We start from the raw sequence: 922,746 nt of genomic DNA, 5'->3' as shown, positions 1-922,746 counted from the left end.
CGCTCCACCAGGTGCACGGCCGTCACCTGCGCCCGCTTCGCGTGAGTTGCGCAGGAGGACGTTCGACTTGGACGTGTTCGCCTGAGTGAGGTGTGGAGGCAGGCGGAGGGTGTTGGTGTACGTGATGGCCTATTCATAATGCCCCACCTTCCTCCATACTTATTTGAGCCTGCCCGTAGTCACCTGACTCGTAGCGCTGGATTCTCTCGAACTTCATTGCTCATCGTTTCTCTGCTCGTCGCTTTCTTCTGAGCGAAGGGCTCCGTGCAGGTCTCAACGTATGCCTGGCCGCAGGAGTGGGCTCGGCTGGCGAGCCACGTCTCTGCTCGAGCGCCGCCTGCACGGCCTGGGCAAGCTTCAGCAGCGCAGGGACCGAGAGTCGGACCTCTCGGCCACCGACGCTCGGCGGAACGAGGGGTGGGGAACGGTCCGTCCACTCGAGCGGCAGTCTCATGTACTGCCCGGGAGGATGCTCCACGTCTACGTAGCGCCGACCATCCTGGCTACGGATGAACCGAGCGACTGGCAGTTCCATGCCTTTGAGGGGGTGGATCGGTAGCGTGACGGTCACGCGCTCAATTAAGGGTGGAGGACCCGTGGCAGTGTGTCGATGCTGTCGTGAAGGGGGCCCCCGGGGGGCGGGCGATTGTGGAGCACCGGGGCTTGCCCACGGCCTGTGCGAGGTTGGCCCCGGCACGAGGGCCACCCCAGGCCGCGTGGTGTTGAGGCTCAAGACAGCCAACAGGCCCAGGCCCCTGCCACGCACCTGAAGGGAGCGAGGCCTGGGCAGGCGTGTACCCCAAGGGGGCCTGTCCACCGGCCGGGAGCATCGCTCGGGCGGCCCCGTCAGCGGCCCTCCTCGGCCCCTCCGCTCCAGCCCTCACCCTCAACATGGCCTCTATCCCACCTATACGTTATCCCGCCTATACGTGACACCGGCAAGGTCTAGGTCCGCTACACCCAGGCGAGCACGCCTGATGGGCAGGGCTACCCGGTGTGCCTCGTGCTTGGCTCCTCGGCCCCGGGCGGCATCTACGCCGAGGCCGGCACCACCGCCAGCGCCATCACCCTGCCCAAGAGCGTCCCCTTCACCGTCGTCGCGCAGTTCGAGTGAGGGGCTCGTGGCTACACCCCGGTGCCGAGCGCCAGGGAGGAGAGGCTCGCGAGCAGCGGGGACAGCACCGAGAGGCCTTGCTGGAGCTCCTGGAACGTGGACTCTTGCAGGCCGAGGTAGGTACGGGCGGCCTGCTGCTCCTGGGACCGCTCCTTCCAGGTCGCACGTGTTCCGAGGGTTTGCCGGATGAGCCGGTCCGAGAGGGCCTCTCCCACGTCCGCCAGGGTCTTTCGTATCGGGAGGTAGACGCTGGCGATGAGTGCGGTGAAGTAGAAGCCGTAGCCCAGGACAGCCGTCGCTGGGAACAGTTCGGGCCGAGCGGGGAAGGCTTCGTTGAGCAGGTTGCGGAGGATGCCGACGCTCAGGATCGAAATGCCGATGTTGAAAGCGGCGAGGTCCAGAAACCGTCTCAATCGAGACCGGAACCGCTGATACCTCAGCACGTCTTCATCGAGGTCTCCTGCTTCCACCTGCTTCCCGTGGGGCGGGGACTCACGCAATTGGCCGAGGAGCTGGACGTGCACGCAGAACAGGCTCGAGGCATGCAGCGCCCCGACCGCCGCCCCGATGATGCTCATGATGAGCGTCTTCGTACGAAACTCGGCCATCGAGGCAAGGCCGGTCGTATCCACGGAGGGCGCTACCCGCCAGGTGATGAATTGAGCGACGAAGGGGAGGGCGATCATGACCAGGGCAACGGAGGTGCAGAACATGACCGCCATCCGCTCCCTCCACGTGCCCGGCCAGAGCGAGCGGTGACTCCTGAACTCGCTCCAGAGGATGAGGGTGGCGGCCACCCAGAACGCTGGCTGGAGTGTGAGGAGCATGTGCCAGAGCCGCTCCTGCCGTGAGACCAGGAAGGAGAGGTTCTGGAGGTGAGGGCCCACCTGGAAGAGGAACGCCGCCACGAAGGCCAGGGCGCAGAGGATGAAGAAGGCGAGCGGCGAGCCGAAGACGAACGAGAGGACCGCGGTTCCGGAGCGCCAGAAGGACGGTGGCCCACCCTGGCGCGGAGGCTCGGGGGTGGGGGGAGACCTGTTACGTGGCTCCGACATGAACGCCGCCTTTCGCGTGAGTGGACCCGTGGGGGGGCCCGAAGAGCCGCCTCCCTGGTATGGACCTGACGTCCAGCCTGCACTCTCCCCGAGGGAGAGGGGGTTCGCGCCTCATAGGTTGAGCAAGTGCCCTCCCGGCGGCATCCCTACCTTGGAGGGCAATGCCCCTACGCATCGAAGACTATGCCCTCATCGGTGACACCCAGAGCGCCGCCCTCGTGGGGAAGGATGGCTCCATCGACTGGCTCTGTCTCCCGCGCTTCGACGCCGATGCCTGCTTCGCCGCCCTCCTCGGCTCCGAGGAGGATGGCCGTTGGTTGCTCGCCCCCTCGGGAGACATCCGCCGCGTCCGGCGCCGCTACCGCGCCGGCACCCTCGTGCTGGAGACGGACTTCGAAACGGACACCGGCACCCTGCGCGTCATCGACTGCATGCCCCCGCGCGGCCGCGAGCCGGACCTCGTGCGCGAGGCCGTGTGCCTCGAGGGCCAGGTCTCCGTCCGCATGGAGCTCGCCATCCGCTTCGGCTACGGCGGCCGCACGCCCTGGGTCCACCGCCTCGACGGCCGCTTCACCGCCATGGCCGGGCCCGATGCCCTCACCCTCCTGTCCGACGTGCCCCCGCGCCACGAGGACGCCACCCTGCGCGCCGACTTCCCGCTCTCCGCCGGCCAGTGCGCCCGCTTCCTGCTCACCTGGCACCCCTCGCACGAGCCTGTCCCGCTTCCCATCGACGCGGCCACCGCCGTGCAGCACACCGAGGAGTGGTGGCGCGAGTGGTCCTCGCACTGCGCCTATGACGGCCCCTGGCGCGAGCAGGTGCTCCGCTCGCTCATCGTCCTCAAGGCCCTCACCTACTCGCCCACCGGCGGCATCGTCGCCGCACCCACCACCTCGCTGCCCGAGGCCCTCGGCGGCGTGCGCAACTGGGACTACCGCTACTGCTGGCTGCGCGACGCCACCTTCACCCTGTTCGCCCTGCTCAACGCCGGCTACCACGAGGAGGCCCAGGCCTGGCGCGACTGGCTGCTGCGCGCCGTGGCCGGCGAGCCCGAGGAGATTCAAATCATGTATGGCGTTTCCGGCGAGCGCCGCCTCACCGAGCAGGAGTTGCCGTGGCTCTCCGGCTACCAGGGCGCCCGGCCCGTGCGCCTGGGCAACGCAGCCGTGTGCCAGTTCCAGCTCGACGTCTTCGGCGAGGTGCTCGACTGTCTCCACGTGGCCCGGCGCTCGGGCGTCCCCCCGCGAGATGAGGGCTGGGGCCTGCAGCGCCACCTGCTCGAGTTCCTCGAGTCCAACTGGGAGCGCCCCGACGAGGGCATCTGGGAGGTGCGCGGCCCGCCCCAGCACTTCACCCACTCGAAGGTGATGGCCTGGGTGGCGATGGACCGGGCCATCAAGACGGTCGAGTTGTTCCGCCTACCCGGGCCCGTGGAGCGCTGGAAGGAGCTGCGCGCACGCATCCACGCCCAGGTGTGCGAGCGCGGCTATGACGCCGGGCGGGGCAGCTTCGTGCAGGCCTACGGCAGCAAGGAGTTGGACGCGGCGCTGCTGCTCATCCCCCAGCTCGGCTTCCTGCCTCCGGGAGACCCGCGCGTGGTGGGGACGGTGGACACCATCCAGCGAGAGCTGTGCGAGGGCGGGCTGGTGCGCCGCTACGACACGCACCGCTCGGAGGACGGGCTGCCGCCGGGCGAGGGGACGTTCCTGGCGTGCTCCTTCTGGCTCGCGGACGCGCTCACGCTGCTGTGCCGCCTGGACGAGGCGCGCACCCTCTTCGAGCGGCTGCTCTCGCTGAGCAACGACGTGGGCCTGCTCGCCGAGGAGTATGACCCGCGCACGAAGCGGCACCTGGGCAACTTCCCCCAGGCCTTCAGCCACGTGGCCCTCATCAACACCGCGCAGAACCTCACCTACCCGAGCTGCCCCCTCACCGAGCGCCCGGGGGCATAGTTCCGGGCCTGGGCTTCCGCCATCCCGCTCGCGTCTGCTGCTGCTTGCGCTGCCGACGCTTGTGCCCGGCTTCGCTCTTGCGTGTATGGGCGGCGATCTCACGGTCGATCATGCGTTCCAGCTTCCGCAGAAGCGCCTTGGGAAGAAACTCCGGGTACGTCCTGGGAAACCCCAGGTAGCCGTCATCACTCCCCACCCACCGGAGGTCACCCTCGTCCCCCTTCACCAGGCCCCCCGCGGCTCGGATTGCAAGCTGCAGTGCCTGCATCGAATCGATCCCCCAGAGTTCGAACAGCTCCTTCTCACCCGAGTGGACCCACTCCACGCTGCACTTGTAGTTACCGGTTCGCGAATCCCTGGCCGGTACACGGACACGGATGGCGGCTCGCTGGCGAGAGCCGCCGGCGCTCTCGAACCGACGCTCCGCCATGATCGGCCCAGTGGGTCTGGTCCCGCGCATCAGTCGAGTCACCGTAGGCATGGCGGGAACCTCTCAGCATCCGAAGTAGTTGGAACAAAAGCCCCGGCACTGCTGCTCGCTCTCATTGGCTTACAAGAATCGAGGCAACGGCTCAGATTCACTGGGCGCTTACGCTTCCCCTCGTCTTCGCCTGGAGGCTTGCGCTTCTCCTCCTTCCCTGGAGGTTTCGCGGCCCCCCTTTTCCAGGGCCTGATGGGAGGAGTGGTATCAGGGGCCCTTGGGACTCTGCCGGCAACTCGAATCCTGGCAGAGTACAGGCCGTGGTGCGGAGGAGGTGCGCGCGGGGCGTGAGGCAGCGGCCAGGAAGGAGGGGATGAAGGAGAGGACACCGCGAGTAGACTGGGCCGAGTTGCGCAGGAGGACGTTCGACTTCGACGTGTTCGCCTGCGTGAGGTGTGGAGGCAGGCGGAGGGTGTTTGGTCCACCTGGACGGGATACGAGGACTTCCTGTTGGGCCTGCTGCGCGATGGGCGGCTCGCGCCCGGTCGACTCGAGGCCACGTTCCGGTCCTACCCGGACTCGTACGAGGTGAATGCACTCACGGGCGGGCATTGAGCGAAGGGCCGTACGAGGTGTCCCGTACGAAGTGCCCCGTACGAAGTCTCTGACACCTGGGATGGCCTGGCCATAACATGCTGGCGCATATCCATCACTCGTCAGCCAGACATCTCGTCCTCGGTGAATCAGACCTCGTCCAGATCCACGCGCCCGATTTCGTCGTCTACCTCAGTGGGCGGTGGTGGTTCCCCTGCATCGAGCTTGTCTTTCTCGAGGAGCAGATCGTTCAAGCAGTAAGGGCTACTTCCGCAAGTTCCAGACGGAGGATAGCAAGCACTTCGGCCCCAACGGCGCCAAGCTGAGTTTGTATCTTCTTTGACCGGATGGGCTGCTTGGGATTGAGAGGAAACAAGCAACTCAAAATCCCGGCTGTTGATAAGACGAGTGGGTGACAGTAGAACCAACGTTCGCTCGAACCAGCTCAACGACCTGATCGATCTCTATCGGGCGTTGGGCGGAGGTTGGACGCCCGGCATTCAGTGAGCAGCCTGCCTCGGGGCACCAGAAACTTGGGGTGGGCAGGCAGCGCCCACTACACTCACCCACGCTGTCTCGACGGGAGTCGAAACCATGGGCTGTGTGTTCTGCGAACTCGGCGTCTGTATCGACCTGGCGCACACGGGGACTGTTCTCATCTACGATTCCACGGGAAAGAGTACCGCCCACCTTCTGGGTCGGCTGGACGAGGTCCCGCCGCCGCTGCTCGAAGACACGAGGACTGTTCCCCTCTTCGATTCCACGCGCAGGACGTCCGTCCTCGTGCCGGATCCGCTGGGAAATGACCCCCTGTGGTCGTCCCTGTTCCCACCCCTGCCCACGCCGCCGCCGAAGCCGCTCCCCTACAACGCCTGCGTCGGCCTGGAACTGGAGACCAACTTCCTCGTCATCAAGAAGAGGAAGCAAAAGGACGTGGTCTACAAGGACCAAGGCCTTCGCATCGACGCGGACACGGCGGTCGGAGGCTCCGACGGCTCCCTCGAGTTCGTGGTGACGAAGACGCCCAACAAGGAGCAGCTCCTCCAGCGCGTGCGGCGCTGCCAGCTGCTCGCGAAGTCCCTCATCGCCAAGTGCAAGTCCCAGAGCAGGGCGAAGTCCTCGAACAGGCGATCGAAGTCCAATGTGGTGCCCACCACCACATGCAGCGGAACGCCCCTGGAGCTCTTCGGCGAGGGGCGCGAGGCGGCGCCGGTGGACGAGAAGAAGACCTCGGTGCCCGACGGCTCCGTCGGGGTTGAGCTCACGAAGGCGACCCCCAATGCGACCATCCAGTTCACTATGGGGGTGCCGCTCTTCCGAATGCGGAAGTACCTGCTCAACGCGGCGGAGTTCAGCGTGGACTACGGCGACCGGGTCAGCATCATCGAGATGATTCACAACGGTATCATCATGAGCGGCGATGCCTCGGCCACGCACAAGGCGAGCGAGAAGTGGCGCGGCTTCCTGCTCTTGTTCGGCCTGTATGTCTACGACTTGCAGGTGTGGAATCCGAATAGGGACTCGGATGAGGGCCCGAAGAATGGCCTGACGGTCATGACGCGAACCAGCTTCCGCGAGATGTACCTGCACCTGAGGCCGGGCGTCGTGAACAGCACCACCTCCGAGGGGGACACCAGGGAGCTCAAGCGCGTCGCGAGCGCGGTGCTGGGTCTCGTGAGAGGAGCGCCAGGCATCGGGAGCGCGCTGCTCATCGCGAAGGCTTATCCCTGGGCATCCGAGCGCGCCATGAAGAAGACAGACCTCACGCTGGTGGACTGGATCAACAGCATCATCCATGGGACGAAGAAGGCGTTCCGCGAGCAGGTGATGGAAAAAGGAATCTCCGGCAATGGCGAGCCCGACTTCCTCTGCCCGCCGGATGGCTTCGACTCGCTGTTGCCGCGCTACAGCCTGGGCGCGATGAAGATGGATGGTGAGCTCGTCATCATCGAGCACCGCAACCCGGCGCTGCTCACCAGCGGCGTGGAGGACCTCGAAAACTGGGAAGCGTTCGCAGACCTGGCGTTCGACTTCGCGGATGCCATCCTCCAGGACAAAGACTTCACCGGCTAGGGGAACCGCATCCAATACCTCTTTCCATCGACTTGAAGAAGCGGCTCCTCGCACCTCTTGGGCGAGCGGCCTGGGCTATCGAAGGCCGGCTCGACACTGTTGTGGGAGGCGTGGGAGAAGTACACCGTGTCCGCGGAGACGAACAGCTCCCCGAAATCACTGAGCTCACCCGTGGTTCCGGAGCGGGTTCCCCCCTCGGAGTGAGGCAACTCCCACCATAGCCCCCCCCCGTTTCGGAAGAACAGGGCGGCGGGGCACCGCGCGGGATCAGTTGCTGATGATCAACTGCGTGTAGGTGACGCTGACGTTGTCGATGCGGTAGGTGGTCGCCAGGGCAGCATTTTCTCGCACCCGGAAGTGTCCCACGAGGGCTCCGGCGTAGTCGTACACCCGGGCCACCACGGAGGTGCTCCCCGTGGGCCAGTCCTTGATGGAGACGACGGCCGTGTTCGACCCCCCGCCGGGGGTCGTCGCCTTCACCTCTCCGCCCACTACGTATTCGATCTTCCGGATGCGGTGCGGCGCATACCCGCTGATTCCCATGAACGTGAAGCGCAGGGTCTGCTCGTCCTCATTCAGCACGAGCGCGGGGGCACTGACCTTGATCGGCGCGGCGTAGGTCAGGCTCACGCTGTCAACGCTGAAGTCCCACTCCCCCGTCCCCGCGCTGGACACGAAGCTCAGCTGCACCATACGGCCCCGGAAGGACGCCAGATCGAACTGGGCCCGCCGATAGGAACGACCCGCCGGGAAGTAGTTCACATCCAGCCGGTCGTAGGCGGCCAGCACAGTCTGCACGCCCGTCCCCAGATCCTTGACCAGGACCGACAGCTTCGCGGCCTCCGTGGCATTGGGCTCGACACGGTAGCGGAAGCTCAGTGGCACGGACGTGGCATCTGCGGGAATGCTCACCGCCTGGCTCAAGCTGCCACTCGCGCTGAAGGCCGAACTCCGTTTGCCCATGAATGGCTTCGGGCGCTTGCCCGCGTGCTTCGCGAGAACCCCCGCGCTGGCCGACCAACCGGTGATGCCCGCCTCGAAGGTGCCGTTGGTCAGGAGCTGGTTCGCCCCCACCAGCACCATCGACAAGGTCTTCTGCGCGGTCTTGAGCGTGCGATCCTCCGCCGTAGCGAGGCCTGGGCAGGCGTGTACCCCAAGGGGGCTCAAGCGGCCTGTCCACCGGCCGGGAGCATCGCTCGGGCGGCCCCGTCAGCGGCCCTCCTCGGCCCCTCCGCTCCAGCCCTCACCCTCAACATGGCCTCTATCCCGCCTATACGTTTCGCTCACAGGGGGATGGGCGCCCAGGGGCCGAGCGCCTCCAGTTGGAAGCCGGTCACGGTGAAGCTGGCCAGGAAGTCATCGAGCCGTGGAGGGGGCTCCAGCCGGAGCAGGGAGACGGCGCGCACCTCGCCGGGCGTGTGGCACTTCCACCCCACCACCACCCGCTCCCTCAGGCGCTGGCAGCCGATGACGATGCCGCCGCTGAGGCTCTTGTCGGAGATGGTCCAGCGGGAGGCAGCGGCCGCCAGGGCCTCGATGTGCATCTCCTCCGTCACCAAGGCCCCGTACTTCGCGTCTCGCAGGAGCCAGCCGAGCAGGTGGAGGTGCAAGCTCCATCCCATCGAGCACCGTGTCTCTTCCGCCCAGGCCAGGAAGCGCTCGAAAATGTCCGCGCCATCGGGTGGACACAGGCCCTGGAGCAACTGGGGACACGGATCGAACAGCGCATGCCAATACGCGCGCAGTGCCATCTCCGCCATCTGCCGCTCCCGCGTCTTCTCCGGCAAGGCCCGCGCCCGTGCCCACGAAAAGTATGCCCGGTACACAGGAGCCTCAGTGAGCATGGCGGCCTCCCCATTCCCGGGCCGCCACGAGGTCGCGGCTCCAGGCCTCAAACCCGACGTCCCTGTCCCGCTCGATGCAGAGGGTGGTGGCCTGTCGCGCCTGCGCGAGCGTCTCTTGCATGAGCTGGAGGGTGTCCCCGGCCAGCTCCCCTCCGTGGGTGTCGAAGGCGGTGGAGGGCTCCGGCAACACGTCGTAGCCGCCAGCGTGGAAGTGTTTCACTCCGGGCAGGAGCCGCGCCCACGCATCCGGCTTCACGCCGCAGTTGCGCCAGGCACAGATGGCGTTCGAGAGGTCGAACAGCACGCCCATGCCCGTATCCGCCACCAGGGCTTCGAAGAAGGCGGGCTGATCCCTGCCTATCTCCAGGAGCGAGGGATAGTTTTCGAAGTACACCTGGGTGCCGAGCATTTCCTGCCAGAGGCCGACACGCTGCCGGGCGTGCTCGTACACATGTCCGTACTCCAGTTCTGGAAGGAGCGGGACTTCCCGCCCCTCTACCGTGAAGCGGAGCAGGTGATCCGAGATGTAGAGGGGCTTGAGCTCCCGCGCCAGGAGGCGGAGGCGCGAGGCCATGGCGGCCAGCGTCGTGTCGTCCCGCTCCAAGAAGCGCGAGTGCATGATGTGGAAGGCCACGGGCACATCACCGAGGGCCCGCCGCACCTCGACCGGAGGGACGAGGAAGAAATTGTCGATGAGGATTTCGCAGAAGTCCGCATGTCCGGTGCGCAGCAGCTGCTGGATGAGGGGGAGGCGGCTCGCGCGCGTCCAGTTCACCCCCAGCTTCGGATGTATGCCGCCATTCACCACGGGGACGCCCTTTCGAAGATGAAGAAGGCTGCCCCCGGCATGAAGCAGCCGGAGACAGCCCAGGCCTCGGCACTAGAGAATGATGCCGCAGTCGACTCCGGCGGAATCCTGCACGGTCAGAACCTTCACCTCGGTCACGTGGGTCTGGATTGTCATGGTTACGTTCCTGCTCTCTGGCCTCGGGTGGGAAGACACTCAGCGCAGGATGGGATCGTCTGCCAAGGCAACCAGATGTTCCTCCCTGCCAAGGGATTGAGGGCGGCCTGCCTGGATGTGATCACGGCTCCGCCGGCGTATAGAAGGTAGGCTCCCGGGGAGGCTAGGCGAGTTGGGTGGGGGACATCTGCCGGGGGACTGGATGAGGACGCGCGCTCGACGGCCGCAGGAGAAAGCCCACGCTATTCCGCCAATGAGCCACGGCGTAGCGCCTCGCACCGCGCGCGAGCCACTCCAGTCAGGGCGGGGGGAACTTCGCCAACTCCACCATCCTGTGTCCACGGCCCTGCTCCCTGAAGCGCCACTGCCCGCTGAAGGAGCAGCCGAGCAGGGGGCAGTCCCGCCACTCCTACACGCGGGGCTCCAGTTCGACGCCCTCGGGTTCGTGGTGGAGGGTGAGCCACACCGGTCCCGGCAGCGCGTCGAGCGCGCGCAGCAGTTCATCGATCTCCCCGTCGCGTGACGTCCAGCCCCATCGGTGCATGCCGGCCCAGGGCCTCTCCAGCGTGCTGGAGTCGGGGGACGGAGAGCCCAGGGAGAGCGATGCGCCCTCCTGGCTGTTGGTCGCCGTGAAGCTGTACTGATGCGCGACGAGCGAAGGGGCCTCCCTCCAGTAGGAGGCGAGGAGCCATCCTTCCCCGGCGGGATGCCCCGGGGCACGATCTCCCGTCCAACCAGGTGAACGACCTTGAATCCTGACGGTGGACCCCGACACGTGGGTCCCGTGCCGAGGAGGCGTCTCATGCGAAAGCTGAAGGAGCTCGTGGCAGTCCTGGCGGTGGTGCTCGGTGGGGTGGCGTCTGGCGCGCAGGCTCCGCGAGACGACACCCCGGGCGAGTTCGACTACTACGTCCTGAGCCTCTCCTGGTCGCCGACGTTCTGCGCCAGCCCGGCGGGGCGGCGGAGCCCGGAGCAGTGCGGCCAGGGACGCTCCTTCGGCTTCGTGATCCACGGCTTGTGGCCGCAGTTCGCCCAGGGGGGCTTTCCCAGCTCGTGCCAGTTGAGGCCGGAAGCGGTGCCGACAGAGGTCGTTGAGAAGATGATGCCCAGCATGCCCAGCAAGCGGCTCATCTCGCATGAGTGGGAGAAGCACGGCACGTGCAGCGGCCTCGATGTCGAGGAGTACTTCAACGTGACCGAGGAGGCCTTCCAGAGGGTCGCGCTGCCCGAGCCCCTTCGGACTCCGAGGAAGATCGTCACCGGCTCCGTGACGGCCATCGAGCGGCTCTTCATGGAGGAGAATCCGGGCCTGGACCCGGAGGAGATCGCGGTGGTGTGCAACGGGCAGACCGTCTCCGAGATCCGCATCTGCATGGACAAGGAGCTGAACTTCCGCACGTGCGGCAGGGACGTCAGGGACACCTGCAAGGAGGGCAGGGCGCGCTTCCCTCCCATCAGGAAATGACCATGGAGGCCCGCCGAGGGGAGCCCGCAGGGGTGACGCACCGCCCGGCGGACAGCTCGTGAGCAAGGGGGGGTTACTTCATTGTCCGGGACGCGCCCCAGTCCGCCTGCACCTGGTCCGCGTAACCCCTGGCGAAGGAGACGAGCCGCCGGGTGGCTTCCTTCGAGTCCTCGCCCACCCACTTCACGAGCGAAGCCGCGCGGGCCTGGGTGCTCCCGTGCGCTCGCGCCAACACCACCCCGGCCTGCGTGAAGGCCGAGAGGAGCTCCTTCTCACTGGTGAGGGCCTTGTCATCCAGTTTGGCCTTCTCGGGCTCCAGCTCGCGCACGAGGAACGCGCGGCCGCTCACCGTGGTGGCACCGGTGAGCGGGTTGAAGTTCGAGCCGAATCCAGCCTGGTTCTTCACCACGAGCGCACCATCCGCGGGCACGGGCGGCCGCGCGAGACTCGGAGCGAGCAACTCCTTCAGCTCGAGCATCACCGGAGGGGCGTCCGGTTGCTTCGCGCGGACGAGCGCGTAGTAGCGCTCCAGCCCGTAGCTGCTGCCCCCGGCGTCGAGCCGCTGGGCCCAATCGAGTACCTCCAGGGGCCGGGCGATGCCGTCCGCCCCCCGCAGGCCCACCTCGTAGGGCACGAGCGCGGCCCGCAGGGCCTTGTGCGTCTCCGCTGACACCGGATGGAGTGTGTCGCTGCTCTGGAACCGGACCTGGCCCCGCGAGTCCGTGCGGGTGTACTCCTTCAACAGGTCCCTGGGTGAGGCGTCCTGGGCCTTGGCGATGAGGTCGTCCACCTCCCCCTTCGCCTCCTTCTTGGAGAGAAACGCGCCAGGGTTCTTCCCGCGCCCGGCGAGCCGCTCCAGCTCGCGCCAGTACGCATTGGCGAGCGCCTCGACGGCCTTCGCCTGCTCCTTGGGCTCCAACCCGGCCTCGCGCGCGGTGAGGGCGGCGCTGACGGCCAGGCGGGTGAGGTCCACCTCGGGCGAACCGGGAGTGGCCTGATCGAAATCGTTGAGGCCCCATACCGCTTCACCCTTGGGGCCGCGGATGGTGCCGAGATTCCCGATGTGCATGTCCCCCACCACGGGCACCCGGGGAGCAGGACGGTCCAGGAGCCGCGAGGCATCGCGCCAGGACCCGCGCAGGTCCTCGTGGAAGAGCGCTGGCATCATCCGGAAGAAGGCGGACGCGCTCTCGCGCATCAGGGCCTTCTTCTCCTCCAGCCGCTGGGGCGGCAGGGCGAGGCGCTCGTGGAAGGCGGTGGTGAAGGTGACGGCCTGCTCCGGGGGGCGGCGAGCGGCCGCGGCGGTGGAGGTGCGGCCGAGGGGCGAGGGGGTGGAGCTCCGCTCGGACGGAGTGCTCCGAGGCGAGGGACGAGGGGACGAGATGCGCATGGGGACCAGGGGGGACGGCTCACTCTAACTGTGTGTCCATGGCTCGGGACGTGACGGTGTGGCAACACGCCACGGTGCACATCCACACCGCGCCCGCCAGAACCGGAAGGCTCCGAGCGGGCGCTGCGGTAACACGGTTGCCGGGCCTACGTGGGCGGCGGCGGGGGCGGGAACGGGCTGAAGGACGTGTCGAACGGGGCCGTGGGGCTCCAGTTGTTCACGCGCAGGTTCAGCGCCCGGTACGTCAGCACGTTGTTGACCGTGCCACTCGTCAGGTCGCTCCAGTCGCCCATCAGCACGAAGAAGGTGGGCACGGTCGCGGTGTCGGGCACCACCGTCACGGTGGCGTCGCCCGATTTGGTGAGCTTCACCGTCCTGGATGCTGCGCCGGTCATCGCCGGTGGTGATGGCGTAGTAGCCGGTGCCCGTAGTCAGCGTTCCGGCCGGCAGGGTGACGTACAGACGGCCGCTCTGCGATGGCTGGAAGGCGGGCGCCCCTGGAAGGACACGCGCTGGGTGGCCGCCGGGAGCAGCACGCCCTCGGCCACGTCCGCCGAGTACGGGGACACGGTGTTGAGCGCCGTGCCGGCCTCGTTCGTCAGCCGGCGGTTGCGATTCGTCCCGGTGACGCGGTCCGCCGACACGTAGCGCACCCGCACCATGTCCGCCTCCGTGACGGCCTCGAATTCGTCGTCCCGGAGCACCAGCAACTTCGGCTTGTCCAGGCGCTCCATCCCGACGTACAGAAACACGCGAACGTGAAGATCGATGGTCCGCGCCGCCTCGGCCCGCCGGGTCACGCATCGGTCTACTTCGCCGACCCGTTCGGCAACGTGCTCGAGTTCGTCACCATGGGCTACCGCGGGCCGGTGACCGACGGCCCGCCCGACGTCTCCGTGCTCTGAACTTCGCAGGAGGACAGAGCCATGGGCGTGGTGCGGGAGGATGACGGCTGGAGAGTGCCGGACGAGCTGTGGACGAAGCTGGGGCCCCTGCTGCCGCCGCGACCCGAGCATCCCCTGGGCTGTCACAATCCGCGCACGCCGGACCGACAAGCGATGGACGCCATCTTGTTGGTGCTGCGCACGGGCATGCAGTGGCGAGCGCTGAAGGCCACGGGTTGTGCGGACCGTCGTCGGCCTACAGACGCTCCGGGAGTGGTTGGAGGCGGGGGCTGCTGACCCCCTGCGCCTGCCTCCACACCTGACGCACGCGAACACGTCCACCGCGAAGGTTCTGCGCAGCTCCCAGCCTGGTCCAGCTTCCTGCGTCCCGTCATCCCAGTGGCCGCCGCCCATCTGATCGCGGCCCAGGAGGCGTGCTCGGGGGAGCATTGAGATCGATCATCTCCCAGCGCTTCCGCCTGGCTTGCTCGGCCAGACGAGGATCCCCGATGACCGCGACCGGGTGGCCGACGGCTTCGAGCATCGGCACGTCCGTGGAGTGGTCTCCATAGGCGAAGCATTCCGCCGAGTCCGCTTCGCGGGCGGCGAGGAAGGTGCGCACCGCGTCCGCCTTGCCCTGGCCGATCATCTGCGGCCCGTCGATCTCCCCGGTGTAGCGCTCCTCCCGCACCTTCAGGCGCGTGGCCAGGCAGTGCGTGACGCCCAGCTCCCGCGCGAGGGGCTCGAGGAGCTCGTCCAACGAGCCGGAGACGAAGACCGGGACGTGCCCCCGGCCCTGGTGCTCCCTCAAGAGCCGGAGCGTGGGAGCGATCAGCAGCCCGGGATGGCGCTGCTTCTCGAGCGAGAACCACACCGCCGCCGCCGCGCGCACGGCCTTCTGGCTCCGTCCCGCGTAGGAGCGGTAGTACTCCCGGTTCAGGAAGAGCCTGTCCCTGCCTTCCCCTTCCCAGGCGGAGAAGCGCGAGAGGAACTCGCGCCAGCGCGCCTCGCCCCGGCCCCGCGTTCCGCGGCTCTCCCAGCGCAAGTAGAACTCCTGGAAGCTGAACATGCTCTTGAGGGACAGCAGCGTCCCATCCACGTCGAAAAAGGCATACATACGATTCGTCCCGGCTGAGGGTGGAAGACAGAAGGCGGCCGGGCCCGTGGGGTGGAGCCCGGGTCCGGCCGCTGGAGGGTGCTCGCCCGTCATCCGGCCTTGGGCAGGGACTGGGCTGGCGTGCCCCGTGCGATGGCCTGGCGTGCCTTCTCGGCCTCGCGCTGACTGAGGAACGCCGCGTCGTACACCGTGAAGCGTATCTTCACCTCCGTGAGGAGCTCGCCGCCCTGGACGAAGCAGACCTTCACCTCGGACGAGAGCGAGCCTCGCTTGCCCTCCTTGTGCTCCAGGATGTGGTACTCGACGTCCATCCCCAGCGGGAAGCCGAAGGCGTGGTACGTGGCATCGATCTGATTGATCACGAAGTAGTGCGAGCGGTCCCGGTCCTTCAGGAAGTACCGCTCCGTGACGGCGAGCATCATCTGCCGGGCCGCCTCGATGAGCACCATCCCCTGGATGTGCTGGCCGGTCATGTGATCGCTCAGCTCCGCGCACCTGTCATCCAGCAGCAGGCTCGAGACGTACCGCTCGCCCTCCACCATCGTCTCCGGGAGGGTGATCATGATGTTCTGCTCGAGGTGCTTGTGCGCGAGCCTCGAGCTGGCCCGCTCCAGTGCGCTCGGTCCGGGCTCGAGCGTCACGCGCTTTCCATGGGGCGCGTGCCGGGTCTGTTCCCGCAGCCGGCGGAGGCCCTCGTCCGGGATGCCCTGGCCGATGAGGAGCGTCACGTCGCCCTGTAGCGTGCCGTTGCCGAGCATCCGCTCGAGCTGCGACAAGGTGACCACTTCCTCCGGGTTCTCGTGGGAGAAGCCAGCGAACCGCTCGCCCACGACATGCAACACCTTCGTCCTCATGATCGCTCCTTGGGTTTGAAGGGCCCTGGTTCCGCTTTCTTCAGTGGAGCGCCCTTGACCTAGGAAAGAGAGCGATGCTCCGGAATGTGATGAATCATTTCCCGGAGGCCAGTGCCGTGCGGAGATGCGCCAGCGCGCGCTGCTGGATGCGCTGTGCGCCGGCGCCGGGGATGACGTGCTCCAGGAAGCGGGAGCACACGCACAGCCCGCCGCCCACGGTCATTACGCCCACGATGAGCGGTGCCAGTCCCGAGACCGTCCCGTGCATCCATCGCAGCCGGAGGTCACCGTGCTGCTCGCCAAAGCCCAGACGGCCGAGGTTGCTCACGGTCAGCTCGGAGCCCATCAGCTGCCTGGCGAAGGACTGGAGCGAGGGTGTATCGGGCTTCGTGTCCAGGAAGCTCCGCGTCCTCAGGACGTTGGTGAAGACCCCGGGCCCTTCGGTGTCCCGGTGGAGCTGGTGCTTCACGTCCCGCGCCACCTCCCAGAAGGGGCTGCCGGGCCCGAGCCGGTGGTGGGTGAGCTGCCGGGAGAACCTGACCGCGAAGGACTCCTCTCCTGGAGGAACCAGGTGGCCGCGCAGGTTGACGGGAGACATGACCGTCAGGAGGCATTCGTTCCGGGAATCCAGCTCGCCGGCCAGGGACAGCAGGAAGGCGGCACAGAGCGCGCCATGCACACTGCTCCGTTCCCGGCGGCTCGCGGCGGCCAGGTGGGCCGTCTCGTCCTCCGGCAGGTAGCATGTGAGCAGGCGGACCTGCCTTCCGTCCTCGGGCGTGTCCTGGCTCGAGAGGAGACGCAGAGCGGCCCGGGGTACATCCGGGAGGCTGGCGCGGGAGACGGCTGGAGGTGTCCCGGGCGGCGGCACGCCCGGTGGCAGGAGCTCCTCGCTCGCGGCTGGCTCGGGCAGCAGCTGTCCGTTGCCGGGCATCGAGAGCTCGTGCAGCAGGTCCCGCACGAGCAGGACTCCCGACATCCCATCCCCGATGGCGTGATCGAAGGTGAGCAGCAGCTCGGAGGTGTCGGGGCCCTGGAGGAGTGTGACGCGGAGGAGGGGGCCCTGCCCTTGGGCGAAGGGGCGGGTGAGCTCTTCTTCCGCTTCTTGTACCCAGTGCTCCTCGTTCCGCCGCGAGACGACCCGGAGCGGAAGGGAGGGCACCCCCTCCGAGACGAAGTGGGGCTGTCCCCGCGCGTCGGTCTGGATGCGCACGGCCAGCAGCGCGTGCCGCTTCTGGACGAACTCCAGGGCCCTCCGAAGCCGTGAGACGGTCAGTGGGCCCGTGACACTCGCGCTCACCACTGCGTTGATGGGCCTCGCCTCGGCCAGGCGCCAGAGCAGGTGCTCCGATGCTCCCAATGGACGGTTCATGCCTGGTGCTCCTCCGTATACAAGGAGACGCGCCTGGCGCCGGTTCTTGGCGCGCATGCTCTCGAAGGAGGAGCGGCGGGGGAGGCAGGCGCTTCGGGGCCATGAGTCCTGCTGGAGCTTCGCCACCGTCGACCTCGGCGGCTTGGCGAGTGGCGGAAGGCTGCAGCAGTTCCCCGGAGGTCCGCTGCCGACGCTCAACCTGCTCAAGCTGGACTGACCGGTGTGCTTACGGCCTCCCTCGCAAGTGAAGCGGCAGTGCCGCAGCTGGCGCCGGTGGCGGCCGAGTTCTCGTCGCAGGTGGGGCGCGGTCTCGTCGAGGGACTCGGTGCGAAGGCGGAGGAGAAGAGCGATGCACTCGCCGCCTTCCTCGAGAGTGCGGGGCGGCGCTTCGTTCACGCGCTCGTGGATCAGCTCGACACGGAGCTGCGGGCCCGTTGGAGTGCGAGGGAAGGGAATGTGAGCCGGGCGGTGGAGGACACGGCCGAGCAGGTGGCCGCGGCATGCGTGCGGGGCGCTACCGAGGAGTTGGTCCGCCAGATGCGCTGAGCGGCCTGGGAGTGCCCCCGGGCAGGAGGGCCCTATCCTCCAGTGCCCAAAGGGTCTGGCTGCCCTCCGGTTCAACTGTCTTGGATGCGGTGCGGTGCCTCCCCCCCGGTGCGGTGGCCGGAAGTGCGAGCGGTCCTAGCTTGTGCGAGCAGGACTTCGCGGAGCAGGCACACGCATGAAAAAGAACGGTCATCGGCGTCAGGCGGGCAACGGCTCGTCCACTTCCCCTTCCGACACACTCCAGAGAGAGGTGCTTCCCATCCCGGATCAGCCCTACCAGGGCGTCCGGCCCTTCAGTGCGGCCGACCCGAGCGCGAAGTTTCCCCCCATCAAGCCACTGCGGCCCCCGGCGGGCGCCCCCAACGTCCTGGTCGTCCTGTTGGATGATGTCGGGTTCGGCGCCACGAGTGCCTTCGGCGGAGTCATCCACACGCCCACCGCGGATCGCCTGGCCAAGGGAGGGCTCAAGTACAACCGCTTCCACACCACCGCGCTCTGCTCGCCCACTCGCGCCGCGTTGCTCACCGGCCGCAACCACCACGCGGTGGGCTTCGGTGGCATCACCGAGATCGCCACCTCGTCGCCGGGCTACACGTGTGTCCGCCCGAACCACTGCGCGCCGGTTCCGGAGATCCTCAAGCTCAACGGCTACAGCACGGCGCAGTTCGGCAAGTGCCACGAGGTGCCAGTCTGGGAGACGAGTCCGGTGGGGCCGTTCGATCGGTGGCCCACCGGCTCCGGCTTCGAGTACTTCTTCGGCTTCGTCGGCGGAGAGACGAACCAGTGGTATCCGGCGCTCTACGAGAACACCACGCCCATCGAGCCGGACCGCAAGCCGGAAGAGGGCTACCACTTCATGGCGGACATGACGGAGCGGGCGATTGCATGGGCGCAGCAGCAGAAGGCGCTCACGTCGGACAAGCCGTTCTTCATGTACTTCGCGCCGGGAGCCACGCACGCTCCCCACCACGTGCCCAAGGAGTGGGCGGACAAGTACAAGGGCCGCTTCGACGCGGGCTGGGACAAGCTGCGCGAGGAGATATTCGCCAGGCAGAAGAAGCTCGGAGTCATCCCCAAGGACTGCGAGCTCACGCCGAGGCCCCAGGAGATACCGGCCTGGAATGACATGCCGGAGAAGCTCAAGCCGGTGCTGGCGCGGCAGATGGAAGTGTACGCGGGGTTCCTGGAGTACGCGGACCACCACGTGGGGCTGCTCATCGAGGCGCTGGAGAAGATGGACGTGCTGGACGACACCCTCGTCTACTACATCATCGGGGACAACGGTGCCTCCGCCGAGGGCTCGCCCCAGGGGACGCTGAACGAGGGGTTCCTCTTCAACAACATCTTCGGCGTGGAGACGCCCGAGTACCTCATCGAGAACATGCACAAGCTCGGCACGCCGGAGGCCTACAACCACTACGCGGTGGGCTGGGCGCATGCCATGGACACGCCCTACCAGTGGACCAAGCAGGTGGCCTCCCACTACGGCGGCACCCGCAACGGCACCATCGTCCACTGGCCCAACGGCATCCGCGCCAGGGGGGAGGTCCGCGAGCAGTTCTCCCACGTCATCGACGTGGGGCCCACCATCCTCGAGGCCGCGAACCTGCCCCAGCCGGTGCTGGTCCACGGCGTGCAACAGACCCCGATGCAAGGGGCGAGCATGCTCTACAGCTTCGACGACGCGAAGGCGCCGGAGCGGCACGAGACCCAGTACTTCGAGATGTTCGGCAACCGAGGCATCTACCACCAGGGCTGGGCGGCGGTGACGAAGCACCGCACGCCGTGGGAGTCCGCGGCGAAGGTGAGCCTCGAGAATGACGTCTGGGAACTGTACGACACGACGAAGGATTGGTCGCAGGCCAGGAACCTGGCCGGCAAGCATCCGGAGAAGCTGAAGGAACTGCAGCAGCTCTTCCTCATCGAGGCCGCGAAGTACTACGTGCTGCCGCTGGACGACCGCGGTGTCGAGCGCTTCAACTCGGAGATTGCGGGCCGGCCCGAGCTCATCCAGGGCGACTCGCAGATCCTCTCCGGGAGCATGAGACGGATCAGCGAGAACTCACTGATGAACCTCAAGAACAAGTCGCACTCGGTCACCGCGGAGGTGGAGATACCGGAAAGCGGCGCGCACGGAGTCATCATCACCCAGGGGGGCCAGTTCGGCGGCTGGTGCCTCTACGCGTACAAGAACCGGCTCCGCTACTGCTACAACTACGGCGGGCTGCGCCGGTACTACATCGAGGCCGGGAGTGCGTTGCCCAAGGGCACGCACCAGGTCCGCATGGAGTTCAAGTACGACGGGGGCGGCGTGGGCAAGGGCGGTACCGTGACCCTGTACGTCGATGGCAAGAAGGTGGGCGGGGGCCGGGTGGAGGAGACCCTGGCCAACGTGTTCTCCGCCGACGAGACCGCGGACGTGGGCCGCGAGATGGGCTCGTTCGTGGCGGAAGGCTTCACCAACGGCGACAGCGTGTTCAACGGCCGGGTGAAGTGGGTGCAGCTCGACAAGGGCAAGGAGGACTTCGACCACTTCCTCTCGCCCGAGGAGCGCTTCCGGGTGGTGATGGCCAGGCAGTAGCATCGGGCCTCGGACCCCGGGTCCACGGACCTGGGGTCCGAGCTCCGCCTCCAGCTCGCGTTCCCGTTCTCCAGGAAGAAGTCTTGTTCTCCGGTGCTCAAATGGCCTGGCTACCCTCCGGTTCATCCGTCTTGGATTCAGTGTGAAGCCACCCCCTCGGTACGGTGGCCGGGAGTACGAGGAGTCCTAGCTTGTGCGAGCAGGACTTCGCGGAGCAGGCACACGCATGAAGAAGAACGGGCGTCCGGCCCTTCAGTGCGAGGGACCCGAGCGCGAAGTTCCCTCCCATCAAGCCGCTGCGGCCCCCGGCGGGCGCACCCAACGTCCTGGTGGTCCTGTTGGATGATGTGGGGTTCGGCGCCTCGAGTGCCTTCGGCGGCGTCATCAACACCCCTGCCGCGGAGCGCCTGGCCAAGGGAGGGCTCAAGTACAACCGCTTTCACACCACGGCGCTCTGCTCGCCCACGCGCGCCGCGCTCCTCACCGGCCGCAACCCCCACGCCGCTGCGAAGGTGTCAAAGGACTCGACCGGCGCCTTGGCACCAGTGCGCCCCCCGAAAAAACAAAAGGCCCCAGGTTCCGGAGAACCTGGAGCCCTGAAGAGCGGAGGCGGCGGGAATCGAACCGGAGAAATTCCGCTATGATTCCAGGTACTTTAGAAGAGCTATCCCGCCTATACCGAGCAGGATACCCCTCCCGTACCCCCGCGGCCCCGCGGTGGACGCTCCCGGCATCGCGCCGTACCCCACTCGCCGCACTGGAGAAGCCATGTCTATACCCACCCTACTGCGCGCCGTCCTGGCGCTCGTGCTGTCCCTCGCTGCGTGCGGCCCGTCCCGGGTGGAGTTCTTCCCGCTCTCGGACGAGCCCATCCAGACCGCCGCTCTCTCCTGCCCGCCCGCCCCGGCACCGGTCTGCCCGGCCGCGCCAGTCCTCGAGTGCCCGCCCCCGCCCGTGTGCCCGGCCGCGCCAGTCCTCGAGTGCCCGCCCCCGCCCGTGTGCGCGCCCCCGCCAGAGCCCCCGGCCCCGGTGGAGCTGAGCTTCAGCGCGACGGCGATTGAACCGCTGAGGGCTGAGCTCCAGGTCGAGTGGGCCGTGCGCGGATGCACTCCCTCCGACGTCGAGATCCTGGGTGAAGCGGGTCAGGTCGTGAGCATCTACCAGCGCGAACCCGTCCCCGTCGTGAACGTGAGTCGCCCGGGTGCTCCCATGATCGAGCGCCTGGGGCTCTGGGTGCGCGTGACCTGCGACGATACGCGGTCCCACGTCGCGGGCCCGTTCATCGTGACGGACGTGCTTCGTGCGACCGAGATTCACGAGCTGAACACCGAGCAGCCCCAGGCGGTGATAACTCGGCTACTCCACATGCCGGAAGGCGTCTTTCTGCTTTGGGCCGACCGGGTGGCGGTGAATGACCCCACCATCACAATGGAGCGGCTTATGGTGCTCGACGCCTCGGGTCAGAAGCTCCGCGAACACGGGCTCGCCTATCACACGACGGGCGAGGGTACTGCCCCCACCCAGCCTTTCTGGTTCGAGGAAACGCGCCTTGTTTGGAGCGGGAGCTCGGGCCGGCGTTCCTTCTACGACTACACGACTGGAGCAGGAAGCCCGCAGCCCTACCGCGTCACGACGCCGCCACCTCCGGCATTCACTTTCCCCGGGAAGCCTGATGCGCTCCGTTCGTGGGGCGGCTTCTGGGCAAGGCACGCGGACGGCACCCAGCGCGCTTGGGTGGGACGCGGGAGCGTCGTAGCGCTCGTGGACCTCGGAGGGTGAAGAGCACGCCGCATCCAGCGCGTTGAACGAGGGGCCCTACCACGGTGGGGCCCTTCGCCATTTACGGCTTCCAGCTCGCGCGGGCCGTCGTGCGTCTGTCCATCACGAGGCTCGCGGGGGGCATCACTTCCCGTTGACGTAGAACGCTATCCCGTGAAGGCGAACGCGGTTCGCGTCGTTCACGAGTAGCGACATGTAGCCAGCGCTTGCGCCAGTGCTGGCGCCCGCGATCTGGACAGTCGAAAACCCCGAGGAGCTCGTGGAGGGCACCAGGAACGTGACGGTGTAGGCCGGTACGGCCGCCGCCGGAAGGACTGCCAGGGTTGAACTCGTTCCGGTCTTGCTGATGTCGCCACGAATCCAGCACCGTCCGAACGAATCGACGCGGTATTGATGAGGGCCAGTGGCAGACACATTGAAGTCCGTCCAGTCGGCATGCAGCGGAAGCGTCTGCCACCCGTCGCCGTCGAGGTCGAAGGTGTTCTTCGCCGTCCAGGTGTTGGCGCTTCCCAGACGACCGTAGTGCGTGGTCAACACCGTGAGGAGCTGGGTGTTGTCCGCCTTGACGAGCGGCGTGTGCGCCTCCACGACGTTGCAGATTTCCTCCTGGACGGCGTTCAGCCAGTCGGAGCCGATGACGGTGGCCTCCTGCAGCGGGGGAGTCAGGCTCCCCGGCACGTGTAGTCCGTCCACGGCCCCGTCAGCGTCAGTGCGATGCATCACGCACCTCGGCGGGCTTCGCGGTGGAGTCGTCGCTCTGGCTCGGCTTCGGGGTGACGTCCTGGCCTGAGCGAGTACGGCCAGCGCGGGCGGCACCAGACCGGGCAGACGTCTGGGGCTTCGGAGTCTCTTGCATCATTGCGGTTCTCCTTCGGGGTGAGTGCGGCGCCCCCCACCAGCGGCCCACGCGGAAGGAGGGGGCGCGCAAGCCGCTGGTGAGGGTTGTAGAGGCGCCGCGGCCTCTACATCCGGGGAAGGCGCCCCGGAATGCTCGTGTCTGGGATTAGGCGCCGTTGTTCTTGTAGATGCCGACGTGATCGACCACGCCGCACCCGAAGTCGAGGGAACAGCGCCACCTGGTTCCCATCACCTCGAAGCCCTCCTCTTCCATGATCTCGGGACCGTTCTGGCCGTCCAGGTAGGCATGTTCCAGCACCGCCACGGACGCAGGATCCGCGGCCACGTACCACGCGGTGGTGGACACGGCATCGAGACGGGGCTCGACGATGGGCTCGATCTTGCCGGACCAGGGGTTCACGTCACTCGTGGTCGTGGCGTTGATGGTCGCGGCGAGCTGCATCGCGGCCACCTCAAGGGCAGCGGGCACAATCGCGAACCGCGGGACGACATTGGCGGGAGTCTTCCCGTCCAGGCCCTTCTGTGTGCGCAGCGCGCGCCACGCCATGCCGAGCGAGGCGACGGAAAGCGCGTCATTGGTGGCTGAGAGATTGCCCCGGCTCACGTGGAAGAGGGACACGGAATCTCCCATGATGGGGTTCGACGTCAGGAGGGTCACCAGCTGATTCGCCTCCAGCTCCGCCGCGGCCCGACCGAAGAGACGGATCAGATCCAGGGCGCCCAGGTCGTCGTTGATGATGGCCTCACGCGAAATGCCGAAGATACGGGCATGGGTGGTCAGCCGGTAAGACTGCTTCGAGCTGGCCATGGTGCCGGACTTCACCTCGCCGTGCTCGTTCACGGGGAGCAGCTCCGGGGCCTCGCCCAAGCGGAGCAGCGACTTCGCGCGGAAGTCGCGGGCGCTGCTGGCGCGGCTGATCTGCTTCAGCCCGGCCGGATACGACTGGTACCCGTCCAGGAGCACCCTGGCGCCCGTCTCCGTGAGTAGGGCCTTGAAATCCGACGTACTGTGTAGGGCGCGCTTGACGATCTGGGACTGCGACATGAGCCTGGGGGAGATGCCGCGGGCCTCCAGACACAGGCGCGCATGGTCAGTGATGCTGAGCCGGACGTACTGGTTCGCCGCCTCGGGCAGCTTCTCCCGGCATCCCGCGCGGTGGGCGAGCGCGGCGGCCATGTTCCGCACGCGCTGATCCGGGCCGTCGTAGCTGTTCCCCACCTCGAAGCTGCGCTCGGCCGCGCCCGAGGGTGCCTGGCTGGTGCCGTCGTTGTCGCTGCGCTTCGCCAGCTCCTCGAGCACCAGGGCGCGTGCCTCGTTCAGGGGGGTGCTGGCATCGATGAGCTTCCTGGCGAACTCGTCCCCGAGCGAATGCTTGCGCGCCAGGGTGTTGATGGTGGTGATGCGCTCACGCTCCAGCTTCGCTGCGTTGTTCTCGTCCACGTTGCTCTCCTTCTGCGGCGAGGCGCCGCGGGTAATGAATTCACAGGGGTTGCGGTCGGTACTGCTGGCACTTCGGAAGCCGGCGCCAGCGTCGGCGCCAATGGCAACCGCGCTGATCTCGTGCGGGGTCCACCGAACCGCTCTCATGACCGGGTGGCCGTCTTCCGCATCCTCCACCTTGACCAGCTTGTTGAGCCTGTACCCGACGGAGCAGTTGGTGACGATACCCTCGGCAACCTTGTTGAAGAGCTTGTCGGCCTCGGGATCCTTGCCCTCGGAGACGAATCGCACCAGGGCACGGCCCACCATCTGCTCGCCGCTCTTCACCAGCCAAGCGCGCTCGACAACGCCAGGCGTGGCCGCGACGTTGTAGCCATCGTGGTTCGCCAAGAACGGCGCGCCCGAGTTGAGGCGCGAGAGGTCAACCGCGCTCTCGGAGACCTCCAATTCCTCCCACCACTGATCGAACCAGCCGCGAAGCACTCGCGCCCCGGTGGTCCACGTCACCTCCACCGTGCGATTCTTCCGGTCCAGCGTCGAAGGCTCGAATGCCGCTCGCATCGACAGGGGAGGCATTTCGCGTGTCTGCGTCATGCCCCTTCAATCCCACGCTCCGAATGTAATTACTAGACAGCCATTTTTCGTTTCTTGCCGTCCAGGATGTTCCGGATCTGCCGCTCGTCTGGAACGCGGTCCCTTGCCAGGAGCGCCAACGCCAGACAGCCGGCGAGGGAATCAGGCTGGGGGTTGGCGGGCATTGCCGCGCGACTGGCCTTGAGCATCGCCGCACGGAGCTGCCTCGCCTGCTCCGCAACGGACAGGCCCTCTCCGAGGAAGCCGGCGGCAGCCTGGAGCGCTTCGTCCCGTTGGCGCATTCGGTCCGCGTAAGGCAAGCCGGACATGAGGACTTCGAGCATCCACGACCGGAGGCCCGGCGGGAGCTGGCCGGCGCTCTCTCGCTCCAGGGCGCGATACATCACGGGGTCTACGGTGACCATCGGTGGGGCCCCTAGTTCAACGCCTGCGTGGACGGACGCGGCCCGAACACGCGCAGCACCGCGGCGGCAGCGGCATCGCGCATCACCTGGGCGGCCCGGGGGCCTTCCACCTGGTGGAGCACCAGCTCTTGAGCGGCGGGGGTCACCAGCTGCGCCACCTTCCGCATCTGCTCCGAGCTGGGCTCCGGATAGCCGCCGGTCGCCAGCAGATGACGCGCCGCCAGCGCCCCCACCTCCGCCAGCTCCACCGCCCGCCGGGTGTTCTGCAGCGAGGGCACGAGCCCCAGGACCTCGGCGGCTACCAGGAGCGTGATCGCGGTCACCACCATCGCCAAGCTCGGGGTGGGCTCGTCCTCGAGCGTGGCTCCAACGCTCCGGGCCAGGGTGGTGCAAAACCTCTTGAGCTGGTCTGCCGAGAACTTGATCTCCCGGGCGTTCAGCTCGGCCATTCCAGCATCCATGGCTCGGTTGGCGATCTCGTCCCGCTCGCGCTTCTGCTCATTGGTGAAATACATCGACAATCCCTTTCATTCTGGGTGTAGAACCACCACTAGCAGTTTTTCCAAAGCGCACAACTCTGCCCCTGAAATTTCACGGCGCACGCGGCCGGGCGGCCTGGCTACCCACGGAGTGGTTTAGACGTCTGGAACGGCCACGCTAAACACGGGCGTTCCAGCGTGTTCCAGGCGGTTTTCGGCAGGCGTTCCGCGCAGTTACGCGGTCGATGTGTCTGACATTCCCGGGAAATGTTACCGCCGTAAACACCTGGGTTTTTCCCTCTCAAGCGTGGGAGCGCGCTCTTTCGCACCCGTGAGTCTCCGGCCCCTCGGAAGAACCTAGGCCACGGGAGGGGGGCATCACATCTTGCGGACTGCTTGGCGGCCCGAAAGCCTGTTCACGTTGGCCTACCATCCGGACCGGACTCCCCTAAAGGGAGAGTCCGCAGTCCGCATGGGGTTTGGATGCGGACTGGTCCGCAAGAGTCTGCATCAGTCCGCATCGCTGGTCGCCCCGTTGGGCACATACACGATCCCGCCCTCAGCCTTGGCAAACCGGGCCTGCCCCTTCCGGATCAGCTCATCCACGACCGCAGATGCTTTCGCCTTGCCGACTCCAAGGGCCGCCCGAATGGCCTCCCGACTCAATCCCTGGCGGCCGGGCGGATTCACCTCGTGAGCCCGGCGAAGCTGCTGCAGGACGCGCGAGGCATTCTCCGCTAGCTCCTCCTGCCCCTTCGCGGTGGCCTCCGGCGAGTAGGCCCATCGTGCGACCGTGGCCTCGCCGTTCTCGTCGTCCTCCACGTTGAGCGTGAGCCCGAACGTCCCCGCCCCCTTGCCGGCCTTGAGCTCGACGACGACGGTGTTGACCCACTCGGCTTCGGTGGCCTTCGTCATCGACAGATAGATTCCTCCGTCCACCGCACCATGCACAGCACTCGAGCCGCGCATGAGTTGGCCGGGACGTCTCTGGGCCTTGTCGGGGCCTGCCTTGGCGCTGTGGTGGATGAAGAGCACCGAGCAACCCAGCGTATCTCGGAGGAAGCGTAGGCGCTTCATGACTTCGGCCATGTCACCGGAGCTGTTCTCCTCGCCCGTGTGCGCATCGCGCAGCGGGTCGATGACCAAGAGCGCGAGATTCGGCGGGCATGCTGCGAGGAGGCCGCAAAGGTCGTTGTCGTCCAAGAGGTTCAGCGACGCTCGGCACCTCACGTGGATGTGTCGGACCGCCTCGAGCGGGTCCAGTTCCATTCCCCGGGCCAATGCCGTGAGGCGCGTCCGAAAGGACCGCTCGGAATCCTCGAGGGCGAAGTACGCGACTCCGTGTCGGTCGTTGCAGGGCACCTTGAAGACGTTGAAGAGCGCTCTACGAGCGGAGACGGCGATCGCCATGGTGAGGGCAAGCCACGTCTTCGAAGTCTTCGGCTCACCCGCGATGACGAGGACCGACCTCTCTGGGATGAACCCACAGACGAACCAGACCAACGGAGCAATCACGCGCGAGAGTAGGTCCGCCGCTCGCTCGAAGGAGAACCGCTCAGCGCCCGAGTCTGCCTTCCCCTGGTAGCGCTCCCACGCAAACTTGGCCTGCTCAAGCCGGAGGTCGCCGGGCGCCCCCTTGGCGTAGCGGTAGGCGTTGTCGCGCAGCTTCTCGAGGTCAGCCGTAGGCCAGGGGGGCTCGCACCGGTCGTTGTAGCGAAGTCCGAACTGCATAGCCTGGTCGGGAGAGAGCCCGCGATCCCGGAGGCGCATGAAGAACTGCAGCGTGCGTGCGTTTCCGCCCTCGCCCTCGCGTGAAGCGGGATAGCGGTCAACCATCTCGAGGATCTGCGCTTCAACCTCCGGCGTCAGGGTGACCTCCGGCGGCCCGGCAGGCTTGGAGTCGGGCACGTCGTGGAGGAAGCGCTGGATCCTCGCCGCCAAGAACGCCGGCAGCGCCGCGAGCTCACCATTCATAGCGTCCCCCGCTGATGTGTCCACTCGGCGGGGCAATGACGTAACCGTAATCGGCCCGAACATCGATCCCGAGCCCCACTTTCGAAGAGGTGCTGGGCACGCGCCCGCCGGGGTGCTTGAAGTAGAGGTGAAGTCCGCCGGAGCCCGTACGTGCACTGAGCGTCACCGGAACTTGCCCGAGGGCATTCAACGACGCGACGCCGTCCTTGCCCGGCTTCCGATCCAGGTCGATCACGACAAGCCTAGACTCGGCCCCAGTGGCGATTGCGACGTGAGCGGGAGGCCACCGCCCCCACCAGGCGCGGATCTGCCCCGTGTCGGTGCTCGCGTCCTTGACGCCGTGGCGCGTGAGCGGGTGCTTGCCGGGGCTGGTGCAGGCCGCGCCCGAAGGGCACGCGCAACGGCCGTTCTCGGTCCACCAGCAAGGGAACACACGCCAGCCGCGGGCTGCATACTTGAGCGCCGCGGTGAGCAGCGCGTTTGCTTGCGTCACCATGTTCAGGCCGGCTCCGTGCTCTGGAATCGGGACTCGGGGCGCCGACCCATCGGAGGTCGGCGCCTCTGTTCTTTCGGAAGGTGCGGTCACGCCTTGATCTCGATGTAGTGCGGCTCCGGAGGCAGGAGCACCAAGTACCCCCAGCGCGTGAGGTCTGCGTGGGCGGCTTCAGCGCTCGGCCATCCTGCCAACGGCGGGAACGCGGCGGTCGAGTTCGGGTCGCGGATGTACTCGCGCCCATCTTTCATGATCGCCTGCCACATGCCGGCTTTCGCCTCGACGAGAACAACGGTCGCGGGCTTCATTGCGCGGCCTCGCAGGCCTTCAGGTAGCGCTCGAGCTCGGCGCGGGAGATGAAGGTCCGGTGGCCGTCCTTCACGACGCAGAGGAGCCCGCGGGCGATCCGGTCGTAGAGCGCGGATCGGCCGAGCCCGGTGATGCGACAGGAATCGGGAATCGAGAATCTGGCGGGAGTAGGAAGTGGGTCGTTCATGCGGACGTCTCCAAACGAGGTGACGTCCGTGACTGTACTGTCCGGTGTTGCGCGGGTCGTGCGGACAATAATTCCAGATTATTTGTCCGCCGTCTGGCGCAGGGGCTTGCGGGAGAGAGGCGGGAGCTAGCGCCGCTTGGATGGCCTCCCCTTCTTCCTATGGGCCTGAGCCAGCCGCTCAAGCCCAGCGAACGCAGCCTCCCGAACAAGCTCAACGCTAACAGGTCGGTCGTCGTCCTCTTCGAAGTAGAGCGGGACGTTGAGCGCTTGTTCCACGGGCAATCCCATTTCCCTGGCGCGATCCAACAACTCCTCTCTGATTGAAGCCATCGCCTGCCCCCAGGGGGACTGAAAGTATTTCGCTTTAACGCCTGCAATCCCTTCCACGAACGGCATCAGCCCATCACGCGCCAAACGCTTGCGAACGCCGTCTGCTGTCATCCCAAACTCGTTCGCCGTCTCCTCTAGCGCTTTGCTCAACGTGGCACCTCGCCCACGTCTGTTCGCGAGGTGCTCGATCATCTCAAGGACAGAGTGCTTGTCCGATGCGGGCACCCCTTTCTTGTTGAGCTTGCGTTCCCTCATCAAGCCAACAGTGAGACTGTCTGTTCTCGGCTTCGGCGGGCGCCCACGCTTGCCCCCTAGCACCCTGGCAAACTCTGCCGCAATCAGCTCTGTCGTCTCAGTCCGCGCTATTTCCCCAGCTTTAAACTCTGCGAGATAGCGGCGCATCAACTCCGGAGTCACTCGTCACCTCGCTCGGCACGCACGAGCTGTTCGCACCACCAGTTCGCGAGGCGGACGCGCTCGGGGAGCCGTGCGCCGCGGTCATACGCGCGGACAACCTCGCTGGCATGGACGTGATCGAGCGCCATCTCGACTGCGTCTCTATCGAAGCCGTTCTCTCTGGCGAGCGTGGCGAACGCTGCTCGATAGCCGTGGGGCGTGTGCGTCTTCTTGAGGCCGAGCGTCACGCGGTAGAGCTTTGAGAGCGCCTCGGACACGATGTGCTCGCTCGGATCCGTCAGCGAAGGAAAGAGGTAGCGCCCTGAGCCGGTCATCCTGCGCCACGCTCTGAGCTCATCCGCGATCGGGGGACCGAGGATAACCCGGTGGTCGTGGTGGCGATCCTGGGCCTTCATCTTCGCGCGTGGAATGACCCAGGCTGGCACCTCCGCGTCGAGTTCCGCGAACTCGGACCACTCTGCGGAGATGACGTTCCCGACGCGCGCCGCAGAGAAGGCGCAGAGCCGGTGCGCCATGTGAACGGCGCGGGACAGGTTCGCCGCGCTCGCCCGTCGCAAGATGTCCCCGAGCGCTGCAAACTCAAGGAGCGCGGGCCGTCGGCCGATCTGGCGCTTCCGGGGGATCAGCTCGCGGGAGGACTCCGCTGGATTGTGGGTACAGAACCCGCGCGCCATCGCGTAACGGAAGATGCCTGCCAGGCTCTGGCGCAACTTCCTCGCGGTGTCGATGCTCTCGCGCTCTACGACCACGTGCTCGACCAACTTGCCCACCATCGGGTCGGTGATCTCGGCGATTGGAAAGCTCCGGAGTGGCTTTGCGTAGCGCTCGAGCGTCTCGGCGGTCGTTTCGTAATGCGCCTGGCTCCACCCGGAGCGACTCTTCGCGAGCCACGCTTCAGCGACGGACTCAAACGTCGTCCCCGCGGAAACGACCGCAGCAACGCGGCTCATCCGTCGGGCCTGAACGGGGTCCTTCCCTTTCTCAAGGTCGGCTTTCACACGCGCTCGCGCGAGGCGCGCTGCTTGAAGGCTGACCTCGGGGTACGTGCCTGCAGCGAAGTAGCGCCCGGTCTTTCCCCCGAACGCGTACTTCACGCGCCAGACGGGCGTGCCTGCGGCCGTCACGGTCAGGAACAGACCCCCGCCGTCGAAGAGCTTCCAGCTCTTCCCCTCGGGCGGCTTCTCCACGCCGGCCTCACGCCAGGCGCGCACCGCCTTGACGTGCGCCTTGACCTCCAGCTCGGTCAGCTTGTTCATCCCTCTGGTGCCGATACCCCCAGCCATAGCCACGCTCCCGGTTCGGTTCGGTGGAGTACCCCAATCGTACCCCCACCGTAACCGGCTGTGGCTGGACGGCACAAGATGCCCCCGGACGCCTAAACGCCCGGAATCAAAAAGAAAACGGCACCCTTGCGGATGCCGTTGTATACTGCCGGACGCCCGTGGACGTCCTTCTTGTGGAGGCGGCGGGAATCGAACCCGCGTCCGAATGTCCCTGGCACCCGGCGGTCATCTCCTCGGTTGCAGGAAGGCGGCGATGCGTTGCTGGACGGCCTCGCGCACCGGCTGGGGAAGTGTCTCGATGACGCTCCGGCGCAGCACTCCCTGGGTGAAGGTGGTGCCGCGAAGCACCTTCGCCTCCTCCAACTCCTTCCAGGGCGCGGCGAGCTGCTCGGCGTTCAGTCCCAGCACGCAGGCGGCCAGCTCCAGGCTGAAGTCTGCTCCCGCGAGCGCGACGGTCCGGGCCAGCCGCAGCGCGTCCGGAGAGAGCCGCTTGAGCCGCTGCTCGACGATCCACGTCACGCGGTCGGACAGGGGTGGTGCGGCGGGAAAGCTCCCGTCGAAGCCGGCCGCGACGAGGCTCCGGGCCGTCTCGATGAGAAAGAGGGGATTGCAGCCCGTGTACCTCGCCATCTGCGGAGCGATCGCCTCCAGCCCGGGGACGCCCATCTGGGTGAGCAGCTCGCCGACGGAGGCCAGCATCAGCGGCTGCAGCGAGAGCCAGGCCGCGAGCCCCGCCTCCCGGTGCTCGCGCAGTCTCTCCTCGAAACCGGGGGACAGCTCGCCCGTTCGCAGACAGGTGATCAGCCGCAGCGTGTCCCCGTCCGGCTCCGGCTCCAGCAGCAGATCCTGAACGCGCAGGTGCAGCTCGAGGCTGGCCGGATCCGCGCGGTGCGCGTCGTCGAGCACCAGGGCCGACATGTCCCCGCAGCAGGTGCGGATCAACCGGGCGAACGCCTCGGCGAGCCGGGCCTTCTCCTCGGGGTTGGTGGGCAGGGGCGGTGCGCTGGGAGCGAGCTCCGGGACGAGCCGGGTGATCTCCTGCCGCACCCAGGGCTCCAGGGGCCGCTGCGGCTCCAGTCCCAGGACGGCGCGGCACATCCGGGCGCTCGTCGCGTAGGGAGTGGACGGGTCCGCGGGCCTGGCCGCGACGAGGAGCCAGGAGCCCTGGGCACTGCAAAACTCGGAGACCAGCCGAGTCTTGCCGATGCCTGCCTCTCCGAGCATGTAGATGGGACGGCCCGCGGCCCAGGACTCCTCCAGGGCGGCCCACTCGTCCTCGCGGCCGACCAGCACCGGCGGGGAGAGCACCGTGAGGGGAACCTCCTCGGGAACACGGGGTCGGAGGCGCTCTTGTTCCGCGGGCCGTTCGAGCTCCTGGACGAGGGCCCGCGTCTCCGGGGAGGGATCGATGCCGAGCTCCCGGTGGAGCTGTTCGCGGCAATCCCGATAGGCCCGGAGCGCCGAGGCCCGGTCTCCGCGCCGCAGGTGGAGGCGCATCATCATCTGCCACGCCTGCTCCGAGCCGGGCTGGAGCTGGAGCAACCGTTGCACCGCGTCGAGCGCTGGTTCGAGCTGGCCCTCCTGCTCCAGGCGGAGGGCCTCGGCCTCGATGGCACGGCATTGTTGATAGCGGAACCGGGTGCGTTGGATCCGGAGCCAGTCATCCAGCTCTCCACAGTCTTCGTAGGAGAAACCGGCGAGCAGCTCGCCCTGGAAGTGGGAGAGAGTGGCGTAATCACGCGCCTCGTAGGTCTTCCGGAAGAGCAGGGCGTCGACGAGGAGGCACTCACAAAGCCAGACGGGATTGTCCCCCGCGACGCTGTCCTTCCCCAGGTCTCGCCGCAGCCTGGACAGGAGCTGACGCAGGTTGCCGCCCGCGTCCGGCGCATCTGGCCACAACAGGCTGGCGAGCCGTCTGCGCTCGGTGGGACCCTCGATGGCCAGATAGGTCACCAGTGCCGCCGCCTTGCGCTCCAGGTGCTTGGAGCCATGCTGGGGCGAAACAAGCCGTGCACGTCCAAGCACCTCGATATGCGTGGCAACCGAATCCATGGACCCCCTCCAGCTAAGGATTCTTCTCGCCCCGTGAGCCGGGCCGCAAGGTCGGTGTGAGCGGGGTGCTCGCACGCAAACCAGGTGCAGTCACGCCGCAGTCACGCTTTGGAGCGCCCCTCCAGGCCCTCCCATCACGCGCCAATCACGCCCTGTCCTTCACAGTGCTCGTGAACTCATTGCTCGGGGGGGGAACGATGTTCGAGATCCATGGAGGGAAATACTTAGGGGGGAGAGCCACCTACTGCTTCCTGGGGGCCGCGTGCCTCTGGGCGGCGCCGGTCCTGGCTCAGGGCACTCCTGTGCCCGCCGCACCCGCGGCTCCCACCGTCCCCGCGATTCGTACCGTCCCCACGACTCCCGCTGCTCCGGCTCCTCCTCCTGTCGTCCTCCACACGGAACTGGTCGTCAACGATCTCCGAAACCAGATTGCCTTGCACAGCAGGCGAATTGAACAATTGCTCCAGGAGCGTTCGGCTCTCAGCGTGCAACTCGAGAGGATCTCCTCGCAACTCGATTCGGGCCGGGGGCGGGATGAGAAGTCTTCCGCTCAACTCCGGGAGCAGCAGACGCGGCTGACCCGGGCAGTGGATGAGAAGGACAGGGAGCTCCGAGAGAGCGTCCTGCGGCAGGAGAAGCTGTTGTCGATGGCCAGGACCCAGGCGAATGCGCTGGAGGCCGTCGGCAACGAGAGGAAGCTCTTGCGCTTCATCGTCGGAGGCGGAGTGGGGCTGCGGCGCCTCGAGAACGTCCAGCTCGGGTCGGCGGGTGGAGGGGCTGCTCCGGAGGCCGCCGCCGGGAACACGGACGCGCTGCAGGTGGATGTGTTGGGAGGGCTCGCGTTCCTGCCCGTGGACTTCAACAGCAGGGATCGCCGCCAGACGCTCAGCCTGGGGGGCATGGTCGGGCTGGGGGGGAACGGCTTTCCGGCCAACTTCTACGCCGGACTGACGCTCAAGGTCTGGATTCTCTACCTGAACGCCGGGCTCAACTTCCGCAGGGAGGAAGCCTGGCGCCACGGGCCGCCCACGCAGCCCCAATTCTGGCAGGGCGCGTGGACGCCCACCGTCTTCACGGCACTGGCGCTGGACAGCGAGGCGCTCCTCGAAATCCAGCGAGTGGTGCCGTCGAAGCCCTCTCCGGAGGGTTTGCAGGTCGATCCGAGGTGAGGGGAGGGGGGCCCCTCACCTCGGGTCGTTTTCATGTCACGGCAGAGACAGTCCCACGCGCTGGCGCAGGCGCATGAAGTCGTCCGACAGGACGTAGGCGAGGATCTGCTGCAGGTCGACGCGCTCGCGCAGGGACTGCAGCAGGGGCTCGGCGTTGTCCAGGCGGGCGGTGGCGAAGTTCGGGTCCTCGCGCAGCACCATGGTGAGGCCCACCGACACGTCGCCGCACATCAGCACACCGGCCCGGTCCGCCGAGAACGCCATGCCCTCCAGCACGGGCTCCAGCTCCACCTTGGACTGGGGCCCCAGCTCCAGGGCGGCTGGCTCCAGCGACTTGAGCGCCTTGCGCGTGTAGGCCCGGCGGTACTGCTTCACCAGCTCCTCGTTGTTGCGTCCCATGGCGGTGAACAGCGGGGCGAAGATGCGAACCGAGTTGCCGAAGAGATCCTGCGTCTCGCCGCGCGACAGCTTGGAGAGCACCGCCGTCTTGTTGAGCAGGCCCATCACGGCGCGGCCAAAGAGGAACTTCTGCTCGCGGGCGTTGAAGCGGCGCACCACGTCCTGGCCTACGCACACGCTCAGTGGCTCGGTCGTCTCCAGGCCGATGAGCCCGCGGCGGGCCTGGTACACCTCGAACTCCTCCACGCCGAACACCTGCGCCACCGCGCGCACGGCCTTGAACACCGCGTGGTCCGGCTTGAGCTTGTCCGTCTTACGGTCCACTCCGAGCAGCTCGAACTGCGCCGGGTGCATCCGGCTGAGCTGATCTCCCACGGACCGCATCACCTCGAGCAGCGGCCCTCGTGCCGAGGGGTGGATGAGTCCCGCATCCACGTCCGCCTGGCTCAGCCGCTCCTGCGTCTCCGTAGGCAGCCGGCTGCGCATCTCCGTATAGAAGGAGGCCTCGGCCTCGTTCGCAGAGCGCAGGAAGTGCAGCACCGCCGAGGCGCAGAAGGCCTTGTCGTTCTGCCGAGTCCCTTCCCACAGCCGGAAGAGCGCATGCAGGCTCTCCACCCGGGTGGGATCCAGCTTCAGCAACTGCCGGTTCTCCTCGATGGCGAGCTGCGAGGCCGCTGCGTCGCGCATGTACAGGGTGGCGAGGGCCGAGCGGGCCGGGATGCTGGACGGGTCCGCGTCGACGATGTGCCGGTAGAGGGTGATGGCCCGGTTGGGCTCCTCCAGCGGGCCGGCGTACAGGTCCGCCACCTTCAGCTTCAGCGAGGCCGCGCGCTTCATGTCGCCAGAAGTCTGGGCCTGGGCGGCCTGGGCCTCCAGCATCTGCGAGAGCTCCATCAGGTTTCCGGCGCGCTCGTAGAGCACCACCAGTCGATCCAACAGCACCGCGTCGCCCGGGGTGAGCTCCAGCGCCTGACGGTACAGCGTGGAGGCGGAGGCGCCGTCTCCCAGCCCCTGCTCGTGAATCTGCGCCAGCGACACGGTGTGGCGTGCGCGCTCGGCCACGGGGAGATCCATTTCCAGCAGTCGCCGCAGGCAGTCCATCGCGCCCTGCCAGTTGCGCACCTGCTGGAAGAGGGCGGCCATGCGCTCCAGGGCCTCGGTGTTGCGCGGCATGCCCTCACGTGCGGCGTGCAGGTGCATCGCGGCGCGGCTCGGCTCGGACAGGTGGTCCTGGTACAGCGAGCCCAGGGTGAGGTGCATCTTCGACAGGAGGGCCGGATCTCCCCCGAGCGGGATGCGCTGGGCGAGTGCCGCGGCGGCGTCGGCGTAGCGGCGATCCTCCAGCAAGAGGTGGGCGCGCAGCTCCAATGCCTCCGGGTGGGCGGGCTGCAAGGTCAGGGTGCGCTCGAGCAGCTCCATGGCGCGGGTGCGGTTGCTCAGCGCGCCGAGGTGCGTCTTGGCCGCGCCGAAGAAGGCCGCGGCGGCCGAGACCGGGTCCTGCTGGGCCAGCCGGGCCTCACCGCGCCGCTCCTGCAGCATGGCCAGGTCCGCGGCTCCACCGCGCGCGGCCAGCAGATCCTCCAGACCCGAGGTGGCCTGGGCGTCCAGTGGATCCTTCTCCAGCGCCTGGCGGTACAGGGCGATGGCGCCCTCCGAGTCCTGCAGCGGGCCCGCGGCGAGCCGGGCCGCGGCGACGAAGGCCTCGATGGCGCTGCGGGGATCCTTGGCAACGCGAGCCTCGCTCTCCAGCAGCACGCGGGCAGAGGCGGCGTCCCCGCGGCGGGACAGCAGGCGGCGCAGGCCCTGGATGGCGGGCAGGCACTGCGGCTGAAGCTGCAGCGCGGCGCGGTAGGCCTGCTCGGCGCGGTGGAGGTTGTTCAGCCGCGTCTCGTCCAGCTCCGCGCAGCGCAGCATCAGCTCCACGCGCTCCAGCTCCTCGGAGACGACCTGGAGCCGGCGCATGTAGAGCTCGGACAGGCCCGCGGCGTCACCCACCTGGCGCAGGGCGCGCTCCAGGTAGAAGGCGAGCCGCACGTCCCGGGGGTTCTCCGCCACGGCGCGGCGCAGGGCTTCCACGTCGGTGCCCTTGTCCAGATCGGTGGCGGCGTTCACCCGCAGCGCGGTGCTCAGGCGTCCGTCCTTCACCACGTCGGCCAGGCGCAGGCGCAGCTCGCCGCGGCGCGCTCGGTCACCCGCGCGGATGCGCTCCAGCGTCTTGAGGGCCGACAGGTGGCCGGGCTCCAGCGCCAGCACCGCCTCGCAGCACTGGGCCGCGCGCGCGGGCTCCTGGAAGTGGTCCAGGTACAGCCGCGCCAACTTCGTGTACGCGGCGACCTTGGCGCCCGGTGTCTGGGCCATCTGCGTCTCGCGGTCCAGCAGCCCCACCAGCTCCTTCACGTCCTCGTCGGCCAGGTACAGCCGCTCCAGGGCGCGCAGCGTGGCGGTGTGGCCCGGCGCCATCCGCAGCACCTCCTGGAACACCTCGATGGCCATCTCCGGCCGCTTGAGCTGATCCTCCCAGATGGTGGCCGCGTGGTAGAGGGCGTTGGCCCGCTCCATCGGATCCGTCCGGTTGGCGGCCTCGGCGCGCAGCACCTCGATGAGGCTCTCCCACGCCCCCTGGGCCTTGTACAGCCGCGCCAGCGCGCGCAGCGCCGGGAAGTGGCTCGGCGCCAGCGTCAGCACCTCCTGGTAGGAGGCGACGGCCTGGTGCTCGTCCTTGAGCCGGTGCTCGCACAGCTCGCCAATCTTGTAGATGAGCGCCGCGGCGGCCTCGGGAGAGGGGGAGAACTCCGCCTCGGCCCGGTACATGCGGATGAGCAGGTCCCACTTGCTCTCCTGCGCGTACAGCCGGCCCAGGGCCTTGAGCGCTGGCAGGTACGAGGGCGTCAGCGTCAGCACCCGCTCGTAGGCGGCGATGGCGCCCGAGCGATCCTTCAGGTTCTCGTCGAGGAGCTCCGCGTTGCGGTGGTAGAGCGAGAGCACCTGCTTGGTGTCGCCCACCAGCGAGGCCTCCAGCTCCTGGTTGCGGATGAGCTCCTGGAAGCGCCCGGCGCGCTCCAACAGCCGCGACAGGTTGCGGATGGTGGGCAGGTGATCCGACGCCAGGTCGAGGATGCGCCGCATGCACTCGATGGCGTGGTCCAGATCGCTCAGCCGGTCCTCGTAGATGACGGCGACCTTGTTGAGCGTGGTGATGAGCTGATCGCGGTCCTGCGTCTGGAGCAGGTCCTGCTCGTACATGGCCACGAGCTCGGCGAAGCGGCTCTGGCGCTCGTAGAGGCGGGTGAGGGCCTTCTGGGCGGGGAGGTAGCCCGGCTGGAGCTGGAGGCAGGTGTTGTAGCGCTGGATGGCCTCTTCCTGCCGGCCCAGCCGCTCCTCGAGGATCTCGGCCGCCTTGAACATGCGAGCGGCCTTTTCCTTGGGATCCGGGCTGGCGGCGGTCTCGGCGTCGAAGACGGAGACGAGGCCTTCCCAGTTGTGCATGCGGTAGAAGAGCTTGCCCAGGCCGGCGAGCGCGGCGGCGTGGCCGGGGATGCGGGCGAGGATGGCTTGGTAGCGGGAGATGGCCTCCACTTCGCGCTTGAGGTCCTCCTCGTAGAGGGCCGCCAGGCGCAGGTTGATGGCCACCAGCTCGCTCTCGTCGTTGATGCTGCCCACCCAGGCGAGCAGCACGTCGGCGAGCTCCTCGAAGCGCTGGCGCGTCTCATAGATGTTGGCGAGCGCGGAGAGGATGAGGGACTCGTTGGGGCTCACGCGGCGCGCGTCGAGCAGGGCGGCCAGCGCCTCCTCCTTGCGCCCGAGCCGCTCATACATCTTGCACAGCTGGAGCCAGGCGGGAGCGCCCTGGGGCCCGAGCACCTCGGCCTCGGCGGTGAGGACCTCGAGCAGCTCCTCGGCACGGCCTTCGCGCAGGGCCACGCGCTTGAGGGCGTTGAGCAGGAGCTGGTCCGTGCGGTCCAGGGTGAAGGCCTCGCGGAAGCAGGCGGCGGCCTGGTCCGGACGCTTGAGGCGCTCCTCGAGCACCAGGCCCGCGGTGGTGAGGTAGTGGGCGCGCAGCGCGGGCGTCTCCAGCGCGGTGGCCATCAGCCGGTACACCTCGACGAGCGAGGGGTAGTCATTGCGCGTGGCGTAGATGGCCTCGAGCTGGGTGAGTAGCGAGGCCTCCTGGGGGCGGAGCTCCAGACATTGCTGGAAGGCAGCGGTGGCGTCCGCCTCGCGCGACAGACGCTCCTCGAGCAGGATGCCCTTCTCGAAGAGGAGGGCGGCGCGCTCACTGGGGGTCTCGGTGGCGTTCAGCTCGGCCTCGAGGAGCTGGACGGCCATCTGCCAGTTGCCCACGTCGGCGAAGAGGCGGCGCGCGGCGCGGAGGTTGGCGAGGAACCGGGGGGCGAGCCGGTAGGCCTGGTTGTAGGCCATGGCGGCGTTGCGCGGGTTCTTGAGGGGGTCCTCGTACAGCCGGCCCATCTCATGGAAGAGGAGGGCGGCCTGGGGCTCGTTGCCGAGGGCGCGCGCCTCACGCTCCAGGGTGGCAATGCGCTCGCGGGCCTCTTGCTCGGGGCTGGAGGCCGCGGGGATCGTGGAGAGGTTGGTGGCGAGGGCCTCGGTGGCGACCGGGCGGGTGGGCGTTCCTCCCAGCGTGACGGCGGCCACGGGGACACCGGGGGAGGACACACCTGGAGAGGACGAGGAAGGCATCCTCGACAGATCGTTGCGCTCGCTCATGAGAAGACCGGCTCCGTCAGGGGAAACAAGGCGAAAAGTCACACGCCTTTCGAGGTCGTACCATGTGCTCGGAAGCCCCTCAAGTTCCCGACTTTCTTGGAATTTTGCCTGACTTGCAGGCTCGGAGGGCAGGCCAGCGTTCGTTGTAGGGCGCGCAACCCGTACCGTGAGGCAGGGTGCCGGAGCGGGAGGGCTTCCTAGCTTCCAGGCGAGGCCCGGGTTGCCCGGTTCCAGGGCGGAGCCAGGGGGGCGCGCGGGTGGTGGCGGGACGCCGGGGGCGCTCGTGGGAACCTATCGCATTGCTCGCAGACTCGCGGTGAACCCGGCGGCCGAGGTCTTCCTCGCCAGGAGGACGGGGGCGGGGGGAGTGGAGTCTCCGGTCGTCCTCGAGCGCCTGCTGCCAGCGGTCGCGCGGGATGTCCCCTTCGTGGACCTCTTCTTGGGTTCAGCGCGGACGTCCGCCACGCTGGCGCATGAGAATGTCCTGCGGGTGATTGAGGCGGGCCTGAGCGGAGGCGAGCAGCCCTGTCGGGTCCTGGAGTTCGTGGACGGGGAGCAACTGGGCGCGCTGCTCGCGGCGCGGGCGCGAGGGCTGGTGATCGGCCTGCGTGAGATGTGCTTCATCGTCCTGCAGGTGGCCGAGGGCCTCGCCAGTCTTCACCAGGCGCGCGCCTGCAATCGGGGCCTCCACCCCAGCCACGTGTGGCTCTCCCGGGGCGGCGAGGTGAAGCTCGTCGACACGGGCGGAGCCTCCCGGAGCGATCCGCCCTACCTCACGCCCGAGCAGGCCCGAGGCCGCCCCGCGGATGTACGTGGCGACGTCTTCCGTCTCGGGTTGCTCCTCTATGAGCTGCTGGCGGGACGGCCCCTCTTCGCGGGCTCGCCTCCGCAGGCCATCCACCACATTGGCGCCTTTGACGAGCGCAGCCTCGAACCGCTGCCCGGGTGCCCGCCCTCGCTCTGGGTCATGCTGCTCCAGTCCTTCGCGGCCGATCCCGAGGCCCGCATCCGCTCGGCGCGCGTTTTCGCGGACACCCTGCGGAGCTTCCTCGTGGAGCGTCAGCTCGTCGTGGACCACCTGGACCTCGCCCACCTCTTCGCCCGCGCCTTCCCCGCGCGCCGTTCGCTCCTGGAGGCAGGCGGGGTCGTGCATGGGGAGGAGCTGTCCCTGATGGAGCGTACGCCGCCGCGTCCACCCGTCATGCCACACATCGTCCGGATGGATCCGGTGATGGCCAGGAGGCGCGTCCCGATGGGGCCGCCGCCGGTGTTGTACCCGGTTGAACCGCCACCGCCCCCGGATGCGGCTCTCGAGGAAGCTGGGGAGGAGGTGCTGGAAACGCCCAGGCGCCGGGCCTCGGTACCGCCCCAGGAATTTCAGGCCCGGCTGTTCGACGAGGCCCTGATGCTGACCGGGGGAGGTGCGCAGGTGGCGCCCCTGTTGATACGGCTGACCCGCCGCTGCGTGGCGCGGTTGGGGGGCGGGAACGGAGAGGAGGAGCTGGCGGTGCTGGCGGCCCGTACGCTCGTGCTCGCCGCGCGGTTGGAGACACCCCGGCGCTTCGTCCTCCCCTCGCTCGCGCGGGTGCGCATGCTCGTGGACGGGTGCCTGGAGGTGGGTGAGCTCCTCTCCACGGTACTGCTCGCGGGGCGCGATTCTGGCCCGCCCGAGGGGTGCGCCGCGAGGGCCCTGCTGTGCGCGGCGGCCTTCGTCGCCCAGGTGCAGAGCGCCAGGCCTGGCGTGGCGGAATCGGCGCGGGTGCTCGGCCGCCTGCGGGAGGATCCGCGGCTGGCTTCGTCGGCCCTGGAGGCACTCGCCGCCGAGCTGGGCGTGAGTGTCATGCCGCCCGGTGTGAAGGTGGGAGGCGCAGCCGCGCAGTGAGGGTGCGCCTCCAGAAGGACGTGGCGCTGCTCCTAGGGACCGATGCTCGGAGGAGGGGGGCCGGCGCAGGGCAGCTCCATTGTCAGGGTGGTTCCCTCACCGGGCTTGCTCTCGGCGCGCACCGAGCCGCCGAGCGCGGAGACGATCTCCCGCACGATGTGCAGGCCCAGTCCGAGGCCGCCGTAGTGCTCGACGGAGACGGCGCGCTCGAAGCGCTCGAAGATATGGGGCAGACGGTCCGGAGGGATGCCGATGCCCTGGTCGCTGACGCGCAGCCGGGCGGTGTCCGCGAAGCGCTCGAGGGAGATGGAGATGGGTTTGCCTGCGGCGAACTTGAGGGCGTTGGAGAGCAGATTGGTGATGACCTGCTCCAGCCGGGTGCGGTCCCAGTGGCCCGTGACCTCCTCCTGGAGACGGAGCGAGAGCGAGCATTGGGCCCGGGAGATGGGTTCGTGCATGCGCTCGACGACGTCGCGGACGACGGAGGCGAGGTCGACCCGTTCCAGGTGGAGGTGGAGGCGCCCGGCCTGGATGCGGGTGACATCGAGCAACTCGTCAATCAACTTCGCGAGCCTGCGGGTCTGGGCCTCGGCGCTGCGGATGCTGCGAGTGAGGGACTCGGGAAGCTCGGGGCCAGAGCGGCGCAAGAGGCCCTGGACAGAGAGGCGGAGCGAGGTGATGGGGGTGTAGAGCTCATGAGCAGCGACGGAGAGGAATTCGTTGCGCAGCTGGATGGCGGCCTGGGATTCGCCGTAGAGCCGTGCGTTGTCGATGCTGACGGCGGCGCGGCGAGCCAGTTCCTGGGCCAGGTGCAGCTCGGCCTCTCCGTAGCGGCGGCCCTCGGTCGAAGACGCGAAGATGATGGCCCCGAGAGTCTTTCCCCGGGCAACCAGCGGCACGATCATGCCCGTGCGGACCTCGATGGCGCGGAGGAGGTCGAAATAGCCTTCCTGGCGGCTGGGGTTGACCTGCCGCGCGACCCCCTCGTCGATGTCGGCGAGGAGAACGGGTTGTCCCGTCCGAAGCGCGCGGGAGAGTGTCTCGGGTGAGTCCCAGGAGGGAGGATATTTCTGCATGAGCTCGCGCAGGAGCTTCTCTTTGGCGGGATCGGCATGGGCCATCGTCACCGGGCGGATGGTGCCGTCCTTCTCGACCACATCGACGACGCACCAGTCAGCCAGGTAGGGGACGACGGAGCGCGTGACCTTGGCCAGGGTGGTCTCGAAGTCCAGGGACTCGGCCAGCATCAGGCTCCACTCGGCCAGGAAGCGCACGGCCTGTTCGGCCCGCGTGCGTTCGTCCACCTCGATGCGCAGCCGTCCGAAGAAGAGGCTGTTCTCCAGGGAGATGGCGATCTGGGAGGAGAGCAGGCGCAGCATGCGGACGCGCTCGGGGGTGAAGACGCGGGTGGCGAGGTTGTTCTCGAGGTAGAGGACGCCGACGGTCCTGGAGGGCCGTTGGATGGGAATGGTGAGGGCGGACTTCACGCCGTGCCGGGCGATGTAGGGATCGGAGACGAAGGCGCCCTGGTGGGAGGCATCGGCGAGGACGAGGGGCTCCCCCGATCGGCGGGCCTGCTCGATGACGGAGATGGGGACCTGGCTCGAGTCCTTCAAAGGGGCTTGTACCAGTGAGATGGGCTCGGAGACGGAGCCCACCGCTCGAAGCATGAGGGTGTCCTTCTCCTCGAGCATGAGGGCACCGCGCTGGGCTCCGGCGGCCTCCAGACACACCGTCATGAGCTTCTCGAACAGACGCTCCAGCACGACCTCGCTCACGAGCGTCTCGGAGGCCTTGAGCAGGGTGAGGAGGTCGAGCGCAGAGCCTGTCGGCTCAGCACGCTCCGGGTTGCCGTTCGTGGCCACACTGAAGGAGGGCTCGACGGGGACGAGGCCGGGGAACTCTTCCTCGAGAGCGGAGACCTTGGCTCGAGCGCCCCAGTGGGTATAGCCCTCGAGAGCGGCGCGCAGGTAACCCGAGGCCAGCCGCTTGCCGCCGACGGCGTGGTAGTAGCGGCCGGCCAGTTCGTTGGCGAGCGCCTCGTCCTGGAGGAACTCCTCGCGATGGGCGCCCTCGATGGCCAGCTCGTAGAGCCTCAGAGCCTCCAGATGACGCCCCTCGAGACGGGCGAGCTCGGCGCTGATGAGCTGATGCTTGTGGCGGAAGTTCTCCGGGCAGTTGTCAGCCCAGACGCCGAGCCGGCGCTGGTGGGCGGCGAGTTGTTCCAGGAGCAAGGCCCTCTGCTCGGGGGTGCTCCTGTCGCAGCAGGCCGCCAGGGTCAGCGAGGTGTAGAAGTTGTGTTCCGCGACGAAGTAATACCCCTGGATGGCGTCGAGCAGAGGGCTTGCTTCCCGGGACATCTCCTGGGCCTCTTCGAGGTCGCCCAGGAGATAGCACGCCTGGAGGCGCAGGATCTTGTACCTGCAGAGCAAGAGGGGGGGCTTCAGGCTCGATGCGAGGATGACGCTCTCGTCGAACTCGTCGTCGTCGAAGCGAGCGTGCTTGCGAGTCCGGCCCTGCAGGCATCGGATGGCCTGGCGCAGGCCCAGGAGCTGAGCCTGCATTCCGGAGAGGCTGGACTTGCGGAGGAAGGCAAGGCCCGTTTCAGCCTCGGAGAGCACGCGGGACAGTGCGGTGCCCATCGAGAACAGGGTACTCACCATCGCTGGGACCGCGTAGCCGGCGGAGTGGACATCTCCGCTCTCGAGCGCGGCCGCGAAACACCGGCGGTAGAGCGGCACACTGGTGCGCAGCGGTGCTCTCCAATGGTTCACACTCACCGCGACCGTGATGCGCGTTCTCCACTCCTGCCGTGGATCGGGGTAGCGCTGGCTCAGCTCGATACCCAGGTGGCCGAAGGCGAAGGCAGTTGCATAGTCACCCTCGAGCCTCCCCAGCAGCATTCCATACGTGGCATACATCGGAGCGGCGTAGATCGTGTTGCCATGCCTCAACGTGAGGTTGACGGCGCGGGCGTTGAGGAGGGTGTACAGGGGCGGGTCGAAGAAGTAGACCGCCGCGCTGACCTCCGAGAGGAGCCGTGCGCAGGCGAGCTGTTCCGACTCCTCCATCCGGGGGGCGTCGAGGAGCTGCTGGGTCGAGCGGCCCCGGAGGTTCTGCTTCACCGCGGCGAGCTCGTCCGCGAAGGCCCGGGGCACGTCCTGCTTCTCCGGCAGCTCCATTCCGAACAACCGCAACCCCTCGCGTCCCCACTGGAGTGCCTCCGGGTAGACCTGTCTGGCCATGCAGGCGAGCACCCGGAGGGTATAGAGGTCCGCCTTCTCGAGGCGGGATGCGGCATGGGCCAGGGCGGAGGAGGTGAGCCCCTCGGCGGACACCTGATCGCCCGCGAGGTAGGCGCACTCGGCCGCCTCGCGGTGGAGGCGGAAGGTCAGCGCGTAGGCCTCCCGCCAGGCCTGCAGTGGGAGGAAGCCGAGCCCGAGCGTCAGGTATTTCAGCGCGGAGCTGAAGGCCGACGCCGCCTTGGCCCTGCTTCCGGCCCGGAGGTTGAGCCGGGCCAGCTCCAGCCGCTCGGCTTCATCGGTCACCAGCTCCGCGCCCAGGTCGAGCTGGTCGACCACATCGAAGAGCCGCTCATCGGATTCACGCTTGGAGGCTGCCTGGAGCAGGCGTCCCGCCTCGAGGTGGAGCCGTTTCTTCTGGGGCTCGGAGAGCAGGGAGTACGTGGCCTGCTGAATGCGGTCGTGCGCGAAACGGTAGACGGCTTCGTGCCACGGGTTCTCTCCGGCGGCTTGCGCGTCGGAGCTTGTGCGCGGCGGACTGATGCTGCCCGGGACGAGGAGTCCTTGCTGGATGGCGCTCCAGAGCGCCGCGGCCGTGTCGCCCTCGGACATGTTCATCAGCGCGGCGAGGAGTGGGAGCTCGACGCGATTGCCCAGGCAGGCGGCGACCTCCAGGACACGCTGGGTGCGCTCGGGAAGCTGGCGGATGGTGGCGAGCATGAGCTCGACCACGTTCTCGGTGACCTCCACCTGGGCAATCCCGGAGAGGTCCCACTCCCACGAGCTGTGCTCGGCGTCGAAGCGCAGCAGGCCGGAGTGGTGGAGGTAGCGCAGGAAGCGGGTGACGAAGAAGGGGTTGCCCGCGGTCTTGTGCAGCACGAGCTCCGCCAGGGGCTGGAGCTGCCGGGGGTCGCGGTGCAGGGTGTCGACGAAGAGGTTCGTGAGTGCACCGAGCTCCAGGGGATGCAGCTCGATGGAGTGGACGGCTGCTCCCGCCTTCTGGAGGGCCGCGAGAGTTTGTGCGGCCGGATGTTCCGGGCCGACCTCGTCGGGACGGTAGGAGCCAACGAGCAGCACGTGGTGGGAGTCCGGGTCGGAAGCGAGGCTCTGGAAGAGCGCGAGCGAGGCGGAGTCGGCCCACTGGAGGTCGTCCAGGAAGAGCACGAGCGGATGCTCGGGGGTGGCGAGAGCCCGGATGAACGTCCGGAACATGAGGCGCAGGCGGTTCTCGGCATCCTGCGGCTGGAGCTCGGGCACGGGAGGCAGCGCGCCGGTGAGCTTCTCCAACCCGGGGGCGAGGGCCAGAAGGACACGGCCCTGGGTGCCCAGCACCTCCAGGAGCCGGCGCCGCCACAGGTCCTGGATGTCGGCCGGTTCGTTCAACAACCCGTGGATGAAGCCCTGGAAGGAGTCCACCCACGGGGCATAGGGCACGTTGCCCCGGAGCTGGTCGAGCTTGCCGGTGAGGAACCAGCCCCCGCGCCCGAGGTGTGGGCGAAGCGCCTGGACGAGCGTGGACTTGCCGATGCCCGCCGCGCCGGAAACGACCACCGTTTCGTTCGAGCCCGCCCGGACCCGCTCCAGGGCAGCCTCGAGCTGCGCCAGTTCGCGCTCGCGCCCGTAGAGCTGCTCCGAGATGGGGAGCTGTCGCGCCGCATCGAGCCGACCCAGCTCGAACGCCTCCATCACACCGGAGGCCCGCTGGTGCCTCTGGGCTTCTTGAAGGTCAGCCAGGAGGGAGTCGGCGCTCTGGTAGCGCTCCTCGGGCATCTTGGCGAGCAGCTTGAGGACGAGGTCCGAGAGAAGCGCGGGGACCTTGGGGTTGGCGTGGGCCGGGGGAAGGGGAGGCCGTGCCAGGTGGGAGTGCACGAGCTCGACGGGGTCGGTGGAGGTGAAGGGCGGCTGGCCGGTGAGCAGCTCGTAGAAGGTGGCGCCCAGGGAGTAGAGGTCCGCGCGAGCGTCGACGGGGCGGTCCATGCGGCCGGTGAGCTCCGGAGCGATGTAGGGCAGCGCCGATTCGAGCTCGCCGCGGATGCTCGTAGGTGGGGTGGCTGCTGCAACCCGGGTGGCGAGGTCGAAGTCGAGGACGGTCAGGTGGCGCGTCCCAGCCGCCACGATGACGTTGGTGGGATTGAGGTCCCGGTGGATGACACGGAGCCGGTGAAGGTTTCCCAGGATCTCCGCCAGTTGGACAGCCAGCTCCAGGAAGGTGTCGGGCTCGATGGGGTTGTGTTTCAGCCACTCCCGGAGGTCATGGGGCCCGGCGTCCTCGAGAACGAGCGCTGGGGCTCCTGCCACGTCCTCCAGGGCCCGGGGCCTCACCACGCCTGCGACGCCCAACGCCTCCAATTCCCGCAGCAGGCCGAACTCGTGGTGGAGCATGGCGAGGCTGCTCGAGGCGAGGGGGCCCTGCCTGGCCTGCTTGAGCACCAGGGAGACGCCGGCTTCCCTCCACACGCGAGACACGATGAACCGGCGTCCGCGGTGGAGCTCCTGGGCGCTTCGAGAGGCGGAAGACGGATGGCCCTCGCCGGGTGGTTGCTGCACCATGCGACCCCCACGGGCGGGAGCTCCCTGGCGCGGCGCATTCCGTTCCGGCGCCACGATGGCTCAGCAGTACGGCCTTGCCGCTCCCGCTCCCTTCTGAACATCTGGATGGAGAGGCACCCCGGGGAGGTGCCCCTGGCCGCTCTCCACGCTCGGAGTGGGGCGCTTGTCCGTTACTTCTTGGAAAGTCTAGACGGAATGGGGGCCCTCTTGCTCGGCGGCGGGCTGGTGCAAGGAGGCGGAGGAGGAGACGGCTGGGGCCCGCAAGGCCGTGCGGCCGAAGCTGTTCAGGCGGCGGGGGCCTGGGCTCTGTTGCGCGGGACGGCGGCGATGAGGGCCCGGAGCGTGTCGATCTCTTCCTCGCTGAGGGCCGGGTGCCACACGTCCATGATGAAGCAGATGCGGGTCTGCGTGCTCTTGTTCCAGGCCTCGTGGAGGAAGGTGTCATCGAAGACGACGCAGCGGCCCTCGGTCCACTGGCGCTCCTCGCCGCCGACGCGGATGCCGCAGTCCGGCGGGATGGTGATGGCCATGTGGATGGTCAGCTTGCAGTTGGTCGCGTCATGGTGTGGCGGCAGCACGGTGCCGGGCTTGAGGACGGAGAAGAACGCCTCGCCATCGGACATGAGCAGGGGGGCCAGTGAGTCGATGACGCGGGCCGTCTCCGGGCAGGCCTGGAGGTTGCTCGCGTTGAGCTTGCCCTCCTTCCGGAGGAACAGGGCCATCCACTGGCTGTCGTCCTGGAGGGTGTAGAACTTCTCGTGCTTGCCCGGCATGTAGGTGGCGAGGTGGCTCTGCTCGGTGCTGGCGCGCAGGTACTCCTCGCGCATGGCGGACGCGCTGGCCTCGAGCGTGCGTGTCGCGTGCTTCAGGGAGGGGTACTCGTCCGGCGAGTACCACGGCTTGGAGGGCAGGCCTGGGATGTAGAGGAGCTCGGGCCGCTGGAGCGGGTGCGGGTACCGCGGCTCCTTCTCGCCGAAGGCGATCTGCAGACCTTCAAGGATGCGGTGGAGCTTTGCCTCTCCATGCTTGGCGATGCACTCGCCAAGGACGGACTGGACCTTCTCGGCGGCTTCGGGAGAAAGCATCTCGGGAATGTCGATGGCCATGGTGTCTCTCACGCGTGCTCGGACAGGTGAGCGGCAGCTGCGCCGCCAGGCTCTGGCGGCGGGGGGAACAGGCGGGAGGATTTTCAGGTGGAGGGCTGACATCAACGAGGTGAGGTGGGGCTCGGGAGGGGTGATGGAGGAGGGGCTTGCGTGGCGCCGGTGTCCCTGCTCTCGTCCCGAGTCGCATGGCCGCTCTCCGCTCAGAGGCAAAGGAGTTCACGCTGCGTCCGGTCGCACGGGAGCAAGTGGCGACGGTGCTCGCGCCCTTTCTCGCGCGGCTCAACCGCGAGCCCGAGCGGCACATCGGCTACTGCGACGACACGCCGGAGATGATGGTGGACACGCTGGCGCGGCTGAGCCCGGTGCCGGTGGACACGTTCCGGCTGGCGTTCGAGGGCGAGCGGCTGGTGGGGGCGTTCGGTTTCGACACGGACGCACGGATGGGCAGGGCGTGGCTTTTCGGACCGCAGGTGGAGCACGAGGCCTGGCACGCCGTGGCGGATGCGCTCTTCGCGGCGGTGTGCCCGCTACTCCCCGAGCACGTGCGAGAGCTGGAGCTGTACTACGACGTTCGCAACACACGCTGTCACGAGGCGGCGGTGCGCTGGGGTTTCGCCTCGGCGGGGGAGTCCTATGTCCTCCGTTTCGAGCGGAGCGGCATGACGGAGGTGCCGCATGAGACGGCGGAGTCACTCACGCCGGCCCACCACGACGCGCTGAAGGTGCTCCATCATGAGCTGTGGCCCGTCTCCTGGCTGACGGGCGAGCAGCTGCTGGAGAAGCAGGACGAGCACCATCGGTTGCTGGTGCTCACGGATGGGCCGGAGCTGCTCGGGTACGTCTTCGCGAAGGTGCAGCCGGAGTTTGGCGAAGGCTTCATCGAGCACGTCGCCATCGCGGAGCGGGCGCGCGGCCGGGGCCTGGGGAGGAAGCTGGTGGCGGCGGCGCTGCGGTGGATGTTCTCCTGGGACGAGGTGAAGGTGACGCACCTCGTCGCCCGAGCGGAGAATGAACCCGCGGTGCGGCTGTACCGCGGGCTCGGGTATCAGGTGCTCCACCTCATGCGTGCCGCTCGCCGTCCGTGGCCTCGTAGAGAAGTGCAGCCTCCTCTCAAGTGAGGAGCACTGGAGCACTGGGGGCCTACGCGCGGCGGACGAGCTCCAGCACGGCCTCGCGGACGTAGCGGTCGAACCAGCCCCAGGGCGACTCGGGGCGCTCGGCGAGCCGTTCGAGCTCCGCCCGGGGCATGCGCAGCAGGGACAGGCCGGTGCGGGTCAATTCGAGCCAGGCGCGCAGCAGCCGCTTCTCCTCGCGCCGCATGAGGACACAGCTCCGGGCGTTGAGGGAGAGTGCCCCTTCTCGGAGCAGCCGCTCATCTTCCTCGAAGGAGGAGTCGAAGGCGGCGAGCCGCGCCTCACAGGCCTCTCCCAGAGAGCGCAGGACACGCTCCTCGTTGGCCACGCCCAGCGGCTTGATGGAGCCCAGGCCCGACAGAAGCCGGGGAGCGAGCCTGGGCAGCTCGCCGGTAGTCGCGCAGGCCACGCGCAGGAAGGAGAACATCCGTTGGGTGGCTGCGTGCTCGTACTGGAGCGGCACCTTGAAGGGCTGTCGCGCGGTGGGCGACGAGAGCCCGAGCAGCTTCTGTTTGCCGGAGGCCAGCGCAGTGCCCTCGGGGAGGCCCAGGGAGAGGAAGACCTCGTCCTGCTCGTTGTTTTCGACGACGAAGCCGAAGTGAAGCAGGAGCAAGTCATTGCTCTTGGCGCCGTAGCTGTCGTGAACCTCCAGGCCGGTGGCGATGGTGTTCTGGGCGGTCATCTCGAAGAACTGCCCATCCTTCGAGGTGCTCCACAGCACGTCCGGTGGCCGGCGGTGGTTGAGCATGTCCGCCAGCGGGACGAGGCTGCGCCCCTGGAGACCACCGACCTTGAGGCCGAAGTTGCGGGAAGACACGGAGAGCCGGGCCCAGATGAACTCCTCGACGGAGAAGCGCTCGTAGCCGGGGACCTTCTGGCACAGCAGCGCATGGTCCTGCCGGAGCGAGTAGTCCTGGAACTGCAGGAGCGTGAGCAAGAAGGAGCCCTGGAGCAGGGCGCGCTCGGACGCACTGAAGAAGAGAGGCACGTGGGGGAAGGCCTCGGGGAGGCTGTCCACGTAGGGCTTCCAGAAAGAGTCGGGCCGGTGCTTCTCCTGGAGGAGGAAGGAGGCCAGGTACAGCTCCTCATTGTCTGGGCTGACGTGGGACCGGATCAGCCGCCCGATGTCGGAGCTCTTCGCGACCTCCAGGGTGAGGAGGTGGCTGCGAGGCACCTGGAGGACAGCCTCGCCCGTGGCGATGTCGGTCCGGGCGAGCACAGCGCGCTCACCGTTCTCCTGCCGGACGACGTTCAGCTTGGCGAAGCGGGCTCCACCGTCCTCGAGCCAGCGCAGCAGGGCAGCGAGCTTTTGGTCAGAGGACTCGGGGGAGGTCCTCTGTCTGGACGGCGGGGGGGCGGCCGATGGGGTCGCGAGGCTCATGAGCGCGCCGGACGCTACTTGACGCCAGGACAGGGGGGCAAACAGCCCGCCGGAGGCAAAAGAGAGGCTCATCCGGATACCTGCTGTGGAGTGTCCACGAAGTCTTTGGACATAGTTCGAGCCCGTGGATGTCCCCTCTTCCTTTGGGAGAGGGATACGATGAGTTTTGTTGAAAGGGGCTGTGATTCCGAGGGGTTAGGCCCTACTACGAATTGTTCGACCGGAAAGGGCCCACCAAGCCTCGGAGGCTGTCCCGGGGTTCGTCCCATGCCCCGGGCCCTCCACGACGCTCTACGAGGCTCCTGCGAATTGTGTCCCGCGCCCTGCCTCCGGTCTCGAGCGCCTACGCGCCTGGGGGCGGACTGTCGAGACCCCTGAGAACTTCCTCGGCCATCCGCCGGTATTGCGGCACGATCTCCACGGCCAGCACGTCACGCATCTGCTGGCGCGCGCCTTCGATGTCACCTGAGTCCCGTAGGTTCGTCATCCGGAACAGGGCGCGTGTGATCCGCTTCTGGCCGTCACGCAAGCGAGAAAGGATCATCCCCATGAGGGCTTCGGCACCTTCCGGACTCTTGAGGGCTTCTTCCGTCTCGGCATCGCTGACGGCTGCCGTGAGGGCCATCCGGCGCAGAAGGGCGCGCACGTCGTCAGTAAGTTCCAGGGCGTGACCCTGCTGAACGCGCTGGGAGAGGGCGGTGAGTTGCGGCCGGTCATTCAGGTTCGGATCGAGCTGCCCGGTTGCGCGCACTTCCGCCAGCCCGGTCAATTTCTCAAGGGCAATTTCGGCCTGCTCCCGGTAGAAGGGGACGACCTCCACGGCGAGCACGTCACGCATGAGCTGCCGTGCCCCGTCGAGATCGCCCGCGTCCCGTAGGTCGTAGGCCCGGTCTCGCGCACGACTCAGCCGCCACGACCCGTCATGGATGCGCCGCCGGACTTCCTGTAGCAGAGTGGTAGCGGTGGACAGGCTGCGGAGGGCGTTCTCTGCATCCTCGTCGCTAATGGCCACCTCGCGGGCGCCTCGCAGCAAAAGGGCGCGCGTTTCATCGGTGAGTTCCAGGGGCTCGCCTTGCTCCAGGACCCGTTTTGCCAGCACCCGAATAGGGTCCCAATCAATCTGCCTGTCGGACATCTCCGCTCCTACTTCTTATCCCTTACGAGGCTCAGGACTCTTACGAGGATCAGGGCACCTATCATCTGGCCATTCGTGCTGGCCCTCGCAATAGCGCATGCAGTCATAGCAGGGCCCTCCCCAACCTTCGTCTTGGCAACGGACGAAGTTCTTTATGCAGATCTGCTTCCACTTCGGAAGGTCTTCGTTGTTCTCAAACTCCTCGTCGTCGATTCTCAGCGAAATGTCCCGCAGGACCCGGAGCACGTCCGAGCGGCTGGCGGTGCAACTCTCCATCGCGGTCAACGGGTACTTCTTGATGCAGCAGTCAACCGTGGACTCTCCCGGTCGGCACGCGATGGCCGCTGCACAGCCCGAAACGAGCCCACCCACCAGCACGGCTACCCAGAGGTGTGGGGTATAATTCAGGTTTTTCAAGCCTCCAAGGCTAGGCTAGTTAATCAGGGAGTGCCGGCCGAGGCCAGGGCATGGCGGGCTGGCCGCCAGTCACCCGTTCTGGTAGGTTGGCCCGCGCTATGCGGAACTTCTTACCTCTCCGGTCTACTCTGCTTCTCGTCCTCATGGCGTCCGTTGCCCCGACCAGCAGGTGAACGTCTTCATCGAACCGGAATCCCGCGAAGCACTCCAAACGCAGCTCAAAGAAACCCGCCAGCGGGAACGGTTGCTTGAGGAAGCGGCTTACCGTCACTACAGAGAGGACACGGCAGACCACGCGCTCGCAAAACTCCTGGTAACAGGTGACATCAAGCAGACCTCGTTCATTGAGCGGAAGAAAAAGATCGTAAGGAGCGAGGATGGCGCGGCGATGGTCGTCCGGATCTACGGAGGTAAGACGAAAGCAGCGGTTCTTTTTACTGTGACGAACCGCCACCCATCCAAGCCCTGGAGTTTGGTGGAGGCTCGCCTACGGACCACGCGCCCGGGAGAGGACCAGCGCCCTCCCTTTCTGTTTGGCGAGGCGAGACCGTTTGCCTTGCGCGCTGACCGCGACGAGATCGCCCCTGGCGAGACCGGGAACATAGCCGTTGTAGTGGATAAGAGCGCCTTTGTGACGGAGAGAGGGAGCATGCGCAACACGACCAGGTCCACGAACTTCGTGGACACTCCATTAAGGCATCACTCACTGCCCGGGTGATTGCGGCGGCGCCTGGGCGCTGAAGACGGGGGCGTAGCACTTGCCCTGATGCTCGAAGAGGGCATTTGGGCACGGTGCCTTGAGCTCGTGAGGCATCCAGCAGGTGTCCACCAACTCGACCTCCGTGTAGCGAGTGCAGGGAGGACGCTTCTGTCCCTTGAAAGGCTCGCGCGGCAGGGGCCGGGCGAGCACGGGGAGCCCTTGGGGTGTGGTGCGCGAGGTCCGGAGGCTCTCGTTTGCACCGGGCCGAGTCCTCGCTCAAGGAGGTGCACGGTGGTCCTTGGAAGCCCTACCGCACCGGGCAAAGGCCCCTTCGTCGATGGGGAAGGGGGGCTGTCGCAACTCAGGACAGGGCTGTCCGAAATCAAGACGCCCCTCTCACTCTCCATGCAACCCACTGTAATTCGGCCCATTTCCTTGTCACATGTAAACCCGGAATACACGTGGAGGCCGCCAGACGTGACATGGTTGCTCCACAAATCTTTTGTGATGGGCTCCAACCTTTGGAATTCCAAGTATTTGGGGGGTTGGCGCGTTCCCTGCTTTGGGGGAGGCCGTCCGATGGCACCCCGTCGTCGGTCAGGAGAGACCCCGTGACTCGCACTCGCTTCCTTGCTGCCGCGCTGCTGGCCCTTCCCCTCGCCGCTTGCGAGGTCGACAACTCGCAGCTGCCCGAGGGCGCCCAGAAGTACGACGAGGCCGCCGACTCGCTCGGTGACGTGCAGGCCGCTCTCGCCGCGCTGCCCTCCGCCGAGGTGGTTGGCTCCCACGCTGACGGCGTCCCCTTCATGCTCAACGGCTCGCTGGACAACGCGAGCGGCCTGCAGGGCATTGCCGCGGCCTTCCGCCTTAACGCTGGCGACCTGGTGATGAAGAGCACTCGCGCGGACGAGCTGGGTCACACCCATATCCGCTACGCCCAGACGAAGAATGGTCTGCCGGTGATCGGTGGTGATCTCATCATCCACAAGGACGAGAGCGGCCGGATCTACTCGGCCAACGGCTCGGCGCGCGACGGTGAGCTCGTCCCCGCCAAGGCGCGCATCTCTGGCGAGGCCGCTCGGGCCGCCGCCCTGGACAACACCGTGGGCCGCCACATCGCCTCCGAGGGCGAGGCCCGCCTGGTGTACATCCGCTCCGAGAAGGACAGCCGCCTGAAGCTGGCCTACCACGTCGTGGTGACGGGCGAGGGCGCGGATCTGCCCATCCGTGACAACGTCTACGTGAACGCGCTGACTGGCGAGATCGAGGCCACGCACGCGGAGATCCACTCGGCGAAGAACCGCGCGGTGTACACGGCCAACAACGGCACCTCGCTGCCCGGCACCCTCCGTCGCTCCGAGGGCGGCGCGGCCACCGGTGACACCCACGTGGACGACAACTACACCCACCTGGGCACCACCTACGACTGCTACATGGCCAACTTCAACCGCGACTCGTACAACAACGCGGGCGCGCAGCTGCGCAGCACGGTGCACTACAGCACCAACTACACCAACGCGTTCTGGAACGGCACCCAGATGGTGTACGGCGACAGCAACGGCACGCAGTCCGCGCCGCTGGGCAAGTCGCTGGACGTGACGGTGCACGAGCTGACGCACGCGGTGACCAGCTCCGAGTCCAACCTCACCTATTCCAACGAGTCCGGCGCGCTCAACGAGGGCATGAGCGACATCTTCTCCGCCTACTGCGAGTCCTGGACGCTGGGTTGGGCCACGCCCGCCTCGGTGTGGATGATCGGCGACGACGTGTGGACGCCGGCCACCCCGGGTGACGCGCTCCGCTACATGGCCAACCCCACGCAGGATGGCTCGTCCTACGACTACTACCCCGAGCGCTACACGGGCACCTCGGACAACGGCGGCGTGCACTGGAACTCGGGCATCGCCAACCTGGCGTTCAAGCTGCTGTCCACGGGCGGCACGCACCCGCGCTCCAAGACCACCACCGTGGTCCCGAGCATCGGCATCCAGAAGGCCGGCGCCATCTTCTACAAGGCCAACGTGGACCTGATGGGGGCCAGCACCACCTTCGCCCAGGCGAAGACCTATATGGAGCAGGCCGCGGGTACCCTCTACGGCGCTGGCTCGGCTGAGCAGACCGCTGTGACCAAGGCCTGGGAGGCGGTGGGCGTGGGCGTGGCGGTGGCCTCCACCCCGCTGACCAACGGCGTGGCCATCACCGGCATCTCGGGCGCCTCGGGCTCGCTGAAGTACTACCACCTGGATGTGCCGGCCAGCAGGGCGGTGACCTTCACGCTGAGCGGCGGCACGGGTGACGCGGACATGTACGTGAAGTTCGGCACGCAGCCGACCACCACCTCGTACGACTGCCGTCCGTACAAGTCCGGCAACGCCGAGACGTGCTCCATTGCCGCGAAGACCACCGCTGGCCGCTACCACGTGATGCTGCGCGGCTACAGCTCGTACTCCGGCACCTCGCTCAAGGGTCAGTACTAATCCCGAGCTCGCTGAACTGGACGTGAGCTGAACGGCCCCTGGGAGGCATGCCTCCCGGGGGCTTCTGTTTTGGTGCGCGGAGTCTGTCCCTGCAGGAGCGGGGACACGGAAGGCGCCGCTTTGGGGGAGGGCCTTTGTTCTCGAGTGGGACGTGGCCTACGGTCGCAACGTGATCCACCAAGGAGCTCTCTTCATGCAGTGGCGGAAATCCTTTCTCGTATTGGCAATCGCCGGTGTTTTGTCTTCCTGCCGTGGTGGTGAGGGTGGTGATCCCAATCCGCCACCGACGCCGGCCCCCGAGCCAGAGCCCTACAAGGCGACGGTCAGTATCGCCGCGAGCAGAGCCGACAGCCGTCTGGCCTGCTTCAAGGGCAATGGTGAGGCCGAGTGTGGTCTGCGCCTGTATCAGATCATGGTCGAGGCCTTTGTCGATGGCGACAGCACCAGGGATTACAACACCGGCTATGGCACCAGTCCCCACAAGGGTGACCTGCAGGGGATCATCAACGGCCTCGACTACATTCGGTCGACAGGCGTCAACGCCATCTGGCTCACACCCATCTTCAACAGCGTGCGCGTGAGCGGGCAGAACGACTGGGCCGATCGTCTCGATGCCACGGGCTATTTCGCCTCGGACTACTTCAACGTCAACCCTCATTTCGGCACCAACGACAAGCTCAAGGAGCTGGTGTCAGCCGCCCATGCCAAGGGACTGTATGTGTTTCTGGACGGTGTGTTCGGCCATTACAAGGCGAATGCCCAGGACTACGCCTCGCCGCAGGGCCGCAGGGTCTCCACCGCAGGCCAGGCCGACGGGGACACCGGGCGGCTGGCGGTCTATCCAGACGACCTCGAGTTCTTCAAGGAGGTCGCTGCGCATTGGGTGACCGAGTACAAGATTGATGGTTGGCGAGTGGATCAAGCCTATCAGGTGCCCGTGCAGTACTGGGATGACCTTCGCACCGCCGTCGCCCAGGCTGCGGCCAACGTGAGCTACACCAACAGTGCCGACCAGACGGTTCATCCGCTGGGGTACATGGTGGGGGAGATCTGGCGCAGCGCGGGTGAGATCGCCAGCCAGGGTTATGGTGGTGCCGCGAGCCCGGGGCTGCTGTCCGCGTTCGACTTCCCGATACGCTACAGCCTGGTGCAGACCCTCGCCGTCGAGGAGAGCGGTAACGGCAATCGTGCCGCGAGCAATCTCCAGGCTGGTTATCTGAATCACCTGGCATACCCGGCCCATGCCATGCCGAACCTGATGCTGACCAACCACGATCTGGTCCGTTTCGGTGATCTCCTCCAGCGGGGGGCTCTGGCGGAGTCCACGGACGACGCCTACTGGCTGCGTCACAAGGCCGCCTTCAGCTTCATGGCCTCGTACAGCGGTCCAATCACCCTGTACTATGGGGATGAGCTCGGCCAGGAGCTGCCGGGCTTTGCGGCCCGCGAGAGCAACACGAGCTGTGCCGTCAACGGGCGCTGCGACGATCATGTCTCCCGGACCATCGCCATCGTGGAGGGAGTTCCGTCCACGGTCGGCGGCACTCCCGCGGTGCTCTCGGCCAGGCAGTCAGACCTGAAGAACCACGTGGCCTCGCTGATGGCGCTGCGCGATGCCCACCCGGCACTGGCCAATGGCAGCCGGACGCACATCTACTCGGACAGCAATGTCTACATCGATCGCAAGGACAAAGGGGCGGACAACGTCCTGTATGTATTGAACGCCAAGGCGACCCCGGCGGTGCTCACGGTGGCCGGGACGGCCATCGGTAGCGGCGGTGTCCTGGTGGGACTGCTGGGTGGGGCCGATGTGGCGCTCGCTGGTGGCAACTACGAGCTTGCGTTGAAGCCTTTCGAGGCCAGGTTCTTCGACATCGCTTCTCCGACGGCCGAGGGCCCGCAGGCCGGGGAGGGGAGTGAGCTGTCTGGCGAAGGGCCCCTGGCGGACTGCTATACGCCGACCGTCGAGGGCCTCGGACCCCTCAACAAGGAGATCTTCATCCGTGGCAGCTATGCCGGGGGGAACAACTTCGGCGCCACGCCTGCCAACCGCCGCTTCGCCTACAAGGGCAACAATCTCTATCAGGTGGTGGTGAATGAGCCGGAGACAACCGCCTATGCGTTCAAGTTCGCCAGCGCGGATTGGTCCCGGGAGTTCGCGGTACAGGGAGCAGCTGCAGTGGTGATTGCCACGGAGCAGCCTCTCGCGGTCGCCTCGGGCCCTGGCACCGAGTCCTCCATCGCCATCCCAGAGGCCGGTGACTACGTGTTCAGCTTCCGCATCAATGCCTCCAACAACGGGGGCGAGATGATGGTGAGCAAGTGCGAATGACGCGACGCGCTGACGGAGCTCACTGAGCGGGAGGCTCCGGTGCGAGGACTCCTCCACCTCCCTCTCAGGCCTTGAAGAGAAAGATGGTAGGACTTTTCGCCACTTTCCCCGCCAAATGGGGGAAGTGGTTATTTTTTGCCTTCATAGCATTAACCGAAGTAGCTGGTTTTGTCGGATTCTCTTGTAATGAGGAAATGATTGTGTAGAGTGCGTCGCATCAGCACCGCTTCTTCCCCCCCATCAGTGGAGCAACAATGGCTCTGAAGAGTCGGAAGTTCTTCATTGGCGCTGCGCTCGCTTCGGCTGCTGTTCTGTCCACCGCTGCTCTCGCGCAGGTTCCCCCGGACCACGCCATCAATGTCTGCCAGAGCGCGAGCTTCTACGCGGGCTACAACAGCGCGAGCGGCCCCTACGGCTTCAAGCGGACGCTGTACTACGGTGACAAGGTGGGTCACACGCGCGGCGCGCACCCTGTCTACAACGGCTGGGCGGCCTCCTTCGACTTCGGCCCGAATGACTGGGGCTATATGCGTTACGAGTGCCTTGGTGGCTGGGGCTCCTGGTAATTCGGCTCCCCCCGAACCGATTCCAATCCCTCTCACTGAATCAAGGAATTGACCATGCGCTTGAACCGCACTGCTATTGCTGTTGCCACGCTGCTCGTCGCGGGTGTTGCCGCCGCTGCCATTGGTCCCTACGCCCGCGCTCGGATGGGCGTGCGCCAGACGATCTGTGCCCAGAGCCTGTACCTGCGCACTGCCCCCAACGACGGCCCCTGGTCGGGGACGCTCGTGTACGGTGAGACGTTCACGCCGGAGTCTCGCAATGGCGACTACGTCTACGGCTTCGCCTACGGCCAGCTCAACCGCAAGGGCTGGGTGCAGGACGGCTGGTTCTGCAACTGATTCACGAGCTGTGACGTGAGGCGTGCGGCGGGCCCGGTTGCGCGATGCGCGGTCGGGCCCGCTGGCGTTTCCAAGCATTCGTATACAACCGCGGGTGCGGCGCATGGCGCGAGGAGGAGAGTCGATGCGAAGGGTCTGGATGCTGGCGCTGCTCGCGGTGGTGGCGTGTTCCGAGAAGCAGTCGCAGGGCGGTGGGACAGGGCAGGCGGCCGGGGCGTCGGGGGGCGCGGGTCAGCCCGGTGGGGCGGCGCAGCTCAAGTCGGAGCTCGTCCTGGCGAACAAGGACGAGACGTGCCCCGGCGGGACGGTGAGGGGGTGCTGGGATGCGGCCACCGAGGCCGAGCTGAAGGGCGACGTTGCTCGTGCGACCGAGCTGTACACGCGAGTGTGTGACGCGGGCGGCGCCCGGGCGTGCAACGTGCTGGGCATCCTCGCGTCGAAGGGGGGCGCGGCTCCGGCGCGCGTCTACTCGCTCTTCATGCGCGGCTGTGACGGCGGGGACATGTCGGGCTGTTACAACGCGGCCATGTGCCACAAGACGGGCGAGTGCGCCGACAAGAGCGACGCCGAGGCGGAGAAGCTCCTCCGGCGCGCGTGTGACGGTGGCGACCCGGAGGCTTGTACCCACCTGGGTCGCCACTGAAGCCGGTGCCGGGCCGTCTCCTCGAGGGCTCACCCGCCCCCGGGTGACCGCCCGGCACTCAGGCTGTGCGGCTCAGTACATCGTGGCGGTGTAGCGCAGGCTCACCTTCAGGTTCTTGTACTCCGCGGTGTTGGCGCTGGACCCCTTGGGCGACCAGTCCTTGAAGTACGTGCTGAAGCTGTGCGTGATGCTGGGGTACACGTGCTTGGTGTTCTCCCAGACATGCGCACGCACCACCAGCGAGTTGGCGTCCTTCTGGAGCTTCGTCACGACCCGCGACTGGCCCAGGGAAATGCTCTCGTTGTCCCCGCGCTTCACATTGCGCCCGCTGACCACCAGCTCCTCGTTCACGTACACGTCGTAGTTCATCTCCCCCTTGCCGAACGTCTCGCCATTGGCGTGGATGTACAGCTCCCCCAGCGCCACGTTGATGGTGCTCGTCTTCCCGACGCAGGAGGGGACCGTGTAGCTGGTCGTCGAGGCCACCACGAGCGGCTGGTAGTTGCGCAGGTAGCGCACCGTGTAGGACAGCGGCACGCCCGGAGAGCTCGGCGAGAAGTTCGCCCCCGACTGGAAGTAGTTCTGGAGCGAGGTGATCTTGTCCAGCCCGGTGCCGATGACCTCCACCGCGCTGCCGGCGGGGCCGCCCAGCGCCAGCAGCGTCATCTTCGTCTCACGCAGCACCCGCTGCTGCTCGGCGTCCAGGGTGATGGTGCCGCCCGCCTTGCCCTTGGTGAAGGTGGCGTCCAGCGTGGCACTCACCTTGGAGCTGTCCTCGGAGGACTCGAACTTCACCAGCAGCCGGCGCCCGTACGTGACGGAGCTGAGGTAGCCGGCCGGGTTTCCATTGAAGGTGAAGGGACTCAGGTCCGCGACCGTGGCGGTCGGCGCGAAGAAGGCCGAGGGATCCGCGGGAGCGTTGAAGGACACCGTGTAGTAGGCCTGGGTGAAGTCCACCAGGAACGTCGTCTTGCTCTGCGTCCACGACTGGCCGAAGGTGGTGTTGAGCGTGGCGCCCGCGAACTGCGCCGAGATGCCCGCCTTCACCGAGCCCTCGTTGAGCGAGTACGCCTGGTGCATCGTGTAGGCCACCTTGGCCGCGTAGTTGATGCTCTCCGCCGTCAGGATGTTCTGGATGGCGTCCTGTGCGCTCGCCAGGCTCGGAGACTGCAGCGTCCGGCTGTAGATGAACTCGGTCGGCGAGGAGCCGTCGATGCGCGCGTTGGTCAGGGTGATGGTCCCGGGCGCACGCGGCGTCCCGATGGGGGACAGCAGCCCGAGCGCCAGCGACTGGCCCTGTACGAGCGCCCCCGGCCAGAGCACATCCGCGTTCGGATCGAAGGAGACCAGCTTGTCGAAGTGGCTCGTCTCCGACACCTCCGTGTACGTGCACATGTTGATCGTCGAGTCACGCACCTCTTCCTGGGAACGCGAGCTCTCGGTGTGGCTCGTGGTGGGCAGGATGAGCGACGAGATGCCGGCGATATAGTTGTAGAGCGCCTGGTTCTGGATCTCCTGCTGCCGCACCGCCAGCTCTTCCGGCGCGCTGTCGCGCGATGGCTCGGTACCGGGCTCGCCACAGGCATTGAGTCCCAGGACGGACAGACCCGTCAGCATCAGCCAGCTTCGAAGATTGCTCATTTACGCATCCAGTGAGTGAGGTGGGATCGCGGAGCTTGCGTTGCTGCTCACGGCCTCCGGCAGCTCCACACCTACATGCTAGCGTAGACGAGCAAATCAGGTCAAAACGGCAAAGCCGATCAATCTCTCAAAATTCAAGAGAGTCGCGAACGCCGTTGCAGGTGCCACTCTGATGCAGCGCGGCGGAGGGCTCAGTCGCGCGGCTTTCCGAGCCCCTCGCGTATCAGCAGCGACGCGAGCGCCGCCGCTCCGAGTGCGATGAGGGCTCCCGTGGTGAAGGGCGCACTGGCGCCGAGGAATTTGTAGAGCGCGCCGCTGGCCGGAGGCCCGATGGAGCGCGCGAGCCCTCCCGAGGACTGTGCCACTCCGAGGGTCAAACCCAGCAGAGAGGGGTTTGCTGTCTGGGAGGCCAGGCTGGAGAGGAGTGGCTGTGTGAGGCCGAGTCCCGTGCCGATCAGGACGACGGAGCCGATCAGGGGGAGGGGGTGGGTTGCGAAGCTCACGCACAGCATGCCGGCGGAGAGCAGCAGCGTGCCGAGGATGAGCAGGCGCACCTCGCCCACGGCCTTGGACAGGGGGCCGATGAGGCCTCCCTGGATGATGAGCCCCAGCCCGCCCACCAGGGCGAAGATGTAGCCCACCTCCTTCGCGTCCCAATGGAGGCGCTCCTGGGCGAGCAGGGCGAAGGCCACCTGGAGTGCTGTCATCGCGAGGAAGACGAGGAAGTAGAGCAGCAGCATGAGCTTCAGCGCGCGTGGCCGGGGCGAGTGCTGGAAGATGCTCAGCCGCGACGGCTGCTTCGCCGAGGTGGAGCGGGTCGAAGGGGGATGGGTCTCGGGCATGCCCAGGAGCACTCCGAGCGTGCCGAGGAGGGCGAGCGCTCCTGCCGCCAGCGGGGGAAGCCATGCACCCCGTTCCGAGAGCTGGCCGCCGATCACGGGCCCCAGGACGAGTCCGAGACCGATGCCGGCTCCGAGACGGCCCATCGCCCGCGCGCGGTTCTCGGACGGGGTGACGTCCGCGAGGCTGGCCTGGCACGCCGAGATGTTGCCCGAGGTGGCACCGGCGAGGATGCGCGAGAAGAAGAGGAGCGGTAGCAACTGCTGGTAGCTGGCCAGGGAGAAGAGGCCCATGGCGAGCGCGTTGGCCGCGAGGCTGAGCAGGATGACGGGCCGGCGGCCGTAGCGGTCCGAGATTCGTCCGAGGATGGGCGTGGCGAGCAGCTGGGTGAAGGAGAAGCAGCCGAGGAGCACGCCCACCGTGAGCTCCGAGCCTCCCATCGACTGGACGTAGAAGGGCAGGAGCGGGATGACGATGCCGAAGCCCACCAGGTCGAGGAACACCGTCATGAAGACGAGCGCCTCGAGCCGGCGAAGCATTCGTGGGTCTGGGACCATGGCCCCACTCTAGGCTGGGGAGCGGACAGGCGTGAGCCCCTTCCCGGTTTGAGGCACCATGGGGGCATGACTCGGAAGATGTTGCTGCTCTGCGTGTCCCTCTCGCTTGCTGCCTGCGCTCGCTCCACCTCGTCCCAGCGCGGGGGGGAGGTCTCGGCCATGGCCTTCAAGTCCTCCCTCGCGGTGCTGCTCGAGCACCGCGCCGAGCTGGCCCTCACCGCTGAGCAGGTGGACAGGTTCGAGAAGCTGGACTTCACCCTTCACGAGAAGAACATCGGGCTCCAGCATCAGCTGGAGGAGCTGCAGGCCCAGCACAAGAAGGACAACCGTCCCTGGCATGGGGGCTACATGGGCGGCGGGACGCATGATGCCTACGGGGGAAAGGGCACCAGCACCAGCGCACCTCCCGAGGTGGAGAAGCAGCGGCTCGTGCGGCGCGAGCGGCTGGAGCGCATCGAGTCCACGCTGCGCCAGATGCAGGACAACGACACCAGCGCCTACATGGAGGCGGAGAAGGTGCTGAGCGACGCGCAGAAGCCCCGGGCGCGCGAGTACTTCACCCAGGAGCGCGAGAAGCTGCTCAGGCAGCTCGAGGACCTCCACTACCGCCAGCGCAAGGGCGACTACTGAAGCCGCCACCCGTGCTCAGGGCGTGACGTGGTGGATCCAGATGTTCCGCGTCGCGAGGTGCGACAGCGTGAGCATGTCCGCGATGCGCTGTCCCGGTGGGACGGGCCGGTTGAACGGGTAGCCCGGCTCCCGCGTGTCCGCCAGCTCCTCCCCGGTGGGCTCCTGCTCCCAGCCGGTGATCAGCACCATGAACCGGAAGAGCATGCCCTCGCGCCGGCCACGCGGTAGCAGCAGTTTCGCGGGCCAGCCGCGCTCATGCACCACGGATGCGAGGCTCGCGGGCCGGAAGATGACCGCGCGCTCCGACGGCTTCAGCGTGTGGACGAACCGGTCCATCTCCATCCACATCCGGCGATCCTCTGCGAACGCATCTGCCGCCAGGTAGATGCGCACCGTCACCGTCTGCTCGTGCGGCAGCAGGTTCTCCACCCGGAAGAAGTAATGGAACGGCTCGTGGTCCAGGTGCTGTTTGAGCACCTCCCTCCCGTCCGGCAGGCGCACCGGGTGCTGCGCCATGAAGGTGTTCAGCGCGTGCGTACTCGCGCGGAAGGAGGGGGGAGGACTGGTCCAGTAGTCCCCACCGAAGGTGGCCTCGCCCCACCGCTGCCCATCGAAGTCCGGTGACGCTGCCTCGGGGATGTCCTTGATGAAGCAGAAGAGGATGTCCGGGCTCTGGTGGGCCGGGTAGATGCCCTCGCCGAGCCACTTGCGCACCAACACCTGGGGCCCGTTGGACAACTCGTACGGCGGCAGGTGCGTGCTCTGCCAGGCGTCGAGGATGTCGTCCACGTGGCGGTGCCAGCGGTAGAAGAGCGGATCCCTCGCAGCGGTAGCCGGGGAGACCAGGACACCGGGCAGGCCCGTCTTGTCCTGGGGCGCAGTCAGACAGCCGAGGAGCATGTGGCCCAGGCTGTGGTGCGAGCCATAGGGGCCGAGCGGATTCACCCAGGCCTCGCCATCCACGGAGCCCGGATTGGACTCGGCCGTGTTGGCGAGCTGCTCCAGGCGCTCGATGACTACAGGCGTCTCTTCCTGCCACAGCAGCCCCGAGGACGCCGCGGTGAAGAGGCGATCGCGGCGCATGGCGTGGTCCGTGACGCTGTAGCCGGGCAGGTTGCGCGGGCTCAGTCCGGGCGGCCGGGACGCGAAGCCGGGCAGTTCTGCGTCATAACCCTCGTTGATGGGGGATGCGTAGTCTCCCAGGGGCACGGTGCGGGGCATGCCGAACGACAGCCGCTCCGTGTCGTAGCGGGCCAGCAGCTGCTGGTTCATGTACCAGAGCCGCTCTCCGTGCCTGTCCTGGTGGAGGCGGCGCTTGGGCTGCTCGGGGTCCGGAACACCTGCCGCCGGGTGCAGCACCTGCCACGTGTCGAGGTGCTCGCTGAGCCCGGTGTCCTCGCGGAAGTAGTCCAGCCAGACTTCAGCGCCGGGTGTGCCGGGGTTTCCCTTCCGGGGAATCTCGGGCCGCCCCGAGGGCAGCACCTGGTGCGGAGCGCGCTCCCTCAGCGGAGGCACGGACAGCCGGCGACCCTCGGGGTGGTGGGTGAGGAAGACACGCAGCGCGTACTTCACCCACTCGGGGTCCCCCGACCTGGCCTGCTGCTCGGCTTCGTCGAGCACCGCCCCCAGCCCCTCGTCTCCGGGCCGAGCATTGGCCAGCTCCATGAAGTGGGCCGCCATGGACAGCGCGAGCTGGAGGTGCGCGGGCAGGTAGGGGATGAAGCGATGGTGGGTGGAGGGAGGCCCGAACAGCGTGGACTCACCTCGGACCAACCTCGGCATGGGGGAGGGCGGGGCCTCCCGGCACAGTAGGGTCCGGACCCGCTCCTGTAGCTCCACCGGCGCGGGGCTCACTTGAGGCCGACGTAGATGTTCTGGACGTCGTCGTCCTCGTCCATGGCCTCCAGGAAGGCCTCGACCTCGGTGCGCGCCTCACCCTCGAGCGACACCGGGTTCTTGGCGATCCAGGCCAGGTTCTGCGAGCTCACCGTCCACCCCATGCCCGCCAGGGCCCGGCTCACGGTGTCGAGATCCGTCGGCGCGGTGAGGAAGCGCGTGGCTCCCTCCTCGCCAGCCTCCAGTTCCTGTGCGCCCGCCTCGATTGCGGCGGTCTCGGCATCGGCACCCCCCTCGGGCGGCGTGGCCTCGATGACGCCCAGGCGGTTGAAGTCCCAGGACACCGCGCCGCTGGTGGCGATCTGCCCCTTGCGGAAGAGCAGCCGGATGTTGGCGGCCGTGCGGGTCTTGTTCTCGGTGAGGCACTCGACGATGACCGGCACCTGGTGCGGGGCGAAGCCCTCGTAGGTCACCAGCTCGTAGTTCACCGGCTCGTCGAGCAGGCCCGCGCCCTTCTTGATGGCACGCTCGAGCGTGTCGCGCGGCATCGAGGCCTTCTTCGCCGCATCCATCGCCATCCGGAGCCGGGGGTTGCTGCCCGGGTCGGCACCGCCGGCCTTGGCGGAGACGATGAGTTCCTTGACCAGCTTGGTGAAGAGCCGGCCCTTCGCGGCCGCATGCTCGGTGCGGCCCTTGTGCTTCCATTGAGCGCCCATGGGTGCGCTCCTACCTCATTCCGGGCCCGCGTTCACCAATTCAGGCGGCCAGACAGGCCCTCGAGTGGACAGCAGTCAACCGGGCTTGCTCATTCCCGGCGAGCCGAGGGCCCGGAACGGTGCTTAGAAGTGATCGCCGTACACGCGCTCGGAGAGCCGCTGCCAGCTGCCATTCTGGAGCTTGTACTTGAGCTCCTTGTAGCTCACGCGCAGGTCGCCATTCAGGTCGGCCGCGGCTGTCACGAGCAGCTCGTCGCCCGTCATCCTGACCTCATACCGGTAGTGGAGCATTCCGTCGGGCACCCAGCCCAGATCGTCCCATTTGCCCACACTCGCCTCGAAGCGCTGCTTGCTGCCATCCGGGACATACGTCGGGTTGAACGGCAGGTCCGGCGCAGCACCTCCCGGGAACTGCCCTCCGTGCGCGGCGACGTACTCGTTGAGCACGCGCATGATGGAGTTCATCATCATGTCCCGCTCGGCCTGCTTCGAGCGCAGCAGGATGTTCTGGAACTCCGGCAGCGCCACCGTGGCCAGCAGGCCGACGATGCAGACGACGATCATCAGCTCGATGATGGAAAAGCCGCGCCGGGTGCGGCTGGGGTGAGGCCTTCGATTCGCCATGACATGCCCCCTTCGAGGCGACAGCAGAGAGAGGAATGCGCGCATCACGGTTGGGTATTGCCGGCGGTGGCCGGTGCCTTCGCGGCGGGAACGAGCAGATAGGAGCCCGAGCCCTGGGGCTTTACCTCCATGCCCTTGGCCTCCTGCTGCTTGAGCCACGCCTGCTGCTCCGCGGAGAGTGGGCCGAGGCGTGTCGAGCGCATCAGCAGTGAGCCATTGCTCGAGCCGGAGATGACGACGGTGTCAGGAGGCGCACCCGGGTAGGAATCGGCAGCGCTTTGCGGCTGGCTGTCCCGGACGATGTTGGCACCGTGGTACGCCCCCACCAGCAGGACCGCCACACCGAGGATGATGAGCAGGGCCTTGTTGGTGCCCTGCTTGCCCTGCTGATCGGGATCCTCCGTCTGGAACGTCACCTTGCCGGCGGTGGCAGTGGGCTTCTTTGGCGCCGCATGGGCGTGGGCAGGGGCTGCGGCCGTTTGGGCCGAGGCCGCCTTCACGTTGCTGGAGAAGTCCACGGCCTCCTGGGTCAGCGTCTCCCAGGTGCGATCAATGGCGAGTCCCATGTCCGGTGAGGAGGGGTTCGCGGCGCGCAGTGCCTCCAGGGCCCGGTCCACCTCGGCCAGCAGCGCTTGGAGCGCCGCCTGGTCCACCCGTCCTCCGGCGGTCAGCAGCAGATCCTGCGCCGCCGCCAGGCGCCAGCGCACCGCGACCGCCTCGCGCAGGGCGTCGGCCAGGCCCTCGTCCAACAGGGCCTCGCGCTCGGGAAGGGTGAGCTTCTCCTGCAGCTTGCGGGCGTTTGGCAGCGACATCACCAGCGTTCGCCGACCGCACAGCACCTCTAGCGCCTGCGCTTGACTGGGCACGTTGCCGGGCCAGGTCGCGGGCTGCTCCAATTTCCTGGCGGCATGTGCTGTTGGCGCAGCGGCCGCGCTCTCGTCCGAAGTCGGGGGAAGTTGGGTCTGCTGATCGTTTGACATGGGCCCACGTGGGAAGACGGGGCCTCCATCATCTGATCTGTGCGGGCCTCAATACAATCGCCCCGCCCCGTGCCGCTCCGCGCCATCCACCCCACTGGATGGTTGCAGGCGCAACAGAAGGTGGGGTGTCTGGAAAAACAGAAAGGACCGCCGTCAAGGGGGCGGACCGGGGTCAGGACAGAGGCCGGCCGCTGGAGGCCTGCGCCATACGCACTGCGCGTTCCATCAGCTCGCCCTGGGCCCAGCGCTTTTCGCCCTCCAGTGTGCGGCGTTTCCACATCCCGTCCGTTTCGAGCACCCACGCATGGGTGTTGTCCGAGAGGCCCCGATCGAGCAGGTCCTTCACCAGGGAGAGCAGCTGCGGCTCCTCCACCGGGGTGAGCGCCTCCACGCGATGATCCAGGTTTCGGGGCATGAGGTCCGCCGAGCCGATGTAGCAGCGCGTTCCGCCACTGCGCTCGAAGAGGTAGATGCGCGAGTGCTCGAGGAAGCGGCCGAGCGTGGAGACGACGCGGATGTTTTCGGAGACGCCGGGGACGTTGGGCCGCAGGCAGCAGATGCCGCGCACGTTGAGATCCACCTTCACGCCAGCGCGCGAGGCGTCGTAGAGGGCGCGGATCATCGCCGGGTCCACCAGCGCGTTCATCTTCATCTGGATGCGGGCGGGGCGCTCGGCTGAGTGCTCGGCGATGGTGCGGCGGATCTGCTCCAGCAGGCCCTCGCGCATGTTGATGGGGGCCACCAGCAGCTTGCGGAAGGATTTGGGACGGGCGAAGCCGGTGAGGAAGTTGAAGAGGTCCGCCACGTCCGCGCCAATCTCCGGGTCCGTGGTGAAGAGCCCCAGGTCTGTGTAGAGGCGGGCCGTCTTCGAGTTGTAGTTGCCGGTGCCCACGTGGACGTAGTGGCGCACCCGCTCGCCCTCTCGGCGGACGATGAGGATGGCCTTGGCGTGTGTCTTGAGGCCGGGGATGCCGTAGACGACGTGCACCCCCGCTTCTTCCAGCGCCAGCGCCCACTGGATGTTGGTGCGCTCGTCGAAGCGCGCCTTGAGCTCCACCATGCACACCGCTTGCTTGCCCCGCTCGGTGGCGCGGATGAGCGCGGGCACCAGCGGGGACTTGTCCGAGGTGCGGTAGACAGTCTGTTTGATGGCGAGCACGTCTGGGTCTTCCACCGCCTCCGTGACGAAGCGCTCCACCGAGGTGGCGAAGGACTCGTAGGGGTGGTGGACGAGCAGATCCCCCCGCCTCATGGCCGACATCACCGTGCTGACCTCGCCGCTGTCACTCTCGGCCTTCAGGCGGGGCTGGGTAACGGGCGTCCAGGGAGGATCCCTCAGCTCGGCGAAGCCGGGCGTGGACACCACGGACATCAAATCCGTGTAGTCCAGCAGGCCCTGCTCCTCGTAGAGCTGGCGGGGCTCCAGCGCGAGCGCCTCCATCAGGGGCTCGAGCATCTTGGGGTTCATGCCCGCCTGCACCTCCAGGCGGATGACGTCTCCGAAGCGGCGCTGGCGCAGCTCCGTCTGCACGGCCACCAGGAGATCTTCCGCGTCCTCGGACACGGTGAAGTCCGCATCCCGGGTGACGCGGAACAGCCCCCGGTCGAGCACCTCCATCCCGGGAAACAGGGCGTTCAGGTGGTGGGCGATGATCTCCTCGAGCGGAATGAATGTCGTACCCCCCTTGAGCGGGACGAAGCGCGGCAGCAGCTCCTTGGGCACCTTCACCCGTGCCACGTTCTCCGTCTCCGTCTCCGGATCTCTCAACAGCACCGCCAGGCTGAGGGAGAGGTTGGAGATGTAGGGGAAGTGCCGCCCCAGGCCGATGGCCAGCGGGGTGAGCACGGGGAAGATCTGTTCGCGGAAGCGCTGCTCCACCTGGGCGCGCGCGTCGGCGTCGAGCTCCGCCATGGAGAGGATGCGCAGGCCCTTGTCGGCCAGGGCAGGGCGGAGTTGGCGCTCGAAGCAGTCGTTGTGGCGCTGGCCCTGCTCGAGGATGCGGTCGTGCAGCTTGTCGAGCGTCTCGCCCGGGGTGGCGCCGTCCGGCACCAGCCTCGCCACGCGGTTGCGCACCTGCTCATGCATGCGCGCCACGCGAATCATGAAGAACTCATCGAGGTTGCGGGCGTAGATGGCGCAGAACTTCACGCGCTCCATCAGCGGCACCGTGGCGTCCTCGGCGAGCTGGAGCACCCGGTTGTTGAAGTCGAGCCAGGACAGCTCGCGGTTGAAGAAGAGGCCGCTGTCCGGCACGTCTGTCCCGGGCGGGATGGTGTCCCGCTCGACGGGTTTGGTGGGGATGTTCCGGCTGGTGGATGTGCGCTTGGGCATGTCCGCTCTCTGGGCTCAGGGGGAGCGGTGTAGCAGGGCGAGGTCGTGGAGATTGTGAAACCTTGAAGGAAAGGGGCTCATTACAGGGCGGCGGCGTGCTCGTCCTGGCTCGCGAAGGCCCAGTCCCGCCGAGAGGTTCCCTCCTGCCGGGGTTGCGGCTTCATCCCGCGCAGCTCGACGTCGTAGGACTGCTCGTGGGCGCGCGCTTCCAGCAACTGCGCCAGGCACTCCGCATGGTCCGGGACGGACAGCACGCAGATGTCGAACCGGTTGCCGGTCTCGTCCTGTCGCACGACGGCCCAGCCATCCAGGGACAGCGGCTCCTGCATATCCGCCCGCCAGAGCACCTGATGGGTGGAGAGCCCCAGGTGAGACAGCGCGTGCTCGACCTCCAGGTGCTTCATCCACACAACGGCCTCTTGCGGCGCAGCGGATGACTCCCGGGGAAGGTCGATGAGCACCTCGAGACCACACTCACCCTGGTACTCCCACCGGTAGCGGGGGCCCAGGCCGTCTCCCTCATCCCCCAGGGCGAGCGGAGGACCCAGGCGCTGCTCGAGCTCTGCCCTCGAGACGCTCAGGGTGCAGGCGCGGTGCTGCTTCCTCGAGAGGACCAGACGGTTTGCGGTGAGCGGCTTCATGGGGGTTCTCCTGTGGTGGAGGAGAAATCTAGCGACGATGTCCGGTACCGCCAGGCGGGCAGGCACGCGAACGTTCAATTCAGCAAACGTTCTGGCCCCACTGTGTTCACCCCTGGAGACCTCGGGAAATGAGAAGGCATGTGCCTGGCCGCCCCCAACGCCCGTCAAAGTTGCCGCGCGCGCAGCTCCTCGAGGACCTCAAACAAGGCCTCGCGGTGGTCCGGCCGCATGTGTGCAGCTGCCTTGGTCAGGGGCGCGATGGCGCGTGGGCCGAGCACGAGCAGTCCCTCCCGCGCCGCGCGCCGTACCGTGGGCTCGCGGTGCGAGAGCAGACTGGCCAGCGTTTGTGTCGACTCCACCTGGCCACCAAACGAGAGGACCCGGATGGCCCGCCGCACGGTATGGGGATCGGCATCCGAGAGCAGTTGGTGCGTGGCGCGCAGGTAGTGCTCTCGGGGCGCGTACCTCGCCAGCAGGCGGTGGGCGTGGTGGCGTACCCGGGCGCGGCGGTGGCCGAGGCTTCGCTCGAGCAGCTCCACCACGTCCTGCTTCTCCCGCTCGCTTCGTGCAGACTCGGCCCGGAGCGTCAGGATCCGCCGCACGCGCTCGGCGTCTCCGGACCCTGCGTCCTGAAGGAAGCGCGCCTCGACCCGTGAGCGCAGCGCGTCGGAGAGCTCGGTGAGGAGGGCGGGGACCTTCAGCACTGCGTCTGTGAGTGCATCCACCGCCGGGGCATCTGAGGGACGCGCAATCTCCGACAGGATGCGCACCGTCCAAGACGGAGGGAGATCCTTTGTCGCCGCGAGCAGCGTGTCGAACAGGAGTGGCCGGTGCTCACCCGTGAGGACGGCACCGAGCGCCCGCGCGAGCACGGCTGCGCCCCCGGGCTCGTACCAGTCCGTCAGGCGTGCGAGCACATGCAACCGGTTCGCGGAGGGCTCCTGGCGGATTGTCTCGAGGAGCGGGGTGATGAGCCCGGGAGCGTGGAGCAGCCGCTCGCCCGCTAGCCGGATGAACGCGCGGCTCCAAGTGTCCGTTGCCTCCGGAGCGGCCGCCCCCACCCTCACGAGCTCCGGTGGCAGGGCGCCGTCTCCCCCGAGCACGTCCAGCCATTCCCACTCGCCTGCACGCAGGTGTGGCAGGGCCCTCGGGAGGACCTGGGCGAGTGGGCTCTGGCGAAGGGCGTCACGGGCGCGAGCACGCACCTCGGCATGCTCTGAGCGCCAGGCATCGAGCAGGAGCGGAACGCGCAAGGCCTCCTCTCCCGTGGTGAGCAGCCCGATGGCGGCGAGCAGCTCGTGCTCCGTGCGGGCGCCCCGCATCCACTCGCCGAGGACTGCATACTCGGAGCGCCTGAGCCCGAACCGGAAATTCTCGCCCAGAGCGCCAGCGAGCAGCACCTCGAGCACGCGGCGCCGGTCGTCCGGCCTTCCTCGTGCCACGAGCTGTCGTGCGGCCTCCTGTCGGATGGGCGAGACCCGCTCCTCCAGCGCGTGGCGCAGGAACGTGAGATGGGCCTCGCCTCCGCGGCCGCTCAGTCCCTCCAGTAGAAGCACACGCAGGCGGACCTCGAGCTCCGTCGTACCGACGAGCGTGCGCACCGCATCGTCCACCTCTTCTCCCAGGGCCAGGAGCGCTCGAGCAAGGCGGCCCGCGTGCGCGGGATAGCGCTCGAGCCAGCCATGCAGGATGCGGAGGGTGGCCGCTGCTCCCTCGACTCGGGCCAAGGCGCGGGCGCAGGCCACCGGCTCTGGTCCCGACCGGAGCAGGCTCCACTCGGCGAGTGTGTCGTGGGCTCCTGCATCCGCCAACCAGGCGAGGGCTGCATCGGGCTGGAGGAGTCGGAGGTCCGGCGCGTCCGGCGTGAGCCCGAGTCCCACCACCTGTGCCGCCAGTTTCCGTGTGTGCGCATCCATGGAGGCCAGCCGCTTGCGCGCGGTGGCTACGTCCCAGCGAGACGCGGCGGTGGCCTCGGCTCGTGCCGGGTGTCTCGTATCGGGGGCGTGCTCGAGGAGCGATGCGAGGGCCAGCTCTGCGAAGGGCGTCCGGGTCTGAGCCAGCAGGGCCTCGATGCCCGCCCGAGCCTCCGGACTCACGTGCGGGTGCAGGGTGAGCAGGGCCCTCGTGTCCACCCAGGTGAGCGTTTCGAAGGACACGGCGCCCGGTTCGCTCGCGCGCTCGAGCAGGTGGAGGAACTCTGCATCGGGTGCAGAGGGCTCCTCTCGGAGTCGGGCCTTCAACCGGAGGCCATTCCGCGTGGCCTCGACTTGCCGGAGCGCGGGGAGCAGGTCACTCGAAGGGGGCTCGCTCTCCACGGTGGGGATCCTGTCCGCCAGTCCGCGCCGCGCGAGCTCGGCATCCAACTGCGCCAGCGTGCCGCTTGCGAGCGTCACCCGCCCGCCGTAGACGAGCCTCAGCAACGTGGGCCCCCAGGCTGTCCGGTGCGACAGCAGTGCCCCCACGTCCGCCGGGGTGAGCTCGCCGTCGAGCACTTCGATGAGGAGCTCGAACGCGCGGGGCGAGATGGCCTCGTCGAGCGCCGCCACCACGCGTGCACGCAACCAGGGTCCGGTACTCGCGCGCAGGGCCGTGCGGAGCAGACCGCGGAACCCAGGGTTGTCGTGCCTCGCAAGCCAGGACAGCAGCCGATCCGACACCCACATGTTGGACGCGTGGGCCAGCACCTCCGCCGCGGTCTTCTTGAGGTTCATGTTCGGGTGGTCGAGCCAGTCCGCCACCCGGTCCGCCGCCGCTGAGGCGCCCACTGTTCCCAGGGCCATCAGCACCTGGCGCGAGACGAGGAGGTCATCGTCCCCGAGCAGGGGAACGAGCCAGGCTGTGCTTGGGGCTCCCGCGGCGGCGAGGCAGGCCACCACACGCTTACGCACCTCGGAGCTGCGCTGCCGCAGCAGCGGACGGATGACGCGCACGAGGCGGGGGTGCTCGAGCCCGCGCAGGGCATCCAGCAGCCAGACGAGCTCCTCCTCCCGGAGTCCCCCTTGCTCCAGCCGCCGCAGGAGGGCCTCGGCGAGTGTGGCGTTCCCGGGAGTATTCGAGTCCGCGAGACATGCAGGCCGGGCTGCGCCGAGAGCTTTCAGTCGCTCACCCAGCGCGCGCAGCGCGGCGTGTACCTGTTGCCGCGTGGACTCATCCGGGTCGGTGAGCAGCTCCGCGAGGGCGTCGACCGCGAGCGGTCCGCCCGTGCGCCCCATCGCGGCGATGGCCTCCTCGCGCCGCGGCTCTCCCGGCCGCCTGGCGAGTCCGGCCAGGACCTCGAGCTCTACGCCACTGGCATGGGCAGGCAGGGCTCGCACGAGCTGAGGCGTCAGAAGCTCCAGCCGCACCGCCAGGGCCAGGGTCATGGGACCGGGGTCGAGCAGGAAGAGCACCTCGGCGGCCCGGGAGAACCAGGCGGGGCGCTCGGAGCCGGCATGCTCCAGGCGCGCCCGCAGCGTACCCACCGTCTGCGCCCCTCCCAGCCTCGCGAGGGCGAAGAGACACGCCTCGGGCTCGTCCTGGAGGCGCCGCAGCAGGGCGGGCTCGGCCTCGAAAGACTCCATCCTTCCGAGGGCGCGGATGGCCTCGTACCATCCTGGCCGCTCGTGCTCCGAGTCCACCACGGCGATGAGTCGTTCGCGTGCGCTACGTGTCTCCAGCGCCTCGAGCAGGTAAACCCAGCGGGGCCAGGTGGGTGCCTCTGGCCGAGCGGCCTCGAGCGCCGCGAGCACTGTCTCCGTACGGCTGCTCAACACCTCAGCGGCGAGGGAGGGCTCGACAGCGGTGTTCTCCAAGTAGAGCTCGAGGACGGAGTACGACTCCTCTGGGGAGGGCGAGTGGCCACGGCGGCGGAGGCGGGCCAGTGCCTGGAGGGCGTCCCTCCCGAAGCGCATGGGGTCGGCAAGCGCGCGCTCCAGCACCGGGCGAAGCTCTCCCTGCGAGCCAACTTCCCCGAGTGCCAGGAGGGCTTCTCGATGGATGCGCGGGCCGAGGTGTTCGTCGAGGACGACCTGCCGGAGGACGTCCACGGCACGGCGCGAGCGCAGCACGTGGATGGCGGCGATGGCCGGCTCGTCGCCGAGCACCGGGAAGCTCCTCAGCGGAGGACAGGGCAGGGGAAGGGCCCAGGGACAGGCGAGCAGCTCGAGTGCCTCCGCGGCGAGAGCGGGTTTCGCCTTCTCAGCCAGCTCCAGCAGCCACGCTTGCGCCCGGGTTGGAGTGAGCAGGGCCCGTTCGACACACGCACGGAGGTATCCGAGCGCGGTGCGCCGCATTCCAGGAGACCGAGCCTGGAGGAGTCGTTCGAGCAATCCGCTGGAGAGGACACGCTCTGGAGGCAGGTCGCGCGCGGCCTCGTCGCCCAGGGCCGCTCCATCGAGTGAGTTGAGCAGGGCGGGTTGGGTGAGCAGGGCGGCGCGCGTCCAGTCGAGCTGGACAAGGATGGGCAGTCCCTCGGGCGGAGGGGGGACCTGGACGGGCAGGCCCGAGACAGCCAGCCGTGCCAACTCCCGCTGCGTCTCTGGCGGAAATCGACGCCAATCGGAGGCGGGGACGAGCGCGGCGAGCGCATGGACATCCTCCTGCCCCTCTTCGAAGCGCTGGCGCAGGTGCAGCACCACGGCATGTACGTCGAGTGGATGCGAGGAGGCGAGCTTCGTGCGAAGTGCATCCAGCGCGGGTCGTGTCTCGAACAGGAGGCCCGGGAGGTCCATGAGGCGCACCTTACCGCCAGGCTTCGAGGCTGGGAGGTGGTGGTTGGATGGCGGATGGGCCCGAATCGCGGTTAGAACGGGCCCCATGAAAAGGACCTTGCTGCGCCGCGTGCTCCTCTCACTGACAGTGTTGTTGGCCGTCACCGTGGGGGGCGTGGGCATCGGCGGCTGCATGTTCTCCGCTCCCACCTGGAAGGGGCCGAAGACGGACCACTTCGACGGGGAGCGCTTCGTCAACCTGGAGCCTCGCGAGCAGAAGGGCAGCTTCCTGGACTGGCAGCTCAACCGGAAGCCGGGCCCGTGGAAGGCGTGGAACGACGTGCCTCCCGGCGCGCCTCCTCCCGAGCGCGTGGCTCGCGGTGCCCTGCGCGTGACGTTCATCAACCACGCCACGGTGCTGCTGCAACTGGATGGACTCAACATCCTCACCGACCCCATCTACAGCGAGCGCTGCAGCCCCGTTTCCTTTGCCGGCCCCAAGCGGGTGCGGCCGCCGGGCATCCGCTTCGAGGACCTGCCCCCCATCGACGCGGTGGTGCTCAGCCACAACCACTACGACCACATGGATGTGTCCACGTTGCGGAAGCTCCAGGAGAAGTTCCCCGAGCTGCGTGTCTTCGCGGGCCTGGGCAACCGCGCCTTCCTCGAAGGCGAGGGCCTGAACCACATCACCGAGGTGGACTGGTGGCAGGAGTTCCCCCTGGCCCCTGAAGTGACGCTGGTGAGCGCGCGCACCCAGCACTTCTCCAACCGGGGCTTGTACGACCGGGGTGGCACACTCTGGACGGGCTACGTCTTCCGGGGCCCGCATGGGGCCACCTACTTCGCGGGGGACACGGGCTGGGGCCGGCAGTTCGCCGAGGCCCGGGAGCGTTTCGGCCCCATGCGTCTGGCGGTGCTGCCCATTGGTGCCTACAAGCCCGAGTGGTTCATGTCTCCGGTCCACGTGTCGCCGCGGGAGGCTGTCCAGGCCAGCGTGGACTTGGGAGCGCGTTACAGCGTCCCCATGCACTACGGCACCTTCAACCTCGCGGACGATGGTGAGGAGGAGCCGGTGGAGGACCTGAAGCGCGTGTTGGCGGAGCGGGGCGAGCAGGTCCCCGAGTGGTGGGTTTTGGGCTTCGGCGAGGGGCGCGACATCCCCGCGGTGGAAGCAGCCTCCGCTCCGATCGTGCCCGCGCCCGCGCCTTGAGCATTCGTGACCGCGGTCTTGGGAGTCAAGCGGTCCGAACTTGGGCGGGACGCGTCCGTGCCTTCAGGTGTACCCACACACCGTTCTTCGCGCGGATGCTGGTGCCAATGTGTATCCGGGCTTCTCGGCCGGGGATGGCGGACACGTCGTAGCGCTGGGCAATGCGGGCGAGGATGAGCTGTCCCTCCATCAACGAGAACTCCCTGCCGATGCACAGTCTCTGGCCGGCACCGAAGGGTATCCACGCCTGCTTGTGCCGCCCCTCGGAGCGCTCTGGCGTGAAGCGGTCCGGATCGAAGCGCTCCGGTTGCTCCCAGACGTCAGGGTTGTGGTGGATGAGGTACGTGAAGGCCACCACCATCTTCCCCGCTGGAATCCGGTAGCCGTCGATCTCGTCCTCCTCCGTCGCCGTGCGGGGAATCCAATACGCAGGCGGGTACAGCCGGAGCGACTCCTGCAACACATTGCGAGCATGGGTGAGCGGACGCAGATCGGCGAAGCCGGGCACCCGCTGGCCTAGCACCTCGTCCACTTCCGTCCGCAGCCGCTGGAAGACTTCCGGGTGGCGCGTCATGAGATGGAAGGCCCAGGCCAGACCCACCGCGGTGGTCTCGTAGCCGGCGACGAAGAGAGACACCGCTTCGTCCCGAAGCTGCGCGTTGGTCATCCGCTCGCCGGACTCCGTATCCACTGCGTGCAGCAACAGAGAAAGCAGGTTGTCCTCCTCGGCGCTTGCCCGTCCTCGCTCGATGATTCGCAAGACGACCTCATCGATGTACTGGACCGCCTGCTGGTAGCGGGCCCGGCCTGGGATGGGCAGCCACTCGGGCAGGGATTTCGTCATCATCCCCACCATCAGATAGTCAATGATGTAGGCCAGCGCCTGGCCCACCCGCTCTGCCTCGCCTGCCTCCAACCCGCTGCCAAACATCGCGCGGACCATCACGTTCATGGTCATCCGGGAGAAGGCCCCAGCGATGTCGAAGGGGGCGCCCGTTTTGGCCGCCTGCTCCCAGCTCGCGAGGCTTTCATCGATGGCCTCCACCATCTTCTCCGTCAGTGCGATCAGCCGCTGGTGGTGGAACGCGGGCTGGATCATGCGTCGCTGCCGCTTCCAGAACTCCCCCTCGCTCACCGGCAGCCCATTGCCCAGGAAGGTCCGCATCGACTCCCAGATGGCACCTCCCTTGAAATACTTCCGCGCGTGGTCCACCAGCACGTGCTGAACATGCCGCGGGTGGCTCAGGATGATGGCGTCGGAGAAGCCGAGATCCAGGGTGTAGATGTCGCCAAGACGTTGGCGGGCCGCCTCCAGGAACTCGAAGCGGTCCTTCAGCAGTCTCGGTAGTGCGCTGACGAGCGGAACGCCCGACACCTTCGGTGGCAATGCGAGTGCTGAATGATTCACTGCTGAGGATCCGTTGCGGCTCATGGTCTGTCCCCCCCGTTTCGTGGATGAAGCCCGGAGCGGTCTGCTCGTGAGCGCGTCAGCCTATCCTGAAAACCGGCGCCACCAGGTCCCTGGGCCTGGAGTGCCCCTCCAAGCGCTCCCGCCTCTTACTTGCTCCGGTCTCGTGTGCCAGACTCGCCGCACCTGAGGCCGGCAGGTTTTCGAGACGCTACGACATGATGAACACAACCCGCCGGAAGCTGCGCCACACCGTCGCCCGATGGTTGCTCCTCGCCCCTCTCTCTCTGCTCGCCGCTTGCGGCCAGGAGAACCCCTGCGACTCCAAGGAGAGCGGCTCCGGAAGCCAGCAGGATCGGTGGGTCACCGTCCCTCCGCGCTTACAGTTCCCCGACGGCAGCACCGTTGGCCCGGACACCACCTGCGAGCAGCTGTGCTCCGCGCTCTCCTCTTATATGGAGGGAGAGCCGTGCGGCGTCGAGTCAAGGGACTCCGCCAATGTTCCCACTGAAGTGACGTGCCGGCTGCCGGACCTCTGTGCTGGCCGCAGTCCCCAGAGCTGAGCAGCAAGGGGGCGTGCTGGGCGGCTGAGACCCACGGCCAGGCGCAAAAGGAGCCGCCCATGGGCCTGTGTGGCAGAATGATGGTTCATGTCTCCCCAGCCTGCGATCCGTGGCTTCGTCTGCAGGATGATCCTCGATGGGGCCCGGGCCTTACCCGCCGAGACACAGCGCCGGGTGTTGCCGCGGGTCCCCGAGCAGACACTCGCGCTCATTGAATCCGCCCCTCGGATGGGGTGGGTGCCCATCGAAGAGAGCATGAAGCTCACCGAGCCTCTCCACGCCGCGTTGGGTACTCCCGGCTTTCGCGAGTTCCTCTCCACGCAAGCGGAGCGCATGGCGTCCTATCCGCTGCTGCAGACCTTCTTCGATGGCTCGGTACGGCTCTTTGGTCTGGCGCCGCAGGCCCTGCTCAAGTGGTCCCCCTACGCGTGGGAGCAGTCGTTCCGCGACTGCGGGCGGCTCGTGTACCAGCCCCGCCAGGAATCGGCCGAGCGGGGCAGGGTGGAGATGAGGCTGGAGGATGTCCCGCCCCTCCTGCTGCTCGAGGGGACCTTCGCGCAGGCGCTCGCGGGTGCCTTCGAGATGTTCCTGCGCCGCTGCAATCGCAAGGGGCGGGTGGAACTGCGCGAGCAGGGTCCGCGCGCCACCCGCTTCGTCTACGACATCTCCTGGGAATAGCGCTCGGACGCCATTCGAGTCCGTTCGACGCGCGGGTGATTCACTACGACCCTTCGAGAAAGGAGCACACGATGAGTCGTCAGAGAGTGTTGCTGATGATGTTCGTCACGGGTCTGGTCGTCTTCCCGTCGGCTCGGACACACGGGCGCGAAGCTTCTCGAGGGCCTCGTCGTTGATGTCGGTCGCAACCACCTGTCCCGACAGCCCGACTGCATCGGAGAGTCGCAGCGTGAAGTAGCCGAGGTCGACCTCTTCGAACCAGAAGAGAGGGCACGGCAGGGGAGGGGAGAGGTTGAGGCGGACGTGAATCTGGCCCTGGATCTTCCTCCGTGGAACCCCGAGGATGCGCCCCCCCTCTCGGAGGAGTACGGCATATGTCACGGTTCTGGGGATTGTTTCTGGCGGTCACGGCGCTGGTGTTGGGGGGGTGTGGGGACGCGCGCCCGGTCTCGGATTCACCTCGGGGAGAGGTTCGTCAGGAACTGGCCGCTCCGACCCTCACGAGCTTCAGCCCGACGAGTGGTGAGGCCGGGTGGAGCACCATCACCTTGAACGGTACCGGCCTCACCGGGACGCGGGTGGTGCGCTTCAACGGTGTGGCTGCCGAATTCACGCGCTACAGCGACACGAGGGTGACGGCGAAAGTGCCCGATGGGGCTTTCTCCGGACCCATCACGATCGTCACGGACGCGGGCTCGGCGAGCTCCTCGACCTCCTTCACGGTGATTCCAGAGCCGGAGCCCACCGGTTTCTCGCCGCGGTATGGAGCCGCTGGCACCACGGTCACCCTCACCGGCAACAACCTGACGGGCGCGACAGAGGTCAGCTTCGACGGGGACGACGCCGCCTTCACGGTGGTCGACAGCACCCGCATCACCGCCACGGTTCCATCGGGCGCGACGACCGGAGAGCTGCGGGTGTACACGCCGGACGGGTCCGCCACATTCGGTGTCTTCACCGTGCTCAGCAGCGCCGCGCCCACCATCACGTCCTTCAGCCCGACCTCCGCGGGCCATGGCGAGCGCGTCACCCTCACCGGGACGGGTTTCACGGGGGCCACCTCGGTGAGCTTCAACGGGGCCGAGGCCTCGGTCTACGTGGAGAGCGACACCAGCCTCTACGTCTACGTCCCCACGGACGCGTCCACCGGTCGTCTCCGTGTGTACAACTCACAGGGCGTGGGGGTCTCGTCGTCCGACTTCACCATCCTGCCCGCCCTGCCAGCCCCTCGCATCACCGGTTTCAGTCCCACGTCCGGCCCTGTCGGTACGCTCGTCACCCTGAACGGCAGTGGCTTCACCGGTGCCACGGACGTCCGCCTGGGGAACACCTCGCTGGCCGTCACCCCCAATAGCGATACCCAGCTCACCGTCACCATCAAGACTGGGACCCTGAGCGGGACCTTCCGCGTTGACGCTCCGGGCGGACGGGCCACCTCCGACTCCAGCTTCTCCGTGCAGAGCACCAGCAGTCCCAGCCTGAGCAGCTTCTCTCCGAGTACCGGCTGGGTCGGAACCAGCGTCACCCTCGTTGGCGCGAACTTCACCGGCACCACCGAGGTCAGCTTCAACGGCACTCCCGCGACGAGCTTCTCGCTCAGTGGCGATTCGTACCTCTATGTCAACGTTCCGAGCGGTGCCACCAGTGGGCCCATCCGCGTGGTGAACACGAAGGGGCAAGTGGGTTCGCCCCCTTTCACCGTCCTGGCGGCGCCCACGCTCACCGGGTTCAGCCCCGCGAGCGGCGCGGTGGGGACCGTGGTGACGCTCACCGGCAGCGGCTTCGCGGGGTCCCCGAGCGTGCGGTTCGGGAGCGAGTACGCGGACGTCACCGTGGTGAGTGCCACGCAGCTGACCGCCATCGTTCCGGCAGGAGCCACGTCGGGCCAGCTACGGGTCTCCGTGGCGGGTCAGTCGCTCACCTCCACGGAGCGCTTCACGGTGCTCGGCAGCGCCGTGCCCACCCTCGCCCGTTTCTCTCCGACGAGCGGTGAGGAGGGCATCGATGTCATCATCGATGGGTCGAACTTCACCGGGGTGAGCCGGGTCGAGTTCAACGGAGTCCCGGCGTCATCCGTCTCCCTCACGAGCGATGGGCGGCTGAGTACGTCCGTGCCGACCGGTGCCAGCACCGGCCCCATCCGGGTCGTCACCAGCGCGGGGGCGGTTACTTCGAGCACGCCCTTTACCGTGCTCTCGAGGCCGGCCGTCACCAGCTTCACTCCCGCGCGCGGCACCATCGGCACCACGGTGACGCTCACCGGCACCGGTTTCACCCGGGTCCGCCGGGTGTGGTTCGAGACGTCACAGGACGCCACCTTCATGGTGGTCAGCGACACCGAGATGAAGCTCATCGTCCCTCCTGGGGCGCGCACCGGGCGGATCACGCTCGTCGGCGAGTCCTACAGCTACTCCGATGGCGAGTTCGTCGTGGATGCCAACAGCGCGCCCACCCTCACGCGCATCAGCCCTTCGGCGGGCGGCGTCGAAACGTTCGTCTACCTCTACGGCTCGGGGTTCACCGGTACTACGCGGGTGAGCTTCAACGGCATCCCGGCGAGGTACTTCTTCCCCTCCGGTGATGGCGCGTTGACCGTCCAGGTGCCGCCCGGAGCCACGAGCGGGCCCATCCAGGTCACCAACTCCGTGGGCAGCGCCACGTCCAGCACCTCCTTCACGGTCCTCCCACCGCCGGCCGTTACAGGCCTCTCACCGACGAGTGGCCCGGCCGGGACCCGGGTGACGCTCACCGGCACGGGCTTCGTCGGCACCAGCACCGTGCGCTTCGGAGGCGTCTCCTCCTCCCGGTTCGAGGTGCTGAGCGATACCCAGATGACCGCCGACGTGCCGAGCGGAGCGGTCTCCGGGCCCGTGACGCTCTCCGGAGCGGCGGGCAACTCCCTGGCTTCCGTGGACTTCACCGTGGTGAGCGGCTGTGCGCCCTTCATCACCGAGTTCTCTCCGGAAACCGGTGGGCCGAATGTCATGACCACGGTGCGGGGTGGCTGCTTCACCGGGACCACCCAGGTGCGCATCAATGGCACCCCGGCTCGGTTCGGGATGAGCTCAGGCACGTCCCTCTATTTCTGGATACCCGATGGAGCGACCTCGGGTCCCATCTCGGTGCAGAACTCTCTGGGCACCGCCACGTCGAGCCAGCCTTTCACGGTGGTTCCGGGACCGGTCATCTCCCGCATCTCGCCCACGAGCGGCCCGCCCGGCACCCAGGTGACGATCACCGGTACGGGCCTCGCCAGTACGTCTTGGGTGAGCGTGACGGGGGGCGGGGGCTCCTTCAAGGTCCTCGGCGACACGCAGGTCGTCTTCACCATCCCCTGGAGTGGGCGCACGGGTCCCATCTTGCTCCAGGCGAGCGGTGGCATGGCGGTCTCGACGGAGAGCTTCACCCTCCATGCCGTGAACGCGCCCACCCTCACCGGCTTCGCTCCGGCCCGGGCCGGCCTCGGTACAGAGGTGGTGCTCGAAGGCTCCGGCTTCACCGGGCTCACCGAGGTCCGTTTCAACGGGGTGAAGGCGGAGCTCTTCTCGTACACCGGGAGTGACACGCGGCTGTTCGTCGTGGTGCCTCTGGGAGCCACCACCGGTCCCATCACCGTGGTGAACACCCTGGGCAGCGCCACCTCCTCGGCCAGCCTCATCATCGACTCCGGGAGCGCCGTGTCGCTCACCGGCATCAGCCCCGCACGGGCCGCGGTGGGTGCCACCGTCGAGCTGTCCGGCACGAATCTGTCCGGGTGCCAGGCCCTCTTCCCCGGCCTCTCCAGTGGAGCCAGGGTCCTCTCCAATACGGGGACGCGGATGCAGGTCGTCGTGCCGGAGTCTTCGGCGTCCGGGGTCCTCCAGGTGCGCTGTGCCATGGGCGCGGCGTGGATCCATTTCGAGCTGGTGCCGCCACCGCGCATCACGGGCATCAGCCCGTTGACCGGCCCCTCCACCGGAGGGACGCGGGTCAACCTCACCGGCTCGGGCTTCGAGCCAGGTGCCACGGTGTCCTTCGGGGGGGTGGCGGCGAGCGGTGTCTCCGTGACGGATGCCGAGCACCTCACCGCCACGACTCCGGCGCACGCAGCGGGGGTCGTGGACGTGGTGGTCTCCAACCCGAGCGGGAGCAGCGTCACCCTGGGCGGGGGCTTCACGTATGAGAAGGCTCCCGCGCCGGTGCTCACGGGCGTCGCTCCAGGCTCCGGGCCGACGCGGGGAGGGAGTGCGCTCACGCTCACGGGCTCGAACTTCGTGGCAGGGGTCCGGGTGACCTTGGGCTCCGTCGAGGCCACCGATGTGACCGTCATCAGTGCCAACACCCTCACCGCCACGGCTCCGGCGCGCGCCGCGGGGCTCGTGGACGTGGCGGTCATCAATCCGGACGGGCAGTCCTCGGTGCTCGCCAAGGGGTTCACCTATCTGGTGCAGCCCGCGATTTCCTCCGTCACCCCGGATTGGGGCGAGAGCAACGGGGGCCAACGCGTGACCATCTCCGGCTCGGGCTTCCGGACCGGACTGAAGGTGCGCTTCGGTGGGGCGGAGGCCGCGGGCGTGTCCGTCCTCGGTGACACCTCGTTCTCGGCCTTCACGCCGGTGCATGCCCCGGGCGTCGTGGACGTGGAGGTGGAGAACGCGGATGGGCAGTCGGCCACGCGGGGCGGTGGCTTCACGTACGTTGCCTCGAGTGGACCGTCCCTTGCGTCCGTGAGCCCGAACACCGGCATGTCCTCGGGTGGAGAGTCCTTCACCCTGCGCGGCGGAAACTTCGCGCCCGGAGCCACCGTGCGCATGGGCGGCGCCAGCGCGACGAGCGTCACCGTGGTCGACTCCACCACCCTCACCGGGATCACGCCCGCGAATGCGCCGGGGACGGTGGACGTGGTGGTGCGCAACCCGGACGGGCAGACGGCCACGCTCGGTGCCTCCTTCACCTACAGCCTGTCCCCGGCGCCGGTGGTGATGGGGCTCGGCCCCAGCGAGGGCACGTCCAACGGTGGCACGCGGATCTTCCTCACCGGCAGGTACTTCGTTCCGGGCATCACGGTGCACGTCGGCGGGGTGCCGGCCACGGAGGTCTATGTGAACGATGCCACGTCGCTCGCCGCGACCACGCCCGCGCATGCGCCGGGGACGGTGGACGTGGTGGTGAAGGCTCCGGACGGGCAGATCGGCACGCTGGCGAACGGGTTCACGTACGTCGCGGCTCCCTCGCCGAGTCTCTCGGGCATCAGCCCCGGAAGTGGTCTGAGCTCCGGCGGGACGCGCGTCACGCTCACGGGGAGCAACTTCGCACCGGGTGCCACGGTGCTGATCGGCGGTGCGAGCGCCACCGAGGTGACGTGGGGGGCCTCCAACTCCCTCATGGCGACGACGAGCGCTCGGGCGGCGGGCACGGTGGACGTGGTGGTGAGGAACCCCGATGGGCAGCTGGCCTCGCTGCCCGGGGCCTACACGTACGAGCCCGTGCCTGCGCCGACCCTGGCCGCCATCAACCCGGGGCGCGGTCCCGCGACGGGAGGCACGCGCGTCACCCTCACCGGTGCCCACTTCGCGCCGGGAGCCCAGGTGCTCCTCGGGGACGTCGAGGCCTTGGCGGTGAGCGTGACCAGCGCGACGTCCCTCTCCGCGACCACGCCCGCGCACGCGCCGGGCAAGGTGGACGTGGTGGTGCGCAACGCGGACGGGCAGGGCGCCACCCTGGCGGGGGCCTTCACCTACGACGTGCCGCCTCCGCCCACGGTCGTCTCGGTGGCTCCGGGCAATGGCCTCTCGACAGGAGGGACGCGGGTAACCGTCACGGGGACCGGCTTCGGCCCGGGGGCTTCGGTGCGCTTCGGCGGCGCGGTCGCCAGCGGCGTCACCGTCACCAGTGACACCTCGCTCTCCGCGCTCCTCCCACCGCACGCGCCGGGCAAGGTGAATGTGGTGGTGCGCAACACCGATGGGCAGGAGGGCACCCTGGTCGGGGGCTTCACGTACGAGGCGGCTCCGGCCCCCACGCTCGTGGGGCGCTCACCGGTGCGCGGCTCGAGCAACGGCGGGACGGTGGTGACGCTCAGCGGTAGCGGTTTCGCTCCGGGCGCCAGCGTGACGTTCGGCGGTGTGGCGGCCCCAGTAGTGGAGGTGGCGAGTCCGAGCTCCCTCACGGCCACCACGCCGGCGCACGCAGCGGGACGGGTGGACATCACCGTCACCAATCCGGACGGGCAGGAGGCGACGTTGCCGGGGGCGTTCACCTATGAGGCGGCGCCTCTCCCGGTCCTCTCCTCCGTCTCGCCGACCGCGGGCCCGCCAGGGGGCGGCACATCGGTCACCCTGCGGGGCTCGGGCTTCGCGCCGGGCGCCACCGTGCGCTTCGGAGGCGTGGCGGCCACCTCGGTGCTCGTGGTGAGCGACACCTCCATCAGTACCCTCACGCCGGCCCACGAGTCGGGTTGGGTGGACGTGGAGGTCATCAACCCGGACGGGGGTCGGGCAGTCCAGGCGGGAGGTTTCCTCTACGAGGTGGACGGGCCCCCGACGGTCTCCTCCGTCAGCCCCAACACCGGCTCCACGAAGGGGGGGACCGCCATCACCGTTCGAGGCCTCAACTTCGCTCCCAACGCCCGAGTGACGCTCGGAGGGGCGGAGGCCACGAACGTCGTGGTGGCCAGCGCGACGTCCCTCACGGCCACCACACCTCCCCACGCCACGCCGGGGACGGTGGAGGTGTCCGTCCTCAACCCTGGTGGGGCCAACGGCCGGCTGGAGGGAGGCTTCACCTATACGGAGGAGCCGGGGCCGGGCGAGGGCGAAGGCAACGGCGGGGGGGGCGGAGGTTGCGCGGAAGTCCCTGGCCTGCCGGGGGCCGCGCCGTACCTCCTGCTCGGCTTGGCGCTGCGGCTGCGTCGGAGGGCTTCGCGGCGGTGAGCCCACGGCTGTAGATGCGAAGGGCCTGGAACCGGCTCGCGGCTCCAGGCCCTCGTTGCTCGGTTGTTCCAGCGGCTTCAGGCCGAGGGTGGCGCCCGCAGCCAGCAGACGAGGCCGTAGCCCAGCGGTGCGGCGGCCAGCAGCAGGCCGGCGAGGTCCACCACACCTTCTCCCAGATGGGGGACCCGCCCCCCGGGGCGCCATTCCTCGTGGCGCATTTATATCAGACTGATATATAGGGACGGCAGGAGGACACCGTGGCCAGAGAGAACACCTGCCAGTTCGCCATCCTGGGGATGCTGTGCCGGGAGCCCATGAGCGGTTACGGCCTGCGCCAGACCATCGAGCAGACGGTGGGGCACTTCTGGCAGGAGAGCTACGGCAACCTGTACCCGACGCTGGAGCGGATGGAGGCGGAGGGGCTGGTCGCGCTCGACCGGGAGGAGCATTCGCCGGGCGGGCGGGTGCGCAAGGTGTACCGGGTGACGGCGGACGGGCGGCGGGTGCTCTCGGAGTGGCTGCGGCGGCCGGTGGTGCCTCACGTGGAGCGCAACGAGCTGCTGCTCAAGCTCTTCTTCGGTGGCCGGGTGGGACCGGAGGACTCGCTGGCGCACGTGGAGCGCAGCCGGGCCGAGGCCGAGGGGCTGTTGGCCACGCTGCGGCTCATCGACGAGGACGTCCGCCGCTCGCGCGAGGGCCACCCGGAGCTGCCCTACTGGCACCTGTCCATTCGCGCGGGGTTGCTCGGCATGGAGGCGCACCTGCGTTGGTGCGACGAGGCCCAGGAGACGCTCCAGCGTCTGGCGCACACGAAGGATTCGAAGAAGAAGGGGGTAGTGGGATGAGCGGGAGAGAAGGCTCGCGGCGCGTGCAGGTGTTCCTGCCATGGCTCGCCCTGGTGGGCGGGGCCGGCATGTCGATGCTCTTGAACTCGCGGGGATCGCTGTTGCCCGGCTGGTTGATGGGCGCCTTGTTGCTCTTCTTCGTCCGCCAGCAGCGGCCGTGGGTGGGTTTCGTCGGCATCCTCTGCGTGAACACCCTGGCCACGGGCCTGGCGAACCTGGAGGTGTTCCCAGGGTCCGTCGCGGGCAGTTTCGGGATGGCGTTGGGTGGCGCGCTCTTCATGGCGCTGGTGTTCCTGGCGGACCGGCTCATCGTGGGGCCGAGGGCGTCCTTCGCGGGGACGCTCTTCCTGCCGGCGGCGATGACGTGGCTGGAGTTCTTCAGCAGTCAGGGCAGCCCGTTCGGCACCTGGGGCTCGCTGGCCTACACCCAGGCGAGCGCACCCGTGCTGGTGCAGCTCGTGTCGGTGACGGGACTGTGGGGCCTGACGTTCCTCCTGGTGTGGTTCTCCTCCGTGGCCAACTGGGCCTTCGAGCACCGGGACGAGGGGCGCCGCGTGCTGCCGGGAGTCGCGGTGTTCGCGGGCGTGCTCGGGGTCATCCTCGCTTTCGGCGCGCTGCGGCTGGCGAGGGCGGAGAGCGTGGGCGAGCCCGTGCGGGTCGCGGGCATCACGGTGGCGGGGGAGGTGGCCTCGGGACGCGAGGCGGGGCTGTCCAGGCTCATCCAGGGAGGGTCCTTTGGTGACGAGGACTGGCGAGCCTTCGCTGAAGCCTCGGGTACGGTGAACGAGGAGTTGTTGCGCCTGTCGGAGCGCGAGGCCGAGCGAGGGGCGAAGCTCATCCTCTGGTCCGAGGGCAACGCGGTGGTGCTGGCCGGGCAACTGCCGGCCCTGCTCTCCCGGGGGAGCGCCCTGGCGCGCGAGCGGAGCGTGTGGCTCGGCATGGCGGTGGCGAGCTTCGAGCCCTCGGAGGAGCGCATGTTGCGCAATGAGCTCATCCTGGTGGGGCCGGATGGGAACGTGGCCTGGCGCTACGTGAAGGCCCGGCCGGTCCCGGGGTGGGAGGCGGACCACTCCATTGCTGGGAGCCAGGAGGTGCCGGTGCTGCGCGACTCGAGCGTGGGGAACGTGGGGGGCGCCATTTGCTTCGATGGGGACTTCCCGGCGGATTTCGCCGACCCCACGTCGCGCGGGCTCGAGCTGCTCCTGCTGCCAGCGAGCGACTGGCGAGGCATCAGCTCGCCGCACATGCGGCAGGCGGTGTTCCGCGCGGTGGAGCAGGGCTTCAGCATGTTGCGGCAGGCGAACCAGGGCCTGTCGGTGGCGGTGGATGGCTACGGGCGCGTGTACGGCGAGCTGGACCACTTCACGGCGGAGGAGCGGGTGTTGCGCGCGGAACTGCCGGTGGGGCGGGTGCCCACGCTCTACGCGCGCATCGGCGATTCCGTGGGGCTGCTCTCTGGCCTGATCACGCTGGGGTGGGTGGGCTGGGCCGTCGTGAGGGGGCTTACCCGGCGGTGGCGTGCGCGTGAGGGGATTCGCGCGCAGCCAACCTGAGGATGGCCACGGCTTCAACTTCAAGATGAGGACGGGCGCCGGCCGCGGCGCCTTTTTTTTGCCCCGGCCCTCCCTTGACGCGTCCGGATGGCTCGTGTAGTTGAGATTGATACTGATTATCAATTTCAACTTGGCGGTGACCGCCGGGTGAGAGGAGCGAGACGTGGCGCGGAATACGGGACCTCGGGGCAGGGTGTGCCGCCGGCTGGGAGTGGCCTTGTCGAACATCACCGCGAAGGACCCGGACAAGGATCCCGTGTTGCGCCGGCCCTATCCGCCCGGACAGCACGGCGCGTCGGCGCGCCCCTCGGTGAGCGACTACGGGCAGCGCCTGCGCGAGAAGCAGAAGCTCAAGCTGTACTACGGGCTTTTGGAGGCCCAGTGCCGCAAGGCCTTCCTCGAGGCGCGCCGCTCGCCGGGCAACACGGGCACGGTGCTGCTGCAGCTGCTCGAGCGCCGGCTGGACGTGGTGGTGCTGCGCGCGGGGCTGGCCACGAGCATCCGCCAGGCGCGCCAGTTCGTGCGCCATGGCTACCTGCGCGTGGACGGGCGGCGCACCAACATCGCCAGCTACCGGGTGAAGGTGGGCTCCGAGGTTCGCTTCTCACCCGCGCACCGGGAGCTGCCCATCGTGAAGGAGTGCTTCGAGCGGATGAAGGGCCGGCAGGTGCCGGGCTACCTCGAGGTGCTCGACGGCGGCCAGGGCGTGCGCTGCGTGCGCGAGCCCGAGCGGGACGAGGTTCCCGTCACGCTCAACGTGCCCTTCATCGTGGAGTTCTACGCGCAGCGCGTCTGAGCCGCGCTCCTCGGCGCTTGGGCAGCGCGCCCAGGTAGGTGCGTGCTACTCCCAGATGAACTCGCGGCGGAGGACGCAGGCGGACAGGTGCCAGGACGTCGGTGCTCGGGCTGGTGGCCGGAGTCCGATGGCGGTTTCGTGGAATGCCATGGGGCTCGCGGTCGCCAAGGCCGCTCAGCACAAAACCGTGGGACTGCTGCACCAGAAGCTCTCGGCGAGGGCGTCTACGTGGGCGAGGTCGTCGTGCTCGGGCTCGTCAAGGGCACCGCGTTCGACTCCGGCCATGCGACGCTCGAGCCGTCGGCCATTGCCGAGAAGTTCTGGGAACTGCACCAGGGTTGCAAGGACGCCTCGGTCAACTTCTCGTAGCTGAGTGAGGTAGCGAGTCCGATGTCACACGACATCACCGGCTGGATTTCGGGAAAACCATTCCGAAATGCCAGCCATCTTCTCCTCGAATCCGGCACTGTTGTTGAAACTGAGGATTCCAGCGCGGTGTCGAGTGCGGTTCTCGAACGTGTGTACAGACCCACCGGGAATGAGGATGAACGCCCCTTTGGGAGCTTCGAACCTCTGGCCGTCGATCTCGACGCTCATTGTCCCATCGATGACGTACCAGGCATGATCGTCATCATGCGAATGCGCTGGTGGACCCTTCGTGTTGGCCTCGAGCCACCATTCGGAAACCGAGAAGGTGCCAGCGGTCTCATCGCCGTCAGCCTTGAAGATGCTGTTGATACGGCCCATGGGGTACCGGCGCCCAGCTCCAGGTGCGAGGTAGATTGGCGTTCGCTTCTTGATTGTCACCTTTCCCATATAGGCGAGATTCCCAGGGCCCACAAATCGGCCAGGGATCCGGATAATCGTCCCAGCGGCGGCATGTTCACACCATCAAGAGACTTGTACCTCCCATGAACTGGAAACTCGGCCTTCTGCTCGCAGGAGTCTCGCTCGGCGCGGCATGCATCCGGCCGGTCCCGCCGGAAGACGACATCCTTGATGCCGGTGACGACGGTGGAGGTGGCGACGCCGGTGAGGACGGCGGTGGAGCGGTGGACGGCGGCGTGATCCTGGCGGGCTGCGCCCTCGACGAAGCCGACGCTCCCCCTCGGGATGTCGATGCAGGGCTGCCGCGTTGCGGACTGCCCGAGTCGGTGGGTGGCTCGCGCATCAAGGTGAAGGTGCTCGTCGAGCCCGGCGGCGCGGAGCTCCCCCGCGGGTACTTCGACGTGCTTCGCGGAGAAGATTGCCGCGTGATCCGCACGCCGAAGGGCATCGGCTGCCTGCCCCTGACCCTCAGTCCCTGGTGCACCGATGCGTCGCTCGACGATCACGTGCGACTGAGCAGGGAGCAGGAGCCGATCGGCTCGGGGCTGGCCGTGACGGCCTTCGTCGGCGAGGACGGCTCGCGACTCTACGACGAGTTCTTCACCGACCTCCGGCATGAGACCGAGGTTCGGATCGACGGGTCCGCGCTCATGCCAATGCCTTTCTTCCTGCACTATCAGTCGAGGCTTGACTGCACCGTCGACCTCGCTTTTCAGGAATGTCCCTTCGACGGCAAGTTCGTCTCGAATCAGGGACGGATTCATCGCGCATGCAGCGGTGACTTCCTGGCGCACCATCGCTGTGAATTCCAGCCCCCGCGCATGTGTGGCGAGGCGCCTTGTCAGTACAAACCTCCCTTCGCGCACACGATGGTTCGTTTCGGCAGTGAGATTCCTCTCAGCGTCTGGCAGCCGATTCCTGTCACGAAGGTGAAGCTCGGGACGGGCCGCTTCCGCTACACCGCCTACGAGGTCGCGTGTGCGCAGGTCCCGGTCCTCCGCGAGCCGCTCGAGGACACCCTCCGGGGGGGCCGGCCTTGCTGGCCGAAGAGCGGGCCGGACGGCGGTATGTTCTGCAGACCCGACATCAGCGGAGTGGTCGCATACCTCGACCCTCAGTGCACCCAGCGGGTCGCCAGGGTCTTCTTCTCGAAGACGGACCCGGTCCTCGTCGAGGAAGGGCCCAGGCAGGGCATGGAGTACTTCCCGGAGCACCCGGAGCACTTCTATGAGGTGCAACCCCGGGATGCGGGCGTCGGCAGCGGGACGGTCTACTTCGTGTCGACGGACGGGGGCTGCGTCGAGGGGGGCACGACGAGCTACCGGCAGCTCGGCGAAGAGGTGCCGTTCGAGACGTTCGGCAGGCTGGACGTCGAGCTCCGGTAGTGCATGGCCGCCTTGGCGTGACTCCCCCTACTTCACCACCGCGATGGCGAAGCCGCCCCATGCGCGCTTCCCTTCCGTCTCCTGTCCGAGAACCTGGTGCTCTCCGAGTGAGAGCCCGCAGGACAGGAGCAACCCGGCAAGGCGCTCGCTCACCGGCGGACTGCTATCAATGCCGAATTTCAGCGGCTCTCCGCCGGCCCTGGTCCCCGCTCTCGCCATACGCCAATAGAGCGCCCGCGATTCGAGCGACACGGTCGTGAAGTAGTCAAACGCGACGACGCTGCCCCTGGCGGTGCTGGCGATCTTGCGCAGGGTGTCCTCGACGGCTTGCTTCTCCAGGTAGATGAGCACTCCCTCCCACAGGAAGAGTGCCGGTTTGCCGATGTCAAAACCCGCGCCTACGAGCCGATCGAGCCAGTCCTCCTTCTCGAAGTCCGCTGAGACATACGTGACCCGGGCCGAGTCGAGGCCAGCCGTCTTCACCATCTCCCGCTTGAGCGCCTGTGTTTTCGGTGTGTCGACCTCGAAGACGCGGATCGCCCTGTCCTCCGGGAGCCTGAATGCGCGCGTGTCGAAACCCGCCCCCAGGATGACGAACTGGTCGATGTCCGCGAGGTATCGGTCCACGGCGGCATCGAAGAACGTGATCCGGGCAGAGGCCTGGTACCGTGGGGGCACCTCGCCCTCGAAGGGGTATCGGAAAGCCCTGGGCACGTAACCCGTCAGCCGGTGGGCGAACAGCATGGGGCCAGCCGTGAGGCGCGGGCCCAGGGATGGCACGCCGGGCAGTACCCGCATCAGCCGATCCGCCCCCTCGTCCTTCCGGGTTCCCAGGAGGTGCTCGGCCCAGCGTGCGGACAGCGGTCCTTGCGCTGTTGTCGATACGCCCGATCCGCGCCGGACGATGAGGCTGCCGGTCCAGATGACGTAGCCGAGCAGCGTCACGGGGAACAGAAGACCGCTGAGGATGTAGAAAACACCAGCCGCGATGAGAGGGTGCATGTCATCAGCTCTTTTCCGGGTCCAATCCTGCCTCGTGGTGCACTCTGCGTGATTGCCAGCTGGAGTCGAAGCCCGTGAACATTGAGCCAGGCAACAGTCCCATTCGCCGGACGCCCAAGCCGTAGAAGCTCTTCCGCCTACTGCGCCACGAATCGGGATAGGGTCGCGGCCCAAACCCCAAGGAGCGAACCATGTCCGACGAGCTCGTTTTCTACACCAACCCGATGTCGCGCGGCCGGATCGCGCGCTGGATGCTCGAGGAGGTCGGGCAGCCCTATCGAACCGAGGTGCTCGATTTTGGCACGACGATGAAGGCGCCCGCCTATCTGGCGATCAACCCAATGGGCAAGGTCCCGGCGATCCGTCACGGCGACACCGTCGTCACCGAAGCGGCGGCCATCTGTGCCTATCTTGCCGACGCCTTCCCGCAGGCGGGCCTGGCCCCCGCGTCGGGCAGCCGCGAGCGCGGCCCCTACTACCGCTGGCTGTTCTTCGGCGCCGGCCCCGTCGAGTCGTCGGTCACCAACAAGACCATGGGTTTCCAGGTGCCGCCCGAGCGGGCCGGAACGGTGGGCTATGGCAGCCTCGAAGATGTTCTCAACGCGCTCGAGGGTGCGGTGTCGAAGGGCGACTACCTCGTCGGCAACCGCTTCACCGCCGCGGACCTCTATGTCGGCGCGCAGATCGGCTGGGGCATGCAGTTCGGCACCATCGAGAAGCGCCCGGCCTTCGAGCGCTATGCCGCACGCATCAACAGCCGCCCCGCCGCCATCCGCGCCCGGGCGATCGATGACGCCCTGCTGCCCAAGAAGTAACCAGCACGGCGCTCCGAGGGGAGCATCGGAGGCTTGTGAGAAGTGGCTCGCCAAGGACCGCGGCCTCGTGACGCTCGGCACGGGCACGGAGCTTCAGGACAAATGAGCGGCACGAGGGTCATGGCCCGAGTCTACTGGCTCCGAAAGGGGGGCCTATCGACCAGGCTCCTGCCCACCGTTCCGCCCTGGGCCAAAGCAGGCATCCGGCCTCCTGCGTGGGTTGGCCTCAAGTTCGACACAAGGGGGCGAGCGAGCCCCGAAGAGGTGCCGAGCTCCACCCCAGTTGCGATTCTTGGGTTGGCTGCTCATCTCCGGGCAGCCAACCCACCCAGGAGAACGAGATGGCGAACCCGCACGTGGACATCGGGTACGGATTGGGAAGGACAAGCGTTATCTCCCTGCCGGGCAAGGACTGCTACACCCTGGTGAGTGGGGTCTTCCTGGTGCGGTCGCTCAAGGTCGGCGCACAGGATGGCATCACCGCGATGCGCACGGAGGAGGACTGCAAGGGCAAGGCGTCGTTGAGTTACGTCGGGGGCGCGAAGGTGCCCGACATCGAGTTCCCCATGGAATCCGTCCGCTGAGCGGATTCTCGGGTTGTAGCGGCAAGCCCTCCAACCCGCCGTCGCAAACGCCCGGGGGGCAATGGTCTGGCGGTGGCACGCGCGAAGCTCGTGGAGGGGGCGCAGCCGCGCGTGGAGGGTGTGCAGGTCATCTTCCGCATGATGCCCACGCTCGAGTCGACCCTGCACGCGGGAGACCGGGGAGCTCTTCCCCGAGTGGCGCGACAACGTCTTCATCGGAGGCCTGTCCAGCCAGGCGCTGGTGCGGCTGATGATGAGGAATGACCGCGTGGTGGGGGAGGAGCGGCTGCTCACCAATCTGCGTGCGCGCATCCGCGAGGTGGTGCAGGGCCCCGAGGGAGCGCTCTACCTGCTCACCGACGAGACCAACGGCAAGCTGCTCAAGCTCACCCCTCGCTGAACCGCTCTACGCTCCCGCTTCCTCTCCCTGGCGGCGCCTACCCAGGAGCAACCGCCGACTCTACATTTACTGGAAGGGGGGTTGCTTGCCCGATGCCGGACTGGGTAACCAGCCATTGAGCTCATGACGACAACCAGTACAGAGCTCCGAAAGTTCGTCGCTCCCGAGATCGTCTACGGCCCGGGAGCGAGGTGTCTGGTCGGTCGCTATACACGCAACCTCGGAGCGACTCGGGTTCTCGTCGTGTCCGATCCCGGCGTGGTCCTGGCGGGCTGGCCTCGGGAGGTCTTCTCGTCGCTGGAGCAAGAGGGGGTGCGCTACCACCTCTTCGCGGACGTGAGCCCCAACCCCCGGGCTCAAGAGGTACATCGAGGCGTCCAGGTCTACCTGCAGGAGCACTGTGACGCCCTCGTGGCGGTCGGGGGCGGAAGCCCCATGGATTGCGCGAAGGGAATTGGCATCGTCCTGGCCAACAAGGAAAACATCCTCACGTTCGAGGGCGTGGATCGGATCGCCAGGCCCATCCCTCCGCTCGTCTGCGTCCCGACGACCGCGGGGAGCTCGGCGGATGTCTCCCAGTTCGCGATCATCACGGACACCAGCCGCCGTCTGAAGATCTCGATCATCAGCAAGGCAATCGTCCCCGATGTCTCGTTCGTCGACTACGACACCACGAGGACGCTCACCCCCTTCCTCATCGCCTGCTGCGGCATGGATGCCTTCGTGCACGGGATCGAGGCCTTCGTCTCGAATGCTCACTCGAAACTCACGGATGTGTACGCGCTCGCGGCCATCTCGCTCATCTGGAACAACCTGCGAGCGGCCATGGAAAGCCCCCCCAACGAGGTTGCTCGCCATCAGTTGATGGAAGGCAGCCTCGAGGCCGGGCTCGCCTTTTCGAACACCTCACTCGGTGCGGTCCATGCCATGGCCCATGCCCTGGGAGGGCTCATCGACAACCCTCACGGCGAAGCAAACACCCTCCTCATCGACCACGTGGTAGCCTTCAACTACGAGGCATCACCCGAGCGCTTCGACCTCATCGCGGAGAAGATGGGGCTCGAGCCCACCCGACTTGCACCGAGCAGGCGCAAGGAGGCCCTTCTCTCCGCGCTCCGACAGCTCAAGCACAGCTCGGGCCTCGCGCTTAGACTGCGGGACAAGGGAGTCTCTCGCTCCGATATTCCCTTCCTCGCCCGGAATGCCCTCGCGGACCCCTGCATGGTCACGAACCCACGTCGCCTGACACTCCGCGACGTGGAGGTGCTGTATGAGCAAGCCTATTGATGAAGCGCCAGAGGAGCCCGTGACCTGGGAGTCCCTGCGAGACGCCATCATCGGACTCGGCGAGCGCTCGATTCGCAAGAGCTACTACGCCACGCTGCAGGAGCACCTCACGGAACTTGCCCGCTTCCGGGCCCTGCTCGACGAGACCCAGGAAGCCATCATCGTCACGGAGTTGTCCACCCTCCGCGTTATGGATGCCAACCGGAAGGGGCTGTGGATGCTCGGTGCCTCCAGCACCGCCCAGCTCTGCCAGCCGCTCGAATCCTTCTTCGCTTCGGACGAGTGGCGCGTGCTCAAGGCGTGCGTCCATGCGAGCCAGAGTGAGCCCAGGACGGGCCCGGGGCTGCTGCCGCTCCAGCGGGAGGGCGAAGAACGAGTGCTCGAGCTCTCCATCCGCCAGGATACGTTTGGCCAGCGCCAATACCTGGTCATCGTCGCCCGCGATGTCACGGAGCGGATGAGAATCGAGCAGGAGCTCCGTAGGGCGAAGGAGTCGGCGGAGGCAGCGGCTCGAGCGAAAGCACAGTTCCTCGGCATCGCGTCCCACGAGCTTCGCACTCCACTCACCTCCCTGCTGCTCCTGCTTCAGCAGGGGGCCCGGCGGACCGGGCAGGCGGCTTGCGGAGGCGAGCTGCTCACCCGGATGCTCCGCCTGGCCCGTCGGCTCGCCGTCCTGGTGGAGGATCTGCTCGAAGTCTCCCGCCTCGAGCACGATCGGATTGTCATGCGGCCCACGCACATCGATTTGCGAACGATCGTGGCCGATGTGGTGACGGACTTCCGCACCCGTGCGCCCGACCGGCACTTCAATCTCGGACTGCCTTCGGAGCCGGCGTACGTCGAGGCGGACACCACCCGTGTCGTGCAAGTGCTCTCGAATCTCCTGGAGAACGCTGACAAGTACTCACGCGAAGGAGCTCCCGTCGAGATCCGTCTCGAGATGATGGAAGGGCTTGTTCGCGTGTGGGTGTGCGACCATGGGCCGGGTATCCCCGAGGAGCAACGGGACCTGCTCTTCACGCCATTCGGACGCCTCAGGGAAGTAGGACAGGACTCACCGGGGCTCGGACTGGGTCTCTATATTTCCCGCCAGCTCGCCGAGCTCCAGGGAGGGCAGCTGCGTCTGGAACCCGCGGACGGTAGGGGCACGACCTTCACCTTCTCCCTGCCACTCGTCTCCAGACCGGACCGGGAGGAAACCGAGCTCAAGTGGGGGAATACGCGAGCGGGTACGCAAGGGTCTTCTATCCAGCCGCATCGTAATTCACAAGGATAACTGGAAAACCAGGAACTCGCAGTTGAATTTGGATAACATGACGGTGAAACCAGGAGGGTTTTCCATCATGTTCATCTTCCGTCGGGCGCTGCCCGGCCTCCCCATGTTCGCGGCGGGTTCGCTGCTCCTGCAGGTGTGGGGCGCATCCGAAGCAGTCGCCGCCGAGCGCCGGTTCCTCATCGACTTCGGCGCGGGACCCGCTTCCACCCCTGGGTGGAACAACATCAACTTCGGCCATACCGGCTCGGAGCTGTCAGGGCTGGTGGACTCGACAGGTGTCACATCGGGGCTGTCGCTTCAGATAACGGATGGGTTCTGGCAGGGCTGGACGGGGGCGTACAACGGCGAGGGCACCACCGCGAGCTCGCTCTACCCGGCAACGGCCACCCAGGACTCGTTCTTCATCGGGACCAACCAGGGCTTGACCGACGACCTGGCCCGGCTGCGCATCTCCGGGCTGGCCATCAACGGTACGTACTCGCTTCGCTTCTATGCCTCCCGGATGACGGACGACCAGACGTCGGACCGGACCGCGCTGTACACCGTGGGCACCCAGACGGTGGAGCTGCAGGCGCGCAACAACATCGACGGCTACGCCCAGCTCTCCGGACTGGCGCCCTCCAACGGCGCGCTGGACATCACCCTGGCGATGAAGCCCGGCGCCGTCTTCGGCTACCTGGGCGTCCTGGAACTCATCGAGCAGGACAGCGTGGTGGAGCTCACGCCCCGGACGCTCACGCCCAGGATGACCACCGTACCCAAGATCTACAACGGCCCGATGGGCTACTACGAGTCGCTGCCGCGCGGCTATGACGCGGACCCCAACCGCCAGTGGCCCTTGCTCATCTTCCTCCATGGCAATGGCGAGCGGGGCAACGGCACGACGGAGCTGCCGAGGGTGCTGGAGACGGGGCTGCCGGAGAAGATCAACGCGGGCCACCAACTCGAGTTCACCGTCAACGGGGTGAGCGATTCGTTCGTGGTGCTCATCCCCCAGACCGCCTCGGGCTCCTCGGGGTGGCACCCCTACCAGGTGGAGCGGCTGCTCGACATTGGACTGGCCAGCTACCGCATCGATCCGAAGCGCGTGTATGTGACGGGCCTGTCGCTCGGGGGCTTTGGCACCACGGCCTTCGTGGAGTTCTCCCTGGCCAACGCCCAGCGTATCGCGGCGATCGCTCCCTCGGATGGTGCCCACTATGGCCATGACATCTGGACCCCGGACCTGGGCTCCGTCCTCACGAACACCTGCTACATCGCGCAGGCAGGCGTGAAGGTCTGGTTGTTCTACGGCGAGACCGACGGCGGCTGGGGCTGGACGGCCTCCCAGTTCGCGGACCGTCTGAATGCGTGCTCCCCCGCGCCAGTGCCCGCGCCGGTGGTGACCGTCTACCCCAGCGTCGGACATGCCGCGTGGTACCGGGCGTACGCGACGGACCACACGTGGCATACCCCCAACCTCTATGAGTGGCTGCTCGCCCAGCGGCGCCCATAGCGGTTGATGGAACGCTCCCGCCGCCCACGCGGCGGGGCCGCGGCACCCAGACGAACCGGGGGCGGAGCAGCCCGCTCCGCCTCCGGTTACCCGCTCAATCGATGATGCGGTCCTGGCAGTCGTTGCGCGTCCTCGACACCGCCCGGCGTCCGCAGCGCCAGCCGCGCCTGGATGCGGTCATCGCCACTGGTAGACGCGCACCCAGTCGACTTCCATCTGCTGCGGCGTCCAGCCGATGAGGTCGGCCGTGGACTGCGGCACGCCGTAGTAGGGCGTCGTCGCGCCGTTGTAGCCATGCGGCATCACGCCGCCGACGGCCAGGTTCAGGATGATGAAGAAGGGCCGGTCGTACACCCAGGGCCCGTACCGCTCGACCTCAGCGCGCGTCACCGTCTTCATCAGGGCGCCGTCGATGTACCACTTGATGTCCGAGCTGGAGAACTCGGTGCGGTACACGTGCCAGTCGCTGACGGGGGAGCTCGGGTAGAACTGCTGGAAGATGGGCGTGTTGCCCGAGTAGCCCGGGCCATGCAGCGCGCCGGAGGTCCAGTTCGAGTAGCCAACGTTCTCCAGGATGTCGAGCTCGCCGCAGGCGGGCCAGCCGACCTGGTTGATGTTGTGGCCGAGCAGCCAGAACGCGGGCCACAGCCCCGGGCCCACGGGCATCTTGATGCGCGCCTCGATGCGGCCATGGCCGAACTCCCGCAGGCCCGCGCTCTCCAGCCGCCCGGAGGTGAACGGGTAGCCGTTGTTCCACTCACGTCGCGCGATGAGCTTCAGCGTGCCGTTGCTCACCTGGATGTTGTTGGGCGAGCTCGTGTACTGCTGCTGCTCGCTGTTCACGTGCACGCCGGTGTTGGCGAACCAGTTGGACGGGTTGACGCTGGTGCCGTCGAACTCGTCACTCCAGAGCTGCACCCAGCCGCCCCCACCGCCGATGGCGCCCCAGGTGAACGACTCCCAGCACCCGCCCACGGACGCGCGGATGGCGTACAACGGCGCGGACGCCCCCTGGTTCAGGTCCGCGGATACGAACAGGCCGTTGCTCCGGGCCTTCAGCGCGATGGAGCCGTTGCCGATCTCCACCCACTCGAACCGCTCCCAGTCCTGGAACGTGGTCCGGTTGGCGACGAGCTGCCCGCCCAGGTTGGTGTCCGCGGACACGAACAGGCCGGATTCGCTGGCGCGCAGGGCGATGAGGCCGCCGCCTGCGTCGATGACCTGGTACTGCTCCCAACCCTGCACCGTCGTGCGGTTCGCCACCAGGGGCGCGGTGGCTCCCAGGTTCTGGTCCGCCGACACGTACTGCTGCGTCGAGCACGCCCTCAGCCAGATGGTCTGACCGACAGGCGCGGCGGCCGCATCCAGACCCACCAGCAGGCTTCCAACGGCGAGCGCCAGCATCCAGTTGCTCGCTGCCGCACTCTCCAATTTCCAGGCCATGTGTTCCTCCCCGTGCGCCCGCGGCGACGGCCAGGTGCTGGCCGAACGCGTGGGCATGGAACTCCGTTAACACGGGGAATGCCCGAATTTTAGAACTTTGTTCTTTTTCTGGAGGAAGTCCTGGGGCGGGGTAGGGCACGCCCGCGCACAATCGCTCCTGGCGTCCGTCACCTACGGGGATGCGGGCCCGTGGAAGACGGCCTCGATGTCGCGGTGGATCTCCCGATCCTTCTCCATCAGGGTGTAATGAGCCAGGAACGGTTGCGTCTCCCCAGGTGATTCGCTTCACGCACCTCGGGAGTTTCTCCATGTCAATCGCCACCTCGCCCAGCCTTACCCAAGCACTCGTTCACCTCATGCTTCTGGGCGCCGTCACCGCCCCTACCGGCGTCCTCGCCGGCACGCACGACGCGCGCGCCCACGCCACTTCGGCTTCGCACGCACATCACACCCAGGAGGACACGGACATGTACCGCACCGACGTGCAGATGCACCCGACACCAGTGCAGGCCGACCAGCCGGTGACGCTCACCATCACCGTACGGGACGGCCACGGGCGCGCGGTGTCGCAACTCACGCCCTCGCACGAGAAGCCCATGCACCTGCTCGTCATCTCCAAGGACCTCAGCCACTTTGCGCACCTGCATCCCTTTGTGGATGGAGCCTCCTTCCGCGCCCAGCACACCTTTGAGGAGGCGGGGGCGTACTTCCTCTTCGTCGACTACCAGCAGCCGGGCCGCGGCCAGGTGGTGGACAGGCACAGCGTGCACGTTGCGGGCGCTGCGCGCCCCGCTGCGGTCGCGCTGACGGAGTCGCCCAGGACGCAGCGTGCTGATGGGCTCGAGCTGACGTTGCGCAGCGTGGGGGAGATTCGCGGAGGCGAGGCCGCCACGCTGCACTTCGACGTCACGGATGTGGAGACGGGCAAGCCGGTGGGGGACCTCGAGCCCTACCTCGGCGCGATGGCCCACTTCATGGTGCTCAGCGCCGATGGCCAGGACTTCGTCCACGTGCACGCCCTCGACACCCGTAGCGCCTCGAGGGTGTCGGCGCACGCGGTTTTCCCGCGTCCGGGCCTCTACAAGCTATGGGTGCAGGTGCAGCGCCGCGGCGCGGTGGTGACGGTGCCTTTCGTCCTGCGCGTCGGCGTCGTCGACGCGCGCCCTGAGGCCCGCTCCGGCTCGGGACCCAAGGCGCCGGGCGGGCACGCGCACCACCAGCACTGAGGTGTCCCCGACGGGATTCGAACCCGTGGGCAGGGCGATAGAAAACCCCAAGCAGGACGCGCAGTTACCCGCTATCGCCTTGATTCTCCTCGGGTTTGTTATCCCGCCCCGTCCCATGCCGTTCCCTCGTGTGTAGCCTCTAACCCCGCTGGAGGGGCACACTGAGGGCACATGCTGGCAGCCCTGTGGCCACACGCGTCATGGCTACCGCCCGAGGGAGCTGCCCCCCGCAGCAAGAATTTTCGACACCAAGCACGTACCGAGTCGATACGCGGTCTCAAGCAGAATGCAGCAGAGACGAAGTGGTGGTAATCGTCAGGAGCGCAGTTGCCGGGTGTTCTTGATTCTTGAGGGATGCATGCACGTGACCCACGAGCCGGCCATGCGTTTCCGAGCGTGCATCGCACTTCTGCTCTTTGTCGCAGCCTGCGCTACGTCGGCACCGAGCCCAGGAGAGCCAGCGGCCCGGGACCCGAGGCTCGCCAATCTCCAGCGAGCGGCGACGCTGCCCTGGACGGACGGGGGGCGGTGCGCCGTCCAGGTGACCTACTCATAATGCCCCTCCTCCATTACATGGGGTTCTTCGGGATGGCGGAGTTCCACGGCTTCGCTGCCCGAATGGATTGCGGCCTTGAGACGCTTACTCGTTGCCTGATCGAGCTTGAACCACAAGGGATGACCTCGACTGCCACCCTCGGCAACGCGGAGCTGCCCTTGCTTCACCCACATGAGCACCACGTCCTTGGAAACACCCAGACGCTTAGCGACTCCACGTATCGAGTAGAGTCCACCGGCTCTGCGTTCTGGCAAACATCTGTCTGAACGGCAGGACATTTCGTAGCGATTGCGCACCCAGCGTACCGCCCGAGCATCCCAAGGACGCTTGTGCCCGGTGAGCAGTCCGCGGCGGTTGAGCTCTGCCGCTATTTCTTCGTCGCTCTTCTTCCCCTGCAACTTGCCAATGAGGTTGATTGCCTCGGGCGAGGTCGTCCGCGCGTTGTACGGCAGGCGAGGGATATTCCAATCGCTGACCATACCTGTTTCCCACAGCACCTGGACGCGCGTCATCGGTTCTGGAACTTCGATGGGGCTCAGCACCACCTCGCGCACCAGAATCCGCAGCAGGTTCTTCCGCTCGGCCTGGGTCGTGCTCTTCGCATACCAGACACGAGGCAGGTCTCTGGCGAGCGCGAGCAGGCGTGCCCGGTCCTCGTCTGTGAGCACTACCTTCTGCTCCCGGAGGACTTCCTGGTACTCGGATTCGAGGTGTCCAAGCTCGCTCAGTTTCTCATTCCACTCTCGCTCGAGCGTCCGGGCCACCACTCGCATGTCGGGGTCGACAGCCTTGTAGCGGCGCTCGGCGAGCCGCGCTTCATACCGGGCACGTTCCAGTCGCAGCTGCCATTGGCGCTCGAGCTCACCCGCCTGTTTCTCGGCTTCTCGAGTGACAGCGAGGCTCAGCTCCGTCTCCGGCGGCTGTACCGTCTCGAGGAAGAGCCTGGCGACGGCCTCGTCGATGGCCGCGGCGGGGACGCTCCAGCACTTGTCCTTTATGTCGTCGCCTCTGCGACGGCACACGTAGAGTGCATAGCGCTTGGAGCCCATGTACTTCGTCTTCATTCGATTGCCACACCGGCCGCACAGCAGCAGTCCCTGCAACAGAGCCTCCCCCTCGCGGGCGGCCCCCCGCTGTTCCGGTAGATGATGGTTGGCCCGGTTGGCCGAGAGCTTCCTCTGGTTGGCCATGTATTCCTCCCAGGTGATGTATGCCGGGTGGTGGTCGTACAGGCATATCTTCCAGGCCTCCTGGGGCAGCGTGGTGCTGTGCTGCCGCCTCAACTGTCCCTCCACCAGGCCCATCCGCCTCTCATGCCGCCCGAAGACGTAGGCGCCCGCGTACGTGGGGTTTCGGAGCATCAGGCGGATGGCGCTGTATCTGGGGGGAGCCCAATGCAGTTCGCCTGTGCGTGGGTCATGCACGGGCAGCCGCAGACCGTTCGCGGCAAAGTAGCCCTGCACAGCGGAGGCGCTGCCCTCCAAACGGAAGCGCTCGAAGACCAGGCGCACAGCCCGCTGTACCTGCTCGTCGGGCTCAAGACGAAACCGGCCCGTCGTCTCATCCCACTCGTAGCCAACCGGTGGTCGGAAGAATAGCTCTCCGCGCCGGGCTTTGGAGAGCTTTCCGCCCTGCAGGCGCAGGTGCATCCAGTACTGCTCGGCTTCGCTCATGGTCCCCTTGAGGCCCAGCAGCAACCGGTCGTTATAGTCCCGAGGTGTGTAGACGGCCTGCTCGTCGATGATGAGGACATCGGCCAGGCCGCATAACTCCAAGAGCCTATGCCAGTCCGCGGAGGAACGGGCCAAACGGGAGATTTCCAACGCGAAGATGGCGCCGACACGCCCGTACGCCACCTGCTCAGCCAGTCGTTGAAAGCCCGTGCGTCCGATGCTGCTCGAACCACTCTGGCCGAGATCTTCGTCGATGATTTCAATACGCTCCGCCGGCCAGCCGAGCTCAAGGGCACGCTGCTGGAGAGCGTACTGGCGGGCAGTGGACTCATGATGCTCGTGGACTTGCCTGAGTGTGGATTGCCGAAGGTAGACGACGGCTTGGCGCTCCAGGTGGCCCACGTGAATCTTGTCGTTCATCGCTTTCCTCCTCGCCTGCCGCCTCGGCGCGAAGCGCTTGGAGCAGGAGCGTGGCCCACGCGCCGAGTAGCGCGCCTCTTGCCGCCACGGGCAGTGCCGACCAGGGCGGGCCGGGTTTTGGAGGCAGAAGTGTGGACATGATTGACGTTAATGCCCGATGCAGGAGGTAAAGCAGCCGGTGACTCAACCTCCTGGTCAAGGCCCACCTGCACGGCACGGGCAAGCTTCAGCAGGGACGAGACGGAAATGCGGAGCTGGCGACCACCGACACGTGGCGGCACAAGGGGCGCCGCCTGATCCGTCCACTCGATGGGCAGCCGCACGCGCCAGCCTCGTGGATGCTCAACAACGACGTAGCGCTGGCCATCCTGAGTGCGGAGGGCTCGAGTAATCGGCAGCCGCATTCCCCGGAGCGGGTGGCCTGGCAGGGTCACCTGCACCTCGGCGGAAATGGGGTATAATGCATGAGGTGCATTGTGTGGATGTCGTCCAAGAGGCTTCCGAGCCCTGGCCCATGCTGGCGGAGCGGTGCTTTCATGCCCTCGACCATGACCAGATCGAGTTTCACGACACCACGGGACGATGCGCGGTCGCCTCAGCGGGTGCTGCTGCCGTGGGCGTCGGACTCTGTGTCTTGGCGGCGCCGGAGATCGTCGTAGGAACGGTGATTATCGCGGGCGTGGTGGTGGTGGGATTCGTCATAAAAGAGGCCCTGGATGCGTATGCTCTGGATATGGGCCGCCCCGAGGTAAGGCCCGCGCCTGAAACGCGGCCCGTGTCTGAAACAGCGCCCGCCCCGCAGAAACCCTCGCCGAAAAAAAGGCCCAAGCCGGAGCCAAAAGGACCGGATTTCCCTCCTCCGGAGCCACCCGAGACCTCGGAGCGAGATCGCCGCAGGTGCGAGCCCGATCCAGTGCCGTACCACCTTGGCGGTAATAAACTGCACGACAAGTGCGCCGACAGAATCCCGAACAACAGTTTCCCCGGCGGGGATGTGTTCGTGAATGGGAAGAACTTCGACGCGCTGCAACTGGCCACGCGCACGCTCTGGGAAGTCAAGACCGACAACTTCGACACCTACCCGCCCGAACTTCGGAGAATTGTGCTTGAGGACCAAGTGCCGGAGCTGCTGCACGAGCGCGTTCTCGCTCTGGCCTGCGGATTTGACTTCAAGGTCGGCGTGCGCAGCGCAGCGCACAAAGCCGCACTGGAATTCGCGGAGCCACGACTCACGGGCATCATCGTCGTCATGAACTGGTGCTGAAATGCCTGCAACGCAAGAAAATGACATTGGAATTATCGTTTACGCGCCTGCGCTCGTGAGCGCCGACGGTCGCCCCTTGGCCGTTGTTCATGGAATGGAACGCACGTTCCCTGGCTTACGCCTGGAGTGGACAATTTCTCGCGAGGGGAAGCTAATCCGGCTGCCGCAGCGCGAGGCCTGGCTCGCCCAAGGGAGGCCGACCGGAAGGGGGTTTCGGCTCATTTGTAATGGCGACGAGAGCTACCGGGTAACGGTGTCTGGATGGGAAAGCCCGGCGGGGCTCTCCCCGGGAGGGCAGGCACAGTTTGAAGTCCATGCAGCCCTGCCGCTCGACGCAACCGGCATCGCGGCAGCCGCGGACGTGCTGGAGGCCATAGCGGAGGGTGCCCGCGCATTCTGGGGGCATGCGACGCCGTTCAACGCGGGGGTGGACATCGCGCGCCAGACGAAGAATCGGCCAGACGACCTGGAGCCTCCACCCCGAGGGCTGCCGGTGATCAAGTCCCCTAGTGCCATGCGCTCGCCTGAGATTCCGCATCGCCTCGGGTGGTTGAGCTACTGGTCGGCCGCTGCCGCACGCACAATCGGCTTCCCAGACCCGGCCCGCGACGCGGAGTTGCTTTCGCGCTCACGGCGTACCGCGACCGACGGGTGGGTTGTGCGGCTCACTGATGCGCCGCTCGACCTGGACAACCCCGCCCACCTGGACGCGCTAAAACGGGCCTACGAGCGCTTCCCGGAGATCGGCGGGCGCTCCACCCCTTGAGGCTCGGCCCTGCTCGCCGTGGCCGGGATCAGGGCGCCGCCTGCTGGCTCCCCGGGAAGGTGACGTTCCCGAGGGTGACGGTACGAGGCCCCTGTGCTTCCCACAGCTTGAGGGTGCAGGGGCAGCCGAGCGGCGAGAGGGTGTCAAAGAATTCGCGCGACACGAGCCGGCACGACACGAGGCGGGAAGGAGTATCGTTGTAGTAGAGATCGATCTCGAAGATGGACTCAGGGGGTGGATCGCTCACCACGGTCTGTGCGAGCGCGGGAAGACCTGCCAGACAGCAAGCCAGTATCCAGATATAGCGTGGGTCGGGAGGTCGAAGAATGGAACTGACGCTCACCACGCCTGCATAACGCGATGTCGTAGGAGCGGAGCCGAAGCCGCAAGAGTCCACTCCCGCCGCGTGTTTCCGCGGCCTCCGCCCTCAATGCAGGCGGATGCCGTCTATTACCAGCGGCTGTTTGGCCCCTTGTTGCTTCCAGAGGTCCGTGAGCACCGAATCCGCCGGATTGTTCTGGTTGACGAGCGCCTTGAGCTGCATGCCCTTCTGCACGAGGTCGGCCTCCTCCTTGGAGAGGAGCACCGGCTCCGCCTGGACGGTGTGCTTCCGCAAGGGCCCGACCTCCTTGCACTCCTTGCGGTAGACGGGATGGACGCTGCGGCCCACGAAGCTGAGGCGCACGATCTCGTTGGTGTCCCGGCACTCCATCTCGCGGTAGGTGCTCGTGAACTTCTTGAAGGTGATCCACACGCCTTCCGGGGTCTCGCGCTTCGACACCACGACCGCGAGCATGCCCCGGACATCGCCGATGGTGTTGATGGAGGCCTCCATGTGCCGCACCTGCTCCATCAGGTCGTTCGAGGCGATCTCGGTCTCGGGTACCTGGGGGTAGTCCTCGACGGACTCCCAGTTGGGGATGGCCTGCACGCGCTGCTCCTTCGTCGGCAGGTCTCGTTTGGCCTGCCACTGCGCACCCAGGCGTGCGTGGAAGACCTTCTCCTCCTCGGTCACCCGGCGCGAGCCCTTCATGAGACTCTCCGCCTCCAGCTTCGCGCGTGCGAGGTGGCCGCGTGCCAGGTAGCAGGCGGTGAGTGCCTCGGTGATCTGGAAGCCGAGAGAATGGCCGGTGCGCAGCGCCTGCACTCCCGCTTCATCCTTCGGCTGGAGCTCGGCCTCGAGTCTGGCGCGCAGGGGGAGCAGCTTCTCCACGCAGTCGGCGGGCATCTGCTCGTGAGCCCCGCGCCGCAGCGCCTCGGCCGTCATGGGCTCCAGCGTTCGCAGCTCCTCCGCGTAGCGCGTGAGGAACTCGGCGTGCTCGCGGCGCGCCGCGTCGGCCGAGCCGCGGAAGATGGCCTTCATCCGCGGGGCCTGGGACTCAGCCTGCGTGAAGGCGACATCCACCTCCTTCTTGGCCTCGAGCGTGCGTTGCGCGGCGTACACGAGGTTGACCTTCTCCCAGGCACGCCCGGGGAAGACGGCCTCGGAGGCCGCTTCGATTTCACCCTGCGTGGGGACTGTCTTCCCCAGGGCCTCGTCACAGTAGAGATAGGTGCTGTAGTGGTCGGGCACCTTCCAACCGGTGGAGGCGTAGCAGTGGAACATCAACGCCACGCGGTGGAGCGTGCTGCGGGGCGAGTCGGGTGCACCCGTCTGGAGCGCCCGGGCGAGCAGCCGGCGCGGATCCTCATCGGGGAGCTGACCGCCCCACAGCCGGTCCTTGTCGAAGGAGGGATCCACGCCCTCCACGTCATAACCACAGGCGAGTCTCGCCAGGTAGTCATCCGGGCCGGAACCACCACCAAAGGGGGTGGTGCTCGCCGAACGGCTGTCCCACGAACGCTCGAAGAACATTCCCCACGCGATGCCACCGGGAGTGCGGCGCCGGATTCCCCCGGTCTGGGGCTTGAGTCCCGCGGCCACATCCCAGTCGTCCGTGGTCCGGCAGCGTTTCGGCTTCGCCTCCCAGCGCGCGGTCACCGACTGCGCGTCCCCGCCCGGGCTCACCGCCGCCGCGGCATCCTCCGCGGCCTGCATCAGGCGCTTCGCCTCTTCGTAATCCCGGAGGACGTCCTCGTACCCGGGCAGTTCCCGCATCCCGGCGGCCCCCTTCCCCTTGATGCACATCTCCTCGACGGTCCGGAACATGGAGGCGCCCTCGGCGGGGCCGCCTTTCTGGATCCGGAGTACGGCGGTGCGCGCATCCTTCTGACACATGGCGAGCGCGCCCCGATAGTCTCCGGCACGGGCCACGGTGGAGACCGCGAGAGAGGTGACGAGGAGCAGGGGAAGGGGTTTCAAGGATGAGATCCTCCTGTGTTTGAAAGAGGACAATGCCATTCCCAAGGGCGGACAGGCGGAAATCTTGAGGGGAGTCCCCGCCGCGCCCAGACGCTACCCGAGAGGTCAGGGTCGGGCGGCATCACAAGCAGATGAAGGGGAACCATGCGGCGGTTGGCTCGAGGAGGAGCACCAGGCGTTCGAACTCGAGTGGGGCAATGAACGTTATCTCGTCCTGGCCAATGGGTTGGGCTCGGTCTCCAGCTCCGCCTCGAGGCTTCGCTTCTTCTACATCTTCCCGCTCGATGCGAAAGGCAGGTCACGCCGCGAGGCCTCCAAACCACAGGGAAGAGAAGGACTTCGATCTTCAGCGCTGAGGCTCGGAAGTGTTTCCCGGTGGCGAGCAGTTGGACCGTGTCACCGCGCGAAGGGGTGACACGCCGGGCGAGAGGCGGAGCGCCGACAAGAAGGCCAGACCCACAGGCTTCAGGCGCACCGCATCTGTGTGAGGCCACGGGGCGGAATGCGTCCAGGCATGCTGCATGTAGTGCCTGAGAGGGGGTCGCTGATGGGACAGAGCGCCATCGTCGTCGCGCTGACCGCGGCTCTGCTGGCATTCGAGGGACTCTGGTTCCTCCGCCGGCCGAGATGGGGTTCCCATGATCGGGCCTGGGGGCTGCTCCTGCTCGTCATCGCGGGGTGGGTGCTGCTCTGGGCCCGCCTCTTCTTCCTGGGGCGGCTGGTGGTCAGCTCCGGCCTTGGTGTGATGCTGGTGCAGGGCAGGACACTCACCCAGCTCGGGATGTACCTGTTCCTCGGGGGAATCTCCATTGGAGCCGGACTGGCCTGGAACGCGTGTCATGGCGGCTCTCGCGAGGGGCAGCTCCGGTCCCTGGCATGGCGGCTAGGCCCTGGTGTGCTCGTCGCGGTGCTGGCGGCCATCCAACTCCACCAGCTCCGTGGCCTGAACGAGCCGGAGCTGCCACCCATCTATTCCTATGACCTCTGGTCGCCGCCCCTGCTCCTCTGGTTGTGCCTCTGTCTCGCCGGGTGCCTGCTCGACCTGCTTCGGGTGCGCTCCCTCGAGGGGTTCGCCGGGTTGGCGGCGGCCTTCATCTCCGTGCTGGCCCTCCTCAGCTTCGGCCGGGCGGAGTTCACGGAGTCGACATCCGCCCATCGGTGGCATCTGAGCTGGCGCCTCTGCTTGATGCTGGCCTTTCCCCTCGGCCTGAGCCTCTGTAGCTCTCTTCTCCTGCGGGAGTTCCAGCGCCGGCGGGCCTGGCTCCGCAAGGGACACCATGCGGCGCTGGTGGCGAGCTCGTGGCTCATGGGAGTGGGGCTCGTCGCGCTCTCCCTGCGTGGAGATGGTGCTCATCCATGGCCCTGCTGGGCGGCACTCGCGGGCATGCTCGCCCTCGCGGTGGTCGTCGCCGCCCGCCGGCTCAGGAGCGTCGAACTGCCCGGGCTGTCGCTGCCGTGCCGGCGTGTCGTCCTGGGCGCGCTGCTCGTCCTGCCGTGGCTCATCGCCATGCTGCTCTTCTCCTCGGAGTTCGGGATGCTCTTCTTCCTGGCCGGCGTGCTCCTCATCGCCTTCGTGCTAGCGGAGACGCTCCTGGAGGGGCCACTGTTCCGGCGCATCCGCCATTGGCGCTCGTTCGCCACGAAAGGCTCGCCGGAACCAGGCCCGGAGGGGCGCGTGACCCGGCCCGGGTGGCGCACCCTGGTCGGCGAGCACCTGAAACGCGGATACGATTGGCTGAGTGCTCGCAAGCCCCTCCGGCTCCTGCTGGCGACGCTCCCCCTGACCCTGGTCCTCCTGATCGCCGCCAACGAGGTGCCCAACGCGGGCAAGACGGTCATCGAGCCCTTCGTGGTCACGGGGCTCTCCGCAGCCCAGGAGCAGGACGAGCAGGCGCAGGCGCTTGGCCAGACCCTCGCCGAGAGCCTCACGACTGCCCTCGGAGACCTCGAGTGGGTGCTCCAGCCGGAGGTCATGCTCCAACAGCCTGGGGACACCCATCAGATGAAGCAGTTCGGCTATGCGTCGGACATGTCCGGGACCTCGGCCGCCGCCACCCAGAACCTGGTCCTGGAGCTCAGTGGAGGCATCAAGGTTCCCTTCCGCATGCTGGCCGCGCCCATCCAGGAGCCGATGCGCGCGCTGCTGGGCGTGAACGTCATTCGAAGCACCCTCTATGAAGAGCAGACCCGTTACATCCTGCTTGCCAGGAGCAGCGACGGAGAGTCCTGGCGGGTCGAGTTGGACAAGAACAAGCTGTCGAAGGAGCTGTCGGCCGAGCCGAAGCTCGCTGACGCCGTCTCGCGCCTCACCCGGGCCCTGGCCTTCGAGATCATCCGCAATGACCCAGGGTTGAAGGATATCGGCATCACCAGCTCCCCGGAGGCTTTCGAGTCCTTCCACAAGGGGGTGGAGAGCTGGGAGTCATTCGTACGTACGTCGGGCTACGACTCCCTGGGCCAGGCCATCGAGAAGTTTCGCGAGGCAATCCAGCTGGACCCCAGGTTTACCCTGGCACACTACAGCCTGGGGATTGCATTGCAGACGGATGGTCAGACGGACCAGGCCACCAATGCCTTCCGCACCAGCATCACGCTCAACCCCCAATTCCTCCCCGGTCAGGTAGCCCTGGCCTCCATGTCCTTCCACTCCGGCCCGACGGGATTCCTGCAACGGACGACGGTCGCCTCCGAGCCAACGCCGGAGCCGATGATGATATCGGGGAAGACGGATGCGAGGCGGAGCGAGGCACGTGTCCTCTGGCAACGGATCATCCAGTTCCCGGGCCATCAACTGGAGAAGACCCAGGCCTACTATGGGCTCTGCCTGTTGGGGTTCGATGCGGCCAACGCGGAAAGCCATGCGGACCTGGCCTCCCAGAAGCGCCTCGGGGCCTATTTCTATTGCAAGCGCGCGGAGCGGGTGTACAGGCAGCTGCCCCCCACCTGGCATACCGTCTCGGACATCCGGGAGAGCGAGGCTCATGTGCAAGGCACGCTCGGGATGCTCTTCGAGCGGCCCCAATTCACGGAGGGCAATGACGGAGTGCGCCAGGAGTGTCCCCTGACAGAAGGCGAGCAGCCGCCGCCACGGGTGTTCCCCCCGTGGGCGGAGCGGCCCCGGTTGCTGCACTTCCGAATGGCCTCGAGGTACTACAAGAACGCCGCGGCGCTCTCCAATGACCCCTTGCGGAAGGTCTCATTCCAGTGCGGCGCGGCCAGGGTGGCCTACCAGCTCGGCGACGAGGATCCGATGATGCTCCTGAGCAAGGATGCCAATGCTCACGTCTTCCGGGCGGATAAGTATGGCGACATCGTCTGGGCTTGGGAGGATATCTGGTACGAGAAGAACCGTGATGAGATGATTTCCAGTGCCTATCATGCAGCGCTCATGGAGTACGAGCAGGCGATCAATCTCGATCCGACCCACGTCGATGCGATGCTCCGCTATGCGTACAATTTCTGGGAGTGGAGCTTCCGCTTTCACAATGATCGTCTCGGGCCGAGTCGGCTCGGGCCGAGTCAGGAGGAGGGCCAGCTGGCGGAGAAGTTCGCCCGCAGGGCGAGCGAATTGAGCAGCAGCGGCGACAAGATCCAGTGGGCGATGGCCACCTCTGCGTTGGGGGAGGTCTTCCTCGGACAGGCTCGCCCCCGAGATGCCATCCGGGAGATCGAAAAGATAGATCGGAGCAAGTTCAAGCACGCGATCTTCGACGAGTTCTGGTGGGACCTCGCGCAGGCCTATCGGTGCGAGGCCGCCCGATTGGAGGAGCAGGGCGACTCTGACGAGGGACGGAGATGGGCCCTGCGGCAGAAGGCCAGGTCTCTCCTGGAGCAGATCCGCCAGAACGACCAGGTGCGGGAGGACAAGATATTCTCCAACGGTGAAGTCCCGACCGGGCCCGCACTGGTGTGTCTGCAAGGGGCGGGTTCCAGCTCTTCCTCCGAGGGAAAGAGAACGCCACCAGGCCCGACATGACCCGCGTGGGCACCGGCGGTGGTGCGGGCGTGCCAGCGGTGGCCGTCGGGGCTGCTCACCACTTGCCTTCGTTGCTCATGCGCTCGAGCGTCTTCTGCAGGCCCTTCAGCTTGTCCTCCGGCGTGCCCGAGCCCGACAGGACGGCGTGCACGGCGTTGAAGAACTCGGAGCTCATCAGATCGTACTGGCGACCCGTGACCTGCCAGGGCCGCGCCACCGGGTTCGTGAAGGTCTCCAGCAGGCTCGGGTAGAACGGGTTGGCATTCAACACCTTGGGGTCCTTGTAGAGCGCCATCACCGAGGGGTTGTGGGCCGCCTTGATGGCGCGGCGCTTCTGCTCTTCGGGGCTCGTCAGGTACTTCACCAGGTCCGCGGCGATCTCCGGGTGCTTGGAATACCTGGACACCGCGAGGTGCCAGCCGCCCAGGGTGCCGGTGGACTTGCCGTCCTTGCCGCCCTTGGGCAGCGCCATCACCGCCACCTCGCACTTCCCCTTCACCTCGCACTTCAACTTGCCGCCCCTGGCCTTGGCCTTCGCCCACGCTTCCGGCCAGTTGCGCATGAACACCGCGTTGCCCGACAGGAAGAAGTCGAGCGCGTCCTTCTCTTCATAGTCGCGCACTTCCGGAGGCGAGATGTCGTTGATCCACCCGGCCGCCGTCGTCAACGCCTCCACCGCCTTCTTGTTGTTGATGGTGACCTTGCCGTCCTCTCCGACAATGGTCCCCCCGCCGAAGGAGTCGATCCACTCCAGCGCGGTGCACGTGAGTATCTCGTCTGCCTTGGCCGCGAAGACGAAGCCCCACATCTTGCCGTTGCCAGCCTTGCGCTCGGCTTGCTGGAGCTTCCTGGCCACCTCCTCCAACTCCTGCCAGGTGGTGGGCGGATTCTGGCCGTACTTCTTCAGCAGATCCTTCCGGTAGAAGAGCAGGCCCGCGTCGGCGAACCACGGCATGGCCACCAGCTTCCCGCCCACGGTGTTGTTCTGCACGATGGCGGGGAAGTGCTGATTGAGCACCTCGTCGGAGACGTAGAGCTTGAGATCGATGAAGTGCGCTGCCAACATGCCTGGCCACACCACGTCCACGCGGTACACGTCGACATCCGGACGCTTCTCCGACAGCTGCTGCTTGAAGGCGGTGAATTGATCTTTCCGCTTCAGGGGCACGGGTGCGAACTCCACCTGGTTTCCCGTCTTCTTCGCCCAGTCCTTCGCGCCCTTTCTACATTGCTTGAGCTCATCGTCCTCGGGGCCACACGCGATGGTGATTGTCTCCGCGTGGACGAGGGCGGGACTGGCCAGGATCGTGGCAATGGCGAGTCCCTTCAGCACGTTGCGCATTCTTCCCCCTGGGTTTGTGACTGGACGCGAGACGCTTTCCCAGGGGTGAACGTATGCGCTTGGGCTCCTTTCAGATCGCTTCATTCATCCAGAGATTGACTCCTTGACAACGCAGGCCTGTGGAGGATGAGGGCTGGAGCAGTTCGAGCGTGGCCTTCCGCACCTTTTGGCCCGAGCGACGTCGAGCCAGCCGGGACGCAGGAACGCCTCGCCGCCCCCGATGGTCACTTACTCTCGCGGTGGCATGGGCGAAGGAGTTGTCCTCCACCTCGCGGCCCTGCGGTACTCGAGTGGAGTCACCCCTTCCCAGCGCTTGAAGGCACGATGGAAAGCACTGGAGTCCGAGAAGCCGAGCAGGAAGGAGAGCTCGGCGACCTCCATGTCCGTGCGAGCCAACTGCTCACGCGCCAGCTCCCAGCGCACCTCTCCCAACAGCGCGACGAACGAGGTGCCCGCCTCGGAGAGCCGGCGCTGCAAGGTGCGCCCACTCGTCCCGAGTGTCTGAGCGACGGCCTCCATGGAGGGCTCGTCTCCGGCGAGCATGCGTCGGAGCGCCGCGCGCACCTGCTCCGCGACGTCCAGGCTTCCGCTTTCCACGAGGAGCTGTTCCGCGCGCGGCCCGAGCAACCCGGCCAACTCGGAGTTGCTGCTCGCCAGAGGACGGGCCAGCTCGAGCGCGGAGAACACGAGCGCATCGCTCTCCTGGCCATGGTGGATGGGCGCCTTGAAGAAGGCCTCCAGGAGAGCCTGATACGTGGGAACGGGTCCCCGGAGGTCCACCCGTTGGGGGATGACCTGGGTGCGCGTCATCCTCCGGGCGAACGCCAGCAGGAACACCATCTCCATCTCGGCGCGCATCCGCGCGGTGGGCCCATCCGGCCGCGCCAGGTGAATCCGCACGCGCGTGGAGTCCCTTCCGGGAGCGAGCCCGACGGTGTCCAGGGCCAACAGCCGTTTGTAGCGCTCGACGCGAGTCAACGCGACGCCCAGGGTGGGCGCGGCCATGGCGGCCAGCCCTACCACGCCGAAAAGCTCTGGCCGCACATCCATGGCCATCTTCAGTCTGGCCTCATCGGACCCCACCGCCGGGAGCGCCAGGTCGAGGAAGGCATCCATCTGGGCCGGGGTGAGTCTCGCGGAAGCCGAGACAGCGCCGACCTTCCGTGCCAGGGACTCCACCCGCACACCGGCCTCCGCCAGCAGGGCGAGCAGGCCGCGAGGGAGTGACAGGGTTCGGGTGGCGCCAGGTGGCATCGCGGGTCAGTCGATTGGCGCCCACGGTCAAGGGTGGACTGGCGCCGAGTGATACCTACTCCATGACACGACGCCGCACCCCGCGGCGCCTGATCACCGAGGAGAGACTACCATGGCCCCCATCGCGCTCGTCACCGGCACGTCCACGGGCATCGGACTGAGCACGGCCGTCCAGCTGGCGAAGGCCGGCTTCGAGGTCATCGCCACGCTCCGCAACCCGGAGAAGGCCGAGCGTCTGCGCGCCCGCGCCACCGCGGAGGGCGTCCCGCTGGACATCCGCGCGCTGGATGTGGAGAGCGACGAGTCCGTGCGCCAGTGCGTGCGGGAAGTGCTCCAGCGTCACGGCCGCATCGACGTGCTGGTGAACAACGCGGGAGCGGGCTTCCGTGGCTCCATGGAGCAGACGTCTCCAGAGGCGCTGCGACGCACGATGGAGGTGAACTTCTTCGGCGTGTGGCGGGTGACGCAGGCGGTGTTCCCGGTGATGCGAGAGCAGCGCTCGGGCCGGGTCATCTCGGTGAGCAGCATCGGAGGGCTCATCGGGCAACCCTTCAATGACGCGTACTGCGCCGCCAAGTTCGCGGTGGAGGGCTTCATGGAGAGCCTGGCTCCGGTGGCGGAGAAGCTGGGCATCCACATCTCGCTCATCGAGCCGGGTCCGGTCAGCACGGAGTTCGTGAACAACGTGCTGGCGGCGAGCGACGGCATGACGGGAGAGCTGGGGCCCTACCGGCCCCTGCTCGAGGGCTACATGTCCCGCTTGAAGGGCCGCTATGACGGGGCGCAGACGGGGGACGACGTGGCGAAGATCATCGTCGAGGTCGCGACCACCGCCCAGCCGCACCTGCGCTACCTCACTTCGGACGCCGTCCGGGGCATCGCGCGCCACAAGTACGCGGATGTGACGGGTGACGGCGTCCTGGCACTCACCCGCACGGTGATTGGCTGAGGCGGTAGAGCAGCCCCGCCCGGTCTACTCGCCACCCACCGGCGGTCCCCGTCCGAATCCCTCCCCATGCGCAAGCGCTTGACCGAGACTCACGGCAGCTCAGTCGTGAAGGAGGTTGGTTCCCGTCACGAGTGGTCCCCTGGAGCGGCAGGCTCCTGGGTGGGTTCGACGCCTGGATACTCGCCCGCCTCGGCCGCTTCGGCCTCCTCGGTCCCCTCGCCCGAGAGCGCCTCCTCCAGGAGGGGATATATCATGATGAGCCGGTCGAGACGGGCCCTCCGGAAGCCAGTCGCGAGGGTGATTGGCTCGTCCAGTTTCAGGGTGTTGTCCTTCGGCGCGATGAGCCCGTACTCGTTCTTGGGCCACGCCACTCTCCCGCTGGGGGTGCCGGTGTTCGCGAACGAGTACCAGTAGTCGACGACCTTCTCGGACACCGCCCGGTCGTTATCCGTGAAAACGTCCTTGGACCCCACGAAGATGTCGCCCGTCCCCATGGTGTAGACGACCTCGTTTCCGTGAGCGACGCCGTAGCGATGTTCCTCGCGGTCGGCCTCCGTGACGTAGCTGAAGTAGTAACGCCAGCTCGACGACTTCTTCGAGTGTTCGTCCGAGATCCAGCGGGCCTGCATGGTGAACAGCATGTCGCGCAGCAGCAGAGGGGCGAAGCGCCGGTTGCTGTCGAGCTCCTTGGGGTTTACCTCTGGATCGTTGGCGTAGAGACGCCTCATCTCTTGCACGAAGTCCCTCGCATCATCCCCGCCGACGTCGATGATCCTGCCCAGCACGGCGACCGGATTCATCCCGAATGCAGCGAGCACACTGGCTTCGTTGCTGGTGCTCCCGATGATCAGCGGCAACACCTTCTGATCACCGTCCTTGAAGGCTTGGCGGATCTTCTTCGTCAGCACCACGCCGTCGACCACGGGCACCGGAGCCAGCCCACCTACCGGAACCGGCTCCCCGTCCGGGCCCTCCATCTCCTTGGCGGAGAAGAGCTCGGCCGGCACCTGCCGTAGCTGGGCCGCCGTGGCATCGGGGCCCAGCTTGAACAGCGCGCTCGCCACGATGGTGCCATTCTCGATGGCCTTCTCCCGCGTGTGCTCGGGAATCGCATACGGGCTCTGCGCGATGCCCCTGCGAAACAGCCCGGTGGTCTTCTCCATCGGCGAGGCGAACAGGGCGAGCACGCTCACTCCTCCGGCCGACTGGCCGAAGATGGTCACGTTGTCCGGGTCGCCTCCGAACGCGGCGATGTTGCGCTTGACCCACTCCAGCGCAGCGATCTGATCCAGGAGCCCGAAGTTCACCGGACCCTGTCCCCCCGTCTCCGCCTCCAGGCCAGGATGCGCGAAGAAGCCAAGATTCCCGAGGCGATAGTTGAAGCTGACGACCACGGCGCCCTTCTGAGCCAAGGGCAAGCCGCTGAACATCGTGATGTGGGAGGCACCCACCTTGAAGGCACCGCCGTGGATCCACACCATGACCGGCTTGGGCTTCGATGCGTCGACGCCGGCCGTCCAGACGTTCAGATACAGGCAGTCCTCGCTCTGCTCACCCACGGGTTCGGAGCCATCCAGCGAGTCCTCATAGACGGGCTGGGGGCAGGCCGGTCCGAAGGTGTCGGCCTTGAGTACGTCCGGCCTCCACTCGGTGGCCTCCTGCGGCGGCCGCCAGCGCAGGTCATCCACCGGCGGCGCCGCGTAGGGGATGCCCTTGAACACGTGGATGCCTTCCTCGGTGGTTCCTTCGACCTGTCCCTTGTCTGTTTCAATGATCATCGCCACGCCTCTCCTTGCCTTGCAGTCACGTACACGGCATCCGCCCCCTCCACGCATCAGGAGGTCCTTCCATCGCCAGGGCGTGATGCGACGCGCGATGGACCGGAAGCTTGGGCGGGCGCGGGTTCGTGGCACCTGCTCCCGGGTTCGAATCAATGACCGCTGCCGGATAGCGGGATGGGTCGCTCCCTCCGCCCGCTTGGGGAAATCAGTGAGGACGCGGACGACCCGCGACGTCGAGGGCACCTACCGGGAATGGAGTGCTGTCGAGAAATGGGAAAAGAATTCCCAGGCGTCGAGGGAGGCACCCAGGTCCGGCGACGTGCGTCCGAGGATGTTGGCGTTCACGAGGAAGCAAAACCGTGTCTCGATGGCCGTCCGCTTCGCCAGCCAGGCGCCGACGCTCGCGGCCTCGCTCACCACGTCCTCCCTCAACCTGGGCACGGCCATCGGTTCGTCGATTGCCGGGGTCGCGCTGGAGACGTCTCTGGGCGCGACGGGACCTGTGGTCGTCGGAACGGCCATCGCCGCGCTCTACTTTCTGCCGCTGGGCCTCCTGGTTGCCAAGGAGCAAGCCGTCGGTTCGCTCCGCAAGAGCCCGCCCCCATCGTCGTGCACGGCGTGATGGCCCAGCCGCAGGGCCCGCCAACCCCATCGTGGCGACGGTCGTGACGATATTGAACCCGATGTCGGCCCAGGCCCAATCCATGTTGGGAGCTACCAGGACGTCGAGGTCACGGGTCCTTTCCGCCGCCCCGACAGGAATGGACTTTGCCCATGTCTCGGTTTGGGCTCAGTGCTCCCCCTCACTGGAGAATTGTGAACCAGGACACCCTCCCTGGCCCGCCTTCAGCCGCGTCACTCCCAGCGAAAACCCGGGAACAACACCGGCGCCGGCAGTACCACCGGGCCGACGGGTGACTCGGAGCGCGGAGTGCTGGCGCTGGGACTCCGGTGGGCGTCTTCGACGCGTTGGCTATTGCTGGGGGGCGGGAGGCGGAGGAGGAGTGGGCCAGCAAGGCCGTGCGCGGCGCCGGTGTAGGGGCCCGAGCACCCCCATGGGGCACACTGCTGCCCTGGCTTGTTTGAGTACGAAGGAAGCGAAGACCCTTCGCGGAGGCAGGGAGCGCCAGGGGGCGGCTGCTTGACGCCACGAATAACCGCCACCTAGGGTCGAAATTCAATGACTACGCGCGAGCTGGAATCGGTCTTCGCCATCTGGGACAGCGTTGCCGAATTCAATACATCGGAGAGCGATGCCGCGCTTCGCCATCTCTTCGAATGTCTGGCGAAGCTCCTGCGCGCGGACAATGTCTTCTGGTTTTCCGCCGTGCGGCTCATCTCGGGAGAGATGGCGAACAGGGACCTCGGACACGGATGGCGGATGCGTTCCTACGAAGTCTGGCAGCCCGATCCCGCGAAGCAGGAGCGGTTGAAACTCGTGCAGAAAAGCCTCGACAAGAAGAGCGACGTGCCGCTTGGCCTGACGACCACGACCATTTCGGGAGAAGCGGGCCGCTTCCGCGTGCATCGTCTGCGTGACGGGTGGATTGATTTCAAGACGTTCAAATCCACCCCGCACTATGATTTGTTTTACAGGCTCCCGCGAATCGACGACCGCATCTGGGTGGTGCTCCCCCTGGGTCCCGACATGGAGTCCTACTTCGTCATCGACAAGATCGCGACCCGCACGCGTTTCTCCGCAGCGGACGCGGAGCTCGCTGGCGTCGTGCTCCGCGGCCTCAAGTGGTTCCACCGTGCTCTGGCTCTCAGCCACGGACTCATCGCCGCCCGCTCGCCGCTCACCGCCATGGAGCGCCGCGTGACCCGGCTCCTGCTGACGGGGCGCTCGGAGAAGGAGATCGCCGATGCGCTGGGCTCTACGCTCGGAACCACCCACAACCACGTGGGACAGATCTTCCGCAAGTTCGGCGTCCGGAGTCGCGCGGAGTTGACGGCCATCTGGCTTGGCCACCGTAAGTAGCCAAGCGAGCAACCGTGCTGATTAGCACGGTATGCAGCGAGGCCGGACTCCACTACAGATGTGGCTATTCCGCTGAAGGCGGATCTAGCCCGTCTTCCACGGAGTCCCGCTCCACACCCGCTCGACACGAGCAAGGAGATGAGTTCATGAAGAAGCTCTGTACGGCCTTTGGCGTTCTGGCGTTTCAGCTCTCGAGTGCATCGGCTTTCGCGCAGGTCGCCACCGTCTATTCCGGGGACAACGGCAGTGGCACGGCGGTGCAGCTCTATTCGCAGGGGACGTATGCGATGGACAGCGGGTGCGGCCCGGTACTGGGACTGGGCGCGAGCAATGTGCTGGGTTTCCGTCCCCGCTTCATCCAGCTGGCCGATGGCTACCAGGCGAAGCTCCAGGGCTGGCACGGCAACCCCGGGGACACGCACTGCGCTGGACCCAGCTACTCGCAGGTTCCGATCACCTGCACCAACTCGAAGAACCTCTATGACGCGGGCTGCATCAGCAGCTGGGTGTACGACAACGTCGGCGGCGCGGTGATCATCGAGAAGGTGCCGACCCCGCAGACGGACTCCAGCGTCCTCGCCACCGTCTACTCCGGTGACAATTTCAGCGGCAAGGCCGTGGCGATCCGCTCCCTGGGGGCGTACGCGATGGACAGTGCATGCGGCCCGGCACTGGGATTGGGAGCGAGCAATGTGCTGGGTTTCCGCCCTCGCTCCATCCTGCTGGCCGGTGGCCGGCAGGTGAAGCTCCAGGGCTGGCACGGCAACCCCGGGGATACGCACTGCGCTGGGCCCAGCTACTCGCTGGTTCCATCCACCTGCGTCAATTCGAAGAACCTCTATGACGCGGGTTGCATGAGCGGTTGGGTGTACGACAACGTCGGCGGCGCGGTGCTCGTCGAGTAGAGCGAGCTGCCCTTTGATGGGAGGGTGCCAGGAGTAGATGTCACCGCCTGGCACCTGCCGCCCACCTACAGCCGGGTCATCTTGGTAGATGCCGTGGTGGAACTTTATGGACAGAGCCGCTCGACCGACTTGATCCGCACCGCTCCATCGATGTTCGGGTCGTTCGTCTGGTCGCCGATGGCGATGGTGCCGTTCGCCATGAAGTTGTTCCGCGTGAGCTTCGCGACGCCGTCGATGCTCACCGTCGCCACCTTCGCTGCGTCCACCGCGAGCTCGTAGACATGATATGCGCCGTCGGTCACCGGGAACGCCGCGGACTGCGTGTCGTCCGCCCAGCCGATCGCACCGTTGTCGAGGTAGATCATCTGCGAACGATCCGTGGAGTTGCCGAACGGCGACGTGAAGCTCCCCAGGATGGCCGCGCCGCTGTCCAACGAGTTGTGGGTGCTCACCGACTCGACCTGCATCGTCACGTGGATTTTGAACGGCTTCGTTGCGTCGAGCGAGTTCGCCCGCGTGATGAGCAGCTGCCCGCTCGTCCGCCCGCCGCTGTTCGTCGACGTCTCGAGGCGAACGTAGTCCGCGCCGTACGTGAGCGTGTTCGGCGTCTGCGAGATCGTCGTCCAGCCTTGCGCCGTGATGTCTTCGCCGCCGACCAGCAGCGGAACGCTCGCGCGGGCCGTCCACTGCGTCGTCGACGTCGCCGGCACGCACGTCTCGCAGGCGTTCGCCGGGTTCGGCACATCCGCGGCGTAGACCACGCCGTCGATGAAGCACTTCGGGCTGCACACACCGGCCGAGCACACCTGTCCCGGGTTGCACGGCGTCCCGTCAGCGTGTTGCGTCCATGCGGTCGCGGACGTCGCCGGCGTGCACTGTTCGCACGAATTCGCCGCGTTCACCGCTCCGGCGGCGACCTGCTTGCCGTCGATCTGACAGAGCGCGACACAGACGCCGCCCTCACAAGCCTCGCCGGTCGCGCAGGCCTTGTCGCAACCACCGCAGTGCTTCGGGTCGCTCTCGATGCTCACGCAGGAGCCGCCGCACAGCTCGACGCCGACGCTGTTACACATCACCGGCACGGACGCGTCGGGTGTGTCGACGGGGCAGGGGGGAGAAGTGTCGCCGCAACCGGCGACGAAACCGAACACGACGAGGCAGGAGAGAGCGGTAGATCGAATGGAGAGCATTGCGCCTGCTACCTTACACCCGCTCCCGTGGCAACCACCGCTGAAGCCCCCTGGCGCAGGAGCCGTTTCAGCCCGGCTCCCGCACGGGTCCACTCAGTTCGTGGGAGTGGGCGCCGCGGCGCATACCGACTCGAAGAGGACTTCCTTGTAGCGCGTCATGCTGCCGGAGAGCCACATGGTGCTGTCACCACAGTCGCACCAACCCGAGCCCGCGTACTGGGTGAGCGCGGCGTCCTTGTAATAGTCATAGAAGAACGCCATGCCACCACACGCCGGGAGTGCATCCTCGCGGGTGCTGAGTTGCGACGGCTCGGTTTCGTCCAGCGGAACGCCACCGCACCCGGCCGACAGCAGTCCCACCGCGAGCAGCATGCCACCCATGACAGTCTTCACCTGCATGTACCTCTCCTTTGGGATGAGTCAGTTCACTCCGGACAGCCAAAGGGCGAGGTTATCACCGCTGCTCAGGACGAGGCTACCGCCAGGAACGGTCCAATGAAGCAAGGTGGCGCATGCCTCGACCTGGATGCCATCGCCGGAGCGCCGTGCTCCCGGGAGCGTTACTTCGTGGAGGCCGCGCCGAGCTTCTCCAGCATCTTCGCGGCGTTGTTGTTCTTCGGGTCGAGTTCGAGCGACTTCCTGTAGCGGCTGATGGCCTCGTCCTTCCGGCCGGCCTCGGCATAGGCCTCACCGAGGCTGTCGTGGGTGTTGGCGTCGTCGGGATGGAGCTCGGCGTTGGCCTCGAAGACCTTCACGGCGTCAGCGAGCTTCTTCTCGCGCAGGAGCGAGTATCCGAGCTCATTGAGGATGCTGGAGGACGGCTTTGCGTCCGGGCCCGCGTTCTTCGCGTGGTCCTTGAACCAAGAGAGGGCAGCGTCGGTGCCCTGGAGGCGCAGGAGCAGGTCCGCCGTCGCGTCCGGACTGTCGGGCATGGCGGTGAAGCCCTTCCAGCCGTACTCGGTGGCCACGCTGGCGATGAGCCGCTCGAAGAGGCGCGAGCCCTCATCCGAGTTGGTCATGATGGCGATGCCGCTGCCCGAGTCGGCGAAGGCCATGAGGAAGGCGCGGTAACCCTCGTTCCCGCCGCCGTGGCCGAACCAGTCCACGCCGGGGCGGCGCATGAAGCCGATGCCGAAGGCCTCGGACTGGCGGGTGAGCATCTGCTTCGCCATGGCCGGGGAGACGATGCGCCGGGACTTGCCGTTCCAGGCCTTGGAGACCTCGAGGGCGACACGAGCCAGGTCGGAGGGCGTGGTCCACAGGCCGGCGGGGGCCAGCTCGGGGTAGGTGTGCCAGCGGCCCTCGACGCTCGTGCCGCCGGGGCGCGTGCCGATGGCGGCCTGGGACTCCAGGGCCTTGGGGAGGGGCTGCTCGAAGGTGCTGTGCTTCAGGTCGAGCGGCGCGAGGACGGTCTCCTTCATGATTTGCGGGAAGGGCTTCTGGAGCCGGTCGACGAGCATCTGCTGAACGATGACGGTGCCGCCGCCGCTGTAGCGCGTCACGGCGCCGGGCACGGTGTCGACGCGCACAGGGCCGGAGTTCGCGGGTGTCTCGCCGTCGAGAATCCGCTGGGGGGTGGGAACGGGCTCACCCGCCGCATAGCCGCGGAAGCCGTGGACCGTCGTGCCGGCGTTGTGGGCGAGCAGTCTGCGGAGGGTGACCTTCTGCTCCTTCGTGAAGTCGTTGTCCGGCACCTTCCACGAGGTGAGGAGATCGTTGATGTTCGCGTCGAGCGACCAGTGTTGCTTTTCGGCGTGGTGCATGGCCGCGAGGGCGGTGACGGGCTTGCTGATGGAGGCGGCCTGGAAGAGGGTGTCGAGGGTGACGGGCTCGGCGCCGCCGGCCTGCTTGACGCCGTAGGCCTTGGTCCAGACGAGGGCGCCCTTGTCGAAGACGGCGATGCTGACGCCGGGAATCTTGTACAGCTCCATCCACTGTTGGAGCGACAGGCTGCGGGGGGCCTCACCGGGGAGGGTGATGGGAGAGAGGCCCGCTTCCACTCGAGCGATACGTGCGGCCTCGGAGGGGCGAGAGAGCCACTGGGTGGCGGGCTTGCGCGTGTCCGCGGCCGTGAGGAGACAGATGGCGGCGAGGCCCGCGAGGGCGATGGAGGCGAATCGGAACGGAGTCTGGCTCATGGATGGCTTCCGGGGAGCTCGTGATGAGCCCCTGCGGCAATACGACTACGAAGAGCTTCGGAGTTGATTACATCCTCCGTCCAGCAGATGACTGGCGGGGCTGGCGAGAACTGCCCCGTGGACTCGAAGTGCCCGGATTCACTTACGATTCAGCGAAAGGCGTGCGCCGTCGCGGGTTCAGGGCACTCCGTGTCCACGGGTTCAAATCCTGTCTCCCCTGGAAATGCAGCGGGGATGTGGCGCCTTCAACGGTTCACGGCGGCTCACCAATCCGGGCAAACCACACAGTGGCCGTACTGGTCCCAGCACATGTCCTCCGCACAGGGGGCCGGGGGGGCCGAGGACCGCGTAAACGCCTGCGCCGCCGTGGCGCCACCCAGCAGGCCAGCGAGGAACACGGCCACCACTACCAGGCTCTTCTTCGTCATGGAGCGACTCCAGGGGGATTGCCAGCCACCAGAGGCTGGCGCTCTCAACACACCGCGTGCGAGCGCTCTATGTCAATATGTGAAAACCATACAGCGGTGGGAGCTACAAGCGAGGAGATGACAGCGTTGGAAAATTCGCGCGCGGCCCTCGGTGGGGGCGGCCCCGCGCACGAAGCCGCAACGCGAAGCGGAACCAGGCCATGAGCACCGCACCGCCGCCGCGTGCACCGCGACGCTGCAGGCGCTCATCGCCGCGCGGGCGCCATGGAGCTCATCGCCATGGCCTGCCGCTTCCCACTCGACGAGATGGTCCACGTCGAGCTGTGCGCGCGGCTGGCGAGCGAGCTGGGCGGGGGCGTCCCCCTGCTGAAGTGCCCGCCACAGACCGTCTCCTACGACGGCAAGTGCCTGTTGCCGGTGGCAACGCCTCGCCCGGTGCCAGCGAGCGTGGATGGAGGAGTGGCGCGCTGAGCACGGGCGTGCTGCGCCACAACGAGTCCTTTGACACCTTCCCGGCCCGAGTACGCCATGCCAAAGCGGAGCCGTGCGATGACGGCTCCGCCTCTCATCTTCGCCGGAAGCCCACTCCGGAAAGGCCCGTGAGCCCATTCCGGAGCAGGCGTCTCAGCTCAATCCAGACAGGCTCTCACTGGTAATCAGCCCATTGCGAGTCATTCGGCGACGAGTTGGTGGCCCTCGTGAACGTCGTGGTCTTCCCCACCGCAGCCGCATAGCCGACGGCCCGGTCCATCGCGCAACGGAGCGCGTCCCTGCCGTCCACCGTCATCCCATGACAAGTCATCAAATCGCCAATCTTCAGCGAGCTCCCACTGATGCTCCATTTGCCAGTGCGCTCGAACATGCGATCGAGGGGAATTTCGGCGCTGTAACCGTTCGCGCGCACGGTCCCAGCACCCTCGGCGTAGTAGAGGGTGAAGCTCTTGTCTTGCATCAGGAAGACGGTTGCGACGAACAGGTTGATGCCGTCCGGCTGTGCAGGGAAAGCAGCCACTCCACCCGTGGCACCGGAGAACTTCTCGTAGGTGAACTGGCCGTAGAACTCGCTCACGGGCTTGCCATTCACCGTCACAACCTCCGTGGTGGGCCCCTCTCCACCCGGGGAGGGCGGATCCGAATCACCCCCATCCGAATCACCCCCACAGGCAACGAGGAGGACTGCGAGAGAAAGCCCGGCAAGAGCGAACGGCCAACGCGAAGACAACGTATTCACAGCATGATTCCTTTGGTGTGTCTGTGGCGGCTGGGTATCCGCGAGCAACTGGATGGCGTCTCAGGGCGCCACGCCGAGCTTCTCGAGCATCTTCACCGCGCAGGGAGAGGCGCGCACTCGCCGTGGGCAGGCCCAGGTGCTCCACAATCGCGCTCACCCCGCCTGCTCCCTTCACGTACTGTGGGTGGGTGTGTGGCCTGACGAGGGCCGGGAAAAAGAAATCGGGCGCGTGCGACATCCGGAGGGGGCCCCTGTCTGGCGGGTGAAGCGGCTCCACGGCGTTGCCGGGGAGCGCGACACCCAGAGGGGAAACGCAATGAAACGGTCGTGGAGCAGTGTGGGAACCCTGATGTTTGGCGCGGGGCTGATGGTGGGTTGTGGTGCGGTGGAGGAGGGGGCGGGCGGGGCTCGGACGCCACTGGCGCAGGTGGAGCAGGGGCTTGGCGTGGAGTCGGTCGGGTGGGGAGACACCCTCACCCTCTCGGCCAATGGATCCTACGAGCTGTACCTCGACGGGGCCCTGCTCGGCAGGGATGCACGTTGGCAGGAGGCCGAGACGTACTCCGCGCAGGTGAACGCGGGGGATGTGATCGCCGTGAAGGTGGAGCGTGGGGCGGGCAGCACGTGGTCGGGCCTGCTGGCCGATATCCAGGTGGACGGGTGTCCAGTGCTGTCCACGGAGCGGCTGTCCTGGCGCTGCACCTCCACGTACCTCCCGGGCTGGGAGACGGTGGATTTCAAGGACGACACGTGGCCGGCGGCGGTGGAGCGCACCACCAATGGGGGCTCGCCCTGGGGCCAGGTTGCCGGCATCGGCTCGGCGACGAAGTGGATCGGCCTGGCGGACTCCGCCGCTACCACCTTCTACTGCCGTGCCCTCGTTCTCGGCTGCGGACCGGACGAGGCGCGCGGCAAGCCCGCGAGCTCCAGCGGCTCGGGGGGGTTGGATACGCCGGACAAGGCGTTCGACGGTGACGTGAACACGCGGTGGACCTCCAGCGCGTCGACGGGCTCCTGGGTGCAGGTGGACCTGGGCAGGCAGACGCTGATCGGCCGTGCGGCCGCCAGCTGGGGCTGGGACACCCGTTTCGCAACCTCGGCCTCGAGCGTCCTCGAGGGCAGTACGGACGGAGTCGTCTGGAAGCAGCTCGCGGATTTCTCCCAGCCGTCCTCCACCATCGGCACCCGGTTGTTCAGGCCCATCTTCCCGCGGGCGGCCGTGCGCTACGTGCGCTTGCGAGGCACCCAGTGGAACGGGGCCACGGGTTTCGTGAATGATCTCCAGCTCTTCTACCCGTGCAGCCAGTGCGGCGAGGACCAGGCCTTCAAGCGGCGGGTGACGACCTCGGGCTCCTCGAATGGCACCACGGCCGAGCTGGCCGTCGACGGCGACCCCACCACGAGCTGGGAGTCCGATCGGGACAACGACGGCTGGGTTCAGGTGGACCTGGGCCAGCCCCTCAACATCGAGCGGGTGGACGTGAAGTGGGGCTGGGACATCAGTGGCCAGGTGGGCACCACCGCCTCGAGCGTCATCAAGTACAGCACCGATGGGCTCACCTACCAGACGCTGGAGACCCTCACACACGACACCGAGACGAGTGGGGATCCGCAGACCCTCCTCAAGCCGTTCTCGGCTCGCTACGTGCTCTTCCAGGGGTTGAACTGGAACAACCGCTGGGGCTACCTGGATGACCTGAAGGTCATCGGCGCCTGCCAGACGTGCGACACCAACCTGGCGCTCGGCAAGCCGGTGACCGCCTCCAGCTCCTGGTCCAGCGAGTATCCCTCCCTGGCGGTGGATGGCCTCTTCAACACGTACTGGGGCACGGGCATATCCACCGGTGCGTGGCTCGAGGTGGACCTCGGACAGGAGTATCCCGTCGCCTACGCCCTGGCGGCCTGGAACTGGGACCCGAACTACGGTGACGACGCCGAGAGCGTGCTCGAGGGCCGCTCGACGAACGGCACCTGGAAACCGCTGGGCAACTTCCGGCACACCGATGCCACCAACTGGCGCAAGCAGGGCCTGTTCTTCCTCCCCGAGACCGTGCGCTACGTGCGCTTCCGCGCCACCCGGTGGAACAACGGCTGGGGTAACGTGAGCGAGCTGCAGGTCTGCACGCTGTAGACCGCTCGCCTCACAGCGGGCCGAGGTTGAAGTCCAACTGGCTGCGCACCATGCGCAGGATGCTCTCCATCTCCGAGCCGTCCACGCGCAGCCGCTCCGAGAGCCGGCGGCACGTCGTCTCCAGGATTTCCTGACGTGCCGCCGCCACCCACCGGGCCGCCGTGGCCCGGTGGATGCCATACACCGCACCGAGCTTGTCGATGCTCAGCCCATCCACGAAGTACAGCCGCAGCACGTTGCGCCGCTCGCTGGGAAGCGAGGCGATGGCTGCCTCGAGCGCCTCCTTCAGCTCCGCGCGGTAGTGGCGCTTGAAGAAGGCCACCTCCGGGTCGGGAGTGGGGTGGTCGAGCAGCTCCGGCTCGTCGCTCCGCGGCTCCGCGTCCCTCCGCTCGCGCAGGTTGAGCCCCGTGCGCACCGCGGCGATCCGCACCCAGCCTCCGAGGGGGCCTCGCCCCGCGTACTCGGAGATTTTCGCCGGGCGGCCGGGGGCTCCCACGAAGAGCTTCTCCCAGAGCACCTGCCGCACGTCCTCCTCGGCCTCGGAGGGCCCGCGCAGGCTGCGCACCGCCGCGTCCACCTGCGGCCCCAGCCGCTCCTCGAAGGACTCCAGGGCCTTTGGCAACCCCCGCGCGCAGGCACAGGCCAGGTACAGGTCCTCCACGTGCAGCGACTCCAGCGCCGCCACCCCGTCCTTCCCCGCCGGCAGTCGCTCCACCACGTGCTGGAGGAAGGCCTCGTCGGGCAGCCCGAGCGCGGGCCAGGCGCTCCGTCCCACCTCCACCGCCCTTCGCAGGGCCTCGCGCAGCCGCTGCGCCTCTTCGGGGGACAGTCCCGATTGTGACAACCGGGTGAGGATGGGGTCTGCTGCCATGGCGCGTGTCTCGCTTCGGGATCCACCGCCAGTATAGGTCTTCACTTCGCCCACTCCCAACCTCGCCCCGACCGTCCCCGGACTGGTCGCTGCGGGAGGCAGCTCTCATGGCCGACACCTTGGACTCCTCCCGGTGCTTGCAGGAGAACACCTTGCTGGCGCTCAGCCAGGGCGCGCTCTCCTCCGATGAGCGGCGGCGGGCCGATGCGCACCTCGACACGTGTGAGAGCTGCCGCGCCGTGCTCGCCGCGCTCGGACACGCCTTGCCGGACGAGGCGGCACCACCCATGTCCCCTCCCGGTGGCGGGCCTTCGCGCGACACGGGGCTGAGTCCCGGGAGCTCGCTGGGACGCTTCGTCATGCTGCACCGGGTGGGCTCCGGCGGAATGGGGGACGTCTACGCGGCGTATGACTCGCGCCTGGACCGGAGGGTCGCCCTCAAGCTGCTGCGCTCGGAGCTCGCCGCCCGCCCCGAGGCCCACGCGGAGGCTCGCTTGCTGCGCGAGGCCCAGGCGCTCGCCCGGCTCACGCACCCGCATGTCATCACCGTCTATGACGCCGGCCTCCTGGACGGAAAGGTCTTCATCGCCATGGAGTTCGTCGATGGCGGCACGCTGGCGGGCTGGCTCCGGGAGAAGCCGCGCTCGCTGGAGGAGGTGCTGGAGAGCTTCCTCGCCGCCGGACGCGGGCTGGCCGCCGCCCACGCGGCGGGGCTCGTCCACCGCGACTTCAAACCCGACAACGTCCTCATCGGCCGTGACGGCCGCGTGCGCGTCACCGACTTTGGCCTGGCACGTGGTGGACCTGACTCCGCCGTGCGCACACCTGTCGCCTTGCCCGAGGGCGCCACCCCGGCCGACTCCGGCCGCCTCACGCGCGTGGGCATGGTGGTGGGCACCCCCGCGTACATGGCCCCCGAGCAGCACCAGGGACAGGCGGTGGACGCGCGGGGAGACCAGTTCAGCTTCTGCGTGGCCCTGCACGAGGCCCTCGCCGGAGAGCTGCCCTTCGAGGGCCCCGCGGGAGGCGGCCCGCCGCGGCCACTGCCTCGCGAGCGCCAGGTACCGGAGCGGGTGCGGCGGGCCCTGGCGCGAGGCCTGTCCCCGCAGCCCGAGCAGCGCTTCCCCTCCATGGAGGCGCTGCTGGCGGAGCTGGAGCACGCACGGCGGGGGGCGGGGCGTGAGAGGTGGCTGCTGGCGGCCGGTGTGGCGGTGGCCCTGCTGCTCACCGCGGGTGGGGTAGTGGTGCGGGAGCGTGGGGCCCAGGTCTGCCGTGGCGCTGGGCAGCGGCTGGAGGGCATCTGGGACAGCGGACGCCGGGAGCGCATGCGCTCGGCCTTCCTCGCCACCGGGGTGCCCTACGCCGAGCAGGCCTGGCGGAGCACCAGCGCGCTGCTGGAGGGGTACACGGCCGGTTGGGTGCGGATGCACACCGAGGCCTGCGAGGCCACCCGGGTGCGCGGAGAACAGTCGGCGGAGTTGATGGACCTGCGCATGGAGTGCCTCGGGCAGCGGCTGGCCACCCTGCGCGAGTTGACGGAGGTGCTGGTGGCGGCGGATGCGCGGGTGGTGGAGCGCTCGGCCCAGGCCGTGAGTGGCCTGCCCGACCTGGAGGGGTGTGCTTCGGTGGTGGGGCTGAGCTCGCCGGTGCCTCCACCCGCGGACGCTGGGGCCCGTGCCCGCATCGCGTCGTTGCGCGCGGACGTGGCGTGGGCGCGTGCCCGGTTCGATGCCGGGCGTTATGGCCCGGGGCGCGAGCGCATGGTGCGCGCGGCCGAGGCGGCGCGGGAGCTGGGCTGGCGCCCGCTAGAGGCCGAGGTGCTTCACCTGCTGGGGCAGTTGGAGTACGCGGCCGATGATGGCAAGGCCGCCGTGCAGTCCCTGCACCGGGCGTTGTGGGCCGCGCAGGCCGGGCGGGACGACGCGGCGGCGGCGCGGGTGTCCGTGGAGCTGGTGAGGGTGTCGGGCACCCAGATGATGCGCCAGCATGCCCAGGCACGGCAGTGGGCCGGCCTGGCCACGGCCCTCCTCGAGCGCACCGGCGGCAGCCGGTCGTGGGAGGCCGCGCTCGAGCTGGCCTCGGGACAGGTGGAGTTCGACGAGGGCCAGTTGGGGGCGGCGCTCTCGCACTACGAGCGGGCCCTGGCGCTGCGCGAGGCGCTGCTCGGCCCCGAGAGCCTGGCGGTGGCCGAAGTGCTCACCTCGATGAGCAATGTCCACATCATGCGCGACGAGGCGGAGAAGGCTCGAGAGCACCTGGGCCGGGCGCTGGCCGTGCGCGAGAAGTTGCTCGGGCCCGAGCACCCGCTGGTGGCCCTCACCCGGCGCGGCCTGGGCTTCACGTGGTTCATCGAGCACAAGGCGCAGCAGGCCGAGCAGGAGATGCGGCGCGCGCTCGAGATCGACGAGCGTGCCCTGGGGCCGAAGCACCTGCGGTTGGCCTCGGACCTGGACGCGTTGGCCACGGTGCTGCGACAGCAGGGGCGCGCCCGCGAGGCGATCCCGCTCTACGATCGGGCCCTCTCCATCTCGGAGTCCTCCGTGGGCGCGGACGCCCCGGTGGTGGGCAGTACGCTCATCAACAGGGCTGGAGCCTTCGCGGAGTGCGGCGAATACGCCCGGGCCATCGAAGACTACCAGCGGACCCTGGCCCTGCATGAGAAGACCCTGGGGCCCGAGCACCCGGACCTGGCCATGCCGCTCTCGGGCATGGGCGAGGCCCAGCTCCTGCTGAACCAGCCCGCCCGGGCCCGGGCCTCGCTGGAGCGGGCGCTGCGGCTCGAGGAGAAGTCCGAGTCGCGCCGCCTGTACGGAGAGATCGGCTACCACCTGGGCGAGGCCCTGTGGCGGCTCGGCGAGCGGCGCCGGGCGCGCGAGCTCATCCTCCAGCTACGCCAGACGGCCACGCGCAAGGAGCCCTACCAGGAAGAGCACGAGTCCGTGGAGGCACTCGACGCGTGGCTGGCGGCGCACCCGCTGTGAGTCCCACTCGACGGGTGAAGGCCGCCGGCCCCAGCTGGACGGTGGTGGAGAAGAAGGGGAGGAAGGTGTCCACAGCCGCTCCAGGCCCTGTCGGTCGTTGGCATGCCCCATCAGCTCCTGGACCAAGAGGGGTGGCTCTGCTGACATTCATGTTGCTTGTGGGGTGTAGTAGCGCCCCCCGGAGCGTTCTCCCTGTAACTGAACAGACAAGGTACTGCGTTTACGTCCCGAGCAGCGGCTTTGCGCAGGCAAAACAAGGTGGAGTATCTGCCGCCGTGCCTGCGCCGGGGTCGAGTTCGCCGACGGCTCCGCTTTCGCCTTCCCCACCACCGCTGCGAGGGCTTCCTGGCGGAGGCGCAGGAGATGGAGTACCCCGCAGCATGCTCCGCCCGGTGCCACAAGGCGGCACGACCGCGGCAGGAGTAGGCACTGGCGCTGCGGCAGGAGAAGCCCTGGTTACGGGCGGCGCGGTCGTCGCGGCCGCGGGCAGTGTTCTGTTGCTTTGCTTCACCGTCAAAGCGGTTGTGGACGATGAGCAGACCCCCATCGACATCGCGGACAAGTTCTACGGCACACACTTCGGAGATGTTTCTGGATGGGTTCAAGGCCGGTATCCCCCAAAGGGCTCTGCGACTCCGAGCACCATCGAGATAGAAATCCGCATTCACCAGGCGCCTGATGGCACGGTGGCAGTAGAGACAAGCGCGCCCACGCCCCAACCCAAGTCGGTGTCTTCTCCCCGCGCTCTTCCCAGTGGACGGCCAGATGCGGAATCCGCCAGAGAAAGCAAAAAGAAACGCGGCCGTCTCTATGCGACCTACAGGAAGCTCAATGAGGCAACCAACCTCTACTACTCTGGACGGACCAGCATGGTCGTTGACCTCAGCCTGTCGCTTGACCTGCAGGCACAGTTGGCCATCAAGCTCCGTGACATGAATCATCACATTGACGAGAACGAAGATCCGAGGAGTGCTTCATTCGATGATGCACAACTTGATGTATTCGACATTGGGGCCGCCATCGACTACGAGCAGAGATATGATGACCCTGCGTATTGGCGGGTTCGCGGAAGAGAGCAGCAACTGATAGACTTCAGTGGAGGCGCCCAGTCCGACACTGGCAAGCCTGATCGAACCGAGAACATCGTGCGCGCCGTGGCAAAAGACAACCCGCGGGGCAAACGTTTTCATGGTGCTGCTACAGTCTGCTGGGGCCAGATTCATCATTACACAGGATATTAAAGGCATGCGGCCAACAAATGAACCAGGTTCATTCTTGAGAATTCCCTTGGCAGACGGCTCCTTCGCCTATGGAAGAGTTCTCAAATTGCCGTTTGATGCTTTCTACAGCTACAGAACCACCAGCCCGGATTCGGATCTGGATAGGATCGCATCAAAGCCTATCCTTTTCAGGATCGTTGTCCGCTCTCCATACCCGAAATCATGGGAACTCATCGGATGGAGAGAGATTGAAGAGCATCTGACCCAACCTATTGTCCAATTCAGAATGGAAGTGGGACCGTTCCGCCGCTGTACGATTTTCGATAGCCTCGGCAATTCGAGAGAGGCAACCCCAAAAGAATGTATTGGGCTTGAGCCAGCGACTGTTTGGGAGCCGCACGGTGTCGAAAAACGTCTGCTTGATGCCTTCATGGGACGTCCCAACGCAGTACTAGAGCGCATCAAGAGGGAGTTGGGGCAGTAGAGTGCCTTTACTCGCCCCGGGGAGAGTGTCAAAGAACTCGTTTCGATACCCGGGAGTCTCCGAGTCGTTCCTACGAGTCGTCTGACACCATTTTCGCAGCCGGTCGTGGGAGGCCGCGCTCGAGCTGGCCTCGGGACAGGTGGAGTTCGACGAGGGCCAGTTGGGGGCGGCGCTCTCGCACTACGAGCGGGCCCTGGCGCTGCGCGAGGCGCTGCTCGGCCCCGAGAGCCTGGCGGTGGCCGAAGTGCTCACCTCGATGAGCAATGTCCACATCATGCGCGACGAGGCGGAGAAGGCTCGAGAGCACCTGGGCCGGGCGCTGGCCGTGCGCGAGAAGTTGCTCGGGCCCGAGCACCCGCTGGTGGCCCTCACCCGGCGCGGCCTGGGCTTCACGTGGTTCATCGAGCACAAGGCGCAGCAGGCCGAGCAGGAGATGCGGCGCGCGCTCGAGATCGACGAGCGTGCCCTGGGGCCGAAGCACCTGCGGTTGGCCTCGGACCTGGACGCGTTGGCCACGGTGCTGCGACAGCAGGGGCGCGCCCGCGAGGCGATCCCGCTCTACGATCGGGCCCTCTCCATCTCGGAGTCCTCCGTGGGCGCGGACGCCCCGGTGGTGGGCAGTACGCTCATCAACAGGGCTGGAGCCTTCGCGGAGTGCGGTGAATACGCCCGGGCCATCGAAGACTACCAGCGGACCCTGGCCCTGCATGAGAAGACGCTGGGGCCCGAGCACCCGGACCTGGCCATGCCGCTCTCGGGCATGGGCGAGGCCCAGCTCCTGCTGAACCAGCCCGCCCGGGCCCGGGCCTCGCTGGAGCGGGCGCTGCGGCTCGAGGAGAAGTCCGAGTCGCGCTGCCTGTACGGAGAGATCGGCTACCACCTGGGCGAGGCCCTGTGGCGGCTCGGCGAGCGGCGCCGGGCGCGCGAGCTCATCCTCCAGCTACGCCAGACGGCCACGCGCAAGGAGCCCTACCAGGAAGAGCACGAGTCCGCGGAGGCACTCGACGCGTGGCTGGCGGCGCACCCGCTGTGAGTTCTTCTGTTGGAGGCGGCGGGAATCGAATTCGCCGCCTGGAACTCCTGGTGAGCGCAATCCCACCGGTAAGACCACCGTAGAGCCTTTGCCCCAGGGCCTCATGTTGACAGGAACGCGCGGCCCACCTGTAAACTCGAACTCTTCCCAGCAGGGGCCAACGCCCGGAGGCGCTGCGTGCCGCGAGGGTGGGTGGTGCTGCTAGGCATGGTGGTGTTGGGGTGTAGCGGCACGGCTCCGAGCATCCGTAGCACCCCGGAGCCGCCCCAGCGCTGCGTCTATATCCCGCGCCGTGACGGTGCTGCCGGGGCAAGGAAGGAGGTGGTGACTGCTCCGCAGGCGGGGAGGCGGATAGTGCTGGTGGCGGCGACGGCGGGTGCTGCTCCCGTGGGGCCGCTCACCCCTCTCTCGGCACCTCCCCTGGAGGGGCTGTCCGGCGAGGGCCTGGGAGATGGCGTCCCCCGCGGTGTGCTCCGGCTCGTGCCCGACGGCGGCCCGGGTGCGGAGGTCGGGGCTGGCGGCGCGGCGGGAGAGATGGTGGTGGTGGGAGGCGCGGTGGTGGCGGCGGTCGGCAGTGGCCTGCTGGTGTGCCTGACGGCCAGGGCGGCCGCGAATGGGGAGAAGACTCCCATCGACATCGCGGACGAGTACTACGGTACGCACTTCGGCGATGTGATGGGCTGGGTCCAAGGTCAATACCCGCCCCAGGCTTCTCCTGGCGTGGCGCCCAAGCCAGAGCCCGACAAGAGTGACAAGAAACGGCTGGGACGCATCTACGTCACCTACACGAAACTCAACAAGACAACCCATCACTTCTACGCGGGGCGGACCAGCATGATCGTTGATCTCACCCAGTCCCTCGCACTTCAAGCGATAGCGGCCATTCTCCTTCGCGATAAAAATCATCACATGGATGAGAGCGCCGAGCCGGAGAACGCTGCGTTTGCCGATGCGGAAGTGGATAGGTTCGATGTTGGGAGTGCCATTGACTATGGCCAGAGATATGATGACGTCGCGTATTGGCGGATCCGCGGGAGAGAGCAGCAGTTGATTGATTCCCTGGGAGGCGCCCGCTCCGACACCGGAGAGCCCTATCGCACCGAGAATGCCGTACGCGGCGTGGCGAAGGACAATCCGCGAGGCCGACGGTTTCACGAAGCCGCCACGGCGTTGTGGGGCCTACTTCACCCATACACGGGATATTAGCAGATGCCGCGCCTCTACAAGCCCGGGTCGTTCTTGAGAATTCCTCTCGCAGATGGCTCCTTTGGCTATGGCCGGGTGCTGAACATGCCGCACGATGCCTATTACGATTACAGGACCGACACTCCGGATTCAGACTTGGACCGGATTGCCTCCATGCCCATCCTCTTCAAGATGGCTGTCCGCCATATGGACGAGAGGCGGTGGGAAGTCATCGGGTGGAGGAAGCTGGAAGAGCAGTTTTCTCAACCCATCGTTCAGTTCATGCAGGACCGGGGGAACTTCCGCGACTGCTTGATCTTCGACACCGCCGGCAATGAGAGACGTGCGGAACCGCAAGAGTGCATCGGGCTTGAGCGCGCCTCTGTTTGGGAAGAGGTGGGGGTGGAGGAACGCATTCTCGACACCTTCATGGGACGGCCCAACGCCACGGCAGAGCGGCACAAAGTCCGCCTGAAGTAGGGAAGCCTCCTGCTCGCCCCTGGCCCTGTCTTGCCGCCACAGTGAAGGGGCGGCGGAGCAGTTCTTGCGTACTCCACCACCTCGACTCAGTGCTTCATGTATTCCTGCGCGATGGCCACGATGCCCGGACGGCGATCGAAAGTGGACGATCTGTACACCCCGTCGGCCACGTACATGCCGCCGTGGTACTGGTTGGTCCCGGCGAACGCGTAGGGGCTGGTGCTGCCGTGGGAGCGATAGCCGTAGCCGTTGTACGCCTCCGCGTACGTGGCCATGGCGCCCAGATCCTTTGAGCTGTAGTGCAGTTTGAGCGCCCGCTGCGTCGAGCGCTTCTCCTTCAGCGCGTCCACCGCCGCCTCGACGAACTGATCCTTGCGGAAGAAGATGCCTTTCGGCACGTGCGTGGTGGGTTTGCCGAGCGGATCGCCGTTGTGCAGGTACACGCCGTTCGCCAGGGACGCCTCGCGGTACCAGATGCCCGCCACCAGGGCCGGCGGGAGGTCCGCCTTGTGGGCGATCTCATCGATCTGGCGCCGCTTCGTCGGCCTGATGTGCGAGATCGCAGTCAGCTTCGAGACGTAGCGCCGATCGAGCTTCGCGTGGGCCGCTTTCTTGCTGTTGTCGGCGTAGACCCTACCCAGTCGGCCGCGCGGGTGCGGGCGCGCGCTGGAGGGCGTCGTCGTCGGCCCGGTCGAGGGCTTGGTCGGAGTGGACGTGCCGCCCGCGGTGCTCACGGAGAAGTCGTACTTCTGACCGAGGGCCCGGAGGGACTTCAGTCCCGGCACGCCATCGGCATCCGCACCCTGGAGTCCGAGTTTCCGCTGCCACTTCGCGTAAGCAGCCCGGGTCTTGGGTCCGAAGGTTCCCGGACCAGACGAGTAATCCAGCCCTACGGCCTCGGCCAGCGCCTTCTGGACAATGAGCACGTCACCGTTTTTCTTGCCCGGTTGCACGTTGACGAGCTTGACGGTTGTCATGGGCATCTCCTCGAGTCTGTGCATCACTCTCTCAATACATGCACGCCCATGCCGCTGCCCTGGTGGCATCCGCGACCGAGAGCACAGGGGGGGAGCTGCCTGGCTTTCGATCGCCTGTGACCCCAGGAGGCCGGTCTTCTCGAGCTGCGCTCGGACCAGCTCGGCATATGTCCCGCGCTTGAGGAGCAGCTCCTCGTGGCGCCCCGCCTCCACGAGCCGGGGAAGGTGTCACAGGACTCGCTCCGACACCTCGTCTCTACGAATCGTCTGACACCGTTCCTGGAAACGTGCGTTGAAGCGCTTATGTTTTTTCCCCTGATCATGCTCTCCTGAGTACCGCTCGAAGGGGAGCTGACACATGCCCAAGCACGAGATCGCCCGGGGGGAACGAGCCTCCGAGCTCATCACCCACTCGCGCCGTTCCGTGCTCGCGAAAGCGCCGCTTTCGTCGGGTCGTTGCGTCGCATCCCCAACCTTCCAGCCTGGACAGGACACCATGCGCAACGAACACAACGGACACGTCTTCCACTGCCGAGCCGCATCGTCGGCCAGGCCGCTCGCGGCGTTGGCGCTAATGATCGCGATGGCGCTCGGTACGCAAGCGTCGGCGGCCGCACCCTCGTCGTCCCCGCCGCCGTTCGCCCAGGTCATCGAGCGCGAAGTGCCGGCCATCATGAAAGAGGCCAAGATCCAAGGCGCAGCCGTGGGGCTGATCGTCGACGGGAAGCTGGTCTACGCTCAGGGCTTCGGCCACGCCGACCACGCTGGCAAGGTGCCGGTGACGCCCGATACGGTGTTCGTCGCGGCCTCGCTGTCCAAGCCGATCGCCAGCTGGGTGACGATGCGCCTGGCCGAGCAGGGGCGCGTCCAGCTGGATCGGCCGGTGGCCGACATGCTGTCGCCGTGGCCGCTGGCGCAGAGCCAGTTCGACTATCACCAGCTCACGATTCGCCGCCTGCTCTCGCATACCGCGGGCACCACCTTGGGTGGGTATCAGGGCTGGCTCGATTTCAAAGAACTGCCGACCCTGGAGCAGTCGCTGGCCGGCAAGACCAACGGGCGCGGCGCGGTCGAGCTGTTCGCGCCCGTCGGTACCAGGTTTCAGTACTCCGGCGGCGGCTACACCCTGATGCAGCTGGCCATCGAGCGGACCACCAAGCGCAAGTACTCGGACCTGGCGCGCGAGCTGGTGTTCCGGCCGCTGGGCATGAACCACACCAGCGTTGCCATGACGCCGAAGGTGTTGGCTGGCGCCGCGCAGGGCCATGGAGACGACGGTAGCCCAGTGCCGATGCGGTACTACGTCGAGCAAGCGCCTTCGTCCCTGACCACCACCGTCCACGACTTCGCCCGATGGATGATCGCCGGCATGGCGGGCAGTGCCGGCGCGCACCCGCTGACCCAGGCACAACTGACCCAGATGTACACCCCGGCGGAGTTGAGCACGCCCCGCGCGCCCGATGAAGCGGTCTACGGCCTGGGCCATTTCATCGAGCGCCTCAGCGACGGCAGCACCGCCATCGGCCACGACGGGCGCAATCAGGCCGGCTTCCGCGCCAGGTTCCTGATGCGTCCGACATCCGGCGACGGCATCGTGTTCTTCAGCAACTCCCGCAGCGGCCTGGCGCTGGATCGCATCGTCTGCCTGTGGGGCGCCGACGTGGCCAAGGCCGATCCGGCGGTGACCTGCAAGAAGTAGCGTTCTTGCGCAAGGTATGGACGTTGTCGATGTAGCCGTCCGTGGTGGAGCGCAGGCGGCTGAGATCGGTGCTGAGGTTGCCCGTCTCGGTGTACGTCACCTCCACCGAGTGGACCGCGCCAGGTCCAGCAATTCAAGAAAAACAGAATTAAGGTAAGAATCCAGAGTTGCTGAAGGAAGGGATGCGGCGAATGGCTGAAGCCGTTCGTGCACGGGGAATCCGCCCGGACCTTGGATGCTATGACGCGATGAATGAACCCGCGTATCTCGACTGGTCGTAACGCTCGACTGGAGCCACCTGACCCGCGCCGTGGGCGGGGGCCCACGCCGAGTCCTCTCTGGTGGGTCCTGCCCTTGCTGGTCTGGGTAGGTTGCCCTGACCCCGGCATTGTCGTCGGCAACCCGCCCGTGGATTCTCAGGACGCGGGCTGCGTCGAGCCTCCTCCCACGCAGACTCCCGACGCTGGCGAGAAGAGCGACCTCCTCACGCCGAGCCGGCTGTTACGGCGGGCCTCGCTCGCGCTGCGCGGCACTCCGCCGACCGGCGAGGAATACGCGGCGCTGGAGGCGGCGGGCGACGAGGCCGCGCAGCGGGCCTTCGTCGCGGCCTTCGTCGACCAGACGCTCCAGCAGCCCGCCTTCTACCAGACGATGTTCGAGCAGGCGCGCGACTGGTTCAACCTCCCGCTCACCCCGAGGACCGCCGACGCGCCGGAGTACGGGCTGCCGCAGCAACGCACCCTCCAGCGGTGTGCTGTGGGCACGGCCAGGGCCGGCGCCTGGAAGTACTACCGGGGAGACACGTCGGCGTGCAGCGGCCTGAATGCGGATGGCTCGCCGGTGGACGAGCGCTCCCTCGAGCCGTGGTGGGCCCCCGGCACGACGGTGACGCTGGTGGGCTTCGCGGCCAGTACCGCGGCCACGGGCACCGGGCGCGATCCCACCTCTGGCAACCCCGTGACGATTACCTGCGCCACCACCGGCCCGGAGGGCACCTGCGGCTGTGGACCGAATGCCGTGCGCTGCCATGCCGACTTCCAGACGTACGCGGGTTTCGACAACTACGTGCCCTACAACGGGGAGGGCCAGCGGAGGCTCGCCTCCGAGGAACCCGCCCGCCTCTTCGCCCACCTCGCGTGGCATGACAGGCCGGCGACGGACCTCATCCTCGGCTCCTACTCCGTCGCGCCGACCCGCCTCCAGGCCGCCTATGTGATGCAAGGCCTCGCGGGGGGCGTGACGAGCCTGCTCGACGACGACTCGTGGTGGCGGCCGTCCCGGTTCGCCAGCGCGCCGGTGGACCCCGAGCACTCCCCGGGAGACCCTCTCGCGTGGCGTGAGTACCAGGTCCCCGAGCGCAACCCCTTCTTCCTCGCCGAGCGGGACTACCGGTTCGATCCCCGCACGCAGACGGGTGCCTCCCGGGGCATTCCCGCCGCGGGCATGCTCACCAGCCTGGGCTTCCTCTCGGCCTATCCGCGCGAGCGCGTGCGCGGCGCCCGGGCGCTGGAGACGCTGGCGTGCGAGGTCCTCGCGCCGCCCTCGGGCCAGGAGTTCAACGAATACCGGAGGGACCCGGGGACGGAGGGGCCGTGCCAGCACTGCCACCGCCGGCTCGACCCCGCGGCCATCCACTTCAAGCGCTACGCGAAGCAGGGCTCGGCGACCGAGGGCTATGGCGCGAAGTACCTGATGCCCGGCGTCGGCACGGTGTGGCACTGGCCGGCGCGGTGGCGGACGGGTGCGTACCCTTACGGCGGGGACCCCTTCAGCCACTGGAACCGGTGGTACTCGCCCGACACGCTGCTCACGCCCGTCACCGAGGCCCAGGCGCAGGTGAACCCCGAGGCGCTCTTCCTCGACTTCCTGCCGCCGGAGCAGACCCTGCTCGGGCAGGTCAGTGACGGGACGGTGGGCCCGCTGGGCTTCGCGAAGCTCATCGTCGCGGCGGGCGCCTTCGACCGGTGTGTCGTGCGGCGTCTGCACGCCCAGGTGCTGGGGCGCGACATCGATCCGGCGAGAGAGGCGGGCTACCTGGACGACCAGGTGGCGCGCTTCATCGCGGGAGGCCGCAAGGTCCGGCCCTTCGTCAAGTCACTCACCCAGTCGAACCTCTTCCAGAGGGGGCGCTGACCATGAACCGCTTCTTGTTCCTCCTCGTGCTGTCCGGAGTGCTCTCGTGCGGCGGTGAGGGTGCCCCGTCCGCGCTCCGCGCCCGGGGACAGGCCCAGTGCTCCACGCCGGCCAGCTCGGAGACCGTGCGCATCATGCAGGGCCTCAAGCCCCACTGCGAGGGCTGCCACACGCAGGGCGCGCGCGGCTACTTCGCCTCGGCCGAGGCCTTCCAGTCCCTGCTGGTGTCCGATGTCCGGATGGTGAAGCCGGGCAGCCCGGACGAGAGCGAGCTGGTGCGGCTGCTGGAGGGCCGTGGCACCGGCGCGTTCAAGCAGATGCCCATCGGTCAGAAGTCCTATGCCCAGCTCGTCGCCGAAGGCATGGCGACGCTGCCCGTGGCCGACGTCCGCGCGTGGGTCCAGGGCCTCGCGGTGCAGCAGCGGGACTCGCGTCCAGACCCCGAGGCGCCACGCATCACCCGCATGAGCGCCACCCAGATACAGCGGGCGCTCTACCAGCAGCTGGGCCTGGGCCATGACGACTTCTTCACCTCGGCCAATGAGTACGGCTTTCCGATGGCGGAGTCGCGGGGTGACGACTTCTACCCGCTGCAGCCGCCGGACGCCCTGCCCATGCCGCGGCAGAACGCCACCGGAGAGCGCTATCACTCGCTGGGGGGCGGCTCCGTCATCAACCAGGTGTCCCATGACCGGACCGCGTCTCCGACCTTCGTGCTCACGCTGACGCAGGTCTCGCAGCGGTGGTGCCGCCGCGCGCTGGCCAAGACGGGGAACACGGCGCTGTTCCCCACGGGCACGCCACGCACCGCCAACCCCGTGGACGTCAAGGCCACGCTGCGGCGGTGGTCGCTGCACTTCCTGGGCGAGCGGTTCACCGACGCTCAGGTGGACGCGCTGTATGAGGACGTGTTCGTGCCGCTCGCGACGCCCACCGATACCGAGCCGGCCTACGTGGGCACGTGCTCGTACTTCATCCGCCACCCCCACTGGATTTTCTACTGATGAGGCACCCATGAAGCTCACTCGCCGCAAGCTGTTCGAGCTGGCCTTCGGGGCCGCTCACCTCGGACTCATGACGCGCTTCGGGTTGCCGGTGGCGTCGGCGCAGACAGCCTCGGGACGGCCGACCAAGCTCCTGGGCATCTGGCTGGATGGAGGGCTCCACTGGGAGACCTTCTTCTCTCCGTTGACTCGCGCGGGCATCAACAAGTTCATCCCCACGCCCCAGGGCGGCATCATCCCCGTGGGTTACCGGCCCGAGCAGGTGGAGAACTTCGACCGCTCCCCGGTGGACCTGGATGCGCCCGGTCCCGTGCGGAAGTTGCGCGGGCCCGTCTTCTGGAACTGGGCGAACCCGGCCGACGCGAGCGGGCTGAATCCCGCCTCGGGCAACCAGCAGAACTTCCGGCCCTGGGGCTACGCGTGGGCGAACCCCGCCTACAGGCTCTTCGACAAGGCCGCGTTGCTCGTGGGGGCGGACCAGAACACGGCCGCGCACACCAGTGGCATCATCGCGAGCATGTGCGGCGTGGCGGGCTCGAACTTCCGGGCCCCATCGGTGCAGGCGGTGATCGCCAACGCCCTGTCGCGGCGCTTCCCGGACCGGCCCATCCCCAACGTCAGCCTGGGCGGCACGCTGCCGGGCGCGCTCGGTCTGCCCGCGCTGGCGAACCCCACGGTGTTGCACTCCGCGGCCTCGGTGGAGCCGACGCTGTCCGACAAGCGCGACAGCGCCTGGAAGGGGCTCCGCGCGCGGAGCGACGTGCCCGACGTCGCCTTCGATGGCTCGGCGCTCCCGGGCACGGTGCCCGCCACCGCGGTGGACGCGGCCCTGCTCAAGGCGCTGCGCCAGGAGCGGGGCATCTCCAGCGGTGGCACCGACGCGATGCTCGAGCAGCTCTACGACACGTACAAGGGCGCGAGCAGGACCGTGAGCCGGGACATCCTCTCGGTGCTGGCCAGCACGCCGTCCTGGGAGAAGCTCAAGGCCGACCCGGCCTATCCCGTGGACTGGTCGGCCTGCATCGGCTACGCGGACTCCTGCGGCACGGGCGCGTCGATGGGCGCGTATTCCTTCGCGCTGCAGCTGCTGAAGTCGGACCTGGTGACGTCGGTGAACCTGCGGGCCTCCAGCTTCTCCAACAACACCTTCGACACCCACAGCGCGAACGGACCGCAGATGCACACCAACCACCTGCGCATCGCGCTGGAGATGGTGGGCCGGCTGTGCCTCGAGATGAGCCTGACCCCGAGCCGGACCGATGCGTCCCGGTCGTTGCTGGACGAGACGCTGGTCTACGTCTACAGCGACTTCGGGCGAACCTTCCCGAAGCAGGGGAGTGACCACCACCCCGCGACCTGCGCCATCCTCGTGGGCGGTGGCATCCAGGGGAACCAGATGCTCGGCGGGTACGACGAGACGATGAACGGCTCGCCGATGGGGGCGCCGGTGATGCTGGTGGAGGAGTCCGGCGAGCGGGTGACGCGCGCGCCGCGCTCGCAGGACATCGCGGCGACGGTCCTCCGGGCCTTCGGGCTGGAGCCGGGGAGGGACTTCTTCATTCCCGGCGGCTACGGCGTCTATGACGGCGTCGTGAGGGGCTGACAGCGCAGCCGAGCAGCTCGCCCCGGAGCCACAGGGGGCCGAGAAGCGAAGGGTCCTCGTCGGCACCTTCTGGATGAGAGGAGCGTCAGCGCCTGGCGCGGGGCTTCAACCCTCCGCGCCGGGGCAGGCGAATGGCCGGAGCCGTCCGCGCACGGGGAGGCCGCCCGGATCCTCCTGCGCGCGGGCGGATGGGCCGGGTGGACTCAGGCGGCTGGTGCGCTGATAGCCGGAGCGGCCTCCTGCTGGGGTTGCACGAAGCGCTCGAGCTACGGAGAATTCTTCCCGCACGCCTACTCTTCGGCGGTGGCCTTGTCGACGTCAGCCTGAGCCGCGCCAGCGGCCGCTGTTGCTACGTGCTTGCCCTCGGCGACGGTCTTCAGCTGGGCGAGCCCCTTCTCGATGTCGGCGCCGAGCATGTTGTCCATGTCCATGAACATGCCGAAGGCTTTGCCTATGAAATTGTGGTTCCCATCCATCGACCACGTCACGAACGAGCCGGTCGGCGTACCCGCAAGGGTGAGCGCACAGGTTGCAGTGGACTCCATCGGCTCCACAAACTCGAGCTTCATGCTCACCTTCTGGCCAGGGACGCTCTCTTCGATCGTCAGTTTGCCCGTGCCGACTTCCTTGCCGCTCCACGAATACGACTGACCGACGCCCGCCGCGGGGCCTTCGAAGATCTTCTGCATGTTGGGCGCGAACTTCTCCAACGGCGACCCGAAAAGGACCAAGACACCGGCAAACTGATGGAGGTCGTTGAGAACACCGAACACGAGATCGGCTGGAGCAGCGACCGCGAGCTTGCGCTCGACGTGATAGGCGGACGGCCGTGTGGCCACCACCGCTACGAAAAGGACCAAGACACCCGCAACACCGATGAGAATTTTCCCGAGCATTGAAGCCCTCCGAGAGGCGCAACCATCACATCGCAGGGCCGGCGGTCAAGCGCGGGTGGGCGGGCAGAGGCGCTGGAAAGTCCGCGCGTCGCTCGTCACCGGAGCATAGGCGGAATGGGAGCCCTGTTGCGGGCGAGGACCGGGGTAGAATGACAGTCGTGAAGAGTCGCCGGGAAGGGGAGGGCAAGGAGGGGCTCCTGGGTGCGCGGTGCTGAGCCACCGCACGGTCGCCGTCCTGTCTCACGAAGGCAAGCGCCAGAGGAGGCTGCAGGTGCCATTGGCAATGAGCGGCCCCACACCTGCGCGGCGCACGGCCTTGCTGGCTCTGGCAGCGGCCCTCTGTCAGCCTTCTGCCTATACTTAGTACCCTCATGAGTTCACGGATCGTCAATGCGCTGTTCTCACCCACGCTGAGTCTGCGTCTTCACTTCATCATCACCCGCCCGGAGGTGCTGTCCATGGGGACGACCCAGCGGGCAGATTATGTGAAGAACCACGTCGTACCACTTCTGGCGCATGTGAATCAGATCTACGAGCCGACAGGAATTCGCTTCGACTTCGACCCTGGGGCTGACGTCGAGTACACCAGTGCAGCGGAGAATCTCGACGGCGAAGGACTTCAGAAGCTCGCCGCGCAATACCATGGCAAGCTCGTCATCTTTCACCGGGGCCATGGAGGAGAGGCCGGGAGCAGAGCCGCCTTCTTCCATGTCGAGAACCTCAATGGTGACAACTTCGCCCACGAGATGGGCCACTATCTCTATCTGCCCCACACCTTCTTCGAGGGCCTCAAGCTCGCGGACCTACCCGGCATCATCAAGAATGGCGTCGAGGGCAATGCCGCGGGTCAAGCGGCACTCAGCCAGATCTCGCAATTGCTCCAGCAAGGGACGCAACCGGAGTTGGAACTGCACTACGCCGTGCAGTGGGCCGAGGACACCGTGAACGAGCTGGGCACACGCATCCTCGCCGAGGCGACGGACGGCGATGCCGGGCAGATCCGGGACACGCCGCCGGCCTTGCACGAATACAATCCGGAGACCGACGTTCCTCCTGGCTTCAACTACTGCCAGGCCAACTTCCCGATCCAGGTGACGTTCTCGAACGGCTACGTCCATACCTTCCAGCTCACGCCCGACCAGCACAACGTAATGGGCTATGGGCACTTCGGCGGCTGTGCGCCACGCTACTTCTCGAACGACCAGATCAAGGTGATGCGCAACGGCATCCTCAAGGGGGGGCGCCGCCACTTGACCGAGGCCCATCTCCAGTGGACGGGATGGGCACCGCTGCCCGCCCTGGCGGGCGCAACCGGCGCCCCGGCCGCGGCCTCGCTCGGCAACCGGGTGTACGTGGTGTGCGTGGGGTTCAACAACCGCATCTACATCATCTCTGCTCGCGACGGTCAGCCGTACGGGCAGTGGGCGGAACTGCCGGGCGGCGGCACCACCGATGTGGCGCCTGCAGTCGCCTCGCTGGGCAACCGGATCTACGTCTTCGACAAGGGAATCGGCGACGACCGTATCTACGTGAACTCCGCGGCGGACGGCGCCCCCTTCGGAGGCTGGTCCCCGCTGCCGCAAGGGCCGCAGATGGACTCCGCCCCGGTTGCAGCCGCTCTCGGCAATCGCTTGTACGTGGTGTGCAAGGGGCAGGATCGGCGCATCTACATCAGCTCCGCACTCGACGGTCAGCCGTTCGGGCCATGGGCGGAGCTTCAGGGCAGCGGTACCACTGACGCGGCACCGGCGATCGCATCGCTGGGCAACCGAATCTACGTCCTCGGAAAAGGCGTCGACAACAGCCGCCTCTACGTGAACTCGGCGGCGGATGGCGCCCCCTTCGGGGCATGGTCGCAGCTTCCCGGTGACATGCGCGTCGCCGGGAACCCGGCTGCCGCCTCGTTCAAGGGAAGACTGTTCGTCACCGGGATCGGACGGGACAAGCATGTCTATTACGTCAGCGCCCTGGACGGTCAGCCGTTCGGCAAGTGGCTCGAGGTGCCTACCGGTGGCAGAACGGCAGCGCCAACCGCCGCAGCGGCGCTCGGGCAATGCCTGTACGTGTACGCCAGGGGACTCGACAACACACTCTACTCCAACACGGCCCGTCTGGTTTGACGAACCGTGTTCCACTCCGAAACGCCCGCGCGCACCGTCCCCGCCGACAAGAAGGGCGAGGACGGCGCCGGGAAGCGGTGAGCGGGCCGCTCGACGCCGCGCTCACGCCCCGTTCCAGGCGAGCCCCTGGCGCTCGAGCAACCGGCTGGCGTCCGCCGGACCCCACGTCCCGGCGGCGTAGTTCGGCTCGGCGCCCATATGGGACCAGGCGTCCAGCACGGGAGTGACCAGCTCCCAGGCCCGCTCGACCATGTCCTCTCGCGTGTAGAGCGTGGACACGCCGAGCATGCCGTCCAGCAGCAGCCGCTCGTAGGCCTCGGGGGGTGGCCCCTCGTGGGACGCGGCGTAGAAGAAGCTCATGTCCATGTCGCGCACACGCACCGCCCGCCCCGGTGCCTTCATCGCCACGCGCAGCGTGACGCTCTCGTGCGGTTGGATCCGGATGATGAGCTGGTTGGCGGACATCCGCTCCCGCTGTCCCGCGCCGAAGAGGTTCTCCCTCCCCTCCTTGAACTGCACCACCACCTCGGTGAGGCGCTCCTTCAACCGCTTGCCGGAGCGCACGTAGAAGGGCACACCGGCCCAGCGTGCGTTGTCGAAGCGCATGGTCAGCATCGCGTAGGTCTCCACGCCCGAGGTGGGCGAGACACCCGGCTCCTGGCGGTAGCCACACACGGGAGCGCCCGCGATGAGGCCCGGCCCGTACTGCCCACGCACGCACTCGGCGCGGATGCGCTCGGGGGTGAAGGGCCGTGCCGCCTCCAGCACCCGGACCTTCTCGTCACGCACGGCCTCGGGCTCCAGGCTCGCCGGTGGCTCCATCGCGATGAGCGAGAGCACCTGGAAGGCATGGTTCTGGATCATGTCCCGCACCACTCCCGCCTGCTCATAGTACCCGCCCCGTCCCTCGACACCCAACGGCTCGGCGCACGTCACCTGGATGTGGTCGATGTGCCGCTGGTTCCACAGCGGCTCGAAGATGCCGTTGGCCAGCCGGAGCACCAGCAGGTTCTGCACCATCTCCTTCCCGAGGTAATGGTCCATCCGGTAGATGCTCGACTCGTCGAAGTACCGGCGCAGCCGGGTGTTGAGCCGCCGCGCGCTGGGGAGATCCGTCCCGAAGGGCTTCTCGACGACGATGCGTGACCAGCGCCTCGCATCGGACCTGGCCAGCCCCGACTCGCCCAGCCGCTCCACCACGTCACCGAAGAGCGCGGGCGACACCGCGAGGTAGAAGAGGCGATTGCCCCGCGTCCGGCGCTCCGCTTCCACCCGCTCCAGCAGCCCGCCCAGCCGCGCGTAGTCCCCGGCCGAGGAGATATCCAGCGGCACGTAGTAGAGCCCCCGGGCGAACGCGTTCCACGCGGCCGGGTCCACACCACCAACCCCGAAGGACTGCTCGACCGCGGTGCGCATGCGCGAACGGAATCCCTCGTGCCCCATCGGGACGAGCGCGGTGCCCACCAGGGTGAACTCCGCGGGCAACAGCCCCTCCTGGAAGAGCGCCGGGATGAGCTTGCGTCCCGACAGGTCTCCCGAGGCGCCGAAGAGGACCATCGTGCACGGCTCGGGAATCATCTCGCTGGCTCGCTCGACGTCCGCCGCGCTCTCGTCCCATGCCCTCATCGCTGACTCCCGCATCATCCGCTCGCTCCCGGTCTTGGCTTCCTCGTCCTTGCAAGACAGGTCGAGAGGACCGGTGCCGCCTGTGATTCCGGGCCCGGCCCCGCCCAGGCGGCTGGGCAGCCGAGCACGTCTCACAGAAAAGGACCCCTGACTCTCCCCCCGGGACACCTCAGGAGAGATCATGGAAAGACTCAGCAACAGCACCCTCGGACTGCTCGTCCACCAGGTGCGCAGCGGAGAACTGGACCGGGAGGGTTTTCTCCAGGCGGCGAAGGAGGCAGGCGTCCCAGCGGAGCGTGCCCAGCAACTGGCCGGGGAGGCCCTGGCCGCATGGGAGAACCAGCGCCGGCTGCGCGAGAGCCCCCGCGAGGCCTACGACTTCATCGTCATTGGCGCGGGTTCGGCTGGTTGCGTGCTGGCCGCCCGGCTGTCCGAGGACCCGGCGAATCACGTGCTGGTCCTCGAGGCTGGCGGCTCCGGCACACATCCGGACGTGTTCATCCCCTCGCGCTGGCGGTTCCTGCTCGGCACGGAGCTGGACTGGAGCTACCAGACGGTGCCCCAGCGGCACGCCGCGAATCGGGTCATCCCTTGCCCGCGCGGAAAGATGCTGGGCGGCTGTGCCAGCAACAACGCCAGCGTCTGGGTGCGCGGCCACCACCAGGACTTCGACAGCTGGGCCGCCCGGGGCAACCCCGGCTGGGATGGCGAGACGGTCCGCCGCATCTTCAAGGAGCTGGAGGACTACTCGGGCGGCGAGGACGAGTACCGCGGCGTGGGCGGCCCGCTGCGCATCTCCCGGGCGGCCGACCCCCATCCCCTCGCCCACGCCTTCATCGAGGGAGCTCAACAGGCCGGCGTTCCCATGACCCGCGACTACAACGGCGCGCGGATGGAGGGCGCGGGCTTCTTCGATCTGTGCATCGCCGACGGCGAGCGCTTCAACGTGGCCCGTGGCCTGCTCTTCCCCGCGATGGGCCGTCCCAACCTGACGGTGCTCACCCATGCAGAGGTGACACGGCTGCTCTTCGAGGGCAACCGCTGCACCGGCGTGGAGTTCCGCCATGGAGGCCAGGTGCGCCGCGTGCGCGCCACCCGCGAGGTGGTGCTGTCCGCCGGGGCCATCAACTCCCCCAAGATGCTGATGCAGTCCGGCGTGGGGCCCGCGGACGAACTCCAGGCGCTGGGCATCCCCGTGGTGCGGCATCTGCCTGGCGTGGGCCAGGATCTGCAGGACCACATCCTGGTGGCCGGCATCAACTACGAGAGCAGCGTCCCGCTCCCCCAGCCCCGGGGCAATGGCGCCGAGGCGACCCTGTGGTGGCGCTCCCATGCGGCGCTGTCGCGTCCCGACATCCAACCCGTCCTCCACGAGTTCCCCCTCGTCACCCCCGAGCTCGGCCCCGTGCCGGACAATGGCTACGCGCTCGTCCCCGGCCTGGTCCGCCCCGCCTCCCGGGGCCACCTGCGGCTCACCTCCGCGGATCCTTCCGCCCGGCCCATCATCGACATGAACTACCTGGGCCACGAAGCGGACGTCGAGGCCCTGCGCATCGCCGTGGAGCTGTGCCGGGAGATTGGCGCCTCGCGCGCCTTCGACGGGTTCCGCAAGCGCGAGCTCATGCCCGGACCACGCGGCCGCGCCGCGACGGTGGAGTGGATCCGCAAGGCCACCACCTGCTTCTTCCACCCCACCAGCACCTGCCGCATGGGCGTGGACGAGCGCGCGGTGGTGGACTCGCGGCTGCGCGTCCATGGCCTCGAGGGCCTGCGCGTGGCGGATGCGTCGATCATGCCGGAGATCACCTCCGGCCCCACCAACGCTCCCGCCATCCTCATTGGAGAGCAGGCCTCGCGCTTCATGCTCGCGACGCGGCACGGATGACCGCCGTCACATCCGCGCCCTCTTCACTCCCTCCAGACAAGTCGCGCGACACACGCCGGCTTCCAACCCCCCACATCGCCACAGGAGAGGAACCTTGACTCACGACATGTCACGAACCTGGATCGTCAATGCGGCCCTGCCCGTCCACTATCAGGTGCGGGTGGTCGATGGCGTGTTCAATCCCACCAACCGGGCCCTGCTGGAGGCGGGCGCCACCCAGCGCACCGGCACGATCCGCAGGCTCGTGGTGCTCGATGCCGAGGTGGAGCGCCTCTATGGCGTCCAGCTCCGCCACTACCTCCAGCACCACGGCGTGAAGTACCAGATCATCTCACTGCCCATCTCCGAGACGGAGAAGACGATGGACTCCGTCTTCGCCGTGGTGAAGGGCATCAACGAGTTCGGCATCTCGCGCCGCCATGAGCCCATCATCGCCATCGGCGGTGGCGTCCTCATGGACATCGTCGGGCTCGCCGCGAGCCTCTACCGCCGCAGCACTCCGTATGTGCGGGTTCCCACCACGCTCATCGGCCTGGTGGACGCCGGCGTGGGCGTCAAGACGGGCGTCAACCACTCCGCGCACAAGAACCGGCTCGGCACGTACTTCCCCGCCCGGGACACGCTGCTGGACCGCGGCTTCCTGAAGACGGTGGACACCCGGCACATCGTCAACGGCCTCGCGGAGATCCTGAAGATCGCCCTCATCAAGGACCGGACCCTGTTCGAGCTGCTCGAGCGCCACGGCACCACGCTCATCACGGAGCGCCTGCAGGGCAGGACCCCCGAGAGCAACCGCGCCGCCACGCAGGTCATCGAGCGGGCCATCACGGGGATGCTCGAGGAGCTGGAGATGAACCTGTGGGAGCACAAGCTCGAGCGCGTGGTCGACTACGGCCACTCCTTCAGCCCCACCATCGAGATGCTGGCCCTGCCCGAGCTGCTGCACGGCGAGGCGGTGAACATCGACATGGCGCTGACCACGCTGATCTCCGCGCAGCGCGGGATGATCACCCCCGAGGAGCGGGACCGGATCTTCACGCTCATGCGCAAGCTGGAGCTGCCCGTGTACCACCGGACCTGCGAGCCGGCGGTGCTGGTAGACGCCCTGGCCGACACCGTCCGCCACCGCGACGGGCTCCAGCGGCTGCCGCTGGCCATCGGCATCGGCTCGGCGTGCTTCGTCAATGACGTCACTCCGGACGAGATGACCGCCGCGGCCACCGCCCTCCGGGAGATGGACGCCTCCTCCGGCTCCGCGCCCATGTGGGAGGCCGCCCATGCGTGAGGGAGTGATCATCGGAGATCTCGAGGATCCCTCCGTGGTCTACGGCGTGCACGGCACCACGGGGCTCTCCCAGTGGAAGTGTCTGGCACGGCGGGCCGGGCTGTTCGGCTCGTGGGAGGCGGTGGAGTGGGCGTGGATTCCGCCGGGCGGCGTCAGCGGCGAGCACGTGCACACCCGCACCGAGGAGATCTACTTCATCCTCTCGGGCCGCGGAGAGATGACGCTCGACGGCAAGCCGCACCCGGTGGGCCCGGGCAGCCTCATCCTGACGGGCCTCGGGACGAAGCACGGCCTGCGCAACGTCGGAGACGTAGGCCTGGGCTGGCTGGTGATCGAACTGCTGAGCCCCCACACCGCGGCGGTGTTGCGCGGCTCGGAGCCCCCGGGCCAGGCCCGTGCCCCCCAACCCCCTACCCAACGAGGAGAAGAAGACGTGACGAACGCCGTGGTTCTCAACCTGCGTCAGACCTACGAAGTGAATCCTCGCGGCGTCTTCACCGGACCGCTGCGCAGCATCCGACTGGTGAACCTGAAGCCCGGGCAACGGGCGGAGCTGTCCGCCGCGGGCGAGGAGCACACCCTGTTCGCCATCGGCGGCTCCGGGGAGATCTCCTCGGGCGAGGCGGCCATCCCCCTGAAGTACGGCGTCTCCGTCACGTTGCCCCTGGGCACGGGGATGACCGTCACCGCGGGTGACGCGGGGCTGGAGTACTTCCTGGCGAGCCTCGAAGTGCCGGGAGGTGGCGCGCGATGATCATCTCCACCATCGACAGGACCTCCAGCACGCGCCAGGGCGGCGAGGAGATCCGTTGGCGCTCCCTGGCACGGCGCGGGATGTTGCATTCCGAGTGCGATTCCGTCGACTACGTGCGGTTGTCGCCAGGTACCGAGTTCGCGCTCCGAGGCCGTGAGGGCACCGAGAGTGCCTGGTTTGTCCTCGCGGGCTCGGGGCAGCTGCGGGAGCCGGGCTCGGAGCCGGGGGAACGTTCCCTCGACGCCGGCGAGCTGGTGCTCCTGCCCACCGGGGCGGAGGCCCGCATCACCAGTGGGGATGACGGCCTGGAGTTGCTCTGGCTCGTCGTGATGCCCCGCTCCATCTCCCAATCCCTTCCCATGAGGAGGCCCGTGGCATGAGTGCGATGGCAACAGGAGCATGGCCGGAAGGCTCGATGACGGCGGTGGCGATCACCGCGCCGGGACGGGTCGAGCTCACCCGGATTCCCATTCCCGGACCCCGTCCGGACGAGGTGTTGATCCGCCCCTCGTACGTCGGGCTGTGCGGAACCGATCTGGAGCTGCTGCACGGCACCGCCTCGTACCTGCGGGATGGCCGGGCGCGCCTTCCGCTGGTGTTCGGCCACGAGTGGTGTGGCCAGGTGGCCGCCGTGGGCGAGGACGTGCGAGGGATTTCGGTGGGGAACCGGGTGGTGGGCCAGACGATGGTTCCCTGCGGCCTGTGCCGGATGTGCCAGCGCGGACAGCGGGCGCACTGCAAGCAGCTGGTCGAGGTGGGCCTGTACGGCCTGCAGGGCGCCGCGGCCGAGTACATCCGCATGCCCATGCGTTCGCTCAGCGCGTTGCCGGAGGCCCTCTCCGACGTGAACGCCGCGTTCATCGAGCCGGCGGTCACCGTGGTGGGTGGCTTCGACAAGGCCGGCTGCGGCCTGGAGGACGAGGTCGCGGTGGTGGGGACCGGAACCATCGGCCTGCTCGCCGTGCAGCTCGCCTCGCGGATGGCCCGGCACGTGGATGCGATCGGCATCGACGAGGCGGGGCTGAAGCTGGCCGCCGCCTGCGGTGCCCGGCACACACTGCGGCCCGAGCAGGCCCGGCGCGCGGCCTACTCGCTGGTCATCGAGGCTTCCGGCTCCTCGCGGGCCTTCCTGCGCAGCGTGGAGCTCGCCGCGACGGGTGGCCGGGTGGCGGTGGTGGGCGTCGCGAACGAGCCGGTGTCTGGTTTCGTGCCGGGGGAGCTCGTCCTGCGTGGAGTCGATCTGCTCGGCATCCGGCATGGCCTGGACTACTACGACCGGACGATCCAGCTCTTCGTCGATGGCGTGCTGGACGCGAAGCCGCTGATCGCCGGAGTGCTCCCTCCGGGACAGGCCGCGCACGCCTTCGAGCTGCTCGAGCATGGCCGCTCGGGTCCCCCCAAGGTGCTGCTGCGCTTCAACGAAGGGAGGACGTCATGATCCGGCGGACCCTCGAGCGGACTGGTGGCGTGCAGTGGCTGGTCAACCGGGAGCTCATCCCCGAGTCGCTCGGAATGCTGATGATCCATGAGCTGTCCGGGGGGAGCGTGCTCCCGGAGCACAGCCTGCCGGGAGCCGAGTCGGTCACCTTCCTGTTGTCCGGCAAGGGGGACTGGCGCGCGAACGGGCGCACCTGGCGGCTGACCCCTGGCGAGGGCGTGTTCAATTCGCCGGGGACCCGCCGCGCCTTCGAGACCGAGCACGGCCAGGACACGATGCTCCTGGTGGTGTACGGCGGAACCAACGACCCGCGGGACGCGAAGCCTCACGAGGCGCACAGCGCCGGGGGCGGGTGCCGCATCTCCCGGACGGCGGACCAGGGCAGCCACAGTCCCCTGGGCGAGGCGGGTGGCTTCATCGACATGGGCGTGCACTGGCTGGCGACGAGCCAGACCGTCGGCACGCGCTCGGTGGTCGTGGCCACCTCGACGTTCACCCCGGGAGGCAGCCACCAGCTCCACCGGCACCCGAATGCCGATGAGTTCTTCCTGGTGCTGCAAGGCGGTGGCGAACACCTCACGAAGGAGGGCCCGGTGCGGTTGAACCCGGGCGACCTGGCCTACATCCCGGCCGGCGAATGGCACGGATTCCAGACCGATCCCGGCGTCACCACCCGGACGGTCTACGGCTACCTGGGTGCGGGAAGCCTCGCCCAGGCTGGATACGAACTGCTGGAGGAAGAGACATGAACGAGCGTATCGCCATCGTGACCGGTGCCAGCTCCGGCATCGGCAAGGCCACCGCCATTGCCCTGGCCCAGAAGGGCTTCGATGTCGGGATTGGTTTCAACTCGAACGCGGAGGGAGCCCGGCAGGTCGCCGCGGAGGTGGAGGCCCACGGCGTGCGGGCCCTGGCCTTCCGCATGGACCTGACGGACCCGAGAGCCGCCGCGGAGGCGGTGGAACGGGCGGCCAGTGAGCTGGGCGGAGTGGATGTCTTCGTCAACAACGCCGGGGTCAACCGCCGCGCCTCGTTCCTCGAGGAGACGCCGGAGGACTGGCAGCGCATCCTCACCATCAACACCACCGGCCCCTTCCTGTGTGCCCAGGTGGCGGCGCGCCGCATGGTGGCGCAAGGGCGGGGCGGGCGCATCGTCAACGTGACGTCCGTCCACGAGCTGGTGCCCATCCGGGGAGGTTCCTCCTACTGCGCCTCCAAGGGCGGGCTGGGCCTGCTCACCAAGGTGATGGCCCTGGAGCTGGCGCCGTATGGCATCACCGTCAACGCGGTCAGCCCGGGAGAGACGGCCACGCCGATGAACGGAGTCCCCGAGAGCCGTGACGCGGCGGAGCTCTCCCGGCCCGCGATTCCCATCGGCCGGCCCGGGCGCGCCCGCGAGGTCGCGGCGCTCATCGCCCACCTGGCGGAACCGGACGCCGCCTACATCACGGGCGTCACCCTCCCCGTGGATGGCGGCCTGCTGTTGATGAGCGCCATCGCCAACCAGGAGTACGCGGGCCGCCAGTAATCACTTCCCACTCGCGACGGATTCAACCCAGACACACGAAAGGACTTCCTCATGAGCCGCACCAGCAAGGGCATTCCCGGAGCACGCAACGTCCACCACCTCGCCTATACCGTTCCCAATCTGGATCAGGCAGTCGACTTCTTCGTCAACGTCCTGGGAGCCGAGTTGCTGTACCGGATCGGCCCCGTCGAGGACACGACGGGCGACTGGATGGCGCGCCAGCTCAACGTGCACCCCCGGGCCTCGACGCACATCGCCATGCTCCGCTTCGGGCCCGTCACCAACCTCGAGCTGTTCGAGTACACGGCGCCCGAGCAGCGGCGGGAGCTCCCGCGCAACAGCGACTGGGGCGGCCACCACCTGGCCATCGACGTCGAGGACGTGGATGCCGCGGTCGACTACCTCCGCTCGGTGCCGGGAGTGAAGATCCTCGGCGAGCCGCAGACCATCACCGAGGGGCCCATCGCCGGTGACCGCTGGGTCTACTTCCTGACCCCGTGGGGCATGCAGATGGAGGTCCTGAACATGCCCAGGGGGATGCCCTACGAGCAGGACACCGATGCCCGCCTGTTCTCGCCGGGCAAGCCCTGGAACGGCCGGAGCGAGTGAGCCGAAAGGGAGGCCGGGAGCAATCCCCCCGGCCTTTCCCCTAGAGTGCTCGCCATCGCGGCGGAGCTCTTGCACTCGGCTGCCTGCCCCACGCCGAGCCACATGGAATGCCCCACCTTCCGTCGCCTCCTGCGGGCCGCCACGTCTGGAGCGATTGGAGCGCGAAGCCAGAGCCGCTCAGCGTGTCGATTCACCCACTCGCTCCTTCTGACTCCGGGCGTCCAGGACGACCTGTCCGTCCTTCATCACGAACCGCACTTGCTTCAGCGCCCCGATGTCCTTCAGCGGGTCGCCCTCTACCGCGAGCAGGTCCGCGAGCTTGTTCGGCTCGAGCGAGCCAATCTGGTCCTGCATGCGGAGCAGCTCCGCCGCGCTCACTGTCGCCGCGCGCAGGACGTCCACGGGCTTGAGGCCGGCCTCGGAATAGGCGCTGAACGACTTCACGCTGGCCTGTCCTCGCGTCAGCCCTGGCATCACGATGTACATGTCCGAGCCCGCGGCAAGCCGAACGCCCGCTGTCACCGCGCGACGGAGGCGGTCATGGGCCTTGGTGATGGACTTCCTGCAGCGCTCCTTCATCTTGCGCTGGTGCTCCGCGTTGCCCGTCTTGGCATCGAATAAGTCGCACGTGTCCATCGAGCCTTCGGTAGCCACCATGAAGATGCGCTTGCGGGCCATGGGCACCAGCACGTCATCGGGGAGGGAGTACGCGTGCTCGATGGAGTCGACGCCCGCCTGGACCGCGATGCGAATGCTCTCGTCGGTGGTGGTGTGCGCCGCCACCGGGCGCTTCTTGCGGTGGGCCTCCTCGGCGATGACCTTCAGCTCCTCCAGCGAGAGGAGGTTGTGCCCGTTGTCGACGATGACCTTGATGCAGTCCGCGCCGTCGGAGATGGCCTGCCGCACGGCGCGCCGGGCCTCCTCCACGCCGGAGATGGTGACGTACTCCTGCTCGATGAGGGCCTGAGCTGGCGGTTGGAGCGTGGGGAACTGCCCGCCATGTGGAGCGAGCGCGCGGGTGCAGGCGGAGATGCGCGGGCCCTGCACCCAGCCACGCTGGATGGCGTCGCGCAGCGCCACGTCCCCGTTGAGCCCGGAGTTGCCGACGTCGCGCACCGTGGTGACGCCAGCCTCGAGCATTTCGCGGCCCAGCTTCGCTCCCAGGAGCGCGCGCTCGGCGGTACTCCTCTGGGCGACGGTGGAGAGCATGCCGTCGCCGCTCTCCATGTCGACCTCCAGCAGCAGGTGCGAGTGCGCGTCGATCAGCCCAGGCAGCAGGGTGACGTCGCCCAGGTCGATGACCCGTGCACCCGAGGGGATGGAGAGGCCGGTGCCCACGGCCTGGATGCGCGAGCCTTCGATGAGCACGACCGCATCCGCCAGGACCTTGTCACTCTTCCCATCGAAGAGCCTCGCGGCGCGCAGGGCGATGCGCGTGGGCTCCGGGGAGGCGGGAGCCTGGGCCCATGACGGCAAGGGAAGGCTCCACAACAGGACGGTGCCAATGACAGTCGTGAAGAGTCGCCGGGAAGGGGAGGGCAAGGAGGGGCTCCTGGGTGCGCGGTGCTGAGCCACCGCACGGTCGCCGTCCTGTCTCACGAAGGCAAGCGCCAGAGGAGGCTGCAGGTGCCATTGGCAATGAGCGGCCCCACGTCCCAAGGACTCGGTCCCCGGGCCAGGGTGACAGCCTGAGCGCCGCTCAGTACCCCACGTGCAGGCGGCCGGGGCGCAGCGCCGATTCCAGGCGCTTCACCTCCGACTCGGGGATGCGGTCGAGCCCGAGCTTGAACTGCTTGAGCTGGGCGAGCGGCGCGAGGTCCTCCGGCAGAGCGACCAGCTCGCCCTGGAAGAAGCCGGCATGCGTCAGCTTCGGCAACCGGCCGAGCCCGTCCACCAGGGCCTGCACCCGGGCCGGCGTCATCTTGTAGAAGCGCCACCACCAGAGCTTCTTCAGTCGCGGCAGCCGGGTCAGCACCTCGGGGAAGCCCTCCAGGGCCATGGCGTCGAGGTACAGCTCCGCCAGTTCGGGTGTCCGCCAGCACGGGCTTCCCCGCGCGCAGCTTCGCGAGGAGTCCCTTCCGGTCGAGCGTCGAGTCGGTGACGCCGTCCTCGTCCTCCACGTTGAAGGTGCCCGGCAGGAGTGCCTCGTGCGGCTCCAGTGTCCTGCGCGGCCGTCCCGTCGCGGTGAGCTTGCTGCCCACGAGCGCGTCCACGTCCAGCGCGCCGTGCACCTGGAGGTGGTGGTGCTCCTCGACGAGCGCGCGCGCCGTCAACCCTCCACCCACGCAGAAGACGTCATCCCCGAGCGAGTCGCCGAAGAGGAGCCCCCGAATCCGGACGTTGCCCGCGATGAACATGGCGGAGAACGTGGCGACGTTCTCCACCTCCAGGTTTCCCAGCACCACCAGGAGGGTGTGGTCGGCCGCGTGGCCATCCTCCAGCAGCCCCTTCAGCCGGACGCTGCCGGAGACGACGAGCGGCAGCGGGCCGACGACGAGCGAGTCGGTCTCCAAATCTCCCTCATGGAAGAGGACGCCCTTCTCGGTGGTGCCCTTCCACCACGAGGTCAGCTTCTCCCGCCACTCGGGCGTCGCCACCGCCTCCACGCGAGACCACACCTCCTGCGCGGAGGCCTCTCGTCCCCAGACCTTCACTCCGTCCTGCTTCGCTGCCATGTCCCAGGTGCTCCCTTCCTGAAGGACATCAGTCCATAGAGATACCAGGGGCAACAAGCGTCAGCGGACGCGGGTTCTAGTGCTGTTGACGCGCAGCGGATTCATCTCAGTTCGTGGGAGTGGGCGCCGCGGCGCATACCGACTCGAAGAGGACTTCCTTGTAGCGCGTCATGCTGCCGGAGAGCCACATGGTGCTGTCACCACAGTCACACCAACCCGAGCCCGCGTACTGGGTGAGCGCGGCGTCCTTGTAATAGTCATAGAAGAACGCCATGCCACCACACGCCGGGAGTGCATCCTCGCGGGTGCTGAGTTGCGACGGCTCGGTTTCGTCCAGCGGAACGCCACCGCACCCGGCCGACAGCAGTCCCACCGCGAGCAGCATGCCACCCATGACAGTCTTTACCTGCATGTACCTCTCCTTTGGGATGAGTCAGTTCACTCCGGACAGCCAAGGGGCGAGGTTATCAGCGCTGCTCAGGACGAGGCTACCGCCAGGAACGGTCCAACGAAGCAAGGTGGCGCAGGCCTCGACCTGGATGCCATCGCCGGAGCGCCGTGCTCCCGGGGAGCGTTACTTCGTGGAGGCCGCGCCGAGCTTCTCCAGCATCTTCGCGGCGTTGTCGTTCTTCGGGTCGAGTTCGAGCGACTTCCTGTAGCGGCTGATGGCCTCGTCCTTCCGGCCGGCCTCGGCATAGGCCTCACCGAGGCTGTCGTGGGTGTTGGCGTCGTCGGGATGGAGCTCGGCGTTGGCCTCGAAGACCTTCACGGCGTCAGCGAGCTTCTTCTCGCGCAGGAGCGAGTATCCGAGCTCATTGAGGATGCTGGAGGAAGGCTTTGCGTCCGGGCCCGCGTTCTTCGCGTGGTCCTTGAACCAAGAGAGGGCAGCTTCGGTGCCCTGGAGGCGCAGGAGCAGGTCCGCCGTCGTGGCCGGACTGTCGGGCATGGCGGTGAAGCCCTTCCAGCCGTACTCGGTGGCCACGCTGGCGATGAGCCGCTCGAAGAGGCGCGAGCCCTCATCCGAGTTGGTCATGATGGCGATGCCGCTGCCCGAGTCGGCGAAGGCCATGAGGAAGGCGCGGTAACCCTCGTTCCCGCCGCCGTGGCCGAACCAGTCCACGCCGGGGCGGCGCATGAAGCCGATGCCGAAGGCCTCGGACTGGCGGGTGAGCATCTGCTTCGCCATGGCCGGGGAGACGATGCGCCGGGACTTGCCGTTCCAGGCCTTGGAGACCTCGAGGGCGACACGAGCCAGGTCGGAGGGCGTGGTCCACAGGCCGGCGGGGGCCAGCTCGGGGTAGGTGTGCCAGCGGCCCTCGACGCTCGTGCCGCCGGGGCGCGTGCCGATGGCGGCCTGGGACTCCAGGGCCTTGGGGAGGGGCTGCTCGAAGGTGCTGTGCTTCAGGTCGAGCGGCGCGAGGACGGTCTCCTTCATGATTTGCGGGAAGGGCTTCTGGAGCCGGTCGACGAGCATCTGCTGAACGATGACGGTGCCGCCGCCGCTGTAGCGCGTCACGGCGCCGGGCACGGTGTCGACGCGCACAGGGCCGGAGTTCGCGGGTGTCTCGCCGTCGAGAATCCGCTGGGGGGTGGGAACGGGCTCACTCGCCGCGTAGCCGCGGAAGCCGTGGACCGTCGTGCCGGCGTTGTGGGCGAGCAGTCTGCGGAGGGTGACCTTCTGCTCCTTCGTGAAGTCGTTGTCCGGCACCTTCCACGAGGTGAGGAGGTCGTTGATGTTCGCGTCGAGCGACCAGTGTTGCTTTTCGGCGTGGTGCATGGCCGCGAGGGCGGTGACGGGCTTGCTGATGGAGGCGGCCTGGAAGAGGGTGTCGAGGGTGACGGGCTCGGAGCCGCCGGTCTGCTTGACGCCGTAGGCCTTGGCCCAGACGAGGGCGCCCCGATCGAAGACGGCGATGCTGACGCCGGGAATCTTGTACAGCTCCATCCACTGTTGGAGCGACAGGCTGCGGGGGGCCTCACCGGGGAGGGTGATGGGAGAGAGGCCCGCTTCCACTCGAGCGATACGTGCGGTCTCGGAGGGGCGAGAGAGCCACTGGGTGGCGGGCTTGCGCGTGTCCGCGGCCGTGAGGAGACCGATGGCGGCGAGGCCCGCGAGGGCGATGGAGGTGAATCGGAACGGAGTCTGGCTCATGGATGGCTTCCGGGGAGCTCGTGATGAGCCCCTGCGGCAACACGACTACGAAGAGCTTCGGAGTTGATTGCATCCTCCGTCCAGCAGAATCTTTTCCGGGAGCTACGGAGTGGAGGCGGCAGGAATCGAACCCGCCACGGTCCTGCCCGACACGACCCCGATCTACACCGCGATGCAGCCCCGTTGGAGCCGGGCGGGGGAGAAGCGTCGCGCAGAGCGGGTTGGGCGGGGCAGCGGGAGCGGGCTGGGCCGAGCGGCGGGGAGGGTCCTGGAGGCGGGGTTACGTTGCAGAGACGTGCGTTGAAGCGCTTATGCTTTTCCCCTGAGCATGCTCTCCTGAGTACCGCTCGAAGGGGAGCTGACACATGCCCAAGCACGAGATCGCCCGGGGGGGAACGAGCCTCCGAGCTCATCTACCTGACGGGAGGAGAGCGGCCAGACCATGACACGGTGTGCACCTTCCGGGTGCGGCACCTGGAAGCCTTCCGAGCGCTCTTCGTGGACACGTTGCGGCTGGCGCGTGGCTCGGGGCTCAAGAAGTTGGGGCACCTGTCAGTGGACGGCACGAAGGTGAAGGCCAACGCGAGCAAGCACAAGGCCATGAGCTACGGACGGATGGAGGAGGCCATGAAGACAATGCAGCCAGACACCGACTGCTGGCGCTCCCATCCCTGATCTGCGCGATTTCGCGGCGCGCTCGCGATGCAGGCATTCCTCCGCTCGCGGTCGTACTCGCCAATCCATTACTGCACAGCCTAAACGTACCCAGGTGCGATTTGAGAACCCCCCGCTCTGTGTCACTCTCCGTACTGCAGTGCAGCGAACTGTGGTGCCCCGAAACGAAGGAGCGGAGCATGAAGCTATTCCAATGGTACGTCATGGGAAGTGTCCTCACGGTCGGCCTCCTGGGACTTGCGCACGAGGCCTTTGGTGAGGTTCCCGCGGCGGAGGCTTCGACGAGTTCCCAATGCGGGCCGGGCATTCTGAAGGGCAACTACGTCTATGCGAACGATGGGTACATCGTGAGTGTGTCCGGGCAGGTCCCCTTCGCACAGGCCGGTCATGATCTCTTCCAAGGGGACGGGACCCTTACCGGTGCGTCGACCGTCAGTACCAATGGTGTGATAACGCGCATCGTCTACACTGGCACCTACACTGTCGCGCCCGACTGTACCGGCACCGCGACGCTCACCGACAACCTCGGAGGCACTGCGCACTTCGACTTCTTCGTCACGAAGAACGGGACGGTCCTGACCTACGTCCAGACAGACGCAGGCTACGTCACCGCCACCTTCGAGCTACGACGGGAATAGGAGCTTGTCAGAGAACCCCACCGCTGAGGGTGGGGAAGAGGGGTGACGCCCCAGGTGGTCCTTCAGAGGAGAGGCGAGTTCTGGTTGAAGGTGGAGGGTGAGCACCACCTCGACGAAGAAGCCGGAGCAGGCCACCCTGTTGGATGTTGCCGCCAGCGAGAAGCCGGAGAGGCAGGAGGAGGCGAAGAGCTGGGCCCGCCTGGCCTCGCCGAGGCCGTTTCGGGAGTGGCAGCCGGAGCAGGGGCAATTGCTGCCACAGTACGCGCGGGAAGTACTGGGAGAGGGGCACCTGGCGTGCTTCTTCGTCGACCTGAGGAAGACGCTCGACTTCAGTCCCATTCAGGGGGCGTACACGAAGGAGTGCGGCCAGCCGCCCTACCACCCGGTGATGATGGCGCTGCTGCTCATGTATGCGTACGCGCGAGGCATTACGAGCAGCCGGGAGATTGAGAGGCGGTGCGAGACGGACATCGCCTTCCGTTACCTGACGGGAGGCGAGCGGCCCGACCATGACACCGTGTGCACCTTCCGGGTGCGGCACCTGGACGCCTTCCGATCGCTCTTCGTGGACACGCTGAGGCTGGCACGCAGCTCGGGGCTCAAGAAGCTGGGGTACCTGTCGGTGGACGGCACGAAGGTGAAGGCCAACGCGAGCAAGCACAAGGCCATGAGCTACGGACGAATGGAGGAGTCCATGAAGAAGCTGGACGCCGTGAAAGGTTTCACGCTCGGCGCGCCACGCCAAGGCCGTGGAGGAAGTGCCAGTGAGGTGCACGAGGCTCCACTCGACTGGGAGAGGGCAGGGCACTGAACCGAGCGAGGAGCACCACAGGGCTGGCGTACAGGTGCCCACCGTCTGCACGCCAGCGCCTCGTCGCTCCTACAGTCGCGAGCGCCTCAGCGTGCCGAGGCGAACGCTCGCGCTGGCGGCGTCCTTCGCGCGGTCGCCCGCGGAGTGCACGACCTGGCCCTCACCGACGTAGATGCTGTGGTGGAACTCATGGACAGAGCCGCTCGACCGACTTGATCCGCACCGCTCCATCGACGTTCGGGTCGTTCGTCTGGTCGCCGATGGCGATGGTGCCGTTCGCCATGAAGTTGTTCCGCGTGAGCTTCGCGACGCCGTCGATGCTCACCGTCGCCACCTTCGCTGCGTCCACCGCGAGCTCGTAGACATGATATGCGCCGTCGGTCACCGGGAACGCCGCGGACCGCGTGTCGTCCGCCCAGCCGATCGCACCGCTGTCGAGGTAGATCATCTGCGAACGATCCGTGGCGTTGCCGAACGGCGGCGTGAAGCTCCCCAGGATGGCCGCGCCGCTGTCCAACGAGTTGTGGGTGTTCACCGACTCGACCAGCATCGTCACGTGGATTTTGAACGGCTTCGTTGCGTCGAGCGAGTTCGCCCTCGTGATGAGCAGTTGCCCGCTCGTCTGCCCGCCGCTGTTCGTCGACGTCTGGAGGCGAACGTAGTCCGCGCCGTACGTGAGCGTGTTCGGCGTCTGCGAGACCGTTGTCCAGCCTTGCGCCGTGATGTCTTCGCCGCCGACCAGCAGCGGAACGCTCGCGCGGGCCGTCCACTGCGTCGTCGACGTCGCCGGCACGCACGTCTCGCAGGTGTTCGCCGGATTCGGCACACCCGCGGCGTAGACCACGCCGTCGATGAAGCACTTCGGGCTGCACACACCGGCCGAGCACACCTGTCCCGGGTTGCACGGCGTCCCGTCAGCGCGTTGCGTCCACGCGGTCGCGGACGTCGCCGGCGTGCACTGTTCGCACGAATTCGCCGCGTTCACCGCTCCGGCGGCGACCTGCTTGCCGTCGATCTGACAGAGCGCGACACAGACGCCGCCCTCACAAGCCTCGCCGGTCGCGCAGGCCTTGTCGCAACCACCGCAGTGCTTCGGGTCGCTCTCGATGCTCACGCAGGAGCCGCCGCACAGCTCGACGCCGACGCTGTTACACATCACCGGCACGGACGCGTCGGGTGTGTCGACGGGGCAGGGGGGAGAAGTGTCGCCGCAACCGGCGACGAAACCGAGCACGACGAGGAAGGAGAGAGCGGTAGAGCGAGTGGAGAGCATAGGGCCTGCTACCTTACACCCGATCCCGTAGCAACCTCTGGATCCTGGGGTGCCTCGTTCGCCTCCTTCTCACCTGCTTGGGGGCGCGATGGTCCGCGGAAGGGCGGGGCAGCAGCGGCGTCAGGAATTGCTCCAGCGCCGCGAGATCTCCGTCCGGTACCAGTTCGTGGGCCATGCGCCACGGTGTTTATGGCTCACTCATCCGTCCACCCTACCGTCTGCTCTCAAGCCTTACTTTTGTTGGGAGCTTTTACTGCGGCCGCACGGGAGTATGTTCTTTCTCCACGCGGAGAGTACTCCGTTAATTCCATGGAGGTTCTGGTGATCAACCGCAGGGCGCTACGGATCATGCTTCGACCCGCAAGCCTGGTGGCTCGTCACGTGTGATGCGCGCATTGACTGCACGTTTGATTGCGCGGGGACTTGTCAGCCGACGAGTTGCTGAGCGAGGCATGCGTCCACTGTCCTTGGGGCTGATCAGCGCCCCAGGGCCTCACTCCTCGGAGTTGGCCATCTGCGTCTCTCGCTCTTCCTCGCAGAAGGCCTTGGTCTTGAAGATGAGGTACTGCTTCTTCTCGTCCTTCTCTTTGACACCCTCTCCGGCTTCCTCGTGAACGCCAACATCATCGGACGCACGTCGCCGGACCTGGATGCCTCCCTTGAAGCCTGGGAATTCTTTTCCCATTTCTCGATAGCACTCCATTCCCGGTAGGAGCCTTCGACGTCGCGGGTCGTCCGCGTCCTCGCTGGCTTCCCTGGCCCGCACGGACGGCCCCCGGAGCCTGCACCCCAAGCGGGGGAGGGATCGACCCATCCCGCTATCCGGCAGCGGTCACTGCTTCGAACCCGGGAGCAGATGCCGCGAACCCGCGCCCGCCAAGCTTCCGGTCCATCGCGCGTCGCATCACGCCCTGGCGATGGAAGGACCTCCTGATGCGTGGAGGGGGCGGATGCCGTGTACGTGACTGCAAGGCAAGGAGAGGCGTGACGATGATCATTGAAACAGACAAGGGACAGGTCGAAGGAACCACCGAGGAAGGCATCCACGTGTTCAACCAGTTGCAATGCCCCCTGCACCGGCGCGGCGCTCGTTCGGCAGCGGCCTGTTCCCGGAGCTCCCCTCCCGCTCGCGCAACTCCCTCAGCGCCTGGAGCGTGGAGGCATGCCCCAACGGCCGCGGGCTGCGCTTGAGCCGCTCGGGCCGGGTATGTGGGTGCTGTTCCCTCACGGCGCGCGCTCCCAGGACAGCCTTGTCCCGTGCACGAGCCTCGGCTTCCACATCCGCCACCAGTCCCCGCACCGCACGCTGCCTCTCCTGCTCGCCCAGTCCTTCCCAACACGGCAGGGGCGCCACCTCCAACTCCACTGGTTCCGCCCATTCCTCAGCGAAGCGCCCCTGCGCGCCTGTCATGTCCTCGCGCCCCCTCTTGCTCCAGCGCTTCGTCCAGTTGAACCACTGGAACAGCCGCCGTGCCGGCCCCAGCAATTGAGGTAGGCATGAGGCCCGGCCACTCGGCGCACTTCTCCACCAGGCCCTCTTTCACCCCATGGGCCAGTACATAGCGCAGCCGCCCCACCAGCGCCGCGTCGTCCAGCACCGGCTCCGCCGAGTAACGCCTCTCCCAGAAACCGCCGCGCCAGTCCACCAACCGCCCCAGCTTCTTGGACAGGTTGGCGCGCAGGTACTGCATGAAGGCTGAGAGCGCGGCTCCCCGCGCCCACTCCAGCAGGTGGGCAAGGTGGCGCTGGAGTGGGCGGGCATCATCAACTCCAAGAGCCCCACGGCGATGCGCATGCTGAAGTACGGCTTCAACCTGCCGGACGACGGCATGGTGGGCCAGCAGCTCTTCGCGGGCGAGGCGACGCGGCTGGCCTACGGCACCGAGTAGGCCCAGGAGGGCCGCGACGCCTTCGTGGAGAAGCGCGAGAAGAACTTCAAGCGCTTCCCCTGGCACTACTGAGCGCCGGGCTCCAGCGACGTGGTGCCGCTCCGCCCGGCTTCCAGTCACTCACGATGACGAGGGCTCCCGACACGGCCAGGGCACCCCCTTCCCGCGGCTGGAAGCTGCGCGAGCCCCCTAGATCACGTCGAACACGTGATCGCCCAGCATGAGCGCCGTGCAGCCGAGGATCTCCGCCGAGGTGTGCGAGCTCAGCAGATGCCCGCCAATGGTCGTCGCCGCTTCCTCGGGTCGCGTACCGTCCGGTACGGTATTCACGTTCTGCACGGTCAGGTAGACGTCCCATTTGCCGGGAGGCTCGTCCGGAGGCAGCGCGATGCTTCCCGAGAAGCAGCACCGGTTCACCTTCAGCCGTGGACCCGTGAGCTCCAACCGCGGAATTTCCCGGCGCACGCTGGCCGCCGTGCTCTCGGCGATCGGGGTCGTGAAGCTCTGGGCGTGGATCGGTTCGATGCAGTAGCTGATCAGGACCCCCTCTCCACCGCCGCCACGCAGCACGACCCGGACGATCCCCTCGCCTTGCAGGGTCAGCTCATGAGCAGTGGCCTGCTGCTCGGGGGCCGTCTTCTGATCGAGAACCTGGCCCGCCGCGTTGAGGGCGACCGCGGTGATGGGGGGACGGGTGAACTGCGCCACGGTCACGACCACCATGCGTGCCGGCACATGCTCCAGCAGCAGGGTCCGCGAGGAGATCGTCAGCGCCTTGAGCGGCTCGAGCCAATTCACGACACGTACCGGCTCCTGTCCCACGTCCAGATACCGCAGCCACGCGAACTGGCCTTTGGGGGGATACTCGCCGAGCTTTTCGCCCTCGAAGGTCACGCACAGCTTGTCCTGGGCCTCGCCGCGCGGAGGGTCCACTGGAAGCGTGCGAGGACAACTGGTTGGGTGCAACACCACCCGCAGCGCGGTGTTGGGCCGCAGTTGGGAAATCAGGTGCGCGACCACATGGTAGGCGTGGCAGGCGCGTGGCTGGTAGTCCCAGAGCGCGGCAACCAGCGCGACCGTCTCTCCAGGCCGGTAATGCGTCTTCTGGGTCGTGACCATCTTGCCCAACAGGAACTGCGTGTTGATCTGGGTCTCTTCGACCTCATGGTGCAGGACGCGGGCGGAGGTCTTACGCTCGTAGCGCCACTTGACCTGGGTATGGAAGGCTACTCCCGGGAGTGGGAGTTGCGGGTACTCGATGGCCATGTCAACCGATTCGAGCTCGGTCAATTCGCCAGGATTGGTGGGGGTCTGATCCTGACCGCGCCGACTCGGATCACGTACGTCGCTGGCCGCCGCGGCCACCGCGGCAGCCGCCGCCCCACCATAGAGGCCGACGGTCAACGGGGACGGCGCCTCCCACTCGATCAACGACGTGCTCAGTGGACCGCAAGCCGCGACCTTGCCGATGGCCTCGACATGATCGCCCCCCGTCGGATGACCCGGTTGAATGATGTCGTCGCCCTCGTCACCCCCGTTGGCCCAGACGTGCCAGTTGGACAATGCCATCGGCGTGCCGTCGGTTTCATCGCGCACCAGCATGCCCAGCGTCCCCGAGCTGTTGAACCAGAAGATATGGCCCGTGGCGTTGCTCGTCGCCACCCCACCGAGCAGCGGGTCGAACTCCTTGTCGTCACGGTCACCAGCCGCACTCGGCTTGATATTGAATTCCTGAACATCCGTGGCGAAGCCATCGATCTCTTTTGGAATCGGGCTCGAGCCAGCGGCCTCGAGCTGCCGGGCGGAGCCATACTTCCGCTTGACGAAGAAGATGATCACCCGTTCGCGCGTCAGCGTCCCTCCCCGGGTGCGTAGCCCGAAGCCGATCGTCTGGATGTTGGGATCATCGGCATACTCTTGCGCCAACCGTTTGAGAACGGCCTGGATGTCGGCGTTCCGATCACTCATGGCGGTTTCCTCGACTCAAAGGGTGACCTTCAACTGTTTGAACACGTCTTCCAGGAAAGACGCCGTGGCACGATCAGGGTCGTCGGTACCGGAGTGGTGCAACGCCACTGGCCGGCCAGTGGCGCGATGCACCCAGATCGACCCGGAATCGCCAGGTCTGCTGACGTTCTCTCCGAATGCCGGATCCGGTGAGATCCGCAGTTGTGGGAGATTGAACTGCGTGCCGTCGTCTTCCCGGGTGAATGGCATGGAGGTGAAGCCCGACATCAACCCGTGCGTCAATCCCGTGGTCGCGCCCGACTTGAAGACCTGCAGTTGAGCATCCGGCGTATTCGGATCCGCGAGCAGCGCCATGACCTCGGCGATCGGCATGATGGTGCTTGCCAGGGTGATCTGCCCATCGAGAGCATTCTCGAAGTTCTGGTTGTCCTCGTTGGATTGGACATCGAGAACCTGACCGAATCCCAGCGCCCGGTCGGTATCGAGCACGCAGAGCGCTGCGTCGACATCGTTCTGTTGTGACCGCCCGAGGGAGCCGATCACCAGATCCTCGTCGTGGTAGGCGACATCCGCCGCCTCGGAGAGTGCTCCCGCCAGCAGCAGGAGCACCGCGATGACGAGCAGCAACACCTTCCACCACGGATCCTGGAAGGGGATTGGTCCGTACTGGCCCTCGAACGGGACGCGCGGGGTGATGGTATAGGAGAACCTGGTTGGAAAGGCGAAGAACGGGTCGTAGCAGAAGCGGCCATCGGTCGGCCGCATCGGGTCGAGCGGATGGCCACCTCCCGGTCCCTGGGTGCAATAGCAGGCCAGGAGCTCTTGAATGACGCATGGGTCAATCGGCCTGCCATCCAGCAACGCTTGCAGCGTATGGCGCAGCCTGTCGCGTACGTCCTTCTCTCCGGGTCGGCGTCTGGGCGGTGGGCAGCGTTTGCGTCCCTTTCGACCGTTCTTGCGGTCGATGGCGATCTCCCTGAGCTTGAAGCGCAGCGTTCCTTCCTGCACCTCCGCGACGATCTCGCCCGTCTGCGGGTCCACCGCGGTGCGGCTGACGAAGATCTGCTTGCGTACCCGGCGCGCGGGATGAAGGGGATCGGCCATTCCCGTCACGTTCTGCAGCACGAATTCCACCTCGTGCTTGCGCGGCGCCGCGGCCGACACATCGATCTTGAAATACACGGTGCGCGCGCTGCCCGGTACCAGGGGACCGAGCACCATGCCCGTCCCGCGCTGCGACTGCCCGAGCGAGGTGAGCTCGGCATGTGACCAGGCATCGATCACGTGGATGCCGCCCACGGCCAGCGCCGCCCGGCTCGCGGCCGAGATGTTCAGCACATGGTCGGACGTGAAGGGCAGCCCCCAACGATTCACGACCCGCACCGCCATGTAGTAGGTCCCCAGCGCCGTCTCGAAGATGCCATCGGGCATCTGGAAGAGATCCTGGGTACGCACCGCATAGGGCCGGTGGGGTATCTCCAACAACGTGCCATCGAGATAGCGCGCGGCCCACTGGATGTCCTCGAAGTCCCGGGACGGCAGGGGATCTTCCGCGCCGATGGTGGCCTGGATGTCCACCCGGTCCAGAGGACCCGGATCGATCATCATGTCCGAGGACTTCCACGGCTGCGCCGTGGCTTCGCGATACTCCGCGGTCAACAGCCAGGCGGTGCCAGCGGGTGTCAGATTCAGGCCAACCGTTGGCGGGAATGTCCCGTTGCCCGAGTCCGCGCCTTGAACTTGAAAGCGGTTCTCCAAGTTATGGATGGCCTTGGTGACCTCGAGGTTCCATCTCCCGAACAATTGAATGCTCATGCTGCCCCCCGATAGATGCAGGTCCCCATCGGCGCGCAGCCGTCGGGGCAGCGCGGGGTGCTGGCGTACCTGGGCTCAGCTCGGCTCCGGGTGAAATGCTTTCACGACGCTTCCTCCGCCGAGTGAAGCCACCGGAACCTGTACAGGGGAGGCCAGCGCGCAGCAACCCGAGGGCTCGGAGTGAGCGTCGGTCACCACACAGCATCGAGCCGGTACATCCAATTCGTGGCGTTCCCATACAGCGGGAGTGCAACTGTTGGGACTCCGCCACCGGGAAGGTGTCACCGGGAAGGTGTCAAAGGACTCGAACCCGGCACATTGACCTCCTACGAATCGTCTGACTGGAGTGCATCTGTGAGCGAGGGAGCCCCAAGCCACTCACTGCCCGAGCGATTGGGGGGTCGGCGGGGGCTGCATCGAGACCGTGTAGCACTGCCCCTTGTACTCGAAGAGATCCTCCGGGCACGGTGCCTTGAGCATGTGAGGCACCCAGCAGCCGCCGTTGATCTCTACCTCGACCCGGGGCTTGCAGGGAGGGCGCTTCTGTCCATGGTAGGGCTTGCTCGGTAAGGGGCGGGAGAGGACAGGGAGCCCTCCGTCCGTGGAACTCAGGAGCGACATTTCCGTAAGGGGTCCCCAGGTGTCCGTCGGCACCTCGTGACGCTGGGGCATGGGCTCGGTCACCACCTGGGAGTCCCGGCTACTCGGCGGTTGGGACATGAGAGCCAGGCGCGCGAAGGCGAAGACCAGGGCGCACACCGCGGCGCTCCCCACCAGCAGCAGCCCCAGGGGTCGCCGTGAGCGGGACTCGGGGGATGCGGAGAAGGCATGGGTCATGCGCTCCACTTGCTTGTGCACATCCTCAAGGGTGGACACCAGCGACTCCACCGATTGCCTGTCGGGGGCCACGGACCTCGGGGTTTGCTCCACCTCCATGGCGTCGTAGCCAGGCGAGGCCGAGGAGATGATGCGGACCCGCAGGTCGGTCGGCAGCGCCACCACATCCTCGTCCTTGGAGACGCGCTTGAGCACCAGGGCCGACGCTCCGCTCGTCTCGTTCCCCGGGAGTGGCAGGTGGGTTCCAGCCCGGTTCGGGCAAACACGTTATCTCCCGGCTGTCAATTCAACAAAGATCCAGGCAGCCGGCTCCAGAGAAGGTGCCCTATAGGGGAGTCGCCATTCACGGCCCCAAATCATCGAAAGGAAGTTCAAATATGAACAAGTTTCTCATCCCATTGCTTGCCTTGCAGGTGCTCTTCACGGCTGGCCAAGCCACCGCCGCGGAGCCCAGCTGCCAGGAGCTCAGTGATCAGTATGCGATTGTGGCGGGGCAGGGGTTTGGCTTCGCCCCTGCGGATGTGCAGGCCCAGTGGAAGCAGAAGGGGTGCAACACCCGGCCGCAGGCCAGCCTGGTCAGCGCGCTCTGCCAGGAGATGAGCGATCGCTTCGACATCGTCGCCGGCTCCAGCTTCGGCAGCGCGAATGCCGACGCCCAGGGCTCGTGGAAGGCGCTCTCCTGTAATGCCAAGCCGCGCTCCTGCCAGGAGCTCAGCGACCAGTATGCGATTGTGGCGGGGCAGGGCTTTGGCTTCGCCCCGGCCTACGTCAAGACCACCGTCTGGGCGAAGAAGTCGTGTGCCACCCGGCCGCAAACCGCGAAGGTCACTCCGCTCTGCCAGGAGATGAGCGATCGCTACGGCATCGTCGCGGGCGGCACCTTCGGCACCGCGGACGCCGATGTCCAGAACTCCTGGAAGGCGCTCTCCTGCACTACCAAGCCCTCCGCCAGCTGCCAGGAGCTCAGTGATCAGTATGCGATTGTGGCGGGGCAGGGCTTTGGCTTCGCCCCTGCGGATGTGCAGGCCCAGTGGAAGCAGAAGGGGTGCAACACCCGGCCGCAGGCCAGCCTGGTCAGCGCGCTCTGCCAGGAGATGAGCGATCGCTTCGACATCGTCGCCGGCTCCAGCTTCGGCAGCGCGAATGCCGACGCCCAGGGCTCGTGGAAGGCGCTCTCCTGTAATGCCAAGCCGCGCTCCTGCCAGGAGCTCAGCGACCAGTATGCGATTGTGGCGAACCAGGGCCTCGGCTTCGCCCCGGCCTACGTCAAGACCACCGTCTGGGCGAAGAAGTCGTGTGCCACCCGGCCGCAAACCGCGAAGGTCACTCCGCTCTGCCAGGAGATGAGCGATCGCTACGGCATCGTCGCGGGCGGCACCTTCGGCACCGCGGACACCGATGTCCAGAACTCCTGGAAGGCGCTCTCCTGCACTACCAAGCCCTCCTCCAAGTAGGGCGGAGGCTCGGCGGGGCCCGTCTCACCGGAAGCCAGACGGATGACGCGGGCAGCTCCACTCTGGAGGAGGCGCGCGAGGCGGGCAGGGCGCTGGTGGGGCCCGGGTTCGGCGCGGTGCTGGTGAAGGACGGGCCCCGGCGGCGGCTGCGCGCCGGGCGAAGGCATACGTGGCGCGCTACCTGCGCACCGGCCGGGACTGAGCCCCTTTCCCCTGGCCCGCCCGCCGTCCGAGCGTGCCATGGTAGCGTGTGCCCTGCGGTACGAGCAGGGAGCCACACGTTGCACGGTCCTTCGAGCCAAGAGCGTTCCACGGTGTTCATCGTGGATGACGATCCCTCAGTGCTGCGCAGCCTCTCGCGCATGTTCCAGCTGGAAGGGTACGAGGTCGAGCGCTTCGACCACCCGCGACAGATGCTGGAGCGAAAACCCGGGCCGCGTCCGGGGTGCGTGGTGCTGGACCTGCGCATGCCGGAGCTGAACGGGCTGGAGCTTCAGGCGGAACTGCGGCGAGCGGGGTGGATGCAACCCATCCTCTTCATCAGCGGACACGGGGATGTGCCGGCGGCGGTGAGGGCCATGAAGGCCGGTGCCGTGGACTTCCTCCCCAAGCCGGTCGGCACGGTGGAGTTGCTGGCCGCCGTGGAGCGGGCGTTGGCGCAGGACCGGGCGGCGATCGCCTCCGAGCAGGAGCGCGAGGCGCTCCGGATCCGCTTCGCCTTGCTGACGCCCCGCGAGCGGGAGGTCTGCCAGGGGGTGGCGCGGGGGCTGCTCAACAAGCAGATCGCCGCCGAGCTGGGCACCGCCGAGCAGACCGTGCGCCTGCAACGCGGCCGTGTCATGGAGAAGCTGGCGGTGGACTCGGTGGCGGAGCTCGTGCGGCTGATGGAGCGGCTGGGCTCACCGCCGTGAACCGGAGGAGAGAGGCTGGATGCGCTATTCCTTCTTCGGGAGCAGCTCGGCTGGCGCTTTGTTGAATTGACGGATGGCCGACGTTGTGCGCGCCCCGGCGTGGCTCATCTTCGTGAAGCCAACCACTGGGACACTTCGGCCAGCCGGGGGGCATTGCCGCGGCGTTGCCAGTCCTTCTGGGCCCGGGTGGCCAGTTCGAGGGCGCGAGGGCGATCCTGCTTCGACTCCCAGAGGGCCCGGGCCAGCACGAACCGCGTCTCCGTGGCCGCTTCCTCTGGCGCGAGCCTCGAGGCCCGCTCGAGCAACGGCACGGCGGCCGCGGGCCTGCCGCGTGCCAGTTGGAGCAATCCCAGTCCGGTGAGCGGCTCCGCCAGCCCGGCGTGCTCTTCCGGCTGTTGTTGCAGGGCCAGGGCGCGCTCCAGCCGGCGCTGCGCTTCCTCATATCGGCCCAGATGCGTGAGGGCCCGGCCCAGCAGGGTGAGCGGGATGGAGAGCGCCGGGTGCTGGGGACCCAGCACCTTCTCCAGCACCCCCAGCGCGCGCTCCAGCCGCGCCCTGGCCTCTTCATACCGGCCCAGGTCCGCGAGCACTCCCCCCACGTTGACGAGCACGACCGCTACATCCAGGTGTTCGGGCCCAAAGGTCTTCTCCTGGATGGCCAGCGCGCGCTCGAACCGCAGCCGCGCGTCTTCATACCGGCCCAGGCCCGCCAGGGCGATGCCCAGGCTGGTGAGCACCTTGGAGACGTTGGGGTGCTCAGGGCCCAGGGCCTTCTCCAGGATGGCCAGGGCGCGCTCATGCCGGGCCCGGGCCTCCTCGTACCTTCCCAGGTCCTGGAGCACGTTCCCCAGCTCGGCGAGCAGGGTCGCCGTCTGGGGATGATCGGGGCCCAGGGCCTTCTCCATGATGTCCAGGGCGCGTTCGTGGCGGGCCCGGGCCTCCTCGAACTGGCCCAGCCCCGTGAACACGATGCCCAGGGTGGCGAGCGATTGGGCCACCGTCACGTGCGTGGGACCCACCGTGTCCTGCTGAATGGCCAGGGCGCGTTCGAGCCGCTCCTTCGCCTCCGCGAGCCGGCCCATGCGCCGGAGCACGTTGCCCAGGTCCGTGAGCGCCAGGGCCACCTGGAGGTGGCTCTTTCCGTGGAGCCTCTCCCGAAGGGACAAGACGCGCTCGTAGTGCTCCCTGGCCTGCTCGAACTGGCCCACGTTGTCCAGCAGCCGGCCGCGCACCTGGAGCGAGTCCGCGCGAGTCGCCTCGTCGCCCGCCAGCTCCACCACCGTCTCCACCATCGGCGCCAGCACCTCGGCGTCCTTGGGACGGGCCTGGCGGATGCCCACCAGCAGCAGCCGAAGGTTCCACGCTTGCGCCGCCAGCACCGCATCCCTGCCCCTGGCCGCCTCGGAGATGGCCCGCAGCACCGTGTTCTCGCTGCCCTTGTAGTCGCCCGCGCCCTCCTGCAGCCGGGCTCGGAGCAGCAGGGTCCGCGCATTCAGGGGCGCATGGCCCACCGGCTCCACCTGGGGCAGCAGCTGCTCGCTCAGCACCAGCCCCTCTTCGTACTTTCCAGCGGAGAGCAGCACCGCCAGCGGCTCCACCCGCGCCTGCAGTGCTTCCACCCGCGCGCGCACCTGGGGATCCTCGGGAGGCGGCACCGCCGCCAACAGCGCCTGCACATCCGCGCAGTACTCCAGCGGCGGCAGTGCCTGCGCCACCGGCACCGCCTTGTCGACGAGCTCCGGATCCGGCCCTCGCCCCAGCAGTCCGGTGAAGGCCTGGAGCTGGCTGCGCCTCCGCTCCAGGCAGGCCTCCCGCAGCAGCGCGAGGCTCTGGGACCGAGGTGCCGCCGGGTGCGCGGCTGTCTCCTGGCACACCTCCACCCGCTGCTTCACCCAGGCCTGGGTGTACCCATCCAGCAGCCGCTCCACGCGCCGCGCGGTGTCCTTCGCATACGGCAGCCCCGTGGCCTCCATCGCCCGGGTGACGCGGGCCTTCACCGGCGCGTCCCACACTCCCTCCAGGCGGCGCTCCAGGCTCTCGCAGCCGGGGCCCTGCTGGCGCCCCCACGTCCACACCGCCAGCCCCGCGAGCAGCGCCACCGACACGGCCAGTCCGCCCATCCGCAGCCAGGTGCGGCGCCGCGCCTCGGGATCGTCCTCCAACCGCCGCAACACCTGCTCCAGGGAGCCGGGCCGCTGCATCGGGTCGGGGTGCAGACCCTGCGAGATCGCGCGGGAGACCCAGGCCGGTACCTGCGAGTCCTCGGGAGGAACCGGCGGCTGGCCCTCCTTGAGGCGGAGGATCGAGGCCATCGAGTCCATGGGGAAGGGGACCCGCCCATGGAGTGCCTCATGGAGCGAGGCACAAAAGGCATACACGTCGCTGCACACGTTCGCTGTCTGGCCTTGGAGCAGCTCGGGGGCCATGTACGCGGGCGTCCCCAGCACGGAGCCCGGCAGGGTGAGCGGCGCCTGCAGCGCCGAGGCGGGAATGGCGGTGACGGGCCGCGCGGTGTCACCCGGGGCGGACCCGGCACGTGCCAGACCAAAGTCCGTGACGCGCACCCGGCCGTCCTCGCCGACCAGGACATTGTCTGGCTTGAAATCGCGGTGAACGAGGCCCGCCGCGTGCGCGGCCGCCAGCCCGCGCCCCGCGTCCAGATAGGCTCCAATCACCTCCCGCCAGTGCCGGGGCGGGGTGTGCTGGCACCAACTCCGCAAGGTCTGTCCCTGGACGTACTCCATGGCGATGAAGACGGAGCCATCCTCGAGCGTCCCCGCGTCATAGACGGACACCACGTGGGGGTGATTGAGACGGGCCATGCTCTGCGCCTCACGCACCATGCGAACCTGGGCCAACCCATCACCGCCGCCGTCGGCCTCGCGCGAGCGCACCAGCTTCAGGGCCACGCGCCGATCCAGCCTCGCGTCATAGGCGGCCAACACCACGCCCATGCCGCCCTGGCCCAGGACGTCCAGCACGGTGTAGCGGCCCGCCAGGGCGTGTCCGGGAGCCACGTGGAAGCCACCGCTTCCTGAAGCAGGGGGCGTGTGCTCGGTAGGGCGCTCGCCTTCGGCGGGGGCTGGCCGTGGGTTGCCGACCGTGCGGGCTTCCCCGAGACCCGCCGTGCTCTCTTCCTGCTTGGGCTCACGCATCCCCGCCACCCCTCGTGTGATTCGCGAATGGGATACAGCCCATCCTTCACTTCCGCGCGCCTGTCAAATCGACCTGGAGCCCACGAGATGGAATGATGGGGCGATGGCACGAGGCAGGCGTGCGGCCTGCACGGAGAACGCGGATGCGCGCCCTGGGCGTCTTGATGCTGTGGCTGATGGTCACCCCGCTCGCGGCCGCCGAGCCGGAGAACACCGTGCCGTCCTCCGAGGAGAGGAAACGCGGGGACATGGCCGCCAGCGCGCGCTGCTCGGACGGTGGGGGAGACCTTCGCGAGCTCGAGCTCTGGGGGCGCTACCGCTGGGCGGTGAGCGCGGTGGTGGGGGGGGGACTGCTCCAGGCGGTGCTCATCGTCGTGCTGTTGCTGGAGCGGCGGAGGCGCAGGGGTGCCCAGCGGCTGAACCTGGCCGTGCTGGATTCGCTCCCGGGCGCGGTGGCCATTCTGGACAAGCAGGGCGCGGTGCTTCGGGCCAGCGCCCCCTCGGCCCAGCGCGAGGGGCTGGGCGCGTTGTCCACCCAGCGGCTCATCATCCCGGGCAGCTCCTATCTGCAGTCCCTCCAGAAGCTGGCGCACGCGGGAGAGCTCGAGACGGCGGGAGCGGCCACGCTGCTGGAGGACGTGTACTCGGGCCGGGTGGATGAGGGGATGGTGGAGTTCCGGGGCCACCGGGCGGACACCTGGTTCGAGCTGCGCGCCCGCCGGCTGGAGCTACCGGGCGGCGGCGCCGTGGTCACGGTGGTGGACGCGACTCCGCGCAGGCGTGCCGAGCTGGAGGCACGCCGGGCCCAGGACGAGCGGGCCCACATGGAGCGGGTCGCCGCGGTGGGCGAGCTGGGGGCCTCCATCGCCCATGAGCTGAACCAGCCCTTGTCGGCCATTCTCACCAACGCCGAGACGGCGCAGCGGCTGCTTCGGCACACGCAGGCCGATCTCTCCCTGCTGCGAGAGCTGATCGACGACATCATCGCCGACGACAAGCGGGCCGGAGAGATCATCCGCCGCACCCGGGCGCTGCTGAAGAAGGACCAGGGGCCCTTCACCTCCCATGACTTCAATGCGCTGGTCCGCCAGGTGGCGCAGCTGGCCGGCAATGACGTGCAGCTTCGGGGCGCCACCCTCACGCTGCAGCTGGCGGACACCCCGCTGCCCGTGAGGGGAGACGGGGTTCAGCTCCAGCAGGTGGTGCTCAACCTGATCATCAACGCGCTGGATGCGGTGAGCCCGTGCCAGCCCGGGGAGCGGCAGGTCTGGGTGCGCACCCTGGGGATGGAGGGGCGCGTGGAGCTGGAGGTGGAGGACACGGGCGTGGGTTTGAGTCCCGAGGTGCGCAAGCGCCTCTTCGAGCCGTTTTTCACCACCAAGCCGGCGGGACTGGGCATGGGCCTGTCCATCAGCCGCTCCATCCTCGAAGTGCACCAGGGCCGGCTGCAGCCGGAGCCCCGGCCGGGCCGTGGCACCCTGTTCCGGTGCTCCCTTCCGTCCGCCTAGGTGTTTGCGCCTCCACGTCAGACCGGTATGCGACGCAGGAGCTTCCGCGAGCACGGAGAGGACACACCCTCGTGTCGCCGCTGCTGAACGGGGCGAGGTTCACGCAGGTGTTGCCGGGGGAAGAGGATGTGGAGCAGGAGGACGAGGCGCTCGCGCTGGAGGACGCGGACGTCGAGTCGGGCGGGCTCAACAGCCGGTACACGTTGCGGTGAGACAGCTCGAGAAGGGGCGCCGCCACGTGCGGATCGCGTTCGTGGGCTGATCGGAAGCGGTGCCCGCTCAGTGCCTGCCCTGGGCGGACGCGGTGGAGGACTTGCCGGAAGAGGCGGTGGGCTTCACCGGTACAGGGGTCGCGGGCGTCACTTGCAACGCCGAGCCGAAGAACTGGATGAACGACACGGCCCCGACCTGCCCGCCACGCAGGCCCTGCCGCCGTGCCCTTCGGCGCTGCAGGGCGAACACCGCGCAGGAAGAGGGTGAGGACGTCCGAGAGCAGTCCCACGTTCTTGAGCTGCACCCACGCACCCGGTGCGGAAAGGACAGCGTCCACTGACGGTAGGGCACGTGCGGCAGCACCCGCTCCACCAGGTGCACCGCCGTCACATGCGCCCGCTTCGCGTTGCAGGACGGGCACACCCCGCGTCTCTTGCAAGAGAAGGCGACGAGAAGCTCGTCCTTGCAACTCTCACAGCGCACCCGTGCGAAGCCGTGCGCCAGCACCCCGCACTCCAGGTACCTGCTACGAGTCGTCTGACACCATTTTCGGCACGTTACCGGCGCTCTGCTGGACGGCTCTCGCCAGCACGCCCCCCACCACCTCGTTCACCTCCGCGCTAGGACGCAGCAGTAGCCGTCCCTGGAAGCACCTGGACGTGACGAAATAAAGACCCTCCTCCTGGAACATCCTCAGCGGCCAGCCCATCCCCATCTCCTGCGTACGAGCCGCCAAGCCGAGTGCACCCTGTGGGCCAACTCCAAGTCCTCAGAAAGACTCGGGAGCCGCTAGGTTCACCCGTCCACGCTGTTGACGCGCAAGCTGGTTGATGGGCGCGTGAGCGAGCTGGTTGATGGGCATCACGCCGGTGGTGGCGTGCCACCGTGGGTGATGGGGAGGGGTCCGGGGAGGGGGTGCTCGTGGGTTACAGAGGGGTGGCGGTGTCAGGCGACAGGAAGATTGACGCCCTCGGCGACAGTAGCTCTGACCCGACTCCGCCAGCGGTGAGGCCTCCGGTCTCACGCGGTCGGCCCACCGCTCCGTGACGAGGACGCTGTCCAGGGGCGCGTAGCGACTCGTGAAAGCGAGCCTGCCCTGGACGGCACCGCGGGCGCGGGGCACACGAGGCAGGGCGCCGCGCGCCGAGCCCAGGGAATCAACGTTGGTGACGCGAGGGGGTTCGTTTCTACTCTCGCTCTACAGGCGGCCGACTCCCCGCGGCGGGAGATGATGGAGCCGCGGCGAAAGGAGCCGAGCTGCGCTCGCGCGGCATCGAAGTGGAAGCTGTCCCGGATGCGCGCGGTAGCACACCCAGCGGCAGGGCACACCCGTCCCGTCCAGCCTTGCTGTCCGACGCGCAGCCAGGGGCGTGGGCGTGCGTGGGCAGGCCGGATTCGGGCACCGTATGCAGGCCGACTCCCCCCAACCCGGTGGGCGGTTCGGCGCCTGCGCCGGAGCGCGGATGCCCATCACCTCACATGGCTGGCCCCGGCGAACGCCTGGTGGGGCCGTACACGCCTTGCAGCGGTAGCGACGGCACGCCACCTCCCTCTTCACTCCCACCCCTCCTGAGACCACGGGCCCTCTCTGCTGCCGCTGCACCACTCCATGCCCGTGTATCCACACCTCTCCCCCCTCGTAGGCTGGCTGGCCGCACTTCGGACACGTGCGTGGACGGGCCGCATCGGCGCTGGGCGGCGACACATCGCTCCGCCCGCTCATGAGCGGGCTCCCCCCGGTTGCTGGCTTCTGCTCCATGTTCGTCTTGTCGCGCAGCCCAGGGGCGGGTGGCTCTGTCCACCGCGGGACTCCCCCCTGCTCATTGCCATGCGGCTCCGCTCTCCTCGTGCACCCGCTCTACTCCTGCTCCTGCGCGTTGACACGGACCGGCCAGGGCGGGAGAGGCTCGCCCAACCCACGGGCTCGTGGCCATCCCATCAGCCAACGTGCCTCGCCTTTCCAGTCTCGGTGATGGGCTACCCCTGCCCGCTGGAGGCTTGCCCATCACCCAACTCGCTCATTTTGGCCCGCTTTTCCCTCATCCAGCGTGCTCGGTAACACCACGCCAAGTCTCATTCTGGCGCGAGTCCTTCGGTTCGAGTCTTTTGACACCGTCTCGAGACACCGTCTCCGCGGACATCACGCCGCCGGGCCGCGTCCTCGAGTGAGAGGCTGGCCAGAGCTCGTCATGTTTGCAGAAGCGCCCTAGGAGCTTGTCGGAGAATCGCCGAAAAACGACTCCTACATACCAACCATAGCGGTGTGTTTGAGTCGCACTACCCCTCATGTAGTGGGTAGCCGAGGTATTCCGACAGGCTCCTAGGAGCGTGTCGGCGAATCGGCCAGAGGTACGGTAGCGCGTAGCGGGAGCGATATGGCGCCCCAGGTGCGGATGCCGTGGAGCCGCGACCGCCGTGCGGCGACCTGCTCCGCTACGCCGCCTGCGCGGCCAGGCTGGGCAGTTCCCACCCCAGCTTCCACAACTTCTTCAGGTTGTGGACGGCACACGCCAGCGAGAATTCCCCTTGCACCTTGGTGAGGCCCCTCAGCGAGAAGCGTGGCAGGACTGTGTTCTTCACCTGCCCGATGACAGGCTCGGCTGTCACCTTGCGCCGCGCGTACGCCTTGCGTCCCCGCTTCGTCAAAATCTTGCGCTTCATTCGCTCCTTGAAGCTCAGTCCCGCCGGCGGGCGTCCTCGAGGAGCTGGCGGCGCTTCCTCTCCGTGCTTGCCGCGCCCGGTGGCCACAAAGCACTCCACCCCCTTGTCCTCCACCTTCTCAATGTCCTCCTGGCTCAGGTAGCCCGTGTCCGCACTCAGCTCCTTGGGCACCAGTCCCGTGTTGGCTTCCACCTGCTCCACCATGGGGGCCAGCTGGCGTGCATCACTGGTGCTCTGCCCCACTTCCTGGGCCACTATCAGTTGCGTGTCCGCGTCCGCTGCCACCTGTGCGTTGTAGGACTGCTGGAAGGCGCCTGCCCGCGGCATTATTCTCGATTCCGGGTCGGTGAAATTGCGCTGCGCCTTCTCGGAGGGCTTCGCCTCCTCCGGGTTTTCACCCCTGGCCCCAGCCTTCTCCCTGGCCTCCTTCTCCAAGTCCTCCTTGGCCTCGCGAATCTTCTCCCGGCGCTTCTCCTTCTCCACCGCCAGCTCGAGCTTCTTCTCCGCCTCCAGCTCACGCGCGGCCTGCCGCAGCCGCTCGGCGCGCTTCTCTGGATTCTTCAGCTCCTCGGGCAGCTCATCCCCGCGTCGCCCCTTGCCGTAGCGCCTGTCCTCCTCCGCATCCAGCGCCGCGGCCTCCGCAAGCAGCCTGTCTATCTGCTCGTCCAGCTTCTTCATGGACTCCTCCATTCGTCCGTAGCTCATCGCCTTGTGCTTGCTGGCGTTGGCCTTCCATTTCGAGCCATCCACCGCCAGGTGCCCCAGCTTCTTGAGCCCCGAGCCGCGCGCCAGCCTCAGCGTGTCCACGAAGAGCGCTCGGAAGGCTTCCAGGTGCCTCACCCTGAAGGTGCACACCGTGTCGTGGTCCGGCCTCTCTCCTCCCGTCAGGTAGCGGAAGGCGATGTCCGTCTCGCACCTCCTCTCAATCTCCCGGCTGCTCGTAATGCCTCGCGCGTACGCGTACATGAGCAGCAACGTCATCATCACCGGGTGGTAGGGCGGCTGACCGCACTCCTGGGTGTACGCCTTCAGAATGGCGCTGAAGTCGAGCGTCTTGCGCAGCTCGACGAAGAAGCACGCCAGGTGCCCCTCTCCCAGCACTTCCCTCGCGTACTGCGGTAGCAACTGGCCCTGCTCCGGCTGCCACTCCCGGAACGGTCTCGGCGAGGCGTAGCGGGCGGAGCTCTTCGTCTCCTCCCGCTCCGGCTTCTCGCTGGTTGCTACTTCCAACAGGGCGGCCTGCTCCGGCTTCTTCCTCGAGGTGGTGCTCACCCTCCACCTTCAACCAGAACTCGCCTCCCCTCTGAAGGACCACCTGGGGCGTCACTCCTCTTCCCCACCCTCCAAGGTGGGGTTTTCCGACACGCTCCTAGGCCATCGGGAGGCCCTCCCCGGCTGTCCGCACTCGAACAGGGCCTAATCCGCACTATGCGCATTGACAGCCGCCTCCTCGGTCGTCTGCTGAGTGAGAGGGGAAGGACTTCCCTTTTGGGAGGGGCTTGTTTCCCGCCAATTTCTCGAAGTAGATGTTTGGCTGGGCTTTCTGGCCCTTCGTAGCCTCGCAAGGGTTCACGCGCCTTGGTGAAACCGCCTGGGCAGTGAGAGCGCCTAACAAAAATCAGGATTTAGGCCTCGGAAGAGTATCAGGCAGCTACCCAGAACGAGGAGGCCGAAGTGGACATCGTCCCGCCGTTCATCTCGCACGCGCAGGCGCCGCTGCTGGTTCTTCCACGCGTTGGTTCGCTCCACTACCCACCGATGCCGCCCCAGCCGCTGCTTCGATTCGACGCCAGGCCGCGCAATGCGTGCGGTAACGCCGCGTCGGCGCAAGCCCCGACGGTTCTTGCGCGAAGAGTACGCCTTGTCAGCGTGCAGTTTGCCGGGCCGATGACGGGGACGACCACGAGGCTGCTTCACCTCAGGCACAGCATCGAGCAGCGGGAACAGCTCGTGCGTGTCGTGGACGTTGGCCCCTGTCAGGCTCTCTGCCAGAGGCTGGCCCTTGGCGTCGACGAGAAGATGATGCTTGCTGCCCGCCTTCGCTCTGTCCGTCGGGTTCTTGCCCGTGAGGGCCCCCCTTTTGAGGCTCGGACCGATGAGGAGTCGATCGAGGCGCGACTGAAGTCCACCAGGCCCTGCTGTCCCAACTCGTTGAGCAGGTTGCGTTGGAGCTGCTCGAACACCCCAGCACGCGTCCACTGCTCCAGGCGCCTCCAGGCCGTCATCCCCGACAAGCCGAACTGCTTCTGCGGGAGCAGCTCCCATGGGATGCCAGTCCTGAGCACGAAGACGATGGCCTCCAAGGCGGCTCGGTCGTCTGCCCGTGGCCGGCCACGCCCGGACTTCTTCTTCTTGGGAACCGGCAGCAGCGGAGCGACTCTCTCCCACAGCGCGTCCGGTACGAGTTCGCGAGTCATGGGCCCCAGGTGCTCATGGTCCGCCTATTCGTCCACCGTACCGTCCACCCTCAAACCTTATTTTTGTTAGGCGCTCTGAGTCTTTTTCAATTTGTTTGAATTTAGTTTTCAGTCGTTTTCATTCAAAGGAATCACCGTGCTTGGCTTGCCTGCGGAAGGCCTTGCGCGGTCATGGACATGAACAAGCGTAGACACTTCAAGAACCTGGCAGCGCCCCTCCTGACAGTCCTGCTGGGATGCACCCTCGCGGCTTGCGGCGGAGTCGAAGACCCATCGCAGGACAGTGACCACTCGGCTGCGAATCTTCGCCTCCCCGCAGATTCACTTCCGTATCCCGAGTGTGGCGATGGGTTGTGTGACATCTCCGAGGTGGACTGGTGCAGCATTGACTGTGGATATGAGCCGTCCCCCTGTGGTGATGGGTACTGCAGTGGCTCCGAGAGCTGCTCGACTTGCGACGTGGACTGCGGCCCGTGCTACAACCCGAACGTCATCAACGTTCCGGGAACGACCCAGCAGGCGTCGATGAGCGACCTGTACGCTCGCGCCCAGGCTCTGGGCGTTCCTCCTTCTGTCGCGGGCGTGCCCAATATCGAGACCTTCCTGCAGAGCGGCTACCTCGGCGGTGGTTCCGTTATGTCCCTCTATCCGACGGGCGCCACCAGTGTTCAGGACTTCATCAACAAGCTGTTCCAGAACGGCATCTGGCAGAACCCGAGCTCCGGCCAGACCTCGACGGTGTTGGCGCCGGATGCGCTCGGGTGCCAGCTCAAGCAGGTCGATGAGCGGTACAATCCAGAGGAGCTCGTGAGCTTCGACGCGGGCGCCGGCCTGCTGTTTCCTTCCGCGCTCAATCAAGGCAGGTACGTCAATCTCGGCCTCGGTGCTCTCACGCCGCTGCATGTCCCCTACCCACAGCGGAAGCCTGTCAAGCTCGTGGCCACCTTCTACCAGACGGCCACTGCTCCCACCGCCACGTCCACCGATGTCTATAACTCCATCGGCCAGCTGATCCAGGCAGCCAACGCCCAGGGTGCCATCACCCAGTCCAACACCTACTTCGAGATGAAGAGCGCCTCCTCGTTGGAGGAGGCCGCCGCGAAGTTCAAGCTGGATGCGAAGATCCTGGGCGGTAACATCAGCGCCAGTTTCAGCTCGACGACCAGCACCCAGAGCAACACGGTCTTCGTCCGGTTCTCCCAGAGCCTGTTCACGATCTTCCAGGACCTGCAGGGCTTCACCCCGGCCCTTGGCGAGTTCAATCCCGCCAATTTCCTCGTCTCGGACCTAAACAAGCTGGGAGACGCGGGTGAGCTGGGGTACGACAACCTGCCGACCTACGTCCGGGCCGTGACGTACGGCCGCATGCTGCTGTTCTCCGTCTCGTCCAGCACCTCCAAGGCGGAGTTGGAGGCCGCCGTCAATGCCGTCTACGGCCCGTTCAGCGGCTCCGCGACGGCCCAGCAGCGGAAGATCATCCAGAACAGCCAGATGAGACTCTTCGCGTATGGCGGCCCCTCCGAGCCGGCCATCGCCGTCATCAAGTCTGGTGTTTGGCAGGACTACTTCACCCTGCAGAACGTCCCGCTCGCGAGCCTCAAACCCATTGGCTATGAGGTGCGGCGCCTGGATGACCAGCTCGCCACCATGTCGCGCACCACCCGCTATACGGAGCGCGTCTGCCCGGGGGAGCGCAAGATCCGGGTCGAGCTGTCCGACGTCTACAAAGATGCCAAGCTCTACGTCAAGAAGGCTACGAGCACCACGTGGCAGGAGATCATGTCTGTCTCCGGCAGTTCCTCCAGCGGTGGCTACAATAGCGTGGAGATCAACTCCCATCTGGTTGGCGCGGATGACGAAATCAAGGTCGTCTCCGTTGTTGGACAGCCTGGATTCCTCAAGTCCTACCAGAGCCGGGTGAAGCTGAAGATCTTCGTCGATGGGGTCGAGAAGGTGAACCAGTACTACTCCTGCACCTACTGCCACTCCAGGGAGCCTGTCTGGGTCTACACCGTCAACAAGTACACCGGGGATGTCGTCCAGAAGCAGCTGTGACGGAAGCTCCGCGAAACGCTGGCCGCTGATTCGAGAGAGCAGCGGCCAGCGAGAATGAAGGCAATTCCCTGCCGCCTGCATCGCCGCAGGCGGCTTTTTCTTTTCGAGGGCCGTTTCCAGGTCGCTCCCCATCGCTGGCGAGCCAGTGGAGAGGCCCGGGCGTGTTCGGGCACCTGGTGCAGGCAGCGCTCCCGGAGCGCGAGCTCTGGAATGTCCTCGGCACGGGTGCGCAGGCACTGCAATGTCCGCCGCAGGGCGGCTTCCCCGCATCGACGTCTCCAGCGATGCAACGGGACTCGGCCAGCGCGAGGTAGCTCCTCACGGCCCGCTCCGGTACAGGAGCGCCAGGAACAGCGGTCCGGAGCATAGGAAGGACTGGGCCCTGTTGGGCGGGCGCAGTGGAGTTAGGGCGGGCGCCAGGAGGGCAGGGAGACACGCCGTGCGCGAGGCGGAGCGCCGACAAGAAGGCGTGCCCCAACATGGTGAGCCGCGCCCGAAGCATGCGGCGGGCCAATGTCAGTCTCCTCTCGGAACGTCCCCGGTCGTCACTCCGCCATTCCAGAGCGCATTCCGAAAACGAGACAGCTCACGGGGAGAGGGATTGAGGCGGTCGTGGCGCCTTCATGATCGGGATGTAGCACTTGCCCTGGTACTCGGCGTGGTCCTCATCGCACGGCGGACGGCGCTCAATCGCTATCCAGCAGCCGCCGTTGATTGCGACATGGTCCGCCTTGGTGCGGCAGGGCGGCCTGACCTGGTTTGGGAAGGGCTTGTCAGGAAGCGGGTAGGCGATACCCGCTGGGCCTCGCATCTCGCCATCGATCAGGAATGAGGACGAAATTCCGGCGTCCGCCAGCTCACCGATACCGGGAGTCGGCGGGGGTGGTGTGGGAGACTCCACCGGACGCGTTCCCGTGCCCAACCAGAACCCCGCGCTCAGCACGAGCACGGCGAGTCCCGCTACCGCCAGTCGTTTCAGCGAAGGGAACCCCAGCCTCCGGCCCATCGGCGTGCCGGTCAGGTGGGCACGCATCCTGGCGTTGTCCCTCACGGCCTCAATCCCCGCGAGCAGTAGGGTGAGCAAGTCAGCCAGTTCCGCCAACCTGCCCGAGGCCGGTGCCCGCTCCATTTCCAGCGCGATGAAGGGGGGCGTGACCTGGAATGAGGCGCGCACCTGCCAGCTCTTCTTGGGTCCCCAGGTGGGCCTTGAGCCGGGCAGCATCACCAGGGCCGGGGCCCCCGTCTGGACGTTGCACGCCTCGTGGATGTGGCCCAGTTCCGCCGCCGCGTGCTTGTGCCGTTTTCCGAGTTGGAACGGGCCCAACCTCCTGTCCTTCTTCTTCGTGGCCGTCATGCGCAGTCCTCTCTCGCTCTTCCCTACCACGCCCGAGTGGCGTCAGCGGAAGCCCGGTGCGCTCGACTCATACCACGTCTGGCGTCCCCTCCGAGGGGAGAACTCACGAGGTCATGCCCGCGATGAAGCGCTCCAGCGCCTCAGCCGCGGAGCCCTCCTGCGGCAGGAGCATGAACAGCGGATCCGCCACCATGGTCATAGTGGACTCCTGAGGGTCATGCGGGGACTACCCTCACCCCCCCGCCCTCTCCCAGCGGGAGAGGGTGCATGCGCAACCCGAGTCAGGCGAGAGAGAAAGCCCGGGCGAGGGTGATGACTTCGACGCGGATGGCACCGGCCTCGCGGAGTGCGGTGGCGGCGGCTCGGACGGTGGCCCCCGTGGTGAGCACGTCGTCCACGAGGAGGAACTCTCCGCCTGCTACGGACGGAGATGCGGTAGGAGAAGACGTCCACTTTGAAGGTGCGTTTGAGGAGTCCGGCCCAATCGAGCCCCGGGGCGCGCTGACGCTTTTGGTGGGAGGTCGCCGCCGATAGTGCCTCCTGCTCGCCAGGGACCGCTGCTGCGGGCACCAGAAGAAATGGCCGCAGTTTCGCGCCAGGGGCGAAGACGCCATGGAAGCGCGTCAAGTTCATCCTGGGCAGGGGCACCAAACTGGTCAGGCGGCGGAGCAGTTCTATCCCAGTCCCACCGCCCCCAGGCCCGTGCCGTGACTACGCCGTGGCGGCGCGCACCACCCGGAGCAGCTCGCCGGAGTCGATGAGCTCGCAGACGGCCTCGATGTCGCGGTGGATCTCCCGGTCCTTCTCCATGGTGGGCACGCGGCTGCGCACCAGCTCGTGCGCGGCGCGAGGCCCCCGGCCCGCCTTCACCGGCAGCCGGAAGTCCAGCGCCTGGCTCGCCACCAGGATTTCAATGGCCAGACACGTGCGCGTGAAGTCCGCCACCTGACGGCCCTTGAGCGCCGCCGTCATGCCCATGGACACGTGGTCCTCGCGGCCGGCCGAGGACGGAATCGAGTCCACCGAGGCGGGGTGGCACAGCACGCGCGACTCAGCCACGAGCGCCGCGCTGGTCACCTGGGCGATCATGAAGCCCGAGTTGAGGCCCGAGTTCTTCGCCAGGAACGGGGGCAGGTTGGACAGCGCCGGGTTGACGAGCTGCTCCACGCGCCGCTCGCTGATGGAGGACAGCTGGGTGAGCGCCATCGCCGTCACGTCCATGGCCAACGAGATGGGCTGGCCGTGGAAGTTGCCGCCCGAGACGATCCGGTTGCCCTCCACGAAGACGAGCGGATTGTCCGTGGCGCTGTTGACCTCGACCTCGAGGATGCGCCGCGCGAAGGCGAACCCCTCGCGGGCCGCGCCGTGCACCTGCGGCATGCAGCGCAGCGAGTAGGGATCCTGCACCTTGCTGCAGTTGACGTGCGTCTCCACCAGATCGCTACCGGCCAGCAGCTTCAGCAGGTGGGCGGCGCAGGCCTTCTGGCCCTCATGGGGGCGCACGTCCTGGATCTCCGGGATGAAGGGCTTGTGGCTGCCGAGCAGGCCCTCCAGCGTCATGGAGCCGGCGATGTCCGCCACGGTGGCGAGCGACTCGGCGCGAAGCTGGAGCAGGGTGCCCACGGCGCACATGGCCTGGGTGCCGTTGACGAGCGCCAGGCCCTCCTTGGCCTCCAGCACCACCGGCTTCAGCCCCGCGCGCTCCAGCGCCTGACGGGCCGGCATCCGCTGGCCCTCGAAGAAGGCCTCGCCCTCGCCGATGAAGACGAGCGCCAGGTGCGCCAGCGGCGCCAGGTCTCCCGAGGCGCCCACGCTGCCCCGCTCGGGCACCACCGGCACCACGTCCTTGTTGAGCATGTCCAGCGCCAGCTGCAGCGTCTCCAGGCGGATGCCCGAGAAGCCCTTGGCCAGCACGTTGCAACGCAGCAGCAACAGGGCGCGCGCCTCGGGCAGCGGCATGGGCGTGCCCACGCCGGCCGCGTGCGAGAGGATGAGGTTGCGCTGCAGCTCACGCAGGTCCTTCTTGTCGATGCGCACCTCGGCCAGGGTGCCGAAGCCGGTGTTGATGCCGTAGGAGGGGGTATCCCCGGCGGCAACGCGCTCCACGAGGTCGCGAGAGGCCCGGACGCAGGCCTCGGACTCGGGCGTGAGCTGCACGAGCGCCTCGTTACGGGCGACCTGCAGGATGTCCTCCAGCCGGAGGGTATCACCATCGATCAGAAGGCGGGGGCGGTACATGTCGGGAGCTCCAGGCAACAAGGGCGGCGGTACTGACGATGGGCGCCCCTATATCCCAACAGCTGTCCGTGTGCAGCCCGTCCGCTCAGGGAGCTTTTGACAGCCGGATGCCACCTCACTACCTTGACGCGCCGTTCCAGGAGGAACCAGCCAACGTGGCCTTGATCGTCCAGAAGTACGGCGGCACCTCGGTGGGCGACACCGAGCGGATGAAGAACGTGGCGCGGCGCTGCATCGCGGCCCAGAAGGCGGGCAACGATGTGGTCGTCGTCGTCTCCGCGATGTCCGGAGAGACCAACCGCCTGCTGAAACTCGTTGCCCAGATCACCGACCGGCCGAGCGAGCGCGAGCAGGATGTGGTGGTGGCGACCGGCGAGCAGGTGTCCATCGGCCTGGTGGCGATGGCCATCCAGGCGCAGGGGGGGCTGGCCACCAGCTTCCTCGGCTACCAGGTGCAGATCGTCACCGACAGCATCTTCTCCAAGGCCCGCATCAAACGCATCGACGCCGAGAAGATCGTCGAGGCGCTCAAACAGAAGCACATCGTGGTGGTGGCCGGCTTCCAGGGTCAGGACGAGCAGGGCAACGTCACCACGCTGGGGCGCGGCGGCTCGGACACCACGGCGGTGGCACTGGCCGCGGCGCTCAAGGCCGACTCCTGTGAGATCTACACGGACGTGGACGGCGTCTATACGACCGACCCCAACGTGTGCCCCGCGGCGCGCAAGCTGGATCGCATCTCCTACGAGGAGATGCTCGACCTGGCCAGCGTGGGCGCCAAGGTCCTGCAGATTCGCTCGGTCGAGTTCGCGATGAAGTACAAGGTGCCGCTCTGGGTGAAGTCCTCCTTCACGGACGACCCGGGGACCCTGGTGTGTGAGGAGGACAAGTCGATGGAGAACGTGATCGTCAGCGGCATCGCCTACGACAAGAACGAGGCGAAGCTCGCCATCAGCGGCGTGCCGGACATTCCGGGTGTGGCCGCGAGGATCTTCGGCGCGCTCGACGAGCAGAACGTCGTGGTGGACCTGATTGTCCAGACCGCCTCGAGGGACGGCAAGACGGACCTGTCCTTCACGGTGGGCAAGACGGACCTGGTCAAGGCCAAGGAAGTGGTCGAGAAGGTGGCCAAGGAGATCAACGCCGGCGGTCTGGAGACGGATGGCGACGTGGCCAAGGTCTCCATCGTGGGCGTGGGCATGCGCAACCACTCGGGCGTGGCGGCGAAGATGTTCCAGATCCTCGCCAGCGAGGGCATCAACATCCAGCTCATCTCCACCTCGGAGATCAAGGTCTCCTGCCTCATCCAGTCGAAGTACACGGAGCTGGCCGTCCGGGCGCTGCACACGGCGTTCGGTCTGGACAAGCCTGCCTCGGCGAGCTGAGCGGTGAACCGGACTGGCGCGCTCGCGGTGGCTGCGCTCGGGCTGTTGGGCCTGGGCGTGCTGGCACGCGGCCGCTGGCCGGACTCCACGCCCGCGCTGGACTGTGAGCCCGGCGCGGTGCGTGTGGTGGACGGTGTCGCGGTGTGTGGTGAGGGCGCTGTGCCTTCCGCCTCGCAGCGCCTCCTGCTGGGACAGCGGCTGGACCTCAACGAGGTGTCCGAGGCTGAGCTCGCGAAGGTGCCCGGGGTGGGGTCCTCGCTCGCCCGGCGCCTCGTTCAAGCGCGTGAGGCCCAGGGCCGATTCGTCTCCTGGGAGCAGGTGTCTGAGGTGCCGGGCGTAGGCGCAGCCCGGCTGGAGACCCTCCAGGCAACAACCGAGCTACGGTAGGCGCCAGCGGCCCGAGGCGTGTGGTAGATACCGTGTGTGGAGATCGCCTGCCCCCAGTGCTCGATGCAGTATGCGCTCGACCCCCGGTTGCTTCCGCCCGGGGGCGTACCGGTGCAGTGCACCCGTTGTAGCCACGTCTTCATCGCCGCACCGCCGGCCCAGGCGACGACTCAGGCCACGCAGGTGTTTGGGGCTGTCCAGACGCGTCCCACGACCCAGCCCAATCTGAACTCCACGCTGCTCTACGGCGAGAACAAGGCCGGCACGCCGCCGTCTGCCATGACGACGCAGGCGTTTGGAGCGCTGCCTCAGGTTCCGCCCGTGGCGCCGGTGGGTAACAAGCCCCAGCCCTCCGCGACGAGGACGCCGCCGTCTGCCATGACGACGCAGGCGTTCGGAGCGCTGCCTCAGGTTCCGCCCGTGGCGCCGGTGGGTAACAAGCCCCAGCCCTCCGCGGCGGGGACGCCGCCGTCTGCCATGACGACGCAGGCGTTCGGAGCGCTGCCCCAGGTTCCGCCCGTGGCTCCCGTGGCGAAGCCTGCGCCCGCGGCAAAGCCTCCCCCTGCCGCGAAGCCGCCAGCGGCGGCGAAGCCCGCGCCCGCGGCCAAGCCCCCACCGGCCGCGAAGCCTCCGGCGGGCACGGCTCCTCCTGTTCCCACGGGGACACAGGTGTTCGGTGCGGTGCAGCAGCCGCAGCCGCAACCTCAGGCAAAGGTCCCGAGTCCCTCTACGGCGCAGTTCCTGGTGCTCGGCACCGAGGTTCCCGAGCCTCAGGCCGCCCCACGTCCCCAGGCGGCCAGGCCGCCCTCCGCGACGGGGACGCCGCCCTTTGGCTCCAATCCGCAGGGAGCTCCCGTGACCAGGCCCGCGGCGGGCCAGGCCCCCATCGGGACGACACAGGTGTTCGGCGCAGTGCCCGCGCAGCCGCCCACGGTGCCGACTCCAGCATCGGCTCCAGCTCCAGCAGCGGGGACGCCGCCTCCCGTATCCGCGACCCAGTTGTTCGGCGCCGCTCAGGTGAGCGGTGCACCGGCAGGTGCTGCCTCGGGCTCGCAGCCCGGACAGCCCACGGCGGGTCCTGCTTCGCAACCTCCGGGACTGCATCCTCGGACCCCATCGCGAGAGACTCCCGCGGTTCCCGCGCCTCGCCCGCCTGCTCCCGAGCCGATGGTGGCGGTCGCAGCGACGACGCCCATCGAGCTCCCTGAGGAGATCCTGGTCCAGCTGAACCGCCCGCTCGAGGAGCTGATGGCGGAGGCGTCTTCCGAGGACAGAGGGTCCTCGGGGGCGCCGGGGCCGTCCCTGACCAAGCCCCTCGAGCTGCCGCCGGAGCTGCTCGAGCAGGCCGTCGAGAGCGCCAACAAGGCCGCGAGCCGAGGCAACAAGCGTCCTGAGTCGGGCGGCAAGGGCCGGGTCCTGCTCATCGCGGGCGGCGCGCTCGTGCTCATCCTGACGGCGTTCCTGACCTCGCCTGCCTGGCTCTCGAAGACCCCCACCGTGCCGCCTGAGGCGAGGGCCGCTCGGGACGAAGCGCTGGCGCTGCTGCGGCGGGACGACGCGACCTCGAAGGAGGGGGCCCTCTCGCGATTGAATGCCTTGTCGGCTGCGCACCCCCAGAGCGTCGAGCTCCTGGCGGAGGTGGGCACCGCGCTCGCCATGCACCTGGACGACACCCAGGTCCAGGTGGCCACGGCTCGGCAGAAGGTGCAGCGGCTGAAGTCCCAGATCGACCGCCTCAATCAGGTCCAGACACCGGCCGACTGGCAGATCCGTGTCAACACCATGCGGGACGAGTTCAACGCTGCGCAGAAGATCCTGACCCCGCTCGAGGAGCGCGCCTCGGTGCTCTCCAAGGAGGCCGTGCAGGTCCTGAAGAAGCTCGCGGCGGCTCCCGCGGAAGAGGAGCGGGCGCCCGCCCTGGTGCGTCTGCGGGCCCGCGCCATGATGACTGCCGTCCTGGGCGGAGGCGAGGCGCTCAGCATGGCGGTGCAGCTGGCCCAGGCAGAGCTGCGCGACTGGAGCACCCTCACGATGGCCGAGTACGTACTCAATGCCACCACCCCCGCGGACGCCCAGGTCCCCGAGACGGTCCGAGCGCTCGATCTCATGCGCGAGGCGGACAGCACCTTCCTGCGCACCTACGTGCTGGGGGCGCGCATCGCACTGATGCGCAACGAGCCGGCTGCCGCGCTGCCTTTGCTGGACACGGTGAACACCCTCAACCCCAAGCATGAGCTGGCCCAGCAACTCCATGTGCACGCGGAGGAACTGGTGAAGCAGGCAGCCGAGCCCAAGACCACGCCGGCTCCCGAGCCAGAGACCCCACCGGAGCCCGAGGTTGTCTCGCCAGCACCTGAGGAAACGCCCGCGCCCGGAGCCGAGACCACGCCGGCGCCCACCACCGAGGCCACCCCCGCGCCCTGACCTGGGGGTGCAATTCCTACCCTCAGGGAGGAAAAGAAGTTCCCACTGTTCGGAGTGAGCCGGGTGCTTGCGCTCATGCCCCAGAGGACAGGTTCCGGCTCGGGAGTCGGTATGTGCCTTGCTTTGTCCTGACGCGACTCAACGTGTGTCGACGGTCGGGGAGGCAGGGGTGATGGCGGAGCTGGTGTTCTGGTGTGCCGCGTTGATGTTGGTGCACACGTACTTTCTGTACCCGGTGGTGCTGTTCGCCCTGGATGGGGTGGTGCAGGTGCTGCACAACGTGCGCTACATGCGCTCGGGTGCGAGCCGGCGCCGGGCTGGGCAGCAGGCGAGCGAGCTGCCCCGGGTGAGCCTGGTGGTGGCGGCCTACAACGAGGCGAGCTGCATCGAGGAGAAGCTGCGCAACAGTCTGGCGCTGGACTATCCCGAGAGGCGCTTCGAGGTGCTGATTGGCTCGGACGGCTCGACGGACGGGACGGACGAGCTGGTGGAGCAGTGCACGGACGAGCGGGTGAGGCTGTCGGCGGCGCCGCGCGGGGGGAAGACCTCGGTGCTCAACCGGTGCATCCCCATGGCGAAGGGCGACATCGTGCTGCTCTCGGACGCGAACACGATGATCGAGCCGGAGGCGGTGAAGCGGCTGGTGCGGCACTTCGAGGACCCCGAGGTGGGGGCGGTGTGCGGGCGGCTGCGGCTCTTCAACCCGACGAAGGCTGAGTACGAGGAGAGCACGTACTGGACCTACGAGTCGCTCATCAAGTTCTACGAGGGCAAACGTGGCGCGGTGGTGGGGGCGAACGGGGGCCTGTACGCCATCCGGCGCTCGCTGTTCAACGCGCTGCCGCCAGCGACGATCGTGGACGACTTCGTGATTCCGCTGCGGATTCTCGAGAAGGGCTACAAGGTGGTCTACGAGCCCGAGGCGGTGGCGCACGAGGAGACGACGGAGGACTACGGGAAGGAGTTCGGGCGGCGGGCGCGCATCGCGGCGGGCAACTTCCAGAGCCTGAGGATGGTGCCGGGGCTGCTCTCGCCGCTGTCGGGCTTCCCGGCGTTCGCGTTCTGGTCACACAAGCTGCTGCGCTGGTGCGCGCCGGCGCTGATGGCACTGGCGCTGGTGGCCAACCTCTTCCTGCTGAACAGCCCGCTCTACAAGCTGATGCTGGCGGGGCAGGTGCTGTTCTACGGGCTGGCGTACCTGGGGAAGAAGGGGACGTTGAAGGGGACGGCGCGCAAGGTGGCGTCGGTGGCCTACTACTTCGTGACGATGAACCTGGCGATCGTGGTGGGCTTCTGGCGGTTCCTGAGGAACACGCAGCGGGCCGCGTGGGATCGCACGGCCCGCGTCCCCTCGTCGACGTAACTCCCTCTCCCTTTGGGAGAGGGCTGGGGGTGAGGGGAGTCGCTTGCATGGGAACATCGAGGAGGCTCACGAGGGGCGCTGTGCCTCGGTGTTCTTGCGCAACGCGGCGGGGAGTGCGAACGCCGTGACGAGGGTGGCCACCGTGCCTCCGGCCCCGGCGATGAACAGCGTCACTGGGGCCGAGGTGGCGTCGAGCAACAGACCGCCGCCGACGTAGGACAGCGCGGCGGCGACGCCGATGGCACCGTAGAGATTGCCAAACACCCGGCCGAGCAGCTCGGGGGGAACCAGTCGCTGGAGCAGGGTGTTGGTGGCGACGTCCATTGCCGCGAGACCGACCCCGCGCACGGTCTGCATGGCGAACGCGGCGGAGACGGCCCAGGCCAGCCCGGTGAAGAGGTTGCCGACGCTGCTCACCGCGAACCCAAGGAGCAGCAGCGCCACCATGGACGCGCGTGAGCCTTGATGCGCGAGCAGCACGTAACCGACCAGCAGCCCGATTCCGACAGCGCCGAGGAGAAGCCCGACCGCCGAGTCTCCGGCGCGGAGCGTGTCCTTGGCCAGGACCACCAGGGCGACGTCATCGACTCCGTTGAATGCGACGACGGCGAAGAAGCCCAGGGCGATGACCCGGACCGCGGGGGTCGACAGGATGTAGCCGAGGCCGATCTTCGCGTCATGGAGGAGTGACGGCGGATTCTCCTGCCCGGCGGAAGCCGATGGCAGCGAGGGGAGGGTGGCGAGAATCACCGCCGAGACGAAGAACGAGGCGGCATCGACGAGGAGCACGCCGCGGATCCCCACGAGGGGAAGGAGCGCCGCCGCGATCAATGGACCGAGGGCCTCGGCGCCGTTCGTCCCGAACCCGAGGGTGGAGTTCGCGGCCTCCAGGTCATCACTGGGCACCAGCGCGGGCACCGCCGCGCGAGACGCAGGCTGGAATACCTGTCCGGCGACGGCACGTGCCGCCACCAACGCCAGCAACAGGGGCAGCGGTGGCATCGTGAGCGCGATGAGGACGAGGAGTGCACCCTGGATCAGCTCGCAGGTGATCATCACCCGCTTGAGGTCGAACCGGTCGCTGATGGCCCCGGTGAGCGGGCTCAACAGCGCCGGGGCAAAGTCGCCGACGAGCAGCAGCAGGGAGACGGCGAGGGCCTGGCCTGTCGTGTTGGCGACATGGAGCATGAGCGCGACCAGGCTGAGCGCATCTCCAGCGAAGGAGATGGCTCGAGCGGTCCATAGGGACCGGAATGCCCGGTGACGGAGCAGGAGCATGCCCTTCCTTTTCCTCAGATTCCCGCGAAGGGAAAGCTCAACTTCTTGAGAGCGTGAGCGCCCGGTCCATCGCCCAAGGGTAGGTAATCTCAGGAGGTTGGGTGTGGCCTGCCCCTTGCTCACGTTCGCGCGGTCTCGAGAATAGGAGGCGGTCTCATGTTTCGAGTGATGGTGTGCCTGTTGGGATTGGGTCTGGTGAGTGCCTGCGGGTCCGACGCGGAGGAGTCGAATCGCCGGGGCCGCCTGTCCCTACGCGCGGGGAAGGTGTTGACCGACGGGCCCGAGTGCGGCGTGGACCTTCCCGCTTGCCCGGAGAAAACGAGCTGTATCGCGTTCACCCTGGACGGCGCGACGCGAGCGCAGTGCCTGGATGAGGCAACCCTCTGTACGGACCTTCTCGAGTGCACGGGGGGCACCACCTGCGCCGTTCTGGCGTCCTATCCCGGCCAGGTGATCTGCTCGGGGAAGTGCCAGGGCGACGACTGCGACGACTCCGTGTCCTCCAGTCCGTAACCGTGAGGCGCGGCGGGGCCCCATGACCCAGCCGCGCTCCTGGCCCTTTAGCGCTTGCCCGGGGCTGGCGCGGTGGGCTTCTTGCCCTCGGACGCGGAGGGCCTGGTGGTGACGGAGTAGCTCGTGCTCTTCACATTCTTGGGCGCGGGCTCGGTGGGCTTTCGGGGGGCCGGGGGCTCCGCGCGCGTGGGAGCCGGGGCGGGCACGTGGCTCGCCGCCAGCGCTGACTTCAGCGACTCCTGCAACTCACCGCGAACCACCGCGCGGACGTCCTCTCGCACCGCCGCCCGCACCTCCCGCCGGATGACGTCCTCGAGCGCCTCGTCCCGCAGGGCAGCCTTCAGCTCGCTCCGCACCAGGGCCTTCATGTCCTCCTGCAGCTCGCCGCGCAGGCCGGTCTTGAAGTCCGTCAGGTCCGTCTTGAGCGATGCATCCAATCCCTTCACGTCTTTGTGGAGCGGGTCCACCGCCTTACCGATGCCCTCGAGCGTGGCGCCGGTGACGGCCATGATGAGCTGCTGGGTGCTCTCGCTCTGGCTCTTCAGCTCCGTCTTGAACGAGCCCAGCGCATCCCGCATCGCGCCCAGCGAGGCGATCTCCTGCTTGAGGTCCTCCAGCTCCCTTGCTCGGGTGTCCAGCTCGTTCTTCTTCTGCTCGAGCAGTGCCTGGGTGTCGCGTAGCACCATCGTCTGCTGCGAGCAGCGCGCATCAATGGAGATCAGGTTGGCGTAGGTGCTGCCGGTGATCTGACACATGGTCAGCGTCTCCTGCTCGTCGAGCAGCACGAGCGAGACACTCAGCGCGAACATGACGATGGAGAGCATCGACAATGCGGCGCCGCGGGAGATGCGCAGGTTGAGGCCTTGGCGGCCGAGCCAGCCTCGCCGCTGCAGGCCCAGGACCCCCGCCAGCGAGATGACCACCAACGACACCAGCGACAGCAGCTTGCCCGGGGAGATCTCCAGCACGAGCTTGGAGAGCAGCTGGATGGCCTCCCACGTCGAGCCCTTCTCGAGGTCGAGCTCGGGGCGACCGGTGCCGTCATCCACGCGGCCCCAGGTGGGCTGGTGTGCCTGACAGCGCCCGCGCATGTCGCTCGCCCACTGGGGCATGTTGCCCACGAGTGGGGTGCTCGGGCACAGGCCAAAGATGTACTTCGTGGTGCCGCTGCTGAACGCGTGGTGCATCCGGTGTCGCTCGGACGCCTTCGCGAGGGCCCAGTTCCACGTGTAGCCAAGGGCGGCGATCGCCAGGAGGAACGCGAGCCAGGGCAGAGCCTTCTTGGCGAAAGTACGCAGCGGCATCGGTGGCGGCTCCTTCGAGGGCACGAGGATCCTCCAGCCGTCTACAGGGGACAACGAGACGTCCGAGCGACTGTCATGCACCACGAGTTGTGGCGCTTTCCCCGGAGGGTCCCCTACGTTCACCCCATGCCCGAGAACACAATCGCCAGGCTGCTCGTCCTCAAGGCGGCCTGGCTCGAGAAGCGCGTCTGGCCCGACCTGGCTGCGGACCCCGAGCAGCGCCCCTTACTTCGTTGATTGTCGGTATCACCAATTCTAAATGCCCACGGGGGGGTGGACTGGTTAATCAGCCGGTTCTGAACGCTTCGCTCCCCCCGGAGTTCCCCCCCGATGGCCGCAGATTCCCTGTTCCGCCCCTTCACCCATAAGTCGCTGACGCTGAAGAACCGCATCGTCATGGCGCCCATGACGCGCTCGTTCTCGCCGAGTGGTGTCCCGACGTCCGATGTCGCCGCGTACTACCGCCGCCGGGCCGAGGGGGACGTGGGTCTCATCCTCTCGGAGGGGACGGTGGTGAACCGGCCCTCCGCCAAGAATGACCCCAACGTTCCCAACTTCCATGGGGAGCAGGCGCTGACGGGCTGGAAGCGCGTCATCGACGAGGTGCACGCCGCGGGCGGGAAGATGGGCCCCCAGCTCTGGCACGTGGGCTCGGCGCGCAATCCCATGGCGAACTGGGTCGCTCCGCCCCCGGTGGATGCCCCCTCCGGTCTGTCCTCGCCGGGCAAGCGTTTCACCGAGCCGATGACGGACGAGGCCATCGCCGACACCATCGCCGCTTTCGGAAAGGCGGCAGGGGAGGCGAAGCGGCTGGGCTTCGACGTGGTCGAGATCCACGGTGCACACGGGTATCTGGTCGACCAGTTCTTCTGGGCCGGCACGAACGAGCGGACCGACGCCTTTGGTGGAGCCACCCTCGCCGAGCGCTCCCGCTTCGCCGCCGAGGTGGTGAAGTCCATCCGCGCCGCCGTTGGCAAGGACATGGTGGTCATCCTGCGCCTGTCCCAGTGGAAGCAGCAGGACTTCACCTTCAAGCTCGCCAAGACGCCCGAGGAGATGGAGTCCTGGCTCACGCCTCTCGTCGAAGCCGGCACGGACATCCTGCACTGCTCGCAGCGCCGGTTCTGGGAGCCCGAGTTCGAGGGCTCGGAGCTCAACTTCGCTGGCTGGGCCAAGAAGCTCACCGGGAAGCCGACGATCACGGTTGGCTCGGTGGGGCTCTCCGGTGAGTTCACGGCGGCCTTCCGGGGCGAGAGCTCCAAGCCCGCGTCGCTCGACAACCTGCTGCGCCGTCTGGAGCGGGAGGAGTTCGATCTCGTGGCGGTGGGCCGTGCGCTCCTGGCCGATCCTCAGTGGGTCCGGAAGGTGCGCGAGGATCGCCATGACGAGCTGCAGGACTTCCACAAGGAGGCGCTCGCCCGTCTGGCGTGAGGAGCGAGGGCGGGGCCCGGGGGTCGTGGCGCGTCAGCGCAGCCAGGCGAACGCGCGCTCGAGCTGGGCCGTCGCATCATCGAGATAGATGCGGCCGTGAGCGAAGAGCACCCGACGAGGCTGCCATCCCAGCATTCGCTGGTAGCAGGCGCGCGCTTGCGGCTTCCGGCCCCAAGCCGTCGCCTGCACCTCTCGCGGTGTCTGCCCCGGCCACATGGTGCCGGCCAGCTCGAGCAGCCATCGCAGGCGTGGCCGGACGCGCTCTCGTTCGAGTGCCATGACCAGATCCGCCAGGATCAAGGTCGAGGACGCCCGATGGAAGAACACGACCTCTTCCATGAAGCGGCTGCCTCTGAAGACGAGCTGTTCGATGTCCTGCGTCCATGACGAGGGCGTGTCGTCGTCGAGCTCGGCATCGAACGCGACATCGATCTTCCGCGATCGTGCACGCTCACGGACTCCCGGAGATGCCCAGGCCGTCGCACGCGGGTAGCGTTCCTTCCACGCCGGGATGGCCGCGTAATGGAACTTGTTCGGCGAGACGAGGTGCTCGACAGGCCCGAGCGCATCCAACTCCGCGAACAGTTCGGGTGTCGGAGCCGTCGGAGACCAGATCCACAAGCCTCCCGAGCGCAGCCGGATGATCGCCATGCGCGTGGGAAATGGCAGTGAGACCGGGCCATAGGTCATCTTGATGACGGGCCCATCCACCCACCAGATCCCGTCGGAGAGCGGCTTGAGTGTCGAGAGTGGAGCGTAGGGAAGTATCCCGTCGCACCACCCCAGGACGTGGTCGGTGCTCTCTCCGCTTTCCGAAGCCATGGTCTCGTCAGCTACCGCCGGGCCACGGCCGCGGGCTTGGAGTTGGGCTTGGACTCGGGCAGCACGGAGCCGTAGGCGACGAAGAGCTGCCCGGTGAGCACGGGCATCTTCCTGGCCCCGGGCACCCGCAGCATGTCGTTGAGCACCTCGCCCGTGCGCGGATCCCTCCGCAGGCTTGGCTTGGCGAGGTTCATCCGGTAGCGCACCACGCCGCGTTTCACCCGGTGGATGACGACGACGGTGCCATCACTGGCGACCTCGTCCACCAGCCCCACGTGGGTAAGCCCGTCGTTTCGGCGCCCGTCGCGGTTCTGGTCATAGGTCTCGCGGAAGAACACCAGGTCCCCGGGCTTCGGCTTGCCCCGGGTGAAGACGCGGCCATGGTCACGGGCGTAGCGGTAGATCGCGGTGACGCCGTTGTCCCCGGCCACCCCGGCGCCGCGGAGGGAGAGCCCGGCTCGCGCGTACACGCCCTCGACGAAGCCGGTGCAGTCATCCGGCCAGGTGCGCCCGGCGACCTTCACCTTGCGGCTGCCCACGAGCCCTCGGGCCGTGGCGAGCACGTCCTCTCGGCTGGCGGCGGGAGGGGGAGGGCGCACCTGCTTCGGGGCGGCAGGTGAGGGGGCGGCCACGCTCAGGGGGGCCTTGGGCGCGGCGGCGGGCGTCAGCGGGCTGTAGCGGTAACCCCTGGCGATTACACCCCCGCCCATGGGCCTGCCGGTGGCGCATCCGGTCATCACCAGCAGTCCGGCGAGCAGCACGCAGAGCCTCATGTCGCGACCTCCCTGTAGCGAGTCCACGGCGGATGGTCGGGCGGACCGGGGGTGTCGTCAAAAAACCTACCCAGCCAGGCGGGCGAAAAGGCTCGGGTTTTTCACCCCGAGGCGTGGTGGTAATTCTGCGGTGATGCGCAAGCTCCGAGCCCTCTCCTTGCTGTTGCTGCTGACCGGCTGTGGCGCGCCCCGGGCGTACCAGCGGGCGCGGGATGCCGACACGTTGGAGGCGTACCGCGCGTTCCTGCGTGAGTACCCGGAGGGAGACGACGCCGAGGCCATCGAGGTGCGCGTCACCGAGCTGGAGTTCGAGGAGGCCTCGAAGCTGCACACGGTGCTGGCCTACAAGCGATTCCTGGAGGCGAACCCGGAGGGGCCGCAGGCCCGGGCGGCTCGGGCGCTGCTGGAGGGCCTGCGCTTCAACGCGGCGAAGGATGCAGGCACGGCGGCGGCGTTGCGGCAGTTCCTGCGAGACCATCCGGACGGGGCGCAGCGCGAGGAGGCGCAGCGGCTGTTGAAGGAGGCGGAGCTGAAGGAGCTGTCCACGACGAAGGACACGCAGCAGCTCAGAGAGTACCTGCGGGAGTCGCCGGAGGATCCGCGGCGGCTGCGGGTGGAGGCTCGGTTGGACGATGAGAGCTTCGCTCGGGCGGAGACGGCGGGGGCGGGGCTGCTCTTCGCGTACCTGCGGGACTTTCAGGCGGGGCGCTACCGCGAGCAGGCGAAGGTGCGGCTGCTGGAGCTGGAGGTGGAGGGGCTGCTCGTCTCGGGGCTGCTGGAGGAGGCGGAGGCGCGCGTGGCGGGGCATCCGTTGGGGGCGAAGCTGAAGGACTTCCCGGCGCGCCTGGCTCGGGCCCGTGCCGAGCGCGTGGTGTTGCGCAGCTCCGAGCCACTGGTCCAGTCGGCGCAGGTGGGGCACTACCTGCGGAGCATCGAGGATCTGCGGGGCGCGCTGCTGGCGCCGGACCCGATGGACCGGTGGCAGGCAGCGGAGGAGCTGGGCCAGCACGTGTCGGTGAAGGCGTTGGATCCCCTGCTGGAGACCTTCCGAGCGGGGCGCAATCCGCTCATCCGGCAGCGGGCGCTGGACGGCTTGAGGACGGTGCTGCGCGCGCTGCCGAAGCCGGTGGCGGACTACGAGGTGGCGGTGAGGCTGGAGTCGCTGCGCGAGAAGGCGGGGAGCCCGGAGCTGTACGTGTCCATGGCGGCGCTGTTGGATCTGTCGGGGCGGCTGGGCGAGGCGTCCACCGAGTACCAGCGAGCTTTCGTGCCGGAGGAGCCGGACCCGGTGGTGCTGCGTCGCTGGGTGCAGCTACGCGAGGAGCGGCGCCAGTCCTTCTCGGCGGCGGTGGCGGCGCGGCAGCTCGCGCTGTGGGCGCTGCGGGTGGCGCGCGAGGAGTCGATCTCCTCCGAGGGGAACGTGCCCCTGGCGGCGTCGAGGCAGCTCTGCGCGGCGGTGGACAACGCACGCATCGCGGCGGAGGCGATCGCCCGGGCCCGGCAGGCGAGCACCGAGTTCCCCGAGGACCTGGACGGCTTTGCGCTGGCGGCGTCGGACGCGCTGAAGCTGGCGGAGGCTCGGCTGGCGGACGCGGAGCTGCTGCTGCGCGAGCGGTCGCCCGGGGCTCGCACGTGTGGGGACGACGCGGTGCGTGAGCGCCTGGAGAGCGCCGTGTCCGAGCGCCGCGAGGCTCTGCGCGCGGTGGGGGCGAAGCTGCCGAAGCTGGCGCCGCTGCTGCTCGAGGTGGCGCGGGAGAGGGACCCTTCTCCGGAGATTCGCGCTGAGGCCGCCGCCCGGCTCACGGCGCTCCAGACCCACTGAACGGGTATTCCCCCTGGGGAGACCCAGCTGATCCAACAGGTCAGACTGACCAGTAGAGTGAGCCGTACATGGCCACCCGCACGTACACGCTGAAGGCCGCGACGGCGGCCACTGCGCAGCACATCGACTATGAGCGGCTGCTCAACGAGGAGCAGCTGCTTGCGGTTGAAGCGGGGGAGGGGCCTGTCCTGGTCATCGCGGGAGCGGGCTCTGGCAAGACGCGCACGCTGACGTTCCGGGTGGCGCGGCTGCTGGAGCGCGGCATTCCTCCCGAGGGCGTGCTGCTGCTCACGTTCACCAACAAGGCCGCGCGGGAGATGACACGGCGGGTGGAGGAGCTGGCCGGGGCCTTCGCGGACGTGCGCAAGCTGCTGGGCGGCACCTTCCACCACGCGGCGCACGTGCTGCTGCGCCAGCACGCGGGGGCCATCGGCTTCTCTCGCGACTTCACGGTGCTGGATCGCGAGGACGCGCGAGACCTGATGTCCTCCTGCATCGCCGAGCGCAAGCTGCCCCGCGAGCGGCGCTTCCCCAAGGCCGAGGTGGTGTTGGATCTGGTCTCCATGGCCGCCAACCTGCAGCTCTCGGTGGCCGAGGTGCTGGTGGAGCGCCGGCCGCAGTTCCTGCCCCTGGCCGAGGAGGTGCTCGCGGTGGCCCGCCGCTTCGCCGAGCGCAAGGGGCGCATGCACCTGATGGACTTCGACGATCTGCTGGTGATGCTCAAGCGGCTGCTCGTCGACAACCCCATCATCCGCGAGCAGCTCATGGAGCGCTTCCATTGCGTGCTGGTGGACGAGTACCAGGACACCAACCGGTTGCAGGGCGACCTCGTGGACCTGCTCGTTGGCGAGCGCCGCAACCTCACCGTGGTGGGCGACGACTGCCAGTCCATCTACAGCTTCCGGGGCGCGGACTTCACCAACATCATCGACTTCCCCAAGCGCTACCCGGGCTGCGGCATCTACCCGCTCACTCGCAATTACCGCTCGACGCCGGAGATCCTCCGGCTGGCCAACGCCTCCATCTCGCTCAACCAGCGCCAGTTCTCCAAGCAGCTCATCTCCTCTCGCGCTCCGGGGCCAGTGCCGGTGCTGGTGTCCACCCTGGACATGGATCAGCAGGCGGCCTTCGTGGCGCAGCGGGTGCTCGAGTTGCGCGATGGGGGCATGCCGCTGGAGCAGATGGCGGTGCTCTACCGGGCCCACAGCCACTCCATCGAGCTGCAGCTGGAGCTGGTCCGCCGGGGCATCCCTTTCCGGGTGCGCTCGGGCGTGCGCTTCTTCGAGCAGATCCACGTGAAGGATGTGCTCGCGCACCTGCGGCTGGCGGGCAACCCGCGCGACGAGCTGGCCCTCAAGCGCATCGTCAAGCTGGTGCCCGGCATCGGCCCGGCCAAGGCGGAGGCCCTCTGGGAGGCGCTGCTGGCCCTGCCTCCGGAGCTGTCCCTGGTAGAGGCCCTGGCCCGCCCCGAGGTCCAGGCCGAGGTGCCTCGGAAGGCCGCGCCGGGCTTCGGCCGGCTGATCCAACTCATGGAGCGGCTGGGAGCCCCTGGGTCAAACCTGACACCGGGGCGGATGATCCAGGACGTGTTGGCGGGAGGCTACGGCGAGTACCTGCGGACGGAGTTCCCGGAGGAGGAGCGGCGCGAGGACGACATCCGGCAGCTGGCGGAGTTCGCCGGGCGCTTCGAGGATCTGCCGCGCTTCTTGTCGGAGATCGCGCTGGTGGCCGAATTCTCGGCCCGGGAAGCGACGGGCGAGCCCCCGGACGAGAGCCTCACGCTCTCCACCGTGCACCAGTCCAAGGGTCTGGAATGGCAGGCGGTTTTCGTCATCTCCCTGGCCGAGGGCCGCTTCCCCCTGCCCGGGGCTGCTCGCACGCCGGACGAGGAGGAAGAGGAGCGTCGGCTCTTCTACGTGGCGGCCACGCGGGCCAAGGATGAGCTGGCGTTGTGCTACCCGATCTCCGCGGTCCTGAGAGGGGGCGAGCGGGCGATCCTCCGGCTCTCTCGCTTCGTCGAGGAGCTACCGGTAGGAGAAGAGGCGCCCTACGACCGGCTGATCGTCGAGACGAGAACTGCGCAACCCGGCTCCTGACGTGATACAGAGTAGTACTCCAATGGCGGACAGACCTCGCATCATCGGGATTGATCTAGGAACGACCAACACACTGGTCGCGTCCGTGAAGAACCGCATCCCGAAGATCGTCCCCACAGATCGCGGAAACCTGATCCTGCCCTCGGTCGTGGCGCTCTCCGGTAAGGGGGAGTTGCTGGTGGGTGGTGTGGCCAAGGATCAGATGGTCACCAACCCGAAGAACACGCTCTACGGGACCAAGCGCCTCATCGGCCGCAAGTACCAGTCCAAGGTCGTCGACGACCTGAAGGGCTACTTCAAGTACGACATCGTCGAGGCCCCGGACGGGGAGGCAGCGGTGACGCTGGGCGGGCGCATCTACACGCTGCCCGAGGTGTCCAGCTTCATCCTCAAGCAGCTCAAGACGATCGCCGAGCAGTTCCTGGGCGGCCCTATCGACGAGGCCGTCATCTCCGTGCCGGCGTACTACACGGACAGCCAGCGCCAGGCGGTGAAGGAGGCGGGGAAGCTCGCGGGCTTCAACGTCAAGCGCATCGTCAACGAGCCCACCGCGGCGGCGCTCGCCTACGGCTTCAACCGCGGGTTGGATCAGAAGATCCTCGTGTACGACCTGGGCGGTGGCACCTTCGACGTCTCGGTGCTGCACCTGACGGGCAACGTCTTCGAGGTGCTGGCCACCGGTGGCGACACCTTCCTGGGCGGCGTCGACTTCGACACCCGGGTGATGGACTACGTGCTCGAGAAGTTCTGGGAGGAGACCAAGGTCGATCTCTCGCAGAGCCCCATCGCCATGCAGCGGATCAAGAACGCGGCCGAGGGGGCGAAGATCGATCTGACGCTCATCCCCAACGTGGTCATCGATCTGCCCTACATCGAGGAGCGCAAGGGCAAGCCGTTGGATCTGCGGATTCCCCTGACGCGCGAGAACCTCAACGCGCTCACCATGGACCTGGTGGATCGCACGTTCGAGATCTGCGACCGGGTGCTGGCGGAGAAGGGCATCAACCGCTCGGAGATCGACGAGATCATCCTGGTGGGCGGGCAGAGCCGCATGCCGCTGGTGCAGCAGCGCATCCAGGAGCACTTCGGCAAGCCGCCGCGCAAGGGCGTGCATCCGGACGAGTGCGTGGCCCTGGGCGCGGCCCTGCTGGCGGACTCGCTGGGCAGCATCGACTCGGTGACGCTGCTGGACGCGGTGTCCATGCCCATTGGCTACGCGCTGCCCAACGGCCGCGTGCGCCGCGTCATCGAGAAGAACTCCATCATCCCGCTGGTGAAGAGCTTCCGGTTGCCTCCTCCGAAGGACCCGGGCGCGCCCTTCATCGAGATGGACATCTTCCAGGGCGACAGCGACCTGATGGTGGACAACGAGTACCTGGGCACGTTGCGAGTGCCGGCCGAGTCGGCGGGGCGGAAGATCGACTTCCGGCTCAACGAGGAGTGCCTGCTGCAGGTGATCGTCGAGGAGCCGGGTGGCCCTCGGCGGATTGAGTTGGCCACGCGGGACACGCCCGAGCTGCTCAAGAAGGAGCTGGCGCGGGTGGCCGAGGAGCGGGCCCAGAAGGCCGAGCAGGCAGCGTCCACTCCGTCCTCCCACCAGGAGGGCAGCGGGCTGTTCTCCAGCATCAAGAGCATCTTCCGTAGGGGGTAGTCGGCGGCATGGCCAGGTTCCCGTCGAAGGAGTGGTGTGAGGAGGCGGTACGGCTGGTGAACGCGGACCCGGAGAGCTCGCTCGCCGCCCAGGGGTGGCAGGGAGAGATCGGGGTCATCGTCGACGCGGAGCCGGGCAAGTTGGCGCGTGCCTTCGTGGTGCACGTGGTGCCGCGCGGTGGCCGCATCGAGAAGCTGCGGGTGCTGGACGAGCCGGACGATCTGGATGAGCTCGATCCGGCCTACCTGGCGCGGGCGCCCTACACGGTGTGGAAGCAGCTGTTGCAGGGGAGCCTGGATCCCGTGGAGGCGGTGCTGCGGCGGCGCATCGCGGTGAAGGGAGACCTGCAGCAGCTCATCGAGCGCTTGAGGTTCAAGGGCATCGCAGATCGCGTCTTTGGCGCGCTGAAGACGGAGTACGTGGACGGGTAGTCAATGCCAGCGGGGGGCAGGCAGCCATGAGCATTCGTCAGAATCTGAAGAAGCAGGCGCTGGGCGTGTCGCAGAAGGCGATGGAGAAGCTGCTGGCCGACGAGAAGCGGGCCATGGCGTTCGCCCAGGCGCTCGGCTCGGTGCAGCGGGGCAAGCAGGCGCTGGACCGGGGCCAGGAGGAGCTGATGCGGGCGCTGAGCTTCGCGACCCGGAGCGACTTCAAGACGGTGGGTAAGAAGCTCTCTGGACTCAAGCGCCGGCTGCGCGAGCTGGACGAGCGGTTGGAAGAAATCGCGAGAGAATAGCCGTTGACAGGGAACACGGCGGGTGGCATCTACCCACCCGTCGCTTCGTCGGGGGCGCATAGCTCAGCGGTAGAGCACTGCCTTCACACGGCAGGGGTCCCAGGTTCGAATCCTGGTGCGCCCACTCCGACGAACTCCCGATGACCGCAATCGGGCGCATAGCTCAGCGGTAGAGCACTGCCTTCACACGGCAGGGGTCCCAGGTTCGAATCCTGGTGCGCCCACACGATAGAGGCCGTGAGTCCCTAGGGGCTCACGGCCTCTTCGCTTTTGGGGCCTCAGAAGAGCTTCGTGCCCGAATCCCAGTGAGGACTGAAGGCGCAATGACAACTGATGCTGGCAGTGGGACAGCCAGGGAGCGCCTGCTCCGGTACTTTCAAAAGAAAGAGCTGGAGCAGATCCTGAAGCGGCTCGAAGGGGTGACGGTGGGTGGTGTCATCCCAAGGGAGAGCCTGCCGGATGTGACGCAGGCGCTGTCCCTGCTCTTCCGGGTGGATGCGGTTCCCTTCTCGACGATTCACGGCGAGGCGTCAGGCTCCGAGAAGGCGGAGTGGTTGCGCCAGGTGATTCTCGAGTTCCTCGCGGGTGAGTCCGAGCTGTACGTGGTGTTCTCAGGTCTGGGCGCCGCTGGCTGGGTTCGCCTGATCGTCGACGGAGAGGGCCGCTGGGTTCGGAGCCTCTGGGAGGTCATGCCGGACAGAGAGGTCTTCTTCGCGTCCGCTGACCGGCGGCGGGTGCTGGCGATCACAGAAGAAGAGATGTTTCACGGCGCGTACCTCGGACATGTTGGCGCCTGAAGAGTTCCTGAAGCTCGTAGGTGACCTGTCTCAGTATGGGGATTGAGCGACGCCGGGGACCCAAAGGCCGCCCGGCGCCGTCTCCGCTGCATTCAGGCCGTGCCAGTTGGCTCTATTCCGCCGGGGCCGGCCGCGTATCTGGAACCACGGCCTTCTCTGCCTCGGCCCGCTCCTGCGCCCGCGCCTTCAGCAGCGAGGCCACGACGGAGCCACCCAGCAGCAGCGCGATGACACCCAGCGAGACCGCGGGTGGCACCTTCACCACGTCCACCAGCGCCATCTTCGCGCCCACGAACACCAGCACCGCCGACAGGCCTACCTTCAGGTAGGAGAACTTCTCCACCGCCCCTGCCAGCACGAAGAACAGCGAGCGCAGGCCCAGGATGGCGAAGATGTTCGACGTGAAGACGAGGAAGGGATCCGTCGTCACCGCGAAGATGGCCGGGATGGAGTCGAGCGCGAAGAGCACGTCCGTCAGCTCCACCAGCACCAGCGCCATGAACAGCGGCGTGGCCAGCTTCCGGCCATTCTCCAGCGTGAAGAAGTGATCCTTGTCAAAGCGGGGCGTGGAGGGGATGACCCGCCGGGCCAGCTTCATGACCGCGCCGTCCTCCGGGTGATCCTCCTTGTTGCGCTGCAAGAAGAGCTTCACACCCGTGAGGATGAGGAACGCTCCGAAGACGTAGATGAGCCAGTGGAAGCGCTGCAGCATCGCCACTCCGGCGAAGATCATCGCCGCGCGCAGCACCAGCGCGCTCAGGATGCCCCAGAAGAGCACCCGGTGCTGGTAGAGCGCCGGAATCTTCAGCGCCGAGAAGATGACGACGAAGACAAAGATGTTGTCGATCGAGAGCGACTTCTCGATCAGATAGCCGGTGAGGAACTGCACTGCGGGCGTGGTTCCGAACTTCCACCAGATGCCCAGGTTGAACACCAACGCGAGCGAGATCCACACGCCGCTCCACGCCAGTGCTTCCTTGAACTTCACCTCGTGCGTCTTGCGGTGGAACACTCCCAGGTCCAGCGCCAGCATCAACAACACGAAGACGATAAACCCCACCCATAGGGCGGGGCTGCCTATGCTTTCCATCTCCATAGCTCTGGGTCTTCCTCTCTAAAGCGTGTGAAAGGCTGTCAGCGGGCGAAGGGGAGGGCGTCACCACTCCAGCCCCGGGTGGTGGGCATCCGCATGGCCTGCTCGTGCAGCCTGCGCACGCGCTCCTCTGTCCTCGGGTGCGTCGAGAAGAGCGACAGGATGCTCTGCATCCCCGCGAAGGGGCTCACGATGAACAGGCTCGCCGTGGCCGGACGCCCCTCCACCGGCAATGCCATGGCCCCGGCCTCCAGCTTCCGCAGCGCGCTCGCCAGCGCCTCGGGGTCACCGGAGATCTCCCCGCCCGTCTGGTCCGCCAGATACTCGCGCGAGCGCGAAATCCCCATCTGGATGAGTGTGGCCGCGATGGGCGCCACCAGCGCCAGCGCCAGCGTCTGCAGCGGCGACAGGCCCTCACCCTCGTCCTCGTCACGGCCCAGGAACATCGAGCCGAACAGGCCCACCGCGTGGGCCAGGTATGTCACCGCCGAGGCCACCGCCGCGGCGATGGTGGACACCAGGATGTCCCGGTTCTTGATGTGCGCCAGCTCGTGCGCCAGCACCCCGCGCAGCTCCCGCTCGTCGAGCACCTCCAGGATGCCCGCCGTCACCGCCACCACGCCGTGCTCCGGGTTGCGGCCTGTCGCGAAGGCGTTGGGCTGGGCCTCGTTCATCAGGAAGACGCGCGGCTTGGGAATGCCCGCCCGCTGCGACAGCTCCTCCACCATCCGGTGCAGGCGCGGCGCTTGCTGGGGGCTCACCTCCTGCGCCCCGTGCATGCTCAGCACCAGCTTGTCCGAGTAGAAATAGGCTCCCAGGTTCATCGCCAGCGACAGCACCAGCGCGCCAATGAAGAATCCCTTACCCAGCGCGGCGCCGATGCCGATGAGAAACACCGACAGCACGCCGAGAAGCAGGATGGTTTTGATCTGGTTCTTCATGCCATTTGAATTAAAGGCCTCGCAATCATTCGGCAAATAGGTAATCAGGGCGCATTCCTTCGAAAAAACCGAAGAGATGCAGGCCCTCGTCTTCTCGCCACCAGGACAAACAGGCGAGCGTGGAGACGACACTCGGGACGGGATGATGAGCCGTCGCTTTGTGTTCAGTGGCGCAAAGCCGGCAGGACCTGAATGTCCACCGGGCTCGTGAGCACCTGGCCGGTCGCGAAGGTGGTGAGCGGGCGTGGAGTCATCCGCGCTGCCCTGCCTCTGCACTCGGGTCCGCTCGACGGGAGGCTGTGCGCCCTCTGTCGTGCTTCCCCGCCTCACGGCCCCCTCGCATGGAGATTCCTTCGTTGATCCGCTACCGACTTCTCTCTGCCCTCTGCGCGTCCATCCTCCTGGCTTCGGCCGCGGGTTGTGGTTCGGCCGATCAGGGTGCGGACTCGCAGACGCCCCCCAGCCTGAATGGCGATGACTTTGGCGGAGGCCTGCCGGACGACCCGCAGCTTGAAACGCCTGCTCCCACTCCGACCCCTGCTCCTTCTACGCCTACGCCCGAGCCGACTCCTACGCCCGAGCCTACGCCCGAGCCGACTCCTGCGCCGGAGCCGACGCCGGCTCCCGCGCCCGCGTCGGACAAGGATGTCTTCGGCGTCACCATGCTCTACCCGACGAAGGCGGGGGGCGAGACGTGGTTCCTCAAGGACGAGGCGCTGAAGGACTCGCGCTTCGATCCGCAGGACACCATCACCCGCAACTCGGACGGCTCCTGGAAGATGAAGAGCAGCCAGGTGCGCATGCACGCGCTCACCTCCACCGGCTACGACTCGAAGAAGATCCCCACGTATGACCGGGACGTTCTGGCGGACCGCGGCTACATGCAGGCCGCCAACGACTGGAAGAATGTGGAGATGACGGGCTTCATCAAGGTGAACGCCGCCAGCGATATGAGCGACAACTTTGCCTGGTACGCGCGCGGTGGCCGCCACAATGATGACCTGGCCTGCGAGGGCTCCTCGTACAAGGGCAGCCTGCACTACGACGGCCGCGTGCGCTGGCAGAAGGAGTCCTGGCACGTGAGCTACGACCAGACCGCCTACAAGCCGGGCACCAGCTCGCTCAAGGGCCGTTGGGTGGGCTTCAAGTCCATCATGAAGAACACCACCGTCAACGGGAAGCCCGCGGTGAAGCTGGAGCTGTGGCTCAACGAGAACACGGACAAGGTGACGTGGAAGAAGGTCTATGACATCACGGACTCCGGCCAGATTGGCGGCGATGCCACCAACTGCGGCGGCTCCGTGGATGCCATGCCCATCACCTGGGGCGGTCCCCTGGCCACCTTCCGCTGGGACAGCGCCTCGGACGTGGACTTCAAGTGGCTGAGCGTGCGCGAAATCACCGAGTAGGTTGGGTGGGCAGACCCCACCTCGGATGATGGGGAAGGCGCGGGGATTTCCATCGTCCCCGCGCCTTTTTCATGCACGTTGCGAGACTTCTGCTCTGCGTTGGACCAAGGCCTCGTACTTGGGGGCCATGGCCGCATCCGCACCCCCACCCCAGCCTTCCGGCGCCACCGGCCTTGTCACCGGACGTTCGGTGGCATCACGCCGGGCCTCAATTGGTGAGGCCCGGACCTCGCGGGGGATCCTTCCATGCAGATCACGTTCCTCGGGCATGCTGGCTTTCTGGTCGAAACCCAACACGCCCTGGTGGTCGCCGACCCGTGGTTGTCCCCTTATGGCGCGTTCGACTCGGCATGGATGCAATTCCCGCGCAACCATGACCTCGCGCCCATGGTGCGCGAGAAGCTCGAGCACTCGCCCAAGGAGCGCTTCCTCTACATCAGCCACGAGCACAAGGATCACTACGATCCCGAGTTCCTGCGCACCCTGACGAAGCGTGACTTCACTGTCGTCATCGGACGCTTCCGTCGCACCGCGCTCCGGGATGACTTCGTGGCCTATGGCGCCAAGCGCATCGTCACCTGTGAGGACTCGCAAGAGGTGCCCTTCAAGGGCGGCTATCTGAAGCTCTTCCTGACCGACTCGGGGACCAACCGGGACTCGGCGCTGCTGGTCCAGGCCGATGGGCAGTGCTTCCTCAACCTCAACGACTGCAAGATCCATGATCGGCTGCCAGCCATCGTCGCGGAGGAGGGGCCCATCGACGTCTTCACGGCCCAGTTCTCGGGCGCCATCTGGCACCCCACCTGCTACGACTACTCGCGCGAGGAGTACGCGGAGCACTCGCGTCAGAAGCGGGGCAGCAAGTTCGAGGCGGTGGCACGCGCCATGGAGACGGTCCAGCCCCGTGTCTACCTGGCCTCGGCGGGCCCTGCCTGTTTCCTGGATCCGTCGCTCTTCCACATCAATCTGGAGCCAGTGAACATCTTCCCCCGCGCTTCGGAGCTCTTCACCTTCCTCCAGCAGCGGCTGGCGGGGAAGACGCCGCGTCTCCTCGAGCCCATGCCCGGGGATGTGCTCGACGCGGGCATCGGGGACATGGTGTCGCTGGCGCCCGAGCGCGTCACGGATGAGAACGTCTCGCAGTACCTGCGCAACTACGCCGCGCTGACGACGCGCGTCTTCCGTGAGCGGCGGCGCAACCTGATGCTGGAAGAGGTGGATCTCATCCACCAGCGGCTGCGCGAGGAGATGCAGCAAAAGCTGGACGCCTTCTCACTGGCGGACCGTGTGATGACGCCCCTGTACCTGGGCCTCCTCGAGCTGCCCGGGCAGCTCATCCGCGTGGACTTCCGCTCGCGCAGGGTGGAGGTTGTCAGAGAGGTGCGGGACCTGAGCCGCTACACGCTCATCTCGAGTGCGCCGGATATCGTGCGCGTGCTGGATCGCAAGCTGAACTGGGAGGACTTCCTGCTGTCGTTCCGCTTCCGGGCCTCGCGCGCTCCCGATGTCTACGATGCCAGCCTGCACAACTTCCTCGCCGCCGAGATCGAGGATCTGCGCGCCATGTGCGACACCACGCTGGCCACCGAGTCGCGCAAGGAGCGCACCGTGGTCACCGCCAGCGGGCAGCGCTACGCCGTCAACCGTTATTGCCCCCACCAGGGCGCCGATCTGCGCGAGGGGTGGATCGAAGAGGGGCGCTACCTCGTCTGCCCCCGCCACCGCTGGCGCTTCGATCTACAGGACGGCGGTAGCTGCGGGACCAACGGGTGCTCCGTCAAGGCTGAGTGCCTCGGGAAGGAGAAGGACGAGGACAAGCACGAGGAGCACCGGCCCACGCTGTGAGCCCTGTGTAGATCCCCTCTCCCTCTGGGAGAGGGTGAGGGTGAGGGTGTTCCCGGAGCGTGTTTCAATGTGACATGGAGCCGGGCTGTATACCCTCACCCCGACCCTCTCCCAGAGGGAGAGGGAGGAGGGTTACGGCGTAGAGAGCAGCTCCACGTCGAACCGACCGTTGTCCGTGCGCAAGCCCACTGGTCCGTCGAAGCTGAGCGCCTCGGCCGGCAACTCCCCCTCCCAGACGGACCTGCCATCCACCTGCACCTTCAACTCCGCGCCCTGGAACTCCGCCCGCAGCGTGTGACTGCCACCCGGTTCGAGCTTGGGCACCACTCCCTTGCTCCTCGGCTTCACCGTCCGGTAGCCGCCGTTGCCGCAGTCGTCCGAGCGGGACATCCCCGGGTTGTATTTCATCGACACCACCAGGCCCGCTTTCGGCTCCAGGCGCCACATCACGTAGACGACGTTGCAGCCGTCCTTTGCCCGCAGCTTCAGCCCGACCTGTCGTCGCAGCTCCCCGGACTGCAGCGGCTTCTGCTCGCGCGTGGCCCCTAGATAAGTGAAGCGCAGCTCCGCTACCCGTGTCTTCTCCTGCACCGGTGACACCAGCGCCCGCGTCTTTGCTCCCTCGCTCGAGGACACGACCGCCCGCACTTTCGGCTCCTCAATGCGCAGGCGTCCGCCGGCGACAGGCTCCAGTTTCCCCTGGGTCGCCTTCATCCGCTTCGCGGTGAGCGAGCCGTTCTCGGTCTTCTTCATGGACTTCTCGGGAGAGGCCGGTGGTGCGAGCAACCCCAGCAGCGAGGCCAGCAGGATCGGCCGGCCAATCATGGCCGCTCCTCTCCCAGGAACCGGCTCAGCTCCGCCACGTGGGTCTTCAGCCAGGCCTGCTCGGCCCGCAGCCGTGCCAGCTCCAGCATCAGGTAGTCCCGGTAGCGGCGCACCTTCGCCGTCTCCATCGCCTGGAACTCTCGAAGCTGACCCTCCAGGTCCGAGACCAGCACCGACACCTCGCGCAGGCGCGCCTCCTCCGCCAGGTGCCCCGATCGCAGCTCACGCAGCAGCCGCGCCACGTCCTGGCTCACGCCCTCCACATCCTCCTCGAGCGCACGCCGGCGTCCCTCTCTCGCCCGCGCGTTCGCCGACGGCTGCCACAGGCTCCCCAGGTTGTACGAGACCGTCAGCGCTCCGAAGAGCGGCACGTCCTGCTGCACGTTGATCAGCTCGTCGTACCCGCCCCTCACCTGCACCTTCCACGCCGACGCGCTGCGCAGGCTCGCGGCCTCCGCTTCCACCCGATCATCCGCCGCGCGGAAGTCCTTCAGCCAGCTGGAGAGTGGGCGCTCGGCGGGGCGGGGCAGGGCGGCGAGCCGCTCGCGCTCCTTTGCCGTCTCGTACGCCAGCGAGCGCAGGCCATCCAGCCGCAACTGCAGGGCGTTGAGCTCCTCGACGGTGGCCCGGCCTTCCTTCACGTCCTCGCGCAGCGAGGCCAGCAGTTGCTCGGACTCGGGCAGGGCAGCTTCCAGCACCTGGGCCCGAGCGGCCAGTGCGGCCTCGGCTCCCACGTCCGCGCCCCGCTTCGCTGCCGCCTGCAGTGCCGAGAGCGCCCGGTAGCGCTCGCACTCCGCCTCTGCCCGGCGGCGGATGGACAGCCCCCGGTACAGCCCTACGAAGTCATAGTTCACGCCCGCGGTGATCCGCGGCGTCGGGCTTCCCAGGGGCACGCCTCCGACCCCTCCGGCCTCGCCCGCGTTCACCAGTCCCACGCTCGCGAACACGTCCGGTGCGAGCAGCATCGTGGACTCGGCCTCGCCCACCCCGCGCACGAAGGCGCAGTAGCCCGGGTCGCGCGCCTCACCCTCCGGCTCCTCGGCCCCCGCCACTCCCGCGCCGAGGCCGGCCAGCACGATCCATGCAACTGCCCACCGCATCCTCGCCTCCTGTCTCGCTCCGGCCCTACAGCAGCAGCGGCGGCCGTCCCAGCAGCAGCAGCTCGTCCCGTGCCCAGCGCTCGTCCCGTAGCTTCAGCTCCACCATCACCCCGCGCAGCAGCGTCTGGCGCACCGGGTGCTTCACCGTCACCTCGCCCTGCAGTGCCTGGCCCACCATCCCTGCCTCTTGGCACCACACCAGCTTCAGCGCGCACCGGTAGAGCGGAGTGCCCGGCCCCGCGTTCTCCAGGTTCTCGTACGGCACGAAGCCCACCGTTAGCCCCTGCTCGATGGCCTCCAGCCACGGCGAGCTCCGGATGGACGCGAGCAGCGCGTCGTAGCGCGCCACCGCCTCGTCCAGCGACTTCAGGCTCTCCGTCAGGTGCTGGCGCTCGCTCTCCGCCCGCGCCACCTCCAGCGCCGAGCGCGTGTACTCCCGCTCCAGTAACAGCACCTCGGTGGTGAGTCCTGAGCTCCGGCCTCCCAGCGAGGCATCGAAGCCGCCCAGCTCGCGCCTCACCGCCTCCAGCTTCGTCTGCAGCTCCGCCGAGCCCTCCGCCAGCGACAGGTTGCTCTGCGCCATCTGCGCCAGCTGGTGGTTGGCCGTGAGCCGCTCCTCGCGCTCCAGCATTCGTGCGTTGTACAGCGCCTCCGTGCGCGTGCGCGCCATGCCCGCGTAGGCCCGGTTCGACTCGGCGATCTCCCGCGCCGCCTCCTGGTACTCCCGGCGCAGCATGGCCAGCCGGCGCAGGGCCTTCGCTCGGGCCGTGCGCTCGCTTCCCAGCGCCACGCGGAAGCGCTCCTGAAAGTCCGTCTCCGAGTCCACCAGCCGCTCGGCCTGCTCCAACCGGGCCTCCAGGTCTCTCCTGTCCGCCAGCAGCTTGTCCCGTGACGCCGCTTGCTGCGCCAGTTGGGCGTTGAGCTGGAGGATCTCCGGATCCGTCGGCGTCACCACCGTGGGCGTCAGCCACGAGTGGTTCACGAAGAAGAAGACCTGCACGCCCAAGTACGAGACGAGCCCCGCGAGGATGATCGCCAGCAGCACCGAGCCCAGGGCCTTGTAGGCGTTGACCGCGACGGTATTGAGCCTGTTGACGATGCGCTGATTCATGGTGTCGAACCCCCTCCAGCCGTCTGGGTGGGAGCAACGGTCTCGGGAGGCCTGTCCGGAGGTGGTGCGCTCGCGGGTGGTACTCCGGGCGCGGCGCTCGGCTTGCCCCGGGTCTCCCAGCTACCCGAGTCCAGTGTGAAGAGGGCCAGTGGCGTGAAGAGCGCGTAGGTGACGGGCATCAGCAGGCCCATGGGCAGAAAGGAGAGCGCCGACACACGCATGTCCGGCGGCAGATCCCTCTTGTCGATGCGGTAGATGACCCCCATGGCTCCCATGACGAGCATGTGCAGCAGCAGCACGCCCCAGAACTGCCCGTTCAGGACGTTGTGGATGATGATGACCGGATAGGAGAGCAGCAGCGCCAGCTGTGACACGTAGTGGACACCCACCACCGGGTGCAGCCTCCAGGCGTGGCTCAGCCCACAAATCATGTCCACGAGGTTGGAGCGGCGCCACCTCAGCTGTTGCGAGAAGTAGCCCGCGAGCGTGGCCGGCGCTGCCGTCTGGCACCAGGCCTCCGTGGTGTAGACCGTCTCGTAGCCCGCCTTGACGATCTGCCGCGTGAGGAACCGATCCTCCCCGTACTTGATGGGAACCCCGGCGATGTTGCGCGCCTCGAGGATGGGATCCAGCTCCAGCAGCACGTGGCGCCGGTACGCGGTGAGGCACCCGGACAGGCACAGCACCGAGCGGAAGCTCCGCTCAAGATCCTTGAGCCACTCCTGGGCGAAGTAGAACTTGATCTCGATCATCCGCGTCATCCAGTTCTGATGACGGTTGGACACATAGGTGCGGCCGCCCACCGCCGCGATGCGCGGGCTGACGAAGCGCCGCACCAGCTCGCGCACGGCGCTCGGGTGCACCACCACGTCCGAGTCCACCGAGACGATGATGTCCGCGGTGGCCTCGCGCACCGCCCGGGCAATGCCCTTGCGCTTGCCCATGTTGTGCGGGTTGCGCATCACCTTCACGTTCGGATGGCCCTCGGCCGCGCGCAGCGCCCAGGCATGGCTGTCGTCGGTGGAGCAATCGTCCACCACGCAGATGCTCAGCTTGTCCCGCGGGTAGTCCTGCGCCAGCAGGCTGCGCACGGCGTGGTAGATGCCCTCGTCCTCGTTGAAGAGAGGGATGACCACGGTGACGGTCGGCTGATAGCTGTCGTCCGTCGCCTCGACCCAGCGGCCGCGCATCCGCCGCAGCAGCGGGCCGAGCACGTACCGGTTCATCATCACCACCAGTACCAACAGGTGAACGGGGAACAGTTCCATATGCCACCCAGCGCCGCGAACTGAGCCCGGCGCGCCCCAACACACACACCCCTGACGCTCGCCCCTGGCCTCGTCCTGCTCGCTCATTCCCCCCTTGTCCCCGGCTCTCGTGCCTTCCAGCGCGGTGCTTCGAGGCGGCCTGAAACTCGACCCGTGCCAGAGCACTCACAACTGCCCCGCAGGGCAGTAGGAGTGTCCTTTACCCCCGGATTTCCGTCCTACTGTGTCGGATGCCGGGACACATCAACACCCCGGAATGTCCTTCGCTTGCCGCCAGGGCTGGACTGAGGCGCCACTTGGCAACATCCGCGCGGGTCCTACGTTGACTGGCCAAATCGATGGGGTGGTGGAGGAGGGGGACGGATGAGGCGATCAGCCTTGGGAGTATTGGCTTTGCTCGCGGCGGTGCCGCTGGCGGCGGGGGCAGCGGATCCGAAGATCGCGGGCGAGTGGTCGCCCATGATGAACTTCCCGGTGTCGCTGACTCACGCGCACCTGTTGCCCACCGGCAAGGTGATGTTCTTCGGCGAGTTCGAGGAGGGCTTGGAGCCGCCGCGCTTGTGGGATCCCGCCTCCGGCGCGCTCTCGAACCTCCCGCTGCCCGACTACAACATCTTCTGCGCGGGCCACTCCTATCTGGCGGATGGGCGCCTGCTTCTGACGGGCGGTCACGAAGATTCCCACGTGGGCTACCCCTACGTGACCATCTTCAATCCCTTCACGCTCACGTGGAGCCGCACCGAGAGCATGAATGACAACCGGTGGTATCCCACCAACACCACGCTGCAGAACGGTGACGTGGTGGTGCTCTCGGGCGAGACCCACGCGGCGGGCTCCAACAACCCGCTGCCGCAGGTGTGGGAGGCAAAGACGGGCAAGTGGCGCAACCTCAATACCGCCATCCAGGATCTGCCCTATTACCCACGCATGTTCCTGGCGCCCAACGGCAAGCTGTTCTTCGCGGGTCCCTGGCGTCGCTCGCGCTGGTTGGATCCCGAGGGCACCGGCACCTGGTTCGACGGTCCGAACAGCGTGTACAACGGCCGGGCCTACGGCGCGGCGGTGATGATCGGCTCCAAGGTGCTCATCATCGGAGGCGGCTCGCCAGCGACAGCCACCGTGGAGGAGATCGATCTCTCGCAGCCTTCACCCACCTGGGTGACGCGCGCCCCGATGGCCTGGCCCCGGCGCCAGCTCAACGCCACCTTGATGCCCGACGGCAAGGTGCTGGTGACGGGCGGCAGCAGCGGCGAGGACTTCGATGACGATGACCTGCCCGTCAAGGTGCCCGAGCTCTACGATCCCGACACCAACACCTGGACGAAGCTCGCCCCCGCAGTGGACTACCGGGGCTATCACTCGACGGCGCTCCTGCTGCCGGACGGGCGCGTGCTGACGGGCGGCGGCCGCAACCGGCGTACGGCGGAGATCTTCACGCCCCCCTACCTCAAGCAGGACGGCGGGCGTCCCACCATCCAGGAGACGCCGGCCGCCATCAATCCTGGGTCGAACTTCCTCGTCCAGACCGCGAATGCGGCTCAGGTGGCCAAGGTGACGTTGCTGGCGCTCGGCTCGGTGACGCACGCCTTCGATCAGCACCAGCGCTTCCTCAAGCTGCCCTTCACCGTGACGAGCGGGGGGCTGCAGGTGACTGCACCTCTGAACAACCTCGCCGCGCCTCCGGGCTACTACATGCTCTTCCTCGTGGACGGGCGCGGGGTGCCCTCGGTGGGGCGCATCGTGAAGGTGAACCTCGTGGTGCCGGCCGCCCAGAAGAAGATCGTCTTCAGCGACACGTGGAAGTATGACGATCGGGGCGTTGATCAGGGCACCGCCTGGCTCGCCCGGGAGTTCGACGACTCGGCCTGGAAGTCAGGCCCAGGCCAGCTCGGCTACGGCGACGAGGACGAGGGCACCGTGCTCACCCCGGGCTCTCCCACGGTGTACTTCCGCAAGAAGATCAACCTGGAGAACCTCGTCACCGCGGCCGACCTCGAGGTGCTGTACGACGACGGCATCGCCGTGTGGATCAACGGGGTGCCCGTCTTCTCCCGCAACATGGGCAACGGGACGGGTTTTGGCGCCACCGCCACTGGCTCGACGACCAATGCGTACGAGCGCGCCACCATCCCGCTGGCGTCCAGCCCGTTCCGCGTGGGGGAGAACGTGGTGACGGCGATGGTGAAGCAGGTGTCCCTCGGCTCGGATGATCTCACCTTCGCGCTCTCGCTGGAGGTGACGCAGCTCGCTGGCCCGGTGCCTGACACGCTGGTCGTCACCGCGCCCAACGGCGGCGAGGTGCTCCAGCCTGGCATCTCCATGCCCATCACCTGGTCCAGCACCGGCAACGTGCCGAGCGTGGACCTCGCGCTCTCCGCGGATGGTGCCGCGAGCTGGACGCCCATCGCCTTCGGTGTGGCCAACACGGGCGTGTATTCCTGGACGGTGCCGTCGATGAGCACCCGCCAGGCCCTGGTGCGCGTGTCCCGTGTCGGCGGCACCACGCCCCTGTCGGATGTGAGCAACGCGCCCTTCACCATCAGCCCGCAGGTGAGCGTCATGGCCATCCCGTTCCGGTCCACGTGGAAGTACTCGGACACCGGGGTGGACCCTGGCGCGAGCTGGAACACGGCGGGCTTCAATGACGCGGCGTGGCCCTCGGGGGCGGCTCAGCTCGGCTACGGCGATGGTGACGAGGTCACGGTGCTCAATCGCACCACGCCCTCCCAGTCCAGCGTCTACTTCCGCAAGAAGATCACCGTGAATGGGGCCGTCACCCAGGCCAACCTGCGCGTCCTCTTCGACGATGGCTTCGCTGTGTTCGTGAACGGGACGCAGGTGTTCGCCCGGAACATGGACAAGGGCGTTGCTCACGAGAAGTACGCGAGCGCTGGAACGGAGAACGAGCTCGTCGCCGGCACCTTCCCCACGAGCGCGTTCGTTCAGGGGGAGAACACCATCGCGGTGGTGGTGAAGCAGACGGGTGGGACCTCGCCGGACCTGTCGTTCGACCTCGAGCTGCAGCTCGGGGTCGTCCCGAATCCGTGAGCTTGCGGGCGGCGCGCCTGCCGCCGGGCTGGCGCGTGCTCCCGTGACGCGATAGGGGTGGGGGCTGGACATCGCCCATGATGCCGAGCCCCCCTCCCGAGTCATCCTTGTCCCTGCGCCCCGATGAGGTCCACCTGTGGGTGGTGGAGCCGGAGCGTATCTCCGAGCCCCAGTTGCTCGCCGCCTACCACGCGATGCTCAGCGCGGAGGAGAGGGAGCGGCACTCGCGCTTCCGCTTCGACAAGCACAAGCTGCAGTTCCTCGTGTCGCATGCGCTGGTGCGCGTCACCTTGTCGCGCTACGCGCCGGTGCAGCCCCAGGCCTGGCGCTTCTCCGTCAACGCCTACGGGCGTCCCGAGATCTCCGGCGAAGGCCTGCCCCGGCTGCGCTTCAACCTCTCGCATACCGACGGCATGGCGGTGTGTGCGGTGGTGCTCGACACGGACGTGGGCGCGGACGTGGAGCACTCCGGGCGTCCGGGCCAGACGGTGGAGCTGGCGGATTCGTTCTTCTCTCGCTCGGAAGTGCAGGCCCTGCGCGCCCTGCCGGTGGAGCGCCAGCGCGAGCGCTTCTTCGACTATTGGACCCTCAAGGAGTCCTACATCAAGGCCCGGGGCGCGGGACTGAGCCTGCCGTTGGATCAGTTCGCGTTCCACCTGGAGCCAGGACAGCCGCCCCGCATCTCGTTCGATCCACGGTTGGTGGATGATCCCGAGACGTGGCAGTTCGTGCAGGTGCGGCTGTCGCCGGAGCACCCGGCGGCGGTGGCGGTGCGCCGGGCCCGTGGACTGCCGCTGACGGTGAGGTGCCAGCGGACCGTGCCGCTGGCGGGGGATGGGACACCCTGGTTCGTCCCGGGCAGCTAGGGGCCCACCTCGGGGCACCAGCGGACGATGTCCTCGCGCAGCGCCGCCAGCAACGGCTCACGGGCGGTGCGCAGGAAGAAGTGCTTGCCGGGGAAGTGGCGGGAGCGGAAGTCGCCCGTCGTCGTCAGCTCGCGCCAGTACTCGAGCTCCGCCAGGGAGACGTGGGGATCCTCGTGAGAGCCGAAGGCGGAGATCGGGCAGCGCACCGGCAGCGCGGGGAGCACGGCGTCGGCGATGGCGAAGTCGGCGCGCAGCACCGGCAGCACCATCTCCAGCAGCTCCTTGTGAGCGAAGACCTCGGCGGGCGTGCCCTCGTACTTGCGGAGCAGCTCGACGAAGGCCCCGTCATCGAGCTCGTCGCGCGAGTCCCGCTCGCGGTGGGGCGCGCCGGCGGCGGCCATCACCATCCCGAGGGGCAGGGGAGCGCCACGGGCCTGCCAGCGCTGGGCGAGCGCCAGGGCCACCCGCGTGCCCATGCTGTAGCCGAAGAAGATGAAGGGCTTGTCCAGCAGCGGGGCCAGCGCCGGCTCCAGCGCGTCCAGGAGCGCGGGGATCTTCCGGAAGGGCGGCTCCATGATGCGCCGCTCGCGGCCCGGGAACTGGACGGCGACGAGCTCGACACTCGCGGGGAGCGCCGCGCCCCAGCCGTTGTAGACGGAGGCGCCGCCCCCCGCGTACGGGAAGCAGAACACCCGCAGGCGTGCGTTGGGGTTGGCCTGACGGGTAGGGAACCAGGGATTCGTGGGGGGGGCCGCGGGACGCATGTGGCTGAGAGGCACTGTGTCGCTTCGATCACAGTGCGTCAAGCCTGCCCGGGAGTGCTTCGCGTCGTTCAGGGATGTCCGGTCAGGGCATCAACCCGCTTTGAGTGCTCGCGCGTGCTGCTGCTCCAGCTCCGACTTGATCAGCCTGGCCAGGCGAGACACGCCCTCTTCGATCTTCTCCGGCGTGAGATAGCTGCAGGAGAGTCTGAGCTCATATTCGCCACCGGTGCCGAGGTAGAAGTACCTCATCGGTGTCCAGATGACCTGGTAGTGCCGCGCGGACTGCTCGAGCAGGGCCTCATCTGCCTCGATTGGGAGCTTCACCACGAGAAAGAAGCCACCGTCCGGGACGTTCCATGTCACGCCGCGTGCCCAGGCCTCGCTTCTCGGGAAGTGGCGCTCCAGTGCCTGGAGGGTCGCATCCATGTTCTCTTTGTAGAAGCGGATGGGCTCGTGGTTCGCCTCGAGGAGACTGCAGTCGTTCATCACCAACATGCCGCCAATGATGGCCTGGCAGATGGACGACGTGTTCACGGACAGCATGCTCTTGATCTTCGAGAACTCCTCCGCCAGGAGGTGCTGGTCGCCCGCCGGACCGAGGACCCGCTGGTCCGCCACGGCGTAGCCCACGCGCAGGCCCGGGAAGGCGGATTTCGAGAACGAGCCCAGGTAGATGACCTGTTCCTTGTCATCCATCGACTTGAGGGTGGGTTTCCGGGGGCCCTCCCGGAAGAAGAAACCATACGGGTTGTCTTCGATGATGAGCATCTCGGCGCGCGCGGCAATCTCCAGCAGGCGCTTGCGCGCTGGCTCCGGGAGGCTCCGCCCGGACGGGTTGGCGAAGTCCGCGACGAGGTAGAGCGCCCGGGGCCGCTTTCCTTCTGCTCGGAGCGCTTCCAACGTCCGCTCGAGCTCCCCCAGGTCCAGACCATCCTCACGCTCGGCCACCGGAACGACTTCGATGTCCAGGAGCTTGGCCGCGCCGGTGATGCCGATGTAGCAAGGCATGCCCACCAGCAAGACATCGGTGGGCTTCGCGAACAGCGCGCGCAAGGTGATGAACATCCCCTCCTGGCAGCCCACCGTGACGACGATGGACTCGGGAACCGCCTTGATGCCCTCGTCCTTCTCCAGCATCCGCGAGATCAGGCCGTGGATGTTTCCGTTGGTCCGGCCGTATTGGAACAGCTGGGTCCTGATCTGCCCCTCGGAGAAACCCCGTTCCTGACTGAGATAACGGACGTACGCGTCGAGGTACGACGTGAGCTGCTGGGTGTCATAGAACTTCTCGTGCGGTCTACCGGGCGCGAACGAGATCGCATCCGGAAAGCGGTGCGCGACCTCATTCAAGAAGTTCATGACGTCCAGGGTTGGATCCGTCAGGGAAGAGTGCAGGGCGTCTTGGATCATCACGGAGAGGTAACGATAGGCGAGGTGTACCGGTGGGTGCCAGGGTGCCCACCGGGGCGCATGCTGGAAATATTCAGATTAGCGGATGCAAGCTGCTCCTGACGAGCCCGGGGGCCTGGCTACCCCGCCCGGGGCACGCCGGTGTCGAGTGCCTGGGTGCGATCGAGCAGCTCCTTCAAGCGCTCCGCCAGCACCTGGACGTGAGGCGGTTGGAGCAGGCCGTAGTGGTCTCCAGGCACCTCCTGGAGCTCCACCCCTTCGGCGCCCTTGTCTCCCCAGCCGCGGTCGCGCCCCTCGCCGGGCGCGTCGCGCGAGTCGGCCGCGCGCAACACCGCGAGCCGCCCGTCGAGGCGTTCCGGGGTGTAGCGGTGCAGGGCTCGCATGTTGGCGGAGTACACCTGGAGCAGCACGCGCAGCTCGGGCAGTCCTGCCTCGGGGATGAGGACACCGCTCTTGCGGCCCTCCTCCAGGATGGCCCGGAGCAGCTCCTCCGGACCGGCGTCCGTGGGCAGCTCGGGGAGCTGGAGGCCCGTGATCCGTCCGAGATCCCTCGCGAAGAGCGCCGCCGTGTCGGGAATCGCGCCCTCGTCGGACTCCTCCAGGGCCGCGCGCGCGGGGCTGGGATCGATGAGCGCCAGCAACTCCACGCGCTCGCCGCGCTGCTGGAGCTGGCGGGCCATCTCGAAGGCCACCACGCTGCCCATGGACCAGCCACCCAGCAGGTACGGCCCCTGGGGCTGCACGGTGCGGATGACCTCGATGTAGCAGGCGGCCATCTCCTCCACCGTCTCCAGCGGAGGCTGGACGCCGTCGAGGCCCTGCGACTGCAGACCGTAGAAGGGCTGATCCGGGCCCAGCTGCCGCGCCAGCTCCGCGTACGCGAGCACGTTGCCGCCCACCGGGTGGACGCAGAAGAAGGGCCGGCGCGAGCCTTCACGCTGGATGGGCACGAGCGGCGACCACGGGCCCGCCTCGGTCCGCAGCGCGGCGGCGAGCTGCTCCACCGTGGGGGCCTGGAAGAGGACACTCACGGGCAGGCGCCGCTGGGTGCGCTCGGCCAGCACCGCGAGCAGGCGCACGGCCAGCAGAGAGTGGCCGCCCAGCTCGAAGAAGTGGCCGCGGGCGCCGATCGGACGCAGGTCCAGCACCTCCTCGAAGACTCGGGCCACCTCCAGTTCGAGCGCATCCCGAGGCGGGACAAAGGCCTGCTCGAGCTGCTGGTGTGAGGCCTCGGGCGCGGGCAGGGCCTTGCGGTCGATCTTGCCGTTGGGAGAGAGGGGCAGGGCCTCCAGGGGAACGAAGGCGGAGGGCACCATGTACTCGGGCAGGTGCTGCAGGAGGTAGGCGCGCAGGGTGGAGGCGTCGGGGGAGTCGCCGATGACGTAGGCCACCAGACGCTTGTCGCCGGGCGAGTCCTCGCGCACGAGGGCGAGGGCCTGACGCACGGAGGGGTGGCGAGAGAGGACGGACTCCACCTCGCCCAGCTCGATGCGGAAGCCACGCAGCTTCACCTGGTGGTCGAAGCGGCCGAGGTACTCGAGGGTGCCGTTGGCAAGCCAGCGCACCTTGTCACCGGTGCGGTAGAGGCGGGCACCGGGAGAGGAGCTGAAGGGGTGGGTGATGAAGCGCTCTGCGGTGAGCTCGGGACGGCCGAGGTAGCCGAGGGCCAGGCTGTCACCGCCGATGAGCAGCTCGCCCGGGACACCCACGGGCACGGGCCGCAGGGCGGAGTCCACCACGTACACCTGGGTGTTGGTCACGGGACGGCCGATGGGCACGGTGGGCCCCGAGTCGTCCGGCGAGTAGGTGTGAGAGGTAGCGTCGATGGTGGCCTCGGTGGGGCCGTAGAGGTTGACCAGCGAGGCGGAGGGCAGCACGGAGCGCAGGGAGTGTCCCAGCTCGGAGGGCAGAGCCTCGCCACCGCAGAAGATGGAGCGCAGGTGGGTGGCGCGGGACAGGGCGGGCTCCTGTAGCAGCACCCGGAGCAAGGAGGGCACCAGCTGCAGCAGGGTGGCCTGGTGGTGCAGGACGGAGCGCACGAGGGCGGCGCCATCGCGATGCGCGCCGGGGGGAGCGATGGCCATGCGGGCGCCGGCCAGCAGCGGCACCCAGAGCTCCCAGACAGAGGCGTCGAAGCTCAGGGGAGTCTTGTGCAGTACGCAGTCGCTGGGGCCCACGGCGAAGGCCGACTGCAGCCACAGCATGTGGTTGACGGCGGAGCGGTGGGCCACCTGGACGCCCTTGGGACGGCCCGTGCTGCCCGAGGTGTAGATGATGTAGGCGGGGCTGTTGGCCTCGGCCTGGGGCAGGGCGGTGCCCTGGGGAGGTAGAGGCAGCGACTCCAGCGCCTCCACCGAGTCCAACGTCACCACCTGGGCCTGAGTGGAGGGCAGGGCCTGGAGCAGGGTGGAGCGGGTGAGGAGCAGCCTGGCGCCGCTGTCCTCGAGCATGAAGGACTGGCGGTCAGCGGGGTACTCCGGATCCACGGGGACCCAGGAGGCACCGGACTTGAGGATGGCCAGCAGGGCGACCACCATCTCCAGGGAGCGCTCGAGGCACAGGGCGATGCGGACCGAGGGGCCGGAGCCGAGAGAGCGCAGGTGCAGGGCGAGGCGGGTGGAGGACTCGTCGAGCTGACGGTAGGTGAGAGTGGAGTCCTCGAAGGCCAGGGCGACGGCGTCGGGAGTGCGCAGCGCCTGGGCCTGGAAGAGAGAGTGGAGCGTGGACTCGCGGGGGAAGTCCGCACGAGTGTCGTTCCAGGCCAGCAGCACCTGCTGGCGCTCCTCGGAGGTGAGGAGGGGCAGGTCGCGCAGGGCGGTGTGTGGGTGGGCGGCAATGGCCTCCAGGAGCACCTGGAAGTGGCGCATCATGCGCGCCGCGGTGGCCTCTTCGAACAGGTCCGTGTTGTAGGTGAGCGCGCCGCCGAATCCGTCGGGGCCCTCGCCCAGCGTGAGTGAGAGCTCGAACTTGGCGGTGGTGCCCTCCTGCTCCACGGGGCTCAGGGTGAGGCCCGGGAGCTGGAGCTCGCCACTGGGCGTGTTCTGCAGGGTGAACATCACCTGGAAGAGCGCGCTGCGGCTGAGGTCACGCGTGGGCTGGAGCACCTCGACGAGTTTCTCGAAGGGGACGTCCTGGTGCTCGTAGGCGGCCAGGGTGGTGGTGCGCACCTGGGAGAGCAGCTCGCGGAAGGAGGAGCCGTCGGACAGGTGAGAGCGCAGCACGAGCGTGTTGATGAAGAAGCCGATGAGGCCCTCGGTCTCGGCGCGTGTGCGGCCAGCGATGGGAGAGCCGACGCTGATGTCGTCCTGGCCCGAGTAGCGGGACAGGAGCACCTGGAAGGCGGCCAGCAGCACCATGAAGGGCGTGACGCCCTCCTTCTGGCACAGAGCCTTGAGGGACTCGGAGAGCGCCTGGGGCAGGTGCACCGGGAGGTTGGCGCCGCGGTAGGACTGCATGGCCGGGCGAGGCTTGTCGGTGGGCAGCTCCAGGGCGGAGGGGGCGCCAGAGAGCTGCTGCTTCCAGTAGTCCACCTGCTGCTGGAGGACGGCGCCGCGCAGCCAGTCACGCTGCCAGACAGCGTAGTCGGCGTACTGCACCGGCAGCGCGGGCAGCCGCGCCTGCTGGCCCGTGACGAAGGACTCGTAGAGCGCGGCCAGCTCGCGCACGAGCACTCCCATGGACCAGCCGTCGGAGACGATGTGGTGCAGCGTGAGCACCAGGACGTGCTCGGTGTCGCTCAGGCGCAGCAGCGAGGTGCGGAAGAGTGGGCCATGGGCCAGGTCGAAGGGCCGGTGGGCCTCCTCCTGAGCGAGCCGGTACGCCTCACGCTCGGACTCGGGCAGCGCGCCCAGGTCCACCGTGTGCAGAGCCGAGAGCGGCGTGGCGGAGATGACCTGGACGGGGCCGTCCTTGCCCGCCTGGAAGGTGGTGCGCAGGGCCTCGTGGCGCAGCACGAGCGCCTCGAGCGCCCGGGCCAGTGCGTCGGAGGACAGCCGCCCGGAGAGCCGCAGCGCGGTGGGGATGTTGTAGGCGGTGCTGCCGGGCTCGATTTGATCGAGCACCCACAGCCGCTGTTGAGCGAAGGAGGCGGGCAGCGGGCCATCGCGGCGCACGGGAAGGAGCGCGGGGGCCTTGACGCGGCTGGTGGTCTGGACGCGCTCGGCGAGGCTCGCGACGGTGGGGGCCTCGAAGAGGGCGCGCAGGGGCAGCTCCACGCCGAGAGAGGAGCGGATGCGGCTGATGACCTGAGTAGCCAGCAGCGAGTGGCCACCGAGGGAGAAGAAGTCTTCCTCGGCACCCACGGACTCCACGCGCAGCACCTCGGCCCAGATGGCGGCCAGGATGCGCTCGGTCTCCGTGCTCGGCGCGCGGGACACCTTGCGCGAGAGCGCCGAGGCCTCGGGCACGGGCAGGGCCTTACGGTCGATCTTGCCGTTGGGAGTGAGGGGCAGGGCCTCCAGGGGAACGAAGGCGGAGGGCACCATGTACTCAGGCAGGTGCTGCAGGAGGTAGGTGCGAAGGGTGGAGGCGTCGGGGGAGTCACCGGTGACGTAGGCGACCAGGCGCTTGTCGCCGGGCGAGTCCTCGCGCACGAGAGCGAGGGCCTGACGCACGGAGGGATGGCGCGCGAGCACGGACTCCACTTCGCCCAGCTCGATGCGGAAGCCACGCAGCTTCACCTGATGATCCAGGCGGCCCAGGTAGTCCAGGCGCCCGTCGGGCAGGTAGCGCACGAGGTCGCCCGTCTTGTACATGCGCCCACCGGGCGTACGGCTGTAGGGGTCAGGGAGGAAGCGCTCTGCGGTGAGCTCCGGACGCAGCAGGTAGCCGCGAGCGAGCCCATCGCCGGCGAGGTACAGCTCGCCCGGGACACCGAGCGGCACCAGGCGCAGGTGGCGGTCGAGCACGTAGGCCTGAGTGTTCTCCAGGGGCCGGCCGATGGTGGGACCGCGGAGCTCGTTGCGAGGCACCTCGTCGAAGGTGGAGTAGGTGGTGTCCTCCGAGGGGCCGTAGAGGTTGAGCACCCGCTCCACGTGGCCCAGCGCATAGAGCGCATCCACGGTGCGCTTGGGAAGCGCCTCACCGGCCAGGTTGACCACCCGCACCGAGCGAGGCAGCCCGCCCGTGCGCACCAGCTCCGCGATGGCCGAGGGCACGGTGTTGACCAGCGTCACCTCGTCGCGGCGCGAGAAGGAGGGCAGGTACAGGGCGTTGGGAACGACGAACACCCGGCCGCCGCAGGACAGCGGCACGAAGAGCTCGAAGATGGAGAGGTCGAAGCACACCGAGGTGGCGGCGAGCACGCCCTGCAACTCATCGGGCGGGAACACTTCGAGCGCCCAGGTGATGAAGAGGGCAGCGCTGCGGTGGGTGATGGCCACGCCCTTGGGGCGGCCCGTCGAGCCCGAGGTGTAGATGAGGTAGGCGAGGTTCTCCGCGTCGGCGGAAGAGGGCAGCGGCTCGTCGGACTGCGCGGCGAGCACCGAGTCCAGCTCCTCCAGCAGGAGCGTCTGGGGACGCGACTGGGGAAGAGCGGAGAGCAGAGAGCGTTCGCTGATGACGAGCGCCGAGCACGAGTCCTCCAGCAGGTAGCCGAGCCGCTCGGAGGGGTAGTCCGGATCCAGGGGAGCGTAGGTGCCGCCGGCCTTGAGGACCGCGAGCAGCGCAACGGGAAGGTCCACGGTACGACGCAGGCACACGCCGACGCGGACCTCCGGGCCCACACCCAGAGAGCGCAGGTGACGGGCGAGGCGGTTGGAGCGCCGCATCAGCTCGTCATAGGTGAACGAGCGAGTACCATCCGCCACCGCCAGTGCGCTCGGGGTGAGCCGGGCCTGGGCCTCCAGGCGAGTGTGCAGCAGCGAGCCATCCTTGGGCAGCTCGCCGGGCGGGTTCCACGTCTCCAGCAGCAGCCGCTCCTCGTCCTTGCCGATGAGGGCCAGGTCACGCAGGGCGGTGTCGGGCTGGGCGGCAATGGCCTCCAGGAGGACCTGGAACTGGCGCATCATGCGCGCCGCGGTGGCCTCTTCGAACAGGTCCGTGTTGTAGGTGAGCGCGCCGCCGAATCCGTCGGGGCCCTCGCCCAGAGTGAGCGAGAGCTCGAACTTGGCGGTAGTGCCCTCGTGCTCCACGGGACGCAGGGAGAGGCCCGGGAGCTGGAGCTCGCCGCTGGGCGTGTTCTGCAGGGTGAACATCACCTGGAAGAGCGCGCTGCGGCTGAGGTCGCGGGTGGGCTGGAGCACCTCGACGAGCTTCTCGAAGGGGACGTCCTGGTGCTCGTAGGCGGCCAGGGTGGTGGTGCGCACCTGGGAGAGCAGCTCGCGGAAGGAGGAGCCGTCGGACAGGTGAGAGCGCAGCACGAGCGTGTTGATGAAGAAGCCGATGAGGCCCTCGGTCTCGGCGCGTGTGCGGCCAGCGATGGGAGAGCCGACGCTGATGTCGTCCTGGCCCGAGTAGCGGGACAGGAGCACCTGGAAGGCGGCAAGCAGCACCATGAAGGGCGTGGCGCCCTCCTTCTGGCACAGGGCCTTGAGGGACTCGGAGACCGCCTGGGACACGTGAACCGGGACGCTCGCGCCGCGGTAGGACTGCATGGCCGGGCGGGGCTTGTCGGTGGGCAGTTCCAGGGCGGAGGGGGCGCCAGAGAGCTGCTGCTTCCAGTAGTCCACCTGCTGCTGGAGGACGGCGCCGCGCAGCCAGTCACGCTGCCAGGCGGAGTAGTCGGCGTACTGCACCGGCAGCGCGGGCAGCCGCGCCTGCTGGCCCGTGACGAAGGACTCGTAGAGCGCGGCCAGCTCGCGCACGAGCACTCCCATGGACCAGCCGTCGGAGATGATGTGGTGCAGCGTGAGCACCAGGACGTGCTCGGTGTCGCTCAGGCGCAGCAGCGAGGTGCGGAAGAGCGGGCCATGGGCCAGGTCGAAGGGCCGGCGGGCCTCCTCCTGCGCAAGCCGGTACGCCTCGGCCTCACGCTCGGACTCGGGCAGCGCACCCAGGTCCACCGTGTGCAGGCTGGAGAGCGGCGTGGCGGAGATGACCTGGACGGGGCCGTCTTCGCTCGCCTGGAAGGTGGTGCGCAGGGCCTCGTGGCGCAGCACGAGCGCCTCGAGCGCCCGGGCCAGTGCGTCGGAGGACAGCCGCCCGGAGAGCCGCAGCGCGGTGGGGATGTTGTAGGCAGCACTACCGGGCTCGATTTGATCGAGCACCCATAGCCGTTGCTGAGCGAAGGAGGCGGGCAGCGGGCCATCGCGGCGCACGGCAAGGAGGGCGGGGGCCTTGACGCGGCTGGTGGTCTGGACGCGCTCGGCGAGGCTCGCGACGGTGGGGGCCTCGAAGAGGGCGCGCAGGGGCAGCTCCACGCCGAGCGAGGCGCGGATGCGGCTGATGACCTGGGTGGCCAGCAGCGAGTGGCCACCGAGGGAGAAGAAGTCCTCCTCGGCGCCCACGGACTCCACGCGCAGCACCTCGGCCCAGATGGCGGCCAGGGCGCGCTCGGTCTCCGTGCTTGGCGCGCGGGACACCTTGCGAGAGAGCGCCGAGGCCTCGGGTACGGGCAGGGCCTTACGGTCGATCTTGCCGTTGGGAGTGAGGGGCAGGGCCTCCAGGGGAACGAAGGCGGAGGGCACCATGTACTCAGGCAGGTGCTGCAGGAGGTAGGTGCGAAGGGTGGAGGCGTCGGGGGAGTCACCGGTGACGTAGGCGACCAGTCGCTTGTCGCCGGGCGAGTCCTCGCGCACGAGAGCGAGGGCCTGACGCACGGAGGGATGGCGCGCGAGCACGGACTCCACTTCGCCCAGCTCGATGCGGAAGCCACGCAGCTTCACCTGATGATCCAGGCGGCCCAGGTAGTCCAGGCGTCCGTCGGGCAGGTAGCGCACGAGGTCGCCCGTCTTGTACATGCGCCCACCGGGCGTACGGCTGTAGGGGTCAGGGAGGAAGCGCTCTGCGGTGAGCTCCGGACGCAGCAGGTAGCCGCGAGCGAGTCCATCGCCGGCGAGGTACAGCTCGCCCGGGACACCGAGCGGCACCAGGCGCAGGTGGCGGTCGAGCACGTAGGCCTGAGTGTTCTCCAGGGGCCGGCCGATGGTGGGACCGCGGAGCTCGTTGCGAGGCACCTCGTCGAAGGTGGAGTAGGTGGTGTCCTCCGAGGGGCCGTAGAGGTTGAGCACCCGCTCCAGGTGGCCCAGCGCATAGAGCGCGTCCACGGTGCGTTTGGGCAGAGCCTCACCGGCCAGGTTGACCACCCGCACCGAGCGAGGCAGTCCGCCCGTGCGCACCAGCTCCGCGATGGCCGAGGGCACGGTGTTGACCAGCGTCACCTCGTCGCGGCGCGAGAAGGAGGGCAGGTGCAGGGCGTTGGGAACGACGAACACCCGGCCGCCGCAAGACAGCGGCACGAAGAGCTCGAAGATGGAGAGGTCGAAGCACACCGAGGTGGCGGCGAGCACGCCCTGCAGCTCATCGGGCGGGAACACCTCGAGCGCCCAGGTGATGAAGAGGGCAGCGCTGCGGTGGGTGATGGCCACGCCCTTGGGGCGGCCCGTCGAGCCCGAGGTGTAGATGAGGTAGGCGAGGTTCTCCGCGTCGGCGGAAGCGGGTAGCGGCTCGTCGGACTGCGCGGCCAGCACCGCGTCCAGCTCCTCCAGCAGGAGCGTCTGGGGACGCGACTGGGGAAGAGCGGAGAGCAGAGAGCGTTCGCTGATGACGAGCGCCGAGCACGAGTCCTCCAGCAGGTAGCCGAGCCGCTCGGAGGGGTAGTCCGGATCCAGGGGAGCGTAGGTGCCGCCGGCCTTGAGGACCGCGAGCAGCGCAACGGGAAGGTCCACGGTACGACGCAGGCACACGCCGACGCGGACCTCCGGGCCCACACCCAGAGAGCGCAGGTGACGGGCGAGGCGGTTGGAGCGCCGCATCAGCTCGTCATAGGTGAACGAGCGAGTACCATCCGCCACCGCCAGTGCGCTCGGGGTGAGCCGGGCCTGGGCCTCCAGGCGAGTGTGCAGCAGCGAGCCATCCTTGGGCAGCTCGCCGGGCGGGTTCCACGTCTCCAGCAGCAGCCGCTCCTCGTCCTTGCCGATGAGGGCCAGGTCACGCAGGGCGGTGTCGGGCTGGGCGGCAATGGCCTCCAGGAGGACCTGGAACTGGCGCATCATGCGCGCCGCGGTGGCCTCCTCGAACAGGTCCGTGTTGTAGGTGAGCGCGCCGCCGAAGCCGTCCGGGCCCTCGCCCAGCGTGAGCGAGAGCTCGAACTTGGCGGTAGCGCCCCCGTCGTGCTCCACGGGGCGCAGGGTGAGGCCCGGGAGCTGGAACTCTCCGCTCGGTGCGTTCTGCAGGATGAACATCACCTGGAAGAGCGCGCTGCGGCTGAGGTCACGCGTGGGCTGGAGCACCTCGACGAGCTTCTCGAAGGGGACGTCCTGGTGCTCGTAGGCGGCCAGGGTGGTGGTGCGCACCTGGGAGAGCAGCTCACGGAAGGAGGCGCCGTCGGACAGGTGAGAGCGCAGCACGAGCGTGTTGATGAAGAAGCCGATGAGGCCCTCGGTCTCGGCGCGTGTGCGGCCAGCGATGGGAGAGCCGACGCTGATGTCGTCCTGGCCCGAGTAGCGGGACAGGAGCACCTGGAAGGCAGCCAGCAGCACCATGAAGGGCGTGGCGCCCTCCTTCTGGCACAGGGCCTTGAGGGACTCGGAGAGCGCCTGGGAAACGTGAACCGGGACGCTCGCGCCGCGGTAGGACTGCATGGCCGGGCGGGGCTTGTCGGTGGGCAGCTCCAGGGCGGTGGGAGCGCCGGAGAGCTGCTGCTTCCAGTAGTCCACCTGCTGCTGGAGGACGGAGCCGCGCAGCCAGTCACGCTGCCAGACAGAGTAGTCGGCGTACTGCACCGGCAGCGCGGGCAGTCGCGCCTGCTGGCCCGTGATGAAGGACTCGTAGAGCGCCGCCAGCTCGCGCACCAGGATGGCGTTGGACCAACCGTCGGAGACGATGTGGTGCAGCGTGAGGAGCAGGACGTGCTCGGTGTCGCTCAGGCGCAGTAGCGCGGCGCGGAAGAGCGGGCCGTGGGTCAGGTCGAAGGGCCGGCGGGCTTCCTCCTCCGCGAGCCGGTACACCTCGGCCTCGCGCTCGGACCCGGGCAGCGCGCCCAGGTCCACCGTGTGCAGAGCCGAGAGCGGCGTGGCGGAGACGACCTGGACGGGGCCGTCCTCGCCCGCCTGGAAGGTGGTGCGCAGGGCCTCGTGGCGCAGCACGAGCGCCTCGAGCGCCCGGGCCAGTGCGCTGGCGGACAGCCGCCCGGAGAGCCGCAGCGCCGAGGGCATGTTGTAGACGGTGCTGCCGGGCTCGAGTTGATCCAGGAACCACAGCCGTTGCTGCGCGAAGGAGAGCGGCAGCGGACCCCCGCGAGCCGCCGGCTTCAGCGCGGGCGCGCGGGTGCGGCTCGCGGACTGAACGCGCTCGGCGAGGCCCGCGACGGTGGGGGCCTCGAAGAGGGTACGCAGGGGCAGCTCCACGCCGAGCGAGGAGCGGATGCGGCTGATGACCTGGGTGGCCAGCAGCGAGTGGCCACCGAGGGAGAAGAAGTCCTCCTCGGCGCCCACGGACTCCACGCGCAGCACCTCGGCCCAGATGGCGGCCAGGGCGCGCTCGGCCTCCGTGCTCGGCGCGCGGGACACCTTGCGCGAGAGCGCCGAGGCCTCGGGCACGGGCAGGGCCTTGCGCTCGACCTTGCCGTTGGGATTGAGGGGCAGGGTCTCCAGGTGCACGATGGCCGAGGGCACCATGTACTCGGGCAGACGCTGCTGCAGGAAGGCGCGCAGCTCGGAGACGTCGGACAAGGTGCCGGTGACGTAGGCCACCAGCCGCCTGTCGCCCGGGGCGTCCTCGCGCACGAGCGCCACGGCCTGGCGCACGGAGGCGTGCTGGAGGAGCACGGACTCCAGCTCACCCAACTCGATGCGGAAGCCGCGAAGCTTCACCTGCGAGTCGAAGCGGCCGAGGTACTCGATGGTTCCATCGGCCAGCCAGCGCACCTTGTCGCCGGTGCGGTAGAGGCGGGCACCGGGGGTGGTGCTGAAGGGGTCCGTGATGAAGCGCTCGGAGGTGAGCTCCGGGCGGCCGAGGTAGCCGAGCGCCACGCCTTCACCGCCGATGAGCAGCTCGCCCGGGACGCCCACGGGCACGGGCTGCAGCGAAGCGTCCACCACATAGGCCTGGGTGTTGGAGATGGGGCGGCCGATGGGCAGCGTGGAGACGGCGTGCGACGGGCACACCCAGGCCGTGCAGTCGATGCACGCTTCCGTGGGGCCGTACTGGTGGACGAGCTGGGCGCTCAGCTTGGAGAGGAAGCGCGCGTGGAGCTCGTGCGTGAGGGGCTCGCCGCCGCAGAAGACGAAACGCAGCGACTGGCAGCCCTCGATGTCCGTCGTTTGCAGGAAGGCGGACAGGGGCGCGGGGCCGAAGTGCAGGTGGGTGATGCCGTGGCGGATCACCGTCTGCACCAGGTACTCGGGATCCCTCTGGCCTCCGGGGCGTGCGAGCACGAGCCGGGCTCCGGCCAGTAGCGGCGCGAACATCTCCCAGACGGAGATGTCGAAGCTGAAGGAGGCCTTCTGGAGGAAGGCGTCCTGGGGTCCCATGGGGTACTCCCGCTGGCGCCAGTGCAGGTGGTTGACGGCGGAGCGGTGGGCCACCTGGACACCCTTGGGACGGCCCGTGCTGCCCGAGGTGTAGATGACGTAGGCGGGGCGGGTGGCCTCGGGCTGGGGCAGGGTGGTGCCCTGGGGCGGCGGAGGCAGCGCGTTCAGCGCGTCGAGCGAGTCCAACCGCAGGACCTGGGCCTGGGTGGAGGGCAGGGCCTGGAGCAGGGCGGAGCGCGTGAGGAGCAGCTTCGCGCCGCTGTCCTCGAGCATGAAGGCGAGGCGCTCGGAGGGGTACTCCGGATCCAGCGGGACCCAGGCCGCGCCGGCCTCGATGATCGCGAGCAGGGAGACGAGCAGCTCAAGGGAGCGCTCGAGGCAGAGGGCAACATGCGTCCCGGGGCCCACGCCGAGCGAGCGCAGGTGCAGCGCCAGTCGCGTGGAGGCCTCGGTGAGCTGGCGGTAGGTGAGGCTGCCGGACTCGGAGACGAGCGCGGTGGCCTCGGGCGTGCGTCGCGCCTGGGCCTGGACGAGCGAGTGGAGCGTGGCCTCGCGGGGGAACTCCGCGCGCGTGTCGTTCCAGTCCACGAGCACCTGCTGGCGCTCCTCGGAGGTGAGGAGGGGGATCTCTCGCAGGGCGGTGTCGGGACGGGCGGCGATGGTCTCCAGGAGCACCTGGAAGTGGCGCATCATCCGCGCCGCCGTGGCCGCGTCGAACAGGTCCGTGTTGTAGGTGAGCGTGCCGCCGAAGCCGTCCGGGCTCTCGCCCAGCGTGAACGAGAGATCGAACTTGGTCGTGGTGCTTCCCTGCTCCTCCTGACGCAGGGTGAGGCCCGGGAGCTGGAACTCCCCGGTCGGGACGTTCGCCAGCGCGAACATCACCTGGAACAGCGGCGAGTGGCCCAGGGAGCGCTCCGGGGACAGCTCCTCGACGAGCTTCTCGAAGGGGATGTCCTGGTGGGCGAAGGCGCCGAGCGTCGACTCCTTCACTCGTGCCAGTACCTCGCGGAACGAGGAGCCGCCGGACAGGCGGGTGCGCAGCACGAGCGTGTTGACGAAGAAGCCGATGAGGCCCTCGAGCTCGGCGACGCGGCGGCCCGCGATGGGCGAACCCACGCTGATGTCGTCCTGCCCGGAGTAGCGCGACAGGAGCACCTGGAAGGCGGCCAGGAGCAACATGAAGGGCGTGACGCCCTCGCGGCGGCCGAGCGCGCGCAGCGACTCGGACAGCTCACGTGACAGCGTGACCATCTGCACCGCGCCCCGGTAGGAGCGCGCGGCCGGACGAGGCCTGTCGGTGGGCAGCTCCAGCATCGCGGGAGCGCCTTCGAGGTGCTTGCGCCACCAGGCGAGCTGGGCATCCAGCGCCTCGCCCTGGAGCCACGAGCGCTGCCAGACGGAGTAGTCGGCGTACTGCACGGGCAGCTCGGGCAGGGGCGAGGGCCTGCCCGCGCAGAAGGCCTCGTAGAGGGCAGCGACCTCGCGTACCAGCACGCCCATGGACCAGCCGTCCGAGGCGATGTGGTGCATGTTCAGCAGCAGCACGTGCTCGGAATCGCTCAGCCGCACCAGGGTGGCGCGCAGCATCGGGCCCCGCGACAGATCGAAGGGCGCGCGCGCATCCTGCTCGGCGAGGCGCCGGGTCTCGGCCTCCTGGGACGCGTGGGCGGACAGATCCACCACCGGCAGGGAGAAGGCCTCGGCCGGCGAGATGAGCTGCGTGGGCTGGCCGTCGGTGTCGCGGAACGAGGTGCGGAGGGACTCGTGGCGGCGGAGGAGCTCGGAGAGGGAGCGCTGGAGGGAGGAGACGTGGAGGGAGCCCGACAGGCGCAGGGCCGCGGGCATGTTGTAGGCGGAGCTACCGGGCTCGAGCTGGTCGAGGAACCACAGGCGCTGCTGGGCGAAAGACAGCGGCAGCGCGTCCGTCCGGGGAGCGCGGGTGAGCGGAGGCAGGGAGACGCCCTGACCAGCCAGGAGTGCGGCATCGAGGCGCTGGGAGAGGGCGGAGAGGGTGGAGGCCTCGAAGAGGGCGCGCAGGGGCAGCTCCACCTCGAAGGAGGAGCGGATGCGAGAGACGAGGCGGGTGGCAAGAAGAGAGTGGCCGCCCAGCTCGAAGAAGTCGTCCAGGGCGCTGACTTGAGTCAGGCCGAGCAGCTCGCACCAGAGGGAGGCCAGGCGCACCTCGGTGGGAGAGGAGGGAGGGACGAAGGGGCGGAACTCGGGACGGGCCTCCGGGGCGGGAAGAGCCTTCCTGTCCACCTTGCCGTTGGGAGTAAGAGGCAGGGCCTCCAGTGCCATGAGGGCCGAGGGCACCATGTACTCGGGCAGCCGCTGCTGCAGGTAAGAGCGCAGCGAGAGGGTGTCGAGCGCGTCGGACTTGCCGGTGACGTAGCCGACGAGACGCTTGTTGCCCGGAGAGTCCTCGCGAGCGATGACAATGGCCTCGCGCACCTCGGGGTGGGAGAGAAGCGCGGCTTCCACCTCGCCCAGCTCGATGCGGAAGCCGCGGATCTTCACCTGGAAGTCAGCGCGGCCGAGGAACTCGAGCACGCCGTCGGAACGGTGACGGGCCAGGTCGCCGGTGCGGTAGAGGCGGGAACCGGGAGCGGAGCTGAAGGGGTTGGGGAGGAAGCGCTCGGCGGTGAGGGCGGGCTGCTGCAGGTAGCCACGGGCCAGGCCGTCACCGGAGATGAAGAGCTCACCCGGAGTACCCGGGGGAACCGGCTGCAGGTGGCTGTCGAGCAGGTACACCTGGGTGCCGGAGATGGGCGTGCCGATGGGCACGGAGGCCGATACGTGCGAGGGCTCCGTCATGCGGAAGCATGAGGTGAAGAGCGTGCCCTCGGTGGGGCCGTAGCAGGCGGTTACCGGAATGCGCAGCTGCTCGAGGACGCGGCGTACGTGGGGAGAGGAGACGACGTCGCCACCGGTAAGGAGCTGGCGAACGCCGCGCAGCCCATCGAGGTTGCCATCCACCATCTGGGTGAAGAGACCCGAGGTGAGGTGGAGGGTGGTGACGGAGTGGCGCTGGAGAATGCCAGCAAGCTCCTGCAGGTCGCTGGGAGAGTGAGGAGGGAAGACGACGAGCCTGCCGCCATTGAGCAGCGGACCCCAGACTTCGAGCGTGGAGGCGTCGAAGGAGATGGGGGCGATGAGCAGGAAGGACTGCTGAGCGCTCACCTCGGCGTAGCGCGCGTCCAGGACGGTGCGCAGGACGGAAGAGTGCTCGATGCACACGCCCTTGGGCCTGCCGGTGGAGCCCGAGGTGAAGTCGATGTAGGCGAGGTTGCGCGGAGTGATGCCACTGCGGGGCGAGGTGCCAGGCGCCTTCGCGAGCGCTTCAGTGGACTCCTCGATGAGGAGCGTCGGCAGGCCGTCAGCGGGCAGACGCGAGAGCTGCTCACGAGTGGTGACGAGCAGGGCGGGCTGTGCATCCTCCAGCATGAAGGACAGACGCTCGCGAGGGTAGGAGGTGTCCAGAGGGACGTAGGCACCGCCGGCCTTGAGGATGCCCAGCAGGGAGATGATGAGCTCGAGCGAGCGGTCCAGGGCCAGAGCGACGCGGGAGTCAGGGCCGACGCCGCGAGCGCGCAGCACGTGGGCCAGGCGGTTAGCGGCCTCGTCGAGCTGACGGTAGGAGAGGCGCTGCTCACCGAACTCCAGGGCGATGGCATCCGGAGTGGAGGCCACCTGACGCTCGAAGACGTCGATGATGGTGGCGTCGCGAGGGTAGCTGGAGGGCGAGTGGTTCCACTCAACCAGCACCTTCTGGCGCTCCTCGGAGGAGAGCAGGGGCAGGTGGTGGAAGGGCAGCTCGGGCTGGGAGACGAGTCCCTCCAGCAGCGTCGCGAAGTGGCGCGAGAGCCGTTCCGCGGTAGCCGCCGAGAACAGATCCTGGTTGTAGATCAGGACTCCCGAGAAGCCCCCCGGGCCCTCCGCGAGGTTGAGTTCCAGCTCGAACCGGGCAGTGGTGCTCTCGAACGGGAGCGAATCGATCGTCAGGTTCGGCAGAGCCAGGTGCGGGGCCGCATTGTTCTGCAGGGCGAACATCACCTGGAAGAGAGGAGTCCGGCCCAGCGTGCGTACGGGGGCAAGCTTCTCGACGAGCTTCTCGAAGGGAATGTCCTGGTAGGCGAAAGCTCCGAGCGTCGTCTCCTTTACGCGCGCAAGCATCTGGCGGAAGGACGGGTTGCCCTCCATGCGGGTGCGCAGGGCGAGGGTGTTGACGAAGAAGCCGATGAGGCCTTCCAGCTCGGCGACGCGGCGGCCGGCGATGGCCGAACCAACGGTGATGTCGTCCTGGCCCGAGTAGCGCGAGAGCAGGAGTTGGTAGGCGGCCAGCAGGGCCATGAAGGGCGTGACGCCCTCCTTCTGGCACAGGGTCTTGAGCGCGTCGGACACCGAGCGCGATAGCTGGACGGGGACGAGGGCACCCCGGAAGGTCTGGACGGAGGGGCGCTGGAAGTCGGTGGGCAGCTCCAGGGCGGTGGGAGCGCCCTCGAGGTGCTTACGCCACCAGGAGAGCTGCGCATCCAGGGCCTCACCCTGCAACCAGCCTCGCTGCCAGACGGAGTAGTCGGCGTACTGCACGGGCAGTTCAGGCAGGGGCGAGGGCCTGCCAGTGGAGAAGGCCTCGTAGAGCGCGGCGACCTCGCGCACCAGCACGCCCATGGACCAGCCGTCGGAGACGATGTGGTGCATCGTCAGCAGCAGCACGTGCTCGGAATCGCTCAGCCGCACGAGGGTGGCACGCAGCAGGGGCCCATTGGCCAGATCGAAGGCCTTGCGAGCTTCCTGTTCGGCCAGACGCTGGGCCTCGGCCTCGCGGGAGTCCGTGGGCAGGCCGCTCAGGTCGACGATCTGCAGGAGAGAGACCGGAACGTCGGAGATGACCTGGACGGGGTTGTCCTGGACGGACTTGAAGGTGGTGCGGAGGGACTCGTGGCGGCGGACGAGTTCGGAGAGGGAGAGCTGGAGGGAGGAGACGTGGAGGGAGCCCGACAGGCGCAGGGCCGTGGGCATGTTGTAGGCGGAGCTACCGGGCTCGAGCTGATCGAGGAACCACAGACGCTGCTGCGCGAAGGACAGCGGCAGCGCGTCAGTCCGGGGAGCGCGGGTGAACGGAGGCAGGGAAACGCCCTGACCGGCCAGGAGTGCAGCGTCGAGGCGCTGGGAGAGGGCGGAGAGGGTGGAGGCCTCGAAGAGGGCGCGCAGGGGCAGCTCCACCTCGAAGGTGGAGCGGATGCGAGAGACGAGGCGGGTGGCCAGCAGAGAGTGGCCGCCCAGCTCGAAGAAGTCGTCCAGGGCGCTGACTTGAGTCAGTCCGAGCAGCTCGCACCAGAGGGAGGCGAGGCGAACCTCGGTGGGTGTGGAGGGCGGGACGAAGGGACGGAACTCGGGGCGGGCCTCTGGGGCGGGAAGGGCCTTCCTGTCCACCTTGCCGTTGGGCGTAAGCGGCAGGGCCTCCAGTGCCATGAGGGCCGAGGGCACCATGTACTCGGGCAGCCGCTGCTGCAGGAACGCGCGCAGCGAGAGGGTGTCGAGCGCGTCGGACTTGCCGGTGACGTAGCCGACGAGACGCTTGTTGCCCGGGGAGTCCTCGCGGGCAATGACGATGGCCTCGCGCACCTCGGGGTGGGAGAGCAGAGCGGCTTCCACCTCGCCCAGCTCGATGCGGAAGCCGCGGATCTTCACCTGGAAGTCAGCGCGGCCGAGGAACTCGAGCACGCCGTCGGCGCGGTGACGGGCCAAATCACCGGTGCGGTAGAGGCGGGAACCGGGGGTGGAGCTGAAGGGGTTGGGGAGGAAGCGCTCGGCGGTGAGGGCAGGCTGCTGCAGGTAGCCGCGGGCCAGGCCGTCGCCGGAGATGAACAGCTCACCCGGAGTACCCGGAGGCACCGGCTGCAGGTGGCTGTCGAGCAGGTACACCAGGGTGCCGGAGATGGGCGTGCCGATGGGCACGGAGGCCGGCACCTGCGAGGGCTCCGTCATGCGGAAGCATGAGGTGAAGAGCGTGCCCTCGGTGGGGCCGTAGCAGGCGGTTACCGGAATGCGCAGCTGCTCGAGGACGCGGCGCACGTGAGGCGAAGAAACGACATCGCCACCGGTGAGGAGCTGGCGAACGCCGCGCAGCCCGTCGAGGTTGCCATCCACCATCTGGGTGAAGAGACCCGAGGTGAGGTGGAGGGTGGTGACGGAGTGGCGCTGGAGAACGCCAGCGAGCTCCTGCAGGTCGCTGGGAGAGTGAGGAGGGAAGACGACGAGCCTGCCGCCATTGAGCAGCGGACCCCAGACTTCGAGCGTGGAGGCGTCGAAGGAGATGGGGGCGATGAGCAGGAAGGACTGCTGAGCGCTCACCTCGGCGTAGCGCGCGTCCAGGACGGTGCGCAGGACGGAGGAGTGCTCGATGCACACGCCCTTGGGCCTGCCGGTGGAGCCCGAGGTGAAGTCGATGTAGGCGAGATTGCGCGGAGAGATGCCGCTGCGAGGCGCGGTGCTGGGCGCCTTCGCGAGCGCTTCAGTGGACTCCTCGATGAGGAGCGTCGGCAGGCCGTCAGCGGGCAGACGCGAGAGCTGCTCACGAGTGGTGACGAGCAGAGCGGGCTGCGCATCCTCCAGCATGAAGGACAGACGCTCGCGAGGATAGGAGGTGTCCAGAGGGACGTAGGCACCGCCGGCCTTGAGGATGCCCAGCAGGGAGATGATGAGCTCGAGCGAGCGGTCCAGGGCCAGGGCGACGCGGGAGTCGGAGCCCACACCGCGAGCGCGCAGCACGTGGGCCAGGCGGTTGGAGGCCTCGTCGAGCTGACGGTAGGTGAGGCGCTGCTCACCGAATTCCAAGGCGATGGCATCCGGAGTGGAGGCCACCTGGCGCTCGAAGACGTCGTTGATGGTGGCGTCGCGAGGGTAGCTGGAGGGGGAGTGATTCCAGTCCACCAGCACCTTCTGGCGCTCCTCGGAGGAGAGCAGGGGCAGGTGGTGGAAGGGCAGCTCGGGCTGGGAGACGAGTCCCTCCAGCAGCGTCGCGAAGTGGCGCGAGAGCTGTTCCGCGGTAGCCGCCGAGAACAGATCCTGGTTGTAGGTCAGGGTTCCCGAGAAGCCCTCCGGGGCTTCCGCGAGGTTGAGCTCCAGCTCGAACCGGGCCGTGGTGCCCTCGACCGACAGCGAATCGATCGTCAGGTCCGGCAGCGCCAGGTGGGGCGCCGGAGTGTTCTGCAGGGCGAACATCACCTGGAAGAGAGGAGAACGGCCGAGAGTGCGCGCGGGGGCGACCTCCTCGACGAGCTTCTCGAACGGAATGTCCTGGTGGGCGAAGGCGCCGAGCGTGGTCTCCTTCACGCGGGCCAGCACCTGGCGGAAGCTGGGGTTGCCCTCCATGCGGGTGCGCAGGGCGAGGGTGTTGACGAAGAAGCCGATGAGGCCTTCCAGCTCGGCGACGCGGCGGCCGGCGATGGCCGAACCAACGGTGATGTCGTCCTGGCCCGAGTAGCGCGAGAGCAGGAGTTGGTAGGCAGCCAGCAGGGCCATGAAGGGGGTAACGCCCTCCTTCTGGCACAGGGCCTTGAGGGCCTCGGACACCGGGCGAGACAGCTGCACGGGGACGGCGGCACCCCGGAAGGACTGAACGGAGGGGCGCTGGAAGTCGGTGGGCAGCTCCAGGGCGGTGGGCGCGCCCTCGAGGTGCTTACGCCACCAGGAGAGCTGCGCATCCAGGGCCTCACCCTGCAACCAGCCTCGCTGCCAGACAGCGTAGTCGGCGTACTGAACGGGCAGTTCGGGCAGGGGCGAGGGTCTGCCAGCGGAGAAGGCCTCGTAGAGAGCGGCGACCTCGCGTACCAGCACCCCCATGGACCAGCCGTCGGAGACGATGTGGTGCATCGTCAGCAGCAGCACGTGCTCGGAATCGCTCATCCGCACGAGGGTGGCACGCAGCAGAGGCCCATTGGCCAGATCAAAGGCCTTGCGAGCTTCCTGTTCGGCCAGACGCTGGGCCTCGGCCTCGCGAGAGTCCGCGGGTAGGCCGCTCAGGTCGACGATCTGCAGGAGAGAGACAGGAACGTCGGAGATGACCTGGACGGGGTTGTCCTGGACGGACTTGAAGGTGGTGCGGAGGGACTCGTGGCGGCGGAGGAGCTCGGAGAGGGAGAGCTGGAGGGAGGAGACGTGGAGGGAGCCCGAGAGGCGCAGGGCCGCGGGCATGTTGTAGGCGGAGCTACCGGGCTCGAGCTGGTCGAGGAACCACAGGCGCTGCTGGGCGAAGGACAACGGCAGCGCGTCGGTCCGGGGAGCGCGGGTGAGCGGAGGCAGGGAAACGCCCTGGCCGGCCTGCAGTGCAGCGTCGAGGCGCTGGGAGAGGGCGGAGAGGGTGGAGGCCTCGAAGAGGGCGCGCAGGGGCAGCTCCACCTCGAAGGTGGAGCGGATGCGAGAGACGAGGCGGGTGGCCAGCAGAGAGTGGCCGCCCAGCTCGAAGAAGTCGTCCAGGGCGCTGACTTGAGTCAGTCCGAGCAGCTCGCACCAGAGGGAGGCGAGGCGAACCTCGGTGGGTGTGGAGGGCGGGACGAAGGGACGGAACTCGGGGCGGGCCTCTGGGGCGGGAAGGGCCTTCCTGTCCACCTTGCCGTTGGGAGTAAGAGGCAGGGCCTCCAGTGCCATGAGGGCCGAGGGCACCATGTACTCGGGCAGCCGCTGCTGCAGGTAAGAGCGCAGCGAGAGGGTGTCGAGCGCGTCGGACTTGCCGGTGACGTAGCCGACGAGACGCTTGTTGCCCGGAGAGTCCTCGCGGGCAATGACGATGGCCTCGCGCACCTCGGGGTGGGAGAGAAGCGCGGCTTCCACCTCGCCCAGCTCGATGCGGAAGCCGCGGATCTTCACCTGGAAGTCAGCGCGGCCGAGGAACTCGAGCACGCCGTCGGCGCGGTGACGGGCCAAATCACCGGTGCGGTAGAGGCGGGAACCGGGAGTGGAGCTGAAGGGGTTGGGGAGGAAGCGCTCGGCGGTGAGGGCGGGCTGCTGCAGGTAGCCGCGGGCCAGGCCGTCACCGGAGATGAAGAGCTCACCCGGAGTACCCGGGGGAACCGGCTGCAGGTGGCTGTCGAGCAGGTACACCTGGGTACCGGAGATGGGCGTGCCGATGGGCACGGAGGCCGGCACCTGCGAGGGCTCCGTCATGCGGAAGCATGAGGTGAAGAGCGTGCCCTCGGTGGGGCCGTAGCAGGCAGTAACCGGAATGCGCAGCTGCTCGAGGACGCGGCGCACGTGAGGAGAGGAGACGACGTCGCCACCGGTAAGGAGCTGGCGAACGCCGCGCAGCCCGTCGAGGTTGCCATCCACCATCTGGGTGAAGAGACCCGAGGTGAGGTGGAGGGTGGTGACGGAGTGGCGCTGGAGAACGCCAGCGAGCTCCTGCAGGTCGCTGGGAGAGTGAGGAGGGAAGACGACGAGCCTGCCGCCATTGAGCAGCGGACCCCAGACTTCGAGCGTGGAGGCGTCGAAGGAGATGGGGGCGATGAGCAGGAAGGACTGCTGAGCGCTCACCTCGGCGTAGCGCGCGTCCAGGACGGTGCGCAGGACGGAGGAGTGCTCGATGCACACGCCCTTGGGCCTGCCGGTGGAGCCCGAGGTGAAGTCGATGTAGGCGAGGTTGCGCGGAGTGATGCCACTGCGAGGCGCTGTGCTGGGCGCCTTCGCCAGCGCTTCAGTGGACTCCTCGATGAGGAGCGTCGGCAGGCCGTCAGCGGGCAGACGCGAGAGCTGCTCACGAGTGGTGACAAGCAGAGCGGGCTGTGCATCCTCCAGCATGAAGGACAGACGCTCGCGAGGATAGGAGGTGTCCAGAGGGACGTAGGCGCCGCCGGCCTTGAGGATGCCCAGCAGGGAGATGATGAGCTCGAGCGAGCGGTCCAGGGCCAGAGCGACGCGGGAGTCGGGACCCACACCGCGAGCGCGCAGCACGTGGGCCAGGCGGTTGGAGGCCTCGTCGAGCTGACGGTAGGTGAGGCGCTGCTCACCGAATTCCAGGGCGATGGCATCCGGAGTGGAGGCCACCTGACGCTCGAAGACGTCGTTGATGGTGGCGTCACGCGGGTAGCTGGAGGGGGAGTGATTCCAGTCCACCAGCACCTTCTGGCGCTCCTCGGAGGAGAGCAGGGGCAGGTGGTGGAAGGGCAGCTCGGGCTGGGAGACGAGTCCCTCCAGCAGCGTCGCGAAGTGGCGCGAGAGCTGTTCCGCCGTGGCCTTGGAGTAGAGGTCGCTGCGGTAGATCAGCTCACCGGAGAAGCCGTCCGCGCCCTCCGAGATGATCAGCTCCAGATCGAAGCGAGCGCTGACGCCATCGAGCGGGTACGGGCGCAGGGAGAAGCCGGGGAGCTGGAGCTCCTGCTGGGGCATGTTCTGCAGGGCGAACATGACCTGGAACAGGGGCGAGCGGCCCAGGGTGCGCGCGGGAGCGAGCTCCTCGACGAGCTTCTCGAATGGAATGTCCTGGTGGGCGAAGGCGCCGAGCGTGGTCTCCTTCACGCGTGCGAGCACCTGGCGGAAGGACGGGTTGCCCTCCAGACGGGTGCGCAGGGCGAGCGTGTTGACGAAGAAGCCGATGAGACCCTCGAGCTCGACCATGCGCCGGCCGGCGATGGGCGAGCCGATGGTGATGTCGTCCTGGCCCGAGTAGCGCGAGAGCAGGAGCTGGTAGGCGGCCAGCAGGGCCATGAAGGGGGTAACGCCCTCCTTCTGGCACAGGGCCTTGAGGGACTCGGACACCGGACGCGACAGCCGCACGGGGACAGCGGCGCCCCGGAAGGACTGGACGGAGGGGCGCTGGAAGTCGGTGGGCAGCTCCAGGGCGGCGGGCGCGCCTTCGAGCTGTTTGCGCCACCAGGAGAGCTGCGCATCCAGGGTCTCTCCCTGGAGCCACGAGCGCTGCCAGACGGAATAGTCGGCGTACTGAGCGGGCAGCTCGGGCAGCGGCGACGGCTGGCCCGCGGAGAAGGCCGCGTAGAGCGTGGCCACTTCGCGCACCAGCACATCCATGGACCAACCGTCCGAGACGATGTGGTGCATGTTGAGCAACAGCACGTGCTGGCGCTCGCCCAGCCGCAGCAGGGAGCCACGCAGCAGCGGCCCGCGCACGAGATCGAACCCCGTGGCTGCTTCCCGCTCGACGCGCCGGCGCACTTCGGCCGCGCGATCCTCGCGGGACGAGACATCCGTCACCGGCAGCACGACGGGCGTGGGCGGCGAGATGACCTGGACGGGGTTGTCCTGGTGGGCCTGGAAGGTGGTGCGCAGGGACTCGTGGCGGCGGACGAGCTCGGTGAGCGCGCGCTCCAGGGCGTCCACCCGCAACGCGCCGTCGAGCTGGAGCGCCACGGGCATGTTGTAGGCGGCGCTGCCGGGCTCGAGCTGATCCAGGAACCACAGGCGCTGTTGCGAGAAGGACAGAGGCGGGGGCGCCCCATCTTGCGGCCGGCGGGTGAGCGGCGGATGCGAGGAGGTGGACTTCGCCCCCTTCTGTTTGAGCTGCCGCATCAGCAGCGCGCGCTGCTCCGGAGTGAGATCCGCGAGCTTCCGCTTCGTGTCGCTCATCGACAATGACTCCTCAGAATTCCTGGCGCGATGATGATGTGTCTAGGTGCCGACCTGCTCCAGGCGCGGTTGCGCCATCGGAGTCAGCTGCCCCGCGTCGATGTGGAGCAACCGGTCGGCGAGCCGGAAGTAGCGGTCGTCGTGCGAGATGACGAGCACCGTCTTCCCGAGCCGTTTCAGGTCCGGGAGGATCTCCTTGTAGAAGATCTCCTTGAAGCTCGGATCCTGGTCCGCCGCCCACTCATCGAAGATGTAGAAGGGCCGGTCCTCCAGGTACGCCGTGAGCAGCGCCAGGCGCTTGCGCTGGCCCTGCGACAGCTCGGTGGTCGAGAAGCTGCCGTTCTCGATCTTCACCTTGCGGTCCAACAGCAGCTTCGACAGGTAGTGCTGTGCCTGATCCAACTGCTCGGTCGAGCCCAGTCCCAGCAGCTGCTCGAACAGGTGGAAGTCGAAGAAGACGGCCGAGAAGAGCTGCCGGTACTCGTCCCGCTCCTCATCCCGGATGGGCTGGCCATCCACGAGCAGCTGTCCGCCCTCGGGCGCGTACAGGCCGGTGAGGAGCTTGGCGAGCGTGGTCTTTCCGCTGCCGTTGCCACCCACCAGGAAGATCAGCTCCCCCCGGTTCACCGTCAGGTCGATGGGGCCCAACGTGAAGGAGCTGTCATCGTTCTCGCGGCGGTAGGTATGAGTGATGCCCCGCAGCTCGAGCGTACGGAAGGAGCGCAGGCGCGCGGGCGTCTCCGCGGGCAGCGCGGGCGGCGTCTCGTTCTCCGGGGTGAGGTTCAGCCCCAGCTTCTGGAGGTTCTCGAGTGCCACGACGGAACGGTTCACGTACGCCATCGTGGAGAGGATGGTGTTCAACGGCTGCTGCAAGTACATGATGACCAGCGTGTAGCTCACCAGCGCCGCCTGGGTCACCGGCGCGAACCGCGGCATCACGAAAAGCAGCAGCCCGATGACGAACATGTAGAGGAACATTCCTCCACTGCTGGCCATCGCGAAGAGGTTCTCCGCGCGCACCCACTGCGTGCGGATCTGGCTCACCATCGGATCCAACACCCGCTCCAGGAACTCGTTGCGGCGCGGGCGGTGCAGCCTCAGCTCCTTGGCGCCATCCATCAGCGACATGAAGCGCTTGAAAAGCGCGTTCTCGCTCTGGCGCACCTGGTGGCGCAGCTTGATGGCCGGATTGGTCGCCCACGAGAACGCCAGGCTCCCGATCGTCATGAAGGCCAGCATCACCAGCAGCATCTTCCAGGAGATCCACGCCAGGTAGACCAGCGAGCCCATCAGGATTGTGATGCTGATGAAGACCTCGGGCAGGGCCGTCATGCCCACGCCCACCATGGTGGTGTCGCTCGACATGGACGACAGCAGGCGGTGCGAGCCCGTCTGCTCCAGGTGGCGCAGCGAGGTGGCCAGGAACTGCCGCGCCAGCCGCCGCCGCAGGTCCATGACGATGCCCTGGTGCATGCTGTTGAGCAGCATCTGCGAGCCGGCGCGTGTGAGCATCGCCACCACCGCCAGGCCACAGAAGGCCAGCCCCAGCTGCGTGCGGTCCTCGTAGGGCCGCTGCAGCGACTGGTTGATCAACGACAGCAGCGCCGCGCTGCTCGCGCCGGACGCCAGTCCGAAGCACAGGGTGATGAACAACGCTCTCCGCGACGTGCGGAGCAGCATGACGACTAGCTTCAGCATGGCTTCTCCCAGCTCATTCTCCGCCCTCTCCCGTGAGCTTCAGCTCTTCCATCATCCGCGCCAGCTCTTCCGGGTCCACCTGGGCCGCGCGCGTCTCCAGGACGAGCAGGGCCATGTCCGCCACCGTGGGCTTCTCGAAGAGATCCCTCAGCGGCAGCTCCACATCGAAGTCCGCGCGCAGCCGGGCGACGAGCCGGGTGGCCAGCAGCGAGTGGCCACCGAGATCGAAGAAGCTGTCGTGGATGCCCACGCGCTCCACGCGCAGCAGCTCGGCCCAGAGCTCGGCGATCTGCTGCTCCACCTCGTCGCGCGGGGCCACGTAGGGCGTGCCCGTGCTGGACCGCGCCCCGTCGGGAGCGGGCAGCGCCTTCCTGTCCACCTTGCCACTGGAGCTCAGCGGCAGCTCCGGCAGGGTCACGAAGGCCGAGGGCACCATGTACTCGGGCAGCTGGCGCCGCAGGACGTCGCGCAGGGCCCCGGCGTCAGGGGCGTCGCTTCCGGCGGGCACCACGTAGGCCACCAGTCGCGCCTCTCCAGGGGCGTCCTGGCGCAGCACCACGGCCGCGTCCTTGAGCGCGGGGTGGCCGTGTAGCGTGGCCTCGATCTCCCCCAGCTCGATGCGGAAGCCGCGCAGCTTCACCTGGTGATCGATGCGGCCGAGGAACTCGAGCCGTCCATCCGCCAGGAAGCGGGCGCGGTCGCCGGAGCGGTAGAGCCGCTCTCCAGGCTGCCTGGCGAACGGGTGGGGGACGAACTTCTCGGCGGTGAGCGCGGAGTTGCCGAGGTAGCCGCGCGCCAGGCCCACGCCGCCAATGCACAGCTCGCCCGGAATGCCCGCGGGCACCGGCCGCAGTTGCTCGTCGAGGATGTACACCTCGACGTTGTCCCAGGGCTGGCCGATGGAGGGCACGTCCCCGGGCCGCAGCGGCTCGCGCGTGATGGTGGCGCAGACGGTGGCCTCGGTGGGGCCGTAGGCGTTGAGCAGGCACAGCCGCTCTCCCCAGCGCCGCACCAGCTCGGGCGAGCACGCCTCGCCCACGGAGATGACTACCTCCAGGGGCAGCTCCTCGGGCTCGAGCTGGGCGAGCACGGACGGCGTGAACGTGGCCGCGGTGATGCGGTGGCGCTGCAGCAGCGAACGCAGAGGGGCGCCTGGCAGCATCTGCTCGCGCGGGGCGAGGAAGAGGCTCGCTCCGGCCAGCAGCGACGAGAACACCTCGCACACGGAGGCGTCGAAGCCGAACGAGGCGAACTGCAGGATGCGGCTGCCGGCGTGGAAGCGGTGGTACTTCGCCGCCGCGAGCGCCGTGTTGCACAGGCCGCGGTGCGCCAGCAGGGTGCCCTTGGGCCGGCCCGTGGAGCCGGAGGTGTAGATGACGTAGGCCAGCGTGTCCGCCGAGGCGGCGGTGGCCGGGCGCGTCGTGGGCTGGGCCTGGAGTGTTCCCCACGCAGTGTCCAGGCAGAGCGTGGACACGCCCCCGGGCAGCACCGCCTTCAGGCGCTCCTGGGTGATGACGAGCCGTGCCCCGGAGTTCTCGAGCATGTACGCCAGGCGCTCGGGGGGCAGCCCCGGATCGAGCGGCACGAACGCACCGCCCGCCTTGAGCACGCCGAGCATGCCGACCACCATGTCCAGCGAGCGCTCGACGCACAGCCCCACGCGCTCCTCCACGCGCAGGCCCGAGGCCAGCAGGTGCCGGGCGAGCTGGTTGGCCCGCTCGTCGAGCTGCCGGAAGGTGAGCGTCGTGTCCTCGTAGACCACGGCGGTGGCCTCCGGGGTGCGCGCCACCTGGGCCTCGAATAGATCGTGGATGCAGGCGTTGGCGGGGAAGTCGGCGCGCGTGTCGTTCCACTCGGTGAGCACGCGCTGGCGCTCCCGCGCGTCCATCAGCGACAGCTCGGCCACGGGCCGCTGCGGCTCGGCGAGCACCGCCTCCAGGAGGACGTGCAGGTGGCCCACCATGCGCTCGATGGTGCCGGACTCGAAGAGATCCGTGCTGTACTCGAGCGAGCCGGCGAGCCCCTCGGCGTTGCGGCCGAGCGACAGGACGAGGTCGAACCGCACCGTCCCGTTGTCCATCTCCAACTGCTGGAGCTGGAGCCCGCCGCCATGGACGCCCGCGTCGGACTCCTCCATCAGGGCGAACATCACCTGGAAGAGCGGGTTGCGGCTCTGATCGCGCGGCGGCTGCAGCTCCTCGACGAGCTTCTCGAAGGGGATGTCCTGGTGGGCGAAGGCGCCGAGCGTCGTCTCCTTCACGCGCGCCAGCACCTCACGGAATGAGGGGCTCCCGGACAGGCGGGTGCGCAGCACGAGCGTGTTGACGAAGAAGCCGATGAGGCCCTCGAGCTCGGCGACGCGGCGGCCGGCGATGGGCGAGCCCACGCTGATGTCGTCCTGTCCCGAGTAGCGGGAGAGCAACACCTGGAAGGCGGCCAGCAGGGCCATGAAGGGGGTGACGCCCTCGCGCCGGCAGAACGTGTCGAGCGAGTCGGACAGCTCCTTCGGCAGGCGCACCGGCAGCGAGGCCCCGCGGAAGGACTGGACGGCGGGGCGGGGCTTGTCGGTGGGGAGCTCCAGTGCGTGCGGAGCGCCCGCGAGGTGCTTGCGCCACCAGGCGAGCTGGGACTCCAAGGCCTCGCCCTTGAGCCAGGAGCGCTGCCAGACGGAGTAGTCGGCGTACTGCACCGCCAGCTCCGGCAGGGGTGAGGGCCTGCCGGCGGAGAAGGCCTCGTAGAGGGCGGCGATCTCGCGGGTGAAGACGCCCATGGACCAACCGTCGGAGACGATGTGGTGCATGTTGAGCAGCAGCACATGCTCACGCTCGTCCACGCGCACCAGGGTGGCGCGCAGCAGCGGCCCATTCGCGAGATCGAACGGGCGCCGCGCGTCCTCGGCCGTCAGGCGCTGGACCTCCTCGGTGCGCTGGGGCTCCGGGATGGTGCTCAGATCCACCTGGGCCAACGGGAAGTCCACGGGCGGCGAGATGCGCTGCACGGGCTGGCCATCGGCGTTGTGGAAGCTGGTGCGCAGGGACTCGTGACGGCGCACGAGCTCCGTGAAGCACCGGCCGAGCGCGGACACGTCGAGCTGTCCCCGGACCCGGAGGGGCAACGGCATGTTGTAGAACGGGCTGCCGGGCTCGAGCTGATCCAGGAACCACAGGCGCTGCTGGGCGAAGGACAGCGGCAGCGCGTTCGTCCGGGGCACCGCGGTGATCGGAGGCAGCGAGAGGCCCTGGCCCGCCTGGAGTGCGGCGTCGAGGCGCTGCGCGAGCGCGGACAGCGTGGAGGACTCGAAGAGGGCGCGCAGCGGCAGCTCCACCTGGAAGGTGGAGCGGACGAGCGAGACGAGGCGCGTGGCCAGCAGCGAGTGGCCGCCCAGCTCGAAGAAGTCGTCGAGGGCGCTGACCTCGCGGATGCCGAGCAGCTCGCACCAGAGGGAGGCCAGGCGCACCTCGGTGGGCGTGGAGGGCGGGACGAAGGCGCGGAACTCGGGGCGGGCCTCCGGCGCGGGCAGGGCCTTCCTGTCCACCTTGCTGTTGGGCGTGAGCGGGAACTCCTCCATCACCACGAGGGCGGAGGGCACCATGTACGCGGGCAGGCGCTGCTGCAGGTAGGTGCGCAGGGCCAGGGTGTCGAGCGAGGGCGTGTGGGCGGTGACGTAGCCCACCAGGCGCCTGTTGCCCGGGGTGTCCTCGCGGGCGAGGACGATGGCCTCGCGCACCTCGGGGTGGGAGCCGAGCGCGACTTCCACCTCGCCCAGCTCGATGCGGAAGCCGCGGATCTTCACCTGGAAGTCGGCGCGGCCGAGGAACTCCAGCACACCGTCGGAACGGTGACGGGCCAGGTCGCCGGTGCGGTACATGCGAGCACCGGGCGTGGAGCTGAAGGGGTTGGGGAGGAAGCGCTCGGCGGTGAACGCGGGGTGCTGCAGGTAGCCACGCGCCATGCCGTCACCGGCCGCATACAGCTCGCCCGGAGTGCCCGGAGGCACGGGCTGCAGGTAGCGGTCGAGCAGGTACACCTGCGTCTGGGGAAGGGGCCGTCCGATGGGCACCGCCGGCGGCACCTCGGCGGGGTTCACCATGCGGTGGGTGGAGATGTAGACGGTCATCTCGGTGGGGCCGTAGGAGCCGATCACCGGGACGCCCAGCGCTTCGATCGCTCGGCGCGCGTGCGGAGCGGAGACGACGTCGCCGCCCGCCATGATCTCCTTCAGGCTCCGCATCCCCTCCATGTTGCCGTCCACCAGCTGGGCGAAGAGGCTGGCGGTGAAGAAGACGTGGGTGACGCCGTGGTGCTTCAACACCTGGCCCAGCTCCTGGATGTCGCTGGGCGAGGAGTGGGCGGGGAAGACGGCCAGCTTGCCGCCATTGAGCAGCGGACCCCACAGCTCGAGCGTGGACGCGTCGAAGGAGATGGGGGACATGAGGATGTACGTGTACTCAGGTCCCATCTTGGCGTACTGCGCGTCGATGACGGTGCGCAGCACGGCGCGGTGCTCGATGCACACGCCCTTGGGCAGGCCGGTGGAGCCCGAGGTGAAGTCGATGTACGCGAGGTTCTGCGCGGACAGGCCGATGTTGGGGAGCGCCGTGGTGGGCGCCTTCGCGAGCTCTTCTGCGGACTCCTCGATGAGGAGCGTCGGCAGGCCCTCGGCGGGCAGGCGCGCGAGCTGTTCACGCGTGGTGATCAGCAGCGCGGCCTGGGCGCCCTGCAACATGACGACGAGGCGCTCGCGAGGGTAGGCCGTGTCCAGCGGGACGTAGCCGCCACCCGCCTTGAGGATGCCCACCAGGGAGATGACGAGCTCCAGCGAGCGGTCCATGGCGATGGCGACGCGGTCATCGAGGCCGACGCCACGAGCGCGCAGCACGTGGGCGAAGCGGTTGGAGGCCTCGTCGAGCTGGCGGTAGGTGAGGCGCTGCTCGCCGTACTCGACGGCGATGGCGTCGGGAGTGGCCGCGGCCTGGCGGGCGAAGACCTCGGGGATGGTGGCGTTGCGCGGGTAGTTGGAGGGCGAGCGGTTCCACTCCACCAGGACGGTCTGCCGCTCCTCGGCGGTGAGCAGGGGCAGGTGGTGGAAGGGCTGCTCGGGCTGCGAGACGAGCCCCTCCAGCAGGAGCTCGAAGTGGCGCGAGAAGCGCTGCGCGAAGGCGGCGGAGAACAGGTCGCGGTTGTAGACGAGCTCGCCGGCGAAGCCGTTGGCGGTCTCCGAGAGATTGAGTTCCAGCTCGAAGCGCGCGGCGGCCTCGTCGACCGGGAGCGGACGCATCTCCAGGCTTGGGAGCTGCAACTGCTGCTGGGGCATGTTCTGCAGAGCGAACACGGCCTGGAACAGGGGCGAGCGGCCCGTGGTGCGATTGGGCGCGAGCTCCTCGACGAGCTTCTCGAAGGGGACGTCCTGGTGGGCGAAGGCGCCGAGGGTGGTCTCCTTCACGCGAGCCAGCATCTGGCGGAAGGACGGGTTGCCCTCCATGCGGGTGCGCAGGGCGAGGGTGTTGACGAAGAAGCCGATGAGGCCCTCGAGCTCGGCGACGCGGCGGCCGGCGATGGGCGAGCCGACGGTGATGTCCTCCTGGCCCGAGTAGCGCGAGAGCAGGAGTTGGTAGGCGGCCAGCAGGGCCATGAAGGGGGTAACGCCCTCCTTCTGGCACAGGGCCTTGAGCGAGTCGGATACCGGGCGCGACAGCTGCACGGAGGTGGTGGCGCCGCGGAAGGACTGGACGGAGGGGCGCTGGAGATCGGTGGGGAACTCCAGGGCGGCGGGAGCGCCTTCGAGGTGCTTGCGCCACCAGGCGAGCTGGGACTCCAGGGTCTCGCCCTTGAGCCACGAGCGCTGCCAGACGGAGTAATCGGCGTACTGAGCGGGCAGCTCTGGCAGGGGAGAGGGCTTGCCGGCGGAGAAGGCCTCGTAGAGGGCGGCCATCTCACGCACCAGCACCTGCATGGACCAACCGTCTGAGACGATGTGGTGCATGCTGAGCAGCAGCACGTGCTCGTGTTCGTTCAGCCGCAGCAGGGAGCCGCGCAGCAGCGGTCCGTGGGCGAGATCGAATGGGCGCCGCGCGTCCTCGGCCGCCAGGCGCTGGACCTCCTCGGCGCGCTTGGGCTCCGGGAGGGTGCGCAGGTCCACCTGGGCCAACGGGAAATCCGTGGGCGGCGAGATGCGCTGCACGGGCTGGCCATCGGCGTTGTGGAAGGCGGTGCGCAGGGCCTCGTGGCGGCGGACGAGCTCGGTGAGAGCACGGCGAAGCGCGGAGCCGTCCAGCGATCCCGTCAGGCGAAGGGCACCGGGCATGTTGTAGGCGGAGCTACCGGGCTCGAGCTGGTCGAGGAACCACAGACGCTGCTGAGCGAAGGACAACGGCAGCGCGTCGGTCCGGGGCGCCTGGGTGAGCGGAGGCAGTGCGGTGCCCCCGTTCGTCTGGAGAGAGGACTCCAGCCATGCGGCGAGAGCGGAGAGGGTGGAGGCCTCGAAGAGGGTGCGCAGGGGCAGCTCCACTCCGAAAGTGGAGCGGACGAGCGAGACGAGGCGGGTGGCAAGCAGAGAGTGGCCGCCCAGCTCGAAGAAGTCGTCCAGGGCGCTGACCTGGGAGAGGCCGAGCAGCTCGCACCAGAGGGTGGCGAGGCGAACCTCGGTGGGCGTGGAGGGCGGGACGAAGGCGCGGAACTCGGGACGGGCCTCCGGGGCGGGAAGGGCCTTCCTGTCCACCTTGCCGTTGGGCGTGAGAGGCAGGGCCTCCAGCGCCATGAGGGCCGAGGGCACCATGTACTCGGGCAGCCGCTGCTGCAGGTAAGCGCGCAGGGCCAGGGTGTCCACGGAGGAGGACTTGCCGGTGACGTAGCCGACGAGACGCTTGTTGCCCGGGGAGTCCTCGCGGGCAATGACAATGGCCTCGCGCACCTCGGGGTGGGAGAGCAGAGCGGCCTCCACCTCGCCCAGCTCGATGCGGAAGCCGCGGATTTTCACCTGGAAGTCAGCGCGGCCGAGGAACTCGAGCACGCCGTCGGAACGGTGACGGGCCAGGTCGCCGGTGCGGTAGAGGCGGGAACCGGGAGCGGAGCTGAAGGGGTTGGGGAGGAAGCGCTCGGCGGTGAGGGAGGGCTGCTGCAGGTAGCCGCGGGCCAGGCCGTCGCCGGAGATGAACAGCTCACCCGGAGTACCCGGGGGAACCGGCTGCAGGTGGCTGTCGAGCAGGTACACCAGGGTGCCGGAGATGGGCGTGCCGATGGGCACGGAGGCCGACACCTGCGAGGGCTCCGTCATGCGGAAGCATGAGGTGAAGAGCGTGCCCTCGGTGGGGCCGTAGCAGGCCGTTACAGGAATGCGCAGCTGCTCGAGGACGCGGCGCACGTGAGGCGAGGAGACGACGTCGCCACCAGTGAGGAGCTGGCGAACGCCGCGCAGCCCGTCGAGGTTGCCATCCACCATCTGGGTGAAGAGGCCCGAGGTGAGGTGGAGGGTGGTGACGGAGTGGCGCTGGAGAACGCCAGCGAGCTCCTGCAGGTCGCTGGGAGAGTGAGGAGGGAAGACGACGAGCCTGCCGCCATTGAGCAGCGGACCCCAGACTTCGAGCGTGGAGGCGTCGAAGGAGATGGGGGCGATGAGCAGGAAGGACTGCTGAGCGCTCACCTCGGCGTAGCGCGCGTCCAGGACGGTGCGCAGGACGGAGGAGTGCTCGATGCACACGCCCTTGGGCCTGCCGGTGGAGCCCGAGGTGAAGTCGATGTAGGCGAGGTTGCGCGGAGTGATGCCGCTGCGAGGCGCGGTGCTGGGCGCCTTCGCCAGCTCCGCCGTGGACTCCTCGAGCAACAGGGTGGAGAGCCCCTCTGCGGGCAGACGCGAGAGCTGCTCGTGCGTGGTGACGAGCAGAGCGGGCTGCGCATCCTCCAGCATGAAGGACAGACGCTCGCGAGGGTAGGAGGTGTCCAGAGGGACGTAGGCACCGCCGGCCTTGAGGATGCCCAGCAGGGAGATGATGAGCTCGAGCGAGCGGTCCAGGGCCAGAGCGACGCGGGAGTCGGGACCGACGCCGCGAGCGCGCAGCACGTGGGCCAGGCGGTTGGAGGCCTCGTCGAGCTGACGGTAGGAGAGGCGCTGCTCACCGAACTCCAGGGCGATGGCATCCGGAGTGGAGGCCACCTGACGCTCGAAGACGTCGATGATGGTGGCGTCGCGAGGGTAGCTGGAGGGCGAGTGGTTCCACTCAACCAGCACCTTCTGGCGCTCCTCGGAGGAGAGCAGGGGCAGGTGGTGGAAGGGCAGCTCGGGCTGGGAGACGAGTCCCTCCAGCAGGATGGCGAAGTGGCTGGAGAAGCTCTTCGCGAAGGCAGCGGAGAACAGGTCGCGGTTATAGACGAGCTCACCGGAGAAGCCGTCCGTGGTCTCCGTGAGATTCAGCTCCAGCTCGAAGCGCGCGGTGGCGTTGTCGAGCGAGAGCGGACGCAGGGAGAAGCCCGGGAGCTGGAGCTCCAGCTGAGGCACGTTCTGCAGAGCGAACAGCACCTGGAACAGGGGCGAGCGGCCCAGGGTGCGCGTCGGGGTGAGCTCCTCGACGAGCTTCTCGAAGGGGACGTCCTGGTGGGCAAAAGCCCCGAGCGTGGTCTCCTTCACGCGCGAGAGCACCTGGCGGAAGGACGGGTTGCCCTCCATGCGGGTGCGCAGGGCGAGGGTGTTGACGAAGAAGCCGATGAGGCCCTCCAGCTCGGCGACGCGGCGGCCGGCGATGGGCGAGCCGACGGTGATGTCCTCCTGGCCCGAGTAGCGCGAGAGCAGGAGCTGGTACGTGGCCAGCAAGGCCATGAAGGGGGTGACCCCTTCCTTCTGGCACAGGGCCTTGAGGGACTCGGACACCGAGCGCGACAGGCGTACGGGGACGGTAGCGCCCTCGAAGGTCTGGACGGAGGGACGCTGGATGTCGGTGGGCAGCTCCAGGGCGGCAGGCGCGCCTTCGAGGTGCTTGCGCCACCAGGAGCGCTGGGCGTCCAGGGTCTCACCCTGCAACCAGCCTCGCTGCCAGACGGAGTAATCGGCGTACTGAACGGGCAGCTCGGGCAGGGGCGAGGGCTTGCCAGCGGAGAAGGCCTCGTAGAGCGCGGCGACCTCGCGCACCAGCACGCCCATGGACCAACCGTCCGAGACGATGTGGTGCATGTTGAGCAGCAGCACGTGTTCGTTCTCGCCCAGCCGCAGCAGGGAGCCACGCAGCAGCGGCCCAGTCGCGAGATCGAAGGGCGAGTGCGCTTCCTGCTCGGCGAGCCGGTGCACCTCGGCCTCGCGGTCCTCGCGGGACGAGAGGTCCACCACCGGCAGTGCGAAAGGAGTGGGCTCGGAGATGCGCTGCGAGGGCTGGCCGTTCGCGTTGTGGAAGGTGGTGCGCAGGGCCTCATGGCGGCGCACGAGCTCGGTGAGCGCGTTGCGAAGCGCGGAGCTGTCCAGCGAGCCCGTCAGGCGCAGGGCGCCGGGGATGTTGTAGGCCGCGCTACCGGGATCGAACTGGTGGAGGAACCACAGGCGCTGCTGGGAGAAGGACAGCGGCAGCGCCTCCGTCCGGGGCGTCCGGGTGAGCGGAGGCAGCGCGGTGCCGCCGTTCGCCTGGAGCGCGGACTCCAGCCGGGCGGCGAGCCCGGCGAGGGTGGGCTCCTCGAAGAGGGCACGCAGGGGCAGCTCCACCTGGAAGGCGGAGCGGATGCGGGACACCAGGCGGGTGGCCAGCAGTGAGTGGCCACCCAGCTCGAAGAAGCTGTCATGCACGCCGACGTGCTCCAGGCGCAGCAGCTCCTTCCAGAGCGCGGCCAGCTTCTGCTCCCATGGGGTGCGCGGGCCCTCGGACCCGGCCGAGCCACTCGACACCTGGGGCGCGGGCAGGGCGCGCCGATTCACCTTGCCGTTGGGCAGCAGCGGCAGGGCGGGCAGTGCCACCAACGCCTGCGGTACCATGAAGGGGGGCAGACGCTCCGCGAGCCATCCCTTCAGCTCCGCTACGTCGAGCGTCTGGCCGGCCTTGGGCACGGAGTAGGCCACGAGTTGCTTGTCGCCGGGCACGTCTTCGCGCACCAGCACCAGCACCTCGTGCACGCGCGGGTGGCGCAGCAGGGCGGCTTCGATCTCGCCTGGCTCGATGCGGAAGCCGCGAACCTTCACCTGCGAGTCACCGCGGCCCAGGTACTCGATCGTTCCGTCAGTGCGCCAGCGCGCCTTGTCTCCCGAGCGGTACAGCCGCTGCCCGGGCTCGGTGGCGAACGGATCCGGCACGAAGCGCTCGGCCGTCAGCTCCGCCTGATCCAGGTAGCCGCGCGCCACGCCCTCGCCGCCCACGTACAGCTCGCCCGTCACACCCACGGGGACGGGCTGCTGCTGCTCGTCCAGCACGTAGGTGCGCACGTTGAGCACCGGCCGGCCGATGCACACCTCGCGGCCCTCCGGCTGCGCCTGCACCGACAGGTTGATCGCCGTGGCGACCGCCATCACCTCGGTGATGCCGTAGGTGTTGAGCAGTGGCACGGACGGACCCACGCGTCGCATCCACTGCTCCACGCGCTCCGGCACCGCGCGCTCGCCGCCGATGATCAACCACCGCAGCCCGCGAGGCAGCCGCCCGTGGCCCTCTTCCAGGCTGGCCACCAGCTCGTGCCAGAAGGCCGTGGGGAGGTTGAGCTGGGTGATGCCCTGTGCCTCGCACCACGCGAGGAAGGCCTCGGGAGCCTCCACCTGTGCCGGGGGACGCAGCACCAACGTGCCGCCCTGGGTGAGGGACGTGTAGATCTCCTCCGCGCTGGTGTCCCAGCTGATGGAGGCGAACTGCAGCAGCCGGTCTCCCGGGGACATGGGCGAGTAGCGCGCGGAGGCCCGGGTGTAGTTCACCAGCGAGCGGTGCGACATCACCACGCCCTTGGGCTGGCCCGTGGAGCCTGAGGTGAAGAGGACGTACGCGGCCGCCTCGGGGGGCAGCTCGACGGGAATCGCCTTGGCGCTGCTCGCGGCGATGGCCTCGCGCGCCTGGTCCAGGCACACCTCTTCCACGTGGCCGCCTGAGAGCTTGCCGCGCGTGCGCTCATGCACCAGCAGCAGGCGGATGCCGCTGCTCTCCACCATGTGGGCCAACCGCTCGGCCGGATAGGCACTGTCCAGCGGCACGTAGGCGGCACCTGCCTCGAGGATGCCGAGCAGCGCCACCACCATGTCCAGCGAGCGCTCCAGGCACAGGCCCACCCGCGCCTCGGGGCGCACGCCGCGTGCCCGCAGGAAATTCGCGAGCCGGTGGGCCCGCTCCATCAGTTGCGCGTACGTGAGGGTGGCGCCATCCGCGGCCACCACCGCCAGGGCCTCGGGCGTGCGCGCCGCCTGGGCCTCGATGAGCGCGTGGACGCGGGTGTCGCCCACGGGCCCCTCGCGCGTCGCGTTCCACTCCACCAGCACCCGCCGCTGCTCCTCGGCGGACAGCAGGGGCAGCGTCTTCACGTGCGACTCCGGCGCCCGCACGGCGCCCTCCAGCAGCACCTGCAGGTGACCCAGCAGGCGCTCCAGGGTGGAGGCGTCGAAGAGGTCCGCGTTGTAGAGCGCCTCCAGCCACACGCCCTCGGGGGCGCGGCCGAGCGTCACGGTCAGATCCAACTCCGTGGTGGCGGGCACCGTCTCCAGCGCCTCCACGTGCAGGCCCGGTAGGACCAGCCGCGACAGGGGGGCGTCGAGCTGGTTGAAGAGCACCTGGAAGGGCTGGCGGCGGCCCAGGGACTCGAAGGGCACGTGCGGATGGGCGAAGCCCTCCAGCACCGTGTGGCGGGTGCGTGCGAGCAGCTCGCGGAAGGTGGGGTTGCCGGACAGGTTGGCACGGAAGACGAGGGGCTCGAAGAAGAGGCCCACCACGCCCTCGGTACCCGCCTGCCCGCGGTTGGCGAAGGGCGAGCCCACCAGGAAGTCGTCCTGCCCGCTGTAGCGCGACAGCAGCACCTTCAGGCCCGCCAGCATGGCCATGTACAGGGTGCCCGATTCCTGGCGGGCCAGCGCCTCCAGGCCCTCCACCAGCTTGGGGGGCAGCAGCACCTTGCACAGCCCGGCGCTCCCGGTGGTAGCGCGGCGAGGCTTGTTCGTGGGCAGCTCCAGCGACTGCGGCGCGTCCGCCAACCGCTGACTCCACCAGGAGCGCTGCGCTTCCAGCTCCTCGCCCTGGAGTGTGGCGCGCTGCCAGGTAGCGTAGTCGGCGTACTGGAGGGACGGCTCGGCCAGGGCTGGCGTCCTGCCCGTGCGGAAAGCCCCGTAGAGCTCTCCCAGCTCGCGCACCAGCACACCCGCGGACCAGCCGTCGGCGATGATGTGGTGCAGCGTCACCAGCAGCACGTGCTCGCGCTCACCCAGCCGTAGCAGGGTGATGCGCAGCAGGGGACCGCGCGCGAGATCGAACGCGCGGTGCGCGTCCTCGCGCAGCAGCCGCCGCACCTCGGCCTCACGCTCGGCGGCGGGCAGTGCCCCCAGGTCGACCGGCGTGAGCGTGAAGGCAGTGGGGGGCGAGACGAACTGGAAGGGCTCGCCGGCTTCGGAGCGGAAGGTCGTCCGCAGCACCTCGTGGCGGCGCACCAGCTCGCCAATACTGCGCTCCAGGGCCGTGACGTCGAGCTCACCCGCGAGCTTCAGCGCGGCGGACAGATGATAGGCGAGGCTGCCCGGCTCGAGCTGCTCGAGCATCCACATCCGCTGCTGGGCGACGGTCAACGGCGCCGGGCCGCTCTCCGCTCGGCGGGGGATGGAGACGCGGGCCTTCTTCTCGCGCCAGAGCGCCAGCAGGCGGTCGGCGGTGACGGCCAGCGTTGGGTGCCGCCACAGGAAGGCCGCGGGCAGTGCCAGCTCCAGCTCGGCCTCGAGCCGGCCCTGCAACTCGAGGATCATCAGCGAGTCGAGGCCGAGCCCCGCCAGCGGGGAGTGGCTGTCGATGCCCGAGGCCTCGATGTGCACGACGCGGGCAAGCGTGTCGCGCAGGTAGCTCTCCATCCGGGGAAGCTGTTCCTCGGGAGTCGCGGAGCGCAGGAGCTCCAGGATGGAGATCTCCTCTTGCTTCGCGGCTTCCGGCTGCTCCGAGACGACGGAGCTGCCCACCGTCTCGAGGGTCCCGTTCATGAAGCCGATGCGGCACGCGTGGCGCTGGATCTTCCCGCTGGAGGTCTTGGGGATGGAACGCGGCTCGAGCAGCACCACCGCGTGGACGTGGACCGCGTGCTCCTCGGCCACCTTCTTCCGGATGGCGTCAGTCACCTCGTCCGCAGTGGCGCTGCGCAGGTCCACCTCGGCGGCCACGCCCAGCCGCTCCTCGCCCTCCACTTCCACGGAGAAGGCGGCGATGCAGCCCTGGCGCACGGCCTTGTGGGCCGCCTCGAGCGTCAGCTCGACGTCCTGGGGGTAGAAGTTGCGGCCGCGGATGATGATGAGGTCCTTCAACCGGCTGGCGATGTACAGATCTTCGCCGGAGAAGAAGCCGAGATCTCCCGTGCGCAGGAACGGCCCCGTGCCATCCGCCAGCCGCGCGTCGAAGGTGCGCGCTGACTCTTCCGGACGGTTCCAATAGCCCCGGGCCACGCTCGGACCGGAGATCCAGATCTCACCCACCTCGTTGTCGGCGCAGGTAGTCCCCGTCTCCGGGCGCACGATGAGCATGCGCTGCTCGGATGGGCGCTGCCCGAGGACACGATCAGCCGGGCGCCCTGCGTGCCCTCCGGCACGGCGGTGGCTTTCCCGTTCTCCAGCGATCTGGGGTCCACCGCCAGGTGGATGACCGGCTCCTCCTTGTTCCCGCTGGAGGCGATGAGCGTGGCCTCGGCCAGGCCGTAGCACGGGTAGAAGGCCTCGCGCCGGAAACCGCACGGGGCGAAGGTGCGGGCGAAGTGCTCCAGCGTCTCCTGGCGGATGGGCTCGGCGCCGTTGAAGGCCAGGTCCCAGCGGCTCAGGTCCAGCTCGGCGCGCTCCGCCTCGGTCATCTTCCGGGCCACGAGCGCGTAGGCGAAGTTGGGGCCACCGCTGCTGGTGCCGCGGAAGTGCGACACCGCCTGCAGCCAGCGCGCGGGCCGCTGCAGGAAGGCGATGGGCGACATCATCGTGCAGGGGAAGCCCACGTACATCGGCTGGATGACGTTGCCGATGAGGCCCATGTCGTGGAACAGCGGCAGCCAGCCGACGCCCACCGACTCGGGGGTGTGACCGAACCCGCGAGCGATGAGCATCTCGTTGTGCAGCACGTTGGCGTGCGTGAGCATCACGCCCTTGGGGATGCCCGTGGAGCCCGAGGTGTACTGCAGGAAGGCCAGCGTGTCCCCGGACACCTCCGGCCTGCTCCAGGAGTCGGCGGCGTCCGCGGGCGTGGCGTCGGTGGCGATCCACTTCAGCGACGCCATCTCCGGCGCCATCTCGTGCATCGCCCCGGACATCTCCAGGATGAACGAGGACGTGAGGATGAAGGCCGCCTCGCAGTCGCGCACGATTGCCCGCAGACGGGGCAGCGTGCGCTCGAGCCGCATCGGGTCCGGCGGGTAGGCGGGCACGGCCACCACGCCGCCGTAGATGCAGCCCATGAAGGCCGCGATGAACTCCAGCCCCGGGGGGAACAGCAGCAGGGCGCGCTGGCCCTGGGCTCCCGCCGCCTGCAGGGCCGCGCCGATCGCGCGCGCGCGTGCATCCAGGTGGGCGTAGTTCCACTCCTCCATCCCGCCGTCCAGGTCTCCTGTCTCCAGGAAGCGGTACAGGAGTTGATTTCCCTGCGTCTCCACGCGCATGCGCAGGAGATCAACGAGGTTGTCGCACTGAGAATGAGGCAGAGCAGGCCGGTTCAAGGCGCCCTCTTAGGTACCCGAGTCGGTTGGAAATCCAAGGAACGAAGATGGTGTCATCGAGCTACGCCGGGCCGTGCCTTTAGAACGAGGCACTGACCTCTACGAGCCCCACATGCAGGGCGAGGCCCGCGCCGGGCAGCTCCGGCCCGACGCCGACGCCCAGCTCCAGCAGCGACAGCTGTGTGGCGCCCAGCGAGAAGCGCGCGGGCGCGGCACTCACGCCAAGCGACACCGCCGGCCTGTTGATCGGGGTGGGGTGCGCGGTCGTGAGGAAGGTGAGGCGATCGCCCGTTAGGGCCGTCAGCGACAGCAGGGCCGCGGGACGCCAGGTACCGGTGCCCCACTGCATACCGGCGCCCGCACGCACGGCGAGCACCCTGCCCAGCAGGCCCAGCGTGCTCACGTCGGCCTGGAAGATGTACCGATCATCCACCGTGTCCCGCACGCCAATGCCGCCGCCGGCACCGCCCATGGTCCGCGCGTCGGAGAGGTACACCATCCCCGTTCCACGCAGGTACAGCGAGAACTGGTGCCGATGGGCGGGTGCGGCGCTGTCGCCGGCTTCGGCCCGGGCGTTCCCCGCGAGCACCAATCCACAGACCAGAAGACCCGAGGCAACGCGGTTCACAGCGGACCTCCCGCCCAGTAGCCCAGCGTGGCGGCATTGAGCTGAACGGCCTGCTGAAAGAGCTCGGGGTGTTCCAGCGTGTCCAGCGTGTCGGTCGGCTGATGGTAGTTCTGGTTCCGGAAGAAGGCGGTGTCAGTCATGAAGAGCGCCTCGCGGCCCGCCGACCAGAACATGGTGTGATCGCTCTGCAGCAGCGGATTCATGGTGGGTTTCAGTCCATCCGCGGGGGCGATGATGGTGACGAGCTTCGTCAGCTTCAGGGCTTCGTTGAGGGCGTGGACCTCGGCGGCGCGGTGGCTGCTGGGGTCGTTGCTGATGACCGCCAGGAAGTCGCCGGCCTCGGGCGAGGGCAGGCCGGGCATGGACTGCTGGGAGCCGGGTCGCTTGCTGAAGTAGGCCACGCAGTCGAGCACCACCGCGGAGGTGAGCGTCTCGTTGCTGGACCAGGCCTTGATGTACCGGTCGCTGCCCACGAAGCTGAGCTCCTCGAGGTCGAAGCCCACGAAGCGCAACGTCCGCTCGAAGCGGTACTGCGACAGCACCTGCGCCAGTTCCAGCAGCGCCGCCACGCCGCTCGAGTTGTCATCCGCCCCCTCGTAGAAGGCGTCGTAGTGCGCGGCGATGAGGACGATCTCCTCGGGGTGTGTGGTGCCGGGCAGATCCGCGATGATGTTGGAGGGCGCGTACAGCTCGTCGTCGATCGTCTGACGCCGCACCTGCAGCCCGCTGATCGCCTTCAAGCGCTCCTCCAGGAGCGTGCCCGTGCGGTTCTTCGACAGGAAGCACGCGTGCTCGGGGAGGATGAGCCCCTTGCTCTTCAGCGGCTCGCAGTCCAGCGGCGTGTCGAGCCGGTGCGACTCGACGACGTCGGTGAGGGTGCTCATCAACCGGGTGCCGTCTACCTGGCCGGCCACCGTGGCGAGCCCCGGCAGGTTGGCGTCCGGCAGCATGGTGGTGGAGCAAGCCGTCAGGCCCAGCATGAGGGCCCCGGTGCATACGGAACGTCCGAAGCGATGCAGCCGGCTCACAGCGACACCCCCACGCGAAGCAGTCCTATGTCGAAACGGATGGCCGAGTCTTGCAAGGAGCCAGTGCTCAGTCGCAGCTCGAGCGCGCTCGCCGTGAAGTGTCCCAGGTTCACCCGCAGCGGCGACACGCCCATGCCCACGTATACCGGGCTCAAACGGGTCTGCTCCTCGTCCGTGGCACCCGCTCGCGGGAAGGGCTCGGGCAGCGTCATGAGCCGGGCGAAGCCGGACACCCCCACCTCGGGTCCCGCGGCCACCTCCCACCAGCCCATCCGCGCCCGGAGCTGCACCGTGGCGAAGACCTCGAGCGGCACGGTGACGAACCGGTTCTCCGGGGGATTGACCAGGCCGCCGCGCAGCCCTCCTCCCACCGTCACCGCGCTCGCGAAGCCCTCGTTGCCCAGCCGGTGGTGGTAGGCCAGCTCCAGCAGCAGGTGATCCCGCGTGCTGCGGATGAAGGAGTCGTAGCGCGACGTCACGGCCCCGACGGAGAACTCGTGGGCGCTGGGATTCGCCAGGGCGGGGCATGGCAGCAGCGCGAGCACCAGGATCGTGGTCACACCGACGACGAACTGCGGGGACACCATGTGCTTCCTTTCATCTCATCGATGGTGGCAGCGGAGCTTCTTCCAACAGAGGTGTGTTTGTCCAGCTTTGCACGAATCCGGAGGCGGATTATCCTGAGGCTCTTGTCATGACTTGCGCTCGCTTGCCAGCACCTGGGCACGTGGGCGCGGCTCGGAGAGAGCAATGGCTTCGCGTAGCACTCAGAACCTGCCCCCGGGACCCAAGGGCCTCCCGTTCTTGGGGAGCTGGCTGGAGGATCAGGCTGACTCGATCGGGATGTTCCACCGCTACTTCAAGCAGTACGGGGACATCGTCCGGTTCCGGCTGGGCGAGATGCCGTTCCACCTGGTGAGCCACCCCCAGTACGTGAAGCACTTCCTGGCGGACAACGCGGCGAACTACCAGCGGCCAGCAGGCATGCCCCGGGGGGAGAAGGAGGGCTTGTTTGGTCTCACCGGGGAGAAGTGGAAGCAGCACCGCAGGCTGTTGCAGCCGGCTTTCCAACGCCCCCGGGTGGAGGCGCTGGTGCCGAAGTTGGTGGAGTGCACGCAGCGGACGCTCGACCAGTGGTGGGAGCCGCATGCTCGCTCGGGGGAGCCCTTCCGCCTGGCGCAGGTGATCTCCCGGGTGATGATCTCGCAGATGTCCCAGGCGGTGTACTCCGAGGACGCGAGCGACGAAGCGTTCTCCGCGACCCGTAACTTCCTGGACTTCGCCAACAACCGGCGGCCGGTGCTGGTGACGGCGTTCTTCATGGCGCTGCCCTTCCTGGACCCGCGCCGGCCCAAGCGCGCCGAGTACCTGCGCGTGCTCTGGGACCTGTCCGCCCAGCACGTGGCCCGGCGGCGGCAGGGGGGCGAGGGCCCGTATGACGACCTGCTCGCCTCGACAATGGCGGCCCGCGACGACAAGGGCGAGGGACTGACCGATACTGAGCTGGCGGCCGAGGCCTTCACCCTCTACTTCAATGGACACGAGGCCCCCACGTCCGCGCTGGAGTGGACGTGGCTCGAGTTGTCGCGTCACCCGGAGATCGAGGAGCAGGTGCGCGCGGTGGTGGAGCGGGTCCTGGGGGACAGGCCCCCGGCGCTGGAGGATCTGCCGAAGTTGGGTTACCTCACCCAGGTGTTCCAGGAGTCGATGCGCCTGAATCCTCCGGCGCCGGTGTTGACGCGGGTCGCACTGGCGGCGGATCGGATGGGGGACTACGACGTGCCCGCGGGAACGAACGTCCTCGCGGCGCCCTCCGTCCTGCACCGGCACCCGGCGTTCTGGGAGGAGCCGGATCGCTTCTTGCCCGAGCGCTTCTCGCCGGAGCAGGAGAAGAAGATTCCGCGGTTCCTCTACGTGCCCTTCGGAGCGGGGCAGCGGCTGTGCATCGGGAACCACATGGGGCTGATGCAGGCCACGCTGGCGCTGGCGATGATGGTGCAGCGGTATCGGGTGACCCCGGTTCCAGGGGCTCGCGTGGTAGGGGCGATGGGTCCCAGCTACCATGTGAAGGGCGGGTTGAAGGTACGCCTCGCTCCGGCGCGCCAGGTCGCACCGAAGGCAAGGCAGCAACTGGCCGCAGGGTAGTCGCGATGCCCGTCTGAGCGGGATGCGTTCGCCTGCTGTTGGGATTCACGCAGGCGGAGGTGGCCAAGAAGGTGGGCCTCGGCGAGAGTGTCCTGTCAGCCATCCAGGCTGTTCGCCGTCGTTGCATCCAACGGGGTGATTGCTATAAACCCCGTCCCACTCAAGGTCCCGTAGCTCAGTTGGATAGAGCGGCGGTTTCCTAAACCGCAGGCCGCTGGTTCGATTCCAGCCGGGGCCACTCGCCCTGCTTCTCAAGTCCTCGGAAGCAGGGCGTTTTTCTGTCTGGTGGCGTTCAGCGGCGTTCAGGAACGTTCGCCGGATTTGGTACCCGTTTGGTACTAGGAGCTTGTCGGAGAATCGCCGAAAAACGACTCCTACATACCAACCATAGCGGTGTGTTTGAGTCGCACTACCCCTCATGTAGTGGGTAGCCGAGGTATTCCGACAGGCTCCTAGGTTCGCCCCTCCTGAAGCGCGGTCTGGGTCGCGCCTCGAACCACCCGAGCAGCCAGGGGCTCCAAGGAAGCCCGTGGGAGCCCCTCCGTAGCGTGTGCCCTGGTGGGGACGTCAGAGAGTACCCCCGCATCCTTCAGCAATACCCACCACCTCCGGTGCGGAAAGGACAGCGTCCACTGCCGGTAGGGCACGTGCGGCAGCACCCGCTCCACCAGGTGCACCGCCGTCACCTGCGCCCGCTTCGCGTTGCAGGAGGGGCACACCCCTCGCCCCGCGCCTCGGCCTGCTCCTCCAGCTCGGGGAAGTAGTTGCGGTGCGACTCGAGGAAGTCACTCACCTCGTCGAAGGGCGAGTAGTCGAAGCGCAGTCCCGGCCCGGAGCCCGCGGTGCTGCCCGGCGTCGCCTGCGTGCGCGCCCGCTCCTCGGCGTTGAGCTGCGCCAGCACGTTCTCCAGCTGCGTGCGCGTGTTCTTGTAGAGGTTGAAGAGCGCCGCCACCGTGCCCGCCAGCTTCGGCTCCGCCGACAGGCTCTGCAGCGACTCGGGGTCGATGTCGAGGCTCTTGAGCAGCGGCTCGTCCAGCAGCTTCGTCAGCGCCTCGTCCACCCGGCCCTCGCCCAGCGTGGACATGAACTGCTCGGGGTCCGGTCGAAGTAGCGCAGGGCCTTCCACAGCAGCGGGAAGGGCATGACGCGCTTGCCCTTCTCGATGAGGTTCAAGTACGCCGGGGAGACCCCCAGGTCCTTGGCCGCGTCCGTCTGCTTGATGTTCCGCGCGAGCCTCAGGCTGCGCAGCTTCAGGCCCACGTTCGCGTTGAGTGCGTTCTCGTTCATCTCGCGCTTCCTGGAGGGGGGTTGTATTCCCAGTAACCGGCCCCTCCGACACGCCACTGTGTGGAGCCTTTTACCGATTTGCAATAAACGTTTTCGGGCGCAACCACTCGTGTCCTCAACGGAACGGAGGGGTGCCCCCCGGTGCATTCCAGCGTGTGATGAAATGGCTAAGTAGTGGATTTTACAGAGCTTTGTAGGCCGCTCTGCGAGCTGTACCACAACACACCAGCGCAATTGTCAAAATTTTATCCAAGCGGTTTACTGGCGAAGGGGTGGGGGCTTGGAGGGGGCGGGAGGGGCGCTGGCGTGAGACCCCTTGAGTCGGCGGTGGCCTGCCCGACCTGGGGGCAGGGGAGTGGCTTCATGGCTCGTTTCCCCACCCCACTGGGAGTGACAAGGGCCATTGCTGACAACACCGGAGCGGAGCGCTGCTTCAGCGAGCTGAAGAGGGCGCTCCGCGGGCTCAGGTGCCAATCAGGCCCGTCGACACGCCCACGTCGGCGAGCTTCCCGTCCCGCTCGACGAGCGCGAACTGCCAGCGCCGCGCCTGAAGGAGTCCCGTCGACTGGCGGAGGTCGCAGTAGACGTAGTCGATTCCCCGCCAGGCGGATTCGTCCCCCGAGGGTGCCTGGGGCGCGAAATCGGCGCCCGTCATCGACTGGCAGCGACAGCCATGGGTTTGCAGCAACCGCTGGGCGTCTTCGATGGGGGAGCCGACCGGGACTTCACCCAGGACCCAGCTCCGGGCGGCCTCCGCTGTCGTCAGCTCCGGGGGCAGTGAATGGCGCGCACAGCCCACGAGGGCCAGCAACGACGAGAGAAGCGTGCGGCGGGACATGGCAGGCACCTCGTGGGACACCGCTCGGAGCTCCGGGTTGTGGACTCCTCGCTAGATGTAGGCGTGTCCCCAGCCGGGGACGCGCAAGCTCGACACCGGGATCTGCTCCGGAAGTCCGCAGTTGTGAAGGAGTGTGCGCACGACAGTGTTGCTGTTGGGCCCGGTGGGCGCGTACGGAATGCCCGCGCCGCTGATGCGTGCCAGCTCCGTCCTGAAGCAGGAATCCTTGCCGCACGCCGCCGACCCGCTCGCCACCCGCACCGACGGGGCGCCCGGATCCCAGTCGATGAAGCCGGGCCGGTAGGGCCCGTGCCGCCCGGTGATGGTGCCATAGGGGGGCGTGCCACCGGGGCCTCCCGGACCTCCGCGATAGGCCGTGACGTTTCCAGCGGCATCCTCGTGCACGATGAAGAGATGCCGGAAGGGCATCCAGCGCGAGCTGATGAACGTGGCGCGCACGTCGACCCGGCAGGTGCCGATCGGGGCCTCACCACCACCGGCGCCGCCCGTCGCGGCTTGATCGGCGGAGGAGCGATCGCCCGTCTCGGAGGTCGCTGTTGCCCCCGTGGCCGAGGCGCCAGCGGCGCTGACCGGGAGATGCCCGATTTGCCGGCGCACCCGTTGGGGGGCATGTCCCTCCTGGACCACATGGGCCAATTCATGCGCGAGCAATCGCTGCCCCTCGCTCGTTCGCGGCGAGTACCGCCCGCGAGCGAACACGATGTGCGAGCCGACCGTGTAGGCCAGGGCGCCTATCTCGCGGGCCGAGGCGTCCGCCGTCTCATCGGCGTGCACGCGAACCTTGCTGAAGTCATGGCCGAACCGGGGCTGGAAATGGGCTCGCGCCGAGGCATCCAGCGCCGCCCCGGGCGAGCGCACGGTGGCTTCCACCGACGCCGGAGCCGCTGTCGTCGCCACGGACGCGGTGGCTTGCTTCGGGCGCACCGTCTGCTCGTCCTCCTGCTCCGTGCATTCCTGACACATCCGCCGTACGGCCGGAGCGGTGGTGCCGGGGTGATGGCCCTGGCCCGTGGGTCCGGCGGAGGGATCCGGCATGCGCAGCACCTGCGTCGCGAGCGCATCGGCGGCCCGCTCCGCCGGATCTTCCACCCGGCCGACACTCAGCTTCGCACGCACGGGCTTCCCGGAGACGCCGAGCGGAGGGGTCGAGCAGCTTCGCGCCACGAAGCCCGGCTCCCCGGAAGCAGGACCAGCTGACCGAGGGTGCTGCGTTGCGAAGACACGCATGAAGTTCTTCTAATCATGGGGCGACGGAGCGTCAATTCCACCCAGGCTGACGGCCAACGCACTCAACGGGCGAAATCGATTCCGGTCAGCGGCTTCGTTGCCTCCCGCTATGTCCAGACGTGCGAGCCTCCTGTCGTCCAGTCCCTCGATGGCTGTTGCTGACCTCGCCGCGCTTGCCGAAGCAGACCTCGCGCGCTGAAGACCGCGGCCGTCACGTCAGCGGTGGGTGCCGGGACCTTCGGCGCCGTTGTGGAACACCTGGCGGGCGAACACGGCATACGGGTCCGCGTTGGCGATGGCCTGCTGGGGTGACGCGGTCGCGTACCCCGCGTGGAACTCGTAGATGTCCTCGACGCGGCCGGTACTGATCGGAACCGACCCCTCGCGCCCGGCGGCATGCGCCTGCTCGTGGATGAGGGTGGTGATCCGCCGGAGCCGGTCCGGGCTGCGGAACCACACGCCGCACAGATGGATCTGCTTGCCGACGCTGTACGCGTCGGCCGTGTCCCGGCACTCGCAGTGATACTCGTCCGGGGAGCGCGCCAGCATGCTCTGCGCGGCCGCGAGACGCTGCGCGATGGTGGTCACCGTCGCCGGATCGGTGGTGTGGAAGTTCTGTTGCAAGGCCTGCGAGACCACCGCCGTCACCGCGGCATCTCCCGAGCGGTAGCGGTTCAGCTTCGAGACGGCGTCGTTGACCCAGCCCTGGGCGACGGTATGCAGGCTGGCGATCTCCGTACGCTCCGTGCCGGTGCATGGGGTGGTGCGTTGCTCGGCGGTCCGCTCTCCCTCGCGCCGGCACCCGGCCAGCAGCAGCCCCGCCAGGATGATCACCCCCACGCAGATGAGCTCGCACCGCTGCACGCCCGGACCCGCGAACGGTGTCACCTGGAGGCCGCCCGGGAGCGCGGACGCCTGCAGCAGCGGCGGAGCGGGCTTGCCGCCGCCCGACGTCGGCCGCGGAACGGGGAGGAAGCCCGAGTACAGCTCCTCCAGGCTCCTGTCCGCGTCCCCGGGGTAGATCTCATTCAGGGAGGGGCTCGGATCGAAGCCGAATTCCACCCCTTCGCCATCGCGGTCGCGCGCCTCGCTCAGGCGCTGCATCACCGGGTAGAGCTTCTGGAACTGGAGTTGGAGCCTCGATCGGATGCCAGCGGGGAGCGCCGGGTCACCGACCGTGGTCAGCGCCATCCGCAGCGCGAGCCGGAGTACCCCGAGGGTGTCGTCGATGGCGTAGCTGGAGCCCGCCGAGTCAGCGGCCGAGCGCTGCACGCCCCCCGCGCCCGCCCGCTGCTGCAGCACGTGCGTGAGCTCGTGGGCGATCAGCCGCCGTCCCGGCTCGCTGTGGGGACGGTATTCGCCGGCTCCGAAGACGATGTGCGGACCCACGGTGTACGCGCGCGCGTTCAGCGCGGAGGCCGATCTCGCCGCCGAGCCGTCGCGGTGCACGCGCACCCTGGCGAAGCTGTGCCCGAAGCGCGGCTCCATGAGCTCGCGGGTCTCGCGGTCGAGCGGTTCCCCCGCGGAGCCTCCGGGCGTGGGAACGGAAGCGGGGCGCGCGCCTTCGGGGGCCATGCACTGTGCCTCGGCCGGTGCCGGTGCCGGGCTCGTTCGCGATGGGGCGGACGACCGCAGCACCCGGTCGGCCACTCGGTCCGCCTCGCGCTCCCAGCGGTCGTCCGAGGGGGCAGCGACCGAGGGCCACAGCCGCCGCGCGGGGACCGAAGCCGTGGCTGGATCCTTCACCGGTAATGGAACGGGGATTGCCAGCCTCGCGCTCATCCGCTCGCCCTCCGTGGCCCACATCTCGAACGCCCGTGGACTCAATCTCCATCCCCTGTGCGGCCCTTTCAATCTCCGTCAGTCGAACCCGACGCCGGTCAGAGGCTTGTCCAGCTTGGACAGCTCGCTCCGCGCGGCGCGTGAGAGGTGCTGCATCCGCACGGGCGTGCCCTCCTCGGCCGCGAGGAACGCCGCGTTCAGGGCGATGTTGCGGATGTTGCCGCCCGCGAGGTCCAGCCGCGCCAGCCTCGCGTAGTCCAGCCCCTCGGTGGGGGTGTCACGGGGGAAGATGCGCCGCCAGATCTCCGCCCGCTCCGCCGGGCCCGGAAACGGGAACTGCACCACGAAGCGGATGCGGCGCAGGAAGGCTGGATCCAACGCGCTCTTCATGTTGGTGGTGAGGATGGCCAGCCCCCGGTAGGCCTCCATGCGCTGCAGCAGGTAGCCGACCTCGATGTTGGCGTAGCGGTCATGGCTGTTGCTGACCTCGCCGCGCTTGCCGAAGAGCGCGTCGGCCTCGTCGAACAGCAGGATGGCGCCGCCTTCCTCCGCCGCGTCGAAGACCCGCCGCAGGTTCTTCTCCGTCTCGCCGATGTACTTGCTGACCACCTGGCTCAGGTCGATGCGGTACAGGTCCAGCCGTAGCTCGTGCGCCAGCACCTCCGCCGCCAGCGTCTTCCCCGTCCCGCTGGGGCCCGCGAACATCGCGCTGATGCCCAGGCCTCGCGCTCCCTTGGACGCGAAGCCCCACGTCTCGTACACCCGCGAGCGGTGCCGCACGTGGGTGAGCACATCGCGCAGCACCTGTTGCTGGACCTCCGGCAGTACCAGGTCATCCCAGACGGCGGCCGGCTCGAGGCGCTGGGCCAGGTCGTCCAGGCGGGGGCGGGCGCGGGCGCGGCAGGCCTCCCAGAGCGCCCGGCCGAGCTCCTCCTCCCCCCCGTATGCCCAGGTCCCGGCACTGGCGTCCCGGATGGCCGGTGCAACCAGGTCGAACTGGGTCACGAGCCGCGCGATCAGCTCGGGCGAGGCGGACGCCACGGGGGCCAGGGCCTCGCTCCACAGCTGGCGCTGCTCGAGAGGAGTGGGCCGGGCCACGTCGAAGGTGGAGACCGCCCGGCCTGGAATCCGCAGGCGCTCGCGGCCACTCACGAGGAGCGGACCTCGCGCGCGTTCGATGAATCGGAGCACCGCACCCATGTGCCCGGTGTCGCCCGGCTCCAGGCCATGACAGTCCAGCAGCAGGGCGCCCCCGTTGAGCGCGGCCTCCCGCCAGAGGAGGCGGGCCAGGGGAATCTCGTCCTGACCCGAGGGCAGTCCCCGCGCGTGTATCCGGTACAGGTCCATGCCCTGCGCGGTGCATGCCGCCGCGGCGATGGCTCGCGTGTCGGCCTCCTCGGGCCCGCAGAGCTGCACCACCGGGAAGCCCTCCTTTGGCGGTTGGGCCCAGAGCACGAGAATCCGCCGGGCCAACGTCTGGTGCGAGGGCACCAGCATGTCCGGAGGCGGTTGGGGCTCGAGCACGCCCACCAGCCGCTCATCTGGATGAGACAGGCCGGCGAGGTAGTGCAGCACGCGCTCGTCGATGCGCAGGGGGCTCGCCGTCAGGGTGTCTCCCGCCCCCACCTCCACGAGCCGCCACCGGCGCAGGGGCGCGCTGGGAGAGAGGGCGCTCCAGTGCGCCTCCGGCAACGCGGCCAGCGCGAGGCCGAAGGTGGGCCAGGGCCGCCGGGGGTCTCCCTGGGCACTGGCGCAGCGCGGGGCGAAGGTGGCGTCCAGCTCCATGCCGGCGCACAGCAACAGCACGTCGCGCTCGAAGGGGGAGAGCTGGAAGAGGGTGCGGAGCCTCTCCAGCGCGGCCGGGGCCGGGAGCGCGGCGGCGGCTTCCTCGAGGGCCTGTTCCTCCTCGGGCGCGGGCTCCCGAGGCTCCTTCGCCGCGTGCCGCTCCAACCTCACGCGCACCCGCGCGAGCGCCGCGGACAGGTAACGCTGGTTGGCCTCGGTCCAATCCGTCTCCGGGCCATCTGTCACTCGGGCGGTGTCCTCCTCGTCCCGGGCCGTCATGGGAGCGCCATCCGCGGTTGGCCCAGCTCGAGATCGACGGGGCTCTCGGCGCCATCCACCTGCACGCGCAGCAGGTAGTCCCCCGCCACCACGGTGGGCAGGGTGAAGGTGAGCGAGGCCGCATCCGCCGTCGCTGTCCGCGTGACGCCGAAGGCCTCCGCCTCGGTGCCCGCGGGGACGCCGAGCCGGTTCAACAGCAGGACGACGCGCTGGCCCTTGCGCACCGGCGGCTCGAGGTCCACCCGGAGGTCCGCGCCCGACTTCGAGAAGGCCGCCTTGGGTCTCAGCACGAAGGTGGCCAGGCCCGACTCCACGCCCGGGTGCGGCGTGGGCGGCTCGCCCAGGTCCACCGTCTGCACCACCTGCACGGCCTGCACCCCGGCCCGCAGCGTGCCGGGCAGCACCACGGTGAGCTGGGTGTCGCTCTGCGGATCCGCGCTCAGCGGGAGCGAGGTGTCGCCGAGCCTCACGGACGTGGACGCCGCAGTCGCGCCCATCAGCTCCCGGCCGCGGAGCACCAGTCGGTGCCCCACGAGGATGGGCTGGCCCTCGACGATGGGCTGGCCCGCGCCCGGCGCCTGGGACAGGACGCGCTCGATGACCGGTTGGTGCAGCGGCAGCACCGCGATGACGGGCCTGGTCACCGGGAGCGGGCTGGGCGTGAGGTCGCGGCTCTCGATGAGCACCACGCTGGCCTGGTAGGCCACGGAGAGGACATAGGGCGTCTGGAACAGCGACCAGAGCCTGTTGAGCTCGTCCGCCGACAGCGTCACAAGCGTGAACCGGACCGTGTCGATGGCGTCGGCGAGGTCCGAGGGCTTGAGGTCGGGATCATCCGTGTCGAGCAGCGTCTGTTGGATCTGCTCCCGGGTGAGCTCGGGCCGCGAGTGGAGCAGCTGCGTGACGGCCCCGAGCAGCATCTGGGGCCGGAGGGTGGCCTCGTCGCCGGAGAAGCTCAGCAGGTAGTGCAGGTCGAGCGCGGCCTTGGGGCGCTGCAGGAGCTGACCGTTGGCGCTCCGGGTGGGGGCGTCCGCGTTGCGGCGGGCCGCGTTGGGCGTCACCTGGTACAGGAAGATGTTGACGCCCGCGGAGGTGGTGGTGGGCGTGCCACCGCTGCTGCTCGGCGCCTGGGGGCGTCCGGTGCTCACGGACACACCGGACACGAAGTCCTTGAGCTCCTCCGTCAACCGGTCGCGGAGGGCCGCCGTCACGGTGGCGATGGCGAGGTGGTTGCTCATCAGAAGAGGAACCGGATGGTGTTGAGCTGTGCCCAGGGAAGGTTCAAGAAGTCCCTGCGCTCGGGCAGCGCGGCCTGACCGAGGAAGACGTTCCCGGTGATGGCGGTGGCGGCGGGGACGAGGATGAAGAGCCCGATGGTCCGGGGCAACTTGATGGGAACGAGGAAGAAGCTCCACGGAGTGGGCGCCGAGGTGGCGGTCGGCGGAGGCCGGTTGTGGATGATGTTCCCCGTGACGGTGCTCTGATCCACGTTGAGGATGCGCGCCGCTGGCTGCAGGAAGGAACGGGTGCGGAGCCGGTTGTTGCTCACCAGGAGCGACCAGACGGGCAACGTCGTGGGCAGGGGCCCGGTGAGCGGTAGCTTCTCCGCGTCCCACACGGTGAGGGCCGCCGTGGACAGGGGCGCGCTGTCGCGGCCCGTCTCGACGGTGTTGTCACTCACGTGGATGGACGCCTGCTGCGGGCGATCGGGCGAGGTCTGTTGCTCGAGGGCCGCGAGGATGCGATGCAGCGGCCCGAAACGGGGCTCCTGGTCCTTGAAGTCTCCGGCGGTGGTGAAGGGGATGTCGGGCACCTGGGGCATCCAGGACACGGCCTGGGCGGCGAGCAGGCTCAGGTTCCTCACGGAGTTGAGGTTGAGATCCGAGCCGGCGAGGGCGCTGTCCACCAGTTGTAGCAAGCCCCTGCTGCGGGCCGGCAGCGGGTAGCCTCGTGCGAGGGTGCTCGCCACCAGGACGAGCGGGTCCGTGAGCAGCGCGAGCCCCGCCTCGTAGAACTCCCCGAAAGCCGGTGGGGAGCCGGAGATGAACACGAGCATGTCGGAGTTCGGCAGCAGCTCGCGGAGATCGTCGAGCGGGCGCCTCAGGTTGACCTCGCTGGGGTCCGTCACTCCGGCATAGGCCGAGGCGTGCAGGGTCATCAGCCAGAAGCCGGCGTAGCCGTTGCGGACCTCGTTGGACTCCAGCCGCACGGAGCCGGGATCCGCCTGGATGAAGATCGCCGCCGAGAGGTTGGAGAACTGATTGTCCCGGAAGAGGGCCTCGTCGAGCCGGGGCGGTGCCAGCGCTCCCCGGATCTTCGTCTCCCGGGTGAGCGGGGTCTGGGGCGGGGTGGCGGGCTGGAACACGGTCGAGGGCGTGTGCAGGAAGCCGAAGCTCATGCGCTGCCACTCCTGACCCTGCGGGGCGGGGGTCTCGGTGGCGAGGAACTGGTTGTCCCGGACCTCGAGGCCGATACAGGTATCGTTGGCGAAGATGCCCGCCGAGAAGGAGGGGCCCTGGACAAAGGCCGAGGCGTCGAACCGGCAGCCCTCGACGGTGACCTGGGAGACCCTCACCAGCCGCAGGCCGATTCCCACCGCGAGGCCCTTGAGGAACAGGATGAGCTTATCATCGGCCCGCGACTGGAGCTCCGCGAATGACAGTGAGGCGAGCGTGGCTCCTTCCGCGTCGGTGAAGGGGACGGGGACGAGGCGGAACCCCAGGCCGCGAAGGGTGATGCGGCTCGCCTGCTCCAGGACGATGAGCCCATCCAGGAACCTGTTTCGTCGCGACTCCTCCAGGGTGAGCACCGCGCCCTTGCAGCCTTCGAGCGTGAGGCCGTTGTGTCTCGAGTCGATCCGCAGGGGCTCCTGGAGCGGGTAGAGCCCAGGCTGGAAGCAGACGGTGAAGGGGGCCTCCCCGTTTTCCTCCGCGATCTTGTCGATGATCTCCTGGAGCCGCGTCTGGGCGAGCACCTCGGGCGTCACCGTCACCTTGCAGCACCCGCCGCCCGCCGGCCGCTCCTCGAGCGCCTTCACCCGCGCCGTCAATTCGACGAGGTTGTCGAACGGCGGGCGGCAGTCCGCGAGCAGCTTGCCCTCCCCGTCGTCCCACTCGACGAGCGCGAGGGGGCAGGCCCACTGGCGCGGCCCGTCCGGGAACTGGGGGCCCTCGAGGTAGCGCGCGGGGTAGAGCTGCTGGGGAGTGCTCGGGCGCACCGCGAACATCCAGTAGTCCCCGGCCACGAGCAGGCCCTCGACGGTGCGCACGCGCAGCCCCGTCTGTCCGAGGAGCACGGGGGCCTCGAAGCCCGGGTCCAGCTCGTCCTCCCAGATGCGCACGAAGAGGGCCGGCGTGCTGTCCGCGTCCTGGTAGACGTCCGGCAGGGCGTCCGTGCTCAGCGTGAGGAGCCGCTCGTTGGGCTCGTAGGGCTCCGCCCCGAGCTTGAAGGTGAGCCCCGTGGGCGCGGCGGTGTGCTGCCCGTTGTCGAGCCGGACCGCGGCACGCAGGACCTCCACGATCTGGCCTTCCCTCGGGAAGTGGAAGTCATCGACCGGGGGGGTTCTCAGCTTCACCTTCCGGCCCTTGTCGAACAGGTCCACGCGGTACAGCTGGGAGCCGTTGTCATAACCCCACAGCAGCTTGCCCGCGGTGGAGACCTGCACGCGGATGAGTTGGTTCTCCGCGCCGAGGTAGCCCGCCTGCGCGGCTGGCTCGCATGCGGAATCCCCCCCCGGCTCCGGAGGGACGAGCCCCACCTCGAGCTGGGCGGTCGGCATCAGCCGCATCGTGTCCGGGTCGAACCCCAGCCCCTGGTTCTCCCATTGCTGGCGCGCCTGGTTGAGCGCTTCCTGGCAGGTGGTGGTGTTCTCTGAGACCGCGAGCCGCACGATGTGCTGCGTGAGGCGCGTGCGCTGCGAGGTGTCCGGCCCTCCGAGCGCCACCTCGCGCAGCGCCTCGTCCTCCACCGCGCTGACCTCCCGCTCGCTCAGGTGCAGGTAGATGAGCTCGCGCGAGACCGAGTCGCCGGGTGGTTCGAACACGGGCCCGTCCACCCACTCGGTGTGCTGCTGGCCCCAGAAGGTGGTGTCGAAGGGGGGCAGGGTGTCGGGCCGCGTCACCCGCAGTCCGCCCACGTACATCGTCCCGGGGCTCACCCTGAAGTTGAGCGGCAGCTTGCTGACGGGCACGTCGTCGAAGCGCACCGCATAGCCGTCATCCGGGGTGCCCTGCGGACCCACGAAGTCCAATGCCTCGGCACGCTGCTCTTCGGCGGCGAGCTCCTGCGCCTCGTTCAGGTCGGCCTCGATGACGACCCGGCCCTGCTGGGCGACGACGGACCGGTAGCGCTGCTGCGCATCGTAGGTGTTCCGTGCTCTGTCACTGCCCATGTGCTCTCCCTCGTTGCCCGGCCGGGCGGAGGTGCTTGCTTTCCGTGGGCCGATCTCCGGGTGCTACGTCACGTAGACCCAGACCGGGCTGAGCCCGATCGGCATGTACTCGTCGAACTTGATGCGGAGGGCGCGCGCCTTGAGCGCGTACTTCTCCCGGCAGAAGGCCCCCATCTCCGAGCCGTCCTCGGCGCCCTCGCTGACGGAGGTGGGCGCGGTGAGGAGCAGCTGCGCGTAGTCCGGCCGGCCGAACGCCCGCGAGGCGAAGAGCGAGCGCCGGGGGGCGAACTCCACCGACTCGTAGCGCCGGGGCAGCGTGCTGCCCGTGGCCCAGGCGCTGAAGCGCACGCAGCCGTGTTGGTTGTCCATCACGGTGACCACGTCGTGGAGGATGCAGGTGTCCGCGTCGAAGCGGTGCACCGACGCCCGGCCCAGCAGCGTGCAGCGCGTCATCCTCACGTCCGTGCCGCTCAGGTTCAGGGCCGGCTCCCCGGGGGGCGCCTGGAGGATGCTGTCCACGAGGGTGAGGCGTTCGAGCGTGCCCGTGCCTTCCGTGCGGATGGGACCCAGGATGCACCGGTCCACCTCCAGCTCGCGCACCTGTCCGCGGATGCGCAGGCGGCACGGGACGAGCGGCTTGCCATCCGCCGCCCGCGGCGGCTCACTGCCGTCGTCCGGCGGGTTCCCCGGGTCCAGGGTGCAGGTGGTGAGCACCACCCGGCCGAACGTGCCCGTCAGCACCACGTCGTCGCCGCAGAAGAAGAGACCGTCGAGGAAGAGCTCGCTCTCCGCTCCCTCCGGGGTGGTGCTTCCGGTGAAGGTCCAGTCGGAGGCGGGCGCGCCAGGCGGGCGCTGCTGCTGCCGCAGCACGGGGCGCTGGTGGTTCTCCGCGCGCAGGGTGAAGGGGCCCGGCCCCACCCCCACGTCGAAGCCGCTCGTATACGTGAGCGAGTCCCCGATGAGCACCGTCCCGGAGAGCGGGCCGGTGCCGAGCGCCAGGGCCAGCGTGTCGCCGCCCGCCGAGACCAGGCCGAGTGGCTCGTCGAGGGCTCCCGTCAGCTTGCCGGGCTGCCGCCGGTCGTACCCGCCCGCGCCGATGCCCGAGGAGAAACCCGCGTGGTAGTTGACGCGGAAGTCCTCGGTGGCCTCCGCGTTGCGCCGCAGGAAGCGTCCGCGCTCGGGCAGGAGGAGGTAGTCGGGCTTGGGCCGCCGGGGATCGGCGGTGAGCTGGGGATTCGCGGGGTCGTACTCCACCAGCTGGTGCTCGAAGCCCGTCGGGGCGCGGCGGTAGATGCCGAGCGAGTGGTCCACCACCGCGCCGGCTTCCAGGGTGGACGCCGCCGCGTAGAGCTCCGCGAAGGCCGTCTGGAGGAGGGGGCCGCTGATGGGGGCGGGGAACTGGTGCTCGGCGGGAGGGGAGGCCTGGTCTCCGTAGACCCGCGCGGAGGCCGCGAAGAGGGGGATGTCCCGGCCGGTCGGGTCGAACGTGAATTGGTTCTCGCAGGTCGCGTCGCGCACGGGCGTCACGCCCTCGAGCGGCACGCTCTGCAAGCGCCAGAGGAAGACGCCGAGGCGCGGAATGCCATACCAGCCCGTCTGTCCCTGGCCCCTGCGGACCTCGGCGGTGTGGAAGAATTCGTCGAAGGCGGTGTGGGCCAGGCGCGCTCCGGAGTGCGAGCGCAGGTCCGCGGTGCCGCCGATGGCGGTCCGGGTGAGCTGCCCCGAGAGCCCCTGCGCCACCCGGAGCGCTGGCTCCATGTGGGGGCCCCCCACCTCCGGGTCGAGCCGGTGGCGGGTCCGGCCCAGGCGGCGGAAGAGCTCCACCCCCCGCACGTCCCAGCCCGTGAGGTCGGCGGCCAGCTCCTCCAGCTGCGGGACGGTGCCCTTGCGGCGCCGGTAGTAGATCGTCTTCGCCACGTCCCGCCGCTGTCCCCGGGCATCGAGCCCCGGCACGAGGTTCGTGGCCAGGAGGTCCGCCATGTAGGCGATGACCCAGTCGTCGCACGTCTCGATGGACTGGTCCTCCCAGAGCCGATCGATGCTGCGCCGGACGATCGCCGCCTGCGCGCCGATGCGCTCCACCAGCTCGCGCAGGGGCCCCTTCCGGTCCAGCTCGGGAGAGTCCTCCGCGCGGTAGAGCTCCGGCAGCAGTTGCCAGAGCTTCTGCGCGTAATAGGCCTCGTAGCGGTCCGCGTCATGACTCATGGGGCGCGGCCTCCTTCACGTTCAGCGTGAGGTCCTGCTCCTCGAGGACGACGTAGAACCCGCCCTCTCCCGGCGAGTGGTCTGGCCTGTCCTCGAGCTGCTCCTGGAGGGGGGTCTTGCCATCATCCCCCTTCGAAGGGACCAGGAGCACGAAGCGCAGCTCGTGCACCGCCAGCGTGCCGGGGACTCGCAGGCAGGCCTCGTAGATCTGGCTGTCATAGACGGTGGTTCCGATCCGGGCGGTCTTCACGCCGAAGAGACCCGTCTCGGGGTCCAGGAGCGCGAGGCGCACGCCTTCCTCCACGTCCTCCTTGTCGAAGCGGGGATCCATCACCACCTCGAGCGTGAGCCGGACGGGCTTCTCCTGGGCGAGCAGCACCTCGACGCGGCGCTGGGGATCGGACGCGGCGCGGAGCGAGGTCTCCGCCGACTTCTTCGCCTCCAGGGTGTCCCCGACGTACAGCCGGAGCAGGGGCCGTTGCTGCTGCGCGTCGAGGGTCCAGTACGCCCGCGCGCGGTTCACCGAAGGCGAGTCCAGGGCGAGCGCCTCGTAGTCACCCGCCGAGATGGCCCGGCCGAAGGTGAGCACCGAGCGGGGCGCGAGCTGCTTCAGCTTCGAGGCGGGATCCGGATCCGCGCCTCCCGTCACGGGCACCGGGTTGCGCACCGACTGGAGCCCCGGGCGCGGCTGCAGGAGCACGGAGAGCGTTCCGGCCTCGGGCGCATCGGCGCCACTGCCGTGGCGGTAGGAGGCCACCACGTTCTCCACGCCCGTCGGGAGCCGTGCCCCGCGGACGCCGTCTCCGAAGAGGACCCGGGTCTTCTGCTCCTCGTCCTCGCGCGTGACGAAGATGCGCGCGTCGGGCGCCTGGCCGTGGAAGCTCGGCACCTCCTTCCATTCGATGCCGTCCACCCGGATGATCAGCGTGCTTCGGTAGCCCGCGCCCTCGCCGAGGTAGGTGAGGGGCGACTTCTGGAGCACGAAGCTCTGGCCCGCGAGGCTGCTGTCTCCGCTGCCCAGCACCTCGCCGGCCACCGTGGCGCCTCGGGACACGGGGAGCAGGTTGTGGAGCAGTCGCAGGGGCGGAGTGAGCACGGTGGGTGGGTCGGCCTCGGAGATGAGGACATGGTGCGTCGCCGCGTCTCCGATGGGGGTGGCGAGGCCCCGGGTTCCCTGGCCGGTGCTGTCCTCCAGGAGGACGTGGCGGCCGGTGGCGCCCTCGGGGAGGGGCAGGGGTCCTTCGAGCGCCAGCTCGAGGCCCGAGGCCAGCACGGATTTCGGGGGCTCGTCGACGAGCTCGCCCACCTCCTGCCAGGCGAAGCTCACCACGGGGGGCGCCGCGAGTGTGGCCAGCTCGAACGTGAGCACCGTGTGCGGGATGGGGATGGGGAGCGTCCCCGTGGGAGGGGACTTGGGGACGAAGGTGATCTCTTCCGAGTTCGTCTTCACCCGGGCGAGCTGGAGCGGCTCGTTGGACAACAGGAGCCAATCGCCGGGCAGGATGTTCCGGAAGATGGACTCCAGGTGGATCACCCCCGGCTTCGAGAGCGACGTATCGAAGGGGAAGCGCAGCGCGGTCTGCCCGGCCCTCAACAGGCGGTAGCTCGTGGCCGGAGCCGTGGTGGCTCCCGGCGGAAGGAGCTCCGCCGTGATGGGCTTGCCGAGGATGACGCGAGTCACGGCTCCGCCGCGCGAGTCCTTCTCGCGGGAGACCTTCGCCACGGTCACCACCTGATAGCCGGTGGAGGTGGCCGCCCAGTCCCTGGCCACGAGCAACAACTGCTCGCCCACGCGGAGGGTGGAGACGGTGCCTCGGAGCAGCACGTCCGTCCTGTCGACGAGGTTCGTGGGGACCACCACCTCCGCGGCCAGCGAGCCCGACGGGTCGACCAGGGTGTCCTCGTCCAGCTCGAAGATCTCGGGCTTCTCGCCGGGGCCGGGCTTGCTCTGAATGGCGAGCCCCCGCGGCAGCGTGAGAGGTGTCCGGGAACTGCTCAGCGCCGCGATCAACCCCGTGGCCCCGAGCCCGGGACGTGGGCGGTACCCCAGCACGCGCACCAGGCGCTCCACGGTGCCGGGGCTGGCGGCGGTGCGCAGGTACGCGTCATGGACGATGCGCTCGTTGTAGAAGGTGAGGAGGTCCGCCAGGTAGGCCCACCACTCGAGCAGCTGGAGTGCCAGGTCTCCCCGAGCACTCGGGCGCCAGCCGGCGAGCTCCACTTCTCCGGGACGGGCCTGGAGCAGCGCCTCGCGGAAGGTGGCGAACTCCCCCACGCGGTAGAGCAGGGTGTCGCGCCCCGGCGGGTTGAAGAGGCGGCGAGGGTGGATGAGCTCCTCGCACGGGCAGATGGGCTCCTGACTCATTTGCCCCCCTCGACGATGACCTTGATGGAGCCGCGCTCGGGCCGGCTCGGGTTGTTGTCCACCCGGAGGATTTCGTCGGTGCCCACGGTGAGCGTCTCGGGCAGGGCGACGAGCCCGGCGGTGAAGCCCCTGCGGCGGTAGCGGACGTCCCGGACTCCGGCCACGCCGTGCGCGAGCTGGATCTCCTTCTCGAGCACGCTGCGCTCCAGGGGCGTGCCGAAGCTGAAGCGGTCCACGTGGAAGAAGCCCGTCCTTCCGTTGCGGAGCCGCTTGTCGCTCAGCACCTCGAGCACGGCCTCCTCGACGTCGCCCTGGAAGGCCTCCGGCCGGGCGCAGACGAACACCTCCAGGTCGAGCGAGACGTAACGGGGCGCGGAGGTGTAGACCTCGTGACCGGCGATCCGGCGCCGGCCGAGCAGGATCGCCAGTTCCAGGTGCTGCTCGGGGGCCAGGACCTCGGAGCCCAGGGGGTCCACCGCGGTGAAGACGGTGTGCCAGCTCCCCGTGTAGCGGGCGACGGTGCCGGCGCGCTGGACCCAGGGCAGGGACTCGGCCGCGGCGTCGTAGTCCTCCGGGCGCACGGCATTGAGCCGCCGGGCCCGGAAGGCCTCGGGGGCGAGCCGCCTCACGGACTCGGCGCTCTCGGCGTCCGCGCCTCCCTCGGCTGGGAAGGGGTTGCCCGCTTGCGTCGCCCACTCGCCCAGCGGACCATTCGGGTCGACGAGGGTGATGGAGTCGGCGGCCACGTTGCCCGCGGCGCCCACGCTGGTCCGGTACGTCACCTCGAAGACGGCGCCCTCGTCGGGCATCTCGCCGAAGACGCCGTCCCCGAAGCGCAGCGTCTCCCCGTCCCCGTCGTAGTCCATGGAGACGGTCCCGTCCGGGTGGCGGAGGCCCACGGGGCGGTAGCGGATGGGGTCCACCGTGAAGACCGTCTCGAAGCTGCCGGCATCGAGCAGGCTCCGCTGCCACGACCAGGGCTCGGGAGGATCCTCGTCCTGCCGGACCACCGAGAGCTCCGGCTGGGCGGGGCTGTCGGCGTCCTCCGAGGACGGGTGCCACGCGAGCGGGGCCTGGGCCAGGGGGAAGAGGACCTGCGGCGTGCCGTTGAGGCCGGTGCGCACGAGCGCCGACTGCCGCTCTCCCGAGGGCGCTCCCTCCACGATGAAGGACTCGCGGAAGCGGCGGCCCTGCGTCACGGGGACGAGGTTGCCGCGGACGTGGGTGCGGGTGAGATCGTGGTCGCGAGCCAGTGCGTCCTCGGCCCTCCAGGAGACGCGGGTCAGCTTCGTGTCGCCGAAGAGGGGATCGCTCCCTTCCTGGATCTCCGTGAGCCGCACGAGCGCGCGGATGGACTCGTTGCCACCCGTCCTGGGCTCGGTGTCGATCAGCAGCCACTGCTCCGCGAACAGGCCCAGCCCGTCCCCCTGGAGCCACAGCTCCGTGGCGCCAGCGGGCAGGCATCGCTCGCTGTCGTCCCAGGCGTACGGCTCGAGCTTGCCCGGGTTCCATCGGGGGTCGACGGGATACGTCTGGGTGTCCGCCAGGCCCCGTCCCGTCTCGAAGTCGATCCTCTCCCCATCCGGGCCGAGCGCGCTCACGGGCAGGCCGGCGGGCAGGGGACCGCTCTTCGTCACCTCGAGCCAGAGCCAGGCCTGGGCGGTCATGATGGGCCGGGGCTCGTAGTCCACGAGGCGGGCATGCCGCACGAGGCTGCGGCGCTGGGTGGCGGTGTCGAGCGAGGCCTCGGCGGCGATCCGGTCCTGCAGATAGCTGAGGTCGTCCGCGAGGCTGCTCAGCGACTCCAGGAACATCACGCCGAAGTCGGCCTCCGAGCGCTCCTGCCACTCGGGATGGCGCTGGGCGGAGAAGTCGGAGAGCGCCTTGCGGAAGCTGGCGAAGTCCTTGGCGAGGTAGTCGATGGGGGGCGGCGGAGGCAGCTCCAGCGCGCACTCCTCGGGCGGCTGCTCGCAGTCGAGCCGCGAGTCGCAGTTGGCCTTGAAGGAGAACGTGGCGCGAGAGAAGAACGGATCGAGCAGCTCGCCGCCGAGGCTCAGGGTGTATTGCGAGAAGTCCCCCGGGGCGGGCACGCGCAAGGTGAGTACCGGGGGCTCGCCCGGATTCTGGCTCCAGTCCGCGTCGGTGATGGGCCGCACGGGCACGGTGGGAATGGCGTCCCCGCCGCTGATGCGCGGGTCCTTCACCGTGGAGCGGAGCTGGTTCCTGCCCGGCACCGGGTTGAGGAAATGGACCTCGAGCTTCGTCTGCGTCGCGTCGACGCGGATGAAGTCGATGCCGTTGAGCGTCGTGCTCTGGCGCAGGGCCTGGCGGCGGTCTCCGGGCGTGTTCATGTCACCCGCACCTCCAGCTGTTGAGTGGTGCGCGTCTCCACCAGCACGTACTCGATGCGCACGAGGATCTGGTTCTCCTCGGGCACGTCCTGGGGCGAGGCCACCACCACGTCGCGGACCTCTATCTGTCCGGCCAGCCAGCGGTCGAGCGACTGGCGCACCAGGAGCCGCACGGAGGCCACGAGCGGCTCGGAGTTGGGTGCGAAGAGGAGCCGGCGCAGGCCGCAGCCGAACTCGGGCAGATCGGCGCGCTCGCCGGGGCTGGTGAGGAGCACCTGGCGGATCATCTGCGCGACGTGCGCCTCGTAGCTCCGGGCCTGCGCGCCCTGGCGCGAGGAGGGGTCGATGCGGAAGGGGAACGCGTAGTCGGCTCGCTTCATGGGAAGCCTCAGGTTCCGCTGGCGCGCTGCTGGGTGGAGAGGATGAGCACGGTGCCCTGGGGGGCGTTGTCCGCCGCGAGGCACAGCCCCACGCTGTCCATGGTGAGCAGGGCGTCGCCCAGCACCGTGCCTCGCAGGGCCGTCGAAACCCACTTCACGCTCATGCACGGGTGTGGGACGCCTCCCGGTGCGAAGACGCAGCCGGCGATGGTGAAGGTGTCTGACGCGCGCACCAGGAAGCTCCCGCCCGCCTTTGCCCGGGTGTTGGACGACATGACCTGCACCTGCCCACCGTGCGGGCACTGCAGGGTGCTCGAGGTATTGAGGAGCGCGCCCATCACTTCACCTCCAGCGCGCCGCTGTTGACGGAGACGTTCGAGTCGGTGACCTCGAGCTTCTGCCCGCCGCGCACGAGCGTGATGCCCGAGGAGTCCAGGGTGACGGTGTTGCCTTGCGCGTCCGAGAGGGTGATGGACTCGCCGTCATCGTCGAGGAGGAGCTGGAGCCCCTTGACGGTGCGGATGAGCTTCTTCGCGGGCGCGACGTCCGAGGGCAGCTCGTCCTCGCGCCAGTAACAGCCCGTCCAGATGGGATGGGAGACGTCACCTCCCTCGAACTCGATCCACACGCCGGAGCCGGGCTCGGGGAGGAAGGCGAAGCCCACGTCCTTGCCGGCATAGGGCACGCACGGATCGCACCAGCCCGTCTGCTGCTCGGCGAGCACCGCCGGCACCTTGGCCTTGATGCGGCCCCGGCCGCCTTCCTCCACTTCCGTTACCACGCCCCGGTACTTGCCGTAGAACCGGCCGCGCAACCGCTCGAGGACCTCCAGGATGGCTTGCTCGTTCATGTCAGAAGAGCCCTCCGCCACCGCCGCCGGAGGGCTGGGGCCCCACCGCGTTGCGGACCAGCACGAAGCCCATGCGGTGGGAGTCCGCGGTGAGCGTGTGCCGCACGCTCCACACCAGGTACTTGCCGGAGTGGAGGCTGCCCGCCCCTTCGATTTGAACCACGGTGCCCACGCGGAGCACGGCCTTGAGCGCGGCCACGTCCACCTCGCCGGTGCAGCGCGCGAAGAAGCCGGACTCGCGGAGCAGTGCCCGGGCGCGCTGCTGCAACTCGCCCGCGTCGTCCACGGACGCCGTCAGCATCACCTTCATCGGCCTGCCGGCGAAGCTCGCGAGCCCTCGCTCGTCGAGCGGCTCCAGCCCCGAGTCCGCGGTGTCTCCGCTCACTCCGTCCTCGGACGGATCCTGGAAGAGCGCCTGGCGGGTGGTCACCTCGCTCGGACGGCTCACGTCCCACTCGAAGTCCAGCGCCGTCACCAGCTCCTGCTCCGGATCATTGAGGGGCAGCACCACGGCGGGCTCGGCGGAGAGGTCCGGCCGGGCGAAGTAGCCGGTGCGCTGGCCGGCCTGCTGGGTGCACACCACGCGGCACAGCTTCCCGCCCCGGCGCGCGAGCTGGCGCAGGAACTGGATGTCCGTGGCCCGCTGCATCAGCGTATGGCCGCTCTCCGTATGGGTCGCGGAGTCGTCCGCGTCGTTGTCCGGCGCGGGCTGGATGCCGTACTCGCCGAAGATGGCGCTGGCCACCGCCGCGTCCGTCACGTCCACCCACTCGCGCGCCTTCTCCTCCAGGTTCATCAGCCACGAGGCGTCCTGGCCCCACACCTGGAGCGTGGACGCCACCGTGCCCCGTTGCAGGTGCAGTTTGTGGGAGAGCACGTAGCCATCGAAGATGCACTCGGCGGGACGGTCCTCCACCTCCACCACCACGGCGAGGTTGGCGTAGGGCTTGAAGAGCGGGTCGCTGACGTAGGCCAGGTCTCCCGCCTCGTCGCGGTTCACCGGGAGGTTGAGCTGGATGGCGCCGGGCAGCTCGGCGTTCTCCTCCACCTCGATGGAGCCGAGCGCTTCGTACAGACCGGCCTCCACCGGGGTGCCATCCACCAGGAGCTGGTACGTGCTCGCCATCCCTCAGCGCTCCCGGTCCGGGATGCCCACCTGGTCGCGCGAGGCGAGGGCATCCGGGGACGGCGTGTCGCTCGCGTCGCACAGCCGCCAGAAGCCGGTGGCGTCCTTGAGGAAGTGGTGGGCGAGCAGATCCAACCGCTGGCCCTCGACGCGGCGGTGGAAGCCGAGCAGCCGCCCCGGGCGGGGCAGCGGCAGGCGCACGGCCGTCACCTGGGTGCCGTCCGGCTTCGTCACGGTGTACGTCTGCTGTTGCGCGTAGCGGCTGCCGGGGAAGAACATGGCACATCTCCTCAGAGGGGGAGCATCCCCACGATGGATTCGACGGAGTTGGCGAGGTTGGCGACGGCGAGCCCCTGACGGAGCACCTGCGAGTACGTGTACGCGGCCTTGGCCACGTCCTTGAGCGGGCCGCTCACCCGGGCGAGCTCCTCGGGAGTGAGGACGCGCAGGTCGAGCTGGGCCTCGGCGTGGGTGGGGTTGAGCAGCCCGTCGTAGAGCTTCTCCTCGATGCTGAGCCCCGTCACGCGCACGGGCACGATGCGTCCCGGCCCCCAGACGAAGAGCACGGTGGGTACCTCGGACTGGGGCACGTCGCGCTTCACGCCCGCGGAGGCCGACCCACCCAGCGAGGCGCTGATGCCCCCCGCGGACACGGAGACGGACACCGAGCCCAGCAGCCCACCGCCGAAGGCCCTCGTGGGGTACAGGAGCATCTCCAGCGCCGCGAGCCGCGAGGCGATGCCCGAGACCTTGGCGAGGGGATTGCCCTCGGCGATCTGATCATTGGCGTCCATCACCAGCGAGAAGGAGAACGACTCGCCGGGCATGCCGCGCACCGCGAGCGGATTCTGGTTGCGCCCCTGTCCCGCGCTCGCGGCGGCCTCGGGCTGCGTCCACACGTGGCGGATGGTCTCGGGGTTGAACTGGAAGATGATGACGTTGGGCAGCGGGATGAGCAGGGTGGGCATGAACTCGATCAGCGCGCCCTTCATGAACGTTCCAGGCATGGCGGGGGCTCCCTCCGGTTCACACCGTCCGCTGCAAATCCCTCAACACCTGGGCCACGATCCGCTCCGACAGCGCCTCGAGCGGCTCGCCCGGTCTGGCTCGCACGTCCACCTGGAGCCTGTCCGTGGAGGCCGAGGCGCCCTCGGGGAGGGAGGCCGCCGCGAACCCCTCGGAGAGGAGCCGCGCCAGTTGGCGTCCCTGGGACTCGTTGAGTCCGGAGAGCTTCAAGGCCAGCCGATCGATGATGAGCTCGCTCACGTGCTCACTCCTGCTTCAGGCCGAAGGACGAGGTGAAACCGCGCGCCAGTGGAGCCCGGGGGCCCGGCGCGGCCGGAGGCGCCGGAGCGGGACGCTGGGGGGTGCTCGGGGGCGGTTCGAGCCGGACCTCGAGGGAGCCGATGTGGACTGAGCGCGACGGCTCCGAGGCCGGGGCGCTGGAGGGAGTCGGGGACACCGCCGGGCGCTCCCCGGTGGGCGAGGGCGGGGTCACCTGGGGCGTCAGGAACGGGGGCGGGTGGCGCGTGTCCTCCATGGAAGCGCTCCGGGACGAAGCGCTCCGGGACGAAGCGCTCCGGGACGAGGCGCTCCGGGACGAGGCGCTCCGGGACGAGGCGGGCTCGGGCGAGGTGACCCACCGCAGCGCGGTCTCCAGCGCGGCCATCATGGGGACGGCTTCCCCGGAAGGCGCCGGGGGCTCGATACGAGCCGGAACGCTCGGAGACGCCTGCTCCAGGCGCTCGCTCCGGGCGGCGGGAGACACGAGCGGCGAGGCAGGGGGGCGCACGGGCCCGGTCCGCTCCGGAGCCTCGGAGGAAGGAGCGGGTGCCGCACGCGCCGGGTGCATGGGCGCTGGGCTCTCCGGAAGTGCCTCGAACGAAGGCGAGCGCCCGCGGGCCGTTGGCGGCCGGGAGGGAGGCGCCTGGGTGGCAACGGGAGCGGGAGGCCTCGCCACGGGGGCTGGCGCGACCTCCGTCCGCTGGAGGGGGGCCTCGGGGGCCGGGCCTGGCGGGGTGAATGCCCGGGCGGCCTCGGCCGGCGCGTCCACTGGGAGCTCCACGGGGGGCTGGAGGCCCCCGTCTCCGGGCATGCGCGGTGGCTGGAGCGCGGGCGCATCGGCGCGGGCGCGTTGGGCGATGGCACCGAGATAGGAGCGTGGTGGCATATCAGCTCCCTGACCTCTCCTGACGGATGTGCTCGGCGTACAGGCCACGCCGGTGGCGGGGGAGGGCGAGGATGGTCTCCTCCGTCCAGTGGTAGCTGTGTGCGAGCAGGTGGATCTCCTCGTAGACGCGTGTCGCCTGGGCGCGCAGTTCCTGGAGCACGTAGCGCTGGGGATCGAACAGCGAGCGCACCGTGGCGCCGCACTCGGGGCACGGCCCCTCCAGCTCGCTGCAGAGGTTGGGCGCGAGGGCCTCCATCGCCGCTTCCACCTGCTCGCGCAGCGGGGGCGCGAGGCCCGCCGGCCGGATGCAGCGCCGCGCCAGCTCCTCCTCGCCCTCGGGGTGGAAGGCGATGGCGAGCTGGTCCCCGCCGGACGGGAGCCGGAACGCCACGGCGGTGCCCTGGAGCGCGTACCACCCGGGCTCGGCGGAGGCCTCCAGTCCCTCGGCGGGCCGGGGCGCGTGGTGGGCGAGGTAGTCCCGGATGCGGAAGGCGAGGTCGACGCGGGCGCCGCACCCCGCCGGACCGCACACCACGTCGGCGCGGACCTGGTCCCCCACGAGTCCCTGCCGCAGCCGCAGCAGCACGGTGTCGAGATCCGTGAGGGGGAGCGCCGCCCAGTCCACGGGCCCGCCCTCGGCGCGCTGCCCGAGCCGCTCCACCAGCTCGAGCGCCAGCTGCGCGTCGAAGCTCCGGGCTTCCGCGAGCAGCAGATCCTCCGCTCCGGCGGGTGGCCGCAGGCGGACCGCCAGCCCGCTCACCGGCAGGCGGAAGCGCACCTATTTCTCCTTCGGCTCGGTCAGGCTGAGGTCGTGCTCCCAGCCGTGGTGCTCGAGCTTGATGTGCTCGATGGCGATGCCATTGCCGCCCCCGTCCAGGTCCGAGAGCGCCTGGTATTCGGACACCCAGCAGTCGTGGACGAGGTAGCGGTGCACGGGTTGGCCCGCCTCGTTGAGCAGCTCGATGCGCACCCTGCGCCGCAGCTTGGACAGCGCGGTGGAGGGCGCGCCCTTGTCGAGCACCTGGGCGGCGTTGGCCCACTCCTCGAAGGTGGAGTCGTGCGTCACGCCGCGCTCGAGGGTGATGGGCTCGTACTTGGTGCGCCCCAGCCCCTTGAGGATGAGGGCGTTGCCCCCCTCCTTGTATTCGATGGGATCCGAGGAGCGCTTGAGCCCGCTCACCTTGCTCACGCCGGCCACGGGCGTGGTGGCGTCGCCGAAGTACACGAGGAAGCGGTAGTTCTTGTACGGGTCGAAGCGCTGCATGTTCACCGAGAAGGGCATGCTCATGGGAGGGCCTCCTATGACTGCGCCTGGCCGGCGAGCTGGGCGATCTGGATGATGACGAACTCGGCGGGCTTGAGCGGACGGAAGCCGACGAGGATGTTGACCCGGCCGTTGTCGATGTCCGTCTGGGTGGTGGTGGTGGCGTCACACTTCACCAGGAAGGCCTCGGTCGGCGTGGTGCCGAAGAAGGCGCCCTGGCGGAACAGCGACAGCATGAAGGCCTCGATGCTGGTGCGGATGGCCACCCAGAGCGGATCGGCGTTGGGCTCGAAGACGACCCAGCCGAGGTTGGCGTAGAGCGTCTGCTCGATGAAGAGGGCCATGCGCCGCACCGGCACGTACTTCCACTGCTGGAAGGCGGTGTTGGCGGCCACCAGCGTCCGCGCGCCGAAGACGACCGTGCCCGAGGCCGGGAAGGTGCGTATCGCGTTGACGGCCGCGGTGTTGAGGACGCCGGCGCGCATGTCCGTCATCCTCCCGGTCTCCACCACGCCGAGCACGTTGTTGACGGTGGTCTCCAGTCCCGCCGGGGCCTTCCACACGCCGCGGTTGGTGTCCGTCCGGGCGTAGATGCCCGCGATGAAGCCGCTGGGTGGGAAGGCGGCGGCCTGGCCCGTCAGCGGATCCGGCGACACGAGATAGGGGAAGTACAGCGCGCCGTTGGGGCTGCTGCGCGGGATGACGCCCGTGTCGATGAACCCACTCACGATGGCCGGCCCGCCCACCGTCCCATCCGCCGAGGCCTCCGCGGGAGGATCCATGATGAGGAACGCCCGCTTGCGCTCGCAGAAGGCGAGGGCCTCGCTCAGGACGCCGAAGGAGGACACGCCGGGCAGGGTCATCAGGTTGATGACGTCCACCTTGTCCAGCGAGCTGTCCTCCTGGAACACCGGGGTGAAGTCCAGGGGATCGACGGCGGCGGGGCTGGGGGTGCTGGCGTAGCTCACCGTGTCCGTCCTCTTGGCCGTGGCGTAGGCGGTGGGCGTGGTGCCACCCGGAAACGAGGCCCGCACCAGGGCCGAGCCGTTCGCGAGCGTGGTCACCAGGTTGGCGATGGGCACGCGGCGGAAGGTCTCCGTGCGCGTCCGGTAGGTGAAGGTGAGGTCCGCGAGGGTGTTGCTGTCCTGGAAGTTGCCCAGGGTGATCCGCAGCGGCGTCACGTCATCCACGGGCTCTAGTGCCGTGAAGCGAACGGGACCGAAGTCCACGCGGGCCTCGGGCAGGTCGGGGTTCAGCGCCACGATGAAGGCCACCGAGCCGCCGTTGAGGAAGAAGTTCTGGACGGCGTAGGGCAGGTCCGAGAAGAGGTGGGCGCTGCGGAACAGGCCGCCGAACTCGCGCTCGTACTCGGCGAAGCTGAAGATCTGTACCGCCTTGCCGAAGTGCTCGGACTTCGTCTTGTACGGATGAGAGTAGCCGATGAAGACGGTGTTGGACGTGGGCGCGGCGGCGATGGTCCGCGACGTGTTGGGCAGCTCCTCGATGTAGATGCCCGGATAGCTGGTGGTGACCGGCATGGCGTGTCCTCAGGAAGGGGAGAGGAACAGCGGACTCCTCAGGTGGGTTGCGCGGCGGGAACGAACGAGGCGAACGTGCTGTCCTTGCCTCCGTTGAGCTGGAACGTGCCGGCGCGCGGAAGGGCGAAGCCGCCGGTGGGCTTGGAGGCGGTGAGCACGTGGCCGAACTTCGCCAGCTCTTTCTCGAGGTTGCTGGCCTGGAGGCCACTCACGGACTTCGTCCACTTCGCCGTGAGGGTGAAGGTCCGCTCCGTCACTTCGTCGATCTCGACGTCGATGGTTTCCGCGCCGGTGTCCCTCGCCTCGAGCGTGAAGGCCGTTCCCGTGGTGCCCGCCACGTCCAGGGAGCCCCGGCTGTTGGCGTCCGCTCCAACGAGCTTGCCCGGCCGCGCCTTGGGCATGGCCACCGGCGTCCCCTTCACGCGCACCAGCCCTGGCCGGGTGCCAGCTTTCAGCTCCGTGCCGAGCAACACGGGGAGCGTCTCGAGCGTCAGCCCCTCATACACATCCGTCTGGGTGGCCTTCAGGGTGAAGGTATTGGGAGGATCGGCGTAGGTGATTTCGATTTCGATGTCGTTGCCAGCCGAGCCAGGATTCCGGGCCTGGAGCACCATGGCCGGCCGGGCGGGCTGGGTATCAGGGGGCGCGGCGACGACGACACCCGTCCTGGCCAGGAATTTCAGCCAGTTCTCCATCCAGTCGAATTCGCCGATGGGAATCTTCACGGGATCCACGACCAGCTCGGCCCCTTCGAACGAGAGCCCGGATGGATCAATGGAACGCTGTGAACCGTCCTTGTCGAGATAGGTCAGAGGCGCGTGCAAGACAGCGATCCCCATCGAAGCCCCCCGGCGAAACAAGCCTCGCGGTGCGCATGGCTGTGTTCACCGCAGGTGATAACACAGAGACCCGGAGAAAAGTCAAAGGCTGGGGAGCTCGTTCGGTATTCTGGACAATCACTGGCGACGACGCCCTGGATGGATGGGCATGTAGAGTGTTTGGAATTTGAAGCTCAACCCTTGATTGAATGGCCGACCTTGTCTCTTGGCGAATCACGAAGCGCGTCGGTTGTGGCCTCGAGGATGACTTTGGCATGGCTCTCGTTGCTGTTGGCGTTGGGGGCCTGCCAACCGGCTCGAACGCTCCCGCTCCGCTCGGGCGGGGAGGCTCTGGCACTGCGCTACCGCGTCACCTTTGTCCGTGAGCCCGAGCCCGCGCTGGATGAGCCTGCCCCGGTTTTGTGGACACACCCAATAAGTCGGCTACACGGGAGGAAGTGTCCATGGAGCGAAGGAAGAGGCGGAGTTTCAACGCGGAGTTCAAGGCCGAGGCAGTCCGGCTGGTGCGCGAGGGCAGCAAGAGCCTGCCCCAGGTGGCCAACGACATCGACCTCACCGAGTCGGCCCTGCGCAACTGGGTGAACGAGGCCGACGGTAGCCAGGACAAGAGCCCAGCAGGTGCGCTCTCCACGGCCGAGCGGGAGGAGCTGGTCCGGCTGCGCAAGGAGGTGCGCCATCTGGAGATGGAGCGTGGCTTCCTAAAAAAAGCGGCGGCCTTCTTCGCGAAGGAGACCTCGAAGTGAAATTCGAGTGCATTTAGCGGAGAAGGCCCATTTCCCGGTGGACTTCATGTGCCAGCAGCTGGGCGTGTCGCGCTCGGGCTACTACGCCTGGAAGGAGCGCCCGGAGTCCGAGCGGCACAAGGCGGACCGGGCCCTGGCCGAGGTGGTGACGGCGGTGCACCAGGAGAGCCGCGGCACGTACGGCAGCCCTCGCGTGCATGCTGAGCTGCGCGCCCGCGGGCAGAGAGTGAGCCGCAAGCGCGTGGCCCGCCTCATGAACAACCAGGGCCTGGTTGCTCGCAAGAGGCGTCGCTTCGTGCGGACAACGGACTCACGCAACAACCAGCCCGTGGCCCCCAACATCCTCGAGCGCGACTTCTCCCCCGGCCAGCCCAATAGCACCTGGGCCACGGACATAACCTACGTGGGGACGAGGCAGGGCTGGCTCTACCTGGCCGTCGTCATGGATCTCTTCTCACGCAAGGTGGTGGGCTGGTCCATGAGCGAGAACATCGACAGGCACCTGGTGCTCAACGCGCTCGACATGGCGCTCAAGGGGCGCCAGCCACCGCAGGGGCTGTTGCACCACTCGGACCGGGGCCGCCAGTACGCCAGCACCGACTACCAGCAGGCGCTGGCCGCTCGCGGGATTCAATGCAGCATGTCGCGCAAGGGCAACTGCTGGGACAACGCCGTGGTGGAGAGCTTCTTCAGCAGCTTGAAGTTGGAGCTCGTCTACAACACCGACTTCGCTACGCACGAGCAGGCTCGGCTGGCTCTCTTCGAGTACATCGAGGTCTTCTACAACCGCCAGAGGCGGCACTCGTCGCTGGGCTACGTGAGTCCAGTGGATTTTGAGCTTGCGGCCTTACCGGAAAAGTTGGCAGCATAACCCTACTGTCCACGTAACCGGGGCGAGCCCACTCCTCCGTTGCGCTTCCTGCCTTGCCGCTGCGCACCGTCCTGCCACGGACACCGCACTCCCACCGGCGCTCAGGATGGCGGGACGCCGAGTCGAGCTGAGTATAGATGAGTATTCGGAAGAGATTGAGCGGCGAGCCACCCGCGCAGTCCTCGCTCATGCGCAACCCGGACGGCGCCTGGAAGGTCCGCGGCAGGCCTCTACTGATACGGAGGGCGTACGTGGCGACCGACGACAAACGAATCGTCGTCTACACCGCGGAGGAGCCGCTCGAGGGGCACCTCGATGACGCGTGGGGCGACGTCTCCATCCCGTTCTATGAGCTCTATCCCGGCACGGTGCTCGCCGCTGTGGCGCTGCTCCACGCGGCGGCGCGGCGCCTGCCGCGGCGCGACCTGGCGATCGCCGCCGCCGAGAACCTCCTGGCGCGGCTGCGCCATCGCGGTGGCGACCGCGTGTGGCTGATTCTGGAGAAAAAGGTCGCGGACCTCGGCACGAGGCGCTTCGACGCGACGCTGCGCCGCGCGGCGCGCGAGGTCGACCGCCGCGTGCGGCACATGCGCTCCCACCTCCCGCCAGCGCTCGTAGACAAGGCGGTCGGCCCGGAGGCGCTCGCCGTGCTCACCGAGCTCGGGCCCGACGCATTCCTGCCGCGGGTGGAGCTGTCGCCGGCGCAAGCGGACCGGCTGGTGGGCCACCTGCGACGGGGGGCGTGGCCGCGCGTGGGCATCGGGCGCGGCGACCTGTTCCTGCGCGACGAGCTCGACCCCTACGACACGTGGCTCGGGCTGGTGAGCTTCGACATCGAGGTCCGCGAGCTGCCCGACGTCGCGCCCATCACCCTCGTCGAGCCGGTCGGAATCACGCACTACGGCGAGCCGCCCGAGGAGGAGCTGCCGCTCGAGGCGTTGGCGAACCTGTGCACCTGGATGGGCGACACGCGGCTCGTGCTCGCGTACCGAGGCACGCTCGACCATCACGCCGTGCTCGTCGATGGCGAGGAAGAGCGGCTGCGCATCGAGCTGCCGCGGGGCGAGGGGCCGGTGACGCTGCGGGTGGTAGCCTCCAGCTCGAGCGGCGAGGAGGAGCGATGAGCACGAGCCAGCACGTCGCGCGGCAGGCGAGCGGGCAGGCGCCCGCGGCGTCGCTGTCGTCATCGGCGACGATGGTATCGACGTCCACGCCGACACCGGCCGAGACGCGGGCGCCGACGCGCGGCGAGCCGCTCCCCGACGAGACGCGCCACTTCTTCGAGCCTCGCTTCGGCCACTCCTTCGCCGACGTGCGCGTCTTCGCCGACGACACCGCAGCGGCCGCCGCGCGCGCCGCCGAGGCGAACGCGTTCACGCTGGGGCGCAGCATCGTCTTCGGCGCCGGCCAGTGGGCACCGGGCACCGACACCGGCCGGCAGCTCCTCGCGCACGAGCTGGCGCACGTGGTGCAGCAACAGGCTCGACCGCCGTCGGAATGGCGGCTCCAGCGCCAGGCGTGCGGCCACGACAAGGCCGAAGGCTCGGGCTGCGCCGGGCTGCGCGAGGTTGCCACCGACAAGTTGATTGCGCTCGACCGCTACATTGTCGAGCTCGGCTTGAAGCGCCACTTCCCGGGCAGCTGGATCAGCCAAGTCTACAGCCCGCCCAACCCGGTGAAGAAGGGCAAGAAGTTCGGTAAGGTGGACGCACTCAAGATCAAGGAGGGGAGCGCGCTTGAGGCGGAGGTCCTCGAGATCAAGTCGCGCAACACCACCGGTTACGGCATCAGCGGCGAGTCGACTGGCGGCTGCAAGGTCGCCACCGACGAGACCACGGGCTACGTCACCGCGTTGCAAGCGCTCGCGCCACAGATGGTGACGGTCTCATCACAGCTCGCCCCCGGCGGCGGCTACATGATTGCCGACGACGCCGGCCAGCAGCGGTGCCGTACGGCGCCGGCGCTCAAGGTACTTGCGGCAGCCGGCGTCGACGTCAAGGACCCGGATACGGTTACCGCGTGGTGCGTCTACAACTCGATCCAGAACCGCCTCGGGCACGCCTTCACCCAGGGGTTCTCGTCGGTGAGCTTCACCGCCAGCACGGAGAGCTCGCCCGGCACCGATTACCCGGCGTTCTATTGGGCGTCTGGCACCTGCGGGCGTGGCAGGAAGAAGCGTCCCGCGCGCAAGGGGCTCCTGTTCCAGGTCAACGGCGCCGGCGGCCTGAGCTATCGCTGTGAGCGCAGCTGCCCGCCCGAGGACGAGGAGGAAGAGAAGAGAAAGGAGAAAGAGAAGGCAGCGGAGACCACCGTGGAGGCGCGGGACGAGAAGCAGCCGCGGCTCGAGGAGATCTCGCCCGACTACGACCCGTACGAGGAGGGCGACCCCATCCCATCGGAGGGCATCGATCGCACCCAGGTCGTCATCACGACGCTCCTGGGCACGAGTGCCGTCTACGCAGCGCACCTGGCGTACAAGAAGGCCAAGATCGCCGCCGAGAAGAAGGCGCTCGAGGCAGTGCGCGACCGTGCCCTCGCGGAGATGAAGCGACGCGGGGCCGGCGAGGCGTCGAAGATGCTTAACTCACAGAACGCCTCGAAGTTCGGCAAGAAGGCCTACGAGCAGGTCATCGACAAGGCCGACGACGTCGGTAGGCGCGTCGGCAAGGGCATCGAGAAGAAGGTCGAGAGGCGGCTCACGCGGATGCTCGGAGAGAAGGCGGCGAAGACGGCCCTGTCGAAGGGCGCGCGCGCCATCCCCTACATCGGGCTCGTGCTCACGGCGACGGAGGTCTTCGGCATCATGGAGAACGTCGCGCACGGGGCGGAGCTCGGCGTCGGCCTGAGCGGCGACGAGGTCGACCTCTCGGGCAGCACGCAGCTCGGCGACCAGCCGGAGTCGGGCGAGAAGCCGACCGTCGAGGGCATCCTCAGGGACACGCGCATCGAGGTCGACGTGGATCGCATCCCTGGCGCCAAGGGCGTAATCGAGCTCCAAACCGACAACGTCAAGCTCTCCGGCAAGCCGGCCTCCGACGGCGACGTCGTCACCGTCGACCTCAAGCTCAAGATGAAGAACACGACGATCACCATCCGCCAGGACGGCGTCGTGAGGGGCAATGATGTCGTCATCTCCGGAGACGTCGAGATCATCGATTCGCAGATCGAGATCGACCTGCCGGAGGGGACGATGCTCGAGCCGGCGGAAGGCGGAGGCAAGAAGCGCATCATCAAGGGCGTGAAGGTCAAGATCACCAGCGTCGGCAAGAGCGCGGGCGAGGGCGGCACGCTCGACATCCCGGAGGGACAGGCGCCGGCCGACAAGGACAAGACGGCGACGCCGGAGCCGGTGAGCGAGGAGCGCAAGAAGCTGCTCACCGAGGTGAACGCCGAGCCGAGGATGAAGAAGCTCGCCGAGGCGGTGTTCGCGAAGAAGGGCGTCCGGGTGCCCGACGAGGCGCTGCAGCGGCTCATCGCGCTCAAGGAGGCGCTCTCGCGTCACCCGGAGCTGGTCGACGCGTTCATCTCCTCGCTCGAGAAGGCCGAGAACTTCGACATCCTCCGCGACCTCATCGCGCCGATGGAGGAGGCGCTCAAGAAGGCCGACGAGCAGAAGCCCGAGGAGGAGAAGAAGAAGCTGCCCGAGGGGACCGCCACCACGACGCCGCCGACCACCGCCCCCCCGTCGACGAGGCCTCCGACAGTCACGACCCCGGGCCCCACGCGCCCACCAGCGACGGCGGTGAAGTTCACCGACGTGATGCCGAAGATGACCTTCCCGCGGCGCACGACAGTGGAGAAGTCGCCACCGCAGACCCTTACCGGGACCATCGAGCTGACGCTCGATACGAGCAGCGGCCAGCGCGTCTACCGGTTCACGGTGTCGGGGACGTTCGTCAAGGCGCTCAAGCCGCACGAGGGCGAGGCCTGGCGGGCCGAGTACGATTGCACCATCCCGTCGGGCGTCATCACATCGGAGCAGGGGGACGAGCCGATCCAGTTCAGCGACGGCAGAACGAACCAGCGCTTTGAATTCGACGTAGACAAATAACGACTAAGTTCGAGTTTCGCAGTTTCGGGTGAGTAGGAAGAGGGAGCGGAGGAGGCGCTGGTGGGCTGAGTAGCCCGCGCTCCCGTTGGCGGTGTTCGGCGCCGGCATGCACCATGACCCCCTGGCCAGCAGCCGCAAGCCGGCCTTGCAGGTGACGCCGCACTTCCACTCGCTGGTGCCAGACGGTGCTTTCGTGCAGAGGGAGGGCGGCGTGCACTTCGAGCCGTTGCCGCCACCCACGCAAGACGAGGTGGAGCGCCTGCTGAGGGTGGTGCGCCACCGGGTGCTGCGCCTCCTGGAGAAAAGAGGGGCCATGCCCGCACAAGGCTTGGCGCAGCTCGTCCTGGGCCATGCGGACCCCCGCACGACGGCCGACCGGTACGCCCGCGCGCTGCCGGAGCACCTACAGAAGGGGGCCGAGGTGGTGGCCGACGTGTTGAGACCGTTGAGTCATCGTTGAGAGAAAGCAGGGCAAACGAGGGTAACGCCGGGTAACGGCCAGAATCGTAGGGAGGCAGAAACGTGAAGAAAACCAACAGGATGGGAAGGCAGAGGAAGCCAGGGGAAGGGATAGAATCAGCGGACGGCGGTTTCCTAAACCGCAGGCCGCTGGTTCGATTCCAGCCGGGGCCACTCGCCCTGCTTCCCAAGTCCCCGGAAGCAGGGCATTTTTTTGTCTGGTGGCGTTCAGCGGCGTTCAGGAACGTTCGCCGGATTTGGTACCCGTTTGGTACCAGGTTCGTCCCCCCTGACGCGCGGTCTGGGCCTGCCGCGCAAGGCCACCAGACCAAGCAGCCCCAGCAGGGCGTTGCCTCCGCCCGCACCGCACGAGCACGCGCCGCCCTCTATCTCGAGCGTTCGGCCCTGGCCTCGCAGCTTGATGACGATGTCCGCGGAGTCCTCGCCCTGCAGCCTCAGCCGCAGCTCGCCGGAAGAGGTGCCCCCCTCCGTTGGATGGAACGTCACCCGGAGGGTCGCGCTCTCTCCGGGTTCTAGCGGGCTGGTCAGCTCACTGGCCTCCACTTCGAAGGCCGGATTCGCGCTCTCCACTCGCACCAGGCGATCCACCCTGGCCTCGTTGGTGAGGGTGATCTCCGTGGGATCGCTCTGTCCCCCGATGTCCACGAAGCCGAAGTCCAGGTCCATCGGAGTGACCGAGAGGAAGTTCGTCACCGCCCGGCCCGTCAGGCTCACCCGCAGGGCCTGATCACTGGTGCTCTTCGTGGTGCTCACCACCAGGGTCGCCTCGGAGTTGGTCGCCTCCTGGGCCCGGTAGCCCAGCTTCAAGGTCGCGCGCTGGTTGGCGGACAGCACCGTCCCCGCCGTCCATTGCTCGAGCAGCTCGAAGTGGCTGGGAGCAGGCCCCTCCAGCACAGGTGCGTTGAGGGTGACGTCCTGCGTGGTCGTGTTGGTGATGGTCAGGAAGCGGCTGACGTTCTTCGGATCGGATGGCGCGAGGACCGTGCCGAAGTCCACCTCCAGGTTCTCCACATCTGCCTCGAGGTCGCTGAACATACCCAGGCCTTTCAAGGGCACGGAATCGTCGTCTCCGTCATTGCTGCGGATCCTCACCTGCGCATCGGAAGAGACGCCCGCCAGCGGCGTGAACCTCACGCTCACCTTCGCGGTGCTTCCTCCTTCCAGGAGGTAGGGTGGGTTCTTGGGGGCGCCCGTGCGGGCATCCGTGACCTGCATCGTGAAGTGAGAGAACTGCTCTCCCTCCACATCCATCACCAGCGTGATGGCCCTGCCGCCCTTGTTGGTGATCGTGAAGGACTTCGGCTCCGACGTGCGGCCGCCCACCTGCATGCCGAAGTTGAGCTCCCTGTTCGAGAGCTCGAGCACGCTGGAGAGACCCATGCCCGTCAGAGACACCGTCCTCGCGTGCCCACCGACCCCTCCATCCGCACCGGAGAGGGGGCCTGTCGTCAGGAACAGCGAGGCCGTCAACGCCCCTTGCTGCGTGGGGCGGAAGGTCACCGGCACTTGGAGCTGGGCGCCCGGTTGCAGTTCCTGTGGCAGCGGTAGCTGTCCCAGCTCGAAGTTCGCACTGTCGGCTCCAGACAGCTCCAGCTTGGACAAGGTGATCACGCCCGGGTAACCCGCGTCGGAGCCCGACGCGCTACTTCCCCGGTTGATGAGCGTGAGGATGCCCGCGTCAGCGGCCGAGGGCGTGTTGATCTTCACCCCACCAAAATCCATGACCCCCGAGGGCAACAACTCCAGCTCGGGAGAGGTGCCCACTCCGGTCAGCGCGACCTGCCGCGAGCTCACGCCCATGGGAATGTTGAGCGTCGCGCTGCGCTGGCCCAGGTGCTTGGGTTTGAAGTGGAGCGGAATGGCCAGGAATTCATTGGCCTGCAGCACCTTGGAGGGGAAGGGCGTCGGGACCACCGCGAACTCATCCGGATTGCTGGTGGTGATGCCGGTGATGTTCACCGGATCGACGGTGCTGTTCACGATGGTGACAAGGCCCTCGCGGGCGGGATCGCCCACATTGGCGGACCCGAAGTCGAGCGAAGCAGGCAGGATCTCCACCAGCCCCAGTCCCGTGCCTTGCAGGGACACCTGCAGGGGAGCCGCCTGCGCATTGCTGGTGAGGGAGAGGGTGCCTGACAACACGCCCGCCCGTCTTGGCTTGAAGAAGACCTTGAGCTCGTGCTGGGCCTGCGGATCGATTTGCACGGGCCACCCCGCGTTGGGCAGCTCGGTCTCGAAGGTGAAGTCGCCTGTCGTCGTCGTCGCTCCGTTGAAGAGCAGGGGAGCGGTGCCCACGTTCGAGATGTAGACGCTGATCGGCGTGCTGGTGTTTCCCACCTGCAGGCTGCCGAAGTTGTGCGAGCTCAGGGACAGGGCCGCTTTCGCCGAGGCCCCCGTGCCCACCATCGGGAGCGTCAGTGTGCCCGCGTTCTCCGTCTTGATTTGAAGGCTGGCGCTGAAGTTGCCGTCGGTGACGGGAAGGAAGCTCGCGAAGAAATAGACCTCATCCAGGGGATCGAGCTCCTTGGGCCAGGACACGTCGCGGAAGGAGAAGAGGGGGTTGGTGGAGATGACCTCGGTGAGCCTCACGGGCAGCTCGCCTGGGTTTCTGAGGGTGAGCGGCACCTCTCGGAATCCACCCAGCGGCACGGCGCCGAAGTCCACGGCCGTCCTGTCCAACGTCAAACTGGCCATCGCTCCCCGGCCCACCAACTTGATGACCTTGTCGGAGGTGTTTCCCTCATAGGAGATCCTCAGGCCTCCCTCTTCCTCGCTGTTCGCGGGCGTCTCCTGAGTAGGCACGAAGCAGACATCCAGCAGGAGAACCTCTCCAGGCTGCAGGTTGAGCGTACTGCCCGGGGTGGGGAAGGGAGTACCGGAGGGCAGGATGACGCTGAAGGGCGGATTGGTCGCGATGCCCTGAATCTTCAGGGGATTGGTGGCGCTGCTGCTGTTGGAGATGGACACCGGCTGAGGCTTGTTTGGATTGAAGCTGGTATCCGTCTTGCTGCAAGCCTTCGCGACCTGCACCGAGCCAAGGTCGAGCTCGAGCTCGGGAGAGAAGATGGGGACCGGGCCGTTGGCACTTCCCGTCAGCTGCATGCGAGCCATTTCCACGTTGTCCTCATCCAGGAACCTCAGGCTCTTCTCCACGGAGGCCAGGGAGGTAGGGGCGAAGACGACCTGAATGGTGACAGAGCCTTGTGATGCCAGCCTCGTCGAAGGTGGAAGTCCCTGCACCCGGAAGGGCGATTCGACGGAGGTGCTCAACTTCACCTCCGAGTCACCAGAGTTGGTGACGGTCACGGGGCTGGAGTACTCACCCCCCACGATCTTGTTCCTGAAGTCCAGGCTGGTGACGGACAAGGTCAGCATGGGGGCAACGCCCTTGCCGCTGAGCGCCAGCACCGGACTGGGACTGGTGGAATTGCTCGAGACATTGACGGACTGTTGGGAGGACTGCCGTGCGTCAGGCGTGAACCTCACCTCGAGCGCCAGGTGGCCGCCGTTGGCTGGGATGACCATGCCCGCGGGGGTCTGGGGTAGCACGATGGAGAAGGGCGGCTGCACCGGCACATCGTGGAGGGTGACGTCCAGCGGGCTGGGATTGGTGAGGGTGAACTGCCGCGAGGCGGTCGTGCCCACGACCACATCGCCAAAATCGACCGTCCCGGGATTCAGGGTCAGCTGCGTGCGTACCGCCGTTCCCTGGAGTGGAAGGGAGAACACCGGCTCGGAGGACATGCCGGAGACGGTGACGCTGCCCAGCATCTGCCCTGAGTTCGATGCCAGGGGAGAGAAGACCACCTGCAGGGGGAAGGTCCCATTGGCGGGCAGATTGAAGCTGGAGGGAGAGATGAGGAATGGCCCGGAGACCGAGGCGGTCAGCCCCTTCATCTCGAAGGCCCGCCCGTTCCTCACCGTGACGTTCATGGCCGTGCTGGCGGTGCCCGCGCGCTGGCTGCCAAGGTCGAGCGCGGACGGTTCGAACGTGATGAGGGGCCTGGTCCCGGCGCCTAGCAGAGGCACCTCGAAGTTCGTTCCCTGTCCACTGGCCGAGAGGGTGAGCGCGCCCGAGGAGGCAATGTCATTCACGGGACTGAACTTCACCTTGATGACCACGTCCTCATTGGGGCTCACCAGGCGCGGCAGCGTGGGCGTCGAGGAGACGACCGTGAAGTTCGGCGAGATCGAGGAATGATTGAGCGTCAGGGACGAGGTGCTGACATTGCGGATGGTGACCTGGCGCTCCGGACTGTCCACCCCAACCCGCTGGGGGCCGAAGTCGAGCGTGGCGGGAGTGGCGGTGAGGACCGGTGCCGTCTGAGCGGTGCCCGCGAGCGAGATCACGAACATCTGCGAGCAGGGGAGGGATCGTTGCAGGGGCAGATTCGCTTGGAAGGAGCCGCTGGAGGTGGGCTGAAAGGAGACCCTCAGATCCTTGAAACTCTGCGCGTCCACGACGATTTCCGCGGGCAGGGGACCTGAGGTGGAGGCCAGCTGCACCGAGAAGGGCAGCGCGGGGGCGCGCCCGCTGAAGGTGAGGGGCGCATCTCCGGTATTGCTCACCCGTACATCCCGGAAGGTGCTCGAGCCCAGGGTCTGGCTGCCGAAGGCGAGCGAGGTCACGTCCACCTTGAAAAAGGCCCCCGTGCCAGCGCCCGAAAGGGAGACGGTGGGGTTGGGCAGAATCGGGTCATCGCTGAACAGAAGGAGCGAGCCCTGGACGGGGCCAAAGTCCCTGGGCGTGAGCTCCAGGGTGAAGGTGAGGCTTTCATTGGCCGGCAGGGTGACCGGCAGCTGAACCACCGTGGTCCCGTTCTTGATCTCCTTGATCGTGAAGGGGCTCTGGATGGAGGCGAAGTAGATCGTCCGGCTCGCGCCGGTCCCGTTGAACAGTGTCACCGGCTCCGTACGGCTCGTGCAGCTGTCCTGGGGAGCGAAGATGAGCTCTTCTCTGCTCCAGGTGAGGGAGCTGGCGACGACGCCGGGCGTCAGGGCGCGCGGCATGATTCCAGATGGGCGCTCCTCCGGGGCTTCGCTGGGCGCGGCCTCCGGGAGAGAAGTCTGCGGACTGCAAGAGGCCAGCAGGCACAGGCCCGCCGCGAGTAGGTAATTGAAGTGTGTCATGTCTTGAGCCCTCTGAGTGGTCCGTCCGGAGCTGGAAGCTTCACTGCTGCTGAGCACCCTCTGCCGGCTTGTCGGCGGCGGGGCCCTTCGGGGGCTCCGCGGGCGCGGTGCCGGTGCGGATGCGGCCCTCGAGCAGCTCGAGGTCGAGCGAGACTGGAGCGGGTGCGTTGACGAACGTCTGCCAGGTGCCGTCCGGGGCGGTGAAGAGGAAGGACACAGCCAGCGGCGACTCCGGGGGGAGCTTCACCTTCACGCGCTGAATGGTGCCCGGGTAGATGAGCTCCGACATGACTACGTTCTCGTCGGGCTGGAAGACGCGGGGGGCCACCTCGCCATAGGACTCGACGGCGTACTGCTTGGCGTCCACCTTGCGCACGAGCATGTAGAGCGGGCGGCCCTGGTTGGTGCCAGGTGGCGACTTGATGTTCAGCTGAAGTGTGGAGGGCTGGCAGGCGGCGAGCAGCGGCAGCAACGCAGCGGGGTGGAGCAGGGCGTGGAACTTCATCGCGGCACCTCACGGAAGGGGACCCAGGGTTCACCCTTGAGCCCGAAGCGGATCTCCAGCAGGTGGCTGGCGTCCTTGTCATTGCGGTTGCGGAGGTTCCATTGCCGGTGCTGATCGCCAGTGGGCGTGGAGGATTCGAGCAGGCGGAAGCAGCCCCAGGCGGAGCGGGACTTGTCCAGCGAGCTGTACTGGACGGACTCCTGCTCGGGCGAGCGCAGCTCCAGCATGAGCGAGGCGGTTTGCTGATCCCACCAGGCCACGGGGAACTCCTGCCAGGAGGGGCTCTGGTTATAGGCGAGCACCGTGGTCTTCCCGCACTTGAGCGAGCCCAGGGTGACGAAGCTGCCCGGAGCCGGGGCGGTGGGCAGCGGCAGGGGCATGATCTGGAGCATGAGCGGCCGGGGTTTGCCCTCGGCGTCCCAGAGCAAACGGGAGAGCCGGGACAGCCCTCCCAACGTGGGCAGCAGCTCGGCGGGAAGGGTGAGCCGGTCCTGCAGCGCTCCGCGCAGCACCCACTCCGGGCCGCGCTCCTCGCAGACGGGTGTCAGCACCCGGTTCACGAAGTCCCAGAAGGCTCCATCCTGCCGGCGCAGCACCTCCAGATCGCCCGCGTCCACCTCCTGCGTGGCGGTGGGCTCGAAGGGGTAGCGGGTCAACAGGGGCTTCAGCATGCGTCCCCAGGCCTCCTCCCACTGATGGTTCAGCTTCTGTTCGAGCTCCTTCTGGCCCAGCTGACGTACCGTGAGGAAAGGCTGGAGGAAGGGCTGCCGCAGCTCGCCAATGAGGCCCTGTTGATCGAGCCACGCGTTCACCTTGTGCAGGTAGGAGCCCTCTTCCTCGAGCATCATCGAGAGGGCGATCCGCCCCAGCGGCGTGAGCATTTCCGTGAGCCGCGCGGCGCCTCCGGCCCCCTTGCCCGCCTCCTTGCCCGCGTCCTTGCCCGCGGCGGTCGCCGAGCTGGCCTTGGGGACGGCGTTCAGCTCGTCCACCAGCTGCGCGATCAGGGCCCGGTAGGGGTTGAGCGCGGCGTAGTTGCCGCTCTCGTCCGGCTTCATGACCTGCGCGATGGGCTTGAAGGGCGCCACGGTGTTGCGCAGCGACTCGTAGTAGGGGCCCTCGAGCGGCTCGAGGCTGGCGCCGTGTGCCACGTCGCGCAGCATGTCCACCAGCTCCGAGGAGGGCTGGGTGAGGCGTGAGAGCTCCCCGGACAGCATGGCGGGCACGGGCGCGTTGAAGTGGTAGCTGGCCACGCGCTGGAAGAGGCGCTGGCGGTACTGGATGGCGAACTGGTTCACCTTGCGCTGCACGTGCTCCTGGCGCTGCGAGGCCTGCTCCAGGGGCAGCCCGGCGCTCTTCAGCCGCTGGGTGAACTCGTCCACCAGCGGGCGCAGGCGGGTGTCGAACTCCACGCGCTCGGCGGCCACGCTGGTGAATGCGTCGCGGCGCTCCGCCTCGTCCCCCGAGACTCCGCCAAAGGGCATGCGGCCTGTCTTCTCGTAGTAGCGCAGCAGGGCCTGGTGGAGCTGACGCGCGCTGTCCCTCGGGCGGAAGTCGAAGGTGCTCTGCAGCACCGTCACCTGGTGGGTGTGATTGTCAGGGCCCTGCAGCCACAGCCCCTCGCGCACGAGCAGCTCGGCCACCGTCATCTTCTGCACGGCCTTGACGCCCAGGTAGGCCTCTTCCTCCATGCGCAGCACGGCGGTGAGCACCTCGCGGTTCTGATTCATCCACGCCACCGCCTTGAGCGTCGAGGGCAGGCCCTTGAAGCGGCTCATGTCCACGCGGGCTTCCGAGGCGCTGAGTAGATCCACCACGCGCGGCAGCGTGCCGAGCAGCGCGCTGTCATCCAACTGGGCCTGGAGCCGGCGTCGCACCTCCTGCATCGACTCCAGCTCCGCATCCAGCCGCTCCAGCTCGTACGGCTCCAGGGACTGATCGTGCAGCAGCTCCTGCAGCCGCTTGAGGTGGGCCTGCCAGGGCTCCAGCTGGGCCTCGAGCGTGAGCGGCTCGCGGAAGGGCCATTGCGCCCAGCTGTCCTCCGTCGTGGTGGGCGCCTGCCAGGGCTTGTCGCTGATGAGGACATAGTCCCCCACCAGGGACTCGAGCAGGTTGACGGAGGTGACCCATGAGCGCTTCGCCTCGAGGCTATCGGCCTCTGGGGCGGGGGCCGTCCCGGCCTGCTGGACGAAGTCCAGAGAGGAGCGGCTGCGCAGGCTGGAGAGGACGAACTGGCCAAGCGCCTCGTTTCGCGAGGCGTGGAGCGCGGCCAGCGTGAAGACCACCTGTTCGGGGCGGCACGGGTTGGGCTGCTTGTGGCAGCGCTCCAGGGCGGGGCGCAGGTGAGCCTCGCGAATACCGCGCGCCAGCCGCAGGCGCAGACCCTCGCGCTCATCCGTGAAGCTGTAGGGCAGCAGCGGCCAGTAGGACATGGCCCGCCACAGCACATCCATGGACTGGCCGGCCGCGAGCACTTGCTCCTGGACCACGGTGCCCGACACCTCCTGGCCCTGATCGCGCATGCGCTGGACGGTGTCCTCGAAGCGCTTCACCCGCTCCTGCGTCTGGGTCAGCCGCCACGAGAAGTGGGCGTAGGCGGCCAGGATGGGCAAGCTGCACGCCGCGGCCAACATCACGCTGCGCTTGAGGTGGGTACGCAGATAGCGCTGGCGCACGGCCTGGGCATCGTTCGCCGTGGCGGACACGGAGAGCACCCCGGCCGCGCGCGCCGAGGGCGAGAGCGAGGACAGGTACACCCGCGACAGCCGGGGCGCGAAGGCCAGCGTCCCACCCTCGAGCAGCGCGGTGACGAAGCGGGCGAGCGCCTCGAAGGGGCGGTGGCCCTGGGAGTAGAAGTGCTCCAGGCGCTCGAAGGACTCCACGGGCAGCGACGTCAACCCCAGCGCCAGGTATTGCTCCTGCGTTTGCAGCAGCGAGGCCAGCGCTCCTTCCTCGCCGCGCCGGGGCAGCTCGAAGGACAACGGCACCCGGTGGTCTCGCAGCAGGTTCGCGAAGTCCTCGAAGCCCTCCAGCTCATCCATGTGCGTCAGGCACAGGCGCGTCTCCACCTGGCCATGGCGGATCTCGGCCAGCAGGTTGAGCTTGCCGCGCAGCAGCTGCGCGGTGCGCCGCACCTCGTCCGGCGGCGTCTCGGCCAGCCACCGCGCGTCGAGCACGAGGATGGCCAGCGCCTGCTGCTGACCGAACGTGTCCTTCCACAGCCGCCGTAGCGCCAGGCGCGCCTGCGGCGTGTCGTCCTCGAGCAGCGGCGCCGAGAGCTCCTGCACCACGGTGTCCGGCCCCAGGTAGATCTGCAGCAGCGAGTCGCTGGTGTTGCTGGGCAGGTACTGGCGGGCCTGACGCTGCCAGTCCACGTCCAGCTCGATGAGCTTGGACTTGCCGGCGCCGGCGGGGCCGAGCACCACCGCGCCCGGCAGATCCTTCACCGCGGCCCGTTGCCGCCACGGAAGCCCGGCCAGGAAGCGCTGGTGGATCTGCCGCAGCCGGTTGCGCCCGAGGGTGGGCGGGGTGCCCGGGACCGTGGGGGCGTCGCGCTTCTTCCTGGCGCGCAGCCACAGCACGAGCGGGATCGCGGCGGCCACGAGGACCAGCGCGAGCAGCACCCACTTCTTGTAGGGCCCCGGGATGAAGGCCACGAGCTTGCGGAGGGTCTCCATCGCTCAGTGCCTCCTCGTTCCGGCGCCGGGGCCCGTGTGGCGGCGCGCGCGCGCGGCGCGCTGCAGCGCCTCGAGCACGTCCTCGAGCGTGTCCAGCACCTGGGCCAGCTGGGCGCGCTGCTCCTCCTGCTCCTTGGGGGGGAGCTGCCGACCTCCGGCGGAGGGGTAGAGCGCCGCCAGCCCCGCGCGGAGCTCGTCCACCAGCGGCTCCACGCCCTCGCGCAATGGGCCGAGCTCCGTGTCGATGAGCTGCTCCAGGCGGCTCAGCAGGCTCGCGGCGGGCTCCTGCGGGCGGGCGCCAGGCGCGCGCTCACTCTGGGGGGTCACGATGGCTTCTTTCATGGTGAGAGGCTCAATGGGACAGCCACAACAGCAGCCCTTGCAGCCCCAGGAGGTACAGGCCGGCGGAGGCGTAGTAACGGACAGGGAACTCGTAGAGCAGCGGCCTCGCCTCCGCGGGCACCTCGGTGGCGGGAGGGGCGGAGGGCGGGGTGGAGATCCGGTCCGCCAGCCGCTGCTTGTACTCGCGCAGCTTCGCGGTGTTTCCGGGGTAGCGGCCGGTGAAGCCCGCCGTCAGGCAGAAGTGCAGCAGCTCGAAGATGAGCGGCGGGGCGCCCGGCTGGTTCAGCCGCTCGTCGGCCAGCTCATAGAAGAGATCTCCGCCGCCCTCCTCTCCGAAGAGCCGGTACTGCAGGAGCGGCCACTCCACCTGCTCGATCTCGGCCAGCCGGTGCAGCACCAGCTCATCCACCAGATAGGTGAAGGGCCGCAGCGCGTCCTCCACCTCCTCGGCGCGGTAGTGGGTTCCCAGCTCGGCGCGCAGCTGCGCCACGGCTCCCAGCAGCTGCGACTGCAACTGGTTCAGCCCCTCGCGCCCCACTTGCACCTGAGTGCGCTCGGCCGTGTCGGGCAGCGCGCCTGGCAGCCATTGATCCAGCAGCTCCCGCACCTGACGGTACACCTTGAAGACGATCTGCCAGTGTTCGAGCTTCATGGGACCCCCTCACCCCAGATTCACGGGCGAGCCTTTCACGTTGGTGGTTCCGCCCTTGAGATTCGCGGGCCCTTTGGACTCGAGGTTCAGCTCCCCCGTGGCGGCCACCTTGAGCAGGCGCCCCCACATCACCACCCGTTGCGTGCCATTCAGCTTCAGGAGGGGGCCCTTCAGCTCCAGCGCTTTGCCTTCACCCTTGGCCTCCAATTTCGACGTCTTGCCCTCGAGCTTGAGCTCGGCGCTGGCCTTCAGCTGGATGTCGGCGTCCGAGGTCAGCGAGGCGTCCTTGCTGGCTTTCTGGGTGAGCTTCGCGCTGGAGGTGAGCGACATGTCCTTCTCGCTCGCGAACTTCAGCTCCCCCGAGCTCCTCCACTCCGAGTCCTTCTTGGACTCGAGCTTGATGGTGTCGGCTTCCACGGTGAAGGTCTTGCAGGTGATGGTGACGGCGTCGGGCTTCTGGACGACGGTGCTCGTATCCGAGTCGTTCTTCACTTCGAGGGTGATCGCCTTGCCGTCGATCGTCACCGTCTGCGTGAGCTTGCCGTCGGGGTCCTCGACCTTGATGGTCAGGCCCTTCTCCTTGTCCATCTCGAGGGTGCAGATGAGGGTCGCCATCTCAGGCTCTCCGCCAGAAGAGGAAGACCTGGGCCCCCTCGAACGCGGGAGTGACGGCGAAAGCCAGGCCGTCCTCGCGCAGAATGGCCTGCCACTCGTCGCTCTCGGGGGTGAGCTGGTACCAGTCGATGTCCGCGTCGAACGAGTGAGGGAAGGAAGGGTAGGCCACGTGGCGGTAGGGAACGCCCTTGAGGGCCTGGCGCCGCACCAGGGGCAGGCGCAGCGGGCTGGCCAGCCTCACGCCCTCCATCGCCCGGGGCTTGTCGCGCTCCTGGCGCCGCACCAGCAGGTAGAAGTCATTGGGGGCCGGCTTGTCCTTGGGCAGGGGTGACAGCACGAAGCGCCCATCGCGGCACTCGAAGGGCCGGTACGAGCGCTGGCTCGTCTGCGGGCGGAAGCTGCGGTTGAGCAGCTCCATCCACCGCAGCAGGCCGGGACCGGGCTCCTCGTGCCGGTAGGGGGGCAGCTCCTCCTCCGGCTCCGTCTCCAGATAGCAGCACGTCTCGAAATAGAGCCGGCGCAGGGTGTCGAAGAGCTGGTAGGTGGGTGGGTGGATGCCGTGGCGCATGTCCATCCGTAGCGCCTGGAGCTGGCGCACCGCGCACAGCGCGCGCCGGGCGTTGGAGAGCCGGTCGCCTCGCACGTAGCTGTCTCGGATGGAGGTGCGCAGCTGGCCATGGGCCTGCTGCAGCAGCTCATCCAACTGGGTGAACAGCTCCTCCAGGAAGGGATGAGGTCCCACCCGCAGCAGTGGGGGGAGCTGCCCCCGTGACAGCCGCCACCGCCCCTGCTCATCCTTGGAGAGCCCCGCGAGCGCCAGCGAGCTGAGCCCTCCCTCCACGGCGGGATCCGCGGAGAGCTGCAGCACGTACAGGGTGCGTTGGAGCGCGGGTGGATCCTCCGCGTAGAGCGGAAGACCCTCGGCTCCACGTGTCTCCCTCAGCAGGTGCAGGTACACGGTGAGCTGTGAGCGCCCCGTCTCTTCCAGGGAGAAGGGCGCCACGGTGGCATTGCCAGGCACTTCCACCAGGTAGCCGCCTGGCAGCACCGCGCTCAGCGAAGTGAGCGCGAGCGTGCCCTCCGCCAGCAGGACCCGGTTGAGCTCGAGCGCGCTGATCCCCACCACGGGCAGCCCCGCGAGCTCCGCGTAGCGCCGGACCTCGGCCGTGAGCGCTCCCTCTTGAGCCTGGAAGTGATCAGGCAGCAGCGGCTGCCCCACCTGCCAGTGGACACGTGCGAGCTTTTGTTGCTCCATAAATAAAGACTCTCGTGACAGACATGTGGCCCGAGCCCCAGGCGTGGTTGTTCATCTCTCGAGGGAGAGCGGGCGGAGGTCGTGAGAATTTCCTGATTCCAAGCTAGACGAAGCCACTGTGAAGGTACAGGCCTTGCGTGGTTGGAAGTTTCTCTTCCTCGGAAAAGACTCACCGGGTAGATGAAACCTGTCATGCGGTGCGGCCGGGGGGTATCTCGTTGGTAGGATTTGCGTGATGCACTCTGGGTGGCCAGGAATTTAATGCCTGCCCATCTTGCATTTCATGAATGATATGGTTTAACAATGCCACTCAGGGTGTGGCGCCAGCCGCACTCGCATGAATGCCTTTTTCGGGGTGCGCATGGCCATCAACGACGAGATTCCCAAGTCACGTATTACCCTCACCTATCGCACCAGCGTCAACGGAGAGCGCGCCGAGAAGGCCCTGCCGCTCCGGCTGTTGCTCATGGGCAGCTTCTCTGGCGGCACCTCCACTGACAGCCAGAAGGACCTGGATCAGCGGCAGATTCGCAACCTGGACGGGAAGAACCTCGATCAGGTGATGAAGGACATGGACATCCGGCTCCAGTTCCAGGTGTCCAACCGGATCGATCCCGGCAACTCCGAGCAGCTGGACGTCGAGCTGCCCATCGACTCGATGAAGTCCTTCACCCCGCTCCAGATCGCGAGGAACATCCCCAAGGTTCGCGCGCTGCTGCTGCTGCGCAAGCTGCTGCTCGAGCAGCAGGGCAACCTGGACAACCGCAAGGAGTTCCGGCGCCTGGTGCGCGAGCTGGCCCAGAACCCGGAGGCCGTCTCCGCGCTGAAGAAGGAGTTGCAGGACTTCAACGGCCTCAAGATCCCCAGGCCGTTGCTCTCCGCTGGCGAGGCCCCTCCTCCGTCCGATCCGGCGGCGAAGCCGCAGTGAGCGGGAGCGCTGCCCCTCCATTCCGAAAGGTTCGAGCACATGTCCAACACGACGAATGCCCCTTCCGCCACCACCGCCGCTCCGGCACAGACGAACTCTCTGGGCCTCACACAGTTCCTCACCAGTGTCCGGCTGAGCACGGACCTGCCGCAGCTCCGGCCCATGGTGATGGACAACCTCCAGCGGGTGACGGAGGACGTGAGCACCGAGGAGCGCTTCCTCTCGGGCCTGGCCGCCATGGTCCACAACATGGATCCCGAGGCGGGCCGGTTCGACAAGCAGACCATCCAGGAGCTGGTCGCCACCATCGACTCGCTGGTGGACGCGCAGCTCAACGAGGTGCTGCACGCCCCTGAGTTCCAGGCCCTCGAGGCGCAGTGGGCCTCCCTGGCCGACCTCGTCCAGCACACCAACTTCAAGGCCAACATCCAGCTGAGCCTGCTGGATGTCTCCAAGGATGAGGCCTACATCGATCTGGAGCTCAACGCTGCCGACGTCGCTGGCTCCGAGTTCTTCAAGAAGCTCTACGTGGCCGAGTACGACCAGTATGGCGGCGCCCCCTACGGGGGGGTGGTGGGCCTGTATGAGTTCTCCAACACCCCGCAGGATCTGCTCTGGCTGAAGACGATGGGGAAGATCTGCACGGCCAGCCATGCCCCGTTCGTCGCCGCCGTCTCGCCCACCTTCTTCGGCTGCACCAGCATGCGCGAGGTGGCGCAGCTCCGGGATCTCCACAGCCTGCTCGACACGCCGAAGTACGCCGCCTGGAACTCGCTGCGCGACACCGAGCAGGCCGCCTACATCGCCCTGACGCTGCCGCGCTACATCGTCCGGCAGCCGTACAACAACGAGACCAACCCCGCCCAGGGCCTCAACTTCACTGAGAAGGTCCGCGGGGACAACGAGTCCGAGTACCTCTGGGGCAACTCGGCCATGCTGTTCGCCCGGAACCTGGTCCGCTCCTTCGAGAGCTCGGGCTGGTGCCAGCACATCCGCGGCCCCAAGGGAGGCGGGCTCGTTTCGGATCTGCCCGTGCACGTCTTCAACCTGCGGGGCGAGGAGGAGCTGAAGCTGCCGGTGGAGATCGCCATCCCGGACTTCCGCGAGTACGAGCTGGCCCGCGCCGGCTTCATCCCGCTCATCCAGAAGAAGGGCTCCGCGGATGCCGTCTTCTTCAGCGCCCAGTCCCTCAAGAAGTCCCACACCTTCAAGGACCCGAAGGACTCGGAGAACTCCCAGCTCGTCACCAACCTCTCCTACACCTACTCGATCAGCCGCATCGCGCACTACCTCAAGTGCATCATGCGGGACAACATTGGCAGCACCGCCAATGCCCAGAGCCTCTACTCGCAGATCGATCGGTGGATCTCCGGTTACGTGACGGCCCTGGTGAACCCGGATGATCTGACGCTGCGCTACTACCCGTTCAAGGCCTACAGCCTGACGGTGGCGGAGGTGCCGGGCAAGGTGGGTTGGTACCACTGCAATCTCTCCATCCTTCCGCACATCCAGTTCGAGGGCATGGACGTGGACCTGCGCGTGGACGCGCGGCTGGGCTGATGAGGCGTGACACCTGCCCCTCATCTCATGGGGGCCAACCCGAAACGGAGGAAGAGAATGGAATTTGACTTTGGTTGTGACTGGACGGCCGGGTTCGTGATGGACCCGAAAAAAAAGCAGCGTGTGGGCTACCTCCTGTACTTCGAGGGCCTGGATATGGGTGAGTTCCTCAAGCCGGACATCGAGGTCTTCACTCCCTTCAACAGCCCGGAGGCTCCGAAATACGGCGAGGTCAACATCAACGGTGATGACAAGAAGATCACCTGTGTGGGCGTGATCGAGAGCTTCCGCTTCGCCGGAGGTGTGGGAGACCCGATCTGCATCAGCGCCTACATCTCCTCCGAGAACGCGCACATCCTGCAGGGCAAGCTGAAGACCACCCTGTCCACCAACAAGGTGACGAAGTTCGGCTGGTGGATCTGCGACTTCGATGAGGAGAACAAGGTCTGGTTCGAGCAGGCCTATCCCAAGGATCCGACCACGGTGGTGGGACAGCTCAATGCGCGTAGCAACGGTGGCTACGTGATCTCCGTGGAGCCGAAGCCCACCAAAATCAGTCCGACCCTCGACGCCAACGTCTACAACCTTGAGTTCCAGGTGATTCCAGCGGGCAACGGCACCTTCAACTTCCACTTCGCCTCCTCAAGCCAGACGCCCTTCATCCGCAACTGGGGCCTCAAGGTGGGCAACAACGCCGCGGCTGCCGCTTCCTGAGCCTTCCGTCGGCGGCCCAACTCCTGCCACGGGGCCTGGGCCGCCTGCGTCGTCTCTCTGAGTGGACCGGACCCGGTATGGCTGGCGGGCGACATCATGCATGACCGCAACCACCTGAACTTCCACTGCGACTGGCAATTCGGCTTCAGCGTCCGGTCGGTATTGAAAGGCACCGTGGGCTACCTGCTCGACTGGAGCGGCTGTGGGGGGCTCAACCTCAAGAGGAACATCGAGGTCTGGAATCCCTTCAGCAATTCCGGCCAGAAGGTGGTCTCGGGCCGCACCATCAAGTGCATCGGGCTCATCGAGAATTTCCGCTACGAGGCGGGTCCGACCGACCCCATCCGCATCAAGGCGTATGTGAGCAAGGAAACAGCATCCGACATCCGTGCCAGGCTTGCCCGGCCACTCACCAACCCCCGCTTGAAGCTGGCTTGGTACATCATCGACTTCGACGAAGCCGACAAGCTCTGGTTCGAGGCCGCCTACCTCAAGAGCCCCAAGACGGCGGAGGCCAGCCTCGACAGCACTGGCGGAGATCTGCAGATCTTCGTGGACAACCATCACACCCGCATCTCCGACACCCTCGACATCGCCGTCTTTGGCTTCGAATTCCAGGTGGTGCCGGCCGACAAGAAGAAGTCCACGCTGGAGTTCGCCACCGGCTCCAAGCTGCGTCTGGTCAAGCAGTGGGGAACCGGTAAGTAAGCCGCTCCTTCGGCGCTCCTCTCCGTTTCAACGTGTATGCCTTTGACCGCAGGAGTATCAGAAACCATGAGAGACCTGAGCCTGTGTGTTCGCCCGTTCGAGACGGACAGCCAGCGCCTCGAGGCCCATGACCCTCGCTTCCAGCGGGTCACCGAGCTGGCGCAGGGCGGCAAGTACACGGAGGCGGCGGACGCCGTGGAGGGGCTGCTCGCGGAGAACCTCTTCGAGGTGCGCCTGCTGGGCTACTACCTCTTCGCCGTCCTGCATGAGGAGGGGCTGCCCCGGCTGGGCGCGCTCCTGGAGGCGCTGGCGGAGCTCATCCGGCGCAACTGGGAGGGTCTGCCTGCTCGTGACAAGCGGACCATCCTGCTGAACAAGAGCGTCACCTGGCTCTTCCAGACGCTGTTCGACACCCTGAGCTACCACCAGGCCAAGAAAGACGAGCGGTGGCAGGGCTGGTGGAAGGCCTCGACCGTGGCCCAGGCCGCCGCGGCCATCCAGAAGGCGCAGGAGCTGCATGCGCTGCTGTCCGTGCCTGGCTATCGCTCGGGCTCCGAGGCGCTGGCGAAGCTTCTGCCGTGGCTTCGGGACCTGCACGCACAGCTCGTCGCCAACATGCCGCAGGATCCGCCCGCTCTCCCACCCCAGCAGGAGGCGCAGGAGCCCGAGCCCCCGGCCGAGCCGGAAGGGCCGTCGCCATTTCTCAAGCTGGGGCAGCCGGTGCAGCTCATGGGCTCGGCTCACCTGGTGGATCTGTGCAACAAGCTCAAGGCCTTCGAGCTGCTCATCGAGCGCAAGGAGTTCCAGAAGGCGGCGCTGGTGAGCGATGACATCCTCGCCACGCTCGAGGGCTTCGATCCCCGGCGCTTCTTTCCCGATCTCTTCGCCTCCTTCGGTGCGCTCCTCAACAAGCACGTGAGGGACGTCCAGGAGCACTGGGAGAGCAAGAACTCGAGGGAGTGGAAGGCGCTCGCGCAGTTCTACCAGGTGGATCTGGAGCGCTTCGTCAGGCCGGAGTGAGGGAGGCGAGTCATGGGTGCCACGACAACGGAGCTCTCTCCCACCGAGGAGCGGATCGCCGCCCGGGCCCGGGAGTTCGAGCTGGGGCCGCTGCTGCGGCTGCTGGAGGCGGAGGGCTACCCGCCCGGGCATATCCTCTTCGAGAGCAACCCCGAGCCCGTCTCGCCGGCGGCGTTCGTGGAGGCGGTGACCTTCCATCGCTCGCCCCTGCGGCGGGTGGTGGTGACGCTCAACCTGGGGTTGCTCGGCGCCAACGCGCTGCTGCCCAGCTACTTCCTGGAGGTGGCGGAGCAGTGCCCGCAGCCCGACAGCTTCTTCGACTTCATCCGCTTCTTCGATCACCGGCTGCTCGAGGGCTTCGCGCGGGCGCTCTACCCCGAGCACGACAGCGCGCTGGTGGGCGACTGGGAGCGGACGAAGGGCTTCTACTTCCGCATGCTGGGCGTGGGGTCCGTGACCACGCTCCAGTGGTTCTTCCAACTCTACTTCCCGGAGTTGCGGGTGTGGGTGTCCCGGAGCCCCTTCCGCGACATCACCCGCGGCCATGAGGTGCGCACCGGCACCTCGCCGCTGGACGGCACGGCGGTGCTGGGAGACAGCTATACCTCCGAGAGCGCCGGCTTCCAGGTGGAATTGCACGCCGAGGAGGAGGCGGACGCGCGGGGGCGGGGCTGGCCCGAGGTGGTCGAGCACCGCCTGTACGAGATCTTGTTGCCGTTGTTGGCCCCCGCGCGGGTGCGCCTGGAGGTGGGCCTGACGGTGGCGGCCCACGCGGTCTGGGCCCGGCTCGCGCAGCGCGGGTACCTGGGCTACGAGCGTCTTCACGGGGGCACCCTCCTGGGACACCGGGTGGTCATCTTCCTGGGAAACACCGCCGAGCCCCCACGCCCGCGGGCCGCGCCGTCACCCGGTGGCAGGAGGGACGCGGCATGAGCTTCCTGTCCCGCAGATTTCTCGGGCGCGAGGAGACGCTCCTCGAGGAGGTGCTGCGCAACCTGCACCACCTGCTGAACGCCAAGCGGGGCGCGGCCTCCTTCCTCCCGGGCTTTGGTCTGAGCGAGACCGGCTTCCGCACGGCCGAGGAGATGCTCGGCCAGCTCGGCGCGGAGATCCGGGAGAACATCCGCCTCTACGAGCCGCGCGTCGAGGTGACTGAAATCGAAGAGGACTACGAGGGGGAGAATGGCCGGCTGCGCCTGGTGGTGCATTGCAGGCTCCGGCACACCGCCGAGCCGCTCTCCGTGCTGATCGATCCGTACACCCGCGCCATGGCCGTGGCCCCCCAGACCCAGCCGGAGGAGGAGTGATGAGCTTCGTTGATCGGCTGAAGGCGATGCTGGTGCTCAATCCGAAGGGGAAGGAGTTCACCGTCCCCGCCGGCAACATCAAGCGCCTGTCCGTGGAGGTCCACAGCTACGGGTTCTCCGCCTCGGTGGAGTGGTGGGCCGTCTCACAGGTGAGCGCGAGCGAGGACGAGCTCTTCGAGCACTTCGTCAAGAAGGATCCGATCGAGGCGGTGTTGAAGCTGGACCGGGCCTACGACGTCGAGGGAGGCGATGCCTCGGGGTTGGAGCTGACGGGGTTGGTGGAAGAGCGGTGGGTGCACGAGCGCGCCTTTTCGGACGTCCAGGACGCTCCCGTGCTGCAGCGGCGCTACCGGGTGCGGTTCTCGGACCGGGGCACGGTGCTGTGGCGGCAGCATTTCCCCACGGGCGTCTGGGTGGATCAGAAGCTCCAGGAGGTCATCGAGGCCCACAAGCCCGACGGGGTGGAGCTGTCCTTCAAATGGGAGGCGGCGAAGACCCAGCTGCCCCTCCACACCCTGGGGCTGGGGGCGGAGGGCAACGCGGCCAGCTTCCATGACTTCATCCACTGGCTGTTGGCGCGGGAGAACGCGGGGCTCTTCTACGATCCCGCCACCGGCAAGTACGAGCTGAGCGACAGCAAGCCCAAGGGGGGCAAGGCGATCGAGCTGCCCCGGGATGACGTGGCGGAGCTGGAGGTGTGCCTGCCCGAGCCGCGGCGCGATCACGCGGCGGTGCTCAACAGCTACGTGGAGGCGGGCACGCGCGAGAAGAAGGTGGACAACGCCAACAAGATGGAGGGCGTGCGGCAGGAGTACCTGCTCACCTCGCCCCTGGAGAGCACGCTCACGGATCGGGCGACGCTGGAGGGCAAGCGGCAGCGCGCCCCCGAGCCGGAGCTGTGTGTGCACTTCCGGCGCTATCCCAGCATCACGCTCTTGCTGAACGGGCTCTACGGCTTCGGCGAGGACTGGAGCACGAAGCTCTACACGAACGGCAAGAAGTACCGGCTGTACCGCCTGGAGCTGCGGGCTCGGGCGGAGCTGAAGGATCCAGCCGATACCCTGAATGACGAGACCAACAACTACGAGATGGAGATGACGGCCACGCTGGAGCTGGAAGCGGATCCCACCTTCCGGCGGCCCTCCTTCACCCGTCCCCGCTGGCCCTTCTACGTCGAGGGCACGGTCGTGAGCGAGGTGGGCCAGGACGACGAGCTCACCTACGAGGCCAGGCAGGACTCGGACACCTCGCTGGAGTACTACCGGGTGAAGCTGCCGCTCTGGGACAAGGAGGTGCTGGTGCCCTACGACCCCCACCAGCAGCCAGGGCACTTCTACTTCCCGGCGGACAAGGGCGCGCGGGTGCTGATCGCGTTGGACTTCCGGAGCGCCGTGCTCGAGCGGTTCCTGGCCTGGCGCCCGGGGGCGAAGCTCCCCAAGGAGTCTCAGGGCAACCACCTGCTGCTGGGCAAGAAGCCCGAGAGCGAGACGTCCATCCGGCACATCTACGAGGACTCCAAGCCTCTGCTGCGCATCCTGCGCACCTCCGACAAGGACACCCAGCTCATCGAGGTGGCCGAGGGCCGGCTCAAGATTCAGGTCAAGGAGGAGAAGTAGGCCATGCAGATGGACGACACGCTCTACAAGGCCTTCCTGGAGGAGCTTCAGGCGCTGGAGAAGTTCCGGATGAGCTACACCGCGCTCCATCCCGCGGCGCCGCTGGATCGCGAGGACCAGGATGTGCGGCGGCTCATCGAGGCGCTCGCGCTCTTCTCCACCCGCACGCGGCAGGCCGGGCAGCGCGCGCTGGCCCGCGGCACGATGCGCCTGTTCCAGCAGCACTTCTCCTATCTGCTCGATCCCGTGCCGGCCATGGCCATGCTGCGGGCGGTGCCGGACGCCCGTTTCGTGGACGCCACCGAGTTGCCGAGGGGCACGCCGCTGCTGCTCAACCCCGGAAGCGCCTCGGCCCCCACGGGGCCGCTCACCTTCCAGACCCAGGCCTCGTTGCGGCTGCTGCCCATCAGCCTGAGCCAGGTGCGGGTGGAGCAGCGCGGCGCGGAGGCCTGCCGTCTGCGGCTGACGTTCGAGAGCGGCTTTCCCCGCAACGACGAGCCTGGTGCCCTGCGGCTGTACATCAACCACCTCAATGACTTCCGCTCCTCGCTGGCGATGTTCCACCACCTGAAGCACGGCGTGCGCGCGGCGAGTGTCCTCTTCGACGAGCGTGGCGCCGAGGTGGCGGTGGGGCCCGCTGGGGGGGCGCGGGGCCCGGTGCGCTTCGGTGCTCCTCGGCTCTCCGCTTCCGAGGCCGAGCCCTTCGAGCATCCGTTGCAGCGGGTGCGCTCCTTCATCCACTTTCCCCAGCAGGAGCTCTTCCTGGAGGTGCAGGTGCCGCCGCCGCCACGCAACTGGCGCGGCTTCACCCTGTGCCTCGAGCTGGCCGGGCGCTGGCCGCTGGAGCTGGTGCTCACCCCGGAGACGTTCGTGTTGCACGCGGTGCCCGTGGTGAACCTCCAGCGAGGCATGTCCAACCCCATCGAGCACGACGGCACCAGGGAACGTCACGGCATTCAACACCCCGAGGTCAGCAGCGGCTACCGGGTGCATTCCGTGCTGGGCGTCTATCAGATGGAGAGCCAGGGCATGGTGCCGCTGCGTCCAGGGGCCATCTCCGGTGGGCCGGGCACCTACGAGCTCGAGAATGAAGGGCAGGGTGGGGCGCGCAAGACATGGCTGTCCCTGGAGCTGCCGGGCGCATTCATGAAGCCGGCACGGGTGGCGGTGGAAGCGAGCTGGCACCAGCCTCTTCCCGCCCAATTCGATGCGAGCGGCTACCGGGCTGTTCTGGCGGAACGTTCTCTCGAAGGCGTGCAGTGGAGCCTGGTGGGGGCCGTCAAGCCTGGAATCGACAACCCCCTGGAGCACAGCCAGCAGGCGCTGCTCCAATTGCTCTCCCTTCGCACCCAGCGCTTCCTCGGCCTGGAGGAGCTCGTCTTCCTGCTGGAGACGCTGGGGGTGCGCGAGCAGCGCTACTTCCGCGAGCTGGTGAGGCACTTCACCTCGGTGAAGGTGCAGTCCAAGCCCTTCGCCCGGAGTGCCGCGGGCTTCAAGTACATCTACCAGCTTGCTCTCTCCGACCTGGACGCCACGCTGCTGCCCACCGTGGATCTGTTCCTGGAGAGGCTGCTGGACCTGCTCGGGGCCTGGAGCACCGAGGATGTCATCGAGCTCGAGGCCAGGCTCTCACGGGTGGAGAAGCCATTGCGGTTGTCACGTTCATGAGGAGTTGGCGCCAGTGGATCCACAGACCCTAGAAGGAAAGCAGCAGCTCGAGAGGTTCGTTCGTGCCCGCATATCGTCGATCTTGTCGGGGGCGAAAGCGCTCATGGATGAAGGCTTCAAGGATTCGGTCCGTGACCAGCTTCTCGACGAGGTCGCCAATCACGTCGAAAGGAACCAGATCAAGGCTGCAAGAGGCTACGTTGACGAGCGATTCAAGGGATGGTGGCAAGCGGTGGCCAGCGACAAGACCCCTCTCCGGGAGGATGGGGTCATGCATCATGATCTCGCGCATGCGTGGGACTGGGTCGCTGCCTACATTCAAGAGAATTCCGGAGCGACCTGTGTCGCGTTCGCTGCGCTTCGTGACGACGAGCGGTTCCTGGTCGCCACGAACGAGTATCTCTACATTGCATCGGAATCAGGGGCTGAAGAGGTTGATTGTGACACCGAGGATTTGCATGCGGAGCTCCGCATCATCAACCATCTTCATCAGGGCGGATTCGCTGGTCCGAAGAAGCCTCCCCTGGTGTATATCGGTGTCTCGCTCCTCTGTTGCGCCAAGTGCGCGATCCTCCTCGATGAATACAACTCCTGGAGCAAGAGGCGATTCAGATTCGATTACCGCGGAGCGCATATCGCCTATGACCTGGGCTGGAGCGTCCCTCCTCTCCTCCAGGACATGGAATCCCGCGTGCAGGTGAAGATCAGCCAGCTTGAATCAGTCCGGCGAACGACGAGTACGGCACACGTCTCGATGAAACACCCGGAAATCCAGAGGGTTTTTGACTTGCAGGGGCAACTGCGGGAGCCAATGACTCCATACAAGAAGCTCAAGCGCTTCGACGTCCCCATCAAGCAGGGGACTTATGATTTCCTGATGGAGAACGTCGTCAGCAATGCCCTGTCGAAGGTCCAGGAGAATGAGCCCTAGGGTGGAGCAGCAGGCCCGAGCGCGAGACTTCCACCTTCCCGAACCAAGAACTCCAGTGGAGCCGTTATGGGACTTGACAAATGGATGGACGAAATCGATGACAACGTCAGGCTCTCTGAGCTCGTCATGCCAGGGAGTCATGATGCCTGCATGTACAAGGTCAGATCCGGCAGCGGGAGCAAAGTGGCGAAGACCGTCACCCAGTTCCTCACCATCAAGCAGCAACTCAATATCGGAACTCGCTTTTTTGACATCCGGGTCTACAAGGACGGGCAGACCCTCCGCCCTGGCCACTTCATCAAGAAGGACAAGTCGGACTGGTTTGGGAGCTATGGTCCCGAGTTCTCCAATGTCATGAGAGACCTGCAGGACTTCATGGAGTCGAGCACCGAGGAAGTGGTCATCATCAAGTTCTCTACCTCCAAGGCTGCCCACGACGATGCGATCCGGATGATCGAGTACGAGTTGAGCGATTTCCTCTTCACCAGCCGCGCGCCAAGGAACCTGGCCGACATGAAGCTGGGCAACCTGCGGGGCAAGATCCTCGGCGTATTCGACGCAGAAGAGGGACGGCGGGGCGGCTTGCAACTGGTGAGCAAGAAGACGCCAACCTCCGACAAGCATTTCGACCAACCCCGCTCGATGTTGTGGCTCAACGGCGATGCCCCCCAGTGCAACAACATCAGGAAGGTGATGGAGAAGCAGAACGAGAAACGAAAGGCTCAAGACCAGGTCCAGCTTGTACCCCACTTGGAGATGTTTTATCTCACGATCACCGCCGGTGTCAGGGATGTTTTCGCCGGACATACGTCCATCGTCGATAACACCAGCCGCGAATTCAGGTTGAAGCTCATCGAGAGGAATCGACCCGACCCTGAGTACTCGCCCTATGGTGGCTGGGATGGTGATGCTGCGGAAGCCTATGGAAGGTACGTTGATGCCGTCCAGGGGAATAATGACGTCAATGTGTTCATGTATGATTTCGTCAACGAAGACGTCAATCGAATGCTGATTGAAAGAAATATCCCCATGGAGGGCAGTGTAAACCACGACGACATCCGGATCGCGGTGTCTGACGGCCACTCGGGAAGGCGCCGATAGGTCGAGGAAGGGGGCAGCGCTTGGGGCTGCCAGGCGGCCACGGAGCCACCGTGGCCGGCATGCACGTCATGGAGGGGGAGCACTCCCATCGCCGCGGCCGTCGCGGCGGCCACCGCGTGCCGCAGCGCCGTCCGGTACCAGGATGGTCAACTCAGAACCAGCGGGAGAGGTTGTTGAGCGTGTCGCCAACCGAGAGACTGCCATCGTCTCTGAGTTGCACCACGTAGGCAACGCCAGCGGCCTGCCAGGAGGAGCCCATGGAGCCGGTAATCTCGTAGAGGTTGGTGAGGATGGCCTTCTTGATGGAGAGGGTCTCCCAGTCGTAGTCCTTGGTCGACGCGTCATAGGTGCCCGCGACGATGCCATGTTTGTAGATGTCCGCGAGCCGCTTGCCCTTCAATACGCGGTCAATGGTGCTGGAGTAGGGGTGTCCCCATTTCTGGTCCGCGCTCGCGGAGACAATGCGAGGCTGCACCACATTCAGCCAGGACTCTTGGTTGGTGCTGTCAGAGCCGTGGTGGGCGAGTTTGAGGACGTCCGCCTTGAGGAAGGCCTTGGTGAAGGTATTCATGATGAAGTCCTCTGTCTCGGCCTCGGCATCCCCCATGAGGATGGCCTTGAGGGAGCCGTAGGCGAGCATCAAGCAGATACTCTTGGCGTTCTTGTCACGGTCGTCCTCGGAGGGGTAGTTCGCGGACAGGAGGAAGACGTCGACCTGATTGGAGGCGCTGCCAATCGTCAGCAGGGGCTTCTTCTCGGTGCTGTGGGACTTGTCGAGGAAGCCGGCGGAGGAGGAGCCGGCGATGACGCCCTGCATGTCCTTGTTGTAGTCACTCGTGGGGCCGCTGTAGTAGACCTTGCCGAAGCGGAAGCCATGGGATCTCACCAGCTCGGGGATGAGGTTGTAGTGGTCTCCATCGCCGTGGGTGACGAAGAGGTAGTCGATCTTCTTGCCCTTCGGCATGAGATTCTTGATGGTGGCGATGGCGTCCTGGCCGGCGATGTGGCCGTTCTTCTTGGAGCCGAGGTCAACGAGTATCGTCGTTCCATCGGGGCAGATGATGAACGTCCCATCCCCCTGTCCGACGTCGAGGAAGTAGATGTCTAGAGATGCCATGGGAGACCAGAATGGCACCCGTGTCTGACATTTGGCTTTAGCCGTCCTGGACAGTCTTTTGTCCGGGCTTGACGACCGTGATGACGCCTCCCCACATGCACTTGCACGTGGAGTTGCTCTCCAGCGCTGGCATATTGCCGATGAGCACCTTGGGGCAGCCTGGCGACCACGGAGTCACCGTGACCGGGGTGCACGGCACGATGGGCGTCACTGGGGTCACCGCGGGGTTACCCTTGGAATTACACATGCCGAATGAGGGGATGTTCGCCATCGGCATGTGGTCCATGATGTTGGCCGCTGGCGTGGTGGCGAGCACCTTGTTGGTCGGCGGCACCACCAGCGTCGAGGGGGCTGCTCCAAAGCTGCACTTGAGGAGGGCTCCCATGACGACTTGCTTTCCCATGGCGTCATCTCCTTGTCGCGGGCGTGTCCCGGGGTGTCCCTCCAGGGGTTCGGAGGGCCTGCGTCCTCAGCGCGGTGAGCGCCTGGAACAGGGGATCCGAGAGCTTGTGGTGCAGGGCGCCCGTCAGGTACTGCCTATGGCACCAGGCCTCGTCCAGCTGGTCTTCCTCGAACCGAGGGTGGAGTGGGAAGAACTCGAAGCGATCCGGCAGGAACTCGGCGCCGAGCTGCAACTCGAGCCGCCGGCGCAGCTCCGAGACAGAAGTCTCCGCGCCCAGAGGTTGGCCCCGGGTGAAGACGAGCAAGACGTAGCGGTGCTCGTCCCCCAGGCCTCCCGAGGGCACGGGGAGCACGGAGGTGGTCAGCGCTGGCCCCGGCTCCTCGCGCAGCGCCTCGGTCACCTCGGCGGCGGGGTAGACGCGCCCCTCGCGCCGCGCATCCCGTGCACCCGCGTATCGGTACTGGCCCTGGGCGCGCGAGAGGATGATGTGGCCGAGGGGCCGGCCCTCGGAGGGCAGCAGGGTGAAGAGGCCTGTGTCGCCCACGGCCTCCTGACCGCTCTGGTTGAGATCCAGCAGCGCCCAGCTACGGCCCGGAGCCGGGGCAGCCTCGGTATGCACGTCCCCCACGCGCCGCGGGGAGCAGAGCACGGTGCCGCCCGCCGCCGCGTCCACGAGCACGTTGGAGCACGGCACCGAGGTCAGTCCGCACTGCTTCACCCAGTCGCTCCAGGACTGCCAGTCGAAGGCCCCCTCGGGGTTGCGGAACCAGTGGCCCACGCTCTTGAGCGAGAGGCGGGTGCGCAGCAACACATCCCTCAGGGCTGGGGTGACGCCCAGCGCGCGCACCGGGTGCTCGGTCAGCAGGGCGGGCGAGGCCTCCACGTCCGCTGGCTCCAGGTGAAGGAAGGTGGCGCCGCGCAGCATCGTGGTGAAGAGCAGCGCGGGCAGGTGCTGAAGCGTGTGGAATCCAGGCGCGGCCAGGTGCTCTCCCGGCGCCAGTCCGAAGGTGAGCAGCCCGTCCACCAGTGCTCCGCGCCAGGCGTCCTCGGCCCGCAGCGGCACGGGGACGTGAGGCGGATCCGCCAGCGGCGAGAAGAGCAGGCCCACCGCCTCCCCCGGCTTGTAGGTATAGGAGGCGAGCGCCGGGGTGGAGGGGACGTGGGTGGGCAGCAGGCACTTCGCGTAGGGCCCCAGCAGGGGCGCCTGGTGGGGCTCGGCGGCCACGTGCTGGGGATCGAGCACCGCCAGCCGGCGCGCCACGAAGCGCCGGCCTCCGGGGGGCAGCAGGCTGACGCAGGCTCCCAGGCCCAGCGCGGCCGCCAGGCTCACCAGCAGCTCGGGGCCCACGTGCAGCACCAGGCACACCCTGGCCCCGGGCTTGACGCCGAGCTGTGCCCACGCGGTGGCTCGCCGCGTGGCCTGCTCGTGGAGCTGGCGGTAGCTCAGCGTCCGCCAGCCCTTCGCCCGCTCGTAGGTGCGCAGGGCGATGCGATCCGTGGCGGCGTGGCGGCCCACCAGATCATGAAAGAAGTCGTAGTGCTGGCCCGCCCGGCTCTTGAATGGGGCGCCCCGGCCCACGTGGGCCGGAGCCAGTGCCGTGGCGAAGCCCTCTGGATCGCTCCAGCTTTGCCGGAGCCAGCCGGGCACGCCTCCCGCCGGAGGAGTGTCCGCCTCGTACTGCTCAAGAATGGCGCGAAGATCGAAGGACATTGGGGCCTGGCTAGGTGGAGGGATCCTCGGAGGGCATCAGCTCCCGCGTGGGCACGGGCACCACGGTCTCGGGCCGGACCTCTTCCTTCTTCGGCTTCTGGGCTTCCTCCAGGCGGAAGCGAGGCACGGGCTCGGTGAGGAACTCCATGCGCGGAGGTGGCTCCCTGCGGAAGCTGACGCCCAGCAGCACGCGGGCAATGGGTGTGCCGGGAGTGGCTCCCAGGCCTGGACCCGCCAGGGCGAACAGCTCCAGCTCCGGGTTCAGCGGCAGGCGCCCCCCCGCCAGCACTTCGATGGAAGGCTGGCTGGAGTCAGCGGCGAAGGCGCCCCGCAGGGCCAGCTCGCCCCTCAGCTGCTTGCCCGTGGTGGCCAGCAGGGCGCCCAGGCGCACCTCCAGGGCCTGGCCCGAGGTGGAGGGGGGCGCCAGCGGGTTGCGGGAGCGCAGCAGCACTCCCGCCTCGAACGAGGACTGGAGCGGGCCCAGCGGCATGCCCACGGTGGCCCGGGCCTGGAAGCGCGGCCCTGCGTCACGCGCGAGCGCATGGCTGCTGCCCACGGGCAGTCCCATGGCCAGATCCAGCGCCAGATCCACGGGCTGCTCGGCTCGCTGCGACAGCAGCCCGAAGCGGGCCTGGAGCACCGGCGTGCCCAGCCCCTGGGATGCCAGCGGCGCCAGCCCCACGGTGCGTGGATCATCTCCTTTTTGCCAGAGCACCACCGGCAACTGGATGCCCAGCTCGAGCCAGGACAGCACGCCATAGCTGCCCGCGAGCAACACGGAGGCCCGGCTGCGCACCAGATCCAGCCGGCGCTCACCATTGCGCAGGACCAGGGGCAGGTGCTGGTACTGGCCTGCCAGCGCCACGCTCATTCCCCCGGGCACCAGCAGTTGGCCATTGCCAGACACGATCGAGTTGCGACCCAGGGTGACATCCAGCCGCTCCAACTCGAAGCCCGGGAGGGAGACCTGCGCCCTGGCCGTCGAGCAGCTCAGGAACGCCGAGACGACTGCCCATCGCAACAAGGTAGGAGTATGCATTCAGGGCGTTCCGTCCGCGTTTCCTGCCCACCGGAACGCGTGTGAGTTCATTCCTTTGTCATACAGAATCGCGCTGGGAAAGGGGAGTGCCTCCGCCGTTGGGTGGAGGGCCGGGGAGACATTCTCCGGCAGGTAGCCTCAGGCCTTGCGCTTGTTTCAAGGCCTGTGCGAGCGAACTGCTACATGGCTGGTAGGGATTGACTCCGGAACGCCAAGACCTGGCGGGTGGGTGCGCTCACCCCAGCGGTCCGCTCTTGTCGAGCCCCCGTTTTCTTCGGAGACGGGGCTTTTTTGCGTCCGGGGGCGTTCGGGAAGGTCACTTTCCGGATGCCGGTGGAGAAGATGCCCTCCCTGGCTCATTGAGGACGAGATCGAGCAGGCGCAGCGTCATTCCACCGGTGAAGTCGATGGTGGCGCCGTTGAACCACTCCGCCTCGTCTCCCACGAGCGTGGAGACGAAGCGCGCCACCTCCTCCACGGTGCACATCCGCCCGGCCGGGTTCATTCGGCGGTGGGCCTCCTCCAACCGGCTCAGCACCTCCGGGGAGTAGACGTGGCGGAGGGCGGGCGTCATCACCGTGCCGAATTTGAGCAGGTTCACCCGGTGCCCCCGGGGCCCAAACTCCAACGCCAGGTGCCGCACGTAGATCTCCAGGGCGGCCTTGGCGGCGGTGATGGCACCGCCGTTGTGCAGGAGCGACTCGGTGAGTGGGTTGGTCAATCCCAGCAGGCGAGCCGAGGGAGCCAGCAGATCCCTCGCCACGAGCGCCTGGGCCCAATAGACGAAGGAGTGGGCCATGGTCTCGAAGGTGCGTGCCAGCTGGCGGGGGTGGAGCTGGTCCTCCGTCCCGGAGATGAAGTGCCCCACCGAAGCGCTGGCCAGGGAGTGCACGAAGAGCTTGACGCTGCGGGGCCCGGCGGCGGCCAGCAGGGCCTCGGCCCCTTGTGCCGCACCCTCGGCTGTACCGGCATCCGCTTGCAGCATCACCATGCGCTGGCCGGTGGAGCGCACCTGACGCTCCACCTCCGCGGCCTGCTCGGGGTAGCGCCCCCGGTGCATCCCGAAGACGTGCAGGCCGGGCTCACGCGCTACCTCAGCCGCGATGGCCGCGCCCGTTCCCGATGAGGCCCCCAGGATCACCGCCCACGATTTTTCGCTCATCCCGACTCCCTGCCCAGGGCGCGCGCCCGGTCCAGCAATTCTCTCACCGCGTCGGCGACTTCCCGATTCAGCGCTCGCAGCACTTCCCGGTCGTTGACATCTACCCCTGCCTCCAGGTGGTGGTGGAAGGGCTGCCCCACCAACTGGGTCATCCTCACCGGGAAGGGCAATGACAAGGGCCACAGCCCGGTGGCGCCCACGCCGAACCACACCGGTAGCCCCGCGGGTGCGCCCAGCCGACGGCCCAGCGCATACCCGTCATTGAGCCCGATGAAGGCATCATCCACCCCATCCCCGGCCACCGGGACGATGGGGAGGCCATACTTGATGGCCAGACGCAGGTAGCCGGTGCGCTCGCCCCAGTCCACTTCGTAGCGGTGACGGAAACTGCGGCAGCCCTCGCGCGTCCCTCCTGGCTGGACGAGGATGTGCTCGCCCCGTGCGACTGCCGCCTCCAGCTCCGGCCCGTCCTTCGTCACGAACCCCAGGCCGTTGATCAACCACTTCATCACCGGATTTTCGTCGAAGGCGCCATGGATGATGCCGTGGGGCAGGTAGCCCAACCGCTCATGGAGGACGACGGTGAGCATGCACTGATCGAACGCCAGGGGCCGACCATGGTAGGCGACGATGAGCTTGGCCCCCGGCTCCAGCAGCGTCTCCAGGCCGATGACCCGGTAGCGGTGATAGCGGCGCAGCAGCTCGAAGCCGCTCAACCACAAGGTCTGGGGGAGATTGCGCTCGGGCTTCATACTCCCACCTGGCTTACGGCCCTCTCTGGGAGCGCGCTCGCGGTTCCCAGGAGCCGAACGGGAATCATTCCATCCTCCTCAGGAGGTGCTGCCTGGTGGCTGCGGCGCGTTACCCGCAAACCCCGTCAGAATCTGCCCGACGATGGCACTGGCCTTCAAGTTCTCTGGCTGGCTGATGTTGTCGCTGGTCCACTTATCCAACTGGGTGAGCAGCGTGCCAAAGGTCTTGAAAGAGGCCGAGAGGGTGTCGATGCCGTTGTAGATGGAGATGACGAGCAGTTGCTCGGAGATTTGCTCCGGACTCCAGCCGACCATCAGGCTCCAGTAGAGGTGGATACCCAGGAACGGTCCTTGTCCGCGGTGATTGACCGCGAGGACGGTGGTAATGGTCATCTCCCGCTCGCGGGACGTCAGGGCCGACTGCGACCGGTTCCCGAAGAGTACCCCGAGGAGCGCCTCGACATAGGGCTTCTCATAGGGCGTCGCCGCGGCGGGGAAAGGCTTTGTCAGGGCCTCCAGGGTGGGCTGCACCATGGCATCATCGCTGAACTGCGCCCGCAGGGCCTGGAGGTTCTTCTGCGAAAGCAAGTGACTGAAATCGGTATCAGCAGTGGCTTGTGGCTCAGCACCCATGACTTGCTCCTAAGAGAGGATTCGGTCCTGCTTGAATCGGTGGTGAGCCTCCAAGGCCCCGAGGAGACCATGGTTTCAACCAGAATGACGGGAGAACAGCAAGCCGCGCGTCGCCCGGGGGAGAGCCGGTACGCAGAGGCCGCGCGGTATGTATGAAGGAGGATGGCTTCGAGTGGCCCGGGAGGTGACGGAACTCGCGCGGCTGATGCTCTGGCCTTCCGGTTCACGCGCGGAGCGCCTCTACTCGCTCCTGTCTACCCACAACCTGCTGGCCGAACAAAGCCTGTCAATGAACCTGGGGTACTGGAAGGACTCCTCGCTGCGGACGCTCGATCAGGCCAGCCAGGCACTCACCGAGCTGCTGGGACAGACGGCCCGGTTGGGGCCCGAGGATGAGGTGCTGGACGTGGGCTTTGGCTTCGGCGCCCAGGACCTCTATTGGGCCGAGCGCTTCCAGCCGTGGCGCATCATCGGCCTCGACAGCCTGCCCCAGCACGTCGAGGTGGCGCGCGCGCGGGTGGCGGGGGCCGGATTGCAGGGCCGGGTGGAGCTGCGGGTAGGCTCGGCCACCGGGCTGCCCTTCGCCCCCGAGTCGTTCGACAAGGTGACGGCGCTCGAGTCCGCCCTGCACTTCAACACGCGCGAGCGCTTCTTCGCCGAGGCCTGGCGGGTGCTGCGGCCCGGGGGCAGGTTGGCTACCACGGACGTGCTGCCCCTGCCCGGCCGCCGATTCGCCCGCCCCTTCCAGTCCTTCTGGCAGATTCCCGAGGAGAACCTCTACCCCCGGGAGGTCTACCGTGAGCGACTGGAGGCCGCTGGCTTTGTCGAGGTGGAGGTGCGCTCCATCCGGGAGCATGTCTATGAGCCGTTCCTGGCCTTCATTGCCCGCCGCCTCGACGAGCCCGACGTCGTACGCCGGGTGAATCCCTTACTGCGGCAGCTCTCCCGGCCCCACTGGTACGCCTGGATGGTCCGGTCCACCATGGATTACGTCCTCGCCAGCGCTCGCAAGCCGAGCCAGGGGCGTGGTAGCTCAGCCCGTGGCTCCGGGCTCGAAGCGAGTGAGGAAGACCTTGTACTGCAGCGAGACGAAGATCGGTCGCGGCGCCACCAGTCCGGTCCGGGCGAACATCGCGAACAGGGCGGCATCGGACTCGATGGGCCGAATCACCGCGAAGAGCTCGCGCCGACGCTCCAGGTTCTCCTGGGGGACTCCATACGCCCGCAACCGTCGCAGCTCCACGTTCGTCAGCTCGGGGTCGTTGCCGACGCGGCAGCCCAGGACGAGAGGCGCTCCAGGCTTGAGCCGCCGGGTTACCTCTCGCAGCAGCTCGAGGCGGGCCTCCTCGCCTTCCACATGGTGCAGGACGCCCATCATCTGCGCGCCGTCGAACGGGGGGCCGGGAGGCAGGGTGTGCAGCTCTCCCACGTGCAGGTGCGTGCGTGAGAGCAATCCCTCGGCCTCCAGGCGCGTGCGGGCGACGGCGAGCATGGCCTCGGAGGGATCCACGCCCGTGAAGCGCCAGCCCGGCACGTCGAAGCGGGTGTAGGGCACCAACTCCGCGCCCGTGCCCAGTCCCACGAAGAGCAGCGACGCCGTGTCCTGGCCGTCGAGCTGGGCCGTCAGTGCGCTGACGCCGAGCTCGTATGCCACCTGGGCGCCGGCGAGGTTGATGGACGCCTGGGTGTCGTAGTGGGGGGCGCGGTCGGCACCAAAGCCCTGTACGACGTGGTGGACGGAAGGGGAGTGGTGTTCGTGAGCCATGACGTGTCCTCGAGCGGCCTACGGGAGGCAGGCTTGAATCGGAAGATGCGTCGGGACCCCGATGAATGGGAGAGCGAGGATTCAGGCCGAATCGGCGGAAATTTCGGTCCCGCCGTCGAGGGGGGTTCTTGCCCAGAGCCGCCTCCCGGGTGCCCCTCCCTCGGCTATGTGGTCGGAGGGTCAGGGAGCGGCACGAGCGCACAAACCCGAAATGCGGCAGTGACCGCCGCGAAAACCATGGTGAGCAGTGCGGCCACCACTGCCGCCTCATAGACATCAGCTGTGACAAAAGTGCGCCCGGCTACAGCCACGCTACCCGCGGGCGCATGAGCCAATTTGATCGGATATTGGACCGCGCTCACGCCCCAGAGCAGGCAAGGCAGCAGCCAATAGCTCGCCTGGGTCACCGCCGCACGATTCGGGGGAAATCGGCTCTCGATCAGCGCGAAGAGCTGAAAGAAAACCCAGCCGGTGAACATCCAGCCCAGGAAGTTGGAAAGAGGTACCCCGAAATAGCCACTGGGGTAGCGATAGCTCCACATTCCAAGGACGGTGGAGCCAATCGGGTCATAGGCATAGTCGTAAGCGGTGAGGATGAAGCTCGCGACCAGTGGCGTGGTAAAGCGATTGAAGCCCCCGCTGGCGGAGGGGTGCTGTCGCACGATGAGCCGGGCCAATGTCCAGGCCATCCAGCCGAGAATGGCATAGCCGATGGCGACATGGGGCGGCACGCCCAGCGGTTTTGGACCTGCGACGTGATGCACGTAGAAGCCGAACGGGAAGCCCGTGGCGATGCTGCTTGCCTCGAGCAGGAAGGCGACGACCACGGCGAACGCGAAGAAGAGTCCGGCACCTCTCCAGCCGTTGGAGAGGGAGGCGTGGGTCACAACAAACAGCACGAAGCACAGGGCCTGCAGGCCGGATGTGATTGCGCTGCTGTCCGAGCCCGCCGGAACGACCGACCCTAGAAAGAACAGGAGCCACAACGCCGCGAAAATCCAGCACAGGAGCAGCCTCACAACCGCTGAGTCTCGGCCGGTCCCGCTTGTCTGCTGCTGTCTGTCCTCGCCTGTCATCTTTCTCTCCCTGAATGGACTGACTCAGGCAACGAACTCGACGTTCCTCGGTCGAGCGAGGTACCGCGTGAGGGCGTTGGGGGGAGTGTCGGCCGGCTTCTTCCTGTCTCCGAGCCGCATCACACCTGAGCGAAGCACGTGGGTGAGCGGCCCGCTCGGCGTGAAGATCTGCGCGTTGAAAAGCGCGGTCCGCTGATGCTGGTGGAGGTAGGGCCTGAGCCGGTCCTCCCAGGTGCTCAGTGCAGCGTCGATGTCATTCGGGTTCAGCGCCAGCAGATCTCCGAGCAGGGAACCGCCGGCGAGGCCCATCGACGCGCCCATGCCGGAGTACAGCGTGATGCACCATGCGGCGTCGCCCACGAGCACGGTCCGGCCGGAGCGCCAGGAGCGCATGCTCACCTGATTCACCGAGTCGAAGAGGAAGTTCTCGGTGCGGTCGAACTGGGCGAACACATGCTCGAGGATGTCGCCGAGCGGCTCCGGTCCATAGGTGCGTCGCAGCACGGTCCCGGTTGGCTCGCGAAACTGCGTGTCGATGTCGCGAGTCCGGTAGGAGAAGAGCGCGGTCGGCGGGCGGTCCTCGAAGGGGAAGACCCAGAGCGAGCGGCGTGGCTCGACGAGCATGATGCCGTTGTTCTCAGGGAAGTACGGCACCTGCTCGTCAAGCTGGAACGCGCAGATCATCGCGTGCAGCGGCTTCAGGAATTGGTCGTGCGGACCGAAGGCGAGGCGCCGAACTGTCGAGCGCAGTCCGTCGGCTCCTACGACCAGGTCGAACTGCTCGCTCCGCTCCTCGCCCGTGGACGACTTGCGGGTCGTGACCACGGCGCCTCCTTTGACGTCAACGATCGCCGTCGGCTCGGTGCCGTACCGCACCTCCACATCGCCAAGGTGCTGGAACAGCGCCGCCTCGATGTCGCCGCGCAGTACGCCGTGCGGCTCGCCCGGCTGGTCCAGGAACCCGACGCTCTTGTGGCGGTTGCCGCCGCGGGTGACTTCCCACGTCTTCGAGTTCCTCGGAGTGCGGGTGTGAAGATCGCCCATCACCCCCAGCCGTTTCGCGGCGCTGTAGCCTGTGCCGAAGAGCCCGATGAAGTAGCCACCCGAGCGACGTTGGGGCGCCCTCTCAATCACGGTCACCCGCCATCCGGCTTTCCGCAGTCCGATGGCGGACGCCATTCCGGCGATACCGAGTCCGACGACGAGAGCTGAACGAGCGTGTGTGGCCATGAGGCCTCCTGTCCTCGGCGGTGGAAGCCGCCGTGAAGTGGACGCTTTTGTTTTACGACGGACCGTCGTAAAACTCAAGCGGGCCCGTTGCGGGGAGGCGCCTCGCGTGTAAGCTGTCCGCATGCCCAGGATCGACGCCCCCTCGCTCGCCGAGCACCGTGAGGCCACCTGGAAGCGGCTGCGCGACAGCTTCCTGGAGGCGATGGCGGAAGAGGGCTACGGGGCGCTGACCCTCGCCTCGGTGGCGAGGCGCGCCGGGATCGCGAGGAACACGATCTACAACTACGCGCCGACCAAGGACGCGTTGCTCGTCGCCGTCGTGAAGGCCGATGTCGAGCCATTCGTGGCCCAGCTCGTCCAGGAGGCAGAGGGCGTGGACGATCCGGAAGAACGGCTCGCCCTCGTCGTTCGGCGTCAGCTGGCTGCCTTCGCGCCCGGCGCCCGGAGCCTCCCGGTCCTCAACACCATGGAAGACGTGTTGCCGGAGGAGGTGAGCGCATCGCTCGCTTCCTGCTTCGCGCCCGTGCTCAGCGTCGTCAGCCGCGTCGTGGAGCAGGGCATCTCCGCGGGTGTCTTCCGACCTGTGGCCGACATCGGCCGTGTCGTCGAGATGATGGTCGGTGTCATGGCGGCGGCACGACGCGCCATCACTCTGGGCGATTCGCTGGATGTCATCGCGGCCGAGACCACGGAATTCCTCGTCGGCGGTCTGCGATTGCGTGGGGAGCCAGGCTCCAGCCGGTCCGACGTGGGGCCGAGGCGCAAAGAGCGCAAGAGATAGCGCTCGCTCCGGTCCTGCAGGGCCCGTCCCAGGAGCGCCCCGTCAAGGTGCATGCGCTGCGGATAGGCCCTCTTCGTCTTACGAGAGCCTCTCGCGCCACCTCTACGTCCTGGCGCACGCGCACCACGTCCAGCTGGGTGGAGGCGCCCATCTCGAAGGATCGCTGGGTGAGGGCGGCCCGCTCGTGCCGCCGGCCACCGCGCCCAGGCCGCCACCGCCGGCCACCACCGGGTTCTCCGGGTGCAGGATGTCGAGGGCCACGCCCGCGGTGGCGCGCGCGTTGGGCAGCAGAGCGGAGAGGGCTTGGCGCCAGCGCCCCTCGGCCCGCTCCATTCCGGCCTCAGCGGTGCGCAGGTCCGTGGAGCGCTCGCGCAGCAGTCCGAGTGCCTCCTCCCAGCTGCCCACCTGATCGGACGCGGGCGGCGCCGGGGCCAGCATGGGGTCATCCACCTTCATCTCGAAGCGGGGAGGGGCCGGCAGCGCCTCCGGCATGGATGGGGCGGCCAGGGCCGGGGCAGAGAGCAGCACCAGCAGGAGGAGGGAGGGGCAAGCGGGCATGTGGACGCGGGAGTGAATCCGGGGGGCTGACAGGGCCGTGGCGCTATCTCAGGGTCGCGGCATCGATCACGAACCGGTACCGGACATCGGAGGCGAGCACGCGCTCGTAGGCCTCGTTGATCTTGCTGGCCGGGATGACCTCGATGTCGGAGCCGATGTGGTGCCTGGCGCAGAAGTTCAGCATCTCCTGGGTCTGACGGATGCCGCCGATCAGCGAACCCGCGAACGACCGGCGAGTCATGATGAGGGAGAACACGTTGACGGAGAGCGGCTCCGCGGGTGCGCCCACGTTGACCAGGGTGCCGTCCAGGGCCAGCAAGGACAGGTAGGCATCGAGGTCGAGCTTCGCGCTCACCGTGTTCACGATGAGGTCGAATGTTCCGGCGAGCTTCTTGAACGTCTCCGGATCTCTCATGGCGTAGTAGTGGTCCGCACCGAGGCGCAGGCCGTCATCCTTCTTGTTGAGCGACTGCGACAGGACGGTGACCTCGGCCCCCATCGCGTGCGCGAGCTTCACGGCCATGTGCCCGAGCCCGCCCAGACCGACGACGGCCACCTTCTTGCCGGGGCCGGCGCCCCAGTGGCGCAGCGGCGCGTACGTCGTGATGCCGGCGCACAGCAGCGGCGCGGCGGCGTCGAGCTCGATGCCCTCGGGGATCTTGAGGACGAAGTCCTCGGTTACGACGATGTGGGTGGAATAGCCGCCCTGGGTGAGTTGGCCGTCCTTCCCGATTCCGCCGTAGGTCCCGGTGAATCCCTTGAGGCAGTGCTGCTCCTCACCCTTGCGGCAGTTCGCGCACTCGCCGCAGGAGTCGACCAGACAGCCGACGCCGACTCGGTCGCCGACGGCGTGCCTGGTGACCTTGGCGCCAACCTTGGCGACGAGCCCGACGATCTCGTGGCCGGGGACGACGGGGTAGGTCGCCGAACCCCAATCACCGCGAGTGTGGTGGATGTCTGAGTGGCAGATGCCGCAGAACTTGATCTCGATGAGGACGTCGTGCGGACCAAGGTCTCGACGCTGAATGGTCGTCGGGCCGAGAGGCTTCGTCGCGGCTGTGGCCGCATAGGCATTGATAGTGAGCATGTTTCTCCAGAGCTCCGTGGTGCCGGGGCCGGTGCGCCCCGTTCACCAAGAGAAGTACGCCCCAGGTCCTCGGATGACTACGTCCCGGGGAGCCAATAGGCTCTTAAGCGGTGCTTAATAGTGAGGCCCGAGCTTCGCGGTAGTGTCGTCGTATTGGTGCTGGTGGCCCGGCACCGGAAGGTCCTCTCGCCATGAATACGGCTCTCCTCCCTCAGCTCAACCGGGAGAGACGGTGGGCCGCGTCCGGCTGTCAGTGCCTCGGGCGGCGGTGCCCTACGTCATCACCCCGGTGGTCCCCACCTTCCGCGCGCGTCACCCGCGAATCGAGGTGGAGGCCGTCATCGAGGATCGTCTCATGGATATCGTGGCGGAGGGCTACGACGCGGGCGTGCGGCTGAGCGAGGCCATCGAGTGCGACATGGTGCAGGTGCGGCTCACCGACGCCTTCCGCTTCGTGGTGGTGGGCGCGCCCGGCTACCTCGCGCGCCACGGCATGCCCCAGCGTCCCGAGGATCTGCTGCGCCACGAGTGCATCACCTTCCGCATGCAGTCCACCGGGGCGCTCTATGCCTGGGAGCTGGAGAAGGGCCGCAGAAACTGGCGCGTGCCGGTACGCGGGGGCGTGGTCACCAACGACAGTCAGCTGAGCGTGGCTCTGGCAGAGCAGGGCCTGGGGCTGGCGTACGTCCTGGAGCCCAGGGTGGCGGAGCAGCTACGCACCGGGCGGCTGCAACGGGTGCTCGAGTCCTACTCGCCCACGGTCCCGGGCTTCTTCCTCTACTTCCCCAGCCGAGCGCAGCGCTCGCCGTCGCTGCGCCTCTTCGTCGAGGCGGCCAAGGAGTTGGCCGCGCACGCGGTGTGACTCACGAAGTCCTCCCGGAATCTCAGAGACCGGTCCTCTTCTCCAGGTGCTCGGGATAGCGAGCTCCATGAACCGTGATCTTCGAGGCGGCGCTCTCGATCTCACGGAGATCGTCGGGCGTCAGTTCAACGTTGGCTGCTCCGATGTTCTCCTCCAGGCGGTGCAGCTTCGTGGTGCCCGGAATTGGAACAATCCACGGCTTCTGCGCAAGGAGCCACGCAAGTGCAATCTGGGCAGGGGTCACCTTCTTCCGTTCCGCGATCGTGCCCAGCAGCGCGACCAAGGCCTGATTCGCCTTGAGGGCCTCCGGCGTAAAGCGTGGAAGGATGTTGCGGAAGTCGTTTCTGTCGAACCGGGTGGTTTCGTTCATCTTGCCCGTCAGGAAGCCCTTGCCCAGGGGGCTGAACGGAACGAACCCGATGCCGAGCTCTTCGAGGGTCGGCAGCACTTCCGCCTCGGGGCCTCTCGTCCACAGCGAGTATTCGCTCTGGACCGCGGTGACCGGCTGGATCGCGTGTGCGCGGCGGATCGTCTTCGCTCCAGCCTCGGAAAGGCCGAAGTGCTTGACCTTGCCTTCCTGGATCAGCTCCTTCACCGCTCCCGCCACGTCTTCGATCGGCACGTCCGGATCCACACGGTGCTGGTAGAACAGATCGATGGACTCGACCTTGAGCCGCTTGAGGGAGGCCTCGGCGACCTGCTTGATGTGCTCGGGCCGGCTATTCAGGCCCGCCTGCTGCCCGTTGGGATCGAGTTTGAAACCGAACTTGGTGGCGATCACCACTTGCCTGCGGAAGGGAGCGAGGGCTTCGCCCACGAGCTCTTCGTTCGTGAACGGGCCGTAGACCTCGGCGGTGTCGAAGAAGGTGACGCCGCGGTCGACGGCCGACCGGATCAGCGAGATCGCCTCCTGCTTGTCTGCAGCTGGGCCGTAGCCAAAGCTCAGTCCCATACAGCCGAGCCCGAGCGCCGAGACTTCCAGAGTGCTGTTTCCGAGTTTGCGTTTCTGCATGGCCTCTTCTCTTTTGTGTTTTCTCCAGCGGGCTCACCTCCGCTGCGAGGCTCGTCGCTGTATTGAGTCAATGGGTGACTCGAAGAGAGATATGCCCCGGTCCTACCGAGGACCAGGCGCCATGGAGGTAATGGGCTGTTAAGCCCTGCTTAATAGTGGAGGGGGGCGGCTTGACGTGGCCAGGGGGCTGGCCGCGAAGGTGATGCAAGCTATTCGCCGACGTGTTAGGAGGCATCCCAGTGCTCCGCATCTGGTTCGTCCTCAGCCTCCTGCTGTTCACCCCGGTCGGTGGTGGCCTGTTGTCGCCCACCAGCTCGGGTGACGTGTGCATGCAGAGCTGTCCAGATGATGACGAGAGCGGGCAGTGTGCTCCGGACTGCACCGATTGCGTCTGCTGCGCTCACGCGCGCCTGATGGTCGTCGCCCCCATCCCCTCGACCATCCCGATGGCTCCGAAGCCTCCTCCTGCCGTCAGGCACGAAGAGGACGAGCCCTCATCCGCCGATGTGGGGGACATCCAGCACGTCCCAATAGTGTCCCTCGCGTAAGGCTCTGTTCGCCTATCCGCCTTGAGCGTCAGCAGGAGTGGTGTGCCCTGGTCGTCCTGGGTTGCGCCTCGCCCTTGATGCTCGCCCACATCCGCGAGGTGTCTCGTGTTCCACCGTCTGGCGACGGCAGCCCTCGGGCTCGCCGCCGTGCTGCTCTGGCCGTGCTCTGGTGCGGCGCAGTCCGCTGAACTCACCCTGGAGGAAGCCCTGTCCCTGGCCCGCCAGCGTGCCCCGGCTTTGTTGGAGGCCGCGGGCCGCGTGGCCGAAGCGCAAGGGCCCGTGGCTGGGGCTTCCCCCGTGTTGCACAACAACCCCACGCTGGCGCTCGAAGCGGGCCCCCGCACCCTGGCCACCGGCGAACGGGCACCCAATGTCGTCGTGGGGCTCTCTCAACCTGTCGAGCTGGGCGGAAAGCGGGGCGCTCGTCTCGATGCGGCCCGCGCCGGCCTTGCCCGGGAGACGGCCCGCCAGCGGGACACGGAGCGGCTGGTGCTCGGGGACGTGGCGGCCACCTTCCTGCGGGCCCTGCATGCCCGGGAGCGGCTTCGCCTGGCGCGAGGAGCGGAAGAGACCGCTCGGGACTTCTCCCATTCCACGCAGCGGCGATTCGAGGCCGGGGACGTGCCCGTGGTGGACGTCAACGTGGCGCGGGTAGCCCTGGCTCGTGCCCGGGCGGAGGTCGCGAGCGCCGAGGGGGCGGAGGTCGCCCTTCTTGGGGAGCTCCGCGGACTGCTCGGCCTGCCGGCTGATGAGGCTCTCGCACTGCGTGGCGACTTGAGTGCCCTGGCTGCCCAGCCTGTGGAGCTTCCGTCCACGCTGCCTGAGCGTCCGGACATCACCTCCCTGGTGGCGGAGTTGGAGGAGGCGAGGGCGGAGCGGCGCCTGGGCGAGGGCTCCGCGTGGCCCGACCTCAACGTGGGGGTCCGCTATGAGAACGAGGGCGATGAGCGTGCCATCGTCGGGGCCCTGGGCGTATCCCTGCCGCTCTTCGCTCGGGGGCAGTCCGCTCGGGTGGCGGGCGAGGCTCGGGTGCGGCGTCTCCAGGTCGCAGTGGAGGCTGCCCGCCGAGCCCAATCCGTTCAGGTGCAGGCCGCTCTCGCCCAGTACCGCAAGGAGCGCGAGGCGGTGGAGCTGCTGGAGCGCGAGGCCCTCCCGTTGCTCGCGGACAACGAGCTGCTGGCGCGCAAGTCCTACGAGGCCGGGGAGATGGGACTGGCTGAGTTCCTCCTGGTACGCCGGGACGTCCTCGACTCTCGCGCGGATTACCTCACCCGCCTGCTGCAAGCCGCTCTCTCCCGCGTCCAACTCACCCTCCAGACCGGAGCCCTTCGATGAAGCCCCTCCATGTCCTCCTGGCTTTCTTCCTGGGACTCTGCGCCTGCAAGCGTGAGACGCCTCCGCATGAAGAGGAGCATGCTCACGAGCAGAAAGCCGAGACGCACGGCCACCGCGAGGGCGAAGAGGACTCCCTCGTCCACATCGACCCGGAGATGCTGCGGGACTTGCGCGTCACCATGGCCCCGGTGCAGCAGCGCCCCGGGGGTGAAGGTGTCACGGCCCTGGGCGAGCTGGGGGTGAATGAGGACGCCTATGCCGAAGTGGCCTCGCCCATCCCCGCGCGGGTGATCTCCCTCCTGGCCTCGCCGGGCCAGCAGGTGAAGAAGGGCCAGCCGCTGGTGGATCTGCAAAGCCCAGAGCTGGGCAAGGCGCGTGCGACCCTCCAGACAGCCCAGGCCCGCGCGAGCGCCGCTCAACAGACAGCGGAGCGCAAGCGCACCCTGGGGGCCGAGCGCATCGTGGCCCAGAAGGACGTGCAGGCCGCCGAAACCGAAGCGGCCGCGGCCGAGGCCGAGCTGGCGGCGGCACGGTCGGGGCTCCTAGCACTCGGAGTGGATTCCCAGGAAGCGGCCAGTGCCCGGGGGACCGCGGGCTTCACCCTGCGCTCGCCCGTGGCCGGCACGGTCATCGAGCGCCACGCCGTGATGGGGCAGATGGCTGATCCGTCCCAGAGCCTCTTTCATGTCGGGGATCTGTCGCGCTTGTGGCTCACCGTGCATGCCTTCGAGCGGGATGCGGTGCGCATTCAGCCTGGAGCCCTCGCGCGCATCTCCTTCGCCGCGATTCCCGGCAAGGACTTCACCGCGAAGGTGGGCTTCATCGGGCAGCGGGTAGACCTGGCCTCGCGCACCATCCCCGTGCGGTTGGAGTTGGACAACCCCGACGGGGTGCTGAGGCCGGGCATGTCCGCCTCGGCCTTCATCCCATTGGGAGAGCAGGGCGCAACTGTCACCACCATCCCGGCCGCGGCCCTTCAGCGGCTGGAGAATGGCTGGTTCGCCTTCCTTCCCAAAGGGGAGGGCACCTTCGAGCGGCGGCAGGTGGGGCGTGGCCGCACCCTGGGAGGAGACGTGGAGGTGCTCTCGGGCCTCAAGGTTGGCGAGCAGGTGGTGGTGGAAGGGGCTTTCCTCATCAAGGCCGAGGTGGAGAAGTCACGCGGCGAGGGCGAGCACCATGAGCACTGACAGGAGCCTCTCGTGATTGCGCAAACCCTCAAGGCCTCCTTCTCGCGTCCCGGCCTCACGGTGGTGCTGGCCCTGGCCCTCTCCGCTTTCGGCGTGGTGGCCTTCAAGGGCTTGCGCCGCGACGTCTTCCCAGACCTGTCCGCGCCCATCTTCAACGTCATCGTGCAGAACCCGGCCATGGGCGCGGAGGAGCTCGAGACGGCCGTGGCCATTCCGATGGAGGTGGCGCTCGCGGGCCTGCCGGACGTGCGCCGCATCCGTTCCACCTCGCAGCTCGGCGTCACCCAGGTGACGGTGGAGTTCGAGCCGGACGCGGACTACTACCGCAGCCGTCAATTCGTCGCGGAGCGCGTGGCGGCGGCCACCAGCGAGCTGCCGCCCGGCACTGATGCGCCGCTCGTCTCCAGTCTCACCGGGCGGCTCAACGAGGTGTTCGAGTTCACCCTGGAGGCCGAGCCGGGGACGGTGGACCTGATGACCCTGCGCGACCTGGCCGAGTTCGAAGTGAAGAACCGGCTGCTCGCCGTGCCTGGGGTGGCGGGTGTGGAGCGGCTGGGCGGCTACCTGCGCCAGTATCAGGTGCAGCTCGACTCGGAGCAGATGGTGGCTCGGGGCATCTCCCTGGACGAGGTGGACCACGCCCTGGAAGGCGCCAATCTCAACGCCTCGGGTGGCTTCGTGGTGCAGGGGCCCATGGAGTGGACGGTGCGGGCAGTGGGGAGGGCGAAGTCGCTGGACGATTTGCGCGGCACGGTGGTGGCGCTGCGTGGGGGGACGCCCGTGCTGCTCGGGGACGTGGCCGACGTGCGAGAGGCCCCCGCCATCCGTCGCGGCATGGCCCACCGGCTCGAGGGCGAGGTGGTGAGCTGCCGGATCAGCAAGCAGTTCGGCGCGGACACCATGAAGGTTGCGGAGGGCGTGCGTCAGGCCATTGCCGACCTCAAGGCGAGCCTCCCGCCGGGAGTCAGTCTGCGCATCGTGTACGACCAGTCGGAGCTGGTGTCCTCCTCACTGGGAGGTGTCAGCCGGGCCATCCTCATCGGCGCCTTCCTGGTGGTGCTCGTCCTGTTTGGCCTCCTGGGTGACATCCGCGCTGCGGCCATCGTCACCCTCACGCTGCCGCTTTCGCTCGCGCTGGCGGGCCTGCTGCTGAAGGCCGCCGGAGTGGGCATCAACACCATGACGCTCGGCGGGCTGGCCATCGCGGTGGGCCTGCTGGTGGACGCGGCGATCATCGTCACCGAGAACATCGTCCATCGGCTTCGCGCGGGGAGCGACAAGGCCGCCCGGAAGTCGCAGGCGCTGAAGGCGGCACGTGAGGTGGGCCGGCCCATCACCTTCGCTACCCTCATCGTCGTCTCTGTTTTCATCCCCCTCTTCGCCATGTCGGGCATTGAAGGGCGCATGTACCAGCCGCTCGCGGCGGCGGTGGTGGCATGTCTCGCCGCTTCGCTGCTGCTTGCCCTCACGTTGGTGCCGGTGGCCTCGGCGCTCTTCCTCCGGCCCCGGCAAGAGGGACAGCCGGAAGACGTGGGGCTCATCCGCAAGGTGAAGGCCGTGTATGCCCCGGTGCTCGACGCCTGCATGCGGAGGGCTGGCCTCGTGCGCGTGGTGGCTCTCGCCATCACGGTGCCGGCCCTGGGGCTCGCCTTCGCGGTGGGCAGTGACTTCATGCCGAAGCTGGACGAGGGGGCGCTGCTCCTCCAGACGATGCTGCCGCCCGAGGCCTCATTGGAAGAAGTGGATCGGCTCAACCACCGCATGGAGGACGTGCTGCGCCAATTCCCCGAGGTGGAAGACGTGGTGCGCCGCACGGGACGGGCCGAGCGCACCGAGGACCCCATGCCGCACACCGTCTCTGACGTGCTGGTGGTGTTGAAGAAGGACAGGCGGCGCAGCATGGAGGCACTGGAGGCGGACATGCGCGAGGCGGTCGCGAAGGTGCCCGGACTGTCTGTCCTCTTCACTACGCCTCTCGGCATGCGCATCGACGAGGGCTTGGGGGGCAGCCCCGCAGACGTGTCGGTGCGCATCTTCGGCCCGGACCTGGAGCAGCTCGCCGTGCTCGGGGAGCGGGCTCGTGCAGTCATGGCGCGCGTCAAGGGGGTGGAGGATCTGCGCGTGGAGAAGCTCAGTGGGCTGCCGCAGCTCCGTATCGACGTGAACCGCGCCGCGGTGGCTCGGGTGGGCCTCACTCCTGGCGACGTCATCCAGGCAGTGCGCGTGGGGCTCGTGGGTGAGCAGGAATCCCAGGTGTGGCAGGGCCAGCGCCGCTTCGATCTCGTGTTGCGCCTGGCGGACCACCATCGAGGGGACGTCAACGCCATCCGCAACCTGCTGGTGGACGGACATGATGGTTCCCGAATTCCCCTCAGTCAGCTCGCCACCATCGAGGAGACGACGGGCGCGGGGAGCGTGCGCCGCGAGGCCGGGAGCCGCCGTATCGCCGTGGAGGCGAGCGTGGCGGGACGCGACCTGGGAAGCACGGCGGCGGAGGTACGCGAGCGGTTGGCGGCGGAGCTGAAGCTGCCCACGGGCTACTTCCTCGACGTGGGCGGCCGGGTGGAGAGCCAGGAGCGTGCCCAGCAGTCCCTCCTGGTGGCCATCGCGGTGGCGCTGCTCGCTGTCTTCCTCCTGCTGTACCTGGCGCTGGGCTCATTGGCCGAGGCGCTCGTCATCCTTGCTACCCTGCCGGATGCGTTCGTGGGCGGCATCCTCGCGCTGCTGCTGACCGGGGAGACGTGGAACGTGTCCAGCCTCGTGGGCCTCATCGGTCTGTTCGGCATCGCGGTGCAGAACGGCCTGGTGCTGGTGGCCCAGACGAAGGGGCTCATGGCGGAAGGCAAGCCCTTCCCGGAGGCTGTGCGCGAGGCCAGTATCGGCCGCGTGCGGCCCAAGCTGATGACGGCGGGAACGGCCATCCTCGGCCTGCTGCCCCTGCTGGTGCTGCCGCTCCACGGGACGGAGATCGAACGTCCGCTGGCCGTGGTGATGGTGGGAGGCCTGCTCACCTCGACGCTCTTTACGCTGCTGGCTCTGCCCACCTTCTACGCACTCGTCCATGGAGTGCAGGAGCGGGTGGGGCAGCGCCTCGCGGCTCGGAGGGAACGGTGAGAGCCAGCTCCCTCACGAACAGTCCACCCCCTCGAGGGTGGAGCGTCAGGCAGCCTCGCGCTTCGAGGTTGCCTCGCGCTGGGGTTCTTCGAGCGTTGTCTGCTTCGGCGCTCGGGAGAACTCCATCGTGCCGTCGTCGACCTCGCCGAAGCGCAGCATGAACAGATCGAGCACGTAGTTCTGGTAGAGCCGCCACGGTCGCTTCGAGCCCTGCTTCGGCAGCAGGTGGGCCGCGCGCTGGACATAGCCCGATGAGAAGTCGAGGAAGGGTTGCTCCTCGACGTTGGGGTCGCGGCGCGGCGTGCAGGTTGTGTCGCCGTTCCGCTCCAGGCGGTTGAGCAGCCGGCAGACGTATCCGCTGGTGAGGTCCACCTTCAGCGTCCACGACGCGTTGGTGTAGCCGAACGAGTACGCGAAGTTCGGCACGCCGCTGAACATCATGCCCTTGTAGCAGACGGTCTTCGACAGGTCGCGCTGCTCGCCGTCGAGGCTGAACTCGATGTCGCTCAGGAGCTGCAACTTGAGGCCCGTGGCGGTCACGATGACGTCTGCCTCGAGCTCCTGGCCGGAGCGGAGCTTGAGTCCCTTCTCGGTGAACGTCTCGATCTGGTCGGTGACGACCGAGGCCTGGCCTTGCTTTAGCGCAGTGAACAGGTCGGCGTCGGGGACGAGGCAGACGCGCTGGTCCCACGGGTTGTAGCTGGGCGTGAAGTGGGTCGCGATGTCGTAGCCGGCTCCGAGCTGATCTCGCACCAGGCCGACGAGGTACTTCTTCACCCCCGCGGGCTGCTTGCGCGCCAGGGCGTAGAAGAACATGCTGAGCAGCACGTTCTTCCACCGTGTGATCGCATAGGCGAGCTTCGCCGGCAGGATGCGGCGCAACCCATTGGCGATGAAGTCCTCGGCCGGGCGCGAGACGACATAGGTCGGCGAGCGCTGCAGCATGGTGACGTGTGCGGCCTTCCTGGCCATCTCGGGCACGAGGGTGACGGCGGTCGCGCCACTACCAATCACCACGACGCGCTTGTTCGCGTAGTCCAGGTTCTCTGGCCAGAACTGCGGATGGATGATGGTGCCCTGGAAGCGCGCCTCACCGGGGAACTCGGGCCGGTGGCCCTCGGCATAGTTGTAGTACCCGCTGCACATCAGCAGGAAGTTGCAGGTGAAGCGGACGAGCTCCTTCTCGGGTCCGCGCTCGGCCTCGACCGTCCAGCGTGCCTCCTCGGAGGACCAGGAGACTCGCTTGACGTGGTGGCGGAAGCGGATGTGCCGATCGATTCCATACTCGCTCGCCGTCTCACGCACGTAGCGCAGGATCGACGGCCCGTCGGCAATCGCCTTCGGGTCCGTCCACGGCCGGAACGAATAGCCCAGCGTGTACATGTCCGAGTCCGAGCGGATGCCTGGATAGCGGAACAAGTCCCAGGTCCCGCCAATCGCCTCGCGGCCCTCGAGGATCACATAGGTCCTCTTCGGGCAGTTCGCCTGCAGGTGATATCCCGCGCCGATGCCGGACAGTCCCGCGCCGACGATGAGCACGTCGTAGTGCTCCGCCGGTGTCTCCGTCCCCGCAGCCGAGGTGCCAGACGCATGTTCGAGGTGTGCTGCCCGGTCAGCCATGGATGCGCTCTCCCGTGAGCTGGAGTCAGTGACACTACCCCCTGTCTGAGGGGCATGCGTCATCCATATCGCCTCGAAATGCCCGGAGCAGGCCCCTTGTCAGGTACGCCCCATGAGCAAGGGACCGAGCGCATGGGCCAGCAGTCCGGCCAAGGGAGGAAGCACGAGCGAGGCCAATAGCCTCAGCCCGGTCAGCCGACCTCCGTACATGGCGACCTCCATCGGCAGGCGGATGAAGGACAGCATGGAGAGAGAGGTCAGGTAGGTGACGACCACGCCGAGCCCGGCCCCGGAGCGCACCAGGGCCGCGGCCAGCGGCATGCCGATGGGTCCACCCCCGGGAGTGAGCGCGCCTGCCACCCAGGCCACTCCGATCCCGCGCCAACCCGCCTCGTCGGACAACCAGTGAGCCACCAGGTCGCGCGGCAGCAGCACCTGCACGAAGCCGGTGAGCACGAGGACCACGACCAGCAGGGGCAGCAGGGCCACACTCTCCTGGCCCCCACGTTTGAACCCTTCGGCCACCAGCGGCCAGCCACCTCTCCAGGCCGCCAGTCCCACTACTCCCAGCAGCATCGCCCCCATGATGAGCGCGGCGGTCTTCATGCGGCACCTCCGCCCAGGACTTCCACGAAGCCGCGCGTGCCGTCCACGCGGATGCGCTGGCCGGTACGGATGCGCTGGGTGGCTCCCGCCACGCTGACGACGGCGGGGATGCCGTACTCGCGGGCCACGACCGAGCCGTGCGTCATGAGTCCTCCCACTTCGGTCACCAGGCCGGCCGCGTGGACGAACAGGGGCGTCCAACCCGGGTCGGTGTGCGGCGCCACGAGGATCTCTCCGGCGTGGAGCACCTCACTCGCCGGGTCGAGCACCACGCGGGCCAATCCCTCCACCACACCGGCCGAGGCTGCCGTCCCGGACAATGCGCCTGGTGGCACGTCCTCGCGGGCCGCCAACGAGGGAATCTCTCCATCACTCGCCATCACGAAGGGAGGGGCGCGTTTGGCGTTGCGCTGGAGTGTGGCCCGCCGCTCCTCGACGAGGGCGCGCAGATCTGGCGCCTGGGTGGCCTCGAGCGCGGCGATCAACTCCTCGAAGCGGAACAGGTACACCTCGTCCACTGAGCTGAGCGCCCCGCGCTGGACCAGAAGGGCTCCGGCCTCGCGCACCGCATCGCGCACGAGTGCCAGGACACGGACCAGCAGGAACTTGGGGTGTTCTCGCAGCCCCATGCCCGCGCGGGCCAGGCGCACCCATCGGCGGGCCAGCCCCGCACGCATCCCTCCGGTCAGGCCACGGCGCGAGGCTGTGACGAGTCGCTCGCTCGCGGCTTCGGCCTTGGCGGCCAGCGCTGCATGGTGGGCCCGGTGCTCGCCCGCGGACCGGCCAGCACTGGCGGGCCCGAGGCCTCCCACGATGGCCGCGATGAGCGGGGCGGGCTCATCCTGGTAGCGAGGCCGGGACAGATCGACCTCGCCAGGACCCCGCATGCCATAGCGCTCGAGGAAGGCCCGCCAGGCCTCGAGGAAGGCAGGCCCTCCCTCCACGTCTCGCGCCGCGGCCAAGGCCTCGGTGGCGGGACGGCTTCGCAGCAGCGCCGCCAGGGCAGGGTAGGGGCGAACGCGGTCCGTGAGATCGCCCACGGCCAGGTCCATCTCGGTGGTGACGTTGCCGGGCAGGCCGCGCTCCAGCGCGGAGAGGTCCTCTTCCGTACCGCCGAGCACCCCGCGCCGGACCAGGTTGACGAGAAGCCGGTTCGCGATGACCCCCGAGAGGATGTTCGGCATCAGGTGGGTGAAGGCCTGGGAGAGGAGCTCCGACAGCACGCGTCGCGCCTCGCGCAGCCGTGCCCCGCCTGGTGTCGCCGCCGCGAGCCGGGCACGCGTCTCGGCGACCCGCGACTCGATATAGCTCTCCACCCGAGGCCTGAGCTGGGAGGGCTCCATGACGAACAGCCGGGCCAGGACCCTGGCGATGATGGGCAGGAAGAAGCGGCCGACGACCCTCATCCTGGCCCGCCCGCTGTGTGCGCCACGCTGGAAGGCCGGCCTGCTGGCCAACGTGCTCAGGCCTCGGCCCAGGTCCTCGTAGACGTGGCCCAGAACGGATCGGATCACGCGCCCCAGGACGGGATGGCGCAGCATGGGCGTCGTGTCCAGATAGATCCGGCTGCCCGCGATGGTAGCGGCCCGTGACTCGGCGGGGGCATCCGGTGTGGCCAGCGGTGTCCTGTCGAACGGGAGCAGCAGCTTCCACACCTGGATGGCGAGCGGCGGCATGGCGTCCGTCATCATCTGGAAGTGGCCGAAGCTGGCGTAGACGTGCAGGCCCTCGTCGTCGGGAGCGGGCTCGGGCAGCGGGTACAGGCTCGTGATGGGCCGCGTCTGGACCACGTAGAGCTTCCCGGCCTCGATGCACCACTCGATGTCCTGCGGTTTGCCGTAGTGCTTCTCGATGCGCACGCCCATCGCGACCAGCTCCCGCAGGGCTGCGTCGTCGAGCGCCCGGGCGCGGCGAGTGTCCTCGGACAGGCGCTCCTCCCAGGTTCCGCCCTCGGGCTTGGGGCGGATGGCCAGGGCCTTGTCGCCGACCTGGACTTCCAGAAGCTCGCCGGTCGCCTTGTCCACCTTGTACAGGTCGGCGTTGATGAGCCCGCTGACGAGCGCCTCGCCCAGGCCAAAGCCGGCATCGATGGACACGGTGCCCCGCCGCCCGGTGATGGGATCGGCGGTGAACAGGATGCCCGACACCTCGGGCAGCACCATGCGCTGAATCACCACGCTCAGCTTCACTCCCCGATGGCCAAAGCCGCTCTTGGCCCGGTACAGCACCGCGCGGTCGGTGAACAGCGACACCCAGCACCGGCGGACCGCGTCGAGGAGGGCGTCGGCTCCGCGGATGTTGAGATAGGTGTCCTGCTGGCCCGCGAAGCTGGCGTCCGGCAGATCCTCCGCGGTGGCACTGGAGCGCACCGCCCAGGAGGCCTCGGCCCCCAGGTTCCGCCAGGCGCCGAGCACGGCGTCCGCCACGGCGGGAGGCAGAGGGGCTCGGCTGAGTGCGGCGCGCGTGGATTCAGCAGCGCGGCGGGCGGCCTCTATGTCCTTTCCATCCAGCGCATCCAGTGACGCGTACAGCGTCTGGAGCTCCCCGCAGCCGGTCAGGAATGCATCGAAAGCAGCCGTCGTGACACAGAAGCCCGGAGGCACCGGGAACCCGGCGCGGGCCATCTCACCCAGGTTGGCCCCCTTGCCACCCACGCTGGGCAGATCCGCCGCGGAGATGTGCTCGAAGGGGAGGGTCAGCGGTTCCGTCCCCGAGGTCCGGGAGGCGGAGAAGTGAAGCGATTCGGCTGCGCTCATGGGATCCTCCGCGGAGTGGACGCAAGGCCATCCAGGAACACGTGGGTGATGAAGCGAGCGGTCTCTTCCGGGTCCGGCATGGGTCCTCCCTCCAGCAACGGGCGCGCGAAGAAGGCGAAGAGCATCCCGGCGAACGCCTGGGCCATGCGCTGGGGGTCATTCGGTCCGAGCGCCCCGCTGGCGGCGTAGGACTTCAGCAGCCGGATGAGCATCGTCTGGGCTCGTACCGGGGAGTCCTTCAGGAGCTCCGCCCAGGGCCCGCCGCGCATCCGCTCCAGAATCGCTAGCTTGAGCAAGTCGAGATCTTCTGCCGCGTAACGAATCACGGTCGCGGCGGCGCGCTCCAGGTCGGCTCTCAGGTCCCCGGTGGGGCGGAGCGCCACCTCCTGCATGGCCCGGCGCGGACCGATGTGGCCGGCGAATGCGCTGATGAGCCCTGCCTTGTCTCCGAACTGGCGGTAGACCGTGGCAGGACCCACGCCGGCCTCTCGGGCAATGTCCTCGAGCGTGGCCGCCTCGAAGCCGGCCCGGGTGAACACCGCGCGGCATGCCGCCAGGATGCGGTCCCGCACGTCCACTCGTTTGCCCACCTCCACTCCCTGCTCGGAGAGCGCGGCGAGCACGGCCTCGCGGCTGCCTGCCTGGCGGTACAGCGTGGCGCGCGACAGCCCAGCTTCCCGGGCCAGGTCGTCCATGGTGAACCCGTCGGGCCCGTGAAGGGCGACCAGGCGGGCAGCGGCGTCAGCGATGTTCTCGGGCAGGTTCATGGGTGCTGATTCGATATGAGAGATAGTTATCTCTATCGTCTCGTCTCTGTCAAGACAGTGAGATAGAGCGCGCTCTCGCCGTGTGTCACCTGTCGCGTGATAAACCGCAGCTCCGATGACGACGCCTGCCCCTCTCCTCGAAGCCGACGTCCCGCGCCCTGTCCTGGACGTGATTGCCCGCCTCCACGAGCTGGGTCATGCCGTCTTCCTCGTGGGCGGCTGTGTCCGTGACACGCTCCGGGGTGTTCACCCCAAGGACTTCGATGTCGCCACCAGCGCGCTCCCCGAGGAGGTCCAGCGCGCCTTTCGCAAGGTCATCCCTACCGGCATCCAGCACGGCACCGTCACCGTCGTCCAAGGCGGCACTCACGTCGAGGTCACCACCTTCCGCAGCGAGGGCGACTACCACGACGGCCGTCGCCCCTCCGCCGTCACCTTCGAGCAGGACATCGTCAAGGATCTCTCGCGCCGCGACTTCACCATCAACGCTATGGCGTGGAATCCCCTCACGCATGAGCTTGCCGATCCCTTCGGCGGTCAGGCGGACCTGAAGGCCCGCGTCGTGCGCTGCGTGGGCTCGGCTGTGGAGCGCTTCTCCGAGGATGGGCTTCGTCCCATGCGCGCTGTGCGCTTCGCCGCGGTGCTCGACTTCACGCTCGACCCTGGCACCCAGGCCGCCATCCCCGCCACGCTCCCCGTGTTCCGCAAGGTTGCCCACGAGCGTGTCCGCGAGGAGTTCGTCAAGCTGCTCCTCTCCAAGCGCGAGGCCTTCGGGCTCGGGCTGCTCGCTGATACTGGGCTGCTTGATGTGTTTCTGCCCGAGCTGGCTCGTGCCGATGCCGAGGCCGCCCGGATCGCCCGCGCCGCTGCTGCCGCCGAGCCCGTTGATGTGGAGATCCGTCTCGCCGCATTGCTCGCGGACCTTGTTAGCCCCCAGCAGGCCGAGGAGATTGGTGTCCGGCTCAAGTTCCCCACCAAGACCATCGAGCGGGTGAAGCTGCTGATCACCCACGCCGCGCTCGAGCGGCATGTCGGGGACTCGGATCCCATGCTCCGTCGGCTCCTGGCCAAGGTGGGGCTCGCCAACGTCGAGGCCCTGACGTCGGTGGCTCGGGCTCGGATTCAGGCGCGGGAGCCGGCCCGGTTGCCTGAGATCGATGCGCTGATTGGTCGCTTGCACGCCCTGGCCGCCTCGAAGCCTCCGCTCTCCGCCAAGGACCTCGCGCTCAACGGCGGCGCCATCATGGCCGCGCTCGGGGTAGGGCCCTCGCCCATCGTTGGCGAGGCCACCCGGTTCCTTCTCGAGCGGGTTCTGGATGAGCCGTCACTCAATGAGCCTGAGAAGATCAAGGGGCTACTGCTGAGCTGGCAGCAGGCTCGTGGCTCCGGTTCTTGAGGTTGTCTGGAGGGCAGGGGAGCTGCTTTCCCTCACCCCAACCCTCTCCCAGAGGGAGAGGGGGCATACACGGGTGCAACCTGGGGTCCAGGTACCCTCACCCCGTCCCTCTCCCGGAGGGCGAGGGGAGTTGTCCGCGGTTGGGGGGATTGGGCTGCGGTTGAGGGGATTGGGCTGGGGCGTTGTCCTGTTGTGTCGGCCTCTTGCGTCGGTTGTGTCGCACCCGGACCGGCTGGCGTGTAGATAGGGGCGTTATGCGAGTCGTCGTTGCCATGAGTGGTGGGGTGGACTCCTCCGCCGCCGCCGCCCTGCTCAAGGAGCAGGGTCACGAGGTCATCGGTATCACCCTCCGGGTCTGGTCCTATGAGGGCAAGGCCCAGTGCGGCAGTTGCTGCAGCCCCGATGACATCGATGACGCCCGCGCCGTCGCCGAGACGCTCGGCATCCCCTTCTACGTCGCCAACGCCGAGGACCTCTTCAAGGACCGGGTCGTCAGCCCCTTCGTCCAGTCCTACCTCGGTGGCAAGACGCCCATCCCCTGCGTCGCCTGCAACCGCGACGTGAAGTTCAACTTCCTCCTCAAGCGCGCCCGCGCTCTCGGCGCCCGGCTCGCCACCGGCCACTACGCCCGTGTCGAGCAGCAGGACGGCAGGTTCGTCCTCCGCCGCGCCGTCGACTCCGCCAAGGATCAGAGCTACTTCCTCTTCACCCTCGGGCAGCAGGAGCTCTCTGACGTCCTCTTCCCCGTGGGCGGCATGACCAAGTCCGAGGTCCGCGCCGTTGCTGAGCGTCACGCTCTCCCCACCAGCCACAAGCCGGAGAGCATGGAGATCTGCTTCGTGCCCGATGGCGATTACGCCGGCTTCGTCGAGAAGGTCGCCGGCCCCCAGCCAGGCGGGGAGATTGTCGACACCGAGGGCCAGGTGCTCGGCACGCATGCCGGTGTGCACCGCTTCACCGTGGGCCAGCGCCGCGGCTTGAACCTCGGGGGAGGGGAGGCCCGTTACGTTCAGCGCATCGAGCCCGAGTCCCGCCGTGTCGTCGTGGGCCCCGCGGATGAGACCTCGCGCGACTCCTTCGGCCTGCTTCAGCCCCACTGGGTGGATGGGCCACCGCCTCCCGAGAAGTCCGTGCTGGTCCGCATCCGCCACCGCCACCCGGGCGCTCTCGGACGCGTGCACGTCTCGCCTCATGGGCTCGTGTCCATCCAGCTCGATGCCCCGGCTCGCGCCGTGACGCCTGGCCAGGCCGCCGTCGTCTATGACGGAGAGCACGTGCTCGGCGGCGGGTGGATTGTTTGAACCTCGCGGCACCAGCCAAGGTGTGACGCGACGCACGCACTGAATTTGACCGGCCTGTAGGGGGGGCGTACCTTGCGGCACACCTCGACGCTACAGGCCGCGACACTCGTGTGGCCGCGCCGGGGCGCCGTACACGCGAGGAATGTTACGTCATGCGCGATGCCCACCGGATGAAAGAGAAGTTCGATGTGTCGCTCGACAACCGGCAGATCGTCAGCCTGTTGATCGCGGGGATCATCGTGATGGGCGCCGTGTTCGTCCTCGGCGTCGTGGTCGGCAAGAAGCTTGCCGGCAATGCCCAGACCGCTGAAGCGCCGGATCTCCTCTCCGCGCTCGACGCCAACGCACAGGCTCTCCAGCAGGCCCGCGAGACCGCGCCGTCGCTCACCTTCCAGGACGAGCTCACCCGTCGGAGTGGCACCGAGGCCGCGCCCTCCAAGCCCGGCACCGTTACGGTCGCCATCCCTCCGCCGGCTCCCAAGCCGAAGCCCGCCGAGCCGCCCGCGGCCGCCGCGCCCCAGGTTGCCGAGGCCGACTCCGCGGATGCTGCCGGAGAGCCCGCGTCGTCGCCGACGGATGAGGACTATGCGCCCACGGGGACGGCCACGGCGAAGCCCACCGCGCCGAAGGCCGCCGAGCCCAAGCCCGCCGAGCCCAAGCCGGAGTCCAAGCCCGCCGAGACGAAGGTGGCCGAGAGCAAGCCCGCTCCCACGCCGGGCAAGGTGGAGTCCGCTCCCGTGCCTACTCGCACCACGACTCCGGCCCAGGGGTCGGGTCTGAAGGAGGCGATTGCCCGCGCCACGCAGCGGCCCACCGAGGCCGTTCCCGGTGGTGCCTTCACCCTGCAGATCTCCGCGTTCCAGAACCGTCCGGAGGCCGAGCGCTTCGCGGCCAAGCTGAGGGATCGGGGCTACGCGCCGTACATCGTCGCCGCCGAGGTCCCCAACAAGGGCACCTGGTACCGGGTCCGGATGGGCAGCTTCCCCTCCAAGGATGCCGCTTCTCGGTATCTGACTGACTTCAAGCGCGAGACGCAGCTCCAGGCCTTCGTGGCTTCGAACTAATCCCGTCTCCCTCTCGGAGAGGGAGCATGCGGAACCAGACCGCTGGTGCATGGTGGGGCGGCGTCCGGAGTGCTATGGGCGCCCCTGAATGGATCTCCTCGACAACGTCATTCAGCCGTACGCCTGGGGCTCGCGCACCGCTATCGCCGAGCTGCTGGGTCAGCCCTCGCCCTCCGCCTCCTGTCAGGCGGAGCTGTGGATGGGGGCCCACCCTGGCGCTCCCTCTCGCCTGCACCGGGGAACGGGTGGGGGGACGCTGCTCGAGATCATCCGCTCCTCGCCGGAGCGGGAGCTCGGGGAGAAGGTGGTGCGCCGGTTCGGGGCGGAGCTGCCGTTCCTGCTCAAGGTGCTCGCGGCGGAGACCCCGCTCTCCCTTCAGACGCATCCGAGCCTCGCCCAGGCCCGTGAGGGATATGCGCGAGAGAACGCGCTCGGCGTGCCGCTGAGCGCCTCGCACCGCAACTACAAGGATGCCAACCACAAGCCCGAGCTCATCTGCGCGCTGACACCGTTCGATGCGCTGTGCGGCTTCCGGAGTGCCGCCGAGACGCTCGCGCTCTTCGATTCGCTTGGTCTGGGCGCCATGGAGCCGCTGCTTGCCCCGCTGCGTGCGTCGCCCGATGCGAAGGGCGTCGCGCGTATGTTCGAGGCGCTGATGACGCTCCCGAAGGAGTCGCGGGGGCCCCTGGTGGACGCGGTGGTCTCGGCCTGTGGGGCGCAAGCAGGGCAGGGGAGCCGTTTCTCCGAGGAGCTGCGGTGGGCGGTGCGGCTCGGCGAGCTCTATCCGGGCGATCCCGGCGTCATCGGCGCGCTGCTGCTCAACCTCGTGCGGCTGCAGCCGGGGGAGGCCATCTACCTGTCCGCGGGCAACCTCCACGCGTACCTGCGCGGTGTGGGCGTGGAGATCATGGCCAACTCGGACAACGTGCTGCGAGGCGGGTGCACGCCCAAGCACGTGGACGTCCCGGAGCTGCTCCGCGTGCTGGACTTCCGGTGCGGCCCCATCGGCCTGGTCTCGGCAGTCACCTCGGACGGGGTGGAGTCCATCTATCCCACGCCGACGGAGGAGTTCCGCCTCTCGCGCTTCCAGCTCCGCCCCGGCGTGTCCTCACGGCCGGAGCGGCGCGGGCCGGAGATCCTCCTGTGCACCGAGGGCTCTGCACGGCTGTCAGCCGGGGGCACCTCGCTCGCGCTGCCCCGAGGCGCCTCGGTGTTCGTCAGCGCGGCGGATGGGGCCTACTCGCTCGAGGGCGAGGGCATCGTCTTCCGCGCGACCGCTGGCCTCTGAACCTCTCAGCGCCTCACTCGGCGGGAGTGCCGCGGCTCCACTTGTCGACGTTGCCGTCACCATCCAGGTCCTCGCCGATGCGATCGACCTGGTTGTTCTCCCAGTACTCCCAGTAGTCCACGCGGCTGTCCCCGTTGGAGTCCCGCTCCTTCCGGGCCAGCTTTCCCTTCTCGTAGAACACCCACACGTCCGGCTTGCCGTCGCCGTTCAGGTCGCGCTCGCGCCGGATGTTGACGCCCTTCTCGTAGAAGAAGACGGAGTCCACCTTCCCGTCGAAGTCCAGGTCCATCGCCTCACGCTCCCGCTCCTCGCGGGCGTCGTAGTACGTGGTGAGGTCCACCCGGCCGTCCCAGTTGATGTCCAGCTCCTTGCGGACCATCCGCTCCCGCTCCGCCCCGTCCGCCCCGCGCTCCTTCACCGCGTACACCCACACGTCCGGCTTATCGTCGCCATTGGTGTCCTTCTTCGACACCTTCTCGTTCGAGGCCGGCTCCGGGCGGATGGGCTCTGGCGCCACCTGCTCCTGCTCCTGGGTCTCCTCGGGTTTCTTCGCCGCCTTGTCGGACGCGCACCCACACGCGCCCACCAGCGCGAGCCCCAGGATCCACCGCCTCGAGGGCTTCACGACAGGGCTCGAAAACAGCGCTTCAAGGGACATGTAAGTCCATATATTTTCACATATCGCCATGGCCCGAAAGAAGATCAGCACGACCATCTACATCACGCCGGAGCAGAACGAATTGCTCAAGGCGCTGAACCAGAAGACGAAGGTTCCCGTGGCCGAATACATCCGGCAGGGAATCGATCTCGTGCTGGAAAAATACAAGGCGCAGCTGCCGGGACAGGCCTCCTTCGACGAGCTGAGCTGAGCACCGGGGCATGAGCATGCAGAAGAGCATGAAGAGTCAGCGGGTGGTGGTGCTTGGGGGCGCGGGCTTCGTGGGCTCGCACCTGTGCGAGCGGCTGCTGGACGATGGAGCCGCCGGGGTCGTCTCGGTGGACAACTACATCACCGGCGCCGAGTCCAACGTGGCGCACCTGCGGGGCCGCGCGGGCTTCGAGGTGGTGAAGCAGGACATCACCGAGGGGCTCTCGGTGGACGGGCCGGTGAATTACGTCTTCAACATGGCCTCACCGGCCTCGCCCATCGACTACGCGAAGCTGCCGCTGGAGACGATGCGGGTGGGCTCGGTGGGCACGGAGAACGGGCTGAAGCTGGCGAAGGCCAAGGGCGCGGTGTTCCTCCAGGCCTCCACGTCGGAGGTGTACGGAGACCCGCACGTGCACCCGCAGCGCGAGGACTACTGGGGCAACGTGAACCCCATTGGCCCGCGCGCCTGCTACGACGAGGCCAAGCGCTACGCCGAGGCGCTCACCATGGTGTACGCGCGCTCGTACGGCGTGCAGACGCGCATCGTCCGCATCTTCAACACCTACGGGCCGCGCATGCGCCTCAACGACGGGCGTGTGGTGCCCGCCTTCGTGGGCCAGGCGCTGCGGGGCGAGGACTTCACCGTCTTCGGCGAGGGCACCCAGACGCGCTCCTTCTGCTACGTGCGAGACTTGGTGGACGGCCTGGTGCGGCTGGCCCTCTCGGACGAGATTGAACCCGTCAACATTGGAAACCCCCGCGAGATGACCATGCTCGAGTTCGCCGAGGCGGTGCGCGCCGCGGCGGGTGGGGGAGGGCGCATCATCCACAAGCCGCTGCCCAAGGACGATCCCAAGCAGCGTCGCCCGGACATCAGTCGGGCCCGGCAGCTGCTTGGGTGGGAGCCGAGAGTACCCCTGGAGGAGGGGCTCCGGGAGACGATTGCCTGGTTTCGATCGGTTGCCGGGACGGGAGCCATCCCCTAACTTTCGCGGCGGATTTCCTCTTGGCAGCCACCTGGAGTGGCGGGAGCAACACGTTGAAAGTCCTGGTGACAGGTGGGGCGGGATTCATCGGCTCACATGTGTGTGACGCCTTCGTTCGCGCGGGGCATGAAGTCATCGCGCTCGACAATCTGTCGAGTGGGAAGAAGGAGAACCTGGACCCCCGGGTGCGTCTGGCGGTGCTGGACATCCAGTCCCCCGAGGCCGCGCAGTTCATCCGTTCCGAGCGTCCGCAGGTGATGTGCCACCTGGCCGCCCAGATGGACGTGCGCCGCAGCGTGGAGGATCCGCGCTTCGACGCGGAGGCCAACATCCTGGGCTTCCTCAACCTGCTGGAGGCCGCGCGCGTCTCGGGTGTCCAGAAGGTGGTGTTCAGCTCGACCGGTGGGGCCATCTACGGCGAGCAGGACATCTACCCCGCACCCGAGTCTCACCCCACGCGGCCGGTGTCGCCCTATGGCGTCTCCAAGGCCTCGGGTGAGCTGTACCTCGGCTACTACAAGGCTCAGTACGGGCTGAACTACGTGGCCCTGCGGTACGCCAATGTGTACGGCCCCCGGCAGAACCCGCACGGCGAGGCCGGCGTGGTGTCCATCTTCTGCCAGCGCCTGCTCGGCGCTCGCGAGTGCACCATCTACGGCGAGGGCAAGCAGACGCGCGACTTCGTCTACGTGGAGGACGTGGCGCGCGCCAACCTGCTGGCGGTGGAGAAGGACTACTCGGGCGCCGTCAACATCGGTACCGGTGTGGAGACGGACATCAACCGGCTCTACACCCTGCTGGCCCAGTCGGCCGGGGTGGACAAGCCCGCCCAGCACGCCCCTGGCAGGCCGGGCGAGCAGCTGCGCTCCTGCGTGGACAACGCCCTGGCGCGCAAGGTGCTCGGCTGGCAGCCCTCCGTGGAACTCCCCGAGGGGCTGCGCCGCACGGTGTCGTTCTTCCGCGAGCACACCGGCCGTCAGGCCGACTGATCACCCTCCAGGGCGGGAGGGGCGTCCCGGCGTCAATCAGGTTGCACGCCGGGCGCGCGGACGCATGGATTTTGGTGGGGTTCGGTGTTACTCAAGCCGGCTTCGACGTAGCCCGAGGCCCCCCTACCATGCCGGCCGATAACGCTCACATCCGCAATTTCTCGATCATCGCCCATATCGACCACGGGAAGTCCACCCTGGCCGATCGCCTGCTCGATGCCACCGGAACGGTGACCAAGCGCGAGGCGCAGGACCAGTTCCTCGACAACATGGAGCTGGAGCGCGAGCGCGGCATCACCATCAAGGCCCAGTCCGTGCGGATGAACTACACCGCCAAGGACGGCCAGAAGTACGTGCTCAACCTCATCGACACCCCGGGACACGTGGACTTCGCCTACGAAGTCAGCCGCTCGCTCGCCGCGTGCGAGGGCGCCCTCCTGGTGGTGGACGCCTCTCAGGGCGTCGAGGCCCAGACGCTCGCCAACGTCTATATGGCCTTGGATCACAACCTGGAGATCATCCCGGTCATCAACAAGATCGACCTGCCGAGCGCCGACGTGGAGCGCACGCGCACGGAGATCGAGGACGTGATCGGCATCGACGGCTCCAGCGCCGTGCCGGCCTCCGCCAAGGAGGGCATCGGCATCAAGGACATCCTGGAGGCGGTGGTGAAGACCGTGCCGCCTCCCTCGGGAGATCCGGCGGCCCCGCTCCGGGCCCTCATCTTCGACAGCTGGTACGACAACTACCGCGGCGTCGTGACGCTGGTGCGCGTGCTCGAGGGCACGCTCAAGCTCAAGCAGAAGATCAAGCTGTGGAGCAACAACAAGGTCTTCGAGGTGCAGGAGCTGGGTGTCTTCAGCCCGTTCTCCCGCCCGGTGCAGCAGCTGATCGCCGGCGAGGTGGGCGTGCTGGTGGCCAACGTCAAGGAGCTCCAGGACGCCAAGGTGGGTGACACCGTCACGGAGGAGCTGCGTCCCACGGACGCGCCCTTCCCGGGCTTCAAGGAAGTGAAGCCCATGGTGTTCTCCGGCATCTTCCCGGTGGACTCCGAGCAGTACGAGGGTCTGCGCGACGCGCTCGCCAAGCTCAAGCTCAACGACGCGGCCTTCACCTACGAACCCGAGTCCTCCACGGCGCTCGGCTTCGGCTTCCGCTGCGGCTACCTGGGCCTGCTGCACATGGAGATCGTCCAGGAGCGCCTGGAGCGCGAGTACAACCTCTCGCTCATCACCACGGCGCCCTCGGTGGTCTACCGCATCACCGACTCGCAGGGCGCGGTGATGCACGTGGACAACCCGGCCAAGCTGCCGCCGGTGCAGAAGATCGCCAAGTTCGAGGAGCCCGTCCTCACCTGCCACATCCACGTGCCCAACGACTACCTGGGCGCGGTGCTCAAGCTGTGCCAGGACCGGCGCGGCGTGCAGAAGGACATGAAGTACCTGGGCACCAGCGGCACGCGCGTGCAGGTGACGTACGAGATGCCGCTGGCCGAGGTCGTCTTTGACTTCTTCGACAAGCTCAAGAGCGTCACGCGCGGCTACGCCAGCCTCGACTACGAGCTGGCCGGCTACGTGGAGGCGGACCTGGTGCGCCTGGACATCCTCATCAACGGAGATCCGGTGGACGCGCTCAGCGTCATCGTCCACAAGGAGCGCGCCTACCAGCGCGGCCGCGAGGTGTGCCAGAAGCTCAAGGAGGTCATCCCGAAGCAGATGTACGAGGTGGCCATCCAGGGCGCCATCGGCGCGAAGATCATCTCGCGAGAGACGATCTCCGCCATCCGCAAGAACGTGCTCGCCAAGTGCTACGGCGGCGACATCAGCCGCAAGCGCAAGCTCCTCGAGAAGCAGAAGGAGGGCAAGAAGCGCATGAAGCAGGTGGGCTCGGTGGAGATTCCGCAGGAGGCGTTCCTCGCGGTGCTCAAGACGGAGGAGTAAGTCATGTCCACCACCGCGACCAACGCCGCCGCGGGGCTCGAGGCCACCATGGCAGCCCGTAGGACTCCAGAGCAGCTCAAGGCCAGCCGCGCGCTGATGTGGCGCGAGCTGCTCACCAGTCTGTGGGCGCCCCTGGTCATCCTCGGGCTGGCACTCGTGCCCTACATCATCCTCATCGAGTTCGTGCCGCCCTCCGCCGCGTGGGCCCAGCCGCTGCTTCAGGGCCTGGCGCTGCTGATGCTGATCTACTTCGGTGGGCTGATCGTGCTGCGCTTCGCGCTGCCCAAGCAGAGCCGCCTGCGCAATCTGCGGCACGAGGCGCGTGAGCTCATCGGGGAGATCGAGCGCATCCACAAGCGCGTGCCAGGGAAGATCTCCGCCGAGGCGTCTACGCGGCTGGCCGAGCAGGCCATGCAGGTGGAGGCCGCCTCACTGGCCGGGGACTCGGAGCGGCTGGAGAAGGAGACGAAGGCGCTCGACACGCTGGCCACCCAGTTGCTGGGCGCCTGGCGCAAGCAGGACGCCTGGGACTTCGTGTCCGGCTTCGCCAAGGCGCTGGCCATCGCGGTCATCATCCGCGTCTTCATCATCGAGCCGTACCGCATCCCCTCCGGCTCCATGCTGCCCACGCTGGAGATCGGCGATCAGGTCTTCATCAACAAGTTCATCTACGGGGTGCGGCTGCCCTTCACCAACTACGTGCCCTTCCAGATTGTCCGCCCGCCGGCTCGCGGAGACGTCATCGTCTTCAACAACCCGATGATCCCGGAGTTGGACTTCATCAAGCGCGTGGTGGGTATTCCCGGGGACAAGGTGGAGCTCGTCGATGGCGAGGTCCACATCAACGGCGTGCCCCAGCCCCGCACGTTGGTGGACGAGGAAAAGGTCGTCTACAACAAGCGCGACAACGGCGTCTGGTATCCGGAGCGCATGCGGCTGTTCAACGAGAACCTGGACGGCAACGTGCACTCGGTGCTCCAGCGGGGCCCGAGGGCCAATCACGAGTACGAGGGGCCCTACACCGTTCCCCCGGGCCATGTCTTCGTCATGGGGGACAACCGGGAGAACAGCTCCGACAGCCGCTACGGCCTGAGTGCCGGAAACGGGGTGGCCTTCGTCCCGTACGGTCACATCAAGGGCAAGGCCATGGTCGTCTGGATGGCACTCGGGTTCGGTGGCTGGTTCAGCAACTTCTTCGATGGCACCGGGCTGCGCACCGACCGCCTCTTCGAGCCAGTGCGTTGAAACCTGGCCTCGATGCTTGACGCCCCGCGTATGCCGCTGCTACGCGGGGGCCTCATGCGTCATCCCTCGGGGAAGATCAGCTTGGGCGGTCTGGTGCTCCTCACCCTCATCGTGGGGGGCATCTATGTGGGTGTGATGGTCGTTCCCTTCTACGTCGACAACCTCGACGTGAAGGAAGCCGTGGCCGCGGCCCACAACCGTGCAGCCCAGGGCGCGCCCGACGACTCGCTGCGCAACACCATCATCGAGCGCACAAGCGACCTGGGCACTCACTGGGAGCGGGATCAGTTCGACCGCGACATCCTCGTGCCCGGGTTGGGGCTGACGCCCGAGCAGATCTCCATCGAGCGCAGCGACGTCACCGGGAAGGTCCGCATCGAGGTGGAGTACTCGCGGCGGGTGCGCTTCAAGCCGACGAGCCACGTCCGCACGCTCAAGTTCCGCGTCGTCCAGGATGGCATTCCCGGGCAGTAGCGCCCAGGGGCACCTATGAGACACCTGTTGGGAATCGAGGGCCTGCGGCGCGGCGACATCGAAGCGCTGCTCGGCCGGGCCGAGGCTCACCTGCAGGGTGGGCCGGATGCCTCGCATGTGCTGCGGGGCAGGGTGGTGGCCAACCTCTTCTTCGAGGACTCCACCCGTACTCGCACCTCCTTCGAGATGGCGGCTCACGCGCTCGGGGCCGAGGTGCTCAACTGGACGACGGCGGGCTCCTCCGTCTCCAAGGGCGAGACGCTGCTGGACACGGTGCGGAACATCGAGGCCACGGGCCCGGTGGCGCTCATCATCCGGCATCGCTCCTCGGGGGCCCCGCACCTGGTGGCGCGCCACATGCGCTGCGCCGTCATCAACGCCGGGGACGGCACTCACGAGCACCCCTCGCAGGCGCTGCTGGACGCCTTCACCCTGCGCCGCCGCTGGGGCCGCCTGGACGGGCGCACGGTGCTCATCGTCGGAGACATCCTCCACAGCCGCGTGGCCCGCTCCAACCTGCACTGCCTCACCACGCTGGGTGCGAAGGTGGTGCTGTGTGGCCCGCCCACGCTGCTGCCGCCCGGCCTGGAGTCCTTCGGTGCCGAGCTCACCACGAACCTGGACGCCGCGCTGCCCCGCGCCGACGCCGTCATGTGTCTGCGCGTGCAGTCGGAGCGGCAGGGCGAGAACTTCTTCCCCTCGGTGCGTGAGTTCTCCCGCATGTACGGGCTCAACGCCGCCCGCGCCGAGCGGCTCAAGCCGGAGGCGCTCGTGCTGCATCCCGGCCCTATGAATCGGGGCGTGGAGATCGCCCCCGCCGTGGCCGACGGGCCTCGCAGCGTCATCCTGGAGCAGGTCGCGCATGGTGTGGCCGTCCGCCGCGCCATCCTCGAGGAGGTGTGCCGGTGAGCTCGACGATTCTCTTGAGCCGCGGGCGGGTGGTGGATCCGCGCAACGGCGTGGACGGGGTGCGCGACGTCCTGGTGCGTGACGGCGCTGTCGTCGAGGTGTCCGAGGCGCCCCTGAAGGTGCAGGACGCGCGGGTGGTGGACGCCACGGGCAAGCTGGTGCTGCCGGGCTTCATCGACCTGCACGTGCACCTGCGCGAGCCGGGCGAGGAGGGCAAGGAGACGATCCTCACCGGCTGCATGGCGGCGGTGGCGGGCGGCTTCACCGGGGTGGTGGCCATGCCCAACACCAAGCCCGTCAACGACAGTGTGCTCGTCTCCGAGTACGTGAAGGCGAAGGCCCGCGAGGCGCGGCTGTGCCACGTGTACCTGGCGGGTGCCATCACCAAGGGCCTCCAGGGCGAGGAGATGGCGGAGATGGGGGCGCTCGTCGGCGCCGGCTGCATCTGCATCACCGACGACGGCCGCCCGGTGATGAACGCCGGCCTCATGCGCCGGGCCCTCCAGTACGCCCAGCTCTTCAACCTCCCCGTCATGGTGCACGAGGAGGACCTGACGCTCTCGGGCAAGGGTGTGATGAACGAGGGCCGCACCTCCACGCGGCTGGGCCTGGTCGGCATTCCGCCCTCCGCCGAGGTGGCCATGGTGGCGCGCGACATGGTGCTGCTCGAGGAGACGAAGGGGCGGCTGCACGTGGCCCATGTCTCCTGCGAGGGCAGCGTGCGCCTCATTCGCGAGGCCAAGCGTCGCGGTCTCAACGTCACCGCCGAGGCCACGCCGCATCACTTCATCCTGGATGACGAGGCCGTGGGCGCCTACGACACCCATGCGCGCATGAATCCGCCCCTGCGGACCCGCCGCGACATCGAAGCCGTGCGCGAGGGGCTCGTTGACGGCACCATCGATGCCATCGCCACCGACCACGCGCCCCACGGCGTGCTGGAGAAGCAGGTGGAGTTCGACAAGGCGTGGAACGGCGTGGTGGGGTTGGAGACGGCCCTGGGCCTCACGCTCTCACTGGTGCGCGAGGGTGTGCTGAGCCTCCAGCGGGCGGTTGCCCTGCTGACGGACGGGCCGGCGAAAGCATTCGGGCTGCCGGGCGGCCATCTGGCCCCTGGTGCTCCGGCGGACATCACGGTCGTCGAGTCCGAGACGGAGTGGACGGTGGACTCGGCGCGGTTCTTCTCCCGCAGCCGGAACACCCCCTTCCATGGCAGGCGTTTGACGGGACGGGTCGCCCAGACGTGGGTGTCGGGGCGGCTCGTCTTCGAAGACGGTCACATCAAGGAGTCCAGGTGATGAAGCGGGCAGTGCTGGCATTGGCGGATGGCACCACCTTCGAGGGACGCGCGCTCGGCGCTTCCGGCGAGACGGTCGGTGAGGTGGTCTTCAACACGTCGATGACTGGCTACCAGGAGATCCTCACGGATCCCTCGTACGTCGGGCAGATCGTCACCATGGCGTACCCCGAGATGGGCAACGTGGGCGCCAACCCCGGGGACCAGGAGTCCCAGAAGCCGCACGCCGTCGGAATGATCGTGCGCAACTCCTCGGAGCAGCACTCCAACTGGCGCGCCGAGGAGACGCTCGACGTCTACCTGAAGCGCCATGGCATCGTCGGCATCGAGGGCATCGACACCCGGCGCCTGGTGCGGCACGTGCGCACCCACGGCGCGCAGATGGGCGTCATCTCCACCGAGGACCACTCGCCGGCCGCTCTGGTGGAGCGGGCTCGGGCGGCTCGCGGCATGGAGGGTCTGGACCTGGCCACCGGCGTGTCCACCCAGGAGCCCTACCTCTTCACCGCGCCCACCCCGAACCTGCTCGGCGAGGCCGTGCGCCCCGCGCCCGAACTGCGCTTCGATGTGATTGCCTACGACTACGGCCTCAAGCGCTCCATGCTCCACTTCCTGGTGGACGTGGGCTGCCGCGTGAAGGTCGTGCCCGCCGGCACCACCGCCGAGGCCGTGCTCGCCGAGAAGCCCCACGGCATCTTCCTCGCCAACGGCCCGGGAGACCCCGCCGCCGTGAAGGGCGCGGACAAGGTGGTGGCCGCGCTGCTCGGGAAGGTGCCCGTGTTTGGCATCTGCCTGGGACACCAGATTCTCGCGCTCGCGCTGGGCGGCCGGACGTACAAGATGAAGTTCGGTCACCGGGGCGCCAACCAGCCAGTCAAGGACCTGACCACCGGCAAGGTGGAGATCACCTCGCAGAACCACGGCTTCGCGGTGGATGATGCCAGCGTGAAGGGCAAGGCCCTGGTGAGTCACATCAACCTCAACGACGGTACCGTGGAGGGCCTGAGCATCCCGGACGCCCGGGCCTTCAGCGTCCAGTACCACCCGGAAGCGTCTCCCGGGCCACATGACGCCCGGTACCTCTTCTCGCGTTTCGCGAAGCTGATGGCCGGAGAGTAGGATCTCGCAGCCCCATGGACTCCCCCCTTTCGCCGCTGTCGTATCAGCCCTATCTCGACCAGCTCATCGCCTTTGGGAGCCAGGAGTCACGCAAGCCCGACCTGCTGGAGGCCAAGGCGGAGTACTTCCGCCTCACCGGCGAGGTCTTCGAGGATGACAAGATCTTCGAGCTGCGGATGGCGTCCTTCCTGGACTACTACCTGTATGACCGGGTCTCGCCCATCTCCAAGCTGACGCCCGCCGCGGAGCTGTACCAGCTGCGGCTGCAGAGCGCCTCGCCCGAGGAGGCCAACGCCTTCCGTTGCTTCACGGAGACCGTTCACGGCCTCTTCGAGGTGCGCAAGCTGGGCAAGGGCCTGGTGCGTCTGCGCGAGCTGTTCTCCGGCAAGGACTTCGACGTCACCGAGCGCCGCACCGTGGCGGGCCTGGAGACGGGAGATGTGCTGGAGGCTCGGCTCATCCCCTTCGCCGGGCACCTGCTGTTCTCCTCGGCCTTCTGCTTCCACCCTCGCGCCGCGGTGAAGGCCATCAAGGCCGAGGTGAAGCGCCGCAAGAAGAAGGAGCCGGATCGTCCTCCCACCGAGCTCGTCTGGGAGTGCTCCCGGCGCGCCGTGAAGGTCGAGCGCTACAAGCAGATCGCCATCGAGCGCATCTACGACTTCTCGCAGACGACGCCCTGGCTGGCCTCGGCGAGCTAAGCGGTCCGCCATAGATGTTGTTCACTTTTTCCGCAGGCGGTTTCGGTAGCTCATGAAGCCGCTGCGGACAGCGGCGAGCAGTTCAGCGAGCGTGGGGTAGCTCCGACGGGGCATTTCGTAGGACTTCACCACGCCGAAGACGGGCTCCACCTCGTTGAGTTCCGGCGAGTACACCGGGAGAAAGAAGAGGCGCACGCCGCGCTTGCGCAGTTGCCTACGGCGTTGGCGGATGAAGCGGCTGGTGTGGATGTTGACGTTGTCCAGGACAACGGTGCATGGCCGCTTCCCCGTGGGTAGCAACAGTAGGAAGTCGAAGACATCCGCACTGGTGAGGGAGCGGCCCTTCACGGTGAAACGTAGGGCTCGCTGGCCGTCGCGAATGCCGTAGGCGGCCAGGGCGTTGGCGCGCCTGCCCTTGGTGGCCTCATAGGCAATGAGCTTGCGACTGCCTCGGAGCGTCCAGCTGTAGCCCGTCGGCTGCGTGGGTGCGAAGCCGCACTCATCGAGGAAGAAGAGGTCTAGCCTCCGGGCGCGGGCTTTTTTTGAGCGTGGTGAGCTTGCGGCGCGCCCGCTCCACCGCCTCGGGCTGCTGTAGATGCTCCAGGCTCGACTTGGTGCGGCGCCAGCCAGCGCCCAGTTCCGCCAGGTAGCGCTCCGTCTGCCGGGCACTCATTTGAATGCCCACCCCAGCCAATGCCTCAGCCAACTGGGATGATGTCCAGGTACGTGGCTCCGAGAGGAACTTCTCGAGCATGCCCACTACCATGGCGTGTCGCTCAACATCCGGCACTGGCCCCGGTAGCTTGCGCTCCAACGCATCCAGGCCCTCGTGGCTCCAGGCCTTGAGCACACGGCGCACAGTAGCCGCATGCACTCCCAGGTACTCCGCAATCCGTGGGGGCGACCAGCCCGAGGCGGACAGAAGAATCATCTCCACGCGGTCGCGCTCCCACGGAGTGGCCCAGGACGAGCGGCCCCGCTCTCGGAGCCGCGCCCTATCCTCTGGGCTCACATCTGCACGCAGCATCGCAGATGTGTACAACATCTATGGCGGACCGCTTAGTGGCGCATGCTCCCTCTCCCTTTGGGAGAGGGCGGGGGGTGAGGGTTTTCCCCGCGTGTAGACCCTCACCCTGACCCTCTCCCAGAGGGAGAGGGGACTTCAGCGGGACCGCTCGCAGGCGGGCTGGATGCCCCGCTCGCAGGCCTTGGTGAACAGCTCCCGCGCCTTCGCGGTGTCGCTCGGAAGGGTCGGGCCCCTGCCTCGAGGCAGCTCGATGCCCTGCTGATAGGCGAAGGCGGCAACGAGGCACTGGCCTCCATTGTCCTGCTCACAGGCTCGGATCGCATCCTTGACGACGTGCCCCAGCACGTTGCACGCGCGTTCGGAGCCGCGGCGGCAGCCCTTCTGCAGCAGGCCCAGCACCGGCTCCATCTCCTCGGGATGGCCGCCCTTCTCGGCGCGGTCTCCGAGCGCGAAGGCCACGCTGGTGCAGGACTCGGCTCCGCCCAGCTCACAGAAGCGGCGCTGCACCTGCTTCCGCTCCTCGTCGCTGGAGTAGGGCTGGCGGCCCGACTGGAGCTCCTCGGGCAGGACGCGGCCCTCGTTGGTGGCACCCAGGTAGTCGCACGCCGTCCTGTCGCCCAGGTGGCACGCCTGGAGGGCGATCTCTCGTCCACGTGTGGCGTCCGCGGGTCCTCCGGTCCCCGTGAGGAGCTGGTAGCCAAGGTTGAAGCAGGCCGGGCCATGGTCGAGGCCACAGGCCTTCTCGTAGAGCGCGCGGGCCCGGGCAGGTCCGTCTCCGGGCTTCTCGGAGGCGCGAATACCGGACTGGAAGCAGGACTCGGCCGAGCCCGTCTCGCACGCCTTCGCCAGGAGTGGATCGGTGCGAGCGTCGTCCGGCGCGCCTCCAGCCGTCGCCGCGAGGAAGGACGCGGCCGTGAAGCAGACGCTGCCGCCGAGCCGTTCGCACGCGGCGGACGCCTTCTGGAGGTACTCCGTCTGGGCCGCCTGATCGTCCGTCCTGGGCGGGCGGGCTTCCAACTCCATGGCGCACCCGATGGAGCTTCCCTCACGGCAAGCGGTCTGCAGGAGGGGAAGTGCCTGCTCCATGTTCGCTTGGGTCGCGGAGGTCCCCAGTCCCAGCAGGGCGCCGAGGCCCGCACACGCATCCGGCTGGCGCCGCTCGCAACCGCCGCGCAGGGCCTCCTCGAAGGCGGAGCGCTCGGTGAGGCTCGCTCCCGTCAGGAGTCGATGGGCCAGCCGGGAGCAGTCCCCTGCGTTGCCGCTCTTGCACCCCTCGATGGCCGGGCCGAAACGCCGCTGCCGGAACTGGCGCAGCTCCTCCTCGGGCGTCAACGGGCTCGAGGTGCCCGCCTTCGCGGAAGAGGCGTCCGCGGGACGGGTGCTGCTCGTGGCCGTGGGTGTCTCGGCGGGGGAGGGGGCGCCCGAGGGGGTCGTGCTTCGGCACGCCACCGTGGTGGTGCCCAGCGCGAGCAGCAGGGCAGCGGAGACCCGGAAGCGGGTGGGGATGAGGGAGAAGGGCATGGGTTGTCCTTCTACTCCGTCAGGTGCGAGGCCCTGACAGCTTCTGATGCGATGGGATGACAGGTTCACCACAGTCCCTTGCCCACGCCTCCGGAGAGGCGTTGCGCTTCCGGGGAGGCGCCCTCCGTCCGGAAGAACCGGAAGAGCGCCTCGTCGCGCAGCCAGCCGGTGGTGCCTGCGTCCAGCTGAAGCTCTTGGCGGGCCTGTTGCTGCCACGTGGTGAGATCGGCCGCCTTGGCGCCGAGGTCCTCGAGCTGCCGCAGTCGGCTGGCGGGAAGCGGGGCCGCGTTGCTGGCATCCACTCGCCGCGGCTGGCTCCCCCTGCGCAGCCAACGGACCACCTCCGGCCACTTCATGGTCAGCATCGTCCAGCGCACCAGCTGCCCCAGGGAGGGACCCTCGAACCCCCGGGCCCGATGCGCGTACCAGAGGAAGTAGTGGAAGCGGAAGGCGTTGATGAATCGTTTCAACTCGCGCGGGTTGCCCTGGAAGTAGGGCGTCGCCGTGTCCAGGAGCAGGAGTATCTCCTGGCTCTGATCGTTGAAGCTCTTGATGCCTTCATCCAGCTTGCGCCGCACGAACTGGGCCTCGAGCTGATCCCTGAACCGGGCGGCCTGCCGCTCATCGAGCTGGTACGTCTCCCGGGCCCGCCGGGCTTCCTCCTCGATCGCCGAGTGCGTGGTGAGGCGCTGGGCCGCTTCACGTGCGCGGGTGTCCACCTCCGGCTGGGGCGCGGGTGCTTCCTCCTCCTTGAAGAGGGCTTGCGTGAAACGCGTCACGTCCTCCTGCTCGCAGACGGGGATGAGGAAGGGGAGCTGGACGAACTTGTCCATGAACCGCCACCCCACGGGGATGCCGATGTCCGAGGGCAGGTTGGCGATCATGTCCTTGTGGGCGGCCTGGAGCGCGGCGGCGACCATCTCCGTGTCCATGCCCAGGACGAACATGCAATCGGGGAAGTCGCCGGCCAGGAAGAGGTTCACCGCCTCCACCACCTGAGCCACCTTCGCGGGCGAGCAGCGGTCCAGATCGTCGATGAAGATGACGAGCGGCTTATAAGCCGCCGGCACGCAGTCGAGCACCCGCCGGAGATCCACCTCGGCCCGGTGCACGAAGCCCAGCTCCGCGCTGTAGCTGGGTATCTCCAGGTACTCCTGGAGGCTTACGGCGGCCGGCTCCTTCTCGACCTTCTCGCGTGCCTCGTGGAACTTCCCGAGGGCCTTGGCGGTGCCCACCAGGAGGGTGAGCACGAGGCCGGCCCAGCCGGTCACCTGTGCCGGGCCCACATGGGTGAGGGCTCCCGTCACGGCGGTGGCGATGGACGTGAGCAGCGCTCCGCCGACCGCCAGCGCCGTGCCTCCGATTCCGCGCCAGAAGTAGCGGAAGATGCGGTCGTGGACCTTCTGTCGGATGCGGTCCGCGTCCACCCGTTTGAGGTTGAGGCGCAGCCAGAAGGCCTCGCGCTCGTGCAGGGGGAGCCGGGCTGCTACCTGCTGGATGATGGCGTCCACCATCCCCGCCCAGACCTGGTTGGTGCTCTCGTACTTCCAGGCGTTGAACCAGATGGTGAGCCGGTGGGGTCCGGAATCGGGGGCGGGGAGGGTGGAGAGGGGAGGCAGCGGCTTTTGCGTGCGCGTGCGGATCCACTCGTCGATCTCCCCCAGCGCATCCCGGACGGAGAATGCTCCGCGTGGCTCATGCGCCTCGTCCTTCTCCTTGTCGAAGGCTCCAGGATCGAGCTCCTGCTGGAGCATGCGCATCAGCGACGTCTTGCCGCCTCCCCACGGTGCCTGGATGCTGATGGTGAGCGGCGGCCGGGTCTGCGGGTGCGTCATGAAGCGATAGAGTGCATGCGCGTAGGCCCGGTACCCGAGCGTGTCGTTCCTCGTCCAGATGTCGGTGGCGATATGGGTCGACGGGCCCTCGGATTCGATGAGGATCGGCTCCGAGGGGAAGGTCTTCCGGTGGAGATCCTTCCAGCCTGGCAACTCGGCGGGGTACAGCAACGCCATCTGGTTGAGGAATGCGTTCGACCAGGTGGGCCGGTTGAATCCCAGGCGCTTCAGATCGCCCGCCTGGTCACCCGGGCGGTAGATGAACGCGGCAAAGAGGTGGCGCACATCCAGGGGCGATGGATTGGCCACGATGTTGAGCAGGGCCTGGGCCTCTCCGAGCAGGGAGGAGGCGGAGGTTCTCAAGACCTGCTCCATCTTCTCGGGAGCGATGAACGATAGGAGCCGGTCGGGCTCCCGGAGGATGTCTGAGAGATCGAAGCCCTTCGTCTTCGCGATCGCCTCCATGGAGATACGAAATTCTCGGGCGAAGTTCTTCTTCAACCACTGGGAGAATGGGTCGTCGTCGCCGTCGTCGAACAGCACTACCGCGAGCAGCAGCGAGCTGAATGTGAGGTCGGACTCCCACTCCATCCAGCGGTTGACATGGACCGCACGGTCCAGGAGCCGCAGCATTGAGGGCGTCGCGGGAGTCTCCACGAGCGTGGTGCCGTCCTCCTTCAGTATCCGGAGGGTAGATGGGCTCTCATCCCCAGGTCCCGTGTCCTCGGACTCCGCCATGTTCTCCCCCCTGTCGCTACTGACCAACACAGCGGGGCGCACGGGTTGAAGCCTGGACCCGTGGCACCCCCACCCCGTCCCTCTCCCGGGGGGAGAGGGGATATGCGTCAGGGTGGTTTGAGATGGATCAGATGCGATGCACCGACATCATGTTGGTGTTTCCCGGCTCGTTGAGCGGCACTCCGGCCACGATGACCACGGGCGTGCCCGTCTTGCAGATGCCCTCTTCGTGGCACAGCCGCTTCACCTGCCGCAGCATCGCGTCCGTCGACTGGAGGCGGCCGACCTGCAGCGGCTTCACCCCCCAGTAGAGCGCCATGCGGTTCACCGTATCCGGGTTCGGCGTCAGCGCGATGATCTGCGCCCTCGGCCGGAACTCGGAGATGAGCCGCGCCGTCAGGCCTCGCTCGGTGTACGCCACGATGGTTCCAATCCCCATCTGCTCGGCCGCCGCCACCGCCGCTGCCGCCACGCCCGTGGAGATGTCGTCCTTGGCGTCCGGGAAGGGCGCGTTCGTCGTGTCCCTCACCACCCCCGTCTCCGTCTCCTCGACGATCCGCGCCATGGTCGCCACCGCCTGCACCGGGTACTTGCCCGCCGCCGTCTCCCCCGAGAGCATCACCGCGTCCGCCCCGTCCAAGATGGCGTTGGCCACGTCCGACACCTCGGCGCGCGTGGGCCTCGCGTTGTTCACCATGCTCTCCAGCATCTCCGTGGCCACGATGACCAGGCCCCCCATCCGATTCACCGTGCGCACCATGCGCTTCTGGATGGCCGGCAGCTTCTCCAGCGGCATCTCCACGCCCAGGTCCCCTCGCGCCACCATGATGCCGTCCGCCTCGCGGGCAATCGCTTCCAGGTCCGCCACCGCCTGCGGCTTCTCGATCTTCGCGATCAGCGGCGTGTTGCGCTTCGCCACCAGCTTGCGCGCCTCCCGGATGTCGTTCGCCGTGCGCACGAAGGAGAGCGCTACGTAGTCCACGCCCACCTCCTGCCCGAAGGCCAGGTCCTCGGCGTCCTTCTCCGTGATGGTGGGGACCGAGACGTGCGCCCCCGGCAGGTTCAGGCCCTTGTTGTCCTTGAGCAGCCCGCCCAGCTCCACCATGCAGGTGACATCCTTGCCCTGCACCTTCTTCACCCTCAGCCGCACCCGTCCGTCATCCAGCAGGATGGGGTGGCCCGGCTCCACGTCCTTGGGCAGCGAGCGGATGGGGGTGGGGATGAGGTTCCCCTGGCCCAGCACCTCCCGCGTCGTCACCACCACCGTCTGGCCTGTTTTGATCTCCAGGCATCCGCCCTCGAACTTGCCCAGGCGGATCTTCGGCCCCTGGACGTCCTGGAGGATGGCCACCGGTACTCCGACCTTCTTCGCCGCCCGGCGGATGAGGTTCACCCGGCGGCGGTGTTGGTCGTGCGTCCCGTGCGAGAAGTTGAGCCGCGCCACGTTCATCCCGGCGCGGATGAGTTCTTCGATGACTTCGGCCGAGTCAGAAGACGGTCCCAGCGTGCAGATGATCTTCGCCTTGCGCATGGGCACACATCCTAGGCGCCTGACGCCGCCTTGACAGCTTTGCGTCCTCGGGAATACTTGGCGCCCACGCGGGCGAGAGCGACGTCGTCGGCGAAGCGGTGCTGTTCTGGGTTTCGACCCGCTACGTCGCGAGAAAGCCCGGCGTCCCTGGAGGGGGGGCCGGGCTTTCGCCTTTGCGGGCTCCTGCTCGCTCGCGGTGGCTAGAGGCTGATCTCGTCCGTCTTGTCGGGCGCCAGCTTCGGGGCGAGGCCCGGAGGCGGCAGGCCCTGGTGCGGATCCATCGGCATCGGCTCGTCCATCAGGTGCTCGTCCGGCTCGCCGCTGCCACCCACGCCCGGGCCGCTCTCACGCAGCGAGTCAATCTCCTCCCGGGTGATGCCCGCCTCGTCCAGCACCTTGCGCGTCACCATGATGCGCGCCTCGCCATCCAGCGCCATGGCGATGGAGTCCGAGGGCCTTGCATCCAGCGTCACCTTGCGCTTGCCCTGCTCGAGGAAGATGCGGCCGGTGTAGATGTCGTCGCGCAGGTCGTCGATGCGCACCTCGGTGACCTTGGCGCCCAGCTCCGTCACCACCGAGCCCAGCAGATCCTGCGAGAGCGGCTGCGGCGGCCTCAGGTGCGCGAGCCGGAAGGCGATGGCCACCGCGGCGGACTCGTCCACGAAGATGGGCAGCACCATGTCCCCATCCTTCGTGGTGAGCACCACGGCGTGCGTCTGCGCCTCGACGAGCGGAATGACGTCCCGGACCTCGAGCTGGATCAGCTCCTTGCAGGCGGCTGGGTTTCCCCCGTGCTTGGGAACGCAGGCCTCGCTGTCCTTGGGCGCTGCGGTCGCGGGTTGAGCGCCGATGCCGGGAAGGAGGAGCACTCCCAGGGCAAGCAGCGCAGCGGACAGCGGGGCAAGGACGAAAGCAGCAGGGATGGACGTTTTCACCCTGCAAACGTGTGCATGTGCACCAGGGGCGGGAGGGCTCCGGTTCGTGCCCGCCTGCTCCTCGGCCTCACATCGACTTCACCCCGCGGAAAACGCACGTGCAGGGTAGACGGGCAAGCTTAGCGCTCGTCCTCGTCCTCGTCGTAGTCCTCTTCGTCCTCGACGTCCTCGTCCTCGTCGAAGTCGAGCTCCTCGTCGTCGGACTCGTCGTCCTCGTCGGTCTCCTCGTCCTCGTCGAGCTCGTCCTCGAGATCCTCGGTCTCCAGCGCCATCGAGACAGCGAAGCGCTTACCCAGTGCGGCCACCTGGGTCCTCATCTCGGTGAGTGCCGAGACGAAGTCCTCCTGGATGTTGGTGGGAGTCTTCTGACCGCAATGAGGGCAGGCGAGCTTCTCCGTCCCATCGATGACATCCTGAACATCTAGCTCGAAAGTGCCCTCGCACTTCTGGCAAGTCAGATCGATCGTCATGTGCGTCGCGCGGAATACATAGGGCTCTGGTGACCTGTCAACGCCCGTGGCGAGCCGGTACCTCGTTTCAGTAGCCTCGAATTCCCTATGGACACTCCCAGGACGATGGTGCAGGCGCTCCATGATCAAGCCAACCGGCGGCAGCACCGACCGGCGCTCTGGACGCGCAAGGGACGTACCTATGTGCCCACCTCGTGGCACGAGTATGCCGACCGGGTGAAACGTTTTGCCCTGGGGTTGCACGCCCTGGGGTTCCAGCGGGGAAGTGCGCTGCCCATCCTCTCCTTCAACCGCGAGGAGTGGCTGGTGTCGGACCTGGCCGCCATGGCCCTGGGCGGCGTCCCCGTGGGCGTCTACATCACCAGCAGCCCGGAGCAGATCCAGTACATCCTCGACCACTGCGAGGCGTGCCACCTCGTGGTGGAGAACGAGAAGCACCTGGCCACCGCGCTCACCGTGCGCGAGCGGGTGCCCGGGCTGCGCCACATCATCGTCCTGGACCCCCCCGCGGCCCCGTTGCCCGAGGGGGTGTTGAGCTACGCGGAGGTGCTGGCCCGCGGTACCGGCGCCGATGAGGGGCCTTACTGGAGCGCCGTGAATGCCCTCCAGCCCGAGGGGCTCGCCACCCTCATCTACACCTCGGGCACCACCGGCAACCCCAAGGGCGTCATGCTCAGCCACCACAACCTCGTGTGGACGGGCATGCAGCTCATGCGCGCCACGCGCATGTCCGGGGACGACGAGGCGCTCCTGTCGTACCTGCCGCTGGCGCACATCGCCGAGCAGATGCTCAGCATCCACGGGCCCCTCCTCGTCGGCGCGGAGGTCTACTTCGCGCGCGCCCTGGAGACGGTGCCGGAGGACCTGCGCGACGCCCGGCCCACGCTCTTCTTCGGCGTGCCCCGCGTCTGGGAGAAGTTCAAGGCCCGTCTGGAGGAGGCTCTCGGCCAACTCCCCGCCGCCCGCCAGTCGGTGGTGGGCTGGGCTCGCGGGGTGGCCAGTCAGCGCAATGCGCTCGTGATGCGCCACGAGCGGGTGCCCCTGTCCCTGGAGGCCCAGTACCAGCTCGCCCGGCGCACCATCTTCCCGGCCCTGCTGGGGAAGCTGGGCTTCGAGCGCACCCACTTCTTCTCCAGTGGTGCTGCCCCCATCGGCCGCGATGTGCTCGAGTTTTTTGCCTCGCTCGACATCGTCATCCGCGAGGTCTACGGCCAGTCCGAGGTGTGCGGGCCTACCACCCTCAACACCCCCGATGCCACGCGCCTGGGGACGCTCGGCCGGCCTCTGCTGGGTGTGGAGCTCCTCATCGCCGACGACGGGGAGATCCTCGTGCGCGGCGGCGGCGTCTGCCACGGCTACTTCAAGGACCCCGCTGCCACCGCCCAGCTGCTCCACGACGGCTGGCTGCACTCGGGCGACGTGGGCCACCTCGACTCCGAGGGCTTCCTCCACATCACCGGCCGCAAGAAGGAGCTCATCGTTACCTCCGGAGGCAAGAAGACCGCTCCGTCCCACATCGAGCTGCTCCTCAAGGCCGTGGCGCCCGTGGGCCATGCGCTCGTTATTGGCGAGCGCCGCAACTACCTCGTGGCCCTCCTCACGCTGGACCCCGAGCGCGCCCGCTCCCTCGCGCGCCAGAATGGCTGGCCCGAGGACCTCGCCGCCCTCGCCGCTGATCCTCGCCTGCGCCAGCACCTGCATGAGGCCATCGAGCGCGAGGTGAACCCCCGGCTGGCACGCTTCGAGACCATCAAGCGCTTCGCCGTGCTCGCCGAGGACTTCACCATCGCCAGCGGCGAGCTCACCCCCAGCATGAAGATGCGCCGCCAGGTCATCGAGGCCCGGCACCAGGCCCTCATCGAGTCCCTTTACTCCGAGGGGCCGGCCACTCGGGTGGGGTAGGGGACCCCTGAAACGCCAAGAGGGCCAAGGCGTGGGTCCGCTGACCCTCACCCCAGCCCTCTCCCAGAGGGAGAGGGTGCTCGGAACCCGTGGCCCGTGGCACCCTCACCCTGTCCCTCTCCCGAAGGGAGAGGGGTTGTCTGGTCAGTGGGTTTGCACTGACTCTTACTTGCGCGCCGCCATCGGCACGTAGTCGCGCCGCGTGGAACCCAGGTAGACCTGACGCGGACGCGCGATCTTCTGCTCGGGATCCTTCACCATCTCCTCCCACTGCGTCACCCAACCCACCGTGCGCGGAATGGCGAAGAGGACCGGGAACATCTCCACCGGGAAGCCCATCGCCTCGTAGATGAGGCCCGAGTAGAAGTCCACGTTCGGGTACAGCTTGCGCTTCACGAAGTACTCGTCCTGCAGCGCGATCTTCTCCAGCTCCAACGCGATCTCCAGCAGCGGGTTCTTGCCGGTGATCTCGAAGACCTCGTCCGCCACCCGCTTGATGACCTTCGCGCGCGGATCGTACGACTTGTACACGCGGTGACCGAAGCCCATCAGCTTCTTCTCACCCTCGCCGCTCTTCACCGCCTTGATGAAGTCCGGCACCTTCGACACGTGGCCGATCTCGCGCAGCATGCGCAGCACGGCCTCGTTGGCGCCGCCGTGCAGCGGGCCGTAGAGCGCCGAGATGCCCGCCGACACCGCCGAGTACGGATCCACCTCGGAGGAGCCCACCGTGCGCACCGACGTCGTCGAACAGTTCTGCTCGTGGTCGGCGTGCAGGATGAAGAGCACGTCCAGCGCCTTCTCCAGCGTCGGGTGCACCTTGTACGTCGTGGTGCCGATCTTCCGGATCATCGCCAGGAAGTTGCCCACGTAGGACAGATCGTTGTCCGGGTAGACGTAGGGCAGGCCCATGCTGTGGCGGTACGAGAAGGCCGCGATGGTGGGCATCTTCGCGATGAGCCGCGTCATCTGGATGCGGCGGCTGCGCTCGTCCTTGGTGTTCTTCGCGTCCGGGTAGAAGCCCGAGAGCGCGGCCACCGTCGAGGACAGCATGGACATGGGGTGCGCGTCGTAGCGGAACCCGTCCATGAAGGCCTTGATGTTCTCGTGCACGTACGTGTGGTGCGTCACGAGATAGTTGAACTCCTCGAGCTGCTTGGGCGTCGGGAGCTCGCCGTTGAGCAGGAGGTAGGCCACCTCGATGAACGACGACTTCTCCGCGAGCTGCTCGATGGGGTAGCCCCGGTACTCGAGGATGCCCTTGTCACCGTCGATGAAGGTGATCGCGCTCTTGCAGTTGGCCGTGTTCAGGAACGCTGGGTCGTAACCCATCAGGCCGAAGTCTTCCTCCGAGACCTTGATCTGCCGCAGAGCGTTGGTGCGAATGCAGCCGTTCTCGATCTGGACCTCGTACGTCTTACCGGTCCGGTTGTCCGTGATGGTCAGCGTGTCCTTTGGCATAGGCGGGACTTTTCACAGGCAGCAGAGCGCTTTCAACAAAAAAGAACTGCACCCGGGGAGGCTGCGTTTCCCCCCGGGCATCGCCCGTTCAAGACGTGAGACGAACTCCTGTGCGCTCCAACTGCCGCCAGAAGCCCGGGAAACTCTTCTCCACGCATTCGGGTCCGGTGAGCGTGAGGGGTACACCGGATAGAACAGAGAGAGTAGCCGCCACCATTGCCAGGCGGTGATCTCCCTTGCTGTCCATGGAGAAGCTCGGCGGATGGGAGGTAGGAGGGCTGATTGTCAGCGTCTCACCCTCCAGGTGGGTGCTCCCACCGAAAGCGGCTACCAGCGTACGGATTCCCTCCAGCCGGTCGCTCTCCTTGAGGCGCAGGACTCCCACGTCCGTGAGGGTGGACGGGCGGGGCAGCACACACGCGAGCGCCGCGAGGGTGGGCAGTAGGTCCGGGCACTCGGTCCCCGAGGCCACCAGCCCGTCGCGGGCCGTCCCCGTCATCCGCAGGGTGTTGTCGGGGCCGGGAACCGCCTTCAGGCCCGCGCGCTCCACCAGCCGCACCAGCGCCTGGTCCGGGTGGGCACTGGCCAGGTCCGCCCGCTCCACGCTCCCCCCGGTACGCCAGGAGATGAGCAGCAGGTAGCCCAGGGAGGACCAGTCGCCCGGCATTGCCGGGGTGCGCTCGGGGGCACGGTAGTCCGTCACCTCGAAGCGGCCCTCCTGCTCCCGCACGGTGAAGCCGAAGCGGCGCAGCCAGGAGACGGTGAGCTCCAGGTAGCCCGCGCTTGTCAGCGGGCCGACAATCTCCACCCGCCACGGGCGGCGCTCGCGCAGATACAGGGCCGCACAGCCCAGCAGCAGGCTGGAGGCGTACTGGCTGCTCTGCGCTCCCGGGACGCGGAAGACGGGCTCTCCGGTGCGGTCGGGCGCCTTGATCTCCACCGGCCAGGGGCTGCCCTCGGTGAGCACCAGCCCCGAGGGGCCGAGTGCCTCGCGCAGGGACTCGAAGAGGGGGCCATGGGGCCGCTCGCCGAGCCGGGGCGTCCCCGTGACGCGCACGTGTGTGCCGGGCGTCACCGCGGCCTGGGTCACGAAGATGCGGAAGGGGGCTCCGCCATCCGCGCAGTCCACGTCGCGCACGGTGCCGGGCGGCTGGCGCAGGGTATTGATGCCCCGGGTCAGCACATGCACGTCCGCGGGCAGGAAGTGCTCGGGCTCCTCCTGGAGGACGGGCAGGGGCCAGGCGCCGGTGAGGTGGGCCAACACCAGCGCCCGCTGTGCGTCGGACTTGGAGATGGGCGGCGTGAGGACCGCGGGGGTGAGCTTGCTCGAATCGACGTGAATCTGACTCATGGGCGAATTCCTCGGGTCCAGGCGGGCCACAGCGCGCGCCACACATCCGCGGAGACGTCGCGCACCTCGGAGCGACCCACGTCGGTGAGCAGTACCATGCGCAGCTCGCCCGCGCTGCCGGTCTTCTTGTCCGCGGCCAACAGGGCCGTCACGTCCTTGAGGGGCGCACGCTTGAGCAACTGCGCCGTCCGCTCCCGGCCGAGCACTCCCGGTCCCCGGTTCAGCGCGTCCTCCACCCGCTGCGCCACCTCGTCGGGGGTGACGCCCATGGCGCGCCCCACGTCCAGCGCGCACAGCATGCCCAGGCCCACCGCGTCTCCGTGCGACAGCTTGAAGTGCGAGACGCTCTCCAGCACGTGGCCGAAGGTGTGGCCGAAGTTGAGCACCCGCCGCAGGCCCTGGTGCTCGTACGGGTCCTGTGCGCAGACGGACTCCTTGAGGCGTCGCGCTTCCTTCACCATCCGCTCCAGCGAGGGGGCCCGGCGCGTCCAGGAGCGGAAGAGCTCCTCGTCGAGGCTGGCCGCCATCTTCCAGGCCTCGAGCGCGCCCTCGCGGAGCTGGGTGTCCGAGAGGCTCGCATAGAGCTCGGGGCAGAGCCACGCCTCGTCGGCGTAGTGGAAGACGCCCACCGGGTTCTTCACCACGCGCCCGCGCACGGTCATGTCCACCGCGCCCTTGCCGCCCAGGCTGCTGTCCACCGCCGCCAGCAGCGTGGTGGGCACCTGGACGAGTCGCACTCCCCGCTTGAGCAGGTGCGCAGCCACCGTGGAGACGTCGCCGATGGTGCCTCCGCCGATGGCGATCAACGTGCCCGAGCGCGGCATCGACAGGCCCGCGGCCATGAGCTGCTCCAGGGCCTCGAAGGTCTTCGCGACCTCACCGCCGGTGAGCTGGACGATGGTGTGGGGCTTGCGGGCCTTGAGGGCCGGAATCAGGGTGGGGTGAAGGCGGGCCACCCGGCGATCCACGACGGCGAAGCTGCCCTCGGGAAGGGTGGCGCACAGACGCTTGAAGGAGCCCCACCGGTCAGCAGCGTGACGGTAGGCGCCAGGAGAGAGCTGGATCATGCGGAGTGGGGGCGGGCGTTGAGTTGAAGGACGAGGTCCGCCAGCACGAGGGAGACCATGGACTCCAGCACGGGCACGGCGCGGGGCATGATGCAGGGATCATGGCGCCCGCCCTTCGCGTGGTCCGCGAGCGTGGCGGGAGGCTTGAAGAAGACGCGCACGGCCACGGGCTCGCCATTGGCCAGGCCGCCCTGGATGCCGCCGTAGGTGTCCTTCTGGGAGTGGAAGATGCTGCCGGGCTGCTCGATGCGCGCGAGCAGATCCGGCGGGCCCCAGACGACACCCGTGACGGCGCCCACGCTGCCCAGCGCGAGCGCGAGGAGTGCTTTGATCTTGCCGAAGATGGGCTCGCCGAGACCCACGGGCAGGCCGTCGACGCGGATGTCGATGCAGCCACCGAGGCTGTCACCGGCCTCCTTGGCGGCGAGGATCCGTTTGGACATCTCCTCGCGGACCACCGGATCCGGGCAGCGGGTCGCGTGGGCGTCCACCATGGCGCGGGTGAGGCCGGGGGCGGGCACGGCGGATACCAGGTTGCCTACCTGCGAGACCCAGGCGACGGTGCGCACCTCGGGGAAGGCCTGGGCGAGGTACGCCTCGGCGACGGTGCCTCCGATGACGCGGCAGAGCGTCTCCCGGCCGCTGGTGCGCCCACCGCCGCGGTGGTCACGGTGCTTGAAGCGCTCGCGCCAGACGGCATCGGCGTGGCCGGGCCGGTCCTCGGTCTTGAGCTTCTCGTAGTCCCCGGAGCGCTGGTTGGTGTTGCGGACGATGGCCGCGATGGGCGTACCGAGCGTCTTGCCCTCGAAGACACCGGAGAGGATTTCGACCTGATCCGGCTCGGCTCGCGCGGTGGTGATGGAGGACTGACCGGGACGGCGGCGGTCGAGCGCGGCCTGGATGAGCTCGCGCTCGAGGGGGATGCCGGCGGGACAGCCGTCGATGATGGAGCCGAGCGCGGGGCCGTGGCTCTCGCCGAAGGTGGTGAGGCGGAAGAGGGTACCAATCGTATTCATGAAGCGGTCTCCCAGAGGGCGCGCTGCTGTCGGGCCTGGGCGATGAACCAGGCCGCGCCGAGGAGCAGCGGAGTCCCCCCGCGGCGGGTGATTTCGGTGGCGATGCGGCGCGCCGGGGCTCCGTAGGCGATGACGGCGACGCGGGCGCCCTCGAAACGAAGGGCGTCAGGTGGAGTGATGCGATCCGGCCAGGTCCAGATGCCGGAGCCAGAGAGGGGGCCGGAGATCTCCGCGCGGCGCAGGAAGCGGAGCTGGCGGCCAGTCTCGGAGCCCACGGCGCGGATGGCGGCACTGGCGCCGCCGTCACCGAGGACAAACACCTCCTGGGCGCCGAGCCGTTCGAGGACAGTGCGAGCGCCCGCGGTGTCGGTGTTGAAGGACTCCCAGCGATCGCGGCGGCGGACGAGGGTGTTGATGGCGTCGAGCGGCGAGCCGGTGTGCCGGGCGAGGCGGATCTTGAAGGGGCTGGTGATGGCGAAGCCGCGGTAGTGAGGCAGGAGGGCGTCGACGAGGGACTCGACGGGAGCGTCCTCGGGGATGTCGATGCGATCAAAAGGCTGGAGGTGGATGCGAGGCGAGCGCGAGTGCGCGATCGAAGTCCCCAGGATCGCCAACCTGCCCGTGGATGCCCCCTCTCCCTCTGGGAGAGGGCTGGGGTGAGGGTCTTCCCGAGTCAGAGCCCGCGTCTCCCGGACCGCATCCGCGAGCAACCGCTGTCCCGGAGCGGCCTTCCAATCGCCGCCCACCGCGACGTAATCGAGCACATTGCGCCGGGCGAGCACGGCGCGAACGGGAAGGGCGGTGGGCCCCATGGCGAGAACCGTCACTCGCCCGTCTCCGAAGCGGGCCCGCAGCCGCGCCTGGGTCTCCACGAGCACGGAGATTCGCTCCCGGGACTCCTGTCCGAGTGGCTCGATGTGCTTCACCAGCGAGCCGGGCGGAAGCGGCACGTCCCACAGGCGAAGGGCCTCTTCAGTGGACAGGGGCCGCTCGGCATGGTGCGAGGCCAGCAGCTTCCCGGCTGGAGCAGCCAGGTCTCCGGCATGGACGACATCGCGATCCACCCACCGGGCAGCGGCCACCCAGGCAGGAGGAAGGGGCGTTCCGCGCTCGGACACGAGCAGCTCCAGGATGTCCGAGAGCGCCGCGGCATCCACCGCCTCCGCGGGGTGGAGATCCGTGCGCACCTCCAAAACGTCGGCGCCCCGGCTCCGCGCGTCGGCGGCGAAGCGCAGGGCGTCGGGGCCGCGGAGGCTCGGGGGGAGGGTGACGACGCGGCGGGCGGGCGTCATGGCTTACTCTCGGAAGGGGCAAAGGCGCGCAAAAAGTCGGCGAGGCTCACGGTAGGGACCCGCGCGTGGAGCGCCTGTCGCTGGTGGTAGATGGAGTGGAGCTCCTCATCCAGGGACATGCCGGGGCTCAGCCGGGGACGCGTGGTGTCGGCGAGGAGCCGCTCGCGGTAGGTCTCGAAGGAGACGGGCACGAGCAGGGTGTAGCTGGAGTCGAGTGCTTCCGGATGGTTCGAGAGGAATCCGCCGCCCACGGCGACGATGGAGCCACGAGGCAACTCCAGGAACAGGCTGCGCTCGGCCTCACGGAAGCCTTGGGTATCTAGCGCCACCCATTCGCGGAGGCTCCGACCCGAGCGGCGCTCGAGCTCGGCATCCAGATCCAACCCCTGCCTTCCCAGCAGGGCGCTCACCATGGGCAGCAGACGCGTCTTGCCCGCGGAGCGATGCCCGGCGATGGCGAGGGTCTGCTCGGGCGCAGGCATCAGTCGAGGGCCTGGCCTGGCAAGCTCCTCTCGCAGCGCAGGCACGAGCCGTGGATCCACAGCTTCGAGGATGCGCTGGATGAGCTGGTGCCTCTGCTCAGCGGACAGTCCCGACATAAACGTAGGATGTCCCGAACATCATCGGATGGGCCACCCTTTCTTTGTAGGCGCCGGATTGCTCCATCAGTGAGAGGAACTTCTCGCCAGCTGGGAATGCGGCCGAGGTTCGGGGGAGGTACTCATAAGCTGCTCGATTGCCGGTGAGCAGGCCGCCGATGGTGGGCATGATCACCTTGCTGTACAGGCGGAACAGCGCACCGAAGAAGCCCGTGGGCTGGCCGAACTCGAGCACCACCACGCGGCCACCGGGGCGGACCACTCGGGCCATCTCCTTCAGGCACTTCACCGGGTCATCCACGTTGCGAATGCCGAAGGCGATGGAGGCCACGTCGAAAGAGGCGTCCGCGAAGGGCAGCGCCATGGCGTCGGCCACCTGGAACTCGACTTGGAGTCCCTCGCGGGCGGCCTTGGCCGGAGCGTTGTCCAGCATCTCCTTGCAGAAGTCGGTGCCCATCACGCGGCCCGAGGCGCCCACCTTGCGCTTGAAGGCCAGCGCCAGGTCTCCGGTGCCGGTGGCGCAGTCGAGGATGGCGTTGCCCTCCTGGGCGCCACTGAGACGCACGGCCGAGCGCCGCCACAGCCGGTGGATACCAAAGGAGAGGACCTCGTTCGTCACGTCGTACCGCGTGGCGATGGAGGAGAACATCTGCCGGACTTCGGTGCTCATCGAGCCCCCACGACATGTGCCGGGAGTTCCGGCATCCAAAGGTGACGGTCCATGGCGCCCAGCACACCCGGCAGCCGCCGCATCAGTTGGGCGAATCGCTCTGGTGTAAGGGCCTGCTGCCCGTCACACAGGGCCTGCTCGGGCCGGGGGTGGACCTCAATAATCAATCCGTCCGCCCCGGCCGCCGCTGCCGCCAGCGCCATGGGCTGAATGAGGTCCGGCTCGCCCGTGGCGTGCGACGGATCCACGATGACTGGCAGGTGCGTGCGCTGCTTCGCCAGGGCCACGGCCGCCAGGTCCAACGTGTTGCGCGTGGCCGTCTCGAAGGTGCGGATGCCGCGCTCACAGAGGATGACCTGCTCGTTGCCGCCATCCAGCACGTACTCGGCGGCCAGCAACCACTCCTGGAAGGTGGCCGCCATGCCCCTCTTGAGCAGCACCGGCTTGCGCAGCTTTCCCAGCGCCCGCAGCAGTGCGAAGTTCTGCATGTTGCGCGCGCCCACCTGGAGGATGTCCACGTGGTCCTCCATGAGCGGAAGCTGCGCGGCGTCCATCACCTCGCTGACGATGGGCAGCCCCACCTTGCGCGCTGCCTCGGCCAGCACGCGCAGGCCGGGCTCTCCCATGCCTTGGAAGGAGTAGGGGCTGGTGCGAGGCTTGAATACCCCACCGCGGAGGACGTGGGCCCCGGCGGAGGCAACGGCGGCAGCGGTCTGCTCCGTCTGCTCCATTCCCTCCACGGCGCAGGGGCCCGCCATCACCACGAAACCAGGGCCCCCAATCTCCACCTGTCCTACACGGACGCGCGTGCCCTCGGGCCGCCAGGCCCGGGCTACCCGGGGAGTACCTTCTCGAGGCGTCCCCGCGCCTTCCTCACCTGGCTTGCCGCTCACGGCCGCCTCCCGTTCCCTGTGGAGTTCACGTTGTTTTGAACCCCGTGATGCTTGTATAGCCAAATCGCCGTACAGAACAACAAGAGGTTGCTGCCTTGGCTGGTGGTAGGGCCTTGCGAGGACCGCTGATGACGACGCTCGGACGCGCTGACGGAGGCCACTGGGTGGCAGGGAGGATGTCCCTGTCCGCCGTGGATCCGCTCGCGGGGGCGGAGGTGTTGGGGGAACCGTCCGTCTATTGGGAGCGCCCACTGGCGCACGAGGCGATGGCGGGGTGGGGTGAGGCTGCGTCGGTGGAGGCCGAGAGCATCGCGCGGGCTCAAGAGGTTCTGAAGGAGCTGTCGGCGCTGGACTCGGTGCGGTGGCTGGGCGAGGCGCCCTCCGCTCTGCCGGGACCCTGGTTCGGGGGCATGCGCTTCTCGGCGGCGGGCAGGGATGCGGGGTGGGGGGCGTTCGGCTTCGGCCGGTGGACGCTGCCGGAGGTGGTGGTGTGGCGCGAGGGCTCGGGTCTAGAGGTGGCGGCCTTCGCGCCCGAGGGCCCTGGGGCCGAGGACGTGGTGCGCTCGCTGCTGGCTCGGGTGGGGGTGGCCTTCCCGGCCGGGTTCCGGCACGCTCGGAACGGCTCCCAGGCACTGCGGCTGGTCTCGTCTCGGCCGGACTTCGAGGGGCGTGTGGAGCGTGCGGTGGAGACGATCAACTCCGGAGGCCTTCAGAAGGTGGTGCTGGCCCGGGCGGTCGAGGTGGAGAGCGAGCACTCCTTTGATCGCGTAGAGGTGCTGGCCCGGCTGCGCGAGCAGAATCCGCGCTGTGCCACCTTCCTCTTCCGGGCGCCGGACGGTGCGGCCTTCCTGGGCGCCACGCCGGAGACGCTGTGCCGGGTGGAGGGGCGTCGGCTGGAGACGGAGGCCCTGGCTGGCTCGGCACCGCCCGCTCAGGCTGGGACGCTGGAGGCGAGCGACAAGGACCGCCGCGAGCACGAGGCGGTGGTGCGCTACATCCTCCGGGCGCTCAAGCCGCTGACCGAGCAGCTCGAAGCGGACGCCGAGCCCGCGCTGCTCACCTTGAAGAACGTGGCGCACCTGCGTACCGGCATTCGCGCCGAGCTGCGCGAGGGGGTGGGGGTGTCGGAGCTGGTCGCGGCGCTGCACCCCACACCGGCGGTGGGGGGAACCCCTCGGGAACGCGCACTGGAGTTCCTGGTGGAGCACGAGGCGTTGGATCGAGGCTGGTACGCGGGTCCGGTCGGCTGGGTAGGACCCGGGCGGGCGCACCAGATGGTGGCGTTGCGTTCGGCACGCATCAAGGGATCTCAGGCCCGACTCTTCGTGGGTGCTGGTATCGTGGCGGGCTCAAGCGCTGAAGCGGAGTGGCGCGAGACGGAGATGAAGAGCCTGGCCATGTTGCGCGCCCTCGGAGGAGGACATGTCTGACGCCAACCTGAATCAACTGTGGGCGCGGGCATTGGTGGAGGAGTTGGTTCGAGGAGGCGTGAGGCACGCGGTGGTGTGCCCGGGTTCGCGCTCCTCGCCCCTGGCCCTGGCGTGCGCCCGGATGGAGGGGGTGCGCACCTGGTCCGTCATCGACGAGCGCAGCGCGGGGTTCTTCGCGCTGGGGCTGGCCAAGCAGTCGCGCGCTCCGGTGGTGCTGGTGGCCACGAGCGGGACGGCGGGGGCGCACTTCTACCCGGCGGTCATCGAGGCGGCCATGTCGCACGTGCCGCTGGTGGTGCTGACGGCGGACCGGCCCCTGGAGTTGCAGGGGTGGGGTGCGGCGCAGACGGTGCCGCAGGCGCGCTTCTATGGGGAATTCGCGCGGCTGTTCGCGGACGTGGGCCTGCCGGAGGCGGACGATGGGGCGCTGGTGCACCTGCGCGCCACGGTGGCCCGGGCCGTGGCCGTGGCTTCGCGAGCCCCGAGGGGCGCGGTGCAGCTCAATGTGCCCTTCCGCGAGCCGCTCGCGCCCACGCCGGGCTCGTTCGACGCCAAGCACCTCTCCTCGCTGGCACGGGAGGGCAGGCCGGGAGCGCTACTCACGCGCATTGTCCCGTCGGCGCGTCAGCCGGATCCAAAGGTCCTGGAGGAGGTCCGCGCGCGGGTGGCGGCCACCGAGCGGGGCGTCATCGTCTGCGGACCCCGGGACGAGAATGACGGTTTCGCGGAGGCGATCGCCTCGCTGGCCGAGGCCACGGGCTACCCGGTGCTGGCCGAGGCCACCTCCCAGGCGCGCTATGGCGGCGGCCCGGCGGCGGTGTCGCTCTATGACGCGATGCTGCGGCATGAGCCCTTCGCTCGGGCGCACAAGCCGGAGCTGGTGCTGCGCTTCGGCGGGGGCCTGACGCCCAAGGGGCCGCAGGCGTGGATCGACAACTCGGGCGCGGAGATCGTGGTCTTCAGCGACGAGGGAGCGCTCTTCGATCCAGTGCACCGTGCGTCGCGGGTGGTGGAGGGCTCGGCGGTGGTGGCGTGCGAGGCGCTGAGCCAGGGGCTCTCCAGGGGCCTGGGCCCGTGGGCCCGGAGCTTCCTGTGGGCCGAGCAGTGGACGCGGGCGGCCCTGGAGTCGGCGTTCTCGGAGGATTCCTCGCTCACGGAGATGCGCATCGCGCACGACGTGGTGGCGGCGATGCCGGACGGGGCGAACCTTTTCGTGTCCAGCAGCATGCCCATCCGGGACGTGGACGCCTTCGCGCCGTCCATGGGCCGGGGGCTCCGGATGCTGGCCAACCGGGGAGCCAACGGGATCGACGGGATCGTCTCGAGCGCGCTCGGGGTGGCGGCGGCGTCGGGGCGTCCCACGGTGCTGCTGACGGGAGACCTGGCCCTGCTGCACGACGTGGGCGGGCTGCTGACGGCGCGCCGTAGCGGGGTGCCCCTGACGGTGGTGGTGGTGAACAACGACGGGGGAGGTATCTTCTCCTTCCTGCCCATCGCGCAGGCCGAGGGTGTGAAGTCACACTACGAGCCGCTGTGGGGCACGCCGCACGGGGTGGATCTGTCGCATGCGGCGGCGCTCTACCAGGCGCGCTTCCGGCGCCCGGACTCTCCTGCGGCGCTGCGCTCGGCGGTGGCCGAGGGACTCAAGGGCGGGCTCCACCTCATTGAAGTGAAGGTGGCGGAGCGCGAGAGGAACGTGGATCTGCACCGGCAGCTCTTCGCGAGGATGGCTGCCGCACTGGGAGAAGGCCCATGGCTCTGAAGCTGGCATACGAGACGTGGGGAGAGGGTCCGTACCCGCTCCTCTTCCTGCATGGATTCACGGGGAACCGGACGGCGTTCGATCACCTGCGCCCGCTGATGAGCTCCAAGGTGCGGGCCATCTCGGTGGACCTGCCGGGGCATGGGCAGTCGCCGCTGCCCTCGAGGCTGGGACGAGACGGCTTCCTCGAGACGATCGACGCGCTGATCCGGGTATTGGACGAGGTGGGGGAGCCGAAGACGAACCTGCTGGGGTATTCGCAGGGGGCGCGCTTCGCCCTGGCGGCGGCGCTGAGCAGGCCGGAGCGCTTCGGGCGGCTCATCATGGAGAGCGGTACCCCGGGGCTGCACCGGCGCCAGCATCGGACGGAGCGGCGCGTGAGTGACGCGCAGCTAGCGGCCATGCTGCGGCAGAAGGGGGTGGCGTCCTTCATGGAGTACTGGGAGTCGCTGCCGCTCTTCGCGGGGGTGCGCAAGCTGCCCGCCGAGCAGCAGGAGGCCCTGCGGGCCCGGCGGCACCTGTGCACGGTGGAGGGGTTGGTGGGGGCGTTGGAGTGCCTGGGCCAGGCGGTGCAGCCGGACTACTGGCCGGAGCTGCAGCGCCAGCGGCTGCCCACGCTGCTGCTGACAGGGGCGCTGGACGAGAAGTTCACGCAGATTGCTCGCCGGATGGCGGCGGAGTTGCCGGTGGTGTGGAGGCGCACGTTCGAGGAGTGCACTCACGCTCCGCATCTGGAAGTGCCGGAGGAGTACGCCCGCGAGGTGATCTCCTTCCTACAGACACCCTGGTACGAGTCACCCGAGTTCGAGAACGCCGTGCCCGACAAGAGCGCGGCCGGGGGCAACGGCTAGCTCCCGAGAGCCAACTTTCATGAACGCGATTGCTCCCGCGGTGGAGGCACCACGCCCCACCTTGAAGACGTGGTTGATGGCCGCGAGGCCGAAGACGCTGACGGCGGCGCTGGTGCCGGTGATGGTGGGAACGGCGCTGGCGTACGGACTGGGCGTGGGCCGGTGGCTGCCGGCGTTGGCGGCGCTGGTGGGCGCGATGCTCATCCAGATCGGCACGAACCTGACGAACGACTACTACGACTTCAAGAAAGGTGCGGACACGGAGGAGCGGCTGGGGCCGAAGCGGGTGACGCAGAGCGGGCTGATTGCACCCGGGGTGGTGCTGGCGAGCGCGCTGACGTGCTTCGGGCTGGCGGTGGCGACGGGGACGTACCTGGTGGTGGTCGGGGGCTGGCCGATCGTGGCGATCGGACTGGCGTCGGTGTTTGCGGGGTACTCGTACACGGGAGGCCCCTTTCCGCTGGCGTACCACGGGCTGGGGGACGTGTTCGTCTTCATCTTCTTCGGGCTGGTGGCGGTGCCGGGGACGTTCTACGTGCAGGCGCTGACGGTGGGTCCGGCGGCATGGTGGGCGGCGATTCCGGTTGGAGCGATCGGCACGGCGCTGCTGGTGGTGAACAACCTGCGCGACGGGACGACGGACGTGAAGGCGGGGAAGAGGACGCTGGTGGTGCGCTTTGGCTCGACGGCGGGCAAGGCGGAGTACGTGGTGCTGCTGGCCATGGCCTTCGCGACGCCGCTGGCGATGTGGGGCCTGGGGCTGGCGAGCCCGTGGGTGCTGCTGGCGCTGCTGAGCGCGCCGGTGGCGGTGCCGCCACTGAAGCTGGTGTTGGGGGCGGAGGGGGCGGCGTTGAACCCGGCGCTGGGCGGGACGGCGAGACTGCAGCTGGTGTTCGGGCTGCTGTTCTCGGTGGGGCTGTACCTGAGGTGAGCCGATGCGCATCACGAAGACGGCCCTCCAGACGCTGCGGCTGGAGATGGTGCACCCGCTGAAGACGGCGAGGGGCACCTACGGGGCGCGAGAGGGCTTCGTGGTGTGCGTGGAGGACGAGGAAGGGCGAGTTGGGCAGGGTGAAGCGATGCCGTTGGAGGAGTTCGGCACGGAGTCGCCGGACGACTGCGAGCGGGCCCTGAAGGAGTTTCTGGATCATCTGGAGCGATTACCGAGCCCAATCACCCCTCGCCCAATCACCCCTCGCCCTCCGGGAGAGGGACGGGGTGAGGGTATCTCGGACGCCAGGTTGGATCCGCGTCAACTCCCTCTCCCTCTGGGAGAGGGTTGGGGTGAGGGTCTTCCCACGAGGACACCCGCGGCCCGACACGGGGTGGAACAAGCGCTCCTGGATCTCCAAGCGCAGCGCAGAAACATCCCCCTGAGCCAACTGCTTTCGAGTGAATCACGCTCCGAGATTCACGTGAACGCGCTCCTCGGAGGCCAATCGCCGGAGGCGCTGGCGGAGGAAGCGCGGAGAGCGGTAGCGGAAGGCTACGAGACGCTGAAGCTCAAGGTCGCCGGGCGTCCCTTGTCCGAGGACGTGGCGAGACTCTCCGCGGTGCGCGAAGCGGTCGGAAGAACCATCCGCCTGCGAGTGGACGCGAACGGTGCGTGGACAGAAGAGGAGGCGCGAGCCGCACTCGAGACACTCGGCCGTTACGAGCTCGAACTCTGCGAGCAACCGGTGGCGCCCGAGAACCACGAAGCCCTGTCCCGCCTCAGCAAACACCCCCCATGCCCCCTGGCGGCGGACGAATCACTGGCGCTGCCACATGTCACCCAGCACATCCTGAACCACGCGGGCACGGTGGGCATCCTGGTGCTCAAGCCGATGGTGCTAGGCGGGCTGCTTCCCACGCTCGCCCTGGCGCGCGAGGCGGCGAGGAGAGGCCTGGACGCATACGTGACGAGCTCGCTGGACGGAGTCATCGCGAGAGCGGGAGCGGCACACCTGGCGGCGGCGCTGCCGTCGGGGAGGTACGCGTCGGGGCTCGGGGTGGGACACCTCTTCAAGAACGAGCCCGGGAGCCATCCATTCCGCCCGGTGCGGGGCCGCATCCAGCTTCCGCGGACGCCGGGCCTGGGAGTGAACTGATGAAGTGGACATGCCCCATCCGGGCCGGAGCGGAGACGAGGCCGGAGGCACCGGCACTGACCTTCGGAGGCCGGCTGTGGACGTACCGGGAGCTGGACGCCGAGGTAGGCCGGTGGGTGGCGGCGCTCCACTCTCGAGGCGTGCAGCCGGGAGACCGGGTCGCGCTGCTGGCGACGAACCACGCGGCGGTGGCGAAACTCTTCTTCGCACTGGGGCGAGTGGGGGCGGTACTGGCACCCCTCAACGCGAGACTCACCCGAGCGGAGCTCCAGCCCCTGAGCGAGGACGTGGCCCCGAGGCTCACTCTGGCGCTCACGGGGCTCGCGGATCGCCTCCCAGGAGCCGAGGCCCTCGAGTCCTTCGCGGACACCGTGCAGACCCCCGTATCCACCTGTGCGCCGCTAGACGCGAAGACGCCGCGGGTCATCCTGCTGACCTCAGGGACGACGGGCCGGCCGAAGGGGGCGGTGCTGACGGAGGGGAACTTCCGAGCCTCTGCGTGCGCCTCCGAGACGAACCTCGGAGCCCACCCGGCGCCGTACTGGCTGGGCACGCTGCCGCTCTTCCACGTGGGGGGCCTGGCGATGCTCACTCGCACTGCGTACGACGGAGGCTGCCTCGTGCTGCGGGAGCGCTTCGAGGCGGACGACACCAACCGAGCCATCGACGAGGAAGGAATCACCCACGCGAGCTTCGTAGCCACGACGCTGGAGCGGGTGCTGGAGGCGCGAAAGGATCGCCGAGTCCCGTCCACATTCCAGCTAGCGCTGATCGGCGGTGGACCCGTCCCGGCGCCGTTGCTGGCCCGAGCGAGGGCGGCGGGCATCCTGTCCCTGCAGACCTACGGACTGACGGAGGCGTGCTCTCAGGTGACGACGGAGCACCCGGACGAGGCGGACGGGCGGACGGCGGGCAGACCCCTACCAGGTCTCGAGGTGCGCATCGTGGGGCCCGGGGGCGAGGCGCTGGAGGCGGGGAAGGAAGGGGACATCGAGGTGCGCGGCCCCACGGTGATGGCGGGTTACCTGAACCGGCCCGAGGCCACGCGTGAGGCGTTCCGAGACGGCTGGCTGCGGACGAAGGACGTCGGAGTACTGGACGGGCGGGGGCGGCTCACCGTGCTATCCAGGCGGACGGACCTGATCGTCCGGGGAGGGGAGAACATCTACCCGGCGGAGCTGGAGGCGGTGCTGGCGGCGCACCCAGCGGTGAGGGAGGCGGCGGTGGTGGGGGTGCCGGACGAGCGCTGGGGCGAGGTGCCGGTGGCGTTCGTGGCGACGCGTGACGGGGCCCCGCCGCCGGGAGAGCTGGGGGCGTGGTGCCGCGAGTCACTGGCGGGCTTCAAGGTCCCCGCGCGCTTCTTGGGAATCGAGGCCCTGCCGCGCAACGCCATGGGGAAGATAGAGCGGACGGTGCTGCGCGAGCGGGCCCTGGCAGGCTGCTGAAAAAGTCCGGCGGTGCTCAGCCCGGGGACGAACGCCATGCCCCGCCGGAGGATGTCGCCCAGGCCGAGCAGCGCCGAGCGGTCATCCCTAGGAGCCTGTCGGAATACCTCGGCTACCCACTACATGAGGGGTAGTGCGACTCAAACACACCGCTATGGTTGGTATGTAGGAGTCGTTTTTCGGCGATTCTCCGACAAGCTCCTAGTACGTGCAGCGCAGGACCTGGCGGTAGGTGCCGCACTGGCCGAAGTCCGTCGTGCCCGCGGGCTGTGAGTGGTAGCAGGTGTAGACGGCGGGGTCGCAGTCCGGGCTGGGCCAGACGTCGTAGGCGTCGCCATCGGTGACCGCGAACTCCGTCACGCGCGCGACGAGGCGCGCCGTCTTCTGCATGGCCACGCCGTCATCCGCGCCCGCGCTGAAGGTGAGCGGGACGGTGTGCGGGTCGATGGCCTGGTACAGCGTCGGGTACGACCAGTCGAGGCGGTAGTTGGGCCGACCGTAGACCTGCGGGATGCCGTCGGGTGCCGTGACGGAGAGCCAGTCCACGTACCCGGACACCGAGGCGCGGCCACGATAGAGGAGATGGGTGTTGCCCTGGACGACGTAGATGGGGTTCACCGCCTCGTCGATCCAGATGCCGCTGTCGCCGCGGAAGTCGAAGAACCGCGGGGCAATCACGATGCGCGCGGTGTACGAGCGCGGCGTGCCCGTGGAGGTGTCGACGCGGACGAAGAGCGGCAGGCCGGAGAGCACGGTGTTGAGCTCGTGGCCCTCGTGGAGGACGATCTCGAACCGGCGCTCGCTGATGACGTGCGCGTCCCCGAAGGCGTCGTCGGGGACGAAGCTCAGGACGCCCGAGAGGTAGCGGTTCGCGGTGGCGCGGATGATGAGGGCGCGGACGCCATCACGCTCCTCGAGGGTGCCGAGCGTCTCGAAGCTGAGCTCGTTGTCGCCCACCGAGGCGTAGAGGCGGGTGGCCGTCGCCGCGGCGGTGCTGACGCCGGTCTCCTCCGCGGTCTCGGGGATGGGGTTGTTACAGGCCGCGAGCGCGGCGAGGCTGGCGAGGGCAAGGGTGCGCAGTTGCATGGGGGGGGCTCCAGGGTGAAGCTCCCCACGTACCACAAGCCTGTGACACGCTACGGGCGGGGCCTGTATCAGTCCCGTGACATGATTCTGTGTGATGGACAGGTCCATACCCCGTGAAACGAAAAAGCCACACCCCTGGGACTTCCCGGAGCAGAGCCCTTCCCAAGCGCTTCCACGTCGAGCACGGAGCATCGGGGCTCACCGTGACGTGGCACTGGAGGGACAATGGCAACGGGCCCCTGTTCGTCACCGTCGCGGTCATCTTCGCTCTCGTCGCGCCCGCATGGTTCTGGGTGGCGGTGAACCTCAAGCCCGAGGACACGGACTTTCGCAACGCGGGCCTCTGGTGGGTCTTCTTCTCGGCCCTGCTCACGTACGGAGCGCTCACGTCCTTTCTCAACCGCACGGTCCTCACGGCCACCCGGGAGAGGCTGTCCGTGCGCTCGGGGCCCCTGCCCGCGGCGCTGAGCCGCGAGGTGGACGCCTCGGAAGTGGCCCAGCTCTGGTGCGAGGAGCACGTGAGCCGAAGCCGCGACCGGAACACCACCTCCACCCGCTACTCCCTCAACGCGACGCTGAAGGACGGGCGCGTCGTTCACCTGGTGAAGGACTTCCCGAGGCGCGAGGAGGCCCGGGCCCTCGAGCGCCTCATCGAGCGCTACCTCGGCATCACGGACCGGGCGACGTCCGGAGAGGTCTGAGGCTCCCCGTACCGGAGACCGCCGCGGCTGTTCGCCTTGCCGTGAGCCAGCGGGGTCACGCGGCGTCGAGCGTGTCGTCGGCCTCGAAGAGCCAGGCGCGAGCCTCCTCCTCGGTGTTGAAGCGGCGCAGGATGCGGTCCATGCCGCTGCCGCGGGCGATGCGGTTGAGCTGGAGCGCGGTGAGCTCGCTGCCGACGAGCTCGGCGATCCGCCGCATGCCGGCCTGGATGGCGGCGGCCTGCCCCTGCCGGAGGAGCTCCGCCGCCTCGGGCGAGGTGGTCCGCAGCTGGCGCAGGTCGGCGAGAACCTTGACGCCCCGTCCCTGAGCCGCGAGGGACTTCACGGCCTGGACGGACTGCTCGACGAACTGCTGCATCTCGTCCGTGCGGATAGTGCCTTCCAGGGTGACTTCGACGTGCGTTTTCGACTGCGCGACCTTGACCTGGAACAGGAGGAACCTCGCCTGAACGGAGCCCGGGAACGGCTCCATTTCCTACCTGGAATCCCTACCGCGTGCCAGATGCACCGGGTGTGACGGCGCGGTGAAAACTGGAGAGGCCGGAAAGAGGCGCGGAAGGGGGGGGCCTGTCATGTTTTTGGCGGGTCCGGGGTGCTTTGGCCTAGAATCTCCGGCTGACGAGAGAGGTCACTCCCCTGGATCTGGCAACGTTCAACAAGCTGCTCACGGTCGGCGTGCAGAATGGCGCTTCGGACATCCACTTCCGGCCGGGCGATCCTCCCATCTACCGGGTCAACGGTGTGCTGCGGCCGTTGAAGATGGAGAAGCTTCATCCGGACCACACCAAACAGGTCGCGCTCCACATCATCAGCGATCCGCTGACGAAGAATCAGGTGGACAGCCTGCAGGAGTACGACACCTCCTACGGGTTGCCCGGGGTGGCGCGCTTCCGGGTGAACATCTACCGGCAGCGAGGCACGCTGGCGTGCATCCTGCGCATCATCCCGGATGAGATTCCCACCATCGACGGGCTGGGGCTGCCGCAGGTGCTCAAGTCGATCGCCGCCAACGATCGCGGGCTGGTGCTGGTGACGGGGGCCACGGGCTCGGGCAAGAGCTCGACGCTCGCGTCGATGATCGATCACATCAACCGCACCGAGAACCTGCACATCCTCACCATCGAGGACCCGGTCGAGTTCATCTACAAGAACCTCAAGTCCTCCATCTCCCAGCGGGAGATCGGCCCGGACACGGAGAACTTCGCCATCGCCCTGCGCGCCGCGCTCCGTCAGGACCCGGACGTGATTCTCGTGGGCGAGATGCGCGACACGGAGACGATCGACATCGCGCTCAAGGCCTCGGAGACGGGCCACCTGGTGCTGTCGACGGTGCACACGACGGACGCCTCGCGCACCATCAACCGCCTCATCTCGGTGTTCCCGGCCGAGGAGCAGTCCATGGTGCGCATGCGCCTGGCGGACAGCCTGAAGGCGACCATCTCGCAGCGGCTGTTGCCCAAGGCGGACGGTAAGGGGCGCACGGTGGCGCTGGAGATCATGGTCCAGACCAAGTCGGTGGAGCAGTACATCCGCGAGGATCGGGCCAACGAGCTCAAGGACGTCATCGAGAAGGGCCGAGACATGTTCGGCATGCAGTCCTTCGATCAGCACCTGAGCCAGCTCTACCGTCAGGGGGTCATCACCCTGGAGACGGCGCAGAGCGCGGCCACCAACCCGGCGGACTTCCAGCGAGCGCTCGAGTTCGAGTGAGCGGGAGCGGTGCGCAGGCTCAACTACGCGTGCGGTCTTCCAGGGTAGGGATCGGGCGGGATGGCCGGAAGTCCAGCCGCGTCTGGGCCTGGTTCCTCGCCGGCACAGCCATTCCCGAGGGCCTGACTTGGGCGGCGCGCGTCTTGGTCTCCTGCTCTGCCTGAGGAACGGCGGGCTCCGCCTGCCTGTTGGCGAGCACCTCGTGGACGGCACGTGCCAGCAGGGCCTGCCCCCGCGGATAGGGCGCGGCCTCGTCGGTCAGCGAGCACAACTGCTCGCGCAGCCGCTGGGCGTACGGCGTCCGCTCGTGCGGCTCCCACTGGAGCAACTCCAGGACGATCGCATCCAGAATCGGAGGCACCTCCGAGCGGAAGGTGGACGGCGGGGGAAAGGTCCTCTGGGTGAAGCCCCACCGGGCATCCTGGGAGGCCTCACAGGGGATGACGCGGCGGCCGGTGAGTGCCTCGTAGAGGGTGAGGCCGAGCGCGAAGAGATCCGCGCGGGCGTCGAAAGGAGCGGCACGGGCCTGCTCCGGGGCCATGTAGCCAGGCTTGCCGACGACTCGGCCCGTCAGGGTGAGGGAGACGTGGTGGGCCGCCCGGGCGATGCCGAAGTCGCCCAGCTTCACCTCTCCGATGCGAGACAGAAGGATGTTGGGCGGGTTGATGTCCCGGTGGACGAGGTTGAGGGGCGTGCCGTTGCTGGCCGTGCGGTGGTGGACGTAGTCGAGTGCAGCGGCGAGCTCGGAGCCCAGGTACGCCACGGTGGCCAAGGGGAGGGGGCCGTGGGCCTTGAGCAGCTCGCGGAGGGACACGCCCTCGATGAACTCCATGGCCATGAAGTAGGTGTCGCCAAAGCGGCCCACGTCGAGCACCTGGACGATGTTGGGGTGGTGCAGCAGCGAGCCCAGCTCGGCCTCGCGGCGGAAGAGGGTGACGAAGTGGGGATCCCCAGCATGGCTCGGGAGGATGCGCTTGAGGGCCACCCGCTTCTCGAAACCACCCTCCGGGCTGTAGGTGGCGCGGAAGACCTCGGCCATGCCGCCCACGCCTAGCCGCTCGTGGAGGAAGTACTTGCCGAGCAGCTCCCTGGCGCGCACGGCACGCAGGGCCTCCTCGGCTTTGCGCAGCAGGTGGCTGGCCACGAGCGCCGCGACACAGCCGGTGAGGAAGAGGTACAGGGCTCGCAGGGTGATGAGCGGCGGCGAGAGCATCAGGGGAATCGGTGCCTGCAGCCGCGGCCAGGCCAACAACCAGTACAGGAGCAGCGACGCGGTGGCGGCGAGGGCTCCGGCGAAGATGGCCAGCTTCCGATTGGAGCGCATCGACGCGAGGATGATGAAGGCGCCCCAGAGGATCGAGGTGGGGTTGGTGAGGGCCTGCTCGGCGTTCTCGAAGTGCAGATCGAGCAGGAACTCGAAGACGCCGACGGAGATCTCCAAGGAGACGTTGAGCCAGCAGATGGCGGGATGGAACCATCCGCGCTGGAGCACCCGGGAGAGCCACCCGTAATAACCACCGTAGGCTGCCGTCATGCCGGCCACGGCGAGCGCGCGGGGCCAACCGATGGCGGGTCCCAGCAGAAGGGTGGCGGCGACGAAGCAGACCGCTGCCGCGCAGATGAACCGGGCGACGTCTGCCTCGCGCGTGGCGGCATCATCACGGAGGTAGTCGGCCAGGAGCTGCGGGCCCACCGAACCAGACCTATTCGGGGTAACTGCTTGTTGCATGATTCGCGGATTATTCAATACTCAAGGTGAAACGACCAGACCTGCGAAGTAGGCTTGTGCGCTAGTGGACGGGAAGGGCATGGAGCGGCTCGCAGGCCCACACGTGGAGCGAACATGCGGGCGGCGTCCCTCTCTCCTCGTCCTACTGCCCGCGTGGGATGTGCCCGGAGCGCCACACCTCGGCCGTCAGGTGGGCAGGGAAGCTGGGTCCGGCGCGTGCAAAGTGCGCCGGCATGAACCGGAAGCGATGGATTCGATGGGCCGTGGGGACGCCGCTCGTGGTGCTGGGGCTGCTGGTGGGCCTGTGGCAGCTCTCGAGGTCGTGGACCTACCAGCTCTTCGGCGAGCTCTATCCCCGGGTGGAGACGCCCGAGAAGGTGGTGGCGCTGACGTTCGATGACGGGCCGAGCAGGGGTACCGCTTCGTGACGGTGTCGGAGCTGCTGGCGCTCGGAGGGATTGCTCCGGCTGCCGGGGCCATCACGGCGAATGCGGTGCCACCGACGAACTGAATCACGGCCCCGAGGCCGCGGCGGCGGGATTCGCGGTTGGGGCGCGCCCGCGGATGCGGAGTGAGAAGTCGTCGCGATCCTGTGCGGCGAGGGCGAGCGTGTTGATGCGATGGCGCTCGCGCGTCTCGGCGAGGCTCACGTCGGAGTCGATCAAGCCCAGCGCGAAGGCGAGCTCGTCGGAGTAGGCGGGCAGCAGGGTGCGGTGGTCGTAGGGGACATTGGTCTCGCTGACCTTCTCGAGGTGCCGCACGAGGTTGGTGGTGCAGTTGCTGGTGATCGAGTTGTAGAACTCAGGTTGGGCCTGGAGGCCGTTCATGCGCTGCACCATGTCGAGGAAGAACGCGACGGTGCGCTCCTGAGAGGCGCGGACGGGATAGAGGTAGACGTCGTCGCGGCGATGGTTGCTGCGCAGTTGGATGAGGTCGCGCTCGTCACCGGCGACGTAGATGATCTCGTACTGGCGGAACAGGCCCCCGAGGACTGAATACGTCTCACCGCGCTCGCGGCGGATCTCCACGGAGAAGGCGACGAAGCGATCTCCAGAGAACTCGAAGCTGACCATGGTGTGAGCGGCGCCCTCGAAGCCGGAGAAGGGCTCGACGATGAACCAGGCGCGGACGAGGTCCCGGGTGTCGTAGGTGGCGGAGTACCAGGCGGCGTCCCAGTCGGTGGTGCTGCGGTAGCGGAAGTTGCGGATGTCGTGGAGGGTGACGCGGGAGCCCTGCACCTCGGCGTGGGAGGCGAGGACGAGATCCGGAGCCCAGTCGCGGGTGTGCGAGGGCTGCACGGTGCGCGTCCAGACGAACACACCGACGAAGAGCACGGCGAGAACTCCCAGCGCGAGCCCACGAGAGCCCAGATGCCAGGCGAGGACTACGGCAAGGACGAGGACCCCGGCCACTCCATAGCGCCACCAGGAGATGCCCTGGGCACCTCCACCGGTGAGGAGGACGGCGGGGACGAGCCACGCCAGGCCGATGGCGAGGAGGGCGAACTGACCGGCGAGGGAGAGAAAGCGCATGAACGACCGGGAGTATCCGTCACGAGCCCCAGGTCCGCAGCATTCACGGAAGCTGGGAGAGGGACGGGGTGAGGGTCTAAGTTTCCGCGTGAGATGCCGACAACCGACGAACAGGAGCAGGGAGTCCGGCAGGTGTACGGGGAGATCGCCGGAGTCTACGAGGCCTTCTTCCCCTCCCTGCAACGGTACGAGGGGAGGGTGGAGCGGTTTCTCGGGGAGACGGTGGCCCCAGGCGCCCGGGTGCTCGATGTGGGATGCGGCCCAGGGCAGTTGACGCGGGAGCTGGAGCCGACCGTACAGGTCGTGGGGTTGGATCTCTCACCCGAGATGATCGAGCTGGCAAGGCGGGGCCGGCCGTCGGGCGAGTACCGGGTGCACAGCTACCGCGAGCCCATCCCCGAGAAACTCGGCCGTTTCGATGTGGCGTTGGCGGTGGGGTGCCTCGACTTCTGCGATGACCTGCCGCGGACGCTGGGCCACGTCTCCGCGGCACTGAAACCCGGAGGGCGGCTGTTCTTCACGGTGCTCGAACGCCGCCCGGGGCTGGAGGGGCACGAGGAAGCACTGCGTCAGATCCAGACAGCGGACCAGGAGGTGACGCTGTACTTCTGGTCCTTCACGGAGACAGCCCGAGCCCTTGAGGCCGCGGGCCTGTTGCCACGTGCCTACGCGCACGCGCCCGGCTGGGTGCAGCTCATGGAGCAGCGGACGATGCACTTCGGCTGGTGGGACGTGGCGCGGCGCTGAAACGCCGCCGAGATGTCTTCGGAAGTAGGGTCCGCGGGCGGGGTTGGGGAGTGGCCTTCCCCAGTCGGAGCGCTGTTGGGGATTGGATCCGATAAGTCAGGGCGCTTGGGGGCTGCCGAACATCCTTGACGCGGGGGGCCAGTGTTGCAAAGCATCCGCCGCCCACAAGGTCACACCCTTCCCAGTGTCAGGAGCTTCGTTCATGGCCCCTCCGAGCGGCGAGAAGATCACCCTGCAGAACGGCAAGCTGTCCGTGCCGGATCACCCCATCGTCCCCTACATCGAGGGTGACGGCACCGGCCGCGACATCTGGCGCGCTTCGCAGGCCGTCTTCGACGCGGCGGTGGAGAAGGCCTACAAGGGCAAGAAGAAGATCTCCTGGTTCGAGGTGCTGGCCGGCGAGAAGGCGTTCAAGACGGTCAACAACTGGCTGCCCGACGAGACGGTCGCCGCGTTCCGCGAGTACCTGGTGGGCATCAAGGGCCCGCTGACCACGCCGGTGGGTGGTGGCATCCGCTCGCTGAACGTCGCGCTGCGCCAGATGCTGGACCTGTACGTGTGCCTGCGCCCCGTGCGCTACTTCAAGGGCGTGCCCAGCCCGGTGAAGACCCCCGAGAAGGTCGACATGACCATCTTCCGGGAGAACACCGAGGACATCTACGCCGGTATCGAGTTCGAGGCCGGTAGCGCCAACGCGGCGAAGTTCCTCGACTTCCTGAAGAAGGAGTTCCCGAAGGACTTCAGCAAGATCCGCTTCCCGGAGAACGTGGGCATCGGCATCAAGCCCGTGTCGAAGGAAGGCACCGAGCGCCTGGTGCGCGCCGCCATCGAGTACGCCGTGCGCCACAAGCGCAAGAGCGTGACGATCGTGCACAAGGGCAACATCATGAAGTTCACCGAGGGCGCCTTCCGCAAGTGGGGCTACGACCTGGCGGTGCGCGAGTTCGGTGAGAAGGTCTACACCTGGGATCAGTGGGAGGCCACCAAGGCCGCCAAGAACGAGGACGCCGCGAACGCCGAGCAGAAGGCCGCCGTGTCCGCCGGGAAGATCATCATCAAGGACTCCATCGCGGACATCACCCTGCAGCAGGTGCTGACGCGTCCGGACGAGTTCGACGTGATCGCCACGCTCAACCTCAACGGTGACTACCTGTCCGACGCGCTGGCCGCGCAGGTGGGCGGCATCGGCATCGCGCCGGGCGGCAACATCAACTACGTCACCGGCCACGCCGTCTTCGAGGCCACCCATGGCACCGCGCCCAAGTACGCGGACCTGGACAAGGTGAACCCGGGCTCGGTCATCCTCTCCGGCGAGATGATGCTGCGCCACATGGGCTGGCACGAGGCCGCCGACCTGATCATCCAGGGCATGGACAAGGCCATCGCCAACAAGACGGTCACCTACGACTTCGCCCGCCTGATGCGCCAGGAGAACCAGGGCAACGTCACCGAGGTGAAGTGCTCCGAGTTCGGCCAGGCCATCATCAAGAACATGTAGTCGTTACGGGGAGACAACCCACATGGCTCACACCAAGAAGAAGATCGGTCTTATCGGCGGTGGTCAGATCGGCGGCAACCTGGCCCTGCTCGCGGTGCAGAAGCAGCTCGGCGACGTCGTCCTCTACGACATCCCCGTGGCCGAGGGCCTGGTCAAGGGCAAGGCGCTGGACATCAACCAGCTCTCCGCGGTGGACGGCTACGACTGCCGCGTCACTGGTTCCACTGACTGGAAGGACGTGGCCGGCTCGGACGTCGTCATCATCACCGCTGGCGTGCCCCGGAAGCCGGGCATGAGCCGCGAGGATCTGCTCGACGTCAACCTGAAGATCATGCGGGACGTGGCGGCCAACATCAAGCAGCACTGCCCCAACGCTTTCGTGATCAACGTGGCCAACCCGCTGGACGCGATGGTGTTCGCGCTCCACAAGATCGCCGGACTTCCCAAGAACATGGTCGTCGGCATGGCGGGCGTGCTCGACACCAGCCGCTTCAAGTGTTTCGTGGCCGAGGCGCTCGGCTGCTCCATCCGTGACGTGGAGGCGCTGGTGCTCGGCGGCCACGGTGACGACATGGTGCCGCTGGTTCGCCACAGCACCGTGGGCGGCGTGCCCCTGACCCAGCTGATCGCCAAGGACAAGCTGGACGCCATCATCGACCGCACCCGCAAGGGCGGCGCCGAGCTGGTGAACCTCTACAAGACGGGCAGCGCCTACTTCGCTCCCGCCTCCAGCTCCATCGCCATGGCCGAGAGCTACCTGCTCGACCGCAAGCGCGTGCTGCCGGCCGCCGCCCTGCTCGAGGGGCAGTACGGCCTCAGCGGCTACTTCTTCGGCGTCCCCACGCAGATCGGCGCGGGCGGCGTGGAGAAGATCATCGACGTGCAGCTCAACGACGCCGAGAAGGCCGAGCTCAACAAGTCCTTCGAGTCGGTGAAGAAGACCGTCGGCGAAGTGAAGCTCTAGTGAATCTCCCCTCTCCCTTTGGGAGAGGGTCAGGGTGAGGGTCTTCCCATGCTACCGGGTGACGGCCCTCACCTCCCCGCCCTCTCCCAGAGGGGGAGGGCGCCTGCGCAATCCCACGAGCGGGGCTGATGCCGGAGATGGAGTGGGCTTATCCCTCCGCTCCGGTAATCTTTGCGGCTCGCTGAATTCACCAGTTAACTAGCCGGAAGTATTCGCACCGGAGGTTCGAGCGTCGCGCTCGCACAGTTGCGGCGCCGGCCTTGCCCCCCCAGAGGCGTCTGGCCCTCCGGTCACCAAGGAGACGCAGCATGGCAGCAGCAGCGCGGTTCACGGTGGTGGGCGGCGGACTCGCCGGGCTGATGACCACCATCAAGCTTGCCGAGGCCGGTCATCAGGTCGACATCCTGTCGCTCGTGCCGGTGAAGCGTTCCCACTCGGTCTGCGCCCAGGGCGGCATCAACGGCGCGGTGAACACGAAGGGTGAGGGTGACTCCCCGGACATCCACGTGAAGGACACGCTGCGCGGCGGCGACTTCCTGGCCGAGCAGATCTCCGTCAAGGGCATGTGCCACGCGGCGCCGGGCGTCATCTACCTGCTGGACCGCATGGGGGTGACGTTCAACCGTACGCCCGAGGGTCTGCTGGACTTCCGGCGCTTCGGCGGCACGCTGCACCACCGCACGGCCTTCGCGGGTGCCACCACCGGCCAGCAGCTGCTGTACGCGCTGGACGAGCAGGTGCGCCGCTGGGAGGCCGAGGGCCGCGTCACCAAGTACGAGTACTGGGAGTGGCTGGGCACGGTGAAGGACGGCTCGGGCCGCGTCATCGGCAGCGTGGCCATGGACTTGCGGACCAATGAGATCCGCACCTTCCCGGCCGAGGCCGTGTGCCTCGCCACGGGTGGTCCGGGCGTCGTCTTCGGGCGCTCCACCAACTCCATCATCAACACCGGTACCGCCGCCGGCCGCGCCTACATGGAGGGCGCCATCTACTCCAACGGCGAGTTCATCCAGGTGCACCCCACCTCCATTCCGGGTGAGGACAAGCTGCGCCTGATGAGCGAGTCGGTGCGTGGCGAGGGTGGCCGCGTCTGGGTGCCCAGGAAGAAGGGCGACGTCCGCGACCCCAAGGACATCCCCGAGAGCGAGCGCTTCTACTTCCTCGAGGAGAAGTACCCCAAGTACAAGAACCTGGTGCCGCGCGACGTGGCCACCCGGGAGATCTTCACGGTGTGCCGCGAGATGGGCCTGGGTCTGGACGGCGGCGACGCCGTGTACCTGGACGTCACGCACATCCCGGCCCACGTGCTCACCGCCAAGCTGGGCGGCGTGATGGAGATCTACGAGAAGTTCGTGGGCGATGACCCGCGCCACGTGCCCATGAAGATCTTCCCGGGCATGCACTACTCGATGGGCGGCCTGTACGTGAAGTTCGAGGCGGGTCCGAACAACGAGCCGCTGGTGGGCAGCCCCGTCAACCAGTCCACCAACATTCCCGGCCTGTATGCCGCGGGCGAGGCGGATTACGCCTACCACGGCGCGAACCGCCTGGGCGCCAACTCGCTGCTCTCCTGCATCTACAGCGGCATGATCGGCGGCCCGGCCATGGTGGCCTTCGCCAAGAGCCAGTCCAAGAGCGCCGACGACGTGGACAACCAGAAGTACTTCGCCGACGCGCAGAAGTACTGGGCGGATCGCTTCGCCACCATCAAGAAGATGGACGGCAAGGAGAACGCGTACGGGCTCACCAAGGAGCTGGGCGATGTGATGACGGAGAACTGCACCGTCGTCCGCTACAACGACCGGCTCAAGAAGACGCTGGAGAAGATCCGCGACTTCAAGGAGCGCTGGAAGAGCTGCAACGCGCTGGACACCGGCAACGTGGGCAACCGGAGCATCTCCTACGTCAACCAGCTCTGGAACATGTTCGAGCTGGCCGAGGTGATCGCCAAGAGCGCGCTGATGCGCGACGAGAGCCGCGGCGCCCACTACAAGCCGGAGTTCTCGCTGCCCGAGCCCAAGGTGAAGGATCCGACGAAGGATCCCGAGTGGATGGCGCTGTGGAAGAAGCGCCACGAGAAGTGGGCCAAGACGACCATGGCCGCCTACTCGGTCGAGGGCCCGCAGATCACCTATCAGGACATCCCCACGCCCGTGCTCGATCCCGAGCCGCGCTGGTACGCCTAAGGAAGGGACGGAGGGAACGCCATGGACAACGCGACCGCGCAGGCGCCTGTCAGCACCACCACGAAGCACGTCACCTTCCGCATCTGGCGGCAGGATGGCCCGGACAAGCCGGGTCACTTCGACGAGTTCCGCGTCCCGTACAACAAGGGCGCCAACGTCATCTCCTGCCTGATGGAGATCCAGCGCAACCCGGTCACCACCGACGGGCGCCGGGTGTCCCCGGCCATCTATGACGCCGCCTGCCTCGAGGAGGTGTGCGGCAGCTGCGCCATGAACATCAACGGGCGGGTCCGTATGGCCTGCTCGGCGCTGATCGATCGCATCATCGGTGACGGGGAGCCCATCATCACCCTGGAGCCGATGAAGAAGTTCCCCGTCGCGCGCGACCTGGCGGTGGATCGCAGCCGCATGTTCGAGGCGCTCAAGCGCGTCAAGGCGTGGATCAACATCGACGGCACGCACAACCTGGGTCCCGGTCCGCGCCAGTCCCAGGCCGACCACACGGTGATGTACAAGCTGTCCACGTGCATCACGTGTGGCAGCTGCGTCGAGGCCTGCCCGCAGGTGACGCTGGACAACGACTTCATCGGCGCCGCGGCCATCAGCCAGGCTCGGCTCTTCAACATGAACCCCGCCGGCAAGATGAACGCCGAGGAGCGCGTCCGGGGTCTCATGGGGCCGGGCGGCATCCAGGACTGCGGCAAGGCGCAGAACTGCGTGAAGGTGTGCCCGAAGGAGATTCCGCTGACCACCTCCATCGCGGTGATGAACCGCGAGGTGACCAAGCAGGTCATCAAGGACATCTTCTTCGACCTGGGCGACGAGAAGAAGGCCGCGGGCGGTCCGGGGTAGGGCAGGGCCGCATCCGTCACACTGTCGTTTCACGAGGCTCCGCATCCGGCTGTTCCTCGCCGGACCGGAGCCTCGGTTCTTTCTGGTCCGTCTGATTGGCCCTTGACAGTAGGGCCTTGCCAAGCGGGCCATTCTGCGCGAGAGAGGCACCCGTGCCGTTCCGCCCCGGGGGCTCGCTTCCGGGTGCCAGTCTCGCATCACTCGCGTCACCCGGAGCCTCGATGAAGATCCACGAGTACCAGGGCAAGGAAATCTTCCGGAAGTACGGCGTTCCCACGCCGCGCGGCATTCTCGCGCTCTCGCCCAAAGATGCCGAGGCGGCCGCCAAGGAGCTGGGCACGCCGGTGGTCGTCGTGAAGGCCCAGATCCACGCGGGTGGCCGCGGCAAGGGTGGCGGCGTGAAGCTCGCCAAGAGCCCCGCAGAGGCCAAGGAGCTCGCCAAGCAGATGCTGGGCATGAAGCTCAAGACGATTCAGACCGGGCCCGAGGGCCAGACGGTCCACAAGGTCTACATCGAGGAGGGCCTGGCCATCGGCCAGGAGCTGTACCTCGGTGTGACGCTGGATCGCGCCACCTCGCGCGTCACCTTCATGGCCTCCCGTGAGGGTGGCGTGGAGATCGAGGAGGTGGCCGCTCACAGCCCCGAGAAGATCCTCCGCGAGGCGGTGGATCCGGCCGTGGGCTTCCAGGACTTCCAGGGCCGCAAGCTGGCCTTCGGCCTGGGCCTCAGCGGCCCCACGGTGAACAAGTTCGTCCAGTTCTGTTCCGCGCTCTACCGCATGTTCATGGAGACGGACGCCTCCCTGGTGGAGATCAACCCGTTGGTCATCCTCAAGGACGGCGGCGTGGTGGCGCTCGACGCGAAGGTGGACTTCGACGAGAACGCGTTGTACCGGCACAAGGATCTGCTCGAGTACCGCGACATCGCCGAGGAGGAGCCGCGCGAGACCCAGGCCAAGGAGTGGGACCTGGCCTACATCGCGCTCGAGGGCAACATCGGCTGCATGGTGAACGGCGCGGGTCTGGCCATGGCCACCATGGACACCATCAAGCTGGTGGGCGGTGCGCCGGCCAACTTCCTCGACGTGGGTGGCGGCGCCAGCAAGGAGAAGGTGACGGCGGCCTTCAAGCTGATCCTCGCCGATCCGGCCGTGAAGGCGGTGCTCGTCAACATCTTCGGCGGCATCATGAAGTGCGATGTCATCGCCGAGGGCATCATCGCCGCGGCGAAGGAAGTGCAGCTCAAGGTTCCGCTCGTGGTGCGGCTCGAGGGCACCAACGTGGAGCAGGGCAAGGCGCTGCTGAGCAACTCCGGCCTCGCCATCACCCCCGCCGACAACCTCCGTCAGGCCGCCGAGAAGGCTGTCGCGGCGCTGAAGTAGTCCAGGCAGAGAAAGGTTCAAGCCATGAGCATCCTCGTCAACGAGAACACGAAGGTCCTCTGCCAGGGCATCACTGGCTCGGCGGGCTCGTTCCACTCCAAGCAGATGCTGGAGTACGGGACGAAGCTGGTCGCCGGCGTCACGCCGGGCAAGGGCGGTACCGACTTCGAGGGCAAGGTCCCCGTCTTCAACTCGGTGTCCGACGCGGTGAAGCAGACCGGCGCCAACACCTCGGTCATCTTCGTTCCGCCCCCCTTCGCCGCCGACTCCATCATGGAGGCCGCCGACGCGGGCATCTCCCTCATCATCACCATCACCGAGGGAATCCCCGTCAACGACATGGTCAAGGCCAAGCGCTACCTGCAGGGTAAGCCGGGCGTGCGGCTGATCGGCCCCAACTGTCCCGGTGTCATCACCCCGGGCGCCAAGTGCAAGATCGGCATCATGCCGGGCCACATCCACAAGCCGGGCCGCATCGGCGTGGTGTCGCGCTCGGGCACGCTCACCTACGAGGCCGTGTACCAGCTCACCCAGCTGGGCCTGGGCCAGTCCACCGCGGTGGGCATCGGTGGTGATCCGGTCAACGGCACGGACTTCGTGGACGTGCTGAAGCTCTTCAACGCCGACCCCGAGACGGACGCCGTCATCATGATCGGCGAGATCGGCGGCGACGCCGAGGAGCGCGGCGCCGAGTACGTGGCGCGCGAGTTCACCAAGCCCATCGCCGGCTTCATCGCCGGCCAGTCGGCTCCTCCGGGCAAGCGCATGGGCCACGCCGGCGCCATCATCTCCGGCGGCAAGGGCACGGCCTCGGAGAAGATCAAGGCCATGGAGGCCGCTGGCTTCGTCATGGCCGCCAGCCCTGCCGAGCTCGGCACCACGCTTCAGGAGGCCGTCCGCCGCGGCGCTCCCAAGAAGAACCGCTAGTTCCACCTCTCACACGTCATACCGAGGACCATCACCATGGCCATCGAGCGTACGCTGTCCATCATCAAGCCCGACGGGCTCCAGAAGGGCGTCATCGGAAAGATCATCTCCCGCTTCGAGGAGAAGGGTCTCAAGCCGGTCGCCATCCGCCTGCAGCAGCTTTCCCAGGCCCAGGCCGAGGGGTTCTACGCCGTCCACAAGGCGCGCCCCTTCTTCAAGGACCTGGTGAGCTTCATGATCTCCGGCCCCGTGGTGCTGATGGTGCTGGAGGGTGAGAACGCCGTCCTGGCCAACCGCGACATCATGGGCGCCACCAACCCGGCCAACGCGGCCCCTGGCACCATCCGCCGCGACTTCGCCACCAGCATCGACCAGAACACGGTGCACGGCTCGGACAGCCTGGAGAACGCGAAGATCGAGATCGCGTACTTCTTCCGCGAGACCGAGATCCACGGCTACGACTGGACGGCCAAGAAGTAGCAGGTAGGGCCTCGCGCCCGGGACACGGCCCGGCTCCCGCGCTCCTCCGCGGGTGCCGGGCCGCCGTCTTTTCTGGCACCCGAGCTGTTGATCCTGGCAGCTATGTGAAGCGGGCGGGAGTCCTTTGACGCCCGAGGCGGAATGACGAGATTGGTCATCTCGCGTACAAAATTTGTCACCCGATGTCTGGATAGGCGAGCAGGCTCCAAGGATTCTGGAGGGTTGATCGGAGCCAGACCGTGGCACGTGGCCTGCTAGGCGGCCCTCACAAAACCGCTTCGGCCTTTGCTGAGCCCGCCAGAAGCAGGGACGCCATACCGGTTTTGTTAGGGTTTCTGAGGTCTGCTCCAACGAGTTTTGCGATTTGCACCCAGTGGAGGGGGTAGGGCATGTCTGCTGTTGCGGGTTTTTTGAGGAGTGTGGCTCGGCGGGTGGGGATGTTGGCGGGATGGATGATCCTGCTCTGCTCCTTCTCCGTTCATGCCGCCGATGGTCTCGATTGGCTCTCCACCCGGCAGAACTCCGACGACGGGAGCTACGGCGGAGAGCTGGCCTCACTCGCCACACCGGTGCAGTCCACCGCCGAGGTGCTGCGCGCCCATCAGGCGCTGGGACAGACTGCGGCCCCGGGGTTCGCCTCCGCCCTCGGCTATCTCAACCTCGATGCGGGGACCCATACCGAGTTCCTTGCTCGCAAGATCGTGGTCAATGCCCAGCAGGGCTACACGGTCGATCCCACGTGGATCTCCCAACTTCTCTCCCGCCAGAACGCGGATGGTGGCTTCGGTGATCGGCCGGGCTACGGCTCGAGCGTGCTCGACACCGCCATGGCGCTCGAGGCGCTGGCGTCGACGAACCAGGCGACGAGCGCTCAGGCCGTCCGGGCGATCGGGTTCCTTCGTGAGCACCAGCAGTCCAATGGTGGCTGGGCCGATGGGGCGAACGATGCGTCGGTCTATCTCACCGCCGCGAGCATGCGCGCCCTGCTGCCCTATCGCACCACCTATGCGAGCGTGGCGGGGGTGCTCACCGGTGGGCAGAACTTCCTGCTCTCCCGCCGTGGCTCGGACGGGCTTTGGGGTGAGGAGTTCCTGAGCGCCCTGGCGTTGCTCGCCGTCGCGCCGAACCTGAGTGATGTGTCGGTGGTCTCCAGCAGTGTTGCCGCCTTGCGGGCCCTCCAACTCCCCAATGGGAGCTGGATCAACGACAGCTACACCACCGCCCTGGCGCTCCAGGCGATCCGGGCCGTCGAGTCCCGCACCAGCGGCAGCGGAGGGTCGACGTCGACGCCGACGGAGGGAGCCATCTCCGGTTACGTCGTGAGGGCCAACAGCTCCGAGCCCCTCTCCGGTGTCACGGTCACCATCAACGAGCTGACCGGCATCCAGGTGGCCACCAACGGGGATGGTTTCTTCATGTTCCCGGGCCTGCCCCCGGGCGACTACACGGTGATCGCGACCAAGGCGGGCTACACGTCGGCCGGTGTCGCGGTCGGTGTGGATGCCAACGAGGTCACCCTCGCGGGCACGCTGGTGCTGGAGGTGGTCCCCGATACCGGTCTGCTGCGCGGCAAGGTGTTCGACGCCGCGACGCTCGAGCCGCTCCAGTCGGTGCAGGTGTCGCTGACTGGAACGTTCAGCCAGTCGGTGCTGACGAACGGGGCGGGCGAGTTCGACTTCGGTCCGATGGTACCGGGCAGCTACACGGTGCGCTTCGCGAAGACGGGCTTCAACACCCTGACTGGCACGGTGACCATCGTGGCTGGCCGGGTGCTGTCCATGCAGCCCGGCATGACCGCGGCCGTGCCCGGAGGCTATGTGGACGATGCGCCGGGGACCGTCGTGGGCCAGGTGGTGAATGGCAAGACCGGCCAGCCCCTTGTCGGCGCGGTGTTCAACCTGGGCGGCGGGCTGAGCGCCACCACGGGGGCGGACGGGTCGTTCCGCATCACGTCCGTGCCGCGCGGGACCTACGAGGGCACGGTGACTGCCTCCGGCTATCATGCGGGCACCTTCAGCCTGGTGTTCACCGCGGGGGCCAGCGGCGAGATTGGGACGATGTCGCTCTTTCCGGTGGAGACGACGCCGGCGCCGACCACGTTGACGCTGCGCGGCCTGGTCGTGAATGGCGTGAGTGGCGCGCCGATTGCCGGCGCCACGGTGACGCTGACGGAGAGTGGGGCAGGGGCCACCACCGGTACGGACGGGCGCTTCGTCCTCACCGGAATCACCCTCAAGAACTTCAGTCTGTCCGTGAGCGCCACCGGCTATCTCCCGCACACCTATACGATTCAGGTGTCGGCGATGGGTGAGGCCGAGGTGCAGCTCCAGTTGTCCCCGCCGCCGCCGGACGTTCCCGGGGCGACCACGAGCACCCTGGCGGGTGTGGTGACCGACACCGTGAGTGGCGCCCCCATCAGTGGTGCCCGGGTGACCGTCACGGGCACCGCGCTGTCGGCTACCACGGACGCCACGGGGCACTACAACCTCGGTGGTATCACCAGCCTGTCGTTCTCCGTGCAGGTGTCCGCGGTGGGTTATGACTCGCGGATCTCCAGCGTGAAGCTCTCCGCGCATGGCGAATACCCCTTCAATCCTTCACTGCAACCGGTGCCGGGGGACAGCTTCCAGATCGTCTCGCTGAGCGCGAACCAGGCGGAGACCGGAGCGAATGGCAAGGCGCTGTTCACCGCCCACATCGCCAGCCTGTTGCCCGAGCCCGGGTCGGCCCTGGTGTTGGGCGAAATCCAGGACGCGACGGGCACGACGGTGGCGACCGTCTCGCCCTACGCCGAGGGAACGACCATCCCGCAGAGCCAGTTCACCTTCGCCCCGGGCGAGCCGAAGGTGCTCACCATCCCGTGGAACACGCTGCAGTTCGCGGCGGGCACGTACAGGCTGGTCCTGCGCGTGGTGGAGGTCGGCACCGTCACCCGCCTCGAGCCGCTGGGCGTGGTGCTGGCGGAGGAGAGCACCTACACGAAGGTCATCCCGACGATGGGGATCGACGGTGCGATGGGCATCAATCCGCCGCTGGCCCAAGCGGGCATGTCCACGCCGGTGAGCTTCTCGGCGCTGGTGCGCAACGCGGGCAACACGCCGCTGCCGGCCGGTGCGTACACGCTGACGGTCGTGCATCCGGACACGGCGGCCGTGCTGTACTCCGCCGAGGCCTCCACGGGCACCCTGGCGGTTGGTGCCAGCACTTCGGTGGTCTTCGGCTCCTGGGTGGCGGCTACCGCCGGCAACCTGCAGGTGCGCGTGGTCCCGAAGACCCCGGGCATCGCGGGCGAGCTCACCAGCCGGCTGTACGTCGGTGACAAGGCGAGCGGCACGTTCACGGTGGATCGGCACGTCGTGCCCGAGGGCACGCACACCGTGCGCGGAAAGATCAGCGTGCAGGGCGTGGATGTCACCCTGGCGGGCAGCACCGATCCGCTCTTCACTCTGGTGAAGGAGGCCGTGAAGCGCGGAGCCGACTATACGGCGCCGGCCGCCGTCTCCTGGAACAGCTCGCACCAGTGCCTGGGCTGCCATATCCAGGCCCAGAGCCTGCTCGGCCTGTCGAGCTCCTTCGACAAGGTCACCGTGGACCGGACGGCGACGCAGGTGCTCTACAACGCCGTCACCAGCAGCCAGTGGACGGATGGGGCCCTGCAGAATTCCTATCCCTCGCAAGTCAAGAACCAGACCATCTTTGGCCTGTGGTCCCTGTCCGCGTGGCCCGATGCCCAGAACGCCTTCCGCACGAAGGCCAAGGCCGCGCGATTCCTGCTCAACAACAAGTACCGGAGCGGCGATCAGACCTGGTGGCAACGGGATTACAACCAGGGCTGGTGGAACCACGAGGCGATCTACGCCGGGCTGGCTGTCAAGGGATTGGTCAGCGTCCTGAAGGACATTCCCAAGCTCGAGTCGATGCCCACGGACTACTCCCTGACCGATGTCCTCCCGATGGGCACCGCCACCACGCCCGTGGAGGACATGGCGATGGGTCCCGATGGGTTTCTCTACATGGTCAGGGCTGGCGTCATCGAGAGCATGGATCTGCAGACCGGGACGGTGACCACCGTCGTCTCGGGCCTGCCGTCCACCATCCAGGGTCTGATCATGGGAAGCGACGGGACCATGTATGTCACCCGCGACTCGTCGCCGACCCTCATCACGATCAAACCTGATCGCACCCGGGTGGACGTGACCGTGGGAGGACAGACGAGCCGTCTCCGGGATGGTGTCATCGGTCCGGATGGGTGGCTGTACCTGTCCGACTCGCTCAACAACCGGATCCTGCGCAGGAGCCAGGCGGGGGTGGTGGAGGTCTATGTCTCAGGTGGGTTGTTGGACTGGCCCAGTGAGTTGGTGTTCGACGCGGACGGCAACCTGCTGATCGCGAACCATGAAGGCTACAACATCCTGAAGGTGTCGAAGACGGATCGCACGGTGTCCGTCATGGCGGGAGGCTTCGCCTACGCGCCGTATCGGATGGTGCTGGCGCCTGACAACACCCTGTATGTGACGGTCATTACCAGGCCGCGGGTTAATGAGCCGTTCACGTCCACCGAGGGTGTGATGCGGGTGCGTCCGGGTCCGGATGGCAACATCGTCGAGCGTGTCGCCGAGGTGAGCAAGGCGCGCGCCATCGTGGCGACCGGTGGCCACATCTACGTAAGCAACGACTCCACCTACTTCCTGCAGAAGGTGGTGCCCGGCACGATGGATGCCGCCGCTATCAATCAGCTGCGTGACGATCTGCTCGTCGAGATTCCCCGCGTGGCGCGCTACTTCATCGCGACCCACCAGGAGACCACCACCAACAACCTCGTGCATGCACAGCGGCTCATCGGACTCGCCGAGGCCCGTAGAGTGGTGACCGACACGGCACTGCTCGCCCAGATCGACGCGGCGATTGCTTACGAGGACAACCTCTTGCGCAACCGCCAGCGTGCCGACGGCGGCTGGGCGCAGGTCCAGGGCAACAGCAGCGATGCGTTGGCTGCCGCCATGGTGGGTCTCGCGCTCGAGTACCAGAATCCGTCTGCGGATGATCCGCGGATCCGCAATGCCATCCAGTACCTGCTCAACACGCAGGCCGTGAATGGCTCCTGGGGAGGCAGCCCCTATACGCTCTCGACGACGAGCTTCGTGATGGTCTTCATGCCCAAGGCCCTCGAGCGGCTGGGTGGCATCGACATCGATCTGCACGTCGAGCTGCCGGCGTCGGTCCAGCTCAGCAACCCGACGCTCGTGCCGGCCAGCACCAGCAGCGGCTCCCACTACGTCTGGAATCTGCAGGGCGTGACCGGCGAAGGGCGCGACGTGGAGTTCGATCTGACCCTGAGCAACATGGCGCTGCACGAGCAGCGGCTGGTGGCGAGCCAGGCCTATCTGGAGTTCAGCAACTCCTTCCTGGCTGAGAAGGTCCAGCTCCTGCTGGACATCCCGGAAGTCAGCACCGCGGATGCGATGACCCTGGAGATCGCGACCAACAAGTCGCTCTACCAGGCCAACGAGCAGGTGGAGATCACCTCCACGGTGAAGAACACCGGCGTGACGTCCGCCTCGGGTCAGGTGCTGTTGGAGATCCGTGCGCCCGGTAGCGCCGCTTCGCTGGCGACGCTCCCGCCGCAGTCCGTGACCGACCTCGGTGCCTCCCTGGTGCAGACGCTGAATGCCTCGTGGAACACCGCTGCCACCCTGGTAGGGAATTACGAGGTCTACGCGAAGCTGCTCGACGCGCAGGGCCGATTGGTCGCCGAGGCCGTGGCGCCTTTCACGATTGGCGCCCCCACGGTCGTCGCCTCCACCCTGGTTACGACGGACAAACCGACCTACAACGCCTGGGATGCGGTGGAGCTCACGGGTCGTGTGCGCAACGACGCGACCAATGCTCACCTCGCGAACTCGCGTGTCGAGCTCACCGTGAAGACGCCGTTCGGTGACACGCTCTACTTCGACACGCGCAACGTCAACCAGCTCGCGCCGGGGGGGCTGATGGATCTGCCCTTCGGGTTGAAGCTGGCCGACGCCGTCAGCGGTCAGTACCAGGTCACCCTGGTGCTCAAGGACGCGCTCACCCGGGCGGTGTTGAGCACCAGTACGACCCAGTTCCAGGTGGAGCGCAGTGCCCTGCAGGGCGTCACCGGAACGGTGACCGTGGCCTCGTCGCTGGTCTACAAGGGCGAGCCCAACGTCTGCACCGACACCACGAAGACCGTCTCGGCCAGCACGGTGACGGGCTTGACGCTGACCCACCAGCTCGTCGATGTTGGCGCTGGCACGGTGCTGGACGAGGTCTCCCAGACCGTGAACCTGACGCCAGGCGGAGCGGGGCACGTCTACGTGCGCAACGTCGTGGCCCATGAGCTCGTCCCGGGCGGCTATGCCTGTGTTCTCAAGGCCGAACTGGAGGGGAGCACCCGCACCCTGGCCGTCGCTGGCTTCCAGGTGGTCCAGTCTCCCATCGGCCTCTACGCCAACCTCTCTCCCAATGGCAGGGGCCGCGTGCTCGTGCTGCTCGACCCGGCCCACCCGGAGGACGGCGCGGCGGATGTGGACCCCCATGGGCCCGCCAGTGCCCCGCTGCTCTCCGTGCAGAAGGCCTTCCTGACGCAGCTGCTCACCGAGGCGGGTTATTCCTTCACCCTCACCGAGTCGGCGGCTGACTTCGTCACCGAGCTGCGCAGCGGCGGATACAGCACCTATGTCCTGTTGACCGAGGCGGAGACGCTCGACCAGCAGGTCCAGAAGGAGCTGCGCGAGGCGGTCTTCCGTGGCGAGGGACTCGTCATCGCGGGCGACCATGATTCGCGCCACTCGCTCGTGCACGGCGCCCTGGGGATCGAATACGCCAACACCGTCATCAACGTCCTGGGCGTGAAGCCCACGTACGCCGGGGCTCCCGAGAACGGGGAGTTCGGGGTGCTGACCGACGAGGTTCCCCTGCGCATCAACCGCCTCACCGCGGAGAGCCTGGGCACCTATGTGCTGGATGGTGGCGTGAGCCAGCCGGGACTCGAGCTGGATACGCTGACCCTGAACAGCTACGGACGGGGTAGGGCCGCCTTCGCGGGTGTCGATCTGCTCGCCATCGCCACCCGCGATGGGCAGACGAGCCTCGCGGCCGAGACCCTGCGCACGCTGCTCAACCGGGTGCGCTCGCCGAACCTCTACATGGGTCCCGGTGCCGTCGTGCCCGTCGAGCTCCTGGTCGCGAACCTGGGCATCGCTGTTTCCGTCACCACCACGGTGACCGTGCCCACCGGGGCGAGCGTCATCGATCCGGGAGTGGGGATTGCCAGCGGACAGACGGTGACCTTCACCTTCCCCCTTGCGGTCGACGAGGTGAAGACGGTGCGGCTCTGGGTGCGGCTGCCCGAGGTTGCCGGGCCCATGACCCTGGAGGCTCTGGTGAGCGGGAGCCATGACGGCCACACGGTGTCGGTGGCACCCGTGCCCACGTTGACCCTGTTCGTCCCGGAGGTGGAGTCGCTCAGCGACATCCGGACCCAGCTCGATGCGCTGGTGCAGGACGGTCACCCGGACAGCGTGGTGCTCACGGATGCCATCGGCTCCCTGGACCTGGCGATTGCCGCGTCTCCAGCGCAGGCCACGACGCATGTGCTCGCGGCGGCCGATACCTTGTCGGGCCTCACGGACTCGGGTGTCAGCCAGCTGCGCGTGAGTCTCGGCCACTGGCTGCGTTGGGCGGGGCTGTCCGCGGATTGAGGACGGCCCGGCTGTACGGTTTGACAACACCCTTCAAATATTCATGAAGCTACGCCCCAGCCGGGGCGTAGCCGTAGAGAGAGAATCACCCCATGCAGGTATCTGTCAGAGAGCAACCCCGCCGCGCCAACGGCTTCGTGCAGGGCATGTCCATGTTGGTGATGGCGGCGATGGTCTGCCTGTCGCTGAAGCCCCTGTCGGCGGCAGCAGCGGCACGGCCGAACACGGGCGTACTGCCGGTCGTGGTGGGATCGCTACCGCCCGTTCAGTCGCGGGCGCCTGTGAGCGCCGTGACGACCGCGGATGACCAGTACGGTCAGGCCCTGGAGGATCTCAAGGAACTGGTGAGCGCCAAACCGGGGCAGCGCCAATCCGTGTCGGGCGCCGCCGGCCTCAGCACGAGTGGTGCGCAGCGGCGAGTCCAGTCGATCAGCGAAAAGATCCAGCAGCTGGAGAAGCTGGATGCGGCGGTGGATGCCTCGTTCGCGGAGGTCGGGAAGCGGCTCGACGACAAGAAGCTCTCGAAGGAGATCAAGGCGCGTCACCAGGCCGCTGAGCTGGCGTTCAAGCAGAAGCGGAAGGAGATGAAGCGCATCCTCGAGAAGTTCAAGGCCGCTGACGCTGCTGGCGATGAAGCCAAGCGAGCAAGAAGCCTCGAGGAACTCGGTAAGTTTCTTGCCGCCAACCAGCCGGGCAAGCGCCATAAGAAGTTGGATCCGAACAAGCTTCCGTGGCGGGTCTCGGATGGCAAGGCGCGTAAGCCAGCGAAATCCCCAGAGGCGTTCGCGCGATCGCTGGCCGGTTCGGACTCCACCTCGAGAACGGTCCTTGCTCCGGCGACTAGCGGCGATCTGTCCGCGACCGATGACGTGCAGATCACGCAGGCGGTCACTGATCTGGCTATCTCGCTCGGGAAGAACCCGGTGACGATCTACAACTGGGTGCGCAACAACATCGACTACATCCCCAGCTTTGGATCGATCCAGGGCAGCGACGCGACGCTCAGCAAGAAGCAAGGCAATGCGTTCGATACCGCTTCGCTTCTGATCGCCCTCTATCGCGCCAGCGGCATTCCCGCGCGTTACGTGTACGGAACCATCCAGGTCCCGGCGGATGCCGCGATGAATTGGGTGGGGGGAGGAGTCACGAAGCCGGAAGCCGCACAGCAGCTCTGGGCGCAGGGCGGCGTCCCCAATGTCGCACTGACGAATGCTGGCCGCATCACGCACATCGAACTTGAGCACGTGTGGGTCGAGGCCTGGGTGGACTTCGCTCCGTCCCGTGGACAGAAGCAGCATCAGGGCGACACCTGGGTGCCTCTGGACGCTAGCTTCAAACAATACACATTCAAGGAGGGCTTTGTCACCACAGCCAATATACCGATCAATGGGAGCGCCCTTGAGTCGGCGGTTCTCACCGGAGCTGTCGTGAATGAAGCGGAGGGGTGGATCCAGAATCCCAACGTAGCGGCCATTCAATCTGCCGGTGAGACGTATGTGAGCGATCTCAACAACTACGTTCAGCAGAGTAAGCCTAATGCGACCAACGGCGACGTGTTCGGATCGCATTCCATCATCAAGGATCATGCAGCGATTCTCGCCGCCTCTCTTCCATATAAGGCGATCGCCGTAGGTGCGAGGTACTCCGATCTACCATCGGCGCTCACTCAGAAGTTTCGGTACAAGATTTATGCGAATGACCTCGACCGCTCTACCGATAGCCCGATGCTCTCATTCGAGGAGAGCCTCCCCAATCTTGCTGGTCGCAAGGTGACGCTGTCCTATGTGGCGGCTTCGAATGCTGATCTGGCCTTTGTGGCAAGTCTCCTGCCATCTCCTCATGCCGATGGCAGCCAGCCGTCTGCAGAGGACTACGCAGCCTTGCGCTATCCGGCCTATTTGATTCGACTGAAGCCGGAGGTTCGCGTGGACGGTGTCGTTCGGGCGACCGGCGCGCCCGTCACCATGGGCACGGAATTGTTGTCGATAGGTGGGTTTACCGGTCTGGATCTGTCCTCGGGCTGGGATGAGACTTCGGACGCCCTGATCGCAGGTCAGGCCACGGCGATTGGCCTCAATATTCACGGCATTGACAAGCAGCAATTGGGCAAACTCAAGGCACGAATTGAGGCAACAAAGGCCAAGATTGACGGAGGCAATTTCAACGACTTGGCGGGTGAGTTCCTCGGTGGCGATCTGATGACGTTGACGATCTGGAGCTATTTCGCTGCGATCGATTACAGCGGAAGCACTACGCGAGCGACTTCCCGTATTATTGATTTGCCGGCACTTTCATTTGGCTTGGCGCACGCTGACGTGGATGTTGTGCATTCCTTTGGCATTGCCAGAAGTGCCAAGCCCTCAGGGATTTTGCTCGACATCGGTCATCTCAGGTACATCCGCTGGTCTATGGATGGCGATCGCAACGCCTGGGTTCGGTACAACCGCGCCATGGGTGAGATTGCGAGTACGATGGAGCATGTTGTCCCAGAACACCTATTCGTGGGCCCGCAGACACCTGGAGAAGCGATCTCCGCAGTCAAACTGCTCACGAAGGCGGTTGCTGCAGGCCAGCGCATCTACACGATCACCCGCGCGAATCTAGATGCAGTATTGCCGCAACTCACGCTTCGACCCGAAACGCTGGACGAAGTTCGCTCCGCGGTCGCCACCGGTAAGGAGGTTACCGTTCACCAGAGCCCGGTGGAGGTCAATGGCTGGTCGGGCACCGGATATATCGTCATTGATCCGGAAACCGGGGCGGGCGGCTATATGATCGAGGGTGGTGCGAATGGCGGAAAACTCCTGGCGTGGTTCGGAGGGTTCCTCATTGGCCTGTTTCACGGCTTGGTTCTCACGGCAATAATCAACGAGTTCATTATCCTGGCGGCTGCGTTGGGTCCAGCCGCAGCCGCATCAGCAATTATCTCTCTGGGCTGGCCGTTGATCGCTTTGGCCGCGGTGATGGCGATTGGTTTGGCCAGTTTTATTTACGCAAGTTCGTTCACTACGGACTTTGATACCATGTCATGTTTTACTGGCGGTTTCTCAACCGGGTTCGGTATTGGCTTGGCGAAGGCCAATGTTAGAGTGCTTGTGCAAAGGCTGATTGGTTTTATCACGGGGAGCGTTGTTGTGGGTAATGCATGGGTTTGGCAATGCAGAGATTGAGGCATAGCGCTGGATGGTGATGATGTTTGACTTGGCCAGTGTGCGTGTCTTCGTGTTTTGGGGCTTCGTGCCTCTCGTTGTTCCGTTCATCGCAACTGGCCTCGGAAGCGGCGAAAATCGCGTGGATCGGTTTTTCTATGGAAGTTGCGCGGCGTTGGAGTTCCTGCTGCTCAATTTCCTTCCGAGACGCGATTTGTCTCCAGGTCTGGCACTCGCGGCTACGCTCGCTTTCAGTGGTGTAGTCGCGATGGTCTACCTTGCGCTGGCCCGGTCAGCGCGGCGCTCGTGGATGGGCTTGCTCGTCGTGCTCGGTGTTGTTGATGTCGCTGCGCTCGTCGCGGTCTACCTCAGCATGGTTTTGAGCACTGGTGTCCTGGGGTTCTTGCTGCTGTTGGTGCTCACGACACTGGTTGTGGAGTCCGGTGGTGTCTGGATGGTTCGTCGTATGGGGCGAGCGCGCGACGCCAAGAAAGGTTAGGAAGGCAGGGGAGGGGACGAGCGCTCCTTTGACTCCAGGTCCCAGGTTGTGGGAAGTGACACCCACACTCCCCCCGTTGGAACCATGACGATGCTGCCCGAGTCCCCCAACACCCCCGCCGACCCTACGGCCACCCCCGTGCCCGCGCCGGCCCCCGCGCCCGCGAAGCTCACGGAGGTCTCCAGCCTCACGCTGGAGGGCCTCACCCGCTTCCTCACCGAGGAGCTGGGCGAGCGCGCGTTCCGTGCGGGGCAGCTCTACCGGTGGATGCACCAGCGCGGCGCCACGTCCTTCGAGGAGATGACGGACCTCTCCAAGGCCCTGCGCGAGAAGCTCAAGCAGCGCGCGGAGATCGTCCCCCTGGTGAAGGACCTCGAGCAGCGCTCGGTGGACGGCACCATCAAGTACCGCTGGAAGACCCGCGACGGCCGCTACATCGAGTCCGTCTACATGCCCTCCGAGGACCGCAAGACGCTCTGTGTGTCCACCCAGGTGGGCTGCGCCATGGCGTGCAGCTTCTGCATGACGGGCACCCTGGGGCTCAAGCGCAACCTCACCCCGGGGGAGATCGTCGCCCAGGTGCACGCGGTCAACCGCGAGGTGCGCAAGCTGGAGAACCTGGAGACCTACCGCCCGCTCTCCAACCTGGTCTTCATGGGCATGGGCGAGCCCCTGCACAACTTCGAGAACCTGAAGGCGGCGCTCTCCATCCTCCAGTCGGAGGAGGGGCCCAACTTCAGCCACCGCCACATCACCGTCTCCACGGTGGGTCTGGTGCCGATGATCGAGCGCTTCGGCCAGGAGACGGACGTGAAGCTCGCCATCTCGCTCAACGCGAGCACCGACGAGCAGCGCTCCAAGACGATGCCCGTCAACCGTAAGTGGAACATCGCGGCGCTGCTCGACGCCTGCCGCAAGTTCCCCCTGCGCCAGGGGCGCCGCATCACCTTCGAGTACGTCCTCCTGCAGGGCTTCAACGACAGCGACGAGGATGCCTACCGCCTCATCGAGCTGCTCAAGGACATCCCCGCCAAGGTCAACCTCATCCCCTACAACGAGAACCCCGGGCTGGGCTTCAAGACCACCATGGACGAGCGGGCCGAACGCTTCCGGGAACTCCTCTGTGACGGGCACGTGGCCGCCTTCATCCGGCAGAACCGGGGCCGTGATATTGCCGGTGCGTGTGGCCAGTTGGCCAACCGGGGCGGCGAAAATGCGTCGGAAACGACGCAAGACCCCGAGCTTCCTTGACAATCCGCTTGTGGCGGCGTTAAGAGCGCCCCCCTCCAAGCTGATCACCTTCTGTTTCACCTTCAGTTTTCACCTGGAGCATCAGAAATGGCCGTTGTTCTCCGTCTTGCCCGCGCGGGCGCCAAGAAGAAGCCGTACTACCACGTGGTGGCCACCGACTCCCGTAACCCCCGGGATGGCAAGTTCCTCGAGGCCGTGGGTTCCTACGACCCGAACCACAAGCCCGCCAAGGTGGAGTTCGACGAGGCCCGCCTGGAGCACTGGCTCAAGTCCGGCGCGCTGCCCTCCGACACCGTGGGCGAGCTGATCAAGCGCCACAAGCGCGCCGCCCCCGTCGCCAAGCCCGCCTAGTCTTCTCGCAGGCTGAGCGGACAGCGTGGAGCAGCTCATCATCTATCTCGCGCGGGCCCTGGTCGATCAACCAGACCAGGTGAGCCTGCGCGCGTCCGACGTGGAGGGGGCCCGGCTCTATGAGCTGAAGGTCGCCCCCGAGGACGTGGGTAAGGTCATCGGCCGTGATGGGCGCACTGTGGGTGCCCTCCGGACGTTGCTCGGCGCCGCGGCCCAGAAGCAGGGCCAGAAGGTTCGTCTGGAGATCCAGGACGACCGGCGTCAGCCACCCCAGGCCGCGACCCCCACGCCCCCCACCACCCCCGAAGGCCAGTGACGCTCAAACCCCATCTCGAGCTGGGCTATGTGGCCCGTGCCCATGGACTCCAGGGCGAGGTGGCCGTCCGCGCCTTCGATCCGGCGTCCGAGACGCTCGACCATGTCGAGCGCGTGCTCGTGCGTCCACGTTCCGGCTCGGAGCGTGTCCTGCGCATTGTCTCCGTGCGGCCCACGCCCAAGGAGACCCTCGTGGTCTTCGAGGACGTGAAGGGCCGCACTGCCGCCGAGGCGCTGGTGGGGGCCACCGTGCTCGCCTTCCGGGAGGACCTCGAGCCACCCGCCGAGGACGAGTACTTCCAAGGCGACCTGGTGGGGCTCACCGCCGTGGACGAGGCCGGCAACGTGCTCGGCCGCGTGGAGGAACTCTGGGAGACGGGCGAGGTGCCCAATCTCGTCATCCGCGCCGAGGGCAGGGAAGAGCTGGTGGTGCCCTTTGTCGACGACTTCGTTCCCACCGTGGACATCCCCGGCGGCCGGCTCGTGGTGAGGCCTCCGGAGTACCTGGAGGCGGGAGCCGGGAAGCCTGAAGGGGAGTCGGAAGGGGGCGAGGACTGATGTACCCCGTGGAGGTGCTGACCCTCTTCCCCGACAGCGTCTCGGGCTACCTGGGCGCGAGCATCCTCGGGAAGGCCCAGGAGAAGGGGCTGCTCGGCGTCACCGTCACGCACATCCGTGACTACGCCGAGGGCAAGCACCGCGTCACCGACGACACGCCCTATGGGGGTGGTGCCGGCATGGTGATGAAGCCGGAGCCATTGGTGGCCGCCATCGAGGCCGCTCGGGCCCGGATTCCCGCGGGGGCGAAGGTGCTGCTCATGAGCCCTCGGGGCCCCGCGTTCACCCAGGTGCGGGCGCGCGAGCTGGCGAAGGAGCCGGGGCTGATCCTCGTCTGCGGCCGCTACGAGGGCGTGGACGAGCGCGTCATGCCGTACCTGGATGGGGAGGTGTCCCTGGGGGACTTCATCCTCACCGGGGGCGAGGTGGCCGCCCTGGCCGTGGTGGATGCCGTGGCCCGGCTGCTGCCGGGAGTGCTGGGCAACGAGGTCTCCAGCGTCACGGAGAGCTTCGAGGAGGGCCTGCTGGAGCACCCCCACTACACCCGGCCCCCGGTCTTCCGCGGCGCCGAGGTGCCTGCCGCCCTCCAGTCCGGAGACCATGCGCGCATTGCCCGCTGGCGCCGCTGGAAGGCCCTGCAGCTCACCCGGGAACGACGCCCGGACCTGTATGCCCGCCTGGAGTTCGGCAAGGCGGACTTGAAGTTGTTGTCCAAGAAAGAGGAGGAGCTGTAGCCCCTCCATCCGTTTCCGGGCCACGGGTCGGTGTTTTGCGGGCTTGTCCGACCCCCGGCTCTCTGCTAGTACGGCCCGCTCTCAGTTTTCGTACCCCGAGTCTGAGCTTTACTTGGAGTCAGTCATGCGTCGCAGCGCCATCGAGTACGTGGAGGCCAAGCACCTCCGTAAGGACGTCACCGAGTTCCGTACCGGTGACTCGGTTCGAGTCCACTGGAAGGTCAAGGAGGGCGACAAGGAGCGCGTGCAGGCCTTCGAGGGCGTCGTCATCCGTAAGACGAAGGGCCACAACCGCGCCACCTTCACCGTCCGCAAGGTCTCCTTCGGCGTGGGCGTGGAGCGCATCTTCCCGGTGCACAGCCCGCGCTACGAGAAGATCGAGGTCCTCACCCGCGGCAACGTGAACCGCAACCGCCTCTTCTACCTCCGCGCCCTCAAGGGCAAGGCCTCCCGCGTGGAGAGCCAGGAGGACGCGGAGATGCGTCGCGCCGCCGCGAGCCACGCCGCCAAGACGGCCGCCAAGACGGCCGCCAGCTAGTCTCCGGTCGCCTGGTTGCCTGCCGGTCCTCTGGGGCCGGTGCCTTTTTGGGGAGCGTCCTTATGAGGACGCTCCCTTTTTTCATGCTCATGCGCGCTAGAATGGGGGGCGCATGCACTTCGTCGAGGTCGCCGTCCAGAACGTCCGGGGTTTCTCTCCGGCGGGCCGTTTCGCCCTGAAGACCGGGTATCTGGTCCTCAAGCCCCCTACTGCGGAGCTGAGCCCGCTGGCGGGGCTGTCGCTCGCGCTGCTCTACGCGGATGGTCGGGGCGGTGATGCCGCGCTGGCTGCCACTACGCAGAAGGCGGGCAAGGCCGCGCTCACCTTGGTGGGGCAGGACTCCGTCACCTACCGCGTGCTGCGCGAGCTGGGTGGAGGTGGCTCGCTGCACCGGCTCAACCCGGCCACGAAGCAGCCGGAGCTGGTGAGCCAGGACACCGCCGAGGCGAACCAGTTCCTCCGCGGCCAGGTGGGCCTGCCGCCGCGCACCACCTTCGAGCAGCTCTTCTGTCTCCAGGCGGCGCAGCTGCCCTCGCGCCGGCCTCGTGGCGCTGGCCGCCCGGCCTCCACGTCGGGCCTGCGCGCGCACTCGTCTCCGGGCATGCACCCGTCGTCTCCTGGCATGCCCGCGATGCGCTCTCCGACATCTCCGGGCATGCACCCGTCGTCTCCCGGCATGTCCATCTCCTCTCCGGGAGTGTTGCCCGCTTCCGACATCCCCGCCGCCGAGGCGAAGGTGCGGGAGCTCGAGAAGGAGCTCGTGTTCTGCAGGGAGGTGGACAACCTCCAGTTCGAGGTGGACGGGCTCAACTCCCAGGTCTTCGATCTCGAGTCGAAGCTGCGCGGCACCGACGGACTCAAGGAGAAGCTGCGCCAGGCGGAGGAGGCCTGGAACGCCGAGCCCACGCCCGAGTCGATGGGCCTGCCCCAGGACATCGTGGCTCGCGCGGAGCGCTACCCGAGGACCCTGGCCCGCCGTGACGAGGCGATGGCGCGGCTGCAGTCCGAGCGCGAGGTGGCCGACGAGGAGGCACAGCGTCTGCCGGACGTGGAGCCGCTCGTGCGCAACCGCAACTTCTGGATCGCCGTGGGCGTGGGCGTGGCGTGCTTCGTCGCCGGCCTCTTCCCCAAGGACTGGGTCCGGTACGTGGCGCTGCTGGACATCCCCGCCTTCGGCTTCGCCGCGGTGCTCGCCATTCGTTACGTGGACGAGCTGCAGGACAAGGACCGGTTGAGCCGCCGGGGCGAGATGTTCACCGTGCGCGAGAAGAAGATCCTCGAGGAGTTCGAGGCCGAGGCCGGGCCGGTGCGCAAGGCGCTGGAAGTGTTCGATGTGGACACGCCCAAGGACATTCCGCCTCGCCTGCAGCGGCGAGAGCAGCTCGGCGCCGAGGTGGCCCAGCTGCGCGCCCAGCTCGTCTCCATGGAGAAGCACCCGGAGTTCATGGAGGCCGCTCACCAGCTTCCGGTGCTCCGCCAGCAGATCGAGCTGCTCAACGCGAAGATCTCGGAGAAGGGCGCCTTCGTGCGCGACGTGCGCGAGGTGGAGCGGGAGCTTGCGCGGCTCAAGGAGTCCATCGCGCTCGCGCGCAACCCGCAGATGGCCGCCATGGGTATGCCGGGTGCCGATGTGGCCGGTGGCAGCATGGAGCCGCTGGAGGATCCGGCGCCCATGGTGCTGAGCCTGGCGGGGGATCTGCTCGCCACGGATGTGCCCGCGGTCATCGGGATGATGCGCGAGCGGTGCGTGCAGTACTTCAGCGCCCTCACGGAGCGCCGCTACGCCAGCGTCGAGTGGGACAGGGATGGACGGACCATGGTGGTGACCTCCTCGGGCCGCCGTATGCCCGTGGGCGAGCTGCCTCCTCGCGAGGTGGACCTGTTCTTCCTGAGCCTCCGGCTGACGGTGGTGGAGAAGGTGAGCGCCCGGGTGAAGCTGCCGCTGCTCGTGGAGGACGCGCTGGTCGGTCTGGACGAGTCCCGACTGCCGCTGCTGGGGCGGATGCTCAAGCACCTGGGGACGCTGACGCAGGTGCTGCACGTCACCCCGCATCCCGGCCTCGCGCAGCTGTCGGACGGGCCTGTCAATCTGTAGTGCGCGCCATGGCGTGAGGGGCCTCTACGGTGGGGGCCCGGGAGGGGGATGGGATGGGACGGGGAGGGGCAGGGGTGGATCGCAAGGAGTACGGGGACGAGGGCGAGGCAGAGGCGGTGCGCTTCCTGGAGGCTCGGGGCTACCGGGTGCGCGCGCGCAACTTCTACTGCCGCTACGGGGAGCTGGACGTGGTGGCCGAGCACGGGGGCACCGTCTGTTTCGTGGAGGTGCGGATGCGCTCCACGGCGGTGTGGGGAGATCCTTCCCACACGGTGTCCTTCGCCAAGCAGCGCAAGGTGGTAAAGGCCGCGCTGCATTACCTCCTGGCCCACGGGTTGCGGGACAGGATGATCCGTTTCGATGTCATCTCGGTGGTGGGCCGCGGCGAGCGCGCGACGGTGGAGCATCTGCCGGGCGCCTTCGACGCCGGTATGTGAGGCACGGAAATGGCTGGGACGCTTTATCTGGTGGCCACGCCCATCGGGAATCTGGGGGACATCTCTACGCGCGCCCTGGAGACGCTGCGGGCGGTGTCCTTCGTGGCGTGCGAGGACACGCGGCACTCGCGGGTGCTGTTGGATCATTTCGGCATCTCCGCGGACACGGTGAGCCTGCCGGCTTTCGCCGAGGGCCAGCGCGCCGGCCGCATCCTGGATCGGCTCGAGGCCGGGGAGGACTGTGCGCTGGTGACGGACGCGGGCAGCCCGGGGATCAGCGATCCCGGGGAGAAGCTGGTGGCCGAGGCGATTGAGCGCGGGGTGAAGGTGGTGCCGGTCCCGGGCCCCACGGCGCTGGTGGCGGCGTTGAGTGCCTCGGGGTTGCCCACCGGGCGCTTCCACTTCCTGGGCTTCCTGCCGCGCAAGGGTCCGGAGCGCCAGGCCATGCTGGAGGAGGTGGCGCCCCTGTCGGCCACGGTGGGGATCTACGAGTCCCCGCGCCGGCTGGCTGAGACGCTGACGGACTTGAAGGACGCGCTGGGAGACCGGCGCGCGGTGGTGGCGCGGGAGCTGACCAAGGTGCACGAGGAGTTCGTGCGCGGCACGCTGTCGGCGCTGGCAGAGCGCTACGCGGCCGAGGAGCCCCGAGGCGAGGTGGTGGTGCTGGTGGAGGGACGCACCGGAGAGCGGCGCTGGTCCGAGGAGGAGCTACAGCGCGCGCTGGAGGAGGGGCTCGGGCGAGGCGAGAAGCTCAAGGCGCTCAGCACCGAGCTGGCTCGCCGCGCGGGTTGGTCCGGGCAGGACGTGTACCGGTTGGGGCTCGGACTCAAGAAGCGGTGACGACCCTCACCCCAACCCTCTCCCAGAGGGAGAGGGGGCCTGCACGGGTGAGAAACCAGGTTAGAACCGCAGGGTGGCGGTCAGATCCAGGCGGAAGTCCTTGCTCTCGGTGGCGAAGAAGCGCCGCGAGACGAAGTCCGTGCGGTAGTCGAAGTTCGGGTTGAGCTCCGCCGGGTTCCCCGTGATGTCCACCGAGCCGTTGCCGTCCAGGTCCTTGCCGATCTTCTCGTCGGTGAGGAGGTGGTCCGTGTTGTACAGGAACATGCCCGAGCCCCGGACGGACAGGATGTCGGAGATCTCGGCCGTCACGGCGAGCTGGCCGCCAATCTGCACGTAGTCCCCGGTGGCGAGCAGCTTGCGCAGCGTGCCACTCAGCTCGTTGTAGTAGCGGCCCTCGGACACGTAGTTGCTGATGGCCCGCAGGTCCATCTTGAACTTGCGCGTGGGCTGGTCGAGCACCTGGAACTCGGAGCCGAACATCACTCCAGCCACGTGCGGCGCCTGGATGCCCGTCTCCTTGCGATCCCACCCCGGCAGACCGCAGTTCTCCGGATGTCCGAGGTTCTGCGGAATCGTGTTCGGGTTGTTGCAGTTGGTCCAGGCGCCCGGGCCGCGCACGGGGACGGTGTAGTGCATCTTGAAGTACGGCTCCGCCAGGCCGATCTGCCGCGAGAGCGCCGTGGACACCGTGTACTTGTGCACTCGGTCACCGACGGCCCTGCCCCGAGCTTCCGTGGTCGTCTCCACGGACGGATCGAGCAGCGGGGCCGTGGGCGCCTCGTAGTCCAGTCCCACCACCCACGTGGGCTTGGTCTCGTCCTTGCGCTGGTTGAAGATGGACCACGCGAACCCGAAGCGCATGTTGCCCAGCGCGCCGCCGCGGTACGTCGCCGCGGGCACGTTGAAGAGCGGCACCGTGCCCGCGCCCGTGGCCGGGTTGCAGCCAGTGTTAGTTGGCGTGCCGTTGGCGTTCACGCAGTTGTTGATGATGGTGGAGTTGCTCGCGTTCGTGCCCGACACGTAGTCCCAGGACTCGTCCTGGAAGAGCACCACGGGCAGCCCGAACGACAGCTCCACGTCCTGGGCGATGCCAAAGGCCACGTCCATGTTCAGGCGCGTATCGAAGCTCTTGTACCAGAGCTCGCTCTGGTACTGACGCGTCCCGCCCGTCTCCAGGGGCAGCGCCTCGCGGACGATCTTCGTGCGTCGCCGCGAGTGCTCGATACCCACGTCGATGAACATCCCGAATGGATCCTCGTCCTCGAAGGACGAAGCGACTCGGGTGACATCCGCAGCAGTGGCGACGAACGGCGTACCCAGCGTCAGCGCGGCGACTACGGCGCGAAGCCTAGACATCCGACCTCCGGAACCCCTCCCGCGGGACCGACCCCATGACGTCTAACCCTCGGGAAACGTTGAGAAATTATCCCGAGGACGCTAGACGCCGGAGGCAGGGGTGTCAAGAAACGGATGGCTTCAGCCGCCGGCGACTGGGGTGCCGAGCAGCCCATCCTGCCGGCGCACCTCGGCCTCGAAGGCCGCGCGATGCGACGCCGCGAGCGAGCGCCGGTAGGTGCGGTGGCTCTCGTACGGATCCAGCACGCGCTCATTGGTGGCCTCGAGCTGGTAGTGCAGGTGGGGCGCGAAGGAGCGGCCACTGTTGCCGCTGCGGCCCAGCACGGCGCCCACGTTGAAGCGGTCGCCCACCTTGAGCGAGCGCGGCAGCTCGTCCATGTGCAGGAAGAGGGCGCGGCGGTGCTTCCCCCCCACCTCCTCCAGCTCGACGCAGTTGCCGTTGAAGCGGAAGCTCCAGTTCTTGCGGCGGACGATGCCGGTGAAGGGCGCCTTCACCGGGGTGCCCACGGGCGTCTTGAAGTCCACGCCCTTGTGTCGGCGGCCATCGCGCAGCAGCGACGTCACCTGCTCGTAGTCCTCCAGGGGCGAGTTCTCCAGGCGCAGCTCCAGCTCCTCGCCACTGGGCAGGTAGTAGCGGGGGTTCTTGTCGCCCTCGGGCTGGAAGCGGTAGGTGCGGTGCGTCTGGCCCGTCTTGTTGCTGGTGAAGCGCACCGCGTGCACGAGGGGCTCCTCGTTGGGGCGCACCTCGTAGAGGACGTCGAGGCTATCTCCGCGACGGAGATCACCCGGCACGTCCACCCACCACACCAGCGTGCGCGTCACCACCTGAGCGAGCGCGGGGCCCACCGAGGGGCCGGCGGCGGCGGTGACGGCCGTCTCCATCGGCCCGTCAATGCGGATGAAGGCGCGGGACAGCCCGGCGGCCGAGAGTGGATCCACGGGAGCGGCCGCGGTCGGAGCGGCGGCGGGGGCACCGGAAGGCGCGGCGGAAGGAGGAGTGGCGGTGGAGCCGGCCTCTCCGGGACCCTGAGCCACGGGCGCGGTGGCGGCGTTCTGCTCCGCCGTGGCGGGGGGCGTCTCCGAGACCAGTCGCTGCTTCCACCACCACACGCCTCCGGCGCTCAGGCCGAGCAGCAAGGAGACGACCATCACCGGACCTACAGGGCTTTTCTTCGGCTGTGGTCCGAGGGTGGGAAGAGGCGGCCGCATTCAGGCTCCCAGAGGGGAAAAGGGTTGTGGCCGGGACCGAACCGACGGTTTCGCGGCGATATTTCGCCGTCCCGGTGTCACTCGTCGAGGGCTTCGTCCCGCCCGTCCGGAGGAGTGGTGTCGCGTAGTCCGAATTCCTTCATCTTCGTCTGAAGGGACTTGCGGCTGATCTGCAGCAGCCTGGCGGCCCGAGTGACGTTGCCGCCCGTCTCCTCCAAGGCCTTGGTGATGAGGTCCTTCTCGAGCTCGGCCGCCTTCATGCGGACGATGTCCTTGAGGCCGCCCTCGCCCGTCGAGGCCTCCAGGTGAGCGGCCGAGAGGGCAGGTGCTGCCGTGGCCGGACCCTGGCGCACCGGCTCCGGGAGATCCTTCGCGGTGATGAAGGGCCCGTCGGCGAAGAGCAGTACGCGCTCGATGAGGTTCTCCAGCTCGCGGATGTTGCCGGGCCAGCTGTAGGCCTGCAGCAGCGCCATGGCGTCGTCGGAGATGCCCTCGATCTTCTTGTTGAGCTTGCGGTTGTACTTCTCCACGAAGTGCCCGGCGAGCGTGGGGATGTCCGCGCGGCGCTCGCGCAGCGGCGGAAGCACGATGGGCACCACCGCCAGCCGGTAGTACAGATCCTTGCGGAAGCGCCCGGTCTCGATCTCCGCCTGCAGATCGCGGTTGGTGGCGGCGATCAGGCGCACGTCCACGCGCGTCGTCTTGATGCCACCCACGCGCTCGAACTCGCCCTCCTGCAGGGCGCGCAGCAGCTTCACCTGCATCTCGACGGGGATCTCGCCGATCTCATCGAGGAAGAGGGTGCCCCCGTCGGCCAGCTCGAAGCGGCCGGGCTTGGAGGTGACGGCGCCCGTGAAGGCCCCGCGCTCGTAGCCGAAGAGCTCGGACTCGAGGAGGTTGTGGGGGATGGCGGCGCAGTTGATCTTGATGAACGGCTTGTCGCGGCGGCTGGAGGCGCCGTGCAGGGCCGAGGCGATGAGCTCCTTGCCAGTGCCGCTCTCGCCGTTGATGAGGACGGTGGAGGGGGTGTCCGCCACCTTGTCGATGATCTTGAAGACCTCTTGGAGCTGCGGCGACTCACCGATGATGGCGGCGCGGGCCTTGGCGTCGGCGCGCACCGAGCGCTGGGCGACGTCGTGCGCCTTGGCGGCCTTGGCGATGACGGCCGACAGCTCCGCCTGATCGAAGGGCTTGGTGATGTAGTCGAAGGCGCCGGCCTTGATGGCCTCGACGGCGGAGTCGACGGTGCCGTGCGCGGTGATGATGATGACGGGCACGTCGGGGTTGGCGGCGTTGACCGAGCGCAGAACCTCCATGCCACCGGCCTTGGGCATGACGAGGTCCGTCACCACGATGTCCGCGCCATTCTTGTTGAACTCGGCGAGTCCCTGCTCGCCATCCACCGCGACGGTGACGTCAAAGCCGTCACGGCGCAGGATGGCGGCGAGCACCTTGCGGAGGTTCGCCTCGTCGTCGATGACCAGAATCTTCGCCATGGGGGCTGGCGGGGGCTCCGTGGGGCTAGCCGCGGCTCGGCGCGGATTCCAGGGTGCAGATGGAGTCGGGGTGCTTGATGCGGAGGATCAGCGACTCCAGCACGCGGAAGGGGTGGTTCATCCGCGAGGCGCCCAGATAGGCGGCGACCATGTCCATGGCCACCGCGAGATCCATGTTCTCGCGGCCGGTGGAGACGATCACGCCCGAGTCGCCGCGCAGCCGGTTGGACTGGAAGACGCCGTCCGAGGCGAGCTGACGGATGGTCTCGATCTCCAGCACGCCCGTCTTCTCGAAGATGCGGTGCAGCAGCGAGTAGAGGCGGGGCGAGAGAACGACGGCATAGGGGCCGTAGTGGCCCGACTCATTGAGCCGGCGGGTGGCCTCGACGATGGCCAGGTAGCCGGCACCGGGGGTGGTCCAGTCGCCGAGCGGCACGGTGAGGCGGCCGGTGGCGTTCATCAGCCCCTCGTGGCCGAGCTTGGGGTCACCGTAGAAGATGAGCTCGTCTTCCTGCTGGGCACACAGGGCGGCGGCGCCGGCGGCGGCGGAGACGTCCAGGGGCATGTTGTGCAGGCGCGCGGCCTCGATGTCGCGCCAGTGCAGCAGGAAGTCCTTGTAGATGATGGGGATCGTCTTGAACTTGCGCGCGTCGGTGAAGACGGAGGCCGTCTCCTGCTCGCCGACGATGTCCACCGCGCCCGGGCTGACGCCGGTGTACTCGTCATGGGGGACAGTCTGCACGCCGGCACCCAGCGGGCCGTAGATGTCCAGGATGCGACGGCCGACGAGCGAGCGGCGGGCGACCTGGATGACGGTCTCGTTGAGGCGGGCCCACTCGTCCTCGCGCAGTGGGTTCTCGGCATGTCCAAGGAAGTCAGGCATGGGGACGCTCCAGGGGAGGTACGGAGTCAGCGGCTGCGCCGCAGCGAGCCGACGGTCAAGGGTTGGGCGCCCGGGCTGGGCGGCGGGGCAGGCACGCCATACAGGATGCGCTCGGGTTGAACGAGGCCAGGAGGCGGCTCGGCCTGGCCATTGGCATTGCGTCCGCCACGGGCCGGGCCTCGGGGAGCGGGCTCGGACGGAGCCGCCGGAGACGGAGCCGCCGCGGCGGGAGCAGGGGCCGGGGCGGGTGACGGCTTGCCCTCGATGGCGCCCTGGAAGTGGCCCGTGGTGACGGGCTTGGCGAAGTGGGCTTCCTGCCCCGCGTCGAGCATGCGAAGCATGTGGACGGCCTCGGCCACGTGCTCCTTCTCCTCTGCGGCCAGGTGCAGGAAGAAGTCGCGCAGCTCTGGGGTGGAGGCTACACGGGCATGGGCCTCGTACTCGTTGATGGTCTCCAACTCGCGCGCCAGGACCTGGCGGACGAGCGCCACATCGGTCGAGAGGTCTTTCTCTGGGGGAGCGGCCATGCGAGCGCTGACCATTGCGGCCTGCAGGGGTAACCGTCAAGGGAAACCATGGGACGGGAGTTCACGCTTCAAGCAGGTGAACGCTCCGCATAGAGTGATTGCCCTCTCGTGACCGTTCCCGCTCCTCGCTCCGGCCTTCCTCCCGTTCCTGAACCTCGGCCCGTCTCCCCAGGGCCGCGAGCCCGAGGCGGAGGCGCGCTGTTTGTCGCGATGGGCATCTTCGCCTCGCGCTTGATGGGACTGGTGCGCGAGCGCTTCTTCGCGCACTACCTGGGCAACGGGATGGCCGCCGCCGTGTTCAAGGCGGCCCTGCGCATTCCCAACTTCCTGCAGAACCTCTTCGGCGAGGGCGTGCTCTCCGGCTCGTTCATCCCCGTATATGCGGGCTTGTTGGGGAAGGGGGACACGAAGGAGGCGGATCGGGTCGCGGGAGCGGTGTTCGGACTGCTCGCGCTGGCCACCAGCGTGATGGTGGCGGTGGGCATGCTCGCCACCCCGTTCTTCGTGGACACCATCGCTCCGGGCTTCGAGGGCGAGGCGCGGACAATGGCCATCCAGCTCGTCCGTATCCTCTTTCCAGGCACGGGCATGCTGGTGCTGTCCGCATGGTGCCTGGGCGTCCTTAACAGCCACCGGAAGTTCCTCTTGTCGTACCTGGCTCCGGTGGTGTGGAACCTGGCCATCATCGCCACGCTGGTGGTGGCGGGCCTGCGCGGGCTGCCCGAGGAGCGGCTGGTGGTGGTGCTCTCCTATGGTGTGGTGGCGGGCTGCCTGTTGCAGTTCGGGGTGCAGGTGCCGTCGGTGCTGCGGGTGCTCGGCGGCTTCCGGCCCACCCTGTCCACGGCCAGCGAGTCCGTGCGCCAGGTGCTGCGCAGCTTCGGCACGGTGGTGATTGGCCGTGGCGTGGTGCAGGTGAGTGCCTACGTAGACACGTCCTATGCGTCGCTCATCGCGGACCGGGCGCTGTCCACGCTGACGTACGCCCAGACCATCTACCTCATCCCGGTGAGCCTCTTCGGGATGTCCATCTCCGCGGCCGAACTGCCGGAGATGTCGCGCACAGCGGGATCGGGGGAGGAGGTGGCCGCGAAGCTGCGCACGCGCCTGGAGGCGGGAGCGCGCCGCATCGCCTTCTTCGTGGTGCCCTCGGCGGCGGCGCTGCTCTTTATTGGTGACGTGGTGGCGGGCGGGCTGCTGCAGACGGGCCGCTTCACCGCCGCGGACACGCGCTACCTCTGGTACCTGCTGATGGGCTCGGCGGTGGGCCTGGTGGCCTCTGCGCTGGGTCGGCTGTACGCCTCGGCCTTCTACGCCCTGAAGGACACCCGGACGCCGCTGCGCTTCGCGGTGGTGCGGGTCGGCCTGGGTGCCGCGGCGGCCTGGTTCCTGGCCCTGCGGCTGCCGGGGCTGGTGGGGCTGCCGGAGCACCTGGGGGCGGTATTTCTCACGGTGACGAGCGGGCTGGTGGCCTGGTTCGAGGCGCAGATGCTGCGGCGGGCCCTCGCGGGGCAGATTGGCCACGTGGGGGTGCCCGGGGCGCTGCTGTTCAAGCTGTGGGGCGCGGGGCTCGCGGCGGGACTGACGGGGCTGGGCATCAAGCTGGCGCTGGCGCGGGTGCTGGGGCCCATGCCCGGAGTGGAGGCGGAGTGGGGTGGACGCCTGCTTGCCCCGCCACACCTACACCCGATCGTCCTCTTCCTGGCGGTGGTCCTGCCCTTTGGGGCGGTCTACTTCGGAGTCACGGGGGCCCTGGGCATCCCCGAGGCGAAGGCCGTGTTCCAGCGGGTGCTCCGGCGCAAGCCCGCCCGCTGACCCGCGCTCCCTGCTCTCCCTCGCCCTCCGGGAGAGGGGCGGGGTGAGGGTATCTCGCCCCCCAGGTTGTCCCCGTGGCAGGCCCCCTCTCCCTTTGGGAGAGGGTGGGGGGTGAGGGTTTCCCCTCAGGTGGACCCGTGTCCAGTTTCAGCCATGGCTCCATGCAGGCAGGAGCAGGCGGGCATGCCCGTGTCTCCCGCCGGGGAGGATGGGACATGCGACGTGTCGCGTTATGGAGAGGTTTCGGGCGCGCTTGATAGAAGATGACCACATGCGTCTTCCGTCCAAGCACGGCGCGTGTGTAGAGTGCGCCGCCTTTTTACCAGCCTGGGGGTACGGTCCCCCGACGCTGGATTCCAGATTTCGTTCAGGAAGGTCCTGGCAGTGAGCGACGAGAAGAACGGTTCCGTTGGTTCTGGTGGCGGTGGCGGTCCTGGGGGGTTTGGTCCCAAGAAGCCCAAGGCCACCTTTGGCGACGTGATGCTCGGCATCCCGGCGGGCCGTGGCGGCGAGCGCGAGGAGCGCGGCAGCCGTGACCGGGACCGCGGGTCGGATCGCCCGCGTGGCGAGCGTGAGCCCCGTCCGGCGAAGCCGGAGGGTGAGGCGGGGGCGCAGCAGGCTGCCCCCAGCGAGGGTGAGCGCCGTCCGCGCGGTGACCGCGGCGGTGACCGCGGCGGCAAGGGTGGCGGCGACCGGGGTGGCAAGGGTGGTGGCGACCGCGGTGGCAAGGGGGGCGGCGAGCGCCGGCCCCAGGGCCCCATGGTCGTCGTGAAGCGCGCCTCGGGTGCGGTGGAGACGCGTGGCCCGGTGACTCCGTCCCCGGCGTCGACCGCTCCGGCCGAGCCCGCGGCAGAGGCTTCGGCCCCGGTGGAGCCGACCGCTCCAGCGGCTTCCGCGGCTCCGGCCCCCAAGGCGCCTCCCACGCCGGCGCCCAGCAGCGCGCTGTACGAGGAGGTCGCCGAGTCCCAGTCCTTCGCCGAGATGTTCGAGGCGCAGCAGAAGGACGGCGGGGTTCCGGGCCGCCGCGCGGTGCGCGTGGGCGAGAAGGTGTCGGGCACGATCTTCCAGCTCGGCGCGGACACGGCCTTCGTGACGCTGTCCAATGCCAAGAGCGAGGCGATGATCGAGCTGCGCGAGCTCAAGGACGACGAGGGTGTGCTGCGCTACGGCGTGGGTGACACCATCGAGGCGCACGTCATCGAGGCAGGCGCCCGGGGCATCCTGCTCAGCCGCGCGCTGGCCAAGGGCAGCGCCAACATGGCGATGCTGGCCGAGGCCCGCGCCTCCGGCATGCCGGTGGAGGGCATGGTCCTCTCGGTGAACAAGGGCGGTGTGGAGGTGGCGATCGGCGACGTGCGCGCCTTCTGCCCCATCAGCCAGCTCGACATCCGCTTCGTGGAGAAGCCGGATCAGTTCATCGGCGAGAAGCTCACCTTCCGCGTCACCGAGGTGCGTGACCGCAACGTGGTGCTCTCGCGCCGCTCCCTGCTCGAGGACGAGCAGCGCAAGCTGGCGGCCAAGACGCGCGAGACCCTCGCCGAGGGTAAGGTGGTCAAGGGCAAGGTCACCGGCGTGCGTGACTTCGGCGCCTTCGTGGACCTGGGCGGAGTCGAGGGCATGATCCCCGTCTCCGAGATGTCCTACATGCGCGTGGCGCACCCGAGTGACGTGGTGAAGCAGGGCGACGATGTGGAGGTGGAGATCCTCCGCATGGAGCCCGCGCAGCCCAACTCGCCGGACAAGAGCAAGCACAAGGAGCGGATCACCCTCTCCATGCGTGCCCGCCAGGAGGATCCCTTCAAGACGGCGCTCGCGGAGATCAAGGAGGGCGACCGGCTGCAGGGCAAGGTGGTGCGGCTGCAGCCCTTCGGCGCCTTCGTGGAGCTGCGTCCGGGCGTGGACGGCCTGGTGCACATCTCCGCGCTGTCCGAGCGCCGCATCGCGCACCCGCGCGACGTGGTGCAGGTGGGCGAGGCCATCTGGGTGCAGGTGGAGAAGATCGAGCCTGCCGACAAGCGCATCGGTCTGCGCCGGATCACCGAGGAGGAGGCCCAGCGCCCCGCCGAGGAGCGTCCGGCCCCGGCCGCTGCCCAGGAGAAGAAGCCCGCCGAGCCCGCGGTGCCTCGCCCGAAGGTGGGCCAGGTGGTGGTGGGCAAGGTGGACCGCATCGAGCCCTACGGTGTGTTCCTCGTGTTCCCGGGTGGCAAGGGTCTTATTCCCGCCTCCGAGACGGGCACCGAGCGCGGCACGGATCTGCGCAAGAAGTTCTCGCTCGGCCAGGAGTTGAAGGTGGCCCTGGTGGACATCGACGCTTCCGGGAAGGTCCGTCTCTCCATCACCGCCGCTGAGCGGGCCGAGGAGCGCGCCGAGGTCGAGGCGTGGACCAAGAGCCAGCAGCCGGTGGGCGGTGGCAAGAAGGGACTCGGCACCTTCGCCGATCTGTTCAAGAAGTCGGGCAAGTAACGCCCGTCTCACTGTGCGTACGGGAGGCGCGGGGAATTGAGAGCGCGCCTCCCGCTGTTTCAGGAAAACAGTTGACGGTACAGGGGGAGGGCGGTACTTAGCCTCCCGCTTCGACGCCGCGGGGTGGAGCAGCCTGGTAGCTCGTCGGGCTCATAACCCGAAGGTCGCAGGTTCAAATCCTGCCCCCGCAACTTCAGACAGGCCAGAGACCCTGTCAGAAATAGATGACAAGGTCTCTGGTGTTTGACATAGAGCCGCAAACGATATCGCGGGGTGGAGCAGCCTGGTAGCTCGTCGGGCTCATAACCCGAAGGTCGCAGGTTCAAATCCTGCCCCCGCAACTCGTGGATGGGGCCCCGCTGGTGATGAGCCAGCGGGGCTTTATCGTCGCAAGTCATAGGATGTGTGGTGTTGGTGTAGAGCCATGTCGCGGGGTGGAGCAGCCTGGTAGCTCGTCGGGCTCATAACCCGAAGGTCGCAGGTTCAAATCCTGCCCCCGCAACTCGAAGAAAACGAAGCCCCGCCGGTGATGAGCCGGCGGGGTTTTGTCGTTTCTGGGCTCTTGTGCGGCGCGGGCCACACCACTTTCGGAGTCACCTGTATGGAGGTGACGTTTCCGGTGGGGGTGGTTAGATTTGGCCCGATGAACCGGAAGCACGGTGGCCGAGAAGAAAGCGAGCCGGCACTGAGGGCGGAGCTCCGGGCCCGGCTGGAGTCCTGGCCCCGGGAGCGGCTGCTCGACTTCGCCGTGGAGCGGTTGCTGGCGGAGCCGGAGCTGCGGCGGGTCCTTGCCGGGCAGCGGGTCCCCATTGCCGCCGATGCGGCCTTGTCCCAACGCTTGCGGCGGGCCATCGATGAGGCGGTGGGGGTTCGGTACGTCGATTGGCGCGAGCTCCCCAGCTACATCGGCCGGTTGGAGCGGTTGCTCGGAGACATCCGCTCCTTCGCCGAGGGCTATCCGGCGGAGGGAGTGGCGGTGCTCCGCTACTTCGTGAAGGTCCTTCCCCGGGTGTTCGACAGCATCGCGGACGAGGACGAGCTGGCGCTCTTCTGCTCGCAGCTCGCGAGGGTGGCGCTGGGGCTGGCGGCGAGAGTGGCGGGAGCGGCGCGCGTGGTGGCGGAGGAACTGCTCGCGGCCTGGCTCGCCGACGAGCATGGTCGCTTCTCGGAAGTCCCCGAGCTGCTGGTGGAGGCGGAGCTGGCGGCGGACGTGCGGCGGGAAGTGGCCGCGGCGGCCGAGGCGCTCGCCCTCCAGGCGGCACGCAAGGACAGCCACAAGTCGCGCGAGCTGGGCTCCCTGGCGGCTCGGCTTCGGTAGATGGCCCCGTGCACCTTACGTGCGGCGCTCGCGGTGCTCCTCGAGGTACGCCGCGAAGCCCGCCTTGGACTGGATGCGGAACTCGGGCAGTCGCGCGAGTGCCTCCGGCTCGAACGCGTACTGCTCGCACACGAGGCTCGCCCGCAGTGCGCCCTCCGGACCCCCGGTGAAGGGCTGCACCTCGTGCGTCAGGTCTCCCCGGAAGTGCACCAGCATCCCTGGCCTCGGCCGCACCTCGCCCGACGGCTGCGCTCCACGCGAGAGCACCAGCGCGCCTCCCTTCACGCCCTCGGGCACGTTCAGGTAGAGCACGCTCACGTGCTCGGGCGTCGCTCCCGGGACTCCGCTCGGCTCTTGCAGCGTCGCGTCGATGTGCCGGCCCACGCCTCGCCCGGGCTCCAGCAACAGCAGGTTCACATAGAAGGCGTTTGGCCTCCGCCGCTCCTTCTTCGGACCGAAGAGCCGCTCCCGCCAGGGCAGCAGTCCCCGCGCGCTCGCCGGGTCCATCACCAGCGCCAGGTAGTCCCGGAGGAATGGGAAGCGCTCCTCCAGCTTCGCCCGCCCTGCCTCCGTGAAGATGAGCGCGAAACCCCGGCTGCTCTGGAACGTCCCCATCAGCGGGCTCCGCGCCACGAAGCGCGAGGAGAGCAGGGCCTCCCGCAGGGCCTCCAGCTTCTCCGCGGTCATGGCTTCACGGTGGGTGACGAACTCGCTCACGCGCCGCAGCTTAGCGGGTTCAGGCCGGGGTTCCTGGAACGAAGGCACGGCACGCTGCCAGGCAGGCCCCCTGTTTCTTCGTTGCTCCCGTTACCACCTTCAGTCAGTAGCAGGTCACGACCTTCTTCGAGTGGTGCGAATGTCCAGATCCCGCGGTCATCACCTTCCAGAGGCTTCAGGCGACACGAGGACGGGGTTCGTCCGAGTGCGTGGGGCCCGCGAGCACAACCTGAAGAACGTGGATGTCGAGCTCCCGCGTGTCGCCCTGGTCGTCTTCACGGGGGTCTCCGGCTCCGGCAAGTCCTCGCTGGCCTTCGGGACCCTCTACGCGGAGGCGCAGCGGCGGTACTTCGAATCCGTGGCCCCGTACGCGCGGCGTTTGATCGATCAGGCGGGTGTTCCCGAGGTCGACTCAATCGACGGCCTGCCCCCAGCCGTAGCCCTCCAGCAGCACCGCGGCACTCCCACCACCCGCTCGTCGGTGGGCAGCGTGACTACGATCGCCAACTCCCTGCGCCTGCTGTACTCGCGCGCCGGCACCTATCCGCCCCACCAGCCACACCTCGACTCCGATGCGTTCTCGCCCAACACCCCGGCGGGCGCTTGTCCCAACTGCCATGGCCTGGGCCGAGTCTATGAGGTGACCGAGAAGTCGATGGTGCCGGATGACTCGCGGACCATCCGCGAGCGAGCCATCGCTGCGTGGCCTCCCGCGTGGCACGGCCAGAACCTGCGCGACATCCTGGTGACGCTCGGCTACGACGTTGACCGCCCCTGGCGTGACCTTCCCCAGAAGGACCGGGACTGGATCCTCTTCACGGATGAGCAGCCGACCGTCCCGGTCTACGCGGGCTTTACTCCGGCGGAGACGCGCCGTGCGCTCAAGCGCAAGGACCCCCCGAGCTACATGGGGACCTTCACCGGTGCCCGGAAGTACGTGTTGCAGACCTTCGCCACGACGCAGAGCGCGCTGATGAAGAAGCGCGTGTCGCAGTACATGGTGAGCGGGGCGTGCCGCCTCTGCCAGGGCAAGCGGCTGCGTCGTGAGTCCCTGTCCGTCACCTTCGCGGGCCTCGACATCGGCGAGCTTTCCCAGCTGCCGCTGAAGCGCGTTGCCGACATCTTGCGGCCCACCGCGGACGGGACTGCGCCCGGCGCGGCGAAGCTGGCGCGGGAGCACCCGGAGAAGGCGCTGGTCGCCGAGCGGATCGCCAAGGATCTGCTGGCGCGAATCCAGGTCCTGACCGAGCTGGGGCTGGGCTATCTCTCGTTGGAGCGCAGCACTCCGACGCTCTCACCCGGCGAGCTCCAGCGGCTGCGGCTCGCCACCCAGGTGCGCTCCAACCTGTTCGGCGTGGTGTATGTGCTCGACGAGCCCTCCGCGGGGCTCCATCCGGCGGACACCGAGGCGCTGCTCAAGGCGCTCGATCAGCTCAAGGGCTCGGGAAACTCGCTGTTCGTGGTGGAGCATGAGGTGGACGTGATCCGGCACGCCGACTGGATTGTCGACGTCGGGCCGGCGGCGGGAGAGAAGGGCGGGCGCGTTCTCTACAGCGGTCCGCTCGAAGGGCTCGCGGACGTGGAACCGTCCCAGACGCGGCGCTACCTCTTCGGGGCTGAGACCGCGAAGCGCCGCACACCCCGCGCACCCAAGGGGTGGCTCCGCCTCGAGGGTGTGTTACTCGCAACAACCTGCACGGCCTCGACGTCGACTTCCCGCTGGGCGTCTTCACCTCCGTGACCGGCGTCTCCGGCTCGGGGAAGTCGAGCCTGGTGAGCCAGGTCCTGGTGGAGCTGGTCGCCGAGCAGCTCGGCCATGAGATCCCAGAGGAGGAAGAGGAGGGTGAAGAGCTGGAGCGCTCCGTCGTGCTCACCACGGGCGGCCGGATTGTCGCGGGGATGGAGGGCATCAAGCGATTGGTGCGGGTGGACCAGAAGCCGATCGGTCGCACGCCTCGGTCCAACCTGGCGACCTACACGGGGCTCTTCGACAACGTCCGCAAGCTCTTCGCGGCGACCAAGGCCGCACGCGCCCGTCACTTCGACGTCGGGCGTTTCTCGTTCAACGTGGCCAAGGGGCGTTGCGAGACCTGTGAGGGCGAAGGCTTCGTGAGCGTCGAGCTGCTCTTCCTGCCCAGCGTCTATGCGCCTTGTCCCACGTGTCATGGGGCTCGCTACAACGCCAAGACCCTGGAGATTCAGTACCGCGGAAAGAACATCGCCGAGGTGCTGGGGATGACCGTCGACGCCGCTCATGCGTTCTTCGCCGAGGAGCCGCAGGTGCTGCGTTCGCTCAGCGTTCTGCGGGAGGTGGGCCTGGGCTATCTGCGGCTGGGCCAACCTGCGACCGAGCTCTCCGGCGGCGAGGCTCAGCGCATCAAGCTCGCCACCGAGCTGCAGCGGGTCCAGCGTGGCAATACGCTCTACATCCTGGACGAGCCCACCACGGGACTGCATCCCGCCGACGTGGACAAGCTCATGACGCAGCTCGACGGACTGGTCGAGTCAGGCAACACCGTCATCCTCGTCGAGCACGACATGCGGGTGGTCGCGGCGAGCGATTGGGTCATCGACATCGGCCCTGGCGCTGGTGACGAGGGCGGACGTGTGGTGGTTGCTGGAACCCCCGCGGAGGTCGCCGCCTCCTCGGCGAGCCGCACGGCGCCTTTTCTGGCGGAGGTCGTTGGTTGACGTTCGCCGACTCCTGGCGTGGACACCCAGCAGGCGGCCAATTCAAGGTGCTCCGATCGGACCGGAAATCGACGGGAAGGCTTGTCGTAATCCCGTAAGCCTGGACTAGACTCCCAGCCACCTCTCTGCTTGCAGGCCCGATGACCGAGTTCCTCGCTGCCATCCTCGCCTTTCCCACCGTCCTCTTCACCATCCCGCTGGGCGTGGTGGTCGGCTACTGGCTCATCGTCATGGTGGGGGCCGTAGGCGTTGATCTGCTCGACGGAGACATTGGCGACTTCGCCCTGGGGGCCAAGGCGGGCGCGGCCGAGGCGCTCGAAGGCGGCGTGAAGGGTGCGGTGGAGGGTGGGGCCAAGGCCGCCGCGGAGGGCGGCGCCAAGGCGGCGCTCGAGGGCAGTGCCAAGGCGGGTGCCAGCCTCTTCGAGGTGCTCGGCTTCGGCGGCGTCCCGGTGACGGTGTCCGTCAGCTTCGTGGTGTTCCTCTCCTGGCTGACGTCGCTGGCCTTCGCCCGCCCGGCCAAGGAGGCGCTCGGCGCCCTGCCTGGCGCGCTCGTCAGTGGAGGCCTCGCCGCGCTGTGCTTCGCCGCGGGCCTGGTGCTCGCCGGATTGGCGGTGCGGCCCCTGCGGCCCATGTTCGCCACGCACCATGCGCCTCGCCGTTCCGAGCTGATGGGCCGCGTCTGCGTCATCGCCAGCGGTAATGTGGATGGCAAGTTCGGCCACGCCACCTTCGAGGACGGTGGCGCCGGCCTCCTGCTCAACGTGGTGTGTGACAAGGCCAACCAACTCACGCGCGGGGAAAAGGCGCTCATCCTCAACTATGACGCCGCCCGCGACGCCTACGAGGTGGAGCCGGTGGACTGGCTTCTGCCTCAGGAGCTGGAGCACCTGAAGGATCCGCTCACCGCCGCCGCGCTCGCCCGGGACAAGGCCCGGACGAGGTAGTGCGGTCGCACGTTTCTTCGCAGTGACTTCTCAAGACCGCGCCGGGGCTGTTAGCGGGGGACTCCGGCCGCGTGATAGGTTCCCCCGGTCTACTCGCTCGGGAATCGCACCGACATGGATCTACCCATCGTCTTCACTGGTATCGGCGGAGGCCTGTTCTTCGTCTTCTGTTCCGCGTTCATCGTCTCCAGGTTCTACCGGCAGGTGGATCAGGGACGTGCGCTGATCATCAACCCCTTCAAGGGTGAGCCGGTCGTCACCTTCACCGGCTCCATCGTCTGGCCCATCATCAACCGGGCCGAGGTGATGGACATCTCCCTCAAGACGATCGACATCGATCGCCGCGGCAAGGAGGGGCTGATCTGCCAGGACAACATCCGCGCGGACATCAAGGTCACCTTCTTCGTCCGGGTGAACAAGACGCGTGAGGACGTGCTCAAGGTGGCCCAGGCCATCGGCTGCGAGCGCGCCAGCCACCCGGAGACGCTCGAGCACCTCTTCGAGGCCAAGTTCTCCGAGGCCCTCAAGACGGCCGGCAAGAAGTTCGACTTCAAGGACCTGTACACCGAGCGCGAGGCCATCAAGGACGAGGTCCTCCGGGTGATCGGCAAGGACCTCAACGGCTACATGCTCGAGGACTGCGCCATCGACTTCCTGGAGCAGACCCCCGTCGAGCTGCTGGACAAGGACAACATCCTCGACGCCGAGGGCATCCGGAAGATCACCGAGCTCACCTCCGTCCAGAACGTCCAGACGAACGAGTTCCGGCAGAACGAGCGCATGAACATCACCAAGCGCAACGTCGAGTCGGACGAGGCCATCTTCGCCCTCGAGCGTCAGCGCGCCGAGGCCGCCGCCAAGCAGAAGCGCGAGATCGACTCCATCACGGCCCGTGAGACCGCCGAGGCCGAGCGCGTGAAGGCCGAGGAGTACGCCAAGCAGCAGCTGGCGCGCATCAAGGCCGAGGAAGAGATCCTCATCAACGAGCAGAACAAGCAGCGCCAGGTGGAAGTGGCGCAGAAGAACCGCGAGCGCGTGGTGGGCGTGGAGTCCGAGCGCGTGGAGAAGGACCGCGCCCTGGAGGCCATCAACCGCGAGCGCGAGGTGGAGCTGTCGCGCATCGGCAAGGAGAAGCAGCTCGAGGCCGAGAAGAAGGCCATCGCCGACGTGGTGCGCACCCGCATCGCCGTGGAGAAGGGCGTGGCGGAGGAGGAGGAGCGCATCAAGGATCTGCGCGTGAAGGCCGAGGCCACGCGCCGCAAGGACGCGCTGCTCATCACCGCCGAGGCCCAGGCGCAGGAGAAGCTCGTCAAGGACATCAAGGCCGCCGAGGCCAGCAACGAGGTGTCCAAGTTCACCGCCAAGGAGAAGCTCACCCTGGCCGAGGCCGAGCTGCAGGCCGCTGACATGACGGCCAAGGCGAAGGCGCGGCTGGCCGAGGGTGTCCAGGCCGAGGAGGCCGCCCACGGCCTGGCCGAGGTGCGCGTGAAGGAGGCGGACGCCCTGGCCGTCGAGAAGCAGGGCATGGCCCAGGTGCGCGTGAAGGAGGCCGAGGCCGCCGTCATCGAGAAGCAGGGCATGGCGCAGGCCACCGTCCTCAAGGAGCGGGGCCTCGCCGAGGCGCTCGCCGCCAAGGAGCGCGGTCTGGCCGACGCCACCGCCACGCGCGAGAAGCTGCTCGCCGAGGCCGCCGGTGAGAAGGAGAAGGGGATGGCCCGCGCGAGCATCGGCGAGGCCGAAGCCATGGCCATCCAGAAGCGCGGCGAGGCCGAGGCCGTCACCATCCGCGAGAAGCTGCTCGCCGAGGCCAAGGCCATCGAGGAGAAGCTGCTCGCCGAGGCCCGGGGCCTTGCCGAGAAGGCCGAGTCCATGAAGCTGCTCCAGGGCGCCACCCGCGAGCACGAGGAGTTCCGCCTGCGCCTGCAGAAGGAGCGCGACGTGGAGCTCGCCACCATCCAGGTGCGCAAGGACATCGCCGAGGCCCAGTCCAAGGTGCTCGCCGAGACCATGGGCCACGCGAAGATCAACATCGTCGGTGGCGACGGTCAGTTCTTCGAGCGCTTCATCAAGGCCATCTCCGTGGGCCAGTCCGTGGACGGCGCGCTCGACCAGAGCGAGACGCTGCGCAAGGCCTTCAGCGGCTACCTCAACGGTGAGAAGGACCTGCCGGCGGACCTCAAGGAGATCCTCTCCAAGCCGGGCTTCACCAGCGACGCGCAGAACCTGGCCATGGCCGCCCTGCTGCACCGCATGGCGCCCAACCCCGCTGCCGCGGCTGCCTCCAACCTCAAGTCGCTCGTGGAGGCTGAGCCCGTCCGGGTCTCGGCTCCCGAGAAGACCCAGGGCTGAGACGGTCGTTCGTGGTCGATGAGCCGCGCCTTCCGGCTCGGGGGCGCGGTGACACAGCTTGAAGACCCTCACCCTAGCCCTCTCCCAGAGGGAGAGGGGACCCACACAGTGGAACCTGGGTTCGACCCTCTCCCCCTGGGAGAGGGCCGGGGTGAGGGTATGTACATCCCTGGTTCCCCCCCTTTCCCGGTGAACTGAAGATGGCAACTGAAAGCACCCCCCCCGCGTCGGGCGAGGCCACGCTGGCGGGTGGCAGCTACGAGGTCATCCGTGCGCGCCTGCTCTCCCAGGCCGAGGCGCTCGGCTCCAAGGCCACGGACCTCAATGATCGGCGCAAGAAGCTCTTCGGCGGCACCGAGCTCACCGTCATTGGCAATGAGCGCGTCCGCACCGAGAACAACTGCGTCGCGCGCGACATCGTCGGCGTCGGCAAGTACCTGCTCTTTGGCTACAACGTCTTCATCGGCCTGAAGAAGGAGATGAACGTCGCGGATGTCTTCTCGCTGCACAAGTTCGAGAAGACCGCCGAGGGCTTCGACTTCTCCGAGGTGCCGTCCACCGAGGCCGGCGGGTTCTTGAAGGATCCGCGCTTCGTCAAGGACTTCAGCGAGCTGTACAAGTACTATAAGGACGCGAAGCTGCTGCAGCTTCGCCGCAATGAGACGCGGCTCCTTGCCATCTTCCAGACGGGCAAGTCCGAGCGCGACATCAAGGTCTTCCGCTTCGGGCTCGATGTGGAGGGCAACGCCACCTACATCGACAACCAGGGCGAGCGCGATCACGTCTTCCCTCCGTCCCATGACTTCGAGTGGAAGGTGGCCTCGCGTGAGGACTACGTGCTCGGCCAGCACCCTCACGTCAACATCCTCGACCAGGTGTTCGTCGAGACGGTGAAGGGCGATCTCACCATCAAGGTGGAGGACAACACCACGGACGGCCTGGGCATCTACCGCGAGCCGGTGGAGGATCCGGACCAGTCGCTGGATGACGCCGAGTTCGCCTATGCCCAGGTGGGCGGCCTCATCCTCCTGCGCGTCCTGCCCTTCCGCGAGCAGAAGTACCGCTACCTCGTCTTCAACACGCGCACCCAGCACGTGGTGCGCATCGACGCCATCGGCAACGCCTGCATCCGCCTGCCCGAGGACCAGGGCATTGTCTTCCCCGGCGGCTACTACCTGCAGACGGGCGACTTCAAGGTCTTCGAGAACATCGGCGAGGGCCTCCAGTTCAAGCGCGCCATCCGCTCGCCCAACGGTGAGGACGTCCTCTACGTCTTCTTCCGCCGCGACGAGGGCGCCTACGTCCTCTTCCCGTACAACCTCGTGCGCAAGGAGGTGCAGAACCCGCTGCTGGGGCACGGCTTCAGCCTCTTTGGGGACGGGCGCATGGTGGTGTTCCGCTCCACCTCCAACGAGCCGACCCGCATCCACCCCATGCAGGTGTGGCAGACGCCCTTCGTCTCCGCCGAGCACGCCGCGAAGATGCCACCCGCGCCCGGCTACCTGGGCAAGGTGGGCAACGCCGAGCTGGTGCGCGGTATCTCTGATGCCCTGACGCTCGTGCGCATGGCCCGCACGGACAAGCCCTCCCGGCGCACCTACGAGGACCTCGCCGCCGCCGCCACCCGCATGCTCGATGCCTTCTACTGGCTCGGGCACGAGGAGACGAAGCTCCAGGAGGGCATCGAGACGCTGCGGCGCACCTCCGAGCTCATCATCGACGAGTTCGAGAAGGTGCTCGCGCTGCAGAAGCGCGCCACCGAGTCCATGGCCGAGGCCCAGAAGGTCCAGGAGCAGGTGCTGCTGCGCGTGCGGCCCGAGGAGCTCCAGAGCGCCGAGGGCTTCATGAATGCCCTCTCGGATCTGCGCAAGCAGCGCGGCCACCTCATCACCCTCAAGGAGATCCGCTACATCGACACGGCGCGGCTCGACGCCCTCGAGAAGCAGGTCATCGAGGAGACGGACCGCGTCAGCACCGACGCCGTGCAGTTCCTCCAGCGGGGCGAGGCCCTCAACCCCCTCGCCGAGCGCCTGGACGTGCTGCTGCAGAAGCTGGAGCCCATCCAGACCACCAACGAGCTGGCCCCGCTCGGCGAGGACATCGAGCAGGTGGGCAAGGGTCTGGAGGTGCTCAGCGAGACGGTGGGTGGCCTGCAGGTGGGCGATCCGCTCGCACGCGCTCGAATCCTGGAGGGCATCTCCGAGCTGTTCTCCCGCCTCAACCGTGTGCGCGCGGGCCTGAGCGTCAAGCGCAAGGAGCTGGTGGGCCGCGAGAAGCGGGCCGAGTTCGGCGCCCAGTTCAAGCTGCTCGGCCAGTCGGTGGAGAGCGCGCTGTCCGTGGCGGACTCGCCGGAGAAGTGCGACGAGGGCCTCTCGCGCCTCACCGTGCAGTTGGAGGAGATGGAGGGGCGCTTCGGCGAGTTCGACGAGTTCCTCGGCCAGCTCACCCAGAAGCGCGAGGAGCTGCTCGAGGCCTTCGGCCAGAAGAAGCAGGCGCTGGTGGACGAGCGCCAGCGCCGGGCGCAGAACCTCTTCGGCGCCGCCGACCGCATCCTCACCGGCGTCAGCCGCCGGGCCAAGTCCTTCAAGTCCGAGGACGAGCTCAACACGTACTTCGCGTCCGACTCGATGGTGCTGAAGCTGCGGCAGCTCGCCGAGCAGCTCCTCGAGCTCCAGGACAGCGTGCGCTCGGACGAGGTGCAGAGCCGCGTGAAGACGGCGCGCCAGGACGCCCTGCGCGCGCTGCGTGATCGCAACGACCTCTACGAGGAGGGCTCGGGCGCGCCGGTCATCAAGTTCGGCAAGCACCGCTTCAACGTCAACACCCAGCAGTTGGATCTCACGCTGTTGCCGCGCGACGGCGCGCTCTACCTGCAGCTCACCGGCACCGACTACGCCCAGAAGCTGGAGGAGCCGGAGCTGGAGAAGTACCGCGAGCTGTGGGATCAGCACCTCATCTCCGAGACGCCCCAGGTGTACCGCGCCGAGTACCTCGCGGCGCAGGTGCTGCTGGACGCGGAGGAGGGGAAGGGGAGCGTGACGCTGGCGGCGCTGCACCAGGCGCTGCTGGAGCCGAACGGGCTGCTGGAGAAGGTGCGCGCGTACTCGGCGGACAAGTACGACGAGGGCTACGAGCGCGGCATCCACGACGCGGACGCGGCGGCTATCCTGGAGAAGCTGCTGGCGATGCACACGGGGGCGGGGCTGTTGCGCTTCGCGCCCACGCCGCGCGCCTGGGCGGCCCTGTACTGGGCCTTCGGGGGTGAGGGCGAGGAGAAGGCGCTCATCCACCGGCGCGCGCGCAGCCTGCACCGGCTCCGTGCGGCCTTTGGTGAGTCGGCGGAGCTGGTGGCCCTCGGCAACGAGGCGGGCGAGCGGATCGGCGCCTTCCTGAAGGCCTCGGGGGTGGAGTGCGGCCCCGCGGAGGCGCGGCTCGCCGGACGCTACCTCGTCGAGGAGCTGGCCGGCGACAGGCCTCGCTTCACCACCAGCGGCGAGGCGGTGGCGCTCAAGGACGCGCTGCTGTCGCAGCTGGACAGGTCGGGGACGCGCTCGGCCTTCGAGGACGATCTGCGCGGCCTGGAGAAGAACCTCCCCGAGCGCCTGCGCACCGTGCGCGCATGGGTGGAGGCGTATCTGGCGCGGCGCGAGGGCGGTCCGGGCGCGGCGGCCCACGTGGCGGTGGAGGCCGCGGTGGTGCTGCTCACCGAGCGCAAGCTGGACCGCGAGGTGGCCGGTGCTCTCACCTCCACCGAGGTGACGGGCATGCTGGGCCAGCACCCGCGCATCCATGATCGCAAGCTGCCGCTGCGGCTGGACGAGTTCCTGACTCGCCTGAGCGATTTCCGGCAGGTGCGCGTGCCGGCCTATCACGCCTACCGCGCGCTGCTGCGGGACCTGCTGGACCGCGAGCGCCGCCGGCTGCGCCTGGAGGAGTTCACGCCGAAGGTGCTGACGTCCTTCGTGCGCAACAAGCTCATCGACGAGGTGTACCTGCCGCTCATTGGCGCCAACCTGGCCAAGCAGCTCGGCTCGGCGGGCGAGAACAAGCGCACGGATCGCATGGGCATGCTGCTGCTCATGTCGCCCCCGGGCTACGGCAAGACGACGTTGATGGAGTACGTGGCCAGCCGGCTCGGTCTCACCTTCGTGAAGGTGAACGGCCCGGCGCTGGGCCACTCGGTGAAGTCGCTGGATCCGGCCGAGGCTCCCAACGCCACGGCTCGCCAGGAGGTGGAGCGCATCAACCTGTCTTTCGAGATGGGCAACAACGTGATGCTCTACCTCGACGACATCCAGCACACGGATCCCGAGCTGCTCCAGAAGTTCATCTCGCTGTGCGACGGCCAGCGCCGGATCGAGGGTGTGTGGAACGGCAAGACGCGCACGTATGACCTGCGCGGCAAGAAGTTCTGCGTGGTGATGGCCGGCAACCCGTACACCGAGACGGGCGACCGCTTCCGCATTCCGGACATGCTCGCCAACCGCGCTGATACCTACAACCTGGGCGACATCCTCGACGGCAAGGAGGACCTGTTCGCGCTGAGCTACATCGAGAACGCGCTCACGTCGAACAGTGCGCTGGCGCCGCTGGCCACGCGCGAGCCGGGTGACATTCACAAGCTCATCCGCATGGCGAAGGGCGAGGAGGTGCCCACCGGTGAGCTGGCGTACGGCTACGCGGCGGCGGAGCTGCAGGAGATCGTCGCGGTGTTCCAGCGGCTGTTCCGCGTGCAGCAGGTGCTGCTGAAGGTGAACCTGGAGTACATCGCCTCGGCGGCGCAGGACGAGCGCTTCCGCACGGAGCCCGCGTTCAAGTTGCAGGGCAGCTACCGCAACATGGGCAAGATCACCGAGAAGGTGGTGGCGGCGATGACGGACGATGAGCTGGAGCGGCTCCTCGACGACCACTACCAGGGCGAGTCGCAGACGCTCACCACGGCGGCCGAGCAGAACCTGCTCAAGCTGCAGGAGATGCGCGGGCGGCTGACGCCGGAGAAGGCGAAGCGCTGGGAGGAGATCAAGCTGGGCTTCGCGCGGGTGAAGCGGATGGGCGGGAAGGAGGACGATCCGGTGGCCCGCGTGACGGGTCAGCTCAGTGCCATCGAGGAGCAGCTCGGCTCCGTGGCGGGCGCGGTGGTGAAGGCGGCCGAGGTGACGCGCCAGCCGTCGGGCCCGAGTCCGGTGGCCGAGGTGACACCGAGGCTGGAGGCGCTGCGAGACGCGCTGCTGGAGCTGGCGAAGAAGGAGACGCCGGCGCCGGTGGTGCAGGGGCCGGACCTGACGCCGTACCTGCAACACCTGGCGAAGGTGCTGAAGGTGCTGGCCGAGCGCGCGGTGGCGGCGCCGGCCCAGACGGTGGACATGGGGCCAGTGATGGAGCAGCTCACGCAGGCGGTGAAGACGATGGCGGAGCGCCAGCCGGTGGCCGCGCCCGTGTCCGCGCCGCCCGCGGATCTGGGGCGGTACATGGAGCAGATGTCCCAGGCTGTGAAGTCCATGGCGGAGCGGGCGCCTGTGCCGTCGCCGCAACGGGCCACGGCGCCGCTGCCCGCGGATCTGGGCCGGCAGATCGTGCTGGTGGAGAGCGCGCTGGCACCGATCGAGAGGCTGGCGAAGCGGACGTTGCAGAGTGGCGACGAGAACCTCAAGGCCATGCAGGTCTGGCAGGCCGTCACCGAGGCGCTGGAACTGCTCCAGGCCATGCAGCGCCCCACGACGGGCTGAGCCATCTCCAACAACCCCTCTCCCTCCGGGAGAGGGACGGGGTAGGAGGGTCTCAGTGGAGGCGAAAGTCTTCCCCGAGCCACTGGCATGCGACTACCGTGCGGCCCCCGAGCGCGCACAGGCGGGCCCGCTCTTCTTGACCCCTCCACTCGCTCCGCCCGCCCGAGGTCCCCCCGTATGTCTCGCGCCACCCCTGACTTCGATCCCGCGTCCGTGGACGTGGAGGGCTTCCTGGCTGACATCCGCGCGCTGCGCACCGAGATCGACGCCTCCGTCAGCGAGGCGGACCTCGCGCACCTGCGGAAGATCGAGAACTGGGGCCGCGCGGCCTCGGTGCTCGGCCTGGCCACCTGCTGGATGATGCCCAACCCCCTGAGCGCGGCGGCCATGGGGCTCGGCCGCTCCACGCGCTGGCTCCTCATGCACCACGTGGGGCACCGTGGCTATGACCGCGTCCCCGGCGCCCCCGCGGAGCGCACCAGCAAGGGCTTCGCCAAGGGCAATCGCCGCTTCCTCGACTGGCTCGATTGGATCCTCCCCGACGCCTGGGTCTACGAGCACAACGTCCTCCACCACTCGCACACCGGCGAGGACGCGGACCCGGATCTGCTCGAGCGCAATGCCGAGGGCTCCCTGCGCAACCCGGACCGCCCGCTCGCCCTGCGCTACTTCCAGCTCGCCCTGCTCGCGATCACCTGGCGCGCCAGCTACTACTCTCCCGAGACGCTCGCCTCTCTCCGTCGCAAGCACCGCCCGGACGGGCCCCTCACCCGCGAGGAGTGGCGCGAGGTGCTGCTCAGCGGCTACGCCCCCTACATCGCCTGGAACTTCGTCGTCCTACCCGCGCTCTTCCTGCCGCTGGGGGCGTGGGCCGGCTTCAGCGCCCTGTGCAACTCGCTCATGGCCGAGGTCATCACCAACGTGCACACCTTCCTCGTGGTGGGGCCCAACCACACCGGCGAGGACCTGTACCGCTTCGACTCCAAGCCGGAGAACAAGGGCGAGCGCTACCTCCAGCAGGTGATCGGCAGTGCCAACTACCGCACCGGCGGAGACCTCAACGACTACCTCCACCTCTGGCTCAACTACCAGATCGAGCACCACATCTACCCCGACCTCTCCATGCTCCAGTACCAGCGCATCCAGCCGAAGGTGCGCGCGATCTGCGAGAAGTACGGCATCCCCTACGTCCAGGAGAGCGTCTGGACGCGGGCTCGGAAGATGGTGGACATCGTGGTGGGCAAGCGCTCCATGCGGCGGATCTCCCGCCGTGAGGGCGCCTCGGCTTCCGGTCCGCTCCCCGACGTGGCGTGATAGGGTGCGCCCCCGTGCACACCATCTTCGTCATGATCAAGTGTGAGCTGGGGCAGACATATAAGACAGCGGCGATGATCGCCGACCAGGTCGACGAGGCCGCCGAGGTCTACTCCACCTCGGGTGGCTACGATCTGCTGGCCAAGTTCCACCTCGACAAGGACCAGGACATTGGCCGCTTCGTCACCGAGCGCATCCAGACCCTGGCCGGTGTCAAAGACACCTACACCATCACCACCTTCAAGGCCTTCTGAGCTGCTGCTCGGGAAAGAACACTTCCCGGGCGTGACCTTCGAAGTCCTGTCCAGCGGTTGACACCTTCGCGCACCGCCCGCCCAAGGATCCCCTTCGGGCCGTGGCCGTGCGTTACCTCTCATTGTCCGGCTGCGCCCATTGAGAGGGCGGAGGTCGCTGCAAGCCCCCCCGCCGAGGAATTGCCCCATCACCGGTTTCCACCGGGTGCGCCCCCCTTTTCGGTACTCCGGGTGAATCCTGCTGCCTCAGACAGCCTATTTTTTCCAGTGAAACAGGAATAGTGTGCAATCAGCTGAAACATTGGGCATGATGTGGAACGAAACTGACTTGGGGCCACCCAGGGCCCCGGGGGGCATCAAAGGAGGCAGCGCACGTGACCACGCCGACCAAGCCCATCCGTTTCCTGCTCTACCCATCGCACGGTGAGGTTCGGGAGCACGTCCGCGTGGATCTGTTCGGCAGGGCGTTGTCGGAGCGGCTGGGCCGGCCGGTGGTGATGGAGCTGTCGCCCACCTACGAGGCCCTGGAGGCGGAGGTGGCGGCGGGCCGGGTGGACATGGTGTGGGCCACGGCCGATCAGTGTGATGCCTTCGCGCCTCGGGCGCGGGCGGTGCTGCGCGCGGTGCGCTCGGGAAGTTGCCAATACCGTGCGGCCCTGGTGTGTCGCGCGAACGAGCCACTCACCCTGGAGACGCTCCAGGGCAAGCGCGTCGCCTGGGCCACCCCCCGCTCGGCCGGTGGGTACCTGCTGCCCGTGCGCTTCCTGGAGGCGCAGGGGCTGCGCGTGAACGAGCTCTTCTCCGAGCAGCGCTTCATGGGCGCCTACCGCAAGGCGATCAACGCGGTGCTGGCCGGCGAGGCGGACATGGCCGCCGTCTTCTCCCCCCACGCGGACGAGCATGCCATGCGCGCCACCCTGGCCACCTACGTGGGAGCGAGGGAGTCCGAGCTCATGACGTTCGCCTTCACGCCCCCCGCGCTGGCCGACGGCATCGTCCTCACCCGGCGCCTGTCCGGGGAGGATGCCGCCACGCTGGTGTCCGTCCTCACGCGGATGAACACCGACGGCTCCGGCCTGGAGATGCTGATGGGCCCGTTCCGCACCGAGGGCTTCGTCCTGCAGACGACGGACGGGCGGGAGCAGGCTCCGGCGTCGCGGAAGGTGCGCAGCGCCGAGTACGTGGTGGCGGAGCTGGACGGGGAGGAGCGGTGCCGGCGGCTGTGGTCGCCCACGGGCAGGGCTTTCGGCCGGGACGTGAGCGACGCCGAGGGGCGGACGCTGACGGAGGTGCTGGGGACGGAGGCGGCCGAGCCGCTGTTGTCGCTGATGCGCTCGGTGCGCCATGGTGGCGCGGACGGCCGGCTGGAGTACCGGCTGGAGGTGGAGGGGGAGACGCGCTGGTACGCGGCGGAGATCACCCCGTGTGCCCCGGTCCCCGGCGAGACGCAGCCGCGCCTGGGTCTGATGGTGCGCGACGTGTCGGGGATGCGCGCGCTGGAGGATCCGATGTACCGGCTGGCCTCCTTCCCGCTGCTGCACCCCGAGCCGCTGCTGGAGCTGACCATGCAGGGCGAGCTGCGCTACGGCAACCCCGCCACGCACAAGGCCTTTCCGGAGCTGCTGGTGGAGGGCACGAGCCACCCGATCGTCGAGGCGGCGCTGCGGTGGGCCTGGCAGGGCGCGCCCGCGGGCGAGCCCGCTCCCACCGTGCACCTGGATGGGCGCTACTGGGAGCTGACGGTGGCGCAGCTCTGGAATCCCGAGGGCCTGCGGGTGTTCGCCAAGGACGTGACGCTGCGCAAGCAGATGGAGGCGCGGCTCATCCAGGCGGACCGGCTCTCGGCGCTGGGCTCGCTGGCGGCGGCGGTGGGGCACGAGATGAACAACCCGCTGGCCTTCATGATCGCCAACCTCTCCTACGCGCGCGAGGAGCTGGCGCGCATGGGGCAGTCGCTGCGGGAGCAGGGGGCGGCCGCGGCGGGGGAGTTGGACGAGGTGCTGGAGGCCCTGTCCGAGACGGCGGAGGGGGCGCTGCGGCTCAAGCACATCGTGCAGGATCTGCGGACGCTCTCGCGCAAGCCGCCGGAGCACCAGGCACGGGTGGAGGTGCAGCCGGTGCTGGAGAACGCGCTGAAGCTCATCCGCGGTGAGCTGAGCCACCGGGCGCGGCTGGAGCGGGACTTCTTCGAGATTCCGGCGGTGGACGCGGACGAGGCCCGGTTGAGCCAGCTCTTCCTCAACCTGCTGCTCAACGCGGTGCAGTCGATGAATCCTGCGGAGGCCGCGCAGAATGTGCTGCGAGTGGCCGCCTACACCGGCGAGGAGGGCGAGGTGGTGGTGGAGGTGCAGGACACGGGCAAGGGCCTGGCTCCCGAGGCGCTCTCGCGCATCTTCGAGCCCTTCGTCGCCACGCTGCCCGGCAGCACGGGGCTGGGGCTGTCGGTGAGCCACGCCATCGTGACGGGCCTGGGTGGCACCCTGCGCGCGGAGAGTCGCGAGGGCCGAGGCACGCTCATCACCATCACGCTGCCCGCGGCGGCCGAGGTCAGCCAGCCCCGTCAGGTGTTGCTGGCCGGGTAGAGGGGTCAGCCGCCGTCCGGCTCTCCACACCCCGGCCACTTCGGCGGAGCGAGGGTCTTGCAGCTGGGTTAAAAAGTAACACCCGGTATGTCTGTTTCCGCTCCGTCCTCTACCCTGCGCGAGTTCATCGACAAGCTCCTGCTGCTCGATCGCTCGCTTCAGTTGCCCGGCCTGGGCCCGGATGAGCATGGCTTCCTCGAGAAGCTGCTCATCACCGCGGACGTGGCCCCCGTGCTGCTGGCGTACGTGGACGGCGCCGAGCGCTACCGCTTCTGCAACCAGGCGTACGAGCGTTGGTTCGGGGAGAAGCGCGAGCACATCCTCGGCCGATCCATGCGGGAGATCCTCGGCGAGGCGGCGTACGAGCTCGTGCGTGGGGACATCCAGGCCGCGCTGTCCGGGCGGTGGGTGCGCTTCGAGCGCGTGGTTCCCTACCGCATAGGGGGCAGCCGTATGGTGCGCGCGGACTACGTGCCGCATGTGCTGCCAGATGGGCGAGTGGCCGGGTTCGTGGGGATGGTGGAGGACATCACGGAGCTGCGCCGGGGCGAAGAGGCCGCGCGGATGGCCGAGGCCTTGCGCGAGAGCGAGGACCGCTTGCGCCTGGCCCTGCTCTCCGCCCAGCTGGGAATCTGGGAGTTCAATCCGCTCACGGGCCAGCGGACCTGGGATGACCGGTGCCGCGAGCTGTTCGGCCTGCCTTCCGGGGGGGAGTCCGTCTCCCAGGAGGCCTTCCTTGCGTGTCTGCACCCGGAGGACCGGGCTCGTGCGGATGCGGAGATGAAGGCGGCGCTCGAGCCGGAGGGAGGGGGTCGCTACCAGGTCGAGTTCCGCACGGTGGATGCGCGAGGCCGGGTGGTGCGGTGGCTCTCTTCCCACGGACAGGTCTATTTCGACGCACGGCGGCAGCCAGTCCGCTGCGTGGGCACGGCGCGCGACGTCACCGTGTCCCGGCGCGCCCTGCTGCGCATGGAGCGGCTGTACGCCTTGTCTTCCGCCCTCTCCCAGGCCCTGCTGCCCGAGGAGGTGGCCCAGGTGGTGGTGCGCGAGGGGAGGGTGGCGCTCGAGGCCCTCTCGGCCTCGCTCGCATTGGTGAGCGCGGATGGCACCATGTTCGAACTTCGCGCGGCCTACGGCTTCCCCGAGGGCGTGCTGGACGAGCGCTGGCGCTGCTTTCCGATAGATACGCCGGTGATGTTTCGCGAGGCCGTCCGCACCGGTCGGCCCGTGCTGTACGGAAACCTGGCGGCCTTCCTCCGGGACTATCCGGAGCTGGCCGACTCCCCGGCGCTCGTGGGCCAGGCGTTCGTGGCGCTGCCGCTGCGCGTGGAGGCGCGCATCATCGGCGCGTTCGGCTTCAGCTTCGAGCACGAGTGGGAGTTCACGCCTGAGGAGCTCCGGCTCATGGAGGCGCTCGGGCATCAGTGTGCCATGGCCATCGAGCGTGCCCGTCTCTACGCGGCCGAGCGCCAGGCACGCGCTGAAGCCGAGCGGCTGAGGGATCGGCTCTCCGCCGAGAGCACCCTGCTGGAGGCCGTGCTGCAACAGCTTCCGGTGAGCGTTGTCATCGCTGAGCCCGGGGGCCGGATCGTCCGGGGCAGCGCGGCCGTGGAGACCATCTGGAGCCAACCCTACGTGGCCTCGGGGAGCATCTCGGAGTACGCGGCCTACAAGGGCTTCCACGCGGACGGGCGGCCCTATGCCCCCGAAGAGTGGCCCCTGTCGCGCTCGCTGCTCCATGGGGAGACGGTGGTGCGCGAGCCGGTGACGGTCGTCCTTCCGGACGGTTCCCTCCGGAAGGTCGATGTGAGCGCCACCCTGGTACGCGATGCCGAGGGCCGCACGGTGGCCGGCGTGGCGGTGAGCACCGACGTCACCCAGCACCATCAGCTCCAGGAGGCGCTGCGCCGCGAGGGCGAGGTGCGCGAGAAGCTGCTCGGCATCGTCAGCCACGATCTGCGCAACCCTCTTCAGGCGATGTCCACCGCCAGCCACTTGCTGCTGACCTCCTCCGAGCCCCTGACGCCCTTGCAACGCAAGTGGGTGACGCGCGTGCGGACGAGCGTGCAGCGGATGGACCGGCTCATCCAGGACCTGCTCGAGTTCGTGCGGATCCGCCAGGGGGAGACGCTCCCCATTCAGCGCCAAGCGGTGTGCCTGGAGGAGGTGTGCCGGACCATCGTCGACGAGCTGCAGGCCGCCCATCCCCATCGCCAGTTCCTGCTCGAGGCGCACGGCGACACGCTCGGAGAGTGGGATCCGGAGCGGCTGATGCAGCTCGTGGGCAACCTGTTGGCCAATGCCCTGACCCATGGCTCAGAGGGCACGCCCATCCAGGTGCGCATAGACGGCGAGGGCGCTCAGGTGGTGCTCGAGGTGGTCAACCAGGGGCACCCCATCCCGCCGGAGTTGCTGCCCCGCATCTTCGAGCCCTTCACGCGCGCCAGCGACGGGGGCAATGCCCTCAAGGGCGTGGGGCTCGGCCTCTTCATCGTGCACGAGATCGTCGCCGCGCACCGGGGTCACATCGACGTGCACTCCTCGGCCGAGACGGGCACGGTGTTCCAGGTGAGCCTCCCCCGGGCGTGAGGCTCAACCCCAGGAGAACTCCACCTCGTTGTCGGGTTTCAAGATGGCCTGCATCGGTCCTCCCCCTGGGCCTGACGGTGGCCCAGGCCGCCCGTGACAACTAGACTGGCCGGGCGTCCGAGGACGCTTGTTGAAGAGAGGGATGTGCATGCGGCGCAGGTGGGGCATCGGAGCGGCGGTGGCGGGCCTGCTGGTCTTGCTGCTGTGGCTCCTCTGGCGACCCGCGACAGCCCCGGAGTCCGCCTCCAGGGGCGCGGGCCGTCCGGTGAGACTCCAAGCGAGGGCTCCGTCTTCTTCAGTCCTCGGGTCCACCACGACCCTGGCCGGGGCGCGCGGTACCCTGTCCATCCAAGGCCGCGTGGTGGGTCCTCATGGACCGGTGTCTGGGGCGATCGTCTTTGCCTTCGCGCGCGCGTCCCGGGAGTGGCCCTCGTTGTCGGCCTCCCAGCGTCGCTGGCCGCCGGACGCCGTATCGTCCTGTGACCTGTCCTTGGAGGTGATGCCGCTGTTGGAACTGGCGGCGGAGCTGCGGGGAAAGCAATTGCCGCTGGCTCGCGCCACCACGGACACCCAGGGGAACTTCCGCCTCGAGGGTCTGGAGCCGGGCACTCTCGCACTCTGGGTCGAGAGCGCGGAGGGCCTTGCTCTGCGGGGGGACGTGATCGTGGGCAGCCAGGAGGTGGAGGTGCGGCTGGGGCCCGGGATGACGTTCTCCGGCGTGGTGCTCGACGACCAGGGCAGGCCGGCCGCGGGAGCGCTCGTCACGACCCTCCAGAGAGACGCGGGACGCTTCGTCGAGACGTCCACGAACGAGGAGGGTCAGTTCCTGCTCGGCCCGCTTCCCTGGGGACGCTATGACCTCCTCTTCTCGAAGGAGGGCCTGGGACCCGCACGTCTGAATTCGTACGCCTGGGAGCCGGGTCCGGTGCAGGTGACGCTGCCCACTCCCCGGCGGATTGCCGGGCAGGTGGTGGACGAGCGGGGCCCGGTTTCGGGTGCCACCGTCCAGGTCGAGGGCGAAGTGCTCGGGAAGCCCGTGGTCACGGACCTCCAGGGACGATTCGCGCTCGAGGTGCCGTGCCCGAGGCGGTACATCCTGACGGCCAGCGACGAGGGGCGCTATGCCCGGCAGCTGGTATCCCTGGAGTCAGGGCTGGACAAGGAGGCGGTCACGCTCCTCCTGGGCCCCACCAGCATCCGGTTGAGCGGGCGAGTCACCGACACGTCGGACCAGCCCATCGAGGGCGCCGAGGTGTCTCTCTTCGGAGGGGCGCTGCAGTGGATGGGCTCGGCCCGGACGGACGCGCAAGGTGGGTTCCTGTTCGAGCGGCTTCCTCCGGGAACGTACACGACGATTGTCCAGGCGGCGCACTACGAGCCGAGGGAGGCGCCGCCGCTTCTGTTCTCGGTGTCGCAAGCGCTGCGGTTCACCTTGAAGGCGCAGGAGCGGCGCACGGGGAACGCGGAGGATGCGTCTCTCGAGGTGGAGTGGGTGGACGCGGCGGAGCGTCCCGTGTCCCAGGCGCACGTGCGGGTCTACAAGAGTGGTTCCGCTTCCCGCTCGGCCACCACCGGCATGGATGGCAGGGCTGTCTTCCAGGGTCTGGCGCCCGGGAGCTATGTCCTGGAGCCCCAGACCTGGGAGGCGTGGAGCGGCTACGCGCCGCTGCGCGTGGAGCTACGTGGCTCAGAGACTCGGAAGGTCCGCCTCCAACCATCCGAGGAGGGCTGGAGCCTCTCGGGCCAGGTCGTGGATGCCGAGGGAAATCCCATCGAGGGAGCGCTCGTCATCGCGTCGCGGGTGGTCGTTCCGGGGGCGCCCCCGGAAGATGCTTCCTCAGGACGTCTCCGGCGCTCCTCTGTTCGAGGGCTCTCCGGATCGGACGGAGGGTTCACGTTGACGAACCTGCCAGCGGGTCCCTGCACCCTGCAGGTCACCCTGCGCGGGTATTCGCTCGACACCCGGGCCTCGAGTGGCCTGGACGACAGCGAAACCTTCCGGTGGAACGTGGGGGTCTCTCCCGGGAACCCGGAGGTCCGGCTCGTGCTCCGGACGCGGTCGTGGGTGCGCGGGCGCATGGTGCGCGAGGACGGCGGGCCCATCACCTCGTTTCGGATCAATCAAGAGACGGTGAGTCACCCCGACGGCAGGTTCTCCCTGCCGGTGAGCTACCCCAGAATGTCGTGGCGCTTCTCGGCGCGGGGGTACTCCTGGGTCTCCCGAGATGTGGTGACGCGCGAGGGTGAGGAGCTGGATCTGGGCGACGTGGTGCTGGTGGCGGACCGGACGGTGCGCGGGCGGGTACTCGAGGCCGGGACGTCGGCACCGGTGGCCGGGGCCTATGTGGTGGTGGGCCGCCAGTCCGGGTCCTCGCTGCCAGACGGGAGCTTCACCCTGGAAGGTGTGCATGCCGGACGCGTGGGCGTGTTGGTGACCCACCCGGACTGGCTGCCTGGAAAGGCGCAGCTGGAGGAGGGGCAGCGGGAGATAACGGTCGTGCTTGAGCCCGGAGCCACGCTGCAGGGGCGGATCGAGTCGGCGGGGGTCCCGGTGCCGTCGGGCTCGGTGAAGCTTCGCTCGGAGCAGGGGGATCTCAAGGCCACCATGGGCTTCTCGGAGGGGCGGTACTCCCTGCGAGCCATCCCAGCGGGCCGCTACCTGGTCCAGGTCGTGGCTCAGCCAGGCGAGACAGGTCCGGTGCCGATATTCCCGATTCGGCAGGTGGAGCTCTCAGCGGGGGACTCGGTGACGCTGGACTTCACCGAGCAGAGCGAGGGCGCGGTCGTGGAGATCTTCGTGCCGGAGCGGGCCGTCGAGGTCCATCTGATTCCGGGAAGCCTGCCGCTCATGGGTCCCAAGGACGGTCTGTACTCGAAGCTCGCGAGTGGCCTCATGGGCAAGTCGGTGCGCGAGGGTGTGCGGGGATTCCCGCGGCTGCCGGCCGGGAGCTACACGCTCTTCGCCATGCGACGGGGCGAGGACACCACCGAGGTCCACCGGGAAGAGCTGGAGGTTCCTGCCGGGGGCAACGTCACCTTCACGCTTCTGCCGCAGTGGAGCCTGTTCGACGATTAGCCCGTGCTCACACTCGCGCTTCCTGGTTGGCGTCTCTCATGAGCTCCTTCATCAGCGAGCTGGCCTCCCGATGGTCCGGCGAGTCGAGGTGCTCGCCGAACTGGGTACGCGCCCGCTGCAACAACTGTCGTGCCAACTCGAGCCGGCCCAGGTCTCGCAGCATGCGGCACAGGCCCACCGTCGCGCGCAGCTCGAAGATTCCCGCATCCTGCTTGTGTGCCGTCTCGATGGCGTGGATGAAGCGGGACTTCGCCTTGCGTTCCCGTCCCATGGCGTGCAGCAGCTCTCCTTCCACGCGGTACAGCTCGGCTTCGAAGGTGCGCTCTCCCGTGGCGTGCTGCTCCGTCTGCGCTTCGTGCACCGCGGCCAGTCCCTCGCCGAGCTGTCCCAGCCCCAGGTGGATCTCCGCCAGCAGGCCCAGACAGTAGGGCACGCCGTAGCGGATTCCCCGCTCCTTCCAGCTCGCGAGCTCTTGCCGGATGAGTGCCAGGCCCTCCCGGGGCTGATCGAGCTGAGCGCGGGCCCATCCCTCGAGGACGGTGGCCCACGAGCCCCAGATCCAGAAGCTGCGCTCGTTGGCGAGGGCATGGAGCTGGTCCGCCCAGGCCAAGGTGGGCTTCGGCTCATGGCGGTACTGGCTGCCCATGGCCACGTACGTCAACACATAGGCAGTGGTCTGGGCATGGCCGATGTGCGCGGCCATCTCCAGGGCTCCGCGGGTGTACCGCCGGGCCTCCTCGGGGTGGCCGAGCACCGAGTGGATGAGGGCCGCATACGCCAGGGCCGTCGTCCACGGATCCGTCCCGTGCCGCGCGGCGATCCGCCGGTGCTGCTCGAGCTCGAAGCGTGCGCAGGCCATGGCGTTTTCCAAGGAGCGCAGGGCCTCGCGCATCTGCCCCCAGGCGACGAAGTTCAAGGCCCTCATCCGGTGACCCAGGATGAGCAACACCCGATCGTGATGGCGCTCGCCCAGCTCCACGAGGGACCCGGCCAGCTCGTGTCCCTGACGGAACTCGCATCGCGCCTGGTAGTAGGTGAAGGGCCCCAGGAGGGACAGCTCGAGCTCCGGCAGTGCGTCCCCCACCCGGTGAAGGAGCTTGCGTGCCCGAGCATAGGTCCGCTCTACCTCGGTTGTGCGGTAGCCCCGCAGGTGTGTCAGGGGAAGACCCAGGGCCAGCAAGATGCGCAACTCCTCGTGAATGAGCCGCTCGGCATGAGGCAGGCTTCGCAGTAGCTCCAGGGCCCGCGTGTAATGGCTCACTGCTTCCCGGAGGGCCGAGCGCTGGCTGGCGAACTGTCCAGCCTGGAACTGGTAGGGGAGGGCCCACGCCGGCTCTCCGGCTTCAGCATGGTGGTAGGCGAGCACCTCGGGCCTGGCGGCCACCACCTCGGGAAATTGCTCCTCCAACACCCGCGCGACGTTCCGGTGGTGCTGCCGCCGCGCACCTCGCGTCAGCGACTGCAAGGCCACCTCCTGGATGAGGGCCTGGCGGAACTGGTACGTGGGCTCTGGGCCCTCCTCCTCGCGAAGGAAGTCCGCCTCCACCAGACCGGCGAGCTCGCGCCGCAGGGTGGCCTCGTCGCGCTCCGGGAGGGCCGCGAGCAGCCCCTGCGTGAAGTCCCGCCCCACCACCGCGCAGAGCTGGAGCAGCGCCTTCTGACGCGAGGGGAGCATGTCGAGCCTCGCCAGCAACAGCTCGTGCAGGGTGACGGGGATGGAGGCCGCGGCACCTCCCTCCAGCACCATGTGCGTCATCTCCCGGATGAAGAGCGGAATGCCGTCCGTCCTCTTCACCAGTGCCTGCACCGTGTCCTCGGGAAGCTCCCGGCCTCGGGCTGTCTCCCTCACCAGGGCCGCGGCCTGCTCCGCGGGGAGCCGGTCCAGGGCGAGCAGGTGGAGCCAGGGCCGCCGTGCCCAGCCCAGGCGCAGCTCGGGGCGCGTGCTGAAGACGACGAGCACTCGAGCCTGCTCGATGCGGTCCAACAGGAAGGAGAGGAACTCCAACAGGGACGAGTCAGCCCAGTGCAGATCCTCCACGAAGACGAGCACCGGCCGCTCGCGCGCCATGTGTAACGTCAGGTCCACCAGTGCCTCGAAAGCCTTCTCCTTGCGCCGCTCGGGGGTGAGCTGGTGCACCGGGCTGTCCTGGGCGACGGGCAGGCCGAGGAGCAGCTCGATGAGCTGCACACGCTCGGCGGATGCGCCCAACGCTCCTAGCCGCTTTGCCAGCTCTCGCGGTCCCTGGTGCGCTCTGGGAGGGAGCTGGAACAGCGCCTCGATCAGACCCTGGAGGGGGTGATGGGCGGTGGTGGTGACAGGCCGAGCCCAGCACTGGAAGCGCACGCGGGTGGCCGACTCCATGGGGATGCGCTCGCCCAGCTCTCGGATGAGGCGCGACTTGCCAATGCCGGCCTCGCCGCTGACGAGGACGAAGGCGCCCTGTCCCTGCCGGGCCCACTCCCATAGGGTCAGGAGCCAGCCCAACTCCGCGCTTCGGCCCACCAGCGGCGTGAGGCCACCAGCGGCGGCGAGCGCCCGCTCGAAGCGGACCACGCCTTCGCGCTCTCGCGACACGCGGTGGAGGCCCAGGCTCAGGCTTCCCGACAGTCCCTCGAAGGTTCGCGGCCCGAGCGCCGTGGCCTCGAACGTCCCGCGCACGCCCTTCCACGTCGCCTCCCCGAGGAGCACCTCGCCCGGCCGGGCCTGTCGCGCGAGCCAGGCCGCCACTTTCGGAGCCTGTCCCCGGATGATGATCTCTCCGCACCGCTGCCCCGACGCACGCTCGTCCAGTGCCACCATGTCCGTGTGGATGCCCACCTTCACGGCCATTCCGGGGAGCGCCGCGCCGATGCTTCGCACCACCTCCAGCCCCGCGCGCACCGCCCGCTCTGAGTCGTCCTCCCGCACCTGGTACCACCCGAAGCAGGCGAGCACTTCGTCTCCCAAAGACAGGGGGACGAAGCCCCCGTGTCCACGGAAGGCCCTCGCGCACGCCTGGTGGAAGGCCGCCTCCCATTCGCCTGGATCCTCGGCGGCGGGCGGCGTTCCGGCTCCGGGTCCATCGAGCCGTGTGAGCACGCAGGACACCAGTGTCACCTGCCGGCGCTGGTGGGGAGTGGCGTGGGGCGCTTCGTGGCCGGTCTCCAGGAGGCGCTCTTGCAACTCGCGGAGCTCCTCGCGCAGCTCCAGCGCAGAAGGGAATCGCCGGGCCGGGTCCTTGGCCAGCGCCGTCGCCAGCAGGAGCTCTACCTCGTGCGGGAGGTCCGGCCGGCTCGTGCGCACCGAGGGCATGGGCTCCGCGGACGTCACCCACTCGCGCACGGCATCAACCGAGGTGGTGGGGAAGGGGAGTGCGCCGGTGAGCATCTCGAAGAGCACCACCCCGGCCGCCCAGATGTCGGTGCGCGTGTCCTGCGGCTCGCCACGCCATTGCTCGGGCGCCATGTACGCCGGCGTCCCCGCGGTGGGCAGGTGCGGCGCATCGGGGCCACTGGCGGCGACCCAATGACACAGGCCGAAGTCGAGCAGCTTCACCGTGCCTTGCCGGGTGAGGAAGATGTTGCTGGGCTTGAGATCGCGGTGGATGAGGTGGCGCTCGTGTGCGTGGGTGAGACCCTCGGCGACCGCACCCAGGATGTCCAACGCCTGCTTCAGTCCGGGCCGATGCCGCCGCAACAGCGCCGCGAGTGACTCGCCCTCCAGGTACTCCATCACCAGGAAGGGAACCCGGGCACCTCCGGGAGTGGCGCTCCATTCGGACACGTCGAAGATGCGGACGATGTTCTCGTGGTCCAGTCGGGCCACCGCGCGCGCCTCCCGCAGCGCCTCCTCGGCGAGCCCCGAGCGAGGGGCGAGGAACTTGAGTGCCACCTCGCGGTGCAGCATCCCATCCCGGGCGCGGAACACCTGGCCCATCGCGCCACTGCCCACCTGCTCGAGCACCTCGTAGCGGTGGCCCTCGGGCCCTCCGAAGTGTTCTCCTGGCCCTGGCAACTGGGGTGGAGGTTCGAGCTGAAGCACCTGCTGCAGTACCGAGTCCTCGAAGTCGGAGAACTGGGAGTCCACCCGCTCTTTCCTGGGCAGGCCCTTGCTCTCCTGATTGGCGTCCCTGCTCATCCGCGCCTCCGGCCCACTCCACGGCTCTGGCAGTCAGCATGAGTCTCCCGGGTCGTCAGGGCGTTGGCTTGCGGCCATCCGCTCGTCCGGCCTGATCGGGGGCCAGCCACCTCTTTTCTGCTTCAGGGGCGCGTTCTCCTGCTGGAGCTGTTGCTCCCGCTGCTCCAGCCAGGCCACCTGCTCGGCGGTGAGGGCCAGCTCGGTGCTGTGCTCGAGCAACACGGCCAGAGAGGACTTGATGACGGGCGGACCCCGGGGGGCGTCCTCGGCGGGGCGCTCGGCCGAGGTCGATTGGGCACAAGCGGCGACCGGAAAAGCCAGACAGAGCCACAGCGGCAGTATCTTCCAGGACATGCGATATCTCCGAAGCGAGGGAGTTGGTCTCAGGCCCGGCTCTCCCAGCGAGAGACGGATCCACGACCATGCCTTCGCCAAGGTGCTTCCCGCACGTGTTGGGAAGATGAACGGACTGTTGCGAAAAATGTACGGTGCCCTGGAGATGCCCATGAAGCTGTTCCCATCCGCCTGCCTCGCCGTGTTGCTCACGCTCGCATCCGCCTCCTTCGCCGCGCCCCCGAAGAAGGCGGCGAAACCAGAGCCGGCCAAGATGGTGCGGGTGGTGTTCCAGACGGAGAAGGGCGAGATCGAGCTGGAGCTCGACGAGGCCCGCGCGCCCCAGACGGTGCGCAACTTCCTCGTCTACGTGGACGGTGGCTTCTTCGACGGTGGGGTGTTCCACCGCACGGTGAAGCCTGACAACCAGCCAAACAACAACGTGAAGATCGAGGTCATCCAGGGCGGCATCAACCCCGCCCGCGAGTCCGAGCAGCGCCCGCCCATTCCGCTGGAGCGCACGAACGTGACGGGGCTCAAGCACAAGGACGGCACGCTCTCGATGGCGCGCGACACGCCGGACACCGCGGTGTCGGACTTCTTCATCTGCATCGGCGATCAGCTCGAGCTGGACTTCGGTGGCAAGCGCAACCCGGATGGCCAGGGCTTCGGAGCCTTCGGCAGGGTGGTGAAGGGGATGGACGTGGTTCGCGCCATCCAGAAGGCGCCAGCAGAGGGGCAGAAGCTCACCCCACCGGTGAAGATCCAGCGCGCCATGCGCAAGCCGTGAGGACGCCCACGCGCCTGCACCTGACGCGTCCTCTCGCGCCCGATTGGAACTGTCTGACCCCCGGTGCTGGAGGCCCCGTAAGTCTTACCGCTTCCGGGGCCGGTGCTGCACACCACCGAGAGGCAAAGTCTTGAAACAACGAGCCTTTCCCCTGAGGCGCCGCTGGCACGCGGGATGCTCTAACTCCTGCACGAGAAGTCAGCGGGGCAGGGTGGTTGGGGTGGTCGGGGGTTGGTGCGGTGGGGCGGGGCAGGACGGGCGGGTAGGTCGGGGTCGGTGGGGTAGGACGGGCGGGTGGTTGGGGGCGGCGGGTCGGTCGGGGTTGGGTGGGGCTGAGACAGGACGGGAAAGCATGTTGGGGAGGGGCTGCCGTGGGGGCGGCTCCTCCCCGAGTTTTTTGGAGCGGAAGCAGCCGTCTTCGTAGCAGCTATCCAGGCTCGCCCGAGACAGAACGCGCCCCGTTCTGCTTCGACTCGGTGCCGAGGTACTCGTCCACCTGGGATTCCAGCTCGTGGGCGATGGAGGGGGCAACCCGGGAGAGGATCTGCCATTCCAGCTCCCGGTCCCGGATGAGCACCGGACGGGCATTGGAGAGCGGGTCGCCCTTGACCATCTTCTGCACGCCCGATGTGTCATTGGCGCCGAAGGTGGCGGGGTGGGGGGCGGTCCGGCCGATGGTGGTGTAGGTGAGGCGATAAGCGTTGAGCACGAAGCGACCGTCGTCGAGCTGCTTCGCCATGACGAATTGCCGCTCCCGGAGCGCCCCGATGTCGAGGCTGTCGTCGAATTTCACCCGCCAGGTGGTGCGCACATAATTGGGGTCTGTACTCGGCAGGATGACGTACCCCCGCTCCTGGAGGATGTCGCGGGCCGACTCCAGGAGCTGCTCGGGGGGAAGCCGGTAGGCGACGTAGGTAGCGCTGAGCTCGAGCAGGTCCTGACGCTTGGAGGTGGCACAACCTGTCACTCCCAGGAGCAATAGACCGAGAAGTGTCAGCGGGAGCAGGGCCCGGATATGTGCTTCCACAGACAGCCAGCGTGGGGGGTGCATCCATTTCTCCAGACGAGGATGAAGCGGGATGCTGATGAAACGTGCTGGCGAGCCCTGCATATCGGCGCGAGTTTCGAGGGTCCGTCAGGCGTGCAGCAGCTCGACCTCGCCGCGCGGCCCGACAGTCGTGTTCCGCACTGCCACCCCCACAGGCGCGTTGTTCGCGGGGCGCAGGTCGTACTTTCTCAGGAGGGTGGCCAGCACGAGCTTCATCTCGTAGAGCGCGAACGCGGCACCGAGGCAGCGGCGCGCACCACCGCCGAAAGGGAGGTACTCAAACGGGGTGTAGCTGCGCTCGAGGAAGCGCTCGGGGCGGAAGCGCTCGGGGTCCGGATAGAGGTCGGCGCGCCGGTGAACCTGGAGGATGGAGATCCCAACAGAGGTACCCGGCGGCAGGTCAAAGCCCTGGAGCGTGAGGCCCGTGCGCAGCTTCCGGCCGATGAGGGGTGCAACGGGTTCGAGACGCAGCGCCTCGGAGCAGACCGCCTCCAGATAGGGCAGGCGCGAGACAGCCTCCGGGTCGAGTGTCTCTGGTAGGCCACGCAGCTCCTCCACGAGCCGTGCCTTCACGGCAGGCTCGCGGTGGATGTGGTGGAAGGCCCAGGCCAGTGAGCTCGCGGTGGTCTCGTGACCGGCGACGATCAAGTTCATCATCTGCGTCAGCAGCTCGTCGTCGGTGAGCGCGCTTCCGTCCTCATACCGGGCGGAGAGCAGCAGGCTCAGGATGTCTTCACGCGGCTCTGGCGGGGCACGGCGCGCGCGCAGCTCTTCTTCGAACAGCGCGGTGACGTGTGCTCGCTTCCGCTGGAAGCGCGCCCAGGCACTCAGGCCGAACAACGGGCGGCGCAGCGCCTCGATGAACATGAACGACGGCTTGAGGGCCGCGATGACCGACAGCACGGCCGTCTTGAAGGTCTCTCTCGTCTCCGGTTTCCGGAGGCCGAGGACTGCCTCGAGGATCACCTGGAGGGAGATCTCCTGCATCGTCCGGTGGATCTGAATGGGCCGGTCGCGAGGCCACCGGGCGGCGTGCTCCTGCGCGGCGTCGATGATGAGCTGTCCATAGGCGCGCATGCGTGCGCCATGAAAGGGCGGCAGCTGAAGCTTCCGCATCGCTCGGTGGCGCTCGCCGCTGAGCAGGATGAGATTGCTCTCTCCGAGGACCGGCCCGAGGAGCTCCGCGCCAAGTGCGAGGTAGGTGTCGGGATCGGCCGTGAACAACGTCCGAATCCCCGCGGGGTCTCCGGTGACCACCATACTGCCGAGGAAGCTCGGCCACGAATAGGGATCTCCGTACCGCTGCGCCGTCTCGAGCAGGGTCGCGTAGGGAGCGCGGAGATACTTCAGCGTGGTGACGAGGGGATTGCTCGGACCGGGTGGCAGGCCATTCATGCCAGCAGGGTACACCCCTCGGGTCCCTCCCACTTGGGTGTCCGGCGGGTTTCCCGCGCTGGCCCGCCACGAGTAAACTATCTTGCCGTGCCATTCCCTCTCTTCAACGAGGATTCCTCGTGGTGAAGGCCTCCGCCCTCTTCCTGCTGTTGCCCTCGCTGCTGCTCGCGGCGGTGCCCCCTACCATTGAGCGACCCGTCACCGACACGCAGCGCCTGCTCTCGCCCGCACAAACGGAGACGGTGGCGAGCGAGCTCGTGCGCCTGCGTGAGGAGACGGGCGTGCAGATGGCGGTCCTCATCGTGGGCACCACCGAGGGCGAGCCCATCGAGGACTACGCGATGCAGGTGTTTCGGGAGTGGAAGGGAGGTCAGCAGGGGGTGGACAACGGGCTGCTCTACGTGCTGGCGGTGAAGGATCGGCGCATGCGCTTGGAGGTGGGATATGGGCTGGAAGAGCACCTGCCCGATGGCGCCGTGCGCCTCCTGCTCGATGCGCAGGGACCCCTCATGCGCGAGCAGAACTACACGGGCGCCCTGGTGAACATCATCCACGGGGTGCGCGAGCGCCTGCCCGCGAGTGCCGCGACGAAGCCCCAGGCCCCGGCTGCGGCCTCGAGTGTCTCGAGCTCCGAGCCGCGTGATCAGAGGGAATTTCTCAGCGTCGCAGTGGGGGGCATGGCGGCGTACGGTCTGTGCCTGCTGCTCTTCATCGTGCTGCGTCCTGGCCTGAGCGCCTGGATGGGCAATCGGGTGACGTTTGGCCTCAGTGGAATCTCGATCGTCCTGGCCCTGCTCTTCATCAACTTCTGCATCGAGAGGGGCAACGAGAGGGTGGGCGGCCTCAACATCTGGTCCCTCGTGTGGTCCTTCTGCGTCTACTGCGCGTTGATGTTCGTGGGCCGGTTCCTGGTCCTGAGCGACGGCTGGGAGCGGTGGGGTATCTGCTTGATAGTGGGGCTCTTGCTTGGCAGCCCGTTCACCTGGGTCCTGGTGGATGAGGCCCGTTGGGTGCTGTTCTTCGACATCCTGATCCCTACGTTCTTCGCCACCCTGTTCGTGGCGTTCTTCTCCATCTTCCCTCTGTTCGGTCACCTCCTGCGGGCGTTCGTCTACGTGTGCGGCGGAGCGTCGACGTTCAGCTCCTTTAGCAAGGAGGAGAGCACCACCTACAGCTCGGAGCCGCCGCCAACCGAAAGGCCAAAGCCATCGTCCTCGTACTTGACGCCGGGCAGGTCGTCGCGCACGTCGTCGAGGTCCTCGTCGTCGTCGCGGCGTCCATCGCGTCCCTCGCGGTCGGTGAGTGCGTCGCGCTCGTCTTCCTCGGATGAGGATTCGTCGTCGTCGCGTTCGTCGTCGTCGGATTCGCCGTCGGTGTTCGCGTCGTTGTGGAGCTCGTCCAGCTCGTCGTCCTCGGACTCATCGTCCAGCTCGTCGTCGTGGAGCTCGTCGTCCTCGGATTCGTCGTCCAGCTCGTTGTCCTCGGACTCCTCCTCGTCCAGTTCCAGCAGCGATTGGAGTGGGGGAGGAGGCGACTCCGGCGGAGGGGGCGCCAGCTCCTCCTGGTAGTCGAGACGGATAATCCTCGCCATTTATGGATTCCAGGTCTACGCTGGAAGTCCTATGTGGTTCACTCTGCGTCAAGTTCGCGTCGGCGCCATCATCGGCGTCTCGTTCCTCTTCCTCCTGCTGGCGGCGCCTGGTTCTTTCGCGCGCGGCACGTACTTCCATACCGAGGTCCATCCATCTCATTGGACGCAATGGACCTCTGATGGTCAGCCCGCCATCACGAGCGGCTCCACCTTCCTGACGCACGGCCTGCGCTGCAGAGGCCGCTACTGCGACGATGTGAGCCTGCTCAACGTGGAGTCTGGATATACGGAGACGCGGAGCTGGTGGACGGACTCCTTCTCCGAGGAGGGCAATAACGAGCGGGTGTGCGCGGACAATGGCTTCGTCACGGGCCTGAGCTGCTCGGGCGACTACTGTGACAGCGTCTCCCTGCGCTGCTCGCAGCTCAACAACGGTGGTGTGCGCTCGAACTGCTATTGGACGGAGTCCATCTCGGAAGAGAGCGGCGGGACGTTCGTGGCGCCGGAATCCACGTTCATCGCGGGCATGCGCTGCTGGGATCGCTATTGTGACAGCAAGCAGCTCTATCTCTGCCAGGCGAACAACGGCGGACCGTCCTTCAATCTGAGCGCACTGGCGACTCAGTATGCGCCTCGCCTCCGCTTCGACCAGGAGACCACCACGGGCTCTGGCGAGCAGAGCAAGTGCTTTCCGAGCGATGCGGCCACGTACTTCACGCAGCGCGCGCAAGGCGTCTCCTCCATCTCACTCTGCAACAAGGATCCCTCGACGGTTCGCAACAACCAGGTCCCGGCCTATTACCTGGCGACTCAGGTGGGCACGAACACGGTGCTCATCCGCTATTGGTACTTCTACGCGTGGCAGAGCACGTGCTTTGCGAGCGCGGGCTCTCACGCCGCGGACTGGGAGTCGATAGCGGTGCTGCTCGTCGATGGGCGGCTGCGCCGGGTCGCGTTCTACCAGCATGGCGGGTGGTACAGCCGGGAGGCCGGTGGTTTCGAGACCGTGGATGGCACGCATCCCGTCGCCTACGTGGGCAAGAACGCCCATGGCTCCTACCACGACGCCGGAGGCTCGGGCGGCTGCCTCTACTTCGACGACTTCCGCAATCCTGGCGGCAATGACTACCGCATGGACACCTGGAACAACCTCGTGCCGCTCACCCGGGGCAGCGGCTCGCCCGCGTGGATGAACTGCACGGGCTCGGGCTGCTTCGATGGGGTCGGTCATCCGATTGAACAAACGGGAGACCTGCGCACGATGCGCGGCTGCGGAAAGGATGGCTGCGACCGGTCCTCCGTGGGGGCGAGCATTCCCTTCCAGAACGACCCGACGGGCGCGGACTACACGGCCATCTACCTCCAGCACAGTGGACGGGTACTCAGTGTCCCCGGGGCCAGCACCAGCGATGGCGTGAAGCTCACCCAGTTCTCCAACTGGGGGGTGGACAACGAGCGCTGGCTGTTCGAGTCGACGGGAGACGGGCACTTCACGGTGCGCGCACGCCACAGCGGCAAGTGCATGGACGTGGCCGGCGCTTCCAATGCGGCTGGCGCGAACGTGCTCCAGTACACCTGCGGCGGCGGCGACAATCAGCGCTTCCGCCTGCTCCCGTACAACAACGGCTACTTCGCCATCCAGGCGAAGCACAGCAACCAGTGCCTGGGCATCGCCGGTGCATCCATGGATGACGGTGGGTTCCTGGTCCAGTCGCCGTGCGCCTGGACGACGAACGAGAGCTTCCGCTTCGCGCCGTAGGCGGGGTGGAGACCCAGGAGCAGCGGAGTCAGGGCGTCTTCTGCGCGCTTCCGTGCGCGGGGCGATGCTCGGCGTAAAGCTGCTCCCGCCAGCGGAGCAGGTCCGCGAACCGCTCCGCGAGGGCCGGGTGGGACCAGGCCTTCCTCCGGCCAGGCCCCAACGGGATGAAGTCCTCAGCCACGGGCCGGATGAATTGGAGTGTCACCGCCATGGTGATGTCCGCGTACGAGAACGTGCCGGTGAGGAATCGTCTGCCCTGAAGCGCCGCACGCAGCTGCTCCAGGCCTGGCACGACCGTGGCGAGCAGGGCGGCCTCCGGGTCCGCCGCCGCCTCATGCTTGCTCGCGAGGAAGCTCGCCGCCATTCGCGCCATGGGCTTCATCGAACCCCGTGCCCACGTGGGGATGAACGGGGGCAGGCTCTCGACCTGGGCGTCGGGGAACTCCATGAGCCGCTGCACCATGTATGCGCGCCCCACGCGCAGGATCGCGTCACTTCGCTGCTCCCATTGCTCGATCTCCGGGAGCGACGCCGCGGGGAAGAGTGGGGCGCCTTGGCCCTCACGCTCGGCCCGCTGTGCGATCGCATAGGAGCCCATGGTGGCGCCCGAGTCCTCCACCAGGAGCGGTACGGAGCCGCGTCCCCCGGGGGGCGCATGACGCCTCAGGCGCAACTCGCCCAGGAGCGGTATGTGCTCGCGGTACTGATAAGCCAGGCGATGGTGATCCATCGCCCAGCGTGCCTTCTCGGTCCAACCGGAGTAGCCCAGGCCCACTAGTGTTTGCATGACGGGTGACTTTCCTCGCAGTTTTGCCCCATGGCAACAAGTAGGGCGGAGAGGCGGAGCCCCAGGTCGTATGCCGTTGCGCCGTCTCCAGGCCAACAGGGCTCTCATTCCATGGGGCCCGTTACGGCCCCGAGCCCGCTCCCTATCTTACTTGTGTACACAAGACGAATAGACGCCCTTGTTGCAGCCTTCGCCTCGGAATCCTCGAAGGCGCGCGGGTGCTGGGGGCTCTACCTTCAGTAAGGAGCCAACAAGATGAAACGCTTCACGGCAATGGCCTCGCTTTGCGCGATGGCAATGACGGGGTGCTACACCTACTACGACCCCTACTATTACGACTACGCCTATTACGACCCATACTGGTACGGCTACGATGCATATTACGCCTACAGTTGGGTCGATCCCTACGGCGTCTACTACTTCTCCGCCCCGGTCACGGCGCAGGTCGATCTGAACGCGGCCGCGACGGCGATCGCAGACCGGGCAGACACGTACTTCACCCCTGCCGGGTGTGCGGGGGCGATGGCCTCGGGCTCCACGGTGACCTACAACTTCAACAACTGCTCTGGCGCCTTCGGGCTGAAGTCGGTCTCCGGCGCCGTGCGGCTCGAGCTCTCGGAGAGCAACGGCCAGCTCAACCTCAACGCCACCTCTACGGACCTGACCGCTGGTGGACGCCCCTATGTCCTCGAGGTGAACGCGGTCGCCACGCGCTCGGGCACCCAGCGAGTGGTGACGATGACGTCGCGCAGCCGATCTCCGGACCTGACGGACTCCCGGAACGAGCAGATCACCATGACCTGGGAGCAGGGGAGCGGGTGCGTGACCATGAATGGCCAAGGCGGTAGCACCCGCGGCGATGTGACCACCACCGCGACCGTCACCGGCTTCCAGCGCTGTGAGAACCAGTGCCCCTCCGCGGGCAAGGCGACGGTGGAGAGCACGAAGGGCACCTTCACCACGGAGTTCAACGGCACCTCGACCGTCGACGTGACCGCTCCCGACGGAGAGAAGAAGAGCTACCAGCTCGACTGCCCGTGACCGGAAGCCCGGCCTGGAGCGGCTCCTGACGGACGGGCCCGGAGAACACTCCGGGCCCTGTCAGGAGGGGGACGCTCAGTACCTTTCGGGGATGCGATTCTTCCCCTCGAGCGAAGCGCCATCGTCATAGGCCCCACGCTTGGAACGGCGGGGCAGCTTGACCTTGGCGCGCTTCACTTTCTTGTGGGGAATCTTGTCCAGCAGGAAGCGGATGCAGTTGAGCCGCGCCCTTCTCTTGTCGTCGGACCGCAAGATGAACCAGGGCGCATACGGCATGTCCGTCGCGGCGAACATCATGTCACGCGCATGGGAGTAGTCGTACCAGCGTGTCCAGGACTCGACGTCCATCGGGCTCAGCTTCCACTGCCGAAGGGGGTCCTCGATCCGTGCTTCGAATCTCCTCTGCTGCTCCTCCATGCCGACCTCGAGCCAGATCTTCAGCAGGAGTATTCCGCTCTCGACCATGTACTTTTCGAAGACAGGGCAGCCTTTCAAGAAGCGTTTGTGCTCTTCGGGAGTGCAGAAGCCCATCACGAGCTCGACCCCCGCCCGGTTGTACCAACTGCGGTCGAAGATCACGATTTCGCCCGCCGCGGGGAAAAGGGGCACGTACCGCTGGAGGAACATCTGGGTCTTTTCCCGGTCCGAGGGAGCCGGCAGGGCCACCACTCGAAACACCCGGGGACTCACGCGCTCCGTGATGGCGCGAATCGTGCCGCCCTTGCCCGCGGCGTCCCGCCCTTCGAAGACCACGATGACACGCAACCCCTCCTGCTTGACCCAATCCTGAAGCAGGCAGAGCTGGGCCTGGAGCTTGCGAAGTTCTTTTTCATAGGCCTTGCGCTTCAGGGGTTCCGAGTGCGTGACAGTTGCCATGGCCTGATTCCGCAGTTATTGCTGCGCCCGAAGCTCCACGACCCGCTGGCGGACCTCGTTCATATCCAGTGCGAGCACCTGACGGATGAGCTCTTCGAGCTCCGCTGCCGACGGCGCTCCCACCCGCTCGAAAAGCATGAAGCCGTCGCGGAGGGCCATCACCGTGGGGAGGGAGCGGACCGCGAACGCGTCGGTCAGCTCTCGCTCCTTTTCGGTGGCGATCGTCCCGAAGCGGATGTCCGGGTACTGCTCGCTGGCCTGCTCGAAGATGGGAGCGAAGGAGTGGCAAGGGCCACACTCGTCGGCCCACCAATGGAGGATGACGATTCCCTCCTTCGACACGATGTCCTTGAAGTTGTCCTTGCCAATCTCGATGGTCGCCATGTCTCTCACCTTGTGTCTACTTCCAGAAGAGTGCCAGTGGGGCCTCGAAGGCAGGTGGGCCTGCCCTGTGGGAAGGCTGCCAGACGATTGGCGCGTCGACTGGAGCCTCCCGGCTAGGAGCCTGTCGGAATACCTCGGCTACCCACTACATGAGGGGTAGTGCGACTCAAACACACCGCTATGGTTGGTATGTAGGAGTCGTTTTTCGGCGATTCTCCGACAAGCTCCTAGCCGGCCCGGGGCCTACTTGGCCGCCGCGATGGATTTCCGGAACAGCGCCAGGCTGTACACGAAGAACCCCATACCTATCGCACCCACCATCAGGAACTGGCTCCAGACCGCGCTCAAGCCGCCGCCGCGATAGATGATCACCTGCGAGAAGCTGACGAAATGCCGCGCAGGTAAGAGATAGGTGAGGTACTGCAGCCATTTCGGCTGACTCTCCACGGGTGTGCTCCCGCCTGAAAGAAGCATCAGCACGAGGATCACCAGTGTGATCAACAGCGCGAACTGGGCCATCGACCGTGAGACCGTACCCAGGAATATTCCGAGCGCCGTCGCGAAGAACAGGTAGAGGACGACCCCAATAAACCACAGGACGATCGAACCGGCGAACGGAACCTTCAGTGCCATCCGCACGACCAGGAAGAGCGACGCCCCGGTTGCGATGAGAATCACGAGGCTATTGGCCCACACCTTCGCCATCGCGATCTCGAACGCGCTCAGCGGCATCACGAGCAGGTGTTCCAGCGTTCCATGTTCGCGTTCGCGGATCACCGCGGCGCCCGTGAGAACGACCGTCAGGAGCGTGATCTGATTGATGATGGCCACCACGCTCTTGAACCACGAAGAGACTCCGTTCGGGTTGAACAGCTTGCGAACGACGAGGTTGACGGGCTTGATGGGCGAGGCTTCCGTGCGCGAGAGGAAGGACGAGACCCGGTCGTTGATGATGTTCTTGATGTAGCCGGCGCCGATGCCGGCCTGCTGCATGGCGGTCGCGTCGATGTTCACCTGGATGGCCGGATTGCGCCCGGCGCGAAGGTCATGCTCGAAGTGGGGCGGGATCACGACGACGAACATGTACTGGCCCCTATCCATCGTCCCCTGGACTTCATCGGCCGAGATGTTCTCCGGAAACTTGAACCGCGGTGGATAGAAAGCGTTGAACAGCTCCTTGGACAAGGCCGAACCGTCCTCGTCCACGAAGGCAATCGATGCGTTGTTGACCTCGCTCGAAGTCCCTGTCGCCTGGACATAGATCGCGAAGCTGAACGCATAGATGACGAAGGCGACCATCACGAGATCGCTCGTCAAGCTGCGGATTTCCTTCAGCCCAAGCCAGAAGATGTTCAGCAGTGCTTTCACAGCTACTTCTCCTGCTTTCTCAAGCCAGCGACACTGATCGCCCAGAAGATCGGAATGCAGCAGGCCAGGAAGGCAATGTCCCTCATCAAGAGGGAAGCGCCGAGGCCCTTGGTATAGGCCCCCACACTCGTGTGCATGTAGTAGGAGGCCGGCCAGATCGAACCGATGAACCCGGCGCTCCCCTCGAGCGTCGAGACGGGCTGGAGCAGGCCGGAGAACTGGATCGTCGGCACGATGGTGAGAATGGCCGTCACGAAGACGGCCGCGACCTGGCTGCTCGTGAATATCGACGTGATCATCCCGAGGCCCGTGGTCGCCGTGACGTACAGCAACGTGCAGAGCATCAACATCAAGAAGCTGCCCTTGATGGGGACACCAAACACGAGCAGCGCCAGGAGCGTCAGGATGAGGAAGTTGAGCATGCCGATCGCGATGTACGGGAGCTGCTTCCCCAGCAGGTACTCGAACCTCCCGGTCGGGGTGACATAGAAATTGATCATCGAGCCCAACTCCTTTTCACGCACGATGCTGACCGACATGAGAATCGCCGGTATCAACAGCAGCAGCAGCGCGGGGACGCTCGGCACGATGGAGTAGATGCTCTGGAACGTCGGGTTGTACATGTACCGCTCTTCGATGTCGGCCTGGCCCTTCTGGGGATCGGCCGTCTGCAGTCCACTGGCGGGATCTCGCAGCGCGGAATTGTGGACTCCCTGGACGTATTGCTCGACCGTATCTCCGCGGAACGTCATGGCTCCGTCCACCTGTGCCATGATTTCCGGGCCAACGCCGCGGCGGAAGTCCCTACCGAAGTTGGGCGGGATCTCGAGGACGACCGAGATGTCATCCGACTGCAGGCGCCTGAAGGCTTCCTCGTCCGAGTGGGCCGGCGGAGTCTCGGAGAAATACCGGTCCGACCCCGCGAATTGATTGAGATACGTCCGGCTATCGGGAGACTGATCGAGGTCGAGCCATGAATAGCGGATGCGCTCGACGTCGGTGGTAATCCCAAAGCCGAAGACCAGCATCAGCAGCGCCGAACCCAGGAATGCAAACGTCAATCGAATGGGATCGCGAAGGATCTGCATCGTCTCGTTGCGGGTGTACGCAAGCATCCGCCCAACGCGCAACCGGAGGCCGGACTGCTCCGGCGGTGGCGACGGCGCTGGAGCCGCCTTCTCCGCCGCTGTTTCCTGGACAGGAGCTTCGCGACGTGACGCGGCGTCGGCAATCGCATCTTCCATGTAGCCGATGAAGGCCGTCTCCAGGTTGGATGCCCCTCGGGCTTCAATCAGCTTCTGTGGCGCGTCACAGGCCAGCACCTTTCCCGCGTTCATGAGGGAGATGCGATCGCAGCGCATCCCTTCATTCATGAAGTGCGTTGTCACGAAGATCGTCACGCCCTGCTTGCGTGAGAGATCGATCAACAGCTCCCAGAAGCTGTCCCGGGCGACGGGGTCGACGCCCGAGGTCGGTTCGTCCAGGATCAATATCTGGGGATCGTGCAGAACGGCGACGGCCAGGGAAAGCCGCTGGCGCAACCCCATGGGCAGAGCCTCGGCCAACGCATCGAGGTGCGCGCCCAGTCCGAATCTCTGGACCAGCTCCTCGATGCGGGCTTTCGCCTTCTCGGGTGGAAGGTGATACAGGCGGGCATGCAAGGCGAGGTTCTGGCGCACGCTCAGCTCGCCGTAGAGCGAGAAGGCCTGCGTCATGTATCCGAGGTTCTCGCGCACCTCCATGCTGCCGGCTTCGACCGATTTGCCGAAGAGCTTCGCGGTCCCCTCGGTGGGCGGCAGAAGCCCGGTCAGCATCTTCATGGTCGTGGACTTTCCACAGCCGTTGGAGCCGAGGAAGCCGAAGATCTCTCCGCGTTCGATCGACAGGGTGACGTGGTCGACCGCGGTGAAGTTGCCAAAGCGCATCGTCAAGCCATTGGCTTCGATGGCAATCTCGGACGTGCCGGAAACCCGGGGCGGAATCGACAGCGCGGTGTGCCCCCGCCGCTTTTCTTCCGGGAGCAGGGCGATGAAGCATTGCTCCAGATCCTTCGTGCGCGTCCGCTCCATCAGCTCGGCAGGTGACCCCGTCGCCAGCACGCGCCCAGCGTCCATCGCCACGATCCAATCCCAGTTCTGCGCCTCGTCCATGTAGGCGGTGGAGATGATGACGCTCATGCTGGGGCGTCCCGCCCGGATCTCGTCGATGAGCGCCCAGAACTGGCGCCTGGAGAGCGGATCCACGCCAGTGGTGGGCTCGTCGAGAATGAGGAGGTCCGGCTCGTGGACCAGGGCGCCACAGAGACCCACCTTCTGCTTCATTCCGCCCGAGAGCTTGCCAGCCGGACGCTCGGGAAACGGGCCAAGCCCGGTGGCATTGAGCAGCTCCTTGATCCGGTGCTCACGCTCTTGGGCCGACAACCCGAACAAGCGCGCCATGAAATCGACGTTGTCGTGGACGCTGAGCTCGAGATAGAGATTCTTTCCAAGGCCCTGAGGCATGTACGCGACCCTTGGGCCAACGGCGCGCCGATGTCGCACGTCCCGCATGTCGCCATCGAGGACGGTGACATTCCCGTCCTGTATCTCCTTGGAGCCGGCGATCAGCGCCATGAGCGTCGATTTGCCGACGCCATCAGAGCCCACGATGCCCGCCATGATGCCGCTAGGGATATCGAGGGAGATTCCGTCGAGCGCCACGACCTTGCCATAGCGGTGGGTCACGTCTTTGACGGAAACAACCGGCTTGTTGCCTTGCCCGAGGGAAGACGCGGATGAGACCATGGCTGAGTCTCCAGGGTTACCCACCGGATGAGCCTCCCGTTCCAGGCTCGGGCTGCGCTCCTGGTGAAGGAGCGGGCTGCTTTCCCGGTGCGGGGGCGACGAGATTCTGAAGCCAGTTAGGCCAGGCTGCGGAGGGGTTGGTCTTGACGTAGCCGACACCTCGAACGCCTGTCTTGATGTTCTCGACGTATTGGCTCGCCAATTCCCTGGGCACCTGAATCTTGACGCGGAACATCAGCTTCTCCCGCTCGCTGCGCGTCTCGACCTGCTTGGGAGTGAACTGGGCCTCCGGGGACACGAAACTGACCTTTCCCGGGACGGCGCGGTCGGGTGCGTAATCGAGCGTGATCCGCCCTTCGGCCCCAATCGCCACGCTGGCTGCTTGCTCCGAAGGGAGGAAGATCTCCATGTAGACGTCCTCCAGGTTCACCAACGTCAGCGCCTTTCCGCCGGCGGCGAGGACCTCGCCGGGTTCGGCCAGGCGATAGAGGACTCTTCCGAGAACGGGGGACTTCAGTGTCGCATCTTCAATGCGCGTCTGAATCGTCGCCGCGCTTGCTCGAGCCACCTCCACCTGTTGCTTGGAGGTCTGCAGCATCGCCTCCGCTTCCGCGAGGGTGGCCTTGGCCGTCTCCACCTTCGCGTTGCGGACGTCGAACTCCCGCCGCGAGCCAGCTCCTTCCTTGACCAATCGACGGGAACGCTCGAGCTCGATCTCGGCGAGCTCGATCTCGCTCTTCTGCTTGACGATGGAGGCCCTGGAGAACGCCAGTCGTTCCTGGGCAGCCGCGATGCTCTCCTGGGCCTCGGCCAGTTGCGCCAGAAGGGTGGTGGTGTCCAGCCGCACCAGCACCTGACCGGGTTGGACGACAGCACCTTCGTCAGCCAGGATTTCGAGGACCCGAAGCGGTTCCTTGGCGGCCACGTCGACGAGCTTCGCCTCCAGCCGGCCGTTCCCCGAGGTGATCCCGTCTGGCAACGCGGATTGCTTCCCCTTCCAGTACCGGAAGCCGAAGAGCGCAACCACCGCGACGACGCCCACCACCAGGAGCCACTTGACACCCTTCTTCGAAAGAATCTTGGACACGGTCGACCCTCTAGTGCTTCGCGGGCTCTGGGGACTTCTTGGTTTCAGGCGCGCTTGGTTGTGAGAGCATCTCGCCCCAGTTGGTCCGTTGCTTCATCTCGTCCAGCGTGGGCTCCGCGACGACGGGCTGGTCCTGGCTCGACTCCCACCCTCCGCCCAACGCCTTGTAGAGGGCTATCAAGCTGGTCGCGACCGATGAACGCGCCTGCGCCAGGTTGGTCTGCTGCTGCAAGAGTGAGCGTTGCGCGTCGAGCACGCGCTGGTAGTCCACCGCGCCTTCCCGGTATTGCACGACGGAGAGCACCACCGACCTCTGGGCGGCACTCACGGCCCGTTGTTCGAAGACCACGGTCTCCTGGGCATTGAGATAGCCGGCCAGGGAGTTCTCCACCTCCTGAGCCGCCAGGAGCACGGCGTTGCGGTAACCCACGAGCAACTGCTGAAGGCGTGCATCCTCGACGCGGACGCCGTTCTTGATGCGTCCGTAATTGAAGAAGGGCCAACGAATCCGAGGGCCGATGGAATAGAACAAGCTGTCACCCAGATTGAAGGATCCACCTGCGCCGCTGGTTGCCTGAAGTCCGACCGAGCCGAACAGGACGAACGACGGATACAGGTCCGCCTTGGCGACGCCGACTCGGGCACACTGCGCGGCGGCGATGAGCTCGGCGGCGCGGATATCGGGACGCCGCCGCAGCATCTCCGCGGGCACGCCGATGGCGACGAGTGCTGGGGCCTGTGGAATGTCCCGGGGTCCCGCGAGCAGCTCGTCGATCATGCCCGGCGGTTGCCCCAGCAGGGTGCTCAAGGCGTTGCGGGCTTGTTGCAGCCCGATTTGAAGCTGGGGGATGGTGGCCCGGGTACTTTCCAGGAGGGTGGTGGCCTGGGTCACGTCGAGCTCCGAGGTCGCGCCGTTGCGGAAGCGAGACTCGGCAATCTGCAGGCCCTCCTGCTGAACTCTTTCGTTCTCGCGGGCTTGCTCGATGAGCACTTCGAAGGTCCGAATCACGGTATAGGTTCGCGCGACCTCCGCTGTCAGCGAGACGAGGGCGGAGTGGTAGTCGGCGACCGACGCGAGCAGGTTGTCGCTTTCCGCTTCCACGCCCCGTCTGTATCTGCCCCAGAAATCCAACTCCCAGACTGCATCGAACCCCACCTGATAATCGACGAAGTGGGTGTCGAGACCGGACACATTGGCTGCGTTCTTGCTGATTCCCTGCGCCGTCACGTTGCCGAAGGCTGCCTGCACTTGCGGATACTGCTGACCGGTGGCGACGCCCAACCGCGCACGCGCCTCCACGATTCTCAGGCCAGCGACTTGCAAGGGCAGGTTCTGCTGGTAGGCGAGTTCGACCAGGTGATTGAGTGTCGGATCATTGAATGCTTTCCACCACTGGCTGTCGGTGGCGGCCTGGGTGGCGATCCGCGGGTCGCCTTTCGCGCCCCAGTTCTCGGTCAATGCGACTTCGGGCCTCTTGAAATCGGGACCCACGGTGGTACACCCGCCGAGCACCAAGACGACGAGCATTGGTGCCGCGCGGAAGAAGGAGGAAACCCCCCTGGACTTCGCTTGTCTGGCACCGACGTGACCGCGCATACCTGAATCCCCCTGTGGTGGGAGTAGGGTGGGTGTGTCAGCGATCACGCCCGGATAGGTCTGCCTTCTCCCCCACGGTGACATTTGCCCGTGGCTGTTCGTGCATGCAAGAACCTGTTTCTCCCGGCCCGAGGTTGTGTCCACCACCCGCCATGCCTGGCCATGCGAGCGTCCTGAATCTCCAAATATGCAGAAGCGCGACAGGCTTCTGTGACTCCGCGCCCAGCGGGAGGCCTGCCCAGGGGTTCAGTCGCCCAGGTTGATTCCCAACGCTCGCGCGGTGAGAACGGTGTCGCTGTCGAGCGGCACGGTTCTCATTCGTTCAATAGCCGAGGCGAGTGGGATGCTCCTCACCGTTGGAGGGTCGAGCACGACCATCACGTCGACCTGCCCCTCCGCGAGGGTGCGCACCGCCGCGGCGCCGAAGCGCAAGGCGATGAGTCGATCGAAAGTCGTGGGGCCGCCGCCACGCTGCAAGTGCCCGAGCACCAGGCTGCGCGTCTCCTTGCCCGTCCTTCGCGTGATCTCTTCGGCGACATACTGGCCAATGCCGCCGAGCAGGACCTCACGGCCCGCTTCCTTGGGGCCGCGGACCATCAACTGTCCACCTTTGGGCGTGGCGCCCTCGGCGACCACCACGATGGAGAAGTGGCGGCCGGCGCGCTCGCGCTGCATGACCTTCTCGGAGACCTTCTCGAGGTCGAACGGGATCTCCGGCATGAGGATGACATCGGCGGTCCCGGCGACGCCCGAAGCCAGGGCGATCCAGCCCGCGTACCGGCCCATCACCTCGACGACCATCACCCGCTCGTGCGCCTCGGCGGTGGAGTGCAGCTTGTCGATGGCGTCGGTTGCCGTGCTCACCGCGGTGTCGAAGCCGAACGTCGTCACCGTGCCCGAGAGATCGTTGTCGATCGTCTTCGGCACTCCGACGATGGGGATGCCCTTCTTGATGAACTTCTGCGCGAGGCGCATCGAGCCGTCTCCGCCGATGCAGATGAGCGCGTCGAGCTGCTTCGCGCGGAAGTTCTCGACCACCTTGTCGGAGATGTCGGTGAGCCGTACGCCCTCCGGTGTCTGGATGGGATACTCGAAGGGGTTGCCCTTGTTGGCGGTGCCCAGGATGGTGCCGCCCAGGTGCGTGATACCGCGCACGGTGTCGCGGGTCAGCGGGATGAGCTCCTTGGTGTCGATGAGGCCGCGGTAGCCGTGGCGGATGCCGTAGACCTCCCAGCCGCGTTCGATCGCCGCCAGGGTGGCCGCTCGGATGACGGCGTTGAGACCCGGCGCGTCACCGCCTCCGGTATTGATTGCGATTCGCTTGATTCTTTTGGGGTCAAGCATGCCCTGCCTCCCCTTCATGTCAGCCACTGTTCATGTTGGCCATCGTCCCCTCCTTGGACAAGGAAAGGGCTTACCGGCGGCTAGAGGGCAAGGCGGGCCGCCAGCGCCGCTGCGCCGAGCAGTCCGGCGTCGCTGTTGAGCACGACCTTCACCGGTGTCGCCTCGAGCAGGGGGCTGAGCCGGCCCTTGGCGACGAAGGAGGAGCGGAAGGTTCCGTCGAGGAGCTTGGGCAGGATCTTCGGGGCGATTCCTCCCGCGATGAAGACCCCGCCGCGCGCCACGACCTTGAGCGCGAGATTCCCCGCTTCCGCGCCGTAGATGGAGACGAACAGCGATAGCACCTGTGTGCAGAGTGGGTCGTCGCCGGCGAGCCCGTGGCCGGAGATGATCGGGGCGGCGTCGCCGGACGAGCGGGCAATCTCCTCGCGCACCGCGGAGGATTCGGCCTCGGGAGAGCGGCCACGCATGAACTCGTAGAGCGCCACCAGCCCGCGCCCGCAGATGATCCGCTCATAGGAGACGCGCTCGTGCCTCTTCAACAGGAACCTCAGCAGATCGATCTCCAGCTCGTTTCGTGGCGCGAAGTCCGTATGGCCGCCTTCGGAGGCGATCACCTCGTAGCCGTTCCCCGTGTGGACGACTACCGCCTCTCCGAGCCCGGTCCCAGCGCCGATCAACACCCACGGCCCTTTGGGATCCGACGGCGAGTCGTTCAGGACGGCGAGGTCGGACGCGGGCAGAACGGTAATCCCAATGGCCAGGGCATGAAAATCGTTGACCAGGGTGACGCGCGGCACCCTGAGGGTGCGTTCGAGGCTCCTCGCCTCGACGACCCAGCGCAGGTTGGTGGTCCGGACGCTGTCCTCACTCACCGGACCGGCGATGCCAAAGCACGCCCGCGAGATTTCCTTGCCCCGCTGGCCCAGGAACTCGCTCACCAGTGCTTCGAGGCTCGTGTACGCGGCGCTCGGAAAGACGCGCCGCTCGATGATGGTTCCGCCTTGCGCCAAGGCGAGCGCGGTCTTCGTTCCGCCTACATCTCCGGCAAGTACCAGCATACGGCGTTGCTCCTCTCAAACTCCGCCGTCGAAAACGAAGCACACCTTGGCGGCCTCGCCCTGGTCGGCCATCTTGTAGCCGCGCGCCGCCTCGCTCAGCGGCAAGCGGGTCGTGCAGATCTTCTCCGGGTGCAGCCCCCATCGGTCGAGGTGGTCCAGGAGATCGCTCATATGCTTGAGCGACGTCACCCAGGACCCGAACAACGTGATCTGCGGATGAATCAGCAATGGCGAGACATCGAACTCAATCTTGCCGCCTTCACCGACGAACGCGCATCGCCCCCACTGCCGCGTGCCTTGCAGGGCCAGCAATCTCCCCCCTGCGCTCCCCGAGCAATCGATGCTGGCTTCGCATCCCCGGCCGCGGGTGAGGTCCTTGATCCGGGCCAGCGTTTTGTCATCCACGTCCAGGGCCTCGTCGACCAGGCCGAGGTCCAGGGCCATTTTTCGCCGCATCGCCGACATTTCTGTCCCAATGACCTTGTTGGCTCCCAACGCCTTGCCCAGCATCGCCACGCCCATGCCGACCGGCCCCAGGCCAGTTATCAGCAGGGCGTCGCCGCCGTTGACGCCTATCCGCGTCAGGGCCTCCCATGCGGTACCGACACCGCAAGCGCACATGGCGCCGTCAACGTATGTCAGACTCGCGGGCATCGGGATGCAGTCGCGCTCGTCCGCCAGCATCCACGGTGCATGGCCTCCGTGCCTTTGCCAGCCATACGCCGCCCGCACCGGGCTGGTGCAACTGATTTGATAGCCGTGGCGGCAGTCGTCGCAGACCCCACAGCCGCTGATATGATAGACAGACACGCGGTCGCCGACCTTCAGTGCCTGACAACCCGGTCCGACCGCCGCGATCTGCCCGCAAGGCTCGTGTCCGGCGATCATGCCAGGGGTGTAGCGCTCGGCCCCTTCTCCGATGTGAGCCCGATAGATGGCGCGGATGTCGCTGCCGCAGATGGCCGAGGCCATCACCTTGACCAGCACCTGTCCGTGCTGCGGCTGGGGGATGGGGATTTCCCTGAAGTCCACCGTCCTGTTGCCCGGCAGGATCACGCCCCGCATTGCCTCTTCTCGTTGCCGGGTGACTGCTTGTGCCATGGCTCGTGCTCCCCGAAGAGTTCTCGATGAAACTAGGGACGGCCCTCCGCGATGACGAGTGGTACGAGCTTGCGGGGGTCGAACCTGTCATTGCAGAGCTTCCACTCCAGACGCGGAGACCCGCTCGCCGGTATTGATGAACTCGAGGCGGTAGTTCGCCCGCGGGTCGCTCTTCGAGGGCCCCGAGACGAGCATGACCAGCGGTCCGGCGACCTGCTGCCGGCGGACCCAGTCCAGCGAAAACCTTTGCCAGTCCGCCGGCTCGTCCGGTTGCAGGACGGCCAGCACCCCGTAAGAGAAGGCTAGGCCACGGCAGACCTCCGGGTCGCTGGTCACCGCGACCACCCACACCTCTGGCTTGAACCGGGAGATCATCCGGGCGGTCGTCCCACTCTGCGTCGGCACCACTACCGCCGCGCACGGGGCTGTCTGCAGCGCGTCTTCCACGACCGACGAAATGGCTTCCGCCGCCGTCGTCGCCTTGTAGCCGGGGGAGTCCGCCCGCAGGTGGACAAGCCGGCTGGCCGGGCGCTTCGCCTCGGTCGTGGCCGCGATGTTCGCCAGCATCGCGACGGCCTCCACCGGATAGAGGCCCATGGCCGACTCGGCGGACAGCATGACGCAGTCGGTGCCATCGAGGATCGCGTTGGCCACATCCGAAGCCTCCGCGCGCGTCGGGAGGCGGCTGGACACCATGGACTCGAGCATCTGCGTGGCGGTGATGACCGGCTTGCCCGCGAGGTTCGCCATGGCGATCAGCTGCTTCTGGAGCAATGCAACCTCCTGGATTGGCACCTCGACGCCCAGGTCTCCGCGCGCCACCATGATTCCGTCAGCGGCGGCCAGGATCTCTTCGATGTGCTGGATGGCGCCAGCGCGCTCGATCTTGGCGATGATGAAGGGTTGCTTCCCGCGCGCGGCGGCCGCCTCGCGCACAACCCCGATGTCCGCCGCCGTCTCCACGAAGGATTGGCTGACAGCGTCCACGCCGTGCTCCAGGGCGAAGTTGAGGCAGGCGTGGTCCCGGTCGGTGAAGGCGCTGATTCCCAGGTGGATCCCCGGGAGATTCAGCCCCTTGCGGGAACGAAGCTCGCCGCCCACCGCCACCACGCACTCCACGTCGTTGCCCGTCACGCGCTCGACGACGAGTTGGACCAGCCCATCGTTCAGGAACAGGCGGTCGCCGGGTTTGACCACCTTCGGCAGCTTCTCGAAGCTCATCGAGACGCGTTTCGCGTTGCCGGTGATCTGCTCCGTGGTCAAGGTGAAGCGGTCGTTCGCCACGAGGTTGATCGGCTCCGGGTCGATCTTGCCGATCCGCATCTTGGGTCCGGGCAGATCCGCCATGATGGTGACCGGGCGTCCCACGGCCTTCTCCGCCGCCCGGAGGCGGGCAATCGTCGCGGCGTGCGACGTGAAATCGCCGTGTGAGAAGTTCAGCCGTGCGATGTTCAACCCGGCGGCGATCATCCGCTCGAGCACCTCGGGCTTGTCGGACGCCGGTCCGATCGTCGCAACGATTTTGGTCTTCTGGTCAGGGAGAGACATGGAGCCTCCAGCTTGAATCGGACAGGGTTTCCCGAAACTCCGCTCCGCTAATGGACAGCAGGACCCTCGGTCAGCACGGAGCTGGTGACGAGGGGGCGGCCTTCGGTCAGCACGGAACCGTCGACGAAGGGACGGCCCGCGTTCAAGGCTTCCAGGTTCGCCACCGTCGTCCGGGCGATGTCGTTCAGGGCCTCCTGGGTCAGGAACGCCTGGTGGGCGGTGACCAGGACCTTGGGGAACGTCAGGAGCCGCGCCAGCTCATCGTCCTGGAGCACCTGACCGGACAGGTCCTCGAAGAAGACGCCTTCCTCCTCCTCGTAGACGTCCAGCGCCACGCCGCCCAGTTTGTCGGCCTTCAATGCGGCGATCAGCGCGGTGGTGTCGATCAGGGCGCCGCGGCTCACGTTGATCAGGATGACCCCCGGCTTCATCAGCTCCAGGGTTTCATCGCGGATGATGTGCCGGGTCTCGGGCGTCAGCGGAATGTGGAGCGAGATGACATCGCTCTCGTGAGCGAGGGTTCTGGCGTCGACGTACTCCACGCCATTCTGCCGTGCCCACTCGGACGCTGGGAACGCGTCGAAGGCCAGGATGCGCATGCCAAAGCCGCGCAGGATCTGGGCGGTGATGCGGCCGATCTTGCCGGTGCCGAATATCCCAGCCGTCTTGCCGTGCAAGTCGAAGCCGACCAGGCCGTTCAGCGAGAAGTTCTGCTCGCGTACGCGGTTGAATGCGCGGTGAATCCTCCGATTGAGCGTCAGCAGCAGGCTCACTGCGTGCTCGGCCACGGCGTAGGGGGAGTACACGGGCACGCGAGTGACAGTGATGCCCGCCTCCTGTGCGGCGCTGAGGTCAACGTTGTTGTACCCCGTGCAACGGAGGGCCAGCAGCTTCACGCCCAGCTCACCGAGCGTTTGCAGGCACGGCCGGTCTATCGCGTCGTTCACGAAAACACAGACGGCCTGGGCCCCGCTCGCGGTCCGCGCGGTCTCGGCGCTGAGCCGGAAGTCCCAGAACTGCCATTGGAGCGTGTCCCGAGAAGCCGCCGCGAGCAGATGCTCCTTGTCGTAAGGCTTTGTGTCATAGACAGCGGTGAGCATGTCCATGCCTCCATTCAAACCGGCGCCCGACAGCCCGCCCCCCGCTGTGTTCGACAAGCCGGGCGACGTTCGAGGCCCGCGCTGATATTCCGTGTCCTCGGTGGCGGGCCGGTACGTCACTGAAGGTAGATAACGCCTGTGCCGATGGCCACCCCGGGAGGAATTATTGACGCGGGGCAGGTAGTGCCGGGTGGCCGGCCAAGCCCTCGAAGGGCGTTCCTTCGTCAGCCGAGGATGTAGAGCACCAGCACTGTCACGATCAGAATCTGCAGGGTCGCCGTCCAGACCGTGACCTCTCCGAGTGGGAGGAGAAATCCCTCTCCGGGCTGCTCGCGCTCGAGCCGCACCCGCAACTGCCGGCCCTTCTTCAATGCCGACCACATCAGCGCGTAACCAAGGATGACGAAGGCGGAGGAGAGGGTGAGCACCACCCAGCGTGGCCATCCCTTGACGAGCAATTCGGTGACGAGCGCGCCACCGCCTGAGATTGCCGCTCCTGTCCTTACCATCGAGAGCAGGGTCCGCGTCGCCGCCATGTGGGTGTTTTCGAGCGTGAACTGGGAGGGCTTGTCGGTCGAAGGCTGAGAGGAGGTATCCATGCGAGAGCCCAGCGTTGCACGGGCACCGCACGGGGGCCCCGGTTCCGTCGAGGAGACGGTCACGTTTTGACAAATACGAGACCCTCCAGGGCGGTAGGCACAGCGATCGGAACCCTGCTCACCATTTGAGCTTTCAGGGCCGCTCCCCGGGCCGGCTGAACGGGTGTCGGTTGTGCCGATCCCCTCCTGCACGCAGGTTGAAGCGGGGGACAATGCTGAAAGGAGCCGGAGATGGAACAGATGGAACAGACGCAGGCACCTGGGACGAGGACTCTGGATCAGGTGGGCTGGGGAACGAGTGAACAGTCCGAACCCTCCATGAGCATTTCCGACCACGCCCTTATCGGGGACCTGCAGACGGCCGGGCTTGTCGCGCGCGATGGTTCGATCAACTTCATGTGCCTGCCGAGCTTCGACTCGGACGCCTGCTTCGCCGCGCTGCTGGGCACGCCGGAGCATGGCCGATGGAAGATCGCCCCCTCCGGCCGTGTGCTCGGCGTGACGCGCCGCTACCGCGGCAGGACGATGATCCTGGAGACCGACTTCGAGACCAAGGACGGCGTGGTGCGCGTGATCGACTTCATGCCCATCCGCGAAGGCGCGCCGTACGTGATTCGCATCATCGAGGGCATCCGCGGCTCGGTGCCCATGCGCTTCGACCTGCGTCCCCGGTTCGCCAATGGGCTGACGGTTCCCCGGGTGAAGCGGTCAGACGGCAGCGAAGCCGCCATCGCGGGGCCGGACGCGCTCTACCTGCGCGGAGGCTCGGGCCCGGGAGCTCCCACCTACCAGCACGAAGTCACCATCTCGAAAGGGCAGCGGCTCCCTTATGTGCTCGCCTGGGCGCGTCCGTATCACGATCCGCCGCCCCCCATCGACCCGGAAGAAGCACTGCGCGACACGGAGACTTTCTGGGAGAAGTGGGCTTCACAGATCCGTGCCCCCAAGGGCCATGAGGAGCTGGTGGTGCGCTCGCTGCTGACCCTGAAGGCGTGCACCTACCGCCCCTCCGGGGCAATCGTCGCCGCACCGACCTTCGGCCTCCCGGAGACGCCAGGGGGCGAGCGCAACTGGGACTACCGCTTCTGCTGGGTCCGGGATTCGGTGCTCACCCTGCATGCCTTCATCCGGGCGGGCCTGCTCGAAGAGGCCCGGGCCTTCGGCGGGTGGCTGGCGGAGGCAATCGGTGGCGCACCGGAGCAACTGCAGATCATGTACGGGATTCGAGGCGAACGGCGCCTCACGGAGGTCGTCCTGGACTGGCTGCCGGGTTATCAGGGGGCACGCCCGGTCCGGATCGGGAATGGCGCCTACAACCAGTTCCAGCTGGACGTGCTCGGTGAGTTCGCGGCCGTGCTGTATTTCTACCTGCAGGCGGGCGGGAAGCTCACGGAGCAGGCGACGGTCGCCATGCGCGAGAACGCGGTTCGGGTGGCCAAGGCCTGGATGCACCCCGACCACGGCATCTGGGAGATGCGGGGGCCCAAGCACCACTTCACCGCCTCCAAGGTGTCGGCATGGGCGGCGATCGATCGGTGGGTGCGCATGATCGAGGAGTACAAGCTCCCCGACGACCCGGCCCCGTGGAGGAAGCTGCGGCAAGAGATCTTCGACGATGTGTGCGACAAGGGCTTTGACCGGCAGCGCAACACCTTCACCCAGTACTACGGCTCGAAGGGCGTGGATGCGAGTCTGCTCTTCATCCCGTTGACCGGCTTCCTCCCGGCGAGTGATCCCCGTGTCGTCGGAACGGTGAAGGCGGTCGAAGAGGAGCTGATGCCGGAAGGCCTCGTCCTGAGGTACCGGACGGAGGAGGGGGTGGACGGACTGAGCGGAGAGGAGGGGGTCTTCCTCCCATGCTCCTTCTGGCTGGTGGACACCTACCACCTGATGGGGCGCCAGGAGGAAGCGGAGAACCTCTTCGAGAAGGTGGCCGGGCTGCGCAACGACGTGGGCCTGCTCGCGGAGGAGTACCTGCCTGGCGCGAAGGTCCAGATCGGAAACTTCCCGCAGGCGTTCACGCACCTCACGCTGGTCAACGCTGCCTATATCCTGACATCGGCCGAGTCCGGCGCCACGTCACCCATCTCGTGAACCGTCGTACCTCCAACGCTCCTCCTACCCTCGAGGTCTGCTGGGACCGGCACCTACCCGGTACCTACCCTCAGGGAGGAGGAACGATATGCGATTGTTTTCCGGAATGGCCGCGGCCGTGGGCCTGATGCTGCTCACGGGCGCCCAGCCCGCCCTGGCGCAAGGCTCGGACGTGCCCCCGACCTTCGTCAGTACCGGCGAGGAGCACGAGACGCTCGTCCCGCGCGTGGGCTTCAACATCGGAGGTGGAGTGAGCTTCCCCATCTCCGACGCGGGCGGCCGCTTCCAGACGGGTGGCGCCTTCCAGTTCGGGGTGACGTACAACATCACCAAGCACCTGGGCGTGCAGGGCGAGTACCTCTACAGCGGCTACGACGTTCAGGACGACGTCCTGTCCTCGGCTGGCGTCGACGGCGACCACATCATGCAGTACTGGGACCTCAACGCCGTCTTCAACGTGCTGCCCGCCCGTCCCTTCGGCATCTACGTGCTGGGCGGGCCCGGCGTCTACTACCGGCGGGTGGAGATCACCGAGTTCGCGGGCGTGGGCGTGGTGCCGTACTGCGATCCCTGGCTGTACGTCTGCTACTCGACGGCCGTGCCGGTCGAAGAGGTGCTCGGCTCGCGGAGCAGGACGGACTTCGGCCTCAACGTGGGCGTTGGCGTCAGCCTGAGGCTCTTCGGAGGCCCCCTCCGCATCTACGCGGAAGGCCGCTACCACTACATCTTCAGCGGCAACATCGACACAGCGGCGGGCCCCCGCAAGGCGGATGGCCAGTATGTGCCCCTCGTGCTCGGTCTGCGCTTCTAAAGGCAGCGGCGCCGCCCGTGCCCTCCGGGGAGGGGCGGGCGGCGAGCCGTGAACTTCAGCCGAAATCGGCATGAGCGTGGAGTGTTGGCGCACGGCTTCGCGCGGAGGAGGCGAGCGTGGCGCTTGAGGAGTGGCCAGGAAGGAGCCGCAGGCCGAGCGCCCGCCTCGATGCTGCCACGTCACGCCTTGACCCACACCGACCACACCCCCACCGTTCCCGGTATGAAACCAGCGGCGGTCGCGATTCCGAAACATGATGACGCGTGGGAAGTCGGAAAATACGGCCCCGTCTGGCCGAGGACTCCGGCGTGCTACGGATTCACCATCATCGCGAACATCAAACCGGGGACGGCGGGAACCATCCGTGCATATGGGCAGAAGCTCGCGAAGGCGCTGGAGGGTGACTCCGAGCTGCTCGCGCCCCTCAAGCTCCACTACCTGCGCTGGGTGCTCTTCGACAACGACACGCGGTTCATGTACCAGGGCATCTTCGACACCGACTTCGACAAGTACACCGAGGACGCGATCGAGCTCTTCAAGAAGGCTGGCGTCGACACGGTCTTCGAGAGCCTCGAAGGCTTCCCCATGGACTGGAAGACGAACCCCGAGGCGTTCATCAAGTTCGTCCGGGCGCACCAGTGCCCGAGCTTCCTGGAATACGGAGAGTATCCGTATGTCACCGCCGACGAGATCAAGAAGGCCTTGAAGGTCAAGGCCGCCCTCTCCGACATGCTCGAACAGATGCAGTGAGGCGGAGGGACCCGCAGAGAGGACACGGTGATGAGCGAACCCGCGCGGACCTACAACCAGGAGCACGTGCCGCGGAAGTACGTCCAGGGCCGGCGCCGCGTCAGCGTCTACATCTCCTGGAGCTACCCGGGCGAAGCCAACCGGGATGTGACCGAGATGGACAACCGCTACTCGACCATGACCGAGGTCCGCCGGGTGCTCTGGCCCGATTATGAGTTACCGAGGTTCGCGGACCCGTTGATGTTCCAGCAGGGGATCGCGGGCTCGCTGGAGTTGTTCTTCTGGGCCTGGGTGCGGTTCCAGCAGGTCATCCGGGAGACCACCGGGCACGAGGTCCCCGTGTTCCAGCGCGTCGATCAGGCAGGCTTCAGGCTGCCGCTCGACGAGCGGGTTCTCGCCGACGCCGACACGTTGCTGGTCTTCGGGCTGGACCACATGGTCACCGAGCAGGAGGCCTCCCCGGAGGAGATCGAGGCCGTCAGGAACTTCCTCGAGCGCGAGGGCACCTGCCTCATCATCGGCCCCCACCACGACGTCGGGGCCTCGCCGGAGATGCAGGAGCGCACCATGGAGTATGCCCACCATGGCGACGCGCTGGTGCCCCGCCAGCAGCGGTTTGGACGGTACACCCGCTCGCTGATGCGGGGGCTCGGAATCCCCGTCGAGAATCGGCACGGTCTCCGCCCCGCGGTGATGAAGGAAAGCCGTCGGATTGCTCCACTGACGGTGATGAGGGAGCTGGATACGCGCGGCTGGCTCGCGGGAGTCACGAACTTCAACTTCCACCAGCACCTGCCGCACTACGCCGTGACGGACGAGGCGACGAAGGCCGTCCATGTCCTGGCCAGGCAGCCCATCGACACGTCCAGGCCGCATCCGTTCACGCTGGCTGGGAACCAGGAGTTCAATGCGCTCGTCTGGATGCCGCCGGGCGGCGACCGGGGTGGGGATGTGCTGGTGGCCGACTCCACGGTCTTCAGCACCCTGTTCGGCCACGACGAGAGCCTGGAGCGCTTCTGGAGGAACATCGCCACGGCGCACTGAAGCAAGGAGGGTCCATGAGCGAGGTCGCGGACACACCTCTCGAGTTGGATGACATCCAGAGCGGGACCCTCCGCCCCCGGCCCTCTCCGTATGCGGCGACCTACATCCTGCTCCGGATCGACGACCGCGAGGCGGGGCGCGAGCTGATGCGCCGACTGAGCACCGCGGTGGCCTCGGCGAGCAACCCGCGCAGCCCGGCAAGCGATACCTGGCTGAGTGTCGCGCTCACGTTCCACGGACTGAAGGCGCTGGGGGTCCCCCAGGCTTCGCTCGACAGCTTCGCGTGGGAGTTCAGGCAGGGGATGGCCGCACGCGCCAGGGCGCTGGGAGACACGGGCGAGAGCAGCCCCGAGAACTGGGAGAAGCCACTCGGGACGCCGGACGTCCACGTCGTGCTCGTGGCCGTCGCGCCGGACACGCAACCTCTGGAAACGGCGCTCGCTCGCGCGCGCCAGGCGCTCGAGGAACTGGACGGGGTCGAGGCGATCTGGCGCCAGGACTGCCATGCGCTGCCCACCGAGCGGGAGCCCTTCGGGTTCCGGGATGGCATCAGCCACCCGGCCATCGCGGGGAGCGGCATTCCTGGGACCAACTCCCGGGAGGAGCCATTGAAGGCCGGGGAGTTCGTCCTCGGCTACCGCGACGAGATGGGTGGCTTCCCCCCGCTGCCCCAGCCCGAGGTCCTGGGGCGCAACGGGACGTACGTCGCCTTCCGCAAGCTGCATCAGCGCGTGGCGGCGTTCCGTCAGTACCTGAAGGCCCACTCCTCCAGCCCCGAGGATGAGGAGCTCCTCGCGGCCAAGCTAATGGGGCGCTGGCGCAGCGGCGCCCCCCTGGCGCTCTGCCCGTTCCATGACGCCCCCGAGCTGGGTGCCGACCCTCGCCGCAACAATGACTTCCTCTACCGGCGGGAGGACCCGACGGGATATGTGACTCCCCCCGGCTCGCACATCCGGCGGGCGAATCCGCGAGACGCTTCCGTGGCCGGCGTCGTCCGCTTGCACCGGATGATCCGCCGCGGAACCGCCTACGGCCCCCTGCTTCCGGAAGGCGTCATCGAGGACGACGGCGCCGACCGGGGATTGATGTTCGCCTTCCTCGGGACGCACCTGGGCCGGCAGTTCGAGTTCGTCCAGTCTGAGTGGGTCAACAGTGGTGACTTCCTCGGGCTGGGGAACGTGATGGATCCCGTTGCCGGGGCCAACGACGGGGCTGGAACCTTCTCCATCCCACGCCGGCCGATTCCGAGACGCCTCCAGGGATTGCCGCGGTTCGTCGTCACCCGGGGCGGTGAGTACGGCTTCATGCCCGGACTGCGCGCCCTGCGCTGGCTCGCGGACCTTCGGACCTGAAGGGGCCGACGACAGGCGCTCTACTACTCCAACTCCTTCCACATGCGCACTAAACTGTCGTTGGGCCGCCCCATGAAGGCATCGAGCAGACGTTCTTCGACCCCGTGGGACTCCCAAACAGCCGCTGGCTCGAGCCCAATACATTCTTGGGGGGGCGCCTCTCTCTCATTGCCAAGGCTGTCGAAAATCCAACAGCGCCGGAGTGGACCCACCTCCATGTTGAATTGGACAATGGGTTGTGTCAGGCGCTCCTCAATCGCTCTCCACCCAATGAGCTCCCATGACTTCGGATATGGATACTTGACCATAATCCTGAAAAGGATGGGCTTGGATGCGATCCTGTCCAGGTCCGCGTCCGGCTCGGTGGTCCTGTAATTGTAGAAGGCATCGAAATGCAATTCGAGAGCCCTTCCATAGCCGAAGGAGCCATCTGGGAGGGGGATTCTCCAAAATGAACCTGGTTTATGCGTTGGCGGCATGTCCTAGGAGCTTGTCGGCGAATCAGCCAGCGGTGCGGTAGCGCATAGCAGACACCATATGGCACCACAGGCGGGTACTGGGGGCGTGGCCGATGTGGCCCATGGTCGCCCGCCTCGCAGCGACCTCGCCGCTACGCGGCCTGCGCGGCAAGGCTGGGAAGCTCCCAGCCCTGCTTCCACAGCTTCTTGAGGTTGTGGACGGCGCACGCCAGCGAGAATTCCCCTTGCACCTTGGTGAGGCCCCGCAGCGAGAAGCGTGGCAGCACTCCGTTCTTTACCTGTCCAATCACTGGCTCAGCCGTCACCTTGCGCCGCGCGTATGCCTTGCGCCCCCGCTTCGTCGAGAGCTTGCGCTTCATCCGCTCCTTGAAACTCATGCCCGCCGGCCGTCGCCCTCTTGGGGCCGGCGGTGCCTCCTCCCCATGCTTGTCGCGCCCGGTGGCGATGAAGCACTCCACGCCCTTGGCCTCTACCTTCTCAATGTCCTGCTGGCACAGGTAGCCCGAATCCGCGCTCAGCTCCTCGGGCACCAACTCCGTGTTGGCCTCTACCTGCTCCACCATGGGGGACAGCTGGCGTGCATCGCTGCTGCTCTGCCCCACCTCCTGCGCCACTATCAGCTGCGTGTCCGCGTCCACCGCCACCTGCGCGTTGTAGGACTGCTGGAAGGTGCCTCCCCTGGGCATGATTCGTGACTCCGGGTCGGTGAAGTTGCGCTGCGCCTTCTCGGAAGGTTTCGCCTCCTCCGGCCTCTCGCCCCTGGCCTCGGCTTTCTCCCTGGCCTCCTTCTCCAAGTCCTCCTTGGCCTTGCCAATCTTCTCTCGTCGCTTCTCCTTCTCCACCGCCAGCTCGAGCTTCTTCTCCGCCTCCAGTTGACGCGCCGCCTCCCGCAGTCGCTCGGCGCGCTTCTTGGGGTCCTTCAGCTCCTCGGGCAGCTCATCTCCGCGCCGCCCCTTGCCGTAGCGCTTGTTCTCCTCGGCATCCAGCGCCGCTGCCTCTTCCAACAGCCTGTCAATCTGCTCGTCCAGCTTCTTCATGCACTCCTCCATCCGTCCGTAGCTCATGGCCTTGTGCTTGCTGGCGTTGGCCTTCACCTTCGTGCCGTCCACCGACAGGTGCCCAAGCTTCTTGAGCCCCGAGCTGCGCGCCAGCCTCAGCGTGTCCACGAAGAGCGCCCGGAAGGCTTCCAGATGCCGCACCCGGAAAGTGCACACCGTGTCGTGGTCCGGCCTCTCTCCTCCCGTCAGGTAGCGGAAGGCGAGGTCCGTCTCACACCTCCGCTCAATCTCCCGGCTGCTCGTAATGCCTCGCGCGTACGCGTACATGAGCAGCAGCGCCATCATCACCGGGTGGTAGGCCGGCTGGCCGCACTCCTTCGTGTACGCGCTCAGAATCGGGCTGAAATCGAGCGCCTTCCTCAAGTCGACGAAGAAGCACGCCAGGTGCCCCTCTCCCAGCACTTCCCGCGCGTACTGCGGCAGCAGCTGCCCCTGCTCCGGTTGCCATTCCCGGAACGGCCTCGGCGAGGTGAAGCGGGCGGAGCTCTTCGCCTCCTCCCGCTCCGGCTTCTCGCTGGCGGCTACTTTCAACAGGTCGGCCTGCTCCGGCTTCTTCGTCGTGGTGGCGCTCACCCTCCACCTTCAACCAGAACTCTCCTTCCCTCTGAAGAACCACCTGGGGCATCACCCTCCTGGCCCACCCTCTACGGTGGGGTTCTCCGACAAGCTCCTAGTATCCTGTGTAACGCTGAAGTTCGCCCCAGCGAATCGTGGCAGCATCGTGAAACCGACTGCCCCGCGGGTTGTCTTTTGCCACGGCGCGCACGACGTTCTCGGTTCGATGGGGCTTGCCCGTGTCGGACTGGGCGCCTCCACTGAAGTCTATCAGTTGCTGCTCTCTTCCACGAATCCGCCAGTATGCTGGGTCATCATACCGCAGATTGTAGTCGACGGCAGCCCCATGGTCGAATACATCAAGTTGTGCTTGAGCAAATGAAGCATCCTTCGGGTCTTCGTTCTCATCAACATGATGATTCCTGTCTCGGAACCGAATGGCCAACTCTGCCTGGAGTCTGAGAGGCAGGCCGAGATCAACGACCATGATGGTCCGGCCAGCGTAGTAAAGGTTGGTTTTCTTGTTGAGCTTTCTGTAGGTCACATAGAGACGACCGCGTTTCTTTTTGCTTTCCCTGTCGGATTCCGCATCTGGCCATCCACTGGGAGGAGCGCGGGGCGGGGACACCGATTCAGGTTGGGCCAGGGGGCGCGCTTGTCGTCACTTCCACTGTGCCGTCAGGCGCCTGGCGAATGAGGATCTCCATCTCGATGGTGCTCGGAGTCGCAGAGCCCTTTGGGGGATACCGGCCTTGAACCCATCCAGAAACATCTCCGAAGTGTGTGCCGTAGAACTTGTCCGCGATGTCGATCGGGGTCTGCTCTCCGTCCACAATTGCTTTGACGGTGAAGCAAAGCAGCAGAACACTGCCCGCAGCCGCAACTACCGCGCCACCCGTGACCAGGGCTTCTCCTGCCGCAGCGCCAGTGCCTGCTCTCGCCGCGGTCGTGCCGCCTTGCGGCACTGGGCGGAGCATGCTGCGGGGTATCCCATCTCCTGCGCCTCCGCCAGGAAGCCCTCGCAACGGTGGTGGGGAAGGGGGAAGTGGAGCCGTCGGCGAACTCGCCCCAGGCGCAGGCACAGCGGCAGATGCTCTACCTTGTTCTGCCCGCACAAAGTCGCTGCTCGGGACATAGACGCAGTACCTTGCTTGTCCAGTTGCCGGGAAAACGCTTCGGGGGGCGCTGCTACACCCCACAAGCAACATGCATGTCAGCAGAGCCACCCCTCTTGGCACCCAGCGCCTCCTGGCATGGGCTCCGCTCGTGAGGAACCCCACGCGGGATTTACAGGGAGGCCGTGCGGCCGAGTCAACCAAGGGACAGCGAACGCGAGGGGCGGATCGGCTGGCACGACCTAAGCCACACCTACGCCAGCCACCTCGCCATGCGGGGCGTCCCGCTCAAGGTCATCCAGGAACTGATGGGGCATGCCACCATCGACATGACGATGCGCTATGCCCACCTGAGCACGGACACGCGTAGAGATGCGGTCGGGGTGCTCGACCTGCCCCTTGCGCCCGCGTGCGACATACGTGCAACACGGATGGAGGAAGCTGCTAACCATCCGTAACTACGGAGTAAAAAAGTGGAGGCGGCGGGAATCGAACCCGTGAACGAGGCGATGGAAAACCCTAAGCAGGACGCGCTGTTACCCGCTATCGCCTTGATTCTCCTGGGGTTCGTCATCCCGTCCCGTCCCACCCCATGCCCTCGTGTTCCGCCCCTTTCCCCGCTGGCGGGGCACACTGGGGGCACATGCAGTTCCAGTTGCTGTGCCAGTGCACGTCGGCAGCGCTGCGGAAGAGGGAGCCGTTGCCGATCCACTTGTTGAGTTCACCGCTCAGCCGCCCACCTGTCAGTCTTGAGGCGTCCGCGTCTGTGTAGGCTGCGAGGATGGTGCCATCCGCGATGGAGCGCAAGGGAGGTGGATGGGAGTTTTCTCACCTCCGCCATCGGCCCTCCCGCCAACACTGAGGGAGAGTGGTCGTGTGCCCGCATGGGCCTAATTTAGCAGCCCATGCCTCGATCATGGCTTCAAGGGCCAAGCCTTGATCGCAAGCTTGGCAAGCTTCTCTTGCCGCTTCTCGATCTGGCTGATGTTCCATTCCTTCGCTTTGGCGGCCTCTTGAGTGAGCAGGAACTTGGAGGACTTTAGAATCGGCTTCTTTTTGTCAAAACCAGAATTCCCGATTGTCGAGTTAATCTTCGTCTTCATGAGCACCATGTTGCCGATCCGGCGATACTCGGCGCCTGCCTTATCGGCAGGAACACTCCATTGCGTGCTAGGATTCTCAGGCAGGATGTGTTCGAGGTTGATCTCCGCCTCGTTGTCGTTGGGGACCAATTCGGGGTCTGGCTCTCCCGCTGCCGCGCGCTCCAAAGCGCGAAGGTAATAGCGCGCCAAGTACGACTGCGAAACGCGCGCGACCTTAAACTCGTTTTCAAATTCAGCATCTGTAGGAACGACAGAGAGCATCTCCTTGGCCAGTTGTGCCGCATTCGTGATAGCTCCCGATCTCACTTCCTGTGCCTTGAGAGCATAATGACGCTCAAGAGAGCCCCCTCCAAGCCCGCCTACAACCAGGAAGCGAACGGACCAAGAAACTAGCAGAGCCATGGTGCGTTCAACATTCTTGGCGTCAAACTTTGCAAGCACAGCGAGCAGCAGGGGACGAAACTGCTCCATTCTCAATAACTGGAGCGTTTCCAGGTGTTTTCGTGCCGAGGCACCGTAGTTGGCCCAGTGAACGTGGTTTGGGTTCACTATTGCTGCGTACAATTGCGCGCTATCGGCGAGTTCGTCAGCCAGCTTAACAGCCGACTGTTTGTTGGGGGTCTTCTTCTTGATCTGGCTATAGAGCTCTCGTTCCCTGGCCGGCCCATTAGTGGACGCCCAGAAGTGTCTGAGATAGGTGAGCAGGACAGATTCGTCACCTGTCGCTTCAAGAGCACCCCCCATCTTTATCCAGTTTGCTTTTACTGTATTAAGCTTGTCTCCCGCGAGCTTGAAAAGATAGTTCTTTAGGAGATCGGAGATAGACAGGTCGAGACCGCGGTCATTCAGGGTTTCGAAGATAACAAAAGCGTTCGCGTGGTCTGGTACACCGAGGGAGATGACTAGCGCCTGCTTTTCAAGATAATCGACCAAATCCAGTATGGCATCAGCGCCTCCTTTACCATTTGCCTTTACGATCGCCGCCACCTGACTGCGGGCCTCGTCTGCAGCAACTGCAATTCTTCGGTGGGAATCTCGTGTAGGTTCGACTTTTCGATCAGAAGACGTGGGCTCAGAGAGCACGCGCTTCTCGAAGAACTCGTGATCGAGCTCATTCAGCCTCAATCGCGGCAGCCGGTCCTGGGTGCGTCTATCCAGTGCAAAAAGAAACTCAGACTCCAGCGACCTTGCCCTGCCTGAATCTGCGATTGAGATGAAATGGTCTCGGATTGCAGCAATCAAAATTGTAGTCGTTGCGAGCCGCTGCTGGCCATCCACCAACTCAGGTGTCGCGCCAGAGCTATTGCTGAGGACCAGCGATCCGAGAAAGTATTCTGGTTCCTTTCGGCTCATCGCGCCCGAGATGTCCTCGAAAAACTCTCGCACGTGCTCTGCTTCCCACGCGTATGCGCGCTGAAAGGTTGGCACACTCAGAGTGTGGTTCTTTAAGATCTTTGCAACTCCCAGAAGGTCGGTTGCCAACTTTTCAAGCTTCATTTTCGATTTACCCTCGGCTATCCACTCGCCTATCCCAACCCCAAGTGGCGGGGCTCGGCCCGACTGGAGTGCCTTGAGCATACCGCGTCGCAGTCCGCGCGGCGCGTTTCTTACGCTCGTCGAACAGGCGAAGCTGGACGCATAGAGGGATGGGGGTCCTGTTGAGGGGGGGAGGGAGGGTGCAGAGGGGCCGAGGAGGTCGCTGATGGGTACCACCTTGGGCTGTGCGCGGGGCTGGAGTAGAGGCCGTGCAGCCCTGGGGTACACGCCGGCCCTGGCCGCCCTCCCATCCCTCCTATGAGGGAGCGGCAGTGGGGGCGGGGCTTGTGGGAAACCGCAGCGTCCGGCGCACCATCTGGCGCGGGGTGACAGGCTCCCCCAAGGGCGAGCGCGAGCGGACAGTGGACCTGCTGGTCTCGGCGGTGGACGCACGCAAGGGACACCGGCACCTGCGCGGCCCTTACGTGTTCTGCCAGGAGGACGGCAAGCCGCTCACCGATGGCCTGATGAAGTTGCCGCTCCAGCGCGCGCTGCGGTGGGCGGGCATCAGCCGCGAGCAGGGGCACATCGGCTGGCATGACCTGCGTCACACCTACAGCAGCCACCTCGCCATGCGGGGTGTCCCGCTCAAGGTCATCCAGGCGCTGATGGGCCATGCGACCATCGAGACGTCCATGCGGTACGCCCACCTCGCGCCCGAGGCCCGGGAGAGCTCCGTGCAGCAGCTCGACCTGCCCGTGCGCCAGCTTCAAGCCGTTCCGGGCAGAAGCGCCGAAGGGGCACACTGGAGGCACATAAACGGCGCGCTTACTGCGCCCTGGCTTTGCCCTCCGGGAACGTGACGTTCTCAAGGGTGACGGTGCGCGGCCCGGTTGCCTCCCACAGCTTGAGGGTGCAGGGGCAGCCGAGCTGCGCGCGCTCCCCCTCGATGCCCACCACGACGGCACCGGCCCCATTCGCGGGGATGGGCGCCAGTGGCCAACGGGCAAACTCCACCTGTTCCCCTGTCGCGTCCACCAGCGCCGCCCCAGCCAGCGTCCAGGGCTCAGCGCCGGGGTTGAGGAGGTCCAAACGCACAGCCACACTTGCCGGGTGGGTCTCGCCCGTGGGCGTGTAGCTGTAGCTCCAGGCCCCCTTCAGTCCGAGCGCGTTGGCTGGCGGCACCGTCAGGAAGCCAAGCTTGTTGGACGCCACGACCCCGGCCCCCTCCAGCCACGCGGCCCCCATGAGCCCGCCCGGATCCTGCCGCTCGGCCAGAAGCCGCGCTTTGTCCTCCTGGCACTGACGCGCTTCGGCCTGTGCTTCGTCACGCTCTTTCTCGCAAACGTCGGGCGGGCGCGGTTGCCGGAACACATACACCCGGCGCGTCCCTCTTGACGCATGGCCCACGAGCCAGAAGCTCGCGCTCGCCGGTGCCGCGCCATCCGCGAAGCGCACCGTCACCTTGACCCGCTCCCCTGGCAGATAATCCCCCTTGGGAATCACCAGGAGGCTCAGCCCCTCTTGCCCCAGTGCCCAATCCGCGAGGCGCCCCCCTGGCTGAAACTCCACTGTCCCCACAGCGACGCGGGAGTCAAAGACGAAGGTCGTCGTCTCGTCCGCGCTAGCGCACACTTCCGGCGCTCCGTCCGGGGAGCCTGCCGCCAAGTCAAAGCGAGCCGTCGCTGTGCAGCGGGGGACAGGGGGCGGTTCTGCGGCTTGCGTAGCACCAGCGAGCAGGGCGGCCAGCAGGACGGCACCGGGAGAGGGGGGCAGCACGGAAACTCAACCTCCAATGAGCACGGCAGGGATTAGGGCTGCCCGCTGGGCTGAATGAGAAAAACGCGCGTAGGTGTTTTGGCGTTGCCGGGCGTGCTTCCGGGATCGAGGCACACGCCCAAGCCGGGGGAGCAATCAAAATTCTTGCCGTGCTCGTCCACGTAGACCGTGACGCCTTCCAGGCCAGCAACCAAACACACGGGAAGAGTCCCCTCGCCTGGAATCTTCGCCTCGGTGAAGGTACCGAAAAGGCGGTTGTCGCCGAGCTGCCACTGTCCAAGAAGCAAGGTCCCGTTAGGCAATCGCCCAACGCTCCCGACGATACCGACTTGGAGGGTAACGGGGCCATCCTTCACCTTGAACACCTCTCGGGGCTCGCCCTTGTACCCTTTAACCGTGGCGGTCTCGTCGCGGCCAGTGACGTTGAACCGCTCGTGGGTTTTCCTCCAATCATGGGGGCAGGAAATCGCAGGGGGCTCGGTGCGCACCTGGGAAGCGGGCGCGGTGCATCCCCCGTCGAGCAGCGCACAGACCGCCACGGCTGCGGGTTTCACCGGCAGGCGGAACCCTGCGCCTTGCGTCTGCGTTTTCGGCGTTTCGTTCTTGGGCGTCTGAGCGGACGTGCGAAGCATGGCGTTAGCTGTAGACGCGGGAAGTTGAGCCCCAACGGATGCCGCGTCTCCTCCGGGGAGAGATTCCAGCGCCTTTGCATCGGACGCCACTTCACGACCGCGCACGCCTGCATCGGTAGCGTGAGGGCCCGGGGACGTGGACGGTAGCGGCAGCTCTGGCCGGGCCTCGCTGGTGCGGATTGAAGAGCCAGGTCCCCCCAGGTTCGCGCCCACGAACAGGACAACGACGGCAACCAGCAGCACGGCCCCAGCGAGCCCCAAGCGCCACGCAGCGCGACGGGGTTGGGGAGCGGCAGCGGGCTCGAGTTCGCTTGCTGGCGGCACCAGGGCGCTCGGAACGGGCGGCTTGTGCCCCCCAGCGGGCGCGGCCACGCCCGGAGCGTTCATCCTGGGGAGCTCGTCCGGGTTTACGGCTGCTGGCGGGACCCGTGGGGCTGCCATCTGCTCGGGCAGCAAGAACACCCGGTCCCTTTTCGGCAGGGGGCGCCCGCGCCGGGGGCGTTGCTTCCTCAGCCTTAGAAACGCGCGCCGCTGTTCGCTCCCCTCTTGCCGTTCCGGGTCCTCGACCGTGGTTGTGAGCTGCGGATCGTCCGGGTCCCCGAGCGGCGGATCCCAGGTGGCGTCGCTCTCAGCGGTGGACAGGGACTCATTCAAAGCCGCGCACAGCATCGCCAGCACCGGGAAACGATCCTCCGGTCGCTCAGCGAGCATCTTCATACACAGCAGCGAGGCAGCGAGCGGCACGCGGGGGTTAAGGACGTGCGGCGCTTCGGGCCGCTGAGTCAAGATGCGCTCGCGCAGCCCATCCAACCCCCCCGGATCCGTGCGCTCGCCAAAGGGCAGCTCGTCCGTCAGCAGCCAGTAATAAGCCACGCCCAACGCCCACATCTCGTCGGTTGGCCCGTACTCGTATTGACCCGTGCCGTCCGGGTTGGCGCGCTGGAACCGGATCTGCTCAGGGGAGCGGAACTCCTCTGTCCCCGGTGGGAGCTGCGAGCCGGTAACAGTGGGGGCACTCGCAAGAGAACCAATTCCGAAATCAATCAGGATCGGCCTCTCGCTCCCTTCCCGAATGAGAATGTTCTCAGGCTTCACGTCACGGTGAAACACCCCCGCCGCGTGTACCTCCCCGAGCGTTACCGCCACTTCCAAAACAATGCGCGTCGCCTTCCGCGCCGATGGGTTTTGGCTGTAGGCAAACGCAAAGAGCGTATCGCCCGGCACGAACTCCATCACGATATAGGGATGGCCGATAACCGGGTCGGGCCAGAAGTCCGAGCCCACGTAGCGGACGACGCCGGGGTTCTCCAGGTGAATGAGAATGCCGATCTCACGCTTGCCCCTGCCGTCCAGCGTGGAGACCAAGAGGAGCTTCAACGCAAAAAAGAGCCCACCGCGCTCGACCTTGTAGACGATCCCGAGGCCCCCCGCGCCCAAGAACCCCACGATCTTGTAGTCCCCGATCATGTCGCCGATGTCCGGGTGCCTGAGTGTCAGTCCCACGCTCTACCTCACCTCCTAGATGGGGGAGCGTAGCATAACCGCAGGGATGCGGCTCAGACAGCGGGACCGGGGCGGCAGGTGGGCCCCTCCAGGGTCGACGCCGCTCCATACCCGCCGCCCACCCACCGCCCCAGTCCCTAATCCGAGACGGCTCTCTATTCCTCGCGCATCGGCGCAGCGTCGAGCACGCGCAGCAGCCCACAACCGACCGCGACCTTGGACTCCGGCCACGTCCGCAGGATCCCGACAGCCTTTCGGATCTCGGGTGGCAGATCCTTGTCAGTGGTAGGCACCTCTCGTGCGCTCATATCCAGGAGCACAGCCGGAGAAACACCCAACGCGACCGCGAGCCTTCGCAGCGCCGGAACGCTCGGCATCATCCCGCCGCGCTCGATGCGCCCATACACGGCCGGGCTCATCTTTGCCGCATCGGCTACTTGTGCCTGAGTGAACCCGAGCGCCTCGCGTGCGGTTCGGGCTGCCTCGCCGAGTCTCTTTTGCAGAAGGTCATCTTCCATGCGGTGTCCCTCTCAGGTGGCGACGTCCTGTGCCTTATCACGCTTGCGCCGCTCCCGTCTGTGCTTGAGCTTGAGAAAACCGGACGCCGTACCTTCAAAGACGGCGAGCTGCTCGTCATCCATCCCGCGCACCGCCCGGAGCAACCTCCGAGCTTCCGGCGGCAGCTCGTCGCTAGTGTCGGGTTGGGCTTGCGCGGCTCCCGGCCCGGCAAGCCCCAGCAGAACATCGGCCCTAAGCCCCAGCACCGTGCAGAGCTTAAAAAGCGTTGGCGTGCTCGGAGTCATATCGCCGCGCTCTATCCTGCCATACACCTCGTCGGTGAGCTTGACCCGCTCGGCTACATCCGCCTGGGTCAGCTTCCTTTGCAACCGCGCTTTGCGTGCAGCCTTTCCGATCTGGATACTGAGATCGGTTCGGACTCGCCCGTTCTTGGCAGACGTCTTTGTGCCCCGCTTCCCTTTCATTGGTCTAACCATCGTCCTCGTCGGGAGTTAGCGCCGTTCGCTCGATGGGATTTGCCGTCAGCCGCTTGACCCTCGCGGCAGCCTCGAAAATCGCCTTCAGCTCTGCCGCGATCTCTTCGGCGAGGACTGGCGGCTCTACGGTTCCCAGGTAGACGAGCAGTTCTTCGCGCATCTCGGCGGCAGAAAAACGCTCGCGCGGATCCGGTTGGAGCGCACGCCGGACAATGGACCGCAAAGGGCCGGGCGCGAACTCAAGCCGACGTTCCGCTTGCGAAGGGTGAAAGCGCAGCAGCCGGTAAGCCAACACGTCCAGGCTTAGCTGTGTGGTCCGCTCGGCGCGCACAGGGAATGAGAACCCGACCGGGGCACCCTCCACAGGTGTATCAGTCGGGTCGAGAGGGTATTCGGCCAGCAGCATTTCCAGCAGCACGAGCCCGAGCGAGAACACGTCCGCTTTGCCGTCAATCGCTCCCCCGATAAGCGGGTCGGGTCGGCCCCCGGCGGACTCCATCGCAGCTCGCAGAACCTCGGGCGCACAGTAGGCAGGGTCGCCTCGCAGCAGGCCGGGCGGGGTCTTCAAACGGTCGCGCAGCTCCGAGTACGCGGCGCCAAAATTCGTGAGCTTGACGCGGCCATCAAACCCGAGACGGATCCGCATGGGACCCACGGCGCGATGGACGATGTGCATCGGGTGGCCTTCGCTGCTGCGCTGGTGAGCGTAACCAAGCGCACCCGCTACTTCCGCCGCAACGTATGCCGCAAAGGCGGGCGACAAACGGCGCTCCACCACCAACGCGAAATCCATCGCCGTGAGGAGATAGCAACCTCGCAAGTGCTCCGAGACCACATAGGCGTTGTCGCCATGGAAAGCGTATCCGTAAACCTTGGCGATGCCCGAGTGATCCAGGTGCGACGCGAGCTGCACCTCTTCCCAAGCCCGCTCACTCCTCTCACGGTCTGAGGGCACCTGCACAGGCTTGAGAATGACCCTTGAGCGACGGCCCTCACTTCCGCCGATGGGACGCCTCCAAGCAAGAAGAAGCGTGTCGTAATCCCGGTTTAGAACCTGGGTGTCATAAACCTCGTATTTGAAGCCCTCGAAGTCGAAGATAAGACGCGGGCCGGAGCTATCCGCCATGTTGTGATCTCCCAGCGTGGCCCTAAAGCCTGTCGAGGTTGGGGCTACCGGCACGCCGCCAGCTCTCGGCGTCAGCGCGTGTGTAGAACTCGCCCATTTCAAACTCACCCGCGCCCGCTCCGTCGTCGCGAATCTCCACCGGACCAACCCATCGCAACGGCTCGCCGGTAAGCGCTGCCGCGAGGAAGCCATCCTGACGGAGAAGGAAAAGGCTCCGGTACTCCTGAACCATTCGGCTTAGGTCCCAACGGGACAGCCCCTGTCCGTGCCGCTCGACGTAGCGCAGCAACTCGTCGGCAACGCACCGGGGCGCGTAGTGCTGGGGGAGGTAGGGCAGGATCCCGAAGTGCCGACGCAGCCGCTCGGCCTGCACAGGCGACACGCTGCGCCCCTGGGGGATGGCTTCAACAGGCAGCCCGGCCCCCAGTAGCAGCGCGCCGAACTCGTCCAGGCCCGACAGCGCGTCGCGGGTAGCGGCAAGGGCCTCCGGGGGCGGGCGGCTCGCGCACGGGCCGGACGCGAGCACCGCCAGCAATGCAAGCAAGCTCAGCGGGGGACGAACCGAAAGACAGGCAACACGAATCCACCTCCGAGGCGAACGCGGTTCGCTCAGCATGGGGGCACCTCCAGCGCGATAGTTAGTGAGACGGCGAAACGCCCGGATAGGTAACACAGCCATGTGATCAGGGGAAGCCCAGGACTTCCGAACATATACGAAACATATAATGCACGGATTGCGCGATTAGGCCCGAGTCAGGGAAATCAGTACAAAAAGGTTCCCTACATGTATGCAATTGTCAAAGAGCGTGGCCCCCTCTGAGTGGGTTAGCGGTACACCTTGCGGCCCACACGAACGCGCCGTCGATAAGCAGCACGCTGTACGCGGCCACATGCCCCGAGGGCAGGACGAGCGGCTCGTTCTCCCATGCTCCCGGGGGGCCCTGCATCCAGTCAGGGGCGAGCGTGCGGCCCGCCCCGACCGCGATGGCCCGGCAATTCCCCTCACGCCCGGCCCTGACGTGCATCCCGCGTCGATGCGAGTGCCCGAACGCCACGATTAGACCCCGCCCGCCCCACTCGTCCGCCACCTTCGCCGCGTGATGCTTCGGCAGGTGGCGCCCGATCTGGTGTCCGTGCAGCAGCCGCAGACGACCGCGCTTGAGCGGCTGTGCTTTCTCGGGCACCCACTCGATCCCGAGCTGCTCGAAGTCCAGGTCGCGGGCGAACCTCCCCCAGAAACCCGCGACGGCTGCCCCGGGGCGCGTCGGCGGGTTAGTAGGTGATCGAGCTGAACGCCTTCGGCTGGCGCAGCTTGAAGTCGCCCTTCACGATTGCGCGGATGGTCGTCTCGTCGTGCTCGGCGCGGGTGTCATGCTCGGAGAGGATCAGATCCTCGTCGATCCCGTAAATGAATTGCCGCCAGTCCGCCGAGAAGACGATCTTCGTCACGGGGACGCGGGTCGTCATCACGAAGGGGAAGCCCCGGATCGTGCCCTTGTCGAGCATCTCCTGACGGAAGATGAAGATGCCCGTGTCCTTGAGCTGCATCAGCGCAGTCGCCCGGGTCGGGTGGATCGCCCACGCAGCCGCGCCCATGCGAACATGCGCGGTCAACGGCAGCTCGACCGCCTTGTCGATGTCGGCCAGGTAGGCAGCCGCGGTCGTGCCAGTGTTTGCGAAAGTGTTCCCGCCGTCGAGCTGAGCGAAGAGCCCCTTCGGAGCGGCCCCGGTCCCGTCGCCGTTGAACCCGGCTTCGTCCAGGCCATCGGCCACGGTGGCGCGCAGATCCTCGCCAACGCCAGCATCGCCAACGCCCGGCGTGCGAAGCAGGTCGTTGCTGACGTCGGTGAGGACCATCCCCTTGTGCGCCTTGAGCACGAGCTTCCCGTACTTCGGCGCGCTCCTCGGGACAGTCTCCCCCTCGCCAACCCATTTGAAGTCAGAAGTCCCGGTCTGCCTGCCCATGTGCAACTCGCCCTTGAACGGCTGGGTTCGCACGCCGAGCTTGAGCAGGGCCGCCTCGGGCCGCAGGAACTCGATCACTTCGCCGCTCTGCTGGATGGGCACGAGCACGCCCGCCGAGTCGAACTTGCTGAGCTGAACCGCCTTCTGCACGTCGGCATTGCCGAAGCGCTTTGCCGCGTTGATCAGCTCGGACGCGCCCGTGTGGCGACCCACGGCGAGGACGCTCTTCGTGAACGCGCCAAAGTTCGCGACGCTCGCGTAGACGCTGCCCTCGCGCGTCGCCCTGTCTGTACCAATGCGTCCGGGGGCGCTTCGGGAGGCGGCATCGACCAACTCCCGCGCGACCTCCGGACCAAGCGCCTTGACCATCTCTGCGATTTGCTGGCGATTCATCTTTTAACACTCCTCGGATGTGTTGCTTGAAAGCCTCGCGGGGGGTCGTCCACCCGCGTCAGGCTTTGTGTCTTCTAAATAAATGGGTGCGATTTTTGTCTGTGGCTCATTCGCCGCTGACGGAGTCGGCGCTCACTTCTGCCGAGCTGCCTGCGGAAGGCGTCGCAGTCTGTTGGGGCGCGCTTGGTTGCTGGCCGGGCAAAAGCCGGGCAGTGGAGCCACCAGACGCGAGAGACAGCACGGCGGGCCTGTGGAGGGGCTCCAGGAGCGCGGCAGCCGACGCTCGGGCGCGTGCGGTGCCAAGGGCGGGCAGCGGCACCTGGGGGCCATGGAGCGTGCCGGGGTGTGCCTGCTCTGCCCGTAGCCGACGCAGCGGCATCCAGCCGGTTATGGGGGCCGTTTCGGCTAGTAAAAGAAAATCCACGCCCGGGGGGGAAGCAGCCGAGCGCGAAACCACCTCGACACACACGGTCGCCTGCGCACTCCACGCGCCGAGCCCTGCGCGCCCCGTTTTGAAGGCTGGGGTGTCCAAACCGGCCTGCCTACACCGTCAGGTTCTCGCCTAGACTTCATAGAGCCATGTCCGAACCCCGCCGTCACCACGAACCCCGCCGTCACCACCTCGTGCCGCAGATGCACCTCAAGCGCTTTGCGGACCTCAAGCGCCGCATCGTCATGGTCTCCCGAGACCAGAAAAAGCGCTTCCCCATCGACATAAGGAACGCATGTGTCCAAACGGATTACTATGCCGTAGAGACAGACAACGGACGGACGCAAGAGGTTGAAAAGCGCCTGAGCCACATTGAGAGCAAAGCCGCTGCAGCCATCGAAAACATCCTCAGCGACAAGTTCCCTCCTTCTGAGGAGGACCGGGTGGCGATCGCCATGTTCATTGGGTTTCAATGCGTGCGTGGAGACGAGAGCCGTCAGGGCTACGAACAACTCGTCGACATGATGACCAAAAAGAACGTTGTCAAGTACCTCCGCAAGCAAGAAGGTCGCGAGCCGACTGAAGAGGAGATCAAGACCCAATGGCTCCTCTTGAGCAACCCGGACGCCACCACCATCAAGCAGAATCAGAATGCGAGCATCAAGATCATGTTTGAGCTGGGCCCTAAATTCGCGGAATACATGGTCCATCGCAGGTGGACACTCGTTGACCACGGCGAGCCTTGTCTGCTCACATCCGACACGCCAGTCGCGAGACGATCTAAGCCAACTGGTCCGGGTGACTTTGTGGTTCACGGGTACGGCACAGCGGACCAGATTTGGATGCCACTGTCTCCTAGGCACTCTCTGGTTCTGGACCGGAAGGAGGGACTCGAAGAACGGGTGTTGCATGTGGGGTGCAAGATAGGCCCTGAGCTTGGGGCAGCACTGAACAAGCTTGTCGCCTACAATGCCCGTCGCTGGATTTTCCATCACCCGGATACGGACCCACTGAGGGGAATCACGCTTCCGCCAGTCGATCCAGTATTCAGGATTGGCTGACCCGCTGGGCGCATTATCCCTGAGACACTATCCGCGAGCCCGGATCCGCGCGTCGCATGCTGGCACATCAGCACACCGGACAAGCCAGCGCCGTCGCCAGTGTCCGTCGTTGTCCTGCCATTCCGTGAGGGATAGCTCGACCTGTCCTCGCATTAGGCGCGCGTTGCACAGCTCACAGCGGCCCGTGTACAGGTTGCGGCGTCGGTCTGCTGGCCGGTCTGCGCAAGCCATGTGCAGCGCACCGACCGCGCGCTCGTAGGTGATCACCTCGCCCTGCTCGATGACCAGCGCGCACGCTGCACACTGCCCGCGCCGCTCAGCCACCAGAACGGGCACAGCTAACCCACCGCGCTCGTTCTGCCGGTACTGTCCCGGAAGCATGAGGTAACGAACGCTGACAGCGTTAAGAATGCCCTTCGCAACCTTGCGCTCGACCTTGCGCGCGAGGTCGTCTTCGTCGTCAAAGACGATGTCGATCATCAGCGCGTCGCCGTCGACGTAGACGCGCCCCTTACCAATGGGCAGCGCGGGCTCGGCCCCCGTGCTCGCCGCCTGCGCGCCGTCGTCGTGGTTGAACAAGACGACGCCGTTCGCGTTGTAACCCTCGACGCGCCAACCCTTCACGCTCAGGCGGTCGGAGTACCGATCGAAATCACCGTCGCTCGCCTTGAAGGTGTAGACACGTTGACCGCTCCCAGCCTCGACGGCGGTTAGCGCAGCCGCATCCTTCCGAACCGCTGCAAGCTGAAGAGAGCGTGTGATCGCATTGGGCATCGCCCTCGCTAAATGGGTGCGGTTTTTGTCGGTGGCTCATTCGCCGCTGACGGCGTGGGCGCTCACTTCTGCCGAGCTGCCAGCGGAAGGCGTCGGAGTCTGTTGGGGCGCGCTTGGTTGCTGGCCGGGCAAAAGCCGGGCCGTTGGGCGACCTGGACGCGAGAAACGGCACGCTGGGCCTCTGGCGGGCTCCAGGAGCGCCGCAGCCCATGCCTCGGGAACTTGGGGGGCACGACACCAGAAACGGCGCGGCGGGCCGTGGAGGGCTCCAGGGGGGACAACAACCGGCGCGCGGAGTTAGGGGAAGGCACCTGGACGCGGGCAGCGGCACGGGGGGCGTGGAGCGTGCCGACGTGTGCCTGCTCTGCTCGTAGCCGACGCTGCCGCATCCAGCCGGTTATGGGGGCAGTTTCGGCAAGATTTCAGGGGGTACGGGCGGCAAAACAAACAGGGCCCGCGAGATTTTTTGGAAATTTTCTCAGCGTGTGCGACCTCCGAGCAAGGTTGAGAGCGGCCCCGCATCGGAAAAACTTGCCGGGGGGGCGTCCTTCCAGGCGCGGCACACGGAGGGAAACGCTAGCACTGGCACGCGATCAAGCCGTCACGACCTGAATCTATAAACCCCATACGAAAAAGGTCGTGTAGTATATGAGAATATATATACATATATGAGGTAGAAGGCTGTGGAGGTTTAGGAAACCAGCTCAAAGCCGCATGACGTGAGCCACTTCTCACCGGCGAGGCTGCCTGCCGTTCAAGGCACCAAGCCCCCAGACCCGGCAAGGTGTCACGCTGTCAAGCCGTCAAGCCTTGAATCTATAAACTCCTATAGAAAAAGCTCATGTAGGATATAGGAATATATGAGGTATAGGGATATAGGATTGTTGGAACAGCCCAATTGACGCTTGACGCTTGACGCCCGCCGCTTTTCCGCTGCCGCTGCTGGCCTGGGCCACGTCAAGAATCCGCACCCATTTAGGCGTTGTGGAAAAGCCCATCCTGTCGCCAGCTCCAAGCCTGCCCACTCCCCCAGGGTCTGATTCCAGTGCGCCTGAATTCCTCACGGTTGACGAAGCCGCCATTCTCCTGCGCGTGAACCGGAAAACGCTCTATGAGTCGATCCGGCGCGGCGGGGTGCCGGGAGCGGTCCACCTTGGTCGATCTGTCCGACTTCGCCGGAGCGTTCTGCTATCCTGGACGCCGGGTAACAGCAGTCCCGCGCTTGGAAAAAAGCCATGAGCGTCAGACTGCGGAAGTGGAAGACCAAGGAGGGCAAGGTGCAGGAAGCGTGGTGGATCGACGTCAAGTATCAGCACCCGAGCGGGAGGGTTGAGCGCGTGCGCAAGGCATCGCCTATCAACACTCGCCGGGGCGCTGAGGAATACGAGCGTCAGATCCGGCACGCACTCCTCACGGGTTCCTTCGGAAAGGAAAAGCAGAGCGAGGCGGGCCGGATTCCCACGGTGGAAGAGTTTGTCCAGCGCTTCCTCACGTACAGCGAGAACAACAACAAATATTCAAGCGTTGTCTCCAAGCGCCAAATCCTCGACCAGCACGTCATCCCGGCTCTTGGCCGTATGCCGTTGGACTCCATCGGTCTGGCTGAGATCGAGGACTTCAAAGCGGCCATGCGCAAGAAGACGTCGGGAGCCCGCGCCCGAAAGGATGCCCCCACAAAGGCAGCCATTCGCAAGCGTAAGGACATCCAGCCCGCGCTTCTGAGCCTCAAGACCATCAACAACGCGCTAACGGTGGTTCGCAAGATGCTGTCGCTCGCACAGGAGCACGGCATCATCACGCACGTTCCGCGCGTCAAGCTCTTCAAGACTGCGAAGGCGGCGTTTGACTTTCTCAGCTTTGAGGAAGCCGAGCGGGTGGTCGCCGCTGCGGCCCCTGACTGGCGCGCGGTCGTGCTCGTGGCGCTCAAGACGGGACTGCGGCAAGGCGAGCTGATCGGGCTCCAGTGGGCCGACGTGGACTTGCAGCGCGGCAAGCTGCACGTCCGGCGGACCATCTGGCGCGGGGTGACGGGGCTTCCCAAGGGCGGGCGCGAGCGGGCGGTCGATCTGCCGGGCTCGGCCCTGGAAGCGCTCAAGGCTCACCGGCACCTGCGCGGTCCCTACGTGTTCTGTCAGGCAGACGGGCAGCCGCACACGAACGGGACCATGAAGGGCCCTCTGGAGCGTGCGCTTCGCGAGGCGGACATCTGCCGCGAGCAGGGGCGCATCGGCTGGCACGACCTGCGGCACACCTACGGGAGCCACCTCGCGATGCGTGGCGTGCCGCTCAAGGCGATCCAGGAGCTGATGGGACACGCGACCATCGAGATGACAGAGCGCTATGCCCACCTGTCCCCCGAGGTACGGGCGAGCGCCGTGCAGCAGCTCGACCTTCCTGTGCCCCAGCTCCAAGCCGCTCCGGCCAGAAGCGCCGAAGGGGCACACTGAGGGCACATGCGGAAACGAGGGCAAAGAAAAAGCCCAGCAACCCCTCGGGATTGCTGAGCTTCTGAGTGTGGAGGCGGCGGGAATCGAACCCGCCGCCTCGGGGCCGCTTGATTAGTAGCGGTAGTGGTCGCTCTTGAAGGGACCCTGCTTGGACACGCCGATGTACTTCGCCTGATCATCGGTGAGCTCGGTCAGCATCGCGCCCAGCTTGGTGAGCTGGAGGCGGGCCACCTTCTCATCGAGCTCCCGCGGCAGCATGTACACGCCCGGCTTGTACTTGCCCGGGTTGGTGAAGATCTCCACCTGCGCCAGCACCTGGTTGGCGAAGGACGAGCTCATCACGTAGCTGGGGTGGCCGGTGCCGCAGCCCAGGTTCACCAGACGCCCCTCGGCCAGCAGGATGATCCGCTTGTTGTCCGGGAAGATGATGTGATCCACCTGCGGCTTGATGTTCTCCCACTTGTACTGCTTGAGGCCCGCCACATCGATCTCGTTGTCGAAGTGGCCGATGTTGCACACGATCGCGTTGTTCTTCATCCGCTTCATGTGCTCGTGAGTGATGACCTGGTAGTTGCCCGTCGCCGTCACGAAGATGTCGGCCTTGTCCGCCGCGTACTCCATGGTGACGACCCGGTAACCCTCCATCGCGGCCTGGAGCGCGCAGATGGGATCGATCTCGGTCACCCACACCTGGGCCTGCAGGCCGCGCAGCGCCTGCGCCGAGCCCTTGCCCACCTCACCGTAGCCGGCGACCACGGCCACCTTGCCAGCGATCATCACGTCCGTGGCGCGCTTGATGCCGTCCACCAGGGACTCGCGGCAGCCGTAGATGTTGTCGAACTTGGACTTGGTCACCGAGTCGTTGACGTTGATGGCCGGGAACGCGAGCTTGCCCTCCTTGGCCATCTGGTACAGGCGGTGCACGCCCGTGGTGGTCTCCTCGGTGACGCCCTGGATGTTCTTGAGGATCTTCGAGTACCAGCCCGGCTTGGCCGCCAACTGCTTCTTGATGGAGGCGAAGAGGACGGTCTCCTCCTCGCTGCCAGGGTTGTTGAGGACGGAGGCGTCCTTCTCGGCGCGGGTGCCCAGGTGGATGAGCAGCGTGGCGTCGCCACCGTCATCGAGGATCATGTTGGGCGTGCCACCGTCGGCCCAGTCGAAGATGCGGTGGGTGAACTCCCAGTACTCCTCGAGCGACTCGCCCTTGTAGGCGAACACGGGGGTTCCGCCGGCGGCGATGGCGGCCGCGGCGTGGTCCTGGGAGGAGAAGATGTTGCACGACGCCCAGCGGATCTCCGCCCCGAGGGCCTCCAGGGTCTGGATGAGCACCGCGGTCTGGATCGTCATGTGGAGCGAGCCAGCGATGCGAGCGCCCTTGAGGGGCTGGGTCTTGGCGAACTCGTCGCGGATGGCCATGAGACCGGGCATCTCGGTCTCGGCGATCGCGATCTCCTTGCGGCCCCAGTCGGCCAGCTTGATGTCGGCGACGCGGTAGTCAGTGAACTTGGTCAGATCGATTGCAGCCTTCATGCGGTGCTCCTCGGAAGGGCTGAATGTGGGGGGACGGGACCTGCTCGCCTCCCGGGCATCCAGCCACGAGTCAGCGAGCGCCGTTCACGAACCTGAGCCTGGCGGGGAGAAATCCCGTTGCAGCGCTCCTCAGGGTGCGCGGACCCTACAACAAGAGGGCCACGTGTCGCCACAGAAGTGAACCCCCCGAGGGGTCGGGCGAGGGGGAGGGCGCGGGACAGGGGACCGGGTGTGCCCCCTGAAAGTCGGGGCTGGGCTCACCCGCCTTCCAGGCAGGAAAACTTCCTCCCGGCCGGCTTCTTTGTCACCGTGAGTGCATCGCTCCGGAACATCCAGTGACCGGGAGCTGGGGGAGAAATCCATGAGCAGGAGAATGGAAGGTAAGGCAGCGCTCGTGACGGGGGCGGGTTCGGGGATTGGCCGTGCGGCGGCGGTGCTGTTCGCACGTGAGGGGGCGCGGGTGATTGTCTCCGACATCAATGTCGCCGGTGGTGAGGAGACCGTGGCGACCATCCAGAAGCAGGGGGGCGAGGCACGCTTCATCCGCTGCGACATCTCGAAGCCCGCGGAGGTGGAGGCGCTCATTCGCGGCGCGGTGGAGGCGTTCGGGCGGCTGGACTGCGCCGTGAACAACGCGGGCATCTCCGGGATCATGCTCCCCACGGGGGACTACCCCGAGGACATGTGGGACCGGGTCATCGCCACCAACCTCAAGGGGGTGTGGCTGTGCATGAAGCAGGAGATCCAGCAGATGCTGAAGCAGGGGGGCGGCAGCATCGTCAACACCGCCTCGGCAGCGGGGCTGGTGGGTGTCCCGATGGCACCGGCGTATGTGGCCGCCAAGCACGGAGTGCTGGGGCTCACGAAGACGGCCGCGCTGGAGTACGCGAAGGCGAACATCCGCATCAACGCGGTGTGTCCGGGGGTCACCCGCACGCCCATGATCACTGCGGCCACCGCCGGCCACCCGGAGATCGAGGCCGCCGTGGTGGCAGCGGAGCCGGTGGGTCGGATGGCGGAGCCGGAGGAGGTGGGTGAGGCCCTGGTGTGGCTGTGCTCGGGCGCGGCGTCCTTCATCACGGGTGCCGCGCTTCCGGTGGATGGAGGCCTGGTCGCCCAGTAGCGCCGGGAGAAACATGAAGCTCTTCGAAAAGTTGCTGCAGGAGTCCTCGCTTCACGACCTGGCCGGCTCGGCCTCCAAGCGGGCCGCGCTCAAGGCGAAGCTGACACCCTCCGACACCGTGAAGCAGGTGGCCAAGGACCTGAAGGTTTCCGAGGGAGAGGACCTGCACTTCGACGGCGGCCTCGTGGTGAAGGGCAACCTCGTCATCGAGGACCAGGGGCGCCTGCTCGTGGCCGGTGACCTGGTGGTGGAGGGCAACATCATCCACGAGGGCTTCGACTACTCCCTGCTCTTCGTCGGCGGCTCGCTCGAGGCAGACAACCTCCTCTTTCACGGCGAGGTCGTCGTCCTCGGAGGCTTCACGCTCAAGGGCGTCGCGTGGACCTACTACAATGACTACTCCACCTATGCCGACACGCTGTCCGCCAACCTCGTCGTGGCGGATGACCGCGAGGACGCCATCGGGAAGGTGCGCGCGGACCACCACCTCGTCGGCCACTCCAGTGAAATCGGTCCCAAGCTGAGCAAGCTGCTCGAGAAGGGGCTCGTGGATGAAGAGGGCGGGTGGTCCTACTCCACGCTTGCGAAGAAGCTGCTGAAGAAGGAAGCACTGCTGCCGTGACGCGCTACGGTTTCATCGACACGACAGGGGAGCTGGTCATCCCCAGCCCCCATGGAACGCCCTTCGCCTTCAACGAGGGGCTGGCCCGCATGCCGGCAGGGGATGGCTGGGCCTTCGTCGACGTGAAGGGACGGCAGATGCTGAAGGTGAAGCGCGCCTTCACGGGCTTCAGCGACGGGCTGGCGCTGACGGATACGGGCTTCATCGACGCGCAGGGCACGCTCGTGTTGCCGGTGGCGTTCAAGGCCAACTTCACCAGGTACGTCATCGCGGGAGCCTCGTACTCGAACGTGGGCCGCTTCGGCTCGGGGCTTGCTCCGGTGATGCGCTACGGGGCGAAGGCCTCGGACGGCTACATCAATCCCCAGGGCGAGGTGGTGCTGGATGGCTTCGGAGGAGGACTGGCCCGCCCCTTCCTGAAGGGCAAGGCGCTGGTCACCCTCAAGAAGCCCCCCAAGGGTGAGCGCCAGCGCCTCATCGACCCGGAGGGAACGTGCCTCGCCACCTATCCCTTCGAGACGATGAGTTCCGCGTTCTCGGAGGGCCTCGCGCTGGTGATGAAGGGAGAGAAGTTCGGCTTCGTGGACGAGGCCGGCGCGTGGGTGCTGGAGCCCACGCTCTCCTACTGGGAGGGCGGGCTGTCCGAGTGCTGGTTCAACGAGGGGCTCGCCCGGGTGAAGGTGAAGGGGCGCTATGGCTTCATCGACAAGAAGGGGGCCCAGGTCATCGAGCCCCGCTTCGAGGCGGTGAATGGCGCGTTCTCCGAGGGCCTGGCCGCCGTGAAGGATGGCGGCTTGTTTGGCTACATCCGGCCGGATGGAAGCTGGGCGGTGACGCCTCGCTTCGCCGTGGCCCAGCCCTTCTCCCACGGGCGCGCCGTTGTGTTGCGCGCCGAGTGAGCGTGTCCTACTTCGACGGGGTGGGGACAACTGCTCGGCGGCGAGCAACTCGTCGCGCCCGCGCAGCAAAGGACGTCACTCTCGAGGAGTTGGAGGCGCTCCTCGAGTAGATACGCGCGGGGCCCCCGTCACTTCTTCGCCGCCCGCGTGCTCGTGGTGGCGGGGGTGTACTCCAGCTCGTCCAGGATGGCCTTCTGGAGCGCCTTGCGATTCTCCGGGAAGCCCTGGTTGGGGTACGGCCTGCCATGGCTCACGAAGGGCTCGTACTGCTGGTACATGGGGTCGGAGCGCGCCGGCTCCTGTTGATAGAAGGACCGGTTTGCTTGCAGCAGGTAGCGGGGCAGCGCACCTTCCGGCGCGTCCTTGCTGAACGCGATGAGGGTCCGCACCTCGGGAGTGCTCATGTACTTCGCGAACGCCTGGGCGTCTCCCTGGCACGTTCCGGTGCAGTGCGAGTTGAACACCAGCGCATCCACGAACACCGCCGGGTGTGTTCCCTCGCCGAGCGGCACCGAGGTGACCTGGGGCAGAGGCAGCGCGGGATTGGCCTTGCGGATGAAGAACAGGCGCTCCGTGTAGCCCATGAATCCGTTGGCCTGCCCCTTCGCGAAAGCCTCCTCGGCCAGCGTGTTGTCCGCGTAGGTTCCATCGAGGCACGGGTTGCTGCTCTGCTCTCGAGCACAGCTGTCCACCACCGCCTCGAACGAGTCCATGGCCTTCGCGTCCAGGGGCAGCGCGATGGCACTGGCGAGCTGAGCCGCTGGGTAGGTATCCGCCCACGCGTCCATGTACGAAGAGGGAAGCGTCCAGCTCCCGCTGAAGTTCGTCGCGAGGGGGAGCTTCCCCGGTGCGATGTCGGAAAGCGCCCGGACGAGCGACCTGCCATCGGTGGCGGAGTGGACGAGGGTGCTTCCCGAATAGACGACGTTCGTGCACAGGTAGGTCGGCACGCCGTAGCTCTTCCCCTCGATGGAGACGGCCAGCCGTGCGGCCGGGTACACCTCCGCCGCGGTCTCCTGTACGGGTTGGATCCAGCCTCTGGACACGAGATCGCCGAGGAGCAGGGTGTCGATCTCGATGACCTGCGCGGCCCCCTCTCCCTCGCCGAGGAGCTGGTTCAGGGTGCCCCCCTCGCTCAGGTCATACACGTCGAGGTTCACGTCGAACACGATGTCCAGGTCGATGCCCGGGTGCTGATCCTCGAAGCCTTTTTCGAGCGCCTGCTCGAGGCTGGCGAACCCATCGCCCGCTGAGTCCGGGATGTATGGAAAGAGCACGGCCTTGAGGGGCCTGGGCTTCTCGGGAGGCTCGTCCGGCGGTTCACAGGCGGTTGCGGACAGAAGAATGGCGCAGGTCAGGACTCTTTTGATCACGGGGTGACTCTCTCTCGGATTGTCTGGAAGAGCAGCTCGATGAGGCGAGAAGTCTGAGAGGGTACTCGCCCTGGCGCTCATGGGAACGGCTTTTCGCTCTGCCTGCCGCTCACGCGCAGCCGCATCGCCGTGGGGGAGTACGCGACCTACTGCGGCTTTGACATCAGTCGGCAGGAGGAGCGGCTCTTCGCACTCCACTTGCTCGGATTCGCTTCCTCTCCTTCGGACGCCGCGAAAACGGTGGCGATGTCTCAGTTGGTCAAGATCGCGAAGCAGGTGGCGCAGAAGAAGACATGGAAGGAGTTGGAGAAGCACGTCTTCGTCCAGATCGTGCAGCGCATCGCGAAGGCGCTGGCAATCCGCCTCACGAAGGCGAAGCTCGCGCAGGCACTTCCCGTGGCTGGCGCCGCAATCGGAGGAGGCTTCAATGCCTACTACACCTCCAAGGTATGTGACGCGGCTTACTTCCTTTACCGTGAGCGGTTTCTCGCGCGGAAGTACGGGGCCGACATCATCGAGGAAACGGTGGAGGAGGCCCCTGCTGAGGACTTTGGCGAGGGGTACGAGAACTCGTAGAGTAGAGTAAAGTGGACCCCGTAGTTTTCATCGCCCTCTTCGTCGCGGACGCGCCCTCGAAGTCGTGCGCGCCGTCGGGCGTTCAGCACCACGGCCAGCCCGTGAGAGAAGGGCTGGGCGGAGGCGAAGCGAGGGGAGCCCGAGGAGGTACGACCGCATGCACCGGATCTCGATTGAAACCGTCCAGGACGACACCTCGCTTCGCGCCTGGGCGGAGGTGGTGGACGCAGCGGATGTTTGGGGGGTGACCTCGTTCGAGGACATCCGCTATCTGCGCGAGGTCCAGGCGGGCCGGGTGGACTACGTGCTGCGGCTGGAGGGCGTGCCCGTGGGCGCCGCCTTCGTCCGGCAGCCCGGCGGTGATGGTGGGACCCCGTGTGCCGTGGCCGGTATCTGGGTGCTGGGCGAGCACCGGAGGCATGGGCTGGGAACGAGGCTCCACCGAGCTCTCTCCGCGCACGCGCGCGGGCTCGGGATGGAGGGGCTGGAGTTCGAGGCCTACGAGTCCCAGGAGGGGGCGCTGCGCTACCTGGGCAACCGCGGCTACAAGGAGGTTGCCCGGCACGTGGAGCTCGTGCTCGAGCTGGACGGCTTGCCCATGCCCGAGGTGTGTCCGCCCCCGGGCATCACCTTCACCACCCGTGAGGGGCGGGATGACCTGCTGCCCGGCATGTACCAGGTGGCGCTGGAGGCCATCCCCGACATGCCCGTGGACGAGGCGGACGAGGTGGGCACCTTCGAGGAGTGGCGAGCCTCCGACATCGACCGGCCCATCCACACGCCCGACCTGACCTTCGTCGCCCTGCATGGAGCCGAGGTGGTGGGTTATGCGGTGCTGCAGCGCGCCCGGCGCGGGGTGGCTTTCCACAGTCTCACGGGCGTGAAGCGGGCCTGGCGTGGGCGGGGGATCGCGAGCGCGCTCAAACGGGCGCAGATCGCCGGCGCCAAGAAGGCTGGCTTCAAGCGGCTGGTGACGGAGAACGTCGTGGGGAACGCGCCCATCCGCCACCTCAACGAGGTGATGGGCTACCGGCCACTTCCCGGCGCCATCGTCTTCCGCGGCCCGCTGCTCTGAGGGAGGCCCATGGGTTGCCACGCTGCTGGCGGAGGCGAGCGAGCTGGGGCGCGGCCTGCCCCAGTACGTGGAGCGGGACGCACGCCAGGTACCTGGCGTGTGGAGTGTTGGCGCACGGCTTCGCGCGGGTGCGCTGTGAGAGTTGTGCCGAGGGGTGTGCCCCTCCGGCACAGCTTCACCCTGTCGCGGACGCAGTGATCGGAATGGGTGTGCACACCGTCCGAGACTCGGACGATCCGGCGGTCGTGCGCGCAACCCCTTGAGTCAATGGACGATTCACCGGGAAACGTCAGGACTCATTACAAGGAGTCCCAGGACGGCTGGTGCATCCATGCTCCAGGGCCAAACTTGCATTGACAACCAAGTCCCTGTTTTCCCGAGTGCCCAGGTGTTGGCCCGAGGGTTGCTCATGGGCAGGGCGCGCCGTCGTGGCTGGAACCCCCAGGCGGCGGCGACCCACTCCAGTACTCAAGGGAAAATGAAAATGTTCAAGCGAGCGGCAGTCCTCGTGGTGAGCTGTGGCGCGGTGCTGGCCGGCTGCGGAGCCGGCCCGGAGGCCGAGAACCAGGAGATCGTCTCCAACCTGCTCGAGGCCGGCTTTCCGGCCGACGACATCCAGGTTGTCGATGGCCAGGTGGTCGTGGGCAACGACGCTCACGTGACCCTCGAGGCGTCGCGCGAGCTGCTCCAGCCCGGCGAGGGGAGCAAGGAGCAATACGCCACGATCAATCGCGTCGGCTCGAGCGTGACGAGGATCTGCATCCACCCCACCTCCACGTTCAACAGCTACAGCCGCCTGATCCAGGGCCTGGATGCGGCCATCGCGAACTACAATGCGCTGGGGCTCCGCATCACCTTCCAGCGCGGGGGCACCGGCTGCAGCGCGAACATCACCGCGACGACCATGTCCGGCACCGGCGGCTCCGCGGGCTTTCCCTCGGGCGGCCTGCCCTACGGCACCATCAACATCGGCACCGGCCTGCAGAGCTACAGCGCGGGCGTGAACAAGCACGTCATCACCCACGAGATTGGCCACACCATCGGTATGCGCCACTCGGACTACTACAACCGGGCCATCAGCTGCGGCGGCCCCGCCACCAGCGAGGGCACCGCCGGCGTGGGCGCCATCCCCATCCCCGGGACGCCGACCAGCGATCCGAACTCGCTCTTCAACTCCTGCTTCAGCTCGAGCGCAACCGGCCAGTTCAGCCAATACGACATCATCGCGCTGAACTACCTCTACTGAGAGATGGCGCGGCAGCCCCCGGGTCCGTCCATGACTCCGGGGGGTTCGCTCCTTCCTCCACCCCACCAGGTAGTGAGAGACGCCCACGCCCGGGCTACGCATCCCAGGCCGGGTTGGAGCGCCTCGGGAGGTGCAGCCTCCCGTTTCGAGAGGTGATAGAAGAACGGGCGGAAGGCTGGGGCCGTTCCACATCTTCATTGGCTCAGCGGCCGTCGCGAGCCATGGAGCTACCCAGCAGGCCGCGCGCCCGAGCCACCAGCTTCGTGAACTCCTCGCGGTCCGCCTGGCCCTCGACAGCACCCTCGGCGAGCTTCTGCACCGTGGCCAGGTTCCACCCCTGGGCGCTCGGGCTGCCGCGAAGCACGTCCGCCGTGGCCGCCACCGCCAGTGCGAAGCGGAAGTCCGCCGAGGCTCCATCCAGCGTCGCACGCATCATCCGCTGCTCGAAGGGGAAGGCCTGCTCGGCTGCCTCGGTGCCGTTGGGCGCCTTGGCGCGGATGCGCACCGTACCCAGCGGCGCCTTCTCGCCCGTCAGCTCCACCTCGTACACCGCCGTGACGCTGTGGCCCGCGCCAATCTCACCCGCGTCCACCTTGTCGTCGCGGAAGTCCTTGTCCGCGATGTCCCGGTTCTCGTAGCCCACCAGCCGGTAGCGGCTCACCATCTTCGGATCGAACTCCACCTGGAGCTTCACGTCCTTGGCGATCACCTCCAGCGTCCCGGTGAGCTGCGTCTCGAAGACCTTCTTCGCCTCCTTGTAGCTGTCGATGTAGAAGCAGTTGCCGTTGCCCTTGTTGGCCAGCTTCTCCATCAGATCGTCCCGGTAGTTGCCCATGCCGAAGCCGATGGCGGACAGGGTCACGCCCTCCTTCACGTAGCCCTGAATGCTGTTGAGCATGGCGTCCGCGGAGACGTTGGGGCCGATGTTGGCGTCACCGTCCGTGAGCACCACCACGCGCGCCACGGCGTTGCCCGAGGCCTTCTTCACCGCGTGCTTGTACGCCATCTGCATGCCCGAGCCCATGGCCGTGCCGCCGCCGGACTCCAGCGTGTCGATGGCCTTGTAGATGGCCTCCAGGTTCGTGGCCGGCGTGGGCGAGAGCACGTCCCGGGTGTTGCCCGCGTAGGTGACGATGGCCACCGTGTCGTTCTCGTTGAGGTTCTTCACCGCCAGCTTCATCGCCTCCTTGGCCAGCGGCAGCTTGTCCTGCTGGCTCATGGAGCCGCTGGTGTCCACCAGGAAGACCAGGTGCGCGGGCTTACGCTGCGACCGCGAGACGATCTTGCCCTGTACACCCACGCGCACGAACTGGCGGCTCGCGTTGAAAGGGGAGGGCGCGCCCTCGAGGTGCACGGTGAAGGCCCCCTGCTCGGGCGGCGTGTAGCGGTACTTGAAGTAGTTGACGAACTCCTCGACCCGGACAGCCGCGTGCGGCGGCAGGGCCCCCTGGTTGAGGTAGCGGCGCGACACCGCGTACGACGCCGTGTCCACGTCCACCGCGAAGGTGGAGAACCGGTCCTTCGCCGTCTCGGTGAAGGCATTGGCGGCGTGGTGGGTGAAGCTATTGCCTTGCGATGGGGGCTCCGGCTGCATGGCCGTGTTCCCCGGCGGCGGCAGCGACCTCGCCGGAGGAGGTGGTGGCGTGGTGGGGGCGGCGGGAGCGCCGGCCAGAGCGTCGACCATCGGCTCGGCGGGCTTTCTCTCCACCGCCTCGCGGCGGCGCTCCGGATAGGCCACGGCCCCCCCCTTGGCGGGTGCCTGCTTCGGGCTCGGCATGGCGACGTCGGCCTTCGCGTCGGAGGCCTCGGCCTTCTCGTACATCACGGCGCCCACTGTCGGAGCGGCCTCGGTCTCTTCCTGGGCGGGCCCGGCTTCCACTGGGGCAGGAGGGGGCGCCTTGTCCTTCGAGGACTCGTGCGTCTGGGACTTCCACTCGACGGACTGCGCGGTGTCGGCGGTAGCCCTCGCGCCAGGCGAGGTGCTGCATCCGGGGACGAGGCTCAGGGCGAGGGCGGCGCTCCCCCAGCGGGTCAGGCGGTTCAGCTTGGTCGAGGACATGTGCGCTCCGGGTGTTTCCGTGGGAACGGACGCTCGAAACGCACCAGCCTCGATTTGGGTTTATTCCGACCGCGCGATCTTTTGCGCGAAGCTCCCGGGAAGGGTCTCCACGAGGAACCGGCCCGCCCGGCGCACGGCGTTCTGGGCCGCATCCAACGCGAGGCACAGCCCGTACGTCAGGGCAATGAGCGCTACCGTCAGCAGCGTGTACTGGCCCCAGCCGCTCCGGCCTCCCCACACCTTCTCGAAGGAGAAGCCGAAGATGTGGAAGTAGAGCAGCGCCTCGTGGAAGAAGTACGCGGACATGGAGGCGGTGCCGAACGTCTCCACGAAGCGGCGCACCCGGGAGGGCGCGGCCTTTGGGGTCATCCGCCGCTCCAGCCCCATCAGCCCGAGCAGCAGGAGGCTCACCCACATCCATCGCTCGGCTGCGTTGGAGGGATTGGTGACGAAGAAGCGGTGCTCCGGGTACATGTCTCGGAGGGGGTCCGCCGCCAGCCAGCCGGCGAGTCCCAGCCCGCTGAGGAACAGCAGAGCGCGGATGAGTCCCGCGCGGCCCTGCTCGCCGGCCACCGCCCCGGCATACGCTCCGAACCAGGTGAAGCCGAGCCACGGCAGCAGGGGGAAGACAGCCCCGGTGGACTTGTTGAGCACGTAGGCCCACGGCCCCTGTGCGGCCTCGCCCAGCGGCGAGAGGAAGAAGGTGACGAGTGCCAGGGCCAGCGCCACACCCCGCAGCACCCGGGGCCGCGAGGCCAGCCAGGCAGCGACGGGCAGGACGATGAGCAGCGACAGCCCCACGCAGTGGAGGATGTCCAGGCGCACCAGCCACTTCGGCTCCCGGAAGAGGGGGAACCACATCCAGTTGACCAGCGTGGCCACGCCGAGCACTTGCAGGGTCCGCCGCAGGTTGCGCCCGAGTCGATCGAGCTGTCCGCCCACCGAGGCGCTGCGGACAAGGAGCAGCGCGAGCGCGAAGCCCGCGGCGAAGAGGAAGGCTGGCGCCACCAGCCCGTCGATCATGAGCAGGAACTTCGTCGTCTTGCTTTGGCGAAGCTCGGGGGTCAGCAGCACCAGTGCATGGCACTGGATCATGAACAGCACCGCGATGCCGCGCAGCCAGTCGATGGCGCGGACGCGCTCGGAGGTGGGGGCGGAACTCATGGCAGGCAGGCGAGCTCGGGTTCAGGGGCTTCGGCGTCCTGGTGCTGCATCATGCAGCGGATGGCGTCCGCATCCGGCGCGTCCGCCCCCCAGGAGCGCCGCCACATCAGGGCGGCCACGCGCGTGGGAATCCGCGAGTCCGGAGCGACAATGGCGCGGATCACGCCGTTGCTCCCGACCTTCGCCTCCTGCCGGAAGGAGTCCAGGGTGGCCACGAGCTCGGGGCAGCCCTCTGGGCAGTTGTAGAGGAAGACGACGTGTCCGTGCTCCAGGTTGTGCAGCCACACGCACCGGTTCTGCTCGGCGTCGTAGACCCGGCAGCGCAGGGTGTCGCTACAGTGGTCCCCGCTGGTGGGCGGGTTCAGACCGTCTCCACACGCGGTGCTCGCGCAGGTGAGGTGCCTCGCGGTCGCGGGTACTGGAGAGAGGGTGACTCCGTAGCGGGAACAGTCCTCCGGGCCGCTCGGCTCGCAGGCGAGCAGGGAGGACAGCAGGAGGGCGGGGAGGGCACGGTAGAGCGGGGACATCGGGCGCCCCTCTTACCACGGGCTCGGCTCACGGGCTCAACCCGGGAGTCTCGATACCCTCACCCCTTGCCCTCTCCCGGGGGGGGAGGGAGGAGGCGAACAAACCGTCACTTTACAGGTGCCTTTCCCGAGGGCCTTCCTCTACGGTTCGCCCCGCCATGAACAGCACCTCTCCCGTCAAGTCCCTCCTGCGTGCGGCCCTCGTGGTCGTCCCGCTCATTGCCGCTCCTGGCTGTGCGCCCTCGGCGCATGGCACCTCCGCCGCCTCTCCCGAGGAGTCTCGCGCTACTCCGCCCGCCGCGGAGACCCAGAAGCCCACCGAGGCCCCGAAGCTCACGGCCGAGGATGCGCGCCAGTTCGCCACCCGCGTGAACGCGGACCTCAAGCGGCTCTGGACGAAGCAGGCCACGGCCGAGTGGATCAAGGCCACGAACATCACCGACGACACCGAGCGCAACGCGGCCACGGTCAACGAGGAGGTGCTCGGCTACGTCAACCAGGCCATCAAGGAGGCCGCCCGCTTCAAGGACGTGCAGGGGTTGGACGCGGACACCGCGCGTACGCTGCACCTGCTGCGCGTGTCTTCCTCGCTGCCCGCGCCGAGCGATGCGCAGAAGCGCGCGGAGCTGGCCTCCATCGCCGCGAAGCTCGAGGGCCTCTACGGCAAGGGCAAGTACTGCGGCAAGGACGGTAAGGGCACCTGCAAGGACCTGGGTGAGCTGTCGGACGTGATGGCGAAGAGCCGCAACTACGACGAGCTGTTGGATGCGTGGGTGGGCTGGCATGGCATCTCGCCGCCGATGCGCCCGCTGTACCAGCGGCTGGTGCAGCTCTCCAACGAGGGGGCCCAGGAGATCGGCTTCGCGGACACGGGCTCGCTCTGGCGCTCCAACTACGACATGCCGCCCGAGGCCTTCGAGAAGGAGGCCCAGCGGCTGTGGGGGCAGGTGAAGCCCCTCTATGACGAGCTGCATTGCTACGTGCGCGCTCGGCTGGCGAAGCAGTACGGCGAGGACAAGGTGCCCGCTGGCAAGGCCATCCCGGCGCACCTGCTCGGCAACATGTGGGCCCAGGAGTGGAACAACATCTACAACCTGGTGGAGCCCTACAAGGGGCAGCCCAGCCTGGACGTGGACGCCGAGCTGAAGAAGCAGAACTACGACGCCACCCGTATGGTGAAGCTGGGCGAGAGCTTCTTCACCTCACTGGGGCTCAATCCGCTCCCGGAGACGTTCTGGCAGCGCTCGCAGTTCACCAAGCCGAGGGATCGTGACGTGGTGTGTCATGCCAGCGCTTGGGATCTCACCTACGACAACGATCTGCGCATCAAGATGTGCATCAAGCCCACCGAGGAGGACCTGGTCACCATCCACCACGAGTTGGGGCACAACTACTACTACACGTATTACTACAAGCTCCCGGCGCTCTATCAGGCGGGCGCTCATGACGGCTTCCACGAGGCCGTCGGCGACGCGCTCACGCTCTCCATCACCCCGGGCTACCTCAAGCAGGTGGGCCTGCTGAAGGAGGTGCCCAAGGGCGACAAGGGCCTCATCAACCTGCAGATGAAGGACGCCATGGAGAAGGTGGCCTTCCTGCCCTTCGGCCTGCTGGTGGACCAGTGGCGCTGGGAGGTGCTGTCCGGGCGGGTGACGCCGGAGGACTACAACAAGGCCTGGTGGGCGCTGCGCGAGAAGTACCAGGGCGTGCGCGCTCCGGTGGCGCGCTCCGAGAGCGACTTCGATCCGGGCGCCAAGTACCACGTCCCCGCCAACGTCCCCTACACGCGCTACTTCCTGGCGCGCGTCCTCCAGTTCCAGTTCCATCGCGCGCTGTGTCAGGCCGCCGGTCAGAAGGGCGCCCTCCACGAGTGCTCCATCTATGGCAACAAGGAGGCCGGCAAGCGGCTCCAGGCGATGCTCGAGCTGGGTGCCAGCAAGCCCTGGCCGGATGCGCTCGAGGCCCTCACCGGCCAGCGCGAGATGGATGCCTCGGCGATGCTCGAGTACTTCGCTCCGCTACGCACCTGGCTGCAGGCGCAGAACAAGGGCCAGAAGTGCGGCTGGTAAGGGCTTTCCGGGAGTAGACACGGATAGCGGGTCCGCTTACCATTCGCGCTCGCTTGGTTGGGTCTCGACCAGCCGGGTCCGGGCGGCAGATTTCCGCGCCCGTCTGTCTGAAAGAAGAAGAGCGCAAATGGCAACTGGTACCGTGAAGTGGTTCAACGATGCGAAGGGCTTCGGATTCATCACGCAGGATGGCGGTGGCGAGGACGTGTTCTGCCACCACTCCGCCATCAACATGGATGGGTTCCGCACCCTGGCCGAGGGGCAGCGGGTCGAGTTTGAAGTGACCAAGGGTCCCAAGGGCCTGCAGGCTCAGAACGTGCGCGCGGCCTGAGCTGGCTGGCTTCATCTAGTTGTTCCTGAAAGGGGTCCGACCCGTTGGGGCCGGGCCCTTTTTCATGTCTGGAGTCCTCGCGTGTCCCTTCCTTCGTCCAGGTCCCCGCTGAAGCGTGCTGCGTTGTTTCCCCTGTTGGCCGCGCTCGGCTGCGCGTCCGGCCAGTCCCATGTCCAGGTGGGTGCTCCGCCCGCGGAGGCTCGTCCCATGAAGACCCCCGCCGATCTCCCGGCCCTGAAGTCCGAGCTCGTCTCTCGTCATGGCGAGGCGCAGCGGGCCCGCATCGAGCGGGGCGTAGACCAGGTAGCCGCGCTGTGGCGCGAGGAGGATGGAGACCTGGCCGCCTTTGCGCGTGAGCACTTCATCGCAGACGAGAAGCAGCTCGACGCCACCCTGGCCCGGCTGGAGACGGCCTTCGAGCAGCTCGACGGACACATGTATGAGATCACCCGGGAGCTGCGGCGTCCCACGGACCTGGATCTGGGGCCGCTGCTGCCGGTGGATCCGCTGTTGGCCGCGTATGACCCGAGCGCGCACGTCACGGAGGATCTCTTTCGGGCGAAGGCCGGCTTCGTGGCGCTGCTCAACTTCCCGCTCACCATGCTGGCCGAGCGCATGGAGAAGGGCCCGAGCTACACGCGTCGCCAGTGGGCCGAGGTCCGGCTCACCGGCCGCTTCAGCCGCCGCGTGCCCGCCGAGGTGCGGCAGGCCTCGACGCGTGCGGGAGCAGACGCAGACCTCTACATCGCCGAGTACAACGTCTGGATGCACCACCTGGTGGACGAGCAGGGACGCCGGCCGTTTCCCTCGGGCATGCGGCTGATCAGCCACTGGAATCTGCGCGACGAGCTGAAGTCGCGGTATGCGGATCCCGAGGGGGTGGCGAAGCAGCGGATGATCGTCAAGGTGATGGAGCGCATCGTCGCGCAGGAGATCCCCGCGGCGGTCATCGACAACCCGCGGGTGGACTGGAATCCGTTCACCAATGAGGTGAAGGCGGCACCGGCCAGCGAGGTGGAGGCGGACGCGCCCCAGCGCCCGGTGGTGTTGGAGGGCAAGCGCGAGGAGGACGTGCGCTACGCGAAGCTGCTGGCGCAGTTCCACGCGGCGCGGATGGAGGATCCGTACGTGCCGGTGGCGCCCACGGCGATCGCGCGCAGTTTCGAGCTGGGGCGCGAGTTGCCCGAGGCCCGGGTGAAGGCGCTGCTGGAGCAGGTGTTGACGTCGCCGCTGGTGCCGAGGGTGGCGAAGGAGATCGAGTCGCGGCTGGGGCGAAAGCTGGAGCCGCAGGACCTGTGGTACGCCGGTTTCAAGGCGAGCGGGAAGCTGTCCGAGGCTGATCTGGATGCACTGACGCGCCAGCGCTACCCGACGGCGGAGGCCTTCGCCAAGGACATGCCGCGGATTCTGCAGGGGCTGGGCTTCTCGAATGAGAAGGCGGCCTTCCTGTCGGCGCACATCCGGGTGGATCCTTCACGCGGGGCAGGGCACGCGATGCAGGCGATGCGGCGCGGGGACTTCCCCCGGCTGCGCACGCGGGTGGGCCCCAAGGGCATGGACTACAAGGGCTACAACATCGCGGTGCACGAGCTGGGACACAACGTGGAGCAGGTGTTCTCGCTCTATGAGGTGGACCACACGCTGCTGGCGGGAGTGCCCAACAACGCCTTCACCGAGGCACTGGCCTTCGTCTTCCAGGCGAGGGACCTGGAGCTGCTGGGACAGGCGAAGCCAGACGCGGCCAGCGAGCGCGAGCGGGTGCTCAACGACTTCTGGCAGACGTGGGAGATCGCCGGAGTGGCGCTGGTGGACATCGCTGTGTGGCATTGGTTGTACGACCACCCGGACGCCACGCCCGCGCAGCTCCGCGAGGCGGTGGTGCGCATCGCTCGGGAGACGTGGGACCGGTACTACGCACCGGTGCTGGGAGGGCAGGGGACGCCGCTGCTGGGCATCTACAGCCATATGATCTCCTACCCCCTGTACCTGACGGACTACCCGTTGGGGCACCTGATTGCCTTCCAGATCGAGGAGCACCTGAAGAAGGCAGGCAACCTGGGAGCGGAGTTCGAGCGGATGGCGAGCCAGGGTGCGCTGACCCCGGACGTGTGGATGACCAACGCCACCGGGGCGCCGGTGAGCGCCGAGCCGCTGTTGCGAGCCACCGAGGCCTCGCTCGCCCGTTGAGGAATCGCGGGTGGGGGACAGACACCTGCCCCCCACCCGGAACTGCGCTTACTTCTTCGGGGGGTCCGCCCGGGGCACATCCGCGCCCTGACCGCCGATGCTGAGCAGCTCGATCTCGAACACCAGGGTGGCGTTGGGCGGGATGGTGGGAGGCGAGCCCTGCTCACCGTAGGCCACCTTCGCCGGGCAGACGAGCTGGGCCTTGCCGCCCACCTTCATCTTCTGCACGCCCTCGGTCCAGCAGGGGATGACGCCACCGAGGGGGAACTCGGCGGGCTCGCCACGCTTGTAGGAGCTGTCGAACTCGAGGCCGGTGATGAGGGTGCCGCGGTAGTTCACCTTCACCGTGTCGCTGGCCTTGGGCGTGGCTCCGGTGCCGGCCTTGAGCTCCTTGTAGACGACTCCCGAGGGCAGCTTCGTGGCGCCCTTCTCCTTGGCGGCGTTCTCCAGGAACTTCTGCCCGGCCCGCTCCTGCCGTCCCTTGGCCAGCGGCTGCAGCTTGGGCCCGTACTGGTCCAGCTCCACGACCGTCTTGGCGCCCGTGAGCGCGTCCGTCATGCCCTTCTTGACGATCTCAATCTCCGCCGGGCTCAGGTCGAACATCTTGACGCTCCGCCCGATCGACAGCCCGAGCGCGTAGATCGTCTTGTCATCCTCGGTCTTGATCTCCTGCGCGGTCGCCTGGAGCCCCGTGAGGGCAACCAGTACCGCGGACAACACTCCCAATCGCATGTGTCTCCGCCTTTCTCAGTGGCAGCGGAACAATAGGTCCGCTCGTCTCTTCCCGTCGGTCGTTTTCTTGCCCCCCGGCCGGATGCCCCTACGCTCGACACAGGTTGCTGCGGCACTGAAGCGTCCTGTAGCGGCCCCTGGCCACCGGGAGGGCGAGAGATGAGCGACAAGCGGAAGAACGCGCGGGTTCCCCTCGACATCTACCTGAACAAGTACATGGGGGGCGTGCCGTACATGGCTCGCGCCGCCGACATCAGCCAGGAGGGGTTGAGCCTGGCGCGCCTGCTCGAGCCTGAGCAGGACGCCCGGCGGGTGGGACTCCAGTTCCAGCTTCCTGGCTCGGAAGAGGTCATCTACGCCGAGGGTGAGGTGGTGCGCGAGTGGATAGAGGCCAGCCCGCGCCAGCCTGAGCGCTCGGGTGTTCGCTTCACGCTGCTCACCCAGCGGCACCGCCAGATGATTGATGACTACGTGACACGCAGCTCGCGGGCGCACTGAGCCGCGCTCCGTTGGAGGGCGTGCGGGCGAGCACTCCTTGACCTGGTTCGGAGCTGGCCGATTGAATCCGGGCATCCGAACGAGCGCGGGGAGGATTCACGTGAGGCGTGCACTATGGGCGTGGGTGCTGGCGGTTCCGCTGTCGGCACTGGCGCAGGGCAACGGGGTGGATTGGCAGCGGCAGGTCCTTCGGGTGACCGGGGATGGTCCTCCGGACGTGAAGGCCTCCAATCCGTCCCAGGCGAGGTTGGGCGCGGAGCGCTCGGCGAAGGAGGATGCCTTCGAGGAGCTGCTGGAGGAGGTGAAGGGTCTGCGCCTGCGCGCGGATAGGACCGTGGGCGAGGAGATGGCCCGCGAGGAGACCCGCCGCCAGGTCGAGGACGTGCTGCGCGGCTACAAGGTCGTGCAGAAGCGCTACTTCTCCGATAGCGGTGTGCAGATGGAGGTGGAAGTGCCGCTCGGAGCGTTGACCTCGGTGCTGGTGACTCCGGCGCCCGCGGGTACCGCCGCTCCCGCGGAGACGAAGCAGGACGCGCGGGCGAAGCACACCGGGTTGGTGGTGGACGCGCGGAAGCTGGGCATGACGCCGGTGCTGGCGCCTCGGGTGCTCGACGAATCCGGCCAGCCCATCTACGGGGTGGAGACCCTGTCCGCCGAGGCCCGGAAGAGCACGGGCGTGGCGGGATTCTTCAAGAGCCTCGAAGAGGCCCGGAAGTCGGCGCTGGTGGGCGCGAAGCCGCTGGTGCTCGAGGCGGCGCGGCTCCAGGGCTCGGAGCTCCTGCTGGGGCCGGACGCGGCGAAGGTGCTCGCGGGGCTGGACCCGCACCTCCTGGCCGAGGGCCGGGTGGCGATCCTCATCAAGTAGAGGCGCACGATGGCCTTGGTGAAGACGGAGCGGAGTCGAGGGTGGCTGGCCCTGGTGGGGCTCGTGCTCGGATGTGCCTCGGGGCCCGAGCAGGTGGACTCCCCGGCGGCGGAGCGGGCGCGGGAGATGATGCGGACCATGAGGTCGCGCAACGGCAACCTGCTGTTGCGGTGCGAGCCCGCGGATGCCGAGGTGTACCTGGACGGAGTAGCCCAGGGGGTATGCAGCGACTTCGGTGGAAGGCCGAGCGGCTTGCAGGTCGGCCTGGGGCTGCATCGCATCGACGTGAAGAAGGACGGACACTGGCCGTACACCACGTATTACGAGCCCAGCAGCGCCCGGGCGGGGCTGACCATCAAGCTCCGGCCGATGGGTGAGGAGCGCGGCCTATAGCGCTCGTAGGTCTGGTCGCTGAAACCCGAGTGGCCCCTAGCAACCAAGAAGGGTCCTACGTGGCGACTGGACCTTCTGATTCGTTCCGTTCACAAGGGTCTCCGTGAATACCGTGATGGGTTTGGGGTTGAGGATGGGGCAGGGGAACGAGAGCCGGAATTCGCCGTTGACGAGGTCACCAGTTTGCTGAGCTCGTGTCCTGTCTGGCAAAAACCGCCTGTGTTCCCGGATTCGGACGGTGATATTCGCGTTATTGGTGCAGCCCATGCGCCCGCCGTCGCCCGCGATGCCGAACTCAATCTGGAAGGGGGGCTTGGCGTACAAGGTGCAGGAGCCCGAGTCGCCTTGAGCCTTGGCGGACGTCGTTGGCAGGATGACGAGAGTGCTCGCCAGACCCAGTGCGCCCAGGATGGCGGCTATTGTCTTTCGTTTCATGACGCCTCCGTTTGGAGTGGGTGATTGTCAATGCATTCCTAACGCTGGCGGTGGGAGGGAGCCACGAAAAGGAATACATGACGCTCGAGGCGGATGGGGTGCTGCGTCCGTCATGGACTCATGTCTGGGATTGAAGGAAGGGGCCCATGGATTGAGTCCGCGAGTGCCATTCGTGACGCGGACGGTGGGGGATCCCGCCCGACAGGTCGCCTGCCGGAGAGACCTCTCCTCTCGTGTAGTATCCTGGGCCCCCTGGGCATGTGTTGAGAGGAGCTCGTCATCGGACGCAACAAGAGAAGCAAGGCGCGCGCGGTGAAGGCGCAGGTGGAGCGGGCGGCTCCGGCGGAGACGTCCCTGCACGTGGTGAAGTCCGAGGCGGAGCCGAGGCGGGCCCCCGAGCCAGAGCCGAGGTCCGTTCCGGTGGAGCCACCGCCCGCCGAGGGCGAGCTCTCCGAGGTCGAGGCTCGGCGGGTGGACTTCGCGTGGTCAGCAGCCATGGTGGGCTCGCTGGCGCTGGTGTTCGCGCTGCTGTCGGTCTTCGGAGGCGTGGCGGTGCCGGTGCTGCTGGCGCTCGCCATGGCGTACGTGCTCAACCCGATTGTCACCGTGCTGGAGCGCCGGGGCCTCAACCGCACCCTTGGGACGAGCGTGGTGTTCACCGGGTGTCTGCTGCTGATGGTGGGGGCGGTGCTCTACCTCATCCCCGTCTTCCGGGAGGAGGCCATCAAGCTGCCGGACTTCTTCCGCCGGGCGAGTGAGCGGGTGGTGCCGCAGGTGGAGTCGCTGCTGGGGCGCCCGTTGCCGGACCTGCTGCGGCAGCGCATGACGGAGTTGGGGGCCCAGGCCTCGGAGATTCTCCAGAGCGCGGGGCCCACCGCGGCGCGGCTGGTGGCGAGCTTCGCGGGCAATACCGCTCGGGTCGTGGCCACGCTGTTGGGCCTGCTGGTGGTGCCGGTGCTGGGTTTCTTCTTCCTCCAGGACTATCCGCAGCTCGTGGGGATGGTGAAGGGGCTGGTGCCTCGCCGGGCGGTGGGGCTGGTCGCCCGACGCTTCTCCGAGGTGGATGACGTCCTGTCCGCCTTCGTGCGCGGGCAGATCACCGTGGGAGCCATCCTCTCGATTCTCTACGGCACCGGCCTGTGGTTCGCGCGCATCGATCTGGCCATCGTCATCGGCGTCATCGCTGGGTTCGGCAACATGGTGCCGTACCTGGGGACGGGCCTGGGGGTGGTGCTGGCGGCGCTGGGGTTGATGCTGTCCTGGCAGGGCCCCTGGCAGCTCGCGGCGGTGGCGGGCACCTTCGTGGTGGGCCAGATGGCCGAGGGCTTCTTCATCACCCCCAAGGTGGTGGGCGACAAGGTGGGTCTCTCGTCGGTGGCCGTCATCATCGCCATCCTGGCCTTTGGCGAGCTGTTCGGCTTCACGGGTATCCTGCTCGCGGTTCCCACCACGGCCATTCTCAAGGTGGTGCTGAGCGTGGTGGTGGAGCGCTACAAGCGGACCGGCCTCTACACGGGCGAGGGACCCACCCCCTGATCCACCTGTCCCCTGGCCCGAAGCCGTCCAGCGGAGTGGACGGTGGCGCGGGGGTGGGGTGAGGCGCTAGGGAAGGGGACCGTGGCGAAGAGCAAGGCAACAGGGACGGGCGCGGCGGGGCTCGCGCGCCTTCATGAGGAGATCATCACCTGCCGGGCGTGTCCCCGGTTGGTGGCGTGGCGGGAGCAGGTGGCCCGGGAGAAGCGCCGGGCCTTCCGCGACTGGACCTATTGGGGACGGCCGGTGCCCGGCTTCGGGGACCCTGGCGCGGAGCTGGTCATCCTCGGGCTGGCGCCGGCAGCGCATGGGGCCAACCGGACGGGCCGGGTCTTCACTGGAGACCGCTCGGGGGACTTCCTCTTCGCCGGGCTGCACCGGGCGGGTTTCGCCAACCAGCCTCGGAGCGAGCACCGGGAGGACGGCCTCGCGCTGACGGGGGCCTACATCGTCGCGCCGTGCAAGTGCGCACCGCCGGACAACAAGCCCCTGCCGGAGGAGCTCAGCCGGTGCGCCCCCTTCCTGGACCGGGAGATGGCCCTGCTACCCACCCAGGTGGTGCTGACCCTGGGGGCCATTGCCTGGAATGCGACGCTCGCCTGGCTGGAGAGGGTGGGGGTGGCCATTCCCTCGCCCCGGCCGGCGTTCGGTCACGGGGCGGAGCTGGCCCTGCCGGGGGCCCCGCTCCTGTTGGGCTGCTACCACGTGAGCCAGCAGAACACCCAGACGGGCCGGCTCACCCCCGCCATGTTCGACGCGGTGATGGCTCGCGCCCGGGTGCTGATCGAAAATCGACGGGGAACATGAGGTACCTCTGTCGGTGTTTCCTTGACAGCTCCGGGCTGCCCATCGTATTCCCCGCCCACCTTCGACGGCGGCAGTCGCGGCGGCGAACGGGTCGTTAGCTCAGCGGTAGAGCACTACCTTGACACGGTAGGGGTCAGTGGTTCGATCCCACTACGACCCACTTCAGTACGGGTTTTCAACTGCGGGCGGCAAGGCTGATGAGCCTGCCGCCCGCGTTCTTTTCCGAGGTCTCGCATGGCGGATCAGATCACGGTGACGCTCCCCGATGGCAGCCAGAAGCAGGCACCCCGGGGCACGACCATCGCGGACTTCGTGCGCGACAGCATCGGGGCCGGCCTGGCCAAGGCCGCCCTGTTCGCGCGCGTGAATGGCCAGGATATGGATCTGGCGCGTCCCCTCAGCGAGGACGCGCAGCTGCAGATCTTCACCTCCAAGAGCCCCGAGGGCCTGGAGCTCATCCGGCACGACGCCGCGCACGTGGTGGCCAGCGTGGTGCAGCGCCTCTTCCCGGGCACGCAGGTGACCATCGGTCCCGCGACGGAGGAGGGCTTCTACTACGACTTCTTCCGCGAGAAGCCCTTCACGCCCGAGGACCTCGAGAAGATCGAGGCGGAGGCCAACAAGGAGATCGCCCAGAACCAGCCCTTCGTCCGGAGCGAGATCTCCATGGACGACGCCATCAAGCTCTTCGAGGGCAAGGGCGAGAAGTTCAAGGTCGAGATCGTCAAGGACATCGCGGCCAAGGGCGCCAAGACGCTCACGCTCTACACCCACGGCGACTGGGTGGATTTCTGCCTGGGGCCCCACGCCCCCAGCACCGGGAAGATCGGCGTCATCAAGCTGCTGTCCACCAGCGGCGCCTACTGGCGCGGAGACCATCGCAACCCGATGCTCCAGCGCATCTACGGCACGGCCTTCTTCGACAAGAAGGCGCTCGATGCCTACATCACCCGTGTGGAGGAGGCGCGCAAGCGCGACCACCGCAAGCTGGGCAAGGAGCTGGATCTCTTCCACTTCCACCAGTACTCGCCGGGTGGGGCCTTCTGGACCCCCAAGGGCACCACGCTCTACAACACCCTGGCCACCTTCATGCGCCGGCTGACGAGCGAGACCGGCTACGTCGAGATCAAGACCCCGCTGCTCTACAACAAGGGCCTGTGGGAGACGAGCGGCCACTGGGGCAAGTACAAGGAGAACATGTTCCTCGTGCTCGACAACGAGTCCGGGGAGCATGACTTCTCGCTGAAGCCGATGAACTGCCCGAGTCATCACCTGTACTACGGCTTCAAGAAGCACAGCTACCGCGACCTGCCCCTGCGCCTGCACACCCAGGACGTGCTCCACCGCAATGAGGCGGCTGGCTCGCTGGGCGGTCTCACCCGCGTGCGCCAGTTCGCCCAGGACGACGCGCACATCTACTGCATGGAGAGCCAGATCGCCGACGAGGTCCGGCGCTTCGTGCAACTGCTGGACCGCGTCTACAAGGCGGTGGGCCTGACGTACGCGGTGAAGCTGTCCACCCGGCCCGTCAATCGCCTCGGTACCGACGAGCAGTGGGACCGCGCGGAGGGCGGCCTGAAGACGGCCCTGGAGAGCCTGGGCCTGCAGTACGAGCTCAAGCCGGGCGATGGCGCCTTCTACGGCCCGAAGATCGACTTCGATGTGTCCGACAGCATCGGCCGCAAGTGGCAGCTCGGCACCATGCAGCTCGACTACCAGGCCGCCGAGCGGTTCGATCTCACCTACATCGGCGACGACAACGCCGAGCACCGCCCCGTGGTGCTCCACCGCGCCATCTACGGCTCTTTCGAGCGCTTCATCGCCATCCTCATCGAGCACTTCGCGGGCGCCTTCCCCGCGTGGCTGGCCCCGGTGCAGGCCATGCTCGTCACCGTGGCGGACCGTCAGAAGGACTACGCCCTCAAGGTGCGCGACCAGCTGCGCGCCAAGGGCTACCGGGTCGACTTCGACGAGCGCGGCCTGACGCTCAACGCGAAGATCCGCGACGCCCAGCTCCAGAAGATCCCCTTCACCCTCGTCATCGGCGACAACGAGGTGGAGGCGGGGGGCGTGTCCCCCCGGCGCTACGGCGGCGAGGACCTCAAGACCATGAAGCTGGAGGCCTTCGAGGCCCTCCTGGAGAAAGAAGCCGCCTGGCCGTGAGGCCACCCGTGAGGTCACACCCGGAGTCATGGGTCATTGACACCCCTTGACTCCCTATAGCTGGCAAGTATCTTGCCCCCCTTCCGAGGGGAGTACCTACTCCCACTGTCTGGAGGGAGTCACATCGCTCGCGACCAAAGAACGAACCGCCGTATTCGCGCTCGCGAGGTCCGCGTCGTAGGACCTGAGGGAGAGCAGCTCGGTGTCCTGCCGATCGAAGCAGCCTTGGAGCGGGCTCAGTCCGCGGGGATGGACCTCGTCGAGGTCAACCCGATGGCCAAGCCGCCGGTCTGCAAGATCATGGACTACGGCAAGTTCAAGTATGAGGAGAAGAAGCGAGCCTCGGAAGCGAAGAAGAAGCAGGTCGTCGTCCATCTGAAGGAGATCAAGCTCCGCCCGAAGACGGAGGAGCATGACTACGAGTTCAAGGTCCGCAACGTGCGCCGGTTCCTCGAGGAGGGAAACAAGGCCAAGGTCACGATCATGTTCCGTGGCCGTGAGATCACGCACAAGGAGCTGGGCTCGGCCATCCTGGATGACGTCACCAAGGATTTGAAGGACGTGGCGGTGGTGGAGCAGGTGCCCCGGATGGAAGGGCGCCAGATGTTCATGATCATCGCTCCCAACCCGAAGGTGGCGGCGCGGGCGCGTGAGATGGCTCGGCAGCAGGCGGCGGCGGCGGAGAAGTCGGACAAGCCCGAAGGTGGTAAGAAGCCCGAGGCGGCGGGCAGTGGTAAGCCCGAGGGGCAGGTGGCGGCTCAGGCCCCAGCGCCTGCTCCCGCGGCAGCCGCTCTGGTGCAGTCCGAGGGAGCGAAATAGTTGGACCCGGCCAGCGGCTTCCAAGCCGTCGGCCCTGACACACGCTGACGGCGATTCGCTGCGGCGGATGGGTAGTTGAAGGAAGGAACCGCAAGATGCCCAAGTTGAAGACCCGTAGCGGCGCCAAGAAGCGCTTCCAGGTGAAGAAGACCGGCAAGGTGAAGTTCGGCAAGGCCCTCGGTAAGCACCTCTTCACCCACGCCAAGTCCCAGAAGCTCAAGCGCGAGCACCGCGGCACCGGCCACCTGAAGGACATGGATGGCAAGAAGGTGGTCAAGGAGATGTTCCCCTACGGGGCGAACTAGCAGCACGTAGTCCAGAGGGCCCTGTCGGTGCGGTGAACAGCCGGAGCCGGGGGTTTTCAAACACCTCGCAGCAGTCAGGAGTCAGCAATGCGCGTCAAGAAGGGTTTCAAGGCTCGTCGCCGTCGTAATAGGATTCTGAAACTGGCCAAGGGTTACCGTGGCCGCCGCAAGAACTGCTACAAGCGGGCCAACCAGGCCGTGGAGCGCGCGCTGGATTACGCCGCCCGTGATCGCGCCGCCCGCAAGCGGAACTTCCGCTCGCTGTGGATCGTTCGCATCAACGCGGCCGCCCGCACCGTGGGCCTGTCCTACTCGCGGCTGATCGCCGGCCTGGCCAAGAACAAGATCGCCCTGGATCGCAAGGTCCTGTCCGACATGGCCATCTCGGATCCCGCTGGTTTCGCCGCTGTCGCCAAAATCGCGAAGGCGGCCTGAGTGATGAGGGCCGGTCCCCATGGCCGGCCTCGAGAGTGAGCGGCCGCGGTCTTCCCCTGGAAGGCCGTACCGCTCGCGAGTTTGAAACGGGCTGCCCCTCGGGCGGCCCTTTTTTTTGGCCCCGGCTCGGCCGGGAAAGGGAGGCGAAGTTCCATGCGAGATCGCTTGCAGGCACTCGCGGATGCGGCGCGGCGGGAGATCTCCGTCGCCTCGGAGCCGTCCGCGGTGGAGGCGCTCCGAATCCGCTACCTCGGCAAGAAGGGTGAGCTGTCCGGTGTCCTCGGAGGAATGGGCAAGCTGCCCCCCGACGAGCGCCGCGCCCTCGGCGAGGTAGCCAACCAGGTCAAGGCGGAGATTGAGAAGCTCCTGGCCGATGCCGTCCAGCGCGCTGAGGACGCGGCCCTGGAGGCCGAGCTGCGCGGTCCCAAGCTGGATGTGACGCTGCCCGGTCGCGCCGCGACCCCCGGCAGCCGCCACCCGGTGTCCCGGACGATGGAGGAGATCGTCCGCACCTTCCAGCGGCTCGGTTTCGAGGTGGCCCACGGGCCGGAGATCGAGCTGGACTACTACAACTTCGAGGCGCTCAACCTCCCGAAGGACCACCCTGCGCGCGACATGCAGGACACCTTCTATGTGGACGAGGCCTCGCTCGGCCACGCGAAGAAGGCGGACAGCCCCGTGCTGCTGCGCACGCACACGTCCCCGGTGCAGGTGCGCTTCATGCTCAACCGCAAGCCGCCCTTCCGCGCCGTCATGCCCGGCCGCGTCTACCGGCGCGACTCGGACATCACCCACACGCCCATGTTCCACCAGGTGGAGGGCCTGCTGGTGGACAAGGACGTCAGCTTCGCCGAGCTCAAGGGCACCCTGGATGCCTTCGTGAAGGCCTTCTTCGGTTCGGACACGCGCACGCGCTTCCGCCCCTCCTTCTTCCCCTTCACCGAGCCCTCGGCCGAGGTGGACATCTCCTGCACCTCGTGCGGGGGCAAGGGCTGCCGCATCTGCAAGCAGACCGGCTGGCTGGAGGTGCTCGGCAGCGGCATGGTGCACCCCAACGTCTTCAAGTACAGCGGCTACGACCCCTCCGAGGTCACCGGGTACGCGTTCGGCATGGGCGTGGAGCGCATCGCCATGCTGCGCTACCGGATCGACGACCTGCGGATGATGTTCGAGAACGACGCGCGCTTCCTGGAGCAGTTCTAATGAAGATCTCGGTCAAGTGGCTCGGTGACTATGTGGCGCTGCCGGCCAGCGTCGATGAGCTGGCGCGCAAGCTGACCGCCGTGGGGCTGGAGATCGAGGGCCTCGAGCGCCCCGGCGAGGGTCTGCGCGGCGTGGTGGTGGCGCAGATCAAGGAGTCCGTCCAGCACCCCAACGCGGACAAGCTGTCCGTCACGAAGATCGACATGGGCGGTGCGGAGACGCTGCAGGTGGTCTGCGGCGCCAAGAACTTCAAGGTCGGCGACAAGGTGCCGCTGGCCACCATCGGCACGAAGCTGCCCAATGGTGTGGAGATCAAGCAGGCCCCCCTGCGCGGCGTGGACAGCTTCGGCATGCTCTGCTCCTCCAAGGAGCTGGGCCTCTCCGAGGAGTCCTCCGGCCTGCTCATCCTTCCGCAGGATTTGAAGGTCGGCACGCCCATCGCCCAGGCGCTCGGGCTGGATGACGTGGTGATGGAGGTGAACGTCACCCCGAACAGGCCGGATGCCCTGTCGCACCTGGGCGTGGCTCGCGAGGTGGCCGTGGCCACCGGCGGCACCCTGCGTCCGCCCCAGCCGAAGCTCGCCGAGTCCGGTGCCCCCGCCTCCGAGAAGGTCAAGGTGCGCATCGAGGACCCGGTGCGCTGCCCGCGCTACGCGGCTCGCGTCATCGAGAACGTGAAGATCGGCCCCTCGCCCCAGTGGTTGCAGGACCGGCTCAAGGCCTGTGGTGTGCGCCCCATCAGCAACGTGGTGGACGTCACCAACTTCGTCCTCCTCGAGTACGGCCAGCCGCTGCACGCCTTCGACCTGGACAAGGTGGCCGGCCAGGAGATCATCGTCCGCACCGCGAAGCCGGGCGAGAAGATGACCACGCTCGACGGCAAGGAGCGGGCGCTGGAGCCCGAGGATCTGCTCATCTGCGACCGCGATCGGGCTCAGGCCCTCGCCGGCGTCATGGGCGGCCAGGACAGTGAGGTGAGCGCGGGCACCACGCGCGTGCTGCTCGAGTCCGCCTTCTTCCAGCCTTCGAGCATCCGCCGCTCCTCCAAGCGCCACGGCCTGCACACCGAGGCCTCGCACCGCTTCGAGCGCGGCGTGGACCTCGATGCCACCATTGCAGCCGCGGATCGGGCAGCGGCCCTCATCGCCGAGCTGGCCGGTGGCACCGTGGCCCCGGGCCGGGTGGACGTGTACCCGCAGCCCCAGCCGCCGCGCCGCGTGACGCTGCGCTACGGCCGCGTGGAGAAGGTGCTCGGCGTGGCCATCCCCGAGGCCGAGTGCCGCCGCATCCTCGGCACCCTGGGCTTCAAGCAGGTGGAGGAGGGGAGCGGGCAGACCACCTTCGAGGTGCCCCGCGCCCGCGTGGACGTGGAGCGCGAGGAGGACCTCATGGAGGAGCTCGCCCGCGTCTACGGCTACGACAACATCCCCGCCCGGCTGCCGCGCGGCCTCGCCGAGCTGGGGCCCGAGCCCGCCACCTCCGAGGCCGAGCGCCGCACCCGCCAGGCCCTCTCCGGCATGGGGTTGAGTGAAGTGGTGAACTACTCCTTCGTCGCGCCGCGCTCCCTGGAGGTGCTGGGCGGGAAGGACAAGCCCGTGGCGCTCCTCAACCCGCTGAGCGTGGAGCAGTCGGTGATGCGCACCAGCCTGCTGCCGGGTCTGCTGGAGAACCTCTCCCGCAGCGTCCGTCACCAGGTGGACGCGGTGGCCCTCTACGAGACGGGTCGGGCCTACTTCCAGGACCCCGAGGGCGGTCAGGGCCAGCGTCCCGCCACCCGCGAGGTGCACCGCCTGGGAGGCCTCGTGTGGGGCCTGCGCGGCGGGCGGACGTGGACGCAGAAGGAGGCTCGGGCGGACTTCTATGACGCCAAGGGCGCCCTGGAGGCCGTGCTGCACGCGCTCCATGTGGACGGCGTTCGCTTCGTCCCCGCGGAGGCTCCCGCGTACCACCCGCGCGCCTGCGCTCGAGTGGAGCTGGCCGATGGCACCGTCCTGGGCTACGTGGGCGAGTTGCACCCTCGGGTCACCAAGGCCCTGGAGCTGCCTCGGGACGTCTTCGCCTTCGAGGTGGACACGGCGCCGCTGTACGCCGCCGCCCGTCTCGTGCCCGCGTACCAGGGCCTGCCGCGCTTCCCCGCCGTGCTTCGGGACCTGGCCGTGGTGGTGCCCCTGGAGCTCCAGAACGACGAGGTCCGCCGCGTCATCCTGGAGGTCGGTGGCCCCTTGGTGGAGGACGCCCTCATCTTCGACGTCTACACCGGCAAGCAGATCGCCGAGGGCCACAAGAACCTGGCCTACGCCATCCGCTATCGCTCGCCCGAGCGCACGCTCACCGACGCCGAGGTGAGCACCGCCCACCAGCGCATCATCTCCGAGGTCAACCAGCGCCTGGGTGGTGCCCTGCGGACCTGACGTAGGGGGTATGCGGGAAAACCTGAGTGAAACCGGTGGGTTGACAGCGATCAGGGAAGGCTGTCACAGTCCGCCGGGTTCACCGCAGAGAGGGGCGCGAAGGTACTCGCATGACCAAGGCGGACATCATCGAAGGGGTCTACGAGAAGGTCGGCTTCTCCAAGAAGGAGTCGGCGGAGATCGTCGAGCTCGTGTTCGACACCTTCAAGGAGACGCTGGAGCGCGGGGACAAGATCAAGATCTCGGGGTTCGGCAACTTCCAGGTGCGCCAGAAGAAGGCGCGCGTGGGCCGCAACCCGCAGACCGGCAGGGAGATCGAGATCTCGGCCCGCCGCGTGCTGACCTTCCGGCCGAGCGCGGTCCTGAAGGCCGCCCTCAACGGCGAGCAGATTCCGGAGAACCACTCCGAGCTGGACGCTGCTGAGGACGCCGCCGCCGACGCGGCCGAGGCCGCTGGTCTGGATCCTGAGGATCTGGACGAAGAGCTGGAGGAGGTCGAGGAGTACAAGGCCTCCGCTAGCGGAATGAAGGCCAAGGCCGAGTGAGTTTTTGAAGGGCTGCCCGATCTCGTACTTGACCTGTGAGACGGGTAACGGCATAAGGCAGCCCATCTCGCCGACGCACTCGGCGGGACGACGCAACGGGGCGTAGCGCAGCCTGGTAGCGCACTTGCTTGGGGTGCAAGTGGTCGCTGGTTCAAATCCAGTCGCCCCGACCAAAATGAAGGCCCTGGAGTTTCACCGCAAGGTGGGCTCCAGGGCCTTTGTTTTTTGGCTCTCGGGCTCCAGCTCTCGAAGCGTGCTGAACGCCGAGCACGTCGTGGGCGGCAGGTAAAAGCGCCGGGCCCCGCACCTGCCGGAGCCCTGCCTCGCCCGCCTTTGCCAGCAGCCACATCAAACTGCCTGAGTGGCTGCGTGGTCAGTCACGTCACTCGTTGGCGCGCTCCAGGAGATCGGCCAGCGCGCGTGCGAGCTCGTCGACCTCCGGAGCCCGCAGGACGGTGTAGTGGTCGCCGGGAATCTCGCGCACCTTCAGCTCGGCGGCGTGGCCTCCCCAACCCCGGTCTTCCGCCTCCGAGGGCTCCAGCTTCGTGTCTCGGCCTCGCAGCACGGTGAGGGCGCCCGGGAAGGTGCCCAACGTGTACCGCTGGAGCGCACGGCGGTTGGCGGTGAAGACGCGCAGCAGGGCGTGGAGCTGCTCCAGGCCCGCATCTGGAATGAGGATGCCTGCTTCCCGGCCCTCCTTTAGCAGGCGCTCCAGCAGCGCCTTCGAATCCCCCTCGGGGATCTCCGAGGGCGCGGAGGGCGAGATGCCGGCCGTGCGCGCCAGGTCCAGGGCGAACAGCGCCGCCGAGGTCGCGTCGTCGTCGGACACCGCGCCCCGTGCCAGCGAGGTGGGGCTGGGCTCGATGAGGGCGAGGACGTCCACCGTCTCGCCGCGCAGGCGCAGCAGGCGGGCCATCTCGAAGGCAACGACCGCTCCGAGCGACCAGCCTCCCAGCCGATAGGGGCCCTGGGGCTGGACGGCGCAGATGGCGTCCACGTAGCTGGCCGCCATGGCCTCGATGGACTCGTGCGGAGGGAGCGTCCCCTCGAGCCCCTGGGCCTGCAGGCCGTAGAAGGGCTGCTCGGGACCGAGCCGCCGGGCCAGCTCGGTGTAGCAGAACACCGTGCCGCCCACCGGATGGACGCAGAAGAGGGGCACTCGCGAGCCACCCCGCTGGATGGGCACGAGCGGGGTCCACGGCGCGGGCTCGTGTCGCAGGAGAGCGGCGAGTCCCTCGACGGTGGGGGCTTGGAAGAGTGCTGACACAGGCAGGGTGCGGCCCGTGCGCGCGCGCAGCGTGGACACCAGCCGCACCGCCAGCAGCGAGTGGCCACCCAGCTCGAAGAAGTCGCTCCGTGCACTGACCGGAGAGACGCCGAGCAACTCCTCGAAGATCCGAGCCAGCTCCAGCTCGTACGCGTCTCGCGGCGGAACGTACGCCCGCTGTGAGGTCGTCCCCTCCGGTGCAGGCAGGACCTTGCGATCCACCTTGCCATTGGGCGTCAGGGGGAAGGACTCCAGCACCATGAAGGAGGCGGGGACCATGAAGTCCGGGAGGCGCTCGCGAAGGTGCGCACGCAGGGCCTCGGGCTCGAGCACCGAGCCCTTTACGGGCACCACGTACGCCACCAGGCGCTTGTCGCCCTCGGGGTACTGGCGAGCCAGCACCACCGAGCCTTCGACGGAGGCATGCTGGCGCAGCACGGACTCAATCTCCCCCAGCTCGATGCGGAAGCCGCGCACCTTCACCTGGTGGTCGATGCGGCCCAGGTATTCGAGCTGACCATTGGGCAGCCGCCGAGCCAGGTCGCCAGTGCGGTACATGCGGGCACCGGGCAGGGGGCTGAAGAGGTCAGGCAGGAAGCGCTCTGCGGAGAGCTCCGGACGGCCGAGGTAGCCACGAGCCAGCCCTGCGCCGGCCAGGTACAGCTCACCGGGAACGCCGATGGGCTGCAGTTCCAGCTGAGGGCTGAGGACGTAGGCACTCGTCTGAGGCAGGGGCACGCCAATGGTGGGCTCGCCCGGGCCCTCGGGGACGCGAGTGAAGGTGGAGTAGGTGGTGTCCTCGGTGGGGCCGTAGAGGTTGAAGACGTGCTGGACGGTGCCGGTGGCGTACAGGCCACGCACCAGAGAGCCCGGCAGCGGCTCTCCGGCGAGGTTGATGGTGCGCACCGAGGGAGGAATGGCCCCCAGCCGCAGCAGCTCGGCGATGGCCGAGGGTACGGTGTTGACGAGCGTCACCTCGTTAGCTGCCGGCAGGTTGGCCAGAGCGAGCGCGTCGCGGGCGAGCAGCACGGTGCCACCGCACGTCAGGGGCGCGAAGAGCTCGAAGACAGACAAGTCGAAGCAGATGGAGGTGGCGGCGAGGGTGCCGGCCAGCTGCTCACGCGAGAAGGTGCGAGTGGACCAGTCGAGGAAGGCGGTGGCGCTGGCGTGGGAGATGGCGACGCCCTTGGGCCGGCCGGTGCTGCCGGAGGTGTAGATGACGTAGGCGAGGTTCTCCTCGGTGGCCGAGCAGGTGGGCGTGGAGGTGGAGAGAGAGGAGAAGGACTGGGGCAGGGCGTCGAGGCAGACGACGCGAGCGTCACCGGTGGCGAGCTGGAGGGAGTCGAGCAGGGCCTGGTGGGAGAGAAGCAGCCGGGCGCCGGAGTCGAGGAGGGTGGAGTCGAGGCGCTGGCGGGGGTAGTCCGGGTCGAGGGGGACGTAGGCGCCACCGGCCTTGAGGATGGCCAGCAGGGAGACGAGGAGCTGAGAGGAGCGCTCCATGCAGACGGCGACGCGCACCTCGGGGCCGACACCGAGAGACAGGAGGTGGTGGGCCAGTTGGTTGGCGCGAGCGTCGAGCTGCCGGTAGGAGAGGCGCTCTTCACCGCAGACGAGGGCGGTGGCCTCGGGAGTGCGGGCCACCTGCTCGGCAATGAGTTGGGGAATGACGCCGCGGCGCAGAGAGGTGCGCGTGTCGTTCCACTCCACCAGCAGCCGGTGGTGCTCCTCGTCACGGAGCAGGGGCAGCGTGGCAATGGGGCGCTGGGGCTCGCGGGCAATAGACTCCAGCAGGACGAGGAAGTGCTCGGCCAGACGCGCCGCCGTGCCGGAGTCGAAGAGGTCGGTGTTGTACTCGAGGTGTCCGGAGAAGCCGCCTGCGTGCTCGGCCAGTCCGAGGCTCAGGTCGAAGCGGGAGGAGGAGCCCTCGAGCTCCAGCGGACGCAAGGAGACACCGGGCAACTGCAGCGGCTCGGTAGGCGTGTTCTGCAGGACGAACATCACCTGGAAGAGAGGCGAGTAGCTGAGGCTGCGCTCGGGGCGCAATTCCTCCACCAGCTTCTCGAAGGGGACGTCCTGGTGCTCGTAGGCGCCGAGGGTGGTGGCCTTCACCTGTGCCAGCAGCTCCAGGAAGGAGAGCTCCGGGGACAGGTGCGAGCGCAGCACGAGGGTGTTGACGAAGAAGCCGATGAGGCCTTCCAGCTCGGCACGGGTGCGGCCGGCGATGGGAGAGCCGACGGAGACGTCCTGCTGGCCGGAGTAGCGAGAGAGCAGCAGTTGCCAGGCGGCCAGCAGCACCATGAAGGGCGTAGCGCCATGCTGGCGGGCCAGGGCGTTGAGCCGTGAGGCGAGCTGAGCGGGCAGGTGCAGGGGCAAGGCGGCGCCGCGGGAGGACTGCACGGAGGGCCTCGGCCTGTCGGTGGGCAACTCCAACAGGGCTGGGGCGCCGGAGAGGTGCTGACGCCAGTAGTCGAGCTGGGCCTGCAGGACGGGCCCTTGCAGCCAGGCGCGCTGCCAGGCGGCGTAGTCGGCGTACTGCACGGGGAGGGCAGGCAGAGCAGGCGTCTGGCCCGAGGCGAGCGCGGAGTAGAGAGCACCCACCTCCCGCACCAGCACACCCATGGACCAGCCGTCGGAGACGGAGTGGTGCAGGGTGAGCACCAGCACATGGCGCTGAGGCGACAGCCGCAGCAGCAGAGCGCGCAGCAGCGGCCCGCTCTCCAGGTTGAAGGTGCGCTGCACTTCCTGGGTGATGCGCTGCTTCAGCTCCGCCTCGCTCAGGTCGACAATCGGCAGGGGAATGTCGAGGCGAGGATGGATGACCTGGACGGGCTCGTCGCCCTGGAGGTCGAACGTGGTGCGCAGCGACTCGTGGCGGAGCACGAGCGCCTCCAGCGCCTGCTGCAGCAGCGAGGCGTCCAGCTCACCGTCGAGCATGACGGCGGACGGAATGTTGTAGGTGGTGCTGCCCGGCTCCAGCCGATCGATGAACCACAGACGCTGTTGGGCGAAGGACAGCGGCAGTGCCCCGTCGCGTGGCATGGGCCGCAGCGGTGGCTGATCGCGATTGTCCCGGCGTCCGGCCTCGAGCCGGGTGGCGAGCGCGGCCACGGTGGGCGCCTCGAAGAGCGCTCGCAGGGGCACTTCCACGCCGAAGGCGGCGCGGATGCGCGAGACAATCCGCGTGGCCAGCAGCGAGTGGCCTCCCAGGGCGAAGAAGTCGTCCTGCCGGCCCACCCGCTCCACCTGAAGCACCTGGGCCCATAGCGAAGCGAGCAACTCCTCCGTGGGAGTGCGCGGCGCCTCATACGTGCGCGTGGCGTCTCGAGGCGCGGCGTCCGGAGCGGGGAGGGCCTTGCGATCCACCTTGCCGTTGGGAGTCAGGGGGAAGGACGCCAGCACCATGAAGGAGGCGGGGACCATGAAGTCCGGGAGGCGCTCGCGGAGGTGCGCACGCAGGGCCTCGGGTTCGAGCACCGAGCCCTTTACGGGCACCACGTACGCCACCAGGCGCTTGTCGCCCTCGGAGTACTGGCGAGCCAGCACCACCGAGCCTTCGACGGAGGCATGCTGGCGCAGCACGGACTCAATCTCCCCCAGCTCGATGCGGAAGCCGCGCACCTTCACCTGGTGGTCGATGCGGCCCAGGTATTCGAGCTGACCATTGGGCAGCCGCCGAGCCAGGTCGCCAGTGCGGTACATGCGGGCACCGGGCAGGGGGCTGAAGAGGTCAGGCAGGAAGCGCTCTGCGGAGAGCTCCGGACGGCCGAGGTAGCCACGAGCCAGCCCTGCGCCGGCCAGGTACAGCTCACCGGGAACGCCGATGGGCTGCAGTTCCAGCTGAGGGCTGAGGACGTAGGCACTCGTCTGAGGCAGGGGCACGCCAATGGTGGGCTCGCCCGGGCCCTCGGGGACGCGAGTGAAGGTGGAGTAGGTGGTGTCCTCGGTGGGGCCGTAGAGGTTGAAGACGTGCTGGACGGTGCCGGTGGCGTACAGGCCACGCACCAGAGAGCCCGGCAGCGGCTCTCCGGCGAGGTTGATGGTGCGCACCGAGGGAGGAATGGCCCCCAGCCGCAGCAGCTCGGCGATGGCCGAGGGTACGGTGTTGACGAGCGTCACCTCGTTAGCTGCCGGCAGGTTGGCCAGAGCGAGCGCGTCGCGGGCGAGCAGCACGGTGCCACCGCACGTCAGGGGCGCGAAGAGCTCGAAGACAGACAAGTCGAAGCAGATGGAGGTGGCGGCGAGGGTGCCGGCCAGCTGCTCACGCGAGAAGGTGCGAGTGGACCAGTCGAGGAAGGCGGTGGCGCTGGCGTGGGAGATGGCGACGCCCTTGGGCCGGCCGGTGCTGCCGGAGGTGTAGATGACGTAGGCGAGGTTCTCCTCGGTGGCCGAGCAGGTGGGCGTGGAGGTGGAGAGAGAGGAGAAGGACTGGGGCAGGGCGTCGAGGCAGACGACGCGAGCGTCACCGGTGGCGAGCTGGAGGGAGTCGAGCAGGGCCTGGTGGGAGAGAAGCAGCCGGGCGCCGGAGTCGAGGAGGGTGGAGTCGAGGCGCTGGCGGGGGTAGTCCGGGTCGAGGGGGACGTAGGCGCCACCGGCCTTGAGGATGGCCAGCAGGGAGACGAGGAGCTGAGAGGAGCGCTCCATGCAGACGGCGACGCGCACCTCGGGGCCGACACCGAGAGACAGGAGGTGGTGGGCCAGTTGGTTGGCGCGAGCGTCGAGCTGCCGGTAGGAGAGGCGCTCTTCACCGCAGACGAGGGCGGTGGCCTCGGGAGTGCGGGCCACCTGCTCGGCAATGAGTTGGGGAATGACGCCGCGGCGCAGAGAGGTGCGCGTGTCGTTCCACTCCACCAGCAGCCGGTGGTGCTCCTCGTCACGGAGCAGGGGCAGCGTGGCAATGGGGCGCTGGGGCTCGCGGGCAATGGACTCCAGCAGGACGAGGAAGTGCTCGGCCAGACGCGCCGCCGTGCCGGAGTCGAAGAGGTCGGTGTTGTACTCGAGGTGTCCGGAGAAGCCGCCTGCGTGCTCGGCCAGTCCGAGGCTCAGGTCGAAGCGGGAGGAGGAGCCCTCGAGCTCCAGGGGACGCAGGGAGACACCGGGCAGACGCAGAGGCTCAGCGGGAGTGTTCTGCAGGACGAACATCACCTGGAAGAGAGGCGAGTAGCTGAGGCTGCGCTCAGGGCGAAGCTCCTCCACCAGCTTCTCGAAAGGGACGTCCTGGTGCTCGTAGGCGCCCAGGGTGGTGGCCTTCACCTGGGCCAGCAACTCCTGGAAGGAGAGCTCCGGGGAGAGGTGAGAGCGCAGCACGAGGGTGTTGACGAAGAAGCCGATGAGGCCTTCCAGCTCGGCGCGGGTGCGGCCGGCGATGGGAGAGCCGACGGAGACGTCCTGCTGGCCGGAGTAGCGAGAGAGCAGCAGTTGCCATGCGGCCAGTAGCAGCATGAAGGGGGTGGCGCCGTGCTGACGGGCCAGGGCGTTGAGCCGAGAGGCAAGCTGCGCGGGCACGTGCAGGGGCAGGGCGGCGCCGCGGGAGGACTGGACGGAGGGCCGCGGCCTGTCGGTGGGCAACTCCAGCAGGGCCGGGGCGCCGGAGAGCTGCTGACGCCAGTAGTCGAGCTGGGCCTGCAGGACGGGCCCTTGCAGCCAGGCGCGCTGCCAGGCGGCGTAGTCGGCGTATTGCACGGGCAGGGCGGGCAGGGAGGGCGTCTGGCCCGAGGCGAGCGCGGAGTAGAGTGCCCCCACCTCCCGCACCAGCACGCCCATGGACCAGCCGTCGGAGATGACGTGGTGCAGGGTGAGCACCAGCACGTGGCGCTGAGGGGAGAGCCGCAGCAGCAGGGCGCGCAGCAGCGGCCCGCTCTCCAGGTTGAAGGTGCGCTGCACCTCCTGGGTGATGCGCTGCTTCAGCTCCGCCTCGCTCAGGTCGACAATCGGCAGGGGAATGTCGAGGCGGGGATGGATGACCTGGACGGGCTCGTCGCCCTGGAGGTCGAACGTGGTGCGCAGCGACTCGTGGCGGAGCACGAGCGCCTCCAGCGCCTGCCGCAGCAGCGAGGTGTCCAGCTCACCGTCGAGCATGACGGCGGACGGAATGTTGTACGCGGAGCTGCCCGGCTCCAGCCGATCGATGAACCACAGACGCTGCTGGGCGAAGGACAGCGGCAGCGCTCCGTCGCGCGGCACGGGCCGCAGAGGCAGCTGCTCGCGGTTGTCCTGGCGTCCGGCCTCGAGCCGGGTGGCGAGCGCGGCCACCGTGGGGGCCTCGAAGAGTGCTCTCAGGGGCAGCTCGGTGCCCAGGTCCCTCCGCACTCGCGAGACAAGCTGGGTGGCCAGCAGCGAGTGGCCGCCCAGGGCGAAGAAGTCGTCCTGCCGGCCCACCCGCTCCACCTGAAGCACCCGGGCGAAGATGCCCGCCAGGCGCTCCTCCAGCGGCGTGCTCGGCGCCACGTAGGCGAGGCCATTCTGCGCACCCTCCGGCGTGGGCAGGGCCTTGCGGTCCACCTTGCCGTTCGAGGTCAGCGGCATCGACTCCAGCAAGACGAAGGCCGAGGGCACCATGTACTCCGGCAGCGACTTCTTGAGCCATGCGCGGAGCTCGGCGACGTCGGGCGGCTCGCCTGGTGCGTGCACCACGTAGGCCACCAGGCGCTGGAGACCCGGCACATCCTCGCGCACCAGCACGAGCGTGTCCCGCACCTCCGGGTGCTGGCGCAGCGCGGACTCAATCTCCCCGAGCTCGATGCGGAAGCCGCGCAGCTTCACCTGGTGGTCGATGCGGCCCAGGTACTCGATCTCCCCGTCGGGCAGCCAGCGCGCCCGGTCTCCCGTGCGGTAGAGCCGCGCGCCCGGAACGGTGCTGAAGGGATTGGGCACGAAGCGCTCGGCGGTGAGCTCTGGCCGGCCCAGGTAGCCGCGTGCCAGACCCGCCCCGCCGATATAGAGCTCCCCGGGCACGCCCACGGGCGCCGGGTTCAGGTACGCATCCAGCACGTAGGTCTGCACGTTGGTCAGCGGGCCGCCCAGGGTGGGGCGCTTCCCGGCTCCACGCACCGCGCGGACGGTGGCATCCACGGTGCATTCCGTGGGGCCGTAGACGTTGAAGCACTCGATATGCGGATGCGTGGAGAGCCGGGCCCAGAGCGCCTCATCCACCGCCTCGCCGCCGACCAGCACGCGCAGGGAGCGGTGCGCGCCCAGCCCTTCTTCCATGAGCAGGCGCAGGTGCGACGGGGCGCAGTCCAGTACCTCCACGCCATGCCGCTCCAACCAGGCCAGCAGCAGGCGTGTGTCCTCGCGCGCCGCCTGCGGCACCACGCACAGGGTATGCCCATCGGCGAGCTGGATGAGCTGCTTGACGGAGGCGTCGAAAGCCAGCGGTGCGTTGACGCTGACGCGCAGGGGTTTGTCCACGCCCGCGTAGACGGTGGTCGCCAGCGCCGCCCGCAGGTTCATCACCGAGGCGTGTTGCACCATGACGCCCTTGGGCCTGCCGGTGCTGCCGGAGGTGTAGATGACGTAGGCGAGGTGCTGGGGGGCACTGAGTGGCGGAGGGTTGGACTCGGGCTGCTGGCCGTGGGCGGGCTGTGCGGTGTCCATGCAGAACACCTCCACCTCTTGTCCGGCGAACAGGCCCGCCAGCCGCTGCTGCGTGAGCACCCACCTGGCGCGAGAGTCCTGCACCATGTAGCTCAGGCGCTCGGCGGGATAGGTGGGGTCCATGGGGACGTAGGCCCCGCCCGCCTTGAGGATGCCGAGGAGCGCCACGAGCATGTCCCCCGAGCGCTCCATGCACAGGCCCACGCGGGACTCGGGTCCCACGCCCCGGGCCCGCAGAGTCCAGGCGAGCTGATTGGCGCGGCGGTTGAGCTCGGAGAAGGTGAGCGCGCGCTCGTCATCGAGCACGGCCACTCTGTCCGGGGTGAGGGCCGCGCGGCGCTCGATGCGCTCGTGCCAGCAGCCCTGCCATTCCACCTCGCGGCGCGTGTCGTTCCAGGCCTCCAGCAGCGTGTGGCGCTCCGGCTCCGGCAGCAGCGCGGCCTGCTCGTAGCGGCCGTGCGGATGGGAAGCCAGGGCTTCCAGCGCGCGCAGGTAGTACTGCCCCACGACCTGTGTCCGCTCCGCCTCCTGCCTCGTGCCGGTGCTGGAGATGGCGAACGCCAGGGCCGAGGTGTCCGGATCCTGGGTGAAGGTGACACCCTGGGCCAGCTCCATCCATGCGGCGCTCTGCCTGTCGTCCAGGAAGCGCAGGCCCTTTTTCTGGGACAGCCCTCCAGCGACGTGGAAGTGGACGAAGTTGAAGAGCGTGTGGAACAGGGGCTGGCCGCCCAGCTTCTGCTTGAGCCGCGCCATGGGGTAGCGGCGGTGGGGCAGCAACTCCTGCTCACGCTTCGCCACCTCGCGGATCAGCTCCACCCACGTCCCTCCGCCGAGCGCCACCGGGAAGGGCACGCTGTTGAGGAACAGGCCAATCATCCGCTCGCCGTCAATGACCTCCGGACGGCCGTTGGTGACGATGCCGGTGATGGCGGACGTACTGCCCGCGAGGAAGCCGCGGACGCGCAGGTGCGCGGCCAGCAGCACCGTCCTCAGTGTCACGCCGGTGTCGTGGGCCACTCGCTGCAGCGCCTCCTGGAGGGACTTGGGGATGCGCACCATGTGGTGGTGCAGCACGCGCTCCCCGGCCTCGGCCAGGTGCGGGCGGGCGCCGGCCGTCTCCGCTCCCTCCATGCGCTCCAGCCAGAAGCGCTCGCTCTGGGCGGAGTGGAGGGCCTCGCGCTCCAACGCCACGAACTGCCGGTAGGTGGCGGCCGGGGGCGGGGCGGCGGGGGCGTCATTCCCTTCCAGCAGCTCGAGGTAGCGGCCCAACATCTCCGAGAGCAGGGATGCGGCGCTCCACCCATCGAGGATGGCGTGGTGGAAGATGACGGTGAGCTGGAGGGTGGTGCTGGTGCGCCGGTGCACGACGAGGCGGAGCAGGGGGGCCTGGCTCCAGTCGAAGGGCTGGCGGCGCTCGGCCTCCGCCCACTCGCGCAGGAAGGTGCCCTGGCGGGCGGCTTCCAGGTGCCGGAGGTCCTCGATGTGCAGCGGCGGTGTGATCTGCCGGTGGACGAGCTGGAGCGGCTCTTCGTAACCGTCCAGGTGGAACGAGGTGCGCAGGATGGTGTGACGTGCGAGCAGCTCCTCGAAGGCCTGGCGCAGCGGGGCCTCACGCAGCTCCACCTCCAGGTGGAAGCTGAACATGTCGTGATAGATGCCGGCCGAGGGATCCAACGCGCTCTCGAAGAGCATGCCGGTCTGGAGCGTGGCCAGCGGGTAGGCGTCCTCCACGTCCCCGGGCAGGCGCTCGCGGTCCGCCTCTGGCACGAGGCTGAAGGGCGCGACGGCGCTCGCGGGAGCAGCGGCGCCGCTCGTGGCCTTCACCACGCCGGAGAGCTCGCGGATGGTGGGGTGCTGGAGCAACTGCAGGATGGGCAGCTCCAGCCCGCGCTCCCGCAGCCTGGCGACCACCTGGATGCTGCGGATGGAGTCACCGCCCAGATCGTAGAAGCTGTCGTCGATACCGACCTGGCGGACGCCCAGCACCTCGGACCAGACCGCGGCCAGGGCCTGCTCGGTGGCGTCTCGCGGCGCCTCGAAGGGCGAGTCCGTCATTGTCCGATCCGCGTCCGGCGCGGGCAGGGCCTTGCGGTCCACCTTGCCATTGGGCGAGAGCGGCAGGGCCTCCATGGGGATGAAGACCGCGGGCACCATGTACTCGGGCAGCGTGCGCAGCAGGTGCTCGCGCAGGGTCCGGGGCTCCACCGACTCCGGGCCATCCGTGCCCACGACGTAGGCCACCAGGCGCTTGTCACCCGGCGAGTCCTCGCGCGCCAGCACCACGGCCTCCTGCACGTCCGGCGACTGCCGGAGCACGGACTCGATTTCGCCCAGCTCGATGCGGAAGCCGCGCACCTTCACCTGGAAGTCGGTGCGGCCCAGGAACTCCAGCGTGCCGTCGTTGCGCCAGCGGACCCGGTCGCCCGTGCGGTAGAGCCGCTCTCCGGGCGTGGTGGCGAGGGGGTGGGGGACGAACTTCTCGGCCGTCAGCTCCGGCTGGTTGAGGTAGCCCCACGCCAGGCCGTGTCCGCCGACATACAGCTCTCCGGGCACGCCCACGGGGACTGGCTCCATGTGCGAGTCCAGCACGTAGGCCGTGGAGTGGCCCAGCGGACGGCCAATGGGCACGGAGGTGCCGGACCACGCTCCGGCGCGCAGGGTATGGGTGGCGGAGAAGGTCGTGTTCTCCGTGGGGCCGTAGCCGTTGACGAGCACGGCGCCCTCGGGGAGGCGCTCGAGGTGCTGGCGCACGCGCTGCGCCGGCAGCACGTCACCGCCCGCGAGCACCTGGCGTACCCGGGCCAGGGCCTCACCCTGGTGCAGCACCACCTGCTCGAAGAGGGCCGCCGTCAGCCACAGCGTGGTGATGCCGTGGCCGGTGAGCAGCGCGCCCAATTCCTCCAGCGAGGGCGTGTGCGGCGGGGCCAGCACCAGCCGGGCGCCGTGCAGCAGCGCGCCCCAGAGCTCCAGCGTGGAGGCGTCGAAGGCCACCGGGGCTAGCTGGAGGAAGACCTCCTCGGGCCCGAAGTGGATGAAGGGATTGGCGAGCACCAGCCGCGTCACGGCCCGGTGGGGAATGCACACGCCCTTGGGCCGGCCGGTGCTGCCGGAGGTGAACATGACGTAGGCCAGGTCGTCACCGCCCACGGCCGCGGCCGGAGGCGCGCCGTCCGGCAGGCCTGCGATGAGGTCCGCGTCCGAGTCCAGGCACACGAACAGGCCGGCGGAGGGCAGCGTGTCCGCCAGCGCCTCCTGCGTGACGATGACGCCGACGCCTGCTTCCTGGATCAGCAGCGAGATGCGCTCGGCCGGGTAGTGGTGGTCGATGGGCACGTAGCCACCGCCGGCCTTGAGGATGCCGAGCAGCCCCACCACCAGATCCACCGAGCGCTCCAGGCACAGGCCCACGCGGGTGCCCGGCATGACGCCGTAGGCGCGCAGGTGGTGCGCGAGCTGGTTGGAGCGGCGCTCCAGCTCGCCGTACGTGAGCTGCTCCTCACCGCGGATCAGCGCCACCGCGTCCGGGGTGCGCGCGGCCTGCTCGGAGAAGAGGGCGTGCAGGGGCGTGTCGCGCGGGAACTCCGCGGACGTCGCGTTCCAGTGGACCAGCAGCTGCTCGCGCTCGCTGGCGGTGAGCAGGGGCAGCTCGCCCAGGCGCCGGTCCTCGCCCGCGACGATGGCCTCCAGCAGCGTGCGGTAGTGCCCCATCATGCGCCCGGCGGTGGAGGCGTCGAACAGGTCCGTGTTGTAGTTGAGCGCGCCGCCGAGCCCCTCCGGGGATTCCTCCAGCACGAGGCTCAGGTCGAACTTGACGGTCTCCAGCTCCGTGTCCAGCACGCGCAGCGACAGCCCCGGCAGCTCCAGGCGCACGGGCGGCGTGTTCTGCAGGGTGAAGGTGACCTGGAAGAAGGGAGAGCGGCTCGGGTTCCTCGCCGGCTGCAGCACCTCCACCAGCTTCTCGAAGGGGACGTCCTGGTGCTCGGCGGCACCCAGGGCCGCTCCCTTCACCTGGGCCAGCAGCTCGCGGAAGGTGAGCTCCGGCGGCAGGCGGGAGCGGAAGACGAGGGTGTTGACGAAGAAGCCGATGAGCCCCTCGAGCTCGGGGCGGGTGCGGCCAGCGATGGGCGAGCCAACGGAGACGTCCTGCTGGCCGGAGTAGCGCGACAGCAACAGCTGCCAGGTGGCCAGCAGCACCATGAAGGGCGTGGCGCCGTGTCGGCGCGCCAGATCCGCCACGGCCCGGGACAGGTCCGCCGGGAAGCGCACGGGGAGGAACGCGCCGCGGTACGTCTGCACCGCGGGGCGAGGCCGGTCCGTGGGCAGCTCCAGGGCGGCGGGCGCTCCGGCGAGCTGCTCACGCCAGTAGTCCAGCCGGGCGTCCAGTACCGGTCCCTGCATCCACTCGCGCTGCCAGGCGGCGTAGTCGGCGTACTGCACCGGCAGGGGGGGCAGTCCGACTTGCTGGCCCCGGGTGGCGGCCTCGTAGCCGGCGACCACCTCGTGCACCAGCACGCTAACGGACCAGCCGTCCGACACGATGTGGTGCATCGTTACCAGCAGGACGTGGTGCTCCGGGGCCAGGCGCAGCAGGTGCGCGCGGAACAAGGGGCCGCGCCGCAGGTCGAACGGGCGGTGGGCCTCCTCCACCGCCAGCCGCCGCGCCGTGGCCTCGCGCTCGGCCTCCGGCAGCGTGGACAGGTCGGTGAGGGGCAGCTCCATCGCCGCGGGCGGGTGGACGATCTGGACGGAGACCTCTCCCTCCTCGCGGAAGGTCGTGCGCAGCGCCTCGTGCCGGTTCACCACCGTGCGGAGGCCCTGCTCCATCGCGCGCACGTCGAGCGCGCCGTCGATGCGCAGCGCGGCGGGGTTGTTGTACGTGGCGCTGCCGGGCGTCAGTTGCTCCACCACCCACAGGCGCTGCTGGGCGAAGGACAGCGGCAGCGCCCCGTCGCGCGGCACGGGCCGCAGCGGAGGCTGCCCGGCGGAGGTGGAGCCCGCGTCGCGTCCTCCCTGGAGGCGCTCGGCGAGCGCGGCCACCGTGTGGGCTTCGAAGATCGCTCGCAGGGGCAGCTCGGTGCCCAGGTCCCTCCGCACTCGCGAGACAAGCTGGGTGGCCAGCAGCGAGTGGCCTCCCAGGGCGAAGAAGTCGTCGTGGATGCCGATCCGCTCCAACCGGAGCACCTGGGCGAAGATACCCGCCAGGCGCTCCTCCAGCGGCGTGCGCGGCGCCACGTAGGCGAGGCCATTCCGCGCCCCCTCCGGTGCGGGCAGGGCCTTGCGGTCCACCTTGCCGTTCGAGGTCAGCGGCATCGACTCCAGCAAGACGAAGGCCGAGGGCACCATGTACTCCGGCAGCAACTTCTGGAGCCAGACGCGGAGCGCGGCGACGTCGGGCAGCTCGCCTGGTGCGTGCACCACGTAGGCCACCAGGCGCTGGAGACCCGGCACATCCTCGCGCACCAGCACGAGCGTGTCCCGCACCTCCGGGTGCTGGCGCAGCGCGGACTCTATCTCCCCGAGCTCGATGCGGAAGCCACGCAGCTTCACCTGGTGGTCGATACGGCCCAGGTACTCGAGCTCCCCGTGGGACAGCCAGCGCGCCCGGTCTCCCGTGCGGTAGAGCCGCGCGCCCGGAGCCGTGCTGAAGGGGTTGGGCACGAAGCGCTCGGCGGTGAGCTCTGGCCGGTCCAGGTAGCCGCGCGCCAGGCAGTCCCCGCCGAGGTAGAGCTCCCCGGGCACGCCTACGGGCGCCGGGTTCATGTACGCATCCAGCACGTAGGTCTGCACGTTGGCCAGCGGGCCGCCCAGGGTGGGGCGCTTCCCGGCTCCGCGCACCGCGCGGACGGTGGCATCCACGGTGCATTCCGTGGGGCCATAGACGTTGAAGGAATCGATGTGCGGATGCGTGGAGAGTTGATCCCAGAGCGCCTCATCCACCGCCTCGCCGCCGACCAGCACGCGCAGGGGGCGGTGCGCGCCCAGTCCTTCTTCCATGAGCAGGCGCAGGTGCGACGGAGCGCAGTCCAGCACCTCCACGGCATGCCGCTCCAACCAGGCCACCAGCAGGCTCGCGTCCTCGCGCGCGGCCTGCGGCACCACGCACAGGGTATGCCCGTCGGCCAGCTGGATGAGCTGCTGGACGGAGGCGTCGAAAGCCAGGGGTGCGTTGACGCTGACGCGCAGGGGCTTGTCCACGCCCGCGTAGGCGGTGGCCGCCAGCGCCGCCCGCAGGTTCATCACCGAGGCGTGCTGCACCATGACGCCCTTGGGCCTGCCGGTGCTGCCGGAGGTGTAGATGACGTACGCGAGGTGCTGGGGGGCACTGAGTGGCGGAGGGTTGGACTCGGGCTGCTGGCCGTGGGCGGGCACCGCGGTGTCCATGCAGAACACCTCCACCTGCTGCCCGGCGAACAGGCCCGCCAGCCGCTGCTGCGTGAGCACCCAGCCGGCACGGGAGTCCTGCACCATGTAGCTCAGGCGCTCGGCGGGATAGGTGGGGTCCATGGGGACGTAGGCCCCGCCCGCCTTGAGGATGGCGAGGATCGCCACGACCATGTCCACCGAGCGCTCCATGCACAGGCCCACGCGGGACTCGGGTCCCACGCCCCGGGCACGCAGGGTCCAGGCGAGCTGGTTGGCGCGGCGGTTGAGCTCGGAGAAGGTGAGCGCGCGCTCGTCATCGAGCACGGCCAGGTTGTCCGGGGTGAGGGCCGCACGGCGCTCGACGCGCTCGTGCCAGCAGCCCTCCCATTCCACCTCGCGGCGCGAGCCGTTCCAGGCCTCCAGCAGCGTGTGGCGCTCCTCGGTGCGCAGCAGGGGCAGCGTGGCCAGGGGGCGCTGCGGCTCGCTGGCGATGGACTCCAGCAGCAAGCCGAAGTGCTCGGCCATGCGAGCCACCGTGCCGGAGTCGAAGAGGTCGGTGTTGTACTCGAGGCGTCCGGAGAAGCCGCCGGAGTGCTCGGCCAGTTCGAGGCTCAAGTCGAAGCGGGCCGCGGAGCCCTCGAGCTCCAGCGGACGCAGCGAGACACCGGGCAACTGCAGGGGCTCGGTGGGCGTGTTCTGCAGGACGAACATCACCTGGAAGAGAGGCGAGTAGCTGAGGCTGCGCTCAGGGCGAAGCTCCTCCACCAGCTTCTCGAAGGGGACGTCCTGGTGCTCGTAGGCGCCCAGGGTGGTGGCCTTCACCTGGGCCAGCAGCTCCTGGAAGGAGAGCTGCGGTGACAGGTGCGAGCGCAGCACGAGGGTGTTGACGAAGAAGCCGATGAGGCCTTCCAGCTCGGCGCGGGTACGGCCGGCGATGGGAGAGCCGACGGAGACGTCCTGCTGGCCGGAGTAGCGAGAGAGCAGCAGTTGCCAGGCGGCCAGCAGCACCATGAAGGGGGTGGCGCCGTGCTGGCGGGCCAGGGCGTTGAGGCGGGAGGCGAGCTGCGCGGGCAGGTGCAGGGGCAGTACGGCGCCGCGGTAGGACTGCACTGCGGGCCGTGGCCTGTCGGTGGGCAGCTCCAGCAGGGCCGGGGCGCCGGAGAGCTGCTGGCGCCAGTAGTCGAGCTGGGCCTGCAGGACGGGCCCTTGTAGCCAGGCGCGCTGCCAGGCGGCGTAGTCGGCGTATTGCACGGGCAGGGCGGGCAGGGCGGGCGTCTGGCCCGAGGCGAGTGCGGAGTAGAGCGCACCCACCTCCCGTATCAGCACGCCCATGGACCAGCCGTCGGAGATGACGTGGTGCAGGGTGAGCACCAGCACGTGGTGCTGAGGGGAGAGCCGCAGCAGCAGGGCGCGCAGCAGCGGCCCGCTCTCCAGGTTGAACGTGCGCTGCACCTCCTGGGTGATGCGCTGCTTCAGCTCCGCCTCGCGAGCGGAGTCCTCCACCGCGCTCAGGTCGACGATCGGCAGGGAGACGTCCAGGTGCGGAAGGATGACCTGGACGGGCTCGTCGCTCAGGATGCCGAACGTGGTGCGCAGCGACTCGTGGCGGAGCACGAGCGCCTCCAGCGCCTGCCGCAGCAGCGAGGCGTCCAGCTCACCCTCGAGCATCACCGCGGACGGGACGTTGTACACCGTGCTGCCCGGCTCGAGCCGGTCGATGAACCACAGACGCTGCTGGGCGAAGGACAGCGGCAGCGCTCCCTCGCGCGGCATGGGCCGCAGCGGGGGCATTCGCGGCGACTCACGAAGGCCGGCGTCGAGGCGGGCGGCGAGCGCGGCCACGGTGGGCGCCTCGAAGAGCGCTCGCAGGGGCACTTCCACGCCGAGGTCGGCGCGGAGGCGGGAGGCGACCCGAGTGGCCAGCAGCGAGTGGCCGCCCAGCGCGAAGAAGTCGTCCTGCCGGCCCACCTTCTCCATCTGGAGCACCTGCGCCCAGAGCGAGGCGATCCGCTCCTCGGTGGGGGTGCGCGGCGCCTCGTAGTCGCGCGCTTCGCCCTGCGGTGCGACGTCCAGCGCGGTCAGGGCCTTGCGGTCCACCTTGCCGTTGGGCGACAGCGGGAAGGACTCCAGCGGCACGAAGGTCGAGGGCACCATGAAGTCCGGCAGGCGCTCGCGCAGGTGGCTCCGCAGGGACTCGGTCTGCGGGGCCTGTCCCTTCACGGGAACCAGGTAGGCCACCAGTCGCGTGTCACCCGCGCCGTACTGGCGCGCCAGCACCACCGCGCCGTCCACGGCCGCGTGCTGGCGCAGCACGGACTCGATCTCTCCCAGCTCGATGCGGAAGCCGCGCACCTTCACCTGCTGGTCCACGCGGCCCAGGAACTCCAGGCTCCCGTCGGACAGGAAGCGCACGAGGTCCCCGGTGCGGTACATGCGCGCTTCCGGCACGGGGCTGAACGGGTCGGCGAGGAAGCGCTCGGCGGTGAGCTCCGGACGGCTCAGGTAGCCACGGGTGACACCAGGGCCGCCGACGTAGAGCTCGCCCGGCACGCCCGTCGGCACGGGCTGGAGCGACTCGTCGAGCAGGTACACCGTGGTGTTGGGGATGGGGCGCCCGATCGGTACCAGCGGCCGGGAGTCCTCGGCGGAGCAGCGGTGCACCGAGCACCACACACTGGCCTCGGTGGGGCCGTACTCGTTGTAGAGGGTGGCCGGCAGCAGCGCATGGTGTTGCCGCACCAGCTCACGGGGGCAGGCCTCGCCCGCGACGATGGCCACCTTGAGGGAGTCCAGTGCGCGCGACTCGGCATGCTCGGCGAGCAGGAACTGGTACATGCCGGGTGCGCACAGCAGGTGCGTGGCCCGCTCCCGCGCCACCAGTTGCGCGACCCGCCGGGGCTCCTGCTGCGCTCCTTCCTGGGGGAGCACCAGCGTGCCGCCCTGAGTGAGCGCCCAGAAGATGCCGGCCACCGAGCTGTCGAACGAGAACGACGACAGCATGAGGTAGCGCTCCATCGGCTCCGGGTAGGAGGCGACGCGAGCGAACGTGGAGTGCGCGAGGTTGGCGTGGGTGACCGTCACGCCCTTGGGCCTGCCGGTGGAGCCGGAGGTGTAGATGATGTAGGCGAGGTGCTCCGGGCGCACGCCGCTCTCGGGTGCCGTCTCCCAGGGCTGTGACTCGACGCGAGACCACTCGGAGTCCAGGCAAAGCACGCGCTCGCCTGGCGCGCCCAGCCGCTCCAGCAGCGGGCGCTGTGTCAGCACCATGGCGAGGCCGGCGTCCTCCAGCATGAAGGCCAGCCGGTCCGCCGGGTAGCTCGGGTCGAGCGGCACGTAGGCGCCTCCCGCCTTGAGGATGCCCAGCAGCGCCACCACCAACTCCGGCGAGCGCTCCGCGCAGACACCCACCCGTACCTCGGGCCCCACGCCCTGCTCACGCAGGTACCACGCCAGTCGGTTGGCCCGCGCGTCGAGCTCGGCGTACGTCAGCCGTTGCTCACCGCAGACCAGCGCGGTGGCCTCGGGAGTGCGAGCCGCCTGGGTGGCAACGCGCAGGTGGAGGCACTGGCGCCAGTCCTCTGGCGCGGGGACCGTCGTGCCCTTCCCGGTCTCCAGCATGCGGAGGGACTCGCTCGGAGACAGCAGGGGCAGCGCCCTCACCTGGGTGTCCGGAGTGCGGACCTCCTCGCGCAGCAGCGTGAGGTAGTGCCCCACCATGCGCTCGGCGGTGGAGGCGTCGAACAGGTCCGTGTTGTAGGTGAGGATGCCGCTGAAGCCCCCGGGGGACTCTGCCAGCGCGAGCGTGAGATCGAACTGGGTGCTCTTGGCCTCCGGCCGCAGCACCTCCAGGTCCAGCCCCGGCAGCTTCTGCTCCGTGCCAGGGGTGTTCTGCAGGACGAACATCACCTGGAACAGCGGCGAGTAGCTCAGGCTGCGCTTGGGGCGCAGCTCCTCGACGAGCCGCTCGAAGGGGACGTCCTGGTGCTCGTAGGCGGCGAGCGTAGTGGCCTTCACCTGGGCCAGCAGTTCACGGAAGGAGAGCTCCGGCGACACCTGCGAGCGCAGCACGAGCGTGTTGACGAAGAAGCCGATCAGCCCCTCGAGCTCGGGGCGGCTGCGGCCGGCGATGGGAGAGCCGACGGAGATGTCCTGCTGGCCGGAGTAGCGCGACAGCAGGAGCTGCCAGGTGGCCAGCAGCACCATGAAGGGCGTGGCGCCGTGACGCTGGCCCAGTGCGACGACCGCCTCCGTCAGCTTCACGCCCATCTCCACCCGCACCGCGGCGCCCCGGAACGTCTGCGCGATGGGCCTCGGCCTGTCGGTGGGAAGCTCCAGCAGGGCAGGCGCCCCGGTGAGCTGGCGGCGCCAGTAGTCGAGCTGGCTCTGGAGCACCGAGCCCTGCAGCCACTCGCGCTGCCAGAGGGAGTAGTCGGAGTACTGCACCTCCAGCGGAGGCAGCATCGGCGTGCGCCCAGAGGCATACGCCGTGTACAGCACGGCCATCTCCTGCGCGAGCACGGCCGTGGACCAGCCGTCGGAGATGCTGTGGTGCATGGACAGCAGCAGCACGTGCCGGTCCGCGGCCAGCCGCAGCAGGGTGGTGCGGAACAGCGGCCCCACCGCCAGGTCGAACGGGCGCTGGCCCTCCTCGGACGCCAGCCGCCGCGCCTCGGGCTCGCGCTGGGCCTCCGGCAGGCCGCTCAGGTCGATGACAGGCAGCGGGTGCTCACCCACGGGCTGGATGACCTGTACGGGCAGGTCGTCCTCGCTGGTCCGGAAGCTGGTGCGCAGGGCCTCGTGGCGGCGCACCAGATCCTTCAGACCATGCTCCAGCGCCCGCATCTCCAGCGTGCCGTCCAGCCGCACGGCCACCGAGATGTTGTAGGCGGAGGCGCTCGCTCCTTCGATCTGGTTCAGCAGCCATAGGCGTTGCTGCGCGAACGAGGCCGGGAGGGGACCCGTGCCCTCCCTCTTCCGGAGCGCCGGAGGCGCAGCGGCCTCCCTCTGCTTCTGACGCTGGCGCAGTAGCGCTTCGAACAGCTCCCGCTGCTTGGGGGAGAGCTTGCTGAGCTGCTTGGTAATGTCGCTCATGGTGAGAAATCCAGAAGGGAAGGGACACACCTCCGCAGCCCGGCGAGGCCGGGGCGGGAGGCGGATTCAGTGAAGAAGGGCTTGTGCCCGGGCCATGCGGCCCGGGTCACGGGAGTGGAGGCGGAGGCGGAGCGCTCACTCGCCGCTGGCGGCGCGCGCGAGCTCGGCCTCGAGCTGGTCCTCGGGGATGTTGGCCACCTGGTCGAGCAGCTCGCGGTAGAGGGACTCCTCTCGCGCGGCCTGGGCGGCGGTCACCGCCTGGGCGAGACCCGCCACGGTGGACACCTCGAACAGCTTCGCCAGCGGCAGCTCCACCTGGAACGCCGAGCGCAGCCTGCCGACGATGCGGGTGGCCAGCAGGGAGTGTCCGCCCAGGTCGAAGAAGCTCTCGTGGCGGCCCACCTGCTCCACGCCGAGGACCTCCTGCCAGATGGCGGCGATGGCCTGCTCCATCTCGTTGGCGGGGGGCACGTGGGTGCCCTTGCGGGCCTTCTTCGCGGCGGCGTTCGCCGCGCCAGGGCGGCTCACGGGCGCGTCGCGGTGGATCCACACCCCGAGGCGGTAGGGCAGGTCACCCGTGGCGACCACCACCGGGCCGTCCAGCCCCAGGGTGACGAGCCGCCGCACGGCATCCGCGCCCTCCTCGCGCGTCATGGCGTACTGGTCCATGCTGGTGCGGAAGCCGGCGTAGTGCTTCGTCTCCTCCGGCCAGCCGTCCCACGAGGCGCTCACCCAGCGCGTGCCTCCCTCGCTCCGGCCGGCGCGGCTGGTGGCGAAGGCGTCCAGGAAGAGGTTGGCGGACGAATAGGCGAGGTAGCCCAGGCCGCCCAGCACGGCGGCGTTGGAGGAGAAGAGCAGCACGAAGTCCAGCGTGCGCCCGCGCAGCACCTCTTCCAGCACGTAGGTGCCGTGCACCTTGGGGCGGAACTGGGTCTCCGATGCCGCTGCGCCCAGGTCGGTGAGCGGGTTGTAGAGCGAGTCACCGTGCGTGACACCCGCGCAGTGCAGCACGCCGTGCAGCGCGCCGAAGCGGGCGTCCACGCTCGCCAGCACCTCGCGCATGCGCACCGCATCCGCGACATCGGCGGCCAGCACCAGTACCTCGGCGCCGTGGGCCTCCATGGCGCGCACGCGGTGGATGAGCCGGCTGACGCGATCGTCCTCGCCGTGCCCGGCCAGCCAGCCGTCCCACTCCTCGCGCGGGGGCAGCGGCGAGCGGCCCAGCAGCACCAGCTTCGCCCGCCGCGTCTCGGCCAGGTGCTCGGCCAGCAGCAGGCCCACGCCACCCAGACCGCCAGTGATGAGGTACACGCCTCCCTCGCGCAGCGGCCGCGTGGGAGCCTGGTCCTGCGTCAGCCGCGTCGCCGCGTACTCCTGTACCCAGCGGCGCGCGCCCCGGTACGCCACCATCATGTCGCGCGAGCGGGTGGTCAGCTCCGCCAGCAGCCGCGAGGCCAGCGCGTCCACGCCCTCGGGGCCGGGCAGCACCACGTCGATGCAGCGCGTACCCACGTGCTGCTGCTCCTGCGGCAGCACCTTGCACACGCCCAGCATGGGGGCCTTCTCCGGCAGGGCCTCGGCGCCGCCGTCCGGCTCATGCACGTGGTTGGAGATGACCTCCACGCGCACCGGCTCCGTGCCGCTGGAACCGGCCAGCGCCTGGGCCAGGGCGAGCACGCTGTAGTAGCCGCGCGACTGCACGGCGCGGAAGCGCTCCGGCGAGGAGCTGGTCTCACCCTGCGGCGTGAGGCTCCACAGGTGGACGAACACCTCCGGCCGGGGCGCGCGGTCCGCCAGCGCCCGCATCAGCGCGGCGTGGTCCGCGGCCTGGTCCGGGGCCACCGTGAAGCGCCGCTCGCCGTCGCGCGAGAACGTGGTGCCCGCGAACACGGAGACGACGTCCTGGCCCGCCTCCTCCAGCAGGGCCACCAGCCGCGTGGCCAGGGGGCCACCGTCGGTGAAGACGACCCAGCCGCGCTTCAGGGCCAGCGCCTCCGAGGCGACCGCCGGCGGCGGAGTGCGCTTCCACGAGGGCAGGTAGAACCAGTCCGCGACGTCCGGCGCCTTGCCCTGGGGCGCGTTGGCCGACGCCGCCGCGGCCGAGCGCTCCCCGGGGGGAATCCAGTAGCGCTCGCGCTCGAAGGGGTAGGTGGGCAGCGTCACCCGGCGGCGCGGGCCATGGGCATGGACGGCGGCCCAGTCCACGTCCACGCCCGCCAGCCACAGCCGTCCCAGCGCGCCCTGGAGGAAGGCCTCGCCTGGCTGCGGGTCCTTCGGGTGGCGGGTGGAAGCCACCAGCGGGCGCGCCCCGGAGGCCTCACCCTGCAGCTTCGCCAGCGCGAGCAGAGACTGGCTGGGGCCCACCTCCAGCAGCACGCGGGCCGGCTCGGCCAACAGCTCGCGCATGGCCTCGTGGAATCGCACGGGCTGGCGCAGGTGGTTCACCCAGTACTCGGGCCGGGTGACCTCCTCGGCGGAGACCCAGCGGCCGGTGAGGCTGGACACGTAGGGCCGCTCGGGAGGACGCAGCGTGAGGGTGGACACCTTCTCGCGGAAGGCGGGCAGCAGCGCGTCCATCATCCGCGAGTGTGCCGCCGCCTCCACGTGCAGCCGCCGGTGCTCCACGCCGCGGGCCGCCAGCGTCGCCGCCAGCGCCTCCACGGCCTCCGCGGGGCCCGAGGCCACGCACTGGGCGGGCGCGTTCACCGCCGCCAGGTCCAGATCGCGTCCCAGCAGAGGGAGCAGCTCCGCTTCCGGCAGGCTGACGCTGAGCATGGCGCCCCGGGGCAGCCCGTCCATCAGCTTGCCGCGCAGCGCCACCAGCGCTACCGCGTCCTCCAGCGTGAAGACGCCGGCGAGGCACGCCGCCGCGTACTCACCCAGGCTGTGGCCGACCATTGCCTCCGGCTCCACGCCCCAGGCCATCCACAGCTGCGCCAGCGCGTACTCCATGAGGAAGATGGCGGGCAGCGCGACAGCGTTGCGCGCCAGCTCCGGGACCTCGGCTGCCGGGTCGGCGAGGAGGACGGTGCGCAGGTCCACGCCCACGTGCGGCTGGAAGAGGGCGGCCACCCGGTCCACCTCGGCGCGGAAGGTGGGCTCGGCGTGGTACAGGCCCGCGCCCATGCCGGCGTACTGGGCACCGCCGCCGGGCAGCAGGAAGACCACCGGGCGGGAGCGCGACTCCTGGATGGCATTGACGATGCGCTCGGGCTCCTCGCCGCGCAGCACGCGCACCGCGTGCTCCCGGTCCTTCACCACGGCCATGCGGCGGTGCTGGAACTGCTGGCGGCCCACCTGCAGCGTGTACGCCACGTCTGCCAGGGATTGCTCCGGGTGGTGCTCCAACCAGGAGGCCAGTGCCGACGTGGCCGTGTCCAGCGCGGTGTCCGTCTTGGCGGACAGCGGCAGCAGGTGCCACGGGCGGCCCTCGGCGGGGCGTCCGGGCGCGGGCGCCTCTTCCAGGATGACGTGCGCGTTGGTGCCGCCGATGCCGAACGAGCTCACGCCCGCGCGGCGGGGGTGCTCGCCCGGAGTCCACTCCCGCAGGGTGGTGTTGACGAAGAAGGGGCTGGTGGCCAGCTCGAGCTGCGGGTTGGGCTGCTCGAAGTGCAGGGTGGGCGGCAGCTGCCGGTGCTTGAGGCAGAGCACCGCCTTGATGAGGCTGGCGATGCCGGAGGCCGCGTCCAGGTGGCCGATGTTCGTCTTCACCGAGCCGAGCGCGCAGAATCCCGCCTCGTCGGTGTTGGTGCGGAAGGCCTTGGTGAGTGCGCGCACCTCAATGGGATCCCCAAGCTGGGTGCCGGTGCCGTGCGTCTCCACGTAGGTGATGCTGCGCGCGTCCACGTCCGCGGCCGCCAGCGCGTCGCGGATGACCCGCGCCTGGCCCTGCACGCTGGGTGCGCCGAAGCTGGCCTTCTGCGAACCGTCGTTATTGAGGGCCGAGCCCCGGATGACGGCGTGGATGGTGTCGCCGTCCGCCAGCGCGTCCTCCAGCCGCTTGAGCACCACCACGCCCGCGCCGTTGCCGAACACGGTGCCCTGGGCCTTCGCGTCGAACGCGCGGCAGTGCCCGTCCGGCGAGGTGATGCCGCCGAACTGGTGCAGGTAGCCGGTGCGCTGGGGCGTCTGGATGGCCACGCCGCCCGCGAGCGCGATGCGGCACTCGCCCGCCAGCAGGGCCTGCCCGGCCAGGTGCACCGCCACCAGCGCCGTGGAGCAGGCGGTGTGCAGGGAGTAGGCCGGCCCGCGCAGGTTGAGCAGGTGCGACACGCGCGTGCTGAGGAAGGCCAGGTCGTTGCCCAGCCCCACCTCGAAGGCGCCGATGTTGCCCATCGCACCGGGGTTGGAGAAGAGGTTGAAGACGTACGTGTTGGTGCGCGCGCCCGCGTAGACGCCAATGCGCTCGCGGTAGCGCGCCGGATCGTACCCCGCGTCCTCCAGCGCCGACCAGGCACACTCCAGGAACACGCGGTGCTGCGGGTCCGTCAGCTCCGCTTCCTTGGGGAGCAGACCGAAGAAGGGAGCGTCGAAGTCCTCCGCGCCGTCAACGACGGCCGCGGCGCGCACGTAGCCCGGGTCCTTGCGCAGCGCCGGGTCCTCCATGATGGAGGGCTCCAGCTCCGACTCTTGGAGGAAGGTGATGGACTCCACCCCGTCCCGCAGGTTCCGCCAGAACGCCTCGGCGTCCTTGGCTCCGGGGAGGCGGCACGCCATCCCGATGATCGCAATCTCCAGCCCGTTCCAGTTCGTGTCGCCAGCCATGATGTCGTGAGTTCCCAAAGTGATTTCGGAAGTCAGAGGTCCCGTCTGCGCGCGCGCTGTTGCTCCATCACGGAGCGGCGGCGTTCTCCCGGTGCCTCATCCTCGCCCCAGCCGTCCTCGCTGCTCGCCGCCCGCCCCGGCCGTGCCGCTGGCCGGCCCGCGTTGACGCCGACCCTCGTCAGCAGGCTCTCGATGTGCTGTCTCGCGACGAGCAGGCCCTGCTCGGCCCGGACGCTCTCGCCCAGTGCGGTGGCGGCCTCGTGCAGGCGCGAGGACTCCAGGGCCTCGCGGATGGCGTCACCCAGGCGCGTGGCGGTGAGCTGTGCGGCGGGCAACGGTGCGGGGGCGCAGCCGCGAGCGAAGCCCAGGTCCGCCCAGAGGAACTGGTCGTACGCATGGGGCACCAGCACCTGCGGCACGCCCGCCCGGAACGCCAGAGAGCACGTGCCCGCGCCGCTGTGGTGTACCACACATGCCACGCGCGGGAAGAGCCACGCGTAGGGCAGCATGCCGTCCACGGCCAGGAAGCCCGGCGGCAGCGGACGGCGCGCCAGCTGGCTCCAGCCGCTCTGAATGATGGCCCTGCGCCCGGCCCGCTGCGCCGCCGCAACCAGCAGATCGGTGAAGCCGTCCGGGTCCTCATGCTTGAGGCTGCCGAAGGTGAAGAACAGCGGCGGCTCGCCAGCGGCCAGGAAGTCGCGCAGCGCGGCGGGGGGCTCCCAGGTGAGCGCGCCGTCATCCAGGAAGAAGTAGCCCACCATATGGTGGTGGCCGGGCCAGTCCCTCGGCGGCGGGCGCACGTGCCGGCTCATGGCGTAGAGCACCAGCTGGGGCGACTCCCCGTCCACCAGTGGATTGTGGAACGGCGGCAGTCCGGCCTTCACCCGCACGGGGTTGATGATCTGTCGCACCGCCTCCTGGAAGGCCGGGTGTCCGCCGCCGCTGCCCGAGTGCTCTACGTAGACGGAGACGAAAGGGATTCCCGTGAGGTCGTGCACCATCCGCGAGGCGGGCTGCACGCGCCCGCTAATAAGGAGGTCCGCGCCCACGCAAGCGGCGCGCAGATCCTCCAGCATGCGTGGCAGTCCTTGAGCCAGGGGCGCGAACATGGCCTGAAGCTGATCCGCGGCGCCAATGCGCTCCGGGCTGACCAGCAGTCCCTGGGTGATGTCGTCCTGGGCTCCGCGCAGGTCGGCGCCTACGGGAACGAACTCCACGCCATGGTGCCGCGCCAGCGATTCAAAGGAGGGCGGGAGCGCGAGCACTGGCCGGTGCCCGTGACGTCGCAGCTCCACCGCCAATGCAACGAAGGGCAGGACGTCTCCCGTGCTACCAAAATTTGTCAGTACCGCGCGCATCGACTCTCCCAGGACGATCCACGCATGAGTCCTGCCGCCGCCTGATAGCTCGGCGCGCGCACCTCCCGCGGGTCCAGCAACAGCGCGCTACATCAGGCCCCTACGGTAGGTTCCGGTGGGTCCTGATAAAGCGGTGTTTCTCGTGAAAGCTCTTTGACGCGCAAAACATATAGGGTACGACCAGAGTGTTTTCCAAGTGAAATACGAGAAGCGCTTGTTGCAGAAATGTGGCGGGTGGTGTCGATGAGGCCAATGCCATACTTGTACCGGGAATATCTACCTAAGTTGTAATTTCCGTTTTCTAGGAAAGACGGGCTAGGCGCAGCAGGCAGGCGCAGGCGCCAGGCATTCAGAGGGGGGATGCAGGCGTTTCCCCTTGGTGCGTGCGCGCCCGGTCCCTCATCCACTGATGTGAAGATTTCCTGTCCGAGTGGCCCGCGCCGAGTGCGGGGCATGGGCAGACATGGCCGATTGGAATGAGGAGGAGCTGGTGGTTCCAGGGTGCTTGAATCTGGTGGACGTGCTGCGCTACCGCGCGGAGCGACAGGGCAACGAACTGCTCTACCGGTTCCTCGAGACGGGTGACGTGGACGGCGGGGTGGAGGAATGGAGCTACGCGCGGCTGGACGCGCGGGCTCGGGCGTTGGGCGCGCTGCTGCGGGAGTCGGGCGCTGCGGGAGAGCGGGCGCTGCTGCTGTATCCGCCGGGCATGGAGTTCGTCGCTGGCTTCATGGGCTGTCTCTATGGCGGGGTGGTGGCGGTGCCGTGCTATCCGCCGGACCCGACGCGGCTGGAGCGCACGCTGCCCCGGCTGCGGGCCATCGCCCGGGACTGCGGCGCGAAGTACGTGCTCACCACGAGCTTCATCGTGGAGATGTCGGAGCTCTTCCGGCCGCAGGCGCCGGAGCTGGGCGAGCTGCAGTGGCTGGCCAGTGACGCCGTCCCCGAGGCGCACGCGGCGGACTGGAAGCGGCCGGAGCTGGAGGCCCACTCACTGGCCTTCCTCCAGTACACCTCGGGCTCCACCGGCGACCCCAAAGGGGTGATGGTGAGCCACTCGAACATCTTCCACAACGAGGCGCTCATCACCCGCGGCTTCAACCTGGAGCCGTCGCGCTCGTCCGGGATGGGGTGGCTGCCCATGTTCCATGACATGGGGCTCATCGGGAAGGTGATCCAGCCGCTGTACCTGGGCTTCCCGTGCACGCTGATGTCGCCCATCGCTTTCCTGCAGCGGCCGCTGCGGTGGCTGGAGGCGATCTCCCACTTCAAGGCCACGTGCAGTGGCGGTCCCAACTTCGCGTACGACCTGTGTGTGCGCAAGGCGACGGACGAGGATCGCGCGCGGCTGGACCTGAGCAGCTGGGCGGTGGCGTTCAATGGCGCGGAGCCGGTGCGGCGCGAGACGCTGGAGCGCTTCGCCGAGGCGTTCGGCCCGAGCGGCTTCAAGCGTACGGCCTTCTATCCCTGCTACGGGCTGGCGGAGGCCACGCTCATCGTCACCGGCGGCACGCAGGGCGAGCCGTACGTGCACGGCCGCTTCGACGCGGAGGCGCTGGAGCGCGGCAGGGCGGTGGAGTCCTCCCAGGAGGAGGGCCCTCGGGCCCTGGGGCTGATGGGCTCCGGCCGGGGGGCGCCGGATCAGCGGACGCTCGTGGTGCACCCGGAGACGCGCGAGCCCTGCGCGGCTGGCGAGGTGGGGGAGATCTGGGTGTCGGGCCCGAGCGTGGCCCAGGGGTACTGGCAGCGTCCGGAGGAGACGGCGCACGCGTTCGGCGGGCGGTTGGCATCGGGTGAGGGCCCCTTCCTGCGCACGGGAGACCTGGGCTTCCTGTCGGCGGAGGGCGAGCTGTTCGTCACCGGCCGACTCAAGGATCTGCTCATCGTCCGCGGCCGCAACCTGTACCCGCAGGACCTGGAGCTGGCGGCGGAGCGGGCGCACCGGGCGGTGAGGGCTGGCTGCTGCGCGGCCTTCAGCGTGGACGTGGAGGGCGAGGAGCGCCTGGTGCTGGTGGCCGAGGTGGACGTGCGCGCCGGCTTGGACGCGGCATCCGTGGTGGACGCCGTGCGCCGCGCGCTGGCCGAGGAGCACGCGGTGCACGCGCATGGCGTGGTGCTCATCCAGGCGCGCAGCATTCCGAAGACGTCCAGCGGGAAGATCCAGCGCCGCGCCACCCGCGCGGCGTACCTGGCGGGTGCGCTGGAGGTGGTGGAGTCCTCGGTGGTGGAGGGGGAGGGGAGCGGGCCACACGCGCAGGATGCAGAGGTGCCGCTGCGGGAGCAGCTGGCGAAGGCGCCCGAGTCGGAGCGCGTGGCAGTGGCGGAGCGCTTCGTGAGGGACTCGGTGGCGCGCGTGCTGCGCGTGGACGCGGCGAAGCTGGCCGGGGACACGCAGCTCGGGAGCCTGGGCCTGGACTCGCTGATGGTGCTGGATCTGCACGGCAAGCTGGAGTCGGAGCTGGGCGTGGCGCTGCCGGCCGCCTTCCTGTGGCAGCAGCCGACGGTGGCGTCCGCCGCCGCGGCCCTGCTGGAGGCGTGGAAGGGTGTGCGCCCGGAGTCCGCGCTGGTGGCGCCGCCGCTGGTGGCCGGACCAACGGAGGGAGCGCCGCTGTCGTCTGGCCAGCTCCGCCTGTGGTTCCTGGACCGGCTGGTGCCGGAGAGCCCGCTCTACAACGTCCATTTCCAGCTCCACCTCTCCGGTCCCCTGGATGAGGCCGCCTTGCGCGCGAGCCTGGAGGCGCTGCTGGAGCGTCATCCGGTGCTGCGCTCCGCCTTCCCCGAGGTCGACGGTCAGCCGCGCCTGGAGACGCGCCCCGCCGCGCCGCTGGCGCTCCCGAAGACGGACCTGCGAGCCCTGACGCCCGAGGCCCGTTTGGCGGAGCTGCAGCGGCTGTCCCTGGCCCAGTCGCGGGAACCGTTCCGCATGGCCGAGGGCCCGCTGGTGCGCGCGCAGCTGGTCGCGCTGGCGGACGCGGAGCACGTGCTGCTGATGACGCAGCACCACATCATCACGGACGGCTGGTCCATTGGCGTGCTGGCCCGTGAGCTGGCGGTCCTCTACCGCGCGGCGGCGACGGGCGCGGCCTCCACCTTGCCCACGCCCGTGCTGCGCTACCCGGACTTCGCGCGGTGGCAGCAGGGGCTGGGCGGGCTGTTGGACGGCCAGCGTGCGTATTGGGCGCAGAAGCTGGCGGGGCTGCCTCGGCTGGAGCTGCCCACCGACTTCCCCCGCCCGAAGGAGCCCGGCTTCCAGGGCGCGCTGCACCGATTCACCCTGCCGCGCTCGCTGGTGGAGGAGCTGAAGGCCCTGGGTCGGCGCGAGGGCTGCACCCTCTTCGTCACCCTGGCGGCGGCGTGGACGGCGCTGCTGAACCGCTACAGCGGGCAGGCGGACTTCGGGGTGGGCACTGTGGTGTCCCACCGCGAGCGGCCCGAGCTGCGTGACGTGGTGGGCTTCTTCGCCCACACGCTGGTGCTCCGCGCGGACGTCTCCGGCCAGCCGGGCTTCCGCGAGCTGCTCCATCGCACGCGCCGCACCTTCCACGAGGCGTTGGCCCATGGGGACCTGCCCTTCGAGGAGGTCGTGGGCGCGGCCCGCGTGGCCCGCGGCGCGGACAACCCGCTGTTCCAGACAAGCCTGCTCCTGGAGGCGCTGCCGCCCATGGACATGGCGGTGCCGGGAATGAAGTGGGAGCCGGTGCTGCCAGTGCCGGACGGCGCGGTGGAGGGCACGGCCAAGTTCGATCTGCAGCTGTCGCTGGTGGAGACGCCCGAGGGCCTGTCCGCCGCGCTCGAGTTCCGCACGGACCTCTTCGCGCCCGCGACCATGGCGCGGCTGGCCGGTCACCTGGAGACGCTGCTGCGTGCGGTGGTGGCCTCGCCGGAGCTGCGCGTGGAGGACCTGCCGCTGCTCACCGAGGGTGAGACGCGGAGGCTCCTGGTGGAGTGGAACGATCTCACCCCGCCCGCGACCGAGGACGCGGCCTCGTGCATTCACGCGCAGATCCGTGCCCAGGCCGCGCGCACACCGGATGCGGTGGCGGTGGTGGGGGACGATGACTCGCTCACCTACGCCGAGCTGGATCGGCGCAGTGACGCGTTGGCGTGGCACCTGCGCTCGCTGGGCGTGGGCCCCGAGGTGCGCGTGGGCCTGTGCGTGGAGCGCTCGGCGCGCATGGTCGTGGCGATGGTGGGCGTGCTCAAGGCGGGCGGCGCCTACGTGCCGTTGGATCCAGACTACCCGCGCGAGCGCCTGGCCTACATGCTGGAGGACTCGGGCGCGGCAGTGCTGCTCACCGAGTCTCACCTGGACGGCACGGTGTCCGCTGGACGCGCGCGCACCGTGCTGCTGGACGGACCCCAGGTGGCCGAGGCCGTGGGACAAGACGCGCCTCCGCCCTCGGGGACCGGTCCGGCCAACCTGGCGTACGTCATCTACACGTCCGGCTCCACGGGCAAGCCCAAGGGCGTCATGGTGCCGCACGGCGGGGTGGCGAACTTCTTCACCGCCATGGACGCGCGCGTGGGCCCCCAGCCCGAGGGCTCATGGTTGGCAGTCACCAGCATCTCCTTCGACATCTCCGTGCTGGAGCTGCTGTGGACGCTGGCGCGGGGCTTCAAGGTGGTGGTGCAGGGGGAGGGCGCGCTGCTGAAGGCGTCGGCCCGTGCGTCCTCCACGCGCCGCCGGCCGCTGGACTTCAGCCTCTTCTACTTCGCGGATGACGAAGAGGCCTCCGCTGGCGACCGCTACCGGCTGCTGCTGGAGGGCGCGAAGTTCGCGGACCGCAATGGCTTCGCGGCGGTGTGGACGCCGGAGCGTCACTTCCACGCCTTCGGCGGGCTGTACCCCAACCCGTCCGTGGCGGGCGCGGCCATCGCGGCCATCACCGAGCGTGTGGCCATCCGCGCTGGCAGCGTGGTGCTGCCGCTGCACCACCCGGTGCGCGTGGCGGAGGAGTGGTCCCTGGTGGACAACATCTCGCGCGGCCGCGTGGGCATCTCCGTGGCGTCGGGCTGGCACGCCAACGACTTCGTCTTCGCCCCGGAGCGCTACGAGAAGCGCCGCGAGCTGATGCTGGAGGGATTGGAGACGGTGCGCCGGCTGTGGCGCGGCGAGACGCTGCGGCTGCCCGGCGGTGCTGGCACCCCGGTGGACGTGACGCTGCGTCCGCGCCCGGTGCAGGCGGAGCTGCCCGTGTGGCTCACGGCGGCGGGCAACCCGGAGACCTTCATCTCCGCGGGCCGGATGGGCTGCAACGTCCTCACCCACCTGCTGGGGCAGACGTACGACGACCTGGAGAAGAAGCTGGCCCTCTACCGCGAGGCCTGGCGGGCGGCGGGCCACCCGGGTGAGGGCCACGTCACCCTCATGCTGCACACCTTCATCGGCGAGGACGCCGGCCAGGTGCGCGCGGTGGTGGAGCGCCCGTTCCGCAACTACCTCAAGAGCTCCGCGGACCTGATGCGCGGCCTGGGGCGCACGCTGGGGCTGGACATGGACTCGGCGGCCTTCACGGACGCGGACCTGGACCGGCTGGCGGGCCACGCCTTCGAGCGCTACTTCGAGACGAGCGGCCTCTTCGGCACGCCGCGCACCGTGCGCGACAGCGTGGAGCGGCTCAAGGCGCTGGGCGTGGACGAGGTGGGCTGCCTCATCGACTTCGGCATCTCCGCGGACACGGTGCTCGCCAGCCTGCCGCTGCTGCGCGAGGTGAAGGCCCGGAGCGACCGGGACAGCCGCCGCACGAGCGGCTCTCGCCCCATTCCGCTGCAGCTCCGTGAGCATGCGGTGACGCACTTGCAGTGCACGCCGTCGCTGGCGCGCGCGCTGCTGTCCGACTCCGAGTCCGCACAGGCGCTGGGCGGCCTGCGTCGGATGATGGTGGGTGGCGAGGCCCTGCCGTCACCCTTGGCCACGGCGCTGCGGCAGGCGCTGCCGGCGGGCGCTGAGCTGCTGAACATGTACGGCCCCACGGAGACGACCATCTGGTCCTCCACCCATGGGGTGCGGGAGGAGGCCGGGCCGGTGACGTCCATCGGCACGCCCTTCAGCCGCACGCAGTTCTACATTCTGGATGCGAAGCTGCGGCCGGTGCCGGTGGGGGTGCCGGGCGAGCTGTACATCGGCGGCGCGGGCGTGGTGCGTGGCTACCTGGCGCGGCCGGAGCTGACGGCGGAGCGCTTCGTGCCGGACCCGTTCCGTGGCGAGGCGGGCGCGCGGCTCTACCGCACGGGAGACCGGGCACGGTGGCGCGATGACGGCACGGTGGACTTCCTCGGCCGCGTGGACCACCAGCTCAAGGTGCGCGGCTTCCGCATCGAGGCGGGTGAGATCGAAGCGGTGATCGCCGAGCAGCCGGTGGTGCGCGAGGTGGTGGTGGTGGCCCGCGAGGATGAGCCGGGTGACGTGCGTCTGGTGGCGTACGTGGCGCCGCGCGAGGGGCAGACGGTGGACGCGGCCGCGCTGCGTGATGCGGTGGCGCGGCGGCTGCCGGAGCACATGGTGCCGTCGCTGGTGGTGGAGCTGCCGGCGCTTCCGCTGACGCCCAACGGCAAGGTGGACCGCAAGGCGCTTCCGGCGCCCACTGCGGCGCGCGCGACGAAGGCAGCCTACGTGGCGCCGCAGAGCCAGTTGGAGCAGCAGCTCGCCGAGGTATGGCGCGAGGTGCTCAAGGTGGAGCAGGTGGGTGTGCACGACAACTTCTTCGACCTGGGCGGGCACTCGCTGCTCATGGTGCAGGTGCACACGAAGCTCAAGACGGTGCTGGGACAGGATCTGCCACTGCTCAAGCTGCTGGAGCATCCCACCATCAGCGCCCTGGCGCGCCACCTACGGCAGGAGCCCGCGTCGGGCGCGGCGCCTGTTGAGGCCGCGCAGGACCGGGCGAAGCGGCAGCTCGAGAGCCTCAAGCGTCAGCAGCAGCGCGCAAGGAAACAGGGATAGACATCATGGGTCGTCATACCCGGTACGAGGGGGATCCGAGCCTCGCGGTGGCCATCGTTGGCATGGCCGCCCGGGTGCCCGGCGCGGAAGACGTGGAGGCCTTCTGGCGCATGCTGCGCGAGGGCGTGGAGGCCATCTCCTTCTTCACCGACGAGGCGATGAAGGCGCTGGGCGTGGAGCCTGGCTGGCTGGCCAACCCGAACTTCGTGCGGGCCGCGCCAGTGCTGGAGCGGCCGGGTCGCTTCGACGCGGCCTTCTTCGGCTACGCGCCGCGCGAGGCGGAGCTGTTGGATCCGCAGCACCGCATCTTCCTGGAGTGCGCATGGAAGGCGCTGGAGCACGCGGGCTATGCACCGGGCCGGCTGCAGGGCTCCACCGGCGTCTTCGCGGGCTCCAGCCTGAGCAGCTACCTGCTGTTCAACCTGCTCTCTCGCGCGGAGTTCCAGCAGGCCGAGGACACCTTCCCGGCCATGGTGGGCAACGACAAGGACTTCCTCGCCACGCGCGTGGCGTACCACTTCAACCTCAAGGGGCCGGCCCTCACCGTGCAGACGGGCTGCTCCACGTCGCTGGTGGCCACGCACCTCGCCTGCCAGGCGCTGCTGGGCTTCCAGTGCGACGTGGCGCTGGCGGGCGGCGTGTCCGTGCACATGCCGCAGCGCGCGGGCTACCACTACCAGGAGGGCGGCATCTCCTCGCCAGACGGGCACTGCCGTGCGTTCGACGCGAAGGGGCAGGGCACGCTCTTCGGTAGCGGCGCGGGTGTGGTGGTGCTCAAGCGCCTGGAGGACGCGCTCAATGACGGAGACACCATTCATGCCGTCATCCGCGGCTCGGCCATCAACAACGACGGCGCGGTGAAGGTGGGCTACACCGCCCCCGGCGTCGAGGGGCAGGCGGAGGTCATCGCCCGCGCCCAAGCCGTGGCGGAGGTGTCCCCGGAGTCCATCTCCTACGTGGAGGCCCACGGCACCGCTACGCCGCTGGGTGACCCTGTGGAGGTGCAGGCCCTCACCCAGGCCTTCCACGCTGGCACCGACAAGCGCGGCTTCTGCGGCCTGGGCTCGGTAAAGACCAACGTGGGCCACCTGGACGCGGCGGCGGGTGTCGCCGGCCTGCTGAAGACGGTGCTTGCGCTCGAGCACGGCGAGCTGCCCCCCAGCCTCCACTACGAGAAGCCCAACCCGCGCATCGACTTCGAGAGCAGTCCCTTCTACGTCAACGCCACGCTCAAGCCGTGGCCGGAGGGGGACACGCCCCGGCGCGCGGGCGTGAGCTCGTTCGGCATTGGCGGCACCAACGCGCACGTCATTCTGGAGGAGGCTCCGGCCACTGCGCCCGGGGATGCTCCGCGCTCCTGGCAGCTTTTGGTGCTGTCCGCGAAGACGCCCACGGCGCTGGAGACGCAGACGGCCGCGCTGCTGGCGCACCTGAAGGCTCACCCGGAGCAGCAGCTCGCGGACGTGGCGTGGACGCTCCAGGCGGGCCGCAAGCCCATGGAGTTCCGCCGCGTGGTGGTATGCGAGGGCCGCGAGAGCGCCATGGCGGCGCTGGAGTCCAAGGACCCGCAGCGCATCTTCACCCTGGCCCCGGGCAACAGCGCGCCCTCGGCCGTCTTCATGTTCCCCGGCGGCGGCGCGCAGTACCCGGACATGGGTCGTGGCCTCTACGCCTCCGAGAAGGTGTTCCGCGAGTCTGTGGATCGGTGCTGCGAGCTGCTGCGGCCCCGGCTGGGCTTTGACCTGCGGCCCGTCATGTACCCGGACGCGGCGAATGCGGCGGACGCGGTGCAGCGCCTCAAGCGCACCTCGCTGGCGCTGCCGGCGCTCTTCACCGTGGAATACGCGCTGGCGCAGCTGTGGCAGTCCTGGGGCGTGAAGCCCGAGGCGCTCATCGGCCACAGCCTGGGCGAATACACGGCGGCGTGCCTCGCGGGCGTCTTCTCGCTGGAGGACGCGCTGGCGCTGGTGGTGCTGCGCGGCAAGCTCTTCGAGGAGTTGCCCGGCGGCGGCATGCTCAGCGTCCCGTTGCCCGAGGCGGAGGTGCGCCCGCTGCTCGGGTCCACGCTGTCGATCGCCGCGATGAATGGGCCCTCACAGTGCGCCGTGGCCGGCACGGTGGAAGCCGTGGAGGCGCTGGCCGCCGAGCTGACAAAGCGCGAGGTGGAGTTCCGCCACATCCCCATCGACGTGGCGGCGCACTCGCACCTGGTGGAGCCGATCCTCGCGCGCTTCCAGGCCTTTGTAGGCACCCTGAAGCGCAACGCCCCTACGCTGCCCATCGTCTCCAACGTTACTGGTACGTGGATGACGCCGGAGGAGGCGGTGGACCCGGCGTACTGGACGCGGCACTTGCGGCAGACGGTGCGCTTCGGCGACGGCATTCGTACGCTGGCCACCCAGCCCGGCCGCGTCTACCTGGAGGTGGGCCCGGGCCGCACGTTGGGAACGCTGGCGCGCCTGCAACTCACCGGCCCCAAGGCGCCTGCGGTGCTCTCCTCGCTGCGCCACCCGCAGGACCCGATGGCGGATGACGAGTTCCTCACCACCACGGTCGGCCGGCTCTGGGCCGCGGGCGTGGAGGTGGACTGGAGTGCCGTGCATGGCGGCGCGCGGCGCCTGCGCGTGCCGCTGCCCACCTATCCCTTCGAGGGCCAGGACTACTGGCTGGCGCCGGAAGCGGCCTCCTCGCGCCGCAAGGGCGTGGCGCGCAAGAGCGCGGACGTGGCTGGCTGGTTCTACCTGCCCTCGTGGCAGCGCGCGCCGCTACCGCTGCCCAAGTCGGGGCCCGTGACGCCCCGCGGGTGGCTCGTCTACCAGGACGCAGGGGGCCTGGGCTCGGCCCTGGCGGAGCGGCTGGAGCGCCTGGGCCACGGCGTCATCCGCGTGACGCCTGGTGCGCGCTTCCACCAGGAGACGGAGCACCACTTCACCGTGGACCCGCGTGTGCAAGAGGACCACGCCCAGCTGCTGAGCGCGCTGAAGGCGAAGGACTTCAAGGTGGAACGGGTCGTGTACCTGTGGAGCCTGGACGCGGCCGGGGCGGGCTTCGAGGAGGCCCAGGAGCGCGGCTTCTTCGGAGTGCTGCGGCTGGTACAGGCCCTGTCCGGGGCGGAGCTGCCCGGCCCCGTGGCGCTGACGGTGGTGGGTCGCGAGGCGTTGGAGGTGGAGAGCGCGGACACGGTGGCCCCCGAGCGCGCCACGCTGCCAGCGCTGTGCAAGGTGATTCCGCAGGAGCTGGATACCCTGGCCTGCCGCTACGTGGACATGCGCGCCCCGACGGTGGACGCGCTGGTGCGCGAGGTGACGTCGGACGCCACCGACCCGGTGGTGGCCTGGCGTGGCCCGCACCGCCAGGTGCAGGCGTATGAGTCGCTGCGCATCGAGGCGGACACCCCGGCGGCCCAGCCGCTCAAGCAGCGAGGCGTGTACCTCATCACGGGCGGTCTGGGCGGCGTGGGCCTGCGGCTGGCGGAGCACCTGGCTCGGAACCACCAGGCGCGGCTGGTGCTGGTGGGCCGCTCCGGCGCGGAGCACGACGCGGACGGGCGCCGCCAGCGCGCGGTGCGGGCGCTGGAGGCCGCGGGCGCGGAGGTGCTGGTGGCCCGCGCGGACGTGGCGGACGAGTCGCAGCTGCGCACGGTGCTGGCGGAGGTGGATGCCCGCTTTGGCGCACTGGATGGCGTCATCCACGCGGCGGGCCTCGCGGGCGACGGCGCCGTGGCGCTGCTCGGAGGGATGGAACCGGCGACGTGCTCACGTCACTTCCGGGCGAAGGTGCACGGCACGTACGCCCTGGAGCGGGCGCTGGCCGGTCGCTCGCTGGACTTCGTGCTGCTGGTGTCCTCCAACGCCTCCGTGTTGGGCGGCTTGGGGTTGGGGGCCTACGCGGCGGCCAACGCCTTCCTGGACGCCTTCGCGGTGGCTCGCTCCCGGCAGGGAAGCTCGCGGTGGCTGAGCGCCACCTGGGACGGCTGGCCGCTGGACGCCGCCGAGGGTGAGAAGGCCGTTCAGACGAGCATCGACCAGTTCGCCATGTCGCCCGCCGAGGCGGTGGAGGCCTTCCGCCGCGTGGTGGAGGCTCCGCTGGCCGGTCAGGTGGTGGTGTCCACGGGCAACCTGGATGCGCGCGTGGCGCAGTGGCTGTGCCGCGAGGGCGCGGGGGCGAAGAAGGACGCCGGTGGCGCGCTGCACGCGCGGCCCACGCTGGGTACTGAGTACGTGGCCCCCACCGACGACGTGGAGCGCGTGCTGGTGCGCGTATGGCAGGAGCAGCTGGGGTTGGAGCAGCTCGGCATTCACGACAACTTCTTCGACCTGGGGGGCAACTCGCTCCTGTGGCTGAAGATTGTCGGCCGGCTGAAGCGGGAACTGGGGCGGGACGTCCCGCTCACCAGCGTCTTCGAGGCTCCCACCGTGGCTGCCTTGGCGAAGAAGCTGGGCCAGGCCGCGGTCCCAGCCTCAGCGGAGAGCTCCGCCTTCGAGACCAGTCAGAGCCGTGGGGCGCAGCGGCGGGAGCGGCGCACCCGCCGCGAGTAGGGCGCTCGTCCGCTCCGATGCCCCTGAGACACGACACCCTGGAGACGACACACCGTGGATAGCAAGCTCCCGCAGGAGTTCGACGACGCCGACATCGCCATCATCGGCATGGCCGGGCGCTTTCCCGGAGCCCGGAACGTGACCGAGCTGTGGGCCAACCTCCGCGCTGGAGTGGAGTCCATCCGCTTCTTCTCCAAGGAGGAGTGCCGCGCGGCGGGCGTGCCGGAAGACCGGCTGGAGGACCCGGCCTTCGTGAGGGCCGCGGCCATCCTCCCGGAGCCGGAGCACTTCGACGCGGCCTTCTTCGACATGCCGCCGCGCGAGGCGGAGATCACCGACCCGCAGCACCGCGTCTTCCTGGAGGTGTGCTGGGACACGCTGGAGCACGCGGGCTACTCGCCGCGTGACTACCCGGGCTCCATCTCCGTGTTCGGCGGAGCCACGCTCAACACGTACCTGCTGATGAACCTGGCGCGAAACCCCCGCGTGCTGGAGTCCTTCGAGCCGGTGCAGGTGAACATCGGCAATGGTGGCGACTTTCTGGCCACCCGCGTCTCGTACAAGCTCAACCTTCGTGGCGCGAGCCACACCGTGCAAAGCGCATGCTCCACGTCGCTGGTGGCGGTGCACCAGGCCTGCCAGAGCCTGCTCAACAGCGAGTGCGACATGGCGCTGGCGGGTGGCGCATCCGTCAACGTGGGCTTCTTCCACGGCTACCGGTACGCGGAGGGCGGCATGGCCTCTCCGGATGGGCACTGCCGTCCCTTCGATGCGAAGGCACAGGGCACGCTCTTTGGCAGCGGGGCGGGCGTGGTGCTGCTCAAGAAGCTGCGTGCCGCGGTGCGGGACGGTGACACCATCCATGCCGTCATCAAGGGCTCGGCCACCAACAATGACGGCTCACTGAAAGCAGGCTTCACCGCGCCCAGCGTGGAGGGCCAGTCCCAGGTGGTGGCCGAGGCGCTCGCGGCGTCGGGGCTGGAGGCGGACGACATTGGCTACGTGGAGGCGCACGGCACCGCCACGCCGCTGGGCGATCCCATCGAGGTGCAGGCGCTCACCCAGGCCTTCCGCGCCACCACCCAGCGGCGGCGCTTCTGCGCGCTGGGCTCGGTGAAGGGCAACGTGGGCCACCTGGACGCGGCCGCGGGCATCACCGGCCTGATGAAGACGGTGATGGCGCTGAAGCACGGCGAACTGCCTCCCAGCCTCCACTACGAGCGCCCCAATCCGGCCATCGACTTCGACGGCAGCCCCTTCTACGTCAACGCCACGCTCAAGCCCTGGCCCGCGGGGACGACTCCTCGGCGCGCGGGCGTGAGCTCCTTCGGAGTGGGCGGCACCAACGCGCACGTGGTGCTGGAGGAGGCGCCCGTGCTGCCGGCCAGCGCACCCTCGCGGCGCGCGTGGCAGCTGCTGGCCGTGTCCGCGCGCACGCCCGCGGCGCTGGAGTCGGCTACGAAGCGGTTGGAGGAGGCGCTGAAGGGCCAGCCGGGAGTGAATCTGGCGGACGTGGCGTGGACGCTCCAGGCCGGACGCCAGCGCTTCACGCACCGCCGCTTCGTGCTGGCGAGGAGCGTGGAGGACGCGGTGGAGGCGTTGTCCCAGCCCCAGGGCCCTCGTGTGCTCACCGAGTCCCAGGACGCGGTGGAGCGTCCGGTGGCCTTCCTCTTCCCCGGCCAGGGCTCGCAGCACGTGGACATGGGCCGCGCGCTGTACGAGGCGGAGCCCGTCTTCCGCGCCGAGGTGGATCGGTGTGCGGAGCTGCTGAAGCAGCATCTGGACGGGCTGGACCTGCGGACGGTGCTGTACCCGAAGCCCGAGGCCGCCGAGGAGTGCGGGAAGAAGCTGGCGCAGACGGCGCTCACCCAGCCCGCGCTTTTCACCCTCGAGTACGCCACGGCGCGCCTGTGGATGTCCTGGGGCGTGAAGCCGCAGGCCATGCTGGGCCACAGCATTGGTGAGTACGTGGCCGCGTGCCTGGCGGGCGTCTTCTCCCTGGAGCACGCGCTGCGGCTGGTGGCCGCGCGCGGGAAGCTGATGCAGGGGCTGCCCTCCGGCGCCATGTTAGCGGTGCCCCTGTCCGAGGACGAGGTGCAGCCGTACCTGCGTTCCGGGGGCTCTGAGCTCAGCCTTGCGGCCCTCAACGGGCCCATGCAGTGCGTGCTGTCCGGCACGCACGCGGCGGTGGAGGCGGTGAGGCGTCAGCTCCAGGAAGCGGGCGTGCAGTGCAGCCTGTTGGTGACGTCGCATGCTTTCCACTCGTCGATGATGAACCCCATCCTCGACGCCTTCACCGCGCAGGTGGCCGCGGTGCCGCTGAAGCCGCCTACGCTGCCCTTCGTCTCCAACGTCACCGGCACGTGGATCACCGCCGAGCAGGCGACGAGCCCTCGCTACTGGGCCCAGCACCTGCGAGAAGCGGTGCGCTTCGCGGATGGCCTGCACACCCTCTATTCCTCCGACTCCAAGCGCGTGCTGCTGGAGGTGGGCCCCGGCCAGGTGCTGGGACGGTTGGCGAAGCGCCACCCGGCGTTCACGTCCACGCACGCCGTGCTGGCCTCCATGCCTCCGCCCCGGGACGACGGCGCCACCACCGCCGGCGTGCCGCCGCTGGCCTACGAGACGCTTGGCCGGCTCTGGCAGGCGGGTGTTGGCGTGGAATGGAAGGGCTTCCATGGCGCGGAGCACCGCCACCGCGTGCCGTTGCCTACCTACGCCTTCGAGCGCCAGCGCTTCTGGGTGGAGCCCGCTGCCACCATGGCCGCGCCCGCCCCCCGGGCGGTGACCACCGATGCCGCCGCGCCGGAAGCGCAGGCGGAGCAGGGGACCGAAGCGAGCAGTGCGCGTCCGTGCCAGCCGCGCCCGCAGCTTCGCAGTGCCTATGTCATGCCGGGCACACCGCTGCAGCGGTCGCTGGTGGAGCTGTGGCAGGAGATGCTGGGGGTGGCGCCCATTGGCATCCAGGACAACTTCTTCGAGCTGGGGGGTGACTCGCTCATCGCCGTGCAGCTCAGCGGCCGCATCAAGAAGCAACTGGGCCTGGATGTGCCCGCCTCCAGCCTCTACGAGGGCGTCACCGTGGAGGCTCTGGCGGCGCTGTTGAATCCAGCGGAGCAGGAGACGAAAGAGAAGCGTTCGGAGCCGGAGGCGCAGGCCCCGGAGTCAACGCTCCAGCGCCGCAAGCAAGCCCTGGCGCGGCAGCGCACCCTCCGCCGTACAGACGACGAGGCCGAGGATCTGTGATGACGCAACCGAACACACTGCAAGCCCCGTCCGGCGGGCCCGTGGCGCTGGACGGCTGGGACGTCGTCGTCATCGGCACCGGCATGGGCGGCTCCACGCTGGGGTATTCGCTCGCGCGCCAGGGGCGCTCGGTGCTCTTCCTGGAGCGGGGTCCCGCTCGGTATGGCGTTGAAACGGAGGCCCCGAGCAGCGCCCCGTCAGGTGCCACGGCGCTGGTTGCCTCCACCAGGCAAGAGCGGCGCCTGCACGCCGGCCAGTGGCCCGAAGCGCTGATGCAGCAGTTGAATGGTCGCGAGCCGCAGTCCTTCCTCCACCCACTGGGGGCGGGCGGTGGAGGCTCGTCTTCTCGCTTCGGGATGGTGATGGATCGGTTCTTCCCGGAGGACTTCACCCCGCGTCAGGGGCGGAAGGACACCGGAGCGAGCACGCTGCCCGAGGCCTGGCCCATCACCTACGAGGAGCTCGCGCCCTACTACGCGAAGGCGGAAGAGCTGTACCGGGTGCGCGGCTCGGCGGACCCGATGCGCCCCGGTGTGTCGTTCCGTCTGATGGATCCGCCAGCTCCGGTGGGCAAGGAGCAGGCCTTCCTGGAGGGCTTCAAGGAACTGGGGCTGAACCCCTACCGCATCCACTACGCCTGCGAGCAAGTGCCGGGCTGCGACACCTGCGTGGGCGCACTCTGCCCGCGGGAGTGTCGCAATGATGCGGGGCGCGTGTGCCTGCGGCCCGCGTTGCGGTCCTTCAACGCTGGGATCCTCGACTGGTGCGAGGTGCTGTCCCTGGAGGAAGAGGGTGGGGTCGTGAGGGCCGCCGTGTGCCGGCGGAAGGATGGCCAGGTCTTCAAGGTGCGTGGCCGGACGTTCGTGATGGCGGCGGGTGCGTTCATGACTCCGGCGTTGCTGCTGCGCTCGGTGTCATCGCGGCACCCGAACGGCCTGGCGAACAACCGGGACCTCGTCGGGCGCAATCTGATGCTCCACTGCTCGGACCACTACCTGGTGACGGCGCGCAAGGCCTTGGCGTCCTTCGACATGGCCCATGGTGTATCGCTCAACGACTTCTACCGGCACGGGGAAGAGAAGCTGGGCAACTTCCACGCGCACCCGCTGAGCATCGACAAGGAGAAGGTGCTGACCTGGCTGCGAGGGAAGCACTCGCTGCCGGCGTGGCTGAGGGTGCTGAGCCCGATCTTCCCGCTCGTGGCGGACATCGGCGCGCGCATCTACCGCAAGCGGGCTGTCTTCGGCTCGGTGCTGGAGGATCTGCCTTACGCGGAGAACCGCGTCACCGGCGCATCCGAGGACGGCGTCGTGCGCTACCAGTATCGTGTCCATGACGAGCTGCGACGCCGGGTGGACCTGTCGCGCGGACTCTTCCTCCGGAGCCTGGCTCCGAAGTTCAAGGTGAAGCTCATCTCCAACCCCAAGGACGTCGCTCTCAACCTCGGCCACGTCTGTGGGACGTGCCGCTTTGGTACGTCCCCCGAAACCAGCGTGCTGGATGCAAGCAACCGAGCGCACGACGTGGACAACCTCTACGTCGTGGACGCCTCCTTCTTTCCGTCCAGTGGAGGCATCAATCCCTCGCTCACCATCGCCGCCAATGCCCTGCGCGTAGCGGACCTGGTCAACGCCCGGCTGTAGCTTGCGCGCAGTCGTTGGCTGGCGCCGTCACTCGATGCGCGCCGGCCTACGAAGCGGCGCGGCTCGTGGCAGGAGCGGACCTGTCAGTGACGAGCGCCCCGGACTCCAGCCGCACGAGCCGGTCCGCTGCGTCGAAGTACCGATCATCGTGGCTGATCACCACGACTGCCTTCCCGGCCGCCTTCAGGTCCGGCAGCAACTGCCGGTAGAAGACCTCCTTGAATGCGGGATCCTGATCCGCTGCCCACTCGTCGAACAGGTAGACGGGGCGGTTCTCCAGATACGCGGTCAGCAGCGCCAGCCGCTTGCGCTGTCCCGTGGAGAGCTGCGTCGTGGACAGCGCTCCACTGGCGTCGATCTCCACCTTGTGCGCGAGCTGCAACCGTTCCAGATAGCCGCGCGCCCGGTCGGCCAGATCCGCGGAGGCCAGGCCCAGCAGCGCCTCGAAGAGATGGAAGTCGGAGAACACCGTCGCGAAGAGCTGGCGGTAGCGCTCCCGCTCTCCTTCGCCGATGGGCTTCCCATCGAGCCGCACCTCCCCGGACTCAGGGGCGTACAGGCCGGTGATCAGCTTGGCGAGCGTTGTCTTCCCGCTCCCATTGCCGCCCACCACGAAGAGGATCTCTCCTGGATGGATCGCCAGATCGATAGGCCCCAGCGTGAAGCGAGTGCCCTCTCCATCCCGCAGGTACGTGTGCGTGACCCCGCACAGCTCGAGCCGTGACACGGACGCGGGAGCCTCGTGCGGTCCGGCAGCGCTCGGCAAGCCCTGTGTGCCCGCTTCGCCCAGCTCCAGCTGCTCGATGTGGCGCAGCGCGACAGCTCCCTGACCCACCGTGGGCAGCAGCGTCATGATCGAGTCCAGGGGCTGCTGCAGGTACAGCGCGGCGAGCGTGTAGCCCACCAGCGCCTGGCTGGACACCGGAGTGATCCCCGGTAGCACGAAGAGCATCAGCCCGATGAAGAAGAAGAACAGGCTCATGCCCCAGCTCGTGAGGAGCGTGTGGCGCATCAACACCTGCGTCTGCAGCCCTCGCAACTCCGCCACCGTGGGGAGCAGCTCTCGAGTGAGGAAGGCCTCCCGCCGCTCGCGGTGCAGCATCAGCTCCTTCAGGCCTCCCGTGAGCGAGCGGAAGTCGCGGAACAGTCGATCGTTCGTCTCGCGGGCCTTCCTCTGCGTCCGCATCATGCTCAGGGTGGGAATCCAGTAGCTCGTAACTCCCAGGGCCGCGAACACCAACAGGGCCGCGAACACCACCCGCGAGAGCATCGCCAGGTAGGCCAGGCAGCCCAGCACGATGCACGCATTCAGCAGGATGACGGGGATGCACAGCAGGCTCTGCGTGAGCGACCCGATGTCATCCACCAGCGTGGCCAGCAGGCGGTACGTCCCGAGCTCCTCCAGTCGGCGCAGCGGTGTGGCGAGGATCCGTTTGCTCAGCTGAGCTCGCAGCTCATACGTGGTCCGCGTCTGGAGCCGATTCAGCAGCAGCTGAGAGCCGATCCGGGCTCCCAGCATCAGCACTCCAATTCCTGCGAATCCAAGAACCACTCCGCGGTCCACGAGTCCGCCGCCGCTGGCGAGGATCGCGTTGATGCGCGAGATGAGCCCGGCGCTCGAGGCACCCGAGAGCAGCCCGCAAAGGACCGCGAGCGCCACGGCTCCGGCGGACCTGCGCAGCAGCAATACGAGCAGGCTCACGACCGGCCTTCCTTTCGCCTGAACTGTTCAGGAGGCGGCAATCTATACTGCCCCGGCTTTTTCGCGAACACGCGCTTGCTCTCCCCCCAGGAGCCCATGAGCCATCCCGGTCGACCCTCCTCAGCCACGACGCTCCTGGAGTTGCTCGAGACGAGATCCAGCGCCCACCGGGAGCAACCCCTCTACACCTTCCTCGAGGATGGCGACGAGCAGGTGCTGAGCTACGAGGAGCTGGACCTCCGGGCCCGGCGCATCGGCGCGACGCTTCAGTCGGTGGCGCGGGCTGGCGAGCGCGCTGTGCTCCTCTACCCGCCGGGTCTGGAGTACGTCGCGGGCTTCTTCGGCTGCATCTACGCAGGGCTCGTGGCCGTGCCCGCCTACCCGCCGGAGCCCTCGCGGCTCGAGCGCACGCTCCCTCGGTTGCGCGCCATCATCCGTGATGCGCGCGCCAGTGTCGTGCTCACCACCGCCTTCATCCGGGAGATGGGCGAGAGCCTCTTCGAGCAGGCTCCGGAGCTGGCCGCGTTGCGCTGGGTGGCCACCGACGCCATCGACGAGGGCGTCGAGGCGGGCTGGCAACGCCCCGAGCCAGCTTGGGACTCGCTGGCCTTCCTCCAGTACACGTCCGGCTCCACTGGCGATCCCAAGGGTGTGCGGCTCAGTCACGGCAACCTGCTGCACAACCTGTCCCTCATCTCGCACGCCTTCGAGGTCCGGGCCGACAGCGTGGGCGTCATCTGGCTGCCGCCGTACCACGACATGGGGCTCATTGGCGGCATCCTCCAGCCGCTCTACGCCGGCTTTCACACGGCCCTCATGTCCCCGCTCGCGTTCCTCCGGCGCCCGCGGCTCTGGTTGGAGGCGCTCTCCCGCTTTGGTGGCACCATCAGCGGCGGGCCCTGCTTCGCGTTCGATCTCTGTGTCCGTAAGGTTCCGCCCCCGGAGCGGGAAGGGCTGGACCTGAGCCGCTGGGAGCTTGCCTTCTGCGGCGCGGAGCCGATTCGCCCCGAGGTCATGACGCGCTTTGCCGAGGCGTTCGCGCCCGCCGGCTTCCGCCCCGGGTCGTTCTATCCCTGCTACGGCCTCGCCGAGGGCACGCTGATCGCCTCGGGCGGCAAGAAGGGGGAGGGCGTCCTCGTTCGCACCTGGGAGGCCGCGGCGCTGGAGCGCAATGCGGCTGTGGAAGCCGTAGACGGGCCCGGTGCGCGTCCACTGGTGGGCTGCGGCCGGGTGATGCCGGAGCAGTCGCTCGTGATCGTGGATCCGGAGACGCGGCGGCCGTGTCTGGAGGGCAGGGTGGGGGAGATCTGGATCTCCGGTCCGAGCGTGGCCCAGGGCTACTGGGAGCGGGCGGAGGAGAGCGAGGCCGCCTTCCAGGCGCGTCTGGCGGACGGTGGTCCGGAGCAGTTCCTGCGCTCGGGGGACCTGGGTGTACTCCACGGTGGCGAACTCTTCGTCGTGGGCAGGCGCAAGGATCTGATCATCCTCCGAGGCCGGAACCTGCACCCGCAGGATCTCGAGCTGACGATCGAGCGGAGTCACCCGGCGCTCCGGCCCGGGTGCGGTGCTGCGTTCTCCATCGAAGTGGAGGGCGAGGAGCGGCTCGCGGTGGTGCATGAGGTGGATCCGCGCAAGCCCTGGACGCCCGACGAGGTGGTGGGGACGATCCGCAGGGCACTGTCGGAGTCGCATGAGGTGCAGCTCCATGCGCTGGTGCTCCTCGAGCCCGGTGCGTTGCCGAAGACGTCCAGCGGGAAGATCCAACGCCGTGCCTGCCGCACCGAGCTGCTCGCGGGCTGGCCCCGAGCGCTCCTGTTCTGGCGGGAGGCGGACGGTGTTGCGCAGGGCCCGGCGGCTCCGGCGCTGGAGAGCCCCACTTCTCCGGGCAGCGTCGAGGAACTGGAGACCTGGCTCGTGGCACGGCTCTCGGCGCGGCTCCGCGTGCGTCCGGAGGAGCTCGCGAAGGACGTGCCCATCACGAGCTTTGGCTTGGACTCGCTGGCCGCCGTCGAGCTGGCTCACGACATCGAGCACCTGGGCGCCGTCCTCCGCATGGATGAGCTGCTCCATGGCCCGACCGTGGCCTCGCTGGCGCGTACGATCTTCGCCGCACGCGGTACGTCAGGGGACTTGGGCCTTGCTTCCATTCCCCGCCGTCCGGACGGCACAGATGCACCGCTCTCGTCCGCGCAGCAGCGGTTGTGGATCTTCGAGCAGCTCGAGCGAGGAAACCCCGCCTACAACCTGCCCTCCGCCATCCGACTTGTGGGGGGGCTCGATGAGGGGGCTCTTGAGCGGAGCTTCACGGCGCTTGTCGAGCGGCATGAGGTCCTGAGGGCGACGTTCCAGGAGATTGATGGCTCGCCCCGGCAGGTCATCTCGTCCACGCCTTCGTCCGTGTTCCGGCGGGTGGACCTTCAGTCAGTGCCTGCTCCGAGCCGTGAAGAGGAGGCGCTCCGGCTGGCCCGGCAGGAGGCGAGTGCTGCGTTCGACCTCGCGCGAGGCTCGCTCCTCCGGGCCACGTTGATCCGTCTGGATGCCCGCGAGCACCTGCTCGTCGTGGTGATGCACCACATTGTCTCGGATGGGGCCTCCTTTGCCCTCCTTGCCCGGGAGCTGAGCGCGCTCTACGCGGCCTTCTTGCAGGGGTCCTCGCCCTCCTTGCAGCCGCTTCCCGTCCAGTATCCCGATTACGCGCTCTGGCGCCGTGAGCGGGACACCAAGGCGGCTCTTGCGGAGTCACTCTCCTGGTGGCGGCAACGGTTGGCCGGCGCACCCGCCGCTCTGGAACTGCCCACGGATCGGCCCCGTCCTCCCTCGCCGTCGTACCGGGGGGCTCGGGTCGCGCTGCATCTCCCCGAGGCGCTCTCTACCCGGCTGGAAGCACTCGGCCGCGGCGAGGGCGCTACGCTCTTCATGACGTTGCTCGCGGCCTTCCAGGTACTGCTGCTGCGTCACTCGGGGCAGGAGGACCTCTGCGTCGGTACCCCCGTCAACGGTCGCGACCGGGCCAGCCTGGAGGGGTTGATCGGCTGCTTCCTCGACCTCCTCGTCCTCCGCTCGTCCCTGTCCGGTGATCCCTCCTTCCGTGAGCTCCTGGCCCGTACCCGGGCCACGTCGCTCGAGGCCTTCGCCCATCGCGATGTTCCCTTCGAGCGCATCGCCGAGACGCTTCCGGCCTCGCGTGACCGGAGCCGTGCGCCGCTGTTCCAGGTGCTGTTCGTCCTCCTGCCTGAGCCCGGCGCGGAGCTTGTGCTGCCTGGCCTCGAGGCTCGATGCGTGGATCTCGATCCGGGCGCCACGGCCTATGATCTGACCCTCTCGCTTGCACACGGCGCGAAGGGGCTGGAGGGCTGGCTCGAATACGCCACGGACCTCTTCGACGCCACCACTGTGACCCGGATGGCCGAGCGGCTGCTCGTGCTGCTGGACGCCATCACCACCAACCCGGACCAACGCCTCTCCGCGCTCCCGCTCTTGTCCGAGGACGAGCGGCGGCGGGTCCTCGTGGACTGGAATGCCACGCGTACCGATTACCCGGAGGAGTGTGTCCACGCGCTCTTCGCGGCCCAGACTGCGCGTACGCCGGACACGGTGGCAGTCGTCTGCGGCGATGAGTCGCTCACGTACCGTGAGCTGGATCGGCGGGCCAACGCGGTGGCCCGGCGGCTTCGTGCCCAGGGCGTGGGGCCTGAAGTGGTGGTTGGCCTGTGCGCGGAGCGCTCGCTGGAGTTGGTGACGGGACTCCTGGGCATTCTCAAGGCGGGGGGCGCCTATCTCCCGCTGGATCCCTCATATCCCGAGTCCCGGCTCGCGTTCATGCTGGAGGACTCCGGGGCTCCCGTGGTGCTCGCGCACCGGCATCTGGCGGGTGCGCTCCCACCCGGTGCCCGGACCGTGGTCCCGTTGGATCCGCCCGGGGGGCCCGAACTGGCCGATGAGGCACCCGCAAGCGACGTACGCTCGGACAACCTCGCCTACATCCTCTACACCTCGGGTTCAACCGGCCGCCCCAAGGGCGTGCTGATTCCCCACCGGAACCTCACCAACTTCTTCACCGGCATGGATGCGCGCGTCGGCACGACGCCGGGCTCCTGGCTCGCTGTCACCAGCGTGTCCTTCGACATCTCCGTGCTGGAGCTGCTTTGGACCTTGGCTCGTGGCTTCAAGGTCGCAGTACAGGGCGAACAGGGCGCGCTCGCTGTTTCTCCCCGCCGCACCTCGCGGCGCAAGCCCCTGGGCTTCAGCCTCTTCTACTTCGCCTCGGATGACGGAGCACAGCAAGGGGGAGATCGTTACCGGCTGCTCCTGGAGGGCGCTCGCTTCGCGGACCGTCACGGCTTCGAGGCTGTCTGGACTCCCGAGCGGCACTTCCACTCCTTCGGCGGGCTTTACCCCAATCCATCCCTCACGGGCGCGGCGATCGCTGCCATCACCGAGCGCGTGGGCATTCGCGCTGGCAGTGTCGTCCTCCCGCTGCACCACCCCGTGCGGGTTGCCGAGGAGTGGTCCGTCGTCGACAACCTCTCCAAGGGGCGCGTGGGGCTCTCGGTGGCTCCAGGCTGGAATGCGGACGACTTCGTCTTCGCGCCCGATCGTTACGCCGAGCGTCGTGCTCTGGCGCTGCGAGATCTGGACACTGTGCGGAGGCTCTGGCGCGGGGAGTCTGTCTCCCTTCCCGGTGGCACCGGTGCTCCGGTGGAGGTCCGCATCCGCCCGAGTCCCGTGCAGCGCGAGCTGCCTATCTGGCTCACCGCCGCCGGCAACCCCGAGACCTTCCGCGAAGCGGGCCGGCTGGGCGCTGGCGTCCTGACGCACCTGCTCGGCCAACGGTGGGAGGAGCTGCGTGAGCGCGTGGCCCTCTACCGCGAGGCCTGGCGCGAGGCGGGCCACCCGGGCGAGGGACACGTCACGTTGATGCTCCACACCTTCGTGGGGCAGGACGTGGAGCGTGTGCGCGAGACGGTGGAAGGGCCCTTCCGCCGCTACCTGAGCAGCTCCGCGGACTTGATGCGCGGACTGGTGCGCACCTTCGGATTGGAGCCCGCGTCCGTTCGGCCCGGGGATCTGGAGGCACTCACCGAGCGCGCCTTCGGCCGCTACTTCGAGGAGGCGGGGCTCTTCGGAACGCCCCGGACCAGCCGGGAGCAGGTGGCTCGGATCGAGGCGCTCGGCGTGGACGAGGTGGCTTGCCTCATCGACTTCGGCGTGGCCTCGGACACGGTGCTGGCCAGCCTGCCCGCACTGGATGCGCTGCGACAGCGCTCCGAGCGCGACTTCCGTCTGCAGGGCCAGCTCGGCGGGACGGTGCCCGCGCAGATCCAGCGGCATGGCATCACGCACCTGCAGTGCACGCCCTCGCTCGCGCAGGCGCTGTTGCTGGAACCCGAGGCGCCCGCAGCACTCACGGGCCTCTCTCGGATGATGGTGGGCGGTGAAGCGCTCGCCGCGGAGCTTGCGGCCCGGCTCCGGGGCGCGGTGGGTGGCGAACTCCTGAATATGTATGGCCCCACCGAGACCACCATCTGGTCCTCCACGCACCGCGTGGATGGGGCTCCGGGCCCGATTCCCATCGGGACGCCCATCGCCAACACGGCGCTCTATGTCCTGGATGCGCAGCTGCGGCCTGCTCCCATTGGAGTGCCCGGAGAGCTGTTCATCGGTGGCGCGGGTGTCGCCCGGGGCTACCACGCTCGGCCCGAGCTGACCGCCGAGCGCTTCCTGCCGGATCCCTTCAGCGCCCAGGACGGAGCGCGGATGTACCGGACGGGAGATCTTGCGCGCTGGCGAGCGGATGGGACGGTGGAGTTCCTCGGGCGCGTGGATCACCAGCTCAAGATCCGCGGCTTCCGCGTGGAGCCCGGCGAGATCGAGGCTGCTCTGGAGAAGCACCCTGACGTACGGCAGGCGGTCGTGGTGGCCCGGGAGGACTTGGCCGGGAGCGCGCGGCTGGTGGCCTACGTCATCCCGCGGCCGGAGGAGGCCCCTTCCTCGGACGCGCTGCGGGTCTTCGCTCGTCGGCTGCTGCCCGAGCACCTGGTTCCTTCAGCCATCGTGACGCTCGACGCGTTCCCCCTGACGCCCAATGGGAAGGTGGACCGCAAGGCGCTGCCCGCACCGGATGGGCTGCGTGATGCGGCTCGAGGCCATGTCGCCCCTCGCACCAGCACCGAGCGTCGCGTGGCGGAGATCTGGTCCGAGCTGCTGGGCGTCGAGCAGGTCGGGGCAGGGGATGACTTCTTCGCGCTCGGTGGGCACTCGCTGCTCGCCGCCCGCGCCGTCTCCCGCCTTCGCGAGTCCTTCGGCGTGGAGTTGGCCCTGCGCGAGCTTTTCGAAGCCGGCACTGTTGCCTCCATCGCCGAGCGCATCGACGCTCTCCCGAAGACGGCTCTGGCTACTCCTCCGTTGGTGCCCGGTCCCCGCGAGGGCGCGCTGCCGCTGTCCTTCGCCCAGCAGCGGCTCTGGTTCCTGGAGCAGCTCGATCCCCAGAACGCCGCCTATAACGATTCGGTGGTGGTTCGGGTGGAGGGCGTGCTCGACGTAGCGGTGTTGGAGCGTTGCCTCCTCGAGGTCGTCCGGCGTCACATGATTCTCCGGACCACCTTCCGCTCCGAGGACGGCAAGGCGGTCCAGCTCATCTCAGCGGAGGCTCGGCTCCCGCTGGCCCGGGTCGATCTGACGGACCTCTCCGGTTCGGCTCGGTCGGAGGCTGTCTCTCGGCTGGCGGACGAGGAGTCCCTGCGGCCCTTCGAGCTCGTCTCGGGTCCGCCACTCCGTGCCTCGCTGCTCCGCTTGGGCGAGCGCGAGCATGTGCTGCTCGTCGTGCTCCACCACCTCGTTACGGATGGGTGGTCCCTGGGTGTGCTGGTTCGCGAGGTGGCCGCGCTCTACCAAGCCTTCTCCGCGGGCGAGGACTCACCTCTGCCGGAGCTCGCGCTCCAGTACGTGGACTACGCGGCCTGGCAGCGGGGATGGCTGCGTGGAGAGGCGCTGGAGGCGCAGCTCGCGTACTGGCGGTCCCAGTTGGAAAGCGCGCCCCGTTCGCTGGAGCTGCCCACGGATCATCCTCGGCCCGCAGTGCGCAGCTCCCAGGGCGCGAGCCGGCACACGGTCCTGGCTCCCGAGCTGTCCCAGGCGGTGAAGGCGCTGGCCCACCGCGAAGGCGCCACACCCTTCATGGTCCTGCTGGCGGGCTTCTCCGCGCTGCTGTCCCGCTACAGCGGCCAGGACGACCTCTGCGTGGGCACCCCGGTGGCGGGCCGCAACCGGACCGAGCTGGAAGGGCTCATCGGCTGCTTCGTCAACACGCTCGTGCTCCGCGTGTCGCTCGCTGGCAACCCATCCTTCCGTGAGCTGCTCGGCCGGGCTCGCGAGACCGTGCTGGGGGCCTTCGCCCACCAGGACGCTCCCTTCGAGAAGCTCGTGGAGGTGCTCCAGCCCGAGCGTGATCTGGGTCGCAGTCCTCTCTTCCAGGTGATGCTCGTGCTCCAGGAGGATCCGCTGCCGGAGCTCTCCATGCCGGGCCTTCACCTGCGCGCGTTGGAGCAGGAGAGCCGCACGTCCAAATTCGATCTCCGGCTCATCCTCCTGGAGCGGGCGGGCGGGATCTCGGCGACGCTGGAGTTCAGCACCGACCTGTTCGAGCCGGCCACCGCCGAGCGCATGCTGGCGCACCTGCGCGTCCTCCTGGAGAGCGCCGTCCGCGAGCCGGCACAGTGCGTCCAGGAGCTACCGCTGCTGACGTCTGAGGAACGGCGTCAGGTGCTGGAGACGTGGAACGACACCCGGTTGCCCCGCGACGCGGAGGCCTGCTTGCACCGGCTGATCGAGGCCCAGGTGGACCGCACACCGGACGCGGTGGCTGTGTCCTTCGAGGGCTCGCAGCTCACCTACCGGGAACTGGACCGCCGTGCGAACCAGCTCGCCCATTATCTGCGCGCCCGGGGCGTAGGTCCGGACCGGTTGGTGGCATTGTGCGCCGAGCGGTCTCTCGAGATGGTCGTGGGGCTGCTCGGCATCCTGAAGGCGGGCGGAGCCTACGTGCCGGTCGATCCCGACTACCCGCGCGAGCGAGTGGAGTTCATGCTCGCCGATGCATCCGCGCCCGTGCTCCTCACCCAGGCAAGACTCGCCTCGGGCCTCCCTCACGGCGACGCAGCCGTGGTGTGTCTGGACTCCGAATGGGAGATCGTGGGCCGCGAGCGCGCCGAGCGCCCGGACGTCGCGCTGTCCGGAAGCCATCTCGCCTACGTCATCTACACCTCTGGATCCACCGGGCGGCCCAAGGGCGCGATGAACACCCACGCCGCCATCTGCAACCGGCTCCTCTGGATGCAGGAGGCATACGGGCTGGGCGCGGAGGATCGTGTCCTTCAAAAGACGCCGTTCAGCTTCGATGTCTCCGTCTGGGAGTTTTTCTGGCCGTTGATGACGGGGGCTCGGTTGGTGATGGCCCGACCTGGTGGGCACAAGGATCCGGCCTGGCTCGCCGGCATCATCTCCAGCGAGCGCATCACCACGCTGCACTTCGTGCCGTCCATGCTGCGGCACTTCCTGGAGGCGCCGGAGCTGGACGCTCGGTTCAGCCCGAAGCGTGTCATCTGCAGCGGTGAGGTGCTGTCTCCGGAACTGAGGGAGCTCTTCCACACGCGGCTGCGCTCGGAGCTGCACAACCTCTACGGGCCCACCGAGGCCGCTGTCGATGTGACGGCCTGGGCGTGTGTCCCCGAGGACCGGCGGCCGTTGGTTCCCATCGGGCGCCCCATCGCCAATGCGCGGATGTATGTGCTGGACCAGCACCTGCGTCCGGTGCCTCCGGGTGTCCCGGGCGAGCTGTACATCGGTGGCGTGCCGCTGGCCCGTGGCTATTGGCGGCGGCCGGAGCTGACCGCCGAGCGATTCATCCCGGAGCCCTTCGCGGAGACACTAGGCGGCCGGCTGTACCGGACCGGGGATCGCGCGCGGTTCTTGGCGGACGGTGCCATTGAGTACCTGGGCCGCCTGGATGATCAGGTGAAGGTGCGGGGCTTCCGCATCGAGCCAGGGGAGATCGAATCCGCACTGCTGCGGCACCCGCACGTGCGCTCGGCGGCGGTGGTGGTGCGCGAGGACGTGCCAGGGGATCGCCGCCTTGTGGCCTACGTCATCCCTGCCGGGGATGAGCCCGCGCCCACTTCGCTGCGCTCCTTCCTGGGGAACTCGCTGCCCGAGTACATGGTGCCCTCGGCCTTCGTTACTCTGGAGGCGCTGCCGCTCTCGCCGAGCGGGAAGCTGGATCGCCGGGCGCTTCCTGCGCCGGCTCGCGTGCGCGCCGGGAGTGGCGATAGCTCCGTCGAGCCTCGCAATGAGATGGAGCGCCGGCTCGCGGAGATCTGGGCCGGGGTGCTCGGGCTGGAGCGAGTGGGGGCTCACGATCGCTTCTTCGAGCTGGGCGGTGACTCCATCCTCGGCTTGCAGGTGATCGCCCGTGCGCGGCAGGCAGGGCTTCGCCTCACCGTTCGGCAGCTCTTCCAGCACCAGACCCTGGCCGAGCTGGCCCGCGTGGCGGAGTCGGGCCGCGTCATCGGCGAGCAGGGGCCGGTGCTCGGGCCCGTGCCGTTCACACCCATCCAGCGCTGGTTCCTCGAGCGGGAGCTCCCGGAGGCGCACCACTTCAATCAGGCGCTGTTGCTCGAGACGCGCGAGCCGGTGGACGCCGCCCTCCTGGAGCGGGCGTTGCGCGCGCTGGTGGAGCACCATGACGCGCTCCGCTCGAGCCTGACGCGCGTGGGGACGGGTTGGGCGCAGGTCTGTTCTGCCCCTGGGCGCGAGGTGCCGCTGCGCCGGGTGGATCTGTCGGCGCTTCCGGAGCCGGAGCAGGCCGCGGAGCTTGAGCGCGTGGCGTCCGAGGTGCAGGGCAGTCTGTCACTGGACGAGGGGCTTCTCTTGCGCGCGGTGCTGTTCGACCGAGGCGCGGGACGGACCGGCCGACTGCTGCTGGTCATCCACCACCTTGCCGTCGACGGCGTCTCCTGGCGGGTGTTGCTGGAGGACCTGCAGAGCGCACTCCACCAACTCGGCCGGGGCGAGCCTCTTGCGCTGCCCGCGAAGACGACATCCTTCCAGGCCTGGGCGCGTCGGCTGGAGGCACACGCGCGGTCGGAGGCTGTCGCGGCGGAGTTGCCCTTCTGGTTGGCGGAGACTGGGGACGAGGTCCCCGTGCTGCCTCGGGATCGGCGGGAGGGAAGCAATACGCCAGGCTCCGAGAACACCGTCACGGTGACGCTGGAGCCCGAGGTGACGCGGGCGCTCCTGCACGAGCTGCCGTCTGCCTTGCGTGCTGGCGTGGATGACGTGCTGCTCGCGGGTGTGGCTCGGGCCCTCTCGCGATGGACGGGCCAGGGCCGGCTGCGCATTGACATGGAAGGACACGGGCGCGAGGACCTCTTCGAGGACGTGGACCTCTCGCGAACGGTGGGCTGGTTCACGGCACTCTACCCGGTTCATTTTGAGCTCCAGGATGCGAGCCCTGAGAAGGCGATCGAAGCCGTTCGCGCCGCGAGGGAGCGGCGGGCGGGCAGGGGGCTTGGCTACGGCTTGTTGCGCTACCTGCGCCAGGATGATGCCGCCGAACAGCTTCGTGCACGGCCCTCCGCCGAGGTCTGTTTCAACTACCTCGGGCAGCTCGATGCGGGCGCGCTGGGGGCATCCCGGTTTGGCCTCGCACCTGAGTCCGTGGGTCCCTCTCATGGTCCTGGGGGTCTTCGGAGCCATGTGCTGGAGGTGGTGGCTCGCGCCGCGGGTGGTCGCTTGGAACTGTCCTGGGTGTACAGCGAAGCGCTGCACGACCGAGGAACCATCGAGGCGCTGGCGGCCGATTGCGCCGAGGCGCTACGGACGCTCGCGCGGAACGGTGTCCCCGAGGAGCGCTACCCGCTCTCTCCGCTTCAGCACGGGCTTCTGTTCCACGTCCTGCTGGAGCCTGGGACGGAGGCGTACTTCGAGCAGAGGAGCTGGATGCTCACCGGAGCGCTAAAGGCCCACGCACTCCGTGAGGCCTGGGCGTTGGTGCTGGAGCGCCACCCCTCGCTGCGGACGGACTTCTTGTGGCAGGGCCTGGAGGAGCCGCTCCAGGTGGTGCGGAGCCGGGTGGAGACACCGTGGAACGAGCTCGACTGGCGCGGCGTTCCGGCAGAGGAGCAGTCGCGCAGGTTGGAGTCGTTCCTGCGAGAGGACCGAGCCCGTGGCTTCGAGCTGACGCGAGCGCCCCTGATGCGCTTCGCGTTGATCCGTCTGGAGGATCAGGTCCACCGGTTCGTCTGGAGCTTCCACCACCTGTTGCTGGACGGGTGGAGCCTGGCCCGGGTGCTCGCGGAGGTGCTCGAAGCCTACGCGGCGCTTGTTCGCGGCGAGTCGTGGCGGCCTTCGCGTGCGCCAGACTTCCGCTCGTACATCGAATGGTTGGGGCAGCGGCGCCCCGAGCGGGATGAGGCGTTCTGGAGGGAACTGCTGTCGGGCGTGGACGCACCGACTCCGTTGCCAGGAGAGGGTGAGTCCGGTGCCGAGCGCGGGGCAGGTGAGCGGGAGGTTGTGCTCGACGAGCGGGCCACCACGGCGCTCCAGGACTTCGCGCGGCGTCACGGGCTCACCCCGAGCACACTGGTGCACGGCGCGTGGGCGCTGCTGCTGTCGCGGTACGGGGGCGGCGAGGACGTCGTCTTCGGTACCACGCTCGCGGGCCGGCCGCCGGAGCTCCCGGGCATCGAGGAGGCGGTGGGCGTGTTCATCCACTCGCTTCCCATGCGCGTCCGGCTCCGATCCTGGGACGGACTGGTGCCCTGGCTGCGCGAGCTCCAGGCACGGTTGGTGGAACTGGGCCAGCGCGAACACGTCCCACTGGCGCGTCTGCAAGGGTGGAGCGAGGTGCCCCGGGGCACGCCGCTCTTCGAGAGCCTGCTCGTCTTCGAGAACTATCCGGTGGACGCCGCGCTCGCGCGAGGTGTGGCCGGCCTGGAGCTCGGGGACTTCCGTCCCTTCGAGCGCACGCACTACCCGTTGACCGCTGTCGCCGTGCCGGGCCGCGAGCTGCGTCTCAAGCTGTTGCACCGCTCGGAGCGCGTTTCCGCGGACACCGCCGCGCGGCTATTGGAGCACTGGCGAGCCCTGCTGGATGGGATGGTCTCGGCTTCGGTGCAGCGGCTCGGGGACGTGCCCCTGCTGTCTGCGGCCGAGCGCCGTCAGGTGCTGGTGGAGTGGAACGCCACTCGGACTGCATTCCCGCGTGAGGCCACCCTCCACGCGCTGTTCGAGGCGCAGGTGGCTCGGACGCCGGAGTCGGTGGCCGTGTCCTTCGGCGATGTGTCGTTCACCTACGCCGAGCTGGAGCGTCGGGCGAACCGGCTGGCGCATCGACTCCTATCGCTGGGCGTCACGCGAGGCTCGGCCGTGGGTCTGTGCGTGGAGCGCTCGGCGGACCTGATCGTGGGTGTGCTGGGCATCCTGAAGGCCGGCGCCGCCTATGTGCCGCTGGATCCAGCGTACCCGAGTGAGCGTCTGGCCTGGATGATCGAGGACGCCCGAGTGCCCGTATTGCTCACCCAGCAGCGGCTGCGGGACGGGCTGTCGCCGGGGTCTGCCCGAGTGCTCGTGCTGGATGGGGTAGGGGAGCTCGAGGGACTGCCCGACACGGCCCCGGAGTCCAGGGCCTCCGCCGAGGAGCTCGCCTACGTCATCTACACCTCTGGCTCCACGGGCGTGCCCAAGGGCGTTTGCGTCCCGCACCGGGCCGTGGTCCGGCTGGTGGTGGAGACAGACTTCATCCAGCTCGTGCCCGAGGACCGCGTGGCGCAGGCGTCCAACGCCTCGTTCGATGCGGCCACCTTCGAGATCTGGGGCGCGCTGCTGCATGGGGCCCGGCTGGTCGGCGTGGAGCGCGAGGTGGCGCTCGCTCCCAAGGCATTCGCCACGTGGCTGCGCGAGCAGGCCATCAGCGTCCTCTTCATCACCACAGCCTGGTTCAATCAGATCGCCACCGAGGTGCCGGACGCCTTTCGCGGACTGCGCCAGCTCCACTTCGGTGGCGAGGCGGTGGATCCCCGGCCGGTCCGCGCGGTCCTTCGTGAGGGGCCGCCGCAACGGCTGCTCCACGTCTACGGTCCCACCGAGAGCACCACCTTCGCCTCTTGGCACCTCGTGCGTGAGCTTCCCGCGGGCAGCCCAACGCTTCCCATCGGCCGGCCGCTTGCCAACACGGAGCAGTACGTGCTCGACGAGGCGCTGGAGCCGGTGCCTCCGGGTGGAGCAGGGGAGCTATGGATTGGCGGAGACGGTCTGGCCTGGGGCTACCTGGGGCGGCCGGAACTGACCGCCGATCGTTTCAGGCCGCACCCGTTTAGCGCCGAGCCCGGTGCCCGGCTATACCGCACTGGCGATCGCGTTAGGCTCTTGGCGGACGGATCGGTCGTGTTCCTCGGGCGTGTGGACGCGCAGGTGAAGGTGCGCGGTTTCCGCGTGGAGCCGGGTGAGATTCAGGCGGTGCTGCTGAGTCATCCTGCGGTGCGCGAGGCCGCCGTGCTGGCGCGCGAGGATGCTCCCGGGGGCTCGCGGCGGCTCGTGGCTTATGTCGTGCCTGGGTCGGCTCAGGGGGTCGAGCCGCGTGCGCTGCACCGGTTCCTCGCGGATCGCCTGCCCGAGTACATGGTGCCCTCTGCCTTCGTGGTGCTGGAGCGTCTGCCGCTCACGCCCAATGGCAAGGTGGATCGCCGCGCACTCCCTGCGCCCTCCGAGGTACAGGGGGCGGTGGATGCCTCCCATGTCGCCCCGCGCGGCCCGGTGGAGGAACTGCTCGCCAGCCTCTTCGGAGAGCTGCTCGGCGTTCCACGCGTAGGTGCTCATGACAGCTTTTTCGAGCTGGGAGGGCACTCGCTGCTGGCCACCCGCGTGGTGTCGCGCATCCTCGCCACCTTCGGCGTGGTGTTGTCGCTGAGGGAGTTCTTCGAGGCGCCCACCGTGGCGCGGCTTGCCGAGCGGATCTCCGCGGCCCATCTGCTCCCCGAGGCGGTGCGCCCACCGCCCATTGTCCCGGTGCCGCGCGAAGGGCCGCTGCCGCTGTCCCTGATGCAGGAGCGGCTCTGGCTGTTGGATCAGCTCCAGCCGGGCACTTCGCTCTACAACGTCTCCTGGGCGTCCTGGTTGGAGGGTCCCCTGCATCTGCCCTCCCTGGAACGCGCCCTGTCCGGACTGCTCCAGCGACATGAGGCGCTGCGCACCACCTTCGTGAGCGAGGCGGGCGAGCCGTCGCAAAGAATCCACCCCCAGGTGGAGCTATCCCTCCCGGTCGTGGAGCTCCGCGAGCTGCCCGAATCGGAGCGTGAAGTCCAGGCACTGCGCGCGGCCTCTGACGAGGCGCGGCGTCCGTTCGACCTGGCCCGGGGACCCCTCATCCGCGCGCTGCTGCTCTGCACGGGCGAGACCACGAACCTGCTCGTCCTGTCGCTGCACCACATCATCTCGGACGGCTGGTCCCTGGGCGTGACGATCCGGGAGTTCTTGGCGCTGTACGAGGCGGAGCTCACGGGACGGGCCTCGCCGCTGCCCATCCCCGTCCTTCAGCCCGTGGATCATGCCGTCTGGCAGCGCGGGTGGCTCCGGGGCGAGGCCCTCGAGACGCAGCTCGGCTACTGGCGCGAGCGGCTCGCGGGCGCACCGCCGGTGTTGGAACTGCCCACGGACTTCCCGCGCCCGAGCGTCCAGCGCTTCCGCGGTGCCTCTCTTCGCGTCCAGCTCCCGGCCACGCTCTCCTCGGAGTTCCGGGCCATCTGCCGCCGTGAAGGCGTCACGCCCTTCATGGGCCTGCTGGCTGCCTTCCAACTCCTGCTGTCCCGCTCCTCGGGCCAGGAGGACGTCTGCGTGGGATCGCCCATCTCTGGCCGACACCATGCCGGTCTGGAGGAGCTGCTCGGCTTCTTCGTCAACACCCTGGTACTGCGGACCCGTCTCTCTCCAGGGCTCACCTTCCGTGATCTGCTGGGTCGCGTGCGGGAGACGACGCTCGGTGCCTATGCCCACCAGGATCTGCCCTTTGAGAAGTTGGTGGAGGCGCTTCAGCCCCCGCGCAGCTTGAGCCATGCACCGCTCGTCCAGACGGTACTGGCGCTCCAGGAAGCGCCGAAGCTGGATGGGGGCGCCACCGGCCTGTCCTTCCGTCCGGTGGACCTGGGCACGGACACGGCGAAGTTCGATCTCACGCTCTCGCTCACCGATGCGCCCGAGGGGTTCGCCGGTACTTTGGAGTACGACGCGGACCTGTTCACCCCGGCCACGGCAGCCCGGATGATGGAGCACCTGCGCGTGCTGCTAGAGGGCGCGGTGGCTGACCCGGGCCGGCGCCTCGGCGAGCTGCCGATGATGGACGCGGCGGAGCAGCGGCGTCTCCTGATCGAGTGGAACAGTACCCGCGTGGACTACCCACGCGACGCATGCCTCTCCGCGCTCTTCGAGGCGCAGGCGGAGCGGACGCCGGACGCGGTGGCGGTGGAGCTCGGAGACCAGCGGCTCACGTACCGCGAGCTGGACCGGCGTGCGAATCAGCTCGCCAGGCACCTGTTGCGGCGAGGCGTGGGGTCGGGGACGCCGGTGGGGCTGTGCGTGCAGCGCTCGCTGGAACTGGTGGTGGGGACACTCGGCATTCTCAAGGCCGGTGGCGCCTACGTGCCACTGGATCCCACCTACCCGCGCGAGCGGCTGGCCTTCATGGTGGAGGACACGCGCGTGCCGGTGGTGCTGGCGCAGCGCTCGGTGTTGCCAGTGCTACCAGAGAGCGGCGCGGCGGTGGTGCTGTTGGACGAGGGCTGGACCGAAGTGGCCCGTGAGCCCGAGGACTCCCCAGGTGTCCGCGTGCCGGGCGAGGCCCTGGCCTATGTCATGTACACCTCGGGCTCCACCGGAAGGCCCAAGGGCGTCTGTATCCCGCAGCGCGCGGTGGCGAGGCTCGTGTTGGGCTCGTCCTTCGCGCGGTGGGGGCCGGACGAGGTGTTCCTCCAGCTCGCACCCATCTGCTTCGACGCCGCTACGTTCGAGCTGTGGGGCGCCTTGCTGCACGGTGCGCGGCTAATCCTCTTCCCGCCGCACACTCCCACGGTGGACGAGCTGAAGGCCGTGCTGGATCGCCATGGGGTGACAACGCTCTGGCTGACGGCGGCACTCTTCGAGCAGATCTCCGCCATGCGGCCCGAGGCCTTGCAGGGCGTGCGGCGGCTGCTCGCAGGCGGAGATGTGCTGCCACCCGCCGCGGTGCGCGAACGGCTCTCCCGTGGCGGCGTCCTCGTCAACGGGTACGGGCCGACGGAGAACACTACCTTCACCGCCTGCCACGTCATGGAGGGGGTTGCTCCCGAGGGCGCCATCCCCATCGGCCAGCCCATCGCCAACACATGGGTGTACGTGGTGGACCGCGAGCTGCGGCCCGTCCCCGTAGGCGTGCCGGGCGAGCTGCTCATGGGTGGAGACGGCCTGGCCTGGGGCTACCTCGGGAGGCCGGAGCTGACGGCGGAGCGCTTCATCCCGGATCCGTTCGGTCTGGAGCCTGGCGGGCGGCTTTACCGCTCCGGCGATCGGGTCCGCCACCGGGCGGATGGGACGCTGGAGTTCCTCGGGCGGCTGGATGCGCAGGTGAAGGTCCGCGGCTTCCGCGTGGAGCCGGGAGAGGTGGAGGAGGCGCTCCGCAAGCATCCGGACGTCGCCGAGACGGTGGTGGTGGCTCGGCCGGATCCCGCCGGCGGCAAGCGGCTGGTGGCCTACGCCGTCCCGCGCTCCGGGCAGGTGCTGGACTCGCGTGCCCTGCGTGTCTTCCTCGCGGAGCGGCTACCTGAGCACATGGTACCGGCGGCGATCATGCCGCTGGCAGCGCTCCCGCTCTCGCCCAACGGCAAGGTGGATCGCGGGGCGCTCCCGGAGCCGGAGGTGTCGCGTCCGGCCGGGGTCGAGTTCGTGGAGGCCACCACGCCCCTGGAGCAGCGCATCGCAGGGGTGCTGGCCAAGGTGCTTGGGGTGGAGCGCGTGGGAGTGGAGGACCACTTCTTCGCGGATCTGGGTGGCAACTCCATGTCGGTGGTGAAGGCCTGTGCCCTCCTTCGTGAGGAGCTGAAGCGAGACGTCCCGGCGACGCGCTTCTTCGAGCACTCCACGGTGCGTGCGCTCGCTGCTTCCCTGGAGAGGGATGGCGAGGCCGTGGCGGACGAGCAGGACAACGAGGTTCACGAGGATCGCGCGGAACAGCGGCGGCAGGCGTTCCGGCGGCAGGGTAGGCGAAGGGATCGCGGAAATGGATGACCAGAACGTGCAGCCCGAGGACAACGGCAACGACATCGCGGTGATCGGCATGGCGGGGCGTTTCCCCAGTGCCAGGGATCTGCGTGCCTTCTGGCGCAACCTCCGGGAGGGCGTGGACTCCATCTCGTTCTTCTCCCCGAACGAGCTGGAGCGCTCGCCGCTCGTCCCCGAGGAGGTGTGGAACCATCCGGCCTTCGTCCGTGCCGGAGGCATCCTCGAGGGGGCGGACCTCTTCGATCACGGCTTCTTCGACATCCCGCTGCGCGAGGCGCAGTGGATGGATCCTCAGCAGCGCCTCTTCCTCCAGTGCGCCTGGGCCGCACTCGAGGACGCCGCGTATGATCCCTCGCGCTTCTCAGGGCGGATCTCGCTCTACGCGGGCGCGGGAGCCTCTGGGCACCTGTTGTCCCTGCTCGGCGAGGCGCGGAAGGATCCCGGGGCGGGTCTGGACCTGGCCACGTCCGGTCCCGAGAGCGTGGCGATGAAGACGTCCTTCAAGCTCCAGCTCCGGGGCGAGAGCGTCGCCGTGTACACCGCGTGCTCCACCGGTCTGGTGGCCATCCACATGGCTTGCCAGAGCTTGCTGACGCGGCAATCGGACATCGCGCTGGCCGGCGCGGTGCGGATCGCCAGCCCCCAGCGGACGGGCTACGTGTACCAAGAGGGGCTCATCTACTCGCCCGATGGGCACTGCCGCGCCTTTGATCACCGCGCGGCCGGCACGGTGGCCAGCAACGGCGTGGGTGTGGTGGTGCTCAAGCCGCTGGCCGACGCGTTGCGGGATGGGGACCACATCCACGCCGTCATCAAGGGCTCGGCCATCAACAACGACGGCAACCAGAAGGCCGGCTACACCGCGCCGAGCGTCGAGGGCCAGGCGGAGGTCATCGCGGACGCGCTCGCCTACGCGGGGCTCGAGGGCGAGGACATCCAGTATGTGGAGGCACATGGAACGGGTACGTCGCTGGGAGATCCCATCGAGGTCGCCGCGCTGACCCGAGCCTTCCGCAAGACGACGGAGCGCCGGGGCTTCTGCGGCCTCGGCTCGCTCAAGACGAACCTGGGGCACATGGACGCAGCGGCCGGAGTGGCCGGGCTCATCAAGGTGGCGCTCGCGTTGAAGAACGAGGAGCTACCCCCAAGTCTGCACTTCGAGTGTCCCAACCCGGAGATCGACTTCGAGCGCAGCCCCTTCTTCGTCAACACGGCTTTGAAGCCGTGGCCACGCGGGGAGGTTCCGCGCCGTGCGGGAGTCAGCTCCTTTGGCATCGGCGGCACCAATGCCCACGTGGTGCTGGAGGAAGCGCCCGTTCTTGAGCCCGCTCCGACCGACGCCCGCCCGCAGCGGCTCGTAACGTTGTCTGCTCGGACCCCCACTGCCCTGGAGGCGATGGCGCGGGAGCTGGCCTCGCACGTGGAGGCCGAGCCCGGCGTGGCGCTGGCGAACGTGGCCTTCACGCGCAACGTGGGCCGGCGGGCTTTCGAGTACCGGCAGTCCGTGGTGGCGGCGGACGCGGCCAGTCTGGTGGAGCGGCTGCGCCAGCTCCCCGCGGCGGTGGAGGCGAATCGGACGCGCAGGGTGGCCTTCCTCTTCCCTGGGCAAGGCGTCCAGACGGTGGGCATGGGGCGCGAGCTGCATGCGGCTGAGCCGGGCTTCCGCAAGGACGTGGAGGCCGCGCTTGCCCGGCTGGAGCCGTCGCTCGGGGCCGAGGTGCGTGCACTGCTGCTCCCGGCGGCCGGGCAGGAGGAGAGCGCTGCCCGAAGGTTGGTGGACCCGCGCGTGGCGCTGCCCGCGCTCTTCATTGTTGAGCACGCGCTGGCCCGGCTCTGGATGTACTGGGGCGTGAAGCCCCACGCGATGCTGGGGCACAGTTACGGTGAGTACGTGGTGGCGTGCGTGGCGGGCGTGCTGTCTCCCGAGGATGGGTTGCGGCTCGCCGTGGCGCGAGGCGCCCTGATGGCACGGATGCCGCCAGGGGCCATGCTCTCGGTGGGCATGGAGGAGGCGGAGCTGCTGCCTCTGCTCGCCGACGGGCTCACGCTGGCGGCCGTCAACGGTCCTGGCCGCTGCGTCGTCTCCGGACCTGTCGAGGCCATCGAGCGGCTGGAGCAGGCCCTCTCCGGTCGTGGCGTGGGAGTGGTCCGCTTGCCCGCGGCCCATGCCTTCCACTCCAGCGCGGTGGAGCCGCTGATGCCGGATCTGGCGCGGGTGGTCTCCGGACTGCGCCTCCAGGCGCCCAAGCTTCGCTACGTGTCGAGCCTCACCGCGACGTGGATTCGCGCCGAAGAGGTCATGGATCCCGCCTACTGGGCTCGGCAGATGCGCCAGCCGGTGCGTTTCTCGGCGGGTCTTGAGGTGCTGCTCGCGGACGGCTGCAGTGCCCTGTTGGAGGTGGGACCGGGCCAGGATCTCACGTCGCTGTGCCGCCCGCGCGTGCGCCAGGACAAGCGGCTGATCTCCGTGCCGTCGCTGCGCCGCCGACCCTCGGAGAGTGATTACGCCGGACTCTTGCGCTCGGTTGGAGAGCTGTGGAGCGCAGGTGTCGAGGTGGACTGGTCGAAGTTCCACGCGGGCGGGCCCGGCAGGCGCATTCCGCTGCCCACGTACCCGTTCGAGGAGAAGTCCTGCAGCCTCCAGTCGACGGCCGCGCTGCCCGTGCTGGAGTCCGTGCCTTCCGCTGCCACGCCCACCGCTCCCGTTGCCGCCAAGGCCCCCGTGGGCACGCCTGCTCCCGCTCCGGTGGCCGCCCCTCGGAGTGAGATTGAGCGGCGTGTCATGGAGATCTGGCGCGAGCGTCTGGGCTCGGTGGAGATCGGCCCTGACGATGACTTCTTGGAGCTGGGCGGCAACTCGCTGATGGCCGCGCAGATGCTCACCCGCCTGCGCGAGACGTTCTCCGTGCAGTTGCCGCTTGGCGCGCTCTTCGATGCGCCTACCGTGAGAGGGATCTCCGCGCACATCGAGTCCCTGCTCCAGGCGGCGCAACCCACCGGGCCCGTGGCTCCCGAGGCCATGGTGCGGATCGACCGTACCGGCGAGTTGCCGCTCTCCATCGTTCAGGAGCGCGTCTGGCGGATGGAGCAGCGCGAGCCCGGCAATCCGGCCCTCAACATGCCGCTGGCAATCCGGATCTCCGGCGCGCTCGACGCCGGGTTACTGGAGCGCAGCATCAACGAAGTCATCCGCCGGCACGAGATGCTTCGGGCAACCTACACCGTGGTGGACGGGCGCGTGCGTCAGGGCTTCGCCCCCTCGCTCCAGATCAAGGTCCCCGTGGTGGAGCTGCGGAACCATGGTGGAGACCGTGAGGCGGAGGCGATGCGGCTGGCGCTGGAGGAGGCGGAGCGGCCGTTCTCGCTGGAGCGCGAGCCCATCGTCCGTGCCCGCCTGCTGCGGCTGGCTGAGTCCGAGTACCTGCTGCTGCTGACAGTCCACCACATTGCCGCCGACACGCTCTCGCTGGTGGCCTTCGTTCGCGAGGCGGCGGTGAACTACCAGGCCTTCCGCGACGGAAAGCCGGCCCCCCTGCCGGAGCTGGCCGTGCAGTACGTGGATTACGCGTCCTGGGAGCGGCGCTCGCTGGCCGCGGGTGCCCTGGCGGAGCAGGAGGCGTATTGGCGCGAGGTGCTCGCGGAGCTGCCCGGATCGCTGGAACTGGCCTCGGATCGGCCGCGCTCGGCCCGGCAGCAACTGCGCGGTGTGCGTTTCCCCGTGTCCTTCACCGGCAAGCTGGGCGCCGCGCTCATCGCCTTCAACCAGCGCGAGCGCGTGACATCTTTCGCCACGCTGCTGGCCGCGCTCTCGGCTCTGCTCTCTCGCTACTCGGGGCGCGATGACATCGTGGTGGGCACGCCCATCGGCAACCGCGCCAAGGGCGAGCTGGAGCCGCTCATCGGCTTTGTTGCTCATGCCATCGCCTTGAGGACTGACCTCTCGGGCGACCCGACGTTCCGCGAGCTCCTGGGGCGGGCCCGCGACGTGACGATCGGCGCTTCTGCCAATCAGGATGTGCCCTTCGAGCATCTGCTGCCACAGGTGTCCCCCGGGCGCGATCCGGGGCAGTCGCGGCTCTGTGACGCCGCCCTCGTCCTGCACGCGGACGTCACCACGGCCCCGCCGCCCGTCCCCGGGCTCGACATGCGCTTGGTGGAAGTGCCGGGCACGCCTGCCCAGTTCGGCGCCACGCTCGGTGAGATGACGCTGCTCCTGACGGAGAGCGCCCAGGGCTTCACGGGCTTCGTCGAGTACGCCACCGATCTCTATGACGAGGCGCGCATCGCTCGGCTGGTGGGCCATCTTGAGACGCTGCTGGCGGCGGTCATCGAGAATCCGGAGCTGCGGCTCTCGCGCCTGCCGCTCGCGACCCCGGCGGAGCAGCGGAGCCTTCTGCTTCCCGCTCAGGTGGATGCCACTCCCGGCCTGTTGGCCCGGCTCGCGGCGCGCGTAGAGCGGTCGCCGGAGGCGGTGGCGATCAGCTCGGGCGGGCGGCGTCTGAAGTGGCGCGAGTTGGCCGCGTGCGCGCGGGGACTCGCCGTTCGGCTTCGGAGTGAGGGGGTTGGACCGGAAGTCCCGGTAGCCCTCCGGCTGGAGCCGTCGATTGAGGCGGTGATCGCGCTCTGGGGCGTGCTGGAAGCGGGCGGGGCCTGTCTGCCCGTGTCTTCGGGTGAGCTGGCCGAGCTGCCCTCTCTCTTCCCGACGGAGGGCCCCCGGTTGCTGCTGGTGGCCCGGTCCGCGGCGCTGTCGCCTCCGGCAGGCGTGCGCATGCTGACGGTGGACGCGGAGCTGTCCGAGGCGGGCGGCGCGGCGACGGATGCGGTACTGGATGATCGGCTGGCATTCATTGTGCCCGCCTCTGAGGCGTTCGGTGGGCGTGGCCGGATCCAGCTCACCCACCGCAACATCGCGCGGTTGCTGGCCTCGCTGGACGCACGGATGGGCGCAGGGGAGGGCGAGGTGTGGCTGGCGGCGGGTGGCCCGGCCGCGGACGCCTCGGGGTTGGATCTACTTTGGGCGCTCGCGCGTGGAATGCGTGTCGTCCTCCCGCCCGAGCGGCTGGCCGCGCGCTTCGCCGTCTTGGGCCGGAAGCAGGTGGCGCACAGGCCGCTCGAGTTCAGCCTCTCGTATTTCGCCAATGACGAGGACTCACTCGGCGAGCGCAAGTACGAGATGTTGATCGAGGGCGCGAAGTTCGCCGATACGCACGGCTTCTCCGCCATCTGGACGCCGGAGCGTCGCTTCCACTCGTTCGGCGGCCTGTACCCGGCGCCATCGGTGATCAGCGGCGCGCTCGCGATGATCACCCGCAACCTGCGGCTGCGCGCGGGCAGCGTCGTGCTGCCGCTGCATGATCCCATCGAGGTGGCCGAGCAGTGGTCTGTCGTGGACAACTTGTCCGGCGGGCGCGTGGGCCTGTCGTTCGCCACAGGCTGGCACGCCAATGACTTCTCACTCTCACCGGACACGTTCGCTCGGCGGCGCGAGGTGCTGGTGGAGCGGCTGGAGGAATTCCGGCGGCTGTGGCGGGGTGAGACGGTCCGGCGGCGCAATGGTGCCGGAGTGGAGGTGGAGCTCGCGGTGCGGCCGAAGCCGTCGCAGCCCGAGGTTCCCGTGTGGCTCACCTCGGCCGGCAACCCGGAGACGTTCCGTCAGGCTGGAGACGTGGGCGCGGGCATCCTCACCAACGTGCTCGGAATCGGCTCCAACCTGGACGAGCTCAAGGCGAAGGTGGCGCTCTACCGCGAGGCCTGGCGCAAGCGTGGTCACGGGCCCGGTCGCGGTCACGTGACGCTGATGCTCCACACCTTCTTGGGCAGGGATCTCGATGAGGTCCGCTCCGTCGTTCGCGAGCCGCTCAAGAAGTACTTCCGCAGCTCGGTGGACATCTTCGGCAACTTGATGGCCAGCCAGGGCCTCCAGGTGGATGTGCGCGGACTGACCGAGCAGGACATGGACGCGCTGCTCGGTCAGGGTGTCGAGCACTCGCTGCGGGACGGCGGCATCTTCGGCTCGGTGGAGGACGGCGAGCGCATCATCGAGCGCGTGCGGACGCTCGACGTGGACGAGATCGCCTGCCTCGTGGACTTCGGCGTGGGGCTGGAGGACACCATGTCCAGCCTCCGCCTGCTGGATGTGCTGCGGCAGCGCGTCCAGGCGCCCGTGGTGCGTCCCGAGCCCGTGCTCGCCGAGGGGGCAGGAGGATTCGGAGAGCTGCTGGAGACCGTCCGGAGCGAGGGCATTACTGCGCTGCGCTGTGCTCCGTCGCAGGCCCGTGCGCTGGCGGAGCTGCCCGGGGCCTCCGAGGCGCTGGGCAGCGTGCGCCGGCTGGTACTGGGCGGTGAGGCAGTTGCTCCGGAAGCGGTCTCGGCACTGAGCCAGGCCTTCTCCTCGGAGCGTGTGGAGCTCGAGGCGTCCGTGGTGGAGGCGGCCTGGCCGGGCGCTGGCACCGGGGCAATCCGGCTCCTTGATGTGTCCGGTGCTCCAGTGCCCGTCGGTGTCGTGGGGGAGCTTGCGATCGGCGGCGGTGCTGTCCCGCGCGGCTTCTGGATGGACCCCGAGGCGACCCGAGCCCGCTTCATTTCCGCTCCCGGAGCAGGTGCGGACGAGCGGCTCTTCCTGACAGGACAGCGCGCCCGGTACCGCGTTGACGGAGAGGTGGAGCGAGTGGCTCCGCCCCGTGCCTCGAAGTCGCGCCGTCCGGCTCGGACCACGACGGCCGTGCAGAACACGCAGGGGACGCAGAAGGCCCTGGCTTCGAGCCCGCGGGTTTCCTCGGGGATGCACTCGCCAGTGGTGCGTGTCTCGCGAGAACAGCCCCTGCCACTCTCGTTCGCGCAGGAGCGGCTCTGGTTCCTGCAGCAGCTCAATCCGGCGGACGTCGCCTACAACAACACCGCGGTGCTGCGGCTGTCGGGCAAGTTGGAGATAGCGCCTCTAGAGGCCGCATTGAATGAGGTGGTGCGACGGCACGAGGTGCTGCGCTCCACCTATGTCCTCGGGAACGATGGGGCACGCCAGGAGATCGCCCCCTCGATGCCGCTGGTGCTGGAGCATCGGGAGGCCACGGGCGAGTCGGCGGCGGAGCGTGAGGCGGATGCCTTCCGGCTGGCACGTGTCGAGGCCCTCAGGCCATTCGATCTGTTGCGCGGGCCTGTGATGCGGGCCGTGCTGATCCGCATCAGTGAGTCGGAGCACTTCCTCCAGCTCACCCTCCATCACGTGGCCTCGGACGCCTGGTCGGCCACGGTGCTCTATGGCGAGCTGGGAATGATCTACGAGTCCTTCCTGGCGGGCCGTCCGTCCCCGCTGCCCGAACTGCCGGTGCAGTACGCCGACTACGCTGTCTGGCAGCGCGGCTGGCTGAGCGGTCAGGCCATGGAGTCGCAGCTCGCGTATTGGAAGAAGCAGCTCGCCGGAGTGCCGGTGCTGGAGCTGCCCACGGACAGACCTCGCCCCGCCACCCGTTCCTGGGCGGGCGACGTGTACCGGTTCGTGCTGCCCCGCGACGTCTCCGAGCCCTTGCTGGCGCTCGGCCGGCGCGAGGGGGCCACCTCCTTCATGGTGATGATGGCCCTCTACCAGGCGCTGCTGCACCGCTACAGCGGCCAGGAAGACTTCGCGGTGGGCACGCCGCTCGCGGGCCGCAACCGGCCCGAGTTGGAGGGACTCATCGGCTGCTTCATCAACACCCTGGCCCTGCGTGCGCCGCTCGCGGGGGCTCCCTCCTTCCGAGAGCTGCTGGGGCGCGTACGGCACTCGGCGCTGGAGGCCTATGCCCACCAGGACGCCCCCTTCGAGCGCATTGTGGATGTGCTCGACCTGCCGCGTGACACGAGCCGCACGCCTGTGTTCCAGGCCAGCATCAACCTGATCAATACGCCCGAGTCGGAGGTCCAGCTTCCCTCCTTGAAGTTCGGCGTGATGGATGTCCCCGTCGGCAGCTCCAAGTTCGACCTGGGCTTGACGGTGCGAGAGGAGCGCGAGGGGCTGAGCTGCGTCTTCGAGTACGCCACCAGCCTGTTCGATGAGGCCACGGTGGCGGGCATGGCCGGGTGCCTGGCTGGGCTGGCCCGGTCCGTGGTGGAGTCGCCGGAGCAGCCGCTGGCGTTGTTGCCGCTGCTGGAGCAGGGCGAGGAGCGCCGGCTGCTGGTGGAGTGGAACGACACCCGCGCCGCCATGCCATCGGCCACCGTTCACTCGCTCTTCGAGGCGCAGGTGGAGCGGACGCCCGAGGCGCTCGCGGTGGTCGCTGAGGAGGCGAGGCTGACGTACCGGGAGCTGAACCAGCGAGCCAACCAGCTCGCCTGGCACCTGCGTGAGCTGGGAGTGGGTCCGGACGTGCCGGTAGGCCTGTTCCTGGAGCGCTCGGTGGAGGCGCTGGTGGGCCTGTGGGGCATTCTCAAGGCCGGAGGCGCCTACGTGCCTCTGGATCCCGCGTTCCCGGCCGAGCGCCAGCGCGGAATCCTCGAGGACTCCGGGGCGCGTGCGCTCGTCACGGATTCGCGTCTGGCCGAGAGCCTGAGTGGCTTCGGCGGGGCGGTGGTGTGCCTGGACACGGATGCGGCTCGGCTGGCCGCACGCAGCGAGGCCAACCTTCCTGCCACTGTGCAGCCGGAGAACCTCGTCTACGTCATCTTCACCTCGGGCTCGACGGGCCGGCCGAAGGGCGTGGCCATCGAGCACAGGCAGCTCGTCAATTACGTGCAGGGTGTCTCGAGCAGGCTGGAGCTGCCAGAAGGAGCCAGCTTCGCCTCGGTGTCCACGCTGGCCGCGGACCTGGGCAATACCGCCATCTTCCCAACGCTCTGCCGAGGTGGAGCACTGCACTTCATTTCGAAGGAGAGCGCTTCGGATCCAGCCGTGCTGGCGAGACTCCTCGAGAGAGGGGCGGTGGATGGTCTGAAGATTGTGCCCGCACACCTGCGGGCCCTGTTGGACTCGCCGCACCCGGAGCGGGTGTTGCCGCGCAAGCGCCTGGTGCTGGGCGGAGACGTCTCAGATTGGACGCTGATGGACCGGGTGCACGCGCTGTCTCCGGAGCTGGTGGTGTTCAACCACTACGGTCCCACCGAGACGACGGTGGGCGTGTTGACCTTCCGGGTGGAGCGAGGCTCGGAGGGGCGGGTGTCCGCGTCGGTGCCGCTCGGCTGGCCGATCCCGAACGCGCGGGTGTACGTCCTGGACAGGCACTTGCAGCCTGTGCCGGTGGGCGTGCCGGGAGAGCTGTGCATCGGCGGCAGCGTGGTGGGTCGGGGCTACCTGGGACGGCCGGAGCTGACGGTGGAGCGCTTCGTGCCGGATGCGTTCTCGGACGAGCCGGGCGCGAGGATGTACCGCACGGGAGACAGGGTGCGGCTGCTGGCGGATGGCCGAGTGGAGTTCCTGGGCCGGGTGGACCACCAGCTCAAGATCCGCGGCTACCGGGTGGAGCTGGGCGAGGTGCAGGCAGCCCTGGAGAGACACCCGGCGGTGCGAGATGCGGTGGTGGTAGCAAGAGAAGTGGCCGTGGGAGACAAGCGGCTGGTGGCGTATGTGGTGCCCACTTCCCCTCTCCCCTCGGGAGAGGGACGGGGTGAGGGTATCGAGGGCCCCGAGTTGAATCCCGAGACCGTACGTACCTGGCTGAAGCAGAAGCTGCCGGAGTACATGGTGCCATCGGCAATTGTGGCGCTGGAGGCGCTGCCGCTGACGGCGAACGGCAAGGTGGACAGGGCGGCGCTGCCGGCGCCGGTGCTCGACAGGTTGTCGGAGCAGTGGGTGGCTCCGCGGACGCCGGTGGAGGAAGTGCTGGCGGGGCTGTGGAGCGAGTTGCTGCGCGTTCAGCGGGTAGGGGTGAACGAGAGCTTCTTCGAGCTGGGCGGGCACTCGTTGCTGGCGATGCAGTTGGTGGCGCGGCTGAGGAGCGCGCTGCAGGTGGAGCTGCCGCTGCGAGAGGTGTTCGAAGCCCCGACGGTGGCGGGACTGGCCGAGCGGGTGCAGCGGGCGCTGGCCACCGCGGAGGGGGCTACCCAGGTGCCGCCGTTGAGGCGAGTGCCTCGCGGGGGCTCGCTGCCGCTCTCGTTTGCGCAGGAGCGGTTGTGGCTGCTGGAGCAGCTCGACGGAGGCGGCGTCTTCTACCACATCCCGATGGCGGTGGAGCTGACGGGCCGGGTGGACGTGGCGGCCCTGGAGCGGAGCCTGCACGAGCTGGCGCGGCGTCACGAGGCGCTGCGGACCCGGTTCGTCGAGAGTGGCGGCACGCCGATCCAAATCATCGAGGAATCAGCGGAGCTGCCGCTGGTGGTGGAGAGCCTGGATGCGGAGCCGGGAGCCAGCACCGAGGCTGCGGTGCGGCAGCGCATCGAGCAGGAGCTGCGGAAGCCGTTCGAGCTGGCGAAGGGCCGGCTAGCGCGGGCGTTGCTGCTGAAGCTGGAGCCAGAGCGGCACGTGCTGCTGCTGGTGGTGCACCACATCCTGTCGGATGGCTGGTCCATGGGGGTGCTGACGCGCGAGGTGGTGGCGCTGTACGCGGCCTTCGCGCAAGGCCAGCCGTCGCCGCTGGCGGAGCTGCCGGTGCAGTACGCGGACTACGCGGTATGGCAGAGGGAATGGCTGCGAGGCGAGGTGCTGGAGTCGCAGCTTGACTGGTGGCGCGAGCAGTTGCAGGGCGCTCCGCACGTGCTGGAACTGCCGGAGGATCGGCCCAGGCGCGTGGCAGCGGTGGGGCGGGCGGAGCGGAGGACGACGCTGCTGCCCTTGCGGCTTGTGGAGCGGCTGGAGGCGTTGGCGCGCGGCGAGGGCGCCACGCTCTTCATGGCGGTGCTGGCCGGATTGCAGATGCTGCTGTCACGCTACAGCGGGCAGAAGGATCTGCTGATCGGGGTGCCGTTCGCCAACCGCGGCCAGGTGGAGACGGAGGGGCTGCTCGGCCTGTTCTTCGAGCCGCTGGTGCTGCGTGCGGACCTGTCGGGGCGGCCGGGCTTCCGCGAGCTACTGAGGCGGGCGAAGAAGTCGGTGCTGGGTGCGTTCACGCATCCGCACGTGCCCTTCGAGCCGCTGCTGAAGGCACTCGGGGCTCAGCGGAACGTGACGAGAGCGCCGCTGTTCCAGGTGCTCTTCGCGCACGTGGAAGCCATACCGGAGCCCACCAGGCTGCCAGGGGGCGTCGGGGTGAGGCTGATCCCGTCGGAGCCGGCGAGCACGGAGATGGACCTGACGGTGATGATGACTCGGGTTGCGGACGGCGTCGTCATGAGCGTGCTGTACAACGCGGAGCTGTACGACGCGGAGCGTATCGAGCGGATGCTGGAGCGGCTGGAGGCTCTGCTCGAAGGAGCGGTGGAGGCGCCGGACAGGGCGGTGGAGACGCTGCCGCTGCTGAAGGAGGCAGAGCGCAACCGGCTGCTGGTGGAGTGGAACGGAGGGAGAGGGGAGCTGCGACGGGAGGCGTGTGTCCACACGCTGTTCGAGGAGCAGGTGGAGAGGACACCGGAAGCGGTGGCGGTGAAGGAAGGAAGCCGCACAGTGACGTACCGGGAGCTCGACGCCCGGGCGGCCCAACTGGCGCGCCACTTGAGGGAGCAGGGGGTTGGACCCGAGGTGAGGGTGGGAGTGTGCGTGGAGCGCTCGGTGGAGATGGTGGTGGCGCTGCTGGGAGTGCTGAAGGCGGGAGGAGCGTATGTGCCGCTGGACGCGGAGTACCCGGTGGAGCGGCTGCGCTTCATGTTGGAGGACAGCGGGGCGAAGGTGGTGGTGGCGAGAGGAGGGCTGAGGGAGAGGCTGGGAGAAGCGCCGGGACGTGTGTGGCTGGAGGTGGAAGAGGCGTCGAGGCCGGTGGAGGGAGCACCTGAGCTGAAGGTGAAGGTACCGGCGGAGGCAGGGGCGTACGTGCTGTACACGTCGGGGTCGACGGGGAAGCCAAAGGGAGTGGTGGTGCAGCACCGCTCGTTGGTGAACTTCGTGAGAGCGGCGTGGGACGCGTTCCCGGTGGAGCCAGGGGACAGGGTGCTGCAGTTCGCGTCGGTGAGCTGGGACACGAGCGCGGAGGAGGTTTACCCGTGCCTGACAAGGGGCGGGACGCTGGTGCTGCGCACGCCGGAGATGCTGGATGTGCCGGAGGCATTCCTGGAGAAGTGCGAGGCGGCGGGAGTGACGCAGCTGAACCTGCCGACGGCTTTTTGGCACGAGGTGGTGGCGAGCCTGGAGGAGGGGAAGGGGAAGCTGCCGGCAGGGCTGAAGTGGGTGGTGATTGGGGGGGAGAGGGCGGTGCCGGAGAGGGTGGCGCAGTGGAGGCGGAGGGTGGGCAGCGCGGTGCCGCTGCTCAACACGTACGGGTTGACGGAGGTGACAGCGGTAGCGACGGCGGTGGAGTTGACGACGTCGCAGCCAGAGGAGGCAGGGCGGGAGGTGGCCATTGGGAGGCCGCTGAAGAACGTAAGGGTGTACGTGCTGGACGGGGAGATGGAGGTGGTGCCGGAGGGGGTGGTGGGAGAGCTGTACGTGGGAGGAGAGGGACTGGCGCGGGGCTACCTGGGCCGGGCGGAGCTGACGGCGGAGAGGTTTGTGCCGAGCCCGTTTGGGGAGGGAGAGAGGCTGTACCGGACGGGGGACAGGGCGAGGTGGAGGAAGGACGGGAGCCTGGAGTACCTGGGGAGAGGGGACGAGCAGGTAAAGGTGCGGGGGCACCGCATTGAGTTGGGGGAGGTGGAGGCGGGGCTGTTGGGGCAGCCGGGAGTGAGGGAGGCCCTGGTGGTGGTGAGGGAGGACGTGCCCGGGGACAAGAGGCTGGTGGCGTACGCGGTGGCGAAGGACGGGCAGGTGCTGGAGGGCGCTGAGGTGCGCGCAGCACTGGGGCGGAAGCTGCCGGCGTACCTGGTGCCGCAGGCGGTGGTGGTGCTGGAGCAGTTGCCGTTGCAGCCGAACGGGAAGGTGGACCGCAAGGGGCTGCCGGCGCCGGAGCAGGCGGGGAGTGTGCAGCGGGAGTACGTGGCACCGCGCACGCCGCTGGAGGAGAAGCTGGCGGGCTTCTGGGCGGAGGTGCTGCGCCTGGAGAAGGTGGGCCTGCACGACAACTTCTTCGATGCAGGAGGGCACTCGCTGCTGGCGATGCAACTCGTTGCTCGTGTGCGTGAAGCAGTGGGTGTGGAGTTGCCGCTCCGCGCCGTGTTCGAGTCACCCACCCTCGGTGGAATGGCGGATGCGGTCTCGCGCCTGACGGAATCGACCAAACGGATCGCCGAGGCGCCCATCCCGAGGGTTTCAAAGAATTTGGATCAAGACGCGCTGGAACAGCTCTCGGACGAAGAGCTGGACGCGCTGCTGAACGCCACCGAGTCGGAGAACTGAGCCAATGGCAAACGAGACGGAGAAGAAGCCCACGCTCTCTCGCGAGGAGAAGCTCGCGCTGCTGGCCAAGCGGCTGGAGAAGACGAACCGGCCCGCGTTGCCCCTGTCATTCTCGCAACAGCGGTTGTGGTTCCTGGAGCAGCTCTCTCCAGGGCTCAAGGCCTACAACATCCCGTTGTCGGTGCGCATCTCGGGCGAGCTGGACGTGAGCGCGCTGGAGCGGAGCTTCGGTGAGCTGGTGCGTCGGCACGAGGTGCTGCGCACGACGTTCCGCACAGGCCCAACGGGGCCCTCGCAGGTCGTGGGGCCGGTGGCTCCCTTCCCACTCCCGGTGGTGGACCTGGGAGACGTGCCCGAGGCGGCGCGTGAGGAGCATGCGAAGCGGCGCGCGAGCGAGGAGGTGCAGCGGCCCTTCGAGCTCACCCGCGGGCCCCTGATGCGCGGGCTGCTCTTGCGGCTGGGCGAGCGGGAGCACGTCCTGGTGGTGGTGATGCACCATGTTGTCTCGGACGGGTGGTCGCTGGGCGTGCTGGTGCGCGAGCTGGTGACGCTCTACGGGGCCTTCACCGCGGGTCGGCCCTCGCCACTGCCCGAGCTGCCGTTGCAGTACGCGGACTTCGCTGCCTGGCAGCGGCGCCAGCTCGAGGGCGCAGTGCTGGAGGAGCAGCTCGGGTATTGGCGGAAGCAGCTCGCGGGCGCCCCTCGTGCGCTGGAGCTGCCCACGGACAAGCCTCGTCCGGCGGTGCAGCGCTACGAGGGCGCGGTGGTCCGGTGCCGGTTGCCGAGGGCCCTGTCTGAGAAGGTGAAGACGTTCGCTCGGGCCGAAGGCGCCACGCCCTTCATGGTGCTGCTGGCGGGCTTCCATGCGGTGCTGCACCGCTACTCGGGGCAGGAGGACGTGAGTGTGGGAACGCCTGTGGCCGGGCGGAGCCGCGCGGACCTCGAGGGGTTGATCGGCTTCTTCGTCAATACGCTGGTGATGCGGGCGAGACTGACGGGAGAGGTGTCCTTCCGCGAGCTGGTGGGGCGGGTGAAGGAGGCGGCCCTGGGCGCGTACGCGCACCAGGACGTGCCCTTCGAGCGCGTGGTGGAGGCGCTGCAGCCGGAGCGTGATCAGAGCCGCAGCCCGCTCTTCCAGGTGATGTTCGTGCTGCAGAACGCGCCCATGCCGGAGCTGCGCGTCGGTGGCGCGCAGTTCCGGGCCTTCGAGGTGGAGGCCGGGAGCGCGCAGTTCGACTTGAAGCTGTCGCTGGTGGAGACGCCCGAGGGCTTCGAGGGAAGTCTGGAGTACGCCACCTCGCTCTTCGAGGCGGAAACGGCGGCCCGGCTGGTGGATCACCTGGGTCGGTTGCTGGAAGGGGCACTGGCAGCGCCCGAGCGGGGAATTGGAGCGCTGGAGCTGCTGGGCGGAGAGGAACGGCGGCGGCTGGTGGAGGAGTGGAGCGGGCCGAGGATGGAGGGTGTGCCCGCAGTGCCGTATGCACGCCTCTTCGAGGAGCAGGTGCGGCGGACGCCGGACGCGGTGGCGCTGTGCTTCGAGGACACGCGGCTTACTTACGCGGAGGTGAACCGACGGGCCAATCGGCTGGCGCATCACTTGCGGGGGCTCGGGGTGGGGCCCGAGGTGCGGGTGGGCGTGTGCGCGGAGCGCTCGGTGGAGATGGTGGTGGCGCTGCTGGGCGTGCTGAAGGCCGGAGGCGCCTACGTGCCGTTGGATCCGGAGTACCCGGAGGAGCGGCTGCGCTTCATGGTGGAGGATGCGCGGTGCCCGGTAGTGCTGGTGCAGCGGGCGGTGGAGGCTCGGCTGCCGGAGTCGAGCGGCACGAAGGTGGTGTTGGACGGCAGGTGGGAGGCGCTCGGGGAGCACGAGGACGACGTCGGGGTGGAGGTGGCGGGAGACGGGTTGGCGTACGTCATCTTCACGTCGGGCTCCACGGGCAGGCCCAAGGGAGCAATGAACACCCAGCGGGGCATGGTGAACCGGCTGGAGTGGATGCAACGGGCGTACGGGCTGGGGCCCGGGGACGTGGTGCTGCAGAAGACGCCCTTTAGCTTCGACGTATCGGTGTGGGAGTTCTTCTGGCCTCTGATGGTGGGAGCGCGGCTGGTGGTGGCTCGGCCGGGAGGACACCGGGACGGCACCTACCTGGCGAAGCTCATCCAGGACGAGGGCGTGACGGCGCTGCACTTCGTGCCGTCGATGATGGAGGTATTCCTGGAGGAGACGCTGGACGGTTGCCGCTGCATGCGGAAGGTGTTCAGCAGCGGAGAGGCACTGCCCGGGGCGCTGGTGAAGCGCTTCCAGCAAAAGCTGCCGTGGGCCGAGCTGCACAACCTCTACGGGCCGACGGAAGCCGCAGTGGACGTAACGTACTTCGCGTGCACGCCGGACTGGGATGGGGCTTCGGTGCCCATCGGCAAGCCGATCGGCAACCTGAAGCTGTACGTGCTGGACGGGCGCCTGGATCCGGTGCCGGTGGGCGTGCAGGGTGAGCTGTACATCGGGGGAGTCGGACTCGGGCGGGGCTACCTGCACCGGGCGGACCTGACGGCCGAGCGTTTTGTTCCGAGCCCCTTTGGTGGCGGAGAGCGGCTGTACCGGACGGGGGACGTGGCGCGGTGGATGCGGGACGGAGAGCTCGAGTACCTGGGCCGGGCCGACTTCCAGGTGAAGCTGCGCGGCTTCCGCATCGAGCTGGGCGAGCTGGAGGCGGTGGCTCGGCGGCACGAGACGGTGCGCGAGGCCGTGGCGGTGGTGCGAGAGGCGGGGACGGGGGAGAAGCGGCTGGTGGCGTACCTGACGCCGAGGACGGGTCAGCATGTCGACGTGGCGGGCGTGCGGGCGCTGCTGGCTCGCGAGCTGCCTGAGTACATGGTGCCGTCTGCCTTCGTGGCGCTGGAGGCGCTGCCGCTGCTGCCGAGTGGCAAGGTGGATCGCAAGGCGCTGCCGGCGCCGGTGCTCGAGCGGCCGGCGGAGCGGTGGACGGCTCCGCGGACGCCGGTGGAGGAAGTGCTGGCGGGGCTGTGGAGCGAGCTGCTGCAGGTCCAGCGCGTGGGCGTGGATGAGAGCTTCTTTGCACTCGGTGGCCACTCGTTGCTGGCGATGCAGCTGGTGGCGCGGCTGAGGAGCGCGCTGCAGGTGGAGCTGCCGTTGCGGGAGGTATTCGAAGCCCCGACGGTGGCGGGACTGGCCGAGCGGGTGCAACGGGCGCTGGCCGTGGCTGCAGGGGCCGCGCAGGTGCCGCCGTTGAGGCGAGTGCCTCGCGGGGGCTCGCTGCCGCTCTCGTTTGCGCAGGAGCGGCTGTGGCTGCTGGATCAGCTCGAGGGGGATAGCGCGGCCTATCACATGGCCTTGGCGGTGGAGCTGACGGGGCCTCTGGACGTGGTGGCCCTGGAGCGGAGCCTGCATGAGCTGGCGCGTCGTCACGAAGCGCTGCGGACCCGATTCGTCGAGAGTGGCGGGACGCCGATCCAGCTTATCGAGGAGTCGGCGGGGCTGCCGTTGGTGGTGGAGAGCCTGGAGGCAGAGGCAGAGCTCGGGCGCGAGGCGGCGGTGCGCCAGCGCATCCAGCGTGAGATGCAGAAGCCGTTCGATCTGGCGGCGGGTTCGCTGTCGCGGGCGACCCTGCTGAAGTTGGAGCCAGAGCGGCACGTGCTGCTGCTGGTGGTGCACCACATCCTGTCGGACGGCTGGTCCATGGGAGTGCTGGCGCGCGAGGTGGTGGCGCTGTACGCGGCCTTCACGCAGGGTCGGTCGTCACCGTTGCCGGAGTTGCCTCTGGGCTACGGGGACTACGCGGTGTGGCAGCGAGAGTGGCTGCGTGGCGAGGTGCTGGAGTCGCAGCTCGCCTGGTGGCGGAAGCAGCTCGAGGGGGTTCCGCATGTGCTGGAGTTGCCGGCGGATCGGCCCAGGCGCATGGCGGGGGCGGGACGAGCGGAGCAGCGGATGGTGCTGCTGCCCGCGCGGCTGGTGGAGCGGCTGGATGCACTGGCGCGCGGCGAGGGCGCCACGCTCTTCATGGCGGTACTGGCCGGCGTGCAGGCGCTGCTGTCGAGGTACAGCGGACAGAAGGATCTGCTGCTCGGGATGCCGTTTGCCAACCGCAACCAGGTGGAGACGGAGGGCTTGATTGGCCTGTTCTTCGAGCCGCTGGTGCTGCGTGCGGACCTGTCGGGGCGGCCGGGCTTCCGCGAGCTGCTGAGGCGGGCGAAGAAGGGGATGCTGGAGGCCTTCGCGCATCCGCACGTGCCCTTCGAGCCGTTGCTGAAGGCGCTCGGGGTGCGGAGGGACCTGACGAGGGCGCCGCTGTTCCAGGTGCTCTTCGCGCAGGTGGAGGCGCTGCCAGAGGTCGAGGCGGTGCCGGGGCTCGGCGTGAAGATGCTCGAGGCGGAGCAGGCGAGCACGGAGCTGGACCTGACGGTGATGCTGGCGCGGCTCGCCCACGGCGTCACGTTGGGGGCGCTGTACAACGCGGAGCTGTACGACGCGGAGCGCATCGAGCGGATGCTGGAGCAGTTGCAGGTGCTGCTCGAGTCGGCGGTGGAAGCACCGGACAGGGCGGTGGAGACGCTGCCGCTGCTGAAGGAGGCAGAGCGCAACCGGCTGCTGGTGGAGTGGAACGGAGGGAGAGGGGAGCTGCCAGGGGAGACGTGCGTCCACACGCTGTTCGAGGAGCAGGTGGCGAGGACGCCGGAAGCGGTGGCGGTGAAGGAAGGAAGCCGCACGGTGAGTTACCGGGAGCTCGACACCCGGGCTGCGAGACTGGCGTACCACTTGAGGGAGCAGGGGGTTGGACCCGAGGTGAGGGTGGGCGTGTGCGTGGAGCGCTCGGTGGAGATGGTGGTGGCGCTGCTGGGAGTGCTGAAGGCGGGAGGAGCGTACGTGCCGCTGGATGCGGAGTACCCGGTGGAGCGGCTGCGCTTCATGCTGGAGGACAGCGGGGCGAAGGTGGTGGTGGCGAGAGGAGCGCTGAGGGAGAGGCTAGGAGAGGCACCGGGACGGGTGTGGCTGGAGGTGGAAGAGGCGTCGAGGCCGGTGGAGGGAGCACCTGAGCTGAAGGTGAAGGTGCCGGCGGAGGCAGGGGCGTACGTGCTGTACACGTCGGGGTCGACGGGGAAGCCAAAGGGAGTGGTGGTGCAACACCGCTCGTTGGTGAACTTCGTGAGAGCGGCGTGGGACGCGTTCCCGGTGGAGCCAGGGGACAGGGTGCTGCAGTTCGCGTCGGTGAGCTGGGACACGAGCGCGGAGGAGGTTTACCCGTGCCTGACAAGGGGCGGGACGCTGGTGCTGCGCACGCCGGAGATGCTGGATGTGCCGGAGGCATTCCTGGAGAAGTGCGAGGCGGCGGGAGTGACGCAGCTGAACCTGCCGACGGCTTTTTGGCACGAGGTGGTGGCGAGCCTGGAGGAGGGGAAGGGGAAGCTGCCGGCAGGGCTGAAGTGGGTGGTGATTGGGGGGGAGAGGGCGGTGCCGGAGCGAGTGGCGCAGTGGAGGCGGCGAGTAGGCAATGCGGTGCCGCTGCTCAACACGTACGGGTTGACGGAGGTGACAGCGGTAGCGACGGCGGTGGAGCTGACGACGTCGCAGCCAGAGGAGGCAGGGCGGGAGGTGGCCATTGGGAGGCCGCTGAAGAACGTAAGGGTGTACGTGCTGGACGGGGAGATGGAGGTGGTGCCGGAGGGGGTGGTGGGAGAGCTGTACGTGGGAGGAGAGGGACTGGCGAGGGGCTACCTGGGCAGGGCGGAGCTGACGGCGGAGAGGTTTGTGCCGAGCCCGTTTGGGGAGGGAGAGAGGCTGTACCGGACGGGGGACAGGGCGAGGTGGAGGAAGGACGGGAGCCTGGAGTACCTGGGGAGAGGGGACGAGCAGGTAAAGGTGCGGGGGCACCGCATTGAGTTGGGGGAGGTGGAGGCGGGGCTGTTGGGGCAGCCGGGAGTGAGGGAGGCCCTGGTGGTGGTGAGGGAGGACGTGCCCGGGGACAAGAGGCTGGTGGCGTACGCGGTGGCGAAGGACGGGCAGGTGCTGGAGGGCGCTGAGGTGCGCGCAGCACTGGGGCGGAAGCTGCCGGCGTACCTGGTGCCGCAGGCGGTGGTGGTGCTGGAGCAGTTGCCGTTGCAGCCGAACGGGAAGGTGGACCGCAAGGGGCTGCCGGCGCCGGAGCAGGCGGGGAGTGTGCAGCGGGAGTACGTGGCACCGCGCACGCCGCTGGAGGAGAAGCTGGCGGGCTTCTGGGCGGAGGTGCTGCGCCTGGAGAAGGTGGGCCTGCACGACAACTTCTTCGATGCGGGCGGGCACTCGCTGCTGGCGATGCAACTCGTCGCTCGCGTGCGTGAGGCGTTCCGCGTGGAGCTGCCTCTGAGGAGTGTCTTCGAGGCGCCCACTGTGGAGTTGTTGGCGGAGCGCTTGGGGCGGCTGGTCGCCAATGCTGGAACCGCGAAGGCTCCGCCATTGAAGCGGGGCTCGCGGGAGCGGGCGTTGCCGCTGTCATTCGCGCAGCAGCGGCTGTGGTTCTTGGAGCAGCTCTCGCCGGGGAATACGTCTTACAACCTTTGGGCGCCCGTGCGGGTGACGGGGTCTCTGGACGTGGGGGCGCTGGAGCGGAGCTTCGAGGAACTGGTGCGCCGGCACGAGTCGCTTCGCACGACGTTCCGCCAGGAGGGTGGATCGGCGGTGCAGGTCATCTCGCTCGAGGTCCGCTCAACGCTGGAGTGGATTGATCTCCAGGAGGTGCCGGAGGCAGGACGGCAGGCCGAGGTCAGACGGAGAGCCGAGGCGGAAGCACAGCGCTCGTTCGATCTGGTGCATGGCCCGCTGCTGAGGACGAAGCTGTTGAAGCTGGGGGAGAGGGAGCACGTGCTGGTGCTGGTGATGCACCACATCGTGTCGGACGGCTGGTCGCTGGATGTTCTCGTGCGAGAGGTGGCGACGCTTTACGAGGCCTTCTCGCAGGGCAAGCCATCGCCGTTGCCGGAACTGCCGGTGCAGTACGCGGACTACGCCGTGTGGCAGCAGGACTGGCTGCGCGGCGAAGTACTGGGGGCGCAGCTCGCGTATTGGCGCAAGCAATTGGAAGGAGCGCCGCCCGCGTTGGAGCTGCCGACGGACAAGCCTCGTCCGGCGGTGCAGACGTCTCGGGGCGAGAGCCGGCACGAGGTGTGGCCGAAGGAACTGTGGAGGGAGGTAGAGGGGCTCGGTCGGAGAGAGGGCGCGACACCGTTCATGGTGTTGCTGGCGGCGTTCCAGACGGTGCTGTCGAAGTACTCGGGCCAGGACGACGTGAGCGTTGGCTCACCCATCGCGGGCCGGACACACGCGCAGACGGAGGGGCTGATCGGCTTCTTCGTGAACACGCTGGTGATGAGGACGAAGCTGTCGAGGGAGCAGAGCTTCCGGGAGCTGCTGGGACAGGTGCGAGAGGTGACGCTAGGGGCATACGCGCACCAGGACGTGCCGTTCGAGAAGCTGGTGGAAGAGCTGCGGCCAGAGCGGGACATGAGCCGCAGTCCGCTCTTCCAAGTGACGCTGACGCTGCAGAACACGCCGATGACGGAAGTGCGGCTGCAGGGGCTGACGCTCAAGGGAGTGGAGGCGGAGGAGAAGACGTCGAAGTTCGACCTGTCACTGCTGGTGACGGATCTGCCGGACGGGGTGGCAGCGACGGTCAACTACAACAGTGACCTGTTCGAGGCCGCGACGATGGAGCGGCTGCTGGGGCACATGCAGGTGTTGTTGAAGGCGGCGGTGGAGAAGCCGGAGAAGAGGCTGAAGGAGCTGCCGCTGATGGGGGAGGAGGAGAAGAGGAGGGTAGTGGAGGAGTGGAGAGGGAGGGAGGAGGAGTACCCGAGAGAGAAGGCAATCCACGAGCTGTTCGAAGAGCAGGTGGAGAGGGCTCCGCGAGCAATTGCGGTGGAGTACGGGGGAGAGAGGCTGACGTACGAGGAGCTGAACCGGAAGGCGAACCAGCTAGCGCACCACCTGAGGGAAGTAGGAGTGGGGCCCGAGGTGAGGGTGGGACTGAGCGTGGAGCGCTCGGTGGAGATGGTGGTGGGGATGCTGGGAGTGCTGAAGGCGGGAGGAGTGTACGTACCGCTGGAGGCGAGCTACCCGGCGGAGAGGTTGGAGTGGATGAAGAGGGAGGCGGGGGTAGCGGTGGTGGTGGCGCAGGAGAAGTTGGCGCAGGAGCTACCGGTGGGAGTGGAGCCGGTGGTGAGCGTGGACGGGGAGAGGGAGGAGATAGGCAGGAGGCCGGAGAGCAACCTGGGGGTGGGAGTGGGAGGGGGGAACCTGGCGTACGTGATGTACACGTCGGGCTCGACGGGAAGGCCGAAGGGGGTGGGGGTGCCGCACCGAGCGGTGGTGAGGCTGGTGAGGGGAGCGGACTACGTGAAGTTGGGGGAGGGAGAGGTGGTGCTGCAGCTGGCGCCGATGGCGTTTGACGCGTCGACGCTGGAGGTGTGGGGAGCGCTGCTGAGCGGAGCGAAGCTGGTGGTGTACCCGGCGGGGACGCCGACGCTGGAGGAGTTGGGAAGGGCGTTGGGGGAGAAGGGGGTGACGGTGCTGTGGCTGACGGCGGCGCTGTTTGAGCAGATGCAGGCGAAGCAGGGGGAGGCGCTGGGGAAGGTGAAGCAGGTGCTGGCAGGAGGAGACGTACTGCCGGTGGAGAGGGTGAGGGAGAGGCTGGCGGGGGGAGGGGTGCTCATCAACGGTTACGGACCGACGGAGAACACGACGTTCTCGTGCTGCAACCGGATGGAGGGAGGGGAGGAGGTAGGGGCGAGGGTGTCGATAGGCAGGCCCATAACCAACACAAAGGCATACGTGTTGGATGGGGAGATGGAGCCGGTGCCGGTGGGGGTAGTGGGAGAGCTGTACGTGGGAGGAGAGGGCTTGGCGGTAGGTTACGTGAGCCGGCCGGAGCTGACGGCGGAGCGCTTCGTACCGAGCCCGTTTGGGAGAGGGGAGAGGCTGTACCGGACGGGGGACATGGTGAGGTGGCAGGGGGACGGGAAGCTGGAGTTCCTGGGCCGTAGGGACGGGCAGGTGAAGGTGAGGGGCTACCGGATAGAGCTGGGAGAAGTAGAGGCGGTGCTGGGAAGGCACCCCGCGGTGGGAGAAGTGGTGGTGGTAGCCCGGGAGGACGTACCCGGGGACAAGAGGCTGGTGGCGTACGCGGTGGCAAAGCCTGGGCAGGTGCTGGAGGCCGGGGCGCTGCGCAGCTTCATGAAGGAGAAGCTGCCGGAGTACATGGTGCCGGCGGCGGTGGTGGAGCTGGAGGCGTTGCCGCTGACGCCGAATGGCAAGGTGGACCGCAAGGCATTGCCGGCGCCGGACTTCAGAGAGGGGGAGGGAGAGGGTTTCACCGCGCCGAGCACACCAGTGCAGCAGAAGCTGGCGAGAATCTTCGAGGAGGTGCTGGGGCTGGAGAGAGTGGGAGCGGAAGGAGACTTCTTCGAGCTGGGAGGGCACTCGCTGCTGGCGACGCAGTTGGTGTCGAGAGTGAGAGAAGCCTTCGGAGTGGAGCTGCCGCTGAGGGACGTCTTCGAGGCGCCCTCGGTGGAGGCCCTCTCTGGACGAGTCGAGAAGTCCATGAGCGCGGGAGTCGCTTCGGCGGTCCCACCGTTGAAGCCTCGTGCGGAGCGGCAATCCGCTCCGCCGCTGTCGTTCGCGCAGCAGCGGTTGTGGTTCCTGGATCAGCTGGAGCCGGGGAGCTCCCTCTACAACGTGCCGTCCGTGGTGAAGCTGACGGGCGTGCTGGACGTAGGGGCGCTGGAGCGGAGCTTCGAGGAACTGGTGCGCCGGCACGAGGCGCTGCGCACGACGTTCCGTGCCGAAGGCGGCAAACCCGTCCAGGTTATTGCTCAGGAGCCGGTGCTCGCGTTCACCGTGGTGGAACTGAGCGCACTGCCGGAAGCAGGGCGCGAGGCCGAGGCGAAGCGCAGAGCCGAGGAAGAGGCACAGCGTCCGTTCGAGCTGGAGCGTGGCCCGCTGTTGAGGACAACGCTGCTGCGGCTGAGCGAGCGGGAACACGTGCTGGTGCTGGTGATGCACCACATCGTGTCGGACGGCTGGTCGATGGGGATTCTCGTGCGGGAGCTCGCGGGCCTGTACGAGGCGTACTCGCGAGGCAAGCCCTCACCGCTGCCGGAACTGCCGGTGCAGTACGCGGACTACGCGGTGTGGCAGCGGGAATGGCTGGACGGAGCGGTGCTCGAGGAGCAGCTCGGGTATTGGCGCAAGCAGTTGGAGGGAGCCCCGCCCGCGCTGGAGCTGCCGACGGACAAGCCGCGTCTAGCGGTGCGCAGCTTCCGGGGCGCGCATCGGGGCTTCCAGTGGTCGAGGGAACTGCAGGAGGCGGTGAAGACGCTGGCACGGCGCGAGGGCGTGACACCGTTCATGGTGTTGCTGGCGGCGTTCCAAGTGGTGCTGGGGAGGTACGCAGGGCAGCAGGACGTGAGCGTGGGCTCGCCCATCGCCAACCGGACGAGGGCGGAGACGGAGGGGCTGATTGGCTTCTTCGTGAACACGCTGGTGCTGAGGGCGAGGCTGGACGGCACAGCCACGTTCCGGGAGTTGCTGGGACAGGTGCGTGAGGTGACGCTGGGGGCGTACGCGCACCAGGACGTACCGTTCGAGAAACTGGTGGAGGAGCTGAGGCCGGAGAGGGACCTGAGCCGCAGCCCGTTCTTCCAGGTGATGTTCATCCTGCAGAACGCTCCGGAGTCAGCCGTGTCGTTGCCGGAGCTGCGCCTGGAGGCCGCCGGAGCCGAGGGGCATACCTCGAAGTTCGACCTGACGCTGGAGATGGTCGAGACCGCCCAGGGGCTCGCGGGCGGGGTGAGCTTCAACAGCGACCTGTACGAAGCCCAGACGGTGGAGCGGCTGCTGGGGCATCTGCGGGTGCTGGTGGAATCGGCGGTAGCCAGGCCGGAGACGCGGCTGAATGAGCTGCGGCTGATGGACGAAGGGGAAGCGCGTCGGCTGCTCGTGGAGTGGAACGACACCCGAGCCATGTTCTCCGCCTCCCCCATCCACGCGCTCTTTGAGGCGCAGGTGGAGCGGACGCCTGAGGCGCTCGCGGTGGTCGCTGAGGAGGCGAGGCTGACGTACCGGGAGCTGAACCAGCGAGCCAACCAGCTCGCCTGGCACCTGCGTGAGCTGGGAGTGGGTCCGGACGTGCCGGTGGGCCTGTTCCTGGAGCGCTCGGTGGAGGCGCTGGTGGGCCTGTGGGGCATTCTCAAGGCCGGAGGCGCCTACGTGCCTCTGGATCCAGCGTTTCCGGCCGAGCGCTTGCGAGCCATTCTCGAGGACTCCGGGGCGCGCACGCTCGTGACGGACTCATGTCTGGCCGAGGGCCTGAGTGGCTTTGGTGGGGCGGTGGTGTGCCTGGACACGGACGCGGCCAGGCTGGCCATACGCAGCGAGGCCAACCCGCCTTCTGTCGTGCAGCCGGAGAACCTCGTCTACGTCATCTTCACCTCGGGCTCGACGGGCCGGCCGAAGGGCGTGGCCATCGAGCACCGGCAGCTCGTCAATTATGTGCAGGGTGTCTCGAGCAGGCTGGAGCTGCCAGAAGGAGCCAGCTTCGCCTCGGTGTCCACGTTGGCCGCGGACCTGGGCAATACCGCCGTCTTCCCGACGCTTTGCAGGGGTGGTGCGCTCTACCTCGTCTCGAAGGAGAGTGCTTCGGATTCCTCCGCGCTGGCCAGCCTCTTCGAGGGCGGGGCCGTGGACTGCCTGAAGATCGTGCCCGCGCACCTGCAGGCCCTGCTGGACTCGCCGCGCCCGGAGCGGGTGCTGCCGCGCAAGCGCCTGGTGCTGGGCGGAGATGTCTCCGATTGGTCACTGATGGATCGGGTGCACGCGCTTTCGCCGGAGCTGGTGGTGTTCAACCACTACGGCCCCACCGAGACCACGGTGGGCGTGCTGACCTTGAGGGTCGAGCGTGGCCCCGGGGGACGTGTGTCCGCGTCGGTGCCGCTCGGCCGGCCGATCCCGAACGCGCGAGTCTATGTCCTCGATGCACACCTGAGGCCCGTGCCGGTGGGCGTGCCGGGGGAGCTGTGCATCGGCGGTACCTCGGTGGGTCGAGGCTACCTGGGACAGCCGGAGCTGACGGTGGAGCGCTTCGTGCCGGATGCGTTCTCGGACGAGCCGGGCGCGAGGATGTACCGCACGGGAGACAAGGCGAGGCTGTTGGCGGATGGCCGGGTGGAGTTCCTGGGCCGAGTGGACCACCAGCTCAAGATCCGCGGCTATCGAGTGGAGCTGGGCGAGGTGGAGGCGGCGCTGGAGCGACACCCGGCGGTGCGAGAGTCGGTAGTGGTAGCGAGGGAAGTGGCCGCGGGAGACAAGCGGCTGGTGGCGTACGTGGTGCCCACTTCCCCTCTCCCCTCGGGAGAGGGACGGGGTGAGGGTATCGAGGGTCCCGGGTTGAATCCCGAGACTGTACGTACCTGGCTGAAGCAGAAGCTGCCGGAGTACATGGTGCCATCGGCGATTGTGGCGCTGGAGGCGCTGCCGCTGACGGCGAACGGCAAGGTGGACCGGAAGGCACTGCCGGCGCCGGACTTCCGTGGAACGGAGCAGGAGGACTTCTCCGTGCCTCGCACGGAGACCGAGGAGCGGCTTGCGGCCATCTTCGCCGAGGTGCTGGGCCTGGAGCGTGTGGGAATCCACGGAGACTTCTTCGCTCAGGGAGGACACTCGCTGCTGGCTACGCAGGCCATCTCCCGTATCCGAAGCGCGTTCGGCATCGAACTGCCTTTGCGCGAGCTCTTCGAGGCGCCCACCGTGGCGGCCCTCGCCGAGAGGGTACGGCGGGTTATGGGGAGAGGGAGTGCTCTTGCGGCACCACCGCTCGAGCCGCGCGCGGACCGGCAGGCAGCCGCGCCGGTGTCGTTCGCGCAGCAGCGGTTGTGGTTCCTGGATCAGCTCGAACCGGGCAATGCCTTCTACAACGTCCTGGCCGTGGTGCGGTTGCAGGGCGCGTTGGACGTTGGGGCATTGGAGAGGAGCTTCGAGGAGCTGGTGCGTCGGCACGAGTCGCTGCGCACGACGTTCCGAGCCGAGGGCGGGATGCCCGTGCAGGTCATTTCTCCGGAGGCCCGAGTGGTGCTGGAGGTGGAGGACCTGCGTGAGCTGCCGGAAGCCGGGCGTGAGGCGGAAGCGAGGCGCCGCTCGGAGCAGGAAGCACAGCGCTCGTTCGATCTGTCGAGAGGGCCGCTGCTGAGGACGAAGCTGTTGAAGCAGGGGGAGAGGGAGCACGTGTTGGTGCTGGTGATGCACCACATCGTGTCGGACGGCTGGTCGATGGGGATTCTCGTGCGGGAGGTGGCGGGACTGTACGAGGCGTACTCCAAGGGCAAGCCGTCGCCGCTGGCGGAGCTGCCGGTGCAGTACGCGGACTACGCAGCGTGGCAGAGGGAGTGGCTGCGAGGTGAGGTGCTGGAGGAGCAGCTGGGGTACTGGCGCAATCAGTTGGAGGGGGCGCCGCCGGTGCTGGAGCTGCCGACGGACAAGCCTCGTCCGGCAGCGCAGACGTACCGGGGAGAGAGCCGGCACGCGGTGTGGCCGAAGGAGCTGTGGAGGGCGGTGGAGGGGCTGAGCCGGCGTGAAGGAGCAACGCCGTTCATGGTGTTGCTGGCGGCGTTCCAGACGGTGCTGTCGAAGTACTCGGGCCAGGAGGACGTGAGCGTGGGCTCGCCCATCGCGGGCCGGACGCATGCGCAGACGGAGGGGCTGATTGGCTTCTTCGTGAACACGCTGGTGATGAGGACGAAGCTGTCGAGGGAGCAGAGCTTCCGAGAGCTGCTGGGACAGGTGCGAGAGGTGACGCTGGGGGCGTACGCGCACCAGGACGTGCCGTTCGAGAAGCTGGTGGAGGAGCTGAGGCCGGAGAGGAGCCTGAATCACTCGCCGCTGTTCCAGGTGACGTTGACGCTGCAGAACACGCCGGTGACTGCGGACGTGAAGCTGGAAGAGCTGCGGTTGCAGGGAGTGGAGGCGGAGGGGAAGACGTCGAAGTTCGACCTGTCGCTGCTGGTGGAGGAGGTGCCGGAGGGAGTCGCGGCGACGGTCAATTACAACAGTGACCTGTTCGAGGCCGCGACGATGGAGCGGCTGCTGGGGCACTTGCGGGTATTGCTGAAGGCAGCGGTGGCAGAGCCGGAGAAGAGGCTGAAGGAGCTGCCGCTGATGGGGGAGGAGGAGAAGAGGAGGGTAGTGGAGGAGTGGAGAGGGAGGGAGGAGGAGTACCCGAGAGAGAAGGCAATCCACGAGCTGTTCGAAGAGCAGGTGGAGAGGGCTCCGCAAGCAATAGCGGTGGAGTACGGGGGAGAGAGGCTGACGTACGAGGAGCTGAACCGGAAGGCGAACCAGCTGGCGCACCACCTGAGGGAAGTAGGAGTGGGCCCTGAGGTGAGGGTGGGACTGAGTGTGGAGCGCTCGGTGGAGATGGTGGTGGGGATGCTGGGAGTGCTGAAGGCGGGAGGAGTGTACGTACCGCTGGAGGCGAGCTACCCGGCAGAGCGGCTGGAGTGGATGAAGAGGGAGGCGGGGGTAGCGGTGGTGGTGGCGCAGGAGAAGCTGGCGCAGGAGCTACCGGTGGGAGTGGAGCCGGTGGTGAGCGTGGACGGGGAGAGGGAGGAAATAAGCAGGAGGCCGGAGAGCAACCTGGGGGTGGGAGTGGGAGGGGGGAACCTGGCGTACGTGATGTACACGTCGGGCTCGACGGGAAGGGCGAAGGGGGTGGGGGTGCCGCACCGAGCGGTGGTGAGGCTGGTGAGGGGAGCGGACTACGTGAAGTTGGGGGAGGGAGAGGTGGTGCTGCAGCTGGCGCCGATGGCGTTTGACGCGTCGACGCTGGAGGTGTGGGGAGCGCTGCTGAGCGGGGCGAAGCTGGTGGTGTACCCGGCGGGGACGCCGACGCTGGAGGAGTTGGGAAGGGCGTTGGGGGAGAAGGGGGTGACGGTGCTGTGGCTGACGGCGGCGCTGTTTGAGCAGATGCAGGCGAGGCAGGGGGAGGCGCTGGGGAAGGTGAAGCAGGTGCTGGCGGGAGGAGACGTGCTGCCGGTGGAGAGGGTGAGGGAGAGGCTGGCGGGGGGAGGGGTGCTCATCAACGGTTACGGACCGACGGAGAACACGACGTTCTCGTGCTGCAACCGGATGGAGGGGGGGGAGGAGGTAGGGGCGAGGGTGTCGATAGGCAGGCCCATAACCAACACAAAGGCATACGTGTTGGATGGGGAGATGGAGCCGGTGCCGGTGGGGGTAGTGGGAGAGCTGTACGTGGGAGGAGAGGGTCTGGCGGTAGGTTACGTGAGCCGACCGGAACTGACGGCGGAGCGCTTCGTACCGAGCCCGTTTGGGAGGGGAGAGAGGCTGTACCGGACGGGGGACATGGTGAGGTGGCAGGGGGACGGGAAGCTGGAGTTCCTGGGCCGTAGGGACGGGCAGGTGAAGGTGAGGGGCTACCGGATAGAGCTGGGAGAAGTAGAGGGGGTGCTGGGAAGGCACCCCGCGGTAGGGGAAGTGGTGGTGGTAGCCCGGGAGGACGTACCTGGAGACAAGAGGCTGGTGGCGTACGCGGTGGCCAGGCCAGGGCAGGAACTGGAGACAGCAGCGCTGCGCAGCTTCATGAAGGAGAAGCTGCCGGAGTACATGGTGCCGGCGGTGGTGGTGGAGCTGGGGGCGTTGCCGCTGACGCCGAATGGCAAGGTGGACCGCAAGGCATTGCCGGCGCCGGACTTCAGAGAGGGGGAGGGAGAGGGTTTCACCGCGCCGAGCACACCAGTGCAGCAGAAGCTGGCGAGAATCTTCGAGGAGGTGCTGGGGCTGGAGAGAGTGGGAGCGGAGGGAGACTTCTTCGAGCTGGGAGGGCACTCGCTGCTGGCGACGCAGTTGGTGTCGAGAGTGAGAGAAGCCTTCGGAGTGGAGCTGCCGCTGAGGGACGTCTTCGAGGCGCCCTCGGTGGAGGCCCTCTCTGGACGAGTCGAGAAGTCCATGAGCGCGGGAGTCGCTTCGGCGGTCCCACCGTTGAAGCCTCGTGCGGAGCGGCAATCCGCTCCGCCGCTGTCGTTCGCGCAGCAGCGGTTGTGGTTCCTGGATCAGCTGGAGCCGGGGAATGCGTTCTACAACGTGCCAGCGGTGGTGCGGTTGACGGGCGTGCTGGACGTGGGGGCGCTGGAGAAGAGCTTCGAGGAGTTGGTGCGTCGGCACGAGGCGTTGCGCACGACGTTCCGAGCAGAGAACGGGACACCGGTGCAGGTCATCGCCGAGGAGCCGGCGCTCGTCTTCCCCGTGGAGGACGTGAGCAGGCTGTCTGAAACCGAGACGAAACGCAGGGTGGAGGAAGAGGCACAGCGTCCGTTCGACCTGGCCAGCGGTCCATTGCTGAGGACGAAGCTGTTGAAGCAGGGGGAGAGGGAGCACGTGTTGGTGCTGGTGATGCACCACATCGTGTCGGACGGCTGGTCGATAGGGATTCTGGTGAGGGAGTTGGCGGGGTTGTACGAGGCGTACTCGCAGGGCAAGCCTTCGCCGTTGTCGGAGCTGCCGGTGCAGTACGCGGACTACGCGGCGTGGCAGAGAGAATGGCTGAGCGGAGAGGTGCTGGAGGAGCAGCTTGCATACTGGCGCAAGCAGCTGAAGGGAGCACCGCCCGCGCTGGAACTGCCGACGGACAAGTCGCGTCCAGCGGTTCAAACCTTCCGAGGCGACTACCGAGGATTCCAGTGGCCGAAGGAGCTGCAGGAGGCGGTGAGAGCCCTGGCGCAGAAGGAGGGGGCGACACCGTTCATGGTGTTGCTGGCGGCATTCCAGGTGGTGTTGGGGAGGTACGCGGGGCAGGAAGACGTGAGCGTGGGCTCGCCAATCGCCAACCGCACGAGAGCGGAGACGGAGGGGCTGATTGGCTTCTTCGTGAACACGCTGGTGCTGAGGACGAGGCTGGACGGAGAAGCCACGTTCCGAGAGCTGCTGGGGCAGGTGAGAGAGGTGACGCTGGGGGCATACGCGCACCAGGAAGTGCCATTCGAGAAGCTGGTGGAGGAGCTGAGGCCGGAGAGGGACATGAGCCGCAGTCCGCTCTTCCAGGTGATGTTTGTGCTGCAGAACGCGCCAGTGAAGGAAGTGAAGCTGGAGGGGCTGACGCTGGCGGGAGTGGAGGCAGAGGGGAAGACGTCGAAGTTCGACCTGACGCTGGGGGTGGAGGAGACGGAGCAGGGGCTGAGGGGAGGGATGGAGTTCAACAGCGACCTGTATGAAGGGCAGACGGTGGAGCGGCTGCTGGGGCACCTGGGGGTGCTGGTGCAGGCAGCGGTGGCGGAGCCAGGGAAGAGGCTGAAGGAGCTACCGCTGATGGGGGAGGAGGAGAAGCAGCAGGTGCTGGTGGGGTGGAACGCAACCGGCAGCGCGGGAGCGGAGGACAGCTGCCTGCATGAGCTGTTCGAGCAGCAGGTGGAGAGGACGCCGCAAGAGATTGCCGTGGAGAGTGAGGGGAGGAGGCTGAGTTACGGAGAGCTGAACCGTAAGGCGAACCAGCTGGCGCACCACTTGAAGAAGCTGGGGGTAGGCCCCGAGGTAAGGGTGGGGCTGAGCGTGGAGCGTACGGAGGAGATGGTGGTGGCGGTGCTGGGAGTGCTCAAGGCGGGAGGCGCGTACGTGCCGCTGGACCCGAGCTACCCCAGACAGAGATTGGGCTTCATGCTGGAAGAGGCCAGGCCGCTGGTGGTGGTGGGACAGGGGGAGGTGCTGGAGAGGCTGCCGGAAGTGGGAGCCCACCGGGTGGCGCTGGAGGAGGAAGGGGTGGCGCAGGAGAGCACGGACAACCTGGCTAGGAGTGCAGGGCCGGGGAACGTGGCGTACATCCTGTACACGTCGGGCTCGACGGGAAGGCCGAAGGGAGTAGCGCTGGAGCACCGAAGCGCGGTGGCCTTCGTGAGGTGGGCGGGGGAGGAATACAGCCAGGAGGAGTTGAAGGGAGTGCTGGCGGGGACGTCGCTGAACTTCGACCTGTCAGTCTTCGAGCTGTTCGCGCCGCTGACGAGGGGAGGGACGGTGGTGGTGGCGGAGAACGTGCTGGCGCTACCAGGGCTGTCAGGGGCGGAGAAGGTGACGTTGGTGAACACGGTGCCGTCGGCGATGGCGGAGCTGGTGAGAACCGGGGGAGTGCCGAAGTCGGTGAGGACGGTGAACCTGGCGGGAGAGCCGCTGGCGGGAGCACTGGTGAGCGCAATGGAGGAAGCGCTGCCAGGGGTGGAGAGGGTGCTCAACCTGTATGGCCCGACGGAGGACACGACGTACTCGACGTACGCGCAGGTACCCAAGCAGGCCAAGAGAGAGCCGACGATTGGCCGGCCGCTCAAGGGAACCCAAGCGTACGTGTTGGACGGAGAGATGAAGCCGGTGCCGGTGGGAGTGGCCGGAGAGCTGTACCTGGGAGGAGAAGGCCAGGGGCGGGGCTACTTCGGCAGGCCGGAGCTGACGGCAGAGCGCTTCGTGCCCAATCCATTCGGCAGGGGAGAAAGGCTGTACCGGACGGGGGACCGGGTGAGGTGGGTGGAGGGAGGGGAGCTGGAGTACCTGGGGAGAATCGATCAGCAGGTGAAGGTGAGGGGCTTCCGAATCGAGCTGGGAGAAGTGGAAGCGGTGCTCCGAGGGCACGAGGGGGTGCGCGAGGCGGTGGTGGTGGTGCGCGAGGACGGAGCCGAGGGCAAGAAGCTGGTGGGGTACGTGGTGCCCGAAGGGCATGCACCCGAGGCGGCCGAGCTGAGGCAGTCAGCGAGGGAGAAGCTGCCGGAGTACATGGTGCCATCGGCCTTCGTGGTGCTGGAGGCGCTGCCGCTGACGCCCAACGGCAAGGTGGATCGCAAGGCTTTGCCGGCGCCGGACTTCAGAGAGGTGGAGGGAGAGGGTTTCACCGAGCCGAGCACGCCGGGGGAGCAGAAGCTGGCAAGCATCTTCGAGGAGGTGCTGGGGCTGAAGAGAGTAGGGGCGCGGGGAGGGTTCTTCGAGCTGGGAGGACACTCGCTGTTGGCAACGCAGTTGGTGTCGAGAGTGAGGGAAGCCTTCGGAGTGGAATTGCCGCTGAGGGCGGTCTTCGAGGCGCCGACGGTGGAGAAGTTGGCGGCACGGGTGTTGGCCGCGAAGGTGGGCGTCAAGTCGCCGTTGAAGCGGGTGGCGAGAGAAGGAGCGCTGCCGGTGTCGTTCGCACAGCAGCGGCTGTGGTTCTTGGACCAGCTGGAGCAGGGAAGCGTCTTCTACAACGTGCCAGCGGTGGTGCGGTTGAGGGGCGTGCTGGACGTGGGGGCGTTGGAGAGGAGCTTCGAGGAGCTGGTGCGTCGGCATGAGTCGCTGCGCACGACGTTCCGAGCCGAGGGCGGGATGCCCGTGCAGGTCATTTCTCCGGAGGCTCGGGTAGTGCTGGAGGTGGAGGACCTGAGCGAGCTGCCGGAAGCCGGGCGTGAGGCGGAAGCGAGGCGCCGCTCGGAGCAGGAAGCGCAGCGCTCGTTCGATCTAGCGAGAGGGCCGCTGCTGAGGACGAAGCTGTTGAAGCAGGGGGAGAGGGAGCACGTGTTGGTGCTGGTGATGCACCACATCGTGTCGGACGGCTGGTCGATGGGGGTTCTCGTGCGGGAGGTGGTGGGCCTGTACGAGGCGTACTCGCAGGGCAAGCCGTCGCTGTTGGCGGAGCTGCCGGTGCAGTACGCGGACTACGCGGCGTGGCAGCGGGAGTGGCTGCGAGGTGAGGTACTCGAGGAGCAGCTGGGATACTGGCGCAAGCAGTTGGAAGGGGCGCCGCCCGTGCTGGAGTTGCCGACGGACAAGCCGCGGCCGGCAACGCAGACGTACCGGGGAGAGAGCCGGCACGAGGTGTGGCCGAAGGAGCTGTGGAGGGCGGTGGAGGGGCTAAGCCGGAGAGAGGGAGCGACACCGTTCATGGTGTTGCTGGCGGCGTTCCAGACGGTGCTGTCGAAGTACTCAGGCCAGGAGGACGTGAGCGTGGGCTCGCCCATAGCGGGCCGGACGCAGGCGCAGACGGAGGGGCTGATTGGCTTCTTCGTGAACACACTGGTGCTGAGGACGAGGCTGTCGAGGGAGCAGAGCTTCCGGGAGCTGCTGGGACGGGTGAGAGAGGTGACGCTGGGGGCGTACGCGCACCAGGACGTGCCGTTCGAGAAGCTGGTGGAGGAGCTGAGGCCGGAGAGGAGCCTGAATCACTCGCCACTGTTCCAGGTGACGTTGACGCTGCAGAACACGCCGGTGACAGCGGGCGTGAAGTTGAAGGAGCTCACGCTCGAGGGAGTGGAGTCAGAGGGCAAGACGTCGAGGTTTGACCTGTCGCTGCTGGTGGAAGAGGTGCCAGAGGGAGTCGCGGCGACGGTCAATTACAACAGTGACCTGTTCGAGGCCGCGACGATGGAGCGGCTGCTGGGGCACTTGCGGGTATTGCTGAAGGCAGCGGTGGCAGAGCCGGAGAAGAGGCTGAAGGAGCTGCCGCTGATGGGGGAGGAGGAGAAGAGGAGGGTAGTGGAGGAGTGGAGAGGGAGGGAGGAGGAGTACCCGAGAGAGAAGGCAATCCACGAGCTGTTCGAAGAGCAGGTGGAGAGGGCTCCGCAAGCAATTGCGGTGGAGTACGGGGGAGAGAGGCTGACGTACGGGGAGCTGAACCGGAAGGCGAACCAGCTAGCGCACCACCTGAGGGAAGTAGGAGTGGGGCCAGAGGTGAGGGTGGGACTGAGCGTGGAGCGCTCGGTGGAGATGGTGGTGGGGATGCTGGGAATCCTCAAAGCCGGGGGCAGCTACGTGCCGCTGGAGGCGAGCTACCCGGCAGAGCGGCTGGAGTGGATGAAGAGGGAGGCGGGGGTAGCGGTGGTGGTGGCGCAGGAGAAGTTGGCGCAGGAGCTACCGGTGGGAGTGGAGCCGGTGGTGAGCGTGGACGGGGAGAGGGAGGAAATAAGCAGAAGGCCGGAGAGCAACCTGGGGGTGGGAGTGGGAGGGGGGAACCTGGCGTACGTGATGTACACGTCGGGCTCGACGGGAAGGGCGAAGGGGGTGGGGGTGCCGCACCGGGCGGTGGTGAGGCTGGTGAGGGGAGCGGACTACGTGAAGTTGGGGGAGGGAGAGGTGGTGCTGCAGCTGGCGCCGATGGCGTTTGACGCGTCGACGCTGGAGGTGTGGGGAGCGCTGCTGAGCGGAGCGAAGCTGGTGGTGTACCCGGCGGGGACGCCGACGCTGGAGGAGTTGGGAAGGGCGTTGGGGGAGAAGGGGGTGACGGTGCTGTGGCTGACGGCGGCACTGTTTGAGCAGATGCAGGCGAGGCAGGGGGAGGCGCTGGGGAAGGTGAAGCAGGTGCTGGCAGGAGGAGACGTACTGCCGGTGGAGAGGGTGAGGGAGAGGCTGGCGGGGGGAGGGGTGCTCATCAACGGTTACGGACCGACGGAGAACACGACGTTCTCGTGCTGCAACCGGATGGAGGGGGGGGAGGAGGTAGGGGCGAGGGTGTCGATAGGCAGGCCCATAACCAACACAAAGGCATACGTGTTGGATGGGGAGATGGAGCCGGTGCCGGTGGGGGTAGTGGGAGAGCTGTACGTGGGAGGAGAGGGTCTGGCGGTAGGTTACGTGAGCCGACCGGAACTGACGGCGGAGCGCTTCGTACCGAGCCCGTTTGGGAGGGGAGAGAGGCTGTACCGGACGGGGGACATGGTGAGGTGGCAGGGGGACGGGAAGCTGGAATTCCTGGGCCGTAGGGACGGGCAGGTGAAGGTGAGGGGCTACCGGATAGAGCTGGGAGAAGTAGAGGGGGTGCTGGGAAGGCACCCCGCGGTAGGGGAAGTGGTGGCGGTAGTCCGGGAGGACGTACCTGGAGACAAGAGGCTGGTGGCGTACGCGGTGGCGAAGCCAGGGCAGGAACTGGAGACAGCAGCGCTGCGCAGCTTCATGAAGGAGAAGCTGCCGGAGTACATGGTGCCTGCGGCGGTAGTGGAGCTGGAGGCGTTGCCGCTGACGCCGAACGGCAAGGTGGACCGCAAGGCATTGCCGGCGCCGGACTTCGGAGAGGGGGAGGGAGAGGGTTTCACCGCGCCGAGCACACCAGTGCAGGAGAAGCTGGCGAGAATCTTCGAAGAGGTGCTGGGGCTGGAGAGAGTGGGGGCAGAGGGAGACTTCTTCGAGCTGGGAGGGCACTCGCTGCTGGCGACGCAGTTGGTGTCGAGAGTGAGAGAAGCCCTCGGAGTGGAGCTGCCGCTGAGGGACGTCTTCGAGGCGCCGACGGTAGAGGCGTTGGCGGCGCGAGTAGACGAGGCGGGAAGAGAGAAGGGAGTAAAGGCGCCGCCGTTGAAGCGAGTGGCGAGAGAAGGAGCGCTGCCACTGTCGTTCGCGCAGCAGCGGCTGTGGTTCCTGGATCAGCTGGAGCCGGGGAGTGCGTTCTACAACGTGCCAGCGGTGGTGCGGTTGACGGGCATGCTGGACGTGGGGGCGCTGGAGAAGAGCTTCGAGGAGTTGGTGCGTCGGCACGAGGCGTTGCGCACGACGTTCCGAGCAGAGAACGGGACACCGGTGCAGGTCATCGCCGAGGGGCCGGCGCTCGTCTTCCCCGTGGAGGACGTGAGCGAGCTGTCTGAAACCGAGACGAAGCGCAGAGTGGAGGAAGAGGCGCAGCGTCCGTTCGACCTTGCGAGAGGACCGCTGCTGAGGACGAAGCTGTTGAAGCAGGGGGAGCAGGAGCATGTGTTGGTGCTGGTGCTGCACCACATCGTGTCGGACGGCTGGTCGATGGGGATTTTGGTGAGGGAGCTTGCGGGCCTGTACGAGGCGTACTCGAAGGGCAAGCCGTCGCCGCTGGCGGAGCTGCCGGTGCAGTACGCGGATTACGCGGCGTGGCAGCGAGAGTGGCTGCAAGGCGAGGTACTCGAGGAGCAGCTCGCATACTGGCGCAAGCAGCTGAAGGGAGCTCCGCCCGCGCTGAAGCTGCCGACGGACAAGCCGCGTCCAGCGGTTCAAACCTTCCGAGGCGACTACCGAGGATTCCAGTGGCCGAAGGAGCTGCAGGAGGCGGTGAGAGCCCTGGCGCAGAAGGAGGGAGCGACACCGTTCATGGTGTTGCTGGCGGCATTCCAGGTGGTGCTGGGGTGGTACGCGGGGCAGGAAGACGTGAGCGTGGGCTCAGCCATAGCCAACCGGACGAGGGCGGAGACGGAGGGGCTGATTGGCTTCTTCGTGAACACGCTGGTGCTGAGGACGAGGCTGTCGAGGGAGCAGAGCTTCCGAGAGCTGCTGGGACAGGTGAGAGAGGTGACGCTGAGTGCGTACGCGCACCAGGAAGTGCCATTCGAGAAGCTGGTGGAGGAGCTGAGGCCGGAGAGGGACATGAGCCGCAGTCCGCTCTTCCAGGTGATGTTTGTGCTGCAGAACGCACCGGTGAAGGAGGTGAAGCTGGAGGGTCTGACGCTGGCGGGAGTGGAGGTGGAGGGAAAGACGTCGAAGTTCGAGCTGACGCTGGGGATGGAGGAGACGGAGCAGGGGCTGAGGGGAGGGATGGAATTCAACAGCGACCTGTACGAAGGCCAGACGGTGGAGTGGCTGCTGGGGCACCTGAGGGGGCTGGTGCAGGCAGTGGTGGCAGAGCCGGAGAAGAGGCTGAAGGAGCTGCCGCTAATGGGGGAGAGGAGAAACAGCGGGTGCCGGTTGCGTGGAACGAAACCGGCAGCGCGGGAGCGGAGGACACCCGTCTGCACCACGAGTTGTTCGATCAGCACGATGTGGAGTCGCGCGCGGAGACGGAGAAGAAGCTGGCGAGCCTCTGGGCAGAGGTGTTGCACCAGAGGAGAGTGGGAGTGCGCGAGGACTTCTTCGAGCTGGGAGGGCACTCGCTGCTGGCGACGCAGTTGGTGTCGAGAGTGAGAGAAGTCTTCGGCGTGGAGTTGCCGCTGAGGGCGATCTTCGAAGCGCCGACGGTGGAGAGGCTGGCGGCGCGGGTGTTGGCCACGAAGGCAGGCGTCAGGTCGCCATTGAAGCGGGTGGCGAGAGGCGGAGTGCTGCCGCTGTCATTCGCGCAGCAGCGGTTGTGGTTCCTGGATCAGTTGGAGCCGGGGAGTGCGTTCTACAACGTGCCAGCGGTGGTGAAGCTGACGGGCGTGCTGGACGTGGGTGCGCTGGAGAGGAGCTTCGAGGAGTTGGTACGCCGGCACGAGGCGCTGCGCACGAGGTTCGGAACGGAAGGTGGGGCACCGGTGCAGGTCATCTGCCAGGAGCCAGTGTTTGCCTTCAGCGTGGAGGACCTGAGCGAGTTGCCGGAAGCAGTGCGTGAGGGTGAGGCGAAGCGCCGAGTGGAGGAGGAAGCACAGCATCCATTCGACCTGGCCAGCGGTCCATTGCTGAGGACGAAGCTGCTGAAGCTGGGAGAGAGGGAGCACGTGTTGGTGCTGGTGATGCACCACATCGTGTCGGACGGCTGGTCGATGGGGATTCTCGTGCGAGAGTTGGCGGGGCTGTACGAAGCCTTCTCGCAGGGCAAGCCGTCGCCGCTGGCGGAATTGCCGGTGCAGTACGCGGACTACGCAGCGTGGCAGCGGGAGTGGCTGCGAGGCGAAGTGCTGGATGCTCAGCTGGGGTATTGGCGCAAGCAGTTGAAGGGAGCACCACCTGCGCTGGAACTGCCGACGGACAAGCCTCGTCCGGCGGTGCAGACGTATCGGGGAGGGTATCGGGGCATCCAGTGGCCGAGGGAGCTGCAGGAAGCGGTGAGAGCCCTGGCGCAGAAGGAGGGGGCGACACCGTTCATGGTGTTGCTGGCGGCGTTCCAGGTGGTGCTGGGGAGGTACGCGGGGCAGGAAGACGTGAGCGTGGGCTCGCCAATCGCCAACCGGACGAGAGCGGAGACGGAGGGCTTGATTGGCTTCTTCGTGAACACGCTGGTGCTGAGGACGAGGCTGGAGGGAGAAGCGACGTTCCGGGAGCTGCTGGGACAGGTGCGGGAGGTGACGCTGGGGGCATACGCGCACCAGGACGTACCGTTCGAGAAGCTGGTGGAGGAGCTGAAGCCGAAGAGGGACATGAGCCGCAGTCCGCTCTTCCAGGTGATGTTTGTGCTGCAGAACGCGCCGGTGACGGGAGTGAAGCTGAAGGGGCTGAGGCTGGAGGCCGTGGAGGCGGAAGGCAAGACGTCGAAGTTCGACCTGACGCTGGGGATGGAGGAGACGGAGCAGGGGCTGAGGGGAGGGATGGAGTTCAACAGCGACCTGTATGAAGGGCAGACGGTGGAGAGGCTGTTGGGACACCTGGGGGTGCTGGTGCAGGCAGCGGTGGCGGAGCCAGGGAAGAGGCTGAAGGAGCTGCCGCTGATGGGGGAGGAGGAGAAGCAGCAGGTGCTGGTGGGGTGGAACGCAACCGGCAGCGCGGGAGCGGAGGACAGCTGCCTGCATGAGCTGTTCGAGCAGCAGGTGGAGAGGACGCCGCAAGAGATTGCCGTGGAGAGTGAGGGGAGGAGGCTGACGTACGGAGAGCTGAACCGTAAGGCGAACCAGCTGGCGCACCACTTGAAGAAGCTGGGGGTAGGCCCCGAGGTAAGGGTGGGGCTGAGCGTGGAGCGTACGGAGGAGATGGTGGTGGCGGTGCTGGGAGTGCTCAAGGCGGGAGGCGCGTACGTGCCGCTGGACCCGAGCTACCCCAGACAGAGATTGGGCTTCATGCTGGAAGAGGCCAGGCCGCTGGTGGTGGTGGGACAGGGGGAGGTGCTGGAGAGGCTGCCGGAAGTGGGAGCCCACCGGGTGGCGCTGGAGGAGGAAGGGGTGGCGCAGGAGAGCACGGACAACCTGGCTAGGAGTGCAGGGCCGGGGAACGTGGCGTACATCCTGTACACGTCGGGCTCGACGGGAAGGCCGAAGGGAGTAGCGCTGGAGCACCGAAGCGCGGTGGCCTTCGTGAGGTGGGCGGGGGAGGAATACAGCCAGGAGGAGTTGAAGGGAGTGCTGGCGGGGACGTCGCTGAACTTCGACCTGTCAGTCTTCGAGCTATTCGCGCCGCTGACGAGGGGAGGGACGGTGGTGGTGGCGGAGAACGCGCTGGCGCTGGCGGGGCTGTCAGGGGCGGAGAAGGTGACGCTGGTGAACACGGTACCGTCGGCGATGGCGGAGCTGGTGAGAACCGGGGGAGTGCCGAAGTCGGTGAGGACGGTGAACCTGGCGGGAGAGCCGCTGGCGGGAGCGCTGGTGCGCGCAATGGAGGAAGCGCTGCCAGGGGTGGAGCGTGTGCTCAACCTGTATGGCCCGACGGAGGACACGACGTACTCGACGTACGCGCAGGTACCGAAGCATACGAAGAGAGAGCCGACGATTGGCCGGCCGCTCAAGGGAACCCAAGCGTACGTGTTGGACGGAGAGATGAAGCCGGTGCCGGTGGGAGTGGCCGGAGAGCTGTACCTGGGAGGAGAAGGCCAGGGGCGGGGCTACTTCGGCAGGCCGGAGCTGACGGCAGAGCGATTCGTACCCAACCCGTATGGGGAAGGAGAGAGGCTGTACCGGACGGGGGACCGGGTGAGGTGGGTGGAGGGAGGGGAGCTGGAGTACCTGGGGAGAATCGACCAGCAGGTGAAGGTGAGGGGCTTCCGAATCGAGCTGGGAGAAGTGGAAGCGGTGCTCCGAGGGCACGAGGGGGTGCGTGAGGCGGTGGTGGTGGTGCGTGAGGACGGAGCCGAGGGCAAGAAGCTGGTGGGGTACGTGGTGCCCGAGGGCAGGGCGCCCGAGGCGGCCGAGCTAAGACAGTCAGCGAGGGAGAAGCTGCCGGAGTACATGGTGCCATCGGCCTTCGTGGTGCTGGAGGTGCTGCCGCTGACCCCCAACGGCAAGGTGGATCGCAAGGCGCTCCCGGCCCCCGAGGGACTCCGGCCCACGCTGGAGTCCTCGTTCGTGGCTCCTCGGGACGCGCTGGAGCTCCAGCTCGTCCGCATCTGGGAGGAGCTGCTGGGCCTCCAACCCGTGGGGCTCCAGAGCAACTTCTTCGAACAGGGAGGGCACTCCCTGCTGGGGATGCGGCTCATGTCGATGATCCGGGAGCGTCTGGGCAGGAGCCTGCCGGTGGCTGCGCTGTTCCAGTCGCCCACCCTCGAGGAACTGGCGGTGCGGCTGCGCCAGGCGCCGGGGCGCGTGTCCCCACTGGTGCCCCTGTCGACGGGGGGCTCGGGCCGTCCCTTCTTCTGCGTCCACCCTGTCAGCGGGACCGTCCTGCCTTATGTGGAGCTGGCGCGGCGGCTCGGTTCGGAGGTGCCGTTCTACGCGCTCCAGTCCCCGGGAATCGAAGGGGAGCGCACGCCACTCGAGACGATCGAGTCCATGGCGGAGTGCTACCTGGAGGCCCTCCGCGCGGTCCAACCCGTGGGCCCGTATCGGCTGGGTGGCTGGTCCTTGGGCGGCCTCGTGGCCTTCGAGATGGCACGGCTGCTCGAGCAGCGAGGCGAGCAAGTAGAGCAACTCGTGCTCTTCGACGCCTACGCCTTCGAGCAGCGTCTGCCCGATGGCGCTGGGGCCTCTTGGATTGCCTCCCGGTTCGTGGAGTTCTCGGCCCGGCTGCTCGGTCTGCCCGGGCCCACTCTGGGTGTGGAGGAGTCGCTCCCGGAGTCCGAGGAGGTGCTGCTCCGCAGGTTGCTCGACGAAGGCCGGAACGCGGGCGTCCTGCCTCGGGGCGTGAGCCTCGAGGAGCTGCGCATCCTCTACCGTGTCTTCGAGAACAACCTGCGCGCCCTCGGGCGATACGTGCCGGGGTCCTATGGGGGCCGGGTCACGCTCTTCCGGGCGCTCCAGACGCCCGTGCCTCCGTCAGCTCGGGCCGATGGCGGCTGGGGACGATGGGCGGCCGGGGGCGTGGAGGTGCGCGAGCTCCAGGGCGACCACCACTCCATCCTCCAGGCGCCGGAGGTCCAGGCTCTCGCCGAGTGGCTCGGGCGGATCCTCGGCCGCGAGGAGGGGGCGAGCGACCAGGCTTCTGGAGTGGAGCCGATCCAGAAACCGGAGTCTTGACACGGGTTTGCGATCAGTTAATAAGGCCCAGACAGCGACGGCGCTGGGGCGCAACCCCGAGCCGTCTCTATGGGGAGTTAGTTCAGTTGGTTAGAACGCCGGCCTGTCACGCCGGAGGCCACGGGTTCAAGTCCCGTACTCCTCGCTATAGAAGGGCCCGGAATCGCTAGTCGGTTCCGGGCCCTTCGCCTTTTCTACTAGACTCGGGGGCGCGCTGCTGCGGGGACCTCCGCTCCCCCAGTCGAGGAGACGAGACGATGTTTTCGAGATGGACAGTGGGGCGGCAGTTCCTCGTGGGTTTGCTCCTGATGTCGACGCTGATCGGAGGCTTCATCGTCCTGACGCGGAAGGGCACTCAGGCCGTATATGACGCCTCTGCGCTCGTGGTGCTCAGCCACGAGACGCTCATCCACGTCGAGCGGATCTCCTCCACCATCAACGATGCGGACGCGCTGCACCGCGACTACATCCTCACCGGCGACGAGGCCTCCCTCGAGGCCTACCGTCAGGCCCAGACTCTCCTGTCCAAGGAGCTCGAGCTGCTGCGCCAGTCCCTGTCTGGCCATGTCGAGCAGCTGCGGCGCCTGGAGTCGCTCGCGGCCGTCGTCGAGCAGAAGCAGGTCAGCCAGCGTGCCAGCATCGAGACGCGCCGTACCCAGGGCCTCGACGCCGCCCTGGCCCGCCTCAACGCCGGGGACGGTACGCGGCTGAAGAACGGCCTCCGCTCGGCCATCTCGGAGCTGCGCCAGCAGGAGGAGAAGCTCCTCGCGGAGCGGGATACGAAGCAGACCGAGGAGGTGCTCGGTCTGGACAAGTTCTACTGGATCGACGGCATCGGGCTCCTGGTCATCTGCGGGGTGATCGCCACCCTCATCGGGCGGAGCCTGGAGCGGAGGCTCCAGACGGCCATCGCGCAGGTGCAGGGCTCCTCGGCCGAGCTCCATTCGGCGGCCTCGCAGCAGGTCACCGGTGCGCGCGAGCAGGCCTCGGCCACCACGGAGATCTCCACCACCGTCAAGGAGCTGCTGTCCACCTCGCGGCAGATCGCTGGCAGCGCCCAGCAGGTGGCCCGGGTGGCGGATGACACGGCCGGGGCTGCCCGCACCGGCAACGACACGGTGCTGCGCGCCCAGGAGGCCATCGACGTGGTGAGCCGCCAGGTGGACGCGATCGTCAATCACATGCTGGAGCTGGGCAAGCGCTCGCAGGAGATTGGCGGCATCCTGGACATCATCAACGAGCTGGCCGAGCAGACGAACATCCTCGCCATCAACGCCACCATCGAGAGCGCCGGGGCGGGTGAGCACGGCAAGCGCTTCGCCGTGGTTGCCGATGAGATTCGCAAGCTCGCGGACCGCGTGGGTGGGGCCACCAAGGACATCCGCGTGCTCATCGATGAGATTCGCGCCGCCTCCAACACCACCATCATGGCCACCGAGGACGGCTCCAAGGCGGTGCAGAGCAGCGCGAAGCAGTTCGGCGAGGTGGCCGGCAACTTCCGGCGCATCGTGGAGCTGGTGCGTGCCAACCTGGATGTGGCTCGGGAAATTGAGCTGAGCACCCAGCAGCAGACGACGGCCGTGGAGCAGGTGAACACCGCCATCCTCGAGGTGGCGCAGACGGCCCGTCAGGCCGAGTCCACCTCCTCGCAGACGATGCAGACGGCCAACCAGCTCTCCCAGCTCTCCAAGCAGCTCAGCGCCATCCTCGACGCGAAGGCCGCCGCCTCCACCTGAGTCCGGGGCGGGCTCCGCCCACGGGCGAATCCCGTACCCACGGGGGAGGGGTTGTGCTCACCTCCCTCGTCATGACCGTGTCGCGACTGGCCGGGCCCTCCTGGCTGCTGTGTGTGCTGCTGACAGGCCTCCTGGGCCTCTCTTGTGTATCGACCCGCTCTGAGCCTGCCTCTGCTCCCTCTGCTCCCGAGGACGCGGGCGTGGTCAGGGCGGATGCGGGCCAGGCCTGTGTACCCCTCACTTGCCTGAAGGCTCGCGCCAGGTGCGGTGTCATCTCCGATGGGTGTGGCGGCTCGGTGGACTGTGGCCCGTGCTCTCCGCCCTGCGCACCGGACGAGATGAACTGCTGCGGCACCTGCATCCCCCGCTCTGAGGGCCGCTGCCCCGACAATGTTCACTGCCGCCCCATCGCACCCCCCGAGAAAGCGGAGCAGTGAGGGCGCACCCCCGGCCGCTCGCTACACCCCCATGGGGCGTGGAAGACTGCGGAACGGAGGTGGACATGGTGAATCCAGACGTTCGAGAGATCTACGACGAGCTCGGCCAGAAATATGATGTGTGGACCCAGCTACCGGATCGGCTCTTCCTGAACGGGTGGCGGCGCGAGCTGCTCGCGGGAGCCAAGGGGGACGTGCTCGAGGTGGCTGTCGGCACGGGGAAGAACCTCGGGTTCTACCCCGAGGGTTGCCGCGTGACGGGCCTGGACTTCTCGCGGTCGATGCTCGACGAGGCCTCGCGCCGCGCCCAGGCCCTGGGCCGCCCCTTCGAGGCCAAGGAGGGCGATGTCACCGCCTTGCCCTTCGCCGATGCGAGCTTCGACACGGTGTCCTGCACGCTCGCGGTCTGCACGTTTGGAGATCCGCTCGCCGCGTTGCGCGAGATGCGCAGGGTGTGCCGTCCCGGTGGCTCGGTGCTGTTGCTGGAGCACGTGCTCCCGCGGGACCGGCCCTTGGCCCGATTCGCTCAGGCCGTCGCTCCCCTCGCGCGCAAGGCGGTTGGTTGCAACCCCAACCGTGACACGCTGGCCCTCTTGCGCGAGGCGGGGCTGAACGTCGACTCCGTTCGCGGCCGGGTTCGCGACATCATCCTCACCGTGGTCGCTCGGCCCTGATTATTGTTTGCGTTCAAAACAGAATTATTAACATATATTTCAGTGACTAATCCTGCGTAGACGGATTCCCAGTTTCTGCTATAAGAACAGATTAACCGGATTAGCCATGGAGCTATCGGTTTCTGTCTGTCAGAAAGGGAGTCACGACGTGAGCAAGAGCGTTCGCGGTTTCAAGTGGCTGGTAGGGGGACTCGTCGGAGTGTCCATGCTGGGCGCCTGTGGCGCGCCGGAGGAGCTCGAGACGGCTTCGGAGCAGGCGGGTGCGCAGGCCACGGGAGAGGTGGCGGTGAGCCTCTCGGTGAGCAAGGCCTCGCTGAGCGCCCGTGAGGACGTGTCGGTGACGGTCACCCTCACCAACATCTCGTCCCAGCCGGTGCGGCTGCTCAAGTTCTACATCCCGGACGGCCGCCTCAAGGAGGGCCTGTTCGAGGTGTCGCGCAATGGCGAGCCGGTGGAGTACATCGGTCCCCACATCAAGCGCGCGGCCCCGACCGCCCAGGACTATGTCACCCTGGCTCCCGGCGAGAGCCTGACGGGCTCGGCGCCCGTCTCCGGCTTCTATGATCTCTCCGAGACCGGCAGCTACACCGTCCGCTACGCCGCGCGCTCGCTGGAGCAGCACAGCGCGGTGATCTCCAAGGCCGCGCAGCTCGACTCCAACCTGGTGAACCTGTGGATCGAGGGTCGCGCCAGCGGCCAGCCCGAGGCGATGGGCACGGTCTCGGCCATGGGCCTGTCGTTCTCCGGCGCCTGCACCACCTCCGAGCAGTCGACGATCACCACGGCGGTGAACAACGCCAAGACGTACTCGAACAACGCGTCGACGTACCTCAACGGCATCTCCTCGGGCACCACGCGCTACACCACCTGGTTCGGCTCCTACACGAGCGCCCGGCTGACCACGGCGCGCAGCCACTTCACCAACATCAAGAACGCCTTCGCCAACGCGGCGGTCGTGGTCGACTGCAGCTGCAACGACAGCTACTACGCCTACGTGTACCCGGCCTCGCCGTACAAGATCTACGTGTGCAACGCCTTCTGGAGCGCGCCCGCCACGGGCACGGACTCCAAGGCGGGTACGCTGGTCCACGAGATGAGCCACTTCAACGTGGTGGCGGGCACGGATGACCACGCCTACGGCCAGAGCGCGGCCAAGAGCCTCGCCAGCTCCAACCCCACCAACGCGCTGGACAACGCGGACAACCACGAGTACTTCGCCGAGAACACCCCCTCGCTGCCGTAATCAGCCAGGCTGAGGTGGAGTAGCGTGAAACGGGAGCGGCGACGCTCCCGTTTTTCTTTTTCTCGGAGGAGGGCATCCGTCCCATGACTCGTGGATATAGCCGTTGGGTCGCACTGTTCTGTCTGACGCTCGGCGCATGTGCGTCGCGCAAGGAGGCCTCGGAGCCCAAGCCGGCCCCTGCGCAGCAGCAACCGGCCCCGGCGCCGCAGGCGGCACCGGAGCCCACCAAGGAGAATCCAGCGATGGCGGCGACCCTGGACTGCGTGCTGAGCGTGTCCCCCAGCGTGCGTGCGGGCGAACCGGTGGAGCTGCGGTTCCAGCTCACCAACCGCACGGCGCAACCGCTGTACGTGCTCACCTGGCGCACGCCGCTCGAGGGGGTGAGGGGCAAGGACTTCCGGATCACCCGCGAGGGCACCGAGGTCCTCTTCCAGGGACCGATGGTGAAGCGCGGGAATCCGCAGGCGGACCAGTACGTGACGCTCGCGCCCGGCGCGTCAGTGGACGCGAAGATCGATCTGTCGCAGGCCTATGAGATGAAGCATCCGGGGCGCTATCGCATCGAGTTCCGCGGCGACCTCATGGATGTCGCGGAGAAGCAGGCGGACGTGCCGCGTTCCCTGGATCAGCTCCAGTCCCGCCCGGTGTCCTGCCCGGCGGTGGAGACGACCATCACTGCGCCCTGAGCCGCGCTCCGGGTACATCTCCAGGCACACCCTCGCGCGAGCCGTCCCGCGAGGGTGTTACCTGGAGACGGCGCTGATGAGCGACGGGGACGGGGTGGTGAGCGCCCGGTTGATGGCCGAGGCGGCCTGGGGGAACGGTCCGCGCACGAGCTCCCGGCCCCTGGGACTCAAGGCCTGGACGAGCACCTGGCGGAAGCCCTTCTCCAGCCCCAGTGCGCTGTGCGGGGCCCCGTTGGTATCGGCCACCATGAACAGCGACTCCTCCAAATCCGCGGGCGGCTGCTGACCCTGCGAGAGGAACAGCGCCCGGACTTTGTCGAGCGAGTCGTTGTGGATCTTGCGGATCTCCCGGCTCGCGGCGCCCTTGAAGAAGCCAGGGATGCCGCGCAGGTCCACGCGCACCACCACGATGGGGTGCTGGCGGCGCAGGTCATAGGCGAAGCGCATGGCGTGCTCCCGGAGCACGTCGCGGGTGTCCCGGTTGGCGTACAGCACTACCGCCGGCCGTCCCTGTCCGAGCGGCACTTCTCGGCCGAACACGTCCTCGAGCTCCGAGGCGTGAGCCGGAAGGGCTCCGAACAGTCCCATCAAGCAGGCGAGTACCACCAGGATTCGCATGGGCAAAGGTCTCCTCCGGGGTGTTGGGGGACAGGCCGAGCCACCGTCCCTCGCCGCCGAGGCGCATGGACGACAGTTTACGGGCCCACCCTGACGGCTCTCGGCGAACAGCAGCGCATCTTGGCTTCTGCCCGCCCCAGCCCTGGCAAGTCCCCGGGTTGCCTGCCCGACCAGGAGCCGGGCCCTCCCATGGCTCCTCGCGCGCCGTCCACCGGCCAGATCCATGCTTCTGTCACTGGCGAAGCCCTGCCGTTTCCTCCATGGTACGGATCCGTACCAGCCCGGGTTCACGAGCGCCCGCGGCGATGAGTCGAGAAGAGGAGAGAGGGATGAGTCGCGTTCTGGATGAACTGTTGGCGCTGCTCAAGCTGGAGCCCATCGAGGAGAACCTGTTCCGGGGCCACAGCCAGGATCTCGGCTTCCGGCAGCTCTTTGGCGGGCAGGTGATAGGCCAGGCGCTGTCGGCGGCCACCCAGACCGTGGTGCCCGAGCGTCACGTGCACTCGATGCACGGCTACTTCCTGCGCCCCGGGGATGCCAGCCTACCGGTGGTCTACACGGTGGATCGCGTGCGTGACGGCGGCAGCTTCACCACCCGCCGCGTGGTGGCCATCCAGAAGGGCGAGTCCATCTTCACCATGATGGCCTCCTTCCAAGGGGACGAGCCCGGCTTCGAGCATCAGGCGAAGATGCCCGACGTCCCCGCGCCAGAGGAGCTCGCCTCGGACGTGGAGCTGCTGCGCCGCAAGGCCCACCTCATCCCCGAGCGCGTCCGCGAGAAGTTCCTGTGTGAGAAGCCGATCGAGCTCCGTCCAGTGACGCGCTTCGATCCGTTCGAGCCCAAGGCGTGCGAGCCGGTCAAGTACGTGTGGTTCCGCGCCGACGGCGCGCTGCCGGATGATCCGCAGGTGCACAAGTACGTGCTTGGCTACGCCTCCGACTTCAACCTCATCACCACCTCGCTTCAGCCTCACGGCGTCAGCTTCATGCAGCCCAACATCCAGATGGCGAGCCTGGATCATGCTCTGTGGTTCCACGGGAACCTGCGCGTGAACGACTGGCTGCTGTACGCCATGGAGAGCCCCTGGGCGGGCAACTCGCGAGGCCTGGCGTACGGGCACATCTTCACTCGGGATGGTCGGCTGGTGGCGTCCGTGGCCCAGGAAGGCCTCGTCCGCGTGCGCCAGGACAAGCGCTGAAGGATTTCCGGCGCTCAGGCGCGGCCGCTCTTCGTCCCAGAGGGCGTGGGGCGGTCGGCCAGTGCGATGAGCGCCTCGTGGCTCAAGGCCAGCAACACCGCGACGCCCAGAATCAACGGGGCGATGGCCGTGAGCCCGAGCCACTCACCGAGAAAGCCGGCGATGCTCGGGACGGCCGCGACGCCCAGGGTCGCCGCGCTCACCTGAAAGCCAACCGCGTGCGCGGCGGCATCCGTACCCACCCGTCGGGGCGTCTCGGCCATGAGGCCCGGGAAGATGGGCGCGAGCGAGAAGCCGAGCAGCGCCAGTCCGAGCGCGGCGGGTACTCCCGGGAGGGCGAAGAGGAGCGCACCCGTGATGACGCCCACGGTGCCGAGCCGCAGCAGGCGGACATTGCCCACCCGCTCGACGACGAAGCCGAGCACGACGCGGCCGGCCAGGATGCCTCCCCAGTACAGGCTCACCGACGTTCCGGCCGCCGCGGTGCCGGCACCGCGCGCTTCAGTGAGGAGGGTGTAGCTCCACTGGCCCGCGGTGATCTCGACGCCCGAGTAGAGGAAGAAGATGGTGATCTGTAGCCAGACGCTGGGGCGGCGGAGCGCGGCCCACGCGGTGATTCCGGGGGACGTTGGGTCCACGGCGGCTGGCGAGGCGGATGCCTCCGGGGTCTCGTCCGTGCGAGGACTCGGCCCGCCATTCCACTGCCGACGCATCACCGTGAATGCCACCACGAGGAGTGCGAGCACTGCGCCAATGGCGGCATAGCCGGCCCGCCACCCCGCGCCGCGGGTGAGGAGCGCCGTCATGAGCACCGGCCCGAGCGCGGCCCCGGTGCTGTAGGCAGCGTGCAGCCAGGTCATGTGGCGCGCTCCGAAGTGGTGGGCGGCGTACGTATTGAGCCCGGCGTCGATGGCGCCCGAGCCGAACCCGACGACGCAGGCCGCGGCCAGGAAGAGGGCGAAGGCGGGGGAGGCCGCGTAGCCGACGACACCGGTGGCGGCAAGCACCGTGCTGCCGGCCAGGAGGGTGCCGATGCCAGCGGTGCGCATGAACCGCCCCGCGAACAGGCCCGAGGTGAAGTACGCCGAGGCGGCCGTGGCGAGCACGGCACCGAGCGCCGTCTGGGGCAGGGTGAAGGTGTCGCGGATGGACGGCCAGGCGACGCCGAGTACGGCGTCCGGGAGCCCCAGGCTGATGAAGGCCAGATACGACAGGGCGAGGAGCGAGGGGCGGGGCGGGGCTCGGATGGATGGGGGCTCGGGTGGATGGCTCATGGCGGCGCCATTCTTGGTGTTCGCGGCTGGCTGATGTACGACATACCATGCCTACATTTCGGCATGCTTGCTGGATTTGTAGGTGGGAGTGGCTGTATGTGTCGCGGTGTGTGGTGGGGTAGGAGGGTGCCTGCGTTTGGCGACCTCTGCGGCGCTGATCCTACTCAAGTCCTTCGAGGCTGCCTCGCGATGTCATGTTCTCTGGCTCGTGAGGCGGGGTGAGTCCCTGTCGGTGCATTGCTGTCTGCAGGAGACGTCGTCCGTTCTTGACCGAGCACTTGGACGGATATCGTGCCTACATTTCGCGACAGTTGCGCACGTCTGTCGGTGTGTCGTGCCTACATTTCTCTTCATCTGGATACATATCGAGCGTGTATCGTGCCTACATCTCGCTACTCGTGGGGCGGTGTGTGGGTTGTATCTCGCTCAAAGGCTTGCATCCGGTGTTTATTTGTGTCTGTGTTTGATTGGATGAGTTGTCTTGTGTTTTTTGATTTGCTTGTGTTTGTTTGCGTTGGCCTGTTGTTTGCATTTTGTTTGTCATTTATTGTTGGTCTTGTTGTGTGGGTTTTGTTTTTATGTGTTTTGTTTGTGGGTGTGTTGGTGGTTGTCTGTCTTTGCGCGAGAAGGAGCGGAGCTGGCGGCCGCCCGTCGGTTGGCTGCCCTGCTCTGAAGGGAGCCATGGGCCGGAGTGCGAGCGGCTGGCTGCTCGGCACGCGGACCTGTGAAGAGGATGGCGGCGTACACACCCTATGGACCGAGGGTGTCCAGATATGCATGCGATGGCCTGGATCGGAATGTGCTCGTGCCTGCTGGGGAGCGGAGCCGCATGGGCTCTGGACGATGAGCAGGGCGGAGACGAATCGTACCGGCAGACGGCGCCGTACAAGAACTGGCAGCACAAGTCCGACCAGGGTCCCTATTTCCTGTTGGGCGGTGGCGTGGAGGGGTACTCCGGCTCGTTGGCCCTCCGGCTCGAAGTCGGTCCTGCCTATGGAGTCGTCGTGGGCTACAAGACGACTCCCCATGTGACCGTCGAGCTGAGTTACAGCGGGGCCGTCAACGAGCTCGACACCGACGTGGGCCAGGTGGAGCCGGCCACCGGCGTGGACATCGTGCGCAACGGCGGCCAGTTCGCCGTCACCCTGGGCATCACCCATACCCGGCTCCAACCCTTCCTGCTGGGCGGTGTGGGGTTCGAGTTCTACTCCGTCCGGGCCTCCCCGCTGAGCGCGCTCGCGAGTGATTCGAATGGATACGTCCCCGCGGGGCTGGGCGTGCGCTACCAGCTCGGCCCCGTCTTCACCGCGGATGCCCGGTTCTCCTACAACGTCCCCTTCGGCCAGGACTTCGCTCCGTCCGTGGCCGGCCTCGACTTCGCGCGCTACCAGGGGCTGCTGCAACTGGGCGGGCTCTACTGACGCCTCACGGAGAGTCCTTGCCAGCCGCCTGCGTGAACTCGGCCACGTACGGACGGAAGCGAACCCCTCTCACGAGCCCGACGGGTGCCAGCGCCTGAGCAGCCGGGAGCCCGCCTGGCTCACCGCGCCGAACAGTGCCAGTCCCACCACCGAGGCCGCCAGCACCGCGGCGAAGAGTAGATCCGTGCGCAGCTGCCGATAGGCGGACAGCACCAGGATGCCCAGGCCGGCTGCGTCCTCGGAGAAGCCGGCGACGAACTCGCCCCCGATGGCGCCGATGACGGCCAGCCCCGAGGCGACTCGCAGGCCGGTGAACAGGTGGGGCATCGCGGCGGGCAGCTCCAGCTTCCACAGCGTGGCGAGCCGGCGCGCTCCATACAGCTGGAACATGTCCCTCAACGCTGGATCCACCGAGCGCATCCCAGAGAGCGTGTTGGCGATGACGGGGAAGAGCGAGACGATGAAGGACGAGGCGGTCACCGCGCGTGTGCCCGGGCCGAACCACAGCACCAGCAGCGGGGCGATGGCGATGATGGGCACCGTCTGAAGGAAGAGGGTGTAAGGGTAGAAAGCCCGCTCCAGCAGCCTCGAGGAGGAGAGAAGGACGGCGGCGAGTACGCCCACCCCGGCGCTCAGCCCGAAGCCCAGCAGGGCCGAGCGGCCCGTGGTGAGTGCCGCGCTCAACAGCGGAGCCGCATCCCGGGACGCAGCGGTGGCGATGGCCGAGGGTGGTGGCACCAGCCAGGCGGGAATGGACAGCAGGTGCGTCAAACCCTCCCAGAGTCCCAGGAGAATAATGAGCGCGGCGGTGGGCGGAAGGGCGCGGAGGAGCGCGGTCTTCATGCGGAGTCTCCTCGCTCCAGGGCCTGGAGGAGCAGGCCCATCTCTCGGGCGAAGTCCGGATCGGCGCGCAGGGCGGGGACGCGCTCTCGGGGCAGGGCGAGCTGCCGATCCAGCATGACGCGCGCGGGCCGCCGCGACAGCACCACGGCGCGCTCGGCCAGGTAGGCGGCCTCCGAGAGGGAGTGGGTGACGAAGAGGACGGTCATCCCCAGCTCCTTCCACAGTGCGAGGAGCTGATCATCCAGTCGGTTGCGCGTGAGCTCGTCCAGAGCCGCGAAGGGCTCGTCCAGGAGCAGCAGCCGAGGGCGGGTGACGAGCGCCCGAGCCAGAGAGACGCGCATGCGCATGCCGCCAGAGAGCTCGGCCGGGTAGCGCGAGGTCGCGTCGCCGAGCCCCACCTCCGTCAGCAGGGCCTGCGCCGAGGCCCGGCGCTCCGGTGTCGGCACGCCGGCCAGCTCCAGGGGCAGGGCCACGTTGTCCAGCACCGAGCGCCAGGGCAGCAGGTGCGCATCCTGGAAGACGTAGGCGATGGGCGTGCGCGCTCCCTGGGTGCGTTCGAGGGGAGGGGAGAAGGTGAGGGTTCCGGCGTCGGGCTTGTCCAGCCCGGCCACCAGGCGCAGCAGGGTGGACTTGCCGCAGCCGGAGGGGCCGACGAGAGCTACGAAGGAGCCCGCGGCGACGTCCAGGTCCATTCCGTCCAGCACTGGGACTCCACCCGGGAAGGTGCGCCGGAGGCCGGAGAGCTGCACGCGCACGCCTCCCGTGTCATTGCCGAGCGTGGCCGGAGTGGTGGGGACCGGATGGGGGGAAGCCATGGGGGAACCGGGTTCTAACCGCCTGACGCTCTCCCGGCCAACCCCTCGTGTGGGAACTTCGAATCGCCTAGCCTCGTGCCTCCATGCTGCAACTCCAGGGTCTCATTCTCCGGTTCTCGAGGTCTCTGCTCGCGTTCATCGCGGGCATCCTCGTCTTCTGCCTGTCGTTCTACGGGCTCTTCACCATCACCGCTGCCTTCTCCGCGGTGACGGGCGGGTTCCAGCCCTTCGACATGCAGAATGACCTGGACGTGGCCGGTGTCCTGGCTCAGCTCCCTCTCTACACCGAGGACTCCCGCCGCCTGTACGCGTGGTTCGCCGCCACGGACTTCGTCTTTCCCCTCGCCGGGGGCTTCGCCTTTGGCGGCGCCGCGGCCTTCCTGATGCGTCACGGCATGCCCTCCCTCTATGCCCGGTTCGAGGCTCGGCGGGGCTTCGTGCTCTTCCTGCTCCCGACGCTGTTCGACTATCTGGAGAACGGGGTCGCACTCGCAGTCATCTTCCTGGTGCCCTCTCCGTCGCAGCCGCTCGCCACTGTCCTCGTTGGGTTCCATCAGTTGAAGTTGGGGACGCTGATCCTCGCGCACAGCACGACCCTGCTGCTCGCGCTCTTCCTGGTGCTGCGCAAGGCCGGGGGGCTGGTGGCGCGGTCTTTTCAGGCTCGGTAGAGAAACCGCTTTCCTCGCCCGGGCGGGAATTCCCGCCCACTCCTGCACAGCTGTGAATCGCCCTGCACATGGGCTGGAACGTCCTGGTGGCGGTTCCGGGCCTCTGGCCCCTCTGCCCAAAGGGACGACTCCCGTGTTCGAAGGTTGGCACGAAGTCCGCAATGCCACGCACGCCCCTCACCTGGGGCCTCTGGCTCCGCCTCGTGGGGCCTCCGAAAGGTGATGATGAAGCTCCCGCTCCTCCTGTTGCTGTTGTCCGCTCCCGCCCTCGCGGCGATACGCCCGGCGTACGTCCTGCGCATCGAGGGCGCGGATGCCTTCGTCGACCTCGGGCGCGCGGATACGACGCAGCCCGGCGAACGGCTGCGCGTCTACCGCATCATCGAAGCGCGCCACCCGGCGACAGGCAAGGTGCTGCGCGATCGGTTCCTCCTTGGCGAGGTCACGGTGTTGGAGGCGGGTGAGACGCTCTCGCGCATCTCCGCCCCAGATGAGCTCCTGGCCCGGATGGAGGTGGGTGACGAGGTGGAGTCGGTGAATGCTCCTGCTCCTCGCGAGCGTCCTGCCACGTTGGGACCGGCTGCTCAGGCCCAGGCTCCCGGGGCGACCGCGCCCTCCACCGTCGGCCCGTCTGACGCCGAGCGCGCCGCCCTGCGCACCGCGTGGAACAACGCCTTGAGACTTCCTCCCTCCGAGCGCGCGAAGGTGTGGGAGGGCTTCCTCTCCAACTGGCCCCAGTCGGACCTGGCCGGCCCCATCCGCACGGAGATCTCCTTGCTGCGTGAGGCGCCGGTGGCGTCCTCGACGACGAAGGTGCCCGCCTCGCCGGTGGCGCCCGTCCTCAAGGTGAGTGCTCCCACCAGCGCGCTCACCGACGAGCTCATCACTGTCTCCCTCTCCAGCCTCGCGGGTCCCACGCCGCGTGCGGCGATGGTGCACTGGCGCGAGCGGGGCTCGCCCACCTACCGCACCGTGCACATGAGCGCCGATCCCCATGGCCTCTTCCGTGCCACGCTGCCCCAGGGCTCGGCGGTGGAGCCGGGCATCGAGTACTACGTCGAGGCCGTGGAGCCCGCGGGTGCCACTCTTTCCGCGGCTGGCAACGCGGCCCGGCCTCAGTCCATCACCATCCGCCGGCCGCCTCGTGACGAGCGCATCGAGCTCCGCGACCGCAGCCGGGTGCGCGTCAGCAACGAGTACGTCGACTTCAACCGCTTCAAGGGCAACGACGTCTACAACCTCTTCGAGGCGGACTTCCTCTACCGCGTCTATACGACCGTGCATGCGGTGCGCGTGGGCTTCGGCAACTATCGGGGCATTGGCACTCCGCGCGATCTGCTCGACACGGGCGTTCCCGGTCAGGAGGTGGGCTACACCTATGGCTTCGGCGAGCTGGAGCTGCGCCTTCACCCGTCCCTCTCGGTGCTGTTGAAGGGCTCCGCGGGTGTCACCGAGGATGGGATCAAGGGCGGGTTTGATCTCGGCCTGCGCATCGGCAGCGAGACGGGCACGTCCCTGCTGATCCGCGGCGCTACCATCGCGGACATCGGTCAGCGCGGCAGCCTCGCGCTCGCGTGGGACGCCGTGAAGGGCTGGCCCATGAGCGCCGAGGTCGTCGTCACCAACGAGCCCATCGGCGAGGATCTGGGCGTGCGCCTCATCTACACGGTGGGCCGCTCGGTCACCCCCTGGCTCGATATCGCCGGCCGCGTGAGCTACCAGCTTCGCGACATCAACCACTCCGGCCTCGGCTTCGGGCTGGGCACCACCTTCCATTGGTAGCGGACCCCGAGAGAACACCTCCGATGATGACCCTTTCCACCGTTACCTGCCTCCTGCTGCTGCTGGCGCCCCAGACGCCGCCGGCGAGCGCCACTCCGCCCGCGCCTCCCGAGCCCCTCGAGGTGCGGCACGTCCCGGCTGCCCAGGTCCTGGTCGGCAACAACCTCGTGCTGCGCGCCGAGGTGGCCCCGGCCTGGCGCCTTGGATCGCTCGTGGCCCACCACCGCTCCGCCGGCGAGACGGCCTTCCGCGAGACGGCCTTCGAGCTGAGCGCGGATGGCACCTACGCGGCCGTCGTTCCCCTGTCCCCCGAGCAGCGCGTGCCCGTGGAGTACTACGTCACCGCCCGTGACACCGATGGAGTGGAGACGCTGCGTTTCGCCAGCGCCGACGCTCCGTACCCGGTGCTCATCGAGGTGCCTCAGTACACCCTGGAGCGCGAGGCCCTGATGGAGGTGTACGGGCAGCGGCGCTCGCGCGTGAGCGCCTTCTCCGAGTACGTGGACTACGGCTCCCAGACGCTCAATGGCACGCGCTACTCGGACCGTTACTACCGGCTGGAGGCGGACTACCTCTACCGCCTGTTCACCCAGGTGGGCGGCCTGCGGATCGACTCCATCCGTATCGGCGTGGGGCACCTGCGCGCGAACACGCCGCCCTTCGGCCTGACCGCCCAGGAGGGAGAGGTCCTGCCTGAGCTGCGCCCGGGCCTCGACTATGGCTTCTCCGAGGTGGACGTGGGCTTCAGTCAGTACTTCGGCCTCGCCGTGCGCCTGACACTTGGAGGCAATGCGACCGGCTTCGCGGCGGGCTTTGGCGGCAGGGTGCGCATCGGCCGTCCCAATGGGGCTCGCGCGGAGCTCGAGGGCGAATACACCGGAGGTCTCGGCGGTGCCGGGACGCTCCGGCTCGCCTGGGACACGGTGCCGCGCTTCCCCATGAGCGCCGCGGTGCAGGTGACCAACGTGCCCTCGGGGCCCACCGGCGTGAGGCTGCTCTACCGCGTGGACTACCGGTTCTCCGAGGCCTTCAGCCTCGGTGCTCTGGCTGGCTATCAGGCTCGCGCCTCGAAGGGCGGCGGACCGACGTTGGGGCTCGCGGCGAGCTACGGCTGGTAGGGGAGGGGGCACCGATGCTGCTCACCGCACTCACGTTGCTCCTGCTCTCGGCGGACCCGGTTTCTGCCAGTCCGTCCGCCGCCACGGCCTCGTCCCTGGCGGTGGTGTCCACCGCGGCCCCCGGTCTGGAGAAGGTCGCCCTCGAGGCGGGGCGGACGCTCGGCACCCGTTTGGAGGTGCCCTATGTGGACCTGGGCAGCTACCTCAAGTCCCGGGGCGAAGGGTGTCAGAAGGATCCGCGCTGTCTCCTGGCAGCGCCCGGGCTCTCGGCGTCCACGCGCCTGCTGCACCTGAGCCTGCGTTCGATCTCCCCCGGACGACTCGCCGTGGATCTGCGCCTCATTGATCTCCGGACTCGGAAGGTTCTCGGCCGGAGCGCCTCGGTGGTAGAGGCAGGCGGGCTCTCCGCGTGGGTGGAGCAATCCTCCACGCGGTTGATCTCCCGGGCTGATCCGTACGCCAAGGATCCGCCTCGGAGCCCCTTCGCGGTGAAGCCCGCCGCGGAGGCTCCCTCTGCGTCGCAGCCGCCAGCCGGTGTTGCCTTGCCGCGCCCCGCCCCCGAGGCGAAGTAGCCTTTCCCAGGAGCACACCGCTGATACTGCCCCCTCGCCCCCCGGGAGAGGGTCAGGGTGAGGGTACCCGAGTCTGTTCTCCAACCCGTGGCCCTCAGTGTGGACAGGGGGTTGAACCCGGGTTCACCCGATACCCTCACCCCGTCCCTCTCCCGAGGGGAGAGGGGAAATGGTCAGCCTCGGGCGAAGGCCAGCAGGTCGGCGTTGAGCTGATCCTTGTGCGTGGCGGCGAGGCCGTGATCGCCACCGGGATAGATCTTCAGCGCCGCGCCCTTGACGAGCTGGGCCGAGCGACGGGCCGAGGCGTCGATCGGTACGATCTGATCGTCATCACCGTGGATGATCAGCGTCGGCACGTCGAACTTCTTGAGATCCTCGGTGAAGTCGGTCTCGGAGAAGGCCTTGATGCAGTCGAGCTGGGGCTTGAGGCCGCCCATCATTCCCTGCAGCCAGAAGCTGTCGCGCATGCCCTGCGTGACCTTCGAGCCCGGGCGGTTGGCGCCGAAGAAGGGAGTGGTCAGATCCTTGTAGAACTGCGAGCGATCGGCGGCAACGCCCTTGCGGATGTCATCGAACGCGGAGAGCGGCAAGCCGCCGGGATTCGCGGCGGTCTTGAGCATGATGGGCGGCACTGCTCCGACCAGCACCACCTTGGCGACGCGGCGGGTGCCGTGGCGGCCGATATAGCGCGTCACCTCGCCGCCACCGGTCGAATGGCCGACGAGGATGGCCTTCTGGAGATCCAGCTTCTCGAACAGCTCGGCCAGATCGTCAGCGTAGGTGTTCATCTCGTTGCCATTCCACGGCTGGCTGGAGCGGCCATGTCCGCGACGGTCATGGGCGATGGCGCGGAAGCCATGGGAGGCCAGGAAGACCATCTGGTCCTCCCAAGCGTCGGCGGTGAGCGGCCAGCCATGGCTGAACACCACCGGCTGCCCCGAACCCCAGTCCTTGTAATAGAGCTGCGTGTCGTCCTTCGTCGTGAGCATCGCCATATCGGGTTTCACTCCATCTCCGAGGATGGCGGGGTCATAGGCCAGACATGCGGCCTTCGCTCCCTTCCTGAACGTATGCGTTCACTCCCCGGTGGAGATTGAACATTCGAAGGTCCGGCTTCGGATGTTGACAGCAGCGGACGATTCGCAAAGTCTTGAAAACCGCACCGGGGCGAGGGGGGCCGGCGTCCGGGTGTCCATGGAGTCGTCTCATGAAGTTGGGGCGGTCAGCAGTATTCTGGGTTTCAGTCATTCTTCTGACGGCATGTGGTGGAGGGGGGGAGCCGGGCTCTGCGATCGGACCCACCGCGGAAACGACGGCGCAGGCCGCTTCCTCTTCGCTGAGCGTCGAGCTGGTCTCGGGCAATGGGCAGAAGGGATTGACAGGGGTGCCCCTGCCGCAGGCCTTCGTCGTCCGGGCGAAGAACAACTCGGACGCGGGCGTCGCGGTGGTCTCGGGGGTCGAGGTCACCTTCTCCGTGCTCAACGGGGGCGGAACGCTGAGCGCCGATCGCGTCGTGACGGACGAGAACGGGCTGGCGAGGACGACATTCACCCCCGGGTCCGCGGTAGGCGATCAGTATGTGCAGGCGGCCATCGGGGAGTCAGTCGTGGTGTTCGTCACGCCGGTGCGAGCCGCCGGACCCCAGGCGTTCCTCATCTCCCGGGGAGATATGCAGCAGGCGGCTCCGGGAACACCGGTGGCGATTTCCCCCTCTGTCCTGGTGCGCGACGCCTGGGATCGCCCGCTCGCCGGGGCCGAGGTCTCCTTCTCGGTGCTCTCGGGAGGCGGGACGGTCGGGCCCGCCGTCGTGCGCACCAACGAGGGGGGAGTGGCCGCCGTGGACAGCTGGGTGCTCGGCTCGGCCCGGGGACTCAACACCCTGCGTGCCGCGGATACGGCGGGGCACGAGGTGCTCTTCACCGCGCTTGCGGCGCCTGCACCTTCTCCTGACATCAGCCTGTTCGTCCGCTCGCCCGTGGCGAACACGACCGTGGACCAGGACACGCTCGAGGTGACGGTGGATGTGTTCTCCCGCTTCCAGCTTCGCAGGATTCAGGCGACCTTCGGCTCGCGCACCTTCCCTGTCGACTTGAGCGCGTTCAACTTTCCGTGCGGCTCCAGATGGTGCACCCGGTACAGCGCCAGCCTCCCCCTGGACGGGGAGCCCGCGGGACGCAAGCTCCTCACGCTCTCCGCACGCGACGAGTTCGGCGGAGAGAACTCGGAGCTCATCGTCTTCCACGTGGACCGGCCGCCGGCCCTCAAGGTCCAGGGCTTGAGTCACTGGGGTGTCGTGCAGAGCGAGACCGTGACGATCGACGTCACCTGTGTGGATGACGCCCCCGCCGGGTGTGCGTCTCTCGAGCTCCGTGCTCGCGGCAACTCCACCCCCCTGGCTTCGGGCTCCAACCGGCTCACCTACGTGCTCGATGCGCGGCCCTACGATGGTGGGCTGCTGGAGGTCCAGTTGACCGGCACGGATGCCCTGGGCAGGCGGCGCGACATGCCGCTGGTCCTGCCGGTGGAACTGGCGCCCGGGTTGACGAAGGTGGCCTCGGCTCCGGAGGGGGCCTTCGCGCTCGACTTCGGTGGCAGTCGCGTCGCCTACAAGTCGCCCGTCGTGGATGTCGTGGGGCTGCTGGACGTGGCCACGTCCGTCGATGCCCGTCTCGGGTCGGGCTATCTGGCTTGGGTCACTCCGTTCGGCGCCATCTGGCAGGACCGGGGCAGCATCTGCACCGAGTTCCGCCACAGTGGCTACATCCGATTCCCGAATGGAGGCGTTGGAGTGCACGTGAACGGCCCCTATGCCATCTACCAGGAGTCGGCCACGCCGTTTAATGGTGCCCTCAAGTTGTACGACACCCTCTCCGGGAGGACCGACCACGTGGCGGACAGCTCCGAGTACGCCGACGTGAGTGCGTCGGGGGATGTCGTCTACGAGAGATACGGGAGCGTCTACCGGTACCGGGCGGGTTCCTCCACCCTGCTCAAGGACGCACGTCAATGGCCCCTGACCGACGGAATCAACGTCGCCGTCGCCCCAAGAGGCTCCGGCACCGCGCGGGGGCTCTCGATCATCCTGGCCGACGGAAGCGAGGTCCCCCTCGCCGAGCCGCGCGAGGGCCTGCGTCCGAGGACTGATTACCAGGTCGCCAACGGGTGGACGGCCTTCCGCGTGCCGTTCGTCTCCAATGGCAACCTGGGTATCTGGGTGCGCAGCCCCTCGGGGGATATCTCGCTCGTGTCCTTGCCTGACCAATACGCCTGGCTCGAGGCGCTCGCCCCGGATGGGCGGGTGGTCTACGCCTCGGCGGGGAGGCGCTACCTCGCGGCAGCGGGCAGCGTCCCCGTGGACGTGGGCGCCGAGCACGGCATCGTCAAGGTTCGCGAGGACCGACTGCTGCTCCTGCTCGGCCGGGACGTGCTCGAGATGCAGTGAGGCCGTGACGTCGACGACCGCTCCCGCATGGTGGGGGAGCGGTCTCTTTTTTGCCCTGCCGTGACCGTTTGACCCAAAATCTGAATCCGGTCAAAATGTCCACATGGCAGCTTCTTCCAGCCCACCGGCCGGCCGCTCCTCCGCCGAGGCCCGGCGTCAGCGCATCCTCCAGGTGGCCAAGAGTCACTTCGAGCGCTTCGGCTTCCGCCGTGCCCGCATCGAGGACATCGCCCGCGAGGCGGGTATCGCCAAGGGGGCCGTCTACCTGGAGTTCGAGAGCAAGGAGGTCCTGCTCCACGCGGTCATCGGGGCCCTGCACGAGGAGACGGGGCGCCGGTATGCCGCGGAGGTGATGGCGCTGGAGTCGCCTCGCGAGCGGCTGCGCGCCACGCTGCGTTTCGCCTACCGTGAGCTCTCCCGCGATGTCTTGCTCGAGCGGCTCGTTCGAGAGGACCCCGAATTGACGGTGCTCCGCTCGCTGGCGGAGTCCGGGGACAACCCGCGCAAGGCGGATGCCCAGGTGGAGATGTTTCGCGGCTGGGTGCGCGACGGCATCGAGCGGGGCGAGTTCCGCGCCGATCTGGACGTTGACGCGGTGCCCTTCGTCATCGGGCTGCTCCGCTTCCTGCACTACCACACCGGGATCATCACCACGGGGGACCGCATCACCCGCGAGCGGCTGCTCGACGCCGTCATCGACATCTTCATCGCGGGTCTCTCCGCGCCCGTTTCCACCCCGCTACGCCCGAGCAGGAGCCCGGGCCGCGGCTCCAAGAGGTAAGGCCATGCATGCCATCGAGATCGATCGGCTCACCCGCGTCTACGGCTCGGTCCGGGCCGTGGACGGAGTGAGCTTCCACGTGGAGCCCGGGGAGATCTTCGGGTTCATGGGGCACAACGGCGCGGGGAAGACGACCACCCTGCGGATGTTGCTCGGGCTGACGCGTCCCACCTCGGGCAGTGCCCGGGTGCTCGGCCATGACGTGGTGCGCGAGAGCCTCGAGGTGCGCCGCAGTTGCGGCTTCCTCCCCGCGAGCTACGCGCTCCCGGCCCACATGACGGCGCGCCAGTTTCTCCACTACGTCGCCGCCATGTTCGAGCTCGACGCCGACGTGGCTGAGACGCGCATCCAGTCGCTGTTCCAGCTCTTCGGAATCGAGGCCGCGGCGGACAGGAAGCTCGGAGGCTTCTCCACCGGAATGACGCAGAAGGTGGGGCTCGCCCAGGCCCTCATCAACGAGCCCCGCATCCTGCTGCTGGACGAGCCGACCTCCGGGTTGGATCCGCTCGGCCGTCACGAGCTGCTCGAGCACCTGCGCCGCCTGTCCTCCGAGCGCGGCGTCACCGTGCTCTTCTCCAGCCACATCCTGTCGGACATTGAGACGCTCTGCCGGCGCGTCGCGGCACTGCACCAGGGCAGGCTCGTCGCCTTCGGCCCAATCGAGGCGCTCAAGAGCGAGCACCGCTCGGCGAACATGGATGAGCTCTACCTGTCGCTCGCGCGGAGGGCCGCATGAAGGCGCGCTTCCTCTGGCTCGACATGCGGGCCACCTTCGGCGAGCGGAAGACCTGGCTGGCCGCGGGAATGTTGGCCTACGCGGCGCTCGCCATGCCGGTGATTGCCGCGAAGCCACCCGAGCACGTGCTCTCGGCCTTGAAGGGCTGGTTCTCCACCTCGGACCCCTCCATTCTCTTTCTGTTCATCTGGACGGACCTGGCGATGAACAAGAGCATCTCCGTGCTCGGTGTGGTGCTCGCGGGCAGCCTGCTCATTCGCGAGAAGGAGACAGGTCAGCTCGCGGTGTTGCTGTCCAAGCCCATGTCACCCGCCTCGTACTTCCTGGCGCGCACGCTGTCGGCCTGTGCCGTCATGGCAGTGCTCTACATTGGCGCGCACCTGCTCACCGCGCTCCTCGTCGCCCGGAGCCTGCCGGGGTTCCGCGCGGGGATCTTCTTCGCCTCGATGACGGTGCACCTCTTCGCGGCGTTCTTCGCTGTCTGCTTCAGCGCCCTCATGTCCGTGCTCATCCAGAAGCGGGCGCTGGCGGCGCTCGTGAGCCTGGTGGTGCTCAGCCTGCTCGTGGGCCTGGCCTTCATCGGCTTCTACAACCCCGCCTGGAGTGGCCTCTCCTCCTTCAACCCCCTGACCCATGGCATCTCCGTGCTCGGCCATGTGGACGACCTGCGCCCCGTGCACCTACTGGCGCCCATCGCCATTCTGCTGGGGTTCAACGCGGCCGTGCTCGCTCTCGGCGCCCTGCGGGCGCGCCACCTGGAGGTGTGACGCCATGCCGGCCACTCTTCGCCGCTACCGTCTCATCGAGGCCCGCCATGCCCTTGGGGGTGTGCCCCTCGTGGCCCTGCTCGTGGGCATCGTCGTGGTCTTCTTCACGGCCGCGCTCATTCCGCGCCTGCCCGCCGGGGTCAATGCCTTCATGGAGCGCGCGTTCCTGATTCGCGGGCTCGATGCCGTGATCCTGGTGAACGAATACACCGGCATCTACATGCTGGCCTTCTTCGGCGGTGTCGCCGGGCTGATGCGCGCCCTCGTCGAGCCCCGGGAGAATCGGTCCCTGGAGATGCTGCTCAGCAAACCCATCTCGCGCCGCGCTTTCCTGATGGCCCGCGTGGGGCCTGTCCTGTTCTCCTCCGCGGTGGTGGGCGTCGTGATGTCCCTGTTCACGGGACTCGCGGTGCGGCCTTTCGTGGGGGAGGGCTCCTCCGTGAGCGTCGCGGGAGCGATCGGCTCTGGGCTCATCTTCACGGCCCTGGCGGTGCTGCTGCTCTGCGTGCTCGTCATCCCGCTGCTGCTGGTGCGCGATGCGTTCCAGGGACTCCTCATCGCGTTCCTGCTGTGGATGCCGCCGATGATTCCCACCGTGGTGCTGCTCTACCGCCCCGACCTGTACGAGGGGCGCGAGCGGCTGCGCGACCTGGTCGCCCTAGGACCGAACCTCCTCTGGTTCGACGCGTCGGTGCCGCTCTTCACGGCCATCGCGTTGGCCGTGGCCTTCGTGGGCTCCTGGGTGGCACTCGCGCTCGGCACCCGTGTGTTCGAGCGCGCGGAGCTGCGCTGATGACTGGCAGGCCTCGGCGAGAATGGCCGTCAAGAGTGGGGCGAGCGCGCCGGGCTCAGGGGGTGAGCGTGGCAGAGGCGGCCACGTTGCGAAGCACCTGCTCGGAGGCCTCAGGTGACGCGAGGTCCACGCCGTCCAGCCACCGGTCATAAGCGAGGTGGAGGGTGCGGCTCGTCTCCATCGCGTCCGGGGAAAGGGAGAGCCCCTCCAGCGAGAGCTCGGCGTTGATGAGGCTGGCTGACTCCAGGCGGAAGGGCCGCACGGGTCCTCCGTCGGCAGGGAGGACCTGCCCCTCCAGCAGCAGCGTTCTTCCCACCATGTTCACTTCGGGGACCAGGCCTTCGGCATCGGCATCTGCTGGCGCGAAGACGAGCCGGGCGCGGCAGTAGTTGCCAGGAGGCGGTTCCAGGGTGCCCAGAGCCAGAGGTTCGCCGTCCGGGCGCTCCAGGCTGCTCACGTGCGGAGTGCCCAGCCGCCGGGGCGTGTTGGCCTCGTGCGCGTGGGCTGTCCCGATGGGGGAGAGCATGCGCAGCCACCGCCACGCGCTGCTCGTCTGGCAGGGGATGATCTCCACGCTGCTCAGGGTGACGTGTGCACGAGTCAGGGTGATGCGGTCTCCCTGGTTGTTGGTGAACTCGCGCGTGGAGCCCTCCGCCTTCGCCTGACGGGCGGGGCGGAAGTCGAGCTCGAGATGGAGCTGGAGGCCTTCCTCGCGAGTGCCGCACGCGCAGAGGGCCAGCAGGAGGAGGACGGAGGAGGAGGAGCGGGACTTCATAGATCGTAGACGACGGAGGCCTGGAGGATGGGGCTCTGGCGGACGTAGCCGTGCAGAAGGTTGAGGACGGGCACGCGCACTCCGAGCTCCACCACCACGTCGGTGACGGGGCTGAAGAGCACATCCGGAGACACGAAGGCGATCAAGCCGCTGCCCACCGGGTCGGGGACGCCGAGGATGTCGCTGGGGCCCTCGAGGCGGCTGTCCACGGCGAGGCGCAGGGCCCAGCGTGGGCTCGGCTGGAGCTGAGCGGCCAGGGTGGTGCGCAGGGAGGCTCCGGCGCGGAAGCCCTCGCGCCCGCGCGTGGGGAGGTAGCCCGTGGCACTGGCGAGGAAGGACCAGTCGCCCCGGAAGGTTGAGTAGGACACCCCCAGGAGGGGATCCAGGGAGCCGGTGCCGAGCTGGGCATCGAGCGACAGCGGGAGCCCCTCCGCATCACGCACGGTGGGCGAGGTGGGGAGCCGGGCGCCGACGAGCACGCCGACGAGGTGATCCGGCGAGAACTCGCGATCGCGGAAGACGAAGACCTTGGCGCCGACCTCCATGTCACCGGGTCCCCACGCTGTCTCACGAGCAAGGCTGACCTGCTGCAACGAGCGCGTCTGAAGGGGCAGGGTGGCCGACAGGAAGAGCCAGGGGAGGGGGGCGTAGGCCACCGAGAGATCCATGCGCAGCTCGCGCAGGGATGCAGCGTCCGCGGCGTCCTGACCGGTCGTCAGGGCCCAGGCGCGCACCTGGTTGGCGAATCGCAGGCGCCCGGAAAAGGGCTGCTCGGTGCCCATGGAGGTGAGGGTTGGATCGCCACAGGCACAGGTGGCACAGGCCTGCCCCTCCAGCGGGACGAGAAGGGTGGCTACGAGCAGGGGGGCGGCGAGGCAGGACTTCCACATGTTGCGGCGCACTCTAACGGCCAGGGCGATCCACCCCCCTGTGGCGAGTTGTCGCGGAGTCACCCCGGGCCGAGTCGCAGCGTTCGTACGACCTCGAAGGGTCGATTGCCCTCGCGCGCGATGAGGCTCACCTCGGCGGCCTGGAACACGAGGGGAGTCCAGGTCTCGCTCAGTTGCGCTCGGAGCGCCGAGACCTGTTCGGCGCTGCCCGACTGACCCACGCTGAGGTGTGGCGTGAAGCCTCCCGAGAAGCGCGAGGTATGGGCGTAATCCGGCGCCGCGGCCTGGAGCGCGGCCTGGAGGCGGGTGAAGGCCTCGCGAGGCTCCGGCGCGAGCCAGAGGGTGCTCCGGTCCGAGCGGTGCTGGAACACGTGGAACGAGGCAAGTGACGCCTCGAACGGGCTCAACGCGGCGCAGGCCGCCTCGAGCGCGGGCAGGTGCTTGGGCAGCTCGTCGCGTGGTGCGAACGGGTAGAGCAGGGTGACATGCGGCATCCAGCGTTGGATCTGGCGATCATGCTCGCGGCGGATCGCCTGGATGGGCGGCCAGACCTCGGTGGGAGGAATGAAGACGACCGCCGTCCGGTGAGTCCACGCTGGATTTGCCATGGCGTCTGCCTTCCTAACGTCTGCTAGCTTCGTTTGACACCCAAGAGCGTGGTTTCGGGGGGACGCCCCGCTCCTCACCTGGACAGGAGGCACCTCGTTGATGACGTCGAGCAGGTTCGAAGGCGTTCCCCATGCAGCGCGGAGCACGCAAGACGCAGTGTGGCGGCGGGTGATTGTTCTGTGCATGACAATCACTTTCATGATCGTCCCAGGGCAGGCGGCGTGGGCCCAGGAGCAGGGCGGGACGACGCAAGCACAGACACAGGAGCAGGGCGGGACGGTGCAGGGACAGGTCACCGCGGCCTATGGAGACCCGTTGTGGGGTGTCTCCGTGGCGGCGAAGGGCACGAAGCGGAGTGTCCAGACCGACATGAAGGGCAACTACACCCTCACGGGCCTACCTCCAGGTGAGGTCACCCTGGACGTGAGGGGCGAGGGCTTCATGAGTCAGAGCCGGAAGGTCACGGTGAGCGCGGATGCGCCGGCCCAGGCCAACTTCGCGCTCGAGTTGGATCTCCTGGCGGTGGAGGAGATCGTCGTGACGGCGCAGACGCCGGATCGGAAGGTCCGCTCGAGCACGGCCATCTCGACCCTCAACGAGGAGGAGATCAAGGCCCGCATGCCGCGGAGCACCGCGGATCTGATGCGAGTTGTTCCCGGCTTCTACGTGGAGAGCTCGGGCGGTGAGGTCGGCGGCAACCTGTTCGTCCGTGGCCTCCCGGCGGATGGCTCCTACCGCTACGTGGCGCTGATGGAGGACGGTATGCCCGTCTTCGACTCCACGGAGCTCTTCTTCGTCAACAACGACATCTTCGTGCGCGTGGACGAGACCCTGGAGCGCGTGGAGGCGGTGCGTGGTGGCACCTCGGCCCTCTACGGCAGCAACGCGCCCGGTGGCGTCGTCAACTTCATCAGCAAGACGGGAGGGGACAAGCTGGCCGGGACGATCAAGGCCTCCACCGCCACGGCGGGGCTGTACCGCTTCGACGCCAATCTCAATGGCCCCATCGGAGATGACTGGCGCTTCTCCGTCGGTGGTTTCTACCGCTTCGACAACGGCGTGCGGTACCCGGGCTTCCCGGCGTCCACCGGCGGCCAGTTCAAGGGCAGCCTCCTGCGCAACTTCAATACGGACAAGGTGAACGGGCACGTGCGTGCCACGTTCAAGTACCTCAATGATCGCAACACCTTCTACCTCCCGCTGCCCCTCCGGGGCCGGTTCGGCGGGGATGGTCGGCTGACGGGCTACGACTTCGTCGAGGGCTTCCCGATCGATGGCACGCTGACCTCGCCCGAGGGGGTGAACTCCCAGGTGCCGCTGCCGCGTGGGGCAGGCCTGCTCGACCTCCCGCTGGGCAACGGCCAGCAGCAGATTGGCGGCTCCGCCACGGCCGAGCTCCGCCTCTACTTCCCCGAGGGACGGTGGGAGGTGCAGGACAACCTCCGGGTGATGCAGATGAACCACAGCTGGAACGCGATGCTGCCGTTCGAGCTCCGGGACGCGGACGCGTGGGCCCGGTCGGTCGTGGGCGAGGGGACTCCCTACCGGCTCACCTGCGTCAACGCGCCCGGCTCGCCAGCGTTCGGCTCCGGCGAGTGCTCCACGCCGAACAACCTCGTGAACCTGGGTGGCCAGTGGCTGGTGAACAAGCCCATGAGCAACGTGTCCAACCAGCTCCGCTTCACCAAGTATGGCTCGCTGGGTGCCACCGAGCACACGCTCTCCGGTGGCCTCTACCTCGGCTACTACACGGTGGGGAACAGCTGGTACTTCAATGACATCGTCACCGACGTGCGCAGCCGCCCGCGCTTCCTGGAACTGCAGGTGCTTGATGGCTCCGGCAACGTGGTGCGCAACGTCACCCAGAATGGCTTCCGCCGCTATCTCAGCAACTACACCAACGGCACGGGCAACGCGACCATCGCGGCGGCCTTCCTGGGAGATGAGGTCAAGATTGGCGAGAAGTTCCGCATCGACCTGGCCGGCCGCGTCGAGCGCAATGCGTACCAGCAGAACGTGGAGCGCACGGCGGCGTTCGATCTGGGAGATCCCACCACCACGGCGGATGACAACGCGCTATTCGGGACCGGCAAGTTCCAGCGCGTGAACGTGTCGCTCACCGACTGGGCGCTCTCGGGCGGCGTGAACTACGCCCTCTCGGACACGGCCTCGGTCTACGCTCGCAGCAGCCGCGGCTACAAGATGCCGCTGCTCGACCAGTACCTCACGGCCACCGACCCGAGCGACCCGGCGTTCCCGCAGACGCCGGAGATGCTGTGGCAGAACGAGGCGGGCATCAAGCTGGGCGCGAGCTGGTACGCGCTGGCGGCCGTGGCCTACTGGCTGCAGATCGAGAACTTCCCCAGCCAGGATGCCCGGGTGGATCCGGTGACGGGCGACACGAGCTTCGTCACCGTGTACGCAGGCAAGGCGCGGACGCTGGGCCTGGAGCTGGAGGCCGCGGTGCAGCCGATCAAGTGGTTCCGCGCGCAGGGCATGCTGACGGTGCAGGATCCGCGCTACACGGAGTTCAACGAGGGCGCGAATGACTTCTCCGGCAACCGCATCCGCCGGATTCCCCAGGTCATCGGAGACGTGACGGGCACCTTCATGTACGGGAACGCCACGCTCGGCATCAACTGGAACTACGTGGGGCACCGGTTCTCGAACAACGCCAACACGGTGGATCTGCCGGGCTACAGCCAGTTCAACGTCCGGGCTGGGTACACGTATGAGAACTTCACCCTGGACCTGCAGCTCTTCAACGCGCTCAACAGCATTGGCCTCACCGAGGGTAACCCGCGCGTGGACGAGTCGATCGGAGCCGTGCCGGACATCTTCCTGGCCCGTCCGGTGCTCCCGCGGCGCCTCATGCTGTCGCTGACCGCGCGCCTGTAACGGCAGCGGGTTTCACGCAGCAAGGCGATGCACCCGGGGTGAGCACCCGAAGAGATGGACCGCTCGCCCCGGGCTTCAGGCCCGGATGACGGTGACCCTGTGGTAACTTGCCCTCCACCCGGCGACTGCCGTGACCAGCGCGGTGGAGGTAGAATCGTGAGTACGCAGGCGAGCTCGATGTGGCGATCTCTGCCGCCGGAAGTGCAGCAGCAGATCAGCCAGGACAGTGAGCATTTCCGCAAGTGTCTCGACTACCTGCGGGAGCACTCGGCAGGCGAACTCGAGGGCTTTTACGGCCCTGGCAGCATGACCTGGGTGATCTATCGCGAGCCGGTGATCCTCCTCGGCGGACTGCGCGCCATCCTGCTGCAGATCGCCCATCCGGCAGTGGCCGTTGGCGTCTCCCAGAACAGCAACTTCCGGGGAGACCTGCTCGGCCGTGCGCGACGCACCTATACGGCGATGTACCAGCTTGTCTTCGGTGGCCTCCGCGAGGCGATGGGCGCCGCGAAGCGGGTCCACAGCCTCCACAGTCGCGTCAACGGCTCACTTCCGGCCGGCGCCGGCCCGCAGGGCGACGGCCGCTATCGCGCGAACGATCCTGAGCTGCTGCGTTGGGTGCTCGCCACCCTCATTGACGGCGCCATCGTGGTCTTCGATACCTTCGTGCGGCCGCTCAGCCTCGAGGAGAAGCGCCGTTACTATCAGGAGACGCGGATCGCCGCGGCGCAGTTCGGGCTCCTGCCGGAGCAGATGCCGCCCACGCTCGAGGCTTTCTACGCGTGGTATGACGAGCAGTTGGCGGGGGAGACGCTGCGCGTGGGAGACACGGCGCTCGAGCTGGCGAGCTTGCTCTTCAATTCGCCGTTCACCCAGGGACAGCTCGATGAGTTGCTCACCGCGGGCCTCCTGCCGGAGCGCTGGCGCAAAGCGTACGGGCTGGCCTGGGGACCGGGACAGCAGCGCGCGTGGAAGATCCTGAAGAGCACGATGCGCCGGGCCATCAACCTCACCCCGCCAAAGCTCCGCTACGTCACGGCCTGGCACCAGGCTCAGATGCGGCTGGCCCGGGCTCGAGGAGAGCGGCCGACGGTCATGGCCCGGATGCTGAACACCCTCGACGCTTACGTCGACGTGCCGTTCAGCATCCGGCCGGTCGCGGTGAAGGCCCCAGCGGCCGACAAGGATTGAGAACAACTCCTTTCGGCCGCAACGCGGGAGCCGTCACGCCTCGGTGGGCTCCGGGGCCTTCTCCTTCTCGGCGGCCGGGGCCAGCTCGAAGTCCACGATCTCGAACGTGCCGTCGGCCAGTTCCGCCTTCTCCACCACCTCCACGCCCTGGCTGCGGGTGGCGGACAGCACGTCCTCGCGCACTGGCTCGAAGCCGGCGAGGGTGGCCGCGTTCGCCGCGAGCTTCATGCGGGTGACCGCCCGGCCCACGCCCGCGCCCGACTCGCTCTTGCGCTTGTTGATGGCCTGCTGCGCGGCCTCGGCGAGGGCGAAGGAGGCCGGGTTGGCCGGCTTCTCGATGCCCGCGAAGGTGCGCGCGTCGGGCCAGCGGGCGCGGTGGATGCTCTTGCGGCCCGTCTCCTCGGCGAAGGCCCAGCTCCACACCTCCTCGGTGATGTAGGGCAGCACGGGGGCGAACAGCCGCAGCAGCACGTTGAGCCCCAGCCGCAGCGCCGCCACCGCCGAGCCGCGTGCCTCCTCGCCACCGGAGGACTCTCCGCGCGCACGCGCCTTCACCAGCTCCAGGTACGTGTCCGTGAAGCTCGCCCAGAAGAAGCTCTCCGTGTTGGCCAGGGCCGGGGCGAACTCGAACTCCTTGTAGGACGCCGTCGCGGCCTCCACCACGTCGGCGAGCTTCGCCACGAAGGCCCGGTCCAGCTCATGGGTGATGGGATGCTCCTGCGCCGTCTGGCTCAGCACGTACTTGCCGGCGTTGAAGAGCTTCGTCACCAGCCGCTTGCCGACCTTGAACACCTTCTCATCGAAGGCCGTGTCCGTGCCCAGCCGCGCCGAGGCCGACCAATAGCGCACCGCGTCCGCGCCGTAGTTCTCCAGCAGGTGCATGGGCGTGATGACGTTGCCCTTGCTCTTGGACATCTTCTTGCGGTCGGGATCGAGGATCCACCCGGAGATGAGCACGTGCTTCCAGGGAATGGTGTTCTCGTGCAGCATCGCCTTGGCGATGGTGTAGAAGGCCCACGTCCGGATGATCTCGTGGCTCTGCGGGCGGATGTCCGCGGGGAACAGCTTGCGGTGGCGCTCCGGATCCAGCTCCCAGCCCGAGGCGATCTGCGGCGTCAGCGAGCTGGTGAACCAGGTGTCGAACACGTCCGACTCGGCGGTGAAGCCGTTGGGCTGGTCACGCTGCGAGGCGTCGTAGCCCTGGGGCACGTCCACCGTGGGATCCACCGGGAGCTGCTCACTCGTGGCGACGATGGGCTTGTCGTGGATGGGGTTGCCGTCCGCGTCCAGCGGGTACCACACGGGGAACTGCACGCCGAAGTAGCGCTGGCGGCTGATGCACCAGTCGAGCTGCAGGTTCTCGGTCCAATTGCGGTAGCGCGAGCCCATGTGCTCCGGGTGCCACTTCACCCGATCGCCGAAGCGCAGCAGTTGCTCCTTCTTGTCCATGAGGCGCACGAACCACTGGCGCGTGGAGATGAACTCGAGCGGCTGGTCGCCCTTCTCGAAGAACTTCACCTCGCGCTGGATGGGCTTGGGCTCGCCCTGCAGCGGGATGCCCATGCCGGGCCTGGCCGCGCCGTCCTCGCGCCGCAGCAGCTCCACCATGGCCGTGCGCGCCTGCTTCACCGACTTGCCCAGCAGGCCCGCGTAGAAGCCCTGCGCGGCCGAGGCGTCCAGGCTCTCCCAGCCCGGTTCCCCGAAGGTGATGGCCATCAGCCGTCCGTTGCGGCCGATGATCTGCCGCAGCGGCAGCTTCTGCTGGCGCCACCAGAGCACGTCCGTGGCGTCACCGAAGGTACACACCATCAGGATGCCGGTGCCCTTGGTGGGGTCCGCCAGGTCGCTGGGGAAGATGGGCACCGGGGCGCGGAATAGCGGGGTGATGGCGCGCTTGCCGAAGAGGCCCTTGTAGCGCTCGTCGTCGGGGTGCGCGGTCACGCCCACGCAGGCGGCCAGCAGCTCCGGTCGCGTGGTGGCGATGGTGAAGCGCGCGTCCGAGCCCTCCACGCCGAACTCGATGTCGTGGAACGCGCCCGCCTGCGGCCGATCCTCGACCTCCGCCTGCGCCACCGCCGTCTGGAAGTCCACGTCCCACATGGTGGGGGCCTTCACCGAGTAGGCGTGGCCCTTCTCATACAGGTCCAGGAAGGAGAGCTGCGCCAGCTTGCGGCTGTCGTCGTCGATGGTGGCGTACTCCTCGGACCAGTCCACCGACAGGCCGATGCGCCGGAACAGACCCTTGAAGACCTGCTCGTCCTGCTGGGTCACCTGGTGGCACAGCTCGATGAAGTTGGGGCGAGACACCGTGCGCGGCGGCTGCTTGGAGGACTCAGCCGTGGCCTGCTCCAGGCGGAGGCCGGGCTCGTGCGGGGTGCGAACGTCCGCGCGGACGTTGAAGTAGTTCTGCACCCGGCGCTCGGTGGGCAGGCCGTTGTCGTCCCAGCCCATGGGGTAGAAGATGTTCTTGCCGAGCATCCGCTGGTGCCGGGCGATGACGTCCGTGTGCGTGTAGCTGAAGATGTGTCCCACGTGCAGCGAGCCGGACACCGTGGGCGGCGGGGTGTCTACGACGAACGTCTCCTCGCGGGAGCGCGAGGGGTCGAAGCGGTAGGTGCCCTCCGACTCCCACCGGGCATCGAGTTTTTTCTCGATGGTCTCGGCTTCGAAGTGCTTGGGGAGGAGCTCAGGGTTGATGGAGCGGAACGTCTTCATGGGGGGCGAACATGCCAAGGAGGCGTGGCCGCTGCTACTGAGATCTCCAGCGTGGCGGCTTACTCCGCGTTGAGAATGGCCATGTTGAACGCGCGCAGGGTGCCGAAGAGACGGCTGGAGACCTGCTCGTACCGCTCCTGGGCCTCCGGCGTGTCGAAGTACTGATCGTTCCACGAGCCCATCCCTCCGAAGACATCCGCCACCGTGCAGGCCAGGAGTCCGCGGAGCTTCTCCTCGGAGGGGTGGAACGGCTCGAAGTCGGAGACGGCGTTGACCTTGCGCCCGAATACCTCGCCCGCGCGCTCGCTGAACCCCGCCGCCTTCAGCGCTTCCTGGAGGGCGTCCACACGCTCCGGGGAGAGCTTCCCGGTGAGCCGCAACGCGTCGCTCTCGAGCACGAAGCGCGCCAGCTTGAAGGCCTCGAAGAAGGGAGAGTCCTGCTGCTCGGCGAAGGACTCCGCCTCACGCAGGGCTCCGAGGAACTCCTCCCGGACCTCCGTGGTGGGCCGGGCAGGGGAGTCGAGCAGCGGTGGTGCGTCCTCGAGCTCCCGGAACAGGTACATCTGGTAGCCCTCGGTGTTCGGCTTCAGGCGCAGCTTCTCCCGCTCCAGGAGCAGTCCCTTGTCACGCTTCCGCTCCTCCGGCGTGGGCCCCAGGTGCCTGAGACACCCGCGTAGCGTCTCGGGGATGATGGGCTCGACGCCATGCCCCCGGCAGCACCCCTGCCATTCCTGCGTCAGGTTGCCCATGGGCAACTCCCGGTGAGCCTCGGGGCCTCCGTCCCGGAGCTTCGCGGCGATGGACTCCGCCGTGTAGGGCTTCTCGCCCTCCGCCAGGAACTGGTTGAGGTTCCGGGCGATCCGCTCCCAGATCTCCCGCGCGAAGGGCTGGGCCTCCACCAGCGCCACGAAGTCCTGGGCCGTCGCCTCGCTCTCCAGGTACAGCCGCTCTTCCGAGGGGATGAACTCGTGCTGCCGGTCCGGGCCGAGCATCTGGCGATCGAAATCGTCGGGACCCGACGTGTGGAAGAAGGACTGGTACGCCTCGGGGATGTTCTCCACCGCGCCCTCGCGGCGGACGGTGGATTGCAGCTCACTCATCAGATCACCGCCCAGGAAATCGAGCACTCCTGCCCCCTCGCGGGAGCACAGGTAGCGCGCCACCTGGGACGCCTCGACGGCGGGCCGGCCATTGAGCTCGTTGGATTCGGTGATGACCCGCGCCCAGGCCTCGAGGACGCGGTCCGCGTGCGGCTGGAGGAGGGCGAGCTCCACGAGCTGGGCAGGCGAGATGAGGCTGCGGTGGCTGACGACGGTCTCGAGCACGTACACCGAGGAGACGCCGCGCGAGCGGAGCGCCAGGACGAGCGCCTGCGTGCTGGCGAACGCGGCGGCGATGTGCTCGGGGAGTTTTTCCGGGGCCCGGCTGCCGAGATCCAGCGCGCGCACTTCCAGGGGTTCCCCGTCCGTGCCGAGCCCCTCGAGCCAGCCGGCCAGTGGTAGCTCGCGTCCGTCCCGCAGGCGGGCGCCGAGGGAGTAGGTGTTGGGCTGCGCGAGGCGGCGCACGGACCAGGATTCACCCAACATCGTCTCGAGCCGCGCGAGGACCTCCGGCCATTGCACCCGTTCCTTCTTGAGGAGCGAGGTCACCCAGGCCACCACCATGTCGTCGAGCTTCATCGGGTCTCCGTCGGATGGGACCGCGCCACACTACTCCCCGAACGAGGGCGGGGAGGTGCCCATCCGCTCGGCTGCTCTCCTGGTGGGCTCCTGACGCGCTCGTCGAGGCTGTAGAGGGCTGTAGAGCCCGGGGCCGTCGAGGCTCGCCGGGGGTGGGAATCGCGCTCACCCCCGGTCCGGATTCCTGGGAGAATCGTCGAGTGTGCTAAACAACGCACATCACGCTGACCTTGCCTCCTATGCTCGAATCCCTCTCCGTACCCAAGCGACGCGTAGCGGCCCAGTTCGTCCTGCCGGGCGGTGCCTCGCGCAACGTGGCCGTGTTCCTCGCCGAAGCCGCTCCCGGACACACCGGGGGTGAGCGGCTGTCGGACCTGCTCAACAACAGTGGCTCGCAGTTCATCCCCGCGGTGGATGCGGACACGGACAACATGACGTTCGTGCACTGCGAGAACCTCGCGATGGCGCGCGTGGCCGCCGAGCACGAGCCCAACGTCGTCGATCAGTTCACCATCCCCACCGAGCACGAGGTGGAGGTGACGATGATGGACGGCCAGAAGCTGCGCGGGCTCATCACCTACGTGCTGCCCGAGGCCCACTCCCGCCTCACCGACTACCTCAACAACAGCGCTCCCGCGTTCTTCCCCGTGTTGGAGGGGGAGCGCGTCGCGCTGGTCAACAAGCGCCACGTCGCCTACGTGGAAACCCTTCGCCGCTGAGAAGTCTGAAAAGCCATGGCTCGGTTCGACGCCTTCATCGAGAAGCTCTACAAGGAAGCCGGTGTCGCCATCATGTTGGAGACCGGCAGCGGCATCAATCTGCGGACCGCCGCGGGCAACGTGCCCATGGTCAAGGCGGGGCTCAACTCGCAGCAGATCATCGGCGCGCTCTCGGAGATCCTTCCCCCGGACATGCGGGGCAGCTTCCCGACCGAGGGAGTCTCCACCTTCTCTTATGCCGCTCCCGCCGGTGCGGTGCAGGTGAAGGTGCAGAACGTCTCGGGCCACTTGAAGGTGGCGCTGGTGCCCCAGCAGAAGGCGGCGCCGGCTGCCAACGTCGTCGCGGTGCCGCTCCCGGCCCCGGGCCCTGCCGCCCTGGATCTGCCGCCCGCCTCCGAGGATGACAAGCTGGAGCTGGCCTCCCCGGCGGACATGATGGACCTGGCCGCCCGCGGTGCCGGTGGCGCCTTCACCGCCGGCCCCGGTGCCGTCCCGGCGCGCGCTCCCACGGCTCCAACCGCCGGGCCCCGCGCCGTTCCCACCGCCGCCCCGGCCGCCGCCAAGGCCCCGGCCGCCGCTCCGGCTGCTCCCGCCGCCGAGGTGAAGTCGTCCATCCAGGTGATTCCGGTCAACGACGGGCCGGACTCGGATGCGGGCCAGGCCCTGCTCGCGTTGCTGAATCGCATGCTCGACAAGAAGGCCTCGGACCTCCACCTGTCCAGCCAGGTGGTGCCCATGCTGCGCGTCGACGGCGACATGGTGCCCCAGGAGGACTACCGGCCCATGACGTCCGATCGCCTCAAGGCCATGCTCTGGAGCATCGCTCCGGAGAAGAACAAGAAGCAGTGGGAGGAGACGCGCGACACGGACTTCGCCCACGAGACCGACCGCGCCCGCTTCCGCGTCAACGTCTTCGAGGACCGCAAGGGCATCGGCTCGGTGATGCGGCAGATCCCCACGAAGATCATGACCGCCGAGGACATGGGGCTCTCCAAGCACATCCTTGATCTGTGCTACCTCAGCAAGGGCCTGGTGCTCGTCACGGGTCCGACGGGCTCCGGTAAGTCCACCACGCTGGCCGCGATGATTGACTACATCAATCGCAATCGCGAGGACCACATCATCACGATCGAGGACCCGATCGAGTTCGTCCACCCGAACAAGAAGTGTCTGGTCAACCAGCGCGAGGTGCACGTCCACACGCACGGCTTCAAGAACGCCCTGCGCGCCGCCCTCCGTGAGGACCCGGACATCGTGCTCGTCGGCGAAATGCGAGACCTCGAGACGATCGCCATCGCCATCGAGACGGCCGAAACGGGCCACCTCGTCTTCGGAACGCTGCACACCAACACGGCGCCCTCGACGGTGGACCGCATCATCGACCAGTTCCCCGCGGACCGGCAGGAGCAGATCCGCATGATGCTCTCCGAGTCCCTCAAGGGCGTCATCTCGCAGATGCTGGTCAAGAAGATCGGCGGAGGCCGCGTGCCCGCGCAGGAAGTGCTTCTGTGCACCAGCTCCGTGGCCAACCTCATCCGCGAGGGCAAGACGTTCCAGATTCCTTCCATCATGCAGACCTCGCGCGGCATCGGCATGCAGACGCTCAACGATGCCCTGCTCGAGCTGGTGAAGAAGAAGCTCTGCGAGCCCAGCGACGCCTACATCAAGGCCATCGCCAAGGGAGAGTTCAAGCAGATGCTGGAGCGCTCGGGCTTCAAGCTCGATCTGCCCACCTCCTGAGCCTTGGAGGAGAAGCCCTCCCGGAGCTCGTGCGCGTCCTGCGCTCCAGCTCCGGGAGACGCTCCGCGAGTCCCAGTTGATCAGTCGAGCGAGGCCTGGTCCGCGAAGAAGACCACGCGTCCGCCGCTGGCAGGGCTGGTGGAGCTGTTGTAGCCCTCGGTGACCGTCCACAGGTTGGTGCCGCTGCCCGTGGCGTGCATGCCCTCGGGCATCCGGGCCCACTGGCTGCTGCCGGACAGGTAGGCAGTGCGCGAGGCGCCCGTGGACACCTTGAAGAGGGCGCCGCTGTAGCGCGTCGAGCTCAGCCAATACGAGGTCGTCGCCGTCGTGGTCATGATGGGGGCCACGCCCTGCACGTTGGGCTCGTTCATGATCCAGGCGCGCTCGGGCGTCACCACGCCGCTGACCGTCTTGAGGCGCCAGGTGGTGGAGTCCACCGGCCAGCGGTAGAGCCGCCCGCCGAGCCCCGGCGTGGTGCCGTCATAGGGGCAGCCCGTGCCGGTGTTGTTGCAGTACTCGCCCGAGAGCAGCACGTCCGTGGCGCCACGCGTGTCCTTGCCCAGGAAGGAGAACTTGGGGCGGCAGGGGCTGACGATCGTCGAAGGCACCACGTATGCGCTCACCTGGGGCAGCACGTACTTGTAGCCGTAGGCGCACCACTCCGTGCCCACCTTGCCGATGGCCGTCTCACACGCGGTGCTGGTGCTCACCTCGCGGATCTGCGTGAGGTCGAACACGCGGACGCCATCCGCGGTGTCAGCCATGTAGAGGTAGTTGCCGTACCAGGCCAGGCCGCCGCCGTGCTCGGGGATGGTGGTGAAGTTGCCGGCGCTGGTGGGCCGCACCAGCAGGAGGTGGCGGTAGTTCACCGCGCTCAGGGACATGTCTGAGATGTCCGCCACCGAGACGCGCACGCCCTTGTCCGGGCTGCTGAGCGTGTAGTGCCAGGCGACGATGGCCACGTTGGTGCTGCCAGACACGCCCGCGGTCATGCCCTGGGGCACCCAGTCCGTGGTGTCCATGTCACCGTCGTTCCAGCGGAAGCCGCCCTTGTAGCCCACGGCCGACGGGCGATTGGTGGAGGTGAGCACCGGGCCCGCGCGGTTCAGGTCCTGCAGGATGGCCGGCAGCCCCAGTGCGGGGCCCACGCCCGTCATGTACGAGGCGTAGGTGGTCCACGTGTTCTGGTCCTGCATCTTGAGGCAGCTCGCGTCATGCGTCGTCAGCGGCGCCCCCTCCGTGAGGGCTTGCTGCTCGGTGCCCGGAGTCTCGTCTCCGGCCTCATGCTCCAGGGCGGGACCACATCCCGCGATCCCGGCTCCGGCCAGCCACGTCGCGATGAAGAGTCCCCGCGTCTTGTTGATGCCCATCACGTTCATCTCCTTGGAAATATGGAAGGACGTGAATTACATGATTTTACGTAATTGATACAATGGCTTCATGCCGGGCTACCGTGTCCTTCATGGCCACCGGGCAGAGCGACGATGGGCTTCAGAGTTACCTCGACGAAGATCCTGGGGCACGGCCACTCTCGGATTGGCTCTGGGGGCTGTCGCGATGGGGGACGCTCGTTCTCGTCCGCGCCGCGCTTGCCATTGCCGAGGCCTGTGTGGAGCGGTGGCGCCGGGGGGCTCCCAGGGACGAGGGCTGGCAGCACCACTTCGCCTCCTCGACCCTGCCACAAGATGCCCTGACGGCTCTGTGTGCATGGCTGGAGCGGGGAGGGCGACCCGGGGACGCCAGGCTCGAGTCGTGCACCGAGGAGCTGCGCGACCTGATCGGCAATGCGGAATTCTTCGATGACGAAGCCTCGGGCGGTGGCTCCGAGCGCGAGCAGGCCGTGGCCTCCGGGCGTGCGATCCTGATGGCCTTGGAAGCCTCCCAGTGGACGGCGGAGCGTGCGACGGAGGACGTCCCGGACGAGGCCGAGCGCCAGGCGATCGCCAGCTCGGGGCCTGCTCAGGAGCTCTTGGCAGGGGCCCGGGCGTATCGCCACGCACTCCCGGAGAGTTCGGAGGCTAAGGTCCGGGAGTTGATCCGCGATGCACTTCGCGCGAAGTGAGGCCTGCATGAGCCCCGTTCCGACAACCCGCCCCAGCTCTCGCCCTGTCGTCGCGAGTGACGACGCCTTCCTCTTCGAGCTCTACGCGAGCACCCGCGCCGAGGAAATGGCGGCCTGGGGCTGGAGCGCGGCGCAGCAGGAGCCCTTCCTGCGCATGCAGTGGATGGCGCAGAAGCGCGGCTACGAGGCGCGCTACCCCTCCGAGCGGCACAGCATCCTCGAACTCGAGGGCAAGCCCGTGGGCCGCCAGTGGGTGGTGCGTGGCGAGCACGAGCTGCTCCTGGTGGATGTGACGTTGCTGCCCGCGTGCCGGGGCTCGGGCCTGGGGACCTCGCTGCTGCGCTCGCTCCAGGAGGAGGCCGCGGCGGTTGGCAAACCCTTGCGGCTCCACGTCATGCGGAACAACCCGGCCCTACGGCTCTACACGCGGCTGGGATTCACGCCCGTGGCCGAGGCGGGGCAGGGGACGTCGGAGCCCTATCTTGCCCTCGAATGGCGGCCGAAATGACACGGCCCGCGAGCGACATCGCCCGCGGGCCGTTTGTTTCAAGACGAGGGGACGGGTTGACGTCCGCTCAGGTCACAGCAGCAGATTCTCCGGGGCGGGCACCACCGTCTGGAAGGTGTAACCGAGCGCCCCGTTGGCGCCTGCCGCTGTGGTGGTGCTGCCATCACCGCCAGCGCCACCGCATGCACCGCCACCGCCACCGGCCGTGATGATGGTACTGGCGCCCACGGGAGGCGCGGAGCTTCCGCCGGTGCCGTTCTGGACCTGGAGGGACCCTGCCATGGTGGGCGTAGACGTCGAGATGAGGTGGATGATGCCGCCACCACCGCCTCCGCCGCCGCCCTTTCCAGCGCCACTCGCGACGGTGCCGCCGGATCCACCATTGCCACCCCGGGCGCGGATGTTGCCATTCACATTGAGGGTTCCCTTGGCGGCGATCACGATGACACCTCCCGCTCCACCCCCGGGTCCCACGATACTGGCGGCAGCGTTCCCCCCGTTCGCGCCGTTCGCGTTGATGTTGCCCGTGCTCGTGACCAGGAAATTGCCTCCGGCGGCGATGACCAGTGCGCCGCCGCCCTCACCTCCCGACGTCGTGGCGAGGCGGCTGCCCGCGCCGCCGGCGAAAACCACGGGACGGCGCACCTGGTGGGCCTGGAGGTTGCTCAGCCCGATACCTCCGTTCGGGTCGCCCGCGGGGGCGACGGCGATGCCGGGATGCGGCGAGCCGCCACCACTGTCCTCGGTGCCGGGCGCCACGTCGATGGTTCCGCTCACGGTGATGTTACCCGTGGCGCGGAGCATCGTCCCGCTCGGGAGGATGAGGGTGCCCGCGATGTCGATGGTGGTGAACTGCAGGCTGCTCTTTCCCTGGGTCACCAGGTTGCTGAACACGGTGGAAATGGTGAGATCCAGGGTGCTGCCGGACGCCACGGAGAGCGTGCCCGCCGAGCCATCTCCGTAGAGCCCCATGTTACCTGCCGGGCCCTGGGCACCGGTGTCGCCCTTGTCTCCCTTGAGGCCCTGGATGCCCTGGGTACCGGTGTCGCCCTTGTCTCCCTTGAGGCCCTGGATGCCCTGGGTACCGGTGTCGCCCTTGTCTCCCTTGAGGCCCTGGATGCCCTGGGTGCCGGTGTCGCCCTTGTCTCCCTTGAGGCCCTGGATGCCCTGGGTACCGGTGTCGCCCTTGTCTCCCTTGAGGCCCTGGATGCCCTGGGTACCGGTGTCGCCCTTGTCTCCCTTGAGGCCCTGGATACCCTGGGCGCCATTGCAAACGTAGCGGGTCAGGGCCGAATCCACCTCGGTCGTCTCCAGCGTGCCGTTTCCATTGGAGTCCACGCCAGCCTCGAGCTTGATACCGCCGGTGGCGCAGTTGGAACTACCGGTCGCCTCGTTCGACGTCTTCATCAAGGCTCGGGCGCCAGCTGCTCCCGTGGCGCCGGTGTCGCCCTTGAGGCCCTGGATGCCCTGGGCACCCGTGTCGCCCTTGAGGCCCTGGGTACCCTGGGAACCGTTGCACACGTAGCGGGTCAGGGTGATGTCCACTTCGGCCGCGTCCAGCGTGCCGTTGCCATCGGCGTCCACGCCGGCCTCGAGCTTGATGCCGCCAGTGGGGCAGGTGGCGGGATTCGCTCCCTCGGCCGAGGTGCTCACCAGGGCGCGCTTCCCCTCGGGACCGATGGGGCCCACGGGTCCATTCGCGGGGCCTTGCTCGCCCTGGGGACCCTGGACGCCGTTGCATACGTAGCGCGTCTGCGCGGCGTCGACCTCATTGTCGTCCAGGGTGCCATTTTCGTTGGCATCCTGGCCGACCTCGAACTTCGAGCCCGCCGTCGCACAGTTGGTGCCCTCCGGCTCGACCGAGGTCCGTACCACGGTACCCGAGCCCGCCGCTCCGGCGGGTCCCTGCGGGCCCTGTGGGCCTTGCGGCCCTTCTGGTCCCTGGGGTCCCGGAGAGCCTCCGCTCGAACAGGCCGAGAGGGCCAGTGCGGTACAGAGAGTCATGACGCGGAACCCAGACGGTCCCAATCGGAGTCGAGGGGAGAGCGGCAGCAGCATCGGCATGGGCAGGGTCCTTTCGAGAACCTGTTGCAGTTGCAATCGCGCAGTATGTGTCAGTCCCTGGTGGGATGCTGTGATCGTCTTCACAACGCGTCCCGTCAGAGCTTGACGCCGAGTAATTCCTTTCTCACGGTACGGGGACGTGGTTTGTTGGCGGCTCGACACTCAACACCCAACAGGGAGCACAGATGTCGACGCCGTTTATCGGGCAAATCGTGATGTTCGCTGGCAACTTCGCGCCTCGGGGCTGGGCATTCTGTCAGGGCCAGATCCTGCCCATCGCGCAGAACCAGGCCCTCTTCTCCATCCTGGGCACCACCTATGGCGGCAACGGGCAGACGACCTTCGCGCTGCCGGACCTGCGCGGCCGGTACCCGATGCAGCCGGGCCAGGGTCCAGGACTGTCGCCGCGCACCCTGGGGGAGCAGGGCGGTTCGGAGACAGTCACCCTGATCGCCAACCAGATGCCGGCGCACAACCACACGATCAATGTCAGCAGCCAGGATGGTGACACGGAGACTCCCGTGGGAACGGTCCTGGCGGCGGACTCGACGGGGGGGAACCTGAACTACAGGGGCGCGCCCATCGACGGCACCATGAACCCGGCGGCCATCGGTATCGCGGGTGGCAGCCAGCCGCACAACAACATGTCGCCCTTCCTGTGCGTGAACTTCATCATCGCGCTCGAGGGCGTCTACCCCTCGCGCAACTGACGTGAGCAGGGCGCCCGGGGTCCTCGCGGGCCCCGGAGCCTCCTCCGCTCAGGACTTCGCGTTGGCGGACCGGGGCTCGGCGAGCGCCGGAGCCGCAGCGGGCAGTTGGTCCGCACGGGCCTTCAGCCGCGAGCCCACCAGCGACAGCAGCGCCCCCAGTGAGCACACCGGCTTCGCGTCCGGCTCGATGATGCGCATGGCCAGGAAGGCCGCGGCCACCCGCGCCACCGCGGATAGCAAGAAGAGCACGTGCAGGTTCACCCATACGTGGCCCCCGAGAGTGAACTCCGTGGGCAGCAGGCTCGCGAGGCCCCCGCCCAGCGCCGAGGCCACCGCATAGGCCAGGCCTCCCGCCGTGGAGAACGCCGCCAGGTAGAAGGGTCGGCCCCGGCGCGGCGCCACCGACAGCGGCAGCGCGAAGGCAGCCAGGCCGTGGCCACCCCAGAGCACTCCCGCCAGCACCACGTCCGCCAGCAGCGGCCAGAGGAACGTGGCCGTCGGGAACAGCCAGAGGGCCGGGATGACGCCAATTCCTAGCGAGCACGTCAGCAGCACCGGCTGCGCTCCCAGCCTATCAATGAGCCTGCCCCACACTGGCGCGGCCAGCATGCGCATCCCAGCCACCGCCGCCAGGTACAGGGCCATCGTCAGGAAGCTCATCTTCAGGTTCTTCAGCATGTGGAACGAGAAGAAGGGCGCGGATACCCCCACCGCTGCATTCCACGCCACCTGGTACACCAGCACCCGGCGCGCCCGCTCGTCGCGCAGCGGCAGCAGCGCCGCGTGGAAGTCCAGCTTCGCCTTCTCCTTGTTCGGTGCCGGATCATGCTGGCGCGCCATCAGCACCGTCGTCATCACGCCCGCCACGCAGGCCAGCGCGGCCAGCAGCGGCAGGCCCAGTCCCACGCCCTCGGGCGGGCGCAGCTTGTCCATCAACACGCCCGCCAGCAGCGACGTCAGCGTGCTCCCCAGCGTACACAGCGCCGTGCGCCGGCCGAAAAAGCGCCCCCGGATGGACTCGGGCACCAGCTCGCCCATCCACGCCACCCAGGCGTTGTTGCCGATGACTCCCAGCACCGCCGACACCCCCGCCACCACTACCAGCAGCCGCTGCTGTCCCTCCAGCTCCAATGGCAGCCACGGCAGCACGCACAGCGGCAGCATCACCTGGCGCGACAGGCACACCGCCGTCAGCGCCACCCGCCGGTGCCCGAAGCTGGACGTCAGCCACGCCGCCGGGAACTGCACGAACTGGGCAAAGAAGGGCAGGGCCGTCATCACCCCCACCAGCAAGGGCCCCAGCTTCAGCGCCAGCGCCCACGCGGTGAGCACCGTGGCCCCCGCACACGCGGTGAAGACCTCCGCCACGATTCCCTCGGCCACCGATGTCTTCAGGGAGTGGCGCAGGGCGTGCCGCGCCGCGTTGCCCGGCTCGGAGGTGGGGGTGGTGCTCGCCGGCGGCGCTCCCATCAACGGGGCTGCCGAGCCCGGAAGCGAGTTGCCGGGCCGGAAGAGGGGGACGGCGGAGGCCAGGGCAGCGAAGCTGCGGAGGACGTGGCGGCGCAGGACGGCGAGAGACACGCGGACCCTTGAGACAGTGGAGACGCAGGACGGCCCAGGTCTGTCTCATGACGCGCCGCACCCACTCAAACCGACCCCTGGCGCCTGGCTGCCCCCCTTCCAGGCCCCTCCGCCTGCTCGTCCATGCAGGAAGCAGGTGCAGTTCACGCGGTCTTGAACTATATGAACGGCGCAGAGGGAGAAGAGGGGTACATGGAACTCGCGCGTGAGCTGGCGGACTTTCTGGGGAGCGTGGAGCAGCGGTTGGGCACCATGCTGGCGGACGGGGATGCGGGCCCGGGTGTGAAGGGTGACACGCTGATGGAGGCCGCGCGCCACCTGTGCATCGGCACCGGCGGCAAGCGCGCCCGCCCCATGCTGGTACGCCTGTTCGGCGGCGCGGTGAATGTGGCCCCCGAGAAGCTGGTGGATGTGGCCGTGGCCGCGGAGATGATCCACTCCTCCAGTCTCCTGCACGACGACGTGGTGGACGCCGGCATGTACCGCCGCGCTCGGCCCACGGTGAACGCCCGCTGGGGCAACATCGTCGCGGTGATGAGCGGAGATCTCATCCTCTCCACCGCGCTGCACCGCCTGTCCCACCTGGACCCACGCCTCACCCAGTCCGCCCTCTCCGTGGTGGTGGAGATGTCGCGCGCCGCCATCACCGAGGTGGAGGCCCGCGGCAACCTGGAGCTGCCCCTGGAGCGCCTGCGCTTCGTCGCCGAGGGCAAGACGGGCTCGCTCTTCGGCTGGTGCGGAAGCGCCGCCGCCACGCTCGCCGGCCAGCCCGAGGCCGCCCAGCGCTTCGATCTCTTCGGCCGCCGCTTCGGCGTGGCCTTCCAGATTGCGGATGACATCCGCGACGTGCTCGGCACGGACCCCGGCAAGCCGCGCTACGCGGACGTGCTCTCGGGCACTCCCTCGCTGCCCATCCTCCTGGCGGTGGCGCGCGACGGCTCGCTGAAGAACAAGCTCAAGGACGCGTGGGCCTTCACCACCGTCAACCCCGAGCGCACCCGTGCCATCGGCGACGCCATCGAGGCCACCGGCGCCGTCGAGCTGTCCATGGAGCGGATGAACAAGGAGCTCGAGGCCGCCGTGGACGCGCTCGGGCACTACGCCCAGCAGGGGACGGGGGCGGAGCTGGTGGACTGGGCGCGCAAGCTGTCGGTGGGCATCGCTGCCCAGGCGCAAGAGAGCCGTGCTGCATGAAGGGCTACCTGTGGACGGGCGGTCTCGAAGGGGCTCGGGGGGAGGGCTCTGGCAACGGTCGTCTCGCTCCCTGGGAAGCCATCGCGGTGGACGCGGTGGGCAACGTCATCGAGTTCTGGGGCTTCAAGCGCAACCAGGGCCGCGTCTGGGCTCTGCTGTACCTGCGCGGCGAGCCCCTCACCGCCGGTGAGATAGAGCGCGAGCTGGAGCTCTCCAAGGGCGGAGTCTCCATGCTGCTGAGGGACCTGGAGCGCTGGGGCGTGGTGCGCCGCGTGCGTTCACCCCAGGACAGCGCCTGGCGCTACGGCGCCGAGACGGACCTCATCCGCATGGTGTCGCACGTGATTGAGGAGCGGGAGGCGGGGTTCATCGAGCGCATCCGAGCGGACCTGGCCGAGGCCCACCGGCTGGCGGTGGAGTCGGGGAACGTTCCCCGCGAACATCTTTCGCGCCTGGAGAAGATGGCCACGCTTGCCGAGCACGTGGAGCGCGCGCTACGGCTGTTCATCAAGACGGCACGCCTGGACGTGGCCGGGATCCTCGGCGCGCTGCGCGAGGATTCGACCCGGCAGTGAGGCGGCCTGGGAGCCGAGGGAGGCACGGATGGACTCGCATTACGATCAGGTCATGAAGGCGCGGAGCACGGCGGATACGGCCGCCTCGAAGCTGTACTTCGCGTACTCGACCATTCTGGACCGGGCCGCCTTCGAGGAGTGGCGCTCGCAGCACAGCTACGACTTCTTCGAGCTGCCCGAGGGCAAGCTGGCCGAGGCGCTGGACGTGGACCTCGTGTACGACTTCCCCTCGAGGTGGTGGGGCGGGCGCGTGGCGGGGCTGACGGACGCGCCGGGGAAGAGCGTGTACGGGCGGCTGTTCGAGATTGGCGGGAAGGACTGGCCCATCATCCAGCACAAGGAGGGCGCGGTGACGAGCATGTCCGTGGAGCGGCTCGTGCGCGTCCGGGTCGAGGGCCAGGAACTGCAGGCCACGGCGTTCGTGACGTCGCCGCGCCGGGCGTCCACCGAGGGCCCCATCAGCCAGCGGTTCATTGATGCCCTGGTGCGCGGCGCGCAGAGCGCCGGACTGCCCGCCGAGTACATCGAGCGGCTGCGCCGCGGGGAGTAGGGGAGCGAGGGACGGGGCAGGCGCCTTGGATTCGGGAGCGGGCGCAAGGGGGCACGGGTTCGAGTCCTGTATTCCCGAACATTCAAAGCCCTGGAGTTTCGCGGACTTTCGTCGAAACTCCAGGGCCTTTCTCTTTTCTCGCATCATCCCTTCGCCGCTAACAACCAAGTCTCGTTCGTAGCAACTTCGGGTCAGGGTCGCCTTCCAGCGCCACCATGGCAAGTCTGCTGGAGGCATTAGCTCTAGGAGCTTGTCGGAGAATCGCCGAAAAACGACTCCTACATACCAACCATAGCGGTGTGTTTGAGTCGCACTACCCCTCATGTAGTGGGTAGCCGAGGTATTCCGACAGGCTCCTAGATCCAAGTAGCTGTAACTACGCAGGGCTGCGAGAGCGGCATGTCAGATGCCCGTATGAAGATCGCCGGCCGATTCGGAAGTTTCGCACCTGGCATGCTCGTGACATCGTACGCGACCACAAAGGATCTGGTTCATGGTCAAGATCAAGGTCATTCTTCCGAATTCACCCCACCTACCCACCGTCAAAAAGCTTTGGCGGAAACACTCAGCCACGCTTGGTTTCCTTCCCGAGGGAGCTTTCGACGAGCAGGCTGAGCGGCGGTGCATTCTGGGTGCCTTTGACGAGTTTGGCGAGTGCATCGGGTACGTCTTGTATCGTAGGAAGGACGATCGCATCGCTATTACCCACTTGTGCGTTGACTCAAGCAAGAGAGGGTGTGGCACAGCTCGCAAGCTTGTGGAAGAACTGAGCCGCATTGAATCTGTGTATCGTGGAATGGAACTGTGGTGTCGCCGAGACTTCCCTGTGAGTAACGTTTGGCCAAAGCTCGGCTTTGTTGCCAGTAATGAGCGCGTCGGGCGCAGCCATGATGGGGATCTATTGACCTTCTGGTGGCGTGAAAATCCACATCCCAGCCTGTTTGCGGTTCCCTCTGGGCAAGGTCAGGTGCGCGCTGTCATTGATGCCAACATCTTCTTCGACCTGGTTGCTGGAAAAGGAACTCGGCGAGCTGATTCCAAAGCGCTTCTGGCCGATTGGCTTCGGGACAGCTTGCGGCTGTACGTAACCGACGAGCTGTTCAATGAGATTCTTCGTAACAAGGACGGTCTACAGGAGCGAAAACGGCTCCGTAAGGAGGTCAGTCGTTTCGAGAAGTGCTTGCCTTGCCCCTGGGACACGATTTCGCGCATCTATGAGGAGCTTTCGGTACGATTGCCTTCTCAAGGTACAAGTGACGAGTCGGATCTGAGACATCTCGCACGCGCGATTGCGGGTGGCTTCTCCTTTTTTGTGACTCGGGATGGGCGTCTGTTGGATGCGGATGAAGACATCTACCGTGCCCATAACATTACTGTCATCCGGCCTTCGGATCTTGTCCTTCACATTGATGCGTTGAGCCAGGAGTCACGCTATCAACCCAAGAGATTATCTGGGACAATGCTGCACATTGGCCATGTGCAGACGGGACAGGATGAGTTGCTGGCTCCACATCTTCACAATGCAAATGCCGGTGAAAGTAAGCTCTCATTTCTCTCTCGATTGAGAGAATTTCTTGCTACGCCTCATACGACGGAGTGTGAGTGGGTGGCTGGTCCTGAGGGGAATGCGCTGGCCATCCTTGTCCGAAGGCGTACTGAATCTGGAGAACTGCTAATCCCGCTTCTTCGTGTGGCTCCCAGTCAGTTGGCACCTACTCTTGCTCGACACCTTCTTTTTTATTGTGTCAAGAAAGCTGTCCAGCAAGATTGTCATTCGCTTCGGATTACTGATTCGTTGCTGGATTCTGACACCCAGCAGGCAATCCGAATGGATCCGTTTTTGAAGACACAGGATGGGTGGATCCGTCCGTGCATTGCCCGTTTGGAGCCTGCAAGCGAGCTTCTTGGGCAATTTCGGAGTTTCTTGAGCGAAAGGCTGTGCGCAGCTGAGATTGCCCAGGCATCTATAGCTGGTATTGCGTCAGATGATTTGAGGCAGAATCCGCATCTTGCCGCAGAGTTCGAGCGCGCCATTTGGCCCTCCAAGGTGTCGGATGCGGTCTTGCCAACCTATGTTGTCCCTATCCAGCCGCAATGGGCTCAGCATCTCTTTGATGAGCGGCTGGCTGCTCATGATCTCTTTGGTGCTCGGATCGATCTGGCACTCAACCGGGAGGCGGCCTACTACAGGGCAGCGCACGCTCCCTACCTCAAGGCTCCAGCTCGAATCCTTTGGTACGTCAGCCAGGATAAGAAGGGCCGCTTCGGAGGAACAGGCGAGGTGAGGGCGTGCTCGCGGCTGGAGGAGGTCGTGATCGATACACCTAAGCTCGTATTTCGCAGGTTCCGGCGTCTAGGTATCTACGAGTGGCGACACGTGCTGGACACAGCCAGGGGAGATGTGAATGGGAGGCTCATGGCTCTGCGGTTTTGTGACTCCGAGGCGCTCCGTCGGCCAGTTCCTCGCAAGCAGATGCTGTCTGTTCTGGAAGAGTTTGGGATACGCACTCAGCTTCAGTCTCCGATTAAGATTCCCCCTGAAGCGTTCGTGAGGCTTTACGATGCTTCCCGCTCCTGAACTCGACATTCGCGCCCCCCGTATCCTCCTGCTCTCTCTCCATCCGGTCTACGCGAAGCGCTTTTTCGAACAGACAAAGCAGGTAGAGCTACGACGGACACGTCCACGGCTTTCAAGAGGGGATCTAGTTCTTTTTTATGTGTCTTCCCCTGCGCAGGTCATAGGTGGCGGTGGGCGGGTGCATCAGGTTCTAGAACTATCTCCTGATGTGCTCTGGCGGAAGATTGGAGGACTAGCAGGTATTGATAAGCAGGGGTTCGATCTGTACTTCCGAGGTGCAGCACTTGGTTATGGAATTCTCTTTGATGAGATCTGGTCTTTTGAGCCAGCCATCCCGCGGAGCGCCATCAAACGAAGGTGGCCAGACTTCAGGCCTCCCCAGCTTTATCACTACCTGACGGAGACGGAGGTTAGGCGCATTGGTGTCCAAGTGCGAGATCGTGTTTTGGTTCCTTTGCGGCGGTGAGCGCGATATTCATTTCCCCTTGGGCATTGTTGAAGGCGCGAGGGTCACGCGGAAGCCATTCTTCATGGTTACCCGTCGTTCTCTTGAGTCCGAGTCTGTGGAGTGTCCACGAAGTTTTTGGACATAGTCAGGAGAAATGCTGATTCACCCACTCGTGCATCTTGGGACAGCTCCAGGCAATCTGGGCATGGGCTCTATTCCGCCTATGGCCTGCCGCGCCGCTGCCTCAGGACGGCGAGCTTTCTTCCCTTGACGCCTTGCCAGCATCACACCGCCAGGATGCGCACTCCATCCAGTGGGGCAGGAGAGAACCCACAACAGCCCCAGGAGAACGCGCCATGAAGAAGGAGATGATTGTCCGCGCATGGAAGGATCCCGTGCTCAGCGACAACTACACCTCCCCATCAACGACAACTACACCTCCCCATCCTGAGTGACGGCAGCCGTCGGTAGAAACCCGGTGACTCCGGAGGTTCGGATGGGCGGGTGAGGACGACGGATGCCCAGGTGAGGAAGCTGATGGAAGAGATGGCGAAGCACGGTCGCCTGGGGCTGGCGTCGGCCCGGGCGGGGATGGACCGCAAGACGGCACGCAAGTACATGAAGGAGGGGAAGTTCCCCTCGGAGCTCGAGCAGGAGCGCACCTGGAGGACACGGGAGGACCCCTTCGAGGAGCAGTGGGACAGCCTGGCCGAGCGGCTGAAGGAGGCGCCGGAGCTGGAGGCCAAGACGCTCTTCGAGGAGCTGTGTGCTCGCGAGCCGGGCCGCTACAAGCCGGGGCAGCTGCGCACGTTGCAGCGGAAAGTGCGCCAGTGGAGAGCGCAGCAGGGGCCGGAGAAGCAGGTGTTCTTCGCCCAGGAGCATCGGCCCGGGGAAGCGATGCAGACGGACTTCACGTGGGCCAATGAGCTGGAGGTGACGGTGGGAGGCGAGCCCTTCGCGCACCTGCTGTGCCACCCGGTGCTGCCCTACTCCAACTGGGAATGGGCGACGGTGTGCCACTCGGAGTCCATGGCGGCCATCAAGCGAGGAGTGCAGGCGGCTGTTTTTCGGTTGGGGAAGGTGCCGCGCTACCACCAGACGGACAACTCCACCAGCGCCACGCATGACCTGCGCAACGGCAAGCGGGGCTTCAACGCCGAGTACCTCGCGCTCATGAAGCACCTGGGCATGGAGCCGCGCACCATTGAGGTGGGAAAGAAAGAGCAGAACGGGGACGTGGAGGCGCTCAACGGCGCGCTCAAACGCCGGCTGTTGCAGCACCTGCTGATGCGCGGCAGCCGGGACTTCGAGAGCGCCGCGGCGTACGAGAGCTGGGTGCAGGGAGTGCTGGAGAAGGCCAACCGGCTGCGCGGAGGGAAGGTGGAGGAGGAACTCGCGGCGATGAGGCCGCTGTCGGTGCAGCGGCTGGTGGAGTACAGCGAGCAGGAGGTAGTCGTCACGGCGTGGAGCACCATCCGGGTGCAGCACAACACGTACTCGGTGCCCTCGCGGCTGGTGGGCCAGCGCGTGCGGGTGCGTGTGTATGACGACAGGCTGGAGGTGCTGCACGCGGGAAAGCCGCAGCTGGTGGTGGACAGGCTGGTGGGTCGCAACGGGCACCGAATCAACTACCGGCACATCATCTGGTCATTGGTGCAGAAGCCAGGGGCCTTCGCGCAGTATCGCTACCGGGAGGACCTCTTCCCCTCGCTGGTATTCCGCCAGGCGTACGACGAGTTGCAGCGGGTGCACGAGGGGAGGAGAGCCGCGGATGTGGAGTACCTGCGGATTCTTCACCTGGCGGCCTCCACGCTGGAGTCCCAGGTGGAGCAGGTGCTGGCGCGACTGCTGGCCGAGGGCGGACTGCGCGGTGCCGAGCAGGTGAAGGCGCTGGTGGCGCCAGCCAGGCCTGAGGTGCCCCAGCTGGCACAGCCCGAGGTGGACCTGAGCAGCTATGACGCGCTGCTGGTGGAGCAGCGGGAGGTGGCCTCATGAGCACCACCTCCACTTCCCTGCGAGCAGCGGCGAGCGCCGAGGGCGAGCAGCAGCAGACGCTGGCCATGCTGCTGCGAGCGCTGAAGCTGCCGGCATTCGCAGCCCACCACGAGGAGCTGGCCAGGCGCGCCGGACAGGAGGGCTGGACATGCCCGCACTACCTGCGCCAGCTGGTGGAACTGGAGCTGAGCGAGCGCCGGGGCCGACGGATAGAGCGGCTGCTCAAGGCCTCGGGGCTGTCCACGGACAAGACGCTCGCCACGCTCGAGCAGGAGAAGCTGCCGGCCAAGGTGCGCCGCCAGCTACCGGCCCTGTGCGAGGGTGGCTTCATCGAGCGCGCGGAGAACGTGCTGGCCTTCGGGCTGCCGGGCCGCGGCAAGACGCACGTGGTGAGCGCCATAGGCCACGAGCTGGTGCAGCGTGGTTACGAGGTGCTCTTCATCCCGGCGGTGCTGCTGGTGCAGCGGCTGCTCCTGGCCAAGAAGAGCCTGTTGCTGGAGAAGGAGCTGCGGCGGCTGGACGGCTACGACGCGGTCATCATCGACGACATCGGCTACATCCAGCAGGACCGGGAGGAGATGGAGGTGCTGTTTACCTTCCTGGCCCAGCGCTACGAGAGGAGGAGTGTCCTGATTACGAGCAACCTGGTGTTTTCGCAGTGGGACCGAATCTTCAAGGACGCGATGACGACTGCGGCGGCGATTGACCGGGTGGTGCACCACGCGCTGATTCTGGAGCTCACCGGCGACAGCTACCGCAGCGAGAAGGCCAAGAGCCGGGAGACGGTCGACAAGGCCCCGCGTAGGGCGCCCGGGGACGAGTAACACCACGGCACAGGAGGTGACCGACTCAGAGGCTCCGACGGACGTAGCGACGACTATGGCGACGATGAAGTGAACGCAGTCAGAACATCAACCCGATGGGGAAGTGTAATTGTCGCCAAGGGGAAAAAGTAATTGACGCTGGGCAATCCCGAGTACCGGGCGCACTTGTCCGAGGAACAGCGTGCCGAACTTCCGGAGTCACCATCCGGTTGGTCCATTTCCGAACTCGGAAAGGAGGATCTGGCGGACGTCCATGGAGGGAGGCCGAGGTTTGAAATGACCGAGCACCCTCGCTGCAACACCGGCCCCGTGAGGTGTACGCGCGGTACGTTTGGTGGAGAATGGTAACTGCCTCCTAGCGCACAGCTGGCGAGGCAGGGGTGCTTCCGCCGCAGTGCCCGTCTGCGTCCAGAAAACGGTGGGCAACGGCATTGCGCGCGCCCTTCCCGCCGGCACTGGCCCCGCTCACTGCTCCTCTTGGCGCAACACGGGATCTCCCGCCTATGCGTCGTCGCGCGACTCGGTCGCGACTATGTCCAACAACTTCGTGGGCACTCCATTAGTGGCGCTCGTCTGGTCCGAGTGAGCCTTAAGACCGCCTAACAAAAGTAAGGACTGGAGTGATCTCCCGAGGGGACGGCTCCCTCAAACCTTACTTTTGTTAGGCGCTCTAAGCCAAGTAGGCCACCTCCACCACGAGGCGGCCCACCTTCAGTTCGCGCAGGAGCCGATACAACTTCGGAGAGAGAAGGAACTCGGGCTTCGGGTGCAACACGCCCCGTCGAGCACCGGTAAGCTGCCTCGTCTGGACCAGATCACTGCCGTCGTAGCTTTCCCTTCGCACCCACAACTCGGAGAGGCGATTCAAACCGAGCACATGGCCCTGAGGGCAGCGGTACTGCCCCTGCTCGTCGAGATCGAAGAGATCGTTGCCCACCAGGGTGGGTGGAACGATATCCACCGGCGCGGAGGTGATGGTGAGTTGATGCCAGTCCCTGAGGAGACTTCCCGTTGGGTCTCGTACTGGTAGGAATCCGGCTCCCGTGATGCCATGGGCTTGAAGGGCCTGGGCCAGCCGATTCGATATGACAATCTCCCTGGCGATCGTGAAACTCAGATCCCGCTTCGGAATGCTTTCGGGCTCGAGATGCAGATCCGTGGATTGACGTGCACCTGCGCCGCAGAGCGAGCAGGCCTCCGACTCGTCATATTCCGTTCCGTTCATCTCACCGCAGGGCTCGAAGATGGAGCGAGGGCGCAGAGCAAACATTTGTGCGGATTGGATCTCCTCCGGCGTGTAGTGGCGGGAGATGGACCAGCCCATGAAGAATGAGCGTCCTCGTCGGTTGAACTCGCGATCCAACTCGCCAATCAGGCGGACCCGCTCGTCCTTCAGGGGCAACCGGACATTGCGGACGATTCCCAGGCTTCTCCCTATGTTTCCCAGAAACGAACTTGCCTCGGGTTCTCCAATCCTGAATTCGATGATCTCGCGCATGGTCAGGGAGTGATTCCGATGAGTTGGGGGATGGGGTTCTGGGAGTAGACCTTGAGCAGGATTTCCTGAAGCCGCTGGGCAGTGGGTTCTCCCCTGTCGTAACCCCATTCCTTCCGGAACTCCCGGGTGAGCAGCTTGTGGTAGGCAGTGGGAATCCGGTACGTCGTGCCGCTCCTCGGTCCACCGAGGTACACGGGAACGAGGTGGTGGTCCTGGTACCCCTGGCTGTTGGGATAGAGCGCATGGGCCTCGGCCAATCGTTGGTGGTAGAGCTTGCGCGCGGCCTGCACTGCTGCCAGGTCTGCCGCGCGCCTCTGCATGTCCTGGCGCTGCTGCGGTGTCGGGCGAGGGTTGAGCGCGGGCGGGTGTCGCCCCGGATGCCCACCCGGGCCACCCCGCCGGGGAGGACGCCTCGACAGGAACTCACCCGGCTCGTTCTCTGGGTCCCGCTCGGGTCCGGACTCGACGGGGTCCTCGAGCTCGACGACGGAGAGCCGGTAGCCGGCCGAGCGCAGCGCCTCCGCACTCCAGCCAGCGAGGCCTGCCTCGTCGAACTCCACCGGGAGGAAGGCGGCCCATTCATCCAGCGTGTCCGCTGCTGACCCGCCACGCACCAGCAGGCTCGTCCCCGTCGGAGCCGAAGCCATCACGCCTACCCCGTGCGAACGGGAGAGGCTCGGAGCGCACCCCAGGACAATGATGACTCCCAGCAGCAGCGGTCGCATCGGGGGCTCCTTCCGGGCAGGGTTCAGAAGGGAGCATTCAGACTCGCACCGCCTGAAACGAAGCGCGAGCCGTTGACTCGGTGGGAGTCGACTTCCTGACGCGGCTGGCCCCCACATCGCTGCGGGTGGAGTGCGTCGGGCGGCTGCGCCGCGGGCCGTACGGGTGAACTCTTATGGACTCCCTGGACTCTCTGGAACTTCTGGTTCTACTCTGAGTGCAGGATGCTTGGCCGATTTCCTGGCGGCCAGCAGGGAGCCTCGATGAATCGGACACTCAAGCAGAGCGCGCTGCTCACCGCGCTGATGATGGGACTCGGCGCCGGGAGCGCCAGCGCGAACTACAACACGTCGACGGCGGCGTACGACGCCAGCTCGGCTCCGACCCTGCTGTCGACGGTGTCGGGGTGTGACGACTGCTCAGAGGTGGTGAACCTGCCGTTCGCCTTCCCCTTCTATGGGAAGACCTTCACGCAGGTGACTGTCTCGAGCAACGGCTACCTGGTGCTCGGCAGCACCACCGCCTCCAGCATCAGCAACCCTCAGCTCTCGTGGTCGGGCTCCACCGCCGCGCCCGCCGGGATGATCGCCCCCATGTGGGACGACTGGAACCCGGGGGCGGGTGGCGACGTGTACGCGGGTGCGGTGGGCTCGGCCTACGTGGTGGAGTGGCGCAACCTCTACCACTACGGGCAGTCCGCCACCGGCGGCTACACCTTCAAGGTGAAGCTCTTCAGCGACGGCGCCATCGAGTTCCACTACGGCACCGTCACCGGGGGCTACGGCGCTGGCGCGGACAACGGCAGCTCGGCCACCTCCGGCTTCCAGGAGGGGCAGAACACCGTCGCCCATCCGGTGAGCTACAACGAGGCCATCCTCTCCAACTTCACCGCCAGGCGCTTCACCCGCCCGGGCGCCGCGGGCCTCTACGTCAACATCCGCGACGGCCTCTTCAACCAGCCGCGTCCCGGTCTGCTCTACACGCTCGACTACACCTGCGGCTCCTCCAACCTTTCCATCTCCACCGTCAGCACCACCTCCAACGACGAGTGGGCGCGCGCGGCCGCGGCCTGTGCCCAGACGCCCACGATCCGGGGCACCCGCTTCGGTGGTGACATCTCGGGCTACAGCGTCTCCACCTATCCGCTCGCCGGTGGCGAGACCGTGATCACCAGCGGCACCTACGTCTTCCTCAAGCGCTCCGACGTGACGCCCCGGCAGACGCAGCAGAGCGCCTTCTCCGTCACCTACGCCGGTACCACTCCCTACCGCGCCGTCCTCGACTACTGGCAGAGCGGTCCGCTCGACAAGCCGCTGCTCATCATCACCGGCTTCGATCCGCTCAACGAGGACTCCACCGCCAACTATCTGATGCTGATGGGCGACCTGGTGCGCACGCTCAACGCCGAGGGCTTCGACGTCATCATCGGTAAGCATGGTGACGGCAACCAGCGGCTCGGCTGGTTCCGGGGCGAGGTGGCCGCGTGGGTGGATGACATCGTCGGCCGCATGCCCGCGGGCAGCAAGGTGCAGGTGGCCGGCATCAGCCAGGGCGGCGTCGTGCTGCGCGACACCCTGCACAACAACACCAACAACATCCTGAGCAAGGTGAAGGCCTGGTACTCCGTGGACTCGCCCCAGCTCGGCGCCAACCTGGGCCGCGCCTACCGCGGCGTCCAGACGCTCCTGATGTGCCACCAGTCGGCGACGCACCCCGGTCGGCGCAAGCTCACCTCGCCGCCCGCCTACGACATGGCCTACAGCATGGCCACCACGTGCTCCTGTGACAACGAGCCGGAGAACTCCACCTGTAGCAACACCTCCGGCTACCATGACCTGTATTACGGGAGCATCGGCTGGCCTTCGTCTGCCATTCCCCGCTACGCGCTGGCCTTCAGCGACGCCAACCCCACCAACGGCTTCACCAAGATGGGCGGCGACTCGCGTCTGTTTGACTTCACCTATACCGGGTGGTTCTGCTCGGAGGATCGCGACTGGGAGCCGGGCCAGCGCGACTGCGTGGCGGGCTCGCGCAGCATCACCGCCGCCGACGTCAACACGGACGAGGGCGCCTCCCTCTGCGGCACCTTCCGGCTGCGCCTCCAGTTCGAGCCGGCCTTCATCAACGCCGACTCGGCGCTGGCGGTGACGGGCAACGCGCTCGGCACGGAGACGGCCAGCTCGAGCTGCCCGGTCAACTACAGCTCGCTTGCTCCCACCCAGTGGAAGGACTGGGCGTCCAATGACTACAACGAGAATCATGAGGTTCTCACCTCCGCGCTCGCCAACCGGATGCTCTCCTGGGTGAGGGCGGAGCAGTGAGCCGGAGCCGCGCTCGGGGATGGTCCGCCCGGGCGTCCGGGAAGGAGCGAGGATGAGGTCGTCAGCCAGTCAGCGCCTGGGGCGGGCCCGGTGGATGGGCCTGGGGCTCGCCGCGGTGCTGGGCAGTGGCCTCGCCATCTGGAGCGGGGGAGGGGCGCCGTCCGAGTCGGAGCGGGCCCCGGTGCGGACCCCTGTGCCCTCCGCGTCCTCCGCTCAGGTGGAGACGGCGAGCGCTTCACGGCCGGCACAGGCTCCCCTGCGAATCGTCCGCATTACCGCGACCCCGCATGACGTGCCCGTAGGGGGGCGTGTGGTGCTGGGCTGCGAGGTGGAAGGAGGCTCGGGGGAGGCCAGTGCGCGGCGCTACACCTGGGTGGCGGCACGGGGGCGCCTGGAGCAGGAGAACGGGCCGACGGTGACCTGGGTGGCCCCGAAATCTCCAGGTCTCCACCAGGTGGGCGTACTCGTCCAGGACGGCGACTCCCAGGTGAAGCAGACGTTGATGCTCCACGTCCACGTGCCCACGCCTGAGGACCTGCGTGCCCTCATGAAGGACAGCGATTGGAAGCAGGCCGGGGAGCAGGCGCTCGCGCAGCAGGCGGCGGTGGAGGCGAAGCTCGCGGCGCTGCGCGAGGTGGTGGCCAGGCGCGAGACGCGGGAGGACCGGCTGCGGGCGTACCACGCGCTCGGGGACCTGGCCGCGCTGCAACTCGGAGAGGGCCGCTACGAGGAGGCGCTGCAATCCTACGAGGAACTGCTGGGCAGCCACCTGGAGACGGACCCCAAGCGCAAGCCGTTCCTCGCGGGCAAGGCCAGTGCCTTGTTCGCGCTCGGGCGGGAGGACGAGGCTCTGCGGGTTTACGCGCAGGCCGGGGACCACAACCTCCCCATGTCCCACTACTACGCGGGTCTGCTGCTGGAGGCACGGGGCCAGCTCCCCGAGGCGATTGAGGCCTACGGGAAGGCCGCCGAGGCCAACCGCTGGTTCGCGGATCCGCTGTTGCGCTACGCGGAGTTGCTGCTGCGTCAGGGGCGGCCCGCCCGGGAGGTCATCGATCTGCTCGTTACGGCCTCGCCCCGCTTCGGGCGGGAGCTGCTGCTCGAGCGGCTGGCCACGGATCCGCAGTTCGCCTCGCTGAACCAGGCGCTCGGAGCGAGCGGCCGGGCTTCGGAGCTCGAGGAGCGCCGGCCCATCGAGACCCGCCTCCCCGAGCCTCCCAGACCGCCCGAGCCCGGAAGGACGGCGGTGATCACCCGGGAGTGAGGGCGTCCCCCGTCAGCGCGCAGCGGGTTCACCGTCAGTGGGCATACGGAAGCCGTGAAGCCCACACCGGATCCGCATACAGTGCGCCGCCCTCAAGGCTGTGACTGGAGAAGGACGTACCATGCGGCAGAAGGTCTTCGCTCTCATCGATGAAACGCTCGCGGCGCTGAAGGCGGCCGGCACGCTCAAGCTGGAGCAGGTGCCGGGCTACGCCGTGGAGCCCCCGAAGAACCCGGCCCACGGCGATTGGGCCGTGAACGTGGCCATGATGCTCACGAAGCCGGAGGGCAAGCCTCCCCGGGACATCGCGAACGCCATCGTGAAGGGCCTGGTGGACAAGGAGGGCATCGTCGCCAAGGTGGACGTGGCGGGGCCGGGCTTCCTCAACTTCACCCTCAAGCCGGGCGTCATCCTGGACGTGGCGCGCGAGGTGCTTCGGGCCGGGGATACCTTCGGGCGGCGGGCGCCGAAGTCCACGGGCAAGCGGGTGATGGTGGAGTTCGTCTCGGCGAACCCGACGGGGCCGGTGCACATCGGCCATGCACGCGGGGCCTTCATGGGCGACGCCGTGTCGCGGCTGCTGGAAGCGGCCGGGCATGACGTGACGCGCGAGTTCTACATCAACGACTACGGCAAGCAGGTGGAGACGCTGGGCCGCACCCTGCACAAGCGCTACCGGCAGCTCTTCGGCGAGCAGGTGGAGCTGGGCGAGGGCGAGTATCCGGGCGAGTACGTCATCGACATCGCGAAGACGTGGAAGGCCGAGGTGGGCGAGCGCTACCTGAAGGCGCCCGAGTCCGAGTGGCTGCCCGTGGCGATCTCGGTGGCCATCCGGGAGAACATGAAGGCCATCCAGTCCAGCCTGGAGAAGGCCAACATCCGCCACGACGTGTTCTACAGCGAGGCCTCGCTGCATGCGGCCGGCAAGGTGAAGGCGGTGGCCGAGCAGTACAAGGCGCGCGGCGCGACGTACGAGGCCACCGAGGCCCGGCGCGAGGGCGAGAAGGTCCGGAGCGAGGACAGCAAGGCCGCCCAGTACGCCGAGCGGCAGCGCGGTGGCACCTTCCTCATGACGAGCCAGCACGGGGATGACGAGGACCGCGTCATCCTCCGGCACGACGGCACGCCCGTGTACCTGACGGCGGACCTGGCCTACCACCAGGAGAAGTACGAGCGCGGCTTCGATCGCATCATCGACGTGCTCGGGGCGGACCATGCCGGCCACACCCCGCGCATCAAGGCGGGGATGATCCTGCTCGGGTTGGAGCCGAAGAAGCTCGACTTCCTGCTGGTGCAGATCGTCCGCATCACCCGGGGTGGCGAGGAGGTGAAGGTCAGCAAGCGCAAGGGCACGGTGTTCGAGCTGGAGGACCTCATCGACGAGGCCGGGGCGGACGTGTGCCGGTTCCTCTTCCTCATGAAGACGGCGAACGCGCGCTTCGACTTCGACCTGGACAAGGTGAAGGAGCAGTCGAAGGAGAACCCCGTCTTCTACTTCCAGTATGGCCACGCGCGGTGCGCGAACATCCTGAAGAAGGCGGTGGAGAAGGGGCAGACGTTCGTTGGGCTGGAGGGGCTAACGGAGGCGCACCTCGCGCGGCTGACGCTGCCCGAGGAGCTGGTGATGCTCAAGAAGATGAGCCAGCTGCCCGACGTGGTGGCGAGCGCGGCCGAGCGGCTGGAGCCGCACCACGTGCTGTACTTCTGCCAGGAGCTGATCACCGACTTCCACAGCTACTACACGCGCTACAAGGCGGACCCCATCATCAGCGCGGACCCGGAGAAGACGCAGGGCCGGCTCGCTCTGGTGGCGGCGCTGAAGCAGACGCTGCGGAGCGCGTTCGCGCTGCTGGGCATCCAGGCCCCCGAGTACATGGAGGCCCCGCCCGAGGAGGAGTGAGGGTGGGGTGGTGACCGCCGTCACCGCCAGACTGAGCTTCGGTGGGGGCATGGGAGTTTTACGTATAGGGCGGACGGGCTCGATGCGAGACAGGGGCGCGTCCGCGCAGCTGAGAATCAGATTTATCTTTTTCTGAGACATCGAGGGGCTTTCAATGTTCTCCTAGGAAGAATGGGCTGTACGGTATTCCCATTTTTCCAAGGAGACGCTTCATGCACTCGAAGCTGCGGTCGACGTTCATGACGATGATGTTGGGGGTCTCGCTGGCGGGCGGCGCTGCGGTCGCGGAGGGCTCGCAGGAGCCCGCGACGAAGTCTCTCCGTGCTTCCCCTCCGGGGAGCGCCAGCGCCGTACGTTGGACGGAGGAGCTCACCACCGGAGAGGGCACGGGCGAGTTCGTGCGCACCGGCGAGGGTCTGGTGTACGAGCCCTACAACGTCATGCGCCGGCCCGAGGGGCTTCGGACCCTTACGGGCCTCTACACCTTCCCGGCTCGCCGGCTGGAGCAGCCCGTGGACACCGTCCGGCCGCTGCTCCGGGCGAAGAGCACCTTCGGGATGGGGGTGGAGGTGGATGTCCGGGTGCGCTCGGCCAGCGGCGCCTGGAGCGAGTGGAGCATCTCCAGCACGGGAGAGGCCGTGCGTCTTCCCTGGGCCGGCACGGAGGTGCAGGTGCGGCTCGCGCTCGTGGCGGACGAGCACGGTCGTGGCCCCGTGGTGCATGACGTGAAGCTGGAGGGAACGCTGGAGGGTGGTGACACCACCCAGGGCGTTCAGTCCCTGGCTGCGTTGACCTACCGCATCTACGCCACGCGCGAGGGGTTGGTGGGCGGCACGACGGCCAACGGCCACGTCATCAAGAGCTATGACCGCTTCGTGGCGCTGCCCTCGCGCCGGGCGCTCGCGTCCAACGGTGGCTCCGAGTACCAGGTGCGCGTGTGCTACTCGAAGACGGCCAGGTGCACCACCACGTCGGTGTGGGACGTGGGCCCGTGGAACACGAAGGATGACTACTGGAATCCCTCGAGCGTCCGCGAGATGTGGAAGACCCTGCCGCAGGGCAAGCCCGAGGCCCAGGCCGCCTACCAGGATGGATTCAACGGCGGGTTGGATCAGTTCGGCCGCCGTCCGGCCAATCCCGCGGGCATCGACATCGCCGATGGATCGTTCTGGACGGACCTGGGGATGAGCAACAACGACTGGGTCGACGTGACGTACCTGTGGACGACGGGCGGCACCCCGAGCACGGGCCTGATCATCGACAACAACAACGCCGCCAATGACACCACCAAGGGCTACATCGAGCTGACGGGGAGCTGGACGGCCGCGACCTCGACGGCGGGCTACTACGGCTCCAACTACCTGTACGCCTCGACGGCGCCGGTCTCCGAGCCGGCGACGTTCTGGTTCTACCTGTCGGCGGCGGCCACCAAGACAATCGACGCCCGGTGGACCGCGGGCACCAACCGCTCGTCGGCCGCGCCCTACATCATCAAGAACGCCAGCGGCACCACGCTGGCCACGGTGTACAAGAACCAGCAGACGGGCGGTGGCGCGTGGAGCACGCTCGGCTCGTGGAGCTTCCCGGCCGGCTGGAACAAGGTGCAGCTGAGCCGCTGGGCCCCCGAGGGCTTCGTGGTCGTCGCGGACGCCATCCAGGTCCGCTGATGAGGTGAGGGGGTAGGGCGGAGACCGCCCCGTGGCGTGTCAGCCGGTCCGCTGGCATGTCACGGGGAGATGCTGGGGCGCCGCGCCTCCTCGAGCGTCTCCGCGTCCAGCAGCACCGCCAGCTTCTCCTGTGCGGAGAGCTGCTCCGGCCGTCTCTCCATCAGCTTGCGGCGAGCCGAGGCGAGCGTGAGGGGCGTCGCGCTGGCGCCCGGTGAGGACGCCAACAGGGCCAGATGCAGGGCGTGGGCGCGCGGATCCTCCAGCACCCGCTCCAGCCCGTCACCCACCGGCTCCAGCTCCCGCCCGGCGAGCTCATGCGCGCGGGCCACCACCGGCGGCGGTGCCGACTCCTCGGGGATGAGGAACAGGCCCCGCTTCGCCGCCCACGTGCCCAGCGACGCACGCGCCGTCCACACCGACAGCGGGATGGACAGCAACAGTCCCGCCACCACCGGGGACAGCCACGGCAGCAGTCCCGGGAACACGGTGAGCGCCACGATTGCCAGCACCCCGCCCACCGCCGTGTGGACCGCATGGCGCCGCGCCGCCTCCGCCCAGGGCAGATCCTCGTCATCGCGCTGCTGGCTCGTCCAGGACACCCGGTAGCCGAGCAGCGTCCCGAAGACGAAGTGCGACTGGAAGAGCATCATCACCGGCGCGAGCAGCGTGGAGAGCACGCTCTCCGCCAGCGCGCTCAGCACCAGCCGGAGCCGGCCTCCCATGAGCGACGCCTGCTCCCGCCGCCCCAGGACCAGCGCGAGCCCGAGGGCCTTGGGCAGCAGCAGCATGAACAGGGACACCGCCATCAACCGCAGCGCGCCCTCGGAGTCGAACGTGGGCCACACCGGAAAGAGCGTGCGGTGCGCCGGGAAGTACTCCGGCTCCAGGAAGCGATCATGCAGCGCCGCCACCAGCCCTACACAGAGGAAGAGCAGCCACAGCGGCGAGGCTACATAGGACATCACGCCCATGAGGAAGTGCCCGCGGCTGAAGGGGTGCAGCCCGCCCGCGAGGACGAGCCGCAGGTGCTGGAGGTTTCCCTGGCACCAGCGCCGATCCCTCTGCGCGTAGGCCAGCAGGTGGGGAGGGGGCTGCTCGTAGCTGCCGCCCAGCTCCGGCACCAGCCACACCGTGTAGCCGGCGCGCCGCATCAGTGCCGCCTCCACGAAGTCATGGCTGAGGATGTGGCCGCCGAAGGGCTGTTGTCCCGGCAGCACCGGCAACCCGCAGTGCTCGGTGAAGGCGGCCACGCGCAGGATGGCGTTGTGGCCCCAGTAGTTGGACTCGCCGAGCTGCCAGGCCGCCGCGCCCGCGGCGACCACGGGCCCGTACACCCGGCCGGCGAACTGCTGCAGGCGGGCGAAGAGCGTGCTCCGTCCCACGAGCTGCGGCGGGGCTTGGAGGATGCCCACGCGCGGGTTGAGATCCATCAGCCGCGCCATCCGCACCAGCGTGTCGCCGGACATGAGGCTGTCGGCATCCAGCACCACCATGAAGTCGTAGCGGCGGCCCCAGCGCTCGCAGAAGTCGGCGAGGTTGCCCGCCTTCTTGCCCGTGTTGTCCGAGCGCCTCCGGTAGAAGATGCGCCCCTGGCCACCCACCCGGCGGCACAGGTCCGCCCACGCCAGCTCCTCGGCCACCCAGGCCTCCGCGCGCGTGGAGTCGCTCAGCACGTAGAAATCGAAGGACTCCAGGTGCCCCGTGGCCGCCACCGACTCGTAGGTGGCCTGCACGTTGGCGAAGACCGCCGACGGATCCTCATTGTGGATGGGCATCACCACCGCGGTGCGCCGCTTCAGCGGGGCCGCCTCTTCCCCGGCGTCCGGCCACTTCAGGCCCGGCAGTCGCCCGCCGAGCACGAGCTGGAGGAAGCCCGCGATCGCCGCCCAGCAGGACAGGGAGATCCATGCGAAGCACAGGGTGAAGAGCACCGTCATCGCCAACTCGGGCGCGGTGAGCCCCCGCGTGCTCAGCAGGCGGAGCAGCTCCCACGTGGCGGCGAGGGTGGAGAGCACGGTCAGTCCGAGGACACACGTCCGGCGGAGCCCGGCGGTCCCGGGCGAGAAGGAATGCGCGTACATGAGAGCGTCCGTGCCTTAGCGGGAGATGGAGACGTCCGGCTCGCCCGCGCGCCACCAGCGCCGGAAGAGCTCACCCAGGGGCCACAGCACCAGCTGCTGCTCCGGCATGGGGGTGGGGAGCGGCAACGGAGCGGGGACGGGCACCGAGGCGCGCAGGGCCTTCACGAGCGCCACGGGCAGCGCGCCCGGCTCCCGCATGAGGACCGTGGCGCCCCACTGCGCGCCCTCGCACAGCACGAAGGCCGCGCGGCCCCGCGTCAGCAGTGCGCCGCCGCTCGCGTGCGCCGGGCCCAGTGTTCCCTCCAGCCAGTCCTCCATGCGCGCCTGGGCGAGGGCCAGGGCGTCCCGGGGCCCGACACCGGTGATGGTGCCGAGCGACCACTCCGCGAGGAGGGAGAGCTCGCCCTCCTGGGAGAAACCGAAGGACCGGAAGAAGGTGTCGAGCGCCGCGCGGGTGTCCGGGTGGCAGGGGAGGGAGGTCGGCTTCTTCACGGTGTCCATAGGTAACTCCATGTCTCGGTGAGGGTCTGGGATCCGCGTCGGAGGAAACAGCGCAGCTCGGCCGGGGCACCCGCCTGGGGTACCAGCTCGAAGGTGACCCGCCAGCCGCCGGTGACGTCGTTGCGCTGCGCGATGGGGTGGAGGACCTGTCCCTTCGAGGCAGTGACGACCGCCTCGACCGGCCCCGCTCCCTCCGGGCCACCGCGAGAGAACTCGAGGACGAAGCGCCGGGCTCCCGCCGTGCTGCCCGCGGCGATGCGCGTGGCGGTGGTGACGGCCACGGAGGGGCGCTCGGGCGGCTCGTGCCCCCAGTGCAGCTTCCAGGCGAGGCGCAGCTCGGCACCGGGGGTGAAGGGGGCCTCGGGCACCCAGAAGGCCACGATGTTGTCATGCACCTCCTGCGGCGTGGGAATCTCCACGAGCTGCACCGAGCCTCGGCCCCAGTCGCCCACCGGCTCCACCCAGACGCCGGGACGCTTGTCGTAGCGCGCCTCCAGATCCTCGTAGTTGGAGAAGGTCTGATCGCGCTGCAACAGGCCGAAGGCGCGCAGGCTCTCCACCTGGAAGCTGGAGACACTCAGGCGGGCCGGGTTCTGCAGCGGGCGCCACAGGTGCTCGCCGTTCTTCATCCACAAGACGAGCCCGTCCGAGTCATGCACCTCGGGCCGGAAGTCGTCGTAGGCGCCCCGGTCGTTCTCACCGAAGAGGTACATGCTGGTGAGTGGTGCCACCCCGAGCCGCTTCACCGCCTTGCGCGCGTGGAGCGTCGCCTCGACCTCCACCACCGTCCGCTCACCGGGGATGATGACGAAGCGGTACGCGCCGGTGACGCTCGGGCTATCCAGCAGCGCATGCACCACGATGCGATCCGCGCCGGGAGCCGGCTTCTCCAGCCAGAACTCACGGAACGAGGGGAACTCCTCGCCCTGGGGGAGCGCCGTGTCGATGGCCAGCCCGCGGGCGGACAACCCGTACACGTTGCCCCGGCCCAGGGCGCGGAAGTAGCTGGCGCCCAGGAAGGACACCACCTCGTCGAAGTGGTCCGGCCGGTTGAGCGGGTAGGTGAGCCGGAAGCCCGCGAAGCTGTCTGGTGGCGCCGGGGGGAGCTCCTTCACCAGCGAGCCATAGGCGAAGAGGTCCGGCGAGAAGCGCAACGGGACCACGTTCCCACCCTCCACCTCGTGCAGGGTGACGGGCGAGGTGTAGAGGAATCCCGGGTGGAAGAACTGGGCCTGGAAGGGCAGGCCGACGTCGCGCCACCAGGCCCGCTCTGGGCGGTAGCGGATGTCCCGGTATTGATCGTAGGAGAGCTGCGCGTAGGCGGACGGGAGCGTCGACGCGGGGGCCTGGTAGGGCCGGTGGGCCAGCTCGCGGGCCCGTTCTCGTACAGTCTCGGCGGTGAAGGACGGCTTCGCTCCAGCCAGCATCGCGTACAGCGTCCCGAGCACGCACGCCACGCGCGCTCCTCGTACAGCCCACTTCATCGACTCCACTTCCACGTCCCTTCTGGCGGGGTTTCCGCCGCGACGACTTGCCCCTCAGCAATCCGTGTTCCACTCACGCGGGACGGCTCTCGCCGTCACGAGGAGTTCACGGAGGTGCGCCACCACCGGCCCGGAGTTGCTTAGGAATCAAACGATTTCGCTGGGTTGGCGGGTTGCCGGCCCGTGACCTGGGGAGTGGGGTGGGCGGGAGGGGTGTGGAGCATGGCAACAGCAGCCCGAGGGACACTGTCCGCTTATTCCCCAGCGCGGGCCCGGCTCGCGTCCTTGAGGCCGCTGGGGAAGCACGGTAGGGGCAGTCTCATGACTCAGGCTTCAACTCCGGTTGCACTGACCCAGGCGCTCTCCCGAGCGGTGCGTACGCCCCTCGAGCATGATCGCTTCGACATTCACGCGGAACTGACCGCCCTGCTCGCCGAGGTGGGCTTCTCTCCCGAGGACTGCGGCGGAGAGGTTCGCTTCAACGGGCTTGATCCCCTCATGCCCAGCGTGGTCCGGCTGGGCGGCTCGGCGGCGCTCGGGCTGGCGCAGCAGTCGGTGGTGGCGGCGAAGCTCTGGCGGATGCGTGGCGGTGCCGGGCAGAACATCTCCATCGAGCTCGCGCAGGCGATCCGCCGCCTCGCTCCCGCGACCGAGAGGAAGTGGGAGCTGCTCAACGGCTATCCCGCGTCCATCCCGGATCCCGTCATCACCAGCTATCTCGACTTCTTCCCGACCCGAGATGGGCGCACGGTGCTGCCCGCGAACATCTATCCCGGCATCAAGTCGAAGATGCTGGAGGTGCTCGACTGCGCGGACAATCCCCAGGCACTGCGCCGCGCGATCGCACGGCACGATGCCGACGCGCTGGAAACGCTGGGCGAGGAGCAGGGCATCGTCATGGCCAAAATCCGGAGCCTCGAGGAGTTCCTCGAGACGGAGGCCTATGCCTACCTCGCCAATCGCCCCCTGATCGAGATTGAGAAGATCGCGGACAGTGCACCCGAGCCGTTGCCTACGCACGGCCTGCAGCCGCTGTCCGGCATCCGTGCGCTCGGCATGGGGCACGTCATCGCTGGGGCCGGTATTGGCCGCTCCCTCGCCTCACTTGGGGCGGATGTTCTCAACGTCTGGCGTCCCCGCCAGACAGAGCACGATGCCATCTATTGCACCGCCAATGTGGGGATGAGATCGACCCGGCTCGAGCCCCGCGAGAAGCGGGGGGCGGCCCACCTCCGCGCGTTGCTGGAGCAGGCCGACATCTTCTTCGCCAACCGCCGTCCCCGTCTGCTGACAGAGCTGGGTCTCGACCTCCAGACCGCCACGAAGATCCGGCCCGGACTGATTCACGTCACCGTCAGTACCCATGGCGAGGGCGGGCCCTGGGCGAAGCGCGTCGGCTTCGATCAGGTCGCGGGCGCGGTCACGGGCATGGTGGTGGCGGAAGGCACGCTCGAGAAGCCAAAGCTGCCCCCAACGGGGATCGTGAATGACTATCTGGTTGCCTGGCTTGGAGCCACCGGAGCGATGGTGGCGCTCGCCCGCCGTGCGACGGAAGGCGGCAGCTATCGCGTTCACGTCTCCCTCAGCCGGGCCGCGCTCTGGATCCTCTCGCTGGGCTTGTTCGACAAGGGCTACGTGAAGTCCGTCGCGGGAACCGCGGGTGCGCATGCTTTGATCGATCCGGAGCTCTTCACCGCCCGTACCTCCTGCGGTGTCTATCAGGGGGTAACAGAGAACGTCTTCATGTCGGCGACGCCGCGCCGCTTCGAGACCGTGCTCGTGCCGCGCGGCTCCAGCGATGCCGTCTGGCTGCCGCGTTGAGTGCTGGCACTCACATCCTTCGCTAGAGTGTTCCCCTCGGTACACCCAAGGGGGACACCATGCCTCAGATGCTTCGCCCGCCGTCCGTCGGTCCCATCGTCGGACACACCACGGACACCAGTGTCCGCCTGTGGATCCGGGCCGCCGATGTTCAGGATCTGCGCACCGTCGGGGTGGCCGCGATCTACGAGCAGGGCCAGCTGGAGCCCAAGCAGGTGCGCTACTTCCGCCTCCATCGCGAGTATGACCGCACCGGCACGGTGGACTTCGACGGCCTCCAGCCCAATACGCGCTACACGGCTCGTTTGGGCGCGGTGGCGGTGGACAGCCTCGATTCCGAGCTGATTGTCGAGGACCAGGAGGTCTTCGAGCGGCTGCCCAAGAACCTGATGGTGTGGAAGGAGGACTTCCGGCGGCTGGATGAGGGCGAGGTCTCCTTCACCACCTTTCCCAGTGCGGCGGGAGGCGGCTTCTCCTTCCTCATGGGCTCCTGCCGCTACCCGGGCGTCATGGGTCAGTCCAAGCGCTCGGATGAGATCTTCCAGGCCATGTCCCGGCACGTCGAGAAGGCTCGGGGCAAGGACACGCTCCAGCCTCGCTTCGTGCTGATGATGGGAGACCAGATCTACGCCGACAAACTCAACAGGACCCTCTCCATGGGCCGCGCGGATACCTGGCGGGAGTTCCAGGAGCGCTACATCGAGGCGTTCTCCACGCCCTATATCCGCCAGCTCATGCGCTCGCTGCCGACCTACATGATCCTCGATGACCACGAGATCGAGGACAACTGGGTACAGGCGCGCCTCCGGGATGCTCTCAAGCGCGACCTCTTCCACAACGCCATCCGCGCGTACATGAGCTACCAATGGGTGCACGGGCCGCGGAACTTCGACAAACGCATCCACTACAGCTTCGATTGCGCCCAGAGCCCCTTCTTCGTCCTCGACGTGCGCACGCAGCGCATCCGCGAGGACGCCGATGCCTCCCTGCGTGGCAACCACCTGCTGGGCTATCCCGCCAAGGCGAGCGCCCCAGGCTTCAAGGGCCAGCTCGACCAGTTCTGTGACTGGCTCGTGGAGATGCAGCAGCAGCGCGGCAACGTGCCCAAGTTCGTCGTCTCGCCCGGCGTCTTCGCGCCCAATGACGTCGGCTCGCGCGGTGGAAGCGGGGCTAGCGACTCATGGCCCGCCTTCCCCGAGACCCGGCGGCGCGTGCTGCGCGCCATCGTCGACAACAATGTCCAGAACGTCGTCTTCCTCTCCGGTGACGTGCACTGCTCCAACGTGTCGGAGATCTATTTCGAGAAGAAACGGGGAGGGAAGCTGCCGCTCAAGGCCTTCTCCATCGTCTCCTCGGCCTTCTACTGGCCCTTCCCGTTCGCAGACGGGGACCCGCTCGGCTTCGTGCACGACTCGAAGGCCGAGGATGATGGCTTCGATATCGACGGCTCCGTCACCATGCACTACCGCAGCCGCGGCTTCGAGCAGGACGACAACTTCACCCAGGTCTCCTACGACACGACCAGGAGCGTGCTCCTGGTCCAGAACTACAGTCGAAAGGGCCTCGCCTTGAAGGGCCCCCACGAGCTGAAACTCGCGGCGCTCTGAGCTCAGCAGCCGAGGTTGCCGCCGGCGCTCACGCCGAGCAGGTTCGTGAAGCGCAGGTAGGTGTCCACGCGGCTCTGCACCTGGGCGGGGTTGCGGCCGTAGCACTCCAGCGATCCGTTGATGGTGCGGATCGTCTCGCCGAAGCCGGCGTTGTTGACCATGGCGTTGTGCGCCGTCATGGAGCCGGCGCCAGTCTGCGTCATCCAGAACCAGAAGCCCGAGCGCCAGGAGGCGTTCGCGTCCTGCGCGAGCAGATCCGGGTTGGCCTGCAGCGGCAGTCCGAGCGCGTTACCGGCGGCGCAGTAGTTGCCGTTCCAGGACAACTGCATGGGGCCGCGCCCGTAGTACCACTTGCCCGACGCACAGCTACAGCCCGGAGGACCCCACGAGGTGTCGCAATACGCCGCCTTGTTGATCTCCTCGACGTACATGAGGCCACCGGTCTCGTGCGAGACATTGGCGAGGAAGGCCGCCACCTCGCGCTTGCGGGTGTCGGTGTCACCCGTGGTGGCGAACCCAGGGAAGGTCGAGGCCGCGGCGATCAGGGCGTCGTACGTGTAGAACGGGTTGCGGTTCGGGAACATGGTGTTGAACATGGACGCGCTGAGGATCGCGCCCAACCCGGTGGCTCCGCTCCCACCGAGCTTGTCGAAGGTCCAGAGCTGGTTGGCCCCACCGGTGTACGGGTACTGGACGAGGATCGTCCCGTTCTCCGCCGAGCCCCAGTACAGATCGATCGCCATGTCCGTGTGGCGCGCGTGAATGCTGAACTGGTTGTTGCCCCGGGCCACGAACTTGAACTGCTGATTGGCCCCGCCGCCGTACGTCCATTGATGGACCAGCGCGTTCTGCGCGGTGCTCACCTCCTTGATGTCGAGCCCCTTGTTGCTGTTGACGTTGATGATCTTCCAGTAACCATCCGACGTCGGGGAGATGTGGAACTTCTGCGCGTTGGTGCCGTTGCAGTCCCACTCCTGCACCTTCGCCCCATCCGCCGTGCTGGATGACGAGATGTCGATGCATTTCTGGGTCATGGCGGACCGGATGACGTAATCGCCCTCGGTGATGCTGGACACGATGACGGCGCTCTCGGTCTGCGCGCTCTCTTCAGACGACTTCAGCTCCTCGACGGCACATCCACTCAGTGCTCCCAGAACACCGAGCAGGGACACGCTGCGGTACAGACTCTTACGGACCATGATGACCTCCTTGAAGGGGAGGGCACTCTGCCCGATTTAGAGCTCATCCAGGAATTTCAGGTTACTGTTCATTAATTGGAAGATGGGGATAGCCCGCTGCCCTGCGCTCCTCGTCTGTAGCCTCCGGGTCCGAGGCCGTGCCATCGCTTGAAAGCCTTGTTGAAGGCTACGGCGCTGACGTAGCCCACGCGAGCCATGGATGCCCCCTCTCCCTCTGGGCTGAGGATTGCACACGCTAAGTAGGCGGGGGAGCGGAGGAAAGGTGCTGGGCGAGGGTGAAGCCGGCGACGTAGTCGCCCAGCCGTTCGTAGCCGCGCCAGAGGACGAGCCAGCCCGGAGGTTTCTTGTCCGGGTTGGCCATGTAACCGCCTAGGGCGGCGATGAGCAGCAGGGCCTGACGAAGCGTCAGCGCCCCTTGCAGTCGCATGCGTGGAGAGAGTTGGGGTGCCATGGCTTGGAGCACCTGCACCTCGGCGGGCTCCAACACTTCATCTGCGGGCTCGTCCGGGAGAGTGCGGCTCAGGGTGCGCAGGCGCAGCATCTTGACGGAAACCAGCAGAGTGAGGACGAGCAGGTTTTCAAGGTGCTCGCGCCTCTGGTGCTGACGCCCCTCCAGGCGGCAGCCCGTCTTCAGGGCCTTGTGCAACTCCTCAATCCCCCACCTCTTCTGGTAGGTGGACACCGCGCCCCAGGCCGCCTCCACGCTTTCAATGGGCACGTTGCTCAGCAGCAGCCACTCCACTGCTTTCTGTCCCTGTGGCGGCTCTTCTTCGCGCACCAGCACGCCCCACACCGGCACCGGCTGCCCACCCTGGCGCCCGGGAGGCAGCAGCGTGAGAGGGACGTAGCGCAGCACCAGCGTGGCGTCGCGTGCCGTGCGCGCCGGCTTGTCCGCCCGGGCTGGTTGCGCCGACACGTGCAGCAGCCGGCTGTCCACCACGGGCAGCCCCTCCATGGTGGCCCACAGCCTCCCCCCTTCTCCCTCCACGCGCCTGTCCTGGCCGGCGCGCACCAGCAGTTGATACGACGCGCTAGCCGAGCGGGAGAACAACTCGAAAATGTCTCCTTCGGCGTCGATGACGTGCAGCAGTCGCCCTGGCTCGCCCACTCCCTCTTCGGCCTCCACCATGGCCTGCCACCACAAGCTGCTTTCCTTCTGCTCGAAGGGCCGCTGCTTCCTGCTCTTGGCCTTTCCCCTTTGCGCGGCCGGGCGCGCCCAGGTGCGCGCTCCCAGCACTCCAAAAGCGGCGCCGTCGGCCTGCACCACCAACGCCGTCTGCAGAAAGAAGCCCTGACACACGGGATTGCCCACCTGGCCCACCCCGCTCATGGACAGATGGCTGAGCTCCACCTCGGTCCGGTCGTGTACACACAAGGCCACCTCTCCCGCCTGCCCTTTCGCCACCGCCTTGCCCACTGTCCGGGCCGCTGGCTCCAGCAGCTGCCGGAAGCTGACGTCTTCGTTCTCCAGCATGCGGTAGGCCCCCATTCGCTCCGCCCGGCTGGTGCCCAATCGGTTGATGGTGACGCCGGGCTGCCCCTCCATCAGGTGAAGGGTGTGCAGCAACCTCTCCCTCAGCCACACCTCCTCAAGCGGACCGAAACTCCCTGCTGGATAGAGAACCTCGTACGTCAGATACAAAGGGGCAGCTTCCATGGGCTGCCTCTCTATCCGGCCCTACCGCTCACGTCATGCTCCATCCAGCTTGCTCACCCCTTGCTCCCTCTCTCCCTCTGCGTGTGCATTCTTCAGCCCTCTGGGAGAGGGTTGGGGTGAGGGTCTTTCGTCAGGGGCTCACCGTCATCTCAACCGGTGCTGGGCCGACAGGCATTGGGTTGAGGTACCTGTGAATCGCCTGCACCACCACCGAGCCCTCTCCCACGCTCGAGGCCACGCGCTTCACCGAGCCCGAGCGCACGTCTCCCACCGCGTAGATGCCCAGGCGTGTGGTCTCATAGGGTGAGGCGAGCGGGTGTCCCTCGGCGTCGTACCCGGTCTTGACGAAGCCCTTGTTGTCGAGCTCGAGGCAGCCCTGGAGCCACTCGGTGTTTGGCTCGGCGCCGATCATCACGAAGACGTTGCCGATGCGGTGCGTGGACACCTCGCCTGTGTCCCGGTTGATCCACGTCACCTCGCGCAACAGCGTGTCCCCGTCGAGCGCGGTGAGCTCGGTGCGCGTATGCAGGGTGATGCGGGGCGAGGAGTGGATTCGCTGGACGAGATAGTCCGACATCGTCGCGGCGAGTCCCCGCCCGCGTACGAGCACGTGGACCCGAGCGACAGTGCGTGAGAGGAAGACGGCCGCCTGGCCGGCCGAGTTGCCTCCTCCGACGACGACCACCTCCTCGCCCGTGCACAGCTGGGCCTCCATCGCGGTTGCCGCGTAGTGGATGCCCTGGCCCTCGAAGCGCTCCAGTTGGGGGACGTCGAGCTTGCGGTAGCGTGCGCCCGTGGCGATGACCACCGCCCGTGCCATCACCGTGCGGCCATCCTCCATCCGCAGCCGGTAGGGTGTGCGCTCGCAGTCGATGCCGGTCACCGCCCGCGAGATGAGCAGCCGTGCTCCGAACTTCTGCGCCTGGACCTGCGCCCGTCCCGCGAGCGCCTGGCCCGAGATGCCGGTGGGAAAGCCGAGGTAGTTCTCGATCTTCGAGCTGGTGCCCGCCTGCCCGCCAGGTGCCAGGGCCTCGATGACGAGCGTCTCCAGCCCCTCGGAAGCGGCGTAGACGGCGGCGGCGAGCCCTCCCGGTCCAGCGCCCACCACCACCAGATCGTAGGAGTGACCGGGGTCCACCGATTCGGTGATCCCCAGCTCATCGGAGAGCAGGGCGTTGGGGGGATTGTGGAACACGCGCCTCCCCGGTGCGATCACCACGGGGAGCTGATCGGGTGTCAGCTTGAAGCAGGCGAGGAAGCCACCGGCCGCTGGGTCGACCTCGGTGTCGAGCAGTCGGTGGGGGTAGCCGTTGCGTATCAGGAAGCGCTCCAGCCGGAGGGTGTTGGCCCCATGGCCGGGGCCGATGAGGATGACCCCTCCCTGCGAGTGTTGGATCAAGCCGACCCTGCGTAGGATGAACGCGCGCATGATGAGCTCGCCGATGTCCGGCTCGCCCGTCACCAAGCGCCGGAAGTCGGCGTGCTTCACCCGCACCACCCGGCTGTCCGTGGTGGTGCGGCCGCTCACCAGGATCTCCCGGTCATTGAAGAGGTTCAGCTCGCCGGTGAACTGCCCCTCGGAATGCTCGACGACGAGGTTCGGCTCGCCGTCGGGCCCGAAGTCGAGGATCTCGATGCACCCCTCGAGCACGAAGAAGAAGTCGATCCTCCGGTCCCCACGCTGGAAGAGGAACGTTCCCTTGGGCAGCCACTCCTCGGTGCCATAGGCGGAGACCCGCGCCGCCATGTCGGGGCTGAGGCGCGGGAAGGTCTGCGCGTAGCGTGCATCGGGGGAGGCCGGGTCGCGCTCGGACTCGCTCTGGACACGTGGGGGCCCCATGAGGCCGAATCTAGGAAGGGGAGTGTCTCCCGCCAACGCAGTCTCCAGAGCGGGCGGGCGTCTGGCTGGCTCCTTCAACCCGGTACTTGTCAATCCGCGGCCCCGGCATTGCACCGCACGAGTGACATGCGGAAATCTTCCCTCATGGTCACCCGTCGCCCTCCCGAGTCCGAGTCCACCGAGCGAAACGCCCCGTCCGTCGAGGCGGCCTTCCAGGCGGCTCCAGCGGAGATGGTGGCGGAGATCCTGGACGGTGAGCTGTACCTCAGTCCGCGCCCGGCCCGCCCACATGCCAACGTGGCGTCGAGGCTGGGCATGGTCATCGGGACTCCTTTCATGCTCGGCAGGGGCGGACCGGGAGGCTGGGTCATCCTCGACGAGCCGGAGCTGCACCTCGGCCCGCGCCCAGACAAGCTCGTGCCGGACCTCGCTGGGTGGCGGCGCGAGCGCCTTCCGGACGCTGTCGGAGGGGATGCGGCTCCGGCCCATTACGACCTTGTTCCGGATTGGGCCTGTGAGGTGCTCTCCGATCGCACGCGGAGCAGGGACAAGGGCCAGAAGATGCGCATCTACGCCCGAGAGGGGGTGCGGCACCTGTGGCATGTGGACCCGGTGGCTCGCACGCTCGACATCTTCCGGCTCGCCGAAGGTCAATGGCTCTCCGTCCAGTCCTTCTCCGGGGAGGCGCGGGTACGCGCTGAACCGTTCGACGCCATCGAGCTCGAGCTGGCGCTCGTCTGGTCCAGATAGGGGAGCACTCATGCCTCGCGAGCCTCCCATCGTCCTGCCCGTCTCGCTGCCCCTGCTCGCACACGCCAACCCCTGGGCGCTCCTGCTCGCGAAGGAGGAGGGTTATTCCCTCTCCAACGCTTCGCTCTTGTCCGAGCGCTACGCCTTGAAGAGCGACGAGAAGCCCTTCGTGAGGGAGCTGCTGCGCCGCAAGCGGAACATGTGGGCCTTCCGCTGCGATCAGCGCCGCTTCGCGGGAGACTTCGTGGTGGTGGACATGTCGGAGCCTCGTCCCGAGCGGCGATGGGTGGTGGTGCTGGACCTCAAGATGGGGGCACCGCTCGTGCTCGGCGGTGGTGGGGCCGGCGTACAGCTCACCCAGGCCCAGGCCGCCGTGGAGGCCCTCGCCGCACGCCAGGGCATTCTCTCCCCGGGTGCCCGCTACGAGCTGGCCACCGGAGACAAGGCCGCCATCCTCTCCTATCTGTGTGCTGGCCGGCGAGGGGGGCGTCCCTCGTAAGTCAGCGCATCCGCCGCAGGGCCTGGATCAGCTCGGGCAGCACCGCGTCCGCCTCTCCGGGGACAAGCACGGTGTCGAGGCTCCGGGACAGGCGGGAGGCCGTGCGTTTGATCTCCACCACCGGCACTCCGTTCGCGCGAGCGATGCGCGGCAGCTCGGAAGCGGGCGCTACGTCCATGGCCGTTCCCACCACCAGGAGCGCGTCGCATCGCCGTACAAGCTCGAGCGCCTGGCTCATCCGCTCCGGCGCTACCCGCTCCCCGAAGAGCACGACGTCTGGCCGCAGCGGACCGTTGCAGCGCTCGCAGCGTGGCGGACGTGGCGTGGTGGTCCCCACATAGGAGCCGGCGGTCCGCCCGGGCCGGGTGTTGCAGTCATGGCACCGGGTCTCGAGCAGGGTGCCGTGCAGCTCGACGACAGGGGGCATCGGCGCGGGCTCACCATGGACTTCGCGGTGCGCCTCCTGGTGCAGTCCATCCACGTTCTGCGTGACGATGCCGAGCAGATCCGGGCACTCCGCGAGCGCGAGGTGCGCGGCATTCGGACGGTGCTGGCCCTCGCCCAGGAAGTCGGCGATCACCTCCCAGAGCACCTCCGGGGCCTCGCGGAACTTGAACACCGAGACCGCCGCATCTCGGTCCCAGCGTTGCCACAGCTCCTTGCGCGTGGCCAGGCCGCTGCCCACCGAGATCCCCGACCCGGTGAGCGCCAGGATGGAGCGGGCACCCGCCAGCAGGTGCGCGGCCTCCAGAGGGGTCGCGACCCGTGACTCCCGCTCCCCATTCGATTCCGGGAGTGGCGCCTCTTTGCTCGGGGGCGCCTGCTCCTCGAGCAGCTCCGTCACCAACGGCGCGGCACACTGGGCCAACGGCCGTGCTCCCAGGGCCAAATCGTTCAAGGCATCCGCGAGCTGCCCGCGCACCCGCTGCGCCAGGACGGGCGGCAGAGCACCCGGGCCCGGTTCGAGGCTCGACCGGAGGAGCGAGATTGCCTCCATCCGATGTCCAGCGAACCGCAGCGCGACGCCCAGTTGGTAGCGAGAGAGCCGGTGCCCGGGGTGGGTGGCGAGCGCCCGGGACAGCCAGGAAATGGCCTCCTGAAGCTCTCCCGCGACGAGGGCAAGGCTCCCGAGCTGCGCGCAGGCCGGCGCCAGGGTGGGTTCGAGCTCCAGCGCGGCCAGCAGCTCGGCTCGTGCCTCGGTGAGCTCCCCGCGAAGCCGGTGGGCGAGGGCGAGGTGATAGCGAGCGCGTGCATCGTCGGGCGAGAGGCAGACGGCCTCCCTCAGATAGCTGGCGGCCTCGTGCTCGTGGCCCGCCCGGAGCAATGCGAGTCCTCGGGTATGCAGCTCGTTCATGGGGTTCCGCGTTACGATACTCCCCATGCGCTGGTTCTTCCTCGTTCTCGCGTTGACCGTTCCGTTGGGGGGCCATGCCCGTGTGGTGGAGGGGCGGGTGGTGGACGAAGCGGGCGAGGGCATCGCTCAGGTGACGCTGAGACTGACCGACACCACCCGGCTCAGTGGCTACGTCGACAGCGCCGGCTGTGGCACCTATCACCCGATGGAGCTCGTCTGGACGGAGGCCGATGGCCGCTTCCGCGCGGAGCTCCCCTTCACGCCGAACGAGGTGGAGGTGTCGCAGGTGCCCGAGGACTTCTACACGCCGACCGAGCCGCTGCCGGTGACGCCAGGCCAGGAGGTATTGGTGCGGCTGCGGCGCATTCCCTGGCTCATTTACGAGGGACAGGTGGTGGACGAGCAGGGCGCACCGTTGGTGCAGGTGGACATTGAACCGGGCGGGCGCACCGATGACACGGGCCGCTTCAAGTTCAAGCTGCGCCCCGAGGTGCCGCACGAGCGGTTCCGCTTCCGCAAGATGGGCTTCAAGCCGCTCTTCGTGCCCGAGGGCGAGACGGCGAAGGTGGTGCTTCGTGAGCGGCGGGCGCTGGTGAAGGTGAATCTCCTCGACAAGAAGACGAAGCAGCCAGTAGGGGGGCTGTATCGCGTCGCGGCGTACCTCGGTGGCGAGCGGCTCAGCTTCTGCTCCGCGGGAGACGTGGAGGTGACCCACGAGCCGGCGGTGGGGGAGTGCACCCTCGACGTGGAGCCGGGCCTGGTCGAACTGCACGTCGACGGCAAGCCCGTGTCCAAGCTCAAGATGGCCTCCGCGCCGCGCGAGGTGAGCCTCGAGGTGACGCGGCAATGACAGACACCAACAGGATCTTGCTGATATTGGATCTGGATGAGACCTTGATCCATGCCAGAACCCAGAGGCTGGCGCGGGCAGAGGACTTCTGTCTGTTTGATTATTACGTCTATGTGCGGCCGCATGTGGATCACTTCCTGACGGAGTGTGCGGCCCATTTCCGCCTCGCGGTCTGGTCCTCTGCTTCCGATGACTACGTGGGCGAGGTCGTGAAGCGGATCTTCCCCCGGGGGCTCACCCCTGAGTTCGTCTGGGGACGGAGCCGGTGCACGTTCTCACTCGACAGGGCGCAGGTGCAGGAGTTCGGGTATCTCGACCCGAGCAACCACTACAACTACGTCAAGAAGCTGCACAAGCTGAAGCGGAAGGGGTACAGGCTGGAGCGCACCCTGATCGTGGATGACACCCCCGCCAAGTGCGCTCACAACTATGGCAACGCCATCTATGTGAAGGAGTACAACGGGGAGGAGGATGACAAGGAGTTGCCAGCCCTCTCCAAGTACCTGGCAACCCTCAAAGACGCCGTCAACGTGAGGACCATCGAGAAGCGGCACTGGAGGTCCGTGGCCGCCAATCAGACGCGGCCCGTCGTGCCCTGAACCAGGTCCTTCATGCGCACCACCAGGTGGGTGTCCTTGGTCCCCAGCGTGCTCGCATCATCGGTGGGGATGACGTAGCCCTCGTCGGCGCCGACGTGCTTCCGGTAGAAGTCCACCACTCCCTGGTCCTGCACGTTGGACGTGGTGGTCTTCTTGATGCCGTAGACCGAGCCATCCGCATTCCGGGCCTTGACCGACTCGGGGGCGGACGCCAGGAGGTTCTCCTCCGTGCCGGACTTCTTGCCGCCGCTCTCCGGCGCGATGGTCATCGAGGCGTTGTCTCCTTCGATGTAGCTCACGTCGTAGTAGGTCTGGTCGCCGCCACCGTTGAACTTGACCTCACCGAGCGTGGCCGCCGCCCCATCGCCGGACGCGCTGCGGAAGTTGCCGGACCAGCCCTTGGGGAACTCCACCGTCTGCGTCTTGCCGGGCTCCAGGGTCACGGAGTCGACTGCCTTGTCCCCGGCGTTGGGCGTGAACTGGATGGTCATCGGCGAGCTGCCATCGTTGGTGAAGGTCATCGTGTTGCCAGTCTTCGCGGCACCACCAGCGTCCTTCGCGACAGGGGCCGCGGGCGCCCCGCCCAGCGTCGGTGCCCCTCCACTCGCGGCACTACCGGCGCTCGGGCTAGGGCTTGGGCTCGGGCTTCCCAGGGACTGCGGACCCTGCACCCCCTGGCCACCCGCGCCGACTTCGCTACCCAGCAGCTGCGCGGCCTTGGTCAGAACCTGCGCCAGCCGCGCGAGCTCCTGCACCGCTGCATCCAGGCCGCTCGCATTCTTCGCGCTCAGCGGAGAGTCGAATCCGTCGGCCTCGAGCAGCCGCCGCAGGGGGTTGCTCTGCTGCGAGCCCTGGAGGTTCGACAGCCCCTGGGCCGGCGTGGAGACCGGCTCGGCGCCAGGCGTGCGCACGGAGGAGGGGCAGGAGACCTGCGAACGGGAGATGGGGGCGATGGCCATGGCGGGAGTTCCTCGGGAGTTCAGTGGAAGGGGCGGCTACTTGTTCGCGGCACGGGTTGGCGTAGAGCAGGAGCCGTGCCAGGGCCTTTTGGCCTCTCTTGGTGCTGGCAGGAGGCCCGTCTCCCGCTGGGGAGAGGCGCGCGCTGGTGTCGGTTGTCACCATTTGGGGCGGAGATCCTGGTGACTGCCGTCACCCCCTGGTGACCGCTGTCACCACCCCTCCAGCGCATCGAGAGGGGGCTCTCAGACGAAGAGCAGCTCGACGACCTGGAGCCGCAGGAGCTGGCGCGCCAGGTCCTGAACCAGATCCACCTCGGCCTGCCCCATGCTCTTGCGGATGGCCTTCTTCAGATCCGTGGCGGAGAGCACCAGGAGCTGGCGCACCTGCCGGTTGGAAAGCAGGGGATTGAGGTTGCGCAGATGGGCGACCAGGTTGCAGAGCTGGAGCACGGTCAGGCCGGCGATCACGACCTGGGAGGTTGAGCCCTCCTCTGGGCTGAGTCCCACCGCCACCACCTGCGGCACCACCAGCAGCGACCGGGAGAAGTCCTTCTCGGGGGTTATCCCCAGCCGGGCGAGCTCGGCCAGCATGGGGCCGGTGTCGTGGCCGGGCACGACGGGCAGCACGTTCGCCAGCTCGAAGCCCTGGAGCACCTCCTCGTACTGCTTCCGCGCGTCACTGCCCGGGCGGCCCTTCTGGAAGTCTACGAAGGCCTGGTGCACCTCGGCCATGAGCTCCCCCACCAGCGAGGCGTCGTCCGCATTCGGCGCGACGCCCATCATCGCCACCATCTGGGCCCGGTACTCGGGATTGGAGGCGGGTCCCTTCCACAGCTCGTAGGTGAGGGAGCTCTCGCTGAGCACCAGGGGCAGGTTGACGACCCCCAGGCGGCCTGGGTTCTTCAGGAAGGCGGCCAGCCGGCCATGGACGTCCTTCAGGACCTGGAGCAGCCGCTCCTCCACCGCGGCGCGTAGCATCGCCCGGCCCTTTTCGGCCGCGGAGCGGGCTTCCTCGCCGCCCTGGATGACCTCGAACCGCCGTGGCGCCTGTTGGGAGTCGTGAACCAACGGGCTCGGCCGTGGATCCATCGTCTGTGCCGGTGCGGACCGATTGCTCATGGAGGAGTGCCTTCCGTGGGGGTACGGCGCTCCCTAATGCAAGCGGCGATCCAAGTGCGTCGCGGCCCTGGAGCCGATGGTCCCGGGGGCAAGCAGCATGGGCCCTCCGCGACTCTCAGCCATGAGTAGCCGGGGGAGCAGCCCCCTTTCCCGCAGGCTCCTGCGGAAGGAAAAACCTATCAGCACTGTAGTCGTTCGAAGGCTGACAGAGGCCGCGTTGCACTTCAGGAATTTCGGGCGGTACACTTCTTAAAGGGTTTGTAATTGCGCCAGGGCATTGCAGGACAGCAATGCTCATCGGATGCGGGGGGACCCATGACTCTGGACCACACGCACAACAGGCGCATCCTCATCGTCGACGACAATGAGGACATCCATGATGATTTCCGCCGGATCCTCCAGCCCCGTGAGGACACCTCCGAGTTGGACTCCCTGGAGGCGATGCTCCTGGGTGAAGCGTCGGCCACGCCCAAACCCCCGAAGTTCGAGCTGACGAGTGCTTTCCAGGGCACCGAGGCGCTCGCGAAGGTCCGCGAGGCCCTGAAGAACGGCACCCCCTACGCGCTCGCGTTCATTGATATGCGGATGCCGCCGGGGTGGGACGGAGTCGAGACGCTCTCACGCATCTGGCAGGAGGATCCTCGCCTCCAGGCAGTCATCTGCTCGGCGTACTCGGACTTCTCGTGGGAGAGCGTCAGCGCCAGGTTCGGCCAGACGGATCGCCTCCTCATCCTCAAGAAGCCATTCGACGCCGTCGAGGTTCGCCAGATGGCGTGTGCGCTGGTGGAGAAGTGGTCCCATCGCTCCGCGAGCGATCGGGCCGAGCAGGCGCTGCGCAAGAGCGAGGCCCACCTCCGAGGGTTGCTCCAGGTGCTCCCGGACGCGCTGCTGCGCGTCGCCGCGGACGGCACCTGTCTCGAGTTCCAGGCGTCCCGAGAGGCCACTCCTTCCTCTGCGCTGGCTTTCCCGCCCGGTGGAAACCTGGCCAACGCCTTGCCAGGGGAGGCCGCCCGGGGGCTGCTGACCTGGCTGGGCCGGGCCTTCGGTGAGCGCACGGCGCACGTCTTCGGATTCGAGCTTCCGGTGGGGGGCGAGGTGCGCTCCATCGAGGCACGACTCGCAGCCATCGACACAGTGGAGGCGTTTGTGTTGCTGCGCGATGTCACCGCTGCCCGGAAAGCTCGCGCCTGAAGAGACAGCGGGCTCTGAAGAGAACGAATGAAATTCCTTGCACGCAGTACCGCTCTGCTCATCGGCCTCGCGTCGGCCTTCGCTTTCGCGGGAGGAACCGCCCTGTGGTTGTTCATCGGTGGGCCGGAGTCCGAGGCGGCTCTGGCCGCTGAGCGATCGCCCGCCGCCGTGAGTTCTCCCGAGACGGCCGCAGGCAAGCCCATCCGGCTCGCCATGTCCGCCGCCTACGTCTCCGAGTTGGGGACTGGCGTCTACTCGCGGATCTCCAGTTACCTGACGGAGAAGACCGGCGTTCAGATCGAGTTCGTCACCGGCCTGGCGTACGGGACCATCAACAGCATGCTCGAGGAGGGGACCGTGCAAAGCGGCTTCATCTGCGGCCTGCCGTACGTGATGCTCCACGACACCCCGCAGCCCGCCGTCCACCTCGTCGCCGCGCCCGTCATGAAGATCGCCCGGTACCAGGGGAAGCCCCAGTACTTCTCGGATCTCATCGTTCGCAAGGACAGCCCTTACAAGACGATCCACGACCTCAAGGGCCGGACCTACGCTTACAACGATGAGATCTCCCACGCGGGCTACAACCAGCCCCGCTACCGGATGCTCGAGCTCGGGCTGACGCAGGGGTTCTTCGGCAAGGTCCTCCGGTCTGGCTCCCACGAGGAGTCCATCCGCATGGTGGCGACCGGCAAGGCGGATGCGAGCTTCGTCGACAGCCTCGTGCTCGACTACGACCGGGAGAAGGGAATCGGGCACGCTCACGAGGTGCGGGTCCTCGAGAGCTCGGGCCCGTCCACCCCCGGTCCGCTGGTCGCCTCGTCCCAGCTGCCGGTGGAGCTGCGCAACAAGCTCCAGCAGGCGCTCGTGACGATGCACGAGGATCCCGAGGGACGAAAGCTCCTCGACGAGGCCCTGCTGGAGCGATTCGTCATCGTCCAGGACAGCGCCTACGACGACATCCGCGCGATGAAGGACGCCGCAGAGAAGGCCGGCTTCACCGTCATCCGGTGAGCACCGAGGGGGGATATCGATGCCTCGTAAGATGCGCCAGCTGCTCTGGCCCTTCCTGGCGATGCTCGCGCTGAGCATCGCCCTGCAAGCAGCCTCACTGGCGGCCATGCTGGAGATCGAAGCGCGCGTGGACCAGAGCCAGCAGCACGTCGCGGCTGCGGCGGCTCTGGGCACCATCGTCGATCAGTTCGAGAACACGACCTACCTCGCCCTCGTCGGGTTGGCGTCGTCGGACTGGGAGCTGTTGCTCCGGCAGAGGGGCGCCGCCCAGACCCAGGCCCAGCGCTTCATGGCCGTGAGCAATGCGCTGCTTCAAGGGGATAAAAGCGGGGGTGGGGCGCTTCCGCTCAACGGCATCCAGGAACCGGAGATCCTCGGGGTGCTCGGTACCCTGCCAGGGTTGTGGGAGAAAACCCACGCGGCTCACGTGAGGGTCCTTCGGTCCGAGAACCGCTCGCTCAAGAACAACCCTGACCTGGAGCAGTTCCGCGCCGCCTCGAGAAGCCTCTCAGGAGCACTCGATGACGTCTCAGTGCTTCTCCAGCGCCGCTCCCAGGAGGAGTTGAGGCAGCTCGGGCTCGTCCAGCGCATCATCCCGGTGGGCGCCTTCCTGCTCACGCTCGTCATCTTCGTCTTCGTGATTCAACGCATGCTCCTGCCCTTCGTCGCCTCGACGGAGGAGCTCGGCCTGAGCGAGGCCGCGCTGCGCCGTGCTCGCGATGAGCTCGAGCGCCGCGTTGCCGAGCGGACCGAGGAGCTCGCACGGGCCAACGAGGCTCTGCGCCAGGCCCACGATGGCCTCGAGCTCCGCGTCAAGGAGCGCACGCAGGAGCTGAAGGACACCCAGCGCCGCGCCGTGGAGCTCGCGCGTCAGGCGGGCATGGCCGAGCTCGCCACGAACGTGCTCCACAACGTGGGCAACGTCCTGAACAGCATCAACACGTCGGCCACGGTCCTCGGTGAGCGGCTGCGAGCGTTGCGCCTGCAGTCACTCCTCAAGCTCGCCGGAGTGTTGGAGGAGCGCCGCGCCGACCTTCCTGCCTTCATGACGGCGGACGAGCGCGGTCGCCGCTTGCCTGAATTCCTCGGCAAGCTCGGGGAGAACCTGTCCTCCGATCGCGACGAGATGCTGTCCATGACGGACTCCCTCCACCGCCATGTCGAGCACATCCGGATGATCGTCGAGCTGCAGCAGAGCTACGCCACGTCTTCGAGCCTGGTGGAGCCGGCTTCTCTGGAGGAGCTGCTCGAGGATGCCCTCCGCATCAACGGGGCTGCGCTCGGGCGGCATGGCATCACGCTCGAGCGCCACGTCATGCCGCTGCCGCGCATGATGGTGGACAAGCACAAGCTGCTGCAGATCCTCCTCAACCTCATCAGCAACGCTAAATATGCACTAAACGACAATCCGCCCGGCGAGCGGCGCCTCACCGTGAAGCTCGAGCACCCCGCGGACAACCGCGTTCGTGTGCAGGTGTGCGACAACGGCATGGGCATTGCGCCGGAGCTGCTCACCAAGATCTTCCAGCACGGCTTCACCACGAGGAAGGAGGGGCACGGCTTTGGCCTCCACTCGTGCGCGATCGCCGCCCGCTCGATGGAGGGATCGCTTGGAGTTCATAGCGATGGCCCCGGCAAGGGGGCCACCTTCACACTCGAGCTTCCCTTCCGGCCCGAGACCGGGGCGCAGAACAGCGCCCCGCGGGCCAGCGGCTGACCTCTGCCTCGAAGGGCAGGGCGGGCTCAGTGCTCGTGGCCAGGAGTGTGAGCGTGGCCGTGCTCGAGCTCTTCCTTCGTCGCCGCGCGCACCTCGCGCACGGTCACCTCGAAGTGGAGCGTCTTCCCCGCCATGGGATCATTGAAGTCGATCACCACCGTCTTGGCGCGTACCTCCTTCACGAGGAACTCCACATCGTCGCCGTCCTCATCCGTGGCGCTCACAACGCCGCCGGCCTCCAGCTCCATGTCCGGCGGGAAGTCCTCGCGCGGCACTTCCTCCACGCCATCCGGATCGTACTCCCCGTAGCCCTCCGAGGGCGGGACCACCACCTTCAGGGACTCGCCCGCCTTCTTTCCCTCGAGCGCCTTCTCCAGCCCCGGGACGATCTCCTCGTACCCGTGCAGGTAGATGAGCGGGTCTCCCGGCTCGCTCTCGTCGATGATCTTCCCGTCTCCCAGGTGGAGCCGGTAGTCGATGGAGACAACGCTGTCCTTCGCAATCTGCATGAATGCCCTCCTCGGGCGCGGCAGCAGGCGCGCTCGGAGCTGGACCTTCCCCTGGCGGTTCCGGGGGAGGGGACTCCTGCCGTGCCTGGCTGATGATGGGGTTGTGCACGCGCTCTTTGCAGCGGAGCGGGACGCTCACCTGCCTTCCAGGTGAGTAGGTGCGCGCGCTGTCTACCACAGCGGGTCGGCCGGCTGTCCCCTCATCTGTGTGTTTCCCGCGGCGCGTTGTGCACGAGCGGCTCGGATGTGGGTTCCAGACAGACTCTTCCCCGCTCAGCACGTCAACGGTCTGGCGCTTCACTGCCCTCACGTTCTCATGGCGGTCGGGCGTGGGTGTTTCCTACAATTCAAGGAAAGGAGCTTGTTGGATGCAGTAGCCCCCGCCCATCTCGCTCCTTGACCCCTTCTTCCCCGCAGGCTCCTAAGGACAGTCATGGCCCTGTCGACTTCTTTCCCGAATGTCGGTTCTCCCTCTGTTCTGATCCGAGGCAGCGGCATGGCGCTCCCGCCCCTCGCATTCACCAACGAGGACATCTGCCAGTGGCATGGCCGGCGGGATCCCTCGTGGATCTACGACACCTTCGGGGTCAGGACGCGGCACACGCGCTACGACTACAAGAAGGATCGGCTCGATGACATCGACGAGGACGATCTCACCGTCGAGGCCTCGCGGCGGGCCTTGAATGATGCCGGGCTGGATATTCGCGATATCCAGGTCATCATCTACGTGTCCTTCACGCCGACCCACCAGGGGGCGCCGGATGGGGCGTGCACGCTGCACAAGCGGCTGGGGGCGCCTCTCCACACGATGGCCCTCTCACACATGTCCGCATGCGCGGGCGTGATCAACGCCTTGATGATGGGCACGGCGTTGATTCGCTCGGGCCAGGCACGCAACGTCCTCATCTGCGGGGCCAGCACCCTGTCCTCGTTCTGCAAGCCGGAGCTGAAGAAGCGCCTGTGGCTCCAGGCGACCATCTTCGGCGATGGCGCGGCGGCGCTGGTGCTGTCCGGGGAGAACACCGCGGAGCCGTGTGGCTTCTCCACCTTCCACATGGCCACGGAGCCGCATCGGGACATCGCCGTGAAGAAGTTCGGTGGCTCGAAGCACGTCCCCACGCCCGAGAACATCGCGGAGGTGCTGGAGGACTACTACGTCGTCGACTACCGCATGGTCCCCGGCAACCTCAACGCGACGTTCACGCGGCTGCGTGGGGAGATCCTCGGCCCCAAGGGCTCGCAGGACACCAACTGGACCCTCTTCAACATGAGCAACGCTCAGGTGCAGCGGCGCTGGCTCCAGGGAATGGAGATCCCCGAAGAGAAGTCGTTCTTCAACATGGAGCACCACGGCAACTGCGCGGCGGCCTCGCTTGGGCTCGTCCTCAACGACTTCCTCCACTCGGGGCTTCCCAAGCCCGGGGACACCGCGTTGATCCTCGGGGTTGGCTCGGGGCTGCAGTCTGGCGGTGTCATCTATCGCTTCCCCTGAGGTGGCCATGATGGACTCCCTGTCGCACTCGGCCCTGGATGGACTCTTCGCGGGGCCGGATGATCTCCCCATCGAGTTCGCCTTCTTCTACGAGCGGCTGCCCGAGGCGGAGCTGTTGGCGGAAGGGCTGGCGAGGACACTGCCCGCGTTCCCGAGGTTGCAGGCGGCGGTGTCACTCCGCGACGTGCCGGGAGTCGAGCTGCCCTCCGACGACAAGGTCTCACGGGCTGGGCTCTTCGACGTCGCGGAGCCGGGCCCCGGACGGCCGCTCTGCCGGCTGAAGGTTTCGCGCTTTGGGGCGGGAGGGTGCCTCGGGGCGAGCATGTCGCATGTGCTCGGCGACGGCGTCAGCCTGGTGGGATTCCTGAGCGCGTGGGCCCGGAGCGTCCGCGGGCAGGCTCCGGCTGCTCCGGTCTCCTCCGAGCTCCCAACGCTGCCAGCCGGAGCACTGGACGGGTCTCGTTCACTGGAGGAGGAGCTGGGACGTGCGGGATTCCGGCTCGGGTCGCCCCCGCCCCATCGTCGCCGTGAGGACTTCACCTGGGACATCCGGCGCTTCTCTCGCGAGGAGGTGGATGCGCTGGTGAGGGAGGCGCGGGCCAGCCAGCCCCAGGTGACGTCCGCGGACGTGCTGGCGGCCTTCCTGTGGCGGCTCTACCACCCACCGTCGCTGGAGGGGACGGCGGAGCCGGAGCTGGGCATCATCTTCGACTTCCGGCGCATTCCCGGGCTGCTCCCGGCGTCGTACTTCGGTACCGCTGGGCTGCCGCTGCGTGTCCCGCTCTCGCCCCAAGAGGCTTCGACGCTCTCGCTGCCAGAGATCGCGGCGCGCATCCGGGCACGGCTTCAGTCCGCGAGCGCCACGGAGTTCTTCCGGTACCACGCGCTCATGGAGGAAGTGAGGCGGACTCAGGGGCAGGAGGGATTGGATCGGCTCAACGCCTCGGCGGAGGACCACGGGCTGCTGATCAACAACATCTCCCGGTTCGATCTGTCGCTGCTCGACTTCGGCACGGGCGCTCCCCACACGTTCGACGTGCTCACCCCGAAGTCCCGGATGTGCTTCATCGTCACTCGGGGAGACAGCTTGGAGGCACATACCTCGCTGCCCAGGGCTTCCGGCTCCTGAACGTCCCTGGCAGTGCCGGCCGAGCGGGCAGGGGAGCGCGCACTTGCCGCTCCGTCACATCGGGTTCACCCTGGACTCCAACTATCGAGTCATCGGCTCGTTCGAGAACCCCCCCAAGTACGAGGCGAGGCGGTGGCTCGTGAACCCCCATCGGCCAACAGGCCACGAGGAGTCCGGCCATGAAGAAGAACGCAAAGGACAAGGTGCCTCGGAAGGGCGGTAAACCCTTCTTCGCGCAGTTGCTGGAGGCGCAGGAGCTCGAGCAGGCCTCGGGTGGTAGGCCCCCCCCTCCGGGATTTCCCACCACCAAGAAGTTCCCCTCGGACAACGATGAGTGCGACAGGGATCCCCCCGTCACCACCTTGAAGTTCCCCTCGGACGCCGAGGACCACCCCTCCTACTAAGGGTTAAGGGTTCAGCGGGGGCAGCTGGGACACCGGGATGCCGTAGCGCAGGTCCACCCGGGTGACACCCTGGCTGCCCTCGCTGGCCTTCTTCGAGAGCTTCAGCACGAGCCCGAGCATGGTGAACATGAGGTGCTCGACGAACATGGGCGCCATGACCATCCGGTGCACCCGGGTCTGCATGGCCTGGACCTGGTCGGCCTCGGGCCGGCGCTCGTCCTGGATCTTCTGGAAGACCTGCTCGTCGATCGGCTGACCGGCGCGGAGGGCATCGAGCAGGTGATTGGCGGCCACGATGCTGTCGCGCAGGGCCAGGTTCAACCCCTGGCCTCCTGAGGGAGACATCGTGTGCGCGGCGTCCCCCAGGAACAGGAGTCCGGGCACATACCAGCGCTCGAGCCGGTCCACGATGACCCGGAGGAACTGGGTCTCGGTGCGCTCGTCGAGCTTCGCCTCGAGGTGGGGCCGCAGCTTCTCGGGCACCGTGGGCATGAGCTGGCGCCGCAGCTCGGGGAGGTTCTTCCGCAGGCCGCCGAGATCGCCGGGCGCGCTGTAGGCCACCTGCAACCGGGAGCGCGTCGTCCGGTGGAAGACGGCCACCACCCCCTTACCGAACATGTGGACATCGAGGCTCTCGGGCAGCACCTCCGGAGCGTCCGAGAAGTCGAAGCGCAGCCACACCACGTCTGCTGGCACCTGGTTGGACTCGACCTGGATGCCCACGTCCTTGCGCAGCCCGCTGTTGCGGCCGCTGCAGTCCACGAAGATGTCGCCCTCGACACGGCCCTCGGCGCCCTCCCGCCGCGTCTTCAGCGCCACCACCCGGCCGTTCTCGCGAATCGTCTGGAGGGCCGTGGTGCCGAAGTCGAGCTGATAGTGGGGGTAGCGGCCGCACAGCTCGTGAAGGAGCCCGAGGAGCCCAGCCTGGGAGATCAGCGAGCCCCGCTCCTTTCCGCCCGGGACCATGACCCGCCGTGTCTTCCCGACGAGCAGACGCCGCTCGACTTCGGGGAACGCGAGCTTGCGCTCCACGAGCAGCGGGAGGATGCCGAGCTGCTCCAGGGGGCCGAGCGCCGAGGGGGGGAGGAACTCGCCGCGGAACTCGCGCTCGAAGTCGGGATGCCGCTCGAGCACGCGCACCGGAACGCCATTCGTCACCAACTGGTAGGCGAGCAGCATGCCGGCAGGGCCCGCGCCGACAATCACGACCTGGGGATTCGTTGTCTGGGACATATGCGCCGGGCGGACATAGGGTCGGAGCGTGAGGAGCGTCAATCCACCCCGTGGAATGATGGGCTCCCTTCCACACACGAGGTGATCGATGGCTGAAGAATGGGACGTGCGCACCCGGCTCGTGCAGGCCGATGCGGATTCGGAGGAGGGGGCTCCCCTCAATACGCCCCTCGTGTTGTCCACCACCTTCCGCGCCCACCCGGAAGGGGTGGGGTTCTCCGCGGAGGACATGGGGGAGGAGTCGCCCTACTTCTACGCGCGTTGGTCCACACCCACGGTGCGTACTCTGGAGCGGCGCCTGGCCGAGCTCGATGGCGGGGAGGATGCCCTCTGCTTCGCCAGTGGGATGGCCGCCATCACCGGGCTTTTGCTGCATCTGCTCGGGCCGGGAGATCACCTCGTCATCAGCGACGTCTGCTACGCGGGCGCGGCGGAGTTCGTCCGAGGCAAGCTGCGGCGCTTCGGCGTGGAGGTGTCGCCTGTCGATACCTCGGACCTCGCCCAGGTGCGTGCCGCCCTGCGCCCCAATACGCGGCTCGTCTACATCGAGACTCCGTGCAATCCCATCCTGAAGCTGACCGATGTGGAGGCGGTGGCAGCCCTCGCGCATGAGGCCGGTGCTCGCCTCGCCGTCGATGCGACCCTCGCGACGCCGATCGGGCTGCGGCCGATCGCTCTTGGGGCTGACTTCGTCATCCACTCGCTGACCAAGTACATCGGTGGCCATGGAGACGCGCTGGGCGGTGTCGTCGTGGGGCGGCGGACCGAGCTGGCGGCGCTGCGGCAGGACTCGCTCATCCACCTGGGCGCGGTGCTCAGCCCGTTTCCCGCGTGGCTGATCCTCCGCAGCCTGCCCACCTTGCCTCAGAGAATGGCCTCCCACGCGGCCACGGCCCGGGAGGTGGCTGCGTTCCTCGAGACGCACCCGCGCGTGCACCATGTCCTGTACCCGGGACTCGATTCACATCCGCAGGCGGAGCTTGCTCGGCGGCAGCTGCATAACACCTCTGGGATGATCTGCTTCCAGGCGAAGGACGCTCCGGCCGTGGCGCGCCGCCTCGCCGAGCGGTTGAAGGTGGTCAAGTACGCCGTCTCGCTCGGCAAGCCGCACAGCCTCATCTTCTATCTGCCGACGGAGGACATGCAGCGGACCTCCTTCCAGCTCCCGCCCGAGCTGCTGGAGCGCTACCGGGCCTGGGCGGGTGACGGCATCTTCCGCCTGTCGATCGGCCTGGAGGCTCCGAAGGATCTCATCCGGGATCTCGAGCAAGCGCTGGCGCCCTGAACAGTGTTGTCGCGGACTCCTGTGTTGAGGCCAAGTCCCTCGGTTTGATTCACGCGGGCATTGGTACTCCAAAGGCTTCGAGGGCGTGTCGAGCACATGTCTTGAGGTCGGTCATGCTCGCAACATCATCGAAGTCAATGGATTGCACCAAGTCTCGAAACTGAGAGAGCGCGGCCTCGCATTCCACAGGGTGACGAATAGCCGGTAATTTGCGTTTCGCCTCATGTGCAACCAGGTCAAGAATGATAGTTGCGTCCTCGTGGAGTTCTTTTCTTAGTTTTTCATCACCCTTGGCGCGGCGAACCTCTTCCAGCGAGTGCCCCATTGCGATGTGCCCCAATCCATTGAGGGCAGCGGCCATGCGAGCGGCTTTCTCTTCGGATGACGAAGGCATTTGCGGTGGGTCTCCTGCCGAAACCGGCTCTTATTCGTCCGGGCAGCCAAATGGCCCGATGAAAATGTTCCCTATGCTCGGAACAAAGCCGAGGACCGGTCCAAGTCGGACAGAGCCTCGCAGGCATTCAAACTTACACCATTGTTTGATGGCGAGATTCTTGAGTGCGTCTGGGAATGGCTCCGGGCAGCCGTGGCAACTTCCCTTACCGCAGTGAGTGACCTGGCAGTAGACGTTGGCCTCTTTGCACAGCACTCTGTCTGGGCACCCGTATTCCATGCATTCATACATGGGAACTATTCCGTCTTTCCCTGATGCTTGAATGACAGTCGGGCTTGCTTGTTGTTGTTCTCCCAGGAACTTTAGAAACTTCTCCGCCGCGTCCCTGTAGGCTCGTTCATCAGACTGGTTCTCTGTCGCCGCCCTATCTCTGCGGTCGCCCTCACGACGAGTTGTGGCGGAGGACGCGCACCCCGCCGCCAGGGCTCCGACGACGGACCATAAGAGCAGGCGCGGCCGGCTCACTCTTCCTCGAAGTCCACGTTGAAGACCAGGCGCTGGTCTCCCGGCAGCATGAAGGTCTTCTCCCAGACAGCCTCGTTCTGGGTGACGCGCAGGTGGTGCTCGCCCTCGAACATCGTCTTCTCGGAGACCGGTGCCGTTCCCAGGCTCTGCCCGTCGAGCGTGACCTGGGCCCCGGACGGTGCGTGCACCAGGATGGAGCCCATGCCCAGGCGGATGCGGAATGTCACCGTGTCCGGGGTGGAGCGCACGTCGATCATCCGCGCCGTCCTCAGCCCCCTCGCCTCATCGAGGAAGTTGAGCATGTGTCGGCCCGGCGCGAGCGGAATCGTCAGCGGCGAGCGGCCCACTGCCTTGCCATTCACGGACACCGTCACGTCGGGATTCACGATGATCTCCACCGGCGTGGGCGGCACGCTCGGCACCGGTGGTGGGGCCGCTGCCACGCGCACTCCGGCATCCGGTGGGGCAGGGGGCGCGGCCTCGAGCAGCACGGGCGTGTCGAACCGCAGCTCCTCACCCGCATCCGTTCCCATGTCATCGGGCGGGGGCTTCTGCCGGATGCTCCAGACGGTGCCCACCGCGCTCAAGAGCAGCACGGCTCCCACCGCGACCGCGAGGGGCGCGGACGGGCGGCGCGCACGCACGGGCGGGGCCTCGGGCCTGGCCGGAGGCGGAGCCGGGACCGCGGCGGTCTCGGCCATGGTGGGCGGTGCCTCGCTCGGAGCGGACGGAGCCGGAGCCACCGGTGCCGCGGGCACGGCTGGGGGAAGCTGGGTGCGGACGGAAATGGGCTCGGGAGCGACCACGGGCACGGACCCGGTGATGGGCGAGACCACGGGCGCGGACCCGGTGATTTGCGCGGGCGCGATGACGGGCATGGACCCGGTGATGGGCGAGACCACGGGCGCGGACCCGGTGATTTGCGCGGGCGCGATGACGGGCATGGACCCGGTGACGGGCGCGGGCGGGAGGACGGGCACGGCCGTACGCCGGGCGAGCTCCTCCAGCCCCTTCTCGATCGTCTTCTTCCGCGCGACCCGGGCTTCGTTGTCGGGCGGGATCGCCTTTGCGATCAGCTCTGCGAAGGCATTGGACGAGGGCAGCTCGCCCGAGACGGCCACCAGGGCCTCGCGGAAGGCGAGGGCGCTCGGATACCGGTCTCCGGCGCGCTTGGCCGTCGCTCGGCGCACCACCTCGTTGTAGGCCAGGGGGATCTCCGCTGGCAGCGGTGGCAGCGGGCGGTTGAGGATCGCCTTGTCTGGCTCGATGGAGTCCTGGAAGGGCTTGCGTCCCGAGAGGCACTCGTACAGCAGCAGTCCCAGGAGGAACACATCCGTCAGTACCGAGGAGGCCTCTCGGCCGCCCATGAGCTGCTCGGGGGCAATGTACAGGCGCCGGTTGCGCACCCGCCGTCCATTGCGCTCCCGCGGTGCCACCCCGAGCGCTCCGTACCCCGACACCTTGCACACCCCGTTGAAGGAGACCATCACGGTCTCCGGGCGCAGGTCTCCGTGGATGAGCGGCGTCCCATCATCGTTCCCCGCGACGTGGGCGTAGTGCACCCCCATCGCCACGTCCGCGGCGATGAGCGCGGCAATCGCCGGCGGCAGTCGCTGGGCTGCGTCCAGCACCTGGCGCAGCGGCTCTCCATCCGCGTACTCCGTCACCCGCGCCAGCCGGCCCTCCAGCGTCACCAGCCCATGCACGCGCAGGATGTTCGGGTGCTCGAAGACGACGGCGCGCTCTGTCTCCCGCTCCAGCCGCGCCCGCTGCATGGCGTCCTGCGCCACCTCGGGCGGCGCCCAGACCAGCACGACCGGCCGCGGCGCGGCCCCCTCTTGAAGAGCCAACGCGAGGAAGGGGCGCGAGCCCTCTCCAGGCATCAAGGGACCCAATGACTGGTAATGAACCTGGCTCATGGCTTTCTTCTTTTTACGGCTACCCGGCTCCCACCGCCAGCCACAGGGTGTGTGTAATGCGCCCTCGCACTCCTTGAGAGGATGGTAAAAGTTGAAGAATCCATTATTCGTGAAAGCCCCACTTCACTTTCCCTGGAAAACCAACTAATAATACACCTCTGCTGAATTGATTCGGTGGGGTTGTTTTGACCCGTCGTGTTGGCGGTGTTGGAGCAGCCTCTGTGAGGGGAGTGGTGCATGCGGTGGACCTCCAAGGAGTCCCTGATGCGTCACGAGGGCCGGGCGGGCCCGAAGGAGGGCCCGTGCAATCCGGTCTTCGTGTTCTCCGGGCAGGGCTCGCAGTGGACGGGCATGGGCCGGGCGCTGCTGGAGCGCTCGACGGTGTTCGCGCTGGTGCTCAAGGCGTGCGACGCGCAGGTGCGGCGGTGGATGGGTTGGTCGCTGGTAGAGGCGCTGACGGCGGAGGACGCGCGGCTGGGTGACATCGAGGTGAGCTGTCCGGCCATCGTGTCCATGGAGATTGCCCTGGCGGCGCTGTGGCGCTCGTGGGGGATAGAGCCGGCGGCGGTGGTGGGGCACAGCATTGGCGAGGTGGCGGCGGCGCACGTGGCGGGGGTGCTCTCGCTGGAGGACGCGATGCGGGTCATCTGCCACCAGGGCCGCACCGTGGGGAAGCTGAAGGGGCAGGGGGCCATGGCGGTGGTGGGGTTGCCGTGGGGACGGGTACACGAGGTGCTGCCCGAGTACGCCGGCCGGCTCTGGCGCGTCATCCATGCCAGCCCCGAGTGGACAGTGGTGGCCGCGGAGCCGCCGGTGCTGGAGCAGGTGCTGGGGGTGCTGCGCAGGCAGGGTGTGCCGGCGCGCAGGGTGGACTCGGAGGTGGCGGCGCACTGCCCGCAGGTGGACCCGTACCGCGAGGAGCTGCACGGGCTGCTGAGGGGACTCCGCCCTCGCTCGGAGCGGCTGCCCATCATCTCCACGGTGACGGGAGGTGCGCTGGCGGGGCCTCGCTTCGACGCGGGCTACTGGGTGCGCAACCTGGCCGAGCCGGTGCTCTTCCGCGAGGCGGTGGGCGCGCTGCTCGACGGGGGACACAACACCTTCTTGGAGGTCAGCCCGCATCCGCTGGTGAAGCACTCGCTGGAGTCGTGTCTGGAGAGCGCGGGGAGGCGGGGGCGGTTGTTCGTGTCGATGCGGCGCGGCAAGGAGCCGGCCCAGGAACTGCTGGGAACGCTGCAGAGTCTGTCTCGGCCTGCCGTGCAGGAGCGGCAGGTCGAGTCCTCATTATCGAATGCTGGCGAGCCGTTCCTGGCGAACGTGGCCTGACGGAGTGGAGGCCCCAGCCTGAGCCGGGGCCTCTCGGGCCTACCCGAGCAGCAGGGCGAGCCGGCCGAGCGGGCTGACGCTCTTGTGACGCAGCAGGCCCAGGCCCCAGCGGCGTCCGAGGTGGGGCCGGAGGGTGTGATGGACGGACAGGTTGCCGGGGCCGCTGAGCAGCAGCCCGAGTGCCGCGGCGATCAGGGACAGGTTGAACTCATACCCGCCCTTCTGGTTGTCGAAGCCCTTGGAGGCGTGCACCTTGGCGATGGCCACGGCCTGGGTCACGAGAATGGAGAGGGCCGCCACGCGCGTGCCGATGCCCAGGAGGGCGAGGGCGCCGGCCAAGGTCTCGGTCCAGGCTGTCGCGAGCGCCAGGGGCCGTGCGGGCTCGAGGCCGAGGTTCTCGAAGAACTGCGAGGTCTGCTCCAGGCCCTCCCGGTTCAGCTTGGAGATGCCGTGGTAGAGCATCGTCGAGCCGAGCGTGGCCCGAAGAGGAAGCGCCGAGTGATTGGCTAGCTGGCCTTCCAGCGCCGTCATGGTTGCGACTGCCATTCCTGCCCCTCCGCGTGTGGTGTGTTGCAGACACCGTCCGCATCGGGACTTCCGGCGGCAATACGGCTCCAGGCGAGCGGGGGTGCGCTCGGGCGTTGCTTCCCACGGGGGGGCCGAGCAAGCCCTGGGTGCGGCCCACCTGCCGCGACTCAGAGAGTCCCGACCCCGCGGATAGTCATGGCAGCAGGCGAGCGGAAGAGACCTCTTGGGGGGGCTGTGTCATCCCGGCTGGCGGACATCATCGTACCTGCCTGAGGGGGATCCCACATGGACGGTGACGACAGCCAAGTCCCTCCGCCGGAGAGGCCGCCTGGGTCCGACGGGCAAACCGACGATCGTCAGGTCACTCCGTCCGAGGTGTCGCCTGACTCACTGGAAGCTTCGCCTTCCAAAGAGGACAGGGACTCCTTTGAGCGGCTCCTGGAGAAGGCGTTCCGGTTCTCTCCGTTGGACTCGCTGGGGCCCCAGCCAGGTGAGCGGTTGGGAGGGCAGGATGGCAGGCGCTTCGAGATTCTCCGCGGGCTCGGCAGGGGAGGGATGGGGCAGGTTGTTCGGGCGCAGGACAAGGTGCTGCATCGCATTGTGGCGCTCAAGTTCATCGCCCCAGGCCGGGAGTTCTCCGGGCGGGAGCTGGACAAGCTGCTCCAGGACGAGGCCCGCCTGGTCGCCCAGCTGGATCACGAGAACATCGTCCGCATCTTCGACATCTCCGCCTGGAATGGCTCCCCCTTCCTCATCATGGAGTGTCTGGAGGGACAGTCGCTCGAGGCGCTGTTGCGGCGCGGCCCCCTGGAGTTGCGGCGCGCCCTGCGCATCCTGAGCGACATCACGGCGGGACTGGCGCATGCCCACTCGCGGCAGATCATCCATCGCGACCTCAAGCCCAGCAATGTCTTCATCCTCCGGGATGGGCGGGCCAAACTCCTCGACTTCGGGCTGGCTCGGTTCGCCTCTTCGCTTGGGGTGGATGTGGAGCGCTCGGGGACGCCCGCCTTCATGGCGCCGGAGCAGTGGCGGGGGCGGACGCAGGATCCACGCACCGATGTCTGGGCCGCTGGGGTGCTGCTGTATCTGATGCTCACGGGAGAGCTGCCCTATCCCATTGGGGACAAGCCGTTGCGCGATCATGTGCTCTCGGACGAGCCTGTTCCGCCAGTGCGCATGTTCCACCCGGAGCTGCCCGAGCCCGTGGATCGGTTCCTGGCACGGGCGCTGGCCAAGGCGCCTGAGCTGCGTTTTCAGAGCGCGCTGGAGATGCGCGAGCGGTTGCGCGTCCTGGAGTGGAGCCTGTTCCCCTTCACCCAGGCGCCGCCCCCACGCCTCGTCCCTCACCGGCGTCAGGTGACCCTGGTGTGCTGCCGGTTCTCGGGCTCCCTGGGGTCTTTTGATGCTGAGGACCTGAGCGAGCTGCAGTCGGTGTTCCATCAGGAGTGCTCGGGCGTCATCGAGCGGCATGGCGGCTGGGTGCCGCTGCGCATGGGAGACGAGGTGATGGGCTGCTTCGGCTATCCGATGGCCCGAGAGGAGGACGTCGTGTCCGCGGTGCGGGCCGCGCTCGAGCTATCGCGGCTGGCGGAGCGGTTGCCGCAGGCGTCCGAGCTGGAGCTCGCGGTTCACGTGGGCGTGCATACGGACCTGGTGGTGCTGGAGGTGCCGGCACCGTCTGGGCAGAAGGCGCTCTCGCTCTCCATGCAAGGAGAGGCGCCCCGCGTGGCGTCATGGTTGGCGGGTCAGGCGGCTCCCCACTCGGCATTCCTCAGCGAGAAGACGTGGCAGGGGGCGCGGGGGACGTTCGTGGCGGAGGCCCTGGGCTGGAAGGTCTTCTACTCCTCACTGGGGGCCGCACGAGTCGGCGTCCACCGGCTGGTGGGTGAGAGTCCGGAGCCCACGCGCTTCAAGCGGGCTCAAGCCCGAGGACTGACCCCGCTGGTGGGGCGGACCCGGGAGCTGCACCAGTTGCTCGCGCGCTGGGAGGCTGCCCGCAAGGGGCAGGGCGTGATGCTGCTGCTCAGTGGCGAGGCGGGGATTGGCAAGTCCCGGCTCATCCAGGAGTTGTGCGAGCACGCGGTGCGGGCCGGGGCGCGCTGCGTGTCCAGTCAGTGCTGGCCCCAGCTCAGCCGCAGCGCCTTCCATCCGGTGATCGAGTGGCTGGTGCATCTGATCGGACTGGAGCCGGAGTCCCCGGCCGCGCGGAGATGGGCCCGGCTGGAGGAGATGCTGCGGGGGCTCGATATGCCCCTGCCAGAGGGTCTCCAGCTTCTCGGGCCGCTGCTGGATCTGCCCCCGCGCGAGGAGCAACCCCTGTTGCTGTCTCCCGAGCAGCAGCGGGAGCGGACCCTGGAGACGCTGGCCACGTTCCTGTTGCGGCTCACCGCGTTGTTCCCAGGGGAGGACGGGCCGGGCTCCCTGTTGCTCGTCATGGAGGATCTGCACTGGGCCGATCCCTCTACGCTGCGGCTCCTCACGCTGCTGCGCGAGCGCATCGAATCGGCGGGGCTGTGCCTGGTGTTGAGCACACGCCCTGAGCAGAGGCTCTCCTGGCCGCCCCATCCCGGCCTGCATCCGATCATGCTGGAGCGGCTCGGCGCGGACGAGACCGCCAGGATGATTCGTAGGCTTATCGGGAGGGACTCGGGCCTGACGGCGGAGGCGATTGCACGGCTGGTGAAGCAGACGGAAGGCATCCCCCTCTTCATCGAGGAGATGAGCCGCATGGTGCTCACCCGGGCTCCGTCCGGCGAGGCGGCCTCCCCCGTGGGCCCGCTTCCCGTCACCTTGCAGGAGCTGTGCATGGCCCGATTGGATCCGCTGCCCCAGGAGCAGAAGGAGCTGGCGTGGACGGCGGCCGTGCTTGGCCGGAGCTTCACGCAGGGGCAGTTGGCCGCGCTCTCGGAGCGCGACAGCATCATGCTGCGCAGAGAGCTCGAGGAGCTGGTCGAGTTGGGACTGCTGCTGCGCAAGGGGGAGGAGGCGGAAGATCCCCACTACGAGTTCAGGCATGTCCTCCTCCAGGAGGCGGCTTACGAGTCCCTGCTGAAACCGCGGAGACGGCACTACCACCAGCGCGTCGCCCGTCTCCTGGAGCACCCGCCCTCGGGTGTCACCACGGCTCCGCCCGAGCTGATCGCTCACCACTACACCCAGGCCGGGGAGCTGGAGCTGGCCATCCGGTTCTGGGCGCAGGCCGGAGAGCTGGCCCTGAAGCGCTCGGCGTTCGAGGAGTCCATCAGTCACCTGGAGCAGGCACTTCGGCTCTTCGAGCGTCTGCCTGAAGCGGACCGGCGGATGGACGAGAAGCTGCGGTTCTTGGTGCTCCTCGGACAGGCCCTGGTCGCTGGCCGGGCTTACTCGGCGCCCGAGGTGACGCTGCTCTACGAGAACATCGGGCGGTTGTTCCATGACGTGAGGGATGCCTCCGTCCTCGTCGCCGCCTGCAGGGGCCTGGCCAACCAGAACATGATGCGGTTGAACTTCCCGCTGACAGGAAGGCTCGCGGAGCAGATCGTCTCGTTGGGCGAGCGCATCCAGGTGCCCCAACTCCTGGTGGTCGGCCGGTGGATGGGGGGCATGAGCCACTTGCTGCAAGGGCATGTGGCCAAGGCGCGCAGGTTGTTCTGCGAGGCCCTGGACTCGGCGGCTCCGGAGCTGGAGCTGGAGCCCCAGGCGCTCGGTGTGCTCGAACCCGAGCCGCTGGCGATGGCACGGGCCTATGCGGGAGTGGCGCTGATCCTCGGCTGCGAGAAGCAGTCCGGGCAGCGGCTCATCGATGCCTCGCTACGGCGCGCCGAGCGGTTGGGCCATCCCTACACCTTCCTCCTGGTGGGCCATGCGGCCTGCATCTTCTACCAGATGAGGTTCGAGGCGCACCGGGTGCTGGAGCTGACGGAACGGCAGCGCCCCGTCTACGAGCAGCACCCGTTCCTGCGCCTGGAGTCGTGGACACCCGTCCAGCGCGGGTGGGCGCTTGTCCTGCTGGGCCAACGGGAGGAGGGGCAGGCCTTGTTGCTCGAGGGGCTCGCTCACCTGCGTCGGGTCCACGCGGAGACGGGGTGGCCCTATCTGCTCTGCCTGCTCGCGGATGCGCACTTGAGGTTGGGGCAGAGCTCCGAGGGCCTGGCGGCGGTGGCGGAAGGGTTGGCTTGGGCGGAGCGGACGGGACAGCACCTCGAGGACTCGGAGCTGTACCGGCTACGGGGCGAGTTCCTGCTGCGCAACGGGGAGACCGCCAGGGCGCTGAACGACTTCCACGAGGCCATCCAGAGCGCCCGGAGAGCAGGGGCCCTGTGCATCGAGCTCCGGGCCACCTTGCGCCTGTATCAATTGCTTCGGGAGCAGGGACGAGGCTCGAATGCGCTGCGGCTGCTGCGGGAGCTCGTCGAGCCTCTCTCTCCTCACCTCGACTCTCCCGAGCTGCGTGTCGCGAGGGAGTTGCTCGCCAGGGTCCAGGGCGAGCACTCCGGGGAGCACGAGCTCGACTGGCTCGTATCCGCCTCGCCCTGGGACGGCGGTCACATTCCGCAGGCGACATCTCCAACCGTCTGGGAACCCCTCTGAGGTGTGCGCCTCGCGGTTGTGGAGTGTGCCACCTCGGGGGCTCGGAGCGCCCATGGAGGGTGCTTCGAGTCTTCTCCCAAGGAGACAGCCATGCCGCCAGATGTCGAGAGTACGGAAAGCGGAACATTGCTCGGAACCGGTGGGGTGACGGAAGCGCCTGTGCTGCGTCCGTCGTCCAACCACGAGGCAATGCTATGGCGGAGCCTGGAGAAGAAGGTGAAGGGCTATGGTTGGATCACCCTCACCGGGACGCTCCTGGCCAGCGTGTTCCTGGCACACCCGCGACTCCTCGGACGGAGGCGGTTCATCGTGCGCAAGAGCCGCCGGCAGATCAGGGCCTTCCATCTCATCGAGGCGCCGGTGATCGCGTATCTCGGCTTCGTGAGCTACTACGCGCTGAGGCGGGTGGACCGCGCGAAGGCCCGCCGATTCTCGGTGCTCGTCGACACTGCCAACACGGTGGCGCTGGCGTTCTTCGCTTTCGAGAGCGCCTCCCTCATCGCCAGCTTCCCGCATTGCGTTCCCCAAGGTGATCGGCGAGACCTCACCAGGGGGGCGCTCCTCTCGCTGGTCGCGGCGGGCGTGGGCCTCCGGGTCCAGCTTGCTTTGAATGACTACTTCCACCCGGCCCTGGATCCGCGCTTCGCGCATCCCCAGACGGAGGAAGAGCTCATCCAGCTCGTCAAGCGTGCCCGGGCCCTGGGAGCCCAGCTCCGGGTGCGTGGCTCGACCCACTGCGTGCACCCGGCCATCTTCACCGACGAGGGTGAGCAGCACATCAACGTGCAGCTGGATCGCTACACCCGGATCCTCGAGTGGAACGAGACGGAGGACGGTCAGCGGATGCGCGTCACGGTCCAGGCGGGGTGCCATCTGGGGGTGGATCCCGGCGATCCTCTGTCCAACAAGGAGAACAGCCTGCTGTATCAGCTCGAGGAGAAGGGCTGGGCGCTGCCCGACCTCGGCGGCATCACCCACCAGACGGTGGGCGGCTTCCTCTCCACGGGCTCGATGGGCGGCACGACACGCCACGATCTGGGCCGGGCCATCGTGGGCATCCGCCTCATCGATGGGACGGGCAAGGTTCATGACCTGGCGCCCAACCCGGACGATCCGGACGACCAGGCGCACAATCCCTTCTACGCCGCGGGTGTCTCCCTGGGACTGCTGGGCGTCATCTCCACGGTCACCTTCGAGTGCGAGCCCCGGTATGACCTCGTCGGCCGGCAGATCGTTCGGAGGACGGAGAAGCTCGACGAGCTCCAGCTCTTCGAGTCTGGAGAGAAGGGGTTGCAGCACTTCTTCGAGGAGGACGGGGACACGTATGCCCGGCTGCTCTGGTGGCCGCAGAAGGGCGTGGACAAGGTGGAGCTCTGGAGGGCACGCCGCGACTACGTCGCCGAGTCGAAGACGCGCCGCCCCGGGCTCAACCGCCGGCCGTTCGTCCAGGTCCCGCGCATCCTCCAGTTCCTCGTCAACACGTTCTACAACTTCATCGCGCACGACGACCCGCCGTATATGCCGCTCACCCAGAGACTGGTGCGGCTCGTCCTCAACGCCTACTTGCGCGAGGGAGAGACGAAGGAGTTCCGAGGCCCCTGGCATGAGATCCTGCCGATGGACAATGGGGTCGACGACAAGCTCATGCCCACGGACTTCACTGAGCTGTTCATTCCTATCGAGCGGAGCGCGGAGGTGATGAGCAAGCTTCGGGACTTCTTCGAGCAGGACATCGGAGACATGAAGCTCACTGGTCCGTATGCCTTCGAGATCTACGCGGGCCACGAGAGTGTGTTCTGGCTGAGCCCCAGTCACGGTCGGCACTCCATCCGGGTGGACGTGTTCTGGTTCCGCACGGACAAGGGCAACCGGCAGCAGTTCTACGCCCGCTTCTGGGAGCTGCTGCAACCGTTCGACTTCCGCCTCCACTGGGGCAAGTTCCTGCCCGAGGCGGAGTCCGCGGTGGGGCCCGAGTACCTGCGCCAGCAGTACCCGATGTGGGACGCGTTCATGGCGGTCCGCCAGAAGATGGATCCGGAGGGTGTCTTCCTGAGCTCGTATTGGAAGAGGCACCTCGGGCTCGGCGGTGGCTCCAAGGCCCAGGAGAAGAGGAAGCAGGGTGCTGAAGTCGGGCGTGTGGTGCGGGTCCATCCCCTCGGGGGATGAGGCGCAGAGCCGCGCGTTGACGCCGAGCGCCACATGGAGCCGTGCGAGGTACTCCGCTCGGGGTATCTCCACGGCGCCGATCATGTCGCCATGTGGACCCTACCTCTGATGTCACCTCCTGCTGTATGATGGGAGTGGTCTGGCGGGAGCGCCAGCAGGAGGAGGAGCGAACATGGGTCGGGGAAAGCGTCCAGCCACCTACGAAGACATCGAGGCACTGCCGCCTGGGTGGGTGGGGGAGATCATCGACGACGAGCTGTGGGCCTTTCCACGGCCGGCGACGTGGCACACGCGGGCGGCTTCGAAGCTTGGCGCGCTGTTGGATCGCTTCGACGCCGGGCAGGGCGGTCCGGGGGGCTGGTGGATCCTGGACGAGCCGGAGCTGCACTTCGGACGGCAGGTGCTGGTGCCGGACCTGGCGGGCTGGCGCCGGGAGCGGGCGCCCGGTTTGCTGGAGCGGGATGAGCCCTTCTTCGACCTGGCACCTGATTGGATCTGCGAGGTGCTCTCGCCCTCCACTGCCGCGTTGGACCGGGGGCGCAAGCTGGACGTCTACCTCCAGGAGGGGGTGAGCCATGCGTGGTTGGTGGACCCGCGAGCCCACGCCCTGGATGTATACCGCCGAGGCAAGAAGGGCTGGCGGCTCGTCGCCCGTCATGGGGGCGAGGAAGTGATCCGCGCCGAGCCCTTCGACGCCGAGCCGCTCGAGCTGGGGCTTCTCTGGGCCCCGAAGTCCACCCCGGCTCCTGGACTCGGAGGCCCCGGTTCAGCCGGGTCTACCCCGGGGTGAACCACACCACGGAGAGGGGAGGCAGCGTCAGCGGGGCCGAGGCATCCTGTCCGTCCCACGCGAACGGCTCGGTGTGGATGCGTCCCATGTTGCCGATGCCGGAGCCGCCGTAGTCGCGGGCGTCCGTGTTCAACAGCTCCACGTAGCCGCCGTGCCGGGGGAAGCCGACGCGGTAGCCCTCGCGAGGCACGGGCGCCAGGTTGGCGATGCACACCACATGGCCTCCCGGCTGCCGCGAGCGCCGCACGAAGGCGAACACGTTGGCCGCCGCCGAGTCCGGCTGCAGCCACTGGAAGCCGAACGGCTCGCTGTCCGCGTCGTAGAGCGCCGGGTGGCTCCGGTAGACCTTGTTCAGGTCCGTCATCATCGCGTGGATGCCCGCGTGGCCTGGATCCGCCAGCAGGTGCCAGTCCAGGCTCCGATCGTTGTTCCACTCGGCGGGCTGGCCGAACTCGCCGCCCATGAAGAGCAGCTTCTTGCCCGGGTGCGCCCACATCCACGCCAGCAGCGCCCGGAGGTTGGCGCGCTTCTGCCACGCGTCCCCCGGCATCTTCCCGTACAGCGAGCCCTTGCCGTGCACCACCTCGTCATGGCTCAGCGGCAACGTGAAGTGCTCGCTGAAGGCATACAGCAGACCGAAGGTGAGCTGGTTGTGGTGGTACTGCCGGTAGATGGGATCCTTCGAGTAGTACGTGAGCGTGTCGTGCATCCAGCCCATGTTCCACTTGAAGTGGAAGCCGAGCCCGCCCTCCTGGGTGGGCTGGCTCACCTTGGGCCATGCGGTGGACTCCTCGGCGATCATCACCGCGCCGGGGAACTTGCGGTGCACGGTGTCGTTGAGCTCGCGCAGGAAGGAGATGGCCTCCTCGTTCTCGCGGCCGCCCCAGCGGTTGGGCACCCACTCGCCGTGCTTGCGGCTGTAGTCGAGGTAGAGCATGGAGGCCACCGCGTCCACGCGCAGGCCGTCGATGTGGTACTCGTCCAGCCAGAAGAGCGCGTTGGCGATGAGGAAGTTGCGCACCTCGTTGCGGCCGAAGTTGAAGACGTAGGTGCCCCAGTCCGGCTGCGTGCCCTGGCGAGGATCCGCGTGCTCGTAGAGAGCCGTGCCGTCGAACTGGCCCAGCGCATGCGCGTCTCGGGGGAAGTGCCCGGGCACCCAGTCCAGGAGCACGCCAATGCCCTGCTCGTGCAGGTAGTTGACGAGGTACCGGAAGTCATCCGGGTGGCCGAAGCGCGCGGTGGGGGCGTAGTAGTTGCCCACCTGATAGCCCCAGGAGCCGCCAAAGGGGTGCTCCGAGACGGGCATCAGCTCCACGTGGGTGAAGCCCATCTGCTTCACGTAGTCGGCGAGCGCGGTCGCCATCTCCCGGTAGGTGAGGGAGCGGTCCCCGTCCTCCACCACGCGCCGCCACGAGGCCAGGTGCACCTCGTAGACGCTCCACGGCTCGTGGTCCACGTTCTTCCCGGCGCGCGCCGTCATCCACTTCTCGTCCGTCCACTGGAAGTGGTTCAGGTCGTGCACCACCGAGGCCGTGGCCGGAGGCACCTCGGTACGGAAAGCGTAGGGGTCGGACTTCAGCAGGCGGGGTCCGCCGTGGCCCGGACGGATCTCGAACTTGTAGCGCGTGCCCTCGGCCACCTCGGGGATGAAGAGCTCCCAGATGCCCGAGGCGCCCATGCGCCGCATGGCGTGCAGCCGCCCGTCCCAGCTGTTGAAGTCGCCCACCACGGACACGCCCGCGGCGGTGGGCGCCCATACCGCGAAGGCCACGCCGCTGATGCCGCTGTGGTGCAGGGGGTGAGCCCCCATGCGCTTCCAGACATCCTCGTGCCGGCCCTCGCCCACGAGGTGCAGGTCGATGTCTCCCAGCGTGGGAAGGAAGCTGTACGGGTCTCTGAGGGTGAACTTCTTGTTGCCGGGGTACTCGACCTCCAGCAGGTAGTTGAAGTGCTCGGTCCTGCCGTTGATGCGTGCCTCGAAGACGCCTCCCAGCCGGTGCATCATGAGAATGCGCCCGCCGAACTCCGGCAGCACGTGGAGGGAGACAGCGTCCGGGCGGAAGGCCCGCACCACCATGCCATCCCCATCCGGGTGGATGCCCAGCACGCGGTGCGGCTCGGGGTGCCTCAGCTCCACCACCTGCTGCAGCTCCGCATCCACCTGCTGCCGATCCATCGGCTTCTTCACTTGCGAACCTCCATCCTCATGAGTGCCTGGACGGGGATGCGCACCCAGTCCGGCCGGTTCTGCAACTCGTAGCGCACTTCATAGAGCATCTTCTCCAGCTCGAAGGCGTCAAGCATCGAATTGAAGGAGGCGTCGTCCGAGGGCAGGAAGGGCGCTCCGCGCGTGGAGGCGCGGTAGCCCTCGAGGAAGGCCTTGCGCGCGGGTCCCAGGCGCTCGCCGTCGGCCTGGCCCTCCAGCCCCACCGTGGCCTCCGCGTAGTCGAAGGAGCGCAACATCCCCGCAACGTCTCGCAGGGGCGAGTACTTCTCCCGCCGCTGGTTGAAGCTGCGTCCCGGCTCGCCCTCGAAGTCGAAGATGAGCCAGTCTCCATCCGCGCGGAGCACCTGGCCGAGGTGGAGATCTCCGTGAATGCGGATCTTCTGCCCGGCAGGAGGAACGTGCGCGAGCTGCCGGGCGTAGCCGATGAGATCCTCCCGGCGGCCCTCCAGCTCGGGAAACTGACGGGAGGCCTCGTTGAGGGTGACGCCCATCTCTCCCACGATGGAGGCGCTCCAGCGCTGCAGGTCCTCGGCGTGGATGGGCTCCGGGGAGAAGGCCGGCTCGTCGGTGGGGGCGCCGAGCGCGTGGTGCAGCTCGCCCAGCCGCTGGCCCAGCCTGCGCAGCTCGCCGAGGAAGGTGTCCGTGAGCCGGGCGCCTCGGCGGAAGTGCTCCAGGGTGTGGCGCCAGCCGTCGGTGACGTCGGGGATGTAGCGGTGAACCACCGCGAGGGTGGCGCCGGCGGGCCCCTCGGACTGGAGCGCTCCCAGCAGGGTGGGGGTGGCCCGGAAGGAGGTCTTGGTGGCCAGGTAGCGGCCCACCTCGTACTCGGGGTTGATGCCGGGCTCCAGCTTGCGGATGACCTTGAGGATGACCTTCTCGGCGACGACCACCGAGGTGTTGCTCTGCTCCACCTGAAGCCGCCGCACGGGCAGGGGCGAGGGCAGGGCTATCAACCCCTCGGGAGTGTCCAGCCACTCGCCGCACAGCTTGCCCGAGGCACTGGAGACAACGCGCTTCTCGCGGATGAGGTTGAAGAGGGCGCGCAGCACCTCCACGTCCTCGAAGGCATCCTGCACCCCATCGTCCTTGCCCTCCACGGGCAGCAGGTAGCGGTCCGGGTGGCCCAGCTCGTAGAGGACCTCCACCACGGCGAGGGTGAAGTCACGCCCGCCGGGCAGCTCGATGCGGGCGTGGTCCATCACGGACACGGACTTGATGGGCCAGGCCTTGCCGGCGAACCAGCGCTGGTTGCGCAGGTAGTCCGGGAGTTTGGTCAGGTCAATGGGCGTGGTCATGGCATTCCCCTCCCTGGCGCGAGCTTCTCGAGGCGGAACCACAGGAACATGAAGGGCCCGAGCGTGATCTGGTAGGGCATGGCGGAGATGCGCGGGAAGGGCGTCTCACCGATGAGCTCCACGGGAACCTGGCCCTCGAAGTCCCGCAGGTCGAGCACCGCGGGCTGGGAGAAGCGCGAGAGGTTGCAGACGATGAGGATGGTCTGCCCCTCGTGCTCGCGGGTGAAGGCGAGCACCTTGCGGTTTTCGGGGTGGACCCAGCGCAGCTTGCCCATGGCGAAGGCGGGGTAGCGCTTGCGCACCCGGATCATGCGTTTGAGCCAGTTGAGCAGCGAGGAGCGCACGCGCTCCTGGGCCTCCACGTTGATGCTCTGGTACCCGTAGACGGGGTCCGCGATGATGGGCGCGTACAGGCGGGCATAGTCCGCCCGGGTGAAGCCCGCGTTGCGGTCGCTCGTCCACTGCATGGGGGTGCGCACGCCGTTGCGGTCGCCCAGGTAGATGTTGTCCCCCATGCCGATCTCATCCCCGTAGTACATGACGGGGGTGCCGGGCAGGGTGAACAGCAGGCTGTGCATCAGCTCGATGCGCCGCCGGCCGTTGTCCATCAGCGGGGCGAGCCGCCGGCGGATGCCCAGGTTGATGCGCATGCGCGGATCAATGGCGTACTCCCGGTACATGTAGTCCCGGTCCTCGTCCGTCACCATTTCCAGCGTCAGCTCGTCATGGTTGCGCAGGAAGATGGCCCACTGGCTGTTCTCCGGGATGTCCGGCGTCTGCTCGAGGATTTCGACGATGGGCGTGCGGTCCTCGCGGCGCACCGCCATGAAGAGGCGGGGCATGACGGGGAAGTGGAAGCCCATGTGGAACTCGTCGCCGTCACCGAAGTAGACGCGCACGTCGGCGGGCCACTGGTTGGCCTCGGCCAGCAGCAGCTTGTCCGGGTACTCCGAGTCGATCGTCTTGCGCAGGCGCTTGAGGAAGGCGTGCGTCTCCGGGAGGTTCTCGCAGTTGGTGCCCTCGCGCTCGAAGAGGTAGGGCACGGCGTCGCAGCGGAAGCCGTCCACGCCCATGTTCAGCCAGAAGCGCATGACGTCCAGCATGGCCTCCTGGACCTCGGGGTTGTCGTAGTTGAGGTCCGGCTGATGGCTGAAGAAGCGGTGCCAGAAGTACTGCTTGGCCACCGGATCCCACGTCCAGTTGGAGCGCTCGGTGTCGGTGAAGATGATGCGCGCGTTCTTGTATTTGTCGTCCGTGTCGCTCCAGACGTAGAAGTCGCGCTTGGGGCTCTTGGGATCCCTGCGCGCCTCCTGGAACCAGGCATGCTGGTCGCTGGTGTGGTTGACGACGAGCTCGCTCAGGATGCGGATGTCGCGCTTGTGGGCCTCGTCCACCAGGCGCTGGAAGTCCGCGAGCGTGCCGTAGTCCGGGTGTATCGCGTAGAAGTCCGCGATGTCGTAACCGTCGTCCTTCAGGGGCGAGGGGTAGTGGGGCAGGATCCACAGGCAGGTGACGCCCAGGTCCTGCAGGTACGGCAGCTTCTCGATGAGGCCGGGGATGTCCCCGTGGCCATCCGCGTTCGAGTCATAGAACGCGCGGATGTGCAGTTCGTAGATGACTGCCTTCTTGTACCAGAGCGGATCCGTCCGGGTCATAAGCTGGGTGGGGTCTCATTCGTAGTAGTCGAACGCCTGTTCGCTGCGGCGGAAACGATACACGGCCCAGATGGCCGCGGGCTGCTCGGGCGAGAGACGCACGTGCGCGGTGGGCCCCTGCCAGAGGCTCCGCTCGCCTGTCATCAGCTCGTGGACCTGGTACGTCTCATCCGGCTGAATGCCCAGCTCCTGCAGCGGGACATGCAGCACGGACTCCTGCGCATGGAAGGGATCGAAGCTCACCGCCACCAACACCTGGCTGGAGCCGTCCGGGGTGCGCCTGGTGTAGAACATCACCTGCTCGTTGTCCGAGCGGTGGAAGCGCAGGTTGGAGTAGAGCTGGAAGGCGCGGTGCTCGCGGCGGATGGCGTTGAGCCGGGAGATGTAGTCGCGGATGTTGCCCGGCCGATCCAGGTCCCACGCCTTGAGCTCGTACTTCTCCGAGTCGAGGTACTCCTCCTTGCCCGGCTTGACGGGAGTGCCCTCACACAGCTCGTAGCCGCAGTACATGCCCCAGGTGCTGGAGAGCGTGGCGGCCATGGCGGCGCGCAGGCGGAAGCCACCGGGCCCGCTGCGCTGGAGGAACTCGGGGAGGATGTCCGGCGTGTTGGGCCAGAGGTTGCCGCGCATGAAGTCGGACACGGGCGGCGAGGTGAGCTCCGTGAGGTACTCCTCCATCTCCTGCTTGAAGTTGCGCCAGGTGAAGTAGGTGTACGACTGCTGGAAGCCCAGCTTGGCCAGGGCCTTCATGACTTTGGGGCGGGTGAAGGCCTCGGAGAGGAAGACGATGTCCGGCCGGACGGAGTGCACCTCGCGGATGAGCCAGGCCCAGAAGGGCAGGGGCTTGGTGTGCGGGTTGTCCACGCGGAAGATGCGCACGCCCTGCTCCACCCAGTGCATCACCACCGACTTGAGCTCGGGCCAGAGCGTGGAGCGCCCAGGGCCCATCCAGTCGAAGTTGACGATGTCCTCGTAGCGCTTGGGCGGGTTCTCGGCTGTCTTGATGGTGCCGTCGGGCCGGTGGAGGAACCACTCGGGGTGCTCCTTCACGTAGGGGTGGTCCGGCGAGCACTGGTAGGCCAGGTCCAGAGCGATCTCGATGCCCAGCGCGTTGGCGGCCTGGACGAAGCGCCGGAAGTCCTCCAGCGAGCCCAGCTTGGGGTGCACCGCCTTGTGACCGCCCTCGGTGGCGCCGATGGCCCACGGGCTGCCCACGTCCTCGGGGCCCGCGGTGAGGCTGTTGTTCTTGCCCTTGCGCGCGGTGCGGCCGATGGGGTGGATGGGCGGCAGGTAGATGACGTCGAAGCCCAACGACTGCACGTAGGGGAGCCACTTCTCCGCATCCCGGAAGGTGCCGTGCGTGCGGCCGTCGCGGGGCGTCGAGCGCGGGAAGAACTCGTACCAGGAGCTGAACTGCGCCTTCTGCCGGTCTACGAAGACCTCGAGCACGCGGTCGTACTGGGTGGCGAGGGTGCGGTCCGCATACTTGGAGGCCGTCAGGGCGAGCCCCGGATCCATGGCCGCGGCGATGGCGTTGGGGCTCATGCCCTTGTCGAAGAGGGCCGTGGCCTCGGTGAGCCGTTTGGCTTCCTCGGGGCTGCCGGCCTTCTGGGCGCGCGCGGCGTGGGCGCGGAGCATGGCGGCACCCTCGAGCAGCTCGCTGCGCACATCGCGGCCCACGTCCACCTTGCGTTTGATCTCGGAGACCCAGGTGGCGAAGAGGTCCGGCCAGGCCTCCACGGTGAACTCGTAGCGACCATTGCGCGCCAGGGGGAACTCGGCCTCCCACAGGTCGTTGCCCTTGGCGACCATGGGCACCTCGGCCCACCCGGTTGCCTGCTCCTTGGGCACGGATTGGCGCCAGCGCACCACGGCCACCAGGACGTCGTGGCCCTCCTTGTAGATGTCGGCCTTGACCGTGAGGGTCTCGCCCTCGACGCGCTTCACGGGCCATCGTCCCGCGTCCAGCTGCGGCCGGACGTTCTCGATGACCGTGCTTCCGATTCTCTCGCTCATAAATGCAGGCGGCCCCTTTATAGGTCCCCGCGCCACGCTGCCCCGGCGCTGTCTTTCACCATGCGTTGATGCAGGACGCTCCCGGCGTCCGGCCCGTTGGCCCGTGAACGTTAGGAATGGCTCCGCACGGTGCACACCGGCCGGGATGGGCCGCTCCCCTGTCCGGCGCCCGGGCTAGGCGAGCGGGTAGGCGGGAACGGGACGGGAAGAGTGCGTGTACCTGGCTGCCCGCTGGCCGGTTTGACGGGCTGGCTCCCGTGCAGCTGCATGCGAAGCTGCCAGGACTCTTCAATGAGGGGAGGTCGGTCTTGCTGCAGAAGTGGAACGCAATGCTGATCGCTGGCTTGCTCTTGAATCCGTCATGGGGGCTGGCGGATCAGCCGAAGGAGGAGCGACCGGATGGTGGCCCCATCGAGATGAAGAATGTCTTCGAGTGCCTGAAGGCCTGCAATGCGAGCATCGAGGAGGCTGAGGACTTCTGTCGGAACCTTCCTGACGACAACAAGAAGAGAAAAGCCTTGTGCTGGTCGGCGATCTACGCGGGGAAGGCTGCGTGCCAGGTGTTCTGCCGCGCTGAGTTTGGCCCACCCATCCGGCATTAAGGATCTTGCCTGGGCGGAACTCCTGCCCTGGGTGTGACATCGGAGTGCTCCTCGAAGAACCTCCGCACGAGGGTCATCGCATTCATGAGCGCATCGACGGGGCCAACCCCCATGACGCACTTGATGCCGGGGAGGTAGCCCTCGATGGAGAGCGGGCAGTACCACGCTCGATCCGCCTCACCCGGAAGTGGCTGCGGACGGCCGACGACGATCCTGGAGACCTTTGTCTCTCCCTCCTGCGTCGTGTGGGACCAATGATCTTCCGCAATGGGGTCATCAATGGTGGTGAGTCGAGGGCGCCAGTCTTGAGTGCTCATCGCGGTGATAGTGCTGGAAACAGGGGCCGACGGCACGGCAGGCGCCGCTTCGGCTCCTCACTGTTGTTCCAGCGGGGCGGAGGCTGTACGAGGAGTGCCCGGGCGGCAGGGGAGGGGGCAATACCCGTTGGCGGGTCGCCGCCGGCTCCTAGGGGCCAGCCTCGGTACGTGCTGAGGGTAAAACAAATGCACCCCTGGCGAGCTGCGCGGACAGGGGACTCTGCGGGGCACTCCTGGCCTGAGGCCAGGGGCGATGACAGCGACGGCTACGGCTGCGACTTGTGCTTGTAGAACAGGATGAGCGTGTAGCAGTGGAACTCGTTGTCGCTCGACTGGGCCACCACCCGGTCGACGATCTCCAGATCCGAGTTGCTCCTGATCCAGCGGGTGACGTTCTCACCCAGCTCTTCCCGCTCCTTCGCCTTCGTCGCGGAGAACACCTTCACGCCCGTGAACATCGCCTTCCACTCCTTGCGCTGTGTTTTGTACTGACTGTGAGGAAGGTTATCGCGCGCTATTCACAGGTGTCAAAAAAGCTTACCTGTAGCTACCCGGGCTGGCCCCGGGGCTTCCCGCCAGGGGGGACGTGCCTAGATTCCCTGGGTCGCTGGATCTGGAAGCCCGGGGGACGGGCCCTCGGCAAGGGGTTGGGCGAAGGGGGTTGGCCGTGGACGTCAAGACGAAGAAGGACCTGGCGGTGGACTTCATCAATGAGATCCGGACCATGGATCCCTCCGCTCTCAACGCGCTGATCGTCAAGGAGGCAGGCGAGGAACTCGCCCAGTTCTTCCTCAACTACAGCGCCAACCTCATCTCCAAGGATCCCTCCCGGGTACTGGAGAACACCTCCTCGCTCATGCTGATGGGCTACCTCATCCGCACCCACGAGGAGAAGAACGGCCAGGCCAAGCCCACCGGGCTCCAGGGCTACGCCTACGCCTGATTTCGAGCGGGGCAGGGTGCGCCGACACTCGACAGCTCCCACGGGAGCCTGCTAGGGACCGGCGCCCATGCTCATCGATCTGCACGCGCATTCCTACCTGTCGAAGGGTTGCGACCTGGATCCGCGCGCGGTCCTGGACCGTGCCGCGCTGTTCGGTCTGGACGGCGTGGCCTTCACCGAGACCAACACCCAGGATGGCTGTGACGAGCTGTTCGAGATCGGCGCGAAGTCCAAGGTGAAGGTCTTCGTCGGCCTCGAGCTCATCACCGACCGGGGCCAGTACCTGTGCTTCTTCCCGAAGCCGGAGCGGGCTCCCGAGCCGGTGCAGATCTGGGGCAGCAACCGCGAGAAGCCGTGGAGCGCCGCCGAGTGTCTGCCCAAGGTGCGCTCGCTGGGCGCCGCCATCGTGGCCGCTCGGCCGTATGACCGGGACTCGCCCAACCCCGCGATGGACTACGTCCGCACGCTGGGCGGGCTGCTGTGCGCGGTGGAGGGGTACAACGCCCGCGTGAAGCAGACGGCCAATGACCTCGCAGTCGAGGCCTCCGAGACGCTCAAGCTGCCGTGCACCGGTGGCAGCGACGCCCGGGGCTCCCTGGACGAGGTGGGCTATGGCGCCACCTTCTTCAAGAAGCCCGTGCAGACGCAGGAGCAGCTCGTGGCCGCGCTGCTGGCCGGGGACTTCTTCCCAGTCATGGCCGGCGAGCTGCCTCGACTCACCCGCCCGGGGGAGGCCCAGGCCTCTCGGGGGGGTGGCAAGCGTCGGAGCGGGGGTGGTGGCGGAGGACGGCGTCGCCAACGCTAGCGTGTGGCCCTGGCGTCTGACCCTCTCCCCCTGGGAGAGGGACGGGGTGAGGGTGTTCGCCCCGTGGGTTTCAAGCTGGGGACGACCCTCACCCTAGCCCTCTCCCAGAGGGAGAGGGGACATCCACGGGCAGCAGTCCTCTATGCGCTCACTTCGCTGCGGCTGGCGTGCCCTCGTCCACCCGGGTGACCAGTCCGTCGGTGATGAACACCCGGCGCTTCTCTCCCGGGTAGATCCACTCCTGGTGCACCTGCTGTCCGTCCAGCGTTCGGCGGATGCGATCCGGCGGTCCCCAGGACATCTCCACCGCTCCCTCCGGCATGTACTCGAGCACCTTCTTCTGCTTGATGGCCTCCTGGAAGCGCGCCTGGAACTTCGCCATCTTCGGCGCTGGATCATGCTCCGCCAGGTGCCTGTCCAGCTCGGCCTTCACTTCCTCCTTCGTCTTGAGCTGCGGCGGGAGCACCAGGATGACCGGTGGCCCCGCCGGTACGCCCTCCACGTCCAGGTACACCCAGGGCTGCGTGCGCGGTGAGTACAGCACCCGCTCCGCCATCACCCAGGCCGTGGGGAACTCCACCTTCAGCACGCGCACCTTCGTGCCCGCCGGCGCCATCGCCTGCACCGCACCGGGGTTGATGGGGTTGCCCTTGGTGTCGTTGAGCAGCCGCACCTCCTCGGGCGGGTAGGGCGTCAGTAGTCGCTTCGAGGCGTCCCCAAAGAACGGGGTGATGTAGCTGGAGGCCCGCAGGTAGCGCGCCGCGGTCGGGCCAGTGGTCAGATCCTGCTGGAGCTTCGAGCGATCCTCCGCGCTCAGCAGGGTCTGGCTGGCGCAGCCGGTAGCGAGCACTCCGGAGACGAGAACGAGCAGGGCGAGGCGTCGGGTCATGGTCGGTCTCCGTCAGAAGCTGAAGGCGAAAGCCCGGGTAGTGATGGGCGGGGTGTCGCGTCCGCCCGAGACGTCCGACACCTCCACCGCCCGCTGGCGCGTGACCTCCACGATGCGCGGCCCGCCCGCCTTGCCCAGTGCGTCGATGCCCTGGATGACGTGCGAGACGAGCAGCGCGACGCCTCCCAGGCCCCAGAACCAGCCGCCCAAGGCCAGCCGGAAGACGGCGCTGGCAACGATGATCGCCGCGTCCACGATGAGGAACAGGATGAAGCCGTCCTGATCCCTCACCAGCAGGTGGCCCGTGCCGAAGCCGATGAACAGCCCCAGCAGCAGCGCGGCGACCTGCCTCACCTCGGAGTCCATGGCGCCTCCGGTGTCCAGGGGGAGGGGCGCGTCCATGAGGCCGAAGCGCATGGCATCCGTGAGGCGCAGCGGGGGCGTCTCGGAGGGCTTGAAGGTGGCCGCCAGCTCCAGCCCCTCCAGAAGCCGCGCGTGGCGGCCCTCGATGGAGTGGGCGAAGGAGACCGTCGGATCGGCGGCAGGGGCCGACTCCGGGGCGGGGGACGTGGCCAGCAACGACGCGAGCAGCAGGGGAACGAGCATCTGACGCACCTCGGCGTGGATACGCGGGAGGGCGCCTTCCTTAGCTCAGCGGGGGCTCGGCGTCAGCGCCTCAGTGTCGCGAGCGCGTCGCTGCTCACCACAGCCCTTCAGCGGCGGACACACGGGTCCACGGCCATCGGGATCCGGCACCAGCAGAAAACGGCCCAGACCACGGGCGTCGGTCAGCTCTGGGTGGCCACAGAGCACACAACGGCGGGGAGGACGCTTGGAGGGAGGGAATGGCACGAGGCCACTCTCCCTCCGGTCCGCCGCCCGCGCGACTTTTCGGCCGCTCAGCTCTTGCTGCCAGAGGCCGCCGCCGGGGCGCTCGGGGTGCTGCTGGCGCTGGAGGAGCTCGAGCCCGAGTCCGACGAGCTGCTGGTGCTGGAGGGCGACGGGCTGCTGCTGGAGCTGGAGGACGGCGAGCTGCTGGAGCTGCTCCCGTCCTTCTTGGTGGAGCCGTAGAGGTCCGAATACCAGCCACCGCCCTTGAGGACGAAGCTGGAGCGGCTGACGACCCTGCTCAGCGAGCCCTGGGCCCCGCACGCGGTGCAGGTCTCAGGCGTGGGGTCGCTCACCTTCTGCAGGACATCGATCGTCTTCTCACAGGACTTACAGGCGTACTCGTAGATGGGCATGGCTTGGCCTCTTCACTAAGACTGGGGCGTGGAATGAGGGGAGTGATCCGAGCCCCGCTTGCGCAGGCCCTCGGCCACTCCCAGGCGCTCGAGTGCACGGAGCACGAGCTCGGAAGGGGCGCCGTGCTTGCGGGCCACCACCTCCGCGAGCTCGGCGAGCGTCTTCGCCTCCGGAAGCTCGTCGCGCACCAGCACCTCGAGCTCCCTGCGGAGCATGTCCGTGAAACGCTTCTTGATTCCCAGGTCCACCAGGTACTTCTCCCGCCCCAGCAGATCCAACCGTTGGGTCAGGTTGCGCGCGGAGAGGGCCTCGCGGCGGAAGCGCTCGCGCAGATCCTCGACCTCCCGGGAAATGCCGACCTTGGCCTCGAGCTGACGCAGCTCGGAGGGGCTGAGGCCCAGCGCCCAGGCAACCCGGCCAGTGGCTCCGCGGTTGTCGGTGAAGGCACTGAGGATGGCCGTGCGTTCGCGGTTCTCCATGGCCTCCATCAACCCGTGAGCCATCAGCACTCCTTCCAGCTCCTGCAGCGTCAGGTCCCCTCGGCTGCCGTTGTACTGCTGAGCCAGGGAGTTGAGCAGGGCGAAGCGGTGCTCATTCGAGCCCATCGCCGCCTCCACCAGCTCCTTGCCCGACGTGCGAGTCAGCTCCTGGTAGCTCGTCTTGGGAGCCTCCAGGCGGGTAAAGCGGCCGCGCGGCTTGGGCAGGTCGCGCTTGAGGAAGGTCGACGTCTCCTCCCCCTCCTCGAACTCGGGCGGGACCGCCTCGGCGGCGGTGCGCTTGCGGGGGGCGATCCGCGCCTGGACCGTCTCACCCTTGGACCTGGGCGCCTTCTCCGGCTTCGCGGGCACGGGGGCCGGCACGCCTGCCTGGAAGGTGGGCGTGGCGAAGGTGGGGACCTCGGGGGAGGGAGGGAGAGCGGGCGGCCGCTTCTCCTCGTGCACCCGGGCCAGCTCCTGCACCACGTCGTAGAAACCGCACCCCTGCCGCGTCGCGGCGAGCTCGGGAGCCGTGCCCTTGAGCACGTCCACCACCGCGAAGGGGCCAAGCGGCGTGGCCGCCGGCTCGGTGTCGGTCAAGGTACGTACCCGGAAGTCGTCGGCCTCGGACAGCAGGGCGAGCGCTTCGCGGACCTCGGTGGGGGTTGCGGGAGCCTTGGCTCGCCTGCAGTAGTCGGAGACGGCTACTGCCACCGGGGTGGGCACGTCATCGGGTTGCCGCTGTCTCTGCCAGTGACTGTTCATGAAAGTTGCGGAAAAATGCTCGTTTACGAGGCTGGGTGCCTCTATCTTTGCTGGCAGACGGGTGTCAATGAATCCAACGGGCCCCAATCTAAACAGCCAGAGAATGATGCAAGTCGGTGTCACACCCGAAGGGCGGGCCAGGGGCCATTACCGTTCGGCCGGTGGACACTCAAGGGTGCGTGGGCCATGAAGGTGGCTCGGGAGGCAGGAGGGCCGTGAATCAGAACATGGACGAGGTGCTCCAGCGGTACATGGCGCAGCACGGGCTCAAGAGCACGCGTCAGCGCAGCCTCATCATCGATACCTTCTTCTCTACGGGCGGTCACCTGTCCGTCGAGGAGTTGTGGAACAAGGTGCGCGAGCAGGACACCCGGGTCTCGGTGGCCACGGTGTACCGGACGATGAAGCTGCTCAACGAGTGCGGTCTGGCCCATGCGCGCAACTTCGGCGACGGGCAGACGCGCTACGAGGCGGCGGCCGGCCGCCACCACCATGATCACCTCATCTGCACCCACTGCGGCACCATCGTCGAGTTCGAGGATGACCGCATCGAGCAGATGCAGGAGGCGGTGGCGCGCAAGCACGGCTTCACGGTGACATCGCACAAGATGGAGCTGTACGGACTGTGCCGGAACTGCCAGCGGAGTGGCGTGGCCAAGAGCGAGGCATGAGGCGCACGGCCCTGGCGGTGGGGTGCGCCCTGGTGCTGGCGCTGGCCGGGTGCCGCACGGTGCCCGAGCTGCCCGAGAGCGGCTCGGGAGTCTCCCCGTACCTGAGGGCCCTGATGCTGCCCTCGGTGGGGCCCACGCCCCTGGACTGGAACCGGCTGCCCGGGCGCGTGGTGCTGGTGTCCTTCTTCGCCACCTGGTGCTTCCCGTGCCTGGCGGAGCTGCCCACGCTGGAGGCCCTCCAGAAGGAGTACGGCCGCCAGGGCTTCCAGGTGGTGCTGGTGGGCCTGGATCTGGACGGGGCCAAGATGCTGGCGCCCTTCGCGGACCAGTACGCGCTCAACTTCCCGGTGCTCGTGTCCGACGAGCCCATGCAGCAGGGGCGCAGCGCCTTCGGGCTCATTCCCTCGCTGCCCTGCACCTTCCTGCTGGACAAGGAGGGGCAGGTAGCCGGCGCGTGGCAGGGCATGGCCGGCCACACGGACACGTCGCGGGCGGTGGAAAAACTCCTGCGGCGCTGAAGCGCGGCCCCGGGCTTCTGTCTCCTGGACGCTGGTCCTCCCGGTCGTGACTTGCACCCAGGTACGGGGCGTGTGCATGCCTCCGGACACGGGAGGTGCAACACGATGGCGGGAGCAACGGACAGCCGGTTGTCTCGTGTGCGCCCGTTCTCGGTGACGCGCGGGTTCAGGTGCCTCGGCCCGGGACGAGGGGCGGCCGGATGAGAGCGTCCTTCTTCTCCGGGGGGCTGGTCGGGGCCCTGTGGGTGGCCATCTTGCTCGCGCTGGGTGTGGGGTTCGCCTCGGTGCTGACGCTGCGCTCGGTCACCCAGGAGCAGGGCGTGGCCCTGGTGCAGGAAGCCGCCGACCTGGAGGCGGTGCAACACCTGCTGTTTCTGAGCGAGCGGCGCGCCCGGTATGCGCGCTCCTGGTTGCTCTCGCCGGAGCCGCACATCTTCCGTGAGCTGGAGGAGACCCGCCAGGAGTGGGATGTGCGGCTGAGGCAGCTCGAGGAGACCCTCACCGTGAAGGACGCGCGGGCGGTATTGGCCCGCATCCGCGAGCGCCAACATGCCATCCAGGCGCTCATGGACCACATCGTGGCCCGGCGAGAGCAGGGGGCTCGGGTCGAGGACTTGAAGCTCCAGTTCGAGATGGAGCTTCGCCCCTTGAGGGTGGGGCTGGATGAGGAGCTCGCCCGGCTGATGGCGCTCCAGGAGGAATCGCTCCAGGAGGCCGTCCGCCAGCAGGAGCGGACCCGGTTGCGCGCCGTCACCCGGTTGGGGATGGCCATGCTCGGCGCGATCCTGGCCGCTGGCGCCTGCGGGGGGCTGCTGGTGCGCAGCCTGCGCCGGCACCGGCGGGCCGAGGAGGAGGTGCAGCGCAGCGAGGCCCGCTTTCGCGCCACCTTCAACCAGGCGGCGGTGGGGCTCGCCCAGGTGGCGCTGGATGGGCGCTGGTTGCTGCTCAACCAGCGCTTCTGCGACATCCTCGGCTACAGCGCGAAGGATCTGCTCGGGCAGCGCTTCGTGGACTTTACCCACCCGGAGGACCGCGCGCGGGACGCCGCGAACGTGCGCCGGCTGATGGCCGGAGAGATCTCCTCCCTCTCGTGCGAGAAGCGCTACCTGCGCAAAGGGGGCTCGGTGGTGTGGGCGGACCTCTCCGCGTCGCTGGTGCGCGATGACGAGGGCAGGCCCCTGTACGTCCTCGCGGCCATCGAGGACATCAACCGGAGGAAGGCGCTGGAGGAGGAGCGGGCGCTGCTGCTGGCCGAGGCGCAGGAGGCGCTGCGGCTGCGGGAGGAGTTCCTCTCGGTGGCCAGCCACGAGCTGCGCACGCCGCTCACGCCGTTGAGTCTGAAGCTGCAAGTGCTGCTGCGCGAGGCGCGGGCCTACCCGGAGCTGCCCTTTGCCCGCCGGGTGGAGGCGCGGGTGGTGTCGGGACAGCAGCAGGTGCAGCGGATGACGCGGCTCATCGACGATCTGCTGGATGCCAGCCACCTGGGGACGGGCAGGCTGATGCTGCGCCTGGAGGACGTGGACCTGGCGGCGTTGGTGCGCGAGGTGGCTCGGCGCTTCGAGCCGGTGGCGCTGAGGGCGGGGTGCGCCCTGGAGGTGGACGCGGCGGTGCCGGTGGTGGGGCGGTGGGATGCACGCCGGTTGGAGCAGGTGGTGTCGAGCCTCCTCTCCAATGCCCTCAAGTTTGGCCCGGGACAGCCTGTACTCCTCCGCGTGGAGGCGGAGGGGCGCCTGGCGCGGCTGACGGTGCGAGACGAGGGGATCGGCATTGCATCGGAGCAGCTTCCGCACATCTTCGATCGCTTCTCGCGGGGTGTGTCGGACCGGCACTATGGGGGCATGGGTCTGGGGCTGTTCCTCACCCGGTACGTGGTGCGCTCGCTGGGCGGGGAGGTGGTGGCCGAGAGCACACCGGGGCAGGGCGCCACCTTCACCGTTCAGCTCCCGCTGCGAGCCGCCGAGGGCAGGGGAGAGTTGGCCCCAGGGGACGAGGCGCCGCAGCCCGTGTAGCGCGAGGGCGACGCCCGCTACAGGTCTGGAGCGGATTTCTTGCCGGGGGAGTCGTCGCTGGTACCTTCCGGCCACTCATGACGGTGCGGCGAAAGCTCCTCGGTGTTGCGGCGTGTGTAGCCGCGGTCCTCACGCTGGTTTCAGCGGTGGACGCGAAGGGCTTCCGCCGCTACCTGCGTCTGCGCCAGGACGTCGAGGCCATCCAGGAGCGCAACCGCGTCCTGTCCGAGCAGAACGCCACCCTTCTTCGCGAGATCAACGCGCTGCGCAATGATCCCGCCGCCCTCGAGCGCGCCGCGCGCGAGGAGCTCGGCTATGTCAAGCCGGGCGAGCTCGTCTTCCATCTGGAGTAACCGTGTCCGCGCTTTCGGCCATCCCTCCAGTCTCCAAGCTCTTCCAGTCCCTGCTCCGCGCCGTGCCCGCCGCGGGCGTGCTGTCCGCCTTCATCCACCTGGCCCGGGGCGGCTTCCGCGGTCTGCACACGCTCGGTTGGACCGAGGCCTCCCTCGTTGTCTTCCTGCTCGCCGGGCTCGGCGTCATGGGCTGGCGGCGCTTCACCCGCGGCGCCGTGGGCGCTCCGCTCTTCCTCCGGGACGATCTGGAGCTGGGGGCGGTGCTCATCGCCTCGGCCTTCATCGTGGTGGCCATCGCAGGGGGTGGGGTGTTCCCCCTCATCTACCTCGTCATGGCCTTCCTGGTGGCCTTCCTGCCTCGCAACGCTGGCCTGGCGCTGCTCGGCATGGCGCTCGCCTTCGATGCGCTCGTCACCCTGCAGGGCCCCGAGCGCAGCGTCACCTCCTTCCTCACTCACGCGCTCTTCCTCGCGCTCTTCGCTGGCCTGTACCACCTGGTGCTCTCCGCCCGCATCGCCGCCGCTCGCCGCGCGGAGAACGTCGCCGTGGAGAAGCGAATCAAGGAGGTCGAGGAGCGCGCCCGCACCTTCCGGCTCGTCAGCTCCGGCTCCCACGACAACCCGCCCGACGTGAAGGACGAGGAGAAGTGGCTGCTTGCCTCGGTGAAGGAGATCGAGGGCGCGGTGGGCGCCGCGCTGGAGATCGCCGAGACGGCCCTGCACACGAACACCTGCGCGGCCTTCCTGCTGACGTCGGACGACAAGGGGCTGAAGCTGTACGACTGCCGCAGCGCCTCGGATCGCGTGCAGCGCGAGCGCTTCAACGCGGGCGAGGGCATGCTGGGCGGGGTGCTCAAGCGCCGGGCCCCGGTGCGGATGCACTCGGCCCATGGGCTCAAGGGCATCACCTGGTACGACGAGAGCGCGCCCACCCTGGGGGCCGTGCTGGCCGTGCCCATCATCGAGGGCGGCAGCGGCCTGGTTCGCGGCGTGCTGGTGGCCGACCGGGTGACGCACAACCCCTTCTCGGATGATGACGAGAAGCTGCTGACCACCATCGCCGCCGAGGTGCTGCGCTCCATCGAGGTGGAGCGGGTGATGACGTACATCCGCAAGACGCGCGACGAGAAGGACCGGTTCTTCCGGGCCATCGAGGAGCTCAACCGCGCCGGCAGCCCGGATCAGGTGTTCCTGGCGGTGCTGGAGAGCGCTCGGCAGCTCGCGGGGCTGGACTTCTGCGCCGTCACCATCGTGAACGAGCAGGAGGGCAAGCGCGTCCACAAGGTGGCGCGGATGCTGGGCGTCACCGCGCAGGGGAGCAAGGCGCTCGAGGGCCGCTCCTTCCCGGACAACAACGGGCTGGTGGCCAACGTGGTGCGCTACGGCGCGCCGCTGCCCGGTCGCGACATCAAGGCCATGGACCGGCAGGTCATCTTCGACGAGGAGACGCAGCTACGCGGCCTGGGGGCCCTGAAGATCTTCCCGCTCACCGCGGGCGACAGGATTCTCGGAACGCTGGTGGCGGGCTCGCGCCGCAAGGCCGCGCTGGACCACGACGTGCTCCGGATGCTCGAGGTCATCGCCATCCAGGCCGCCCAGGCCGTGCTGCGCGCCCAGCTCTACGAGGCGATGGAGCGCATGGCGACCACGGACGGCATGACGGGCCTGTACAACAACCGCACCTTCCAGTCGAAGGCGGACGAGATGCTGGCCCACTCGCGGCGCTACGGGCGCAAGTGCTCGCTGATCCTCACGGACGTGGACCACTTCAAGAGCGTCAACGACACCTATGGTCACCTGACGGGAGACCAGGTGCTCAAGGGCGTGGCGCGCATCCTCAGGCAGCAGGCGCGGGACACGGACATCGTCGCGCGCTACGGCGGCGAGGAGTTCGCCATCCTGATGCCGGAGACGGAGGCCAAGGGCGCGAAGGTCATCGCCGAGCGGATCCGCGAGGCCATCAAGGCCGAGGTCTTCCAGACGGAGATGGGCCCGCTGAAGGTGACGCTGTCGCTGGGAATCGCGACGGCGCCGGACCACGGCACGGACAAGCTGGTTCTGGTGGAGCAGGCGGACCAGTGCCTGTACTACGCGAAGCGGCACGGCCGGAACCTGTCGGTGACGGTGGCCGAGGCCCAGGGAGGCCGCAAGCTCCAGGCCGTCGAGGGTTGAGAACCGTGTCTGCTCCCTCTCCCTCTGGGAGAGGGCTGGGGTGAGGGTCTTTTGAACGAGCGGAGCCGAGTTCCCCTCGCCGTGACCACGAGCGGCAAGCCGGAAGAGTCCCTCGTGAAGCGGGCCCGCGAGTCCGCGCGCACCTGGAACCTGCCCTACATCCCGAGGCGCAAGAAGGAGCCGATCGGCCCGATGCTGGAGTCCTCGGCGGATGCCCTCATCGTCTTCGAGCGCGAGAGCGTCACGCTCTGGGACCACGAGGGCTCCTTCAGCTTCAACCCGGGCATGGCCCACCTGCGCCGGCTGCGGATCCTCTCGGGGCAGGTGGGGGGAGATGACGCCCTCGTCCGCGTGGCCGAGCTGCGCGCGGGAGACCACCTCCTCGATTGCACGCTGGGGCTCGGGCAGGACGCGCTGGTGGCCGCTCTGGTGGCCGGGCCCACGGGGAAGGTGGTGGGGCTGGAGAAGAGCCTCGCGCTCTACGCCGTCGTGTCCGAGGGCCTCGCGGCCTACGACTACGGACCTCAGTCCTGCCGCGTGGAGGCGGTGCACGCCGACTCGCACACGTACCTGCGCTCGTTGCCCTCGGGCTCATTCGACGTCGTCCTCTTCGATCCGATGTTCGAGAAGCCCAAGAAGTCCCAGCCCGCCTTCGAGATGCTCCGCCGCTTCGCCGAGCACGCCCCCCTCACACCGGAGACGCTCGAGGAGGCCCGGCGCGTGGCTCGGCGGTGGGTGGTGGTGAAGGGCTCGAAGTACTCGGACGACCTGAAGAAGCTGGGGCTCGAGGCCGAGCCTGGCTCTCGTTACACCTCCATGATCTGGGGGCGAGTGCCAGCGGTCTCGTCCGGGTAAGTCCTTACAGCGCAGCCGCGATGGCTCCGGCTACGCTCGCATGAACACAGAGGAGGGGTTCACACGATGCGGAGCACGATGCGGTGGTTGTCCGTGGTGGGAGGGTTGTGTTTCTCGTGGGCGCTGCCAGCGATGGCGGAGGGCACGCCAGTCGACTGTGGCAGCATCGACTGCGAGGGCATCCGCGAGATGAGGGCGCTGCACGACGCGCAGATTGCCTCCCTTCAAGAGCGGGATCTTTTCTCCCAGAATCTGGCGGAGGTGGGCTTCAAGCCCGCGGCGTGCGCGAATGGCTCTCGCGCGCCCGTGCCGGGGCTGGGTTGGGTGGCGGGCTGCCACTTCGCCTACCGGGTGACGGCCGTGACGAACCCTCCGGAGAGCTCGACCTTCACCGCCGTGGCCCAGGGTGCCGCGGGCACTCCGGCCGCGGGCGTCAAGCTGCTGATTGGCAGGCTTTCGGGGGGCAAGCTCGTCTTCTCGCTGGATCGCGGTGGTGTTCGCCGCTTCGTGGGCTGGGACGAGTGTCTGCCGGCCGCGTCCTTCACGTGCGAGGCCCAGCAGCGCGAGGGGGTCCAGGCCATCCGGGCGCTCTTCACCACGGAGCGGGCCTTCCTGCAGGAGAAGGACCGGTACTCGAGCAACTTCGAGGAGATCGGCTTCGTGCCCATGGGCTGCACGAATGGGACGCAGGCCGCTGTCCCGGACAGCTCGTGGATCGGCGGGTGCCGCTTCATCTACCGCGTCGAGTTGTCGGGTACGGGCCCGGCGATGACCTTCATCGCCACGGCGCGCGCCATCTCCGGCCCCATCGCGGGCACCACGATGAAGATCGACCAGACCGGGGTGCTCTCCATCACCCCCGTCCGCGGCGCGTGCGAGTGAGCCTCCTCCGGTAGCTGGGAGCCCCAAAAACCTTGCCCCGGAACTCGGAGACGTTGATCTCCGAGTCCGGGGCAGGAGCCCTCCAGGGAGAGGGGGAGAAACCCTGGCGGCGCATCATGGATAACCCGTATGGGGCGTTGGCGCATCCCCTATTACACCTGGAGTCTCATGCAGCCCGTGTGCCGGGCTACAGAGGGTCTGGGCGCCTCGGGCGTGCCGGGCCACGGAGGGGCAGGGTGCCTCAGACGGGGCAGGTTGCCCCGAGGCCACCGTGACAGGTGGGCGGGGCCGGGGTCGGTGGGCGGGACAGATCGTCAAACCCCTGGGCGCGGCTTCACGTAGCTTGGCCACCATATCTCCCACCAGGAACGGACCATGACACCAGACGAGGAAGTGCTGCTGCGCACCGACCGGGAATTCAATGCCGCCACGCAGGCGCGCGGCGGGGAGGGCTGGGCCGCCTACTTCGCGCCCAATGGCGTCATGCTGCGCTCCAATGGCCACATCATCGGACCCGAGGCCATCCGCGCCGCGATGACGCCGGTCTTCGCCACTCCGGGTTTTTCCCTCACCTGGGAGCCGAGCCGCGCCGAGCTCTCCGTCGGCGGACGGCTCGCCTACACCACGGGCCGCTACCTGCGCAGGACCCGGGACGCCTCGGGAGGCGTCGTGGAGGCCCGCGGCACGTACATGAACTTCTGGGAGAAGCAGCCGGACGGCTCGTGGAAAGTGGTGGCCGATGCCGGTGATCCGGATGAGGCCCCGCGCTAGTGGGATGTCCCCTCTCCCTCTGGGAGAGGGGAACTTGCTGGGGATTTGCAGGGCCTCTGGTCTACCCGGCCTTCTGGCCAACAGCCTGGAGCCTCCGAGGCGGTGACTCCAGCACGCGCGCCAGCGTCTGGGCCACCGTCTCGACCTGGGGCGAGCGCAGCGCCGAGTAGTGATCCCCGGGCACCTCCAGCATCTCCACGTGGGCCGCTAGCGCCGCCCAGCCTCGATCCGGTGCGTCCGGATCACCCACCTGGGCCTCCTGGCCTCGCAGCATCGTGAGGGGCAGCTGCAACGGGCTCAGCGTGTGTTGATAGAGGGCTCTCACGCAGCCGGTGAAGACGCGCTGGAGCCTCTGCAACTGCGCCAGCCCGACCTCGGGGCCAAAGGCTCCCACGCGTCGGCCTTCCTCCCAGAGGTAGCGCAGCAGCGCGCTCGCGTCCGCCGGCTGCACGTGGGCCGGCAGTTCCAGCGGCAGCCCCGTCGTCTGCGCCAGGTTCGCCGCGAAGAGGCTGTTGAGCGTCGCCTCGTCCTCCAGCCGCGTGCCCTGGGCATACGACGTGGGGCTCGGCTCGATGAAGACGAGCTGCTCCACCTCCTCGCCCTGTGCCTTCAGCAGGCGCGCCATCTCGAAGGCCACCACGGCGCCCATGGACCAGCCTCCCAGCCGGTACGGACCCTGGGGCTGCACCGTGCGCAGCGCCTCCACGTAGAGCGCCGCCATCTCCTCCATCGACTCCAGCGGGGGCTGCTCTCCCTCCAGCCCGCGCGCCTGCAGGCCGTAGAAGGGCTGCTCGGCGTCCAGGTGGCGCACCAGCTCGGCGTAGCACAGCACGTTGCCGCCAATGGGGTGCACGCAGAAGAAGGGCCGCCTCGAGCCACTCGTGCGCAGCGGCACCAGCACGTCCCCGTTCGCCAGCGCCAGGCGCAGCCGGGACATCGGTTCCTCGGGGTGGGCCACCGCCCACTGCAGCAGCACACGCAGGTGCTCCGCCATCCGCGCCGCCGTGAAGGACTCGAAGAGATCGCTGCTGTACTCCAGCACGCCGGTGATCTCCTGGTTCTCCTCCCACAGAGCCAGCGTCAGATCGAACTTCGCCGAGTGGCGCTTCACGTCCACGAAGCGCATGGAGAGCCCCGGACCCATCGGCTGCGACCCCGGCGCGTTCTCCAGCACGAACAGCACCTGGAAGAGCGGAGAGCGACTGGAGTCCCGCGTAGGCAGCAGCTCCTCCACCACGCGCTCGAAGGGGACGTCCTGGTGCGCATAGGCCCCGAGCGTTACCTCACGCACGCGGCCCAGCAGCTCGCGGAAGCTTGGGTCTCCTTGCAGCCGCGTGCGCAGCACCAGCGTGTTGACGAAGCAGCCAATCAACCCCTCCAGCTCCGGTTGGGCACGGCCCGCGATGGGCGAGCCCACCGACACGTCGAGCTGCCCCGAGTTGGCCGACAGCAGCGTCTGGAAGCCCGCCAACAGGGCCATGAAGAGCGTCACGCCCTCGCGCTGGCACAGGGCCTGGAGCGATGCGGACAGCTCCCGGCCGAGCCGCACCGGCACACGCCCACCTCGGAAGGACGGCACTGGGGGACGCGGCTTGTCCGTGGGCAGCTCTAGCGCGGTCGGCGTTCCGGCGAGCTGCTTCCGCCAGTACGCGAGCTGTGACTCCAGCACGCCCCCCTTCAGCCACTGGCGCTGCCACATCGCGTAGTCCGCGTACTGCACGGACAGCGGCGCCAGGCGGGGCGGCTCTCCAGTGGAGTAGGCCTCGTAGAGCGACGACAGCTCGCGGATGAGGATCCCCGAGGACCAGCCATCCGAGATGATGTGGTGCATCGTCACCACCAGCAGGTGGTGCTGCTCCGCCAGCCGCACCAGCAGCGCGCGCAGCAGCGGCGCCCGCGTCAGATCGAACGGCCGCTCCGCCTCCTCGGCCGCCAGGGTGAGCGCCTCGCGCTCCCGCTCGGACTCGGGCAGACCTCGCAGATCCACCAGCCCCAGTGCGGGCTCCACGTCCGGGAGGATGCTCTGGGTGGGGCCCTGATCGTCCTCGATGAACGTGGTCCGCAAGCCCTCGTGGCGCCGCATCAGGGCCTGGACGGCGCGTACCAGTGCGCGCGTGTTCAGCGGCCCCTGGAGCCGGAGCGCCGCCAGGATGGTGTAGGCCGTGCTTCCGGGCTCGAACCTATCGAGCACCCATAGGCGCTGCTGTGCGAAGGACAGCGGCAGCCGCTCCGTCCTCGGCACGGGCAGCAGCGGCGGGATGACGGAGAGGGCGCTGCCGCTATCGCGCGCGGCGTCCACTCGGCGGGCCAGGGCTTCGAGCGTGGGCGTCTCGAAGAAGGCGTTCAGGGGGAGTTCGAGCCGCAGCGTCGAGCGCAGCCTCGACACCACCTGTGTTGCTAGCAGGGAGTGGCCGCCCAATTCGAGGAAGTGGTCCAGCGCGCCTACGGACTCCACGCCGAGCACCTGGCGCCATAGGCCCGCGAGCAGTTCCTCGGTGGGCGTGCGCGGTGCCACGTAGGGCCGCAGGCTGGAGCGCTCGGCGGCAGGGGCGGGTAGGGCCTTGCGGTCCACCTTGCCGTTCGCGTTTCGCGGCAGGGCCTCCAACACCACGAACGCCGGGGGCACCATGTACTCGGGCAGCGTGCGCCTCATCCAGTCACGCAGCTCCGTGGGATCCAACCCGGGGCGCGCTACACCCTCACCCCGTCCCTCTCCCAGAGGGAGAGGGGAAGTAGGGGCGGCGTAGGCCACCAGACGCTTGTCGCCGGGTACGTCCTCTCGCACCACGACGACTGCTTCGCGCACGTTCGGGTGGCGCTGCAGCGTCGTCTCCACCTCGCCCAGCTCGATGCGGAAGCCGCGGATCTTCACCTGGTTGTCGTTGCGGCCCAGGTAGTCCAGCTCGCCGTCCGGCCGGTAGCGCACCCTGTCTCCCGTCCGATACATGCGTGCCCCCGCCGCTCCGAAGGGACACGGCAGGAAGCGTTCCGCCGTCAGCTCGGGACGGTGCAGGTAGCCCCGCGCGAGCCCGTCTCCCGCCAGGTACAGCTCCCCGGGCATGCCCACCGCCACTGGCTCCAGGTGCTCGTCCAGCACGTACGCCTGCGTGTTGGAGAGCGGGCGGCCGATGGTGATGGGCTCTCCGGGCCGTACCCTCACCCAGGTGGAGTACGTGGTGTCCTCCGAGGGGCCGTACAGGTTGTACAGATCCTTCACCGTGGGGACTTCGTAGATCTGACGCGCGAGCGGCTCGGGGAGCGGCTCACCGGCGAGGTTGATGGTGCGCACCGAGGCCGGCAGCGCCCCGAGCCGCAGCAACTGCGCCATGGCGGAGGGCACCGTGTTGACGAGGCTGACCTCGGAGGCCTGGGGCAGCTCGGCCAGATGCAGCGCGTTGCGCGCGACGATGACGGTGCCGCCACAGCTCAACGGGGCGAACAGCTCGAAGACGGACAGGTCGAAGTTGATCGACGTACAGGCCAGCACGCCCCGCAGCGCCTCGGGAGGGAAGGTGGCCAGGGCCCACGTGAGGAAGGCCACGGCGCTGCGGTGGGTGATGGCCACGCCCTTGGGCCGGCCCGTGCTGCCCGAGGTGTAGATGAGGTACGCGAGGTTCTCGGGATGCAGCGCGCCCGGCGGCGGCGAGTCGGGCTGCTGCGCCACGGCCTCGGGCAGGGCGTCCAGGCACACCACCTGCGAGTCGTGGGGCGGCAGCACGCCCTGGAGGTGCGAGTGCGCCAGCAGCGCGGGACCCCGGGCATCCTCGAGGAGGAAGGCCAGACGCTCGCGCGGATAGGTCGGGTCCAACGGAACGTAGGCGGCGCCGGCCTTGAGGATGGCGAGCATGCCCACCACCATGTCCGCGTTGCGCTCCACGCACAGGCCGACACGCACCTCGGGGCCGACGCCCAGCGAGCGCAGGTACCGGGCGAGCCGGTTGGCACGCGCGTCCAGCTCCCGGTAGGTGAGGCGCACGGAGCCCGCGCTCACGGCCACGGCCTCGGGCGTACGGCGCACCTGGGCCTCGACGAGGTGGGGGATGCAGGCCTCGCGCGGGAAGTCCGCAGCCGTGGCGTTCCACTCCACCAGCAGGCGGTGCCGTTCTTCCGCTGTGAGCTTCGGCTGCTCTTGGGTCTGTCCCTCCGCGCTATCCACGGAGGCCTCGTCTCGCAGGGGCACGACGGGCAGGCGCTCGCGACGCTTCGGCCCAGACTCACGCTCCTGCTTCGACTCCCCGCCGGAGCGCGCCTCGTCCACCAGCCGCGCCACCTGCTGCACGGTGGAGTGCTGAAAGAGGACGCGCACCGGTAGCTCCACACCGAAGCGGGCGCGCAGCCGAGCGACAACCCGCGTGGCCATCAGCGAGTTGCCGCCCAGCTTGAAGAGATCATCCTTCGCGCCCACCTGCTCCACACGCAGCAGCTCCGAGAAGAGCGCCGCGACCTCGGTCTCGGTGGGGGTGCTCGGGGCGACGGGCTCCTCCTTCGGCCGCTCCAGCTTCGGGGCCGGGAGCGCCTTGCGGTCCACCTTGCCGTTGGGATTGAGCGGCAGGGTGTCCAGCACCACGATCGCCGAGGGCACCATGTACTCGGGCAGCTTCTCGCGCAGGCGCGCATTCAGCGCTTCCGTGTCCACCGCCGCCGCGCCACCGCGTCCCGCCACGTAGGCCACCAGCCGCTTGTCGCCGGGCACGTCCTCGCGCGCCATCACCACCGCCTGCTGCACGGTGGGGTGCTGCTCCAGCGCCGACTCAATCTCTCCCAGCTCGATGCGCAGGCCGCGGATCTTCACCTGGAAGTCCGCCCGGCCCAGGTACTCGACGTTGCCGTCGGGCAGCCAGCGCGCCACGTCGCCCGTGCGATACATCCTCGCTCCCGGCGTCTCGCTGAAGGGATCCGGGATGAAGCGCTCGGCCGTCAGCTCGGGGCGGGACAGGTAGCCACGCCCCACCTGCACGCCGCCGATGAACAGCTCGCCAGACACGCCAATAGGGACCGGCCTCAACTTCGGATCCAACAGCCGGATGGACGTGTTGGCCACGGGGCGGCCGATGGGCACCGAGCGCCGCTGCTCGCCGCGCACGCAGGCGTAGTAGGTGACGTCGACGGCGGCCTCGGTGGGGCCGTAGAGGTTGTGCAGCCCGGCCTGGGGCAGTCGCTGCAGACAGCGCTCGGCGAGCTCCAGCGGCAGGGCCTCACCGCTGCACACCACGCGCCTCAACGAAGCACAGCGCTCGAGCCCCGGCTCCTCCAGGAACACCTGGAGCATGGAGGGCACGAAGTGCAGGGTGGTGACGCGAGCCTCGGCGATGAGCCGCACCAGGTAGGCCGGCTCCTGGTGCCCCCCGGGCCTGGCCACCACCAACCGCGCGCCCATCATCAACGGCCAGAAGAACTCCCAGACGGACACGTCGAAGCTGAAGGGTGTCTTCTGAAGGACGGTGTCCTGAGGGCCCAGTTTGTACTCGTCCTGCATCCACAGCAGCCGGTTCACCACGGGCGCGTGGGCGTTCATCGCTCCCTTGGGTCGCCCCGTGGAGCCGGAGGTGAAGATGACGTAGGCGAGGCCGTTCGGCGTAGCGAGCGGAGGCGGTGCGTGCTTCGGGTGTGCGGCCATCTCGTCCCACTGCGAGTCCAGGCAGAGCACGCGGGCCTGGTGCGGAGGCAGGCGTGAGAGCAGCCGTTGCTGAACCAGCAGCACCGCGGGACGCGCGTCCTCCAACATCCACACCAGGCGCTGCGAGGGGTAGTCAGGATCCAACGGCACATAGGCACCGCCGGCCTTCAGGGTGGCCAGCAGGGCGATGACCATCTCCAGCGAGCGCTCGACGCACAGGCCGACGCGCACCTCGGGGCCCACGCCCAGCGAGCGCAGGTGCCAGGCGAGCTGGTTGGCGCGTGCATTCAGCTCCCGGTAGGTGAGCGACTGCCCCTCGAAGACGAGCGCCACGGCCTCGGGCGTGCGCTCCACCTGGGCCTCGATGAGGGTGTGGATGCAGGCGTTGGCCGGCATCTCGACCTTCTCCCCGTTCCACTCCTCGAGGATCTGCTGGCGCTCCTCCTGCGTCAGCATGGGCAGATCCGAGATGTTCCGATTCGGGTCCTCGACGGCGGCGGCCAGCAGCGAGCGCAGGTGCCCCAGCAGCCGGAGCATCGTCGGGGCCTCGAAGAGGTCCGTGCTGTACTCGGCGCTCAGCCGCAGTCCCTCGGCCAGCTCGGTCGCATAAAGCGTCAGATCATGCTTGGTCGTCCCCGTGTGGACGGGCACCACCTCCATCCGCAGGTCCGGGGACTGGAGTGGGGGCAGGGGCGCGTTCTGCAGGTTGATCATCACCTGGAACAGCGGCAGGTGGCGCGAGCTGCGCTCGGGCTTGAGATCCTCCACCAGCTTCTCGAACGGCACGTCCTGGTGGGCCTGGGCCTCGCGCGCTGTCTCGAAGGCGCGGCTCAGCAGCTCGCGGAACGTGGGGTCTCCCGCGAGGCTGGTGCGCAGGGCGAGCGTGTTGATGAACAGGCCGATGAGGCCCTCCAGCTCCGCGCGCTCACGGCCCGCCACGAGCGTGCCAACGGTCAGATCCGTCTGCCCGGTGTAGCGCTGCAGCAGCACCTGGAAGCCCGCCAGCAGGACGGCGAAGAGCGTCTTCCCCTCGCGCTGGGCGAGCGTCTTGAGGGACTGGGTCAGCTCCGGCGAGAGCACCAGCGACTGGCGCACACCCTGGGAGCTGAGCGCGGCCGGGCGCGTCTTGTCCCCCGGCAGCTCCAGCACGGCGTTGGGGTCCAGCTTCGAGCGCCAGAAGGCGAGCTGCGACTCCAGCACCTCGCCCCGCAGCCACTCGCGCTGCCAGCCGGCGTACTCGGCGTACTGGAGGGGCAGGGCGGGCAGGGGCGAGGGCCGGCCCTCGACGAAGGCGGGGTAGAGGGTCGCCAGCTCCCGGACGAGCACGCCCATGGACCAGCCGTCCGCGATGGCGTGGTGCAGGTTGAACAGCAGCAGGTGCTCGCGCGGGGACAGCCGGTACAGCACCGTGCGCAGCAGCGGACCCTTGCTCAGCTCGAAGGGCCGCTGGGCCTCGGCGGACATGTGCTTCCAGGCCTGGGCCTCGCGATCGGCCTCGGGATGCTCCTGGAGGTCCACCAGGGACAGCGGCACCTCTACGCTCGGGGCGATGAGCTGGAGGGGGCTGCCCTCCTTCTCCAGGATCGTGGTGCGCAGCGGCTCGTGACGGCTCACGAGCTCCTGGAGTCCGCGCTCCAGCGCTTCAAGGTGGAGCGTGCCAGTGAGCCGCACCGCCACGGGCATGTTGAAGAGGGCGCTGCCGGGGTTCCACTGGTCGAGGAACCACATCCGCTCCTGGGAAAAGGACGCGGGGGCCTCCTTGGGCTTGCGGGCCTTCTCGCGCAGGAGCCTGGCCAGCAATGCACGCTTCTCTTCAGGAGTGGACGCCATGACTCTTCAGAACCTCCCAGCGCTGACTTCGGTCAGGCTGGTTTCAAGGACCCAAGGAATTGCCGGGAGACCACTTTCAGGCTGCGCCGCTCAGGCGCTCCTGGAGGAACTGGCGTGCTGCCTCGGGCACGGCGGAGAGGCCCTCGGGGCGCGAGCCTTCCGCCCAGGCCACCTCCGGCCCTCCTGTCTCGCTGCTCGCGTCCACCGCGGAGGCGACCCGTCGCAGCAGCTGTCCCGCGTCCACGCCGCGCTGGAGCACCTCCTGCGCTGCCGCGGTGACCAGCACCACAGAGCCGCCCTGCGTGGCCGTGAGTACCACCGCGGCCTGTGAGACAGACTTCCGCAACGCCTCGGCGAGCGTGCGCAGGTGCTGCGAGGTCGCTTCTCCCAGGTGGCCGGCCACCAGCAGGAGGTCTCCCAGCTTCGAGGCGCTCTCGAGGAGCTGCCGGGCCTCCTGCGCCCGCTGGGCCCGCGCGGACACCCTGTCGGACCGCTTGTCGTTCTGCCGGCGCTGATCCAACTCCGTGAGCTGCGTGCGCAGCTCCGTCAGGCGTCGCGGGGGGAACTGCCAGTCCTCCATCTTCCTGGTCAGCGCGGGGACTCGGGTGGCCAGCTCCTTGCGCTCCACCGTGGAGAGCTGCTCCAACTCGCGGCGCACCGACTCCAGCGCCTCGTCGACCTGCGCCACCGACTCCCGGGGGCTGAGGAAGGGCGGGGTGAAGGTCTCGGGGATGCCGTCGAAGCCCGCCACGTCCTCGCCGTCGATCTGCCGCAGGCGCGAGCGGACCACGGGCATGAGGTTCTCGTTGGCGAGCTTGCGCACCAGCTTCCACCCCGCCTGGCGATGGGCGGGCAGGTGGTCGCAGAACACCGCGTTGAAGCGGGGCACGGGCCTGTCCCCGCGCAGGCTCTTGAAGGGATCCGCGCCGCCGCCCGTCTCGATGGCGAGGCCCCGGTCCAGCGCCTCGTGCATCAGGCAGCTGTTGAGGATCCGGTACAACCCCAGCTCCTGGGGGAGGCTCAGCTCGTAGCCGGCCGCGGGCGAGAAGACGACGTCCCCCTTCACGTGGAAGCCGTAGAAGGTGTCGATGCGCCCGTCCTTTACCAGCAGGCGGAACTGGATCATCTCTCCGCGCAGGGCGGCCTCGAAGAAGGCGGGCGAGATGGACGGGTTGGTCGAGTACTTCTCCCGGTTGAGCATCCGGTACAGCTCGGCCAGCCGAGGGGCACAGCCGGGCATCTCCCGGGCGTCCACGAGCTTGTAGCCGCTGGCCTCCAGCAACCGAGCATCCCGGCGTCGGTTCTCCCGATGCTTGCGATCCAGCTCGTGGCCGTAGGGCAGGAGCACGCGGGTATGGGTCATGAAGGCAAACGTGTAGCCGCCGGCCTTCAGGTGGTTGAGCAGGGGCGAGTGGGTGGCCGGGCTCAGCGCCGGGAAGACGATGGCGTACCCGGGGAACTTCGAGACGAGAAACTGCGTGACCCGGCGCACCTGATCTTCCGTCAGGTTGGCGCCCATGTTGCGCAGCGTGGGCCAGTTGTCGACCTGGACGACCTTGTTGATGCGCGCCCCCTGGAGCAGGGCGCCCATGCCCCACAGCGCGCTGCCCATGACCAGGCGAGGCAGCGGCTTCCAGTTGCCCGTCTTGAGGGCGGCGCGCTGGCTGGTGATGTAGCGGGAGAAGATGGAGAAGAAGTACGAGTTGTCGTACTCGGTGTCGTTGATGGAGAGGGGGATGAGCAGATCATCCACTGCGAGCAGGCGCAGGGTGCTGCGGTCCTCGAAGAACGCTTGGGTCCCGTGCTGGAAGAGGGGCACGAGGAAGTCACGGGCCTTGCGCCCCTCCTCGGTGTCCGGCCATGGGGCGTCCGTGATGGTGCTCTCGTCGTAGAGATTCATGACTGTCTTCGTGGTTACGGGGTGCCGCCGAGGCGGGCCTGGAGGAAGTGGCGCGCCGCCTCGAGCGCCGCGTCGATTCCCTCGGGCCGCGAGCCACCACCCCAGGCGATTTCTTGGGCGCCGCCGCCCTTGCCCTCGACGGCGGGGGCGACCTGGGCCATGAGCTGGCCGGCGTCCACGCCGCGCTGGAGCAGGGCAGGCGTGGCCGCGGTGACGAGCACTACCTTGCCCTCGCGCGTGGCCGCCAGCACCACGGCGGCACAGCCGGCCGATTGCCGCAGACTGTCCGCCACGGCGCGTAGCTGCTGAGAGGACGCGTCACCGAGGTTGCTCGCGATCAGCAGGGCATCTCCCAGCTTCGCGGCGCCCTCGAGGAGCTGCCGGGCCAGGTCGGCCACCGGTGGGCCCTTCTCTGGCTTCGCCTTGGCGCTGGCACCGCGTCGCTGGCGCTGCTCATGCTTCTCCAGCCGCTCGCGCAGCTCCATCACGCGCCGCGTGGGCTGGGGCCAGTTGTGGAGCTTCTCCGCGAGCGGGGCCAGGGCGCGCGCCAGGGCCTCTCCCTCCAGCTTGGAGGCCTCCTCCAGCGCCTGCTCCAGTGCGCCCAGCTCCTGGCGCAGCAGATCCGCCGCCTCGCGAGGGCTCATCGTGGGTGGGGCGAAGGTCTCGGGCACGCGGTCGAAGCCCACCATGCCGTCCTCGCCGTCGATGTTCCGCAGCACGCCCCGAGAGGCGCCCAGCATGGAGCCGTTGGCGAAGCGCTGCAGCAGTCGCCATCCCCGCTGGCGCCAGCCCGACAGGTGCTGGAAGTGGACGGCGCTGTAGCGAGGCATCGGCTTGTCGCCTCGCATGCTCTTGAACTGGTCGGCGCCTGCGCCCAGCTCCACGGCGATGCCGCGCTCCACGCCCTCTTGGATGAGTTGGTGCACCAGTCCCCGGTACAGCCCGAGCTCCTGCGGCAGGTTCACGTCGTACCCGAAGACGGGCGGAAAGAGCACGTCCTGCTTCACCGCGTAGGCGAAGAACCCGTCGATGCGCCCGTCCTTCACCGCGAGCCGGAACTGGAGCGTCCCGTCGCGCAGGGCCGTCTCGAAGAACGCGTTCGTCATCCGCTGATTCGTCGAGTACTTCTCCTCGTTGAGGAACCGGTACAGCTCGGCCAGCCGAGGCCCGGAGTCGGGGTGCTCCTTGCCGTCGACAATCTTGTAGCCGCTGGCCTCCAGCAGCCGCGCATCCCGGCGCCGGTTCTCGCGCACCTGCCGGCTCACCTCTGCCTTGTAGGGCAGCAGCAAGCGGGTGTGGAAGGCGTAGACGCTCTCGTAACCGCACCCCTTCAGCGTGTTGAGCAGGGGCGAGTGCGTGGCCAGGCTCAGCGCCGGGAAGACGATGGCGTGCTGGGGAAAGCGCTCGACGAGGAACCGGGTCAGCCGCTGCGCCTGATCCGCGGACAGCAGGACGCCCATGTTGCGCAGCACCAGCCAGTGGTCCACGTAGACGCACCGATCGATGCTCGTGGCCTTGAGCACTCCACCCAACCCGTGGAGCACTCCGCGCACCAGCCGCCCGTACACCGGGCCCCAGTTCCCGCGCGCGACCGCGTTCACCTGCAAGGTCACGTACCGGGCGAAGTTCGACAGCATCGGCGAGTTGCCGTACTCCGCGTCGTTGATGGCCAGCGGGATGATCATCCCCTCCAGCTCCACCAGCCGCAGCGTGGTCCTGTCCGACAAGAAGGCCGTGCTGCCCTGCTTCATCAGCGGGGTGAGATACGCGCGCGCGAACCGTCCCTCTGGAGTGTTGGGCCAGGGGACCTGCTCCAGGGTGTTCTCGTCGTAAAGAACCATGAAAGGTCAGATTCTCTTGGAATGTGAGAAAAATCAACCCACTGCGGCGGTGCCGGGGGTGGGGACGGAGTCCGGGGGCGCGCTGTGGTCAGCGAGGGCGTCCGGCAGCTCGTCCTCCACGTTGCGGATGCGCGGGGAGAGATAGGACACGAGCGTGTGGACGATGATGGTGACGCCCAGCACGACGAACACGAACGCGATGCCGCGCCCCTTGCCGACACCGAGCACGCGCCCGACGGAGTGCTCCAGCGCGCCACCCGGGGCCAGCAGGGGCTCGAAGAGGTGGTCGCACAGGGGACCTGAGATCAGCGCGGCGATAGGCGTCGCGGCCAGGCCGAGCATTCGCCGTACGGAGAAGACGCGCCCCTGGAGTGCGGGAGGCACCTTGCTCTGCCAGATGGCCTGCATACAGCTGAGGATGAGCGGGGAGCACATGATGAAGACGAAGGCTCCCCCCGCGACGATCAGCGCCGTGGGAGGCAGGGCCGCCGCGAACAGCGCGAACGCGGACAGCAGGTAGAAGCCGAGCACGCCGTGGACGCGGCGCTTGGGCCCCCCCCACGCGGTCATCACGACGGCGCCCACCACCATGCCCACGCCGGCGAAGGACATGACCCGGCTCAGGGTGGGCACGTCCGTGAAGCTCAGCACCAGCGGAGTGATGAGCACGATGACCATGCCGGTGACCAGGTTGAGCACGCCGATGAACACCATGAGCTGGAGCAGTCCGGGCCGGGCGCGGATGTAGTGCCAGCCGCTGACCGTCTCCCGCCAGAGCGACTTCTGATCCGCCTGGGCCTCCTCGGTCAGCGGGGGCGTCGGGGGATAGCGGATGAACAGCAGGAGCGTGATGGAGAGGGCGAAGGAGACGACGTCCATCAGCACGATGCCCTGCAGCCCGATGCTCGCCAGCACCTGGCCGACAGTCAGCGGGGCGAGGATCTGCCCGGCGCCGAAGGCCAGCTCGATCATTCCATTGGCGCGGCCCAGCTGCTCCTTGGGGACGAGCAGCGAGGTGGCGGCGTAGCAGGCCGGCAGTTGGAACGTGCCGAAGCAGGAGCCGAGTGCAATCAGCACATACAGGTGCCAGAGCTCGAGCTGCCAGAGGCCCTTGTCGCTCGTGTGCAGCAGGAGCCAGATGAGGGCCGCGCTGACGCCCGCGCCGAGCTCCGCCAGGATCAAGACCCGGCGGCGATCCCAACGGTCGATGAGGGCACCCGCCACCGGGGACAGCAGCATCATCGGCAGGAAGTAGAAGAACTGGAAGAGCCCGTACTGGGTGACGGACCCGCTGCGCTGGTACATGAACGTGCCGAGCGCGAAGGTCGTCAGCCCCGAGCCGAACCAGGTGACGACCAGTCCGACCCAGGTCACCAGGAAGGCGTGGAAGGGCCGGGTGGTGACAGGCAGCTTCATGGACGGACCACCACCACCGGCGTCATGCAACCGCCCTGGGCCACGTTGACGATGGCGTCTCGCGAGAGACGGGTCAGGAGGCCCGCCTGCCGGTCGCCGTTCCACACGAATGGGTTGAGATCCGCGTACAGCTCCTCGTAGCGGATCTGCCCTCCGTCATAGATGGGGTAGCTCTCCATGGGTGTGGGGACCCGCTCCTGGACGATCCAGGGCGCCTCCAGGGCGGTCTTCAGAGCGGTGCTCCACGTGCCGGCGTCGGTCTGCCAGCCCAGCGTCACCCCGGTGCCGCCGAACTCGTTCGCCGGCTTGAGGACGAGCCGCTCGCGGTGCTCGGCGATGAAGGAGAGCAGGTCCACCTCCCGGCCGTCGTATCGGGTCTTTCCCTCCCGAACGATGCGGGTCCACGGGATGTGGCGAGCCAGCGCCGGGCGGACGTCCGGGGCGAACATCTCCGACTGTGCCGGATCGCTGAGCGCGGCGAAGAGCGCCTTGCTGCGCATGACGCAGTTCCGGAACAGGCCGTTCATGAAGTACGCCGAGCCCTCGGTGAGCGCCTGCATGACCGGGTGCTCGCTGTTGCACCCCACGATGAGCCCGGCGAACCCGGCGCCCCCGATGAAGGTGACGACGTCCACCCGGAAGTCCTCCACGTAGAGCTGACCATCCCGGTGCGTCCACGCGTCCTCGGAGGTGACAATCCGGATGGGGAGGCCGTGGGCCTGGATGAAGTCGCGGTACAGCTCCTCCTCCTCGCTGTCCTCCGGGGTGGGAGGGCCGAAGAAGGCGAGCTGCGGGACTCCGCTCCGGTTCCTGATCGCATGCTGGGCCTTCAGCGTTTCGATGAGGGGCGTCGCGATGGGCGGGACGGAGAACTCATACCGGCGCGAGAAGGCCTCCAGCGCGGGCGTGGCGGCGAACGCCTCCCCGAGGTCCTGCATGTAGATGAGGCCACCCGGGTCGGTGTTGTACTCGATGAAGCGGAGGACACCGTCCGGCCCGACGAAGCCGTCCAGGCGCCCGCTGACCCTGGACATCCGGGTGCCCGCGTCCACGGGCATGAGGAACTCCTCCCACTCCTGGACGCCCAGCTCGCGGCGGAAGGACTCGTCCTCGCGGGCTCGCAGGTACACCGTGTCGAGCGCCCGGGACACCGCCGCGGAGGCCTGCTGGAAGTCCGCATGCTGCTCCGGGGTGATGAAGCGGGGGCGCAGCGCCCGGTACAGCGGGCGTCCTTTGTAGAGCGCCCTCCGCTCCTCGCACTGCCGCAGGAGCGTCTCGTGCGTGCGCTGGAGGACCTCGCCCCGCAGTAGCCCGTCGTAGAAGGAAACAGCGTCGGCCAGCGCGTGACGCGACATAGAGGCTCCCTAGAAGGTGACACCGGCCTCCAGCAGGCCGAGCGAGAAGTTCAGACCCAGGCCGGGCAGATCCGTGCCCGCGCCAATACCAAGCTGAAGGACGGAGACCTGCACCGACTCCAGCTCGAAGCGCACCGGCGCGAGCGTGACGCCCAGGGACACGGCGGGACTGGTGAGGCGCTCCGGGTGCTCGGGCGTGAGGAAGCTGAGGTGCTCGCCGAACAGCGTCGTCACGGTGAGCAGGGCCGCCGGGGCCCACATTCCGCTGCGCTGCACGCCCGCACCGATGCGCAGCGAGCCCGTGTTGCCGAGCATCGACAGGTAGCTGAGGTCCGCCTGGAGGATGAAGCGCCCGTTGATCGTGTCCCGGAGGCCGAGCCCGCCGCCGACGCCGCCCATCGTCCGGGCCGAGGACAGGTACGCCTGTGCGCCCGCGGTGGTGTAGACGGTGAATCGGTGACTTGGGGCAGGGGACTCCTCGGCCTTCGCGACATGGGAAGGACCCACGAGTGCGAGTCCCAGCGCGAGCGCGCCCGCCTGGAGCCACGAGTGATGAGAGGTCTTCATGGAGTTGGTCCCCCTGCAAAGAAGGCGATGGCCGCGGCGGCCACGCGGGTGGCCTGGCCCAGGCGGATCGGATCCAGCGTGTCCGGCGTGTCGGTCTCCTGGTGGTAGTGCGGGTTGCGGAACGGCGCGGTGTCGGTGAGGAAGATGGCCTTCTGGTGGTTGAACCAGAAGGGCAGGTGATCGCTGAGCGTCAGGGGGAAGCCCAGGGTAGGGGTGCCATTGCCCGACGAGATGAGCGGCACCGTGTTCATCAGCTCCAGCGAGTTGTTGATCGCGTAGACCTGCGCGGCTTCACGGCTGGAGTCGTCGTTGCCGATGATGGCCAGGAAGTCCCCCTTGGAGGGCGAGGGCAGGCCGGGGATGGACCCCTGGGAGCCCTCCTCGTCGGAGTAGTAGCCGATGCTGTCGAACACGAGCGCGGTGACGACCTGGCCGCTCTTGCCTTCCTTCACGTACCGGTGGCTGCCGGAGATGCCGTACTCCTCCATGTCGAAGCCGACGAAGCGGATGGTGCGCTCGAACTTGTAGCGGGAGAGCACGCGGGCCAGCTCCAGCATGGCGACGACACCGCTGCTGTTGTCATCGGCGCCCTGCCAGAAGGCATCGAAGTGGGCGCCTACGAGGATGACCTCATCGGGCTTCGTGGTGCCCGGAAGCTCCGCGACGATGTTGCTGGTGCGCATGCCGTTCTCGCCGAACGACACGTCATCGGTGACGCGCAGCCCGTCGAACGACACGAACTGCGAGCGCACCCATTCACCGGACCTGGAGTTGGACAGGTGGCACAGCTCGGGCCACTTCTCGCGGGTCTCCGCGGGGACCAGCGGGACGCAGTCGATGGACTGATCCGAGGCATGCCGCTCCGTCAGTGTGAGCAGATCGCTCCAGACGCGTTCGGGCTGGATCTCCTCGGTCAGCGTCTTCAGGCGCGTGACATCGGTCCCTTCCAGAAGCGGCGTCGGAGCGCACCCGGTGCCGCCCGCCAGGCCGAGGCCCGCGGCGAGCAGGAAGAGGGAAGAGCGAAGGGAGGCGCTCATAGCTGCACCTCCAGGCGGGCCAGGCCAATGTGGAGTCGCTGGGCCGTACGGAACGGAGGGCCCGCGGGTCCCCACTGCACCTCAGGACCTCCGATGATGAAGCGGCCGATGTGGAAGCGCAGGGGGGCGGCGTGGACGGCGAAGTAGAGCGGACCGGTCAGCAGGGCATCATTCTGCTCGTACAGCTCTTCACCCATGGGGACGCGGACGGCCTGCCAGGGCAGCGCGACCCGGCTGAGGCCCAGCTCCAGACCCCCGGCGGGCTCCCAGAAGCCCACCCGCGTCCGAATCTCGGCTCGGCCGTAGACCTCGAGAGGGAAGGTCGTCTTGCCCGAGGGCAGGGCATAGCGCAGCCCGCCCCCCACGAAGATGTGGCGTCCGGGTCCCTGGGTGCCGAGCGCCCGCTGATACGCGGCGTCCAGCGTCATGGCCGGCTCGGAGTCTCGCCACAGCCCGATCTGCTGGAAGCTGGAAAAGCCGAGTGAGATGCCTTGGGCGACGGGCTCGGCGGGCTCCGCCATTGCCGCTGAGGCAATGAGGCATACGCCCGCGACGAGCCATCTGGAGGGGTGTGCGTGCATGGAGAGGGGGCTGTTTCTCAAGTTTGGGGAAACAGAGACTGGCCCAGACGGTGGTCCCCACGCAACGACATGTCGGGTAGTCCTGAGCGGTCCCCTCGGTACGCTTCACGTCGGCCGTTGCGGCCTGCAGGTCCGTCGCCCCAGGTGGGGGAATCGGCTCAGGGATCTCCCTTAGGCGGTCCCTCGCTGCCCACCAGTGACAGCTTCGCCGTCCACGAGCCCGCCATCTCGTGGGGCATCAGATCTCTCGGCGAGCGGTAGTACTGCATCGGCGATTCGTGCAGGAAGTTCGACACCCGGCTCGTGTACAGGCACGCGTAGCGCTCCACCTGCTCGCCGAACCGGCTGTTCTCGTGCCCCTCCTTGAAGAGCAGGCCCCAGTACGGGTTGAAGCCTTCTTCCACCTCGCACTCCAGCGTGTCCGCGATGTCCGTCGCCTCGCGCAGCGCCCAGCGCAGCTTGTCCAGCTCCACCTTCAGCTTCCGCCGCTCCTCCTCCATCCGCTGGGTCTCCTCCGCCTCCACGTCCCCTCGCTCCAGCTTCCGGTCCAGCGTGTTGAGCTGGCCCTTGTGGTGCGCCACCTTGTCGTCCAGCCGCTCCCGCGCCAGCTCCACCTCGGACAGCCGCTCGATCCGCTCCCGCTGCCCGTCCGTGTAGGTGATCTCGTCTTCAATCTCCTGCACCACCATGCACGTGCGCCACAGCGAGGACTTCTTCGACTTGAGGATGTCCCCGTAGATGTGATCGCCCACGTACAGCACGCACTCGCCCGCGTGGCCCGTCTGCTGCTCGAACTGCACCAGGTTGCCACCCTGGTACACCGTGCCGCGCTCCAGGTGGGTGGCCTCGCCCACCACGCGCGCCTCCTCGCCGGGCCCCGCCGTCTCCAGCTCCAGGAAGGGCCGCTGCTCGGAGAAGAACGCCGGCTTGGCCGCCAGCGTCACGATGTAGTCGAAGTAGTTGCGCCAGCTCGGGTACTCCGCCACCTGCCCATCCAGCAGGTAGCGCATCACCGCGTCCGTGTAGTCCCACGCCGAGTTCGTCAGCAGGAACAGCCGCTTTCCTCCCGAGCGCAGCTTGTGCAGCGCCGGGCCCAGCTCGGGGTCCTGGAAGACGTAGCGCCCCAGGTCCTTGCGCACCTCGCGCTTGAGCGAGTTGTCTCGATGCACCGTGTCAATGGCGTCCCGGATGTCGTCGTACAGCTTGCCGTAGTCCACCCGCTGGCCCAGGGACTCCAGCAGCTCGATGATGCCGGTGAAGAGCCAGGCCTCGGGCAGGGCGAAGAGGGTGTCGATCCACGCGAACCGCGGATCCTTCAGCTTCACCCGCTGGTTGCGGTACAGCTTCTTCCACATCTCGCGCTCGAGCGGCCGCAGCCCGTGCCAGGCCCGCCCCACGTACCCGAAGCGGTCCATCTTCAGCAGGTTGCCGTTCGCCTTGTCGACCGCCAGCCCGCGCATCACGAAGTGGTGGTCGTACTGGAGCTGGCCGACGACAGCGGGGTAACCGCGCTCGGAGACCAGCTTCGCGAGCGTCATGTCGTACGCCAGCTGCTCCAGCCGGCGCATATGGTAGATGGCCAGCGTGTAGTCCATGTCGAAGCCGATGAGCTCGACCCCGGCCATGCGCAGGTTGCGGTTGACGAAGATGTCCCGCGCCCGAGGCACCTGGCGGACCGGGGCTCGCGGCACGCTGAGCAGGCGGGCGAGCTCGACATCGTCGAAGAGGCGCTGGGCGCGGCGCTCGGCCTCCTCCGCGTAGGCCCGATTGAGCGAGGAGCGGAAGCTGCCATGGAGGGGATCCGAGGTCGTCGGGCTCCCGGGGATAGGTCCGGTCGGTGAAAGTTTCGGTGACACGAGACAGAAAGACATAACACGCGGCCCTCGGGCGGCACCATTCTCACGGGTTGTCCTCCTTGCGGGGTTGCAAGCGGGCGTGGCACGCTCGCGGGTCCGCAATGAGGACTCCCGCCCGACGTTCCCCCCCGTCCGACGCCGAGCTCCACGCGCGGCTGGCTGCCCGCATCGAGGCGCTGGAGGACCGGGTCCGCCAGCTCGAGGTGAGGGTGCGCGGCGCCGCCGTGACGCGACGCGTGCGCGCTCCGGGCCCGGTGCGTCAGGAGCCGGCTGCTCCCCGGACAGCAAGCCGGCCCCGCCCGCGCTGCCCTGGCTGTACACTGGAGCTGCCCCCCGGGCGTAAGGGCGCGGCGTGCGTCTGGTGCGGATTCCAGTTCGACGCCGTCCGGTCCCGGAAGAGGAAGGGATGAGCACCGCCTACCGGTTGACCGGCCGCATCGAGGCCGGAGATCTCGCCGAGCTGTACGAGGCCGTCCAGGAGCCGAGTGGCTCCAAGGTCGTCATCAAGCTCTTCCTGCCGAAGACGTCGGATTCCCGCTACGCCACCGTGGTGGCCGGGGCCTACAGCGTCCTCAATCCATTGATCCCCGAGGGCATCGTCCCCGTCCTCGACATGGGCTTCGTGAAGCAGCGGCTCGCCGTGGTGCGCGAGGCCGTGGAGGGCCACACCCTGGGCACCGCGCTGCACCGGCTCAACACCAAGGAGGTCCTCCTCCCGCCGGCCACCGCGCTCTGGCTCGTCATCCAGCTCCTCGAGTCCGTGGAGCGCGCCCACGCGGCGGGAGTCGTCCACGGCTCCATCACCCCGGGCAACGTGCTGCTCTCGCGCATCGGCTTTCCCGCGGTGTGCGACTTCGGGTCGCTCCAGGCGCTCCTGGCGGTGCCGGAGCTCAAGCGCGCCTTCGCGGGCCGGGGCCGCAGCGCCTACCGCGCCCCCGAGGTGGGCCGCGGTGATCCCCCGGACGCTCTCTCGGACATCTACTCCATCGGCGCCATCGCCTACGAGCTGATCACCCTGCGCGAGGCCGTCATCCCCGATGGGGGCGTCAGCACCCGCCGCGCGGGCCTGCCTCCGCCCAGCCGTCTGGATCGGCGTCTCCACGCGCGGTTGGATCCGATCATCCTGCGCGCGCTGGAGGCCACGCCCGGGCGGCGCTTCCGCTCGTGCGCCGAGTTCGCCGCCTCGCTGCGCAACTTCCTGTCCACCAATGGTGGCTTGCCGGGGGCCGAGGACGCGCGCCGCTTCGTGTCCGAGCTCTTCCCCAACGAGATGGTCGCCGCGACCCCCGGCCAGGTGCCGTTCTCCGAGCGCTTTGCGCTCACGCCTATCTCCGGCGTGTCGCTAGCGCAGGTGAGCGCGGACGCGCTGGAGAAGTCCGTGGTGGTGCGGCCCTCGTTCAGCCCGGCCCTCAGCGAGGCGGACACCATGGAGGCCCCGCCCGCCTTCGAGGAGTACCAGCCCGAGCCCACCTTGGCTCCAGGGCCCATGCTGGACAGGAGTCTGCTGGAGTCCACCCACGTCCTCGGGGCCGAGGCCGCGAAGGAGGTCCTCGAGTCCACCTACGTCGGACTGAAGGAGGACGCCAAGGAAGGGGCCGAGGTCACCCACTTCGGGAAGCAGGGCGGCACTCAGGTCACCCGGCCGAAGGAGGGGACTCAGGTCACCCGGGTCGGGCCGAAGGAGGGCTCCGAGTCCTCGCGTTCCAACCCACCGGGAGACGACGAGCAGACGTGGGTGGCGCCTCCGGGGGCGGCCCCGCCCAAGCCGCGCCGTGCACCCGTGCTGCCGGGTGGGTCTGCTCCCAGGGAAGTCACGCGCATTGGAAAGAATCCCCGCCTGCGCGTGGTGGAGGACTACTCCCGCCCCGAGCCCAAGCCCGAGCCGGAGCCCGCCAAGGCGCCGGTGGATCCGGATGATCTGATCGACACCGCGAAGATTGAGCCGACGGGGGTCCGCATGCGCCTGCCCGTCTCCGAGGGCACGGTGGCGCGGGCGCGCGTACCTGTCTCCGAGGGCACGGTGACGCGGGCGCGCGTGCCGCCGTCCTTGGTGCGGGGCCATGCGTCCGAGCAGCCGTTGGCTCCCGCCGAGCCGGATCGCTCGTACATCCCCATGCCGCCGCCCACGTCCCCCGAGGTCAAGGCGGCGGTGGCCCAGCGCCGCCTGTTCACCGAGGAGCGCAACCTCCTGGAGGATCAGCGGCAACGGCGCCGCATGCTGGCCGTGGCCGGAGTCATCGCGCTGGTGGGGGTGGTGTGCTTTGCCTTCGCGGTGTGGAGGTTTACGCAGCGTCCCCAGCTCGACACGGACCCCAAGGTGTCCGCGGTCAGCGGCGCCGTGGAGCAGTACCTCCAGCAGCCGCCCGAGTCTTCCGAGCCCGCGCCCTCCAGGCCCAGGTCCACTGCGCCGCCGGATCCCGAGATTGTCACTCCCTCGGGTGGAGCCGAGGACTCTCCCAAGACCGGCGTCGCGTACCTGTCGATCGAAGCCAACCTCCCGGCGCGCGTCTATATCGACGGCGTGCGGGTGAAGCGCAACCTGCCCCTGACGCGCTATCCGGTGAAGCCGGGCTCTCGGGAGCTCATCATCGAGACGATTGGTGTGCCGCGCCAGCGCGAGGTCTTCGACGTGCGTCTGGAGCGCGGCGAGCACAAGAAGCTGAATCAGCTCTTCAAGGAAGCCCCCCACCGCTGAGGCCATGGACCGGACCCGCGTCTTCGTTGTCGAGGATCAGCCGAACCTGCTGCGCAACCTCCTCAAGGTGTTGGGGAGCTTCCCCGAGCTGGAACTGGTGGGAAGCTCTCAGGACGGGGAGCAGGCGGTGGAGGACGTGGTGCGGGTGCTCCCGCAGCTCGTGCTGTTGGATTTGGAGCTGCCAGGGCTCAACGGCATCGAGGTGACGCGGCGGGTGAAGCGTCGCGCCCCCGAGGTGGAGGTGCTCATCCTCACGTCCTTCGAGGACGAGCAGAAGGTGTACGAGGCCATCCAGGCGGGGGCCTCGGGCTACCTGGTGAAGAGGGTGGGGCCGGAGAAGATCCGCTCGGGCATTCGCGAGGTGATGGAGGGGGGCACGGTGCTCGAGCCCCTCATCGCCCGGCGCTTCTGGAACTACTTCCAGTCGATTCAGGCGAAGCCGCCCGAGGCGGAGAAGCAGAACCCCTGGGGCCTGACGCCGGCCGAGTTCGACGTGCTGCGTTACGTGGCCAAGGGTCTGTCCAACGCCGAGGTGGGGCGGGTGATGACGCTGGAGCGGCGCACGGTGCGCACGCACCTCTCACACATCTACCGGAAGATGGGCGTCAACTCGCACGTGGAGGCCGTGGTGCTGGCCCTGCGGGCGGGGCTCTTGGACCTGTGAGCCCCGCTCCCTGCAACCGGAAGTAGTTCCATGCCAGCTCGAAGGCCAGATCCGAGACATGGACGGGCGCCCCGATGCGCGGGAGCTCGAGGAGCCCATTCACTCGCGAGCAGAATCCAGACCGGGTGGTGACCGCCGCCTCGAAGTAGCGGCCCACGAGTGCCGACACCTCGGGGCTCGTGGTGCCATTGGGATAGGAGAAGACCGTCGGAGGGACGCCCAGCTCCTCCTCCAGGGTGTCCCGACAGGCACGAAGCTCCCGCTCCACCTCCGCCAGCGGGATCTGGGTGAGGATGGGATGGGTCACCGTGTGGGCACCAATCTCGAAGCCCTGGCTTCTGAGCTCCCTCACCTCGTCCCAGGACAGGAAGCGGTTCTCGTCGTTCACCGGGATGCGGAACGACGCACGAAGCCGCTCCACGATGTCGATCATCACCGAGTGCGGCCTCCCCTTGAGATACTCGACGCAGGCCAGCATCAAGGCTCGCGGTGCCAGGTCGAGTGCGCAGAGCCGTGCGATGACCGGGTCTCCACACGCCCGGCGGATCTCCTCGAGCGAGAATCGGGAGAAGATCTCCTCCAACTCGTAGGCCCACATCCACTGGTCGGTACCGATCAACCCGGTGGTGACGAAGAGCATCGCCGGGACGCCATAGCGGGCGAGAATCGGCGCGACGAGGTGCAGGTTGTTGCGGTAGCCATCGTCGAAGGTCAACGCCACTGCCCTGTCGGGCAGCCGTGTCTGGCCCCTGAGTCCCGCGATGAGCTCGGACATGGAGACGGGCCGGTACTTGCGCGTCAGGAAGGCGACGTGCTGCTCGAACTCATGGACATCGAGTACCGGCTCGCCCCAGACGTCGAGGGCCCGCCTCTCGACCTTGTGGTAGAAGAGGATGGCCGCCTCGCCTGAGGCGACCTTCCAAGCGGCCGGGTGCAGGTCCAGGTAGAACGAAAGCGCTTTCACGCCCTTCTTCATCCAGTACGTCCAGCGCCGCTCGACAATACTGCGTGCGTGGAACACCAGCCGATCCAGCTCGAGGTGGTTTCGTGACCGCTCCAGGTCGGGCTGATTCTGTTGCTGCTTCGGATCAACCTCATTGCTTCCGACCACGCGTAGATTCGTGTTGGCCTCTTTCATCACTTCCCCCCACCCGGACGCATTGCAACCACCGCGCCGGGCCGGCCTCCCCCGGAAACAGGGGGACGAGAACCCACATCGGGCAAGGTATTGCCTGCTCGAACTCCGGCATTTCCCGGAGAGGCACCCGTGCGTCACTCGCGAAAGAGAGCCACCCGATGATGGGGACGTACTTCAGGGCAGGGCCTCCAACGAGGGCTTGGGGGGGCGGGCCGGAAGGGGACCCCCCCCCTCGTCCGTGAGGGGGGAGTCCCGCGGTGCTACGTCCTTCTCCGGGGCTTTGGCCTACGGGGCTTCGGCGGCCACGAGTCCACTGCCACCGGGGAGGGCTGGTTGCACGGCGCCCTCGAGGGTCTTGGCCTGGACGAGGCCGTCGTGGAAGAGCACCGCCGTGGGCTGGATGGCCTCGTCCCGGTACAGCCCCATCTTCAGATAGTTGACGTCCGACGCGCTGAACATGGTGCGGGTGTAGCGCTTGGGCAGGACGAGCTCGCCGTCGTACCAGAGCTCGACGAACCCGGCGCTCGCGTTGGCCGACCACTTGATGTGCAGGACGAAGTCGTGCCACCCACCGCGGGTGACCGGGGTCTTCGTCCACACCGTCTTGCCATTGACGATGAAGAAGAGGGTGTCCGGCATCGGCTTCCCACAGTCAGCGGCGCTGCAGCCGAGCACGAAGCGAACGGGCGGTGCGCCACTGGCGCCCGGGTGGTGCCACTGCATGAACACCTGCCAGTTGGGCGTCATCGGGTAGTCGGACGGCCAGAGCGTGCTCCAGCCGTAGTAGAACTCGGTGCCCTCCGAGGCGCCGTCGAACTTCACGAGCTCGTTGCGGTTGCCGCTCGCGTTGATGGGGTCATCTCCCCGCCGCACCTCGGCGCGGAGCGCGTAGCGGCCCTCTCGCACGGGCGACTGGACGACCTGCAGGCGGTCTGGGGCCATGCTCTGCGTCTTGCTGTACTGCGAGAGATTCCCCGTCTCGAAGTCTCCGCGCCACACCGCTGGGGATGGCGAGGGGGGTGGGGTCGGCTGCGTGCCGGCGCACGGGCGTGCCTCGGCGATGCTGGCCCAGTCGTTGAGATTGTTGCCGTTGACGGTGATGCGCACGCGGCGCGTGGTGACGCTCGGGAAGGTGTACGTCTCCGCCGCCGTGGTGGTTCCGCTGCTGCGGCCGCTGTAGACCTGTGTATAGGTCTGGCCGTCCGGCGAAACGGAGATGGTGAAGTTGTTGGTGCGCGTGTTGCCCAGGTGCCAGGCAATCGCCGCTCCGGCCACGGCCTTGCTGGTGCCCAGGTCGTAGTCGAGCCACGAGGCCTGGCCCAGGTTGCTCCAGCGGGTGTCGAGCCGGTCGTCCAGTGTGTTCTGCGGCACGTTGCCGTCATGGCCCTTGGCGATGACCGAGGCGGGCGTGAGCTGGGTGCAGTTCTGTGTCGTGAGCGTGGAGGTGGCGGGCTCCAGGGCCTCCGGCGTGCCCTCGGTGTCCGAGGGAATTTCATTACCGCAACCGGCACCGCCGAGGGCCATCATCATTCCAACCACGAGGAGAGGTTTTTTCATGGGGCTCCAGGAAAGGACAGACAGCGTGAGACGCGACTCCCCGTTGCGCCAATGAGCGCTCATGTCTTTGGCGTTGGGGGATCGTGTTGGGGCGCGTAACGGTCACCTGGCCCACCTATTCCATCCATCGCTTCGAGGCCTGCTCGCCCGGTGGCCTGCGACATCTCTCGCCAGGATTGAACCGTTCGCCTGCTCGGCCTTTCCGTGAGTGAGAGGGAATGGGGGGGCGGAATGCGCGGACCCCGTCTCCTGGTTCGATCGCAGTTCCAATAAACCCCCCCCATCCGGAGGAATTTGATGTCACGTTCGAATTGGTTGCTCAAGACCACCGCGATCCTCATGGGTCTCGCGGCCGCCACCCCCGCCGCGGCCAGTACGCTGTGGCGCGGAGACTTCGAGACCGGTGACTGGTCTCAGTACAGCAAGGCGCAGAGCATGGCCGCGGATCGTCTACAGGTCGTCGAGTCGCCCGTGCGCGAAGGTCGCTACTCGCTCCGGGCCGAGGTGCGGCAGGGAGATGACCCCATCAACGCGAGCGGCAACCGCAACGAGTTCGTGAGGTTCGACGGCGCCTCGGAGGGCACCGAGTTCTACTACGGCTGGAGCACGCTCTGGCCGTCCGACTATCCGATGACGCCCAACTGGCAGGTGTTCATGCAGTGGCACCACCCGGGCGCCGGCGGCGCGCCGCCCGTCCGCTTCGTGCTCGGCTGCAGCGCCGCTGACTGTGGAAAGCCGATGCCGGATACCCTGTTCCTCATCGTCAATGGCAAGACGGTGTGGACGAAGGCCCCGGTCACCGCCGGTGACTGGCACGACTTCATCCTGCACATCAAGTGGTCGGCCGACGCGAGCACCGGGTTCGTCGAGCTCTGGTACGACGGCGAGCTCGTCCTGCCCAAGCGCTACACCCGCACCATGTTCAGCTCGTCGGACGTCAACTATCTGAAGATGGGGCTGTACCGGGACGAGGCCATCCAGCCCACGGCGGTGCTCTACCACGACGGCCTCGTTCAGGCGACGACCCTGGAGGAGGCGCTGCTGCCCGGCGCCTCCGGCGGTGAGGAGGTCCCGGACAACGGCTCACCGCAGGACCCGGGCACGCCGCAGGACCCCCCTTCCAACACCGATGGCGAGGCCAGCCCTGGTGACGACGTTGCCGTGGGAACGCCACAAGAGCCGGGCATCGGCACGGAGGGGGACTTCCCAGGCAACAGCCAGGTGCCGCTGATTCCGGAGGAAGCGGGCGACCCTCAGGAGCTCGGGGGATGCAGCTCGAGTTCCACGTCCGCCATCCCGTGGGTCTCGCTGACGGGCTTGCTCATGCTTGGTTCGCTTGCCCGGTACCGGCGGCGAGCGAGCCAGCGGCGGTGAGCCAGGGCTCGAGCCTGCCCTGGTGCGGCAGCGTAGAGGCCGCACCAGGGGCTGTCGAGGCGGGGCTCAGGGCGTGTTGCGCACCAGCCGCAGGTGGCGCTTCCTGCTTCCCGGAGACGTGGAGCAGTCCGGGGAGTGCGGCACGTAGGGCTGGTGGCGCAGGCCGTCCTTGTGACTCCAGTCCCGCGGCGCGAGGGGATCCGACGGCCCACGCAGACCCGAGCGGAGGATGACGAGGAAGAGCACCGTCAGCAGCACGGAGACGGTGATGAGCATCAGGCTGGAGTTGGTGAACAGGCTGTCCAGCGCGGGCGCCGGATCCGGCGTGAAGAGCATGGCGGCGAGCAGCATCCACCACAGTCCGCACACCAGCAGGCACGTGCTGCTGAACCAGATCTTCACCCGCGACCAGAAGGTACGCCGAGCGGGAAGGGCCACGGAGGCCCCGCGCTGCATCGAATACGAATGGGGCTGCGCCTCCTCGTGCGCGAGCCTCGCCAGCGCGCGCTCCGGGATGGCACCGTTCCTCCGTTCGCCGCCGGCCGTGAGGGCCATCGAGGACCCGAACCGCCAACGCACCGCCGCGATCGCGAGCACCAGCAGCACGAAGGCGGTGAGTGCGGTGGGCCCCATCCGGCTGGCACCGTAGGCACCATGCAGCAGCATGGCGCAGACGAGACCAGGGAGCAGCAGCCGGAAGCGGGGGGGCGGAGACGCCAGCATGAAGTGAACGGTAGCAGAGATGTGGGCGTGCTCCAGTTTGCCACCGGTGCGGGTCTCCGAGACACCCCGCCTGGGAAGGCGTGTCCGTTGCTGGCCTTGGTGCCGCTCCCACCCGTGGACCCGCCTGCTTGGATGGACTCCGGGCGGGCTGAGACGGAAGGCTCAGGTGCTGGATGGCTCCGCGGTGGGATCCACGATCGGCTCCGGCATCACCCAGAGCGCCGAGGGAGCGCCGTAGGCCTGCTCGAAGGCGTAGAGGATGCCCGTCCAGCGATCCCAGAAGACGGCCCAGCTGTACTCGGTGGGCGGCGAGGTGAGGATGTTGCCGTCCCGGTCCGGCTGGCTGTACGCGTAGTCGGAGTAGTTCCACTTGAGGGTGCCGAAGTCCGTGCTGAGCATGGGCGTGAGGGCCTGCAGTAGCGCGGCGCGGGACACCTCGTCCGGGTGGGGCACGGCCGGGCTGAAGACGGGCTGCGCCATGTCATGCTGCTCGCGCCAGGCCACGTAGTTGTTGCCCATGGCGATGAGGGTGTCGCGCGCGGCCGGAGTCGGCGCCAGGCGGGCCTCCTCGTAGAGCGCGAAGGCCGCCACGAGCAGGCTCTTCCAGTGCATGCCCGGGAAGATGCTGGAGAGCTGATAGGGCCGAGGCGTGTCGTTCGCATGGGCTACTCCGTACGAGTAGGCGAGCTGAGACTCCTGCGGCACGGCGTCCTGGAGCGAGAACTCCGAGAGTACGCGCGCGGGCGTCACGCTACCGGTGAGGCCGCTGCGCCAGTCCAGATAGAGGCGCGCCGAGCCGCCGATGTCCGTGAAGATGGCCAGGTTGCCCTCGTGCAGCGTGCGCTCCAGCGTGAGGACCACGGACTCCACCTTGTCGAGCGGCAGGGAGCCCGGTGCGCTCCAGTAGAGCGAGGCGAAGCGCGACGCGGTGGTGGCGAAGGTGCGCGGATCAGCCAGGGCCTGACCATTCATGGCCGTGGTGAGCGAGGCCAGTGACGCAGCCGCGTCAATGGGCAGGCCCCGGAGGACGAGATCCAGGGAGAGGTTCTCCACGGTGAGCCGCACGGTGCCGATGAGGCCCACGCGGTCGAGCGCTTGGAGCACCGAGAGGGACGGCTGACCCCGGGCCGTGTCGATGATCCGCCGCGCGAGGGCCGCGGCGAGCATGCCTTCACCCCCTGTGCGGGAGGCATGTGGCGCGAAGACGAACCAGTTGGGCCGCACGTTGCTACTTCCGCCGGGCTGGAGCGTTGGATCGAGCAGTCCGCCCAGCTCGTAGGCGATCTCGATGTAGCCCTCGGTGATGCGCTGGTTGTCCTCCAGCGGGGTGGCGTCGGCGCGGGCGGGTGGAGCCAGCGCCACGAAGGCCAGGAGCAGCGCGGAGGTGGTGAGTGGTCGGAGGAACGGCAGAAGTGTGTCCACGATGGGTCTCCAAGGGTGTGGGGGTCGGGTGGAGCGGGTCGCAGGGTAGTCAGCGCGTGAGGTGCTCCAAACCCTTCCCTGGAGCACTTTCTGTGACTGTGTGTGCGATGGGACGTTTGACGTCAAATCAGTTGGAGCGTCGGACCAGCAGCGAAGCGGGCGGGCTTTCTGAGGTGAATGTGGCGTCGAGGCGGACTCGTGTAACTTGCACGTTGCTTCCTCGCAGAAGGTTGAAAGAGTGCCCACCCGGACGTCGTCGCTGCGCCTTTCCCGCTCCACCATTTCTCTCCAGAACTCGCGCTCGCAGCGGCTCGCTCGCGAGCGCTCGGCGGAGCCACTCGCCTCGCCGGTTCTGTCTGCCACCACGTCCAGCGCGCGCCTCGCCTTCGAGGTGCTGATGGCGTTGGACCTCGATGGTGACGGTCGCCTCACGGAGCGAGATGCCAGCCGCGCCCGGGACGGTGGGCTGCGCTTCGCGGTGGAGCTCGAGATCGGCCCAGGCGTGCGTCTGGAGCTGGCTGGAGCGGAGCGGCTCTCGCACGCCGCGGATGTGCTCGCCGAGGAGCTGCTCGAAGGGCGGGGCGAGGCCCTCGGACTCCCCGTGGAGCGGATGCTGGAGCCGCGCACCCAGACGCTGCGCCGGTTGATCGACGACGGCTGGAAGGGACTCGTTCGCCGCTCGGATCGCGCCGAGGACCTGAAGAAGGCGCTGCAGGTGATGCCGGTGAAGGACCCGGAGGGCAAGCAGCGCGTGTATGTGCCCGCGCGTGATCGCAAGGCCCTGAAGAAGCTGCGCGCCGAGGCTCGGCGCTCCGGTGGTCTGGAGATGGTGCCGCTCCAGAAGCCTCGCGGTCGCGGGGACTGGGAGGCGCTCATGCGCCAGCCCGGGATGCTCTACCTGCCGCGCCCGTACATCGTTCCTGGCGGACGCTTCGTGCAGATGTTCGGCTGGGACAGCTACTTCAATGCCCGCGGTGCTCTGGCCTCCGGCCACTACGGGCTCGCGAGAGATCTGCTCGAGAACCAGCTCTACGAGATCGAGCACTACGGGAAGATCCCCAACTCGAATCTCAGCTACCACCTGTCGCGTACCCAGCCGCCGCTCATGCCTCGGTTGGCCCTGGAGCTTCATGCGGTGCGCGAGGACCGGCGCCTGCTGAAGCGCGTGGCCCGGATGGCCGAGCAGGAGCTCGAGACGGTCTTCCGCACGGGTGCTCGCGCCACTCCGAGCGGGCTCTCCCGCTATAAGGATGATGCCGAGGGCCCCGACGCCGAGGACCTGTCCCAGTTCTACGCCGACTCGCGGCCGGACGACGCTGGCTTCCACCGCCACGACCGGGCCATCCGCGAGAGTGGCTGGGACATGTGCCATCGCTTCGGCACGGCCACGCACCACCACGAGCCGGTGTGCCTCAACTCGCTGCTGTTCCAGTACGAGATGGAGCTCGCGGGGATCCTCCGTCAGGTGGAGGGCGAGGACTCGCTGAAGGCGGCCCGGTACGCGAAGGCGGCGAGGGCCCGGGCGCGCACCATGCGCACGCGCTTCTGGGACGCGGAGCAGGGGCTGTTCTTCGACCATGACTACGTGGCCGGACGCCGCTCCCGCTACGAGTGCCTGGCCACCTTCTATCCGCTGTGGACGGGCTGGGCCTCGCGCGAGGAGGCCGCCATCGTAGCCGCCGCGCTCCCGCGCTTCCTCCATGACGGGGGTTTGACCTCCAGCAGCCGCGCTTCGCGCGAGGCGGCAGGCGGAGAGAACCTGCAGTGGGACTGGCCCTTCGGCTGGGCGCCGCACCAGATCATCGCGGTGGAGGGCCTGCGCCGTTACGGCTTCCACGCCGAGGCGGATGCGGTGGCCTACCGCTGGCTGTCCATGGTGCTGGACATCGCCGGGAGCCATAACGGCCTCGTGAAGGAGAAGTACGACGTGGTGGGGCGGTCGGCCGAGGTGGCCGTCGAGTACGGCAACCAGGGAGCGGATCGCGGCGTGCTCCTGGCCCCCAGGTCCGAGCGGACGCTGGGCTTCGCCTGGACGAACGCCTCGGTGGTGCTGCTGATGGACGGCTTGTCTCCCGGGTTGCGCGAGGCGCTCGACGCGGGCCTTCCCGCCGACAGGGTGCTCGGGCCGCGCGATCAGGGTGGGAGTGGCCGCCCCCGGAAGAAGCGCGCGTCCTAGTCCGTCGCGTAAGCCCGGAGGGCAGCCCTTCTTTTCAACCGAGGGGAAATTCGCGTGCGCTGGAAGCACCTGTAGGGGTACAAACCACCCGCTTGGCGGTTCCTGGCAGGAGTGCGGATGAGGATCCAGAGCATCGAACTCGAGAATTTTCGCGGCTTCGCGTCCCGTACGTTCGATCTCTCGCCAGCATTCAACCTCCTCATCGGTGATAACGGCGCCGGGAAGACGGCCATCCTCGATGCGCTCTCCATCGGGGCCGGGGCGATCTTTCTCGGCCTGGATGGCGCATCGCCTCCGGGTATCCACCGCGATGACGTTCGCCGTGTCACGCATGGGTTGGGGGATGTGCCCTCCCTCGAGGCCATCTATCCATCGAGAATTACCTGCTCCGGAACCGTCGGGGACACGCCCATGGAATGGACGCGGACCCTCGAAGGCCCGAAGAAGCACACGACGCACGGCGGTGCCGGTGACCTGGCCCGGCTCGCGGAGCGCTGGAGCGAGCAGGTGCGCGCAGGTGCGGAGATCACCCTCCCGCTCGTCTCGTACTACGGCACGGGGCGGTTGTGGCTCCAGCGGCGTACGCGGCATTCCAAGGCTTCGGACGGTGCGCGCGTCCTGCGGCCCGGCTCCAGGCTTCGAGGCTACGCGGGCTGCCTCGATCCCTCCTCCGACCACAAGGGCTTCGTCTCCTGGTTCAAGACGATGGAGCTGATCCAGCTTCAAAAGGGCCAGAAGCTCGGAACGCTCGACGCGGTGAAGCACTCCATTCGCCAGTGCCTGCGCGGTTGGGATGAGGTGCTCTACGACGTACGGCTCGGTACCCTGGTCGCACGCAACCAGGACAGGCAGCTGCCTTTCGAGATGCTGAGTGATGGCGTCCGCAACATGCTGGCCATGGTGGGCGACATCGCGTACCGGACCGCCACCTTGAACCCGCATTTGCGGGAGCTGGCCCCCTCGAATACTCCGGGCATCGTTCTCATCGACGAGCTGGATCTGCACCTGCATCCGCTCTGGCAGCGTGAAGTGGTGGACGACCTGCGCAGCGTCTTTCCGGCCATCCAGTTCGTGGCCACCTCGCACTCGCCGTTCATCATCCAGTCCTTGCGGAGGAACGAGCTCATCAACCTCGATGACCCGGCGAGGGAGACACTCCCCAGCCGCAGCATCGAGGACATCGCCGAAGCGGTGATGGGTGTCGAAGTTCCCCAGCGCAGCCGCCGGCACAAGGAAATGATGGCAGCGGCGCGTGCGTACTATGAGGCGAAGTGAGCTGATCGCCCGGCTGGGTGAGTACTGCTCGTTCTGCGAGAGCCAGCTCAATGCGAGCCTCGCTGTCGAGCACATCCTCCCGAAACATCGCCATCCGAAGCACGAGCTGGACTGGGACAACTTCCTGCTCGCTTGCGTGAACTGCAACAGCACGAAGGGCGACAAGTCCATCAAACCGGGCAGCTACTACTGGCCCGATCGCGACAACACGGCCCGTGCGTTCTCCTATGCCGAGGATGGGGTCGTGAGACCGGCGCCGGGTTTGACGGATGAACAGCGGAAGAGCGCGCAACGCACGATCGCGCTCACCGGGCTCGACAAGACTCCAATGACACAGTTGCAGGCGAGCGACCGGCGCTGGATGCATCGCCTCGATGCCTGGGGACGTGCCAAGAACGCGCGGGCCTGTCTGGCCAAGGACGACAGCGAGACCACGAGGCAACTCATCGTCGATCAGGCGACGGCGCTCGGGTTCTGGTCAATCTGGATGACGGTCTTCGCCTCGGACCTGGATATGCGTCGGCGGCTCATCGCCGCGTTCGCAGGAACCCCGGTGGACTGTTTCGATGCGCAAACCCTGCAACCCGTTCACCGCCCGGGAGGCGCTCTCTAGCCTCACTCCGTCGATGAATTTCCTGGCGCTCGTTTCCGGGCTCAGCGCCCGAAGGTGCCCAGGTTCAGCACCGTCACACTCAGGCCCCAGTCGAAGTTCGTCCCGGGGCCCACCGATGCCCGCGCACTGATCCGCCAGCATTCGCAGGAGGGGCTGAAGGAGACGGTCAGCGCCTGGGTGAACAGCTCGGGCACATCACATCGCGCCGGATCCTTCCGCTGCACCACGACTCCGTACCCCACGTTCAAACCGAACGGGAAGTTGGCCCCGGCGTTCAAACTCAGGTTGTCGATCGGCTTGTTGGCGAAGGCGGCCGTGCTCGAGCAGGACACAGGCGTATCCGGATTCAGGGCCTGGGGGGCAAGGGGCGGGGGCAGGAGCATGTCGATGGGCCGTCGCACCTGCTCCGAACTCGCGAGGGCCCGATCGTACCCGACGCTCACGTTCAGCCTGTTCGCGATGATGTCCCAGCCGATCCTCGCCGCGAGCTGGGTCAACCGCTCGTCCACGTTGGGGGTGAAGAGGTCGAGCCGCCCCCGGGCCTCCGCCGTCACCGGTCCCAGAACCGCCAGGACGCGTCCGGAGGTCTCCCCCAACCGCCGCTCGAGGAAGTCCACTCCCTGCGCCACGTCCAACCGCGCCAGCTCCCGCGTGCCGGTGGCTCCCACGCGTCCGAGCACCTTCTGTCTCAGCGCCACCTGCCCCTGGAAGAACCCATCCGGGGTCACGGCGGCGTCCACCTCGTCATAGACCTGGGGGGCGTTCTGGCCGAAGACGCGCGGCACCGCGCGCAGCTCCACCGAGGGCGTGATGCTGTGGCGGATCGCCTTGTCTCCCTCGCCGAACACCCGCGACAGCTCCGTGTCCAGGTACGCGCCCACCATCCCGTATGCGCGGTGGTTTGCCTCCCGAGTCGCCTCGTACAGGTAGAGGCTCTCGCGAAACGCCAGGTAGGGCGTGAGCCGCAGCACGCCGCCCAAGTCGAAGGTGGCATTCAGGCGCGGCATCACGTCCAGCCGGGTGCGTGCCTGGCGCTCGCCCGGCTCGAAGACGCCGTTGCCCTGCGTGCCATCCGCATCCGGCAGCAGCGGCCAGTAGACGCCGTCCGTGCCCTCGTCGCCCAGCAGCCCTCCGAGCGGTGAGAGCCGCGAGAGCTCCACCTCCACGCTGCCGTTGAGCGGGCCGAACAGGGGCACCGTGGGGATGGAGTAGCGCAGCGTGGGCAGCTCTTGGAAGACGGTGGGGCGCTGGACCTGGCTGAACAGTGGATAGCCCCAGCGGATGTCCTGGCGGTAGGCGAGGGCGAGCCCCGCGTAGTCGTCCTGGCCCCGGTGGTACAGCGTGGCCGTGGAGGGGATGTAGTAGTACGAGCGCCCGAAGCCGGAGTTGGGCGTGGTATCCGCGAAGAGGAAGCCGTCCGAGTAGAGCTTCACGTCCGCCCGCGCGAAGACGTTGTTCCCGAGCTTCTGCTGGTGCTCCAGGAAGCCCCAGCCGCGCAGCCCTCGCATCGGCGCGCCGGGCGCGAGCACGAACGGGTTGAGCGGATCCCGCTCGGGCTTGAGGTCATAGAGGAGCTGCAGCCACACCCTTCCCGGGGGATTGATGCTGGCGGTGGGCGCGTACCGGAACTCGGTGGCGAGGCGCGGGCCCTTCACTCCGAGCGAGCCCTGGGTTGGATCCTTCGGCTCGGTGCCGAACGCGTACCCCGGGCTGAGCGTGAGATCGTAGCTCTCTCCGAGCGTGAGGAAGAGCGGCTGATCCACCTGGAGGCCACTCAGGCCCGAGCCCGTCACCTCGGGCATGAGCAGGCCGCTCGCGCGCTTCGACAGGGGGATGTAGAGCCACGGCGCCACGAGGACGGGCACGCCGTACACCTGCACCATGGGCAGGGTGAAGGAGGCGCTCTCCCCGGGCTTCACCTCCGCGCCTCGCGTGGTGATGCGCCAGGTCGGTGTGAGCACGTTGCAATCACAGGGCGTGAAGGACGACTCCTCCAACGCGTACGCGCCATCCTCCAGGAAGCGGAAGCCCTTGGTGGTGAAGGAGAAGGCGTTCTTGCCCACCTTCGCGAGCTGCTCGGAGGTCTCCTGCGCGCCGAGCAGCTCCGGCGTCACGCCCTCCTTCTGTACGAAGGAGGCGCCCCCACCGTTGGTGCCCTCGGCGGTCAGGGTGCGGTCCTGGAGGTTCAGGGTGAGGTGCTCGGCGAAACCGGCCAGGCCGCGCATCACCAGCAGCACGTTCCCCCGGGCCTCCGCCACCCGGGTGGTGTGATTGTAGGTGATCTCATCGGCGCGGATGACCGACGCCCCCGTGCGCAACACCGCGTTCTTCCGGGCGACGAGGATCTTGTCCGGCTCCGTCACCACGCGCACGTCGCCTTGAAGCTCCACCGTCTCCCCCAGGAGGTCCTCCGGCGAAGAGGGGACCGGGAGCTGTCCGGAGGCGGTGGTGAGGGCGACGGTGAGGAGAAGCAGGCCAACCATGGGACCGGGCACTCAAGACCAACGCCGGTCCTTCGGCAATGGACTATCGCAGGGGGGGCGGACTTCTCCCTGGGCGGCTCCCTCAGTCGAGCAGGTGCGGGTTGCGCAGGATGAGGAGTCCGGCCATCACGGTGCTGGTGTAATCGTTGATGTGCCCACCCCGGGCCAGCTCGCTGGCGTCGCGCAGGCCCGTCTCGCTCATCACCTGGTCCACCTTCTTCTCGCCCAGGTTGTAGGCCGCCAGCGCCAGGCGCCAGTCCTTGTAGCGGGCGTACAGGTCGGAGAAGAGCGCCGCGGCGGCCTCCGTCTCACGCGCCACGTCCAGCCGCTCGTCGACCTCGGCGTCCACCCGGAGGCCGTACTGGCGCGCCGTCGAGGGGATGAACATCCACACCCCCGCGCCCCTCATACCCGGCGCCAGCGACGGCAGGTTCGAGGCCTCCGGCATGTTGGTCACCGCCGACTCCACCATCGCCACGGCGAGTAGGCCCTCGGGGAGCTTGCGGGCACTCAGCGTGCGGGTGAGCGCCTCGCGGTGGGTGGCCAGGTTCTCCATGGCCTTCTTCATGAAGGCGCGGCCCTTGGGCGTGCCCACCAACTTGTTGAGCTTCTCCACCACCTGCTCGTCCACCACCACGGTGACGTCTCCCTCACGCTGGGAGGACTGGGCGAGCGCTTGGGCCTCGGCGAGCGTCACCGTGCGGCTGCGCGTGGCGGTCTGGGCCCAGAGGGCGAGCGGGGCGAGGGTGAGGGCCACTGCGGCGACGAGTCCGGCGGTGCGGTGGGGACGGCTGGGACGCAGCTGGAACAGCATTTCGATCCTCCTTTTCGTGGGGTGAGCCATGCCGGTGACTCCGGCGGGAAGGGGTGGGGCGTGGGTGGTGCGCAGCGCGGCCTCGAGCAGGCACCGGGCGTAGTCATGCGGGCGGGCCTTGCCGCCGGACACGAGCGCCTCGTCGCAGGCCAGTTCCTGGCAGGTGGCGAGCCACCGTCCGAAGGCGTGCACCACGGGGTTCCAGAAGAAGAGCGCGCCGAGCGCCAGGCGCACGTAGGCAACCATGGTGTCGCGCTGGCGGTGGTGCTGCAGCTCGTGGAGGACCGTCATCCGCAGGCCCTCAGTGTCCTCCAGGAGGCGGGAGGGCACGGCCACCCAGGCGCTGGGGTGGGGGGCTCTCCTCGGGAACCAGGTGGAGAAGGCGGTGTCCTCCGCGTCGTTGAGCACCACGGCCACGCGGCCCACCTGGCGCACGCGGGGCAGGGACTCGAGCCGGCGAATCAGCCGCAGGTGCTGGCGCAGCTGCCGCGCGCAGTGCACCCCCGCCGCCGTCCCGAGCAGCAGCCCAACGGCCAGGCCCACGGGGAAGGGGGCTGGCGTCTCGGTGGACTTGGGCGCGGTGGCGACTGGACGCGGGCTCCAGGCCGGCTCTGGCAGCCGCGTGGTGAGCCGCACCACGGAGCGCTCGAAGGTGAAGAGGGGCCCGGTGGGCACCAGCCCTCGTACGGCCATGCACGCAGGGGGCAGCAGGAGCGCCAGGGCCAGCGTCGCCCTCCCGGCCGTCAGCGTCTGCCTCGCCGACAGGGGCAGCCCCAGTCGACTCATGAGCGCCAGGGCGGCTCGCAGCAGCACGAAGCCCACCGTGAGGAGGACCGCCACGCTCACGTAGCCCGTGGCCAGCGCTCTCAGGGGGGCGCTCATGACTTGGGCCCCTTCTTGTTCAGCAGGGCGCGCAGCTGCTCCACCTCCTCGGGCGAGAGCGGCACGGCCTCCACCAGCCGCTCCACCAGCGCCGAGGGCGTGCCGTCGAACACCGTCTCCACCAGGTGGCGCACGCTCTGGACCTCGTAGGCCTCGCGCGGCAGCAGCGCCGAGTACAGGTGGCCTCGGCCTACCTTCCGGCTCTGCAGCACTCCCTTCTGCTCCAGGATGCGCAGCACCGTGGACACCGACGTGTAGGCCAGCTTCCGCTCCGGCGGCAGCGCCTCCTGCACGTCCGCCACGCTCACCTCGCCCTTGCGCCAGACGATGTGCATCAACTCCAGCTCCACGGGCGTGAGCGGCTTGGACTCCGGGCTCTGCGACGACTTGGTCACGGTCCGTCACCTCCGAGCTTCAAACTACTAAGGCCTTAGTTGGTTAGCAACTAATGATTTAGTTGTTTGATCCAGTGTGTTCCCAATCTGCCAATGGAGTTGGAGGGGGCATTGCCAACCGTGGGATCCTCGGTATCGAATTCGCACAAGCTAGGTATCGCAGAGCAGGTGAGCGGACGGATGGAGTGGTCCAGGCACCCCGGTAAGGTCGGGAAGGGGGACCCGGCGAACGAGCTGCATGCCAGCCACCTGCTGCTCCAAGCGCTCACGGAGGTGCAGACGGAGTTCATCCAGGGCCACGAGATGCCCCGGATCTTCGACAAGCTGCTGTCGGTGCTGTTGAAGCTGACGGACAGCGAGTACGGCTTCATCGGCGAGGTGCAGCGCACGGCCGAGGGCGAGCCCTTGCTGCGCACCCACGCCCTCACCAACATCGCCTGGACGGGGGAGCTGAGGGAGTTCTACGCCCGGGAGGCGCCCAAGGGCCTGGAGTTCACCAACCTGAAGACGCTGTTCGGGGCCGTGATGACGAGCGGCCAGCCGGTGGTGTCCAACGCCCCGGCGGTGGATCCCCGTCGGGGAGGGTTACCCGAGGGCCACCCGCCGCTGTGCAGCTTCCTGGGCCTGCCCTTCCACTCGGCCAACGAGATGGTGGGCATGGTGGGCATCGCCAACCGCCCCGGGGGCTACGATGACGCGGTCATCGCCTTCCTCCAGCCCTTTCTGGCCACGTGCTGCGCCATTCTCCAGGGGGTGCGCAGCGAGCGGCGGCGCCGGCAGGCCGAGGAGGCGCAGCGGCGCATGTCGGAGAGCTTTCGCACCCTCATCGAGCGCACCCCGGATGCCATCTTCATCCACCGCGAGGGCACGGTGGTGTTCGCCAACTCCTCGGCCGCGAGTCTGCTCGGCCATGCGTGCGGGACGGTACTGAGGGGCCGGCCCATCGCGGAGCTCGTCCAGCCTGGGGGCGAGGTCGCGCTCACCGAGCCCTCCAGCATCAGTGCCCCCCACGAAGTGATGTTCCAGCATCATGAGGGCCGGCGGGTGCTGTGCGAGGTAGTGACGCTCTCGCTGCTCTTCGACGGACAGCCGGCCACGGTGTCTATCACCCGCAACATCACCGAGCGCCGGTTGGTGCAGGAGAAGCTGTTGGCCTCCGAGCGCCTGGCCTCACTGGGAACGCTCGCGGCTGGCGTGGCGCATGAGATCAACAACCCCTTGTCGTACATGCTGAGCAATTTGCAGTTCGTGGACGACGAGCTGTCCGCGATGACGAGCTCCGGCGAGGGGCTTGCGGGCGAGCGGGGGCAGGAGATCCGGGACGCGCTGAAGGAGGCCTTGTCCGGCAGCCAGCGGGTGGTGGATATCGTCAGGGATCTGAAGATCTACTCGCGCAGCAGCGATGAACGGCGCGGGCCGGTGGACGTGCAGGCGGTGATCGATCTGTGCGGGAACATGGCCTGGAGCGAGATCCGCCACCGCGCGCGGCTGGTGAAGGACTACGGCGGGGTGCCGTCCGTGCACGCCAACGAGTCGAGGCTCGGGCAGCTCTTCCTCAACCTGCTCATCAACGCCGCCCAGGCCATCCCCCACGGGGACATCCAGGGGAACGAGGTTCACGTCTCCACCCGGTACGAGGAGGGGCAGGTGGTGGTGGCGGTGCGGGACACGGGGGAGGGCATTCCACCGGAGAACCTGGAGAAGCTGTTCAATGCCTTCTTCACCACCAAGCCGAAGGGGGTGGGCACGGGGCTGGGCTTGTCCATCTGCCACGGCATCATCACCGAGCTGGGCGGGCGCATCGCGGTCCAGAGTGAGCCCGGGAAGGGAACCACCTTCCAGGTCTTCCTGCCGGTGGGCGAGCCGCCGAGCGCCGCGCCGTAGCGGGGCCTGAGGCCGTCACTCCCGCTCGCGGGGCTCGCGTCGGAGCACGGGTAACACGCTGTGGTGCTCGTCCGTCCAGAGGATGGGAGGCGGTCCGTCCGTCGCCTCGAAGCGGTGCACGCGCGAGGCCGTCCGGGTGAAGGAGTCGCCCCGGGAGAAGTTCGCGTCCGGGCTGAGGATCATCCACGCGCTGCGCAGCGTGTCGCCCTGGGAGCGGGTGAGGACGAGCGTGGCGTGCATCCCGAGCTCTCGTGCGTGCGCGAGGGTGACGGGCTGCAGATCCAGGTGTGAGCTGCTGATGTGCAGCGCCAGCACGCCGCGGGGCGCCAGGTGCGTGCGGTAGAGGGCCATGGCCTCGCGGGTGAGCAGGTGCATGGGGATGGCATCCGAGCTGAAGACGTCCAGCGCGAGCACATCGAAGCCCTGCGCTTCGCCTCGCTCCAACTCCTGCTCCAGGGAGATGCGCGCATCGCCCTGCACCACCTCCACCACCCGGGCGGGCGTGTCGCGCAGATAGCTGAAGTAGCCGCCCTCTCCCTGGGCCAGCGCGATGACGGCTGGGTTGATCTCATAGAAGCGCACCGCGTCGGAGGCCTTCGCGAGCGCGGTACTGGTGCCCACGCCCAGGCCCAGCACGCCGATGCGCAGGGCCGGAGACAGCCCCTCGGCTTCGCGCAGCCGGCGTTGCTCGGCGATGGCCAGCCCCAGGCCGCTGTCCGGAGTGAAGTAGGCCGTGGGCCTGTGCCGGCGCGAGGGCTCGGCGAGCTGGAAGCCATGGGTGGTGGTGCCGTGCTTGAGCGCGAACAGGTGCATCTCCGGGTCTCCCACGCCCTGTTCCAGCACCTGCACCACGCCGTAGAAATTGCGCGCGGTGACCCGCACCTCGCGCCGGATGTCCAGCATGGGAATGCCGACCCCCACCACTCCGGCGGCGAGCAGGAATACCCGGGCCAGCCGCCCCAGCCGCTGCAGGACTCCCTCGTTGGCGGGAGACGACAGCAGCGGCACCAGGGCCACGAGACAGCATGCGGCGAGCGCCAGCGGGTACTCGCCATAGGTGTCGAAGATGTGCGGTGCCACCAGTCCGACGAACACCCCGCCGAGCACGCCGCCCGCGGACACCTGGAGGTAGAAGGCGCTCAGGTGGCGCGGCACCGGACGCAGGCGGTACAGCTCGCCATGGCACACCATGCAGCCGGCCAGCAGCGCGCCGCCGTACACGAGGAGCTGGAAGGACAGCGGCCAGTGGGGACCCTCGAATCGAGCGCGCAGCACGCCGCCCACCGAGATGATGAGCAGGGGCACCCAAACGGTGCGGCGGTAGAGCGACTCGCGCTCGAAGGCGAGGATGAAGGTGAGCAGGTAGAGCCCCAGGGGCAGCACCCAGAGGAAGGGTCCGGCGGCCACGTCTCGCGAGAGCTGGTTCGTCGTGGCCAGCAGCAGCACCGACGCGCAGGCGCTCAGCCCGAGCCACGCCAGTGAGTGCCATGAGCCCGGCCGCTGTGCCTCCGCTGCCTGCTCTGGACTCTGCTCGGGTTCCCGCTCCAACGCTGATGGCGCGGCCCGCTTCCACACGTCCCACGCGCACGCGGCGCACCCGGCGGTGAAGAGCAGGAAGCCCATTCCCCAGGCCCAGCCTTGCGCCGAGCGCGTCAGGGTGGGCTCAATGAGGAAGGGGTAGCCCAGCAGCGCGAGCAGTGAGCCGGCGTTGGACAGCGCGTAGAGACGGTAGGGTGACAGGCCCGGCCGCGCGCGGCTGAACCAGCTCTGCAGCAGGGGCGCGGTGGTGGACAGCACGAAGAAGGGCAGTCCGAGTGTGACGGCGAGCATCGCCAGCAGCCGGCCGGTGAGCAGCGCTTCACTTCCGGTGGAGCGCCACTCGGGCCCGGGTGCCACCGGGGAGCCCGTGAGCAGCGCGCGTGCCCCGAGCACTCCCACCGCCACCACGAGCAGTCCCAGGTGAAGCTGGACCTGACGGCGGGGCGAGAGGCGCGTGGCACTCGCGTGCGCGTAGGCATAGCCCGCCAGGAGCGCGCCCTGGAAGAAGAGCATGCACGTCGTCCACACCGCGGGCGTGCCGCCGAACCAGGGGAGCGCGTACCGGCCTACCAGCGGCTGGACCCCGAAGAGCAGGAAGGCGCTGGTGAAGAGGGTGAAAGCGTAGCGGGCCATGCAGGGATCTCGGGAGGCTCAGGCGGCCTGGGCGGGCTGGTGTCGCTCGGCTGTCAGCCGCAGACTCTTGGGGCCTCGGATCAGGAAGGCCGCGCTCCAGGGGATGTTGCTCTCCTGACCCGGGGCGAAGGCGACGCGGCGCACCCGGCGGAAGAGCTCCTCGAAAACCACCTTCGCCTCGATCCGTGCCAGCGGAGCGCCCAGGCAGAAGTGGATTCCATGGCCGAACGAGAGGTGACTCTGGACCTCTCGCGTGACATCGAGCCTGTCCGGCTCGGGGAACCTGCGTGGATCCCGGTTGGAGGCCCCCAGCAGCAGCAGGACGCGAGCGCCCCTGGGGATGGGGTGACCAGCGATCTCCGTGTCATCGGTCACGAGGCGGATGAGGGCCTGGGCTGGACTGTCGTAGCGCAGCATCTCCTCGACGGCGTTGGGCATGAGCGAGGGGTTCGCCGCCAGCCGCTCCCACTCAGAGGGGTTGCGCAGCAGGCCCAGCATGCCGTTGCCGATCAGGTTGGTGGTGGTCTCGTTGCCGGCGATGAGCAGCAGCCGGGTGAAGGCCATCAGGTCCAGGGGGGTGAGGAAGCCGTCCTCCGCGCTCTGGCTCGCCTCGACGAGCGCGCTGATGAGATCATTGCGCGGCGTGTGGCGGCGCTGCTCGATGGCGGACTCCAGGTACGCATGGAGATCCAGGATGCTCTGCCTCAGCCGGGGCAGATCCTTGCCCGTGCCCTGCATGGCGGAGGCCAGGAGGACATCGTCCGACCAGCGCTTGAAGTCCAGGCGGCGCTCGGGCTCGACACCGAGCATCTCGGCGATGACGATGACCGGCAGCGGCATGGCCAGGTCCGCGATGAGATCGAACTCCTCCTTGGCGAGCATGGCCTCGATCAGCTCGCGGGAGATCTCCCGGATGTGCGGCTCGAGCTCGGCGACGCGGCGGGGGGTGAAGGCGCGGCTCACCAGCGTGCGCAGCTGCGTGTGGAGCGGCGGTTCCGACGCGAGGAGGCTCTTCGGCTCCAGGAAGTAGCGGAGCGCGTCCTCGCCAAGCTCCTTGGGCATCGTCGTGCCGGCCGCCATCAGCTTCGAGGAGAACAGGTGCGGATTCTTGAGGACGGCGACCATGTCCTCATGACGGTTGAGGACATAGCAGCCCCTCAACAGGGTCTCGTGGAACTGGACCGGGCCGGCCTCACGGAGCGAGGCGTAGTAGGGGTAGGGGTTGGCGGCGAAATCGGGGGTCAACGGGGGCGCGGCGGGGGCCATGCGTGCTCCGGACAGGGGAGGACCGGAGTATGCCGTGCCCAAGCCCGGCATGCCCCCCTGACCGGACACCGGGCGGGCTAACGGCGTTCAGCGCGCAGCTGGAGGCTCAGGGGACCGCGGACGATGAAGGTCTCGCTCCAGGCAATATGGCCCTCCTGGCCTGGGGCAAAGGAGACCCGACGCACTCGGCGTAGGAGCTCCTCGAAGGCCACTTTCGCCTCGAGCCGAGCCAGCGGAGCGCCCAGGCAGAAGTGGACGCCGTGGCCAAAGGCGAGGTGTCCCTGGGCATCGCGAGTCACATCGAACTTGTCCGGCTCGGGGAACTTGCGCGGGTCGCGGTTGGCGGCCGACAGCAGGAGCATGACCTGCGCACCCTTGGGGATGGGGACGCCGGCGATCTCCGTGTCCTGCGTGGTCATCCGCAGGATGCTCTGGGCCGGCCCTTCGTAGCGCAGCATCTCCTCGATGGCATTGGGGATGAGCGAGGGGTCCGCCACCAGCCGCTCCCACTCAGAGGGGTGGCGCAGCAGGGCCACCATGCCGTTGCCGATCAGGTTGGTGGTGGTCTCGTTGCCGGCGATGAGCAGCAGCCGGACGAAGTCGATGAGCTCCAGGGTGGAGAGGAAACCGCCCTCGGCCTCGCTCGCTTCGACGAGTGCGCTGATGAGATCATTGCGCGGTATGCGGCGGCGCTGCTCGATGGTGGACTCCAGGTAGGTCTGGAGCTGCCGGATGCTGTCGGCCAACGGGCGCTTGTCCCGGATGGTGAAGGAGGCGGCCTGGATGATGGCATCCGACCAGCGCTTGAAGTCCAGGCGGTGCTCCGGCTCGATGCCGAGCAGCTCGGCGATGACGGTGACTGGCAGCGGTGCCGCCAGGTCCGCGACGAGATCGAACTCCTTTTTGGCGAGCATGGTGTCGAGCAGCTCGCGGGTGATCTCCCGGAGGTGGGGCTCGAGCTCGGCGACGCGGCGAGGGGTGAAGGCGCGGCTCACCAGGGTCCGCATGTGCGTGTGCAGGGGCGGATCCGACGAGAGGAGGGCCTTTTCGACCCGGAAGTAGCGGAGCACGTCCTCGCCGAGCTCCTGAGGCATCACCTGCTCGAACCCCATCATCCGCGAGGAGAAGACGGTGGTGTCCTTGAGGATGGGCCCGATGAGCTCATGGCGGGTGACGACGTAGGCGCCCATGAAGGCCTCTACCTTCTGTACCGGAGTAGCCTCGCGCAGGGCGGAGAAGAAGGGATGGGGGTCGGCCAGCAGCTCGGCCAGGGGCGGTACGAATGGGGTTTCCATTGGGGCGCTCCATACCCCGCTTCCTCCAGCACCGGTTGCCAACGGGGGGCAGCAACTGTGAATGCCCGACATTCGGAGGCCGAAACGCGTGCTTCCCCCCACGAAAAGCCGTGTATACGGTGGGATACCTATGGCGAAGGCACCCGCGAACCCCGCCGTGCGCAAGGCGGATCCCGTCCTGCAGTCCCTCTTCGACGTCCAGGAGGCCACGCTGTCCAACGGTCTCCGGGTTCGTCTGCTGGCCAACCACCAGACGCCGGTGGTGAGCCTCTACACTTTCTTCCAGGTGGGCAGCCGCAACGAGCGCCCTGGCATCACCGGCATCAGCCACCTGTTCGAGCACATGATGTTCAACGGGGCCAAGAAGTACGGCCCCAAGATGTTCGACAAGGTGCTCGAGTCGAACGGAGGCCGCTCCAACGCGTACACGTCCACGGACATGACGGTGTACTACGAGGACTTTGCCTCGGACGCGCTGGAGACGGTGTTGGATCTGGAGTCGGACCGGATGCGCTCGCTGCGCATCAACGACAACGCGCTGGAGAGCGAGCGCCAGGTGGTGATGGAGGAGCGCCGCGTCCGGGTGGACAACGACATCACCGGGACGATGGACGAGGAGCTGGGCACGCTCATCTGGAAGGCGCACGCGTACCGCTGGCCGGTCATCGGGTGGATGAAGGACATCGAGAACATCACCCGCCAGGATTGCGAGCAGTACTTCCGCACGTACTACGCGCCCAACAACGCGGTGCTCTACATCTGCGGGGACATTGACCCGAAGGAGACGCTGGCGCTGGTGCGCCGCTACTACGGAGACATCCCCCGGGGCCCCAAGCCCGAGCCCGTGCTCAACGCCGAGCCCGTGCAGAAGGGCGAGCGCCGCGCCGAGGTGCGCCACCCGGCCCAGTCTCCGGCGCTGATGCTCGCCTGGCACGGCCCGGCGGGGCGCAGCGAGGACACGCTGGTGCTGGACATCATCCAGTACGCGCTGACGAAGGGTGAGGGCAGCCGGCTGGTGAAGAAGCTCGTCTACGAGACGCAGCTCGCCGTGTCGGTGATGGTGGATTGGGGCTGGAGGGTGGATCCCGGCGCCATCATCGTCTACCTGGAGCTCAAGCCGGGCTCGGAGCCGCGCAAGGTGGAGGAGGCGCTGTACGCCGAGCTGGCGCGCGTGGCCAGCGAGGGCCTGACGGAGCGCGAGCTTCAGAAGGCGAAGAACAACCTGCGGGCGGACCACCTGCGGGAGCTGGCCACGAACAGTGGGCGGGCCCACGCCATGGGCCATTACGAGGTGCTGCTCGGCTCGTGGAGGGATGGGCTGACGCTGCCCTCGGTGTACGCGGCCGTCACGAACGAGCAGGTGAAGGCGGTGGCGGCGAAGTACTTCGCGCCCGAGCGCCGCTCGGTGGTGACGCTCACTCCCACCGCGGATGGAGCCGCGGACGAAGCCGCTGACGGAAAGGACGCCGAGTAGATGGCCACCCGAGCCACGAAGAAGACGCCGGTGAAGAAGACACTGGCGAAGAAGCCGCCGGCGAAGAAGGGGACGGAGAAGAAGGGCACGCCCGCTCCGGTCGCCGTGACGCTGCCCGCCCTGCACGAGAGCACCACATCCAGTGGGCTGAAGGTGCTGGCCGCCGAGCGCGGAGTGCTGCCGCTGGTGGCCATGCGGCTGGTCATCCGTGCTGGCAGCGCGATGGAGCCGGCGGACAAGCACGGCCTGGCCGACTTCACCGCACGGTTGATGCGCCGGGGCACGGCGAAGATGAGCGCGGACGAGCTCGACGAGACGATCGAGTTCGTGGGTGCGAGCTTCTCGGTGGGAAGCAGCGAGGACGTGCTGTCGCTGTTCGTCACCACGCCCGCGGAGCACTTCCCGGAGATGCTGTCGGTGCTGGGGCAGTTGGTGCGCGAGCCGTCCTTCCCGGAGCGGGAGGTGGAGCTGGCGCGCGAGCGGGCCCTGGCGGGGTTCACGAATGACCTGGATGATCCGTCAGTGGTGGCGGACCGGGCATTCACTCGGGCGCTGTGGGGCACCCACCCGTACGGACATGACGTGGGGGGGAGCTCGGCGCACGTGCGGTCCTTCACGCGGGACGACCTGGTGCGCTTCCACCGCGAGCAGATGGGCCCTCGGGTGTCGCTGCTGTCGGTGGTGGGGGCGGTGAGCCCGGAGGTGGTGGCAAGGGAGGCGGAGAAGGCCTTCGCGGGCTGGGCGGGCGGGCCGGAGGCACCGGTGGCGCTGCCGCCGGTTGACTCGCTGGCCACGGGGCGGGTGCTGCTGGTGGACAAGCCGGAGCAGACGCAGACGCAGGTGCGCATTGGCGGGCCGGGCTTCCGGGTGGGCCATCCGGACTACTTCCCGGCCGCGGCGATGAACAACGTGCTGGGCGGTGGGTTCACCTCGCGGCTGGTGAACGAGGTGCGCGTGGAGCGCGGCCTGACGTACGGCATCCACAGCTACTTCGACATGCTGAACGCGGGAGGCGTGTTCGGCATCTCCACGTTCACCCAGACGGACAAGACGCGGGAGATCATCGACGTGTCGCTCGCCGAGGTGGCGAAGGTGCGTGCGAAGGGCATCACCCCGGCGGAGCTGAAGAAGGCGCAGCGCTACCTGGCGGGGCTGTACCCGCTGCGGACGGAGACGAACGAGTCGGTGGCCTCGGTCATCAGCGACATCCGGGTGCACGGGCTCGGGGACGACTGGGTGGAGAAGTTCCGGGAGCGGCTGCTGGCGGTGAAGGCGAAGGAGACGGTGGAGGTGGCGGCGAAGTACCTGTTCGCGCAGCCGCCGCTGATCGTGCTGGTGGGGAAGGCGTCCGAGGTGAAGAAGCAACTGACGGGGCTGGGGCCGGTGACGGTGGTACCGGCCTCGGATTACGAGTGAGCGGCGTCCGCGTTCTCTTCGAGGGCGCGGGGCTGCTCGCGGTGGACAAGCCCGCGGGGATGCTGGTCATCCCCGGACGTGGTGAGGGCGGAGGCCCGTCGCTGCGCGAGGTGCTGGAGGAGCAGCTGAAGCGGAAGGTGTACGTGGTGCACCGGTTGGATCGGGACACCTCGGGGGTGATGGTGTTCGCCCTGGAGCCCGCGGTGCACCGGACGCTGTCGATGGCGTTCGAGTCCGGGAAGGTGCGCAAGCGTTACCTGGCGCTGGTGGAGGGGCGGGTGGAGGCGCCGCGGGTGGTGGACGCGGCGCTGGTGCCGGCGCGCAAGGGGCGGATGCGGGTGGCGAGGCCAGGGGAGGAGGGGAAGCCCTCGAGGACGCGGGTGAGGCCGGTAGAGGTCTTCACGGCGGCCTCGCTGGTGGAGGCCGAGCCGATGACGGGGCGGACGCATCAGATTCGCGTGCACCTGCTATCGGAAGGGCACCCGCTGCTGGTGGATCACCAGTACGGGCGGGACGAGCCGTTGAAGGCGAAGGACGTAGGCGGGGAAGGGGAGGAGGAGGTGCTGGCGCGCACGCCGTTGCACGCGGCGAGGCTGGAGTGGCCGGTGCTGCCCGGAGTGGAGGCGAGAGCGCTGGAGTCTCCGCTGCCCGAGGACATGGCGAGGACCGTGGAGTTGCTGCGCAAAACTCTCTCTCCCTCTGGGAGAGGGCTGGGGTGAGGGTTTACGCACGCCGATGAGGAGGGCAGAAGCATGCACGTCCGGTTGCTGCGATGGGTCTGCTTCATCCTCATCACATTGCAGCGTGCCAAGGACTTCCCCTCACAGGAGCGCGATCGCCAGCGGATACCTGAGACCTGCCCTTGGCCGCTCAGGAGACGGTGCGCGGTCCGCACCTCCCTGGCCGAGCTCGGGTGGCGTCCCGGCAACTTCCGATCATTGCCTGGCCGACAAGACCTGCGGCCTTCCTCCTCCATAGGCCACGTCCCGGAGGAGGGCGCTCACTCCAGGACCCGCGCTCCCTCCGCCGGTTCATCGGTGGGAGCGCGGAAGCAGACGCGAGCCTCGCCGCAGACGTGCGGATGCACCTGGTCGTCGTCGGGCCCGACGCACTCGCCCGTCGAGACGCACCAGAACGTCGCGGTCGAGGTGTAGCCCACGTCCCAGTCCACCGCCGCGTCGTACCGGATGCCGGGCGTTCCCTTCGAACGCAAGCGCCGGCAGACGCGCGGCGGTTTCTGCTCGGTGTTCGAGTCCATGCGTCTCCTCAGGCGGCCGCCGCGGCGAGCACCGTCCTCCGGATCACCGTTTCGAGGACCGGGACCTTGTAGGCGTTCTTGGACAGCGGTGTCGCTCCACTCACCGCGGCCTTCGCAGCCTGCCGCGCGAGCTCCTCGTTGAGCGTCTTCCCCACGAGGACCCTCTCCGCTTCCGCCGAGCGCCGGGGAGTGGGCGCGACCCAGCCGAGAGCGATCGACGCCTGCCGGACGGTCTTCCCATCCATCTGCAGCACCACCGCGACGTCGCAGATGGGCCAGTCGTAGCTCTCCCGCTCGCCCTGCTTGTGGTACGCCGCCTTCGTTCCCGCGGCTGGAGCGGGGATGATCACGCGTGTCAGCAGCTCATTGGGCGCGATCATCGTGTCGGTCGGGCGCTTCATGTCCGGCGGCAGCAGGAAGGTGGACATGGGCACCACCCGCGACTTGCCCCCGGGGCCGGTCAGCTCGACCGAGGCCCCGTAGGCCACCAGGGCCGTGGCCGGGGTGGAGGCGTGCACCATCACCGTGCGCTGGTTGTCGAAGATGGCGTGGTACTGGTTCTCCCCGGCGCGGACCCGCTCGACGTCGTCGCCGCTGGCCTGGTGGAAGAAGTCATTCCGGAAGTACCAGCAGCGGGGCCGCTGGAGCAGGTTCCCTCCCATCGTGGCGGCATTGCGGACCTGAGGCGTCGCGGCGTGCTCGGCCGCATCCGCGAGTGCCACATAGCGGCGGCGCACCTCGGGCTCCCGTGACACCCGGGCCAGGGTCACCAGGGCACCGAGCTCCAGCCCTTGCTTCGCGTCGAAGCGCACCCCGTCCAGTCCCTTGATGGTCTTGAGGTTGACCACCCGGTGGGGGATCACCACGCCTCCCTTCATCAGATCCAACAGGTCCATGCCGCCGGCCTTCGCGACGACCGGCATGCGCTCGTTGCCTTCACCCAGCAGCGAGACGGCCTGTTCCACGGATTCAGCATCCACCCACTCGAAGCTCTGCATGCATCCTCCGATTCGTCTCAGCCGCGCAGCGCCGCGAGCACGTTCGCGGGCGTCATCGGGAGCGTCCGAATGCGCTTGCCCGTCGCGTTGTAGAAGGCATTGGCCACCGCCGCCGCCGTGGCCACGTTGGCGGGCTCGGCGACTCCGCGTGCATCCGTCGAGGACTGCGCCCCGAGCTGCTCCAGCACGATGACCTCGATCTTCGGCACCTCGCGCGAGCCGACGATCTTGTACTGGTCCACGTTGGCGTTGAGCTGGTGACCGCTCGCGGCGTCCAGGTGTCTCTCCTCGTAGAGGGCGTAGCTCACGCCCTGGGTCACGCCTCCGTAGATCTGGCTCTCGGTGAGCTTGGGGTTGATGGGGCGCCCGCAGTCATGCACCGCGACCACCCGCTCCACCTTGACGATGCCGGTCTCGGTGTCGACCGCGACCTCGGCGAACTGCACGCCGCCGATTCCATGCCGACTGAGTGCAAAATCTGGGGTCGACATCACGTACCCCTCGTAGTCGTCACGGCGCCCGGCCTGCTGGGAGATCTCCGCGAAGCCAGCCTTCTTGACCGCCTCGCGGAACGGCATGGCCGACCCGGCCTTACCCTTCACCATCACCTTGCCATCGGCGAAGACGATCTCGTCCGCGTTCGCCTTGAGGAGGGGGGCGAGCCGTGAGGCCAGGTCACGAGCGCAGCGGTACGCGGCGTTGCGGGCAGCCGGAGTCAGAGAGCTGGTGACCCGGCTTCCTCCGGAGGCGGGCCCCATCGGGTAACGGGAATCACCGATATGGGCGCCGATCTCCTCGGGGCGCAGGCCGAACTCCTCGGCCACCACCTGCGCCAGGATGGTCCGCGTCCCCGTCCCGATGTCCTGCGTGCTGCTAAAGGCCTCGACGGAGCCATCCCCCGACACGCGCACCTCGCACATGGTGCTCGGTTGGACCAGGTAGGCCCACTGGGACTGGGCGAACCCGATTCCCCGCTTGATGGGTCCCTTGTCGGCGCCCGCGGGCCGCCGTTTGCTCCAGCCGATCCGTTCGGCTCCCACTCGGCGTTCATGGGCCCGGGCCAGGCAGTCATCCGTCCCCGAGATGTCGATCTTGGCCCGGAGCGCGAGCGGATCCATCCCGATCTTCTCCGCCAGCTCGTCCATGGATTGTTCCAGGCCGAAGATGCCCTGAACCTGGCCGGGTGCCCGGAAGGCGGCGCACGGGCCGGCGTTGGTGAAGACGTCGTACTGCTCCACCAGCACGTTCGGGCAGTTGTAGAGGGTGGCGTGGCAGAAGCCGACGCCCGCGCCGCCGGCGATACCTCCAGTGCCATAGGAGTGGAGCTGGAGCGCGACGAGCGTGCCATCCTTCTTCGCGCCCAGCTTGAGCCGTTGGATGCTGTTCGGACGATTGCCGCCCGACACGTGCTCATCCCGGCGATCCAGGATCATCCGCACCGGCGCCTGAGCCTTGCGCGAGAGGTGGATGGCCATCAGCCCGTAGTTGCCAATCCCGTACTTCGCGCCGAAGCCTCCGCCGGTGAAGTCACTGATCACCCGGACCTTGCTCTTCGGCAGATCGAAATGCTCGGCCGCTTCTTCCCGGACGCTGTTGACGAACTGGGTGGAGGCGTAGAGCGTGAGCACCTCGTCCCGCCAATCGGCGACGAGCCCATGCGGCTCCATGGGCACATGGGTCTGCACCTGGGTCCGGTACTCCGCTTCGACCACCACGTCGGACTCGCGAAGCCCCTTGCCGACGTCCCCGCGCGCGCCCGGCGTGCCGAGGGGTTTCGAGTCGGGACCACGCACGTTGCCTCTCTGGGGAAGGCCCGGGGGCGCGCCGCCGCCTCCCGCCGTCGCCGGCTGCTCGGTGGGGCCGGGGAAGACGCGAGGCGCGTTCTCCTTCATCGCCTCCTCGAGCTGGCAGACATGGGGGATGGGCTCGTACTCCACCTTGATCAGCTTCGCGGCGGCCTCGGCGGCTCGGGGAGTGTGGGCCGCCACCGCGGCGATGGGCTGGCCCGCGTAGCGGACGGTGGGGTAGCGATTGCCCTGCTCGGCCTTGGGATCGCGAAGCTGCGCGGACGAGAGCAGGCGCTCCAGGATGTGGATGGCACGGACGCCCGGGTAGCGCTCGGCCTCCGAGGTGTCGATGGACTTGATGCGCGCATGGGGCAGCGGTGCGGTGACCCATCTGCCCCAGAGCATTCCGGGGAGCTGCACATCGAAGGTGTAGCGGGCCTTGCCGGTGACCTTCTCCACGCCATCCAGACGCGAGACCGGCTTGCCAATGGACTTGAGCTTCGCGTTCTCGGGGAGGGGAGGGGGCTCGTCCTCGGGTACCCGCCGGGTGACCTCCTTCAATCCCTCGCCGACAATCCCATACGGGAGCGCCTGCTGCCGGGAGGGTCCCGGGTTGGGAGTGGGAGAAGGCCGCTCGCCTGAGGGCTTGTTGGAAGCCCGGGGATCGGTGGTGTCCTTGACGTCCTGCATCAGCTGTTCCCCTTTGCCTTTCCGCCGCCCTTGGCCGCCGCCAGGGTTGCCTTGAAGACGTTGGGATAGGTGCCGCACCGGCACAGATGGCCACTGACCGCCTGCTTCACGTCATCCAGCGTGCACTTCGGGTTGCGATCCACCAGCGCGGCGCAGCTCATCACCATTCCGGGAGTGCAGAACCCGCACTGCATCGCATCGTTCTCCACGAAGGCGCGCTGGACCGGGTGGAGCTCGTCTCCCTTGGCGAGCCCCTCGATGGTGGTGACCTTGCGGCCCCGGGCGTCGAAGGCCAGCGTCATGCAGCTCGCGGCCACCTCGCCGTCGAGCCACACCGTGCAAGCTGAGCAGGCGCCCCGGTCGCAGCCAATCTTCGTGCCCGTCATGCCGAGATGGTTGCGCAGCAGCTCGGCCAGCGTCGTAGCGGGGTCGGCCTGGACGGTGACGGTGCGGCCATTGATGGAGAGGGTCAGCGAGGAAGGTTCGGGACCCACGACCGCCGGGGAGGCGTTCGCTGCTCCAGCCGCGGAGGGAGTCAGGGTGACGCTCAGGGCCGATGCGCCCGCGCCCTTGAAGAAAGCGCGGCGACTGAGCTGGGGCTTGGAATCGGAGTCATCATCGGATGGGGCCAATGTCGAATGCTCCTTTCTCGAACGAAGCTACAGGAGCAATCTCATCGCGACCCAGCAGGATTGTGGTGCGCGGGCCACCAGCTTCAATTCCTCAACAAAACCAGGAGCTGATTCGTGCGATCCGTTGCCTGGTCGCGCTCGTGATCTGTCTCCGAGTGAGACGTGACATTCTATTTGCCGCATTCATAGCTTCCATTCTGAGGCGCTCTCTTCGGAGCTGGCGCCTGGAAGGAGCTGGGGGCTCGAATGCGCAAGGAATCCAGCCAGGACGGCGGGTCTCTTCCTCCGCTCACGAGCGAACAGGACGTCGGGTCGGCGCGCTCGGACTTCGATGATTCCATCGTGAAGGAGCTTCTCGCGTTGCAGCCGTGGCCAAGGTTGCCGCTATCCAAGGAGCGGCTCGGCGGCAGGGATGGTCTGCGGTTCGAGATCCGCGGGGAGCTCGGGCATGGAGGCATGGGCCAGGTATTCCGTGCGTGGGACGAGGAGCTGCAGCGCGTGGTGGCACTCAAGTTCCTCTTGCCTTACCGGGGATTCACCAGCCTGGCGCTTCAAGAGGCGCGAGCGATCGCTCGGCTGGACCACGAGAACATCGTCCGCATCTTCGATGTGGCCGAGTGGCACAGCGCACCGGGTGAGCCGCGTATTCCCTTCCTCGTCATGGAGTGTCTGGAAGGAGAGTCGCTGGCGGGGCTCCTCAAGCAGGAGCGGAAGCCCGGCCTGCGGCGTGCTCTGGAGATCCTGGAGGCCATCGCGACGGGGCTGGATCACGCCCACCAGCGACACATCATCCACCGGGATCTCAAGCCCAGTAATGTCTTCATCTCCCGTCTGGGCGTGGTGAAGCTGCTCGACTTCGGCCTGGCCCACCTGAGCGGCAACGATGCCTCCGTTTCCCAGCGGCTGCTCGCGGCGGGAACGCCGGCCTACATGGCACCAGAGCAATGGAGGGGCGAGCCGCAGGACGAGCGCACCGACATCTGGGCGGCGGGTTTGGTGCTGTTCGAGATGCTCACCGGGAGGCTTCCCTTCCAGGGAGCCAGCAGCAAGGAGCTGCGCGTCCTCGTGAGCTCGGACGACCCCATGCCCTCGGTGCGCGACTACTGCCCGGAGGTCCCTCGGAAGGTGGAGGGGCTGCTGGCCACGGCGCTGGCCAAGGAGCCAGGCCGGCGCTTCCAGACGGCTCGGGAGCTGCGCGAGGAGGTGCGCGAGCTGGAGGCTCTGCTGACCTCGGAGTCCGAGCCCGCGGGGGCGAAGTCCCCCTCTGTCGAGTCCCAGCGCAGTCAGGTGACGTTGCTGTCCTGCAGGCTCACGGGGCTCGGTGGTGGCTCCGGTGAACGGCTCGATGTCGAAGATCTGGGCGAGCTGGAGACCGTCTTCCAGCAGACCTGCACGGAGATCATCCAGCAGCACGGGGGCCGCTCTCCCCCTCAGTACATGGGAAGCGGGCTGCTGGCCTGTTTCGGGTGCCATCAGGTCCGAGAGGACGACTCGGAGCGGGCAGTGCTCGCGGGGCTGCACCTCGTCAGGAATCTGCCGGCCGTCTTGCGGCGGAGGCTGCCGTACCTGCCTGCCGCGTTGGCCGTGTGCGTGGGCATCCGGACGGACAAGGTGGTGCTGCAGGACGCCTCGTCGGACTCCAGGGAACGGACACCGACTCTGCACGGAGAGGCCCCCAGTATTGCCGCCTGGCTCTCTCGCCAGGCCCAGCCGGGCGAGGTGGTGATCGGCGAGACGACCTGGAGGCTGGTGCTCGGAGGCTTCGTCACCGAGCCGCTCGGGACGCGGAGCTTCGAAGGGCTGGCCGGGACCGTCCACCTGGAAGTCCACCGTGTGCTGCGAGAGGTGCCGAGGGCCACCCGGATCGAGCGGGCGCTTGCCGCGGGCGGGCTCACCCCGCTGGTGGGGCGCAGGCGTGAGCTGGACCGGTTGCTGAAGCTGTGGGAATGGGCCCGGCGAGGGCAGGGCGCTTGCGTGCTGCTGCGGGGAGAGGCTGGGATAGGCAAGTCCCGTCTCATCCTCGAGCTGCGTGAGCACGTCTCTTCGGCTGAGGCCACGTGGATCCACCTCCAGTGTTGGTCCCGCTTCAATGCTCGCGCCCATTCGCTGGTGCTTGATCTCCTCCAGGACGTGGTCCAGCTGTCCAGAGAGAGCACTCCAGAGCAGCAACTGAAAGAGTTGGAGGAGCAACTGGGGACGCGTGGCGTCTCGGCCGAGCAGGCGCATTTGATCGGCGAGCTCCTGGCCCTGCCCCTGCCCGAGGGCTCCCCCCTGCATCTGCTCACCCCCGAGCGGCGCAGGGATCAGGCCTTCGAGGCGTTGCGCGACCTGCTGCTGCAACGGAGCAGGGAGCGGCCGGTGCTCGTCACCGTCGAGGACTTGCACTGGGCCTTCTCCACCCACCTGGAGTTCCTGAGCTACATGCTCGACTCCATCGAGCGCGAGAGAATCCTCGTCGTCCTCAGTGCCCGTCCGGAGTTCCGGTCGTCCTGGAGCCATCATCCCTGGGAGCACCAACTCACCCTGGAGCGCCTGCCGGCGGGGCAGGCGTCAACGCTGGTGAAGGAGGTTGCCGGGAGAAGGGGCCTGCCGGCCGAGATGATTCAATACCTGGTGAGCAGGACGGATGGCATTCCGCTCTTCATCGAGGAGATGACGCGGATGGTGCTGGAGCTGACTCCAGCGGCCTGTGGTGGGCCAGAGTGCCCCATCCCCATCACCCTGCATGAGCTGCTGCTGGCTCGGTTGGACCTGCTGCCCTCGCGCCAGAAGACGCTGGCCCAGTTGTGCGCTGTGGTGGGCCGCGGCTTCACGTTCTCCTTCCTCTCGGCGCTGTCGGAGCCTGGAGTGGTGCATGGCGACGCGGTGCTCCAGCGCGAGCTCTCGGGGCTGGTGGACGCGGGGCTGCTGCAGGAGCAAAGCGAGCCGGGCTCGCCCGCGTACGAGTTCCGGCATGCGCTCATCCAGGATGCCGCCTACCAGTCCCTGTCACGGGGTACGCGGCGCCAGTACCACCTGCGCATCGCGCATGCCCTGGCGGAGCACTCGCCCAAGGAGGTCCAGGAGCGGCCCGAGGTGCTCGCGCACCATTACACGGAGGCGGGGGAGCTCGTGCCGGCCCTCCACTACTGGGCCCAGGCCGGGCGGCAAGCGGCCCTGCAATACGCCAATCAGGAAGCGGTGGGCTATCTCTCCCGGGCGCTGGAGTTGCTGCGGCGCCTGCCGGACTCTGACGAGCGCCGCCGCCAGGAACTGCAGATCCAGGTCGGGTTGGGGATTGTCCTGGTGCAGATGAGGGGCTACCTCGCCCCCGAGGTGGAGCGCACGTTCGCTCGGGTGCGTGAGCTCTTCTACCAGGTGGGCGAGGCGCTGCCCCGGTTGGAGCTGGCGTACTGGGGCATCTATTCCTACCACTTCGCGCGGGCGGAATATCCGCTGGCCCACGAGCTGGCGGAGTGGCTGGTGGACCTGGGCCGGCGGCAGCACAACCAGGAGATGCTCGCGCAGGGGTACCGGATGATGGCCACCGACTTCTTCTTCTGGGGACGGCTGCGGGAGTCCCTGGAAGGTTTCGAGCATGCGATGGCCGTCTCGCACTTCGACCTGGAGCAGCACCGGGCGCTGGCGGTGCGGTACCTGACCAATCCGCTGACGTCGGCGCTGGCCCATACCTCCATCGTGCTTGCGATGCTCGGCCAGCCGGAGCGCTCCCGGCAGCGTGCCCGGGAATCCGTGGAACTGGCCCAGCGCATCGGCCACCCCCACACCATGGCCTATGCGCTGACCTATCTGGCCGCGGCCAGTCAGTTCCGCAGGGACGTACACCTCGCCTTGAAATGGGCGGACGAGGCCATCGCCATCTCCAGCGAGCGGGGTTTCTGGCTGTGGAACTCCTGGTCGAAGCTCATCCGGATCTGGGCCTTGGCCGAGCTGGGCCGGCCCGAGGATCATCTCGAGGAGTTGAAGCAGGCCATCGAGCGATGGCTGGCGCGGGGCGTCCGGGCGGGAATGCCCAACAATTGCGCGGTGCTCGCGGGGTTCCACCTGAAGCTGGGGCAGCTGGAGGAAGGCCAGCGGGCGGTGAGCCAGGGCTTGGACTGGGTGGAGACGACGGGGGAGCGCGGCTGCGAGGCCGAGCTCCATCGTCTGAGGGGAGAGCTTCTGAGGACCGCGGGAAGGGAAGCCGAGGCGAAGGACAGCTTCCTCCGCGCCATTGCGGTGGCGCGGTCGCAGGCGTCCGGTCTCTTCGAGCTGCGTGCCACGGTGAGCCTGGGGCGTCTGCTCCGGGACCAGGGCCAGCCAGAGCTGAGCCGGCAGCTCCTCATGAGGCTGCTCGAGTCGCTTGCTGGGGAAGGTGATTCGCCCGACATCCAGGAGGCGCGTGCGCTGCTGGAGGAGGAGGCGAGCCCGGCGCGGGTCCCCTGATCGCCCGCGCCAGGTGTCCCGCCACGTTTTCGTCACATTCAGGACCGATCCACTCCTCCTCAATGGGTGAGTCCTACATCAAGGCTCACCCGCTCAATCCCTTACATCGTGTATGGGCTTTCGGCGAGCGCCGAGAGAAGGAGACTCGTGTATGCAGCGCATCAGCAAGCGTAGACAGGTCATCTCTAGAAGTGTCTGGCATTTCAAGCGGATCATCTGGAATGGATGGACGACGATCAAATACCGTCTCAATAAGCTGGTGAGGATTCCCGCCCCGCAAGAGAGCGGGAAGAGGATTGAGGTGGTCAGCCTCGAGCGCCGGCTGAAGGAGATCCCCGTCAGGAAGGTCCGGGTCGCCAGCCATATTCCCAGAGACGAGGTCTCGTGGCGCTCCTGGCCTGCATTCCGCTCATGGCTGAGGCAAGGGCTCTACTGGTTTCAGCACAGGGTGCTGCAGCGCTTCCTCTCTCCGATGAAGAAGGGCTTGCCCCCCATCGACGCGGATCACTGGAAGGCGCTCGACGCGGCTTGCACCAGGCGCCACCGGAAGCTGTTCTCGGCTCCCGAGCTGCCCGCGGAATACACCGGCGACGTCGATCTCGCGCGCCTGGCTGTAGCGAGCCCTTATGCCTGCTACCTGCAGAAGGTCACCCACGACAGCTACGAGTGGAATTTCCGGCAGTTCGAGCGCTATGCGCACCGCGACGGGCTCCACTCCCTGGGCGTCCATGTCCTGTTCCAGATGGACAGGGAGCAGCGGCTCCGCGTGGTCCAGATCGACTCCGAGCTGGGAATCTCGAAGCCGGATGACCCGAAGTGGGAGCTGTCACGAAAGATCGCGCTGTGCGCGGCCACGACGCACATGTCGGTGGTGCGGCACCTGAACTGGGTCCACCTCATCGGGGCCTCCGCGGCCGCGATCGCGACACGCAACAACCTTCCCGCAGAGCATCCCGTGCGTCGGCTGCTGTGGCCCCACGTGTATGGGACGCAGGACAGCAACCTGCTCGCCATCAAGAGCCAGCTCACCCCGGGAGGGGACTTCGGGGACATCTTCAGCTTCGAGTACCAGGACATGTGCAGGCTGCTGGATGACACGCACGACCAGTTCGACATCTCCCGGTTTGATCCCGAGGAGGACGCACGGCAGCGCGGCATCCCGAAGTATGGCTTCGCGACACCGGTCCTGGATAACCGCCAGGAGCTCTTCCAGGTGATGCACGCTCATGCTGAGCGCTACCTGCGCCTGTACTACACGGACGAGGGCATCCGCCGGGATGAGCACCTTGGTCTCTGGCTGCTCGAGCTGGAGCGCCTCCTGCCCAACGGGACGACGAAGTGGATCGGCGGCAATCCCACCCTCGCAGGTGTGAGCCGGCTGGTCGCCGCGATCATCTACCTGGAGTCCGTGGAGCACGAGGCCATCGGCACCGGGCTGTGGCACTACCAGCTCTGGCCCCATGTCCAGCCGGTGCGCGTCTACCGCAATGGACAGCGCTTGCCCCTGGATATCTACCAGCGCCTCGTCAACGCCAACTTCATCCTGAACGTGAAGCGCACGTCGCTGCTGGAAGACTTCTCGTACCTGGCCCTGGACAACGAGGGAGCCTCCGCCATGCGGACCTTCCAGGATGAGCTCCAGGCCCTTCAGTCCCGGATGGCCGCGGGGTCTCCGGCCCTCTGGCAGGTCACGCCGAACATTCTCGAAGCCAACATCAACGCCTGAACCCATCACCTCGAGGACTCCGTCATGCAAACCCGTACGAATACCCCTGTCCTGGATCGTTTCACGAGCTACGCGCTAGAGCGCATTTCGAGGCGCTACCCCTGGTACAAGCAGCGGAAGACCCTCGCCATCTTGACCCTCGTGGCCCTTCGCCGCCGTCTGCGCGCGAAGAACCTGTACAGCACCTCGATGCTGGCGCCGCCGGAGCCCATGGCGGCTCCCAGTGATGGAAGTGTGTCTGTCCTGGGACGGAGACCGGATGGCACGAGGACCGATCTCAAGGACCCACTCATGGGCGCGAAGGATCGGCGCTTTGGGCGCAATGTCCAGCTCGACAAGGTCATCCCAGAGTCGGGGTCGGCCCTGATGACGCCCAACCCCCGTGAGGTCAGCCGGATTCTGCTGGCCCGGGACACCTTCAAGCCCGCCGTGACGCTCAACCTGCTCGCCGCGGCTTGGATCCAGTTCCAAGTCCATGACTGGTTCGAGCACGCGCTGGATGCGGACTCGAAGAACGATCACTCTATTCCCATCGAGAAGCACGACACCTGGCACCAGCAGCCGATGCGCGTGCCGCGCACGCTGCCCATCTCGCCAGGAATCGCGGGCAAGGATCCACCGTCCTACGTCAATAAGCGGACCCACTGGTGGGACGCCTCGCAGCTCTACGGAGACGACCCGTTGGTCAGCGACAGCCTCCGCTCCCGCGTGGACGGCAAGCTCGTCATCGGGGCGGACCGGCTCCTGCCCGTGGATGGCAATGGTATCGAGCGTACCGGGATGACCCAGAACTGGTGGCTGGGCCTGAGCCTGCTCCACAACCTGTTCACGCTGGAGCACAACGCCATCTGTGATCGTCTGAAGCAGGCCCATCCCGATCTGACCGACGAGGAGCTTTATCGCCACGCGCAGCACGTCAACTGCGCGCTCATGGCGAAGATCCACACGGTCGAGTGGACTACCGCGATCCTCGGCCACCCGGTCCTGAAGATCGCGATGAATGTGAACTGGACGGGCATTGCCAACCAGAAGGTGTCTCGGCTGTTGAAGCTGACCCGGGACAAGGAGGTGCTGAACGGGATTCCCCGCTCACCGACGGACCATTACGGAGTGGATTATGCGATGACAGAGGAGTTCGCGGCCGTCTACCGCATGCACCCGCTGATTCCCGATCAGGTCCCGCTGCGCTCGTTGGCGGATCCCCGGTTCCTGCGGCTGAAGCCGATACGCGAGCTGGCGGGGAGCGGAGCCCGGAAGGTCCAGCGCGAGTCCTCGATGGAGGACCTGTTCTACTCGTTCGGCATGACCCATCCGGGGGCCATCACCCTGCACAACTACCCCGACTTCCTGCGGGACCACGAGCCCGTGGGGGCCCAGTCGGTGTTGCCGCCGCGCATCGATCTGGCCACGATCGACATCCTGAGAGATCGAGAGCGGGGCGTGCCCCGGTACAACGACTTCCGGGCGGCCCTGCGCATGCCCCGCCTGAAGTCCTTCGATCAGCTCACGACGAACAAGACCTGGCAGCGGGAGCTCCACGGAGTCTACGGAGACATCAACCGTGTGGATCTGATGGTGGGGCTGTACGCCGAGGCGCCTCCGCCGGGCTTCGGCTTCAGCGACACGGCCTTCCGCATCTTCATCCTCATGGCGTCGCGCCGGCTGAAGAGCGACCGGTTCTTCACCACGGAGTACAACGAGCAGAACTACACCCGAGCGGGGCTCGATTGGGTCGATCAGAACACCATGGGCACTGTCCTGGCGAGGCACTACCCGGAGTTGGCGCCCGTGCTCGCCAATGTGGATAACGCGTTCGCGCCCTGGGTGCGCGTGGGCGCAGCGGGTAGGTGAAGAGGGGAGGCCCGGACTGCCTGGAAGGGACGGGCCCGCCGCGATGCACCCGGCGGGCCCGGTGGCTCGTGCCCTGGCGGATCCCTAGCTTCATGGAGGGCTGGCTCGAGGTGCGCGGGTGCTTGGGAGCCAGGCTGGGAGCATCATCATGTCCAGGGATCCAGGCTGGGAGGGCCCGCCGTCCTGCCCGGCCCCGAGCCAGGGGACGGAGGAGTCCGAGTTATCGAGCTTCGAGCGGGAGCTGCTCCAGGAAGTGATCCTGGCGGACTCGCCCCCCCGCTTGCCCATACCCGGGGAATGGTTGGGGGGCAGGGAGGGGCGGCGCTTCAAGGTGCGGACGGAGCTGGGGCACGGCGGCATGGGGTGGGTATTCCGCGCTCGGGATGAGGAGCTGCAGCGCGAGGTGGCACTCAAGTTCCTGGTTCCTCGCTGGGGACTCACCGACGAGGCCCTGCGAGAGGCGAGAGCGATTGCCCAGCTGTCGCATGAGCACATTGTCCGCATCTTCGATGTGAGTGAGTGGATCGACAGGCCCGGCGCCACCCGGCTGCCCTTCCTGGTGATGGAGTGTCTGGAGGGCGAGTCGCTGGCCGCGGTGTTGAAGCGGGAAGGGCCGCTGGAGCCGAAGCGGGCGCTGGAGATCCTGGATGCCATCCTCGCGGGCCTGGCACACGCACATGAGCATCAGGTCATCCATCGAGATCTCAAGCCCAGCAATGTCTTCGTCACCCGGCAGGGAACGGTGAAGTTGCTGGACTTCGGACTGGCGTGGTTCACCGCGGCGGCTACACCTCATGCGCGGTACCTGCCCACCGCCGGGACACCGGGCTACATGGCTCCGGAGCAATGGCGGGGCGAGGCGCAGGATGCGCGCACGGATCTCTGGGCGGCGGGCATGGTGCTGTACGAGATGCTCACCGGCAGGTTGCCGTATCCCGTCTTTCCCCTCGAGGAGTTGCAGGCGCGGATAACGTCCGCGGAGCCCATTCCCTCGGTACGCGCCATGCGCCCGGAGCTGCGGCGAGAGGTGGACGCCTTGTTGTCGATGGCGCTCGCCAAGGAACCTGAGCAGCGATTCCCTACCGCGCGGGAGATGAGGGAGGAGCTGCACGAGGTGCAGGTGCGGCTCGGCTTCCGGCAAGAGACCTCGCGGGGACCCCAGCGGCGGCAGGTGACGCTGGTGTGCTGCCAGCTCACGCGCCGGAATGGCTCCCTGGAGCAGCTCGACCCCGAGGAGCTTGGTGAGCTCCAGACGGCCTTCCATCAGGCCTGCAAGGAGTTGCTTCCCAGGCATGGCGGCTCGCTTCTGCTGAGCATGGGGGGAGAGGTCCTGGCGTGCTTCGGTTGCCTCCGGGCGAGGGAGGATGACTCGGAGCGTGCGGTGCGGACGGCGCTGAGCCTGGCGCGGTTGCTCCCAGAAGTCCTGCGCGAGAAGTTGCCGCACCTGCCCGAGAGGGTGCTCGCCGTGAGGTTGGGGGTCCGCACGGATCGGGTGGTTCTGGAGGAGCACTCCATTCAGGGCGAGGCGCCCGGGGTGGCCGCCTGGCTGGCGCGACAGGTCGGGCCCGGTGGTGTGGCCATGGGCGACACGACGCGGCGGCTGGTGCGGGGCGTCTTTGAGACCGAGCCGTTGGGAGCTCGCACCTTCGAGGGGCTGTCCGGGTCCATGAGCCTGGAGGTCCATCGTGTGAGGAGAGAGCGGGAGGTGGCCTCCCGGTTCGATCGTTCGCTGGCCGCCAAGGGCTCCCTGCCGCTGGTGGGCCGGGAGCGTGAGCGGCAGCGGTTGGTGGAGCTGTGGGAGGAGGCTCGGAGCGGGCATGGGAGCTTCGTGCTCGTCAGTGGTGAGGCAGGCATTGGCAAGTCCCTTCTCCTCCAGGCGTTGCGCGAGCGGGTGGCTGCCGAAGCCACCGTGCCGATACCGCTCCAGTGCTGGCCTCGCTTCAGTGCCGGCTCGCTGCAACCGCCGAGCGCCGTCCTGCAGCAGTTGTTCCAGTTCTCCCCGGAGGGCACGCCGCCTCAGCACCTGCGGGAGTTGGTGGAGCGGCTGGGCGCGCTCGGCCTGAGCGAGGAGCAGGCGCACCTCATCGGCCTGTTCATCTCGCTTCCCGTTCCGGCGGACTCTCCCGTGCATGTGCTCACGCCCGAGTGGCGCAGGGAGCGCGTCATCGAAGCGCTGGTGGAGATGCTGCGGCGCATGGCTCGGGAGCGGCCGCTGCTCTTCACCGTCGAGGACCTGCAATGGGCGGACTCCCTCCGGCTGGAACTGCTGGGCTCGCTGCTCGGAGCTGTCGACAAGGAGCGCATCCTCGTGGCCCTCAGCGCGCGCCCGGACTTCCAGCCTCCCTGGCCGGCCAGGCCCTGGTTCCACCCGCTCGCCCTGGAGCGGTTGCCGGCCGAGTCCTCCGCGGCCCTGGTGAAGGAGGTTGCCCTCGGCAGGGAGTTGCCCTCGGAGCTGCTTCAGGAGCTGGTGCGCAAGACGGATGGCGTTCCGCTCTTCATCGAGGAGATGACGCGCATGGTGCTGGAGCAGGCGGATTCCCGCTCCGCCCAGCCTGGAGAGCTTCCGTCCTCCATTCCGGAGACCCTGCATGAGCTGCTGCTGGCGAGGTTGGATCTGCTGCCCTCGCGCCAGAAAGCCCTGGCGCAGCTGTGCGCGGTGGTGGGGTGGGATCTCTCCCTGGCGTTGCTCGTGAAGCTGACGGGGCGCGGAGAGGCAGAGCTGAGGTGGGTGATCGCGAGACTGGAGAACGCGGGCCTGTTGCAGGAATGGCAGGGGGCGGGTGGGCCCGTGTTCCTGTTCCGGCACGTGTTGATCCAGGAGGCTGCCTTGCAGTCCCTGTCCCGGCGCGAGCGGCGGCGGTACCACCAGCACATCGCCCAGGTTCTGGAGGGGCATTTCCCCGAGGTGGCGGAGACGCGGCCCGAGGTGCTCGCGCATCATCACGCGGAGGCCGGGGCGCCCGAGCACGCCATTCCCTATTGGGCCCGGGCCGGGCAGAGCGCCAGCATGAAGGCCGACTACCCGGAGTCGGTGCGCTATCTCTCCCTGGCGTTGAAGGTGCTGCGCGGCCAGCCGGAGTCCGGGCAGCGCAACCAGCAGGAGCTGCAGCTCTTGATGGGGCTGGGGCTCCCGTTGATGCAGACGCGGGGGCTCCGGGCTCCAGAGGTGCAGCAGGCGGACGATCGCGTGCGGCAGCTCATCCGGGAGCAGGGCGAGTCGGTGCAGGTCAGCGAGCTGGCCTACTGGGAGCCCTTCATCAGCTATGCGCGGGCGGACTTCCACTTGCGGCACAAGCTGGCCAGGCACCTCGTGGGGCTCGGCCGCAGCCAGCACCGCCCGGCGTTGCTCGCCCTGGGCCACCGGATGATGGCTACCGACTTCCTCATATGGGGACGGATGCGGTTGGCCCGCAAGCACATCGAGCGGTCGGTGGCCTGCGTGGACTCGGAGGTCGAGCAGGAGCTGCCGATCGCCGCGCGCTATGGGCTCAGCCCGACGGTAGGCGCGCGGAGTGTTGCGTCCATCATTTTCTCGGCGCTGGGTGAGCTGGAAGAGGCGCGGCGCTACAGCCGGGAAGCCCGGGAGCACGCCGAACGTATCGGCCATCCGCACACCCTGGCCTATGCGTTGACCTACTCGGGCGTGACCTGCCAGATCCGTGGGGAAGTCCAGGATGCACTCGAGCTGGCGACCCGGGCCCAGGAGCTTTCCCGTAGGTACGACTTCTGGATCTTCTTCTCCTTGTCGGCGGTCACCCGGGGCTGGGCCTTGTGCATGCTGGGCCAGGAGCAGGAAGGCCTCGTGCTCCTGCGAAAGGCGATCGACGGCTGGCGGTCGATGGGGCTGCGGGCCGGGATGCCCTACAACTTCATCCTGCTCGCGGAGGTGGAGCTGAAGCGGGGACAGGTGCGCAAGGGCATGTCCGCCATTCTGGAAGCGCTGGCCTGGGAGGAGACGACGGGAGAGCTCTCCTATGGTGTCGAGCTGCACCGGCTGTATGGCGAGCTGCTCCGCGCCTGGGGTCGCGAGGACGACGCACGCTACAGCCTGCAGCGCGCCATCTGGCTGGCCCGTAGACAGGGCTCGGGGCTCTTCGAACTGCGTGCGGCGTTGAGCCTGGGACGGCTGCTACGGGACGTGGGCCGGCCGCAAGCGGCCTGGCGCCTCCTGGAGAAGATCTGCGAGCGGCTCGAGGCGGACCGCCACGACTCGCCGGACTTCCAGGCGGCGAGGGCGCTGCGGGAACAGCTCGCCCCTTGAGCCCGGTGGGCGGTGGACGGTTGTCCGCGAACCACGTTGGTAACTTCTTGGAAAACGCGTAAAAAATGAACCCCCCGATTTCAGGAGGCGGTTCATGCGGAACTTCAGGACGGCCGTGCTCGCGGTACTCGTCACGCTCACGTGGGTGTCCCCGGCGCTGGCGGGCCAGAGTGGCTTCTCGCGCTGGGCGGCGAGCCAGGGTGGTTTCTCCTCGTGGCAGCGCAGCGGTGTGACCCTGGCGGCGGATGGCTCGCTGCAGGTGGATCCTCAGACGGCCGCGACGGGCACGGATCCCTACGCGCCCGGCGCCTACAGCGGTGGCAACTTCTACAACGGTGGCAGCTTCCGCGTCGGCGAGGCCACCAGCCCCGTCATGAATGCCGGCTTTGGTTTCCGCGAGGCCGTCGCTTCCTGGGAGGCGGAGACGCCCACCGGCACCTGGGTGGAGACGCAGATCCGCGCCCAGGTCAGCGGTGTGTGGACCAAGTGGTACAACCTGGGCGTGTGGTCCGCTGACTACTCGACGGTGCGCCGTCACTCGGCGGGCTCGCAGTCGGACACCTACGGCTACGTGGGCATCGACACCCTGGTCGTCACCAACAAGAAGGCGGCGGCGACGGCCTTCCAGGTGAAGGTGCGGCTCTTCAGCGCGGATGGCGTGGCCCTGCCGCGCATGCGTGCCAGCTCTGTCGCCATTTCCACCTCGCCGGACAAGAACCCCGTTGCTTCCGTAGGCAACCCGGCTCACTGGAACCAGGTGCTCCCGGTGCCGGAGTGCTCGCAGATGGTGTACCCGGATGGTGGCCAGGTCTGGTGCAGCCCCACGTCCACGTCCATGGTGCTGCGCTACTGGGCGGGCGACACGGGTGCCTGCGAGCCGCATGTGCGGGCGGCCGTCAGCGGCGTCTATGACTGGATCTTCCGGGGCCATGGCAACTGGCCCTTCAACACCGCCTACTCCGCGACGAAGGGGCTCCAGTCCCACGTGACGCGCTTCACCAGCTTGGCGCAGCTCGAGCCGTGGATCTCCGCGGGCGTGCCCGCCATCCTCAGCATCTCCTGGGGCAACGGGGAGCTCACCGGAGCGCCCATCAGCTCGAGCGCTGGCCACCTGATGGTGCTGGTGGGCTTCGACGCGTCCGGCAACCCGATCCTCAATGATCCCGCGGCCTCCACTGATGCCGCGGTCCAGCGCACCTACCTGCGCTCCGAGTTCGAGCCGCTCTGGCTCAAGGCCTCGGCCGGGACGGCGTACCTCAACTATCCCGCTGGCTGGCCGGTGCCCGCCCTCTAGGCGACACCCTTGGTGCCCCGGGCGAGCCGCTCGGCGATCTCTGGAACGGAGCGGGCCTCGGCCAGCGTGGGATCCTGGCCGAGCTCCTCGAAGTCGTCGTAGCCCGCCTCCAGGGCTCGCTTGAGCCACTCGGAGGCCAGCGCTCCCTGGCCGGCGCGTGCGTGGTCTCGGGCCGCCTGGTAGGCGTCCTCCGCGCTGCCCGCGGCCTCGAAGGCGCTCGCATGGAGCGCCGCCGCCGCACCGAAGTCTCCCCGGGCCACCGCCACGTCCGCCAGCAGCGTGTCCCGCTTCGCCGGCGCCTTCCAGGAGAACTCCCGAGCGATCCGCTCGGCCTCGTCCAGCCGCGAGGCCGTCACCAGCAGGCGCACTGCCAGCGAGGCCATCGCCTCCGTGCGCTCCTTCTCCAGCGCGGCGAGGGCGTGGGGCAGGGCGCGCTCGTGCAGGCCCGCCGCCTCATACGCCATGGCCAGGCTGTAGGGCCGCGCGGCCTCGGGTGGCTGCACCTTCTCCAGGTGTGACACGGCGGCGCGCGCATTGCCCTCGGTCAGCGCCACCCAGGCGAGCAGATCCCTCGCCGCGTTGCTCTCCTCGCCCGGCTTCGCCGCCGACAGGGCCAGGTGTCCCAGCCGTGCCGCCTCGGTCTCTTGGCCCGAGCGCAGCGCCTGCCAGGCGCGCGCGAGCGCATCCGGTTCAACCTCCGCGACCTTCACGGGCTTGAAGGGCTTGAGGTCCTTCGCCGTCGCGAGCTTCTGGATGCAACCAACGCCCAGCAGGCCGAAGAGCACCGCGAGGTAGGTGTCGTCCGAGATCACCGCCCAGGCCACCACCGCGGCGGAGGCGACAACGCCCAGCCCCAGGGCCATGCGGTACCGGGTAGGTCCGAACACGCCGACCGCCATGTTGCCCCCATCCAAGGGAGGCACCGGCAGCAGGTTCATGAGGCCCCAGTAGATGTTCACGTACAGGAGGAACTTGTAGGTGGCGTAGCCCATGGAGCTGTGCAGGGGCAGCACCGGAGTGGCCAGGTACACGAGCCCGGCGAGGATGAAGCCCGCGAGCGGCCCGGCGAACGAGACCGCCACGCTGCGCCAGCGGCTCAGCACCTCGTGGTAGCACAGCCCTCCGAAGGCATAGAGGCGGATGGACACCCCGCGGCTGCCCAGGGCCATGGCCATCAGCGCGTGCCCCAGCTCGTGCACCATGATCGACACGAAGCACACGGCGATCCAGCACACCACCAGCGCCGGGTTCTTGATGGCGAACCCGAGCATCAGCGTCATCAGCCAGAAGGTCGGCTCGACCAGGACCGGGATCCGTCCGAGGTTGAACTGCCAGGAGAGGGGAGGAGGGGTATCCATGCTCATGCGTCTCGCGAATCAGTCCTTCACCAGCACCCGGAACTTGTTCGACGTGGCGCCGTTGTTCTGATCGTCCTTCAACACGATCAGGTAGTTGTCGCCGGGCGTGTCGATGGTGATCTCCTGCTGGCGCACCCCCGCGGTGAACGGGCCGCTGGGGAAGGAGAAGGTGTTGGAGCCGCCCTTGTAGAGGCTCACCAGCACGGTGCCCTCGAAGTGCTCGGCGTCTGGGCCTGCGGCATGCAGGGTGATGGTGAAGGGCTCGTTGAGGTACTGGTCCCCGATGGTACCGATCCAGAATCCGACCGAGGGCTTCACCTCGTAGGCGTCGGGGAGGGTGGCCTCGCGTCCTTCCTCCAGCTTGACCCGGATCTCATAGCGCCCGACGGGCAACCCCAGGCCCACCTGGCCCTGGAACTGGCCGTGACCCAGGTACGTGTCCAGCGGCACCGTCTGCGAGCCAATCTCCAGCATTGGCTCCTCGATCATCCGCGCCTCTTTCTCGCCGTAGTGCACAAGGAAGCGGGGCTCCACGTCGAGCTTCACCGTGACGCTCTTGGACTCGTTGGTGAACTGCTCGCGGGGCGTGATCTCGAGGATCTGGAACTCCTTCTGGACGGGGGTCACCGTCTCGCACGCACACAGCAGCGTGAGGAGAAGGGGGAGAAGCTTGTTCATAAGGCGTACCTCAGGCCCAGGGACGCGGACAGTCCGCCGAGCTGTGCGTCGATCTGCTGCGCCTGCGCCGGGGCGTAGCTTCCACGCAGCTCGAAGAGGGCGTTGACTGGGCCCAGGCGCCAGTCGGCCTGGGCCGCCAAGAAGGCCATGAACGTACGCCCCTGCTGGATGAGCGTCTGCTCGAAGGAGGCGCTCGTCACGCGCTGGTCGTAGTACAGGACGCCGGCCCCCGCGCGGCCGTGGAGGGACAGGGCCCCCCGCTCGAAGGCGAGCACCCGCGCGGACAGCAGCACGGGCAGGCCCAGCACCCGCGAGTCCAGTTGAGGCCCGGTGGGACCCAGGCTGGGCTGGCTCATCACCTGGCGCAGTCCCGCCTCGGCCTCCAGCGTGATGCGGCCTCCGAGCGGAGGCAGGCGGTAGCCCAGGCCCGCTGACACCAGGGGCCCGCGGTTGTCGCCGCCAGCGAAGAAGCCCCCGGCCAGCAGGTGCAGGGACACGAAGCGCCAGCTCAGGTACTGGCTCCAGTCCACCCCGGGGTCGGGTTTCACCGGGGGCGGCTCCACTGGGGGCGGCTGGGGAGAGACGTCGACCACGATGGGGGCGGACACGGGGGCAGTGACGCGTGCCGCGCCCGTGCCGTCCTTGAGGTGGGCGTCCACCACGACGGCGCTCGCCCCGTCCTCCGGCTTCAGGCGGAACACTCCCGGGCCCAGCTCCTCCAGGCCTCCGCCCTGCACCTTTAGATCCACCTCCGTGATGGGCATGGGTGCCTCGCCTAGCAGCGTCAGCCACCCGTTGCCTCCCACCGGGAGCACATCCGGGCTGACCACCGCGACCAGGGGCCGCTCGGGAGGTACGTCGAGCGGGGTGGTGCGGCGCGTCTGCTGGCCCTTGGCGGTGGCGAGCACGAGCGCCTCGCGCACACCGGGGGGGACCTCCACCTGCACCTTGGCGCGGCCCTTGCGGTTGGTGGTCACCGGGCCGAAGCGCATGCCGGCCACCTCCACCACCACCTGAGCACCTGCGCCCACGTCCGTGGCCACTTCCAGATCCGTGCGGCCCAGCAGGGGGATGTTCACGGTGGTGACTTCCGGAGGGCCCTCGGAGGCGTCTACCCAGAAGGCGAGCACTGCCAGCAGCGGGTAGCGAATGTCCGGAGGAATCCAGCGGTAGGAATACACGCCCCGAGCGGTGGCGGGCAGCGGCATCAGGCTACCCGTGGAGGCCACGGCCCGGAGCGGAGGGGTGCCACGCGGCGTCTTCACCTGCACCACCACCGCTTTGTCCCGGCCGAGCACCACCTGCGCAGGGGTGGCCGTCACCGGGAAGGGCGCCGCCCCCGCCGCCAAGGGGGGCAGGGTCAGCAACAGCAGCAGCGTGAAGAGCGGCGCGCGCATAGAGAGGAGGCCTACCGTCCAGCCTCCCTGGCGTCTCTGTCAACCCTCGGCGGGGCTGCCCGGCGGGGGAGCGGCCTCTTCCGTCGGCTCTACCATCGGCTTGTCCGCTGGGCCCGTAGCTTTCGCGCTGGGCGGGCTGAAAGCGGGCTTCTCGGCCGGCGCGCCGCCGCGTCCGTGTACCAGCGTCTTCGTCTCGGACTTGAAGGTGATGTCCACCTTGTCCCCGCGCACCGCCGTCACCAGTCCCAGCCCGAAGGTGGGATGCTGGATGACTTGATCCGGCTGGTAGGTGTCCTTGGGGCTGTAGCGGGGGGCGTTGGCGATGTCCTTGCCCGCCAGCTGCTCCTCGAAGGAGATGATGACCTTGTCCTCGGCGGAGGCGCGGCTCGCCCGCGGCGCCTTCGTGCTGCTGCTCGCGCTGGAGCGGGCCGAGGCGCTCGGCTTGTCGGTGGTGCCCGGCGCGGAGCGGAAGGCGTGGTCTCCGCCGCAGGTGTTGCACCGGACTCGAGCGATCTTCGTGCCCACCATCGCCAGGATGGTGTGGGCCAGCGTGAGCCGGCACCGGGTACAGAACGCGTCGACCTCGCCGCCGACCTTGTGTTGGGTCGCCATGGGTGTGTGCTTCTCGCTTCTTTTTGAAGGGGGGATGAAAAGGGCGGCGGAACATAACGGCAAGCGCGCGCGGGAGAAACCCCTTTGTCACCATGTGTCATGGAGGGGGGGTTGGCGCCTGGATGCCTGGGGTGCCTGGAGGCGGAGGGGGGCTCTGGAGGTAGAGCGTTTGCTTGTTCCGGGGAGAGAGGCACGTAGAGTAGGGCCCACCCGTGGCATCCGAAAACGCACAGAAGGCCGAAGAGCCCAAGCAGCCCTCCCTGCTCACCCAGTCCATCGAAGGCCTGGGTCAGGGTGCCATCGAGACGGTGGAAGAGGTGGGCCACCTGGTCACGCTCGGCGTGGACGTGGTGCGCTGGGGCGTGCGCCGGCCGTATCGCTGGCACAACCTTTTCTTCCAGCTCGACTTCGTGGGCGTGGGCAGCGTCTTCATCGTGCTGCTCACCGGCCTGTTCACCGGCATGGTGTTCGCCAACCAGTCCGCGCGGGCCTTCGCGATGTTCGACGCGCAGAGCCTGGTGGGCCCCACGGTGGCCCTCGTCCTCACGCGCGAGCTGGCCCCGGTATTCTCAGCGCTGATGGTCACCATGCGCGCCGGTTCCGCCATGTGCACCGAGCTGGGCACCATGCGCGTCACCGAGCAGGTGGACGCCCTGGAGACCATGGCCGTCAACCCCATCCAGTACCTCCTGGTGCCCCGGGTGCTGGCCGGCCTCCTCATGGTGCCCCTGCTCACGCTGCTCTTCGACACCTCGGGCATCTTCGGCGCCTACGTCGTGTCGGTGGGCACCCAGGGCGTGTCCGCCGGTACCTTCATCAGCCGCACCCAGCAGTGGTTGGATCCCATCGACGTCTACGAGGGTCTCATCAAGGGCGCCGTCTTCGGCCTGGCGGTGACGCTCGTGTGCTGCTTCAAGGGCTTCAATGCCACGGGCGGCGCCAAGGGCGTGGGCAAGGCCACCACCGAGGCCATGGTGACCAGCGCGCTCTCCATCTTCATCCTCGACTTCATCGTCGGGGTGCTCCTGCACTGACATGACGGACACGAGCTCCCGGCCGATGATCGAGATCACCGGCCTGCACAAGTCCTTCGGGGTGCACAATGTGCTCACGGGCATCGATCTGTCCGTGCCCGAGGGCAGCACCTGCGTCATCCTCGGCGGCTCGGGCTCGGGCAAGACGGTGCTGATGAAGCACATGATCGGCCTGCTCAAGCCGAACGAGGGGCGGGTGGTCATCGATGGGGAGGACATCGTCCCCATGGGCCCCGAGGAGCTGGAGCGGGTGCGCCACAAGTTCGGCATGGTGTTCCAGGCCGCCGCCCTCTTCGACTCCATGGACGTCTACGACAACGTGGCGTTCCCCCTGCGCGAGCACCGGGGCCTCTCCGAGGAGGAGATCCGCAAGCTGGTGCGCGAGAAGTTGGATCTGATGGGCCTGCCGCAGAGCGCGGAGCACAAGTTCCCGGCGGACCTGTCCGGCGGCATGCGCAAGCGCGTGGGCCTGGCGCGCGCCATCGTGATGAATCCGAAGATCGTCCTCTACGACGAGCCCACCACGGGGCTGGATCCCATCACCACCGACTACGTGGACGAGATGATCCTCGCGGCGCAGCGCGAGCTGCGCATCACCAGCGTGGTCATCAGCCACGACATCGCGTCGGCCTTCAATATCGCGGACCAGATCGCCTTCCTCAACAAAGGGGTGATCCTGGAGCAGGGACCCCCGGAGCAGCTACGCTCCTCACAGCACCCGGCCGTGAAGGTGTTCCTGCAGACCTGGTTCGGAAAGAATGATTAGGAGTCACACCCGGTGAAGAAGCTTGTCACACCGTTCCGTGTAGGCCTGCTGGTGATCGTCGCCGGAGGGCTCCTCTTTGGCTTCGTCCTCTTCACCCGCAAGGGGGGGCTGGGTGAGGACGAGGCCCTCCAGGCCTATGCCTACTTCCGGGACGCCTCGGGCCTGGGGCCCAAGAGCCGCATCCAGATCGCCGGTCTCCCCGTGGGCGAGGTGGAGAGCATCAAGCTGGAGGGCACGCGCGCCAAGGTGACCGTGCGCATCCGCCGCGACGTCGCCATGTACCAGGACGCCACGCTGGCCAAGCGCTCGGAGTCCCTGTTGGGCGACTACCTGCTGGATCTCAACCCGGGCACCGAGATGGCGCCCCCCCTCCAGGAGGGTGAGGAGATCCGCCGGGTTGTCGACGTGCAGGGCATGGAGGCCGTCTTCGCCTCTCTCAGCCAGATCACCTCGGACATCCAGCAGGTGACGGGGGCGCTGCGCGACGTGCTCGGCGGGGACAAGGGCGCCGGCTCGCTGGAGCGGATCGTGGAGAACCTCGTCCGCGTGTCGGACGCGGTGGACCTGACGGTGCGCGCCAGCTCCGAGCGGCTGGATGCCATCCTGCGCAACGTGGAGGGCGTGAGCTCCGACGTGCGCGGGATTACGGCGTCCAACGAGGAGAGCGTCAACCACATCGTGCAGAACATCGAGGTCATCACCCGCGACACCCGCGAGGTGCTGTCCACGGTGAACAAGCTGGTGGGCAGCGGTGGGGAAGGGGACCTGAAGGACAGCGTGGCCAGCCTCAAGCAGACGATGAGCCGGCTGGACAAGACGCTGGCCAACCTGGAGGACGTGACCACCAAGGTGAAGAACGGCGAGGGCCCCGTGGGCACGCTGCTCACCGACAAGCGCCTGGGTCAGAAGCTCTCCGAGTCCATGGAGGACCTGTCCGACTTCTCCTCCCGCCTCACCGGTCTCCAGACGGAAGTGGGCATCCAGGCCACCTACCTCATGGAGCAGGGCACCTCGAAGAACATGCTGACGCTGCGGCTGGCCCCCAAGCCGGACAAGTACTACCTGCTGGAACTGGTGGATGACCCGCGCGGCACCGTCGAGACGCAGTACGTCCAGACCAACCCGCCGTCCTCGGGCGAGCCCGTCATCCAGAAGCAGACGATCACCAAGGAGTCCTTCAAGTTCAGCGCGCAGTTCGCCAAGCGCTACTACTTCACCACGCTGCGCTTCGGCATCATCGAGTCCACCGGCGGCCTGGGCGCGGACTTCCACTTCTTCAAGGACCACCTGAAGCTGTCGGTGGACGCCTTCAACTTCTCCGTGGCCGAGCTGCGCTACCCGCGCATCCGCACTTCGCTGAGGGCCCAGGCGTTCGACCGGCTCTTCGTCGTCGCCGGTATGGACGACATCCTCAATGATCCCCGGCGCGACACCAATACCCGGCGGATGCTCGCCGGCCGCGACTTCTTCTTCGGCGGCGGCGTCTACTTCACGGATGACGACCTGAAGGCCCTGCTGCCCGTCCTACCCACGCCCTGAGTGCGGGTCCACTGCCAGATGGCTTGACCTGACCGGGTGAAAAGTCGTACCTCGCCACGGCACGGGCGGTCCCCTGGGAGCCCCGTGCCTGGTTCGAAGGCCCCTCTCCCTGGAAGCCCCATGTCTCTTCTTGTCGTTGGCTCAGTCGCGCTGGACTCGGTGGAAACCCCCTTCGGTCTGAAGGAGGACGTCCTCGGCGGCTCCGCCACCTACTTCTCCACCTCGGCATCCTTCTTCGCCCCCACGCAGGTGGTGGCAGTGGTGGGTGAGGACTTCCCCCAGGCCCACCTGGAGTTCCTCAAGGCTCGGGGCGTGGACCTCGAGGGTGTCACTCGGGAGAAGGGCCGCACCTTCCGCTGGAAGGGCCGCTACGGCTTCCAGCTCAACGAGGCCGAGACGCTCGACACCCAGCTCAACGTCTTCCAGTCCTTCTCGCCCCGTCTGCCCGAGAAGTATCGCGACTCCCAGTACGTCTTCCTCGGCAACATCCACCCCGAGCTCCAGTCCCAGGTGGTGGATCAGGTGAAGGCGCCCAAGCTGGTGGCCGCCGACACCATGAACTTCTGGATCAACGGCAGCCGGCCGGCGCTCCTCAAGACGCTCAAGCGCGTCAACCTGCTCTTCGTCAACGACGCCGAGGCCCGCCAGCTCACCGGCGAGCACAACATCGTCCGCGCCGCCCGCGCCATCCTCGGCATGGGCCCCCAGCGCGTGGTGGTGAAGCGCGGCGAGTACGGCGCGCTCCTCTTCGAGCAGGACCACATCTTCGCCTGCCCGGCCATGCCCCTGGCGGACGTGTTCGATCCCACCGGTGCCGGTGACACCTTCGCTGGCGGCTTCATGGGCACCCTGGCCACCTCGAACCACGTGGACGCCGAGGTGCTGCGCCGCGCCATGGTGATGGGCAGCGTCATGGCCTCCTTCACCGTGGAGAAGTTCAGCCTCGAGCGCCTGCGTGAGGTGAGCCGCTCCGACATCCGCGCCCGCTTCACGGAGTTCAAGCGCCTCACGCACTTCGAGGACCTGGGCTCCCTGGAGGGTTGAGCAGGGATGGGTGGGGCAGAATGCCCCGTTGCCGAGCTTGACGGATTTTTATGCTGTCCCTAATCTTTGCTGCCGCGAATCCCGCTTCCAGGGAAAGCGTCATGGAGCGTCAGGGAAGCGCCTAACGACCTGGCATCGCGGAGGACGAAGGGCTTGCGGACGGAGAACCGAAAGCACTCACGATTCCCCTCGCGCCTGCGGTGCTGGTGCGAGTCGGATAACATTACGCTCTACGCGCGCATCGCGAATCTGAGCGAGGGTGGGTTGTTCCTCCAGACGAACACCCCCTTGGATCTGGGGCGGCGCACGCTGCTGCGGCTGAGCAGCGGCGAGGTGCGCGAGGTCATGGCCGAGGCGACGGTGGTGTGGTGCCGGCCGCAGCGGCATGACAAGGGGCCGCCAGGGATGGGGCTGAAGTTCGAGGTGCTGGATTCTGGCGCGCAGGCGTTGCTGCGACGCATCATCTCCGAAGAGCAGAGAGGGGCCGCGTTCGGTAGCTGAAGACCGGACGTGGACACCGGCGAGAACCCACCATGCGAATCGCGATCATCTCTGACGTCCACTCCAACATCGAGGCCCTGACGGAGGTCCTGCGGGTTGCGGAAGAGCAGAAGGTGGATCGCATCGTCTCGCTGGGGGACATCGTCGGCTACGGGGCCTCGCCCAACGCGTGCTGCGATCTGGTGCGCTCGGTGACGGAGGTGACGTTGCTGGGCAACCACGATGCGGCGGTGGCCGGGCGGATGGACTACTCGTACTACTACGACGCCGCCCGCCACGCGCTGGACTGGTCCGCCGGGGTGCTGTCCGACGAGAACATGGAGTGGCTCAAGAGCCTGCCGTACACGTACCGGATTGGGGACGTGGGCTTCAGCCATGGCTCGCCGGTGGAGCCCAAGGCGTACGAGTACATCTTCGCGCTGGAGCAGGCGCGGGAGCTGGCGCCGTACGTGGAGCACCTGCCGGAGGTGACGTTCATCGGGCACAGCCACCTGTGCAAGGCGTTCGCCATTGGCAATGGCGAGGTGCATGACGTGGTGGCGCAGAAGTTCGGCATCCGCCGGGGCTACAAGTACATCATCTCGGTGGGCAGCGTGGGGCAGCCTCGGGACTACGACAACCGGGCGTGCTTCGTGATCTGCGACACCGGGGCGCGCACGGTGGAGTACCTCCGGGTGGAGTACGACATCGAGTCCGCGGCGCAGAAGATCTTCGACGCCTCGCTGGCGCTCAACTTCGGCAAGCGACTGTTCCTCGGGGTGTGAGTCGAAAAACGGGCGCGGCGGTCCGGAAATGGCGTAGAAAACCGGCCTTGTGCGTCCCTACAGCTCCCTTTCCAGCCGGACCTTCGTGGGCCTCCTGACGGCCCTCCTCGTGGCGGCGGCCCCCGTGGCCTGCCGCAAGCCCGCCAAGCCCTCCGAGGAGTACACCCAGGCGCACACGCGCTTCGGCAAGCTCTACGCGGAGAAGGGCGATGACGCCTTCCTGGACCCGGAGCTGGCCGAGGTGGAGTCCCTGCTGAGCCAGGTGCCCTCGGACAGCCTGGACGCCCCGGCCGCCCAGGAGCTGCGCACCCGCATTCAGACCGGCAAGCAGCAGGCCGAGGCCCAGGAGAAGGCCAAGGCCGACGCCCTCGCCCAGGCGCGCACTCCGACCCAGGTCCCCTCCAGCTTCAACTCCGCCCCCAGCACGTCGCCTGGCCCCTCGGCCTCCGAGCCGCCTGACGAGGCCCCTGACACTGACGCCGGGGCCGATGGTGGTACCGCGGGCGTACCCGGGGTCGGCACCCCGGAGGCCCAGCTGGCGAGCTCCGGCTGCTTCCAGAAGGGCGAGTCGCTCGAGGTGAAGGGCCGCGGCCGCCGCGACCGCTGGGAATTGGCGGACCGCCCGGCGTGTCGCCAACAGTATGCCCCGCTGCAGGATCAGGTGTTGATCATCGAAGACGGCAAGGTGCTCGCCCAGGTGCCCAAGAGCGCCATCCAGGTCATCCCCGTGGATGGCGGCACGGGTGGCCCTGCCACGGACGGCGGTCGCTGAAGCGGGCTCGCGCATCTCACTCCCAGATATCCCCCCACGCGGAACCGGTCTCATGAACGAACAGACCTTCATGAAGTTGATGAACATCCTCCCCAAGTCCGCCCTCTCGACGGCGGTGGGGATGGCCACCCGTCTGCCCGCCCCGGCCCCGTTGCACCGGGCGGCCATCAAGGCCTTCGCCAAGGCGTACAAGGTGGACGTGGCCGAGGCGGAGCTCGCCCTGGAGCACTACCCGACCTTCGCGCAGTTCTTCACCCGTGGCCTGAAGGAGGGCTCGCGCCCCGTGGATCCGGGCGAGAAGGTGGTGGTGTCCCCGGTGGACGGCGCCGTGTCCCAGGTGGGCTACGCCGAGCACGGCCGCGTCATGCAGGCCAAGGGCATCCACTACTCGGTGGGCGAGCTGCTCGGTGACGAGGAGGCCGCGAAGCCCTTCCACGGTGGCGCCTGGACCACCATCTACCTGTCCCCGCGCGACTACCACCGCATCCACGCGCCGCTGGGCGGGAAGATCACCGGCTACTCGTACATCCCCGGCGAGTTCTGGCCCGTCAACCCGGCCTCGGTGAAGAACAAGCAGGCGCTCTTCTGCGTCAATGAGCGGCTCGTCACCTACCTGGACACGGTGGCTGGCAAGTGCGCCGTGGTGAAGGTGGGCGCCACCTGCGTGTCCCGCATCAAGGCCGCGTACGAGGACGTCGTCACGCACACGGGCAAGCCGGGCAAGGTGCACCGCTACAACACCGCCATGCCGGTGGAGAAGGGCGGGGAGCTGGGCCGTTTCGAGATGGGTTCCACCGTCATCCTCGTCTTCGAGCCGGGGCGGGTGAAGTGGGACGACAGCCTCCAGCCCGAGGCGGTGGTGCGCATGGGCCGGCGGATTGGAGAGATTCCGTGAGTCAGAAGGTCAGTGGCGTCAAGGGCATGAACGACATCCTCCCCGGCGACGTGGAGGTGTGGCAGCACGTCGAGCGCACCGCCCGGGACATCTTCTCGCGCTTCGGCTACGGCGAGGTGCGCACGCCCATGGTGGAGGACACCGCCCTCTTCGTGCGCAGCGTGGGCGAGACGACCGACATCGTCGGCAAGGAGATGTACACCTTCGAGGACAAGGGTGGCCGCAGCCTGTCCCTGCGTCCCGAGGGCACCGCTCCGGCGGCTCGCTCGTACATCGAGCACTCCATCAGCAACCAGGAGCCCATCACCCGCTGGTTCTACATGGGCCCCATGTTCCGCTACGAGCGGATGAAGACGGGCCGCTACCGTCAGTTCCACCAGATCGGCGCCGAGGGCTACGGCTCCAAGGAGCCCGCCCAGGACGTGGAGATGATGGACATGGTCGTGCAGCTCCTGCAGAAGCTGGGGCTCCAGGACGTGTCGCTCAACATCAACTCGCTGGGCGACGACGCGTGCCGGCCCGGCTACCAGAACCGGCTGGTGGAGCACCTGCGCGCTCACGCCAGCGAGCTGTGCTCGGACTGCCAGGTGCGCTTGGAGAAGAACCCGCTCCGGGTGCTCGACTGCAAGAACGAGCGCTGTCAGCAGATCGCCAACGCCGCCCCGAATATCCTCGAGTCGCTGTGCGAGCCGTGCCGCGCGCACTTCGCCGAGGTGCAGCGCAAGCTGGACGTGCTGGGGATCAAATACGTGGTCAACCCGCGCATCATGCGCGGCCTGGACTACTACACGCGCACCACCTTCGAGTTCATCGCCGCGCACCCGGCGCTGGGCACCGCCAGCACCGTGGGCGGGGGTGGCCGCTATGACAAGCTGGTGAAGAGCCTCGGTGGGCCGGACGTGCCCGCGGTGGGCTTCGGCCTGGGGTTGGATCGGCTCTGCCTGCTGCTCAAGGAGAGCGGCCAGCAGTTCGCTCCGCCAGTGGACCTCTTCATCGCCGTGGCGGACGAGGGTTCCTCGGACGTGGCCTTCGGGCTGGTGAGCCGGATGCGCCGCGAGGGCCTGCGCGTGGAGTTCGACACGCGTGGCGGCAGCCTCAAGAGCCAGATGAAGCGTGCGGACAAGACGGGCGCTCGTTTCTCGCTGGTGCTCGGACAGGCCGAGCGTGAAAGCGGTCAGGCCCAGCTCAAGCCCATGGCGGGGGGAGACCCCATCCCCGTGCGGCTCGAGAACCTGGCCTCCGCCGTGCGCGAGGCGCTCGCTCGGCCCTCGGCCCCCGCGGCCTCTTGAGACGTGAACTGGTCCGACCATCGGACCAGTTGGTGAACGCCGGGTGCCGCAGCTCCGGCGGCGCTCGAGGTCCGAGATGAAGCCCTTCCTCACCGTCATCGCCGGGCCCACCGCGTCTGGGAAGACCGCGCTCGCCATCGAGCTCGCCCGCCGCCAGGGTGGGGAGATCGTCAGCGCGGACTCGCAGCAGGTGTACCGGTATTTCGATATCGGTACGGCGAAGCCTTCGGCGGAGGAGCTGGCCGCTGTGCCACACCACCTCATCTCCGTGGTGGAGCCGCTCGAGCCCTTCTCCGCCGCCGAGTACCAGCGTCGCGCGGATGCGGTCATCGAGGACATCACTTCCCGGGGCCGGCCCGTGTTCGTGGTGGGTGGCACGGGCATGTACCTGCGCATCCTGCTGCACGGCCTGGTGGAGGCACCGGGCGCAGACCCCGAGCTGCGCGCTGAGCTGGAGGCGCTCGCCGCCGCCGAGGGGCGGGAGGCCGTGCACCGCAAGCTCGCCGAGGTGGATCCGGAGACCGCCGCGAAGCTGCCGCCGAAGGATCTGGTGCGCACCATCCGGGCGCTGGAGATCCACAAACAGACGGGCAAACCTGCCTCCGAGTTCCGCAAGGAGCATGCGTTCGCCGCGGACCGGTATCCCTTCCGGATGCACGTGCTGTCGCCGCCGCGCGAGGCGCTGTACCAGAGCATCGACGCGCGCACCGCCGCCATGTTCCAGCGAGGGCTGGTGGACGAGGTGCGCGAGCTGATCTCCCGGGGCTACGCGGAGGCCGCGCCCATGCGCAGCGTGGGGTACGTGCAGGCGAAGGCGGTGGTGGATGGGACGCTCACGGTGCAGGAGGCCATCCAGCAGGCGGCCCAGGAGACGCGCCGTTACGCCAAGCGACAGCTCACGTGGTTCCGCAAGGAAGCGGGGGCGAGCTTCGTCGAGCCGCCGTATGACGTGTGGTTGAAGGAAAAAGGTTCCGGCGCTGGGGAGGGGTAGGGCGCACTCTACCGATTGATCCCTCGGTGCGCGGTGGCTCCAGAGGGCACGCGCGGCCCAAGGTGGCGTCGGGCATGCCTGATTTTGCTCCGGGCTTCTCTTGACTGGGGAGCATTGCGAAATGGATGCGCACGTGGGATCGGCGGCACCAGAAGGGTCTCCACGGAAGCAGGGGGGGACGGCAAGCCGGCGAGCTCGTCTTCTTTACGTCCCCGAGATTCTCGCGATTACCGGCGTCTATCTGCTGCTGACCTGGCTCGGGATGAACCTCATGCCCGATGGCCGGTTGTTGACCATCTGGCCGGCTGGGGGCTTTGCCCTCGCGATGCTGCTCTTGCGCGGCACCTCGCGATGGCCCGCAGTCCTGCTCGGCTCCCTGCTCGCCGCCTGGTTGTTCGCCCCCAAGCGATGGGTCGTTCCAGGTGAGGTCCCCATCTCCGCGCTGCAGCACTACACCGCTGCGCTCCTGATGGGCGTGGGGCGCGCGTTTGCGACCGTGGTCAGTGTCTGGCTCATCCGCCGGTACGTGGGGACGATGCGTTGGCCCCATACCGTGCGCGGGGTTCTGGGCTTCGTGATCATCGGGGGCCTCGTCCATTCCGCGCTCGTCGCGCTCACCTCCCATTTCGTGTTGCTGGCGGCGGGGATCGTCGAGCTCGGACCGGCGTTCCTCCGGGAGGCCTGGATATGGTTCAACGCCAACACCGCGGGCGTCCTGGTCGTGACCACCCTCATCCTGGCTCTCTCCGAGGGCCCGACAGGGCGTCCGCGCCGATCGCGCCGGGAAGTGGTGCTGGCGGCAGCGCTCACGCTGGCCGCCATCCTCATCGCCCTCGAGTTCCAGCGGTGGTTTGGCGAGGTGGGCATCCAAATGACGTATCTGCTGACCCCCCTCATGATCTGGATGACCTTGCGGTTCGGCGCCCAGGGGGCCGTCCTCACCAATCTGATGTGGGCCACCGTGACGATCTACTCCCTGGTCTTCATGAACGCTGGAGAGGTGGCGCTCGCACGGACCTTCGCCCAGTACCAGGCCCGGCTCGTGGTGTTCAACGCCGTCATCCTCGTCCTGGCCGCTGCCTTCGAGGAGCGGCATCTGATGCGGGAGGCCCTGGAAAAAGAGCGTGAGAACCTCGAGGGGCGGGTGGCCGAGCGCACCCGGGAACTGGCGCGGTTCCTCTCCCTGCTGCACTCCTCGCTGGAGTCCACCGCCGATGGTCTGCTCGTCGTCGATAGGAAGGGCCACATCACCGCCGTGAATCAACGCTTCGCCAGGCTGTGGCGGCTCCCTCCGTCCGTCCTCGAGAGTAGCGAAGATGCGCTGGCGCTGACCTTCGTGCGCGATCAATTGGTGGAGCCCGAGGCGTTCGCCTCTCGTGTGAAATACCTCTACGCGCATCCCGAGCTGGAGAGCGAGGACGAGATCCAGCTCGAGGATGGCCGCGTCTTCGAGCGTTTCTCCCGGCCCCAGTGCCTGGGGGAGGAAGTGGTCGGGCGGGTGTGGAGCTTCCGTGACATCACGAGCCGGCGCCGGGCGGAGGCCGAGAGGGATCGCCTGCTCGTCGAGGAGAGCCGGGCGCGGCAGGAGGCGGAGCGGGCCTTCCACGAGGTCCAGCGGGCGCTGGGGATGCGCGACGAGTTCCTGTCGATCGCGGCCCACGAGATGAAGACGCCGCTGACCTCCATGAAGATGCAGATCCAGCTCCTGCTGCGGGTGGTGGACGGCGCAGCCGGGGGACAGGTGGATGCGGCGCGGCTGAGACCCCCGATCGCCGCCGCGCTGCGCCAGATGCGGCGCTTCCAGGAGCTCAGCGATCAGTTGCTGGACATCACGCAGCTCTCCACGGGCAGGCTCGTGCCCCGGTACGAGCCGCTCGACTTCCGGAAGGTCGTGGTGGAGCAGATCGAACAGCAGGCGGAGGCGGCGGCGAAGGCCCGCACGGAGCTCCGGTTGGCATGCGCGGACCCGATCCCTGGCGAATGTGATCGCCAGTGTTTCGAGCGGATCGTGTGCGCCCTGCTATCCAATGCGATCAAGTTCGGAGCCGGCGCCCCCATCTTCGTGAGGCTCGAGGCGCAGGCGGAGCGCGTGCGCCTCCAGGTGGTCGATCACGGTATTGGCGTGGCCCCGGAAGACCACGCGCGGATCTTCGAAAGATTGGAGCGCGCAGTGGATGCGCGGCACTACGGTGGGTTGGGGCTCGGGCTGTGGCTTGCCCGCCAGAGCGCGGAGGTCCTCGGGGGCGACATCTCCGTCGAGAGCGAGCCAGGCAGGGGCTCCACCTTCACCGTCGAGCTCCCGCGGCTCCATCAGAGCCCTTCGCTGCGAGGGGACGGGCCGGCCGCGGAGCAGGCGCAACCCTCTGCCTGAGCCAGTCGCTCGAACGCGGAGCTCCCGCTCGGGAGACTACCGCTCGGGGAGGGACTGGACCACGAACACGCGCGCGTCGCCCTCGCCGCGTGGGGCCCCATGGGCCACCAGCCCCTCGGGCGTGTAGATGAGGTTGGAGACCTCCTGCCTTTTCTGCTGCGACATGCTGGAGGGGAACTCGATTCCGCTCACCCGGATCCCCGAGCGGGAGTCGAGTGGCGAGACGAGCAGAGAGGGGCAGGGCGCCCGGACGCACTGAACTCCGCTGTCGGAGATTCGGTAGGTCCCGAGCCCCTGAACGGCTCCCGCGTCGTGGAAGATGTCATCGAAGAAGAAGCCGTCCGGGCCACACGCGGAGAGTCCCAACAGCAGGAACGCGCAGAGGTATTTTCTCATGGTGGACAGCGCAGGTTGCAAGGTGCATTCCCGCGCTGGCGCTCGGTGTTTCGCGGGGTTGCACGCGCACGAGCCCTCGGAAATCCGTGGTGTGAGCTGAGATTTCGCCAGGAACTCAGGAAGCGTAGCGTCCCGTCTCGTCGGACACGCTGCCCTCCGCGGACCGGCTCGGCTGGGCTGCCGGGGCGCTGGCGGGGACATGGCCCATGAGCTGGCGCAGCAGCCGTTCGGGATCCACGGGCTTGGGCAGGAAGGCCTCGGCGCCGGCGTCGAGCGCGCGCTGGCGCACATGGGGCCGGTTCAACCCGCTCATCACCACCACCCGCGTGTCGCGCGTGAGCGGGTGCTGCTTGAGGCCCTCGCACAGCCGCAGCCCGTCCACCCAGTGCAGCACCACGTCCAGGAGAATGGCCGTGGGCGGGCGGCGCGCCACCGCGCAGAACAGCGCCAGCTCGTCGGCGAAGGCCACCACCCGGGCCCCCGTGGACTCCAACAGCTGCGTCATTGCCTCGCGCTGGTCCGGGTCGTCATCCACGATGTAGTAGAGGTCTGGCTCGAGCGAGGGAATCGTCGCCGGCAGGGGTTCCACGGCGGTGCGAACCCAGGAGGACATCGTCTCGCGGATGCCGGCCCAGCGAGCGGTGTTGAGCAGGGACAGGGGAGTGGGGGAGGAGAGCCCCAGCAGGCCTCCGCCGCCCATACCTCCCGAGGTGCCGCGGTTGCGAGCCGACAGGAATGCCTGGGGTGCCCGGCGTCCGGCGCGGCGCAGCCAAGTGACGGCACGAGCGCCCGCGGCCGAGTCCTCGAGCATCTCGTGGAGACCCTCGCGCACGTAGCGACGCTCCAGGGCCTGGCCCTCCAGTCCGGCGTCCAGCAGCGCCACGGCCGCGCGGCTGCACGAGGCCAGCGTCTCGGACAATCCGAGCTGCAGCGGATGGCCGAACGCCACCGCGCCCACCGCGAGCTGTCCGGGCGCCACCAGGGTACGTCCCGGACCGTAGGGCAGCCGCGTCGTCTCCAGCGCGGCCAGCTCGAAGCCTTCCTCCACCAGCCCGTCGCGGGCCGCCATCATCAGCGCCTGGCACAGGTCCGCCGGAGTCACCGCGGCCCCGAAGGCGAGCGCGTACACCGAGTGCGCGCCGGGCAGCAGCAGCAGCCCGTCCACCGAGGGCAGGGGCGAGAGCCACAGCCGCGCGAGCGGCGTCACGGACAGCCGGGGCGACGCATGCCGCAGCCGCGCCTGCACTGCCGCCACGGTGGGGGCGGGCCTGAAGCCTGGGAAGAAGGCCTCGCCCATGGACGGCCCGGCGCCGGTGGCGAGTGCCACCGCATGGAAGCGCTCACCGCTGCCCTGGGCTCTCACCACGAGCGGGCCACTTTTGCGCACCGCGGCGGGAGCATCCGGCGCCGAGGGCTGGTTCTCCACTCGCTCCACCCGACGGGGCACGAAGCGCGCACCCTGGGACGTGGCCGCGCCCGCGAGCACCTCGCGCACCAACGCGAGCCCGCCCTGGCCCTGCGGCCACCCATCCACCACCCACAGGCCACCGGCAGTCGAGGGCAGCACCTCTCGGTTGCCGTGAGAGAGGATCTCCACCCCGCGCAGCTCATGGGCCCGCCACTCCGGGGGCACGCGGCAGCCGAGCGCGGCCAGACGGGAGCGGCACTCGGGCGTGAGCAGGGCCGGCGGGGCGATGGTGCCCGGCTCGCCGCTCTCGTACACCCGGACGTCGAGCGCACAGCCGCGAGCCCTCCCGTTGAAGAGCAGCGAGGCGGCGAGCCCCGCTCCGGCGATCCCACCCCCGACGATGGCTACCCTCGAACCGCTCGCCAGTTTGCTCCCGTTCATCCGCGCCCTCACTCCACCGTCCATCGGTCCTCTGGGGGTTTTGGTTTGTCAGTGCCGCTGAACCCTGGGGGGCGGCAGCTCCGTCGCTCCGCCGTACACCACCACGCGATCGCGGCCCTCGCGCTTGGCCTCGTAGAGCGCCGCGTCCGCCGCCCTCAGCAGCGCCTCGGTGCTCTCCCGCGGCTGGGCGGTCGAGTGATCCGCAATCCCCACGCTCACGCTCAGCCCGAAGGGTGCGGGCCGCCCGTCGCTGCGCGTCACCTTGACGGTGCGCAGTCCGGCGCGGATCCGCTCGGCGAACACCGCGGCCTCGGCGGCCGTCTGGTGGGGCAGCAGCGCGACGAACTCATCGCCGCCGAAGCGGGCAGCGAAGTCCACCTCGCGCAGGTTGGTGCGCAGGTGGCTGGCCAGCGCCAGGATCGCCCGGTTGCCCACGTCGTGGCCCATGCCATCGTTGATGGCCTTGAGATGATCCAGGTCGATGACCACCACCGACATCGGATACTGGTAGCGGTTGGCGCGCTTGAACTCCTCGTCCAGCCGCAGGGACAGGGCGCGGAAGTTGGCCAGCCCCGTGAGCGCGTCCGTCTGGGCCAGCACCTGGAGCCGATGCTGCTGCTCGCTCTGGCGCAGGGCCCGGTCGATGCGGGCCATCAGCTCGCGAGCGCTGGCCGGCTTGTGGACGAAGTCCACCGCGCCCATCTCCAGGCACTTTTCCAGCGTGGCCTCGTCGGAGTCGCCGGTGAGGAAGATGACGGGCACGGACTCGGTTGCCTTGTCGTGCTGCAGCGACTCGAGCACCGCCAGGCCGTCCTCATGGTCCAGGAAGCGATCCAGCAGCACGAGGTCTGGCCGGTGCTCTCGGGCGAGCACCAGGCCCGACTGCCCATCGCTGGCTCCCAGCACATCGAACCGGGCGGCCAGCAGCTCCACCAGGCTGTCGCGTGTGCCCGGGTCGTCCTCCACGACCAGGATCAGGGCCCTTTCGCTGGGGCGCTCATGCCGTTCCATGGTCCGCTCCACTTCCCGCGCCTGCCTGGTAATGGCAGGCCGAAAGTCTCGGGTGCCACGCCCGGAGGGTGAACCCTCCCGCCCATCATCCGCCGCCGCCCACGGCGTGCACCCCACGTCCTCCTCCTTCACCCGAGACCCCCGGCTGCCAAATCCGCTGACTCCACCACTCGGCCGGGCGTTCGGGCCCGATCATGCGTTAGCCCAAGAGCAAAGGCCGTGCCCCTCTTCACATCTTCAGAGGGGGGAGTGATTCCAGGGACTTGCAGCGCCCATCACCGGAGGAGGTGCCCCCGACTAGGCAAGAGTTGCAGCGTTCCCGGGTATCCCACCAGTAGGAATTCCCGGGAGGCGGGGTTTAGCGTCGGGGGGTGAACTGAACGCGCCGCCCGCCGCCGCCGCCGAGCATCTGGGGCGGAGGCGACTCCAGGCCGAACTGCCACCACATGGGCTCGTACGGCTTCATCTTCAGCTTCTTGTCGTTCTGCAGGGCAGAGAGGCTGTTCTTGAGCTTCTCGTCGGAGGGGTTGGCCTCCACGCCGCGGCCCAGCACCCGGAGGGCCTCGTCCTTCTCCTTGTTCTGCACGAGGCACCAGGCGTACACGGCCCACACCAGCGGCTCCTTCTTGCCGGAGGTGACGGCGGCCTCGAAGGCCTGCTTCATCGCGGAGAAGTCCTTGCGCTGGTAGTACAGAGCGCCCTGCATGGCTTTGGCCATGTAGTTGCGCGGGCTGGCCTTGGCGAAGTGTGCCTGGGCCCCGTCCAGATCCTTGGACATGTACTTGAGCATGGCGATCTGGGAGTGGATCTCCGGGCCCACCATGAACTGCCACTTCTCGAAGGAGAGCCCACTCTCCAGCATCTTGATGGCTCGCTCGACACGCGACTGGGCGTCCTTCTGGCTGGTGGGCTGGGTCTGGAGCTCCTTCTGAACGGAGCCCATGAGGACCTGAAGCTGGTTGCCAATCCGCCGGGCGAGCACCAGGTAGACGCCCACGAGGGCGATGGTGCCCGGGATGATGCCGGCCCAGATGGAGCCAATACCGGAGAGCTTGATACCCAGGGTGATGACGAGACCCACACCCAGGGCGATGAGAAGGTTGTACATGGCGCCCGTTTATCCATCAGCCTATAGGACCGCAATCTTTGGATGCGTCCGAGCGGACATCGAGGTATACGTCCGCTTGTTCCAGCCCCAAGGGGCCCTCTGTCGAAATTGGTAGACGAGGCGGACTCAAAATCCGCTGCGGCTGACCCCGCGTCCCGGTTCGAGTCCGGGGAGGGCCAATCCGGGGAGTTCTCGCCCGATGGGAAGGGGCACTCCCCCCAGGCGCGCAGTGAGACTCCGGATTCCCGGGCGGAGGTCCCCGATGAAGGTGTTGCTGGTGGAGGATGACGCCAGTCTCCGCGAGGGGATGGGGGAGCTGATCGCCGAGCAGGCCGAGGTGCGGGATGCGAGCAGCGTGGCCCAGGCGTTGGCCGCCCTGCGCGAGGAGCTCTTCTGTCTGGTGGTGACGGATCTGCGGATCGGCGAGACGGGGGAGGGCGGGCGCATCATCCTGGAGGCGGCACGTCAACGGCTGCAGCCGGTGGCGATCGTCAGCGCGGCCACCTCTGAGGAGGTGGTGAAGGTGCTGCGGCCGCACGAGCCGGACGCGGTGCTCGCCAAGCCCTTCCAGATCGACGACATCCTGGCGCTGGTGGAGCGCTTCGTCGGGCTGGGGACACAGGTGGAGCAGGCGGCGAAGCGCGGGCCTCCGGCGGGGACGTGGACGGAGGTGGCGGCGGGCTTCCAGGTGCTGGAGGAGTCGGGCGGGTGTGTCTGGGCGCGGATGGCACCTGGGGCGAGCTATTCCCGGCCGGCGCTCCGCGGGCGTTCGGGCGTGATGGTGGTGGAGGGCTCGCTGGAGGTAGAGGGCGAGCGGCGGGTGGGGCACCAATATTTCTATCTGGCGGCCGGACCGCGTGAGGTGCGGACCCACGAGGGATGTCTGGCCGTCTCGATGGCGCTGCGCGGATAGCGGGCGCTGGCGGTTCGAGCGTGAGCACTCTCTGGCCTGGCACATTCGTGGATGAGGATCGTCTGGGGCGTCCCTCGCGGCGCGCGGCGACGGCGGCGCTCGAGGCCCACCTGTCGGTGTTGAAGGGGGATCCGCTCAAGGCAGCGCTGGCCAATGCGTTGAAGGACGCGGAGGGGCTGGGTGGCCAGGAGCGGCGCTTCACTGCCCTGGCGGTGCGCGAGATGTCGCGGCACCAGCGGCTGTTGGATCTGGCGGCGCGCACGTTGGGGCACCCTCCCAGCAAGATTGGCCTGCTGGAGGATCAGACGCTGGTGCGCTACGTGCTCTGGCGTCGGCTCTTCTGCGGGGCGAGCTGGGCGCGCATCAGCCCCGAGGTGAAGCTGCCCGGTCCGGTGCGCCCGCGCACCATCAAGGATGATCTGCTGGCCCAGGTGGCGGAGTCGCCGCTGCCGGAGCCGCCGGTGCCGGCGTCGGGCGCGGAGCGGTTGGCCACGCGCTACTCGTTTCCCAACTGGCTGGTGAATCGGCTGGCCGAGCTGCACCCGGAGCCGATGCTGGAGGCGATGCTGGCGGCGCTGGACGAGGAGCCGTCGCTGCACTTCCGCGTGCGGCCCTCGGGGACGCGGGCCGAGGTGCTGGCGCGGCTGGCGGAGGAGGGCGTGGCGGCGGAGCCGGTGGCCGTGGCGCTGGATGCGGTGCGCATCGCCGAGGCCAGCCACCGTGTCTTCGAGACGCGGGTGATGAAGGAGGGCCGGCTGCAGGTGCAGGACGTGGGCAGCCAGCTGATCGTCGAGGCCTGCCGGCCGCTGGAGGGCACGCTGTCGGGGCAGACGGTGGCGGACGTGTGCGCCGGGGCGGGCGGCAAGACGCTCGCGCTGGCGGACGAGGTGGGCAAGGCAGGACGGGTGGTGGCGGGAGACCGTTCCCGGCGGCGGCTGGCGCAGGCTCGCGAGCGGGCCCGGGAGCTGTCGCTGCGGCACGTGTCCTTCCCGCATCCCTTGCCGCTGGAGCAGGCGGATGTGGTGCTGGTAGACGCGCCGTGCAGCGGAACGGGCTCGCTGGCGCGGGAGCCGGATCAGAAGTGGAAGATCACCGCGAAGTCGGTGGGGGAGTTCCACGACACCCAGCTGGGGCTGTTGGAGGAACTGGCGGGCCAGGTGAAGCCTGGAGCGCTGCTGGTGTACGCCACGTGCTCGCTGCTGCCCGAGGAGAACGACACGGTGGTGCGCGACTTCCTCGCCAAGGTGCCGGGCTTCACGGTGGAGCCCCTGGCCCCTCTCTTTGGCCCCGAGCGTGCGGCCGTGCTCTGCGACGGCCCCTTCCTCAGGGCGCTGCCTTCCCGGGTACCTGGCGGAGGCTTCTTCGCGGCCCGGCTTCGCAAGGGCTGAGAGAGGGCAGGCAGGATTGACAGTCGCGGCGGACGCACGCTACGCAGGAAGGCGATCCTTTTCCCGAGAGGTTGCTCCCGGTGGCCGCTGACCCGAAGCAGTCCGAGACGCTCCGTCAGATCCAGGAGGCGTTCCAGTCCGCCCAGTCCCAGATGACCCAGCTGCGCCAGCAGGTGGAGAAGCACGCCGAGCTGGCCAAGGCGAAGACGCAGAGCGACTTCATCCAGAAGGAGAAGGAGCGCGCCCTGCGCGAGCTGGGCGAGGCCGTCTTCAAGCAGGTGCAGAAGGGCAAGCTGGAGCTGTCCTCCTCGTTCGCTCCGCTGCTCAAGGCGATCGAGCAGGTGCAGCAGAAGGCCGACGCCCAGGCCCGGGAGATCAGCGATCTCCTCCAGGAAGGTGAGGAGGCGGCCCAGCGGCTGAAGCAAAAAAACGCGGGCGGGACGAATTCAGGAGTAGCACCCCGCACGAAGAAGTTGTAGAAGAGCGCCGCTTTCGACGTTGGCAACCGCTCCCCAGGTGGTTGCAGCATTGTGGGGCTATAGCTCAGCTGGGAGAGCGCTTGAATGGCATTCAAGAGGTCATCGGTTCGATCCCGATTAGCTCCACTCCGAGGCGAGGCCCGTCAGGAAATCCAGGCGGGCCTCGTCTCTCCCAGTCGAAGGCACAAGTGAATACGGGGCTATAGCTCAGCTGGGAGAGCGCTTGAATGGCATTCAAGAGGTCATCGGTTCGATCCCGATTAGCTCCACAATGAAGAAGGCCCGCCAGGTGAAAACCCGGCGGGCCTTTTCATTTTCGCCCAGTCACTCAAGAGCCGAGGCTCTGCGCCTGTAAGGCGGCGAGGTGGACCTCGAGGAGAGGGCAGGGCGGGGCTGTATGGTGACGCGGGACAGCCGGGGCGACGCCTGAGCGTCGCGACGACTCAGGCCTCGCGGATCATCAGCATCTGGAGCAGATCGCGTAGCATCTGCTTGAGACCGCCAGCCTCGGGGAGGCTCTGGAGGATGCGGGAGGCGGCGTTGGTGGAGCGCTCGATGATGCGCTCCGTGGCGGCGCGGCCCTCGTGCTGCTCCACGAGCTCCCGAGCCCGCTGCAGCATCGTCTCGTCCTTGGGGCCGGGGATGCAGAGCGTCTCCAGCTCCTGGCGGGCCTCGGGCGTGGCGCGCAGGTAGGAAGCGAGCAGCGGGAAGGTGCGCTTGCCCTGCGCCAGATCCGAGTCGGTCGGCTTGCCCACCACGGAGGACTGTCCGTACAGGCCGAGCAGATCGTCGCGCAGCTGGTAGGCGGTGCCCACGTAGCGACCAAAACGCTCCAGCTTGTTGATGAGCTCCGGATCACCGCCGGAGAGCATCGCCCCGCACACCAGCGGCGCGGTGAATCCGTAGAGGGCCGTCTTCAGGTAGGCCACGCGGAGCGCGTTGTAGATGGACAGCTCGGCCAGCGGCTGGTGCGGCAGGCGGATGTCCATGTACTGCCCGGCGGCGGTGTAGCGGCACACCTTGAGGAAGTAGCGCGTGGCCACGTCCGCGTCCGGCAGGTTGCAGCCCAGCATCACCTCCAGCGAGCGCCCGTAGAGGTGATCTCCAATCACCACCGCCAGGTTCTCGCCGAGCCTTCCCTCGCCGAGCATCTTGTGGAGTGCGGCACCGCCGCGGCGCGTGTCTGCCTGATCCGCGACGTCATCGTGGATCAGCATGAAGGTGTGCAGCAGCTCCGTGGCCGCCGCGAACCGCCACAGTCCCGACGGCGCCCGCGTGTCGCCCCGCCCCAGGGCGTAACCCACCAGCACCAGTCCCGGACGGATGCGCTTGGAGGGCCGCAGGCTGTAGCTGCGCACCTGCTCCAGCACCTTGTTCCACGCCGGATCCAGGTGCCGCTCGTCCTCGAGCTCCAGGATCTGATGCAGCACCACTTGTGTCTGGTACTGCACCGTCTTCGCCCAGGACACGAAGTCCACAGGGGACGGGGATGCAGACTGCTGCTGCTCTGCCGCCGGGGGCCCGGCCTGTGGGGACTTCCGCTCGTTCATGACGTGGGAGTTGGCACCCGAGGTTCCGCGCGTCGGCATCGTATCCTGCACAGCGGCAACCAACGTCAGCATAGCGAACCTCCGGGGCTGGGCGGCTTGGGGGGTCGGGCAAGCCCCATGGATATTCTTACGGATTTTAATATCAGAAAACTTTTATACAGGCAATCGCGGAATCTGAGGAGAAATATTGCCGTTTGAGTGGAGGGGGAAGCCTCTCAGAGGGAAAAAGCGGTAGTGAGTCTTCAATTACCCGGATGTCTTTTTTGACTCATCCCGCCTTTTCTACACTCTCACGGAAAAAAAGCGGCCGGTCCTGAAGGATTGCGGCCGCTTGATTCCGCCTACGTCAGAATTACTTGGCGTTCTTGAAGATGTTCATCACGTCCTTCAGCAGCTTCACGGACTCGTCGTGGGGGCGCTGGAAGGCATTGCGGCCCATGATCGAGCCGAAGCCGCCACCGGCGGCGATCTGACGGATCTCCTCCAGGAGGTCCTCGGTGGTCTTGGACTCGCCGCCGGAGAAGATGACGATTCGCTTGCCGTTGAAGGCGGACTTCACCACGTCGCGGATGCGATCCGACATGGTCTTGGTGGGGATGTTGTGCTTCTCGTAGACCTTCTTGGCCTCGGCCTGCTCCAGGAAGTCCTTGGGCGGCTTGACCTTGATGACGTGGGCGCCGAGCTGCGCGCTGATCTGCGCGGCGTAGGAGATCACGTCGATGGCCTGCTCTCCCTCCTTGGAGACGCTGCCGCGCGGGTAGGCCCACAGCACGGTGGGCATGCCGTGCTCCTTGGCCTCGGCGATCAGATCCCGCAGAGCCTCGTACTGCTCGTTGCGGTAACCAGAGCCGGGGTAGATGGTGTAGCCGATGGCCACGCAGCCCAGGCGCACCGCGTCCTTCACGGAGCCCGTGACGGCGGACATGGGGTGCTCGGGCTTGCCCAGCGTGTCTGAGTTGTTGAGCTTGAGGATCAGCGGAATCTCACCGGCGTACTTGCCGGCCACCGCCTCCAGGAAGCCCAGGGGCGCCGCGTAGGCATTGCAGCCGGACTCGATGGCGAGCTGGATGTGGTAGTCCGGATCGTACCCCGCCGGGTTGGGGGCGAAGGAACGGGCCGGGCCGTGCTCGAAGCCCTGATCCACCGGGAGGATCACCATCTTGCCGGTGCCGGCGAGCGTGCCGGTGTTGAGCAGGCGAGCCAGGTTGGTCAGCGTGCCCGGATTGTCGGACGGGTACCACGAGAGGATCTGCTTGACGCGATCGGTATACGCCATGTGCTCCTCGGGGTTAGGGGCGGGAGGCCCCTTGACTTGACGGCGCGGATTCTGCCCACGCGCGAGCCATGTACCAAGCAGATCATTTGTATCTTCGTTGCGGCGCGAACGCTGGCCCGGATTGGCCCCGATGAGCGGCACCGCGCCTGGGGAATCGTGAATAAGTCCCCGTTGCGAAGTGTCATCCCTCCTGCCTTCTCCTTCAGCACCCCGGAGTCACATCGATATGTTCGCTTCCTTGCTTGCCGCCGTGCTGCTCGCCGCCGCACCCGGTCCCCTCGATGTCGTGAAGTCGGGCAACACCGAGGTCCAGAAGATCATCACCTCGAAGGGGGCCACCGCGGAGCAGCTCTCCAAGGCGGTGGATCGCTTCGTGGACTGGGGTGAGCTGTCCAAGAGGGCGCTCGGCGAGACGTGGGGCAAGCTGACGCCCGCCCAGCGCAAGGACTTCTCGGAGACGATGCAGGGCCTGCTGCGGGCCTCCTACGCCCAGAAGGCGCTCAACCAGGGCAGGGCGCTGATCCAGTACGGCGAGGAGTCCATTCAGGGCAACGAGGCCACCGTGGGCACCCGGGTGATCATGAGCCGGGACAGGCTCCCCGTGCTGTACAAGCTCTTCCGCGCGAACGAGAAGGCCGAGTGGCGCATCTACGACATCGTCACGGATGACATCTCGCTCCTGGAGACCTACCAGGGCCAGTTCAAGAAGATCCTGGCCGACAAGGGCTTCAACGGGCTGCTGACCACGTTGAAGTCCAAGCGGGCGCAGCTGGAGAAGTCGATCAAGTAGCGCCCGCCGTTCCGGCCGCGTCTACAGGGGCTTCTCGTAGACGCGGTACCGCTTGGACTGCTTGCCGCCCATGGACTCGATGGCGCGGTTGACGAGGTGGTTGTCCTCGAGCGTCCAGGAGATCTCCCCGCCCTCGTAGCCCAGCTCACGCGCCTTGTTGAGCGTGTCCAGGTAGAGGATGGCGTCCAGGCCGCGGCGCCGGTAGCCCTCGACGGTGCCCAGCAGGACGAGGCGCAGCCGGCGGATGCGGCGCGTAGCCAGCAGCAGCTTCGCCAGGCCGATGGGCAGGCCGAAGGTGGTGAGCCGGCCATTGGCGGCCTTGATGGCCTCGTTGGCGTCGGGAATCGTGAGCGCGAAGCCCACGGGCTGACCCTTCACCTCGGCCACCAGCGCCAGCTCCGGCCGCACCATCTGCTTCAGATCTTTCGCCAGGTGGTCGAACTCGTGCTCCGTCATCGGGACGAAGCCCCAGTTCTTCTCCCAGGCCGCGTTGTACATGGTCTTGACGCGGGCCACCTCGGCGTCGAAGTTCTTCAGGTTCACCGGGCGCACGGTGACGCCCTCACGCTGGCGGATCTTCTCGGCGATGCGCGCCACCTTCTCCGGCGGAGGGGTGGAGGAGGAGAGCTCCCAGGCGAACAGATCCTTGGCCTTGGTGAAGCCGTTGGCCTCGATGAGCGCGGCGTACCAGGGCGGGTTGTACGTCGTCATGATGGCCGGCGGGGTGGTGAACCCCTCGATGAGCAGGCCCACCTCGCCATTGGTGGAGTAGCTCATCGGGCCAATCACCGAGGTGAAGCCCTTGGCGCGCAGCCACTCGGTGGCCTTCTCGAAGAGGGCCCGGGCCACGCCGGCGTCATTCACGCACTCGAAGAGGCCGAAGAAGCCGACGTTGGTGCCCTGGAACTCGTTGTAGCGAGGGTTGTTCACCGCCGCGATGCGGCCCACCGCCTTCCCGGCCCGGCGGGCGAGGAAGAACTCCACCTCGCCGAACTCGAAGAAGGGGTGCTTGCTCGGGTCCATGAAGTCCCGGCGCTCCATCTCCAGGTGCGGCACGAAGTTCGGGTCGCCCTTGTAGATGGGGTAGGTGAGGCGGATGAAGGCCGTGCGATCCGCCGAGGTACGGACGGGAGTCACCTCCACGTCGGCGGGCAGGGGGGGCAGCTTGGAGTCGGTGTTCTGCATCTCGGCGGCGACGGCCATGGGGTTGTCCTAGCTCCTGTCTTCGTGCTGCCCGTTGCGGATGAAGAAGCTGGCGCCCTTCTCCAGCAGGATGCCGGGGATGTTCGCCCGCTTCTCCCACAGCTTCATCGGCACCTGGCCCAGCTTGCGGATGTCCTCCGGCTGGAGGTTGGCCGCACGCCAGGTGAGCGTCTCCACCGCGTCGAACAGCTTGCCGGCCACCTCGCGCGAGGACATGCGCGAGAGCTGATCCAGCGTGAAGCCGTTGTGGCCGTTCTGGCCCTCGCTGGCGGCGGCCCACTTCTCCGAGGCCTTGTTGTTGCGCACCATCGTGCCCGGGCGGGCGATCTGCACCGGGGTGTACGTGGAGGGCCGCGTCTGCGGAATCACGTCCAGCTTCTTGCCAATCTGCTCGAAGATGTCGAGCACCCGGTCGAGCTGTTCATCCGTGTGCGTGGCCATGTAGCTGGTGCGGATGAGGGCGTGGCCCGCTTCAACCGCCGGCGGAATCACCGGGTTGGCGAACACTCCCGCCTCGTGCAGCGCCTTCCAGAAGCGGAAGCACTTCACCTGGTCGCCGATGTGCACCGGCACCACCGGCGTCACCGACACGCCCGTGTCGAAGCCCATGGCCCGGAAGCCGTTGTGCATCTTCTCGGCGATGTCCAGCAGGCGCGCGCGGCGCTGCGGCTCGGCCTCGATGATCTCCAGCGCCTTGAGCGCCGAGGCGATGGAGGCCGGCGTCATGGACGCGGAGAAGATGACCGAGCGCGACTTGTGGCGGATGTAGTTGATGACGTCCGAGGGACCGGCCAGCACGCCGCCCAGCGAGGCGAAGCTCTTGGAGAACGTCCCCATGACGAGGTCCGTCTCCTTCTCCAGCCCGAAGTACTCCGAGGTGCCGCGGCCCTGCTCGCCCAGCACGCCCATGGCGTGGGCGTCATCCGTCATCACCCGCGCGCCGTACTTCTGCGCCAGCTCCACGATGCGGGGCAGGTTGCAGACGTCGCCCTCCATCGAGAACACGCCGTCGGTGATGATGATCTTCCCCGCCTTGGGCTCCTTCTCGGCGGCCTGCTGCAGCAGCTGCTCGAGGTGCTCCAGGTCGTTGTGCCGGAACTTGCGCTCGGTGGCGAAGGACAGCCGGATGCCATCCACCAGCGAGGCGTGGTTCTGCCGGTCCGCGAAGACGATGTCGTGGCGGCCCAGGATGGAGGAGAGCGCCAGGTTCGTCTGGAAGCCGGTGGAGATGACCACCGCGGCCTCGCGGTTGAGGAACTTCGCCAGCCGCTGCTCCAGCTCCTCGTGCAGCGCCAGGGTGCCGTTGAGCAGGCGCGAGCCGGAGCACGTGGTGCCGTAGCGCTCCACCGCCTTGATTGCCGCCTCCTTCACCCGCGGGTCGGCGCTCAAGCCCAGGTAGTTGTTCGAGCCCACCATGATGATACGGCGGCCCTCGATCTGGACCTCGGTGGCACCGTACGACTCCTCGATCGCCCGGTAGTACGGGTAGAGCCCCGTGGCCTTGGCAATGCGGTAGTCCTTCCAGCTCCGGCACTTCTCGAAAACGTCACTCATGGCGGTCTTCTCTGTTGAGGGAGATCCGCCTCCGCGGATCTCCAGGGCGTGCTGCCTGCGGTGGTTGTTCCGACTCGGGACACCGCAAGCGCGCGTCCTCCTCCTCGGGGGGCTTAGGAGTGGCCGTCATTATTGAGTCACCCTCCGGGTGTCAAGACACCGACCTGTCCGGCGCCATGACCCGGGGTTGGCATGGAATCCCCAGGTGGGGGTTGACACCTCGGATATTCCCGACGGTGGGCGGGCAAGTGCGCAACCGGCTGCACAGCCGGGACTTACATGCCCTGGTTTTCGGGGTGGGGTGACGCGCGGATGCCTTCCGGTCGGTAGGTGGAAGGCTTCCTGGCCGGAGGGTGTTCCCCAGTTTCGTTGAGGCCGTGACAGAGAGCGGGAAGTCTGCTTTCTGCTGGCCTCTTCATCGACTGGGGAAATGCGTGGCTGACTCTCTTCGACGGCGTGGGTCCGAGGCCTTCATCCGGGGAACGCTCGCACGGCCCTGGCGGGTATTGCTGGCGTTCACGATCCTGGCGCTCGGCGGCGCGCTGCTGGCCGGACGGCTGGATTTCCGTGGCTCCTTCGTGGAGCTGCTGCCCAGTGAGACCCACGAGGTCCAAGACCTGAACCGGGTGGCGCAGAAGGCCGGCGGTGACGGCTATCTGGTGGTGCGTGCGCAGGGCGCCACGCCCGAGACGCTGCGGACCTTCTCCGGCGCGCTGGCCCAGAAGCTCCAGACGCTGCCCGAGGTGCGCTACGTCGAGCACCACTTCGACGTGGGCTTCTTCGAGGAGCGCGGCCTCCTGCTGCTGCCTACGGAGAAGCTGCGCGATCTGCGCAAGGACGTGGACGCGCGGCTGCGCTACGAGAAGCAGCAGGCCATTGCGGTGGATCTGCTCGATGAGGCGGATGCGCCGCCGGACTTCGACGCCATCGTCAAGAAGTACAGCCCGGACGCGCCCATGCGCGAGTACCTCGGCAACGCCGACGGCTCCGAGGTGTACCTGATGGTGAAGCCGGGCGGCACCGCGGGCGACATCGTCTTCGCGCAGAAGCTGGTGGACGATGTGAAGCGCGTGTCCGACGAGGTGGCCCAGGGCTGGCCCGGGGTGAAGCTGGACTACGCCGGTGCCTTCCAGGCCCGCATCGAAGAGGACCAGGTGATGCGCGCGGATCTGTCGCGCGCCGCCATCCTCTCGGCGGTGATGGCGGTGGGCATCATCCTGCTGGCCACGCGGCGGCTGTGGGCGCTGGCGGTGGTGGGCGTGCCCGTCGTCTTCGGTGTGTCGCTGACGTTCGCCTTCGCGGAGCTGGCTATCGGCCACCTCAACATCGTCACGGGCTTCCTGGTGGCCATCCTCATCGGCCTGGGCCTGGAGTACGGCATCCACCTGGCCATGCGCTACTGGGAGGAGCGGCGCGAGCACCCTGCCGCCGAGGCGCTGGCTGAGGCCGTGCGGGGCACCTTCGCTGGAGCCCTCACCTCGGCGCTGACGAATGCGGCGGCCTTCTTCGTGCTCGTGTTCGCCCAGTTCGAGGCCTTCAAGCAGTTCGGTCTACTGGCCGGAGTGGGCGTGCTGATGGCGGTGCTGGTGGCGTACGGACTGGGTCCAGCGCTGCTGGTGCTCGCCGAGCGTCTGCGTCCGGGGCGCGAGTCGGCCGCGGCCCACGCGCCCGAGGCCCCCGCGCAGGTGTCGTCCGTGTCTCACAAGCGCTGGCCCACGTCCGTCATCGCCGGTCTGCTGGTGGCGGTGCTCGGCTTCGCGGCGTACTCGGTCTACGTGCTGCCGCGCGTGGGCTTCGAGACGAACATGCGCGCCCTCAAGGGTGACTCGCCCTCGGTGGCCCTGGATGACCACATCAGCGCGCAGCTTGGCACTCACCTCAACCCGGCCATCCTCCTGGTGGACGACCTGAAGCAGGCCCAGGCGGTCCAGGACGTCATCCTCGAGGTGAAGAACCGGCACGGTGCGGAGTCGACCTTCAAGCAGGTCGCCTCGCTCAATGACCTGCTGCCGCAGGAGGTGCCGGCGCACCAGGAGCAGATCGCCGCGCTGCGCGCCACGCTGGACAAGCTGCCCGAGGATGCCCAGAAGGATCCACGCCTGGAGAGCGTGAAGAAGATGCTGGAGGCCCAGCCCTACGGCGAGGACCAGCTGCCGCTCGAGGTGCGCCGCCGCTTCGAAGCCCAGGACGGGAAGGGCATGTTCCTGCTGCTGTTCCCCTCGGTGTCCAACCACGATACCCGCGAACTGTCGGCCTGGGCCGCGCAGATCGACGAGGTCATCGCTGGGGCCAAGGCCCGGGGTGTGGACCTCGCGGTGTTGGATAGCAACCGGATCGCCGCCCGCATCTTCTCGATGGTGCGCGGGGATGGCCCCTTCATCCTCTGGGCCGCCGCGTCAGTGGTCTTCTTGACGATCCTCCTCAGCCTGCGCAGCTTCAAGCGCGCCTGCCTGGTGGCCGGCCCTCTGTTCCTGGGCATGCTCTGCCTGGCTGGAGGCATGTACCTCTTCGACGTTCAGCTCAACTTCATCAACGCCGTGGTGCTCCCCAACCTGCTCGCCATCGCCGTGGACAACTCGGTGCACCTCTTCCACCGGTATGAGGAGGAGGGCCCGGGCTCGCTCGGCCACGTGGTGCGGAACACGGGCTTCGCGGCGGTGGTGGCCACCCTGTCCAACGCGGCCGGCTATGGCGCACTGTTGATCTCCCATCACTCCGGCCTGAGGTCGATTGGCCAGATTGCACTTCTGGGCGTGATGTGCACCTTCCTGGGAACAACGGTTTTCTTCCCGGCCATGCTGGCGTTGATCGAGCGCTGGAACGGCCGGAAGACGGAGAGGGGAATGGTTCGGAGCCTGGACATCGGCGTGAAGGAGCCCGCCGTAGAACCGGGGGAGCGTAAGTCTGCGTGAGCCCCTGGACCTCGTATGACCGCGCCCGCGCGGGCGTCCGGGACGTACACCTGCGAGCGGTCGATGTTGTCATTGTCGTCACGTGCGCATTTGCCGCCCTGACGCTCGTGGGCCCAGCAAGCTGGGCTCCTGGCGCCACGGGGTCCGCTGTCTACTTCGCCATCTTCGCGCTCGGGCCCCTGGCTCTGCGCACCCTGGAGTCCTACTTCCCCCGGCACCGGCTGGTGGCCTTCCTGGCCTCCTTCTGGCTGCTGCCGGTGCTCAGCCTCAGCCACGGGGTGCTCGGTCCGCTGGTGACCGCCACCACCCCCGTGCTGCGCGACGCCCAGCTCGTCGCCTTGGATCAACGGCTGTTCGGCGTCCAGGCCTCGGTGGCGTTCGGGCACCTGGTGCCGCCCTGGCTCACCGACATCCTGATGGTCTGCTACTACGGCCACTTCGTCTGGCCGCTGATGCTGGGCGTGGTGCTGTACTTCACCGGCCGCCGGGACGCCTTCGACGAGTACCTGTTGGCGCTCAGCCTCTTCTTCACCTTCAACTATCTCTTCTATGCCCTGGTGCCGGCCATCGGCCCGCGCTACTTCCTCTTCTTCGCCTTCGACAGGCCGCTCCAGGGGATGTGGTTGACGCCCATCCTGGACTCGTTGATGCGCTTGCCGACCTTCGCGCGGGACTGCTTCCCCTCGGGGCACACCGGGACCACGCTGCTGGTGTTCGTCTACGCCTGGCGCTTCTCCCCGCGCTTCTTCCGGGTGATGGTGCTGCCGGGCCTCGGCCTCATCGCCGCCACCCTGGTGGGCCGCTTCCACTACGCCACGGACCTGCTGTGCTCGGTGCCCCTGGTCATGGTGGTGGTGGGCCTGGCCGTAGGTTGGAGCCGGACGATCGCCCGGCGCGACACAGTAGCGCGCCCGGTCACAATGGACGCTATCGTACGCCCCTGAACATAGGGAGCGTATGCATGAGCAGGCAGATCCTCGCGGGCCGCGTGGCCCATCTCGGTACCACCGTCTTCTCCGAGTTCAGTGCTCTCGCCCTCAAGCACGGGGCCATGAACCTGGGGCAGGGCTTCCCTGACTTCGACGGGCCCGAGGCCGTGAAGGAGGCCGCTCGCAAGGCCATCACCGACGGGGTGAATCAGTACGCCCCCAGTCCCGGACTGCGCGATCTGCGCGTGGCCATCGCCGAGCACGGCGCGCGCTTCCACGGACACACCGGCATTGATCCCGACACCATGGTGACCGTTACCAGCGGTGCCACCGAGGCCATCCTCTGCGTAATGCTCGGCCTGGTAGACCCCGGTGACGAGGCGATCGTCTTCGAGCCCTTCTACGACTCGTACGACGCCAACCTTGGCTTCGTCGGGGCAAAGGCGCGCTACGTGCCGCTGCGCCCGCCGGATGCCTCGCACTCCGCGTGGTGGTTCGACCGGGACGAGGTGCGCGCGGCCTTCGGCCCTCGCACGCGGCTGCTCATCCTCAACACGCCTCACAACCCCACCGGCAAGGTGTTCACCCGCGAGGAGCTCGAGTTCCTCGGCGGCCTGTGCGCCGAGCATGATGTGAAGGTGCTCTCGGACGAGGTCTACGAGCACATCCTCTTCAGCCCGGCGCGTCACGTGCGCCCGGCCACGGTGCCCTCGCTGGCGGACCGGACGTTGACGGTGAGCAGCGCCGGCAAGTCGTTCAGCCTCACCGGGTGGAAGATCGGCTGGATCATCGCCCCGCCGCCCCTGCGTGACGCGGTGCAGCGTGCGCACCAGTTCGTGACGTTCGCCACCGCTTCACCGCTGCAGGCAGCCACGGCGGCGGCGCTGCGGATGCCGGACGCGTACTTCCAGGAGCTGGGCGCCATGTACCTGTCCAAGAGGGATCGGCTGCTGGCGGGGCTTACGGAGGCGGGGCTGAAGGCGTACACGCCCGAGGGCAGCTACTTCATCATCGCGGACATCACGGGGCGGGGCTTCGCGGACGACGTGGCCTTCTGCCGGCACCTGGTGACGGAGGTGGGAGTCGCGGCCATCCCTCCGAGTGTTTTCTACAGCCCCGAGCACAAGCACCTGGGGCAGGGGATGGCGCGCTTCGCCTTCTGCAAGACGGAAGCGGTGTTGGATGAAGCGGCGCGTCGGTTGAAGGTGGGGCTGGCTCGGGGACGCTGACGTCCGGAACCCGGGAGCCGGGCGGCTTGCGACCCCTAAACCCGGGTGCTACATGCCCGCGCAAGACCGTGAGCTTCTTCGGCGAACTCTACCTCCGCTCGACACTGCCGTTCCTTTCCGAGGAGACGACGGAGAGGGAGGTGGAGTACCTCGCGAAGTGCTTTCAGGATCTCCAGGTGCCCGGACCGGTGGTGGACCTGGGCTGCGGTCATGGCCGGCATGCCGCGCGCCTGAACGCCCGGGGCCCCCTGGCGGGTCGTGTCGTCGGCCTGGAGCTGGATGCCCTGTCCCTCCAGGAACGGCTGCCGGGCTTTCCGGCGGTGCGAGCGGACCTCCGCTCCCTCCCATTCCGAACGGGCTCATTGGCGGGCGCCTACTCCTGGTACTCGACGCTGTTCATCTTCTCGGACGAGGAGCACGTGGCACTGCTGCGCGAGGTAGCGCGGTGCCTGAAGCCAGGGGGACGCCTGGTGTTTCACACCGTGCCTTACGAGCGCCTGGCCGCCCAGCCCGAGGCCTCCTTCTCCACCCGATTACCGGACGGCAGCCTGCTGGAGGAGTGGAGCCACTTCGACGCGGTGCGTGGCCGGGATGAGGCTACCCGGCGATTGACAAGGCCGGACGGACGCGTTCTTACAGGCCAGTACGCCATCCGTTACCATCCCCTCGCGGACCTGACGCGGTTATTGGAATCCACGGGGTTTTCGGTGTGCTGGGTGCACGGCGGGCTGGAGGGGGAGCAGGCTTCAGGCACATCGACGGATCTCATCGTGGGAGCTGAGCTGCGACATGGCTGATTCGAACGAATATCGCCGCCCGCGCGGAGCCGGGCTCGGCAACTTGCCGGAACGGGTCGACGTCTACGAGGTGGGTCCTCGCGACGGCCTGCAGAACGAGCTGCGTACGCTGCCCACGCGCGACAAGGCACGCCTCATCGAGGCGCTGATCGCGGCGGGGGAGAAGCGCATCGAGGTGACGTCCTTCGTGTCACCGAAGTGGATTCCTCAGCTCGCCGACGCGGAGGAGCTGCTGCGCCTGGTGGGGCGGCGCGAGGGAGTGACCTTCTCGGCGCTGGTGCCCAACCTCAAGGGGCTGGCACGCGCCAAGGAGGCGGGTCTGGAGGAGGCGGCCGTCTTCATCTCCGCGTCCGAGGCCCACTCGAAGAAGAACATCAACAAGACCATCGCCGAGGCGGTGGCCGAGGCGCGCCAGACGACCGAGGCGGCGCTCAAGGCGGGCCTGCGGGTTCGCGGCTACCTGTCCACGGTGTGGGGCTGCCCCTACGAGGGCGAAGTGCCCATCTCCCGCGTGGTGGAGATCAGCCGGGCCCTGGTGGACGGTGGCATCTACCAGCTCAGCCTGGGCGACACGATCGGGGTGGGGACGCCGCGGCAGACGGACGCCATCCTCTCCGCGCTGCTCGAGCACCTCCCGGTGGAGAAGCTGGCGCTGCACCTGCACGACACGCGCGGTACGGCCCTGGCCAACGCGCTGGTGGGCCTGCAGATGGGCGTGACGACGTTCGATGCCAGCATCGGCGGGCTGGGCGGGTGCCCCTACGCTCCGGGCGCGGCGGGAAACCTCGCCACCGAGGACCTCGTCTACATGCTCCATGGAATGGGTGTCCAGACGGGCATCCAGCTCGACAAGCTCGTCGAGGCGGGCATGGTCGCCCAGGAGCTCATCGGCCGGAAGCTCGCGGGCAAGTTCCTCCAAGCGGCCCTGGGCGAGCGCGAGAAGAAGGCGAATCGCCGGGCCACCACCTGAATTCAAAATGCGAAACCCCCAACCGAATCCAATCCCCACGCCCTACAAGCCCCGCCACCACGTGCGCATCGTGACGGCCGCTTCGCTCTTCGACGGGCACGACGCGGCCATCAACGTGATGCGCCGGCTCATGCAGGCCTCGGGCGCGGAGATCATCCACCTGGGTCACAACCGCTCGGTGGCGGAGATCGTCGACTGCGCCATCCAGGAGGACGCCCAGGGCATCGCCATCACCTCGTACCAGGGTGGGCACGTCGAGTTCTTCAAGTACATGATCGACCTGCTGCGCGAGCGCGGCGCGAACATCAAGGTGTTCGGCGGCGGCGGTGGCACCATCCTCCCCACTGAGATCGAGGAGCTCCACCGCTACGGCGTGACGCGCATCTACTCGCCGGACGACGGCCGCGCGATGGGGCTGCAGGGGATGATTGACGACCTCATCTCCAAGTGCGACTTCGAGAAGCGCACCCCGGACTTCGAGCCCGTGCTGTCCTCACTGCCTCAGCGCGAGCCGGCCAAGGTCGCCTCGCTCATCACCGTCGCGGAGAACTTCGCCTCCGCGGGTGACGCGCTCCGCGACGCGCTCACGAAGCTCAACGCCAGCGCCCCGCGCGTCCCCGTGCTGGGCATCACCGGTACCGGCGGCGCCGGCAAGTCGAGCCTCGTGGACGAGCTGGTCCGCCGCTTCCTCGCGGACTTCCCCGACAAGACGCTCGCGGTGCTCTCCATCGATCCGTCCAAGCGCAAGTCCGGCGGCGCGCTGCTCGGCGATCGCATCCGCATGAACGCGATCGACAACGCGCGCGTGTATATGCGCTCCATGGCCACGCGCCAGAGCAACCTCGCCCTGTCCAAGCACGTGGGCGAGTCGATCGAGATCTGCAAGGCCGCCGGGTTCGATCTCATCGTGGTGGAGACGTCCGGCATCGGCCAGTCCGATACGGAGATCACCGAGCACTCGGACATCTCGCTCTACGTGATGACGGCCGAGTACGGCGCGGCGACGCAGCTCGAGAAGATCGACATGCTCGACTTCGCCGACGTCATCGCCATCAACAAGTTCGACAAGCGGGGCTCGCTCGACGCGCTGCGGGACGTGCGCAAGCAGTGGAAGCGCAACCACAACGCCTTCTCCACGCCGGACGAGGCGCTGCCCGTCTACGGCACCATCGCCTCGCAGTTCAATGACCCGGGCATGAACCAGCTCTACCGGGCCATCATGGACACGCTCGTCCGGAAGACCGGCGCCTCGCTCCAGTCGCACATGGAGATCACCCCGGGGATGAGCGAGAAGAAGTGGGTCATCCCGCCCGAGCGCACCCGGTACCTCGCGGAGATCGTCGAGACCTGCGAGTCCTACGACAAGTTCGTCCGCGCCCAGGCCGCGCTCGCCCGTCGCATGTACCAGCTGCACGGCACCATCGAGGCGCTGCGCGCGAACGTGGGCAAGAAGCGGCTGGAGATCGTCGAGCCCCGGGACGCCTCGGACGTGGTGCAGGTCACCCAGCGCGTCGAGGGCGAGCCCGCCTTCCTCTCCGAGCTGGTGGAGTTCTACGGGGACCTGGAGTCGCGCCTGCATCCGGAGTGCAAGCGGCTGCTGGACGAGTGGCCGGCCACGAAGCGCCGTTACGCGGCGGCCAAGTACCAGTACCAGGTGCGCGAGAAGGTCATCGAGATCGATCTCTTCACCGAGTCGCTCTCGCATCTGCGCATCCCCAAGATCGCCCTGCCGCGGTACGAGGACTGGGGCGACATCCTCACGTGGCTGCTGCGCGAGAATGCGCCGGGCGCCTTCCCGTTCACCGCTGGCGTCTTCCCGCTCAAGCGCGAGAACGAGGACCCCGCGCGCATGTTCGCGGGGGAGGGTGGTCCGGAGCGCACCAACAAGCGCTTCCACTACGTCTCGCGCGGACTGCCCGCCAAGCGCCTGTCCACGGCGTTCGACTCGGTGACGCTCTACGGTGAGGACCCGGACCACCGCCCGGACATCTACGGCAAGGTGGGCAACTCCGGCGTGTCCATCGCCAACGTGGACGATGCGAAGAAGCTCTACTCGGGCTTCGATCTCGCGGACCCGTCCACCTCGGTGTCGATGACCATCAACGGTCCCGCGCCGATGCTGCTCGGCTTCTTCCTCAACGCCGCGGTGGACCAGCAGTGCGAGAAGTGGATTCGCGCCAACGGCCAGACCGAGCAGGTGGAGAAGAAGATCACCGAGCTCTACCAGCGCCGCGATATTCCCCGGCCGCGCTACCAGGGCGAGTTGCCCCCGGGCAACGACGGGCTCGGGCTGCTGCTGCTCGGCGTGTCCGGCGATGAGGTCCTCCCGCGCGAGACGTACGAGAAGATCCGCGCCTCCACGCTACAGGCCGTCCGAGGCACCGTGCAGGCGGACATCCTCAAGGAGGATCAGGCGCAGAACACCTGCATCTTCTCCACGGAGTTCGCCCTGCGGCTGATGGGAGACATCCAGCAGTACTTCATCGAGCAGAAGGTCCGTAACTTCTACTCGGTCTCCATCTCGGGCTACCACATCGCGGAGGCAGGGGCGAACCCCATCTCCCAGCTCGCCTTCACCCTGGCCAACGGCTTCACCTTCGTCGAGTACTACCTCTCGCGAGGGATGCACATCGACGACTTCGCGCCCAACCTGTCGTTCTTCTTCTCCAACGGCATGGACCCCGAGTACACCGTGCTGGGGCGGGTCGCGCGCCGCATCTGGGCCAAGGCGCTGCGTGACAAGTACAGCGGCAACGAGCGCTCGCAGAAGCTCAAGTACCATATCCAGACTTCTGGCCGGAGCCTCCACGCCCAGGAGATCGCCTTCAACGACATCCGCACCACGTTGCAGGCGTTGCTCGCGCTCAACGACAACTGCAACTCGCTGCACACCAACGCCTACGACGAGGCCATCACCACGCCCACCGAGGAGAGTGTGCGGCGGGCGCTCGCCATCCAGCTCGTCATCAACAAGGAGTTCGGCCTCTCCAAGAACGAGAACCCGAACCAGGGCTCGTTCATCGTCGAGGAGCTGACGGACCTGGTCGAGGCGGCCGTGCTGACGGAGTTCCGCTCCATCTCCGAGCGCGGCGGCGTTCTCGGGGCCATGGAGCGCATGTACCAGCGCTCGAAGATCCAGGAGGAGTCGCTCTACTACGAGACGCTCAAGCACGACGGGACGCTGCCCATCATCGGCGTGAACACCTTCCTGGATCCCAAGGGCTCGCCGACCATCACCCCGCCGGAGGTGATCCGCGCCACGAAGGAGGAGAAGGACTACGCCATCAGCGCCCGCGACGCCTTCTGGAAGCGCAACGAGGCGTCCGCGTCCCAGACCCTCGCGGCCGTGAAGCGTGCCGCGCTGGACAACGGCAACATCTTCACCGCGCTGATGGACGCCTGTAAGGTCTGCACGCTCGGCCAGCTCTCTCGTGCGCTGTACGAGGTGGGCGGTCAGTACCGGCGCAACATGTAGTTTGCTGTGTTGCGCATGCACCCTCTCCCTTTGGGAGAGGGCGGGGGGTGAGGGTCGTCAACCCGTCCGGTTACTCGGACCAGGAGCGGGAAGACCCTCACCCTGACCCTCTCCCAGAGGGAGAGGGGACGTCCACGGGCTACCGCGAGGCGGCTGGGCCGATCTGCATGACCGAGGACGAGGTGTGGCTGGTGGCCGGAGTGCCCTGAACCGCGGGCTCCTGCGCCGGAGTCTCGGGCGCCAGGGGCTGCGTCCCGGTCTCCGTGCTCGCCGGCGCGCTTCCGCCCGTGCTCTCCGCCTGCGTGGCGACGGAGGGCTGCTGCGGCTCCGTCGGGGAGGAGGGCGTCTCCTGCGAGGCCACGGCCGGAGCCTGCTCGAGCATGGGGGGCAGCCGCCGCGCCGGGACGACGAGGGGCGGCGGAACGGGGCAGCGGGTGCAGGGGCCGCGCAGGGGCACCGCGAGCACCTGGCCGATGCGCAGGAAGTAGCCGCGCATCCGGTTGGCCTTCTTGATGGACTGGATGCTGGAGTTGTAGCGCAGGGCGATGCCGCCCACCGTGTCGCCCGAGCGCACCCGGTGCATCTGGATGTTCTTGTCGGGCTGCAGCGCGAGCAGCGGGGCGATGCGGCGGCCCAGCTCCTGGGCGCGCGGATTGAAGAAGCGCACGTGGAAGTGATCGCGGTGGCCGCGCGCGTGCTTCACCAGGGACTTCGCTCCGGCGTTGAAGAGCGAGTCCAGCCACTCCTTGCTCTCGCCCTTGCGCAGAGCGTGGTCGTACAGGACCTTCTGGACACGCTTGTCCACGAGGATCATCTGCACGTCGGTGTGAATGGCCAGGGACTTGAGCAGGGCCCAGTTCAGCTCGAGATCGATGTGGTTCTCGCGCGCCCGCACGCGGACGGGCTCGGCGGTGGGGTAGTAGAAGCCCAGGTCCACGTCCCGGCCGTTCTGGTGGCTCTTGTGCGGCCGCAGGTAGCCGCCCTCGCGGGAGCTGAGCTGGTTCACCCGGATGGGGGGTGCCTTCGGATACTGGGCGCGGACCTCGCGAATGGCCGTGGAGAGGTAGTCCACCGTCTCCTGGGTGGCCCACGCCAGCTCGGGCGAGACCACGATCCACTCATTGTCCTGGGCCTGGGGCACGCGGACCGAGTTCACCATCCGGCCGCTCTCGACGAACCCCACCGAGATGGAGCCCAGGGTAGTCGGCTCCTTCTTCCACAGGTCCGTGAGCTGCTCGTCCGACAGCTCCGCGGTGTAGAGCGGGCCATTGGGAACCTCGGCGCTCGCGGGCGCCTCCTGAGCTTCGCCCTCGTCCGTGTCGGGGGTGTCCGCCAGCTCCTCGTCCTCGGCGGCCTCTTCACTGTCGGTAGGGGCCTCGGCGGCGGCCGTCGCGGCCGCGTCATTGTGCTCGACGACCTGCGCCACGGCTTCCGGGAGACTCTCGGGCACCTGTGAGGACTCGGCTCCCTGCGAAGCTGCCGGCGCTACGGCGGGCTGGACGGCGGTCGGGGCAGGGGCCGACGAGGCCTCCTGTACGGCTGCCGTCACCTTCGACGGAGAGACAGTGGGCGCAACGTGCGCGGTGCAGCCGGCGCACAGCAACAGGATGATCCAGGATGTAGAACGCACTCGCGGCGGAGCATGACCCGAAATTGTTCCTGGCCAAAGTAAAGCGTCGATGCAGCCTGGTCTCCAGGCAGGCATTTCCTGGGAATTTGACGCGGGGCAGGGAGTTCGTTCCGCCTTTCGTGGCCTTCTCCCTCCGTGAATTTCCGAGTCAATCCGGGCACTTCGAGCCGGAGATGACCGGCTGCGTCAGCGCGGGACCCCGTGGTGGGGCGCCCGGGCGGCGGTTGACGCCCCACAGGGGGACGGGACAAGTAGGCAGGCCCGCAACCCCCTTTCATCTCCCACCGGCAAGGACATGACCCCTCTCCGAATGATCTCGCGATTCATCGGCGCCCTGCTGCTCACCGCGGGAGCGCTCCACGCGCCCTCCTCGCGGGCCGCGCAGGTGTCCGTGACCAACGCCGGCTTCGAGGCACAGGCCGCCTCGGGGCAGCCCACCGGTTGGAGCGTATCGGGTGGGGGCAGGGTGGCCTCCAGTCCCGAGGGCAAGGCCGAGGGCGCGCGGGGGCTCGTCATCGAGAACCCGGCTCTCGGTGCTGAGACCACCGTCCAGTCCGAGCCCGTGAAGCTGCAGGTGGGCCGCCTCTACCGCCTCAGCGCATGGGTGCGCACCCGCGGCGTGCAGGCGGATCCCCAGGCGCGCTACCCGACGGCGCTCGGGGCCTGCCTGTCGATGAAGAGCTTCCCCTTCACCAACTGCTCGCCGACCCTGGGCGCGGACCAGGATGGCCGCGTCTCGGTGCTCTTCTTCGCCATCCAGGGAACGGACCGCGTGCAGGTGCACCTGGGCCGCAACGGCAAGGCCAGCGGCACCGCCTGGGTGGATGACGTGCGCCTGGAGGAGGTGGACGACATCACCGCCTACCTCCCCATGGAGTCCGTGCGCTGGGCGGGCAAGGGCTTCCGCTATGACGACGGCGGCTGGAAGTACGTCCACATCGAGGGCGAGCCGTACGAGCGCGGCCAGCAGTACGGCGAGCTCCTGGCCGACGACATCGTCCGCTACATGGAGAAGGTGGGCGTCCAGAAGAACCGCCAGGACGCGGCGAATGGCTGGAGCCAGGTGCGGCTGCTCACCGACTCGCTCTTCCTGCGCAAGTACGATCCTGAGTACCTCGAGGAGATGAAGGGCATTGCCGACGGCGTCAACAAGGCCGGCGTGAAGTTCAAGGACCGCGAGCTGGATCTGCTCGACGTGGCGGCCCTCAACTCGGTGGTGGACCTGGGACAGCTCGAGGATGCCAACCGCGTGAGCGCCACGTCGCTGTCCGGACGCGTCTTCATGAAGGCCGAGGACGAGACGGCCCGGGCAGGCGAGGGTGACCACTGCTCGTCCTTCGTGGCCACGAAGTCCGCGACGAAGGATGGCCAGTTCATCATGGGGCAGATCTTCATGTGGAACGGCTACACGGGCGTGCACTGGGACGTGATCGCGGACGTGCAGCCCACCAAGGGCCACCGCTTCGTCATGCAGACCTTCCCGGGCGGCATCCACAGCGGCGCGGACTGGTTCATCAACGACGCGGGCATCGTCATCGGTGAGACGACGGTGGGCCAGACGCCCTTCGATCCCGACGGCACGCCGCAGAGCAACCGCATCCGCAAGGCGGCCCAGTACGCCAACTCCATCGATGACGTGGCCCGCATCCTCAAGGATCGCAACAACGGCCTCTACAGCAACGACTGGACGCTGGCGGACGCCAAGACGGGCGAGGGCGCCTGCCTCACGCTCGGCACGAAGAAGACGAAGCTGTGGCGCACCGGTGGCGCGGGCAAGACGGCCGAGACCCCGGGCAACCTCAAGGATTTCATCTGGGCCAACAACAACAATCGGGAGCTGGAGGTGCGCAAGGAGTACCTCCCCAATCCCCAGAACGCCCCGGTGGACCTGGCCTTCAACACGTGGAACCGCGATATCGCCTTCCAGAAGTACTTCGAGCAGCACGGCAAGGGCGGCATCGACCTGGAGAACGCCATTCGCATGATGGCCTCCAGCCCCATCAATCGGCCTCACGCCTGTGACGCCAAGCTCACCACCGGCGAGATGGCCGGCAAGCTCGTGTTCATCGCCCACTACGGGAAGACGACCCTGCGCGAGAAGATGGTGGGCGGCCGGTGGATCCAGGACCTGCCCGGTGCCACGCCGCACCTGACGCTCGGCTACACCACCTTCAGCCCCATCTTCGTGGCCGACAAGCTGAAGGAGGCCCGCGCGAAGTCGCTCGCCAACAAGGAGGAGAAGGCTCCGGCCTCCAAGCGCGATACGTCCAAGGTGAAGGAGGCCTTTGGCTTCGACAAGAAGCTGCTGTGGGCCAACACCATGTTCCCCGCTACCGACGGTGAGAACTGGCTGGTGAGTGGCACGTCCGCCTACTGGAACCTGCTCAACAAGCTGCCGGACTCGGCGGACAAGGCCTTCGACCAGCAGCGCGATGCCCTGGCGGATCTCAACACCCGCTACCTCTACCTCTCCTCGCGAGAGGGGGACGTGGTGCCCGTGTCCGCGCGCACCTCGTACGGCCGCTACGGCACCTATGCCATTCCCCGGCTCAAGGGCACCTTCCTGCTGCACCAGCTGCGCCTGCTGCTGGGCAACAAGGCCTTCTCCAAGGTGATGAGCACCGTACACGCGCGCTACGCCAACAAGAACATCACCACGGCGGACTTCGTGCGCACGGCCTCGGAGGCCGCGGGGAAGGATCTCTCGCCCTTCGTCTCGCAGTGGGTGGAGCGCGGTGGCCTGCCCGAGCCTCGCATCCGCGCCAGCAGCACGAAGGCCAAGGACGGCTACGACGTGACGCTGAAGGTGGAGCAGGGCGGCAAGCCCTACCACTTCGTCACCACCGTGGAGCTGTTCACCGCGAAGGGCTCGACGCTGGAGCGGGTGGAGGTGAAGGGCGCGAATGACACCTTCACCTTCCACGTGGCCGAGCAGCCGGTGCGCGTGGTGTTCAACACGACCAACGACATCCCCGTGCCGCGCGAGCACTTCCAGGTGCTGTCCAACGCGATGGACGACTTCAGCCAGCTGCTCTTCGTCCACGGCACGGCCCGAGGGGTGGAGGCGGATCGCACGCTGACGCTCAACTTCCGCGATATCGTCGCGGATGCCTTCATGGACGTGCTCGCGCCCCTCAAGCCGGACGCCGAGGTGACGGATCAGGAGCTGGCGAGCAGGGATCTGTTCGTGCTCGGCGGCGCAGAGGACAACGGGCTGGTGGCGCGGCTGGCGGCGGAGAAGAAGCTGCCGGTGGAGATCGGCCGCCGGTTCTTCCGCTGGCAGGGCAAGACGTATGGCCGCTCGGATGACGGGCTCGCCGTGGCGCTGCCCAATCCGTGGAACGCGAAGCGGACTCTCTATCTGTACCTGGCGAACAGTGGCCCGCAGCTCTGGCATATGACGCGTGCCTTCCAGCCGGGCCAGCTCCAGGGCTGGGCGCTCTACCGGGGTGGCGAGGTGAGCAGCAAGGGCTACCACGGCGTCGACGCGCTGGCGGTGGAGCTGACGGAGTCTCCGGCTCCCGAGGTCAAGCCCATCGGCTCCGCGGCCGGGGTGAATTGAGCCCAGGGGCGGGGCAGGGGAGGCGGTTCAAATTGAGGTAGTCCCGCACGTCCGGCTCTGTGGGGGGCCGGGGAGGGTGACCTCCCTGGCCTACCCGACCACTTCCAGTGCGAGGCGCGCACGGCTGGCGGCGCGCAGGGCGGCGGCAGCCACCAGGGGCTCCGGGTGCGTGACAAAGGGCAGGCACACCGGCGCGGTGGCCAGCCCATGTGCGCCCAGCGTGTCCAGCACCAGGGCGAGCAGCCCGGGGACGGCGTCCTCACGCTTCAGCAGCGATGGCAGGTCCGCAGGAATAGCAGCGGAGGGAGCCAGTTCGAGGGCACGCCGGAGTGCGGCGAGCGCGGGGGGCTCGGCCGTGGGCAGCGCGGCGAGCACCGCTGCGGGGCCGGTGGGCTCCTCGGCGCCGAGTAGCGCCAGGGCAGCGGCGACAATGCGCTCGGGCTTCTCCGCCAAGGCGGGCTCCAGCAGTTTGCGCGCCACGGGCTCTCCGCCCACAACCAGGCCGTCCACATGGGCTGCTACCTGTTCCTCCACCTCCGCCGTCTCCTCCAACGTGAAGTCGAGCGCCGCCTCCCACTGGCTCCAGCGGAAGGCCGCCTCGTTGAGGTGCTCCTCGTAGATGTCCCAGCGCAGTAGTCGTCCGGAGTGCTCGGCCATGGCAGACGCGCCTAGTTAAGCGGTGTTGCTCGGGATAGGGAGTGCGCTCATGAGCGGACTTCGAGGCCTGAGCGATGGGGGAGGGACATGCCCCACCCGCCTCGCGGGAGAGTACTGCGCGGGCCCATTGTTCACACCGGTGTTGACGGGCATCGCCTGGGCCTCCGTGGTTTCATGTTACCGCATCTGGGGAGCGGCTGCCTTGGGCGGTGGATTGCCCGGGGAGAGCCGGTTCAATATCCTCCGCTCATGGCGACCACCAAGCACATTGCCTTCGAGGGAAGGAAGATACCCCACCTTTCGGTAGGCGATGTGGAAGGAGGAAAGTGCCTGGCGAAGCATGAGCCGGGTTTCAAAGAACAGTCCTGCTTCCACCGCTGGCAGGCGTTCAAGAAGGCCCTGGAAAACAAGGGCAAGTACAAGCTGGACAGGACCCGGCTCGGTAAGGTGGGGACAGGGCGCTGGTCGATTCTCTTCCGGGGCGGTGCGAAGACCGTCAATGCGCTGAAGGCGAAGGGGGAGAAGCATGTGTCGGTGTCTCCCGACAACAAGGGCATGTACCTGCACGAGGTCAACAAGCCCAGCAAGGAGGAGGACTGGGACGTCGACCCTGGTAATCGCAACTTCAAGTGGGACTGCAACGTCCCCTATTACCACGAGGCCCACCACGTCATTCCGGACGCTACGCTGCGCACTGGGCTGCTCGAGGTCTTCAAGAAGAACGCCGCTGTCGCCGCCTGGGTGGCGGAGAAGATGCTGGACGCGCCCTACTGCGTCCACCATAAGGACAACATGCTCATCCTGCCCATGGACCAGCTCGTGGGTGAGGTCCTCGAACTGCCCATCCACCGGGAGACGAAGCAGTGCAGTCACAACCTCTATGACATATACATCCTGAGCAAGGTGAAGGAGGCCATCCAGGAAGTGCAGGAACAGATCATGGAGGAGCACGACAAGCAGGATGAGAACGCGCCCAAGACCAAGAACCTAGCGAAGTCGCTGGAGACCGTAGCGCGCACGACCTACGAGGAGGTCGCCGAGGCTCGGAAAAAGCACGGCATCGTCTCCGTCGAGGAGATCGGGCGGCGGAATCAGTGAGTTCTTGAGAAGACCCGACCATGCAATTCTTCCAACTCAGTACCTTGGGCGACATGAAGAACCCGGAGCTGGCCCTGACGTGGGGGACTCCCGAGGGGATGGAGATGCGCGGCTACACCCTGGGTCGCGGCAAGCCAGCCACCCCCCACTACCCGAAGCGGGCCCGGGTCTCGCTGAGGGAGGACCACGCGGGCATCCAGCTGTCATCGCTGCTGGGCAATGCGGACAACTACCTCGTCGTCCACAAGGACGTGAAGCAGGTCATCGCCGAGCACTGTCAGGGGGTAGAGGTGGAGTACCTGCCCTTCGACCTCTATGACCACCGCAAGCGGCTGTACAGCCGCGACTACCTCTTCATCAACCCCATTGGCACGCGCGACTGCCTGGAGCCGGTGGCCAGCGGAGTGGAGATCGGTCCGGAGGGCGGCGTTATCCACGTGGCCCAGTGCGTGCTGGACCCGAAGAAGGCCGAAGCGCTGCCGGCGCTCTTCCGTCCGGTGGAGAAGCCTGCGGCCTACATCGTGTCGCAGCCTCTGGCGGAGGCGCTGAGGGCCAGGGGCTTCACCAACATCATCTTCACGCCGCTCACGTTCTCCGCCGCCACCTGAGGCCCCGCGGATGAGCGCGCTTTCCCTGGCGGTGACGGGACTGGGAATGGTGTCGAGCCTGGGCTGGGACGCCGCGTCCTCCTGCGCGGCCATCCGTGCGGGGATCACGCGCCCGCAGCCCCTGCCGGATGTCTATGTGACGGACGAGGACCTGCTGGAGCCGGTGCCGCTGATGGGCCACCCTGTGTCCGGGCTGACCGACGGCTTCGGGCCGCTGGGGCGCTGGCTCCAACTGGCGCACGCGTGCGTGGAGGACCTGTGCGCTACGGCCCGGCTGCCCCCGCCCTCGGATACGCGCTTCTGGAGCCAAACCGGGTGGGTGTGCGTCCTGCCGCATCTGGATGCGGCCCGCTACCTGGAGGTGCGGGACTCCGGCCCCGAGCTGATGATGGCCACATGGCTGGAGCGCCTGGTCCGCACGCTGGGCCTGGCGTCCCGGCCGCGCTGGGTCCACTTCGTCCACGCGGGCCACGCCGGCACGGCCTTCGCCCTCCAGCTCGCGCGGCAGGGGCTGGCAGCCCGGCACGTGGAGCGGGTCGTGGTGCTCGCGGTGGACTCGTACCTCGACGAGACGAGCCTGGAGTGGCTGCAGGCCCGGCACCGGCTGAAGACGCCGGACCGCTCGGTGGGGTTGATGCCCGGCGAGGCGGGGGCTTGCCTGCTGGTGGAGCCCATGGGGTCCGCCCGGCAGCGGGGCGCCCCGGTGCTCGCGGTGGCGGCTGCGGTGGCTACGGGCCGTGAGGCGGGCTCTTTCGTGGAGGGACAGCCGCAGCTGGGAGAGGCGCTGATACGCGCCGCCGGAGAGGCTCTTGCCGGCATCCCCCCGGGGAAGGGACTGGAGGGGGACCTCCTCTGTGACCTCAACGGGGAGCAGTGGCGCGCGCTCGCCTGGGGACACGCGCAGGTCCGCCTGCGAGAGCGGCTGGAGCGGGTCCGGCTGCTGCTGCCTGGCGTCTCACTGGGCGATGTGGGCGCGGCCAGCGGGGCGGTGGGCGTCTGTATCGCGGCGCGCGCCTTCGCCCGGAGGTACGCCATGGGCGATGAGGCTCTGGTGCTGTCGAGCGCGGAGCATGGAGAGGTGGGCGCAATCCTCGTCCTGCGGGCGCCGAAAGGGCGGCCATGAGCAACAAGTTCCTTCCCGTCTACGGGAGCAACGCCCGCTACCGGAACCAGCAGCAGCTGCCCCAACTGCTCCAGGGCGGCGGGAGCCCGGGGGAGGTGCTCGAGTTCTGCGGCAACCAGCGGCTGCTGGGCGTGGTCGCACTCCTGTTGCTGGGCGACACCGAGACGTTCCAGTCCCGCCTGTACAGGAGCGGCAGGGCCTTCCTCGCGCTCGCGCTCCAGGTAGGTGTCACGCCTCCCGTGGCACTCAGCCGGAGTGCGCCTTTCCTCGACGCTCTGGCGGCTCGTGACGTGCAGGGGGCCCGGGAGATCGCCACGCTCGCGACGCGGGTGCGGCAGGCGAACCTCGAATACGAGGAGGACTTCCTCTATTTCTGCTTCCTCATGGAGCACTGCTTGCTGGGCCAGCCCGAGGCGGAGGCGCGGGCCAGCCTGGATCGCTTCGAGGCCGTCCTCGAGGGCTCCGAGGAGCCGCGACTTGACGTGGCCCGGGCACTGCTGGCGCGCGATGAGCGGGGCTTCGAGGACGCGCTACGAAGCATGGTCTCCGCCAGGGCTCGGAAGTACGCCGGGCTGCGCGAGCGCGGCAGTCTTTCCCAGGAGCGCTGGGCCACGGATGCCAAGGTCTGCGTGGAGGGCCTGGCACTGCTGGTCCTGGCGGAGCTGGCTGGCATGAAGACGCCACCTGCCGGCCTTCCCGGCCTGCCTCCCGTGGCGCGCTGCCGCCAGCCTCCCTCGGAGCCACCGGACACCTGGAAGCAGGGAGACTGAGGATTGAGCGACTGTCACTTCATTGAGGCGTGGCCGAACCCGGAGTACTGAAGGCCAATCGCCAGTTCCTTCTCGGAGTTCCTGGAGGCGGCAATCCGCTCTCGGCGCCCCGTGTACTGGCTGGGAAAGAAGTGATTCAACCCCGCTTGGGTCTCCCTCCAGCGACCTCATCCCATGCCAGGTATGCTCGGACCCATGAAGCGGATCGTCTGGGTGCTCGGCTTGTGCCTGTGGGATGGGGTTGCACGGACAGGACAAACGCGGAGGCGCTGCTTCCCAAGCCACCCGTGCTGAAGCTCGAGGCCGTGGTGGATTCCAGCGGTGAGCGCCGGCTCGTCGCCATCCACCCCGAGAAGGACAGCCAGTTCGCAGTGACGGTGCTGAGCCCCTCGAGCGTGGTGAAGACCTTGAAGAAGCGCTTCCCCAGGGACACCACGTTCCAGACGCTCCAACTGCTCCAGCGCGAGAACACCCGGTGGGTCTTCTTCCAGGCGTTTCAAGAAGGGGGAATGAATCAAAGTTGTCCAACCGGGGCGCCAGGGCAGGGGAGACAGGTTCACACCCAACCGAGACCGGCTGGATCGATCACAGACAGCCGGCGTAGGGTTGAGACAGGTCCGGGTAGCACTGGGCGCCGAACAGGCGCGCGAAGGAGACGTGGACGCGCCGCGTCTCGTGGGCCCGGCGCCGCACGCGGATCTCGAAACGCACCGGTGTGCTCTCGGGCAGGGTGTTGCGCACCTCTCCGTAGAAGGACTCCGTCAAGCGGACGTTACGCACGGAGTGGTCAATCCAGTTCGTCCCGTCGTGGAGCTGCAACGCCAACTGGCCATCATCCACGCTGTCGGAGGGACCGGAAGCGCTGGCGGCGTCCACGTCCATCTGGACCGAGCCGCGAACGAGTCCGGGCTGGAGATGGGCGTAGAAGCCATCGAGGTACCCGATGACCTGATGGCCCGATCCGGGTTCGATCAGTACCTCCTCTCCGGCGGACAGCTCCACTTCGTAGCCGTGGGTCGCGGCGGACTGTTGCAGGGCCGCGCTCCGGGTCTGGATGGAGGTGGTGGAAGACTGCTCGGAGCCACAACCGGACACGAACAGGGCACACAGCGAGAGAGCAAGGCTCTTGGACAAAGGGTGGGTCCTTGGGATTGAGGGTCGGGTGGTGAGAGGGAATGGGTCCGGGCGGGCACCGTGCACCACCGGTTCCCCCTTGACGAAAACCGCTCAAAAATCCTGTCAACCCTTGGACGGACCCGCTGGTCGGACACAGGGCTCGGCACCGAAGCTGCGCAATACCTGGCTCGCCTGATACGTAGAGTGTCTCTGGAGGGAGGACTTCATGAACCACGAGAACCCCGCTCGCGAGCAGCCGGGCCAAGTCTCACCACCAGCGGTGTGGGGCCCCATCCCCAACCTCCCTGCCACGCTGCGTCCGCATCGCAACCTCCTCACCTATTCCGCACTCGAGTCCCTGCTTCTGGGCCCCGCGTTCTGGGTGAAGCTCCTGTACTCCTACTTCCGCTTCCGCACGCTCGTGTACGAGGTGGATGAGGAGGGCATCTCCATGCGCTGGGGCGTCCTCTTCCGGCGTGAGGTGAGCCTCACCTATGCCCGCATCCAGGACATCCACCTCACCAGCAATGTGCTGGAGCGGTGGCTGGGGCTCGCTCGCATCCAGGTCCAGACCGCGAGCGGGAGCGCGAAGGCGGAGATGACCATCGAGGGCCTTCAATTCTTCGAGCCGCTCCGGGACTTCCTCTATGCCCGGATGCGCGGCAGCCGGCCCCTGCGCGGAACGCCTCCACCTCGCGAACTGGCCCCCCGAGTCGCCTCGTCGGAGGCGGCGACGCTCGAGGAACTCACCGCGACCCTTCGCGAAGTGGCAAGCGAGGTGCGTGCGCTGCGCGAGTCCATGCGGCCCCCTCGGGGAGGTTCCCGTGCCGATTGATACGATTCGAAACTGGGTGCTCCAGGTGGCGCGGGTTCCTCCGGAGCCGAAGCCTCCGGAAGACGCATCCAATTCAGTCCGCGTCTTCCGCGCGGCCCCCGCGTACTACCGCTATCGCCAGGTGAAATGGGGGCTTGCCCAGTTCGGCGGCGCGGTGGGTCTGGTGGTCGGCTACCTGATGATGCCCTTCTGGTCGCGCTGGCTCCGGCTCCCATTCCTCATCGAGCTCGCCCCCTACATCGAGGCACTCGCCTGTGTGGGCTTCCTCCTGCAGCTTCCCGTCGGCTACGCCATCCTGCGGCTGGACTACGAGCTGCGCTGGTACCTGGTCTCGGAGCACAGCCTGCGCATCCGCGAGGGCGTGCTCTCGACTCGGGAGCAGACAATGACCTTCGCCAACGTCCAGCACGTGGGCATCCGGCAGGGCCCCATCCAGCGGCTCCTGGGCATCGCCGATCTGGAAGTGTGGACGGCGGGAGGTGGAGAGGCGAAGGGGGACGCAGGCGAGCACTCGCATGACGGCGGGCTGCACGTAGGCTACCTGCGTGGAGTGGACAACGCGGCGGAGCTTCGCGCTGGCATCCTGGCCCACCTCCGGCAGTCACGCGACTCCGGCCTGGGTGACCCCGACGATGAACGAGGCCCGCAGCCCTCGGGCGAAGCCACGTCTCCGGCCCCCCAGAGACTCCTGGAGGCCGCCTCGGAGCTCCTCCGCGAGGTGCGCATGCTCCGCCAGGAGGCCGCGCTCCCCTCGGACGCCCAGCGGTCTGAGCACAGCTGACAACAGCGCGGGCGAGTAACGGGGCCCGCGGGATGCGAACGTTGCCGAGGTAACTCGGATCGGCACTTGCGGACGCTATCCCTCTGCTCTGTCGTCCTTATCGTGCCCTCCCCATTTCCCGCTCGCGCGGGCTGCTGCCCGGAGGGCTCTTGCCATGACTGAACGTTTCCGCCCGTTGCTCGCCGCTATCGGTGGTGTCGTCCTGCTCGCGCTCGGCGGGTGTGGCGGTAGCGGTGGAGACGGCAATGGAGGGGGCGGTGGAGGAGGGGGCACCACCTGCCCACCAGGTGGCACCACCCTCACCGCGCAGAACTTCGGAACGCAGTTCTTCCAGAGCTACTGCACTCGCTGTCACAGCTCGACGCTCAGCGGCGCCCAGCGCAACGGCGCTCCGGAAGGGCTCAACTGGGACATGCTGGATGTCGTCCGCGCCCACGCGGACGAGATCAACGAGGAGGCCGGCGTCACCGACGGCAATGTGAACACGTCGATGCCGCCCAGTGAGCCCAGGCCCCCGGACGACGAGCGGCGCAAGCTCAGTGAGTGGCTCTCCTGCGGCGCGCCGTGAGGGGAGGGGAGATGCGACTCGGACACGTGTGTGTGCTGTGGTTGCTGACCGCCTTGCCGGCGATGGCGCAGGTGGAGCGCGTGGGAGACGCAACCGCCAGGTTCAATGGCAAGGGCCCCGGTGGCTTCAAGCTGGAGGGCACGACGCACGAGCTCTCCATCAAGGACGACGGGCAGACGGTGACCTACGTCGTGCCGCTGGCCACGCTGAAGACGGGCACCGATCTGAGAGATCGCCACATGCGCGAGAAGTACCTCCAGACGGACAAGTACCCCGACGCCGTGCTGGTGGTGCCCTGGAGCGCCATCCGTCTCCCCGAGAGCGGGCAGGCGGTGACCCAGACCGTCACCGGACAGCTGAGCCTTCATGGCAAAACGAAGGACGTGCCCGTGACGTACACCGTGCGCAGGAATGGTGAGGTCTACGAGACGACCGGGAGCGTGCCGCTCAACATCAAGGACTTTGGCATCGACATCCCGAGCTACCTCGGAGTGACCGTCAAGCCAGACATCGAGACCTCGGTCGCCTTCAGCTTCAAACGGAAGTAGGGGGAGCGCGAAGAGCGTATGCGCCAGGGGCTGCTCTTTCTGCTGGTCGTGGTGTGTCTCGTCGCTGCTCGCGCCGAGGCCTTTCCATGGATGATCCGTCACGGCTACGCGAGCTGTGCCACGTGTCATCACGATCCCTCAGGAGGGGCCCTCCTGACGCCGTACGGACGGGCCCAGTCCGAGCTGCTCCTCGCGGCTCGATACGGGGAGCAGAAGGAAGGGGAGGAGGTGCGTCCCACCACAGCCTTCCTCCTGGGGGCGGTCACCCTGCCGGACTGGCTCAACCTGGGCCTGTCCTTCCGTGGCGGAGGGCTCGTCACGCGGGCCGGCGATGACACCGACGTGCGGCCCCTCCAGATGGTGAGCGATCTCCGGGCGAACATCGCCGTAGGGCCCGTCCGGGCCGGTGGCTCCGTGGGATTCGTGGCGCGCGGCGCGAGGTTCGCCGCGCTGACCAACTTCGAGGAGAACAACGTGGTCTCCCGAGAGCATTGGCTCGGGCTGGCCAACGAGGACCAGACCCTGCTGCTGCGGGCCGGACGGATGACGCTGCCCTTTGGTCTGCGCACCGTCGAGCACACGTTGTGGGCGCGGCAGCTCACGCGCACCGATCACAACGAGCAGCAGCAGCATGGAGTGGCCCTGGCCTACAACATCGAGGGACTCCGGACGGAGGTGATGGCCATCCTCGGCAACTTCCAGCTCCACCCGGACCTCTACCGGGAGCGCGGTTACTCTGGCTATGTCGAATGGGCCCCGTTCACCCGAGCCGCCTTCGGGGTGAGCAGCCTGCTGACCCATGCCAGGTACGACGTGGTGACGAAGCGGCCCTCCTTCCTCCGCCAGGCACATGGTGTCTTCGCGCGGGTGGCGCCCGTGAAACCGCTGGTGTTCCTGCTGGAAGCGGATGTGCTGCTCGACAGGCCCGAGGGGGGACCGCTCGCGAGCGGCTACACCGGCCTGCTCCAGGTGGACTACGAGCTGAAGCAGGGCTTCCACCTGCTGGCCACCGCCGAGGTCCTTCAGCGGCCCGGGGTCCACGTCACCGCGCTCGGAGGCTGGCTCTCGTTCGACTACTTCATCCTTCCGCAGTTGGAGGTCCGGCTCGACGCCATCCTGAGCCACCCCGGCCAGAGCGCCCCCGAGCCCAATGTGCTGAGCCTCCTGGGGCAGCTCCGTCTCTCCCTCTGACCTGACGTGCGCCTCGTGAATGCCATGCACCCGCCTTCCCGCCTCGTCATTCCAGGACTCGCCGCGCTGGCACTGCTCACCGCTCCCTCCGCACTCGCGACTCCCAACTTCCCGGGGGCTGTCCGGAGAGAACTCGAGCTCTCCTACACGCCGGACTGCTCGCTGTGCCACATCGGAGTCCAGTCGCGCGGAACCGTGAACACGCCCTTTGGCACTTCCATGCGCCAGAGGGGGCTGCAAGCGCACGACGAGGACAGCCTCCGAGCCGCGTTGGCCTTGATGCGCAGCGAAGCCGTGGACAGTGATGGGGACGGGACGCCGGACGTGGACGAGCTCATCGCCGGAGGCGATCCGAACCAGGGCCCCGAGCCCCTCAACGAGATGCCTCCGGACCCCACCTTCGGATGTGCCGCCAGCTCGGCGGAGCCAGCCTGCTGGACGCTGGTTCTCCTCGTGTTCGCGTGGCGGCTCAGGCGACTCACTTCCAGGTGATGAGGTACGTGCAGCTGTTGCCGCCTCGCTTGCGACAGGGCCGGGTCTCGTCGTGCACCACCTGGACGGAGGGTTCGAAGCGCTCGGCCATGCACGTGAGGATGCCTCGGTCGAACGCACACGGGTACGGGTTCTCGCAGACGGAGATGATCCTGTTCTGCCCTTCGAGCCGCTCGTAGCCGTAATGGCCGATGCCCTCGAGCATGGAGCCCGTGGCCGGGTCGAACATCAGCTGGCCCTGCTTCCGGTGGTTGAGGTGGTACGCGATGTCGATGGCCTGAATGGCGGTGTGGATGTCCTTCACCGATGGCGGGAAGACTGCGTTGTGCGTGATGGCCTTGCCGATCTCGAACAACACGGCGTCTCCCATGTGCGCACTGATCTTCTCGAAGGCCTTCAGCCACGCGCGCTGCGGATACCACGCCTCCGGCTCCACGAGCGCGACCCCATCCCGGTCCAGCGTGCCAATTCCCTCCTCGAGGAGGTAGGTGCTGGCCAGGACCGAGAACGCCTTGAAGCCAGCCACGATGGACCATGCCGTCTGGCCGTTGACTTCGATACCTTCCGCGAATGGCACGAACTGCATGACGCCCCCCTTGCATCAATCTGGCGAGGGGCCTGCTGGGGAGCCCCAATCGAGCGAGGGCGGGGATGAGAGGCTGCCAGGTGAGGCCCTCGGGGGGAACCGATGGCTGGAACGCCAGTGGAGCGAGAACACCGGGCCACGAGCGACTGTCAGGACCTTCCGCAACCGTGAGGAGGGGTGGGGAGGGCCTGATGTCGTGGACACTTTCCTCTAGGAACCAACCGCGCGGGGAGGCCGCGGCGGCTCCAGGTCCGAAGCGAACGGAAGAAGAGGTGAAGGATGCTCTACTCGCCAAGGGGTGAAGCGCAGCTCCGTGAGTTGCTGGCGAAGGGGCTGCCCAGCCCGGCTTGGTTGGTGGACCGAGACCTGTCGCTCACCTGGTGCAGCCCGCCATCTCCCGAGGCGGAGGCCGCTGGCTCCGTTTGCACCGCAGTACGTCTCGCGGATCCTCAGGCCTGGGCCACGGCCCACCACCGGGCGCTCCAAGGTGAAACGGGTGGCTTCGACGTCACGACATGCGGACACACGTACCGGTGCAGCGTGGCGCCGGTGAAAGACCTTACGGGCGCCATCGTCGCGGCGGTCGGGATCGCCACGGATGTCACGGACTTCGCGCAGGTGGTGCGGGAATTCAACCGCGCGCAGCAGGAGCACTCGGAACTCATCGACAACATCGACGGCATTGTCTGGGAGGCCAACGCGTCGGATGTCCGCTTCACACTCGTCAGCAAGCAGGCCGAGCGCCTGCTCGGCTATCCGACCCAGAGGTGGCTGGAGGAGCCTGACTTCTGGGTCAGCCATCTCCATCCCGACGACCGCAAGTGGGCCCCTGCCTTCTGCGTGAAGGCGACGGCGGAGGGCAGACCGCACGAGTTCGAGTATCGGATGATCGCGGCCGACGGACGCACCGTATGGCTGCGCGACATCGTCTCGGTGATTGTCGAGGACCAGCGTCCCATCAAGCTGCGCGGCATCATGGTCGATGTCACCGAGCAGCACTGGAACAAGGAGCGCCTGCAGCACATGGTCTCACTGCTGCGCGCCACGCTCGATTCGACCACGGATGGGCTGCTCGTGGTGAATCTCCATGGGAGGATCGTGGCCTACAACCGGCGGTACCAGGACATGTGGCGGATCCCGGATGAGGTGATGGACTTCCGGCGGGACGATCGGGTGATCGAACACGTCCTCGGATTGCTCGAGCACCCGGAGCAGTTCCTCGCGCGGGTCCGGGAACTGTATGCGGCCCCGGAGGCGGAGAGCCTCGACGATCATATCGAGCTGCGCGATGGGCGCGTCATCGAGCGCGCCTCGGCTCCCCAGCGTCAGGGGGAGACCATCATCGGCCGTGTCTGGAGCTTCCGGGATGTGACCCAGCGTGTCCGCGCGGAGCAGGAGCGGGACCGGTTGTTGGTGGCAGAGCAGGCTGCTCGCGTGGCGGCGGAAGAGTCCTTCGCACTGCTCGACACCTTCCTCAACAACGCGCCGATCGGACTGGGGTTCCTCGATCGTGACATGCGCTACCTCCGGCTCAACGACACGCTGGCAGCGCTTCATGGAAGGCGCCGAGAGGACGAGGTGGGCCTGACGGTGCGCGAGGCGACGCAAGACATGGCCCCTTTCATCGAGCCGCACCTGCGGCGGGTCCTGGAAACGGGTGAGCCCATCATCGACCTCGAGCTGAAGGGCATGGTCCCGTCCAGCCCGGGGGAGCAGCGCCACTGGCGCGTCAGCTACTACCCCGTCCAGACGTCGAGAGGTGGCATCGTGGGAGTCGGCGCCGTGGTGGTTGAGGTGACGGCGGAGCGCCGCGCGCAGGAGGAACGAGAGCGGTTGCTGAGCGAAGCCCATGAGGCCATCCGCGTGCGGGATGACTTCCTCTCCATCGCGTCACATGAGCTGAAGACCCCGCTGACCCCGCTCAAGCTCCACCTGCAGATGTTGAAGCAACGGGGGACCGGGCAGCCTGCGCCTTCCGCCATCGTGGAGAAGGCACTCGCGCAGGTGAAACGGCTGTCGGGGTTGATCAACGATCTGTTGGACACCTCGCGAATTGGAGCGGGGCGGTTGGAGTTGGAATGCAAGCCCGTGCAGCTCCTGGAGCTCATCCGCGAGGTCCTGGCGGACTTCCAACCGGTGAGTGTCCATCACGCGTTCACCTGCGAGGAGCCCCAGGAGGACATTGTCATCCACGGAGATCGCGGCAGGCTCGCGCAGGTGCTGACGAACCTGCTGGAGAACGCCATCAAGTACAGCCCCACGGGGGGGACGGTGCGTATCTCGTGCGCCAGCTCCGGGGCGGAAGCCGTCATCTCGGTTTCGGACTCGGGGATTGGAATCCCGGCGGATCAGCAGAAGCACTTGTTCGAGCGCTTCTTCCGGGCACGGAATGCGCCCATCACTGGATTCGGGGGGCTCGGTCTCGGCCTCTACATCTGCCGGGACATCGTCGAGCGCCATGGTGGCCGCATCTGGGTGGAGAGCGAGGCGGGGCACGGCTCTACCTTTCGCTTTACCCTCCCGTTGAACAGCCACCACCCCGAGAGTCTGGAGGCCGGCGCGGCGGACGCCTGACGCCGGCCCCAGAGGTTCAACAGCCTACCGGCGGCAGTCGTTGTGCTCCTTGGGCGTGGCCCACAGCTCCTCGCCCCTGCGGCCGTCATCGGCGGCGAAGAAGATGTCCTCGTCGGAGCGGATGAAGCCACGAGGCGAGGACGACGCCATTCCGGGCGCGATGTCCATCAGGAGCTCCGGAGTCCCGCCGCGGTGCAGCTTCCAGGGCTCCCGGCCATGCACTCCGTCATCCGCGGCGAAGAACAGCTTGCTGTTGTGCACGTTGAGCAGATCCGTCGGCGAGGAGCTGGCGGGACCCGGGTTGAGGTCCGCGAACAGCCGCGTGCCGCCCTCGGTGCCGTCGCTGATCCACAGCTCGCGTCCGGCCACGCCATCATCCGCGCTGAAGTAGATCCGGTTGCTCAACACCGTGAGGAACAGCAGCACGTCGTCTTCCCCGGAGTCGGGCAGGACGTCCTTGACGAGCCGCGTGCCCGCTTCGGTGCCATCGGTCACCCAGAGCGCCGAGCCCACCTGGAAGTACACCTTGCCCTCGAGGGCCACCAGATCGCGGACGCCGCTGGCGCCGACGCTGCGGGTAGAGAAGAGATCCCGGAACGTCCCCGGCCTTCCCGTGGTCACGGCAATGGTCGGATCTCCCTCGTCCGTGTAGTAGATGAACAGCCGGTGCCCCACCACGAGCGTCTTCCGGACGCTGGATTCGTCTCCCAGGTCCGCCAGCTCGACCACGCGCCTCCAGTCCTCGAGTTTCACCAGCTTGACCGTCAGATCGGCTTCGTCGAACACCTCGAAGACGAGGTCTCCATCCAGCTCGACGAAGTCGCTGGGACCGCTGCTCTCGGGGCCGGGGTTGTAGTCGAGCAGGAGCCGGGTCCCACGAGACGTCCCATCGCTGACCCACAGCTCGCTGCCGTGCTCCTCGTCGAACCCCTCGAAGACGAGCTTGCCCCGGTACTCGAACAGGTTCCGCGGGAAGACGTCAGCGAACTCGCTCTCGAAGGTGGCCAGGCGCACCGTGCCACGCTCCGTGCCGTCGCTCTTCCACAGCTCGGAGCCCACGGCGAAGAAGACCTTGCCATTCACCTCGGTGAGCTCGCGGATGGACGAGCCCGCAGCGCCGGGCGTGATGTCCTTGACCAGCCGCGTCCCTCCTCGCGTGCCGTCACTCTTCCACAGCTCCACGCCGTGCTCGCCATCGTCGGCCGTGAAGAAGAGCTTCCCGTTCACGTCCGTGAGGTTCGCGATGCTCGAGGGCTCCAGGCCCTCGTTGATGTCCTCGACGAGCCTCGCGCGTGGGCAGGAGCTTCGCATCTCGGCTTCGCTGGATGCTGTCTCGGGCGCGGGTGGTTGCGAATCCGGATCCGTGCCTCCGCAGTGCGTGAGGCCCAGTGCCAACACGAGTGGTACGAGTCTTCGAGACCAGACTGCCAACATGATTTTCCCCCTCCTGATACGCCGGGGCGCATGGCCCACGGTGTCTCCAAGTTGGGGCGTGCTGGGCCGCTACGGCATCCTCTGCCGGGGCGCGAACAGTTCGGCGCGGAAAGCACACTGGGCGGCCCTCGAAGTCAGTCTGGAGCAGGGCGGGTGTGGACAGTGCGACAAGCCCACCCCCCGCCCATGCTCACCGACCTGACTGGCGGGGGCCCGGCTGCCAGGCCTGGACCTGGGGGAGTCACAAAGGTTCGCAGTGCATTCCATTCCAAGGAAGGGGAGCACTCTCCCCCCAGATGGAGGCCTGCACGCCATGATGGATTCGCACATCGATCAACGCATCAAGCGGACCTGGGACTTCTTTGTCGCCAATGCGGGGGGACTGCTGCTCGGAAGTCTGGTGGCGATTGTCGGGTGGATGGTCATCATCCCCGGGCCCTGGTTCACGCTCAACCTGCTCCAGGAAGTGCTCGAGTGTGCTCGCACCGGACGCCCTGTCCGCTGGCAGGCCACCTTCGATCGGCAGGGCAACTTCCTGAAGAGCTGGGGGCTCACCCTGGCCATGGGCATTCCCATCGCCATTGGCTTCCTGCTCTTCATCATTCCGGGCGTGCTCCTCTCTCTCTACTGGTTCCACGCCCCCATGCTCGCGGCCGATGGCCGCAAGACGCTCGACGCGATCTCCGAGAGCGGCCGCATCTTCCAGCGCAGGAAGGACTGGGCGGCCTACTTCCTCAACTGGCTCGTCCTGCTGGTGCTCTCCTCGGTGGCCAGTGTCACGAGCGGCATCGCCTTCATCGTTACGCTGCCGCTCACCCTGGCGTATCTCGTCTACTGCTACACCGACGAGACCAGCCAGGTGCCGCTTACCCTGCCACGGCGCGAAGTCGTGGTGTGAGCCGCTCCAGGTGAATGAGCGTTCAGGGGCCTGAGCTACCGGTCGCGCAGCAGCTCCGGTAGCTTGTCGGTGAGATCCAGGTGGCCGGCGGCGAACTCCAGCATCCGCCGCTCCTTGCGATCGATGCGCCCATCCACCAGCGCCATCTCCACCAGGTTGCGCAGGAAGACCTCGGCCTCGGGGGTGCGGCGCTGGACGAGCCGCGTGAAGAGCTGGGGCCCTGTATTGAGGGCCATCTCCACGTTGCTCCAGGGCACGCTCCAGCGGCGCGCGCACAGCTCGAGCAGCTTGCGCTCGGCGCGATCCACGGTCCCATCCGAGGCGGCCAGCGCGGCCATCATGTACAGCAACCGCTGGCGCTCCTGGGGATCCGTGATGACGTCATCCACCGGCCCTCGAGCGAACGCCGCCTCGTCCACCGCGGGGGGGCGTACCCCGTTCCTCTGGCGGGGGGCACGGGCGGAGGCCTCGAAGTGCCGCTGCTCGCGGGCATCCCAGGACTCGAAGGGATCCGCCGAGGCCAGCACCCAGTCCTGCTCGCCACTGCCAAGCGCCGCACCGCAGTAGTCGCACGTGGTGGCGGCCGACTCGGTGAGCGGCGCGTTGCACTGGGGGCACCGGTTGGTGGACATGCCATTGTCCGTGTTGGTCTGAGCGCCATGCTTGCGCAGCAGCGTGAAGACCCAGCGCTGCGGCACCGTGGGCAGGGCAGGGGGGCGCTCGTTCGCTGGGCCGATCCCCAGGCGAGCACTCCACCGCACCTCGATGTGCGCCCGGTCGAAGCCGTCCGGGTTCAGCTCGATGCCGCGGGTGATGACGCCACCCACCGCGCACTCCAGGAACACCTTCCGCCGGCCCTCCTGCCTCAGGCCGTCGAGCTCCTCGTCGAGCCGACCGATGGCCTGGGGCGCGGCCACCTTGTGCAGTGTCTTCGTGGTGCCGCGGCTCTGCGCGTCGATCCACTTCCAGAACAGCAGCGAGGCGCGGTCCTCGAGGATCTCCAGGTTGAGGGCCGGATCGGCCTCGCGGGCCTCGCGCAGGTTGTCCACCAGGGCGTAGTGGCGCACGTGCTCGATGCCCTGGGTGATCTCCGAGAGCGTCCAGTCGTAGTTGCCCGAGTTGACGATGGCGTTGCAGTACTCGCAGCGGTTGGTGGCACCGCCCTTGTACGGGGCGCCGCAGTGGGGGCACTTGCCCTGGAAGAGATCCTCGCCGATGCGCGTCTGGACGCCGGGCTTGCGGACGAACGACCAGACCTCGGTGAAGGCCTCCAGCGGGGCGCGCTTCGCGGCGGCAACGGCCTCGGCCTGGGAGGCGGAGGCGGCGACCTCCGAGTCCCGCATCCGGGCGCGCACGCGCACGTGCACGGTGTCGAACCACTCGCTCTGGTCCAGCCCGATGAGCTGCACGTCCAGCACCTGGATGTCGGTGATGGCGTCGCGCACCCCCTGGTCCTTCATGAGCTGGAGCTGGACCTCGAAGCGCTGGTACGTGGCATCCGAGAGGAAGGGCCGCACGGGGGACATGTCCCGGTCGAACCAGGCGTCCTGCAGCGCCAGGAAGAGCTGCTTCGTCCGGTCGAGCAACGGCTGGAGCTCGAACTGGGGATCCTTCAGGCGCAGGGCGTTGACCCAGCCCTGGACGTCGCGCGTGGAGACGGTGGTGCGTTGCTCGGCCTCGCGCTGCTCGAAGGCGCGCTGGGTGGCGCCGGTGGGGTGAAGGTTGCGCTGGTAGAAGTACCAGGCGGCCACCCCCATCCCGATCAGCGGCAGCATGATGTGGGGATAGCGGAAGGTGAGCCGGAGGAGCCAGTAGATGAGCTCGATCGGGACGCTACCGTCCCCACCACCTCCGCCGGAATCGCGGTCGCGGGAGGACTTGTAGTTCTCGCCACCGCCGCCGCGGGCGAGGGCCTCGAAAGAGACAAGCAGAGCGAGCCCGAGGCCCGGGAGGAGCCAGGGAGCCCAACGAGCGAGGGAGCGGTTCAACGCAGTGCGCATCGTCAGAAAGACTAACCGTTTCCGCCTTGTCAGGCCCGTCGAGTCGCCGCAGGCTGGGGGATTGATTGGTGGCCCGGTGTAGGGCCCGGTAAGGGAGGGTACATGGCGGAGTTCAAGGTCGACGCACGAGGACCCATCGAGATCTGGACCATTGACGGCGAGGGACGGCGCAACGCCATCAGCCGGGCGATGCTCAAGGAGTTCGAGGAGATGGTGACGCGTGTGTCCCGCGGGCACGACACGCGGGCGGTGGTCATCACCGGGGCGGGGGACAAGGCGTTCTGTGCGGGGGCGGACCTGAAGGAGCGCAGCACGATGAGCGAGCCGGAGGTGCGCGCCTTCCTGGACGGGCTGCGGCGCACCCTGCGTTCGCTGGAGAAGAGCGACTGCGTGTTCATCGCGGCGATCAACGGGGCGGCGTTCGGCGGAGGCACGGAGCTGGCGCTCTCGTGCGACCTGCGGGTGGCGGCTCCGGCGGCCGAGCTGGGGCTGACCGAGGTGAAGCTGGGAATTATTCCCGGGGGTGGTGGGACGCAGCGGCTGGCGCGGCTGGTGGGGCCGGGGAGGGCGAAGGATCTGATCCTCACCGGGCGGCGCCTCAACGCGGCGGAGGCCTTCAGCATCGGGCTGGTGAACCGGCTGGCGCCGGAGGGGCACCTGCTGGACACGGCGTACTCCATGGCGGAGAGCATCGTGGAGAACGCCCCCATCGCGGTGGCGACGGCCAAGCACGCCATCGACGAGGGCCTGTCGCTGGAGCTGGACGAGGCCCTCGCGCTGGAGCTGCGCCACTACGAGAAGGTGCTCGCCACCGAGGATCGGCTGGAGGGCCTCAAGGCCTTCGCCGAGAAGCGCAAGCCCGCCTACAAGGGCCGCTGAAATCGCGGATGGGTTTCAGAGCGCCGTGGCTGAAAGCTCTCGGCCACGGCGTTGTCCCAGCGGTTGCACCAGGGCGACCCATACATTCAGGCGCCAAGAATTCCTATCACCGGGTGAGAACACGGGGCTCCTGCGACATCCTCTCCAGAGCGGTTTGCGGAAAACCCATACTGCGGGAAACCCCTATGCGGGAAACCCATACAGGCGTTGCACGTCTGTGACAAATCAGAAGCAATCCAAACAGCTCAGCCAGAATATTTCGAATTAAAGTATTGGCTTGTGAACGTTTGCGATCTGAATAGTCTGTCCGTGCTGTCTGGTAATTCACATTTGCAAGGAAAGACCGTGACCAAGCTGCTGAAGATGCTGTCTGGCGCCGCGCTGTTTGCCGTCCTGTCCATCGCCCCTGGCGCCTCTGCGGCGCCGCTGCCGTGTGAGGAGGTCTGCTCGTGCGCGGAGGCCTGCAGCATCCTGTGCTCCAACGGCAGCACGACGTCCAACTGTGGCAAGTATGGCATCTGCGTGGACAAGTGCCGGGCTGCCCCGCAGGTGACCACGAATACGCAGGAGGCCGATGACGCCTCGAAGCAGGTGTGTAGCGAGAAGCAGGTGGAGGCCGCCGAGCAGACGGCCAAGTCGGTCAAGAGCTGAAATGAAGCACCTCCACCCGGCGTGCGCCCTTGGCCGCGCCGGGTGGTCTTGAGCCCACGTGGGCCGCGCCGTTACGAGCCAACCACCACCCGTACTTCCGGCACGCGTTGCTCCGCCAGCTCCCGGAGGTACGCCGCCACCTGCTGCAGCTCCGGTTGCGGTGGCTCCCAGGTGAGGAGCTCCCGGGCCTCGTCGAAGCGTTCCAGCTCACGCAGGGCCTCGGCCTTCATCCATCGCTCCAGCGGCTCCTGGGGATCGAGTAGCTCCTGGAGCGCGCGCAGGTTCTCCCAGGCCGCTGGCTCGCGCTCGGCGAAGGGCTTCCACGTAGCTCCGGGCTCGCGATAGGGATCATTGCTCGCCCACCACGCCATCGAGCGCAGCTCGCGCTCCTCATCCCTGTCCTGGGTCACCCCCTGCGCGAGGGCTGCGAGCAGGTCCGCCTCGGGCAACTCCTCCATGCCGGGCAGTTCCAGCCACTCCGGGGGAAGCTCCTCTCCGGGCAGCGGCGCTGGCTTCGGAGACGGAGGAAGCGGGTAGCGCTCCAGCACCGCGCCCGCGGCCCGGTACCTCTTGATGAGCTCGTCGAGCTGGTGAAAGCCCAGCCCGCCGCGGGGGTGGAGCTCCAGGGGCAGGCGCTCCAGGAGTTGCTTCACCTCGCTCAAGCTCACGCCGAAGTGCTCGCGCAGCAAGGCCATGATTTCGAGGCGCCGGGGTCCTACCGCCACCAGGTAATGGTTCGACACTCGGGGCGGCTCGGGGGGCGCCCACACGGGCCGGACGCGCGCGGTGGCCCCGGCCTTCTGGAACTCCTCGATGAGCTTCCCGGCGTCGCTCCGGGTGACATCCGAAGCCAGCTCCAGGGGAACGCGTTCGAGCAAGGCCTTCGCCTCGTGCAGCTCCACGCCGAGCACGCGGCGCAGGGTGGCCATGACCTCGATGCGCCGGGGCCCTACGTCCGTGAGGAGCACGTCCCGAACCGGCACGGGCTGGAAGTGGAAGGGAGCGATGGTTCCCAGGGGCTCGCCCCGGGAGAGCCAGAAGTACTGGCTGCACCCGCGGCACCGCACCACGAGGGGACGGGAGGGGAGCATGGGGGCCTCGCGCTTCCCGTCCGACCACCAGCGCGCGCCCGAGGTGTTGCCGGACATGAGCGAGCCCCGGCGATGGGGCTCGCCGCACGAGGGACAGCCGATGATGTAGTCGGGACCGGGGATCATCGATCAGGGACGGGGGGCCGTGAGCCCCCTGACGCCTTCCGCGAGAGCCGAGGAAGTCCCTCCAGCTCAATGTTGCGAAGGATGACGTAGGCGGTGGCGGCGTGGAAGGAGAAGTTGAGCACACGAAAGTGGGCACGGAGGACTGGCTCGTGAAGTCCACATCGCTGCTACGGTGCGCGCCGCAGGCCCAACCCAGGAGACACGCCATGTTGAAGCGTTTCGCTGTGCTCGCGATCCTTGCTCTCTCCGCATGTGCTACTGAGCCGGAGGCTGGCGATGATTGCAGTCCGGAGGGGAATGCCACGTGTGACAGCACCAGTTCCGCCCTCTTCTGCGAGGGCGGCACCCTGCGTGCGATCCCCTGCCGAGGGAGCGGCGGGTGCGTCGAGGGCGACGATCGGCTCACCTGTGACACTTCGCGCGCTCAGGCAGGGGACGCATGTGCCTCAGTCAACGCAAACCTGTTCCAGTGCGATGTGAGCAACCCGGACCGCGCCCTGAGGTGCACCTCGGGTGTGTGGACAGCCCAGGACTGTAACGACTGTGCGGTGCAAAGTGGCCAGGTGGTCTGTTTCCAGTAGTCCGCAATAAGAGACGGGGTGGGGAGCCGCAGCACCTGGCCGCAGCTCGATTCCCCCCCCGTGGAGGTGCTTCAGCCGGTGGCGCCGCTCACCCAGCCGCGCGACTCGCCTGGCCTTACGTCCCAGTCGTGTGCCGGCGGCGAGTCGCGGCCCACGCGGAGAGGCGCAGGAGGGCGGCCCGGGGTTCACGGTCACGGAGAAGCCACACGTCGAGGTGTTGCCCCGAGCGTCCGTGGCCGTGACGGTGACTCGAAATCTTGAGTTACTTTTATTGCATGAATTGCTCTATATCCCCATCCAAGAGAGGAGCACTTCATGAAGACGCGCATTCGGCAGGCGATGTACGGGTTGGGTGGGTTGTCGGTCTTGTTGGTTGCAGCGCCAGCGCTCGCGCAGGTGGATCCGCAGCGCAACCTCGAGCGCATCGTCGCGGAGAGGTCCGCGTTCCCTTCCGGCACGCGGGTGCTGAGCGTGCAGCTGCAAGACGAGCGTGCGGTGGTGGAGCTCAGCCCCGACGCTGTCGCGCAGGGGCTCGGTGACGAACAGGCTGACGAGATGACGCGTGAGCTGGTCGCGGGCCTGGACTTCTTCTCCGAGATTCGCGAGGTCGAGATCCTCGTCGACGGCAAGCCGCTCTGGACGTACCTGCCAGCCTCCTCGGAGCCCCCCGCCGCCCAGGCGCGCAGCCTCGCCGCCGCGCAGCCGCCCGTGGACGCACTCTCGCTGGAGCTCCAGGGCAAGAAGATCGCCTTGCACCCGAGCCACGGGAGCTACTGGAACAACACCACCCGGCGCTGGGTGCGTGCGCAGCGCACGCTCACTGGCCCGAACGCCAAGACGGGGATTCCCGCTGGCTGGACGGGCAGCACCTATACCCCGAGCGACGAGTACTTCTGGAACCGTGGCTTCCAGTGGGGCTCCATCTACGAGGACGACATCACCGTCCACGTGATGCGCTTCATGAAGGAGTACCTGGAGTCGTCCGGCGCGCAGGTGTTCCTCACGCGCGAGCTCTCCGACGACGCGGGCCTCTACGACCACGATCATTTCGGCTACCCGAACACGGCCTTCCCCCTGCCGAAGAAGCAGGTCGCCGCGAAGTACTACCTCGAGGAGAACGGGGTCCCGCGCTGGGTCTGGGATGAGCCGAGCCTGAGCGCCCAGAGCGACAAGGACATCCGGGCGCGTCCGTACTACGCGAACTATGTCGGGGCGGACCTCTCCATCAGCCTCCACACCAACGCCTTCGGAGAGGGCGCGGCACGGGGCACGGAGACCTACTGGTACACGGCGAAGTACCCGCACCTGCAGGAGAGCTCGAAGCGCTTCGCCGCCGCGCTGAACGACGGGGCGGTGAAGTCCATTCGCGAGTACTTCGACGACAGCTACGGCCGCCAGGCCTACGTGAACCCGTACCCGGCGCTGGGCGTCCCCGAATGGCCCTATTACGCGCCCTATCCCAGCCCCTTCGACTACGGCGGCTATTCGCGGTGGAACGACCGCGGGGTGAAGACCTCCAACCTCGGTGAGATTCGCGAGGCGCAGATGCCGGCGGCGCTCATCGAGCTGGCCTTCCACGACAGCTGGAAGTGGTACCCGGACAACCTCTTCCTCCAGGATCCCATCTTCCAGGCGACGTCGGCCTGGGGCATGTACGAGGGCGTCTGCCGCTACTTCGGCATTACCCCCAAGCCGCGCCTTGCCTCGAAGCTCGTGGCGGGCAAGGTGCCGACCCTTGTTGGACCGAACCAGGTGCTCAACGCGTCGGTGACGTTCCAGAACGAGGGCATGACGTGGAACTGGGGCCACCGCCAGGTGAACGGCGTCTACGCGCCCTACACCGTGTGGCAGCTGCGCGTCCTGGAGGGACAGACGGAGCTCTCCGCACCCGAGAGTATCTCCATCGACGAGGCGGACATCCTGCACCCGGGGGACACCAAGACGTTCGACGTTCCGCTCGTGTCACCCTCGGCGAGCGGCCTGTACCCCCTCCGGCTGACGATGACGAAGGCGGATGCGCGCGGTGGGGACTTCGGAGAGGAGTTCTCGGCGCTGGTGCGGGTGGATGCGGATGCTCCGGCGATCTCAGTCCTGTCGCCCCAGCCAGAGGTCTACCCCTACGGCACGCAGCGCATCGAGTTCAGCGCCGAGGACGTGTGGAGCGGCGTTGCGGAGCTGACGGCCACGCTCGACGGCGCGCCGGTCTCCTCCGGTGAGGAGGTCTCCGGGTTGATGCCCGGGGAGCACACCCTGGTCGTCTCCGCCAAGGACGGACTGGGCAACGCCACCACCTTCACGCGCACCTTCACGGTGGTGAACTCCCCCGGGATGGTGATGGGCGGTGGCTGGGCGAAGCTCGCGCGGAAGAAGGCCACCTTCGGCGTGGGAGTGATGATGATACCGGGGACCTTCCAGCCGGTGGGTCACTTCACCTTCCAGGACCACGACCTCGGGCTGACGCTGCACAGCGCGCAGCTGCAGGCCTTCGGCCTGTCGGGGAACACCGCCACGCTCTCCGGCACGTGCACCGTGAACCACGAGCCCGGACACAGGTTCCGGCTCGAGCTGACCGAGGGCAGCACCGGGAAGGGCGGAGCCATCCGGCTCGTGCTCGACACCGGCTACCGCCTCGATGCGCCGCTGGAGGGCGGCAACGTCACCCTGCTCTCACTGGAGGGGGCGTACTCGGCGGCGCGGTAGGTCACGCCTCTCGCGGGCCTACTTCGCCGGCGCCCGGTCCGCGGCCAGCTTGAGTGCGCGTTTCTCCACCCCGCGCACCGTGGCCTCCACGGCGTCCTTCTGGCCCACACCCGCCAGGAAACCCGGGATGGAGCCGCCCGGCTCCACGATGAAGCGGTAGACGAAGTGCACCCCGCCCTCGGCGCGCGGGGTGAAGTACCAGCTTCCCTGGTTGTGACGCAGCCGCACCACGCCCGCGCGCTCCGGCAACTCACTGGAGGCCGGCGTCCACTTCTGATGGAACGCCACCTGCTTGCCGTCCGCGCCCAGCACCGGCTCGTCCAGCACCCGGAGCACGTAGTCGCGATCCGAGATGATGGGGAAGTCCAGCCGCGTGTACGTCAGCCGCGTGCCATCCTCGCCCCGCGACAGCAGCCGCGACTCCGTCACGTACGGCATGAAGTGCCGGAAGCTGTCGTGATCCGTCAGCGCCGCCTGGACATCCTGGAGGCTCACCGGAAGCACCCCCTCGGCCCATACCTCCCGCCCTCCCGTCACGGCCGTGTAGGGCCGGGCCTTGATGGCGATGTCCCCATTGGACACCTGCTCCCAGTCCTCGGCCCCAGCGCCACCCGCCGCCAACGCGCACACCAGTACCGCCACACGCGCCACGCTCCGCATGGTCCCCTCCTTTTGGAAGGGACCACTATACAGGGGCCGTTGGATCAGAAGAGGGCAGGAATCGAGTAGGGGCTCCAACGATCCTTCCACGGGCGCGCCTCTTCGAGCTGGTACGCGAGACCCAAGAGCAGCGCGTCGGCGCCGGGGGCCGCGGCGAAGTGGGTGCCGATGGGCAGACCTTTCTCCGGGAAGTGGAGGGGCACGGACATTCCCGGGCACCCCGCGATGTTGTGGATCGGCGTGTAGCCGACGGCGCGCCCCGTACGGCGGATCAATTCTTCTCGTCCGAGAACCGGAGAGAGGTGCCCGATGCGCCACGGTTCGGTGGCGAGCGTCGGCGTGAGCACCACGTCGTACCCTCGGGTCGCCTCGTGGTAGGCGTGCACCGCCTGCGCGAAGACGGCGCGCGCGTACGGCAGCGCATCGGGACCGCGCGCGAGGAAGGTCTCGATCAGCGCCCAGGTGAACGGCTCGAGCTCGTCGCTTTGCACGGGCACGTCGCGCGTCTGATCCATCATCTCGACGACGCCCGCGATGGCCGCACCCGTGACGAGAAAGAACGCGTCGCTCAGCGCGGGACCATCGAAGGGGGGCGGCACAATCGGCTCGACCTGGTGACCCAGCTCGGTGAGCAACGCCACCGCCTCATCGTAGGCACGGCGCACCGGGGGTTCCGGCTCCGCGCCCAGCATCGTCCGCGTCCAGGTCGCGATGCGCAGCTTGCGAGCGATCGGCTCGCGCACGAAACCGACGGGCGTACCACTCGAACGATCCTCGGTGATCGACAGGAACAGCGCGCTGTCTCGCACCGAGCGGCTGATGCAGTGGTCGCTCGTCATGTCCCCGAAGTCCGAGCTGGCGAAGCTCGCCGGCACCGTGCGGCCACGGCTCGGCTTGAAGCCGAAGAGACCGCATGCCGACGCGGGGTTGCGGATGGACCCGCCGCCATCATTGGCGTGCGCGAGCGGGACGAGCCCCGCGGCGACCGCAACCGCGCTGCCTCCGGATGAGCCCGTGGGCGAGCTGGCGAGGTCCCACGGGTTGTGCGTCGCGCCCTCGAGCAGCGTCTCGGTGCTGCCGAGCAGCCCGAACTCCGACATCGCGCTCTTGCCGACGCACACGAGCCCCGACTCCTCGAGCCTCCTGCCGTACGGCGTCTGCTGCTGGGCGATGTTGGCCGCGAACAGCCGCGAGCCGAGCGACCAACGCAGACCTGGCCACGGCGTGGCGTCCTTCACCAGGAAGGGCACCCCGGAGAATGGCCCCGGGCTCGCCGGACGAGGCTGCTCACGAGCGATCGTAACGACCGCACGCAGCAGCGGGTTCAACGCATCGATGCGCGCCAGGCACGCGTCGAGCAGCTCATCCGCCGAGACCTCACCCCGAGCACACAGCTCCGCCTGCGCCATGCCATCGAGGCGGGCCAGAGACGCCAACTCCTTCATCACGCGCTCGCCCGCTCGAGCCGCTTGCCCTTGTAAGCGTGAATCGTCCGCGTGCCCGCGGTGAACCGTCCCGAGGTGCGCGCGCCCATGGGGATGACGAACTCCCGCCCGGCGCCGAGGTGGATGTCCATGCCATTGATGGTCACCACGTAGCTGCCTTCCAGGACCACGAGGTACTCGTCGGAGTCCCGCCACTGTTCGCCGGTGGTCGCGTCGCTCTTCGCGTGGAAGAGGGTGAGCTGGGTCCCATCGGCGCCGTCGAACGCGTAGGCCTCGACGCCGGGGATGTTCAGCGAGGTGGCCGCGACACGGTTCGCCGGGCCCGTCATGAAGGCGGGGAAGGCGCCCAGGCCGAAGCGCGCGGCGTACTCCGCGTTGAGCGTGGAGAAGCGCTCCTTGTCGAATCCGGCGGCGGGATTCCCGTCGATCGAGGCCTCCAGGTTGTCGAGGCAGATGTGCCAGCCCGTGGCGTCGCGGGCGACGTTCGCACGGTCACCCGGGATGTTGGTGAAGACCAGCAGGCAGCCCGTGCCCTCGGGCCTCAACTCCCACCGCAGCAGGTCTCCCTCCCACGTGTACTCGAGGACGCGCGGCGGATCGAACACGGAGATCTTCCCGGTGGTGGGGTCGCCTTCCGCGAAGAAGAAGCGCAGCTCGGCGCCGGCCTGGCGGTTGCCCTCGATGCGCGCGGGGAACCAGTGGGCCAGCTCCTTGTTGTCCGTGAGTGCGCGCCAGACCTTCTCGGGCGGATGGTTGAGGCGCCGCTCGAACCGGAGCTCTACCTTGTTGCCTTTCGTCGTCAGCGTTCCGTGCTTCATTGTTTCCTCCTCGGGGCCGGGCTCCGGCGAGTGGGGGCGGGCGCGTCATCCGCCATGGTGTCCAGGTGGCGCTCCAGCGCGTCGAGCCGTCGGGACCACAGCTCGCGGTACGGCGCGAGCCACGAGTCCAGCTCCACGAGAGGCTCCGGACGCAGGCGGTACAGCCGCCGCTGGGCGTCCTGCTCCACGTCGACCAGTCGCGCATCCTTGAGCACGCGCAGGTGCTTGGACACGGTGGGCTGGGTCAGCCCGAGCCGGTCCACCAGCTCCCCCACGGGACGGCGTCCCTCACGGAGGAGATCCAGGATCCGGCGGCGGTTCGGCTCCGCCACGACTTCGAACGCGCTCAGCATGACCTTTATATGCTTTTCGAGGCATATGCCTGTCAAGGCATATAAAGCCGCTGTGTGGGGTACCGGGGATGGAGGTGGGCAGGGGACCGCACGCAGCGCGGCGTGACCCCGAGGTCGTGTGCTTCACGAGACCGAAGCCGGGCGCTGCGCGGAGTCCGAGACAGGGTGGCTCCGGTTCTTGGCCCACCAGGCATCGACAGAGAGGCGGTTGAAGTGAGCCGTGGCCATGAGCGCGGAGTAGAGGGCCGCGTAGATCATCTGAAGCCCCACCGTCTCCCAATCGCTTCGCAGGGTGGTGCCGAAGATGAGGGCCACCATGAGGAGGCCCCCGGCGAAGAGCGCGGTGCGCGTCAGCAGCCCGAGGGTGAGCAGCACGCCGAGGACGGTCTCGATGAAGGGCAGCAGGAGCGCGAAGAGGCGCACCAGCGGAGAGGGAATCCAGGTGTTGGCGAAGAGCTGCACGAGTGCGTCGGCGAAGGCTCCGGGGTTGCCGATCCGGACCAGGCCATGTCCGAGGATGTTGATGCCGAGGGCGAGCCGCAGCAGGAAGTGACCCGCAGTCGCGTGGGTGAGGCCGAGGAAGGGGAGCGATACTTCTTCTGGAGGTGTTGAGGTCTTCATGGCGTCTTTCCGGTGTGGTGCAGAGGAGTCCTCCGCACCGGGGCTCCAGAGCGGAGCCCTCACGCCTCTACTTGCGCTTTGTCCGGGTGGTTGAGAACGTGGCCCTGAGGAACGACGCTTGTGCCTGAACGGAAAAAGCAAGGTCCGGTGCTGCTCGAGGGGCTGATGCCCTTGGTCGCGTTCGTGCGAGCCGTCGATGACAAGGGGTTCTCGGCGGCGGCGCGGCGGTTGGGGCTGACCCCTTCCGCGGTGAGCAAACAGGTGGCCCAGTTGGAGGCACAGCTCGGAACTCGGCTGCTCCGGAGGACGACTCACCACCTGAGCCTCACGGAGGCGGGCAGCATCTTCTACCAGCGCTGCCAGCGGGTGCTCGGGGAGCTGGAGGATGCCCGGCTCGCGATGGCGGCCCTGGATGAGCGCCCGAGGGGAACCCTGCGCATCTCCGTACCCGCGGTGCTCGGCGAGGTCCATGTCGGGACCGCGGCGGCGGCGTTCCAGGAGGCCTTCCCCGAGGTGCAGGTGGAGCTCGAGGCGAGCGATCGGGTGGTGGACCTCGTGGAGGAGGGCTTCGACGCGGCGGTGCGGATCGCCGGCACCTTGAAGGACAGCACGCTGGTGGCTCGGCGCCTCGCGGCCGAGGAGCGTGTCCTGTGCGCGAGCCCCTTCTATCTCCAGCGTGCGGGCAGGCCTCTCACTCCAGAGGAGCTGGCCGACCACGAGTGCCTCCTCTTCAAGCCCGGCCGCGTGGTGAGGGAGTGGCAGTTCCAAGGGCCCGAGGGCACTCGGAGCGTGAAGGTCCAGGGCCGCTTCATCGCCAACAACAATCTCGTCTTGCGGCAGGCGGCCCTCCTGGGACGGGGGATCGCCAACCTCCCGCGCTACCTGGTGCTGGAGGAGCTGCGCTCGGGTGCTCTGGTGTCGCTCCTCACCGAGCATCCGGTGACCCATCGCCACATCTATTTGGTCTACCCGCACCGGCAACTCACGCCTCTCAAGGTGCGGGCCTTTGCGGACTTCCTCGCTCGCTACTTCCAGCGCATCTTGGGTCAGGCCGAGCTGCGGCCGTGAGAGCGCTCGGTCTTCCTGAGAGTCGCTGAGCTGGGGAGTACCCGGTGCGCATTGACCGCAACAGCGCTGGGCGTTAGCTTGTGACCGTGTGACCAATTTTCAAATCTGGTCACGGAGTCAGGAGAGGTAACGCTTGCCGGATCGCTCCCCACCGCCCGCGCTTCGTGCCGATCAGATCCTGGATGCCGCGGCGACCCTCCTCGTGCGTCACGGCTACCGGAAGGTGACGGTCGATGACATCTCGCGCGAGGCGGGCATCGGCAAAGGCACGGTGTACCTGCACTGGCGGAGCAAGCAGGAACTCTTCGAGGCCCTCTTCCTACGCGAGGCGATCGCCTACGTGGAGGGGCTGCTCGACCAGCTTCGCCGCGATCCACGCGCGGTGTTGCCTCACCGTCTGCTGTCGGAGTCGTTCCTGATCGTGAGCGCCCGGCCGGTGCTGCGGTCCCTCGTCACCGGAGACCTGGCGCCCCTGCGGAGCGGCTTGCAGGCGAGTCCGCTGCGCAGCGCCGATCTGCTCGCGACCGAGCGGTTCTTCGCGCTGCTGACGGAGCACGGGCTGCTGAGGCGCGACGTGCCGAACCTGACGTACGTCCTGAAGGCGGTGCACTCCGGCTTCTACCTGCTCCAGTCGCTGGATCCGACTGACGCGGGCCTGGACGTGCACGCGAAAGCCGAGGCGCTCGCGCATGTCATCAGGACTGCCTGCGAGCCAGCGACGACACCGAATTCGAAGGCCCTGGCCACCGCAGCCGCGGAGCTGATCACCGTCTTCGAGAAGCTCATCCCGCCGTACCGCGCGTGGATCTACGGCGAGCAGCCTGAGCGCCGCTGAGCCACGCGAGAGCAAGAGGAGCTGCACATGGCTGAAAGAAAGGTCTGTCTCGTCACGGGTGCCTCGTCTGGAATCGGCCTGGCCGCTGCGCTGGAGTTGGTGCGTGCCGGCCATATCGTGTACGGCGCTGCGCGACGCGTGGAGCGGATGGACAGTCTCCGTGCGGCTGGCGGTCACCCGATTGCGATGGACGTCTCGCGCGATGCGGACGTGGAGCGCGTGGTGCGCACCATTCTCGACGCGCAGGGACGGATCGACGTCCTCGTGAACAACGCGGGGGTTGGGCTGCACGGCTCCATCGAGGACACGCCGCTCGACAAGGCGCGCCACCTGTTCGAGGTCAACCTCTTCGGCCTGGCCCGGTTGGTCCAGCTCGTCCTGCCGTCGATGCGCACGCTGGGGTCGGGCACCATCATCAATGTCTCGTCGATCGGCGGAGAGATCGCGCTCCCGCTGGGCGCCTGGTACTACGCGTCGAAGCACGCGCTGGAGGCGTTCTCCGACTCGCTCCGCCAGGAGGTTGGGCGGTTCGGCGTCCGCGTGGTGCTGATCCAGCCAGGCATCATCAAGACGGAGTTCGAGAAGGGCACCGCCCAGGAGCTGCGCGACGTCTCCGGACACGGCGCCTACGCGATCATGGCGGAGGCGATGGCGAAGCGAGCCGACCAGGCCTTCAGCGGCGAGAGCAAGGCGTCGGAGCCGTTGGTGGTCGCGGAGGCGATCCGGGAGGCCATCGACTCGCCGTCGCCGAAGGTCCGCTACGTCGTGGGCTACCTCGGCAAGATGCTGCTGACGCTCAACCGCGTCCTCTCGGATCGGGCATGGGACCGGATGGTGACGAGACGGCTCTGAGAGCCCCGAGCTCCGTCAAAACTCGTAGCGCAGGTGACGGATCAGGTTCCGATAGAACGGCAGCCGGCCCATGACCCCCTGCATCACCCCGGAGAACCAGTTCTTGGACAGCCGGCGGACCAGGTCGGGCATCGTCAGGAACTCGACGCTCTCGACGAGGCGAAGCTTCGGAACCTGCTTCTCGAGATCGTGCGGATCACCGACTCCCCAGACGAGCGAGACCTTCATGCCGCGCGCTGACGTGAGGCGGGAGATCAAGCGGATCATCGTTCGGCTGTAGCCGTCGAACGCGAGCTGCCCGCTCGGGAACTGCTCGGTGATCCGCCGGAGCAACGCCGTCCCGTCCTTCTCGTGCAGGTACATCATCAGGCCCTCGGCGATGACGAGCACCGGCGTATCTCCAGGGATCGCATCGAGCCAGGAGAGCTCGGTCACCGAGGTGGCAATCCGGCGATAGCCCTCGCGCTCCGGATAGAGCTGCTCGCGCAGGGCGATGACGTCTGGAAAGTCGACGTCGAACCAGCGGACCGTTGGCCCCGGGTTGATTCGGTACACGCGGGTGTCGAGGCCGCAGCCGAGGTGCAGGACCGTCGACTCGGGGTTCGCGGCGAGGAACGCCCGCGTCCACTGGTCGAAGTGCAGGGCCCGCATCGGCAGGGTGATCTCGCCCCCGCCCTCCATTTTCAACTCCGTGAAGTCGTAGTCGATGCGCGCGACGGCGTCCGCGGCGAAGTGGTCGCCGAGGATCGGATTCTCGACCGCGGCGTCCATCGCCTTGCCGTACAGCGTGGCGAGGTACGTCTCCTTGTCCTTGGTCAGACGAACCTTCTTCGCTTCCATTGTCGCCTCCATGTCGCGGAGATGGAGCGGACTCTATTCGAGAGAAGGCCCAACTCCCCAACTTCGGAGGGAGGGGCCTTCGTCTGCAGCCGCGCTCTACGGGAACGTCACCTTGGGAATGGAGATGGTGCGCCCGCTCTCATCCCACAGGCGCACCGTGACGTCCCCTCGTGGCATGCCGGGGCCAGCTTCGGCCTCCACGAAAACCCGCCGAGACCCTGCCGGTGCAATGGCCTCCTCCTGCCAGAGCGTCACGCCCTCCAGCCGCTCTCCCGTGGCGGTTTCAATGGATGCCCCTGTCGCCAACCAGGAGTCGGTGCCGGCGTTCATCAGCAAGAACTCCACCGCAACCGTCTTCTCGGAACGGTAGCTGACGCCTCTCGTCATGAGGAGGGCGCCGACTCCTGGCTGCTGTCCCATCGGAACCGCGAGTGGCGTGGCTTTGACTCCATCCTCTCCCAGCGCTCCGCTCGCATACAACCCCTGGAGTCTGCCCGCCCGCTCAAGTCGGGTACGCAACTGCTGGTATTCCTCGCGGATTCGCTCGTTCTCTTCGTGGAGCTGCTGATTCTTCGCGCGCTCTTGGGCGAGCTCGTGCTGAATGGACTCTCGGGAGCGCTTGTCGCGGTACACCTCCACCTGATGCGTCGCCCGTCCCGAGTGCGCCACCAGGGAGAAGGTGACACTCTGCTCGAAAGAGCCTTCTCCCCAGCGCGCCGTGAGACGGAGATGCTCCCCAGGCACCATGTCCGGAGGCGGCACGAAGCTGATGCCGCTCCTGCCGCGCATCACCTCCGCAAAGCGCACCTCATCCTGGAGTTCTACGACGGCAGGCGCGTCGAAGGTGAAGCCCGACAGGAGCCCCGGGCTGACGCAGACCTCCGGCACCGCAACCGTGGGCGCCAGTGACAGCTCGACGCGCTGGTTGTCCGCACAGACGGTAGGGGAGGGTGCTGGCGTCGCCAGGGGGCTTCCTTGAAGATGCACCAGGACGATCAGGGAGAGTGGGTGGGGTGGGAGCATCGGACGTTGCCTCCAGCGCGGACCTACTCGAACTGGCGTACGGCGCGGACGCTGACGCCAGAGATGACGAGCGCCCGGGTGGCTGTGCTGCCGGGCTCCATCACGACGCCGAGGACGGGATCCGCCACCGACTTCATCTGCAGGCAGACGGGCACGATCTCTCCGGAGGGGAGCCGGGCCTCGGTGAAGCGGCCATAGACACGCTTTTCGCCGATGACGACTCGTCCGGAGAAGATGGTGAAATCCGGGAGCCCTCCCCACCGGCCGATGATCTCCGCGGTGACGGGCCCCTCCTGGAGGGGCACCACTTCCACACGCGGAAGCGGAAGGACGAGGTTGATGCCGTGCGTCGAAACCAAAACGAAGCGCTCGTGAGTGGCGGCAGCTCCGGGCGGGCAGTCCTCCGGAGGGGGCGGGGGGCGCGGCTGCGGACCACTCACGCAGCCAGGCGAACCGGCCACGCAGCCGGCGACAACCAGGTTGCGGACCATCTTGGACGTCTTCTTCATTGAGGGCTCCTCGCTATTCGCCACGGTGGCGACGGGCGCGGGGGTGGGGGCCGCGCCGTGCGCAACGTCCACTGCCGTGGCCGTTGCCTCGACTTTCTGGCCGGAAGTGGCCTGGGGCGTCGCGGGGGAAGGAGGGGATGCGATGAGTGGGGCGTCTCCGGCGACGCACAGCAGGAAGGCCGCGGCGAGAGCGAGCCCGGCAGCCCGCCACCGCCCAGGGAGCCGACTTCCGGGCGCCATCGGCGCTGGCGCGGCAGCACGCGGCACAGGGGCGCCTCCAGGGAACAGGGGTGTACGCCAGGAACTGTCCGCCTGGGTGCACAGCTCCAACAGGTCCTCCGCGAGCGCCTTGGCATCCGGGTAGCGGGCCTCGAGCTCCTTCTCCAGCATCCCCATGCACAACTCGCTCAGGGCCAGGGGCACGCGCGGGTTGAGCTCATGCGGGGCCGGCGGCGTCTTCTCGAGGATGGCCCGGTTCAGGTCCGGGCCGTTCCGGTCTCCGAAGGGGAGCGCGCGCGTCAACAGGATGTAGATGACGACGCCCGTCGCCCACAGGTCGTCCCCCGGAGCGAAGGGGTAGGGCTCGCCCTCCCACTCCCGGGCGAAGCGCAACGCCTCTGGGCTGCGGTACTCCGCGGTGCCCGGCGGCAGCCGCATGGTGAGGCGTAGCGCGCCCTCCTTGAGGCCCGCCGCGCCGAAGTCCACGAGTACCGGTTGCCCGTCCGCCTCGCGAACGACGATGTTGGCTTCCTTGATGTCCCGGTGCACCACGCCCGAGGCATGCACGTCCGCCAGGGTGAGCGCGAAGGGCAACAACAACCGCATCACCAGCTCGAGCGCGGAGGGATTCTCTTCTGCCGCCCAGACGTCGAGCGTGCGACCCTCGACGAGTTCCAGGGCCAGGACGAGGAAGCGCGGCTCGTCCTCTGGCCAGAAGCCATACCCGTGGAAGGACACCACGTTGGGGTGCCGCACCAGGCGCAGCGCGGCAGCCTCCCGGTCACCGCGTGGGTCAATGCGCACCAGCTTGATGGCGTAGAGCCGCCCACTCCGTCTCGCCCGGTACACGGTGCCGAAGCTGCCGGAGGCGATCGTCCCCTCTACGGTGAAGCCAGCCACCTCTGTGCCGGGAGTGAGGCGCGGCACCTCCCCCCATGCCTGTCCGCCGATTTCGTCGAGCATCCCACCTCCCTCTGGAAACAGTGGACGCTACCAGAGAGAAGAGGAGGAGGGCCCGGACGTAAGGGGTCGGGTAAGTCAGTGGCGAACAAGCATGTAGGGGGGCGGTGCGTCTCAGACGTGGACGGCGCCGGTTGTTGTGCTTCAGGACACTGACGGCTTCCACCCGCGGGCGGCTGCGGCCTCCATGCACGCCAGCCCTATCGGGCCCACACGTTTCCCGTGCAGGCCCGCCGCGTGTTTGTCTCACTCGATGATCCGGAGGCCTTCCTCGCCAACCTTGGCGCGACGACGTAGGGGCTTGTCCGGAAGGGTGGCGCTCGACAGCCGCTCGGGAATGCGCGCGACGAGCACGTCGATGGCGGCGCGTACCTTCGAGGGCAGGTGCTTGTTCTGCGGCCAGACGGCGTAGACCTCATTGCCGTAACGGCGCTCCTGCTCCAGCACCGCGACGAGCCGCCCGTCGCGCAGGTGCTCCGCGACGAGCCAGCACGGAAGCCACGCCAGCCCGGCGCCCTGCACTGCGGCGTCAGCGATGGTCTCCACGTCATCGAAGCGCAGGCGCGAGGGGACCGACACAATCTTCTCGCCCCCCTGGCCATCCGGGAACCGCCAGGGCTTGGAGATGCCGTTGCGCCCGTAGACGACCGCCGTATGGCCGTCCAACTCCGCCAGTGTCGCGGGATGGCCGTGCCTGGCGAGGTAGGCCGGAGCGGCGCAGACCAACATCTCCTGGGCGCCCAGCCTGCGAGCCGTCAGGCCGGCATGGTCCGCGAGGGGGGCCACGCGCACCGCCAGGTCGTAGCCGTCCTCGATGAGGTCCACCACGCGGTCGCTGAAGGAGATCTCCACTTCCAGCCCGGGATGCTGCTGGGCCAGCTCCCAGAGCAGGGGAGCCGCGCAGTGCCGGCCGAACATCACCGGCGCGCTCACTCGGAGACGGCCAGTCGGGGCGCGGCGGCCAGAGTCCAGCGCCGCAGTGCCAGCCTCCAGCTCCGCCAGCGCGCGCACGCAGCGCTCATAGAAGGCCTGGCCATCCTCGGTGAGGCTCTGCCGCCGTGTGGTGCGCAGGAACAGGCGCGTTCCCAGGTGCGTCTCCAGCCGGGCAATGCTCTTGCCAACGGCCGAGCGCGACAGGCCCATGCGCTCGGCGGCGAGCGCGAAGCTCCCAGCCTCGGCGGCCTGGACGAACGCGAGGACTCCACTGAAGCGCTCCATCATGACTCCGCTCCTATTGGCGACTTCGTGTCTCCAGTGAGCCGACGCAATGTCTCTACTGGAGAAACTCACTCGCCTCTATATCCGCTGCGACTCTTTCACGCACTGACTGGGAGCAAACGATGGGTGGCACGATGAAGCGTTGGCAGCTGAGGCAGTCCGGCCGGGCAAACCTGGAGCTGGCGGATGTGGCGATTCCCAGCCCAGGTCCAGGCGAGGTCCTGGTTCGCGTCTCGGCGGTGTCCCTCAACTACCGCGAGAAGCTCTTCCTGGATGGGGCTGGGTACTCGGGCGCGCCCAGCCCGTACGTCCCGACCTCCGATATGGCGGGGGAGGTCGTCGCCACCGGGGCGGGCACCCACCGCTTCAAGGAAGGCGCTCGGGTCATCGCCAACTTCCAGACCGACTGGGTAGACGGTCCGGTGCCTCGCGCGAATGGTGGAGTGCGCAGCCTGGGCGGCAGCGTGCCGGGCGTGCTGGCCGAGTACGTGGCCATGCCCGAGAGCTGGCTGGTGGCCTCCCCCGAAACGCTGGATGACCTGCAGGCGAGCACGCTGCCGTGTGCTGCGCTCACCGCCTGGACCTCGCTGGTGGAGCTGGGGGGACTGCGCCCGGGTCAGACGGTGGTGACGCAGGGCACGGGGGGCGTGTCCTTGTTCGCCGTGCAGATCGCCTCGGCCATGGGCGCTCGGGTCATCGTGCTCTCAGGGGATGAGGACAAGCTCTCCCGCGCGAAGGGGCTGGGGGCAGCCCACGGCATCCATCGCCGCCACACGCCTGACTGGGAGAAGGCCGTGCTCGAGCTCACCCGGGGCGAGGGTGCGGACCACATCCTGGAGCTGGTCGGTGGCGACAACCTCGCCCGTTCCGTGAAGGCCCTGGCGTCCGACGGGCGCATCTCCCTGATCGGCGTGCTGGAGGGCTTCGAAGTCCGCTTCCCCGTGCTGCCGCTGTTCCAGACGCATGGGGTCATCCAGGGCATCCTCGTCGGACATCGGCGCGGCCTGGAGAACCTGGCGCGCGCGGTCGATCGGCTCGCGCTCAAGCCCGTGGTCGATACCGTCTACCCGCTTGCCGACTTCCCGAAGGCGCTGGAGCACCTGGACCGCGGGCCCTTCGGCAAGCTCGTGATTCGCGTCCGCTCCTGACAGGGCTCACTTCGCCCCGGGGACCCTCTCGAGCATCATCGAGGGCTCGCCCTTGTACGTGCCGCGTGCGAACTCACGGAAGCCAACCTTGCGCGCGACGTTGAGGGACGCCTCATTCTCCGGGGCGATCATGCACACCACTCGCTCCGGACCGAACTTGCCCTCGGCCCACTTCAGCGCCGCGCTCACGGCCTCCGTGGCGAACCCCTTTCCGTGAACCGACGGAGACACCACCCAGCCCGCCTCCTTCGCTCCCGCGAATGACGGCTGATCGATGTCCCGCCGGAAGTCCGCGAGGCCCACCTCGCCGACGAACCGGCCCGTGCTCTTCTCGCGCACCACCCAGAACCCGAACCCCATCAGCTCCCAGTGGCCCACGTAGCGCAGCAGGCGGCTCCACATCTCCTCGCGGGTGGACGGCTTGCCGCTGATGAATCGGGTGACGTTCGGGTCTCCCCACATCGCGAGGGCTTCCTCGAAGTCCTCGAGTCGTGGGCGGCGCATGATGAGGCGCTCGGTGTCGATGGTGGAAGGGTCGATGGGGGTGGTCATATAGGTTCGTTCCGAGGGGCCGGGAGGACAGCGCTACCGGTAGAAGTGGTCCGCGAGGAGGCGGGCGTTGAAGAGCATGGCGTCATAGCTCGTGTAGACGCCGTGCCCGAAGCATGTTGCCAGGCAGTTGGGCAGGGTGCCCGTACCTCGGTCGCCGTAGTCGACGAGGTAGCTGAACCCGTCCCGCGGCACGCGCGCGCCGTGGCGCACGTGTTGGAGCCAGGCCTTCACGTCATAGCCCTCGCCGAGGATGGCATCGAGCCGCGCGGCCAGCTCCCGCTCCTTCGCGTTGCCCGGCGGCAGGTCCGAACCGGCGATGCCCCACTGGTGCACGTAGTCGCCACTCTCGGTCTGGAGGACGCCGGCAACGGTGCTCCCGCGCGGCTCCGCACCCCGGTGGTTGATGACATGGAGGACGCGGCACCGCCGGCCCGCCGCCCAGCCATAGCGCGGCGGCATGCCGAAGGTGGCGATGTCGAGCCGCGCGCGGGCGACCTTCTTCGCCATCTCCTGGAGGACCTCCGTGGGCTCGCCGGCGTCGCGTACGGCCTGCCAGAGCGCCTCCGCGGTCCGCGCCGGGTAGACGAGCTGCGTGAGCAGGGCGAGCACCTGGCCGCCATGGCTGTGCCCGAGCAGCAGCGTCCGCTTGCTCCCGTGCTCCGAGGTGGCGAGGAGCCGCAGCAGCTCCACGGCCGCACGCAGGCGGGCGACATGGTTGTTCGCCGAGGACCAGACGAAGCGCGTGGCGTGGACGTCGCCGCCCAGCGCCTTCTCGAAGAGGGAGACGTACTCGGGGGTGTAGTTGCCGAGATCGCGCAGGACGCGATCGCTCGGGAGCTTGGAGAGGCGGCGCAGGGACGGCATGAGTCCCGGGCTCAGGGCCGAGAGCGGCCCCTCGAGCGCGGAGAGCAGCAGGGTAGGGTCGTGGCCGACGAAGGTGCCGTGCACGAAGACGACGTGGCGCACCCCGGAGCGGCGCAGCCGGCTGCCTGCCTGCTGCATGGCCTCGCGCCAGGCGGGAGCTTGGGACTCGAGGACGGGCGTGTCGCGAACGATCGGCGGCATCGCTTCGAGCGCCCGCACCGCGAACGTCCCCGGCTGCGGCGCGGCGTCGTACTGCTGGGGTTGGCAGAGGGCTGGCGTCGGGCGGAGCCGCCACGCGATGACGATCCCGACGACCACGGCAGCGAGGAGGAGGAGCGTGAGCGCGAGCCACAACATGCCGCGCCAGCTTATCGGGAAGCCGGTGCCTGGTGGGGCGCCAGGTCTTTCCCAGGGCTCGCGGGCTGGCCCGTGAGGTGCATGCGGCCTTCCTGGCGAAGCCTTCTCGGGCCAGTCAGCGGCCTCGCCAGGTGTGGGAATACGGAACCGTGACTACTGCTGCGGCGCACTCTCCGTGGGGCCTTCGTCGGTCACGCTGGAGAGGGTGTTCTCCCACTCTTCAACGGCCCGCCGGACATCAGAGGGAGTCATCGTCACGGTGTTGCCCGGGGGGACCTCAGGGGCCCAGACCCGTCCATCATCCGTGGTGACGAGGTAGCCCGCGGCTCCCGTGGCCTCACCATTGTAGACGGTGGGGGCGTTCATGCGGTCCCTCCGGGCGACGTCCACTTCGTTCAGATAATCTCCCACGTTGCCCGGACGCGCCGTTGAACTGCTGGCGCAGGCCGACAAGCCGAGCACACAGGTGGCAACCAGGAAGGGGAGCTTCTTCATGGACCAACTCCTTGTTGGGGGGTCTCCCAAAAGGTGAGGCCCTTTGGCGCTGGAGCAACAGGGTGACGGGCTTGCCAGGGTGGACTCGCAAGTCCGTCCCCCTCCTCCGCGAAAGGCCTGGGTCCTCCTCAGCTCCTCGTCGGGAATGCCTCCAGGTGGTTCAGGATCGCCTCCGAAAGCCGGGGCAGAACAGCGCGCGGAAGCGCGTGCCCCATCCCATCGATCGTCACCAGCGTTGAGCGCGGCAGGAGCCCCGCCAGGTGTCGCGAGCTGGACGCGGGGGTGGTGGGATCCTCCGGGGTGGCGATGACGAGCGTAGGCACGGTGACGTTGACGAGCTCCGCCCCTCGCCCCAGTGCGGCGTAGTCGGCCCGTTTTTGACGGGGGGCGATCCAATATTTCAGGATTTCTTCAATAAACCAGGAAAGAGGTCTGGACCCCCTGGGGGGAGAACCCATGCGTATCCTGGTGACACTGCTCGCGGCAGGACTCGTGCTCGCGTCGTGCGAGCGCGCCTCCGTGGAACCCGCATCCGAGCCGGAAGCGCCAACGCGGACAGTGAAGTCCTTCGTCGCGGGAAGCCGGCTGATGAAGACCGGGAAGGCCGTGCCGGGCCGGTACATCGTCGCCCTCGACAAGGCGGCCCTGGCCGAGGCGCCGGTGGGGGAGCTCGCCCACCAGCTCTCCGCGCTCCATGGGGCCACGTTGGACCAGGTGTACTCCCGGTCCCTCCATGGCTTCTCCGCGACGATGACGCAGGAGGACGCGCTGCGGCTGAGCAACGACCCGCGCGTGCGCTATGTGGAGGAGGACGGCGAGGCCTCCCTCGCGAGCACGCAGACGAACGCGCCCTGGGGGCTCGACCGCATCGATCAGGGGACGCTGCCGCTGGACCAGCTGTACCGCTACAACAGCATCGGTAGCGGGGTTCACGCCTACGTCATCGACTCGGGCATCCGTCTCACCCATGCCGAGTTCGGGGGGCGCGCGGTCCACGGCTTCTCGGCCATCGCGGATGGCAACGGCTCGAACGACTGCAACGGCCACGGCACGCACGTGGCGAGCACGCTCGGCGGCGCGACCTCGGGCGTGGCCAAGGGCGTCACCTTGCACTCCGTACGAGTGGTGGGCTGCAGCCCCTCGTTCACCTGGTCCCAGGTGATCGCCGGCATCGACTGGGTCACCGCCAATCATGTGAAGCCGGCGGTAGCCACCCTGAGCCTGGCGGGCGAGGCGATGCAGGCGGTGGATGACGCCGTCGCCGCCTCCATCAACGCCGGAGTCTTCTATGCGGTCGCGGCGGGCAATGGCTCCAAGGATGCGTGCACTGTCTCTCCCGCCCGGGTTCCCGCCGCCATGACGGTTGCGGCGACCAACCGCTCCGACGCCTGGGCTTCCTCTTTCTCCAACCACGGCTCCTGCGTGGACCTCTTCGCGCCGGGCGAGGGCATCACCGCGGCCTGGTACTCCGACGACACCACCCTGGCGGCGCTCAGCGGCACCTCGATGGCGAGCGCGCACGTGGCGGGTGTGGCGGCGCTCTTCCTGGAGAGCCACTCCCAGGCCACCCCCGAGCAGGTCTCCGCCGAGCTCACGAGCAGCGCCACGCCCGGCACGATCAGCTCCCTCCCCGCGAACTCTCCGAACCTGCTCCTGTACGCGCGCAGGTGCACCGGCAATGGCCCGAGCCCGTCACAGGTGGTGCTCACTTCGCCCTCCACTGGCTCCACCCTGAGCGGCACGGTGACCCTGACGGCCACCGCGACGGACGACGAGCGCGTTACGCGGGTCGAGTTCTTCCTCGGCGATCGTTCCCTCGGCTGGGATGCCTCGGCTCCCTATGAGCTGGTCTGGAACAGCGCCCTCGCTGGCAATGGCGCAGCGGTGCTCACGGCCAGGGCCTACGACACCAACTGCAACGAGGCGGTGAGCGCTCCGGTGAACGTGACGCTCTCGAACGCCGGGAACGCGGCGTTCTCTTCCACCTGGGGAGCTCCCGAGTGCGTGGCCCCGAGCAACAAGTGCGACTCGGCATGGCTGCTGGAGGGCAGGGGAGACCTCGGCCCCGAAGTCCACGCGCCCAACACCCTGGGCAGCGCTTGCGCGGATGGGACGGAGGGTACGTATGGCGCTAGCCCCTCGCTGGAGCGGCTCGTCGTCACCCGGATCGACGGCACCGCGTTCGTCGCGGGCAAGGAGGTGACAGTTCAGGCCACGGTCCGTGCGAGCACCAATGCCGCCAATGAGGTGCTGGACCTCTACGTCTCGCCCGACGTGAGCAACCCCTCCTGGACTCGCATTGCCTCCTTGAAGCTGCCCTACCAGGGGGCGGGAACCTGGACCCACTCGACCAGGTACCTGCTTCCGGCGGGCGGGCGGCATATCCTCCGGGGCGTGTACCACTCGGGCAGCGGTACCGCTTCCGCCTGCTCCTCGGACCCTCTTGCGGATCATGACGACCTCGTCATCGAGGTGGGGACGCAACCGGACACCACGCCTCCCTTCGTGAACATCTCCTCTCCGGCGGGAGGCTCGACAGTCTCCAAGGTCGTCGAGGTCTCCGTGGATGCGAGCGACAACTTCGGCGTGAACCGCGTGGAGCTGTACGACGGCAGCACGTTGATTGCCACCAGCGGCCACTCTCCGTCCACGCCCTACAAGCTGAGCTGGGACACCCGGACGGTGCCCAACGGCAACCGCACCCTCACTGCCCGGGCGTATGACCTGGCCGGCAATGTCTCCACCTCGGCCCCGATCACTGTCCGCCTCGACAACGATCTCGTGCCGCCAACGGTGAGCATCAGCACGCCCGCGGAAGGCGCGACCGTGCGCCAGACGATCACGATCTCGGGCTCCGTCAGCGACAACCGCGGCGTGACGTACGTCTCCGTCGTCGTGGATGACCGCACCATCAACTACTTCTCCGGCTACTACTTTCCACTCTCCTCCTTCCAGACGGGCTGGGACACCCGGCTCTTCACCAACGGGCCGAAAGTCATCCATGTGAATGCCTTCGACGCGGCCGGCAACGTCACGGAGCGCACGCTGAACGTGCTCGTGGACAACGACTTCACCCCTCCGCAGATCTCGATCACCTCGCCCTTCGACGGAGCGGCCGTGAGCGGCATCGTCTCCTTCGAGGCGGCCGCGAGCGACAACCAGGGGATCGCCGATGTGGAGTTCTTCGTGGACGGCGAGCGCCTCTGGGCCGCCGACACGACGGCGCCGTACGCGGTCTCGTGGAACTCGGCGGACGTGCTCAACGGCACCCACACGCTGACCGCCAGGGCGCGAGATCAGGCGCCCTACTACACGACGAGCGCTCCCATCACCGTGGAGGTGCGCAACCCGGGCAGCGCGCAGTTCGATCCGGTCCTGAAGGTGCCCCGGTGTGACGCGGTGGAGGCGCGCTGCGACACCCGGACTCTGGTCCGAGGACGGGCGACGCTGCGCCCCGAGCTGAACATGCCCAACACGTTGGATGGATGCCTCGACGGAACGAGCGGGTACTACCAGTACGACGAGTCCATCGAGCGGGTCCGGGTCATCCGGGAGGACGGCACCCCCCTGGCCGCCGGGAAGCGGGTCCGCATCGAGGCCGACGTCTGGGTCTACATCGCCACCTCCAACCTCCTGGACCTGTACTACACGACGAGTGTGAGCGGGGCGCCCGTGTGGACGTACCTCACCACCGTCAAGCCCACGGCCACGGGACTACAGACGCTCTCGGCGGACTACGTCCTGCCCGCCAGCGGCCAGCAGGCCATTCGCGCGGCCTTCCGCAACTCCGGAGCCACCACCGGGCCTTGCCAGGGAGGATCGAAGACCGATGTCGACGACCTGGTCTTCGCGGTGGGCGCGCAGGAGCCGGACTCCCTCCCACCGACGCAGGTGGCCATCACCTCGCCCTCCAACGGCGCCTCGGTGTCTGGCACCGTCACGGTGACGGCCTCGGCGAGCGACGACCTTGGTGTGGCGGCCGTGGACTTCTTCGATGGGCAGACCCTGATCGAGACGGACACCCAGCCCCCCTACAGCGTGAACTGGAACAGCCGGAGCGCCCCGAACGGAAGCCGCACGCTGACGGTCCGGGCCCGCGATCTGGCTGGAAACGAGGTCACCTCGCAGCCCGTGACGGTGACGACGCACAATGACTTGGTGGTGCCGGTGGTGAGCCTCACCGCGCCGGCTGCTGGCGCCAGGGTGGGCAGTTCGGTGGCGGTCTCCGCGCTCGCCACGGACGATCAGGGCGTCACCCGGGTCGAGTTCTATGATGGCCTCTCGCTGATCGGCTACGACTTCTACGCGCCCTTCACCACCACCTGGATTCCGAGGGTCACCCAGACCAGCAACCGCACGCTGACGGCCTGGGCCTACGACGCGGCCGGCAACGTGGCGATCTCCGCGCCGGTGGATGTGGTGGCCGTCGTGCTCGAGAGCACGCCTCCGACTGTCTCTCTCTCCGCGCCCGCCAATGGGGCCTGGCTCTTCGGGACGGTGACGCTCTCCGCGGACGCGACCGATGAGTCCGGGGTGAGCAAGGTCGAGTTCCTGGTGGACGGAGTGGTGATCCGGACCCATACCGCCGCGCCTCCCTATGTCTACTCCTGGGACAGTCGGGGGAAGGCGGACGGCAGCCACACGCTGAGCGTGCGCGCCACGGACCTCCACGGCAACGTCGCCACCTCCACGGTGGTGAGCGTGATGCTCGACAACACGGCCCCGATCGTGACCTTCACCTCACCCGCCAATGAGGCGGCCCTGGTGGGCATGGTCTACCTCCAGGCGAATGCCTCGGACAGCGTGGGGGTCACCCGAGTCGACTTCCTGGTGGATGGAGTGTTGCTCGCGAGCGACGCGACGGCCCCCTATAGCGTGGACTGGGATACGGGCCTCTGGCTCAACGGAAACCACACGCTGGTGGCCAGGGCCCATGACGTGGCGGGCAACATGACCTCGAGCGCCCAGGTCACGGTGTTCACGAACCAGCCCGGTGGCTCCGGGTACGACTACTACTTGCGCGTCCCGGAGTGCTACTCGCAGGGGAGCGTCTGCGACACCACGGGCTATGTGAAGGGCCGGCAGTCCGGGGAGTTCTACGGAGGGTCCAGCACGCTCGGCAACACCTGTGCTGACGGTGCGGACTCCCTCGAGGCGCAGAAGATCAACCGCATCAAGGTGTCGAGCGTCAATGGCGGGCTCCTCACGCAGGGCCAGCTCGCTCGGGTCGAGGTCCACGTCAACGTTCTCGACACCGCCATGGATGCGCTGGATCTGTTCTCCGCGGGCGATGCCAACCATCCCTCGTGGACGTACCTGACCACGCTGCGGCCGAGCGCAACAGGGAGCCAGGTGCTCTCGGCGGAGTACGTCCTGCCCGCGGGCAGGCTGCAGGCGGTGCGCGCGCAGTTCCGGGTGGGCGGCAACAGCGGCTCGGCGTGCAGCACCGGTCCTCTGGATGACCATGACGACCTGGCCTTCGCGGTGGACTCGGGTCCGACGGTGGAGCTCACCATGAGCCCCGGCTATGCGACGGTGAAGGGCACGGTCTGGCTGTTCGCGAGAGCGGTCGACGAGCAGGAGGTGACGCGGGTCGAGTTCTACGTGGATGGGACGCTGATCAGCACCTCCACCAGCCCTCCCGTCTACAGCGCGAACTGGAACACCGCCAACCTGCCGGACGGAGTCCACTCGTTCACCGCCAAGGCCTATGACATCACGGGCCTGTCCAACTCCTCGCCTCCGATCGTGGTGACCACCGACAACACTCCGCCGGGCGCGACGCTCCTCTCACCCGTGCCGGGGACGTACGTGCGGGGCACGGCCCAGCTCGAGGCCGCCATCAGCGCCAATGAGCCCGTCACCAAGGTCGAGTTCTACGCGAACTGGTCGCTGGTCGGCACCGTCACCAGCCCGCCCTACACCCTGAGCTGGAACACCACGGGCCTGGGCGGGGGCACCTATCTCCTCGTGGCAAAGGCCTATGACAGCATCGGCAACGCTGGCTCCTCTACCGGAGTGTCGGTGACGGTCGACAACACGGTGCCGACCACGGCCATCAGTGCTCCGGCGCAGAATGCCCTGGTCGGAGGGACCGTCCAGGTCAGCGCCACCGCCAGCGACTCCCAGGGGGTGGAGCGGGTCGAGTTCTATGTGGACGGGACGCTGATTGGCACCGACACCAGCGCGCCCTACACCCTGAGCTGGAACACCACCACCGTGACGGACGAGGCCCATGTGCTCACCTCCAGGGCCTACGACTTCGCGGGCAACGTTCGCACCTCCACCGCGGTCGTGGTGAACATCGACAACACCCCGCCGGACGCGGTGCTCACGTCTCCCGCGCCAGGCAGTTCCCTCCGAGGCAGTGTCATGCTCGAGGCCTCCGCCAGCGACTCCTCCGGGGTGACGAAGGTCGAGTTCTACGACGGCACGACGCTCATCGGCACCGACACCACTGCGTCCTACGTGCTGAGCTGGAACACGGTGGGGGTGGGGGAGGGCGTCCATACGCTCTCGGTGAAGGCCTATGACAGTGCCGGCAAGGTCCGCACGTCCGCTGGGGTGTCGGTGACGATCGACAACACCGCGCCCACCACGGCCCTCAGTGCTCCGGCGCAGAACGCCGCTGTCCGAGGCACCGTCCCGGTCAGCGCCACCGCCAGCGACAACATCGGGGTGGCGCAGGTCGAGTTCTACGCGGATGGGACGCTGCTGGGCTCGGCCACCACTGCGCCGTACGCGGTGAGCTGGGACACGACGGCCTGGGCCAATGGCAGCGTCACGCTCACCACGCGGGCTTATGACGCGGTGGGCAATGTCACCGTGTCCGCGGGTGTCGCCGTCACGGTGGACCACACCGCACCCACCGTGGCCATCACGTCACCGACCAACGGGGCCTCGCTCTTCCTGAGCGCTACGCTCCAGGCCAGCGCCAGCGACAACCGGGGCGTCACGCAGGTGGTGTTCTACGACGGGGCCAATGTCATCGGCACGGACACCACAGCGCCCTATAGCCTGAGCTGGAGCGTCCTGCTCGTGGCCAAGGGGAATCACACCCTGACGGCCAAGGCGTATGACGCAGCGGGCAATGTCACCACGTCGGCGCCTGTCACTGTGAAGGTGAACTGAGTCCGCGAGTACGAGAACCGGGCAGGGGGACGGCGAGGAGCCGTCTCCCGCCGGGAGGGAAAAAGGTCACATTCCGCACAGCGAATGATCCAATTATCCTGAATTTCTTCAATTCAGGAAGAAGCGGACTTCGCACCCCAAGGGGGAGGACCATGCGGACCCTGGTGACATTGCTGGCGGCAGGACTCGTGCTCGCTTCGTGTGAGCACCCCTCCGTTGAACCCACGGCGGCACCCGGCCAGGTCATCGACCCCGGCACGCTGCGGCAGTCCATCGACCCGTATGCCTGCACCGGGACCGATAACACTCCACCGCAGATCGCCATCACCTCGCCCTCGTCCGGTTCGGTCCTGAGCGGCACGGTGACCCTGACCGTCAATGCAACGGACGACGTGGGGGTTGCGGGAGTCGTTTTCTACCTCGATGGCCGCATGCTCGTCTGGGACAACACGCCTCCCTTCGAGCTGGTCTGGGACAGCGCCACCCATGGCAATGGCCCGGGGGTCTTCACCGCCCAGGCCTCCGACGCCAACTGCAACCATACGACGAGCGCTCCGGTGGAGGTGACGATCGAGAACGCCGGAGTCGCGACGTACGATCCCTCCTGGGGGACGCCCGCCTGTGCGGCCGTGGGCAGCAAGTGCGACTCGGCGGATCTCCTGGCGGGGAGGGGGCTCCTCAGCCCCGAGCTCCATCCACCCAGCACCCTGGGCGGCGCCTGCGAGGATGGTTCGATTGGCGTCGGTGGTCCCACGGCCGCGGTGGAGCGGCTCGTCGTCATCCGGAGTGATGGCACCGCGCTGGCGGAGGGCAAGGAGGTGACGGTCCAGGCCACGGTCCAGGCTACCGCGTCCTACTCGTACCAGTCGCTGGATCTCTATATCGCGTCCAATCCGAGCAACCCCTCTTGGACCTTCGTGGACACCCTGTTTCCGCCCAATGCGATCGGAGTCTGGACGCTCACGAGCAAGTACGTGGTTCCGGCGGGCGGACGGCACGTCCTCCGGGGCATCTACCGCGGGAACAGCCGTCAGACCCCTCCTTCGCCCTGCATCCCGAACGATTTCTCCAACCCGTTCACCGACCATGATGACCTCGTCATCACGGTGGGACAGGAGGCGGATGTCACGCCGCCCGTCGTCGCCATCACCTCGCCGGTGGAGGGCGCCACGCTCGAGCGCGTCATCAATGTGAGCGTGGAGGCGAGCGACAACTTCGGCGTGAGCCGCGTGGAGCTGTACGACGGCGCCACGCTGCTCGGCACCAGCAACTACTCGCCCTACACCTACAAGTTCAGCTGGGCGACCCGGACGGTGCCCAACGGTCTGCACGCCCTCACTGCTCGGGCGTATGACCTGGCTGGCAACGCCTCCAACTCGGTCGCGGTCAACGTGCTGATCGACAACGACTACGTGCTGCCGCAGGTGGCGTTCATCAAGCCGGTGGAAGGTGCGACCTTGAACCAGGCGGTCCCGCTGGAGGCCAGCGCCAGCGATGACCGGGGCGTGGTGCGCGTGGAGTTCCACGCGGACGGTAACCTGATTGGCACCAGCTCCGCGCCGCCGTACACCGTGAACTGGAACACCCGCTGGGGAGTGGCCAACGGACCGCACGTGCTGCGCGCAACGGCCTATGACGCGGGCGGAAACGCCTCGCCCCCGAGCACGGTGAACGTGCTGGTGGACAACGACTTCGTCCAGCCGCAGACCGCGCTCACCGCGCCCACCAGCGGAGCGACCCTGAGCGGCACGGTCTCCCTGGAGGCGAGCGCGAGCGATGACCGGGGAATCGCCGAGGTGTTCTTCTTGGTGGATGGAAGCCTCATCGGAAGCGACACGACGGCGCCCTACGCCATCTCCTGGGACTCGGCGGAGATCTCCAATGGCAGCCACAACCTGTCCACCATGGTCCGGGACGTGGGGGGCAACATCGCGTATGGCGCGTCCGTCACCGTGCAGGTGAGCAATGCAGGCAACGCGCGCTTCGACACGAACCTGATGGCTCCCCGGTGCGACTCCGTGGCGGCTCGCTGCGATACCCGGGAGATGGTTCGCTCGAGGGGGCAGCAGGCGCAAGGCGGCGAGCCGAACGCGCCCAACACGCTGGGCGGCTGTGCCGACGGCTCGAGTGGTTCCTACCGCCAGAGCGAGTCCCTCGAGCGGATCCGCATCATCCGAGAGGATGGCACGCCCATGGCCGCCGGGAAGCGGGTCCGGATCGAGGCCGATGTGTATGCCGTCAGCACCAGCTACGACTACCTGGACCTGTACTACACGGCGAATGCGACCTGGTCGCCCTCGTGGACGTACCTCGCCACGATCAAGCCCACTGCGACGGGCTTCCAGACGCTCTCGGCGGAGTACGTCCTGCCCGCGGGAAACCTGCAGGCCGTTCGTGCGATCTTCCGCGCCGCCGGGTCCCTCGGGACCTGCGCGCCGCCCTCGTCCCAGTACTCGTACATCGATCGCGACGACGTGGTCTTCCCAGTCGGCGCGCAGGAGACGGACACCGTTGCACCGGACGGGGTCGTGCTCACCGCTCCCGCCCCTGGCATCACGGTGACTGGCACCCTCACGCTGACGGCCTCGGCGAACGACAACTTCGGCGTGGTGTCTGTGGACTTCCTGGATGGGGAGACCCTGATCGGAACGGACACCCAGGCCCCGTACAGCGTGAGCTGGAACAGCCGGAGTGGCCCCAACGGCAGCCGCACGCTGACCGCCCGGGCGCGTGACCTGGCTGGAAACGTGACGACCTCACAGCCCGTAACGGTGACGGCGGCCAACGACCTGACCGTGCCGGTGGTGGCCCTCACTTCTCCTGCTCCGGGCTCCAGACTGAGCAGGATGCTGGAGCTCACAGCCGACGCCTCGGATCCGGAGGGCGTCACCCGGGTCGACTTCTATGCGTACGATCGGTTGATCGGCTCCGACTCCTCCGCTCCCTACACCTGCTCGTGCGATTCGTACTACACCGGCATGTACCCCCTGACCGCCCGAGCCTACGACGCAGCTGGCAATGAGGGGAGCTCGGCGCCGGTGACGGTGACTGTCGTGCAG

624 protein-coding genes, 13 tRNA genes, 14 pseudogenes and 1 riboswitch (1 of these 652 running past the window's edge) are annotated in these 922,746 nt (G+C 67.8%); of the genes and pseudogenes, 346 read left to right on the top strand and 305 right to left on the bottom strand.

From position 1 onward, the window contains the following. Positions 1–220: 220 nt before the first annotated feature. Both OV287_RS56830 and OV287_RS30990 read right to left on the bottom strand, forming a co-directional pair. Entirely contained in the window at positions 221–571 is a 351-nt protein-coding gene (locus tag OV287_RS56830; protein WP_506344821.1) for a DUF5372 family protein, read from the bottom strand. Between the two features lie 554 nt (positions 572–1,125). After that, positions 1,126–2,169, bottom strand: a complete 1,044-nt coding sequence (locus OV287_RS30990; protein ID WP_267537655.1) for a hypothetical protein — start codon at positions 2,167–2,169, stop codon at positions 1,126–1,128. A 161-nt stretch (positions 2,170–2,330) separates the two neighbouring features. On the opposite strand from OV287_RS30990, the gene OV287_RS30985 reads away from it, so the two are divergent. Beyond that, a complete protein-coding gene (locus OV287_RS30985) occupies positions 2,331–4,121 on the top strand; it encodes a glycoside hydrolase family 15 protein (protein WP_267537654.1) in 1,791 nt (596 codons plus the stop codon). Here OV287_RS30985 and OV287_RS30980 read toward each other — a convergent pair. Further along, entirely contained in the window at positions 4,099–4,551 is a 453-nt protein-coding gene (locus OV287_RS30980) for a DUF6968 family protein (protein ID WP_267537653.1), read from the bottom strand. The two genes, OV287_RS30985 and OV287_RS30980, sit on opposite strands and share 23 nt — an antisense overlap. 1,179 nt (positions 4,552–5,730) lie before the next feature. Here OV287_RS30980 and OV287_RS30975 point away from each other — a divergent pair. Further along, complete coding sequence (locus OV287_RS30975; protein ID WP_267537652.1) at positions 5,731–7,209, top strand: hypothetical protein; 1,479 nt, start codon at positions 5,731–5,733, stop codon at positions 7,207–7,209. A gap of 267 nt (positions 7,210–7,476) precedes the next feature. On the opposite strand, the gene OV287_RS30970 is transcribed toward OV287_RS30975, so the two are convergent. The 4 genes from OV287_RS30970 to OV287_RS30955 form a co-directional block, all read right to left on the bottom strand. Further along, positions 7,477–8,376: a hypothetical protein gene (locus OV287_RS30970; RefSeq protein WP_267537651.1), complete on the bottom strand. Its 900-nt coding sequence runs from the start codon at positions 8,374–8,376 to the stop codon at positions 7,477–7,479. 116 nt (positions 8,377–8,492) lie between these two features. Continuing rightward, positions 8,493–9,053: a hypothetical protein gene (locus OV287_RS30965; protein WP_267537650.1), complete on the bottom strand. Its 561-nt coding sequence runs from the start codon at positions 9,051–9,053 to the stop codon at positions 8,493–8,495. Beyond that, positions 9,043–9,828: a multinuclear nonheme iron-dependent oxidase gene (locus OV287_RS30960; protein ID WP_267537649.1), complete on the bottom strand. Its 786-nt coding sequence runs from the start codon at positions 9,826–9,828 to the stop codon at positions 9,043–9,045. The genes OV287_RS30965 and OV287_RS30960 overlap by 11 nt, the downstream gene beginning before the upstream one ends. 598 nt (positions 9,829–10,426) lie before the next feature. After that, complete coding sequence (locus OV287_RS30955; protein ID WP_267537648.1) at positions 10,427–10,561, bottom strand: hypothetical protein; 135 nt, start codon at positions 10,559–10,561, stop codon at positions 10,427–10,429. A gap of 258 nt (positions 10,562–10,819) precedes the next feature. On the opposite strand from OV287_RS30955, the gene OV287_RS30950 reads away from it, so the two are divergent. Further along, positions 10,820–11,482 carry a ribonuclease T2 family protein gene (locus OV287_RS30950; protein WP_267537647.1) on the top strand — a complete coding sequence of 221 codons (663 nt, stop codon included), beginning with the start codon at positions 10,820–10,822 and terminating at the stop codon, positions 11,480–11,482. 73 nt (positions 11,483–11,555) lie between these two features. Here the strand turns inward: OV287_RS30950 and OV287_RS30945 are convergent, their stop codons facing one another. The 3 genes from OV287_RS30945 to OV287_RS30935 all read right to left on the bottom strand — a co-directional run bounded on the left by OV287_RS30945 (position 11,556) and on the right by OV287_RS30935 (position 13,624). After that, a complete protein-coding gene (locus OV287_RS30945) occupies positions 11,556–12,872 on the bottom strand; it encodes a DUF2252 family protein (protein WP_267537646.1) in 1,317 nt (438 codons plus the stop codon). 146 nt (positions 12,873–13,018) lie between these two features. Continuing rightward, the gene (locus OV287_RS30940) at positions 13,019–13,243 is read right to left on the bottom strand and encodes a hypothetical protein (RefSeq protein WP_267537645.1); all 225 of its coding nucleotides are present in this window, start codon (positions 13,241–13,243) and stop codon (positions 13,019–13,021) included. Between the two features lie 60 nt (positions 13,244–13,303). After that, positions 13,304–13,624, bottom strand: coding sequence for a hypothetical protein (locus tag OV287_RS30935; RefSeq protein WP_267537644.1), 321 nt, complete (start codon positions 13,622–13,624; stop codon positions 13,304–13,306). A gap of 6 nt (positions 13,625–13,630) precedes the next feature. Between OV287_RS30935 and OV287_RS30930 the strand changes: the two genes are divergently transcribed. Continuing rightward, positions 13,631–13,777, top strand: coding sequence for a VOC family protein (locus tag OV287_RS30930; RefSeq protein ID WP_267537643.1), 147 nt, complete (start codon positions 13,631–13,633; stop codon positions 13,775–13,777). Between the two features lie 21 nt (positions 13,778–13,798). Next, a pseudogene (locus OV287_RS30925) lies at positions 13,799–14,045 on the top strand (transposase); the annotation flags it as partial. Positions 14,046–14,147: 102 nt separating this feature from the next. Here OV287_RS30925 and OV287_RS30920 read toward each other — a convergent pair. The 3 genes from OV287_RS30920 to OV287_RS30910 form a co-directional block, all read right to left on the bottom strand. Next, positions 14,148–14,873, bottom strand: a complete 726-nt coding sequence (locus OV287_RS30920; RefSeq protein WP_267537642.1) for an HAD family hydrolase — start codon at positions 14,871–14,873, stop codon at positions 14,148–14,150. 89 nt (positions 14,874–14,962) lie between these two features. Continuing rightward, entirely contained in the window at positions 14,963–15,727 is a 765-nt protein-coding gene (locus tag OV287_RS30915; protein ID WP_267537641.1) for an AfsA-related hotdog domain-containing protein, read from the bottom strand. A gap of 94 nt (positions 15,728–15,821) precedes the next feature. Further along, complete coding sequence (locus OV287_RS30910; RefSeq protein ID WP_267537640.1) at positions 15,822–17,096, bottom strand: phthiocerol/phthiodiolone dimycocerosyl transferase family protein; 1,275 nt, start codon at positions 17,094–17,096, stop codon at positions 15,822–15,824. A gap of 55 nt (positions 17,097–17,151) precedes the next feature. Between OV287_RS30910 and OV287_RS30905 the strand changes: the two genes are divergently transcribed. The 5 genes from OV287_RS30905 to OV287_RS30885 all read left to right on the top strand — a co-directional run bounded on the left by OV287_RS30905 (position 17,152) and on the right by OV287_RS30885 (position 22,002). Next, a complete protein-coding gene (locus OV287_RS30905; protein ID WP_267537639.1) occupies positions 17,152–17,313 on the top strand; it encodes a hypothetical protein in 162 nt (53 codons plus the stop codon). A gap of 38 nt (positions 17,314–17,351) precedes the next feature. After that, positions 17,352–17,642, top strand: coding sequence for a hypothetical protein (locus tag OV287_RS30900; protein ID WP_267537638.1), 291 nt, complete (start codon positions 17,352–17,354; stop codon positions 17,640–17,642). A gap of 175 nt (positions 17,643–17,817) precedes the next feature. Next, complete coding sequence (locus OV287_RS30895) at positions 17,818–20,223, top strand: arylsulfatase (RefSeq protein ID WP_308809752.1); 2,406 nt, start codon at positions 17,818–17,820, stop codon at positions 20,221–20,223. A gap of 329 nt (positions 20,224–20,552) precedes the next feature. Then, the gene (locus OV287_RS30890; protein ID WP_308809751.1) at positions 20,553–20,867 is read left to right on the top strand and encodes a sulfatase-like hydrolase/transferase; all 315 of its coding nucleotides are present in this window, start codon (positions 20,553–20,555) and stop codon (positions 20,865–20,867) included. A 124-nt stretch (positions 20,868–20,991) separates the two neighbouring features. Then, entirely contained in the window at positions 20,992–22,002 is a 1,011-nt protein-coding gene (locus OV287_RS30885) for a hypothetical protein (protein ID WP_267537637.1), read from the top strand. Positions 22,003–22,125: 123 nt separating this feature from the next. Here the strand turns inward: OV287_RS30885 and OV287_RS30880 are convergent, their stop codons facing one another. The 12 genes from OV287_RS30880 to OV287_RS30825 all read right to left on the bottom strand — a co-directional run bounded on the left by OV287_RS30880 (position 22,126) and on the right by OV287_RS30825 (position 32,823). Further along, positions 22,126–22,722: a hypothetical protein gene (locus OV287_RS30880; protein WP_267537636.1), complete on the bottom strand. Its 597-nt coding sequence runs from the start codon at positions 22,720–22,722 to the stop codon at positions 22,126–22,128. Beyond that, a complete protein-coding gene (locus OV287_RS30875) occupies positions 22,709–22,861 on the bottom strand; it encodes a hypothetical protein (RefSeq protein ID WP_267537635.1) in 153 nt (50 codons plus the stop codon). Before OV287_RS30875 ends, OV287_RS30880 begins: the two co-directional genes overlap by 14 nt. Before the next feature lie 144 nt (positions 22,862–23,005). After that, on the bottom strand, positions 23,006–24,895 hold the full coding sequence (locus OV287_RS30870) for a prohead protease/major capsid protein fusion protein (RefSeq protein WP_267537634.1): 1,890 nt from the start codon (positions 24,893–24,895) through the stop codon (positions 23,006–23,008). A gap of 32 nt (positions 24,896–24,927) precedes the next feature. Then, complete coding sequence (locus OV287_RS30865; RefSeq protein WP_267537633.1) at positions 24,928–25,299, bottom strand: hypothetical protein; 372 nt, start codon at positions 25,297–25,299, stop codon at positions 24,928–24,930. Between the two features lie 11 nt (positions 25,300–25,310). Continuing rightward, on the bottom strand, positions 25,311–25,814 hold the full coding sequence (locus OV287_RS30860; protein WP_267537632.1) for a hypothetical protein: 504 nt from the start codon (positions 25,812–25,814) through the stop codon (positions 25,311–25,313). A 474-nt stretch (positions 25,815–26,288) separates the two neighbouring features. After that, on the bottom strand, positions 26,289–27,752 hold the full coding sequence (locus tag OV287_RS30855; RefSeq protein ID WP_267537631.1) for an AAA family ATPase: 1,464 nt from the start codon (positions 27,750–27,752) through the stop codon (positions 26,289–26,291). Next, positions 27,742–28,248, bottom strand: coding sequence for a bifunctional DNA primase/polymerase (locus OV287_RS30850; protein ID WP_267537630.1), 507 nt, complete (start codon positions 28,246–28,248; stop codon positions 27,742–27,744). The genes OV287_RS30855 and OV287_RS30850 overlap by 11 nt, the downstream gene beginning before the upstream one ends. Positions 28,249–28,334: 86 nt before the next feature. Next, positions 28,335–28,553: a hypothetical protein gene (locus tag OV287_RS30845; protein WP_267537629.1), complete on the bottom strand. Its 219-nt coding sequence runs from the start codon at positions 28,551–28,553 to the stop codon at positions 28,335–28,337. Next, positions 28,550–28,741, bottom strand: a complete 192-nt coding sequence (locus OV287_RS30840; protein WP_267537628.1) for a helix-turn-helix domain-containing protein — start codon at positions 28,739–28,741, stop codon at positions 28,550–28,552. Before OV287_RS30840 ends, OV287_RS30845 begins: the two co-directional genes overlap by 4 nt. A 126-nt stretch (positions 28,742–28,867) precedes the next feature. After that, on the bottom strand, positions 28,868–29,473 hold the full coding sequence (locus OV287_RS30835) for a hypothetical protein (RefSeq protein WP_267537627.1): 606 nt from the start codon (positions 29,471–29,473) through the stop codon (positions 28,868–28,870). 11 nt (positions 29,474–29,484) lie between these two features. Then, positions 29,485–30,744 (bottom strand): tyrosine-type recombinase/integrase, encoded by a 1,260-nt coding sequence (locus tag OV287_RS30830; RefSeq protein WP_267537626.1) that lies wholly within the window; start codon positions 30,742–30,744, stop codon positions 29,485–29,487. Between the two features lie 252 nt (positions 30,745–30,996). Further along, on the bottom strand, positions 30,997–32,823 hold the full coding sequence (locus OV287_RS30825) for an ATP-binding protein (RefSeq protein WP_267537625.1): 1,827 nt from the start codon (positions 32,821–32,823) through the stop codon (positions 30,997–30,999). 485 nt (positions 32,824–33,308) lie between these two features. Here OV287_RS30825 and OV287_RS30820 point away from each other — a divergent pair, with 485 nt between their 5' ends. After that, positions 33,309–33,992: a hypothetical protein gene (locus OV287_RS30820; protein ID WP_267537624.1), complete on the top strand. Its 684-nt coding sequence runs from the start codon at positions 33,309–33,311 to the stop codon at positions 33,990–33,992. 36 nt (positions 33,993–34,028) lie between these two features. Here OV287_RS30820 and OV287_RS30815 read toward each other — a convergent pair whose 3' ends face one another. Continuing rightward, positions 34,029–39,116: an Adventurous gliding motility protein K gene (locus tag OV287_RS30815; protein WP_267537623.1), complete on the bottom strand. Its 5,088-nt coding sequence runs from the start codon at positions 39,114–39,116 to the stop codon at positions 34,029–34,031. A gap of 283 nt (positions 39,117–39,399) precedes the next feature. On the opposite strand from OV287_RS30815, the gene OV287_RS30810 reads away from it, so the two are divergent. After that, positions 39,400–40,998 (top strand): serine/threonine protein kinase, encoded by a 1,599-nt coding sequence (locus OV287_RS30810; RefSeq protein WP_267537622.1) that lies wholly within the window; start codon positions 39,400–39,402, stop codon positions 40,996–40,998. 32 nt (positions 40,999–41,030) lie between these two features. On the opposite strand, the gene OV287_RS30805 is transcribed toward OV287_RS30810, so the two are convergent. Continuing rightward, positions 41,031–46,790 (bottom strand): AAA family ATPase, encoded by a 5,760-nt coding sequence (locus OV287_RS30805; protein WP_267537621.1) that lies wholly within the window; start codon positions 46,788–46,790, stop codon positions 41,031–41,033. A gap of 284 nt (positions 46,791–47,074) precedes the next feature. Further along, positions 47,075–47,896, bottom strand: coding sequence for an aspartyl/asparaginyl beta-hydroxylase domain-containing protein (locus tag OV287_RS30800; protein WP_267537620.1), 822 nt, complete (start codon positions 47,894–47,896; stop codon positions 47,075–47,077). A 185-nt stretch (positions 47,897–48,081) separates the two neighbouring features. Here OV287_RS30800 and OV287_RS30795 point away from each other — a divergent pair, with 185 nt between their 5' ends. Next, a complete protein-coding gene (locus tag OV287_RS30795; RefSeq protein WP_267537619.1) occupies positions 48,082–49,014 on the top strand; it encodes a GNAT family N-acetyltransferase in 933 nt (310 codons plus the stop codon). Positions 49,015–49,036: 22 nt separating this feature from the next. Here OV287_RS30795 and OV287_RS30790 read toward each other — a convergent pair whose 3' ends face one another. Both OV287_RS30790 and OV287_RS30785 read right to left on the bottom strand, forming a co-directional pair. Next, on the bottom strand, positions 49,037–50,410 hold the full coding sequence (locus OV287_RS30790) for an SET domain-containing histone-lysine N-methyltransferase (RefSeq protein WP_267537618.1): 1,374 nt from the start codon (positions 50,408–50,410) through the stop codon (positions 49,037–49,039). 343 nt (positions 50,411–50,753) lie between these two features. Next, the gene (locus tag OV287_RS30785) at positions 50,754–51,545 is read right to left on the bottom strand and encodes a DUSAM domain-containing protein (RefSeq protein WP_267537617.1); all 792 of its coding nucleotides are present in this window, start codon (positions 51,543–51,545) and stop codon (positions 50,754–50,756) included. 586 nt (positions 51,546–52,131) lie between these two features. On the opposite strand from OV287_RS30785, the gene OV287_RS30780 reads away from it, so the two are divergent. The 6 genes from OV287_RS30780 (at position 52,132) to OV287_RS30755 (ending at position 59,019) form a co-directional block, all read left to right on the top strand. Beyond that, positions 52,132–52,680, top strand: a complete 549-nt coding sequence (locus OV287_RS30780) for a DUF2381 family protein (protein ID WP_267537616.1) — start codon at positions 52,132–52,134, stop codon at positions 52,678–52,680. Between the two features lie 593 nt (positions 52,681–53,273). After that, positions 53,274–55,139: a M4 family metallopeptidase gene (locus tag OV287_RS30775; protein ID WP_267537615.1), complete on the top strand. Its 1,866-nt coding sequence runs from the start codon at positions 53,274–53,276 to the stop codon at positions 55,137–55,139. A 193-nt stretch (positions 55,140–55,332) separates the two neighbouring features. Then, the gene (locus tag OV287_RS30770) at positions 55,333–57,471 is read left to right on the top strand and encodes an alpha-amylase family glycosyl hydrolase (protein ID WP_267537614.1); all 2,139 of its coding nucleotides are present in this window, start codon (positions 55,333–55,335) and stop codon (positions 57,469–57,471) included. Positions 57,472–57,725: 254 nt separating this feature from the next. After that, positions 57,726–58,037: a hypothetical protein gene (locus tag OV287_RS30765; RefSeq protein WP_267537613.1), complete on the top strand. Its 312-nt coding sequence runs from the start codon at positions 57,726–57,728 to the stop codon at positions 58,035–58,037. Positions 58,038–58,091: 54 nt separating this feature from the next. Further along, a complete protein-coding gene (locus OV287_RS30760) occupies positions 58,092–58,376 on the top strand; it encodes a hypothetical protein (protein WP_267537612.1) in 285 nt (94 codons plus the stop codon). 124 nt (positions 58,377–58,500) lie between these two features. Next, the gene (locus OV287_RS30755) at positions 58,501–59,019 is read left to right on the top strand and encodes a tetratricopeptide repeat protein (protein ID WP_267537611.1); all 519 of its coding nucleotides are present in this window, start codon (positions 58,501–58,503) and stop codon (positions 59,017–59,019) included. 72 nt (positions 59,020–59,091) lie between these two features. On the opposite strand, the gene OV287_RS30750 is transcribed toward OV287_RS30755, so the two are convergent. Both OV287_RS30750 and OV287_RS30745 read right to left on the bottom strand, forming a co-directional pair. Beyond that, positions 59,092–60,660, bottom strand: coding sequence for a thiol-activated cytolysin family protein (locus OV287_RS30750; protein ID WP_267537610.1), 1,569 nt, complete (start codon positions 60,658–60,660; stop codon positions 59,092–59,094). Between the two features lie 191 nt (positions 60,661–60,851). Next, positions 60,852–62,057: an MFS transporter gene (locus tag OV287_RS30745; RefSeq protein WP_267537609.1), complete on the bottom strand. Its 1,206-nt coding sequence runs from the start codon at positions 62,055–62,057 to the stop codon at positions 60,852–60,854. A gap of 159 nt (positions 62,058–62,216) precedes the next feature. On the opposite strand from OV287_RS30745, the gene OV287_RS30740 reads away from it, so the two are divergent. Continuing rightward, a complete protein-coding gene (locus OV287_RS30740) occupies positions 62,217–62,687 on the top strand; it encodes a hypothetical protein (protein WP_267537608.1) in 471 nt (156 codons plus the stop codon). A 15-nt stretch (positions 62,688–62,702) separates the two neighbouring features. Here the strand turns inward: OV287_RS30740 and OV287_RS30735 are convergent, their stop codons facing one another. The 7 genes from OV287_RS30735 to OV287_RS30705 form a co-directional block, all read right to left on the bottom strand. Then, positions 62,703–64,469: a tyrosinase family protein gene (locus OV287_RS30735; RefSeq protein WP_267537607.1), complete on the bottom strand. Its 1,767-nt coding sequence runs from the start codon at positions 64,467–64,469 to the stop codon at positions 62,703–62,705. A gap of 68 nt (positions 64,470–64,537) precedes the next feature. Then, positions 64,538–65,239: a YebC/PmpR family DNA-binding transcriptional regulator gene (locus tag OV287_RS30730; RefSeq protein WP_267537606.1), complete on the bottom strand. Its 702-nt coding sequence runs from the start codon at positions 65,237–65,239 to the stop codon at positions 64,538–64,540. A gap of 123 nt (positions 65,240–65,362) precedes the next feature. Further along, positions 65,363–65,863, bottom strand: coding sequence for a type IV pilin protein (locus tag OV287_RS30725; protein WP_267537605.1), 501 nt, complete (start codon positions 65,861–65,863; stop codon positions 65,363–65,365). A 44-nt stretch (positions 65,864–65,907) separates the two neighbouring features. Then, entirely contained in the window at positions 65,908–66,843 is a 936-nt protein-coding gene (locus tag OV287_RS30720; protein WP_267537604.1) for a hypothetical protein, read from the bottom strand. 172 nt (positions 66,844–67,015) lie between these two features. Further along, positions 67,016–69,175, bottom strand: a complete 2,160-nt coding sequence (gene ppk1 / locus OV287_RS30715; RefSeq protein ID WP_267537603.1) for a polyphosphate kinase 1 — start codon at positions 69,173–69,175, stop codon at positions 67,016–67,018. Between the two features lie 80 nt (positions 69,176–69,255). Then, positions 69,256–69,816: a hypothetical protein gene (locus OV287_RS30710; RefSeq protein WP_267537602.1), complete on the bottom strand. Its 561-nt coding sequence runs from the start codon at positions 69,814–69,816 to the stop codon at positions 69,256–69,258. Between the two features lie 164 nt (positions 69,817–69,980). Then, entirely contained in the window at positions 69,981–74,525 is a 4,545-nt protein-coding gene (locus OV287_RS30705) for a HEAT repeat domain-containing protein (RefSeq protein WP_267537601.1), read from the bottom strand. A gap of 85 nt (positions 74,526–74,610) precedes the next feature. On the opposite strand from OV287_RS30705, the gene OV287_RS30700 reads away from it, so the two are divergent. Further along, positions 74,611–75,717, top strand: coding sequence for an MBL fold metallo-hydrolase (locus tag OV287_RS30700; protein ID WP_267537600.1), 1,107 nt, complete (start codon positions 74,611–74,613; stop codon positions 75,715–75,717). Between the two features lie 25 nt (positions 75,718–75,742). On the opposite strand, the gene OV287_RS30695 is transcribed toward OV287_RS30700, so the two are convergent. Then, on the bottom strand, positions 75,743–77,125 hold the full coding sequence (locus tag OV287_RS30695) for a cytochrome P450 (RefSeq protein ID WP_267537599.1): 1,383 nt from the start codon (positions 77,123–77,125) through the stop codon (positions 75,743–75,745). A gap of 218 nt (positions 77,126–77,343) precedes the next feature. Here OV287_RS30695 and OV287_RS30690 point away from each other — a divergent pair, with 218 nt between their 5' ends. Both OV287_RS30690 and OV287_RS30685 read left to right on the top strand, forming a co-directional pair. Next, positions 77,344–77,688: a hypothetical protein gene (locus OV287_RS30690; protein ID WP_267537598.1), complete on the top strand. Its 345-nt coding sequence runs from the start codon at positions 77,344–77,346 to the stop codon at positions 77,686–77,688. An 87-nt stretch (positions 77,689–77,775) separates the two neighbouring features. Further along, the gene (locus OV287_RS30685; RefSeq protein WP_267537597.1) at positions 77,776–78,366 is read left to right on the top strand and encodes a hypothetical protein; all 591 of its coding nucleotides are present in this window, start codon (positions 77,776–77,778) and stop codon (positions 78,364–78,366) included. Between the two features lie 105 nt (positions 78,367–78,471). On the opposite strand, the gene OV287_RS30680 is transcribed toward OV287_RS30685, so the two are convergent. After that, entirely contained in the window at positions 78,472–78,747 is a 276-nt protein-coding gene (locus OV287_RS30680; protein ID WP_267537596.1) for a class I SAM-dependent methyltransferase, read from the bottom strand. On the opposite strand from OV287_RS30680, the gene OV287_RS30675 reads away from it, so the two are divergent. Beyond that, the gene (locus OV287_RS30675; protein ID WP_267537595.1) at positions 78,741–85,277 is read left to right on the top strand and encodes an IPT/TIG domain-containing protein; all 6,537 of its coding nucleotides are present in this window, start codon (positions 78,741–78,743) and stop codon (positions 85,275–85,277) included. The two genes, OV287_RS30680 and OV287_RS30675, sit on opposite strands and share 7 nt — an antisense overlap. 77 nt (positions 85,278–85,354) lie before the next feature. Here OV287_RS30675 and OV287_RS30670 read toward each other — a convergent pair whose 3' ends face one another. Further along, positions 85,355–85,495 carry a hypothetical protein gene (locus tag OV287_RS30670; protein WP_267537594.1) on the bottom strand — a complete coding sequence of 47 codons (141 nt, stop codon included), beginning with the start codon at positions 85,493–85,495 and terminating at the stop codon, positions 85,355–85,357. 39 nt (positions 85,496–85,534) lie between these two features. On the opposite strand from OV287_RS30670, the gene OV287_RS30665 reads away from it, so the two are divergent. From OV287_RS30665 to OV287_RS30650, 4 genes are all read left to right on the top strand, one after another. After that, positions 85,535–86,122, top strand: coding sequence for a PadR family transcriptional regulator (locus OV287_RS30665; protein WP_267537593.1), 588 nt, complete (start codon positions 85,535–85,537; stop codon positions 86,120–86,122). Next, a complete protein-coding gene (locus OV287_RS30660) occupies positions 86,119–87,675 on the top strand; it encodes a nitrilase-related carbon-nitrogen hydrolase (protein WP_267537592.1) in 1,557 nt (518 codons plus the stop codon). The genes OV287_RS30665 and OV287_RS30660 overlap by 4 nt, the downstream gene beginning before the upstream one ends. A 163-nt stretch (positions 87,676–87,838) precedes the next feature. Beyond that, entirely contained in the window at positions 87,839–88,471 is a 633-nt protein-coding gene (rpsD, locus tag OV287_RS30655) for a 30S ribosomal protein S4 (RefSeq protein ID WP_267537591.1), read from the top strand. 228 nt (positions 88,472–88,699) lie between these two features. Then, on the top strand, positions 88,700–88,840 hold the full coding sequence (locus tag OV287_RS30650) for a hypothetical protein (protein ID WP_267537590.1): 141 nt from the start codon (positions 88,700–88,702) through the stop codon (positions 88,838–88,840). A gap of 24 nt (positions 88,841–88,864) precedes the next feature. Here the strand turns inward: OV287_RS30650 and OV287_RS30645 are convergent, their stop codons facing one another. Then, positions 88,865–89,218: a cupin domain-containing protein gene (locus OV287_RS30645; protein ID WP_267537589.1), complete on the bottom strand. Its 354-nt coding sequence runs from the start codon at positions 89,216–89,218 to the stop codon at positions 88,865–88,867. Positions 89,219–89,382: 164 nt separating this feature from the next. Between OV287_RS30645 and OV287_RS30640 the strand changes: the two genes are divergently transcribed. Next, entirely contained in the window at positions 89,383–90,684 is a 1,302-nt protein-coding gene (locus tag OV287_RS30640; protein WP_267537588.1) for a hypothetical protein, read from the top strand. Positions 90,685–90,711: 27 nt separating this feature from the next. Here OV287_RS30640 and OV287_RS30635 read toward each other — a convergent pair whose 3' ends face one another. Beyond that, entirely contained in the window at positions 90,712–91,686 is a 975-nt protein-coding gene (locus OV287_RS30635; RefSeq protein ID WP_267537587.1) for a class I SAM-dependent methyltransferase, read from the bottom strand. Positions 91,687–91,877: 191 nt separating this feature from the next. On the opposite strand from OV287_RS30635, the gene OV287_RS30630 reads away from it, so the two are divergent. The 6 genes and pseudogenes from OV287_RS30630 to OV287_RS30605 all read left to right on the top strand — a co-directional run bounded on the left by OV287_RS30630 (position 91,878) and on the right by OV287_RS30605 (position 97,543). After that, positions 91,878–92,501, top strand: coding sequence for a glutathione S-transferase family protein (locus tag OV287_RS30630; RefSeq protein WP_267537586.1), 624 nt, complete (start codon positions 91,878–91,880; stop codon positions 92,499–92,501). A 341-nt stretch (positions 92,502–92,842) separates the two neighbouring features. Beyond that, a complete protein-coding gene (locus OV287_RS30625) occupies positions 92,843–93,085 on the top strand; it encodes a hypothetical protein (RefSeq protein ID WP_267537585.1) in 243 nt (80 codons plus the stop codon). A gap of 175 nt (positions 93,086–93,260) precedes the next feature. Then, a pseudogene (locus tag OV287_RS56710) lies at positions 93,261–93,485 on the top strand (PQQ-dependent sugar dehydrogenase); the annotation flags it as partial. 123 nt (positions 93,486–93,608) lie between these two features. Next, positions 93,609–94,772 carry an alcohol dehydrogenase-like regulatory protein ErcA gene (ercA, locus tag OV287_RS30615; protein WP_267537584.1) on the top strand — a complete coding sequence of 388 codons (1,164 nt, stop codon included), beginning with the start codon at positions 93,609–93,611 and terminating at the stop codon, positions 94,770–94,772. Further along, a complete protein-coding gene (locus OV287_RS30610) occupies positions 94,756–96,048 on the top strand; it encodes an ATP-binding protein (protein ID WP_267537583.1) in 1,293 nt (430 codons plus the stop codon). The genes ercA and OV287_RS30610 overlap by 17 nt, the downstream gene beginning before the upstream one ends. 67 nt (positions 96,049–96,115) lie before the next feature. Next, positions 96,116–97,543 (top strand): carboxylesterase family protein, encoded by a 1,428-nt coding sequence (locus OV287_RS30605; RefSeq protein ID WP_267537582.1) that lies wholly within the window; start codon positions 96,116–96,118, stop codon positions 97,541–97,543. Positions 97,544–97,720: 177 nt separating this feature from the next. Here OV287_RS30605 and OV287_RS30600 read toward each other — a convergent pair whose 3' ends face one another. Further along, entirely contained in the window at positions 97,721–98,986 is a 1,266-nt protein-coding gene (locus tag OV287_RS30600; protein WP_267537581.1) for a family 16 glycosylhydrolase, read from the bottom strand. A gap of 308 nt (positions 98,987–99,294) precedes the next feature. On the opposite strand from OV287_RS30600, the gene OV287_RS30595 reads away from it, so the two are divergent. After that, positions 99,295–100,212 carry a DUF8832 domain-containing protein gene (locus OV287_RS30595; RefSeq protein ID WP_267537580.1) on the top strand — a complete coding sequence of 306 codons (918 nt, stop codon included), beginning with the start codon at positions 99,295–99,297 and terminating at the stop codon, positions 100,210–100,212. A 546-nt stretch (positions 100,213–100,758) separates the two neighbouring features. Here the strand turns inward: OV287_RS30595 and OV287_RS30590 are convergent. Continuing rightward, positions 100,759–102,843 (bottom strand): recombinase family protein, encoded by a 2,085-nt coding sequence (locus OV287_RS30590; RefSeq protein ID WP_267535199.1) that lies wholly within the window; start codon positions 102,841–102,843, stop codon positions 100,759–100,761. Positions 102,844–102,857: 14 nt separating this feature from the next. Next, complete coding sequence (locus tag OV287_RS56825) at positions 102,858–103,295, bottom strand: DUF5372 family protein (protein ID WP_506344827.1); 438 nt, start codon at positions 103,293–103,295, stop codon at positions 102,858–102,860. A gap of 80 nt (positions 103,296–103,375) precedes the next feature. Here OV287_RS56825 and OV287_RS30585 point away from each other — a divergent pair, with 80 nt between their 5' ends. After that, complete coding sequence (locus tag OV287_RS30585) at positions 103,376–104,125, top strand: DUF6310 domain-containing protein (RefSeq protein ID WP_267537579.1); 750 nt, start codon at positions 103,376–103,378, stop codon at positions 104,123–104,125. 1 nt (position 104,126) lies between these two features. Next, positions 104,127–104,891 (top strand): DUF5953 family protein, encoded by a 765-nt coding sequence (locus tag OV287_RS30580; protein WP_267537578.1) that lies wholly within the window; start codon positions 104,127–104,129, stop codon positions 104,889–104,891. 28 nt (positions 104,892–104,919) lie between these two features. Here OV287_RS30580 and OV287_RS30575 read toward each other — a convergent pair whose 3' ends face one another. Next, positions 104,920–105,138, bottom strand: a complete 219-nt coding sequence (locus OV287_RS30575; protein WP_267537577.1) for a hypothetical protein — start codon at positions 105,136–105,138, stop codon at positions 104,920–104,922. A 180-nt stretch (positions 105,139–105,318) separates the two neighbouring features. Continuing rightward, the gene (locus tag OV287_RS30570) at positions 105,319–107,193 is read right to left on the bottom strand and encodes a hypothetical protein (RefSeq protein ID WP_267537576.1); all 1,875 of its coding nucleotides are present in this window, start codon (positions 107,191–107,193) and stop codon (positions 105,319–105,321) included. A gap of 547 nt (positions 107,194–107,740) precedes the next feature. Between OV287_RS30570 and OV287_RS30565 the strand changes: the two genes are divergently transcribed. Beyond that, on the top strand, positions 107,741–111,169 hold the full coding sequence (locus OV287_RS30565; protein WP_267537575.1) for a hypothetical protein: 3,429 nt from the start codon (positions 107,741–107,743) through the stop codon (positions 111,167–111,169). 55 nt (positions 111,170–111,224) lie between these two features. Here OV287_RS30565 and OV287_RS30560 read toward each other — a convergent pair whose 3' ends face one another. Then, entirely contained in the window at positions 111,225–112,511 is a 1,287-nt protein-coding gene (locus OV287_RS30560) for an ABC transporter substrate-binding protein (RefSeq protein WP_267537574.1), read from the bottom strand. A 228-nt stretch (positions 112,512–112,739) separates the two neighbouring features. Continuing rightward, entirely contained in the window at positions 112,740–113,765 is a 1,026-nt protein-coding gene (locus tag OV287_RS30555; protein WP_267537573.1) for an AraC family transcriptional regulator, read from the bottom strand. A gap of 112 nt (positions 113,766–113,877) precedes the next feature. Here OV287_RS30555 and OV287_RS30550 point away from each other — a divergent pair, with 112 nt between their 5' ends. Further along, the gene (locus OV287_RS30550) at positions 113,878–114,714 is read left to right on the top strand and encodes an SDR family oxidoreductase (protein WP_267537572.1); all 837 of its coding nucleotides are present in this window, start codon (positions 113,878–113,880) and stop codon (positions 114,712–114,714) included. A gap of 125 nt (positions 114,715–114,839) precedes the next feature. Here the strand turns inward: OV287_RS30550 and OV287_RS30545 are convergent, their stop codons facing one another. Further along, entirely contained in the window at positions 114,840–116,492 is a 1,653-nt protein-coding gene (locus OV287_RS30545) for a carboxylesterase/lipase family protein (protein ID WP_267537571.1), read from the bottom strand. Positions 116,493–116,862: 370 nt separating this feature from the next. Here OV287_RS30545 and OV287_RS30540 point away from each other — a divergent pair, with 370 nt between their 5' ends. The 3 genes from OV287_RS30540 (at position 116,863) to OV287_RS30530 (ending at position 119,381) form a co-directional block, all read left to right on the top strand. Continuing rightward, a complete protein-coding gene (locus OV287_RS30540) occupies positions 116,863–117,117 on the top strand; it encodes a hypothetical protein (RefSeq protein ID WP_267537570.1) in 255 nt (84 codons plus the stop codon). Positions 117,118–117,675: 558 nt separating this feature from the next. Further along, a complete protein-coding gene (locus tag OV287_RS30535; RefSeq protein ID WP_267537569.1) occupies positions 117,676–118,476 on the top strand; it encodes a response regulator transcription factor in 801 nt (266 codons plus the stop codon). A 146-nt stretch (positions 118,477–118,622) separates the two neighbouring features. Then, positions 118,623–119,381, top strand: coding sequence for a hypothetical protein (locus tag OV287_RS30530; protein WP_267537568.1), 759 nt, complete (start codon positions 118,623–118,625; stop codon positions 119,379–119,381). A 104-nt stretch (positions 119,382–119,485) separates the two neighbouring features. Here the strand turns inward: OV287_RS30530 and OV287_RS30525 are convergent, their stop codons facing one another. The 4 genes from OV287_RS30525 to OV287_RS30510 all read right to left on the bottom strand — a co-directional run bounded on the left by OV287_RS30525 (position 119,486) and on the right by OV287_RS30510 (position 123,137). Next, on the bottom strand, positions 119,486–120,571 hold the full coding sequence (locus OV287_RS30525; RefSeq protein ID WP_267537567.1) for a hypothetical protein: 1,086 nt from the start codon (positions 120,569–120,571) through the stop codon (positions 119,486–119,488). Positions 120,572–120,664: 93 nt separating this feature from the next. Next, a complete protein-coding gene (locus tag OV287_RS30520) occupies positions 120,665–120,970 on the bottom strand; it encodes a hypothetical protein (protein ID WP_267537536.1) in 306 nt (101 codons plus the stop codon). Between the two features lie 161 nt (positions 120,971–121,131). Then, complete coding sequence (locus tag OV287_RS30515; RefSeq protein WP_267537566.1) at positions 121,132–122,709, bottom strand: serine hydrolase; 1,578 nt, start codon at positions 122,707–122,709, stop codon at positions 121,132–121,134. A 263-nt stretch (positions 122,710–122,972) separates the two neighbouring features. Beyond that, complete coding sequence (locus OV287_RS30510; protein ID WP_267537565.1) at positions 122,973–123,137, bottom strand: hypothetical protein; 165 nt, start codon at positions 123,135–123,137, stop codon at positions 122,973–122,975. A gap of 279 nt (positions 123,138–123,416) precedes the next feature. Between OV287_RS30510 and OV287_RS30505 the strand changes: the two genes are divergently transcribed. Further along, a complete protein-coding gene (locus tag OV287_RS30505) occupies positions 123,417–123,608 on the top strand; it encodes a hypothetical protein (RefSeq protein WP_267537564.1) in 192 nt (63 codons plus the stop codon). A 175-nt stretch (positions 123,609–123,783) separates the two neighbouring features. Here the strand turns inward: OV287_RS30505 and OV287_RS30500 are convergent, their stop codons facing one another. Continuing rightward, positions 123,784–124,221 carry a hypothetical protein gene (locus OV287_RS30500; RefSeq protein ID WP_267537563.1) on the bottom strand — a complete coding sequence of 146 codons (438 nt, stop codon included), beginning with the start codon at positions 124,219–124,221 and terminating at the stop codon, positions 123,784–123,786. 463 nt (positions 124,222–124,684) lie between these two features. Here OV287_RS30500 and OV287_RS30495 point away from each other — a divergent pair, with 463 nt between their 5' ends. Further along, positions 124,685–126,499 carry a discoidin domain-containing protein gene (locus OV287_RS30495; protein ID WP_267537562.1) on the top strand — a complete coding sequence of 605 codons (1,815 nt, stop codon included), beginning with the start codon at positions 124,685–124,687 and terminating at the stop codon, positions 126,497–126,499. Positions 126,500–126,509: 10 nt separating this feature from the next. On the opposite strand, the gene OV287_RS30490 is transcribed toward OV287_RS30495, so the two are convergent. Next, entirely contained in the window at positions 126,510–127,370 is an 861-nt protein-coding gene (locus OV287_RS30490; protein ID WP_267537561.1) for a sigma-70 family RNA polymerase sigma factor, read from the bottom strand. A 107-nt stretch (positions 127,371–127,477) separates the two neighbouring features. On the opposite strand from OV287_RS30490, the gene OV287_RS30485 reads away from it, so the two are divergent. The 6 genes from OV287_RS30485 (at position 127,478) to OV287_RS30460 (ending at position 134,753) form a co-directional block, all read left to right on the top strand. Then, complete coding sequence (locus OV287_RS30485; protein ID WP_267537560.1) at positions 127,478–130,351, top strand: serine/threonine-protein kinase; 2,874 nt, start codon at positions 127,478–127,480, stop codon at positions 130,349–130,351. Between the two features lie 380 nt (positions 130,352–130,731). Further along, positions 130,732–131,592, top strand: coding sequence for a hypothetical protein (locus tag OV287_RS30480; RefSeq protein WP_267537559.1), 861 nt, complete (start codon positions 130,732–130,734; stop codon positions 131,590–131,592). 4 nt (positions 131,593–131,596) lie between these two features. Next, positions 131,597–132,055 carry an Imm26 family immunity protein gene (locus tag OV287_RS30475; RefSeq protein WP_267537558.1) on the top strand — a complete coding sequence of 153 codons (459 nt, stop codon included), beginning with the start codon at positions 131,597–131,599 and terminating at the stop codon, positions 132,053–132,055. Positions 132,056–132,179: 124 nt separating this feature from the next. Beyond that, entirely contained in the window at positions 132,180–133,088 is a 909-nt protein-coding gene (locus OV287_RS30470; protein ID WP_267542442.1) for a tetratricopeptide repeat protein, read from the top strand. Between the two features lie 177 nt (positions 133,089–133,265). After that, the gene (locus OV287_RS30465) at positions 133,266–134,294 is read left to right on the top strand and encodes a hypothetical protein (protein ID WP_267537557.1); all 1,029 of its coding nucleotides are present in this window, start codon (positions 133,266–133,268) and stop codon (positions 134,292–134,294) included. Between the two features lie 3 nt (positions 134,295–134,297). Then, complete coding sequence (locus OV287_RS30460; protein ID WP_267537556.1) at positions 134,298–134,753, top strand: immunity 26/phosphotriesterase HocA family protein; 456 nt, start codon at positions 134,298–134,300, stop codon at positions 134,751–134,753. An 86-nt stretch (positions 134,754–134,839) separates the two neighbouring features. On the opposite strand, the gene OV287_RS30455 is transcribed toward OV287_RS30460, so the two are convergent. Then, positions 134,840–135,730 carry a peptidoglycan-binding protein gene (locus tag OV287_RS30455; RefSeq protein ID WP_267537555.1) on the bottom strand — a complete coding sequence of 297 codons (891 nt, stop codon included), beginning with the start codon at positions 135,728–135,730 and terminating at the stop codon, positions 134,840–134,842. Between the two features lie 358 nt (positions 135,731–136,088). On the opposite strand from OV287_RS30455, the gene OV287_RS30450 reads away from it, so the two are divergent. The 4 genes from OV287_RS30450 to OV287_RS30435 all read left to right on the top strand — a co-directional run bounded on the left by OV287_RS30450 (position 136,089) and on the right by OV287_RS30435 (position 142,169). Then, positions 136,089–137,429 (top strand): serine hydrolase domain-containing protein, encoded by a 1,341-nt coding sequence (locus OV287_RS30450; RefSeq protein WP_267537554.1) that lies wholly within the window; start codon positions 136,089–136,091, stop codon positions 137,427–137,429. A 354-nt stretch (positions 137,430–137,783) separates the two neighbouring features. Further along, positions 137,784–139,562 (top strand): hypothetical protein, encoded by a 1,779-nt coding sequence (locus OV287_RS30445; RefSeq protein ID WP_267537553.1) that lies wholly within the window; start codon positions 137,784–137,786, stop codon positions 139,560–139,562. Positions 139,563–139,564: 2 nt separating this feature from the next. After that, positions 139,565–140,566 carry a hypothetical protein gene (locus OV287_RS30440; RefSeq protein WP_267537552.1) on the top strand — a complete coding sequence of 334 codons (1,002 nt, stop codon included), beginning with the start codon at positions 139,565–139,567 and terminating at the stop codon, positions 140,564–140,566. Between the two features lie 10 nt (positions 140,567–140,576). Continuing rightward, positions 140,577–142,169, top strand: coding sequence for a DUF1501 domain-containing protein (locus OV287_RS30435; RefSeq protein WP_267537551.1), 1,593 nt, complete (start codon positions 140,577–140,579; stop codon positions 142,167–142,169). Between the two features lie 290 nt (positions 142,170–142,459). Here OV287_RS30435 and OV287_RS30430 read toward each other — a convergent pair whose 3' ends face one another. Continuing rightward, positions 142,460–143,065: an SRPBCC family protein gene (locus OV287_RS30430; RefSeq protein WP_267537550.1), complete on the bottom strand. Its 606-nt coding sequence runs from the start codon at positions 143,063–143,065 to the stop codon at positions 142,460–142,462. Between the two features lie 371 nt (positions 143,066–143,436). Between OV287_RS30430 and OV287_RS30425 the strand changes: the two genes are divergently transcribed. After that, a complete protein-coding gene (locus OV287_RS30425; RefSeq protein ID WP_267537549.1) occupies positions 143,437–145,185 on the top strand; it encodes a DUF8189 domain-containing protein in 1,749 nt (582 codons plus the stop codon). Positions 145,186–145,287: 102 nt separating this feature from the next. Here OV287_RS30425 and zwf read toward each other — a convergent pair whose 3' ends face one another. Continuing rightward, a complete protein-coding gene (zwf, locus tag OV287_RS30420; RefSeq protein ID WP_267537548.1) occupies positions 145,288–146,811 on the bottom strand; it encodes a glucose-6-phosphate dehydrogenase in 1,524 nt (507 codons plus the stop codon). Positions 146,812–146,992: 181 nt separating this feature from the next. On the opposite strand from zwf, the gene OV287_RS30415 reads away from it, so the two are divergent. From OV287_RS30415 to OV287_RS30380, 8 genes are all read left to right on the top strand, one after another. Next, positions 146,993–148,696: a GMC family oxidoreductase gene (locus OV287_RS30415; protein WP_267537547.1), complete on the top strand. Its 1,704-nt coding sequence runs from the start codon at positions 146,993–146,995 to the stop codon at positions 148,694–148,696. A 106-nt stretch (positions 148,697–148,802) separates the two neighbouring features. Next, positions 148,803–149,981 (top strand): sedoheptulose 7-phosphate cyclase, encoded by a 1,179-nt coding sequence (locus OV287_RS30410; RefSeq protein ID WP_267537546.1) that lies wholly within the window; start codon positions 148,803–148,805, stop codon positions 149,979–149,981. Next, positions 149,974–150,735, top strand: a complete 762-nt coding sequence (locus tag OV287_RS30405) for a cupin domain-containing protein (RefSeq protein WP_267537545.1) — start codon at positions 149,974–149,976, stop codon at positions 150,733–150,735. The genes OV287_RS30410 and OV287_RS30405 overlap by 8 nt, the downstream gene beginning before the upstream one ends. Beyond that, positions 150,732–151,115 carry a cupin domain-containing protein gene (locus OV287_RS30400; protein WP_267537544.1) on the top strand — a complete coding sequence of 128 codons (384 nt, stop codon included), beginning with the start codon at positions 150,732–150,734 and terminating at the stop codon, positions 151,113–151,115. Before OV287_RS30405 ends, OV287_RS30400 begins: the two co-directional genes overlap by 4 nt. Further along, on the top strand, positions 151,112–152,173 hold the full coding sequence (locus OV287_RS30395) for a zinc-dependent alcohol dehydrogenase (protein WP_267537543.1): 1,062 nt from the start codon (positions 151,112–151,114) through the stop codon (positions 152,171–152,173). Before OV287_RS30400 ends, OV287_RS30395 begins: the two co-directional genes overlap by 4 nt. After that, positions 152,170–152,922 (top strand): cupin domain-containing protein, encoded by a 753-nt coding sequence (locus OV287_RS30390; protein WP_267537542.1) that lies wholly within the window; start codon positions 152,170–152,172, stop codon positions 152,920–152,922. Before OV287_RS30395 ends, OV287_RS30390 begins: the two co-directional genes overlap by 4 nt. After that, complete coding sequence (locus OV287_RS30385) at positions 152,919–153,701, top strand: SDR family oxidoreductase (protein ID WP_267537541.1); 783 nt, start codon at positions 152,919–152,921, stop codon at positions 153,699–153,701. Before OV287_RS30390 ends, OV287_RS30385 begins: the two co-directional genes overlap by 4 nt. 51 nt (positions 153,702–153,752) lie before the next feature. Further along, complete coding sequence (locus tag OV287_RS30380; protein ID WP_267537540.1) at positions 153,753–154,310, top strand: VOC family protein; 558 nt, start codon at positions 153,753–153,755, stop codon at positions 154,308–154,310. A gap of 177 nt (positions 154,311–154,487) precedes the next feature. On the opposite strand, the gene OV287_RS30375 is transcribed toward OV287_RS30380, so the two are convergent. Beyond that, on the bottom strand, positions 154,488–155,852 hold the full coding sequence (locus tag OV287_RS30375) for an amidohydrolase family protein (RefSeq protein WP_267537539.1): 1,365 nt from the start codon (positions 155,850–155,852) through the stop codon (positions 154,488–154,490). Between the two features lie 157 nt (positions 155,853–156,009). Beyond that, on the bottom strand, positions 156,010–156,309 hold the full coding sequence (locus tag OV287_RS30370; RefSeq protein ID WP_267537538.1) for a hypothetical protein: 300 nt from the start codon (positions 156,307–156,309) through the stop codon (positions 156,010–156,012). Positions 156,310–156,338: 29 nt separating this feature from the next. Here OV287_RS30370 and OV287_RS30365 point away from each other — a divergent pair, with 29 nt between their 5' ends. Beyond that, complete coding sequence (locus tag OV287_RS30365) at positions 156,339–157,007, top strand: hypothetical protein (RefSeq protein WP_267537537.1); 669 nt, start codon at positions 156,339–156,341, stop codon at positions 157,005–157,007. An 84-nt stretch (positions 157,008–157,091) separates the two neighbouring features. On the opposite strand, the gene OV287_RS30360 is transcribed toward OV287_RS30365, so the two are convergent. Both OV287_RS30360 and OV287_RS30355 read right to left on the bottom strand, forming a co-directional pair. After that, positions 157,092–157,397, bottom strand: a complete 306-nt coding sequence (locus tag OV287_RS30360; RefSeq protein WP_267537536.1) for a hypothetical protein — start codon at positions 157,395–157,397, stop codon at positions 157,092–157,094. 162 nt (positions 157,398–157,559) lie between these two features. Next, the gene (locus tag OV287_RS30355) at positions 157,560–159,137 is read right to left on the bottom strand and encodes a serine hydrolase domain-containing protein (RefSeq protein WP_267537535.1); all 1,578 of its coding nucleotides are present in this window, start codon (positions 159,135–159,137) and stop codon (positions 157,560–157,562) included. Positions 159,138–159,587: 450 nt separating this feature from the next. On the opposite strand from OV287_RS30355, the gene OV287_RS30350 reads away from it, so the two are divergent. From OV287_RS30350 to OV287_RS30340, 3 genes are all read left to right on the top strand, one after another. After that, a complete protein-coding gene (locus OV287_RS30350; protein ID WP_373371847.1) occupies positions 159,588–159,812 on the top strand; it encodes a hypothetical protein in 225 nt (74 codons plus the stop codon). A 179-nt stretch (positions 159,813–159,991) separates the two neighbouring features. Further along, complete coding sequence (locus tag OV287_RS30345) at positions 159,992–160,450, top strand: hypothetical protein (RefSeq protein ID WP_267537534.1); 459 nt, start codon at positions 159,992–159,994, stop codon at positions 160,448–160,450. Between the two features lie 97 nt (positions 160,451–160,547). Further along, the gene (locus tag OV287_RS30340; protein ID WP_267537533.1) at positions 160,548–161,261 is read left to right on the top strand and encodes a transposase; all 714 of its coding nucleotides are present in this window, start codon (positions 160,548–160,550) and stop codon (positions 161,259–161,261) included. A 187-nt stretch (positions 161,262–161,448) separates the two neighbouring features. Here OV287_RS30340 and OV287_RS30335 read toward each other — a convergent pair whose 3' ends face one another. The 4 genes from OV287_RS30335 to OV287_RS30320 form a co-directional block, all read right to left on the bottom strand. Further along, the gene (locus tag OV287_RS30335) at positions 161,449–162,534 is read right to left on the bottom strand and encodes a hypothetical protein (RefSeq protein ID WP_267537532.1); all 1,086 of its coding nucleotides are present in this window, start codon (positions 162,532–162,534) and stop codon (positions 161,449–161,451) included. A 493-nt stretch (positions 162,535–163,027) separates the two neighbouring features. Then, complete coding sequence (locus tag OV287_RS30330) at positions 163,028–163,219, bottom strand: hypothetical protein (protein ID WP_267537531.1); 192 nt, start codon at positions 163,217–163,219, stop codon at positions 163,028–163,030. A gap of 366 nt (positions 163,220–163,585) precedes the next feature. Further along, complete coding sequence (locus OV287_RS30325) at positions 163,586–163,945, bottom strand: hypothetical protein (protein ID WP_267537530.1); 360 nt, start codon at positions 163,943–163,945, stop codon at positions 163,586–163,588. Next, entirely contained in the window at positions 163,917–164,225 is a 309-nt protein-coding gene (locus OV287_RS30320) for a hypothetical protein (RefSeq protein WP_267537529.1), read from the bottom strand. The genes OV287_RS30325 and OV287_RS30320 overlap by 29 nt, the downstream gene beginning before the upstream one ends. A gap of 45 nt (positions 164,226–164,270) precedes the next feature. Here OV287_RS30320 and OV287_RS30315 point away from each other — a divergent pair. Next, positions 164,271–164,495, top strand: a pseudogene (locus tag OV287_RS30315) (1,4-dihydroxy-2-naphthoyl-CoA synthase); the annotation flags it as partial. Positions 164,496–164,612: 117 nt separating this feature from the next. On the opposite strand, the gene OV287_RS30310 reads toward OV287_RS30315, so the two are convergent. From OV287_RS30310 to OV287_RS30300, 3 genes are all read right to left on the bottom strand, one after another. Beyond that, a complete protein-coding gene (locus OV287_RS30310) occupies positions 164,613–166,391 on the bottom strand; it encodes a hypothetical protein (RefSeq protein WP_267537528.1) in 1,779 nt (592 codons plus the stop codon). A gap of 15 nt (positions 166,392–166,406) precedes the next feature. Next, complete coding sequence (locus OV287_RS30305) at positions 166,407–168,206, bottom strand: hypothetical protein (protein ID WP_267537527.1); 1,800 nt, start codon at positions 168,204–168,206, stop codon at positions 166,407–166,409. Between the two features lie 378 nt (positions 168,207–168,584). Beyond that, entirely contained in the window at positions 168,585–169,238 is a 654-nt protein-coding gene (locus OV287_RS30300; RefSeq protein WP_267537526.1) for a hypothetical protein, read from the bottom strand. A gap of 182 nt (positions 169,239–169,420) precedes the next feature. On the opposite strand from OV287_RS30300, the gene OV287_RS30295 reads away from it, so the two are divergent. Both OV287_RS30295 and OV287_RS30290 read left to right on the top strand, forming a co-directional pair. Continuing rightward, the gene (locus OV287_RS30295) at positions 169,421–170,497 is read left to right on the top strand and encodes a hypothetical protein (protein ID WP_267537525.1); all 1,077 of its coding nucleotides are present in this window, start codon (positions 169,421–169,423) and stop codon (positions 170,495–170,497) included. A gap of 314 nt (positions 170,498–170,811) precedes the next feature. Then, positions 170,812–171,408 carry a response regulator transcription factor gene (locus OV287_RS30290; protein WP_267537524.1) on the top strand — a complete coding sequence of 199 codons (597 nt, stop codon included), beginning with the start codon at positions 170,812–170,814 and terminating at the stop codon, positions 171,406–171,408. Between the two features lie 104 nt (positions 171,409–171,512). Here OV287_RS30290 and OV287_RS30285 read toward each other — a convergent pair whose 3' ends face one another. After that, positions 171,513–174,563, bottom strand: a complete 3,051-nt coding sequence (locus OV287_RS30285; protein ID WP_267537523.1) for a serine/threonine-protein kinase — start codon at positions 174,561–174,563, stop codon at positions 171,513–171,515. Positions 174,564–174,706: 143 nt separating this feature from the next. Between OV287_RS30285 and OV287_RS30280 the strand changes: the two genes are divergently transcribed. Then, positions 174,707–176,071: a sensor histidine kinase gene (locus tag OV287_RS30280; RefSeq protein ID WP_267537522.1), complete on the top strand. Its 1,365-nt coding sequence runs from the start codon at positions 174,707–174,709 to the stop codon at positions 176,069–176,071. Between the two features lie 71 nt (positions 176,072–176,142). Then, positions 176,143–176,283, top strand: a complete 141-nt coding sequence (locus OV287_RS30275; RefSeq protein WP_267537521.1) for a hypothetical protein — start codon at positions 176,143–176,145, stop codon at positions 176,281–176,283. Between the two features lie 312 nt (positions 176,284–176,595). On the opposite strand, the pseudogene OV287_RS56505 reads toward OV287_RS30275, so the two are convergent. The 4 genes and pseudogenes from OV287_RS56505 to OV287_RS30255 form a co-directional block, all read right to left on the bottom strand. After that, positions 176,596–176,806: pseudogene (locus tag OV287_RS56505) on the bottom strand (transposase zinc-binding domain-containing protein); the annotation flags it as partial. A gap of 4 nt (positions 176,807–176,810) precedes the next feature. Beyond that, complete coding sequence (locus tag OV287_RS30265) at positions 176,811–176,993, bottom strand: hypothetical protein (protein ID WP_267537519.1); 183 nt, start codon at positions 176,991–176,993, stop codon at positions 176,811–176,813. Between the two features lie 1,724 nt (positions 176,994–178,717). Next, a complete protein-coding gene (locus OV287_RS30260) occupies positions 178,718–180,217 on the bottom strand; it encodes an IS1182 family transposase (protein ID WP_267535556.1) in 1,500 nt (499 codons plus the stop codon). A 336-nt stretch (positions 180,218–180,553) separates the two neighbouring features. Beyond that, a protein-coding gene (locus OV287_RS30255) for an IS5 family transposase (protein WP_267534258.1) occupies positions 180,554–181,362 on the bottom strand; the annotation gives its coding sequence in 2 pieces (ribosomal slippage) (positions 180,554–181,014 and positions 181,014–181,362; 810 coding nt in all). 525 nt (positions 181,363–181,887) lie between these two features. Here OV287_RS30255 and OV287_RS30250 point away from each other — a divergent pair. Then, complete coding sequence (locus OV287_RS30250; RefSeq protein WP_267537518.1) at positions 181,888–183,417, top strand: thiol-activated cytolysin family protein; 1,530 nt, start codon at positions 181,888–181,890, stop codon at positions 183,415–183,417. A gap of 586 nt (positions 183,418–184,003) precedes the next feature. Here the strand turns inward: OV287_RS30250 and OV287_RS30245 are convergent. From OV287_RS30245 to hutH, 3 genes are all read right to left on the bottom strand, one after another. Then, a complete protein-coding gene (locus OV287_RS30245; protein ID WP_267537517.1) occupies positions 184,004–184,771 on the bottom strand; it encodes a hypothetical protein in 768 nt (255 codons plus the stop codon). 281 nt (positions 184,772–185,052) lie between these two features. After that, positions 185,053–185,385, bottom strand: coding sequence for a ComF family protein (locus OV287_RS30240; protein WP_267537516.1), 333 nt, complete (start codon positions 185,383–185,385; stop codon positions 185,053–185,055). Positions 185,386–185,482: 97 nt separating this feature from the next. Next, positions 185,483–187,009, bottom strand: a complete 1,527-nt coding sequence (hutH, locus tag OV287_RS30235; protein ID WP_267537515.1) for a histidine ammonia-lyase — start codon at positions 187,007–187,009, stop codon at positions 185,483–185,485. A 155-nt stretch (positions 187,010–187,164) separates the two neighbouring features. On the opposite strand from hutH, the gene OV287_RS30230 reads away from it, so the two are divergent. From OV287_RS30230 to OV287_RS30215, 4 genes are all read left to right on the top strand, one after another. After that, complete coding sequence (locus tag OV287_RS30230; RefSeq protein ID WP_267537514.1) at positions 187,165–188,394, top strand: aspartate kinase; 1,230 nt, start codon at positions 187,165–187,167, stop codon at positions 188,392–188,394. A 3-nt stretch (positions 188,395–188,397) separates the two neighbouring features. Then, a complete protein-coding gene (locus OV287_RS30225; protein ID WP_267537513.1) occupies positions 188,398–188,781 on the top strand; it encodes a ComEA family DNA-binding protein in 384 nt (127 codons plus the stop codon). A 36-nt stretch (positions 188,782–188,817) separates the two neighbouring features. Continuing rightward, a complete protein-coding gene (locus OV287_RS30220; RefSeq protein WP_267537512.1) occupies positions 188,818–191,205 on the top strand; it encodes a zinc-ribbon domain-containing protein in 2,388 nt (795 codons plus the stop codon). 172 nt (positions 191,206–191,377) lie between these two features. After that, positions 191,378–192,568, top strand: a complete 1,191-nt coding sequence (locus OV287_RS30215) for a glycosyltransferase family 2 protein (RefSeq protein ID WP_267537511.1) — start codon at positions 191,378–191,380, stop codon at positions 192,566–192,568. 66 nt (positions 192,569–192,634) lie between these two features. Here the strand turns inward: OV287_RS30215 and OV287_RS30210 are convergent, their stop codons facing one another. After that, positions 192,635–193,846, bottom strand: coding sequence for an MFS transporter (locus OV287_RS30210; protein WP_267537510.1), 1,212 nt, complete (start codon positions 193,844–193,846; stop codon positions 192,635–192,637). A 156-nt stretch (positions 193,847–194,002) separates the two neighbouring features. On the opposite strand from OV287_RS30210, the gene OV287_RS30205 reads away from it, so the two are divergent. Next, positions 194,003–194,359, top strand: a complete 357-nt coding sequence (locus OV287_RS30205) for a hypothetical protein (RefSeq protein WP_267537509.1) — start codon at positions 194,003–194,005, stop codon at positions 194,357–194,359. Between the two features lie 47 nt (positions 194,360–194,406). Here the strand turns inward: OV287_RS30205 and OV287_RS30200 are convergent, their stop codons facing one another. Next, the gene (locus tag OV287_RS30200; protein ID WP_267537508.1) at positions 194,407–195,663 is read right to left on the bottom strand and encodes a hypothetical protein; all 1,257 of its coding nucleotides are present in this window, start codon (positions 195,661–195,663) and stop codon (positions 194,407–194,409) included. 330 nt (positions 195,664–195,993) lie between these two features. Between OV287_RS30200 and OV287_RS30195 the strand changes: the two genes are divergently transcribed. After that, positions 195,994–197,094, top strand: a complete 1,101-nt coding sequence (locus OV287_RS30195) for an NADH:flavin oxidoreductase (protein ID WP_267537507.1) — start codon at positions 195,994–195,996, stop codon at positions 197,092–197,094. A gap of 33 nt (positions 197,095–197,127) precedes the next feature. Here the strand turns inward: OV287_RS30195 and OV287_RS30190 are convergent, their stop codons facing one another. Further along, positions 197,128–197,916: a DUF4336 domain-containing protein gene (locus OV287_RS30190; protein ID WP_267537506.1), complete on the bottom strand. Its 789-nt coding sequence runs from the start codon at positions 197,914–197,916 to the stop codon at positions 197,128–197,130. An 11-nt stretch (positions 197,917–197,927) separates the two neighbouring features. After that, positions 197,928–198,689 carry a CHAP domain-containing protein gene (locus OV287_RS30185; protein ID WP_267537505.1) on the bottom strand — a complete coding sequence of 254 codons (762 nt, stop codon included), beginning with the start codon at positions 198,687–198,689 and terminating at the stop codon, positions 197,928–197,930. 133 nt (positions 198,690–198,822) lie between these two features. Here OV287_RS30185 and OV287_RS30180 point away from each other — a divergent pair, with 133 nt between their 5' ends. From OV287_RS30180 to OV287_RS30145, 8 genes are all read left to right on the top strand, one after another. Next, positions 198,823–200,511 carry a serine/threonine-protein kinase gene (locus OV287_RS30180; RefSeq protein WP_267537504.1) on the top strand — a complete coding sequence of 563 codons (1,689 nt, stop codon included), beginning with the start codon at positions 198,823–198,825 and terminating at the stop codon, positions 200,509–200,511. Between the two features lie 68 nt (positions 200,512–200,579). Next, entirely contained in the window at positions 200,580–202,607 is a 2,028-nt protein-coding gene (locus tag OV287_RS30175) for an ATP-dependent helicase (RefSeq protein WP_267537503.1), read from the top strand. Between the two features lie 22 nt (positions 202,608–202,629). After that, positions 202,630–204,258, top strand: coding sequence for an Hsp70 family protein (locus OV287_RS30170; RefSeq protein ID WP_267537502.1), 1,629 nt, complete (start codon positions 202,630–202,632; stop codon positions 204,256–204,258). A gap of 8 nt (positions 204,259–204,266) precedes the next feature. Further along, a complete protein-coding gene (locus OV287_RS30165; protein WP_267537501.1) occupies positions 204,267–204,689 on the top strand; it encodes an SCP2 sterol-binding domain-containing protein in 423 nt (140 codons plus the stop codon). A 26-nt stretch (positions 204,690–204,715) separates the two neighbouring features. Continuing rightward, a complete protein-coding gene (locus tag OV287_RS30160) occupies positions 204,716–204,994 on the top strand; it encodes a hypothetical protein (RefSeq protein ID WP_267537500.1) in 279 nt (92 codons plus the stop codon). Positions 204,995–205,046: 52 nt separating this feature from the next. Next, a tRNA-Val gene (locus OV287_RS30155) sits at positions 205,047–205,118 on the top strand. 28 nt (positions 205,119–205,146) lie between these two features. Beyond that, positions 205,147–205,218: transfer RNA gene (locus tag OV287_RS30150), tRNA-Val, on the top strand. Between the two features lie 99 nt (positions 205,219–205,317). Continuing rightward, positions 205,318–205,791 (top strand): hypothetical protein, encoded by a 474-nt coding sequence (locus OV287_RS30145; RefSeq protein WP_267537499.1) that lies wholly within the window; start codon positions 205,318–205,320, stop codon positions 205,789–205,791. Positions 205,792–205,903: 112 nt separating this feature from the next. Here OV287_RS30145 and OV287_RS30140 read toward each other — a convergent pair whose 3' ends face one another. Both OV287_RS30140 and OV287_RS30135 read right to left on the bottom strand, forming a co-directional pair. After that, positions 205,904–206,887 carry a TerC family protein gene (locus OV287_RS30140; protein WP_267537498.1) on the bottom strand — a complete coding sequence of 328 codons (984 nt, stop codon included), beginning with the start codon at positions 206,885–206,887 and terminating at the stop codon, positions 205,904–205,906. 38 nt (positions 206,888–206,925) lie between these two features. Next, complete coding sequence (locus OV287_RS30135) at positions 206,926–207,825, bottom strand: zinc metalloprotease HtpX (RefSeq protein WP_267537497.1); 900 nt, start codon at positions 207,823–207,825, stop codon at positions 206,926–206,928. 356 nt (positions 207,826–208,181) lie between these two features. Here OV287_RS30135 and OV287_RS30130 point away from each other — a divergent pair, with 356 nt between their 5' ends. Beyond that, positions 208,182–209,234, top strand: coding sequence for a carbohydrate-binding protein (locus OV287_RS30130; RefSeq protein WP_267537496.1), 1,053 nt, complete (start codon positions 208,182–208,184; stop codon positions 209,232–209,234). Positions 209,235–209,480: 246 nt separating this feature from the next. Continuing rightward, complete coding sequence (locus tag OV287_RS30125) at positions 209,481–211,079, top strand: Rieske 2Fe-2S domain-containing protein (RefSeq protein ID WP_267537495.1); 1,599 nt, start codon at positions 209,481–209,483, stop codon at positions 211,077–211,079. Between the two features lie 132 nt (positions 211,080–211,211). On the opposite strand, the gene OV287_RS30120 is transcribed toward OV287_RS30125, so the two are convergent. Genes OV287_RS30120 through OV287_RS30105 form a run of 4 tightly spaced genes read right to left on the bottom strand, consistent with a single transcriptional unit; the run spans position 211,212 to position 215,383 of the window. Beyond that, positions 211,212–211,904 carry a hypothetical protein gene (locus OV287_RS30120; protein ID WP_267537494.1) on the bottom strand — a complete coding sequence of 231 codons (693 nt, stop codon included), beginning with the start codon at positions 211,902–211,904 and terminating at the stop codon, positions 211,212–211,214. Continuing rightward, a complete protein-coding gene (locus OV287_RS30115; protein WP_267537493.1) occupies positions 211,901–213,004 on the bottom strand; it encodes a hypothetical protein in 1,104 nt (367 codons plus the stop codon). Before OV287_RS30115 ends, OV287_RS30120 begins: the two co-directional genes overlap by 4 nt. A 25-nt stretch (positions 213,005–213,029) precedes the next feature. After that, positions 213,030–214,115, bottom strand: a complete 1,086-nt coding sequence (locus OV287_RS30110; RefSeq protein ID WP_267537492.1) for a coiled-coil domain-containing protein — start codon at positions 214,113–214,115, stop codon at positions 213,030–213,032. Next, positions 214,112–215,383 (bottom strand): glycosyltransferase family 2 protein, encoded by a 1,272-nt coding sequence (locus OV287_RS30105; protein ID WP_267537491.1) that lies wholly within the window; start codon positions 215,381–215,383, stop codon positions 214,112–214,114. Before OV287_RS30105 ends, OV287_RS30110 begins: the two co-directional genes overlap by 4 nt. Before the next feature lie 363 nt (positions 215,384–215,746). On the opposite strand from OV287_RS30105, the gene OV287_RS30100 reads away from it, so the two are divergent. Then, positions 215,747–218,431, top strand: a complete 2,685-nt coding sequence (locus OV287_RS30100) for a galactose oxidase-like domain-containing protein (protein WP_267537490.1) — start codon at positions 215,747–215,749, stop codon at positions 218,429–218,431. A gap of 77 nt (positions 218,432–218,508) precedes the next feature. Continuing rightward, a complete protein-coding gene (locus tag OV287_RS30095; protein ID WP_267537489.1) occupies positions 218,509–219,297 on the top strand; it encodes a 4'-phosphopantetheinyl transferase family protein in 789 nt (262 codons plus the stop codon). Here the strand turns inward: OV287_RS30095 and OV287_RS30090 are convergent. The 9 genes and pseudogenes from OV287_RS30090 to OV287_RS30050 form a co-directional block, all read right to left on the bottom strand. Next, on the bottom strand, positions 219,294–220,061 hold the full coding sequence (locus OV287_RS30090; RefSeq protein WP_267537488.1) for a thioesterase II family protein: 768 nt from the start codon (positions 220,059–220,061) through the stop codon (positions 219,294–219,296). The two genes, OV287_RS30095 and OV287_RS30090, sit on opposite strands and share 4 nt — an antisense overlap. A 90-nt stretch (positions 220,062–220,151) precedes the next feature. Beyond that, positions 220,152–221,420 carry an aminotransferase-like domain-containing protein gene (locus OV287_RS30085; protein ID WP_267537487.1) on the bottom strand — a complete coding sequence of 423 codons (1,269 nt, stop codon included), beginning with the start codon at positions 221,418–221,420 and terminating at the stop codon, positions 220,152–220,154. A gap of 170 nt (positions 221,421–221,590) precedes the next feature. Continuing rightward, positions 221,591–244,681, bottom strand: a complete 23,091-nt coding sequence (locus OV287_RS30080; protein ID WP_267537486.1) for a non-ribosomal peptide synthetase — start codon at positions 244,679–244,681, stop codon at positions 221,591–221,593. A 42-nt stretch (positions 244,682–244,723) separates the two neighbouring features. Continuing rightward, positions 244,724–246,379, bottom strand: coding sequence for a cyclic peptide export ABC transporter (locus OV287_RS30075; RefSeq protein ID WP_267537485.1), 1,656 nt, complete (start codon positions 246,377–246,379; stop codon positions 244,724–244,726). Between the two features lie 13 nt (positions 246,380–246,392). After that, complete coding sequence (locus OV287_RS30070; protein ID WP_267537484.1) at positions 246,393–260,030, bottom strand: non-ribosomal peptide synthetase; 13,638 nt, start codon at positions 260,028–260,030, stop codon at positions 246,393–246,395. 197 nt (positions 260,031–260,227) lie between these two features. Then, positions 260,228–261,073: pseudogene (locus OV287_RS30065) on the bottom strand (AMP-binding protein); the annotation flags it as partial. A gap of 205 nt (positions 261,074–261,278) precedes the next feature. Then, the gene (locus tag OV287_RS30060; protein WP_267537483.1) at positions 261,279–261,827 is read right to left on the bottom strand and encodes a hypothetical protein; all 549 of its coding nucleotides are present in this window, start codon (positions 261,825–261,827) and stop codon (positions 261,279–261,281) included. Continuing rightward, a complete protein-coding gene (locus tag OV287_RS30055) occupies positions 261,824–262,807 on the bottom strand; it encodes a M28 family peptidase (RefSeq protein ID WP_267537482.1) in 984 nt (327 codons plus the stop codon). Before OV287_RS30055 ends, OV287_RS30060 begins: the two co-directional genes overlap by 4 nt. 44 nt (positions 262,808–262,851) lie before the next feature. Beyond that, positions 262,852–263,442: a hypothetical protein gene (locus OV287_RS30050; RefSeq protein ID WP_267537481.1), complete on the bottom strand. Its 591-nt coding sequence runs from the start codon at positions 263,440–263,442 to the stop codon at positions 262,852–262,854. Positions 263,443–263,605: 163 nt separating this feature from the next. Between OV287_RS30050 and OV287_RS30045 the strand changes: the two genes are divergently transcribed. Together OV287_RS30045 and OV287_RS30040 are read left to right on the top strand one after the other, a co-directional pair. Further along, positions 263,606–265,000 (top strand): cytochrome P450, encoded by a 1,395-nt coding sequence (locus OV287_RS30045; RefSeq protein WP_267537480.1) that lies wholly within the window; start codon positions 263,606–263,608, stop codon positions 264,998–265,000. A gap of 164 nt (positions 265,001–265,164) precedes the next feature. After that, a tRNA-Arg gene (locus OV287_RS30040) sits at positions 265,165–265,238 on the top strand. Between the two features lie 492 nt (positions 265,239–265,730). On the opposite strand, the pseudogene OV287_RS30035 reads toward OV287_RS30040, so the two are convergent. From OV287_RS30035 to OV287_RS29930, 22 genes and pseudogenes are all read right to left on the bottom strand, one after another. Beyond that, positions 265,731–266,287, bottom strand: a pseudogene (locus tag OV287_RS30035) (helix-turn-helix domain-containing protein); the annotation flags it as partial. A gap of 463 nt (positions 266,288–266,750) precedes the next feature. Further along, positions 266,751–267,125 (bottom strand): hypothetical protein, encoded by a 375-nt coding sequence (locus tag OV287_RS30030; RefSeq protein ID WP_267537479.1) that lies wholly within the window; start codon positions 267,123–267,125, stop codon positions 266,751–266,753. A gap of 51 nt (positions 267,126–267,176) precedes the next feature. Further along, positions 267,177–268,310: an eCIS core domain-containing protein gene (locus OV287_RS30025; RefSeq protein WP_267537478.1), complete on the bottom strand. Its 1,134-nt coding sequence runs from the start codon at positions 268,308–268,310 to the stop codon at positions 267,177–267,179. Positions 268,311–268,589: 279 nt separating this feature from the next. After that, positions 268,590–270,200, bottom strand: coding sequence for an eCIS core domain-containing M35 family metalloendopeptidase (locus OV287_RS30020; protein ID WP_267537477.1), 1,611 nt, complete (start codon positions 270,198–270,200; stop codon positions 268,590–268,592). A gap of 33 nt (positions 270,201–270,233) precedes the next feature. Further along, positions 270,234–272,219 (bottom strand): ATP-binding protein, encoded by a 1,986-nt coding sequence (locus OV287_RS30015; protein ID WP_267537476.1) that lies wholly within the window; start codon positions 272,217–272,219, stop codon positions 270,234–270,236. Beyond that, positions 272,216–273,457 carry a Pvc16 family protein gene (locus tag OV287_RS30010; protein WP_267537475.1) on the bottom strand — a complete coding sequence of 414 codons (1,242 nt, stop codon included), beginning with the start codon at positions 273,455–273,457 and terminating at the stop codon, positions 272,216–272,218. Before OV287_RS30010 ends, OV287_RS30015 begins: the two co-directional genes overlap by 4 nt. Continuing rightward, positions 273,457–276,609: a DUF6519 domain-containing protein gene (locus tag OV287_RS30005; protein ID WP_267537474.1), complete on the bottom strand. Its 3,153-nt coding sequence runs from the start codon at positions 276,607–276,609 to the stop codon at positions 273,457–273,459. Before OV287_RS30005 ends, OV287_RS30010 begins: the two co-directional genes overlap by 1 nt. A 63-nt stretch (positions 276,610–276,672) precedes the next feature. Next, positions 276,673–278,814, bottom strand: coding sequence for a hypothetical protein (locus OV287_RS30000; RefSeq protein ID WP_267537473.1), 2,142 nt, complete (start codon positions 278,812–278,814; stop codon positions 276,673–276,675). Continuing rightward, positions 278,804–281,179 (bottom strand): baseplate J/gp47 family protein, encoded by a 2,376-nt coding sequence (locus OV287_RS29995; RefSeq protein WP_267537472.1) that lies wholly within the window; start codon positions 281,177–281,179, stop codon positions 278,804–278,806. The genes OV287_RS30000 and OV287_RS29995 overlap by 11 nt, the downstream gene beginning before the upstream one ends. After that, the gene (locus OV287_RS29990) at positions 281,176–283,530 is read right to left on the bottom strand and encodes a baseplate J/gp47 family protein (protein WP_267537471.1); all 2,355 of its coding nucleotides are present in this window, start codon (positions 283,528–283,530) and stop codon (positions 281,176–281,178) included. Before OV287_RS29990 ends, OV287_RS29995 begins: the two co-directional genes overlap by 4 nt. Beyond that, positions 283,527–283,910: a GPW/gp25 family protein gene (locus OV287_RS29985; protein WP_267537470.1), complete on the bottom strand. Its 384-nt coding sequence runs from the start codon at positions 283,908–283,910 to the stop codon at positions 283,527–283,529. The genes OV287_RS29990 and OV287_RS29985 overlap by 4 nt, the downstream gene beginning before the upstream one ends. Positions 283,911–283,918: 8 nt before the next feature. Next, the gene (locus tag OV287_RS29980) at positions 283,919–284,248 is read right to left on the bottom strand and encodes a hypothetical protein (protein WP_267537469.1); all 330 of its coding nucleotides are present in this window, start codon (positions 284,246–284,248) and stop codon (positions 283,919–283,921) included. Further along, positions 284,248–284,760: a phage baseplate assembly protein V gene (locus tag OV287_RS29975; RefSeq protein WP_267537468.1), complete on the bottom strand. Its 513-nt coding sequence runs from the start codon at positions 284,758–284,760 to the stop codon at positions 284,248–284,250. Before OV287_RS29975 ends, OV287_RS29980 begins: the two co-directional genes overlap by 1 nt. A 1-nt stretch (position 284,761) precedes the next feature. Beyond that, the gene (locus tag OV287_RS29970; RefSeq protein ID WP_267537467.1) at positions 284,762–285,886 is read right to left on the bottom strand and encodes a phage late control D family protein; all 1,125 of its coding nucleotides are present in this window, start codon (positions 285,884–285,886) and stop codon (positions 284,762–284,764) included. A 3-nt stretch (positions 285,887–285,889) separates the two neighbouring features. Beyond that, positions 285,890–286,165, bottom strand: coding sequence for a hypothetical protein (locus OV287_RS29965; protein ID WP_267537466.1), 276 nt, complete (start codon positions 286,163–286,165; stop codon positions 285,890–285,892). Between the two features lie 11 nt (positions 286,166–286,176). After that, positions 286,177–286,893: a hypothetical protein gene (locus OV287_RS29960; protein WP_267537465.1), complete on the bottom strand. Its 717-nt coding sequence runs from the start codon at positions 286,891–286,893 to the stop codon at positions 286,177–286,179. Positions 286,894–286,912: 19 nt separating this feature from the next. After that, complete coding sequence (locus tag OV287_RS29955) at positions 286,913–287,152, bottom strand: hypothetical protein (protein ID WP_267537464.1); 240 nt, start codon at positions 287,150–287,152, stop codon at positions 286,913–286,915. Positions 287,153–287,156: 4 nt separating this feature from the next. Next, positions 287,157–288,056, bottom strand: coding sequence for a hypothetical protein (locus OV287_RS29950; protein WP_267537463.1), 900 nt, complete (start codon positions 288,054–288,056; stop codon positions 287,157–287,159). Between the two features lies 1 nt (position 288,057). Then, a complete protein-coding gene (locus OV287_RS29945) occupies positions 288,058–288,834 on the bottom strand; it encodes a hypothetical protein (RefSeq protein WP_267537462.1) in 777 nt (258 codons plus the stop codon). Beyond that, the gene (locus OV287_RS29940; RefSeq protein WP_267537461.1) at positions 288,835–289,344 is read right to left on the bottom strand and encodes a phage tail protein; all 510 of its coding nucleotides are present in this window, start codon (positions 289,342–289,344) and stop codon (positions 288,835–288,837) included. 11 nt (positions 289,345–289,355) lie between these two features. Continuing rightward, the gene (locus OV287_RS29935) at positions 289,356–290,858 is read right to left on the bottom strand and encodes a phage tail sheath family protein (RefSeq protein ID WP_267537460.1); all 1,503 of its coding nucleotides are present in this window, start codon (positions 290,856–290,858) and stop codon (positions 289,356–289,358) included. A 38-nt stretch (positions 290,859–290,896) separates the two neighbouring features. Next, a complete protein-coding gene (locus OV287_RS29930) occupies positions 290,897–291,682 on the bottom strand; it encodes a hypothetical protein (protein WP_267537459.1) in 786 nt (261 codons plus the stop codon). 458 nt (positions 291,683–292,140) lie between these two features. On the opposite strand from OV287_RS29930, the pseudogene OV287_RS29925 reads away from it, so the two are divergent. The 5 genes and pseudogenes from OV287_RS29925 to OV287_RS29905 all read left to right on the top strand — a co-directional run bounded on the left by OV287_RS29925 (position 292,141) and on the right by OV287_RS29905 (position 297,995). Beyond that, positions 292,141–293,311 (top strand): annotated as a pseudogene (locus OV287_RS29925) (IS3 family transposase). A gap of 137 nt (positions 293,312–293,448) precedes the next feature. Continuing rightward, positions 293,449–294,435, top strand: coding sequence for a hypothetical protein (locus OV287_RS29920; protein WP_267537458.1), 987 nt, complete (start codon positions 293,449–293,451; stop codon positions 294,433–294,435). Beyond that, positions 294,432–297,362: an eCIS core domain-containing protein gene (locus OV287_RS29915; RefSeq protein WP_267537457.1), complete on the top strand. Its 2,931-nt coding sequence runs from the start codon at positions 294,432–294,434 to the stop codon at positions 297,360–297,362. The genes OV287_RS29920 and OV287_RS29915 overlap by 4 nt, the downstream gene beginning before the upstream one ends. 106 nt (positions 297,363–297,468) lie before the next feature. Continuing rightward, positions 297,469–297,822 (top strand): transposase, encoded by a 354-nt coding sequence (locus OV287_RS29910; RefSeq protein ID WP_267537456.1) that lies wholly within the window; start codon positions 297,469–297,471, stop codon positions 297,820–297,822. 87 nt (positions 297,823–297,909) lie between these two features. After that, positions 297,910–297,995, top strand: a tRNA-Arg gene (locus tag OV287_RS29905). 54 nt (positions 297,996–298,049) lie between these two features. Here the strand turns inward: OV287_RS29905 and OV287_RS29900 are convergent. The 7 genes from OV287_RS29900 to tssK all read right to left on the bottom strand — a co-directional run bounded on the left by OV287_RS29900 (position 298,050) and on the right by tssK (position 310,015). Further along, on the bottom strand, positions 298,050–302,852 hold the full coding sequence (locus tag OV287_RS29900) for a choice-of-anchor D domain-containing protein (RefSeq protein ID WP_267537455.1): 4,803 nt from the start codon (positions 302,850–302,852) through the stop codon (positions 298,050–298,052). Between the two features lie 160 nt (positions 302,853–303,012). Further along, positions 303,013–303,477, bottom strand: coding sequence for a hypothetical protein (locus OV287_RS29895; protein ID WP_267537454.1), 465 nt, complete (start codon positions 303,475–303,477; stop codon positions 303,013–303,015). Next, positions 303,474–307,151 (bottom strand): type VI secretion IcmF C-terminal domain-containing protein, encoded by a 3,678-nt coding sequence (locus tag OV287_RS29890; RefSeq protein WP_267537453.1) that lies wholly within the window; start codon positions 307,149–307,151, stop codon positions 303,474–303,476. Before OV287_RS29890 ends, OV287_RS29895 begins: the two co-directional genes overlap by 4 nt. Before the next feature lie 3 nt (positions 307,152–307,154). Continuing rightward, entirely contained in the window at positions 307,155–307,493 is a 339-nt protein-coding gene (locus tag OV287_RS29885) for a hypothetical protein (protein ID WP_267537452.1), read from the bottom strand. A gap of 10 nt (positions 307,494–307,503) precedes the next feature. Beyond that, a complete protein-coding gene (locus OV287_RS29880) occupies positions 307,504–308,145 on the bottom strand; it encodes a DotU family type IV/VI secretion system protein (RefSeq protein ID WP_267537451.1) in 642 nt (213 codons plus the stop codon). A 9-nt stretch (positions 308,146–308,154) separates the two neighbouring features. Next, the gene (locus OV287_RS29875) at positions 308,155–308,760 is read right to left on the bottom strand and encodes a beta clamp domain-containing protein (RefSeq protein WP_267537450.1); all 606 of its coding nucleotides are present in this window, start codon (positions 308,758–308,760) and stop codon (positions 308,155–308,157) included. Position 308,761: 1 nt separating this feature from the next. Continuing rightward, positions 308,762–310,015, bottom strand: a complete 1,254-nt coding sequence (gene tssK / locus OV287_RS29870; RefSeq protein ID WP_267537449.1) for a type VI secretion system baseplate subunit TssK — start codon at positions 310,013–310,015, stop codon at positions 308,762–308,764. 337 nt (positions 310,016–310,352) lie between these two features. Here tssK and tssB point away from each other — a divergent pair, with 337 nt between their 5' ends. The 11 genes from tssB (at position 310,353) to OV287_RS29815 (ending at position 321,568) form a co-directional block, all read left to right on the top strand. After that, positions 310,353–310,943 (top strand): type VI secretion system contractile sheath small subunit, encoded by a 591-nt coding sequence (gene tssB / locus OV287_RS29865; protein ID WP_267537448.1) that lies wholly within the window; start codon positions 310,353–310,355, stop codon positions 310,941–310,943. A gap of 39 nt (positions 310,944–310,982) precedes the next feature. Continuing rightward, positions 310,983–312,503 (top strand): type VI secretion system contractile sheath large subunit, encoded by a 1,521-nt coding sequence (gene tssC, locus OV287_RS29860; RefSeq protein ID WP_267537447.1) that lies wholly within the window; start codon positions 310,983–310,985, stop codon positions 312,501–312,503. 57 nt (positions 312,504–312,560) lie between these two features. Then, complete coding sequence (locus tag OV287_RS29855) at positions 312,561–313,217, top strand: hypothetical protein (RefSeq protein ID WP_267537446.1); 657 nt, start codon at positions 312,561–312,563, stop codon at positions 313,215–313,217. Positions 313,218–313,313: 96 nt separating this feature from the next. Continuing rightward, positions 313,314–313,925 carry a hypothetical protein gene (locus OV287_RS29850; protein WP_267537445.1) on the top strand — a complete coding sequence of 204 codons (612 nt, stop codon included), beginning with the start codon at positions 313,314–313,316 and terminating at the stop codon, positions 313,923–313,925. A 66-nt stretch (positions 313,926–313,991) separates the two neighbouring features. Beyond that, positions 313,992–314,945, top strand: coding sequence for a type VI secretion system protein IglI family protein (locus OV287_RS29845; RefSeq protein ID WP_267537444.1), 954 nt, complete (start codon positions 313,992–313,994; stop codon positions 314,943–314,945). Between the two features lie 12 nt (positions 314,946–314,957). Beyond that, positions 314,958–315,878, top strand: a complete 921-nt coding sequence (locus OV287_RS29840; RefSeq protein WP_267537443.1) for a type VI secretion system baseplate subunit TssG — start codon at positions 314,958–314,960, stop codon at positions 315,876–315,878. Further along, positions 315,875–316,252, top strand: coding sequence for a GPW/gp25 family protein (locus OV287_RS29835; protein WP_267537442.1), 378 nt, complete (start codon positions 315,875–315,877; stop codon positions 316,250–316,252). Before OV287_RS29840 ends, OV287_RS29835 begins: the two co-directional genes overlap by 4 nt. Beyond that, the gene (locus OV287_RS29830; RefSeq protein ID WP_267537441.1) at positions 316,252–317,868 is read left to right on the top strand and encodes a hypothetical protein; all 1,617 of its coding nucleotides are present in this window, start codon (positions 316,252–316,254) and stop codon (positions 317,866–317,868) included. The genes OV287_RS29835 and OV287_RS29830 overlap by 1 nt, the downstream gene beginning before the upstream one ends. Positions 317,869–317,871: 3 nt before the next feature. Beyond that, positions 317,872–319,536 carry a type VI secretion system baseplate subunit TssF gene (locus tag OV287_RS29825; protein WP_267537440.1) on the top strand — a complete coding sequence of 555 codons (1,665 nt, stop codon included), beginning with the start codon at positions 317,872–317,874 and terminating at the stop codon, positions 319,534–319,536. Between the two features lie 13 nt (positions 319,537–319,549). Beyond that, complete coding sequence (locus OV287_RS29820) at positions 319,550–320,467, top strand: nucleic acid/nucleotide deaminase domain-containing protein (protein ID WP_267537439.1); 918 nt, start codon at positions 319,550–319,552, stop codon at positions 320,465–320,467. Between the two features lie 66 nt (positions 320,468–320,533). After that, on the top strand, positions 320,534–321,568 hold the full coding sequence (locus tag OV287_RS29815) for a phosphatidylinositol-specific phospholipase C domain-containing protein (protein WP_267537438.1): 1,035 nt from the start codon (positions 320,534–320,536) through the stop codon (positions 321,566–321,568). A gap of 151 nt (positions 321,569–321,719) precedes the next feature. On the opposite strand, the gene OV287_RS29810 is transcribed toward OV287_RS29815, so the two are convergent. The 7 genes from OV287_RS29810 to OV287_RS29780 form a co-directional block, all read right to left on the bottom strand. Further along, positions 321,720–322,685: a ComEC/Rec2 family competence protein gene (locus OV287_RS29810; RefSeq protein WP_267537437.1), complete on the bottom strand. Its 966-nt coding sequence runs from the start codon at positions 322,683–322,685 to the stop codon at positions 321,720–321,722. A 37-nt stretch (positions 322,686–322,722) separates the two neighbouring features. Further along, entirely contained in the window at positions 322,723–323,088 is a 366-nt protein-coding gene (locus tag OV287_RS29805) for a DUF4280 domain-containing protein (protein ID WP_267537436.1), read from the bottom strand. 4 nt (positions 323,089–323,092) lie between these two features. Continuing rightward, complete coding sequence (locus OV287_RS29800; RefSeq protein ID WP_267537435.1) at positions 323,093–324,799, bottom strand: AMP-binding protein; 1,707 nt, start codon at positions 324,797–324,799, stop codon at positions 323,093–323,095. A 10-nt stretch (positions 324,800–324,809) separates the two neighbouring features. Continuing rightward, positions 324,810–325,838: a hypothetical protein gene (locus OV287_RS29795; RefSeq protein WP_267537434.1), complete on the bottom strand. Its 1,029-nt coding sequence runs from the start codon at positions 325,836–325,838 to the stop codon at positions 324,810–324,812. Between the two features lie 316 nt (positions 325,839–326,154). Next, positions 326,155–327,000 (bottom strand): SDR family oxidoreductase, encoded by an 846-nt coding sequence (locus OV287_RS29790; protein ID WP_267537433.1) that lies wholly within the window; start codon positions 326,998–327,000, stop codon positions 326,155–326,157. Further along, the gene (locus OV287_RS29785) at positions 326,997–327,752 is read right to left on the bottom strand and encodes a lysophospholipid acyltransferase family protein (protein ID WP_267537432.1); all 756 of its coding nucleotides are present in this window, start codon (positions 327,750–327,752) and stop codon (positions 326,997–326,999) included. The genes OV287_RS29790 and OV287_RS29785 overlap by 4 nt, the downstream gene beginning before the upstream one ends. Before the next feature lie 78 nt (positions 327,753–327,830). After that, a complete protein-coding gene (locus OV287_RS29780) occupies positions 327,831–328,385 on the bottom strand; it encodes a carboxymuconolactone decarboxylase family protein (protein ID WP_267537431.1) in 555 nt (184 codons plus the stop codon). Between the two features lie 148 nt (positions 328,386–328,533). Between OV287_RS29780 and OV287_RS29775 the strand changes: the two are divergent. Next, positions 328,534–329,085: pseudogene (locus OV287_RS29775) on the top strand (SAM-dependent methyltransferase); the annotation flags it as partial. Positions 329,086–329,418: 333 nt separating this feature from the next. On the opposite strand, the gene OV287_RS29770 reads toward OV287_RS29775, so the two are convergent. From OV287_RS29770 to OV287_RS29760, 3 genes are all read right to left on the bottom strand, one after another. After that, on the bottom strand, positions 329,419–330,150 hold the full coding sequence (locus tag OV287_RS29770; RefSeq protein WP_267537430.1) for a class I SAM-dependent methyltransferase: 732 nt from the start codon (positions 330,148–330,150) through the stop codon (positions 329,419–329,421). Positions 330,151–330,314: 164 nt separating this feature from the next. Beyond that, positions 330,315–331,226 carry a carotenoid biosynthesis protein gene (locus OV287_RS29765; RefSeq protein WP_267537429.1) on the bottom strand — a complete coding sequence of 304 codons (912 nt, stop codon included), beginning with the start codon at positions 331,224–331,226 and terminating at the stop codon, positions 330,315–330,317. Positions 331,227–331,250: 24 nt separating this feature from the next. Then, positions 331,251–332,456: an FAD-dependent monooxygenase gene (locus OV287_RS29760; protein ID WP_267537428.1), complete on the bottom strand. Its 1,206-nt coding sequence runs from the start codon at positions 332,454–332,456 to the stop codon at positions 331,251–331,253. A 121-nt stretch (positions 332,457–332,577) separates the two neighbouring features. On the opposite strand from OV287_RS29760, the gene OV287_RS29755 reads away from it, so the two are divergent. Further along, complete coding sequence (locus OV287_RS29755; RefSeq protein ID WP_267537427.1) at positions 332,578–333,237, top strand: TetR/AcrR family transcriptional regulator; 660 nt, start codon at positions 332,578–332,580, stop codon at positions 333,235–333,237. A 102-nt stretch (positions 333,238–333,339) separates the two neighbouring features. On the opposite strand, the gene OV287_RS29750 is transcribed toward OV287_RS29755, so the two are convergent. Beyond that, on the bottom strand, positions 333,340–333,795 hold the full coding sequence (locus OV287_RS29750; protein WP_267537426.1) for a hypothetical protein: 456 nt from the start codon (positions 333,793–333,795) through the stop codon (positions 333,340–333,342). Between the two features lie 43 nt (positions 333,796–333,838). After that, positions 333,839–334,882 carry an NAD(P)-dependent alcohol dehydrogenase gene (locus tag OV287_RS29745; protein WP_267537425.1) on the bottom strand — a complete coding sequence of 348 codons (1,044 nt, stop codon included), beginning with the start codon at positions 334,880–334,882 and terminating at the stop codon, positions 333,839–333,841. Positions 334,883–335,093: 211 nt separating this feature from the next. Between OV287_RS29745 and OV287_RS29740 the strand changes: the two are divergent. Continuing rightward, positions 335,094–335,744 (top strand): annotated as a pseudogene (locus OV287_RS29740) (LysR substrate-binding domain-containing protein); the annotation flags it as partial. A 22-nt stretch (positions 335,745–335,766) separates the two neighbouring features. On the opposite strand, the gene OV287_RS29735 reads toward OV287_RS29740, so the two are convergent. Next, the gene (locus OV287_RS29735) at positions 335,767–336,756 is read right to left on the bottom strand and encodes an aldo/keto reductase (protein WP_267537424.1); all 990 of its coding nucleotides are present in this window, start codon (positions 336,754–336,756) and stop codon (positions 335,767–335,769) included. 239 nt (positions 336,757–336,995) lie between these two features. Between OV287_RS29735 and OV287_RS29730 the strand changes: the two genes are divergently transcribed. The 4 genes from OV287_RS29730 (at position 336,996) to OV287_RS29715 (ending at position 342,940) form a co-directional block, all read left to right on the top strand. Further along, positions 336,996–337,304, top strand: a complete 309-nt coding sequence (locus OV287_RS29730; protein ID WP_267537423.1) for a hypothetical protein — start codon at positions 336,996–336,998, stop codon at positions 337,302–337,304. Between the two features lie 105 nt (positions 337,305–337,409). Then, the gene (locus tag OV287_RS29725) at positions 337,410–338,639 is read left to right on the top strand and encodes a TolC family protein (protein WP_267537422.1); all 1,230 of its coding nucleotides are present in this window, start codon (positions 337,410–337,412) and stop codon (positions 338,637–338,639) included. Next, entirely contained in the window at positions 338,636–339,826 is a 1,191-nt protein-coding gene (locus OV287_RS29720) for an efflux RND transporter periplasmic adaptor subunit (RefSeq protein ID WP_267537421.1), read from the top strand. The genes OV287_RS29725 and OV287_RS29720 overlap by 4 nt, the downstream gene beginning before the upstream one ends. Positions 339,827–339,838: 12 nt before the next feature. Beyond that, positions 339,839–342,940, top strand: coding sequence for an efflux RND transporter permease subunit (locus tag OV287_RS29715; protein WP_267537420.1), 3,102 nt, complete (start codon positions 339,839–339,841; stop codon positions 342,938–342,940). A 45-nt stretch (positions 342,941–342,985) separates the two neighbouring features. On the opposite strand, the gene OV287_RS29710 is transcribed toward OV287_RS29715, so the two are convergent. The 4 genes from OV287_RS29710 to OV287_RS29695 all read right to left on the bottom strand — a co-directional run bounded on the left by OV287_RS29710 (position 342,986) and on the right by OV287_RS29695 (position 348,689). After that, on the bottom strand, positions 342,986–344,560 hold the full coding sequence (locus OV287_RS29710) for a flavin-containing monooxygenase (protein WP_267537419.1): 1,575 nt from the start codon (positions 344,558–344,560) through the stop codon (positions 342,986–342,988). A gap of 99 nt (positions 344,561–344,659) precedes the next feature. Next, positions 344,660–345,166 (bottom strand): hypothetical protein, encoded by a 507-nt coding sequence (locus OV287_RS29705; protein WP_267537418.1) that lies wholly within the window; start codon positions 345,164–345,166, stop codon positions 344,660–344,662. Further along, on the bottom strand, positions 345,163–347,922 hold the full coding sequence (locus OV287_RS29700) for a phosphoenolpyruvate synthase (protein WP_267537417.1): 2,760 nt from the start codon (positions 347,920–347,922) through the stop codon (positions 345,163–345,165). Before OV287_RS29700 ends, OV287_RS29705 begins: the two co-directional genes overlap by 4 nt. Further along, entirely contained in the window at positions 347,919–348,689 is a 771-nt protein-coding gene (locus OV287_RS29695) for a TetR/AcrR family transcriptional regulator (RefSeq protein ID WP_267537416.1), read from the bottom strand. Before OV287_RS29695 ends, OV287_RS29700 begins: the two co-directional genes overlap by 4 nt. A gap of 115 nt (positions 348,690–348,804) precedes the next feature. Here OV287_RS29695 and OV287_RS29690 point away from each other — a divergent pair, with 115 nt between their 5' ends. The 4 genes from OV287_RS29690 to manA all read left to right on the top strand — a co-directional run bounded on the left by OV287_RS29690 (position 348,805) and on the right by manA (position 353,738). After that, the gene (locus tag OV287_RS29690) at positions 348,805–350,085 is read left to right on the top strand and encodes a CCA tRNA nucleotidyltransferase (RefSeq protein ID WP_267537415.1); all 1,281 of its coding nucleotides are present in this window, start codon (positions 348,805–348,807) and stop codon (positions 350,083–350,085) included. Positions 350,086–350,339: 254 nt separating this feature from the next. Beyond that, positions 350,340–351,386 carry a tRNA 2-thiouridine(34) synthase MnmA gene (gene mnmA / locus OV287_RS29685; protein ID WP_267537414.1) on the top strand — a complete coding sequence of 349 codons (1,047 nt, stop codon included), beginning with the start codon at positions 350,340–350,342 and terminating at the stop codon, positions 351,384–351,386. Between the two features lie 152 nt (positions 351,387–351,538). Continuing rightward, positions 351,539–352,450, top strand: coding sequence for an SPOR domain-containing protein (locus tag OV287_RS29680; protein ID WP_267537413.1), 912 nt, complete (start codon positions 351,539–351,541; stop codon positions 352,448–352,450). 88 nt (positions 352,451–352,538) lie between these two features. Next, a complete protein-coding gene (manA, locus tag OV287_RS29675) occupies positions 352,539–353,738 on the top strand; it encodes a mannose-6-phosphate isomerase, class I (RefSeq protein ID WP_267537412.1) in 1,200 nt (399 codons plus the stop codon). A 13-nt stretch (positions 353,739–353,751) separates the two neighbouring features. Here manA and OV287_RS29670 read toward each other — a convergent pair whose 3' ends face one another. Continuing rightward, the gene (locus OV287_RS29670) at positions 353,752–354,363 is read right to left on the bottom strand and encodes a hypothetical protein (RefSeq protein ID WP_267537411.1); all 612 of its coding nucleotides are present in this window, start codon (positions 354,361–354,363) and stop codon (positions 353,752–353,754) included. A 61-nt stretch (positions 354,364–354,424) separates the two neighbouring features. On the opposite strand from OV287_RS29670, the gene OV287_RS29665 reads away from it, so the two are divergent. The 10 genes from OV287_RS29665 (at position 354,425) to OV287_RS29620 (ending at position 364,266) form a co-directional block, all read left to right on the top strand. Continuing rightward, entirely contained in the window at positions 354,425–354,607 is a 183-nt protein-coding gene (locus OV287_RS29665) for a ribbon-helix-helix domain-containing protein (protein WP_267537410.1), read from the top strand. Between the two features lie 28 nt (positions 354,608–354,635). Continuing rightward, positions 354,636–355,595 (top strand): UDP-glucuronic acid decarboxylase family protein, encoded by a 960-nt coding sequence (locus OV287_RS29660; protein ID WP_267542441.1) that lies wholly within the window; start codon positions 354,636–354,638, stop codon positions 355,593–355,595. Positions 355,596–355,648: 53 nt separating this feature from the next. Beyond that, complete coding sequence (locus OV287_RS29655; RefSeq protein WP_267542440.1) at positions 355,649–356,584, top strand: NAD-dependent epimerase/dehydratase family protein; 936 nt, start codon at positions 355,649–355,651, stop codon at positions 356,582–356,584. Between the two features lie 128 nt (positions 356,585–356,712). After that, positions 356,713–358,524 carry a translation elongation factor 4 gene (lepA, locus tag OV287_RS29650; RefSeq protein WP_267537409.1) on the top strand — a complete coding sequence of 604 codons (1,812 nt, stop codon included), beginning with the start codon at positions 356,713–356,715 and terminating at the stop codon, positions 358,522–358,524. A 3-nt stretch (positions 358,525–358,527) separates the two neighbouring features. Next, positions 358,528–359,769, top strand: coding sequence for a signal peptidase I (gene lepB, locus OV287_RS29645; RefSeq protein ID WP_267537408.1), 1,242 nt, complete (start codon positions 358,528–358,530; stop codon positions 359,767–359,769). 54 nt (positions 359,770–359,823) lie between these two features. Beyond that, the gene (locus OV287_RS29640) at positions 359,824–360,243 is read left to right on the top strand and encodes a hypothetical protein (protein WP_267537407.1); all 420 of its coding nucleotides are present in this window, start codon (positions 359,824–359,826) and stop codon (positions 360,241–360,243) included. 15 nt (positions 360,244–360,258) lie between these two features. Beyond that, entirely contained in the window at positions 360,259–361,152 is an 894-nt protein-coding gene (locus OV287_RS29635; RefSeq protein WP_267537406.1) for an aspartate carbamoyltransferase catalytic subunit, read from the top strand. Next, positions 361,149–362,450 (top strand): dihydroorotase, encoded by a 1,302-nt coding sequence (locus OV287_RS29630; protein ID WP_267537405.1) that lies wholly within the window; start codon positions 361,149–361,151, stop codon positions 362,448–362,450. The genes OV287_RS29635 and OV287_RS29630 overlap by 4 nt, the downstream gene beginning before the upstream one ends. Further along, positions 362,450–363,568 (top strand): glutamine-hydrolyzing carbamoyl-phosphate synthase small subunit, encoded by a 1,119-nt coding sequence (gene carA, locus OV287_RS29625; protein WP_267537404.1) that lies wholly within the window; start codon positions 362,450–362,452, stop codon positions 363,566–363,568. The genes OV287_RS29630 and carA overlap by 1 nt, the downstream gene beginning before the upstream one ends. A 14-nt stretch (positions 363,569–363,582) precedes the next feature. Beyond that, positions 363,583–364,266, top strand: coding sequence for a DUF7986 domain-containing protein (locus OV287_RS29620; protein WP_267537403.1), 684 nt, complete (start codon positions 363,583–363,585; stop codon positions 364,264–364,266). 21 nt (positions 364,267–364,287) lie between these two features. On the opposite strand, the gene OV287_RS29615 is transcribed toward OV287_RS29620, so the two are convergent. From OV287_RS29615 to OV287_RS29585, 7 genes are all read right to left on the bottom strand, one after another. Then, positions 364,288–364,863, bottom strand: a complete 576-nt coding sequence (locus OV287_RS29615) for a transposase (protein WP_267542271.1) — start codon at positions 364,861–364,863, stop codon at positions 364,288–364,290. Then, positions 364,766–365,203, bottom strand: a complete 438-nt coding sequence (locus tag OV287_RS29610) for a helix-turn-helix domain-containing protein (protein ID WP_267532196.1) — start codon at positions 365,201–365,203, stop codon at positions 364,766–364,768. The genes OV287_RS29615 and OV287_RS29610 overlap by 98 nt, the downstream gene beginning before the upstream one ends. A 225-nt stretch (positions 365,204–365,428) precedes the next feature. After that, entirely contained in the window at positions 365,429–366,814 is a 1,386-nt protein-coding gene (locus tag OV287_RS29605) for a tetratricopeptide repeat protein (protein WP_267537402.1), read from the bottom strand. A 65-nt stretch (positions 366,815–366,879) separates the two neighbouring features. After that, entirely contained in the window at positions 366,880–369,387 is a 2,508-nt protein-coding gene (locus tag OV287_RS29600; RefSeq protein ID WP_267537401.1) for a KAP family P-loop NTPase fold protein, read from the bottom strand. 127 nt (positions 369,388–369,514) lie between these two features. Beyond that, positions 369,515–370,918 carry a pyruvate kinase gene (gene pyk / locus OV287_RS29595; protein ID WP_267537400.1) on the bottom strand — a complete coding sequence of 468 codons (1,404 nt, stop codon included), beginning with the start codon at positions 370,916–370,918 and terminating at the stop codon, positions 369,515–369,517. A 200-nt stretch (positions 370,919–371,118) separates the two neighbouring features. Then, positions 371,119–371,853, bottom strand: a complete 735-nt coding sequence (locus OV287_RS29590) for a bifunctional nuclease family protein (RefSeq protein ID WP_267537399.1) — start codon at positions 371,851–371,853, stop codon at positions 371,119–371,121. Between the two features lie 119 nt (positions 371,854–371,972). After that, complete coding sequence (locus tag OV287_RS29585) at positions 371,973–372,323, bottom strand: CpXC domain-containing protein (RefSeq protein ID WP_267537398.1); 351 nt, start codon at positions 372,321–372,323, stop codon at positions 371,973–371,975. Between the two features lie 87 nt (positions 372,324–372,410). Here OV287_RS29585 and OV287_RS29580 point away from each other — a divergent pair, with 87 nt between their 5' ends. Further along, a complete protein-coding gene (locus tag OV287_RS29580) occupies positions 372,411–374,225 on the top strand; it encodes an AMP-dependent synthetase/ligase (RefSeq protein ID WP_267537397.1) in 1,815 nt (604 codons plus the stop codon). Positions 374,226–374,390: 165 nt separating this feature from the next. Here OV287_RS29580 and OV287_RS29575 read toward each other — a convergent pair whose 3' ends face one another. From OV287_RS29575 to aroF, 8 genes are all read right to left on the bottom strand, one after another. Next, complete coding sequence (locus tag OV287_RS29575; RefSeq protein ID WP_267537396.1) at positions 374,391–375,686, bottom strand: citrate synthase; 1,296 nt, start codon at positions 375,684–375,686, stop codon at positions 374,391–374,393. A gap of 88 nt (positions 375,687–375,774) precedes the next feature. Continuing rightward, on the bottom strand, positions 375,775–377,037 hold the full coding sequence (locus tag OV287_RS29570; RefSeq protein ID WP_267537395.1) for a carboxyvinyltransferase: 1,263 nt from the start codon (positions 377,035–377,037) through the stop codon (positions 375,775–375,777). Then, positions 377,034–378,104 (bottom strand): 3-dehydroquinate synthase, encoded by a 1,071-nt coding sequence (locus tag OV287_RS29565; protein WP_267537394.1) that lies wholly within the window; start codon positions 378,102–378,104, stop codon positions 377,034–377,036. The genes OV287_RS29570 and OV287_RS29565 overlap by 4 nt, the downstream gene beginning before the upstream one ends. Then, the gene (gene aroC / locus OV287_RS29560; protein WP_267537393.1) at positions 378,101–379,120 is read right to left on the bottom strand and encodes a chorismate synthase; all 1,020 of its coding nucleotides are present in this window, start codon (positions 379,118–379,120) and stop codon (positions 378,101–378,103) included. The genes OV287_RS29565 and aroC overlap by 4 nt, the downstream gene beginning before the upstream one ends. Next, the gene (locus tag OV287_RS29555; RefSeq protein ID WP_267537392.1) at positions 379,117–380,412 is read right to left on the bottom strand and encodes a shikimate dehydrogenase; all 1,296 of its coding nucleotides are present in this window, start codon (positions 380,410–380,412) and stop codon (positions 379,117–379,119) included. Before OV287_RS29555 ends, aroC begins: the two co-directional genes overlap by 4 nt. After that, positions 380,409–381,011 carry a shikimate kinase gene (locus tag OV287_RS29550; protein WP_267537391.1) on the bottom strand — a complete coding sequence of 201 codons (603 nt, stop codon included), beginning with the start codon at positions 381,009–381,011 and terminating at the stop codon, positions 380,409–380,411. The genes OV287_RS29555 and OV287_RS29550 overlap by 4 nt, the downstream gene beginning before the upstream one ends. After that, complete coding sequence (gene ubiE, locus OV287_RS29545) at positions 380,992–381,681, bottom strand: bifunctional demethylmenaquinone methyltransferase/2-methoxy-6-polyprenyl-1,4-benzoquinol methylase UbiE (RefSeq protein ID WP_267537390.1); 690 nt, start codon at positions 381,679–381,681, stop codon at positions 380,992–380,994. The genes OV287_RS29550 and ubiE overlap by 20 nt, the downstream gene beginning before the upstream one ends. Then, positions 381,678–382,574: a 3-deoxy-7-phosphoheptulonate synthase gene (gene aroF / locus OV287_RS29540; RefSeq protein ID WP_267537389.1), complete on the bottom strand. Its 897-nt coding sequence runs from the start codon at positions 382,572–382,574 to the stop codon at positions 381,678–381,680. Before aroF ends, ubiE begins: the two co-directional genes overlap by 4 nt. 128 nt (positions 382,575–382,702) lie before the next feature. Here aroF and OV287_RS29535 point away from each other — a divergent pair, with 128 nt between their 5' ends. The 6 genes from OV287_RS29535 to menE are packed head-to-tail and all read left to right on the top strand — an operon-like array spanning position 382,703 to position 390,152. Further along, positions 382,703–384,004, top strand: a complete 1,302-nt coding sequence (locus tag OV287_RS29535; protein ID WP_267537388.1) for an isochorismate synthase — start codon at positions 382,703–382,705, stop codon at positions 384,002–384,004. Then, positions 383,997–385,766 (top strand): 2-succinyl-5-enolpyruvyl-6-hydroxy-3-cyclohexene-1-carboxylic-acid synthase, encoded by a 1,770-nt coding sequence (menD, locus tag OV287_RS29530; RefSeq protein WP_267537387.1) that lies wholly within the window; start codon positions 383,997–383,999, stop codon positions 385,764–385,766. The genes OV287_RS29535 and menD overlap by 8 nt, the downstream gene beginning before the upstream one ends. Beyond that, a complete protein-coding gene (menH, locus tag OV287_RS29525) occupies positions 385,757–386,617 on the top strand; it encodes a 2-succinyl-6-hydroxy-2,4-cyclohexadiene-1-carboxylate synthase (RefSeq protein ID WP_267537386.1) in 861 nt (286 codons plus the stop codon). Before menD ends, menH begins: the two co-directional genes overlap by 10 nt. Before the next feature lie 19 nt (positions 386,618–386,636). Continuing rightward, positions 386,637–387,548, top strand: coding sequence for a 1,4-dihydroxy-2-naphthoate polyprenyltransferase (locus tag OV287_RS29520; RefSeq protein WP_267537385.1), 912 nt, complete (start codon positions 386,637–386,639; stop codon positions 387,546–387,548). Positions 387,549–387,552: 4 nt separating this feature from the next. Continuing rightward, a complete protein-coding gene (menC, locus tag OV287_RS29515) occupies positions 387,553–388,707 on the top strand; it encodes an o-succinylbenzoate synthase (protein ID WP_267537384.1) in 1,155 nt (384 codons plus the stop codon). Continuing rightward, on the top strand, positions 388,707–390,152 hold the full coding sequence (gene menE / locus OV287_RS29510) for an o-succinylbenzoate--CoA ligase (RefSeq protein WP_267537383.1): 1,446 nt from the start codon (positions 388,707–388,709) through the stop codon (positions 390,150–390,152). Before menC ends, menE begins: the two co-directional genes overlap by 1 nt. Before the next feature lie 201 nt (positions 390,153–390,353). On the opposite strand, the gene OV287_RS29505 is transcribed toward menE, so the two are convergent. Further along, positions 390,354–391,238, bottom strand: a complete 885-nt coding sequence (locus tag OV287_RS29505; protein ID WP_267537382.1) for a hypothetical protein — start codon at positions 391,236–391,238, stop codon at positions 390,354–390,356. 203 nt (positions 391,239–391,441) lie between these two features. Here OV287_RS29505 and OV287_RS29500 point away from each other — a divergent pair, with 203 nt between their 5' ends. After that, on the top strand, positions 391,442–391,939 hold the full coding sequence (locus OV287_RS29500; protein WP_267537381.1) for a hypothetical protein: 498 nt from the start codon (positions 391,442–391,444) through the stop codon (positions 391,937–391,939). A 55-nt stretch (positions 391,940–391,994) separates the two neighbouring features. Here OV287_RS29500 and OV287_RS29495 read toward each other — a convergent pair whose 3' ends face one another. Further along, positions 391,995–392,429 carry a SpoIIAA family protein gene (locus OV287_RS29495; RefSeq protein ID WP_267537380.1) on the bottom strand — a complete coding sequence of 145 codons (435 nt, stop codon included), beginning with the start codon at positions 392,427–392,429 and terminating at the stop codon, positions 391,995–391,997. A gap of 143 nt (positions 392,430–392,572) precedes the next feature. Here OV287_RS29495 and OV287_RS29490 point away from each other — a divergent pair, with 143 nt between their 5' ends. Further along, on the top strand, positions 392,573–393,667 hold the full coding sequence (locus OV287_RS29490; protein WP_267542439.1) for a type IV pilus twitching motility protein PilT: 1,095 nt from the start codon (positions 392,573–392,575) through the stop codon (positions 393,665–393,667). 19 nt (positions 393,668–393,686) lie between these two features. Here the strand turns inward: OV287_RS29490 and OV287_RS29485 are convergent, their stop codons facing one another. Then, entirely contained in the window at positions 393,687–395,360 is a 1,674-nt protein-coding gene (locus tag OV287_RS29485) for a serine/threonine-protein kinase (protein WP_267537379.1), read from the bottom strand. 269 nt (positions 395,361–395,629) lie between these two features. On the opposite strand from OV287_RS29485, the gene OV287_RS29480 reads away from it, so the two are divergent. After that, positions 395,630–395,824 (top strand): hypothetical protein, encoded by a 195-nt coding sequence (locus OV287_RS29480; RefSeq protein ID WP_267537378.1) that lies wholly within the window; start codon positions 395,630–395,632, stop codon positions 395,822–395,824. A gap of 84 nt (positions 395,825–395,908) precedes the next feature. Here the strand turns inward: OV287_RS29480 and OV287_RS29475 are convergent, their stop codons facing one another. Next, positions 395,909–396,928 (bottom strand): Lnb N-terminal periplasmic domain-containing protein, encoded by a 1,020-nt coding sequence (locus OV287_RS29475; RefSeq protein WP_267537377.1) that lies wholly within the window; start codon positions 396,926–396,928, stop codon positions 395,909–395,911. Between the two features lie 93 nt (positions 396,929–397,021). Between OV287_RS29475 and OV287_RS29470 the strand changes: the two genes are divergently transcribed. The 20 genes from OV287_RS29470 to rsmI all read left to right on the top strand — a co-directional run bounded on the left by OV287_RS29470 (position 397,022) and on the right by rsmI (position 424,455). Then, entirely contained in the window at positions 397,022–397,675 is a 654-nt protein-coding gene (locus OV287_RS29470) for a class I SAM-dependent methyltransferase (RefSeq protein WP_267537376.1), read from the top strand. A gap of 202 nt (positions 397,676–397,877) precedes the next feature. Next, positions 397,878–399,173, top strand: coding sequence for an NADP-dependent isocitrate dehydrogenase (gene icd, locus OV287_RS29465; protein ID WP_267537375.1), 1,296 nt, complete (start codon positions 397,878–397,880; stop codon positions 399,171–399,173). 22 nt (positions 399,174–399,195) lie between these two features. Further along, positions 399,196–400,137 carry a malate dehydrogenase gene (gene mdh, locus OV287_RS29460; RefSeq protein ID WP_267537374.1) on the top strand — a complete coding sequence of 314 codons (942 nt, stop codon included), beginning with the start codon at positions 399,196–399,198 and terminating at the stop codon, positions 400,135–400,137. Between the two features lie 308 nt (positions 400,138–400,445). Further along, positions 400,446–402,323: a succinate dehydrogenase flavoprotein subunit gene (gene sdhA, locus OV287_RS29455; protein ID WP_267537373.1), complete on the top strand. Its 1,878-nt coding sequence runs from the start codon at positions 400,446–400,448 to the stop codon at positions 402,321–402,323. A 21-nt stretch (positions 402,324–402,344) separates the two neighbouring features. Beyond that, on the top strand, positions 402,345–403,175 hold the full coding sequence (gene sdhB, locus OV287_RS29450; protein WP_267537372.1) for a succinate dehydrogenase iron-sulfur subunit: 831 nt from the start codon (positions 402,345–402,347) through the stop codon (positions 403,173–403,175). Positions 403,176–403,396: 221 nt separating this feature from the next. After that, entirely contained in the window at positions 403,397–404,557 is a 1,161-nt protein-coding gene (gene sucC, locus OV287_RS29445; protein ID WP_267537371.1) for an ADP-forming succinate--CoA ligase subunit beta, read from the top strand. A gap of 24 nt (positions 404,558–404,581) precedes the next feature. Further along, positions 404,582–405,484 carry a succinate--CoA ligase subunit alpha gene (gene sucD / locus OV287_RS29440; protein WP_267537370.1) on the top strand — a complete coding sequence of 301 codons (903 nt, stop codon included), beginning with the start codon at positions 404,582–404,584 and terminating at the stop codon, positions 405,482–405,484. A gap of 36 nt (positions 405,485–405,520) precedes the next feature. Continuing rightward, positions 405,521–405,964, top strand: a complete 444-nt coding sequence (gene ndk, locus OV287_RS29435; protein ID WP_267537369.1) for a nucleoside-diphosphate kinase — start codon at positions 405,521–405,523, stop codon at positions 405,962–405,964. Between the two features lie 389 nt (positions 405,965–406,353). Next, positions 406,354–413,688, top strand: coding sequence for a carboxypeptidase regulatory-like domain-containing protein (locus OV287_RS29430; RefSeq protein WP_267537368.1), 7,335 nt, complete (start codon positions 406,354–406,356; stop codon positions 413,686–413,688). A gap of 92 nt (positions 413,689–413,780) precedes the next feature. Continuing rightward, positions 413,781–416,858: a transglutaminase domain-containing protein gene (locus OV287_RS29425; protein WP_267537367.1), complete on the top strand. Its 3,078-nt coding sequence runs from the start codon at positions 413,781–413,783 to the stop codon at positions 416,856–416,858. 13 nt (positions 416,859–416,871) lie between these two features. Continuing rightward, entirely contained in the window at positions 416,872–417,336 is a 465-nt protein-coding gene (locus tag OV287_RS29420; RefSeq protein WP_267537366.1) for a hypothetical protein, read from the top strand. A 90-nt stretch (positions 417,337–417,426) separates the two neighbouring features. Then, positions 417,427–418,587 (top strand): dual-specificity RNA methyltransferase RlmN, encoded by a 1,161-nt coding sequence (gene rlmN / locus OV287_RS29415; protein ID WP_267542438.1) that lies wholly within the window; start codon positions 417,427–417,429, stop codon positions 418,585–418,587. Positions 418,588–418,674: 87 nt separating this feature from the next. Beyond that, the gene (rpsP, locus tag OV287_RS29410; protein WP_267537365.1) at positions 418,675–418,938 is read left to right on the top strand and encodes a 30S ribosomal protein S16; all 264 of its coding nucleotides are present in this window, start codon (positions 418,675–418,677) and stop codon (positions 418,936–418,938) included. Between the two features lie 25 nt (positions 418,939–418,963). Next, complete coding sequence (locus OV287_RS29405; RefSeq protein WP_267537364.1) at positions 418,964–419,254, top strand: KH domain-containing protein; 291 nt, start codon at positions 418,964–418,966, stop codon at positions 419,252–419,254. Then, on the top strand, positions 419,251–419,811 hold the full coding sequence (gene rimM / locus OV287_RS29400) for a ribosome maturation factor RimM (RefSeq protein ID WP_267537363.1): 561 nt from the start codon (positions 419,251–419,253) through the stop codon (positions 419,809–419,811). Before OV287_RS29405 ends, rimM begins: the two co-directional genes overlap by 4 nt. Beyond that, a complete protein-coding gene (trmD, locus tag OV287_RS29395) occupies positions 419,811–420,545 on the top strand; it encodes a tRNA (guanosine(37)-N1)-methyltransferase TrmD (RefSeq protein ID WP_267537362.1) in 735 nt (244 codons plus the stop codon). The genes rimM and trmD overlap by 1 nt, the downstream gene beginning before the upstream one ends. Positions 420,546–420,669: 124 nt before the next feature. Then, complete coding sequence (gene rplS / locus OV287_RS29390; protein WP_267537361.1) at positions 420,670–421,083, top strand: 50S ribosomal protein L19; 414 nt, start codon at positions 420,670–420,672, stop codon at positions 421,081–421,083. A gap of 112 nt (positions 421,084–421,195) precedes the next feature. Then, the gene (locus OV287_RS29385; RefSeq protein ID WP_267537360.1) at positions 421,196–423,178 is read left to right on the top strand and encodes an ATP-binding protein; all 1,983 of its coding nucleotides are present in this window, start codon (positions 421,196–421,198) and stop codon (positions 423,176–423,178) included. Positions 423,179–423,231: 53 nt separating this feature from the next. Continuing rightward, complete coding sequence (locus OV287_RS29380) at positions 423,232–423,615, top strand: YraN family protein (RefSeq protein WP_267537359.1); 384 nt, start codon at positions 423,232–423,234, stop codon at positions 423,613–423,615. A 9-nt stretch (positions 423,616–423,624) separates the two neighbouring features. Then, entirely contained in the window at positions 423,625–424,455 is an 831-nt protein-coding gene (rsmI, locus tag OV287_RS29375; protein WP_267537358.1) for a 16S rRNA (cytidine(1402)-2'-O)-methyltransferase, read from the top strand. Between the two features lie 60 nt (positions 424,456–424,515). Here the strand turns inward: rsmI and OV287_RS29370 are convergent, their stop codons facing one another. The 5 genes from OV287_RS29370 to encB form a co-directional block, all read right to left on the bottom strand. Further along, entirely contained in the window at positions 424,516–425,811 is a 1,296-nt protein-coding gene (locus OV287_RS29370) for a hypothetical protein (protein WP_267537357.1), read from the bottom strand. Between the two features lie 120 nt (positions 425,812–425,931). Next, positions 425,932–426,960, bottom strand: a complete 1,029-nt coding sequence (locus OV287_RS29365) for a M23 family metallopeptidase (RefSeq protein ID WP_267537356.1) — start codon at positions 426,958–426,960, stop codon at positions 425,932–425,934. Positions 426,961–427,097: 137 nt separating this feature from the next. Then, positions 427,098–428,516 carry a sigma-54-dependent transcriptional regulator gene (locus tag OV287_RS29360; protein ID WP_267537355.1) on the bottom strand — a complete coding sequence of 473 codons (1,419 nt, stop codon included), beginning with the start codon at positions 428,514–428,516 and terminating at the stop codon, positions 427,098–427,100. A 25-nt stretch (positions 428,517–428,541) separates the two neighbouring features. Continuing rightward, on the bottom strand, positions 428,542–429,399 hold the full coding sequence (locus OV287_RS29355) for a family 1 encapsulin nanocompartment shell protein (protein ID WP_267537354.1): 858 nt from the start codon (positions 429,397–429,399) through the stop codon (positions 428,542–428,544). 26 nt (positions 429,400–429,425) lie between these two features. Then, positions 429,426–429,926, bottom strand: coding sequence for an encapsulin nanocompartment ferritin-like cargo protein EncB (gene encB, locus OV287_RS29350; RefSeq protein ID WP_267537353.1), 501 nt, complete (start codon positions 429,924–429,926; stop codon positions 429,426–429,428). A gap of 210 nt (positions 429,927–430,136) precedes the next feature. Between encB and murJ the strand changes: the two genes are divergently transcribed. The 6 genes from murJ to OV287_RS29320 all read left to right on the top strand — a co-directional run bounded on the left by murJ (position 430,137) and on the right by OV287_RS29320 (position 435,519). Beyond that, the gene (gene murJ / locus OV287_RS29345) at positions 430,137–431,738 is read left to right on the top strand and encodes a murein biosynthesis integral membrane protein MurJ (protein WP_267537352.1); all 1,602 of its coding nucleotides are present in this window, start codon (positions 430,137–430,139) and stop codon (positions 431,736–431,738) included. Positions 431,739–432,122: 384 nt separating this feature from the next. Next, positions 432,123–434,201 (top strand): S1 RNA-binding domain-containing protein, encoded by a 2,079-nt coding sequence (locus tag OV287_RS29340; RefSeq protein WP_373371846.1) that lies wholly within the window; start codon positions 432,123–432,125, stop codon positions 434,199–434,201. Positions 434,202–434,318: 117 nt separating this feature from the next. Next, positions 434,319–434,392 (top strand) — tRNA-Met (locus tag OV287_RS29335). Between the two features lie 76 nt (positions 434,393–434,468). Continuing rightward, positions 434,469–434,542 (top strand) — tRNA-Met (locus OV287_RS29330). 87 nt (positions 434,543–434,629) lie between these two features. Next, positions 434,630–434,703 (top strand) — tRNA-Met (locus OV287_RS29325). 141 nt (positions 434,704–434,844) lie between these two features. Continuing rightward, positions 434,845–435,519: a hypothetical protein gene (locus OV287_RS29320; protein WP_267537351.1), complete on the top strand. Its 675-nt coding sequence runs from the start codon at positions 434,845–434,847 to the stop codon at positions 435,517–435,519. 15 nt (positions 435,520–435,534) lie between these two features. Here the strand turns inward: OV287_RS29320 and OV287_RS29315 are convergent, their stop codons facing one another. Beyond that, positions 435,535–436,236 (bottom strand): 2OG-Fe(II) oxygenase, encoded by a 702-nt coding sequence (locus tag OV287_RS29315; RefSeq protein WP_267537350.1) that lies wholly within the window; start codon positions 436,234–436,236, stop codon positions 435,535–435,537. Between the two features lie 139 nt (positions 436,237–436,375). Here OV287_RS29315 and uvrA point away from each other — a divergent pair. The 9 genes and pseudogenes from uvrA to OV287_RS29270 all read left to right on the top strand — a co-directional run bounded on the left by uvrA (position 436,376) and on the right by OV287_RS29270 (position 457,761). Continuing rightward, positions 436,376–438,927: pseudogene (gene uvrA, locus OV287_RS29310) on the top strand (excinuclease ABC subunit UvrA). Positions 438,928–439,067: 140 nt separating this feature from the next. Beyond that, the gene (locus OV287_RS29305; RefSeq protein WP_267537349.1) at positions 439,068–439,871 is read left to right on the top strand and encodes a hypothetical protein; all 804 of its coding nucleotides are present in this window, start codon (positions 439,068–439,070) and stop codon (positions 439,869–439,871) included. 114 nt (positions 439,872–439,985) lie between these two features. Beyond that, a complete protein-coding gene (locus OV287_RS29300) occupies positions 439,986–442,220 on the top strand; it encodes a flotillin family protein (protein WP_267537348.1) in 2,235 nt (744 codons plus the stop codon). A gap of 200 nt (positions 442,221–442,420) precedes the next feature. Further along, entirely contained in the window at positions 442,421–447,946 is a 5,526-nt protein-coding gene (locus OV287_RS29295) for a DNA repair ATPase (protein ID WP_267537347.1), read from the top strand. A gap of 177 nt (positions 447,947–448,123) precedes the next feature. After that, positions 448,124–449,260 carry a fatty acid desaturase family protein gene (locus OV287_RS29290; RefSeq protein ID WP_267537346.1) on the top strand — a complete coding sequence of 379 codons (1,137 nt, stop codon included), beginning with the start codon at positions 448,124–448,126 and terminating at the stop codon, positions 449,258–449,260. Positions 449,261–449,274: 14 nt separating this feature from the next. After that, complete coding sequence (locus OV287_RS29285; protein ID WP_267537345.1) at positions 449,275–449,514, top strand: Lrp/AsnC ligand binding domain-containing protein; 240 nt, start codon at positions 449,275–449,277, stop codon at positions 449,512–449,514. A gap of 374 nt (positions 449,515–449,888) precedes the next feature. Further along, on the top strand, positions 449,889–452,096 hold the full coding sequence (locus tag OV287_RS29280; protein ID WP_267537344.1) for a PhnD/SsuA/transferrin family substrate-binding protein: 2,208 nt from the start codon (positions 449,889–449,891) through the stop codon (positions 452,094–452,096). Between the two features lie 87 nt (positions 452,097–452,183). After that, entirely contained in the window at positions 452,184–454,685 is a 2,502-nt protein-coding gene (locus OV287_RS29275) for a PAS domain-containing sensor histidine kinase (RefSeq protein ID WP_267537343.1), read from the top strand. Between the two features lie 148 nt (positions 454,686–454,833). Next, positions 454,834–457,761: a carboxypeptidase regulatory-like domain-containing protein gene (locus OV287_RS29270; RefSeq protein WP_267537342.1), complete on the top strand. Its 2,928-nt coding sequence runs from the start codon at positions 454,834–454,836 to the stop codon at positions 457,759–457,761. Between the two features lie 7 nt (positions 457,762–457,768). Here OV287_RS29270 and OV287_RS29265 read toward each other — a convergent pair whose 3' ends face one another. Then, positions 457,769–461,878 carry a protein kinase domain-containing protein gene (locus OV287_RS29265; protein WP_267537341.1) on the bottom strand — a complete coding sequence of 1,370 codons (4,110 nt, stop codon included), beginning with the start codon at positions 461,876–461,878 and terminating at the stop codon, positions 457,769–457,771. Between the two features lie 33 nt (positions 461,879–461,911). Beyond that, positions 461,912–462,232: a hypothetical protein gene (locus OV287_RS29260; RefSeq protein WP_267537340.1), complete on the bottom strand. Its 321-nt coding sequence runs from the start codon at positions 462,230–462,232 to the stop codon at positions 461,912–461,914. A 151-nt stretch (positions 462,233–462,383) separates the two neighbouring features. On the opposite strand from OV287_RS29260, the gene OV287_RS29255 reads away from it, so the two are divergent. Further along, on the top strand, positions 462,384–463,001 hold the full coding sequence (locus tag OV287_RS29255) for a peptidylprolyl isomerase (protein WP_267537339.1): 618 nt from the start codon (positions 462,384–462,386) through the stop codon (positions 462,999–463,001). Between the two features lie 427 nt (positions 463,002–463,428). On the opposite strand, the gene OV287_RS29250 is transcribed toward OV287_RS29255, so the two are convergent. Together OV287_RS29250 and OV287_RS29245 are read right to left on the bottom strand one after the other, a co-directional pair. After that, positions 463,429–464,052 carry a hypothetical protein gene (locus OV287_RS29250; protein ID WP_267537338.1) on the bottom strand — a complete coding sequence of 208 codons (624 nt, stop codon included), beginning with the start codon at positions 464,050–464,052 and terminating at the stop codon, positions 463,429–463,431. Between the two features lie 84 nt (positions 464,053–464,136). After that, positions 464,137–465,444 carry a cytochrome P450 gene (locus tag OV287_RS29245; RefSeq protein ID WP_267537337.1) on the bottom strand — a complete coding sequence of 436 codons (1,308 nt, stop codon included), beginning with the start codon at positions 465,442–465,444 and terminating at the stop codon, positions 464,137–464,139. A 119-nt stretch (positions 465,445–465,563) separates the two neighbouring features. Here OV287_RS29245 and OV287_RS29240 point away from each other — a divergent pair, with 119 nt between their 5' ends. Both OV287_RS29240 and OV287_RS29235 read left to right on the top strand, forming a co-directional pair. After that, positions 465,564–467,012: a TPM domain-containing protein gene (locus OV287_RS29240; protein WP_267537336.1), complete on the top strand. Its 1,449-nt coding sequence runs from the start codon at positions 465,564–465,566 to the stop codon at positions 467,010–467,012. Positions 467,013–467,066: 54 nt separating this feature from the next. Further along, complete coding sequence (locus OV287_RS29235; protein ID WP_267537335.1) at positions 467,067–468,794, top strand: RICIN domain-containing protein; 1,728 nt, start codon at positions 467,067–467,069, stop codon at positions 468,792–468,794. Between the two features lie 28 nt (positions 468,795–468,822). Here OV287_RS29235 and OV287_RS29230 read toward each other — a convergent pair whose 3' ends face one another. Continuing rightward, positions 468,823–469,581, bottom strand: coding sequence for a glutathione S-transferase family protein (locus OV287_RS29230; RefSeq protein ID WP_267537334.1), 759 nt, complete (start codon positions 469,579–469,581; stop codon positions 468,823–468,825). 255 nt (positions 469,582–469,836) lie between these two features. On the opposite strand from OV287_RS29230, the gene OV287_RS29225 reads away from it, so the two are divergent. After that, positions 469,837–470,622: a hypothetical protein gene (locus OV287_RS29225; RefSeq protein ID WP_267537333.1), complete on the top strand. Its 786-nt coding sequence runs from the start codon at positions 469,837–469,839 to the stop codon at positions 470,620–470,622. 75 nt (positions 470,623–470,697) lie between these two features. Here OV287_RS29225 and ppk2 read toward each other — a convergent pair whose 3' ends face one another. The 12 genes from ppk2 to OV287_RS29165 form a co-directional block, all read right to left on the bottom strand. Beyond that, on the bottom strand, positions 470,698–471,498 hold the full coding sequence (gene ppk2 / locus OV287_RS29220; RefSeq protein WP_267537332.1) for a polyphosphate kinase 2: 801 nt from the start codon (positions 471,496–471,498) through the stop codon (positions 470,698–470,700). 15 nt (positions 471,499–471,513) lie between these two features. Beyond that, positions 471,514–471,882: a thioredoxin family protein gene (locus OV287_RS29215; RefSeq protein WP_267537331.1), complete on the bottom strand. Its 369-nt coding sequence runs from the start codon at positions 471,880–471,882 to the stop codon at positions 471,514–471,516. 243 nt (positions 471,883–472,125) lie between these two features. Further along, a complete protein-coding gene (locus OV287_RS29210; protein ID WP_267537330.1) occupies positions 472,126–473,250 on the bottom strand; it encodes an ABC transporter permease in 1,125 nt (374 codons plus the stop codon). Between the two features lie 2 nt (positions 473,251–473,252). Further along, positions 473,253–476,033: a ribosome-associated ATPase/putative transporter RbbA gene (rbbA, locus tag OV287_RS29205; protein ID WP_267537329.1), complete on the bottom strand. Its 2,781-nt coding sequence runs from the start codon at positions 476,031–476,033 to the stop codon at positions 473,253–473,255. A gap of 16 nt (positions 476,034–476,049) precedes the next feature. Beyond that, on the bottom strand, positions 476,050–477,120 hold the full coding sequence (locus OV287_RS29200; protein WP_267537328.1) for an HlyD family secretion protein: 1,071 nt from the start codon (positions 477,118–477,120) through the stop codon (positions 476,050–476,052). Positions 477,121–477,130: 10 nt separating this feature from the next. Further along, positions 477,131–478,717 (bottom strand): efflux transporter outer membrane subunit, encoded by a 1,587-nt coding sequence (locus OV287_RS29195; protein WP_267537327.1) that lies wholly within the window; start codon positions 478,715–478,717, stop codon positions 477,131–477,133. A gap of 246 nt (positions 478,718–478,963) precedes the next feature. Beyond that, complete coding sequence (locus OV287_RS29190) at positions 478,964–480,061, bottom strand: 6-phosphofructokinase (protein ID WP_267537326.1); 1,098 nt, start codon at positions 480,059–480,061, stop codon at positions 478,964–478,966. Between the two features lie 80 nt (positions 480,062–480,141). Beyond that, positions 480,142–481,119, bottom strand: a complete 978-nt coding sequence (locus OV287_RS29185) for a glucokinase (RefSeq protein ID WP_267537325.1) — start codon at positions 481,117–481,119, stop codon at positions 480,142–480,144. A gap of 15 nt (positions 481,120–481,134) precedes the next feature. Then, positions 481,135–482,220 carry a zinc-dependent alcohol dehydrogenase family protein gene (locus OV287_RS29180; RefSeq protein ID WP_267537324.1) on the bottom strand — a complete coding sequence of 362 codons (1,086 nt, stop codon included), beginning with the start codon at positions 482,218–482,220 and terminating at the stop codon, positions 481,135–481,137. A gap of 87 nt (positions 482,221–482,307) precedes the next feature. Then, positions 482,308–483,768 carry a pyruvate kinase gene (pyk, locus tag OV287_RS29175; RefSeq protein WP_267537323.1) on the bottom strand — a complete coding sequence of 487 codons (1,461 nt, stop codon included), beginning with the start codon at positions 483,766–483,768 and terminating at the stop codon, positions 482,308–482,310. A gap of 47 nt (positions 483,769–483,815) precedes the next feature. Then, positions 483,816–484,868, bottom strand: a complete 1,053-nt coding sequence (locus tag OV287_RS29170) for a 2-hydroxyacid dehydrogenase (protein WP_267537322.1) — start codon at positions 484,866–484,868, stop codon at positions 483,816–483,818. 224 nt (positions 484,869–485,092) lie between these two features. Then, the gene (locus OV287_RS29165) at positions 485,093–485,467 is read right to left on the bottom strand and encodes a DUF202 domain-containing protein (protein ID WP_267537321.1); all 375 of its coding nucleotides are present in this window, start codon (positions 485,465–485,467) and stop codon (positions 485,093–485,095) included. A 318-nt stretch (positions 485,468–485,785) separates the two neighbouring features. On the opposite strand from OV287_RS29165, the gene OV287_RS29160 reads away from it, so the two are divergent. From OV287_RS29160 to OV287_RS29140, 5 genes are all read left to right on the top strand, one after another. Beyond that, positions 485,786–487,561: a glycoside hydrolase family 15 protein gene (locus tag OV287_RS29160; RefSeq protein ID WP_267537320.1), complete on the top strand. Its 1,776-nt coding sequence runs from the start codon at positions 485,786–485,788 to the stop codon at positions 487,559–487,561. Positions 487,562–487,649: 88 nt separating this feature from the next. Further along, positions 487,650–488,372, top strand: coding sequence for an outer membrane beta-barrel protein (locus OV287_RS29155; RefSeq protein ID WP_267537319.1), 723 nt, complete (start codon positions 487,650–487,652; stop codon positions 488,370–488,372). A 222-nt stretch (positions 488,373–488,594) separates the two neighbouring features. Further along, positions 488,595–489,122, top strand: a complete 528-nt coding sequence (locus OV287_RS29150) for a hypothetical protein (protein WP_267537318.1) — start codon at positions 488,595–488,597, stop codon at positions 489,120–489,122. Between the two features lie 30 nt (positions 489,123–489,152). Then, a complete protein-coding gene (locus OV287_RS29145) occupies positions 489,153–490,166 on the top strand; it encodes a hypothetical protein (RefSeq protein WP_267537317.1) in 1,014 nt (337 codons plus the stop codon). A 14-nt stretch (positions 490,167–490,180) separates the two neighbouring features. Then, a complete protein-coding gene (locus OV287_RS29140) occupies positions 490,181–491,518 on the top strand; it encodes a Dyp-type peroxidase (RefSeq protein WP_267537316.1) in 1,338 nt (445 codons plus the stop codon). A 23-nt stretch (positions 491,519–491,541) separates the two neighbouring features. Here the strand turns inward: OV287_RS29140 and OV287_RS29135 are convergent, their stop codons facing one another. The 3 genes from OV287_RS29135 to OV287_RS29125 form a co-directional block, all read right to left on the bottom strand. Then, a complete protein-coding gene (locus OV287_RS29135; protein ID WP_267537315.1) occupies positions 491,542–491,997 on the bottom strand; it encodes an immunity 26/phosphotriesterase HocA family protein in 456 nt (151 codons plus the stop codon). Positions 491,998–492,128: 131 nt separating this feature from the next. After that, positions 492,129–493,628, bottom strand: a complete 1,500-nt coding sequence (locus OV287_RS29130) for an IS1182 family transposase (protein ID WP_267537314.1) — start codon at positions 493,626–493,628, stop codon at positions 492,129–492,131. Positions 493,629–493,725: 97 nt separating this feature from the next. Then, the gene (locus OV287_RS29125) at positions 493,726–494,154 is read right to left on the bottom strand and encodes a hypothetical protein (RefSeq protein ID WP_267537313.1); all 429 of its coding nucleotides are present in this window, start codon (positions 494,152–494,154) and stop codon (positions 493,726–493,728) included. Between the two features lie 780 nt (positions 494,155–494,934). Here OV287_RS29125 and OV287_RS29120 point away from each other — a divergent pair. Continuing rightward, positions 494,935–495,183: pseudogene (locus tag OV287_RS29120) on the top strand (tyrosine-type recombinase/integrase); the annotation flags it as partial. A gap of 456 nt (positions 495,184–495,639) precedes the next feature. Here the strand turns inward: OV287_RS29120 and OV287_RS29115 are convergent. Beyond that, positions 495,640–497,325: a DUF262 domain-containing protein gene (locus tag OV287_RS29115; RefSeq protein WP_267537312.1), complete on the bottom strand. Its 1,686-nt coding sequence runs from the start codon at positions 497,323–497,325 to the stop codon at positions 495,640–495,642. Positions 497,326–497,654: 329 nt separating this feature from the next. On the opposite strand from OV287_RS29115, the pseudogene OV287_RS29110 reads away from it, so the two are divergent. Next, a pseudogene (locus OV287_RS29110) lies at positions 497,655–498,167 on the top strand (tyrosine-type recombinase/integrase); the annotation flags it as partial. Here OV287_RS29110 and OV287_RS29105 read toward each other — a convergent pair. The 7 genes from OV287_RS29105 to OV287_RS29075 all read right to left on the bottom strand — a co-directional run bounded on the left by OV287_RS29105 (position 498,133) and on the right by OV287_RS29075 (position 505,697). Beyond that, positions 498,133–499,083 (bottom strand): DUF2381 family protein, encoded by a 951-nt coding sequence (locus OV287_RS29105; protein ID WP_267537311.1) that lies wholly within the window; start codon positions 499,081–499,083, stop codon positions 498,133–498,135. The pseudogene OV287_RS29110 and the gene OV287_RS29105 sit on opposite strands and share 35 nt — an antisense overlap. Before the next feature lie 32 nt (positions 499,084–499,115). After that, the gene (locus OV287_RS29100) at positions 499,116–501,218 is read right to left on the bottom strand and encodes a serine/threonine protein kinase (protein ID WP_267537310.1); all 2,103 of its coding nucleotides are present in this window, start codon (positions 501,216–501,218) and stop codon (positions 499,116–499,118) included. Positions 501,219–501,373: 155 nt separating this feature from the next. Beyond that, positions 501,374–501,736: a helix-turn-helix domain-containing protein gene (locus OV287_RS29095; RefSeq protein ID WP_267537309.1), complete on the bottom strand. Its 363-nt coding sequence runs from the start codon at positions 501,734–501,736 to the stop codon at positions 501,374–501,376. 12 nt (positions 501,737–501,748) lie between these two features. Then, positions 501,749–502,201, bottom strand: a complete 453-nt coding sequence (locus OV287_RS29090) for a helix-turn-helix transcriptional regulator (protein WP_267537308.1) — start codon at positions 502,199–502,201, stop codon at positions 501,749–501,751. 4 nt (positions 502,202–502,205) lie between these two features. Next, positions 502,206–503,339 carry a protein kinase domain-containing protein gene (locus OV287_RS29085; RefSeq protein WP_267537307.1) on the bottom strand — a complete coding sequence of 378 codons (1,134 nt, stop codon included), beginning with the start codon at positions 503,337–503,339 and terminating at the stop codon, positions 502,206–502,208. A gap of 22 nt (positions 503,340–503,361) precedes the next feature. Continuing rightward, positions 503,362–503,955, bottom strand: coding sequence for a hypothetical protein (locus OV287_RS29080; RefSeq protein ID WP_267537306.1), 594 nt, complete (start codon positions 503,953–503,955; stop codon positions 503,362–503,364). A 656-nt stretch (positions 503,956–504,611) separates the two neighbouring features. Continuing rightward, positions 504,612–505,697: a phage major capsid protein gene (locus tag OV287_RS29075; protein WP_267537305.1), complete on the bottom strand. Its 1,086-nt coding sequence runs from the start codon at positions 505,695–505,697 to the stop codon at positions 504,612–504,614. A gap of 579 nt (positions 505,698–506,276) precedes the next feature. On the opposite strand from OV287_RS29075, the gene OV287_RS29070 reads away from it, so the two are divergent. After that, the gene (locus tag OV287_RS29070) at positions 506,277–507,188 is read left to right on the top strand and encodes a DUF4238 domain-containing protein (protein ID WP_267537304.1); all 912 of its coding nucleotides are present in this window, start codon (positions 506,277–506,279) and stop codon (positions 507,186–507,188) included. A 27-nt stretch (positions 507,189–507,215) separates the two neighbouring features. Here OV287_RS29070 and OV287_RS29065 read toward each other — a convergent pair whose 3' ends face one another. After that, positions 507,216–507,962 (bottom strand): hypothetical protein, encoded by a 747-nt coding sequence (locus tag OV287_RS29065; protein ID WP_267537303.1) that lies wholly within the window; start codon positions 507,960–507,962, stop codon positions 507,216–507,218. Positions 507,963–508,946: 984 nt separating this feature from the next. Here OV287_RS29065 and OV287_RS29060 point away from each other — a divergent pair. Both OV287_RS29060 and OV287_RS29055 read left to right on the top strand, forming a co-directional pair. Further along, a complete protein-coding gene (locus tag OV287_RS29060; RefSeq protein ID WP_308809838.1) occupies positions 508,947–509,201 on the top strand; it encodes a helix-turn-helix domain-containing protein in 255 nt (84 codons plus the stop codon). Beyond that, a complete protein-coding gene (locus OV287_RS29055; RefSeq protein WP_267537302.1) occupies positions 509,198–510,409 on the top strand; it encodes a tyrosine-type recombinase/integrase in 1,212 nt (403 codons plus the stop codon). The genes OV287_RS29060 and OV287_RS29055 overlap by 4 nt, the downstream gene beginning before the upstream one ends. Positions 510,410–510,520: 111 nt before the next feature. Here OV287_RS29055 and ahcY read toward each other — a convergent pair whose 3' ends face one another. After that, entirely contained in the window at positions 510,521–511,939 is a 1,419-nt protein-coding gene (ahcY, locus tag OV287_RS29050; protein WP_267537301.1) for an adenosylhomocysteinase, read from the bottom strand. A 68-nt stretch (positions 511,940–512,007) separates the two neighbouring features. Continuing rightward, positions 512,008–512,076: riboswitch (S-adenosyl-L-homocysteine riboswitch) on the bottom strand. A 224-nt stretch (positions 512,077–512,300) separates the two neighbouring features. On the opposite strand from ahcY, the gene OV287_RS29045 reads away from it, so the two are divergent. Genes OV287_RS29045 through OV287_RS29035 form a run of 3 tightly spaced genes read left to right on the top strand, consistent with a single transcriptional unit; the run spans position 512,301 to position 514,583 of the window. Then, positions 512,301–513,062 carry an SDR family oxidoreductase gene (locus tag OV287_RS29045; protein ID WP_267537300.1) on the top strand — a complete coding sequence of 254 codons (762 nt, stop codon included), beginning with the start codon at positions 512,301–512,303 and terminating at the stop codon, positions 513,060–513,062. 13 nt (positions 513,063–513,075) lie between these two features. Then, complete coding sequence (locus OV287_RS29040) at positions 513,076–513,684, top strand: bactofilin family protein (RefSeq protein WP_267537299.1); 609 nt, start codon at positions 513,076–513,078, stop codon at positions 513,682–513,684. Next, positions 513,681–514,583: a WG repeat-containing protein gene (locus OV287_RS29035; RefSeq protein WP_267537298.1), complete on the top strand. Its 903-nt coding sequence runs from the start codon at positions 513,681–513,683 to the stop codon at positions 514,581–514,583. Before OV287_RS29040 ends, OV287_RS29035 begins: the two co-directional genes overlap by 4 nt. Before the next feature lie 128 nt (positions 514,584–514,711). On the opposite strand, the gene OV287_RS29030 is transcribed toward OV287_RS29035, so the two are convergent. Next, positions 514,712–515,956, bottom strand: coding sequence for an extracellular solute-binding protein (locus tag OV287_RS29030; RefSeq protein WP_267537297.1), 1,245 nt, complete (start codon positions 515,954–515,956; stop codon positions 514,712–514,714). A gap of 129 nt (positions 515,957–516,085) precedes the next feature. On the opposite strand from OV287_RS29030, the gene OV287_RS29025 reads away from it, so the two are divergent. From OV287_RS29025 to OV287_RS29015, 3 genes are all read left to right on the top strand, one after another. Next, positions 516,086–516,532: an EcsC family protein gene (locus OV287_RS29025; protein ID WP_267537296.1), complete on the top strand. Its 447-nt coding sequence runs from the start codon at positions 516,086–516,088 to the stop codon at positions 516,530–516,532. A 157-nt stretch (positions 516,533–516,689) separates the two neighbouring features. Then, positions 516,690–517,607 carry a GNAT family N-acetyltransferase gene (locus tag OV287_RS29020; protein WP_267537295.1) on the top strand — a complete coding sequence of 306 codons (918 nt, stop codon included), beginning with the start codon at positions 516,690–516,692 and terminating at the stop codon, positions 517,605–517,607. A gap of 484 nt (positions 517,608–518,091) precedes the next feature. Then, on the top strand, positions 518,092–518,853 hold the full coding sequence (locus OV287_RS29015; protein WP_308809749.1) for a M57 family metalloprotease: 762 nt from the start codon (positions 518,092–518,094) through the stop codon (positions 518,851–518,853). Between the two features lie 202 nt (positions 518,854–519,055). Here the strand turns inward: OV287_RS29015 and OV287_RS29010 are convergent, their stop codons facing one another. The 3 genes from OV287_RS29010 to OV287_RS29000 are packed head-to-tail and all read right to left on the bottom strand — an operon-like array spanning position 519,056 to position 522,603. After that, positions 519,056–520,912: a vWA domain-containing protein gene (locus tag OV287_RS29010; protein ID WP_267537293.1), complete on the bottom strand. Its 1,857-nt coding sequence runs from the start codon at positions 520,910–520,912 to the stop codon at positions 519,056–519,058. 60 nt (positions 520,913–520,972) lie between these two features. Continuing rightward, the gene (locus OV287_RS29005; protein WP_267537292.1) at positions 520,973–522,076 is read right to left on the bottom strand and encodes a heparan-alpha-glucosaminide N-acetyltransferase domain-containing protein; all 1,104 of its coding nucleotides are present in this window, start codon (positions 522,074–522,076) and stop codon (positions 520,973–520,975) included. Further along, complete coding sequence (locus OV287_RS29000) at positions 522,073–522,603, bottom strand: DUF3105 domain-containing protein (protein WP_267537291.1); 531 nt, start codon at positions 522,601–522,603, stop codon at positions 522,073–522,075. Before OV287_RS29000 ends, OV287_RS29005 begins: the two co-directional genes overlap by 4 nt. Positions 522,604–522,761: 158 nt before the next feature. Here OV287_RS29000 and OV287_RS28995 point away from each other — a divergent pair, with 158 nt between their 5' ends. The 3 genes from OV287_RS28995 to OV287_RS28985 all read left to right on the top strand — a co-directional run bounded on the left by OV287_RS28995 (position 522,762) and on the right by OV287_RS28985 (position 527,190). Next, positions 522,762–524,672: a M2 family metallopeptidase gene (locus tag OV287_RS28995; RefSeq protein ID WP_267537290.1), complete on the top strand. Its 1,911-nt coding sequence runs from the start codon at positions 522,762–522,764 to the stop codon at positions 524,670–524,672. Positions 524,673–524,799: 127 nt separating this feature from the next. Then, complete coding sequence (locus OV287_RS28990) at positions 524,800–525,003, top strand: cold-shock protein (RefSeq protein ID WP_267537289.1); 204 nt, start codon at positions 524,800–524,802, stop codon at positions 525,001–525,003. A gap of 207 nt (positions 525,004–525,210) precedes the next feature. Further along, positions 525,211–527,190 carry a hypothetical protein gene (locus OV287_RS28985; protein WP_267537288.1) on the top strand — a complete coding sequence of 660 codons (1,980 nt, stop codon included), beginning with the start codon at positions 525,211–525,213 and terminating at the stop codon, positions 527,188–527,190. Between the two features lie 48 nt (positions 527,191–527,238). Here the strand turns inward: OV287_RS28985 and OV287_RS28980 are convergent, their stop codons facing one another. Further along, complete coding sequence (locus tag OV287_RS28980) at positions 527,239–527,922, bottom strand: FKBP-type peptidyl-prolyl cis-trans isomerase (protein ID WP_267537287.1); 684 nt, start codon at positions 527,920–527,922, stop codon at positions 527,239–527,241. 159 nt (positions 527,923–528,081) lie between these two features. Here OV287_RS28980 and OV287_RS28975 point away from each other — a divergent pair, with 159 nt between their 5' ends. From OV287_RS28975 to OV287_RS28965, 3 genes are all read left to right on the top strand, one after another. Further along, the gene (locus OV287_RS28975) at positions 528,082–528,420 is read left to right on the top strand and encodes a PilZ domain-containing protein (RefSeq protein ID WP_267537286.1); all 339 of its coding nucleotides are present in this window, start codon (positions 528,082–528,084) and stop codon (positions 528,418–528,420) included. Between the two features lie 100 nt (positions 528,421–528,520). Then, entirely contained in the window at positions 528,521–529,285 is a 765-nt protein-coding gene (locus OV287_RS28970; RefSeq protein ID WP_267537285.1) for a TP0624 family protein, read from the top strand. A gap of 9 nt (positions 529,286–529,294) precedes the next feature. After that, on the top strand, positions 529,295–529,678 hold the full coding sequence (locus OV287_RS28965) for a peptidase associated/transthyretin-like domain-containing protein (protein WP_267537284.1): 384 nt from the start codon (positions 529,295–529,297) through the stop codon (positions 529,676–529,678). A 36-nt stretch (positions 529,679–529,714) separates the two neighbouring features. Here OV287_RS28965 and OV287_RS28960 read toward each other — a convergent pair whose 3' ends face one another. Next, the gene (locus OV287_RS28960) at positions 529,715–530,113 is read right to left on the bottom strand and encodes a hypothetical protein (RefSeq protein WP_267537283.1); all 399 of its coding nucleotides are present in this window, start codon (positions 530,111–530,113) and stop codon (positions 529,715–529,717) included. A 420-nt stretch (positions 530,114–530,533) separates the two neighbouring features. Between OV287_RS28960 and OV287_RS28955 the strand changes: the two genes are divergently transcribed. The 11 genes from OV287_RS28955 to OV287_RS28905 all read left to right on the top strand — a co-directional run bounded on the left by OV287_RS28955 (position 530,534) and on the right by OV287_RS28905 (position 540,507). After that, positions 530,534–531,649: an AI-2E family transporter gene (locus tag OV287_RS28955; RefSeq protein ID WP_267542435.1), complete on the top strand. Its 1,116-nt coding sequence runs from the start codon at positions 530,534–530,536 to the stop codon at positions 531,647–531,649. A gap of 81 nt (positions 531,650–531,730) precedes the next feature. Next, positions 531,731–532,453, top strand: coding sequence for a uracil-DNA glycosylase (locus OV287_RS28950; protein WP_308809748.1), 723 nt, complete (start codon positions 531,731–531,733; stop codon positions 532,451–532,453). Between the two features lie 88 nt (positions 532,454–532,541). Further along, positions 532,542–532,613, top strand: a tRNA-Val gene (locus tag OV287_RS28945). 74 nt (positions 532,614–532,687) lie between these two features. Beyond that, positions 532,688–534,616 carry a threonine--tRNA ligase gene (gene thrS / locus OV287_RS28940; protein ID WP_267537282.1) on the top strand — a complete coding sequence of 643 codons (1,929 nt, stop codon included), beginning with the start codon at positions 532,688–532,690 and terminating at the stop codon, positions 534,614–534,616. Positions 534,617–534,688: 72 nt separating this feature from the next. Beyond that, positions 534,689–535,435 (top strand): translation initiation factor IF-3, encoded by a 747-nt coding sequence (gene infC / locus OV287_RS28935; protein WP_373371845.1) that lies wholly within the window; start codon positions 534,689–534,691, stop codon positions 535,433–535,435. A gap of 95 nt (positions 535,436–535,530) precedes the next feature. Beyond that, on the top strand, positions 535,531–535,740 hold the full coding sequence (gene rpmI / locus OV287_RS28930) for a 50S ribosomal protein L35 (RefSeq protein WP_073561322.1): 210 nt from the start codon (positions 535,531–535,533) through the stop codon (positions 535,738–535,740). Between the two features lie 87 nt (positions 535,741–535,827). Further along, a complete protein-coding gene (rplT, locus tag OV287_RS28925; RefSeq protein WP_267537281.1) occupies positions 535,828–536,175 on the top strand; it encodes a 50S ribosomal protein L20 in 348 nt (115 codons plus the stop codon). A 153-nt stretch (positions 536,176–536,328) separates the two neighbouring features. Then, entirely contained in the window at positions 536,329–537,378 is a 1,050-nt protein-coding gene (gene pheS / locus OV287_RS28920; protein WP_267537280.1) for a phenylalanine--tRNA ligase subunit alpha, read from the top strand. Further along, positions 537,378–539,789, top strand: a complete 2,412-nt coding sequence (gene pheT / locus OV287_RS28915; protein WP_267537279.1) for a phenylalanine--tRNA ligase subunit beta — start codon at positions 537,378–537,380, stop codon at positions 539,787–539,789. The genes pheS and pheT overlap by 1 nt, the downstream gene beginning before the upstream one ends. 110 nt (positions 539,790–539,899) lie before the next feature. Next, positions 539,900–540,334 (top strand): integration host factor subunit alpha, encoded by a 435-nt coding sequence (locus OV287_RS28910; RefSeq protein ID WP_043407574.1) that lies wholly within the window; start codon positions 539,900–539,902, stop codon positions 540,332–540,334. Between the two features lie 96 nt (positions 540,335–540,430). Continuing rightward, positions 540,431–540,507: transfer RNA gene (locus OV287_RS28905), tRNA-Pro, on the top strand. A gap of 209 nt (positions 540,508–540,716) precedes the next feature. Here OV287_RS28905 and OV287_RS28900 read toward each other — a convergent pair. From OV287_RS28900 to OV287_RS28885, 4 genes and pseudogenes are all read right to left on the bottom strand, one after another. Beyond that, positions 540,717–560,648, bottom strand: a complete 19,932-nt coding sequence (locus tag OV287_RS28900; protein WP_267537278.1) for a non-ribosomal peptide synthetase — start codon at positions 560,646–560,648, stop codon at positions 540,717–540,719. Positions 560,649–560,783: 135 nt separating this feature from the next. Next, positions 560,784–565,412 carry a type I polyketide synthase gene (locus tag OV287_RS28895; RefSeq protein WP_267537277.1) on the bottom strand — a complete coding sequence of 1,543 codons (4,629 nt, stop codon included), beginning with the start codon at positions 565,410–565,412 and terminating at the stop codon, positions 560,784–560,786. A 32-nt stretch (positions 565,413–565,444) separates the two neighbouring features. Then, complete coding sequence (locus OV287_RS28890; protein WP_267542616.1) at positions 565,445–566,413, bottom strand: glycosyltransferase; 969 nt, start codon at positions 566,411–566,413, stop codon at positions 565,445–565,447. A gap of 240 nt (positions 566,414–566,653) precedes the next feature. Further along, positions 566,654–566,770 (bottom strand): annotated as a pseudogene (locus tag OV287_RS28885) (hypothetical protein); the annotation flags it as partial. Positions 566,771–567,233: 463 nt separating this feature from the next. Between OV287_RS28885 and OV287_RS28880 the strand changes: the two are divergent. Genes OV287_RS28880 through OV287_RS28865 form a run of 4 tightly spaced genes read left to right on the top strand, consistent with a single transcriptional unit; the run spans position 567,234 to position 583,140 of the window. Beyond that, positions 567,234–573,713: a MupA/Atu3671 family FMN-dependent luciferase-like monooxygenase gene (locus tag OV287_RS28880; RefSeq protein WP_267537276.1), complete on the top strand. Its 6,480-nt coding sequence runs from the start codon at positions 567,234–567,236 to the stop codon at positions 573,711–573,713. Positions 573,714–573,718: 5 nt separating this feature from the next. Beyond that, positions 573,719–578,251: a type I polyketide synthase gene (locus OV287_RS28875; RefSeq protein ID WP_267537275.1), complete on the top strand. Its 4,533-nt coding sequence runs from the start codon at positions 573,719–573,721 to the stop codon at positions 578,249–578,251. Positions 578,252–578,305: 54 nt separating this feature from the next. After that, the gene (locus OV287_RS28870; RefSeq protein ID WP_267537274.1) at positions 578,306–581,497 is read left to right on the top strand and encodes a type I polyketide synthase; all 3,192 of its coding nucleotides are present in this window, start codon (positions 578,306–578,308) and stop codon (positions 581,495–581,497) included. Further along, positions 581,497–583,140 (top strand): GMC oxidoreductase, encoded by a 1,644-nt coding sequence (locus OV287_RS28865; protein ID WP_267537273.1) that lies wholly within the window; start codon positions 581,497–581,499, stop codon positions 583,138–583,140. The genes OV287_RS28870 and OV287_RS28865 overlap by 1 nt, the downstream gene beginning before the upstream one ends. Before the next feature lie 46 nt (positions 583,141–583,186). Here the strand turns inward: OV287_RS28865 and OV287_RS28860 are convergent, their stop codons facing one another. Continuing rightward, positions 583,187–584,842 carry a cyclic peptide export ABC transporter gene (locus OV287_RS28860; RefSeq protein ID WP_267537272.1) on the bottom strand — a complete coding sequence of 552 codons (1,656 nt, stop codon included), beginning with the start codon at positions 584,840–584,842 and terminating at the stop codon, positions 583,187–583,189. Positions 584,843–584,938: 96 nt separating this feature from the next. On the opposite strand from OV287_RS28860, the gene OV287_RS28855 reads away from it, so the two are divergent. The 9 genes from OV287_RS28855 (at position 584,939) to OV287_RS28815 (ending at position 648,257) form a co-directional block, all read left to right on the top strand. Further along, positions 584,939–602,149: a non-ribosomal peptide synthase/polyketide synthase gene (locus OV287_RS28855; protein WP_267537271.1), complete on the top strand. Its 17,211-nt coding sequence runs from the start codon at positions 584,939–584,941 to the stop codon at positions 602,147–602,149. Further along, complete coding sequence (locus OV287_RS28850) at positions 602,133–615,470, top strand: non-ribosomal peptide synthetase (RefSeq protein WP_444546340.1); 13,338 nt, start codon at positions 602,133–602,135, stop codon at positions 615,468–615,470. The genes OV287_RS28855 and OV287_RS28850 overlap by 17 nt, the downstream gene beginning before the upstream one ends. Before the next feature lie 4 nt (positions 615,471–615,474). Beyond that, a complete protein-coding gene (locus OV287_RS28845) occupies positions 615,475–639,372 on the top strand; it encodes a non-ribosomal peptide synthase/polyketide synthase (protein WP_444546333.1) in 23,898 nt (7,965 codons plus the stop codon). Beyond that, on the top strand, positions 639,282–643,481 hold the full coding sequence (locus OV287_RS28840) for a non-ribosomal peptide synthetase (RefSeq protein WP_444546339.1): 4,200 nt from the start codon (positions 639,282–639,284) through the stop codon (positions 643,479–643,481). The genes OV287_RS28845 and OV287_RS28840 overlap by 91 nt, the downstream gene beginning before the upstream one ends. A 71-nt stretch (positions 643,482–643,552) precedes the next feature. Continuing rightward, positions 643,553–643,626: transfer RNA gene (locus OV287_RS28835), tRNA-Asp, on the top strand. Between the two features lie 112 nt (positions 643,627–643,738). After that, positions 643,739–645,217, top strand: coding sequence for a methyl-accepting chemotaxis protein (locus OV287_RS28830; RefSeq protein WP_267537268.1), 1,479 nt, complete (start codon positions 643,739–643,741; stop codon positions 645,215–645,217). A gap of 502 nt (positions 645,218–645,719) precedes the next feature. Further along, positions 645,720–646,328, top strand: a complete 609-nt coding sequence (locus OV287_RS28825; protein WP_267537267.1) for a class I SAM-dependent methyltransferase — start codon at positions 645,720–645,722, stop codon at positions 646,326–646,328. 148 nt (positions 646,329–646,476) lie between these two features. Next, positions 646,477–647,571, top strand: a complete 1,095-nt coding sequence (locus OV287_RS28820; protein WP_267537266.1) for a M35 family metalloendopeptidase — start codon at positions 646,477–646,479, stop codon at positions 647,569–647,571. An 83-nt stretch (positions 647,572–647,654) separates the two neighbouring features. Beyond that, a complete protein-coding gene (locus tag OV287_RS28815; RefSeq protein WP_267537265.1) occupies positions 647,655–648,257 on the top strand; it encodes a protease in 603 nt (200 codons plus the stop codon). Between the two features lie 57 nt (positions 648,258–648,314). On the opposite strand, the gene OV287_RS28810 is transcribed toward OV287_RS28815, so the two are convergent. Beyond that, a complete protein-coding gene (locus tag OV287_RS28810; protein ID WP_267537264.1) occupies positions 648,315–648,875 on the bottom strand; it encodes a hypothetical protein in 561 nt (186 codons plus the stop codon). A gap of 329 nt (positions 648,876–649,204) precedes the next feature. Here OV287_RS28810 and tesB point away from each other — a divergent pair, with 329 nt between their 5' ends. Beyond that, on the top strand, positions 649,205–650,074 hold the full coding sequence (gene tesB, locus OV287_RS28805) for an acyl-CoA thioesterase II (RefSeq protein WP_267537263.1): 870 nt from the start codon (positions 649,205–649,207) through the stop codon (positions 650,072–650,074). 14 nt (positions 650,075–650,088) lie between these two features. On the opposite strand, the gene OV287_RS28800 is transcribed toward tesB, so the two are convergent. Beyond that, on the bottom strand, positions 650,089–651,348 hold the full coding sequence (locus tag OV287_RS28800) for an MFS transporter (RefSeq protein ID WP_267537262.1): 1,260 nt from the start codon (positions 651,346–651,348) through the stop codon (positions 650,089–650,091). Between the two features lie 782 nt (positions 651,349–652,130). On the opposite strand from OV287_RS28800, the gene OV287_RS28795 reads away from it, so the two are divergent. Continuing rightward, positions 652,131–652,769 carry an outer membrane beta-barrel protein gene (locus OV287_RS28795; protein ID WP_267537261.1) on the top strand — a complete coding sequence of 213 codons (639 nt, stop codon included), beginning with the start codon at positions 652,131–652,133 and terminating at the stop codon, positions 652,767–652,769. A gap of 69 nt (positions 652,770–652,838) precedes the next feature. Here OV287_RS28795 and OV287_RS28790 read toward each other — a convergent pair whose 3' ends face one another. Further along, complete coding sequence (locus tag OV287_RS28790; RefSeq protein WP_267537260.1) at positions 652,839–653,612, bottom strand: ABC transporter permease; 774 nt, start codon at positions 653,610–653,612, stop codon at positions 652,839–652,841. Next, the gene (locus OV287_RS28785) at positions 653,609–654,427 is read right to left on the bottom strand and encodes an ABC transporter ATP-binding protein (RefSeq protein WP_267537259.1); all 819 of its coding nucleotides are present in this window, start codon (positions 654,425–654,427) and stop codon (positions 653,609–653,611) included. The genes OV287_RS28790 and OV287_RS28785 overlap by 4 nt, the downstream gene beginning before the upstream one ends. 83 nt (positions 654,428–654,510) lie before the next feature. Here OV287_RS28785 and OV287_RS28780 point away from each other — a divergent pair, with 83 nt between their 5' ends. The 4 genes from OV287_RS28780 (at position 654,511) to OV287_RS28765 (ending at position 658,567) form a co-directional block, all read left to right on the top strand. Then, positions 654,511–655,095: a hypothetical protein gene (locus OV287_RS28780; RefSeq protein WP_267537258.1), complete on the top strand. Its 585-nt coding sequence runs from the start codon at positions 654,511–654,513 to the stop codon at positions 655,093–655,095. A gap of 222 nt (positions 655,096–655,317) precedes the next feature. Continuing rightward, positions 655,318–656,877, top strand: coding sequence for a hypothetical protein (locus tag OV287_RS28775; protein WP_267537257.1), 1,560 nt, complete (start codon positions 655,318–655,320; stop codon positions 656,875–656,877). Between the two features lie 23 nt (positions 656,878–656,900). Continuing rightward, on the top strand, positions 656,901–657,995 hold the full coding sequence (locus OV287_RS28770) for a hypothetical protein (RefSeq protein ID WP_267537256.1): 1,095 nt from the start codon (positions 656,901–656,903) through the stop codon (positions 657,993–657,995). A 14-nt stretch (positions 657,996–658,009) separates the two neighbouring features. After that, complete coding sequence (locus OV287_RS28765) at positions 658,010–658,567, top strand: hypothetical protein (protein WP_267537255.1); 558 nt, start codon at positions 658,010–658,012, stop codon at positions 658,565–658,567. 173 nt (positions 658,568–658,740) lie between these two features. Here the strand turns inward: OV287_RS28765 and OV287_RS28760 are convergent, their stop codons facing one another. Next, positions 658,741–659,562, bottom strand: coding sequence for an alpha/beta fold hydrolase (locus OV287_RS28760; RefSeq protein ID WP_267537254.1), 822 nt, complete (start codon positions 659,560–659,562; stop codon positions 658,741–658,743). Between the two features lie 389 nt (positions 659,563–659,951). Here OV287_RS28760 and OV287_RS28755 point away from each other — a divergent pair, with 389 nt between their 5' ends. The 5 genes from OV287_RS28755 (at position 659,952) to OV287_RS28735 (ending at position 665,086) form a co-directional block, all read left to right on the top strand. Next, entirely contained in the window at positions 659,952–662,009 is a 2,058-nt protein-coding gene (locus OV287_RS28755; RefSeq protein ID WP_267537253.1) for an Ig-like domain-containing protein, read from the top strand. Positions 662,010–662,112: 103 nt separating this feature from the next. Continuing rightward, positions 662,113–662,790 carry a TetR/AcrR family transcriptional regulator gene (locus OV287_RS28750; protein ID WP_267537252.1) on the top strand — a complete coding sequence of 226 codons (678 nt, stop codon included), beginning with the start codon at positions 662,113–662,115 and terminating at the stop codon, positions 662,788–662,790. A gap of 4 nt (positions 662,791–662,794) precedes the next feature. Further along, positions 662,795–663,526, top strand: a complete 732-nt coding sequence (locus tag OV287_RS28745) for an ABC transporter ATP-binding protein (RefSeq protein WP_267537251.1) — start codon at positions 662,795–662,797, stop codon at positions 663,524–663,526. Further along, complete coding sequence (locus OV287_RS28740; protein WP_267537250.1) at positions 663,523–664,293, top strand: ABC transporter permease; 771 nt, start codon at positions 663,523–663,525, stop codon at positions 664,291–664,293. The genes OV287_RS28745 and OV287_RS28740 overlap by 4 nt, the downstream gene beginning before the upstream one ends. A 4-nt stretch (positions 664,294–664,297) precedes the next feature. Then, positions 664,298–665,086, top strand: coding sequence for an ABC transporter permease (locus OV287_RS28735; protein ID WP_267537249.1), 789 nt, complete (start codon positions 664,298–664,300; stop codon positions 665,084–665,086). Positions 665,087–665,141: 55 nt separating this feature from the next. On the opposite strand, the gene OV287_RS28730 is transcribed toward OV287_RS28735, so the two are convergent. The 3 genes from OV287_RS28730 to OV287_RS28720 are packed head-to-tail and all read right to left on the bottom strand — an operon-like array spanning position 665,142 to position 667,359. Continuing rightward, positions 665,142–665,861: a hypothetical protein gene (locus OV287_RS28730; RefSeq protein WP_267537248.1), complete on the bottom strand. Its 720-nt coding sequence runs from the start codon at positions 665,859–665,861 to the stop codon at positions 665,142–665,144. Next, positions 665,858–666,751, bottom strand: a complete 894-nt coding sequence (locus tag OV287_RS28725; RefSeq protein WP_267537247.1) for a transporter family protein — start codon at positions 666,749–666,751, stop codon at positions 665,858–665,860. Before OV287_RS28725 ends, OV287_RS28730 begins: the two co-directional genes overlap by 4 nt. A gap of 59 nt (positions 666,752–666,810) precedes the next feature. Next, a complete protein-coding gene (locus tag OV287_RS28720; protein ID WP_267537246.1) occupies positions 666,811–667,359 on the bottom strand; it encodes a 2'-5' RNA ligase family protein in 549 nt (182 codons plus the stop codon). 184 nt (positions 667,360–667,543) lie between these two features. Between OV287_RS28720 and OV287_RS28715 the strand changes: the two genes are divergently transcribed. Together OV287_RS28715 and OV287_RS28710 are read left to right on the top strand one after the other, a co-directional pair. Beyond that, complete coding sequence (locus OV287_RS28715; RefSeq protein WP_267537245.1) at positions 667,544–670,258, top strand: TonB-dependent receptor; 2,715 nt, start codon at positions 667,544–667,546, stop codon at positions 670,256–670,258. A gap of 156 nt (positions 670,259–670,414) precedes the next feature. Then, positions 670,415–671,449: an oxygenase MpaB family protein gene (locus tag OV287_RS28710; protein ID WP_267537244.1), complete on the top strand. Its 1,035-nt coding sequence runs from the start codon at positions 670,415–670,417 to the stop codon at positions 671,447–671,449. A 33-nt stretch (positions 671,450–671,482) separates the two neighbouring features. Here the strand turns inward: OV287_RS28710 and valS are convergent, their stop codons facing one another. Together valS and OV287_RS28700 are read right to left on the bottom strand one after the other, a co-directional pair. Further along, a complete protein-coding gene (gene valS, locus OV287_RS28705) occupies positions 671,483–674,164 on the bottom strand; it encodes a valine--tRNA ligase (RefSeq protein ID WP_267537243.1) in 2,682 nt (893 codons plus the stop codon). Between the two features lie 59 nt (positions 674,165–674,223). Next, positions 674,224–675,843 carry a hypothetical protein gene (locus tag OV287_RS28700; protein WP_267537242.1) on the bottom strand — a complete coding sequence of 540 codons (1,620 nt, stop codon included), beginning with the start codon at positions 675,841–675,843 and terminating at the stop codon, positions 674,224–674,226. A 239-nt stretch (positions 675,844–676,082) separates the two neighbouring features. Between OV287_RS28700 and OV287_RS28695 the strand changes: the two genes are divergently transcribed. Together OV287_RS28695 and OV287_RS28690 are read left to right on the top strand one after the other, a co-directional pair. Further along, entirely contained in the window at positions 676,083–676,562 is a 480-nt protein-coding gene (locus tag OV287_RS28695; protein ID WP_267537241.1) for a hypothetical protein, read from the top strand. 15 nt (positions 676,563–676,577) lie between these two features. After that, complete coding sequence (locus tag OV287_RS28690; RefSeq protein ID WP_308809747.1) at positions 676,578–678,302, top strand: type IV pilus twitching motility protein PilT; 1,725 nt, start codon at positions 676,578–676,580, stop codon at positions 678,300–678,302. An 80-nt stretch (positions 678,303–678,382) separates the two neighbouring features. Here OV287_RS28690 and OV287_RS28685 read toward each other — a convergent pair whose 3' ends face one another. After that, positions 678,383–679,672 carry an LVIVD repeat-containing protein gene (locus OV287_RS28685; protein ID WP_267537240.1) on the bottom strand — a complete coding sequence of 430 codons (1,290 nt, stop codon included), beginning with the start codon at positions 679,670–679,672 and terminating at the stop codon, positions 678,383–678,385. A 62-nt stretch (positions 679,673–679,734) separates the two neighbouring features. On the opposite strand from OV287_RS28685, the gene OV287_RS28680 reads away from it, so the two are divergent. Together OV287_RS28680 and OV287_RS28675 are read left to right on the top strand one after the other, a co-directional pair. Beyond that, positions 679,735–680,364 (top strand): hypothetical protein, encoded by a 630-nt coding sequence (locus OV287_RS28680; RefSeq protein ID WP_267537239.1) that lies wholly within the window; start codon positions 679,735–679,737, stop codon positions 680,362–680,364. Between the two features lie 7 nt (positions 680,365–680,371). After that, on the top strand, positions 680,372–680,872 hold the full coding sequence (locus OV287_RS28675; RefSeq protein WP_267537238.1) for a GNAT family N-acetyltransferase: 501 nt from the start codon (positions 680,372–680,374) through the stop codon (positions 680,870–680,872). 72 nt (positions 680,873–680,944) lie between these two features. Here OV287_RS28675 and OV287_RS28670 read toward each other — a convergent pair whose 3' ends face one another. Next, entirely contained in the window at positions 680,945–682,747 is a 1,803-nt protein-coding gene (locus OV287_RS28670) for a DUF7151 family protein (protein ID WP_267537237.1), read from the bottom strand. Between the two features lie 374 nt (positions 682,748–683,121). On the opposite strand from OV287_RS28670, the gene OV287_RS28665 reads away from it, so the two are divergent. Next, on the top strand, positions 683,122–683,646 hold the full coding sequence (locus tag OV287_RS28665) for a phage tail protein (protein WP_267537236.1): 525 nt from the start codon (positions 683,122–683,124) through the stop codon (positions 683,644–683,646). Positions 683,647–683,694: 48 nt separating this feature from the next. Here OV287_RS28665 and OV287_RS28660 read toward each other — a convergent pair whose 3' ends face one another. Continuing rightward, entirely contained in the window at positions 683,695–685,227 is a 1,533-nt protein-coding gene (locus OV287_RS28660) for an MFS transporter (RefSeq protein ID WP_267537235.1), read from the bottom strand. A 192-nt stretch (positions 685,228–685,419) separates the two neighbouring features. On the opposite strand from OV287_RS28660, the gene OV287_RS28655 reads away from it, so the two are divergent. The 8 genes from OV287_RS28655 to OV287_RS56500 all read left to right on the top strand — a co-directional run bounded on the left by OV287_RS28655 (position 685,420) and on the right by OV287_RS56500 (position 693,739). Beyond that, positions 685,420–686,421 (top strand): polyprenyl synthetase family protein, encoded by a 1,002-nt coding sequence (locus OV287_RS28655; RefSeq protein WP_267537234.1) that lies wholly within the window; start codon positions 685,420–685,422, stop codon positions 686,419–686,421. Continuing rightward, positions 686,418–686,996 carry a GbsR/MarR family transcriptional regulator gene (locus OV287_RS28650; RefSeq protein WP_267537233.1) on the top strand — a complete coding sequence of 193 codons (579 nt, stop codon included), beginning with the start codon at positions 686,418–686,420 and terminating at the stop codon, positions 686,994–686,996. Before OV287_RS28655 ends, OV287_RS28650 begins: the two co-directional genes overlap by 4 nt. Before the next feature lie 28 nt (positions 686,997–687,024). Continuing rightward, positions 687,025–687,546, top strand: coding sequence for a gamma-glutamylcyclotransferase (locus OV287_RS28645; protein ID WP_267537232.1), 522 nt, complete (start codon positions 687,025–687,027; stop codon positions 687,544–687,546). 493 nt (positions 687,547–688,039) lie between these two features. Then, complete coding sequence (locus tag OV287_RS28640) at positions 688,040–690,124, top strand: GNAT family N-acetyltransferase (protein WP_267537231.1); 2,085 nt, start codon at positions 688,040–688,042, stop codon at positions 690,122–690,124. After that, entirely contained in the window at positions 690,108–690,590 is a 483-nt protein-coding gene (locus OV287_RS56820) for an ASCH domain-containing protein (RefSeq protein WP_506344826.1), read from the top strand. The genes OV287_RS28640 and OV287_RS56820 overlap by 17 nt, the downstream gene beginning before the upstream one ends. A gap of 486 nt (positions 690,591–691,076) precedes the next feature. Then, on the top strand, positions 691,077–692,567 hold the full coding sequence (gene istA, locus OV287_RS28635) for an IS21 family transposase (RefSeq protein WP_267533779.1): 1,491 nt from the start codon (positions 691,077–691,079) through the stop codon (positions 692,565–692,567). Then, a complete protein-coding gene (istB, locus tag OV287_RS28630) occupies positions 692,564–693,391 on the top strand; it encodes an IS21-like element helper ATPase IstB (RefSeq protein ID WP_267533778.1) in 828 nt (275 codons plus the stop codon). Before istA ends, istB begins: the two co-directional genes overlap by 4 nt. Before the next feature lie 132 nt (positions 693,392–693,523). Continuing rightward, the gene (locus tag OV287_RS56500) at positions 693,524–693,739 is read left to right on the top strand and encodes a mersacidin/lichenicidin family type 2 lantibiotic (protein ID WP_373371844.1); all 216 of its coding nucleotides are present in this window, start codon (positions 693,524–693,526) and stop codon (positions 693,737–693,739) included. Positions 693,740–694,061: 322 nt separating this feature from the next. Here the strand turns inward: OV287_RS56500 and OV287_RS28625 are convergent, their stop codons facing one another. Then, a complete protein-coding gene (locus tag OV287_RS28625) occupies positions 694,062–694,889 on the bottom strand; it encodes a hypothetical protein (RefSeq protein WP_267537230.1) in 828 nt (275 codons plus the stop codon). A 2-nt stretch (positions 694,890–694,891) separates the two neighbouring features. Continuing rightward, entirely contained in the window at positions 694,892–695,614 is a 723-nt protein-coding gene (locus OV287_RS28620) for a hypothetical protein (protein ID WP_267537229.1), read from the bottom strand. A gap of 261 nt (positions 695,615–695,875) precedes the next feature. Here OV287_RS28620 and OV287_RS28615 point away from each other — a divergent pair, with 261 nt between their 5' ends. From OV287_RS28615 to OV287_RS28600, 4 genes are all read left to right on the top strand, one after another. Further along, positions 695,876–697,933: an NIDO-like domain-containing protein gene (locus tag OV287_RS28615; RefSeq protein WP_267537228.1), complete on the top strand. Its 2,058-nt coding sequence runs from the start codon at positions 695,876–695,878 to the stop codon at positions 697,931–697,933. A 52-nt stretch (positions 697,934–697,985) separates the two neighbouring features. Beyond that, complete coding sequence (locus OV287_RS28610) at positions 697,986–699,197, top strand: tetratricopeptide repeat protein (RefSeq protein WP_267537227.1); 1,212 nt, start codon at positions 697,986–697,988, stop codon at positions 699,195–699,197. Between the two features lie 121 nt (positions 699,198–699,318). Beyond that, entirely contained in the window at positions 699,319–701,097 is a 1,779-nt protein-coding gene (locus OV287_RS28605) for an arginine--tRNA ligase (RefSeq protein ID WP_267537226.1), read from the top strand. Between the two features lie 212 nt (positions 701,098–701,309). Continuing rightward, a complete protein-coding gene (locus OV287_RS28600) occupies positions 701,310–702,764 on the top strand; it encodes a DUF8814 domain-containing protein (protein ID WP_267537225.1) in 1,455 nt (484 codons plus the stop codon). Positions 702,765–702,823: 59 nt separating this feature from the next. On the opposite strand, the gene mdoH is transcribed toward OV287_RS28600, so the two are convergent. From mdoH to OV287_RS28585, 3 genes are read right to left on the bottom strand one after another with little or no spacing between them, the layout of a single operon-like run. Then, positions 702,824–704,845, bottom strand: a complete 2,022-nt coding sequence (gene mdoH / locus OV287_RS28595; RefSeq protein ID WP_267537224.1) for a glucans biosynthesis glucosyltransferase MdoH — start codon at positions 704,843–704,845, stop codon at positions 702,824–702,826. Between the two features lie 15 nt (positions 704,846–704,860). Further along, a complete protein-coding gene (locus tag OV287_RS28590) occupies positions 704,861–705,346 on the bottom strand; it encodes a hypothetical protein (RefSeq protein ID WP_267537223.1) in 486 nt (161 codons plus the stop codon). Further along, positions 705,334–706,830, bottom strand: a complete 1,497-nt coding sequence (locus tag OV287_RS28585) for an OpgD/OpgG family glucan biosynthesis protein (protein WP_267537222.1) — start codon at positions 706,828–706,830, stop codon at positions 705,334–705,336. Before OV287_RS28585 ends, OV287_RS28590 begins: the two co-directional genes overlap by 13 nt. Positions 706,831–707,151: 321 nt before the next feature. Between OV287_RS28585 and OV287_RS28580 the strand changes: the two genes are divergently transcribed. Beyond that, entirely contained in the window at positions 707,152–708,651 is a 1,500-nt protein-coding gene (locus OV287_RS28580; protein WP_267537221.1) for a CoA transferase, read from the top strand. Positions 708,652–708,710: 59 nt separating this feature from the next. Then, entirely contained in the window at positions 708,711–710,258 is a 1,548-nt protein-coding gene (locus OV287_RS28575) for an alkaline phosphatase D family protein (RefSeq protein ID WP_267537220.1), read from the top strand. A 2-nt stretch (positions 710,259–710,260) separates the two neighbouring features. Here the strand turns inward: OV287_RS28575 and OV287_RS28570 are convergent, their stop codons facing one another. The 3 genes from OV287_RS28570 to OV287_RS28560 all read right to left on the bottom strand — a co-directional run bounded on the left by OV287_RS28570 (position 710,261) and on the right by OV287_RS28560 (position 714,954). Further along, the gene (locus OV287_RS28570) at positions 710,261–711,457 is read right to left on the bottom strand and encodes a glycoside hydrolase family 19 protein (RefSeq protein WP_267537219.1); all 1,197 of its coding nucleotides are present in this window, start codon (positions 711,455–711,457) and stop codon (positions 710,261–710,263) included. A gap of 235 nt (positions 711,458–711,692) precedes the next feature. After that, the gene (locus tag OV287_RS28565) at positions 711,693–713,114 is read right to left on the bottom strand and encodes an IS4 family transposase (protein WP_267532091.1); all 1,422 of its coding nucleotides are present in this window, start codon (positions 713,112–713,114) and stop codon (positions 711,693–711,695) included. 130 nt (positions 713,115–713,244) lie between these two features. Continuing rightward, positions 713,245–714,954 (bottom strand): FAD-dependent oxidoreductase, encoded by a 1,710-nt coding sequence (locus tag OV287_RS28560; RefSeq protein ID WP_267537218.1) that lies wholly within the window; start codon positions 714,952–714,954, stop codon positions 713,245–713,247. Positions 714,955–715,098: 144 nt separating this feature from the next. On the opposite strand from OV287_RS28560, the gene OV287_RS28555 reads away from it, so the two are divergent. Together OV287_RS28555 and OV287_RS28550 are read left to right on the top strand one after the other, a co-directional pair. Beyond that, positions 715,099–715,704: a Uma2 family endonuclease gene (locus OV287_RS28555; protein ID WP_267537217.1), complete on the top strand. Its 606-nt coding sequence runs from the start codon at positions 715,099–715,101 to the stop codon at positions 715,702–715,704. 10 nt (positions 715,705–715,714) lie between these two features. After that, positions 715,715–716,203, top strand: coding sequence for a hypothetical protein (locus OV287_RS28550; protein WP_267537216.1), 489 nt, complete (start codon positions 715,715–715,717; stop codon positions 716,201–716,203). Position 716,204: 1 nt separating this feature from the next. On the opposite strand, the gene OV287_RS28545 is transcribed toward OV287_RS28550, so the two are convergent. Further along, entirely contained in the window at positions 716,205–717,557 is a 1,353-nt protein-coding gene (locus tag OV287_RS28545; RefSeq protein ID WP_267537215.1) for a Sir2 family NAD-dependent protein deacetylase, read from the bottom strand. Between the two features lie 25 nt (positions 717,558–717,582). Here OV287_RS28545 and OV287_RS28540 point away from each other — a divergent pair, with 25 nt between their 5' ends. Together OV287_RS28540 and OV287_RS28535 are read left to right on the top strand one after the other, a co-directional pair. Beyond that, a complete protein-coding gene (locus tag OV287_RS28540; protein ID WP_267537214.1) occupies positions 717,583–718,407 on the top strand; it encodes a hypothetical protein in 825 nt (274 codons plus the stop codon). Then, positions 718,404–719,006: an NIF family HAD-type phosphatase gene (locus OV287_RS28535; protein ID WP_267537213.1), complete on the top strand. Its 603-nt coding sequence runs from the start codon at positions 718,404–718,406 to the stop codon at positions 719,004–719,006. The genes OV287_RS28540 and OV287_RS28535 overlap by 4 nt, the downstream gene beginning before the upstream one ends. Here the strand turns inward: OV287_RS28535 and OV287_RS28530 are convergent. Together OV287_RS28530 and OV287_RS28525 are read right to left on the bottom strand one after the other, a co-directional pair. Next, on the bottom strand, positions 718,982–719,965 hold the full coding sequence (locus tag OV287_RS28530) for a glycoside hydrolase 64/thaumatin family protein (RefSeq protein WP_267537212.1): 984 nt from the start codon (positions 719,963–719,965) through the stop codon (positions 718,982–718,984). The two genes, OV287_RS28535 and OV287_RS28530, sit on opposite strands and share 25 nt — an antisense overlap. 243 nt (positions 719,966–720,208) lie before the next feature. After that, complete coding sequence (locus OV287_RS28525) at positions 720,209–721,084, bottom strand: hypothetical protein (protein ID WP_267537211.1); 876 nt, start codon at positions 721,082–721,084, stop codon at positions 720,209–720,211. Between the two features lie 315 nt (positions 721,085–721,399). Between OV287_RS28525 and OV287_RS28520 the strand changes: the two genes are divergently transcribed. Genes OV287_RS28520 through OV287_RS28510 form a run of 3 tightly spaced genes read left to right on the top strand, consistent with a single transcriptional unit; the run spans position 721,400 to position 725,003 of the window. Beyond that, a complete protein-coding gene (locus OV287_RS28520; RefSeq protein WP_267537210.1) occupies positions 721,400–722,275 on the top strand; it encodes a response regulator in 876 nt (291 codons plus the stop codon). Between the two features lie 27 nt (positions 722,276–722,302). Further along, positions 722,303–723,286: a phosphate/phosphite/phosphonate ABC transporter substrate-binding protein gene (gene phnD, locus OV287_RS28515; RefSeq protein ID WP_267537209.1), complete on the top strand. Its 984-nt coding sequence runs from the start codon at positions 722,303–722,305 to the stop codon at positions 723,284–723,286. A gap of 19 nt (positions 723,287–723,305) precedes the next feature. Beyond that, entirely contained in the window at positions 723,306–725,003 is a 1,698-nt protein-coding gene (locus tag OV287_RS28510; protein WP_267537208.1) for a sensor histidine kinase, read from the top strand. Between the two features lie 26 nt (positions 725,004–725,029). On the opposite strand, the gene OV287_RS28505 is transcribed toward OV287_RS28510, so the two are convergent. Continuing rightward, positions 725,030–725,512, bottom strand: a complete 483-nt coding sequence (locus tag OV287_RS28505) for an FKBP-type peptidyl-prolyl cis-trans isomerase (RefSeq protein WP_267537207.1) — start codon at positions 725,510–725,512, stop codon at positions 725,030–725,032. 496 nt (positions 725,513–726,008) lie between these two features. Here OV287_RS28505 and OV287_RS28500 point away from each other — a divergent pair, with 496 nt between their 5' ends. The 3 genes from OV287_RS28500 (at position 726,009) to OV287_RS28490 (ending at position 728,537) form a co-directional block, all read left to right on the top strand. Beyond that, a complete protein-coding gene (locus OV287_RS28500) occupies positions 726,009–727,004 on the top strand; it encodes a 3-oxoacyl-ACP synthase III family protein (protein ID WP_267537206.1) in 996 nt (331 codons plus the stop codon). A gap of 7 nt (positions 727,005–727,011) precedes the next feature. Continuing rightward, complete coding sequence (locus OV287_RS28495; RefSeq protein WP_267537205.1) at positions 727,012–728,133, top strand: acyltransferase; 1,122 nt, start codon at positions 727,012–727,014, stop codon at positions 728,131–728,133. 179 nt (positions 728,134–728,312) lie between these two features. After that, positions 728,313–728,537, top strand: a complete 225-nt coding sequence (locus OV287_RS28490) for a microviridin/marinostatin family tricyclic proteinase inhibitor (protein WP_267537204.1) — start codon at positions 728,313–728,315, stop codon at positions 728,535–728,537. 3 nt (positions 728,538–728,540) lie between these two features. Here the strand turns inward: OV287_RS28490 and OV287_RS28485 are convergent, their stop codons facing one another. Beyond that, positions 728,541–729,770 carry an FAD-dependent monooxygenase gene (locus tag OV287_RS28485; protein WP_267537203.1) on the bottom strand — a complete coding sequence of 410 codons (1,230 nt, stop codon included), beginning with the start codon at positions 729,768–729,770 and terminating at the stop codon, positions 728,541–728,543. A gap of 88 nt (positions 729,771–729,858) precedes the next feature. Between OV287_RS28485 and OV287_RS28480 the strand changes: the two genes are divergently transcribed. After that, positions 729,859–731,055: a trans-sulfuration enzyme family protein gene (locus OV287_RS28480; RefSeq protein ID WP_267537202.1), complete on the top strand. Its 1,197-nt coding sequence runs from the start codon at positions 729,859–729,861 to the stop codon at positions 731,053–731,055. Between the two features lie 49 nt (positions 731,056–731,104). On the opposite strand, the gene OV287_RS28475 is transcribed toward OV287_RS28480, so the two are convergent. Then, positions 731,105–731,416, bottom strand: coding sequence for a hypothetical protein (locus OV287_RS28475; RefSeq protein ID WP_267537201.1), 312 nt, complete (start codon positions 731,414–731,416; stop codon positions 731,105–731,107). A 554-nt stretch (positions 731,417–731,970) separates the two neighbouring features. Continuing rightward, entirely contained in the window at positions 731,971–733,893 is a 1,923-nt protein-coding gene (locus OV287_RS28470; RefSeq protein WP_267537200.1) for a serine/threonine protein kinase, read from the bottom strand. Positions 733,894–734,130: 237 nt separating this feature from the next. Between OV287_RS28470 and OV287_RS28465 the strand changes: the two genes are divergently transcribed. Further along, positions 734,131–735,219, top strand: coding sequence for an acyltransferase domain-containing protein (locus OV287_RS28465; protein WP_267537199.1), 1,089 nt, complete (start codon positions 734,131–734,133; stop codon positions 735,217–735,219). Positions 735,220–735,258: 39 nt separating this feature from the next. On the opposite strand, the gene OV287_RS28460 is transcribed toward OV287_RS28465, so the two are convergent. Beyond that, a complete protein-coding gene (locus tag OV287_RS28460) occupies positions 735,259–735,765 on the bottom strand; it encodes a DoxX family protein (RefSeq protein ID WP_267537198.1) in 507 nt (168 codons plus the stop codon). A gap of 267 nt (positions 735,766–736,032) precedes the next feature. On the opposite strand from OV287_RS28460, the gene OV287_RS28455 reads away from it, so the two are divergent. From OV287_RS28455 to OV287_RS28445, 3 genes are all read left to right on the top strand, one after another. Then, the gene (locus OV287_RS28455) at positions 736,033–740,319 is read left to right on the top strand and encodes a protein kinase domain-containing protein (protein ID WP_267537197.1); all 4,287 of its coding nucleotides are present in this window, start codon (positions 736,033–736,035) and stop codon (positions 740,317–740,319) included. Positions 740,320–740,463: 144 nt separating this feature from the next. After that, on the top strand, positions 740,464–742,485 hold the full coding sequence (locus OV287_RS28450) for a D-arabinono-1,4-lactone oxidase (RefSeq protein ID WP_267537196.1): 2,022 nt from the start codon (positions 740,464–740,466) through the stop codon (positions 742,483–742,485). A gap of 172 nt (positions 742,486–742,657) precedes the next feature. Then, positions 742,658–743,275: a Uma2 family endonuclease gene (locus tag OV287_RS28445; RefSeq protein ID WP_267537195.1), complete on the top strand. Its 618-nt coding sequence runs from the start codon at positions 742,658–742,660 to the stop codon at positions 743,273–743,275. On the opposite strand, the gene glgB is transcribed toward OV287_RS28445, so the two are convergent. Genes glgB through OV287_RS28425 form a run of 4 tightly spaced genes read right to left on the bottom strand, consistent with a single transcriptional unit; the run spans position 743,262 to position 750,468 of the window. After that, positions 743,262–745,463: a 1,4-alpha-glucan branching protein GlgB gene (glgB, locus tag OV287_RS28440; RefSeq protein WP_267537194.1), complete on the bottom strand. Its 2,202-nt coding sequence runs from the start codon at positions 745,461–745,463 to the stop codon at positions 743,262–743,264. The two genes, OV287_RS28445 and glgB, sit on opposite strands and share 14 nt — an antisense overlap. Beyond that, positions 745,460–746,797, bottom strand: a complete 1,338-nt coding sequence (locus OV287_RS28435; RefSeq protein WP_267537193.1) for a phosphotransferase — start codon at positions 746,795–746,797, stop codon at positions 745,460–745,462. Before OV287_RS28435 ends, glgB begins: the two co-directional genes overlap by 4 nt. Next, the gene (treS, locus tag OV287_RS28430; protein ID WP_267537192.1) at positions 746,794–748,452 is read right to left on the bottom strand and encodes a maltose alpha-D-glucosyltransferase; all 1,659 of its coding nucleotides are present in this window, start codon (positions 748,450–748,452) and stop codon (positions 746,794–746,796) included. The genes OV287_RS28435 and treS overlap by 4 nt, the downstream gene beginning before the upstream one ends. 15 nt (positions 748,453–748,467) lie before the next feature. Then, entirely contained in the window at positions 748,468–750,468 is a 2,001-nt protein-coding gene (locus tag OV287_RS28425; protein WP_267537191.1) for an alpha-1,4-glucan--maltose-1-phosphate maltosyltransferase, read from the bottom strand. Between the two features lie 308 nt (positions 750,469–750,776). Between OV287_RS28425 and OV287_RS28420 the strand changes: the two genes are divergently transcribed. Next, a complete protein-coding gene (locus tag OV287_RS28420; protein ID WP_267537190.1) occupies positions 750,777–751,070 on the top strand; it encodes a hypothetical protein in 294 nt (97 codons plus the stop codon). Between the two features lie 583 nt (positions 751,071–751,653). Here the strand turns inward: OV287_RS28420 and OV287_RS28415 are convergent. Continuing rightward, positions 751,654–751,845 (bottom strand): hypothetical protein, encoded by a 192-nt coding sequence (locus tag OV287_RS28415; RefSeq protein ID WP_267537189.1) that lies wholly within the window; start codon positions 751,843–751,845, stop codon positions 751,654–751,656. Positions 751,846–752,054: 209 nt separating this feature from the next. Here OV287_RS28415 and OV287_RS28410 point away from each other — a divergent pair, with 209 nt between their 5' ends. Further along, positions 752,055–752,330 carry a hypothetical protein gene (locus OV287_RS28410; RefSeq protein ID WP_267537188.1) on the top strand — a complete coding sequence of 92 codons (276 nt, stop codon included), beginning with the start codon at positions 752,055–752,057 and terminating at the stop codon, positions 752,328–752,330. Positions 752,331–752,397: 67 nt separating this feature from the next. Further along, entirely contained in the window at positions 752,398–753,135 is a 738-nt protein-coding gene (locus OV287_RS28405) for a PHP-associated domain-containing protein (RefSeq protein ID WP_267537187.1), read from the top strand. Positions 753,136–753,283: 148 nt separating this feature from the next. Here OV287_RS28405 and OV287_RS28400 read toward each other — a convergent pair whose 3' ends face one another. Continuing rightward, on the bottom strand, positions 753,284–754,024 hold the full coding sequence (locus OV287_RS28400; RefSeq protein WP_267537186.1) for a hypothetical protein: 741 nt from the start codon (positions 754,022–754,024) through the stop codon (positions 753,284–753,286). A gap of 12 nt (positions 754,025–754,036) precedes the next feature. Continuing rightward, positions 754,037–754,630, bottom strand: a complete 594-nt coding sequence (locus tag OV287_RS28395; RefSeq protein WP_267537185.1) for a hypothetical protein — start codon at positions 754,628–754,630, stop codon at positions 754,037–754,039. Positions 754,631–754,930: 300 nt separating this feature from the next. Here OV287_RS28395 and OV287_RS56240 point away from each other — a divergent pair, with 300 nt between their 5' ends. Next, a complete protein-coding gene (locus OV287_RS56240) occupies positions 754,931–755,095 on the top strand; it encodes a hypothetical protein (protein WP_308809855.1) in 165 nt (54 codons plus the stop codon). 74 nt (positions 755,096–755,169) lie between these two features. On the opposite strand, the pseudogene OV287_RS56235 reads toward OV287_RS56240, so the two are convergent. Next, a pseudogene (locus OV287_RS56235) lies at positions 755,170–755,268 on the bottom strand (FmdB family zinc ribbon protein); the annotation flags it as partial. Positions 755,269–755,283: 15 nt separating this feature from the next. Then, the gene (locus OV287_RS28385; RefSeq protein WP_267537183.1) at positions 755,284–756,510 is read right to left on the bottom strand and encodes a hypothetical protein; all 1,227 of its coding nucleotides are present in this window, start codon (positions 756,508–756,510) and stop codon (positions 755,284–755,286) included. Between the two features lie 227 nt (positions 756,511–756,737). Here OV287_RS28385 and OV287_RS28380 point away from each other — a divergent pair, with 227 nt between their 5' ends. From OV287_RS28380 to OV287_RS28345, 8 genes are all read left to right on the top strand, one after another. Beyond that, positions 756,738–757,181: a Fur family transcriptional regulator gene (locus tag OV287_RS28380; RefSeq protein WP_267542431.1), complete on the top strand. Its 444-nt coding sequence runs from the start codon at positions 756,738–756,740 to the stop codon at positions 757,179–757,181. Then, positions 757,178–757,699: a TlpA family protein disulfide reductase gene (locus OV287_RS28375; RefSeq protein WP_267537182.1), complete on the top strand. Its 522-nt coding sequence runs from the start codon at positions 757,178–757,180 to the stop codon at positions 757,697–757,699. Before OV287_RS28380 ends, OV287_RS28375 begins: the two co-directional genes overlap by 4 nt. A 200-nt stretch (positions 757,700–757,899) precedes the next feature. Next, positions 757,900–759,708, top strand: a complete 1,809-nt coding sequence (locus tag OV287_RS28370) for a sensor histidine kinase (protein WP_267537181.1) — start codon at positions 757,900–757,902, stop codon at positions 759,706–759,708. Between the two features lie 77 nt (positions 759,709–759,785). Further along, positions 759,786–760,061 (top strand): FtsB family cell division protein, encoded by a 276-nt coding sequence (locus tag OV287_RS28365; RefSeq protein WP_267537180.1) that lies wholly within the window; start codon positions 759,786–759,788, stop codon positions 760,059–760,061. A gap of 2 nt (positions 760,062–760,063) precedes the next feature. Continuing rightward, positions 760,064–762,232, top strand: a complete 2,169-nt coding sequence (locus tag OV287_RS28360; protein ID WP_267537179.1) for a sensor domain-containing diguanylate cyclase — start codon at positions 760,064–760,066, stop codon at positions 762,230–762,232. Between the two features lie 51 nt (positions 762,233–762,283). Then, the gene (locus OV287_RS28355; RefSeq protein ID WP_267537178.1) at positions 762,284–763,087 is read left to right on the top strand and encodes a class I SAM-dependent methyltransferase; all 804 of its coding nucleotides are present in this window, start codon (positions 762,284–762,286) and stop codon (positions 763,085–763,087) included. A gap of 66 nt (positions 763,088–763,153) precedes the next feature. Next, the gene (locus OV287_RS28350) at positions 763,154–763,969 is read left to right on the top strand and encodes a hypothetical protein (RefSeq protein ID WP_267537177.1); all 816 of its coding nucleotides are present in this window, start codon (positions 763,154–763,156) and stop codon (positions 763,967–763,969) included. Positions 763,970–764,344: 375 nt separating this feature from the next. After that, positions 764,345–764,740: a YybH family protein gene (locus OV287_RS28345; RefSeq protein ID WP_267537176.1), complete on the top strand. Its 396-nt coding sequence runs from the start codon at positions 764,345–764,347 to the stop codon at positions 764,738–764,740. Positions 764,741–764,801: 61 nt separating this feature from the next. On the opposite strand, the gene OV287_RS28340 is transcribed toward OV287_RS28345, so the two are convergent. The 9 genes from OV287_RS28340 to OV287_RS28300 form a co-directional block, all read right to left on the bottom strand. Continuing rightward, the gene (locus tag OV287_RS28340; RefSeq protein WP_267537175.1) at positions 764,802–772,187 is read right to left on the bottom strand and encodes a non-ribosomal peptide synthetase; all 7,386 of its coding nucleotides are present in this window, start codon (positions 772,185–772,187) and stop codon (positions 764,802–764,804) included. Positions 772,188–772,263: 76 nt separating this feature from the next. Further along, entirely contained in the window at positions 772,264–774,087 is a 1,824-nt protein-coding gene (locus OV287_RS28335; RefSeq protein WP_267537174.1) for a DHHA1 domain-containing protein, read from the bottom strand. Between the two features lie 14 nt (positions 774,088–774,101). Continuing rightward, a complete protein-coding gene (locus tag OV287_RS28330) occupies positions 774,102–775,928 on the bottom strand; it encodes a DHHA1 domain-containing protein (RefSeq protein WP_267537173.1) in 1,827 nt (608 codons plus the stop codon). 33 nt (positions 775,929–775,961) lie between these two features. Then, a complete protein-coding gene (locus OV287_RS28325; RefSeq protein WP_267537172.1) occupies positions 775,962–777,344 on the bottom strand; it encodes an MFS transporter in 1,383 nt (460 codons plus the stop codon). Next, positions 777,341–778,699 carry a hypothetical protein gene (locus OV287_RS28320; protein WP_267537171.1) on the bottom strand — a complete coding sequence of 453 codons (1,359 nt, stop codon included), beginning with the start codon at positions 778,697–778,699 and terminating at the stop codon, positions 777,341–777,343. Before OV287_RS28320 ends, OV287_RS28325 begins: the two co-directional genes overlap by 4 nt. A 9-nt stretch (positions 778,700–778,708) precedes the next feature. After that, positions 778,709–779,266 carry a hypothetical protein gene (locus tag OV287_RS28315; protein ID WP_267537170.1) on the bottom strand — a complete coding sequence of 186 codons (558 nt, stop codon included), beginning with the start codon at positions 779,264–779,266 and terminating at the stop codon, positions 778,709–778,711. Next, the gene (locus tag OV287_RS28310; protein ID WP_267537169.1) at positions 779,263–780,303 is read right to left on the bottom strand and encodes a M28 family peptidase; all 1,041 of its coding nucleotides are present in this window, start codon (positions 780,301–780,303) and stop codon (positions 779,263–779,265) included. Before OV287_RS28310 ends, OV287_RS28315 begins: the two co-directional genes overlap by 4 nt. Beyond that, positions 780,300–780,884, bottom strand: coding sequence for a hypothetical protein (locus OV287_RS28305; protein ID WP_267537168.1), 585 nt, complete (start codon positions 780,882–780,884; stop codon positions 780,300–780,302). Before OV287_RS28305 ends, OV287_RS28310 begins: the two co-directional genes overlap by 4 nt. A 158-nt stretch (positions 780,885–781,042) precedes the next feature. Further along, on the bottom strand, positions 781,043–782,755 hold the full coding sequence (locus OV287_RS28300; protein WP_267537167.1) for an HAD-IG family 5'-nucleotidase: 1,713 nt from the start codon (positions 782,753–782,755) through the stop codon (positions 781,043–781,045). A 391-nt stretch (positions 782,756–783,146) separates the two neighbouring features. On the opposite strand from OV287_RS28300, the gene OV287_RS28295 reads away from it, so the two are divergent. Beyond that, positions 783,147–785,435, top strand: a complete 2,289-nt coding sequence (locus tag OV287_RS28295) for a serine/threonine protein kinase (RefSeq protein WP_267537166.1) — start codon at positions 783,147–783,149, stop codon at positions 785,433–785,435. Between the two features lie 4 nt (positions 785,436–785,439). Next, entirely contained in the window at positions 785,440–786,099 is a 660-nt protein-coding gene (locus tag OV287_RS28290; protein ID WP_267537165.1) for a response regulator, read from the top strand. Here the strand turns inward: OV287_RS28290 and OV287_RS28285 are convergent. Beyond that, a complete protein-coding gene (locus tag OV287_RS28285) occupies positions 786,041–787,237 on the bottom strand; it encodes a polysaccharide deacetylase family protein (protein ID WP_267537164.1) in 1,197 nt (398 codons plus the stop codon). The genes OV287_RS28290 and OV287_RS28285 overlap by 59 nt on opposite strands. 285 nt (positions 787,238–787,522) lie before the next feature. Then, on the bottom strand, positions 787,523–788,794 hold the full coding sequence (locus OV287_RS28280) for a heparin lyase I family protein (RefSeq protein WP_267537163.1): 1,272 nt from the start codon (positions 788,792–788,794) through the stop codon (positions 787,523–787,525). A 297-nt stretch (positions 788,795–789,091) separates the two neighbouring features. Here OV287_RS28280 and OV287_RS28275 point away from each other — a divergent pair, with 297 nt between their 5' ends. Further along, positions 789,092–790,168 carry a polysaccharide lyase family 20 protein gene (locus OV287_RS28275; protein ID WP_267537162.1) on the top strand — a complete coding sequence of 359 codons (1,077 nt, stop codon included), beginning with the start codon at positions 789,092–789,094 and terminating at the stop codon, positions 790,166–790,168. A gap of 66 nt (positions 790,169–790,234) precedes the next feature. Here OV287_RS28275 and OV287_RS28270 read toward each other — a convergent pair whose 3' ends face one another. Continuing rightward, complete coding sequence (locus OV287_RS28270; protein ID WP_267537161.1) at positions 790,235–790,891, bottom strand: hypothetical protein; 657 nt, start codon at positions 790,889–790,891, stop codon at positions 790,235–790,237. A gap of 162 nt (positions 790,892–791,053) precedes the next feature. Then, on the bottom strand, positions 791,054–792,313 hold the full coding sequence (locus OV287_RS28265; RefSeq protein ID WP_267537160.1) for a hypothetical protein: 1,260 nt from the start codon (positions 792,311–792,313) through the stop codon (positions 791,054–791,056). 238 nt (positions 792,314–792,551) lie between these two features. Between OV287_RS28265 and OV287_RS28260 the strand changes: the two genes are divergently transcribed. The 3 genes from OV287_RS28260 (at position 792,552) to OV287_RS28250 (ending at position 796,377) form a co-directional block, all read left to right on the top strand. Then, positions 792,552–794,489 (top strand): trehalase family glycosidase, encoded by a 1,938-nt coding sequence (locus tag OV287_RS28260; RefSeq protein ID WP_267537159.1) that lies wholly within the window; start codon positions 792,552–792,554, stop codon positions 794,487–794,489. A gap of 117 nt (positions 794,490–794,606) precedes the next feature. After that, positions 794,607–795,764, top strand: a complete 1,158-nt coding sequence (locus OV287_RS28255) for an AAA family ATPase (RefSeq protein WP_267537158.1) — start codon at positions 794,607–794,609, stop codon at positions 795,762–795,764. Then, on the top strand, positions 795,751–796,377 hold the full coding sequence (locus OV287_RS28250; RefSeq protein ID WP_267537157.1) for an HNH endonuclease: 627 nt from the start codon (positions 795,751–795,753) through the stop codon (positions 796,375–796,377). Before OV287_RS28255 ends, OV287_RS28250 begins: the two co-directional genes overlap by 14 nt. A gap of 41 nt (positions 796,378–796,418) precedes the next feature. Here OV287_RS28250 and OV287_RS28245 read toward each other — a convergent pair whose 3' ends face one another. The 3 genes from OV287_RS28245 to OV287_RS28235 form a co-directional block, all read right to left on the bottom strand. Next, the gene (locus tag OV287_RS28245) at positions 796,419–798,860 is read right to left on the bottom strand and encodes an LPS-assembly protein LptD (RefSeq protein WP_267537156.1); all 2,442 of its coding nucleotides are present in this window, start codon (positions 798,858–798,860) and stop codon (positions 796,419–796,421) included. An 82-nt stretch (positions 798,861–798,942) separates the two neighbouring features. Further along, positions 798,943–800,556, bottom strand: coding sequence for a M56 and MltD domain-containing protein (locus OV287_RS28240; protein WP_267537155.1), 1,614 nt, complete (start codon positions 800,554–800,556; stop codon positions 798,943–798,945). Further along, positions 800,553–800,951: a BlaI/MecI/CopY family transcriptional regulator gene (locus tag OV287_RS28235; RefSeq protein WP_267537154.1), complete on the bottom strand. Its 399-nt coding sequence runs from the start codon at positions 800,949–800,951 to the stop codon at positions 800,553–800,555. Before OV287_RS28235 ends, OV287_RS28240 begins: the two co-directional genes overlap by 4 nt. Before the next feature lie 180 nt (positions 800,952–801,131). Here OV287_RS28235 and OV287_RS28230 point away from each other — a divergent pair, with 180 nt between their 5' ends. After that, positions 801,132–802,835 carry an ATP-binding protein gene (locus tag OV287_RS28230; RefSeq protein ID WP_267537153.1) on the top strand — a complete coding sequence of 568 codons (1,704 nt, stop codon included), beginning with the start codon at positions 801,132–801,134 and terminating at the stop codon, positions 802,833–802,835. 15 nt (positions 802,836–802,850) lie between these two features. Here OV287_RS28230 and OV287_RS28225 read toward each other — a convergent pair whose 3' ends face one another. From OV287_RS28225 to OV287_RS28215, 3 genes are all read right to left on the bottom strand, one after another. Next, a complete protein-coding gene (locus OV287_RS28225; RefSeq protein ID WP_267537152.1) occupies positions 802,851–805,007 on the bottom strand; it encodes a spermidine synthase in 2,157 nt (718 codons plus the stop codon). 18 nt (positions 805,008–805,025) lie between these two features. Then, positions 805,026–806,273: a cytochrome P450 gene (locus tag OV287_RS28220; protein WP_267537151.1), complete on the bottom strand. Its 1,248-nt coding sequence runs from the start codon at positions 806,271–806,273 to the stop codon at positions 805,026–805,028. A gap of 77 nt (positions 806,274–806,350) precedes the next feature. After that, positions 806,351–807,568, bottom strand: a complete 1,218-nt coding sequence (locus OV287_RS28215) for a cytochrome P450 (protein WP_267537150.1) — start codon at positions 807,566–807,568, stop codon at positions 806,351–806,353. Positions 807,569–807,698: 130 nt separating this feature from the next. Here OV287_RS28215 and OV287_RS28210 point away from each other — a divergent pair, with 130 nt between their 5' ends. The 3 genes from OV287_RS28210 to OV287_RS28200 are packed head-to-tail and all read left to right on the top strand — an operon-like array spanning position 807,699 to position 811,177. Then, a complete protein-coding gene (locus OV287_RS28210) occupies positions 807,699–809,042 on the top strand; it encodes a M16 family metallopeptidase (RefSeq protein WP_267537149.1) in 1,344 nt (447 codons plus the stop codon). Next, positions 809,043–810,458: a M16 family metallopeptidase gene (locus OV287_RS28205; RefSeq protein ID WP_267537148.1), complete on the top strand. Its 1,416-nt coding sequence runs from the start codon at positions 809,043–809,045 to the stop codon at positions 810,456–810,458. It abuts the gene before it with no gap. Next, positions 810,455–811,177: an RluA family pseudouridine synthase gene (locus OV287_RS28200; RefSeq protein WP_267537147.1), complete on the top strand. Its 723-nt coding sequence runs from the start codon at positions 810,455–810,457 to the stop codon at positions 811,175–811,177. The genes OV287_RS28205 and OV287_RS28200 overlap by 4 nt, the downstream gene beginning before the upstream one ends. Positions 811,178–811,458: 281 nt before the next feature. Here OV287_RS28200 and OV287_RS28195 read toward each other — a convergent pair whose 3' ends face one another. From OV287_RS28195 to OV287_RS28180, 4 genes are read right to left on the bottom strand one after another with little or no spacing between them, the layout of a single operon-like run. After that, entirely contained in the window at positions 811,459–811,716 is a 258-nt protein-coding gene (locus tag OV287_RS28195) for a hypothetical protein (protein WP_267537146.1), read from the bottom strand. 8 nt (positions 811,717–811,724) lie between these two features. Continuing rightward, positions 811,725–812,714 (bottom strand): FAD binding domain-containing protein, encoded by a 990-nt coding sequence (locus OV287_RS28190; protein ID WP_267537145.1) that lies wholly within the window; start codon positions 812,712–812,714, stop codon positions 811,725–811,727. Positions 812,715–812,731: 17 nt separating this feature from the next. Beyond that, the gene (locus OV287_RS28185; protein ID WP_267537144.1) at positions 812,732–815,191 is read right to left on the bottom strand and encodes a xanthine dehydrogenase family protein molybdopterin-binding subunit; all 2,460 of its coding nucleotides are present in this window, start codon (positions 815,189–815,191) and stop codon (positions 812,732–812,734) included. Beyond that, positions 815,191–815,823: a (2Fe-2S)-binding protein gene (locus OV287_RS28180; protein ID WP_267537143.1), complete on the bottom strand. Its 633-nt coding sequence runs from the start codon at positions 815,821–815,823 to the stop codon at positions 815,191–815,193. The genes OV287_RS28185 and OV287_RS28180 overlap by 1 nt, the downstream gene beginning before the upstream one ends. 246 nt (positions 815,824–816,069) lie before the next feature. Between OV287_RS28180 and OV287_RS28175 the strand changes: the two genes are divergently transcribed. From OV287_RS28175 to OV287_RS28155, 5 genes are all read left to right on the top strand, one after another. After that, positions 816,070–820,248 carry a protein kinase domain-containing protein gene (locus OV287_RS28175; protein WP_267537142.1) on the top strand — a complete coding sequence of 1,393 codons (4,179 nt, stop codon included), beginning with the start codon at positions 816,070–816,072 and terminating at the stop codon, positions 820,246–820,248. Between the two features lie 151 nt (positions 820,249–820,399). Continuing rightward, positions 820,400–821,974: a lipoxygenase family protein gene (locus OV287_RS28170; protein ID WP_267537141.1), complete on the top strand. Its 1,575-nt coding sequence runs from the start codon at positions 820,400–820,402 to the stop codon at positions 821,972–821,974. A gap of 24 nt (positions 821,975–821,998) precedes the next feature. Then, entirely contained in the window at positions 821,999–823,825 is a 1,827-nt protein-coding gene (locus tag OV287_RS28165; RefSeq protein ID WP_267537140.1) for a peroxidase family protein, read from the top strand. Between the two features lie 148 nt (positions 823,826–823,973). Further along, entirely contained in the window at positions 823,974–828,086 is a 4,113-nt protein-coding gene (locus OV287_RS28160; RefSeq protein ID WP_267537139.1) for a protein kinase domain-containing protein, read from the top strand. A 94-nt stretch (positions 828,087–828,180) separates the two neighbouring features. Further along, positions 828,181–829,380: a C39 family peptidase gene (locus OV287_RS28155; protein WP_267537138.1), complete on the top strand. Its 1,200-nt coding sequence runs from the start codon at positions 828,181–828,183 to the stop codon at positions 829,378–829,380. On the opposite strand, the gene OV287_RS28150 is transcribed toward OV287_RS28155, so the two are convergent. Genes OV287_RS28150 through OV287_RS28135 form a run of 4 tightly spaced genes read right to left on the bottom strand, consistent with a single transcriptional unit; the run spans position 829,377 to position 833,425 of the window. Then, positions 829,377–830,744: a metalloprotease gene (locus OV287_RS28150; protein WP_267537137.1), complete on the bottom strand. Its 1,368-nt coding sequence runs from the start codon at positions 830,742–830,744 to the stop codon at positions 829,377–829,379. The two genes, OV287_RS28155 and OV287_RS28150, sit on opposite strands and share 4 nt — an antisense overlap. Positions 830,745–830,756: 12 nt before the next feature. Next, complete coding sequence (locus tag OV287_RS28145) at positions 830,757–831,416, bottom strand: hypothetical protein (protein ID WP_267537136.1); 660 nt, start codon at positions 831,414–831,416, stop codon at positions 830,757–830,759. Then, positions 831,413–832,813 (bottom strand): hypothetical protein, encoded by a 1,401-nt coding sequence (locus OV287_RS28140; protein ID WP_267537135.1) that lies wholly within the window; start codon positions 832,811–832,813, stop codon positions 831,413–831,415. The genes OV287_RS28145 and OV287_RS28140 overlap by 4 nt, the downstream gene beginning before the upstream one ends. A gap of 39 nt (positions 832,814–832,852) precedes the next feature. Beyond that, positions 832,853–833,425: a hypothetical protein gene (locus OV287_RS28135; RefSeq protein WP_267537134.1), complete on the bottom strand. Its 573-nt coding sequence runs from the start codon at positions 833,423–833,425 to the stop codon at positions 832,853–832,855. A gap of 212 nt (positions 833,426–833,637) precedes the next feature. Between OV287_RS28135 and OV287_RS28130 the strand changes: the two genes are divergently transcribed. The 11 genes from OV287_RS28130 (at position 833,638) to OV287_RS28080 (ending at position 845,391) form a co-directional block, all read left to right on the top strand. Further along, on the top strand, positions 833,638–834,459 hold the full coding sequence (locus OV287_RS28130) for an MlaE family ABC transporter permease (RefSeq protein ID WP_267537133.1): 822 nt from the start codon (positions 833,638–833,640) through the stop codon (positions 834,457–834,459). Between the two features lie 25 nt (positions 834,460–834,484). Beyond that, positions 834,485–835,225: an ABC transporter ATP-binding protein gene (locus OV287_RS28125; RefSeq protein ID WP_267542430.1), complete on the top strand. Its 741-nt coding sequence runs from the start codon at positions 834,485–834,487 to the stop codon at positions 835,223–835,225. Positions 835,226–835,237: 12 nt separating this feature from the next. After that, a complete protein-coding gene (locus OV287_RS28120; RefSeq protein ID WP_267537132.1) occupies positions 835,238–836,764 on the top strand; it encodes an MlaD family protein in 1,527 nt (508 codons plus the stop codon). Between the two features lie 120 nt (positions 836,765–836,884). Next, positions 836,885–837,808 carry a PfkB family carbohydrate kinase gene (locus OV287_RS28115; RefSeq protein ID WP_267537131.1) on the top strand — a complete coding sequence of 308 codons (924 nt, stop codon included), beginning with the start codon at positions 836,885–836,887 and terminating at the stop codon, positions 837,806–837,808. Positions 837,809–837,961: 153 nt separating this feature from the next. Continuing rightward, complete coding sequence (locus tag OV287_RS28110) at positions 837,962–838,309, top strand: TIGR02266 family protein (protein WP_267537130.1); 348 nt, start codon at positions 837,962–837,964, stop codon at positions 838,307–838,309. 32 nt (positions 838,310–838,341) lie between these two features. After that, positions 838,342–839,073 carry a metallophosphoesterase family protein gene (locus tag OV287_RS28105; RefSeq protein WP_043393211.1) on the top strand — a complete coding sequence of 244 codons (732 nt, stop codon included), beginning with the start codon at positions 838,342–838,344 and terminating at the stop codon, positions 839,071–839,073. A gap of 49 nt (positions 839,074–839,122) precedes the next feature. After that, positions 839,123–839,845, top strand: coding sequence for a hypothetical protein (locus tag OV287_RS28100; protein WP_267537129.1), 723 nt, complete (start codon positions 839,123–839,125; stop codon positions 839,843–839,845). A 52-nt stretch (positions 839,846–839,897) separates the two neighbouring features. Next, positions 839,898–840,740: an archaetidylserine decarboxylase gene (gene asd / locus OV287_RS28095; RefSeq protein WP_267537128.1), complete on the top strand. Its 843-nt coding sequence runs from the start codon at positions 839,898–839,900 to the stop codon at positions 840,738–840,740. A gap of 26 nt (positions 840,741–840,766) precedes the next feature. Beyond that, positions 840,767–842,029, top strand: coding sequence for a histidine--tRNA ligase (gene hisS / locus OV287_RS28090; RefSeq protein ID WP_267542429.1), 1,263 nt, complete (start codon positions 840,767–840,769; stop codon positions 842,027–842,029). 76 nt (positions 842,030–842,105) lie between these two features. Continuing rightward, entirely contained in the window at positions 842,106–843,020 is a 915-nt protein-coding gene (miaA, locus tag OV287_RS28085) for a tRNA (adenosine(37)-N6)-dimethylallyltransferase MiaA (RefSeq protein WP_267537127.1), read from the top strand. A gap of 121 nt (positions 843,021–843,141) precedes the next feature. Continuing rightward, positions 843,142–845,391 carry a sensor histidine kinase gene (locus OV287_RS28080; protein WP_267537126.1) on the top strand — a complete coding sequence of 750 codons (2,250 nt, stop codon included), beginning with the start codon at positions 843,142–843,144 and terminating at the stop codon, positions 845,389–845,391. A gap of 36 nt (positions 845,392–845,427) precedes the next feature. Here the strand turns inward: OV287_RS28080 and OV287_RS28075 are convergent, their stop codons facing one another. The 4 genes from OV287_RS28075 to OV287_RS28060 all read right to left on the bottom strand — a co-directional run bounded on the left by OV287_RS28075 (position 845,428) and on the right by OV287_RS28060 (position 849,755). Beyond that, complete coding sequence (locus OV287_RS28075; RefSeq protein ID WP_267537125.1) at positions 845,428–845,787, bottom strand: DUF6748 domain-containing protein; 360 nt, start codon at positions 845,785–845,787, stop codon at positions 845,428–845,430. A gap of 115 nt (positions 845,788–845,902) precedes the next feature. Beyond that, positions 845,903–847,636: a response regulator gene (locus OV287_RS28070; RefSeq protein ID WP_267537124.1), complete on the bottom strand. Its 1,734-nt coding sequence runs from the start codon at positions 847,634–847,636 to the stop codon at positions 845,903–845,905. Between the two features lie 48 nt (positions 847,637–847,684). Then, positions 847,685–848,647, bottom strand: coding sequence for a diguanylate cyclase (locus OV287_RS28065; protein WP_267537123.1), 963 nt, complete (start codon positions 848,645–848,647; stop codon positions 847,685–847,687). A gap of 358 nt (positions 848,648–849,005) precedes the next feature. Further along, positions 849,006–849,755 (bottom strand): tetratricopeptide repeat protein, encoded by a 750-nt coding sequence (locus tag OV287_RS28060; RefSeq protein ID WP_267537122.1) that lies wholly within the window; start codon positions 849,753–849,755, stop codon positions 849,006–849,008. 93 nt (positions 849,756–849,848) lie between these two features. On the opposite strand from OV287_RS28060, the gene OV287_RS28055 reads away from it, so the two are divergent. The 6 genes from OV287_RS28055 (at position 849,849) to OV287_RS28030 (ending at position 852,804) form a co-directional block, all read left to right on the top strand. Continuing rightward, positions 849,849–849,934: transfer RNA gene (locus OV287_RS28055), tRNA-Leu, on the top strand. Positions 849,935–850,017: 83 nt separating this feature from the next. Next, positions 850,018–850,668: a response regulator gene (locus tag OV287_RS28050; protein ID WP_267537121.1), complete on the top strand. Its 651-nt coding sequence runs from the start codon at positions 850,018–850,020 to the stop codon at positions 850,666–850,668. A 20-nt stretch (positions 850,669–850,688) separates the two neighbouring features. Continuing rightward, positions 850,689–852,056, top strand: a complete 1,368-nt coding sequence (locus tag OV287_RS28045; RefSeq protein WP_267537120.1) for an RsmB/NOP family class I SAM-dependent RNA methyltransferase — start codon at positions 850,689–850,691, stop codon at positions 852,054–852,056. A gap of 80 nt (positions 852,057–852,136) precedes the next feature. Then, complete coding sequence (locus OV287_RS28040; protein ID WP_267537119.1) at positions 852,137–852,535, top strand: hypothetical protein; 399 nt, start codon at positions 852,137–852,139, stop codon at positions 852,533–852,535. A 53-nt stretch (positions 852,536–852,588) separates the two neighbouring features. Beyond that, positions 852,589–852,661 (top strand) — tRNA-Ala (locus tag OV287_RS28035). Between the two features lie 70 nt (positions 852,662–852,731). Next, positions 852,732–852,804, top strand: a tRNA-Ala gene (locus OV287_RS28030). 174 nt (positions 852,805–852,978) lie between these two features. Here OV287_RS28030 and OV287_RS28025 read toward each other — a convergent pair. Both OV287_RS28025 and OV287_RS28020 read right to left on the bottom strand, forming a co-directional pair. Then, complete coding sequence (locus OV287_RS28025) at positions 852,979–854,124, bottom strand: polyprenyl synthetase family protein (protein WP_267537118.1); 1,146 nt, start codon at positions 854,122–854,124, stop codon at positions 852,979–852,981. A 313-nt stretch (positions 854,125–854,437) separates the two neighbouring features. Next, positions 854,438–855,361 carry a class I fructose-bisphosphate aldolase gene (locus tag OV287_RS28020; protein ID WP_267537117.1) on the bottom strand — a complete coding sequence of 308 codons (924 nt, stop codon included), beginning with the start codon at positions 855,359–855,361 and terminating at the stop codon, positions 854,438–854,440. A 226-nt stretch (positions 855,362–855,587) separates the two neighbouring features. Between OV287_RS28020 and OV287_RS28015 the strand changes: the two genes are divergently transcribed. Further along, positions 855,588–856,151, top strand: a complete 564-nt coding sequence (locus OV287_RS28015; RefSeq protein ID WP_267537116.1) for an MlaC/ttg2D family ABC transporter substrate-binding protein — start codon at positions 855,588–855,590, stop codon at positions 856,149–856,151. Positions 856,152–856,172: 21 nt separating this feature from the next. Here the strand turns inward: OV287_RS28015 and OV287_RS28010 are convergent, their stop codons facing one another. Both OV287_RS28010 and OV287_RS28005 read right to left on the bottom strand, forming a co-directional pair. Then, positions 856,173–857,354, bottom strand: a complete 1,182-nt coding sequence (locus OV287_RS28010) for an N-acetyltransferase (RefSeq protein WP_267537115.1) — start codon at positions 857,352–857,354, stop codon at positions 856,173–856,175. 9 nt (positions 857,355–857,363) lie between these two features. Beyond that, the gene (locus tag OV287_RS28005; RefSeq protein WP_267537114.1) at positions 857,364–858,908 is read right to left on the bottom strand and encodes an aminotransferase class I/II-fold pyridoxal phosphate-dependent enzyme; all 1,545 of its coding nucleotides are present in this window, start codon (positions 858,906–858,908) and stop codon (positions 857,364–857,366) included. 434 nt (positions 858,909–859,342) lie between these two features. On the opposite strand from OV287_RS28005, the gene OV287_RS28000 reads away from it, so the two are divergent. The 6 genes from OV287_RS28000 (at position 859,343) to OV287_RS27975 (ending at position 869,220) form a co-directional block, all read left to right on the top strand. Then, positions 859,343–861,820, top strand: a complete 2,478-nt coding sequence (locus tag OV287_RS28000) for an efflux RND transporter permease subunit (RefSeq protein ID WP_267537113.1) — start codon at positions 859,343–859,345, stop codon at positions 861,818–861,820. Then, positions 861,817–862,764 (top strand): phosphatase PAP2 family protein, encoded by a 948-nt coding sequence (locus OV287_RS27995; RefSeq protein WP_267537112.1) that lies wholly within the window; start codon positions 861,817–861,819, stop codon positions 862,762–862,764. The genes OV287_RS28000 and OV287_RS27995 overlap by 4 nt, the downstream gene beginning before the upstream one ends. Before the next feature lie 17 nt (positions 862,765–862,781). Next, positions 862,782–863,978, top strand: a complete 1,197-nt coding sequence (locus OV287_RS27990; RefSeq protein ID WP_267537111.1) for an aminotransferase class I/II-fold pyridoxal phosphate-dependent enzyme — start codon at positions 862,782–862,784, stop codon at positions 863,976–863,978. A 68-nt stretch (positions 863,979–864,046) separates the two neighbouring features. Beyond that, positions 864,047–864,775, top strand: a complete 729-nt coding sequence (locus tag OV287_RS27985; RefSeq protein WP_308809837.1) for a class I SAM-dependent methyltransferase — start codon at positions 864,047–864,049, stop codon at positions 864,773–864,775. Beyond that, positions 864,768–865,745, top strand: coding sequence for a hydroxymethylglutaryl-CoA lyase (locus OV287_RS27980; RefSeq protein ID WP_267537109.1), 978 nt, complete (start codon positions 864,768–864,770; stop codon positions 865,743–865,745). The genes OV287_RS27985 and OV287_RS27980 overlap by 8 nt, the downstream gene beginning before the upstream one ends. Before the next feature lie 7 nt (positions 865,746–865,752). Next, complete coding sequence (locus OV287_RS27975) at positions 865,753–869,220, top strand: methylmalonyl-CoA mutase family protein (RefSeq protein ID WP_267537108.1); 3,468 nt, start codon at positions 865,753–865,755, stop codon at positions 869,218–869,220. A gap of 139 nt (positions 869,221–869,359) precedes the next feature. Here the strand turns inward: OV287_RS27975 and OV287_RS27970 are convergent, their stop codons facing one another. Beyond that, positions 869,360–870,670: a penicillin-insensitive murein endopeptidase gene (locus OV287_RS27970; RefSeq protein WP_267537107.1), complete on the bottom strand. Its 1,311-nt coding sequence runs from the start codon at positions 870,668–870,670 to the stop codon at positions 869,360–869,362. A gap of 490 nt (positions 870,671–871,160) precedes the next feature. Between OV287_RS27970 and OV287_RS27965 the strand changes: the two genes are divergently transcribed. Beyond that, on the top strand, positions 871,161–874,412 hold the full coding sequence (locus tag OV287_RS27965) for a C45 family autoproteolytic acyltransferase/hydrolase (RefSeq protein WP_267537106.1): 3,252 nt from the start codon (positions 871,161–871,163) through the stop codon (positions 874,410–874,412). 90 nt (positions 874,413–874,502) lie between these two features. Here the strand turns inward: OV287_RS27965 and OV287_RS27960 are convergent, their stop codons facing one another. Further along, positions 874,503–875,069, bottom strand: a complete 567-nt coding sequence (locus OV287_RS27960) for a hypothetical protein (protein ID WP_267537105.1) — start codon at positions 875,067–875,069, stop codon at positions 874,503–874,505. 249 nt (positions 875,070–875,318) lie between these two features. Here OV287_RS27960 and OV287_RS27955 point away from each other — a divergent pair, with 249 nt between their 5' ends. Genes OV287_RS27955 through OV287_RS27940 form a run of 4 tightly spaced genes read left to right on the top strand, consistent with a single transcriptional unit; the run spans position 875,319 to position 878,668 of the window. Next, the gene (locus OV287_RS27955) at positions 875,319–876,167 is read left to right on the top strand and encodes an AHH domain-containing protein (protein ID WP_267537104.1); all 849 of its coding nucleotides are present in this window, start codon (positions 875,319–875,321) and stop codon (positions 876,165–876,167) included. A 20-nt stretch (positions 876,168–876,187) separates the two neighbouring features. Then, positions 876,188–876,775: a hypothetical protein gene (locus tag OV287_RS27950; RefSeq protein WP_267537103.1), complete on the top strand. Its 588-nt coding sequence runs from the start codon at positions 876,188–876,190 to the stop codon at positions 876,773–876,775. A 10-nt stretch (positions 876,776–876,785) separates the two neighbouring features. Beyond that, the gene (locus OV287_RS27945; RefSeq protein ID WP_267537102.1) at positions 876,786–877,898 is read left to right on the top strand and encodes a hypothetical protein; all 1,113 of its coding nucleotides are present in this window, start codon (positions 876,786–876,788) and stop codon (positions 877,896–877,898) included. Further along, positions 877,895–878,668 carry an Imm49 family immunity protein gene (locus OV287_RS27940; protein WP_267537101.1) on the top strand — a complete coding sequence of 258 codons (774 nt, stop codon included), beginning with the start codon at positions 877,895–877,897 and terminating at the stop codon, positions 878,666–878,668. Before OV287_RS27945 ends, OV287_RS27940 begins: the two co-directional genes overlap by 4 nt. Positions 878,669–879,253: 585 nt before the next feature. On the opposite strand, the gene OV287_RS27930 is transcribed toward OV287_RS27940, so the two are convergent. Further along, positions 879,254–879,802, bottom strand: a complete 549-nt coding sequence (locus OV287_RS27930; protein WP_267537100.1) for a hypothetical protein — start codon at positions 879,800–879,802, stop codon at positions 879,254–879,256. Positions 879,803–880,010: 208 nt separating this feature from the next. Here OV287_RS27930 and OV287_RS27925 point away from each other — a divergent pair, with 208 nt between their 5' ends. The 6 genes from OV287_RS27925 (at position 880,011) to OV287_RS27900 (ending at position 884,199) form a co-directional block, all read left to right on the top strand. Next, positions 880,011–880,619: a PH domain-containing protein gene (locus tag OV287_RS27925; RefSeq protein ID WP_267537099.1), complete on the top strand. Its 609-nt coding sequence runs from the start codon at positions 880,011–880,013 to the stop codon at positions 880,617–880,619. After that, on the top strand, positions 880,609–881,400 hold the full coding sequence (locus OV287_RS27920) for a PH domain-containing protein (RefSeq protein ID WP_267537098.1): 792 nt from the start codon (positions 880,609–880,611) through the stop codon (positions 881,398–881,400). The genes OV287_RS27925 and OV287_RS27920 overlap by 11 nt, the downstream gene beginning before the upstream one ends. Positions 881,401–881,554: 154 nt before the next feature. Next, positions 881,555–881,968 carry a hypothetical protein gene (locus OV287_RS27915; protein ID WP_267537097.1) on the top strand — a complete coding sequence of 138 codons (414 nt, stop codon included), beginning with the start codon at positions 881,555–881,557 and terminating at the stop codon, positions 881,966–881,968. Between the two features lie 11 nt (positions 881,969–881,979). Then, on the top strand, positions 881,980–882,516 hold the full coding sequence (locus OV287_RS27910) for a YceI family protein (protein ID WP_267537096.1): 537 nt from the start codon (positions 881,980–881,982) through the stop codon (positions 882,514–882,516). A gap of 18 nt (positions 882,517–882,534) precedes the next feature. Continuing rightward, the gene (locus OV287_RS27905) at positions 882,535–883,707 is read left to right on the top strand and encodes a hypothetical protein (protein ID WP_267537095.1); all 1,173 of its coding nucleotides are present in this window, start codon (positions 882,535–882,537) and stop codon (positions 883,705–883,707) included. Between the two features lie 24 nt (positions 883,708–883,731). After that, complete coding sequence (locus OV287_RS27900) at positions 883,732–884,199, top strand: thrombospondin type 3 repeat-containing protein (RefSeq protein ID WP_267537094.1); 468 nt, start codon at positions 883,732–883,734, stop codon at positions 884,197–884,199. On the opposite strand, the gene OV287_RS27895 is transcribed toward OV287_RS27900, so the two are convergent. Then, positions 884,186–884,785, bottom strand: coding sequence for a hypothetical protein (locus tag OV287_RS27895; protein ID WP_267537093.1), 600 nt, complete (start codon positions 884,783–884,785; stop codon positions 884,186–884,188). The genes OV287_RS27900 and OV287_RS27895 overlap by 14 nt on opposite strands. 279 nt (positions 884,786–885,064) lie before the next feature. On the opposite strand from OV287_RS27895, the gene OV287_RS27890 reads away from it, so the two are divergent. Further along, complete coding sequence (locus tag OV287_RS27890) at positions 885,065–887,359, top strand: PAS domain-containing sensor histidine kinase (RefSeq protein ID WP_267537092.1); 2,295 nt, start codon at positions 885,065–885,067, stop codon at positions 887,357–887,359. A gap of 24 nt (positions 887,360–887,383) precedes the next feature. Here OV287_RS27890 and OV287_RS27885 read toward each other — a convergent pair whose 3' ends face one another. Continuing rightward, the gene (locus OV287_RS27885; RefSeq protein ID WP_267537091.1) at positions 887,384–888,670 is read right to left on the bottom strand and encodes an ELWxxDGT repeat protein; all 1,287 of its coding nucleotides are present in this window, start codon (positions 888,668–888,670) and stop codon (positions 887,384–887,386) included. Between the two features lie 436 nt (positions 888,671–889,106). Here OV287_RS27885 and OV287_RS27880 point away from each other — a divergent pair, with 436 nt between their 5' ends. Further along, a complete protein-coding gene (locus OV287_RS27880; RefSeq protein WP_267537090.1) occupies positions 889,107–889,691 on the top strand; it encodes a hypothetical protein in 585 nt (194 codons plus the stop codon). A gap of 35 nt (positions 889,692–889,726) precedes the next feature. Here the strand turns inward: OV287_RS27880 and OV287_RS27875 are convergent, their stop codons facing one another. Beyond that, entirely contained in the window at positions 889,727–891,691 is a 1,965-nt protein-coding gene (locus tag OV287_RS27875) for a TIM44-like domain-containing protein (RefSeq protein ID WP_267537089.1), read from the bottom strand. Between the two features lie 102 nt (positions 891,692–891,793). Here OV287_RS27875 and OV287_RS27870 point away from each other — a divergent pair, with 102 nt between their 5' ends. Continuing rightward, positions 891,794–892,570: an enoyl-CoA hydratase-related protein gene (locus OV287_RS27870; RefSeq protein WP_267537088.1), complete on the top strand. Its 777-nt coding sequence runs from the start codon at positions 891,794–891,796 to the stop codon at positions 892,568–892,570. Between the two features lie 345 nt (positions 892,571–892,915). Beyond that, on the top strand, positions 892,916–893,221 hold the full coding sequence (locus OV287_RS27865; protein ID WP_267537087.1) for a hypothetical protein: 306 nt from the start codon (positions 892,916–892,918) through the stop codon (positions 893,219–893,221). A 71-nt stretch (positions 893,222–893,292) separates the two neighbouring features. Here OV287_RS27865 and OV287_RS27860 read toward each other — a convergent pair whose 3' ends face one another. Further along, positions 893,293–894,438, bottom strand: coding sequence for a ribosomal protein L7/L12 (locus tag OV287_RS27860; RefSeq protein WP_267537086.1), 1,146 nt, complete (start codon positions 894,436–894,438; stop codon positions 893,293–893,295). 896 nt (positions 894,439–895,334) lie between these two features. On the opposite strand from OV287_RS27860, the gene OV287_RS27855 reads away from it, so the two are divergent. Then, a complete protein-coding gene (locus OV287_RS27855) occupies positions 895,335–897,719 on the top strand; it encodes an N-acetylmuramoyl-L-alanine amidase (RefSeq protein ID WP_267537085.1) in 2,385 nt (794 codons plus the stop codon). An 18-nt stretch (positions 897,720–897,737) separates the two neighbouring features. On the opposite strand, the gene OV287_RS27850 is transcribed toward OV287_RS27855, so the two are convergent. From OV287_RS27850 to OV287_RS27830, 5 genes are all read right to left on the bottom strand, one after another. Next, positions 897,738–898,379, bottom strand: coding sequence for an SRPBCC family protein (locus OV287_RS27850; protein ID WP_267537084.1), 642 nt, complete (start codon positions 898,377–898,379; stop codon positions 897,738–897,740). A gap of 44 nt (positions 898,380–898,423) precedes the next feature. After that, a complete protein-coding gene (locus OV287_RS27845) occupies positions 898,424–899,824 on the bottom strand; it encodes an amidase (protein ID WP_267537083.1) in 1,401 nt (466 codons plus the stop codon). Further along, a complete protein-coding gene (locus OV287_RS27840) occupies positions 899,824–900,642 on the bottom strand; it encodes an SRPBCC domain-containing protein (protein WP_267537082.1) in 819 nt (272 codons plus the stop codon). The genes OV287_RS27845 and OV287_RS27840 overlap by 1 nt, the downstream gene beginning before the upstream one ends. Further along, the gene (locus OV287_RS27835; protein ID WP_267537081.1) at positions 900,639–900,995 is read right to left on the bottom strand and encodes an ArsR/SmtB family transcription factor; all 357 of its coding nucleotides are present in this window, start codon (positions 900,993–900,995) and stop codon (positions 900,639–900,641) included. Before OV287_RS27835 ends, OV287_RS27840 begins: the two co-directional genes overlap by 4 nt. 123 nt (positions 900,996–901,118) lie before the next feature. Continuing rightward, positions 901,119–901,616: a DoxX family membrane protein gene (locus tag OV287_RS27830; RefSeq protein ID WP_267537080.1), complete on the bottom strand. Its 498-nt coding sequence runs from the start codon at positions 901,614–901,616 to the stop codon at positions 901,119–901,121. 120 nt (positions 901,617–901,736) lie between these two features. Here OV287_RS27830 and OV287_RS27825 point away from each other — a divergent pair, with 120 nt between their 5' ends. The 3 genes from OV287_RS27825 to OV287_RS27815 all read left to right on the top strand — a co-directional run bounded on the left by OV287_RS27825 (position 901,737) and on the right by OV287_RS27815 (position 904,371). Beyond that, entirely contained in the window at positions 901,737–902,684 is a 948-nt protein-coding gene (locus OV287_RS27825; RefSeq protein ID WP_267537079.1) for a LysR family transcriptional regulator, read from the top strand. Between the two features lie 133 nt (positions 902,685–902,817). After that, positions 902,818–903,519, top strand: a complete 702-nt coding sequence (locus OV287_RS27820) for a TetR/AcrR family transcriptional regulator (protein WP_267537078.1) — start codon at positions 902,818–902,820, stop codon at positions 903,517–903,519. 27 nt (positions 903,520–903,546) lie between these two features. Continuing rightward, positions 903,547–904,371: an oxidoreductase gene (locus OV287_RS27815; RefSeq protein ID WP_267537077.1), complete on the top strand. Its 825-nt coding sequence runs from the start codon at positions 903,547–903,549 to the stop codon at positions 904,369–904,371. Between the two features lie 15 nt (positions 904,372–904,386). On the opposite strand, the gene OV287_RS27810 is transcribed toward OV287_RS27815, so the two are convergent. The 4 genes from OV287_RS27810 to OV287_RS27795 all read right to left on the bottom strand — a co-directional run bounded on the left by OV287_RS27810 (position 904,387) and on the right by OV287_RS27795 (position 909,143). Next, on the bottom strand, positions 904,387–905,211 hold the full coding sequence (locus tag OV287_RS27810; protein WP_267537076.1) for a class I SAM-dependent methyltransferase: 825 nt from the start codon (positions 905,209–905,211) through the stop codon (positions 904,387–904,389). Positions 905,212–905,307: 96 nt separating this feature from the next. Further along, positions 905,308–906,234 (bottom strand): DUF2381 family protein, encoded by a 927-nt coding sequence (locus OV287_RS27805; protein ID WP_267537075.1) that lies wholly within the window; start codon positions 906,232–906,234, stop codon positions 905,308–905,310. Positions 906,235–906,257: 23 nt separating this feature from the next. Further along, positions 906,258–907,925, bottom strand: a complete 1,668-nt coding sequence (locus OV287_RS27800) for a serine/threonine protein kinase (protein WP_267537074.1) — start codon at positions 907,923–907,925, stop codon at positions 906,258–906,260. A 243-nt stretch (positions 907,926–908,168) separates the two neighbouring features. Continuing rightward, positions 908,169–909,143 (bottom strand): LysR family transcriptional regulator, encoded by a 975-nt coding sequence (locus tag OV287_RS27795; RefSeq protein WP_267537073.1) that lies wholly within the window; start codon positions 909,141–909,143, stop codon positions 908,169–908,171. Positions 909,144–909,274: 131 nt separating this feature from the next. On the opposite strand from OV287_RS27795, the gene OV287_RS27790 reads away from it, so the two are divergent. Continuing rightward, entirely contained in the window at positions 909,275–910,288 is a 1,014-nt protein-coding gene (locus OV287_RS27790) for a zinc-dependent alcohol dehydrogenase family protein (protein WP_267537072.1), read from the top strand. A gap of 6 nt (positions 910,289–910,294) precedes the next feature. Here the strand turns inward: OV287_RS27790 and OV287_RS27785 are convergent, their stop codons facing one another. The 4 genes from OV287_RS27785 to OV287_RS27770 form a co-directional block, all read right to left on the bottom strand. Further along, the gene (locus OV287_RS27785; RefSeq protein ID WP_267537071.1) at positions 910,295–910,840 is read right to left on the bottom strand and encodes a GNAT family N-acetyltransferase; all 546 of its coding nucleotides are present in this window, start codon (positions 910,838–910,840) and stop codon (positions 910,295–910,297) included. Between the two features lie 33 nt (positions 910,841–910,873). After that, the gene (locus OV287_RS27780; RefSeq protein WP_267537070.1) at positions 910,874–912,061 is read right to left on the bottom strand and encodes a hypothetical protein; all 1,188 of its coding nucleotides are present in this window, start codon (positions 912,059–912,061) and stop codon (positions 910,874–910,876) included. Between the two features lie 153 nt (positions 912,062–912,214). Next, complete coding sequence (locus tag OV287_RS27775; RefSeq protein ID WP_267537069.1) at positions 912,215–912,556, bottom strand: hypothetical protein; 342 nt, start codon at positions 912,554–912,556, stop codon at positions 912,215–912,217. Positions 912,557–912,684: 128 nt separating this feature from the next. Then, positions 912,685–913,014 (bottom strand): alpha/beta fold hydrolase, encoded by a 330-nt coding sequence (locus OV287_RS27770; protein ID WP_267537068.1) that lies wholly within the window; start codon positions 913,012–913,014, stop codon positions 912,685–912,687. Here OV287_RS27770 and OV287_RS27765 point away from each other — a divergent pair. Both OV287_RS27765 and OV287_RS27760 read left to right on the top strand, forming a co-directional pair. Further along, on the top strand, positions 913,013–919,687 hold the full coding sequence (locus OV287_RS27765) for an Ig-like domain-containing protein (protein WP_267537067.1): 6,675 nt from the start codon (positions 913,013–913,015) through the stop codon (positions 919,685–919,687). The genes OV287_RS27770 and OV287_RS27765 overlap by 2 nt on opposite strands. Before the next feature lie 152 nt (positions 919,688–919,839). After that, positions 919,840–922,746: the 5' portion of an Ig-like domain-containing protein gene (locus OV287_RS27760; protein WP_267537066.1), read on the top strand. 2,694 nt of this gene lie beyond the right edge of the window; 2,907 of the gene's 5,601 nt are visible here — the first part of the coding sequence; its start codon is at positions 919,840–919,842; its stop codon lies beyond the right edge, outside the window.

It is taken from the genome of Archangium lansingense (genome assembly GCF_026626635.1).
Taxonomy (GTDB): Bacteria; Myxococcota; Myxococcia; order Myxococcales; family Myxococcaceae; genus Archangium; species Archangium lansingense.
This window is presented reverse-complemented; position numbering and strand designations above follow the sequence as displayed.

What these genes read in the sequence shown, in the direction of transcription:
- OV287_RS30990 (WP_267537655.1), bottom strand. Translation starts at nt 2,169, where the DNA reads ATGTCGGAGCCACGTAACAGGTCTCCCCCCACCCCCGAGCCTCCGCGC.
- OV287_RS30985 (WP_267537654.1), top strand. Translation starts at nt 2,331, where the DNA reads ATGCCCCTACGCATCGAAGACTATGCCCTCATCGGTGACACCCAGAGC.
- OV287_RS30980 (WP_267537653.1), bottom strand. Translation starts at nt 4,551, where the DNA reads ATGGCGGAGCGTCGGTTCGAGAGCGCCGGCGGCTCTCGCCAGCGAGCC.
- OV287_RS30975 (WP_267537652.1), top strand. Translation starts at nt 5,731, where the DNA reads ATGGGCTGTGTGTTCTGCGAACTCGGCGTCTGTATCGACCTGGCGCAC.
- OV287_RS30965 (WP_267537650.1), bottom strand. Translation starts at nt 9,053, where the DNA reads ATGCTCACTGAGGCTCCTGTGTACCGGGCATACTTTTCGTGGGCACGG.
- OV287_RS30955 (WP_267537648.1), bottom strand. Translation starts at nt 10,561, where the DNA reads ATGCACCGATGGGGCTGGACGTCACGCGACGGGGAGATCGATGAACTG.
- OV287_RS30950 (WP_267537647.1), top strand. Translation starts at nt 10,820, where the DNA reads ATGCGAAAGCTGAAGGAGCTCGTGGCAGTCCTGGCGGTGGTGCTCGGT.
- OV287_RS30945 (WP_267537646.1), bottom strand. Translation starts at nt 12,872, where the DNA reads ATGCGCATCTCGTCCCCTCGTCCCTCGCCTCGGAGCACTCCGTCCGAG.
- OV287_RS30920 (WP_267537642.1), bottom strand. Translation starts at nt 14,873, where the DNA reads ATGTATGCCTTTTTCGACGTGGATGGGACGCTGCTGTCCCTCAAGAGC.
- OV287_RS30915 (WP_267537641.1), bottom strand. Translation starts at nt 15,727, where the DNA reads ATGAGGACGAAGGTGTTGCATGTCGTGGGCGAGCGGTTCGCTGGCTTC.
- OV287_RS30910 (WP_267537640.1), bottom strand. Translation starts at nt 17,096, where the DNA reads ATGAACCGTCCATTGGGAGCATCGGAGCACCTGCTCTGGCGCCTGGCC.
- OV287_RS30905 (WP_267537639.1), top strand. Translation starts at nt 17,152, where the DNA reads ATGCTCTCGAAGGAGGAGCGGCGGGGGAGGCAGGCGCTTCGGGGCCAT.
- OV287_RS30895 (WP_308809752.1), top strand. Translation starts at nt 17,818, where the DNA reads ATGAAAAAGAACGGTCATCGGCGTCAGGCGGGCAACGGCTCGTCCACT.
- OV287_RS30885 (WP_267537637.1), top strand. Translation starts at nt 20,992, where the DNA reads ATGTCTATACCCACCCTACTGCGCGCCGTCCTGGCGCTCGTGCTGTCC.
- OV287_RS30880 (WP_267537636.1), bottom strand. Translation starts at nt 22,722, where the DNA reads ATGCATCGCACTGACGCTGACGGGGCCGTGGACGGACTACACGTGCCG.
- OV287_RS30875 (WP_267537635.1), bottom strand. Translation starts at nt 22,861, where the DNA reads ATGATGCAAGAGACTCCGAAGCCCCAGACGTCTGCCCGGTCTGGTGCC.
- OV287_RS30870 (WP_267537634.1), bottom strand. Translation starts at nt 24,895, where the DNA reads ATGACGCAGACACGCGAAATGCCTCCCCTGTCGATGCGAGCGGCATTC.
- OV287_RS30865 (WP_267537633.1), bottom strand. Translation starts at nt 25,299, where the DNA reads ATGGTCACCGTAGACCCCGTGATGTATCGCGCCCTGGAGCGAGAGAGC.
- OV287_RS30860 (WP_267537632.1), bottom strand. Translation starts at nt 25,814, where the DNA reads ATGTATTTCACCAATGAGCAGAAGCGCGAGCGGGACGAGATCGCCAAC.
- OV287_RS30855 (WP_267537631.1), bottom strand. Translation starts at nt 27,752, where the DNA reads ATGAATGGTGAGCTCGCGGCGCTGCCGGCGTTCTTGGCGGCGAGGATC.
- OV287_RS30850 (WP_267537630.1), bottom strand. Translation starts at nt 28,248, where the DNA reads ATGGTGACGCAAGCAAACGCGCTGCTCACCGCGGCGCTCAAGTATGCA.
- OV287_RS30845 (WP_267537629.1), bottom strand. Translation starts at nt 28,553, where the DNA reads ATGAAGCCCGCGACCGTTGTTCTCGTCGAGGCGAAAGCCGGCATGTGG.
- OV287_RS30840 (WP_267537628.1), bottom strand. Translation starts at nt 28,741, where the DNA reads ATGAACGACCCACTTCCTACTCCCGCCAGATTCTCGATTCCCGATTCC.
- OV287_RS30835 (WP_267537627.1), bottom strand. Translation starts at nt 29,473, where the DNA reads ATGCGCCGCTATCTCGCAGAGTTTAAAGCTGGGGAAATAGCGCGGACT.
- OV287_RS30830 (WP_267537626.1), bottom strand. Translation starts at nt 30,744, where the DNA reads ATGAACAAGCTGACCGAGCTGGAGGTCAAGGCGCACGTCAAGGCGGTG.
- OV287_RS30825 (WP_267537625.1), bottom strand. Translation starts at nt 32,823, where the DNA reads ATGGATTCGGTTGCCACGCATATCGAGGTGCTTGGACGTGCACGGCTT.
- OV287_RS30815 (WP_267537623.1), bottom strand. Translation starts at nt 39,116, where the DNA reads ATGAGCGAGCGCAACGATCTGTCGAGGATGCCTTCCTCGTCCTCTCCA.
- OV287_RS30805 (WP_267537621.1), bottom strand. Translation starts at nt 46,790, where the DNA reads ATGGTGCAGCAACCACCCGGCGAGGGCCATCCGTCTTCCGCCTCTCGA.
- OV287_RS30800 (WP_267537620.1), bottom strand. Translation starts at nt 47,896, where the DNA reads ATGGCCATCGACATTCCCGAGATGCTTTCTCCCGAAGCCGCCGAGAAG.
- OV287_RS30795 (WP_267537619.1), top strand. Translation starts at nt 48,082, where the DNA reads ATGGCCGCTCTCCGCTCAGAGGCAAAGGAGTTCACGCTGCGTCCGGTC.
- OV287_RS30790 (WP_267537618.1), bottom strand. Translation starts at nt 50,410, where the DNA reads ATGAGCCTCGCGACCCCATCGGCCGCCCCCCCGCCGTCCAGACAGAGG.
- OV287_RS30785 (WP_267537617.1), bottom strand. Translation starts at nt 51,545, where the DNA reads ATGTCCGACAGGCAGATTGATTGGGACCCTATTCGGGTGCTGGCAAAA.
- OV287_RS30770 (WP_267537614.1), top strand. Translation starts at nt 55,333, where the DNA reads ATGCAGTGGCGGAAATCCTTTCTCGTATTGGCAATCGCCGGTGTTTTG.
- OV287_RS30765 (WP_267537613.1), top strand. Translation starts at nt 57,726, where the DNA reads ATGGCTCTGAAGAGTCGGAAGTTCTTCATTGGCGCTGCGCTCGCTTCG.
- OV287_RS30760 (WP_267537612.1), top strand. Translation starts at nt 58,092, where the DNA reads ATGCGCTTGAACCGCACTGCTATTGCTGTTGCCACGCTGCTCGTCGCG.
- OV287_RS30755 (WP_267537611.1), top strand. Translation starts at nt 58,501, where the DNA reads ATGCGAAGGGTCTGGATGCTGGCGCTGCTCGCGGTGGTGGCGTGTTCC.
- OV287_RS30750 (WP_267537610.1), bottom strand. Translation starts at nt 60,660, where the DNA reads ATGAGCAATCTTCGAAGCTGGCTGATGCTGACGGGTCTGTCCGTCCTG.
- OV287_RS30745 (WP_267537609.1), bottom strand. Translation starts at nt 62,057, where the DNA reads ATGGTCCCAGACCCACGAATGCTTCGCCGGCTCGAGGCGCTCGTCTTC.
- OV287_RS30740 (WP_267537608.1), top strand. Translation starts at nt 62,217, where the DNA reads ATGGCCTTCAAGTCCTCCCTCGCGGTGCTGCTCGAGCACCGCGCCGAG.
- OV287_RS30735 (WP_267537607.1), bottom strand. Translation starts at nt 64,469, where the DNA reads ATGCCGAGGTTGGTCCGAGGTGAGTCCACGCTGTTCGGGCCTCCCTCC.
- OV287_RS30730 (WP_267537606.1), bottom strand. Translation starts at nt 65,239, where the DNA reads ATGGGCGCTCAATGGAAGCACAAGGGCCGCACCGAGCATGCGGCCGCG.
- OV287_RS30725 (WP_267537605.1), bottom strand. Translation starts at nt 65,863, where the DNA reads ATGGCGAATCGAAGGCCTCACCCCAGCCGCACCCGGCGCGGCTTTTCC.
- OV287_RS30720 (WP_267537604.1), bottom strand. Translation starts at nt 66,843, where the DNA reads ATGTCAAACGATCAGCAGACCCAACTTCCCCCGACTTCGGACGAGAGC.
- ppk1 (WP_267537603.1), bottom strand. Translation starts at nt 69,175, where the DNA reads ATGCCCAAGCGCACATCCACCAGCCGGAACATCCCCACCAAACCCGTC.
- OV287_RS30710 (WP_267537602.1), bottom strand. Translation starts at nt 69,816, where the DNA reads ATGAAGCCGCTCACCGCAAACCGTCTGGTCCTCTCGAGGAAGCAGCAC.
- OV287_RS30705 (WP_267537601.1), bottom strand. Translation starts at nt 74,525, where the DNA reads ATGGACCTCCCGGGCCTCCTGTTCGAGACACGACCCGCGCTGGATGCA.
- OV287_RS30700 (WP_267537600.1), top strand. Translation starts at nt 74,611, where the DNA reads ATGAAAAGGACCTTGCTGCGCCGCGTGCTCCTCTCACTGACAGTGTTG.
- OV287_RS30690 (WP_267537598.1), top strand. Translation starts at nt 77,344, where the DNA reads ATGATGAACACAACCCGCCGGAAGCTGCGCCACACCGTCGCCCGATGG.
- OV287_RS30685 (WP_267537597.1), top strand. Translation starts at nt 77,776, where the DNA reads ATGTCTCCCCAGCCTGCGATCCGTGGCTTCGTCTGCAGGATGATCCTC.
- OV287_RS30675 (WP_267537595.1), top strand. Translation starts at nt 78,741, where the DNA reads ATGTCACGGTTCTGGGGATTGTTTCTGGCGGTCACGGCGCTGGTGTTG.
- OV287_RS30670 (WP_267537594.1), bottom strand. Translation starts at nt 85,495, where the DNA reads ATGCGCCACGAGGAATGGCGCCCCGGGGGGCGGGTCCCCCATCTGGGA.
- OV287_RS30660 (WP_267537592.1), top strand. Translation starts at nt 86,119, where the DNA reads ATGAGCGGGAGAGAAGGCTCGCGGCGCGTGCAGGTGTTCCTGCCATGG.
- OV287_RS30645 (WP_267537589.1), bottom strand. Translation starts at nt 89,218, where the DNA reads ATGGGCCGTATCAACAGCATCTTCAAGGCTGACGGCGATGAGACCGCT.
- OV287_RS30640 (WP_267537588.1), top strand. Translation starts at nt 89,383, where the DNA reads ATGAACTGGAAACTCGGCCTTCTGCTCGCAGGAGTCTCGCTCGGCGCG.
- OV287_RS30635 (WP_267537587.1), bottom strand. Translation starts at nt 91,686, where the DNA reads ATGCACCCTCTCATCGCGGCTGGTGTTTTCTACATCCTCAGCGGTCTT.
- OV287_RS30630 (WP_267537586.1), top strand. Translation starts at nt 91,878, where the DNA reads ATGTCCGACGAGCTCGTTTTCTACACCAACCCGATGTCGCGCGGCCGG.
- OV287_RS30625 (WP_267537585.1), top strand. Translation starts at nt 92,843, where the DNA reads ATGGCGAACCCGCACGTGGACATCGGGTACGGATTGGGAAGGACAAGC.
- ercA (WP_267537584.1), top strand. Translation starts at nt 93,609, where the DNA reads ATGACGACAACCAGTACAGAGCTCCGAAAGTTCGTCGCTCCCGAGATC.
- OV287_RS30610 (WP_267537583.1), top strand. Translation starts at nt 94,756, where the DNA reads ATGAGCAAGCCTATTGATGAAGCGCCAGAGGAGCCCGTGACCTGGGAG.
- OV287_RS30605 (WP_267537582.1), top strand. Translation starts at nt 96,116, where the DNA reads ATGTTCATCTTCCGTCGGGCGCTGCCCGGCCTCCCCATGTTCGCGGCG.
- OV287_RS30600 (WP_267537581.1), bottom strand. Translation starts at nt 98,986, where the DNA reads ATGGCCTGGAAATTGGAGAGTGCGGCAGCGAGCAACTGGATGCTGGCG.
- OV287_RS30595 (WP_267537580.1), top strand. Translation starts at nt 99,295, where the DNA reads ATGTCAATCGCCACCTCGCCCAGCCTTACCCAAGCACTCGTTCACCTC.
- OV287_RS30585 (WP_267537579.1), top strand. Translation starts at nt 103,376, where the DNA reads ATGCTGGCGGAGCGGTGCTTTCATGCCCTCGACCATGACCAGATCGAG.
- OV287_RS30580 (WP_267537578.1), top strand. Translation starts at nt 104,127, where the DNA reads ATGCCTGCAACGCAAGAAAATGACATTGGAATTATCGTTTACGCGCCT.
- OV287_RS30565 (WP_267537575.1), top strand. Translation starts at nt 107,741, where the DNA reads ATGGGACAGAGCGCCATCGTCGTCGCGCTGACCGCGGCTCTGCTGGCA.
- OV287_RS30560 (WP_267537574.1), bottom strand. Translation starts at nt 112,511, where the DNA reads ATGCGCAACGTGCTGAAGGGACTCGCCATTGCCACGATCCTGGCCAGT.
- OV287_RS30555 (WP_267537573.1), bottom strand. Translation starts at nt 113,765, where the DNA reads ATGCCACCTGGCGCCACCCGAACCCTGTCACTCCCTCGCGGCCTGCTC.
- OV287_RS30550 (WP_267537572.1), top strand. Translation starts at nt 113,878, where the DNA reads ATGGCCCCCATCGCGCTCGTCACCGGCACGTCCACGGGCATCGGACTG.
- OV287_RS30545 (WP_267537571.1), bottom strand. Translation starts at nt 116,492, where the DNA reads ATGATCATTGAAACAGACAAGGGACAGGTCGAAGGAACCACCGAGGAA.
- OV287_RS30540 (WP_267537570.1), top strand. Translation starts at nt 116,863, where the DNA reads ATGGCCGTCCGCTTCGCCAGCCAGGCGCCGACGCTCGCGGCCTCGCTC.
- OV287_RS30535 (WP_267537569.1), top strand. Translation starts at nt 117,676, where the DNA reads ATGACTACGCGCGAGCTGGAATCGGTCTTCGCCATCTGGGACAGCGTT.
- OV287_RS30530 (WP_267537568.1), top strand. Translation starts at nt 118,623, where the DNA reads ATGAAGAAGCTCTGTACGGCCTTTGGCGTTCTGGCGTTTCAGCTCTCG.
- OV287_RS30525 (WP_267537567.1), bottom strand. Translation starts at nt 120,571, where the DNA reads ATGCTCTCCATTCGATCTACCGCTCTCTCCTGCCTCGTCGTGTTCGGT.
- OV287_RS30520 (WP_267537536.1), bottom strand. Translation starts at nt 120,970, where the DNA reads ATGCAGGTGAAGACTGTCATGGGTGGCATGCTGCTCGCGGTGGGACTG.
- OV287_RS30515 (WP_267537566.1), bottom strand. Translation starts at nt 122,709, where the DNA reads ATGAGCCAGACTCCGTTCCGATTCGCCTCCATCGCCCTCGCGGGCCTC.
- OV287_RS30510 (WP_267537565.1), bottom strand. Translation starts at nt 123,137, where the DNA reads ATGACGAAGAAGAGCCTGGTAGTGGTGGCCGTGTTCCTCGCTGGCCTG.
- OV287_RS30505 (WP_267537564.1), top strand. Translation starts at nt 123,417, where the DNA reads ATGGCCTGCCGCTTCCCACTCGACGAGATGGTCCACGTCGAGCTGTGC.
- OV287_RS30495 (WP_267537562.1), top strand. Translation starts at nt 124,685, where the DNA reads ATGAAACGGTCGTGGAGCAGTGTGGGAACCCTGATGTTTGGCGCGGGG.
- OV287_RS30490 (WP_267537561.1), bottom strand. Translation starts at nt 127,370, where the DNA reads ATGGCAGCAGACCCCATCCTCACCCGGTTGTCACAATCGGGACTGTCC.
- OV287_RS30485 (WP_267537560.1), top strand. Translation starts at nt 127,478, where the DNA reads ATGGCCGACACCTTGGACTCCTCCCGGTGCTTGCAGGAGAACACCTTG.
- OV287_RS30480 (WP_267537559.1), top strand. Translation starts at nt 130,732, where the DNA reads ATGCTCCGCCCGGTGCCACAAGGCGGCACGACCGCGGCAGGAGTAGGC.
- OV287_RS30475 (WP_267537558.1), top strand. Translation starts at nt 131,597, where the DNA reads ATGCGGCCAACAAATGAACCAGGTTCATTCTTGAGAATTCCCTTGGCA.
- OV287_RS30460 (WP_267537556.1), top strand. Translation starts at nt 134,298, where the DNA reads ATGCCGCGCCTCTACAAGCCCGGGTCGTTCTTGAGAATTCCTCTCGCA.
- OV287_RS30455 (WP_267537555.1), bottom strand. Translation starts at nt 135,730, where the DNA reads ATGACAACCGTCAAGCTCGTCAACGTGCAACCGGGCAAGAAAAACGGT.
- OV287_RS30450 (WP_267537554.1), top strand. Translation starts at nt 136,089, where the DNA reads ATGCCCAAGCACGAGATCGCCCGGGGGGAACGAGCCTCCGAGCTCATC.
- OV287_RS30440 (WP_267537552.1), top strand. Translation starts at nt 139,565, where the DNA reads ATGAACCGCTTCTTGTTCCTCCTCGTGCTGTCCGGAGTGCTCTCGTGC.
- OV287_RS30435 (WP_267537551.1), top strand. Translation starts at nt 140,577, where the DNA reads ATGAAGCTCACTCGCCGCAAGCTGTTCGAGCTGGCCTTCGGGGCCGCT.
- OV287_RS30430 (WP_267537550.1), bottom strand. Translation starts at nt 143,065, where the DNA reads ATGCTCGGGAAAATTCTCATCGGTGTTGCGGGTGTCTTGGTCCTTTTC.
- OV287_RS30425 (WP_267537549.1), top strand. Translation starts at nt 143,437, where the DNA reads ATGAGTTCACGGATCGTCAATGCGCTGTTCTCACCCACGCTGAGTCTG.
- zwf (WP_267537548.1), bottom strand. Translation starts at nt 146,811, where the DNA reads ATGAGGGCATGGGACGAGAGCGCGGCGGACGTCGAGCGAGCCAGCGAG.
- OV287_RS30415 (WP_267537547.1), top strand. Translation starts at nt 146,993, where the DNA reads ATGGAAAGACTCAGCAACAGCACCCTCGGACTGCTCGTCCACCAGGTG.
- OV287_RS30410 (WP_267537546.1), top strand. Translation starts at nt 148,803, where the DNA reads ATGTCACGAACCTGGATCGTCAATGCGGCCCTGCCCGTCCACTATCAG.
- OV287_RS30405 (WP_267537545.1), top strand. Translation starts at nt 149,974, where the DNA reads ATGCGTGAGGGAGTGATCATCGGAGATCTCGAGGATCCCTCCGTGGTC.
- OV287_RS30400 (WP_267537544.1), top strand. Translation starts at nt 150,732, where the DNA reads ATGATCATCTCCACCATCGACAGGACCTCCAGCACGCGCCAGGGCGGC.
- OV287_RS30395 (WP_267537543.1), top strand. Translation starts at nt 151,112, where the DNA reads ATGAGTGCGATGGCAACAGGAGCATGGCCGGAAGGCTCGATGACGGCG.
- OV287_RS30390 (WP_267537542.1), top strand. Translation starts at nt 152,170, where the DNA reads ATGATCCGGCGGACCCTCGAGCGGACTGGTGGCGTGCAGTGGCTGGTC.
- OV287_RS30385 (WP_267537541.1), top strand. Translation starts at nt 152,919, where the DNA reads ATGAACGAGCGTATCGCCATCGTGACCGGTGCCAGCTCCGGCATCGGC.
- OV287_RS30380 (WP_267537540.1), top strand. Translation starts at nt 153,753, where the DNA reads ATGAGCCGCACCAGCAAGGGCATTCCCGGAGCACGCAACGTCCACCAC.
- OV287_RS30370 (WP_267537538.1), bottom strand. Translation starts at nt 156,309, where the DNA reads ATGGCCCTGGAGGGCTTCCCCGAGGTGCTGACCCGGCTGCCGCGACTG.
- OV287_RS30360 (WP_267537536.1), bottom strand. Translation starts at nt 157,397, where the DNA reads ATGCAGGTAAAGACTGTCATGGGTGGCATGCTGCTCGCGGTGGGACTG.
- OV287_RS30355 (WP_267537535.1), bottom strand. Translation starts at nt 159,137, where the DNA reads ATGAGCCAGACTCCGTTCCGATTCACCTCCATCGCCCTCGCGGGCCTC.
- OV287_RS30345 (WP_267537534.1), top strand. Translation starts at nt 159,992, where the DNA reads ATGAAGCTATTCCAATGGTACGTCATGGGAAGTGTCCTCACGGTCGGC.
- OV287_RS30335 (WP_267537532.1), bottom strand. Translation starts at nt 162,534, where the DNA reads ATGCTCTCCACTCGCTCTACCGCTCTCTCCTTCCTCGTCGTGCTCGGT.
- OV287_RS30330 (WP_267537531.1), bottom strand. Translation starts at nt 163,219, where the DNA reads ATGGGAAAAGAATTCCCAGGCTTCAAGGGAGGCATCCAGGTCCGGCGA.
- OV287_RS30325 (WP_267537530.1), bottom strand. Translation starts at nt 163,945, where the DNA reads ATGACAGGCGCGCAGGGGCGCTTCGCTGAGGAATGGGCGGAACCAGTG.
- OV287_RS30320 (WP_267537529.1), bottom strand. Translation starts at nt 164,225, where the DNA reads ATGCAGTACCTGCGCGCCAACCTGTCCAAGAAGCTGGGGCGGTTGGTG.
- OV287_RS30310 (WP_267537528.1), bottom strand. Translation starts at nt 166,391, where the DNA reads ATGAGTGATCGGAACGCCGACATCCAGGCCGTTCTCAAACGGTTGGCG.
- OV287_RS30305 (WP_267537527.1), bottom strand. Translation starts at nt 168,206, where the DNA reads ATGAGCATTCAATTGTTCGGGAGATGGAACCTCGAGGTCACCAAGGCC.
- OV287_RS30295 (WP_267537525.1), top strand. Translation starts at nt 169,421, where the DNA reads ATGAACAAGTTTCTCATCCCATTGCTTGCCTTGCAGGTGCTCTTCACG.
- OV287_RS30285 (WP_267537523.1), bottom strand. Translation starts at nt 174,563, where the DNA reads ATGCGTGAGCCCAAGCAGGAAGAGAGCACGGCGGGTCTCGGGGAAGCC.
- OV287_RS30280 (WP_267537522.1), top strand. Translation starts at nt 174,707, where the DNA reads ATGCGCGCCCTGGGCGTCTTGATGCTGTGGCTGATGGTCACCCCGCTC.
- OV287_RS30265 (WP_267537519.1), bottom strand. Translation starts at nt 176,993, where the DNA reads ATGGGCTGGCCGCTGAGGATGTTCCAGGAGGAGGGTCTTTATTTCGTC.
- OV287_RS30250 (WP_267537518.1), top strand. Translation starts at nt 181,888, where the DNA reads ATGAGCGACCTGTACGCTCGCGCCCAGGCTCTGGGCGTTCCTCCTTCT.
- OV287_RS30245 (WP_267537517.1), bottom strand. Translation starts at nt 184,771, where the DNA reads ATGACGGCCACGAAGAAGAAGGACAGGAGGTTGGGCCCGTTCCAACTC.
- OV287_RS30240 (WP_267537516.1), bottom strand. Translation starts at nt 185,385, where the DNA reads ATGGCGTCTTCGCCCCTGGCGCGAAACTGCGGCCATTTCTTCTGGTGC.
- hutH (WP_267537515.1), bottom strand. Translation starts at nt 187,009, where the DNA reads ATGTACCGCCCCCGCCTTCTGATCGATGGTGATACCCTCCGGCTGGAG.
- OV287_RS30215 (WP_267537511.1), top strand. Translation starts at nt 191,378, where the DNA reads ATGGCGGAGCTGGTGTTCTGGTGTGCCGCGTTGATGTTGGTGCACACG.
- OV287_RS30210 (WP_267537510.1), bottom strand. Translation starts at nt 193,846, where the DNA reads ATGCTCCTGCTCCGTCACCGGGCATTCCGGTCCCTATGGACCGCTCGA.
- OV287_RS30205 (WP_267537509.1), top strand. Translation starts at nt 194,003, where the DNA reads ATGTTTCGAGTGATGGTGTGCCTGTTGGGATTGGGTCTGGTGAGTGCC.
- OV287_RS30200 (WP_267537508.1), bottom strand. Translation starts at nt 195,663, where the DNA reads ATGCCGCTGCGTACTTTCGCCAAGAAGGCTCTGCCCTGGCTCGCGTTC.
- OV287_RS30195 (WP_267537507.1), top strand. Translation starts at nt 195,994, where the DNA reads ATGGCCGCAGATTCCCTGTTCCGCCCCTTCACCCATAAGTCGCTGACG.
- OV287_RS30190 (WP_267537506.1), bottom strand. Translation starts at nt 197,916, where the DNA reads ATGGCTTCGGAAAGCGGAGAGAGCACCGACCACGTCCTGGGGTGGTGC.
- OV287_RS30185 (WP_267537505.1), bottom strand. Translation starts at nt 198,689, where the DNA reads ATGAGGCTCTGCGTGCTGCTCGCCGGACTGCTGGTGATGACCGGATGC.
- OV287_RS30180 (WP_267537504.1), top strand. Translation starts at nt 198,823, where the DNA reads ATGCGCAAGCTCCGAGCCCTCTCCTTGCTGTTGCTGCTGACCGGCTGT.
- OV287_RS30175 (WP_267537503.1), top strand. Translation starts at nt 200,580, where the DNA reads ATGGCCACCCGCACGTACACGCTGAAGGCCGCGACGGCGGCCACTGCG.
- OV287_RS30170 (WP_267537502.1), top strand. Translation starts at nt 202,630, where the DNA reads ATGGCGGACAGACCTCGCATCATCGGGATTGATCTAGGAACGACCAAC.
- OV287_RS30165 (WP_267537501.1), top strand. Translation starts at nt 204,267, where the DNA reads ATGGCCAGGTTCCCGTCGAAGGAGTGGTGTGAGGAGGCGGTACGGCTG.
- OV287_RS30160 (WP_267537500.1), top strand. Translation starts at nt 204,716, where the DNA reads ATGAGCATTCGTCAGAATCTGAAGAAGCAGGCGCTGGGCGTGTCGCAG.
- OV287_RS30145 (WP_267537499.1), top strand. Translation starts at nt 205,318, where the DNA reads ATGACAACTGATGCTGGCAGTGGGACAGCCAGGGAGCGCCTGCTCCGG.
- OV287_RS30140 (WP_267537498.1), bottom strand. Translation starts at nt 206,887, where the DNA reads ATGGAGATGGAAAGCATAGGCAGCCCCGCCCTATGGGTGGGGTTTATC.
- OV287_RS30135 (WP_267537497.1), bottom strand. Translation starts at nt 207,825, where the DNA reads ATGAAGAACCAGATCAAAACCATCCTGCTTCTCGGCGTGCTGTCGGTG.
- OV287_RS30125 (WP_267537495.1), top strand. Translation starts at nt 209,481, where the DNA reads ATGCAGATCACGTTCCTCGGGCATGCTGGCTTTCTGGTCGAAACCCAA.
- OV287_RS30120 (WP_267537494.1), bottom strand. Translation starts at nt 211,904, where the DNA reads ATGATTGGCCGGCCGATCCTGCTGGCCTCGCTGCTGGGGTTGCTCGCA.
- OV287_RS30115 (WP_267537493.1), bottom strand. Translation starts at nt 213,004, where the DNA reads ATGCGGTGGGCAGTTGCATGGATCGTGCTGGCCGGCCTCGGCGCGGGA.
- OV287_RS30110 (WP_267537492.1), bottom strand. Translation starts at nt 214,115, where the DNA reads ATGAATCAGCGCATCGTCAACAGGCTCAATACCGTCGCGGTCAACGCC.
- OV287_RS30105 (WP_267537491.1), bottom strand. Translation starts at nt 215,383, where the DNA reads ATGGAACTGTTCCCCGTTCACCTGTTGGTACTGGTGGTGATGATGAAC.
- OV287_RS30100 (WP_267537490.1), top strand. Translation starts at nt 215,747, where the DNA reads ATGAGGCGATCAGCCTTGGGAGTATTGGCTTTGCTCGCGGCGGTGCCG.
- OV287_RS30095 (WP_267537489.1), top strand. Translation starts at nt 218,509, where the DNA reads ATGATGCCGAGCCCCCCTCCCGAGTCATCCTTGTCCCTGCGCCCCGAT.
- OV287_RS30090 (WP_267537488.1), bottom strand. Translation starts at nt 220,061, where the DNA reads ATGCGTCCCGCGGCCCCCCCCACGAATCCCTGGTTCCCTACCCGTCAG.
- OV287_RS30085 (WP_267537487.1), bottom strand. Translation starts at nt 221,420, where the DNA reads ATGAACTTCTTGAATGAGGTCGCGCACCGCTTTCCGGATGCGATCTCG.
- OV287_RS30080 (WP_267537486.1), bottom strand. Translation starts at nt 244,681, where the DNA reads ATGAGCGACACGAAGCGGAAGCTCGCGGATCTCACTCCGGAGCAGCGC.
- OV287_RS30075 (WP_267537485.1), bottom strand. Translation starts at nt 246,379, where the DNA reads ATGCTGAAGCTAGTCGTCATGCTGCTCCGCACGTCGCGGAGAGCGTTG.
- OV287_RS30070 (WP_267537484.1), bottom strand. Translation starts at nt 260,030, where the DNA reads ATGCTCATCGTGCGCCCGGAGACGGGGACTACCTGCGCCGACAACGAG.
- OV287_RS30055 (WP_267537482.1), bottom strand. Translation starts at nt 262,807, where the DNA reads ATGCTGGGCCTGACGGCTTGCTCCACCACCATGCTGCCGGACGCCAAC.
- OV287_RS30050 (WP_267537481.1), bottom strand. Translation starts at nt 263,442, where the DNA reads ATGGTGTCCCCGCAGTTCGTCGTCGGTGTGACCACGATCCTGGTGCTC.
- OV287_RS30045 (WP_267537480.1), top strand. Translation starts at nt 263,606, where the DNA reads ATGGCTTCGCGTAGCACTCAGAACCTGCCCCCGGGACCCAAGGGCCTC.
- OV287_RS30030 (WP_267537479.1), bottom strand. Translation starts at nt 267,125, where the DNA reads ATGTCCCGCCGCACGCTTCTCTCGTCGTTGCTGGCCCTCGTGGGCTGT.
- OV287_RS30015 (WP_267537476.1), bottom strand. Translation starts at nt 272,219, where the DNA reads ATGACGGCCCGGGACGAGGAGGACACCGCCCGAGTGACAGATGGCCCG.
- OV287_RS30010 (WP_267537475.1), bottom strand. Translation starts at nt 273,457, where the DNA reads ATGAGCAACCACCTCGCCATCGCCACCGTGACGGCGGCCCTCCGCGAC.
- OV287_RS30005 (WP_267537474.1), bottom strand. Translation starts at nt 276,609, where the DNA reads ATGGGCAGTGACAGAGCACGGAACACCTACGATGCGCAGCAGCGCTAC.
- OV287_RS30000 (WP_267537473.1), bottom strand. Translation starts at nt 278,814, where the DNA reads ATGAGTCATGACGCGGACCGCTACGAGGCCTATTACGCGCAGAAGCTC.
- OV287_RS29995 (WP_267537472.1), bottom strand. Translation starts at nt 281,179, where the DNA reads ATGAGTCAGGAGCCCATCTGCCCGTGCGAGGAGCTCATCCACCCTCGC.
- OV287_RS29990 (WP_267537471.1), bottom strand. Translation starts at nt 283,530, where the DNA reads ATGAACACGCCCGGAGACCGCCGCCAGGCCCTGCGCCAGAGCACGACG.
- OV287_RS29985 (WP_267537470.1), bottom strand. Translation starts at nt 283,910, where the DNA reads ATGAAGCGAGCCGACTACGCGTTCCCCTTCCGCATCGACCCCTCCTCG.
- OV287_RS29980 (WP_267537469.1), bottom strand. Translation starts at nt 284,248, where the DNA reads ATGGGCGCGCTCCTCAATACCTCGAGCACCCTGCAGTGCCCGCACGGT.
- OV287_RS29975 (WP_267537468.1), bottom strand. Translation starts at nt 284,760, where the DNA reads ATGAACGAGCAAGCCATCCTGGAGGTCCTCGAGCGGTTGCGCGGCCGG.
- OV287_RS29970 (WP_267537467.1), bottom strand. Translation starts at nt 285,886, where the DNA reads ATGGCGAGCACGTACCAGCTCCTGGTGGATGGCACCCCGGTGGAGGCC.
- OV287_RS29965 (WP_267537466.1), bottom strand. Translation starts at nt 286,165, where the DNA reads ATGTTCTTCCCCGGCAGCCGCTACGCGCAACAGCAGACGTACACCGTG.
- OV287_RS29960 (WP_267537465.1), bottom strand. Translation starts at nt 286,893, where the DNA reads ATGCCTGGAACGTTCATGAAGGGCGCGCTGATCGAGTTCATGCCCACC.
- OV287_RS29950 (WP_267537463.1), bottom strand. Translation starts at nt 288,056, where the DNA reads ATGCCACCACGCTCCTATCTCGGTGCCATCGCCCAACGCGCCCGCGCC.
- OV287_RS29940 (WP_267537461.1), bottom strand. Translation starts at nt 289,344, where the DNA reads ATGAGCATGCCCTTCTCGGTGAACATGCAGCGCTTCGACCCGTACAAG.
- OV287_RS29935 (WP_267537460.1), bottom strand. Translation starts at nt 290,858, where the DNA reads ATGCCGGTCACCACCAGCTATCCGGGCATCTACATCGAGGAGCTGCCC.
- OV287_RS29920 (WP_267537458.1), top strand. Translation starts at nt 293,449, where the DNA reads ATGAGTATTCGGAAGAGATTGAGCGGCGAGCCACCCGCGCAGTCCTCG.
- OV287_RS29915 (WP_267537457.1), top strand. Translation starts at nt 294,432, where the DNA reads ATGAGCACGAGCCAGCACGTCGCGCGGCAGGCGAGCGGGCAGGCGCCC.
- OV287_RS29910 (WP_267537456.1), top strand. Translation starts at nt 297,469, where the DNA reads ATGCACCATGACCCCCTGGCCAGCAGCCGCAAGCCGGCCTTGCAGGTG.
- OV287_RS29900 (WP_267537455.1), bottom strand. Translation starts at nt 302,852, where the DNA reads ATGCCGCGCGCCCTGACGCCCGGCGTCGTCGCCAGCTCCCTCACCTGG.
- OV287_RS29895 (WP_267537454.1), bottom strand. Translation starts at nt 303,477, where the DNA reads ATGAAGTTCCACGCCCTGCTCCACCCCGCTGCGTTGCTGCCGCTGCTC.
- OV287_RS29890 (WP_267537453.1), bottom strand. Translation starts at nt 307,151, where the DNA reads ATGGAGACCCTCCGCAAGCTCGTGGCCTTCATCCCGGGGCCCTACAAG.
- OV287_RS29885 (WP_267537452.1), bottom strand. Translation starts at nt 307,493, where the DNA reads ATGAAAGAAGCCATCGTGACCCCCCAGAGTGAGCGCGCGCCTGGCGCC.
- OV287_RS29880 (WP_267537451.1), bottom strand. Translation starts at nt 308,145, where the DNA reads ATGAAGCTCGAACACTGGCAGATCGTCTTCAAGGTGTACCGTCAGGTG.
- OV287_RS29875 (WP_267537450.1), bottom strand. Translation starts at nt 308,760, where the DNA reads ATGGCGACCCTCATCTGCACCCTCGAGATGGACAAGGAGAAGGGCCTG.
- tssK (WP_267537449.1), bottom strand. Translation starts at nt 310,015, where the DNA reads ATGGAGCAACAAAAGCTCGCACGTGTCCACTGGCAGGTGGGGCAGCCG.
- tssB (WP_267537448.1), top strand. Translation starts at nt 310,353, where the DNA reads ATGAATGCCTTTTTCGGGGTGCGCATGGCCATCAACGACGAGATTCCC.
- tssC (WP_267537447.1), top strand. Translation starts at nt 310,983, where the DNA reads ATGTCCAACACGACGAATGCCCCTTCCGCCACCACCGCCGCTCCGGCA.
- OV287_RS29855 (WP_267537446.1), top strand. Translation starts at nt 312,561, where the DNA reads ATGGAATTTGACTTTGGTTGTGACTGGACGGCCGGGTTCGTGATGGAC.
- OV287_RS29850 (WP_267537445.1), top strand. Translation starts at nt 313,314, where the DNA reads ATGCATGACCGCAACCACCTGAACTTCCACTGCGACTGGCAATTCGGC.
- OV287_RS29845 (WP_267537444.1), top strand. Translation starts at nt 313,992, where the DNA reads ATGAGAGACCTGAGCCTGTGTGTTCGCCCGTTCGAGACGGACAGCCAG.
- OV287_RS29840 (WP_267537443.1), top strand. Translation starts at nt 314,958, where the DNA reads ATGGGTGCCACGACAACGGAGCTCTCTCCCACCGAGGAGCGGATCGCC.
- OV287_RS29835 (WP_267537442.1), top strand. Translation starts at nt 315,875, where the DNA reads ATGAGCTTCCTGTCCCGCAGATTTCTCGGGCGCGAGGAGACGCTCCTC.
- OV287_RS29830 (WP_267537441.1), top strand. Translation starts at nt 316,252, where the DNA reads ATGAGCTTCGTTGATCGGCTGAAGGCGATGCTGGTGCTCAATCCGAAG.
- OV287_RS29825 (WP_267537440.1), top strand. Translation starts at nt 317,872, where the DNA reads ATGCAGATGGACGACACGCTCTACAAGGCCTTCCTGGAGGAGCTTCAG.
- OV287_RS29815 (WP_267537438.1), top strand. Translation starts at nt 320,534, where the DNA reads ATGGGACTTGACAAATGGATGGACGAAATCGATGACAACGTCAGGCTC.
- OV287_RS29810 (WP_267537437.1), bottom strand. Translation starts at nt 322,685, where the DNA reads ATGGCATCTCTAGACATCTACTTCCTCGACGTCGGACAGGGGGATGGG.
- OV287_RS29805 (WP_267537436.1), bottom strand. Translation starts at nt 323,088, where the DNA reads ATGGGAAAGCAAGTCGTCATGGGAGCCCTCCTCAAGTGCAGCTTTGGA.
- OV287_RS29800 (WP_267537435.1), bottom strand. Translation starts at nt 324,799, where the DNA reads ATGTCCTTCGATCTTCGCGCCATTCTTGAGCAGTACGAGGCGGACACT.
- OV287_RS29795 (WP_267537434.1), bottom strand. Translation starts at nt 325,838, where the DNA reads ATGCATACTCCTACCTTGTTGCGATGGGCAGTCGTCTCGGCGTTCCTG.
- OV287_RS29790 (WP_267537433.1), bottom strand. Translation starts at nt 327,000, where the DNA reads ATGAGCGAAAAATCGTGGGCGGTGATCCTGGGGGCCTCATCGGGAACG.
- OV287_RS29785 (WP_267537432.1), bottom strand. Translation starts at nt 327,752, where the DNA reads ATGAAGCCCGAGCGCAATCTCCCCCAGACCTTGTGGTTGAGCGGCTTC.
- OV287_RS29780 (WP_267537431.1), bottom strand. Translation starts at nt 328,385, where the DNA reads ATGGGTGCTGAGCCACAAGCCACTGCTGATACCGATTTCAGTCACTTG.
- OV287_RS29770 (WP_267537430.1), bottom strand. Translation starts at nt 330,150, where the DNA reads ATGGCTCACGAACACCACTCCCCTTCCGTCCACCACGTCGTACAGGGC.
- OV287_RS29765 (WP_267537429.1), bottom strand. Translation starts at nt 331,226, where the DNA reads ATGACAGGCGAGGACAGACAGCAGCAGACAAGCGGGACCGGCCGAGAC.
- OV287_RS29760 (WP_267537428.1), bottom strand. Translation starts at nt 332,456, where the DNA reads ATGGCCACACACGCTCGTTCAGCTCTCGTCGTCGGACTCGGTATCGCC.
- OV287_RS29755 (WP_267537427.1), top strand. Translation starts at nt 332,578, where the DNA reads ATGCCCAGGATCGACGCCCCCTCGCTCGCCGAGCACCGTGAGGCCACC.
- OV287_RS29750 (WP_267537426.1), bottom strand. Translation starts at nt 333,795, where the DNA reads ATGCCCGCTTGCCCCTCCCTCCTCCTGCTGGTGCTGCTCTCTGCCCCG.
- OV287_RS29745 (WP_267537425.1), bottom strand. Translation starts at nt 334,882, where the DNA reads ATGCTCACTATCAATGCCTATGCGGCCACAGCCGCGACGAAGCCTCTC.
- OV287_RS29735 (WP_267537424.1), bottom strand. Translation starts at nt 336,756, where the DNA reads ATGCAGAAACGCAAACTCGGAAACAGCACTCTGGAAGTCTCGGCGCTC.
- OV287_RS29720 (WP_267537421.1), top strand. Translation starts at nt 338,636, where the DNA reads ATGAAGCCCCTCCATGTCCTCCTGGCTTTCTTCCTGGGACTCTGCGCC.
- OV287_RS29710 (WP_267537419.1), bottom strand. Translation starts at nt 344,560, where the DNA reads ATGGCTGACCGGGCAGCACACCTCGAACATGCGTCTGGCACCTCGGCT.
- OV287_RS29705 (WP_267537418.1), bottom strand. Translation starts at nt 345,166, where the DNA reads ATGAAGACCGCCGCGCTCATCATGGGGGCGATGCTGCTGGGAGTAGTG.
- OV287_RS29700 (WP_267537417.1), bottom strand. Translation starts at nt 347,922, where the DNA reads ATGAGCGCAGCCGAATCGCTTCACTTCTCCGCCTCCCGGACCTCGGGG.
- OV287_RS29695 (WP_267537416.1), bottom strand. Translation starts at nt 348,689, where the DNA reads ATGAACCTGCCCGAGAACATCGCTGACGCCGCTGCCCGCCTGGTCGCC.
- OV287_RS29690 (WP_267537415.1), top strand. Translation starts at nt 348,805, where the DNA reads ATGACGACGCCTGCCCCTCTCCTCGAAGCCGACGTCCCGCGCCCTGTC.
- mnmA (WP_267537414.1), top strand. Translation starts at nt 350,340, where the DNA reads ATGCGAGTCGTCGTTGCCATGAGTGGTGGGGTGGACTCCTCCGCCGCC.
- OV287_RS29680 (WP_267537413.1), top strand. Translation starts at nt 351,539, where the DNA reads ATGCGCGATGCCCACCGGATGAAAGAGAAGTTCGATGTGTCGCTCGAC.
- manA (WP_267537412.1), top strand. Translation starts at nt 352,539, where the DNA reads ATGGATCTCCTCGACAACGTCATTCAGCCGTACGCCTGGGGCTCGCGC.
- OV287_RS29665 (WP_267537410.1), top strand. Translation starts at nt 354,425, where the DNA reads ATGGCCCGAAAGAAGATCAGCACGACCATCTACATCACGCCGGAGCAG.
- OV287_RS29660 (WP_267542441.1), top strand. Translation starts at nt 354,636, where the DNA reads ATGAAGAGTCAGCGGGTGGTGGTGCTTGGGGGCGCGGGCTTCGTGGGC.
- lepA (WP_267537409.1), top strand. Translation starts at nt 356,713, where the DNA reads ATGCCGGCCGATAACGCTCACATCCGCAATTTCTCGATCATCGCCCAT.
- lepB (WP_267537408.1), top strand. Translation starts at nt 358,528, where the DNA reads ATGTCCACCACCGCGACCAACGCCGCCGCGGGGCTCGAGGCCACCATG.
- OV287_RS29640 (WP_267537407.1), top strand. Translation starts at nt 359,824, where the DNA reads ATGCGTCATCCCTCGGGGAAGATCAGCTTGGGCGGTCTGGTGCTCCTC.
- OV287_RS29635 (WP_267537406.1), top strand. Translation starts at nt 360,259, where the DNA reads ATGAGACACCTGTTGGGAATCGAGGGCCTGCGGCGCGGCGACATCGAA.
- carA (WP_267537404.1), top strand. Translation starts at nt 362,450, where the DNA reads ATGAAGCGGGCAGTGCTGGCATTGGCGGATGGCACCACCTTCGAGGGA.
- OV287_RS29620 (WP_267537403.1), top strand. Translation starts at nt 363,583, where the DNA reads ATGGACTCCCCCCTTTCGCCGCTGTCGTATCAGCCCTATCTCGACCAG.
- OV287_RS29605 (WP_267537402.1), bottom strand. Translation starts at nt 366,814, where the DNA reads ATGCCCTTCTCCCTCATCCCCACCCGCTTCCGGGTCTCCGCTGCCCTG.
- OV287_RS29600 (WP_267537401.1), bottom strand. Translation starts at nt 369,387, where the DNA reads ATGGCGGAGTCCGAGGACACGGGACCTGGGGATGAGAGCCCATCTACC.
- pyk (WP_267537400.1), bottom strand. Translation starts at nt 370,918, where the DNA reads ATGCGCAAGGCGAAGATCATCTGCACGCTGGGACCGTCTTCTGACTCG.
- OV287_RS29585 (WP_267537398.1), bottom strand. Translation starts at nt 372,323, where the DNA reads ATGACGATCGATCTGACTTGCCAGAAGTGCGAGGGCACTTTCGAGCTA.
- OV287_RS29580 (WP_267537397.1), top strand. Translation starts at nt 372,411, where the DNA reads ATGGACACTCCCAGGACGATGGTGCAGGCGCTCCATGATCAAGCCAAC.
- OV287_RS29575 (WP_267537396.1), bottom strand. Translation starts at nt 375,686, where the DNA reads ATGCCAAAGGACACGCTGACCATCACGGACAACCGGACCGGTAAGACG.
- OV287_RS29570 (WP_267537395.1), bottom strand. Translation starts at nt 377,037, where the DNA reads ATGAGTCAGATTCACGTCGATTCGAGCAAGCTCACCCCCGCGGTCCTC.
- OV287_RS29565 (WP_267537394.1), bottom strand. Translation starts at nt 378,104, where the DNA reads ATGATCCAGCTCTCTCCTGGCGCCTACCGTCACGCTGCTGACCGGTGG.
- aroC (WP_267537393.1), bottom strand. Translation starts at nt 379,120, where the DNA reads ATGAATACGATTGGTACCCTCTTCCGCCTCACCACCTTCGGCGAGAGC.
- OV287_RS29555 (WP_267537392.1), bottom strand. Translation starts at nt 380,412, where the DNA reads ATGACGCCCGCCCGCCGCGTCGTCACCCTCCCCCCGAGCCTCCGCGGC.
- OV287_RS29550 (WP_267537391.1), bottom strand. Translation starts at nt 381,011, where the DNA reads ATGTCGGGACTGTCCGCTGAGCAGAGGCACCAGCTCATCCAGCGCATC.
- ubiE (WP_267537390.1), bottom strand. Translation starts at nt 381,681, where the DNA reads ATGAGCACCGAAGTCCGGCAGATGTTCTCCTCCATCGCCACGCGGTAC.
- OV287_RS29535 (WP_267537388.1), top strand. Translation starts at nt 382,703, where the DNA reads ATGACGACGCTCGGACGCGCTGACGGAGGCCACTGGGTGGCAGGGAGG.
- menD (WP_267537387.1), top strand. Translation starts at nt 383,997, where the DNA reads ATGTCTGACGCCAACCTGAATCAACTGTGGGCGCGGGCATTGGTGGAG.
- menH (WP_267537386.1), top strand. Translation starts at nt 385,757, where the DNA reads ATGGCTCTGAAGCTGGCATACGAGACGTGGGGAGAGGGTCCGTACCCG.
- OV287_RS29520 (WP_267537385.1), top strand. Translation starts at nt 386,637, where the DNA reads ATGAACGCGATTGCTCCCGCGGTGGAGGCACCACGCCCCACCTTGAAG.
- menC (WP_267537384.1), top strand. Translation starts at nt 387,553, where the DNA reads ATGCGCATCACGAAGACGGCCCTCCAGACGCTGCGGCTGGAGATGGTG.
- menE (WP_267537383.1), top strand. Translation starts at nt 388,707, where the DNA reads ATGAAGTGGACATGCCCCATCCGGGCCGGAGCGGAGACGAGGCCGGAG.
- OV287_RS29505 (WP_267537382.1), bottom strand. Translation starts at nt 391,238, where the DNA reads ATGCAACTGCGCACCCTTGCCCTCGCCAGCCTCGCCGCGCTCGCGGCC.
- OV287_RS29495 (WP_267537380.1), bottom strand. Translation starts at nt 392,429, where the DNA reads ATGGAGCCGTTCCCGGGCTCCGTTCAGGCGAGGTTCCTCCTGTTCCAG.
- OV287_RS29480 (WP_267537378.1), top strand. Translation starts at nt 395,630, where the DNA reads ATGAACCGGAAGCGATGGATTCGATGGGCCGTGGGGACGCCGCTCGTG.
- OV287_RS29475 (WP_267537377.1), bottom strand. Translation starts at nt 396,928, where the DNA reads ATGCGCTTTCTCTCCCTCGCCGGTCAGTTCGCCCTCCTCGCCATCGGC.
- OV287_RS29470 (WP_267537376.1), top strand. Translation starts at nt 397,022, where the DNA reads ATGCCGACAACCGACGAACAGGAGCAGGGAGTCCGGCAGGTGTACGGG.
- icd (WP_267537375.1), top strand. Translation starts at nt 397,878, where the DNA reads ATGGCCCCTCCGAGCGGCGAGAAGATCACCCTGCAGAACGGCAAGCTG.
- mdh (WP_267537374.1), top strand. Translation starts at nt 399,196, where the DNA reads ATGGCTCACACCAAGAAGAAGATCGGTCTTATCGGCGGTGGTCAGATC.
- sdhA (WP_267537373.1), top strand. Translation starts at nt 400,446, where the DNA reads ATGGCAGCAGCAGCGCGGTTCACGGTGGTGGGCGGCGGACTCGCCGGG.
- sdhB (WP_267537372.1), top strand. Translation starts at nt 402,345, where the DNA reads ATGGACAACGCGACCGCGCAGGCGCCTGTCAGCACCACCACGAAGCAC.
- sucC (WP_267537371.1), top strand. Translation starts at nt 403,397, where the DNA reads ATGAAGATCCACGAGTACCAGGGCAAGGAAATCTTCCGGAAGTACGGC.
- sucD (WP_267537370.1), top strand. Translation starts at nt 404,582, where the DNA reads ATGAGCATCCTCGTCAACGAGAACACGAAGGTCCTCTGCCAGGGCATC.
- ndk (WP_267537369.1), top strand. Translation starts at nt 405,521, where the DNA reads ATGGCCATCGAGCGTACGCTGTCCATCATCAAGCCCGACGGGCTCCAG.
- OV287_RS29430 (WP_267537368.1), top strand. Translation starts at nt 406,354, where the DNA reads ATGTCTGCTGTTGCGGGTTTTTTGAGGAGTGTGGCTCGGCGGGTGGGG.
- OV287_RS29425 (WP_267537367.1), top strand. Translation starts at nt 413,781, where the DNA reads ATGCAGGTATCTGTCAGAGAGCAACCCCGCCGCGCCAACGGCTTCGTG.
- OV287_RS29420 (WP_267537366.1), top strand. Translation starts at nt 416,872, where the DNA reads ATGGTGATGATGTTTGACTTGGCCAGTGTGCGTGTCTTCGTGTTTTGG.
- rlmN (WP_267542438.1), top strand. Translation starts at nt 417,427, where the DNA reads ATGCTGCCCGAGTCCCCCAACACCCCCGCCGACCCTACGGCCACCCCC.
- rpsP (WP_267537365.1), top strand. Translation starts at nt 418,675, where the DNA reads ATGGCCGTTGTTCTCCGTCTTGCCCGCGCGGGCGCCAAGAAGAAGCCG.
- trmD (WP_267537362.1), top strand. Translation starts at nt 419,811, where the DNA reads ATGTACCCCGTGGAGGTGCTGACCCTCTTCCCCGACAGCGTCTCGGGC.
- rplS (WP_267537361.1), top strand. Translation starts at nt 420,670, where the DNA reads ATGCGTCGCAGCGCCATCGAGTACGTGGAGGCCAAGCACCTCCGTAAG.
- OV287_RS29385 (WP_267537360.1), top strand. Translation starts at nt 421,196, where the DNA reads ATGCACTTCGTCGAGGTCGCCGTCCAGAACGTCCGGGGTTTCTCTCCG.
- OV287_RS29380 (WP_267537359.1), top strand. Translation starts at nt 423,232, where the DNA reads ATGGGACGGGGAGGGGCAGGGGTGGATCGCAAGGAGTACGGGGACGAG.
- rsmI (WP_267537358.1), top strand. Translation starts at nt 423,625, where the DNA reads ATGGCTGGGACGCTTTATCTGGTGGCCACGCCCATCGGGAATCTGGGG.
- OV287_RS29370 (WP_267537357.1), bottom strand. Translation starts at nt 425,811, where the DNA reads ATGTCTAGGCTTCGCGCCGTAGTCGCCGCGCTGACGCTGGGTACGCCG.
- OV287_RS29365 (WP_267537356.1), bottom strand. Translation starts at nt 426,960, where the DNA reads ATGGTCGTCTCCTTGCTGCTCGGCCTGAGCGCCGGAGGCGTGTGGTGG.
- OV287_RS29360 (WP_267537355.1), bottom strand. Translation starts at nt 428,516, where the DNA reads ATGGCGAAGATTCTGGTCATCGACGACGAGGCGAACCTCCGCAAGGTG.
- OV287_RS29355 (WP_267537354.1), bottom strand. Translation starts at nt 429,399, where the DNA reads ATGCCTGACTTCCTTGGACATGCCGAGAACCCACTGCGCGAGGACGAG.
- encB (WP_267537353.1), bottom strand. Translation starts at nt 429,926, where the DNA reads ATGGCCGCTCCCCCAGAGAAAGACCTCTCGACCGATGTGGCGCTCGTC.
- murJ (WP_267537352.1), top strand. Translation starts at nt 430,137, where the DNA reads ATGGGCATCTTCGCCTCGCGCTTGATGGGACTGGTGCGCGAGCGCTTC.
- OV287_RS29320 (WP_267537351.1), top strand. Translation starts at nt 434,845, where the DNA reads ATGAACCGGAAGCACGGTGGCCGAGAAGAAAGCGAGCCGGCACTGAGG.
- OV287_RS29305 (WP_267537349.1), top strand. Translation starts at nt 439,068, where the DNA reads ATGACCGAGTTCCTCGCTGCCATCCTCGCCTTTCCCACCGTCCTCTTC.
- OV287_RS29300 (WP_267537348.1), top strand. Translation starts at nt 439,986, where the DNA reads ATGGATCTACCCATCGTCTTCACTGGTATCGGCGGAGGCCTGTTCTTC.
- OV287_RS29295 (WP_267537347.1), top strand. Translation starts at nt 442,421, where the DNA reads ATGGCAACTGAAAGCACCCCCCCCGCGTCGGGCGAGGCCACGCTGGCG.
- OV287_RS29290 (WP_267537346.1), top strand. Translation starts at nt 448,124, where the DNA reads ATGTCTCGCGCCACCCCTGACTTCGATCCCGCGTCCGTGGACGTGGAG.
- OV287_RS29275 (WP_267537343.1), top strand. Translation starts at nt 452,184, where the DNA reads ATGTCTGTTTCCGCTCCGTCCTCTACCCTGCGCGAGTTCATCGACAAG.
- OV287_RS29270 (WP_267537342.1), top strand. Translation starts at nt 454,834, where the DNA reads ATGCGGCGCAGGTGGGGCATCGGAGCGGCGGTGGCGGGCCTGCTGGTC.
- OV287_RS29265 (WP_267537341.1), bottom strand. Translation starts at nt 461,878, where the DNA reads ATGAGCAGGGACGCCAATCAGGAGAGCAAGGGCCTGCCCAGGAAAGAG.
- OV287_RS29260 (WP_267537340.1), bottom strand. Translation starts at nt 462,232, where the DNA reads ATGTCCTGGAAGATACTGCCGCTGTGGCTCTGTCTGGCTTTTCCGGTC.
- OV287_RS29255 (WP_267537339.1), top strand. Translation starts at nt 462,384, where the DNA reads ATGAAGCTGTTCCCATCCGCCTGCCTCGCCGTGTTGCTCACGCTCGCA.
- OV287_RS29250 (WP_267537338.1), bottom strand. Translation starts at nt 464,052, where the DNA reads ATGCACCCCCCACGCTGGCTGTCTGTGGAAGCACATATCCGGGCCCTG.
- OV287_RS29245 (WP_267537337.1), bottom strand. Translation starts at nt 465,444, where the DNA reads ATGAATGGCCTGCCACCCGGTCCGAGCAATCCCCTCGTCACCACGCTG.
- OV287_RS29235 (WP_267537335.1), top strand. Translation starts at nt 467,067, where the DNA reads ATGTGGTTCACTCTGCGTCAAGTTCGCGTCGGCGCCATCATCGGCGTC.
- OV287_RS29230 (WP_267537334.1), bottom strand. Translation starts at nt 469,581, where the DNA reads ATGCAAACACTAGTGGGCCTGGGCTACTCCGGTTGGACCGAGAAGGCA.
- OV287_RS29225 (WP_267537333.1), top strand. Translation starts at nt 469,837, where the DNA reads ATGAAACGCTTCACGGCAATGGCCTCGCTTTGCGCGATGGCAATGACG.
- ppk2 (WP_267537332.1), bottom strand. Translation starts at nt 471,498, where the DNA reads ATGGCAACTGTCACGCACTCGGAACCCCTGAAGCGCAAGGCCTATGAA.
- OV287_RS29215 (WP_267537331.1), bottom strand. Translation starts at nt 471,882, where the DNA reads ATGGCGACCATCGAGATTGGCAAGGACAACTTCAAGGACATCGTGTCG.
- rbbA (WP_267537329.1), bottom strand. Translation starts at nt 476,033, where the DNA reads ATGGTCTCATCCGCGTCTTCCCTCGGGCAAGGCAACAAGCCGGTTGTT.
- OV287_RS29195 (WP_267537327.1), bottom strand. Translation starts at nt 478,717, where the DNA reads ATGCGCGGTCACGTCGGTGCCAGACAAGCGAAGTCCAGGGGGGTTTCC.
- OV287_RS29190 (WP_267537326.1), bottom strand. Translation starts at nt 480,061, where the DNA reads ATGCTTGACCCCAAAAGAATCAAGCGAATCGCAATCAATACCGGAGGC.
- OV287_RS29185 (WP_267537325.1), bottom strand. Translation starts at nt 481,119, where the DNA reads ATGCTGGTACTTGCCGGAGATGTAGGCGGAACGAAGACCGCGCTCGCC.
- OV287_RS29180 (WP_267537324.1), bottom strand. Translation starts at nt 482,220, where the DNA reads ATGGCACAAGCAGTCACCCGGCAACGAGAAGAGGCAATGCGGGGCGTG.
- pyk (WP_267537323.1), bottom strand. Translation starts at nt 483,768, where the DNA reads ATGTCTCTCCCTGACCAGAAGACCAAAATCGTTGCGACGATCGGACCG.
- OV287_RS29170 (WP_267537322.1), bottom strand. Translation starts at nt 484,868, where the DNA reads ATGCTCACCGCTGTCTATGACACAAAGCCTTACGACAAGGAGCATCTG.
- OV287_RS29165 (WP_267537321.1), bottom strand. Translation starts at nt 485,467, where the DNA reads ATGGATACCTCCTCTCAGCCTTCGACCGACAAGCCCTCCCAGTTCACG.
- OV287_RS29160 (WP_267537320.1), top strand. Translation starts at nt 485,786, where the DNA reads ATGAGCATTTCCGACCACGCCCTTATCGGGGACCTGCAGACGGCCGGG.
- OV287_RS29155 (WP_267537319.1), top strand. Translation starts at nt 487,650, where the DNA reads ATGCGATTGTTTTCCGGAATGGCCGCGGCCGTGGGCCTGATGCTGCTC.
- OV287_RS29150 (WP_267537318.1), top strand. Translation starts at nt 488,595, where the DNA reads ATGAAACCAGCGGCGGTCGCGATTCCGAAACATGATGACGCGTGGGAA.
- OV287_RS29145 (WP_267537317.1), top strand. Translation starts at nt 489,153, where the DNA reads ATGAGCGAACCCGCGCGGACCTACAACCAGGAGCACGTGCCGCGGAAG.
- OV287_RS29140 (WP_267537316.1), top strand. Translation starts at nt 490,181, where the DNA reads ATGAGCGAGGTCGCGGACACACCTCTCGAGTTGGATGACATCCAGAGC.
- OV287_RS29135 (WP_267537315.1), bottom strand. Translation starts at nt 491,997, where the DNA reads ATGCCGCCAACGCATAAACCAGGTTCATTTTGGAGAATCCCCCTCCCA.
- OV287_RS29115 (WP_267537312.1), bottom strand. Translation starts at nt 497,325, where the DNA reads ATGAAGCTTGAAAAGTTGGCAACCGACCTTCTGGGAGTTGCAAAGATC.
- OV287_RS29095 (WP_267537309.1), bottom strand. Translation starts at nt 501,736, where the DNA reads ATGGAAGATGACCTTCTGCAAAAGAGACTCGGCGAGGCAGCCCGAACC.
- OV287_RS29090 (WP_267537308.1), bottom strand. Translation starts at nt 502,201, where the DNA reads ATGAAAGGGAAGCGGGGCACAAAGACGTCTGCCAAGAACGGGCGAGTC.
- OV287_RS29085 (WP_267537307.1), bottom strand. Translation starts at nt 503,339, where the DNA reads ATGGCGGATAGCTCCGGCCCGCGTCTTATCTTCGACTTCGAGGGCTTC.
- OV287_RS29080 (WP_267537306.1), bottom strand. Translation starts at nt 503,955, where the DNA reads ATGCTGAGCGAACCGCGTTCGCCTCGGAGGTGGATTCGTGTTGCCTGT.
- OV287_RS29075 (WP_267537305.1), bottom strand. Translation starts at nt 505,697, where the DNA reads ATGAATCGCCAGCAAATCGCAGAGATGGTCAAGGCGCTTGGTCCGGAG.
- OV287_RS29070 (WP_267537304.1), top strand. Translation starts at nt 506,277, where the DNA reads ATGTCCGAACCCCGCCGTCACCACGAACCCCGCCGTCACCACCTCGTG.
- OV287_RS29065 (WP_267537303.1), bottom strand. Translation starts at nt 507,962, where the DNA reads ATGCCCAATGCGATCACACGCTCTCTTCAGCTTGCAGCGGTTCGGAAG.
- OV287_RS29055 (WP_267537302.1), top strand. Translation starts at nt 509,198, where the DNA reads ATGAGCGTCAGACTGCGGAAGTGGAAGACCAAGGAGGGCAAGGTGCAG.
- ahcY (WP_267537301.1), bottom strand. Translation starts at nt 511,939, where the DNA reads ATGAAGGCTGCAATCGATCTGACCAAGTTCACTGACTACCGCGTCGCC.
- OV287_RS29045 (WP_267537300.1), top strand. Translation starts at nt 512,301, where the DNA reads ATGAGCAGGAGAATGGAAGGTAAGGCAGCGCTCGTGACGGGGGCGGGT.
- OV287_RS29040 (WP_267537299.1), top strand. Translation starts at nt 513,076, where the DNA reads ATGAAGCTCTTCGAAAAGTTGCTGCAGGAGTCCTCGCTTCACGACCTG.
- OV287_RS29020 (WP_267537295.1), top strand. Translation starts at nt 516,690, where the DNA reads ATGCACCGGATCTCGATTGAAACCGTCCAGGACGACACCTCGCTTCGC.
- OV287_RS29015 (WP_308809749.1), top strand. Translation starts at nt 518,092, where the DNA reads ATGTTCAAGCGAGCGGCAGTCCTCGTGGTGAGCTGTGGCGCGGTGCTG.
- OV287_RS29010 (WP_267537293.1), bottom strand. Translation starts at nt 520,912, where the DNA reads ATGTCCTCGACCAAGCTGAACCGCCTGACCCGCTGGGGGAGCGCCGCC.
- OV287_RS29005 (WP_267537292.1), bottom strand. Translation starts at nt 522,076, where the DNA reads ATGAGTTCCGCCCCCACCTCCGAGCGCGTCCGCGCCATCGACTGGCTG.
- OV287_RS29000 (WP_267537291.1), bottom strand. Translation starts at nt 522,603, where the DNA reads ATGTCCCCGCTCTACCGTGCCCTCCCCGCCCTCCTGCTGTCCTCCCTG.
- OV287_RS28995 (WP_267537290.1), top strand. Translation starts at nt 522,762, where the DNA reads ATGAACAGCACCTCTCCCGTCAAGTCCCTCCTGCGTGCGGCCCTCGTG.
- OV287_RS28990 (WP_267537289.1), top strand. Translation starts at nt 524,800, where the DNA reads ATGGCAACTGGTACCGTGAAGTGGTTCAACGATGCGAAGGGCTTCGGA.
- OV287_RS28985 (WP_267537288.1), top strand. Translation starts at nt 525,211, where the DNA reads ATGAAGACCCCCGCCGATCTCCCGGCCCTGAAGTCCGAGCTCGTCTCT.
- OV287_RS28980 (WP_267537287.1), bottom strand. Translation starts at nt 527,922, where the DNA reads ATGCGATTGGGAGTGTTGTCCGCGGTACTGGTTGCCCTCACGGGGCTC.
- OV287_RS28975 (WP_267537286.1), top strand. Translation starts at nt 528,082, where the DNA reads ATGAGCGACAAGCGGAAGAACGCGCGGGTTCCCCTCGACATCTACCTG.
- OV287_RS28965 (WP_267537284.1), top strand. Translation starts at nt 529,295, where the DNA reads ATGGCCTTGGTGAAGACGGAGCGGAGTCGAGGGTGGCTGGCCCTGGTG.
- OV287_RS28960 (WP_267537283.1), bottom strand. Translation starts at nt 530,113, where the DNA reads ATGAAACGAAAGACAATAGCCGCCATCCTGGGCGCACTGGGTCTGGCG.
- thrS (WP_267537282.1), top strand. Translation starts at nt 532,688, where the DNA reads ATGGCGGATCAGATCACGGTGACGCTCCCCGATGGCAGCCAGAAGCAG.
- rpmI (WP_073561322.1), top strand. Translation starts at nt 535,531, where the DNA reads ATGCCCAAGTTGAAGACCCGTAGCGGCGCCAAGAAGCGCTTCCAGGTG.
- rplT (WP_267537281.1), top strand. Translation starts at nt 535,828, where the DNA reads ATGCGCGTCAAGAAGGGTTTCAAGGCTCGTCGCCGTCGTAATAGGATT.
- pheS (WP_267537280.1), top strand. Translation starts at nt 536,329, where the DNA reads ATGCGAGATCGCTTGCAGGCACTCGCGGATGCGGCGCGGCGGGAGATC.
- pheT (WP_267537279.1), top strand. Translation starts at nt 537,378, where the DNA reads ATGAAGATCTCGGTCAAGTGGCTCGGTGACTATGTGGCGCTGCCGGCC.
- OV287_RS28910 (WP_043407574.1), top strand. Translation starts at nt 539,900, where the DNA reads ATGACCAAGGCGGACATCATCGAAGGGGTCTACGAGAAGGTCGGCTTC.
- OV287_RS28900 (WP_267537278.1), bottom strand. Translation starts at nt 560,648, where the DNA reads ATGAGCGACATTACCAAGCAGCTCAGCAAGCTCTCCCCCAAGCAGCGG.
- OV287_RS28895 (WP_267537277.1), bottom strand. Translation starts at nt 565,412, where the DNA reads ATGGCTGGCGACACGAACTGGAACGGGCTGGAGATTGCGATCATCGGG.
- OV287_RS28890 (WP_267542616.1), bottom strand. Translation starts at nt 566,413, where the DNA reads ATGGTGCACGACCTCACGGGAATCCCTTTCGTCTCCGTCTACGTAGAG.
- OV287_RS28880 (WP_267537276.1), top strand. Translation starts at nt 567,234, where the DNA reads ATGGCCGATTGGAATGAGGAGGAGCTGGTGGTTCCAGGGTGCTTGAAT.
- OV287_RS28875 (WP_267537275.1), top strand. Translation starts at nt 573,719, where the DNA reads ATGGGTCGTCATACCCGGTACGAGGGGGATCCGAGCCTCGCGGTGGCC.
- OV287_RS28865 (WP_267537273.1), top strand. Translation starts at nt 581,497, where the DNA reads ATGACGCAACCGAACACACTGCAAGCCCCGTCCGGCGGGCCCGTGGCG.
- OV287_RS28855 (WP_267537271.1), top strand. Translation starts at nt 584,939, where the DNA reads ATGAGCCATCCCGGTCGACCCTCCTCAGCCACGACGCTCCTGGAGTTG.
- OV287_RS28845 (WP_444546333.1), top strand. Translation starts at nt 615,475, where the DNA reads ATGGCAAACGAGACGGAGAAGAAGCCCACGCTCTCTCGCGAGGAGAAG.
- OV287_RS28830 (WP_267537268.1), top strand. Translation starts at nt 643,739, where the DNA reads ATGTTTTCGAGATGGACAGTGGGGCGGCAGTTCCTCGTGGGTTTGCTC.
- OV287_RS28825 (WP_267537267.1), top strand. Translation starts at nt 645,720, where the DNA reads ATGGTGAATCCAGACGTTCGAGAGATCTACGACGAGCTCGGCCAGAAA.
- OV287_RS28815 (WP_267537265.1), top strand. Translation starts at nt 647,655, where the DNA reads ATGACTCGTGGATATAGCCGTTGGGTCGCACTGTTCTGTCTGACGCTC.
- OV287_RS28810 (WP_267537264.1), bottom strand. Translation starts at nt 648,875, where the DNA reads ATGCGAATCCTGGTGGTACTCGCCTGCTTGATGGGACTGTTCGGAGCC.
- tesB (WP_267537263.1), top strand. Translation starts at nt 649,205, where the DNA reads ATGAGTCGCGTTCTGGATGAACTGTTGGCGCTGCTCAAGCTGGAGCCC.
- OV287_RS28800 (WP_267537262.1), bottom strand. Translation starts at nt 651,348, where the DNA reads ATGAGCCATCCACCCGAGCCCCCATCCATCCGAGCCCCGCCCCGCCCC.
- OV287_RS28795 (WP_267537261.1), top strand. Translation starts at nt 652,131, where the DNA reads ATGGCCTGGATCGGAATGTGCTCGTGCCTGCTGGGGAGCGGAGCCGCA.
- OV287_RS28790 (WP_267537260.1), bottom strand. Translation starts at nt 653,612, where the DNA reads ATGAAGACCGCGCTCCTCCGCGCCCTTCCGCCCACCGCCGCGCTCATT.
- OV287_RS28785 (WP_267537259.1), bottom strand. Translation starts at nt 654,427, where the DNA reads ATGGCTTCCCCCCATCCGGTCCCCACCACTCCGGCCACGCTCGGCAAT.
- OV287_RS28780 (WP_267537258.1), top strand. Translation starts at nt 654,511, where the DNA reads ATGCTGCAACTCCAGGGTCTCATTCTCCGGTTCTCGAGGTCTCTGCTC.
- OV287_RS28775 (WP_267537257.1), top strand. Translation starts at nt 655,318, where the DNA reads ATGATGAAGCTCCCGCTCCTCCTGTTGCTGTTGTCCGCTCCCGCCCTC.
- OV287_RS28770 (WP_267537256.1), top strand. Translation starts at nt 656,901, where the DNA reads ATGATGACCCTTTCCACCGTTACCTGCCTCCTGCTGCTGCTGGCGCCC.
- OV287_RS28765 (WP_267537255.1), top strand. Translation starts at nt 658,010, where the DNA reads ATGCTGCTCACCGCACTCACGTTGCTCCTGCTCTCGGCGGACCCGGTT.
- OV287_RS28760 (WP_267537254.1), bottom strand. Translation starts at nt 659,562, where the DNA reads ATGGCGATGCTCACGACGAAGGACGACACGCAGCTCTATTACAAGGAC.
- OV287_RS28750 (WP_267537252.1), top strand. Translation starts at nt 662,113, where the DNA reads ATGGCAGCTTCTTCCAGCCCACCGGCCGGCCGCTCCTCCGCCGAGGCC.
- OV287_RS28745 (WP_267537251.1), top strand. Translation starts at nt 662,795, where the DNA reads ATGCATGCCATCGAGATCGATCGGCTCACCCGCGTCTACGGCTCGGTC.
- OV287_RS28740 (WP_267537250.1), top strand. Translation starts at nt 663,523, where the DNA reads ATGAAGGCGCGCTTCCTCTGGCTCGACATGCGGGCCACCTTCGGCGAG.
- OV287_RS28735 (WP_267537249.1), top strand. Translation starts at nt 664,298, where the DNA reads ATGCCGGCCACTCTTCGCCGCTACCGTCTCATCGAGGCCCGCCATGCC.
- OV287_RS28730 (WP_267537248.1), bottom strand. Translation starts at nt 665,861, where the DNA reads ATGAAGTCCCGCTCCTCCTCCTCCGTCCTCCTCCTGCTGGCCCTCTGC.
- OV287_RS28725 (WP_267537247.1), bottom strand. Translation starts at nt 666,751, where the DNA reads ATGTGGAAGTCCTGCCTCGCCGCCCCCCTGCTCGTAGCCACCCTTCTC.
- OV287_RS28720 (WP_267537246.1), bottom strand. Translation starts at nt 667,359, where the DNA reads ATGGCAAATCCAGCGTGGACTCACCGGACGGCGGTCGTCTTCATTCCT.
- OV287_RS28715 (WP_267537245.1), top strand. Translation starts at nt 667,544, where the DNA reads ATGACAATCACTTTCATGATCGTCCCAGGGCAGGCGGCGTGGGCCCAG.
- valS (WP_267537243.1), bottom strand. Translation starts at nt 674,164, where the DNA reads ATGAAGACGTTCCGCTCCATCAACCCTGAGCTCCTCCCCAAGCACTTC.
- OV287_RS28700 (WP_267537242.1), bottom strand. Translation starts at nt 675,843, where the DNA reads ATGAAGCTCGACGACATGGTGGTGGCCTGGGTGACCTCGCTCCTCAAG.
- OV287_RS28695 (WP_267537241.1), top strand. Translation starts at nt 676,083, where the DNA reads ATGCTCGAATCCCTCTCCGTACCCAAGCGACGCGTAGCGGCCCAGTTC.
- OV287_RS28690 (WP_308809747.1), top strand. Translation starts at nt 676,578, where the DNA reads ATGGCTCGGTTCGACGCCTTCATCGAGAAGCTCTACAAGGAAGCCGGT.
- OV287_RS28685 (WP_267537240.1), bottom strand. Translation starts at nt 679,672, where the DNA reads ATGGGCATCAACAAGACGCGGGGACTCTTCATCGCGACGTGGCTGGCC.
- OV287_RS28680 (WP_267537239.1), top strand. Translation starts at nt 679,735, where the DNA reads ATGGCTTCATGCCGGGCTACCGTGTCCTTCATGGCCACCGGGCAGAGC.
- OV287_RS28675 (WP_267537238.1), top strand. Translation starts at nt 680,372, where the DNA reads ATGAGCCCCGTTCCGACAACCCGCCCCAGCTCTCGCCCTGTCGTCGCG.
- OV287_RS28665 (WP_267537236.1), top strand. Translation starts at nt 683,122, where the DNA reads ATGTCGACGCCGTTTATCGGGCAAATCGTGATGTTCGCTGGCAACTTC.
- OV287_RS28655 (WP_267537234.1), top strand. Translation starts at nt 685,420, where the DNA reads ATGGAACTCGCGCGTGAGCTGGCGGACTTTCTGGGGAGCGTGGAGCAG.
- OV287_RS28650 (WP_267537233.1), top strand. Translation starts at nt 686,418, where the DNA reads ATGAAGGGCTACCTGTGGACGGGCGGTCTCGAAGGGGCTCGGGGGGAG.
- OV287_RS28645 (WP_267537232.1), top strand. Translation starts at nt 687,025, where the DNA reads ATGGACTCGCATTACGATCAGGTCATGAAGGCGCGGAGCACGGCGGAT.
- OV287_RS28640 (WP_267537231.1), top strand. Translation starts at nt 688,040, where the DNA reads ATGGTCAAGATCAAGGTCATTCTTCCGAATTCACCCCACCTACCCACC.
- OV287_RS56820 (WP_506344826.1), top strand. Translation starts at nt 690,108, where the DNA reads ATGCTTCCCGCTCCTGAACTCGACATTCGCGCCCCCCGTATCCTCCTG.
- istB (WP_267533778.1), top strand. Translation starts at nt 692,564, where the DNA reads ATGAGCACCACCTCCACTTCCCTGCGAGCAGCGGCGAGCGCCGAGGGC.
- OV287_RS28625 (WP_267537230.1), bottom strand. Translation starts at nt 694,889, where the DNA reads ATGCGCGAGATCATCGAATTCAGGATTGGAGAACCCGAGGCAAGTTCG.
- OV287_RS28620 (WP_267537229.1), bottom strand. Translation starts at nt 695,614, where the DNA reads ATGCGACCGCTGCTGCTGGGAGTCATCATTGTCCTGGGGTGCGCTCCG.
- OV287_RS28615 (WP_267537228.1), top strand. Translation starts at nt 695,876, where the DNA reads ATGAATCGGACACTCAAGCAGAGCGCGCTGCTCACCGCGCTGATGATG.
- OV287_RS28610 (WP_267537227.1), top strand. Translation starts at nt 697,986, where the DNA reads ATGAGGTCGTCAGCCAGTCAGCGCCTGGGGCGGGCCCGGTGGATGGGC.
- OV287_RS28605 (WP_267537226.1), top strand. Translation starts at nt 699,319, where the DNA reads ATGCGGCAGAAGGTCTTCGCTCTCATCGATGAAACGCTCGCGGCGCTG.
- OV287_RS28600 (WP_267537225.1), top strand. Translation starts at nt 701,310, where the DNA reads ATGCACTCGAAGCTGCGGTCGACGTTCATGACGATGATGTTGGGGGTC.
- mdoH (WP_267537224.1), bottom strand. Translation starts at nt 704,845, where the DNA reads ATGTACGCGCATTCCTTCTCGCCCGGGACCGCCGGGCTCCGCCGGACG.
- OV287_RS28590 (WP_267537223.1), bottom strand. Translation starts at nt 705,346, where the DNA reads ATGGACACCGTGAAGAAGCCGACCTCCCTCCCCTGCCACCCGGACACC.
- OV287_RS28585 (WP_267537222.1), bottom strand. Translation starts at nt 706,830, where the DNA reads ATGAAGTGGGCTGTACGAGGAGCGCGCGTGGCGTGCGTGCTCGGGACG.
- OV287_RS28580 (WP_267537221.1), top strand. Translation starts at nt 707,152, where the DNA reads ATGACTCAGGCTTCAACTCCGGTTGCACTGACCCAGGCGCTCTCCCGA.
- OV287_RS28575 (WP_267537220.1), top strand. Translation starts at nt 708,711, where the DNA reads ATGCCTCAGATGCTTCGCCCGCCGTCCGTCGGTCCCATCGTCGGACAC.
- OV287_RS28570 (WP_267537219.1), bottom strand. Translation starts at nt 711,457, where the DNA reads ATGGTCCGTAAGAGTCTGTACCGCAGCGTGTCCCTGCTCGGTGTTCTG.
- OV287_RS28565 (WP_267532091.1), bottom strand. Translation starts at nt 713,114, where the DNA reads ATGGAAGCTGCCCCTTTGTATCTGACGTACGAGGTTCTCTATCCAGCA.
- OV287_RS28560 (WP_267537218.1), bottom strand. Translation starts at nt 714,954, where the DNA reads ATGGGGCCCCCACGTGTCCAGAGCGAGTCCGAGCGCGACCCGGCCTCC.
- OV287_RS28555 (WP_267537217.1), top strand. Translation starts at nt 715,099, where the DNA reads ATGGTCACCCGTCGCCCTCCCGAGTCCGAGTCCACCGAGCGAAACGCC.
- OV287_RS28550 (WP_267537216.1), top strand. Translation starts at nt 715,715, where the DNA reads ATGCCTCGCGAGCCTCCCATCGTCCTGCCCGTCTCGCTGCCCCTGCTC.
- OV287_RS28545 (WP_267537215.1), bottom strand. Translation starts at nt 717,557, where the DNA reads ATGAACGAGCTGCATACCCGAGGACTCGCATTGCTCCGGGCGGGCCAC.
- OV287_RS28540 (WP_267537214.1), top strand. Translation starts at nt 717,583, where the DNA reads ATGCGCTGGTTCTTCCTCGTTCTCGCGTTGACCGTTCCGTTGGGGGGC.
- OV287_RS28535 (WP_267537213.1), top strand. Translation starts at nt 718,404, where the DNA reads ATGACAGACACCAACAGGATCTTGCTGATATTGGATCTGGATGAGACC.
- OV287_RS28530 (WP_267537212.1), bottom strand. Translation starts at nt 719,965, where the DNA reads ATGGCCATCGCCCCCATCTCCCGTTCGCAGGTCTCCTGCCCCTCCTCC.
- OV287_RS28525 (WP_267537211.1), bottom strand. Translation starts at nt 721,084, where the DNA reads ATGAGCAATCGGTCCGCACCGGCACAGACGATGGATCCACGGCCGAGC.
- OV287_RS28520 (WP_267537210.1), top strand. Translation starts at nt 721,400, where the DNA reads ATGACTCTGGACCACACGCACAACAGGCGCATCCTCATCGTCGACGAC.
- phnD (WP_267537209.1), top strand. Translation starts at nt 722,303, where the DNA reads ATGAAATTCCTTGCACGCAGTACCGCTCTGCTCATCGGCCTCGCGTCG.
- OV287_RS28510 (WP_267537208.1), top strand. Translation starts at nt 723,306, where the DNA reads ATGCCTCGTAAGATGCGCCAGCTGCTCTGGCCCTTCCTGGCGATGCTC.
- OV287_RS28505 (WP_267537207.1), bottom strand. Translation starts at nt 725,512, where the DNA reads ATGCAGATTGCGAAGGACAGCGTTGTCTCCATCGACTACCGGCTCCAC.
- OV287_RS28500 (WP_267537206.1), top strand. Translation starts at nt 726,009, where the DNA reads ATGGCGCTCCCGCCCCTCGCATTCACCAACGAGGACATCTGCCAGTGG.
- OV287_RS28495 (WP_267537205.1), top strand. Translation starts at nt 727,012, where the DNA reads ATGATGGACTCCCTGTCGCACTCGGCCCTGGATGGACTCTTCGCGGGG.
- OV287_RS28490 (WP_267537204.1), top strand. Translation starts at nt 728,313, where the DNA reads ATGAAGAAGAACGCAAAGGACAAGGTGCCTCGGAAGGGCGGTAAACCC.
- OV287_RS28485 (WP_267537203.1), bottom strand. Translation starts at nt 729,770, where the DNA reads ATGTCCCAGACAACGAATCCCCAGGTCGTGATTGTCGGCGCGGGCCCT.
- OV287_RS28480 (WP_267537202.1), top strand. Translation starts at nt 729,859, where the DNA reads ATGGCTGAAGAATGGGACGTGCGCACCCGGCTCGTGCAGGCCGATGCG.
- OV287_RS28475 (WP_267537201.1), bottom strand. Translation starts at nt 731,416, where the DNA reads ATGGCCGCTGCCCTCAATGGATTGGGGCACATCGCAATGGGGCACTCG.
- OV287_RS28470 (WP_267537200.1), bottom strand. Translation starts at nt 733,893, where the DNA reads ATGAGCCAGGTTCATTACCAGTCATTGGGTCCCTTGATGCCTGGAGAG.
- OV287_RS28465 (WP_267537199.1), top strand. Translation starts at nt 734,131, where the DNA reads ATGCGGTGGACCTCCAAGGAGTCCCTGATGCGTCACGAGGGCCGGGCG.
- OV287_RS28460 (WP_267537198.1), bottom strand. Translation starts at nt 735,765, where the DNA reads ATGGCAGTCGCAACCATGACGGCGCTGGAAGGCCAGCTAGCCAATCAC.
- OV287_RS28455 (WP_267537197.1), top strand. Translation starts at nt 736,033, where the DNA reads ATGGACGGTGACGACAGCCAAGTCCCTCCGCCGGAGAGGCCGCCTGGG.
- OV287_RS28445 (WP_267537195.1), top strand. Translation starts at nt 742,658, where the DNA reads ATGGGTCGGGGAAAGCGTCCAGCCACCTACGAAGACATCGAGGCACTG.
- OV287_RS28435 (WP_267537193.1), bottom strand. Translation starts at nt 746,797, where the DNA reads ATGACCACGCCCATTGACCTGACCAAACTCCCGGACTACCTGCGCAAC.
- treS (WP_267537192.1), bottom strand. Translation starts at nt 748,452, where the DNA reads ATGACCCGGACGGATCCGCTCTGGTACAAGAAGGCAGTCATCTACGAA.
- OV287_RS28425 (WP_267537191.1), bottom strand. Translation starts at nt 750,468, where the DNA reads ATGAGCGAGAGAATCGGAAGCACGGTCATCGAGAACGTCCGGCCGCAG.
- OV287_RS28415 (WP_267537189.1), bottom strand. Translation starts at nt 751,845, where the DNA reads ATGTTCACGGGCGTGAAGGTGTTCTCCGCGACGAAGGCGAAGGAGCGG.
- OV287_RS28405 (WP_267537187.1), top strand. Translation starts at nt 752,398, where the DNA reads ATGCTCATCGATCTGCACGCGCATTCCTACCTGTCGAAGGGTTGCGAC.
- OV287_RS28400 (WP_267537186.1), bottom strand. Translation starts at nt 754,024, where the DNA reads ATGACCCGACGCCTCGCCCTGCTCGTTCTCGTCTCCGGAGTGCTCGCT.
- OV287_RS28395 (WP_267537185.1), bottom strand. Translation starts at nt 754,630, where the DNA reads ATGCTCGTTCCCCTGCTGCTCGCGTCGTTGCTGGCCACGTCCCCCGCC.
- OV287_RS28385 (WP_267537183.1), bottom strand. Translation starts at nt 756,510, where the DNA reads ATGAACAGTCACTGGCAGAGACAGCGGCAACCCGATGACGTGCCCACC.
- OV287_RS28380 (WP_267542431.1), top strand. Translation starts at nt 756,738, where the DNA reads ATGGACGAGGTGCTCCAGCGGTACATGGCGCAGCACGGGCTCAAGAGC.
- OV287_RS28375 (WP_267537182.1), top strand. Translation starts at nt 757,178, where the DNA reads ATGAGGCGCACGGCCCTGGCGGTGGGGTGCGCCCTGGTGCTGGCGCTG.
- OV287_RS28370 (WP_267537181.1), top strand. Translation starts at nt 757,900, where the DNA reads ATGAGAGCGTCCTTCTTCTCCGGGGGGCTGGTCGGGGCCCTGTGGGTG.
- OV287_RS28365 (WP_267537180.1), top strand. Translation starts at nt 759,786, where the DNA reads ATGACGGTGCGGCGAAAGCTCCTCGGTGTTGCGGCGTGTGTAGCCGCG.
- OV287_RS28350 (WP_267537177.1), top strand. Translation starts at nt 763,154, where the DNA reads ATGCGGAGCACGATGCGGTGGTTGTCCGTGGTGGGAGGGTTGTGTTTC.
- OV287_RS28345 (WP_267537176.1), top strand. Translation starts at nt 764,345, where the DNA reads ATGACACCAGACGAGGAAGTGCTGCTGCGCACCGACCGGGAATTCAAT.
- OV287_RS28340 (WP_267537175.1), bottom strand. Translation starts at nt 772,187, where the DNA reads ATGGCGTCCACTCCTGAAGAGAAGCGTGCATTGCTGGCCAGGCTCCTG.
- OV287_RS28335 (WP_267537174.1), bottom strand. Translation starts at nt 774,087, where the DNA reads ATGAATCTCTACGACGAGAGCACCATCACGGACGCCCCATGGCCGGAC.
- OV287_RS28330 (WP_267537173.1), bottom strand. Translation starts at nt 775,928, where the DNA reads ATGGTTCTTTACGACGAGAACACCCTGGAGCAGGTCCCCTGGCCCAAC.
- OV287_RS28325 (WP_267537172.1), bottom strand. Translation starts at nt 777,344, where the DNA reads ATGAAGCTGCCTGTCACCACCCGGCCCTTCCACGCCTTCCTGGTGACC.
- OV287_RS28320 (WP_267537171.1), bottom strand. Translation starts at nt 778,699, where the DNA reads ATGTCGCGTCACGCGCTGGCCGACGCTGTTTCCTTCTACGACGGGCTA.
- OV287_RS28315 (WP_267537170.1), bottom strand. Translation starts at nt 779,266, where the DNA reads ATGAAGACCTCTCATCACTCGTGGCTCCAGGCGGGCGCGCTCGCGCTG.
- OV287_RS28310 (WP_267537169.1), bottom strand. Translation starts at nt 780,303, where the DNA reads ATGAGCGCCTCCCTTCGCTCTTCCCTCTTCCTGCTCGCCGCGGGCCTC.
- OV287_RS28305 (WP_267537168.1), bottom strand. Translation starts at nt 780,884, where the DNA reads ATGCACGCACACCCCTCCAGATGGCTCGTCGCGGGCGTATGCCTCATT.
- OV287_RS28300 (WP_267537167.1), bottom strand. Translation starts at nt 782,755, where the DNA reads ATGTCTTTCTGTCTCGTGTCACCGAAACTTTCACCGACCGGACCTATC.
- OV287_RS28295 (WP_267537166.1), top strand. Translation starts at nt 783,147, where the DNA reads ATGAGCACCGCCTACCGGTTGACCGGCCGCATCGAGGCCGGAGATCTC.
- OV287_RS28290 (WP_267537165.1), top strand. Translation starts at nt 785,440, where the DNA reads ATGGACCGGACCCGCGTCTTCGTTGTCGAGGATCAGCCGAACCTGCTG.
- OV287_RS28285 (WP_267537164.1), bottom strand. Translation starts at nt 787,237, where the DNA reads ATGAAAGAGGCCAACACGAATCTACGCGTGGTCGGAAGCAATGAGGTT.
- OV287_RS28280 (WP_267537163.1), bottom strand. Translation starts at nt 788,794, where the DNA reads ATGAAAAAACCTCTCCTCGTGGTTGGAATGATGATGGCCCTCGGCGGT.
- OV287_RS28275 (WP_267537162.1), top strand. Translation starts at nt 789,092, where the DNA reads ATGTCACGTTCGAATTGGTTGCTCAAGACCACCGCGATCCTCATGGGT.
- OV287_RS28270 (WP_267537161.1), bottom strand. Translation starts at nt 790,891, where the DNA reads ATGCTGGCGTCTCCGCCCCCCCGCTTCCGGCTGCTGCTCCCTGGTCTC.
- OV287_RS28255 (WP_267537158.1), top strand. Translation starts at nt 794,607, where the DNA reads ATGAGGATCCAGAGCATCGAACTCGAGAATTTTCGCGGCTTCGCGTCC.
- OV287_RS28250 (WP_267537157.1), top strand. Translation starts at nt 795,751, where the DNA reads ATGAGGCGAAGTGAGCTGATCGCCCGGCTGGGTGAGTACTGCTCGTTC.
- OV287_RS28245 (WP_267537156.1), bottom strand. Translation starts at nt 798,860, where the DNA reads ATGGTTGGCCTGCTTCTCCTCACCGTCGCCCTCACCACCGCCTCCGGA.
- OV287_RS28240 (WP_267537155.1), bottom strand. Translation starts at nt 800,556, where the DNA reads ATGAGCGCCCCCCTGAGAGCGCTGGCCACGGGCTACGTGAGCGTGGCG.
- OV287_RS28230 (WP_267537153.1), top strand. Translation starts at nt 801,132, where the DNA reads ATGGAGTGGTCCAGGCACCCCGGTAAGGTCGGGAAGGGGGACCCGGCG.
- OV287_RS28225 (WP_267537152.1), bottom strand. Translation starts at nt 805,007, where the DNA reads ATGGCCCGCTACGCTTTCACCCTCTTCACCAGCGCCTTCCTGCTCTTC.
- OV287_RS28220 (WP_267537151.1), bottom strand. Translation starts at nt 806,273, where the DNA reads ATGGCCCCCGCCGCGCCCCCGTTGACCCCCGATTTCGCCGCCAACCCC.
- OV287_RS28215 (WP_267537150.1), bottom strand. Translation starts at nt 807,568, where the DNA reads ATGGAAACCCCATTCGTACCGCCCCTGGCCGAGCTGCTGGCCGACCCC.
- OV287_RS28210 (WP_267537149.1), top strand. Translation starts at nt 807,699, where the DNA reads ATGGCGAAGGCACCCGCGAACCCCGCCGTGCGCAAGGCGGATCCCGTC.
- OV287_RS28205 (WP_267537148.1), top strand. Translation starts at nt 809,043, where the DNA reads ATGGCCACCCGAGCCACGAAGAAGACGCCGGTGAAGAAGACACTGGCG.
- OV287_RS28195 (WP_267537146.1), bottom strand. Translation starts at nt 811,716, where the DNA reads ATGGACTCGAACACCGAGCAGAAACCGCCGCGCGTCTGCCGGCGCTTG.
- OV287_RS28190 (WP_267537145.1), bottom strand. Translation starts at nt 812,714, where the DNA reads ATGCAGAGCTTCGAGTGGGTGGATGCTGAATCCGTGGAACAGGCCGTC.
- OV287_RS28185 (WP_267537144.1), bottom strand. Translation starts at nt 815,191, where the DNA reads ATGCAGGACGTCAAGGACACCACCGATCCCCGGGCTTCCAACAAGCCC.
- OV287_RS28175 (WP_267537142.1), top strand. Translation starts at nt 816,070, where the DNA reads ATGCGCAAGGAATCCAGCCAGGACGGCGGGTCTCTTCCTCCGCTCACG.
- OV287_RS28170 (WP_267537141.1), top strand. Translation starts at nt 820,400, where the DNA reads ATGCAGCGCATCAGCAAGCGTAGACAGGTCATCTCTAGAAGTGTCTGG.
- OV287_RS28165 (WP_267537140.1), top strand. Translation starts at nt 821,999, where the DNA reads ATGCAAACCCGTACGAATACCCCTGTCCTGGATCGTTTCACGAGCTAC.
- OV287_RS28160 (WP_267537139.1), top strand. Translation starts at nt 823,974, where the DNA reads ATGTCCAGGGATCCAGGCTGGGAGGGCCCGCCGTCCTGCCCGGCCCCG.
- OV287_RS28155 (WP_267537138.1), top strand. Translation starts at nt 828,181, where the DNA reads ATGCGGAACTTCAGGACGGCCGTGCTCGCGGTACTCGTCACGCTCACG.
- OV287_RS28150 (WP_267537137.1), bottom strand. Translation starts at nt 830,744, where the DNA reads ATGAGCATGGATACCCCTCCTCCCCTCTCCTGGCAGTTCAACCTCGGA.
- OV287_RS28145 (WP_267537136.1), bottom strand. Translation starts at nt 831,416, where the DNA reads ATGAACAAGCTTCTCCCCCTTCTCCTCACGCTGCTGTGTGCGTGCGAG.
- OV287_RS28140 (WP_267537135.1), bottom strand. Translation starts at nt 832,813, where the DNA reads ATGCGCGCGCCGCTCTTCACGCTGCTGCTGTTGCTGACCCTGCCCCCC.
- OV287_RS28135 (WP_267537134.1), bottom strand. Translation starts at nt 833,425, where the DNA reads ATGGCGACCCAACACAAGGTCGGCGGCGAGGTCGACGCGTTCTGTACC.
- OV287_RS28125 (WP_267542430.1), top strand. Translation starts at nt 834,485, where the DNA reads ATGATCGAGATCACCGGCCTGCACAAGTCCTTCGGGGTGCACAATGTG.
- OV287_RS28115 (WP_267537131.1), top strand. Translation starts at nt 836,885, where the DNA reads ATGTCTCTTCTTGTCGTTGGCTCAGTCGCGCTGGACTCGGTGGAAACC.
- OV287_RS28105 (WP_043393211.1), top strand. Translation starts at nt 838,342, where the DNA reads ATGCGAATCGCGATCATCTCTGACGTCCACTCCAACATCGAGGCCCTG.
- asd (WP_267537128.1), top strand. Translation starts at nt 839,898, where the DNA reads ATGAACGAACAGACCTTCATGAAGTTGATGAACATCCTCCCCAAGTCC.
- hisS (WP_267542429.1), top strand. Translation starts at nt 840,767, where the DNA reads ATGAACGACATCCTCCCCGGCGACGTGGAGGTGTGGCAGCACGTCGAG.
- miaA (WP_267537127.1), top strand. Translation starts at nt 842,106, where the DNA reads ATGAAGCCCTTCCTCACCGTCATCGCCGGGCCCACCGCGTCTGGGAAG.
- OV287_RS28080 (WP_267537126.1), top strand. Translation starts at nt 843,142, where the DNA reads ATGGATGCGCACGTGGGATCGGCGGCACCAGAAGGGTCTCCACGGAAG.
- OV287_RS28075 (WP_267537125.1), bottom strand. Translation starts at nt 845,787, where the DNA reads ATGAGAAAATACCTCTGCGCGTTCCTGCTGTTGGGACTCTCCGCGTGT.
- OV287_RS28070 (WP_267537124.1), bottom strand. Translation starts at nt 847,636, where the DNA reads ATGAACGGGAGCAAACTGGCGAGCGGTTCGAGGGTAGCCATCGTCGGG.
- OV287_RS28065 (WP_267537123.1), bottom strand. Translation starts at nt 848,647, where the DNA reads ATGGAACGGCATGAGCGCCCCAGCGAAAGGGCCCTGATCCTGGTCGTG.
- OV287_RS28060 (WP_267537122.1), bottom strand. Translation starts at nt 849,755, where the DNA reads ATGTACAACCTTCTCATCGCCCTGGGTGTGGGTCTCGTCATCACCCTG.
- OV287_RS28050 (WP_267537121.1), top strand. Translation starts at nt 850,018, where the DNA reads ATGAAGGTGTTGCTGGTGGAGGATGACGCCAGTCTCCGCGAGGGGATG.
- OV287_RS28025 (WP_267537118.1), bottom strand. Translation starts at nt 854,124, where the DNA reads ATGCCGACGCGCGGAACCTCGGGTGCCAACTCCCACGTCATGAACGAG.
- OV287_RS28020 (WP_267537117.1), bottom strand. Translation starts at nt 855,361, where the DNA reads ATGGCGTATACCGATCGCGTCAAGCAGATCCTCTCGTGGTACCCGTCC.
- OV287_RS28015 (WP_267537116.1), top strand. Translation starts at nt 855,588, where the DNA reads ATGTTCGCTTCCTTGCTTGCCGCCGTGCTGCTCGCCGCCGCACCCGGT.
- OV287_RS28010 (WP_267537115.1), bottom strand. Translation starts at nt 857,354, where the DNA reads ATGGCCGTCGCCGCCGAGATGCAGAACACCGACTCCAAGCTGCCCCCC.
- OV287_RS28005 (WP_267537114.1), bottom strand. Translation starts at nt 858,908, where the DNA reads ATGAGTGACGTTTTCGAGAAGTGCCGGAGCTGGAAGGACTACCGCATT.
- OV287_RS27990 (WP_267537111.1), top strand. Translation starts at nt 862,782, where the DNA reads ATGAGCAGGCAGATCCTCGCGGGCCGCGTGGCCCATCTCGGTACCACC.
- OV287_RS27980 (WP_267537109.1), top strand. Translation starts at nt 864,768, where the DNA reads ATGGCTGATTCGAACGAATATCGCCGCCCGCGCGGAGCCGGGCTCGGC.
- OV287_RS27975 (WP_267537108.1), top strand. Translation starts at nt 865,753, where the DNA reads ATGCGAAACCCCCAACCGAATCCAATCCCCACGCCCTACAAGCCCCGC.
- OV287_RS27965 (WP_267537106.1), top strand. Translation starts at nt 871,161, where the DNA reads ATGATCTCGCGATTCATCGGCGCCCTGCTGCTCACCGCGGGAGCGCTC.
- OV287_RS27960 (WP_267537105.1), bottom strand. Translation starts at nt 875,069, where the DNA reads ATGGCCGAGCACTCCGGACGACTACTGCGCTGGGACATCTACGAGGAG.
- OV287_RS27955 (WP_267537104.1), top strand. Translation starts at nt 875,319, where the DNA reads ATGGCGACCACCAAGCACATTGCCTTCGAGGGAAGGAAGATACCCCAC.
- OV287_RS27950 (WP_267537103.1), top strand. Translation starts at nt 876,188, where the DNA reads ATGCAATTCTTCCAACTCAGTACCTTGGGCGACATGAAGAACCCGGAG.
- OV287_RS27945 (WP_267537102.1), top strand. Translation starts at nt 876,786, where the DNA reads ATGAGCGCGCTTTCCCTGGCGGTGACGGGACTGGGAATGGTGTCGAGC.
- OV287_RS27940 (WP_267537101.1), top strand. Translation starts at nt 877,895, where the DNA reads ATGAGCAACAAGTTCCTTCCCGTCTACGGGAGCAACGCCCGCTACCGG.
- OV287_RS27925 (WP_267537099.1), top strand. Translation starts at nt 880,011, where the DNA reads ATGAACCACGAGAACCCCGCTCGCGAGCAGCCGGGCCAAGTCTCACCA.
- OV287_RS27915 (WP_267537097.1), top strand. Translation starts at nt 881,555, where the DNA reads ATGACTGAACGTTTCCGCCCGTTGCTCGCCGCTATCGGTGGTGTCGTC.
- OV287_RS27910 (WP_267537096.1), top strand. Translation starts at nt 881,980, where the DNA reads ATGCGACTCGGACACGTGTGTGTGCTGTGGTTGCTGACCGCCTTGCCG.
- OV287_RS27905 (WP_267537095.1), top strand. Translation starts at nt 882,535, where the DNA reads ATGCGCCAGGGGCTGCTCTTTCTGCTGGTCGTGGTGTGTCTCGTCGCT.
- OV287_RS27900 (WP_267537094.1), top strand. Translation starts at nt 883,732, where the DNA reads ATGCACCCGCCTTCCCGCCTCGTCATTCCAGGACTCGCCGCGCTGGCA.
- OV287_RS27895 (WP_267537093.1), bottom strand. Translation starts at nt 884,785, where the DNA reads ATGCAGTTCGTGCCATTCGCGGAAGGTATCGAAGTCAACGGCCAGACG.
- OV287_RS27890 (WP_267537092.1), top strand. Translation starts at nt 885,065, where the DNA reads ATGCTCTACTCGCCAAGGGGTGAAGCGCAGCTCCGTGAGTTGCTGGCG.
- OV287_RS27885 (WP_267537091.1), bottom strand. Translation starts at nt 888,670, where the DNA reads ATGCGAAGCTCCTGCCCACGCGCGAGGCTCGTCGAGGACATCAACGAG.
- OV287_RS27880 (WP_267537090.1), top strand. Translation starts at nt 889,107, where the DNA reads ATGATGGATTCGCACATCGATCAACGCATCAAGCGGACCTGGGACTTC.
- OV287_RS27875 (WP_267537089.1), bottom strand. Translation starts at nt 891,691, where the DNA reads ATGCGCACTGCGTTGAACCGCTCCCTCGCTCGTTGGGCTCCCTGGCTC.
- OV287_RS27870 (WP_267537088.1), top strand. Translation starts at nt 891,794, where the DNA reads ATGGCGGAGTTCAAGGTCGACGCACGAGGACCCATCGAGATCTGGACC.
- OV287_RS27860 (WP_267537086.1), bottom strand. Translation starts at nt 894,438, where the DNA reads ATGATCCCCGGTCCCGACTACATCATCGGCTGTCCCTCGTGCGGCGAG.
- OV287_RS27855 (WP_267537085.1), top strand. Translation starts at nt 895,335, where the DNA reads ATGAAGACGCGCATTCGGCAGGCGATGTACGGGTTGGGTGGGTTGTCG.
- OV287_RS27850 (WP_267537084.1), bottom strand. Translation starts at nt 898,379, where the DNA reads ATGCGGAGCGTGGCGCGTGTGGCGGTACTGGTGTGCGCGTTGGCGGCG.
- OV287_RS27845 (WP_267537083.1), bottom strand. Translation starts at nt 899,824, where the DNA reads ATGAAGGAGTTGGCGTCTCTGGCCCGCCTCGATGGCATGGCGCAGGCG.
- OV287_RS27840 (WP_267537082.1), bottom strand. Translation starts at nt 900,642, where the DNA reads ATGAAGCACGGAACGCTGACGACGAAAGGCAACAAGGTAGAGCTCCGG.
- OV287_RS27835 (WP_267537081.1), bottom strand. Translation starts at nt 900,995, where the DNA reads ATGCTGAGCGCGTTCGAAGTCGTGGCGGAGCCGAACCGCCGCCGGATC.
- OV287_RS27830 (WP_267537080.1), bottom strand. Translation starts at nt 901,616, where the DNA reads ATGAAGACCTCAACACCTCCAGAAGAAGTATCGCTCCCCTTCCTCGGC.
- OV287_RS27815 (WP_267537077.1), top strand. Translation starts at nt 903,547, where the DNA reads ATGGCTGAAAGAAAGGTCTGTCTCGTCACGGGTGCCTCGTCTGGAATC.
- OV287_RS27810 (WP_267537076.1), bottom strand. Translation starts at nt 905,211, where the DNA reads ATGGAAGCGAAGAAGGTTCGTCTGACCAAGGACAAGGAGACGTACCTC.
- OV287_RS27805 (WP_267537075.1), bottom strand. Translation starts at nt 906,234, where the DNA reads ATGCTCCCACCCCACCCACTCTCCCTGATCGTCCTGGTGCATCTTCAA.
- OV287_RS27800 (WP_267537074.1), bottom strand. Translation starts at nt 907,925, where the DNA reads ATGCTCGACGAAATCGGCGGACAGGCATGGGGGGAGGTGCCGCGCCTC.
- OV287_RS27795 (WP_267537073.1), bottom strand. Translation starts at nt 909,143, where the DNA reads ATGATGGAGCGCTTCAGTGGAGTCCTCGCGTTCGTCCAGGCCGCCGAG.
- OV287_RS27790 (WP_267537072.1), top strand. Translation starts at nt 909,275, where the DNA reads ATGAAGCGTTGGCAGCTGAGGCAGTCCGGCCGGGCAAACCTGGAGCTG.
- OV287_RS27785 (WP_267537071.1), bottom strand. Translation starts at nt 910,840, where the DNA reads ATGACCACCCCCATCGACCCTTCCACCATCGACACCGAGCGCCTCATC.
- OV287_RS27780 (WP_267537070.1), bottom strand. Translation starts at nt 912,061, where the DNA reads ATGTTGTGGCTCGCGCTCACGCTCCTCCTCCTCGCTGCCGTGGTCGTC.
- OV287_RS27775 (WP_267537069.1), bottom strand. Translation starts at nt 912,556, where the DNA reads ATGAAGAAGCTCCCCTTCCTGGTTGCCACCTGTGTGCTCGGCTTGTCG.
- OV287_RS27765 (WP_267537067.1), top strand. Translation starts at nt 913,013, where the DNA reads ATGCGTATCCTGGTGACACTGCTCGCGGCAGGACTCGTGCTCGCGTCG.
- OV287_RS27770 (WP_267537068.1), bottom strand. Translation starts at nt 913,014, where the DNA reads ATGGGTTCTCCCCCCAGGGGGTCCAGACCTCTTTCCTGGTTTATTGAA.